Below are 759756 nucleotides of genomic sequence, written 5' to 3'. Positions count from 1 at the left end.
CGGCCATCATGACGACGCGCCAGGCTGTCGTCAGCCCGCTGGCCGACACGAGTGCTGGCCCCGTGCGGCCGGGTACGCCGGACAGGTGCAGGCGCAGCGCGGCGCCCTCGCGGCGCAGCGACGCGCCGGTGTAGCCCTGCAGGTGGGCTTGCGTGATGGCGTAGTGCGTGCGGCCCGATGGCGTGCCGCAGACGACCGGCACGTCGAACGCCGCATCGGCCGGCAGTTCGGACACGCGCCGCCGCTCGAACTGGGCCTCGTGGCCGCCGTCGACGGGCGTGACGAGGCAGGCTGGGTCCCCCGCCGGCACGAAGGCCGTGCGCTCGTTGCGCAGCCGCACCGGCCCGGCGCCTTCGAGCCGGTAGCGAAAGGCCACGCCCTCGTCATAGGCGCGGGCGTCGATGATGAAGCGCCGTCCAGTGCCGGCTTCCTGGAAGGTCAGCGTCGTGCCACGGTAGTGGTCCCGCGCCTGGGCGGCCTTGGTGGCGATGAGTGGAATCGTGCGGTCTTGCTGCACGTCCTCGCGCGAAGCCAGCGTCAGCGGGCCGAGCGCGGACTGGCCGTCCAGCTCCAGGCCCAGCGGCGAGCTCGCGATGACGGCTTCGCCGTGGCGCGTGATGCGGTAGCTGGCGCCGTCGTCAGCGATGTGCAGCGCGATCTGGCCGTCGGGGGAAGCGAGCAGCGTGTCGGCCTGCGAACAGTTGGCAGCCAGCATCAGTGCGGCAGCGGCAAGGCGAATCGGAGTGGAGGTCTTCATGCGAGGAACAGGGAGCAGCAAGCGAACGGGAAGGTGCAGTTTCGCCGCTGCAGCAAGGGCTTCGGACGTTTCAGCCCGGGTTCGGTGAAGCGGCCGGCGGGCAGAACACCCGTGCCGCTGTCGCCCCTCTCGCGAGCCGCACGCAGTTCGGCTTCAGGCCCTGCCAGTCCACGTCACCGAAGTTCGCCGTCGCGACACGGCCATCGGCATAACGGACCTGTTGCACTTGGCGGTCCGGCGTGAGCCATGCGAAGGCGGTCAGCGCCACCGGCGCCGACACGCCGTGCACCGCCTGGAAGTCGTCATGCGCCGCGCGCAGCCATGCACCGTGGGCCGCGAGGTCGCGCCGGTCCAGGTTCCACATCGTCGGGATGCCGAACAGTAACGCCCGGGCGTAGCGACGTGCCTCCTGGCCGGCCACCTTCATCAGGCCGAACTCCCAACGGTCCACCGCGACGACAGCGTCGTGATAGACCGCCTCGAACAGCGGCAGGCGGTCGCCCGGCCCGAACAGCGCACGCGCCTCCTGGGCCGTGGGCGTGAAACGCTTGAAGAACAGCGGCGGCCGCTCGGGTGGCCAGTAGCCGTTGAAGCGCGCGTCGCTGAGCAGCGGCCACACGGCCGCCATGTGGGCCAGGCCGGTGCCGTGCGAGTAATGCGCCACGTCGGCGCTCCAGGCCGTCACGTTCTCCGAGCCCAGCACGAGGCCGTACCGACGAATGCCCAGCGCCAGCCGAGCCAGCACGTTGCTGCGGTCCTGCGCCTTTGTCATGCGGCGGCCGGGTGTGAAGTCTTCATAGAACACGCCGAAGGCATCCACATCGATGAACACCTGGTTCGCGCCCTCCTCCACATGCGCTGCATAACGCTGCGCGGGCACGAAGCCGCCGGGATGCCGCGCGATGGCATCGCTGGACATCTGGCAGCCCCGGTTGGCAAAACCCGGCACGACGGCACCCCGCCGGTCCCGCAGGCAGCCCGACGGATACAGCGCGGGCCCCCAGATGGCCGCCGGCATGTCCGCCGTGTCGTCCGGCTGGCCGTTGTCGAACGCGTCGTAGGGCCCGGCCAGGTAGCCGAGCTCGCGGGCCCGCTTCAGGTAGGCCGACCGCACCAGGTGCTTCTGGGTCTTCGGGTCCTGGTCATAGCTGATGACGGCCCGGCCGATGCCCGCCGCCTTCAGCTCGTCCAGGAAGGCGAGGTCGCGGCCATCGCCCCACACGTACAGGTGCGGCGCGCCGAACAGCCGGTCGAGCCCCGGCACCTGCTTGTCGGCAAAGGACCGCAACCGCCCCTGTTGCTGCAGGTAGCGCCGGTAGAACAGCGCGGGGGCCAGCGGGTCGGGCTCGCCCGGCTCGATCATCAGCAAGACCGTGCGCGCGCCCTCGGCGAACTGGTGCGTCAGCCGGGTCTGCAGCCCGTCGGTGTCGTGCAGGCACAGCTGCGACTGGAAGCCGTCGTCCAGCGCATAGGTGACGGCGCGTGCGCCGTCGAGCAGCGTCCAGGCGGGGAAGGACAGGTCCGTCGTGCCGCCCAGGCAGTGCTCGCGGCCGAAGGCCGCCCGCCAGACGCCATCGGCCACGCCGAAGGCCATGCCCTCCCCGTCCGGCACCAGCCACGTGCCCGATGAGACCTCCGGCATCGCCGCCTGCCAGCGCGCGCCCTCGGCACCCGTGACAGCAATCGTCAGCGCCCGCCCCTGCGTGCTGACGCGGACCTGCAGGCCGTCGCGCATCGTCCAGGACCAGACGCCGGCACCCGCAGAGACCGGGCTCTCGTCCACGGCGGCCTGCCCCTTCAGCAGCGGGACCGGCGTGGCATCCCCGTCGCGCAGGTCCACACGCAGCGTGGCACTGTCGACGAGGTAGGTGAGCGGCCCGGCGTGGACCTCGATCGCAGCGGCCCGGGCCGCCGCCAAAGGCGCTAGCAGCAACAAGGCCGCGAGGCCCAGCTTGCGGGATGTCATGGGCACGACTCCGAAAAGCGGTGGAGCGCGAATGATCGGCGATGCGCCCGAGACACGCTGCACTCCACAACAGTGACGGTGACTTCAGCCGCACGGCGCCCAATGCTCCGGTCCATCGGCGCCCTCGCGCCGGCGGGAGTCGACCATGGCAAGCAGGTTCAACGTCATCGTCTGTGCGCTGAGCGCCGCCGGGCTGTCTGGCTGCGCCAACTTCAACGCCGTCAAGAAGGACTTTGTCCTGACGAACGGGGCGTCGGTCAGCATCGACGCGAAGCAGCGAGCGCTCTTCAGCGTCTACCAGCCCGCCTATGACGGCAGCTCGGCGCGCAACGTCGTTTGCGCGGAGCCCAGCCCCGACGCGCTGTCCGCACTGGCGGCCAATCTGGGCGTGGACATGACGGTGGCGGCCAAGTCGCTGGGCCTGGCCTACGGCACGCAGGAGGGCGCCGCCAGCATCGGCCTGCGCACGCAGACCATCCAGACGCTGCGTGATGCCATGTACCGCCTGTGCGAAGGCTATGCCGGCGGCGCGCTCGACGATGTGGGCTTCGTCCGGCTGCAGCGGCGCTATCAGGCCGTCATGCTGGGCCTGCTGGCCATCGAGCAGCTCACCGGCGCGACGGTGGCCAACCAGGCCACGATCGGCGGCAACGGCTCGGCACGGTTGGGCAACAGCTTCGGCCAGGTGTCGGCACTCATCACCGACACGCGGCAGAAGCAGCTGGTCGCGCAGGCCACGGCCACGCAAAAGTCGGCCGCTGTTGATGCGAAGAAGAAGGAGGTCGCCGCGGCGGAGGCTGCCTTGAAGAAGGCCACCGAAGAGGCCGCAGGCCAGGAGACGCAGGGCCTGAAGGATGCCAAGGGCGCACAAGCCGCCCGCAGCGGTGAACTGACCGCCGCGCAGGCCGAGCTTGCCAAGGCCCAGCAGGAGGCGGCGCTGGCCACCGCCGATCTCGACAGCCTCGAACAGCTCCGCAAGGAGATGGACCGCGCCAGCGCGGTGACATCGGCCAGCGCGCAACTGGTCGGCGCCACGCATGCGGCGCCTGGGCCGGACGGGACCGAAGCCAGCCGGCGCGTGGCCGAGGCGGTAGAGAGGATCGTGACGACGATCGTCGAGCACGACTATTCAAAGGAGGCGTGCACGGACTGGATGCTGTCGAGGTCCATGCGAGACACGTTCTCCACGTCCGATAACCGCAGACTGGACCAGGCTCAGATGCAATGGGAGATGTGCATGCAGGACCGCCAGCTGAGCCATGAGCTGGCGCAATACAAGCTGCGGCTCGACGCTGAGGTGCGGCTCGCGAGCACAAGGGTGGCCGCCGCGGAGCCTGCACCCGCTCGTTCGTCGGCGGGCAAGCCCCCCGGGAAGACGGCTCCATCACCCGCACCCGCACCCCAAGCCAAGGATCCGGCGAAGGCCGCGCCGGCCACGCCTGCCGATAGGCCGGTCGGGACCGCGGGGGGCGACTTGCTTCCGCCCCCACCGAAATCCGCATTCGACCCCGCCAGCGCCGCGCAGCGCGTCGACGCCATCATCAATCGAGCCAAAAGAGAACCCGCGAAAGCGCCGTCCCAGACGCAAGGCTCACAGGAGAACCGCTGACTCCTGTGCCTCTCGCGTGGTACTTCCGGTCAGGTCGGCTCGCTCGCCATCGCCTTGATGCCGCTCATGCCGTCACAGTCAGCACCGTGCTCTTGAGGTCCACACTGTTGGGTCCCGTCATGACCGTGAAGGTGCCGGGTTCGACGACGCGTTTCATGTCCATGCCGTAGAACTGCAGCTCGGCCGGCGTGATGGTGAAGGTGACCGTCCGCCTCTCGCCCGGTGCCAGCGTCACGCGGGCAAAGCCCTTCAGCTCCTTGACCGGCCGCGTGACGGACGAGATGTCGTCACGGATGTAGAGCTGCACGACTTCGTCGCCCGCGCGCTTGCCCGTGTTGGCGACGTCGACCGACACGACGACGCTGCCCGCAGGGCCGATCGTCGGCTGGGACAGACGCGGCTCCGACAGCGAGAACGTCGTGTAGCTGAGGCCGAAGCCGAACGGGTACAGCGGCGTGTTGTCGCCGCCGAGGTAGTTGCGGAACGACGTCGGCTTGGCGTTGTAGTAGACCGGCAGCTGTCCCACGTTACGCGGGATCGTGATGGGCAGCTTGCCGCCCGGGTTGGCACGGCCGAACAACAGATCGGCGGCGGCGTTGCCGGTCTCCTGGCCCAGGTACCAGCCCTCGATGATGGCGCCGGCCCGGGCCTGCAGCAGGTTGATGGACAGCGGCTTGCCGTTGAGCAGGAACACGACCGTGGGCTTGTTCAACGCGAAGATCGCTGCGGCCAGTTCGTTCTGCTGGCCGAACAGCTCCAGCGAATCGCGGTCGCCCAGGTGGGTGTCGGACCAGGCCTCGCGCGAGGTCTGCTCGTTGTCACCCAGCACCATGACGATGGTGTCGGCCACCTTCGCCGCCTCGACCGCCTCGGCGATGAGCCGCGCATTGACCGCTGGGTCGATGAAGCGCACCTCGTCTTCCGCCCACTCACGCTTTTCGGTCAGGCGCACGGCCTCGCGGTACTCCAGCGCAAAGCCTTGCGTGCGGGCCTCGCGCACCAGCGCCTCGTGGATGGAGACGACATGGCGCGGGACGTCGGAGTAGCCACCGATGGGCGTGTCCTTGGCATGCGCACCCAGCAGCAGCAGCTTGCCGACCTTCTTGCCGTCGAGCGGCAGCACGCCGTCGTTCTTCAGCAGCACTGCCGAGCGCACCGCCGCTTCACGCGCCAGCGCGACCGCGGCCGGCGTGGCGGTCAGGCGGTCTGCCAGGCTCGCGTCCACGTACGGGTTCTCGAACAGGCCGGCCAGGAACTTCAGCTCCAGGATGCGGCGGACGACCGCGTTGATGTCGGCCTCCCGGATGCGACCGGCCTTCACAAGCTCGCCCAGCTTGGCGTAGCCCGCGCTGTCGGGCGTCTCGATGTCGACTCCGGCCGTGAACGACCGGTAGGCCGACTCGGTGACATCGGGCACGAGCCGGTGGCGGGACACCATCTCGCGCATTGCGAAGTAGTCCGAGACCGTCAGGCCCTTGAAGCCCCATTCCTCGCGCAGGATGGTCTTCAGCAGCCAGGGGTTGGCATGCGAGGGCACACCGTCGATCTCGTTGTACGACGGCATGACCGCAGCAATGTGCGTCTCGCGGATGATCTTCTCGAACGGCGGGAAGAAGACCTCGCGCAGCACCCGCTCGGAGATCTGCGCCGGCGCCGTGTTGATGCCGCGCTCGGGCTGCCCGTGGCCCGTCATGTGCTTCAGCGTGGCCAGCACCTTGTCTGGCGCGAGACGACGCTCGGTGCCCGAGAAGCCGATGACCGCGGCCTTGCCCAGCACCGCCGTCAGGTGGGGGTCCTCGCCGTAGGTCTCCTCCACGCGGCCCCAGCGCGGGTCGCGGCAGACGTCCACCACGGGCGCCAGCGCCAGATTTGCACCACGCGCGCGCATCTCCCGCGCGCAGACGGCGAACACCCGCTCGATCAGCTGCGGATCGAAGGACGAAGCCAGGCCGATGGCCTGCGGAAAGCTCGTCGCATCGCGGGCGGCGTAGCCGTGCAGGCTCTCCTCGTGCATGAACATCGGGATGCCGAGCCGTGTCTGGCCGACAGCCCAGGCCTGCGCCGCATTCACGTAGGCCGCCGTCTCGACGGCGGTGCGGTTGGCCATGCTGGCATCCGCGCCCGCATTGGTATTGCCCACGCCCTTGCGGTCGCTCGGGCGGGCGAGCATGCCCATGCCATGCGGCAGCGCCTGCGTCGCCTTGACCGCGTCGAAGTCGCCACGCTCGTTCTGGACCTGGTTCTTGCCCAGCCAGATGCACATCAGCTGGGCCACCTTCTCGTCCAGCGTCATGCGCGACAGCAGGTCCTCCACCCGCTTCTCCACGGGCGCGGAAGCTTGCTTGTAGAGCGGCGCGCCGGCCGCGGCAGCTTCGGCGCCACCTGCCGTGGCCAGGCCGACGGCGCTCACGCCCTTGACGAAGTTGCGACGTGTCAGACCGTTGGAATTCATATGTCTCCTTGCTCTCATGGGCCGTTGTATTGCCTGCCGGCACCCGCCGCGCCGTACGCCTGTGGCGGGATGCCGTGTCACCGTCCGCCGCCATCACGGCCGACGCGGGGGCTGCGGTCGGATGACGGGTGGCGAGTATTGCAGGCGCGGCGGCAGCGCTCCGACATCTGCCGAGGGCCGTTCCAAACTGCCTACTGCCCGAGTCTTCCCGGAGCATCGCGTGCGCATTCCGGTCATTGCGTTCTTTCTCGCCCTCTGCGTAATCAGCCCCGGAGCCCACGCGGCGGCCGCTGCAAAGAGGCCGACCCAGGTGCGCGATCTGAAGATCACCATCCTGTCGACGATGGTGGCCGACTACGGAACTCGCGGCGAATGGGGTTTCTCGGCGCTGGTAGAGGCGGATGGGCACAAGCTCCTCGTCGACACGGGCCTGGCGCCAGGCACAGTGCTGGAGAACGCGCGGGCGTTGGGCATCGACCTGTCGGACGTGGAGGACGTCGTCCTCACCCACAACCATGACGACCACACCGGCGGACTGATCTCGCTACGCGAGGCGCTCCAGGTCCGCAACCCACGGGCGATGAGCCGCGTCCATCTCGCCTCGGCCGCCTTCCTGAGCCGCCCGGAGGATGGCGCCGACCTACCTCGTGAAGCATCGCGCGGAGATGGAACGTCTGGGCATCCAGTTTTTCGCGCATGACGAGCCGATGGAGCTGCTGCCGGGGTTGTGGTTCAGCGGCCCTGTGCCGCGCCGGTTTCCGGAGCGCAACTGGTCCGGATCAGGACAGATGGTGTTGGACGGCAACACAGTGGAAGACATCATTCCCGAGGACTCGTCCATCGCCATCGACACCGCTGAGGGCACGGTGCTGATCTCCGGCTGCGGGCATGCCGGCGTGGTCAACACCATGGCCTATGTGCGCGATCGCGTGGTGCGGGCCCGCCCGGTTGTGACGCTGGTGGGCGGCTTCCACCTGTTCGCGCTGAAGGACGCCCAGCTCGACTGGACCGGCCGACAGATGCGGGCCTTCGGCGTGAAACGGCTGTTAGGCGCCCATTGCACGGGGTTCGAAGCCGTCTATCACCTGCGCCGCCAACTGCAGCTGCCGCGCGCGGACGCGCTGGTGGCTGCCATCGGCTCCAGCGTCAGCCTGAAGGGTGGCATCACGCCGGATGCGTCGGCATTGACGCGCTGAGTCCGCGCGTCATCGGCTGTGACGCCGGCGCCCGTCGAACGGCCGGACCGATCGAGCGTCGCAGGCCATCAAATCCAATAGTCGCCGTCGGCCGCCCTTGCCCAGAGGCCTCGTCTTCTCGGCCAGACAACCACGACTAGTCGATGAGGAACTCATCATTGCCGGCGTGATACCGGCCATGGAACACCTGATGGCCAGGACCCAGCCTCTGCGCATCGGCCTGCGCATCGGCCGCATGTGCGTGGATGCTGACGAAGTCACCCGGCAGCTCCTGCCTCGTGTGCAGCACCATCCATCCTTCAACCCAGCCGGGATGCAGCGGGTCCGCGAGCGACGTTTCCATGGGCATCTCCTGAAACAGCAGCGATTCTGCTGACCCGGAGTGATCGCGACTGTCGGACGGCTCCGCAACATGCTCGGCCGGCGACTGGCGCCGCGACATCAGCCCTAGCCCCGCCCGCCGCGCTTGACGCGCTTGGTGCCGTCGCGCCTTCCCTGTACTTCCCGCAGTGATCCGATAGCGCTCGCAACCGTGCTTGCAGTCAAACCATTCGCGCCATCGTGTCCGACACGTTACGAATGTAAAGAGATGAAATGGGTAGTGCTACCTATGGACTGATCTGACGAGCTTGGTACCGTTAGTAGATGCGCTACCAATTCATGGTAAGCGCAAACATAACGAGGAGACACGGCACCATGAAGCAGCTTTGCTTCCGTTCACTCCACGGCCTGCCGTCGTTGCTACGTTCAGTGCCTGCGCCGGTTGAGGGCATACCGGCTATTCCGCGCTCAGGCTTTGCCTAGCCGGGTTCGCCCCACGCCGATTTCGCTCGCCCTCTCCACGCCTGGCCATTGCCGGATGTGAAGAACATCGGCGACAGACGCGTCCCCTCCATCGACTGCGGGACACCGGGTTCGCCGGCAACGCAGCGATGCCGCTAACGCTCCAACAGATTGCCCGGGTCAGACGGGCAGCGTGGCCATTGGCTTGCCGACTTCCGCCGTGCAAAACGAGCAGATGGGCAGACGGGCCAATGGCCCTGAGAACCTGTCCGGAACTCCCCGGAACGATTGGCGCCGATGTCCGCGCCGTCTCCCTCACTGATTGCAGTCCAACCCGTCCTTATAGAGGAAAACATGAAACGCCTGATTTACGTTGTAGCAACGCTGCTTTCGTTGTGCCTGTCATCCGTGACGGCGCGCGCCGACGTCTTGACCTTGACCCTGACGAGCCCGCTTCAGGAGATGTCACCCAACGGCGGAATTCTGGAGTTCGAAGCCACGGTCTCCGCACCGTTGAGCAATCTGGACAACGTCTATCTGAACGGTGACGCCTACACGCTGGCGGATCCGCTGACGCTGCACGACAGCGGCTTCTTTTCGGACTTCCCGCTCGCCCTAGCACCGGGGGAAAGCTTCACTGGCTTCCTCTTCAAGCTGACCGTGCCTGCTGGCATTTCGAATGGCATGTATGCCAGCAGCTTCTCGATTCTGGGCGGCGGCCTGGGCGAGACGAACACCTTGGCGACGGTCGGCTTCAACGTCAATGTGGTTCCGGAGCCGTCGAGCATGTTGCTGATGTCCACCGCCATCCTGGCCGGGCTTGTCCGCTTCAGGAAGAAGGGCGGCAGGTTGTCAGCGCAGGCGACTGCATGAGTTCTCGTCCATAACCAAGGCAACCGACGAAGCGTGCACATGCTCGCGGGTTGCCGCCCAACAAGGTGGAGACAAATGAATTACATAAGATTCTTGCTAAAGGGCTATCGAGCCCTTGCCATCGTCATGCTGTTCTCCGTATTCGGAGGCGCTTTTGCGCAGGGAACGGTGACACTGGTCACGACTGCCACTCGAACCCAGCTCAGCGACGGCAGTTACCAATCCACGGTGTATCTCACCAATAACGGCACCGCCACGGCACAGAACGTTGTCGTATCGACTGCCATGCTGGGAACTGCGGCGGGCTCACCCCTGCCGAAAGCCGTCGGCAACATTCCGCCACGCGCCGTCGTGTCGACCGCTTTCACATTCCCCGCGAGTGCGGGCCTTTCGGGCGCCGCTGTTGTTGAGCGTTACAGCGGCACCTACACCGGCGGCACATTCGGCGGATCGCTGCGAGTGGTGTTGCCCGCGACACCCGACCTGACCGCCCAGCTGAACAGCCTCATCGCACAGGGTCAGGCTCTTGCAGCCGGCAACGCGGAATTCCCGGTCCAGGTCAGCAATGCCGGGAACGGATCCGACGTGAACAAGGCGCTCCCCTGGGTCACCGCCGCCGAATTCAAGGCACTTGACGACGCGCTCAAAGCCGCGCGCAATGCCCTGGTTCAGTGGAATGCCCAGGCCATGCCGAACCTGCAAAGCGCGATGGCGGCTTTCAAGGGGCAGATCAAGTCAGACGGTTCGGACCCCTACTTCCGTCTGGACCCAGGCCCTGGTCGATTGCCCGTCATGGTCACGGCGCCCACCAATGCCTGGAGCGCTCGCACTCCGCTGGATGCACGTGTTCCCGCCGACTTCGACGGCAGCACGTTCCGGATGATTCCGTATCCGTTTGCTGACGCGCAAGGCCAGGCACAGGTGCTGCTGATCAACTACTTCTACCGCGGAACCACGACGTTCGGCGGCGTCAGCATGCAATCGCCTCTGTCCCCGTCTGTCGACGTTCCCACGGGCGCGACGATTGAGTTCGACGTCTACTACCCGAAGAGCGGGCAAGGCAAGTTGATGCGCTGGCGACTCACCAATCGCTCGACCACCATCGACAGCTACCTCCGCGGATACGACTACACCAACCTCAATCCGTCCTGGGTCGGCAGCTACAACGGTGAGACCTGGCTCAAGACCCACGTCAGCGTCAACGTGCCGCAAACGGGCGCGTCATCGACCTTCGTTCTGGAACTGCACGGGGAAAACGGCCGGCCTCCGGAAAGCACGTCGGTCATGGTGCAGAACCTGAAGATCACGCAGCCCGATCCGAAGACGACTGCACTGCCCAACGTCGTCAATACGCAGAACCAGAGTGTCGTCGCACCTCTGAAGAGCTTGTACAACAACGCCAACGGTTACTTCATGATGGGCGCACTGGGCACCGGCGCAGTCACCGGAACAAGGGCCCGGCATTACGAAATCTTCGTCGACGGCAACAACCTCAAGGCCGACGGAACGCACCCCCGCGGCCCGAACTGGCTGACCAGCGTCTTGGGTGAACCGCTGACCGGCGCGACCACGACGCCGGGCGTGGGTGAATACAGCTTCCCTGACAACGCCTACCTGGGCATCCGCGACTCGGGAACGCCCGGCCAGTACAAGATCCACGGCCACGTGATGGCCTGGTACAACCAGGCGCCGGGATGGATGACGCAAATCACGCCCGCCACGCTGGCTGCCGGCTACAACGGCACGCCCTACTTCTACGGACTGGGCAATGGCGTCTCTAGGCAGACGGCGGTGTCCAAGGAGATGGCCCGGCGCGTGCAGTTCAACCACATCACCTACGTGATGCGGCACTTCCTGACCACGTCGACGAAGTACGGTTCCAGCGCAGCGCGCGGCGTCATTCCCTTCTCGACCTGGGACATCCTCAACGAGGAGGTCCACGAGAGTCGCCACAGCGTCAACATCCCGCTGGACCCGAACAGCTGGAGAAGCAGCCTCAAGCACACCAATTGGCTGGTGGCGATGTCGGACGACCTGATTGCCGGCGATCTCAAAGACCACTACGTTTACCTGCTCTTCAAGTTCGCCCACATCGCGGCGCCGAATGCCCAGATGGCAGCGGCATTCAAGGCCAATTACGCTTCACTGCCCAACTACATGAAGCTCGATGGCCACGACGACAACGGCAGCATCGATGCCTATGTCACAAGCAATCCGACGAAACTGGTCTACAACGACTACGGCTTTACGGCGCGGAGCAAGGCGAGAACCGTCTACAACATGGTTCGCGCATTGAACAGCGCCTGGCTGTCAGACCCGCTGTACGACGGGCGGCCTCTCATCGAGATCATCGGCAACCAAGCCCATGATGCAGTGGGCAGCACCCAGGCCAGCGACACACAGTACTCCACCGCGCTGTTCGCCAAGCTGGTCGACGACCACCTGCTTTCCGGCATCGACTTCTCGGAGTTCGATCTGCAGATGCCGACCAGCGCGCCCGGTGGTGGCGCGACTGCTCCTGCGGCGCTCAACATCAGGCAATCCGACGCCCTGGGGTATCAATACGCGCTGATGTACAAGCTCTTCGCCAAGTTCGCCCCGTACATCCACCATGTCCTCAGTTGGGGCGTGGCGGGCTCGGGATGGCAGGGAAGCTATGTCCTGTTCGACGGCAACAGCAATGCCAATGCGGGCTACTACGGCGCGATGAATCCGAATCGATTCCTTCTTGGCCATTCCTACCTGGACGACTATTTCGCCGGTGAGAACGACAAGCTCAAGAGCGGCTATGGCATCGACCTCGGAGATCTTGGCGTCTATAAACGCTGACCGCGACTGATCTATCAGTGCCTTAAAGAACGCCGGCCGCCTGCAAACGCAGACGGCCGGCGTTTTTCCGTCGACTCAAACGATAGCCTTTCCCACGGCCCTCAAGAAAATTGCCCGCCGCCAGATGCGGCCAGCCTTTGGAGGCCCTGTCGCCAAAGTTGCAGGTCCGCCCAGAGCGCGACGCACACACAAAGGACGGCAAGCCCTCTATGCAGGGGCGGCCCCGGTAACCGAGCTGCCCAGAGGTGTGACAGGAACAGCATGGCTACCGCTGCTGCCGTAAGACGTCTTAACGATCAATTTCTTCCGGTGGCCTGAGAAGAAGCCAAGGTTGCGTGCCCAGCGCCAATGCCAGCCGCTGAATGTTGCCGAGCGACACGTTCCAGCGGGACCGCTCCACGGCAGATACGTATGTGCGGTCAAGCTCGCATTCCATCGCTAGGTCCTCCTGGGACCAGCCCTTCTCCACGCGCAGCAAGCGGACGTTGTACGCAAGCACCCCTCGAACATCGTCGGCGGACGGAAGTTCATCCGGTGGCTTGGGTTTCGCAGGCATACCGCCAGCGTGACGATGTGCTAGATTTGCATCTACGGAGTTTGCTTCACATATTGTTTAGAACGTCTTGCTTGTGAGGCGGCTGCGCGCGTGGAGTCAACATCGTTTGGAGCGAGCCATGAACTACTTCTTCTGGGATTCCGCCTACTGGTTCGGCAGCACCCTCTGCTGCCGCTACACAGTTGTGCAGTTCGGCCAGCTCAAGCTTCCGACGCTGATCGATGGGGTTCTCACCACCGCCGAATGGCACTGGGCTCTTGGCCTCTTCACGGATGGTCAGTTCCAGGTGTTCGGAGCCTGGCGCGAGGAAGGTCCTGAGACGTCCCAGCGCATCGCTGGCGACCTTCATGACCGCGGGTTGGAGCGGGTTCATGCGGTGGACGCGGACGAGAGCCTTGTCGCGGCCATGAAGGCCCGGCACCCCAAGCTCTGCGAGCGCACCGTGGCCGAGCTTGTCGAGTCCGGCGCCGTCAGCTATCGCATGCGCCAGGCCATTCGCTGGACCGACACGGCCGCGCAGCGCCTGCAGGAACGCGTGTCGCGTGCGGCGAGGAAGCACGGCCCGTTTGCTGATCACGCGGCGGCTGCCGACTTCCTCGCGCAGGCATTCCAGCGAGCGAACAGGGATCTGCTGGCCGACTATTGGGAGCGCGCCAAGCCGGCGCCGTATGGCCTCAGCGCGGTGCCCCGCGTGCTGGTTCGCGCGGCCTGACTGCCATGTCAGCCCGGCTTGTTAGGAACTGGCAGGAAGTCTTTGCGCGTGTGCGCGGGGCCTTGTGTCGTCGAGGGCGAACCGAGCACGAGGCGGACGACTTCGTGCAAGAAGCGTGGATGCGCATGGCCTGCTATGAGGATGAGCGCCAGCCGGTCGACCAGCCGGAGGCGTTTCTGATGCGCACGGCGCTGAACCTGTCCATCGATGCCCATCGCTTGAACGTGAGCCATGGCGAGCATGTCTTGGCAGAGCATGAAGTGCTGATCGACGCGGCGCCATCGACAGAAGCGGTTGTGCTGGCCCGGGAGCGCACGGCTCGCCTGGAGGTGTGCCTGGGCCGTCTGCCCGCCAAGACCCGGGACGTCTTCCTTGCCAGTCGCCTCGACGGCCTGCCCTACACGGAGATCGCCAAGCTCTATGGCCTCAACGTCTCCACGGTCCACGCTCACGTTGCCAAAGCCACCTTGCGCCTCACGACTTGGATGGAAGGCTGGTAGACGTGCAACCGCCTGAAGCTCCCGCCGAGGGAGCCCGCGAGCCGCTCGTCACCCAGGCCATCGCGGCGGAAGCCGCCGTCTGGCTAGCCCTCCTGCACGGTCCGCATCGATCCCGCGCGATGCAGCGTGACTGCCTTGCCTGGCAAGCCCGGTCTGCCGCGCACCGTCAGGCCTTCGAGCGCTGCACGGATACCTGGCAAGAGGTGGGAGGCGTGAGCCGGGCGCGGATTCAAGCAGCCGTCGCCGAACCGGCTCATACCGGCTCTCTCGTCGGCAGGCCTGGCCGCATGGCACTGGCACTCGCGACGCTGTGCCTCGCAGCGGTGTTTGCCGTGATGCAATGGCCGGGTGACACCTACGGCACCGGTGTGGGTGAGCAGCGATTGATCGTCCTGGCCGACGGCAGCCGCATGACGCTGAACACGTCGACCGAGGTTCGCGTGCAGCTGACGAAGGCTAAGCGTGCCGTGACAGTCAAGCAGGGTGAGGCGTTGTTCGAGGTGGCGAAAGACGCCAGCCGGCCGTTCGTCGTGGGCGTAGCCGACGCCCAGGTGGTCGCCACGGGAACGGCCTTCCTGGTTCGATCCACGCCGCCGCAGCAGGAGGCGAGTGCGGTCTTCGGGGTGACGCTGCTGGAGGGACAAGTGATCGTGCAGCGCAACGAGGGCGGCGCAGAGAGCGCACTCAGCACCCCAATCGTCATGGCGCCGGGCGACCGGCTGCGTGTGGACCGGCCGTCCAGCAAGCTGCGCCAGTCACCCGCGCAAGCACGACTGGACCGCCCCAAGCTCGACCAGGTCCTGGCCTGGCAACGTGGCGTCGCCATCTTCGACAACACTCCGCTGCCCGAGGCCATCGCTGACCTCAACCGCTACAACAAGGTGCAGATCACACTCGCCGACCCGGCGGCGATGAGCCCGCTGCGCGTCAGTGGATCTTTCCGGACGGGTGACAACAAGGCCTTCGCGCAGGCTGTCGCGACCCTGTTCGATTTGGTCGTCAAACAGCGCGATCACGGGTTTGAGCTGACGCCCGGTCCCTCGGAGACCGCACCCATACCCAAGGAAGTTGAAACGGATCGTTAGCTCCCTGGGACGGCGCGAGACACCGATGTTCGCCGGGAGAGCCCCTGGGACGTTTCGAAACCTCGAGCTTTCCACTGCATCAGACTATCCATGCTGCCAACGGATGGGCACGATAGCCGTCATGCTCAGATCCACGCATCTGTCCAGCAGGCGGCAACTGGATCTGCTGCTCGACGCGGGAGCTTACAAGCCCTCCGCGAAGGTGCTGTCCGGCCTCAGCTGTGCCGGCCGTCGCGCGGCTGTTGATTGCGCTGGGAGGGCTGCAGGCGCGCGCGATCGTCGCCGCGACCGCGTCACCCTAGACCTGCGAGGCCTGCGTACGAGTCTTGAGAGGCGCGCGTTCCAGCAGCAGGTCAACGGTGGCGCTGGTGAGGCGCGCCATCGTGCGCATGCTCGACGACGAGGACGCCGGCCGTGCTGAGTTGAGCTGCATCAAGCCGGAGGCCGGCAAGGTGACGAAGCTGACGCTGCGCGTTTCATCCGTGCACGCTGCAGCACTGGCCAGCCGTGCCCGTGCAGCCGACGTGTCCCAAGGGCGGTACGTCTGCACGCTGTTGGATGGTGCGCCCGCTCCACCCCGGCCCGCCGACCATTCGGCCGCTGTCACGGCGTTGCGGGCTTCGACTGACAAGGTTGCAGCGATGTCGGCGGACCTCAATGCGTTCCTTCGGCTGCTGAGGCTTGGGCCAAACGAGCAGATGGAGAACTATCGGGCCGGCCTGATGTCCCTGGCGGACGATAAGCGAGCGCACCTGGCGGCGGCTTCGGCGCCAATCGCCGACCTCGCACCTTCCCGGTTTCAGTGGTTCGATGGGTGCCGCGGCTATGCCGGCAGTGCAAACGCCTCGCCTCGTCGCAGCACCGCCCAGGCCATGCGCGCGTTCTTGGCTGCAATGGCCACGACCGCCCGCCAGTAGCCTCGTCGCTCGGCCGATGACACAGCCCATCGGCTGATGCTGTCTGATCCCCAGGCCTTCGACATTGACGAGATCAATGCCCGCTTGAACGCCCGCGAGTGAGCGCGTCAACAACGGCCGTCACCAGACTATTACGTTTCAACCGCATGCGACGCGTCGTCATACAGCGACAAGGCCTACCGAGACCCACCTTGGGGCCCGAGCGCAACGATGCACTTCGCTGGGAGACGGCCTCCAAATTACCTATGGACCGATGCAGCCAAGCATGAGCGTCACGCACAGCAGACACACCCAACCCTTGCCATCAGAGGCACACGCGCCCCGCTCTCCACACGCCTGAGACAAGTCTCCAACTGACTGGAGATTTCCCGCCCTCAACCCTAAGGGTTGCCCCCTAGCTTGCGGGATGGCGCCGATTCCTGACGCCGGGCCGACGGCAGCGGGTGGAACAACGCCCCAACCGGCATATGCGGCCAGATGGTTTAGCGCTGCCAGAGTCGAATCAAGCAGAAGTCTCATTAAGCGCGCTGTCTGGACCCGCTCGGAGCCGACTCAAGCGCCAAGCCTTTTCCGAGCAACATGAGGAGCGGCAGTATGAAGACGACCTTGCTAACCGTGCTCGTGCGGAGCGCTCTGGGCATTGCGATCCTCAGCGCGGCCATCTGTGGCCTGTCCCAGGAGACTGAATCCGCAACTATCGCAGAAGACGTCGTAGGCGTGTGCCATCAGCGACCTACGGAGGCTGCGGCTTGGCAAAGGCTGGTCACGGGCCAGGCCTTGGCCGTTGGAACAGAGATTCGCTGCCTTACCGGTGGAAAAGTTGTCATCGGTTTTCGCGGTACGGCCGGCGTCAAAATTCTGCCCATCAACGGCGGAGCATCGACCTATCGAGTGCCGGCCGTGCCGCAGCAATCCCCGGAAAATCAACAATGGGAGGGCGGCCGCGTAGCCGGCGGCCCCGACATACCTGTCGAAGGGCCGACGCACGGCTCAGCCGACGTCGGCCCAACTCCCCTCGCTGCACCGTTAGTGGCAGGCGCATCGGCGCCTGCTTCGCTTGAGGCCACCCTGACGGCAAAGGCGACACCAGCTGAACGGCGGCCAATCGACGCGGCCTCGCGCTACACCAGCAAAAGTCTTGCGGCAGCCGGACCCGCATCAGAGGGTCCCGTCGCCGCAGCAAGCTCGCCTTCTGCGTCAAGAGTCCAACTAGGAACGGTGTCGGTGTCCACCCGCGTAGCGGCGTTGGACAGTGCGGCCACGACGACTGCCCTTGGTCGGACCGCAACCGCGACTCAGAACGTCCGCTCGGCGACCTTGGTTCGTTCCTTCAACTCCGCCGCCTGTGCTGCATCAGCGCCTCGTTCCAGTGTCTGTATCAGCACTGTCTGCAGCAGCTCAATGGCAATAACTTGCGGTCTATCCCCGAAGCAAGACCGTAACTGAATCCATGTCCGTCTTCTCCATCCAAGGAGTGAAGAATGAAGATGCGTAGGAAGAAGCAGGGAGTACCTGGAAACGCCGACCGCAACCAAGCGGCGCAAACACCGCTGACCACGCCGTCGGCCACCACGCCGCCATCGTCTGCCAGCACGGCTCAACGAGCTACACCGCAGGCTCATGTCGGGCGTCGACCGACGCACAAGCCCTGGTCCGCAGAGCTGCGACACCTGATGCTTGGCATCGTTATCACGGTGGCAATGATCTCGCTGAAGGTGGCCTTCGAGCACACGCCGTGGGGAGAAGCCGCCGAGCAATACACCTATCGGTTGCTCTCGCGGGTCCTTCCGGAATACCGGCGCGGCGGTACCGATGTCGTGCTGATTGACATCTCGAGAATTCGCGGTGGCGAGAGCCTCGAGGACGGCAAACTGAGGCCCACCTCCAGGGTTGAGCTCCAGGACATCCTCACCACCCTGGCGCAGATGCGTCCGTACAGCATCGGTGTCGACATCGACTTCTCCCCCACCATTGACGGCTGGGTAGACGACTCGGATCCTGAGTTCTTCAAGTACTGCCTCAAGCTGAAGCAGGCCACGCCGATTGCTCTGGGCGTGTTCCGTTCCTTGCGCGAGCCGCGCGCAGCGTGGCTCGGACTGCCCGAGTTCGCCAGCCTGGCAGGCGGCATGTGGCTGCCGCCGACCGGACTCGAGCGTACGCCTGCGTGGACCCAGGCACCGGGTGTCGCTGACAAGCTGCCGTCCCTCGGCGCCAAGCTGGCCTCGGCACACGGTGAGGAGCCGCTGTCGCAGGAAGATGAGCAAGGGTTGCGCCGGCGTTTTAGAGAGCGGGTAGTGCTGACACAAATGAACAAGAAGCAGCTGCTTGTCGGCGAAGTGCTGACGAATCACTCTCTCGTGGGCCAGTTGAAGGAAGCGCCCATCCGCATCACCAAGGCAAAGGACCTGCTGGCTCACCGAGAGCGCATCGTCGGCCGCATCGTTATCGTTGGCGACCTCCGACCCACGTCTGGGTACGACAGCTTCGACATTCCGACGGAACCTTCTGGTTCGCCCGGCATGGTTGTGCATGCATCCAACGCCTACACGTTGGCCGCAGAGCCCGTCTGGGAGTTCAGCCACACCGCGCGCTTCGGCATCGACTTGACGCTGTCCGCAGCGTTGATCGGCGCTGCCATCTGGCTGAAGCGCTCGCGCTCGTCTTGGTCAACTGGCAACGCGACCAGGTCGCAATTCAGGGCGCTCTTCTGGTTGATTGCCGTCACGATTGCCGCGTGCGCGCTGGCTGTCTACAGCCTGCGTGTGTTCTGGCTAGACTTTTTCTTGGTAGCTGCGTCGCTGTTGCTTCATCCCTCGTTGGAGAAGATGCTGCATCGCCGCACGCACAACCTGATGAGCCGGACACACACGACGGCCGCCCACTCGGCTTCTTGAAGTTCACGGCGGATGCCGTGCTCCAGCGTCTGCGACGAGCACGGCATCGAGCGTCAGGCCGTAAGAGCAGCAGTTGCGAGGTCGGTTCCGGTAAGCAAATCGACGCCAATGGCTTTGTTCCAACGCATCTGCTGTCTGCGGATGAGGGGTTTGTAGAAGCCCGAATCCCCGCCGAGGCGCCAGGCGCCTCGGAGGTCTAGCGCGATGAGCTGCCCCAATGTCGACAGCTGCCGTTCCTTCTGCTGCTTCAAGGGCTCTGAGGGCTTCTTGTTGCCTCGGCCACCCACCCTCGGGTTCTCCCGCAGTCGGGCTGCGAGCTCGTTGTAACGACCGATCAGCCAGCACACCCGTTCTATGCGTACTCTGAGTTCCGTGGTTTGCGGTGCGCCCATGTCGTTGAGAACTCGGTCGGCATCCAGCAGATAGGACAGTGCATGTTCAAGCTGCGGGGCCTGCGGGTCCCACGCATCTCGCCTCGCCACGCCTTTGGCGGCAACGGTCACCCACGTTCGAACCACTGCCGCCATAAGTAGCGACCCGTGGATGGACTCCCGCCTATGGGCGCCCAGGTGGCGGACGTAGACATCCACGCGATTCGCAGCATGCTGCACCCACTTCTCGGCGCTGGAATAGAGGCTGGCTCTTCGTTCGGCCGACGCCGGCTTTCGCTTGGGCTTTGTCTCATCGGGGTCGACATCGTCGATTTCGACAACGCACCGCGCGATGGACAAACAGGTGCGGGTGTACACGCGGCTCGGTTTGCCCGACACCGATGCCCAGGCAGTCCCAAATCCACTTTTTCCGGAGACGTGGCTTCGCACGCGATCAGCTATGTAGAAATGGGCAAAGGCCTCCAGCAACTGCTCCAATCGATCCTTGCGCACGGCAGATTCCCGAGCAAGGTTGTCAGCCTTGGTGGCCAAGATGTCGGCATAACGGCAGAGCATTTCCGAGATGACCAACCGGACGCGATCACTGTGCCCCGCCACAAGGATGTCCTTCAGCACCTTGTCCAGACGACTCTCGAGTTCGCGAACAGAGTAGGGCTCACCCTTGTACGCTTCATCGGCATCCGTGAGCCCGGCGCAGAGCTTCTTGACCTTGCCAGAAACCGTTGTCAGATAGTCCGCTGGGACTCGCAGACGAATGAGCGAATGTTCAACGTGTGATGTCGCGGCGTCAGTCTCCCCCTCTAGGTCGAGGTAGTCGAACCTCAGCTTCGCGTAGGCCCCACCAAGCGAGGCCTCCCAAGCCACAACGCTGCTCCAGGCGTCGCTGACGATGTCTCGGTCGATAAGCGCGGACCGATGGGCGAACAGCGCCGACGACGCCTCCTTGAAGGGCTTGTCTACGGCATCAATGCGCCTGAGCGCCCACTCCGCCACGTCCTTGTCCCCGGCATCAACGGCCGCGACGGCGAGGTTCAGCACAACGTCCGCCACCAGCTCGCGACCGTCCGGCTCTTTGTCAGCATCCAAGTCGCCAATCCGTTTGACCAAGGGCACCGCCGTTTCACCCATCTTTTCCCAGCGCCGGATGCCTTCGTCGAGCGCCTTAAGAAAATAGTCGCTGCCTGGCTCGTGGCCTGGCCACCAGGCTTCAAGCTTGCGAACGTCATCAACCAGAAACAGGGCCAGCAATGGCATTCTCAGGTCGGAGCGACCATGGGTGCGCGTGAGCCGGAAGTCAGTCGAGCCTTCGATGCAGCGTCGATAGAGAAAAGCGTACGCATATCGGAAGCGTTTGCCTGCCGACTTGGGGATGGAAAGGTATGCCGCGTACTCCCCTTCACCGTCAGCTTTGATCTCAATGTCACCAGCCGCGCGAAGGTGATAAACCGTCTGAACAAGGCGACGAACGCCCGAGAGCTTCAGCGCATCCCGGCTGTCCGGACTCCTGAGCTGGCTCGTTGCTTGAGCCAACGACTCGATGGCAATGGCCAAGTTGACCATACGGTACAGCTGGTCCCCTAAAGCCACTCCACCCGCCCAACCTCCTTCAGGCTTCTTTGCGCCGTTCGGATTGTTCGTTGGGTTCCAGTCGCACATGATGGTTCTCAGGAACCGCGTACGTTGGGCTTCAGACTTGAACAACAGCTTCACGTTGACGTCACTGCCGTCTGGAAGGTCGGCCTTGGAGGCACTCGCCTGCCATTCGTACCGCATGCGCAAGTCGGTGACCCATGGGAGCGGCTCATCAAGGGCTCCGTGAATCTCATCGCATGTGAAGCTCCAGAAGAGCTGCAAGTTGCGCTGCTCAGCGAGATTTGCCAGGTGCCGTTTGCTAGTGAGAGACCGGAGGTCTTCTGTCGACGGCTTATGCTCGATGCGTCCGAGAAGGTCCAGCCAATAGCCAACGCCGCGGTACATAGCGCCGTAGCTAATGCCATCAGGTGACGCGGCAACGAACGCCATCATCACAAGGTGCAGCAAGGCCTGCCGCTGCGTGCCCTTCGTCGTCAGGGGCTGCGCCATCTCAAACCACGGCGCTGCGACCACATTGGCCGGTCGGTAGCGCGCGACGTCCGGCAGGTAGTGGACCTCCCCACCCCAACCCTTGATACCTGACAACGGCTCCGACGAGGTAACGAGGAACCGAGCAGTACGAACCCGCTCCAAGCCAAACTGATGGGCCCAATGCCAGTCTGGCTGACACAGCACGCGAATGAACTCATCCCAGCGTCGACCACGCATCAGGTTCTGGAGCGGCACGTGTCGGCCACTCGTCTCGTCGAGCCCATCAAGCACGATCAGCGTCGGATGAATGGTGCAGGCCCGCCTGACGGCCATCATGGTGTCGCGGAAGACGCGGTCAGACGACCCCAACACTGCGGCATCGAACTCGATCGCGTAAATCTTGGCTAGCCTCGCCAGCACCTCGGCCGGCGCCAATAAGCTTCCATCGGCGCCGCGCAAGTCGAAATAGAAGACCCAAGGCTTTTCGACTTCCTTCCCCTCCTCTGTCGGCTGTGCTGTCAAAACGTCTACTACCTTCCCGACCAACTGGCGGCGCTCCTCAAGCGCATTGCCGCAAACCACGTTCACGACTGGGGCTGAATTCGGGCCCGCCTGAACATCATCTGCGACCTTCTGGCACAGGTTCTCCGGTACTTGCCTTCCTGCCTTTCGCGAGGGAGGAGGCGTCAGCTCCGCGTCGTCCTCCTCAGTGAAAGCGGGCGAGCAAACTCCATGAATCAGCCACTCCTCGAAACGCGCCAACGCTTTGGCTGGGTTGGCTCCCAGGTACGCACGCCGCTCTGCGATGTCATCGACGGAGAGGGGGCGTCCATCACGGATAAGCAGCGCATTGAACCAATGGCGCAGGTGCTCGATGGCCCCCAAATCCCCAATAGCCTCAACGCTCCTTGGGGCCGACGTGAGGCGAAACACGTCTCCGAGCAGTCTTCCAATCGAAGAACCGCTTAGCTCCTGCTCCCCATGCACACGGCCTGCACCCGCGCCTTCCTTGGGACTGGGGTCGTAAACAACGCGACTTGCAAAGGTCGGCGCGTCCAGGTCTATGAGCTTCTCTTCCCATTTGGTTGGATATTTCGAGGCCACCGACAGAACACATAGCCATCGGGCCCATAGCCCTAGCTCCCAGTGCTCCCGCCCCTCACGCCGCCGTCTGACCAGTCTTTCACCGAGCGCTGTTCGCTTGATGCCCAGCCTGACCTCATCGGCTTTGTCGTCCCGGCGCGGCGAGTCAACGGTTTCATCAGCAGGTTGAGTCCCGTTGGCGGGCTCTGCCTTGGCGACGCCCTGCTGCTCCGCTGATTCAAAAACCTCCTCGAACTTCTTCAGTAGGGCGTCGGGGAGCGCTCCAGTGACCTCCAGGTTAGGTGGAAGGTCAGCCACCTTACTAAGCGCAGCAGCGGTAGCGTTCATGAGCGTTTGAACGCTCTCCGGCCGCAAGCGGCCGCTGACTGAGGCGGGCTTCTTGTCTGCCATTTTTTGTGATCCCTGTGACCGTGGCAATGCCGGCTCAGAGTTTCCCGACCTGTTTCGAGAAGCAATACGGGCTTTTCCCGAGTGGAGATATCCACCTTGACATCGTTGTCATGCCCAGCCAGATACATCGCATGCATATGGCCATGGTCCCATGCTGTTTCTGACCCGCAAACTGCTCGCATAGATGAAGAGTGTCAGATTTTGCCAAGGCACCAGGCGATTTCGAAAGACTGTCAATTCACTCGAATTTGACGCTGGCGGGAGGCCGAGTAAAAACAAAAGCTGTCGGGGGCCGGTTTGCAGCAATGGACTAAGCCGCTCACGCGGTAGCCACTCCGGCCACGGTGTGATGGTTCGCTGCAGGGCGGTTTCTGCGAAGTTGACGGGCGAGGCAATCCGCCTCGCTCATCGACGGAGCAGCAACCATGGACTCGACGACTCAATCAGCCTCCCCGCTGCGTCAGCGCATGCTCGACGACATGCGCATGCGCAAGCCGCCTACCTGCAGCGCTCGCCTGATACCACCTCGGCAGAAGACCTGCGCAACTTCCAACTGCACCTGGTCGACAGCGGCGTCTCCCCCATCACGCTCAACGCGACCATCACCGGGCTCAAGTTCTTCTTCGACATCACACTGTCGCGCCCCGAGCTGATGCTCAAGATGCAGCCCGTGCACGTGCCGCGCACGCTGCCGGTGGTGCTCAGCCGCGAAGAGGTCTCCCGTCTGATCGCCGCGGCCTGGAACCTCAAGCACCAGACGGCGCTGTCGCTGGCCTACGGCACCGGGCTGCGCGCCAGCGAGGTGATCTCGCTGAAGGTCGGCGACATCGACAGCCAGCGCATGACGTTGCGCGTGGAGCAAGGCAAGGGCCGCAAGGACCGCTACGCCATGCTGCCGCCCATCCTGCTGGAGCGGCTGCGCGTGTGGTGGCGCGTGGGCCACGCCCAGGGCAAGATCCTGCGCAACGGCTGGCTGTTCCCGGGCATGGATCCGATGGAGCCGCTGAGCACCCGTCGGCTCAACCGCGCCATCCACGCCGCCGCCGATGCGGCCAAGATCGACAAGCGCGTGTCCATGCACACGCTTCGGCACTCATTTGCGACTCACCTGCTGGAGCAGCGAGTCGACATCCGCGTGATCCAGGTCTTGCTCGGTCACGCCAGGCTGGAGACGACCAGCATCTATGCCCACGTCGCCACCGATTTGCTGCGCGAGGTGATCAGCCCGCTGGAGAAGTTGCTCACCTCGTGAGGCTACCGCCGTGGAGCGGCCCACCCTGGAGGTCGCCGACATCTTCCGCACGCATGGTCCTGCCTGGCGAGCGGCCCAGCGCGGCCGCCTGAGCGGGGGCCAGCTCAAGGTCATGTCGGCCATCGAGCAGTGCCGCAGCGCGGCGCTCGGTGGTCACGTCTTGCGCTGCGAAGGCTGCGGCACCGACCAGGTCAGCTACAACTCCTGCCGCAACCGGCACTGCCCGAAGTGCTAGAGCAACGCGGCGCAGCGCTGGCTCGACGCCCGGCAGTCCGACCTGCTGCCGGTCGAGTATTTCCACGTGGTCTTCACGCTGCCGGCCCCCATCGCGGACCTCGCGTATCAGAACAAGGCCGAGATCTATGGCCTGCTGTTCGACATGGCCGCCGAGGTGCTGCAGGTCATCGCGGCTGACGCCAAGCATCTGGGCGCGCGCATCGGCGCCACGCTGGTGCTGCACACCTGGGGCTCGGCGCTGACGCATCACCCGCATGTGCACGGCATCGTGCCGGGCGGCGGGCTCTCAGCTGACGGCAAGACTTGGGTGGCTTGCCGGCCGGGGTTCTTCCTGCCCGTGCGCGTGCTCTCACGGCTGTTCCGGCGGCGCTTCCTCGAAGGGCTTCAGCAACTGCATTGCGCGGGGCGGCTGCAGTTCTTCGGCGAACACGTGGCACTGCAGGACGCCAAGGCCTTCGCCGACTGGCTGGCGCCGATGCGCCGGTGTGAGTGGGTGGTCTATGCCAAGCCGCCGTTTGCCGGGCCACAGGCGGTGCTGGCTTATCTATCGCGCTACACGCACCGCGTGGCCATCTCCAACAGCCGCCTGGTCGCGGCGGATGCAAACGGCGTGACCTTCCGCTGGAAGGACTACCGCGCCAAGGGTGATGCCCACGGGAAGGTGCGCCACAAGACGATGACGCTGTCGCCGCCGGAGTTCATGCGCCGGTTCCTGCTGCATGTGCTGCCCGCGGGCTTCCACCGAATCCGGCACTACGGCCTGCTGGCCAATGGGCATCGGCGTGACTGCCTGGCATTGGCGCGCACCGCGCTGCAGGCCAAGGTCGAGGTGCCCAACGGCGAACCGGCGGTGCGAGCACCGGCCTTTGTCTGCCGGCACTGCGGGCGGCCATTGCTCATCGTCGAGATCGTCTTGCGTGAGCGGCCTGCGATCCAGGCACCCCCATGATGAGCAAAGGCACGAAGACTCGGCACCAGCAAGTACCGGCCCTTGTTCATCGCAATCCGGTGCGGGGTGAGCTTGTGTCGTCTGGTGGCTACCCGGGTGCAACGACGCGGGCGAGCCATGCACCACGGCGTGCAGGAGGCCATTGCGCCGGCTCGGACAGCGCCTTCGCGTCATTCGCGGCCATCGACATGCGCGCAACTGCGCTGCGTCGGCGCGGCCTCAACGCCGAATCGCCATAGCAACGATGCCTCGACAACCGTTGCCACATGCGCCGCGGTTTCCTCCCCCGAGGTTTATCCAACACCTGCCCTCACGTTGGCTTGGCGCGTCGACCTGTTCAGCGCGTCGCGCAGGTGTCGGACAAACCTAAACAGAAGCAGTCAGCTGTTGCTGAGGGGGAACTCACCCGCCACCAAGCGGTCGTTGGCATCGTCAACCGTGCGGCTCATGAAGGACCGCCCGCCATGCTCCACGCCCATGAACTGCTTGAACCCTTTCTTCACTGGCGTGGTAAATCGCTGGTCCGTGTGTGCTGCGACCTAACTTAAATATTATTGTGGCCCAGTAAGATTAACTCTCGATCGCCTGCAGCGCTCCCTCGACTGCATGCCGATGCGCGAACCCCAGCGGATTGGTAGGGACGTCACGGTAGAGACGGAATCGCAGGTAACGGCACGTCGAGGGAAACAGCTCGCGGCGGTTGGCATCGACGATGTGCCAATTCCCGTCCAGGCCGACTTCGGCCCAGTTGTGATAGTCCACCGCGTTCAGGACTGTGTCCCGCTCAACGACGTATCCGCCGGCCATGCGCGCCGGAATGCTGCATGCACGGGCCAGCGCCACGACTAGGTCGGCCTGCTCGGTGCAGTCGCCGCGACGCTCAGTCAGCGCATACAAGGCGCCACGGTCATCTGCGAGGTAGCCTGCATAGGACACCTCCGTCGCCACCCAGTCGAAAATCGCCTCCACGGTGGCGTGCTCGGAGAGCTGGCGCAGCCCGCGCGCCAGGGCCATGATGTCTGGATGGTCGGACTCGATGAAACGCTCCGGCGTCAGCCAGTCAGCTGGTGCGGCAACTGGCTCGCCCACATTGGCCATCTGCACCTGCGCGTCGAACGCGATGTACACGCGGCCATGCGCCGGTACTGTCGCGATCTCGACCGAAGCATAGTTGTGCCCAACGTGGTCCCTGTGCAGCGCCATCGAAGGCCGTGCAGTAACGTGAGCGAGTTGCTGCGCGGGTAACAAGGAGGCGGGTAAATAGCACCAGATCCGTTGATGCGCCAATTCGGTCTCACGCGGATTCACGAAGCCAAGAGAGAAACGCACACGCAGCCTTTGGGCTTCAACAGCGCCCCTCTCCTCTGCATGCAGGCAGATGGGCAGGCCGACCGCTGTGGCAAGCAGCGCCCGGCGCGTCAGACTGTCCTGCATCACAACCCGCATCTGGGGACTTTTGGCCCCCGCGCCAGCGCGACGAGGCCTGCACGGTGTCCACGCACGAATTCATCGACTGCAGATGCTCCGTCCCGATAAGCCAGCAACGGCAACGGCAACAGCTTCCTGGCCAGGGCATCCAGATCGGCGCCCGACCACGAGCGCGGCGCCACCAGGACAACACGTGCCGGCGCCGTGCGAACCGCCTTGAGCGCCTTGCGCACGACAACTTCCGCGCGCTGCACGTCGGCCACCTCGTCATCAAGCGGCTGCCCGGCACCCAGGACGGTCCGAACAGCCGACTGCGAGGGCGGCACCAGCAGCAGCGCGGCCGGATCCTGCGTTTCGATGAACAGTTCTCCTGCGGTTAACCAAGCCCGGCTGTCCAGGTCAGCTGGCCGGCCGGCTTCGGGGCGCGCATCCCGCCCCCACGCGGCCATGCCACCCCGCAACACATACACATTCGCATGACCGCCGGCGCGCAAGGCGCTACACAACTGCAACTGCTGCCGCTCCCCCTTGCCGGAGCCCACCAGCACCACGGTGCGGTCTTTCCAGTACGGCTTCGTGCGCAACTCAACGGGACTTAGCAGGATGGCGTCGGGCAGATGGGAGACTGCATACGCATCAGCGCCCCGGAGGTCGGCCACGACCGGGTTGCCCTTCTCCTGCAGCGCCGCCACCTGCGCGGGCGCCAGAAGGCAGCCGACGTCCGCCACCGCATCGGCCACACCTGCTGCGTTGCCGGCAGCATCGGAGCGCAGGTCGTCGATGCGGCACATGGCCGCCGCAGGCTGGAAGTCCTCCACGCCGGCCGGCGGCTTGCTTGCCGCAAACACCGTCCCCAGCGTTGTCGCCAACGCCACGAAGCTCAACCGCCACGTCCATCTCATGCTCCACATCCCGTCTTGCATCAAAACATCGAAGAAGCCGCGCGCTCTGGCTGTGAGGCCGATACCTGGGGCGGATGAACGAGCTGGCCGGGCTCCGCCGTCAACGCTGCCGGATCGCGCCCGAACAGCCATTCTGCATAGCGCGACTTGCTCGCCAGGCCAGCTTGGGCGGGCTCAAAGTGATCCTGCTTAAGCGGCCGCTGCTCGGACAGAGAATGGACAGCCACAATACGCCCGCCCGCCATCACCAGCCCCCATTGGTCATTGCCGGTCATCGGATCGGTGAAGCGCTTGCGGAGGTGCCGCCGCAGCCCACCGCCTCGCCGGTCGACCAGCAAGTCGTCCAGCGTGGCCGGGTACTCCCGTCGATCCGCGACAGGGCCGCCGCGCGAATAACTGTCCAGTGCCTGGCTGAACTGCATGCCGATGAAAAGCAGCTCCGCCTCCTTGTCGCGCCGCACCGCCTGTGACTGCACGTCAACCACGCGCGTCAACCCTACCGCCATCAGCGCGACGAGCAGCAGCAACCAAAGGTAGGTATAGCCACGGCTCCGTCGCCGTCGGAGCTCATAGCGATTCATAGGGCTTGCCGTCTGGGCCGGTGCCGGCCGCGCCGCTCTTCACATCCGCCACGCGACCGCGCTCGTCGCCGGGTGGTGGTACCAGTATCCATTGCCGGTCGGAGTCCGCGATGGGGTCCCAGGGCACCATGGATAGGTAGCGGCCCTCAACGAGCTCGTCAAGCGACTCAGGGTAGGCGCCGCGGTCGGCATAGAACTTGTCGATGCTGCTGCGGATCGCGCGCAGATTCTCCTTGAGCACTGTGTAGCGCGACTTGTCGATCGCGCCGAAGTAGCGCGGCAACGCGATGGTAAGGAGCAGCGCGGTGATTGCGAGCACTACTAACAGTTCCACCAGCGTGAAGCCGCGTCTAGCGCTGCGAAGCGGCAGCTTCACCATGACCGATATGCCACGCCGTTCAGCCCCTTTGCGTCGGAACGGGAATACACGTCGTAGACGTCGTCGCCTGCCTGCGGGGTATCGGCCGGGGAAGCGTAGCTGCGTAGCCCCCACGAGGCCGCGGCATCGGTACCGTCTTCAAGGGCCATTGGATCGCGAGGCACCCGGCGCAGGAAAAAAATCTTGCGCCTGACAGGGCTGCGCTGATCCTCCACGCCGTCGACCAGCACGGTGAGCGACGGGGGATAGCCGGAGTCGCCCAGCTTCTGCGCAATACGGCCCTGCTCGGAAGCTCGTTTGTAGTCGTCGATCGCGGTGCGAATCTCGATGAGCGCCAGGCGCAACTCATGCTCGCGCTGACGCTGATAACTGAGCTGAGCCATGGGCACCGAGACGAGCGCAAGCACACCCATGATGGCCAGCGTCACGATCAGCTCGATGAAGGTGAAGCCGCGGTTCGCGCGGCGCTGTGTTCTCATGGTTCGATCTTGACGGAGTGCTGCAGCGGCAACGCTGTGGCGAGGCTGGCCGCAGGCTCCGGCGTGGCTGACAAGAGTGTTATCGCCGCGGCTGGCGCCGGTTTCAGCGCGCGGACAACCAGCGTCAGTATCGCCCCCGTACCATTGATGCCCGCCTCGCCCTCGCGTACGCCGGCGGCGAACACGCGTCCTTGGGCCGCATCGATGCGGTGGGTGAAGGTAGACCGCCCACCGGCCTGCCGGAAGTAGTCGCCCTCCGCGACCGACACCACCTGCAAGATCTGCGGGTCGAAGCCGATGAGGACGGGCGCGCCCTTGAGGGCACTGTCCGTGCCCAATTTGAGCGCGACGCTGAACTGCTCTCCCGCCTTCACTTGCACCGGCCCGGACCAGCTGAGGGCCAGGGCCTTCGGCGCGGCCACCACGGCCGTGCGTGGCACCGGCGTCTGCATAGCAGCCGACGCGGCCGGCTCGGGCGCTGCGGACAGCCGCAGCGCCGGCGCGCCCACGCTGCCTTCGGTGCCAGAGTCGATTTCCGCGGCGAGCAGGTCGGGCCGCTGCACCGACCTCAGGATGTGGGGTGTGATGGACAGCAGGATCTCGCTGCGCTGGCCGTCCGTCTTGCCACTGCCAAACAGCCGGCCTGCAATAGGCAGGTCACCCAGCGCGGGCACCTTGCTGGCCGTCACGCGGTCTTCGTTGCTGATAAGGCCGGCCAACACCTGCGTCTCGCCGTCACGCAGTTGCAGCACGGTGTTGGCCGCGCGCTGGCCGATCTGGTAGGACAACGTGCCAGACTTACTGACGATCTCTCGCACAAGGTTGGACACCTCCAGGTTGACCTTGATCGCCACCTCCTGGTCGAGATGGATGTTGGGCTCCACCTCCAGCTTGAGGCCAACATCAACGTAGTTGACCGACTCCGAGACGAAGCCCGTGGAGGTGGACGTCGTCGTGATAACCGGCACGCGGTCGCCGATCTGGATCTTGGCCTTGTCCTTGTTGCGGACACGAATGCGCGGGTTGGCCAAGATGTTGCCGTCCTGGTCTTCCTTGCGGGCATTGGCGACCACGCTGCCTACCGTGGCGCGGATGTTGTTGGCGCGCAGATCGGAGAGCTGGCTAAGCGTCAGGGCGGCGCCATCGGCGACCAAAGGCGTCAGCGACAGCTGGCCTGGCCACTGGATGCCCAGTTCCAGCAACCGCGAGCGCTTGACCTCCAGGATCTCCACTTCCAGCATCACCTCGGCATCGCCGAGATCCTGCAGCGCCACGATGCGCTCGGCCAAGCGCACCGCCTCGGGCGTGTCGCGCATCACGATAACGTTGAGTCGCTCGTCCACCACCAGGTCGCGAGTCTTGACGATGGACTTCAACGTGTTGCCTACGGCCTTGGCATCGGCATTGGCCAGAAAGAAGCTGCGCACAGCCAGCTCCTGGTACTCCTTGAGCTTCTGCGGCGTGTTCTGGTAGATCAGGAGTGAGTTGTCGTTGAGCACCTTGAACTCCAGCTGATTGGTGACCAGCAGCAGCCGCAGCGCGTCTTCCACGGTCGTCTTTTTGGCCACAACGGTGGCGCGCAGGTCGGGCCGGACGTCACGGTCGTAGAAGAAGTTGAGTTCCGCGACCTTGGCGATCACCTCTAGGATGGACTTCAGCGGCGCGTCACGGAACTCCAGCGACACCGGCCGGCGGTACGCCTCGCCCAGCCGCGCCTCGGGTCGAGCGGCTTTGCGCTGCTCTTCGTCGATGCGGGCCTTCAGGTACTGCGCCTGGCGCTGCTGCGGGTTCTCCAGCAGCACCTGTCGAACGCGCTCCAGCGCCTCGGCTTGACCGGCGGGCGTCTTCAGCAGTGGCTCGGCATCGGCCATCCACTGCTGGTGGCGGCGATCACGCACCAGCGTGGCGACACCGCGCGTGGCGGCCTCATTGTCGGGTTCAAGCGCCAGCACCCGGGTGTAGATCTTTTCCGCGTCGCTGAAGCGGGCGTCGCGGCGAGCGGCTTCCGCCTTGTGCAGCAACTCGTTGACCGTTGAGGTGCGAAGCGTCGCCAGCGCGATGCGGTACTCGGCATTGGTGGGCTCCAGTCGGACAGCCTCGCCCATCTTGGCCAGAGCCGCCTCAGGCTTGCCCTCGGCGGCCAAGCCCCGGCCCTCGCGGAAGACCTGCTGCCCAGCGCATCCGGCCAGCGCCAGGACCACGACCAGCGCCCACTCGACCCGCCCGATCCGGCTCCACATCGTCTTCACCTTCGATTCCCTTGCTGTACCGGGCTCATGAGCCGCTTCCCAAATCGAGTGTCTGTAACTGTCCTGTGGCCAGGTGGCGGATGCTCACCACCGTGCCGTTGATTTCTTCCAGTCGGTAACCGTCCGCGAAGCGCTCGCCCTTGCGCACGACAAGGTTCTGGTCGCCATGGATCAGGAAGACCACAGGCCCCTGGTTGTCGTCGAAACGCCCCAGCGGCCGGAACGGCAGCGGCGGCGGGCCGGCCGGCACCTCGACGGTCGCGACCTGCTGGGCGGCAGCAGTCTGGGTCGGAGCCTGTACGGCCGGCGCGGATGACCACGGCGCGGGGTCGAACAGCGTCAACGCATCGGAATCGCCGGCCGTCACCGACGGGGGCACATTCGCTGGCGGGCGTGACGCGGCTCGTGGCGCGCGGGCCGGCAAGGCCACCGCCGTCGGCGACATGGCGGCAGCCGCCTCGCGGCCGCCATCGCGCCACCAGGCGGCGCCCGTAGCGGCGAGTGTGGCGCCCAGCGCCACAGCCAGGCCCGCGCGCCGACGCATACGCTTCATCAAGGGTTCCCCATAACCGACAGACGCGAGAACAGCACCCACCGAACGGTGGTTTCGACGTCGGTTGACGCGGCCGACTCGCGCTTGATCTGCAATCCTTCCAGCGCGAGTGCCGGGTCGGCCGCCAGCGCCTGCTGCACGAACACGAGCACCTGCGCTCCCTGGCCGCGCAGCGGCATCGTGACGCGGTAGCGCACCACGCCGGCAACAGTATCGGGCTGCGCCTGGTAGTCGGCTTTCGCCGCCACCAGACCGACGGCCTGTGCGGCGTCGAGGAGCGCCTGCACGCGCTGCGGGAGGTCGGCGCGCGGGGGCAGGAGCGCCTCAAAGCGCTCCGCCCGCACGTCTGCCGCCAGAGGCGGCGGCGGCGCGAGGGTGGGCGGCAGCTGTTGCAACTGCACGCGCCTGGCGTCTACCTGCTGCGCCTGCCATTGCTGCCATGCCGCGGCCATCAGCAGCCAAACGAGCACGAATGGCGCCAGCGCGCTGAACCAGCCGCGACGCTGCAGCCATCGTCGCCACTGCCGTGCGACCACCCAGCGCAAGGGCTGCACGCGGCGTCGCATGCCCGTCACTTCGACCATGCAACTTCCAGCGTGAAGCGATAGCCCGTGCCGCCGGCTACCGGCACTTGCTCGTGGTGCGTCATGTAAGCCTCGCCCAGCGGCCGGCGGCCGTCGATGAAGCTGACATAGCGCGTCATGTCGAGGGCGCTGGCGGCCTCGGCCATCAATACCATGCGGCCGCTGCCGTTGCCCCCAGCCGCCGTGAAATCGACGCCGAGCACAGCCACCTGGATGTCGCGCGCGGGCTGCAATGCCTTCAACAGGGCATGGAACGGCGCGTCCAGTTGCTGCGCGGCGGCGTCGATGGCCTGCTGCCGCAGGAGTTTCTCCTTGTCCAACGTGCGCGGCGCAGGCCGTGGCGCCGGAGGGCGGCTGCGTTGCTCGGCCTGTCGCGCAAGTTGCATGGCCTCCTGTTGCGACTGCCATGCGCTCCAAGCGAGCACCATCGCAAACGCAGCCAGCGTCGCCAGCACAGCGACCGCGGCGCCGCCGGGGCGCAGCGAGGCAGGTACGGCGTCCAGCGCATCGCCACGCTGCCGTTGCGCCTGCACGGTGACGTCCAGCAGCACGGGCGCTTCAACGCCATCTCGAACGAGAAGCAGCGGCTCCCACGAGCCGGACAGCACCGGAACCACATGGCCTGCGGGGCCAAGGTCCAGCAGTCTCGGCTTGGTGCCTGCCTCCAGCGGTGCACGCAGCATCTGCCGCGCCCACAAGCGGTCTAAGTCCGTGCGGTCCAGCGGTCGGTCATCCGGCCGCATGCGCGTGGTCACGGCCTCCAACCGGGTGGTGCCGGTCACCAGGATCACCTCATCGTCGGTGCGCAGGGCGACCGGTCTGCCGCCACGCCCGGCGCGCCACAGCGCCTGCGACAACGGCAGCACAGACGTGACACGACAGCTCATTGCCTGGGCACAGGCGTCGAGCGCAGCCAGTAAGGCCCTCGGGTAGGACACGGCAATGCGCGGCAGGCCATAGGGCGCATCGTCAATCCGCATCGCATCCCCGGCGGCGTCCTCGAAGCCGGCCTCGTCCATCAACTGCGTGGCGTATGCGAAAGCCTGCCGGGTCTGCAGCAACTCGTGAGCCCACGGGATCGCTACGGTGGCCAGCCAGGTGTCGGACACCACGGCACGCACCTCGCCCACTGCGGCACCACCCTCCCGCAAGCGCTGCGCCACTGCGGCGAGCGCCGTGCCCAGGTTGACAAGGCGAGGAAGCCCGGCCGGCGGCATCGGCTCGCCGCCTAGTTGAGCCCAGCCGCCGGAACGCACATCGCGCACACCGAAAGTCACCTGATGCGCCTGCACGACGAGCACCAAGGACGCGGCGGGCCGGCGCGGCTCAGCCCGTGACACGCTCCACCTCCTCCAACGTCGTTTCTCCACGCGCCACCAGTTGCATCGCCGCATCGCGCAGCGGGCGCATGCCGCGCTGACGCGCGAGAGCCCGCAAGGCCGTCACGGGGGCTTGCGCCGCGATCATCTCGCGCAGTTCATCGTCCAGTACCAACACCTCGGTCACCGCCTTGCGGCCCTTGAAACCTGCACCGCGGCAGTGGCTGCAACCGGTGCCTACCTTGAACGTCCAGCCCGCCACCTGTTCGCGCAGCAGGCCGGCATCGGCCAGCGCGGTGGCGTCCGGTGCGGCGCTGTCCGCGCAATACGTGCAGTTGATGCGCACAAGCCTCTGCGCCAGGATGCCGTTCAGAGCCGCCGCGAAGCTGTACGCATCCACGCCCATGTGCAGAAACCGCCCCAGCACGTCAAACACACTGTTGGCGTGTACCGTGGTGAACACCAGGTGACCCGTCAGTGCGGCCTGCACGGCGATCTGCGCGGTCTCGTCGTCACGGATCTCGCCAACCATGATCTTGTCCGGGTCGTGTCGCAGGATCGAGCGCAGACCGCGCGCGAACGTCAGGCCCTTCTTCTCGTTGACCGGGATCTGCAGCACGCGCGGCAGGCGGTACTCCACCGGATCCTCGATGGTCACGATCTTGTCGCGCCCGGTGTGAATTTCCGTGATGGCCGCGTACAGCGTGGTGGTCTTGCCCGAGCCGGTCGGCCCGGTCACCAGCAGCATGCCGTGGGGCTTGGCGGCCAGACGGCGCACCGCGCGGATCGCGTCGGCGTCCAGGCCGAGGTGATCCAGCCGCAACGCCTTGGCCTCCTCGGTCAGCGACTGGCGGTCCAGCAACCGCAGGACCGCGTCCTCTCCGAAGATGCTGGGCATGACCGAGACGCGGAAGTCGATCTCGCGCCCGTTGATCCGCACCTTGAAACGCCCGTCCTGCGGGATGCGGCGCTCGGCGATGTCCAACTCGGCCATCACCTTGATTCGCGATACTGCCTGCTCGGCCATCTCCTGGCTCTGCACCTCGGTGATCTGCACCAGCACACCGTCAATGCGGTACAGAACGCGCAGCCCGCTGGCATCGCACTCCAGGTGAATGTCGCTGGCTTGCAACTTCAAGGCGTCGTAGATGGTGGAGTTGACCAGCTTCACGACCGGGCTGGTGTCGTCGCTGATCGAGGCCAGCGTGATGACGGCGGCCACGTCGTCGTCAACCTGCACCGCCTGCGCGCCCTCGAACCCGTCCATCGCGCGCAGTGCCCGCTCCTGCTGCATCAGGCAGGCCTGGAGGTCCGACGGCAGCGCGAGCACCACCTCGGGCACCACGCCGGCCTGCCGGCAGCGGTGCAACGCCCAGTCCTCGGCGGTAGCGTCGAACGGGTCGCCGAGCACAAGCAGCTCGCGGGCGCCGCGCGCCACCAACAGCCCGCGCTGCGTGCATTCTGGAAAAGGCACCAGGTCGAACGCCGGCTGCAGCGCCTGCAACTCCGACAGGCCCAACACGGCGCATCCCAGTTGCTCGCCCAGCTGTTCCAGCAACTGCGGCAATGGCACGAGCACCGCCTCGGCGAGCGCGACGAGCATCGGCACATCGCGCTCCACTGACAGGCGGCGCGCTGCGTCGAGCTGACCTGCCGTGGCCACGGTGAACACAAACGCAGCCGTCATTGCAGGCTGCTCGCGAGGTCGAAGATGGGCATGTACATCAACACCACCACGGTACCGACGACGACCCCGATCAGCGTCATCAGCAGCGGCTCCAGCAACCGCGAGGTCCAGTCCACCCAGCGGGCGAACTCGTCGTCGGCAAAGCGCGCAGCCCGCTCTAGCATCTCCGCCATCTGGCCGGACCGCTCACCCACCTTGACCAGTGACAGCGCGACTGGGCTGGCCAGCTCGGCGGCCACAAGTGCGGATGCGAACGACTGGCCTCGCTCGACGGCCTGCCGGCAGCTGGCCAGCCGCGGCTGCTGAGCGGGGCTCAACAGCCCCGACACCATGCCCATCGCCCGCGGCAATGCGATGCCGGCTGCCAGCAGCAGCCCGACCGCCCGGTAAAAGCGCGCCAGCCGGAACTCCTCCACCTTGGGCGCAATGCCCGGCAGGCCGAGCGCCCGGTCCAAGAGCCAGGCGCGGCTGCCAGGGCGGCGCACCGCCCACACGGTGGCAACCACCAGCGCCACAAGCAATGCCAGGCCAGCCTGCCAGTGGTGGTACAGCACCTTGCCAAACGCCAGCATCACCGACGACAGCCACGGAATCTCCTTGCCGGACGCCTCGTACACCACCGAAAAGCGCGGCACGACATAGCCCAGCAGGAACAAGGTCACAAAGCCGCCGACCACCAGCAGCATCGTGGGGTAGATGAGCGCGGAGACGAGCTTCTTTCTCAACGCATCGAAATGCTGCTGGTAGGCCACGTAGCGCGACAGCGCCCGGGGCAGGTCGCCCGTGCGTTCAGACGCACGCACCGTGGCGACATAAACGGGCGGGAAATGCTCGGGCATCCCACCGAGCGCATCCGACAGGTTGCGGCCTTGCTGCAGTGCGCTCAGCACGCTATCGAGAACTTGGCGGGCCAGTGGTTGCCGTTCCTTGGCTAGCAATGTTGACAGCGCCTCCGCGAGGTTGAGTCCGGCTTCCAGCAAGGCCAGCAATTCCTGCGTGAACAGCAGCAGAGGGAAAGGCTTGCCGGAAGCAATGCCCGCCTGCACGGAGGAGTCGGGCGCGGTTTCCACCGACAAAACCTGCAGCCCCCGGGTGCGGGCGCGGCGCACGGCCTGCACGGCATCCAGCCCCGGCATGTGCAGCAGTTGCTCCAGGCCGTCCGGGCCGCGCACACGCAACCTCGTATTCGAACTAACCGAAGCGTCGCCCAGGGCGCCGCTCTTCACCTCGTCCATAGGTCACCCGTGTCCGTCAACGCGTGACTGTGACATTCCAGAGGGGACCACAGACCTGCACGAGCCTGGTCCACTGCGTCGACGAGGTGGACCGTGGCGCGCGGATGGCCACAGTACCTTCGGGATGTGCCACCTCTTTCGTTCCCACAGCGCCGAAGCGGAGTTCCCCTTGCACTGCGGTGACATTAGGACAGGTGGACGTCGCGGTCGGACTGCCCACCACGGGCACCGCCGTCGCGCTGGCGAAGGCGGCACCGGCATTGGCCAGGTCAGCGGTCAGCAGGTAGTTGGAATCGGTGTCGCTGACCGGCGTCTCCCTGAGAACCCGGATCCGGCAGAGCCGCACGTCGTCGAAGTTCGTGTTGGACGATGTGAGGTAGGTGATGTGCGGGGAAACGGAGCTTGAGCGACCGTGCCCATTGGGATCCAGCGAATTGATCACGTAGGCCGCACCAGACCACGGCGAGTCGGCGAAGCACTGACGCGGGGCATATACGGTGAACTGGTTGCTCCCGCTAGATGAACCCGCGGGGACGCTGAGCGGCGGTAAGACGAAGTCGCCCCCCTGGTCTGCCGGCAGCAGATTCCATGGTGCCTTCAAGGTGGCGCCGGTCCGTAACAAGGCCCACGTGGCGGTGCCGGACTCGTAGGTGGTAGACGATTTGACTAACTGGAAGGTGCCACTCAGCGTAGCCATTGGCACAACCACCGCCCCCGGCGCAAAGCTCTGCCCTTGCCCGGCATTGCCGTAAACGACCGCATAGACAACATAGGGGCCTGGGGGGAAGCTGGAGACATCCCATTCGTACGTGCCGCCCGATCGACCGGTAGCGGGCTTGAGACCTTCCACGATGAGAGATCCGTTGAAGGTGGCACGTGGGTCGAAGCCGGCTGGCAAAGGCAGCGACACCGGCTTGTAGTACAGGGCGACCGTCGGATCGCTACCGGGGTTCATCACTTCCCAGCGCAGTTGCACCACCCGCTTCGTCCCGTTCGCCACGGAGCGAGGCGCGACGATCCACTCGGGCGTCGTCAGCGCCACGCTCTGCCCCTGCTCCGAATCCAGCCGCACGTTGATGCGCTGCACGACGCTCCAGTCGCTTGCGACCTGCCGATCGTCCAGTACCCGGGCCCGCCACCAGTAGGTGGACAGGTCATCCAATGCCTTGGGCACTACCCAGAAGGGCACATCCGTGCTGCCGTCTATCAGCTTTTGCGCGAGGCCGGCGTCGTAGTAAACCTCGAACTGATAGCGCAGTGTTCGGCCTTCGGGCGGCTTGGCCGTGCTCACAGCGAGCGACGGCTGGCTCGACCTCACCCAGGCATCCTGCCCTGGATAGCGCACCACCGGCGCAGCCGGCGCAACCGCGTCGGCTGCCACGACGAAGGTGGACACCGCCCAGCCCGACTCTGCACGGCCGTCCTGCGCCTTCACGCGCCACCAGTAACGCTGCCCCTTCACCAGGTGAATCGCTATCCATGACAGGTTGCCGCCGCTCGCTGCCACCGCTGGCGACGCGCGGCGGTTCGGCGAGTCGAACGTTTGCGCGGTGTCGATCTCGAACAGATAGGTCGGCGCGTCACCATGCGCATCTACCGCGGGCTGTGCTGAGAGCGTGGCCGACGTGCCATCGATCACGGCGTCTGCGGGCGGCGAGACGGTGGCCGGCGTGGAAGGCGCCGTGTTGGCGGTGTTGACCGTGAAGCTGCGCAGCGCGGTGGACGTGCGCGCACCGCTGACGTCCGATGCCATGACGCGCCAGTCGTACTTCTTGCCGTCCACCAGCGGCGGTTGGACGACCCAGCTGGTCATGCCCATGGAACCGGGCTGCAGCGCCGGGGATGTCACCACCAGGATCTGGTTGGCGCCACCGTTGCACATTCCATTGCTGGTGGGGATCGTTTCGTTGTCGACGCGGTCTCGGCAGAGTTCGACGGTGTAGGTCAGCGCCTCCTGGTCGGGGTCGACTGCATGGTTCCAGCTCAAGGTGGGCGTGGTAGTTCCAACTTCCTTGCCGTGCGATGGCAACGTGGCATTGAAGGCGCCGGGTGGGTTGGTGCCGGTGTTGGCGACAAACCATGCATCTACCCAGGGGCTGAACAGCAGGCCGTCGCCACTTCGCACGCGCCACCAATACGGGGTGTTCGGGAGCAGTGTCGAAACATCCACCAGCCAGGTGCCCTGGCCATTGGTGATGGCCACCGAACTCGTCGCGAGTTGCTGCGTCATGCCACCGTCGGCGTAGAGCTCGAACTGCAGCGTGGCGGCCGTGTCGCTGGTGAGACCAGAGGAGGCTGCGCTGAGGGCGACGGTCTGCAGGTCGGCCGAAGCCATGCGCACGATCGGCTGCGTGAGCCGCGCACCCGACAGCGGCGACACGATGCGCGGCGTGCCCGGCAACTGCGTCTGGCCCGCTTGCTGCACGGTGATCTTCGCATCGCGGGTGGCTTGCAGCAGCCCATCGGTGGCGGTGTAGGTGATCGTGTAGGCGCCCTTGCTGCCGGTAGGCGGCGTCCAGTCGAACACGGCGCGACCGACGTTGGGCTGCTGTGGCATCGCGGCCTGGGCCAGCAGGCGCGCTCCGGCCGGCATCGGCGCGGCCGTCAGTTGCACGGCACGACCGTTCGGGCTGCTGGCTTCGACAAGGAACGAGACCTGCTGCCCCTCCTTGACTGTGCGGTCCGGGATGTACTGCAACACCGGCGGCAGCGGTTGGACGTCGGGCGCCTTGAAGCCGGTGGTGTAGCTGCCTGTCGAGTTGACGTCGAAGAAGTTGACCCAGTATTCCCACAGCTTGGTCGACGGGTTGCGCGTCCGGCTCAGCCAGGCGTTCTCGGGCGGCAGCACCTTGGCGTCAGAGCGCTGCACGGTGCCAATCGGCTTCTGGCCGTCGAAGGGGTCCTTGAGCTTCACGTAGACGAAGCCCGCTGTGACCGGAAAATTCAGTGTGAAGCCGTTACCCGCACCTGAGGGCGCCAGCGTCGCGAGGGCGCTCTGGTCGGTGACCTCGGTGTCCGGGCCGTCCGATTCGTAGATGCGCAGAATGTCTCCATCGCGGGCGAAAAAGTCGCGCACCGCGTCGCGGCCCGGCAGGTCGACCTTCACGTCGCGCACCAGCACATGGGCATTGGTTGCCTGGACCAGCGAGGTCAAGGCCCCGCCCAACTCGTCGGCATGACTGAAGCTCGCCGTGAACTCTGTGAACTTGCCCGACAGCGTCGTCTCCATGATCCAGCGGGCCATCTTGGCGCTGTTGCCCGGGATGTCGCCGAAGTTGGCGATCAGTGTGTTCTGCGCCGGCATGTCGTTGATGTAGCTCCCGGTCAGCTTGAAGCCGATCAGCAGGCCTTGCTTGTTCTCGACGATCTTGGGCTGGGCCGAGTCGATCTTCAGATTGCTCGCCGTGGCCAGGCCGTTGTTGCGCACGCGCACGCCGAGCGTGAACGGCACCACGGGCTCGATCTCCGGCGTCAGTGGGTCGTCGGCCTCGACCTCGGCAGGCAGGAAATAATCAAGCCTCAGCAGCGGCACCGGCTTCACCGTGATGACGCCGGGCGACACGTTCAGCTCCGTGTCCTCGCCGTTGTAGCGGTAGCGCAGCGTCGCGCCGACCAGGTACTTCTTGCCCAGCGGCGAACTGCCGGCCGCGCCGGGAGACGGGATCAGCAGCCATTCGATTCGCGCCGTCGACCGGGGAGCGACAGTACCGGTGCCATCGACGGCCGCGATGTTTTCCTTCTTCGCCAGACGGATGAAAAACTTTGCGCTGAGATCATTCGGGTCGGTCGAGATCGACACGGGCGTACCCAGTTCGTCAGCCACCTTGACGTCAACGCTGATGTTCTCCAGCAAGCTCGTGTCGGTCGAGTTGCTGATCTTCATCTCGGCCTCAAACCCCTGGCGCTCGAAAGCCAGCTCCTGCTTGATTTCGATTTTGACCTTGGCACAGATCGTTTCCTGCGCAAAGGCAGCCGGGCTCAGCACCATGGCGCCAGCCGCGGTCAACAGGGCAACTGAACGACGCCCCGCAGCGCACAGGGCGACAACCTGTGCGATTCCTGTCCGCCAAGCGGCTTTGGCCTTGGTCATCATCTTGCTCGTTCCTCCCGACCTCAGCCGGCTTTAATGCTTGTTCGTTCGTTCTCGTCGGCCGGCTCGCGCCAGCTCGCTCTCACGTCATCCCTGAAGCGCGGCCAGGAACTCGTCGCTGTCGAACCCGTCTTTCATGTGGTGCTCACCGCGCGGACCGCGTACGACGAGATACGGCGTGCCGCTCGCACGCAAAGCCTGGAACTCGCCAACGCAGCGGCTGTCCACGCTCATATTGCATTCGGTGAAGGCGAAGCCGTAGCTGGCAAGCCATGCCTTGGCCTGGGCACAATTGCCGCATTCGCTCGTCGAGTACATGACGATCTGCTCGGCCCGCACGGTGGACGCGAGTTGCCGGATGCCGGTGTCGTCGAGGTCGCTGACGCTCGTCTGCCCGATCTCGCCGCCCTTGCGCATGTCCAGGCGAGCCTGATGGCCCCACCACAGCCCCAACAAGATCGCCATGACGGTCGTGATCATCTTCCAGCGGCTTGCCCGCCCTGGACTCGTCGCGGCGGCATGAACCGTGCTGCGCTGGGGCACTGCGGCCGATGCCGCAGGCGAACCCGCTTTTGCATACGCAACGCCGCAGGACGGGCACTGCCATGCCGGGACGGTCGTGTCCGGCGGACGGACATGATTGCATTTTGGGCAGACAGTAGGCATGCAACGACAGCTAGAGGGGTTTCGACGGAGTTGTTTTTATTCAAGGGCGCCAGATCTGCATCTCAAATCCAAAAATTTCCAAGACGCCAAAAAGTGGCTAGCCGATTAGTTTAGACAAGAATTTCTGGCCAAAGAGGATGGGCATACAAGCCAAGCTGAGCGGTGGAGTTCAAAATGCCCCTGACCCGTAACCCCAACCTGCCGGGCTTCTTAATCCTCTGCATGTCGCATTGACGGAAAGGCGCACGCAACGAACTCGGGATTCAATTCATCCAATACCGCATCAATGTCGCCGATCTTCACTTCAGCGGGCACGTCGATTGAATAACAGCCGTATTGAGGAAGCTTGACAACATTGCACCCCAACTCAAGCAGCTTTTCCAATACTTGCTCCAGGTTATTTGGCTCATCGAGACGCAGCAACCACAACGTTGTTCGGCCTGAGCGAGTCTGATGCGACCAACTACTTACTGTTCCGCCGCCATCAAGGGTCGGCCTTATGACATCTCCAACTGATAGGCCTTTAACGAACAGCGGAGGCTTAAGAAGCTTGTATCCATCAACGTCAATGCGGAATGGTAGCGATTCAATACCTACTGGCGGCCAATCATCTTCAACGTCCAGCTGGAATTGTAAGTTACTGACATTCACAGTTTTCGACTTTGAATTCATTGCTTTTTCTCAACCTTTCGGAAATCGGTGGCGATTGCCATGACAGCCAGGACATAGAATTCTAGGAATGCTTGACTCGCGAGTCCCCCCTTCATGAATCGGAGGATCGTGATGGACCTGCGCTTGGTTTGGAGGAGTTGGTTCGCCTTTCTTACTCGCAATATTTTCCAAATCCCTGCCGCAGTCCTCACACTTCATCTGGCCGTCGTTCTTTTCTGCATTCTTTTTCTTAGCATCCCTCTTGTTTTTTGGTGTGTAGTCCTCTTTTCGTTTCCCCGATGGGGTTTTTTGAACCTTGCCGCAATTCGTTTTGCCATTGTGAACCAGCTCTCCACTTTCCCCGACGAAATATGTGTGACCGTTCGCTATTTCAAGATTGAATACGGGAATTTTCCGCCACTCGGTACTGATCTTCTCAATTTTCACAAATCCGGCGTCTGATGGCTCATCCCCGGGGACAGCGGTGCTGAGAGGCTTGTGCCAAAGACGAGTACCTTCTTCCAAGCTGGCAGCGTCCCTCCAGCCTTTGTCAGTCATAAGCGGATGACCGCTCGTTGTCGCCAAGGACTGACCATTGGCCAGGAATATATTGACTATTTTTTGCTCTTTAAATGAACGAAAAACGTCAACCACCTTTTGATAGCCAAGTCGCTCATCCAGAGCCGAATCTATGCCCTTATTTTTCCACTCCGAAAATGCCAAAACCTCATCGCCGACCCTTAGCTCGTTAATCGGTCTTAGCTGCGCCATGCCTGCAATAGCATTCCATTCGGACGACTGTTCCGGCTTGACATGGACCAACGTGTCGCCAGGAAAACTGTTCTGACCAGGAACAAATGGGCAAGCAACTTCCTCGACCATCTTCTTGAAAGGCTTAGCCTTCTCAACCTTCTTAAATTTGCTCGCCCACTTCATCGCCCGGCCCAGCGGGCCTAGCAGGCAAGACGCCGCACAACTCTTGGCGCTTCCTCCAACGTCGTTGCACTCGCCACCCAGGGTACTAACTGCCGCGTCCTCCAACATGCACTCTGCAACGCAGCTCGCGTAAGCGGCTGCCGCGGGAATGATCTCCCCAGTCGGGTCCGTCAGATTGGCCGGATCAGCATCGGCATATCGATACCGATTCGTACCACCATCAAGCCCCACTGGGTCGGCCGTGATATAGCGACCGGTCGCCGGGTCGTAATAGCGACGGTAGTTGTAGTGCAGGCCCGTCTCGGCATCTTCGATTTGACCCGGCAACCTCAAAACCGTCGTGACCGTCGGCTTGTCGGTGGTCGCCGCCGGCGTCGTAATCTGGGCCTGGCCGAAGACGTTGAAATGCGCCGCCCAGACAACGTTGCCCGCGCGGTCAGTGGCCTGGACCGGCGTGCCGATGTGGTCATGGTGGAAGTACGCGACGACGGGCTGACCATTGCTGTTTATCGTCTTGACGAACAGATGACCCGTCGTGAAATCGGCATCAGGCTCCGGACCGTACTGGCTTGCCAGCTGCGGCGCTGCGGAAGCGGTGACTGTCTCGCCCGCGAGGGTGATCGGTTGGCGCGCCTCGGCGATCAGGCCTTCATCGGCATAGAGGTAGTAGCTGCGCTGCGCAGGCGCAAGCGCATTGCCGCTAGCATCGCGGTACTGTTCCTTCCAGATGCGGCGGTCCAGCGGGTCGTAGCCGTAGCGGGCCACCAAAAGACCCGAGCCAGTGCGAACCTCGGCGAGGCGGTTCAGCCCGTCATACCGGTACTCGGTGGCCTTGCCGCCCGCTTCCATCCTGCGCGTCAGGTTGCCGGCATCGTCGTAGTCGTAGGTCGTCGCGTTGGCGCCAGTGCCGCGCGTCTTGAGGCGGTTGTTGGCGTCATAGCTCCACGCGCCGCTGACGCGGCTGTGCGCGATGCGGTTGCCGGCGGCGTCCAGCGTGAACACCTCCACCTCGTTGCCGAAGCTGCCGCTCGTCTGCGCTTCTTTCAGGCGGCCTTCGTCGTCATAGGTGAAGCTGCTGTCGCGGTTGCTGCTCGCCGTGCCGACCGTGTCGGTGCGCTGGCTGGTCTTCAGCTCCTGCAGCTTGCCGTAGCTATTTGCGACGTCCAGCACGGTTTGCTGGCCCGGGTTTTTGACCTTGAGCGTCTGCAGGTTGAGCAGGCCGTCGTAGCTCTTCTCCTTGGCGCCGCCGCCGGGCAATATCAGCTTGCTTGGCGCCAGCCACTTGAAGTCGGTGACGTTGATGCTGCCTTCGCCGGGGATCGCGACCGACTGGAGTTCGCCATGGACGCTGTAGTCGTAGTCGATGGCCGTGCCGTCGGGCCAGGTCAGGCGCCTCTTGAGGCCCTCCAGCGTGTACTCGTACCCATAGCGCAGGGTGTACGTGCCGCCGGCGGGGTCGGGCACGGTCACGTTTTCTGAGCGCTTGCGGTGGGCCTCGTCATAGGTGAGCACGCCGCTGCTGGTCTGCTGGCCGGCAGGACGGGTCGCATCGGTGTCGGTCCAGCCGATCAGGTTGTCTTCCGTGTCCCAGCTCAGCTGGGTCGTGCGCTGCAGTTGGCCGCCTGCGTCGTACAGCCGGCTCTCCTTGACGCGGTCAAGGGCGTCGTAGACGTGTGCAAGCTTGCGGCCGGATGCATCGGTGCGCGATTCGACGTTGCCGGCGGCGTCGTAGGTGAAGGAGGTGGTCTGGCCGAGCGGCAGGATTTCCTTGACGACGCGGTCGTTGCGGTCGTACTCGAAGCGCGTGACGTTCCCGTTCGGGTCCGTGATGGTCAGCAGGTTGCCGCGCGCGTCATAGCTGGCCTGTGTTTTGTTGCCGAGGCTGTCTTCACGCACCGTCAGTCGACCGAGTTCGTCGTATTCGAACTTGCTCGTCTTGCCGTTCGCGTCGGTCTCCGTTTTGACAAGGCCGCGTGCGTCGTAGGTGCGACCGGATACCAAACCTTCCGTACCAAGCGGGTTCGGGTTCAGCAGCGTTTCGCTGGTCGGCTGCTCCAGCGCGTCGAAGCGCACGCGCTTCGTGAAAGTCGGATAGCGGATCTCCGTGGGTTCCTGCAGCGATCCGGGCAGGCCACTGCTCGAACCGTCGGCGATCTCGTAGCCGTACTCGGTCCGGTTGCCCAGCCCGTCGACCTGACGAATGAGGCGCAGGAAGTTGTCGAACTCGGCCGTCTCGCCACGGCCATCGGCGTCCGTCTGGCTGACAGGCAGGCCCTGCCCGTTGTAGCGCGTGCGGCTCAGGCCACCCACAGCGTTGACCGCCGCAACGGGGCGGTTCATCGCGTCGTAGGCGGCCTGCAGTGAGTTGCCTCGCTTGTCGGTTGCCGAGATCAGGTTGCCGACCTTGTCGTAGCTGTACTTGCGCTCGTTGGTGCCCAAGTTGGCCGGCGGAGCATCGGCCACGCTCACCGGCAAGGCTCCCGAGCTGCTCGCCACGTTGTTGGCGTCGCCCTCGTACTCAGCCCGCACCTCATGTGCACCCGAAGCGGCGAAGCTGACAGAGAGCATGGCCACGCCGTCGATGACGGGCGCTCGACCGAGCAGGTTGGCCCCCTCAAAGAAGCTGACAAAACCGCCGGGCCGGCTGCCCGCCACACTCGCCACCAACACCGTCGGTTTGCCAGCCGCGACGTCCTTGAGCGATGTGCGCAGCGCCACGTTCGACGCGCCAGCGTTGTCGGCGGCTAGCGGGAGCGGCGTCGACTCGCTCGGCGCATGGTTGCTATCACCGCCGTACTTGGCAATCAGACTGTAGGCGCCGGCCGCCAGGGTGGTGCGAACAGCATAGTTGCCCGACGCGTCAAGGTATCCGGTGCCGACGGTCGAGGTCCCACTGACAACCTGCACCCAGCCGGTCGGGTTGGTGCCTTCAACCTTGCCGCTGAGGATCACCTCTTGCTTGCCATGGGCCACCGGCACTGAGCTGGCGAGATTCACACGGCTCCCACCCTTGTCGACGATCAGATCAACGGGGGTCGCATAGACGCTGGCGTAGGAATCGGACTTGCGATACAGCTGGGCCGTGAAGCGGAAAGTGCCGGCAGTGCCTGGCACGAACTCGCCGCTGACATTGCCCTGGGCGTCGACCTCAAACAACGTCTGCGTGCCGCTGGCGAAGGCCAGACCCGTCGTGCCGCTGCCGGAGATCATGATCGCGCCGGCCAGTGGCACTGCAGGATCGAGGCCCGTCAGGTGCGCCGTGAAGCGCGCGGGCCGACCGATGACGACACGACTCTCTGGCAGCGTCAGAGTGATGGTCGGCCGCAACTGAGGCAGCACCGTCAGCGTGATCTCCTCGTTACTCCTGGAGTCGCTGAACCATGTCGCTTCCCTGCGAATGCCACTATTCGGGTAGACAACATCCTGGACGATCCCACCGTAGCCTCGCAGCTGGTAGGTACCTGGATACTCGAACCGGCAGGCAACATTGCCCACGGTCAGCGGTACGTTGTCAGCAAAACCGAAATTGCCCAGGTAACGGCAATTGCCTGGCATCACAGTCAAGGCTTCGTAGAGCACGTTGCCTGGTATCTGTGGCTGTATGACGCGGAACTGAACCTCCTGGCCTGCATAGACCTGGGTGTAGCCCGACTGCAGTTTGACCGGGTACTGCTCCGCATAGGCTGCGCCGCCCACAAGGATGGCGGCTACGCCCAGCAGGAGCTTCACTTTCGCGCTGGCCATGTTCTTGATCTCGATGAAACACTTCATGGTGTCGGGCTCACCGCCTTGAGCAGGTTGCCAAGTGCGTCCACCGTGTACGTGGTCGTGTTGCGGCGGGGATCGACGTGCTGCACGAGCTCGCCGGCACGGTTGTAGACGTACTCCCGGATATGTCCCTCCGGATCGGTGGTCTTCTTGACCTGGCCAAGCTGGTTGTACTCGAAGGTCCAGCTCGCATCGGGCGTCTGCACCCCGTTCTTCTCGAGCCGGCCCTTGCGCGTGTAGCGCACGAGTTGCCCCAACGCGTTGGTTTCGTACTCGGTGACACGCTCTTCGGGTGTACCGACCGCCTCGGTCCTCTTCTGCAGATTGCCCCGGGCGTCGTGTTCGTAAGTCGTCTTGACCCCAGCCTCGTCCACGTATTCCGTCAGCTGCAGGTGCAGTGGCGAATACTTGCTGGTACGCGTCGCACCACCCGGCAGTTCGACCTTGACAACCTGCTCGAACTCATCCCGCGTGACACGCGTAGTGAACCCTCGCAGGTTGGTCGAGATCTCGATGCGGTTGGCAGTGTCGAAGCGAACTTCATTCTCGGTACGGCCGTTGACGATGTAGCGAACCAGTTTGCCCACGCGGTTGTGCGTGAAGTGCTCAACCCTACGCCCGGCATCGGTCTCCGGGCCAGTGACCTTGCTCGCGAACTGCTTGTTGACATCGTCGTATTCGAAGAGGTATTCAGTCTCACCACCATCCGGCGCGGTGCGCTTGGCAACCGTGTCCCCTTGGTAGGAGAACTGCTCAACACGCCCTTCCTGGTCAATCACGCGAATTAGGCGGTTGGAGGCGTCATAGTCGTAGGCCAGCGTGTTCCCACGAGCATCTGTCACTTTGTTCAGGCGGTTACGCTCGTCATAGGCATAGCGCACGCTGCGCGCCGGAAGATCCAATGCGTAGCCGGCAACTGGATAGTCCCGGACCTCGGTGACGAGATCGCCTGCGTAGTGAAGGCTGTAGACAACCCGCCCTGCCGCATCAAGCACTGCGCGCATCTTCCCAGTGGTGTCTCTCAACATCCAAACGACGTTGTCGTTGCGATCACCGTAGGAGACGATCTGTCCCTGCACGTTGTAGTCAATCCAGTCACCGGCCCTGTCAGTCCAGCGGTACCCCTTCTGGTTGTCCAGAACATTGAGCGGGTATTGGCCGCCCACCACTGCCTCATCGATCGCGGCTGTGCTAGCTGACTGAAGCATGCGAATCAAACGCTTCTCGAGCCCGGTTCGGTTGTCAAAGGCATACCGACCTGATTCACCAAGATAGAGCTCATTAGCACGGCGGATACCCTCGACGTCGACGAAGGCGGAGCCACTGGCGCCGCCGCACAGTGCAGCAAAGTCGACATTGACGCGCACCGGCGGGGGATAGTCTCCCGATGCCTCCCCCATCAACCGATTGAACGGAGCCGTGCGGGCGGCAAGCACCGGGCCGGCATCGGGAACCCCGCCAATTACGGCGGTGCCAGTCGACGGCTGCCAGTCTTCGTCGACCAGCACCCAGCAGCCACCGCCACCACCGCCCGATCCTCCGCCTGCAGACGTGCTGCCTCCTCCACTGCCGCCCTGCGTTCCGGCAGTCGTGTCAGCGGCTTTTGAGCCGGTCAGGTTCTTCCAGCTTTGTGAGAGGCTCTCCCAATGTGGATTGAAGCGCCACTCCTGGCCGTCCCAGATGCGCATCCAGCGCACAGGACCTGATGTGGTGACGACGCTCAGATCGTCTGACTTGATCGTGAGGTATCCGTTGGGCACACCGACGACCACGTCATGCGTGCCTTGCTGCGCCGCCACCGTCGCCGCGCTCAGCGCGAAGCAAGCCATCAGCGCGCTCTGAAGCAATCGATTCATACAACTCACGATTCGCACCTCGAACCCTTGGGCACATACACACACTTCTTGCCCTTCAGCTTGATCGGCGTGGAACTACCGCTTCCACCGCCGCCTCCGCCTCCGCCGCCTCCTCCACCGCCTCCGCCACCTCCACCGCCGCCGCCTCCCCCCGCACCACCGCCGCAGGAGCTGTTGCTGCCGCTGAACCAAGATGAGCCGGTGGAACCCTTGTTGGTACCGCTTGGGCACTTCGATTCATAGGCAACCGAGGTGTTATTGCTGTAGCTGTAGCAACCACCACCGGAGGCTTGGCCGCTGCTTGCCGAAGCTTCGAGCGACGAAAGTGCCACAACGCGGTATGGGATGGTGAGGCGTTGTTTGGCCTCAATCGTCGCCGGCACTTCGGTCAGGAACTCGAAGCGAAAGAACGCATCGCTCTGCGGTAGCTTTTGCCGCACGTTCTCGGCGCGAATCAAGCCGTAGTTGGTCAAGCTCAATTCGCCGTAATAGACGTCGCCCGCGTTCATCTTCGGCAGGTTGATGCTAGATGGCTGCATGATCACAACGGCAGCAGGCACATCGGTCTCGAACGTAGCGTTGAGAGTGACCTCGTAGCGATCCTGTATCGGCACCTCACGTACGCTCCATTCAACGGTGACCAGGTTGTAGTTGAGAAACACTGGCTGGTTGAGCGTGATACCGGGTTTGACTGACAGGCGCCCGCTAATCTCCTGGTGGTTATTGGCCTTGACCTTGAACTTGTAGCGACCAGCCGGGACGTTTTGGAACAGCGCTTCGCCTGCCGCGTCACTCGTCAATTCCTCGGTGACAGTAGCTACGTCCTCGTTTTGCAAGAGGACTGTCGCACCAGCCAGACCTTGAATCAGCTTGCCGTCCTTTCCCACCGTGGCGGTGTACATGTCGCTTGCCTTGAATAGCACATGCCCCTTGCCGCTCTGCGTCAGGCTGACATAGACATTGACGAATCCCGTCGGTACGTTGTCGCCAACGTAATTGAGGCGAAACTCATAGACGCCCTCAGGGGTGCCGGACGGCGGCGCAAAGCTCAGATCTATCGTGCGCAACTCTCCAACGGCCAGGCTTCCACCCGTCTGGCTGGTGATGGCGGCCCAAGCAGGCGCGGGGGTCTGGCCATCCGGCTTCGTCAACGTGAAGCGCAAGTTGGTCGCCTCCATCAACCCACGGTTCTGCAGAACGAGTGACTCAAGCTGAGTGCCGCCCTGCGACATACCACTTTCTACGAAATTCGGCGTACTAATCAGAAAGGGCTTAGCCTCGCTGAGCACATAGTTGACTGTCAGGACGCCGAAAGGCGCGCCCTGGTGCTCGTCGCTGATGACCTGCAACAGCAGCGTGCCACTCGGTTGCGCGTCTTGCGAGGCAAGGAATTGCACGGGCAAGTTCAAGGTCTGCTTCTCGGCCAAATTGACCGGGTTGGGCAGCTGGATCGTCAGTCCCGCCGGAATCTGTCCAGTGGGCTGGCTGGCCGGATCAAGCAAGAGACGCAGATTGGTCGCCGCAGTACCCGGTCCGGCCTTGGCCGTGAAAGGAATCGTGAACGGATAGTTTTTCGCAAGATCGAGGCGATAAGGGCTCGGTCCGACAGTCACTCGGTTGACCGTGAATGCTTTTTGCTCCGGCCGGTCGGTGATGTCTGGGTGTACGGCGCTGACTTTGTAGAGGCCCGCGTCGGTCAGAGTCGGCTTGAATGTGTACGTGAACTGTCCCTGTGCGTCAGTGACAACCATGAAGCTGCGCTCGAAACCCTGCTGATTCAAGATCAGCTTGAGGCGCGTGTTGGGCAGCAACTGTTCTCCTGCACGGCCCCGCGCTCGACCGGTAATGACAATGTCTTGGTCACCGAAAGAGCTGACCGGCGTCACGTTGGTGACCTCGCCCACATAGGCTGTGTCAAGGAGCGACACCTGGCGCTCCGAGCCGCGGCCCGTGATCGTGATTTCGTCTGACTGGCCGGAGTGGTAGCGCAGCTTGTCGACTTCAAGGACAACGCGTACTACGTTCGGGCTCGAGGTCGGGACGTTGAGTTTGAACAGATCCGATTGATAACTGCTACCAGCGGCGACTCGTGCGACAGTTTGGCCGTTCGTCAGCGTAACTACGTTGGCACCGAAGACCTGGCGGTATGGCTGCGTGGCCAGTAGATTTCCGTCCAGGTCAAGGATCTTGAAGCGCAACTCATTCGAATCTGCGCTACCGTTACCAGTCGCTGTAAGGAACTCGATCTCGACATCGCTGGTGTTCTCGATCGACAGCTTCAGCTTGCCTTCGCCGCCGCGCACGAATTCCTCGGTCGACATGCCAACCACTAGCGCTCCGTCAACGACCTCCATGCGCTGATCCCTGGCGATCTTGACGAGTTCTCCTTCATTGGGCGCAATCTCAAGGCCCAACTGGGCATTCACCACGCTCGGCATATCAGCATGTCCGCCGATGATGAGCGAGATGAGTCGCGTGTCTGACGCAGCCAGATCGAACGCGTCCGAGCGATGCTCCTTGAACTCGGTCGAGTTCTTGTCGACCGGCACTCGCACGACGACACGCGCATTGCTCAGTCCCTGGGTTGAAAGATTGCCGACTTGCACCTGTATTCGGTTCATGACGCCGCGCTTGAGCGGCAAGCCACTGGCAATCTGTACCGCCGTGTTCGGAAGTGTCAGGCTTCGGGGCATCTCGACGCCATTGGCATCCACCGAGGCGACCGTGTAGCGGCGCTCACCCGAGGTGAAGCCGGTATCGACAAAGCTGAGCGCCGCGATTGGTCTTGGCGTGATGCGGACTCTGCTGTCATCCGGGCCGACGTAAACCTGATAGCCCGAGAGGTTGCCGTTCGGCGCCTGCCAACTCAATGTCGGCTGTACATTGCCAATCTGCTCGATGCGCAGGTTGCGCACCGGCAGCAAGCTGGCATTGAGGTAGATCGAGCTGGACATCGCCGACTCATTGCCCGCCGCATCGACAGCCGTAACGGCATACGCGCCCTCCTGGGGGGATGGATTGGTGTCGTAGGTGGCGAGCGAGCGGATCTTGGTTTTAAGCGGCGTCAGGCCCGCAGTCGCGGTAATCGCTGTGCCACCCGCACGATAAAGGTTGTAGGAGTCGACCTGGCTTGCCAGTGGCGCCTGCCAGCTTGCATAGATGCCCTGCCCGGTCAGGCGCGCCGTCAGATTTTGCGGCGCGCCAGGCCCGCTCGAGATGGCGATCACCTCGACCGGTGAGGTCTGGGCTGACAGCGACTCCTGGCCATTGGCCTGGCGCACGGCAGCCAAAGCGTATTTGTAGGTGCCGTCCAGACTGGTCGAGTCTATGTAGCTGACACCACTCGTTCGCCCCAGAGGCTCAAGGTTCGATTGGCCAGGGGTTTGGCGATAGATCTGATAGCTAGTGGCTTCATCGACAGACTGCCAGGCCAGCAGTACTCGGCCGGCCGGCTGCGCCTTAGCCGTGAAGCCCAAGGGGCCGGCGGGCGGAGGCAGTGTGCCTTGATAGACCTGGAATCGGTTCTGGGCCGCGACGCGGCTGGAGCTGTTCGCCAGATCGTCAAGTGCCTGAAAGCTGAAGCTCAAGAACTCAGGTGCACCCTGACCGGCATCGTTCGGCAACGTGAAGCTGACACGGTAGGTCTTGGGATCGATCTGGACGACATCGCCAATGGCGGTCGGCGTGCGCAGTGCACCCGAGAGCAGGTAGCGCACCTGCGGCGCGGCAGCCAACGCCTTGTCGAAAGTCAACTGCGCCAACAGCACGTTGCCGGTCTGGTACTTGATGGGTTGCGCCGGGGTGACGGCAATCGCAGCCAGCACAGGCCCCATGGTGTCGATCTTGAGCGTGGCGTCGCCGACGATCTCCGTGCCCCGATTGCCTGCCTCGTCTCGCCCCGAGAACAGCAGAGTCGCAACGCCAGACGGGGTGTTGGCGTCGATGACGAAGCTGCCTGTGTAGATCAGCGCCTCGCTGTGAGCAAGTTGGATCACGATTGGTGCGCTGCCGTTCGGGGCGAGGGCCACATAGGGATCGCCCTGCAAAGCCTCGCTGAAGGTAACGCGCAGATCGACTCGCCCCTGACCATAGCGGCCTGTGGCGACGTCCATCTTGCCCTGAGGGGTGAATGCAACGGCGTTGATCTTGGGCGGCGTGTTGTCAGCGACCGCCTGAGCGAGGTTCGACAGGAGGCTCAGCGTGCCAAGTTGGTTGATGGAGGCGACGCGGTAGAAGTAGATGCCATCTGTCGGTGGCACATCATCGAAGCTGGATCCCGCAACCGGTGTGCCGTTGACACGAGTGGCCTGGGCAACGTCTTCGAAGGGGCCGGCAGCGCGCAGGATCACATACCCGACAGCAGCGGCATCTTGCGATGGCTGCCAAGCCAGACGCACCTTGCCCTGGGCAAAGGCGCTTGTGGTCAGCGAGCCCGGCGCACGCGGCTTAGAGGTATCGAGTGTCACGAGCAGTTCCGCGCTAACCGGGCTACGATCACGCGAGTTGCGGACGATGGCCGTGATGCGGTTGGCGCCCTCGATTAGCGTCAGGCCGATCTCGAAGCGCTGGTTCTGTACGGGCACCCAGTCGGTCGCCTCGGCGCCATTGAGCAGCAGGCGTGCCTCAGTGCCGAACTGGGTCGTGCCCACCACGGTCACGCCAGCTCGATTGGTTTTTGTGGGCAGATTCGCTTGCAAGACCGGCGCTGGAGGCGGCGGCAAATCAACGCGAACCGGCACCGTCGCCGTCGAGGAGTTGCCGGGTCGGTCGACAACCATCAGCTCCAGTACATAGTCACCGTTTGGGACTGCCTCCGGATTGAGCGACAACTGATAGTTGCCGCCGCCCAAGCTCTCGACCGCTAGCGGTTGTCCCGCAAAGCGCGCACTGACGCTGGTCACACCGCTAGCGTCGCTGGCACTGAACCGCAGAGCTTTCGTCTGCTGCAAAGTCACGGCGCCCGCTATCACTACGCCGTCAATGGTGACAGACGTCACGTTCGGGCGCGTCACGTCCGGGGTCACGACGATCGATACCGTCTTGTCTGTGAAGCCCCCGACGCCGACTGCTCGCAACGTCACATTGAAGGTGCCCGCATCCTCGTATCGGATGTTCGGCGCGGCTACGCTGCTGGTGCGTCCATCACCGAAGTTCCAAAGATAGCTCGACGCCTGTCCGGTGCTGCGATTGTCGAACGTGACGGTGAGTGGAGCCTCGCCCGAGCCAACGCTCGGCGAGAAGTCAGCGGTCGGAGCTGGTACCACAAGGACATCGAGCGCATTCGACGGCGCCGAACTGTTGCCAGCCGCGTCGGTCGCGATCACGCGTGCGTACAGACGCTGCCCCGGCACGGCCGCACCATAGGTGTAGCTGGTGCTGCCGGAGGGAAGCAACTCGTTTACAAGAGGGCTCGTGAACTCCGGGTTCCCGGCGATCTGCACGCGGATCGAGCCAACCTCACCGCCTGGGTCGACGGCTGAGTAGCGCAGATCAATCGCATTGGCGCTGATCTGGGTCAATGATGAAACCTGTGCTGTTGGCGGCGTCTGATCGATCGTCGTTGGCGAGCTGAACGCTGACCAAGCCTCCCAGGTGCCGCCGTTGTTGACGCTGCCCCGGATTCGCACCAGATAGGTCTTGCCGGCCTCGTAGCCCGCAGACCAAGTAAACGAGTCGACATTGCCGAGCGTCTGGGCTGGCACAACGATGGCACCCGTGTCAGTCTGCACCTCAATTTGGTAGGTGTTCAGGTCAGGGATCCCCGACCAGCGCCAGACAGGCGCCGTACTCGTGTAACGGCCCATCGGTTCTGGGGCTGCTGCGGTAAGGCCGGAAATGTCGATGAAGTCGTAGGCCGCGGCCTTATCCATCACGTACTGCGTACCGGCCGAGTCAGGTGTAAACGAGATCGCTTGGCCGCCAGCTATGCTATTGACAGCATTGCAGCCGACCTGCACGTTCTCGCCGTTTCCGCCTTGGATGCCGATCGTTGCTTCGGTGCCTGTGCTTCGTGTGTCGCGCAGATAGCGGTATTGCAGCGATATCTGATTGCTGCCCTCGCTCAAAACTGCCTGGAAGGTGCCCATCGGCAGGTTTGAACCGTAGAAGTACTGATTGGTCCATTGAACGATCAGCTTGCGGTTCGGCGCCTCGCCAACGGTCTGATAGTGGATCTTTCCGGTCGGATTGTTCGGCGAGTCGGTTCGTAGATCATCCCAGAACACAAAGATCGTGTTGGGGTGGGAGCCACTCGGCAGACAGCTGTTGCTGTAGTCAGTCGACGCGCCGGTGAACTTCAACAGTCCGTTTGTGGAAACGTAGAACTGCGTACGCTCGACGCCGTAGTACTTGAACGTGAAGCCGATTGGGTACGGCCCGTTCGACGCGTCATCACCAAAGAGCTGGGTGTCTATCCCAGCCGCCGCGACATGAACAAAAAGTCCGCATAGCAAAGCAATGAGGATTTTCACAATGCGCGCGACAAAGGCTGCCATACGTCGGGTTCTCGATGCTGAAACTGGACTCGCTGACTCAAGCCCGCAACACGTTGCGAGACCTGCCGCGGGGCCACGATCTTGAAGAGCGCATCGGACTCATTGGTCGGATGCAATCGATGTGAAGTACCACTGCCCGGGTACATCGTTGAGGGTTAGCGGGCGGTGACGCCAGCCAACTAACCGGGCAAAACACCGGTCAGCCAACGAAGGGGACTAGCGTCGATGCGAACGCGGTGGGAACGCGGTGCTGAGCGCTCCGCCACCCGAAAAGGCCGACACTTGCCCCTGACGCTGCCAGCGCTCAACTGGCGAACCTAACCAAGGCGCAACGCGCCGACGCTCAAGCATTTGATCGCTCCCTGACTCATGCACCGCCTAAACAAAAGACTGCACGGCGGAAATGGTTTTTTGTCGCGGCGATGTTAGCGCGGTTCAGAGTTCCAAGACCACAAACTTCGCTGTGCTTCGGCCGGTGAATCTTGCCCGCTTCACGGAGCTGCATTCTGTTGTTGTGACAAGTAGGGCTGTGCGGGTCAGGTCTGCGTGCAACCTGGTTCTGCCGCTCGCCGTATGCCATGACTAGCGCGTCGAAAAGAGAGGGTCCCGAGACGGCTGCATAACTTCCCTGATGCGCGGCGCCTGGAGATCGGCTGCAATCCGGCATGGACAGCTTCTTCCTCATGGGCGCCAGGCCGCTGGTCCAAGACTCGCCGACGATGAAGTTGCACGAGCTGCTGGACTGGGCCGAGATCGCGCACAAGCTCAAGGGTCTGTACAAGCGTGAGGCCACGCACGGCGGCGGCCCTGAGCCGTACGCGCCGTTGTCCATGTTCAAGCTGATGCTGCTGGGGCAATGGCACGGACTGTCGGACACGCAGCTGGAGCACGCGCTCAAGGTACGACTGGACTTCATGGTGTTCACCGGCTTCGAGCCCGGTGACGGCAGCTTCCCCGACGCCACCACCATCTGCCGCTTCCGCAACCGGCTCGTGACGGCCAAGCTCGACCAGGTGCTGCTGCGCCGGGTCAATGTGCAGCTCGAAGGCCAGGGCCTGAAGGTCGCCGGCAGCCGCGGCGCGATCATCGATGCCACCATCATCGAGAGTGCGGCGCGGCCGAACCAGCATGTCGAAGTCGATGACGAGGGTCAGGCCGACGTGGTGGACAGTGCCGACGAGGAGCACGCTGGGTCAAGAAGGGCAATGAGGCCTTCTTCGGTTACCGCGGCTACAGCGCCGTGGACACCGAGGACGGCTATGTCGAACACGTCGAAGTGCACCCGGCCAACCAGTCCGAGGTGAACAAGCTGCCGGGCATCGTCGACGCGCTCATCGAGCAAGGCATCCAGCCTGAGGACGTGCTGGCGGACAAGCGTTATGCCAGCGCGGCCAACCGTGAGTACCTCCAGGCCAAGGGCATCGGTGACCTGATCCAGCTCAAGGGCAGCCGGGGCCATCCGGTGCATCCGTTGCAGACCCAGATAAACCGGGCCATCGCCAAGCTGCGCTACAAGGTCGAGCAAGGCTTCGGCACGATGAAGCGGCGCTTTCACCTGAGCCGGGCGAGGTACTTCGGGGTGGCCAAGACGCAGGCGCAGATGGCCTGGGCGGCGCTCGGCGTGAACCTGCTCAAGGCGATGAGGAAGCTGCAAAGCGGGCGGCTGCAGCCGTATGCAGGGAGTAGTCCGTCCTGAGGGGCCGAAGGCCCCTGGGAGAGGGCTCGAAAGGCGTCAAACCGGCCCGAAACCGGGTCTAGATTGCACATCTTGAATTCGCCGTCACTTCCGGCCGCGGACGCTCGTCGTGAGGTCAGTCGTGCAGCGGCCTCTTCCCTGAAGTCGAAGTTTGAGCGCGGCCTGGCCGCCATTGCGCCGCAGGCATCTCAAGGACCAGAGCAGACGTTGGCGCCCGCCGCGGCCTTGGCCGCATACCGGCAGATCGCGACAATTCACCTGCGCCTGCCGCCGACCAAGGCGGGCGTATCCCGGCGAGACACGGAGCGCGCCTAGAGACAGATCGAGAAGGTGACGTCTGTCTTATGCCTAAATGTGCTCGTGTTCGACACGACCACCGGCACAACGCTATTGTTGAACTGCGGCGCGGCGAATGGCTTACCAGTTGGTCAAGTCGGCGTCTTCGCCTTCGCCACCAGGGCGGCCGTCTTTGCCGAAGGAAAACAAATCGTACTCGCCATGCTCGCCCGGACTCCGGTACTGGTACTCATGTCCCCACGGGTCCTTGGGTACAGCCTTGGACAGATAGGGCCCTGACCACTTCGACTCGTCGGCGGGCTTGGTGTTGAGAGCCGCGAGTCCTTGTTCGGTAGCTGGGTATCGGCCGACATCCAAGCGGTACTGGTCGAGCGACTTCTCTAGCGCATCGATCTGCGCGCGGGCTGCCTTAACCTCGCTCTTGCCGATTTGGCCAAAAAACTTCGGGCCCACGTACCCCGCCAACAGCCCGATGATGACCATGACCACCAATAGTTCGAGAAGTGTGAAGCCTTTGTTGAGCCGAAGCCTTAGCATGTGGTATGAGAGCATGGGCCATTATGTGCCGGCGCGAACGGCCCGATTACGCAAACGAATCTTCGATGCCCCGCGGGATCCTCTGCTTGGCGCCCTGTTGGCGGCGGAAGAGGACGTGGTGGATAGAGACGGGCCTCGAGCATTGCGCTTGCCGTCCCCTCTGACAGAACCCGCCGTGCGGATTTCCCGCAACGGGCTCCCCAGGTTGCACACGCAGGAGTTTGTGTCAAACCGTCGCATGACGGATCGCACCCGGTTTCGGGAGCTCGAGCCAGGATCGGCTGTTGAGGTGTCAGACGCCAAGCCGCCAGGCGCCGGCGTCACAATGCAGACCTGAAGCGTCAAGTCCTCGCCGAATGCGCGGCGCTAGGCGCATCGACAGCGAAGTTCCGCGGGCCATGTCGTGGCGCCGCTTGGGCTGTAGAACATCTCAATGTCGCGCCCTCAGCCGCCGCCTCGGCATTGTTGAGGCACTGGCTGCAACTGAACCTCCGCGACCGTGACGAAACCAATCGTCTCGCCAGCAGGAGTCATGAACTCAACTTCATCAGCGCCTCAATGAATTTATCCAGCCGATGAAGCCCCGCCTCCGGTCCATCATCGTCCTTCCAGCCAGCCGCCGCGGGCGATTTGCTGTAGGCGACGGGCACGCCGTCTTCGTAATAGACCTCGTGGACCGCAAACCAAGTCTCCTCGTCCGACGGGATTTCGATGACACGACAGTTCCAGTGACTGGCCGGCGTCTGATTCGGCCTAGGAGTCGGTGCCTCGGGGCAGGCGTCTGCCCGCGCGGCGATGGCCTCCTGCTAGTCCTGAAGCCGTCTGCACAGGACGCCGTGCTCTGCTCAAAGGTGAAGGCGAAGTCGAACTCGACCAAGGGCAAGTTCGAACCTATCAAGAAGGCCATTGAAGGATGCGAAGCCGATCGGATCAGTCGGCTTGCAGGAACTGTCTCTTGGCTTCGCGAGCGCGCGATAACCGGCCCGACAGGGCTGGGGGCGGTCGGCCTCGTGTCTAACCCCCCCCGCGGTCGCTTAGGGCGTCTACGACTCTATTGCGCTATCTAAAACTTAATTGGCAAGGAATAGCAACGCAACGCTTTTCTCGAAGTCTGACAGTCTTTGTTTTCCACTGACAGTCTTTGTTTATACGATCAAAGGTCACGGGTGACTCCAACAAATAAAGTCCGTCGGAGAGGGCGTCTGTAAGTGCTTGATTCTTCAGCACTGACGAGCTGGCGCAAAGTCCGTCGGAAGCTGCAGGTTCGAAGCCCCTCGGACGGTGATGACAAACAAAGTCTGTCGGGGTGCACGCACGCGCTTCAAGGCAGCGACTTAGTCCTCGGACTGGTCAGGCAGCGCCGGCGGTGTCAAGTCGATGCGCCATTTGGCAACGGCCGCCTGACGCTGCTCTTCGTCGAGGTCGCCGAGGTGCGTGAGAAGCTCTTCCTGCCGAGGCTGACCGAAGACGAGACGGTAGAGCGCCAGCCCGCGCTTGAGTCGCTGCAAATGGATCTCGTCGCGGGATATACGTGAGGCTTGAAGAACAGACGGCCGCCCATAAATCGCAGCCCCATTCAAGAACAACTGGCCCTCTGGGGCAGCCGCAACGAAGGAGGAGCCATGGCTCTCTACTTGCTCGACAAGAACATTGTTGAGGACATCAAAAAGTCCCTGAAGGGCGTTCCGACGTCAGGCGTGGCCCTAGCGAGGGCAATCGACCGTAAAGGAAACATCGCAAGTCCTCTGCTCTCGATCATGGAGGGCAGCTCCCAACGCGGGCAAACGGGGGCGGAGCTGCATGACCAACTGATGGTTGAGTCTCAGGCCGTCGGCATGTTCTATCACCACGCCCGGACGGATGCAGAGTACCTGCAAGAGATGGGCACTTCAGCGGCGGCTGCGTTCGCACCGCACATGCGAGAGAAGTCCAGCGCGCTCGTGCCTCTCGCCATGGAGCTTCAACGCCTGCTTCCACAACAGCGCAACTATCTGGATGCTCGCAGCGAGCTACCAAAGATCGATGCACTGGCCGTAGAGCACGGTGTTCCCCTGGCTCACCCGCTTGTGACCGCCGCGGTCGCATGCCTCTATGGCAATGTGGCTGCAAGAGGTGTGCTGAAGCCGGCAGTCAATCCGACCTCAGAGGGCGCCTACAACGCAGTAGCCGACTTCCGCCTCATGATGGAGACAGCCTATATCCGTAACATGTGGAACGAAAGAGGTTCAAGGCAAAGCGTCCGGCTCCACTCCGCAGACAAGCATCTCAACACACTTTCGCGGCTGCTTGAGATCAAAGTGCAGACTGCCTTTTCATCAGAGGAAGCGGCCCGTGAGATCGTGAGCTTTGAGTCGACTATGAAGAAGGAACTCCTGCCGAGCTTGCGCGAGCGCGAAAAGGAGATGCAGCGCGCGCTGGACTACCTCAGAGCGTCGCGAGACGGCGAAAAGGCTGTCCTCGCCTAGCGGAACGCCCAAGCGGCTCCTACCAGTGGTGCTCAGTGTCGATGAAGTGTTGTCGGTGCTGGCCAAGCTGCAGGACGAGTATCAATTGCTGGCGCGCCTGCTGTACGGCACGGGGTTGCGCATCACCGAGGCCTTGTGCCTGCGAGTCAAGGACATCGACTTCGCGCAACGCGCAATCCATGTGCGCCAAAGCAAAGGCGGCAAGGACCGGGTAGTGATGCTGCCGCAAACTGCAGCAAGTTCTGCTGCATCGCGCAGAAACGCCAGCATCAAAAGTTCTTTGCCGCCACGGGCGCGCGCACGCGTTCCCCTGTGGCTCGCCGCTCCAAGGCCTCTCGCAGGCGAAAGGCCTTACCGGATCGCACAAGCCGGGTTCGTTTCGCCTTTGGCAGCCCCGCACATCACCACACGACGCACCTCATCGGCACGCATGTAGCCGGTGTGCGCGACCTCTGGGTCGGTGTGCTCGTTCAGCAGCCGGCTTGCTGGCGGGCTGAACGACGTGCGCACGTCGATCACCTCGAAGCCCAAGGCCTCGATGTACTTTTTCCGCTCCTTGCGGCCGGCTTTGAAATCCAGGACAGCCTGCATCACCCCCCCCCCGTCCGAACACCAGTCCTTGAACGCTGGCGCGCGCGTGTCGCTGCTCTCACCACGGCATGCCATGTAGTACAGATGCTCGAAATAGGGCACGAGCTCCCAGCTAAGCAGATCGTCCGATTCCGAAATCGCGATGTAGCGCAGGGTCTTGTTGATGGACGTCGACGGCGTGACGGCTTTGGCGGGCTTCAGGTTCGCTGCGGCGAGCAGGGGAATCTGGTTGGCCAGGAGGTAGACCTCCAGTTCCGATCCCGGCAGCTCATTGAGCTTGCGCGCCACGCCTTCCTGACGCTCCTTGCTCAGCACGTCAAACACCATGCGGCTGCCGAGACTCTCCGCCACGATCGCAAGCGGTACGGCGTGTGAGGCCGGTGCGTCCAGCCCGCACAAGTCCTCGACCTGCATCTCTTGTAGCGCAGGAGTCTTGACGGTGGCCTTCCTGATCAACGGCGTGAACACGTCGCTTCTTCCCGTCGCGTCGTTGACTGCCGCGCAGATGGCGCCGCGCACCGACATGCGCATCAGCTCGCCGATCGGGCCCATGTACAGCGCTGCATCCGTGAGACCGTAGGTCATGACGTTGTCCCGCAGCGCCGACGTCCCCGACCGCCGTGTGGCGCTCAGGTCCTCATAGCCTGAATAGGCCGGTGGCTGTGGCTGCTCATGACCAGAGCGAATCGCGTCGTCATAACCGACCAGGGGGTAGGAATAGGCGTTGTAGAAAGCATCGTCCCAGACCAGGCGGTACAGCGTCACCCGCCCCCTGGGAAAGCTGAACGTCGTTCGATCAAGGCACCCTATCCCCTGGCTCCACATCCGAGTGACGGGGCTGTCGCTGGCGTAGTAGTCGACGCGCTGCTCCACAACCGGTTGGAGGTCCACGCCCGCGACGGGATAGTCCGGCTCATCTTCCGTCTTCTTGGACTGAGCGCATCTGGGCTGCTTGTCTCCTTCGAACCCGACCGCTTTAGCCCCGTACGATCGCTGCAATGCGCGCAGAAGGTCTGTGCCGAACTGCGGCTGGCTGCCGTTCTGCGTCCAGCCGATGCCATGGACGAGGAGGATGCGCAGGTCCACTGAACCGTCGTCGCGCCGACCGATGCGATCCAGACCTAGAAATTCACCGCTGTTGATGCGTGCCGCACTTAGCGGGACCGGTTCGCTCAACGAACGTATCCGCAGGACGTGAGGCTGGCGCTCAGCCGCCAACGTCGACATCGTGACCAAGAGTGCGGCTGAGGCTGCCAGCAGATAGCGCATTTGAACCAAGGCTCTTCCGAGCAGGCAGGCGTAGTTTGAGAGCAAGAATAGCGACCGATGCTGCCGCGCTGCCCGAGGAGCCTCCGCAAGAATGATGAGGTCGCGACAGCAAGGAGCATCGATGATTCGCAGATCAAGCCGATGTCTGGGGGGCAAATGGTCGACGTCGATACTGTCTCGAAGAGGCGACGGCTGCTTGCGCTGCTGGGCCTGTTTCTTTCTGGCTGCCTGGACAAAACGGGCATGAGGCAAACGCCGCCAGAGGACGCGACGCAAACGGGGCTCCTCAAGGACGTTCCCAGCTTTCCGACACCTGTGCCGCTGCCGTCGACCTTTGCGGCGTTGTCACTGCAGTCGGCCGGCATCACCAGGACTGCGGGTGACAAGCTGACCTTGGGCGCGATCGACGAAGCCCTGAAACCTTGCCTCAACAGGGCGCAATACGGGGAGCGTCGCTACTTCTCCTTCCCCGGCGGCTACGCGATGCTCACCCAGTTCGAGCGCATCGAGAAAGACTGCAAGCCGTCGGTGGACCGCTGGTACAAAGGCGTCGACCCCAATGATTTTGACGGCACGTTCCTGACGTATCTGAGGATCATGTTCAAGGGCAATAGTCGGCGGTCGCGCTTCATGACGTTTGTGGTCACCGACCAGGACGTCTTCACCGCAAAAGAGGCGCCGAAGTTCGCCGAGTTCGCGGCGCTCTTTAAGAACGGCGTACTTGGCGCACTGCCGAACGTCTTGGCCATGCGATCCGCGACGCCAGGCATGCGCCTGTTCGTACTCGTCTATGAATTCGAGTTGCCCGCTGACGCGAAATCAGAGGAAGAAGGGAAATTGGTACCCCACGCTGATGTACAGATCCACCTGCTTGGCGCCTCCCTCTCGCCTCCTCTCAAACTCGCCTGAGGTTCGCCCATGCCAGTCCAATACAGCCAGGCCAAGAAGCGCCTCGGCATTCTGTGGTTCAGTGTTAGCGGATGCCTGACCGTGATCTTCGCTTTCATGACGATTGGGAAGGGAGGATTTCAATCCCACTCCACTGAGGCCTGGGGGTGGTTTATCCAGAGTCTCCTGCCCTCGCTCGGGTTGATGGTGGGCGTTCTCATCGCTGACGGGCAGGCCCAGAACAATGCTCAACGCCTGCAGGTGACATCCGACGTCAGCATGCTGTACGGCATCGCCATGGGATGCTCGTGTGTCTACCTTTTGTTGGTGACCGCAGTGCTGTTCTGGGAAGCCCCTGTTGGCGAGCGTTTAGCGGCTCTTCAGCAATCCACTGTCTTCCTCGGTCCGCTACAGGGTTTACTTGCTACGTTGCTGGGTTTCTTCTTCGTGCGCTCCAAGCCGCCCGGCCCGGCGCGGCGTCAGGGAACGTCTGGTCCTTGATCGTCTCTTTGTACCGCCCCGGGTTTCGAGGAGGCTCAACACTCTCAGAGGATTGAGCCATGAGCAAGTCGAACAAGTTCTCGCCCGAGGTGCGTGAGCGCGCGGTGAGGATGGTGCAGGAGCACCGAGGGGAATATCCGTCGCTGTGGGCGGCCATCGAGTCCATCGCGCCCAAGATTGGCTGCGTGCCGCAGACGCTGAACGAATGGGTCAAGCGAGCAGAGGTCGATGCGGGCGTGCGCGAGGGCGTGACGACCAGCGAAGCCCAGCGCGTAAAGGAACTCGAGCGCGAGGTGCGTGAGCTGCGCAAGGCCAACGAGATACTGAAGCTGGCCAGCGCGTTTTTCGCCCAGGCGGAGCTCGACCGCCGCATCAAGTCCTGAAGGCCTTCGTCGACCAGCATCGCCAACAGTTCGGGGTCGAGTCGATCTGTCGCGTCATGCAGATCGCCCCGTCGGAGTACTGGCGCCATGCTGCCCGTCAGCGCAACCCGGCGTTGTGCTCGCCTCGCGCGCAGCGCGACGCAAGCCTGGTGCCTCAGGTCCAGCGCGTGTGGCAGGCCAACATGCAGGTCTACGGTGCCGACAAGGTCTGGCGTCAGCTCAACCGCGAAGGCGTGGCGGTGGCTCGTTGCACCGCCGAGCGGTTGATGCGTCAGCAAGGCCTAAACGGCCTTGCCTCGACGCACGACGACGCGCGTGCGCTGCGGATGAATCTCTTGCAGCCACGCAGACAGCAAAGCCCGGCAGGGATAGCTCAGCGCCTTGATGGTCGCCGCGATGAACTGGCCGTGCTCAAGGTAGTGCTCGACAGCGCGTTGCTTCTCCGCCTACGAAAACTTCGCCGGCCGCGTGTAGCCGGCGCGCAGCTCGTGGCGCTGTTCTTACTCGTGGGACCAAGTCTTGAGCGCGTTCTTCGTCCACGTTGCTTCCGCAGTCAGATACCAGTAATCCCTGCGGGACCGAGTCGATCAAGGACTCAGCGCCATTGCAGCGGAAGCGTCGTTAGTATGGTCGGCAGGACTGAGCAGTAAGATACTGTTACAAGCAAAGCAGGGAGAACGATGTGCGAGTTCACGAAATCGTAGATCTGGGTGGAGCTGTGCGTAACAAGCGCGGCGGCGTTGGCCCATGGCTCGTCAGTTTGCTCGCGCAGGCAACTGAACGACGCGCGCTGGGCCGCCCTCAAACACTAGCCTGCATACCGAGCTGACCACGTTGAGGCTACCGGGTTTGCGCTGTGTCTAATACGGCCACATGGCTCTACTGCTGGGCTCGTCAACAGCGCGGCGATGCAGTGCTCGGACGAAGCGACGCGGTCAGCGGCGCTGCCAAGCCAGCGCTTGGCTGCCCCTCGCGGCATATGTGCCAAATAGGTAGCCTGCCTTCTCGCTCTGGCGCGAGCAAACCGACCAACTACCCAGCATGCACATCTCCCAACTCACGCTCGTCAACTACCGAAACTTCCCCGGTGCGAAGCTGACCTTCACCAAAGGCGTCAACACCATCATCGGCGAGAACGGATCTGGCAAGACCAACCTGTTTCGCGCGCTTCGTCTGCTGCTAGACGACTCGATGAGCAGATCCGCCTTTCGACTTGATGAGAGCGACTTCCACCGCGGGCTAGGCGACTGGAGAGGCCACTGGATCGTTATCAGCATAGAGTTTTGCGAGATCAGTGCAGATGAGGCAGTCCAGGCGCTGTTCCTCCACGGCACGGGTGTGCTGCCTGCCGTAGCAAGGGCAACCTATAACCTCATCTTCCGCCCGAAGAAAGACGTTCGTTTGAGGTTGGCTGCGCTCGACGACTTCGACAACGCAGCGCTTGACGCGCTTCGCAACGATATCCAGATCACTGACTACGAGACAGTGATCACTGGGCGAAGCACCGCCGACTTCTCCGACCCGGCGGTGTATCGCGAGATTGTTGGCGACTTCGACCTCTGCGTCTTTGGCGATGAAGTTGATGACCCTCGAGTCGGTTCTCGGCTGCCCAACTTCCTATCCATCGCCAACGAAGTGTCGTTTACATACGTCCAGGCGTTGAGGGACGTGGTGGCAGAGTTTCACAACAACCGCACCAACCCATTGCTTGCTCTACTCAAGAGCAAGAGCGGTGAGATCTCGGCAGCAGCTATGGCGCCCATCGTTGCGCAGGTGCAGCAACTCAATGACTCGATCGTCGCTCTGAACGACGTTCAGGACGTTCGATCAGACATTCGCGGAACGATCAAGGCAGCTGCCGGTGAGACCTACTCGCCGCACTCGCTGTCGATTCGGTCAGATCTTCCGGAGGAGGCTGACAAGCTCTTTCAATCGCTGAAGCTTTTCGTCGGTGAGTCCGCTGATGCCTACGAAGGCGCTATCCACGAACTGAGCCTCGGCGGTGCGAACTTGATCTTCCTGACGTTGAAGTTGCTTGAATTTCAGTACCAACGGGCAAATCAGTCGATCGCGAACTTCTTGGTGGTGGAGGAGCCCGAGGCGCACATTCACACGCACATTCAGAAAACTCTTTTCGATCGCATCACGTACGAAGACACGCAGATCATCTACTCGACGCATTCGCCACAGATTTCTGAGGTGAGCAACGTCAAGAGCATCAACGTCCTAGGACGTCGAGGCACGGCTTGCGAGGCTTACCAACCGGCGACTGGTCTCGACGACGAAACGGTCGGCACCGTGCAGCGGTATCTCGACGCCGTTCGGAGCAATCTTCTCTTTGCCAAAAGCGTGGTGCTGGTCGAAGGTGACGCAGAGGAGATCCTCGTACCGCTGCTGTTCAGGAAGGTCTTTGGCCTCAGCCTCGACGAGCTCGGGATCAGCCTGGTCAATGTCCGGAGCACCGGCTTCCAAAACGTTGCGGTGCTGTTCCACGAAAGCCGAATTCGCAAGCGTTGCGCCATCATCACCGACCGCGATGCAGCGATCCTCGACACCAATCCGGTTCCAGGGGAGCCCGCAAGACTCGCGGCCTTTAAGGCCAAGTGCGCAGCTTCAGACGCGAAGGGTGCCGCGCGACAGATCGCTCTGAACACATTTGTCGCAGGAAATCCGTGGCTATCGGCGAAATACGCGGCCCACACCTTTGAGGTCGACTTCGTCGAGGCGGGAAACGAAGCCCTCGTCGAAGCTCTTGTGACCCAGGTCTATGTCGACCCGCCAACCATCGCGGATGCGCATGCCGACATTTCATCAGGGGACAAGTCTCGGTACGGCCGGCGAGTGCTGACGATGGCCGCCAACCAGGGTAAAGGTTGGTTTGCCATCATGCTTGGTGCCAAGATCGAACACGACACGATCCTGCCTGCCTACATCGCCGAGGCGATCTTCTTTGCCCGGCCGGAGCTTTCCAAAGAGCTCTTCTCAAACATCTTCAGCTACCGATTGGCCAAGGCCCAAGAAGCTGGATCGATCACGCAAGCTGCACTTGACGCGGCTCGGATCGATATGCAGCTCTACCTCGACGGAGCGGTGCCCCTGGCAGACCTGAAGACTGCGATGCTCGCTGCGTTACCGGGCGATCAGGTGCATCGTCATCTCGCAAATGTGACTTGAATGGACGGCGCACAGCGATGTTCACTTGGACCGACCGCGAACTGAACCAGGAACAGGACGAAGCGGTTCGCTTCGAAGGCAGTCAGTTCCTCGTCGCCTGTCCAGGAAGCGGCAAGACGCGTACGCTGACCTACAAGATTGCGCATGAACTATCTCGCCTCACATCTGCGCGCCAATTCGTCGTAGCTATCACCTACACCAATCGAGCGGCCGATGAAATTCATGATCGGATCGAAGCGCTGGGAGTAGACACGACCCAGCTGTGGATCGGCACGATTCACGCTTTCTGCCTCGAGTGGATCCTGAAGCCATATGGCATCTATGAGCCCGACCTGGCAGGCGGATACGGCATCCTCGATCTGCATGAACGCGAGAAGTTGCTCGAGGAGCTCTGCGAACCCTACCGGGCACAGCGTGTCACGTTCTGGGACTGCGACTATTACGTCACAAGGGGAGGCTACTTCCTTGGCTGCAGCGACGCAGGGAAGCATCGCTACATTGAAGCGGTGCTTGCTCGCTACTTCCAGATCCTGTCAGAGCGCAAACTGATCGACTTCGAGATGATCCTGAAGTACGCCGATCAGCTTATCCAATCCCAGCCATCCATCAGTCAGCTTCTATCCAACTTGTTCCCAATCGTGCTGGTGGACGAGTATCAGGACACGAAGGAGATTCAGTACGAAATCCTGGCGTCGATACTGCGCGCCGGGGCGGGTGCCACAAGGCTCTTCATGGTCGGAGATCCCAACCAAGCCATCTTTGGATCCCTTGGAGGCTATGCGATTGACCTTGGCGAGCTGACCGCAAAGTCAGGCATCCCTATCGAGCCTCGGGCACTTTCGCGGAACTATCGCTCGTCCGAACGAATAGTTGAATTTTTCGAGAACTTCAACGTTCACGGCACGACGATCATCGCTGCTGGCAAGGACCGCGATTTTCCAAGCCAGATCACATACAACCGGCGCATTGACAAGGCCGACCTCGCTGACGACATCGTGCGACTGATCCGACGGAGCGTCGAAGAGCATGGGATCCGGCCTGACGAGATCTGTGTCGTTGCGCCGCAGTGGACGCACCTGTCTGCTATGACCCGAGCGTTGATCGTTCGGATGCCGGACTCTCAGTTCAATGGTCCAGGCATCGTGCCATTTGCTCGCGATATTGAGAACTTTTGGTACAAGGCCGCACGCTTGGCTCTGACGGAGCCCTCTCCACAGCTCTATGTGCGCCGCCTCCGGTGGGCGGGCGAAGTATTGGCGGGACTGAAGGAGGCTGGCATCGATGTCTCAGCCTTGAGCCGCAAACAATTGCTGCGCGAGTTCAACTTGATCCAGGTCGATGACGCTGACGGCTTGAACTACCTACAGGCATTCTTCGATGAAGTCTTTGCGCGGCTTGCTATTCCGTACTGTGCCTTTGATGGGCTGATGAGTGCGCACGACGACTTCTTCGACGCGTCGCGGGCCCGAATCCAACGACTGCGAAATGACGGCGTTGAAGGCATCGGGGAACTGGCTTTCTTCAAGCGTGCCTTCCAGCCTCGCGCAGGCATCACTGTGTCGACCATCCATGGCGTCAAGGGCGCGGAATTCGACGTCGTGATCGGATACGCCTTGCTGGAAGGGATGGTGCCGCATTTCAACGACGCTGACGGCGAATCCAGCGCTCGCAAGTTGCTGTATGTCGTTGGCTCCAGAGCTCGCAAGCATTTGTACCTTTTCTCCGAGGGCGGCCGGGCACGCGGCACTAGGGACGTCTATCGCCCGACAAGAGCTCTGATTGCATGTGAATTCGACTACGACCCCAGCTGATCGAAAGATGGCATGAAGCGCCGAGCCTTGTTTGAGCCGCTGCCAGGTCCAGCTGGTCGAAGGTCATTGATCAAGCCAGTAACAAAAGAAACTAGACCGAGCGATCGACAGAATGTCTGCTGACAAGATCACATACTGCCTTGAGCGGCTGACTGACTACCGCGACTTTGAACGGCTCTGCTCGGCGCTTCTGGCAGGTGCCGGCTACCCGGGGATCGATCCCTTGGGAGGAACAGGTGATGGTGGCCGCGACGCGGTCATGCGAACGCCTACAGACGGACTTGGCTTTGTCTTCGCGTACACGGTCAGAGAGGATTGGCGCACCAAGCTCAAGCGGGACTGCTCTCGCTTGCGGGCGATGCAACATCAGTTTGACGTCTTGGTCTTCGTGTGTACGGTGTCCCTGTCTGCAGCAGAGAAGGACTGGGCACAGTCGATGGTTGCAGACGAGTTCGGGTGGCGTCTCGACCTCTTCGATCTCGAGCGGCTGCGCGTCCGGCTGGTTGGTCCACAGCGCCACCTTGTCAGCCGACACCCCAGCATTTTTACGCCCAGCTTCTTTCCACAAAGAGGAGGTGAAGTTGTCCTGGAGTCGCGAGATCTCCTGATCATCGACCACGTCGACGACGATCACGCCTTGGCAACCTGGCTGGCCCGCCGGCTCACCCTTGCGGGCTTCTCAACGTGGTGCCGAGGAACTGCACCGCTTGTCGGGGAGAACGCCGATGCATCGATCCGACTACTACTTGAGACACGGGCACAGCAGTACATCCCAATACTCTCACCTGCTGGACTGTCTGACGAGCTGCTGAGAGAGCGCTGCGTCGTCGCCGGGAGCACGCTAGATCTAGTTACACCTTGCAGCGCCGGACTGGTCCGCGGCACTCGACTCCCCTCTCGGCTCAGCGATCTCACTACGGCCGAGTTCGGGGAGTCCTGGATGACGGGACTGCGCGGTGTTCTGGCCCGGCTGTCCACACGAGGCATAGAGCCTTCGCTGGATGCTGCGCGCGGCAGGAGCATCGCTCTGGGAGACTACCTGCCGGTGCGAGTGACAGTAGCGACGCCGGAGCCGGTATTCGCGAATGTGTTTCCGCTTGAGCTGCCCGATGTGATGTTCATCGTAGAGGTCCGAGCGGAACCCAGCGCTGAACAGCTCATTGAGTGGCGACAACTTTGGCCTTGCGCCAAGGTCACCTCCCATAGATTCGCGTCCTTCCTTCCTCCGCCAGATCACATCAAGCTCGACGGTCGCGGGCAGCTGCTGTGGAAGGAAGTGCCGGAGAAGGATGGCCGAAGGACCCGCGACATCGCCAAGGAGCTCGCACGACGCAGTCTGGAATGCGTCTGTGTCAGCAAGGGGTTGAGGTTTTGCGCCAACCGAAAGGTCTACTACTACCCGGAGCGGGAGCGTGGCGAGTGGGTTCAGCCAATCCGTCACATAGATGGCCGCAACACGACAGTGCAGCTCACCGGCGAGCGCACCAAAGGCTGGGGTGATCGAGCATCAACGTTCGCGTATCAACTGGCGCCACTGTTCTCAGTGCAAGCCGATTACGCAGGGAACTGGACTGTCGTGGTCAGCGTGTACATCCGCGTGACGACTCTGGAAGGTGCGCTGTTCGAGGGGAAAGAAATTGGGCGCCGACGCAAGGTGGTCAGTAAAGGATGGTGGAACAACAAATGGCTACCTCGCCTTCTAGGAATCGTGCAGGGACTTGAAACCGAAGTGGGCTGTGTGCGGTTCGGAGAGGGCAGCTCAGCGGTGATCATGCAGACGGCACCTCTGATGTGGGAATGCCCCGTTGGACTCGACATCGTTGCACTCAGCGGTGGCTATGACCTTGGCGAAGAGCTTGCTGAGTACCGATCACGGGACGACGAAGGGGACGAGACGACTAGCGACGTATCCACGGTCGAGGAAGGTAACTAAGCATGAGCGACTCGTTCCACTACATCGGTGAGCCGTTACTGGAATTCGGAGACGGACAGACCGCGGAGGATCCGCATGACGGCCTGGCGCTCTTTGGACCGGCCGAGAAGCGCACCCAGATGCCTGACTACGTCGTGATTGGTTCTGAGCGGGGCCTGGCGCTCTGGAGGAGCTGGTGTGAAGCGCTGAATTCGCCAGCCTCATGCGTCGACGTTCTGAAGCATCGAGCTTGGCCACCCTACCCAGGGTATGAAGTGGCCTTCGGCGCAAGATGGCGAAGCCCGATCCGTGAACTCTCGGTCGATGCAGCCGAGTTGTCGACCGCGTCGCGGAAGGCCGACAGGCATGAGCGTGCCTACGCAGTTGCCAATCTGTACCTTGCGCCGCTCGAACGTATTGCCAAGCTCGATTCCAGACCGGCGCTTGCGGTGTGCGTTGTTCCAGACGAGGTCTACGAAAATTGCCGCCCCAAGTCATTCGTACCGATGAGCAAGCGGAGTGATGCCGACAGGCCCAAGGAGGATATCGGCATGGTCAAGGCCATGTTGAAGTCCCGCAGCATTGGGCAGGCAGGCTTGTTCGACTTCACCGACGAAGCCCAAGCACTGATGAGCGAAGTCGATGACCTTCAGGCTGCGCTCGGGCATTCACCAGACTTTCGGCGCCAACTCAAGGCCCGCATGATGGCGCACGAGTTGCCGGTTCAGATCATCAAGGAGTCGACGCTCGCCATCACGTCACAAGTTCGTATGGGCGAAAAGGGAACCAACCCATTGTCTGACAGACTTTGGAACTTCGGGACTGCGGCCTACTACAAGTGTGGAGCCAAGCCGTGGAAGACACCTTGGGCTCGAGAAGGCGTCTGCTACGTCGGTATTGCGTACAAGCTGACCGAAGACGGTCGCCAAGCATGCTGCGCAGCCCAGATGTTCCTGGACAGTGGTGACGGCTTGGTCTTCGTGGGCGAGTTCGGCCCTTGGTACTCGAGGGAGCGTGGCGAGTTCCACCTGCCGCCCGAGAAGGCGGAAGCGTTGCTGCGAGGCGTGATTGCGACCTACCAGGAGCAAGATGGGCGCCCGCTGAAGGAAGTCTTTATTCATGCCCGCTCTGGAATTGACGCGGATGAGTTCGCAGGCTTCCAAAGGGCCTGTCCAGAGGGCGTGAGCCTAGTCGCCATCCGCGTCCGCATGGATCATCGGGGGGGGATGCGGCTATACCGGTTTGATGATCACCCTGATGTCAGCAAGCGGGGCCAGCATCCGGTGCAGCGAGGCGTCTTCTGGCAGCGTAGCCGGCGCTTCGGGTTGCTGTTCACGAACGGTTTCAAGTCCAGACTTGGCACCTACGACGGTTTTGAGGTCCCGGTGCCGTTGACGATCACGATCCAGCACGGTGAGGCGGATTTGCTGCAGGTCGCTCGCGATGTGCTTGGTCTAACCAAGTTGAACTACAACGCATGCCAACTCGGCGAGGGGCAACCGATCACCGTGAAGTACTCTGAGCGGGTGGGCGAAATTTTGTTGGCGAACCCTGGCCTTCCGCCTAACAAGTGGAAGCCCAACTTCAAGTACTACGCATGACTCGGCCCATGACGCACATGACGGCTGAATATCCGATCGAGGCGCTGACAGGGTCAATCTGTTGACGCTCGCCGAAAACTGACCCTCGCCGGCATTCACACCTTTGATCTTCATGACGTGAGCCGACGCAATCATGGTGCTGGTCGAACTATTACGCTCAGACAGTCCAACTGGTGGGTCAATTTGGATCGGCGCCACGTGTCAACCGTTCCATTGCTCAATCGCAGAATCCAGCTTCCTCACGAAGTTGCAGAGTCCGGGATGACGCTCGAAGCAGGTCGCGATGACCGAGTCGGACAAGCGTGAGAATCTTAAGGCAAATTGAACCTTACTTCCTCCAACCGCGACGCGGCCCGCCGACACCTGCAGGAATCCCCGTGGCATCACTTCTGCCACGTAGCACTCCATCGTGTAGCCATCGGTGATGTGGATCGGGTCCATTCCAGTTCCAGCCAATTCAGTTGACACCCTGAGTTTCGTGCGCCCAAGGGTGTTCGACGCGATTAGTGATCCGAAATCATCGATAGCGAAGTCGTTGTCGCAGTCGATGCAGATGGCAGCGTTCCGGTTCAAGCGCAGTAACTGAATCAAGTCTTCGGGTTGCTGCTCAGTACCGTCGCCCACCTGCTCAAGAAGAGCCGCATCGTCGCCATTGAATGATGATGAACTGGGTGACGTGAGCCCTGAGAAATGAACGAGGCAGCTACCATCAAAAAACGCGTAGGAGAAGTGCACGTTCTCAATCAACGGGGACTTGTGCGGCGCCCGCTGCGAGCGCCAAGCGCGCAGAAATGCGTTGATGTAGATTCGATCAGAGGGGCCTTCCACCCAGACAACCCCGTTGGATTGGCACAAATCGCTTGCAACGCATCCGAGCTGATCGAGTATTGCGGTGATGTCTGGTTCGCGGACAATGTGGCCTCCCAACAGGTGAAAGACAGCAACATCTCTCCCCCAAGCCCTGTGATTCAAAAACGAAGGAGAGTGTGTCGCGATGATCAGCTGCAGACGCTTTCTTGAGCTCAGAACGGCCAACTCTGCGATCAGTGCGCGTTGCAAAAGGGGGTGGAGATGCCTCTCGGGCTCATCGATCACGCAAACGGAGTCGTCCTTGCAGCTTTCAACCCATGAAAGCAAATCAACAATCTGCTTCCAACCAGAGGGCAGATACTCGGGCAACACTCTACTGCTTTGAGAGAGGTCATCGCCATGGTGCTGATGCAATTCCCCGTTTGCTTCCGATAGGTCTCCCGCCTTTGCTGCAAACTTGAACCCGGCTTCTTGGTGCGGCCTCTCATTCTTCGGGAACAAATGCTGAAACCTTGGCAATATCGACAAGTAGTCTTTCAGCTCAAGTGCTGATCTCTTTGTGCGAGGCCATGATGCTCCTTCCCTGGCGAGCATTGAGAGCGGCGGTATGAAGGGCTGGAGATGCTGCTCACCAATGGGATCCATGACCGGGAGAGTCGATACCGCTGTAATGGGCCCCGGCGTGCGGACGGCGGAGGGTAGCTCAACGGCCATCTGCGTATGTTGCCAATCCCATTCCCAAGTCTGCTCCTCGTCTTGGGCTGGACCAGTCTGATGAAAGAGCGCCCAGACCGATGCACCATCGGCGAATCTCATCCGGAAACCGGACACGGTATCAGCCAGGATATTTTCTCGCCGCAGTCTGGCCAGAAGTTCTGGCTCAAAGATGCTGCGAACAGCATCCAAGACAGTTGTCTTCCCGCAGCCATTTGGCCCGGCGAAAACGTTGATGCTCTGGAGCTGTAGGTCTCGTGACCGGCTAAAGGGCGGCGGTAAGTCGTGTTGCGATACTCTTGCGAGGCCTCGCAGAGAGAGGCACTGCAACTGAGAGATGTGCTTTGGGCTCATAAGCGGAAGAACTGCTCCCTATCGACTCGTTGCGAATCCGTCGCTATCACCGAGTACCGCCAGAGGAAGCCCGAGCTGGGCTGCTATCGAGCGCCGATACTGCATCGCTGCTTGGTCGCATCGATTTGGCGGCGCTTACCAAGTACGCACGGAGATCCGGCGATAGGCGATGACGTTGGTATTGCTCAGCCGCGAGGAGAACAGTAGGGACTCCAGCCAGCCCTGACGTTTCGAGCGCCCGCTGGATAGCAGGCATAGCGAGCTTGGGGGTGGCGAAGAGAGACGGGGACGGCATCTCTGCGCCCCACCGCTGGCGAACCCACTTCTCGACGGCGGCTCCAACTGGCTTCTTGAAACGGGACTTCAATGCGACCTGTGAGAAGCGAAGGGTGGCCTCGAACAGTTCCTCCGGCGTCAGTGTCGCGTTCACCATCACGTTCCTAACCTGCGTCGCTGCAAAGTCCGGGAGCTCGGTAGCGTCGGGAATCGTGTGCGTGCCAAGCATCGCATCCAGTAGCCGTTCCGCCTCCAAGAGGCGAAGACTTTTGGGGAGCTCCGTACGCAGAGTCGCGATGCGGTCGGCGTGACCACAACACGCAGCCACTATGCAAAAGCCAAGGATGGAATGCTGCGTGCTTTCAATGATGAACGTTGAAGCCAGTTGAGCCTCCTGAGCAGCGGGAGCAACCCCGTAGACCGGATGAGCAACTGAACTCTGCGCCATCGCATCTCGATGGCTCTCCCAGTACACAAGGTGATCTATCCAAGGTCTGAATAGCGCAACGAACTCGTTGACGGATTGGGAACCGATAGCGGATTCGACAAGCCGTTCGATGACCATTAGTTCCATGTTCGGAATCTGGCGTCCACGCAGTCGGCCCCGAAGCCTTTCGAGAGCGGCAGTCGGCGGCATCCTCTGACTCTCAACGACAGCGAAGAGGTACCAAGTCACGTCGAGCGAAGCAAGCTCCTTCTCCCGAATCTGCTCGGGCGGACTCTGGTTGCTACACATGCCCGGCACCAAGGTCGCAAAGTCTTCCCCGGCCATGGAACCTGGGTCTTCACCAGTGGCCTGCAGAAACAGCCAGAGCACACCGTGACGGGCGACTCGACTGAGATAGACACTTCCCAGAGCATCCTGGCCGTCAATGCTAGGAAGTGCATCGATGACGCCCTCGTATAGCTCGATCGCCCGGTGCTGCTCGCCGCCCTTGTAGTAGGCCAGGGCCATATCTGCACGAAGCCCGATGGCGAGGCGGCGGCTCGCATCGCTGGGCAAGGTCTGAGCATCATCGTAGGCGCGTTCGAACCAAATCGCGGCACCCGCCCAGTCGCCTTGCTCAGCGGCTCCTATGCCTGTCTCTCGCAGAAGGAAGGCGCGCTCCAACGGGTCAAAGTTTCCTAGCTGCGTCGACAGGTCATGGACTACGGCCAACATGTCGGCGTGCCGTCGTTGCCTGAAATGAATTTTCGCGCGTGCCCTAGCCAAGTCGAAGTGCTGGCCGAACTCGCTTTCAGCTGCTCGCAGCGTCGCCAGCGCACGATCGGAGTCGTTGGCATACTCATCAAGCATCACACTTGACACAACGCGAAGCGCGATCGCCAGGGCTTGCTCGCCCCAGTCGTTGGCGATCGCGGACATTTGCAAGTACTCGCCAGCGGCCCGTTGCCCATTGATAGTCTCGCGCCTAACTTCAGCCAGCCAAGGTCCGTTCACGACAGTCGTCATGGCGCCGCGTGTAGCTAGCGCAAAGCTGAGGTACTCACGTCGCTCCTCCGCTGGCAAGGAGTTCAAGGCCAAGAACAAATCCAGCTGCTGGGATATGTGCTGAACATTGGATGCGTTGAAGAGAAAGAGAAGTCCTAACGTCGTTGGGCGGCTGCCCTCGTACAGCGGCGCGCCCCGTTCAGCCCGCGTTGCGATCTCCTGAAGCTCAGGGTCCTCATTGAAAAGGGTTCTCAAGCGCCGTAGAAGCTGAAGCCATCCTGGAAGTGCATCAGCCAACTTCGACGCCAGAAGTGCTTTGCTCAGGGCCATGGTCTCAAACCGGCGCGCCTGCTCAACGTCAGTTTCATTCGCAGTCTCACGAGATAGCGACTCCCACACGGTAGAAGCCCGAGCGTCACTGATCGCGACCACCAGCAGGAATTGAGCTAGCCGAAGAACGCGTGCGACGTCGGCCCGTCCAGTCGAAATCGCCCTGCCTGTGGATGCAGCGCGAAGGTTGGGCAGCCAGAGGGCCAGGGGGCGATGCTTCTGGTCCGACTCGGTAACTACCGCAAGGGCCAGCTGAAGAAGAATTTCATCAAGCTCCCCGCTTACCGCATGCAAGAACAGCTCGTCGCCGACGTCCACACGGAGCCCATCCGAGAAGAGAAACGCCGCCGCGGCTCTATGAACAGCGAGTTGCTCAGTACGGGCAAGGACATTGAAACCAGAATTCGCAGCCAGCGGCGATACGCGCAGGAGGTCTCTTCCGGCTGAGTCAATCCACGGTCCAACGAGCGTATCGAGCGCCTCGCCTGGAGACCTGATCTCAGGGCTGATACCGCCGATTGCGAGTGCTAGTTGCCGTTGGAATCGACCAAGCAGTAGGCTAGTCCTGTAGAGAAGGTTTCGCGGGGCCTCCTCAAGCGATTCAACGAGGCGTCGTCGCACCGACATCCGTTCGCTTTCAATGTCGTCAACAAGCGCGTCAGCGGACGAGAAGTTAGAGAGCTCGCTGGCTGGCCAAGCTCGGCGCCGTAGGCCCACTAGCGCTGCGCGAACTAGCTGTGGATGGCCTTGCCCACCACGAATGAACACAGCTTGTGTCCACGCCCCTGGCTCGCCGCCGTAGTTCTGCACTAGGCGGGCAACCTCGGACTCATTGAGTGCTGGCACCGTGTAGCAGGCAGCCTCGCCACAGCCAATGCTGTCGAGCACACCACCCGCCACCGGCCTGTAGCACGTCGCAAGACACACGGCATCTCGCCTGCGCAGCGCGTCGACGAGCCGACCGAACGCGGAAGCAACCCGCCGGCTGCTATCAAGCTGGTTGATGTCCTCGACGAGGATGCCGCTCAACGCTACAGAAGCAGCTTCTCCAACAGCGGCAGCGAGCCTGATCTCACACTCATCGTCTGACAGATCCCGCAGGTCGAGCATCATCCATTCGCCTGGGCGACTTCGAGCCACCAGCCTGGCCACGACGCTTTTGCCCATCCCCGTCCCTGCATTCAAGAATGCAAGCGGGAACCGCGACAGTGCCTGAAGGACATCCTGCACCACGTGCTGCCTAGGCAGCACGTCCGTTGGCATCGGGACTGCATTGACGCTCTCAAGGAGCCTGCGCGAAACAACTGGCGCGGAGCCTCCGCCTGAGCTCGAAAAGACGTTGCGAACAAGGTCTTCAAGCAAGCTCTTAGGAACTGCCGTCCGGGCTCTTTCCTCGCAGAGCCTCAAAAGCGCTGCGGCGTCCAGCCAACGAGCATGCGCTTCGCTTCTAAGCGATGCATCAAGGACCTCGCCAACGACCATGGCAGGAAGACCCTCAACGTCGCGTGGCGTGAGCCGCAGGCGATCGCTCCCGTAGACGACCAGCGCATCGGCGAGCTCCCGCTTGACTCCGTCCAGCGCTGCAAATCCGCAGTCCCAGAACACACGTTGAAGCAGATCGCGGCGAAGCGCGTCGTCGTCACGCGCTTGAATGAACGTGCGAACTTCGTCAGTGATTTCGGCCCGCAAAATTGCCGCTCGCAACGGAGCTACATCGGCGCCGCTGGCGGCCTTGCGCCAGTACTCAAGGACTGGTTGAGCAGCGGCGCGATCCTCCAGGCTCTTCTCTAGGCCGATTTCCGACGTAGACAGGAAACGCAGAGTCACTTTCGCACGCGGGTTCCTCTTCACTAGGTCGACGAAGCTTGCCAACGCTTGGCGGACATCCTCGGAGTTGATGGTTACCCGCCCCGACCCGCTTGTATCCTTGACCTGGACGCCTTCGAGTGCGTCCCTGGTGACGAGGGCGAAATCCTCAGCCACCTCGAGATACAACCGCTCCTCGGAATGCAGCCTTAGCCACGCGAGCGCGCTGACGTATAGCTGGTATGCGTAGCCCCTGAGAGAGTCAACCGCCTGTCTTCTATGATCACCAGATGGTTCAACGAGGCGAGGGCCAGAGGAGAAATGGTCGGTCATTCGCAGAGAATATCGCTGAACAGCAGACGTTTACTGTGGGTCGACGGGGACTGCCGGCCTGACTGTCTGGACGACTGCTTCACCGCCGATGGCTGGTCTGCTGATCACCGAGCGGCAGCCTACTGGTGTCCTCACCCAGGACTTCATTCGATTGGCTGGCGGCAAAGCGGAGGACACCTTACGACGACACTGGCGCGCCAAAGCGACCCGCGCTAAATCTGCCAACACCGCGCCGCAATGGACGCGCCACGCGCCGCCTCGAAGGCGGTGCCAAGCTGACCACGGTGCGCGACAACCTGTGGCACACCCCGTTGGCCACGACCTCGATGTACCTGAACACCGACAATGTCCGACGGGCCAAGCAGGTGTTTGATCGGTTTGCTGCCCCGCGTTCGTAGCCTACCTTCCTGTCGCCCACACCCACCGCACCACCCATGCCGCCAATCACCTGCGAGACCTGCCGTCAGCCCGCGTCTGCCCACGATGTCGTGAACTACGGGGCGATGGAGGGTGGCTACCGGCAGCTCTGCGGCCGATGCTTCAACGAGGCCGCCGCCAGTCGCCTCTGTCTGCAAGGGTTCGAGCACGTGGCCTTCGAACCTGTGCGCATGGTCGACGGGCGTGGCATTGAGCACGAGTTCCGGTTTCGAACCCGGCTGTTCGGGCCCGGCGTAGCGATCGACGCGTTTGAGCTGCGAGATAGCAGCCCAGCCGGGTATCAGTTTCAGGTGATCGGCGAGCCAGACGATGACCCTTTGGAGTTACTGGGCAAGTTGATTGGCAAGATGCGCCGGGCCTTGGCTCTCACACATCTGGATGACGCCGACCACGGGCCGCAGGTGAATGATCGCCTAAGGCAACGCTGATTAAGTCTCCAGGTGCGTCTGAGCCGCGTTGCGAATCAAGGACTTGCGAGCGCCATGCCCGAATTTCGGGTACTTGTTCAGCGTTGCCCTAATCCTGCGTGGCACCATCGGTAGTGATCCCGACGACGATCAGCGTGTGCCGATGGTCGTCATCGATGGTCGGGAGATATCCTGGGACGAACTCGGCCGTATGGTGTCGGCTTTCGAGGGCTGGCAGTTCAAACTGGAGTTTCGCGACCTGAGCGAAGAGATCTGACGAGGCCGAACAAGGGGTGCCACAGCGTGCCGCCCTCATAGGCCCAGTCAGCATCCCGAAGGCCCTGCCGTCGAAGCCGCCCGAACTTACTGGCCTGACGACGGGCGATCTCTTCTGAATGGAGTGCGCATGCAACTCGATCTGAGCAGCGCGGACAGCCTCTTCGCCTGGTGGCGAGTCTGGCCGGAACGGCACGACAGCTACCTGGACTACAAGCTCAGCGTGAGTCCGGAGTTCGCGCCGGCCATTCATGCGGCGCGGCGACAGATCGCGGCGAGCTCCGGGTTACTGGCGTTGCGGGAGCGCTCGGTCGAGCACGGTACAGCCAGGCAGCACGTGCCGCGCGGTAGGACGGCCAGATGCCGGCCCATGAGCTGAGGTTTCGCGAGTTTGCGATGGCCTGAGCGCGTTGCGCCGAGGGCGAGATGCCAACAGGGCAGTTGCCGTAGGTCTGATTGACGACGCGGTATTGGGCTTGACGACGTGTGCTGTCGAGCCCATTTTAAGGGGGCGTCGCATGGTCCGGCGTATGTGGCCGGACCATGGCATCTTTGCAGGGACTGGCGAGGACCGTGTTCAGACTTCAGGGTCTGCTGCCGCCATGGCGCGCGGCTTGCGCGATGCGGCCGACTTGGCAACTGCGCGCTTCTTGACTATGGCCTTGGGGAGCGGCGTTGTCTTCGGCTTGGCGCGGGTCTTTGTTGCTTTGGTCTTCGCGGGCGTAGCGCTTGCGGTGTTGCTGATCAGGAAGTCCTCCAGCGCCTTGCCGGCAGCCAGGGCCTGACGGATCCACTCGGGGCGTTTTCCCATGCCGCCCCAGGTGTTGCCGGTGCCGTCGGCGTACTTGGGCGGCTTTGCGGCTTTGGCGGGTTCGGTGCCGGCCCTTGTGCGGCCCGGCTTGGGAACACCCACTGACCCGAACAATTGCTCTGCAGTCAAGCCGTACTTGGCGATGTCTTTACGGATGCGCGTGACGACTTCTGATTGGATGTTCGCCGCTTCCTTTTGCAGGCGTTCGATCTGGGACAGGATGCTCGAGAGAGACTTGGTCATTCAATGGGCTCCGGATTCGTGATCACGTGTATTGCGCCTCGGCGCAGTCATAGGGCGAGACAATACCTCAAGGTCGACCGAATCGGTCGGTATTGCCGAGTTACGCAATCCTGCTCAGAAGGCTACCGGTCTGAACTAAGACGTAGACCGAGAAATGCGGTCGCGAGTCCGTGCCAAGTGGCGGTTTAGATGTTCTTCGTACTCCGCGGCGGATTGGAAGAGCATTTGAATCTGCTTGATGGTGGTTTGGATGTAAACGAGATCGCCGACATCAAGGACATCGCGCTCTGCCGTTATCCGGGTGTGGAGCTGCTCCATCACTGACTGTGCAGCACTGAGGGTCTCGATCACTTGCATGGGGGTCTTGGTCATGATTCACTCCGGTGATCGTCGAAAAGCTGGGAAACCAACCGACATTTCAGGAGGCGGACATGCCATCACAGCGCAAGCGCAGGTCGACCATCGCCAAGCAACGCATCACGCAACGTAGCAAGCCCTTCGACCAAGAGCTTCTTTCGTGGGACGAGATGAGGCCGGTTGGTCGGGAGTTTGGCAGTCCTGACTTCGAGCGGCTGATGGCTGAAGACGCACGCGCTGGTGTCGGAGTATTCGATCCGGCCTTGAAGTTGCTGTTTCCGAAGACCCGGCGCGCCGGCGTGCTGGCAACTGGTGACAACGACACCAAGAGTCCGCCCAGGCAGGATCGGCAGAAGAACGCGCATGGAGACTGAGCCAGTCAATTCGCCCGCAGCCCCTGCAGGAGTCTAGGGTCACTCACTCCGGCTGGCCGCGCCTACGCTCGGAGCGAGACGCCGCAGCGCGGAAGCACGAAGCCAGGGCAGCCCACGGCGCCTACCACATTGCCCAACCCGTCCTGAAGCTAGCTTGAAAACTACGGCGGGCGGAGGCCACAACCGTCGTTTGGGGCGCCCTAGTTTTCATCGGTCCATGATAGGGATGGCGCACTCGACATGCCAGCGGGCCATCGGTGCCTGCTGCCCTTGACGCCGGGTGAAAAGGTCCACGCCGCCCCCTAATCAGCCGACGCTGCTTGCATTTATGCATAATTGATGCATGCCGGTCGAGCAAGCAAGCATCACCATCGCGCGCGCCGCCGAACAGGCCAGGCGTATAGGGCTCGGTCAGTCCTCAATAGCTGAAGCGCTGGGAGCAAGCCAGTCACAAGTGAGCCGGGTTCTCTCCGGTCGCACATCAGCACGATCGAGGCTCGCCAGGGACATATGCACTTATGTACTTGGAGCCACATCCAGGGACGCGCGCGCCGCCGTTCAAGCGAACGAAGACTTGCAAGACGCGCTCGCGGAGGTCTGGGACGGAACGCCAGCTCATGCACGTGCGCTCGCCGTCGTTATCCGCAGCCTGGCCTTGCTGACGCCTTCCAGGAACGAAGAGGAACAGACGCCATGAACCTTTCCTTCCCTGAACCGCAACCGGATGAGCTTCTCGACGGTTGGCTCGGTCGATGCAGCGTTATGCATAGCTGCACAAGCATTGCCAACTTGATTGCCGGCCTGCGCATGGTGACGGGCCTTCCGGTGCCTGCGACAGTTCTGGACGTGATCGCCGCGAGCCTAGGCCTAACGCCGCAGGAGGTGTTGTTTCGCCATACGACGCTCCCAGCGCAGCGGGCTTTCTCAGCCCGGGCTGTGGGCATCGAGAAACAATCCACCGAGAAGCTGTCGTCCTCTGGCGTCACACGTCGATCTGATGTCGAAGCGCTGGCGTGCCCTCATTGCGCTCAAGAGGACGCGGCGCGCGGTGGACTAAGCTACTGGCGCCGCATGCACCATTTGCCCGGCGTGGACTGGTGCCCCGTCCATCAAGAAGCGTTGGTGAGGTTTACACCCACCGCATTCGAGAAGCGTCCATCCGACGTGCTCGCGCAGACGGCCGGCGAAAGGTGTGCAGTGCCTGCGGCTATCGACGGTTCGAGCGCGTTGGGTAGATACGCCGAGCTGATGGTCCGCTGGCTCCAGCGAAGCTCGGTGTACAGCTGCACTGCGCTCAACCGAGTCGTGTACGAAGGTTGTCGGGCAATGGGGCTGCGATGCTCTCAGGTTGGGAAGCGCCTTCTTGTCAGCGATTTGGTCAAACAACGCCTTCCCACCGAGTGGCTGGCGCTCTACTGGCCAGACGTTCTGTCCAAAGCTCCTGCGGCTTACCTTCCGCGCCTAGATGGGCCGAGCAGAGACAAGCACGTAGGGTATCCAGGAGCGACATGTGCGCTGGTGCTGGCTGCTCTATTCGAGTCCGTCGACGACATTCAGCGCCAGCTGGAAGTGGCCGACGCTCAAGTCCGGGCCGACCATGCGCGCCACACCGACACGGCGCTCTTTGCGGCCCGACAGGACTTTGTCAGGGGATCAAGCCTGGCCGCGGCATGCAACGCCCACGGAGTTGCCGTCGAACAACTTGAGCGCTGGCTGCGCGATGCGGCCAAGCTTTGGACATCGACTACAGATCCACTTCCCAAAGCGATGGCGACTCAACCAGGTGCGAGTCTCCAAGCAGCATGAGCCGCAAAACTTTCATCGTCAGCGGCCAACACTCCGGCTCCCGCAGGACCTTCCTCAATCCTGGGGCGCTGATCGCCCAATCTGACGCGCGCAGAGATGCTCCGAGCGCGAAGGATTTCGAAGCGGAGAAAGCCGCGCCGAGGCCTCGGGCGTAGCGCTCGTCGGCGCGCCGCTGGCGAAGTACCGCGCCATTTCCGGATCGTGCACCGCTGAACCGTTGCGACTGCTGCTGCAACCAGACACGGTCATTGCGATACAGCCATGCGAACGCCGCAGGCTCCGCTCGACGGGCTGCCGCACGCCCCAGCATGGCAGCGGCGGCCGCCACTTCCAGCCAGGCGCGACGCGCTTGCGCGCGAGCTGCCTCATGGCGAACCTCGTGCCAACGCACTTGCAGTCCCGGAACGCTTCTGAGGATTCTGGTCACGGTCACCTCGGCCACTCCAATCTGCCGAGCTACATCTGCCTTGGCCCGACCGTCGGAGAGCATCGCAATGGCCGACAGCCAGTGAGCCTCAACCAACTTCTTGGGCCGCCTGGCCGGCTGAAGCCCGGCCTTTGCAGACCAAGCAGCAACAGTTGTTGGGTGAACATCCAGCCGATGGGCAACTGAGGTCAGCGATTCCTTTCCGTCCAGCAATGCCAGGACCGCTGCTGCCGCCCGGTCATCCTCATCGGCAAACGAGACCGCCTGCGTCGAACTCGTCTTGCCGACGATAGGCGCGGGGTTGTCATAGGCCTCAACAAACTCATCGAGGCAGTCAAACCCCATGCAGATCCACGCCACGTATCGAAGCGGGTGGGTCAACGCTCGACCAGACAAAATGCAACCGAGCTGAGACCGCGCAACGAGCGCGTCCATCTGCAGGGCAAATGGAGGTAGATGATTCAGAGCAGCTGCGTGACGGCGAAGGTCCGGATCCAGAGCAAGCCACGAGACCCTGCCTGATGGCCACAGCACCTCCCGGCGACGCAGCCCGCTGTGAAACGCCCGTGCAATGCTCCGAGAGCTGGCAAGCCTTCCAGCTGGCAGCCCGCAGAGGCCAAGACCTACGACAGCCATGCGACGGCCGATGTCGCGGTGGCTGTCAGCCGCTTCAGCAGATGCCCATGGCCTTAGGCCAGCGCCCCCTGGAAGTGCCCATTGAAACCGTGCACGCTGGTCGAGCTTGAGTGGTGAGACCAGCAGCGGGTCGCCATGGTCTACGCAGTACCAGGATGATGGCAACTGGTGCGCGCGTCGCCAGTAGGCGACACCGAACTGGCGCCGATCTGAAGTCATGCACGCTGGGCAAGCTTTGAGCGGGTGAGCAGCGCCCAGGCCGCTCGTCAGCATGCCGAGTTGGTATTTCAGGTGGCCTACCCGCCCTTCGATCAGCTGTGCCGTAGCGAGCTCCAAGAGGTCTCGCCCACGGAACGGTGCATAAAAGGCCAGTAGCGTTCTCTCATGGACGATCTGCTCGGCCGGACCCAGACCATCCGCGCGCTGGGCAAGGGCTCCGATGGCATCAGGAAAGTCGTGCGCCACTCCTCGACGGCGGCCGCCGAACAGCTGCAAGCATGTGGCCGAAGCAAGCCCATTGACCGCCAGGTGGTGATAGCGGCTGCACCAACTGAACAAGGTTTCATCTGGCAGCCACGGAATACGCGCCCCGAGCGATGCTTGCGTTGGAATCAAGGCGGCTCCTCGGTCGATCCATCGGCGCGCCCCGGTTCCTTCGCTCCTTTGCGCTTAGGCTGCGTGATAAGCATCTCGCCAGCCAGCAGCGCTTGTGCGGTCAGGGACTGGCGGGCGGGCAGTTTGGTGACAGTCGCGGGTTTGCGTCCAGTGCTCGAAGCTTGGTCTGCTCCCTCTCGAAGTTCAACAAGGACGCGGCGCTCGTCCACCGTCAGCGCGCTCTCCATCGCATATTCAGCCGCCGGTGTCGGTCGCCTCGCGACGGATGGTGAGACAACTGCCGCAGCGCCACCGGCAGACCGAGCCAGGTCAGGGAACGGGCACGCCAGGTCTCGCCGACGGTCACGATCTCGAGAGTTCACACCGATGGACTGCAGCGTCTCGATATCGATGCGCTGGCTGCAATAGGCACCGGACTGAAATGCGCGGCGAACGTCCGCCATCGACACCCGGCGCTGAACTGCCGTTGGCCACGCCGTCCTGCACGCCTCAAGCAGCAGGAAGCCCAGCAGCCGGTACAAGCCTCCTGTCAGCTGGTGTAGTTCGTCGCTATCCCGTTCCGGTGCGATGTCAAAGAGGTCAGGCGCGACCCCGACGTACTCCGCGACGACATCTCTCCAGCACGGATCCTCACGTCGCGGCGCGTCGAGATGCAAGAGGTTCGCTAGCAGGCGGTCCTTGTCCTCCTGGGGACGCAGCAAGAGCTTGTGACCGAGGGAATAGTTGAAGCAGTAGATGACATAAGGCCCCAATTCGTTTAGCTCGACCAGTAGATTGGCGATCAGCGTGGTCGCGCTTTCGCTGCGTGTCATCGACTGCAGCTCGTCGACAGGCATCAGCAAAGCTCCCTGAGCGAAGAGCCTTTCGCGCAGATGGCGCACGAGATCGTCGGGACTGATGTTGGTCCGGTTGGCCACAAACACGGGGCTGGCCAGTTGGCGCAGGATCGGCTGGCTTGATCGCTGTGCAGTCATCGTGAGATGGACGATAGGGCTTGAAGGAACCTGCACGCTTGGCGCAAGACAGAACCCCTCCGGAGGCTTGAGAGCGCGCGCGAGCGCACGCTGCAACGACGTCTTTCCAACGCCAGCGAGGCCAGTGAGCCCCCATATCTCTTGCTCCTGAAGGGTGACCGGCGTCCGCGCGTAGACGGCTTCCTCATAGGCCCGCATGCACGGCAGGCGCTCCATCGCATTCCGCTTGGCCCGGTCGACAAGTTTCCGCAGAACGCTGAGGTGCTGAGCACCGGGTAGATAAACCTGCTTCCAAGCTTTCCTGAGTTCGTCACATGCGATCGTTGCGGACTTGCCGTGCAGGCCAACGAGTTGGGCAGGTCGCTGCGTGACTCGGGCCAGCAGGTCGGCGTCGGTTTCCAGGCCGACGAACCAGGACGCCCAAGGCGGCTCAACAGCGAGTTGGACACTCATCGCTTTCCTCCACCCGCGCGCAGGATGGGTGCAACTTGTCGCGCCTCTTCCAGCGACGCGTTGCCGCTGCGTTTGGCCCTTCCCAGCTGAGGTGCAACCGGCTCGTATTGGGTTCCCGTCTGCGCTTCGAACCGCTCCGCCACGTCTGCCTTGGCCGCCTCTCGATGGATCGCAAGGGCAGCTCGCTCCCGGCTTCGCAGTTCCGCCAGTTGCTCAAGCTCCTCGATCGAGAGGAAAAGCTCTCCATCGGCCGTCGGGATGCCGAAGGTGGCGTCGATCATGAGAAGGCCGTCCGGCGTATCCAGGAAGATGTGCCGCACGCACATCGGAAAGGCGTAGCCCTGAGCCACGCGGTCGCCTTTCGCCAAGATCTGGCTGTCATGCAACGCCTTAGACCAGTAGCGAAAGCCCAGGAAGTACACGGCGCCGTCTTCCACGGTCAGATCGATCTTCTTTAGGTAGGCGCGAATTGCCTGCTCACGCGGGATTCGGTAAGCCATCGTTCGGCCCAGCCGCGTCAGGTAGTTCCAGAAGCCGATCGGTGTTGCCAATACTCCAGCAGCCAAAGCTTCTGGCCCCAGCCGCGAGATGACGTCCGTGGTCTTGTTGGAATCGATGACCCGCCAGATTTCGCGAGTGGCAAGTTGGCACAGCGTCTGCCGGGTGATCGTGACCCGAGGCGCGCCTTCAAGCTTTACCCCTTTCGGATGCCGCGTTTCCACGTTGGCCTTGGACTGACCGGAGTGCGCAGGCGCAAGCTCCCTGATGATTGGCATGAGCGCTATCTCGACGGTATCTCCGCCGGCGGTTGCGCCCGGACCGCGGTCGGTGACGTCATGCAATGGCAAGCCGGCGGTTGGCCAGTCGTCCTCGGTGATCTTGATGCCGAAGAGGCTGCAGAACCAGACCTTGTCGACCGCCATGCAGAACTTGGCCATGCGGTAGGCCTCAGCGGTCTCCCCCTTCAACGAGAAGCCGATGCCGACGATCACGCCGGAGGCGATGCAGATGATTCGCACCACACACAGCCGGGGGAGATGGCTGCCTTCAAGGTAGCCCTGAGACACGTCCTCTACGAAGTAGGCATCGGACTGCAGCGTCTCCATGGCATACGCGACGGCGTCAGTGAACCTGCCGCGCGGTTCGGCGATTCTCGACCTGACACGTTCTCGACCGTACTTCAGAAGTTGGCGGGTTTCCAGGTCGAATGCCTGGCCGACGCGATACTGAAATTGCCCAGCCGTCGGAAATGGAAGTCCACTTGGGTGAATGAATGTCATGCGGCCGTCGACTCCGGTGACAGGCCTGCAGCCGAAGAACTTGACCAGCGTCTGTCGATAAATCGACCGCATGGAAGTACGCGGCGTCGCGAACTCCGCATAGCCCTCGCGGCATTTGCGCTGCAGTTCGTCATCGCATGAGCTGTAGCCGTGCCAGGCACCAAGCTTGGACGCTCGACCGAACTTCTTGTCATGGGTTGCGCGGTCCCATCTGCCAATGGACTCGATGTTGTAGTGCAGCGCTAGTCTTTCCCGTCCAAACGCGATGTAGGCGAAGAAGGCCAGTCGGAATCGGGACGCGTTTTGGACGGGCGAGCAAGCGCGGGCCAACTTGTTCAACGCCGCCGCCGGGTCTTCAGCCTCGAAGATCTCCCGCACCCGTTCGATCGCGGGCCAGAGGTGCGCGAGCTGTCCGTCGATCCGTTCTGTGTGGGGCCGACGCTGGTCGCGAGCATTGCGGTCATGCTCCATCAGCTCGGCCGTCGTGATGTTGCCGAGCCAGTGAGGCAATTCGCGCTGCAAAGGGCTTGAAGTGATCAATCCACTTTTTACCGCCTCCTCGAATCGGTCGCGCCGAAGGAAGGTTTGCACCGCCCTCGGCCTGCCAGGCGCCGTTCGCGGAGGTTCTTCTAAACAATCCTCGGCAGGCGCGTTGAAGGTTACGAGGACCACTCGGTTGCGACCGACATCGTTGAACATCAGGTGATACGTGATGCCCGCCAACAAGCATTCAAAGCCATGTGGGGCGTGGAGCTGTTCTGTGAGTTGCACGATCAAACCTCCCTGCTGAACAGGTGGGAGTAACGCGTCAACACCGGGTTGCGCTCCGCATTGAGCGGCCGATCTACCAGGATCAGCTCGTCGATGAGTTCCACCTTCACGCGCCGTTCCCAGAGCATGCAGAAGAAGGCATGGCGAACGTCCTGATAGTCGCAACTATGGCGATGGGTGACGCCAAGCAGAGCAGCTTGTGGCGGCTCGCCACCGATGCCGGCGCGTATCCGGTCTTCGAGCTCCCGCTGGATGCCATGCTCAAGCAAGCGCATCGGGCGTTGATGCAAGAAGAGAAGGCGGAGGTTGTGGTCAAGCTTCTGAGGCACCGTATCCGCGACAACTCGAACCGTCCGGATGCCCCCATCGAGGTAGAGCTGTTCCTCGATTGCGTGCCTGGCGCGCGCAGCGCTCGCGTCAGCTACAGCATTGCGCACGCGGCTGCGCAGGTTGACCGAACGGCCGAAATCCTCGTCAGCATGCTTGATGGTCCAGTTGACGGCGTACGGGCCGCGCTCGTCGGCGAGAAAGAGCAGCAGGTCGCCAAACATTGGCGTCGGGACCAGCTTCGTCTCCTGGACGTCGGCGTCGTGGTGCCGGATCCAGCCGTGAACCCTTAGGAGATCGAGCCGTTCGGCAACGATGACCGTGCCTGGCAGCGGTGAAAGCTCCATGCCGACAGCTCGCGGATGGCCGACCAACGGATGTTGCCGCTCAGTCACGGGCAGCATCCTCTGTTCCTGCAGCTCAAACAGCTGGGGATGAAACAGCGCCAGCCGGACTGCCGCCTGCTCGGTCGCCGAGAGCGCATGAACGTAGCGCTGCAGCTTCTGGGACCACATCTGCGCGGCTCGCGAGATGTTGGGGGCCTCTTCCCGTGTGGCCAGGATGCCAGGCTGGTAGCTCGCGCCCCATGCCGGCGGATCTTGGCGACGGTAGATCTGTTGCAGTCGGGCGAATGTCATCCGCCTCAGGGCCATAAGGTGTCCTTTCGCGCGGGCTCGCCGCGATGCTCGTGAATAGACGAGGGACACCCTTGACCCGCGCTGAAGGGGCGGGTACATTTTTTTCCACACCTGGAAATTTGAGGGTTCCCCTCGATACGTCTCAGAAGGCCGCAAGCGTTCCACCGCCTGCGGCTTTCGCGTTTTTGGGCTTCAGGGTTTCATCGACGCCTCCGTGCTGTTTGTTGCATCGACGGTTGCAGAGTGCACGCTGTCCTCGACGGCTTTGAGCCCTAGCGCCACAGCGATGCGATGGGATTCGCCGCGGCGTGCCCGCAGCCGGCCGTTCAACACCCCGTAGACCAGGTGCACGTCGAAGCCATGCTCACGGGCCCAATCAGTGACTGTCTTGCCCTGGCTGTAGAAGCGGCGCCGAACCGCGTCAAGAGCGAGCGGGTCTGGTTGCAAGGCAGTCGAGTTGATCAAGTTTGATACCAAACACTCAAATGACGCCGACGAGGGGGCTGCGCGATGCTAGGACGCTTGGTACAACCTGAACATCTGCAACGTTCGTAGGGCGAGCCTGGCCGGCCGCTGCTGCAAGTGATTGATACAGCGTTGGTTTCTCTGTCTCACGACACTTTCGCGTTGAAAAGCGGACCACTTTCGCGTCGAGACCTCGTCGATTTTTTTTCGACGATCGCCTGGTCGTGGGAAGTAGCTATCCAGGCGAACGTCAAACCATTAGCGGATCTGATCAACTGGTGCCTGGCGGACGATCCACGAGCGTCTGAGAGGTGGGAGGTCGTGCGCAGGCAGTGGTCCGAACGTTTCAGGGGCCAGCGCTCACCTAGCCTCGAGCTGGTTGCCGAAATGGAGGCCAGGGGCCCCGGCAGTTCCGCAACCTGGTCACTTGCTCTTTGGCCCGCACTGCGGGCTGACGCGCCGCTCTCGTGGGTCATAGAAGAGGTTCAGAAACGGTTGCCCGTCGCCAAGTCGCGCGCGTTCGTTCAGCTTCTACGACCTGCTGGATCAGCTCTGCCCGACTGTCCTCGGGCCTATCGCACGCCGGTGCTCAGCATGGCGCTGTCAGCCAGCTTGGACGACCTCGCTTGCCTGCTGGTAATGCTCCGAACGAGCATCGATCAAAGATGCGAACGGATGGCGCGACTGTTCGCCGAGCATGTCTTTCTTGTTCTCCTTGTCCAGGCACCGTGGCTTATGGATCACGGGCTTCTCGTACCTCTGGCGGAGTACGTCGATCGACACTTTTTCCAGAAGGTAGAACTGCCCTACGTCTGCTGGCTCAGCGAAGCTCAATACAGGGTCGCCGTCGGATCGATCGCGCAAGAACTTGAAGCGGCGCACCCAGTGGACGAGGGTGGCGTCCCACATGACGCTTGGAAGCCATGCGTCCTGCGGTCAGTGTATGCATGGGAGGTCATGAGTGCCATGGATCGCAAGAAGGCCAGGAAGGCTCGCCACTAGTCCGATCGCCCCGGCCTGCGTATTCCGATGCTGTGGTGAGTCTGCTAGTCGCTGCGGTCTATCGGGAGGCTGGCGTTTGGCACGTCACGGGAGATAGCAATCTTCCCGACACCCCGCACCAACCTTCGTCCCGCGTTTCAGCTTTTCGAGTCGAACTAGGACGCAGCTGAACTTGGCCGACAGCGCTGCGGCGGCGCGATGTTGACTCGCTGAGCCGCTGCTGCTGCGGTTCTCGTCGTGCTCATTCCTGCATCTGCCATCCGACCCTTTCCGCAATGTGGAAAGAGCCCGACGGACTTTATTTAGGCCCGACGGTGTGAACGCTGGTCAGGAACCGCGCTTATTCGCTGGTGAGGTGTCGGATTTGATCTTGAGCTGATCGACCGATGAGTTGGAGGGATTGCGCCTGCCCGGCCGCCCTGCCCCTGCAGGGCGGCCGGGCAGGCGCAGCCGATGGCGTGGGCGCAATGCCAACGCGGAGGCTGCGGATCAAGGGGGAGGTTCTGACTTCCGCGGTGCGCCCGTCGTGGTACAGGGCGGCACTCGGGATACAACAGCGCTCATGCCGAAGAAGGTGGGCGCGGCAACGGCCAATCTCGCCGGGAAGCCTGACAACCGTACCGCGCCCTACACCGTGCCGATGAAGGTGGTGCCGCCTCAGTGTGGCATCGCTGGGACGCGTCCGTCCAGCACTGCAACTTCGGTTGAAGACCGGGGTGTGTATGGATGGTCCTGGGCGGCTGTTCCTGTGCGCGCGTTGCCGTGTGCAGGTCGTGCTGTGCAGCCACTGCGATCGTGGCAACCGCTACTGTGGCCGGCAGTGCCGGTGCCTGGCGCGCGACGCAGCCCGGCGCGAGAGCGCGAGCCGATACCAACGGTCTCGGCGGGGCCGGCTTGCCCACGCCGAGCGGTCGCGGCGCTGGCGCCAACGGTGCCGTGAGCGCGGTGAAGGTGGCGATGGTGGCCTCGAGAAGAACGTGACGCACCAGGGTTGCCCGCCCGAGGTGGTTACGGCTCCACTGGCTGTATGGACACAGACCCCTACCTCGGCGCCGGTGCGTGCGGACACGGCGACCATCATCCCCAACGCCGTCCCTATCACCGTGGCGACCAACGCCACCACGCCCTGGCGGTGCCGGCGCTGCGGCAGGCCGCAGCTCGCCTGGGTGCGCCAGGACTTCCTTCGTCGTGGTCCGCGCCCAGTGCGTTCAGGGTGGCGCCATGACCGTAGCCCCTGACCTGGTCGCGCAGATTCTGCGGCTGCATGCCGTGGAGAAGTGGCGCGTGGGCACCATCGCCCGGCAACTGCATGTGCACCGCGACGTCGTGCGCCGCGTGCTCGCGGGCAACTGCGCGCCGGTGCACACCTCTGCGCTGCGTCCCAGCCGCATCGATGCTTACCGGCCCTTCCTCCTGGCCACGCTGACCAAGTTCCCCACGCTCACCGCGGCGCGCCTGCACGCCATGGTCAGCGAGCGCGGCTATGTGGGCAGCACCTCGCACTTCCGAGCCCTTGTCGCCGGGCTGCGTCCGCGTCCAGTGGCCGAGGCCTACCTGCGCCTGCGCACGCTGCCCGGTGAGCAGGCGCAGGTCGATTGGGCCCACCTCGGCCACCTGCAGATCGGTCGCGCCCGGCGCCCGCTGATGGCCTTCGTCATGGTGCTCAGCCACTCGCGCATGATCTTCCTGCGCTTCTTCCTGGACGCCCGCATGGACAGCTTCCTGCGCGGCCATGTCGAGGCCTTCATCGCCTTCAACGGCTGTCCGAGGGTCGCCCTGTACGACAACCTCAAGAGCGCGGTGCTGGAGCGCGTGGATCATGTCAGCGGCAGTTCGATCCGCTTCAACCCCCAACTGCTCGCTCTGGCGGCGCACTACCGCTTCGAACCGCGCCCGGTGGCCGTGGCGCGCGGCAATGAGAAGGGCCGCGTAGAGCGGGCGATACGCTACATCCGCGACAGCTTCTTCGCCGGCCGCTCGTTCACCGACTTGGCTGACCTCAACGCGCAGGCGCGGCTGTGGTGCCTGGGCTTGGCCGCGGACCGGCGTTGGCCCGAGGACGGCGCCTTGAGCGTGCGCCAGGCCTTCGAGGCCGAGGGCCGCAGCTTGATGACGCTGCCCGAGACGGCCTTCGCCCTGGGCGAGCGCGTGGCCGCCAATGTCGGCAAGACGCCCTACGTGCGCTTCGACACCAACGACTACTCGGTGCCGCACACCCATGTGCGGCGCACGCTGACGGTGCTGGCCGACGAGCAGTGGGTGCGCGTGCTCGACGGCGCCACCGAGCTGGCACGTCACCGGCGCTGCTGGGACAGCCACGCGCAGATCGAGGATGACGCCCATCTGCAGCGCCTGGTCGATGCCAAGCGCGCCGGCAGGGCTCACCGCGCCTGCGACCGCTTGGGTGTCGCCGCCCCGGCCAGCGCCGAGTTGCTCAAGCGCGCCGGCGCGCGCGGCGAGAACCTGGGCTCAATCACCGCCGCGCTGATGCGGCTGCTCGAGCGCTGGGGCGCCGCCGCACTGCAGGCGGCCATCACCGAGGCGTTGGCGCGCGACGCAGCCCACCCCAACGCCGTGCGATCAGAGTTGGAGCGCGCCCGCGCGGCCAACGGCGAGCCGCCGCCGGTGGCGCTGGTGCTGCCCGAGCACGTCGCCAAGCGTGACGCACCGGTGCGCACCCACGACTTGCGGTCCTATGACCGCCAGCCGGAGCGTCAGCACGAGCAGGAACCCGACCACCCCCAGGATCCACCGGAGAGCCCCGATGAATGACATCGCCACACCGGCCGCGCTGCGCGAGCAGGCCGCCTCACTTCGCCTGCATGGCCTGATCGAGCACTGGGGCGAGGTGATGGCGCAGCCCGAGCAGGCGCACTGGGTGGCGCAGATGCTGGGCTGGGAGGCCGCCGAGCGCAGCCGGCGCAGCCTGGAGCGCCGCCTGCGCGAGGCCCACATCGGGCGCTTTAAGCCGCTGGCCGACTTCGACTGGACCTGGCCCAAGCAGATCGACCGCGGTGCCGTCGAAGAACTGATGACGTTGGAGTTCGTCAAGGACGCCAGCAACGTCGTCCTGGTCGGCCCCAACGGGGTGGGCAAGTCCATGTGTGCCTGCAACATCGGCTACCAGGCGGTGCTGGCCGGGCACACCGCGCTGTTCACCACCGCCGGGCAGTTGCTGGGCGAACTCGCCGCACTGGACAGCGACTCGGGCTTGCGCCGCAAGCTGCGCCAGTACGCCGCTCCGGACGTGTTGATCATCGACGAGGTCGGCTACCTCTCGTACTCCAACCGCCACGCCGATCTGCTGTTCGAGCTGGTGAGCCGGCGCTACCAGAACAAGAGCACGGTGGTGACGACGAACCGAGCGTTCGCCGACTGGGGCGAGGTCTTCCCCAATGCGGCCTGCGTGGTGTCGTTGATCGACAGGCTCATGCACCGCGCCGAGGTGGTCCGCATCGACGGCGAGTCCTACCGGGCCAAGGAAGCGCAAGAGCGCGAGGCGCAGCGCCTGGCTGCACGCTCGGCCAAGGCCGCGCCAGCACGGTCCCGCAAGGCCGCCGCATGAGCGCGCCACAGTCACGGCCTTCGCCAGCCGCACCGGTCGTACCCACGCACTGGACGCCCGAGCAAGCACTGGCCGTCGCCGAGTGCCTGCAGGCCATGCGCCAGGCCCTATGGGCCGCCTATGGCCCCCAGATGCAGCAGGCCTGGCGCGCACAGCTCCTGCCTGACCCGGCCCCGCCAGAGTTCGATCCCGACGAGCCGTTCTGACCCTCCGAACAGCGGCCACGCCGACCGGCGCAGGCCCCCACCCCATCAGGGCCTGCACGCAGGCCCTGATGCCATTGGGCCGTGCCCGCTTCACCGCAAGTCCACGCCACCAAATCCGACACCTCGCCAGCGAATAGAAGCGGATTTACATCAGCGCTAACACCGACGGACTTTATTTGTTGGACTCACGGGTTCAGGGACCACCCTACTCCACCGTCACACTCTTGGCGAGGTTACGGGGCTTGTCGACATCCGTCCCCCGTGCGCAAGCCGTGTGATACGCCAGCAGCTGCAGCGGCACGACGTGCAGGATGGGCGACAACGCGCCGTAGTGCTCGGGCATGCGAATGACGTGCAAGCCGGGTTCGCTTTCGATGGCGGTGTCACCATCGGCAAAGACATAGAGCTGACCGCCACGGGCGCGGACTTCCTGCATGTTGCTCTTGAGCTTTTCCAGCAACGCGTCGTTGGGCGCCACGGTCACAACGGGCATTTCGGCGGTCACCAGCGCCAGTGGCCCGTGCTTCAGCTCGCCGGCCGGATAGGCCTCGGCGTGGATGTAGCTGATCTCCTTGAGCTTGAGCGCACCTTCCAGCGCGATCGGGTAATGCAGGCCGCGGCCTAGGAAGAGAGCGTTTTCCTTGCGGGCAAATTCCTCGCTCCACGCGATGACCTGCGGCTCCAACGCCAGCACGGCCTGCACGGCCACGGGCAGGTGGCGCAGATCCTTCAGGTGCTGGGCTTCGTCGGCCTCGCTGAGCTGGCCGCGCGTCTGCGCCAACGCCAGCGTCAGAAGGAACAGGCCCACGAGCTGCGTCGTGAAGGCCTTCGTGGAGGCCACGCCGATCTCGGCACCGGCGCGAGTGATGTAGGCCAGTTCGCACTCGCGCACCATGGCGCTGGTGGCGACGTTGCAGATGGTGAGCGTGTGCGGCATGCCCTGCGCGCGGGCGTGCTTGAGCGCGGCGATGGTGTCGGCCGTCTCGCCGCTCTGGCTGATGGTGACGACGAGGGTCTTCGGGTCCGGCACGCTGTCGCGGTAGCGGTACTCGCTGGCGATCTCGACGGAGGTCGGGATCCTGGCGATGCTCTCCAGCCAATACTTGGCGGTGGAGCCCGAGTAGTAACTGGTGCCGCAGGCCAGGATGAGCACCTTGTCCACATCCTTGAAGACACGGTAGGCGCCGTCTCCGAAGAGCTCCGGCGAGATGCCGGTGATGGCTTCGAGCGTGTTGGCGATGGCCGTGGGCTGCTCGAAGATTTCCTTCTGCATGTAGTGCCGGTAGGGGCCAAGCTCGGCCGCGCCGCTGTGCGCGTGCACAGTCTTGACCGGCCGCTGCACGGCGGCGTAACGGCCGGTCTGAGCGTCCAGCCGGCTGATCCAGTAGCGGCCCAGTTGCAGGTCGACGACGTCGCCCTCTTCGAGGTAGACGATCTGGTCGGTCACGCCGGCCAGCGCCATCGCGTCGGAGGCGACGAAGTTCTCGCCATGGCCCTCACCCACGCCCAGCACTAGCGGCGAGCCCTCGCGCGCGGCCACGACGCGGTGCGGCTCGTCGCGGCAGAACACGGCCACGGCGTAGGCACCCTTCAGGCGCGGCAGCGCCTGTTGCACGGCCTCGAGCAGGTCGCCGTTGTAGTAGTGGTCAACGAGGTGGGCGATGACCTCGGTGTCGGTCTGGCTGGCGAACTGGTAGCCGCGAGCCTTGAGTTCGGCGCGCAGCTCGTCGTGGTTCTCGATGATGCCGTTGTGCACGAGTGCCACCCGCCCAACGGATTGACCCACGGCCTCAGCCGACCCGGCCGGGCCGGCGGAGAAGTGCGGGTGGGCGTTGTGCACGGCCGGCGCGCCATGCGTGGCCCAGCGCGTGTGAGCGATTCCGGTGCCGGACGCTATGCCGTCCTGATCGGCCTGGGCTTGCAGCTCCGCCACGCGCGACGTGCTGCGCGCGCGCTTCAGGCCGCCCCCCTGGTGCACGGCGACACCACAGGAGTCATAGCCGCGGTACTCCAGCCGCTTCAGGCCTTCGAGCAGGATGGGAACGATGTTGCGCTGGCTGACTGCGCCGACGATGCCGCACATGGAGGTCTCCGTGTCTTGGGGTGACGCATGCTAGGCAAGCCGCAAAGGCATATGCGTGCAAATTTCATTAATAACTGAACGAATATTTCATCCATACTGCAGCGAGAAATTTTCTTTCTCCATGAAGCAAAACGCGAACGATATCGACACCATCGACTTGCGCCTGCTGGACGTCCTGCAGAGCGACGCGTCATTGAGCAACCAGGATCTGGCCGCGCGCGTGGCCGTGTCACCGGCTACCTGCCTGCGGCGCGTGAAGCGCCTCGTGGATGCCGGCATCATCGAGCGCCGCGTGGCGCTGTTGTCGCCAGACAAGCTGGGCGCCGGCCTGTCGGCGCTGCTGGAGGTGACGCTGGACCGCCAAGGCGCCGAGCACCTGGACGCCTTCGAGGCGCGCGCCGTACAGGAGGCCGCCGTACAGCAGTGCTGGCGCGTGTCTCCGGGGCCGGACTTCGTGCTCGTCGTGCAGGTGGCGGACATGCAGGCCTATCACGCACTGACGCAGCGCCTGCTGACGCAGGACGCCAACGTGCGCAACATCAAGGCCTTTTTCAGCGTGAAGCGGGCCAAGTTCGACACCCGCATCGGCCTGCCGGCTAGCCCCTAGTTCGAGGTCGCTCGCGGCGCCGCCGGGCGTCATGGGCCACCCCCAGAATCGCGGGGCCGCCCTCCCAAAGGACACCCTCCATGCCTACCCGCCCTGCCCCGCGCCGCGCCGCCCTGGCGGCCGCCCTGAGCCTGTCGCTGTTCGCCCCCGGCGCCCAGGCGCTGGACTTCGTGCTGCAGACCACCGGCGCCGCGCTCACGGCCGAGCAACTGGCCGGCTTCAACGTCGCGGCCGACTACTGGAAGAGCCGGCTGACCGACAACGTCACCGTCTACCTGAAGGTGGGCTTCGACGACCTCAGCGGCAACACGCTGGGCAACACGACGTGGGACCAGGTACAGCTCAGCTATACCGACGTGCGCGGCCGGCTGGCCACGGATCGCACATCGTCCGCCGACGCCACGGCGTTCAGTCACCTGCAGCCCGGCCCGGCGCTGGGCTTCCTGTCCACGCAAACCGACGGCAGCACGCGGCTGAACAACGACACCACAGGCGTCAACGCGAACGACAACCGCCTGCTGCAGCTCACGTCGGCCAACGCCAAGGCGCTCGGCGTGGACCGCAGCGCCTTCGACGAAGCCGGCGTGGCGGACGCGACGATCCGCTTCGCCAGCGGCTACGCGGGCCGCTTCGCCTACCAACGCACCGGTGGCGGCGTGCCGGCCGACCGCATCGACTTCATCACCGTCGCCGAGCACGAGATCGGCCACGCACTGGGCTTCAACTCCGGAGTGGACGGCATCAGCCACTGCCTGAGCGAGCCACTGCAGTGTGGGACGCAGAACGGCTTCGACAACAGCGCCTGGTACAGCCCGCTGGACCTTTACCGCTACGGCGCGCCGGGAACGCTGGACTTCACGGTGGGCGGCGCGAGCTACTTCTCGCTGGACGGCGGCGCCTCGGCCATCGAGGGTTTCTCATCCGGCACGACGGACCAAGCCAGCCACTTCCTGCGCAGCAGCGCCACGCTGATGCGGCCCATCGTGCCCTGGGGCCAGTCCTACGACGCGACCGGTGCTGACCTGCTGGCGCTGGACGCCATCGGCTGGAACCTCGCCACCGCCGTACCCGAGCCGGCTGGCGCTGCGCTGCTGCTGGGCGGGCTGGCCGTCATCGGCTGGGCGCGCCGCCGCAGCCAGCGCGTCAACGCTTGAGGATGCCCAGGCCCTTGAGGTAGTCGCCCTCGGGGAAGCAGACGGTCTGCGGATGGTCCGCCGCGGCGCACAGCCGCTCGACGATGTAGCCGTCCACGCCGGCATCGAGGCCCGCACCGGCCACGATCTTGTGGAACAAGTCGGGCGCGATGCCGCCCGAGCAGGAGAACGTGTAAAGCAGCCCGCCGTTGTTCAGCAGCATGAAGGCCAGGCGGTTGATGTCCTTGTAGGCGCGCGCAGCGCGCTCGGCGTGGGCCGCCGTGGGCGCGAACTTGGGCGGGTCGAGCACGATGGCGTCAAAGCGCCGGCTTTCGGCGAGGCAGCGTCGCAGCGTGGCGTTCACGTCGGCGTCCCAGGTCTCGTGGCGGCTGGCGTCAAAACCGTTCAGCGCCACGTGCGCGGTGGCTCGCGCGAGCGCAGGGCCGGAGGAGTCCACACTGACGACCTGCTGCGCGCCACCCGCCAGCGCGGCCACCGAGAAGCCGCCCGTGTAGCTGAAGCAGTTCAGCACGGTCTTCACGCCGTACTGCTTCACCGCATCGGCAAAGCGACGGCGGCTGTCACGCTGGTCTAGGTAATAGCCGGTCTTGTGGCCCTCGGCCACGTCCAGCGTCAGGCGCCAGTCGTGCTCGCGGATCGTCAGCGCGGTCGCGCCGTCGTCATCGGCGCTGCGGCGCAGCCAGCCAGTCTGCACGGGCAGGCCTTCCCACTCGCGGGCCTGCGCGTCGGAGCGCTCGTACAGTCGCGTCAACCCGGTCACGGCCAGCAGCGCGTCGGCGATGGCGTGCTTCCAGCGCTCGGCGCCGGCGCTCGCGAACTGCGCAACCAGCGTGTCGCCGTAACGGTCCACGACCAGCCCGGGCAGCCCGTCGGCCTCGCCGTGCACCAGCCGCCAGGCGTCGGACGCGATCGGCAGGCGCGCACGCATCGCCACCGCCTGCTCGATGCGGCGCCCGAAGAAGGCCGCGTCGATGCGCTCGGCCTCGTCGAAGCTCCAGGCCCGCAGGCGGATCTGCGACTGCGGGCTGAACGCCGCCCAGCACAGGAAGCGACCGTCGGCCGCCTCCACGCGCACCGTCTCGCCCGAATCGCCACCGCCGCGGGCGATGGAACTCTCGAACACCCAGGGATGGCGCTTCAGCAGCGAGCGCTCCTTGCCGGCGCGGATGACGACCTTCTTCATCGCTGCAGCGTACCGAATGCGTACGACAGCTGCAGATGCGTCAGCGGCGCGGACTGGTCGTGGCCGCGCACGGTGCGGAACTGCCCGACACCCGCGCGAAGCCGCAGCCGCTCGCTGACGGCCCACTGAGCCCAGGCCTCGGCCTGCGTCACCGCGCCGCCGCCCACCTTCACGCCGCCACCGCCCGCCGCGCCGACCAGCCATTCGGCGCCCACGCGCAGCTTCGCGTCCAGCAGCGGATCGCTCTGCACCCCCAGGCCAAACAGACCGAAGGAATAGGCGCCCGCGCTGCCCGCCGCCGCGCTGCCGGCCTGCGCCGTGCCGTACAGCCGCGGCGAGAACTCGCGCGACATATTGACGGCCAGGTGCGTCACCGCCTCCTGACGGCCGTTCTTGAAGCGCAGCCGCGGCAGGTGCATGACGCTCGCGCCCAGCTGCTGCACGCGCACCGTGCCGCCAGGGTCGTCGCCGATCAGCGTGGGCGCGCGGTCCAGCGGCATGCTGATCGCGGCACGCAAATAGGTGGCGCGGTAGGCGCCGCTATAGCTGTGCGTGTAGCCGGCGTCCAGGCGCAGGCTGGGGCCCCAGGGCGTGATCCAGCGCAGCGTGGGCCCCGCGCGCAGCAGCCAGCCGCTGCCGGTGTCCAGGTTGCCACCACCGCCGAGGCCGGCGCCCAGCTGGCCGCCGACGCGCACGCGCGGCGTGCCGAGCAGCGCCCAGTCCTGGCCGATCTGGCCCAGCACTTCCATGTAGCCGTCAGCGCCGCCCTTGGCCGCGCCCGACGCCTCCACGCCCCACCAACTGCCATCGGCGATGTATTGGCGCAGCTCCGCGCCGGCCTTGCCGACCTTGGCCGTGCGCGGGTTGCCGCTGCGGTCGCGGCTGGAGGCGCGTGGCTTCTCCAGGCCGCCGGTCAGCGTGATTTCGTCGAAACCCAGCCCCGTGCGGCGGCCCGACCGGCCCGGCAGGCCGGCGTCCGATGGCGAGAAGCTGGCAAAGTCCATCGCCCGCCCGACCGTGAACGCCAGGCCCACGCCGCTCTTGACGTTGCCGCTAGGGAAGCGGATCTGCGAGATGCCGATGCCGGTGTACCAGGGGCCGTTCTCCGTGCGCAGCGACAGCTCCGGCCGCAGCATCAGCCCTCCACCGAAGCGCAGCTGCTCGCTGGACACGCCGCCGCCCGCGCCGACGTAGAGGCTGGCCGCCAGGTGCGTGTTGCGGCTCAGCCGCCAGCGCCGCTGGCCCGTGAAGCCGACCGTGAAGATGCCGCCGTAGTTGCCCTTGGCCGCGCCGTAGAAGCCGGGGCCGAAGCCCCAGTCGTCGTCGAAGGCCATCATGTAGCTCATTGACGCAAAGGCCGCGCGGCCACCGTCGGGCATCTTCATCGACGTCCAGTTGGCTTCCACGGTGGCCGGGCGGATGGTGTTCAGGCGGGCCGGGTTGGCAAACGGCGCGTCGTCGGGCGTGGCCCACGCCAGCACGGGCGCGAGCGCGGCAAGCGCCGCGACGGAACGAGGCGAAGTCGGTCGGAACAGGGTCATTTCTTGGCCCGCGGATGCGCGGCGTCGTAGATGCGCGCCAGGTGCTGGTGGTCCAGCTGCGTGTAGACCTGGGTCGTCGTGATATGGGCGTGGCCCAGCAGCTCCTGCACTGCGCGCAGGTCGCCGCTGGACTGCAACAGGTGGGACGCGAAGCTGTGGCGCAGCATGTGCGGATGCACATGGGCCGGCATGCCGGCCGACACGGCACGGGTCGACAGCATTGCGCGCAGCGTGGAGCCGGCCACGCGGTGGCCGCGTGCGCCTACGAACAGCGCCGGCTCGCCCGGCGCCGCCAGTTGGCCGCGCACGACCAGCCACTCGCGCAGCGCGTCGGCCGCAGCGCGGCCCAGCGGCGTGCTGCGGCGCTTGCCGCCCTTGCCGAGCACGTGGACTTCGGCCGACTGCAGGTCCACCCAGCCGGCCGCCGTGCCGCTGGCCTGGACATCCAGCCCGATGAGCTCGGCCGCGCGCAGGCCGGCGCCATACAGCAGCTCCACCATGGCGCGGTCGCGCGCCTCCAGCCGCGAGTCGGCGATGTCGTCCGGCACATGGCTGGCCAGTTGCACCGCGTCGTCCACACCCAGCGCCTTGGGTAGCGGCTTGGGCGCCTTGGGCGCGCGCAGGCCGTCGAACGGGTTCAGCGCGATGCGACCTTGCAGCCCCAGCCATCGGTAGCAGCTGCGCCAGACCGACAGAAGCAGTGCGATGGACTTGGGCGCCAAACCCTCGCGGTGCAGCAGCGCGGCCAGGCGGCGAGCCTGGGCGAGGTTCAATGCGCGCACGTCGAGCGCGGCATCGGCCAGCAGGCCCTGCAGACGGACGAGCCCATCGGTGTAGAGCTGCAGCGTGCGCGGGCTCAGGCGTTGCTGCACGCGGGCGTGCTGCAAATACTCACCGAAGTCCGCACACAGCTCGGTCATGTGGCCAGCAGGCCGGCCAGCCCGGCGCTGGCGATCTCGCCGACGCGGGTCAGGAAGTCCGTGCCCATCTCGGCGGTGTAGCGCGTCGGGTCGGGCGAACCCAGCACCAGCAGGCCGAAGGGCTTGCCCTCGTTCGCGCTGGGTTGCACGAGCGGGATCAGCGCCAGCGACGTGGCGATGCCACCGCTCTCGGACAGGCCCAGCCAGCGCGCAGCCTCGAAGCCCGAATTGACGCCGCAATAGGGCTGGCTCAGGCTACTGGCGAAGCTCTTCACATCGGCGCTGACGGAGGACGCGTACTCCAGCGCCTCGTGCTCCGGCGCCACGCCCCACAGCCGCAGGCTGGCCTGCGGGATCAGGAACTGGTGGCGCAGCTCGGCCAGCAGCACGCCCGGTAGCTCGGCCGGCGTGGCCGCGGTGCGCATGACCGCCAATGTCCAACGGTGCAGCCGATCGGCGATGGCGACGTTGTCCTGCCCGTTGCGGATCATGTCAACGATGCGCAGCTCCAGGCCCTTGATCTTGTCGCGCAGCATCTCGGCCTGGCGCTCCTGCAGCGACACGGCGCGCGCGCCGTGCGGGTGCTGCAGTTGCACGCTCGCCAGCAGCGCTGCATGGCGCTCGAAGAAGCCGGGCGTGGCCGCCAGGTAGTTGGCGATGTCCGTCTCGGTGATGCCTTGCACCGCGTCCGCGGCCGGGTTGGAAGTCACAGCTCGATCTCTCCGTCAAAAACTTTCGTGGCCGGGCCGGTCATCAGCACCGGACCGAATCGGCCGTTGTCGCCGCCCGCCCACTCGATGCGCAGCAGGCCGCCGCGGGTCTGCACTTCCACCGCGTTGTCCAGCCAACCGGCGCGGATGCCGACGACCACCGCCGCGCACGCGCCGGTGCCGCAGGCCAGCGTCTCGCCGGCATCGCGCTCGAACACGCGCAACGCGATGCGGTCACGGGCCAGCACCTGCATGAAGCCGGCATTGACGCGGCGCGGGAAGCTCGGGTGATGCTCAATGCGCGGGCCCTGCGTCAGCACGGGCGCCGTCTCCACATCATCCACGCGCTGCACCGCATGCGGGTTGCCCATGGAAACCACGCCCACTTCTGCGCCGTCGACCGGCCACAGCTCGAAGCCGTTGACGAGCCGCGGCTGCAGGCCCTCGGGGTCGAACGGCAGCGCCGCGTGCTCGAACACCGGCGCGCCCATGTCGACTGTCACGCGGCCATCGTCCTGCAGCTTCAGGAACAGCCGGCGGTTCATCGTGTCGACGTGGATCTCGCGCTTGCCCGTCAGCTGGTGGTCGACGACGAAGCGCACGAAGCAGCGCGCGCCGTTGCCGCAGTGCTCCACCTCGTCGCCGGTGTTGTTGAAGATGCGGTAGCGGAAGTCCGCGCCGGAGTCCGCACTCGGCTCGATGACGAGGATCTGGTCGCAGCCGACGCCGAAGCGGCGGTCGCCGAGGCGCCGCATCTGCTCGGGCGTCAGGCTGAAGGGCTGTTTCGTCGCGTCGATGACGACGAAGTCGTTGCCCGCGCCTTGCATCTTGGTGAAGCGCAATCTCATGGTGTCGGATTATCGGGGGCGGCACCGATGTCGAGCCCTCGAGGCTCCTTGTAGCGGTGGTAGCCCCACAGGTACTGGCCCGGTGCACGGCGGATCAGGCTTTCCATCGCGGCGTTGATGGTTGCCGCAGCCGCGTCCGCCGACGCGTCCTTCGCGATCTCCGGCGCCGGCAGCACGTGGACGGTGAAGCCCTCGCCATGCGGCAGCCGCTCGCCCCAGATGAGCAACACCGCAGCCCCAGTCTGTTGCACGAGGCGAGCGGCCAGCGTCATCGTGTAGGCCGGCCGGCCGAAGAACGGCGCCCACACGCCGAGCCCGTCGGGTGGCACCTGGTCAGGCAGCAAGCCGATGACCTCGCCGCGGCGCAAGGCCCGGATCATCTGCCGCACGCCGGCCAGCGAGGCTGGCGCCGTCGCCAGCCCCGGGCGCTCGCGCGAACCGGCCATCACGTCGCGCAACGCCGCCTGGCGCGCCGGGCGGTATAGCACGGTGATGGGCGACTCGGGCGTCGTGAAGCGCTCGGCGATGGCCTGCGCGCAGATCTCGAAGCAGCCCAGGTGCGGCGTCAGCATGACGAGGCCGCGCTTCTCGGCCAGCGCCGCCTCGATCAGCTCGCCGCCGTCCCAGCGCAGCTTGTCGCCTAGCGATCGTCCGCGCGTGCCGACCCACAACCACGGCAGCTCGGTGGCCATGCGACCGGCGGCGGCCACGGCGGGCCGGGCCTCGGCCCACGGAATGCCGGCCCGGGCCACGTTGTCACGGAAACGCCGACGATAGACGCCCGACGCGAAAAAGACGATCCAGCCGAGAACAGCGCCCAAAGCGTGCAAAAGCGCCAACGGCCAGCCGGAGACGAAGCGAAAGAGCCAGCCCATGTTTTTCTATACTGCGTGAATCGCCGAGTTACTGAACTACTTGCGGGGCGATTCACAAATCCCGCTAAAGCGTTCGCCGCACCCCCTCCTGGAGCGACGGCAACGCCGATCAACCTAGCAACCGGAGTTTAAAAGTGGCGAACGACTTTCTCTTCACGTCCGAATCGGTTTCCGAAGGTCACCCCGACAAGGTGGCTGACCAGATCTCGGACGCCATCCTGGATGCCATCTTCGAGCAGGACCCGCGCAGCCGCGTGGCCGCCGAGACGCTGTGCAACACCGGCCTCGTCGTGCTGGCCGGCGAGATCACGACCAACGCCCACGTCGACTACATCCAGGTCGCGCGCGACACCATCAAGCGCATCGGCTACGACAACACCGAGTACGGCATCGACTACAAGGGCTGTGCGGTGCTCGTCGCCTACGACAAGCAGAGCAACGACATCGCCCAGGGCGTGGACCATGCGTCCGACGACCACCTGAACACCGGCGCCGGCGACCAGGGCCTGATGTTCGGCTACGCCTGCGACGAGACGCCCGAGCTGATGCCGGCGCCCATCTACTACGCCCACCGCCTCGTCGAGCGCCAGGCCCAGCTGCGCAAGGACGGCCGCCTGCCCTTCCTGCGGCCCGATGCAAAAAGCCAGGTCACGATGCGCTACGTGGACGGCAAGCCGCACAGCATCGACACCGTCGTGCTGTCGACGCAGCATGCGCCCGAGTACTCGCTGGGCGACCGCATGACCGACGCCTTCTACGAAGCCGTGCGCGAGGAACTCATCAAGCCCGTGCTGCCCAAGGCCTGGCTGACGGCCGACACGAAGTACCTGATCAACCCGACCGGCCGCTTCGTCATCGGCGGCCCGCAAGGCGACTGCGGCCTGACCGGCCGCAAGATCATCGTCGACACCTATGGCGGCGCCTGCCCGCACGGTGGCGGCGCCTTCAGCGGCAAGGACCCGTCCAAGGTCGACCGCAGCGCCGCCTACGCCGCGCGCTATGTCGCGAAGAACGTCGTCGCCGCGGGCCTGGCCCGCCAGTGCCAGATCCAGGTCGCCTATGCGATCGGCGTGGCCCGGCCGATGAACGTGACGGTCTACACCGAAGGCACCGGCGTCATCCCCGACGACCAGATCGCCAAGCTCGTCAACGAGCATTTCGACCTGCGGCCCAAGGGCATCATCCAGATGCTGGACCTGCTGCGTCCGATCTATTCCAAGACGGCTGCCTACGGCCACTTCGGCCGCGAAGAGCCGGAGTTCACGTGGGAGAGGACGGACAAGGCGGCGGCGCTGCGCGCTGCTGCAGGCCTGTAGGGCTGCGGCGCGCGAGCGCCGCTCGGATTCGGCAAGGCCCATGGACTCATCCGCAACACCGCCGCCAAAGGCGGTGTAATTCCACGCGCCACGTCTTGCCGCCGACGCTAGAGTCAGCTCGGCCAGAGGCACGTCCGTTGCCCCGGCCATGACTACACGGAGGCGATGATGAAGATGCAATCCCTGCGCATCGGTACCCGGCTGGCGTTGGGCTTTGGGCTGGTGCTGGCCCTGCTGGCCGCGGCCGTGGGCCTGAGCTATCAGCAGCTCGCCAACGTCGGCCCGCACATCGACCGGCTCGTCGAGCTGCAGCGCCTGCAGGACCTCGCCCAGGACTGGCGCACGGAAACCCAGCTCAACGTGACCCGCACCGATGCCGTTGCCCGAGCCGGTGGATCGGGCCCGGTCGCGGAGTTCTTCTCGCCCATCATCAAGACCGCCAGCGGCAAGATCAGCGAACTGCAGAAGACAACGTCCGCAGCGGCCGACACGACGGAAGGCAAGGCCCTCATCGGCGCGATTGCCGACAACCGCAAGGGCTATGTCGAGATCCGCGACCAGGTCTTCGCCCAGCTCAAGGCCGGCGACCGCGATGCGGCGCTGCAGACGCTGGAAGGCAAGATGCGTCCGGCGTCCGAAACCTACGTCAAATCCCTCACACAGCTGGCCGACTACCAGGGCGAGCGCGTGCGCGAGGAGACACGCCAGGTGCTGGAGGCCGCGCGGCGCACGCAGTTGGTCATGCTGGCGGTGGCCGTCATCTGCCTGAGCCTGGGCGTCGTCGCCGCGTGGCTCATCACCCGTTCCGTCGTCACGCCGCTGCGCGCCGCCATCCGCGAGGCGCAGGAGGTCGGCCGGGGCGACCTGTCCCGCGAGATTCGCTCGATCGGCGAGGACGAGACAGCCGAACTCACACGGGCGCTGGCCGGCATGCAGCAGTCGCTGCGCGAGCTCGTGGGCTCGGTGCGTCACAACGCCGACGGGGTGGCCACCGCCAGCTCGGAGATCGCCATCGGCAGCCACGACCTGTCCGTCCGCACCGAGGAACAGGCCGCCGCGATCGAGGAGACTGCCGCTTCGATGGAAGAGCTGTCCGCCACCGTCAAGCTCAATGCCGACAACGCCGGCCAGGCCGACCAGTTGGCGAATGACGCGAGCAACGTCGCGCGGCAGGGCGGCGAAGTCGTCGGCGAGGCCGTGCAACGCATGCGTGGTATCGAGGAAAGCTCGCGCCGCATCGCCGACATCATCGGCACCATCGACGCGATCGCCTTCCAAACCAACATCCTCGCGCTCAATGCCGCCGTCGAGGCCGCCCGCGCCGGCGAGCAGGGCCGCGGCTTCGCGGTCGTCGCCGGCGAGGTGCGGACACTGGCCCAGCGCTCTGCCGCCGCAGCCAAGGAAATCAAGACGCTGATCGGCGACAGCGTCGAGCGTGTGGAGCAAGGGGCCGCGCTAGTCAATCGCGCCGGCCAGACGATGGAGCAGGTCGTCACGGCTATCGACCGCGTCGCGCAGATCATTCGCGAGATCAGCTCGGCCAGCCGCGAGCAGAGCACCGGCGTCAGCCAGGTGGGGCAGGCCGTCTCGCAGATGGACCAGGCCACGCAACAGAACGCCGCGCTGGTCGAGGAAAGCGCGGCCGCTGCGGAGAGCCTGAAGCATCAGGCCGACGAGCTGGTCAAGCTCGTCACCCGGTTCAGGACCTGAGGCTGCTTCGGACTCCCGGTTTTCGGTGCCTGGCCGCTGGCGCGCAGGCGCCGGCTCAGTCGCCGGCCGCCACGCCGCGCAGCGCGTCGTCCAGCACCTCCACCCAGTGCCTCACGGGCGTGGCCGTGCCGCTCTGCAGGTGCTGGATACAGCCGATGTTGGCCGAGACGATCTGCTCGGCCTGCAGCGGCGCCAGCGCCGCCAGCTTGTTGTCGCGCAGCTGCTTGGACAGGGTCGGCTGCAGCACGGAGTAGGTGCCCGCGGAGCCGCAGCACAGGTGGCTGTCGGTCGGCGCACAGTCGATCCTGAAGCCCAGCTCGCGCAAGCTGGCCTCCACACCGCCGCGCAGCTTCTGGCCGTGCTGCAGCGTGCACGGCGGGTGGTAGGCCAGCGCGCCGGGCTTGGCCTTCAAGCGGGTCTTGAGCGCCGGCACGAGGTCGGGCAGCAGCTCGCTGAGGTCTTTCGTCAACTCGCTGACGCGGCGCGCCTTGTCGGCGTAGGCCGGGTCCTGCGCGAGCGCATGGACGTAGTCCTTGACCATGACGCCGCAGCCCGACGCGTTCATGACGATGGCCTCCACCCGCTCGCCCGGGCCGGCCACCAGCGGCCACCAGGCATCGATGTTGCGGCGCATGTAGTCCAGCGCCTTGCCGTGGTCGCCCAGGTGCTCGTGGACGGCGCCGCAGCAGCTTGCCGCCTCGGCCACCAGGCTCTGGATGCCGGCCGCATCGAGCACGCGCGCCGTGGCGCTGTTGATGTTGGGCGCCATGGCCGGCTGTACGCAGCCCAGCAGCAGTAGCACCTTGCGATTGAGCTGGCGCGTGGGCCAGTCATGCGCCGTGGCGGGCGGCGAGGCGGGCACCTTGTCCTTCAGCGACGCCGGCACGAACGGGCGGAAGGCCTGGCCCAGCTTCATTGCCGGCTTGAACAGAGGAGAGGTCATGCCCTCCTTCAGCAGCCAGCGCACGAGGCGCTCGCCGCCCGGGCGCTCGACCTTGGCATCGACGACACGACGGCCGATGTCCACGAGGTGGCCGTACTGGACGCCCGACGGGCAGGTGGACTCGCAGTTGCGGCAGGTCAGACAACGGTCCAGGTGCAGCTGCGTCTCGCGCGTCGGCTCCGCGCCTTCCAGCACCTGCTTGATCAGGTAGATGCGCCCGCGCGGCCCGTCTAGTTCATCGCCCAGCAGCTGGTAGGTCGGGCAGGTGGCCGTGCAGAAGCCGCAGTGCACGCAGCGCCGCAGGATGGCTTCCGCCTCGGCGCCTTCCGCGGTGCCGGCGAACTCGGGAGCGAGGGTGGTCTGCATCAGGCCTTCAAGGCGGTGTTCACGATGTCCTGCGCCTCTTGCAGCAGCCGCTGCAGATGCGCCTCGTCGTTGAAGCTCTCAGCGTAGACCTTGTAGATGTCTTCCGTGCCCGAGGGTCGCGCGGCGAACCAGCCGTTGGCCGTCGTCACCTTGACGCCGCCGATGGCCGCGCCATTGGCCGGCGCCTGCGTCAGGATGGCCGTGATCGGCTCACCGGCCAGCGACGTGGCCGTCACATCGGCGGGCGACAGCTTGGACAGCCGGGCCTTCTGCTCGCGCGTGGCGGCGCTGTCGATGCGGTCGGAGTGCGGCCGGCCGTACGTGGCGGTCAGCTGGTTGAAGTAGACGCTCGGGTCGCTGCCGGTGCGAGCAGTGATCTCGCCGGCCAGCAGCGCGGCGGCGATACCGTCCTTGTCGGTCGTCCACACGCGGCCATCACGACGCAGGAAGGAGGCGCCGGCGCTCTCTTCACAGCCCAGGCCCAGGGTGCCGTCCTGCAGCCCGGGGGCGAACCACTTGAAGCCCACCGGCGTGTCGAACAGCGGCACCCCAAGGCCCTTGGCGATGCGCTCGATGAGCGCCGTCGTCACCACCGTCTTGCCCATGCCGCGGCCGGATGCCCAGCCGGGGCGTTGGCGGAACAGGTAGTCCGCCACGACGCTGAGGTAGTTGTTGGGCTGCATGAGCCCGCCCGTGGGCGTGACGATGCCGTGGCGGTCATGATCGGTGTCGCAGGCAAACGCCACGTCGAACTTGTCGCCCAGCTGCGTCAGGCGCTGCATCGCATACGGCGACGACGGGTCCATGCGGATCTTGCCGTCCCAGTCCAGCGTCATGAACGGGAAGCGCCCGTCAACCACGTCGCTGACGACCGTCAGCGGCAGTTGGTAGCGCTCGGCGATTGCCGGCCAGTAGGCCACGCCCGCGCCGCCCAGCGGGTCCACGCCGAGGCGGATGCCGCTGGCGCGGATGACGTCGAAGTCGATGACGTGTTCAAGTGCGGCGACGTACTGCGCCAGGTAGTCGTGGACATGCGTCGTGGAGGCGGCCTTTGCGCGCTCGATGTCCAGGCGATGCACGCCTTGCAGCTGCCGCTCGAGATAGGCATTCGCATCCTTCTGGATGCCCGACGTGATGTCGGTGTCGGCCGGCCCACCGTTGGGCGGGTTGTACTTGAAGCCGCCATCGCGCGGCGGGTTGTGCGACGGCGTCACGACGATGCCGTCGGCCCGCGCACTGCCGGTCTTGCCGACGTTGTATTCGAGGATGGCCAGCGACACGGCCGGCGTCGGCGTGAACTGGCCGGCGGGCGCCAGCATGACGTCCACGCCGTTGGCTGCCAGCACCTCCAGCGCGCTGGTCACGGCCGGGGCCGACAGCGCATGCGTGTCGGCGCCCACGAACAGTGGGCCGGCGATGCCCTGTTGCTTGCGGTGGTCGACGATGGCCTGCGTGATCGCGAGTACATGCCACTCGTTGAAAGAGCCATCCAGCGCGGAGCCACGATGGCCCGACGTGCCGAAGGCCACGCGCTGGTCGGCGTTGGCCGGGTCGGGCCGGCGGGCGTAGTAGGCCTCGTTCAGCGCGGCGAGGTCGAGCAGCGCGTCGGCGGGCGCGGGTTTGCCGGCCAGGGGATGCAGTCGTGACGACATGGTGATGCTTCCAGGTTCAGAGGGTCGGATAGAGGCGGCCGGGGTTCAACACGCCATGCGGGTCGAACGACGCTTTCAGGCGCCGGTGGATGGTCGCCAGCGGCGGCGTCAGTGGCGTGAAGGCGCCGGGCGACTTGTCGAGCGCGCGGAACAGCGTCGCATGGCCACCGACGGACGCCGTGGCGTCGCGCACAGCGGCCGGTTCCAGCGGCGTGACCACCCAGCGCTGCGCACCGCCCCATTCGATGAGCTGCTCGCCATGCAGGTGCAGCGCCGGTGCGGTGCTCGGCAGGCTCAACCGCCACATCCGAGCCCCACCCGCCACCGCCCGCTCTGCGCCGGCAAAGAACTCATCGCTGTGGTGGCGCAGGCCCATCCAGAACGCGCCGGCCAGCTCGTTGGGGATGGCGTCGCCGCCAAGCTTCTTCAAGGCCGCCTCGACGGCGGCCTGCGCGCCAGCCAGCCGCAGCAGCAGCGCGCCGTCCCACCAGGCGCTCGCCTCGATGGGCAGCGGCTCGCCGCCCCAGCGGTTGAGCGCTTTCAGCGCGGCCGGCTGGTCGAACTCGAAGCGCAGCGTGGCCACCGCTGCGGGCAGCGGCACCACCTTCAGCGTCGCTTCGGTGATGAGGCCGAGCTGGCCCATCGAGCCGGCGAGAACGCGGCTCACGTCGAAGCCGGCGACGTTCTTCATGACGGTGCCGCCAAAGCTCAGCAGCTCGCCCTGGCCATTGATCATCACGGCGCCCAGCAGGTGGTCGCGCACCGAGCCGAGCGTCGCACGCGCCGGGCCCGACAGGCCCGCGGCCACCATGCCGCCGACGGTGCCTCGGTTGCCGAAGCGCGGCGGCTCGAAGGCGAAGCGCTGGCGGTGCTGGGCCAACAGCGCCTCGACGTCGTAGATGGGCGTGCCGGCCAGCACGCTGATGAACAGTTCGCTGGGCTCGTAGGCCGTCACACCGTTCAGCGCCAGCGTGGACAGCGGCTCGCCGGCGGGCGCCTCACCGTAGAAGTCCTTGCTGCCATGGCCGGTGATGCGCAGCGGTGCGCGCGCGTCGCGGACTCGCGCCTGAAGCTCGGCGACGTTCAAAACCGCTCCAGTTCCGGGAATGCCAGCAGCCCGCGCTTCACGTGCATGCGGCCGTACTCGGCGCAGCGGTGCAGCGTCGGGATCTGCTTGCCGGGATTCAACGTGCCGGCCGGGTCGAAGGCGGCTTTCAGCGCCAGCATCTGCTCGCGCTCCTCGGGGCTGAACTGCACGCACATCGAGTTGAGTTTCTCGACGCCCACGCCGTGTTCGCCCGTCACGGTGCCGCCCAGCGCCACGCTGCGCTCCAGGATCTCGGCGCCGAACTGCTCGCAGCGGTGCAGCTGGTCGGGGTCGTTGGCATCGAACAGGATCAGCGGGTGGAGGTTACCGTCGCCGGCATGGAAGACGTTGGCACAGCGCAGGCCGTACTTCTGCTCCATCTGCTGGATGTCCAGCAGGATGGTCGCAAGGTGCTTGCGCGGGATCGTCGAGTCCATGCACATGTAGTCTGGGCTGATGCGGCCGCTCGCCGGGAAGGCGTTTTTGCGGCCGCTCCAGAACTTCAGGCGCTGCGCCTCGTCGGCGCTGACCTGGCAGCGCGTCGCGCCGCTGGCCTGCAGCACGGCTTCCATGCGCTCGATCTCCTCGGCCACTTCCTCCGGCGTGCCGTCGCTCTCGCACAGCAGGATGGCCTCAGCGTCGAGGTCGTAGCCGGCGTGGACGAAGTCCTCGACTGCCGCCGTCATCGGCTTGTCCATCATCTCCAGGCCGGCCGGGATGATGCCGGCCGCGATGATGGCCGCGACTGCGTCGCCTGCCTTGCGCACGTCGTCGAAGCTGGCCATCACGCAGCGCGCGAGCTGCGGCTTGGGTACCAGCTTGACGGTGACCTCGGTGACGACGGCCAGCATGCCTTCGCTGCCGACAACCAGGGCCAGCAGGTCCAGGCCGGCTGAGTCCAGCGCCTCGCTGCCGAACTCGACCGGTTCGCCCTCGACGGTGAAGCCGCGCACGCGCAGCACGTTGTGCAGCGTCAGGCCGTACTTCAGGCAGTGCACGCCGCCGGAGTTCTCGGCGATATTGCCACCGATGGTGCAGGCGATCTGGCTGCTCGGGTCGGGCGCGTAGTACAGGCCGTGCGGCGCGGCGGCCTCAGAGATGGCCAGGTTGCGCACGCCGCACTGCACGCGGGCCGTGCGGGCCAGCGGGTCGATGGACAGGATCTTGTTGAACCGGGCCAACGCCAGCGTGACGCCGGACTCGTGCGGCATCGCGCCGCCCGACAGACCCGTACCGGCGCCGCGCGCGACGACCGGCACGCCGAGACGGTGGCAGGCCTTCAGCACGGCGGCCACCTGCGCCTCGGTCTCCGGCAGGGCCACCGCCAGCGGGCGCTGGCGGTAGGCGGTCAGGCCGTCGCATTCGTAGGGTGTCGTCTGCTCGGCCTGGTGGAGCAGCGCATGGGCCGGCAGTAGCGGCGCCAGCGCGGCCAGCACCGACTGCAGGCGGACGGCACGGTCGACGGCGAGGCCGGGGGCGGGGACGGAGGCGTTCATCGCGGCCGGTGGGGCGTGGGGTTCAGTGGGTATCAGGGCCGGTCAACTGTAGCCGCGCCACCGCGGCGGCCGGCTGACGTCCACGTCGCCCACATCGGGGGCTACAGCACCAGCCAGTATCCCGGCCGGCCCAGCGGCGTGGCCGGCGGCAGCAATGGGTTGCGCAGCGTGATCACCGTCCGCTGCACGAGGCGGTGGCGGGCAATCAGGTCGCCGAAGTAGCGCTGGAACAGCCGCTGGAAGCTGCCGTCGGCCACTGCTGCCTCCAGCCCACGCTCCAGGTCGGCCGCGAGCTCCGGGCGGTCGGGCCGCACGAACAGGTAGGACGCCGTGGGGTAGCGGATCAGCACGTTCGGCTCGATGACCAGCCCTTCGGCCAGCGCGCCGGCCGCCTCGTCCTCGATCTCGAAAACGGCGCGCGGGAAATAGTCGCTGCGGCCCTTGCGCAGCATGTCGAACAGCGCCTCGTAGCGGCTGGCGCCTTCCACAGGCAGCCCGTTGTGACGCAGGATTTCGTAGTCGGGCCAGTCGGCGCCCTGGCAGGCCTTGTAGCGCTTGAGCTGGTCCAGCGTGCGCAGGCCAGCCCAGCGGTCCGCATGCTCACGGCGCACCAGGCAGATGCGGTGGCCGATGAGGCCACGGTCCACCGGCACGCGCACCGGAATCATCTGCGCCTCGCGCTCGATGCTGGTCATCGTCCAGGCCAGGTCCAGGCTGCCCGTCCGGTTGCTCAGCTCGCGGATGACGCGCGCCTGGCTCATCGGCTCGCGGGCTTCGATGAACTCATAGTCCACACCGGCGTGTTCCGTGGCCAGCTTCATCAGGGCCAACAAATAGCGCCAATGCGACTCGCGACCCGGGTCGTGCATCGGATAGATGAGCGGCGCACCAGCGGCCCGCAGCGCGGGGGCAGCCACAAGCATCAGCAGCAGCGGGCGGCGTTTCATGACGCCAGCAGCCCGGGGGTGACGGGCGCCTCAGCCCTTGCGGCGGGAGGTGCTGCTGCGCGGCGCAGCGGTACGGCTCGCCTTGGCGGCCGGCTTGGGCGCGCCGGCCAAGCCCTTGGCTACGCTGCCGACGACGGCGCCCGGCACGGTGGCAGCCTTGCGCAGCGTATCGCTGGCGGCGTCGAAGGACTGCTTGACGAGGTTGCCGGCCAGCGCCCGGGCGGCATCGGTGGCGGTGTCCTTCATGGCTGTCGTCGCGAGCTGTGTGAACTGCTGGGTCAGCGCCGTCCACCACTGCGTGGGGTCAACAGCGCCGGGCGACAAGCCCAGGGCCGGGGCGGTGTCGGTGGTCGGCTTCTTGGCGGCCGGCCGGGCCGCACGAGGGGCCGCCTTGGCGGGCGCCTGCACGGCGGGCTGGGCTTCGCCCTGCGCGGCCGACGCCGCGGCCACCGCCTCCGGCGTGATGCCGGGCCAGGCCGAGGCATCCATGCCGGTGGGCAACTTGAGGCTGTCGCGCAGCTGCGTCAGCGGCACGTTCATCGTCTGCAGCGTGGAGAGCGTCATGCGCTGCACCTCCAGCGCCTGGATGGTGGCGCCCAGCATGCGGGCGTTCTGCTCCAGCCAGAACTGCACGGTGCGCAGCTCTTCGATGCGTTTGGCAAGTTCCTCCGGGTTGAGCGTGGGCGCCACCCACTGGCCGATGCCCGGCAGCGCAGCGCCTGCGTTCTTGACGAGGCCCTGCAGAAAGTCAAAACCCGGCACGAACTTGGTGAAGGCGTTGTCGCTCATGTCGTCTCCCCTTGTTGGACCGGATCCTACTCCGCAGGGGGCATCCGTTCGACGGTGAATCCCCGCTGCGCCAGCAGCCGCGGCAGCGCCTGGGGCCCTGTCATGTGCAGTGCACCCACGGCCACCAGCAGCCGCTGGCCGGCACCGTGTAACGCGTCGATGCGCTCGGACAGGCCGATGTTGCGGTCGTCGTTGACACGCCTCATCCAATCGCGCTCGGCGGGCGTGTCTGCGCAGCGGCACCAGCGCGGGTAGTCAGCCAGCGTCTTCAGGTCGGCGCGGGCCCAGGCGTCGGCGAGCTTGCGCAGCGGCGCGCGCAGCTCGCCGCGCTGCAGCTGGCGAAGCGCACCGCCGACGACCTCCGGCAGCTCCGCCGCCGTGGGCTCCAGCGCATCGAGCTGCTGTTCCACGCTCTCCAGCGACTGCACCGGCCGCCCCTCGGCCTTCGCTCGGGCCACCAGCATCAGGTCCTGGCCGAAGGCCGCGTCGAACCCGTCGCGGCGCGCTTCCAGCAGCGTCAACGTCGTGAGCTGAAGCATGGCCGGCAGCGTCGCCAGCGCGCCGGGCGGCAGGCAGGCGGCGCGCGCCTGTGCCTCGATGCCGCGGGCCAGTGCGGGCGACAGCGGCTCGGCCGCCGGCAGCGCCGACAACGCCGGCCCGACATCGGCGGGGTCCAGTTCCACGGCCAGCACCTCGGTGGCCTCCCAGGCCCGGCGCAGCGTCGGTCCGGGGTAGGCCCAGTCCGGCTTGCCGAGGTGCAGACTGCCGAAGAGATAGCTGCTGTGGCCGCCGCGCGTGATGCGCCACAGCGGCCCGCGGTCACGCGCCTGCGCGGCCCACGTGGCCGACTGCTCGGCGGTGGGCTGCGCCGGCACGGGTGGGCAGGCGGCCCGGGCGACACTGACGCACAGCGCCAGCAGGACAAAAAACAGGGCACGGATCATGGGTTGGGTTCGATACGGAGTTCGCCTGGCTTCTGCGAGAAGTGCAGCCGGCCGAGCACGTCCATGCCCAGCAGCGGCGCACCGAGCTGGGGCAACACCGTCACGGTCAGCGCGCGGGCCTGCACACCGCCTTCCAGGCTGATGTCGGCCCGCGCCGCAAAGCCCTGCGCCGCACCACCGGCCGTGAAGGTGCGCACCGGGCCCAACGGCTTCAGCCCGGCCCGCTCGGCCAGCGCCTGCGGCAGCGCGGTGGACGTGGCGCCGGTGTCGACGAGGAAGTCCACGTCGATGCCACCGACGCGGCCGGGCCAGTGGAAATGGCCGTCCTCGCCGCGCTTGAGCACGACGGTCTCGCCGGCGAGCTGGAAGCGGCTGGCCGCGCGCTCGCGTTCCCACGCCTGGATGCCAAGGAAGACAACCAGCGTGATCAGCAGCCAGATCGTCAGCAGCTTGAGGGTATGGGGCAATTCACGGCGGGACACCGGGCGACGATAACCGCCCTGCCCGGCATGCGGATTGCCGGGCAGGGCCACCACGCCAAGTGCTACCGCCCTACGATCCCGCCATGCGCCTGCTGAAGCGACTCGCCGCCGCCCTGACCCTGCTGGCCTTGCTGGCGCTGGCCGGCTGTTCCAGCCTGACGTTGGCCTACCAGCAGATGCCGTTGCTGGCTGGACTGTGGATCGACAGCTACCTCGACCTGGACAGCGGCCAGCGCGCGCAGCTCAAGCAGCAGCTACAGGCCTGGCAGACCTGGCACCGGCGCGAGGAGCTGCCGCAGTGGCAGGCGCTGCTGCGCCAGGCCCAGTCGGCGCTGGAAGCCGGCGTCACGCGTGATGAACTGCTGGCGCTGGAGCGCGGCGCCCGTGCCAGCGCCGAACGCAGCCTGCAGCACGCCGCGCCGCTTGCGGCCCCGCTGCTGGCCGGCCTGCGACCCGGCCAGTGGCTGCACCTGCAGAAGGAAATGGACGACAAAGCCGCCGAATGGCACGAGCGCAACAGCGGGCGCGGCGCGCCGCATGAGCGCGCCAAGCGCTATGCCAACAACCTGGAGCGCTGGCTGGGCGACCTGGACCGCGCGACGCTGAAGCAGGCCCGCGCCGACGCCGAGTCCTGGCACTTCGACCTGCCCATGCTGGCCCAGGGGCGAGCGACGCGCCAGGCTCGCACGACGGAGGCGCTGCGCGCATGGTCGCACGGCGACGCGGCCGCGGGCACGGCGCTGCTGATGCAGAACCTGCAGCCGCTACCCGCCGAGCAGGCCTACCGCGAGGAGATCATTGCCAGCCTGCTGAAGCTGCTCAACGGGCTGGACGCGAAACAGCGCGAACAGGTGCACCATCACTGGGACACCTGGAGCGCCGACCTGCGCACGCTGCAGGCCGGCAGCTGATGACGCTCGCCGTCAGCTGCGCAGCGCTGCCACGGGCGGCAGCCGGGCCGCACGCCGCGCGGGCGCCCAGACGGCGACCTGCCCCAGCATCGCCAGAGACACAGCGCCGGCGGGCAGGTAACCCCACGGCAGGCGGGGCAGCGCATAGCTCTGCATCAGCAGGTGGCTCAGGCCCAGCGCACCGGCCAGGCCAAGCACGACGCCCAGCGTCGTCAGCAGCAGGTTCTCCACCTGGAAGTAGCGCAGGATCTGCCCCTGCGTAGCGCCCAGCGCACGGCGCGTGCCGATCATGCGCGTGCGCTGCTGCACCCAGAAGCTCGCAAGCCCGACGATGCCCATCGCAGTCACCAGCAGAAGCGCCAGGCAGACACCGCCCATCAGCCAGGCCATCGCACGGTCCTGCGCGTAGAACGTGGCTCGCATCTCGGTGAGCGGGAGCGCCTGCGTAACGACACGGCCCTGGTCGCCGGCCTCCAGCGCAGCCGTTGCTGCCTTGATCCGGGCGTCGAGCTCGCCTGGCTCGGCGCGGATGATGTACGAACCACCGCCCCTCATGGGCAGGATCAATGCGGCTCCGCCACTGTCCTGCCTTGCCCGGTGCAGCTGGGTGTGGGTAAGCGTCTGCACGACACCGATGATGGTCGACGGCGAGTCACCGTAGAGATACAGCGTGCGACCCACGGCCGACTGGCCGGGGAAGAGCTTGTCAGCCAGCACCTTGTTGATGATGACCTGCCCGATCCGGGGGTTCGCCGTGCTCATGACCTTGAACTCCTCCTGCACCTCGGTGGCCGTAAAGTTGCGCCCCTCCAGCAGCTTCAGGCCGAAGGCGGGCAGCATGTGCTCGTCGGCCACGTATTGCGCGGCGGATATGCGCTGGTTCTTGTTGTCGGGCTCCGCAGCGACGCTGGTGTTGTTGCTGTTGTTGCCGTAGACAATCTGGTTGGCCACGGTCGCCGACTTGATGCCGGGCAGTGCACGCAGCTGCGCCAGGTCCTCGGCGACGATGCCTGCTGTTCGCTCGGGCGGCTGCGGCTTGCTGCCGCGCAGGTTCAGCACCGCGATCTCGGCCTCCACCAGGCCGCTGTCGGTGTTCAGCGCCTCGACGCGGGTCTCTATGAGGTGCAACGCATTGGTGACGATCGTGCAGGTCAGCGCCACCTCAAGCACGATGAGGCCGGCGGCGATCTTGTGGCGACGCAGCGTCGACACGATGGGTCGCAAGTCCATCAGCAGCCCACGAAGGCCCGTGGCACCGGTGCCCGAAACGGAAGATAACGTTGCAGACATCATTGAACCTTCAGCTGAGCGGCGGGAGTGACAAGCGCTGCGCGCCAGGCTGGTAGCAGGCCGGCGCACAGGCTGGCTAGCAGGGCCAACCCCAGCGTCAGCCCGAGCATCGAGAAATCCAGCTCCGCCAGGCGCGCATAGTCGTTGGGGCTGTGACGCACCAGCCAGAGCCCGCCATGCGCAAACAGCAGGCCCAGCACCGCACCGGCCACCCCCAGCAGCCCAGCCTCGACGACGAACTGCGCGAATATGTCCCCGCGCGTGGCCCCCAGCGCCCGGCGCACGCCGATCTCGCCCGCCCGGCGCAGCGTCTTGGCCAGCAGCAGCCCCACCATGTTGACGACACACACCAGCAGGAAGCCGAAGGCCAGCCAGGTCTGCAGCCGCACATCGGCCGGCAGCACCTTCTGCGCGCCAAGCCAGTCCATCACGTTGCGCAGCCGCACGTTGGTCGGCCGTTCGAAGCGGCCGGCCGCGCGCTGTGCCTCGGAATAGGCCACGAGGTAGTCACGGTAGGCGGCGGCGTCCTCGGGCTTGGCGAACTCCACCCAGTACTGGATCCACGAGCAGCTGGCGTTGAGGTCCAGCGAGCTGCCTCCGTTCGCACCCTTGGCCCAGCAGTTCATGTTTCCCCAGTGGCCCATCTTCAGCGCCATGGCCGTGGAGAAGGGCAGGTAGAAGTCCTCGGTCTCGGTGTAGCTGCCCAGGGTGAGGTCCCAGAAGTGGGGCTGCACCTTCCAGGGCTTGAGCACGCCGATGATGCGAAGCGGCTGGCCGCGCACAATGACCTCGCGGCCCACCGAGTTGGCGCCTCCGAACAGCTTGTCGTTCAACGCGGCCGAGATGACCGCCACGCGCGCCTCGCTGTCGTCGTCAGCCGCATTCCAGCCGGCACCGAATTGCCATGGCGCGTCGAACATCGCGAAGAAGTCTGCCGATGTCATGCGCACGCTTGAGAAGACCGGCTTGACCTGGCTGTCGGGCACCACAACCGCCGTATTGAAGCCACTGGACATGACCTGGCGCAGCGCCTTGCGGTCGCGCAGCAGCGCCGTGGCGTCGTAGCGAGTCAGGTCGAAGTTGGGCTCTTCACCGGGCTTCCAGCCGATCATGTCGGCCGCGTCCAGCTGCACATTGAACAGCCGCGCGCTCTTGGCCGGCAGAGGGTCGCCGGAGAGCACATGATAGACGGTCAGCGTCGTCATGCAGGTGCCGATTCCCAGCGACAGTGCCAGCACCATCAGTGCCGTGAGGCCCTTGGAGGCGCGCGCGCTGCGGGCGGCGAGCTCGAGATAGTGAAGGAACATCAGCGGGTCTCCAAAAGTGCGTTCACCGCGGCGAGTTCGGCATCGCCCAGCGACCCGGCCGCCAGGTGCAGCGCGAGCAGAGCGAGCACATGCCTGTGCCGGGCCCGGGTCAGCGTGTTCTGCGCCGCGGTGAGGGTCTGAATGGCCAGCAGCAGGTCGGTGGTGCTGCGCGTGCCTAGCGTCAGGCCCGTGCGCGTGGCCTCCAGCGCACGTTCTGCAGCCTGCACGCCGGCTTCGGCCGACTGCAGCTGCGCCGCGCCCTGCCCCACGGCGAGGTAGTCTGCGCGGACCTCGCGCAGCACGGCGCGGCGGCCGGCTTCGAGCTGCTCGCGCGCGGCTTCACGCTGGAAGGCGGCGCGGTCGGCCGCGGCGGTGGTGGCACCGCCCGCGAACAGTGGCACGGTCAGCTTCAGCGCGAGCTGCGTCGGCGTGCGGTTGGCGTCGGACAGCGGCACGCCGTCGCCGCGCTGGCGCTGCGTATCCACGCCCAGGCTCAGTGTCGGCAGGTGGCCTGCGCGAGCGCCGGCGATACGTTGCTCGCCGGCCTGCACGTCGAGCTGCAGCGCCCGCAGTGCCGGATTGGCCTGCAGCGCCCGCTGCGCCCAGGCTTCGGCATCGTCAGGCAGTGGCTGGGCACGCAGCTCGCGGCGCAGAGGCTGCAGCGTGGGCGCCGTGCCGCTGGTGAGCTGCGCCAAGGCCTCGCGTGCATCGGCCACGGCCAGCTCGGCGGCCAGCGTACCGGCACGCGCCTGCTCGCGGTAGGCGCGCGACTGGTCGGCCTCCACCTGCGCCGACAGGCCTGCGGCAAAGCGCGACTGCGCCTCGCTGACCTGGCGGTCGAACGCCTCCTCGTTGGCCCGGGCCGTGGCCAGCTGGGCCTGCGCCGACAGCAGCCCGAAGTAGGCCTCGGCCACCCGCTGCCGCGCCGCCTGCTCGGCGGCGATGAGGCGGGCGGCCTGCGCCGACGCATCGCTGCGGCTGGCGTCCCATTCGCGCAGCGCGGCCAGGTCCACCAGCGGCTGACTGATGCTGCTGGTCGTCGTACGCCAGCGGTTGCCGCCGGTCTCGCGCTGCTCGGCGTGCTGCAGCGTCCACTGCGGCAGCAGCGCGGCGCGCGCTTCGCGGCTGGCGGCTTCCTGCGCGCCGCTGAGCGCCGCGGCCTGGCGCAGCACGGGGTCGGCCGCGCGGGCCTCGGCCCAGACCTGCAGCAGATCGTCGGCATGCGCGGTCTGGGACAGCAGCGCCGCAGTGAGGAACAGGACGCGCATCGGCTCAGGCAGCCAGGTCGGCGGCGAGATCGACGACCTGGCCGTCGATGACGTGGACATTGCGCTGGGCGCGTGCGGCCAGCTGCGGGTCGTGCGTGACCATGACGATGGTGGCGCCGTCGCGATGCAGTTCTTCCAGCAGCTCCATGACGCTACGAGCCATCGCGCTGTCGAGATTGCCGGTCGGCTCGTCGGCCAGCAGCAGGCGCGGCTCGCCGGCCAGCGCCCGCGCGATGGCCACGCGCTGCTGCTGGCCGCCGGAGAGTTCCGCCGGGTAGTGCTTGCCGCGGGCGGACAGACCGACGCGCGCGAGCGCGTCGGCCGCGCGCTTGCGCCGCTCGCCGGCACCGAAGCCGCGATAGCGCAGCGGCACTTCGATGTTGTCGAGTACGTTGAGGTCCGGGATCAGGTTGAAGGCCTGGAAGATGAAGCCGATCTTCTGGTTGCGGATGCGCGAGCGCTCGCCGTCGCCCATGCGGCTGACGTCGATGCCGTCGAGCATGTAGGTGCCGGCGCTGAAGGCTTCGAGCAGGCCGGCGATCGTGAGGAAGGTGGTCTTGCCGGAGCCGGACGGACCGGTGACGGCGACGAATTCGCCTTCGTTGACCTTCAGGTTGAAGTCGCGGAGGGCGTAGGTCTCGACCATTTCGGTGCGGTAGACCTTCTGGAGGTTGTCCATGTGGAGCATGGGTGGGTCCTATTCGCTCAAGGTGGGCTTGGTGGTGATCGAGGCTGTCGCGGGGCGTTGCACGCTTCGGTGGCGCTTGTTGGACGGGACGATGCCGGGAGTCCCGCCCGGCGTGCAACCGCGCGTTAGGCGGCCCGATGTCGCGATGAGTCGTGCCGGTGACAAGGCCAACCGCAAGAGCGCAGCGGCTCGCCTCAGGACGTACACCTGGTAAGACTCGGCATGCGCAGTGAATGCACGTGGTGCTGGTGGGCGGTTCAGCGCCTCTCTCTTGTTGACTTTTCTCTGGCGCAGCACAGAAAAGTTACCCGCCCGCCAGGGCGGACTCCCGGCGACTCGGCACCGAGTCGTCAGGACAACCGAAAACGAAGCGCCTATCGCACCCATCACGCCCGACCTCAATCGGCGATCAAGACGCGCGCCGCGCCCTTGAACCCATCAGCGCCCGAGATCACGACCCGGTCGCCCGCCTGCAAACCCGAGAGCACCTCCACGCGGTCCAGCGAGCGCGCGCCGAGCTTGACGGCGACCTTCTCGGCCACTCCGTCCCGCACGACGTAGGCATGACTGCCACCACCTTCGTCCACGAAGCTGCCGCGCGCCACGCCCAGCACCTTGTCGCGCCGGTCGAGCAGCACGCGCACCGACAAGCGCTGGTTCTGCCGCAGCTGCTCGGGCTGCGCGCCCGCAAAGCGCAGCCGCGCCGCCACCTCGCCGTTCACCACTTCCGGCGAGACCGAGCTGACCGAACCTGCCCAGCGCTGGCCGTTGCCGCTGATCTCGCCTGGCATCCCCGGCTGCAGCTCACGGGCGAAGCTCTCGGCCACCTGCATCTGCACCTCCAGCGCCGAAAGATCCACCACGGACAGCAGCTTCGCGTCGCGGCCCACGTTGGTGCGGTCCGCGATGAAGAGCTGGCCCACCTGACCGTCCACCGGCGAGCGCACCTGCAGCTCGGCCACCTGGCGCTCCAGGTCGGCCACCAGCAGTTGCTGGCGGGCCAGCGCGCTCTTCTTGGCCTGCACATCCAGCGCCAGGCTGTCCGTCTTGAGGCCGCGCAGGTCGCGGGCCTGCTCCAACGCAAGCTTCGCCTTGGCGAGCGCGTCCTGCGCCCGCTCCACCTGCATGCGCGCCGTGGCGCCGGCCTCGAAGGCCTGGGTCTGACGCGCGAGGTCGTTCTGCGCGGTCTGCTGGTCGATGCGGGCGTTCTCGTAGGCGCTCTGCAGCGCGGCCGTCTGCTGACGGGCGTCGACCTCGGCGCGGGCCAGGTCGGCGCGCAATGCATCGATGTTGCTGCGCTCCTGCGCGAGGCGGTTCGTCAGCTCGGGCGAATCGACATGAGCCAGCACCTGGCCGCGCCTGACCGGGTCGCCGGCGCGCACATCCAGCGTCACGGTGCCGGCGCCTGGCGCGTACAGCGTCGGGCTCTGCGCGGCGACGACGCGGCCTTCGCCGGCGACGTCACGCGTCAGCGGGCCGACATCCACCGTCGCGATGCTCAGCCGCGCGGCGCTGACGGCCGTGCCGGCCGACAGGCCCTGCTTCAGCCACCCACCGCCCAGCAACGCCAGGGCGACCAGAACTGCGGCGCCGCCGACCACAAGCAGCGGCTTGCGGCGGGACGGGGAGGCGAGCGGACGATCCTGCTCGGAGGTGTCGCGGAAGCGGGCGTTCATGCCCTGCTTTCCGCAAGCGCCGTGCCAAGGTCACCGCCACGACGAATCAACGACTTGGCGCTGCCGGACCTGTCCGCGGACAGTGTCCGGACAGTCCGGGCGCCAATCCGGTCAGGGTCGGGTTCGCTGCGATTCGCTCAGATCGCTTCGGTCAGCACGAGGAAGCAGTACGCCAGCACGGCAACCGCCATCCACAGGCCGAACGAGGTCAGGGGAACTCGGATCATGTCGATCTCCCGGTGGCGTCCGATGGGCGCTCAGGCGCGCAGCAGCCGGTCCGCATAACGCCAAGTTTGCGGACCTTGGGGAAACACCGTCGCCAGTGCGGATTCCGTCAGGCCCAGGTGGCGCTGCAGCACCGGGGCCAGCACCTGGCGGAAGTCGGTGCGCACGGCCAGGTCGCGGCCGTCCGCGAGCGCCGCGGCGTCCAGGCCTGGCCATTCGCCCAACACCTGGCCGCCCGCGACGGGGCCGCCCAGCAGCCACATGACGTTGCCACGACCGTGATCGGTGCCGCCATTGCCGTTCTGGCGCAGCGTGCGGCCGAACTCGCTTAGCACGACGATGACGGTGTCCTTGTATGTGTCGCCCAGCCCCAGCGTCAGCGCGTCCAGTCCTTCGCCGAGGGCGGCCAGCCGGTTGGCCAACTGGCCACGCGCGGCGCCCTGGCTGACATGCGTGTCCCACCCGCCGACGGCGGTGAAGGCGAGCTGCGTGTGCGGGTCCTTGCGGATCAACGTGCCCAGGCGCCGCGCATCGGCGGCGAAGCTGCGCGCGGAGGGCGCACCGGCGTCCGCCGACGGGTCCATCGACCGGCCCTCCGGCGCGGCCATGCTGCGGGCCATCTCGCCGCGGCCCTCGGTCGTGTCGCGCAGCGTCTGGTTCAACGGCGCATCATGGGCGTAGAGCCGCGCGAGGCCGGCCTGCAGCTGCGGGTCATCGATGGCGCGGCGCTGCAGCGCGCCCGGGCCTAGGCCCAGGCTGGCGACGCTGGCTGCCCCCGAAAATATGCGCGGCGGCGTGCTGCCCTGGCTGATGGCCCTCGTCGGGCTGGGTTCGCCGGGCAAGGCCGTCAGCAGACGGTTCATCCAGCCATCGGGCGTGGACTTGCGGCCGGGGGTGCCGGATTCGACGTAGTCCTGCGCATCGAAGTGCGAGCGCGTCGGGTCCGGCGAGCCGCTGGCGTGCACGAAGGCCAGCTGGCCGCCATCCCAGTGCCGCTTGAGCGGCGCCAGCGAAGGATGCAGGCCGAATAGCGAGTCCAGCTTCAGCAGGCCATCTTCGCCCCCGGGCGGCGGCAGCGCGATCTGCGGCCGGCTGGCGGCGTACTCCCGCTCACCGTAGGGCGCGACGACCGACAGGCCGTCCACCGCGCCGCGCAGCAGCACGACGACGAGTTTTTTCTGCGCGGCGCCCTGGGCGTGCAGCAGCGACACCGGTAGGCCGCCGAGCGTGAAGGCACCAAAGTTGAGGAGTTGGCGGCGCAGCATGGTCAGGCCTGCCCAGCCGCACGACGCAGCCGTGAATGGATGAAGGCGCTCGGTCGCATGGCGTCTATCTCCTCATGAAATCGGGGGAGGCCAGCAGCAGGGCGACCTGCTGGCCGGCGGGCTCGGTGGCCAGCGTGCGGCGCGTGGGCTCGCTGACGGATGCGCCGAGCGTCGCGCCCAGCCGGTCGGCGCTGATGCCGCTGCGTTGCCCCAGCGTGCTGGCGAGCTGCACGCGCTGCGTCAGCGCCTCGGGGTTGCGCCAGGCGGTGGCGGTGGTCCTGTAGCCATCGGGCGTCGCGGCACCGTACAGCGGCTGGCCGGCCTGTGCCAGCGCCGCCAGCAGCGGCTGAGGGTTACCCAGCGGCAGGTCCAGCGCGCGCAGGCTGGACAGCAGGTACTGGTAGGGCGTCTTGAACTTGGCCTGGTAGGCGTCACGGCTCCAGAACTCGTCCGCGCGGATCAGCGTGCGCGTGAACTCGCGCAGGTCGCCGCCGGTGGCCTGGAAGTTGTCGGCCAGCCGCTGCACGAGGCCAGCCGGCGGCTCGTCGGCGACAAAGGCCTGGGCGAACTGCCCGGCCAGGTGCCGCGCCGTCGCCGGGTGGCTGGCCAGCACATCCAGCGCCTGCTCGCCTTCTGCGGCGCCCGCGGCCCGGACGACGCGACCGAGCCAGGTCTTGGTGCCGTTGTCGTGCTTGCGCGGGTCGAACGCGAACAGGCCGCCGGTACCGCCGACAAGAGCCTTACGGGAATCGAGGCCCCAGCCCGTCAGCATGCGCGCCAGCTCGGTGACGTCGCGCTGCGTGTAGCCGCCGTCCACGCCCAGCGTGTGCAGCTCCATCAGCTCGCGGGCGTAGTTCTCGTTGAGCCCCTGGGGCAGCCGGGCCTTCAGCTCGGGCCGCTCGGCCAGGAAGCGGCGCGCGCGCTGTGGCGGCTGGTAGCCGGCGACGACGCTCTGCGCGTTGTCCAAGTACAGCAGCATGGCCGGGTGCCGTGCCGTCGCGCCGAGCATGTCGCGGAAGCGACCGAACACGAAAGGCCGGATGGCACGCTGCTCGTAGTCGGCCACCAGCACACCCACCGGCCCCTTGCCGGCAAACACGTTGAAGTGGTTGAACCAGAACTCGGTCAACACCTCCTCCAGCTGCGCAGGGCTCTGCAGCGCTCGCGACAGCCGCGCGACGGCGGCCTGCTGCACCAGCGGCCTGACCTTCTCCCGCACGGCGTTCAACGCCTCGGCGCTGGGCGCCTCACCCCGCGCTTGTTCGCGCCGGGCCTCACGCGTGGCCTTCACTGCCTCGCGGTAGCGCCCCAGCAGCTCAGCCTGGCCCAACTGCAACACGTCCAGGCCGGCCAGGCGCGCCGTCAGCGCCGCGGGCTGGGGCAAGCGACGCGGCGCGAGCTGCTCGTCCAGGAAGCGCTCAAGCCAGCGTTCGGCGCCCTGGTCGGCGATAGCGGCGGCATCCGCCGGGCGCGGGCCGTAGCCCAGCCGGTTGAGGGCATGCAGGGCGCGTTCCTCGGCACCCGGTGCCGGCAGGCCGGCGGCATGGCCCCGACGACTCAGCAGCGCCGTCCCAATCAGGGCGGCGCCACTGCTCAACATGAAGCGGCGGTGCTTGTTCATCGGGGAACTCCGTCGTTTGCACGGAGCATCCCGCCAGGTGCGCAAGGCCATGTGGCCCCGACGCAAAGTTTTGTGTCAGCCGACCGTCGCGCGCGGCGCTGCGTGCAACCACTCGGACAGGCTTCGCAGCGTCGCAGCCACGTCCAGCGGCTTGCACCAGAAGGCGTCAAAGCCGGCGTCCCGCGCCAGGTCCGCCGCGACGCACTCGCTTTCGGCCGTCACGAGCACCGCGGGCACGGTGGCCGGCAGTCCGGCCTGGCGCAGCAAGGTAGGCAGCTGATCGCCCGCCACGTCGGGCAGGCGCAGGTCGCAAAGCAGCAGGTCGACCGGCTCGGCCGCGACGATGCGCTGCGCCTCGGCCCCCGTACGCGCCACGCGCAAACGCGTGCCGGGCAGCAACTCGACGATGCCTTCCATCAACAGCGCGTTGACGGCGTCGTCCTCGACGTAAAGCACCACACGCGGCGTCATCGGCTGGCGTCGCCTTGGAAGCGGTGCTGAACTGCGGGAACGACGGATTCGGCGAGCATCTAGCGCGTGAGAAGTGACGGCAGACATTATCAATTTCATTGATAACGGCGGGCACTCCCCTGCCCAAGGGGCGCGCAATGCGTGGATTTCTACGCTAAAACCGGTAGCCCACTCCGGCTTAGCCGGCGCGGCGGACGCCCAGGCTTTCCAGCCCGCGCGTCAACGCCGGCCAGCCGGCCGGCCAACCGGGGACACCGCCGGCGGCGGCGGACTCCAGCGCACGCGCCTGGGCGGCCAGGTCGGAATGGCCGATGAGCTCCAGCACGGCCTTCAGCCCATGGGCCACCCGGCGCAGCGCCGCGGCGTCGGCACGCGCCACGGCGGCATCGCCCTGCATGATGTCGTCGGCAAAGCGCTGGATGCAGCCCGCGCGGAAGCTCTCGTACATCTGGCGATCACCGCCGAAATGCAGGTGCACCGGGTCGGCCTCGTCGGCGGCGGCTGTCACCGGACAAGGGGCCGGGGCCTCGCGCAACAGCTCGGCGACCGTGCCCAGCAGTTCGCCCAGTGGAACGGGCTTGCGCAGCACGCGTGCGACGCCGCGGTCGGCCAGCGCGACCCGGCGGTCGTCGTGCACTCCGGCACTGAAGACGATCCACGGCGGCGCCCCGGCCGCCAGCGCCACGCCCTCGGCCAGCAACGACTCGGCGGAGCCGTCGGGCAACATCAGGTCGCTGATGACAAGCTGCCATGCGCCTTCGGCCAGCGCGGTGCGCGCCTCAGCCAGGCTGCCCGCCACGCGCAACTCCACTGCCGGCGCGTCCGGTTCCTCGGCGGGCAGTTCCTCCAATGCCAGCTCGACGAAGCGGGCGATGGATGCATCGTCCTCGATGAGCAGCACCCGCGCAGCCATGGCGTGCGTCAGGCGGCGTGCGCGGCGGTGCGGGGTGCCAGGCCCGCCAGCAACGGCGGCAGCTCGGTGACCAGTGCTGTCTTGTGCACGACCGGCACGCCCTCCAGCGCAAAGCGGTAGGGCTCACGCTGGGCCTCATCCAGCGCCGTGACGACGATAAGGCGGCTGCGCGCGAACTGCGGATGCGAACGCAGGCTGGTGATGAGGGCGGCGCCGTCGATGCCTGGCAGCAGGATGTCGATGAGCAGCAGGTCCGGCTCCAGCCGGCCGGCCAGCGCCAGCCCAGCGATGCCGTCGGCAGCCACGTGCAGCTCGGCATCGGGCAGCTCACGCTTCACGATGAGGCTGATGAGGTTCTGGAAATGGACCGAGTCCTCGATGAGCAGCAGCGTTTTGGCGCGCCCGCGCTCTGCGGCTGACTGCGATGCGGCTGCAGAGCCGCCGCCCCGCGCGTCGAGCCAGGCCTCCAGCGAGCTTCGCAGGATGCGCCGGTGACCGCCGGGCGTCTTCCAGGCCTGGAGTTCACCTCGGTCCACCATGAGCTGGACGGAGCGCACTGCCATACCCAGCCGCTGTGCGGCCTCAGTCGTGGAGCAGGTGTCGGGGACAGACGGGATGTGATTCACACGCGACATTTTGCCGAATTCGCAGGCTCCTGCCTATTTGATAAAAACGATTTCACTGCACAATTCAACCGCATTCCTGGAGTATCTTCATGCCGTCCACTGCCTCGCACGACAAGCCACCGACCGGCCCCCGCGCCGAACGGCAGCTGAGCCTGCCGGCTGCCGAGGAACAGCGCGAGGAAGATTCGCGCGCACACGGCGTGCGCCTGGGCCACCTCTCTGAGGCGCTGGCCCGCCACCTGGGCGTCGATGCCGACGCGGCGCAACTGCTGCGCCTGGCCGCGCCGCTACACGACGTCGGTGAATCGGACCCGACAGCCTCCTTCGAACCCGCCTGGCCGCTGACGGCGGCCGAGGAGCGCCGCCGCCGCCAGGCGCAACCCGAGCGCGGCGCCGCTTTGCTGAGCGGCTCGCGCCTGCCGCTGTTCTCGCTCGCCGCCGAGATTGCCCTGCATCTACGCGAGCGCTGGGACGGCAACGGCTACCCGCAAGGGCTGCGCGGCAAGGACATCCCGCTGTCGGCCCGCATCGTCGCAGTGGTGGATTACTTCGACGCCCTGACCCGGCGCCACCGTTACCGCCCGGCCCGGGCCGACGACCGTGCGCTGGCGATGCTGGCAGAACAGGCCGGCAGCGCCTTCGACCCGGAGATCGTCTGCACCTTCCTGACGCATGCGGCCGAGATGATCGCGCTGCGCGACCGCATCGACCTGGCGCGGCCGGGCGTGCAGCCGCCGCGCCCGGCTGGCTGAGCGCTGCGCGCGGGGTGATATCGGGAGGGCGCTATCGTGCGGGCTGGACATCCCCTGCCCCCGAGAACCTGCCCATGCCCCACCGCAGCCGCTGGCGCCCGAGCCTCATCACGGCCGCCGCCGGCGTGCTGCTGGCCCTCGTGTTGCTGGGTGCCACCGTCTACAGCCTGTGGCGCGAGCATCGCGAGTTGACGGCCGACGCCACCGACCGGGTCGTGTTGCTCGCCCGGGTGCTGGAAGACCATGCCAGCCGCAGCTTCGATGCCGCCCAGATCGCGCTGGCGGGGCTGGCCGACGCGGCCGAGCGAGGCGCGCCGCCCGACGTGCTGCAGGCGCTGCTGGACCAGACGCAGGCCAGCCTGCCCTTCCTGCGCGGCGTGGCACTGGTGAACGACGCCGGCCTGGTGCTCGCCGCCGCGGACCCCGCTGACCGCGGCGCTCGCATCGATCCCACGTCACTGGGTGCCTGGCCCGTACCGGGGCGCGACAGCATCGGCGGCTTCGTGCCCGCGCGCAGCCTTGCCGGCCTGGGTCCGGACCGTGCGGCCGTGCCGGCGGGCGTGGGCTTCATCCCCGTGCTGCGGGGCGTGCATCTGCCAGGCGCCGCGGCGGACCGTCCGGCGTTGCTCGTCGCGTTGATCAACCCGGACGCGCTGGCCAACTTCCAGCAGATGGCCCTGAACGATGCCCAGGCAGCGGCCGCGCTCGTCGCCTTGGACGGCCGGCTGCTGGCTGCCACCAGCGGCGCGGAGGCCCTGCCGGGTCAGCGGCTCGAACGGCTGCTCTCGCCCACAGCCCCGGTGGGCCGAGTGCGAGGTGGCAGCGAATACGGCGGCTGGAGCGGCCCCGGCCTGCGCGAGGATGAGCAGATCGGCGCCTACCGCGCGCTGCGCGCTCGGCCGTTGGCGATGCTGGTGGAGCTGCCGCAGGAGGAAGTGCAGCATCAATGGTTCCTCAGCGTGCGCGACCTGGGGCTGCCGGCCTTCGTCATCGCGATGGCGCTGGTGGCGCTATCGATGGTGGGCGCCGCCGCGCTGCGCGCGCGGGAGCGCGCGGCCCTCGCCCTCGACCAGGCGCAACGCCAGATCGTCGAACGCGAGCACGAGCTGAGCGCCATCTTCGGCAGCGTGCAGGACCTGCTGTTCCGCACCGACGCCCGGGGCCATGTGACCTTCATCAATGAGGGCTATGCGCAGCAATGGGGCCACGACGTGCAGCGCGTGCTGGGCCGGCCCTTGCAGGACTTGTTCGGCGGGGCGCCGAGCGTCGCCGCGCTGTTCGAGCCCTCGCACGGTGCCGTCCCCCAGCCCCGACAGGCGCATGCCGACTGGATGAGCCCCGAGGGCCGTGCCTTCAGCTTCGAGATCCATGTCGTGCCGCTGCGCCGGGGTCCCGACCAGTTGGAATGGGTGGGCAGTGCGGCCGACGTGAGCAGCCTGATGCAGGCGCAGGCCGAGCTGAGCGCGCAGCTGGGGCTGGCGCGCTCGCTGCTGGCCAGCAGCCCGCTGCCGATGTCGGTGCTAGACCGCGAGAACCGCTATGTGGACGTGAACCGCGCGTGGGAGCAGTTCACCGGCCGCAGCCGCGGCGACGTGCTGGGCCGGCGCGCCGCCAGCTATCTGCGCGCAGAAGAGGCGGCCGCCCATGACGCGCGCGACGCTGCGCTGCTGGCCAACGGCGGAGAGCTGAGCTACGAGGCGGTGTGGCACGCCGCCGATGGGCGACGGCGCGACCTGTTCATCAGCAAGGCCACCTTCCCCGACGCCCAGGGCCGGCCGGCCGGCATCGTCGTCTGCTTCATGGACATCAGCGACTTCCGCGAGGCCGAGCGCGCCACGCGCGCGGCGCGCGACGCCGCGGTGGAGTCGTCACGGGCAAAGTCCGACTTCATCGCCAACGTCAGCCACGAGCTGCGCACGCCGCTGCAGTCCATCCTCGGCTTTTCGGAACTGGGCACGCTGCGCTCCCGCCACGACCCGCGGCTGGCCGAGATGTTCGCCGACGTGCACCGCGCCGGGCAGCGCATGCTCAGCCTCGTCAACGACCTGCTGGACCTCAGCAAGATCGAGCGTGGCGCCGAGCCGCTGACGCTGCAGCGGCTGGACCTGCGACCGCTGGCCATCGAGGTGACACACGAGCTGTCGCCGCTGTTGGCCGCGCGCCGCCTGGAGCTGGAGGCCAACCTCGGCGACGGGCTGCTGCTGGTGATGGCCGACCCGCCACGGCTGCAGCAACTGGTGCGCAACCTGTTGGCCAACGCCATCCGCTTCTCGCCCGAAGGCGGGCGCATCGAACTGGTGGCCGGCCTGGACGAACGGGGCGACGTGCGCATCGAGGTGGCCGACCGCGGCCCGGGCATACCACCGGACGAACTGGAGAGCATCTTCGAGGCCTTTGTGCAGTCCAGTGCCACGAGGAGCGCGGCCGGCGGCACGGGCCTGGGCCTGGCCATCTGCCGCCGGCTGGCCCGCGCCCATGGCGGACGCATCTGGGCCGCCAACCGCGTGGGAGGCGGCGCGGTCATCACGCTGGTGCTGCCGGCAGCGCAGCTGGACGAGCTGGCCGCCTGAAGCCGCCGGCGCCGCTCAGCGCCGCGCGGCCTGGTTGGCCGCCACCGCGGCGCGGAACAGCGCCTTCAGCGCGGGTTTGTCGAGCTTGCCGCCTTCGTGGAAGTCGATGGCCCGCCGCACCTTGCCTTCCAGGCTGGCATTGAACAGTCCCTTGGGGTCGGGCAGCGCAGCGCCGCGCGGGAAGGTCATCTTGACAGCGCTCTTGTAGGCCTCGCCGGTGCAGACGATCCCGTCGAGCGACCAGACGGGGTTGCTCCACTTCCACTCCTCGACGATGTTGGGCACGGCATCGTGCAGCAGCGCACGTAGCGCAGCCAGCGTATCGCCGCGCCAGCCGCCGAGGGTGGCGATGCGCTCGTCGATGAGGGCGGAGGCGGGTGTGGTGCTCATGGCGCGGCAGCAAGGTGGAGACAGCCACGAGCCTAACGCCGGCGCCGGACGGCGGCTTCTTGAAACCTGATCGGCTCGCCGGCAGCCCCTTCAGTCGTGCAACGAGGACAGGAACTGTTTGAGCTCCGCCGTCTTCGGCGCACCAAACAGCTCGGCCGGCGGGCCGATCTCGTGCACCCGGCCCTGGTGCATGAAGATGACACGGTCTGCGACCTTGCGGGCGAAGTTCATTTCGTGCGTGACCATCATCAGAGTCATGCCCTCCTCGGCCAGCGCCTCGACGACGCGCAGCACCTCGCCCACGAGCTCCGGGTCCAACGCCGACGTGATCTCGTCGCACAGAAGCACGGCCGGCTCCATCGCGAGGGCCCGGGCGATGGCCACGCGCTGCTGCTGACCGCCCGAGAGCTGGTCGGGCATCGCGTTGAACTTCTCGGCCAGGCCCACGCGCCGCAACAGCTTGGTAGCCTGCTCGGCCGCCTCGTTGGGGCTGCGTTTCTTGACGAGGGTGGGTGCCAGCATGACGTTGCGGCCCACGCTCAGGTGCGGGAAGAGGTTGAAGCCCTGGAAGATCATGCCCACCTGCTGGCGCAGATCGCGCATGGCCATGGCGCTCTCGTACAGCAGCGGCTTGCCGTTGACGGTCAGCGAGCCCTCCTGGAACTGCTCCAGCCCATTCACGCAGCGCAGCAGCGTGCTCTTGCCGGAGCCGCTCTTGCCGATGATGGCGACCACCTCGCCGCGCATGACATCGAGGTCGATGCCCTTGAGCACCTCGTTCGTGCCGTAGGACTTGCGCAGCGCGGTGATGCGGACGATGGGGACGGCCAGGGCTTCAGCGGACATGGATGCGGCGCTCCAAACGTTGGGCGAACAGGCTGACGGGGAAGCACAGCGCGAAATACAGCAGCGCCACGCAACCGAAGACGAGGAAAGGCTTGAAGCTGGCGTTGGCGATCATGCCGCCGGCCTTGGTCAGCTCGACGAATCCGATGACCGACGCCAGCGCCGTGCCCTTGATGACCTGCACGAGGAAGCCCACTGTCGGCGCAATGGCCAGGCGCGACGCCTGCGGCAGGATGACGTGACGCAGTTGCTCGCCAAATGACAGCGCCAGACTCCGGGCCGCCTCCCACTGGCCGCGCGGCACGGCCTCGACGCAGCCGCGCCAGATCTCGACGAGATAGGCGCTGGTGTAGAGCGTCAGCGCCAGCGCCGCGGCAGTCCAGGCCGACACCTCGATCCCCAGCAGCGCGAGGCCGAAGTAGGCGAGGAAGAGCTGCATCAGCAGCGGCGTGCCCTGGAACAGCTGCACATACCAGCCGATCAGCCGCCGCGCGCCGCTGCCCAGGCCCAGCCGCAGCGTCAGCAACAGGCCGCCCACGAGGCCGCCACCGATGAAGGCGATCAGCGACAGCGCGACCGTCCAGCGCAGCGCCAGCAGCAGGTTGCGCACTATGTCCCACAGCGTGAACTCGATCATGCGGACCTCCTGCCGAACACGAAGCGCGGGCCGGCCCACATCAGCAGCTTGCGGGCGAGGATGGCCAGCAGCAAGTAGGTGGCCGTCGCGATGAAGACCGCCTCGAACGCACGGAAGTTGCGACTGTGGATGAGGTTGACCGCGTAGCTCAGTTCCTCGGTGGAGATCTGGCCGCAGACGGCCGAGCCGAGCATGACGATGATGATCTGGCTCGTCATCGCCGGCCACACGCGCTGCAGCGCCGGCGGCAGCACGACGCGGGTGAACGTCTGCATGCGGCTCAGCGCGAGACTCTGCGCCGCCTCCCACTGGCCACGCGGCGTTGCCTGGATGCCGGCGCGCAGGATCTCGGTGCCGTAGGCACCGAGGTTCAGCGTCATCGCGATGACCGAGGCCAGCTCCGGCGACAGCTTGATGCCGAGCGCCGGCAGGCCGAAGAACACGAAGAAAAGCTGCACGATGAACGGCGTGTTGCGCAGCAGCTCCACGTAGAGGCCCAGCATGCGCCGCAGCCACACCGGCCCGCAGGCACGGGACCAGGCGCCCAGCACCGCGATGGCCAGCCCGAGCGGCGTCGAGACCAACGTGAGTCCCAGCGTCCACGCCAGGCCCTTGAGCAGCAGCGGCCATTCGGCCAGCACTGCCATGAAGTCGAAGCTGATCATGGCCTCGCTCCGCGCTCAACTCACAACGGCAGTTCGCCGGAGCCGCGGCCCAGCCATTTCTTCGACAGCGCTTCCAGCTCGCCCGCCGCCTTGGCCGCCGCGATGATCTCGTTGACCTTGGCCAGCAGCGCGTCCTCGCCCTTGGCCACGCCGACATAGCAGGGGCTGTCCTTCAGCAGCAGCTTGTATTCGGTGTTGAGGCCGGGGTTGCGGTACATCAGGTTGCCAGCGACGGCCGCGCTGGTGGCCAGCAGCTGCGTCTGGCCTGCGGCGAAGGCGGCAATGGTGGCGTTGTTGTCCTCGAAGCGCTTGAACTCCAGCGTCGACGGGGCCACCTTGCTCAGCTCCTGGTCTTCCATCGCGCCGCGCGTGACGGCCACGCTCTTGCCGGCCAGGTCTGCCCAGCTCTTGATGGGCAGGCTCTTGGCGGCGAACACCGCCTGGTAGAACGGCGCGTAGGCCGCGCTGAAGTTGATGACCTTCTCGCGCTCAGGGTTCTTGCCCAGCGTGGAGATGACGAGGTCGGCCTTCTTCGTCTGCAGGTAGGGAATGCGGTTGGCGCTGGTCACCGGCACCAGCTCGACCTTGGCGCCCAGCTTGGCGGCGATCAGCTCGGCCATCGCCACGTCCAGGCCCTGCGGCTTCATGTCCGGGCCGACGAAGCCGTAGGGTGGGTAGTCGGTCGGGATCGCGATCTTGACCGTCTTGCTCTTCAGGATGCCGTCCAGCGCGGTCTGGGCCTGAGCGCCCAGAGTGAACAGGCCTGCGGCGCAGGCCAGCAGCAGGCGGCGGGATAAGGTCGTCATAGCAGGGCTCCTAGATAGGGACTGTCGGTGGGGCTGTCAGGGGGGACGATGGGTTCGGTGGCCAGCGGTGGCAGCGGCGCAAGCGCCTCTCGCAGCCGCTGCAGCGGGTCGTCGTCGGCCGGCAGGCGCAGCGCGGCCTGCACGCTGGCGAGGTGCTGGGCCATCAAGGTCTCGGCGCGGTCGCGGTCGCCGACGGCCAGCGCGGCGACGATGGCGACATGGTCCTGGCAGGACCGCGCCGCGTCGTGGGACGACTGGTAGCGCATCGCGATCAACGTCGTCCTCGCAGTGAAGTCGCGCAACGTATCGGCCAGCAGGCCGTTGCCCAGGCACTCGGCGAGGCAGACATGGAAGTCACCCAGCAGAAAGCTGCGCGTGCCGACGTCGTCACTCTGCAGCGCGGCATGCTCCTGCTGCAGGTGCTGGTTCAGGCGCTCGATGGCGGCGGGCGGCAGCTGGCCCTCGCCGCGGATCAGCCCCAGCTCGATGACGCGGCGGGCCTCGAAGGCCTCGCGAACCTCGTCGGGCGACGGCGCGATGAGGTACCAGCCGCGCCGTGCGCTGACGGTGACGATGCCGCGCGCAGCCAGCCGCGTGAGCGCTTCGCGGACGATGGTGCGGCTGCAGTCGAACAGCATCGCCAGCTGCTGCTCGCCCAGCCGCGCGCCGGGCGCGAGCTTCTGCGCGAGCACCGCTTCAACGATGCGCTGGCTGATGTCGGTGGCCGAGATGCCCATGGCAAGCTCTTCGCAGCTTCCGTGCCAGCGTTTATCTGGCTTGTATGCAAGCGCTGTGCACCAATTCGTACCGGCGCGCGAGCCATCTGCACTGCCACGGTGCCGAGCAGCCCCAACGCCAGTCGGGTCGCTGCGGATCGGCTACACCCGATGTCCCGCCCCCACTCAGGAACCGCACCATGGACCTTCAATTGAAGAACCGCCTGGCCCTCGTCTCCGGCAGCACCGCCGGCATCGGCCACGCGATCGCACAATCTCTCGCCGCCGAGGGTGCCCGCGTCATCGTCAACGGGCGCACGCAACCTGCCGTCGAGGCAGCCGTGGCCGCCATCGAGGCCGCCACGGGCAACCGGCCGCTCGGCTTTGCGGGCGACCTCAGCCAGGCCGAAGCGGCCGAGGCCCTGGTGCGGACGCACCCGGGCATCGAAATCCTCGTCAACAACCTCGGCATCTTCGAGGCCAAGCCGTTCGAGGACATCCCCGACGCCGACTGGCAGCGCTTCTTCGATGTCAATGTGCTCAGCGGCGTTCGGCTGGCGCGGCTGGTATTGCCCGCCATGAAGGCCGCCAACTGGGGCCGCGTCATCTTCATCTCCAGCGAGAGCGCCGTGCAGATCCCCGCCGAGATGGTGCACTACGGCATGACGAAGACGGCCCAGCTGGCCGTGTCCCGTGGCCTGGCCGAGTCACTGGCCGGGACCGGCATCACGGTCAACAGCGTGCTTCCCGGCCCGACGCGCTCGCGTGGCGTGAACGACTTCGTCGAGCAGGTTTCGAAGGGCAAGTCGTTCGCCGAGTTCGAGACCGAGTTCTTCGAGAAAGTCAGGCCCACGTCACTCATCAAGCGCTTCTCGACGCCCGAGGAGGTGGCTGCGCTGGTGACCTATGTCGCCAGCCCGCTGGCCTCGGCGACGACGGGAGCCGCGCTGCGCGTGGACGGCGGCACGACCAAGAGTGCGTTCTAGCGCCGGTGGCATCGGCCGTGCTTGCAGACGACAACCCTACAGTGGCTGGGTGAAATTTCATGCAACTAATAATGTTGCATGAAACAGAACAGCCAGCTGTCCGACGTGCTGCACGTGCTGCTGCACATGGCCGAGGGTGACGGCCCGGCCACCTCCGAGACCCTCGCCGCGGCGATGCAGACGAACCCCGTCGTGCTGCGACGCCTGATGACGGGGTTGCGCGAGGCCGGCCTCGTCGCGTCATCCAAAGGGCATGGCGGCGGCTGGGTGCTGTGCTGCCCACTGGACCACATCACGTTGCGCGACGTGCATGAAGCGCTCGGAGCGCCCGCCTTCGTGTCATTGGGGTTCCGGGAGGACCGCCCCCAATGCCTCGTCGCCCAGGCCGTCAACGACGCGCTGGGCGTCGCCGTGCGCGACGCCGAGGCGCTGCTGCTGCGTCGGCTGGGCGCCGTGACGTTGGCTGCGCTGTCGCAGGACTTCCATCGTCGCCTGGGCAGCCACCGCGACACCGAACGGCGCCACCTTCTCGAGGAGCACCGTCATGCAGATTGATTTCGCCGTCATCGGTGGCAGCTTTGCCGGCCTGTCCGCCGCGCTGCAACTGGCGCGGGCACGTCGCCAGGTACTGGTCGTCGATGCCGGCCAGCGCCGCAACCGCTTTGTCGATGCGGCGGGCCTGACGTCGCAGGGCTTCCTATCGCAGGACGGCGTCGCGCCGGCAGACATCGTGGCGCAAGCGCGGGCCCAGTTGCTGCGCTACCCCAGCGTGCAATGGCTGGACGGCACGGCCGATGACGCCCGCGTCAGTGCGGACGGCCGGCTCACGTTCCGCGTCGGCGATACCGCCATTGGCGCCGGCCGTCTCATCCTGGCCACCGGCGTGCGAGACATCCTGCCGCCGCTGTCCGGCCTCGCCGAGCGTTGGGGCCGCAGCGTCTTCCATTGCCCGTACTGCCATGGCTACGAGCTGGATGCCGGCGACATCGGCATCATCGCCGCCACGCCGCAGGCGCAGCACCATGCCCTCATGCTGCCCGACTGGGGGCGAACAACCCTGTTCCTCAACGGCGTCTACACGCCGAGCGACGAGGAGCGCGCCCATCTCGCGCGGCGCGGCACGCGGGTCGAGCACGTACCGGTCGTCCGCATCGACGGCGAGGCCGACGTGGTGCTTGCCGACGGCCGTGTGCTGCACATGGCCGGCCTGTTCACGCAACCCCGCACGGCCATGTCCAGCCCGGTCGCAAGCCAGCTCGGTTGTGCGATGACCGAAGGACCGATGGGGCCGTTCATCCAGGTCACGCCGATGCAGGAGACCAGCGTGCCGAACGTCTTCGCGTGTGGCGATGCGGCGCGCGCGACTGGCAACGTCGCTTTGGCCGTGGGCGATGGCGTGATGGCCGGCTTCGGTGCGCACCGCTCGACGATGCTCTGAGGCTGGCAAGGCTCGCAGTGCGCCGGCCCGCCACGGCGTCGCCACGACCGCAGTTGCTGGCGCCGTGAGCCACAAGCCGGCGCCTGGCCGCGCAAGAGCGCATCCGTCCGGCGCAAGGCCCCGGCGATGAAGGGGTTCAGCGCTGGCGACGGCGTGCGGCGGCAGCCACGAGGCCGACGCCGCTCAGCATCAGCGCCAGCGACGCCGGCTCGGGAACGGCCTGCACGCTGACCGACATCTGGTAAGGCGCGGCGGCGAGGTTCGAGCTGACGCCCAGCAACGCGTTGGCATTCGCGCCGCCGGCCACGCCGATGCCGCTCAGGTCCGACGACCAGGCCCATTCCACCGCATTGGGCTTCAAGGCCTCGATCTGCACCCAGTAGGTCGTGTGGGCCGCCAGCTGCACGGCCGCCGCCGGCTTGAAGCTGTAGGCGCTGAAACCGGCGGTCGACACGGCCGCGCTGGACAACGAGCCCACGGTCGCCAGCCAGCTGCCCGGGCTGCCGGCGTTGTCGGCCAGCAGGCTCACACGCAGGTCACCGACGACATCGGCACTGCCACTCTTCAGCAAGGCCGTCACCTGCGACAGCACGAGCTGGCCGCCGTCACCGGTCTGGAAGGAATCGGCCAGCGGGCCATAACCCAGAAGCGGGTCGGCGCCTTCGACCGAACCGAGGTTGTCGAACACGGTCGTCGCGGCGGCGGCCGGCAGGGCGATAGCGATCAGGGCGGCGAGCAGCAGAGGTTGGAAGCGGCGCATGGAGAGTCCTGGAAACATCATTGGGGTCGTGCCCGGCAGGCGCCGGGCGTTCGGCAGGCGTTACAGCAGCGGATCGCTGGTACCGGCGGCACCGGTCTCGACGTGTCCGGCGACTGCCGCGACGAAGCCCGCGTCGCCGGCCGCGCTGACGAGCAGGTCGTACCAGCGCGCGCTGGTCTGCAGCGTCCAGTCGGAGCGGAAGCTGGCGCCCGGCTGCAGCAGTTGGTGCGTGGCGGCGTTGGTGTAGCGGTCGGTCACAGTGACGTCGGTCGCCGTGGCGCCTGCGTTGGTGACGGTCAGCGACAGGCCGCCCGTCGCGCGGTCGTAGCGAGTGCGCACGACCAGCCGCGCCGCACCTGCCGCGAGGCTGCCGGCATAGCGGCGGAAGAAGCCGTTGGGCCCGTGCACGGACACGTCATAGACAGCGCCAGCCGGCGTCTGCCAGGTGTCGGCTAGCGTCTTGCCGGCTTCCACCGTGTAGCCCCAGGGGCCCGTGCTGCCGCCGGCCGTGCAGCCGTTGGCCGTGCGCACATGCAGCCAGGCGCCGGCCGTGCCGGTGTTGGCGAAGTCGAGGTTGAAGCTCGCGCCGTCGGCAGCCGGCGTCCAGTCGGCCTGCAGCTCGTAGGGCAGCGGGCGGGCCAGCCGTACGCCGGGCTCCTGCACCGGCATGACCTGGTTGGACGGCACGGGCGGCGTGTAGGTGCCGTACTTCCTGCCGCTGACGATGTCGGCCAGCGGCGGCGCGTACGCAGCCGTGCTGGGCAGGCGCGCGGCGGCGGCATTGGCCAGCGTGAAGTCCAGCGTGGAGGTCAGGTCGCCGCACACGGCGCGGCGCCACGGCGAGATGTTGGGCTCCATGACGCCGAAGCGCTTCTCGATGAAGCGGATGATGGACGTGTGGTCGAAGGTCTCGGAGCAGACCCAGCCCCCCTTGCTCCACGGCGAGATGACGAGCATCGGCACGCGAGCGCCCAGGCCGTACGGGCCGGCCGCGTAGCTGCCGGCACCGGGGTAGAGCTCATTGACGGTGCTGACCGTGGACTTGCCCTGCGCGGGCGAGCCCGGCGGCGTGGGCGGCACGATGTGGTCGAAGAAGCCGTCGTTCTCGTCGAAACAGATGATGAAGACGGTGCGCGCCCAGACGGCCGGGTTGGCGGTCAGCGCGTTCAACACGTTCTGCACATACCAGGTGCCGTAGCTCGTGGGCCAGTTGGAGTGCTCGCTGTAGGCCTCGGGCGCGGCAATCCACGACACCTGCGGCAGCGTGCCGTTCATCACGTCGGCGCGCAGCTGGTCGAACAACGTGCCGTTGTCGAACGCGCCGCCGTTGAGCAGGTTGGTGCCGGTGCGGGCCCGCTCGTACAGCGGGCTGCCGGGCTGGGCGTTGCGGTACTGGTTGAAGTACAGCAGCGAGTTGTCACCGTAGTTGCCGATGTAGGGATTGGCGCCGTCCCAGCCCCAGTTGCCGTTGCTGTCCAAGCCGTGGCCTACGTCCTGGTAGACCTTCCACGTGATGCCAGCCTGCTGCAGGCGCTCCGGGTAGGTGGTCCAGTTGTAGCCCTGCTCGGCGTTGTTGACGACCGGGCCGTAGGGCGGCGTGCCGTTGCCGGCGCTGCCACCGCTGGCGTTGAGCGCCAGCTTGCCCTGCGTGCTGCCGGTGTTGCTCACGTCGATACCGCCGGGCAGCGTGCCGTTCTGGCCGCACCAGCCGCTCCACAGGTAGTAGCGGTTGGGATCGGTCGACGCCATGATGGAGCAGTGGTAGGCGTCGCAGATCGTGAAGGCGTCGGCCAGCGCGTAATAGAACGGGATGTCGCTGCGCTGCATGTAGGCCATCGTGACCTTGCCCTTGGCGGGCACCCAGCGGTCGTTGTGGCCGTTGTTCCAGGCCTTGTGCGCGTCGGCCCACGCATGCGGCAGGCCGGTCAGGAACTGCTGACCGAGATTGGCGGCTGTCGGGTGGAAGGGCAGCAGCGTCGGCGGGCTCTGCGTCACGCCGGCCGAGCTCAGGTTGGGCTGCTCGAAGATGCTCTTGCCCGTGCCGTACTGCTTGACGGCACGCGGGTCGCTGAATCCGCGCACGCCACGCAGCGTGCCGAAGTAATGATCGAAGGACCGGTTCTCCTGCATCAGTACGACGATGTGCTGCACGTCGTTGATCGTGCCGGTGCTGCCCTGCGGCGAGATGGCCAGCGCCTGCTGGATGCTGTCGGGGAGGGCTGCCACCGCGCCCGCGCCAGCCAGGCCGCGCAGCATGGCGCGGCGGTCGATCTTCGTCATGTCCTGTGTCCTTGGTTGCGTCGTCAGCCCGGGGCGCTGCCGGTTCGGCAAATTTTGGTCAGCGTTTGTGGCGCGCGCATGGCAGCCGTGTGACGGCCCCGGGGCTGCGGCGCCGCCGCGTTACGCTTGCCACATGCCCGTGCTTCTCATCATCGACATGCAGGTCGGCATGACCTGGCCCCAGGCCGACGTGCGCAACAACCTCGACGCCGAGGCCCGCATCGCGCGCCTGCTGGACGCCTGGCGGCGCGCCGGCGAGCCGGTCGTGCACGTGCGCCACCTGTCGCGCACGCCCGGTTCGCCGTTCTGGCCGGGTCAGCCCGGCGCCGAGTTCCAACCCGCGCTGGCACCGCGCGACGACGAGCACGTCGTCGACAAGCATGTGACCGACGCCTTCACGCACAGCGGTCTGGAACGCTGGCTGCACGCCCGCGGCCTGCGCGAGCTGGTCGTCTGCGGCGTCAGCACCAACAACTCGGTGGAAGCCACCGCGCGCAGCGCCGGCAACCTCGGCTTTTGCACCCGCGTCGTGTCGGACGCCTGCTTCACGTTCGACCAGACCGACCTGCGCGGCGTCCGCCACGCGGCCGAGGAAGTTCACCAGATGGCGCTGGCCAATCTGCAGGGCGAGTACGCGTCGATCGTCGACACCGGCGCGGCTCTCGCGCTGCTGTCCTAGGGCTCGTTCCGCCATGCGACTGCTGCTCGTGGAAGACGACTCGATGATCGGCGAGAGCCTGCGCGAGGCGCTGCGCCGCCAGGGCTTCGCAGCCGACTGGGTGCGCGACGGCCAGGCCGCCGACACCGTGCTGGCCAGCGGCGAGCGCTTCGACGCCGTGCTGCTGGACCTGGGCCTGCCCAAGAAGAACGGCGTGGACGTGCTGCGGTCGCTGCGCGCGCGCGGCGACGCCACGCCCGTCATCGTGCTGACGGCGCGCGACGCGCTCAGCGACAAGGTCGCCGGGCTGGACGCCGGGGCTGACGACTACCTCGTCAAGCCCTTCGAGCTGGACGAGCTGCTGGCGCGGCTGCGCGCCGTCACGCGTCGCATGGGCGGCCGCACCGACACCGCCCTCGCCGTGGCGGACCTGCGGCTGGATCCGGCCACGCGAGAGGTCACGCGCGCGGGGCGGCCGATCCTGCTGTCGGCGCGCGAGTTCGCGCTGCTGGAGGCGCTGCTGGAGCGGCCCGGCGCCATCGTGTCGCGCGCGCAGCTGGAAGACCGCCTTTACGGCTGGGGCGAAGAGCTGGAGAGCAACGCGATCAGCGTCTACATGCACCAGCTGCGCAAGAAGCTGGGCGCCGACCTGCTGCACACGGTGCGCGGCTTGGGCTACTACGCCGGTCCTGAAAAGGGCGGCATGTGAAGCTGCTGACAACGCTGCGCGGTCGACTCTTCGCGCTGCTCGCCCTGCTCGGTGCGGTCACGGCGCTTGCCGTGGGCGGCGCCACGTATGTGAGCGTGCGCGCCGAGGCGGACCAGCTGTTCGACTACCAGCTACGCCAGACCGCGCTGTCGCTGCGCGACCAGGGCCGCGTGGCCAGTGACGAAGCCGCCGTGCTCGCCGACCCGAGCTTCGACTACGTCGTGCAGATCTGGTCGCTGCAAGGGCTGGAGCTGTACTCCAGCCGGCCGCAGGGCATGACCGAGCCGCTGCCGCCGCGCGCGGTGCTGGGCTTCTCCAACCTGCGGCTGGGCGGTCAGGACTGGCGAGTGTTCGGTGCGGCCACGCCGCTGCGCGTCGTGCAGGTGGCGCAGCCGCTAAGCGTGCGTCAGCGGCTGGCGGCGCTGGCGGCGCTGCGCAGCATCGTGCCGGTGGCCGTAGCGCTGCCGCTGGTGGCCGCGGCCGTGTGGTGGCTGCTGGGCGTGTCGCTGGCGCCGCTGGCCCGTGTCACGCGCGCCGCGCAGGCCGGCGGCGCCAACGCGATGGACCCGCTTCCCACCGCCGACCTGCCGGGCGAGGTGGCGCCGCTGGTGGATGCCTTCAACGGCTTGCTGGCGCGGCTGGCCGAGGCGTTCGAGGCGCAGCGGAGCTTTGTCGCCGACGCAGCGCATGAGCTGCGCTCACCGCTGACGGCGCTGAAGCTGCAGCTGGGCCTGCTGCGCGATTCGGCGCCGGGCCCGCAGCAGGAGGAAGGCATCGCCCGGTTGCGTGGCGGCATCGACCGCGCCGTGCACCTCGTCGAGCAGTTGCTGGCGCTGGCCCGTGCCGAGCCCGGCGCGGAAGCCACCAGGTTGCCGCTGGATCTGGCCGAGCTCGCCCGCCAGGCGCTCGCCGACGTGCAGCCGCTGGCCGAGCGCGCCGGCGTGGTGTTGACGCTCACGGCCCCCGACCCGCTGCCGGTCAGCGGCAACCCGCAGGCCCTGCGCAGCGCGCTGCGCAACCTCGTCGACAACGCCGTCAAGTACGGTGCCCGAACGGTCCAGGTGAGCGCATTGCGCGGCCGCGGCGGTGCGCCGCTGCTGCGCGTGGACGACGATGGCCCCGGCATTCCGCCAGCGCTGCGCGAACGCGTATTCGACCGCTTCCAGCGCGGAGAGGACATGACGGTGGAAGGCAGCGGCCTGGGCCTGGCCATCGTGCGCGCAGCGGCGCGCCAGCATGGCGCCAGCGTGTCGCTGGCGGACTCGCCGCTGGGCGGGCTGCGGGCCGAGCTGATGTGGGCTGACGCAGGCTGGTAGCGGCCCGCGGCTGTCTCAATGCAGTGTCGCGTCAGCGAGCCCCAGCCCCATGCCGGCCATCAGGGTGTCGATGTCGGCCAGGATGAGCATGCGCTCGTCGTCACCATGGCGGATGCTGCTGATGCCGAGGATGAAGCCCGCGTCGACGGCGGCGCTCATGGAAGGCGCGGGTTTGATGTCGGCCGCGTCCAGCGCGACGACGTCGGATACCGCGTCCACGACGATGCCGATGATGCGCGCTCCCAGGTTCAGCACGATGACGACCGTGAACTCGGTGTACTCAGCGTTGCACGAGAGCTTCAGGCGCAGGTCGACGATGGGGACGATGACGCCGCGCAGGTTGATGACACCACGGATGAACGCCGGTGCGTTGGCGATGCGCGTGGGTTCGACGTAACGGCGGATCTCCTGCACGCGCAGGATGTCGATGCCGTATTCCTCGCGGCCTAGCCGGAAGCTTAGAAATTCGCTGGGCAGCGCCATGTTGGCGCGCGTCAGGGGTATCAGGTCCTGGGCCACAGCGGGCTGGGTGAGGGATGAAGTCTGGGTGATGAGCGCAGTCATGTCGCTTCCTTGTATTGGGCGAAATAAGGGGTGAGCCGGGCGACGGTTCAGAAGGATTCCCAATGGTCCGCGCCGGCCAGTGCGAGCCCGCCGACGGGCGATACCAGCGGCGCGCTTGCACGCGCGGGCCGCGCGGCGCGGGCGGCTGAGCGCGGCGCGGCGGCGGGTGCCGGCTCCGGCGCAACGACGGCGACCGGCGCGGCAGGCGCGACAGCCCGCTGATCAGCCAGCTTGAACACGCGCACAGCCTCCGCCAGCGCGGCGGCCTGGTGCTTCAGGCTGTCGGCAGCGGCGGCGCTTTCTTCCACCAGGGCGGCGTTCTGCTGCGTAACCTGGTCGAGCTGGTTCACCGCATCACCCACCTGGCTGATGCCCTTGGACTGCTCGGCCGTCGCAATCGCGATCTCCGCGATCAGCTGGTTGACGCCCTGCACCTGCGTGACGATGTCGGTCATCGAGCTGCCGGCTTCATCCACCCGGCGCGTGCCCATCTCGACCTTCTCGACGCTGGCGCTGATCAGCGACTTGATCTCCTTGGCCGCGTCGGCAGAGCGGCCGGCGAGGCTGCGCACTTCACTGGCCACGACGGCGAAGCCGCGCCCCTGTTCGCCGGCGCGCGCCGCCTCCACCGCTGCGTTCAGCGCAAGGATGTTGGTCTGGAACGCGATGCCATCGATGACACCGATGATGTCGACGATCTTGCGCGACGCGGCGGAGATGTCCTGCATCGTGCTGACGACAGCACCGACGGCCTCGCCTCCCTTCACCGCGGCGGTCGACGCCTGCTGGGCCAGCTTGGTAGCCTGCTGTGTCGTGTCGGCGTTGTGCCGCACGGTGCCGGCCATCTCCTCCATCGACGCGGCCGTCTGCTGCAGGTTGCTGGCCTGCTCCTCCGTGCGCTGGCTCAGGTCCTGGTTGCCAGTGGCAATCTCGGCCGAGCCGGTGGCGATGTTCTCGCTGCTGTTGCGCACCTGGCCGACGATGCGGGCAAGGTTGTCGTTCATGTCGCCCAGCGCGCTGAGCAGTTCAGCCGTTTCGTCGCGCCCCTGCACCTTGACAGAAGACGTCAGGTCCCCGGCAGCCACTGCCTTGGCCACATCGACGGCCTGCCGCAGCGGCCGCGTGATGCTGCGCGAGATGACGATCGCCAGCACGACGCCTGTCAGCAGCACCACGACGATCGCCACGACGTTGCTCTGCATGACCGAGCGGTAGTTGACGGCCGCGGCTTCGCCGCTGGAGGCCGCCCCCTTGTTGTTGAGCTCGACGTCCTGCTCGATGACCTTCAACAGCTTCGTGAACGACGCAGCAGAAGCACCGGTTGCGAGCTTGCGGGCTTCGACGAAGGTGGCATCGCCGCCGTTGGAGAGTTCGATCAGACGCAGGTCATCCTTCAGGTGATCGGCCCACAACGTCTTCATCTGCTCCAGCAGCGCGGCTTCCTCGGCAGAGGACACCAGCTTCTCGTAAGCGGCCATGATCTCGGGCCAGTCTTTTTGCACCAGCTTGTCGTGGATGGCGGCCTGCGCCGCCTTGCCCTCTGGCGTGTCCGCCAGTAGGTGGTTGATCGTGGCCCGGCGCAGTCGATTGGCCCGTGCACGCAGGTCGCCGAGTGTCTTGATGCTCGGCACCCAGTTGTCAGAGAGATCGAGCACGTTGTTGTTGATGTTCGAGGTCTGGTACATGCCGAAGCCGGCAACTGCACTGAGCAACAGCAACAGGGTCCCGAAACCCAAGGCGAGTCGCGCGCCGATCCTGAGTTGGTTAAACATGATGTCGTCCTTAAAAGGATTCACAGAAGCGCTGGGCGAATCTGCAAACGTTTGATTTGATATTTTCGAATTCTTCGATAGAAGATGCGTCAAATCAAGAGCACAACATCGGGTTAACACCAGGGCGGCGGAGTAGTTCACAACGCCGACCTCCAGGACGGGCCGCCGACAGGCAGCAGTCAGGCTCGCTGAGAATCGAGCCTGCTCCCACAGCGCTGAAGGAAGGGTGAGACGACGAAGGGCTGGGGCTCAGAAGGATTCCCAGTTGTCGGAGCCCGCCAGTGCGAGTGCACCAGCCGGTTTTGCCTGAGCTGGACGAGCCGGTGCAGCCTTCGCGGTGCTGGCGGCCTTTAGCGCCCCGCCAGGCTTGCGGACGGGCAACGGCGCGAGGAGGGCCTTGCGCACCACCGGCGCGGCAGGCGCGACAGCCCGCTGATCAGCCAGCTTGAAGACGCGCACGGCCTCTGCCAGCGCGGCGGCCTGGTGCTTCAGGCTATCTGCCGCGGCGGCGCTTTCTTCCACCAGGGCGGCGTTCTGCTGCGTCACCTGGTCGAGCTGGTTCACGGCTTCGCCCACCTGGCTGATGCCCTTGGACTGCTCGGCCGTCGCGTTGGCGATCTCAGAGATGAGCTGGTTGACGCCCTGCACCTGGGTGACGATGTCGGTCATTGAGCTGCCAGCTTCATCCACCTGGCGCGTGCCCATTTCGACCTTCTCGACGCTGGCGCTGATCAGCGACTTGATCTCCTTGGCCGCATCGGCCGATCGGCCGGCCAAGCTGCGCACCTCGCTGGCCACGACGGCGAAGCCGCGGCCCTGTTCGCCGGCGCGCGCCGCCTCCACCGCTGCGTTCAGCGCAAGGATGTTGGTCTGGAACGCGATGCCGTCGATGACACCGATGATGTCGACGATCTTGCGCGGCGCGGCGGAGATGTCCTGCATCGTGCTGACGACAGCACCGACGGCCTCGCCTCCCTTCACCGCCGCGGCCGAGGCCTGCTGGGCCAGTGCGCTGGCCTGCTGCGTCGTGTCGGCGTTGTGCCGCACGGTGCCGGCCATCTCTTCCATCGACGCCGCCGTCTGCTGCAGGTTGCTCGCCTGCTCTTCGGTGCGCTGGCTCAGGTCCTGGTTGCCGGTGGCAATTTGGGCCGAGCCGGTGGCGATGTTCTCGCTGCTGTTGCGCACCTGGCCGACGATGCGGGCAAGGTTGTCGTTCATGTCGCCCAGCGCGCCGAGCAGATCGGCGGTTTCGTCCTTGCCCTGTACGTGGATGGCGGACGTGAGGTCACCGCCAGCCACGGCCTTGGCCACCCCCACGGCCTCATGCAGCGGCCGGACGATGCTGCGCGAGATGACCACCGCAAGCGCAATGCCGCTGAGCAGAGCGATGGCGATGGCCACCGCATTGACCCAGAGCACCGAGCGATAAGTAGCCGCTGCCGCGTCTCCGCTTGCGACGGCCCCCTTCACATTCAGTTCAACATCCTGCTCGATCGCCTTGAGGAGCGCGGAAAAGGATGTTGAGGCTTGATGAGTCGAGTAGCTGCGCGCCTCTGCGAAGTGCTCAACGCCACCACTAGACAGCGCGATGAGCTGCTTGTCATCTTTCAGGTGCGCCGCCCACAGCGTCTTGATCTGTTCGAGCAACGCCGCCTCCTCAGCAGAGGACACCAGCTTTTCATACTCGGCGAGCACAGCCGGAATATCTTTGTTCAGCAGTTGGTCGTGGGTGGCAAGCTGTGTCGCCTTGCCCGCATCGCTTTCCTCCAGCACATGGCGCATCGAGGCACGCCTCAACCCGTTGACCTTCGCGCGCAGATCGCCTAACGACCGAACGCTGGGCAACCAGTTGTCTGCCAAATCGATCGCATTGGCGTTGAGTCGTGACGACTGGTACATGCCGAGACCCGCGATGGTGCACAGCAGCAGCAGCAGCGCAAAACCCAAGGCGAGCCGCGCCCCGATCCTGAGGTGGTTGAACATGATGTCCGATCCCTGAAGTTGAGCGCCGCAGTGAGAAATGGCCGGCGGCAGCGCAAGCGCCGGAAGTTCTGATTACGCCTAGTTTCACCTCGCAAATTTATCAATTCAAGTGCCATGCACCGGAAGCCGCTTCCGCGGCGCATTAGTTCGCGTCTCTCCATGGCGGCCGGTGCAAGGCAGCGCCTTAACCCTCGCCTCACCTTGGCCTCATGCAGCCCTCACCGGCCGTTTCTAGAGTCCGCCTCAACGGCTGCACCGCAGCCGGCTGAGGAGAACTTCATGACCCAGACTGCCAAGTTGACGTTGACTGCGGCCGCTGCCGCCCTGCTGGGCGCAGGCGTGACGCTGAGCACCACCGCTTCGGGCTGGACGGTGCCTGGCCTGTTCAAGGACAAGCCCCTCGTCGCCGCGCCAGCCGGCGACACGGCAAGCGTCGGCGCGACCGCCACGGCGGCGACCGTGGCCACGCCGGCCTTGGCCATGCCGCCGGCCCAACTGCCCAACTACCGCGCCATCGTGCAGACGCAGGGTCCGGCGGTGGTGGGCATCACCGTCGCCGGCCTGCACAAGGTGGACGGGCCAGCCGTCATGCAAGGCCCCGGCGCGGACGACGACGACCCGTTCTTCCGCTTCTTCCGCGGCATCCCGGGCCTGCGCATGCCGCAACAGATGAACCCGGGCGCCCAGCCGTTCCGCGGCCAGGGCTCGGGCTTCATCATCAGCACCGACGGCCTGATCCTGACCAACGCCCACGTCGTGCGCGACGCCAAGCAGGTGACCGTCAAGCTCAACGACCGTCGCGAGTTCTCGGCCCAGGTGCTGGGCAGCGACCCGGCCACCGACATCGCCGTGCTGAAAGTCGACGCCAAGGGCCTGCCCACGGTGCAGCTGGGCGACCCGAAACAGGTGCAGGTGGGCGACTACGTGCTGGCCATCGGCGCGCCGTTCGGCTTCGAGCAGACGGCCACACAAGGCATCGTCAGCGCGAAGGGCCGCAGCCTGCCGGGAGACAGCGTCGTGCCCTTCATCCAGACCGACGCGGCCGTGAACCCCGGCAACTCGGGAGGCCCGCTGTTCGACGCGGCCGGCCGCGTGGTCGGCGTGAATGCACAGATCTACTCGCAGAGCGGCGGCTTCCAAGGCCTGGCGTTCTCCATCCCGGTCGACGTGGCGCTGAAGGTGAAGGAGCAGATCGTCGCCCACGGCAAGGTGGAGCACGCACGGCTGGGCGTCACGCTGCAGGACCTGTCCGCGCCCCTGGCCGCGTCCTTCGGCCTGGAAGCACCGGACGGCGCCCTCGTCTCCAGCGTTCAGCCCGGCAGCGCCGCGGCCAAGGCGGGCCTCAAGGCGGGCGACGTCATCACCGGCATCGACGGCGAGCCGGTGCGAGTGGCGGGCGACGTGTCCAGCCGCGTGGGCCTGGCACGCCCGGGCGACAAGATCAGGCTGGACCTGTGGCGCGACAAGAACCGCCACAGCGAAACCGTGGCGCTGGGCCGCGCCGACAAGGACGCCGAGCAGGCCGCCGCCGCGCCCGAGGGCGGCCAACTGGGCCTGGCGCTGCGCCCGCTGGAGAAGCAGGAGCTGCGCGGCTCCGGCCTGGACCACGGTCTGCTCATCGAACGCGTCGGCGGCCCCGCGCAACTGGCCGGCGTGCAGCCGGGCGACGTGCTGCTGGCCTTGAACGGCAAGCCGGTCAACGACATCGACCAGGTGCGCGACGTCATGAAGGACAAGCCCAAGCAGGTGGCGCTGCTCGTCGCGCGCGACGGTCAGCAGATCTTTGTGCCGGTGCGGCTGGGCTGACGCGAAGAGTGGCCGGCGCGACCTGCACGCGACGGCCGTTCCGCCTTTCCATATAGCGGGTCAGCGTCGCCCGCGGGGCGATGCGGCCCGTCGTTCACCACCTCTCACTACCGCCCTGCCGTCGCAGAGCCAGAGTCATCAAGAACACGCCGGCGACAACTGCAGCGGCGCTCGTTCCAAGCATCGCGAATGACCAGGCAGTCTTCAAGCCGATGCCCCCACCGATGCCCAACACGGCGCCGCACAGCACCAGCAGGCGGCGCCATGCCGGCAACCCGTCGAGGTCATTGAGCGCCTGCGTCAAACCGGGCGTCAAGGTCCGCGCACCAGAGGGGGCAGGCGGCAAACTCCCGCGACGCGCCGCGTCGATCTCGGCTCCGGTCGCGCAGGCCGGGAAACCACAAGCGATGCAGCGGTCAGTTCCCGCAGCACAAGAGGCCTCACAAACGAAACATCGCCAAGCGTAGGGAACGGCCATTCGTCGCCACGAACTTAATGCGCCAGCACGGTGCCTGAGCATCCAGGCTCTGGCGAGCGTTGTCGGCAGGAGCTCACATCAAGCACCGGAACGCCGCTGCCCTCCAGAGCGCGCCTCATGCCATCCCGTTGTCCACGTAATCCGCGAACCCGGGTCGAGTGGTCAGCCGCGACATCCAGGCGTCAACTGCCGGCAATGAAACGCGCTCGATCGGCGCGTTCTTCCACCGCTGCGTGGAGAGCCCCAACACCACGTCGGCCAAAGTGAAGTCGTCACCCGTCACACAGGCGCCGGTACGCTCCAGCTGCGCGTCCAGCATGGCCATGTAGCGGTTCCAGCTTCCGACGCTGGCGGCGATGCTCTCCGGCGCCGCCGGCTGGCCGCGTACCAGCGCCATGAAGGCGACGCGCCAGCTGTTGTTGAGCTCCCCAGCCTGCCAGTCCATCCACTGCTCGACACGGGCTCGCGCCTGCGGCTCGGTGGGCAGTAGCGTCGTGGCATGCAGCTTGTTTGCAAGGTAGCGACAGATGCTGTTGCTCTCCCACAGCACGAAGTCGCCGTCGATGAGCACCGGGATCAACCCGTTGGGGTTGAGCGCCAGGTAGGCTGGATCCTGCGTGGTACGGAAACCCGTGCCCCAGTCCTCGCGATCGAGCGACAGCCCGAGCTGCGCAACGGTCCACATCACCTTTCGGACGTTGATGGAGGTCAGGCGGCCGAGAAGTTTCATGGAATCAGCTCAGTGAGGAGGTCAAAGTCCCATCATCCGCCAGGGCCGATCGCCGCACGGCCCGCAGGGGTCAATCGGGCGGTCCATCGGCCGCCGTCATCCACCTGCAGCACCACCCAGCCCGGTCCCGTCACACCGCCGAGCGTCGCTTCGCTGAACAGCGTCAGCTCGCGCAGCAGCACGCTGACACGCTCGCCACGCCGCTTGGCCAGGCGCGTAAGGGCCACCCCCTCGCCTTCGTCCAGCGCCTGCAGAAGCCGCAGCACCCCGTCATCCGGCATGCGGGCTCAGCACGACGGGGATGGACTTGCTGGTGGGCGTGCGCGCGGTGACGGAGAAGCTCTCTAGCGGCACCAGCGGGTTGGTCTCGGGGTAGTAGCTGGCCAGGCAACCGCGCGGGATGTCATAGGCCACAAGCAGGAAGCGCTCGGCACGGCGCTGCTGCACCTCCGTGCCGCCCTCTGCGACGTAAAGGCTCGTGATGTCGACCCACTCGCCGGCCTGCAGGCCCAGGTCCTTCAGGTCGTCGGCATGGATGAAGACGACGCGGCGGTGCCCGTAGACGCCGCGGTAGCGATCGTCCAGGCCGTAGATCGTCGTGTTGTACTGGTCGTGCGAGCGCAGCGTCGTCAGAGTGAAGACGCGCACGTCCCGCTGCCGCTCGGCGACACGCGCGATGGCGTTGTCGGTGGGCAGCGCGTGCGTCGTGAACTGCGCCCTGCCACCCGGCGTGGCCCACACGCGTTCGCTGGCGGTGTTGCGCAGCCGGAAGCCGCCGGGCGCCCTGACCTTCTCGTTGAAGCCGGCGAAGTCCGGCAGCACGGCCTCAATCTTGTCGCGGATGGCCGCGTAGTCGCCCGCGAGCTGCGGCCACGGCGTGCGGCTGGCCGGCAACGTCGCGGCGGCCATGCGGGCTACGACCATCGGCTCGGACAGCAGGTGCTCGCTGGCCGGCGCGTTCATGCCCATCGACAGGTGCACCATGCTCATCGAGTCTTCCACCGTGACGCCCTGCGGGCCGGTGGCCTGCATGTCGATCTCGGTGCGGCCCAGCACCGGCAGCACCAGCGCCTGCCGGCCGTGCACGACGTGGCTGCGGTTGAACTTGGTCGTGATGTGCACGGTCAGCTCGCACTGGCGCAGCGCGCGCCAGGTCGCCGCCGTGTCGGGCGTCGCGGCGGCGAAGTTGCCGCCCATCGCGATGAAGACCTTGCCCTGGCCGTCCAGCATAGCCTGGATGGCGCCGACGGTGTCGACGCCATGCTCGCGCGGCGGCTCGAAACCGAAGACCTCGCCCAGACGGTCGAGGAAAGCCGGCGCGGGCCGCTCGAAGATGCCCATCGTGCGGTCGCCCTGCACGTTGCTGTGGCCGCGCACCGGGCAGGCGCCCGCCCCGGGCCGGCCAAGGTTGCCGCGCAGCAGCAAGAGGTTGACGATCATCTGGATCGTCGCAACCGAATGCCGGTGCTGCGTGATGCCCATGCCCCAGCAGGCGATGACGCGTTCGCTGGCAATGTAGAGGTCTGCCGCCTGCTCGATCTGCTCACGCGTCAGGCCTGAGGCCTCGACCAGCGGCTCCCAGGGCTGGGAGCGCAGGTCGGCGAGGAAGCTGTCGATGCCTTGCGTGTGTTCGCTGATGAAGGCGGTGTCCAGCGCATCGCGCTCGACGACGCGTTTGCACATGCCCTTGAGCAGCGCGAAGTCACCACCGACCTTCAGCTGGAAGTAGTGGCTGCTGATCGGCGAATCGCCCAGCGTCGCCATCTCCAGCGCGTTCTGCGGGTCGGCGAAGCGCTCCAGACCGCGCTCGCGCAGCGGGTTGAAGCTGACGATGCGCGCGCCGCGCTTTCGGGCCGCACGCAGCTCGCCCAGCATGCGCGGATGGTTGGTGCCGGGGTTCTGGCCGAAGACGAGGATGCAGTCGGCCTGCTCGAAGTCCTGCAGCGTGACCGTGCCCTTGCCCACGCCGATGGTGGGCCGCAGGCCCGAGCCGCTGGGCTCGTGGCACATGTTGGAGCAGTCGGGGAAGTTGTTCGTGCCGTACTCCCGGACGAACAGCTGGTACAGGAAAGCGGCCTCATTGCTGGTGCGGCCCGACGTGTAGAAGATGGCCTGGTTGGGGTCCGGCAGGGCCTGCAGCTCGCGCGCGATCAGCGCGAAGGCGTCGTCCCACGTCGTGCGGCGGTACCGGTCGCTGTCAGCGTCGTAGACCATGGGCTCGGTCAGCCGGCCGGTGGCCTCCAGCTCGAAATCCGATGCCTCGGTCCACTCACGCAACGTCTTCGCGCCGATGACCTCCGGCGTCGCCCGCCGGGCGGTGGCCTCGTTGGCCACGGCCTTGGCGCCGTTCTCGCAGAACTCGAACGTCGAGCGGTGATCGCGGTCGGGCCAGGCGCAGCCGGGGCAGTCGAAGCCGTCGGCCTGGTTGGCATGCAGTAGCGTCTTGGCGCCCTTGACGGCCACGCCCTGCTCGCTGAGGTGGTGGGCCACGCTCTTCAGCGCCGCCCAGCCCCCAGCCGGGCCGTCGTACCACTCGATCTTCTGTTCGCTCATGTCGTCGTCGAAAAAATGGCCCCGCGCCTGGGATGGCAGCGGGGCTGGTCAGCCTATCAGGGCCGGCGCTCAGTGGAAGAACTTGCCGACGTTGATGAGGGTCTTGTAGACGCCCCAGGCCAGTGGGATGCCGACGGCCGCCCATGCGAGCACGACGATCACCGGCGAGGTCGCCGCGGACGTGCCTGCGACCATGCCGGCCTCAGAGGCAGCGGCGCGCTCGCGGGCCAGCTTCTTTTCCTGCGCCAGTTCCTCGTCGCTCATGAAATGACGCGCGTCCACGGGCTTCACCATCAGGTTGGCGACGAGTCCCACGGCAAGCATCCCGACGAGGATGTACATCGTCTGGTTGTAGACCTGCTCGCGCGGCAGGCCCAGGCCCAGCTGGTAGTCGCGCATGTAGTTCACGACGACCGGGCCGAGGATGCCGGCCGTGGCCCAGGCCGTCAGCAGCCGGCCATGGATGGCACCGACCATCTGCGTGCCGAACAGGTCGGCCAGGTAGGCCGGCACCGTGGCGAAGCCGCCGCCGTACATGCTCAGGATGACGCAGATGGCGCCGACGAACAGCAGCGTGGAGCCGGCCGCGGCGCTGCTCGGGATGCTGGCGTACAGCAGGCCGCCCAGCACGAAGAAGACGACGTAGGTCATCTTGCGGCCCAGCTTGTCGGACAGGCTCGCCCAGAAGAAACGGCCGCCGATGTTGAACAGGCTCAGCAGCGCCGTGAAGCCCGCGGCCACGCCGGCGATGGTCGCCAGCTGCGCCTTGTCCAGCTCGACGAACTTTGCGGGCACGCCGATCAGCGAGCCGCCGAATACCTCCTGCAGCATCGGGCTGGCCATGCCGATGACGCCGATGCCGGCCGACACGTTCATGCACAGCACGACCCACACGAGCCAGAACTGCGGGATGCCCCAGACCTTCTTCACGTGCACGTGGCGCTGCGTGATCATCGCGTTGCCGGTCTGCGCGGCCGGCGGTGTCCAGCCCTCGGGCTTCCAGCCGGTGGGCGGCACGCGGTAGCCCAGTGCGCCGCCCATCATGAAGACGAAATAGACCAGCGCCATGACGACGAAGGTCTGCGTGACGCCGACATCCGTAGACGTGGCGAAGGACTTCATCAGCTCGGCCGCGAGCGGCGAACCGATCATCGCGCCACCGCCGAAGCCCATGATGGCCATGCCGGTGGCCATGCCGCGCCTGTCGGGGAACCACTTGATCAGCGTGGACACCGGGCTGATGTAGCCCAGCCCCAGGCCGATGCCGCCGATGACCCCGCTGCCGAGGATCATCAGCCAGAACTGGTGGCTGTGGATGCCGAGTGCCGAGATCAGCATGCCGCCGCACCAGCACAGCGCCGACACGACACCCGCCTTGCGCGGGCCGGCGCGCTCCAGCCAGCCACCCCACAGCGCGGCAGAGCAGCCGAGGAAGACGAAGAACAGCGTGTACATCCAGCCCAGCGTCGAGACCTTCCAGTCGCAACTCGTGATGAATAGCTCCTGGAAGAAGCCCACGTCCGGACCGCACTTGATGGACTCCTTGATGCCGAGCGCCTTGCTCAGCGGCAGCCAGAACACGGAGAAGCCATAGGCCATGCCGATGCACAGGTGGATGGCCAGTGCGGCCGGCGGCACGAGCCAGCGGTTGAACCCGGCGCCGGCGATGGTGTGCTCCTTGTCGAGCCAGCCGGCGCTCCGGCCCGGACCGGGCACGGCATCGATTCCCACAGAAGACATGTCGATTCCCTCAGACGATGATTACAGGCCGCGGTCGCGGCGACGAAAGACGCCCGCAGGGGTGCACGGGCGCCGGGGGAGGATAGGAGTCACTCCGTGTCATGGTCACGTTTGGTCGGCCGTGTAAACACCTAGTCTTACCGGGCGCGTGGTAACGGGTCGTTAATGCCGGCGACGGTGCGAAACGCCCCTATCCTCAACCGCCATGCGACGTGTATTGATCATTGACGACCACCCTGGCGTGGGCCAGGCGCTTGAGCTGCTGCTGTCCCTGCACGACATCGAGGCCCGCATGGCCGCCAGCCCCGCCGAGGGACTGGCGCTGCTCGACGCGCAGCCGTTCGGCCTCGTCATCCAGGACATGAACTTCACCGCCGACACGACGTCCGGCGAGGAAGGCGAGGCGCTGTTCCGCGCCATCCGCGCGAAGCGGCCGGACCTACCCGTCATCCTGCTGACCGCCTGGACGCGGCTGGACGCGGCGGTCGCGCTCGTCAAGGCCGGCGCGGCCGACTACCTCGCCAAGCCGTGGGACGACGCCAAGCTGCTGGCCACCGTCGAGAACCTGCTGGAACTGGGCGAGGCCAACCGAGAGATCGCACAGCTGCGCGAGGCGCGGGCCGCCCGGCACGCCGCGCTGGCGCGGCGCTTCGACCTGGCCGGCGTCGTGTTCGCGTCGGACGCGATGGCCAACCTGCTGGAGCTGGCCGGGCAGATCGCCGCGGCGCCGGTGCCAGTGCTCATCACCGGTCCCAACGGCGCCGGCAAGGAGCGCATTGCGGCCTTCGTACACGCCAACTCCACCACCGGAGAAGGCCCCTTCGTCGCGCTGAACTGCGGCGCGCTGCCGGCCGAACTGATCGAGGCCGAGCTGTTCGGCAGCGACACGGGCGCCTACACCGGCGCTGCCAAGGCGCGCATGGGCCGCTTCGAGGCGGCGAACGGCGGCACGCTGTTCCTTGACGAGATCGGCAACCTGCCGCTGGCCGGCCAGGTGAAGCTGCTGCGCGTTCTGGAGACCGGCCAGTTCGAGCGCCTGGGCTCCAGCAAGACCCGGCAGACGCACGTGCGCGTGCTGAGCGCGACGAACGCCGACCTGCGCGCGATGGTGAAGTCAGGCGCGTTCCGCGAGGACCTGTTCTACCGTCTCAACCTCATCGAGCTGAAGCTGCCTCCGCTCGCCGACCGCCGCGACGATGTGCTGCCGCTGGCGGAGCACTTCCTGGCCGGCCGTGCGCGGCTGGGCGACGCCGCGCGCGACGCGCTGCTGGCCCATCGTTGGCCGGGCAACGTGCGCGAGCTGAAGAACGCCGTCGAGCGCGCCGCGCTGCTGGGCCAGGGCGGCGAGATCACGCCAGCGCTGCTGGGGCTGGAGGACGCAGCGGCCGGCGGCGCCGGGGCATGGCGCAACCTCGACGAGCCGAGCCGCGACGCCGTCATCGCGGCACTGCATGCGGCCGGCGGCGTCGTCAGCCGCGCGGCGACGCAGCTGGGGCTGTCGCGCCAGGCGCTGTACCGGCGGCTGGAGCGTTACGGGATCGCACCCTGATGAAGCGGCCGGGGTCGATGTCGCTACGAGCGCGGGCGCTGCTGGCGCTGGCCGCCTCCGCCGCGGCGCCGCCACTCGTCGTGCTCGTGTTGCGCCGCCTGGGCCTGGCGAGCGAGCTCGCCTTCGCTGCGGCCGTGGTGGTCATGCTGCCGCTGCTGGCCTGGCTGGCCGCGCTGTGGCTGGCGCCGCTGCGGCGGCTGACACGTGCACTCGAAGGCGCTGTGCTCAGCTACCGTGACGGCGACTTCAGCCTCAGCCTGGCCGCCGACGGGCCGCGCGAGCTGGCGCAGCTGATGCGGCTGCACGCCGAGCTGGGCCTGAGCCTGCGGGAGCAGCGCCAGCACCTGGCCCAGCGCGAGCTGCTGCTGGACACTGTCGTGCAGAACACGCCTGTGGCACTGGTACTGACGGCACCGAGCGAGCGCATCGCGATCGCCAACCTGGCCGCGCGACAGCTGCTGGGCGAAGGGCGCAGCCTGGTGGGGCTGGACTTCGCCACCGTCATCGCAGCCCAGCCCGAGACGCTGCGCGAAGCGCTGGCGGGTGACGGCGACCGGCTGTTCACCGTCACGCTGCCCGATGGCGCCGAGGAGACGTTTCACCACAGCACCCGCACATTCCGGCTGCAGGGCCAGCCGCACCGGCTGCGGCTGCTGCGGCGCATGACGCGCGAGCTGTCACGCGCCGAGGTCGCGACGTGGAAGCGCGTCATCCGCGTGCTGAGCCACGAGCTGAACAACTCTCTGGCGCCGATCTCGTCGCTGGCCCACAGCAGCGCCGAGCTCGCGCGGCGCGGCGACACCCCGCGGCTGCTGCAGGTGCTGGCCAGCATCGGCGAACGGGCCGCGCACCTGCACGGTTTCCTGTCAGGCTACGCACGCTTCGCGAAGCTGCCGGCACCGAGGCGCGAAACGGTGGACCTAGCGGCCTTCCTGGCCCGGCTGGCCACGCTGGGCCAGTTCCGCGTCGAAGGCGCGCTGCCCGCCGAGGCGGGCTGGTTCGATGCGGCGCAGGTCGAGCAGGCGCTGCTGAACCTCATCAAGAACGCGCACGAGTCCGGCAGCGACCCGGCCGAGGTCGCGCTGCAGCTGGGCGTGCACGGCGGCGAGTTGCGCATCGAGGTGCTGGACCGCGGCCCCGGCATGAGCGAGACCGTGCTGGCTCACGCGCTGCTGCCGTTCTATTCGACCAAGAGGACGGAGCCCGGCAGCCAGGGCGGCACCGGCCTGGGACTGGCGCTGGTGCGGGAGATCGCCGAGGCGCACGACGGCCGCATCACGCTGGCCAATCGCGAGGGCGGCGGCCTGCGCGTGGCCGTCGGCCTGCCCCGGCAAGCCGCGCGGCCGGCGCACTGAAGCCGTGCGCGTCGCGGGCTGACGTTCGGCGGGTCGGCCACCGGGCGAGCGCAAGCAGCCGCAACGCATCGTCACAAAGACGACGCATCCTGGCCGTGAGCGAATCCGCAGCCGGAAGGCTTTGCCGCAGCTGGGGGATGGCCGGGGCTACGGGTCACCCCTAATATGCCGCGCATGCGCATGCCCAACCTCTCACTGCCGCCGCCCGCTGCCGCCGCTCCCTTGGACGAAGGCCAGGTGCTCGGCGTGTGGCGGCTGGAGCGGCCGCTGGCCGATGGCGAGCAGGCCCACGCGGGGCAGTGGTACAGCGCCCACCATGCGCTGGCCACCACGCAGAAGGCGGCCGTGCTGGTGCTGGACCGCAGCGATCAGGGCGCGGGCGTCATGCTCCGCTACGCCGACCAGGCGGGCGACCTGGCCCGGCTGCAACACGCTCACATCGCCGTGCCCAGTGACAGCGGCGTGACACCCGACGCCCATCCGTACCTGATCGTCGAAGGCGAACACGGCGAGCCGCTGCTGCCGCGCCTGCCGCAGCTGGGCCTGCGCGAGCGCATCGAGCTGCTGATCCAGCTCTGCGAGGCGCTGCGCTCGGCGCACCAACAGGGCTGGCTGCTGACCGAGCTGGACCCGGCCATGGTGTGGCTGGGGCCGCACGGCAGCGTTCGCCTGATGGGGCTGGGTCTGGCCCGCATCCCGGACCCCACCGACCCCTTCGACCGCGGCCTGAGCCTGGGTGCCGCGCCAGCCTTCGTCGCGCCGGAGCGGCGTGCTGGCGGGCCGCCCAGCCTGGCCAGCGAGGTCTACGGGCTCGGCGCGTTCGCCCGCATGGTGATCTGCGGCTGGGAGGACACGCCGCGCGGCCTGGCGCCTCTGCGCGCCAGCGTGACTCAGGCCTGGCCGTCGCTGGGCGAGGAGCAACGCGTCAAGCTCGATGCACTGCTTTACGCCACGATGGCCGAGTCTCCCGACCTGCGCACGCGCGGCGCCGAGGGGCTGGCCGACGAACTGCGGGACTGGCTGCGCCTGAGCCCGCCGCGCACCGCCACGACCGAGTCCGCACCGCGGCCGGCGTGGTGGAAGCGCTGGTTCTGGCCGGTGCAGAGACGCGCCTGACCTGCCGCCCGGCAACGGGGTTTCCGGGATGCGCCTGACCGGGGTGCTGGGCAACAATGCGGTCCCCACTTCCGGATCCGCCATGGCCCGCCGTACGCCGCTGCTCGCTCCCCTGGTCAACGCCCGCCGACAGGTCGCTGACGATCCGGCGGCCGTGACGCGCAACGCCGGACAGCGGCACGCGGCCTGATGGCAGCCGTCGGCATGGCGCCCGTAGCGGGCCTGATGGGCCTCGGAGAGCTGCAGCTGCGCCTGCCCGCCTCCAAGACACAGTGGTTCGCCCTCATGGCGGGGCTGGCGCTCGGCCTGCTGGGTCTGGTGCTGGCCTGGCACCACCCGTTGTCCGGCCCGCTGGCGCTGACGGCCTGGGGCGCGTGCGCGCTGGCGGCCGCCGTCTTCTGGGTGAAGACTCCAGTGTTGCTGCTGGCGCCGCTGCCGCTGATCGGCCTGGCGCCGTGGAGCGGCTGGATCACGTTCGAGGAGCAGGACCTGCTCGTCACCGCCTGCGGCTGCGGCGGCTACCTGGCCTATGCGCTGCAGCTCAACGCCCGCGACCGCGCGCCGGCGTGGCGACACGGGCTGGTGTATTCGACGGCCACCGTCGTACTGGTCGGCGCACTCGCGCTGTCGCTGCTGTGGAGCGTCAAGCGCGGCTTTGCCGACGCCGGCGGCTTCCACTTCGGCTGGTTTCACGGTTACCACGAGGCGATGAACTCGGTGCGCAACGCCAAGGCGCTGTTCCTCGTGCTGGCGCTGCTGCCGCTGTGGACGGCCGCCGCCGCCGCGCGGCCCCGGGGCTTCTCGCGCGGCCTGCTGCTGGGGCTGGTGCTCGCACTGGCCGGCGGCAGCGCGTCGGCACTGTGGGAGCGCCTGGCCTACACGGGCCTGCTGGACTTCTCCACCGACTACCGCACGACGGCGCTGTTCTGGGAAATGCATGTGGGAGGCGCCGCGCTGGACGGCTTCCTCGTCATGACGCTGCCGTTCGCGCTGCTGGCGTTGCTGCGCACGCGCTCGCCGTGGCGCTTCGCCATCGGCCTGGGCATCGCGCTGCTGGCGGCCTATGCGGTGCTGACGACGTTCTCGCGCGGCGTCTACCTGGCGCTGCCGCTGGGCCTGGTGCCCATGGTGCTGCTGGCCGATGCGCAACGCCGTCGCGCCGCGGCCTCGGGCGCCGAGAGCAGCCACATTGACAGCACGTTGGGGCCGGTGGACGAGCCGCTGCCGCGCCTGGCCAAGCTCGGCGCGCTGGCGATGGCGGGTGCCTTTGGCCTGGCCGCCATGCTGGTGTTCGGCGGGGGCGGCTACCGCGGGCTGCTGGCGCTGTTCTTCGTCATGATCATCCTGCTGACCATGCCGGCCAGCCTCTGGCGGCCTAGCCTGGGCCAACGCATCATGGCGGTGCTGATGGGCGGCGTGCTGGCGCTGCTGCTGGGCGGTGCGAGCTGGGCGCTGTCGATGGCGGTGCCCAAGGCCGCCTACGTACTCAACGCCGTCGCGCTGATGTGCTGTGCCGCGCTGCGCTGGCGCGACGAGCCCACGCAGACACGTCCCGTCTACGTGCTGCTCGTGACGACGTGCTGGTTCTGGCTGCTGGCCACGATGGTCATCGTGGCGGACTACTGGGGCGGCACGGCAGGCCGCTGGACGTCGCTGGCCGCGGGCCTGGCCCTTGGCGGCCTGTGGGCGGCCATGCTGGTGGAGCCACGCCTGTGGCCGCTGCAGGGCGCCGGCCACCGCGGCAAGGCCGGCTGGCGCAAGCGGGCGCTGCTAGTGACGGGCTTGCTGCTGGTGCTGTCGGTCGTCGCGGCACTGGGCGGCGGTGGCTACCTGCGGGACCGCCTCGCCAGCTGGAAGGAAGACGGCCAGACCCGGCTGACGCACTGGCACGAGAGCCTGCGCCTGCTACACGGCGGGCGGCAATGGCTGTTTGGCAAGGGCACGGGCCGTTTCGTCAGCAGCAACCTGTACGAAGGACCGCTCAGCTCCCGGGCGGGCGACTACCGGCTGCGCACCGACGAGGGCGAGGCCTACCTCGCGCTGACCGCCGGCCAGCACATGCTGGGCAGCGGCGAGCAGTTCCGCGTCAGCCAGCGCATCGCGGCGCCATCGCCCGGCCCGGTCACGCTGACGCTGGTCAGCCGCACGGCGAGCGATGCGCAGATCGTGCTGCAGATCTGCGAGAAGAACCTGATCTACCCGGCCGATTGCATCGGCACGGAACAGCTGCTCAAGCCGCTGCGCCAGGAGGGCAGCCCGACCGGCAGCCCGCCCGGCTGGGAGACGCGCCAGGTGCAGCTCGGCAACGCGCCGGCCATGGGTGGCGACTGGTGGGCGCCGCGCTTCGTCACGTTCTCGATGGCGCTGGACACGCAGGGCGCGCGCGTCGACATCGCGCGCGTGGCGGTGCAGGACGCGCAAGGCCATGCGTTGCTCGTCAATGGCGACTTCAACCGCGAGATGGCCCGTTGGTTCTTCTCCAGCGACCGCCACCACCTGCCCTGGCACATCAAGAACGTGGCGCTGCATGTGCTGTTCGAGCAAGGCCTGCTGGGACTGGCGCTGATGGGCAGCATCTACGTGCTGGCGCTGGCGCGACTGAGCTTCGGCCGCGGCCGCGACCACCCGCTGGCGCCGGCCATCTTCGCTGCGCTGATCGGCTTCGGCACGGTCGGCGCGTTCGACAGCCAGCTCGATGCCGCGCGCATCGGCTTCCTGTTCTTCACGCTACTGCTGCTGGGGTTGGGGTTGAGGGCATTGCCCGGGGAAGGTGTTGCCCGAGTGGCCTGACCGCCCCGCATGCACCTAACCTGCCAGACTGCCGATATCCACCTTCGACCTCGGAATAGCGCTCTACATGACAATGCGCAGCTCGAGCTCCGGGTCGATCACCCCCTTGCCCCACTCCAGCGCCTGCTGAATGGCCAGGCCACAGAGGATGTGCCAGTTCTTCGGCTCCTCGCAAAGCATTCGAACCGCGGGCAGGAGCGCGGGCCACAACGACTTTAGATAGTTGAGCGGAAGGTCGCCCGGCTCATGACCGCTGGGCAAGCGTGGCCGTCCGTAGGCATCGGTTCCAAGGGCGTTCGAGGCGCATTTGAAGATCTCCTGAACGTCAGGCAGCGACTTCGCGCCCAGATGCTGAGCCATCCTATGATCCGCGCCCCATGTCCGCAGCACCCCCGGCCGCCGGCCTCAACCCGGCCCAGCTCGAAGCCGTCCACCATCTGAGCGGCCCCTGCCTCGTCATCGCCGGCGCGGGCTCGGGCAAGACGCGCGTCATCACGACGAAGATCGCCCAGCTGCTCGCGTCGGGCTACCGATCAAGCCAGATCGCCGCCATCACGTTCACGAACAAGGCCGCGCAGGAGATGCGCGAGCGGGCCAAGCAGCTCGTCGGCAACAGGGCGGCCAAGGACCTGGCGATCTCGACCTTCCACTCACTGGGCGTGCGGCTGCTGCGCGAGGAGGGCACGCGGCTCGGGTTGAAGGAGCAGTTCTCCATCCTGGACAGCGACGACGTGCTGAACGTGCTGAAGGACGCCGGCAGCACGACGGACGCCAAGCAGGCGCAGCGCTGGCAGTGGACGATCTCGCTGTGGAAGAACCAGGGCATCGGCCCGCTTCAGGCCGCGCAGATCGCCGCGGACGAGGACGAGCGTTCGGCCGCCGCAGTGATGGTTCGTTACCAGGAACGCCTCGCCGCCTACCAGGCAGTGGACTTCGACGACCTCATCACGCTGCCGCTGAAGCTGCTGACGACCGACGCCGAAGCGCGCGACAAATGGCGGGACAAGCTGCGCTACGTACTGGTGGACGAATACCAGGACACCAACGCCGTGCAGTACGAACTGCTGAAGGCGCTGGTGGGCGAGCGCGGCATGTTCACCGCCGTGGGCGATGACGACCAGTCCATCTACGGCTGGCGCGGCGCGACGATCGAAAACCTGAAGCGGCTGCCGCAGGACTACCCGGCGCTCAAGGTCATCCCGCTGGAGCAGAACTACCGCTCGACGGGCAGCATCCTGCGCGCGGCCAACAACGTCATCGCCGGCAACCCCAAGCTGTTCGAGAAGAAGCTGTGGAGCGAATATGGCGACGGCGAGCCCATCGCGCTGCTGGAGGCCGACGGCGAGGAGCACGAGGCCGAGCGCGCTGTGGCCCGCATCCAGCAGCTGCGCGCCGATGGCAAGGGTCCGGCCTTCAAGGATTTCGCCATCCTCTACCGCGCCAACCACCAGGCCCGCGTGTTCGAGCAGGCGCTGCGCCGCGCGCAGATCCCGTACAAGGTGTCGGGCGGCCAGAGCTTCTTCGACAAGGCCGAGATCAAGGACTTGTGCGCCTGGCTGCGCCTGCTGGTGAACCAGGACGATGACCCGGCCTTCCTGCGCGCGGTGACGACCCCGAAGCGCGGCATCGGCCATACGACGCTGGGCGCCCTGGGCACCTTCTCGGCGCAGTGGAAGTGCAGCATGTTCGAGGCGCTGTTCTCCGAGAGCCTGGCCACGGCCGTCACGGCACGGGCGCTGGCGCAGCTGCACGAGTTCGGCCGCACCGTGAACGAGCTGCAGTACAAGGCCAAGCACACCGAAGGCCACACCGCCGCGCATGCGATGCTGACCGAGTGGCTGAAGGACATCGGCTACGAGGCCCACCTCATCGACAGCGAGGAGAACGAGAAGGTCGCGCAGGCGCGCTGGGGCAATGTGCTGGACTTCGTCGACTGGATCGCCAAGCGCTGCGGCGGTCAGCACAGCGAGGAAGGCGGCGTCAGCTTCACCGAGCCCAAGCAGAGCGTGCTGGACGTGGCGCAGACGATCTCCGTCATCCTGTCGCTTGCCGAGCGTGGCGAGGAGCAGGATCAAGTGACGCTGACGACGCTGCACGCGTCCAAGGGGCTGGAATGGCCGCACGTCGTGCTGGCGGGCGTCAACGAGGGCCTGCTGCCGTTCAAACGGGATGAGGAAGAGATGACGGCCGAGGCGCTGCAGGAGGAGCGGCGGCTCATGTACGTGGGTATCACGCGGGCGCGCACGACACTGGCGGTCTCCACACTGCGCCGGCGCAAGAAAGGCCGCGACACCGTCGTGGGGATTCCGAGCCGCTTCCTGGCCGAAATGAAGCTTCACGAGGCCGGCAACCGCGAGGACCCGCGTGAGAAGCTGAAACGGATTCGCGCCGAATTTGCCGCCAAGGCCGCGGCGCGAGACGACGAAAAGAGCGGCTGAATCGCCCATTCACGGGGGATCCCCCGAAGCGTGTGAAGTCTTCACAGCCTTGCCGCGCTAGGCTGGGAACAATCCGTTTCAGTTCTTCCTCTTCCTCACGGTAGGCCCCGCATCATGAAAGCCGTTCTCCTTGCTGCCCTCGCTGCCCTGAGCTCGTCCACCTTCGCCGGCGCCACTCGTGAGCCCCACGCCGCGAGTGACGGTGCCGCCGTCGTCATGGCCGACGCCGGCCGCCTGGGCGGCGGCTTCGGCGCGCTGAACAACCGCCGCTGGGAACCGGCCGAAGCGCCGGTCGACACCGACGCCACCGGCCTGCCGATGGACCTTGATGCCGGCACGCTGGCCATCGGCCTGGGTGCACTGGCCCTCGCCCTCTACCGCCCCGTCGGCCGCGCGCTGCGCCGCCAGGAACAGCAACGCCGCGCCGCGGCACTCGCCAGCACGCTGGGACAAGCCCCGCGCCGCTGATCACCCGCCGTCAGATAGCCAGCGGATCCACATCCACGGCCCACCGGAGCACGGCCTTGTGCTCCTTCTTCAGCGCGATCAGCGCCGGCATCCAGGCCCGAAGCCGGGCCTGCAACCGCGCGCGCTGCCCCGCCTCCACCAGCATCTGCATGCGCTCCACGTCGGCGACGCGCGCGACGGCATGAGGCACCGGCGGGTAGACCAGCACCTCGGCGTCCTGCACCAGCTCAGCCGCGGCCGCCAGGAAGGCCTGCGCCGCTTCCGCGGTCCGCGCCTCGGCCCGCAGCAACGCCAGATGTGAGAACGGCGGCAGGCTGGCCGAGCGGCGTTCGGCCAGTTGGTCGGTCGCGAAGCGCACGTAGTCGTGCCGCGCCAGCGCCTGGTAAAGCGCATGGTCGCGATGCCAGGTCTGCACCCACATCTCGGCCGGATGCTCGCCGGAGGCGCCCCGCCCAGCCCGCCCGCCGGCCTGCATCAGCAGCGCGAACAGCCGCTCAGGCGCGCGGAAATCGCTGCTGAACAGCGCGCCGTCCGGGTTCACCGCGGCGACGAAGCGGATGCGCTGGAAGTCGTGCCCCTTGGTGATCATCTGTGTGCCGACGAGGATGTCCACATCGCCGTCATGCACGGCCTTCAACTGGGCCTCCAGCTCACCCTTGCGACGCGTGGAGTCGGCGTCGATGCGCAGCACACGTGCGCCGGGCAGGGCCTCGGCCAGCTGCTCCTCCAGCCGCTCGGTGCCGCGGCCGATGGGCGCGATGTCGTGGTTGCCGCAGTTGGGGCAGGCGCTCGGCACGCGCTCGGTGAAGCCGCAATGGTGGCAGCGCAGCGTGCGGTCGCGCTTGTGGAAGACACGCCACGCGCTGCAGTGCGGGCAGTCGCTCTTCCACTGGCACTCGCCGCAGTGCAGCACCGGGGCGTAGCCCCGTCGGTTCAGGAACACGAGGCTTTGCTCGCCGCGGTCCAGTCGTTCTCGCAGTGCCCCCAGCAGCGGCGCGGTCAGCGCCGTCGTGACGCCGGGTGTGGCCGCCAGCGATTTCATATCGAACAGCCGCACCCGAGGCAAGTCGCCCCCGGCCGCGCGCAGCTTCATTGTCAGCCGTTCATAACGGCCCGACTCCGCGTGCTGCCAGCTCTCCAGCGACGGCGTGGCCGAGCCCAGCACGACGGGAACCTTCAGGTCATGCGCGCGCCACACGGCCAGGTCTCGCGCGGAGTAGCGGGCGCCGTCCTGCTGCTTGTACGAGGGATCATGCTCCTCGTCGACGACGATGAGGCCCAGATCCGGCAGCGAGGCGAAGACGGCCAGCCGCGTGCCCAGCACCAGGCGTGCCCGACCGAGGTGGGCCGCCAGCCAGTTCTGCAGGCGCTGTGCCGGCGTCAGCGCGCTGTGCAGCGACACGATGGCCAGCGGCTCGGGCAGCAGCGCCGCGAAGCGCTCGGTGAAGCGCGCCTCGAGCTGCGGCGTCAGGTTGATCTCGGGCACGAGCACGAGCACCTGCCGGCCGGCGGCCAGCGCTGCCTCGGCCGCGCGCAGGTAGACCTCGGTCTTGCCGCTGCCGGTCACGCCAAACAGCAGCAGCGGCTTCGGCACGGCGGAGGCCCGCTGTGCCTCGATGCGGGCAACGGCCTCGGCCTGTTCGCCGTTCAGCACCGGCCGGGCTGGCTCGGTGGGCGCCGCACTCTTGGCCGCCTTGCGCTCCAGCTTGCGCAGCCTCGCGGCGAGCTGATCCGGCGATAACTCGCGCAGCTGCGGCGGCAGCACGGCGCTGGACAGCTCGCCAACGCTGCGCTGGTAATAGCCGGCGGCGAACTCCAGCAACCGGCACCAGTCCTGCCCCAGCGGAGGCAGGGCGTCGAACACGGCGGCGACGGGTCGCAAGGCCACGTCCGGCGCGGCGGCCTCGCCAGGCCAGACGACGCCCAGCAGCTCTCGCCTGCCCAGCGGCACCCGCACCAACGAGCCGGGGGCGAGCGCCTGCTCACTCGCATAGTCAAGTGGCGCCGTCAGCCCGCTGTGCTGCGGCGCGTCGACCGCCACGCGCACAGTCTCGGGCAGCTGAGATTCAGCCACGCAGCGCTCCCGTCGTTTCTTGAAGCTGCAGCTCAGGAAACACGCCCAAGTGCATGATCGACAAGGCTTCTCGGGTTGCCCACAAAATCTGTGGATAACTTTGTGAGCAAATCGGCCCCACGCCCCACAGGGCGCTCAAGGTCCGCGCGGGCCGCCCTGAACTGGCGCGCTGCATCGTTTTGGGGCCGTCTTTCAAAATCAACAACTTAGCGGCGCCTCGGGAAAACGCCAATTTGCGCTGCACCATTCCTCAACGGCGCTGCTCGTATCCCTTTTTTTGGGGATAAGTCGCCTGAAAGGTGCAGATTTGGCAGGGCCTCAGGGCAGGCCGCGCAGCCGACGCGAGTGGCTGTGGACTTCATCCACGAGCGCCGCGACATGCTCGGGCGGTGTGAACTGGCTGATGCCGTGGCCGAGGTTGAAGACGTGGCCGCTGCCCGCCAACGGCGCACCGAAACTGTCCAGCACGGCACGGGCCTGGGCGCGCACGGCGTCGGGCGGCGCGAACAGCACGTTCGGGTCCAGGTTGCCCTGCAACGCGACGCGATCACCCACGCGCGCGCGCGCCTGGCCGAGGTTCACCGTCCAGTCCAGGCCAACGACGTCGGCCCCGGCATCGGCGATCTCGTCGAGCCACAGGCCGCCGCCCTTCGTGAACAGGATGCGCGGGATGCGCTGGCCCTCGTGCTCGGTCTTCACCGCGGCGAGCACCTGCCGCGAATAGGCGAGGCTGAACTGCTGGAAAGCGCCATCGGCCAGCACGCCGCCCCACGAATCGAACACCATGACAGCCTGCGCGCCGGCTTCGATCTGCGTGTTCAGGTAGGCCGCGACGGCGCGCGCATTGACGTCCAGGATGCGGTGCATCAGGTCCGGGCGCGAGTACATGAGGCTCTTGACGAGCCGGTAGTCGTCGGAGCCGCCGCCCTCGACCATGTAGCAGGCCAGCGTCCACGGGCTGCCGGAGAAGCCGATCAGTGGCACGCGGCCATTCAGTGCGCGGCGGATGGACGTGACGGCGTCGAAGACGTAGCGCAGTTTGTCCATGTCGGGCACTTCGAGGGCCGCCACGGCCGCTTCTTCGCGCACGACCTTGGCGAACTTCGGCCCCTCGCCTTGCTGGAAGCTCAGGCCCAGACCCATCGCGTCGGGTACTGTCAGGATGTCGCTGAACAGGATGGCGGCGTCGAGCGGGAAACGCTCCAGCGGCTGCAGCGTCACTTCGGTGGCGTAGTCCGTGTTCGTCGCGAGGCCCATGAAGCTGCCAGCCTTGTCGCGCGTCGCGCGGTACTCCGGCAGGTAGCGGCCGGCCTGGCGCATCAGCCAGATGGGCGTGTGCTCGGTGGGCTGGCGCAGACAGGCGCGCAGGAAGCTGTCGTTTTGCAGAGGGGCGAACATCGGCGGATTATCAGCGGCGCCTGGCGGCAGCCTCTGATTCAAGGCAAGGACAGGCTCTGGCGTCCCACCCAGCTCTCGCCCGGTGCCAGTTCGACCGGTCGACCGACGTTGGCCGCCTCAACGCACAGCATCTCGGACCAGCCCTCCGGCGGCATGTCAGCCAGCTTCGCGCAGCGCTCGGGGCCGGGGTTCCACACGACGGCGTCGTCGAAGCCCTGCTGCTGGATGACGACCTGCCGGCGATCCTCGGTCACGAGCAGCGGGCGCTCCTTGAGGTCGAAATAGATGCGGTCCAGGTCCAGCACGCCCTTTTCGCCGGTCAGCAGCAGGTCCATGCGCTGCAGCGCCTCGGCCTGCTTGATGCTGTCGAAGTAGCGCAGGCCGGACAGCCCCTCGACGCTGACGGCGTCCAGGTCGCCGACGCGTAGGTAGGTGTGCAGCGCCGTGGTGAACCGCAACGGCGCATCGCCTTCCTGGCCGGTGTTTTCGCAGGCCAGCTCGATGTCCAGCGTGCGGCCGCTAACGCGCACGCTGAGCTCCAGCTCGAAGGCATGCGGCCAGATTGCCCGCGTCGCTTCGCTGTCGCGCAGGCGCAGCACGGCCAGCGCGTCGTCCTTGCCCTGCTCCTGGCTCATCAGCTCCCAGGCCATCGTGCGGGCGAAGCCATGCTTGGGCAGCGGACCCCGCTCCGCGAACTGCGGGAAGCACACCGGTACGCCGCCGCGGATGGCCTTGCCGGGCGCGTACTCGCTGCGCGGCGACAGGTACAGCTGCTCGACGCCGCGGGCCGGCACCCACGACAGCACATGGCCGCCATGCAATGCCACGGTGGCCGTGGCGCCGTCGGGCGCGGTCAGTCGGATGGTGTCGTTCGGGGTCATGGCAACTACCGGGCTTGGAAACGAAAACGGCAGGCGCGCGGCCTGCCGTGATCGTCGCACCGTCGGGTGACGGGGGCGACTTACTTCTTCAGGAACTTGCGCAGCGCCGCGATCTGCGCGGCCTGAATGGCCAGTTCGCTCTGGATGGCGGCCTGGTCGATCTTGTCCTTGGCGTTGCGCAGAGACTCTTCGGCGAGCTTCTTTGCCTCGAGCGCCTTGGCCTCGTCGAGGTCCTTGCCGCGGATGGCAGTGTCGGCCAGCACGGTCACGCGGTCGGGCTGCACCTCGAGGATGCCGCCGGCGACGAAGACGAACTCTTCGCCACCATCGGCACGCTCGATGCGCACGGCACCCGGCTTGATGCGCGTGATCAGCGGCGTGTGCTTCGGCAGGATGCCGAGCTCACCGCCTTCGCCCGGCAGGGCGACGAACTTGGCCTCGCCGGAGAAGATCTGCTCTTCGGCGGAGACCACGTCGACGTGGAGGGTTGCCATGTTCAATCTTCCTTAGCTAACCAGTTGAAGAAGGTTCAGTAAACGAGCAGACGGTGGGCTGGCCAGGCATCGCACGGAGGTGGATTCACGCCCACCGAGCACGGCAACAACGCCAGCGCGCCGTCTACGAAGCTTTACTGAATCTTCTTCGCCTTTTCGAAGGCCTCGTCGATGGTGCCAACCATGTAGAAGGCCTGCTCCGGCAGCGAGTCGCACTCGCCGTTGACGATCATCTTGAAGCCGCGGATGGTTTCCTTCAGCGGCACGTACTTGCCCGGCGTGCCGGTGAACACTTCGGCGACGTGGAAGGGCTGCGACAGGAAGCGCTGGATCTTGCGGGCGCGAGCCACGGCCAGCTTGTCTTCCGGCGACAGTTCGTCCATGCCCAGGATGGCGATGATGTCGCGCAGTTCCTTGTAGCGCTGCAGCACGGCCTGGACCGAGCGGGTCGTCGAGTAATGCTCTTCGCCGACGACGTTCGGGTCGATCTGGCGCGAGGTGGAGTCGAGCGGGTCAACGGCCGGGTAGATACCCAGCGCGGCGATGTCACGCGACAGCACGACGGTGGCGTCCAAGTGGGCGAAGGTCGTGGCAGGCGACGGGTCGGTCAGGTCGTCCGCCGGCACGTAGACGGCCTGGATGGACGTGATCGAGCCGACCTTGGTCGACGTGATGCGTTCCTGCAGACGACCCATTTCCTCGGCCAGCGTCGGCTGGTAGCCCACGGCGGAAGGCATGCGACCCAGCAGCGCGGACACTTCCGTGCCAGCCAGCGTGTAGCGGTAGATGTTGTCCACGAAGAACAGCACGTCACGGCCTTCGTCGCGGAACGACTCGGCGATGGTCAGGCCGGTCAGGGCCACGCGCAGACGGTTGCCCGGGGGCTCGTTCATCTGGCCGTAGACCATGGCGACCTTGGAGTCTTCGAGCTTCTCCTGCACAACGACGCCGGAGTCCGACATCTCGTGATAGAAGTCGTTGCCCTCACGGGTGCGCTCACCCACGCCGGCGAACACGGACAGACCGCTGTGCGCCTTGGCGATGTTGTTGATGAGCTCCATCATGTTCACGGTCTTGCCGACGCCGGCGCCACCGAACAGGCCCACCTTGCCGCCCTTGGCGAACGGGCAGATCAGGTCGATCACCTTGATGCCGGTTTCCAGCAGGTCCTGCGACGGGCTCAGCTCGTCGTAGGCCGGGGCCGTGCGGTGGATGGAGGCGGTCAGCTCGGAAGAGACAGGGCCACGCTCGTCGATGGGGTTGCCCAGCACGTCCATGATGCGGCCGAGGGTCGCCTTGCCGACCGGCACCTTGATGGTGTCGCCGGTGTTGTAGACCTGGGTGCCGCGGCGCAGGCCGTCGGAGGAGCCCAGCGCAATGGTGCGGACCACGCCGTCGCCCAGCTGCTGCTGGACTTCCAGCGTCAGGGCCGAGCCTTCCATCTTCAGCGCGTCGTACACCTTGGGCATGCGGTCGCGCGGGAATTCCACGTCAACGACGGCGCCGATGCACTGAACGATCTTGCCCAGACTCTTACCGTTCTCTTGGGTGTTAGCCATTTGGTAGTTCCTTCAATTCAAATCTTGTGCGTGCCGAACTCGATCAACCCACAGCGGCTGCGCCGCTGACGATCTCGGAGAGTTCCTTCGTGATCGCGGCCTGACGGGTCTTGTTGTAGACCAGCTTCAGCTCCCCGATCAGCGTGCCGGCGTTGTCGGTCGCTGCCTTCATGGCCACCATGCGGGCGGACTGCTCGCTGGCCATGTTCTCGGCAACCGCCTGGAAGACCAGGGCCTCGGTGTAGCGCACGAGCAGTTCGTCGATGACGGTGGCGGCATCGGGCTCGTAGATGTAGTCCCACGAGTGTGCCGGCTTTGCGTCCGAGCTGGCGGTCGCCATGTCGCTGGCCTTCAGCGGCAGCAGCTGCTGCACGACCACTTCCTGCTTCATCGTGTTGATGAACTTCGTGTAGCAGAGGTAGACGGCTGAGAGCTTGCCCTCGGCGTAGGCGTCGAGCAACACCTTGACGGGGCCGATCAGCGTCTCGATGTGCGGCTGGTCGCCGAGCTGCGTGGCGTGGGCCACGACCTTGGCGCCGATGCGGTTCATGAAGCCGAAGCCCTTGCCGCCGATGGCGACGACGTCGGTCTTCTGGCCGGCAGACTCAAGCTCCTTGAGCTTGTTGGTCGCAGCGCGCAGCAGGTTGGTGTTGAGACCACCGCACAGGCCCTTGTCCGTCGTGACGACGACCATGCCGGCACCGGCCGCCTTCTCGTTCTTCACGAGGAAGGGATGGCGGTACTCGGGGTTGGCATGCGCCAGGGCGGCGGCGATGTTGCCGATCTTCTCGGCGTACGGGCGGGCCGAGCGCATCCGTTCCTGCGCCTTGCGCATCTTGGATGCGGCGACCATCTCCATCGCCTTGGTGATCTTCTTGGTGTTCTCGACCGACTTGATCTTGCCGCGGATTTCTTTGCTTGAAGCCATTCGAACTCCTAGTTCAGTGCGGGGCTTGGCGGTGAGGCTCGGCCCCGCGATTCCGTGGCTTTAGGCGAAGGACTTCTTGAAGGAAGTGATCGCGGCGTTCAACTCGGCCTCGGCGTCCTTGTCCATCGCCTTGTCGTTCTCGAGCTTGGCGAGAAGCGCGGCGTGGCTGGTCTTGAGGTACTGGTGCAGACCGTGTTCGAAGGCCAGGACCTTCTTCACTTCGATGCTGTCCATGAAGCCCTTGTTGGCGGCGTACAGCGACGCGGCCATCAGCGAGATGGACAGCGGCGAGTACTGGGCCTGCTTCAGCAGTTCAGTCACGCGGGCACCGCGGTCCAGCTGCTTGCGGGTGGCTTCGTCCAGGTCGGACGCGAACTGCGCGAACGCGGCCAGCTCGCGGTACTGGGCCAGGTCGGTACGGATACCGCCGGACAGCGACTTGATCAGCTTGGTCTGTGCAGCACCACCGACGCGCGACACCGAGATACCGGCGTTGATGGCGGGGCGGATACCGGCGTTGAACAGGTTGGTTTCCAGGAAGATCTGGCCGTCGGTGATCGAGATCACGTTGGTCGGCACGAAGGCGGACACGTCGCCGGCCTGCGTTTCGATGATCGGCAGGGCCGTCAGCGAACCGGTCTTGCCCTTGACCTCACCCTTCGTGAAGGCTTCAACGTAGTCGGCGTTCACGCGGGCGGCACGCTCCAGCAGGCGGCTGTGGAGATAGAACACGTCGCCGGGGAAGGCTTCACGGCCCGGCGGGCGGCGCAGCAACAGCGAGACCTGGCGGTAGGCCACGGCCTGCTTGGACAGGTCGTCATAGACGATCAGCGCGTCCTGGCCGCGATCGCGGAAGTATTCGCCCATCGTGCAGCCGGAGTAGGCCGACACGTACTGCATGGCCGCGGATTCCGAAGCGGAAGCCGCGACGACGATGGTGTACTCCATCGCGCCGGCTTGCTCCAGCGAGCGCACGACGTTCTTGATGGACGACGCCTTCTGGCCGATGGCGACGTACACGCAGGTCATGTTCTGACCCTTCTGGTTGATGATCGCGTCGATGGCCACGGCGGTCTTGCCGGTCTGACGGTCACCAATGATCAGCTCGCGCTGGCCGCGGCCGACGGGCACCATGGAGTCGATGGACTTCAGGCCGGTCTGCACGGGCTGGTCCACGCTCTTGCGCGCGATCACGCCCGGGGCGACCTTCTCGATGACGTCGGTCATCTTGGCGTTGATCGGACCCTTGCCGTCGATAGGCTGGCCCAGCGCGTTGACGACGCGGCCGATCAGCTCGGGGCCGACGGGCACTTCCAGGATGCGGCCCGTGCACTTGACGGTGTCGCCTTCCGAGACGTGCTCGTAGGCACCCAGAATCACGGCGCCGACGGAGTCGCGCTCGAGGTTCAGGGCCAGACCGAACGTCTGCGTGCCGTCGGCTGCAGGCGGGAACTCGAGCATTTCGCCCTGCATCACGTCCGACAGGCCGTGGACGCGGACGATGCCGTCGGAAACGGACACGACGGTGCCCTGGTTGCGGATGTCCGTGCTGCCACCAAGACCCTCGATGCGGCTCTTGATCAGTTCGGAAATTTCAGCGGGATTCAGTTGCATGCTTGGTCTCCCAGGTGGCCGTTCCGTCGCCGGATCAAGGGCGGGGTCAGACGCGGGGTGAATCGATGGAATGTCTTGCGGGTGATCAGGCAGTCAGTGCGACCTTCATGCGCTCGAGGCGGGCCTTGACGGAGGTGTCCAGCACCTCGTCGCCGACGACGACGCGAACGCCGCCGATCAGGCTGGGCTCCAGCTGCACATGGGCTTCGAGCTTGCGGCCGAAGCGCTTCTCCAGCGTGGCCTTGAGGTCGGCGAGCTGCGCGTCGCTGATCTCGAAGGCGCTGTAGATCTGCGCGTCGGACACGCCGGAGGCGGCGTTGGCCAGCACGTGGTACTGGGCCACGATCTCGGGCAGCGCGGCCAGGCGACCGTTATCGACGACGGTGCGCAGGAAGTTCAGCACGCCAGGGGCCAACGTCTGCTTGGCTGCCGCGGTCATGACCGCGACGACCTGCTCGGGCTGTGCCTTGGGGTGATCGGCGAACTGGCGCAGATCGGCGTCCTGCGCCACCTGGGCCAGCGCGTCGAGCTGCTGGCCCCAAGCCACCAGGTCCTGCGACTTGGCGACCTGGAACAGGGCTTCCGCGTAGGGGCGGGCGATGGTGGCGATCTCGGCCATTTACAGCTCCGTCTTCAGGCGAGCCAGCAGGTCGGCGTGAACACCGGCGTTGACTTCCTTCTGCAGGATCTGCTCGGCACCCTTGACGGCCAGCGCGGCGACCTGCTCGCGCAGCGCTTCGCGGGCGCGGCCCACTTGCTGCTCGGCATCGGCCTTGGCGGCGGCGAGGATCTTGGCGCCTTCGTCTTCGGCGCGCTTCTTGGCCTCGTCGACGATGGCTGCAGCACGCTTTTCAGCGTCGGAGATCAGCTTGCCGGACTCGGCCTTGGTGGCGGCGAGTTCCTTGGCGATCTGGGCCTCGGCGCCAGCCAGCTCGGCCTTGGCCTTGTCGGCGGCGGACAGGCCAGCAGCGATCTTCGCGGCACGCTCGTCGAGCGCCTTGATGATCGGCGGCCACACATACTTCATCGTGAACCCGACCAGGATCAGGAACACGATCATCTGAACGATGAGCGACGCGTTAATAAACACGGTGGTGCCTCACAAAGTTTCGAGTGCGGATGCCGCCCCCAGGAGTCCGAGGGCGGGGCGGCAGCGTCGAATTACTTGCCGGCAACAGCGGCCAGTTGGCCCAGGAAGGGGTTGGCCGTGGCGAACCACAGGGCGATACCGGTGCCGATGATGAAGGCCGCGTCGATCAGGCCCGCCAGCAGGAACATCTTGGTTTGCAGTTCGTTCATCAGCTCGGGCTGACGAGCGGCGGACTCAAGGTACTTGCTGCCCATGATGCCGATGCCGATACAGGCACCGAAGGCGCCCAGACCAATGATCAGACCAGCGGCGAGAGCAACAAAGCTAATGACTTCCACGATGACTCCTTAAGGGATTTAGAGAGGGAGAGGGTTGAAAAGGAACTGCTGAGGTTGTTGCGCCGCTATCAGTGCGCGTCGTGGGCCTGACCGATGTAGACCAGCGTCAGCATCATGAAGACGAAGGCCTGCAACGTGATGATCAGGATGTGGAAGATGGCCCACACCGAACCCGCGATGATGTGGCCGATCGCCAGGCCGATGCCGGTCGCCGACAGGCTCCAGGCACCGCCCATCAGGGCGATCAGCATGAAGATCAGCTCGCCGGCATACATGTTGCCGAACAGCCGCATGCCGTGCGAGACGGTCTTGGCGACGAACTCGATGAGCTGCATCGCGAAGTTGACCGGGTAGAGCCAGACCTTGTCGCCGAAAGGCGCGGCCACCAGCTCGTGGGCCCAGCCGCCGGCCCCCTTCATCTTCACGTTGTAGATGAGGCACGTGATCAGCACGCCGACGGACAGGCCCATCGTCATGGACAGGTCGGCGGTCGGCACGACGCGCAGCTTGGCGTGATGGTCGCCGGTGATCTGCTGCCAGATCCAGGGCAGCAGGTCGACCGGCAACAAGTCCATCGCGTTCATCAGGAAGATCCAGACGAAGACGGTCAGCGCCAGCGGAGCGACGAGCTTGCGGCTGTTGGCGTTGTGGACGATGCCCTTGGCCTGGTCGGCGACGACTTCGACAAGGATTTCGACGGCAGCTTGAAAACGGCCTGGGACGCCCGACGTGGCGGACTTGGCCGCACGCCAGAGGAAGAAGCACCCCAACACCCCGAGCAGGATGCTGAAGAACAACGAGTCCATGTTGACGACCGAGAAGTCGGCGATGCCGTTCTGCGTGCCGTTCTGCAGATGCTGCAGGTGGTGAATGATGTATTCACCCGCCGTCGGGGCTGCGGTTTCGTGGCCTTCTGCTGCCATGTTTCGATCTGCCTCGTCAGTCCTATCTGCGGCCGCGCCACGCGAGCGCGAGCCAGTTCACCTTGATGCAGACCGCGAGGGTGACCAGCAGGGCCGGCCAGCTCAAGCCTGGCACCACCTTTGGCGCCAGCACCAGCATCGCGATCGATGCACCAATCTTCAAAAATTCCCAGGTCATGAATCCGACCGCGGCGCCCGCAGCCGAACCCACACGCTTCGTCATGCCCCGAACCAGCAACAGGTTGGGCACGACCACCGCCGCGACGCCATACAGCGCCGAGACCGTGGCCACGCCGGATGCCGTCCACAGCCGAATCACGACCGCGCACAGCAGACCTGCCACCAGCTGCATCCCCAGCACACGCCAGGGCGACAGCATCGGCAACGTGGACTTGAGTGCGGCCGCCTCTTCCGGGCTCAGGGCCTTGACGGGCGGCTCCTCGTTGTCGTCGTCCCAGCCGCCGGCTGCTGAAGCAGCGGGGGGCCAGGGCTTGCGGGGGCCGTTGTCGGTCATGGCGCCAGATCCTGGATGGGCGACCCGGCCTCTCCGAACTGCCGAGAGGCCGTGCACCTGGATGACGCAGTTGCGCCATCCACAAAGCCCCTCATTATAGGTGACGAGTTACACGGCGGTAAATCTGCACGTCCTACGCAGCGACATTCAGCTGCGTGTCAGCGTGGCAGGCAAGCCCGGAACGTCAACACGCAGCTGCAGCACGGCGCCGGCCAGCGGCTCGCGTGCGAGTTCGTCGGCGGGCCGCTTGTCTCGGGCCGTCGTGACTAAGAGCGTGCGCAAGTCCGGGCCGCCGAACGTGGGCATCGTCGGACAGGAGACCGGCAACTCGATGCGCTGCACGACCTCGCCGCTCGGCGCGATGCGCACGACCGCACCACCCTCGAACATCGCCGCCCAGTAGTGGCCTTCCACGTCCATGGCTGCGCCGTCGGGCCGGCCACCGTAGGGCTCGCCGGGTGTCCTGCTGGCGAACTCGGCGAAGGTGCGAGGCGCCGACAACGCGCCAGTGGCCATGTCGAAATCCGCCACGTAGATGCGATGCGCCTTGGTGTCGGACCAGTGCACGCGGCGCCCATCCGGGCTCCAGGCCAGGCCGTTGGATGTCGTCAGGCCCTGGACTTGCGCGGCGAACGCCGCATCGTCGAAACGGTACAGCGCCGCCTCGGGCTCGCGGGCGTCGGAGATGCTGCCGATCCACAGCCGGCCAGCGGGGTCGACCTTGCCGTCATTGAAGCGCAGCCGGGTGGCGTCGTAAGGCGGCGGCGCCAGTCGCGACTGGGCCCCAGTCGTCGTGTCGAGCGCCCACAGGCCATCACGCCGCGCAACCAGCAGGCCGCCGCTCGCGCGCGCCGCGATGCAGCCAGGCTCGGCGTCCTGCGGCCACACGTCGGGCAGGTCGGCGTCGCTGCGCCAGCGCAGCACCTGCCGGCCGGGAATGTCGACCGCGTAGAGCGCTTGTTCGGTGGGATGCCACAGCGGCGATTCGCCGAGCAGGCAACGGTAAGCCCCGAGGGCTTGGATATCGTGGGAGGCCATCCCAGGACTCTAGGCGGTTATCCGAAGTAACTCTGCGCGAACGCTCCCAGCTCGGCCTTGAGGTAATGCGCGCCCGGGATGGGGTTGTAGTAGTACGGCGGCACGTCGACGAAGCCCAGGCTCTCGTACAGGCCCCGTGCCGCTTCCATGTCGTCGAGCGTGTCGAGCAGCATGCAGGAGTAGCCGGCCTCGGTGGCGCGGTCCATCAGCGCCTGCGCCAGCATGCGCCCCAGCCCGAAGCGGCGGAATGCCGGGCGGACGAACAGGCGCTTCATTTCGCAGGCGTTGGCGTAGTCCGACTCGGGCAGCGGCCGAAAGGCACCACTGCCGGCCACGGCGCCATCGACAGTCGCAATGAGCAGCAGCCCGCCCGGCGCGCAATAGGGCCCGGGCAGCTCAGCGAGCTCCTGCTCGAAGCCCTGGAAACAGAGGTCGACATTCAGGCTGGCCGCGTACTCGCGCAGGATGAGCCGGGTTTCCCGCCAGTCCTCTGCGGACTCGGGCGTGATCAGCTGGATGTCGGGGCCGGACATAGGCAGCGAAGTTTAGCGAGCGGTGGTCAGCCGGCGAATCCCAGGACCACACGCCGCGTCTTCGCCGCCTTCTTCTCGATCCTCGTCACCACCACCGCGCCGATCTGCGCCGTGTTCGACACATGCGTACCGCCGCAGGGCTGAAGGTCCACGCCGTCGATCTCCAGCACCCGCACGCGCCCGAGGCCCCTCGGCGGCTGCACGCTCATCGAGCGGACGAGGCCGGGGTTGGCATCGAGTTCGGCTTCGGTGATCCAGCGATGGCGAACCGGATGTGCCTCGGCCACGAGACGGTCCAGCCCGGCCTGAATGGCGTCCTTGTCGAACGGTTCGTCGGTGTGGAAGTCCAGCCGTGCATAGGTTTCTGTGATGGAGCAGCCGTCGACCGGATACGGCAGCAGCGCGCACAGCAGGTGCGTGGCCGTGTGGAAGCGACGGTGTGCCTCGCGGCGCGCAGCATCGACCTCGACGCGCACCGCTGCGCCCAAAGCCGGCGGATCGCCGTCGATCAGGTGCACGATGGCGCCGGGCTGCTCCTTGCTCTTGCGCGTGTCGGTCACGCGCCATCGCTGCTCGCCGGCGATGAGCCAGCCGGTATCGCCCGCCTGCCCGCCGCCGAGCGGATAGCACACGGTGCGGTCGAGCAGCACGCCGCCCTCGCCCACGCCGGTCACGGTCGCATCGCAGTGCAGCAGCATGGCGTCTTCGCGGAACAGCTCTTGCGTCATCACAGCCTCACTTGGCCGTGAATCAACGGCGTCACGTCGCCGCCAATCCACGTGCCCTCGGCGTCGCGCGCGACATGCACCCGGCCCGCGCGACCCAGTGCCGCGCCTTGCGCCGCCACGTAGCGATCCCCCGCCAGGCCGGCGCCCTGCAGCCACAGCGCGAGGCCCGCGTTGAGGCTGCCCGTGACCGGGTCCTCGGGCACGCCAATGCCCGGCACGAAGGCACGCACCTCGAACTGACATTCGCTGCCCGCCGGATACGCACCGACAACGCCCACCTTCAAACTGCCCATCGCCGCAAAGTCAGGCTTCAGCGCCAGCACGCTGGCGGCATCGGCCAGGCGCACCGCCAGCCAGCCCGGACCGTTGTCGACCCAGACCAGGTCCAGCACCGCATCCGGCGCCACGCGCAGCGACGCGGCCGCCTGCGCGAGCAGCGCCGGATCATCGATCGGGCCGCTGCGCAGCAGCGGTGGCGCGGCGAACGCCAGGCGGGCGCCATCGCGCTTCACACGCACCAAGCCGATGGCGCATTGCTGCATGACCTCGCCGGGCTTTTTCGCATCTCCACCGCTGGCCAGGAAGGCATGCGCACTGCCCAGCGTCGGATGGCCCGCGAACGGCAGCTCGCCGCCGGGCGTGAAGATGCGCACGCGGTAGTCGGCCGCCGGGTCGGTGGGCGGCAGCAGGAAGGTGGTTTCGCTGAGATGGGTCCAGCGGGCGAAGTCGGCCATGTCGGCCTCGGACAGGCCGGCCGCGTCGATCACGACAGCGAGGGGGTTGCCCTTTAGCGGCGTGGCAGTGAAGACGTCGACCTGGACGAAGCGGCGGAGTTCAGGCATCGGGAGGAGATATGGCGGACTGGCGATAGATCCCGGGCCGCACGATCTCCATGCCGCGGTCCGGCGTCGCCAGCGGCTGGAAGCCGTGGCGGGCGTAGAGGCGGTGTGCGTCTCGCGTGAACAGCATGAAGCGGCGCAGGCCGTGCAGGTCCGGATGGGCGAACAGCGATTGAAGCATCCAATCCGCCATGCCCTGTCCTCTGTGGTCTTGCAGCACGTAGACATCACAGAGATACGCGAAGGTCGCCCGGTCGGTCACCACGCGGGCGAAGCCCACCTGACCTTGCGTGTCGGCATGCAGCGCTATGCACAGCGAGTGCTCGATGGCGCGCTGCAGCGTCGCCCGCGGGATGCCCTCGCACCAGTACGCGGTGCTCAGGAATGCATGAGCCGCGGCGACGTCGATGTCGTCGAAGCTGAGGCGATAGCCCGGCCTGTGCACGTTCAGTGGCCACCGCCAAGGTAGGCGGCCTGCACGGCGGGGTCGCTGCGCAGCCTCTCGGCCGGTCCATGGACGGCGATGCGGCCGTTCTCCAGCACATAGCCGTAGTCGGCCACCTTCAGCGCGGCGGCGGCGAACTGCTCGACGAGCAGCATCGTCACGCCCCGCGCCTTCAGGCTCTCGATGATGCGGAACACCTCCTCGACGAGGATGGGCGCCAGACCCATGGACGGCTCGTCCAGCAGCACGACCTCGGGATTCAGCATGACGGCGCGGGCCATCGCAAGCATCTGCTGCTCGCCGCCGGACAGCGTGCCAGCCAGCTGCAGCCGCCGCTCCTTCAGGCGCGGGAAGAGTTCCAACGCGCGCTCCAGGTCACCCGCGATGTCGCCCTTGGGCCGCTCACCGGTGTAGCGTGGGAACGCACCCAGCCGCAGGTTGTCGGTCACCGTCATCGTCGCGAACACGCGCCGGCCTTCGGGAGAGTGGGCCAGGCCGCGGCGGGCGATGTGATAACTCTCCAGGCCGTCGATGCGGCGGTCGTTGAGCTTGATCTCCCCGCCGGTAGGCTTGATCATGCCGCTCACGGCGCGCATCGTCGTCGTCTTGCCGGCTCCGTTGGAGCCGATGAGCGTCACGACCTGCCCCTTGGGCACCTCCAGCGAGATGCCGTGCAGGACCTGGACCTTGCCGTAGCCGGCGCTGAGGTTGTTGATGGTGAGCATCTTCCTGTCCTCAGCTCGCCTGGCCGCCCAGGTAGGCCTCGATGACCTTCTCGTCGGCCCGCACCTCGGCCGGCAGACCCTCGGCGATCTTCTGGCCAAAGTCCAGCACCGAGACGCGATCGCACAGCGTCATGACGACATCCATGTGGTGCTCGATGAGGATGACGGTGACGCCGGCATCGCGGATCTTGCGGATGATCTCCAGCAGCTCCTTGATGTCCGGCGCGGTGAGCCCGGCGGCGGGCTCGTCGAGCAGCAGCAACTGGGGGTCCAACGCAAGCGCGCGGGCGATCTCCAGCAGGCGCTGCTTGCCGTACGGCAGGTTGCGGGCCTCCTCGCCGGCCAGATCGCCGAGGCCGACAAAGTCCAGCAACGCGTGCGCGCGGGCGCGCTGTTCGCGGTCCTCGCGCTTGTAGCGCGGCAAGTGCAGCGCCACGTCGAGCAGATTGCTCTTGAAGCTGTGATGCAGGCCCACCAGCACGTTCTGCAGCGCGGTCATCTCGCCGAACAATTGCACGTTCTGGAAGGTGCGGGCGATGCCCGACAGCGCGATGTCCGACGAGGTCCGGCCGTTCACCGCGCGGCCCGCGAACACCACCGAGCCAGCGGTCGGCTGATAGATGCCCGTCAGCACATTCATCATCGTGCTCTTGCCGGAACCATTCGGACCGATGAGGCCATGGATGCTGCCGCGCTGCACGACAAGGTCGACGTTGTTCAGCGCCTTCAGGCCGCCGAACTGCATCAGCACGCCGCTGGCCTTCAGCAGCTCCTGCTCGCCCTGCGAATTGGCACGGGTCAAGGCGGCCGCGGCGGCACCGGTCGTGTCGCGCTCGGTGCGCACCTTGAGGTTGAGCGCCTGGCGCACAAAACCGACGATGCCGTCCTGCAGGTAGTAGACGACGAACAGCGTGATGAGGCCGAAGATGGACAGCCGCCAGTCGGTCATCGTCTCTAGCTTGAACGACACGCCCGCCAGCGCCAGCGTGCCGATGACGGGGATGGCTGCGACCTGGCCGTTCATCTTGCCTCGCTTCATTGCGACGGCGACCGACACGGCGACGATGAAGGCCAGCACGATGGCGCCGACGCGGAAGACCTCCAGGTCGTCCAGCAACTTGGGCAGCATGACGATGATGGCTGCGCCGAGCAGCGCGCCGGTGCGCGTCTTGCGGCCGCCCATGATGATGGCCAGCAGGAACATCACCGTCAGCTCGAAGTTGTAGGTGTTGGGGCTGATGTACTGCTCGGAGTAGGCGTAGAGCGAGCCGGCCAGGCCCGCCAGCGCGGCCGAGATGACGAAGGCGTAGACCTTGTAGCGGTAGACCGAGACGCCCATGCAGTCGGACGCGACGGGGCTGCCACGCAGCGCCTCGAACGCTCGGCCCAGCTGACTGTGCAGCAGCCGGTGCACGAAAGCGAGCGACGCAATGAGGCAGACCATGACGAGCCAGTAGTACTCGGTCTCGTCGAGCTGATGGCCGAACAGCTCGGGCTTGGTCAGCGTGATGCCCATCGGGCCTTCGGTCAGGAAGGTCATCTCGTTGATGAGGATCTGGATGATGGTGCCGAAGGCCAGCGTCACCATCGCGAGGTAGGGGCCGGTCACGCGCAACGCCGGCAGCGCCAGCATGGCGCCGAACACCGCCGTCACCGCGATGGCGGCAGGCAGAGTCAAGTAGACCGGCGCGTCGATCTTGAGGATCAGCACGCCGGCCGTGTACGCGCCGATGCCGAACAGGCCCGCGTGGCCTAGCGACACCTGGCCGGTGTAGCCCACCACGATGTCCAGGCCGAACAGCACGATCGCGTAGATCATGATCGTCTCGACCAGGTGGATGTAGTACGGATTGCCCGAGGCAAGGGGGAAGCCGGCGACGGCTGCGATGGCGAGCGCGCCGAGGGCTGCTTTCTTGAGGTTCACGTGTGGGCCTTCCCTCAGACCTTCTTGATGGCCGTCTTGCCAAACAGGCCGGCCGGCTTCACGGCCAGAACGATCAGCAGCAACACGAGGCCAGGCACATCCTTGTATCCGGTGGAGATATAGAACCCCGTCGTCGTCTCGGCCACGCCGAGGATGATGCCGCCGACGATGATGCCCATACCGCTGGTGAGCCCACCGATGATGGCCACCGCGAACGCCTTGAGGCCCAGCACCGCGCCCATCGTGGCGCCGGTCAGCGTCAGCGGCGCGATCAGCACGCCGGCGAACGACGCCGTCAGCGACGACAGCGCGTAGCTGAACGTAATGACCAGGCCCGTGTTGATGCCCATCAGCTTGGCCGCGTCACGGTCGTTGAACGTCGCGACGACAGCCTTGCCGTAGATGCTCTTGCGGTTGAACACCTCGACCGCCAGCATCATGCCGACCGCGCCGAAGATGACCAGCAGCTCCATCGGCAACACGTTGGCGCCGAGGAACTCCATCGGCGCCTCGGGCAGCGGCGACGGGAACTTCAGGTCGTCGCGGCCCCACACGTTCTCGGCCACGTTCTTGAAGATGATGCCCAACGCGATGGTGGACATGATCCAGCCGAACTCGCTCTTCATCTTGATGGCGGGCCGCACGCCGATGCGCTCGACGACCGCACCCTGGAAAGCGCCGAACAGGCACACCAGCGGGATCATCAGCCAGTAGTTCACGCCCCAGCCGACGAGGCTGAGGCCCACCAGCGCACCCAGCATCAGCGACTCGCCCTGACCGAAGTTCAGTGTGTCGCTGGTGGCGAAGGTGAGCTGGTAGCCGAAGGCGATGACGGCGTAGATCATGCCCAGCGCGATGCCGCTGAACACAAGCTGGGTCAGGATCTGCATGCGACCTCCAGGCGGCCGTTATTGCCGTTTCTTCTGCTCGATGGCGCCCTTGGCGTTCACGTCCTTGACGCGCACCTCGGAGGCTTTCTTGAAGTCCTCGGGATAGGCGTAGACGACGCGCTGGCCCTTGACCTCGCCCATGACCGGGATGTTGGCCGTGATGGCCTCGTGGTCGGCCTTGGAGAAGGGCTTGTTGTAAGTCGTGACCACCCCTTCTACCGGCGTCTTCAGGTCCTCCAGCGCGGCCTTGATCTTGGGGCCTTCGGTGCCTCCGGCCTGCTTGATGGCGGCGGCCAGCAGGTAGACCGAGTCATAGCCCTGCGCGGCAGACACCGGCGAGTCGATGCGCGAGTTCTTCGGGTTGAAGGTGCGCAGGTAGTTGATGATGAAGCTCTGGCGCTTGGGCGTCGTGGGCTCCTGGATGAAGGTCTGCGGCATGCGCGCGCCCTCGCCGCCCGGGCCGGCGTTGTCGATGTAGTTGGCCATGGACAGCGTCCACGAGCCGATCATCGGCACCTTCCAGCCCAGCTTGGTCATGCCGTTGGCGATCTGCGCGAGCTCAGGGCCGATGCCGTAGGTCAGCACGGCCTCGGCGCCGGCTTCCTTCGCCTTGAGCAGCTGGGCCGTCATGTCGACGTCCTTGATGTTGAACTTCTCGATGGCGACCGGCGTGATGCCCTTGAGCTTCAGCGCGGCCTCCAGGTCGGCGCGGCCCAACTGGCCGTAGTTCGTGCTGTCGGCCAGGATGGCGACCTTCTTGAAGCCCCGCTTGGTGATGGCCTCCTCCACGATCATCGGCGCCTGGATGCTGTCGTGCGCCGAATTGCGGAAGATGTAGTTCTCCGGCGCACTCTTGAACTGCAGCGTGATGGCCGAACCCGTGGCCACGTTATTCATGACCGGGATCTTGGCGTCCTGGTAGAAACGTTGCGACGCCAGCGCCACGCCGGTGTTGATGTAGCCGACGGTGGCGACGACCTTTTCCTTGTTGATGAGCTCCTGGGCGATCTGCACGCCCCGCTCGTTCTTGGCTTCGTCGTCGCGCTCCACCAGCAGCAGCTGGCGGCCCAGCACGCCGCCGGCCTTGTTGATCTCCTCGGCCGCCAGCCGCACGCCGTCGCGCATGCTGACGCCCATGGACGAGGAGCCCCCGGTGAAGGGCCCCGACACGCCGATCTTGATCGGCTCCGCGGCTTGCGCGCTCCATGCCATGGCCGCGAGGGCCACGGCCGTCCAGATGTGCTTGGTCATTGCCTGTCTCCGTTATGCATCCACCCCGGCGGCCGTGCCAGGGGCTGGCTGCATACGATGCCAGAGCGGCAGCGACTTGGGGATATGGAAACCCGGAAACCGGCCTGGGTCCGCGCTTCAGGATGGCGTCAGGCTTCGGCGCTACGGCGTCGCTTCCGCCGCGATGGCCAGCGCAGCGTGCAGCAGCCGGCCGAGCTTCTCGACGCCTTCGCGGATCAGCGGCGGCGTGAGCGTGACGAAGGACAGCCGCAGCGTGCGGGCGTCCGGCTGGTGTGCATAGAAGGCGGCGCCCGGTACAAAGGCGATGCCGGCTTCCACCGCCTGCGGCAGCAGCGCCATCGCATCCAGCCCTTCGGGCAGCCGAAGCCAGAAGAACATGCCGCCCTGCGGCGACAGCCAGTCGCAGCCGGGCGGCAGGTGCTTGCGCAGCGCCTCGGCCATCGCATCGCGGTTGGCCTTGTAGCGGGCACGGATGGCGGGAATGTGCCCGTCCAGGAACCCGTCCTGAACGACCTCGTGCACGACGCGCTGGTTGAAGCCCGGCGTGTGCAGGTCCGCCGCCTGCTTGGCCTGCAGCAACTTGGGGAAGAGTTCCTTCGGCGCAATCAGATAGCCCAGGCGGAACCCCGGCGTCAGCACCTTGGAGAACGAACCCAGGTAGAGCGTGCCCTCCGGCCACAGGCTAGCCAGCGCGGGCGGTGGCGGCTCGTCGAACCAGAGGTCGCCATAGGGGTTGTCCTCGACGATGGGCACCCGGGCGCGCTGCGACGCGGCCACGACGTCCTCGCGGCGCTGCGCGCTCATGACCCGGCCGGTGGGGTTCTGATAGTTGGGCAGCAGGTAGCTGAAGCGGGTGCCAGGCGCGTCATGCGGCAGCGCGGCGATGGCTTCGGGACGCGGGCCTTCATGGTCACTGACCAGGCTCGTGAAAAGGGGCTCGCACGGCGCGAAGGCCTGCAGCGCACCGAGGTAGGTAGGCGTCTCGACGGCCACCGGCGCGCCGGCGTCGCACAGCACCTTGCCGACCAGGTCCAGGCCCTGCTGCGAGCCGCTGGTGATGAGCACCTGCTCCGGATGCGCCCGCACGCCCAACGCCGCCACGCGGGCCGCCACCCATTCGCGTAGCGGGCCGTAGCCTTCGCTCGGCGCGTACTGCAGCGCCTCGCGCGGCGACGCGGTCAGCACGCGGTCGCAGGCGGCCTTGAGCGCGTCGACCGGGAACGTATCCGCGCTCGGCAGGCCACCGGCCATGGACAGGATGCCTGGCTTCTCGGTGACCTTGAGGATTTCGCGAATGATGGACGGGTTCATCCGCGCGGCACGGCGGGCTTGGGTCCAGAGCGTGGTCATGGGCATCTCGGCGAGGAGGAAACGGTCAGCCTAGCATCCACTCGACGGCAGCGCGGGCCTGCAGCTCGGTGGAGTCGAAGAGCGGCAGCGCGGCCGGTGAACCCGCCGGCAGCAGCAGGCCAAGCTCGGTGCAGCCGAGGATGGCGGCCTGCGCGCCGCGGTCGGCCAGCGCGGCCACCTCGGCGCGCATCCATTCGCGCGAGTCGGGCACGAAGCGGCCACGGCACAACTCGTCAAAGATGACACGGTGCAGCTCGGCGCGCCCCGCCTCGTCGGGCACGACCAGCTCGATGCCGAAGCGCTCCCACATCCGCTCGCGGTAGAAGCCGTGCTCCATCGTGAAGCGCGTGCCCAGCAGGCCGGCGCGCCGCACGCCGGCCGCCCGCAGCGCCTCGGCGGTCGCGTCGACGATATGCAGCACGGGCAGGCCCGCGGCGCGCTCCACGTCATTGGCGACGAGGTGCATCGTGTTCGACGCGATGACGAGCGCCTCGGCACCCGCAACGCGCAGCCGGGCACCGGCCTCGCCCAGGCAGGCCGCGGCGCCGGCCCAGTCGCCCGCCTTCTGCAGCGCCTCGATGGCGGCGAAGTCCACGCTGTGCAACAGCAGCTCGGCGCTGTGCAGGCCGCCCAGCCGCGCCGCCACGCCGCGGTTTATGAGGGTATAGAGGTGCTGGGTCGACTCCCAGCCCATGCCGCCAAGAATGCCGAGCGTCTTCATGCGCCCTGCCCCAGCGGCAGGCCCATGCCGGTCCGCAGCCCGGGGGCGCGGCGCTGCGCCACCGGATGCAATAGGTGGAACGCAGCCTCGGGCCAGCCCTCGACGACGGCCGGCTGGCCGGCCTCCAGCGTCAACCCATCGCCGGCCAGCAGCCAGTGGTCGTCCGCGCTGCCGCCAACCGTAAGCCACAGCCGGCCGCAGGTCACGACAAGGCGCCGCGGCGTGCGGCCGGCGGCCAGCGTGAGCGCCTGGCCGGGACCCAGCCGGGTCGTGAATCGTTCGTCCATCGCGAGCGCCTCCATGCAGATTCAATGCGCCGGCGGATACCCCCGGCGTGCGCTCAGTCTAGGAACACGCACCGATACACCAACAGTACAGTCCACTGCATCACACGCCGAATCTGTACTGCCATGCCCACCGGTACACACCCGCCGCTGCAACGCGGCGCCAGCGAGCCCCTAGCGGGCCAACTGGCCGAGCGGTTCGCCCAGCGCATCCGCGAGCGGCTGCTGCTGCCCGGCGCCCGGCTGCCCTCGGTGCGCGACTGCGCGCGCCAGCATGGCGTGAGCCCGCACACCGTCGTTGCCGCCTACGACCAGCTGCAGGCTGCCGGCCTGCTGGAGGCGCGCCGCCAGCGCGGCTTCTTCGTGCGCGAGACGCGGCCTGCCGCCTCGCGCAGCCCCAAGCCGCTCGCCACCACACGCCAAGCGCCGGTCGACGCGACGGCCCTCATCCGCGGCATGTTCGAAGCCGACGCAGGCCGCTCGCCGGGCCTCGGCACGCTGCCCGCCGAGTGGCTGGACCCGGTGCTGCTGCAGTCCGCGCTGCGCCGGCTCAACCAGGCCGACTCGCAGTCGCTGCAGGTCAGCTACGGCGACCCCAGCGGCGACGAACGGCTGCGCGCGGCGCTGTCGCAGCGGCTGGCCGACCTGGGCATCCACGCGAGCCCGGCGCAAATCTTGACGACGAATGGCGCCACGCACGCGCTGGACCTGCTGATTCGCACCCAACTGCAGCCGGGCGACGCCGTGCTCGTCGACGACCCCGGCTGGGCCATCATCTTTGCGCGGCTGACGCAGGCCGGCATCCGGCTGCTGCCGGTGCCACGCGGCGTGCACGGCCCGGACCTGGGCGTGCTGGCCACGCTGGCCGCCGAGCACGCACCGCGCCTGTACCTGACCGTGCCGGTGCTGCACAACCCCACGGGTCACAGCCTGGACCTGGCCACCGCCCACAAGCTGCTTCGCCTGGCCGACGAGCACGACTTCTCCATCGTCGAGGACGACAGCTACGGCTTCCTCGCCGCCGAGCACGTGCCCCGGCTGGCCGCGCTGGACGGGCTGCGCCGCGTCGTCTACGTCAGCGGCTTCTCCAAGGTGCTGACGCCGGCCTGGCGCGTGGGCTACCTGGCTGCAGCACCCGAGCGGCTGGGTGCGCTGACCGACGCCAAGCTGCTGGACGGGCTGACCAGCTCGCCGGTGATGGAGCGCGCCGTGGCGCTGTGCCTGGAACAGGGGCGTTTGCGCCGACATGCCCAGCGCTTGCGGGAGCGCCTGGCGCAGGCACGCCAGCGTGTGGCCACGCTCGCGGCCAGGCAGGGCTTCCGGTGGGCAGCGCCGCCCGACGGGCTGTTCGGCTGGCTGGACGCCGGCGTCGACACCGAACGCCTCGCCCAGCCGCTGCTGGACGCCGGCTGGCTGACGGCTCCCGGCGCGCTGTTCAGCGCCACGCGATGCCCCGGATCACTGATGCGCATCAACATGGCCACGTCGCAAGACCCGGCCTTTTGGCGTCTTTTGCGCGCGTGCGCGGACGACATCTCGGGGCACTCGGCGACTCCCTAATTTCTGCGCATCTCAGCCCCCTCAATCGCGGGGAAGGCCACTGGCGAAGGGCCTCCAAGGCGAGTCAACTCCGGGCCAGCCCATATCTAGGGAGGCGCCATGAGACCCGATTCATCTTCCGCCCGCCGACTGCTCGGCGCCCTCATTGGCTCGGTGATCGCGATGTGCGCCCCACCGGCGCTCGCCGGCTTCCAGAGCGACATCACCGTCAAGCTGATTGCTCCACTCGGCGTCGTGGGCGACTCGACGCCGATCAACGTGTCCCAGTTGGTCAGCGCGGCCAATTTGGCCACGGGCATCCACACCGGCGACGGTGGGGCAGTAAGCACCTGGATGCTGGCCGGCGAGGAGGTCACCTTCGTTGGCGAGACCATCCGCGTACGCGCCTTTGCGGGAGACGTCACCCTTGCAGGCAGCATCACCGGCTACCTGGGCTTGCCCTTTGACCACGCACGCTACGAGTTTGACGGGCTCAGCATTGCCGGAAAGACCATTGTCGGCCTCAGCGTCACCACCTTCGACGGCTTCGCCGACAGCGGCGTCAGCGGCCTGGCCCCCTCCGTCTCGGCGGCCAGCCTCGTCAATCTCATCGACGCCGACACCGTCAGCCTCTACCTCGACGACATTCTCTTCAGGGACCGGGGTATCAACATCGGCAGCAGCGAGGATCACGCCGACTTCCTAATCACGCTGATCACCCAGGACAACGGCAACGGGCCAGGCCCCACAGACCCGGGCAACAGGGTGCCGGAACCCGCCTCGCTCGCGTTGTTCCTGGTGGCAGCTCTTGGCGCTGGCGCGGCGCGCCGACGTGCCTGACGGCACGATCACGCTGGCACAGTTCGAGCCCCTCGTTGGCAGCGTGTTCACGCTGCAACTCGGCGAAGCTGGCCGCCTGACCGCCCGACTCATCGAAGCCAAGCCGGGCCAATGGGCGCCTCCCGAAGGACGCGCCCCTTTCAGCCTCATGTTCGAAGCGCCCGAGCCCGCGTTGCCACAGCGCATCTATCGGCTGGAGCACGCGCAGATGGGCAGCATGGACATCTTCCTCGTGCCCATCGCGCGGACCGCGACGGGCGTGCAATACGAAGCCGTGTTCGGCTAGGAGACCTTCATGTCCGATCAATTCCTCGGCGAGCTTCGGTTGATGAGCTTCAACTACGCACCCAAGGGCTGGGCGCTTTGCAATGGCCAGATCCTGCCAATACAGCAGAACCAGGCCCTCTTCTCGCTTCTGGGCACCACCTACGGCGGCAACGGCGTGACCAATTTCAAGCTGCCCGACCTGCGCGGCCGCGCGCCCCTTCACTCCAGTACGGACCTGCCGCTCGGCTTGTCGAGCGGGCAGGAAGCCGTCACGCTGAGCACCAGCCAGATCCCCCCCCATACGCACACGCTGGTCGCTACCAGCGAACTGGCCAACGCCAACGCCCCGGGCAACGCCGTACCCGCCACCAAAGGGCGCGGCGGTGTCGACCGCTATGCGACGGCCGGTAGCGCCACCGTGATGGACCCGGGCACCATCGCCCCCAACGTGGGCGGCCAACCGCATCCCAACATGCAGCCCTTTCAGGTGCTCAGCTGGGCCATCGCACTGGTCGGCATGTTCCCCAGCCGCGACTGACCCGAGGAGATCGACATGTCGAACCCCTACCTAGGCGAGATCCGCCTCTTCGCCGGCAACTTTGCGCCCGACCGCTGGGCGCTATGCCAGGGACAGCTGGTGGCGATTGCCGAAAACGAGACGCTGTACAACCTGATCGGCACCACTTATGGCGGTGACGGCCAGAACACGTTCGCGCTGCCAGACCTGCGCGGCCGCGTGCCGGTTCACCAAGGCCAGGGGCCCGGACTGTCACCGCGAACCATCGGCCAGATTGGCGGCACCGAGAGCGTGACTCTGCAGTCCGGCCAGACGCCCGCGCACAGCCATCCCGCAATCGCCAGCACGGCGGCAGCCAACCTAGGGGCGCCCGGTGGCAACTTGCTGGCGACCACAACGGGAGCCACTTACGGCCCCGGTCCGGCCACGACGCCGATGGCCAGCGGCGCCATTACCAGCGTCTGGGGTGGTCAGCAGCCCCACGAAAACATGGCGCCGACGCTGACCGTCAACTACATCATCTCGCTGTACGGCATCTACCCGTCACCCACTTGAGGAGCGTGGCATGTCCAACCCCTTCGTCGCCGAAATCCGCGTCATGCCCTACAACTTCGCACCCAAGGGCTGGGCGCGTTGCGATGGCCAGTTGCTGCCCATCAGCCAGAACACGGCTCTCTTTTCGCTGCTCGGCACCACTTACGGCGGAAATGGCATGTCCAACTTCGCGCTTCCCAACCTGGACGGCAGCTTCGCGATGGGCCAGGGCCAGGGTCCGGGCCTCAGCGACCGGGTGCTCGGCGAGACGGCAGGCGCGCCCTCCGTAACGCTGCTGCCGCAGGAGATGCCCAGCCACAGCCACGCGCTGATGGCCGGCATCACACCCTCGGCAACCACCCCGACGGGCATGCTGATGGCGCCCGGCAGTAGCGGCAATCTGTACCACCTTCCTGGAGCGGCAGCGCCGATGGATGCTTCCGCCATCGGCGCGGTCGGCAGCAGTCAGGCGCATGAGAACCGGCAGCCCTTCCAGGCGCTGAGTTTCTGCATCGCGATGCAGGGCGTCTTCCCGCCCCGCGGCTGAACGCGGGGCGAGGCGCCATGGACTACCGACTGCGCACCGCGACGCCCGGCGACGACCCCTGGCAACTGGCCATCTACGCCAGCACTCGCACCGACGAACTGGCACTGACAGGCTGGCCACGCGCGCAGTGCGAGGCCTTCGTCACCCAGCAGCATCAGGCCCAGCAACAGCACTACCGGAGGCATTTCCCGCACGCCCTCTGCCAACTCATCCTCGTAGACGACGCGGTGGCCGGGCGGCTGTGGGTCGACGCCCGGCCCGACCGCCTGCACGTGCTGGACATCACGTTGCTGCCCGACTGGCGCGGCCAGGGTCTCGGAACACGCTGCCTGCGCGCGCTGATGGACGAGGCGGCTCCGTCGGGCCGTCACCTGGGCATCCAGGTCGAGATCCACAACCCCGCCCGGCGGCTCTACGAGCGGCTCGGCTTTCTTCCCGAGGGCGAGCCACAGGGCCTGTACCAGCCCATGCTCCGGCCGGCCCCAGCCCCGCAGCCCGAGGAGTGCCTGCCATGATGAACAAACGCAATTTCCTGAAAAGCAGCGCGAGCGTGCTGGCTGCCGCCGCCGGTGCGTCCACTGCACTGGCGGCCACGCGCCCCAGCCTGGGAGGCCTGTCCGGGCAGGCCAGTTGGCAGGCTCACCTGGGCCAAGCGTTTGCGGTGGAAGGCCATATGGTTACGCTGAAATCAGTGGACACGCAGCATGGAAACCAGCCGGGCGAGCAGTTCAGCCTCGGCTTCGAGGGCCTGCTGCCGGACGACATTCGCGACGGCCTGCACACGCTAACAGGAGACACGGGAGAACCCGTACTGCTCTACCTGGCTCGCACATCGAGCGGACTCCGGGCGGACTTCTGCCGCTATCAGTGCTGACAAAAAATTCCCGGCGCCCCGCTGCTTTTCGACGGAACCCGCACAAGCTGCCCGCAAAATAAGTCGCCTCAGGCACCGCAACCGGCTGCGGCCCCCGATGTGACATGCGCGACCCGTTGAAATTCCTTGTTGTAGATCCTCTGGCCGGTGTCCAGGCCTTTGCACGCCAACTGCTGCAGGGCCACGGCTTCGCGGCAGACAGAATCCTGTGCTGCGCCGACAGTGACACCGCGCTGGCGCAAGGCTTGGTCTTCAAGCCCCAGTTCCTCATCACCGACTGGTTCGCCAAGGCCCCGCTGACGGGGCTGCAACTGTTCCAGCGGCTGCGCGAGGTGCAGCCGGCGCTGCAGCTGTCACTGCTGAGCTTCGACGTGACGCCCGAGCGCCAACTTGAGGCCGAAGCCCACGGCGCGCATTTCCTGCTGAAGAAACCCTTCACAGCCGAGCAGCTCAAGGCGGAAGTGAGCCGCTCACTGGACGCACTGGCGAGGAGCGCGCCTGGCCTGCACAGCCAGGTACGCGATGTGGTGCGCAGCGCACGGCCAACACCGCGCGCGCAGCTGCCCGTCATGCCCCCGCTGCCGCTCATCAAGCCGGGCGACAAGGTGCACTTCAACGGCGCCGTACATGTGGCGCAGTACGTCGTTCACAGATCCGGCGAAACCGTCGTGCAGCTCAAGGGCCAGAACAGCTTCGTGCCGCTGGAGAAGCTGCAACCGGCGTGAACGCCGGCTGCCAGGCCGTCAGGCCAGCACGATCAACAGCATCAGCAGTGGGTACGGCAGCGCAACGGTCGGACGCAGCGCGCTCTTCAAGTATTGCGTCGCGAGGCCGACACCCTGAGGGCGGATGGCCAGCCAATCGCTGTGCAGTTGCATCGCTGGCAATTCCGTGCCGGCCTTCAACGCGGCCTCGACCCGCAGCAGCCGATCGCCCAGCCGGCCCTGGAAAGTCTTGAGCACGGCCTCCTGCAGCCACAGCAGCACCAGCAGCGCGAGGGCCAGCGTGTTGTCCGAAACCAGTACCGTGGCCGCAAAAGCCACCAGCTTCACGGCGAGCGCCAGCGCTTCGTACCGCTCATGCTGACTCTGCAGTGCCAGCCATTCCTGCTGCAAAGCGTTCACTTCAAGACTCCAGGGAATAGGCAGGAAACCGCGGCTGGGCGAAGCGCATCCTCACTTGGCCTCCAGCTCTTCCCAGCGTTCCATCAGCCCCAGCAGCTCGGCGTCAATCTCGCCGGCGCGCTCGGTGACCTCGGCGATGCGCTTGGCGCCCTGCGTGTACAGCTCCGTGCCGTTAAGCAGCGCGTTGAGCTGCGTCTGCTCCGCCTCCAGCGCGGCAATCAGCTTGGGGATCTCATCCAGCTCGCGCTGCTCCTTGTAGCTGAGCTTGCGTTTGGTCGCGACGACCGGAGCGGGCTCGGGCGCGGGCGGCGGCGTGGGCGCCGCCTTGGGGGCAGCTTGCGCCTGCAGCGTCGCAGCGCGCTTGGACTGCGTCAGCCAGTCTTCCACGCTGCCCTCGTACTCGCGCCAGCGCGCATCCCCCTCATAGACGATGGTCGACGTGACCACGTTGTCCAGGAAGCGCCGGTCATGGCTGACGAGGAAGACCGTGCCGTCGTACTCGGCCAGCAGCTCTTCCAGCAGCTCAAGCGTCTCGATGTCGAGGTCGTTGGTGGGCTCGTCCAGCACCAGCACGTTGGCGGGCCGTGCGAACAGCCGCGCCAGCAGTAGGCGGTTGCGCTCGCCGCCGCTGAGCGTGCGCACCGGCGAGTTGGCCCGCGCCGGCGAGAACAGGAAGTCGCCGAGATAGCTCTTGACGTGCTTCTTCTGCGTGCCGATCTCGATCCATTCGGAGCCCGGGCTGATGGTGTCGGCCAGCGTCGCGTCGAGGTTGAGCGTATCGCGCATCTGGTCGAAGTAGGCGACCGTCATGCGCGAGCCCAGGCGCACGCTGCCGCTGTCGGGCGCCAGCTCGCCGAGGATCATCTTCAGCAGCGTCGTCTTGCCGGCGCCGTTGGGGCCGATCAGGCCGACCTTGTCGCCGCGCAGAATGGTGCCAGTGAAGCCGCGCACGATGGCCCGGTCGCCGTAGCTCTTGGACACGTCCTCCAGCTCCGCGACGATCTTGCCGCTGCTGCCGCCGGTGTCGATGTCCAGCCTCACCTTGCCCTGCACGTCACGGCGCGCGGCGTGCTGCAGCCGCATCTCCTGCAGCCGCTGTACGCGGGCCACCGAGCGCGTGCGCCGCGCCTCCACGCCCTTGCGGATCCACACCTCCTCCTGCGCCAGCAGCTTGTCGAAGCGTGCATTGGCCAGCGCCTCGTTCTCCAGCTCGTAGGCCTTGGCGGCCTGGAAGGCGGCGTAATTGCCGGGGTAGCCGCGCAGCTGGCCGCGGTCCAGCTCGACGATGCGGTTCGCGACGTTGTCGAGGAACTGCCGGTCGTGGGTGATCAGCAGCAGCGAGCCCTTGAAGTCGTTCAGCAGGCCTTCCAGCCAGGCGATGGCGTCCAGGTCCAGGTGGTTGGTCGGCTCGTCCAGCAGCAACACATCGGGCTGAGCCACCAGCGCACGGCCCAGCGCCACGCGCTTCTTGAGGCCGCCGGACAAGCTGCCGACGAGGCGCGAGCCCTCGAGGCCGAGGCGGTGCAGCGTCTCGTCGACGCGCTGCTCCCAGTTCCACGCGCCGATGTGCTCGATGCGCTCCTGCACCCAGGCGAGGTCGTCGTTCTCGTCGTGGCGCTCGTAGCGCTCGCGCAGCGCCTTGGCCTCGGCCACGCCCTCGCTGACGACGTCGAAGATGGTCGCGTCGCCGCGCAGCTGGGGCTCCTGCGGCACATAGACGTTGGTGAGACCCTGCTGTTGCTGCAGCAGGCCATCGTCGAGCTTCTCAAGGCCGGCGAGGATCTTCAGCAGCGAGGACTTGCCGGTGCCGTTGCGGCCGATGAGGCCGACGCGCTCGCCGGTTTCCAGCGAGAAATTGGCGCCATCGAGCAAGGCCACGTGGCCAAAAGCGAGATGCGCGTTCGTAAGAGAGAGGACAGCCATGCAGCGATTGTCCCCTGGCGGGTCAAATCAGCCGCTCGGCGTGATGGCGCAGATGGTCGTCGACGAAGCTGGCGATGAAGTAGTAGCCATGGTCGTAGCCCTCGTGCCGGCGCAACGTCAGCGGCTGGCCGACGGCGGCGCAGGCGGCCTCGAAGGCTTCGGGGCGGAGCTGGTCGGGCAGAAACTTGTCGGCCAGGCCCTGGTCGATGAGGATGCCTTGGGGGTAGGGAGCGCTCGATTGCTGCTGCACTAGTGCACTGGCGTCATGGGCGGCCCAGACGCTGCGGTCGGCGCCAAGGTAGCCGGTGAAGGCTTTCTGGCCCCATGGGCACTGCGTAGGCGCCGCGATGGGCGCGAAGGCCGACAGCGACTGAAAGCGCCCCGGGTGGCGCAGCGCCAGCGTGAGCGCGCCGTGGCCGCCCATCGAGTGGCCGAACAGGCCGGTCTTCGTGAGGCCGGTCTGCTGCTGGACGAGCGGGATCAGCTCGTCGAGCAGGTAACTCTCCATGCGCCAGTGTTGCGCCCATGGTGCCTGCGTGGCGTCCAGGTAGAAGCCAGCGCCGACGCCAAAGTCCCACGCGTCGGATTCACCGACCACGTTGGCACCGCGCGGGCTGGTGTCGGGCGTCAGCAGCGCGAGCCCCAGTTCGGCCGCGAGGCGCTGGGCGCCGGCCTTGATGGCAAAGGTCTCTTCTGTACAGGTGAGGCCGGCGAGAAAGACGAGCAGGGCCTTCGGCTGGGGCGGCAGGTACAGGCCGAAGCGCATCGGAAGGCCGATGGTCGTGGACTCGTGTTGGAAGAAGTGTTGGGTGGCGCTGAAGGCGCGGTGTTCGGAGAGGGTCTTCATGGCTGACGTGTGTGAGGGGTGCTGTGGGTTGGAGCCTCCCCAGTGGGCGGGTCGTCTGCGAGCAACGTCTTTAGCCCGTTGCCGTGGTTGCCGGGAGTCCGCCCCGGCGGGCGGGACTCCCGGCAATGCCCGATGAGCACCCGCCCACGCAAAAACAACCAAAAACTCAGAACTCGACGACAGAGCGAATGCTCTCGCCCCGACGCATCAACTCGAAGCCCTCGTTAATCTGCTCCAGCTTCAACTTGTGCGTGATCAGCTCGTCGATATTGAGCTTGCCGTCCATGTACCAGTCGACGATCTTCGGCACGTCCGTCCGCCCGCGCGCACCGCCGAACGCCGAGCCTTCCCAATGCCGGCCGGTGACCAGCTGGAACGGCCGCGTCGAGATCTCCGCGCCTGCCGGTGCCACGCCAATGATGATCGAGCGGCCCCAGCCCTTGTGCGTGCACTCCAGCGCCTGCCGCATCAGCTGCACGTTGCCGACGCACTCGAACGAGTAGTCCGCGCCGCCGTCGGTCAGCTGCACGATGTGATCCACGACGTTGCCGACGTCCTTCGGGTTCACGAAGTCCGTCATGCCGAACTTGCGCGCCATCGCCTCGCGGGCGGGGTTGATGTCCACGCCGATGATCTTGTTGGCGCCCACCATCTTGGCGCCCTGGATCACGTTCAGGCCGATGCCGCCGAGGCCGAAGACGACGACGTTGGCGCCCGCCTCCACCTTGGCCGTGAACAGCACGGCGCCCACGCCGGTCGTCACGCCGCAGCCGATGTAGCAGACCTTGTCGAACGGCGCGTCCGGCCGGATCTTGGCCAGCGCGATGCCGGGCACGACGATGTGGTTGGAGAACGTGCTGGTGCCCATGTAGTGGAAGATGGGCTCGCCGTTCAGCGAGAAGCGCGACGTGCCATTGGGCATCAGGCCCTTGCCCTGCGTCGAGCGAATGGCCTGGCAAAGGTTGGTCTTGCGGCTCAAGCAGAACTTGCACTCGCGGCATTCCGGCGTGTAGAGCGGGATGACATGGTCGCCGGGCTTTAGCCACGGCACCTTGCTTTCCAGCACGACACCGGCGCCCTCATGCCCCAGCACGGCGGGGAACAGGCCTTCGGGGTCGGCGCCGGACAGCGTGTAGTCGTCGGTGTGGCAGATGCCGGTGGCCTTCACTTCCACCAGCACCTCGCCGTCCTTCGGCCCCTCCAGGTCCAGCGTTTCGATGGTCAGCGGGGCGCCGGCCTTCCAGGCCACGGCGGCGCGGGTTTGAATGCTCATGTCGGGTCTCCAGTCGGTTGAAGTCGGTTCAATGCGGTCACCAGTTCGCGCGCCTCAAGGCGGCACAGCCGCAGGCGCCGCAGCAACCAGGGCGTGAGGTCATGTTGCCCCAGATGTTCGGGCCAGGCACCGGCATCGGCATCGGGGATCTCCGCGGGATCGGTGCCGGTCATCGGCGCGCCCTGCAGTACGTCCACGCAGGCCTTGCGGGCCAGCGGCAGCGCAGTCTCGGCACGAGCGACGTCGAGGCGGTCGGTGCGGCGCCGCGTCAGCTGCTGCACGGCACCCATCAGCGCCATCAGCCGGTAGCCATGGCTCAGCGCGGATTCGATCTCGGCATCGGGCAGGCGCACGCTCTCCGGCTCCGCCCGCGTGCGCTGCGCCGCGGCGGCCAGCGCGGACAGTGCCGCATAGGCCTGCTGGCGCGACAGGCGCTGCGCCAGCTCTTCCTCCGCGCTGGGCAGCCAGCGCAGCATGTTGGCCGCATGCCGCGCGAGCGCGCCGCGCAACTGCCGGGCCAGCCGCGGCACGGCGGCACGCTCCCACGACGGCAGCACGAAGCTGAACAGCCAGGCCAGGCCGGCGCCGATCAGCGTGTCGGCCAGCCGCTCGGCGATGGCCGGGTTGGTGCCGGGCGCAAGCATCAGCGGCTGCAGCAGCGCCATCAGCGTAGCGGCCGTCGCGGCGACGCGGTAGCGGCGGTTCACGTAGGCATGGGCCACCCCCACTGCCGCAATGAAGCAAAGGCTCAGCAGCGGCACCGACTCCACATGCGCCAGCACCATGACGAGCAGGCAGCCCTGCACCGTGCCGATGATCCGCTCGTTGCGGCGCGACAGCGTCTGGTCCAGCGTGCCGCGCAGCACGACGGCCACGCTGAGCATCAACCAAAACGGATGCGCAGCCCACGGCAGGGCCGCGCCAAGCGCATAGGCCAGCACCAATGCCAGCGCCGAGCGCAACGCGTGCCGCATGACGCCCGACTGCAGCGTCAGGTGCGCCTGCAGCGCCGCCAGCGGCCAGCCCTCGGGCGACACGAACGGCGCCAGCCGCTCCGGCGTCCAGGGGCTGTCGGGGTTATCGACCTCAGTCGCCTGGCGGGCCACCATCGCGCAGACGTCGTCCATCATGTGACCCAGCCGGGACTCCAGCGCCGACACGAGATGCACACGGGAATCGTCGGCCGGCACGCCGACCTCGGCCAGTCGCGCGGCCAGCCGCTCCCGCCAGGCCGCGGCGGACACCTCGGGCAGCGGCGAGCCGAACTCCACCGCGTTGGCCAGGTCGTGCAACACCCGGGCCAGTTGGCGCAGCGTATCGGCCAGCGCCGAACGCCATTGCCGGCCGGGGAAGTCCACGCCGAGCAGCTCGGTGTCCAGCCGGCTGGCCAGCAGCAGGTCGCGCAGCTCGACGAGCCCCAGCACGAGATCCGTCTGCCGTCGACTGCGCGGCGAACGACGCGCGGCGAAGACCTGGTCGCGCGCGGCCTGCAGCGCATCGGCCAGCACGACGTCATCGGCGATGGACGCTCGGATGCGGGCATCCTCCCCGCCCACCGCGCCGGCGATGCGCTCGGCCCGCGAGCGGACGCGCCGCTCGGTGGCGCGCAGCGCGTTCGCGAGCGCCAGCTCGCGCAGCCGATGCCGCAGCACGACCGCACTGCCACGGCCCCAGGCGGCATAGACGAAGCCACCCGCCACCACCCACAGTGCGTGCTCCCACGGCGACGTTGCGCCGGTCGTGCGGTCCCACGCCATCGCGAACACCATGGCCAGCACCGGCGAGAACGACAGCGGGCCCGCGCGCGGCCCCCAGGCCAGCGTCATCAGCGCCAGAAAGGCGACGACGGCGATGACCGCCAGCGTCAGCAGCAGCGAGCCGTCGGTCAGCCCGACCAGCAGCGTCACCATGCCGGCCGCACCGGCGGCGGGCAGCACGCGGCGCAACACGCGGTGCGGCGGGTTGGGCAGGTCGACCATGCTGGCGCAGACGGCGCCGCTCACGGCCGCCAGCCCCGCCGTCTCGCCGAACAGCATGCCGATGGCCGCATGCGTGCCGGCCACGCCGAGGGCAACGCTCAGGCCGTTCAGGTGTGCGGCTTCCAGTCGCTGGAACTGGTGCTTGAGGAGCCCCTTCATGGCAGCAGCTGCGCCAGCACGCGGCGCTCGCTGGCCGGCAGCTCGTGCACGGAGAACCAGCCGGACTTATCCGGCCGGTAGACATACTGGGGCGGCGCGGCCGTGGCCAAACGCTGGCGCAGCGGTGCCAGCTGCGTGTCGGCTGCGTCGCCCTGTCCTTGTGCCTTCAGCGCGGCGGCACGGACGATGGCGGCCAAGTCACTCCACGGGCCCAGCGCCAGCGCCGCAGCGGCACCCCGCTCGGCCGCTGCAGCATCGCCATCGGCTAGCGCGAGCCAGGCCTGCAGCGCCAGCGTGTCGGGATCGCGCGGGTCCAACAGCAGCGCCTCCCTGACCTGCGCGCGGGCGGCGTCGGTGCGGCCGGCGCGCAGCAGGTCCAGCGCGTAGTCACGCCGCAGCGGCACGAGGCCCGTGCGCAGGCGCAGCACGGCGTCGTACTGGGCAAAGGCCTCGTCCCAGCGGCCCGCCAATGCGAGCGTCGCAGCGCGGCCCCACAGCGCTTCCGGCTGGTCGGCTTGATAGGCCAGCACCGCCTGGTAGCCCGCCAGTGCCCGCGGCACGTCGCCCAGGCGCCGGTGGTGGTCCGCCAGAGCCAGGTCCACTCGGAAGCGGTCCTCGCCCTGCAACCGGTCGGCATCGCGCAGCAGCAGCGGCAACACGGCGTCGACGACCGGGCTGCCGCCATGCCACAGCGCGTCGGCCGCCACCACCCGCAGCGGGCCGCTGTCAGGGTGCCGCGCCAGCGCCTGGGCGGCAAGCTGCCGCGCCGCCGCACCACTGCCTTCCAGCGCCAGCGCATGCAGCCGGGCGGCCAGCGCACTCTCGTCGTGCGGCGCCAGCGTCAGCGCGCGCTCGAACAGCGGCCGGGCCTCGGGCAGCTTGCCCTCCTCCAGCTTCTGGTTGCCGGCATTGACGAGCGCGATGGGCAGGCTCGCGCTCGTGTCACGCTGGGCGAACAGGCGCCGCACCAGCGCGCGCAGCGCCGGGTCGCGCGCGACGAGCCGCTCGCGGACGATCTCGCGGCCGTCGTAGCCGTCGCGCCGCGGCGACGCCTCGGCATTGGCCCCCTCGGCGAAGTACTCCCAGACCGAGCCGCCGGCATAGCGCGACAGGAAGCCCTCGTGCGTCTTCGCGTCGCGGGCCTTGGCGCGCTGGTACAGCGCCTCGATCTGCCGGGCCTGGTCGGCCGTCAGCACGCCATGCACCTGGTGGGTCAGCTCGTGCAGGACGGTGTTGTATCGGTCGAAGATGCTGCGCTCCACGTCCTCGATGCCCGTCACCGTGTAGTGCCCGCCCATGCCGCGCACGTCGTCCCACAGCCGTGAGTCGTAGTCGATGCGTGCATCCTTCAGCGCCTGCGCCTCTGGGGTCTCGGACAGACGCATCCACATCGGCTTGATGAAGTGCCGCGCCCCGCCTTCGACGAGCACCGGGATGAAGGCCTTCCACGGTGCGACGGACAGTGCGACGCGCTTCTGGTGTCGCGGTGACAGCTCCGCCCAGTTCAGCACGTAGCGCTCGATGCCCGGCACGACGGGCATGGGCAGCGCGGCAAAGCGGCGCTCGTAGGCGGCGCGGTGCACGTCGATGCGAAACCGCTGCGACTCCAGTGCCTTGGCCGCGATCGCATGCGCGCGGCCCAGCTGCGGGCAGCGCGCCAGCACGGCCAGGCTCAGGTCCAGCGCGGCATCGAAGTCGCCGCGGTCGAAAGCGTCGGAGGCGCGCCGCACGTCGGCCATCAGCGGCGCGAAGCCGTCGCCCGACCGGGCCTGCAGCTGGCTGTAGTTCTCGCGGGCGTAGCCGTTGCCGAGCAGGTAGTGCGCCATCTCGTGGTGCGGATTCAGCGAGACGGCCTGCTCGGCAGCCGCGATGGCGTCCTCCGTGCGGCCGAGGCGGATCAGCGTGTCGGCCAGCGCGACGAGGCCGTCGGCCGTGCGCGCAGCCGCCAGCCCCTGTTCCAGCTGCTGCAGCGACGCATCGAACTCGCGCAGCTGGTAGTGACGCTGGCCCAGCCCGCGCAAGGCCTGGGCGCGCTCGGCCGGCTGCGTGGCCCGTGCCAGCGCCCGCTCGAAGCAGCGCCGCGCGCGGTCGAAGTCGCGGCGGTCCATCGCCAGGCGGCCGGCCGCGAGCAGGTCGACGGCCTCGGCCCGTGCATCGGCCAGCACGCCGCGCGTGCGCCGGTCGACGGCCGCACCGTCGTCGCGGGCGAACAGCCATTGGTAGATCAGCTCGCGCTCGGCCGCGTCGGGCCGGCGGGTCTGCAGCAGCGCATCGAGTTCGGCCTGCGCGGCGGCGTAGCGCTGCTCGGTAAGCAGCGCCGTCAGGCGCGCGGTGTCGGTGGCCGCTTGGGCGGCACTCAGGGTCAGGCAAACAGCAAGGACAACGGCCAGTCGGCGCCAGGGCATTCGGGTCAGCTCCATTGGTGGACCGGCATGCTAATCGTCCTACGACAGCCGGGCGCCGCGCCGGGACCTCACACCACGCTGTCCCACCGCGCCGACAGCCGCACCGCGCCGTTGATGATGCCCACCATCGAGTACGTCTGGGGAAAGTTGCCCCACAGCTCGCCGGTGTGGGGATGCAGGTCCTCGCCGAGCAGGCCGACGTGGTTGCGGCAGGCCAGCAATGCCTCGAAGGCTTCGCGCGCCTCGTCCTTGCGGCCGATGCGGGCCAGCGCATCAACACGCCAGAACGAGCACACGTTGAACGCCACCTCGGGCCGCCCAAAGTCGTCCTCGGCCTCGTAGCGGCGCATGAACGGGCCGTCGCACAGTGACGCCTCCATGGCGTTGACGGTGCTGATGAACCGCGGGTCGTCGCGCGGCAGGAAACCCACCTCGCCCATCAGCAGCACGCTGGCGTCGAGGTCGCGGCCGCCGAAGCTCTCGGCGAAGGCCTGGCGCTCCTCGCTCCAGGCTTGCGTCGTGATGGCGGCGTGGATGGTGGCCGCGCGCTGTTGCCACAGCGCCGCCCGGTCCTGCATCTGCAGCACGGCCGCGATGTGGGCCAGCCGGTCACAGGCCGCCCAGCACATCAGCGAAGATGAGGTGTGCACGCGGGCGCGGGTACGCAGCTCCCAGATCCCGGCGTCGGGCTGGTCGTGCAGCGCCCAGGCGCGCTCACCCATGAGCTCCAGCGCCGCGAAATCGGCGGCGTTGCCGCGACGGAATAGCCGGTGATCGTGGAAGGCCTGCGCCGCACCGAGCACCACGTTGCCGTAGACATCGTGCTGGAAATGCTCCTGCGCCTGGTTGCCCACGCGCACCGGCCCCATGCCACGATAGCCCGCCGCGCGCTCGATGATGGACTCCGGCAGCGACTTCTCCAGGCCGATGCCGTAGAGCGGCTGCACGTGGTTGTCCTCGGCGCTGCGCACGACGTTGTAGAGCCAGTCGAGGTAGCCCTCCATCGTGCCGACCTCGCTCAGGCTGTTCAGCGCCCGAACGACGAAGAAGGCGTCGCGCAGCCAGCAGTAGCGGTAGTCCCAGTTGCGGCCGCTGTTCGGCGCTTCGGGCAGGCTGGTCGTCATCGCCGCGACGATGGCGCCGGTCTCCTCGAACTGGCAGAGCTTGAGCGTGATGGCCGCTCGGATGACGGCATCCTGCCACTCCAGCGGCAGAGCCAGGCGGCGCGTCCAATGGCGCCAGTAGAGGGTAGTCTGCTCTTCGAACTCGCGCGCCGTGTCCTCGATGCCGCCCGCCAACGTCTCGTCGGGCCCCAGCAGCAGGCTGACCGGTCCGGTCAGCGAGAACCAGGTGCCGTCGACAAGGTAGGTAAGCGGCACCGTGGTATTCAGGCGCAACGTCAGCTCGGGCATGACGAAACGCAAGTGGTGGCTGCCGCGCGTCAGCGCCGGCGGCGTGGCGCCCCAGTCGCCGTGCGGACGCACCGTGAAGCGCACGCGCGGGTGGCCCGCCAGCGGTCTCACGCGCCGCACCAGCTGCGCAGGGCGGAAGGTGCGATCGCGGTTGAAGAAGCGCGGCGCGAAGTCCACCAGTTCGATGCCCTGGCCGCGGTCATCCCAAAGCCGCGTGCGGACGATGGCAGTGCCCGGGTCGTAGGACTGCTCGCTGCGGGAAAGGCCCTCGATCTCCACCGTCATCGCGCCGTCCAACGGCAGGCCGCCAGCGCTGTGCATCAGCGCATCGAAGACGGGGGTGCTGTCGAAACGCGGCATGCAGCACCAGACGATGCTGCCGCGACTCTCGATGAGGGCGCTAACGGTGCAATTGCCGATCAGCGCGAGATCCATGCCTGCGGGCGGGCGGGAGTGGGTAGCCGGTGGGGTCATCGGGGTCATCTCACGGCGTCTTCGCCTACTTTCACCATGACAGCGCCCTTGTACATTCTTTTCGAACTGATCAGGCGACATGAAGTTATCCACCTTAACCCGGCACTGGCCGTTCCGTCTTCAGCTTCGCTTTCTTTTACCGCTTGTCGTGGTTCTCGTGGCGGCTGCCAACCTGGCCGTCCCACTGATGGACCAGGTGACGCTGCGGTGGTTCAGCCGCGACCTCAACAGCCGCGGCATGCTGGTGGCCAATGCGCTGTCGGACTCGGTCTCCGACGCGCTGATGGCCGGCCATACGGACAAGCTGCAGCCGCTGTTCGAGCGCGCGCTGCAGGATGAGCGGCTGTTCGCCATCGGCCTGTGCAGCCCGCGCGGTGAGCTGCTGCTGCACACGGAAGCATTTCCCACGCTGTCGTGCGACGCCGCCGCTGCGCTGGCCCGCCAAGCCGAGCCGCGGCTGAACCTGGCCGGCGGGCCGGTCCACGTTGGCGTGCACAACGTGATGGGCACGCCGCCGCCACCACCCACTCCGGAAGTCCCGGATGGCTTCGTCGGGCCGCCGGCACCGGTGCCGGCGGCCGCACCGGTCGCTGCTGCGCCACAGCAGCCGGTCCTCGCGGGCCGCCTGGTGCTGCTGCACGACATGAGCTTCATCGAGCGACGCAGTGAGGACACGCGAAACTATCTTGTCGGCCTCATTGCGGGGCTGGGCCTGGTCATTGCCGTCATCACGGTGGTCGTGGCCCAGCTGAGCTGGCGCGGCTGGGTCAACGGCGCACGGGCGCTGATGCGCGGCGAGGTCCTGTTTAGCCCGCTGCCGTCGGGCCCCTCCTCGGCGCCCGCGGGAGAGGCGCTGGCCCCGGAGCTGATACCGCTGGCCAACGAACTGCGCAACCGGATGCGCGATCTTGAGGACGAGTTCCGGCGCTCGCAGGGCCTGCACACCGAATGGAACGCCGAGCGCCTGCGCGCGCTGCTGAACACCCACATCAGCGGCGACCAGGTCATCGTCGTCTCCAACCGTGAACCCTACATCCACGAACGCACGGCCGACGGCGTCATCGTCAAGCGGCCGGCCAGCGGCCTGGTGACGGCGGTGGAGCCGGTGATGCGCGCTTGCTCCGGCACCTGGGTCGCGCACGGCAGCGGCAGCGCCGACCGCGACGTCGTCGATGCCCACGACCGCCTGCCCGTCCCGCCCGGCCAGGACGACTACTGGCTGCGGCGCATCTGGCTGACGGCCGAGGAGGAACAGGGCTACTACTACGGCTTCGCCAACGAGGGCATGTGGCCACTGTGCCACGTGGCCCACGTGCGGCCGGTGTTCCGCGAGTCGGATTGGGAAGCCTACAAGGCCGTCAACCAGCGCTTCGCAGACGCCGTGGTGGCCGAGGCCCGCAGCGAAGACCCGCTGGTGCTGGTGCAGGACTATCACTTCGCGCTGCTGCCGGCGATGGTGCGCGAGAAGCTGCCGCAGGCGACCATCCTGACGTTCTGGCACATCCCCTGGCCCAACCCGGAGTCCTTCGGCATCTGCCCTTGGCGCAAGGAAATCTTGGACGGCATGCTGGGCAGCACCATCCTCGGCTTCCACACGCGCTATCACTGCAAGAACTTCATCGAGACGGTGGACCGGTATCTGGAGGCGCGGATCGAGCACGAGCACTCGACCATCGCCTTCCGCGAGAAGGAAACGCTGGTGGAGAGCTACCCCATCTCCATCGAGTGGCCCCAGGAAGAGGCGATGCGCAACTGGCCCAGCGTGGAGGCCTGCCGCCAGCGCGTGACCGAGCGCCTGGGCCTGCCGCAGGACCTGTGCTTGGCCGTGGGCGTGGACCGCTTCGACTACACCAAGGGCATTCTCGAACGGCTCAACGCCGTGGAGCGCCTGCTGGAGAAATGGCCGCAGTGGATCGGCCGCTTCGTCTTCGTGCAGGTGGCCGCGCCCACACGCTCGGCGCTGGAGGAATACCGCAGCTTCCAGGAGCGCATCGAGCGCGTTACCGCACGCATCAACGAGCGCTTCAGCCGGCCGGGCTACCAGCCGGTGCACCTGCTGGCCGCCCACCACGAACCCGACGCCGTCAACGAACTCTTCCGCGCGGCCGACATGTGCGTGGTGACCAGCCTGCACGACGGCATGAACCTGGTCAGCAAGGAGTTCGTTGCGGCGCGTGACGACCTGCAGGGCGTGCTCATCCTCAGCCGCTTCGCCGGCGCGGCGCGCGAGCTGGCCGAGGCCTTGATCGTCAACCCTTATCACGTAGAAGAAACGGCCGATGCGCTGCACCGCGCGGCCAGCATGCCGGCCGCGGAGCAGCGCGAGCGCATGGCCAGCCTGCGCAGCACGGTGCGGGAGTCCAACGTGTTCCGCTGGGCCGGCCGTATGCTGCTGGACGCCGGGCGCTGGCGTCTGCGAGCGCGCATTGAAGCCCGTGTGCGGCGACATCAGGCGCCATGATGCGTATGCAGTCCCTGTTCACCCCCGAAGGCGAAGCCGCACTGGCCGCCGTGCTGCGGTTGCGCCCGTTGATGGCATTCGACTTCGACGGCACGCTCGCGCCCATCGTCGCCCGGCCCGACGATGCCCGCGTGTCGGTGGCCGTCACGTCGCGACTGGAGGCGCTCACCGCACGATTGCCGGTGGCCATCGTCACCGGCCGCACCATCGCCGACGTGCGCGGGCGCCTCGGCTTCGAGCCGCAATTCATCGTCGGCAACCATGGCGCCGAGGAGGCCCAGTCGCACGGCACTCAAGCGCAGCGCCTGAGCGAGCCGCTCGACCGCCTGCGCGCGCTCTTAAACGCCCGCGAGGCCGACCTCCGGGCGGCCGGCATCGGCGTGGAGGACAAGGGCCTGTCGATCGCCCTGCACTACCGCCTCTCGCGCGACCGGGGCCACGCCGAGCAGTTGCTGGCGGCACTGCTCAACCCGACGCCCGAGGGGCTGCGCCTGTTCGCCGGCAAGATGGTGGTGAACGCCGTCGCGGCGGATGCGCCCGACAAGGCAGATGCAGTGCGGGCGCTGGTGTCGCGCGTGAATGCGGCCGCGGCATTCTTCGCCGGCGACGACGTCAACGACGAGCCGGTGTTTGAGTCCGCTCCCCCGCACTGGCTGACGCTGCGCGTCGGTCGCGACGACCCGGGCAGCCGTGCACGCTTCTGCCTGGAAGGGCCGCAGCAGATGGCGCTGGTGTTGGAGCGCGTGCTGACGCAACTGGCGTAGCGCCCGCGCCAGGCGTCTCAGGCGCGCAGCATCTCCGCCGCGATCAGCCTTACCGGCGCGCTACCGTAACCGAGGAACTTTTCGTGGAAGGTCTTCAGATTGAAGCCCGGGCGCTTCTGCATTTCCTCACGCAAGGCCACGATCTCGCTGTAGCCGCTGAAGTAGCTCGTCAACTGCACCGAGGTGAGCTGCACGCGGCGCCATTTCTCGCGGGCCTCGCTGGCGGTCTGGAAGGCCTGGCGCGTCAGCAGGTCCAGTGCGTCGGCCTGCTGCATGCCGAGCACATGCACGCTGTAATCGAGGATGGTGTTCGTCACCGAGCGCAGGTGCCACTTGCCCCACATCAGCGTCATCTCCGGCGACGCGCCGTAGCCGCTCTCGATCATCATGCGCTCACCGTAGACGGCCCAGCCCTCCACCATCGCGCCGTTGCCGAACAAGGCCTTCACCTTGCTCGGCGCGCGGTTCGCGTAGACGAGCTGCGTGTAGTGGCCGGGGATGGCCTCGTGGATGTTGAGGATCTGCAGGATCCAGTGGTTGTACTCGCGCAGCGAGCTCTCGGCCTGCTCGGGCGTCGCGCCGTCCAGCGGCGTGACGTTGTAGTACGTCTTGTCCTGCGGGCGATAAGGGCCCGGCGCCTCGATGCCGGCGCCGGCCACGCCGCGTTGGTAGACCGGCGTCTCGCGCACGACCAAGGGCTTGGACGGGTCCAGCGTCAACAGATCGTGGTCGCGGATCCACGCCTCCAGCTGCGGGATCTGCGCGCGGATCTCGTCGACGAAACGCTCCCGCGCGACATGCTGTTCGCTGAGCTTGTCGATGACGCGGCCGATAAGCGCGAAGCGGTCGTCCGGCACGGGCTCGGTACCGATGACCGTGGGCCACAGCAAGCGGGCCTGCGCCTGCATGCTGGCCAGCACCTCCTCGCGGCGAGCCAGCGCCAGCTCGTAGGTCTCGCGGGCGGTGCGGGCCGACTGAATGTCGTGCGCGAACCTGGGCTCGTACAGCGCCGCACCCAGCCGCCACGGGCGCCTGGCCGTGGGCAGCAGCGCCGTTAGGTGGGCTTGGTAGCCGGCGACGGCACGGCGGGCCGCATCGAGGTCCGGCTGCACGGCGCTCGCCAGGCCGGCCTGGCGGGCACGGGCCTGCAGGTCGTCCAGCACGGCCAGCACACCGGGCGCCTGCTGCAATGCCAGCTCGGTGTGCTCACGCGTGACGCCGGCCAGGCTCTTGCGCGCCTCGGCATAGAAGACCGGCAGGCGCTTGACGCGCTGCTGCAGCGCCTTCACGCGCTCCGCGTCGGGCGCCCAGTCCGTGTTGAGGACAAGGTCGATGGCGCCGGCCGGGTTGTACTGGGCCGGGTTCCAGGCCCATTCGCGCAGTTCGTCCAGCGCCCACAGGTCGCTGCGGATCTTGGCCATCAGCATCGCGCAGTCCATGCGCTCGCTGGCCGTGAGGTTCATACCGGGCGCGCCATTGAAGCGTTGCAGCCACTGCTGCAGGAAGCGGCGCTGGCGCTGCCGCTGCGCAGCACTCGGCAGCGTCAGCTGCCCCGCGAACTCGAAGCGACCGGCCGCGACGGCCGCATCGGGGTCGAGCTTCCACAGCGCCTCCAGGAAGCCGTCGGCGAGGGTCGCGAAAGAGGGGCCGGCCATCGCCGGTCCGGCTAGCCCGGCCAACCCGCCCAGGCCCCAGGCGGCGAAGTCGCGGCGCCTCATGCCTGGGCCGCCTCCAGCGCATCGACGAACATCTTCGCGACGTCGAAACCGCTCTGGTCGGTGATCTCCTGGAAACAGGTCGGGCTGGTCACGTTGATCTCGGTAACGTTCTCGCCGATGACGTCCAGCCCCACCAGCAGCAGGCCGCGCGCGGCCAGGATGGGCCCGAGGTGCTCGGCGATCTCGCGGTCGCGAGGCGTCAGCGGCCGGGCCACGCCCTTGCCGCCGGCGGCGAGATTGCCGCGAACCTCACCGCCCTGCGGGATGCGCGCGAGGCAGTGCGGCACCGGCTTGCCGCCGATGATGAGGATGCGCTTGTCGCCGTCGGCGATGGCCGGGATGAAGCGCTGCACCATGACCGTCTGCGTGCCGCCCTGGTTCAGCGTCTCGACGATGCTGCCAAGGTTCAGGCCGTCGTCCTTCACACGGAAGATGCCCATGCCGCCCATCCCGTCCAGCGGCTTCAGGATGATGTCGCGGTGCTCGGCGTGGAAGGCGCGGATCTCGGCCGGGTCGCGCGTAACGACCGTCGGCGAGATGAACTCGGGGAACTCCATGATCGCGAGCTTCTCGGGATGCTCGCGCAACGCGCTGGCCTTGTTGAAGACGCGCGCACCTTCGCGCTCGGCCTGGCTCAACAGGTGGGTGGCATAGAAGAACTCCGAGTCGAACGGCGGGTCCTTGCGCATCAGCACGGCATCCACGTCGGCCAGCGCGACATCACCGGTGGCGGTCACGGTGTACCAGTCGTCGGCCTCACCGGTCAGCGCGATCTGCAGCGCGCCGCGCGCCGTCACGCGGCCACCCCGCTGCCAGACGAGCTGCTGCGGCTCGCAGGCCAGCAGCTCGTGGCCACGGCGGGCGGCCTCGCGCATCATCGCGAAGGTGGAATCCTTATAGGTCTTGAAGGTGCCGAGCGGGTCGGCAACGAAGAGCAGCTTCATGGTCGGGCGCCTGGGATGTTCAGCGCCGGCCAGTGTTGCACAGCGCCATCGTCAGGCCAGCACGTAGGGGCTCAGCGATGCCTGCGCCGCCTCGGCGATCTGGCGCCAGTGCTCGCGGCGCTGGCGGGCGCGAGGCCGGCGCCTGGATTGCAACTGCTCCAGCGGCGCCAGCACCGGCGGCACCGGCATCTCCAGGCCATGGCGGCCGAGTGGCTGGCCGCCGAAGCTCTCCCAGAATTCGTCGTAGGAGCGCGTGAAGCTGGACTGCAGCGCTGGCTCGAAGGCGATCTGGCAATGACCCCGCACGCCGACGATGCGCCGATGGCCGAGCGCCGTCGCCACGCCGTGCAGCGCCGCGAGGCCGAAGTAGGCCGGCGAGTTCTGCGGAAAGCTGGCGCGGAACTGCGCCAGCGCCGGCGCATCTGACGGCACCGACTGGTTGCGCGTGACGAACAGCTGAGGCCCGCTGTCCGCCCCGGCGTCGAGCCGCACGCCATGGACCCAGGCGAACGACAGTTCGTGCACCGTGCGGCTGCCCCAGCGCATCGCCAGGCTCAGCGGCCCCTCGTGGCGCGTGTCGGCATTGGCCCGCAGCCGGATGTCGCAGCCGGCCTCGTGCTGCCACAGGCGCAGCCCGTCCCCATGCAGCAGCGGCCATAGCGCCGGCGCGAGGCGCTCCTGCTCGAAGCGGAAATGGTCCAGCCCACAGGCGATGCGCTCGACCGGACAGAAACCGCGCGACAGGAAATGCCGGTGGCTGATGAAGAACAGCACGTCGGCGTCGGGCTGGGCCGCCATCAAGCGTGCGAAGGCGGGAATCGCGAACAGCTCCGCCAGCGGCTCGCGCAGGCCCAGCACGCGGCTGGCCCTCAGCAGCACGCGCAGACCGTCGCCCACGCCTTCGGCCCGGGTCTGTGCCCAGGCATGGCTGGCTACGCGCGCCAGCAGGCGCAGGCTGCCCGGAGGCGTCGCGGCGGGCTCGTCGAACAAGGGAGAAGGGGCAGGCAGCAAGACAGGCCCAGGCCGTTGGGAACAGGTCGGGTCGCCACCCATCGCGGGACAGCTTGCGGACAGCTTATCGACTGACCGTGACGCGCGTCTCCCTCTCCCCCCATCTGAAGGGCTGGCAAATCAGCAGGGCGATGCGGCGCCGCCACGCTACCGCACCAGCGCCAGGCGCCGCGCCCCAGATGGTGGCGGCACGCACCAGATTTCGCAGGCTCAGCGCCGCCTAAGGCGCGGCACGACGAATGCGGCGCCGCCCGCCAGCACGGCCCAGAAGGCCGCGCCGATACCGAAGGCGCTGACACCCGACAGGCAGACGAGGAAGGTCAGGATGGCCGCATCGCGGTGCGACTCGTCCTTCAGCGCCGCGGCCAGCGCGCCGGCGATGGTGCCCAGCAACGCCAGGCCGGCAATGGCCTTGACGAGCTCGGGCGGGAAGGCCGTCAGCAGCATCGCGACGACACCACCCGCCAGGCCCAGCGCGACGTAGAACAGCCCGGCCGCGAGCGACGCGGTGTAACGCCGGGCCGGGTCCTCATGCGCCTCGCGGCCCATGCAGATGGCCGCGGTGATGGCGGCGAGATTGAACGCATAGCCGCCGAAAGGCGCGAGCAGCGCCGTCGCCGCGCCGGTGACGGCCACGCTGGCCGACACCGGCGTCTCGTAGCCGCTGGCGCGCTGCGCCGCGACGCCGGGAAGGTTCTGCGAGGCCATCGTCACGACGAACAGCGGCAGCGCCACCCCGATGGCGGCGTGCCAGGTGAACACGGGTGTCGTCCACACCGGCTGCGCGAGCAGCTGCGACGTGTCCATCCCGGCGAAGCTGAGACGGCCCTCGCCGAGCGCGTACGCGATCCCTGCCAGCAGCACTCCCGGCACGGCGTAGCGCGGCCACCAGCGCCGGCCGAGCAGGTAGGCCAGCGTCATGACGAGCACGAGGCCCGGCGCTGTCCTGACGCTGGCTGCGGCGTCCAGACCGAAGCGCGCCAGCACGCCGGCCAGCAGCGCCGACGCGATGGCCACGGGGATGCGGTCCATCAGTTTCTCGAACCAGCCGCTGGCCCCGGCCCAGGCGATGAGGCCGCCGCAGACGATGAAGGCGCCGATGGCCTCGGGCATGTCCACGCCCGAGGTGGACGCCAGCAGCGCGGCGCCGGGCGTGGACCAGGCTGTCAGCACCGGCTGGCGCGTCCACAGGCTCAGCCCCACGCTCGTCACGCCCATGCCAAGGCCCAGCGCCCACAGCCAGGAGGCGGTCTGTGCCGGCGTGGCACCCAGCGCAACGGTGGCCTGGAAGATGATGGCCACCGAGCTGGTGTAGCCCACCAGCACGGCGACGAAACCGGCGACAAGGGTGGAAGTCGAGAAGTCCTGGAGCAGTCGGCGCATCGACTCAGGATAGCCGCCGGCGCCGGCCATGCCCCCACAGCAGCGCCGCGCCGACCGTCAGCACCGCGAGGCCCACGACGGCGCCCGCCTTCACGTAGACCACGCTGGACCACAGCACATAGGCACTGCTGGCGGCGAACAGCAGCGGCAGCCACGGGTAGAGCGGCACGCGCACAGGCCGCGGCGCCTCCGGCTCGCGCAGGCGCAGCACGATGACGGCCAGCCCGCTCAGCGTCATGAAGAACCAGTAGACCGGCGACAGATAGTCCACCATCGTCGAGAAGCCGCCGCGCGTGAGGTCGCCGAACGCCACCAGCCCCAGCGCGACACCGGCCGTCGCGACGACCGCGCCCGTGGGCGTGCCGCGCGCATGGTTCCAGCGTGCCAGATGCCATTCGGCGGCTAGGTCGCGCGCGGCGGCATAGGTCGTGCGCGGGCCGGCGATCAGCAGCGCATTCATGACCGACAGCGCCGTCAGCGTGACGACGCCCACCATCAGCAACTCCGCCCCACGGCCGAAGACGACGCGCATCAGCTCCGCGGCCGGCGCGCCGCTGGCGGCCAGCCCGCTGACGCCCAGCACTCGCAGATAGGCCCAGTTGGCCAGCAGGTACAGTGCCATGACGAGGGCCAGGCCCAGCAGCAGCGCGCGGCGGATGCCGCGCTCGGGGTCGCGCATCTCGGCGGACAGCGTGGCCGCGTCGCTCCAGCCGCCATAGGCCAGGAACACGAAGACCAGCGCCAGGCCCCAGTCCGTGCCGGGCACCGCCGGCGGCGGCGTGGCCGGCGGCTGGCCGGCCAGCACCTGCGCGCCCGCGCCGAGGCCCAGCAGCACCAGGCCCAGCAGCACGGCGGCGCTCAACCCCAGCTGCGTGCCCAGGCCCACGCGCACGCCCATCAGGTTCAGCCCGGTCAGCGCGACGATGAGCCCGCCGGCCAGCAGCGCACTGGCGTGCGGGCCCAGCCAGGGCGTCAGATTCACCACCTGCGCAAGGTAGTCGCCGAAGACGAATCCCAGCAGTGCCATCGAGCCCGTGTGGATGACGGCGAAGCGCGACCACGCGAACAGGAAGCCTAGCCGATGGCCGTAGGCGCGACGCAAAAAGTGATAGTCGCCGCCTGTGTCCGGAAAAGCCGCGGCCAGCTCGGCAAAGCACAGCCCGCCCACCAGCGACAGCACGCCGCCCAGCCCCCAGGCCAGCAGCAACTGGACCGGGTCGCCCAAGGCCTGAGCGGCCATCGGCGACGTCTTGAAGATGCCGGCGCCGATGACCATGCCCACGCACAACGCGCCGGCATGCCGCACGTCGAGGCGGCGTTCGGGCTGGGCGGGGGGTGTGGCGGTCATGAGGGCGGAGGTCGGCAAAGCGCGCGATGCTAGCCGGCGCCGCGGCGGCATGTGCATATGCGCAACATGTCTGAGCCGGCGGGCGTCGGCGCCCGTAGGCTGTGGGGTTTTGTCGTTGTTGCCACGCCGTCCCGCATGACCCAGCTCCGCCCCCTCGCCCTCGCCGTCTCGCAGACACTGCTTGCCACCGCCGCCCTCGCGCAGACCGCGCCCAGCGCGCTGGACGCCGTCATCGTCACCGGCACTCGCGCCAAGGACCGTACGCTGGCCGACACCGCCGTGCCGGTCGACGTGCTGAGCCGCGACGACGTGCTGCGCGCCGCAGGACCGGACGGCAACCTCGCCGCCGCCCTGCAGGCGCTGCTGCCGTCGTTCAACTTCCCGCGCCAGTCCAACTCGGGCGGCGGCGACCACGTGCGCGCGGCGCAGCTGCGCGGCCTGTCGCCCGACCAGGTGCTGGTGCTCGTCAACGGACGGCGCCGCAACACGTCGGCCGTCGTCAACTTGGAATCCAAGACGGGCAAGGGCACGAACCCGGTGGACTTCAACACCATCCCTCTGTCGGCCGTGGCGCGCATCGAGGTGCTGCGCGACGGCGCGGGCGCGCAGTACGGCTCTGACGCGATCGCCGGCGTCGTCAACATCATCCTGGACGAGCGTGCGAGTGGCGGCGAGCTGGTCACCGAAGCGGGCGCTTTTCATACCAAGTTCGCGCCGACCGGCCAGACGCTGACCGACGGCCAGACGCAGAGCGCCAGCGTGACGCAGGGCTGGACGCTGGCTGACCATGGCTTCGTGCGCGCGGGGCTCGAAGGCCTGCACCGCAACGCCACCAACCGCGCAGGCCTGGACGAACTGCCGCCGTGGGAGGACCAGAGCGCCGCCAACCTCGCCACGGTCGGCCAGCGCAACTACGCGCCCGGCGAACCGGCCACGAACCAGTGGCAGGCTTGGTTCAACGGCGCGACGGATGTGGAGCCGGGCACGCGCGCCTACGCCTTCGGCACCTGGCAGCAACGCCGCACGCTGGGCGCGGCCTACTACCGCTACCCGGACAGCAGCGCCAACGTGAAGTCGGTCTACCCCGACGGCTACCGCCCGCAGACGACCGGCGACAACCGCGACCTGCAGCTGGTGGCCGGGCTGAAGGGCCAATGGGGCAGCTGGGACTATGACCTGGCGCTGAACCACGGGCAGAACGACTTCAGCTACGGCGTGCGGCGCACGCTGAACGCCTCGCTCGGCGCGGCGAGCCCGCGCGAGTTCCACCTGGCTGACTTCGGCAGCCGCCTGACCGCGCTGCAGTTGGACCTGAGCCGGGAGCTGGATGTCGCCGGCCTCGCCCGGCCGTTGACGCTGGCCTGGGGGCTGGAGGTGCGCGAGGACCGCTTCGTGACAGGCGCGGGCGACGCGGCGTCCTACCAGGTCGGGCCCGTGGTGGCCCCGGCGGGCGCGCAGGCAGGCCCGGGCCTGCAGGCGGGCGATGCGACGCGGCTGAGCCGCCGAGTGGCCGGCGCCTACGTGGACCTCAGCGCCGACCTGACGCATGACTGGCAGGCCAACCTGGCGTTGCGGCACGACCACTACGGCGACTTCGGCGGCGCGACGACCGCCAAGCTCTCCACCCGTCTCGCGCTGGACCGCACACTGGCGCTGCGCGGCGCGGTGTCCAGCAACTTCCGCGCGCCGTCGCTGGCGCAGCAGGGCTTCGCGTTCACGGTGACCGACCGCGGCGACGGCGGCGTGCTGAGCCAGGTGCGCACGCTGCCGGTGGACAACGCAGTAGCCCGCTACCTGGGCGCGCAGGACCTGAAGGCCGAGACCTCGCGCAATGCGAGCGTCGGCCTGAGCTGGCAGCCTGACAAGGCCTGGTCGACGACGCTGGACGCCTATGCCATCCGCGTGAAGAACCGCATCACGCTGTCACAGCGCATCAGCCGCGACGGCCTGGCCGACGAGCTGCTCGCGAAGTTCGGCGTAAGCGGCGTCGATGGCGTGAACTTCTTCACCAACGCGCTGGACACGCGCACCCGCGGCGCCGACCTCGTCACGCAATGGCGCGGTGCCGCGCTGGGCGGCGAGCTAAGCCTGGGCTGGACGGCCTCGTTCAACCGCACGACGGTGCGCGGCGGCGACAGCGTCGGCCTGGAGGAGATCAACACGCTGACCGATGCGTCGCCACGCCAGCGCCACATCCTCAGCGCGCAATGGCAGGGCGGCGCATGGGGCCTGAGCGGCCGGCTGACCCGGCACGGCAGCACGACACGCGTGTTCGACTTCGGCGACGGCTTTGTGCCGACGCAGACGTATGCGGCCGTTTGGCAGCTGGACGTCGAAGCCCAGGTGCAGCTGACGAAGGCGCTGGCGCTGACTCTCGGCGCCATCAATGCCACCGACCGCTACCCGACGCGCTCGATCAGCGACATCAGCTACTTCGGCAACTTCCCGTATGACGTGCTGTCGTCAGTGGGCTTCAACGGTGCCTACTACTACGCCCGGGCCCGGTTCAGCTTCTGACCCTTCGCAAGAGCCAGCACGGCCGTCGGACACCCGGGCGCCGCCAGGCGGCGGCGCCCACGAGCTGGCAGCATGCACGCCCTTTCGTTTCTTGACCCCCATGACCTCGCTGATCGACAAGCTCCAGTGGCGCTATGCCACGAAGAAGATGAACCCCACCCTGCCCGTGCCGCAGGACAAGCTGGACCGCATCCTTGAAGCCATCCGCCTGACCGCCAGCTCCAGCGGTCTGCAGCCCTACGAGGTGCTGGTCGTCACCGACAAGTCGCTGCGCGAGCGCATCCGTGAACATGCGTGGAACCAGGCCCAGGTCACCGAAGGCTCGCACCTGCTGGTGTTCGCTGCGTGGGACAACTACACGGCCGAGCGCATCAACCAGATGTTCGACCTCGTCAACGAGCAGCGCGGCTTCAAGAACGAAGGCTGGGAGGCCTACCGCCAGAAACTGCTGGCCCTCTACCCGCCGCGCAGCGCTGAGGAGAACTACCAGCACGCCGCCCGCCAGGCCTACATCGGCCTCGGCACCGCGCTGATCGCCGCCGCCGAGGAGCAGGTCGACGCGACGCCGATGGAAGGCTTCGACCCGGCCCAGGTCGACGAGATCCTGGGCCTGAAGGCCCGCGGCCTGCGCTCCGTGCTGCTGCTGCCGCTGGGCTACCGCCAGGTCGACGACGACTGGCTCGTGAACCTGAAGAAGGTGCGCCGCGCCAAGGATCAGTTCGTCACAACGATCTGAGCGCCTGCACGCCATGAAGAACGGCCCCGAGGGGCCGTTTTTTCATGGGCGGGCGACATGCGCACGCCTCGCAATCAGGCAGGGGCTTCAGGGGAGGTTCAAGTCCATGCCGAGCGTCCTGGCGAGTCCGAAAGTAAAGCCCAGCAGGACGAGGAGCAGCAGTACGAAGACGGCAGCGAACTTGGCCCCCATGCGCAGTAGCGCGCGCCGGTCCGCCACCTTCTTCTCTTGGTCGTAGTGCCACTTGACGGCCAAATACATACCCGTGGCGAATACGAGGCCCTTGAAGAGAACGAAGAGTATGAGGATCCAATCCACTTGAGCATTCCCGGCTGTGGCTCGACATCGTCTATCTTGACTGCAAAGAAGCGCCAATGACATTGGACGTTTTGACTCACTGCTTGCCTGCAGACGTGGAGCGGTCATCGGGAGCGTTCAAGTTCGATGCCCCTGCCGACGGGATCAACATGCCCGAGGCCGCCACCTGGGACTGACCGGTCGTGCTGAACGGACCAGCTCGTAGGCTGGGGTGAACACCGTGAACCCCAGCGACAGCGCCGCGGGCGGCACACGAGCCTACGGAGCAGTTCTGCAAAGCGCTCTGAAAGACGAACGGCCCCGAGGGGCAGTTCTGCCTGGCGCAGCGCTCAAATCTCGACCTTGCTGCCCAGTTCGACGATGCGGTTCGTTGGCAGGTGCAGGAAGTCGGCCGCGGCCGCGGCATTGCGGTGCATGCCGGCGAAGAGCTTCTCGCGCCACAGTGCCATGCCGGAGCCGATCGTGGGGATGACGATGTCGCGGCTCAGGAAGTAGCTGGTCTCCATGTCGTCCAGCTGCACGCCGTGCTTCTTCAGCAGCTCCAGCGCCTCAGGCACGTCGGGCTCGTTCTTGAAGCCGAAGTGCAGCGCCACCTGCCAGCAGCTGTGGCCCAGCGCCTCCACCTCGCAGCGCTTCTCGAAGCCGATCCACGGCACCTCGTGATGCTTGACGGTGACGAAGATGTTCTGCTCGTGCAGCACCTTGTTGTGCTTGAGGTTGTGCAGCAGCGCATTGGGCGTGGAGCCCTTCTCGGCCGACAGGAACACGGCCGTGCCGGGCACACGCGTGGGCGGGTTGATGAAGACGGCCTCTAGGAAAGTCGTCAGCTCGATGGCGTCCTGCCGCAGCTTGTCGGACAGCAGCCTGCGACCCTGCTTCCAGGTCAGCATCAGCGTGAACATGCCGATGCCGATGAGCAGCGGGAACCAGCCGCCGGCGGCGATCTTCAGCAGGTTGGACGCGAGGAAGGTCACGTCGATCAGGAAGAACACGCCGGTGGCCGCTACGCACAGCGCCAGCGGATAGCGCCAGCCGAAGCGGATGACGAAGAAGGTCATCACGGTCGTGATCGTCATGTCGATCGTGACGGCCACGCCGTAGGCGCCAGCCAGCTTGGTGGACGAACCGAAGAACACCACCGCGACGACCACCAGTGCGAACAACGCCCAGTTGATGAAGGGCACGTAGATCTGGCCGATGTCGCGCACGCTGGTGTGCAGGATGCGCAGCCGCGGCAGGATGCCCAGCTGGATGGCCTGCTTGGTGACCGAGAAGGCGGCCGTGATGAGGGCCTGCGACGCGACGATGGCCGCCAGCGTGGCCAGCAGGAACAGCGGGATCTCGGCCCACGACGGCGCGAGCAGGAAGAACGGGTTCTGCACGCCAGAGGGGTCGTCCAGCAGCATGGCGCCCTGGCCGAAATAGTTGATGACCAGCGCCGGCATGACGACGCCGTACCAGGCGATGCGGATGGGCTGCTTGCCGAAATGCCCGAGGTCGGCGTAGAGCGCCTCGCCACCGGTGACGACCAGCACGACGGCGCCGAGCGCGACGAAGGCCACCCAGCGGTACTCCAGGCAGAAGTGGATGGCATAGACCGGGTTGACGGCGGCCAGCACGTGCGGGTTGTCGATCACGTGCGGCAGGCCCAGCAGCGCGAGGGTCACGAACCAAACCAGCATGACCGGCCCGAAGGCCTTGCCGATGCCGCCAGTGCCGAAGCGCTGCACCGAGAACAGGCCGACCATGACGACCAGCGTCAGCGGCAGGATGGCATCGTGGTACTGCGGCTCGTAGACGTCGATGCCCTCGACGGCGCCCAGCACCGTCATCGCCGGCGTGATGACCGCATCGCCGAAGAAGATGGCCGTGCCGAACAGGCCCACGAGCAGCAGGCCGCGGCGCAGCTGCGGCTTGTCGTTCACCGCGTTGGTGGCCAGCGCCAACATCGCGATGAGGCCGCCCTCGCCGTTGTTGTCGGCACGCAGGATCAGCAGCACGTACTTGATCGAGACGACGACCGTCAGCGTCCAGAACAGCAGCGAGAGCACGCCGAGGATGTTGTCCGGCGTCGTGGCGACGTGGCCGCCGTGGAAGACTTCTTTGAGCGCGTACAGCGGACTGGTGCCGATGTCGCCATAGACCACCCCGAGGGCCCCGAGGGTCAGGCCCGCCATTGCCGAAGGGCTGCGGGCCGCGTGGGAAGAACTCACGTCACGAAGGCCACCGGCTTGGGGTGGCGTTTGTTCGAAAGTGGGGATTCTGCGCTCGGTTTTGGAGTTTTGTGCAGTGCAACAAACCCGCAGCGACCTCCTTGACTCCTGACGCCGATCAAGCGTAGCGGGCGGCCCGAGGCCGCCTGCGTCAAGCCGCCTCTTCCGCCTCGGCCTGCGGGTCGGTGGCCTCCAGCTCGTAGCTCGCGGCCAGCATGGCGAGCCGGCCAATGACGCCGTACATGTAGAACCGGTTCGGCGCACTGGCCCCCGGCTTCTCGCCCGGACGCGGCAGGTGCGGCGACTCGGCGAATGCCAGCGGCACGAAGCTCGCACCCGGTGCGTTCAGGTTCTCGTCGATGCCGCGGTTGGCATGCACGCGGTAGAAGCCGCCGACGACATAGCGGTCCATCGTATAGACGACCGGCTCGGCCACCGCCTCATGCACGCGCTCGTGCGTGGGCACACCTTCCTGCACGATGACCTCCTGGCCGAGGTTCTCGGGCAGGCGTTCGGCGAGCGTCTCGATGTCCTTGCCGTCGCGCACCGTCATCACACCGCGGCCATAACTGCCCACATCGCTCTTGATGATGACGAACGGCCGCTCGTTGATGCCGTATTCCTTGTACTTGCGACGCACCTTGGTCAGCTGCGCATCGGCAGCGGTCTGCAGCGCCTCCAGGCCATGCTTGCCCTGCAGGTCCACGCCCTGGAACATCGGCGTGATCAGCCAAGGGTCCATGCCCAGCAGCTTGGCGAAGCGCTTGGCCACTTCGTCGTAGGCGCGGAAGTGCTGGCTCTTGCGCCGCACGCTCCAGCCAGCGTGCAGCGGCGGCAACAGGTATTGCTCATGCAGGCCCATCAGCTGCGGCGGTGTGCCGGCGGCGAGGTCGCAGTTCAGCAGGATGGTGCAGGGATCGAAGCCCTTGATCATCAACCGGCCTCGCTTGCGTACAACAGGTTCGATGACGAGGCTGCCACCGCCAGCCAGAGCCAGCTCTTCGGGCTCGGTCTGGGCCGGGTCCAGCGCGCCCAGTCGCACGTTCAGGCCGGCCTGCGTGAAGATGCGCACGAGGATGGCGAGGTGATCCAGGTAGAAGCTGCAGCGCTTGCCCGGCTCCGGGATCAGCAGCAGGTTGCGCGCCTCGGGGCAGATCTTCTCGATGGCTGCCATGCCGGCCTGCACGGCCTGCGGCAGCATCGGCGCCGTCAGGTGGTTGAAACCTGTCGGGAACAGGTTGGTATCCACCGGCGCCAGCTTGAAGCCGGCGTTGCGCAAGTCCACCGAGGCATAGAAGGTCGGCGTGTGCTCCATCCATTCGAGCCGGAACCAGCGCTCGGTGGCCGGCATCGACTCCAGGATGCGCGCCTCCAACTCGTTGATGGGGCCGTTAAGGGCGGTGATCAGATGGGGAACCATGGCCGAATGATCTCAGACTGGCGAGCCGGGGATGTGAGGGCGCCGCCAGGGATCACAAGCCGCTGCCGCGAGAAGAAGCTAAAAAGCCGCCCCGAGGGCGGCTTCGATCATGAGACGGGCCGGCGTGGCCGGCCCGGCCGGGATCACTTGTGATAGGCCGTCTCGCCGTGCGACGAGATGTCCAGGCCTTCGCGCTCTTCCTCTTCCGTCACGCGCAGGCCGATGGTCAGGTCGACCAGCTTGAAGGCGATGACGGAAACCACGCCCGACCAGACGATCGTCACGCCGACGGCCTTGGCCTGGGTGATGAACTGGCTGGCGATGGAGTAAGCGTCCGGGGCGATCATGGAGGCCGTGACCCAGTCGCCGACGGCGCTCGGGCCACCCAGCGACGGGCTGTTGAACACGCCAGTCAGCAACGCGCCGACGATACCGCCGACACCGTGGACGCCGAAGACGTCCAGCGAGTCGTCCGCACCCAGGATGCGCTTGAGGCCCGACACGCCCCACAGGCAGGCGAAGCCAGCGATGGCGCCGATGACGAGGCCGCCGCCGATGCCGACGTTGCCGGCAGCCGGCGTGATGGCGACGAGACCGGCCACGGCACCCGACGCAGCACCCAGCATGGAGGCCTTGCCCTTCAGCAGCGCTTCACCCACGCACCAGGCCAGCACGGCAGCGGCCGTGGCGGCGAAGGTGTTGATGAAGGCCAGTGCGGCGAAGCCGTTGGCTTCCAGCGCGGAGCCGGCGTTGAAGCCGAACCAGCCCACCCACAGCAGAGAGGCACCGACCATCGTCAGCGTCAGGCTGTGCGGCGTGAACTGCTCCTTGCCGTAGCCGATGCGCTTGCCCACCAGGAACGCACCCACGAGGCCCGCGACCGCTGCGTTGATGTGCACCACAGTGCCGCCGGCGAAGTCCAGCGCGCCCCATTGCCAGATCATGCCGGCCTTGTCGTTCATCGCGTCGACGACGTCCTTGCCGGTGTAGGCATCCGGGCCCATCCAGAACCAGACCATGTGGGCGATCGGCAGGTAGCTGAACGTGAACCAGATGGCGAGGAAGGCGAGGCAGGCGGAGAACTTGATGCGCTCGGCGAAGGCGCCAATGATCAGGCAGGCCGTGATGCCGGCGAAGGTGGCCTGGAACGCGGCGAACACGATCTCCGGAATGACGACGCCCTTCGAGAAGGTCGCGCCATTGGCGAAAGTGCCGGCGACGTTGTCCCAAATGCCCTTCATGAACAGCCGGTCCGTACCACCGATGAACTTGTTGCCCTCGGTGAACGCGAAGCTGTAGCCGTACAGCACCCACAGCACGACGATCAGCGAGAAGCCGACCATGACCTGCATCAGCACCGACAGCATGTTCTTGCTGCGCACCAGACCGCCGTAGAACAGCGCGAGGCCCGGCACGGTCATCATGATGACCAGCAGCGTAGACAGCATCATCCAGGCGGTGTCGCCCTTGTTCGGCACGGGTGCAGGGGCCGAGGCCGCATCGGCCGGAGCCGACGCCGCAGCAGCGGCGGGAGCGGCATCGGCCGCGGATGCAGCAGGGGCCGTGGCGACGGCCGCCGGCGCCGAGGCCGCCGTGTCCTGGGCCCAGGCGGCCGGCGCGAGCAGGCCGGCGGCAAGCGCGAGGCCGGCGAGGAGTTTTTTCATTTGATGGATCTCCAACGGGATAGTGGTGCGACGCTCAGAGCGCGTCATTGCCGGTTTCGCCGGTGCGGATGCGAACGACTTGATCCAGCGGCGACACGAAGATCTTCCCGTCACCGATCTTGCCGGTGCGGGCGGAGGACTCGATGGCCTCGATGACGCGATCGACGACGTCGTCGTTCACTGCCGCCTCGATCTTGACCTTGGGCAGGAAGTCCACGACGTACTCGGCGCCACGGTACAGCTCGGTGTGGCCCTTCTGTCGACCAAAGCCCTTGACCTCGGTGACCGTCAGCCCCTGCACGCCGATGGCGCTCAGGGCCTCACGCACCTCGTCGAGCTTGAAGGGCTTGATGACGGCAGTGATCAGTTTCATGTCCAGCTCCGGTAAATCTTTAGAACGTCTTCTTCAAGCCGACGACGAAGGTCGTCTTGCCCAGGAACTTGGAGCCCACCGCGCTGGTGTAGGCCTCCTTCTTGGCATCGGTGCCGATCACGGCGCCGCTAAGCACCAGGCCCGAGAAGTCCTTGGACAGCGTCAGCGAGTAATCCGTGTACGAGGCGGCGCTGAAGTGGTGAACCGTCTGGTGGCCGACGTGCGGCGCCAGGCTCATGCCGTCGCCGAGGTCGAACGTGCCCGTCACGTCGAAATAACCCGAGCCCTTGCTGTCCGCGAAGCCGAACAGGTTGGTCGTGCTGTGCGAGTACTTGGCCGTCACGGGACCGAAGGTCAGCGCGCCGTACAGCTCCAGCGTGTTGGCGCTGGGGTTGAGCTTGTTGCTGGCGTAGTAGTACTGCAGCACGCCCACGTCCAGCGTCAGGCCCGAGGCGACCTCGGTCTTGTAGCCGCCGTACAGGTCGACTTCGACGTTGGCGTCGCCACCCGCGTCCTTGATCCACTTGATCGTCGAAGCCCAGGTGCCGATGTAGAAGCCGTTCGGGGCTGCGTAGTCGATGCCGCCTTGCAGGGCAGGCTTCAGGCGCGTCTGGGAAATGCCGCGATAGCGGTACTCCGTCACACCGCCGATGTTGAACGACAACGGATCGGCAGGCGCTGGCTCGTCAGCGAAGGCCGGCAGCGTGGCCGCGGTCAGCGCGAGAGCGAGCAGCGAGGGGGACAATTTCATGACGGAGCTCCTGTGCGTAGTTAGAGGGGTATGGACAGCCGTTCTTTGCAGCTTCCGTGCCAACGGTCACACCCCCGGGGTCTGCACAAATGTGGACCAGCCGCACGCAGCACCCCTGCGGATGCACCAATTTGAAACAATCACGGCGCGGACAGCACCTTGTTTGTGCGCACGGCAGGAATAGCACCGAGCAGCAGGCGCCAAACCGGCGGCTAGACTGCGCTGCCGCCGCCCGCACTGAGCCCTTCGCACCCCACGATGAGCCTCGCCTCCGTCCAAAGCCGCGCCCTCGACGGCCTGGTCGCCGCACCGGTCACGGTGGAAGTGCACCTCGCCAATGGGCTGTCCAGCTTCACCGCCGTGCGGCTCGCGGACACCGAGGCCAAGGAAGCCTGCGAGCGCCTGCGCGCCGCGCTGGCCGACAGTGGGCTCAGGCTCCCTGCCAATGGTGCTTCACAGTCGACCTCGCACCGGCCAACCTGCCCAAGGAGGGTGGCCTTTGGCGCGGTTCAGCGCGAACTGCTGCTGCCCAAGGCCAGCGCCGCCAGGCGGCCCTCGTCGACGGGCTGGACGGTGCGACAGGCGCGTCAACTTCCCGACGTCGCCGCCGCGCTGCAGCCGGAGGGCGAGGCGCGACCCTGCGCCGCGGCACTGTCACTGGACATGCCACACGGCCTGCCGGACCTAGCCGACATCAAGGGCCAGGCGGGTGGCGCCCAGCCCGGCTGACGGAGATGCCATGACCATCGATCCTGCCCACGTCATTGCCGACGAAGCCGCGCTGCGCGGCCTGTTCGAGGCGCCTCATGCGCTTGCGGTGCAGAAGTGCCAGGACCACCTCGGTCGGCATGCACAGGATTTCATCCGGCGCTCGCCATTCGTGTGCGTCGGCACGCAGAACCATGAGGGCCGGGCGGACGTCAGCCCGCGCGGTGACCCGGCCGGTTTCGTGAAGGTGCTCGACGAGCGGACGCTCGCCATCCCGGACCGCCCGGGCAACAACCGCCTCGACAGCCTCGTCAACCTGCTGGGCAATCCAGCCATCGGCCTGCTATTCCTGATCCCGGGGTTCGACGAGACGCTGCGCGTCAATGGCCGCGCCACGCTGACGACCGAACCGGCGCTGCTGCAAAGCCTGGCCGTTCAGAGCCGCACACCCAAGCTGGCCATCATCGTCAAGGTGAGCGAGGTGTTCCTGCATTGCGCCAAGGCCTTGCGGCGCTCGCAACTTTGGCACGCGGACCACCGTCAGCCGCGCGCGGCGATGCCGTCACTCGTCAAGATGATCCTGGACGACACCACGGGTGCACCGGACGCGCAAGAGATGCAACGGCTCGACGACGCGCTCGAGGACGCCTACCGCAAGACGCTTTACTGAACGGGCGGCACGGCCGCCGCACGCAGGCGCTCGTTCAGGGGCGCGAGAAGCCGTTCTCGGTCAGCCGTACTTCGTCGCCGACCTGCACGCCCGGGTCGTTGCTGCGCTCGAAGCGGCGCAGGCGGCCGTCGCGCTCGCGCACCTGCACGACCCAGACGGTGTAGCTCTTCTGGTTCTTCTCGATCTCGTTGCCCGCGTAGCCGCCCGCGACGGCGCCGCCCACGGTCGCCAGCTTGCGGCCATTGCCGCCGCCCACCATGTTGCCCAGCAGACCGCCGACGACGGCACCGCCCACCGCGCCGACGCCGCTGGCCTTGCCGTGGCGCGTCTCGGTGTGCACGTCGGTCACGCGGCCGCAGCTCTCGCACAGCGCAGGCTGGGCCGGCGGCTCCGCCGGCGTGCGCTGCACCTCGCGCGGCGACTCGGCAGCTGCCACCCGCTCAGGCGTCGCCTGCTGCCGCAGCGGCGCGGGGCTGGGCGACGTAGTCATGCCGGGCTCTGCGGCGGCTGCCTGCTCGGCGGGCGGGGTGCTGCTGAAGCCTTGCGAACGCCCGACTGCGTAGGCCCCGCCGAGCAGAGCCAGCACGACGGCGACGCCGGCGACGATCTGGGTGGACTTGACGTTGGGGGTCGACATGGAGGGCCTCCGGGAACCGGGTAGTGAATATGGCAAGCAGCATGCCCGCCCTCCCCGCCTCGCGTTGTAGGACAGCGCCTCGCAGCGCCCGCGAGGAGGTAAGCAGATGCTGCGGGTGTTTCAGCCGAGCAGCGGTGCGAGCGCGCGCCGCGCATCGGCGTCGCTGAGGCCGACGCGCGCGGCCCAGTCGGCAAGCTGGTCGTCGCCGATGCGGCCGACGTTGAAGTAAGCAGCGTCGGGGTGCGCCAGGTAGAAGCCGCTGACACTGGCCGCCGGCGTCATGGCCATGCTGTCGGTCAGGCCCATGCCGATCTCGTCGGGCGCGAGCACGCGGAAAAGATCGGCCTTGGCGAGGTGGTCCGGGCAGGCGGGGTAACCCGGCGCGGGGCGGATGCCGCGGTACTTCTCGGCGATCAGCTCGTCGTTGCTCAGCGACTCCTCCGCCGCATAGCCCCAGAACTCGCGGCGCACGCGTTCGTGCAGCCACTCGGCGGCAGCCTCGGCGAGGCGGTCCGCCAGCGCCTTCAGCATGATGGCTGAGTAGTCGTCGTGCTCGGCGAGGAACTGCGCTTCCTTCTTGTCCACGCCCAGGCCCGCCGTCACGGCGAACAGGCCGACGTGGTCGCCCTCTTCGGCGACGAAGTCGGCCAAGCAGCGGTTCGGGCGCTTCACGCCGTCGACGACCGGCCGCTCGCTCTGCATGCGCAGGCCGTGCCATGTCATCGGCGGCTCGCTCCGGATGGCGATGTCATCGTCGTTGACACGCGCGGCCGGGTACAGGCCGAACACCGCATGCGCCTGGAGCCAGCGGCCGTCGATGATCTTCTTCAGCATCGCTTGTGCGTCGGCGAAGACCTTGCGCGCCTCGCTGCCGACGATCTCATCGTCGAGGATGGCCGGGTACGGGCCGGCCAGGTCCCAGGTCTGGAAGAACGGACCCCAGTCGATGTAGCGGGCCAGCTCGGCGAGGTCCAGGTTCTTCAGCACGCGGCGGCCGGTGAACTTCGGTGCCGGCGCGACGCGGGCTAGGTCCAGCGGCGCCGCGTTGGCGCGCGCCTGCGCCAGCGTCACCAGCGGCGTCTGCTTCTTGTTGGCGTGCAACTGGCGGGTCTTCTCGATGTCGGCCTTCAGCTCGGCGATGTAGGCGGCAGCACGCTCGTCACTCAGCAGCTCGGAGCACACGCCCACTGCCCGCGATGCGTCGGGCACGTAGACCACCGGCCCCTCGTAATGGGGCGAGATCTTGACGGCAGTGTGCACGCGGCTGGTCGTGGCGCCACCGATAAGTAGCGGCATCTGGCGCGATGCGAAGTAGTCGTCACGCTGCATCTCGGCGGCCACGTGCTGCATCTCTTCGAGGCTGGGCGTGATGAGACCCGACAGGCCGATGATGTCCGCGCCCTCCTCTTTCGCCTTACGCAGGATGTCCTGGGCCGGAACCATGACGCCCATGTTGACGACTTCGTAGTTGTTGCACTGCAGGACCACCGTGACGATGTTCTTGCCGATGTCGTGCACGTCGCCCTTCACGGTAGCGATGACGATCTTGCCCTTGGGCTTCACGTCGCCGCCGGCGGCCTCCAGCTGGCGCTTCTCTTCCTCGATGTAGGGCACCAAGTGGGCCACTGCGCTCTTCATGACGCGAGCGCTCTTGACGACTTGCGGCAGGAACATCTTGCCCTGGCCGAACAGGTCACCGACGACGTTCATGCCGGCCATCAGCGGCCCCTCGATGACGTGCAGCGGCCGGCCTCCCTTGGCGGCGATCGCCTGCCAGGCCTCTTCGGTGTCATCGACGATGAAGTCGGTGATGCCATGCACCAGCGCGTGACTCAGCCGCGCGTTGACGTCGCCAGCCCGCCAGGCCAGGCGCGCCGAGTCGTCCTTGCCAGCGCTCTTGGCACGGTCGGCGATCTCGATGAGGCGTTCGCCGGCGTCGGGCCGGCGGTTCAAAACCACGTCCTCGACGCGTTCGCGCAGCTCGGCGTCGAGGTCGTCATAGACGCCCACCATGCCCGCGTTGACGATGCCCATGTCCATGCCCGCCTGAATGGCGTGGTACAGGAATACCGTGTGGATGGCCTCGCGCACCGGCTCGTTGCCGCGGAAGCTGAAGCTCACGTTGGACACGCCGCCCGACACCTTGGCGCCGGGGAGATTCGCCTTGATCCAGCGCGTGGCGTCAATGAAGTCCACCGCGTAGTTGTCGTGCTCCTCGATGCCCGTCGCGATCGCGAAGATGTTGGGGTCGAAGATGATGTCCTCTGGCGGGAAGTCCACCTCGTCGACGAGGATGCGGTAGGCCCGCGCGCAGATCTCGGTCTTGCGCGCGAAGGTGTCGGCCTGGCCGTGTTCGTCGAAAGCCATGACGACAGCCGCAGCGCCGTAGCGCTTGACAAGCCGGGCCTGGCGCTTGAACTCGGTTTCGCCCTCCTTCAGCGAAATGGAGTTGACGATGCCCTTGCCCTGGATGCACTTCAGCCCGGCCTCGATGACGGCCCACTTGGACGAGTCGATCATGATCGGCACGCGCGCGATCTCGGGCTCGCCGGCGATCAGGTTCAGGAAGCGCACCATGGCCGCCTGGCTGTCGAGCATGGCCTCGTCCATGTTGATGTCGATGACCTGGGCGCCGTTCTCGACCTGCTGGCGCGCCACGGCCAGAGCCTCCTCGAACTGGCCGGCCAGGATCATCCGAGCGAAGGCTTTCGACCCGGTGACGTTGGTGCGCTCGCCGATGTTGACGAACAGCGTGCCGGCGCCGATGGCGACGGGCTCGAGGCCGGAGAGCTTGAGGGGAGGCGGCGAGAGGGTCATCGATGGCGGCTCGGGCTGAGGATCGATGAGCGCCGTTTGGAACGATCCGAGCCTGGGGGAATGAAGCAGGCATCAGCCCTCGCAGCGCTCCTCGGATGAGGCGGGAATTCTACGCAGCCGGCCCTTCGCCGACGCTCAAGAACGGGTTGCCGGTGCCGAAGGCGTTACAGAATCGACGATCGATGGCCTCCGACCTGATCCCCCTGCCGGCACGCACGCTGCGTGTGGGCATGACACTCCCGTATGACCTGTTCGACGCCGGCGGCCAGCTGCTGTTCGCGCGGGGGCAGGTGTTGCGCGACTCGCCGCTGGTGCGCGGCCTCGTCGAAGGCGGCGCCTGGGTGCAGTCCGACGCCACGATGGAATACCAGCGCGCGCTGGCCCACCGGCTCGATACCCTCGTTATGCAGGACGTGCCGCTGGCCGACATCGCCAAGGCAGACGGCAGCTTCCGGCTCGAACAGCAGGCACCCGCCAAGCCAGAACTCGGCCCGCGGGAAGCCTGGTCTGACCTGCTGCTGCATGTGCGCAGCCTGTTGCGCGAGGCCGAGCCGCACGACTTCGCCGGCCGGCTGGCGCAGTTGCGCGACACGGCGCTCAAGCGGCTGAATGCCCAGCCCGACGCCACGCTGATGCTGCTGATCTTCGAGAGCAGCCAGGCGTTTGAAGACTACAGCGCCCGGCATGGGCTGCTGGCGCTGTTGCTGTGCGACCTCGTCGCCCGCCAACTGAGCCTGGCACCGGAACTGCGCGAGGCGCTGCAGGGCGCCGCGCTGACGATGAACTACGGCGCCGGCGACACGCAGGACCGTCTCGCCGCACAGGCCGGACCGGCCACGCAGGCGCAGCGGCAGTCGCTGTCTCTCCACGGCGAACAGGCCGCAGGGCGGCTGGCGAGCGCGGGCATCACGAACGAAGCCTGGCTGACGGCCGTGCGTCTGCACCACGAGGCCGGCCCCGGTCCGCTGGCGCCGCGCGGGCCGGGAGAGATGCTGGCCCGGCTGCTGCAGCGCATCGACCTGTTCGGCGCCCGGCTGTCGCCCCGCCGCAGCCGCAAGGCGATGAGCGGTGCGGCAGCGGCGCGCGCCGTCTTCCTGGACGAACTGGGGCAGCCCGACGAAGCCGGCGCCGCCCTCATCAAGACCGTGGGCCTGTACCCACCGGGCAGCATCGTGCGGCTGGCCAACGGCGAAGTTGGCATCGTCTTCAAGCGCGGCTACAGCGCCAACGAGCCCCTGGTGGCGGCGCTGCTGGGCAAGAGCGGCAGCCCGCTGAGCAACCCGGTCCCGCGCGACACGCGGCTGGCGGCGCAGGCCATCACAGCCAGCCTAGCGCCGGCCGAGCTGAAGCTGCGCGTGAACCTCGACGCCTTGCTGCGGCTCTGACCACGAAGTGCGACCACGACGGCGGCCCGAGGCCGCCGTCGTCGTTTTCGCCTTGCATTCGCCCAACTGTGCACATACTATATACACACAATGCACAGTGGAATCCTGATTTCCCAGGCCGATGCGCGGCCGATGTACCTGCAGATCGTCGAGCAGGTGCGACGGCGCGTCGCCTCGGGGGATTGGCCGCCGGGGAAAGAGATGCCATCCATCCGCGCACTCGCGGCTGACCTGAGGGTCAGCGTCATTACCGTCAAGCGCGCCTATCTCGACCTCGAGACGGAAGGCGTCATCGTGACCCGCCACGGCAAGGGCTCCTTCGTGGCCGACGCGCAGGACCTCGCGCAAGCGGCCCAGCGCGCTGAGCTCGACGGCCACCTTGAAGCCGCCGCCCGCATCGCGCGCACACTTGGCATGGCGGATGACGCTCTCGTCGACCGCCTGCGCGGGGTGCTGCCCCCCAAGGAGGCAGCAGAGTGAACGCCCCCCCCGTCATCGACATGCGCGGCGTGCGCAAGGCCTTCCCGTTTTTCACGCTGGAGGCGGTGTCGCTGGCGCTGGAGCCCGGCCAGATCATGGGCCTCGTCGGCCCCAATGGCGCGGGCAAGAGCACCACCATCAAGCTGCTGATGGGGCTGCTGTCGCCCGACGCGGGCGAAATCCGCCTGCTGGGCCACGCCATGCCGGCCGACCAGGCGGCCGCCAAGGCCGGCGTGGGCTACGTCAGCGACGACATGCGGCTGTTCCAGCACGCCACGCTGCAGTGGCACATGGACTTCATTGCCGCCATCTACCCCGGCTGGGACGCCGGCTATGCGGCCACGCTGCTCAGGCGCTTCGGCCTGCGCGCCGCGCAGCCGGTGAAAAGCCTGTCCAGCGGCGAGCATGCCAAGGCGCTGCTGCTGCTGGCGCTCGCCCGCCGTCCGCGCCTGCTGGTGCTGGACGAACCGACCGCGAGCCTGGACCCGGTGGCGCGCCACGAGCTGCTGGCCGAGGTGATGGACGTGCTGCGCGACGACCGCCGGTCCATCCTTTTCTCCTCCCACAACACCGTGGACGTGGAGCGCATCTCCGACCGCATCACCTTCATCGACCGCGGGCGCGTCGTCGCCGCGAGCGACAAGGAGGACTTTCTCGACCGCTGGCGCCGCCTGCAGCTGCGCCTGGACGGGCCGCTGCCTGCGCTGCCCGAGATCGTCGCCTGCGACCGAGACGGCGCGCTCGCCACCGTCACCGTGGACGACTTTTCCGACGACCTGCTCGCCCGGCTCGGCGCTTCGGTGCAGGCCGTGCAGCGCATGAGCCTGGAGGAAATCTTCGTCGCCACCGTCATGCACAGCAGACAAGCCCGGGAGGCCAGCGGCTCATGAACCTGCTCACGCGCAAGCTCGTCGCCAAGGAGCTCCACTTGCATCGCTGGCTGATCGCCGGCACCGTCGCGGCCGGCATCGCCGGCGTGTTGATGTCCGCCGGAGGCGAGCTGGGGTTCAACGTGGGCTTCCTCGTCTGGCTGACGGCCATCATCGCGCTGGGAGTGTTGATCGCCATCTTCGGCGTCGCGGGCGAGCGCAAAGAGCGGGCCCTGCCATTCGTGCTGAGCCTGCCGCTGGACCCGGCCACTTATGTGCGCGCCAAGCTGCTGGGGCTGCTGCTGTGCTTCCTGCTCGCCTGGGCGCCGCTGTGCGCGGCCGCAGTGGCGCTGGTGGTCGCGATGCCGGGCATCGCGGACGGACTGCTGCCGTTTGCCGTGTTGCTGTGCGGCTACCTGCTGCTGAACTTCTCGCTGGTGCTGAGCGGCGCGCTGCACATCCGCTCCGAAGGCGGCATGGTCGCCGTCGTCGTGCTGACGAACATGTCCGTCTCGCTCTTCATGATGGGCATCGGACGCATCCCCGAAGTCGGCCGGTACATGGCCGGCCCCGTCCCCGTCTGGAACGCCATGTTCTGGGAGCTGCTCGGCGCCGAGCTGGTCCTGACGCTGGGCGTCCTGTCCCTGCCCCTGTTCATCGCCGCCCGAAGGCGCGACTTCCTCTAAGGAACTTCCATGAACACCCAACCCAACGGCGAGAGGCTGCATGCCCTCGACGCAGTGCGGAGCTTTGCCCTTTTGCTGGGCGTGGCCTTCCACGCGACGCTGTCCTTCATCCCCGGACTGCCGCCCGGCCTATGGGCCATGACCGACAACTCGCCCAGCGCCTTGCTCGGCGATGCGAGCTTTGTCATGCACAGCTTCCGCATGACGCTGTTCTTCTTCATCGCCGGCTTCTTCGGCCGGCTGCTGCACCAGCGCCTCGGTACGCGGGGCTTCTTGGCCAACCGCGCCCAGCGCATCGCCGTGCCGCTGGTCGTCGGCTGGCTCGTGCTGTTCCCGGCCATCGCCTTCGTGTGGGGCCTGGGGATGAACAAGGTCTTCCACGGCGCACCGCCAGCGATGCCCGAGATGCCCCAGGCGTTCGGCGCGCTGCCGCTGATGCATCTGTGGTTCCTGTACCAGTTGCTGTGGCTGTACGCCGCGGTGCTGCTGGGCCGCGGTGTCATGGCACGGCTGGACCGCGGCGAAGCCCTGCGCGGCCGCGTCGACCGCGGAGTGGCGGCCGCCCTGCGCTGGCCGGCCGCCGCGTCGATGCTGGGCCTGCCGCTGGCGCTGCTGCTGGTGTCGCTGCCGGGCTGGTTCCCGTGGATGGGGATCCCGACGCCCGATCACTCCCTCGTACCGGAGCTGCCGGCCACGCTGGCCTACGGCACGGCCTTCTCGTTCGGCTGGCTCGTTCACCGGGCGCCAGGGGCGCTGTCGGCGCTACGCGCGCGGTGGCTGCCGCACCTTGTGCTGGCCATCGCGTCGTCCGCCGTCTGCCTGTACGTGATGAAGACCCAGCCACCGGTCGGCATGGCCCAGCAGCCCCTGCTCGTCTTCGCGCTGGCCTTCGTCGCCTCGGCCTGGTCATGGAGCTTCGCGGTCACCGGCGTGGCGCTGCGCTTCCTGTCCGGCCACCGCCCGGCCGTGCGCTACGTGGCGGATGCGTCGTACTGGATCTACCTCGTGCACCTGCCCGTCGTGGCGGCGCTGCAGGTGTGGGTCGGCGACTGGCCGCTGCACTGGGCCGTCAAGTACCCGCTCGTCATGCTCGCGAGCCTGGCCCTGCTGCTGCTGAGCTATCACGCGCTGGTGCGCAGCACGCTCATCGGCCAGGTGCTCAACGGCAGGCGTCATCCGCGCCAGGCCGTGGCGCCGTCACCCGTGGCGGCGCCGACGGGCGACGTCGTCGCATCGCTGCAGGGCGTGTCCAAGCGCTACGGCAAGCTCGATGCGCTCAGCCGCGTCGACCTGGAGCTGCATCGCGGCGAACTGCTCGCGCTGCTGGGTCCGAACGGCGCGGGCAAGTCCACCGCCATCTCGCTGTGGCTGGGCCTGAACGATGCCGACACCGGCGTGGTGCGGCTGCTTGGCGGCGAACCCCAGTCGCTGGAACACCGCTTGGGGCTGGGCGTGATGATGCAGGACGTCGAGCTGCCCAAGGACCTGAAGGTGCATGAGCTCGTCGCCCTGTCGTGCAGCTACTACCCGGCGCCGCTGACCGTGAGGCAGGCGCTGGAGCAGGCCGGCATCGTGGACCTGGCTCACCGCCCCTACGGCAAGCTCTCCGGCGGCCAGAAGCGGCAGGTGCAGTTCGCGCTCGCCATCTGCGGCCGACCCCAAGTGCTGTTCCTGGACGAGCCCACCGTGGGTCTCGACGTGAAGGCCCGTGAGGCGATGTGGGCCAATATCCGCGGCCTGCTGCGCGAAGGCTGCTCGGTGCTGCTGACGACGCACTACCTTGAGGAAGCCGAGGCGCTGGCCACCCGCGTGGCGGTGCTGGCGCACGGCCGGGTGGTGGCCTCGGGCAGCGTGGACGAGATGCGGGCGCAGGTGTCGCGCCGCCACATCCGCTGCGCGACGACGTTGCCCACCGCCGAGCTGCGCCGCTGGCCTGGCGTCGTGGACGTCAGCGGCGACGCGATGCAGCTAGCCATCGTCGCCACCGATGCCGAGGGCGTCGTGCGCCGGCTGCTCGCGGCCGACCCGCTGCTGACCCGCCTGGAAGTGAAGCAGGCCGGGCTCAACGAGGCGTTCAATGAACTGACCCAGGAGGCCGCATGAGTACCACCTTCGCCCCCACCGCTGCGGCCGTCGCGCTGCTCCACCACCCCTCGCCCTACTCCGTGGAAATGCGACTGGAACTCGTGCGCCTGCTGCGCGCGCCAGCCTTCGCGCTGCCGATGTTCCTGCTGCCGTTGGGCCTGTACCTGCTGTTCGCGTTCGCCGTCGCCGGCGACATGACGGCCAAGGACCCGGACGCAGCCCGCTTCATGTTCGGCGGCTTCTCGCTGATGGCCGTGACGATGGCGGCCGTGTTCGCCACGTGCCCATCGCTGGCGCAGGAGCGCGAGCAGGGGCTGCTGACGCTCAAGCGCGCCCAGCCCGCGCCGCCCGGCGCATGGGTGTTGGCCAAGGTCACGGCGGGCGCCGCCTGCGGCACGCTGGCCTACCTGCCCCTCCTCGTGGCCACGGCGATCAGCGGGCGCACGGGCCTCAGCGCCGGGCAGCTCGCCGCAATGAGCGCCATGCTGGCCGTCGGCACGCTGCCGTTCTGCGCGCTGGGTCTGATGGTGGGCTCGCTCACCAGCGGCGCCGCTGCACCCGGCTTCGCCAACCTCATCTACCTGCCGGGCATGTACCTGTCGGGCATCTTCTTCCCGCTGCCGGCGTCGCTGCACTTCCAGGCGCCGTTCTGGCCACAGTTCCACCTGAGCCAGCTCGTGTTCGCTGCGGGCGGGGTCGAGAAGTTCCGCTTCATCCCGCCCGCGATGGCGCTGGCCGGACTACTGGGGTTCACGGTGCTGTGCTGCGGCGTGGCGATGTACCGGCTCAAGCGTCGGGGGTGATTGGGCTCGCTGCCCGCGTACCGGCTTTCAATCCGGCATCCGGCTGATCTGCACGCTGACGATCTTCCATGCGCCGCCTTGCTTCACGTAGACGTCGATGTAGCGGTAGTGCGTCTTGAACGGCTGGCCCCGGTAGCGGCCGGTCATGCGGGTGCGGCCGCTGAGCAGCGCGGTATCGCCGTAGACGCGCACGTCGAACTCCTCGACGGTGTACGGGTCCAGATGCAGGTCGGGCGACACCAGGCCGTCAACGAAGCTGGCCTTGGTCTCGACGTCGCCGCGGCCATCGATCTGGCGGAAGTCGTCGGCCATGTTGGCCTCGATGGCGGCACGGTCCTTGGCGAGGATGGCGCGGTCCCACGCATCAGCCTGGGCCTTCAGGTGCGCCACGATTTCGTCGGGCGGCGCGCCACTCACGGCGGCCGGCAGTGCCGACAGCGCGAGCAGCGCGGCGCGGCGTGTCGTCATGGCTGCAGGCTGCGCCAGATCAGTTCCGTCAGCAGCAGTCGTGCACGCTCGAAGTCGGCCTCGTCCAGCGCCGGCTTACCCATGTAGAGCGCGAACTGCGGGCCCAGGTCGGCATAGGCCTGCGTGGACGACCAGATCAGGAACATCAAGTGCGTGAAGTCGATGCGGCGCACGCGGCCTTCGTCTGCCCAGCGCTCGAAGCGCGCCACGTCGGCGTGCAGCAGCGGCATGACCTGGGCCTTCAGTACGTCCTGGTAGCGCGGCGCGCCGGCCATGATCTCGCGAGTGAAGACGGCGTTGCCGGTGGCGCGCTCGCGGCTGAAGCGCAGCTTCACCGCCACATAGCTCTGGATGGCGGCTTCTGGCTCGTCGGCCTGCGTGATGGCCGTCATGCTGGCCATCCACTCACCCATGACGCTGTCGAGTACGGCGCGGTAGAGGTCTTCCTTGCTGGGCCAGTGATACAGCAGGTTCTGGCGCGAAAGGTCCAGCGCCGCAGCGATGCTGTCCAGGCTGACACCCTCGAAGCCGTACCGGGCGAATTGCCGTTCGGCCTCAACCAGGATGGTTTCTTGCTTGCGAAGGGTGGCGGCGCGGGGGGTGCGGGCGACGGGAGCGTTAACAGTCATGCACCGATTCTGACGGCACACGCACCATGCGAGCGCTGCGGGTTTTTACGTCTAGGTCAATTTCTACTACCTAGTAATGTTTGGCTATTGTTCAGAGGGAGAAGCCCGTGGACCTTGCCGACCTGAAGCCCGGCCGTCTGGAGCCCGCCGACTACGCGCGGAACTTCGCGGACGCCCACCCACCGCTGACGCGGGCCCAGGCGCTGATCGAGGCCGAGCGCTGCTATGGCTGCTTCGCGGCCCCGTGCCAGACGGCCTGCCCGACCAGCATCGACATCCCCAGCTTCATCCAGCGCATCGCCCAGGACAACCTGCGCGGCGCTGCCGAGGCCATCCTGACAGCCAACCCGCTGGGCGGCCTGTGCGCGCGTGTCTGCCCGACCGAGGTGTTGTGCGAGCAGGCCTGCGTGCGCAACACGCACGAGGACAAGGCGGTGGCCATCGGTCAGCTGCAGCGTCATGCCGTCGACGACCATCTCGACCGGCCCGGCCGGCCGTTGTTCCGGCGCGGCATGCCGACCGGACGTCGCATCGCCGTCGTCGGCGCCGGCCCGGCCGGGCTGGCCGCGGCGCACGGGCTGGCCTGGCGCGGGCATGACGTGGTGCTGTACGACGCCGCGCCCAAGCTCGGCGGCCTCAACGAATACGGCCTGGCCACCTACAAGGTCGCCGGAGGCTTTGCGCAGCGCGAGATCGACTGGTTGCTGAGCATCGGCGGCATCACGCCGCGGCTGAACTGCCGGCTGGGGCAGGACATCACCCTGGACGGCCTGCTGACGGAGTTCGACGCCGTCTTCCTGGGTCTCGGCTTGCAAGGCGTGAATGCGCTGGGCATCGCCGAGCCCGAGCTGCCGGGGCATTCCTCATCAGTGAGAGATGCGGTGGACTTCATCGCGGAGCTGCGCCAGAGCGACCCGGCGCAGGTGACCGTGGGCCGACGCGTCGTCGTCATCGGCGGCGGCATGACGGCGGTGGACGCCGCCGTGCAGAGCAAGCTGCTGGGCGCGGACGTCGTGACGATGGCCTACCGCCGGGGGCCCGAGTCGCTGTCGGCATCGCTCCACGAGCAACACTGGGCCCAGACGCACGGCGTGAGCATCCGCTGCTGGGCCCGGCCCGTGGCCATCACCGCGGCAGGCGTGCAGATGGCGGCCACGCGGCTGCAGGATGGCCGGCTCGTCGACACGGGCGAGACCTACTTCCTTGAAGCGGACATGGTGCTGCGGGCCATCGGCCAGACCTTCGACGAGGCACCCGCGGGCGGCCTGGAACTCGTCGGCGGTCGCATCCGCACGGACGACGATGGCCGCACCAGCCGGCCGAGAGTCTGGGCCGGGGGCGACTGTCGAGCTGGCGGGCGCGACCTGACCGTGGAAGCCGTGGAGCACGGCAAGCGCGCCGCCGCCAGCATCGACCGCGAGCTGGGCCTGATGGCCATCCGCCACCCCGACACGGAGGCCGCCCATGGCTGACCTGAGCACCAATTTCCTCGGCATCCAAAGCCCCAACCCATTCTGGCTGGCCTCTGCGCCGCCCACCGACAAAGAGGTCAACGTGCGCCGCGCGTTCGAGGCCGGCTGGGGCGGCGTCGTCTGGAAGACGCTGGGCGAGGACCCACCGGTCGTCAACGTCAACGGGCCGCGCTACGGCGCGCTGTGGGGGCCGGACCGCCGCGTCATCGGCTTCAACAACATCGAACTCATCACCGACCGGCCGCTGCAGGTCAACCTCGACGAGATCGCCCGCGTGAAGCGCGACTTCCCTGACCGCGCTGTGGTCGTCTCGCTGATGGTGCCGGTCAACGAGCTGGCCTGGCGCAACATGCTGACCCGCGTGGAAGACACCGGCGCCGACGGCGTGGAGTTGAACTTCGGCTGCCCGCACGGCATGAGCGAGCGCGGCATGGGCTCGGCCGTGGGCCAGGTCCCGGAGTACATCCAGCAGGTCACCGAGTGGTGCAAGACGCACACGCGGCTGCCCGTCATCGTCAAGCTGACACCCAACATCACCGACGTGCGCTTTCCGGCCCGCGCCGCCAGGGCCGGCGGCGCCGACGGCATCAGCCTCATCAACACCATCAACTCCGTCATAGGCGTGGACCTGGACCGGATGACGATGAGCCCTGCCACCGACGGCTGGGGCTCGCACGGCGGCTACTGCGGCCCGGCGGTGAAGCCCATCGCACTGAACATGGTGGCCGAGATCGCTCGCGATCCCGACACGGCCGGCGTGCCGCTGTCGGGCATCGGCGGCATCACCACCTGGCGCGACGCGGCCGAGTTCATCGCCATGGGCTGCGGCACGGTGCAGGTGTGCACCGCGGCAATGGTCTACGGCTTCAAGATCGTGCAGGACCTGTGCTCGGGGCTGGGCAACTTCATGGACGACAAGGGCTACCGCACGCTGGACGACTTCCGCGGCCGCGCGGTGCCGACGGTGAAGAACTGGAACCAGCTCAATCTGAACCATGTCGAAAAGGCGGTGATCCACCAGGACACCTGCATCCAGTGCGGGCGCTGCCACGTGGTCTGCGAAGACACGTCGCACCAGGCCATCTGGGCAACGAAGGACGGCAAGCGGCATTTCGAGGTCAACGATGCCGAATGCGTCGGCTGCAACTTGTGCGTGTCGATCTGCCCCGTCCCTGGCACCATCACGATGCGTGCGCTGCAGCCGGGCGAAACGGATGCACGCACCGGCCGCGTTGTCGACGGCTCGTACGCGAACTGGACGACACACCCCAACAACCCCATGCGCAGCGGCTGCGCATGAAGGAGACATTCCCATGAGCCACTACGAAGTGGGCCACTGGATCGCCGGCGCGATCCACCGCGGCAGCGGCGAGCGCCGCCAGGACATCTACAACCCCGCCACCGGCCAGGTGCAAGGCCAGCTGCTGCTGGGCAGCGCCGCCGATCTGGACGCCGCGGTCACCTCTGCCACACAGGCCGTGAAGGCCTGGAGCCAGACGCCGCCGCTGGCCCGCGCCCGCGTGCTGTTCAAGTTCCTGGCTCTGCTGCAGGAGCGCCGCGAGCTGCTGGCCGAGGCCATCGTGCGTGAGCACGGCAAGACGCTGCCCGACGCGGTGGGCGAGGTCGCGCGCGGGATCGAGGTCGTCGAGTTCGCCACCGCGATGCCGCAGTTGTTGAAGGGCGAGTACACCGAGCAGATCGCCCGCGGCATGGACGCCTGGAACCTGCGCCAGCCGCTGGGCGTGGTGGCCGGCATCACGCCGTTCAACTTCCCCGCCATGGTGCCGATGTGGATGTACCCAATTGCTCTCGGCTGCGGCAACGCCTTCATCCTCAAGCCCAGCGAGCGCGACCCGAGCGCCAGCCTGCTGATGGCGCGCTGGCTGCAGGAAGCCGGACTGCCGGACGGCCTGTTCAGCGTCGTGCAGGGTGACAAGGATCTCGTCGACGCCATCCTGGCCCATCCCGGCATCGCAGCGGTCAGCTTCGTTGGCAGCACGCCGGTGGCCGAGCACATCTACCAGGTGGGCACAGCGCACGGCAAGCGTGTGCAGGCGCTGGGCGGCGCGAAGAACCACATGGTCGTCATGCCCGACGCTGACCTCGACGGCGCCGTGGACGCGCTGATGGGCGCGGCCTATGGCTCGGCCGGCGAGCGCTGCATGGCGATCTCAGTCGCCGTGGCGGTGGGCGATGTGGGTGACAAGCTGGTGGCCGCGCTGGCGCCCAAGGTCAAGGCGCTGAAGATCGGCGAAGGCCATCAAGAAGGCGCCGAGATGGGCCCGCTGATCACGCGCGCATCGCAGCAGCGCGTGGAGCGGCTGATCGGCGAAGGCATCGAAGCCGGCGCGCAGGCCGTTGTCGACGGCCGCGGCCTGCGTGTGCCGGGGCATGAGGACGGCTTCTTCGTCGGCGGCACCATCCTCGACGGCGTGTCCGCCGGGATGAGCTGTTATCAAGAAGAGATCTTCGGCCCGGTGCTGTGCATCGTCCGCGTGCCTGACCTGGCCGCCGCGCTGTCCCTCATCGAAGCCAACGAGTACGCCAACGGCGTGGCCATCTTCACGCGCGACGGCCACGTGGCGCGCGAGTTCGTGCACCACATCCAGGTCGGCATGGTGGGCGTCAACGTGCCGCTGCCGGTGCCCATGGCCTTCAACAGCTTCGGCGGCTGGAAGCGCAGCCTGTTCGGCGACCACCATGCCTACGGGCCGGAAGCGGTGCGGTTCTACACCCGGCACAAGGCCGTGATGCAAAGGTGGCCCGACTCCACGCCAAAAGGTCCGCAATTTGCTTTTCCTCAGAACACCTGACACCCACTGAGGAAGCCCCATGACCAACACCTCGCTGAGCAACCCGGACCTGATCCCCACGACAGCCGCTCAGCGAACGTGGCGGTGGTGGCACTTCGCAGCGCTGTGGGTGGGCATGGTCATGTGCATCCCGGCGTACACACTGGCGGCCAGCCTCATCGAGTCGGGCATGAGCTGGAGCCAGGCGGTGGGTACCGTGTTCCTCGGCAACCTCATCGTGCTGGTGCCCATGCTGCTGATCGGCCACGCCGGCGCCAAGTACGGCATTCCGTATGCGGTGCTCGCGCGGGCCTCGTTCGGCACGCAGGGCGCCAAGCTGCCGGCGCTGCTGCGAGCGCTCGTTGCTTGCGGCTGGTATGGCATCCAGACGTGGTTCGGCGGCCAGATGATCTACACGCTGGCCGGCGTGCTGCTGGGCCACCCGCTCGGCGGCGACCCGCTGCCGGGCCTGGGCATCAGCGCGGCGCAGTTCGGCTGCTTCCTGCTGTTCTGGGCGCTGCAGTTCTGGTTCGTCGTGCATGGCATCGACGCCATCCGCAAGCTGGAGACCTACACCGCGCCGATCAAGATCGTCATCTGCTTCGTGCTGCTGTGGTGGGCGTGGGACAAGGCCGGCGGCTTCGGCCCCATCCTGGACCAGCCCTCGGCCTTCACCGACGGCGGCAAGAAGGCCGGCCAGTTCTCGTCGGTCTTCTGGCCGTCGCTGACCGCGATGGTCGGCTTCTGGGCGACGCTGGCGCTGAACATCCCTGACTTCACGCGCTTTGCGAGGAGCCAGCGCGACCAGCTCGTCGGCCAGGCGCTCGGCCTGCCCGGCCCGATGGGGCTGCTGGCGGCGCTGGCCGTGTTCGTCACGTCCGCCACTGTCGTGATCTACGGCAAGGCACTGTGGGACCCGGTGGACCTCGCCAGCCGCATGACGGGCGCTGCCGTGCTGATCGCGCTGATCGTGCTGTTGATTGACACCGTCAGCGTCAACCTCGCTGCCAACCTCGTCGGTCCGGCCTACGACTTCTCCGCACTGGCGCCGAGCCGCATCAGCTACAAGGCGGGCGGCATGCTCACCTGCGGCATCGCCATCGTCATGATGCCGTGGAAGATCCTGGCCTCCACGCAGGGCTACATCTTCACGTGGCTCATTGGCTACTCGGCGCTGCTGGGGCCGGTGGCGGGCATCCTCATCGTCGACTACTACCTGCTGCGCAAGACCGAGCTGGCGGTGGACGAGCTCTACCGCGAGGGCGGCCGCTACAGCTACAGCAGTGGCTGGAACGCGGCCGCCCTGATCGCCTTCGCCGTGGGCGTCGCGCCCAACGTGCCGGGCTTTCTGAACGCGGCATTCCCGGCAGCCTTCCCCGACATCGCCCCGGCCTTCAAGGCCATCTACACCTACGCCTGGTTCGCCGGCCTCGCCCTGGCTGCCGTCGTCTACGGCCTGCTGATGGCCGGCAAGGCGCAAGCCCATCCCCTGCCCAGGACTGCTTTATGACCCCTCTGCTCATTCGCGGCGCTATCGTCGTAAACGCTGACGCCGAAAGCCGCACCGACGTCCTCTGCGTCGACGGCCACATCGCCGCCCTCGGCGAGCGCGCGGTGCGCGAGGCCCCGGCCGGCACGACGACGCTGGACGGCACCGGCCAGTACCTGCTGCCCGGCGGCATCGACCCGCACACGCACATGCAGCTGCCGTTCATGGGAACGGTCACGCAGGACGACTTCTTCACGGGCACCGCCGCTGCGCTGGCCGGCGGCACGACGAGCATCATCGACTTCGTCATCCCCAACCCGCAGCAGCCGCTGATGGACGCCTACCGCACCTGGCGCGGCTGGGCCGAGAAGAGCGCGGCGGACTATGCCTTCCATGTCGCCGTGACGTGGTGGGGCAAGACCGTCAGCGACGACATGGGGACCCTCGTTCGAGACGAAGGCGTGAACAGCTTCAAGCACTTCATGGCCTACAAGAACGCCATCATGTGCGACGACGAGACGCTGGTGAACAGCTTCAAGCGTGCGCTCGAACTGGGCGCCATGCCGACTGTGCACGCCGAGAACGGCGAGCTGGTCTACCTGCTGCAGGCCGAGGTCGCCAAGATGGGCATCACCGGCCCCGAGGGCCACCCGATGTCGCGTCCGCCGATGGTCGAGGGCGAAGCCGCCAACCGCGCCATTGCGATTGCCGACGTGCTGGGGGTGCCGATCTATATCGTGCACGTCAGCTGCATCGAAAGCGCCGAGGCCATCGCCCGTGCACGCGCCCGCGGCCAGCGGGTCTACGGCGAGGTGCTGGCGGGGCATCTACTCGTCGACGACAGCGTCTACCGAGACCCGGATTTCGCGAAGGCCGCAGCCTACGTCATGAGCCCGCCCTTCCGCCCGAAGATCCACCAGGAGTTCCTGTGGCGCGGCCTGCAGAGCGGCCAGCTGCACACGACGGCCACCGACCACTGCACCTTCTGCGCGAGCCAGAAGGCCGCAGGCATCGACAACTTCGCCAAGATCCCCAATGGCTGCGGCGGCGTCGAGGAGCGCATGGCCGTGCTGTGGGACGCCGGCGTCAACTCCGGGCGCCTGACGCCCAGCGAGTTCGTCGCCATCACGTCCGCCAACGCGGCCAAGCTGTTCAACATCTACCCGCGCAAGGGCGTCATCGCCGAAGGTGCGGACGCCGACCTTGTGCTGTGGGATCCGGCCGGCATCAAGACGCTGAGCGCCAAGACGCAGTTCTCGAAGAACGACTTCAACATCTTCGAGGGCCGCACAGTGCGCGGCATCCCGAGCCACACGATCGCGCAAGGCCACGTCGTGTTCGCCCGCGGTGAGCTGCGCGCCGAGCCCGGCACCGGCCGCTACCTCAAGCGCCCGCCGTTCGGCTCGCAGTTCGACGCCGCCGCCAAGCGTGCCGCTGACCTGCAGCCCACCGCTGTCGCGCGCTGAAAGGATTGATCATGGACATGCCCACCACCCAGCCCGACATCACCAAGCTCCGCATCAACGGCCAGCGCCTGTGGGACTCGCTGATGGAGCTGGCGCAGATCGGCGCCACCGACAAGGGCGGCGTCTGCCGCCTGACGCTGACCGACCTCGACAAGCAGGGCCGCGACCTCGTCACGCGCTGGGCGCGCGAGGCCGGCATGACGGTCACCATCGACCAGATCGGCAATGGCTTCATGCGCCGCGCCGGCCGCAACAACAGACTGCCGCCCATCATGACCGGCAGCCACATCGACACCCAGCCCACCGGCGGCAAGTTCGATGGCAACTACGGCGTGCTGGCCGGCATCGAAGTCGTCCGCACGCTGAACGACCACGGCATCGAGACCGAGGCGCCCATAGAAGTCGCGTTCTGGACCAACGAGGAAGGCTCGCGCTTCGTGCCCGTCATGATGGGCTCAGGCGTGTTTGCCAAGGCCTTCACGCTGGAACACGCCTATGCAGCCACCGATACCGAGGGCAAGACGGTCAAGGACGAGCTGGAACGCATCGGCTACATAGGCAGCCAGGTGCCCGGCGACCACGCGATAGGCGCCTACTTCGAGACCCACATCGAGCAGGGACCGGTGCTGGAAGACCACGACAAGACCATCGGCGTCGTCACCGGTGTTTTGGGCATCCGCTGGTACGACTGCGTCGTCACCGGCATGGAGGCCCACGCCGGCCCCACGCCGATGGCGCTGCGCAAGGACGCGCTGCAAGTCGCGACGAAGCTGATGCAGGAGGTTGTCGCCTGCGCCCATCGCCACCCACCGCATGGCCGCGGCACGGTGGGCATGGTGCAGGTGCACCCCAACAGCCGCAACGTCATCCCCGGCCGCGTGAAGTTCAGCATCGACCTGCGCAACGCGACCGATGCCCTGTGCGAGGCGATGGACTCCGACATCCGCGCCGTCGCCTCGAAGCTGAGCGCGGAGAGCGGCCTGCCCATCGAGATCACGCCCGTCAGCGCCTACCCTGCGCAACCGTTCCACGCCGACTGCATCGCCGCCGTGCAGAAAGCCGCCGACGCGCTGGGCTACCCCAACATGCCGGCCGTGTCAGGCGCCGGCCACGACGCCGTCTACATGGCCCGCCTGGCCCCGGCCGGCATGATCTTCATCCCCTGCAAGGACGGCATCAGCCACAACGAGATCGAGGACGCCAAGCCCGAGCACATCGAGGCAGGGTGCAATGTGCTGCTGCAGGCGATGCTGAGCGCAGCCGGCTGACCCGAGGCGCCCCGGGGCACCTGGACTGCGGTGCCTCACGCCACCGCGCTACGCACCGCCTCGCGCACGAGGCCATCGAGCTTGCCGGTGATCTGCGTCATCTCGCCGGAGACGACCGCAAACTCGCGGCCCGACGTGCCGGCCCGCGCGGCAACCACCTGAGCGTTGAACGACACGATGCGGGCATGCTTGGCGATCTGTTCGATATCGCCCATGACGGCGGTGAGCTGCTTCTTCGTGGATGCCGCGTGCTGGCGCGCCAGGTCTTCGTAGAGCTGGGTCAGACGGTTCAACGTGACCAGCAACGGTGTCGTGCTGTCCACCAGTTGCTCGAGCAGCGTCTCCACGTGGCGTCCGTCGTGAGCAATGGCGTCGAGCGTGCGCTCGGCCAGCTCGATGAAGGCGGTGATGCGCTCGTCGGCGCGATCGGCACCGAAGTAGGCGGGCGTCAGTTCGTCGCCGAGAGCATCAGGTGACAACTCGCCGTCGAGCAACGCGCTGTGGGCCTCACGGAACGTGGCGAGCGCGTCCCGTGACGTCACCAAGGCACCGTCACGCCCCTGCGAGGCCAGCACGGCATACAGCACGACGCGCTGCGATGTGAAGCGCCTGCGGCCCGACAGGTTGATTGCCTTGCCGAACAGTTCACCCGCCGTCTGCCGGTGGGCGGGCGCGCTTCGCCTTGGTGCATCGTGGAGGACACGCGAAAGATGCGGCATGGAGACTCCGTGAGCTTCGTCACGACTGGCGCCGGCCCGACGCGGGACGGCCCATCGTGCACCAGCATGTCTGCACGGAGCGTGCCAGCGGCTGTGAGCCGCTACTTTGCGCCGCGTGATGCGGCCCCCGCCAGCCGGTCACTGCGGCGTCGCGAGCTCCATCGTCCAGTACGTCCCGTAGGTGTTGCCCGCCCCGCCCTTCACGCAGGCTACGCCGATCTCGCGGAATGTGGAGTTCATGATGTTGGCGCAATGGCCCGGGCTGTTCATCCAGCTGGTCATCACAGTCGACGCGCTGGCCTGCCCGGCTGCGATGTTCTCGCCATAGGCCCGCCAGCTGTAGCCCGCCGCCGTGATGCGCTGGCCCGCGGTGCTGCCGTTGCTGCCCGTGTGGCTGAAGAAGTTCCCGCTCTGCATGTCGTCGCTGTGCTGCAGCGCGGCCTGCGTCAGGTTGGCCTGCCAGCGAAGCGCCGACGCCGGCGCGAAGTTGCCCTCGCTGCCACAGCTGGCACCGGCGGCTCGGTAGCGGTTGACAAGTTCTAACAACTCCGCCTGGAAGTTGGACAGCTGGCAGGTCGCGCGGGTGCCTGCGTCCACGGTGGTGGGCGAAGACGCGGGCGCCGAGGCCGCCGGCGGCGGCGCGGGCGCGGTGACAGGTGGGGTCGTAGTCACGGGCGCCGGCGCCGGGGACGGGGCCCCCCCGTCTCCGCCCCCGCCACCGCAGGCGCCGAGCAACAGCGCCAGGCCGGCGCTGCCCCATGAGAGTCGTGAAGCGTTCATCTCCCGCACTGTGCGGGACATAGGCGGCGCCGGCGTATCGGAATGTCAGCCCGAGCGCGTCGAATGCGGGGGGGCAATGTGCTGCTCCGAGCCATGCTGGCGAACGTGGCTCAAGCGGGGAACATACTGTCTGACTTGGTGGCGTCCCTGGACGCCGGCATATCAAACCCTCTAGTGCCTTCGGCTGCACAACAGCCTGGCAACCACCAGTCTGACAAAGATCAGCCCTCCAGCTGACTCAAGTCCCGCACAGCCCCCTTGTCCGCCGACGTCGCCAACAGCGCATAGGCCTTCAACGCTGCCGACACCTTGCGCGGGCGCGCCTCGGCGGGCTTCCAGCCCTTGGCGTCCTGCTCGGCGCGGCGCTTGGCCAGCTCTGCGTCGCTGACCAGCACATCAATCGTGCGGTTCGGGATGTCGATGCGAATGCGGTCACCGTTGCGCACGAGGCCGATAGCGCCGCCGGCTGCCGCCTCGGGCGAACAGTGGCCGATGGACAGGCCCGAGGTCCCACCCGAGAAGCGGCCGTCGGTCAGCAGCGCGCAGGCCTTGCCCAGGCCCTTGGACTTGATGTAGCTGGTCGGGTAGAGCATTTCCTGCATGCCTGGGCCGCCCTTTGGGCCTTCGTAGCGCACCACCACGACATCGCCGGCCTTGACCTTGTCGTCCAGGATGTTGGCAACGGCTTCGTCCTGGCTCTCGACGACGTGCGCCGGGCCTTCGAAGACCAGCAGGCTGTCGTCCACGCCCGCCGTCTTCACGACGCAGCCGTCCAGCGCGATGTTGCCGCGCAGCACGGCCAGGCCGCCTTCCTTGCTGAAGGCATGCTCGACCGAGCGGATGCAGCCTTCGGCACGGTCCAGGTCCAGGCTGGGCCAGCGGGTGTTCTGGCTGAAGGCCGTCTGCGTCGGGATGCCGGCGGGGCCGGCCATGTAGAAGGTCTTGACCGCATCACTGGGGTTGCGGGCGATGTCCCACTGGTCCAGCGCGTCCTTCATCGTCTTGGCGTGCACGGTGGGGGCATCGGTGTGCAGCTTGCCGGCGCGGTCCAGCTCGCCGAGGATGGCCATGATGCCGCCGGCGCGGTGCACATCCTCGATGTGGTACTTGTTGGTGTTGGGCGCCACCTTGCACAGCTGCGGCACATCGCGCGACAGGCGGTCGATGTCCGTCATGTCGAAGGCGATGCCGGCCTCCTGCGCTGCGGCCAGGATGTGCAGGATGGTGTTGGTGGAGCCGCCCATCGCGATGTCCAGCGTCATCGCGTTTTCGAAGGCCTTCTTGCCGATGGCGCGCGGCAGCACGCTCTCGTCATTGCCTTCGTAGTAGCGCTTGCACAGCTCGACGGCCGTGCGGCCGGCCTGCTTGAACAGCTCTTCGCGGTCCGCGTGCGTTGCCACCACCGTGCCGTTACCTGGCAGCGAGAGGCCCAGCGCCTCGGTCAGGCAGTTCATCGAGTTGGCCGTGAACATGCCCGAGCAGCTGCCGCAGGTGGGGCAAGCCGAGCGCTCGACCTCGGCGAGGTCGGCGTCGCTGACCTTGCTGTCGGCGGCCATGACCATCGCGTCGATGAGGTCCAGCTTCTTGATCTCGATCTTGGCCGTGCCGGGGACCGCCAGGCGCACCTTGCCGGCTTCCATCGGGCCACCGGAGACGAACACGACGGGGATGTTGAGCCGCATCGCGGCCATCAGCATGCCGGGGGTGATCTTGTCGCAGTTGGAGATGCACACCAGCGCATCGGCGCAGTGGGCGTTGACCATGTACTCGACAGAATCCGCAATGATGTCGCGGCTGGGCAGCGAATACAGCATACCGTCGTGGCCCATCGCGATGCCGTCGTCCACGGCGATGGTGTTGAACTCCTTGGCCACGCCGCCCACGCGCTCGATCTCGCGAGCCACCAGCTGGCCCAGGTCCTTCAGGTGCACGTGGCCGGGCACGAACTGGGTGAAGGAGTTGGCGATGGCGATGATGGGCTTGGAGAAGTCGTCGTCCTTCATGCCGGTGGCGCGCCACAGCGAACGGGCACCCGCCATGTTGCGGCCGGCGGTGGAGATCTTGGAGCGGTAGTTGGGCATGGCAGGGCCTGCAATGGGAGCGGATCGGGAAGGAGCGCGATTTTCCGGCACCGCGGCGTCGCCGTCTCGCCGTCAGGGGCTTGCGGCGGGGTTCCGAAAGCTTGGTTGCGCCATGCCGAACGCTCAAGGGGTGGGTCGCCCCGTCGATGACTGCCGGCTCAGAGCTTCTGTTCGGCCAGCAGCGCGGCGGCGGCGCCCACGGGCACGGCGTAGGTGATGCCGGTGGGCGAGCTCAGCGCGGCCTCGCGCGTGCCCTTGACCACGCCGCCCTGCAGCACGCCGATGACCTCGCCGGTCTCCAGGTCGAACACCGGGCCGCCGCTGTTGCCGGGGTAGGCGATCGCGTCCAGCTGCAGCACCTCGAAGGCGCCGTCGCGCAACTGGCGCACGGCACGCGGGTTCAGCCCGGCAGAGTCCGACGCCGGCACCGCGACCGCCGAGCGCGCCGACACGATGCCGCGGTGCGTCGTGTGCACATAGCCCAGCGAATTGCCGAGCGGGAAGCCCATCAGCGCGATGGCAGTGCCCTCGGGTGCCTCGCGAGTGGCCAGCTTCAGCGGCGTCAGCGGCGGCCCGTCGATCTCCAGCAAGGCGAGGTCGTTACGCCGGTCCTTCTGCACCAGGCGCGCGCTGCGCAGCTGCCATGCCAGTTCTGGCGTCCACACCTGCACGGCGATGCTCTGGTCCACGCGGCCGGGCGCCTCGCTCGGCACGACATGGGCGCTGGTCAGCACGTGCAGGCCGTCGGCCACCGCGAAGCCTGTCGCCCGGAAGCCGAACCGCGGGTTGTCGAGCAGGCCGTAGCTGCCAACGACGACGACAGAGCGCTTGGCCCGCGCGATGAGCGCCGGCAACGGCTCGGCGTGCGCTCCCCGGGCCAGCCCGCCTAGGGCGGCGGCGGCCAGCAGGTGGCGGCGTGTCAACGGGAGCGGCGGGGTGAGCATGGCGGTCGTCTCACAGGACTGCTGGACCGGAGAGCCTACTGCATGCGCACACGCTCTGCCCCATCAACCGCGCCAGGCCGAGGCCAGCCGACGCGCCGCCTCGGCCAGCGTGTCCTCGCGCTTGGCGAAGCAGAAGCGCACGTGCCGCCGCTCCTGCGGCCGCTGGTAGAACACCGACAGCGGAATGGCGGCAACACCGGCCTCGGTGGTCAACCAGCGGGCGAAGTCCAGCTCGGGCAGGTCGGAGACAGCGCTGTAGTCCACCGTCTGGAAATAGGTGCCCTCGCAGGGCAGCAGCGTCAGCGGTGTCTGCGCCAGCGCCGCACGGAAGGCGTCGCGCCTGGCCTGGTAGAAGCCGCTCAAGCCCTGCCACGGCGCGGGGTCGGCCAGGTAGGTCGCCAGCGCCTGCTGCGTGGGCGTGTGGACCGAGAACACCGTGTACTGGTGCAGGCGGCGGAAGGCGGCCGACAGCGCCGACGGCGCGGCGACGAAGCCGACCTTCCAGCCCGTCACGTGGAAGGTCTTGCCGAAGCTGCCGACCAGGAAGCTGCGCTCGCGCAGGCCGGCATGGCGGGCCACGCTCTCGTGCAGCTGGCCGTCGTAGACCATGTGCTCGTAGACCTCGTCGCTGATGACGAACAGGTCGTGCTGCTCCGCCAGCCGCTCCAACTCGCGCAGGTCGTCGCCCGTCGCGACGCGGCCGCTCGGGTTGTGCGGCGTGTTCAGCACCAGCGCCCGCGTGCGCGGCGTGATGGCGGCGCGCACCGCCGCCCAGTCGATGCGGTAATCCACCGTCATCGGCACGCCCACCGGCACGGCGCCTGCCAGGCGAATGGCCGGGTCGTAGCTGTCGTAGGCCGGCTCGATGATGACGACCTCGTCGCCCGCGCCGACGCAGGCGTGCAGCGCGGTGAGCAACCCTTGCGTGCCGCCGGCGGTGATCGTGATGTCGCGGTCGGCGTCGTAGGCCGAGCCGTAGAGGCCATTGAGCCTGGCTGCCACCGCCTGCCGCAGCACGGGCAGGCCGGTCATCGGCGCGTACTGGTTGTAGCCGAAAGCCATCGCGTCCGTCACGGCCTGCAGCAGCGCCGGGTCGGGCGAGAAATCCGGGAAGCCCTGGCCCAGGTTGACGGCGCCATGCTCTGCGGCCAGCGCCGACATGACGGTGAAGATCGTGGTGCCGGTGTGCGGCAGCTTAGCGGGCAGCGTAGGCATGGCCGGATTCTGCCGGCCTGCCCCCACGTCTGCCTCAATGCACCGCGTCGATCGGGTCGTAGCGCTGGCCACGCAGCAGGGCCAGCGGCGAACGCCAGTAGAGGTCGACGTTGTGCAATGGGTCGGTCAGGATCTTGACGACCCAGGCCAGCCCCCAGCTCGGGCCGCGCAGCACGGCCAGCTGCACACCGCGCAACACCAGGCCCGAGGCACCCAGCATCAGCCAGGCCAGGCCCACGTCATGCGCCCAGCCGGCCACACCCTGCGCGGGCTCGATGAGGCCGAACAGGCTGGGGCTCAGTACCAGCAGCACCGGCAACGCCAGCCACACGCCGATCAGCACCGCCTTGCGACGCATGTTGTAGCCGGCCTTGATGGCTTCCTTGTGCGCGTCGGTCGCCTGGTTGACGTGGTCGTAGCCACGCGGCTCGAAGAAGATGTGACCGCTCTGGCGCGTGACCATGCCGACACACCAGCCGACCCAGGCCGCGGCCGCCGGATCGATGAACAGCAAGCCGTAGGCGGCCAGAAAGCTCAGCGCGCTGACGAGGTGCAGCGTCTGGTTGATGCGGCACTGGTGGTAGTAACGGTGGTCGTCCCAGCGCAGGGTACGGACTTGGTTCCAGAAGGTGGTCATGGGTCAAACGCTCCTCGGTCACGCCAAACGCGTGACGAAAGCGTGACCGGCGCGAATGACGGTGCGGTGACGCGGACGGCAGCGCAGCCACGGGCCTTGATCCAGCGCAAGACCCCGGCGCGCCGGGGCCGGCGGTCATGAGGCCGTCATGCCGCCCTCAGGGCGCTTCGGGCCCGGCGCTGTACTGGTCGAACGCTGCCATCGCGTAGCCGGCATACATCAGCGACGGCCCGCCGCCCATGTAGACGCACATGCCGAGCATCTCCTCGAGCTCCGCCCGCGTGCAGCCGAGCTTGACCAGCGATTCCGCATGGAACCCCAGGCAGGGATCGCAGCGCGCCGCGACGGACAACGCCATGGCGATCAGTTCCTTGGTCTTCTTGTCGAGCACGCCCTCACGCGTGGCGCCCTGGGCCAGCGCGCCGAAGCCGCGCATGACCTCGGGCACGCCGGTTCGAAGGCGGGTCAGCTGGGCCGACACGTCGGCGGTGATGTCGCGGTAGTTCTTGCTCATGCGGAATTTCTGCTGTTTCGCGGCTTCAATGCTGCGCCCGCATAAGCAACACCGCCTTGACCCAGCACAACCTCAGGCCCGCATCGCGTCGAGGCCCGGCAGCATCATGAGGATGATTCCCGTGGACGAGGCTTCCAGGTCCACGGCCATGCTTCAGAGAAACCGCTCCAGCAGCCGCTTCGACGGCCTGTCCAGCGCCCAGCGGTCGGGCACTTCCAACTGCACGCCGTGCGTCGACGTGATCAGCAGCCGGCCGCCTTCGAGCCGGCGGATGTCCTCCTCGCTCTTCAGCACGAAGTCCACCTCGCCCTTATCGGTGTCGATGCGCCAGGTGCTGGGCGTCGCGAAGGTGTTCACCGCGATGAGCCGCTTCAGCGTCGGATGGAACTCGCGCGCCGCGAGTTCGGCCTCCAGCACGCGGCGCGGACCGTCGGGCAGGTCGGACAGGCGCTCCACCCAGGCCAGCTCATGGCCATGCACGCCGACGAGGGACACGCCCTCGTCCGGCGCCGAGATCGGGTGGGCGCGAACGGGCGTCACGCCCCCATGCGTCGCGCCGTCCAGGTCGGTCAGCACGAGCTTGCCGTGGGCGTCCACGCTCAGGTCACGGAAAGGCAGGGTCGACATATCAATCCTCCACGGCCAGCGCCGTCAGGTCCAGCTCGACCGCGGCGTTCTTGGGCAGTTGCAGCACGCCCACGGTCGTGCGCGTGTGCCCGCCGGCCTGGCCCATGACCCGCCACAGCAGGTCGGACGCGCCGTCGGCCACCTCGCTGAGCTGCGTGAAGCCGGCGTCGCAATGCACGAACACATTCATGCGCAGCACGGCCTGCAGCCGGTCCAGGCTCCCCAGCTCCAGGCGCAGCAGCGTCAGCGCACGAAGCATGCAGATGGCCGCGGCGCGCCTGGCACGGTCCAGGCCCACCTCGGCACCGACGACGCCGGACACGGCGACATGGTCTTCGATCCGCGGGATCTGGCCGCTCAGGTAGAGCGTGCGGCCGTCGCGCATCAGCGGCGTGTAGCTGCCGCCGATCTGCAGCGGCGCGTCCCGGTTGAAGCCATGCTCCGCGCAGGCGGCGGCCAGTTCGCGGTCACGTTCGGATTCGGTCATGTCGGTCCTCCGGCGTCCGGTTGTTCACACATCCGCCACGGTGGCGTGGGCATTGGGGTTGGGGGTCACGACCATCAGGCCGCCGTCGTCGGCGGCCTCGGCGTCCACGCGCCGGGCCTGTGCCTCCCACAGCCGCCAGTAGTGGCCCTGCTTCTCGATCAGCTCGTCATGCGGCCCCAGCTCAACGATCTCGCCGCGGTCCATGACGACGAGGCGGTCGGCCTTGCGCAGCGTGGACAGGCGGTGGGCGATGGCGATCGTGGTGCGGCCCTTCACGAGGTTGTCCAGCGCGCGCTGGATTTCCTTCTCGGTCTCAGTGTCCACAGCGCTGGTGGCTTCGTCGAGGATGAGGATGGCCGGGTCGATCAGCAGCGCGCGGGCGATGGAAATGCGCTGGCGCTCGCCACCCGACAGGCCCTGGCCGCGTTCGCCGACGAGGCTGTCGTAGCCGTGCGGCAGGCGCAGGATGAACTCATGCGCATGGGCGGCGCGCGCGGCGGCAACGATCTCGGCCCGCGTCGCACCGGGTTTGCCGTAGGCAATGTTCTCGGCGATGGTGCCGAAGAACAGGAACGGCTCCTGCAGCACGAGGCCGATGTGACGACGGTAGTCGCTGACCTTGACGCGGCGCAGGTCCACGCCGTCGACCCTGATGGCGCCCTCTGTCACGTCATAGAAGCGGCAGATCAGGTTCACCAGCGTGCTCTTGCCCGAGCCACTGTGGCCCACCAGGCCCACCATCTCGCCGGGGCGGATGTCGAGGTTCAGCGAGCGGATGACGGAGCGCGAGCCGTAGCGGAAGTTGACGCCCTGCATCGAGATCGCGCCAGTGACGTTGTCGAACGGCTGCGGGTTGACGGGATCGGGCACGTTGGAGACGTGGTCCAGGATGTCGAAGATGCGCTTGGCGCCCGCGGCGGCCTTCTGCGTGACGGACACGATGCGGCTCATTGAGTCCAGCCGCGCATAGAAGCGGCCGATGTAGGCCAGGAACGCCGTCAGCACACCGACCGTGATGCTCTTGTGCGCAATGAGCCAGATGCCGATTCCCCACACGACGAGCAGGCCCATCTCGGTCAGCAGCGAGACGGTGGGCGTGAACAGGCTCCAGGTCTTGTTGAGCCGGTCGTTGACGTGCAGGTTGTTGGCGTTGGCCTCCTTGAAGCGCTTCGCCTCGCGCGACTCCTGCGCGAACGCCTTGACGACGCGGATGCCGGGGATGGTGTCGGCCAGCACGTTGGTGATCTCGCCCCAGACGCGGTCGATCTTCTCGAAGCCGGTGCGCAGCCGGTCGCGCACGAGGTGGATGAGCCATGCGATGAAGGGCAGCGGCACCAGCGTCGCCAGCGCCAGGCCCGGGTGGATGCTGAACAGGATGACCGAGGTCATGCCCAGCATCAGCACATCGGTGATGAAGTCCAGCGCGTGCAGGCTCAGGAACACGCTGATGCGGTCGGTCTCGGAGCCGATGCGCGACATCAGGTCTCCGGTGCGCTTGTTGCCGAAGTACTCCAACGACAGGCCCAGCAGGTGCTCGAAGGTGGCAGTGCGCAGGTCCGCCGCGATGCGTTCGGACACGAGGGACAACAGATAGGTCTTGGCCCAGCCCAGCCCCCACGACACCAGCGCCGCGCCGAGCAGCCCGGCCAGCAGCATCGACACCAGGCCCGGGTCGATGGACTGCCCGTTCTGGAACGGAATCAGCACCCGGTCCATCAGCGGCATCGTCAGGTAGGGCGACACCAGCGTCGCGCCGGTGGCGCCCAGCATCAGCGCGAAGCCCAGCAGCAACTGGCCCTGATAGGGCCTGGCGAAGCGCCACAGCCGCAGCAGCACCCAAGTGCTGGGTGGCGCGCTGCTTTCGCCGAAATCGAAGTCCTCGCCCTCGTCCTCGTCCTCGCGCACCGATTGGCCGGCCAGGCGCTGCAATTCACGCTCGAACGCATCGACCAGCTTGACTGCGGCGGGGTTGCCCGCCAGCGTGAAGCGCCAGCGCGCCAGGCGCCGCTCGGCGTCGGACAGCTCCAGAAAAGCCAGGCCGCCATGGTCGCTGAGCTTGAGCGACTGGCCGGGTGACAAGACGTAATCGCTCCACGTGCCGCTGGCGGGCTCATAGGCCAGCAGGTGTGCATTCGTCAACGCAATGAGGCCCTGGGCGAAGTGCCCGTGGGCGTCCAGGTCAACCTCCAGCGTCGCCACGACGTTCTCGCCAGCCAGGAGCCGCCCTTGCAGCGCGGCCATTTGCGGATGAGGCGTTGAAACGGGAAGTGGCTCTTGCATGTTGTTGTTGGCGATGACGGTCCCGGCCGATTCTCCGCCATGAGTTCAGCGCACAATTCCACGCGCCTGCCGCGCCATCCCCCTACTCCATGAGCACAACAAAAGACATTCGCCAGGACATCCAGCTCTTGCGCGTGAACTACCTGCGCGGACCGAACATGTGGACCTATCGGCCCGTGCTGGAAGTCTGGCTGGACCTCGGCGAGCTGGAGGACCACCCCTCCCACCTGCTGCCCGGTTTCAACGACCGGCTCACCGCCGCACTGCCGGCGCTGATCGAGCACCACTGCGGCGTCGGCGAGCGCGGCGGCTTCATCGAGCGGTTGCGTGAGGGCACCTGGATGGGCCATGTGCTGGAGCACATCGTCATCGAGCTGCTGAACCTGGCCGGCATGCCCACCGGCTTCGGCCAGACGCGCTCCACGTCCAAGCGCGGCGTCTACCGCATGGTGTTCCGGGCGCGAGACGAGCAGGTCGCCCGCGCGGCGCTGGCCGAGGGTCATGCGCTGATCATGGCCATGATCAACGACCGGGCATTCGACGTGCCCGCCGCCGTCGCCCGTGTGCGGGACAAGCTGGACGACTGCTACCTCGGCCCGTCGACCGCGGCCATCGTCGCCGCCGCGACGGACCGCCGCATCCCGCACATCCGCCTGAACGACGGCAACCTGGTGCAGCTGGGCCATGGCCAGCGCCAGCGCCGCATCTGGACGGCCGAGACCGACATGACCAGCGCGATCGCCGAAGGCATCGCCGGCGACAAGGACCTGACCAAGACGCTGCTGAAGGCCGTCGGCGTGCCGGTGCCCGAGGGCCAGGAAGTCAAGAGCGCGGCGGCAGCCTGGGAGGCCGCGCAGGACATCGGCCTGCCGGTCGTCATCAAGCCCAGCGATGGCAACCATGGGCGTGGGGTCACGCTCGACATCTCCAACGAGGCCGACTGCGAAGCCGCCTTCAAGCTGGCCGATGCCGAGGGCTCGTCGGTGCTGGTGGAAAGCTACATCCGCGGCAACGAGCACCGCGTGCTCGTTGTCGGCGGCCAGGTCGTGGCGGCCGCGCGCGGCGAGGCGGCCTGGGTGCATGGCGATGGCAAGCAGACCATCGCCGAGCTGGTGGACAGCCAGATCAACACCGACCCGCGCCGTGGTCTGACCGAGGACTTCCCGCTCAACCGCATTGCGCTGGGCGAAGACCCGGTGGTGCTGCTGGACCTGCAGCGCCAGGGTTTCACACCCGATGCCGTGCCGCCCGCCGGCAAGAGCGTGCTGATCCAGCGCAACGGCAACGTCGCGATCGACTGCACGGCGGAGGTCCACCCCGAGGTGGCCCATGCCGTATCGCTGGCCGCCCGCACCGTGGGGCTGGACATCGCCGGCGTTGACCTGGTCACCGAGGACATTGCCAAGCCGCTGCAGGCCACCGGCGGCGCCATCGTCGAAGTCAATGCCGGCCCGGGCCTGCTGATGCACCTGAAGCCAGCCGGCGGCGCTCCGCAGCCCGTGGGTCAGGCCATCATCGACCACCTCTTCGCCGAGGACGAGTCCGGTCGCATCCCCATCGTCGGCGTGGCCGGCTCGCGCGGCGGCAACGTCATCACGCGGCTCGTGGCCTGGCTGCTGCACCTCAATGGCCGCCATGTGGGCCTGGCCTGCCAGGACGGCCTGTTCCTGGGCACCCGCCGTGTCGAGAAGAAGGACAGTGCCCGCTGGGACGCCGCGCACCGGCTGCTGATGAACCGCGGCGTCAACGCCGTCGTCGTCGAGAACAGCCCCGCGTCCATCCTGCGCGACGGCCTGGCCTACGACCGCTGCCAAGTGGGCGTCGTGACCGACCTGGACGGCATCACCCCGCTGGCCGAATTCGACGTGCAGGACGTGGACCAGCTCTACAAGGTGCTGCGCACGCAGGTGGACGTCGTGCTCAGCGACGGCGCCGCAGTGCTGCATGCCGCGCACCCACGCCTCGTCGATATGGCCGAGCTGAGCGATGGCGAAGTCGTGTTCTATGCCGAGGACGGCAGCCTGCCGGCGCTGCAACAGCACCGCGAGCGCGGCGGCCGTGCCGTCTTCCTGCGCGGCGGCGCCGCCGTGCTCGCGCAAGGCCCGGCCGAGACGCCCGGCGCCAACATCGACGCGCTGCTGCGCCGCTTCGGCGCCAGCAACACGGACGCCGCCACGCTGCTGGCCGCCGTCGCCGCCGCCTGGGCGCTGGGCGTGTCGCCCGAACTGATCGCCGCCGGCCTGGACACCTTCGTGCCCGACCTTCATTTGGCCTAACAGAACAAGACCATGGACGTTTCCCGCACCCGCGCTCTGCGCGGCCCCAACATGTGGAGCCGCCACACGGCCATCGAGGCCGTTGTGAACTGCAGCGAGGCCGAGCGCTCGCTGGAGCGCCTGCCGGGCTTCGAGCCCCGGCTGCGCCAGCTCTTCCCCACGATCGGCGAGCTGCGCTCGGACGCGTCGCTGGCCCAAGTGCTGGAGCAGGCCACGCTGGCGCTGCAGGCCCAGGCCGGCTGCCCGGTCACCTTCAGCCAGACGCACATCACGCCCGAAGCCGGCACCTACCAGCTCGTCATCGAGTACAGCGAGGAAGACGTCGGTCGCCTCGCGTTCGAACAGGCGGTCAAGCTGGTCAATGCCGCGCTGGAGGGCGGCGAGTTCGATGCGGACGCCGTGCTTGGCGCGCTGCGCGAGTTGGACGAGGACATCCGCCTCGGCCCCTCGACCGGCTCCATCGTCAACGCCGCACTCGCGCGTGGCATCCCGTACCGCCGCCTGACGCAGGGCAGCCTCGTGCAGTTCGGCTGGGGCGCCAAGCAGCGCCGCATCTGGGCCGCCGAGGTGGACGCGACCAGCGCCGTCAGCGAATCCATCGCACAGGACAAGGACCTGTGCAAGCGCCTGTTGCAGGCCGCCGGCGTGCCGGTGCCCATCGGCCGTCCGGTCGACTCGCCGGACGACGGCTGGGCCGTCGCGCTCGAGATCGGCCTGCCCGTCGTCGTGAAGCCCCAGGACGGCAACCAGGGCAAGGGCGTGACGGTGAACGTCGTCGACCGCGACCATTTCGACATCGCCTACAAGGCCGCCGACGAGGTCGGCAAGGTCATGGTGGAGAAATACCTGCCCGGTGGCGACTACCGGCTGCTGGTCATCGGCGACAAGCTCATCGCCGCGGCGCGCCGCGACCCGCCGCATGTCATCGGCGACGGCGTGCTCACCGTCAAGCAACTGGTCGACAAGGTCAATGCCGACCCGCGCCGCGGTGACGGCCATGCGACGTCGCTGACCAAGATCCGCTTCGACGACATCGCCGTCGCGCGGCTCACGCAGCAGGGACTGAGTCCCGAGTCCGTACCCGACAAGGGCCAGCGCGTCATCCTGCGCAACAACGCCAACCTGTCCACCGGCGGCACCGCCACCGACGTGACGGACGACGTGCATCCCGAGGTGGCCGCCCGCGCCATCGCGGCCGCGCAGGTCGTGGGCCTGCATGTCTGCGGCGTGGACGTGGTCGCAGAAAGCGTGCTGCGGCCGCTGGAGGAGATCAACGGCGGCATCGTCGAGGTCAACGCCGCGCCGGGCCTGCGCATGCACCTGTCGCCCAGCTTCGGCAAGGGCCGCAACGTCGGCGAGGCCATCATCGGCCACCTGTTCGGCACGGGCCCCAAGGCCGAAGACGGCCGCATCCCGGTCGTGGCCGTCACCGGCACCAACGGCAAGACGACGGTGACGCGGCTGATCGCTCACATGTTCGCCAGCTGCGGGCTGAAGGTGGGCATGACCAACACCGATGGCGTTTACGTCGATGGCCGCCAGATCGACAGCGGCGACTGCTCCGGCCCCAAGAGCGCGCGCAACGTGCTGATGCACCCGGACGTGGAAGCCGCCGTGCTGGAGACCGCCCGCGGCGGCATCCTGCGCGAGGGTCTGGGCTTTGACCGCTGCCAGGTCGCCGTCGTCACCAACATCGGCGCGGGCGACCACCTCGGCATGAACTTCCTGCACACCGCGGAAGACATCGTGCTGGTCAAGCGCGTCATCGTGCAGAACGTTGCGCCCACCGGCTACGCCGTGCTGAACGCGGCCGACCCGCTGACCGCGCAGATGGCCGCCGTCTGCCCTGGCCAGGTCATCTACTTCGCCGCCGACCGCCACCATCCGCTGATGGCGACGCACCGCGCGCAGGGCAAGCGCTGCGTTTATGTCGACGGAGACCAGCTCGTCGCCGCGCAAGGCGTCTGGCGCGAGAACATCCCGCTGCGCGACATCCCGCTGACGCGCGGCGGCGTCATCGGCTTCCAGGTGGAGAACGCGATGGCCGCCGTGGCCGCGGCCTGGGGCGTCGGGCTGGACTGGGACACCATCCGCCGTGCCGTGGGCAGCTTCGCCAACGACGCCGACAACGCGCCCGGCCGCTTCAACGTCATGGACTACCGCGGCGCCACGGTGATTGCGGACTACGGCCACAACGGCGACGCGATGAAGGCCCTCGTGGACGCCGTCGCCGCGATGCCCGCGAACAAGCGCGTTGTCGTCATCAGCGGCGCGGGCGACCGCCGCGACGAGGACCTGCGCATCCAGACCGAGATCCTCGGCGATGCGTTCGACGACGTCATCCTCTACGAAGACGCCTGCCAGCGCGGCCGTGCGGCCGGCGAGGTTGTCGCGCTGCTGCGTGCCGGCCTGCAAGGCGCCCGGCGCACGACGCACGTCGAGGAAATCGTCGGTGAGTTCATCGCCATCGACCGCGCGCTGGCCCGCCTGCAGCCCGGCGACCTGTGCCTGGTGCTCGTAGACCAGGTGGAAGAAGCGCTGGCTCACCTGGGCAAGCGCATCGCCGAGGCGTGAACCAGCGACCGGGCGCCACGGCGCCCGGTCGGCGACATCTCCCCGGCAGGCCCACGGGCATGCCGGCCGTTTCGGTGGCGGCGCACCCAATCCTTAGACTGGCCGCATGACCCTTGAATCCCGAGCCTGCAGGCGATGAGTCGCCCGCGCCACCACCGCCAGGGCGGCTTCCAGAACAACTACGGCGATTTCGAGGCCAAGTCGCTCGCCGATGTGCTGCGCTGGCGCTGGACGGCCACTCGCCAGGGTCTGCCGAAACGGCCGGTCGAACCCATCCCGACCATGGCGCCCGACCTGGCCTTCCTGCAGGCCAACCGCGGCACGGCCCAGCAGCCCGCCGTCACATGGATCGGCCACGCCACCGTGCTGGCGCAGCTCGGGGGCTTGAGTCTGCTGACCGACCCGATCTTCTCGGAGCGCGCCTCGCCGCTGTCCTTCGTCGGGCCGCGTCGCGAGCAGCCACCCGGCGTCGCGCTCGCGGCGCTGCCGCATGTGGACCTCGTGCTCGTCTCGCACAACCACTACGACCACCTGGACCTGCCTACCTGCCGCGCGCTTGCCGCGCAGGCGGGTGGCAGCCCGCTATTCGTCGTGCCGCTGGGCCTGCAGCGCTGGTTCCAGACCCGCGGCATCGCCCGCGTCGTAGAACTGGACTGGTGGCAAGGCCATCACCACGACGGCGTGGACGTGCAGCTCGTGCCGGCCCAGCACTGGTCGGCCCGCGGCATCCACGACCGCATGAAGACGCTGTGGGGCGGCTTCGCCGTGTTCGCGCCGGAATGCCACCTGTTTTTCGCCGGCGACACCGGCTACTCGCGCGACTTCGCCGACATCCGCGAACGCCTGTCCCACCGCCAGGCCGACGGCGGCTTCGACATCGCGCTCATTCCGATTGGCGCCTACGAGCCGCGCTGGTTCATGAAGGAGCAGCACGTCAACGTCGAGGAGGCGTTGAACATCCACGCCGACCTGGGCGCCAAGCGGTCGCTGGGCGTGCACTGGGGCACCTTCGAGCTGACTGACGAACCGCTGGACGAGCCGCCGCGCCAGCTGCGGCGTCAACGCGCCGAACGCGGCGGGACCGAGAACGACTTCTTCACGCTGGCCATCGGCGAGACGCGGCGCATCCCGCCGCGGCGCTGACCAGCTATCTGCCAGCCGCTGCCGACGCCGGAGGCGCCACGACCTTCGGTTGGCTCACGGTCACCTGCTGAGTGACCGGCCGGATGGACCGGTACGCCGAGCGTTCCACCGATTCGACCAGCTTGCCGATCAGCGCGGTGCCGTTCATCTGGCTGCCGACGTCCAGCGCCGTGGAGTCAGGATCGGCGTACTTGGTGTGGTCGACATGGCGCTCGCGCTTGATGAGGGCCATCGACTTGGCATCAAAGCTCAAGCGCTCGAAGACCATGTAGGGCGCCACGAAGGTCGAGGCGTGCGCCGTTTCTCCAGTGCGGGGGTTGACGGTGCGGTAGTCGCCGTCGGCCTCGCTCGTGACCATGCCGGCCGACTCGCCGTTCGCCATGCCGTCCATGTCGAAGTCCTGAGGCGCCAGCGGCTGCACATAAATGCCGATGCCACCAAGCTTGGAGCCCAGGCCCTGCGTTTCCAGGTCGCTGTATGCCGGCACGATCACTTCGATCCGGTCCCAGCCCTGCCGCTCCGGCAGGCCGCTCAGGTGCTGGACGAGTGCCGAGATCACGATGTCCTGACGCGCACTGCCGCTCGCCTTGGCGAGCTTGTCCGCCACATCGGCGGGCATTTCCCATTGCAGGAGGACATGGCGGGCATCCGGCTCGTCGTCCGTCAGGGCCTTGTCGAGCCCGCGTAGCACGGCGTAGTTCAGCGCCTGTCCGGACACCTGCAGCGTCTTGCGCCGGTAGGGCTCGATACGACCGCTCGATAACTTGAGCTGGCGCACCACGTCCACGCGGTCGCCGATGGCGGCGACCAGGGCGACGGTCTGCGGCGTCGACGGCGCATCGGGCGCCGCGACGGCCGCGAGCGGCAGAACCAGGGCGAGCAGAGCGGTCAGCCTCACGGGTGCCTCCGGATCACTTCAGCGTCTGATTGAGCACCGCAGCCAGGCGCTCGGCGGCCGTTCGGATTTGCGCTTCGGCATAGGGACGCTTGGCGTCGAGATACGCACCGCCGAGCTTGTGCTGCCATTGCCCGTCTTCGTCGCGCGGATACAGGCCTTGCGCGTCGATGCCCTTGCAGGATTCGACGGCCCAGACCGCCGGGCTGCCCAGGGCCTCCGGCGAGATCGGCGCCACGCCGCCCTGCCGCAGCTGGTTGGCGTACTTCTCGGGCGACAGGATGGCCGATTCGAGCTCGTAGTAGTCCCAGACCGAATGCAAATTGGTGGGCGTGGGTGCGCCCGGGGCAGCACGCTTGGCGCTGTAGGAAGGCGGCGCAACGGCGGTGCGCAGGCTGACCTGGTACTTGTTGCCACCCGCGTCGTCGCCGCCCTCGGCCATGTGGCGCGCACCGGCGTGCAACGGCTGGTGCACGTCACCGATGAAGTGGACGAGGAACTTCAGCGCATCGCGACGCACCTCGGGCGGCTGCGCGACGTCGGCCAGGATCTGCCGCTGCGCGTCGATGGCCGCGATCACGCAGTTGCCGTCGGGGCAGTCACGCGGCGGCTGGTAGTCGCAGCGTTCGGGGTCGAGGTCCACGTAGTGCCACTTGGCGGTCTTCCTGGCGAGGCCCGCATCGCTGCCGCGCAGCTCGTCGGCCCAGGACGCCACGCCGGCGAGCGTCGGGTTGGGCTCGCCCTGCAGCAGTTGGGCGACCTGCTGCTGCGCAGCCGGCGTGAGCAGGGGCTGCGCCAGCTCGCCGACCAGCCAGTGGCCGAGGTGGCTCCAGGCAAAGGCGGTGGGCGTGGTGGCGAGGGCAGTCGCAGCGGAGAGGGCGATCAGGGTGCGGCGGAGCCGCTGGCGAGAGAAGGTCATGTTCATGCAGTCCAAATGGAACAGCCCTGTCGCAAAGGCAGGGCTGCATGTCCAGCACAAAGGGGCCGGCAGACGCCCGCCCCCGAGCAATGGGTTTCAGCGACTGCCGAGTCCGGTCAGGTTGTCCGAGTCGAGAACGTCGTACTCCCCGGTCGGGTCCCACCAAGGATCAGCCGCCGTTGCCGTCGGCACGCTGCCCTTGCCGATGCCGGCCTTGCGATGCAGCGTGTGCCTGATGGCCGGCGTCGCCGTACCGCCCCAGCTCGCACCCGTCGTGGGACGCTTGCCCAGCACGCCGAAGCTGTCGATCACCGTGCAGCTCGTCACGCCAGACGTGTCGCGAGCGCAGGCGCGCGGTGCTACGCCCGTATCGGCCGTGGCGGACTTCAGCAGCAGCACCACGTCGTCGCCATTGAAGGCGGTCACGTCGAAGGTGAGGGTCGGGTTGTCGTTGCGACCGCTGATCGAGCCAGCGACCGACGTGAGGCCCGTCAGGGCAGCCTGGTAGTTCACGATCAGCTGCGTGGCACCGGGGGCCAGCGTGCCGCTCAGGTGCAGCGCTGCCGTCGGCGTCGCTCCCGTCGCGACGGGGGTGGTGTAGGCCGGGCCACGGCCGTTCGACCAAAGTTCCACCACGTAGGAGCTCAGATTGACGGCATGTCCGGTCGGGTTGTAGATCTCCAGCGCCTTGTTGTTGCCGGAGCCCGAGATGTATCGGTTGATGAACAACTCGGGCGTGTCGATCGTGATGCTGCCGCTCTTGACCACCGGCTTGCTGCCGGCCGGGCCGGTCAGCGTCATGCCGATGGTGTAGCTGCCGGTGGCCGCATAGGTATGCGTCAGGCTCGTCGAGTTGACGTCGGCGATATCGGTCGTGAGGTCTCCCCAGTCCACCGCCAGCACCGTGCCATTGGTGGCCGTGATGCCGGTGATGGTGACCGCCGTTCCCGTCACGCCGCTGGTGGGCAGCGTGGCGCTGAGTGCCAGCACGGCCGGGTCGACGATCGTCACGCCGCCCTTCTGCTCGGCCGAGCTGCCGTTGTTGCCAGTCAGCACCATGTCGATGGCGTAGCTGCCTGACGTGGCGTAGGTGTGAGTCAGGCTCGTCGAGCTGGTCGCCGGCGTCTCCTTCACACCGTCGCCCCAGTCAACCGACAGCGCCGTGCCGTTGGCAGCGGCGACGCCCGTGACGGTGTACGGCACACCCGCCGTGCCGGTAGCCGGCAGCGTGGCGGTTAGCGTCGGCGCCGGGCCGACGACGACGGTGCCCGTCTTTTCAACGGCCGGCCCCCAGCCGAGGACCGCCAGTTCGATCGTGCACGAGCCGGCCTTCACGCAGGTCGCGGTCGAGGCATAGGTGTGCGTCAAGCTGGTCGGAACGGCCGCAGGGGCGTCCTGCGTGCCATCACCCCAGTCCACGGTCAGGGCCGTGGTGTTGGTCGTCGTGATGCCGGAAATGGTGACCGGCACGCCGGCCGTTGCCGTCGTCGGCAGCGTTGCGGACAGCGTGGGCGGCAGGTGGGTGTCACCACCGTCTCCACCACCGCCGCACCCGGCCATCGCAGCCAGCACCATCGCTGCCGCACTGGCCATCCAGAAATTGATCTTCTTCATGAAGGGATTCCTTACCTCACCGGCGATGTCGCCGGCACATGTTGGGTCTGCCCCGGCGCATGCGGGCCGGGAGCGTGGTCTGACGGAGGGCCTCAGTTGAACGACGCGCTGAGGCTGAGCATCACGGCGCGCGGAGCCAGCAGGTTGTAGGTCGAGGCGCTGGCGTACAAGGCCTTGCCCGTGTTCGAGTCGATCAACTGGCCCGCACCCGACGGGTTGTTGGACAGGAAGTTGGTGGCGCTCGCGAAGGTCACGGCCTTCTTGTTCGTCAGGTTGGTCACGTTGAGCTTCAGCTTGACCTTGTGCGCCCACGAGGCCACGTCGCCGAAGTTCCAGCCCGTGTTGAGATTCACCGTGGCGTAGCCGGGCGCCTTTTCGGTATTTACCCAGTCCGCCCAGAACTCGCTGCGGTACTTGGCGTTGACGCTCATGAAGAACGGGCCGTTGCGGTAGTTAACGCCGAGCGCGAAGGTGTTCTTCGGGATGTCCACGAAGGACTTGCCCGCGGTGGGATAGGTGCCGTCGCCGAGCGCGAAGGTGTCGTCCATGATGGTCGACTTGGTATGCGCATACGACGCGTACAGGCTCAGGCTACGGCTCACCTTGTAGGCGCCCTCGGCGTTGATGCCGCGCTGACGCAGCTTCGGCACGGCCAGGTACACGGTCTGGTTGCTGGCGCTGTCGTAGCCGTTGACCTGCTTGTTCTTCAGGTCAGAGGCATAGATGTCGACGCTGCCCGAGAAGGCGCCGTGGTAGTAACGCCACCCCATATCCACCGTGTCGGCCGTCTCCGGCTGGTTGACGGCCAGCTTTTCCAGCGCTGCGCGCAATTGCGCCGGCGTGTAGCCGCTGAAGGCCACCTCGTCCGGGTTCTGCTCGTAGAACGCTAGCACCGCGTCGCTTTGCGTGACGACACCGTTGACGGGTGCGCGGAAGCTGCGTCCGTAGCCCAGGAAGAACTGGTTGGCCTTGTCGTACTGGAATTTCACGCCCGCCGAAGGGGTGAACTTGTTCCAGGTGTGCGAGCTGCTGCCGCCGAACTGGTTGGTGTAGGCCAGGCTCGCGGCCGCCGCATGCGCGCCGTAGTGCTGGTAGCCGTAGCCCGCACGTTCGACGCTGGTGTAGGCGCCCGCCAGCGTCACCGTCCACTGGCTGTTCGGCGTCCACTCGTTGCTGATGAAGGCGCGCTTGAGCGTGGTGGTGGTGTAGTTGAGGTAGTTGTATTGCGGCCCGCCGCCGTCGACGTAGCTGATGAGGTTGCTGCCGCCCCAGATGTCGAGCGGGTTGCCGTCGGCGTCCACCTTGGAGTAGTTCTGACTCTGCTCCTGGCGCGGGCGGTCGAACCAGACGCCGTAGGTCAGCGTGTCGGTGTCGCCGAAGTCCTGGATCAGCTTGGCGAGCACGCCGGGACGCCAGGTCTGCGAGCCGCTGTAGCTGTAAGTCATCACCTTCTTGCCGTTGGTGACGGCGCCGTCGCCGTCCAGGTCGAAGTTGACGTAGCTGAAGCGGCCGACATTGCCGGGCGTCGTGTTCTCGGTGAAGGTGTAGCCAGAACCCCCGCCGCCGGAACCGTACTGGAAATATGGGATTACGGTCAGGTGCAGGGACGGGGTCAGCGTGAACTCGCCGTCCAGGCTCAGCATGTAGTCCTTGAACGGGTTGACGTGCAGCTTGTAGTAGGCGGTATTGGTCGCTGTGTAGGCGGTGTCGTAGTTGGCGTAGTAGTCCGCCACGGACGCCGCTTGCGTGATGAACTGATAGCCGCCGGTGCGAATCAGGTGGTTGTATTGCAGCGATGCCGAGATCGAGTTGTCACTGTCGATGGTCCAGACCGACTTGCCGTCCACCTTCCAGACCTGCGCGTTCCCTTTGCCGCGCCAGACGTCCGTGCTGTTGTGGGAGTAGGACAGCCACGAACGAACCGGGCCGATGTCTCCGGTCTGCACGCGCATGAACTCACGCTGATAGTTGCGACTGCCCCCGGAGAGCGTGGTGTCGACGCTGAACTTGTGCGAGGGATCGATGGTGGACCACGCGATCGAGCCGCCCGCCGCCCCCGCCACCGCCTGGTCCACGTCCGGATAGCCGTGCAGCACGGTGATGTCGTTCATGTTCTCCGTGTCGCCGTACTCCGTCGGGTAGACGCGGTAGTTGCCGCTGTCGTTGACCGGCGCGCCGTTCACCGTGACGCCGATCTGGTCGTTGGTGAAGCCGCGGATCTGGTAGTTGGCGTCGAACAGGCCGCTCGGATCGTCGGTGATGGCGACGACGCCGGGGATGGTGTCGATCAGCTGGGCGTAGGTCGCGCTCGGAGCCGCTTCCTCGATGGCGGCACGGGTGATGGTGGAAACCGCCTTGGGCGCGACCTGCACGGACATCAGGCCGCCACCGAGCTGCTGGCGCCCCTCGACGGTGACTTTCTCGAGCGAGTTGATCGTGGCCTTGGTGGCGTTGGCATTCGTCGTGTTCGACGTAGTCGACGCATTGGCGCGCTGGGCCGTCGTGTCGCCGGGAGCTGCCTTTTTCTGCGCTGCCGCCTTGTCCTTGTCGGCGTCGTTCGCTGTTTGTGCTTGCGCTGCCGTCGCGGACACCATGGCCGTCACCGCCACGCTGAGCGTCGTGAGGGCGAACCGGCCCAATTTCTGATGAATCATCCCAATCACTCCAATTAAGCGCGCAGCGCTTCGTCGCAAAAAACCGCCCCGACCGGGCAGGCACGCCATTCGTACTACTTAGTAAATTATTTGGAGTTTTAATGACAGCTGCCACTGCGGCGAATACGGATGGCGCGCGATGTTGTGGATTTGTCGCAAGGCACCAACCGGAAACAAAACTTCACGAACAGTCGTCAGCGACACATGCTGATCAGCGATACGGGACTAGTCATACGGTGCCGTCCTGCGAAATGGCCGGTTGGCGAGCGGTGGCGGCTCCACGCCCGGTAGCTAGCGACTCGCCGGACAGCGGAAGCCGCTCATCAGCAGCCAAGGGCGCGCTGAGTCAGCACCACCCGCTTGGTAGACATGCTTCAGAAGGCGGCGTTTGAAGCCCCGATTGATAGGTCGGTTCTGCGCATTGATATCACAGGCGCAATTAACGCAAATCCGGGCGAGTCAGACGCCGCCGCACCTATATTGCTCAGCCTCGCGTGCTGACCGCATTCTTATTGTGCGGTTTGCATATTTATCGTGCGCGCGCATGACTATTGCGTGGCCTGCATATTTGCAGTACGACCCGCCCCTTATCGGGCGGCCGGTTTTTGTTGATGGGTCCACGGCGCCTGCCCTGGTCCGGGGCAGGGCATTGAACACACGGGCCATCAGCCAGACCAGGCGCGTGCCACAGCGCAGCTGACGAACCTCTGACGATCCCGCGGCCCCTGCGGGCGCGCTGACGCCCACGCGCAAGCTCGGCGAAACACGGTGTCATGGCGGCGGCCTAGTCTCGGCGGATGCGCTTTTCGAACCTTGCGGCGACATTCCGCCGCCTCCCTGACGGGTGGCCGCTCGCCCTGCTGGCCGTGTGGCTCACCGCCCTGGCCGGGTGGCGGCCCGTGGCCCTGCCCGACGAAGGCCGCTACGGCGGCGTGGCCTACGAGATGCTGTCGGGCGACGGGCTCACGCCCACGCTCTTCGGCCTGCCCTACTTCCACAAGCCGCCGCTGATGTACTGGGTTGACATGGCGGCGATGCACCTGCTGGGGCCCTCGCCGCTGGCGCTGCGGGCCGCGCCGCTGCTGGGCGCCTGGCTGCTGGGACTGGCTCTGTGGATCGAGGCGCGCGCGGCCGACGGCCCCGGCAACGCGCGGCGCGCGCTGGCTTGGTTGGCCGTGCTGCCGCTGTTCTACCTGGGCGGCCAGTACGCCAACCATGACATGCTCGTCGCCGGCTGGATCTCGCTGGCCGTCGTCGCGGCGCGGCGCGCGTTCGCCGGCGGCGGGCACCGACTGGCCTGGCTGTGCGGCGCCTGGGCGGCGATGGGGCTGGGCCTGCTGTCCAAGGGGCTGATCGGCGTCGTACTGCCCGGCCTCATCGTCCTGCCCGGCCTGCTGCGCGAGCGCCGATGGACAGACCTGCGCCTCGCGCTGCATCCGCTCGGGCTGACCGTGTTCGCCGCCGTCGCGCTGCCGTGGATGCTGGCGATGCAACAGCGCTACCCGGGCTTCTTCGACTACTTCATCGTCGAGCAGCACTTCCACCGCTACACCGAGGGCCGCTTCAACAACGCCCACCCGTTCTGGTTTTACCTGGTCGTGCTGCCGCTGGGCACGTTGCCGGCGAGCCTGCGGTTGTGGCCGGCGCTACGGCGCGGCGGCTTCGCGCTGTGGTGGATCGTCGTCATCGTCGGCTTCTTCTCGCTGCCGCGCTCCAAGCTCGTCGGCTACGTGCTGCCGGCGCTGCTGCCGCTGGCACTGATGCTGGCCGAAGCCTGGCGCGACCGGCGAGGCGAGCGCTGGGCCTGGGCCGCAGGCGCACTGCTCTGCGCAGGGCTGGTGCCGGCGCTGGCGCACTGGGGGGCGCCGGACCACGCCGACCTCGGCGCCGCGCTGCGCCAGCGCATGGCGCCGGGCGACCGGGTGCTGCTGGCAGGCGAGCCGTTCTTCGACCTGCGGCTGCAGGCGCAGCTGGCCGCACCACCGGCCGTGCTGGGCAACTGGGACCGGCCGGAGCCGCGCGACAACTGGCGGCGCGAGCTGGCCGATGCCGCCCGCTTCGACCCGTTGCGCGGCGAGCAGGTGCTGTGGACACCTGCACGACTGGCACGCGAGCGCTGCCAGCCGGGCCGCATCTGGCTGCTGGCCACCCCGCGCGACGAGCTGCCTGACGCGCGGCCCGTGTTCACCGGCCGGCGCGCGACGCTGTTCGAGCTGCCGCGGCCGGCGCAGTGCCCGCAGCCGGTCAGCCCAGGCTGACGCCGGCGGCAGCCAGATCGTCGGCGAACGCGCTGCTGGCGAGGTAGGCGTGCTCGCGGGTGCGCGCCGCGGCGATGGGGTCGCCCGCATCCGCTTCGCCCAGCGCCGGGTGGCAGAACAGCAGCGCGCCGTCCGGCACCCGGGCCAGCCAGCGCTGCACCAGCACTCGGTAGTCGGCGCGGGGGTCGAATCCGTAGACGCCCACCAGCGCCGGCGCATGCGCGATGCCGTCGGACCGCAGCGCGCCGGCCAGCGCACGGCCGCCGCAGGCTTCAATGATGCGGCGCTTGGCGGCGAACCCCGGCCCCACGACGTGGCCGGTGTTGCGCACCGGTACGCCGAGGCGCCGCGCCGCGGCCAGCACCAGCGGGCGCATGCCGGGCAGCGCGTGCACATGCTGATGGCCGTCGATGAAGGCCGGCACGCGGCCGGTCACGTCGATGAAGCGCTGCAGCTGCGCGTCGAACTCGCCGGCCACCGCGGCCGGCAAGCGGCCGGCGAAGGCCCGGGCGAGCAGCACGCCCAGCGCCGGAAAGCGCGGCCATTCGTCACGCAACGCGGCGCTCAGCGGCTCGCCCTCGGTCAGGTTGACATGTAGGCCGGCCGCGGCGCCGCAGCCCTGCAGTGAGGCGCCCGCCTCACGCCAGCGCGGCAGCGTCACGAGGCAGCTCAGCGCCGTGATGCGCCGCTGCGCCACCAGCGCGAGGATGCCGCGGTCGATCGCCGGGCCCAGGCCGTAGTCGTCCGCACAGACGGCCAGCCGCCGCGGCGCCGTCATGCCGGGTTGCCGGTGTCCTGCGCCACCAGGTAGACCGGCCGCTGCTTGACCTCGTCGAAGATGCGACCGACGTACTCGCCGATGATGCCGATGGACAGTAGCTGCACGCCGCTGAAGAACATCAGCCCGACGACCAGCGTGGGCCAGCCGGGCAGCGGATGGCCGTAGAGCAGGTGCTCGACGACGATCCACAGGCCGTAGGCCAGCGCGACGACGGCGATGGCGCCGCCCAGGGCGCTCCAAATGCGCAACGGCAGGTTGCTGAACGCCGTCACGCCGGTGAAGGCCAGCCGCAGCAGCCCGCGCGACGAGAAGTGACTGCGGCCACTGGTGCGCGGCAGCGGCTCGTAGGGCAGGAACTCGGTGCGGAAGCCCACCCACGCATACAGCCCCTTCATGAAGCGGTTGCGTTCCGGCAAGGCGTTCAGTGCCTGCACGACGCGGCGGTCCAGCAGCCGGAAGTCGCCCGCGTCGGGCGGAATCCGCGTGCGCGTCGAGGCGTTGACGACGCCGTAGAACAGCCGCGTGCCCCAGCGCTTCAGCGGCCCTTCCTCGTCGCGATGCGCGCGCACGGCGCAGGCCATGTCCGCGCCGCGCATCCAGGCCTGGTGCATCTGCGCGATGAGGTCGGGGGCATGCTGGCCGTCGGCATCCATCAGCAGCACGCAGTCGGCATCTGCCAGCGCTAGGCCGGCCGTCAACGCGGCCTCCTTGCCGAAGTTGCGCGACAGCTTCACATAGCGCAGCGGCAGGCCTGCGGCGATGGCGGCCTGCGCGACGGCGGCGGTGTCGTCACTGCTGCCGTCGTCGATGAGGAGCAGCCGCCAGTGCGGCGTCAGCGCGGGCAGCACGCCACGCAGGCGGGCGAACAGGGCCGGCAGGTTGGCCGCCTCGTTGAACGCGGGCAGTACCACGTCGAGGCTGGCATTCGGCAGGCGTCGGGACATGGCGTCATTCTGCGGACGCGATGTGACACGCCGCTTGCCCAGGACTGACCGCGCGCTGTCGGGCCAGCACGCAGGAGCGCCGCTTGCCAAGGCGCCGGCCATGAAAGCGCTTCGCAATGTGCTCGGAAAGCTGGGCCCCGGCCTCATCACCGGTGCCGCGGATGACGACCCCAGCGGCATCGCCACCTATTCGCAGGCCGGTGCTCGCTTCGGCTACGGCATGCTGTGGAGCCTCGTCTTCACGCTGCCGCTGATGACGGCGATCCAGGTCGTCAGTGCCCGCATCGGCTACGTATCCGGCCGGGGTCTGGCGGCCAACATGAAGCGAGCCTTCCCACGGCCGGTGCTGTTGGGCCTAGTGGCCCTGCTGCTGGCGGCCAATACGCTGAACATCGCGGCCGACATCGCTGCCATGGCCGCGGCCGTCAGGCTGCTGGCGGGCGGCTCGGTGCACCTGTATGCGCTGGCCTTCGGCATTGCGAGCGTGCTGATGCAGGTCTTCCTCTGCTATGACAGCTATGTGCGCTGGCTGAAGTGGCTGACGCTCGCGCTGCTGGCCTACGTGGGCGTGGTGGCCGTGCTGGGATTGGACTGGGTGGACGTGCTGCGGCGCACGCTGCATCCCCAGTTGCGCTGGGACCGCGACACGCTGCTGATGGTCGTTGCGTTGTTCGGCACGACGATCAGTCCCTACCTGTTCTTCTGGCAGGCCGGCCAGGAGGTGGAAGACCTGCGCGGCCGCACCGCCGGCAAGGCACTGTCATCGGCGCAGGTGCACGCGCATCTGCACCGCATCAAGGTCGACACGCACATCGGCATGGGGTTTTCCAACGGCATCGCCTTCTGCATCATGCTGGCGGCCGCCGCCACGCTGCACCAGGCCGGCGTGCGCGACATCGAGACGTCGGCCCAGGCGGTGCAGGCACTCAGGCCCATTGCTGGCGAACATGCGGCGCTGCTGTTCAGCCTGGGCATCATCGGCACCGGCCTGCTCGCCGTGCCGGTGCTGGCCGGCTCAGCCGGCTACGCGGTGGCGGAGGTGGCCGGCTGGCGCGACAGCCTCGACCTGAAGCTCGAGCGCGGCGAGGGCCGCGGCTTCTACGCCGTCATCGCGGTGGCGACGCTGGGCGGCGTGGCGCTGTGCTTCGCGCCGATGGACCCGGTGCGGCAACTGTTCTGGTCGGCGGTGTTCAACGGCATCACGGCCGTGCCCATCATGGCGGCGATGATGGTGCTGGCCACACGGCCCGCGGTCATGGGCCCGCACGTCATCGGCCGCAAGTTGCGGGTGCTGGGCTGGGTCGCGACGGGCGTCATGGCGCTCACGGTGTTGGCGCTGGCGATGGCCTGACGCGATGGCGGCGTCAGCACCCGCAGTGTGCCGCAGTTCACTCCGCGCATGCGCCAGCACCTGGCGGGACGAATGCAGCGTGAGACCCGCCATCGTCACCGCCACCTGCAGGTCGGGCCAGGCCTGGCCCGTCAGCGTGCCGCCGGTGGCGATCAACGCCACATTGCCCAGCGCGTCGTTGCGGCTGCACAGCCAGACGGCACGCATGTTCGCGTCGCCCCGACTGCAAGGCGGCGGGCACGGCGGCGAGGCGCATGCACTGCTGAACGAGCACATCGGCCACGCCAGTACGCGCATCGCGGCGTTGCAGGAGCTGGAGCGAGAACTGGTGGCGCTGCGATCGCGGTGTCGCGGTGATGAGCAGGCCTGCGCGATCCTGGAAGGCCTGGCCGAGCCGGGCGCCGAGCTGCCGTCAAAGAGCCACGTCGGGCACAGTCACTGAAGCAGCCAGCCCTGCTGCAGCATTGGGTCAGGCCACCCGGCAGACCTTCAGCATGTTCGTGCCGCCGGGGTAACCCATCGGCTCGCCGCAGGTGATGGCGTAGGTGTCGCCCGGCATCAGCACGCCGCGCTCGACGAGCAGCTTCTCGGCCGCAGCCAGCGCCTCGTCGCGGTCCTTGAACTCGGGCATCAGCAGCGGCTTGACGTTGCGGTACAGCGCCATGCGACGCTGGCTGACGAGCTGGCTGGTGAGACCGAAGATCGGCACGTTGATGCGGTGGCGGCTCATCCATAGCGCCGTGGAGCCCGACTCGGTCAGCGCCAGGATGGCCTTGCAGCCCAGGTGGTGGGCCGTGAACAGCGCGCCCATCGCGATGGACTGGTCGATGCGGCCGAACTGGCGGCCGGCAAAGTCGGTGTCCAGCGTGACGAACTCGGCCCGCTCGGCTTCCAGCGCGATGGCGGCCATCTGCTCGACGGTCTCGATCGGGAACTTGCCGGCGGCAGTCTCGGCGGACAGCATGACCGCGTCGGTACCGTCCAGCACTGCATTGGCCACGTCGGACACCTCGGCGCGCGTCGGCACCGGGTTGACGATCATGGACTCCATCATCTGCGTGGCCGTGATGGACACCTTGTCCAGCTCACGGGCCATCTTGATCATGCGCTTCTGCAGCGCCGGCACCGCCGCGTTGCCCACTTCCACAGCCAGGTCGCCACGGGCCACCATGATGCCGTCGCTGGCCTTCAGGATGGCTTCGAGGTGAGGAATTGCCTCGTAGCGCTCGATCTTGGCGATCATGGCCGGCTTGTGGCGCCACGGCTCACCGGCCACGTTGGCCAGCTGGCGCGCCATCTCCATGTCGGTGGCGTTCTTCGGGAAGCTGACGGCGAGGTACTCGCACTGGAAGGACATCGCGGTCTTGATGTCGTCCATGTCCTTGGCCGTCAGTGCCGGTGCCGTGAGGCCGCCGCCCTGCTTGTTGATGCCCTTGTTGTTGGACAGCTCGCCGCCCAGCTTGACGGTGGTGTGCACCTGGGCGCCGCGCACCGAGTTGACGGTGAGTACGAGCAGGCCGTCGTTGAGCAGCAGCGTGTCGCCAGGCTTCACGTCCCGCGGCAGCTCCTTGTAGTCCAGGCCCGCGATCTCCTGGTTGCCCAGCTCCGTGCGGTCGGCATCGAGGATGAAACTGGCGCCGGGAATCAGTTCGATCTTGCCACCTTCGAACTTGCCGACACGAATCTTCGGGCCCTGCAGGTCGGCCATGATGGCCACCGACTTGCCGACGCGCTCAGCCGCCGCGCGGACCATGTTGGCGCGATCGATGTGGTCCTGGGCCTTGCCATGCGAGAAGTTCAGCCGCACGACGTCGACGCCGGCGCGGATCATCTTTTCGAGCACCTCCGGCGTGTTGGAAGCAGGGCCGAGGGTGGCGACGATCTTGGTAGCGCGGGTCATGGCTTGTCTCGTGTTTCTGAGGAGGCGCGGAATTATGGGCCGCGCAACGGTCAATGAGTTTCGTCGCATTTCGGTGCAGCGGGCTTGCGCCCAGGCCCGACGGGGGCTCTACGGCCCGTCGCACCGGGCCGCGGGCCGCCACCGGGCTGCGCCGGCTTGGCGCGGGTTACGAACGGGGCACCTCATGGCGAGGCCGGCGAAGCCAGCCTGGCCGCAGCGCCGCCTGTGGGAATATGCCGGCCGACATGAACACCTCGCTGGCCGCTGCCCTCGCCGTCGTGCTGACCTGGGGCCTGAACTTTCCGCTGTCCAAGGCCTTGTTCACGCAGGTGGGCCCGGCCGGCTTCCTGGGGCTGCGCTACCTGCTGGTGCCGATGTGCGCCATGGCGCTGCTGTGCTGGCGCTTCGGCCTCCGATGGCCGCGGCTGGACCGCGCCGAGATCGGGCCGCTGGTGCGGCTGACGCTGGTGGGCCAGGGCCTGCACCTGCTGCTGGCGGCGTACGGCATGCAGGGCTCCACCGCCTTCAGCGCCAGCGTGCTGCTGGCCTGCGGCCCGGTGTTCACGCTGCTGATCCTGCGCATCAGCGGTGTCGAGCGGCTCTCACGCATCCAGGTGGCGGGTGTGGCACTGGCTGCGGCCGGCGCGCTGCTGTTCACGGCCGACAAGCTGCGCGCCGCGGACTGGCAGGCGTCGCTCGGCGACCTGACACTGCTGGCCGCCGCGGCGTTGTTCAGTTATTACACGGTGGCCAGCAAGCCGCTGATCCAGCATCACGGCGGCGTGACGGTGCTGGCCTATGGCAGCCTCGTCTGCACGGGGCCGATGCTGCTGTGGTGCGCGCCGGCGCTGGCCACGATGGACTGGGCCGCGCAACCGGCCTGGGTCTGGAGTGGCACGCTGTGGCAGGTCGCCGGCGGCGGCTTCCTCGGCTGGCTGGCCTGGGGCTGGGCCAACGAACGGCGCGGCGTGGCCCGCACCGCGCCATTGATCTACCTGATGCCGCTAGTTGCCGGGCTGGCCGCCTGGCTGTGGGGCGGCGAGCAGTTCACCGCCCCCAAGCTGCTGGGCGCCGGCGTCATCCTGGCCGGCGTCGCGCTGGCGCAGTTCAGCCCCGCGCGGCCTTCGCCTCACGCACATCGGCCACCGCCAGAGCCGTCATGTTGACGATGCGGCGCACCGTCGCCGACGGCGTCAGGATGTGCACCGGCGCGGCGGCACCGAGCAGAATGGGGCCGATGGTCACGCCCTGGCTCGCGCTGATCTTCAGCACGTTGAACAGGATGTTGGCGGCGTCCAGCGTCGGCAGCACCAGCAGGTTGGCGGCGCCGGTCAGCTTGCTGTCGGGCAGGAAGGCGTGGCGTACGCTCTCCGAGAGCGCCGCGTCGCCGTGCATCTCGCCGTCGCACTCGACCTCGGGGTGGGCCGCGGCGAACAGCTCGTGCGCGCGGCGCATCTTCAGCGCCGACGGCCGCGTGCTGGAGCCGAACATCGAGTGGCTGACGAAGGCCAGCTTGGGCGGCAGGCCGAAGCGGCGAACCTCGTCCGCCGCCATCGCGGCGATGTCGGCCAGTTCATCGGCGGTCGGGTCGTCGTTGACGAAGGTGTCGGCGATGAACAGCGTCATCGTCTCCATCATCAGCGCGTTCATCGCCGCGAACTGACGCGCACCGTCCCGCAGCCCGACGAGGTCGCGCACCTGCTCCAGGTGGCGGTCGAAGCGGCCGACCATGCCGCAGATCATCGCGTCGGCGTCACCGAGCTCGATGGCCAGCGCGCCGATGGCGGTGTTGGAGCGCCGCACGGCGGATTTGGCCATTTCCGGTGTGACGCCGTTGCGCTTCATGCGCTGGTGATAGGCCTCCCAGTACTGGCGGAAGCGCGGGTCGTCCTCGGGGTCGATGACGGCCACGTCGGCGCCCAGCTTCAGCCGCAGGCCGGCGCGCTGGATGCGCGCTTCCAGGACGGCGGGGCGGCCGATCAGCGTCGGCTTCGCGATGCCTTCGTCCAGCGCCACCTGCACCGCGCGCAGCACACGCTCGTCCTCGCCCTCGGCATAGATGACGCGCGCCGGCTCGGCCTTGGCTGCCGCGAACACCGGCCGCATGAACATGCCGGTCTGGTAGACGAAGCGCTCCAGCGACTGGCGGTAGGCGTCGAGGTCCGCCACCGGTCGCGTGGCGACGCCGTCGGCCGCCGCAGCGGCCGCGACGGCCGGCGCGATGCGCAGGATCAGCCGTGCATCGAAGGGTTTGGGGATGAGGTAGTCCGGCCCGAAGGCCAGCTCCTGGCCGGCGTAGGCGGCCGCCACTTCGTCACTCGTCTCGGCCTTCGCGAGTGCCGCGATCTCGCGCACGCAGGCCAGCTTCATGCCCTCGGTGATCTTGGTCGCACCGCAGTCCAGCGCGCCACGGAAGATGTAGGGGAAGCACAGGACGTTGTTGACCTGGTTCGGATAGTCCGAACGGCCCGTGGCGATGATGCAGTCGGGCCGCACGGCCTTGGCCAGCTCAGGGCGGATCTCTGGCTCGGGGTTGGCCAGTGCCAGGATGATGGGCTTGTCGGCCATCGTCTTGACCATGTCCGCACTCAGCACGCCGGCGGCCGAGCAGCCGAGGAAGACGTCTGCACCGGCGACCACGTCAGCCAGCGTGCGCGCGGGCGTGACCTGGCAGTAGCGCTGCTTGGATTCGTCCAGCTTGCCGGCCTTCGCGTCCTCACGCTCGCTCTGGATGACGCCGCGCGAGTCGCAGACGAAGACGTTCGCGCGCTTTACGCCCAGCCCGACCATGACGTCGAGACACGCGATCGCCGCCGCACCGGCACCGGACACGGCGACCTTCACCTTCGCGATGTCCTTGCGCACCAGCTCCAGGCCGTTCAGCAGCGCGGCCGACGAGATGATGGCCGTGCCGTGCTGGTCGTCGTGGAAGACGGGGATGTTCATCCGCTTGGACAGCTCGCGCTCGATGTAGAAGCACTCGGGCGCCTTGATGTCCTCGAGGTTGATGCCGCCCAGCGTGGGCTCCATCGCCGCGATGATGTCGACGAGCTTGTCCGGGTCGCGCTCGGCCAGCTCGATGTCGAAGACGTCGACGCCGGCGAACTTCTTGAACAGGCAGCCCTTGCCCTCCATGACCGGCTTGGCCGCCAGCGGGCCGATGTCGCCCAGGCCCAGCACGGCCGTGCCGTTGGTGATGACGCCCACCAGGTTGCCGCGCGACGTGAAGTCCGCCGCCAGCGACGGATCACGCTCGATGTCCAGGCACGGATAGGCCACGCCCGGCGAGTAGGCCAGCGACAGGTCGCGCTGGTTGCTCAGCGCCTTCGTGGGCGTGACGGAGATCTTGCCGCGCGTGGGCGCGCGGTGATAGTCCAGCGCGGCGTCGCGCAGGGCGGCTTCGGCAGGCGAAAGGGGGGCGTTGTTCTTTTCCACGGTCGCGGTCTTCCTGAGGAGGGACCGCGAGGTTACGCCGGGTTTCAGCGCCGGGCGATGCCGGATTGCTGGCTGTTCATGCAGAGAAGTATGGAGGGGCGCAGCGGCCCCTCTTCGCCACCGCTCAGCTCAGCCCGCCGCGCGCTTGCTGAGGATCTCGAAAGCCGGCAGCGTCTTGCCTTCCAGCACCTCCAGGAAGGCGCCGCCACCGGTGGAGATGTAGCCGACATCCTTCTCGATGCCGTACTTGGAGATCGCCGCGAGCGTGTCACCGCCGCCGGCGATGCTGAAGGCCACGCTCTCGGCGATGGCGCGGGCGATGGCCTCGGTGCCATGGGCGAAGGCGTCGAACTCGAACACGCCCACCGGGCCGTTCCAGACGATGGTGCCGGCGGCCTTGAGCTGCTCGGCCAGCTTGGCGGCCGTCTTGGGGCCGATGTCGAGGATCAGGTCGTCATCCTCCACCGCCGTAGCGGCCTTGACGGCGGCCGTCGCGCCAGCGGCGAACGTCTTGGCCGTCACGACATCCTCGGGGATGGGCACCTCGGCGCCGCGCGCCTTCATCGCGTCGATGACGGCCTTGGCCTGGTCCACCAGGTCCGGCTCGGCCAGCGACTTGCCGATCTTCAGGCCCGAGGCCAGCATGAAGGTGTTCGCGATGCCGCCACCGACGATGAGACCGTCCACCTTGGCCGACAGCGCTTGCAGGATCGTCAGCTTGGTCGACACCTTGGAGCCGGCGACGATGGCCACCAGAGGGCGGCGCGGGTTGGCCAGCGCCTTGGTGATGGCGTCGATCTCGGCGGCCAGCAGCGGGCCGGCGCAGGCGATCTTGGCGTATTTGGCGATGCCATACGTCGTCGCCTCGGCGCGGTGAGCCGTGCCGAAGGCGTCGTGCACGAAGATGTCGCACAGAGCGGCGAGCTTCTTCGACAGCTCGTCGTTGCACTTCTTCTCGCCCTTGTTGACGCGGCAGTTCTCCAGCAGCACCAGCTCGCCGGGAGCGACGGCCACGCCGTCCACCCAGTCGGCCTTCAGCGGCACCGGGCGGCCCAGCAGCTCGGCCATCCGAGCGGCCACGGGCGCGAGCGAATCCTCGGGCTTGAACTCACCTTCGGTCGGGCGGCCCAGGTGGGACGTCACCATGACCGCGGCGCCCGCCTCCAGCGCCATCTTGATGGCCGGCAGCGAGGCGCGGATGCGCGTGTCCTCGGTGATGTTGCCGGCGTCGTCCTGCGGCACGTTGAGGTCGGCGCGGATGAAGACGCGCTGGCCGGCCACCTTGCCGGCAGCGATCAGGTCGGAGAAGCGGATGACGTTCATGGTCGGGCGGTGAAGTTGCGTAGAAAAACTGGCGCGATTCTCGCCGGAGCTTCCGGCTGGCACGGTACCGCTTTGAAACTGCGGGGCGGCCAGCAGGCAGTGCGCTTGCCCGCGCTCGGCGCGGCCGCCGCGGGCCAGCGGGCTCACGTCACCAACCGAGGCCGAGCCGGAGCGGTAGCATCACCGCCATGCCGACGACGATGGTGCCGAGGATGCCGCGGCGCCAGAAGTAGTAGGCCGTCGCCACCAGCACCGCGGGCCAGCGCGCGTCCTGCCACGTCGTGATGACATGGCCCTGGGTCATGAAGACCTCCGGCGCGATGACGGCGACGAGCGCCGCCAGCGGCGCGACCTTCAGCAGCTCGCGCAGCCAGCCGGGCACAGGCAAGGGCCGGTCGGCGATCATGAAGAAGCCGCGCGTGACGACGGTGATGCATGCAAGGCCCACGAGGGCCAGCCAGATCAGCGGCTCACTCATGGGCCGCCTTTCGCGCATCCAGCCACCAGCCCACCGCACCGGCCGCCGCGATGGCGCACAGGATGTTGAGCTTGAGGGGCAGCGAGTAGGTGGCGATGGACACGGCGCCAGCCGTGACGGCCACCCACCACAGCGTGCGATCGGTCAGCAGCGTGAACGACACGCCCAGCAATGCGAGCACGCCGGCAAAGCCGATGCCCCACTGCGTCGGGATGCGATCGGCCAGAAGGATGCCGGTGAAGGAGCAGAACTGCCAGGTCGGCCAGTTCACGGCGACGCCGCCGAGGAAGTAGCGCCGCTGCCCCGGCGCCGGCACGGGGTCGGGCCAGCGCTTGACGAAGGTGACGAAGTTCAAGTCCGCCGCGCAGTAGGCCAGCATCAGCCGGCGCGCCCGTGGCAGGTGACCGAAGTAGTGACGCCACTGCGCGCTGAAGATGACGAAGCGCAGGTTCACGCAGAACGCCGTGGCCAGAAGCACCCAAAGCGGCGCGCCGGAGGCGATCAGCGGCAGTGCCGCCAGCTGCGCGCTGCCGGCGAACACCATCAGCGACATGCCCATGGCCAGCGGCAGGCTCAGCCCGCTCTTGACCATCGTCACCCCGGTCACCAGCCCCCACGCGGCCAGGCCCAGGGACGGCGAGGCCATGTCGCGCGCGCCTTGTCGGAAATCGGCATCGGCCGCCAGCGCACGCAGCCTCTTGAACAAACTCATACCGCCATTGTCGGCGGCGCCGAAAGACCCTCGCCCGCGGCATGCCGCAGGCAGTGCGGTCAGTTGATCCGACGCACCTTGCCGCTGCCGGCGATGGACGACGTGATCTCCGGCGAGCCGGCGTACTTCACATCGCCGCTGCCGGCAATGGACACGTTCAGGCGCTTGGCCGCGTTGACCTGGGCGTCGCCGCTGCCCGCGATGCTGACCTTGACCTCGTCGGCCACCAGCTCGGCCGCGCGCACGTCGCCGCTGCCGGCAATGGAGACCGTGGCCGAGCCGCAGCGGCCGGCCGCGACGATGTCGCCGCTGCCGCTGACCTTCATGCCCAGTCGCTCGGCGTCGAGGCCGGCGAAGTGGATGTCGCCCGAGCCGGCGATGCTGGCGTCGACGGCGCCCGTCTTCATGCTTTCCACCTTGACGGTGCCCGAGCCGGCCACGGAGACGCCTCGCAGCGCCGGCATCTCGATGGTGAAGCTCGGGTTATTGGACGCTGAGATGCTGACGCCCTTCTTCGGCTCGATCTGCAACGTGCGGCCCTTACCGCCGTCGACAACCTTGGTCTCGATGTATGGCAGCAGGTTGCGGTCGGCCTTCAGCTCGACCTTGGTGCCCTGACCCTGGCGGATCGTCACGTTGAAGCCGCCCGCCACCGAGACGGCGTCGAATGTGCCGGTGTCGCGGGCCTCGGTCGTGAGGTCGCCGTTGCCCGAGACGCGCTCTCCGCTGCTCCAGCCCCAGGTCCAGGCACTGGCGGAGCCGCACAGGCTGGCGGCGACGAGACCGAGGGCGAACAGGCGGCGGGTGCGTTGCATGGCGAGCTCCATCGAGGTTGGCGTGGAGCGCATCATCGGTGGCTTCGGCCTGACGGTGGGGCCTGGCGCGACAGCCCGCAGGATCGAGGGGCCGAAATGCAGCCCGACGCGCCTCAGTGTGCCTTGGCCTTGTCGGCCGACTTCTCCGCCGGCTTGTCGGAGGATTTGTCGGCGGACTTCTCGGCCGGCTTGACCTCGGCGTCATCCGCCGCCGGCTTGGCGCCGGGGCGCGGCACGACGGGCGCAATGCCTTCGAGCTTGTTCTCGCGCATGTACTCGTCCATCTCGCGCCAGCCGGCGTAGACCGCCGCCTTCTGCGCTTTGGGATTCAGCACGTAGCAGTCCTCGATGGCGCGCATCGCATGCCGGCAGGCGCTGCCGATGGCCTTGGCGTCGGCCTCCTTGGCGGCGGCCACCTTGACGGGGTCGTCGATGCCGAGCTGCTCGCAGGCGCTCAGTGCCATCAGCAGCGGCAGGGAAAGGAGGACAAGACGCTTCATCTGCTGAGGTATCGGCGGTTGCGGCGGCAACTTGAGGTCAGCGCCGGGCCATCGCGAGCAGTCGCGCGATGCGCTCCTCGGTCGCCGGGTGGGTGGAAAACAGGCCACGCAGGCCGCCGCCAGACAGCGGGTTCATGATCATCATCTGTGCCGTTTCGGGGTGGGCCTCAGTCGTCGCGAGCGGGATGCCCTGGGCGACACGGTGGATCTTGTCCAGCGCCGACGCCAGCGCAGCGGGGTCGCCGGAGATCTCGGCGCCGCCGCGGTCGGCCTCGAACTCGCGCGCCCGGCTAATGGCCATCTGGATCAGGCTGGCGGCCAGCGGCGCGAGGATGGCCACGGCGATGCCGGCCAGCGGGTTGGTCGGCCGGCCATGCTCGTCGCGCCCACCGAAGAACGTCGCGAAATTGGCCAGCATGGAGATCGCGCCGGCCATCGTCGCGCTGATCGTGCTCGTCAGGATGTCGCGGTTGGCAACGTGGGCCAGCTCGTGCGCCATGACGCCGCGCAGCTCGCGCTCGGACAGCAGCCGCAGGATGCCGGTGGTCGCGGCGACCGCGGCATGCTCGGGGTTGCGGCCGGTGGCGAACGCGTTGGGCGCGTCCTCGTCGATCAGGTAGACGCGCGGCATCGGCAGGCCAGCCCGCTGCGCCAGCTCGGCCACCATGCGGTGGAACTGCGGTGCGGAACCAGCGTCGACCTCGCGGGCGTTGTACATCCTCAGCACCATGTCGGCAGAGAACCAGTAGCTGAAGAAGTTCAGGCCGGCGGCCAGCAGCAACGCGATCAGCATGCCGGTGCGGCCGCCGATCATGAGGCCTACCGCCATGAACAGCGCCGTGATGGCGGCCATCAGCATGGCGGTCTTCATCAGGTTGAACATCGCACCAGCCCTCCGTTCATGGACAACGCGACACAGATGGTGCCTCACGCGCCGCATTCAAGCCGCACGACGCGGTGGCGAGGATCAGGCAGGAGGTGCCGACACGTCGAACGACTGGCCGACGCCGATGGGATGCGCGTGCATCAGCGTGGCGGCCGGCGCCCGCTTGCCACCCGGCCGCTGCAGCTCGGTCAGGCGCAAGGCGCCGCTGCCGCAGGCGACGACCGGGCCGCCCTCGTCCACCGCGATGACGTGGCCCGGCGAACCCGCGCCAATTGCTGCTTCGGCCCGCCACACCTTCAATGTCTCGCCCGCCAGCGTGGCCACGCCGCCCGGGAAGGGGTCGAAGGCGCGCAAGCGGCGCTCGATGTCGGCGGCCGGCTGGCACCAGTCGATGGCGCTTTCGGCCTTGTCGATCTTGTGGGCATAGGTGACGCCTTCGGCCGGCTGTGGCGTCTGCGGCAGGCCGCCACAGGCGGCCATTTCCAGCGCCTCGACGATGAGCCGCCCGCCGAGCGCTGCCAGCCGGTCGTGCAGCGTGGCGGTGGTGTCGTCGGCACGGATGGCCAGCCGCTCGATGACGCACATCGCGCCGGTGTCCAGGCCGGCGTCCATCTGCATGATGGTCACTCCCGTCTCGGCATCACCCGCCTCGATGGCCCGGTGGATGGGCGCCGCGCCGCGCCAGCGCGGCAGCAGCGACGCGTGGATGTTCAGGCAGCCGCGCGGCGGCAGGTCCAGCACCCACTGCGGCAGGATCAGCCCATAGGCGGCCACCACCATGACGTCGGCCTGCGCCGCCTGCAGCGCGTCGCGCGCGGCGACTGCATCGGCGGCGTACTTGCCGTCAAGCTTCAGCCCTTGCGGCTGCGCGACCGGAATGCCGGCCGCCAGCGCCCGCTGCTTCACGGCCGAGGCCTGCAGCTTCATGCCGCGACCGGCGGGCCGGTCGGGCTGGGTCAGCACGAGGGGGATGGTGAAGCCAGCCTGCAGCAACGCCTCCAGCGCGACGGCGGCGAACTCGGGCGTGCCGGCGAAAACGACTCTCATGACGCGACGCGCTTCGCAGTCAGAAGCGCTGGTTGCGCTTGCGCGCCTCGGCCTCTTCCTCGCGCGTCTTCTTGACCATCTTGGTCTTGATGCGGTCGCGCTTGAGCGGGCTGAGGTACTCGACGAAGACCTTGCCCATCAGGTGGTCCATCTCATGCTGCACGCACACCGCCAGCAGGCCGTCGGCGTCGAACTCGTAGACCTCGCCATCGCGGTTGGTGGCCCGCACCGTCACCTCGGCATGGCGCGGCACCTTGTCATAGATCTGCGGGACGGACAGGCAGCCTTCCTCGCCGTCGACCATGCGCTCGCTCGTCTTCAACAGCTCGGGGTTGATGAGCACGCGCGGCGTGTCGCGATCCTGCGAGGTGTCGATAACGATGACCCGCTCGTGCACGTCCACCTGCGTGGCGGCCAGTCCCACGCCATCGGCGGCATACATCGTCTCGAGCATGTCGTCGACGAGCTGGCGGATGCGCTCGTCCACTGCCGCCACGGGTTGGGCGACGGTATGCAGGCGTGGGTCGGGGTAGCGGAGGATGGGGAGCTGGGCCATGAAGTTGTAGGCAGGCGGCCACGGCACGGAGGTTGTAAGCACTCGCAAGCGCAGTCCAGCCGGGTTGAATACGGGCAGAATCGCGCAGATTTTCGCCGATCCGGCAATCCCCCTCGGAGACCGCGCCCGATGCCCGCTGCCCGTTTCGCCCTCACCTCGGTCCTCGCGGCCTGCCTGGCCCTTGCGGCGACCACTGTCTCAGCACAAGCCAGCCACCTGCCCGTGACGCCGGAGCAGCGCCGCGTGGCCGACCAGGTCGCCTCCGCCGGTGTGCCGTTGTCCGAACTGGCCGCCAACGCGCCCGACAGCCACACCGTCGTCGCCGGCGACACGCTGTGGGACATCTCCAAGCTGTTCCTGAAGAGCCCCTGGCGCTGGCCCGAGCTGTGGGGCATGAACCGCGACCAGGTCCGCAATCCGCACTTGATCTACCCGGGCCAGATCCTCGTCCTCGTCAAAACCGATGGCCGCGCCCGGCTGCAGTTCGGCCAGCGCGTGGGCGACGGCCCGGGCGATGTCGTCAAGCTGAAGCCGCAGATGCGCGTCTCGCCGCTGGACGCCAACCCCATCCCGGTCATCCCGCTGCATCTGATCCAGGCCTTCCTCACAGACACGGCCGTTTTCGACACCGATGCGCTGGCCACCGCGCCCCGCATCGTCGCCGCGCAGGAAGGCCATGTGCTGCTGGGCCGAAACGACCTGGCCTATGCCCGCGGCGACTTCGCCGGTGCGACGGACTTCCGCGTCTTCCGCACGTCGCGCCCGCTGCGCGATCCGACGACGAACGAGATCCTCGGCTACGAGGCCCCGTACGTCGGCACCGCCGACCTGATCCGCCCGGGCGAGGACCGCAGAACCGCCGACGGCAAGACCGAGATCGTGCCGGCCACGCTGCAGATCCGGGATGTCAAGCAGGAAGTGGGCATCGGCGACCGGCTGGCGCCGGCGCCCCAGCGCGACCTGGAGCGCTATGTGCCGCACGCGCCGGATAAGCCGCTCGCGGGTCAAATCGCGGCTTTGTACGGTGACGCACTGAATGCCGGCCAGAACCAGATCGTCGCGCTGAACCGCGGCAAGCGCGACGGCGTCGAGCGCGGCCATGTCTTCGCGCTCTGGCGCGATGGCGATGCCAAGATCGACAAGACACAGGAGCGCCCGCAGGCCATCAAGCTGCCGGACGAGCGTCATGGCATCCTGTTCGTCTTCGAGGTCTACGAGCGGGTGTCGTACGCGCTCATCATCTCCGTCAAGGAACCGGTCAAGCCGGGCGACCGCTTCACCCAGCCCTGACGCAGCGGCCCGTGCGCCGCTGAATACGAGCGGATCGCCCACGCTTGAAAGCCCCGAACTGGCCACTTAATTGCGGCTGACCAAAAGTCTCGGCCCGGCGGCCGCACGCCGCGTGCTGGCCATGGCGGGCAGGCTGGAGGCCTTCTTCGAACTGCCCGCCCCGGCACTGGAGCAAGCTCTGCCACCCAAATCCGCGCGAGGCGCTGCCCCACGCCCGAGCACCTACCCGAGCTGATCGCCAAGGCCGAAGCGTGGCTGGCCGAACCCGGGCATCGGATGCTAGCGATCGGCGACGCCAACTACCCGCATCAGCTGCCGGCAGCGGCCGAGCCACCGCGGCTGCTGTAGCTGGACGGTCGGCGCGGACTGCTCGCCACGCCCTCGCTGGCCGTCGTGGGCAAGGGGCAGGACCAGGTCTACCCCAGGCGCAACGCCGCCTGTCCGCCCGGTCGCTGTGTTCCGGCGCGCTCATTGTTAGCCAGTACTCACTGAGCACACCGGTCATGCAGGTCAACTTCCCGCGCCTCAACCGCATCATCGCCGGCAGGAGCGAAGGCTGACTCTTCGTCGACGCAGCGGTGCCGTCGGGCTCGCTGATCACGGCCGGCTCGCGGCAGAGGCCGGCGCGTGGTTTTCGCAATTCCTGGGTGCAGACGCGCGGCTGTCATGCGCCGATCCGCCATTGCACCAAGCTCGTCGAGTCGGCCGAGGACGTGCTGGAGGATCTGCCGCCGCTGGGCGCGAAGCCGATGGCCACACCGGAGGTCGAGGAACCGCCCCAGCAACATCAGGCGATGCTGGATGCAAGGGGGTTCGACCCGGTGAGCCATCATGCGCTGATGGTCCGTGGCGGCTGACCCGCCGTTGAGCTGAGCGGGGCGCTGCTGGAGCAGGAACTGGACGGCCAGTTGGCTCGACCGGCCGGGCAGCCGTTCCACCGCCGCCGGCCAGCATAGCAAGCTTGGTGACGGCAAGAGAGACCGATCCGGGGGGGTTATTTGCCTGCAGGCCGGCGAAACCCCTGGGCTATCATCCCCTCACCATGTTCGATGTCCTGGTTTATCTCTACGAGACCTACTGGCGCCCGGACGCCTGCCCGGACCACGCGCAACTGACCCGCAAGCTGACGGCCGTCGGCTTCGAGGACGACGAGATCCAGGAAGCCCTGCACTGGCTTGAGGGACTGGCTGCAGCCGGCGACGCCTACCACGGCGAGCAGAGCGCGCATGCGCTGCGCGTCTACTCGGCAGCCGAGATCGAACACCTGGGCGAAGCCTCCATCGGCTTCGTCAGCTTCCTTGAATCCGCGGGCGTGCTGCCCGGCCCGATGCGCGAGATGGTCATCGACCGCGCCATGGCCATCCCCGGCGCGCCGATGGACCTGGAAGACCTGAAGATCATCGTGCTGATGGTGTTCTGGAGCCTGGGCGAGGAGCCCGACGCGCTCATCCTCGACGAGTTGTTCGTCGCGCCGGAAGAACGGCTGATTCACTGATTCCTGCAGTTCGCAGTTCAAACGGCGCCGAGGGCGCCGTTTTCATTTCATCCAGCGACTGCCGTGGAACCGGCCTTGCCAGGCACAAACAGGGGCACGCGCCAGCGCGCAGGTGGCAGTCCTATTTCAGCAGTTGGCTCGGGTCGGCATCCAGCTTGGCCAGCGCCTTGCGCGTGGCGCGCACGGTGAGCGCCTCGTCCTGCGCCGGCAGCAGCAGCCCGGCCTGCAGGAACGCCGCCATGCGGTTCAGCGAGAACAGCACACCGCGGCCCTTGGGCGTGACGAACAGCGCCAGCTGCTTGCGCAGCCCGCGCCAGGCCAGCTGCACCTGCTCGTTGCGGCCGCGGTAGTCCAGCATGAACCAGCCGCCGACCTGCAGCTCGCGAGCCCAGGCGACCATGGCCGGCGTCGGCGCCGAGCCGCCCTCGGCGACGACTTCCATGCCGTCGGACTCGTGGCCGGACAGGTCGCGCACCAGCATTTCGTCGACGCTGCCCTCGCCTTCCAGCTCCTCGGGCAGCATGGCTTCCAGCGTCTCCAGCTGATCCATCAGCTCGTCCAGGCGCTCGCGCGGGATGGCAGCCGTCTTGGCCGTGAAGGCCGCCGCCAGCGCGTTGTTCAGCTGGCGCACATGCTCGTCCTGCTTCTCTACGGCCAGGCCGGCATGGCTCATGCCGTCGCGCAGTGTCTTCAGCAGCGGAGGCAGGCGGCGGATGACCTCGGCGCGATCCTCGCGCGAGGACTTGGCGCTGGCGCTCCAGATCAGGTCGGCGGCGGCGCGCTTCATGGCCTTGGTGACTTCGGCCTGGGCGCCAGAGCGCACGGCCGTGACGGCCAGCACATCGGCCCAGACATGGAACAGGAAGTCGCGCACGCCGTCCTGCACCGGTACCTCGGACAGCATCTTGCGCAGCTCGATGGTGTACTGGATGGCCAGCGTCTCGCGCTGCTCGACCTGCTGGGCCAGCGACACGCCGCGCTTGGAGGCCTGGTTCTCGTTCTCGAAGTAGTGGTCGAGGAACTTCTCGAACTCGGTCAGCACCGTGGCGAAGACGCGGCGACCGGTGTCCGGATAAGCCTCGACGACCTGCACGACGCGCTTGATCTCGCGCTCCAGCGCATCGCTGCTGCCCGGGCCGGTGTTCTGCGCCGTGTTGAAGCCCATCACACAGGCGCCCATGCGGTCGATGAGGCGGCGGGCCGGGTGATCGGCGGCGGCGAAGAAGTCGGGCTCGGAAACGGCCACGCGCAGCACCGGCATCTGCAGCCGCGCGAACCAGACGCGCACGGTGGCCGGAATGCGCTCTTCGGTCAGGATGCTCTGGAACAACATCGCAACGATCTCGATCGTCGCGCGCTCGGCCGGCGTGCTGGCTGCCTGCTTGAGAACCTGCTTGAAGGCCTGGTTGCGCGCGCCGATCTCTTCCAGTTGCCGGGGCGCGCTCTGGCCGCCGAGGTCGGCAAGTCCGCCTCCACTGCTGGCCGGCGCGGCGCCCGGGCGTCGCTGGAATGATTCCTGCGCATGCTTGATCGCGCCCATCAGCCGCGGCGATGCCGGCATGGCCGGGGGCGCATCGGCCAGCGCGGGCCGGGCGCCGACCGACGGGCCCGACAGCTCGCCGCCCGCACCGGCCAGGGCATTGCCCGCCACACCGCCGGTGCCCCCCGTGCCGCCCAGGCCTCCGAGCGCGGCCAGGCTGGGCCGGCCGCTGCCGGGCCGCGCCGGCGACTGGCTCTTGCTGACCGGGAAGCCGGGCACATGGCGCGCGAGCACGCGCTGCAGCTGCGCCATGACCTCGTCCGCCTGCGAACTGGCCCGGCTGCGCGGCAGCTCGCCGCTGCCGGACGGCTGCGTCAGCGGAGCCACGCCGGAGGCCACCGTCGACGAGGCGGGACTTACGGGCGTGGGGGCGGCCACGGGCACGCTGACCGCCGCCGTCGCCTCGCGCGCCGCCTGCGCCGTGCGGCGGATGAAGGGCCGCAGATCGACCTCGGGCAGCACCTTCTGCGCAATCAACCAGCGGTTGGTCTCGTGATAGGCCTCGCTGATGAGCTGCGCGAACTCCTCGTGCAGCTCGTGATGCAGCAGCTGCCACACCTCGGCACCCAGGCCGACGCGCGTCCAGGCGTCCAGTGCGATGCGGGCCACGACGTGGGCACGCAGCAGATCCAGCGGCTCCAGGTCATCGTGCGCCTCCAGCGCCTGCATGCGGGTGCGCAGATCGGTGAACTCCCAGGTGGCGCGGTCCATCATGACCAGCGCCAAGCGCGAGCTGGTGATCTCGCGCTCGATGGTCGAGTCGTCGACCAGCGTCATCTTCTGCGACGCCGCCGTAGCGGTGGAGTCCAGGTCGCGGCCGGTGTCGGCCACGCCGTGGAGGGCCGCGTGGCGCAGCGCACCGACGACGGCCATCTGCCAGTTGGGGCCGATCTTCTGCCAGGCCTGCACCGCGTCGCGGCGGGCCAGCATCACCGAGTGGGGCGCCCCCTGGGACAGCAGCTGCGTGGCACCCTGGCCGATGGCGGCGACCAGCGGCGTCATGCCGCGCACGAGCGCTTCCAGGTAGACGCGCCGTGCCTGCGTGGCCAGGGCCTGGTTGCGGGCGGCGGTCATGGGGGCGGGTGGGCTCGGCGCTTCAGGGGTGGAGGTTGCGGACCACTCTACACGACGGCCCCGGCGTTCGGGTCGCTGGGGTCGTCCCGATTCGCCGCGGCCTTCACCAGGTCCTCACGCTTGACGCCGAGCCACATCGCGATGGCTGCAGCGACGAACACGGAGGAGTAGATGCCGAACAGGATGCCGATGGTCAGCGCGACGGCGAAGTAGTGCAGCGTCGGGCCGCCGAACAGCAGCATGGAGATCACCATCAGCTGCGTGCAGCCGTGGGTGATGATGGTGCGGCTCATCGTCGACGTGATCGCGTGATCGATGACCTCGTGCGTGTTCATCTTGCGAAACTTGCGGAAGGCCTCGCGCACCCGGTCGAAGATGACGACGGACTCGTTCACCGAGTAGCCCAGCACCGCCAGGATGGCCGCCAACACCGCCAGCGAGAACTCCCACTGGAAGAAGGCGAAGAAGCCCAGGATGATCACCACGTCGTGCAGGTTAGCAATGATGCCGGCGATCGCGAACTTCCATTCGAAGCGGATGGCCAGGTAGATCATGATGCCGATCACCGTGGCGGCGAGCGCGTAGGCAGCGTCCTGCGCCAGCTCGGCGCCGACTGCCGGTCCGACGACTTCCGAGCGCGACAGCTTCAACGGCTCGGCGCCGTCCGCCGTCTTGCAGATCTGCTTGCTGATCTGCTCGCCCTGCGGCGTGATCTCTTGGTGCTCGCTGACCGTGCCAGCTTCGGCCTTGCACAGCTCGGTCAACACCTTGCCGACGACCTCGGTTTGCTTCTCGCCGGCGCGCACCGGCAGGCGGATCATCACGTCGCGCGAGGAGCCGAAGTTCTGCACTTGCACTTCGCCGTAGCCCATCTTCTCGACGACCTGGCGCGTCTTCTCGATCTCGGCGGCCTGCGGGTAGGCCACCTCGATGACGGTGCCACCGGTGAACTCGATGGAAAAGTGCAGGCCGCGCGTGACCAGGAAGAAGACGGCGGCCGCGAACGTGATGAAGGAAATGGCGTTGAAGATCAACGCATGCTTCATCAGCGGCAGGTCGCGCTTGATGCGAAAGAGTTCCATGTCGTTGTCTCGTTAAACCTTGGCAGCCACGTCGGTGGCCTCGGCGGCATCGGGTTGGGGCTTCCACACCTGTCCGATGGACACGCTCTTGAGCTTCTTCTGCCGGCCATACCAGAGGTTCACGAGGCCACGTGAAAACACGACGGACGAGAACATCGACGTCAGGATGCCGAGGCAGTGCACGACGGCGAAACCCTTGATCGGGCCCGAGCCGAACACCAGCAGCGCGACGCCGGCGATCAGCGTCGTCACGTTGGAGTCCAGGATGGTGGCCCAGGCGCGCTCGTAGCCGAGGTGGATGGCCTGCTGCGGCGACGCACCGCCGCGCAGCTCCTCGCGCACGCGCTCGTTGATCAGCACGTTGGAGTCGATGGCCATGCCCAGCACCAGCGCGATGGCGGCGATGCCCGGCAGCGACAGCGTGGCCTGCATCAGCGACAGCGCGGCAATCAGCAGCAGCAGGTTGAATCCCAGCGCCAGCGACGAGAAGACGCCGAACAGCAGGTAGTAGATGCACATGAACACCGCAACGGCGGCAAAGCCCCAGGTAACGGAGGCGATGCCCTTCTCGATGTTCTCCTTGCCCAGGCTCGGGCCGATCGTGCGCTCCTCGATGATCTCCATCGGTGCGGCCAGCGAGCCGGCGCGCAGCAACAGCGCAGTGTCGGCGGCTTCCTGCGTGTTCATCGAGCCGCTGATCTGGAACCGGTTGCCCAGCTCCGAGTTGATCTTGGGCGCCGTGACGACCTCGCCCTTGCCCTTCTCGAAGATCAGGATGGCCATGCGCTTGCCGATGTTCTCGCGCGAGGTCTCCTTCATGATCCGCGCGCCCTTGGCGTCGACGGTCAGGTGCACGGCAGGGTTGTGGTTCTCGTCGAAGCCAGGCTGGGCATCGTTGAGGTTGTCGCCGGTCAGGATGACCTGACGCTTGACGATGATGGGGCCGAAGCCGCGGTCGATGAAGCGCTCGGTGCCGAACGGCACGGGGCCGTTGCCCTTCAACGCCTCCAGCGCCTCGGCACTGTCGTCCACCATGCGAAGCTCCAGCGTGGCGGTGCGGCCGATGATGTCCTTGGCCTTGGCGGTGTCCTGCACGCCGGGCAGCTGCACGACGACGCGATCCAGCCCCTGCTGCTGGATGACCGGCTCGGCCACGCCCAGCTCGTTGACGCGGTTGTGCAGCGTCGTGATGTTCTGCTTGATGGCGGCGTCCTGAACGCTCACCTGGGCCTGCGGGCTCAGCGCGCCGGCGATACCGCCGTCGGCCTGTGGCGTCCAGGTGACGTCGGGCAGCTGGCTCTTGAGCACAGGCAGCGCTGCCGTGCGCTGCTCGGCATCGCGGAAGGCGATGAGCACCGTGTTGCCATCGCGCGTGATGCCGCTGTGGCGGATGCTCTTCTCTCGCAGCAGGCTGCGCACATCGCCGGTCAGCGCCTCGGCCTTCTTCGTCAGGGCCGCCTTCATGTCGACCTGCATCAGGAAGTGCACGCCGCCGCGCAGGTCCAGGCCCAGATACATCGGGTTGGCATGCAGCGCGGTCAGCCACTGCGGCGAGCGCGACAGCAGGTTCAACGCGACGATGTAGGTCGGCTCGTTGGGGTCGGCGTTAAGCGCCTTGTTGATGGCATCCTTGGCCTTGAGCTGCGTGTCGGTGTCACCAAAGCGGGCCTTGATGGAGCTGCCGTCGAACTGCACATAGTCCGCCTGGACGCCGGCACTCTTCAGCGCGGCCTCGATGCGTTCCTGCACCGACGTGTCAACCTTGACGGTGACCTTGGCCGACGACACCTGCACAGCCGGCGCCTCGCCGAAGAGGTTGGGCAGCGTGTAGAGGGCGCCGATCAGCAACGCGACGAGCAGGATCGCGTACTTCCAGAGCGGATAGCGGTTCATGGGAGATTCCTTGTCGGCGCCGCGGGCGGTCGGCCGGAGGTGGCGCCGGGCCGGGTTACTTCAAGCTGCCCTTAGGGAGAACCTGGGTGATGGCGCCGCGCTGCACCTGCAGCTCCACGCCATTGGCCACCTCGAGGTGCACGAAACTGTCACCCAGTTTGCTGATCTTGCCGATGACGCCGCCGGCCGTGACGACCTCGTCGCCCTTGGCCAGCGCCTCGATCATCGCCTTCGCTTCCTTCTGGCGCTTCATCTGCGGCCGGATCATGACGAAGTACAGCACGACGAACATCAGCACCAGCGGCAGCATGCCGAGGAGACCGGACTCGGGGCTGGCGGCGGCGGGAGCGGCCTGGGCGTAGGCGTTGGAGATGAACACGTTGAATTCCTTGGGAAAGTGGCAGCTTGGGCCGCCGCAAAGCAACCTTGAATTCTAGTGGGCTGCCGGCGGGCTCTCCTGATAATGCCCTCGCCCATGCCACCCAAGCCCCCGGACCTCGCCGCCCTGCGCCGCCACGCCGTGGCGCGCAGCCTGTTCGCGCCCACGACGCTAGTGAACGCGGTCGAGCGGCTGGGCGGCTTCGTGCAGGCCGACCCGCTGCGTGCGCCGGCCCGCGCCCAGGACCTGACGCTGCGCCACCGTGTCAAGGGCTACCGCGCCGGTGACCTGGAGCGCCGCTACCCCCGCCTGCCGCTGCAGGAGGACTTCTTCATCAACTACGGCTTCGTCACGCCAGGGCTGCGCGCGCTGATGCATCCGCGCTCCGCACGCCGCGTGTGGGACGACGCCCGCTGGATTCTGGCGCACACCGTGCTGGCCGAAGTCGAGCGCCTGGGCGAGGCCCACCCGGCCGACGTGGACGCCGCGCTGGGCCACGGCGCCGTGAAGAACTGGTTCGGCGGCAACAGCCGGCTCACGACCGAACTGCTGGACGGCCTGCACTACCGCGGCCACCTGAACGTCGTGCGACGCGACAGCGGCACGCGCATCTACCGCCTCGCGCCCCCCTGGGAGCCGCACCCCGACCCGCAGGCCGCGATGGACGCGATGGCCGACGCGCTGGTGCAGAAATACGCGCCGCTGCCGGCGGGCAGCTTGTCCACGCTGATCAGCATGCTGTTCTTCGCCGCTCATCAATGGGCCGACCTGCGCAAGCCGACACTGGCGCGCGCGAAGGCGCGGCTGGCGCATGCCAAGGTCGACGGCACCGACTGGTACTGGCCCGCGGCCGAAGACCCGACGCGTGGCTGGCGCGTGCCAAGCCAGGTGCGGCTGCTGGCGCCCTTCGATCCGGTCGTGTGGGACCGACGTCGCTTCGAACTGCTCTGGGGCTGGGCCTACCGCTTCGAGGCCTACACGCCGGCGGCCCAACGCGTGCGCGGGCACTACGCTCTACCGCTGCTGTGGCGCGACGAGGTCATCGGCTGGGCCAATGCCAGCGTGAAGGGCGGCGCGCTGAAGGTGGAGTGCGGCTACGTCACCGGCCGCGCGCCGCGGGATGCCGGTTTCAAGGCGGCGCTTGAGGACGAGGTCCAGCGGTTGGGTGTCTTTTTGGGGTTGGGGGACTGAGCATGTACCCGCTGATGACCGGCTTGCTGCTGAGCCTAGTGCTCCTGTCGCAGGGGCGTGCCGACGAACTGCAAGCCGAGGCGCCGTTCGAGCGCCTCCGACACGATCCTGTCCAGCTGAGCCAGTTCCTCAGCGAGTTTCCAACGGGTGGTGACCTGCATGCGTCACCCATCGGCAGCGTGTATGCGGAAAGCGCCATTCGTTGGGCCACCGAGGATGGCAAGTGCGTGGACCGCGCGACCCACTAGATCACCCTGCCTCCATGCAATGCTGTACGGCCGCCGATGAAGGAGTTCGCTGCCATCGGCGCGAACTACCGCCGGCTAGTCGACGCCTACTCGTACGCGTCACGAAGCCGACAGCGCTGCACAGACGCGATTGGTGGATGCCATCGACCGCTACCGCGCCGCCACTCTGGGCCGCGAGGCCGATATGCAGCTGGAGCTACGAAACCGCCGTGGCGCAGAGCGGGTGAGTTACCTCAAGATGCTGCAACCCTTGGGCATGGACAAGGCCCGAGCATTGGCCGCGGCCCGGCCGGGCGACTTCCGAAGCACCGTGCGCTATGAAAAGGGCGAATGGACCCGCGATCCTGACTTGCCGCGCCTGATGGCCGAAACCCGCGCAGAACTGAACCACATCGACGCGCTGAGCCGGTGCCAACGCACCCCGCATGCAGCTCATGGCTGCAGCGTCGCCCTTCGCCACCTGGCACAGGTCGATCGCAACGCCCCTGAGGAACAGGTGAACGCGCAGCTCGCTCTGGCCTTCTTGCTGGCCGATGCCGACCCACGCTATGCCGGGATCAGCTTCACTGGTCTGGAGGACGACCCGGCCACTCGCGGCAACCAGACTTGGCATGCTGCGCTGATTCGCCAGATGTGGGTGGTGCTCCCCAAAGTGCGGCTCAGCCTGGACGCGGGTGAATTGGTGCGGGGGCAGCTTCCCCACGAACAACCGCACGACCATGTCTCCCAGGCGCTCAATGCGCTGGCGGTGCATCGCATCGGGCATGGCGCGTCCATCGGACTGGAACGCCAGGCGGACAGCACGCTGAACCAGATGGCAACGCAGCGAATGCTTGTGGAGACCCACCTGACTCAAGACGCCGTGCTTCTCGGTCTTCAGGGCGCGAAGCACCCCGTCGCGCGTTATCGACAGGCAGGCGTGCCGTTGGCTTTGTCGGCAAGCGACGACAGCGTGCTGCGCATCGACCTGACCCACGAGTACCAGCGCGCGGTCGAGACCCATGCCATGGGCTACCTCGACCTCAAGGAACTCTCGCGCAATGCGCTGGCCTACAGTTTTCTGCAGGGCGACTCCCTGCTGCTCGACACGCGCAGCGGCGCCCGAGTGCCCGCATGCGGAACCGACCGTCCAGGCTCGCCGCCATCGCGCGCTTGCAGCAATTTCTTGGCCGGTAGCGAAAAGGCCCTGATAGCCAGCTCCTAGTCAGCACGGACAACCGGCTACGCTAGACGTTGACGCTGCCCATCTGCCCCTCCGGGTACCGCGTTCCGGCGATGGCATGCGCCGTCAGCAGCGCCTGGAGGCGATCGAGCCGGCCACCGTCGAGCTGGATCAACGCCGCCTGCGCGTTCTCATCCAGCCGCGCGATGCTGCGCGTACCGGGGATGGGCACGATGTCCGGCCCCTGGTGCAGCAGCCAGGCCAGCGCGATCTGGGCCGGCGTGTAGCTCCATTCATCGGCGAACCCCTTCAGCGAATCTGCCAGTGCGAGGTTGTGGTCTAGGTTGCCACCCTGGAAACGCGGGTGGATGCGGCGGCGGTCGTCGGGTGCCAGTTGCTCGGCCGAGCGGATGGCGCCGGTCAGGAAGCCGCGCCCCAGCGGGCTGTAGGGCACCAGCGCAATGCCCAGTTCGCGGCACGTCGGCAGGATCTCGGCCTCCACGTCGCGGCTCCACATCGAATACTCCGTCTGCACAGCGGCGATAGGGTGCACCGCATGCGCTCGGCGGATGGTCGCGGCCGACGCCTCGGACAGGCCCAGGTGGCGCACCTTGCCGGCCTGCACCAACGCGGCCATCGCGCCGACGGTCTCCTCGATGGGCACGGTCTTGTCGACGCGGTGCTGGTAGTAGAGGTCGATGTAATCCACGCCCAGCCGGGTCAGGCTGGCGTCGCAAGCCTGGCGCACGTAGGCCGGGCTGCCGTCGATGCGCGTGACCGCACCGTCCGGCGCCCTCACGTGGCCGAACTTGGTGGCCAGCACCACCTCGTCACGCCGCTGCCGCAGCAGGTCGGCCAGCAGGCGCTCGTTGGCGCCGCTGCCATACATGTCGGCGGTGTCGAGGAAGTCGATGCCGACATCCAGCGCATGGTGCAGCACGGCCTGCGACTGCGCGTCGTCGGCTGGGCCGTAGAACTCGGACATGCCCATGCAGCCCAGGCCCAGGGCCGAGACCTCGGGGCCCGTGGCGCCCAGGCGGCGGCGGGGGAAATGGGGGTGCGTCATCACGGCTCCTTGCAAACGTCGTCCAGGAAAGTGCAGCTTAAAGACTCTGGCACATCCTCGTCGGCACGCGCTGTACCCGGTCCCGCGTTGATACAGGACCAGCCGCCGTCGTGTGCGCTGTGCCTTGGCGCCGTGCGGCCCGGCTTCTACCGTGCGGTGACTCAACACGAAGGAGCCTCCGCATGCACCCAGCCACCCGCACCCTGCCCTGCCAGGCCCGACGCCGCAGCGAGTCTCGCTGGACTGCCTGGCTGAGGCGCTGCTGGCAGCAGTGGCTGCGAAGTGACGACGAGCGCTTTCTGGACGACGCCTGCGACCTGGCCGACCTGGAACGGCGGCTGCGACTGCTGGAGCGCGGCCGGCCCGAGCGTTTCGGCAGTTTTCCACCCGGGCCGTAAGTGCGTCGCGCTGGCCCTGCCGCACCTTGACCGGGATCAAGCCGGGGCACCGACGCCGCGCGCAGCATCGTCATCATCCCGTCACATTCAGGAGGAGAGACGATGCCCACCCTGCCCCGCGCGCGAAGCGCCGAATCCCCTCGCCAGGCGCCGCGGCGCAATAGCGCCCGCCGTACGGCGGCCGGTGACGTGCCGCCCCGGCTGGACGCCGATGGCCTGGAGCAGCACCGCGTCAGCCGCGCCACGACGCGTCAGCAGATGGTGGGCAGCGAGACGCTGGCAGACTTGCTGCGCCGCCACCAGCAGGGCGACGGCGGCCCGCAGGCGCTGGCCGACGAGCTGGCCACGCTGCTGGACGGCAGCTCGCCCGATGAGCGTCGCCACCTGCGCCGCGCGCTGCGCCATCACGAGGAAAGCGTGACGCCCGCCGCCGAGGTGGACGCCGACACCGCGCTCAATCCAAACTGGCGCCAGGGCGGCTACCCGTACAAGAACCTGCTGTCGCGCAAGGCCTACGAGCGCCAGAAGTACCGGCTGCAAGTGGAGCTGCTGAAGCTACAAGCCTGGGTGAAGGAAACCGGCGCACGCGTCGTCATCCTGTTCGAGGGGCGTGACGCCGCCGGCAAGGGCGGCACGATCAAGCGCTTCATGGAGCACCTGAACCCTCGCGGCGCACGCGTTGTCGCGCTGGAGAAACCCAGCGAGGTAGAGCGTGGCCAGTGGTACTTCCAGCGCTATGTGGAGCACCTGCCCACGCGCGGCGAGATCGTGCTGTTCGACCGTAGTTGGTACAACCGGTCCGGTGTCGAGCGGGTCATGGGCTTCTGCTCGGAGCAGGAGTACCAGGAGTTCCTGCGCCAGACGCCGGAGTTCGAGCGCCAGCTGGTGCGCTCGGGCATCCACCTGTTCAAGTTCTGGTTCTCGGTCAGCCGCGACGAGCAGCGCCGCCGCTTCAAGGAGCGCAAGCTGCATCCGCTGAAGCAGTGGAAGCTGAGCCCCATCGACATGGCCTCGCTCGACAAGTGGGACGACTACACGCGAGCCAAGGAGGCGATGTTCCTGCACTGCGACACGTCGGACGCGCCGTGGACCGTCATCAAGAGCGACTGCAAGAAGCGCGCGCGGCTCAATGCGCTGCGCTATGTGCTGCACCGGCTTCCGTACAAGGAGCGGCAACTCGATCGCATCGGTGCGGTGGACCCGCTGATCGTCGGCCGGCCGGCCCTCGTTTCGGCGCCAGGCGACGATTTGTTGGCAGCCGGCGGCGCGGGTTGACCGTCACGCGGCGGGGCGGCGCTGGCTAGAATCTCGAACTTCCGAGGAGCGTTGCAACCTCAATACCCTTGAGGCCAGGCTCGGAACCAGATCTTCTGCAACCGCGCTCACCCGCTGACCGATGGTCGGGGTGAGGCCTGAACTCCCTCGACACGCGTCAGCGGCTTCATGTACTGAAGGAGCCGACATGACCGCCAATCTCCCCGCCCACATCGTCAAGGACCTGTCGCTGGCCGACTGGGGCCGCAAGGAAATCAAGATCGCCGAGCACGAGATGCCGGCGCTGATGGCCATCCGCAAGGAATACGCGGCCACGCAACCGCTGAAGGGCGCGCGCGTCACCGGCTCGCTGCACATGACCATCCAGACGGCCGTGCTCGTCGAGACGCTGCAGGCGCTGGGCGCTGAAGTGCGCTGGGCGTCGTGCAACATCTTCTCGACGCAGGACCATGCCGCCGCCGCGCTGGCTGCCGTCGGCACACCGGTGTTCGCCTACAAGGGCGAGACGCTAGAGGACTACTGGGACTACACGCACCGCATCTTCGAATTCGGCGCCAAGGGCGAGGCCGGCGAAGGCCCCAACATGATCCTGGACGACGGCGGCGACGCGACGCTGCTGATGCACCTGGGCCAGAAGGCAGAGAAGGATCTCTCCGTGCTGGCCAACCCCGGCAGCGAGGAAGAGCGCATCCTGTTCGCGGCCATCAAGAAGAAGGTCGCCGAAGACGGCACCTGGTACACGCGCAAGAGCGCCGAGATCATCGGTGTGACGGAAGAGACCACCACCGGCGTGCACCGCCTGAAGGAAATGTCCGCCAAGGGCACGCTGCTTTTCCGTGCCATCAACGTCAACGACTCGGTCACCAAGAGCAAGTTCGACAACCTGTACGGCTGCCGTGAATCGCTGGTGGACGGCATCAAGCGCGCCACCGACGTGATGGTGGCCGGCAAGATCGCCGTCGTGGCCGGCTACGGCGACGTGGGCAAGGGCTCGGCCCAGGCACTGCGCGCGCTGTCGGCCCAGGTCTGGGTCACCGAGATCGACCCGATCTGCGCGCTGCAGGCCGCGATGGAAGGCTACCGCGTCGTGACGATGGAATACGCAGCCGACAAGGCCGACATCTTCGTGACGACCACCGGCAACAAGAACGTCATCCGCCACGAGCACATGGCTGCGATGAAGAACAACGCCATCGTCTGCAACATCGGCCACTTCGACAACGAGATCGACGTTGCGTCGCTCGAGAAGTACACCTGGGAAGAGATCAAGCCGCAGGTCGACCACGTCATCTTCCCTGACGGCAAGCGCATCATCCTGCTGGCCAAGGGCCGCCTCGTGAACCTGGGCTGCGGCACGGGCCACCCCAGCTACGTGATGAGCTCCTCTTTCGCGAACCAGACGATCGCGCAGATCGAGCTTTACGCGCACAAGGACGCCTACGACATCGGCAAGGTCTATGTGCTGCCCAAGCACCTGGACGAGAAGGTCGCGCGCCTGCAGCTGACCACGCTGAACGCGCAGCTGACCGAGCTGACCGAGGAGCAGGCGGCCTACATCGGCGTGCCCAAGGCAGGCCCCTACAAGCCCGACACGTATCGCTACTGAGACCCGTGCGCGCTGACCAGCTCCTCGTCGCACAAGGCCTGGCGCCGACGCGCTCGGCCGCGCAGCGGCTGATCCAGCACGGCGCGGCGGAGTGGGCCTCGCCCACCGGCTGGGTCGCGCTGAAGAAGGCCGGCGAGGACCTGCCGGACACGGCGCAGCTGCGCGTCACCGACGACGCAGAGCTGCGCTATGTATCGCGCGGCGGCCTGAAGCTGGAAGGCGCGCTCAGGCACACCGGCCTGGAGGTGGCCGGCCACACGGCGCTGGACCTGGGCCAGAGCACCGGCGGCTTCACCGACTGCTTGCTCGCGCACGGCGCGCGACACATCGTCGGCGTGGACGTGGGGCACGCACAGCTGCATGCGCGGCTGCGTGCCGATGCCCGCGTGACAGCGCTGGAGGGCGTTCACGTGCGCGAGCTGGACGGCCTGCGCGCCCATGCGCCCACCGGCGGCTTCACCATCATCGTCGGCGACCTGAGCTTCATCTCCATGGTGGCCAGCCTGCCCGAGCTGCTGCCTTGGCTGGAGGCGCACGGCCACCTGCTCGTTCTGATCAAGCCGCAGTTCGAGCTGGGGCCGCAGGCGCTGGGCAAGGGCGGGCTCGTGAAGGACGAGGCCGACTACCCGCGCCTGGAAGCGCGCGTGCGCCTGGCCTGCACGGCCCTGGGCCTCAAGGTGCTGGACTACTTCGACAGCCCCATCACCGGCGGTGATGGCAACCGCGAATTCTTTTTGTACGCCTCCCGATGACCACATCCGTCTCGTTCGAGTTCTTCCCGCCCAACACGCCGGTCGGTGTCGAGAAACTCAAGACCGTCGTGCAGGAGCTCGGCGCGCTCCAGCCGCAATACTTCAGCGTCACCTACGGCGCCGGCGGCTCCACGCGCGAGAAGACGCTGTCCGCAGTCATGGACATCGCGGGCGCCGGCTTCGAGGCCGCGCCGCACCTCAGCTGCGTGGGCTCCACGCGCGAGAACATCGCCGAGATCCTCGCCACCTACCGGGCGCAGAACATCCATCGCGTCGTCGCGCTGCGCGGCGACCTGCCCAGCGGCACGGCCACAGCGGGCGAGTTCCGCTATGCGTCGGAGCTCGTCGCGTTCATCCGCGATACGCAAGGCAGCGACTGGCACATCGAGGTGGCCGCCTACCCTGAGGTGCACCCGCAGCAGCGCTATGCCGCCAAGGACCTGCAGCACTTCGCCGACAAGATGAAGGCCGGTGCGGACGGCGCGATCACGCAGTTCTTCTTCAACCCCGACGCCTACTTCCAGTTTGTCGAAGAGGCGCGCAAGGCCGGCGTCACGCAACCCATCGTGCCGGGCATCATGCCCTTCCACAACTACAGCCGCATCGCGCAGTTCGCGCAGCGCGACGGCATCGAGATCCCGCGCTGGGTGCAGATGCGCATGGAGGGTTTCATGGATGACGCCGCCAGCATCCGTGCCTTCGGCCTGGACGTCATCACGCGGTTGTGCGAGCGACTGATTGCCGGCGGCGCGCCGGGCCTGCACTTCTACACGCTGAACCAGAGCGCGCTGACGCTGGAGCTCTGCCGGCGTCTCGGCTTGAGCCGCTGAACACGCCGTCACACTGTTGCCCGGACGCCGCGGCGATCTGAGGGCTTGTTGACCTAAGGCAAACGCGGGCCGCCACCGCGGGGCGGTGGCCGGAGCGTGTTGCGTTGCGTCAAACCGGATCCGGGCCCGCTGGCTTGCAATGGCTTCCATCGGGGCGCGTCCCCATCACTGGAGCCACTCATGTTCAAGAAGATCGCCACCCTTGCCGCCCTCGCAGCCGCATTCGCCGCACCTCTGCAGGCGTCCGCCGCCGAAGAAGGCCCCCTGCTCGTCCGCGTGCGTGCGCTGAACCTGCACTCGGCCAACAAGGACAGCACGGGCCTGGGTCTGTCGGTCAACAACAAGACCTTCCCCGAAGTCGACTTCAGCTACTTCCTGACGCCCAACATCGCGGCCGAGCTGATCCTGACCTATCCCCAAAAGCACACGCTGTACTCCAACGGCGCGGAGATCGGCAGCCTCAAGCACCTGCCGCCGACGCTGACGCTGCAGTACCACTTCATCCCCAACGGCACCTTCCGCCCCTACGTCGGTGCCGGCGTGAACTACACGAACTTCTCCAGCGTCAAGTTCGCCCCGGCCGTCGAGACCGCGCTGCACCCCAGCATCAAGAACAACAGTTGGGGCGGTGCGTTCCAGATCGGCGCCGACATCGAGCTGGTCAAGGGCACCTACCTGAACCTGGACGTGAAGAAGGTGACGCTGGGCACGACCGTCTACTCCAGCGGCAACACCGTCGGCAAGTTCAAGGTGAACCCGACGCTGGCCAGCGTGGGCCTCGGCTGGCGCTTCTGAGCCCGGCAGCGCTCATGTAAATGAGCGCTTTACATGAGCGGCGGGCCTGGCCCGTCCGCAGAATGCGCGGCCATGCGCCGCCTACTCCTTGCGCTGGCCACGCTGTGTGCCAGCGCCGTCTGCCCGGTGGGGGTGGCCCAGCCGCTGCCTGCCCGCCCACCCGCTGCTGCTGCAAGCTCGCCGGCCCCCGCCGCCAGTGCCGCCAACCGGCTGGATCGCGTGGAGGTCAACGGCGGCCCGACGGCCAACAGCCGTCGGCGCAACAGCACCGCCAGCAAGATCGTCATCGAGCGCGAGGACCTGGACCGCTACGGCGACACGGCCCTCGGCGACGTGCTGCGCCGCCTGCCGGGCGTGACTATCGGCGGCCGTGCCGGCCGCGGCGGTGACATCCGCATGCGCGGCCTGGGCAGCGGCTTCACGCAGATCCTTGTCGACGGCGAACGTGCGCCCGCCGGCTTCGCCGTGGAGGACCTGCCGCCCGACCAGGTCGAGCGCATCGAGATCTACCGCGCACCCACCGCCGAAACCGGCGCCCGGGCGATCGCCGGCACGATCAACATCGTCCTGCGCGAGCCACTGCAGAAGTCCAACAACGAGCTGCGCTTCACGCTGGGCCAGGACCGCGGCGAGCCGCAGGCCGACTTCAGCTGGACACGCAACCTGAAGTGGGGCGGGCCGAACGGCGACGTCGTCGTCGGCGCCTTCTCCACCAACGGCGGACTGCACCGGCGCTTCAACAACATCGACACGCACAACCGCGTGACGGACAGCGACACCGGCGCCGTCACCGACGACATCGCGCAGATCGGCACCAGCATGGGCCGCAGCGCCAACCTCAACGGCAACGCACGGCTGCGCTGGAAGCTCAGCGACACGCTGAACCTGAACCTGTCGCCGTTCTTCGCGCTGTCGCAGAACAGCGGCAGCAGCCAGAACATCGCCGAGGGTTTCAACACGGGCACGGACCCAGCCACCGGCGCGGCCGTGCAGACGCCCTATCTGCGGGACGTCCACGGCAGCTCCGATGGCCGCATGCACAACCTGCGCGTCAACATGTCAGCCAGCTACCGGCCGCAGGCCGGCGAGACCTGGGACCTCCGGCTGGGCCGGGGCAGCTTCAAGAGCACCAGCAACAGCGAGCGCCGCGAAACGCGCACCGCCAACGGCGCCACGCTGGACCGCGTGCAGGACGATCGCAACACGGCAACGGAAGACCAGACCACGCTCGGCGCCAAATGGAGCCTGAAGACGGCGCAAGAGCACCAGTGGGTCACGGGCGCAGAGGGTGAGCGCAGCGACCGCGTGCAGCTGCGCGACACGCTCGTGAACGGTGAGGTCATCCCCGGCCTCGTGAAGTTCGGCCATACGCTGGGCTCCAGCAGCCAGCGCTTCGCCGGCTACACGCAGGACGAGTGGAGCCCGAGCAAGCAATGGTCGGTCTACGCCGGCCTCCGCTACGAGCGCATCGAGACCCGGGCCGACGCCACAGGTGTGCTGCCCGAGACGCGCAACGTCTCGCAGGTCACCTCGCCTCTGTTCCACCTGCTGTGGAAGCCCGAGGCTTTCCCCAAGGACCAGGTGCGGTTGAGTTTGACGCGCAGCTACCGCTCGCCCAACCTGAACGACCTAGTCGCCCGTCCCAGCATCAACGCGACCTACCCCGAGGGCCCCAACTACCAGACCTACCCGGACCGCGCCGGCAACCCCGACCTCAAGCCCGAGCTGGCCACCGGCGTGGACCTGAGCCTGGAGCACTGGCTGCCCACCGGCGGCATCGTGTCAGGCAGTGCCTTCGTGCGTGACATCAAGAGCCTGATCCGCAGCCAGGTGCTGCTGGAGACGGTCAGCTGGGACGCCTCGCCGCGCTGGGTCAGCCGGCCGCGCAACATGGAAGGAGCGCGCACGATGGGCATCGAGTTCGAGGTTAAGGCGCGGCTGGACGAGTTGTGGGAAAACGCGCCGGCCGCATGGCAGTTGCTGCTATTGCGCTTCAACGTCGCCCTGTTCAAGAGCGCGGTCCGAGGCATTCCGGGCGGCAACAATCGGCTGGACCAGCAGCCCAAGGGCAGCCTGAACTTCGGGCTGGATCACCGCTGGAAGGCGCTGGGCCAGAACTTCGGCAGCGGCTTCAACTTCAACTTCGTGCCGGCCAGCAGCGTGCAGCAGACCGAGACGCTGCGCCGCGACGAGAGCGCACGCCGGCAGTTCGACGCCTACCTGTCCTGGGCCAGCGGCGCGGTGCGCGACGGCATCAACTGGCGGCTGTCGCTGGCCAACCTGTTCCCGCGCGATGCAAGCGCGGAGACCCAGGGTGTGGACATCGACAACCACCGGCTGACCGAGAGCTGGTCCAACAACAAGACCTTCCGCGTGATCTCGCTGCGCGCCGACCTGCGGTTTTGACGCGCGCCGAGAATGCGGCGATGAGCACGCGCCGCATTCTCTTTTTCTGCATGGGCAACATCTGCCGCAGCCCGACGGCCGAAGGTGTCATGCGCGCCAGGCTGGCTGCGGCCGGGCTCGACGTCGAGGTGGATTCCGCCGGCACGCATGGCTACCACGTCGGCGAACCGCCCGACGAGCGCAGCCAGCAGCACGCGCTAAAGCGCGGCTACGACCTCGGCGCGCTGCGCGCGCGCCGGCTGGAAGCCCGCGACTTCGAGCGCTTCGACCTCGTGCTGGGCATGGACGACGACAACCTCGCCCACGCCGCCCGCCTGTGCCCACCCGCGCAACGCCACCGGCTGCAGTTGCTGATGGACTACGCGCCGGACGCCGGCAGCCGGCATGTGCCGGACCCGTACTACGGCGGTGAAGCCGGGTTCGAGCGCGTGCTGGACCTTGTCGAGGCCGCCTGCGACGGGCTCATCGCCACGCTGCGCCGCCGCTGACCGGCGCCACTGCGCTGCCCGCCGTGAGCCGGGCCAGCTGCCGGTCATGGACACGTGACAGTGCCAGCAGCGCCGTGAGCGCGCCGATGAGAGCGAAGAACATGTCCGACTGCGTGTCCCACGGGTCGCCCTGCGTGCCCAGAAACTCGTCGGCGCCCTGCCCCAGCGCGAGCGCCGCCCCCCACTCGATGAACTCGTAGGTGACGCTGATGGCCAGGCAGATGCAGACCACCAGGAAAGCCAGCATGCGGCGTCCCCGCACATGCTGGCCGCGGATCAGGATCTCCCGGGCCACGAGCGCCGGGACGAAGCCCTGGAAGAAGTGGCCGATCTTGTCGTACGGGTTGCGGCCCAGGTGCAGCCAGTCCTGCAGTTGGAAGCCCAGCGGCACACGGGCGTAGCTGTACGCGCCGCCCAGCATGAGGACCGTGGCGTGCACGAAGATCAGCACGTAGAGCAGCGAAGTCAGCGGAAAGCGTCGGTAGGTCAGCGCCAGCAACGGCAGCGCAACCAGCGCCGGCGCGACCTCCATCAGCCAGGTGGCACGGTCAAACGGATGCCAGCCGGACAGCGCCAACAGCGCGACGGCCAGTGCGCCGAGCCCGAGCAACCATGGGTCGCGGGGTGATGACATGCGGAAAGCTCCTTGGCAATGGAAGTGACATCTGCGCGCCGCCAGCCCGCCCACGAAGGCGGCGCGGTGTGAGCCCGCTGTATACCCCGGCAGGCGGCACCGGCTGCCGGTCAAGCCCGCGCGCCGGCAGCACCGCATGCCGCGGCGCATAGGTGCCTGGCCGGGCGCGCTCGGGGCAGCCGCTTCTCCAGGCGTGGAACAGGCGGTTTCCCCGGGTAAACCGTATTTGTTCGCCGGCCGAACAAATTACGATCCTGGCCAAGAGAACAAACCGCGTTGGTGACATGAACCCGATCAAACCCCTGCTGGGCGCGCTGTTGGGCGCCCAGCTGGCGCTGGCCGCCGCCGCAGGCGCCGCCCCCCGCCTCGCCGAGCAGCCGTACAGCTGGCGTCCAGTCGAGATCGTCGGTGGCGGCTTCGTCGACGGCTTCGCGTTCCAGCCCGCCGTGCCGGGCCTGAGCTACGCCCGCACCGACATGGGCGGCGCCTACCGCCGCGACAGCGCCACTGGCCGCTGGCAGCCGCTGCTGGACTTCCTGCCGCTGCGCGATGTCAACCTGATGGGCGTCGAGAGCCTGGCCATCGACCCCAACAACCCCGACGCGCTCTACCTCGCCTGCGGCACCTACACGAACCCGGCCGTGCCCAACGGAGCGCTGCTGCGCTCCAGCGACCGCGGCAAGACCTTCCAACGCACCGACCTGCCCTTCAAGCTCGGCGCCAACGAGGGCGGCAGGGGCAATGGCGAGCGGCTGGCCGTGGACCCGAACGACGGCCGCGTGCTGTGGCTGGCCAGCCGGCTCAACGGCCTATGGCGCAGCAGCGATGCCGGCGCCAGCTTCCAGCGCGTCGACAGCTTCCCGGACGCGGCCTGGCAGCGCAACGACAACGATGGCCCGCCGCCCGGCTGGGGCGGCAGCGACGGCAAGGCGACGATCAACTTCATCTTGTTCGACCCCGCCAGCGGCACGCGCGGCCAGCCTACGCGCACGATCTACGCCGGCGTCTCGGTGGTTGGCCGGCCGAGCCTGTGGGTCAGCACGGATGCCGGCGCGAGCTGGCAACCGCTGCCCCGCGCGCCGACGCGCCATCGCCCGATGCGAGCCACACTGGCAAGCGACGGCCACCTCTACGTCGCCTACGCCAGCGAGCCCGGCCCGCACCGCATGCGCGACGGTGCCGTCTGGCGCTACGACGTGCGCGAGCAGTCCTGGGCCGACATCACGCCCGACCGCCCCAGCCCGACCGACCCCTTCGGCTATGCCACCGTCACCGTCGACCCGGCCAACCCGCAACGTCTGCTCGCCAGCACGGCCGGCCGCGGCCGCGGCGATCAGCTCTGGCGCAGCACCGATGGCGGCGCCACCTGGCGCTCGCTCTTCACCGACGCCCGGTTCGACGCCGCCGCCGCCCCCTACGTGGCCGACACCCACCTGCACTGGCTCTACGACGTCAAGATTGACCCGGCCAACCCCGACCACGCGCTCTTCACCACCGGCTACGGGGGCTGGGAAACGCTGAACCTGCGCGACGCCGACGCTGGCAAGCCCACCACCTGGCGCGTCATGAGCACCGGCATCGAGGAGACCGTGGCGCTCGCGCTGCACAGCCCGACGACCGGCGTGCCGCTGGTGACGGCCATCGGCGACTACTCCGGCTTCGTCCACGCCGACCTGGACAAGCCCGCGCCCGGCAATCCCAAGCCCCCCTTCTTCGGCAACACGCATGACGTGACCGGCGCTGAGCTGGCGCCCGAAGTCATCGTGCGCATCGGCCATGCACGCGACGGCGGCAAGAACCTGGGCTACTCGCTGGACGGCGGCGCCACCTGGCGCGAGCCGAAGTCCGTGCCGGCCGGCAAGCCCACGGGCGACGGCTTCATCGCCGTGTCGGCCGACGGTCAGACCTGGATCTGGACGCCCAAGGGCGGCACACCGCACGTGAGCCACGACCATGGCGACACGTGGACCGCCGTGCAAGGCCTGCCCGCGGGCACACGCGTCATTGCCGACCGCGTGAACCCGAAGCGTTTCCACGCGATGGCGCTGTTCGACAACCAGCTGTTCGGCAGCACCGACAGCGGCCTCAGCTTCACCGCGCGGCCGCTGGCCCTGCCCGACGGGCCTGCCACGCGCGCCGCTGCCGGCAGCAACAACCGCAGCGACCGCGGCGACGACCGTGGCGGCCAGGACCGGCTCTATGCAACGCCCGGCCGCGAAGGCGACCTGTGGCTGGCGGCCTTCCACGGCCTGTACCGGGCCGGCAACGGCAAGGCCTTCAAGCGCCTGCCGAGCGTCAGCGAGATCCACGCCTTCGGCCTAGGTCGCGCTGCGCCCGGCGCGAAGGACCCGACGCTCTACCTCGTCGGCACCGTCGCCGGCCAGTACGGCATCTTCCGCTCCACCGACAGCGCGAAGACCTGGCGTCGCATCAACGACGACGCCCACCAATGGGGCCTGATCCTGCAGGTCAGCGGCGATCCCAAAGTCTTCGGTCGCGTCTACGTGGGCACGCACGGGCGCGGCGTGCTGTACGGCGACCCGAAGTGATGTCCAGCCACCCGCGCTCGGGCATAGCCCGGCAACCGCAGCGCGACGCCGTGCTGCAACGCCCACGTCATGACTGACGTCGCGCACGACTGGCGCGCGCGCCCAGCAGCGCCAGCCCCAGGCCCAGCAGGCCGAATGTGGCGGGCTCGGGGACCGGCGCCGCGGTGATCAACAACGAGATGCCGCCCAGGTTGTCGGGCAGGTAGTAGTCGGCCGACGCGAAAGCGATGGTCGCTGCATGGTCCAGCCGCATCGTGAAGGGCGGCGTGGCGAGGAATGCCGCGCGAGCCTCGGCCTGCGTGTCCCAGGCGCAGAAGTGGTTCTTGCAGGTCGGCTCCTTCAAAGACACGCCATCCACCAGCATCCGGTACTGCCCGCCGCCCAATACCTCGGCCGCGACGAAATGGCTGCCCCAGCTGCCCGCGGCATCGGCCTGGAAGTTCCACGTGTCGTAGAGGGCCCCGGGCCGGCCCCAGGCATTGCCGAGCAGGTAGTCACCCGCCGGCAGATCCACCAGCACGGGGTTGAAAAGGCTGACGATGGTTCCCGGCGCCACCGGATAGCTGTAGATATCGGCGCCGGCGCCATCGGCACCAAAGCCTTTGATGTTGACCAAGGTGTCGGCGTGGGCGGCGCCAGCCAGTGCGAATGCGGCCACGGCGGCGGCCAGGGGACGGTGCTTCATGAGGTTTGCTCCTTGCGGCATGAGTGCCTGCCACCGCTACACGGATTGGTGGCGCCAGACCCGCCATGGCCCCCACAGGCTAGGGAGCTCCCGTCGCCGCAGCCAGACGAGGCATGTCGTTCGAGCCGCGACCGAACGCGTCAGCGCGGTGTGAGTGCCGTGACCAGCCCTGCGGCAGCGGCCAGTGAGGCGCTGGACGGCACTTGGCAAGCCAACAGGTTGCGTTGCGCCAAGCGGGCCAGCTGCAGCGCCAGCGCGGGCTCGGTGTGGCGCCGGGCCTGGGCCGCGACGAGCGCCAGCGCGCCACGCTGCGGCACGCTGAGCTGGGCGTCGTCGGCCAGCAGCCGCGCCACATCAGGCGCCGTGACCTCGATCGCGCGGAACTCGTCTCCGAGGCCCAGTGCCACCTGGGCCTGCAGCACGGCGAGATCCGGGTCCTCTGCGCCGGCCTTGCCAAGCGCCTGCTCCGCCTGGGCGAGAGCAGCCCGCGCGGCAGCGGCATCGCCCTGGGCCAGCGCCAAGCGCGCCGCGGCCCGCGCGACGTCGAACTTGCGGGCGGCCGTGCCTCCTTTGCTCCCGATCACCGCCTGGGCCTGCGCCAGGCTGTCGGCCGCAGCGCGCAACTGGCCCTGCGCCGTTTGCGCCTGCGACAGCACCGCCAGCAGCGCCAGCCGGGGCAGGTGACGCGGCTCGGGAATGCGTGCCAGCACCCCGGGCACGGTCGTGACGGTGGCGGCCACGTCGCCTTCGGCAAAGGCCCTCAGGACGCGTAGGCCGTCGATGTCGAGCGCGGTGGGCATCGCGCTCGGGTCGGCATCGCGCGCACGCGCCTGCGCTGCCTGATCAAGCGCGGCGCGGCCGCGTTCGCGGTCCCCGCCCGCGAACCACAACCGGCTCTGGCCGACAAGCACCCCCGCGATGCGGGCGCCACTGCTGTCGTGCCGGCGGTGGGTATCCAGCATGCGCTCCAGCGCTTGCGCGGCCTCGGCCCGGCGGCCCAGCTCCTGCAACGCGTCCGAGCGATGGCTCTCGATGAAGGCGGCCTCCATGTTGCCGGGCCCGTACAACGCGTTGAACAGACGCAGCGCCTCGTCCAGCTCGGGCAGCGCCTGCGCAGGCTGGCCCGCGGCCTGCAGCGCCTGGCCGAGCACCTGGTGGGCCATGGCCTGACGGTGGCCGCCCTCGCCCGACCGGTCCAGCACGCCGACTGCTTCGCGCGCCGCGGCCACCGCGCGCGGGCCATCCTTGTAACGGAAGGCCAGCGCCTCGGTGTAGCGGGCCTGGGCGTAGTCGCCATCGCGCGCGCCGCGGCGCGACAACACGGCCCGCGCATGCTCAATCCACGGCAGCGCGGGGTCAAGCGTGCCCGTGCCCACCTGCACCCAGGCCAGCTCCAGCTCGGCCAACGCCGTTTCGCGGGCGTCTGCACCGTACACCTGGCGGGCCGCCTCGACGCTGCGCCGGTGCAGCGCCAGCGACTGCTCGCTCAGGCCCATTTCCTCGTGGATCTCGCCGAGCAGGCGCAACAGGTCGGCGTGGGCCTGCGGCGCCCCGGTCTTCAGCTCGTCGATGCGCTCGGCGCCCTGCGCCAGCAGCTCCCGCACACTCATGCGCTGCATCTGGTCGGCCGACCGCTGATGCGAGCCGTTGGCCCGCAGCAGCGCTGCAAGAAAGTCGCGGACCGCGCCGGCCCGACGGGCTTCGGCCTGTGCGAGCTGGGCCTGCCACAGCGCCGCACCAGCGCCCAGCCCCAGAGCGACCAGCACCGCCGCGCTGGCGGACAAGACCAGCCGCTGACGCCCCCAGAGCTTGCGCAGCCGGTAGCCGAGGGCCGCAGGGCGGGCCAGGATGGGCTGGCTGGCGAGATGCCGCTCGATGTCCTGCGCGAGGGCCTCGGCCGACGCGTAGCGCCGGCCCGGCTCATGCTCCAGCGCCTTCATCACCATCGTGTCGATGTCGCCGCGCAGCGCACGGTCGCCGGCGACCTCGCTGGGGCGCTGGATTCGGGCCGACCGCAGCGTCTGGGCCAGACCCGTCGTGCCATCGCGACGCAGTTCGTAGGGCAGCCGGCTGGTGAGCAACTGGTACAGCAGCACGCCCAGTGAATACACATCGCTGGCAACGCCGAGCGGCTGCCCCTCGAGCTGCTCCGGGCTCGCGTATTGCGGCGTCAAAGCGTGCCCGCCTTCGCGCGTGAGCGCGGTGTCGGCGCCCAAGCCGTCGTCGGCCAGCAGCTTGGCGACGCCAAAGTCCAGCAGCTTGACGGCGCCTGCGGCGTCGACGAGGACATTGGCCGGCTTGATGTCGCGGTGGATGACCAGCTGCGCGTGGGCATGCTGGACGGCGCGCAGCACCGGCAGGAACAGCTGCAGTCGCGCTGCAGCGGTCAATTGCCGCTCGGCCGCGTAGGCCGTGATCGGGCGGCCATCGACGTACTCCAGCGCCAGCCAGGGCTGCCCGTCGGACTCGCCGGCATCCAGCACCTGGGCGATGTTCGGATGCTGCAGCGTCGACAGGATGCACCGCTCGCGCCTGAAGCGCTCCAGCACCACGCTCGACCCGATCCAGGGGTGGGGTAGCTTGAGGGCCACGTCGCGCGCATGGGCCCCATCCTCGCGCCGCGCCAGCCACACGGTGGCCATGCCGCCGCGCCCGAGTTCGCGCAACAGCCGCCAGGGGCCCAGGCGGCCGCCCACCGGGACAGGCGACGGCGGGCGGACATCGACACGCGCACCGGCTGCAAGGAAGTCTTCGGTCTCGATGCGCGCCCGGTCGGTCAGCAGCTGCTGCAGCGCCTGCTTGAGCCGGGGCGGCTGCAGCGCCAGCGCCTCCAGCCAAGCCGCGCGCTCGGCTGGCGGCAGGTCAAGCGCCGTGTCGAGGTGGCGCAGCAGCAGCGCCCAGTCGTTACGTTCGAGCTTCATGGCAGGCTAGAACGCGTTGGCGGCATCAAAACCGCCAGTTCATTGAAGCGCGGCGTACAGGAATGAGCGCGCCCGCTCCCAATCGCGTTCGACGGTCCGCAACCCGATGCCCAGCGCGGCGGCGATCTCGTCGTTGGTCAAGCCGCCGAAGTAGCGCATCTCCACCACCTGCGCCAGCCGCGGTTCGATGGCGGCCAGTTCCGACAGGGCCTCGTGCACACGCAGCAGCTCCGGCGTGTCGGGCGTGGACAGCCGCTCGCCGAGCCCTGTCGTGAGCTCGACATGCACCGCCGCACCACCGCGCTGCTCGGCCAGGCGCTCGCGCACGGCGTCCACCAGCACCGAGCGCATCGCTCGGGAGGCATACGCCAGGAAGTGCGTCTGATTGGCAAAGCTCAGGCTCGCCTGCCGGGCCAGCCGCTCGTAGGTCTCATGCACGAGGGCCGTGGTGTCCAGCAGCGCAGCGCCGTCCCGCGTCGACCGGTACAGCCGCGCATGCGCGGCGCGGCGCAATTCGGCGTACAGCTGGCCGAAAAGCTCATCCACCGCGCTGGCATCCCCACCGCCAGCTGCCGGCAGCAACTCCGGCCGCGGCATGCCCGTCATGCGCGCGCTCCTGCGCAACGCGCAGCACGGCGTAAGCCGATGGGCTTGCCGGCGCTGCGCACCGCGTCCATCAGATCACGGCCTCTGTCGCAAACGCATCCCGCGTCAGGTTCTCCGGCGCCTCGCCCGCACCGCGGCAGACCACATCGTCCTCGATGCGGATGCCGCCATAGCGCGACAGCCGCTCGACGGCGGCCCAGTCCACGTGGGCCGCATGCCTGGACGCGCGCAGCTCGCGCAGCAACATCGGGATGAAGTACAGACCCGGCTCGATGGTGACCACCATGCCGGCCTGCAGCGGGCGCGTGAGCCGCAGGTAGCGATGACCTTCGGGCTTGTCGGCGACGCCGCCGGTCTCGCTGGCCATGAAGCCGCCCACGTCATGCACCTGCAGGCCCAGCAGGTGACCGATGCCGTGCGGGAAGAACGGCTTCGTGACGCCCTCCTCCACCATGGCCTCCTCGCTCATGTGGACGATGCCGGCGGCGCGCAGCAGGCGGGCTGTGCGACGGTGGGCACTGAGGTGGATGTCGCGGTAGTCCACGCCGTCGCGCACCTCGTCGACGAGGCCCTGCTGCTCGACATCCATCGCGGCGATCAGCGCCGCGAAATCGTCGTGGCCGGGCTGGGCGGTGTTCACCCAGGTGCGTGTGATGTCGCTGGCATAACCATTCACCTGCGCACCCGCGTCGAGGAGGAAGCTGCGCGACTCGGTCGGGCGGGACGCATCCTGGTACTGGTAGTGGAGCACCGCGCAGTGCTCGTTCAGGCAGACGATGTTGGTGTAGGGCAGGTCGCGGTCCGTGTGGCCGCTGGCGACGAGGTAGGCGCGGTGGATGTCTGCCTCGCTGCCGCCTGCCAGGAATGCCTCGCGCGCGGCGCGGTGGGCCGGCGCGGCGCGACGCGACGCGGTGCGCATCTGCACCAGCTCATAGGGCGTCTTCACGCCGCGCGCCCAGTGCAGCAGGTTCAGCAGCGGCTCGGGGTTGTTGGGCACGAGGCCGGGTAGCGCGGCATCGGCCTCGCCGACGATGGCCGTGCGCGACGTGACGACGTCCGCCAGCGCCTTGGCGGCCTCCGCCGGCTCACGGATGACGACCAGCTCGACGGCATCCACCCACTCGCCGCTAGGCGCGCTGGGCGGCACATGCCAGTAATCGTCGGGCTGGTAGTAGACGACGCGCGGCTTCCTGCCGGGCCGCACGGCGATCCATGAATGCGGGTGGTTCGTCAGCGGCACCCAGTGCTTGAAATGCGGGTTGGGCTGGAACAGGTAGGGCCGGTCGTCGAGGAAGGCGTATTTCTCGATGCCGGACGCAATGACCAGCGTGTCGAAGCCGGTGCGTTCCAGCGCGGACGCCGCCTGCTGCTGCAGCGTGGCGAGGTGGTCGAGGTAGAGACTCATCGCGGCGGCCCTGCCTGTCACTTGCGCACGTAGGTCAGCTTCTTCGTGCCGCCGTCACAGCTGCCGATGACCTTGGCGTCGCCGACCTTGTCGTTCTCGACAGCGGTGATCTCGTAGTTCTTGACGCCCTTCTCGTCGAGCTTGGCCGCGATCTCGGCCTTCAGTTCGTCACAGGGCTTGGCGGCGGCGTGGGCGCCGGCGGCGCAGGCGACGAGAAGCAGTGGCAGCAGTGGCTTGATGGACATGGTCGTTCCCTGTTGTGGAGGAGGCGCAGCGATTTTGGTGCCGCGCGGCGATTGGATCATCGGCGGGCACTGCTAGGCTTGCACGAACCGCCACGGCGGCTGGTCAGGATTCACGTCCGGGAGATGCGCATGCTGTTCGACCACATCGGCTTCAACGTCAGTGACTTCCCCGCCGCCCGAGCGTTCCTGCTGCAGGCGCTGCAGCCGTTGGGCATCGCCATCACTGCCGAAGGCGATGGCTGGGCCATGCTGGGTCGGCCGGCCGAGGGCAACTTGTGGTTCGGCTCGTTCGGCCCGGTGCCTGGGCCCGTCCATGTGGCGTTCGCAGCCACCAGCCGCGAGCAGGTGCGGCAGTTCCACGCCGCCGCGCTAGCCGCCGGCGGCAAGGACAACGGCGCGCCGGGCCTGCGGCCTCATTACCACGCCAACTACTATGGCGCCTTCGTCATCGGACCGGACGGGCACAACCTGGAGGCCGTCTGCCACGCGGCAGAGGCATGACGCTCAGCCCTCGCGGTCCCAGACCACGCCCTCTTCCGTCAGCATCGCGTCCAGCGGCACGTCCAGCGCGCTGGGCTTGAGCAGCGGCAGGAATCCGTGCGCATAGCCGATGCCCACGGCCGCGGGCCGGGGATCGAGTTCGGCGAGCGTGCGGTCCATGAAACCGCCGCCATAGCCCAGCCGCAGGCCGCAGGGGCCGAAGCCCAGACACGGCACCAGCATCAGCTGAGGCTGGAACTGCTCGGTGTCCTTGGGCTTGGGGATGTGGAAGGCGTCTTCCTCCATCGGGCAGCCGGGATACCAGACGTGAAAGCGCAGCGTGCCGTGCGCCTTGTCGACGACGGGCAGGCCGATGCGCCGCTCCGGATGGTCCTCGCTCCAGCGGTACAGCGCCGGCAGCGGATCGAACTCGCCCTTGATGGGCCAGTAGGCGCCGATCGTCGTCTCCCGCCGGCGCAGCAGCCATACGCGCAGCACCTCCTGCAGCTCAGCCGCACACGCCAGGCGGTTGGGCAGGGCCAGGCGTTGTTCGATGAGCTTGTGCCGCAGCGCGGCGCGGTCGTTGGCGTCCATGGCGCCCGAGCTTACATTCGCGGCCATGGACCCGTTCACAGCGTTATGCGTCGAGCTGCTGTCGCCGCTAGGCTCCGTGCGCGTGCGGCGCATGTTCGGCGGCCAGGGCGTCTACTTGGACGACCTGTTCATGGCCATCATCGATGACGGCCAGCTGTTCCTGAAGACCGACGACACGACGCGAGAGCGCTTCGACACGGCCGGCTGCCCGCCGTTCACGTTTCCGAACAAGGCCGGCGAGCCGGTCGTCACGCACTACCGCCGCGCGCCGGAAGAGGCGCTGGAGTCGCCACCGCTGATGCTGCCCTGGGCCCGGCTCGCGCTGGAGGCCGCGCTGCGGGCGGCGAACGCCAAGGTCAAGCCTTCAGCCCCGGCGAAGAAGGCGCCCGCCAAGAAAGCTACGGCGGCGCGCCGGCGCTGACGCCGGCGGCACCAGCAGCTCGAAGTCGGCCACGGGCCAGCCTTCCACCACCGCCGTCTGGCCTGGCGCCAGCGCCATCGCCTGGCCGGCTTCGAGCCAGTGGTCCGTGGCGGGCCGCTCCGGCGTGCCGGACAGCGTCAGCCAGACGCGCCCACAGGCCACAGACAGCCGGCGCGTCTCGGCGCCGCCGGTCAGCGTCAGGGCCCGGCCGCCGGCCAGGTGCCATGTCGATAGCGCATCACTCATGACGGTACTCCTCGTTGGATGCGATGCATTCTGCTGAGCACGGGCCGCACGGTCCAATGAGGATGCGGCGCGCCATTGATACCATCAACGCATGAATCAGCCGATCCGCCAGCGCCCGCTGTCCATTGGCCCGCTGCGTGCGTTCGAGGCTGTGGCCCGATTGCTGAGCTTCCGCGCGGCGGCCGAGGAACTGAGCCTCACGCAGTCGGCCATCAGCCGGCAGATCCAGTCGCTGGAGGAGGAGATCGGCTGCACGCTGTTCCTGCGCGGCACGCGCAAGGTGGAGCTGTCAGGCGACGGCGCGATGCTGCTGCCGACCGCCGTGGCCGTGCTGTCCCGACTCGACCAGACCGTGCGCCAGATCCGCCGCGCCCGCGGCCGGCGCGTCGTCAACGTCAGCACATTCGCATCGTTCGCATCGCTGTGGCTGATCCCGCGGCTGGAGGCCTTCCAGCGCGAGCACGCCGACATCGACATCCGCGTCTCCGCCTACGACCGCAAGGTGGACCTGGAAGATGGCGAAAGCGACCTCGCGCTGCGCTACGACGACGTGCCTTCGGTGCCGCCCGAGGCCGAGCAGCTGTTCGAGGAAACGCTGTCGCCCACCGTCAGCCCCTGGTACCTGAAGAAGCCGCCCGCGCCGCTGAAGCGCCCCGCCGACCTCGCCGGCCATGCGCTGGCCGAGGAGGACGACCCCCGGCCGAGTGCCGAGTACCTGAGCTGGCGCCGCTGGCTGGTGGAACACGGCGAGCCTGACCTGCAGCCGCGCCGCTGGCTCTACATGAACTTCACCTACCAGCAGATCCAGGCGGCGCTGGCCGGCCAGGGCGTGGCGTTGGCCCGGCTGCCGTTGGTGCACGAGCAGCTGCAGCGCGGCGAGCTGGTGGAGCCCTTCGGCCAGGCCGGCCGGCTCGGCAGCCCGTTCAGCTACTGGCTGATCGCCGGCCCCAACGCGGCACGCCGGCCGGAGGTGCAGCAGTTCGCCGACTGGGTGCGGGCGCAGGCGGCCGTCACGCGCCAGGCGCTCGAGGGGGTCTGACCCGATGCGACGCGATTGGGCCGACTACTCGGTCACCGAATATGTGCTGTGCGGGCTGTTCTTCGCCAGTGCGGCGGTGTGCTTCCTCTATGCCGGCCATGCGTGGGCGCAGGACGAGCCGTTCGATGCGATGGAGCAGGCCGGCGGCGGCCTGTTGCTGCTGGCCGGCAGCGTGGACCCGGTGCGCTACGTGCTGGACCTGCTGACCTGGCTCTGGCACCGCCGTGAACCGGCCGGGCGGGACACCTGGATCACCCGCAGCGCCGCCGGCCTGGGGCTGCTGATGTGGGCGGCCGGCCTCGCCGGCAACTGGCTCGCCGGCGGGCCTTAGGCGGCGACGACCCGCGCCAGCGCCTGCGCCAGCGCCTGCTGCGAGCGCAGCACTTCGTTGACGCCCGCGTCGGCGAGCCACTGCGCCTCCTCGCCCGTGTGCGCGACGACGGCGCAGCGCAGCTGCGGGTTCAGCTGCCGCGCCAGGGCCAGCATCGCCGGCACGCCGCGCACGTCGGTGACGGCGATGACGAGCCACGCCGCCTGGGCGATGTGCGCCTGCACCAGCGTCATCGCCTCGGAGGCCTCGCCCAGCACGGCCGCGTGCCCGGCGGCGCGCAGCTTCTCGACGACATCGCGGTCGCGGTCGATGACGACCAGCGGGCGGCTGCCCAGCTCGTCGTGCAGCGCCGTGCCCAGGCTGCCATGGCCCACCAGCACGATCTGGCCGGCCAGCGCGCTCTGCGGCGTGTCGGCCGGCAGCTCGCCCAGTGGGTCGTCGCGGGCCTCCAGCCTGCGCGCCCAGGCCGAGCGGCTCAGCACCCAGCGCCGCAGCGGCTCCACGCCCGAGAACAGCAGCGGGTTCAACGCGATCGACACGATGGCGCCGGCCACGACGAGGCTGGTCGCCTCGGCCGGCACGAGGTTCAGACTCTGGCCCAGGCCCAGCAGGATGAAGCTGAACTCGCCGATCTGCGCCAGGCTCACCGCCACCGTCAGCGCGGTGGACAGCGGGTACTTCAGCAACAGCACCAGCGCACCGGCCGCCACCGTCTTGCCGACGAGGATGACGGCCACAGTCGCCAGCACGGCCAGTGGCTGCTGCACGAGGATGCGCGGGTCGAACAGCATGCCCACGGCGACGAAGAACAGCACGGCGAACGCGTCTCGCAGCGGCAGGCTCTCGTGCGCTGCGCGCTCACTGAAGGCCGACTCGCGCAGCACGAGGCCGGCGAAGAATGCGCCCAGCGCGACGCTGACGCCGAACAGCGCCGCCGCGCCTACCGCGAGGCCCACGGCCGCGGCGACGGTGGCCAGCGTGAACAGCTCGCGCGAGCCGGTGCGGTTGACCTGCCACAGCATCCACGGCAGCAGGCGTCGCCCCGCCACCAGCATGATGGCGACGAACGCGGCCACGGCCAGCAGCGTCGTGATGATGGTGAGGGCCAGGCTGCCGCCAGAGCTGCCCTCGCCCGGGCCGCCCAGCACAGGCATCAGCACCAGCGCCAGCACCATCGCCAGGTCTTCCACGACGAGCCAGCCCACGGCGATGCGGCCGTTGCCGGTGTGCAGCAGCTCGCGCGCCTCTAGCGCCCGCAACAGCACCACCGTGCTGGCCACCGACAGCGCCAGGCCAAAGACGAGCGATGCGCCCAGGCTCCAGTCCCACCAAAAATGGGCCAGACCGGCGCCCATGGCCGTGGCAGCCGCCATCTGCACGAGCGCGCCCGGCAGCGCGATGCCCTTCACCGAAACCAGGTCGTGCACCGAGAAATGCAGCCCCACGCCGAACATCAGCAGCATGACGCCGACCTCCGACAGCTGCTGCGCCAAGTGCACGTCGCCGACGAAACCGGGCGTGTACGGCCCGATCAGCACGCCCGCCAGCAGATAGCCCACCAGCGCCGGCAGCCGGGCCCACTGGGCCAGCAAGCCCAGCACCAGGGCGAGGCCGAACGCGGCGGCCAGCGTGGAGATCAGCGTCATGCCGTCGTGCATCGGGGTCCTTTCGGTCAGGGCGCGATCAGCTCGCGCTCGGTGAGGATGAGGGTCAGCGCCCGGTCATGCGGCTCGACGACGAAGACCGCCTCGGCGCCCGACCAAGCCAGGCCGATGGTCGTCACGCCCGGGTGCTCGGCCAGCCAGCGGTCGAAGAAGCCGCCACCATAGCCCAGACGGAAGCCGTCCCGCGTGAAGCCCACGCAGGGCACCAGCACGACATCGGGCACGGCCAAGGCGCCGGTCGCCGTGGGGATGTCGAATTCATCCCGGACCGCCGGCGGCGCGCCGTCCCAGCGGCGGTACTGCATGGCCACCGGCTCGCGGCGGGCGAAAGGCAGCGCGCGCAAACCGGGCAGCGAGCTGACGTCGAACTCGCCCTCCAGCGGCCAGTAGACGCCCAGCAGCTCGGGCTCCAGCTGTGCCAGCAGCGGCAGCAACGACTGCCGCACGGCCTGCTCTGCCGCGGCGAAGGCCGGCGTGGCGGCAAAGGCGCGGCGCCCGGCCAGCAGGCCGCGGCGCAGGAGGGAACGGTCGACGGAGGAAGGCGGTGTCATCGGCGCAAGGGTCACATGGGCTCAGGCCCATTGGAACCCAGCGCGCAAAAGACCCCTCAGTACGCCCCCTCAGTACGACCCCGCAGTACGGTTCCGCAATCCGCCCCCGCAGCCGGGCGGGCCGCGTCAGCGCTGGCGGCGGCGCGCCACGGCCAGGCCGCCGAGGCCGGTCAGCCACAGCAGACCGACGCCGGGCTCGGGCACGGCGGTGATCTGGAACACGAAACCGTGGTCCCGGTAGTTGAAGTCGCCGCCGCCGGACAGGTCCTCGAAGGCGACGTGCGTGCCCGCCGGCACGAGGCTGTCGCCAGCGTAGGCGGACGCCCAGGCGTGGTTGAGCGGGCCGGCGCCCGGGCCGTCATGGTTCAGCGCGGGGTCGGTGTAGTAGCGCGCCGCGCCTGAATCCACGTCGAGGAAGAAGACGATGGTGTCGCCCGCCGAGACCGTGCCAAGCTTGAAGCTCGCACCGTAGGCGCTGGTGTGGTTGTTCAGGCCGATGGGGCCGTCGACGCCATTGATGCGCGCGCCGACGAGGTTGGTGAGACCGCCAGCGAAGCCGGTGTAGTACGCCACGAGCTGGCCGCTCGACGCGGCCACGAAGCTGGGCGTGGCAGGCGCCTCGCCCGAGCCACCGGACTCTCCCCAGCTCGCCGGGACGGCCCAGGTGCCCAGGCTCAGCAGGGCGGCAGCAGTGCCGAGCGCGACACGAAGCGGCAGCGTCTTCATGACTTGTCTCCTTGTGGTGTGTCACAAGGGTAGGCGCCGGGGTAGCGCTGTCTCAAGCCCCTAGGACGTGGCAAACCCCCTGGTCATGTGGAGCGGGGATCCCCTAGGTTAAATTCGTCAGCCTGGCAGGCGTGGGCAGGAGCATGGGGTGGCGCGAATGATCAAGGCGGTGCTGGCGATGGGGATGGCCCTGGCGCTGTCGGCGCAGGCTGCACCGGCGCCCGCCGACAGCGACCTGGCCGTGCAGGCGCGCGACGCATGGGTCAAGCGCGACCGCCAGCGCCTGGCCGCGCTGGCCGAGGCCGCCCGGGCACAGAACCACCCGCTGGTCGGCTGGGTCGACTACTTTGAGCTCAATGCCCGCCTCGCCGAGGCTCGCCAGCCCGACCTCGACGCCTTCTACGCGCGCTACGCCGGCAGCTACGTGGAGGACCGCCTGCGCAACGACTGGCTGCTGGAACTGGGCCGCCGCCGCGACTGGGCCGGCTTCAGACGTGACCATGCCGGCTACCAGATGCGTGACGACCGCGAGGTGGCCTGCTACGCGCTGCTGGCCGAGCACCTGGCCGGCAACAAGGTCAAGCCTGATACCGCGCAGGCCGCATGGATGGCGCAGAAGGATGGCGACGATGGCTGCAACCTGCTGGCCAGCACATTCGTCGACGCCGGACTCTTCAAGCCGGACATGATCTGGGCCAAGGCGCGCCTGGCCACCGAGCAGGGGCGGCCGCGCGCGGCGAAGCAGGCGGTCGCGCTGCTTGCAGCCAAGCCGCTTGACCAGAAGCTTGCCGAGCTGCAGGACAACGCCGGCCGCTTCCTGACCCGCAAGGCCCGCGCGTCGCCGCGACCGGAGGCCGAGCTCACCGCGCTGGCGCTGGTGCGCGTGGCCGCCGCCGACCCCGGCCAGGCCGGCGACGTGCTGACCGAGAAATGGAGCCGCCTGCCCAAGGACGTGCAGGCCTGGGTGTGGACGCAGGTGGGCCGACAGTCGGCGCTGCGGCTGCAGGACGATGCGCTGGCTGCCTACGACCGCGCGCTGAAGCTCGCGCCCGACGTGGCGATGAGCGACGACACGCTGGCCTGGCAGGCCCGTGCCGCGCTGCGCGCCAAGGCGCCGGCCACGGCGCTGCGCGCCATCGAGCAGATGAGCGCCGCCGAACAGCGCGAGCCGGCGTGGGTCTACTGGCGCGCCCGTGCCACACGCATGCAGGGCGACGCGGCCGGCGCCCGCGCGCAGCTCGCCGCGCTGGCCACGGCCACGCCCGCGGCGCCGCTGAACTACTTCAGCCGCCTCGCCGCCGAAGACCTCGCGCTGCCGACGCCGCTGCCGCCGGCCCCCTCGCCGCTGACGGCCGACGAGCGCCGCAACGCGCGCAGCCACCCGGGGCTGCAGCGCGCGCTGACGGCCATCGGCCTGGGTCTGCGCAGCGAAGGCGTGCGCGAGTGGAACTTCTCGCTGCGAGGCATGAACGACCGCGCGCTGCTGGCCGCCGCGCAGGAAGCCTGCGACCGCGAGGTGTGGGACCGCTGCATCAACACCAGCGAGCGCACGAAGACCGAGGTCGACATCACGCAACGCTTTCCGACGCCACACCGCACCGAGCTGCTGCGCGAGGCCCAGACGGCAGCGCTGGACCCGGCCTATGTCTACGGTCTGATTCGCCAGGAGTCGCGCTTCGTGCTTGACGCGCGCTCCCACGTGGGCGCCGCCGGCCTGATGCAGGTCATGCCCGCCACGGCCAAGTGGACGGCCAAGAAGGTGGGCCTGAACTACAACGCCGAACTGATGCATGACCGCGACTTCAACCTGCGCATCGGCACGCAATACCTGAAGCTGGTGCTGGACCGCTTCGACGGCGCGCAGGCGCTGGCCGCCGCGGCCTACAACGCCGGCCCCAACCGGCCGGCCCGCTGGCGCGACGGCCCCGTGCTGGACGCCGCCATCTGGGCCGAGAACATTCCGTTCAACGAGACGCGCGACTATGTCCGCAAGGTGCTGCTGGGCGGCGCCATCTACGCGCAGGTGCTGGGCCTGCCTGCCGCATCGCTGCGCGAGCGGCTGGGCGCCAGCGTCGGCCCGGCGGGCGCCCGCGCGGCCGACATCAGCGACGTGCCGCCCGCAGCGGTTGGAGGTACTGCCCCATGAGCCTGTCCGTCCTCGTGCTTGGCGGCAGTGGCTTCGTCGGCCGCGCGCTGTGCGAGCAGCTGACGCGCCACTTCGGGGGCGCCGCCCGCATCACCGTGCCGACGCGGCGGCTGCCGCATGCCCGCGACGTGCAGTCCATCCCCGGCGTGACGGTCGTGCAGGCCGATGTCTTCCGCGACCTGCCCCGGCTCGTGCCAGGGCATGACGCGGTCGTCAACCTGATCGCCATCCTGCAGGGCAGCGCCGCGGCCTTCGAGCATGTGCACGTGGAGCTGCCGCGCCGCCTCGTCGCTGCGGGCGCGCGCCGGCTGGTGCACGTCAGCGCGCTGGGCGTGGGCGAGCAGGCGCCGTCGCGCTATCTGCGCAGCAAGGCTGCGGGCGAAGCGGTTCTGCGGCAGGCGGCCGATGCCGGCGGGCTGGCGCTGACGGTCGTGCGGCCGTCGCTCGTCTTCGGCGAGGGGGACAGCAGCGTCAACCTGTTCGCATCGCTGCAGCGGCACTTCCCGCTAATGCCGCTGGGCGGCGCGGACGCGAAGCTGCAGCCCGTCTGGGTGCAGGACCTGGCCCGCGCGCTGGTGCAGACACTGCTGCGCCGCGAGGCCATCGGCCAGACCTACGAGATCGCCGGCCCCGAGGTGCTGACGCTGGCGGACCTCGTGCGGCTCGCCGGCCGCGTTGCCGGCCACCCGCGCCCGGTGTTGCCGCTGCCGCATGCCGTGGCGACGCTACAGGCGCTGGCCATGGAATGCCTGCCCGGCGAACCGCTGCTGTCACGCGACAACCTCGCGTCGCTCAGCGTTCCGAACGTCGCCAGCGGCACGAAGGCGGGGCTGGCCGAGCTGGGCATCCGGCCGTCGTCGCTGGGGGCCGTGCTGCCGACCTATCTGGCGGACGATGCCGGCATCGCGCGACTCAACGCGTGGCGCGGCAAGCATTGATCCGTTGCGCATTGCTCATCACGCACCGGCCTCGCGGTCCGTAAGCTTGCGGCGTCCCACACGCGAGGCTCCATGAAGCTCTACATCGGCAACAAGAACTACTCCTCCTGGTCCATGCGCAGCGGCGTGCTGCTGGCGGCCTTCGGCATTCCCTTCGAAGAGGTGATGCTGCGCTTCGACTTCAGCCCCGGATCCGACTGGCACCGCATCATCCCGGGCGTGAGCCCGACGAAGCGCGTGCCGGTGCTGGTGGAGGACGACGGCTTCGCCGTCTGGGACACGCTGGCGATTGCCGAGTACGTCGCCGACCGCCATCCCGAACACGCGATCTGGCCACGCGCCCCGAAGGCCCGCGCTCGCGCGCGCAGCCTGTGTGCCGAGATGCATGCCGGCTTCACGCGGCTGCGCACCGTCTGCCCGATGAACATCGAGGCCTTCTTCCCCGACATCGGCGCGAAGCTGTGGGCCGAGGACGAGGCCCTGCGCGCCGATGTGGCGCGGCTGGCTGCGGCCTGGAGCGACGCACTGGCGGCCAGTGGCGGACCGTTCCTGTTCGGCGCCTTCGGCGCGGTGGATGCGTATTTCGCGCCGGTGGCGGTGCGCCTGAGCCGCTTCGGGCTGCCTGTGCCGGAGGCCGCCGCGGCCTACCGCGATGCGCTGCTGGCCCATCCGGCCGTAGAGGACTGGGTGGCCGAGGCGCTGCGGGAGCAGCACTTCGTGCCCGAGGACGAGCCCTATCGGACCACGCGCTGAACGCGCCTCACGGCGTGCCGCCGCACTTGGCGAGGTTGTGCCGGGCCGCGGCGATCAGCGGCCGCGCGGTATCGGCATCCGATGGTGCGAAGCTGAAGGGCTCGGCATCGCCAGGCTGCGTCAGGCTCTCGGCGTCGTCCAGCACGGCTTGCGACAGCTTCTGGCATTCGGCGGCGCGTCCGGCATGTGACGCGGCGATGGCGGCATCGTTGCGCCAGCGCCAGACGTCCGCCCAGGCCATCGTCTTCTCGCAGGCGTCGAGGCCTTGCGACCACAGCTGCAGCGCCGCGTCGAAGCGTTTGCCACGGTACGCCTGCAAGCCCTCCTGCTGACGGCGCTGCAACGCACTGCGCGTGCAAGCGGCGATGAGCGGTGCGTAGTCGCCCTCGAACCAGGCACGGGCGCCGCAGTTCTCGCGGCAGGCGTCACGCGCGGCCTCGTCGACGACGACCGTGAGCGTCCCCTGCCCCTTGGGCTGCAGCTGGAAGCGGCAGGCCTCGGCCTCGGCGCGATCTCCCTGCGAGCCGACCAGCGTGGCCTGCACGTCGCAGCTGTGGCCGTTGATGCCGACGACCTCTATGGCGACCGTGCGTTTGGCGCGGTCGAGCAGCAGGCGGCCCCACCCGGCATCGGTGCCGTACTCCACCGGCGCGGCGACGGCCAGCATCGGCACGCAGGCGCTGAGGACGAGCCAGGAACACAGGACGCGGCGCATGACACGGCAAGACAGTGGAAGAAGCAGCAAAGGTAGCATCCCGCCCATGACCGACAACCGCAAAGCGCTGGTGCTTTTTTCCGGCGGCCAGGACTCCACGACCTGCCTGGCCTGGGCGCTGGACCGCTTCGCCGCCGTGGAAACGCTGGCGTTCGACTACGGCCAGCGCCATCGCGTCGAGCTGGACTGCCGCACCACCGTGCGCGCCCGGATCGCCGCGCAGTTCCCGGCCTGGGCCGGCCGGCTGGGGGCGGACCACCTGCTGGACCTGTCGCTGCTGGGCCAGATCAGCGATACCGCGCTGACCAGCGAACGCGCCATCGAGCTGCAGGCCAACGGGCTGCCGAACACCTTCGTGCCCGGCCGCAACCTGCTGTTCCTGACCTTCGCCGCGACGCTAGCCTACCGCCGCGGCGCCAGCGTGCTCGTGGGCGGCATGTGCGAGACCGACTTCTCCGGCTATCCCGACTGCCGCGACAACACGATGAAGGCGTTGCAGGTGGCGCTCAGCCTCGGGCTGGACGCACCCATGACGCTGGAGACGCCGCTGATGTTCATCGACAAGGCGGCCACCTGGCGCTTGGCCGAACAGCTGGGCGGCGAGGCGCTGGTGAAGCTCGTCGTCGAGGACACGCACACCTGCTATCTCGGAGAGCGCGGCCAGCTGCATGCCTGGGGACACGGCTGCGGCCACTGCCCGGCGTGCGAGCTACGCGCCAAGGGCTTCGCGGCCTACCGGGCCGGCGCATGACGGCCTGGCAATGGGCCGGCGTCGCCGCGGCGGCGCTGCTGTTCTTCTGGGGCGTAGGCGCCTACAACCGGCTGATGGCGCTGCGCAACGCCATCGGCGATGCGTTCACGCAGCTGGACACGCACCTGAAGGAACGCGCCGAGCTGTGCGATCGGTTACTGGACGCGGTCGCCCCGCGCCTGCCGAGCGAACAGGCCACGTTCGACGCGCTGACAAGTGCACAGACCGAGGCTCAGGCCGCCACGCAGGCCGCCCGCGCCAAGCCGTGGGCGCCCGACCCGGTGGGCAGCCTGGCGGTGGCCAGCGCGCTGCACGCCGCAGCGCTGACGCGGCTGCTGTCGCTGCTGGATCACCAGGCCGAGCTGCGCAGCGAGACCGCCATCGACGCACTGGTCAGCGAGCTGAAGCTGGTGGAACGCCAGCGAGCCTTTACCCGCCAGGTCTTCAACCAGGCGGTGGGCCAGTACAACGAGGCGCTGAACCAGTTCCCGACGCGGGTGCTGGCGAATCTCTACGGATTCAAGGAAGCGCGGTCGCTGTGACCGGTCGAGGCGCTCAATGCACCTCGATCGCCCCCGACGCGCACATCTCCTTGAACAGCGCGTCCATCGCCGCACCACTGATCGCGTACGGGTCAAGCTTGCCGGTCTCGGAGTACTTCAGCAGCAGCGCCGGGTTGAGCCGGTGCAGGTTGACATGGCCCATCGTCCAGCCGGGGAAGGCCCGCTCGACGATCTCCTCGTAGCCCAGCAGCACCACGTCACGGTGGCGATGGTCTTCGACGATGCGCTTGTAGCGGGCGTTGACGGCATTGCGACCACCCTCCAGCACCTGCACGAAGACACCGTCGGAGAAACACAGCAGGCCGGTGATGCCCTCGGCCGGGTTGTGCTCCCGCGAGGCCTTCAGGATGGCGGTGAAGTCGGCGTCGGTCATCGCCGCGGTGGCGCGGCTGGCGTACATCAGGCGGACAAGCATGGTTCAGCCCTTGGCAATCAGTGACAGGAATTCGCGCCGCAGGTTGGCGTCCTTCAGGAACGCCCCACGCATGACGCTGTTGGTCATCTTGGACTGGCTGTCCTTCACGCCGCGCCAGTGCATGCAGAAGTGGTCGGCCTCCATGACGAGGGCGAGGCCATCGGGCTGCACACGCTCCTGCAGCTCGTTGGCGAGCATCGTGACGGCCTCTTCCTGGATCTGCGGGCGGCTCATGATCCAGTCGCACAGCCGCGCGTACTTGGACAGGCCGATGAGGTTGGAGTGCTCGTTGGGCAGCAGGCCGATCCAGACTTTGCCCATGATGGGGCACAGGTGGTGCGAGCAGGCACTGCGCACGGTGATCGGGCCGACGATCATCAGCTCGTTGAGCCGGCTGACGTTGGGGAACTCGGTGATGGACGGCGCCGCGGCGTAGCGACCGGCGAAGACCTCGCGCACGAACATCTTGGCGACGCGCTTAGCCGTCTCCTGCGTGTTGTGGTCGCTGTCGGTGTCGATGACGAGGCTCTTCAGCACCTCCTGCAGCTTGGCCTGCACCTCGGCCTGCAGGGCATCCAGCTCGCCGGGCTGGATGAAGGCCGCGATGTTGTCGTTCGCATGGTGGCGACAACCGGCCGAAATGAGGCGGTAGCGGATGCGCTCGGAGACGGGCTGGTCCGGCGGCAGGTCAGGCGGCATGTCGGGGGCGGCAGCGTTCATGGGCGCGGATTGTGTGGTGAAAGGCACTTCTACACTGGCGCAATGTCCCAAAGCCCCCAGAGTCCTCCGCTGCACCGACTGCTGTCCCAGGCCGCGGACGCGGTGCAGGGCGTGCGCGACGGCCGGTCGCTGACCGAGCTGCTCGCCAAGGTGCCCGCCGAACTGCGCCCCGGCACCCAGGCGCTGGCCTTCGCCGCGCTGCGCCGCCTGGGCAGCGCGGAGTCGGCACGCCAGCTGCTGGCCCCCAAGGCGCCGCCACCGCGCGTCGACGCGCTGCTGCTGGTGGCGTTGGCACTGCTGTGGCCCGAACCGCAGACCGACCCGATGTACGCCAGTCACACGCTGGTCGACCAGGCCGTGCACGCCGCCAAGGTCCGCGCCCCGGCGAGCGCCGCTTTCATCAACGCCGTGCTGCGCCGCTTCCTGCGCGAGCGTGACGCGCTGGTGGCGGCGGCCGAGCGCAGCCCGCTGGGCGCCTTCAACCACCCGGCTTGGTGGGTTGAGAAGCTCAAGCAGGACTGGCCGGCGCAGTGGCAGGCCATCCTCGCGGCCAGCAACCGGCCACCGCCGATGACGCTGCGCGTGAACGCCCGGCGCAGCTCGGCAGCCGACTACGTCGAGCGGCTGGCCGGGCTCGGCATCGGCGCACGCGTCCTTGGCGCCACGGTTCCGCAGGCGGTCATGCTCGACAAGCCGGCGCCGGTGACGGCCCTGCCCGGCTTCTCCGAGGGGCTGGTGTCGGTTCAGGACGCCGCCGCCCAGCTCGCCGCACCTCTGGTCGTCGGAACCGCGTTGCGCCCTGGCGCCCGTGTGCTCGACGCGTGCGCCGCCCCCGGCGGCAAGACGGCCCACCTGCTGGAGCTGCAGCCCGACCTGCGGCTCGCCGCGCTGGACGCCGACGCCGTGCGGCTGCTGAAGGTGCAGGACAACCTCAACCGCCTGCAGATGACGGCCACGCTGAAAGCCGCCGATGCCCGCCAGCCCGCCACATGGTGGGACGGCCTGCCCTTCGACGCCATCCTGCTGGACGCCCCCTGCAGTGCGTCGGGCATCGTGCGCCGCCACCCGGACGTGCGCTGGCTGCGCCGCCCCGACGACATCACCGCGCTGGCCCAGGTGCAGGCCGAGCTGCTGGACGCGCTGTGGCCGCTGCTGGCCCCGGGCGGCCGGCTCGTCTACGCCACCTGCTCGGTGTTCAAGGCCGAGGGCCAGGCCCAGCTCGACGCATTTTTGCAACGCCGGCCCGACGCCAAGTCCTGCACCGTGGCCGGGTTCACGGGACACCTGCTCCCCCTGGTCGAGAATGCGCCTCCGGTCCAGCCGCCCCCGGACGGCTTTTTCTACGCCCTGCTCCAGAAGTCCTGAGTGACCCTCGCCCGCGCCGTCATCGCCGCCTTGTTCGCCCTGCTCCTGGCCCTGATCCAGGCGCCGGCGCAGGCCCAGGGCGTCGAGCTGGCCCAGCTGACGACGCGGCGGGCCGACGACGGGCTGGAGCTGAGCTTCACGACCCGCTTCGAACTCAGCCGCTCGGCCGAGGACGCGCTTCACAAGGGCGTGCCGCTGTACTTCGTCGCCGAGGCCACGGTGCTGCGCAGCCGCTGGTACTGGCGTGACGCGCGCGCCGGCCAGGTCGAGCGCACCTGGCGGCTGGCGTGGCAGCCGCTGACGCGGCAGTACCGCGTCTCCACCGGCGGCCTGCACCAGAGCTTCCCGACGCTCGAGGAGGCGCTGACCGTGCTGCGCGGCATCAGCGGCTGGCGCATCGCCGAGCCCAAGGACATCGAGGACGGTGGCAGCTACTACCTCGAGTTCAACTACCGGCTGGACGTGACCCAGCTGCCGCGGCCCATGCAGATCGGCCTGCAGTCGGGCTTTGCATTGGGCGTCGAGCAGAAGCGCTACTTCGCGCCCGACTTCTCCCTGAAATGACCAGGATGGCGCGCTGGGGCTGGGTCATCACGCTGGTGACCCTCACCGGCGTGGCCGGCGTGCTGGCCTTCGTGCTGACCGTCGGCACCACCTCGGAACGCGGCTTGTTCGAGCGCCACTACCACTGGCTCTACTGGGTCAACGTGGCCGTGGCCGCGGTGCTGACGCTGGTCATCCTGACGGCCGCCGTGCGGCTGGTCGTGCGCGTGCGGCGCGGCCGATTCGGCAGCAAGCTGCTGTTCAAGCTCGCTGGCATCTTCGCGCTCGTCGGCGTCGTGCCGGGGCTGATGATCTACGCGGTGTCCTACCAGTTCGTGAACCGCAGCATCGAGACCTGGTTCGACGTGCGGCTGGCCAGCGCGCTGGAGGCCGGCCTCAACCTGGGCCGCGGCACGCTGGACACGATGGTGTCCGACCTTGCCACCAAGACCCGCGACGCCGCGGACCAGATGGCCGACAGCGCAACGCCGCAGCTGCTGGCGCTGGAACGCGTGCGCGACAAGCTCGGCGTGCGCACCGTCGCCCTGGTCGGCGGCAACGGCCAGATCCTGCTCGAAAGCGGCGGCGACACCCACCAGCTCACACCCGACCGGCCGAGCGCCGCGCTGCTGCGCCAGGCCCGCGGCCGCGCGCCGGCCAGCCAGCTCGAAGGCCTGGAGGATGAAGCCGCGGCGCTGGAGGGCGGCGCGCAGATCCGCGCGCTGGCACTGCTGCCCAACACCGAGCTGCGACTGGGCCTGGGCGAGCGCTACCTGATGGTCATCCAGCGCATTCCGGCGCCGGTCGTCGCCAACGCGCTGGCCGTGCAGGCCGCCAACAACGAGTACCAGCAGCGCGCGCTGGAGCGCGTTGGTCTGCGCCGCATGTACCTGGGCACGCTGACGCTGGTGCTCATCCTGGCCGTGTTCGCCGCGCTGCTGCTGGCCGTCACGCTCGGCAACCAGCTCGCGCGGCCGCTGCTGATGCTCGCCGACGGCGTGCGCCAGGTGGCGCAGGGCGACCTGTCCGTGCGGCCGGTGCTGGCGTCGCGAGACGAACTGGGCGGCCTGACGCGCTCCTTCGCCGACATGACCGGCCAGCTGGCCGACGCTCGCGCCCAGGTCTCGCGCACCGTGGCCGAGCTGGACGCCGCCCGCACCCACCTGCAGACCATCCTCGACAACCTGACCGCCGGCGTGCTCGTCTTCGACCCCGAAGGCCGCATCGAGACCGTCAACCCCGGTGCAACGCGCATCCTGCGGCTGCCGCTGTCGGCCTACGTCGGTCGACCTCTGTCGGATGTGCCTGGCCTGGCCGAGTTCGCCGCGGCGCTGACACAGCGCTTCGAACAGCACCTGGGGCCCGACCCCGCCGAGCGTGACATGGACCGCGAGCTGTGGCAGGAGTCATTCGAGCTGCAGCTGGACCCCAAGCAGGGGCCGCTCGCGCTGCTGGTGCGCGGCGCGCCGCTGCCCTACGCGGCCCGCCTCGTCGTCTTCGACGACATCTCCGAGGTCGTCTCGGCGCAGCGCTCGGCGGCGTGGAGCGAGGTCGCACGCCGCCTCGCGCACGAGATCAAGAACCCGCTGACGCCCATCCAGCTGTCGGCCGAACGGCTGCAGCACAAGCTGGAATCCAAGCTGGAAGGCGCCGACCAGGCCATGCTCACGCGCTCCGTCGCCACCATCGTCAACCAGGTGCAGGCGATGAAGCAACTGGTCAACGAGTTCCGCGACTACGCCCGGCTGCCCTCCGCGACGCTGAAGGCGCTGGACCTCAACGCGCTGGTGCAGGAGGTATTGAGCCTCTACGCCGAGGCGCAGGAGAAAGGCCGCCTAGTGCCGCGGCTGTTCCCCAACCTGCCACCCATCAAGGGCGACGCCAGCCAGCTGCGCCAGGTCATCCACAACCTTGTGCAGAACGCACTCGACGCGGTGCAGGAGCGCCCCGACGGCCGCGTGACGGTGCGCTCGTCGCTGTCGCTGACGGAGACCGGCGCGCCGCGCTCTGTGAGGCTGCACATCGTCGACAACGGTCCCGGCTTCGCCGAGAAAGTGCTCAAGCGCGCCTTCGAGCCCTACGTGACGACGAAGACCAAAGGCACCGGCCTGGGCCTGGCCGTCGTCAAGAAAATTGCAGACGAACACGGTGCCCGCATCTCGCTGCGCAACATCCATCCCCCGTCCGATGCGGGTTCTCCCCCTGAAGATGGCTCGGAGCCCCCCGTGATCGGCGCGCAAGTTTCGCTATCATTTTCCAATCTGGCGCCTGCCACCGAGCCCGGTGCCGCAAGCGCCAAGACCTAAGGATTCATGGCCACCATTCTTGTTGTCGACGACGAACTGGGCATCCGCGCCCTGTTGTCAGAAATCCTCAGCGACGAGGGGCACACCATCGAGCTTGCCGAGAACGCCGCCCAGGCGCGGGCGGCACGCGAGCGCATGCGCCCCGACCTCGTGCTGCTGGACATCTGGATGCCGGATGTCGACGGCGTCACGCTGCTCAAGGAGTGGGGCGGCGCCGGCCTGCTGACCATGCCCGTCATCATGATGAGCGGTCACGGCACCATCGACACAGCGGTGGAGGCCACCAAGTTCGGCGCCATCGCCTTCCTCGAAAAGCCCATCACACTGCAGAAGTTGCTGCGCGCCGTCGAGCAGGCACTGGTCAAGACCGCACCGCCGCGTCCCGCGCCACCGGCCGTCGGCATGCCCAGCTACACCGCCCGCCCGGACCCCATCGGCCTCGGCATGGCGCCCCCGCCGATCGCCCAGGGCATCGGTCTGTCGGGCCACCTGCAGGGCGCCGGCAGTGGCGCGGGCGCCGGCAACCATGCTCTGGCGTCGGAGCAGAGCTTCGAGCTCGACCGCCCGCTGCGCGAGGCTCGCGACGCGTTCGAAAAGAGCTACTTCGAGTTCCACCTCGCCAAGGAAAACGGCTCCATGACCCGCGTGGCCGAGAAGACCGGCCTGGAACGCACCCACCTATACCGCAAGCTCAAGCAGCTGGGCGTCGATCTCAGCCGCAACAAGCGCGGCGCCGGCGGTTGACGCGCCATTGCTGTGCTATAGTCGCGGACTTCGCTGAGCGGCCAACGGCTTGCTCGGTGCACAGAACAAGGCCAAGTAGCTCAGTTGGTAGAGCAGCGGATTGAAAATCCGCGTGTCGGTGGTTCGATTCCGCCCTTGGCCACCAAAAGCGCAGGCCCCTGATTTCCATCGAAATCAGGGGTTTTTGCTTTCTGGGTCTCCTCGGCGTTGCCGCCGGTGTCCGCTGGTCCGCCCATGGGCCTTGGGCAGTTTCGAATCCCCGTGGGTTGATTGATCTGTCAAGGACCCGCCTGTGGCCACTGAACGCACTCCCCTGCACGATGAACTGCTGGCGCTCGTCGCCAGGAGCCTTTGCACCCGCACACTGACCCTCTTCGCGCACGAGTCCCAGCTGGATGGCGAAAGCCTGAAGGACGCCGTGGAACGGTATGAAGTCGACTACGCCTGGCGTGTGCTGGGCTCGGAGCGCCTGCGCAACGAGACCGTCGCGCTACTGGACGCCAAGCTCGGGCAGTCAGCGACCGATGCCCAGAAGGCTTGTGTGGCCGACGTGCTGAGGGCCGCCGCTGCGATCCAGTCTTCCGACCTGCTGATGAGCTTCGACAACGACCTGCCCGAGCAGGTAGTGGCTCTGTTGTGCGCTCGGCAGGGGCGTCGCGCGACAGAGGAAGCTGAAGCGGTGAGCTGAAACTCCGCGTGTCCGCCCGGCGTTAACTATTTTGAGCTGCGTGTTGCCTCGCGGAGGAATGTTACCGGGCGAGTTGTTGTCGGCGCGCCTGGTGTATTTCATTTTTTTGCTCAGTCGAAGGCTGTGGGCATGTGGACGAAGGTGGTGGCGGTGGGCAACGCTGCCGCATCGCGGCGCGTTGTCCACGGTCACCACCGGTGCGCCGTGAGGCGCATCGTCCATATGTCCATAGCCCGCCGGGCGCGCAGCGGCCAAGTCAGGCTCCATCTCGACCGTATCGACGACGTTCAAGATCCGTCGCGTGCCGGCGCTCGACCTTGATTCGCTGAACGAGTCCATCCGTCAGGTGAAGGCGTTCTCGATGGCGCGACGCGCGTCGGATGAACTCAGTCCTGAACTGATGTCGACGCCTGTCAGCGTCTGATCGCACCATGCCTTGAACACTGGGGACGCTTGCCGTCCCCTTTTCGTTTGTTGAGGGCAATCATGCTGCCGCCTGTCTAGGCTGATCAAAGAAGCAGCAGGAGCCCCCCAGGCGTCCGACGACGCCATCGCCCAGCAGTCGAAGCTCCAGGGAGGAGTCATGCTCAGTGGGATTGGGAGTCCGGGCCGCGCAGGCCAGGCGTCGCGAGGCGCAGTCGAATCCGCAGGGGGCATCTGAGTGGACGCCAAGCACTACAAGTCGCTCTCCGACATCTTCGGGGCGGTTCAATCGGCGTGCGCGTGGGCAAGTGCATCAACCAGTACACGGTCGCCAAGCACTTCGAGTTCGCCATCACGGACACGCGTCTGGCCTGGAGCCGCAGGGACGACGGCATCGCCGCAGAGGCCGCACTGGACGGGCTGCAAATCCGGCCCAGCAGATGGACAGCGCCCGCTGCGTGCGCAGCTACAAGTCGCTCGCGCAGGTGGAGCGCAACTTCCGCTCGATCAAGACGATGGACCTGAAGGTGCGCCTTGGGTTGTCAGCTGGCCTACGCAAGCGAGTCGAGAAACTGCCTAGCACGTCGCGCTCTTTGTGCCGCAGGAAGTTGATGTAGCGCCTCAAGCAGGCTGGCGACCTCGTCGTCCTCGCAGTAGAGATAGGGGAGCGAAACGCCCAGAGCCTCAGCTATCAACCTTGCGGTGGCAACCGCAGGCTCGTGAACCCCCAGCTCATAGCGGCTGATCCTTGCGCGGCTACTGGACTCATCAATTCCGATGAGAACGCCAACCTTCTCCTGTGACCAGCCCAGCGCCTCGCGCCGAGCGCGCATCCGCCGCCCGACAACAGTTGTCGCTGAACTTTCCCTCGCACTCATGTCACGAGTCTCGTAACAGGCGCATAACGAGTCGTCACGAAATACGTGACATCCACTCTTTGGCGGTCATTGCGCGCCGCGGCCTAAGGAGAGCGATATATGCCGTACTTCTTCTGGACAACCGGCGATTGGTTCAGCGCCGTGCTTTGCTGCCGTTACCTCTTCGTCCGACTCGACAAGCTCCGCATGCCCATGCTGAGAGTCGGGGCGGTCAGGTACGAAGAATGGCACTGGGCGCTCGGCTTCTTCACCGACGGCCAGTTCCAGGTGCTGGGCGCCTGGCCTGACGAAGGCGAGGGGACTGCCCAGCGCATCGCGAAAGACCTCCATGACCGAGGCGTGGAACGCGTCCACGCCGTCGCCGCAGAGGACAGCCTGCTGCAGGCGCTGGAAGCCCTGCTGCCCAAGGTCTGCAGTAACACCACGGCTCAGCTGCTGGAGCCCGACGTCCTGGACTCTCGGATGCACGGGCCCGTTCGCTGGACCGAAGTCGCCTGGCCGCATCTGCAAGGCCGCGTGTCGCGAGCGGCCAAGCGCGAGGGTCCGTTCGCCGACCGCGGCGCAGCTGCCGACTTCCTCTCCAAGGCCTTCCAGCGCGTCAGTCACGATCTGCTCGACGATCGGTATGTCGGTTGGAACAAGCGCTCGGCGCGGTTCGGCCAGGATGCGTTCACTGCCTACAGGGGCCGCGCGGCCTGAGCGCCATGTCCGTCCGACTGCTGAAGAACTGGCCGGACATCCTGGCCAAGGTCAGAGGCGCGCTGCGCCGCCGGGGCCGCACCGAACAGGAGGTCGAAGACCTGGTGCAGGAGGCCTGGCTGCGCCTGGTCCGCTATGACGACGAAAAGCAACCCGTCGACCACCCTGAAGCCTTCCTGATGCAGGTGGCGCTGAACCTGTCCGTCAACCAGTACCGCGAGAGCGTGTGCCGCGGCGAGCACGTGGTGGTGGAAGAGGACGTGCTGATCGACACCGCCCCATCAGCCGAGTCGGTGCTGCTCGCCAAGGAGCGGGTGGCTCGCCTGAGCGTCGGCATCAGCCGCCTGCCCGACAGGACACGCGAGATCTTCTTGGCGCACCGCGTTGATGGGCTGTCGCAGGTGGAGATTGCAAAGCTGTACGGCCTCAACACGACCTCCGTGCACCACCACATTGCCAAGGCCACCCTGCGGCTGACGAGCTGGATGGACGGCTGGTAGCCGTGCCACCGTCACCTGCGCCTGCGCCCGCGCCGGGCGCGCGCGATGAGCCACCGCGTGTGACCCAGGCCATCGCCGCTGAAGCCGCAGTGTGGCTCGCCCGCCGGCACGGACCGGGGAGATCACGGGCGATGGAGTTGGAGTGCCTGGCCTGGCAGGACAAGTCGGCGGCGCATCGACTGGCGTTCGAGCGTTGCGCGGACACATGGCAAGACGTCGCGGGCATCACGTTGTCCGGCTACGCCAGCGCGGCCAACGCGAAGCGCAGGCGGCGTGGGGCAAGACGCTCGACAGGCTGGCGATGGAAGGCGCCAGCCGTCGCCGGATGCGTTGCGATGGCATGGATGCTCGCCCAGACCAACGATGACATCTACACGAGCCGGATCGGAGAACAGCGCATCGTGCCCCTGCCCGATAGCAGTCGCATGTCGCCGAATACCTCGACCCGCGTGCGGGTCGACTTCACGGCCAAGCGAAGAACTGTCAAGGTGGAAGACGGTGAGGTGCTGTTCGAGGTCGCCAAGGACGCCAAGAGGCCATTCGTCGTGCAGGTGGCTGGCACCGAGGTCGTCGCAACGAGCACGGAGTTCCTGGTTGGCTATGACGAAGCAGCAAAGGCTGACGAGGCGCTCGCCGTGACCTTGGTCGAAGGTCAGGTGATCGTCCGGGGTGAGGCGGGCCGGGCGACGCCGTCGCTGGCCGAGCCGGTGGTGATGCAACCCGGGCAGCGGGTGCTGGTCGGTCGATCAGCCCGGGCGCAGATGGCGGTGCAACTGGATCGGCGCCTCATCGACGAGGCGCTCGCGTGGCGAAGCGGGAATGTGGTCTTCAACGGCGTGACGTTGCCGGACGCTGCGGCACAGATGAACCGCTACAGCTCCGTGCCCATCCTTGTTGAAGGGGAAGAACTCAGCCGCATGAGGGTCAGCGGTTCGTTCCGGGCTGGAGACAGTGCAGGCTTCGCCAGAGCGTCGGCTGAAGTCTTCGGCCCCGCGGTACACACGCAAGGTAATCAGCTGGTCCTCGCGTCCAAATAGCTCTGAGCGCGGGCAGACCGGGACTCAGGGCTGACGGGCGGGGGCTGGCCGCTGCTGCCGGTTCGGGACTGGAAGACCTACCGCCGCGGTCGGTGGACTTCGACCAGGCGCTGATGATCTACAGCCTTGGGCCTTTGACATCGATGGACGTGGACCGCGAAGCATTCCGCGCAACGGCCAAGCGCGTCCGGAGACTGGTGGAACTGGCGTCGTCTATGTCGCGTCGCCTGAGCTGCCCCCTGACCCCGTTGCTGGCGACGCAGACTTGTTCCTGCCACGGAGTTGGCGCGGCGTGGAGCGGTCGATTTTGTTCTCGGCCCGACGTGCAAGACCGTCTCAGGAAGTCCCAATGAGCACATCGACGCCCTGCGTTCAGCATGCCCTTGTCGGGCAAGGCCGCGTGCACATACAACCGCCCAACAGGCGCCTCTGGCGCAATCGCCTGGGAGTTGGCAGAGCGGCAAAGCTCGCGTCTTGTGACCATAGCCGACGCCGTCGCCGGCGATGCCCCGCAGAAGCCGGCAAGGCGCGCCCGAGCGATCACCTCGTCAATCGTGTCGCAACGCCCGGCCCGGGGCAGCGCGGCTGGCGTGCAGGGACTGGCCCAGCACGGTCGCGCCGGCGATGGCGGCCGCCAGCAGGCTCGCGCCGAGGAAGTACAGCGGCGACAGCGCGATACGGTCCTCAAAGCCGGCCAGCCATGTCTGCATCGCCAAGAACGCCAGCGGCCAGGCCAGCAGGTTGGCGATCAGCACCGGCCGCAGGAACTGCGCCACCAGCAGTCGCGCGATGTCGGCGGCCGACGCACCCAGCGTCTTGCGGATGCCGATCTCCTTCACGCGCCGCTGGGTGTTGAACGACGTCAGCCCCCAGAGCCCGACGCAACCGATGCCGATCGCCAGCGCCGCCCCCATGCCAAACAGGCGGGTCGCACGGTCGTCGGCCTCGTAGAAGCGCGCCAGTTGGCCGTCGGCCGTCGAAGCCACGAAGGGCACCTGCGGCACCAAGCGCAGCCAGGCCTGTCGCGCCGCGGCCAGCGTGGCCTGCGCGTCTCCGCTGAAGCGCAGCGCGGCGATGGGCTTGGGCGGCCCGTCGCGGTAGTACTGGTAGGCCGTCGTGTCGTCGGGCGTGCGCGGCGAGAAGAAGCGCAGCGGGTCGATGACGCCGATGATGGTGCGGGGCATCGATCCGCCGACGGTTTTGCCGATGGCCTCCTGCGGCGATGCGAAGCCCAGCTTGCGGGCGGCCTCGGCGGTGATGACGAGGTTGCGGCCGAGCTTCCACTTCTGCCAGTCGCTGCCGTCATCGGCCGCGTGCGCATCGTCGAACCAGCGGCCGGCCAGCAGCCGAGGCGCATAGGTCTCGAAGAAGCCCGGGCCCACGAGGAACACCCGGACCGTCACGCCGGGCGGCGGATGACCCGGCATATCAATGGCATCGATCGTGGCATCGCCGTCGACGCCCGCACCAACGTTCGCGCTGCCGACCGCGCGGACACCTGGCAGCTCGCGGAATGCGGCGAGCACGGCGCGGGCCTGCGGAGGGCTGATACCAATCTCGGCCAGCGAAGGCACGACCAGAAGGCCATCGCGCCGAAAGCCAAGGTCGGTCTCGCGCAGGTGCCGGGTCTGCGCGATGAGGACGGCCGTGCCGATGACGAAGGCCGTCGCAAGCGCGAACTGCAGCACCACCAGCGCCTCGCGCACTCGGGCGCCGGCCCGGCCACCGCCGGGCGCCCGGGCAGATGCGAGCACCGCGGCGGCCGGGAAGCGTGACAGCAGCAGTGCCGGATAGCTGCCCGCTGCGAGACCGATGGGCAGCGTCATCGCCAGCAGCGCCGGCACGACCCACACATAGGGCAACGTCAGCGACAGGCCGCCTGCGGCGTTGACCCACGGCAGGCTCAGCTCCGTGAGGATCAGGCCGCCCAGCGCGGCTACAGCGACGATCAGCACGGCCTCGCCGATGAACTGCCGCACGAGCGCCCCCCGGTCCGCGCCCAGCACCTTGCGCATCGCCACCTCGCGCGCCCGCCCACCAGCCTGCGCCGTTGCGAGGTTGATGTAGTTGACGAGTGCGATCAGCAGCGCCATAAGCCCAACGATGCCCAGTGCTGCCACGGTCATCTTGCGACTGGCGCGCTCCGAGCCCTGCGGCTGCAGATGGAGGTCGGCGATAGGCATTAGCGGCAGCGACAGGAACTTCGATGGCTGCGGCCCCATGTTGGTCGCCCGCTTGTCGATCATGGCCGGCAGCGCCTGTTCGAGCGCCAGGCGCGCGGCATCCGTGCCGAAGCGCAGGTAGGTCGCGACCGAGGCCGTGCCCCAGATGTTCCATTGCCACTGCCCCGGCGGCGGCCCCTTGGGCAGCGGGACCAGGATGGCCAACCGCAGCTCGCTGTTGGCCGGCAGGTCCTCGAAGACGCCGGCGATCCGGTAGTTGGCCGGCCAGTCGACCGAGACGCTCAGCGTCTGGCCGACGGGGTCGGTGCTGCCAAAGTACTTGCGCGCCGCCGAGCGACTGATGAGCGCAGCGGACGGATCTTGCAGCGCGTCGGCGCGGCCCTGCAGCATCGTCAGCGCGAACACGTCGAAGAACGACGCATCGACCTGGGCAACGTCTTCTTTGACCGCTTCCGAGCCACGCTGGACGGCGCCACCGTCACGGCCGCCGCGGATGCGGGTGCCGACGAGGCCGGGATGGTCCTCGCGCAGTTGGTCCAGCAGCCCGCCCATCGTCAGCGGATAGGCGCCGCTGAACGGGCTGCCCGGCAGGTCGATGCGGGTCTGCATGAGGTAGACCTGCTCGTGCCCAGGCAGCCAGCGTTCGTAGCTCGTCTCGAACCGGACGTAGAGCGACAGGACCAGGAACACCGCGATGCCCACGGCCAGTCCGCCGATGTTGAGCGCCGCATGCAGGCGGTGGCGGGTCAGCGAGCGGTAAAGCGACAGCAGCGCGAAGCGGTTCATCGTCGCGTCCTCAGATCGCGCGCTGGGCCGAGGCCACGATGCGACCGTCGAGCATGTCGATGCGGCGCCGCGCTAGGTCGGCATGGCTGGGCGAGTGCGTGACCATGATGAGGGTGGCGCCCTCCTCGTTCAGCCCGGCGAGGATGTCCATCACCTGCTCGCCGTTGGCGGTGTCGAGGTTGCCGGTGGGTTCGTCGGCGAGGATGAGCCTCGGGGCGCCCACAATGGCCCGTGCGATGGCGGCGCGCTGCTGCTGGCCGCCCGACAGCTGGTGCGGGAAGTGGCGCGCCCGATGCCCGATGCCCACCTTGTCGATGGCTGCCGCCACCCGCGCCCGCCGGTCGCCGACGTCGGCGCGGTAGGCCAGGCCCAGCGCGACGTTCTCCTCGATCGTCAGCTCGTCGATCAGGTTGAAGCTCTGGAAGATGAAGCCCAGCGTTGACGCGCGGAAGCGGGCCAGCGCCTTCTCGTCGAGCGCCGCGAGGTCCTGGTCGCCGAACAGGTAGCGGCCCGCGCTGGGCCGGTCGATGGTGCCCAGCATGTTCAGCAGCGTCGACTTGCCGCAACCGGACGGCCCCATGATGGCGACGAACTCGCCGGCGTCGACGTGCAGGTCGATGTCACGTAGCGCGGTTGTCTCGACCTCGTCGGACACATAGCGGCGCTGGACTTTCTCGAGACGGATCATGGCGGGGCCTTAGCGGATGTTGAGGAGGTCGCCCTTCACGGACGCGGTACTGGAGGTGACGATGCGGTCGCCGGGCGCCAGCCCGGCCAGGATCTCGACCTGTTCGGGTGTGTGGCGGCCCGTCCTCACCGGGCGGCGGCGAGCGTGCTGGCCATCGGCATCGAGCACAAAGGCGGAGGCGCCAGCGCCGGCATCCAACCAGCCGCCCACCGGCGCGACGAGGGCGGGCGCTGTGCTGCCCAGCGTGATGCGCACATCGAGCGCCTGGCCGCGGTTGAGGCCTGCGGGCGGCGTGCCTTCAAGGGCCAGTTCGACTCGAAATCGCCCGTCCTTCACGGCGGGCAGCACCTTGGCTACGCGCAGCCGCAGCCCGTCTGCACTGGCCGGCTGGCCCACCGCGATGCGGCCGAGGAAGTACTCGTCGACATCAGCCGTCAGCTTCCACTCCCCCTCGCTGTCGACCTGGCCGGCCGGGTCGCCGGGCCGCAGCGCCTGGCCGGGCTGGATCGTGAAGTTCAGCAGGCGCCCGTCGCTGGGCGCGCGGATCGTCAGCGCGTCCAGCCCCGCGCGCACCGCTGACAGGTTGCGCTCAAGTCGGCCGAGCGTGTCGTCCAGCCGCGCACCCTGCGTCTGCGTGATGCGCGCCTCGGCGTCGCGCCCGGCCTGCAGCTGGTCGAGCCGCTGCTGCTGGTAGGCCGCCTCCTCGGCATAGCTTTTCACGCCGGCATCGGACACGAAGCCGGCCTCGTGCAGCTGCTGGCGCACGGCCAGTTCGCGCCGGGCCTTCAGCAATTCGTAGTGGGCCTGCGCCAGCTGGCCGGCGCGGTCCAAGCGGTAGCGCGCAATGCCGAGGTTCTCGCCAGCCACGCTGCCCAGCTGGCTGGCGATCTGCGCCTCGCGCGTCAGCACGTCAAGCCGCAGCGCCGGGTTGGCCAGCGTCGCCAGCGGCTGGCCGCGCGTGACGATGGCGCCGTCCTGCACTAGCAGCGTCTCGACATGCCCGCCGGAGAGCACACCCACCAGCGTCGTCAACCGGGGCACGACCGTGGCCCTCAGCGGCAAATAGTCGGCGAAGGGGGCTCGTGTGACCACCGCCGTGTCCAGGCTCGCGGCGGCGACGTCGGTGGACCCGCTGGCGGGCAGCACATGGGCCACCCAGGCCGCTGCCGCCGCCAGCATCACGGCCCCCGCAGCCACTCGGCCACGCCACCAGGGGCGGGCCGTGCGGTCGACACGGCGGTCCATGCCGGTGTCGCCCACCGTGCCGGCCGCGCCGTTGGCGTGTCCTATCGCTTCGGTCATCATGGCGACAGTGTGGCGGCGCCCCGGGCGGAGGAAGAAATACGTGATGCAGCAAGGACTTGGCGACGATCAGGCGGAGGCGCGGTGTCCGCCGGCGGACGAGGTGTCCGGAAGTGGACGGCCCCGGCGGCTGTCAATCCTCCTGGTGGATGACCACGCGGGCGTCGCCGATGCGCTCGACATCGCACTGCGCATCGCCGGCCACCGGCTGGAAGCCGTGCGTGGGCCCGAGGAGGCGTACTCCCGTCTTGCCACGACGCGGTTCGACGCCGTCTTGCTCGATATGAACTTCACCGCCGGCGAGTCGGACGGCGCGGAAGGCATGGCCTGCCTGGCGCGCCTCGTCACCGACGATCCCAGCGCCTGCATCGTCGTCGTCACGGCGCACAGCGCGATTCGCGTCGCCGTCGCGGCCATGCAGGCCGGCGCGCGCGACTTCGTCATGAAACCGTGGCGCAACGCCGAGCTGGTGGCAAAGATCGAGGCAGCCGTGACCCGCACCGCACGCTCGGCCATCGCGGCACCACCCGCAGCGGCCGAACCACCTGCCCGCCTGCTGGGCGAGAGCGCGCCGATGCAGCGCCTGCGCGACCTCATCCACCGGCTCGGGCCCCGCGGCGCCAGCGTGGCCATCACAGGTCCCGCCGGCAGTGGCCGCACGCTGACGGCGCACGCGCTGCACGCGGCATCGGCGGACGCCGCGGCGCCGCTGCGGCGCATCGACCTGCGTGACGAGGCCGCCTGGCCGCGGCTGGGCGATGCGGCGGGCCCGCTGCTGCTTCGCCATCCCGACCGGCTCGACGAGGTGGCGCAGGCCCGGCTGCTCGACCAGTTGCCGGCCCATGTGCGCTGCCTCAGCATCGCCGACAGCCTCGTGCCGCTGACCCCGGCCCTGCAGCGCCGGCTCGGCACCGTAGAGATCGCAGTACCACCGCTGGCGGCTCGGGGCGGCGATGCGGTGCTGCTGGCCCGCCATTTCGCAAGGCTGGCGACGGCGCGGTTCGGCCTTGCGCCGGTGCGGCTGACCGACGCGGCAGAAGCAGCGGTACAGGCCGGCACCTGGGCAGACGAGGTGCGCGGGCTGGCGCTGGCGGTCGAGCGCGCTGTGCTGCTGGCGGAGGGCGGTGAGATCACCGCTGCGTTGCTGGCGCCGCAGATCCCAGCGCCTGTCGTCGCGGTGTCGGAAGGTCGGTTCGACTTGGTCGACGCCGAACGCGCCGTCATCGCGGCGGCGCTGCGCGAGCACCGCCACAACGTCACCCAAGCCGCCGCCGCACTGGGTCTGAGCCGCGGTGCGCTGTACCGCCGCATGGCGCGTCATGGCTTCTGAGCGCCGCTGGCGCCCGATCTTTGCCGCGCTGGCCCTGGTCGGCTGCGGCGCCACGGCGGCCGCTGCCCTCCACCGGGGCTACTGGGGCCTTTTGACGGGCGCCTTGTTGGCCGCCGCCTGGCTTGTCACCTCGCAGGCCTGGCGAGCGTCGCACCGGCCCGGCGTGCCTGAGTGCGAGGCGCCGCAGCACGACGCTCTCGCCACGCGCCTGCTGCTGGACGCGGCACCCACGCCGATGCTATCCCTCCGCGGTGGCCAGGCCCGCGCGCTGAACCGCGCGGCGCGGCAGCTGTTCGCCACCGACGACCGCGTCCTGCCGCTGCCCCCGGAGCTCGCAGACCCGCAGGCTCGCCACCTGAGCCACGAGTCGCGGCGCTGGCGCATCGACCGCGTCGCGCATAGCGACGGCGTCGTGGCAGCCCTCGTCGACATCGACCACGAGGAGCGGGCCGCGGAAGCGCGCGCGAGTGCCGAGCTGGTACAGGTGCTCGGCCACGAGCTGCTCAACGGCCTGGCCCCCATCGCGTCGCTGGCGGAAAGCGCGCTGGCGGCGACCGCTCAGCCCCGGCCCGACGCCGCGATGCTCCGCGACATCCTGGCCACGCTGGCCCGCCGCGCGGACGGCCTGCAGCGCTTCGCCGAGGCTTACCGCGCGCTGGCGCGACTGCCGGACCCGGTGCTGATGCCCGTGGCGATCGGCCCGATGCTGGACGACCTGGGCCGGCTGTTCACCGCCCGCTGGCCGGGCATCGCGCTGGCCATCGAGGCCGAGGGCGACCCGCAGCTGCCGCTGGACCGTGACCAGGTCTGCCAGGCCTTGTGGGCGCTGCTGCAGAACGCAGCCGAGGCCGCCTCCGGCCATGCCCAGCCCCGCGTGACGCTGGCGGCCCGACTCGTCAACGGCGGCCTCGCGATGGACGTCGGCGACAACGGCCCGCCCATCCCGCCCGATGCGGCCACGCGCATCTTCCGCCCCTTCCACACGACCAAGCCCGACGGCACCGGCATCGGGCTCAGCCTCGCGCGCCAGGTTGCGCGTGCGCACGGGGGCTCGCTGGTGCTGAGGACCGAGGGGGTCAAGTCTTTTCGCCTGCAGCTCCCGGCCGCCGGCATCGGCGAGGCTGGCCGCAGGTCGGACGCTGCAGCCTGAGGCTGCAACGCGGCGGCAGCCGAGGCCAGTCAGCCGCGCAACGCCCGCTTCGCCGACAAGGCCATGAAGACGGCGAACACGATGACGACGATGAGGCCGCTCGTCAGCGACGAATGTTCGGCGATGAGGCCTATCAGCGGCGGCCCGGCCATCATGCCCAGGTAGCCCACGCCTGACACGGCCGCGATGCCGTGGGCCGGCGAAATGCCGGGCACCTGCGATGCGGCACTGAACAGCATGGGCACGACGTTGGACAGGCCCAGGCCTACCAGCGCAAAGCCGACCAGCCCGACGGCTGCCGACGGCACGGCCAGCACGAGGGCCATGCCCGTCGCGGCCAGCACGCCGCTGGCGCGCAGCAGCCGGCGTGGCGCCATGCGAGCGCGCACCCAGTCGCCGCCGAAGCGGCCGGCGGCCATCGCCGCACTGAAAGCCGCGTAGCCGAGGGCGGCCATGCTGGCGTCGCTGGCGCGCTCCTGCTTCATGAACAGGACGCTCCAGTCGTAGATGGCGCCCTCGGCGATCAGACCCATGGCGGCCAGCACGCCCAGCAGCAGCAGCGGGCCGCGCGGCAGGCTCAAGGGGTGCTTCTCCTCGGCATCGTGCTGGTCGGGCACCGGCAGCATCAAGCGGCTGGCGACGAGGATGATGACGGCGCTGGACGCCGTGGCCAGCAGCAGATGCGCCTGCGGCGTCAGGCCCAACATCGGCACGGCGCTGCCAAGGCTGGCACCGGCCATGCCGCCCAGGCTGAACATGCCGTGGAAACCGCTCATCAGCGGCTTGCCCGAGCGGCGTTCGATCTCGCTGGCCTCGGCGCTGAGCGATACGTCGAACAGGCTGCCGAAGGCGCCGAACATCAACATCACGACAAGCAGCGAGACGTAATGGGGCGAGGCCTCCAGGCAGGCGATCGCCGCACAATTGACGCAGCCCATGACGGTGGCGACCGCACGTGGCCCCCAGCGGCCCACGATGCGGCCGGCATAAGCCAGGGCCGTCAGCGCACCGACACCGCTGGCCAGCATGGCCAGCGCCAGCGCCTGCTCGCCCAGGCCGTAGTGCGCCTTGACGATGGGCACGTGCACGCCCCAGGTCGCGAAGATGAGGCCCATGACGAAGAACTGGGCGCGCAGCGCGTGGGAGGCACTGGCAAGGGACGGCGTGCTACCCGCGCGGCGCACCGCGTCGGCAGTTGCTGCGGGCTCGGTCACTTGGCGGCGGTCACGCGGGTGAAGAAGTCGTAGACGCCCTGGTCGCCCATGCCGCGCGCATCGGCCAGTTCACCGCCTTCGGTCGCGTACAGCAGCTTGCCTTGCGGCGACAGCACAGCCACGGCGGGGATGCCCTTCTTCAGCGGCACGCGGTAGGTCTCGGCGATGTCGACATTGCGGTCGAAGCGGCCCACGTCCACCTTGACAACCTTGAAATGCTTGGCGATCAGCGGCGCGCTGGGGCCGGTCTTGAACGTGGCGTCCAGCATGCGGCAGTCGCCGCACCAGTTCGCGCCGAACACGACGAGCACCGGCAGCCTGGCCTTCTCGGCCTCGGCCAGCGTCGCGCGGATGGCGGCCTTGGCATCGGCCCCTTCGTCGTAGATGGCGGGCGGGCCGGCATGGACGAGACCGGCTGCGGCGAGCAGGAGGGCGGGCAGGAAACGCATGGAAGTACCTTCGAGAACTGGGGGCGCGGCGGGCCGCGAAAGCGCAGGCCCGCCACCTTAACAGCCCCCGTCGTCAGCCGCTCAGGCCCCACCGCCCAGCGCGCGGTAGACGGACACGAGGTTCTGCGCGCGCAGGCTCTGCACCTGCACCAGCGCCTGCTGGGCCGCGAACAGCGAGCGCTGCGCGTCCAGCACGTCCAGCGAGCTGGCGATGCCCGCGCGGTAGCGCTCTTCGGCCAGCGCCAAGCGGCGCGCCTCGGCGTCCACCTGGGCGGACTGCGCGCTGCGCTGCTCGGCCAACAGCGTGCGGCTGGCCAGCGCGTCCGCCACGTCGCGGAAGGCGCCCTGGATGGCGCGCTCGTACTGGGCCGTCGCGATGTCGCGCTGCGCACGTGCCTGCGCGAGGTTGGCGCGGTTGCGGCCAGCGTCGAAAAGCGGCTGCACCAGCGACGGCGCAAAGCTCCACGCCGTGTTCTTGAACAGGCCGGAGAGCTGGTTGCTGGCGGTGCCAAAGCTGCCGGTCAGCGTGATGCGCGGGAAGAACGCGGCACGCGCGGCGTCGATGTTGGCATCGGCCGCGGCGAGCTGGGCTTCTGCCTGGCGCAGGTCGGGCCGGCGCGTCAGCACATCGCTGGGCACGCCGGCGGGCAGCTCGGCCAGCGGCTCGAAGTCGACCAGCTGGCCGGTCAGCGCCGGCAGGTCGGTCGGCAGCGCGGAGCCGACCAACAGCACCAGCGCGTTCTCGTCGAGCGCACGCTGGCGCTGCGTCTGCGCCAGCGCGACGCGCGCCGCCTGCAGCGCCGACTCGGCCGCTCGCAGGTCCAGCTCGCTGGCGATGCCGCCGTCGAAGCGCTGGCGCGTCAGCGACAGCGACTGCTCTCGGCTGGCCAGCGTGTCGCGCGTGATCTTCAGCAACGCCTCGTCGGCCTGCAGCGCGATGTCGGCCGTGGCGACCGAGGCGACGAGCGACACCCGCACCGCCTGCTGGTTGGCATCCGCGGCCAGCAGCTGGGCCTGCGCGGCGGCGTCCAGGCTGCGCAGGCGGCCGAACAGGTCCAGCTCGTAGGCCGAGACCTGCAGGCCCGCCTGGTAGTTGCTCGTGATGCCGCCGCTGGCGTTGGGCGTGCGCGAGCCGCTGACGCCGACGTTGACGGTGGGCCAGAGGTCGGCGTCACGCGCCGCGGCAACGGCACGGGCGTTCTCGATGCTGGCCACGGCGACGCGCAGGTCGCGGTTGTTGGCCAGCGCCAGAGGAATGAGGCGCTGCAGCCGCGCGCTCTGGAAGGCCTGGGCCCATGGCAATGCGGCAGCAGGCGTGGCGCCGGTGCCGCCCTGGGCCGGGAAGCTCGTCGCCGGCAGCGCGGCCTCGGCGGCTTGCGCTGCCGTGGGCCTCTTTGGCTCGGGGCCCGCGCAGGCCGCCAGCAGCGCCAGCGTGATCAGTGACAGCGCCGCCTTCATGCCTGGCTCCCCGATTCCTCTTCCGCCTCGTGCGCGTCGCGCCGCCGCTGGCGTTCGCTGCCAGGGAAGAACTTGCGCACGACGACGAAGAACACTGGCACGAAGAACACCGCGAGCATCGTGGCCGAGATCATGCCGCCCATGACGCCCGTGCCGATGGCGCGCTGGCTGGCCGAGCCCGCGCCGCTGGCAAGCACCAGCGGCAGCACGCCAAGGATGAACGCCAGCGACGTCATGACGATGGGACGGAAGCGCAGGTGCGCCGCCTCACGCACCGCATCGAGCACGCTGCGACCCTGGGCCTGCAGCTCCTTGGCGAACTCGATGATGAGCACCGCGTTCTTCGCCGACAGGCCGATGATGGTGATCATGCCGACCTTGAAGTAGACGTCGTTCTCCAGCCCGCGGAAGGTCGCTCCCAGCACGACGCCCAGCACGCCCAGCGGCACGACGAGCAGCACCGCCAGCGGAATGCTCCAGCTTTCGTACAGCGCCGCCAGGCACAGGAATACGGCCAGCAGCGAGAAGCCGAACAAGATGAAGGCGGTAGAGCCGGAAAGCTTCTCCTCCCGCGACTGGCCGGTCCACTCGTAGCCGAAGCCATCGGGCAGTTGGGCCGCGATCTTCTCCATCTCGGCCATGGCCGTGCCGGTGGACACGCCCTTGGCCGGCTCGCCAGCGATGCGCAGCGTCGGGTAGCCGTTGTAGCGCACGGTCTGCAGCGGACCGGTGATCCACTTGCTCGTGGCGAACGCCGACAGCGGCACCGGCTGGCCGGCGCCGTTGAGCACGTTCAGCCGCAGCAGGTCCTCCGGCTGCATGCGCGCCGGCGCGTCGGCCTGCACGATGACGCGCTGCAAGCGCCCGGCGTTGGGGAAGTCGTTCACGTAGCTGGAGCCCAGCGACGTGCCAAGCACCGCGTTGATGGAACCGACGTTGACGCCCAACGCCATCGCGCGCTCACGGTCGATGTCGAGCTGCAGCTGCGCAGCGTCCTCCAGGCCGTCGGGCCGCACAGCCGTCAACAGCGGATTCTTCGCGGCTGCGGCCAGCAACTGGTTGCGCGCGGCGAGCAGCTCGGCCCGCGTGTGGCCACTGCGGTCCTGCAGCCGGAAGGCGAAGCCGTTGGCGCGGCCCAGGTCGCGAATGGGCGGCGGGCTGGTCGGGAAGATGACGGCGTCGCGAATCTTGCCAAGCGCCGGGAACGCGCGTGCGACCAGCGCCTGCGCGGAATGCTCGGCGCCGTGGCGCTCATCCCAGGGCTTGAGCGTGACGAAGGCCAGGCCCGCATTCTGGCCCGAGCCCGAGAAGCTGAAGCCGACAATGCCCACCATGCTGTCGACCTCGGGCTGCTTGAGCATGAAAGCCTCCGTCTGCTTCATGACCTCCAGCGTGCGCGCCTGCGTGGCGCCGGGCGGCAGCTGCACGTTGACGAGAATGTTGCCCTGGTCCTCGTTGGGCACGAAGGCGGTGGGCAGCTTCTGGAACACCAGCACCGCAGCGGCGATGACGGCCGCGTAGACGATGGCCATGCGCGCGCCCCGGTGGATGAGACGCGCCACCCAGCCTTCGTAGCCCTTGGCCGTGCGGGCAAAGCCGCGGTTGAACCAGCCGAAGAAGCCGCGCTTCTCGATGTGGTGGCCGGCCTCGACCGGCTTCAGCAGCGTGGCGCAAAGCGCGGGCGTCAGCGACAGCGCGAGGAAGGCCGAGAACGCGATGGCCGACACCATCACCGCCGAGAACTGGCGGTAGATGTTGCCGATGGAACCGCTGAAGAAGGCCAGCGGCACGAACACGGAGATCAGCACCACCGTCACGCCGATGATGGCGCCGGAAATCTGACCCATGGCCTTGCGCGTAGCCTTCAGCGGCGACAGGCCCTCCTCGCTCATGACCCGCTCGACGTTCTCGACGACGACGATGGCGTCGTCAACGACGATGCCGATGACCAGCACCATGCCGAACATCGTCAGCACGTTGATCGAGAAGCCCAGGGCCAGCAGCGTCGCGAAGCTGCCCAGCAACGCGATGGGCACCACCAGCGTCGGGATCAGCGTGTAGCGGATGTTCTGCAGGAACAGGAACATCACGAGGAAAACCAGCGCGACGGCCTCCACCAGCGTCTCGACGACCTGCGAGATGGAGATGTCGATGAACAGCGAGCTGTCGTAGGGGATATTGGCCTGCACACCCGTCGGGAAGTAGGGCTGCAGTTCCTTCAGCCGCTGCTTGATGAGCTTGGCCGTCTGCAGCGCGTTGGCCGACGGCGCCAGCTGCACGCCGATACCGACCGACGGCTTGCCGTTGAGCCGCGTGGAGCGACCGGAATAGCTGTCCGCGCCAAGCTCGATGCGCGCCACGTCGCGCAGCCGCACGGTGGATCCATCGCCGTTGGCGCGCAGCACGATGGCACCAAACTGCTCGACGCTGGTGAGTTGTCCGCGCACGACGACAGTGGCCGCGATCGTCTGGCCGGGCACGTTGGGCAGGTCGCCGAGGGAGCCGGAGCTGACCTGTGCGTTCTGCGCCTGAATGGCGGCGTTCACGTCGGCCGGCGCCAGCTTGTAGCCGACGAGCTTGGCCGGGTCCAGCCAGACGCGCATCGCGCGCTCCGTGCCGAACAGCAGGGCCTGGCCCACGCCCGGCACGCGCTGGATCTCGGGCAGCACCGTGCGCGACGTGTAGTCGCCCAGCGCATAGGGATCGAACGCCGAATTGCTGCTCGACAGCATGATGAAGAGCAGGAAGTTCGGGTTGGCCTTGTCGACCTTCACGCCTTGCTGGATGACGGCCTGCGGCAGCCGCGGCTGTGCGCGGGCGTAGCGGTTCTGCACGTCCACCTGGGCCAGGTCGGGGTTGGTGGACGGGTCGTAGCTCAGCGTGATGGAGCCGGTGCCGTCAGCCTGGGCGACGGCCTCCATGTAGATGAGGCCGGGCGAGCCGTTCATCTCGCGCTCGATGACGCTGATGACCGAGTCCTCCAGCGTCTGCGCGGAGGCGCCCGGGTAGGTGACCGACAGCACGATGGACGGCGGCGCCACGGGCGGGTACTGCGCGATCGGCAGCTGCGTGACCGCCACGCCGCCGAGCACCGTGATGAACAGGGCGATGACCCAAGCGAAGATGGGTCGGTTGATGAAGAACTGCGCCATGTCGGTTCAGCCCCTCAGCGCGACGCGGCAGAAGCGGGCGCCGACGCGGCCGGTGTCGAGGCGCCGGGCGACCAGGGCACCGCGCGGGCCTTGCCACCGGCCTTGGTCTTCTGCAGGCCGTCGACGACGACCTTGTCGCCGGCCTTCAGGCCATCGACCACCAGCGCCTTGCCGTTTTGCGCAGGGCCCAGCTTGACCGGTCGGGCGCTGACGCTGCCGTCGTCGGTCACCACGAGCACGCTGTCGCCCGTTGCGCCGTGCGCCACCGACTGCTGCGGCAGTGACACGGCACCGTCGACCTCGGCCTGCGCCAGTCGCACGCGCACATACAAGCCCGGCAACAGTTGGCCCTGCGGGTTCGGCAGCTCGGCGCGCAGCGTGATCTGGCCGGTGCTGGCGTCCACGCTGAGGTCCGAGAACAGCAGCTTGCCCGGCTGCGGGTAGACGCTGCCGTCCTCCAGCAGCACCTGCACCTTGGCGGCCTCCGGGCCGGCGGCGCGCTGCAGCCGGCCTTCGGCCAGCGCCTGGCGCAGCCGCATAACCTCGGCGGCAGACTGCGTGAAGTTCACGTAGAGCTTGTCGACCTGCTGCACGACGGCCAGCGGTGTGGCCTCGCCCTGCCCCACCAGCGCGCCTTCGGTGACGAGCGCGCGGCCAATGCGGCCGGCGATGGGCGACGTCACGCTGGCATAGCCGAGGTTGATCTGCGCCGTCTGCACGGCGGCCTTGCCCGCGGCCACGTCGGCCTTGGCCTGCAGCGCGGCGGCTTGCGCGTTCAGCGCCTCCTGCTGGCTGACGGCCTGGCTCTTGGCCAGTGGCGCATAGCGGTCGGCCAGCGCCTGGGCCTGCACGAGGTTGGCCTCGGCACGGGCCAGCTGGGCTTGGGCAGTGGCCAGCGTCGCGCGGTAGGGCGCAGCGTCGATCTCGAACAGCGGCTGGCCGGCCTTCACGTCGCTGCCCTCGGTGAACAGGCGGCGTTGCAGGATGCCAGCAGCGCGGGCGCGCACCTGCGCCACGCGGAAGGCCTCCAGCCGGCCCGGCAGCTCGGTGGCGAGGTCGGCACGGCCGGGACTGACGGTGATGACACCCACTTCGGGCGGCGGCGGTGCAGGGGGTGCCGTCTTGCCGTCACCGCCACCGCACGCACTCAACAACGCCGTAAGCGCGGACGCGCCCATGGCGATCCGCGCCATCCCATTCCATGCCGCCATGCTGCTGGCCCTTTCGACGAATCCACGGCCGGCCGCTGACGCCGGCAAAGCCGCAGACTTTAGCGACTAGGCGTGACGATCGTCGGTGAACGAACGCAAAGCCCCCAGGCGCGCGGCCTTCACGGCGGCGCCGATGGCTGGCCCCTGCGCCCCGCGAGCGATGGCTTCGGCGCTGACGGCGGCCAGGTCCACGGCCAGCGTGGCGCGCAGGTTGGCCAGCAGCCGCTCGCGCTGCGGGTAGGCGCGCTGCTCAAAACCCAGCCGTCCGTGGGCGTCGCATTCGCAGGCCCACAGCAGCTCGGCAAAGCGTTCGGGCCGGCGCCAGGCGTCGCAGCGCTCCAGCAGCCGTAGCCGCGCCTCGGCGCCAAAGCCTTCGCTCTGGTGCACGTTCGTGTGCTCGCGGGCGACGAGCCCGGCGAGCTCGCGGCAGTCCGTCGGCACCTTCCAGCGCGCGCTGACCTGCGCCGCCAGTTTTTCGCTGCGCGCTTCGTGGGCGATGTGGCGAGGCAGCTCTTCCTTGCGCGTCGTGCCCTTGCCGAGGTCGTGGCACAGGCAGGCATAGCGCACGGTCAGCGGCGCGCTCGTCGCGGCACATTGGTCCAGCACCATCAGCAGGTGCACGCCGGTGTCGATCTCCGGGTGGTGGGCCTCGGGCTGCGGCACGCCGAACAGCGCGTCGACCTCGGGCAGCAGTTTGTGCAGCGCATGGGCATCGCGCAGCACCTCAAACATGCGTGACGGCTTCTTCTCCATGAGGCCGCGCGACAGTTCCTGCCAGACGCGCTCGGGCACCAGTGCATCTACCTCACCGGCGTCGACCATTGCGCGCATCAGCGCGACGGTTTCCGGCGCGACGGTGAAGTGGGAGAAGCGCGCGGCGAAGCGGGCCAGGCGCAGGATGCGCACCGGGTCTTCGGCAAACGCGGGGGACACGTGACGCAGCACGCAGTCACGGAGGTCGCGCTGCCCCTGGTAGGGGTCGATAACCGCCCCTTGCGCGTCCTCGGCCATTGCGTTGATGGTGAGGTCTCGGCGGGCCAGGTCCTGCTCCAGCGTGACGTCGGGCGCCGCATGGAAGGCGAAGCCGTGGTAGCCGGCGGCCGTCTTGCGCTCGGTGCGGGCCAGGGCAACTTCTTCGCGCGTGTCGGGGTGCAGGAAGACGGGGAAGTCCTTGCCAACGGGAAGGTAACCGGCGGCGAGCAGGTCCTGCGGTGACGCACCGACGACGACCCAGTCCCGGTCCTGGACCGGGAGACCGAGGAGGCGGTCGCGGACGGCGCCGCCGACAAGGTAGGTCTGGAACGCGGACATGATTTGAATTTTGCGGACTTTGGGGGTTGCTGCTTCGGCGACATGAGCCTCATCGCAGCATTGCGGGGAGTCCCGCCCGGCGCCGGTGCGGACTGCCGGCAGCCACCGCAACGAGTCGCCCCTGCCCGCCCAAGACCACTCGACGACGAAAGCTGAGAGCCGAGAGCCGGAAACGGCTTCAGCCCCTCACCTCCCCCTGCCCCAACACCACCCACTTCATAGAAGTGAGCCCCTCCAACCCCACCGGCCCCCGCGCATGGAACTTGTCCGTGGAGATGCCGATCTCGGCCCCCAGCCCGTACTCGAACCCATCCGCGAACCGCGTGCTCGCATTGACCATCACGCTCGCCGAGTCCACTTCGCGCAGAAACCTCATCGCATGAACATGGTGTGTCGTCAGGATCGCATCCGTGTGATGCGAACCATAGCGGTTGATGTGTGCGATCGCCTCGTCCAACGAATCCACCACCTTGATGCTGATGACCGGCGCGAGGTACTCGGTGGACCAGTCCTCCTCCGTCGCCGGCACCGCCGCAGGCAGCAGCGCGCAAGTGCGGCCGCAACCGCGCATCTCCACGCCCTTGGCGACGAAGACCTCGGCGATCAGCGGCAGGAAGGCCTTGGCCTGCGCCGCATGCACCAGCAGCGACTCGGTCGCGTTGCAGGGGCTGTACTTCCGCGTCTTCGCGTTGTCCACCACCTTCACGGCGAGCGACAGGTCCACGAACTCGTCTACATAGCTGTGGCAGTTGCCGTCCAGGTGCTTGATGACGGGTACGCGGGCCTCGGCCGAGATGCGCTCGATCAGGCCCTTGCCACCGCGCGGAATGATCACGTCCACCCACTGTGGCGCGCTGATGAGCAGGCCCACCGCCGCCCGGTCCGTCGTGTTGATGAGCTGCACGGCCGCGCGCGGCAGGCCGGCTTCTTCGAGCGACGCGGACACCAGCTCGGCCAGCGCCAGGTTGGAGTGGATCGCCTCCGAACCGCCGCGCAAGATGCAGGCGTTGCCGCTCTTGATGGCCAGCGACGCGGCCTCGATTGTCACGTTCGGGCGGCTCTCGTAGATCATGCCGAACACGCCCAGCGGCACGCGCATCTGGCCGACGCTGATGCCGCTCGGGCGGCGCTTCACGCCGGTGATCTCACCGATCGGGTCGGGCATCGCGGCGATCTGCTCGCAGCCTTCGGCCACCGTCGCCAGCGTCTTCGCATCGAGCTTGAGGCGGTCGCGCAGCGGGCCGCTCAGCTCGGCGGCGCCGGCGAGGTCACGGGCATTGGCCTCAGCCAATGCAGGGCCGGCCTCGCGCAGACGGCGGGCCAGTGCCAGCAGCGCGGTGTTCTTGGCGGCCGTCGAGGCGGCGGCCATCTGCGTGGCGGCAGCGCGGGCGGCGCGGCCGAGGTCGTCCATGTAGGCGGTCAAGCTCATTAACCGATTGTCCCAAAGGCCGGCGCCGCGGCGCTTCGCAAGGCGCCGAGCGTCACTCCACGTCAAGCGTGTACGTCACCGCCTGCGACAGCTCCGGCAGGATGCCGCCGAAGTTCAGCGTGTAGCGGCCTTTCTTCAGCGGGCCCAGGGCAACGTAGAAGCCGTTGCCGGCGGCCAGCGTGTCATCCTCATCGCTGGGGTGGAAGCAGCGCCGCGTCGCCTGTCGGTGGGCCTCCAGGCCCGTGAAGCGCTTGCCGTTGACCTCCAGCACCAGCGCGTCGGGCTTGGGCGTCAGCCGGGCGGCGCGCTGCTTCAGCGACACGCAGCTCTCGTCCTCGTCGTCAGGCTCGAAGGTGACGTAGTTGACGAGCGGGAAGAACAGCGTCTTGCCTGCCGGCACATGGCAGGTGCGGACGGTGCGCGCCGTTCCATACGTGCCGGCCAGGAACCACACGGGCCCGTCCTGGCCACTGGCGCAGTAGCGGCCGTCCGGGTCGGCCACGGGGCTGTCCTCGTCGTCGAAGGACAGCGCCCAGCGCCACCAGCGCTTGGACCATTCCTCCTGTGACACTCCCGCCACGGGCTTGTTGGGCGGGATCAGCGGCGCGGTCTGCGCCGCGGCGGGTCGTGCGATGGTGAGTACCAGGGCAGCGACGACAAAGAGCTTGAAGGGCATGGAATCTCCGGGGGGCGGCCCTGTCAGCCGCCGAACATCATGCGGCGGGCCAGCGCCGTCTTCAGCGGCGTGGCGAACTCCAGGCCGGCCAGCGCCAGGCCACGCAGGCCGGGCAAGCCCGGCAGGCGCCAGGCGAAGCTGCGGGCGAGGAAGTCGGTCGCGGCGATCATCGGCCACCGATCGGGCGCGCGCTGGCGATCGACACGCGCCAGTGCAGCGTCCAAGTCCTGGCCTTGCTCGGCTGCATCGCGCAGCGCGTCCACCAACGCTTGGGCATCGCGCAGGCCCAGGTTCAGGCCCTGGCCGGCCACCGGATGCAGCGTCTGCGCCGCGTTGCCGATGCGCAGCGTGCGGCCCTGCAGCAGCCGCGTCTCGGCGTTCAGCCCGAGCGCAAAGCACTTCAGCGCCGAGATGCCGGTGAGGCGCCCGGCCACGTCTGGCAGCTGCTGCTGGATGACAACCAGGCGCTGCGCATCGGTCAGCGACGCGATGTCGTCCTCGGCCTGGGGCCGGCACCACACCAGCGCGGCGCGCGGGCCTTGCGCGTCGTCGGGCAGCGGCAGCAACGCCAGCGGCCCGTTGCGCGTGAAACGCTCGATGGCCAGGCCCTGCAGCCCCGGCGGCGCCAGGCGCACGCTGCCGACCCAGGCGTTCTGGTGGTAATCACGGCTCAAACGCTTGCGGTCCTGCTCAGCGAAGACGCCGCCCTCGGCCACCACGGCCAGGTCGAAGCGCTCGGCCAGATGGGCGTCGCCGCTGTCCAGCTCCACGCTACCCGGCTCCGTGCGGATGGCGTTCACCGCCGTACCGAAGCGCGTGAACAGCCGCTCGGGCTCACTCGCGGCCACATCCAGCCAGCGCTGCTGCAGCGGCGCCACCAGCGCGCCGTAGGGCAGCACGGCGCCCAGCTGCGGCACGCCGAGGTCCACAGCGCGTAGGTGCACGGCGCCGGCCACCGGCGACGGCGGTGCCTGGCTGACGTGCACCGTGCGGATGGGCTGAGCCACCGCGGGCTGCCAGGCGGACAGCCGTTCCAGCAGCCGCACGCTGCCCAGGTTGAGCGCCAGCGTACGGGCGTCGCCGCTGACGTCACGGTCCAGCGGGCGGGTGTCGAACAGGTGGATTCGCGCCTGCGGCAGCCGCGCGGCGGCCAGCAGGGCGAGCGCGAGGCCGGCAGGGCCCGCGCCGATGACGGCGAGGTTCATGCCCTCAACGATACCCGCCCGCTCCACAGGGGCGACGCGACGGGCTTAAGCTGCGCCGCCTTACCGCCCCACACCGCCACCGCCATGCAATACCGCCGCCTCGGCCGCGCCGGCCTCCAGGTCTCCGAACTGTCCCTGGGCTCCTGGATCACGTACCACAACCAGGTCGACACGAAGGCCGCCACCGAGATGCTGGCCGCCGCGTTCGATGCCGGCGTCAACTTCTTCGACAACGCCGAGGTCTATGCGAATGGCCAAAGCGAGGTCGTCATGGGCCAGGCGCTGAAGGCGCTGGGCTGGAACCGGCTGGACTACATCGTCTCCAGCAAGTTCTTCTGGGGCCTGCAGCGCGATGGCGTAACGACCGTCAACCGCAAGGACACGCTGAACCGCAAGTACCTGATGCAGGCGGTGGACGGGTCACTGAAGCGCCTGCAGCTGGAGCACCTGGACCTGATCTACTGCCACCGGCCCGACCCGCACACGCCCATCGAGGAGACGGTCTGGGCCATCAGCGACATCATCCGCCAGGGCAAGGCACTGTACTGGGGCACCAGCGAGTGGACCGCGGCCGACATCCGCGCGGCGTGGGACATCGCAGAGCGCCACCACCTGCACAAGCCGGTCGTCGAGCAGCCGCAGTACCACCTGTTCCACCGCCAGCGCGTCGAGCAGGAGTATGCGCGGCTCTACGACGACATCGGCCTTGGCCTGACCACGTGGAGCCCGCTGGCCTCCGGCCTGCTGACGGGCAAGTACCGTCAGGGCATCCCCGCCGGCAGCCGTGCAGCGCTGGACAGCATGAGCTGGCTGCGCGAGCAAGTGCAGGACAAGGCCCGCAACGACGCCGTGGGCCAGCTGGCCGGCATTGCCGCCGAATTGGGCTGCAACACCGCGCAGCTCGCCATCGCCTGGATCAACCGCAACCCGCGCGTGTCGACCGTCATCCTCGGGGCCAGCCGACTGGAGCAGTTGCAGGACAACCTGGGTGCACTGGCCGTCACGCCCCGGCTGACGCCCGACGTCGTCGAGCGCATCGACGCGATCACGAAACCGCTGGCGCGCTGAGCCGCCGCATCAACACGGGTCGGGCCCCGTCACCGGCACCCAGATTCGGAAGGTCGTGCCCTCGCCCGGGGCGGACTCGACCTCGATGCGTCCGCCGTGCTTCTGGACGATGGAGAACGACAGCGACAGCCCCAAGCCCGTGCCCTGCCCCACGGGCTTGGTCGTGAAGAAGGGTTCGAAGATGCGGCGCTGCACCTCCGCGCTCATGCCGCAGCCGTTGTCGGCCACCTCCACCCACACCCAGTCGCCATCGTCCTGCGTCCGCATTCCGGTGGTCAGCGTGATGACGCCACGCCGCTCGGCCGGCATGGCATGGACCGCGTTGACGATCAGGTTCATGAACACCTGGTTGAGCTGGCCTGCCAGACAGCGCACCGGAAGCAGCGTGCCGTAGCAGCGTTGCACGTCGGCGCGGTACTTGACCTCGTTCATGACGACGTTCAGCGTGGACTCCAGGCCCGCATTGAGATCCGCGTCCTGCCAGTCGGCATGGTCCACGCGAGAGAAGTCCTTCAGGTCCTGCACGATCTTGCGGACGCGCGACAGCCCATCCTCGCTTTCGGCCAGCAGCGCCGGCAGGTCCTCGGCGATGAACTCCAGGTCCGCTGCCTGCTTCAGCGCCGCTAGCTCGGCATCCAGCGGCGGCCGCTCGCGCGCGGTGTAGGCCTGTGTCAGCGCCAGCAGCTGCTCCACATAGCGGCGCAGCGTGCCGAGGTTGGAATTGACGAAGCCGATCGGGTTGTTGATCTCGTGCGCGACGCCCGCGGCGAGCTGGCCGATGGAGGCCATCTTCTCCGACTGCAGCAGCTGGTTCTGCGCCTCTTCCAGCCGCGCGTTGGTCTCCTTGATGTTGCGGTAGTTGTTGACCAGCTCCTCCTGCGCGCGCATGACCTCGCTCTGATCCTGCAGCAGCCACCACATGCCGGGCGGCCCGTCGCCGGTGTCGGACACATAGGCGATCAGCTGCACCCAGATGCGCCGGCCGGTCCACGTACGCAGCCAGGTCTCGTGGACCAGCGACGTGCCCGAGCGCATCGCGTTGACAGCCATGCGGCCGAGGTCCACGAAGTCGGCTTCGTCCTGGAAGAACTGCCGCGGCGGCAGCGAAGACGGCGGCACGTCGAGCGGCAGCTCCAGGATCTCGGCGAACTTCTTGTTGCTGCGCACGACCTGCAGCTCGCGCGTGGCGACGATCCCCACCGGCGCGTTTTCCAGGAAGGCCTCCAGCTCGTGGTGCGTCAACAGCAGCTCGGCGGTGCGCTGCGCGACGATGGATTCCAGCTCGGCCTGGTGGCGCCGCAGCTGCTCTTCGGCGCGCCGCCGCTGGCTGATGTCCTGCAGCGTCTCGATGGCGCCCATGACCTGGCCGTCCATGCCGCGCAGCGGCGCCGCCGTCACATAGAGCCAGCGGCCGTCCTTGCCCAGCGCCGGGAAGAAGGCCTCGAACGCGTAGCTGTCGGGCAGCAGCGGCGAGCGCTGTAGCGCGGCACCGTAGTGCAGCGGCCCGGCGTCTTCCACGCAGCCTTCCACGATGAGTTCGGCCAACATCGGCCGGGCTTCGGCGTGGAAAGCCCGCCAGGGCTGGTCGCGACCCACCATCTGCTGCGCCGTGAGGCCGGTCAGCTGTGCGCAGGCCGCGTTCCAGTGCGTAACGCGATGATTGCGGTCGAGCACATAGCTGGCCACGGGCCCGTTCTCGACGATCTGCTGCATGACTCGGCCGACTTCCATCAAGCTGTTCTGCACGTGGCGGATGTCGCTCAGGTCCTGGCAGGTCAGCAGCACCAGCGGCGGCAGGTCATCGCCCACGTCCATGCGCCGCGCGGTGATCTCCAGCGAGCGCCGCGTGCCGCTGGCGCTGAGCGCATCGATCTCCAGCGCGGGCAGGGCCTCGGCGCTGGCCAGGCAACGCCGGCCGTAGTCGCGCAGCAGCGGCTGCTGCGACGGCTCCGCCCAGGCCTCAGGGGCCAACAGCATCAGCGCGTCGGCCGGCTGGCCGAGCAGGCGCAGCATCGCGTCGTTGGCGAAGACGATACGGTCACCGTCATGGGCCAGCAGCGCCGCACTGACCGCCTCCAACGCCGGTCGCAGCGCGGACGGCAGCGGCGGCAGCAGCGGCGGCTCGACGCGGGCGTTCATGGCTAGTGGCCTTCGGCGCCCAAGGGCTCCAGCACGTAGGCACCGTCCTCGCTCCACTGCACGCGGGTCAGTCCGGGCTCCAGGCGCTCCAGGCGGCGGCACTCAGCCTCCTGTGGTGTCAGCTCTCCCAGCACCAGCCGCTGGCGTTCGGCCATCAGCGCCGTGTCCAGGCTCCGGCGGTGCTCCTCCAGCTGCTCGTGGACCGCAGCCAGCAGCTCGGGCTCGTTCCACGGTTTCGACAGGAACTGCGCGATGCGGGCTGAGTTGATGGCGTCCGCGAGCGCGTCGAAATCAGCGTAGGCCGACAGCATCATCCGGCGGCAGTCGGGCTGCCGTTCGCGCAAGCGTGCGAGGAACTGCGCGCCGTTCATCGTCGGCATGCGGAAGTCGCTGATCGCGAGATCGTAGGCGTGCTCGTCGGCATGCGCCAGCGCGACGACGGGGTCCGTGAACGCATCGATGTGCAACGCGGACCACAAGCCGTCGGCCGTGCCCCGACGCAACGCACGGCGCAGGGCGGACAGGACGTGGGGTTCGTCGTCGACGAGGAGCAGGCGGGGCGTGTTCATGGCAGGGCTGGTCTTTCTTGGCTCTTGGTCTCAGATGGCGGGGGCCAGGTCGGTGCGGATGAAGAAGCGGATGTCAAGGCGCTCGCGCTGCACGAGGTCGCACAGAGTCTTGATGACGACGGCGTCGAACCGGTAGCCCTTGGACAGCAGCAGCGTGCCGCGCGGACTGGTGAGGTCGCGGCCCATCACCATGCCGGGCTTCAGCGACTCGACGTCCAGCTCCACCATCGGCGGCTCGGCAGCGACGTCGTCGGCCATCACCTGCCGGAACGCGTCGATCAGCACCGGCGAGTAATGCGCGCCCACGGTGGCCTCGATGGCCGCCTGGGCCTCGGCCGGTGCGTAGCGCTTCTCGCCCAGGCGGCCGGCGATGAGGCTCTCGTAAGTGGCCGCCAGGCCGATGAGCTGGGCCTGCAGCGGCACGTCGTTGCCGGTCAGCCCGTCGGGGTAGCCGCGGCCATCCAGGCGCTCCTGGTGCTGACGCACGAGGCGGGCGACGTTGCGCAGGTCGTTCAGCGGCATCAGCGCCGCCTCAGCCAGCAACGGGTGGCGGCAGTAGCGCTGGCGCTCGTCGTCACGCATCGCCGAGAACGGCGTGCGCAGCATGCGGTCGGGCAGACCGATCTTGCCGATCTCGCACAGCAGGCCGGCCGCGTAGCAGTCGCGCTGCTGGATGTCGCTCATGCCCAGCTTCAGGGCCAGCCGCTGGGCCAACTGGCCGACCTTCTCGGAATAGCCCGGCAGGCTGCCTTCGCGCAGCTCCAGCAGGCCGGCGAACACCTTGATGGACAGCAGGAAGTTGGTCTGCAGCTGCTCGTAGGCCTTGCCCAGCATCAGGTTGACCTGCGACAGCTCGGCAGTGCGCGAGGCCACGCGCTTCTCGAGTTCGCCATTGGCGCGTTCGAGCTGGTGGTTGACGTCGTCGAGACGGTCGTTGACGGTCTGCAGTTCGGCATTGGCCGTCTGCAGCTGCATGTTCTGCTCGGCCACGCGCTGGTGCAGCGCCTCGTTCTCGCGCTCCAGTCGGCGCCGCTCCAGGCCCTCACGCACGGCCAGCAGCAGCTCCTGGTCGTCCCAGGGCTTGGGGATGTAGCGCTGGATTTCGCCGAGGTTGATCGCCGCAATCGTGGAGCCGATGTCGGCATAGCCGGTCAGCAGCAGGCGGGCGATCTCGGGATGGCGCTCGCGCACCGCCGCCAACAACTGCGCACCGTCCATGCCGGGCATGCGCATGTCCGACAGCACCAGGTCCACGTCCTCCTGCGCCAGGATCTCCAGCGCTGCGCTTCCGCTCTCGGCCATCAGCACACGGTGGCCCAGCGGGCGGAACAGCCGCCGCAGCGCGCTAAGGATGGACGGCTCGTCGTCCACGAACAGCAGCGTGCCGGTCGCGGGCAGAGATGCGGGCTGTGCGGGGTTGAGAACGGACGAGGCAGTCATGGCAGACCTCCATCGGACCCAACACATGTCTAACAACCGGGTCCTTGATTAGCAGTCTGCCTTAATTTGATACAAATGATATGTTTGAATTCGTCAAATTCACCCAAAGCGTTGACTTCGTCACGCAACGACTTGCAGCCGCCGCGCCGACATCGCGGGAGTTTTGCCATTCCCGCCGACGGGGCCGGTAGCGGCACCGCCCTGGCCCGAGAATGCCGGGATGCGGCTGCCCCTGAGAACGTCCATCACCGCCCTGCTGCTAGCGTGGAGCCTGGCCACGTCCGCCGTCGTGCCGCGCTTCGAGCTCATCGGCGAACCGGGCGCCGTGCGGGATAACGTCGTTTCTGCACTGGCACTGGATGACCGCGGCATGCTGTGGGCCGGCTCGCCGGAGGGTGTGCTGCGCTTCGACGGGTATGCCTTCCGCCGCTACCCGCTGGCCGCGCCCGACGGCACGCTGCTGCCCGAACAGTTCGTGCGCTCGCTGCTGCCCGACCCCCGCGGCTGGATCTGGGTAGCGGCCGGCAACGCCGGCCTCGTGCGCATGGACGTGGCGTCCGGCCGCTGGGACCGCTGGGCCCGTGACGGCCACTCGGCCGACGACACGGCGCCTTCTGCCAACACGGTGCGCACGCTCGCACTGGAGAAGGACGGCACGTTGTGGATCGGCGGCAGCGTCGGGCTGGACCGCTTCGACGTGGCCACGCAGCGCTTCACCCACCATCGCGGCAAGGAGGACGGCCTGCCGGACCCGCGCGTGCAAACGCTGCTGGTCGACCGCCAGGGCGTGCTGTGGATCGGCACCTGGCGCGGCCTCGCGCGCAAGGCGCCCGACGGCCCGATCGAGACGCTGGACGTGGGCCTGTCGGACCAGCTCGTCACGCTGCTAGCCGAAACACTGGACGGCCGCGTCATCGCCGGCACGGCGCAAGGCCAGTTGCGCGCGCTGTCACCCGCCGGGCAGGCGCTGCCGTTCAATGCCGGCAGCCGCGGCGGCGACGCCAGCGGCGTCTGGCCCGTCATGGCCATGGCCCAGCCGGACGGCGACGAACTGTGGTTCGGCGATGCCTCGGGCCTGTCGCGGCGCCGCGCCAGCGACGGCGCACTCATCGAACGTCTGCCCGCCAGCGGCGGCGGCGCCACCGCACCGCGCAGCGACGTGCGCGCTCTGGTCCGCGACCCGTCCGGCACCGTCTGGGCCGGCAGCTACGGCGGCGGGCTGATGCGCCATGTGCCGTCGCTGCCGGGCCTGTCCATGGTGCGCGAGGCGCTGGGCCCGGCAGCACTGGACGTGCGCAGCGTGCTGCAGCTGAAGAACGGCGAAGTGTGGCTCGGCACGCTGGCCGGCGGCATCGAGCGCCGGGATGGCCAGCTGCAGCCCATCGCGCTCATCGCCCCCTCGGAGCCAGGCAAGGGCGGCCTGCCGTCCGGTCGGGTCAACGCGCTGAGCCAGACGACCGACGGCTCAGTCTGGGTCGCCATCGACACGCAGCTGCTGCGCCTGGACACGCAGGGCCGCTTCAAGGAGTCCCTGCGCATCGGCAACGCGGTGCCAAGGCGCCTGCATGCCACCGACGACGGCGCGCTGTGGATGGCCACACTGGACGGCCTGCAACGCTGGCGTCCGGGCCAGACGCAGACGCGCCCGGTCGTCACCGCCGGCCTCGTCGGCGGCACCGGCGAGGTCAACGCCTTCGCGAGCCTGCCCGACGGCAGCCTGTGGGCCGGCGGCGCCGCCGGGCTGCTGCGCATCGCCCGGCCCGGCGCGGATGAGCCCGTGGCCGAGTGGGTGGAGTCCACCGGCCTCACCGGCCAGACGGTGCTCGGCATGGCTGTAGACCCGCGCGGCCAGCTGTGGGTGGACACCGGCACCGGGCTGCACCGCCTCGTCCAGAGCCAGGGCGCCAAGGCGAAGTTCGAGCCGGTCCCCGCGTCGGAAGCGGGCGGCGCGTTCGGCGCCAACCTGCTGTTCGACAAGCACGGGCGCATCTGGTCGCAACGCAACATGTTCGACCCGACGAGCGGCGAGCACCGCGAGCTCAGCGCCGCCGACGGCGCCGACCTCGGCACCGGCTGGTTCCGCGCCTACGCGCAGCTCAACGACGGCCGCATGCTGTTCGGCGGCGCGCGCGGCCTGCTGATCATCGATCCCGATCGCTTCTCGCCGTGGGGCTACAAGCCGCCGCTGATCGCCTCTGAATTGCGCGTGGACGGTGAGGAACGCCCGCTTCCCACGGGCGACAGCCCGCTGCTACTGGCGCCGGGCGAGCGTGCGTTCAGTCTGGCCTTCGCGTCGCTGGACTACAGCCAGCCCAGCCGCAACCGCTACCGTTACCGGCTCGAAGGCCTGGACCACGGCTGGATCGAGGTCGGCGCGCTGAGCCGCACGGCCACCTACACCAACCTCGCGCCCGGCCACTACAGGCTGCACGTGCAGGGCAGCAACCGCGATGGCGCCTGGGGCGCCAACGAGCTGGTCATCGACGTGGACGTGCGCGCGGCCTGGTGGCAGACGCGCTGGGTGCAGGCTCTGGCCGTGCTCGCGGCGCTGGGGCTGGTGGCCGGCATCGTGCGCATGCGCACGCGGCTGCTGCTGCGCCGCCAGCATGCACTGGAGGTGCGTGTGCGCGAGCGCACGGAGGCTCTGGAGGCCGCCACGGCGGCGCTGACGGCCAAGTCCGCCGAGCTGGAAGAAGCCAGCCTCACAGACCCGCTGACCGGCCTACGCAACCGCCGCTTCCTGGACCGCCAGATGCCCGCCGACGTGGCGCTGGCCGTGCGCCACTACGAGCCGCTCACGCACCACCCGAGCCTAGCCGGCAGCGAGCAGGATCTGCTGTTCTTCCTGATCGACATCGACCACTTCAAGCGCATCAACGACGCGCACGGCCACATGGCCGGCGACGCCGTGCTGACGCAGATGCGCGGCAGGCTGGAACAGGTCTTCCGCGCCAGCGACTACCTCGTGCGCTGGGGCGGCGAGGAGTTCCTCATCGTCGCCCGCGGCACGCCGCGCGGCAGCGCCGCCGAGCTGGCCGAGCGCGCCCGCCATGCCGTCTCGGCCCAGCCGTTCGAGCTGGACGGCGGCTACCGGCTGTCGCTGAGCTGCTCGGTGGGCTTCTGCGCCTTCCCGCTGTGCACGCAGCTGCCGGCCGCCATCGACTGGCACGTCGCCATCGATTTGGCCGACGCAGCGCTGTATGAGGCCAAGGATCTCGGTCGCAATGCCTGGGTGGGCCTGCTAGGCGCCGAGGCCGCCGGCGAGCGCCAGCTGCGCGAGGACGCGCGGCTGCGGCTGGACGAGTGGGTCGAGACAGGCCGGCTGTTGCTGACGACGTCGACCGCCGCACGCCTCACGACACCGTTGTAGCCGCCCAGCCGAACGGCGCCGGCAGCGCCGCTAGGATGCGTTCGCGCAGCGACGCGTAGGCGGCGTCCACCGGCTGGCCCGGCTGCGGCGCGAGCGGGTCCCGGTGGCTGCCGAAGGCCTCGTCCAGCTCGGCCCAGTCGTCGGCGGTCAGCACCTCCGCCGCCCGCGGCAGCACCTCGGTCTCCTCGCGCCGCATGTGGCGCAGGTAGCGGGCGGAGTACACCTGCAGCTGCTGCTCGAACTTGTCGCGCCGGCAGTCGCCCATCTGCTCCCAGGCCAGCAGGCTGTGCTGCAGCTCGCGCACGGCGCGCTCGCCCTGCGCGTGGTCGGCCTCCAGGTCGTCCAGCGTGTCGCGCAGCTGCGGCACGCGGGCGCGCAGTTTCGGGAACAGCAGCTCGCTTTCCTTTTTGTGATGCAGCCGTTCTGGAAATTCGTCGACATAGAAGAGCATCGCCCGCAGTGCCTCGAAGCCCGGCGACGTCCCATGCAGGCGCTGCGCCTGTACCAACAACGGAACCGTCCGCAGCATCGAGGCCAGCGCTTCGTGCTCTGCGCGGATGACGCGCAGCGACAAAGGCGTGGGGCTCGGCAGCATCCGCCAAGCGTCGCGCAGCAACGACGGACGCGCCTTGCGCTGGATCAAGTCCGTCATGACCTGCTCCGTAGAATCCCGTGCTTTGCCCCACCCCCAGAAGGAAGCCCTGGCCATGACCGCAACGACCGCCTCCCCCACCCTCATGGCCAATGCCATCCGCGCGCTGGCCATGGACGCCGTGCAGGCCGCCAATTCCGGCCACCCGGGCGCCCCGATGGGCATGGCGGACATAGGCGTGGCGCTGTGGGCGCGTCACCTGAAGCACAACCCGGCCAACCCGCTGTGGGCCGACCGCGACCGCTTCGTGCTCAGCAACGGCCATGGCTCGATGCTGATCTACGCGCTGCTGCACCTGACGGGCTATGACCTGCCCATCGAGGAACTGCGCAACTTCCGCCAGATGCACAGCAAGACGCCGGGCCACCCCGAGGTGGGCATCACCGCCGGCATCGAGACGACGACCGGCCCGCTGGGCCAGGGCGTCACGAATGCGGTGGGCTTGGCGCTGGCCGAGAAGCTGTTGGCGCGCGACTTCAACCGCGACGGCCACGAGATCGTCAACCACCACACCTATGTTTTCCTGGGCGACGGCTGCCTGATGGAAGGCATCAGCCACGAGGCTGCCGCGCTGGCCGGCGCGTGGAAGCTGAACAAGCTGATCGCCGTCTACGACGACAACGGGATCTCCATCGACGGCCAGGTGGCACCCTGGTTCGCGGACGACACCGCCAAGCGCTTCGAGGCCTACGGCTGGAACGTCGTGGGCCCTGTGGACGGCCATGACATTGACGCCGTCGACAAGGCCATCGCCAAGGCCCGCAAGAGCACCGACAAGCCCACGCTCGTCATCGCCAAGACGCACATCGGCAAGGGCAGCCCCAACCGCGCCAACACCAGCAAGGCGCACGGCGAGCCGCTGGGCGCCGAAGAGATCAAGCTGACGCGCGCGGCCCTCGGCTGGGAACACGAGCCCTTCAGCGTGCCAGCCGAGGTGTACGCCGCGTGGGACGCCAAGGCCGCTGGCGAGAAGGCCGAGGCCGAGTGGGACGCCCGCTTCGACGCCTATGCCCAAGCCCATCCCGAGCTCGCCGCCGAGTTCCAGCGCCGCATGGCCGGCGTGCTGCCCGAGAACTTCCCGCAGATCGCCGTGGACGCCGTCGTCAAGGCCCACGCCGAGGCGCAGACCGTCGCCAGCCGCAAGGCCAGCCAGTTGGCTCTCGAAGCCTTCACGCTGGCCTTGCCCGAGATGCTCGGCGGCAGCGCCGACCTGACCGGCTCCAACTTGACCAACACGTCCAGCACGCCCAACCTGCGCTTCGACGACAAGGGTCAGCCCAACGCCGGCCGCCACATCAACTACGGCGTGCGCGAGTTCGGCATGGCGGCCATCATGAACGGCATCGCGCTGCATGGCGGCTTCATCCCCTACGGCGGCACCTTCCTGACGTTCAGCGACTACAGCCGCAACGCCATCCGCATGGCCGCGTTGATGAAGGCCCGCGTCATCCACGTGATGACGCACGACTCCATCGGCCTCGGCGAAGACGGCCCGACGCACCAGTCCATCGAGCATGTCGCCAGCCTGCGCCTGATCCCCGGTCTGGACGTCTGGCGCCCGGGCGACACGACGGAGACGGTCGTGGCCTGGACGATGGCACTGGGCAACGCACAGCGGCCGAGCCTGCTCGCACTGTCCCGCCAGAACCTGACCTACTCGCCCAAGACCAACGTCGACGAGATCGCCAAGGGTGCCTACGTGCTGGCCGAGCCCGCCAAGGGCAAGGCCAAGGCCGTCATCATCGCGACCGGCTCCGAGGTGCAGCTGGCGATGGCCGCCAAGGCGCTGCTGGCGGAGGAAGGCATCAAAGTGCGCGTCGTTTCCATGCCCTGCACCAACGTCTTCGACCGCCAGGACAAGGACTACAAGAAGCACGTGCTGCCCAAGGGCCTGCCGCGCGTGGCAGTGGAGATGGGCGTCAGCGACTTCTGGTGGAAGTACGGCGTTGACGCCGTCGTCGGCATCGACACCTTCGGTGAATCAGCCCCGGCCGGCGTGCTGTTCAAGCACTTCGGCTTCACGCCGGAAAACGTCGCGGCGACTGTCAAGGCCGTGCTGAAGAAGAAGTAAGTCGAAGCTGCGCTACAAACGAGCCCTGTCATCACGAACAGGGAGTTCGACATGCGCAGCACGCTCATTGCGGCGGTGCTGGGTCTGTGCGCCCTCGGCGCGCTCGCTCAGTCCGCCATGGACGATCGAAGCGGCGAGACCACGCTGGCCTGCCTGCAAAGGCCCGCGGCCCCCAAGTACCCCGAGAACGCACTGGAGCGCCGCACCAGCGGTTTCTATCGGATGCAGCTTCGCTTTACCGAAGCGAAACGCGCGCCGGAAGTGCAGGTGCTTTTCGCCGCCGGCTCCGCGGAACTGCAGGACGAGGCGGAGCAGTACGCCAAGCAGTTCCGCCTGCCCTGCCTGCAGCCCGGCAGCACCGTTGCCTTGCTGCAGGAAATCAACTTCCGAGCGATCAGCGACGGCGGCATCGACGCCCCGACGCCGGTGAACCTGCCGCAGCCGCCCAGCTCCCGCTTCTTGCAATGCCTGCGCACGCCGCCCGACGCCCCGCGACTCAACGATGCCGTGCAGCTGCAGGCCTTCAAGCGCGAGTTGAAGAACGGCAACCTCGTCGCTGAGCTCACCTTCACGGCGCCGGACCAGCCGCCGCAGGCCAAGGTCGTGTACGACACGCTCAACCGGCGACATCGCGACGACATCCTGAGATACGTCGAAGAGTACCGCGTGCCCTGCATGGAGGCCGGCCAGCGCTTCGCGATGCAGCAGACCTTTCAGGTCAACTTCGACAACAACCGCAACTTCGTTTTCAAGGACACGGGTCTCGTGAACTTCCTCGGCCAGGTCAAGGATCTGGAGGCTCGCCCCGTGAATTTCCAACTGGACACGATGGGCTGCCCATTCCGTCTGCACTTCCGTCTCGGACGCCCTGCCATTGAGAACACGGTGACCGAAAGCGGCGAACGCAATCCGAACCGGCGCGCTTTCATCGCCTGGCTGGAACAGCTGGAACTTGCACTCACGCGCGAACAGTTCGAGAACCTGCTGGGCGCCGAGATGTTCATCGACGTGCCCTGCGGCATCATCAAGCTGGGCTGAGCGTCTCGCGTCGGTCCGGTGGGCCTTCTTTGACCTGCTGCAACGTCGCACACCCCGCGCCGCGGCATGCTGTCCGCCCATGCCGCACAGGCTGAAATCGCCCTGAAACCCCCTGTGCCACGGATCGCCGAGAATCGGCGATCCGTGCGGTTTTTTCCATCCCTCCAGGAGACTCTCCAATGACCATCAAGATCGGCATCAACGGCTTCGGCCGCATCGGGCGCATGGTGTTCCGTGCCGCTGTCGCGAACTTCAAGGACGTCGAAGTCGTCGCGATCAACGACCTGCTCGAGCCGGATTACCTCGCCTACATGCTCAAGTACGACAGCGTGCACGGCAAGTTCGAGGGCGACGTGGCCGTCGACGGCAACACACTGGTGGTCAACGGCAAGAAGATCCGCCTGACCGCCATCAAGGACCCGTCCGAGCTGAAGTGGGCCGAGGCTGGCGCCGACATCGTCATCGAGTCCACTGGCATCTTCCTGGACAAGGCCGGCGGCGAGAAGCACCTGGCCGCGGGCGCCAAGAAGGTCATCTTCTCGGCCCCGTCCAAGGACGACACGCCGATGTTCGTCTACGGCGTGAACCACACCAAGTACGCCGGCGAAGCCATCATCTCCAACGCCTCGTGCACGACCAATTGCCTGGCCCCGCTGGCCAAGGTGCTGAACGACAAGTGGGGCATCAAGCGCGGCCTGATGACCACCGTGCACGCTGCCACCGCGACGCAGAAGACCGTGGACGGCCCGAGCAACAAGGACTGGCGCGGCGGCCGCGGCATCCTGGAGAACATCATCCCCAGCAGCACCGGCGCCGCCAAGGCCGTCGGCAAGGTCATCCCCGAGCTGAACAAGAAGCTCACCGGTATGAGCTTCCGCGTGCCGACGTCCGACGTGTCGGTCGTGGACCTGACCGTCGAGCTGCTGAAGGACGCAACCTATGACGAGATCTGCGCCGAGATGAAGGCGCAGAGCGAAGGCGCGCTGAAGGGCGTGCTGGGCTACACGACGGAGAAGGTCGTGGCGACCGACTTCCGCGGCGACCCGCGCACCTCCATCTTCGACGCCGACGCCGGCATCGCGCTGGACGGCACCTTCGTCAAGCTGGTGTCCTGGTACGACAACGAGTGGGGCTACTCGAACAAGGTGCTCGAAATGGCCCGCGTGGTCGCAGGCTGATCCGGCTTCACCGCATCATTAGGAAAGGGCGCCTCGGCGCCCTTTCTGCTTGTTGGGGCGGGCACCCCTGCACGCCGCCCCGCCGTCTCAGAACAGCAGCTGCAGCGCCACCCCGAGGCCGACCGACACCAGCAGCAGCACGATGCTCACGCGGCCGGCAGCGGCCGGCACAGCGCCAGGCGCGCGGCCCGTCACCATGGCCTGCAGCAGCGGGCGCCTGAGCCACAGTCCGTAGACGGCAATGGCCAGCACATGCAGGCCGAGCCACGCGTACAACGCCTTGGCCGCGAACTTGTGCCAGCCGGTCAGCCTGAGGCTGGTGTCTTCATCGACCCAGCCGGACCACGGCCCGGTGAAGCTGATCTCGTCGTTGCCGAACAGCCCGGTGCCCACCTGGAGCAGCAGCAGCACCAGCACGGCCAGCACCGACAGCGCGCCGAGCGGGTTGTGGCCATGGCCCTGCCAGCGCCCCTGCAGATAGGCCCACACGCGCGACGGCGTGGGCAGGAACTGACGGAAGCGCGCATACCGCGTGCCCCACAGACCCCACGTCAACCGGAACACCAGCAGCCCCGCGATAGCCTGCCCAGCGCGGCCGTGCCAGGCCATCCACGGCCCGCCGGCCAGACCGGTGGCGATGGCTGCGCTGACGAGCACCACCAGCGCCCAGTGGAAGACCCGCAGCGGCAGGTCCCACACCAGCACGCGCGGCAGCGCGGCCACGGCGGAGGGCTTCACCCGATGCGGCGCTCGAGGCGCTGCCACCGCGGCCGCGTCGAGCGGCCCGGTGTCCAGCGTCGCCTCAAGGCTGGCCGGCTGCTGCGACATTCGCGCCTCCTTGTGCCGCGGCACGCGGCTGCGGCGGCTGGATGTGCGCCACGGCCTTGCCGCCTTCGTTCTCGTAGTCCTCGCTGCCGGTGGCGCCGACAACCTTGTAGCCCTTCTCGGCCAACAGGTCGCCGGCGCGGCCGGCACGTTGCGCGTGGTTGGACACGGTCAGGATGACGCGGTCCCTGGGCAGATAGCCAAGCTGCTTCTCCAGCTGGTTGTTCTGGATGTTGAGGAACACGGGGAAGCTGCCGTACTTGATGAGTTCGTCCGGACGGCGCAGATCCAGCACCAGCAGCTTGTCGGGCTGGGCCAGCAGCGCGTCGACCTCGGCGGCATTCAGGCGCCTGGTCTTGTACTTCCATTCGGCGGCCGCCGCCGAGGCGGCCGCGGCGGGTGGCGTCTGTGCATGGGCCAGCGTGGCGAGGCTGAGCAAAGCAGCGATGGCGACGGTATGGAGGGACTTCATGGCGTGGGGGCTTGAGGAATGAGTGATCGACGCCCGCAACTGCGCAGCTTCCGTGCCAGCTGCGGTGCGGCCAGAAACGCGTCGCCGCCCACCAAACTGCGCCTCGAGCAGCAGCACCTGCTGCGCTGCTGTTGATGGCGCAACAGTGGCGCGGCCGAGCCGGGCGCTCGGAGCTGCCGCCGGCCGCGCCAGGCGGCGGGACAACCCCGCAAGACCTCGCCACAGCCCCCTTGCCAACGAGAAACGCAGCAGCTTAGACGCCGGGCGCATTGGGCACGCTCCCTGCAAACAAGGCACCGGCACATCTACTGCGCTCACGCCAACCATGACCACAAAACATCTCTTCCGCCGGCGTCCGCTGGCGGCGCTCATCGCCACCCTCGCCGCGGGCAGCGCCTTGGCCCAAGAAGCCGCTGTGCCGGCTGCCGCAGCCGACGAGACCCAGGCCCTCGGCGCCGTCACCGTACGCAGCCGCAACCGCATCGAGAAGCTGCAGGACGTGCCGCTGTCGATCTCGGTCGTGCAGGGCGCCGAGCTGGACCGCCTGGGTGCCGTCGGCATCGACGACATCACCAAACGTGCTGCCAACGTCAGCTGGAACCTGGGCAACCAGCGCACGAGCAGCATCTCCATTCGCGGCATCGGCAAGATCGGCCAGACCGAGGCGCAGGACCCGAGCGTGGGCATCATCGTGGACGGCGTCTCCTACGCTTACAACGCCCTCACGTCGAGCTTCGACTTCGTCGATATCGACACCGTCGAGGTCACGCGCGGCCCGCAGGGCACGCTGCTGGGCAAGAACGCCAGCGTCGGCAACATCATCTTCACGACCAAGCGGCCCAGCTTCACACCCACGGCGGACTTCACGCTGGGCTTCCGCCAGCGCGATGGCGTCTTCGCCACTGCGGCCATCGGTGGCCCCATCGTCGATGGACTCGTGGCCTGGCGCGGAACCTTCTCGGCCAATCGCGGCGCCGGCGACATCAAGAACCCCTACAACCGCGACATCAGCTACACGAACACCGACCGCGTGTCGGGCCGCGTGCAGTTCCTCGTCACGCCATCGGCGGACTTCAAGGCGCGCTTCGCCTTCGACCTCCAGCCCCGCGCGGGCGAGACCACCAACGGTCGCAGCTTCCCCGTCGTCAACCCGCCGACGACCTACTCCAACGGCGCGCCCATCACGACGCTCACGAACGAGCAACGACTGGCGCGCCGCTGGTTCACGGACAACACTGGCTACACGTTGTCCGACTACCAGAACACGCTGACCACCGACTCCGTGCGCGGGCTCGTCACCGGAAGCTCCGGCGCCACGGCCGACCTGAGCTGGCAGGTGGCCGGCCACACGCTGACCTCCATCACCGCCTACAAGCGCTACCACTTCAACGCGGTGAACGACGACGCCACGCCCTTCGACGTCTACCGCAATGCCGGCGGCTTCTGGAACGACTACTGGCAGGCCTCGCAGGAGCTGCGTCTGACGTCGGCCACGGGCGGCTTCGTGGACTACCAGGCGGGCCTCTACTTCATCAAGGTCGACAACCAGGTCGACTACCGCCGCTGGTGGGGCAACGACGCCGGCGCCTGGTTCGCCACCACCGCGCAATACAACCGGCTGGATGCCAATGGCGCGGGCCGCGACCTGCTGCGCAACAGCCTGGCCAACGTGAAGGCCTCGTTCAACAGCCCGACCGGCGTGCAGGACATCCGCAACCAGAGCGCCGCCATCTTTGCGCAGGCCAACTGGCACCTGAGCGATACGCTGACGCTGACGACTGGCCTGCGCCTGACGAACGAGGACCGCCGCAACGCCGGCACCAGCCGCATCAGCAGCGACGGCAGCGCACCGGAGCTGAACCCGTCCATCGTCAACGGCGTGCTGCTGGGCGGCTTCGACAGCTACCTCAACACCGGCTCGGCCAAATGGGTGAAGAACGGCATCGTCGTGGCCGCCGGCACGCCGGGCGCGGTGCAGGCGGCTGCCGGCACGTCCGCCGCCCCCACCGTGACGTTGACGACCGACACCACCGACGCGACCCGTTCCGCCAGCGCGCTGGCTGCGGCCGACAAGGCGGCCGCCAAGTACTTCGGCGCCGCCAACTGGGCCGCGCTGACCGTGGCCCAGCAGCGCCAGCTGGCCGACGCCCAGGCCATCCGCAAGACCGCGGTGGGTGTGCTGTTCCCCAACGCCGAGGCCGAGCCGTTCAAGAAGACGCAGCCGGCCTGGGTGCTGAGCCCGAGCTACAAGTTCAACACGGACCTCACCGGCTACGCATCGCTGCAGCATGGCGAGAAGGCCGGCATTGCGCAGTTCGTCAACGGCGTCTCCGCGCTGGTGAAGCCGGAGAAGACCGACAGCGTCGAGATCGGCTTCAAGTCCGCACTGTTCAAGAAGACGCTGATCTTCAACGCCGATGTCTTCCTGACCCGCATCAAGAACTACCAGCAGAGCGTGCGCGTGCTGGACGCCTACACGACACAGCTCAACAACGACGGCACGTCCTACTACACCAGCGCCACGGGCAGCGTGCCGAAGGTCGAGGTCAAAGGGCTCGAGATCGACGGCGTCTACGGCGGCATCCAGAACCTGACGGTGCGCTTCTCGGCGGCGTACAACGACGCGAAGTACAAGTCCTTCCCGAACGCGGCCCAGCGCACGGAAGACAACTACCCCGGCGCCACGCCTTACACCGACCTCAGCGGCAAGCCGTTGGCCGGCTCGGCCAAATACACCGGCAATGTGGGCGTGGACTACCGCCAGCCGGTGTGGGGCGACAAGGAAATCAACTACACGGCCAACGCCGCGTTCTCCTCGTCGTTCTATTCGGACGTGGGCCTGTCGGCCTACTCCATCGTGCCCAAGAGCACGACGGTCGATGCGGGCATCGGCTTCGGCACGCGCAACAAGAACTTCAACGTGACGCTGCTGGTGAAGAACCTGTTCAACGACGACACGGTGCGCTCCATCTCCAGCACGAGCTATTCGCCGGCACTGCCGCGCAGCGTGGGCATTCAGTTCATGGCCAAGCTCTGACGCCATGTGCAGGGCAGCGCTGTTGAGCGCGCAACAGCAACTCAACAGCGCTGCTGTCCCAGGTGCAAAACAGCTCGCTGCAGACGGCCTTTCCACCGCTCATCCACTGGCGCAGTTTTTGCGCTGACCGCTTCAGTACCGCATTCGCCATTCCCCCGGGAGACCACCGTGCCCCAGTTGTCCAAGTTCCGCATCGCCCCGCTTGCCATCGCCGCGGCGCTGGCGACGCTCACATCCCTCAGTCCCGCGGAGGACTACGCGCCGCCCGGCGGCTTCGTCAAAGGCTCCGAGCGGCCGTGGTCGTACACGCCGCTGAACACCCACGTCGCCGTGCCAGCCGTCAAGGCCAAGGCCTGGGTGCGCCAGCCGCTGGATGCCTTCGTGCTGGCCAAGCTGGAGGAGAAGGGCGTCGCGCCGTCGCCCGAGGCCGACCGCCACACCTTCATCCGCCGCGCCACACTCGACGCCTGGGGCCTGCTGCCGACGCCTGAGGAAGTGGCCGCCTTCGTCAACGACAAGTCGCCCAAGGCCCACGAGAAGCTCGTCGACCGGCTGCTCGCCTCGCCCCGCTACGGCGAACGCCAGGCACGCCGCTGGCTGGACCTGAGCCGCTATGCCGACAGCGACGGCTACAACACCGACGGCACGCGACCCAACATCTGGCGCTACCGCGACTACGTCGTTAACGCGTTCAACGCCGACAAGCCCTTCGACCGCTTCGTCAAGGAGCAGATCGCCGGCGACGAACTGTGGCCCGACAAGCCCGAGGCGCTGATCGCCACCGGCTTCCTGCGCAACCTGCCCGACGAGATCAACGCCCGCGACCTGAATCTGAAGAAGCAGGAGGTCGCTAACGACCTGACCGACACGGTCGGTGCGGTGTTCCTCGGCACCACGCTCGGCTGCGCGCAGTGCCACGACCACAAGACCGAGAAGATCACGCAGCAGGAGTACTACCAGTTCCAGGCGTTCTTCTCCAACACGAGCTGGAAGGACGACGTCTCCCCGCTGACCGGCAAGGCCAAGGCCGACTACGACGCGCAGCTGGCCAAGTGGGAGGAGGCGACGCAGGACATCCGCGCGCAGCGCGACGCGCTGCTCAAGCCCGTGATCGAGAAGCTGGAGAGTGACCGGCTGTCCGGTTTCGTGCCGGCCACGCGCGAGTCCATCACCAAGCCGGCGTCCGAGCGAAACGCCTACGACCGCTGGATCTACCACCGCAACCTGTGGACGCTTTCCGGCCGCACGCGCAACGCCGAGAACCAGCTCAAGACGAAGGACAAGGAGGCCTACGCCAAGTACGAGGCGCTGACCGCGCAGCTCAGGAAGTTCGATGGCCTCAAGCCCAAGGACCCGGGCTACGTGAGCACCATCGTCGAACTGGGGCCTGACGCGCCGCCCACCAAGGTGCTGTTCAAGGGTATCTACGACCGCCCGCTGCAGGAGGTGCAACCCGGCCTGCCCGCGCTGCTGACCGACAACACGACGCTAGACATCAAGCCCACCGCCGCGTCGTCCGGCCGCCGCACGGCGCTGGCCAACTGGCTGGTGAGCCCCGACAACGGCCTGACGGCGCGCGTGTTCGTCAACCGGCAGTGGCAGCAGTTCTTCGGCCGCGGCATCGTCGAAACGGTGGCCGACTTCGGCAAGACCGGTACCAAACCCACGCACCCCGAGTTGCTCGACAAGCTGGCCGCCGACTTCGTGCAGAACGGTTGGAGCGTGAAGACGCTGCACAAGCAGATCCTGCTGTCGAGCACCTACCGCCAGGCCAGCGTGGTACGCGAGGTCAAGCCCGACCCGGACAACAAGCTGCTGTGGGCCTTCCCGCGCCAGCGCCTGGAGGCCGAGCAGCTGCGCGACTCGCTGCTGGCCGCGGCCGGCGTGCTGGAGGAGAAGCGCGGCGGCCCGTCGGTGTTCCCGCCCATCCCGCCCAACTTCGACATCGGCGGCCAGCGCAACCGCTGGCAGGTGTCTGAAGACCCGCGCGACCACAACCGCCGCAGCCTGTACGTGTTCGTGCTGCGCAACTCGCCCTACCCGCTGCTGGAGACCTTCGACTGGGCCAACCCGCAGTCGCCACACTTCAAGCGCGACGTGACGACGACGGCACCGCAGGCCCTTGCGCTGGTCAACAGCGACCTGGTGCTGGGCTGGAGCCAGGCGCTGGCCGGCCGCGTGATACAGGAGGCCGGCCCGAACGAGACCGCGCAGATCGACCGCGTCTACGAGATCCTGTTCTCGCGCAAGCCCACCGCCAAGGAGAAGGACAAACTCCTCGCCTTCCTGAACGCGCAGGAGGCGCTGCAGGCCGAGCAACTCGCCGCGGTCAAGAAGCCACACCTGCCCGAAGGCTGGGGCGTGGACCCGAAGTTGGCCCGGCAGATCGACGGCTTCTACAAAGCCGCCTACCAGCGTGAGCCGGACCGCTACGAGCGCACCGCCTTCCTGGCCTACCTCGACCAGCAGGCCGCCAAGCGCCGCAAATCCGACGGCGGCGGCGATGGTGAGGATGACGGCGGCAGTGCCGCGCCGGCCGCCACCACGCCTACCACCAGCGTGGGCAAGAGCCCGGTCAAGGGCCAGAGCAAGGCTCGAGCCGCCGCCTTCGTCGACCTGGTCCACACGCTGGTCAACACCAACGAATTCACCTACCGCTTCTGAGGGACGCCATGAGCCATCACCATCATTCCCGTCGCCACTTCCTCGGCACCGCCGCCGGCGCTGCCACCGCGGGCGCCTTCGGCCTCGGTGGTCTGGGCGGCCTGAACGCCGCCTTCGCTGCTGAGCTGTTCGACCCCACCACGCCGCGCCAGCCCCACCACGCGCCCAAGGCCAAGGCGGTGATCTGGCTGCACATGGCCGGCGCGCCCAGCACGCTGGACCTGTTCGACCACAAGCCGGACCTCATCAAGCTCGCCGGCACGCCGTTGCCCGACAGCTTCGGCAAGGACCTGAAGACCGCTACCGACGGCGGCGTGGGCAACCTCTACGCCAGCAAGCGCACGTGGAAGCAATACGGCGAGACGGGCGCGTGGGTGTCGGACCTGCTGCCGAATATCGCCAAGCAGGTGGACGACATCGCCTTCCTGAAGGGCAGCAAGACCGAAGGCAGCACGCACGTCATCGCGTCGCTGAAGCTGCACACCGCCGGCCTCGTGCCGGGCAGGCCGGCGCTGGGCTCCTGGGTGCAGTACGGCCTGGGTTCCGCCAACCCCGACCTGCCGGCCTTCGTCGTGCTGCCCACCGGCGTGGGCGCGGCCGGCGGCGGCCGCGGTGCGGTGATCTGGAGCAGCGGCTTCCTGCCCGCGGCGCTGCAGGGCACGCCGTTCCGCAAGGGCGACTCACCCATCCTGCACCTGGCGCGGCCGGACGGCATCACCGAGAAGGAGCAACGCGCCCAGCTCGACCTGCTGCGCAGCCTGAACGGCGACCTCTCCGATCGCTACCCCGGCGACACCGAACTCGTCGCCCGCGCCAAGAGCTACGACCTGGCCTACCGCATGCAGGTCTCCGCCCCCGAAGCCGTGGACCTCACCAAGGAAACCGCTGCAACGCGCGCGGCCTACGGCATCGGCACGAAGGAAACCGACGAGTACGGCACCGCGCTGCTGCGCGCCCGCCGGCTGGTGGAGCGCGGCGTGCGCTTCATCCACGTCATCTCCGGCGCACCGGACAACAGCGTGGACAGCTGGGACGCGCACAACAACCTGGAGAAGAACCACGCGGTCATGTGCAAGCAAGTCGACCAGCCGGTCGGCGCGCTGCTGGCCGACCTGAAGGCGCGCGGCCTGCTGGACACGACGCTGGTCGTCTGGGCCTCGGAGTTCGGCCGCACGCCGTACGGGCAGTCGGGCAACGGGCGCGACCACAACCCCTGGGGCTACACGCAGTGGATCGCGGGCGGTGGCGTGAAGCCGGGCACGTATGGTTCGACCGATGCCATCGGGTTGCGCGCCGAGAGCGGGGTGGTGGACACCTACGACCTGCAGGCCACCCTGCTGTGGCAGCTGGGGCTGAACCACAAGAAGCTGGTGTTCGCGCATCAGGGGCGGGCGGAGAAGGCGACCACCGTGTTTGGCGATGTCATCAAGGAAATCCTGGCCTGATGGTCTGAATGGGCGCCTTTCGGGGCGGCGCTCTTCATCGCGGCATTGCAGGGAGTCCCGCCCGGCGGCGCGGTCGGACTCCCGGCAACCACCCCAACGGGTCAAAACCGCCCGTCGACAAACGACCCAACAGCCCGCGCAAAAGCAGCACCCAATGTCCAAGAACCTCCTAGCCGCCCTGCTCCTCCCGCTGCTCGTCACAACCACCGTCATCGCCGCCGAAGGTCTGACAGCTGACGACATGCGTGACGCCGAGGACACGCTGCACAACCTCGACTCGCGCATCAGCCTGCAGGACCGGAAGGCGCTCGACGACGCGAAGGAACTGGCCCGCTACTTCCAACAGGTCGAAGGTCACTTCAGCGCCAAGGCCGACGCGACCCGCGGCGTGGAGTTCTCGCGCAAGTCGCAGGCCCACGCGAAAGCGATCGTCGACGCCGTCGAGGCCGGCAACTACGACGCCGCGATGGACGCCCTCGGCGACCTGACGCGCAGCTGCAAGACCTGCCATGAGGTCTACAAGAAGCCCAAATGAAACGCCTCCTGCTGCTGGCCTTGCTGGCCCTCTCCGTTACGACGCTGACCCGGGCCGCCACGCGGCTGGAACTCGGCCTATGGATGCGCGCCATCGACGCCAAGACCGTCAGCGTGCAGAAGCACCTGGCCGCCGGCCGCCAGGACGACGCCATCGCCGACGCGCAGGCGCTGCAGAAGCTCTACGCCGACATGGCCATCTATTTCGAGCGCGACTATCCCGCGGCCGATGCCGTGGGCTTCTCGCGCGACGGCGAGAAGTGGGCGGCCGCCATCCCCGGCCACGTCGCCAACGGCGACCTCACAGCCGCCACCCAGGCCGCACGCGCCATCTCACTCGCCTGCAACGACTGCCACGACCCCTACAAGCCCTTGCCATGAAGCCAATCGCCCTCTCAGTCGCGCTCGCCCTCTCAGGCGGTGCGCATGCCGCCCTCAAGCCAGGTGACGCCGCGCCCGACTTCAAGGCCAGCGCGGCCTTCGCCGGGAAGACCATCGACGTGCAGCTCAAGGACGCGCTCGCCAAGGGCCCCGTCGTCGTCTACTTCTACCCGGCCGCGTTCACCGGCGGCTGCAACCTGCAGGCGCACGAGTTCGCCGAGAACGTGGCGCGCTTCACCGCCGCCGGCGCGACCGTCATCGGCGTGTCGGGCGACGGCATTGAGCGACTACGCGAGTTCTCCACCGACCCGGAGACCTGCGCTGGCCGGCTGACCGTCGCGTCCGATGCGGCCGGCCAGATCGCACGCGGCTTTGACATCGCCACCACGGCCACGCCACCCGGCCGCAAGACGACCCGGGGCCAGGAGATCACGCACGCGCGTGCTGAGCGCACGACCTTCGTCATCGGCCGGGACGGCCGCATCGTCGCGACCGTCGGCGGCGTCTCGCCGGTCGAGAACGTGAACGCCGTGCTGGCCGCCGTGCAGCAGCTCGCACCCGAGCCGACCCGCGCCAGGGGCGTGCCCGGCGTCGTCGCGGACGGCACGCCCATCGTCGTGCTGGGCGACGGCTTCAAGGGCACCGAAGGCCCGGTCGGCCTGCCCGACGGCAGCCTGCTCTTCACCGAGACGCAGGACGCCCGCATCACGCGCATCGCCAGCGACGGCCACCTGTCCACGCACCTGCTCAACACCAACGGCGCCAACGGCCTGGGCTTCTCGCCCACCGGCGAACTGGTGGCGGTGCAGGTGAACGACACGCGCGTCGGCACGCTGGGCGATGCCGCGAAGACGCTCGCCAGCGACTGGGGCGGCAAGCCCTTCGGCCGGCCCAATGACCTGGTCGTCGCGCGCGACGGCACGATCTACTTCACCGACTCCGGCCGCAACGCCAACCAGGCCGCCCCCGTCGGTACCGCCGAGCCCGCGCCGCCGGCCGTCTACCGCCTCAAGGCCGGCCGGCTCGACCGTATCGCCACCGACATCACCCGCCCCAACGGCATCCAGCTGAGCCCCGACGAGAAGACGCTGTACGTCGCTGACACAGCCGGCGACTCCGTGCTGGCCTACGCGCTGCAGGCAGACGGCAGCCTCGGCCCGCGCCGCAACTTCGTCAGGCTCGCCGGCTACCGCCAGGCGCAGAACGGCAGCTGGAGCAGCGGCGCCGACGGCCTGGCCATCGACGCGCAGGGTCGGCTCTACGTTGCCACGAATGTCGGAGTCGAGGTGTTTGATGCCGCAGGCCAGGCGCTCGGCGTCATCTCGCTGCCCAAGCAGCCGCAGAACCTGGCTTTCGCCGGCGTCGACAAGAAGCAGCTCTTCATCGTCGGCCGCGGCGCGGCCTGGCGCATCGACACGCTGGCGCAGGGCTACACCGGCCGCGCGAAATGATCACCCCTCCCCCACCAACGAGAGCCTCCATGAAGACCATCCTCTCCGTTCCTGCTGCCATGCTGCTGACGCTGTCGGCCGCGGCACCCGCCCAGGCCCAGCAGGCCCCCAAGCCCGAGCAGTTGATCAAGTGGCGCCAGTCGGCTTACCAAGTCATCGCCTGGAACACCGGCCGAGTCAAGGCCAACGTCGACGGCAGCTACAACAAGGAAGACGCTCAGCGCGCCGCCAACACGATCGCCGCGGTCGCCAACGGCGGTCTGCCGGGCCTCTTCGCTACGGGCACCGAGAGCGGAAAGGGCTGGCACGACACGACGGCCAAACCCAGCGTCTTCAGCGACGCCGCCGGCTTCGGCACCGCCAACGCCAACTTCGCCAAGGAAGCCAACGAACTGGCCCGCGTGGCGCAGGGCGGGGACGTCGCCGCCGTGAAGGCCCAGCTCGCCGCGCTGCAGAAGACCTGCAAGGCCTGCCACGACGACTTCAGGAACAGCAACTGACCCTCTACCGGCTTCGCCGTGCCACAGCCAGAGGCCTGCCTTCCCCCTCCCAGGGGCGCCGCTGGTTGCCCGGCAAAGCACCATGCGCTTCCGTGAAGGCTCATATCGCGCAGCGACGTGATGCCGCAGCCAAAGCCTGCTCCACGGCGGCCGCTGGATGAATCGCTTCGCGCCGAGTGCGCGAAGCTCAGGATCACCCCATGAAAAATTCGCTCGTCTCTGCAGCACTGCTGCTCGCCTTCGGCGCTCAAGCCCAGACCGCGCCCACCGGCGCCGCCAGCGCGCCGCCGCCACCGCCGTTCACGTTCTTCGTCACGAGCGTGGGCGGCGGCAACGGCGCCAACTACGGCGGCCTGGCCGGTGCCGACGCGCACTGCCAGAAGCTGGCCGACGCGGCCGGCACGCCGTACAAGACCTGGCGCGCCTACCTCAGCACGCAGGGTGCAGGCGGCGTCAACGCGCGCGACCGCATCGGCAGGGGGCCGTGGACCAACGTGCGCGGCCAGGTCATTGCGCGCGACGTGGCGCACCTGCACGGCGATACGCTGGAGCTGGCCCAGCTCGGCAGCAACCTGACGCGCAACACCGCGCTGACCGAGAAGGGCGAACGGCCCAAGGCGGCCGGCGACACGCCCAACGAGCACGACATCCTTACCGGCTCCGCGCCGGACGGTCGCGCCTTTCCGGACGGCGCGGACAAGACGTGCAGCAACTACACGTCAGGCGCCGAGGACGGCGCCGTGCAGCTGGGCCACTTCGACCGCACCGGCGGCGGCAATGCGTCGTGGAACTCGGCGCACCCGAGCCGCGGCTGCAGCCAGCCCAAGCTGGTCAGCACGGGTGGGGCGGGGTTGCTGTACTGCTTCGTTGCGAACTGAAGCCCGCACGGGGTGCCCGCAGGCTCAGGCCGCCCCGGGCGCATGGCAGGCATTCATGCGTTCGTGCAGCGCCATTGCCATCGGCGTTACGCCGCAACGTACCTGATGCGCCAGCGGCGGCTGCAGGCGCCGAAGCCGCTGCGCCGGCTGAGCCGACCTCGCCAACGTTAACCGCGCATTCCGCCGCGAATCTGGCTGTTCACGGGGCCGGCTACGGCACAGCCAGCGGCAACATCGCCAGGGAAGCCGACGACGTCGGAACAGCTCGGGCGGCTACTTGCCTTTAGCCTGAGACGCTGCTCCGCTGGCCGTTGACTGTGGAGCGACTCCAGGGGTCTGGTCGGCGGGCTTGTCCTTGCTGACCGCAGTCTGGCCATTGCTGCCGAAGTAGAAGCCGAGCACCAACGTCACGACGGGCACCAATGACTTCGCGAACGTATCGAAAACCGACTGGCCAGGGTGTCCGCCGGCAGCAGGCGGCGGCACCAGCACGTAGAACGCCGCAGCCATCGCCATCAGCACGGCGACGGTGAAAAGCACGCCGAACGCTAGGTAGAGGCGGTAGCACTCCAGCCCGGCAATCGATGTGACCGTGCGGCAGTCGATATCTTTGGCGTAGAAACCAAACCCGATCCCTGCTCCGACCAAGATCAGCAGGAAAAGGAAAAAGGGCACGATTGCTTTCATGTCCGGCTCCCTTCAAAAGAAGCGAGTCGGCACGGTAAAGCCACGGCGTCAGCGCCGAATCCACAACATCGTGGAATCGACAGTGCCGTACGGTCAGGGCGTCTGGGCAGACTCCAGCCGTAACGCGGCCTCCACCGCCGCTAGCTCCGCCTCCGTCAGCGCCGCCCCGTTCGCCGCCCCCAGCGCATCGTCGATCTGCGCCAGCCGGCTCGCGCCGACCAGCACCGACGTCATGCCGGCGTGGCGCAGCACCCAGGTCAGCGCCAGCTGCGGCAGCGTCTGGCCACGAGCGTCGGCAATTGCCTTCAACGCGCGGACCACGGCGAGCTTGCCCTCCGTGAGGTCAGTCGGCTTCAGGAACCCGCCCTTGGCCGCCCGTGAATCGGCAGGGATGGCAGAGCTGAGATAGCGCTCGGTCAGGATGCCCTGTGCCAGCGGCGAGAACGCGATGCAGCCGATGCCCTCCTCGGCCAGAGTGTCGAGCAGGCCACCTTCAACCCAGCGGTCCAGCATGCTGTAGCGCGGCTGGTGGATGACGCAGGGCGTGCCTAGGCGCTTGAGGATGGCGCTGGCCTTGCGGGTCTGCTCGACGGAGTAGTTCGACAGGCCCACGTACAGCGCGCGGCCGCTGCGTACGGCGAAGTCCAGCGCACTCATCGTCTCCTCCAGCGGCGTGTCGGGGTCGGGCCGGTGGGAGTAGAAGATGTCGACATAGGGCAGGCCCAGGCGCTTGAGGCTGGCGTCCAAGCTCGCGATCAGGTACTTGCGCGAACCCCACTCGCCATAGGGCCCGGGCTGCATGCGGTAACCGGCCTTCGTGGAGATGATCAGTTCGTCGCGGTGCGCGTGCAGGTCCTCGCGCAGCACGCGGCCCATCGTCACCTCGGCCGAGCCAGGCGGCGGACCGTAGTTGTTGGCCAGGTCGAAGTGCGTGATGCCACGATCGAACGCGCCGAGGAGCATGTCGCGCGCGGTGTCGAAGCGGTCGACGTCGCCGAAGTTGTGCCACAGGCCCAGCGACAGCGTGGGCAGCAGCAGACCGCTGCGGCCGCTGCGGCGATAGGGCTGGCGCTCGTAGCGCTGCGGATCGGGGATGTAGGTCATCTGGAAGACTGGGGCAGCCATAGGGCGCCGGCATCGTACGCGAGGGCCGCCGGCCTGCCGCGGGATGCCGTTAGAAGCGGATCGTGACCGATGGCGCGCTGCGCCGCGACTCGCCGTGGAAGACCGCCTCGATGTTGTTGCCGTCCGGATCCAGCACGAACGCCGCGTAGTAGCCCGGGTGGTAGGGGCGCTCGCCGGGCGCGCCGTTGTCGCGGCCGCCGGCGGCCAGCGCCGCCGCATGGAACGCGTCCACCGCGGCACGGTTTGGCGCCTGGAAGGCCAGGTGCACGCGGCCGGTCAGCTGTCCTTGGGCGGCATGGCTCTCCGCCGTGGAGACGAACAGCTCGTCGGCCCAGAAATAGTCGGCGTCGCTGCCACCGAGAGGCACGCCTAGCACCTGCAGTGCCGTCTCGTAGAAACGCCGGCTGGCGGCCAGGTCTCGCACGACGAGATGCAGGTGGTCGATGAGCCGGCCTCGTTGCAGTTGCTGCGCTTCCATACGGGCTCCGCGGAACGGGTGGATGGGTTCTCGATGTTAGGCCGGCGCCGCCCGCCCAGGCCGCTAGACTCCGGCATGCCGATGACCCGGTGAGTTAGTAGATGCAACAAGACCAAGAGCCCGTCAAGGTCGCCGTTCTGGGCGGCTCGGCTGGCAGCATGGACGCTTTCGCCGCCGTGCTCTCCGGCCTGTCGGAACGGCCAGGATTTGCCGTGCTCGTCATCTGCCACCTGGACCCCACGCAGGAAAGCCAGCTCGACGGTATCCTGAAGCGGCACACTGCCATGCCGGTGGAGCGGCTGGCCCACATCCGCAAGATCGAGCACGACCGCGTCTACGTGCTGCCGGAAGACGCCACCCTGACAGCGCTGGACGGCCACTTCCGCATCACCAAGCGCGCCCCCGGGCCGCACATGCCGATCGACATCTGCCTGGCGTCGATGGCGCAGGATCCGGACGTCCAGGCCGCCGCCGTCATCCTGTCGGGCATCGGCAGCGATGGCGCTTCCGGCATCGTCGATCTGAAGGCGGGTGGCGCGCTGGTGCTGGTGCAGGCGCCGGCCACGGCCAGCCACGACGGCATGCCGGTGGCGGCGATCAACACCGGCCTGGTGGATGCGGTGCTGGCACCCAAGGACATCGCCACGCGGCTGCTGGAGGGATTCGGCAATGCGGCTGCCGACACGGACGCCGACCACGTCGACGACCTCACCGCGGCACTGGCCCTCGTGCAGGAGCGCACCGGCACGAATCTCGGCTACGTCAAGGACGTGAATCTGCGCCGCCGCTTCTTGCGCCGCGTGATGCTGAAGAAGGACCGCGACGTGCCGGCCTACCTGCAGCAGTTGCGCGCCGACCCGCGCGAGGCCGAGGCGCTGCGCGACGACATCCTCATCGGCGTGACGGCGTTCTTCCGCGACCCCGAATTCGTCGATGTGCTGCGGCTGACCGTCATTCCCAAGCTCATCGAGCTCAGGCGCGACCCCATCCGCGTCTGGGTGCCTGCCTGCTCCACTGGCGAGGAAGCCTACACGATCGCCATCCTGCTGCGCGAAGCGCTGGATGCCGGCGGGCTGGACACCAAGGTGCAGATCTTCGGCACCGACATCAACGAGGTCAGCATCGAGACGGCGCGCACCGCCCTGTACCCAGCCGCAGCGGTGGAGAACGTGCCGCCGGCCTACGTAGCCAAGGGCTTCGTGCAGACTGCCGGCCACTACGCCATCCGCAAGGACATCCGCACGATGTGCGTGTTCGCGCGGCACAACCTGATGACGCACGCGCCCTTCCTGGGCATGGACCTCATCAGCTGCCGCAACATGCTGATCTACCTGCGCAAGGAAGCGCAGGAGCATGTGATGGGCGTGCTGCACTACGCCGTGCGACAGGATGGCCATGTGCTACTGGGCCGCGCTGAGGCGGCGTCAGCAGCCCAGGGCTTCGAGCACGCCGGCGCACCCCACCTCTACCGCAAGATGGCCGACGGCAAGCGCTCGCGGCGCCACTGGCCGGCCGAGGCCATGCTTCCCTGGGCCGGCCCGCGCGACGACAGCGGCGGCCGCGCCAAGGTACAGACCGACCACGTCGACGCCGCCGTGACCCACTGCGCGCTGGACCGCTACGCGCCGCCGGGCTTCGCCGTGAACGATGCCGGCGACGTGGTGCAGTTCCGCGGCGACGTGTCGGGCTTCATCGCGCCGGTAACGGGCGAGGCCACGCTGTCGCTCGCGCGGCTGCTGCGCCCCGAGCTCAACGTGCCGGTGCGCACCGCATTGCTGGAGGCCAAGCAGTCGGGCGGGCCGGTGCGGCGCGAGCGCGTCGTCGTTGACGAGCGGGTCTACGCGCTGGAGGCCCTGCCCTTCACGGTGGGCACGGAGTCACGGCATTTCCTCGTCACGCTGGCGGAGCAGCGCGATGGCGCGCTGACGCTGGAGTCCGCCCTCACCGGTCAGGGCAACCGCGAAAGCGAGCTGGAGCGCACGGTGGTGACGCTGTCGGCCGAGCTGGACTCGGCCCAGGCGCAGCTGCGCACGATGGTGATGGAGTTCGAGTCGGCCAACGAGGAGCTGCGCACGTCCAACGAGGAGATGCTCAGCGCCAACGAAGAGATGCAGAGCGCCAACGAGGAGCTGCAGAGCGCGAAGCAGGAACTGGAGTCGACCAACCAGGAGCTGCACTCGCTGAACGAGGAGATGAAGGTCCGCAATGACCAGTTGGCCGTCGCGAACGACGACCTCGGCAACCTCGTCGAGGGCCTGCCGCTGGCCGTGCTGCTGCTGGACCGCCAGCTGCGGCTGCGCCACTTCACACCGCAGGCGGCCGAGCTATTCGACCTGCAGCCAGGCAGCGTCGGCCAGGCGATGCCGACGCTGAACTCGCGCTTCGCCATCGCTGACATCGAGCGCATGGTGGACGTGGCGGTCAAGGATCTGGCGGCCACCAAGACCGAGTACCGCGACGCCAGCGGCCATTGGTGGCTCGTCAACGTGCGCGCCTACCGCACGTCGGACGATCGCATCGACGGCGCCGTCATCGTGTTCGAGGACATCGACGACCTGAAGTCGGCCGTCTCGCGGGCCGACACCGCGCGGGCCGAGGCCGAGCAGGCCAACACCGCCAAGGACGAGTTCCTGGCGCTGGTGTCGCACGAGCTGCGAGCGCCGCTGAACGTCATCTCCGGCTGGGCATCCGTACTGGAGCGCACGCAGGCCGACGCGACCGACAGCGTCGAGCGCAAGGCCATCGCCACGATCCTGCGCCAGTGCCGATCGCAGGCCCAGCTCATCGACGACCTGCTCGACGCCTCGCGCATCACGTCAGGCCGCTTCGCGATCGACAAGCATCCGGTGGACCTCGGCGAGGCCGTGCTCGCGGTCCTGGAAAGCATGCTGCCGGCCGCCAAGGCGCGCGAGCTGACGCTGACAGGCAGCGGCCTGCGGCTGGGCCACCGGGTCAGCGGCGACGCGCGCCGGCTCCAGCAGATCGTCAGCAACATCGTCAGCAACGCGATCAAGTTCACGCCGCCCGGCGGCCGCATCGAGGTGGCGCTGACGCGCCTGGGCGGGCTGCTGGAGCTGTCGGTGGCAGACACCGGCATCGGCGTGGCCGACGAACATCTGCCGCACATCTTCGAGCGCTTCATGCAGGCCAACATGGGCCGCACGCGCGAGCACGGCGGCTTGGGGCTGGGGCTGGCCATCGTCAAGCACCTGGTGCAGGCTCACGGCGGCACCGTAACGGCGCTGAGCGAGGGGCTGGGCAAGGGCCTGCGCGTGCTGATGCGCTTCCCGGCGCTGGACGAACCCGCCGTGCTGGCCCGCCCGCAGCCGGTGGCCGGGCCGGTGGGCGGCGCGCTGCGGCTGGAGGTGCTCGTCGTCGACGACGACGCAGAGTCACGCGAGGCGCTGGGTGAGTTGCTCGGGCTCGTGGGCTCGCGCGTCGTGACGGCCGCCTCGGTCAGCGAGGCGCTGGCGGTGCTAGACCGGCACAGCTTCGACGCCATCGTCAGCGACCTGGCGATGCCCGGCCAGGACGGCTTCGAGCTGATGCGCAGCGTTCGCAGCCGCGAGATGCGCGATGGCCGGCCGCGTAGCTATGCGATCGCGCTGTCGGGCCTGTCGTCGCTGCAGGACCGCGACATGGCGCTGGCCGCCGGCTTCGACGAGCATGCCTCCAAGCCGGTGGACGCCGAGGCTCTGATCGGCTGGCTGGGCGTGGCGCGCGACCGCGTGCGCCAGCCCTGAACGCCCCGCAGCCGCAGCCGCGCCCAACGGCTGTTGTTACTGCCGCTGCACGCCCCAGCGTCGCACGGTGAGCCGCTCGATCGTGTCGAACACGAAGCGCTCGACCAGCCAGCCGATCAGAACGACGGTGGCCAGGCCGGCGAAGACCTTGTCCGTCATCAGCTCGTTGCGGCTTTGGAAGATGTACCAGCCCAGGCCACCACGGCCCGACGAGGCGCCGAAGAACAGCTCCGCGGCGATCAGCGTGCGCCAGGCGAACGCCCAACCTATGCGCAGCCCCGATAGGATGGCCGGCAGCGCCGAGGGCACGAGGATGTGCAGCACGTAGCGCAGGCCGGTGAGGCCGTAGTTGCGCCCGGCCATGCGCAGCGTCTCCGGCACGCCTTGAAAGCCCGACAACGTCGCCAGCGCCACCGGCCACAGCACCGCGTGAACGAGCACGAACACGAGGCTACCCGGGCCGAGGCCGAACCACAGCAGCGCCAGCGGCAGAAGAGCGATGGCCGGCAGCGGGTTGAACAGAGCGGTCAGGGCGCTCAGCACGTCGCGCCCGGTACGCGTCGCCACGGCCGCGGCGGACAGGCCCAGCGCCAGCGCGATGCCCAGGCCATAGCCCTGCAGCAGCAGGCCCAGCGAGATGCCGGTGCGCGTCAGCAGCTCACCGTTGCACAGGTCGTCCCACCAGGCCGCGGCGGCCTGCAGGAAGCCGGGCAGCAGCAAGTCGTTGCCGGCCCAGCGGGCAGCGGCCTCCCAAAGCAAGGCGATGGCGACAAGCACCAGCGCCTGGCGCAGGCCGTCGCGTTGCCACAGACGCTGCGCCAGGCCGACAGGAACTTCGGCTGCCTGCGCAGGCAGCGGCGGCAGCTCGAAGAGGACTTCGGGGCGGGAGGCGGGCAAAGTGTTCATCGTGCGGGCTCGAACAACAGGCGGTGGATGCGTTGCTGCTGCGTCTGGAAGGCCTCGCTGCCTGCGTTGTGCAGGCCGAACGTGGCCGCGTCCAGCTCGGCACGCACGCGGCCTGGGTGCGGCGACAGCAGAAGGATGCGGTTGCCGACGAGCAGTGCCTCGTCGATGGCGTGGGTGACGAAGATCAGCGTGAAGCGAAGTTCCTGCCACAGCCGCAGCAACTCCTCCTGCAGGCTGCGCCGCGTCAGCGCATCCAGCGCCGCGAAGGGCTCGTCCATCAGCAGCACGCGCGGGCGCATTGCGAGCGCTCGCGCGATGGCCACGCGCTGTTTCATGCCGCCGCTGAGCTGGTGCGGGTAGGCATCGGCAAAGCGCGCAAGGCCGACGGTGGCGAGCGCCTCGCCGGCACGCTGCAAGGCCTCGTCGCGCGCGCACTGGCGGGATGCGAGCAGGCCAAAGGCGACGTTGTCCAATACCGTTTTCCAGGGCGGGAGCTGGTCGAACTCCTGGAAGACGACGACGCGGTCAGGCCCAGGGCCGTGCACGGCTTGGCCGTCAAGCAGGATGTCGCCCGCACTGGCCGGCACGAAGCCGGCAATGGCCTTGAGCAGCGAGCTCTTGCCGCAGCCCGAGGCGCCCAGAAGCACGAAGCGGTCGGCCTGCTGCACCTGGAAACTCACCTCGTGGGTGGCCCGGATGCGCTGGCGGTCCGCGCGGTATTCCAGCGTGAGACCCCGGACTTGCAGCAGCGGCGACGCGGTGGCCGCCACGGCGGCGTGTTCAAGCATGCCCGTGGCCACCATGTTCAGCTCCCGTTGGCGATGTGGGCGTCATCGAAGAAATAGTCCTTCACGGACGCCGGCCGGTTCTTGATGGCCCCCACCCGATGCATGAACTCCGCGAGCGGATAGGTGTTCTCCGGCGTGACCTTGAAGTCCACCTCGGGGTTGCGGATGACCTTCAGCAGCAGCGCCCGGTCCACCTTGCTCTTGTTCGTGCGCAGGTAGATGTCCGCCGCCTTCTCCGGGTCGGCCTTCACGAGCCGTGCGGCCTCCGACAGTGCGTCGATGAAAGCCTTATAGGTCTTGGGGTTGTCCTTGCGGAACTTCTCCGTGGCGTACAGCACGGTGGCCGAGGCCGGACCGCCAAGCACGTCATAGCTCTTCAGCACGATGTGCGCCGCCGGGTTGCCGGCCAGCACCTGCTCCTGGAAGGGCGGGTTGCCGAAGTGGGCGCTGATTTCGGTGCCGCCCTTGATGAGCGCCGCAGTGGCCTCGGGATGGGGCAAGGCGACCTGCAGCCTGTCCAGGCGGTTGAACTGCGCATCGCCCCACAGCTTGGCGGAGGCCAGCTGCAGGATGCGCGACTGAACCGAAACGCCGACCGCCGGCGTCGCGATGCGGTCCTTGTCGCCGAAGTCAGCGATTCCCTTGACGGCAGGGTTCGTGCTGACGAGGTAGTACGGGAAGTTGCCGAGCGACGCCACGCCGCGTACGTTCTGCTTGCCATGCGTGCGGTCCCAGATCGTCAGCAATGGGCCGACGCCAGCGCCGGCGATGTCGATACCGCCCGACAGCAGCGCCTCGTTGACGGCCGCGCCGCCGGACAGCTCGACGAACTCGACCTGCAGCTCCGGCAGGCCCTGCGCCTTGCCATGCTTCTGGATCAACTGCTGGTCCTTGGCCACGTCCAGCAGCAGGTAGACGATGCCGAACTGCTCGGCGATGCGGATGCGCCCTTCGGCCTGCGCCAGCAGTGGCAGCGCGACGAGGTAGGTGAACGCCAGGCGGCGCAGGATCGTGCGAACGGTCAACTCATTCTCCAGATGTGGTGTCTTGCTCAGCGGTGCCGCCCGAGGGGCTCGCGAAGCGAACAGAAGCGCTCAATAAGGCGCGTCGCCTTCGATGGTGGTGCGGTGCAGCCGGCGGCGCAGCTCGGGCGGGCAGCCGGTGGCCAGGTGGGTGACGGAACGGTTGTCCCAGAACACCATGTCGCCCGGCTGCCAGTGGTGTCGGTACTGCAGTTCAGGCCGCGTCGTGTGGTCGAACAGCTCGGCCAGCAGCGCACGGCTCTCGTCGTCGGGCAGGCCGACGATGCGGGTCGTGAAGTGCTCGCTGACGAACAGCGCGAGCCGACCAGTCTCCGGGTGCGTGCGCACGACCGGGTGCACGACGGGCTTGACCTCGGCCACCTGGGCCTCGCTGAGTTTGGGCCGCCACGGGCTGCGCGCGCGCAGCTCCTCGTACTTGGCGAGGTAGGAATGCTCGGCCTTCAGGCCGCGCACGCGCTGCTTGAGCGCCGACGGCAGCGCCACCCAGGCGGCATGCTGGTCGGCGAACAGGGTGTCGCCGCCCTCGCTGGGCAGTTCCTGCGCCAGCAGCATGGAGCCGAGGCTGGGCGTCTCCTTGTACGACAGGTCCGAATGCCAGAAGTGCCCCGCGTCGCCCAAGCCGACGGGCTCGCCGTTCTCTACGATATTGGACACCACCAGCACCTCCGGATGTCCGGGCAGCTGGAACTGGTGCAGCACGTGGATCTGCAGCGGGCCGAAGCGGCGGCTGAACGCGACCTGCTGGCCGGGCGTGATGCGCTGGTCGCGGAACACCAGCACATGGTGGTCCAGGTGCGCGCGATGGATCCGGCGGAAGTCGTCGTCGGCCAGCGGCCGGCTCAGGTCCAGGCCCCGCACCTCGGCGGCGAACGTGCCCGGCAGCGGGCGGATCTCGATGCTTGACGTGGGAGACGGCGGACGAATTGCCGCGTCTGCCAGGACGGTGTCTCTCATGACGGTCCTCTAACGGAGAACCTGGAAGGCTAGGCCCGTGCGGAGCGCCCGCCAACGAAGCAAAACGACGGCCCTTATGCGGTGGCCGCATGGCGCGCCGCCGGATTCAGCGGGCGAGCAGCCGACGCCTGCGCGGCACCCTACGGCGCAGAAGCAGGGAGGAACGTGGGTGGCTCAGCGCTGGTGCGACCAGGCGCTCAGCAGCGCACGGGCGACGGCGTCCAGGGCCCAGCCCAGCGCGCCGATGACTAGGATCAGCGCCATCAGGTCCGGGTAGGCGAGGCGGTCGCGCGCATCGAGGATCAGGTAGCCCAGCCCAGCCGACACGCCCAGCATCTCTGCCGGCACCAGCACGATCCACAGCACGCCCACCGCCAGCCGCACGCCGGCGAGCACGTGGGCCATGCTGCCCGGCAGCACCACCTGCAGCAGCAGCTCACTGCGCGTGGCGCTGAGGCTGCGCGCGAGCTGCAGCCACTGTGGGTCCAGCGCGGCCACACCGGCGGCCGTGTTCAGCACGATGGGCCAGACGGCTGCGAATGCGAGCAGGAAGTAGACCGGCGCATCGCCCACGCCCAGTGCCATGACGGCCAGCGGCATCCACGACAGCGGCGAGATCATGCGCAGGAACTGGAACAGCGGTGTCGTAGCTTGCGCGAACCGCGGCGACAGTCCCACCAGCAGCCCCAGCGGCAGCCCGACGACGAGTGCCGCGCCCAGGCCGATGCCGATGCGACGCAGGCTGGTGCCAAGGTGCATCCACAGGTCGGCGCTCGGGAGCAGCAGCCACAGTGACTGCAGCGCCGGCAGCGGCCCGAAGCCGGCGGCGATCGGGTTGTCGGCTGCCATGTGCGAAACGGCGGCCTGCCAGGCCAGCAAAGCCAGCGCCGCACCGGCCAGCGGCCAGGCCGCACGACTCCAGCGGATCACGGTGCCAACACTTCCTGGCGCTGCAGGCTGGCCGGCAGGCCGAAGCGCGCCGGTCCGCCCACGGCGTCGATGGCCTGGCGCACAAAGCGCGTGTCCACCAGGTCACGCGCGACGAAGGCCGGGTCCAGCGACTCAAGGAAGCGGTGGTCTCCCTCCACCTGCGTCTGCCGCAGCAGCTTGACAAGCTGCTCGGTGTAACTCGGGAACGGATAGGGCTGGAAGTCGATGCGGCGCTGCGTCCAGCCGCGGTGCTGCACGACGCCGCTGGCCTCGTAGCTGGCGTAGTCGGTGGTGGCAAGCACCTTGGACAGCGCCTGCACGCTGTGCGGCGTGTAGCGCCGCTCGCCTGTGCTGGACAGCAGCTTGGATCCTTCGAGGAGGTTGTCCCGCGTCCACAGCTGCGCCTTCACGAGCGCGTTCGTCACCCGCTGCGTCCACTCGGGGCGTTGCACGAGGTCGCGTTCAGCGAGGAAGGTCACGCAGCAGGCGTGGTCCTTCCACACGTCACCCGAGAAGCGCAGCACGCGGCCCACGCCGGCGATCTCCGCCGCGGCGTTGAACGGCTCGGCGACGATGAAGCCCGCGATGCCGCGCGAGGCCAGCGCCGATACCATCTCGGCCGGCGGCAGCACGACGAGGTTCACCTCATTGGCCTTCAGCGCTGCCTCGCGCGGGCGCGTGACCGGCACCAGGCCCTCCTTGCGCAGCAGCGCCTGCAGCAGGATGTTGTGGATGGAATACCAGAACGGAACGGCCACCGTCTTGCCGCCGAGGTCGGCCACCTTCTGGATCTGCGGCGCCACCGTCAGCGCCGAGCCGTTGACGTGGTTCCACGCGACGATCTTGGCCGGGAACCTAGAGCCATAACGCACCCACAGCGCGGCAGGCGACAACAGGTGGATGACGTTGATCTGCCCGGCCACGAAGGCCTCGACGATCTGAGCCCAACTGCGGAACAGCCGCGGCGCTTCGGCCTTCAGACCCTCGGCCTCGAACAGCCCGCGGCCGTGGGCGACGAGCAGCGGTGTGGCGTCGGTGATGGGCAGGTAGCCGATGCGCACCGGCTGATCATCGCCCTTGAAGGCCTGCGCGGCGGCGTCACCCGCGCGCAGCAGCGGAGACGCCGCCGCCGCGGACAGGGCGGTCAGCCGCAGCCAGTCGCGGCGCGTGAAGCCGCAGTCGCAGCCCACGCCGGCGCACAGGTGCTGATAGGGAAGACGGGACGCATCGTTCATGGATAGGCGGCCCATGGGGCCGGTTCGGGAAGTGGATCGCTGGCAACGTCGCGGCCGCTGCTGGCGCGCAGCGCCTGCAACACGGGCTCGCGTGCAGCGGGTCGGTCGGGGCCCCAGGCCTGCAGCAGCCGGGCCGGCTCGCCGGGCGCGGCGCGACCCAGCAACAGGAGGCGGTCGGCCAGCGCCAGCGCCTCGTCGACATCGTGCGTGACGAGCAGCGTGGCGGTGTTGGAGGCGTGCACGAGACGGCGTAGCAGCGCCTGCATCTCCTCGCGCGTAATGGCGTCGAGCGCAGAGAACGGCTCGTCGGCCAGCAGCAGCAGCGGCTCGCGGGCCAGCGCCCGGGCCAGCGCGGCGCGCTGCGCCATGCCGCCGGACAGCTGCGCCGGGAAGCGCCGCGCCGCGTCGGCCAAGCCCACGTCGGCTAGCGCGTGCGCGACACGCGCCTGCCGCTCGGCTCGCGCCAGCCGCGGCTGGTGCCGGAAGCCCAGGCCGAAGCCGACGTTGCCCGCGCAGCTCAGCCACGGCAGCAGCCCGGGCCGCTGGAACAGCAGGCCGGCACGCGGATGCGGCTTCGTCAGCGGCTCGCCTTGGAAGCGGATCTCGCCCGCCCAGGGCCGCTCCAGCCCGGCCAGCACGCGCAGCAGGCTGGACTTGCCACAGCCGCTGGCGCCCAGCAGCGCGACGATCTCGCCAGCTTGCAGCTGCAGGTCCAGGCTGTCGACGAGCGGCTGCGGTTGGCCGGCATGGCCCAGCTGCAGGCCCTGCACGGCAAGCACGGGGGCCGTCATGCCGCGAGCTTGGCCAGTTCGCCCTGCAGCTGGCTGAGACTGGGCGTGACGATGGGAATGAAGGCCGCCTCGCGCCACCGGCGCGCAAATCCCAGCGGCTGGTCGCGGTGATAAGCGCGGCCACCGCTGGCGAGCAGCTCCAGCTGCAGCGCCTGCTGCACATCCTGCGCGAGCGCAATGCGCAGCCGGAACAGCGCGGGCGCATCGGCCAGGAAGCGGCCTTCGGCCAGGCCCTGCAGCAGCTCGGCGCGATGCGCGGCGAGTGCGGCCTCGGCGTCGGTCAGCGGCGTGCCCAGCACGGCCCGCGCCGGGCCAAGGTGCTCACGCGCCGCCCCCAGCGCGGCCTCGGCCAGGCCGATAGACAGCCCGCATTGCAGGCCCAGGAAGGCCGGCCGCGCGCGCGGCAGGAACTCGCGCGCCACCGGGTGGATGACGTCGGCGTCATCGATCGGCACATCGGCCAGCGTCAGCGCGGCCGTCTGACTGCCACGCAGCGCGATCAGGTCCAGGTCGGCGCTGCGGGCGACGCCGGCACGGTCCGCCGGCACGGCCACGACGAACGGCGGCGCACCGTCGTCGCGCGCCACCGCCAGCGCGACACAGAAGCGCGTGCCGAGGTTGCTGGCCCAGGGCACGCGACCCTGCAGTGTCCACGGGCCGGCGCCGAATGCGCGCACACCCAGCTGCTCCAGGCCGCTGAGAAACTTCATCGCGTTGGACAGGCCGGTCGCGCCGGCCTCCTCGCCGCCGAGCAGCCCTGGCAGCGCTCGCTCGCGCAGCGCGGCATTGGGGCTTTGCAGCAAGTACTCGATGAAGGCGCGCTGGCCCCAGCACACGAAAGCCGCCGTCAGCGAATGGCGCGCCACCTGCGCGATCGCATCCACTGCGTCGCCCAGGCTGCCGCCGGTGCCGCCCTGCGCCGCCGGCACGCCCACGCGCAGCAAGCCGCTGCGGCCCAGCCGGCCCAGCAGCGCCTGGCCCGCCGCAACGTCGCCTTCGTCGAGTGCCAGCGCGTGGCCGTCCAGCCAGTCCAGCGTATCGTTCATTTCAGTTGACCCGCGGCATAGGGCTGAAGCTCGGGATTGATCTCGTTGCCGGCCAGCACGTTGGCGTAGTTGCACAGCGTGGCCAGGCTCACGCCCAGCACGACCTCCAGCACCTGCTGCGGCCCGAAGCCGGCGCCGAGGAAGGCCTGCAGCGCCGCATCAGGCACGGCGCCACGGTTCTCGATGACGGCTTTCGTGAAGGCCTGCAGCGCGTCCAGCCGCGCGTGGCCCGTGGGCTGCACGGCCTGCAGCCGCTGTACGGTGTCCACAGGCAGCTGGGCCTTCTTCAGCGCCAGCGCGCTGTGGCCGGCTACGCAGAAGTCACAGCCGTTGAGCTGCGCCGCCGTGATCTGCACGACCTCGCGCGCAGCCACGTCCAGCGACGAGCGGCTGTTGATCTCGGAGACCGTCAGGTAGGTCTCCAGCGCCACCGGCGCGTTGGCCAGCGTGCCGATCAGGTGCGGCAGGAAGCCGTTGTTGGCGATGACCTTGGCGACCAGCGGCTGTGCAGCGGTCGGCGCGGTGTTGGCATCGAGGCGGGGGAGGCGGGAGCGGGTGGCAGTCATGGCAGCAATGTTCGCCGGGGCACGCGAGAGCCGCCAGTGTCGCGCGTCTCAAGTTTCTGCCTGCCCGTCTCAGTGCAGCTGCTCAGTGTGTGGCGCCATGCTGGCGCCGGAAATGCCCCGGCTGCGCGCCGTTGACGCGCTGGAAAGCGCGCGCGAAGGCCGATTCGCTCTGGTAGCCCACCTGTTCGGCGGTGCGCGCGATGCTGACACCCTCGCGCAGGCGCTGTGCTGCGAGCTGCATGCGCAGCGCCAGCAGGAACTGCGCCGGCGGCTGGCCGACGGCCTGCGTGAAGAGGCGGAAGAAGCTGGCCCTCGACAAATGCAGCTCGCCGGCCATGCGCTCGGCGGTCCAGTCGGCCGCGGGGTCGGCCAACAGCGCCTGCAGCAGCGGCGCCAGTGCGGGCTCGCCAGCCAGCGCCATCAGGCCGTGGGCGCCACGGCCTGCAGCGCGCGGCTGCAAAGCCTGGTGCAGCGGCTCGCGCAGCGCCAGCATCAGCAGCAGGTCCGACAGCCGCTGCAGCACCGGGCCGGGGCTGTCGGGGTCCGGCATCCGGCGGGCCTCGGCGAGCAGCAGCGGCAACAGCGCGCGCTGGGCGCCGTCTCCGTCATGCAGCCACAGCACGGCAGGCAGTGACGCCGCCAGCACCGCGGCCTGCGGGCCGTCGAACTGCACGAAGCCGCAGACCAGCGCGCAGTCGGTGTTGTCCTCGCCGCGGGCCGCCGCGCAGCTCGCCGCCTGCATCGGTTGCAGCGGGCCGGCGCCGACGGCAGCGGGCTCGGCATGCGGGCTCAGGTGATGACGCTCGTCGCGCAGCAGGCACACGCCCTCGCCGGCCTGCAGCCGCCGCGATTCGTGGCCGGGCCGGTGCAGCCAGCAGGCGCCCTGCATGACCCAATGGAAGCTGGCCAGCTGGTGGCCGGCTGTGGACGCGCGCCAGTGGCCGCAGTAGCGGCCGGCGTGGAAGATGCGGCTGCGCCACTGCAGCAGTGCGAGCAACCGGTCCGTCAGGGCATCGGTGGCGGCGGAAGGCGGGAGCGTCGACGGCATGTGAGTAAGAGAAGGCCCAGCAGCGTATGAGACGCTGCCTGGCTGGCGCGGCGATCAAGCGCGCGCGAGGCGGCGCACGACGGCGATGAAGTGGTCGATCTCGTCGCAGGTGTTGTAGAACGCGAACGACGGACGCACCGTGGCCTCCAGCCCGAAGCGGCGCAGGATGGGCTGAGCGCAGTGGTGGCCGGACCGCACCGCGATGCCCTCCTCCGCCAGCGCGGCGCCCACGGCCGAGGTCTCGTGGCCGGCGAGCACGAAGCTCAGCACGCTGGCCTTGTCGGCCGCCGTGCCCACCAGCCGCACGCCCGGAATGGGGCGCAGCGCCTCAGTGGCATAGGCCAGCAGGTCGTGCTCGTACCTGGCGATATGGTGCAGCCCGATGTGGTTCACATAGTCCAGCGCCGCGCCGAGGCCCGCCGCGTCGGCGATGTTGCCGGTGCCGGCCTCGAACTTCATCGGCGCCGGCTGGAACACGGTGCGCTCGAACGTTACGTCGGCAATCATGTTGCCGCCGCCCTGCCACGGCGGTATGGCATCCAGCACGTCCTTGCGGCCGACGACGGCGCCGATGCCGGTGGGCCCGAAGATCTTGTGGCCGCTGAAGATGAAGAAGTCGCAGCCGATGGCCTGCACGTCCACCGCGAGGTGGGACACCGACTGCGCGCCGTCCACCAGTGTCGTCACGCCGTGTCGCTGCGCGATGTCCACCAGCTCCCGCACCGGAACCACCGTGCCAAGCGCGTTGCTGACCTGCGTGACCGCGAGCAGCCTGGTCTTCGGACCAATGAGCTTCATCGCCTCGCTGAGGATGACCTGACCCGTGTCGTCCACCGGGATCACGCGCAGGTGCGCACCCTTGCGGGCGGCGAGCTGCTGCCACGGCACGATGTTGGCGTGGTGTTCCAGGTGGGAGACGACGATCTCGTCACCGGCGCCGACGTGCTGCTCGCCCCAGGTGTTGGCGACGAGGTTGATGGCCTCGGTGGCGCCGCGCACGAAGATGACCTCGTCCGCCGAGCGCGCGTTGACGAACTGCGCCACCGTCTTGCGGGCCGCCTCGTAGGCGTCCGTCGCGCGCGCCGCCAGCGTGTGGGCGGCGCGGTGGATGTTGCTGTTCTCGTGCTCGTAGAAATAGGTCAGCCGGTCGATGACGGCGCGGGGCTTCTGCGTCGTCGCAGCGTTGTCGAACCACACGAGCTGACGGCCGTTGACCCGCTCCGACAGGATGGGGAAGTCGCGCCGGATGGCATGCACGTCGAAGGGCTGGCGCCGGCCTTGCAGCGCCTGCTTGTTCGGCACCTCGCCGGCGTGGTGGCCGTGTGGGCCCGGGTGGCGCTGCAGGTCCAGCACGTAGAGCGACGGCTGCTGCGGCGCAGTGCCGGCGGCCGGCTCAAGGAAGTAGTAGCCCTCGGGCGCGGCGGCTTGGCGCGCCGGCGGCGTGATGGCCTGCGGCACACCCAGCAACTGGCTGCCGGCGCGGCCGTCGATCCCGGGCACGCTGGTCAGCAGCACGTCCGGCACGCCGTTGCCGGCGAGCGCGTGCGGCGCGCGGGCGGGCGACGGACGGACCAGTGCAGCGGCCTGGTCGGGGCCGGAGGGCACGAGATTGAGGCCGGGCGCCGCGGCGCCGAAGCCGGCGAACTGTGTCGTCGTGGGCTGGGGCAGTGGGCCGCTGGGCAAGCCTGGAGGCAGCGGGTTGGCCGGCACGTTGAGGCCGCCCGCCGATGCCGTGGGCTGTAGCGACGGCGCGCTGCCGGTACTGAGGCTGCCGAACAGCTCGTTGGCCAGCCGGGCCAGCGAGGCCACGTCGAACGGGCTCTCGACCACGTCAGCGGTAGGTGTCAGGGTACTCATGGTACTTGCCCACTTCCACGTCTTCGAGCACGGCCAGCGCGTCGTCGCTGTGCACCGCTAGCGAGCAGTACAGGCTGATCAGATAACTCGCGATCGCGTTGCGGTTGATGCCCATGAAGCGCACCGACAGCCCCGGGCCCTGTTCGCCGGGCAGGCCCGGCTGGTAGAGGCCGACGACGCCCTGGCGCTTGTCGCCCACGCGCAGCAGAAGGATGCTGGTCTTGCCGTCGTTGACGGGCACCTTGTCGCTGGGGATCAACGGGATGCCGCGCCAGGTCAGGAACTGGCTGCCGAACAGGCTGATCGTCGGCGGCGGCACGCCGCGGCGGGTGCACTCGCGGCCGAAGGCGGCGATGCCGAGAGGATGGGTCAGGAAGAACGCCGGCTCTTTCCAGACCTTGCTGAGCAAGTCGTCGAGGTCGTCCGGCGTCGGCGCGCCGGTCAGCGTCGAGAGGCGCTGCTCGTCAGCGACGTTGGCGAGGAGCCCGTAGTCGGGGTTGTTGATGAGCTCGGACTCCTGACGCTCCTTGATCGTCTCGATGACGAGGCGCAGCTGCTCCTTGATCTGGTCATGCGGGCTCGAGTAGAGGTCCGACACGCGGGTGTGCACGTCGAGCACGGTCGCGACCGCGTTCAGGAAGTACTCGCGAGGCGTGGCGTCGTAGTCGGCGAAGGTGACGGGCAGCTCGGCCTCGTCGCGCTTGGCGCAAGCGACCTTGACGGCCTCGGGATCGGCCACCTTGTTGAGGCGGTAGATGCCAGCCTCGACCGGAATCCACTGCAGCAGATGGGTCAGCCAGCGCGGCGTGATGGTGGAGAGCTGCGGGACGGTCTTGGTCGCGTTGGCAAGCTGCCGCGCGGCGGCATCGCCGAGAGCGAGCTGTTGGGTATCAGCCATGGGGAAAAGGCTCCGGGTGGGTGGGAAAGGAGGAAGACGACTCAGGCGGCCAGCGGCTGGAAGGCCGACGGCGGATCGCCCGGTGGGTGGGCCTGCGAATCGGCCTGCGAGATGCGGCTGCCGGGCGGCACGCTGCGCGTGAGCCACACGTTGCCGCCGATGACCGAGCCGCGGCCCAGCGTGATGCGGCCCAGCACCGTCGCGCCGGCGTAGAGGACGACGTCGTCCTCGACGAGGGGGTGGCGCGGCTGGCCCTTGATGGCGTTGCCGTCGCCATCGGTCGGGAAGCTCTTGGCGCCCAACGTGACGTTCTGGTACAGCCGCACGCCGCGGCCAAGGACGGCCGTCTCGCCGATGACGACGCCGGTGCCGTGGTCGATGAAACAGCCGGGGCCGATGGTGGCGCCGGGGTGGATGTCGATGCCGGTCTGCGCATGGGCGAGTTCAGCGATGACGCGCGCAATCAGCGGCACGCCGAGCCGGTAGAGCTCATGTGCGAGGCGATGGCTGATGAGGGCATGCAGGCCCGGATAGCACAGCAGCACCTCGTCGACGCTGCGCGCGGCGGGGTCACCCTGGTAGGCCGCCAGCACGTCGCTGTCCAGCAACTCACGCACAGCAGGCAACCTGTGCGCGAACGCGCTGACGAGATGGGCGGCGCCGCTGTCAGCGGGCGGCTCGCCGCCGCGCAGCCGGGCTTCGTGGCCAAGCTCCAGCAGCACCTGCTGGCGCAGGCGCGTCAGCGCGGTGCCGATCGTGTGGCCGACGTAGTGGTCCTCGGCCTCGGGCTGCAGGTCGGGCGGGCCCAGGCGCATCGGGAACAGCGCACCGGCCAGCTGTTCCACGACATCTGCGAGCAGCTCGCGCGAAGGCAGCTCGCGGCCGCCGGTGCCCCAGCGGCGGTGGGCATCGCGCCAGCGCCGCCGTGCGGCACGCAGGCCATTGACGATGTCGCCGAGGTCGTCAGGGGCACTCATGGCGATGCTCGTCCTAGGAGGTCTGGCGGCATGCCGCGCTTGTCGATGGCGGGCCGAGCGCCGGGGCGCGGGCGATGCCAGGGATCCATGCACCGCACGTTGCCGTCCCCTCCGTGGACCGACTGGATTCGCGCTCGTGCAGCGCCGCGAAGCTGGGCGAGACGGGTTTTCATTTCAGTCCTGCACCCAGGGCAGGCCGTGGAAGCGCCAGCCGTTGAAGTGGCCGCGCTGCTGGTGGTCGTCGCTGTCACCCTCGAAGCCTTCCAGCACGTTGAACACGGCAGCCAGCCCGGCCTTGGTGGCAGCCTCGGCGGCCAGCGCCGAGCGCTTGCCGCTACGGCACAGCAGCAGCACCGGCAGCTCGTTGCCGGACTTGGGGCCTACCTTGGCATCAAGCTCCTTGGCAAACCGCGGATTGCGGTTCAGCGAAGTGCCGGTGGCCCAGGCCACGTGCAGACTGCCGGGCACATGGCCCACGAAGTGCCGCTCCTCGGCGCTGCGCACGTCCACGAGGACGGCCTGCCCGGCCTGGACCAGCGCCCAGGCGTCACGCGGCGCGACGGCGCCGGCATACGTCAGCCCCACGGCACGGCCGGCCTCACGGGCGCGGGCCAGCACTTCAGCTTCTTCGACAACGGTGGTGCTCATGTCAGCTCTCATGCGAAAACCGAGCAAGGCTAGGACCGCCCTGTTGTGCGGCAAACGAAGCAAAACAGGGACGGTTATGCGCAATGCGACTAAGGCCGCGTGGAGCGCATGAACGCCACCTCGGTCGGCGGCCGCCACCACGGTATCGCGCCGCGCCGCGCATGCAGAAAGCCCCCCGGCGGTTGCCGGGGGTTCAATCCACCTTGCGGGTGGAGGAGACGATGCAAAAACGCGACGTGAGCCGCGACGCCACGATAGCTGCGCGCCGACATCTCGCCATTGGAGAAAAGCACCTCAGCTCATGCGCTTCGCGCTGCGGGGCGCGGCGCACAAGCTCATGCGGAAAGCGTCGTTGGCAGCGGCCTATTCACTTTCTAGCATGCAAGGCCTCGGAGCACCTCCGGGCTTCGATTTCTCACAAGGACCCGCATTTCATGCAGCGCCATCGCCGCCGTCTGACCCAATCCCTGGCCGCCCTTGGCCTGAGCCTGCTGGCCCTTCAGGCCGCCCATGCCGACCAGCTCGACGACATCAAGAAGAAGGGCGAACTCGTCGTCGGCGTGCTCGGCACCGACGAGCCCAACAGCTTCATCGACGCAAAGACCCGGGAGATCATCGGCTACGAGGTCGACCTCGCCCGCGCCATCGCTGCCAAGCTGGGCGTGACGCTGCAGATCAAGCAGCTGGCTGTGGCCGCGCGCATCCCCGAACTGCAGCAGGGCCACGTAGACCTGCTGGCAGCATCGCTGACGCACAACAAGGAGCGCGAGGCCGTCATCGACTTCTCGCTGACCACCTTCATCACCGGCCAGAAGGTGCTGGTCAAGGCCGACAGCGGCATCCAGAACCTGACCGCACTGGCCGGCAAGAAGGTCGTCACGATCAAGGGCGGTACGCAGGAGCCCAACATCCGCAAGGCGGTGCCGGGCGTCGACGTCGTCACGTTCGACACCGGACCGCAGGCCTTCCAGGCCCTGCAGCAGGGCAAGGGCGTCGCATTTGTCAACGACGAGGTCTCGCTACTGGACCAGCATGCCAAGCTCGGTGCCGGCAAGGACAAGTACCGCATCCTTGACCAGAACATCAGCGTCGAGCCGCTGGCACTCGGCATCCGCAAGGGCGAGAAACGCCTGAAAACCGAAGTCGATGGTGCGCTCGCCGGCCTGGAGAAGAGCGGCGAGGCCGACAAGCTGTTCCTGAAGTGGTACGGCCCCGAGACGCGGCTGAAGTTCCCGAAGCGCACGTTCAAGATCGAGAGCGACAAGGTCGAGAGCTGAGGACGGACCGGGAACGGGCCGTGCGGCCCGTTAAACACCGACCGAAGGCCCGGGTCCTGCAGAGCCCGGGATTGATCCTCTGACCTGATCCGATCGCAGCCGCCGGCCTCACGAGGGACGGCGGCTGTCTTGCTTGTGGAGTGCTGTTCCGATGCCTGACCTGTCCTTCGCGCCACTGCTGCACGGCGACTACCTGGCCTGGCTGCTGGCCGGATTGCGGCTGTCACTGCTGCTGACGGGCCTCACACTGCTGACGGCGCTGCCGCTGGCCGTCGTCGTCGCGCTGATGCGCATCTCGCCGCTTCGTCTCCCGCGTCTCGCAGGCGAGGCCTGCGTGGAAGCCGTGCGCTGCGTGCCGCTGCTGGTTCACATGTTGTTCTGGTACTTCGGCGTGCCGGAGCTGCTGCCCGAGGGCATCAAGGCGACGGTGTACGCGGGCGACATCGAGGTCGTCAGCGCCTGGGCCGCGCTCACGCTCTACACGGCCGCCTACATGTCGGAGGACATCCGATCCGGCGTGCGCGCCGTGCCGCCGGCGCAGCTGAGTGCCGCACTGGCTCTGGGCTTCAGCCGCCTGGCCGCCATGCGGCTCGTGGTGCTGCCGCAGGCGCTGCGCATCACGCTGCCGCCGCTGCTGTCGCAGACGCTCAACCTTTGGAAGAACACCAGCATCGCCACCGTCATCGGCACGGCCGAGCTGATGACGGAGGCGCAGCGCGTGGAGTCGGCCACATTCCGTGGCTTCGAGACGTTCGCGCTGGTGACGGTGGCCTATCTGTCGGTGTCGCTGCTGCTGACGGGCCTCGCGCAGTGGGCACAGGCCAAGCTGTCGCCGAGCGGGGCCCGCCGATGAGGGAGTTGGTCGACACCTACTGGCTTTACTTTCTCATCGGCCAGTACCCGCAGGGGCCGCTGGGCGGGCTCGCGCTGACGGTGCTGCTGGCCAGCCTGGGCCTGGTGCTCGCGCTGCCGCTGGGCGTGCTGCTCGGCGTGGCCCGCTTCAGCCCCCGGGCCTGGCTGCGTCGACCGGTGACGGCCTGGGTCTGGGTCATCCGCGGCACGCCGCTGCTGATGGTGGTGTTCTGGGCCTACTTCTTCCTGCCCGTCGTGACAGGGCACAAGACCGACCAGTTCAACACCATGCTGATCGCGCTGGTCCTGTTCGATGCGGCCTATCTCGCCGAGATCGTGCATGCCGGCCTGCAGGCGTTGCCACGCGGCCAGCTCGGCGCGGCGCTGTCGCTGGGCATGAGCCGCGGCCAGGCGCTGCGCCTGGTACTGCTGCCGCAGGCTACGCGCCACATGTTGCCCTCCCTCGTGAACCAGTTCGTCGCCACCCTCAAGGAGACGTCGCTGGGCACCATCATCGGCCTGTCCGAGCTGAGCTTCATCGCCAACCAGATCAATGCGCAGGTGCTGGTGAAGCCGGTGGAGGTGTACCTGACCCTGGCCGCCAGCTACTTCGTCATGTGCCATGGCCTGACGCGGCTGGGCCGGGCCGCCGAGCGGCGGCTAGGCCGGCGATGATTGACCCGGTCGCACCAGGGCCGGCCTTCGCGGCGGCGACGTGCGCGATTCCGCTAGCCTGACGCACCGTGGCTGCAACAGCCACTGATGAAGCTCCCTCGTTTTGCTTCGTTGGCGGCAACAGCCGCGCTGCCTAGAGTGGCGGGCATGCCCCTCGCCTCCATGCTGCCGTCCGCCGCGCCACCATCGCTGATCCTTCAGCGCGTGGGTCAGTCGCGCGGCGGCCGTCAGCTGTTCGAGGGCGTGGACGTGGCCCTGCACCCCGGCCAGCTGCTGTGGGTGCAAGGCGCCAACGGCAGCGGCAAGACCAGCCTGTTGCGCGTCATCTGCGGCCTGACCACGCCACGCGTCGGCCGCGTGCATGTCGGGCAGGCATTGCTCTACATCGGGCACCGGCCCGGGCTGAAGGACGTGCTGAGCGTCATCGAACAGCTGCGCAGCAGCGCCGCACTTGCCGGGCGCCCCTGCACCGAGGGCGACGCGCTGGCGGCGCTGGCGCCCGTGGGGCTCGACGACGCCGCGGGCCTGCGGCTTGCGCAGCTGTCCGAAGGCCAGCGCCGCCGCGTCGCACTCGCGCAACTATGGCTGCCGCGAGTGCCGCCGCTGTGGGTACTGGACGAACCGCTCGCCGCGCTGGACATGGCCATGGCCGATCGGCTGGCGCAGCGGCTGGACCGGCACGCGGACGAAGGCGGCAGCGCCGTCTTCACCAGCCACCAAGCGCTGCCACTGCGGCGAGCGGTGCGCACACTGTCGCTGGGGACGCTCTGATGAGCGCCGCACTGGACGCCGCCGCGGCGCTCACCCGGCGGGAGTGGCGCAACACCTGGCGCCAGCCGGCCGAGTGGCTGACGCCCCTGGGCTTCGTCGTAGCCGTTGCCGTGATGTTCCCGCTGGGCCTGGGCCCTCAGCCCGAGCGACTGCGCGAACTGGCACCCGGGCTGCTATGGATCGCCGCGCTGCTGGCTAGCCTGCTTGCGCTGCCGCGCCTGTTCGCTGCGGACCTGGCCGACGGCAGCCTGGAGCAGTGGTGGCTGGCGCCGCTGCCCCGGCCGGCCGCCGTCGCGCTGAAGCTCGCCGTGCACTGGGCGCTGGGTAGCCTGCCGCTCGTGCTGGTGGCGCCGCTGCTGGCGCTGGCCTTCGGCCTCGACGACCCCGTTCCGCTGGCGCTCAGCCTGCTGCTCGGCACGCCAGCACTGGCGCTGCTGGGAGGCCTGGGCGCGGCGCTGGTGCTACATGCACGCGCCGGCGCCGGCCTGCTGGCGCTGCTGCTGCTGCCGCTGCAGGTGCCGGTGCTGATCTTCGGCACGGCGGCCGCGCAGGGCGGCAGCAACGCAGATGCTGCGCTGCTGCTGCTCGGCGCCTGGCTCGCTGTGCTGCTGGCCCTTGCGCCGTGGGCCACCTCCGCCGCCCTCTCGCTGATGCTCGACTGATGACCGCTCCGCACCCGCTTTGGCGTTACGCCAGCCCTGCTCACTTCCTGCCGCTCGCAGGCCGGCTGCTACCGCTGCTGTGGGCCGCCGCGGCGCTGGGCATCGGCGCCGGGCTGGCGCTGGGCCTGTTCGTCGCGCCCACCGATGCGCAGCAGGGCGAGGCCTACCGCATCCTCTACGTGCATGTGCCGGCGGCGTGGATCGCGATGGTCTGCTATGGCGCGATGGCCTTCTGGGCGTTGTGGGGCTTGGCGTGGAAAACTCGGCTGTCGTTCGTGCTGATGCGCTCGCTCGCGCCCACCGGCGCGCTGTTTGCAGTGCTGACGCTCGTCACCGGCTCGCTGTGGGGCCGGCCGACCTGGGGCACCTGGTGGGTGTGGGACGCGCGGCTCACGTCGGCGCTGCTGCTTGCCCTGCTGTACATCGGCTTCATTGCGCTGACCTCGGCCATCGACACGCCCGACGACCCGCAGCGCGGCGACCATGCTGGCGCGCTGCTCGCCCTGGTCGGCGCGCTGAACCTGCCGGTGCTGTATTTCTCGGTGAGCTGGTGGAACACGCTGCACCAGGGCGCCTCCATCACGCCGGCCGGCAGCCGCATCGCGCCGGAGATGCTGGCCGGACTGCTGCTGGCCACGCTGGGTTTCTGGGCCTATGCGGCGGCGGCGGTGCTGACGCGCTCGCGCCAGCAGCTGCAGGCGCGCGCCGCCTCCGAGGCGCGCTGGCCCCAGGCGCTGGGGAGCCCGGCATGACCGACCCGTACGTGTGGGCCGCGATCGCCGCCGTGGCCATGGGCGTGGCGTGGGAGCTGTGGACGCTGCGCGCGCGGAGCCGCCGATGAAGCCGCGCCACGTGCGCCTGCTGGGGCTGCTTGCGATGCTGGCGCTGCTCGCGCTCGCGGGCGGCCTGGTGTTGAAGGCCTTCCGCCAGAACCTCGTCTTCTTCGTCACGCCCAGCGAGATCGCCCGCGGCGAGGCGCCGGCAGGGTCGCGCTTCCGGCTCGGCGGCCTGGTGGCACCGGGCTCGCTGCAGCGTGACGGCGACCGCGTGCGTTTCAACGTCACTGACGGCGCGCGGGATGTGGCCGTGAGCTACCGAGGCACGCTGCCCGACCTGTTCCGTGAGGGTCGCGGCGTCGTCGCGCAGGGCCGGCTGTCGGGCTTGGCCTTCGTCGCCGACGAGGTGCTCGCCAAGCACGACGAGAACTACATGCCACCAGACGCCGCGGCCGCACTGAAGAAGGCGGGCGCGCGATGACGCCCGAGATCGGCCAGTTCGCGCTGCTGCTTGCACTCGCCGCTGCGCTGGCGCAGGCCGTGCTGCCGCTGTGGGGCGCGCAGGCCCGCCGCGAGCGCTGGCTGGCACTGGCGCAACCGCTGGCGGGCGTGGGCTTCGGGCTCGTCACCGTGGCCTTCGCCACGCTGGTGGCGAGCTTCGTGCGGATGGACACCTCCGTCGCCTACGTGGCCAGCAACGCCAGCCGAGCACTGCCGCTGGGCTACCGCATCACCGCCAGCTGGGGTGGGCACGAGGGCTCCCTGCTGCTGTGGGTGTGGATGCTGTCGGCCTGGGGCGCGCTGGTGGCCGCGCGCGGCGGCGGGCTACCCGTCGTGTTCGCGGCGCGCGTACAGGGCGTGCTGGGCCTCGTGGCCGCAGGCTTCCTGGGCTTCATCGCGTTCACGTCCAACCCGTTCGACCGCCTGCTGCCAGCGCCGCCGGATGGCCGCGACCTGAACCCGCTGCTGCAGGACCCCGGCATGGCTGCCCACCCGCCGCTGCTGTACCTGGGCTACGTCGGCTTCGCGGTGGGCTTCGCTTTTGCCGTGGCCGCGCTGCTGGAGGACAACCTGGACGCGCGCTGGACGCGCTGGGCCCGGCCGTGGGTGCTAGCCGCATGGTCGGCGCTGACGGCGGGCATCCTGCTCGGCAGCTTCTGGGCCTATTACGAACTTGGCTGGGGCGGCTTCTGGTTCTGGGACGCAGTCGAGAACGCGGCCTTCATGCCGTGGCTGCTGGGCACCGCGCTGATCCACTCGCTAGCCGTGGCCGAGAAGCGGCCGGGCTTTCTGCGCTGGAGCCTGCTGCTGGCGCTGCTGTGCTTCTCGCTGTCACTGCTGGGCACGTTCCTTGTGCGCTCGGGCGTCGTCACATCGGTACACGCGTTCGCGAGCGACCCGGCGCGCGGCCTCTTCATCCTCGCGCTGCTCGGGCTGTCGGTCGGCGGGTCGCTGGCGCTGTTCGCCTGGCGCGGCCACCGTGCGCCGTCGGCCGAGGGTTATGCGCTCGGCTCGCGCGAGTCGCTGCTGCTGCTGAACAACCTGCTGCTGGCCACGGCCACCGGCACCGTGCTGCTGGGCACGCTGTATCCGCTGGCGGCGGAAGTCGTCAGCGGCACGCGGCTGTCGGTGGGTGCGCCGTATTTCGACACCGTCTTCCCGCCGATCACGCTCCCGCTGGCGGCGCTGCTGGCCGTGGGGCCGCTGGCGCGCTGGCGCGTCGCCGGGCTGCAGCGGCTGCGCCCGCTGTGGCCGCTGGCCGCCGGTGCGCTGGGCGCGGCGGCGGTGCTGGCGCTGTCGCTGCAGGGCACGCTGTGGCTTGCTGCCGGCGTGGCCACGGGGCTGTGGGCGCTGGGCGGCACGCTGGCGCTGGCCTGGCGCCAGCGCGCGGCCTGGCGCGACAGCCTGCCGCTGTGGCTGGCGCATGCCGGCATCGGCGTATTCGTGCTGGGCGTGACGCTGGTGCGCAGCCTGGAGCAGGCGCACGACGTGAGCCTCGCACCGGGCGAGCAGGTGGCCGTGGCCGGCCATGTGCTGCGCTTCGACCGGCTGGAGGCAGTGCAAGGCGCCAACTACCGCGCGGCGCGCGCGCGGCTGAGCTGGCAGCGCAACGGCGAGGCGCTCGCACTGGCGCCCGAGAAGCGCATCTACGCACAGCGCGAGATGGCGATGACCGAAGCCGCCATCTCGCGCAGCCTGTGGTGCGACGTGTACGTGAGCCTGGGCGAGGCCGGCAGCGACGGCCGCTGGTCGCTGCGGCTGCAGGTCAAGCCGTTCATGACCTGGGTGTGGATCGGCGCGCTGGCGATGGCCGCGGGCGGCCTGTGGGGCGCGCTGGCCCGGCGCCGCCGCCAGCCCGTACCTGAAGCAGACACCGAGGTCGCAACCCGCCCCGCCCCCGCCACATCCCTCGCCCCCACGCTGTCCGCGCCATGAAGCTCCGCCTCCCCGCCCTATTCCCGCTGCTCGGCAGTGCCGCGCTCGTCGCGCTGCTGGCCCGCGGCGTGCTGCAGCACGACGCGCAGGCCGAAGCGCCGTCCCCGCTGATCGGCAGACCCGCGCCGGCGCCGATGCTCGACACGCTGGACGGCGCCGCCCGGCCGCTGCAGGGCGAGGTGTGGGTGCTCAACGTGTTCGCGTCGTGGTGCGGCCCGTGTGGCGCCGAGATGCCGGTGCTGGGCCAGCTCGCGCAGCAGGGCGGCGTGCGCATCGTGGGGCTGGACTACCGCGACACGCCCGAGCTGGGCCAGGCCTTCCTGAAGCGCCATGGCAACCCCTACGCCTTCACCTGGCGCGACCCCGAAGGCCGCGGCAGCCTAGCCTGGGGTATCACCGGTGTGCCCGAGACCTTCGTCATCGATCGCCAGGGCATTGTGCGGCTGCGCCACACGGGCCCAGTCACGGCCGACGACCTGAAGCAGCGCCTGCTGCCGCTGATCGAGAAGCTACAGCATGCGTGACGCCCTGCTGCTGCTCGCCGCGCTGCTGGCCGCGCTGCTGACGGTCGCCGCGCGGGGCGACGACGTGCTGGACCAGCGCGTCGAACGCCTGGCGCAGGAGCTGCGCTGCGTCGTCTGCCAGAGCCAGAGCGTGGCCGAGAGCAGTGCGCCTCTCGCGCTGGACATGAAGCGGCTGCTGCGCGAAGGCCTGGCAGCCGGCCGCAGCGAAGACGACCTGAAGCAGGAGCTGGTGCAGCGCTACGGCGAGCAGGTGCTCTACCGCCCGCCGGTTCACGCCGTCACGCTGCCGCTGTGGCTAGGCCCGCTGGCACTGCTGGCGCTGGGCGGCCTGCTGTACTGGCGGCAGTCGCGCGGGAGCCGGCCATGACGGGCTTCGTGCTCGCCGCCGTGGTGCTGACACTGGCGGCGCTGCTGCCGCTGGCGCCCGCGCTTGTCGCAGCCGGCCCGGCGCCGCGCGCCTGGCGCACTGCGGCCGTGCTGGCGCTGGCACTGCCGCTGGCCGCGGCCGGGCTGTACGCGCAGCTGGGCCACCCCGGCGCCATCGACGTGCCGGCCGCGCCGCCGCCGGACCCGATCCGGCAGATGGTGCAGCGCCTGGCCGACCGGCTGCAGCGCACGCCCGATGATGCCGAGGGCTGGGCGTTGCTGGCCCGCGCCTGCGAGCAGCTCGGCCGCCCGCAGGACGCGCTGCCCGCCTACGTGCAGCTGGAGCGTCTGCGTCCCGACGACCCGCAGCCGCTGAGCCAACACGCCGTGACGCTGGCGATGGTCAAGGGACAAACGCTGGACGGTGAGCCCGAGGCGCTGCTGAAGCGCGCGCTGCAGCTCGACCCGCGCCACGTGCCCACGCTGGCGCTGCTGGGCAGCGCCGCGTTCGAGCGCGGCGACACCGCGGCGGCGGTCGGCTACTGGCGGCGCGTGCTGGCCGAGGTGCCGCCGGACGGCGACGTGGCGGCGTCGGTGCGCGACAGCATCGCCAAGGTCCAGGCGCGCTGACGGGCGCCGCGTCAGCCGGCGCGCGGTGGCCGCATGCCGGCCATGTCCGGCATCGCCTGGCGCATAACGTCGGCAAACACGCGCAGCCGCGCCGGGTAGAGCCGCGCATAGGGATAGAGCAGGTACACCGGCAGCGGCGACGCCTCCCAGCCGGGCACGAGCTGGCACAGTCGGCCGCTGGCGAGGTCGTCGGCCACCAGCCAGGCCGACAGCAGCGCGGCGCCCACGCCGGCCCGCACGGCGCTGCGCGCGGCGTAGAGGCTGTCGGTGCGCAGCCGCGGCGTCAGTCGCACATGCTCGCGGCGTGTCGTTCCGGGCTGGTGCAGGTCTAGCTCGTCGCGGTAGAAGCGCGGCAGCGTCACCCAGGGCAGCGCCGCGAGGTCAGCCGGCGTGCGCGGCGGCTCGCCAGCACCCCACAACCCGGGCGGGGCCACCAGCACGCGCGGCACCTCGGCCAGCCGCACGGCCACGAGCGACGGGTCCTGCACATCGCCGACGCGGATCGCGCAATCGATGCCCTCGGCGATGAAGTTGGCCTCGCGGTCCTCCAGCAGCCAATCGACGCTGACCTCGGGATGCGCGGCCAGGAAGCGCGCCAGCGGCGCGACCAGCACCTCCTGCCCGAAGGCATGCGGCGCCAGCACGCGCAGGTGGCCGCGCGGCTGCTGCTGCGCGCCACGCAGGTCGGCCTCGACGGCGGCCCAGCTTTCCAGCAGCGCCTTGGCGTGGGCGTAGCAGCGCTCGCCGTCCTCGGTCAGCCGCATCGCATGTGTGGAGCGTTGCAGCAGCCGCAGGCCCAGCCGTTTCTCCAGCCATTGCAGCCGGCGGCTGACTGTCGGCTGCGTGCTGCCCAGCTGCGCGGCGGCGGCCGACAGGCTGCCGGCCTCAACGATGCGGACGAAGGTCTGCATCAGCTCCAGGCGGTCCAGCCCGGTGGATGTCGGCTCTTTCATGCGTACGATGTATAGCCCATGTTCATTCCAGCCGTCTACACCGTTTGGTTATGCGCCGCAAGAATCCCGGCATTCCCTCTTGCCGGAGTTTCCGCATGAACTCGCTTCCCCTGGCCCATGGCGCTTCCTCTGCCGCTCGACACGCCGCCCTGCCCCGCTCGCTCGTGCTGCTGCTGGCCACCGGCGCCGGTCTGGCCGTGGCGTCCATCTACTACAGCCAGCCGATGCTGGGCGTACTGTCCGGCGCGCTGGGCGCCAGCGCCCGCGACACCGGCTTCGTGCCCACGCTGACGCAGCTGGGCTATGCGCTGGGCATCCTGCTGCTGGCGCCGTTGGGCGACCGCTTCGACCGCCGCACGCTGATCCTGATGAAGGCCGTGCTGCTGGCGGCGGCCCTGCTGGCCAGCGGCCTGGCGCCGGGGCTGCCGGCGCTGCTGGCGGCCAGCCTGGTCGTGGGCCTCACGGCCACGCTGGCGCAGGACATCGTGCCAGCCGCTGCCACGCTGGCGCCTGAGGCCAGCCGCGGCAAGACGGTGGGCACGGTGATGACCGGGCTGCTGCTGGGCATCCTGCTGTCCCGCGTGGCCAGCGGCTTCATCGCGGAGCGCTGGGGCTGGCGCGTGGTGTACGAGCTGGCCGCGGGCAGCATCGTGCTGTTCGGCTTGGCCGCCTGGCGCGGCCTGCCGCGGCTGCCCGCGGCCAGCCGCATGCGCTACGCCCACCTGATGGGGTCGCTCGCGCAGCTGTGGCGCCAGCATGCCGAGCTTCGGCGCGCTGCGCTCGCGCAGGGCCTGCTGTCGCTGGGCTTCAGCGCGTTCTGGTCGACACTTGCGGTGATGCTGCACGGCCAGTACCAGATGGGCAGCGAGGCGGCCGGTGCCTTCGGCCTGGCCGGCGCCGCCGGTGCGCTCGCCGCGCCGCTGGCCGGCCGCCTGGCCGACCGGCGCGGCCCGGAGCTGGTGACGCGGCTGGGCGCGGGGCTCGCGATGGCGTCGTTCGCCGTCATGGGCCTGGGCGTGCTGCTGCCGGGCCAGGCGCAGATCGGCCTCATCGTCGCGGCGACGGTGGGCTTCGACTTCGGCATCCAGGCCACGCTGGTGGCGCACCAGACCGTCGTCTACAGCCTGGACCCCGCCGCGCGCAGCCGGCTGAATGCGCTGCTGTTCACCGGCATGTTCATCGGCATGTCGGCCGGTGCGGCACTGGGCAGCCTGGCGCTGGCGCGCTGGGGCTGGATGGGCGTTGTGGCGCTGGCCACTGCCGCCGCCGGCGCCTCGCTGGCCGTGCGGCTGAGCCGCCGGCACGGCGCCCGCTGAGGTTGCCGCGCCCCCAGCCCTCGCCCGGAGACTCCGCATGCCCGCCCTCGTCCAAGCCACGCCGCAGGCCCGGGCCCGCCGCCACTGGCGGGCCGCTGCAGCGGCACTGGCGCTGTTTGCCGCATCGCTAGCGGCCACGGCAGCCCCGGTGCGGCTGCACTTCGTCACCAAGCAGTTCCCGCCCTATGCCTTTGTCGGCGCCGATGGCGAGGCGGCCGGCCCGATGGCGGACCTGCTGCGCAGCGTCTGCGCCAGGGCGGGCTGGGCCTGCAGCGTCAGCGTGCTGCCGTGGCGCCGGGCCTACCAGGTGATCGAGGCCGGCGGCGCCGACGGCATCTTTCCGTTCGTCGACACGCCCGCACGGCATGCCCAGTACGCGATGAGCCCGGAGGTCGTCCGCGGTCGCTACGTGCTGCTGGCGCGCGCCTGCGCCCCCGGCTGCGACGCACCGGCCTGGCCGCCCACCGGCACGATCGCGGCCTTCGGTCCGTCTGAGGCGAGCCGCACGCTGACGGCGCTGCTGCAGACGCTGCCCGGCGCACAGCCCCATCTCGAACCGGACGCGGAGGTCGTCGTGCGCAAGCTGCTGGCCGGGCGCTACGGCGACGACGGCCTTGCGCTGGTCAACGAGGCGATGGCGAACTGGCAGCTGTCGAGCCGCGGCGGCCCGGGCGCCCAGGCGCTGAGGCCGGTCCGCGTCGTGCGCGAGTTCAGCTATGGCTATGCGCTGACGCGCAAGCGCGGCCACGAGGTGCTGGCGCAGCGCCTGGCCGACGAGCTGCAGGCGATGTGCCGCAGCGGCGAGACGGCGCGGCTTTTCAAGCCGTACGAGCTGGTGGCGGCCGACTGCCCGCCCGTCGAGGCCGGGCTCAAGCGCGCACCGCGCCATCATTTGTAAGCCCCGGCGACGGGTTGCGCATATCGACCCACGCTTTGCTTCCATGGCCGCCGGTGAAGCCGGCCTGGCCGGCTGCTAGGCTGTCGCGCCTCGCCGCCGCCCTGCCATGGACACGCCCGCCCCCCTCGCACGCCCCGCTGCCGTCGGCTTCGGTGAGGCGTTGCGCTTCTGGCTGAAGCTCGGCTTCATCAGCTTCGGCGGCCCGGCCGGGCAGATCGCCATCATGCACACCGAGCTCGTCGAACGCCGCCGCTGGATCAGCGAGCAGCGCTTCCTGCACGCGCTGAACTACTGCATGGTGCTGCCCGGCCCCGAGGCACAGCAACTGGCCGCCTACATCGGCTGGCTGATGCACCGAGGCTGGGGCGCCCTGGCGGCCGGCTGCCTGTTCGTGCTGCCGTCACTGTTCATCCTCATCGCGCTGTCCTGGGTCTACCTAGCCTTCGGCCAGCTCGCCGTCGTGGCGGGCGTGTTTTACGGCCTAAAACCGGCGGTGACGGCCATCGTCGTGCACGCGGCACATCGCATCGGCAAGCGCGCACTTAAGAACGCGTGGCAGTGGGGCATCGCCGCGGCGGCCTTCGTCGCGCTGTTCGCCTTCGGCGTGCCGTTCCCGCTCATCGTCATCGCGGCCGGCCTCGTCGGCCACGTCGGCGGGCGCATGGCGCCGCAGCATTTCGCGCCCGGCGGCGCGCATGGCGCGGCAGGCCAGGGCTACGGCCCTGCGCTGATCGACGACGACACGCCGCCGCCGCCGCACGCCCGTTTCACGCGCGGGCGGCTGGCGCGCGTGCTGGCCACGGGCATCGGACTATGGGCCGCCGGCATGGGCGGGCTGGTGCTGGCCTTCGGCTGGCACGGCGCGCTGGCGCAGATGGGCTGGTTCTTCACGAAGGCAGCGCTGCTGACCTTCGGCGGCGCCTATGCGGTGCTGCCCTATGTCTACCAGGGCGCCGTGGAGCAGCAGCACTGGCTGACCGGCGCGCAGATGATCGACGGCCTCGCTCTGGGAGAGACGACACCGGGACCGCTGATCATGGTCGTCGCCTTTGTCGGCTTCGTCGGCGGCTGGACGGCGCAGTTGTTCGGGCCGGATTCGTTGTTCGTCGCCGGCGCCACGGCGGCGGCTGTCGTCACGTTCTTCACCTTCCTGCCGTCATTCGTCTTCATCCTGGCCGGCGGGCCGGTCATCGAGAGCACGCATGGCAAGCTGCAGTTCACGGCGCCGCTGACGGCCATCACGGCGGCCGTGGTGGGCGTCATCCTGAACCTGGCGCTGTTTTTCGCCGGACATGTGTTGTGGCCGCACGGCTGGGCTGGCCGGTTCGATGCCGTGTCCGCCATGTTGGCCGTAGCGGCGAGCGTGGCGCTGTTCCGCTTCAGACTGGGCGTGCTGCCGCTGCTGGCGGGATGCGCGGCGCTCGGCGTGGCGCTGTCGTCGCTGGACCTGGGCGCGTGAACGGCGTGGCACGGCGCGACCTGCTGCTCGGCTTGCTGGCAGCGCCGCTGCCGTCGCTGGCCAGCGGGCAGGCGCTGGCCCGCCGCCTTGCCGCGTGTTACGCCGGCCAGCCGCCACTGGGCTATGTGACCGCGCTGATCTGGTCGGCCCGGCGGCGGCTGTCAGGCGGCGCGCTACCGCCTGACAGCCGGCAGGCGCTGCAGGGCCTGACCCCTGACATGCCGCCGACCGACTGGCCCGCCCGCGCCGGCTGGGCCGCGTTCGCCGAAGCCGCGCGCCACGACGGCGACGCGGTCGCGCGAGAACGCGCGCTGCTGGCGCTGCGCACGGCGCTCGTCGACACGGCCGACGGCCCGCGCGTGGCCGGCCTGCGACCGTGGACGGACGACCTGTTCATGCCCGCTCTGCTGTTCGACCGCGCGCTGCCGCTGTTGCCGCGCGATGAGCAACCACGCGCCGCCGAAGCGCTGGGCGCGTCCTTGGCGCAGCTGGCTGCACGACTGCAACGGCCCGGCGGACTCTTCGGTCATGCCGATGACGCGCCCGTCGCCTGGGGCCGCGGCAATGGCTTCGCCGCGCTGGGCCTGGCGGTAGCGCTGGCCGGCCCTCTGTCGGCCGTGTCACGCTGGGCCGCGCCGCTCCGAGAGCGGCTGCACCGGCTGCTGGAGGCGCTTCTGCCGCTGCAATGCGGCGACGGTCTGTGGCGCCAGGTGCTGGACGTGCCCGACATCCCCGGCGAACTCACCGTCACCGCGATGGCCCTGGCCACGCTCTCGACAGTGCGCGCGCAGGGCTGGCTGCCGGCCGCCCGCGTGGATGACGCGCTGGCCCGCGGCTGGGCCGCCGTGCTCGACCGCATCGATGCCGATGGCGGCTTCCGCGACGTGTGCGCCAGCACGCCGGCCGGCCCGACGCTGGCCTTCTACCGCGAACGCCCCATCGTCCAAGGCCGGGACGACCGCGCCGCGGCCATGGTGCTGCACGCGGCCCTTGCCGCCAGCGGGCCCTGACGCCCGCTGCGGCGCCGTGGCTCAGCCGCGAGACATGCGCCGCCGGGCCGCGCCGACGGCGGCCAGCGCCCGGCCGGCCAGCAGCAGCGAAGCAGCGAGCCGGGCTCGGGAAGCGCGCCGCTGGTGGGCACCTTGCCTCCGATGGTGATCACCGGGTCGAGGATGCCCTGACCCAGAAGAGAGGCGCCAGAATTCCAGATGTTGCCCGGCTGGTCGAATGGCGGTGGAGAAGTCGTAGTCGAACGTCACCGAGCTATTGGAAGCGAGCTACTGGCTGTACAGCATCCCGCCGTCGCTATCGAAAAAGTTGTGCACAAACGGATTGCCCATCGCATAGGAGTAGGGAACGCGTCCGCCGGTTGCTATAAAGGTGCCGACAGGCAATAGCGCTATGCCCGCGCGCATTCAATGGCATGCCATGGCCGGCGCGAACACCCTGGGGGCAGGGCAGAAAGTGTCAAGCGGGCCGACATCGGCCTCACAGTGCCTGCATGACAGGCCGGCGGCTGCCAGCACTAGTACCAGTACGCCGGATAGGCACGCCGGCACGCGCGGTGATACGGCACCGCCACGGCCACCATGACGAGCGCGCCGCACAGCGTCGGGAACAACACGAAGCTCCACTTGGGCGCCACGAGGAACACGATGACCGGGTTGGAGCCGGCCGGCGGGTGCATCGTGCGCGTGACCATCATCAGCGCGCAAGCCACGCCCGCGGCCAGTGCGAGCACCCACCACGCCGGGCCGGCCAGCGCCAGCGCCGCCAGCCCCACCGCCGTGCAGATGACGTGGCCCCCGACGACGCTGCGGGGCTGGGCGAAGTGGATGTCCGGGAAGGTGAACATGATGACCGCCGTCGAGCCGAAGCTGCCCAGCACAAGCAACACGCCCAGGTTGAACGAGCAGTAGGCCAGCACGCCGATGATGAGGGCCACGCCGACGCAGCCCAGCGCGCCGCGGCGCAGCGTGAAGCGCGGCGCGGCATCGCCCGGGCGCGGCAGCAGGCGCGGCGCCGCTGACGGCATGGGGAGCTCGACTGCCGGCGTCGCCAGGGCGGCGGGTACGGTATCGCTCATCGAAGGCCTGGAGAGGGGCAAAAGGAGAGCACCCGCGACGACTCTGCGGCCGACGCCCTCCAGCAGCCGTCAGGCCGCTGTCCCTGCGGCGCTGCTGCGCACCGCGCCGAGCTCGCCGGACTCGCGCGCCTTGCGGCCGTAGACGGCCTCGAACAGCGGCGTGGCCATCATCGTCGTGACGACCGCCATCAGCACGAGCATCGAGAACAGCGCCGGGCCGATGATGCCCTTCTGCAGGCCGATGTTGATGATGATGAGCTCCATCAGCCCGCGCGAGTTCATCAGCGCGCCGATGCCTAGCGCGGTCCGGTTGTCCTCGCCAGCCAGCCGGGCGGCTACATAGCAGGCGCCGAACTTGGCCAGCACCGAGGCTGCCAGCACGCCCAGCGCGATCAGCAGCAGCTCCATCGAATTGATCATGTCCAGCCGCGTGTTCAGGCCCGAGTAGGTGAAGAACATCGGCAGCAGCAGGATGACTGTGATGGGCTCCAGCTTCTTCTTCAGCTCGGCGGCGAACAAGCCGCGTGGCATGACGGCTCCGAGGATGAAGCCGCCGAAGATCGCGTGGATGCCGACGGCGTCCATGACGAAGGCCGACATGCAGAAGCAGATCAGCGTGATGGCCAGCACCGTGTGGCTCATGTGGCCGTCTCGCTCGACGATGCGGCCCAGCGGCGCCAGCAGCCGGCGGCCGAACAGCATGATGAACGCCGCCCACAGCACGCCGCCGCCAATAGCCAGCACCGCGACGCCCGGCCCGGCGCCGAACGCCGCCAGCACCAGCGCCAGCACGCACCAGGACACCGCGTCGTCAAACGCGCCGGCCGTCAGCGCCAGCGTGCCCAGCGACGTGTGCTGCAGGCCCTGCTCGTTGATGATGCGGGCCAACATCGGGAAGGCCGTCAGCGCGATGCACGCGCCCATGAACAGCGTCGCATTGGCCGTGGAGATGCCCTCGGCGAACAACCCCGGCACCGTCAGCAGCAGCGGCGTGATCAGGAAGGCGATGAAGAACGGCGCCGCGATGCCCGACACCGACACGCCGATGGCGCTGCGCGCCTTGGTCGCGAAGTGGTCCAGCCGCAGCGTCGTGCCGACGAGGAACATGTACAGGCCCACGCCCAACTGCGCGCCGGTGTAGAGCACGCTGCGCATTTCCTTCGGGAAAAGCGTGGCCTGCGCGTCCGGGAAGAACAGCCCCAGCAGCGACGGCCCGAGCACGACGCCCGCGATCATCTCGCCCACCACCTGTGGCTGCGCGAGGAACTTGCGCCCCAGCCAGCCCACCACGCGGCAGGCCAGCATGATGATGCCCAGCTGCAGGAAGAAGTGGATGCTGAAGTCGCCGGGCGCGTAGGTCTTGGCGACGGCGGGCGCGGCCGGGCCGTGCTTGGCCAGCACGTCGCCCAGTATGGCAATAAGGTCGAAGTCCATGGATGGGGCCTGTGGTGTTCTTGGCTTTCGCCGCTGCCGGGCCGACGGCGCGTGCAGCGACAACGTTGTCTCCGGCGGAATCGGCCTGGACCGAAACGCCGGAATGCACTGTGCCAGTCGGGCTTGCGCTGTCCATCGGGTCTCACAACATCGTGCCTACGTACCTACATCATGCTTGCAGAGGCGCAGGCACGTCGCTACATTGCCCGCCACGATGAAGCTCCTCACCAGCCGCGAGTTCAACCGCGATGTCAGCTTGGCCAAGCGCGCCGCGCAGGGGGAGCCGGTGCTGATCACCGACCGCGGCCAGCCGACGCATGTGCTGATGAGCATCGCCGAATACCGCCGCCTGACGGGCGAAGGCGAGAGCATCGTCGACGTGCTGGCCATGCCCGACGCACCGCCGCTGGACGCCGCCGACGCCACGGCCGACGGCGCCTGGGACCACCGGGAGCCGCTGCGGTGAGCGCGATGTTCCTGCTCGACACCGGCATCGTGCTGGAGCTGCGCAAGGCCAAGGCCGGGCAGTCCGACCCAGGTCTGGCCGCCTGGGCCGCCGGCCTGCCGCGGCAGAAGCTGTTCATCTCGGCATTGAACCTGCTGGAGATCGAAAACGCCGCCGCGCGCCTGGGCCGCAAGGACCGCGCCGCCGGCCTGGCCGTGCGCGAGTGGATCGACACCGCCGTCATGCCGGCCTTCGAGGGCCGCATCCTGCCGGTCGACGCCGCCGTCGTGCGCCGCCGCGCGCAGCTGCCCTATGCCAACACGCGCGACGGCCTGCTGGCCGCCACCGCGCTGGAGCACGGCCTGACCTTCGTCACACACCGCGTCTCCGCCTTCCGCGCCGGCCGCGTGAAGCTGCTCAACCCGTCGGGCTACGTGGCGCCTGCCACCGACGACGACGAAGACTGGAGCCAAGGCACGCAGGCCGGGCAGCAGTGGCTCAAGAACCTCTACGTCCGCGCATGAATCACAAACGTCGCATCCTCATCGTCGGCGGCGGCACCGCCGGCTGGCTGACGGCCGCCTACCTCGCCAAGGCGCTCCGGCTGGCCGAACGCAGCCACCTGGAGGTCACGGTGCTGGAGTCGCCCGACATCGGCATCGTGGGCGTGGGCGAAGGCACGTTTCCCACGATCCGCAGCACGCTGCAGTTCCTCGGCATCGACGAGGCGCGCTTCATCCGCGAGACGGCGGCCACGTTCAAGCAGGGCATCCGCTTCGTCGACTGGGCCGAGGCGCCCGCTGCAGGGCAGCACCGGCAGTTCTTCCACCCGTTCGAGGCGCCCTACTACGACGAGGACATCAACCTCGTGCCCTACTGGCTGCTGCAGGACGAGACCACGCGCGTGCCCTTCGCGCAGGCGATGACGCTGCAGCACCGTGTCGCCGAGGCGCAGCGCGCCCCCAAGCGCGCCGGTGGCCCCGCCTACGCCGCGCCGCTCAACTACGCCTACCACTTCGACGCCATCAAGCTCGCCCGGCTGCTGGCCGAGCGAGCGCGGGAGCTGGGCGTGCAGCACCTGGAAGGCACGGTCACGCAGGTCGCGCTCGACACCCGAGGCGCCATCGCCCACCTCGACACCGACCGCCATGGCCGCCTGGAGGCCGAGCTGTACGTGGACTGCACGGGCTTTCGTGCCCAGCTCCTCGGCGCACTGGGCAGCCCGTTCAAGTCAGCCCGCGGCCAGCTGTTCGCCGACCGGGCGCTCGCCTGCAAGCTGCCCGAGCCGCCGGGCCAGGACGCCAGCGCACCGATGGAAAGCTGCACCATCGCGACCGCCCACGAGGCCGGCTGGTTCTGGGACATCGGCCTGAACGGCGCGCGCGGCATCGGCTGCGTCTACGCCAGCGACTACCTGAGCGACGACCGCGCCGAGGCGCTGCTGCGCGCGCACTGCGGCCCGGGGCATAACGACTTGGCCGTACGCAGCATCCCGTTCACGCCCGGCTACCGCGAGCAGCAATGGGTGAAGAACTGCGTGGCAGTGGGCCTGTCCGCCGGCTTCCTAGAGCCGCTGGAATCCACCGGCCTCGTGCTCATCGAGGCGGCCGTCGGCATGATCGCCGAGATGCTGCCGCACAGCGGCCCGATGGAGGCGCCGGCCCGCCGCTTCAACGAGCTGATGGCCACGCGCTTCGACAACATCATCGGCTTCCTGAAGCTGCACTACGCGCTGAGCCGCCGCCCCGAGCCCTTCTGGCGCGACAACGCCAACCCCGCCACGTTGCCCGCCCGACTGTCCGACCTGCTGGAGCAATGGCGGCTGCGCCCGCCCGGCCGCTTCGACTTCGTGCTGGACACCGAGACCTTCGCGTTCTTCAACTACCAGTACATCCTCTACGGAATGGGCTACCGCACCGACCTCAGTGCAGCGCGCGAGGACTTCCCGCAGATGGCGGAGGCACAGAAGCTGTTCGCCAAGATCCAGCGGTTTGCGGACAAAGCCGTGGCGGATCTGCCGAGCCATCGGGGGTTGGTGCAGCAGATCAATGCGGGGCGGTGAGGCGCCAGATGCCAACTGCTCGTCACTTCGCCGACCTGTCGTCAGCCCATATGCGACCCGGGAATCGAGCAAGCCCGCCTGAAGCAACGCTGGTTGTCACCGAAGATGGCCACGACCTGCTTCAGGGGCAGCCCCTTGAGCTGGCAGGGCTGGCCGTTGCGTTGAGCGCCCTGAGGGCTGCGCAACCCGATGTAGACCTGCATGTGATGGGCAGCGAACGAGTGACGTACGCGCAGCTTGCCCCCGCGAAACGCCTTGTCCACCTCCACGGACTCGCAAGGATCGGCGTGATCGCTGGCGGAATTTCAGACACCGGCGAAGCGCCGTAGCGGCGGCAATCTCGGCTCACTGTTCATTCGCTTCTCGATCTGTTTCAGCGCGAGCCCTCGCTACCGCAGCTCAAACCGCCCCTTCACAAACCGCCACACCATCCCCGACGCGTCGGGCCCCTTGGCATCACCGAAGCGCTCGCGCGCCGCGCCGCCGCTCCACGCGTGACCCAGGCCGACCACTTCCACCCAGGTCGCCACCATCTCACCCGCGCGTTTGAACTGCGTGACCGTCATCGGGTAACGTCGGCCGCGGCGCTGCTGGACGGCCGACTGCGCCTGGGCGCCTGCCGCGTCGGCCCACAGTTGGGCGGCGGCCTCGGCGTTGCGGGCGGACACGACGCCATCGCCGTCGCCGTGGATGACGAGCAGCGGTGGCCATGGCGCGGCTTGGTCGTCCGCCGGCACTGGAACGCGCCGGCCGCGCATCGCGCCGAGCGCTGACGCCGTCGAGCTGGCCGCACCGGGCGGGACGCCGGAGTGCATGACGACGGCCTTGAAGCGCTCGGGGTGGGTCGTCGCAAGCAACGCCGCCATGCTGGCGCCGGCCGACAGGCCCGCCACAGCCGTGCGCTCGCGATCCGCCGCGTAGAGGATGGCCACCTGATCGATCGCGCTCAGGATCCAGGCCGCCTCGGCCTGCGCGCGGCCGGCGCGGGTGTCGAACCAGTTCCAACAGCCTTGCGCATTGGCCAGGCGCGGCTGCTCGGGGTAGAGCACGAGGAAGCGTTCGCGGGCAGCCAGCCGGTTCATGCGCGTGCTGGTGGCAAAGCCTTTCGCGTCCTGGTGGCATCCGTGAAGCATGACGAGCAGCGGCAGCTTCTCACCGAAGCGCGCACCGGCTGGCCGGAACATCCAGTAGGCACGCGGACCGGCCGGCGTCATCACCGAGCCCATCAGCCAGCTGCCATCGCCCGCCGGCGGGCGGCGCGCCTCACGCAGCGGCGCTGCCGCGCGCCGCAGCAAAATGGCCTGCCGGTTCAGCAGCGCGGCCCAGGAGGGCGGCTTCATGCGCCGGCGTCGTCGGCCTTGTCGAGCGTCTCGGGCTCCGGGTGCTCGCGCAGCAGCGCATTGAGCGTGTCGATCTGCACGACCCAGTCGCCATCGTCCTGGTGCCACTGCTCGCGAATGAAGGCACGCTGGCTGTCGTTCCAGAAAGGCGCCTCGGACAGGTTCAAGGTCTGAGGCAGCGGTCGGTGACGGCGCACGAACTGGCGGATCTCGTCGGGCGAGTCCGGCAGCCCCAGTTGCGCGAACAGGTCGGGCAGGTCATGGTGGGTGGTGGTGTCCATCAGCGCTCCTTTCGCGGCCCACGGTGGGGCAGGCAGACGCTGCAGACATTACGGCGCCCGAACGAGAGCCGTTGTCGGAGAGCGCCTCATCCGGGCGTCGCCCGGCGAACCGCGATGGACCGCGATGAGCAGCTTCGAGCGCGGCAGGCAACGCATGAGCAGCCACGGTTTTGTTCGTGGCCCAACGCACAAGGCCGGCCTACAGTGCCCCGGCTCATGCCCTCACGACCACGCCTCGCAACCCTCACCGCCGCCATGCTGCTCGCCGCGACAACCGGCGCCCCGACGGCACAGCCTGCCGCCACGGCCTTCCCGCCTGCGGCCGCGAGCTGCATCGGCTGCCACGTCGGCACAGTCACGGCAGCGCCGCGGCTGGAAGGCCTGCCGGCTGACTATCTCGTCAAGCAGCTGCGCGACCTGCGCGACGGCGACCGGCCGGTCGACGCCGCCCTCGGCGCCGCCCACACGCTGGACCGCCCCGTGGCGCAGCGCCTCGCGCAATGGCTCGCGGCGCAGCCGGCCGCGGGTTGGCCCGCGGCCGCCAGCCCGCTGGGCCAGCGGCTGTACGACCAGGGCGACCAGAGCCGGGGGCGCCCGGCCTGCCAGGTGTGTCACGGCAGCGCGGCGGGCGCCGCGCACGGGCTCAGCGCCCCGCCGCTGCAGGGCCAGCCGGCGGCCTACCTCGCACGCCAGCTGCATGCCTGGCGCGAAAAGCGCCGCACCAACAGCCCCGACGGGCTGATGAACGACGCGGCGCAAGGCCTGACGGACGCCGAGATCGACGCGCTGGCCCGGCACCTCGGTCGGCCGTGAAGGCCGTGGCGGGCGTCAGTTGCCCGGCCGGTCGGCCTGCACCTTGCCACTGATCTTGTAGGTCCGCACGTCATCGGTGATGGGCAGCATGCCGGCGTTCCACGCCTGCCAGTCGGCCCGCAGCTGCGCGAGGCGCCCCGGCTCTCGCTCCGCCAGGTTGGCGCGTTCGCGGGAGTCCTGGGCGAGGTTGAACAGGAACTCGTTGCCTGCCGTCTGGAAGTACTTCCAGTCGCCGTCACGCACGGCGCGCTGCGCGTTGGCCTTGTAGCGCCAGAACAGCTTGCGCGTGACGGCTGGCGCCTGGCCGAGGATCTGCGGCAGCAGGTTGGCGCCGTCGCTGGGGTAGGCCGGGTCCGGCGCGCCGCCGGCCGCGGCCAGCAGCGTGGGCAACCAGTCCATGCTGATGAGCACCTGATCGCTCACCTGGCCCGGCTTCACGCGTGCCGGCCAGCGCAGCAGCGTTGGCACGCGGATGCCGCCCTCCAGCAGCTCGGACTTCTGGCCGCTGAAAGGCCAGGTGTTGCTGAAGCGCTCGCCGCCGTTGTCGCTGGTGAAGACGACCAGGGTGTTCTGCGCCAGCCCCTGCGCCTCCAGCGTGGCCAGCACGCGGCCCACGGCGGCGTCCAGCGCGGCGACGATCTCGCCATAGGTTTTCAGGCTGCCGCCGTCGGTGTGGTTGAGGCTCCTCAGCCGGCGCGACACGGCTCCGTCGCCCGGACCTTCCCAGGGCCAGTGCGGCGCGGTGAAGTGCAGGCTCAGCAAAAAGGGCTGGGCAGCCGTCTGCCGACGCAGGAAGGCCTGGCCATGCTCGGCGATGAGGTCGGTGTAGTAGCCGGCCTTGTCCACACGCACCTCGCCTTCGAACAGGTCCGACGGCAACTGCTCGGCGACGCCGGCCTTGTGGGTGAAGTAGTCCACAGCGCCGCCGGTGTTGCCGAAGAACTCGTCATACCCACTCTTCAGCGGGCCGAACTTCGGCAGTGCGCCGAGGTGCCACTTGCCGAACAGCGCGGTGCGGTAGCCGCGGGCCTTCAGCAGCGATGGCAGCGTGGGGTGCTCGGGCGGCAGGCCGAGCTGGTCGCCGGCGCCGGCGATGGGCTCTTCCAGCCCGCCGCGCAGCCGGTATTGGTATCGCCCGGTGATGAGGCCGAACCGCGTGGCCGAGCACACTGCCGAGTTGGCATAGCCCTGCGTGAAGCGGATGCCTTGGGCGGCCAGCCCGTCCAGGTGGGGCGTGGCGAAGTCCCGCGCACCGTAGACGCCGAGGTCGGCCCAGCCCATGTCGTCGGCCAGGATGAAGAGGATGTTGGGCGGCGCGTCGGCCGCGCGGACAGCGGCCGGCAGCAGGGCAAGGGCACCCAGGCCCTGAAGCAGGCCGCGTCGGGAAGGAGAACTCATGGGATCGTTCTGTCGTGTTGGATTCGGGCGGTGCGCAGGGTCGAGACCCGGCGGGCCCACCTGTGGGGTCGCACCGCGTTCAGCGGGTCAGGACCGGACGAGTGACCGGCCTGCGCTCAAGAGAAGATCACCGGCAACGAGACCTGCACTTCGTCGGCGCCGCCGGCCGTGCACTTCATGCGTTTGACGGCCGCCTGCACGTACTTGTGATACTCCTTCGGGCCGGACGTCGGCGTGACCTCTACGACCTGGTTGCCGCGGATCTTGATCAGCGTCTGCACGGTGCCCTTGATGCCCACGCGCTCGATGGCTTCCTCCAGCGCCGAGGCCAGCACGGCCTCGTAGCCGGGGCAAGCCAGGCTGATCTCTCGCCTGACGATGGCCGGCGGTGGTGGCGGAGCCGGCACCGGGGCGGGCGCTGCCGCCACGACCACCGGCGGCTCCTTCGGCGGCGTGGCCTGCACGACCTGTATGGGCGGAGGCGGCGCGACGACAGGCACGACCTCGGGCGGCGGCACGTAGGCCGGCGGCGGAGCCACCTTCTGTACCGGCTCGATCTTGACGACCTTGGGCGGAGGCGGCGGCGGGGGCGGCGGCGGCAGGACTTCCGGCAGCAGCGCCATCTCGATGGGCTTCTTCAGCGCCTCGACGGCCTTGCCCGCCAGGCCCGTGCTCAGGCCCCAACCCAGCACGAGGTGCAGGCCCACGACGACGGCGATGCCGGTGCCGCGGTTGGTGTTGGCGGGCGGCTGCAGCTGCGAGCGCAGTGGGCCGGCCGTGGCCAGCGCCGGCGGTGCTTCCAGCCGGCGTGGCGCGGGGCGGGCGTCGTCCAGCGTAACGCCGCCGGGCAAGAGAACTGCACTCATGGAATCTCTCCTACTTCGAGTCGTCCAGGAACTGCTCGCTGCCCGTGACGCCGAGCTTGCCGAGGCCGGCCTGGTGCGCGGCCGTCATGACGGCGGCGAAGCGGTCGTACTTGGCGCCAGGCTGCGGCCGCACATGCACTTCCGGCTGAACGGCCTGCTGCCCGGCGGCGGTCATGCGCTGGCGAAGCGCGGCGTCGTCAGGCACGGCCTCGCCGTTCCACAGCACCACGTCGCCAGGCGCAATGTCGATGCGTACGACCTCGGGCGGCACCGGCGGCGGTGCGCTGGGCGGCGCGATCGGCAGGTTGAGCTTGACGCTGTGCAGCTGGACCGGGATGGTGATGATGAGCATCACCAGCAGCACCAGCATCACGTCGATCAGCGGGGTGGTGTTGATGTCGGGCACGGGCAGCGCCGAAGTGATCTGGCGACGCGCGCGGGCGGCCTTTTTCAGCGGCGACATGCTCACAGCGACCTCGCTGGCGGTTCGGTAATGAAACCCACCTTGGCGATCCCCGCGCGCTGGGCGGCCAGCAGCACACGACCCACCGGCGCGTAGTCGCTGCCCGCATCACCGCGCACGTGCACCTCGGGCTGGGGTTGCTGCAGCGCGATGCCCTTGAGCCGCTCGAACAGCGCGTCCTTGTTTGCGATTGGTGCGTCGAACCAGTACAGCTTGCCTTCGCGCGAGACGGTGATCACCACGTCCTTCGGCTCGCTCTCCCGCACCTCGTTGCGCTGCTTGGGCAGTTCCACGGGTACCGAGAAGTTCACGACCGGGATCGTGATCAGGAAGATGATCAGCAGCACCAACATGACGTCGACAAGGGGCGTCGTGTTGATGGCCGAGACGGCCTCGTCCGGCCCTTGGGCGATCTGGATGGCCATGGCGGCAGCCTCAGGCCAGTGCGGGCGTCAGGCCGGGGGCGGCCGGTTGCGGGGCGGCTTTGTCCGCCACGGCCGCATCACCATGGCCTGAGCCCAGCAGCACCGAGTGCAGCTCGCCGGAGAAGTCGCGTACGTCGTCCAACACGATGGCATTGCGGCGCAGCAGCGCGTTGTAGCCCAGCACGGCCGGCACGGCGACGGCCAGGCCGATGGCGGTCATGATCAGCGCCTCGCCCACCGGCCCGGCCACCTTGTCGATGGAGGCCTGGCCGGCGATGCCGATGTTGGTGAGCGCGTGATAGATGCCCCACACCGTGCCCAGCAGCCCCACGAAAGGCGACGTGGAGCCGACGGTGGCCAGCAGGCTCAGCCCGGTGGAGAGCTGGCGCTGCACGCGCTCGGTGGCGCGGTGCAGCGACAGGTCCACCCAGTCGGCGAAGTCCACCTTGGCGCGCAGGCCCTGATGGCGCTCGGTAGCCTCTAGGCTCGCCTCGGCGATGTAGCGGTAGGGGCTGTTCTTGGCGAGCTTATCGGCGCCAGCCTTGACGGTGCCGGCGCTCCAGAAATCCTTCTGCGCGGCACGCGACTGGGCGCCAAGCCGCGCCTGCTGCAGCAGCTTGGTGATGATGACGTACCAGCTGCCCGCACTCATCGCCACCAGCGTGAACAGCACGCCCTTGGTGATGGCATCGCTCTGCGTCCACAGCGACGCGAGACCGTAGGGATTGTCGGTGGGCTGGGCCTGCGCGGCCGCCGTGACCAGCAGCAGGGCTGCCGGCGCGAGGGCGCGGCGCATGAAGGTGGAGGCGGTGAGTTTCATGGCGTGAGGAATGGAGGGAGAGCGTCGGTCAACGCAGTGTCCGCAGCGGTCGCGCGGCCGGGAACGAAACTTTTCGCGTTAGCTCATGCAGCCGCATGCAGCCGTGGCGGCACCGGTTGCTCGTCGATCAGCGGGGCCGGCAAGGTGCGCGCCGGTGGCAGCAGTCCCAGGCGCTTCAGGTGAGTGCGCAGCACGTTGCGGGTGATGCCCAGCAGCGCCGCGGTGTGCACCTGGTTGTGGTGGCAGTGCCGGTAGGCGGCGCGGATCAACGCAGACTCGACGCGGGCATGCAGCGCCTGCGGCGCCTCGTCGAACAGCCGCTCGAAGACGCGCTCCAGCATCTCCTCGTCGCCGCCGTCCGCGTGCGCCGCCACAGGCACGGGCTGGGCGGACGACGGGCGGGCGATGGCGTGCAGCTGCAGGTCCTCGCGCGTGATGCAGGCGTCGCGGCAGATGATCAGCGCGTAGTGGATGACGTTCTCCAGCTCGCGGATGTTGCCGGGCCAGGCGTACGCCAGCAGCGCATCGCGTGCCTCGGGGCTGATGCGCACGTCGCTCAGGCCCAGGCGCCGGCTGTAGACGCCGATGAAATGCTCGGCAAGCGCGAGGATGTCGCCGGGCCGCTGGGCTAGGTTGCTGAGCTGCAGCGTCGCCACGCTCAGTCGGTAGTACAGGTCTGCACGGAAGTGGCCCGCCGCGACGGCCTGCTCCAGCCGCACGTTGGTGGCGGCCACCAGCCGCACGCGCACGTCGATGGGCTTGCGCGAGCCGATGCGCACCACCTGGCGTTCCTGCAGCACGCGCAGCAGCTTGACCTGCACGGACAGCGGCAGGTCGCCGATCTCGTCGAGGAACAGCGTGCCCTCGGCCGCGGCCTCAAACCAGCCGGCGCGGGCGCTCGTCGCGCCGGTGTAGGCGCCGGCCTCGTGCCCGAAGAGCTCCGCCTCCACGAGCTGCTCGGTGAACGCGCCGCAGTTGACAGCCAGGAAGGGACCGCGCCGGCCGCTGCAATGGTGGATGTGGCGGGCGATCAGCTCCTTGCCGGTGCCCGTCTCGCCGATGATGAGCACGGTGGCATCGCTCGCTGCCACGCGCTCCGCCTGCGCCAACAAAGCACGCGAGGCCGGGTCGTCGAACACCAGCGCCTTGGCCCGGATCGACAAGACCTGATGCTGGGAATCGGGGAAGGTGAGCAGGCGGGTCATTGCCCGGGACTCTAGGCAGCGCCGCCCGCAGCGTGAACGCCGCTTTGCGCAGATGCTTATTCGCGTGCTGCCACGCAACACGCCGGAGTGCCCGCTCCGCCGCAGGTGCTCAGCCGGTATGCGACTGCATGTCCGCCTGCGTGACGACGCTGCCCGGCGGCACGCTACGCGTGAGCCACACGTTGCCGCCGATGACCGAGCCGCGGCCCAGCGTGATGCGCCCCAGCACGGTGGCGCCGGCGTAGATGACGACCTCGTCCTCCACGACCGGGTGGCGCGGCTGGCCCTTCAGCGGATGGCCGTCGCCGTCGGTGGGGAAACTCTTGGCGCCCAGCGTGACGTTCTGGTAGATGCGCACGCACTCGCCCAGCACGGCCGTCTCGCCAATGACAACGCCGGTGCCGTGGTCGATGAAGCAGCCCGCGCCGATGGTGGCGCCGGGGTGGATGTCGATGCCGGTGTCGGCATGCGCCAGCTCGGCCACGACGCGGGCGATGAGCGGCAGGCCCAGACGGTAGAGCTCGTGGGCGAGGCGGTGGCTGATCAGCGCGCGCACGCCGGGGTAGCACAGCAGCACCTCGTCGACGCTGCGCGCGGCCGGGTCGCCCTGGTAGGCGGCCAGCACGTCGCTGTCGAGCAGCTCGCGCACGCGCGGCAGCATGTGCAGGAAGCGGCTGGCCAGCGCTTCGGCGACGCCGGGCGCGGGTTCGGCATCGCCGCGCTGACGCGCGTCGTGGCGCAGCTCGTGCGCGATCTGCTCGCGCAGCGTGACCATCGCCGCGCCGAGCGTGTGGCCGACGTAGAAATCCTCGTCCTCGGGCCTCAGTGTCGGCGGGCCCAGCCGCATGGGGAATAGCGCGCCGGACAGGCTCTGCACCATCGCGGCGAGCAGCTCGCGCGACGGCAGGTCGCGGCCGTCGCCGCCGCGGCGGTGCGTCTCGCGCCAGCGCGCGCGCACGGCGCGTAGCGCATCGACGACGTTGGGCAGTTCATCGCCCGGTGCGGGTGCGGGCGTGGGGGCAGGAGCGGGAGGCTGGGACATGGCGGCGGGTGCTTAGGGGCCAGGCGGCGCGATGACCGCAATATGCACGAGTTCGCAACTTCAGCCTGTGCACCGCTGGCGAGTGGCGATATCCGCGGCCAGCGGACCGGACTGCAGCTTCATCAGGCAGCCCACGCACAGCGCCGAAAACACCGCGCCGGCGAGCAGCGTGAAGCGGTAGTCATGCCCCGACAGGTCCAGCACCGGGCCTTGAAGGCTGCTTAGGAAGATGGCGCCGAAGACGACCATGAGGTCCTTCGTCGAGTTGAACTGGACGAAGCTGGCGCGCGGGAACAACGCCATCGGCATCGATGAGGCCGCGGTGAACCAGGCGCCCGAGATGACCACATGTGCGAAGTAGAAGACCTGGAAGCTGGCGGCGTCGTGCACGCCGGCAAAGCCGGCCGCGGCGACGACGCAGTAGGCAGCCATCAGCACCGTGGACACGCGCAGCGCGCCGAAGCGGTCGGCTAACCAGCCGATGGCAAAGGCCGAGCCGATGGAGACGGCATAGCCGGCGGCCGTCAGCGTGCCGAGCGTGGCCTTGTCCAACCCGCTGGCGTGCGCATAGTGCAGGTAGAAGGTGTTGAAGGGACTGAAGGTGACGCTGGCGAGCACAAAGGCGGCGACGGCCCAGCCGTAAGGCCGGTAGCGGAAGCAGCCCAGCACATGCTCGAAGGGCAGCCGCAGGCCGCGCGGCGCCGGCTCGAGGGGCGCCGCTGCGGGCAACGGCGATTCGCGCACCGTGAGCGCCATCGCGAGGAGGGGCAGGCAGAAGCACAGACCAACGCCGATGAGCACCTCGCGCAGGTGGTGGTCGGTCAGCGAGAAGATCCAGTGCTGGTAGGTGATGCCCGCGAGCAGCCCGACAATGCGGAACGCGGCGAAGACGCGCCCCAGCCACTGCGACGGCACGAGATCGTTGACCAGCCCGTTGAAGAGCGACAGGGCGCTGACGGCCGCGCACTCGAACGCAACCCAGCACAGGCAAAACAGCCACAGCGTGCCGTGATGCACGCCGGGCGACGCTGGACCGAGCGCGGCGTGAAGCGCGCGGGCGGCGTCCGGCGACGCGGCCAGCCCCAGCATGGCCAGACCGCCGACCGGCGCGGCCACCAGCAGGAACGGCTTGCGGCGGCCCAACCGGCTGCGGCAACGGTCGGAGTGGTAGCCGAGCAGCGGCACGAGCAGCATGCTGAAGGCCGCGGGCACGGTGGACAGCAGCAGCGAGATCGTGGTGTCGGACGCCGCGTGCCGGCGCAGCAGCTCCAGCGCGCTGGGCAGCGCCGCGCGTTCGCGCATGGACACGCCCAGGTCGCCCACCAGCAGGCACAGCAGCAGCACGCCCATGCCGGTCAGGCCGAGCGGCACGCGCCAGGAGGCGCTAGCAGCCCGCGTGTGATCCATGCTCAGCGGCGCGCTGGCGCGGGGCCGGTCGATTCGCGGACGATGAGTTCGAGCGGCAGCGCGATGCGCCGCGGTTCGACGCCGCGTCCCTCGATGAGGGCGACGAGCTCGCCTACCGCGCTGGCGCTGAGCTTGGCCAGCGGCTGGCGCAGCGTGGTCAGCGGCGGGTGGATGTGGCTGGAGGTCGCGATGTCGTCGAAGCCGATGACGGAGATGTCGGCGGGCACGCGCAGGCCGCGGCTGTGGATGGCGTCGATGGCGCCAAAGGCCATCTCGTCGTTGGCGGCAAAGATGGCGGTGGGCGGGTCGAGCAGGTCCAGCAGCTGCTGCGTCGCGGCATGGCCGCCGGTCTGCACGAAGCGGCCTGGCACGATGAGCGCCGGGTCGACGGCGATGCCGGCCGCGTTCAGCGCGTCGACATAGGCCGCCTGCCGCTCGCCGCTCTGGCCGGTGTAGGGCGAGCCGGCGATGAAGGCGATGCGCCGGTGCCCCAGCGACAGCAGATGCTCCACGGCCAGCCGCGCGCCGTTGCGGTTCTCCACGACGACGACGGGCAAGGCCATCGGCCGGGCGTCGAAGTTGACGAAGACACAGGGCAGTTGGCGGCGCTCCAGCTCGGCGAGGTAGCCGTCCTCCACGTTGGGCATGGGCAGGATGAGGCCGGCGCACAGGTTGGCGAGCATGTCGCGCGTGCCGGCGCGGTCGACGCCATCGAAGCGCTCGGCGCTGAACAGCAGGATGTCGTAGCCGCGCGCACGCGCCTCGTGGCTGATCTCCTTCGTGATCTCGTGCAGCACGAGGGACCCGAAGTTGTTGACGAAGATGCCGATGAGCCGGCTCTTCTCGCCGCGCATGCGGCGGGCCACCATGTCGGGCGCGTAGTTCAGCTTGGCGGCGGCCTCCATGATGCGGGCCCTGGCCTCTTCCGACACATAGCCCTCGCCGCGGATGGCGCGCGACGCGGTGATGGGCGCGACGCCCGCCAACTTGGCGACTTCGCTGAGCCGGCTGGGTTTGCGCATGGGTTTCGTGAGGCGGTCGGCTGGATTGTGGCAACGATACCACAATTGCCAACCAATCCGCCGCACCCGCCGGCGTCAAATAGGGTTTGTGCGGAGCCGATTGAAATGCACTTTTCCTTTCGCATCGATATGATAACGTGACCATATTCAAGGCGGCCGCGCTCTGCAAAGTGGCACCCGCCGTCCTTCAGCGCAGCCCGCGCAGCCCGACGATGACGACTCTGAAGAAGCACGTGACTTCCCTGCTGTGTGCGCTGGGGCTGGCCCTGGCGGGGTGCGCGGAAGCGCCACGCCGGCCGGAGCCCGCGCCGCAACGTGCCGATGTGCTGGCGACGATCGAGCGGGTGAACGACTACTGGCAGCGCCGCACACCGCCCGAGGAAACCGCGTTCTGGAACGTGGCCGCCTATCACACGGGCAACATCGAGGCCTATCGCGTGACGGGCTTGGAACGCTACCGCCGCTATTCCGAGGCCTGGGCCGAGCACAACCACTGGATGGGCGCGCGGTCAGCCGACAGGACCAGCTGGAAGTACGTTTACGGCGAGACCGACGACCACGTGCTGTTCGGCGACTGGCAGGTGTGCTTCCAGGTCTACGCCGACCTCTATCAACTCGACCCGGACCCGCGCAAGATCGCGCGGGCCCGCGAGGTGATGGAATATCAGATGAGCACACCCCAGAAGGATTACTGGTGGTGGGTGGACGGTTTATATATGGCAATGCCGGTCATGACCCGGCTCTACAAAATCACCGGTGACCGGCAGTATCTGGACAAGCTCCACGAGTATTTCTCTTACGCCGACGCCATCATGTACGACCCGGTGGAAAACCTCTATTACCGGGACGCCCGCTACGTCTACCCGCAGCACAAGAGCGTCAACGGCAAGAAGGATTTCTGGGCGCGCGGCGACGGCTGGGCGTTCGCCGCACTGGCCCGAGTGCTGTCCGACCTACCGCCGGACGACCCGCACCGCGGCGTCTACTTGGCCCGCTTCCAGGCCATGGCCGCGGCGCTGCTGCCGCTGCAGCAGGCCGATGGCTACTGGACGCGCAGCCTGATCGACGCCGCCCATGCGCCAGGCCCCGAGACCAGCGGCACAGCCTTCTTCACCTACGGCCTGCTGTGGGGCGTGAACCAGGGCCTGCTGCCGCGCGAGCGCTACCTGCCGGCCGCCCAGCGGGGCTGGCATTACCTGACGACCATCGCGCTGCAGCCGGACGGCAAGCTGGGCTATGTGCAACCCATCGGCGACCGGGCCATCCCCGGTCAGGTGGTGGACCAGAACTCCACATCCCATTTCGGCGTCGGCGCCTTCCTGCTGGCCGGTGCCGAAATGGCTCGCCTGCTCGACAAGTAACCGCGAGGCATCTATGGAACGCCGCCATTTCATGAGCGCCGCCGCGCTCGCGCCCACGCTGTCCACGCTGGCGGGGAGTACCGCCGCAGCCACGGCCGCGCCGGGCCGGCCCGGCCAGGAGCGCGCCCACCAGCTGAGGCTGCTGAAGCAAATGGCCGAGCCGGTGCTCGGGCTGATGTCGCGCGGCGAGCTGAAGCAGAAGTTCGCACTGGAGCTGAGTCCGACCTGGGACGGCCGCGATAGGGGCGTGGCCTACCTGGAGTGCTTCGGCCGGCTGATCTCGGGCATCGCCCCGTGGCTTGCGTTGCCGGACGATGACACGAACGAAGGCCGGCTGCGGCAGCGGCTGCGGCAGGAGGCGCTGCAGAGCTATGTCCACGCGGTGGACCCTCGCAGCCCCGACTACCTGACCTGGAAGGGCCACGGCCAGGCGCTGGTGGACTCGGCCTACTTCACGAACGCGCTGATGCGCGCACCCGCCGCGCTGTGGGAGCCACTGGACGCGACGACGAAGGCGCGCATCGTGGCCGAGATCAAGGGGCTGCGGCGCATCGAGGTGCCTTACATCAACTGGCTGCTGTTCGCCGCGATGAACGAGGCCTGGCTGCTGTCCATCGGCGAGGAGCACGACCCGATGCGCATGAATGGCGCCATCCGCAAGATCAACGAGTGGTACGTCGGTGACGGCTGGATCAGGGACGGGCAGGACTTCCACTTCGACTACTACGGCTCCTACGTCATGCACCCGATGCTGCTGGAGATCCTGGAGGTGCTGGCCGCGCGCAAGGCGCCTTTCTGGAACGCCAAGCCGGAGGAACTGCTCGCCCAGGCCCGCAGGCGCGCGCAGCGCTACGCCGAGCACCTGGAGCGCCTGATCGGCCCCGAGGGCAGCTACCCGCCCGTGGGCCGCTCGCTGACCTACCGCACGGCCGTCTTCCAGCCGTTGGCGCTGCTGGCCTGGCGCAAGCAGCTGCCGGCCTCGCTGCCTGAGGGCCAGGTGCGTGCCGCGCTGCACGCGGTGCACACCGCCATCTGGGACGGCCCGAGCAACTTCACGAAGGGCGGCTTCCTGACCATCGGCTTCCGCGGGCCTCAGCCCGCGCTGGGCGACTGGTACTCCAACAACGGCAGCATGTACATCGCCGCCGCCGGGCTGCTGGCGCTGGGCCTGCCCGCCAGCGACAGCTACTGGACCGCGCCGGCGCAGGACTGGACGCAGAAGAAAGCCTTCGGCGGCGCACCCTTCCCGAAGGACTACCCGGTGGCGTACTGATGAAGCACATCCTTTCTGCCCTGGTCCTGGCGCTGGCGGCGTTGCAGGCCGGCGCCGCCGAGCGCCTGGTCGTCACCGTCACGCACGAGCTGGACGCGGCGCGGCCAGCCGAAACCATCACCGTGCCCTGGGCCGAGGTGAACCGGGTGTTGCCCGGCGCGTTGCTGCAGAAGATCGCCGTGCGCGACGCGGCCGGCCACCTGCTGCCCTACCAGGTCACCAACGTCGCACCGCAAGCGAAGGACCCGAAGGGCGAAGGCATCGCCTACGGCGAGCTGATCTTCCAGCACGACTTCGCCGCCGGCGAGCGGCAGGCGCGCTTCACTGTGGAGAAGACGACCTCGGTCTCGCCGCCTTTCCCTACGCAGGCCTTCGCGCGCTATGTGCCCGAGCGGCTGGACGACTTCGCATGGGAGAACGACCGGATCGCCCACCGCACCTACGGCGCCGCGCTCGCCGCGCCGGCGCCGCCCGGCAGCGGCAAGGAAGTGCTGGAGACCAGCGGCATGGACATCTGGTTCAAGCGCCCGTCCTACCTCGTCGTGGACCGTTGGTACAACAAGGGGCACGACCACTATCACAAGGACGAAGGGGAAGGCCTGGACATGTACGCCGTGGGCCGCACGCGTGGCGCAGGCGGCACGGGAATCTGGACCGGCAACCGCCTGGCCGTCAGCCGCAACTACGAGAGCTGGCGCGTCATCACGAACGGCCCGATCCGCGCAGTGTTCGAGCTGACCTACGCGCCATGGGACGCCGATGGCGTGCAGGTTAGCGAGGTCAAGCGCTTCACCGTTGACGCGGGGCACTGGTTCGACCGCGTGGAGAGCACCTTCACGACCGCCACGCCGCAGACGCTGACCGTGGCGCTGGGCCTCAACAAGAAGCCGGCCTACCCGGCGCAGGACCCGACAGTCACACCCTACCGCGCGCCAGACACGTTGATGCAGTGGGTGCATCAGCGCAGCGCGGGCGACTTCGGCACCGCCATCATCCTGCCGGGCGCCGACGGCTACGCCGAGGATGTGGACAACGAACTGATCCTGGCGAAGGCGCGCAGCGGCCAACCGTTGCGCTACTACCTCGGGGCGGGCGTCAGCTGGTTCGCCGAGTTCCCGGACGCGAAGGCCTGGCAGGCCCACGTGGCCGCCTACCGGCAGCGGCTGGCCTCACCCGTCAGCATCCGGGTGGGCGCGGAATAGCAATGGCGCAGTTTTCGCAGCGTGGATAAATGCGCGAGTTGAATCACGAAATTTCATATCTCGCCGCTTTTTATGGATACCCACTCCACAACGGCCAGCGTTAGCCTGCAGGGCGCTGCACATACCGACCCTTGAGCCTAGGGGACGACTGTTGCGCCATCTGGGTAAACCCGCAATCCAGCCCATTAGGACAACGTTACCATGAGCCGTCAGCATCACCGCCGTGACCGCGCTCCACCGAACCGATGGGCCGACGTGGCGGTCGCGATACGCCAATAGAGCATCGCGCTTTCCAGTGAAGCGTCGGTCGGCTTGCGCCACCGGCCAGAACCTATCCCGCACGGCCTCTTCTGTCGCCGTATGGTCACGTTAACATAATCAGAAACGTTTCCCTGGATATTGTTTGCCTCGCACGGGGCATGCATCCGGAAGAAATGATGACAACTACATGCCGGCGCGCACGTCGACGCTCGGCAATCGGCCCACCAGGCCACTGGAGTAGAGACAATGAAACAGCAACTGATCCTCTCGGCACTGTCTGTCGCACTGGCTGCCGCCTATGGTCAGGCGGCAGCGCAGGCCGCCCAGGCGCCAGAAGATGCCGCCAAGCCCGGCAGCGAGAAGCTCGAATCGGTGATCGTCACCGGCTTCCGCGCCAGCCTGGAGAAATCCATGGTGCTGAAGCAGCAGGCCATCGGCGTGCGCGACTCCATCGTGGCCGAGGACATCGGCAAGTTCCCCGAGTCCAACGTGGCCGAGTCGCTGCAGCGCGTGCCCGGCGTCATCCTGAACCGCGACGAAAGCTCCGGTGAAGGCCAGCGCATCTCCATCCGCGGCCTGCCGCCCGAATACACCGTCACCACGCTGAACGGGGCGCTCGTCAACGCCACGTCCACCGGCAACATCGGCTCCGCAGCGCGCGGCTTCAATTACGACGTCTTCGCGTCCGAACTCTTCGGTCGCGTGGACTTCTACAAGTCGCCGCTGGCCGAACTGAACGAAGGCGGCATGGGCGGCGTGGTGGACTTGCTGACGCCGCGCCCCTTCGACAACCCCAAGCGCACGGTGCGCTACGGCGTCACCGCGTCGTACAACACGACGTCCCGCAAGACCGACCCGACGGGCTTCGTCATGGCGTCCAACACCTGGGGCGACTGGGGTGCGTTGCTGGGCCTGTCGCACGCGGAAAGCGTCAACAACCGGTCCGGCTTCGAGGCCACCGGCGGCTACAACAGTTCCGCGCGCGCCAGCCAGAGCCCCGTGAAGGGCAACTTCGCCTTCGCGCTCGACTACGACAGCCCGCGCGCCAACCTCGGCAGCTACACCCGCGATCAGGTGGACAACGCGCTGCTGCCGCGCATCTACCGCTTCTACGGGTCGGCCAACGACCGCACGCGCGACGGCCTTGTCGGCTCGATCCAATACAAGACGCCGACGCTGAACTTCAGCCTCGACACGTTGTACTCGCGGCTGAAGAACTCGCGCGACGAGATCTATTTCGGCCTGCTGATTCGAAACAGCCGCACGACCGACCGCACCAAGCCCGCCGGGCAGAGCGGCAATAACGGCTTCATCCCGCTGGACGTCAAGATCGACCCGGCGTCCAACCTGCTGACCGGCACCTTCGGCAACACGTCCTACAGCAGCGGCGTGACGTACAGCGACGACGAGACGAAGTTCGGCTACGTCGCCGCCAACGGACGCTGGTCGGTCAGCGACAAGCTCGTACTCAGCGGCCAGCTGAGTACCAACAACAGCAAGGCGCTGAGCTACCAGGACACGCTGTCGGGCCAGATCTTCGGTGTCGACTCCACCATCGACTACGGCGGCGACCACGTCTACCCATCGTTGTCGTCGCCGGTCAGCTACACCGACCCGAACAACTTCCAGGGCTTCGGCATCGGCACCGGCTGGACGCGCGAGACCGACAAGAGCAACCAGGGCCGCGTCGTGGCCGACTGGGACTACGCGCTCGGTGGCGACTGGACCGGCCACCTGAAGGCGGGCCTCGCCTACGCCGAGACGTCCAAGGAGATCAACAAGCGCAACGGCACGTCTGCCGCCACCGCCAGGCTCAACACGCTCGGCACCGCGGGACTGCGTTCCGGCATGGCGACGACGCTACCGATCGGCAACCTCGACATGGGCGCCGGCTGGCCCCACGCGTGGGGCACGTTCACACGCGACTACACCTATTCGACCTTCGACCCGCTGACCTTCAACTCGGCGTCGACGTTCACACCAGCGCAGAGCTTCAAGGCACAGGAGAACGTATCGACGGCTTTCGTGCAGTCCGACTTCCGCGGCGAGGTGCTGGGCCGGGAGCTGCGCCTGAACGCCGGCCTGCGCTTTGCGCGTACCGAGACCCGCATCGACAACTACAAGCAGCAGGGCACCACGCTGACCTACGCGCCCAACCAGGAGAAGGGTTCGTACAGCAACGTGCTGCCCGCGCTCAGCTCGGCGCTGGACCTGACCGACACGCTGACCTGGCGCGCCTCATGGGGCAAGACGCTGAGCCGGCAGTCGCTGTCCATCATCGCAGCGCAGACGGTCATCCCGAACCCATTCGACAACACCGCCACCGCCGGCAATCCGGGCCTGCGTCCGCAGAAGTCCAAGAACCTCGACACCAGCCTGGAGTGGTACTTCGCCAAGGGCAGCATGCTGTCGGCCGCGTTGTTCAGGAAGGAACTTACCGACGCGACGACCAGCAACAGCGTGCAGACCACCTTCGGCGCGCTGGGCCTGCCCGACACAGCCCTCGGCGCGATCTTCCAGGACGCCAACGGCAAGGTGGACCCCAACCTGCCGATGACGCTGAAGACCTACACGAACGCCGGCAAGCAGACGCTGAAGGGCTTCGAGCTGGCCTACCAACAGGCTTTCACCTTCCTGCCGGACCCGTTCAAGGGCCTGGGCGCTCTGGCCAGCTACACGCATATCAACCCGTTCAACAGCCAGGTGTGGACGACCAACGCCGGCCAGGTCATCGACGTGAACTCGGTGCCCAAGTACGCCTACAGTGCGACGCTCTACTACGAGAACGGCCCGTTCGCATTCCGCACCTCGTACAACTACAAAGGCCGCTCGCTGCACGGCGACAACCCGAAGAACAATGGCGACGACCTGATCCGCTGGCGCGCCGGCCGCGGCTACCTGGACGCCAACGTCAGCTACAAGATCAACGACGCGCTGGAAGTGCGCCTCGAAGCCTTGAACCTGTCCAACACGCTGGCCTACGACTACTTCGAGGACGCCACCGGCAAGTACGGCCTCGGCGACAAGACGCGCATGGACTACGCGAAGTACGACGGCCGCACCTTCAAGATCGGCCTGCGCGGCAAGTTCTGATGCCGCAATGCCCGGCCCTTTCCCTCGGGGGCTACGCATCATGAGGACAGCGCTCGCCCTGCTCCTCGCGGCACTGGCCACCGGTTGCGCCGTCGCACCGCCGGGCGACGGCGTGCGCATCGTCGACGTGGGCGAGGGCTGGGCGCGCAACTCGGTCAATGCTGTCGTGTTCCGCAAGAACGCGCTGGCCACGCACGGCAACCAGCAGTACATCGCCTACTACGACGCGCAGGCGCGCGTCGTGCTGGGCCGCCGCGCACTGGGCTCGGACAGCTGGACGCTGCAGACCACGCCCTACCGCGGCAACGCGCTGGACGCCCACAACAGCATCAGCCTGATGGTCGATGGCGCGGGCTATCTGCACCTGGCCTGGGACCATCACAACAGCGCGCTGCGCTATGCGCGCAGCCGGCAGCCCGGCTCGCTCGACCTGACGTCCGAGCTGCCGATGACCGGCCGCGACGAGGCTTCCGTCTCCTACCCCGAGTTCCACCGCCAGCCCGACGGCGGCCTGCTGTTCTTGTACCGGGATGGCGGCTCCGGCCGCGGCAACCTCGTCATCAACCGCTACGACACCGCCGCGCAGGCCTGGACGCGACTGCACGACAACCTCGTCAGCGGCGAGGGCCGCCGCAATGCCTACTGGCAGGCCGTGCTGGACCCCCGCGGCACGCTGCACCTGTCCTGGGTGTGGCGCGAATCTCCCGATGTCGCCAGCAACCACGACTTGGCCTATGCCCGCTCGCGCGACGGCGGCATGACGTGGGAGACCTCGGACGGCCGGCCGTACGCGCTGCCCATTACCGCCGGCAGCGCGGAATACGCCGCCCGCATCCCGCAGGGCAGCGAGCTGATCAACCAGACCTCGATGGCCGCCGACCGCGACGGGCAGCCCTACATCGCCAGCTACTGGCGGCGTGCGGGCGACACGGTGCCGCAGTACCGGGTGGTCTACCGCGGCGGCGGGGCCTGGCGCACGCTGTCGCTGGACTTCCGCCGCACACCGTTCTCGCTGAGCGGCATGGGCACCAAGGCCATCCCGATCTCACGCCCGCAGCTCATGGTCGGCCTGAAAGGCGACAACCCCGGCGCCTTGCTGGTGTTCCGCGACGCGGAGCGCGGCAGCAAGGTGTCCGTCGCGCACATCACCGACTTCGACGCCGGGCGATGGACCGTCAGCGACCTGACGACCGACGCCGTCGGCGCATGGGAACCCAGCTTCGACACGGAGCTGTGGCGTCGGCAAGGGGTGCTGAACCTGTTCCTCCAGGCCGTCCAGCAAGTGGATGGCGAAGGTGCCTCCGCGGCGCCCCCCAGCCGCGTGCGCGTCCTGCAGTGGAGCCCATCGCCCGGCTGAATGTTTCATGCCCCAAGAAAACCCGAGGGTTTGCGCCCCCGGTGGATCAATTCGCCGCGCCGTTTTGCAGCTATATGAAATTGGAATGCAGCAACGGTCAAACAGCATAAGACCGTGAATACGGCGCCTGCTAGCCTTTCAATCGTTACCAGTGCGGTCCGCCGAATCCTCCGGCAGCGCCACGTAACCCAACGGCAGCAATAAGCTCGCGCGGCGGTCGCGCCCGCGCACGGCATAAACATAATCATCCTCCAAGGAGACAAAATGCGGTCTGCACATTTCTCGAAAACCATTGTGGCGGGTTTGATCAGCCAGTTATGGCTGGCGGCTCCAACCCTGGCACAGGACGCCGCCGCCCCCAAGCAGGATCTGGAGCGCGTCGTCGTCACCGGCATCCGCGCCTCTCTGGAATCGTCGGTCGCGACGAAGCGGCTGCAGGAGGGCGTCGTGGATGCCGTGTCGGCCGAGGATGCCGGCAAATTCCCCGACACGAATATCGCCGAATCCCTGCAGCGCGTCACCGGTGTACAGATCCAGCGCAATAACGGCGAGGGCCGGTATATCTCGGTCCGCGGCCTGGGGCCGGAATTCAACAACGTTCTGGTAAATGGACGGACGATGACCAGCGATACCGGTGGACGTGAATTCTCGTTCGACCTGCTGTCGCCCGATCTCATTTCCAAGGCACTGGTGTACAAAACCGCGCAGGCCTACCTGCCAGAAGGGGGTATCGGCTCGACAGTGGATATCCAGACGGCGCGCCCGCTGTCCGGCCCCAAGGGCCATACCGCCGTCGTGAATCTGTCCGGCTCCTACGATTCCAATTCCAAGAAGAAGACGCCCAACGCCAGCGCGATGTATTCGTTCGCCAACGATGACCGCAGCTTCGGCGTCAGCGGCTCGCTGTCGTACACCGACCGCGCGTCCAAGCAGACCAAGGCGGTCAACGACGCCTGGAACTACCGCGACGTGTCGATCATCAACGGCGACCTGAACTCCAAGAACCTGACGATGGCCGACGTGACGGTCAAGAAGCTCTACATCCCGCAGAGCTTCGGCTTCCAGGAGGAGAACGAGCGCCGCAAACGCCTGGTGGCCGCCGGGGCGGTGCAGTTCAACCCGACCGCCACGCTGAAGCTGTCGGCCGATGCGCTGTACTCGCGGCTGGACCAGAAGAACGATGTCATCGCAGTCAGCGACTGGAACAACCCGACGCAGCTCGGCGTGAAGTACAACGCCGATGGTCAGATCACGAGCTTCCTGCGGCCGGGCTCCACCTTCTTTGCCAACAACCCCGAGATCGCCGGCCCCGGCAAGCTGCTGGGCGAGGCGAACTCCAACGACATGATCGTCAAGGCCGGCGACCGGCTGTCGACGACCAAGGCGTTCGGCACCAACGCGAAGTGGGCCGTCGCGCCGGAATGGACGCTGGAGGGCGACCTGTCCACGTCGCGCACGACGTCAGGCACGCCCGACATGTGGATCGTCGCCGGCATGGTGCCCAAGAATGGCGACGCGCTGACCTTCGACGGCACGCCCACCATCCACTTCGGCGACAGCCTGTCCGACCCCACGGCCGTGCGCGCCCACGCCGTGTCCTATGGCCGCATCGAGAACGGCGACGACATCAAGGAAGCACGTGCGAGCGCGAACTGGGAGCACGAGATCGGCGCGTTCAAGGGCCTGCAGTTCGGCGCAGCCGCGTCGCGCCGCAAGGTCGACCGCACGCAGTGGAACAGCGACTCCTGGAACGCGTTCAGCGGCTATCACGTGTCGCTGCCGTCGTCGCTGTTCACGGTCAGCAAGCTGGACAATATCCTGGGCACCGAAGGCGCGATGCCGTCGACGTTCCTGCGCTTCGACCCGTATGCCTACATGGCCTACTTGAACCAGCCGTCGCTGATCGCCCAGTCCAACGACCCGGCGCTGTACGGCGACAAGACGAAGTACCCCAACGGCCCGATGGCTATCGACTACACGAAGCCTTCGATGTGGGCCGTCAAGGAGAAGGTGACGAGCCTGTTCGTCGACAGCAAATGGGAGGGCGACGGCTGGTCCGGCAACGCCGGCCTGCGCTATGTGCACGTGAACTCCACGTCGATCGGCATCAGCCGCGTGCTGTTGTCCGCGGTCAAGAGCCCCAACGACACGACCTACATCCTGAACTACGGCCCCGAGAGCGTGCTGTCGGTGGACAACAGCTACAACAACCTGCTGCCGTCCGCCAACCTCAAGCTTGATCTGACCCGCGAGCTCGTACTGCGGCTGGCGGCCTCCAAGACGCTGACGCGCCCGACGCTGAACCAGATGGGCGTCAGCAACTGGTACGGCGGCCGCTACGGCGACGTGCAGACCGGCGGCGGCAACCCCTACCTGAAGCCGATGCGCTCGACCAACCTGGACGTGTCGCTGGAGTGGTACCTGTCCAAGACCAACTACGTCAGCGCCGCGGTCTTCCACAAGAAGGTGACCGACTTCCTGGAAAGCCGGCTCGTCGACGTGCAGCTGCAGCAGTACACCGAGATCGCGCACGACACGCGCATCCGCAATGGCCAGAGCGGCAAGATCAAGGGTCTGGAGCTGGCCGGGCAATACGCCTTCGACTCGGTCAGCAGCCTGCTGCAGGGCTTCGGCGTGGCGGCCAACTTCACCTACGTGGACGCCAACGCCACGCGGGAAGGCGGCGCGCCGAGCTGCGGCTACCCGGGCCTGTCCAAGCAGTCCTACAACGGCTCGGTGTTCTACGAGAACAGCCGCTTCCAGGCCCGCCTGAGCTACAACTGGCGCAACCACTTCTCGGTGGATTGCGGCGGTGGCAGCACGCTGCCGCGCACGCGGGCCGCCTACGGCCAGGCCGACGCCAGCGTCCGCTACAACGTCACGCCGACGGTGTCCCTGTATGCCGACGCGATCAACCTGAACAACGAGCGCATGCACGAGTACGCCAACAACGAGTCGCAGTTCCTGACGCTGGAAGACGTCGGCCGCCGCTTCAACGTGGGCGTGCGCGTGGCGTTCTGACAGTTCCTTTCCTGCATCTCCGGGCCGCGTCCGTCGCGCCCCTTTCGCCCTGCCTCCACGAGGCGGGGTCTTTTTCTTTCAAGGCCAGCTGAGGATCTCACATGACCGCGCTCCTTCCTCGTCGCCGCCTTCTCGGGGCGGCCGCCTCCAGCGCCGCCCTCGCGCTGAACGCGCCCGCGGCCAGCGCCGCCGGCACGGCGACACCGCGCTTCGCCATCGGCGAGCGCGACTTCCTGCTCGACGGCCAGCCGCTGCAGATCCGCTGCGGCGAGATGCATTTCGCCCGCGTGCCGCGCGAGTACTGGCGACACCGCCTGCAAGCCGTCAAGGCGATGGGCATGAACACCGTCTGCGCCTACCTGTTCTGGAATTTCCATGAATGGCGCGAGGGCCAGTACCACTGGGACGGCCAGCGCGACGCGGCGGAGTTCTGCCGGCTGGCCCAGGCAGAGGGGTTGTGGGTCATCCTGCGGCCCGGCCCTTACGCCTGCGCCGAATGGGAGATGGGCGGCCTGCCGTGGTGGCTGCTGAAGCACCCGGGCGACACCTTTCTGCGCAGCCGCGACGACGCCTTCGTGCAGCCCGCGCGGCGCTGGATGAAGGAAGTGGGCCGCGTGCTGGCGCCGCTGCAGGTCAGCCAGGGCGGGCCCATCCTGATGGTGCAGGTGGAGAACGAGTACGGCTTCCTCAGCGACGACCGCGAGTACATGCGCGTCATGCGTCAGGCCGTGCTGGACGGCGGCTTCGACGTGCCGCTGTTCCAGTGCAACCCGACGCAGGCAGTCGGCAAGACACACATCCCCGAGCTGTTCACCGTCGCGAACTTCGGCAGCGACCCGGCCGGCGGCTTCAAGGCGCTGGCCGCGCTGCAGCAGGGGCCGCGCATGTGCGGCGAGTACTACTCAGGCTGGTTCGACACCTGGGGCGCGCCGCACCGCCGCGGCGACAACGCCCGCGCCATCCAGGACATCGATGCGATGCTGGATGCGAACGGCTCCTTCAGCCTCTACATGGCCCACGGTGGCACCACCTTCGGCCTGTGGGGCGGCTGCGACCGCCCCTTCCGCCCAGACACGACCAGCTACGACTACGACGCCCCTATCGGCGAGGCCGGCTGGCTGGGCGACAAGTTCCGCACCTACCGCGAATGTCTGGCCCGGCACCTGAAGTCCGGCGAGGTGCTGCCCGAGCCGCCGGCCCGTCTGCCAGTAATGACGGTCCCGGCCTTCACGCTGGCCGAGACGGCGCCGGTGCTGGCCAACCTGCCCGGGCCGGGCCTCACGGCCGAGTCGCCGCGACCCATCGAGCAGTACGACATCAGCCGCGGCCTGGTGGCCTACCGCACGACGCTGCCCGCCGGCCCCGCGGCACGGCTGGAGGCTGCCAACGCGCGCGACCTGGCCTGGGTGTTCGTCGATGGCCGGCTGGTGGGCACGATGGACACGCGGCACCGCCGCTTCGCGGTCGACCTGCCGGCGCGCCGTCGCGAGGCGACGGTCGAGATCCTGCTCTACACGATCGCCCGCGTGAACTTCGGCATGGAGGTGCACGACCGCAAGGGTCTGCAAGGCCCGGTGCTGCTGCGCACGCGCCAAGGCGCGACACGCGAGCTCACCGGCTGGACGCTGCGCGCAATCGACTTCGGCGCCGACGGCGAGCTGCCGCCGCTGAACTGGCGGCCCGGCAAGGCGACAGGCCCGGCGTTCTGGCGCGGTGGCTTCGACGTGACGACGCCGGCCGACACCTTCCTGGACATGTCCACCTGGGGCCAGGGCATAGTCTGGATCAACGGCCGCTGCCTGGGCCGCTACTGGAGCATCGGCCCCACGCAGACCATGTATCTGCCGGGCCCGTGGTTGCGCGCCGGACGCAACGAGGTCGTCGTGCTGGACCTGACCGGCCCGCGCACGCCGCGGCTGCAAGGCCTGGCGACGCCGGTGCTGGACGAACTGCACCCCGAGCGCGACCTGCCGCGCCCGCCCAGCCGCACCCGGCCGCGGCTGACGGGCCTGACGCCGGTGCACGCCGGCCGGTTCGCCGCCGGCCCGGCCACGCAGGACGTGCGCTTCGAGACCGTGGCCCACGGCCGCCAGCTGTGCATCGAGGTCGTCGACACCTTTGACGGCCAGCCCCATGCCGCCATCGCCGAGCTGGCGCTGCTGGACCAGCAGGGCCAGCCAATGAACCAGAGCGCCTGGACCATCGCCTACGCCAGCAGCGAGGAAGCCCGCAAGGAAGACGGCGGCGCCCTCAACGCGATCAACGGCCAGGCGACCGACTACTGGCACACCGCCTACAGCGGCCCCACGCGACCGGCCGGCCCGCCGCGGCTCATCATCGACCTCGGCGCCGCGGTCGACATCGCCGGCCTGCGCTACACGCCACGCCCCGGCCCGGACGGCGTGACCGGCCGCATCCGCAGCTACCGCATCTACGTGGGCGACACGCTCGTGACGACGCAACCTTAACCGGGGCTTCCGGCGACACAGGCTCACCCGTCGGAGGTGTTTACTAAAGTTGAGTAAAGAACGCCCGTAAACGCGCCGCCAGCCTTGACCCTGCTGGCGGCGCCCCCTATAAACCGCCCGGCTGAAAGCGCTATCCGCGCTGAATGCATCGGTCGGATCGGGGCTTCTGTGTTGTTTAGTAAAGCTGTGACCCACAGCCTGTTGACGTCGGTTTTGCTGCGCGGCCAGCCGGGCGCGTCAGCCAGCCGCGGGCGGGCGCAGCAATGAGCGTGGTGACCATCCGCGACATCGCTGAGGCCACCGGCCTGTCGTCGGGCACGATCTCGCGCGCGCTGAAAAACCAGGCTGGCATGACCGAGGCCACGCGCAACAAGGTGCGTGACGCCGCACTGCGGCTGGGCTACGACTTCTCGCAGCTGCGCAAGACCCGCATCCGCCGCATCGCCTTCCTGCTGCACAGCCAGCACAACACGCTGGCCTCCACCCCCTTCTACTCGCCGGTGCTGCATGGCGCCGAGCAGGCCTGCCGCCGCGAGGCCATCTCGCTGTCCTTCAACATCGTCGACCCCGCGGAGTCGGTGACCGAACAGATCCGCCGGCACCAGGCCGACGCGCTGTTCTGCGCCGGCTTCTTCGAGCCCGAGGTGCTGTCGGTGCTGAAGCAGACCGGCAAACCGCTGGTGCTGGTGGACATCCAGCGGCGCGGCTTCACGTCCGTCAACCCGGACAACGCGCTGGGCGGCTATCTGGCCACACGCCACCTGCTGCGCAGCGGCAGGCGGCGCATCGCGCTGCTGTCGGGGTCGCCGGCGCACTTCAGCATCCAGCAGCGCGAGCGGGGCTTCCGCCGCGCGCTGTTCGAGGCGCAGGTCCACGCGGACCCTGAGCTGGAAGTCATCGTGCCCAACCTCGGCGAAGGCGACGAGGCCGTCACTGCGGCCATGAGCCGCCTGCTGGCGCTGCCCAAGCCACCCGATGCTGTCGTCGCCTACAACGACAGCACCGCCCTCGTCGCCATGAAGCACTGCCTGACCGCCGGCCTGCGCGTGCCGCAGGACATCGCCTTCGTCGGCTTCGACGACATCATCGGCGCGGCCACTGCTGCGCCGCCCCTCAGCACAGTGCGCGTCGACAAGGAGGCGCTGGGCGCCGCCGGCGTCGACCTGCTGCTGCGCCACAAACCCGAAGACACGCCCGTCGAGATCACGCTGCCGGTCGAACTGATCGTTCGCGAAAGCAGCTGCGCCGAATAGCTCACCCTTACCTCAAGCAACACACCATGTCCGAATTTCCCGACTTCCGTTCCCGGGCGGTGCTGCTCGCGCACGCGCAGCACACGATGAACTTCTACCACCCGCGCTGCCTCGCGCCGAGCGGCGGGATGTACCACTACTTCAAGGACGACGGCACCGTTTACGACGCGGCCCACCGCCACCTCGTCAGCAGCACGCGCTTCGTCTTCACCTACGCGATGGCCTACCGCCACTTCGGCGACCCGGCCTACCTGGAAGGCCTGCGGCACGCGGTGCACTTCCTGCGCGAGGCACACCGCGACCGCGCCCATGGCGGCTACAACTGGCTGCTGAGCTGCCACGCCGGCGAATGCGGTGTCGTCGATGGCACGAAACACGCCTACGGCCACGCCTTCGTGCTGCTGGCCTACGCGCACGCCGTGCGCGCCGGCCTGGAAGACGCCCGCGGCTGGCTCGACGAGGCCTACCAGCTGCTGGAAGCCCGCTTCTGGGACGCCGAGGCCGGCCTTTACGCCGACGAGGCCAGCGAGGACTGGAGCACTCTGTCCAGCTACCGCGGCCAGAACGCCAACATGCATGCCTGCGAAGCCATGCTGGCCGCCTTCGACGCCACCGGTGAGCAGCGCTACCTGCAGCGTGCCTACACGCTGGCCTTCAACATCACGCAACGCCAGGCCGAGCGCTGCGGCGGCCTGGTCTGGGAGCACTACGACGCCCAGTGGCAGCCCGACTGGCGCTACAACATCGACGACCCGGCCCACCTGTTCCGCCCCTGGGGCTACCAGCCCGGCCACTTCACCGAATGGGCCAAGCTCCTGCTGCAACTGGAGGCGCGTGGCGCGTCGCTGGGCCAGGACCTGAGCTGGGCGCTGCCAACGGCCGAGCGGCTGTTCACCGTGGCGGTCGAGAAGGGTTGGGACGCCAAGCACGGCGGTCTGCACTACTCGCTGGCGCCGGAGCTGAGCGTCTGCGACGCCGACAAATACTTCTGGGTGCAGGCCGAGAGCGCCGCCGCCGCCGCGTTGCTGGCCACCCGCACCGGCAACGCCGCCTACTGGGGCTGGTACGACCGGCTGTGGCAGTACAGCTGGACGCACTTCGTCGACCACCAGCATGGCGCCTGGTACCGCATCCTCGACGGCGAGAACCGCAAGCTCAGCGACGAGAAGAGCCCCGCCGGCAAGGTCGACTACCACACGATGGGTGCCTGCTACGACATCGCCGCCGCGCTCGACGCCGCACGCCATGGCTGACGCGCCGCTGATGCTGTGCGCCGGCGAGGCGCTGACCGACATGATCAACCTCGGCGACGAGCGCTGGGTCAGCCGCGAGGGCGGCGCCGGCTGGAATGTCGCCCGCGCGCTCGCCGCGCTGGGCGAGCCCACGGCGTTTGCCGGCGCCATCAGCCGCGACCGCTTCGGCGACGCGCTGTGGGCCGCCAGCGTCGCCGCCGGGCTAGACGTGCGCGGGCTGCAGCGCGTGGCCCGTTCGCCGCTGCTGGCCATCGTCGAGCACGGCGAGCCGCCGCGCTACTTCTTCATCGGCGACGACAGCGCCGACCTGCACTTCGATGCCGACGCGCTGCCCGCCGACTGGCCCGCGACGCTGCGCTGGGCGCACTTCGGCGGCATCAGCCTCGCGCGCGAGCCGCTGGCCGGCCGGCTGCTGGCACTGGCCGAGCGGCTGAAGGCCCAGGGCGTGTCCATCAGCTACGACCCGAACTACCGCATCCTGATGGACGAGCGCTACACGCCCACGCTGCGGCGCATGGCGGCGCTGGCTGACCTCATCAAGGTCTCTGACGACGACCTGCGCGGCCTCTTCCCCGGGCTGGCCGTCGAAGACGCGCTGCAGAAACTGCGTGCGATGGCGCCACAAGCGCTGTGCCTGCTGACCCGCGGCGGCGACGGCGCCAGCGTGTTCCACGGCGACACGCGCTGCGACGCCCGCGCGCCGCAGGTGACCGTGGTGGACACCGTCGGTGCCGGCGACGCCACCGTTGCCGGCCTGCTTCACAGCCTCACCCGCCACGCCGACCGCCCACTGCAGGCCCACCTGCACGCCGCGCTGGCGGCCGGCTCGGCGGCCTGCCTACAGTCCGGCGCCACGCCGCCGCGGCGCGAGGCGATGGACCAGCTTTTCGACACGCTGCAGGCGGCTGCGCGATGACCCCTTAGCCTTGCGCTCGGTCGGCGGCGCCCGCCAGGCGATCATCGGACCGCCGCCGCACACGCCAGGCCGCCCCAGCGCCAACAATGACACCTGCCCAGGAGACAACAACATGGCCATCACCCCCCAACGCGCGGCGCCCGCCGCGCAGTCCCAGGACGCCGGCACGCCGGCGAGCCGCAACCACACCAGCGCGCTCGTCATCGTCACGCTGCTGTTCTTCATGTGGGGCCTCATCACTTCGCTGAACGATGTGCTCATTCCCCACCTCAAGGCCATCTACACGCTGAGCTACGTGCAGGCCATGCTGGTGCAGTTCTGCTTCTTCGGCGCCTACTTCATCGTCTCGCTGCCGGCGGGCGCGCTGATCCGCCGCCTGGGCTACCAGAAGGGCGCCGTCGCCGGCCTGCTGATCGCCGCCGCCGGCTGCGCACTGTTCTACCCCGCGTCGACAAGCGGCTACGGCCTGTTCCTGTTCGCGTTCTTCGTGTTGGCCTCGGGCATCACCGTGCTGCAGGTCGCGGCCAACCCCTATGTCACGGTGCTGGGCCCGCCGCGCACGGCGTCCAGCCGCCTCACGCTGACGCAGGCCTTCAACTCGCTGGGCACCACCATCGGCCCGGCCGCGGGCGGGCTGCTGATCCTGTCCACCGCCGGCGCGGCCGTCGCCAATGCCGCCACCGTGCAAGGCCCCTACCTGGCGCTGGCCGCCACGCTGGTCGTGCTGGCTGTGCTGTTCCTCGCCGCCAAGCTGCCGCAGATCACGGAAGGCGAGGACGAAGCGCTGCCCGGCGAAGGCCACGGCTCGGCCTGGGCACACCGCCACCTGGTGCTGGGCGCCATCGGCATCTTCCTGTACGTGGGCGCCGAGGTCAGCATCGGTAGCTTCCTGATCAATTTCCTCGGCGAGCCGAGCATCGCCGGCCTGTCGCATGCCGACGGCGCGCAGTACGTCAGCCTCTACTGGGCCGGCGCGATGGTGGGCCGCTTCATCGGCTTCGTCGTCATGCGCTTCGTGAGCCCGGGCAAGACGCTGGCCTTCAACTCGGTCGCGGCCATCGCCCTCGTGCTCGCCGCCACCTTCGGCCACGGCCACGCCGCGATGTGGGCCATCCTGGCCGTGGGCCTGTGCAACTCCATCATGTTCCCGACGATCTTCAGCATGGCGCTGCACAACCTGGGCCGGCACACCGGCCAGGGCTCCGGCATCCTGTGCATGGCCATCGTCGGCGGCGCCATCGTGCCCTTCGCACAGGGCGCACTGGCCGATGGCCTGGGCGTGCAGCTGTCCTTCCTGCTGCCGGCGGCCTGCTATGCCTTCATCTTGTACTTCGGAGCGAAGTACGCGGGGATGTACGTGAAGCAGTAAAGGGTGACGCGGTGCGGCGGCGAGATGCCGGCCGCACCGGCGTCAACAACGGGCTGCGACGGCGTGCCGCTCCGCAAGCCCCGCCACTTCAAAGGGCCGCAGGCGGCCGGTCGCCAGGCGCTGCCCCGAACTGGCGGTTGGGCTCGCTGCCCATGACGAACACCAGCCGTCCGCCCTGCACGAGGCTGGCGTGGTCGATCCAGCTGCGCTTGTAGGGTTGGCCGCGCCACGTCACCGACTGCACGTAGCGCTGCGCCGGGCCGTTGCCTTGGGCTTCGATCTCCAGCCGCGCGCCGCCCGGCAGCGTCAGCACTGCGCTTGACACCAGCGGGCTGCCGAAGACATAGCGCGCGCTGACCGGGTCCACCGGATACAGGCCCAGCGCGCTGAGCAGAAGCCAGGCCGACATCTGGCCGCAGTCCTCGTTGCCGGAGAGGCCATCGGGCTGGTCGCTGTAGAGCGTGTCCATGATCTCGCGCACGCGGGCATGGGTCTTCCACGGCTGGCCGGCGTAGGCGTAGAGGTAGGCGATGTGGTGGCTGGGCTCGTTGCCGTGGGCGTACTGGCCGATGAGGCCTGCGATGTCCGGTGGCGCGCCGGGCAGTTGCTCGGAGCTGGTGGTGAATAGCGCGTCGAGCTTGTCGATGAAGCCCGCCTCGCCACCGAACAGCTGCATGTAGCCGGCCACGTCATGCTGGTTCAGGAAGGTGGCCTGCCAGGCGTTGGACTCGGTGAAGTCATGCCATCGCGCGGAGTGCCCGAGCGCCCGCGGCTCGAAGGGCTCGGCCCAGCGGCCATTGGCCAGGCGAGGCCGCACGAAGCGCTGCGCCGGGTCGAACACGTTCCGGTAGTTCAGCGAGCGCTGCTGCAGCAGCACCGCGTCGTCGTTCGCGCCCACGCCGCGCGCGAGGCGGGCCAGCGCCCAGTCGTCGTAGGCGTATTCCAGCGTCTTGCTGGTGGCCTCTTCTTCCTGGTCGGACGGGATGTAGCCCAGCCGCCGGTACTGCGGCAGACCGCGGTAGGCGTCGTCCATCGCGCGCTGGCGCCACAGCGGCCAGGCGCGCTTGAAGTCGATGCCGGTGAAGCCCTTGGCCAGGGCCTCGGCGACGACGACGGCCGAGTGGTAGCCGATCATGCAGCCCGTCTCGCGGCCTTGCAGCGGCCACACGGGCACGCCCTGTTCGCTCTGCTCGGCCATGCGGATGAGGCTGTTGACGAGATCAGGCACGCGGCCGGGCGCGGCCAGCGTCAGCAGCGGGTGCAGGCTGCGGTAGGTGTCCCACAGCGAGAACTGCGTGTAGTTGCGCTCGCCATGCGGCAGCTGGTGCACCTGCAGGTCCATGCCGCGGTAGCGGCCGTCCACGTCGCTGAACAGCGTGGGCGCCAGCAGGCTGTGATACAGGGCCGTGTAGAGCATGCGCTGATGCCGGGCATCGAAGGTTTGCAGCTGCAGCACGGACAGCTCGCGCTCCCACGCGACGCTGGCGTCGGCGCGCACGGCGTCGAAGTCCCAGCCGGGCAGCTCCTCGCGCAGGTTGCGCAGCGCGCCCTCGGCGCTGACGGCCGAGATGCCGCACTTCACCAGCAGCGGCTCGCCCGCCTCCGTGCGCCAATGCAACGCGGCCAGCAGCTGGGTGCCGCGGGACTCGCGCGCCGTGCTGGCGTCGGCGCCGGCGCCGTTGAACACCTCGAAGCGCTCGAAGGGCCGCGAGAACTGCATTGCGAAATAGATGTGGCGCCCGTCGGCCCACTGCTTGACGCTGCGACCACCCAGCAGCGTGTCGTTGCCCACCACCTGCAGCTCGGCCCACGGCACGCGCGTGGGCACGCCGGGCTTGTCCTGCATGCCGTGGCGCAAGTCCACCATCAGGTGGCTGCGCGCGCTGGCCGGGAAGGTGTAGCGGTGCAGGCCCACGCGCTCGGTGGCGGTGAGCTCGACGGTGACGCCGCGGTCGCGCAGTGCGACGCGGTAGTAGCCGGGCTCGGCCGCCTGGTCGGCGTGCGTGAACGGCGCGCGCCAGCCCAGCTCGGGATTGGAGGGCGGGCCGGGCTGGCGCTTCACGTCGCCCACACCCGGCATCACCAGCACGTCCAGCAGGTCGCCGATGCCGGTGCCGCTGAGGTGGGTGTGTGAGAAGCCCATGATCGAGCGGTCGCTGTCGTGATAGCCGGAGCAGGAGTCCCAGACGGCGTTGTACGTGTCGGGGCCCAGTTGCACCATGCCGAAAGGCCGCGTGGCGGCCGGCGTGGTGTGGCCATGACCGCCGGTGCCGATGAAGAGGTCGACATGGCGAGTCAGCTTGTCGGCGGGCAGCGCGGTCGCGCCGGCCTCGCGCGGGCCCGGCGTGGCGCAGCCGGCCAGCGGCAGGCTGGCCGCGGCGGCGGCCGTCTTGAGCAGGTGGCGGCGGGTAGGGGTGTCCATGGGGTCAGTTCGCTTGCAGCAGCGCGGGCTTGCGCCGCGCCAGGTCGAGGATGAGTTCGCCGAACAGGCCGTTGGCCCAGGCGAACCAGGCGCGGGTGTAGTGCGTGGCGTCGTCCTGGTCGAAGGCCTCGTGCATGAAGCCGGTGCCGGCATGGCTGGCCTGCAGCCAGCGCAGGCACTGGCGGATCTCGGCGTCGCCGGCGGGCGTGGCCGGTGCGGTGAGCGCCTTCACCGTGATGGACATCGGCCAGATCATGCGCAGGCCCTCATGCGGCCCGCCCGTGCCCTCGGCCACGCGGCCGCGGAAGAAGTACGGGTTGTCCGGACTCCAAGCGCGGGCCCGGGTGCGACGGTACAGCGGCTCGTCCACCGCGCACACGCCCAGGTAGGGCAGGCTCAGCAGGCTGGGCGCGTTGGCGTCGTCCATGAAGAGCTGGTTGCCGAAGCCGTCCACCTCGTAGGCCCAGACCTCACCCTGCGGCGTGCGCAGCCGGGCATGGCGGCGCAGGGCAGTGGCGACCTCGTCGGCCAGCGCCTTGGCGTCGGTGGCCAGCGCGGTGTCGTGCAGCACGGCGTTGGCGATCTCGGCCAGCTGGCGCAGCGACACGACGGCGAACAGGTTGGCCGGCACGAGGAAGGGGTAGACGCAGGCGTCGTCCGACGGGCGGAACATCGAGTGGATCAGCCCCACCGGCCGGGTCGGCGCGCCGTAGCCGCTGAGCACCAGCGTCTCGGTCGCGGCTTCGGCCTTGCGCTGGAACTGGTAGGGCCCCGGCCCCGTCTTGCGCTGCTGTTCGCGCATCGTGCGCACGACTGCGCGCATGGCCTCGGCCCACTGCTCGTCGAATGGCGTCACGTCACCGCTGGCGCGCCAGTAGCCGTGGGCCAGGCGGAGGGGCCAGCACAGCGAGTCCAGTTCCCACTTGCGCTCGGACACGCCGGGCCGCATGTCGGTCAGGTCGCCGATAGCCCACTTGAGCTGCGTGCGGGCCGTGGGATCCTGCAGGAAGGCGTTGGCGTAGGGGTCGATAAGTATGCAGCGCGCATGCCGGTGGATGACGCCCTGGAACAGCCGGCGCAGCTCGGCGTCCTCGCGCACGAACGGCAGGTAGGGCCAGACCTGGGCCGACGAGTCGCGCAGCCACATCGCGTCGATGTCGCCGGTGATGACGAAGGCGTCAGGCTTGCCGTCCACGGTGCCAAGGCTGACCGTCGTGTCCAGCGTGTTGGGCAGGCAGTTAGCGAACAGCCAGGCCAGCTCGGGGTCGCCGATGCGGCGCTGCACGTCGGCGATGGCGGCGTCCACCGTACGGCTGACGAAATGGCGCTGGCCCGGCGGCGGGCGGCGGCTCTCGAAGGTCGCTGCCGAAGCGCGCGGGGCGCCCAAGCCAGCCAGGCCAGTGAGGCCGGCAGCGGCGCCGAACTGCAACAGCGTGCGTCGCGAAGGGGTGGCATGCATGGGGAGTCCTTTCATCGTGGCAGCAGCTGGCGGCCTTCGATCTCGAAGCCGGTGCGCACCACCTCGGCATGGCCCGGCTGGCCGCCACCGATGGCCAGCTGATAACGCCCTGGCTGCACGGCACGCAGGCCGGCGGCATCGACACGGCTCAGCGCGCGCGCGTCGAGCTGGAACTGCACCGTGCGGCGCTCGCCGGCCTTCAGCGGCACACGCTGGAAGCCCACCAGCGCATGCCGGGGCGACAGTGGACCGGGCATGGCCGGCTCCAGGTAGACCTGCACGACCTCGTCGCCATCGCGCCGACCGGTGTTGGCCACTTCGACGCTGACGGTCAGCGGCTGGCCCGCCACGAGGCGCTCGGCGGACACGGCAGGCGTGCTGTAGGCGAAGCGCGTATAGCTCAGGCCATGGCCGAAGGGCCACAGCGGCGTGCCCTGGAAGTAGCGGTAGGTGCGGCCCTGCATGCCGTAGTCGGCGAAGGGCGGCAGGTCGTCGGCCGAGCGGTAGAACGTGACCGGCAGGCGGCCGGCCGGATTGCTGCGGCCCATCAGCGTCTCGGCGATGGCCTGGCCGCCTACCTCGCCGGGGTACCAGGCGGCCAACACCGCATCGGCATGCTCGGCGGCCCAGCGCAGCGCGACGGCGCTGCCGGACTGCAGCACAACGACGAGAGGCTTGCCGGTGGCCTTGACGGCCTGCAACAGGCGTTCTTGCGTCGCGGGCAGGTCCAGCGAGCTGCGGTCGCCGCCGTCGAAGCCGGGCACCTCCACCTGCAGTTGCTCGCCCTCCAGGTTGGGCGACAGGCCGACGAAGGCGATCACGGCGTCGGACTGCCGCGCCGCAGCGACGGCCTCGCGCAACTGCGCGTCGGCCGGGGCCAGCCATTGCAGCGCCAGGCCCTGGTCCTCACCGGTGTGCAGCCACTCGACGCGCAGCGTCTTAGGGCGGCGATCCTTGAAGCTCACGGTGACGGCGGGCTGATCGGTCTCGCCGTCCAGCAGCAACCGGCCGTCGACATAGAGGCGCACGCGGTCATGACCGGCGCAGTCGAAGCAGCGCTCCACGCGCAGGCCGAGCTGGTAGTCGCCCGCCGCGGGCGGCACGAGCTGGCCCTGCCAGCGCACCGAGTAGCCGCGGGCCGGCAGGCCGGACGCGGGCGGGGCGCGGTTGAAGTCGACGTTCAGCGTCGCGTCTACGCGTGTGGCGACCGGCTTGCCTTCGAGCGCCGCGTTGTCGAACACCTCGCGGCGCAGACCGGCGGCGCGGCCATCGGGCGTGCGCAGCGCAGCCTGCGGCACGGCCACCGGCACGCCATCGGCCAGCGTGGCGCCCTGCGCCGCCCTCACCTGCGCGCGGCCCAGCGCCGCCTGCAGGCCGGCCAGCGGCGTGATGGGGTCACGCGCCACGCCGTGGTAATTGGCATGCAGGTTTTCCAGCAGCTCGGCCGTGGGGCCGACGACGGCCACGCGGCGGCGCGGCGACAGCGGCAGAACGCCGTTGTTCTTCAGCAGCACGATGGACTCGCGCGCGGCGCGCAGCGCCAGCGCGCGGTTCGCGGCCGGGTCAACTGCCGGCGCGGCGGGCACGGCCGGCGCCGGGCTGAACAAGCCCAGCCGCAGCCGCGCCTCGAACAGCCGCTGCAGCGCGCGGTCCACGTCGGCCTCGCTGACGCGGCCGCGCTGCACCGCCTGGGCCAGCGCGGCGAAGCTCTTGCCGCAGTTCAGGTCCGTACCGGCCAGCAGCGAGCGGGCCGAGGCCTCGGCATCGTCGGGCGTGGTCTTGTGGAACAGCGTCATGTCCTCGATGGCGTCGCAGTCGGTGACGACGAAGCCGCGGAAGCCCCAGTCGGTGCGCAGCCGCTCCTGCAGCAGGTCGCCGTTGGCGCAGGCGGGCGTGCCGCCCAGCGCGTTGTAGGCGCACATGACGGAGCCGGCCTGCGCCTCGGTCACGGTCGCGCGGAAGGCCGGCAGGTAGCTGTCCTCCAGGTCGTGCGGCGAAGGGTTGACGTTGAACTGGTGACGGTCCCGCTCCGGCCCGCTGTGCACGGCGAAGTGCTTGGGCGTCGCGATGACGAGCGGATGCTGTGGGTCCGGCCCTTGCAGGCCGCGCACGAAGGCCACGCCTAGGCGGGCGGTCAGCACCGGGTCCTCGCCGTAGGTCTCCTGGCCGCGGCCCCAGCGCGGGTCGCGAAACAGGTTGATGTTGGGCGACCAGATCGTCAGCCCGCCGTAGCGGGCCGAATCGCGCGACACGCCAGGCGCCGGCGGCGCCGACTTGGCCCGGGCCTCGGCCGCGATGACGCCGCCCACCGCTTGCAGCAGCGGCGCGTCCCAGCTGGCGGCCAGGCCGATGGCCTGCGGGAACACGGTGGCCTCGCCGTTGCGGGCCAGGCCGTGCAGGCCCTCGCTCCACCAGCCGTAGGCCGGCAGGCCCAGGCGCTCGATGGCGGGGGCACCGTCCTGCAACTGAGCGACCTTCTCAGGCAGCGTGAGCCGCCGGACGAGATCGGCGGCGCGCTCGGTCACCGGGCGGCGGGCGTCCAGATAGACCGTGGCGGCCTCGTCGGCAAGCGACGGCAGGGGCGCGGCGATCAGCAACGCCGACGCCAGACGCCACATGGCGTTCAGACGCCGACCAAGCAGGGAAGTCATGACTGCACCTCGATAAACCGTGAACGACGTGGTGGGGCGACCCAACCACAACAAGACCCAAAAGGCTGCGAACGGCGGCCATTGGTCTTCAATTGGTATGAAGCTGGTCCGGGGCGGGTTCTATACTCGCGCGCACTTGCGACATTGCCCACGTACAGGGAGTTATGCCAGCTACCAAGCGCCACGCCGCACGCACCGCACTCCCGACGCCGACGGCTGCCCAACCCGGCGGTACGGGCAGGCCCGCCAAAGGCGCGGATGCCGCATCGCCGACCGCAGCCGACCGCGTCAGCCGCCTCGCTCCCGACCCGACGGCGGACAAGCCGCTGTACCTGCAGTTGGTGGACAACCTCAGCGCGGCCATCGCCGCCGGCCAGTGGGGCCCCGGCGAGACGCTGCCGCCGGAGCGCGTGCTGTGCGAGCAGCTGTCGGTGTCTCGAGTCACGCTGCGCATGGCCGTCGACGCGATGGTCGAGCAGGGGCTCGTCACGCGACGCCAGGGCGCGGGCACCTTCGTGCGACCGTCCATCGAGCATGCGCTGTCCAGCCTGACGAGCTTCAGCGAGGTGCTTCGGCAGCAGGGCCACCAGCCGGGCACGCAGTGGATCGAGCAGCTGCTGCGGCGCGCGCATGGCGAGGAGATCCTGCGGCTGGGCCTCTCGCCGGACAGCATGGTGGCGTCGCTGACGCGGCTGCGCAGCTCGGACGGCAAGGTCATGGCCTACGAGCGTGCCGTCGTGCCGGCGCGCCTCGTGCCCGACCCGAAGAAGATTGGCGACTCGCTGTACGCCTACCTCGACGCGCGCGGCTCGCCAGTCGTGCGCGCGCTGCAGCACTTCAAGGCCGTCAGCCTGAATGCGCGGCTGGCGCAGTACCTGCAGATGCGCGAGGGCGAGGCGGTGCTGCGCGTCGTCCGCGTGGGCTACGCGCGAGATGGCAACGCCATCGAGCTGACCGACACGTTCTGCCACAACGACTACTACGACTTCGTCGCCGAGCTGCGGCGCTGACACGTCAACGCAGGTCGCGCGGGTCCAGCTCGACATGGCGGATCTGTGTGCGTTTGTGGGTGTAGCAGATGTGCACGCGGCCGCTGCGCGCCTGGATGGCCGCGGGATAGGAGAACTCCTGGCCGGGCTCGTCTTCCAGCGTTAGCACCGTGCCCCAGCGCCTGCCGCCGTCGGCTGAGACGGCCACGTCCAGCCGGTCGCGGCCATTCCACCAGTCGCGGCCGCGCTCGCGCGGGTTGAACACCATCAGCAACCGGCCATCGGCCAGGCCCAGCGCCTCGATGCCGGCGTTGGGGTTGGGCAGCGACGTCAGCTGCGGCGGCGACCAGCTGATGCCACCGTCGCGCGAGCGCGTAACGGCGATGCGGTTGGACATGCTGCGCGCGAAGGCCAGCACGCTGCCGTCCGGCCGCAGCACGGCGCTCGGCTGGATCATGCCGAGGCCGCGCGGGTCGGCCACCGAAGCACCCACCTGCCAGTGGCGTCCGAGGTCCGGCGTGCGCTCGAAGTGGATGCGCCAGTGGCCCTGGTCATCCTCGGTGCTGGACGGGCACAGCAGCGTGCCGTCGGGCAGCAGCAGCGGCTTGCTGCGGATGGGGCCCAGCGCACCGTCCGGCAGGCGCTGCGGCGCAGACCAGCTGCGGCCGCCGTCGTCCGACGTGATCAGCTCGCCCCACCATTGCTGCGGGCTGGGGCCGACCTTGTAGAACAGCAGCAGTGGCCCACCCTGGGCCGCGCCGGCCTGGAACAGCACCGGGTTCCACGTGGGCAGCGTGCTGCCGTCGGGCTGGCGTCCATCGGCCACCGGCTGCGGCGCCGTCCAGCCACCGACCTCGCGACGCGCACACCAGATGCGCACGTCGGGCGCGCGTTCGGCAGTGCCGCCGAACCAGGCGGCCAGCAGGCTGCCGTCGGGCAGCTCGGCGAGCGTGGACGCATGGACCTGCGGCGTCGTTTGCTGCGAGTCGATGAATTCGCGGCGCACGGTGGACTCCGCGGCCAGCACCTGCGGGCCGACGACGCCCGCCAGCAAGCCGCCCAGCAGCTGACGTCGCGAGGTGCCGGGGCGGCGGCCGGTCACAGCGCGCTCCGCAGCGCGGCGATGCGGGCCGCGTCGATGCCGGCGTCGAAGCGCCCGCCGATGCGGGCGGCGCTGCCGACGTGGTACTGCCGCGCGCCGATGACGGCATGCAGCGTCGGCAGGTTGGCTACCGTGACGCCCGAGCCCACCAGCGGCTCGACGCCCTCGCCGCGCCGCGAGCACGCCACCATCCGGCGCAGCAGCGCCGCGCCGTCGTCGGCGGTGGGAGCGGCGCCGGAGGTCAGCAACTGCGCGACGGGGCCGCGGTAGGCACCCAGCACGTCGAAGGCCTGCCACGGGTCGCGGCAGGCGTCGAAGGCCCGGTGGAAGGTGACTGGCAGGCCGTCGGCCCAGTGCAGCACCTGCTCCAGGCGCTCGGTGTGGATGTCGCCCTCGTCCGTCAGCGCGCCGAAGACGATGCCAGCAGCGCCGGCATCGCGCGCCACGGCGATGGCTTCGCGCACCTGCGCCATGTCGGCTTCATCGTAGACGAAGGAGCGCGCATGCGGCCGCGCCATCACCATGACCGGGATGCTGCAGGCGCGCACGACGGCCTGCACGATCTCGGCGGCCGGCGTGAGGCCGCCCTGGGCCATGTCGGACACAAGCTCCAGCCGGTCCGCGCCAGCGGCTGCGGCCGCGGCGGCGTCCTGCGCATCGAGCACGATGACTTCAAGAAGGACGGCGCTGCAGTCGTTCATGGCTGGCGGGCGAAGAGCTTGAACTCGCGGATCGCCGGCGTGCCGACGCTGGACACGACGCACAGCCGCACGCGGCGCGTGGTGACGGGCTCGAACTTGTCGATCTTCATGTGGCCGATGGCCTGGGCGCTGGACAGCGTCTGCCAGCGGCGGCCGTCCCAGGCCTGGATGACGTAGCGGCGCACCAGTTGGCCATCTTCGAGCCGCTCCATTGTCAGCGCGCGGTCAATCGAGACCGGCTTGCCGAGATCGACCTCCAGCACGCCGCGGTTGGCCGGCGTTACGACCCAGGACGTGTCGGGGTCGTTGTCCAGCGCGGCGGCCGACAACGCATCGGTCCTGGCATGGCGCGCAGCCACGTTGGCTGCGTCGCCATAGCGGCGCTGCAGCGCCTCGCCGAACTCGGTCAGCCGCTTCACGTCGGCATCGGGCAGCAGGCCGCGACGGTCGGGCGCGATGCCCAGGACCAGCTGGCCGCCCCGGCCCACGCTGTCTTCGTAGTTCTGCATCAGCTCGTCGACGGTCTTCAGCGACGTGTCGAACTCGGGCCGGGAGTTCCAGAACCAGAAGTCCTTGTGCAGCGGCGTGTCCACCTCGACCGGCCGCCAGCGCAACTTGCCGTGGCGATCGATGACGTTCCAGTTCTCGCCCTCGATGACGCCGATCTCGTTGCCCACCCAGCGGATGTCGCCGTACTCGAACAGCGCCGTGTCGGCGAATACCATCGCGTTGGGCTGATAGGTGCGCAGCTCGGCGACATAGCGCTCGAAGTCATAGACATGGCCAGCACTGCCGGCGCCGTCCAGCCACCATTCGACGAGCGGGCCGTAGCCCGAGGCCAGCTCCACGAGCTGGCCGGCATAGAAGGTGTCGTAGGCCTTCGCGTCGGCGTAGCGCGGCTCGTGGCGGTCCCACGGCGACAGGTAGACGCCCAGGCCCAGGCCCTGCTGCTTTGCCGCGGCAGCCGTCATGCGAACGAGGTCGCCCTTGCCGCCCAGCCAGGGGCTGGCCTTCACGGAGTAGTCGCTCTGCTGCGTGGGCCACAGCGCGAAACCGTCGTGGTGCTTGGCCACGAGGATCATGTAGTTGGCGCCGGCCGACTTGACCGCCCGCGCCCACTGCACAGGGTCCACCTGGCCGGGGTTGAACACCGCGGGGTCGGCCTTGCCGTCACCCCATTCCCGGTCGAGGAAGGTGTTGGTGCCGAAATGCACGATGACACCGAAAGCGCGGTCCTGCCAGGCCACCTGCTGCGGCGACGGCTTGATGTCCGAGAAGTTCTGGGCGACTGCAGGCAGCGCGGCGGCCAGGCAGGCCAGCGCCTGGACGAGGTGGCGGACCTTCGACAGCATGGGCGTTCCAACATGAGTGGCGCGCGTCGCGCACCACGGAAACAGGACCGGCTCCGCAGGGAGCCGGCGCTTGCAAATCAGAATCGAGACAGGCCAGCGAGCCGAAACCCGCCGGCCTGAGGCATGCAGGCGCGGCGCCTGCATGCCTCTTCGGCTTACATCTTGAAGTTCAGGCCCAGCGTGAACAGGCGGCCGTTCTTGTAGAAGCCGACCGGAGCGTTCGGCGTACCGTCGTATTGCAGGTAGGTCGAGTCCAGCAGGTTCGACGCATTGAAGCTCAAGCCGATGTTCTGGTTGATCTGATACGACGCCGACAGGTCCAGCGACTTGTAGCCACCGGCGAAGTTCTTGCCCTCAGCACGGCCCACCTGGGTGAAGTAGGACGTGCGGTAGTTGTAGACCAGACGCAGGCTGTACGGGCCCGACTCGTAGTACGGCGCGAAGGTGAACACATTGCGCGACAGGTAGGGCATGTTGAGCCCGTTGCTCGCGTCAGACGTGCTGTACGTGTAGTTCGTCTCCACACCCAGGCCGTAGGCGATGTCCTGTTGGTAGATGAGCGACAGGCCCTTCACCTTGGCATCCGCGGCGTTCACCGGCGAGCTGATGGAGTACGTCTCGACCTTCTTCGTCAGCGGATTGAAGATCTGCTGGTCGTTGGCGATGTTGATGACGTAGCTGCCGACCTTGCGGTAGAACGCTTCGAAGCCCAGCATGCTGCGCGGCTGGAAGTACCACTCGCCGGCCAGGTCGAAGTTCGTCGACTCGTAGGGCTTCAGGTCCGGATTGCCGCCACCACCATTCAGCTTCACGTCGTCACGGCTGACGGAACCGGCCAGATCGCTGTAGCGAGAGCGGGCCAGCACCTTGGCCACGGATGCACGCAGCACCTTGTTGCTGTCCAGGTCGTAGACGAGGTTGAAGCTGGGCAGGAACTTGCGATACGTGTGCTCGGCCGTCGTCAGGACGCCGTTGCCCTGCGAGTTGGTCAGATAGTAGTTGGACGTATCGGTGGTGTTGACGTAACGCACACCGAAGTTGCCGCGGAACTTCTCGTACTCGTAGTTGAACTGCGTGAAGAGGTTCTTGGTCGTTTCCTTGACCAGGAACGAAGAGCCCGCGTCGAAGTTGAATTGCTGAGCGCCAGGCAGGCCGTTCAGGTAGCTCTTGACTGCGTCCGGCGAAGCCGTCGGCCAGCTCGAGATACCGGCATCGACATCCATGCCGCTGAACAGCTTGGAGTCGACCAGAACCGGCGAGAAGTCGGTCAGTGACACGGGAGCCGTCGGGAACAGGCTGTTGCTCATGCGCGTCTTGCCGTTCTCGTGATGCACGAACTTCGCGCCCACCAGAACTTCCTTGATCGGGCCCCAGCTCACGTCCTTGCTGAAGTCGACTTGGCCATAACGCTCGTTGTCGTTCGTGCGGTCGTAGGCGATGCCGCCGGCCTGGTCACCCTTCTTGTCACCGCTCGGGCCATCAAGGCGCCAGTTGCTTGCAGCAGGGTTGTCAAACACGAGCCCAGCCGACTGGGGACCGTACTTGAACGAATAGCCACCGCTCTTGAGCAGGTACTTCATCAGGTACTCGGGCGTGGTGCCCCCGGTCGCCTTCGTGTAGCCGACCTGCGACTTCAGTTTCCACTCGTCGCCGGTGTACTCGTGCGTCAGGTTCAGGCTCTTCGTGGAAAGGTCGCTCGTGCGGTAGTTCGTGTCCAGCTGACCGTAGACGTCGGTGTTTTCCGTAGACGGCTTGTTCGGCACGAACGTGCCGGAGTTGACCAAACCACCCGACACGTTGGCCTGCGTCATGTTGCCGAACTGCACCGGCGTGACGTAGCGAGACTGGCTGAAGTTGTCGTACTTGCCCTTGACGTAGACGCCGGTCAGGTTCAGCTCGTTGTTCTTGTCCACCTTCCATTGCAGCGCGCCCTGGGCGCCATCGCGGGTGCGTTGCTGGTCGAAGAGGCTGCTGTCCAGGCACACCGGAACGCGTGAGGTCGCCGGATCGCCACCGCCGGTGATGGCGGTCGTGTTCTTGATGCCCGCGCCGCTGGTGTAGCCGCAGAAGAACTGCACGCTGGCCTGCTTGAGGCGCTGCTTGTCATGCGTCAGTGCGATCAACGCGCCGAAATCGCTGCTCTGGTTCTTCCAGCTGTACAGGACCGATGCGCGGGGATCGCCTTGCTCGGAGCGATCGTTGTAGAGGTAGCCGACCGACCCGCGCAGCGTGTTCGCCGGCAGGTCCAGCGGCTTGCGCGTGTGGATGATCACCGTGCCACCGATGCTGCCCTCATCAATGCGGGCTTCGGGCGCCTTGTAGACCTCCATCAGGCCGATGATTTCCGGCGCAAGCAGTGTGTAGTTGAAGGTACGGCCACCCTGGGTGTCGCCAGGCGATCCGCCCCAGTCGCCGCTAGCGATCGTCTGGCCGTTGACGAGCACGCGGTTGAGCTGCGGGTCGGTACCGTTGATCGAGACCTTCTCGCCTTCGCCGTAGAGGCGGTCGACCGAGATGCCCGGCAGGTGGGCCAGCGACTCGGCCGCATTGCGGTCGGGGAACTTGCCGATGTCTTCGGCGCTGATGGCGTCAACGATGGAATCGGCGTTGCGCTTGACGTTCATGGCACGTTGAACGCTGGCGCGATAACCGGTCACCAGGATGGTGTCCAGGGCCTCGACCTTGGAGCCGGCGGCTGCGGAGGCAGCGGGCGCCGCAGGAGCAGCTTCCTGCGCCATCGCGGCGGGCCCATAGATCGCCGCAAGGGACGACACCAGGGTGGTTTGCATGAGAAGACGGCGCGGTTTCATCATCGAAAGCCTCTCAGGAGAATGAGGTGAGTGAATGGAGACAGTGCAGAGACCGTTCGGCAGCGGGCTCGTCTGCATGCGCGGCCAAGGCCCCGGCGCGCATCAGATTGGTATTACTAGATGCCGATTGGTATTAAATACGTATTACAAAAACGATGTCAATTTTTTTTGCGGGGCTTCGGCTGCTGTTGGCCTTCGGCGACAGGCCGCGGACAGCAACACGAGGGCGTGAGTCAGCCGCCGCGCGGCGCGGCCTTTTCTGTCGCCCTACGACGCCGTCAATGCAACGTGGCCCCCGCCAGCGAGCGCAGGTTCAGTCGCTCGCGCAGCACCTGCAGCGAGGCGCTAGAACGCAACGGGATGACGACCTCCTCACCCGGACTGATGTCGAGCGAGTTGTCCTGGAGTTCGACGTCGATGTCCCCGAAGTCGATCCACGTCGCACGGGCCAGGAACCTCGATTTGATCGACAGTTTGAAGGCATTGGCACCGCCTGACGGGTCGGCCGAGATGTCGGTCAGAAAGCCCGGATCGGCCAGCTGCAGCGAGCGTGCTGGTGCGAAGTAGACACGCTGCCTCGCAACACTTTTGCCGGCGACGAGCAGCTCGAATTCGGCCACCGTACGACGTGGATCGGCGCCTTGCAGCAGCATCTCGTCCGAGCGCTCCCAGACCGTCGTGACACCCAGCGGCTTAACGGCCACGGCCGCGCGCTCGGCGCGCAGCACGCGCCCGTCGAAATCCATCACGCGCAGCTGCACTTCACCGTTCAATTTATCGACTTTGTCAGATACCACCGAAAAATTGGTATTACTTTCACGGCGCAGCGCGGCGACGGTCAGGTCAGCATAGAAACGACGGGCGTGGAACTGCAGCGCCTTCCAGCGACCGAAGTAGTCCACGCTGGACCACGACGCCCCCGGCCACACGTCGTTGAGCTGCCAGTACAGCGACCCCATGGACCGCGGGCGCTGGCTGCGCAGGTGCAGTGCGGCCAGCTCGATGCCCTCGGCCTGCATGACCTGGCTGAGGTAGACGAAGGACGCGAAGTCCTTAGGCTCGCCGTAGTTCTTGCGGATGTAGAACAGCACGCGGTCGTTGCCGACATCCGGGCCGACGGCGACACCGAACTTCTGGTGTGCGCGGATGACCGGCGAGTCCAGCCGCAGATCCTCGGGCTTGGCGTACGCGGCGATGGTGCGCATTTCCGGGTAGGACTGCAGGCCGTACTCGGACATGAAGCGCGGCGTCGTGTTCAGGAAGGTCTCGGCCGGCGCGGAGCCGCCCCACACGCGCCAGAAGTGCACATCGCCATCGTCCATCTGGCTGGACGGGCCCTCCAGGTCCACGCCGGGCGACGTGGCCCAGTACGGCACGTCGGGCGCGTAGCGCTGCACGACGCCGCGCAGCACGTCGCCGAACAGCTTGAGGTTGGCGCTCCACAGCCGCTCACGCTCGTCGGGCGACAGACGGTTCTTGAACGCCAGCGTGCCATCCCAGCTCTCCCAGTCGGCCTGCACCTCGTTGTTGCCGCACCAAAGCACGATGCTCGGGTGGTGGCGCAGCCGGCGCACCTGCTCGACGGCCTCCTGGCGCACGTTCTCCTGGAACACGGTGTCGGCCGGCAGGATGGCGCCGCCGAACATGAAGTCCTGCCAGATGAGGATACCCAGCGCATCGGCCTCTTCGTAGAACGCATCGCTCTCGTAGTAGGCGCCGCCCCACAGGCGCAGCATGTTCATGTTGGCGCGGCGGGCCGTCTCCAGCATGGCGCGCTGGCGGGCGCGCGTGACGCGGCTCGGAAAGCTGTCCAGCGGGATCATGTTCGCGCCTTTGGCGAACACCGGGATGCCGTTGATGACGAAAGCGAAGCTGCGGCCCCAGGCGTCCTTCTCGCGGCGCAGCTCCACGGTGCGCAGGCCGGTGCGGCGCTCGGCGCGGGCCAGCTCCTCGCTCTCCTGCGTCAGCGTGGCGCGCACCGTGTACATCGGCTGGGCGCCGTAACCGGCGGGGTACCAGCGCCTGGGCCGCTCAATGCGGATGGGCAGGCTGAACTGGTTGCGGCCCGGCTCCAGCACGACGTCCTGCATCAGCGTGAACGGCTGGCCCTGCGGCGGGGCGACGTCCACCTGCAGCTTCGCGGGGCCGGTGCGCGTCGCATCGACCTCCAGCTCGGCGGCGAGCACGGCGACGTTGGCGTCCACACGCAGCTGGCGCACATGGAAGTCCTCCACGCGCGCGGTGTTCCAGCTCTCGATGCGCACCGGCTTCCAGATGCCCAGCGTGACAAAGCGCGGGCCCCAGTCCCAGCCGTAGTGGTACTGCGCCTTGCGCACATAGGTCGCGGAGTTCACGCCCTTGGGCTCGTCGCCGAACTGCGAGTCGTAGGCGCCGGGCAGCGCGTAGGGCTGCTTCTGCAGCCAGGGCTGCATGCGCTTGATGGGCGACTGCAGGCGCACGACCAGCGTGTTGTTGCCCGCCTTCAGCAGTTCCTTCGCCGGCAGGCGCCAGCGTCGGAACATGTTGTCGGTCGATGCCAGCGGCTGGCCGTTCAGCGTGACCTGCGCAAACGTGTCCAGCCCGTCGAACACCAGCTCCACATGCTTGCGCTGCAGCGTGCCGCCGTCGAGCCGAAAGTCCAGTCGGTACTCCCAGTCCGACAGCCCGATCCACTGCAGCCGGCCTTCGTTGTCGGCGGCGAAGGGGTCAGGGATGAGCTTGGCGTCCATCAGGTCGGTCTGCACCGAGCCAGGCACGGTCGCCGGACGCCAGTCCACCACGTCGGGATGGGCCTTCGCGGCGGACTCGTCGGCCAGGCGGAACTGCCAGCCGGCGTCCAGCGCCTGCGTGTGCACCTGCGCCTGGGCCCACGGCGCGGAGCAGGCCAGCAGGGCCACCATCGCGCCGGACCGGCAGGCCTGGACGCAGCGGACAAGGAAGGGAGTGAAGGACATGGCGCTCTCGGGGCTAGCGGGTGCTGGGCACGGTCAGCAGGAGCCGTGCGGTGTCGATGGCATACAGCGGGCCACTGATGGGCGCGGTGAAGCGCAGGCACAGGTCATGGGTGCCCGCCACGGGCGGCAGTGCTGCGGTCAGCGTCAGCGTCTCCAGCGCGGTGCCGGGCGGCAGCGGCAGCCGGGCCAGCAGCGGGCCGGCGCAGTCGTCCTGCCGCACTTCCAGCTCGCCTTCGGGCGTGCTGGCGGGATGCTGGATGACCTTGACCGCGTCGTGCGCGAGGCCGTAGTTGCGCGCCAGGCGGCCGGCATCCACGCTGACGGCGCGCACGCCGTCCAGCCGGGCCTGCGGGTAGATCCAGCAGGCGTCCATGAGGTTCACGTTGAACACCGGCGCCCAGTCCGTTGCGTCCGGACGCAGCGGCACGCGCAGGCCCATCTCGCCGTTGGGGCAGGCGCGCAGCTCGTTGCTGCTGCGGGCCAGCAGCGCGGGCACGTCGAAGCGGCGCTCGCGCACGGCGGCGAGCGCCTGGCCGGCAGCATCGAAGGCTGTGGCGCGCAGCCGGGCCGGCAGCGCCACAACGACGGGCTCGCCCGGCCGGGCGACGAGGCTCGGCGCCATCGGCGTAGGTTCGCTGCCATCCAGCGTATAGCGAATCTCGCCATGGCCGACCTGGTTGGACAGGCGCACCGGCGCCTGGCCGGCGGCCAGCATCGCGGCCTCTCCGCCGTCGACGTCGAACTGCACGGCAAAGGCGCTGTCGGCGGCGTTCACGCCCTGGCGCAGATAGCGGGCCCGCTGCAGCGCCAGGCGCGGCAGGAAGCCGGACCAGTCACGCGCCGAGGCCGGCGACCACGCCACCTCGGCCAGCGCAGCGATGCGCGGGAAGATCGCATGCTCGCGTTGTCGACGCGATGGCATGTACTCGGTCCACAGCGCCGCCTCCAGGCCCAGCACGTGGCGCGCGCGCTCGGCGTCCAGGCCTGCCGGCATCGGGTCGAAGGTATAGACCTTCTCGATGGGCAGCTGCGCCAGGCGCCCCTCGGGCTCGTCGCCGCGCGCGCTCTGCAGGTTGTCCAAGTAGAGCGAGCCGGCGGGTGCCAGCACCACGTCGTGGCCCTGGTTGGCTGCGGCGACGGCGCCCTCGGTGCCGCGCCAGGACATCACCGACGCACCGGCAGGCAGGCCACCTTCGAGGATCTCGTCCCAGCCGATCAGGCGCCGGCCGTGCTTTTCCAGGTAGCGACCGATGCGGCCGATGAACCAGCTCTGCAGCGCCTCCTCGCTCGTCACGCCCAGTGCGCGCATGCGCGCCTGAACCGTGGGCGAGGCCTTCCATTGGTCCTTGATGGCCTCGTCGCCGCCAACGTGGACAAAGGTCGACGGAAACACCGCCATGACCTCGTCCATGACGTTCTCGACGAAGCGCAACGTTGCCTCGTCGGCGTTGTAGAGGTAGGGGTTGACGCCCCAGTCCACCGACACGGCGGGCCGCGGGTTGCGACCCGGGCCGTCGCCGATGTCGACGCCCACTTTCGGGTAGGCGGCCACGACAGCCTGCGCATGGCCCGGCATGTCCAGCTCGGGCACCAGCGTGATGTGACGTGCCGCGGCGTAGGCCACCAGCTCGCGTAGCTGGGCCTGCGTGTAGAAACCGCCGTAACGGGCCGGCTCGCCGCCGGGCGGCGTGCGCCACGCGCCGATGCGGGTCAGCTCCGGGTAGCGCTTGATTTCCAGGCGCCAGCCCTGGTCGTCGCTCAGGTGCAGGTGCAGCACGTTGAGCTTGTGCAGCGCCATCTGGTCGATGAGCGCCTTGACCTCGTCCACCGGCGCGAAGTGCCGCACGACGTCCAGCATCAGGCCGCGCCAGCCGAAACGCGGGCGGTCGGCGATGTGCAGGCCCGGCAGCGTGACGGCGCCCTGGCCGCCGTCCGCGGTCAGCAGCTGCCACAAGCTCACGCCGGCATAGAACAGACCGGCATCGCTGCCGGCCTGCAGCGTGACGCCACCGGGCGCCACGTCGAGTTGATAGGCCCCGTCCGTCGTGCGACTGGCGGCATCGCGCCGCAGCACGATGTCGCCGCGCGTACCGCTGCGCACAAGCAGCCGCAGGCCGCGGTCGCGCAGCGCCATCGTCGCCAGCGTGTCGGCCACGCGACGCGCGGCGCGGTCACCGGCGGGCACCGCGATGACGGCGCCCGGCGCCAGCCGCAGGCCGGCGTCGCTGCGCACGACCTCGGCGGGCATCGGCACGAAGGGCAACGGAGGCACCAGCGCCGACGGGGGCGCCCCGGCTAGCGCCGCCGTGCCGAAGACCAGCGCGGCGGCCGCGAGCACGGCACGCAGCCGCGAGGCGGTGGACGAAAGGGGCTTGTGCATGGTGCCGGGCTCTCAGCGCCGCGACAGCGGCAGTTCGTCCCACACGGCCGGGTCTTCGGCGCCGATCACCCAGGCGCTGAAGCCGTCGATGCCCGATTCCTTGACCAGCGCGTAGCGCTCGCGGAAGCCGCGCGCATCGGGCATGAACACCCATTCGCGCATCTGGTCGCGCTCGAACCAGTAGTACGACGTGCGGTCGTCCTCGTCCCAGCGGATCTTCACGTTGTACATCTGGGCCAGCGGGATGGATTCGTCGGCATCGATGTAGTCGCCGACGATGTTCGGCGCTTCCTTGCCGTCCTCGCGCACCGGGTTGCCGGTGGACCAGCGGTAGCCGTACAGCGCAATGCCCAGCGACAGCTTGTTCTTGGGCACGACCTTCAGCGCGTAGTCCAGGTGCTCCTTCATCCAGCGGTAGCCGTCCACCGGGCCGGGAGCGGTCCAGCGGGTGTGCTGGTCATAGGTCATCAGCGAGACCAGGTCGGTCACCTTGCCCAGCGCTTCCAGGTCATAGGCGCCGCGCCAGAACTCCCACATCCACTTGGAGAACGGGCCGCGGCCCGAGGTGCCCGGCGCGTTCGGCACGACGGCCACGCTGAGCTTCAGGCCCACCTTGTGCAGCGCATCGGCCGTGCCCTTGGCCATCTTCGTGAAGGCGTCGCGGTCAGTCCAGGCGATGTTCTCGAAGTCGTACTGGTAGCCGACGTAGCCGTTCTCCTTGGCCGCACGCAGCAGCGACGCATTCATGCGCGCCTGCGCCTGCTCGTCGTGCATGAGCTTGTGGAAGCCCTCGCGGTTGGTCGTCATCGACAAGATGGGCATGACCGGCACGCCCTTGTTCTTGGCGAGCTGCAGCACGAAGGGGTTGGGCGCACCGTTGACGAGGCCGGCCGCATCGACGCCGTACCACGTGGGTACCAGCAGGTCGACCTTGTCGGCATGGGCGACGAAAGCGTTCACCGACTTCTGCGTCTCCATCATGTAGAAGAGCGCGCGAGGGGCGGCGAAGGCCTGCTGCGCAAAGCCCGCGAGGAGCGTCAGCAGCACCAGCGCGGTCCGCCGCAGCGGCCGCAGGAAGGAGTAAGGGGACATGGGAGCGTGTCGGGGTTGGAGATTCAGGGGAAAAAGATGCGCGGCGCTCAACGCGCCTCGATCTTGAAGACGTAGGCGTGGCGGCCGACCGGGTCCTTGGGTAGCCGCAGGTGCAGGCCGGCGGCGTCCTGCGTGAAGGGGATGGCGCTGCCGTCGGCCAGCAGCGTGACGCGCTGGACCGGCGCCGACAGCGCGCTGGGCGCGAGCGACCGGATCAGCACCTCACTGCGGCCGTCGGCCTGCGCCTGCGGCCAGCCCAGGCCGATCGCGTAGAGCACCGCCCCCTTCGTCGTGAAGCGGAAATCCTCCGGCGTGTAGGGCTTGGCGTTGCGGTCCTGGAAGGTGCCGCCGACGACCTCGGTCGGGCCCTCGCCGAAGCGCGTCCACGGGCGACTGCCATAGATGGCCTCGCCGTTGACCTTCAGCCAAGCACCCATCTCCAGCAGGATGTCGCGCGCCTCGTCGGGGATGCTGCCGTCACCGCGCGGGCCGATGTTCAGCAGCAGGTTGCCATTCTTGGACACCACATCGATAAGCTGGTGCAGCAGCTGCGTGGCGGGCTTGTAGGTGTCGCCGTCGATGTAGCCCCAGGACGCGTTGCTGATCGACGTGTCGGTCTGCCAGGTCTGCGGCTGGATGCCGATCATCTGGCCGCGCTCGACGTCGTAGGTGCCAGCGCCCTGCGGGAAGGCGTTGAGCTTGAAGTCGATGACGGTCGGCTCGCCGCGCTTGGCGCCCTGGTTGTAGTAGTAGGCAGCAAAGCGCGGCATCGTGTTGACGCGCATGCTGGCGTGGCCGATCCACCAGTCGAAATACATCAGGTCCGGGTGGTAGGCGTCCACCAGCTCGGCGGTGCGGGCCAGCCAGTCGTCCAGCCAGGCCTGCGACACGGGCGTCCAGTCGTGCGGCAGGTCGCCGTCGTCCTTGCCGTGCAACACGCGCAGCTGGGCGGGGCCGTACAGCGCGGCATAGCGCGGGTCGTTCACGTCGGATGCGATGTGGCGGCCACCGTCGAAGAACCAGTTGTGCTCGGCACGGTGCGACGAGGTGCCGAAGCGCATGCCCTCGGCACGGATGGCCGTGGCCAGCTCGCCCAGCACGTCGCGCTTCGGGCCCATCGTGGCGGCCGTCCAGTCACTCAGCTTCGAGCGGTACATCGCGAAGCCGTCATGGTGCTCGGCCACCGGCACTACGTACTTGGCGCCCGCCTGCGCGAACAGCTTGGCCCAGCCCTGCGGGTCGAAGCGCTCGGCCTTGAAGCGGGCGATCAGGTCCTTGTAGCCGAACGTCGACTGCTTGCCGAAGGTGGCGATGTGGTGCTCGTAGGGCTTGCTGCCTTGCTGGTACATGTCCCGCGAGTACCACTCGTTGCCGAAGGCCGGTAGTGAGAACACGCCCCAGTGCACGAAGATGCCGAACTTGGCGTCGGCATACCAGGCGGGCGTCTTGTAGGCCTGCAGCGAGGTCCAGTCGGCACTGAAGGGGCCCGTTGCGATGCCGCTGTCCACGCGCTGCAACACGCGGGTGCGTTCGCCGTCAAACTTGGCGACCGACTGGCGCCAGATGCGGTCGATGTCAGCGGGCGACAGCGTGGCGGCCGTCGGCGCGGTCGGGTCGGCGGGCGGCTGGGCCTGCGCCCAGGCGGGCGACGCCAGCGCGGCGCCGATGGCGCTCAGGGCCATGAAGCGGCGGAGAGTCGATGCGGGCATGGGGTGAAGGTCTCGCGAAAGGCGTTCAGGGAGGTTCAGTGCGGCGCACTCGCGGCGGGCGGCTGGGCCGGCGCGTCGGCGGGATAGGGCGCCGCGCCCAGGCGCAGGGCGGCTTGGTCCAGCTGCGTCTCCAGCGCCTGCGCGCCATCGGGCGCAAACACGCGCAGGCGCAGGCGTGCGGCCACCAGGTCCTTCTGCACGGGCCAGCGGCCCTGCAGCGTGAACGGCGAAGACAGGTCAGGCAGCTCCTGCGTGCCCTGGCCCAGCAGCCGGCCGTCGCGGTCCAGCATGCGCCATTCGGCGCGGTAACCCAGCAGCGGGTAGGACGGCAGCTGCGTCGGCGCATTGGCCTGTAGGCGCGCCTCGAAACCGGCCAGGCCGTCGCCAGCCCAGGTCCAGGCCAACTGCGCGCCCAGCGGCGCGTTGCGCTGCTGGTAGGCCATGTACGAGGGCTTGCGCTGGCGGTTCTCGTCCACGACGCCATGGTCCACATGGCCGGCGGTCTCACCGACGGCTAGGTTGCGGTGGGACTTGTAGTCCTGGTAGATCCAGAAGATCGCGCCGGCCACGAAGTCGCGCCGCGCGAAGGCGTCCAGCTGCTGGCGCAGGTTGGCGATGCGCTGACGGTCCGCCTCGGCCGCATCGGGCGCAAAGGGGCCGACATAGCCGTACTCCGAGATGACCAGCGCCTTGTCGGGGTAGGTCTTCTGCATGAAGTCCAGCCACGGCTCGACCTGCTCGGCGCCACCGCTCCAGCTGCCGAAGTAGGCATTGGCCATGATGAAGTCGGCCTCATGCAGCGCGGCGCTGTCGGGCCACGGCGCGATGCTGACGTCGGAATCCGCGAAGGTGAAGAAGCGCTGCGGGTCCAGCTCGCGCACCAGCGCCTTCATGCGCCGCACATAGGCCAGGCCGCCAGGCAGCCGCGCATCGCTCTCGTTGCAGACGCTCCACGCGAAGATGCTGGCGTGGTTGCCGTCGCTGGCGATCATCTCTGCCAGCATCTGCTGCGCCAGGGTCAGCACGCGCGGGTCCTTCATCTGCGCTTCGCTGAACTGCCACATCGGGATCTCGGGCACCAGCAGGATGCCGTGGCGGTCGGCGTAGTCCAGCACCGCAGGATGTTGCGGGTAATGCACCGGCCGCGTCAGCGTGGTGTGCAGCGCGCGCAGGTCGTTCCAGTCGTGCAGGACGGTGCCGCGAGTCTCGGCCAGGCCTTCCCACGGCGAGTCCTCGTGACGGGTCAGGCCGGTCAGGCGCACGGGGCTGTCGTTGACCCACAGCTTGCGGTCGCGCAGCTCGATGCGGCGCAGGCCCAGCGTGTCGCTGCGCAGGTCCAGCACTCTGCCGTCGCCGTCCTGCAGCTCGCTGACGACGCGGTAGAGCTGACCGTCGCCGATGTTCCACAGCCGCGGTTCGGCCAGCGCCAGGCGCAGCTCGGCCGTGGCCTTGCCCTGGGCCGGCAGGGCCAGCGCCTCGTGGGCGCTGGCCGCCGGGCTGCCGTCCGGCGCATAAGCCGTGACGACGAGCTTGAAACGACGTGATCGGGTGCTGGCGTTCTCCAGGGCAACCCGGGCGCTGACCTGGGCCGGCTCAATGCCGACGCGGCGGCCGGCCAGCGGCCCGGTCAACGTGGCGCGCAGCGTCTGGCGGCGGATGACGGCGCCATCACCGACGCTCAGCCAGACGTCGCGCACGAGGCCGCCGTAATGCCACCAGTCGTACCAGACGCTGCCGCTGCCGGCCAGCCTCATCGCATGGCCGGGAATGCTGTGCGCGCTGGGCCGGTTGTCGATGGCGACAGCCAGCAGGTTGGGGCCGTTGCGGCGCAGCTGGCGACTGATGTCGAAGGCATGCGCCGTATGGCCGCCCTCGTGCTGGCCGATCTCCACGCCGTTGAGCCACACGCGGCTGCGGTAGAACGCAGCGCCGAAGTTCAGCTCCACGTGCGCGTCATCGCCCAGCGACGCAGGCAGGTCCAGGCGGCGGAAGTACCAGCCCGTGCCCTCGAAGTCAGCATCGGCGCCGACGTTCCACGTGTGCGGCACGCTGACGCTGCGCGTGTCGCGCGGCTGGCTGCGCGGCCAGCCGGCGGCCACACCCTCGTCGGCCGGGTCAGTGCGGAACTGCCAGCCGTCGTTCAGGTCGATGCGCGTGGCGGCCGACGCGGGCAGGCTGCACAGCGACAGCAGCAGACCAACGGCGGCGATGAAAGAGAAGGCTCGCATGACCAGGCTCAGCGGCGGCGCGGCGGCGCGGTGGAGCCGCGCACGACCAGCTCGGGCGTGAAGATTTCGGCGATGGGCTCGGCGGCTTTGCCGGACTGCGTCTGGCGCACGCGCTCGATGAGGCGCAGCGCCGCGCGCCGGCCGATCTCGACGGTGTCCTGCCGCGCGGTCGTCAGCGGCGGCCAGCTGAGCTGGGCGAAGGGGCTGTCCTCGAAACCGGCGATGGCCAGGTCGCCCGGCACGTCGAAGCCGACCGAGCGGGCCGCCGCCAGCACGCCGGCGGCGATCTCGTCGTTGCTGCCGAACACGGCCGTCGGTGGCGCGGTGAGCGCCAGCAGCTTGCGCGCGCGGCGGAAGCCCGAGTTGAAGTTGAACTCGCCTTCCAGCACGAGCCCGGCATCCACGTCGACGCCGTAGTCGCGCATCGCGTCCATATAGCCTGCGTAGCGCTGCACGCTGGACTGGTAATAGCTGTCGCCCCACAGGAAGGCAATGCGGCTGTGGCCCAGCTGGATCAGGTGCTCGGTGATGGCGTGCGCCGCACGGCGGTCGTCCACGCGCACGCTGTCCTGCACGTCGCGCGGGTCCTCGCCGGCCGACACGATGCGGATGACGACGACGCCATGCGCCGCCAGCGCCTCGATGAGGTCGCGCTGCTCGGACATCGGCGGAGCCAGCACGAGGCCGGCCAGGCGAGAGCGCTGCACCAGCGCCAGCAGCTCCTGCACCGAGCCGTGCGCCGGCGTGCTGCACGGATGGATCTGCAGGCCGTAGCCCTGCTCGCGGCAGGCCGACAGGACGCCGTTCTGCAGGCTCACGAGGTATTGCGCGTTGGGGTTGCTGTAGACCAGGCCGATCGCGAACGAGTGCGCGCTGCGCAGGCTGCGCGCGAGCGGGTCGGACTGGTAGTTCAGCGCGGCGATCGCCTGGCGCACACGCTCGCGCATCTCCGGTCGCACGGCGGGGTCGTCGTTGATGACGCGAGACACCGTCTTCAGCGACACGCCGGCCGTCTCGGCCACGTGCCGGATGGACACACGCGGCGGCGGGGTGACGCGGGTCACGCCGGCGCCCTCCTCGGCATCCGGCGCCGCGGCTGCGGGCGGGAGCTTGCGCCTGTCGGTCACTCGGCCTTCCCCTTGCCCAGGCCGACTCGGTGGCCGACCAGGCCGTAGAACAGGATGTAGAGGTAGCAGGGCACCATCAGCGCGGCGAACACCAGCTGGAAGTGGTGGTGCTCCTTCAGCACGGCGAAGGCCTGCGGAATGATCGCGCCACCGGCGATGCCCATGATGAGCAGCGCCGAACCACGCTCGGTCGCGGGGCCCAGGGCGCGGATGGCCAGCGGGAAGATGGCGGGCCACATCATTGCGTTGGCGAAACCCAGCGCCGCCACGAAGCCGACCGACACGTAGCCATGCGTCGCATAGGCGCACAGCGAGAAGACGATGCCCAGCGACGCGGAGATGGCCAGGTAGCGCTGCTGCGAGATGAACTTCGGGATCAGCACGAGGCCGGCCACGTAGCCCAGCAGCATGGCCACCAGCGTGAAGGACGTGAAGAACTTGGTCTGGTCGGCCGGCAGGTTGAAGCCGGCGCCATAGGTGCCGATAGCGTCGCCCGCCATGACTTCGGCGCCGACGTAGACGAACAGGCACACGACGCCCAGCCACAGGTGCGGGAACGAGGTCAGGCTGCGTTCGGTGGCACCCTCACTGCGGTTGACGTCGGAGGCGCGGATGTCCGGCAGCGGCGAGCGCAGGATGCCCACGGCCAGCACCGCCAGCACGCCGGCCATGACCATGTAGGGCGCGTGCACCTTGTGCGCGAAGCCGTCCAGCAGTGCTTCGCGCGTGGCGGCGTCGGCCGTCTGCAGGCTCTGCGCGAGGCCACCCACGTCGGACAGCACCACGGCGCCCAGCAGTAGCGGCGCCAGGATGCCGGCCACCTTGTTGCAGATGCCCATCCACGCGATGCGCTGCGCGGCGCTCTCGATCGGGCCGACGATGCTGATGTAAGGATTGGCCGCCGTCTGCAGCAGCGACAGGCCAGCGCCGATGACGAAAAGGCCTGTCAGCGCGCCGGGGTAGACGCGCATCGATACGAACTGGCCGAACACCACCGCGCCGGCGGCGATGACGAGCAGGCCCAGCGCCATGCCGCGCTTCATGCCGATGCGCTTGAACACGGCAGCCGACGGCAGCGCCAGGAAGAAGTACGACAGGTAGAACGCCATCGGCACGAGGAAGGCGTTCACGTCATCGAGGTTGAACGCCAGCTTCACGAACCCGATCAACGGCCCGTTGATCCACGTGAAGAAACCCATGATGAAGAACAGCAGGCCAATGATGGCCACCGGCCCCAGGGGCGCACGGGTCGCGGAAGACGTTTGGGATCCAGCAGCGGGCATTCAATGACTCCGAGAGGAGCAGCGGCGGCGTGGGCCGGGTGGGGTCTGCACGCACCTTCTGCTCATGAACAGACTCGTTTATCAATCTTCATGACACTGTTGTCAATCGGGTCAGTGCAGGGCCAATTTCGAGCCAATCGACCGCTTTTCCCCATGAGAAAAAGCAAACTCAGCGATTTGCGAGCGTGCCGCCGACCCAACATTCAAGGGAAAACCCCAGTCATACAACGACTGCGACAACGGAGGCTGGCCGATGTTGACAACATTGTCATTGGCCACTGAAACTCCGCGGCCATGCTGTCCTCGCCCCCCTCACCTGCACGCCGCCCGGAAGAGCCGGGCTCCTACTTCCTGGCCGCCGATGTCGGCGGCACGCACGCCCGGGTGGGCCTGGCGCGCAATGTTCGGGACCAGGGTGGCGCCTGTCCGGTCGAGCTGCTGCACCGCGAGGACTACGTCTGCGCCGACTGGCCCGGACTCGGCGACATCCTGGTGGACTTTGTCGCCCGGTTGGCCGCCACGCCGTGGCGAGACAACGCCCCCACGGCCTGCGTGCTAGCGTGCCCCGGCTATGTGCAGGGCGACCAGGTCGTCAACCGCAACCTGCCGTGGCCGGTGGTCTCCATCTCGCAGATGCAGGCCCAGCTGGGCATGGCCGACCTGACGGTCATGAACGACTTCGAGGCCCTGGCGCATGCCGTGCCCTATGTGCAGCCGGCCGAGATGCGCCCTCTGATGACGGCCCAGAGCGCCACCGGCGGGCTGGCAGCCGGGCCTATCGTCGTCATGGGCCCCGGCACGGGCCTCGGCTGCGCGGCCATCCTGCCCGGGAGCCCGGCGCCGCAGGTGCTGCCGACCGAGGCAGCCCACGTGGCGCTGGCGGCCAGCACGCCGCGCGAGCTGGACATCCTGCGCGTGCTGGCTGGCGACGACCTGCACGTACCCGTCGAATCGGCGCTGTCAGGCCCCGGCCTGTTGCGCCTCTACCGCGCGATCTCCACGCTGCGCGGCGAGACGCCCACGCTGCAGACGCCGGCCGACGTGACGGCCAGCGCGCTGGAACGGCGCTCCGACGCCGCGCTGGAGGCGCTGAACACCTTTTGCGCGCTGCTCGGCAGCTTCGCAGCGGACCTGGCGGCGCTGTACGGCGCACAGGGCGGCATCCTGCTGGCGGGCGGCATCCTGCCGAAGATCGAAGCCTTCCTGCAGCAGAGCGAGTTCCGCAAGCGCTTCCTGCACAAGGGCGTGCTGAGCCCCTTCCTTGAACGGGTGCCCGTCCACATCATCAGCCACGGCGACCTCGGCGTGCTGGGCGCCGCCTGCTGGTTGGAAGGCCGCGCGGCGCGCGCCTAAGCGCGGGCTGCGATGACGGGCCGCAGCGCGGCCAGCGCCGCCGCCCCCATCGCGATCGCCCAGGCCACCAGCGCCCAGCCGGCCACCTGCTGGTCGCTGACGAGGTAGTTCACGCACAGCTGTTGCTCGGCGTCCAGGTAGAGCAGGCCGGCCGTGGCCGTCATCCACGCAGCATTGGCCAGGAAGAACGCCGCGACGACCGGCGTGAACCGCGGCCGCGCCAGCCGCAGCATGCCACCGGCCGCGAGCCACGAGCCGTACTTCAGCAGCGCCACGCCGGGCTGCAGCAGCGCCAGGTCCAGCGCCGCGGGCACCATCCACAGCGCGAGGACCGCGGACGCCGTCGTCGCGGCAAGCAGGCCGCCGGCATCCAGCCACTGAAGCAGCCGGCCCGGCCAAGGCAGGACACCGGCCAGCCATGCGCCGGCAGCCAGCAGCATCGGCAGCTCCGCCGCCATGTGCAGGCTCATGCGGCTCTCCAGGCCGTCACGCACGCCGGGCCAGGCCAGCAGCAGCGACAACAACAGGCCGGGCCACCAGCGCTTCATGGCCTCCCCGCGTCCAACCGCGCGGCCAGCGCCACCGCGGACGGCCAGTCAGCAGTATCAAAAATCCCGGCGACGTGGCCTTGCCGGTCGACGACATGCAACGCACCGTTGTGCACGAAGCCGCCCAGCCCGTCGGGCACGGCGATGACTCCCAGCGCGCGGCGCACCCGCAGGCCGTCGTCCACACTGCGCGGCGCAGCGACCGTCCAGAGCGGCGCCTGTGCACGGTGGCGCGCGGCGTAGCCCGCCAGTGCCGGCGGCGTGTCCCGTGCGGGGTCGATGGAGACCGACATCAGCCGCACGCCCGGCGCCTCGCGCCGGATCAGTTGCTGCGCCTGGAAGAACTCGGCGCCGAGCGACTGGCACACAGACTCGCAGTTCGTGTAGATGAAGTCCACGATGCGCACCGGCCCGCCGGCGGGCCACTGCAGCGGCCGGCCCATCGCATCGATGACGGCCATCGCCGGCCATCGCAGCTGGCCGCTGGCGGCCTGCTGGCGGCGCAGCGCCTCGAATGTCCAGTGCTCGAAGCCGTCAGTGAGCCGCTCCACCGTCGCCACGAACAGCGTGAGCACCGCCGCGCAGGCGAGCACCGTTCCGACCAGGCGCTGCGGCCCCGGACGCGTCGTCGCCATGGCGGGGCCGCGCACGATCAATCGTGCGGCGGCAACTCCTTGTCACCGCCAAATGGCGCCGTGCGCTGCGCAGTCGCGGCCCGCGCCTCGGCCACCGTTTCCGGCGTGACGGGTGCAGCCGTGTTGCCCCACTGCGAGCGCACATGCGTCAGCACTGCGGCGATCTGCTCGTCGCTGAGTTGGCCGCCAAAGGCTGGCATCGCCCCGTTGTAGGTGTTGCCCCTAACGGTCAGTGGGCCCGAGATGCCGTGCAGCAGGATGGCGGCCGTGGTGCTATCCCGGCCCTGCACCCATTCGCTGCCGGCCAGCGGCGGGAACACGCCCGGCAGGCCTTGTCCCGTGGCTTGGTGGCAGGCGGCGCACAGCGACGAGAACAGCGCTGCGCCGTCAACCTTGGCGCCGCCCTTTGGCTTGACGCCGGCCAGCTCGCCCGCTTGCCGGCCGTCGCCCCAATCCGCAGGCGTCTCGATGTCAGCGGTGGTGATGTAGGCAATGCCGAACAGCAGCGCCAGCACGATGCCCGCCCGCACGAAGTTGGGCACGGGGTTCGAGCCTTCCAGCGGGTCGGGGTTCTCGCGCTGCTGCTGCGGCGTGATCTGCGGATCAGGTGTCATGTCGGGCTCCTGGGATCAGCGCTTGTCGGTCAAGGGCTCGGGCAGGTTCACCACCGGGTAGGTGTGGTTCAACGCCTGCAGATAGGCCACCAGGTCCAGCGCGTCGCGGCTGGCCGCCACGAGCTTGCCGGGTGGCGCATAGCCCGGCGGCAGCTGCACCTGCACGTCGCCGCGATCCAGCTTGTCCTTGGTTTCGAACAGGAAGCGGTAGCTGGGCATCACGCTGCCCTCCACGTAGGCGCGCGGCTGGTACAGGTGACCGAGGTGCCATTGTTCACTGGGCTGGCGCGCGCCGACGTTGAACAGGTCGGGGCCTGTGCGCATCGTGCCGAGCAGGTGCGGCGTGTCGTAGGCGTAATCGGCCGCGACGCTGGCGCGACCCCAGCCGCGGGCGGTGTCGGGCCCCAGGCTCTTGGCGCGTGGCTGCTGCGAATGGCAGTAGACGCAGCCGTTGGCGATGTAGACCTCACGCCCGCGCAGCTGCGCTTCGGTGTAGGGCTTCAGCGCCTCGGGCGCCTTCACGTCGCGCACGGTCATGTAGGGCACGACGACGAGTGCGCTCGTCGCCAGGCTCAGCATCACCATGCCACCGCCGATCAATCGGGTTTCTTCATCCATAACGATCTCCTCAGCGCGTGGCCAGCAGCGTGGGGCGGGTGCGGCCTTCCGAGCGGCCGGCCAGCAGCAGCACGAAGTGCAGCACGAACACGACATGCCCCAGCCCCATCAGCGCGCCGCCCACAGAGCGGGCCTTCAGGTAGGGCGCCATCAACGTCACGGACTCGATGAACGGCCGCGTCTCGTCCAGCATCGCCAGGCCCTGCAGCCAGCCGCCGATCGTCAGCGACACGAAGTACACGGCGATGCCCACCGTGGCCAGCCAGAAGTGCGCGGCGATCAGCGCCTGCGACGGCCACTCGCGCCCGGTGATGCGCGGCGTGATGAAGTAGATGGCGCCGAAGAACACCATCGTCACGAAGCCGTAGAGCCCCAGATGCGCATGCGCCACCGTGAAGTGCGTGAAGTGCGTGACCGCGTTGACGCTGCGCAGCGCCTCGACGCTGCCCTGTACGGAGCTGGCCGTGTACATCAGGCCGCCCAGGCCGATGAAGCGCAGCGTGGGCGACGTGATGATCGTGCCCAGGTGGCCCTTCAGCGTCTGGTACTGGTTGACGGTGAATGCGGCGACCGGCACGACCATCATGACGCTCTGCACGATGGATAGCGTGATGAGCCAGCCCGGCACCGGCCCGCCGATCAGGTGGTGGCCTCCGACCTGGCCGTAGAAGAAGGCAAGTCCCCAGAAGCCCAGCAGAGACAGGTTGTAGCTCTGCACCGGCCGGCCGACGATCTTGGGCAGGAAGTAGTAGACCGAGGCCAGCGCCAGCGGCGTGTAGAACAGGCCCAGCACGTTATGCCCGAACCACCAGTTCATGGCCGCCTGCTGCACGCCGTGGTGCAGGCCCGGCATGTTCCCGATGAGGAACAGCACCGGGAACCAGAACAGCGCGCAGCCCATGTACCAGACCGACACGTAGAGATGGTCCACGCGGCGCTGCAGCAGCGTCAGCGCCAGCGGCAGGCCCACCAGCGCACCGCCGATGACGAACAGGATGTCGATCTGCCACGGGATCTCCAGCCACTCCAGCCCGTCGCTGAAGCCCGCCGCGATGGCACCCAGTCCGGCGATCAGCGCCGCATTCCACAGCGCCGCGCCAAGGAAGGCGTAGCGCGCGCCGACGAGCTCGGTCTTCAACAGCCGCGGGATGATGAACAGCGCGATGCCCAGCCCCGCCATCGGCGCCCAGCCGTAGGCCACGGCATTGAGGTGGATCGTGCGGATGCGGCCGAAGGTCAGCCAGGGCTGTCCCGTCAGCCAGTCGGGCTCGTGCAGCTTGATGGAGGCAGTCAGCCCCGCGGCGGACGCGACCAGCAACCACGCGAACGCGCAACAGAAGAAGAAGAACACCAGCGGCGCCGTCGACGCGTCAGCCCGGGCGCGCAGCAACAGCTCTTCGTTGTCGGCGGTGGGAACAACCCCGGAGGCGGGGTCTTCGGCGCGACCGATCTCACCCGGCGCGAAGATGACCTCGGCGCCGCTGGCGCTGCGCTCGAACAGGCCGCGCCGCTGCGTCCAGATGAAGACTGTTAGCGCTGTCACCGACAGCACAAAGGCCGATAGCAAGATGCCCACCGTACTCATGGGAATGCTCCTAAGGAATTCAGTTAGGGCGCCACGCCGTCAGCGCAGCGCACACGATCGGCGGCCGGAGCCCAAGGGCGTCGGAATACAGGGGGCCAGCCAGCATGGCGGCCATGGCCAGCTCAGGCACGGCTGGACCTCGTCAGCGCGAAGGAGTCGACGTCCGCCAGCGTCGACAGCTCCAGCGCGATGTCGCTCATCGACGCCGAGCGTCCGGCGCGGTCCGCGAAGATCTGGCCTTCCATCTCGAAGCGCTGCTCCCGGAAGCACAGCGTCATCGTCTCGGTCGGCATGCGCAGCCCGTGTGTGGCCAGAAATGCGAGGACGGCTTCCGTCCTGGGCCGGTGGCCTTCGCGGAACTTCAGCGTGCAGGTGAAGGCCGCGCTTGCCGGCAGCCGGCTCTCCACGCGCGGCAGCACCTCGACGGCGATGACGAACAGCGCCGTCAGGCCCAGCGCCGGCAGGTACAGCCCCACGCCGACGAGGATGCCCAGTGCGGCGACGCCCCACAGCGACGCCGCTGTCGTCAGCCCGCGCACGTTCAGCCCGTTCTGCACGATGAGCCCGGCGCCGAGGAACCCGATGCCGGTCAGGATGGCGCCGATGACGCGCGTGGGGTCGCCGCCGCTCGTATCGGCCCGTTGGCCGCCGTACCACAGCGCCGGATAGCCGGCCAGCAGCGTCACGGCCGCCGACGTGGCACTCACCAGGCAATACACCTGGCTGCCCGCGGCGCGGCCGCTGTAGAAGCGCTCGTAGCCGACCACCCAGCCCAGCAGCATGGCGAGGCCCATGTTGCCGATGATGTCGAGGCTGGTCGCCAGCCAGGCGGCGTGCAGCGTCATGGGGAGGCCCCGGTCCAGCCGCCGCCCAGTGCGCGGAACAGCCCGACCTGCGTCTGCAGCAGCGCCGACTGCAGGCTCAGCACCCCCTGCTCCGCGGCGAGCAGGTTGCGCTCCGCCACCAGCTCATCCTGGCGGGACGCATAGCCTTCACGGAAGCGCCGCGTCGCGATGCGCAACGCGTCGGCCACGGCCTGGCGCTGCGCGAGCGCGTCGCGCAGTTGCGCCTGCTGCTGCTCTTGGCCGTTGAGCTGCGTCTCCACCTCGGCCCAGGCGCCCAGCACGGTGCGCTCGTAACCCGCCAGGGCTTGGTCGCGGCGTGCCGCGCTGGCGTCGGCCAGCGCCTGCAGCCGGCCGCCGTTGAAGATGGGCGCCAGCACGCTGCCGCCCAGGCTCCAGATCGTGAACGGATCACCATGCAGCACGCTCGCGCCGACATGGCCCAGGCTGGCGTTCAGCCGCAGGGCCGGCAGCCACTGCGCGCGGGCCGCGGCCAGCTGCGCGTCGCTGGCCACCACTTGCAGCTCGGCGGCCCGCAGGTCGGGCCGGCGGCGCAGCAGCTCGGACGGCAGGCCCGCGTCTGGCACAGCGCAAGGCTGCAGCGCGGCCAGGCCGCCGCCGCGCTCCACCGGGCCGGACGCGCGGCCCAGCAGCAGGTTGAGCTGCGCCTCCTGGCGCTCCAGCGCACGGGCCAGCTGCGGCAGCGCCTGGGCGCCGGCGTGGCGGTCGGCCTCGGCCTGGGCCAGCTCCAGCGCACTGGCATAGCCGGCATCGCGCCGCTGGCGCACGAGGGTGAGCGAACGCTCGCGCGAGGCCAGCGTGTGCTTCGCCAGGTCCAGCTGCGCGTCCAGCTCCAGCAGGCCGATATAGGTCTGAGCCACCGTCGCCGCGACGCTCAGCGCCACGGCGTCGCGCGCCGCGCGGCTGGCCTCCTCGCCGTTGTCGGCGGCACGGGCCAACGCGTCGATGCGGCCCCACAGGTCCACCTCGTAGGCAGCCTGGAACAGCTCCTGGTGGCCCGTCGACAGGTAGGGCTTCAACGTGACGTCGCTGACACTGCGCGAGCGCGTGGCGCCCGCCCCGGCGTCGAGGGTGGGCCAGAAGGCCGCATGCTGGGCGGCGGCCATCGCGCGGGCCTCGGCGACGCGGGCGGCGGCCTGGCGCAGGTCCTGGTTGTGGGCCAGCGCCTCGCCGATGAGCCGCGTCAGCGTGGCATCGCCAAAGCCCTGCCACCAGTCGGTGCGCAGCGCTTCGCTGCCGGCGGCATTGCGCCACTGCGCGGGCGTGGCCGGCGGCGGCACGGACGCCACGGGTGGCTGCGCACAGGCGGCCAGCACCAGCGCGGCCGGCAGCGCCAGCAGGCGCCATGTCACGGGGGAAAGGCTGTGCGGCTTCATGGGTGGGGCGAGCCGGTATCGACCTCGGCGACGACGGACATGCCGGGCCGCAGGCGCGCGGCCAGCGGGTCGCTGGCGTCCACGGCGATGCGCACCGGCAGGCGCTGCGGCACCTTCGTGAAGTTGCCGGTGGCGTTGTCGGCGCGGATGACGCTGAACTCCGACCCCATGGCAGGCGCCAGCCGCTCCACGTGCCCCTTCAGCCACGCGTGGCCCAGGCCGTCCACCTGGAAGCGCGCGGCCTGGCCCGGTGCCATGTGCGAGGTCTGCGCCTCCTTGAAGTTGGCCACTACCCACACCTGCGCCGGCACCAACGCCAGCAGCTGGGTGCCCGGCGTGACGTACTGACCCAGCTTCACGCCGATCTCGCCGGCCTGGCCGGCGCGTGGCGCGCGGATGCGGGTGTTCTCCAGGTCGATCTCCGCCAGGTGCACGGCAGCCTGCGCACCTTCGATGGCCGCCTCGATGGCCTGGCGGTTCACGTCCACCGCGCGCAGCTCTTGTTGCGCGGCCGAGATGGATGCGCGCGCCTGCTGGGCCTGCGCATCGGCCTGACGCTGGGCGGCCTCGGCCTGGCGCAGTGCGCTCTCGACCTGCTCATGCTCGCGCTGCGACACGGACCCATCACCCACCAGCGACTGCGAGCGGCGGTAGTCGGCCCGCGTGCGCGCCAGCTGCGCGACGGCGTTGAACTGCTGCGCCTGTGCGGCCGCCAGCTGCGCCTCGGCATTGGCGACGCCGGCCTGGCGCACCTGGCGCGTCTGCACGACGTTGGCCAGGTTCGCGCGCTGCGCGGCGAGCGTGGCCTGGGCTTGGGCCATGCGCTGGCGGTAGTTGCGGTCGTCCAGGCGGACGAGCACCTGGCCGGCGTCCACCGCGGCGAAGTCCTGCACGAGGACCTCGGCCACGTAGCCGTCCACCTTGGGGGCGAGGATGGTCACGCTTCCGCGCACGTAAGCGTTCTCCGTGGATTCGATGTCGCTCAGATACGGCGGCAGCCGCCAGGCATAGAGCACCAGCCCGATGCCGGTGACCGCGGCCACGATGACCAGCGCGTTGGTGAGGGAGAGGAACTTGGACATGACGGCGGGACTTCTGGAGGAATCAGGAGGAGGCGGCGGCCGGCGCCACTGCGGCCGGCGCCGCGGCACGGCGGCCACGCCAGGCCAGCACCGCCAGCCACAGCGCCATGGCCGCGGCGAGCACTGCCGTGCTCAGGAACACGTCGTTGTAGGCCAGCACAAAGGACTCGCGAGTGACCTGCTGCTGCAACAGTGACAGGCCTTGCAGGGCCCGGGCGGCCGGGTCGCCCACGACGCGGGCGACCGAGCCGCCGAGCTGCGCGATGCGCAGTGCCACTTGCGGGTCGCCGATGGGCAGGTGCTGCGCCAGCGCGGCGTAGTGCCAGGTCTGGCGCTCTGCCACGGCGGTGGCGACCCAGGCCGACCCCAGCAGGCTACCCAGCACCTGCGCCCCGCTGAAGGCGGCCAGGAAGGTCACGAGGTGGCGCGAGCCCTCCTGCAGCACCGGGCCGAAGCCCATCAGCAGCGACGCGGAGAAGAACAGTCCGAGTCCGACGGCCAGCAGCGTCTGGCTGGCATAGAACTGCTCGGGCCGGCTTACGGCGGTGGCGTCGCTGTCCATCAGCGCCGCCGCCAGCACCATCAGGCCGGCCAGCACGGCCAGCGGCGACGCGCCCCGCTTGGCGGCGATGACGATGGCCAGTAGGAAGCCGGCCAGCAGCCCGACGCTGACGAAGCCGAACAGGCCGCGCATCTGCTCGTTGGACTGGCCCAGCACCGTCATCAGCCCGACGACACCGACCGTCTGCTCGGACAGCACGACGCGGAACAGCAGCACCGCGATGATGAAGCGGACCATGTACGGGCTGGCCAGCCAGCGCAGGTCCACCAGCGGATTGACGCGGTTGAGGTCCACCAGCGCGTACAGGCTCATGAAGACGATGGACGCTGCCAGGCACTGGCCCAGCCAGGGGGCATCGGTCCACCAGGCGAGGCGCCCTTGCGAGATCACCACGCACAGCAGGCCGAGGCCCACCGCATACAGCGGAAACGCGAGCAGGTCGCCCCGGTTGAAGGCCGGCTGACGCGGCTGCGGCGTCAACGGCACGGCGTGGATGGCCGCCAGGCTCAGCAGCGCCAGGGCGACGTCCAGCACGAAGAGGCCGTGCCAGCGCCCGAGCTCCAGCAGCTCGGGCGAGATGACGCGGCTCAGCGGCCCCGGCACCTGCAGGCAGGCGAAGCCCAGCAGCAGCGCCACCGGCGCGAGCCGCTGCGGCAGCGCCTCCATCAGGTAGTAGATGGCCAGCGTGCTCAGCGGCGCGGCAGCCAGCCCCAGCGCGGCGCGCACGGCCAGCGCCGAACCCAGCGAGTCGGCGGCCAGATGCAGCGCACAGACAACCAGGAAGAGCCACAGGCTCGCCATCGCGAACACACGCAGACCGAAGTGCAGCCGCACCTTCGTGACCAGCAGTGTGGCCCACAGTGCCGACGCGAAATAGGCCGTCGACAGCCAGCTCGCCTCGGCCGCCGTGGCGCCCAGCGAGCCCTGGATGCCGCTGAGATTGTTGCTGACGAGATAGAGCCCGAAGCCCTGCGTCAGGCCCAGCAGCACGCCCGCCGCGGCGCGGGCCAGCGGCAGGTGGGGTCGGGCGGAACTGGAGGACTCGTTCATAACACTTGAAATGCACGGCGCAAGCACAGAGGGGAGATGTGTCGCCTCACCAAAAACTAGGGGGCAACCTGCCGTCGCCATTCACCGGATGCCCGTTCGCGGCATCACATGCTGCGTGTAACCTACTTGCTGAGTTTGTCCTTGCCCTGCCCGCCAAGGCCAGGGCAGAGTCGGACACCTTGCGCATCGTTTCGGACAAAATTGATAGCGCTCCCATGTTGGTGCGCAAACGGCACTGTCGATCGGCACCCAAGCGGTGCATCCGAGGCCGGACAACCCAACCACGATCCACACCCATGCCGCTTGAACATCGCCCTCGCACCGCTAACCCGGAGCCAGTTCTTGCCAGGACGTCGCACGGCCCGATGAGCCTGCACGAGAAGCTCTACGCACCGCTGAAGATCCTGGCCATCGTGCAGGTGCTTGCCGAGCACGGCATCACGCCGGAGGCAGCGCTGGAAGGCACCCACCTCAACGCCGAGCAGATCCGCGACCCGGACGTGCGGACGTCACTGCAACAGCTGTTGACGGTGGGGCGCAACGCCGTCCGGCTCGTTCCAGTCACGGAGCTCGGCCTGCACGCGGGCCGGCGCATGCACTTCACCAGTTATGGCCTGCTGGGCTATGCGCTGCTGAGCGCGGTCACGCTGCGCCAGGCCTTTCTGCTGCGGATTCGATACGACCCGCTGGCCACGCCGGTGATGTCGGTCTCCTTTTTTGAGCGGGACGGCATGGCGATCTGGCGTTTCCCGACCCACGCCGAACTGGCGGGCCTGGGCCTCAACGCCGCGGAGTACCGCTTCTTCCTTGACCTGCAGTTCGCGATCCACGTCGCCCTCACCAAGGACGGCATGGGCCCTTGGTGCGTGCCCACGCGGGCGCTGTATTCGCTGCCCGCGCCACCGCACGCCGCGCAGGTGGTGCAGACGCTGGAATGCCCCGTGAGCTTCGACCGTCAGCACAACGAGCTGCACTACCCGAGGGAATGGCTGGACCGCGCGCCCTACAGGGCCAACCCAATCACCGCGGCGCAGATGTCCGAAACCTGCGAGCGGCTGCTGACCAGCATCGGCTGGCAGGCCGGGCTGACGCGCCGCGTCTACGACGAGATCACGCGCACGCCGGGCCAGTTCCCCAGCGCCGAATCGGTCGCCTCGGCGCTGTGCATGACGTCGCGGACACTGGGCCGCAAGCTCAGTGCCGAGGGCACGTCCTACAGCGCGCTGGTAGCCAGCGTGCGGCATGCGCTGGCGTCCGACTATTTGCGCTCGACGGCGTTATCTGTCGAAGACATCGCTGCGGCGCTGGGCTTCAGCGATGCGCGCAGCTTCCGGCACGCCTTCAAGCGCTGGAGCGGCAAGACGCCTGCGGAGTACCGCGCCTAGTCGGGTCATCTCGCGACCGGCGCCGGCACCCGCCAGGCGCGCTTCAGCGGGCGAACAGCAGCCGATCGCGGCAGTGAAGGTCCTGCGCATCAAAGAACTTGTGCGCCCAGCGATCATCGGTCGTCAGGAACCAGCCCGCCGCCGCGGCGGCCTGCTGCTTGCTGGCGGTCGCGGGCATCGCTGCGGCCGCGGCGGCCTTGGGCGCTTGCGCGGTGCTGTCCAGGAAGCTGAAGTGATCCACCAGCGCCAAAGCCTCGATCGCGAAGACGGTGGCCACGTCTCCATCCTTCACGGTGATGAGGTTGTCGCCATTGACCTTCTCCCCGCCAGCAGCGAGGTTGGACGAGCCGAAGAACACCGTGGGGTCGGCCCCATTGAAACCGCAGACGATGAACTTGTGGTGGATCTGATGGCCGAAGCCGCCGATGTTGGGCACCTGGCTGAACGGCGGCGGCAACTGCGTGCGAATGGGCTTGCCGGTGACGAGCACGCCGCCGGTCGTGCCCACGCCGTACAGCTCGATGCCGGGCGGATTGTCGGAAATGCCAAAACTGAAGATGCTGCGGCTCTTGTGCACGTCGGCGAGCGCCTCGTAGACGGGATTGGTGGCGCCAGCGTCCATCTCCATGACGGCAAACAGAATGCTGCCCGTGCCGTCATCGACCTGCTCCTCCGCCTGGATGCGATCGACGATGTGCTGCAGCAGCTCGTCGGCGACCTTCGGCTCGTGAGGCGAGAAGGTGATGGTCGCCGCCGGGAGCTCGTCGCTCCCGGCATAGCTGAAGACCTTGGACGCCAGCTCCGTGTGCGCAAAGCCGTTGGACACATCGCTCTTCCAGACGGCGTCAAAGACCTCGGCATAGGCCGCGGCCACGTCGGCATCCTCGAAGACGGCAACGTGGTTTGAATTGACGTACAGGCCCGTCACGGAAAAGTTCGTGGAGCCGGTCAACACGGCCTCTGCGTGGCTGCCCTGCTTGACGATCAGCACCTTGTCGTGGGCGAAGCGGCCGAAATGGCCGCGCTTGAGCATCGTGTCGTCGCCCACCGCCTCATTGAACAGCTGCGCGAACTTGTCCTCAGGCTTGGATCCTTGCCGGTCATGGTGCAGGGAGGCGTCGTCCAGGATGATGCGCACCCGCTTCTGCCGGCCCAGGTCGCGCAGTGCGCCGATGACGCCTGGCTCGTTCAGGTCGTAGGCGAAGACATCGAGCTTCAACCGCCGGTCCTGCAGCACGCGCTCGATGACTTCGATGATGCGACTGCGCGCCGTGAAGCCCAGCCAGCGGTACTGCTGCTCGTACGTGTACGGCTCGCCGCGCGCATTGGTGCCGGACACCTGCGTCGTGTCGAACAGCAGGTCTGCATCCTTGGGTTTGATGCTGGCCTTCAGGCCGAAGTGCCGCACGAAGGCCTGGGATTGCGTGAACCCCCGCGTGAAGCCGAGCTTGAACCGCCCCTTCTCGAACGGCGCCACCGGCACCTGTACCGCCACCGTCAGCTTTGGGTCCAACGGCGCCAGCGAGCCGGCGGTATCGAAATAACGCGGCGTGACGCCGTATTCGTAGGTGCCGTGGCTGGGCTCGAGGCCTTGGTGAACGCTGCCGGGCACATGAAGCCAGCGGAATTTATGGAAGGGTGCGTTCAGGCTGGAGAAGGCCGGTTCGGACGGGTCCTGCGCATGCTGGCCCGGATGCTCGAAGCGCAGGTTGTTATGCAGGAAATAGGGCTGGCCACCCGGTGGCTTCACGCGGATCGTGAAGCCGGCCAGATGCGCCTGCGCCGACTCCTTCAACAGGTCGAACGCCAGCAGCGTCTTGGCATCACCCCGGTGCGCGACGACAGCCAGTGTTCCGTTCTCCTTCTTCACCTTGCTCATGTGTTGTCTCCCTATGTTGTTTGCCGAGCTAGTCGCCACCGGGCCGCAGCGCCGGTCGACCTGTGGCAGCGTCCGTCAGGGCGGACAGGTCGAGGCCGGAGTCAGCCCCTCGACGCTCGTGGCGAAGTCGGCCTTGCCGCCGGCTGGCGTGATGATCCAGATCGAATCGAAGTCATGCTTGTGCCAAGGCGGCGGACTGGACACGCCCAGCGCTTTGGCCAGCGGCGGGATCTGGCTGTGTTCCCAGACCATCACCACCAATCCCGAGCGCTTCAACACGTCACGGGCAGCCGACTTCACATCGTCCTCTGCGAATTGCGAGTTCACCGTGATGCCATGCTTGACGGCATAGGGCGTCACCGTCTGGAACATGCGGGCGTGGGCGGTCTCCTTGCCCAGCTTGAGCGAGGGCACATAGGCCAGTAGCGGGATGGGTGGCGGTGGCGGCGGAAACTGAGCGTCCAGCACGCCGGGCAGCGCCAGCGCGCGGTTCAGCCCCTCACAGGACAGGTTGTCGCCATCCGGCGGTTTCTCGCCGTGGCGCACGATGACCACCTTCAGTGGCGCCGGGTCGGCAGCGGGATCGGCCCGGACCGGCAGCGACACTGCCAGGCCGATCGACCACGTGAACAAGACCATCAGTGTCGCGGTGCGGGAGATTTCCATGGTGATTCTCCTTGTCTGGCCTACTGCACGCCCAGCAGCGTGATGGTCGACCCCTTGCAGGTGGAGGTCACATCCCGGCCACACGCCATGGGCTGCAGCTCCTTGTTCAGGCAGACACGCACCTCCGACAACTCCTTGCCGGCGCACAGCAGGGCCAGATTTCGACGACCGAGAGCCGGATTGGCGTCCAACAGCGACTGCGTGACATTGGCCAGCGCCATCGTGCGGCGGTTGCTGCCCGGCTGCAGCAAGGCGGGCACGGTTACCGACTTGCGCGCGCTATCCGCCGCCTGAAAGTAGGCCTGCGGCTCCAGGCCCGTGCAGGTGCCGTGCTTCTGCCACTCATGCACGACGAGCTTCTCGCTCGGAAAGATGCTCTTGCCCAGCGTCAGGCTCGCTTCGTCAAGTCCAGCGGTACTGCAGCTGGCCGGATACCCGCCCTGCGCATACTGCGGCCACAGGCCATGCAGGACGAAGCCGGGCCGGTTCACGCCACACTCCGCCTCGTCCTTCGGATGCGTCTTGCAGTACTCCGGCGCCCAGGACAGGCTGAGCACGTAATAGTCGAACTGCCCGGCCTGGTGTGGTGCCGGCGGATGGGAGTGCTTCTTGGCGTCCACCGAAGTGGCGAGCAAGAACAGCATGGCGGCGAAAAGAGATCGCAGCGGAAGGCGTTTCATCGAGCTCCCCTTGGCCGCACGGGACGCGGCTCCCAGGGCAGTTATACGGAGCTTCGATGTCGGCCGGTATGGGGCGGAAGGCGAGCTCTCCACAAGCTTGCGGAGATGTTGGCCGCAGATCGGTGGCGGTTCTCACTCATGCCGAAACTGATCGCCCGGCGGGTCGCTGGCTAGCCACGACTACCTCACGGCACCTTGAACTGCTGTCCTCCCTGAACATCGAACTTTCTTGAATTCGTTTCACTCAAGATTGGACTTTCCGGACTACCGCCTTCGACGGCCGCAGTCGGACGCTGGTTCAGCGGTCATCAAACCAGTCGCGGGCGCCGCAGCCTCGATTTGCCAAACTAGGCTTAGCTCCCCGGCGCGGCATGCGAAGGCGTTACCGGAGCTACTGTGAAGTCGTTGTCGCCTTGGGTGGCCTAAGGTAGGTCACTCGGGGACCACGGTGCGATAGCTGTGCTCGGGAGGAAAACCCGGAACGTACGTCCATGAGTGCATCTTCACACCCAGCCTTTGGTCGTCGCTCACAACAGTCAGAGTGCAGCCACCTCGGTCTACTGCTTTGAGACAGTGCTACTCGGCCTGTTGGAGATGCGCGGCTTCGACCTGATACAGGCACGCGTTCATCGCAAATGGGCCAAGCTGCCGGGGCAAACGGTAGACGGGATGGTGCTGCAAGCATTCCCCCAAGGGGGCACCGAGCAGCAAGCACTGGCTGTGCTGCATGAGGCGTTGAGCACACTGAAGGCGTCGCTACCGCCTATCCAGTTCGTTTGAATCTCGGATTCGGCTAAGCGCCGGGGCACGCTGCACCACTATCATCCCCAAACTCTAGGGGGAGTAATGCTGCACACGAATGCAGGCGCAGACGCGCGCGTCGCGGTGCTGGTGGACTGCGACAACATCAAGCCAGAGGCCTTGGACTTTGCGCTCCGCACGGTTGCGCAGTTCGGCCGCGTCGTGCTCCGCCGTGGCTACGGCAACCATGCCACGCTAGCTAACAAGTGGCAGGAAGCTCTCGTTCGCCTAGCCTTCACCCCCTGCCTGCAGTACCAGTACGCCGCCGGCAAGAACACCTCGGATATCGCCCTGGCGCTGGACGCCATGGAAGCCCTGTTCGACCAGCGCGCCGACACCTTCTGCCTGGTCACCAGCGACTCCGACTTCGCTTACCTGTGCCGCAAGCTGCGCGAGCGCGGCGCCACAGTGCACATTGTCGGCGAGCCCAAGACGCCGGATGCGCTGCGCAACGCCAGCGACCAGTTCTTCGAGTGGACGCCGCCAGAGCAGGTCGCCACTGCTGAAGCTGCTGCAACCGTGACGACGGCGCCGCCCGTCGCCAAGGCCAAGCTTCGTCCGAAGACGGTGGTGACCGCTGTGCAGTTGCTGGCCGCGGACACGCCAGACGGGCGCGTTCATGTCGGGGGTTTGGGTTCGTATCTTCGCCGCACGGACCCCGCGTTCAGCCCACAGACCTATGGCCATTCCGGTTTAGTCAGCATGCTTAAAACCTACGATCTGCTAAGCCTGTGCCAAGAGGTCGGCGGGCACTGGACCGTGGCGCTGGCTGCCCCAAAAGACACCGCCTCCGCTGCACCTGACGCAGCCTGACTCGCTTCCCATGCTCGACGACATCAAGAAAACTCTCTGGGCCGCGGCCGACAAGCTGCGCGCCAATATGGACGCCGCCGAATACAAGCACCTGGTGCTCGGCCTGATCTTCCTGAAGTACGTGTCCGACACCTTCGCCGCGCGCCGCGCCGAGGTGATCGCCCGGCTGCGCAACCCGGATGACGAGTACTACTACGGCGACGCCAGCGGCGCCGACGTCGCCGCCGAGGCCGACGACCGCGACTACTACACCGCCGTCAACGTCTTCTGGGTGCCCGAGGGCGCGCGCTGGGAGCATCTGCGCGGCCAGGCCAAGCAACCCACCATCGGCCGCAGCATCGACGACGCCCTGACTCTCATCGAAGGCGAGAACCCCAAGCTCAAGGGCATTCTGGACAAACGCTACGGCCGCGCCCAGTTGCCCGACGGCAAGCTCGGCGAACTGGTGGACCTGATCTCCACCATTGGCTTCGGCAGCAACGCCGGCCAAGCCCGCGACGTGCTGGGCCAGGTCTACGAGTACTTCCTCGGCCAGTTCGCCAGCGCCGAGGGCAAGAAGGGCGGCCAGTTCTACACGCCGGCTTCCATCGTCAAGACGCTCGTCGCCGTGCTGGCTCCGCACCACGGCAAGGTGTACGACCCCTGCTGCGGCTCGGGCGGCATGTTCGTGCAGAGCGAGAAGTTCATCGAGGCCCACGGCGGGAAGCTGGGCGACGTGTCCATCTACGGCCAGGAGAGCAACCCCACCACCTGGCGCCTGGCGGCCATGAATCTGGCCATTCGCGGCATCGACTTCAACCTGGGCCGCGAGCCGCAGGACAGCTTCACCCGCAACCAGCACCCCGACCTGCGGGCTGACTACATCCTCGCCAACCCTCCCTTCAACATCAGCGACTGGTGGCACGGCAGCTTGGAGGGCGATGCGCGCTGGGTGTATGGCGACCCGCCGCAGGGAAATGCCAACTACGCCTGGCTGCAGCACATGCTGCACCACCTGAAGGACACAGGCCGCGCCGGCATCGTGCTGGCCAACGGCTCGATGAGCTCAAGCCAGAACAACGAGGGCGTCATCCGCGCCGCGATGGTGGAGGCCGACGTGGTGGAGGTGATGGTGGCCCTGCCCGGCCAGCTCTTCTTCAACACCCAGATCCCGGCCTGCCTGTGGTTCCTGGCCAAGCGCAAGCCGGCCGCGCGCAAGGGCCAGGTCTTGTTCATCGACGCCCGCAAGCTGGGCCGCATGATCAGCCGCGTGCAGCGCGAGCTGGGCGATGAGGACATCGCCCGCATCGCCGCCACCGTGGCGGCGTGGCGCGGTGAAGCGGCGGCGGGCGAGGCGCTGGGCGAGTACGCCGATGTGCCCGGCTTCTGCCGCAGCGTGCCGCTGGCCGAGATCGCCCAGCACGGCCATGTGCTGACGCCGGGGCGCTATGTGGGCGCAGAAGAGGTGGAGGACGACGACGAAGCCTTTGCCGACAAGATGACGCGGCTGACCGAGCAGTTGGGCGAGCAGATGGCCAAGGGGGCTGAGCTGGATGCGCTGATCAGGGCGAAGCTGGGGGGATTGGGGTATGAGTTCTGACGTACCGATCTTCACGATCGGTCAACTCGCTCAAGTCAAGGGCGGCAAGCGCATGCCCGCTGGCACGGCACTGACGTCGCAGAAGACAAGTCACCCCTACCTACGGATCGTCGACTTCAAGGACGGATCCATCGACTCGACGAGTCTGCAATACGTCCCCGATGAGGTCTTTCCGCAGATTGCCAGGTACGTAATCTCTACAAGTGATCTCTACATCTCAATCGTCGGCACGATTGGGATGGTTGGCTCGGTACCCGCAGCACTCGACGGTGCGAATTTGACGGAGAACGCCGCCAAGATCTGCGAGATTGATGCCAGCAGAGTCGATGCCCGCTACCTCAGCTACTACCTTCGCTCAGCGGCTGGTCAAAGCGCCATCCGTTCGCTGACCGTCGGATCGACACAGCCAAAGCTCGCACTTTTTCGGATCGAACAGATCGAAGTTCCGTGCCCTGCCATTGGCGTTCAGCGAGCTGTCGCTGACCTGCTTGGTGCTCTCGACGACCGCATCACCCTCCTCCGCGAAACCAACGCGACGCTGGAAGCCATCGCCCAGGCGCTGTTCAAGTCCTGGTTCGTGGACTTCGACCCCGTGCGCGCCAAGCGCGACGGCCGCGCCCCCGTAGGCATGGACGAAGCCACCGCTGCCCTCTTCCCCGACAGCTTCGAGAACTCGGAGTTGGGGGAGGTACCGAAGGGGTGGCGCCTTTTGCCTGTGGCCGATGCTTACGACGTGAACCCGTCACGTCGGCTGAGCAAGGGTGTGCCGGCGCCATACCTGGACATGGCGAATGTCCCCACGCAAGGGTTCAGCGCTGCCGAGGTGTCGATTCGCGAGTTCGGATCCGGCACAAAGTTCGTCGCTGGCGATACGCTTCTGGCGCGAATCACGCCATGCCTGGAGAACGGCAAATCGGCGTTCGTTGATTTTCTGGATGAACATCAAGTCGGCTGGGGCTCGACCGAATTTGTTGTGCTGCGTCCCAAGCGACCTTTGCCCTCGTTCCATGCCTACTTGCTGTGTCGCCATCAGCCCTTCCGTGAGCATGCGATTCAAATCATGTCCGGCACGAGCGGCCGTCAGAGAATTCAGAACGATGTCCTAGGCCGCTACATGGTGGCAGTCCCATCGGAGTCAGTGGCGACCGCTTTTGGAGAACTGGTGACGGCAATCCATCGCAAGGCAAGTGCAAACAACGCGCAAACCCGCAGCCTCGCCAGCCTCCGCGACACCCTCCTCCCTCGCCTGATCTCCGGCCAGCTGCGCCTGCCCGAGGCGCAGGCCATCGTCGCCGAAGCCGCCTGACGCCTATGAAGCTCGACTCGCTCGAAGACATCCATCTGCTGCGCGAGTCGCAGGAGCTGGAGTGCAAGCTCGCCCTGGGGCAGGACGGCAAGGGAGAACTGCCCAAGGACTTCTGGCCGACCTATTCGGCCATGGCCAATGCACATGGCGGCATCGTGCTGCTGGGCCTGCGCGAGAAGGACGGCGTGTTTTCGCTGGCTGGCCTGCCCCATGCGGCTAAGCTGCGCACTGAGCTTTTCAACAATCTCAACAACCGCGCCAAGGTCAGCACCAACCTGCTGGGGGATGCAGACGTGACCGAGCACGTGATCGACGGCAAGGTGCTGCTGGCGGTACGCATTCCGGCCGCATCGCGTAAGCAGAAGCCGGTGTTCCTGCATAGCCAGCCCTTCGGCAATACCTATCGCCGGCTCAACGACGGCGACCGCCATTGCGACGAAGAGACGGTCAAGCGCATGCTGGCCGAGCAGGTGGAGGACGAGCGTGACGCGCGCATCCTGCCGAACTACGGCATGGAGGATCTCGACCCGGAGAGCTTGCGCATTTATCGCCAGATGCTGCGCGACGAGAAGCCTGGGCACCCCTTCCTGGAGCAGGACGACTTCGAGTTCGTGCAGAGCTTGCGGGGCTGGCGCCGCGACCGGCAGACCGGCGAGGCCGGGCTGACCATTGCGGGCTTGCTGATGTTCGGCAGGTGGCCGTCAATCCAGGACGCCATGCCAAACTATTTCTTGGACTACCAGGAGCGCCCCGAGGCCAAGGCAGAGCTGCGCTGGGTGGACCGTCTGGTGCCGGACGGCAGCTGGACCGGCAATCTGTTCGAGTTCTACCGGCGCGTGTATCGCAAGCTCACGGCAGACCTGAAGGTGCCGTTTGCGCTGAAGGACGGCCAGCGTCAGGACGACACGCCGGTTCACCAGGCCCTGCGCGAGGCGCTGGTGAACACTCTGGTGCATGCGGACTACACAGGGCGGGTGTCGGTGCTGGTGGTGAAGCGGCCGGACATGTTCGGCTTTCGCAACCCGGGTGGGCTGCGTCTACCGCTGGAGCAGGTGATTAGAGGCGGCGAGAGCGACTGCCGCAATCGCATCCTGCACCAGATGTTCCTGCTGATCGGCTTGGGGGAGCGGGGCGGCTCAGGCATGCCGCGCATCTATGGCGGCTGGAAGAGCCAGCATTGGAGGCCTCCGGCGTTGAGCGAGAAGGATCTGCCGGAGCAGACGCAACTGGCGCTGCACATGGCCGACCTGCTGCCGACGCCGGCCCTTGCGGCGTTGCGCCAGCGTTTCGGCACCGCGTTCGATGAGCTGGACCATACCGGACGGCTGATCATGGTTACGGCCGCCCTGGAGCGCGTGGTGAGCCACACCCGCCTGCTGGAGCTTTGCGACGCCCATTCGCACGACCTCAGCGTGCTGCTGGCCCGCCTGGTACGGCAGGGGTTGCTGGTCTCGGATGGGCGCTCCCGGGGAACGATCTACCATCTGCCGGGCGAGGCGTTGCCGACGCCCGATCAGGTTTTCGTCGGGCCCCAACTGCTGGCCGCAACTCCCGGAGCCAATACTCGGAGCGGCGAACCGGATTTGGCGGGGGGCTCCGAATATTCGGAGGTGAGCTCCGAGTATTCGGACCTGCCGCAGCAGATGCGGGATTCGCTGGGCCGCCTGGCATCGCCTCTGCTGGACTCGCCGGTTGTGGACGATCTGGCCATGCTGGACGCCGGTTTCCTGGCCCAACTGGAAGGCCTGGCGGCTGAGGCGCGCCAGAAGGAGAAGCTGCCGCGACACAAGATGGAGCTGGTCATTCATGCGCTGTGCCAGGACCAGTTCATCACGCTTTCAGCGCTCGCCAAGCTCCTGAATCGCAATGCGGACGGCCTGCGGCAGCAGTACTTGAGCCCGATGGTCAAGTCAGGGCAGATGAAGCTGGCCTTCCCGACCAAGCCGACCCACGCCCAGCAGGCCTACCGCTGTGCTTGAACGTCGTAGCAGGCCTGCCTTTGTCGATACGGAGGGTTGCGTCAGCCTGCGCCAGCTCACCATGCCTCCATCTGTTGGCCCCAGAGCTTTGCCCGAACCACGAGACCGAGGGCGCGAGAAGGAGGATCAATGACCGAAGATCAGCTTGAATCCGAAGCGTTGGGCTGGCTGGTTGAACTGGGCTACACCCAACGCAGTGGCGCTGACATCGCGCCTGACAGCTCGGCACCTGAGCGAGGCGACTACCGGCAGGCGCTGTTGCGCGGGCGGCTTGGCGCCGCCATCAAGAAGCTGAACCCCAACGTCCCCGCTGGCGCCCGAGAAGATGCCCTGGCGCAGGTGCTGGACCTCGGGATCCCCGCTCTGCTTTCAGCCAACCGTGCCTTTCACAAGCTGCTGGTCAACGGCGTGCCGGTGCAGTACCAGAAGGACGGCGAGACGCGCGGCGACTTCGTCCGCTTGATTGACTGGGGCGATGTGGCCGCCAACGAATGGTGGGCGGTCAACCAGTTCACGATCAAGGGCGCGCACCACACGCGCCGGCCGGACATCGTGCTCTTCGTCAACGGCCTGCCGCTGGTGTTGATCGAGCTGAAGAACCCGGCCGACACGCATGCCGACATCTGGAAGGCCTTTCACCAGATCCAGACCTACAAGGCGCAGATTCCCGACGCGTTCCAGTACAACGAGGTGCTGGTCATCTCGGACGGCAGCGAAGCGCGCATGGGGTCGCTGTCGGCCGACGAGGAGCGTTTCCAGCAATGGCGCACGATCAACGGCACCGACCTGGACCCGCTGGGTGAGTTCAACGAGCTGGAGACGCTGATCCGCGGCGCGTTGGCTCCGGCCATGCTGCTGGACTACTTGCGCTACTTCGTGCTGTTTGAGGATGACGGCCGGCTGATCAAGAAGGTGGCCGGCTATCACCAGTTCCACGCGGTGCGTGCGGCCATCGAGCAAGTGGTGGCGGCGTCGCGCCCGGACAGCAGCGCGGCACAGCGTGGCAAGGGCGGCGTGGTGTGGCACACCCAGGGCAGCGGCAAGAGCATCACCATGACCTGCTTTGCGGCGCGGGTGATGCAGGAGCCGGCGATGGAGAACCCGACCATCGTCGTGATCACGGACCGCAACGATTTGGACGGGCAGTTGTTCGGCGTGTTCAGCCTGGCGCAGGACCTGCTGCGCGAGCAGCCGGTGCAGGCCACCACGCGGCAGGAACTGCGCACGCTGCTGAGCAATCGGCCGTCGGGCGGCATCGTCTTCGCGACGATCCAGAAGTTCATGCCCGGCGAGGATGAGGATCTGTTCCCCATGCTCTCGGACCGGCGCAACATCGTCGTCATTGCTGACGAGGCCCACCGCACGCAGTACGGCTTCGAGGCCAGGCTGAAAGAGGTCAAGATGCGCGTTGATCGGGCATCGTCGGCGTTGACCACCGATGGCAAGGCGCCTGCCTACATGGCGGGGGATTTTGAGTCCCCTGAGTACAAGACCAAGTACCAGGTCGGCTACGCCCAGCATCTGCGCGATGCTCTGCCGCACGCCACCTTCGTCGCGTTCACGGGCACGCCGGTGTCAGCGGCGGACCGCGACACGCGCGCGGTGTTCGGCGACTACATCCATGTCTACGACATGCAGCAGGCCAAGGAAGATGGCGCCACCGTCGCAATCTACTACGAGAGCCGCCTGGCCAAGCTGCGCCTGAAGGACGAGGAGCTGCCCACCATCGACGACGAAGTGGACGAGCTGGCCGAGGACGAAGAGGAAAGCACTCAGGCCAAACTGAAGAGCCGTTGGGCGGCGCTGGAGAAGGTGGTCGGCGCGGGGCCTCGCGTGGCCAGCGTGGCAGCCGACCTGGTGACGCACTTCGAGGCCCGCGACGCCGCGCAGCGCGGCAAGGCCATGGTCGTCGCGATGAGCCGCGACATCTGCGTCCATCTCTACGACGAGATCATCAAGCTCCGGCCCGGCTGGCATGACGCCGACCCCGAAAGGGGCGCGGTCAAGATCGTGATGACCGGCTCGGCCAGCGACAAGGCTCTGCTGCGGCCTCACATCTACAGCGGCCAGGTCAAGAAGCGGCTGGAGAAGCGCTTCAAGGACCCGAGCGACCCGCTCAAGCTCGTGATCGTGCGCGACATGTGGCTCACGGGCTTCGATGCGCCGTGCGTACACACCATGTACGTGGACAAGCCGATGAAGGGCCACAACCTCATGCAGGCCATCGCCCGCGTGAACCGCGTGTTCAAGGACAAGCAGGGCGGACTGGTAGTGGACTACATCGGCATCGGCAACGAGCTAAAGGCGGCCATGCGTGAGTACACGGCCAGCCAAGGTCGCGGCCGACCGACTGTTGATGCGCACGAGGCCTACGCCGTGCTGGCCGAGAAGCTGGATGTTCTGCGAGCCATGCTGCACGGCTACGACTGGAGCGGCTTCCTAACCGGTGGCCACAAGCCCTTGGCCGGCGCGGCCAACCATGTGCTGGGACTGAAGACCGAGGGCAACCGCGACGGCAAGAAGCGCTTCGCCGACGCCGCCCTGGCCATGAGCAAGGCCTTCACGCTGTGCTGCACGCTGGACGAGGCCAAGGCCGTGCGCGAAGAAGTAGCCTTCCTGCAGGCGGTCAAGGTGATCCTGACCAAGCGCGACATCTCGCAGCAGAAGAAGACCGACGAGCAGCGCGAGCAATCCATCCGCCAGATCATCAGCCAAGCTGTGGTGTCCGACGCCGTCGTGGACATCTTCGACGCGGTCGGCCTGGACAAGCCCAACATCGGCCTCCTCGATGACGAGTTCCTGGCCCAGGTGAAGAACCTGCCCGAGCGCAATCTGGCGGTGGAACTGTTGGAGCGGTTGCTGGAGGGCGAGATCAAGTCCAAGTTCGCCAGCAATGTCGTGCAGCAGAAGAAGTTCTCCGAGCTGCTCGGCAACGTCATCACCCGCTACCAGAACCGCTCGATCGAGACGGCGCAGGTCATGGAAGAGCTGGTCGAGATGGCTAAGAAGTTCCGCGAGGCAGCATCACGCGGCGAGTCCCTGGGGCTGACCGACGATGAAGTGCGGTTCTACGACGCGCTGGCCAACAACGAGTCGGCGGTCAGGGAGCTGACCGACGAGACGCTCAAGAAGATCGCCCACGAACTGACCGAGAACCTGCGCAAGAACCTGAGCGTGGACTGGTCCGAGCGCGAGAGCGTGCGCGCTAGCCTGCGCCTGATGGTCAAGCGCATCCTGCGCAAATACAAGTACCCGCCGGATATGCAGGACGCGGCGGTTGAACTGGTGTTGCAGCAGGCGCAGGCGCTAGGCGAGAGCTGGTCATGAAGGCCCGGCCGTTACTCCCGGGTTGCCCATTGCCCACCCGGTGCGCAATCCGCAGCTCCTGTCAGCGCTTCTTGTTCGACTGAGAAACGACAGACCCTGCAAGCGTCTTGGTTGTCGTCGACGAACGCGGATTGTCCAAAGCGCTGGACGCCTTGCTTTCAGTCTTTGCTCCAGTTTGAGCAGCCGAGCCAGCTTGGCGCAAAGCGGATCCGGCGAGCGAGCGCTGAACGGCACTTGCCGCCCCGCTCTGAAGCGTTTTACCCGCCAGTGACGCCACTCCGGGAGACGTCGATTTAGTGTTGGTGCCCATAGAAGCTCCTTTTGCTATCCAAAAGCAAAATGCTGTATTTGCATCCAGTTTGACACTATAGACAGTGCATTTCGCAACGTCAACACGCTATATCTGTGGTCGGCATGCGCCACCTTGCCGGTGGGTCGATTTCAAGACTCAGCGCAAACAATTCCAAACTCAGCGCAAACCGACAGAGACCCGGCAAACCGTTCATGCCGCAAATTCAACAGCCTGTCGCACCCGCCTTGGGCCGCCCTGCTTCCCCAGATATGGTGTGCTACATCACCAACACACCCCGGAGCGCCCATGACTCCCACCTGGACAGACCAGGCGCCGATTTACCAGCAACTTGCGGACCGCCTGGCCGTGCAGTTGCTGGATGGTAGCCCGCCGGAGGGCGAAGCCCTGCCGTCGGTGCGGCAACTGGCCAGCACCTACGTCATCAACCCGCTGACCGTCACGCGTGCGCTGCAGGCGCTGGCTGACCACGGGCTCATCGAGAGCCGCCGCGGGATGGGCATGTATGTCAAGGCGGGCGCACGGGAGCGACTGCTGCGGCAGGAGCGCGCGCAATTCCTGCAGAAGGACTGGCCCGCGCTGCGTGCCAAGCTCAAGCGGCTGGGACTGACGGCCAAGGATCTGAACTGGGAGTCCACATGAACCTCATCGATGCGAAGAACATAACGCTGCGCTACGGCAGGAAGACAGCGCTGAATGACGTGTCCATCACCGTGCCGCAAGGCCGCGTGGTGGGCCTGCTGGGGCACAACGGCGCGGGCAAGACCACGCTGATGAAGGCGCTGGTGGGGCTACTGCCGGTGCAGGGCGATCTGTCGGTGCTCGGCCTGCGGCCGACGCAGGACCGCCAGAAGCTGCTGGAGCAGCTGAGCTACATCCCCGACGTGGCCGTGCTACCCCGCTGGGCGCGCGTGACCGAGCTGATCACGCTGATGAGCCGGCTGCAGCCGCGGTTTTCGGCCGAGCGCGCACGGGCGCTGCTCAAGCGCACGAGCGTGAGCGAGAGCGACAAGATCAAGAGCCTGTCCAAGGGCATGGTGGCACAGACGCACCTGGCGTTGATCGCGGCCATCGACGCGAAGCTGATGATCCTGGACGAGCCGACGCTGGGGCTGGACGTGATCTCACGCAAGAGCTTCTACGAGATGCTGATCGACGAATGGTGCGACGGCGAGCGCAGCGTGCTGATCTCGACGCACCAGGTGGAAGAGGTGGAGGCGCTGCTGTCGGACGTCATCATGCTGGATGAGGGGCGCGTGGCGCTGGCCATCAGCCTGGAGGACATCGACCGCCGGTTCGTTGCGCTGAACCACGACCCGGCTGCCGCTGACGCTATGGCCGCCGCCCATCCGCTGCTGCGCTATCGCGAGCAGGGGCGTACGACGTCGCTGTTCGATGGGGCACCGCCCGAGCACCTGGCGAGCCTTGGCCAGCGCGTGCGCCCCAGCCTCGTGGACCTTTTCATGGCGCTGACCCGGAATCCGGCGCTGAACGGCAAGCAAGCCTAAACGACAAGGAGACGCCATGAACACCCACATCCCCACCCTGCTGCTGCGCGAATGGATGCAGCACAAGCGCGGCTGGCTCATCGCGGCGCTGGCACCGCCGCTGATCTTCCTGGCCATCTTGCCATTCGGCGGTGTGCAGGGGCTACCGAACGCCCCGGCGGAACTGGTCGCAATGGCCGCTGCGGCGGCGACCGTCGCGGTGGTCTACGTCATCTGCCTGCTGGTGGCCCTGTTCCAGTTGCCGGGGTTGGCCCGGCGCGACGCGCAGGACCGCTCCATCGAGTTCTGGCTGTCCTTGCCGGGCCGCCCGAGCGAGAGCGTGGCGGCGACCGTGCTGGCCCATGCCTGGCTGGCGCCGCTGGGCGGTGCCGTCATCGGGGCGCTGTTCGCGCTGCCGGTAGCTGCCGGCGTGCTGACAAGCGCGCAAGGGCTGGGCGCGGCGACAGCGGTGCAGTGGAGCGAGGTCGTCCGCGCCGGGGCGCCGTTAATGCTGCGCCTGATTGCCGGTACGCTGCCGCTGACGCTGTGGCTGGCGCCGCTGATCCTCGTGCTGATGGCCGCGTCGGCGTGGCTCAAGCGCCTGGGCGTGCCGGTGGTGCTGGTGGGCGCGGGCGTGGCGGTGGCGGTCCTGCATGGCGCCTACGGCATTGACTGGCCGCTGGAGGCTCTGCAGGACGTGAACACGCGCATCAACCATGCGCTGTTCCACAACCCGGCCGAACTGATCGAGGCGCTGCGAGCCGGCGGACCGGTCGGTAGCCTGATGCTGCAGGACTTCGGCTTGGCGCTGGCGGATCTGGCCTCGCTGCAGTTCCTGGCCTGGGCGGCGGTCGCCGCGGCGGGTTTCGCGCTGGTGGTCATGAAGCGGGCACGCGCCGGCTGATCCACGGACAGCGCCAACGACAAGAGGCCCCGCGGGGCCTCTTGTCGTTGCGTGCGATGCGACGCTCAGGCGGGTGCCAGGCCGGCGGCCGGCGGCGTCAGGCGCGCCGCCATTTCCTTGCGGAATCGGTTGAGCTCCTGCACGGTCGCGAAGCTGCGGTCCATCAGCAGGCTCATGTTGTGCAGGATGCGCTCGACAACGCGGGTTTCCCAGACGGCGTCGAACTGGATCTGCTGGCTCAGCCAGTGCTCCAGCCACTCCGGATTGGGCAGGCGGCTTTGGATGGTGTCGCGCGGGAACAGCTTCTCGTTCACGTGCAGGTTGGTGGGATGCAGCGCCTGGGCCGTGCGGCGGGCGCTGGCCATCAGCACACCGACCTTGGCGAAGGCCGCACGGGCCTCGTCGCCGAACTTGGCGAGCGCGCGCTTCATGTAGCGCAGGTAGGCGCCGCCATGGCGGGCCTCGTCCTTGGCCAGCGTCTCGTAGATGGCCTTGATGACGGGTTCGGTGTGCCACTCGCTGGCACGGCGGTACCAGTGGTTCAACCGGATCTCACCGCAGAAATGCAGCATCAGCGTCTCGAGCGCCGGCGCGGGGTCGAAGTCGAAACGGATCTCGTGCAGTTCGGCCTCGGTCGGCACGAGGTCGGGGCGGAAGCGCCGCAGGTATTCCATCAGCACGAGGCTATGTTTCTGTTCCTCGAAGAACCATACGCTCATGAAGGCCGAGAAGTCGCTGTCCTCGCGGTTGTCGCGCAGGAACATCTCGGTGGCCGGCAGCGCTGCCCACTCGGTGATGGCGTTCATCTTGATCGTCTGGGCCTGTTCGTCCGACAGCAGGCTGGCGTCGAACTTGTCCCAGGGAATGTCGCTGTCCATGTTCCAGCGCACGGCTTCGAGTTGCTTGAACAGTTCAGGGTAAAGCATGGTCGGTCCTCGTTAGAGGCGCGATTCTAAAAGTTGATGTCATGTGCTGGTGCACTACCTGGGCTCCGCATTACGCACACCGTGACTGTTTGCAACTTCATAGTGCGTAACAGGTTCGCCCGCAGGGTGCCGCAAGGCGGATCAACAATCGTCACCCAAAGCAGGTACAGCCCTGCGTAACGGTGCCCCCGCCTGCGCCACGGCGCGATACACATGGTGAAAACCCGAGCTGTGGGCGCCTTCACGCCCCCAGAGCCCGCCTTCCGGTCGCTGAACCTCGCCCGTCGGCGCAGCATCCCCCGCAAGCCGTTCTCCTCCTCCCTCCTCCCTCCCTCGTTGGCTTCGGGGCGTTCATCGACCGCTTTTACAGCCTGGCCCGTGTCATCGCGACACGGGCCTCTCTATTCGCGCGCGGTCGGATTACTTCAACCAGCCCTTGCGGCGGAAGTAAATGAAGGGTGCCGCCACGGACACCAGCATCAGGCCCAACGCGAACGGGTAGCCCCAGGCCTGGTCCAGCTCGGGCATGTTCTTGAAGTTCATGCCGTAGATGGAGGCGATCAGCGTCGGCGGCAACAGCGCGACGCTGGCCACCGAGAAGATCTTGATGATCTTGTTCTGATTGATGTTGATGAAGCCGACGGTGGCGTCCATCAGGAAGTTGATCTTGTCGAACAGGAAGGCCGTATGCGAGTCGAGCGAGTCGATGTCGCGCAGGATCTGCCGCGACTCCTCGAACTGCTCGGCGTTCAGCATGCGGCTGCGCATCATGAAGCTGACCGCGCGGCGCGTGTCCATGACGTTGCGGCGGATGCGGCCGTTCAAGTCTTCCTCGCGGGCGATCGCCGACAGCACCTCGCCGGCCTCGGCGTCGGTCACATCACTCTTCAGCACGCGGGCGCTGACTGCTTCGAGCTTGTCGTAGATACCCTCCAGCACGTCGGCCGAGTACTCGGCATCGGCGTCGTAGAGCTTGAGCAGCACGTCCTTGGCGTCCTCAATCAACGCCGGGATGCGGCGCGCCCGCAGGCGCAGCAGGCGGAACACCGGCAAATCCTCGTCGTGCACGGAGAACAGCACGTTGTTGAACAGGATAAAGGCCACCCGCACGTTGCGCGCCGGCCGGCCGTCGGGCGTGTCGTCACCCTCGATCAGGAAGTCGGAACGGATGTGCAGCTCGCCGTTGTCCTCTTCGTAGAAGCGCGCGGACTCCTCGAGGTCGTCATCGACGATGTCCTCGGGGATCGTCAGGCCGAAGCGGTCACGGATCCAGCCCTTCTCCTCGGCACTGGGGTTCTCCAGGTCGACCCAGATCGGCCGCGACTGCGCCAGGTCCTCGGCGCTCTCGATTTCTTCCTGGAACAACCCGCCCTTCAGGCGTCCGTTGTCCAGCTTGAACACATTCAGCATGCATCGTCTCCAGCAGCGCTGGCGAAGGGAACGACGCTGGCGTCGTCCGGGGTGAGGGGATTGAGTGCAACCGTCTCACTCCGGGCGGGCGCGGCTGTGCGGGCCGCGGCGGGAGTGGACGGTCACCGAGGGTGATCGCTGTCCAAGAAGCTCTCCGAGCAGGGAATAGCCGAAGATTATTGCACCGGCGCAAGGCGTGAAAGAAGGCGCAAAAACGAGACCTGAGCCAAGACAAAAGCTCACCGTCATCCCCTTGTCATGCCGCGGCTTCGCGCGCAAACTGGACTCGTCGATTCCGTCACTCCCACCCAACTCCGCTACCCGAAAGACCCCTCCTCCTCCCCCTGCTTCCCTCGTTTTCCGGTTCTGTTTTTTCCGTCCATTTCCTCTGAAAGGAGGCTCTATGAATCTGACGATCAGTGGCCATCACCTCGAAGTCACGCCGGCCTTGCGTGAGTACGTGCTCACCAAGCTGGATCGTGTGACCCGCCACTTCGACCAGGTCGTTGACATCAACGTCCTGCTGACCGTGGAAAAGCAAAAGGAAAAGGAACGCCGACAACGCGCCGAAGTGACCTTGCACGTGAAGGGCCGCGACATCTTCGTGGAACAGTCCCATGAAGACCTCTACGCGGCCATCGACCAGCTGATGGACAAGCTCGATCGCCAGGTCTGCCGCCACAAGGACAAGGTCCAGGACCATCACCACGCCTCGGCCAAGCGCCTGGAGGTTCCCGCCCGCTGAACGGGTGGCTCATCTGAGGCGGCCCCGCGGGGCCGCTTTGTCTTTTTGCGATGCGCAACGCGACCAAAACGGCTGTTGCTGCAGTGCCGCAAAAACCCGCATTCGGGGGACCTCACAGCGGTTTTGCACGCCTGCAGGATCGCGCGATCCCCCCAAAGCGGCCGCGAGTTTCATAATCCGCCCTCTGATTGACCCAACCGCCCGGCAGCGGCCGCGCTCACCAAGCGCCCCCAACGCTGAGCCCTCATCCATGAACCGTCTCGCCGCCATCCTGCCCGCCGACAACGTGTTGGTGTCCGTGGATGCGTCCAGCAAGAAACGCGCCTTCGAACACGCAGGCCTGCTGTTCGAGAACCACCACCAGATGGCGCGGGCGCTGGTCACTGACAACCTGTTCGCCCGCGAGCGCCTCGGCTCGACAGGACTGGGCCACGGTGTCGCCATTCCGCATGGCCGCGTCAAGGGCTTGAAGAACCCGCTGGCCGCCGTGCTGCGACTGCAGCAGCCGATCGCGTTCGACGCGCCGGACGACGAACCGGTCAGCCTGCTGATCTTTCTGCTCGTCCCTGAGGCCGCCACGCAGCGTCACCTCGAAATCCTATCCGAGATAGCCGAGATGCTGTCGGACCGAGAACTTCGCGAGCAGCTCAAGACGGAGGGCGAGGCTGCGACGCTCTACAAGCTCATCGCGGCCTGGGAGCCGCTGAAGTCCGTCGCCTGACGCCCCAGATCGGCGCTTCGCGTAAACCCCCGACTTGAAACCGACATCCATCAGTGCCGAGCGGCTCTTCGAAGAGCACCGTGAAGCCCTCCGTTGGGAGTGGATCGCCGGCCACGGCCATCCGGAACGTCGCTTCGACGAAGCCGCCGTGCGCGATGCGCAAAGTGCGGCCGACCTTGTCGGCTACCTGAACTACATCCACCCCTACCGCGTCCAGATCGTCGGCCGACGCGAGGTCGCCTACCTGAACCAGGAAGGCATCGACGTCCAGGACCGCCGCATATCCCGCATCGTCACGCTGGAGCCGCCGGTCATCATCGTGGCCGACGACTCGACGCCGCCACCGCGCCTCATCGCCATGTGCGACCGGGCGGAGATCCCGCTATTCCGCACGGTGGAGTCCGCCGGCCACGTCATCGACCTGGTGCGCGGCTACCTGTCCCAGCTGTTCGCCAACCGCACGACGCGCCATGGCGTGTTCATGGACATCCTGGGCCTCGGGGTGCTGCTGACCGGCGAATCGGGCCTGGGCAAGAGCGAACTCGGCCTGGAACTCATCTCGCGCGGCCACGGTCTTGTTGCGGATGACGCGGTGGACTTCTTCCGCATCGCGCAGACCGCCATCGAGGGCCGCTGCCCCGAACTGCTGCTGAACCTGCTGGAAGTGCGCGGTATCGGCCTGCTGGACATCAAGGCCATCTTTGGCGAGACGGCCGTACGCCGCAAGATGCGCCTAAAGCTGATCGTCCACCTGGTGCGCAAGGAGACGATGGAGCGCGACTTCGAGCGCCTGCCTTACGAGCCGCTGCATGAAGACGTGCTGGGCATGCAAGTGCGCAAGGTCGTCATCGCGGTGGACGCGGGCCGCAACCTCGCCGTGCTGGTGGAAGCCGCCGTGCGCAACACCATCCTCCAGCTACGCGGCATCGACACCTACAAGGAGTTTGTCGAGCGCCACCAGCGGGCCATCGACAGCGGCTCCATCGATTGAACTCCTTCAGCGACATCGCGCGGCTGCTCGTCCTCAACACGGACAGCTACAAGACCAGCCACTGGCTGCAATACCCGCCCGGCACCCGCCACGTCTTCAGCTACATCGAAGCCCGTGGCGGCGCGCTGTCGCACACGGTCTTCTTCGGCCTTCAGGCGCTGCTGAAGGAGTACTTCACCAGGCCGGTGACCCTCGACGACCTGGCGCTGGCCGGCGAGGTCTGCGCCGCCCACGGCGTGCCGTTCAACCGCGACGGCTGGCTGCACATCGTGCAGGCTCACGGCGGCCGGCTGCCGCTGCGCATCCGGGCGGTACCGGAAGGCACGGTCGCGCCGGTCAACCATGCGCTCGTCACCGTCGAGAACACCGACCCGGCCTCCGGGTGGCTGACGAGTTATGTCGAGACCGCGCTTCTGCGCGTCTGGTACCCGACGACCGTGGCCTCGCAGGGCCTGGCGACCCGCCGCCTTATCGGCGACGCGCTGGCCCGCACCGGTGACCCGGCCGGCCTGCCTTTCAAGCTGCACGACTTCGGCGCCCGTGGTGTGTCGTCGATGGAGTCGGCCATGCTGGGCGGCATGGCGCATCTCGTGAACTTCCAGGGAACCGACACGATGACCGCGTTGCTCGGCGCGCGGCTCTATTACGGCGAGCCGATGGCGGGCTTCTCCATCCCAGCGGCCGAACACAGCACCATCACCGCCTGGGGCCGTGATGGCGAGCTGGCCGCCTACCGCAACATGCTGCGCCAGTTCGGCAAGCCCGGCGCGCTGCTGGCGGTGGTGTCGGACTCGTACGACCTGGACGCCGCCGTCAGCCGGCTGTGGGGCGGCGCGCTGCGAGACGAGGTCATCGCGAGCGGCGCGACCGTCGTCATCCGTCCCGACAGCGGCGACCCGACCAACATCGTGCTGCGCACTGTGCAGGCGCTGGATGCCAGCTTCGGTAGCGACGTGAACGTCAAGGGCTGCAAGGTGCTGCGGCATGTGCGCGTCATCCAGGGCGACGGCATCACGCACGCCAGCATCGGCAGCATCCTGGCCGCGCTGGAGTCGGCCGGCTACTCGGCCGACAACGTGGCCTTCGGCCAGGGCGGCGCGCTGCTGCAGCAGGTCAACCGCGACACGATGGGCTTCGCCATGAAGGCCTCGGCCGTGCAGGTGGACGGCCGCTGGCGCGACGTTTTCAAGGCCCCCGTCACCGATCCCGCCAAGCGCAGCAAGGCCGGGCGGCTGACGCTGATGCGGCGCGGCGACGTGTTCGCGACGGTGCGGCTGGACGCTCCAGGCTACCTGGAAGCACGCAGCCAGGGCGCGACCGAGGTGATGCGGACCGTCTTCGAGGACGGAAGACTGCTGGTGGACGACAGCTTCGCCGCCATCCGCGCCCGCGTGACGGGCGGCTGAGCCGGCCTCTCAGCCCTTGTTGGGGCAGTCGACCTTGATGCAGGTGGCGTACAACGCCAGCGAGTGCTCCTGCAGCTGGAAGCCACGCTCCCGCGTGATCGCGTGCTGGCGCTCCTCGATGCCGGCGTCGTAGAACTCCTCGACCTTGCCGCAATTCAGGCAGACGAGGTGGTCGTGGTGATGGCCCTCGTTGAGTTCGTAGACGGCCTTGCCGGTCTCGAAATGGTTGCGGCTCAGCAGGCCGGCCTGCTCGAACTGCTGCAACACGCGGTAGACGGTCGCCAGCCCGATGTCGGCGCCTTCGCCGAGCAAAGCCTTGTAAACATCTTCGGCGGTCATGTGGCGCTGGGCCGCACGCTGGAAGATCTCCAGGATCTTGATGCGCGGCAGCGTGGCCTTGAGGCCGCTGTTCTTGATGTCGCTGGACTGGTTCTTGACGGGAGTGCTGGGCATGGCGAGGACGGTGGCCTGGAAGGGCCCCGCTAGAATCTTCAGATCATAGCCAGCCGGTCTTACCGCTGGTTTCTCCAGCCCCATTCGTCAGCCGCCCAGCCGCCTCATGCGTCCCTTGCTTGCCTCATTTCCGCTGCTTGCGCTGCTAGGCGGTTGCTCCTACCTCCCCACCTGGGATTCGCTGCCCTCCGTCACCGGCGACAAGGTGCTGGGCCTGGTCACGCCCTACCGCGTGGAGGTCGTGCAGGGCAACGTGCTGACCAAGGAAATGGTGGCCCGCGTCAAGCCCGGCATGCCCAAGGCCCAGGTGCGAGACCTGCTGGGCTCGCCGCTGCTGACCGACGTCTTCCACGAGGCGCGCTGGGATTACGTCTTCACGATCCGCCGCCAGGGCGCGCCGGCCCAGCAGCGACTGGTCGTCGCCCGCTTCGACGGCGAGCGTCTGCAGTCGCTGGAGGTGCCGGACGACCTGCCGACCGAGAACGACTTCGTCGCCTCCGTCAACACCTTCAAGCCGGGCAGCAAGAAGCCCAAGCTGGAACTGAGTGAGGCCGAGCGCGCCGCGCTGCCGCCGCCCAAGAAGAGCGACGAGGCAGCACCCACCGCGGCCGCCGAAGGCCCCGCGCCAGGCCGCACCTACCCGCCGCTGGACGCCAAGCTTGGGGCCGGCTCGTGATGAAGGTTGCGGTGATGGGCGCCAGCGGGCGCATGGGCAAGATGCTCATCGAGGCCGTCCGGACCTCTGACGACTGCGCACTGCACGTCGCGCTGGACAAGGGCGATGACGTGCGCGCAGGGCTCGCCGGAGCCGACGTGATGATCGACTTCACCCGCCCGGAGGCGACGCTGAGCCACCTGGCCATCTGCGCGGAGCTGGGCGTCAAGGCCGTCGTCGGAACCACCGGTTTCGACGAGGCGCAGAAGGCCGAGATCGCCAGGCATGCCGAGCGCACCGCCATCGTCTTCGCACCGAACATGAGCGTGGGTGTCAACGTCGTGCTCAAGCTGCTCGACCTGGCGGCCCGCGCGATGAACGAAGGCTTCGACATTGAGATCGTCGAGGCCCACCACCGCATGAAGGTCGATGCCCCCTCCGGCACCGCGCTGCAGATGGGCCAGGTCGTCGCCGACGCGCTGGGACGCGACCTGAAGGCTTGCGCCGTCTACGGCCGCGAGGGCGTCACCGGCCAGCGCGACCCGTCGACCATCGGCTTCGCCACCGTGCGCGGCGGCGACATCATCGGCGACCACACCGTCATGTTCGCCGGCATTGGCGAGCGCATCGAGATCAGCCACAAGGCCAGCAATCGCAGCATCTATGCCCAGGGCAGCCTGCGCGCGGCGCGCTTCCTGGCGGGCCGGTCGACCGGCCTGTTCGGCATGAACGACGTGCTGGGTTTTGCCAAATGACGGAGCGCCTGCCCGCCCGGGGCCGGACAAGGGGCTGAAGTGGGTGGCTTTGCGGACTTCTGGGCGCAGAGCGACCTCGTCGGCCGGGCGGTGGCGCTACTGCTGCTGGCCATGTCCGTCAGCGGCTGGGCGCTGATCCTCTGGAAGACCTGGCTGCTGCGCCGTGCCCGCCGCGGGCTGGTGCGCGCCGTGCCCGCCTTCTGGTCCGCAGCAGGCCTGGATGAGGGGCGCAGCGCACTGCAGAGCTTCGACACTGAGCAACTGCTGCTGCCGCTGCTTGATGCCGCCAGGGCCGAGACGCGTGCCGCGACGCTGGATGCCGCCGGCAAGCGCGAATCCCGCCTGACACGCCGGCTGCGCGACGCGTTGCACGCGGTGCTCGCCAGGCTGCAGTTCGGCCAGGTGCTGCTCGCCTCGGTCGGCGCGACGGCGCCCTTCGTGGGCCTGTTCGGCACCGTCTGGGGCATCTACCACGCGCTCGTCAGCATCTCGGCGGCCGGCAACATCACGATCGAGAAGATCTCCGGCCCGGTCGGCGAGGCGCTGATCATGACGGCCGCGGGCCTCGCAGTGGCCATCCCAGCCGTGCTGGCCTACAACGTATTCGGCAAGCTGGTCGCCGCCTGCGAGGCGGACTTGGAAGGCTTCGCGCACGACCTGCGCGAACTCCTGGACAACGAATGAGCGCCGAGCGCCGGGCCGCTCCCAAACCGGCGCGCGCCCCCGCGGGGGACAGCCTGGCGTACCCGCCGGGCGAGAAGCGAACATGAGTTTCGGTCGGCTCGAACGCCCAGATGCCGCTCGTCCGATGAGCGACATCAACATGACGCCACTGATCGACGTCATGCTGGTGCTGCTGGTCATCTTCATGATCACCGCACCGCTGATGACCGCGTCGCTGCGCCTGGATCTGCCCAAGAGCGATGCCGCCACGCCCAGCGACGCGCCGACGTCGATCGCCGTCGCCATCACGCCCGACGGCAAGCTGCACCTCGGCAACGAGGAGCTGGACCCCAAGGCCTTCCAGCAGCGCATCGCCGAACTGGGCCGCGCCAATGCGCAGATGGAGGTTCAGCTGCGCGCCGACCGCGCCGTGCCCTACGGCCAGGTGGCGGAGCTGATCGGCTGGGTGCAGGCTGGCGGTCTGAACCGCATTGCCTTCGTCGCGCAGGCCGCTGCCTCGGCGCCCTGAGCGAAAGGTCGCGCCGAAGGCGGCACCTAGAATTCGGGGCATGAACGCCCCCATCGAAGCGCCCAGCTACAAGCCCAACGAGATCGAAGCCGCCGCCCGTGCCTACTGGGCGGAGCGCGACGCCTACCGCGTCACGGAAGACGCCTCCAAGCCGCACTTCTACGCCTGCTCCATGCTGCCCTACCCCTCGGGCAAGCTGCACATGGGGCATGTGCGCAACTACACGATCAACGACATGCTGGCCCGCCAGCTGCGCATGAAGGGCTACAACGTCCTCATGCCCATGGGCTGGGACGCCTTCGGCCTGCCGGCAGAGAACGCCGCGATGAAGGGCAAGGTGCCGCCCGCGCAGTGGACGTACTCCAACATCGCCTACATGAAGGGCCAGATGCAGGCCATGGGCCTGGCCATCGACTGGAGCCGCGAAGTCGCGACCTGCCAGCCCAGCTACTACAAGTGGAACCAGTGGCTGTTCCTGAAGATGCTGGAGGCCGGCATCGCCGAACGCCGCACGCAGGTCGTCAACTGGGACCCGATCGACCAGACCGTGCTGGCAAACGAGCAGGTCATCGACGGCCGCGGCTGGCGCTCGGGCGCGCTGGTCGAGAAGCGCGAGATCCCCGGCTACTACCTGAAGATCACGCAGTACGCCGAAGAGCTGCTGTCGGCCGTCGCCAATCCTGAAGACCCGAACTACCTCAGCGGCTGGCCCGAGCGCGTGCGGCTGATGCAGGAGAACTGGATTGGCAAGAGCCAGGGCGTGCGCTTCGCGTTCCCGCACAGCATCGAAGGCGGCGGCGGGCGGCTGTGGGTGTTCACGACCCGTGCCGACACCATCATGGGCGTGACCTTCTGCGCCGTAGCGCCGGAGCATCCGCTCGCCACCATCGCGGCCAAGGACAAGCCGGAAGTGGCGGCGTTCATCGACGAATGCAAGGCCGGCGGCACGACCGAGGCCGAGTTGGCCACGCAGGACAAGAAGGGCGTGCCCACGGGCCTGTTCGTCACGCACCCGCTGACCGGCGCGCAGGTGCCGGTGTGGGTCGGCAACTATGTGCTGATGAGCTATGGCGACGGCGCCGTCATGGGCGTGCCGGCGCATGACGAGCGCGACTTCGCGTTTGCGAAGAAGTACGGCATCGAGATCAAGCAGGTCGTCGGCGTGGAAGGCGAGACTTTCTCGACCGACACCTGGGCCGAGTGGTATGGCGACAAGTCGCGTGGTGTGTGCGTCAACTCTGGCGTGCTGGACGGCCTGGGCCATGTGGACGCCGTCAACAAGGTCGCCGAACTGCTGGCCGCCCAGGGCCTGGGCGAGAAGAAGACCACCTGGCGCCTGCGGGACTGGGGCGTCAGCCGCCAGCGCTACTGGGGCACGCCCATCCCCATCATCCACTGCGATGACTGCGGCGTCGTGCCGGTGCCCGAGAAGGACCTGCCCGTTGTGCTGCCCGAGGACCTGATCCCCGACGGCAGCGGCAACCCGCTGAACAAGCACGCCGCCTTCCTGAACGTGGGCTGCCCGAAGTGCGGCAAGCCGGCCAAGCGCGAGACGGACACGATGGACACCTTCGTGGATTCGTCCTGGTACTTCATGCGCTACTGCGACCCGACCAACAACGACGCGATGGTCGGCGCCGGCACCAAGTACTGGATGCCGATGAACCAGTACATCGGCGGCATCGAGCACGCCATCCTGCACTTGCTCTACGCGCGTTTCTGGACCAAGGTCATGCGCGACCTGAAGCTGGTTGAGGTGTCCGAGCCGTTCGAGAAGCTGCTGACGCAGGGCATGGTGCTCAAGGGTGCGTTCTTCCACAAGCCCGAGGGCGGCGGCAAGGATTACTACTGGGATCACGAGATCGACGTCATCCACGACGACAAGGGCGGCATCGCCGGCGCCACGTTGAAGAAGGACGGCACGCGTCTCGAGTACGAGATGACGACCATGTCCAAGTCGAAGAACAACGGCGTGGACCCGCAGGCGCTCATCGACCAGTACGGCGCCGACACGGCTCGCCTGTTCGTCATGTTTGCGTCGCCGCCTGAGCAGACGCTGGAGTGGAACGACGCGGCCGTCGAGGGTGCGCACCGCTTCCTGAGGCGCGTGTGGAACTTCGGCGTGCGCAATGCCGATGCGATCAAGACCGGTGGCAATGACTTCGCCGCGCTGAACGGCGATGGCAAGGCACTGCGCCGCGAAGTGCACAACGTGCTGAAGCAGGTCAGCTACGACTACGAGCGCATGCAGTACAACACCGTCGTCTCCGGCGCGATGAAGCTGCTGAACGCGCTGGAAGGCTTCAAGGCTGAGGGGCAGGCGGCCGCCGTGCGCGACGGCTTCTCGGTGCTGCTGCGCGTGCTCTACCCCGCTACGCCCCACATCGCCCACCAGCTGTGGCAGGACTTGGGGCTGGCCGCCGAGCTGGGCGACCTGCTCGACGCGCCCTGGCCCACGGTCGACGAAGCCGCGCTGGTGCAGGACGAAATCGAGCTGATGCTGCAGGTCAACGGCAAGCTGCGAGGCTCGGTCAAGGTGCCGGCCGGTGCCGACAAGGCCGCCATCGAGGCGGCCGCACTGGCCAACCCCGAGTTCGCGAAGTTCAGCGAAGGCAAGGCGCCGAAGAAGGTCGTCATCGTGCCCGGCCGCCTCGTCAACGTGGTGGTGTGACCGCGATGCAGCGCCGCCATCTGCTGCTGCTCGGCACTGCCGCCCTCGCCGGCTGCGGCTTTGAGCTGCGCCGCGAGCCCGAGCTGTCGTTCAAGACGCTGGCGCTGACAGGATTCGAGCCGGACTCGCCGCTCGCCGCCGGCCTGAAGCGCCAAATCAAGCGCACGTCGGTGCAGTTGATCGACGACGCCAACCGAGCGCAGGTCGTGCTGGAGGTGCTCAACGAGCACCGGGACCGCAGCGTCGTGGCATCCACCAGCGTGGGCCAGGTGCGTGAATGGCAGTTGCGGCTGAGCTTCGACTACCTGATCCGTACAGCCTCCGGCGAGTTGCTGGTGCCCAAGGTCGAGCTGCGCCTGGCGCGCGACATGAACTACACCGAAACCGCCGCGCTGGCCAAGGAGCAGGAGGCCATCAACCTCTACAACGCGATGCACTCGGACGCCATCGCGCAGGTCATGCGCCGGCTAGCCGCTGTCAGGTTGCAGGGCTGATGCAGCTGCGTGCCGAGGGCCTGCCGGCCCATCTCGCCAAGGGCCTGGCCCGCCTCTACACGGTCCACGGCGACGAGCCGCTGCTCGCGCAGGAGGCCGCCGACGCCATCCGCGCCGCGGCGCGCACCCAGGGCTTCGGCGAGCGGCAGATCTTCACCGTCAGCGGCGCCCACTTCGACTGGGCGCCGGTGCTGGCAGCCGCGCAGGCGATGAGCCTGTTCTCCGAGCGCCAGTTCATCGAGATCCGCATCCCGAGCGGCAAGCCCGGCAAGGACGGCTCCGAGGCCTTGCAGCGCTATGCCGAACAGGCGCCGGACGACGTGCTGACCCTCGTCACGCTGCCACGGCTGGACAAGACTCAGCTGTCCAGCGCCTGGTTCACCGCGCTGGACGGCAACGGCGTGTCCATCCGTGTCGAGCCCGTCGAGCGCCGCCTGCTGCCGGCATGGCTGGCGCAGCGGCTGAAGGCGCAAGGCCAGTCCGTACCCGAGGGCGAAGACGGCCAGAAGGCGCTGGCCTTTTTTGCCGACCGAGTGGAGGGCAACCTGCTCGCCGCACACCAGGAGCTGCAGAAGCTCGCACTGCTTCACCCCCGTGGCGAGCTGACGCTGGCGGACATCGAGGCCGCCGTGCTGGACGTGGCGCGCTTCGACGTCTTCAAGCTGAGCGAGGCGGTGCTGTCCGGTCACGTGCCGCGCATCCTGCGCATGCTGGACGGTCTGGAGGCCGAGGGCGAGGCCGCCGTACTGGTGCACTGGAACCTGGCCGAGGACGCGCGGGCGCTAGCCCGCGTGCGCGCCGCGCTGGACGCCGGTCGGCCGCTGCCGATGGCCATGCGCGAGGCACGCGTGTGGGGCGCCAAGGAGCGGCTCATCGAGCGCATCGCGCCGCGGCTGGACAGTGCGCAGGCCGGCACGCTGGTGCAGGCCGCGCAGGTGTGCGACGGGCTCGTGAAGGGTCTGCGCCACCCAGACTGGCCCAGCGACCCATGGGCCGCGCTGCGCCGCCTGGCGCTGATGCTGGCCGAAGCGGCCAGTGGCAAAACCGGGTCAGTTCTGACGGTGGCCTGAGGCCGATTGGGCTATCGTCGCGGCGGAGCCAGTGCCGCCATGACCTTCCCTTCCCTTTTCATTGCGCTGACCGCAGCGTTGGGGCCCATTGCGGCCTTCGCGGTGCCCGTCACCGTGGAGCTGCGCGGCCCGAACGGCCAGCTGCTGGCCGACGCGGCCGTGGCGGTGGAGGTCAAGGGCCGACCAGCCCGCACAACGACCGCGAAGGCCGAGATGGGCCAGCGCGACCGCCAGTTCGCGCCGCAGCTGCTCATCGTGCAGACGGGGACGGCGGTCAGCTTCCCGAACTTCGACACCGTGCGGCATCACGTCTACTCGATCTCGCCGATCAAGGTCATCGATATCAAGCTCTATGCCGGCACGCCGGCCGAGCCCATCGTCTTCGACAAGCCCGGCGTCGCCACGCTGGGCTGCAACATCCATGACCGCATGAGCGCCCATGTCGTCGTCGTCGACACCCCCGTCTTCGCCCGCACGGACGCCAGCGGCCGGGCGACGTTCGACCTGCCGCCCGGCGAGCAGCTCGCCAAGGCGTGGCATGCCGGCCAGAAGCAGTCCACGCTGCAGAGTCTGCGCCTGGACGTACCCACGGCCGGCGGCAGCGTCGTGCTGACGCTCGCGGACTAGCCGCAATATGCGCTGGCCGGCCTGGCTGAACCCGCACCGGCTGCAGGGCCGCATCGTGGGCCTGTTCCTGGCGCTGCTAGTGGGTGTGCAGCTCGTCAGCTTCACGGCCATCCACACCGGCATCACGCACAACGCCGAGGCGTCGCTGGCCAGCGAGCTGCAGACCGGCGAGCGCGTGCTGCACCGGCTGCTGGAGCAGCGCGCCGGCAAGCTGCGCAATGCCGCCGAACTGCTGGCCCAGGACTACGGCTTCCGCACGACGATCGGGCTGTCGCTCGCCGAGGCGGGCACAGTCGACACGATCAAGGACGCGCTGGCCAATCAAGGCGAGCGCATCGGGGCTTCGGTCGTGGCCTATTTCGACAGGCAGCAGCACCTCGTGGCCGCGACGCGTGACGGCGCCGACGCGTTTGGCGCGGCGCTACAGCGGCTCGTGGACAGCCAGGAAGGCGCCGCGCTGGTCGTGCAGGACCGCCATGTCTACCAGGTCGTCGCCGTGCAGGTGCGCACACCGGCACCGGTGGGCTGGGTGCTGATGGGCTTCGAGCTGGGCCGCGAGGTGCTGGACGACCTGAAGGCACTGTCGGAACTGGATGGCGTCGTGCTGCTGCAGCCGCACGGTCAGCCGTGGCTGGGCTTGGTGGGCACGGTCGATGCCGGCCTCGCCGCCGCGTTGCCGCACCGCGTCGGCCCGCAGGGGCCATCCGACGGCGTGGTGGCGCTGGACGGCGAGCGGCTGCGCACGCGCTTCGTGCCGCTGCTGGCCAGCGAACCGCGGCTGGGCGTGTTGCTGATGCGTTCACTGGACGTGGCGCTCGCCCCGTACCACGAGCTGCAGCTGGCGCTGCTGGGCCTGACTGTGCTGGGCGTGGCGGTGTTCGCCCTCGTCAGCGTGCTGATCGCGCGCGGCATCGGCGGGCCGATCACGGCGCTGTCAGGCGCGGCCCGGCGGCTGGAGGCCGGCGACTACGACACGCCGGTGACAGCCACATCGCGGCTGGACGAAGTGCACAAGCTGGCGATGGCGCTGGAGAGCATGCGCGAAGGCATCCGCCGCCGGGACGCCCTCGTCAACAAACTGGCCTACGTCGACCCGCTGACGCTGCTGCCCAACCGCGCCCGCTTCGCCGAGGTGTTGCAGGCCCACTTGACGCACGGTGCCGCGCCGGGCGCCGTGCTGATGCTGGACCTGGACCGCTTCAAGCACGTCAACGATGTGCTGGGCCAGGACGTGGGCGACCGGTTGCTGCAGGCCGTCGCCGAGCGGCTGCGGGCGCTATGCGAGCCGGTGCAGGCGGTGCTGGCGCGGCTGTCGGGCGACGAGTTCGCCATCCTGCTGGCACATACCGACGGCCGGCTGGCCAGCGAGGCGGCTCTGGCCATCCTGAAGGATTTCGAGGAACCGCTGCAGCTGGACAACGAGACCATCGATATCGGCGCAGGCATCGGCATCGCCCTCTTCCCCGAGCATGGCCAGGACGTCAACGTGCTGCTGGGCCGCGCGGAGCTGGCCATGTACGCGGCCAAGGCGCGCCAGTGCGGCAGCCTCATCTACCACCCGCAACTGGACGCGGGCAGCCAGGAGTCGCTGTCGCTGCTGTCCGAGCTGCGCCGCGCCGTCGAGAACGACGAGCTGCGCCTGTACCTGCAACCCAAGATCGACCTGCACCGCGGGCGTGTCGTCGGCGCCGAGGCGCTGGTGCGCTGGGAGCACCCGGTGCGCGGGCTGGTGCCGCCGATGCAGTTCATCCCGTTCGCCGAGCAGACCGGGTTCATCCGTCTGCTGAGCGCCTGGATGCTTTCGGGCGCGGCGCGCTTCTCGCAGCAGGCGCGCGAGGCGGGGTTGGACCTGAGGCTGTCGGTGAACCTGTCCACGCGCGACCTGATGGACCAGGAGCTGCCCGCCAAGATCGAGGCGCTGCTTTCACCGCTGCAGGTGCCGGCCGAATCGCTGTGCCTGGAAATCACCGAGAGCACCATCATGGACGACCCGGAGCGGGCGCTGTCCACGCTGGAGCATCTGCACGCGATGGGCCTGAAGCTGTCCATCGACGACTTCGGCACCGGCTATTCGTCGCTGGCCTATCTGAAGCGGCTGCCGGTGGACGAGTTGAAGATCGACCGCAGCTTCATCATGGCCATGGAGCGCGACCTGGACGACGCGCGCATCGTGCGCTCCACCATCGAGCTGGCTCACAACCTGGGCCTGACCGTCGTGGCCGAAGGCCTGGAGACGCTGAAGGCCTGGGCGGTGCTCGCGCGGCTCGGCTGCGACGAGGGCCAGGGCTACTTCGTCAGCAAGCCGATGCCGCAGGAGCAGTTCATCGCCTGGGCCCGGGCCTGGCAGCCGCCGGAGCCCTCGACCATCACCGCCGAGAGCGTCATGGCCAAGCTCGGGTGACTGCGGTGCCCGCAGTTCAGCGTCCGGCGTCCAGCGCATTGCACAGCGCCATCAACCCCACCGTCACGGTCTGCGCACGGACCGCCTGACGGTCGCCGCTGAACTGCTCGCGCCACACCTGCGCCGGCCCGTCCTCGTGGACCAGGGCCAGCCACACCGTGCCCACCGGCTTCTCCGCGCTGCCGCCGCCGGGGCCCGCGATGCCGGTGACCGACAGCGCCCAATCGACCGGCGCTCGCGCCAGCAGACCGCGCGCCATGTGCTCCGCCACCTCGGCGCTGACCGCACCGTGCAGCGCGATGAGGTCCTCGCGCACGCCCAGCAGCTCGGTCTTGGCCTGGTTGCTGTAGGTCACGACGCCGCGCTCGAACCAGTCGCTCGAGCCGGCGACGCTGGTGCACGCCGCGGCGATGAGCCCGCCGGTGCAGCTCTCGGCGGTGCCCAGGCGCTCGCGACGCTGCATCAGCGCGACGGCGATGCGTTGGATCAAGTCGGCGTCGTCTTGGCTGTTGGGCATGGCATCACCCGAAGAAGTGGCGGTAGAGCGCGATGGCGACGAGCGTACAGCCGGCGGCCACGAAATCGTCGATGAGGATGCCCAGGCCCTGACGCCAGCCGATGGGCGCACCGCGCTCGGCCTTAAACAGCCGGTCCGCCCAGCCCACGGGCCCGGGCTTAGCGGCGTCGAAGAAGCGGAACAGGCCGAAGGCGACGAGCTGGCCGACGAAACCGCTCGGCGCGATGAGCCACAGGATGAGCCAGAAGGCCAGCACCTCGTCCCATACGACGGCGCCCGGATCGGGCGTGTTCAGGTGCTGCGCGCAACGCGTGCAAGCCCACCAGCCGACGAGCGTACCAACGCCAATCAGCAGTGCCCAGCCCGCATCTGTCAGCCAGGGCAGCAGTACCCAGCCCACGAGCCAGGCCCACAACGTGCCGACGGTGCCGGGAGCCTTCGGGCTCAGGCCGCTGCCAAAGCCCAGCGCGATCCACCGCGCCGGATGGCGCCACATGAAGGCCGGCGTCGGCCGAATGGGCGCCGCGCTCATGACGCGAAATGGTCGAAGGACCGCAGGCCGTGGTCCACCGCCGCCCCGTGCGCATCGACGACGCGCAGGCCCGGCTCGGCCTCGATGCAACCGATGCGCGTCAACGGCACGCCGACGTCGGGCAGCCGCGCCTGCGGCGGCGCGGTGAACACCAGCTCGTAGTCGTCGCCGCCGGCCAGTACGCAGACGCGCTGCAGCCCGGCGGCCTGTGCGGCCAGCACGGCGCTGCGCGGCAGAGCATCCACGTCGATGCGCGCCCCGACGCCGGACGCGGCGAGGATGTGGCCCAGGTCGCCCAGCAGCCCGTCGGAAACGTCGATGACCGCTGTCGCGATGCCGCGCAGTGCCTGGCCCAGCGCGACGCGCGGCGTGGGACATTCCATCGCGGCGCGCACCTGCGTGAAGCCGTCACCCGCCAGCGCCACCGCGCCGCGGAACACCTCCAGCGCGAGCCGCGCGTCGCCGAGCCGGCCCGACACCCAGATGTCATCGCCCACGCGCGCCCCGCTGCGCAGCAGAGCCTGGCCCGCCAGCGCCTCGCCGAAGACGGTGATGCATAGATTCAGTGGCCCTTGCGTCGTGTCGCCGCCGACGAGCGGGCAAGCGTGCGCGTCAGCCAGCGCGAACAGGCCGCGTGACAAGCCTGCCAGCCACGCGTCGTCCACGCGCGGCAAGGCCAGCGCGAGCGTGAAGCCGCGCGGCGTCGCGCCACAGGCGGCCAGATCGCTGAGGTTGACGGCCAACGCCTTGTGGCCCAGCCGCGCCGGATCGACGGTAGACAGGAAATGGCGGCCCTCCACCAGCATGTCGCTGGACACGAGCCAGCGCGCGCCGGGCGTGGGCGCGAGGACAGCGCAGTCGTCCCCGACACCCACCTCCACGCCGACACCGGCAGGGCGCTGGAAGTAGCGCCGGATCAGATCGAATTCACCCATGGGCGCGATTCTCTCCGTGTGGATAGCCGCAGCCTGCGGTCGAGCTTGCGGTGGCATGATTCGGACCCCGCCGGTACTTCGCTGTAACTCGTCATGCCCAGCCCAGAAGAAAAACGCGCCCAGCTCCGCCAAGCGGCCCTCGAATACCACGAGTTCCCGACGCCCGGCAAGGTCGCCATCGCCGCCACCAAGCAGCTCGTCAACCAGCACGACCTGGCGCTGGCCTACTCGCCCGGCGTGGCGGCGGCCTGCGAAGAGATCGTGGCCGACCCGGCCAATGCGTTCCGCTACACGTCGCGCGGCAACCTCGTCGCCGTCGTGTCCAACGGCACGGCCGTGCTAGGCCTGGGCAACATCGGCCCGCTGGCGTCCAAGCCCGTCATGGAAGGCAAGGGCGTGCTGTTCAAGAAGTTCGCCGGCATCGACGTCTTCGACCTCGAAGTGGCCGAGAACGACCTCGACAAGCTGGTCGACTGCATCGCGGCGCTGGAGCCGACCTTCGGCGGCATCAACCTCGAGGACATCAAGGCGCCGGACTGCTTCTACGTCGAGCGCAAGCTGCGCGAGCGCATGAAGATCCCCGTCTTCCACGACGATCAGCACGGCACGGCCATCGTCGTCGGCGCGGCCTTCCTGAACGGGCTGAAGGTCGTCGGCAAGAGCGTGAAGGAGGTCAAGCTCGTCACGTCGGGCGCAGGCGCTGCCGCGCTCGCCTGCCTCGGCCTGCTCGTCAAGCTGGGCCTGCCGCGCGAGAACATCTTCGTGACCGACCTGGCCGGCGTCGTCTACGAGGGCCGCACCGAGTTGATGGACCCCGACAAGGCCGAGTACGCGCAGAAGACCGAGGCGCGTTCCCTGCGCGAGGTCATCAAGGGCGCCGACGTATTCCTGGGCCTGTCGGCCGGTGGCGTGCTGAAGGCGGACATGGTCGCGACGATGGCCGAGCGACCGCTTATTTTCGCGCTGGCCAACCCGACGCCGGAGATCCTGCCGGAGGAAGTGCAGAGTGTTCGCAGCGACGCCATCATGGCCACGGGCCGCACGGACTACCCCAATCAGGTCAACAACGTCCTGTGCTTCCCCTACATCTTCCGCGGCGCGCTGGATTCGGGCGCAACGACGATCAACGTCGAGATGGAGATCGCCGCCGTCCACGCCATCGCCGACCTGGCGCAGGCCGAGCTGAGCGAGGTGGTCGCCGCGGCCTACGTCGGCGCAACGCTAAGCTTCGGCCCCGAGTACCTCATTCCCAAGCCCTTCGACCCGCGGCTGATGATGCGCATCGCCCCGGCCGTCGCCCAGGCCGCGATGGACTCGGGCGTCGCCACCCGGCCGATCACGGACTGGGACGCCTACCGCGAGAAGCTGCAGAGCTTCGTCTACGCGTCGGGCAACACGATGAAGCCCATCTTCACAGCGGCCAAGCGCGCACCCAACAAGCGCGTCGCCTACGCCGAGGGTGAGGAAGAGCGCGTGCTGCGCGCGGCCCAGGTCGTCGTCGACGAGGGCCTGGCGCGACCAACGCTGGTGGGTCGGCCCGCCGTCATTGCCGAGCGCGCGGAACGCTTCGGCCTGCGACTGCAGCAGGGCCGTGACTACGACGTCGTCAACGTCGAGCACGACGACCGCTACCGCGACTACTGGCAGACCTATCTGCGCATGACGGAGCGCAAGGGCGTCACACAGCAGCTCGCCAAGATCGAGATGCGCCGCCGCTTGACGCTGATCAGCGCGATGCTGCTGCACAAGGGAGAGGTCGACGGGCTGTTGTGCGGCACCTGGGGCACGACCGCCACGCACCTGCAGTACATCGACCAGGTCATCGGCAAGCGTGCCGGCGTGAAGACGTACGCCTGCATGAACGGACTGATCCTGCCCGGACGCCAGGTCATGCTGGTCGACACCCACGTCAATTACGACCCGACCGCCGAGCAGCTGGCCGAGATCACCATCATGGCCGCACAGGAAATGTGCCGCTTCGGCCTGAGCCCGAAGGCGGCGCTGCTGTCGCACAGCAACTTCGGCACCAGCGACAAGCCGTCGGCCGTGAAGATGCGCGACACCCTGGCGCTATTGAACCAACTGGCGCCGTGGCTGGAGGTGGACGGCGAGATGCACGGCGACACCGCGCTGGACGCGGGCTACCGCAAGCAGCTGATGCCGCACAGCCCGCTGAGCGGCGAGGCCAACCTGCTGGTGCTGCCCAACATCGACGCGGCCAACATCTCGTACAACCTGCTGAAGACAGCGGCCGGCGGCGGCATTGCCATCGGCCCGGTGCTGCTGGGCGCTGCCAAGCCGGTGCACATCCTGACGCCTTCGGCGACCGTGCGCCGCATCGTCAACATGACGGCGCTGACCGTCGCCGACGCCAACGCCGCCCGCGGCTGAGCGAAAACTGTCTGGAGGCAACCCGCGTCCGGTCTCCCCCAATTGACAGAAGTTTTCAGGGTCTCGCAGCCGCCCCTCGGGAGCTTGAAACCATTGCGCGACAAGTACTTATGTTTTTGTAAGTGCTTGCTCACCAAGCTCAATCCCGGACGACTTGGCGGGTGGCCGGCTTGAGCTTTTGGGGGGCCTTCGGTACCATTACGGTTTTCCGTTCAGGGTAAACCCGTGTTTTTGCTCTCGTGGCTGGCGCGTTCCGGCGCCTCGGCGGTCACCACCGCCTTGCTGCTTTCCGGCCTCGCCGGAAGCGTGCAAGCCAAGGAAGCTGTCGGCGACAGGTCCTCCTCCGCAACGCCCGCTCTGGCCGAAATCTCGCTGAGCGAGCTGCCCGTCCAGGCTCAGGAAACTCACCGCCTCGTGTTCGCCGGCGGGCCGTTTCCGTATGCCAAGGATGGCGTGGTGTTTGGTAACCGAGAACGCCTGCTGCCCCGCAAGGTGCGCGGCTTCTATCGCGAATACACGGTCAAAACCCCTGGCGCGCGCGACCGAGGCGCCCGTCGCCTCATCTGCGGCGGCACGCCGCCGACCGCGCCCGAGGTTTGTTATTACACCGCCGATCACTATGCCAGCTTCAAGCGCATCCGCGCCGAAGCGACCCGGTGAAAGGCGAGGTAGCTGTTTTGTGACTTGAAAGGAGGAACGCGACCATGCTTTTGCAGACCGTCCGTCCCAATATCGTGCAGGCCATACGGGCCTACCGGGTCGAGGACTTGATGCAGGCCGCCCAAGAAGCGGGCCAGCATTTCCTGTACGCCAACCTGTCCGAGGCGCAATCCAAGCAGGATGTGCTCGAAGGCATCGCGCAGGCGTTCCTGTTCCCGGCACATTTCGGCAAGAACCTGGACGCGCTGCATGACTGCATGACCGACCTCGTCCACAAGGCCGGCAGCCAGCCGGGCTTCGTCGTCGTGTTGGAGCAGTTGCCCGACAACGTGCGCTTCGACCGCGAGGCCCGCGAGCAGTTGCTCGACGTCTTCCGCGACACGGCCGACTACTGGGCCGACCGGAAGGTGCCATTCCGGTGTTTCTATTCTTTTCAGTAGCCCGCTCCCAAGAAAACGGGTCATGGGAGCGGGCTGCTGAGGTGGCCCCGGTGATTGAAAAGCCGACCAAGAGCGCGAAGTCGACGATTGGCAACCCCAACTTCGGCATGAACATGCCGATGATGTGCAGTGCCTTTGATACGTCCATGTGGCTGAACGCCGCTTGATAAGTCCTCGCACCGGCTGACGCCGGCCCCCGAGGGGGCGCTGCTAGCGGCCCGGCGAAGCGGGTTCCGCTGCAGCGGCTGGAGGCATCGAAGCCCGCCTTTCAGGCGGGCTTCTTCATTTCCAGGGCGAGGGCGACGAATTCGGTGACCGGCACTTCCTCGGCGCGACGCTGCAGGTCGAAGTGGCCTTCGTAGCCACGTTCAGCGAGCCAACGGCCAAGACTGTGGCGCAGCAGCTTGCGGCGCTGGGAGAACGCACTGGCGACGAGTTCACCCAGCAGCTTGGCGTCCAGCGCCGGTGGTTCGCGCAGAGGCTGCATGCGGACGATGGCCGAGTCCACGCGCGGCGGCGGGTCGAAGGCCTCGGGCGGCACGTCCAGCACGGACTCGATGTCATAGCGCCACTGCAGCATCACCGACAGCCGACCGTAGTCCTTGCCGCCCGGCCCGGCGGCCATGCGGTCGACGACTTCCTTCTGCAGCATGAAGTGCTGGTCCACCACCACGTCCACGGCTTCCAGCAGGTGGAACAGGATGGGCGTGGAGATGTTGTAAGGCAGGTTGCCGACAACACGCAGCTTTGCGGCCTTGGCCTGGCTGAGCTCGCGGAAGTTCACCTTCAGCACATCGCTCTCGATGACCTCGACGTCGTCGCGCTTGCGCAGCCGGGCGGCCAGGTCGCGGTCCAGCTCGATGACGGTCAGCGGCTTGTGGCGCTCCAGCAGCGGCAGCGTCATGGCGCCCAGGCCCGGGCCGATCTCGACGACGGTGTCGCCCGGCTGCGGGTCGATCAGGTCGACGATGGCCTCGATGAGCGCCGTATCGGTCAGGAAATGCTGACCGAAGCGCTTGCGCGGAATGTGCGACTTCACGGCGCGGCAACCGAGCCGGAGCGCGTGCAGCGGCTCACTCCAGCCACTCGCGGACTTCGACGAAGGCCTTGGCGCGCAGCTCCTTGACCCAGTCCTGGTAGGCCTCGTCGTACTTCTGCTCGCGCAGCGCCGCGCGGGCCTGCTCGCGCAGCTGCTTGGGCTCGATTTCGACCGTGCGGCGCTCCAGCACCTGGATCAGGTGGATGCCGAAGCGCGACACGACCGGCTGCGAGACGCTGCCGATGGCCAGCGCGTTCATCGCTTCCTCGAACTCCGGCACAAAGGCACCGGCGCCCATCCAGCCGAGGTCGCCGCCGTTCTCGGCGCTGCCGTCCTCGGAATTAGCCTTGGCCAGATCCTCGAACTTGGCCTGGCCGCTCTCGATCTGGCGCTTCATTTCGGCCAGTCGGCGTCCCGCCACCTCGGCCGTCAGCTGGGCCGAGGGCCGCAGCAGGATGTGGCGCGCGTGGGTCTGCTGTGTCTGCGACAGCGATGCAGCGCCCTGGCGCTCGACAACCTTGAGGATGTGGAAGCCGGCACCGCTGCGCAGCAACTGCGGCGCGACCTGGCCACTCTTCAGGCCTTGCACGGCGGCGACGAAGATATCGGGCAGCCGATCGGCCGGGCGCATGCCGATCTCGCCGCCCCGGGCCTTGTTGCTGTCTTCCGAGACCTCGCGCGCGACCTTGGCGAAATCCTCGCCGCCCTGCACGCGCGCCAGCGCGGCCTCGGCCGCTGCACGCTTCTCGGCGACGACGGCTTCCGGCGCGCCGTCGGGCACGGCGATCAGCACCTGGGCCAGGTTGACCTGCCCGCCTTGCTCCAGCGCCGCGCGCTTCTTGTCGAGCCAGGCATCGATCTCGGCATCGGTCACCTTGATGCGGCCCTGCACTTCGCGCTCGCGCACGCGCTCGGTCGCCATCTGGTCGCGCAGGTTCTCTCGGAAGCTTTTGAAATCGGTGCCGTCCTGCTTGAGCCGCTCGCGCAGCTGGGTCATCGTCAGCTTGTTCTGCGCCGCCACGTTCGCGACCACCCGGTCCAGTTCGGCCTCGTCGATGCGCGGACCGTTCTCGCGCGCATAGGTCACGAGGACACGGTCCTCGATGAGGGCGTCGAGCGCCTGCTTGCGCAGGCCCGCCGTCTCCGGCATGACCTCGCCCTTCTGGCGGGCCTCGGCACGCAGCCGTTCGGTGCGCTGAATCACCTCGCTGGCAGCGACGACGTCCTGGTTGACGACGGCGGCAATGTAGTCCCCCGGCTGCAGCGTGGCCGTCTGGGCCGAGGCAGACAGGGCTGCCAGGGCCAGCGTCACGGCAAGAAGGGAGGGAGCAAGGCGATGGATCATGGTAGGAAGTCTGAACTCGGCGAGCGGTCGGAGCTCAGCCTGCGGTAACCCGGCACATTGTCCTTCAAGACCTTCAGCGCATTCGACCCGAGCTGGGACAGGCCCACCAGCTCCAGCTGCAGCATCATGCGGGTGTTGGTCTCGGCACGGCCCGTGGACAGCCGCTCCAGGCCGAAGCGCAGCACCCAGCAGCCGGCGTCGTACTCGAAGCCGGCGACCGAGTCAGTCAGGCGCCTGTCGCGCATCGAATACTGCACGCGGCCGGCGCTGTACCACGCGCCGCCGCAGCTCTTGCTGTCGGCACCGCGCTGCTGGATGGGCTGGCCGTACAGCGGCCACTGCCAGGCCAGCTCCACCTGCTCACTCTGGCCCCGCGCCAGCCGGTAGGCAACGCTGACGGTCTTGAACGGCCCCGGCGAGTAGCGTGCACGGACGACCGAGCGCACCGAGCGGTTGGTCTCGGGGTTGAACTCCAGCGTGCTGTCGGCCCACCATTTCTCGTCGAGGTGCGCGGCCGCGGACAGCAGCAGATCGGAGAAGCGCTGCGTGACCGGCTGGCCGTCGGGCGTGACGAACTGGTCGCGGAACAGGAAGCGCTGCACGGCGCCCAGCCGCAGGATCTCCTCGCCCTGCGCCGCACTGACCCAGCGGCTCGTCGCGCCGACGCTGATGGCATGCAGGTCCGACACGCGGTCCACACCTGAAAACTCGTTGTCGGTATAGATCGAGTCGAAGTTGAGATCCTTCTTCTCCGAGTCGAAGTTGGGCAGGTTGACCTGGTCCCGGAACGGTGTGTTCACGTAGAGCACGCGCGGCTCGAGGCTCTGACGCATGTCGCGGCCGAACAGCCGCGTGTCGCGCTCGAAGACCCAGCCGTGGTCGATGGAGAACGTCGGGATCACGCGGTGCATGCGCGTGCGGCCGTCGCTGCCGGCGCGGTCCAGGTCGTAGGCCGCGGCGTTGAACGACAGACGCGGGATGAACCACCACGCCTCGCCGCCCAGCGGCGCGGCCACGTGGCCCAGCGCATGCACGCGCTGGCCGCCCGGCGCCTGGCCGGCCAGCGCCGAGCCGGGCAAGTCGAAGCGGTTGTATTCCAGCTCCAGGCTGCCCTCCAGCCGCGCCTTGCGGCCCCAGGGACGGAAGCTATCCAGCACCGCCTCGTCGGCTGCCGTCGTCACGCGCACGCCGAGCTGCGGGCTGCGCTGGTAAGGTGAATTGAACTGGGCCAGCGCGTCCGTGCCCTGAAGCGTCTGCCAGCGCTGCAGCCGCGCGTAGGTGTCGATGACGCCCCAGGACAGCTCCTTTTGCCGCTTCAGCGTCAGGTCGGTGGCCATCAGCCGCGGCGTCTGGCTCTCGACTCTGCGCGACAAGTCTTTCCAGTAGTCGTCGTCGGAGACGCGCTCGCTCTTGAGCCGGTAGCGCCAGTCGCCGAAGTGGCCGTCGTTGTTCAGCTTGACGCTCCAGCGCGACTGGCCGAACACGCGGTCGCCGGGCAGCAGGTCGACGTTGACGCGGCCGGCGTGGCCGGGCTCCAGGTAGCGGAACTCGCTGTCCAGCCCCACGCCGCGCTTGCTCATGACGAAGGGCGTGAAGGTGGCATCACGTTGCGGCGCGATGTTCCAGTAGTAGGGCACACCCAGCTCGAGGCCGCTGCGGTTGTCCAGGAAGATGTTGGGCGGCAGCCAGCCGGACTTGCGCGCCGAGCTCAACGGGAAGCTCAGCGACGGCGCCGCCAGCAGCGGCACACCGAGGAAGCGCAACACCGCGCCCTCCGCCTGGCCCTCGTTGGCGGCCAGGTCCATGCGCAGCTGCTTGGCGGTGATCTGCCAGGCCGGCTCCTCGTTTTCGACGGCGGGGCAGCTGCTGTAGCTGGCGTCGGTGGCGCTCAGGTGCTCGCTATCCTGGAACTTCACGACCTGCGCCTTGCCCGCGCCGCCGGTGGCCTTCAGAAAGAAGTTCGGGGTCAGGAACTCGCCCTCGAAGCGGCTCACATACATCTGCAGCAGCGGGCCGGTGAAGACGTTGCCGTTCTGGCTGATGCGCACATGGCCCTCTGCGCGGGCGAAGTCATCGGCGACGCGGTAGTGCAGCCGGTCGGCGTTCAGCAGCAGTTCGCCGTAGCGCAGTTCCACGTCGCCCTGCGCCTCGGCCTGCTGGTCCGCCTGGGCGTCGAGCTTGGCGGCACTGATGGCTAGCGCCGGCTTGGCGCCGGACTTGGGCGCGGTGCTGAGCGTGCGGCTGCCCCGCAGCGGCACCCCCTCCTCGGCCTGTTGCGCCCAAGCCTGCCCCCAGGCGCAGAGGGCCAGGGCGATCAGGGTGGGCAGCGGGGCGGGATGGGGTGGGCGGGACAGGCGCGGCACGGGCGGCAGGGGGGGCGCGAGACAGGGAAGATTGCCGGGGCCGGCTTCTTAAAATCGATTATCCACGAGGCCTCTTTGCCCATGACCAGCTCCAGCGACGAAGACCACCGCCTGCGCGCCGCCTGTGCCGCGCTGCGCGAGCACCCGCCCCAATGCCTGCCGCCCGATGCCGGGGCGCTGGCCGCCGGCCTGCGCCGCATCGCCGACACCGGCCTTGATGGGGTGCTGCAACGCCTCGTCGCCGACGCCCCCCAGGGCAGCGTGACCGACGCCATCGCGGCGCTGCTGCGCCCGCCCGGGCAGTCCTGGGACGAGGCGCAGGAGATCGACTGGGCCGTGCGCCACTGGGAGGCCAGCCGCGCCGCCGACCAGTTGGACGACGAACTGGCCGCGGACTTCGGCGAGTACTGGCGCCGCCTGGAGTGGAGCGCGCTGCGCCAGCACCTCGTGCAGCTGGGCCAGGGCCACCCAGAAGAGCGCCGGCTGCTGGCCTACATCGTCAAGACGGCCAGCCGCTACGTGGCGCTCGGCCCGCTGAAGCGCGCGATGGAGGCGCGCTTCCCGGCGTTCTTCGAGCTGGGCTTCAGCCTGAGGTAGCCGCTCAGGGGTGGGCGGCCATCACCTGCGCGACGGCAGCCGTCAGCCGCTTGCCATAGGGCACGTGCAGGAACTCGTTGGGACCGTGGGCGTTGCTCTTGGGGCCCAGCACGCCGCAGACCATCATCTGCGCCTGGGGGAAGCCCTTCTGCAGCATGCCCATCAGCGGGATGGTGCCCCCCTGACCGATGTAGCCGACCGGCGCGCCGAAATGCGTCTGGCTGGCGGACTCCAGCGCCTGGCTCAACCAGGGCGCGAGGTCGGGCGTATTCCAGCCGGTGGCACCAAGCGCGCCGGCACGGCCGTCCGGCGTGAACGTGACCTTGGCGTTGTAAGGCGCGTTGTCTTCCAGCAGCGCCTTCAGCTGCAGCGCAGCGGCGTTGCCGTCCACAAGCGGCGGCAGACGCAGGGAGAGCTTGAACGCGGTGTAGGGCCGCAGCACGTTGCCGGCGTTCTTCAGCTCCGGGAAGCCCTCGGCGCCGACGACCGACAGCGTGGGCCGCCATGTGCGGTTCAGCAGCACCTCGACCGGCTCGGTCGTCACCGGCAGCACCGGGCCACCGTCCGCGCCGCAGGCCCAGGGCATGCGCTTGTAGACCTCGTCCTTCAGGATGGCCGCGGTTGCACGCGCCTGCTCCAGCCGCGCACCGGGGATCTCGCAGTGGAAGCTCTCGGGCAGTAGCCGGCCGGTGGCGCTGTCCTCCAGCCGGTCCAGCACGTGGCGCAGGATGCGGAAGCTTGACGGCACGCCGCCCGACGCGTCGCCGCTGTGGATGCCCTCGGTCAGCACCTCCACCTTCAGCACGCCCGAGACCATGCCGCGCAGCGACGTGGTCAGCCACAGCTGGTCGTAGTTGCCGGCGCCGGAATCCAGGCAGACGACCAGCGACACATTGCCCAGCCGCGGCGTCAGCAGGTCGATGTAGGCCGGCAGGTCGAAGCTGCCGCTTTCCTCGCAGGTCTCGATCAGACCCACGCAGCGCGGGCGCGGAATGCCCTGCTTGTCCAGCGCCATGATGGCCGTCAGCGACGCATAGATCGCATAGCCATCGTCCGCGCCGCCGCGGCCGTAAAGCAGGCCGTTCTCGTACTTGGGCGTCCAGGGGCCGAGGTCGTTGCGCCAGCCGCTGAATTCGGGCTGCTTGTCCAGGTGACCGTACAGCAGGATGGTGTCGTCGCTGCCGGCCTTGGTGGCCGGCACCTCGAAGAAGATGACCGGCGTCCGGCCGGGAATGCGCACGACTTCAAGCTTGAGCCCCGCGACCTTCTTGCTCTCCACCCAGGCAGCGGCCTGCGTCAGCACCTTCTCGATGTGGCCATGCGCCGCCCAGTCGGCGTCGAACATCGGGCTCTTGGCCGGGATGGCGATGTAGTCGGTCAGCGCGGGGACGATCTCGTCGTCCCACAGCGCGCTGGCAAAGCGGCCCAGCTCGGCAGCCTCGTCGGCTTGTAGCGGCAGGTGGGGGTCTCGTGCGTTCATGGAGTGCTCCTTGGCGGCGCTTGTGGCGCCGAGCCAGCCAGTTTAGGCCGCCGCCGCGACCTGCTTCACGGGCTTACGTAGAACTACGGGCCGCGCCGGCGGCAGGGACCGCTTAGGCTGCGCGGCCATGGGAAAACTGTTACTGATCGTTCTCCTTGCGCTGCTGACGGGCTGCGCCGCCGGCCCCAAGTTCACGGTCGACGACGGCCGGGCCGTCAACGAGGAGCTGCTGGCCGGCATGCGGGCCTATGGCGCCGGCGAGCGGCTCATCCGCCCCGCCATCGCGCGCAGCGCCGCGCTGCAGGACAAGGACTGCGACAAGCAGTGGGAGCTGCCCTTCGCCGTCGCCACCAGCGCCGGCTGGAGCGCCGACGACCGCGTCGCCTGGGCGCGCGCGCTGCAGGTGGACGAGCGGCTGACCGTCATCGCGACGACGGCCGATTCGCCGCTGCCGATGGGCACGCGCATCAACCACGTCGCCGGTCGCAGCAGCGACGACGGCGAGCAATTGCTGGAATGGCTGGCCGACGCCCGCGATGCCGGCCGGCCCTTCACCGTGGGCACGGCCGCAGGCAAGCCAATGCAGGTGAAGCCCTTCGAGGTCTGCCGCGGCTACACGCGCTTTGCGCCACCCAACACGCCGCGGCTGCAGGACTACCACTGGCTGCTGAGCCTGCATCCGCTGGAGGTCATCCAGGCCGAGCCCACGCCGGACGAGGCGCTGTGGCTCGTGCTGTGGACACAGGGGCTGTCGGAAGAAGGCGGCGCTCGCATGAAGGCCTACCACTACACGGTCAAGATCGCCGGCACGCTCTACAACCTCGCGACGCTGGCCTCGGGCGTGAAGGCGGCGGCGCTGGCCGCCGATGCGGCCATCAGCGCCGCCAAGAGCGCTGCGGCCAACGTCGCCAGCGACATCCTCAAGCAGCAGCTCATCGACCAGGGCCGCGCACTCGCCGCGCAAAAAATCCGCGAGGGCCTGGCCGACGCGGCACAGTCGCTCACCCGGCAGCAGGTCGTCAACGTCATGCAGGCGGCGGCGGCCAACCGCGGCTCGCTGTCGGGCATCTCGCGCATCGCCGCCACCACCTTTGAGTACGCCGACGCGTGGGCCTTCTCGCGCATGACCGCGCTCGGCGCGCCGCCGCTGGCCGGCTTCACTCTGCATCAGAAGCTCGTCGAACGCAGCCTGGCGCAGAACGCAATGCTGTTCGACGCCGACCGCCTGGCCGCGCTGAACAAGGTGGCCGCCGCGCGCGGCCTCGACGCGGAGGTTACCGCCATCCTGGGTGGCTTCCGGGCGGAGTCGCTGCTGGCCGAGATCGGCGCGATGCCGCTGGCCTCGGCGCAGGCCAGCTTCTCATTCGACAGCGCCGACGACCCGGGCGCCAGCCGCTTCTCGCGCGGCCTCGTCGACGCGATGCTGGAACTGCCGGCCGAGTCCGGCCCGCGCAAGCGATGACGCGCGCCAAGAGCCTTCTGGGCGGCCTGCTGCTGGCCACGCTGCCCGCGTGGTCGCAGACGCCGGAGGCCCCCGCCCCCGTCGCCTCCGCTCCGCCGCTGTCGGCGTCCGAGGGCGTGCTGCCACCGCCGCCACCGAGCTGCGCCCAGCTGACCAGCCGGGCGCTGACCTCCGACCTGAAGGCCGCCACGGCTCAGTCGCAGAACCAGCCGCTCGAGGCCCAGGTCAGGCTCTATGCCGAGGCTATCGCGCAATGGGGTGCGGCCATCGCCGCCTGCGACGGCCGCGCGCGCGAACGTGCGCAGCGCAACCTGGCCGACAGCCAGAAGGCCCACGACACGCTGGCCGAGAAGTTGGAGGCCGGCAGCCAGTGCGAAAGCGCGCACCGCGACGCCGCAGCGCTGCAGGACCTGGCGCGTGGCGCCTTCAGCGACCGCCGCTTCGCCGAGGCGGCGAGCCTCTACCGCAAGGCCGAGGGCATGTGGGACCTGGCCGTGGAGCAGTGCACAGGCAGCCAGCAGCAGACGGCCCAGCGCCGGCTGGAGCAGTCCATCATCGATGGCCACAACGCCGAGTTCTGCGCCCCCCCCTTCGAGCGCGCCCGGGAGTTTTCTACCAGGCTGCGCAACGGCGGCGCCGCGCTGCCGCTGGCCGAACGCCAGACGCAGAGCCAGATCGGCGAGACGCTGTGGCGCGACACCGCCGCGCAGTGCAAGGGCAGCGCACAGGAGCTGGCGCTGAACAACGCGCAGGCGCTGGCCCGCGAGCGCGGCACACCATGGGTCGCGACACCGCTGCCGGGCGCGCCGGTGGCGGCCAGGCCGGGCGCAGCGCCCAATGTGCCTGCTCAGGGTCTGGCCGTGGCGGCGCCCAAATCCGCCACCGCCGCGCCAACACCTGGGAAGCCGGCAGCCCCGGCGGCCGCACCCGCCGTCGCAGCCCCGCCGCCCGCCGCCACCGCCCTGCCCCGCGCTGCAGCCTCGCCGCCCGCAGCCGAACCCAAGCTCTTCGACCGCGTGGCCGGCGACACCCGCTACATCGGCCAGTTCGTCCGCGAGGACGACGACACCGTCAGCGGCACCGGCCGCGTGGAGTGGAAGAACGGCGACGTCTATGAAGGCCCGCTGACGCGCAGTCGCCGGCAGGGAGTGGGCGAGATCCGCTGGGCCACGGGCCAGCGCTACAAGGGAGACTGGACCGACGACCGCGTGACCGGCCGCGGACAGATGACGTTCGCCAACGGCAACCAGTACGAAGGCACGCTGGTGGACGGCCAGCCCGAAGGCGACGGCCGGCTCGTCTACGCGTCGGGCGATGTCTACACCGGCCAGATCCGCCAGGGCCTTCCGCATGGCAAGGGCAGCTATGTGTGGATGAGCGGGCAGCGCTACGACGGCGAGTGGGTCAACGACAAGCCGCAGGGGCAGGGCCGCATGCGCTTTGCCAACGGCAATCAATACGAAGGCCAGCTGGCCGCCGGCCTGCCCCAGGGCAAGGGCCGCATGGTGTTCCCGAGCGGCGACGTCTACGAAGGCGAGTTCGACAACGGCAAGGCCCACGGCCAGGGCAAGTACGCGTGGAAGAGTGGCGAACGCTATGAAGGCGCGTGGGCCAGCGGCCTCAAGCACGGTCACGGCACTTTCCACTGGCCCACCGGCGACCGCTGGGAAGGCGTGTTCAAAGACGACGAGCGCACCGACGACGGCTTCATGGTCCGCAAGGGCAGCTGAACGCTTTTCGGGTCCCGGAACGCCGTGGCCACGTGACGCCGTGCAACCCGGCAGACAGCCACGACCGTCGACGCGGCACGGCGCTGAGTTACGCTGTCGGCAACCTCAGGAGCCCCGCCAATGAAGACCCTGCTCACAGCCGCCGCTCTCGCCGTCGCCCTTGCCGCTCCGGCGGCCGAGGCCCGCGTGGCGCAGCACCACAAATCCCACCACGCCAGCTCGGGCGCGATGGTCAAGACCGGTGCCAAGAAGGGCGCCAAGGCCAAGCACAAGAAGCACGCCAAGAAGAAGGCCGCCAAGAACGCCTGACCCGCCTACGGGCGCAACGGCAGCCGCAAGGTGATGCGGCTGCCACGGCCGGGCGACGCCTCGATGTCCAGCCCGGCACCCAGCGCCCGCGCGCGCTGCCGCATGCTGGCCAGCCCTTGGCCGCGTGCCGGCTGCGACACGTCGAACCCACAGCCGTCATCGGCCACGCAGACCTCCAGCACCGCCCCCGCCTGACGGGCCGACAGGCTCAACGTGCGCGCCCCCGCATGCTTGATGACGTTGGTCATCGCCTCCTGGATCAGCCGCAACACCTGCAGCGCCTGCGCCGGCTCCAGCCACGGCAGCGGCGGCATGTCGGCCATCGCCCACTCCAGCCGCAGCCCGGCCATCTCCAGCCGGTGGCCCACGCGCGTGCGCAGCGTGGCCAGCAGCGTTGCGAGGTCGTGCTCCAGCGGTTCCAGCGAGTCGATCGTCAGCCGCAGGTCCTCGATGGCGCTGCGCAGCAGCTCGGCCATCACCGAGCCATCGACGCCGCTCTCCGCCAGCCGCAGCAGCGCGATCAGGTGGGAGCCGACGCCATCGTGCATGTCGCGCATCAGCCGCTGGCGCTCGCGCAGCAGCGCCTGCTCGCGCTCGACGGCGCGCAGCTGCTCGTGCCGCGCCGCCAGCTCGGCCTCGCGCTCGGCCAGGCGCGCTGCCAGCACGAGGCTGGCCGACTCGGCCTGCTCGACCGCCCCGGTGAAGCGGCGCAACGCGGCATACAGGAAGCTGCAGATCATCAGCAGCGCGCCGTACGGCATCAGGTAGATGGACTCCGGCCCGATCAGCACGCCCACCAGCAGCAGATCGTGCGCGGCCAGCGCCAGGCCCAGCCATAGCGCCGCGACGATGACGCGCAGCTCGCGCCGCCCGCCGCGCACGGCCAACACCGTCAACGCCGCAGTGACCGTCACCGCCACGACGAGATTGATACCTTGCTGCACCAGCAGCGGCAGCGGCAGCAGCTGAGGCAACGTCAGCACCGAGCCGCCCACGACGAAGCACGCCAACGCCCGCTCCAGCCGCGGCAGCCGGCGCGCGTCGAAGCGGAACGCAAACAGGTAGGTGGCGAGCATCACCCACGACACCGACGCCCCCGTCATCCACCAGAACCAGAGGAATGCCGTCTCGTTGCCCGGCAGGTTGATGAACAGATGCAGGTTGCGCAGCGCCCAGCAGGCGGCGGCCAGCGCGAAGTAGAGGTAGGCGCGCTCCGCACGGCGGCCCAGCCAGACGACGAAGGACAGCAGCCCCATGCCCAGCATGGCCAGCGTGATGGCGGCTGGCACTGTCTGCTGCAACGCGCTCCGCACGCCATAGCGGTTGCGCAGTTCGTCCTCGGGCCCCACCCACAGCGTGGAAAGCGCATAGAAGCCGCCGACGCGGCTGGGCTGGCCCACCGCCAGCGTCAGCACCTCGCCGGGCACGCGCCGCCCGGGCGGCAGGCGCATCAGCAACGGCCGGTTCCACTGCTCAGCGCCGCTGGCCTGGTTGTCGAAGACCTGCTGCCAGCCCGACGGCCCCAGCAGCCACAGCTGCACCGGCCAGCCGATCGCACGCGGCGCGTAGACCACCAGCGGCGCATCGGCGGCCAGCCCGGCGGGCACGGTCCAGCGCAGCCGGTACCAGTGCATGGCGCGCGGCGCCTGTCCGTCAGCGCCGTCGTCCACCGGACGGCGGAGCTGGTCCGGCAACGAGATGGACTGCCAGGGGCCATCCTGCGGCGCACGCGCGTGGCCGGCCTGATCGACCGGCTGCACCTGGTGGTCGGCCTGTGTGAAGTGGGTCGAGAACGCGTCGTCGGCCGAGGCGGCCGAGGCGGCGCAGAGCAGCAGCATGACGAGCCATCGCCACGCTGGGCGCCACGCCCCGGCAGGCCCCCCATGCACCCGATGCAGACTAGTCACGCAGCAGGCCCATGCGCCGGGCCTCGTAGACCGCCTCGGTGCGCGAATGCACTTGCAGCTTGCGGTAGATGCGCTTGACGAAGGTCGTGACGGTGTGGCGCGACACTTGCAACAGCGGCGCGATCTCCTCGTAGCTGTAGCCCTTGGCGCACAGCTCTAGCACCTCGCGCTCGCGCGGCGACAGCGTCGTGTCGCTGTCGGTCGTCGTGCTTGCGGCGTTGCGCTGGGCCTGCGCCCAGGCGGCCGAGCGCCGCAGCATCTGACGCGCGATGACGGCGCTGATCGGGCTGCCGCCGGCCTTCAGCACGCGCAGCTGCTCGACGATCTCGGCCGGCGTCGCATCCTTCAGCAGATAGCCGGTGGCGCCGGCCTCGATCGCGGCCAGCACATGGGACTCGTCACCGAAGACGGTCACGACCATCGCCTCGCAGTCGGGCAGCGCACGCGCCGCCTCGGCGATCAGCGTCGTGCCATCGCCGTCGGGCAGGCCCAGATCGACGAGCAGCACGTCCGGCCGCGTATTGCGCAACAGGTGCAGCCCGCCGGCCAGCGTCCCGGCCTGGCCGACGACCTGCATGTCCGGCGCGGCGTCAACCGCCGCCGCGAAGGGCTGCAGCACGGAGGGGTCGTCATCGACGATCAGCACGCGCAGCTTCATGTCACACAGTGTAGGGAGCACTCACCCCCACGAGGCTGCGCCCGTGCCGTGATTGCGGGACGGTGCTAGACGTGCAGCGGCAGCCGCAGCGTCACGCACGTGCCGGCGCCGGGCGTGCTGTCCCACTGCAGGGTGGCACCCAGCGCCCGGGCGCGCTGCCGCATGCTGGGCAGACCGTGGCCCACGCGCGGCGCCGCGGTGTCGAAGCCACAGCCGTCGTCGCGGATGCCCACCTCCAGCGCGTCGCCCACATGCGCGGCCGAAAGGCTCAGCGTGCGCGCCCGCGCATGCTTGATGACGTTGGTCATCGCTTCCTGGATAAGGCGCAGCAGCTGCAGCGCCTGCGCCGGCTCCAGCCACGGCAGCGGTGGCATGTCGGCCATCGCCCAGTCGAGCTTCAGACCGGCCACTTCCAGCCGGTGGCCCAGACGTGTACGCAGCGTGGCCAGCAGCGTCGCGAGATCATGCTCCAGAGGTTCCAGCGAGTCGATCGTCAACCGCAGGTCGTCGATCGCGCCGCGCAGCAGTTCGGCCAGCGTCGGCCCGTCCGCGCCGCTCTCGGCCAGCCGCAGCAGCATGATGAGGTGGGAGCCGACGCCATCGTGGATATCGCGCATCAGCCGCTGACGTTCCATCAGCAGCGCGCGTTCGCGCTCGGCCTCGTGCACGCGCTGCTGCTGCACGCGCAGGGCCTCGGCCAGTGTGTCGGCCGCGAGCCGGTTGACCTGCGTCTCCTGCAGCGCGCGCTGCAGCCGGTAGCCGTGCGCGGCCACGCAGGCGAACAGCACGCCGCAGCCCAGTGCCTGCAGCCCGTGGCCCGGATGCAGTGCGACGGCCAGCGTCGACAACGTCGCGCCCGGCAGCGTCATCGCCAGCAGCAGCCGCGGCGTGCCGGGCGCCTGGGCGCCAGCGAACATGATGGCGGCGTTGAAGCCGCAGGCCAGCAGCAGCGGCAGGTCCGGCGCCGGGCCTTGCGACACCATCAGCGGCGCCAGGCCCCACACGGCGCTGCTGAACACGATGCAGGCCTGCAGCACCGGCAGCCAACGTGGCAGGCGCTCGGCGAGGCCGGGCCGGCCGGTCAGGCGCCAGCCGATCCACAGCTGGGCCAGACAGCACGCACCGGCTGCCCCTGCCCACGCGAGCCGCCAGCTCAACGGCGCGAAGTCGCGCCACGCGACAACCATGCCGGCGATGATGACGGCCAGCCCGAGCATCGCGCCTCGCAGTTGCGCGAGGAACAGCCGCAGCGAGTCGAGCGTCACCTGCTCACGCAACCGAGCCGGGTCGGGCACGGCGAAGGTCTCGGCGGCTGCGATCGGCGTCATGCCGGCCAGTGTAGGAAGCGCGTTCTCGTGCGATGCCGCGGCCGTGCCGCCTTCGCGGGACAGGCCGTGCGCCGCGGCCCGCCTACTCGCGCTCGAACTTGAACACGGCGACGCTGGCCATCAGGTTGGGCCGTGCGCGCACGACGCGGCCGTCCTGCAGGCCGAAGCTGTCGAGGATCTTGAGCCGGTTCTTGCGCGCCAGCACGCCGAAGTCGGCGAACGTGCCGACACGGATGTTGGGCGTGTCGTACCACTCGTAGGGCAGCGCCCGCGTGACGGGCATGCGGCCCATCAGCACCTGCAGCCGGTTGGGCCAGTGTGCGAAATTCGGGAAGCTGACGATGCCGATCTTGCCGACGCGCGCCGTCTCCTTGAGCATCTGCTCGGAGTTGCGCAGGTTCTGCAGCGTCTCCAGCTGCAGCACGACGTCGAAGCTCTGGTCCTCGAATATGGACAAGCCCTCTTCCAAGTTGCGCTGAATGACGTTGACGCCGCGCTTTACGCAGGCCAGCAGGTTGGCGTCGTCGAGCTCCACGCCGTAGCCGCTGCAGCCCTTGTGCTGGATGAGGTGGGCCAGCAGCTCGCCAGTGCCGCAGCCAAGGTCCAGCACGCGCGAACCGGGTGGCACGAGGGCCGCAATTGCAGGGTCGAAGCTCATACCGCCACTCCCTTCAACTGCAGGCCCGGCCTGGCAAGGCCGGCGGCGATGCGCTCGAAGTACGCACCCAGCACGCCGTGGTAGCGCGGGTCGTCGAGCAGGAAGGCGTCGTGGCCGTGCGGCGCGTCGATCTCGGCATAGCTCACTTCCAGCCGGTTGTCGAGCAGCGCCTTGACGATCTCGCGCGAACGCGCCGGCGAGAAGCGCCAGTCGGTCGTGAAGCTCGCCACGAGGAACTTCGCCCGCGCGGTGGCAAAGGCGCTCGCCAGGTCGCCGCCGTGCTCAGAGGCGGGGTCGAAGTAGTCCAGCGCGCGCGTGATGAGCAGGTAGGTGTTGGCGTCGAAGTAGTCGCTGAACTTGTCGCCCTGGTAGCGCAGGTAGCTCTCGATCTGGAACTCGATCTCCTGCGTCGTGTAGCCGAGCGCGCCGGTCTTGAGCTCGCGGCCGAACTTCTCGGCCATCACGTCGTCGCTGAGGTAGGTGATGTGGCCGATCATGCGCGCCACGCGCAGGCCGCGCTTGGGCACCACGCCGTGCGCGTAGAAGTGGCCGCCGTGGAAGTCGGGGTCGGTCACGATGGCGCGGCGTGCGACCTCGTTGAAGGCGATGTTCTGCGCCGACAGATTCGGCGCCGTCGCGATCGCGATGCAGTGGTCCAGCCGTTCGGGATAGCGCAGCGCCCAATCCAGCGCCTGCATGCCGCCCAGGCTGCCGCCAAGCACGGCCGCGAGCTTGCGGATGCCCAGCCGCTCGACGACGCGAGCCTGGCTGTCCACCCAGTCCTGCACCGTCACGACGGGAAAGTCCGCTCCCCAGGCCCGGCCGGTGGCCGGGTTGGCATGCATCGGCCCGGTGGAGCCGAAGCACGAACCCAGGTTGTTGATGCCGATGACGAAGAACCTGTCCGTGTCCAGCGGCTTGCCCGGGCCGATGAGGTTGTCCCACCAGCCCTCGCTCTTCGCCTGGCCCGCATAGGTGCCCGCCACGTGGTGGCTCGCGTTGAGCGCATGGCAAACCAGCACCGCGTTGCTGCGCTCGGCGTTGAGCTGGCCGTAGGTCTCCACCATCAGGTCGTACGGGCCCAAGCTCGCGCCGCTGCGCAAGCGGAGCGGCTCGTCGAAATGAAAGCTCTGGGGCGTCACATCGCCCACGCTGCGGCCCGTCATGGCCTCACTCCAGATAAAGCAAAACCGGCGGGACGCCGGTTGTCGAGCGTCCTGTTTAGCGGGATTTCTAGAGCGCCCGCAATCCGGAACAAATCGGCGCTTCGAACGCGATTCTAGGGGGCCTTGTTGTTATTGGTCGGTCGACCAATAATCGCCCCCATGCCCCGCCCCAGCCAGGATCAGGACCAGGCCTTGCTCGCCGCCGGCGCCGAGCTCTACCCCCAGCTCGGCTGCGCCGGCCTGTCGGTGCGCCGCGTGGCCGAGGCGGCCGGTGTGAACCCGGCGATGGTGCACTACCACTTCGGCAGCAAGGACGCCTTCCTGCGCGCGCTGCTGCAGCAGCACTATGAGGCCATGTTCAGCGCGCTGCAGCTCAACAGCCAGGGCGATGGCGACGTGATGGAGCGGCTGACCAGCGCGTTGATGGGCCTGGCCCGCTTCGTGCGCGAGCACCGGCCGCTGCTGACGCGCGTGTGGGCCGATGCCCAGGCCGGCGAGGCGGTGGCGCAGGACTTCCTGCGGGCCAACGCGCCACGCCATCTGGGCGTGCTGATGGCGCTTCTACAAGAGGCCGAGGCGCAGGGACGGCTGCCGCGGCAGCCGATGCTGACGCGCTTCTCGTTCCTGATGGGCGCCGTGGTGGCGCCCTTGCTGCTGGTCGGCGCCATGCAGTCCATCGACGCCGTGCCCGCGCCACTGCGCGCGATGGTGGACGGTGGCGTGCTATCGGACGAAGCGCTGCTGCGCCGCATCGAATGGGCGCTGCTCGGCCTGGCCAGCGGTGCGTGACGGGAGAACCAATGAGAACACCCCTGCTCCTGGCGCTAGCGCTTCTGGCTCTGCTGGCCGCCTGCGGCGAGAAGCCGTCCACCGGCTGGACGGGCTACGCCGAGGCTGAACTGGTCTACATCGCCCCGCCCGTGGCCGGGCGGCTCACGACGTTGGCCGTGCGCTCGGGCGAAGCCGTCACGGCGGGCCAGGCGCTGTTCGAGCTGGACGCCACGCCCGAGCTGGCTGCGGACGCGGAGGCCCGCGCCCGCGCTCAGAGTGCCCAGGCCCAGGCGGAGAACACGGACAAGGGCCGCCGCACGCCGGAGCTTGCCGTCACGCGTGCGCAGCTGGAGCAGGCGCGCGCCGCAGAGCGCCTGGCCGGCCTGGACCTCAAGCGCCAGCAGGAGCTGCTGTCCCAGGGCTTTGTAGCCCCCGCGCGCGTGGATGACGCCGCCACCGCACTGGCCCAGGCGCGCGCCCGCGTCGCCGAGCTGGACGCCGCCATGCAGGTGGGGCGCCTCCCCGCCCGCGAGGACGAACGCGCCGCCGCCCGGGCGCTGGCCGAGGCCGCCCAGAGCAGCCGCGCACAGGCCGCATGGCGCGTGGAGCAGAAGCGCCAGGCCGCCCCGATGACCGCCCGCGTGGAAGACGTATTCCTGCGCCCCGGCGAGTGGGTGGCCGCCGGCCAGCCGGTGCTGGCGTTGTTGCCGCCGGCCCACCGCAAGGCCCGCTTCTATGTGCCGCAGTCGGCGGTAGGCGGCTTGAAGCTGGACGCCCCGGTCACCCTGCACTGCGATGGCTGCGGCGTGGCCATTGCGGCTCGCATCAGCTTCATCGCCAGCGGCCCGGAGTACACGCCGCCGGTCATCTACTCCAATCAGCAGCGCGACAAGCTGGTGTTCCTCGTCGAGGCGCGGCCGGTGAAGGCAGAAGACGCCGAACGCCTGCATCCCGGCCAGCCGCTCGACGTGACTCCATGACCGAGCTCGCCATAGACGTGCAGGGGCTGACCAAGTCGTACGGCCAACGCAAGGTCGTCGACAACGTCGAAATGCAGGTCGCCGCCGGCCGCATCGTCGGTTTCCTCGGCCCCAACGGCAGCGGCAAGACGACGTCGCTGCGCATGCTGTGCGGGCTGCTGACACCCGACGGCGGCGAGGGCAAGGTGCTCGGCCTGGACTTCCGCCGCCAGGCGTCCGAGGTCAAGCGCCAAGTGGGCTACATGACGCAGAAGTTCGGCCTCTACGAAGACCTCTCTATCCGCGAGAACCTGGACTTCGTCGCGCGGCTGTTCTCGATGCCCGACCGCCGCCAGGCCGTGGATGCCGCGCTGGAACGGCTGGGCCTGAAGACGCGAGAGAAGCAGCTGGCCGGCTCGCTCTCCGGCGGCTGGAAGCAGCGCCTAGCGCTGGCCGCCTGCCTGCTGCACAAGCCTCGCCTGCTGCTGCTGGACGAACCCACCGCCGGCGTCGACCCCAAGGCCCGCCGCGAGTTCTGGGACCAGATCCACGACCTCGCCCAGGAGGGCATCACCGTGCTCGTCTCCACGCACTACATGGACGAAGCCGAGCGCTGCGACGAACTGGTCTACATCGCCTACGGCCGCGTGCTGGCGCGTGGCACGGCGGCGTCCATCGTCGCGGAGGCGGGTGCGCGTGACCTCGAGGACGCGTTCGTCAAGCTCGTCGGGCAGGCGACGGACAACTTCGCGGAAGCCGGCTGATGCAGCCCCTGGCACGCACATTCGCCATCGCGCTCAAGGAAGTGCAGCAGATGCTGCGCGACCGGCTCACCTTCGCGATGGCGGTGGCCGTGCCCATCATCCAGCTGATCCTGTTCGGCTACGCGATCAACACCGACCCCAAGGGCCTGCCCACCGCCATCGTCAGCCAGGACACCAGCCCGATGGCGCGCAGCCTCGTGGCCGCGCTGCAGACCAGCGGCTACTTCCGCGTGGTGCGCACGGGAGTGTCGGAACGCGAAGGCGACAAGCTGCTGGAGCGCGGTGACATCCAATTCCTCGTCGTCGTGCCGGACGACTTCGGCGCGCGCGTCGTGCGCGGCGAGAAGCCGGCGGTGCTGATCGCGGCCGACGCCACCGACCCGTCCGCCGGCAGCAATGCGATGGCCGCCGTCGGCCAGATCAACCAGACCGCGCTGGCCCGCGACCTTCGCGGTGCGCTGGCCTCGCGCGCGGCGGCACCGCCGCCGTTCGAGGTGCGCATCCAGCGCCGCTACAACCCCGAGGGGCTGAGCCGCTACAACATCGTGCCGGGCCTCGTGGGCACCATCCTGACGATGACGATGGTGATGCTGACTTCGCTGGCCATGACGCGCGAGCGCGAGCGCGGCACGATGGAGAACCTGCTGGCCACGCCGGTGCGGCCCATCGAGGTGATGGTTGGCAAGATCCTGCCGTACGTCGTGCTGGGCTACGTGCAGCTCGGCGTCATCCTCGGCGCTGCGTTCGCGCTTTTCAGCGTGCCGATGGTCGGCAGCGTCGCGCTGCTGCTGGCGATGATCGGCGTCTTCATGCTGGCCAACCTGGGCGTGGGTTTCACGTTCTCGACGCTCGCACGCAACCAGCTGCAGGCGCTGCAGCTGACGTTTTTCTTCTTCCTGCCGAGCATGCTGCTGTCCGGCTTCATGTTCCCGTTCCGCGGCATGCCGGTCTGGGCGCAGCGCCTGGGCGAGGTGCTGCCGCTGACGCATTTCCTGCGCATCGTGCGCGGCGTCATGCTCAAGGGCTCCGGCGCGGCCGAGCTGCTGCCCGAGCTGTGGCCCATGCTGGCCTTCCTCGCCGTGGCCGGCGGCGTGGCGCTGCTGCGCTACCGCCAGACGGTGGATTAGGGCCTGCCGACGCGACGGCGCAGGTAGGGCTGCACGAACAGGTACAGCCCGGATACCAGCTGCAGGAACAGCGGCGGCAGCGGCGCATAGGTGATCCATGCAGCGGGCTCACCTGGCTGCACTGCTCGGACTGCAAAGTTCAGCAGCACGGCGGCCGTGAACACAAGCGACAGCCAACGGTGGCCCTGGCGCATCCAGTGTGCGGTGCGGGGGCGGGACGAAGGGGCGTGCACGGCACCGGACGTGGTCGTGTTCATGGGCATCTCCTGGAGAAGGCGCCCATTGGATGCAGGCCATGACGGCTGCGCTTCTTGAAAACTGACCGGTTGCGCCTGTCAGGCCCAATGGCGCCGGAACACCGCCGCCACTTCAGGATGCTGCTCCACGCGCAGCAACTGGGCGTGGAACGCGGGTCGGTCTGCCTGAAGCATCGCCCGCGTGCCCGACCATTTCGACACGACGGTGGCCAGCAGCTCCAGGCTTCCGGGAGCGCCCGCGTCGAAACCCACGCAGAACTCGTCGGCGAACACGCGCCAGTGGTGGTGAAGAGTCTGCCGCGTGCCGGCGCGGATGCGCTCCGTCATCGCGTCGTCACAGGGCTCGCAGAAGCGCTCCGGGTAGTCGATGACAGTGATGGCCGAATAGCAGTTGGCAGGGATGTAGACCAGCCCGCGCAGCGCCCGTGCGCGCGCCTGGGCGTCGCCCGGCAGCAGCAGCCCGGGCGGCAGCGTGAGCCCCAGGTGGATGAGGATGGCCGCGCTCTCGGTCAGCACCGTGCCGTCGGCCAGCACCAGCGTCGGGATCTGGCCCAGCGGGTTCACGCGCCGCAATTCGTCCAGCCCGGGCCCGGGGTTCCACGACGCCGCGTCCACCGGCGTGTAGGCCAGGCCGGCGCGCGCGAGCGCGGCTTCTATGGCGGCCGAACCGGACCGCAAGGTGCCGTACAGGGTCAGCATGTGCATGCCTCCATGTTGGTCGTCACTCGACGCGGCAAGACGGATGCCCGATACCGCGCAGCGCAATCTCCCATCCTGTGCCGTCAGCAGCCCATCTGCCTTTGGCTGGCGCTCTGGCGCTTGAGCGTCAGCGTCGGCAGCCCGGCGCCGCTGGTGGGCGTGAGCTCGATGCTATCGTTGCCGACGAAGCGTCCGTTGTAGTTGGTTGCGATCGGCGCCTTGACGCTGCTGGCGGGGTCCAGCTTCAGCTGGAAGCTGCAGGCCGACCAGCTGCCCGTGTAGTGCACCTGCGGGAGCGCATCGATGTTCATGTTGACGGCATCGAAGCTGCCGGTCGTAGTGGTCGGGGTGTCCGGGCTGAAGAACACCTGCACCGTCGTCGCGCCGCCCGGCCCGGCCGTGCCGGAGAAGCCGAACTCGAACAACGGAATGATCAGCACCTCTGTGCCCCCGCCGCAGGAGGCGACCAAGGCGGTGGCGAGCAGGGCGGCGGCCGGGCGAAGCGTGGGCATGGTCAGGGCTCCTTGTCGAGCAGTTGCAGGAACTGGCGGATGTCCGCCTCCAGGCGCTGAAGGTCGGGCGCGAGCGCGGCCATGTCGGCGCGCACGACCGGTGTGGTCGCCTGGTTGGTGTAGATCTCGCGCATCTGCGCATCCAGCCGCCAGAAGTGCTGGTGCACCACCCACAAACCCTCGCGCAGCGTGCGCCAGGCCGGCAGTACCGGCGCTGGCCAGTGGCGGGCCAGCGCGCCGTCGTGCGACTCGCGCACCCGCAGGAAGCGCCGCAGCGCCACGTTATAGCGGCCGACGAAGTCGTCCATCGTGGCCCGCGCGACGGTGGGCTGCTGCAACAGCATCCAGGCGTTGTTGAGCGCCAGCAGATACTGGTTCAGCGTTTCAGCCAGGTCCACGCGCGTGGCCTCGCGGTCGCCTGGAGGCAGGTTCTGGGCGGATGCCAGCTGCCAGACCGCGCCAGCCGTGGCCTGCACGCGGCGCTGCACGTCGGCGATGTCGTGCACCGTCGTCGTCAGGTCTTCGGCAGACTTCATCAGACCGATGACGCCCCGGCCGCTAAGCACCGGCCCGCCGGAGCTGCCACCGCGCACGCCGGCGAAGTCGATGCGCAAGTCGGGCCCCGCCTCCGCGCCGGCGCGCACCAGGCCGCGCGCCGGCACCAGAGCGCATTCGTCGTTGCTGCCCAACAGCCAGGCCGGCTCGCCCACCGGTGCCAGTTGCGCGGCCAGCGCACGCGTCTCGGGCTCGAAGCCGGCGGGTCGCGGCGCAGTCAACAGCGCCAGGTCCGCGTCGCCGGCAACCCAGGCCGACCATGGCTCGGCCATCAGGTCGGCACCGCCGCTGCACAGCCGCAGCAGAATGCGCGTGCTGGGACGCTCGGGTTCGCCGCTGCCGCGCATGCCCAGGCGCACGACGACGTGGCGGGCGGTCACGATCCACAGCCGCTGCGCATCCGCCCCGACGACGAGCCCGAAGCCGTGCTCGTCAACATCCTCCGCTGCGATCCACACGAGGTTGCGCCGCAGCCGCTCGGCCAGCTCCTCGCCGGTGAGGAAGGTCGTGTCCGCACGCACCGGCGCCACGGCCAGCACCAATGCCAGCACAAGGGCCTGCCCGAGCAGGCGGCTCAGGCCGCGTCGCCGAACTGCTTGCGCAACCATGTGCCAATGCCCCACAGCAGGCCCGCCGCGCTCCAAAGCAGGCCCAGCCGGTGGTTGTGAGCGGCGTACTCCAGCCAGCTGGGCACCAGCGACTGTTCGAAGCCACCGGTTTGCACGCCGATCTGCCGGGCCGAGCCGCTGAGTTTCAGGCCCACCGTGCTGCCCAACGTCAGGTCACACTGCTCAACCTGCAGCCCCTCCAGCATCAGGCCGCTGCCAGCCGCAAGCGCTAGCTCGCGCTCGGTGGCCGGCAGGCGCAGCGTGCCGCGCAGCAGTGCCGACACCAGCCTCACCTGCCCGTCCGGCGCCGCCTCGCGCTCGATGAAGCGCAGCGCTGCCGGCTGCAACCCGCGCCAGTGGTAGGTGCCGTCGCCGGAGCGTGGCAGCCACAGCGACGTGGCCGCCTTGCTCCCGCCCAGCTTGAGCCATTCGGCCACCGGGTAGTCGCCCGGCTGCGCCGGTTCGCCACCGAAACCGCTACTCGTCGCACCGCCCACCTCAAGCGCCACTGCATGCGCCGCGCCTTCCAGGCCCAGCCGCACGGCCGGCATGCCGGCTTCGACATGCAGCACGGTGCCGGCGCCGAAACTGACGCGGGACAGCTGCAGGCGCTCTGCCCGTAGGGCCAGCGGGCTGGCACCGTCGGCCCGGGCGCGCTGCATCAGCTTCGCGTCGCCCGACTCGACGCTGGTGAAGCCCTCGGCCCGCAGCTCGCCACCTGCCAGCGGCAGCCCGTCCAGCACGCCGGGCTGCGCCAGCACCAGCTGGGCGGCACCCGCCTCCAGCTCCAGCGAGAACGGCACCTGCCGCACCGGCACCCAGGCCGCCAGCGACACCAGCGCGCCCACCGCCAGCAAGCCGACGCCCTGGCGCTGCAGGCGCTGTCGGCCCACGCGGCCGGCGTCGCGCGCGGCCAACTGCTCGTCGAGGAGCTTGAGACGGGCCTGGTGGGCCTGCAGCTCGGGCAGTGGTGCGTCGTCCAGCAAACCCTGATGCAGTTGGCCGGACAGCGCATCGCGGCGTGCGCGCAGCGCATCCGGTTCAAGGCGCGCCATCGTCCAGGCCCAGCACCGCGAACTGCAGCAGCGGCAGCGGCCGCCCCTGGGCGTCGAGCGCGCGCACATCGACACGCAGCCCCTGTCCGTCGGCCGGCAGGGGGATGGGCAGCGCAATGCGCTCCCACGCGAACAGCGGCGCGCCGGCCAGCGGCCGCCACCCGTCTCCGGGCAGTTCGGCGCCGACACGGTAGCCACGCCATGTCAGCGACGACACGGCCACCGACGGCCGCAGCACCGCATATACCGTCGCACTGCCCGGGGAGGCGGCGGGCTTCATGGATACCGGCACGAAGCGCGGCGGATCGCTGGCGCCGGCCCGCGCGAGGAAGCCCAGGTCGCGGGGCGCCAGACCTGTGGCCTGCAGCATCGAGGCACCATTCCAAGCCAGCGCGGCATCGCGGGACAGCCGGGCATCCACGCGGTACAGAGGGTTGGAGCGCAGCGGCTGGATGAGCAGCTGCGTGTCGAGCCGGCGGCTGGCGCGCAAGTTCAATGCTGGAGAGGCGCCCCAGCTGCCGGGCGCGGCATCGGTCAGCGACAGCAGTTCGATGAACGGCGCAGCGACGTTGCGGACGTAGAAGCCCTCGCAGCGCGTCTCGCCGGCTACCGGCCCGTAGGCTGGCTGCTGAGTCGTGCTCGCCAGCAGAGGCGCGCAGTCAAAGCGTGGCGCCTGAGCCGCGACGAGGCTGGATAGGGTTCCCAGGCCTGACGCCACCAGTGCGCTCATCCAGCACCCGCCGAGGCGGGCTGAAGCAGCGGGCCACAGCGCTTGCGGCATCTAACGTCCTCCTCGCGGAGAGTCTAGCCACGGGCAGCAGCCAGCGGCCTCGTCGGATTAGGGACGGACGGTGGGCCAGGGACGCGGCGACGGTCGCAACTGCTCCCACGCCGCGCCCAGCGCCAGCACGCCGGCATCGTCGAAGCGGCGGCCGATGACCTGCAGGCCGATCGGCAGGCCAGCCGACGTGAAGCCCGCGTTGACGGCCAACGCCGGCTGCTCGCTCATGTTGTACGGCAGCGTGAAGGCGATGTGCTCGAACGGCCGAGCCGGATCGTGCAGCGGGCTGGCGAGATGCGCCGGGTAGGCCGCCATCGGCGACACGGGCGACAACACGAAATCGAATGGCTCGCAGGCCGCGTTGGCCGCCTCGCGCAACGCCTGCATCTGGCTATAGCCGTGGAAGACGGTCGCGCCGTCGTAGCCGGCCGCCGGTGCCACCCAGTCGAGGATGTAGGGCAGTACCCTCGCGCGGCGATCGGCCGGCAATGCGGCAATGTCCAACCACGAGCGCATGCGCCAGAAGCGGTCGATGCCATCGGCCATCTCGCGTGTCGTGAACGGGGCCAGCGGCTCGACGATGGCCCCGGCCTGCTCGAAGATACGCGCGGCGGCGGCCACCGCGGCGTCGACTTCTGACTGCACCGGCTCGCCCCAGCCGGCGTCCATCAACAGCCCCAGCCGCAAGCCGCGCAGCGCCAGCGGCCGGGGCAGCACCTCGCCGGGCGGCAGCTGCGTCGGGTCGCGGGCATCGGGCTGGGCCAGCACGGCCAGCATCAGCGCGGCGTCTTCCACCGTGCGCGTCAGCGGCCCGGCAACGCGGCCGGCGTAGCCCGGCTTGATCGGCACGCGGCCGTGGCTGGGCTTGACGCCCACCAGCCCGCACCAGCCCGCCGGCAGGCGGATGGAGCCGCCGATGTCGGTGCCCAGGTGCAGCGGTCCGTAGCCGGCAGTAGCCGCCGCAGCGGCACCGGCACTCGATCCGCCGGGCGTCAGTGCCGGGTCCCAAGGGTTGCGGGCCGGCTCGGCGTACAGGCTCGACAGGCCCGAACTCAGCATGCCGTAGTCCGGCATCGTCGTGCGTGCCCACGCGATGGCGCCGGCGTCGCGCAAGCGCGCCGCGGGCGGCGCCTCGAAGTCGAAGCGCGCGCCGTCCGGCGTCGCGGCCGTGCCGGCTCGGGATGCGGCCCCAGGCACAGCGATGTTCTCTTTCAGCGTGACTGGCACGCCATCCAGCGCCCGCGCGGCGCCGGTACGCCAGCGGGCTTCGCTGTCCCGGGCAGCCGCGAGCGCGCCTTCAGCGTCGATCGCGCACAGCGCATGCAGCTCGCCTTCGCGACACGCGGCGTGATCCAGCACGTCGCGCATGACCTCCACCGGCGACAGCGCGCCGGTACGGTACAGCGCCAGCAGCTCCGCAGCGTCGAGGCCCGCGATCACTTCTTCAGCTTCTCCGCAGCCTTCAGCATCGCGTCGATGTGGCCGTCCGGGTCCATGCTCGCATGCACGGCGGCGACCTTGCCGTCCGGCGCAATGAGATAAGACACGCGGTCGGCCATCGTGCCGGGCACCATCTTCAACGACACGTCGTAGTCCTTGATGACCTTGCCCTTGGCGTCCGCCGCCACGGCGAACTTGTTGCGGCAGGCCTCGACGCTGAACTTCTTCAACGTGTCGATGTCGTCGTTGGACATACCGATGACCGTCGTGTTGAACGACTTGAACTTGTCGGTCGCCTCGGCGAACTGGTGAGCCTCGACCGTGCAGCCGCTCGTGAAGGCCTTGGGGTAGAAGTACAGCACCACCGGGCCCTTCTTCAGCGCGTCCGCCAGGCGGAACTTGAACGGCTGGCCGCCGACGGCGGCGTCTGCCGTGAAGTCAGGCGCGGGGGCGCCGACGGCCAGCGACGCGTGGGCCGAGCTAACGGCGCCAAGCCACGCAACCAGCACGGCCAGGGATGCCCCGAAAGTACGCAACGACATGACGACTCCTTTGATGTGAAGATTCACGCCGCGGCGCACGGTCGGAGGCGTCACGGCGACTGGCTAGTATCGCGGCCGCATCAAAACACATCAGGTGAGGACTCATGAAGACCCCATGCCGCCACGCCCCGGCACTGCTGCTGCCCGCCATCGTGCTTTCCGCCTGTGGCGGGGTGGCGCCTGACTTCAGTCCCGTCGCCGATGCCATGGCCCAGGGGCTGACGTGCGCCATCACCAACTGCACGGAGTCCTCCACGCTCAACGTCGACGAGATCAGCCCGCAATTCACCGTCACGCAGACGGACGACGAGGCGCAGGTCGTCGTGGAGGGGTCGCTCGGCAAGTCGGCCAACCTGTTGACGACGGTGCAGCCCGCCGCCAACGAGAGCCTGACCGCCAGCGTGGACGGCGGCGCCGAGGTCGCCATGGCGGACGTGTCCGGCAACCGCATGCGCTACAAGGCCACGCTGCGCGCGACGAGTGCGCAGCCGGTCGTGCGCATCGTGTTCACGCGGGCCGGTGTGCGCCACGTCAGCGAGGCGACGATGCCGGCACGCTTCACGGTGCTGCAGCCGACAGGCATGGCGGTGTTGACGCGCACCTCGCCCGACTTGCCGGTGCGACTGACCCTGTCGACCATGCGAGACACCTCGCCCGCCGCCACCGGCAGCTGCAGCCGCACCGACAACAGCAGTTTCGCGGTCGATGGCGCGGCACTGTTCTACGCCAGCGAAGACAGCATCGCCGGCGGCTACCGGCTGGTTGCCTCGGGCGTGGACGACGCCCTGAACGCCGAGAGCCGGCGCGCCAACAAGGACGTGGCCACGACGCCGCTGGTGTCACGCTGCCAGCTGACGGTGGCCTGGCGACACTCAGGCGCCTCGGGCACCGTGGCGCCGACGATGAACCAGCACGGCTTCCTGCGCCCGACGCGGGTGGCCACGCATGCGCTGACCTACGACGGTCAGCGCTGAAGCAGGCCGTCGGCCAGCCAGCGCTGCAGCAGGCCCACGGCAGCCGCCGCCGCGGCGTCGGCATCGCCCAGCACGGCCGCGGCGCGTTCGCACAACTGCGCGAACGTCTCGCCCGCCGCGACCGCATCCAGCAGCGTCGCCTCCAGCGGCTCCAGCGAACGCCAGCGCGTCTCCAGCCCCTGGCGCCAGGCCAGCAGCACGTGAGCATGCGGCCGTGGCTCCGGCAGCTCGGGCTGGTCGGCGCCCGTGTCGGGGTCCCACTCGCGCAACACCCGCCATGCCGGCTCGACGGCATGGGCCAGCGCCACGCGCTGCACGCTCGGGTGCAGACGCAGCTGGAGGCCCGCCCAGTCGTCGGGGCTCAGCGCCGCAAGGTTCTCGGGGGCCAACAGCGGCGCGTCGGCAGCGTCGAACGCACCGCGCAGCGCCCAGTCCATGCGGGCGATATCGATGAGGCTTTCATGCGGCACGAGGTCGTCGCCGGCATCGGCCATGAAGTCGGCCAGCGCATGGCCGAACCAGCGGATGGATGGATGCCGACTTGGGTGGGTCGCGATGTACGCGTGCGCCAGCGCATCGAAGGCCTCGTCGCCCAGCGCGCGGGCCAGCACGGTGTGGTTGTCGACCAGCGCATCGGCCAGCCTGGCGCGGTAGGCATGGCGGTAGACCTGCAACCCGAGCGCGAAGTCGCCGGCCAGCAGGCCGTCGGCCTCGGCGCCGTCGCGGATGGCCGCGGCAAGCTGACGCTGTTGCGCCGTCACGCTCATGCCACGGCCTCCGCAGCGAGCCGCCGGGCCACCTCGAGCTCGGCCAGCAGGCCGTCCAGCGGCGGGATGTGGTCGTCGCGCTCGATCATCGTCGGCACGGTCCCCAGGCGCCGTACCGCATGCCGGTAAAGCGCCCAGACCTCGTCGCGCACCGGGTGGTCGTGCGTGTCGATGACGATGTCGCCGCGGTCCTCGTGGCCGGCGAGGTGGATCTGCCGAACGCGTCCGGCGGGCACGGCATCAAGGTAGGCGATGGGGTCGAACCCGTGGTTGCGGCTCGACACGTAGACATTGTTGACGTCCAGCAGCAGCTCCGCACCGGTGGCCTTCAGCAGCTGGGTGATGAAGTCCCACTCGGTCATCTCGTCGGCCGCGAAGCGCACATAGCTGGACACGTTCTCCAGCACCAGCGGGCGGCCGAGCGCGTCCTGCACCTCCGCGATGCGGCTGCCGACGTGGTCGAGCGCGGCACGCGTCAGCGGCACGGGCAGCAGGTCGTGCAGCTGGCTGTGCGCGTCAGCGCTCCAGCAGAGGTGGTCGGACACCCAGCCCGGCTGCAACCGGTCGGCCAGGCCCCTGAGCTCGCGCAGGTAGGCCAGGTCCAGCGGCTGCGGCCCCGCGACCGACAGCGACACGCCATGCATGACGAGCGGGTAGTCCGCCCGGATGCGCTCCAGGTGCGCCAGCGGTGGCCCGCCCGGCACGAGGTAGTTCTCGGAAATGATCTCCAGCCAGTCGGGCCGCCGTTGAGCATCCACACCCGCCTCGAAGGCGGCGTAATGCTCCACGCGCAGACCGAGGCCGAAGCCTTGGATCGATGTCATGGGTGTTTCGGCAGTGATGGCGCGACGCCTGCAGCGTCGCGCCTCCTCCAGCAGCCCTCGCGGATCCGGCTTTGCCGGTCAGCTGAGGGCGCCCCTGTAAGGGGGCTGGTGGTCTTACTTCTCCACCTTGCCGCCCGCCTTCGTGCACTCCTCGGCGCTCTTCTTGCTGACCCAGCCCTGGCCCTTGCAGCCGTTCTGGCCCTTGCAGCCGCTGGTGGCCGTCTTGCATTCGGAAGTGCCCTTGCAGCTGTTGACGCCGGAGCACTTGACCATGCCGTCGGCCGCGGCGGCGGTCGTCGGGATGGCGGTGGTGGCAAACAGGGCGGCGGCCGCAGCGGCGATGCCGAGGCCCGACTTGAAGGAAGCGTTCATGTGACTCTCCAGAAAAGGTAGTGAGTGGTTGAGATCGGGTTCACCACAGGTCGAGCCTGGAAGGCCCCGGCATCGACTTGCCAGCGTCCGTCGGGCGTCGTGCCCCGCTCCTTACAGCCGGCCGACGGATTCTGATGACCCGGCGGGCCGGCGGCAATGCGTGGCGTTGGTCATGCCCGGTAGAGTCCAGCGGACCAACGCCCATTTCCCATGCTGAACACCGAAACCCCGAGCACGCGGCATCCCGACCTCGACACCTACGACACGCCGGCGCTTCTGGATGCCTTCATCGACGACCAGGCCGCTGCCATCGCCGCCGTAAAGGCGGCGGCGCCGCAACTCGCCGACGCCGTGGACGCCGCGCTGCCGCGCATCCGCGCGGGCGGCCGGCTGCTGTACGCCGGCGCCGGCACGTCCGGGCGCCTCGGCGTACTGGACAGCGTGGAGCTCTACCCGACGTTCTCCTGGCCGCGCGAGCGGGCGATGGCCGTCATCGCCGGCGGTGCGGGCGCGATGTTCGTCGCCGTCGAGGGCGCCGAGGACGACCGCGCCCAGGGCGGCGCCGACCTCGCCGCGCTGAAGCCCGGCCCCAACGACGTCGCGCTGCTGCTGGCCGCCTCGGGCGGCACCCCCTATGTGCTGGGCGCCATGGAAGCGGCGCGCGCGGCCGGCGCGCTGACCATCGGAATCGCGAACAACCCCGGCGCGCCTGTGGCCAGCCAGGCCGACATCGGCATCGTGCTGGACACAGGCCCCGAAGTGATCTCGGGCAGCACGCGGCTGAAAGCCGGCACAGCACAGAAGATCGCGCTGAACACCTTCTCGTCGTCGCTGATGGTGAAGCTGCACAAGGTCTACGGCAACCTGATGGTGGACCTGAAGGCCACCAACGCCAAGCTCGTGAAGCGGGCGCTGGCGCTGACCGTGCGCGCCTCCGGCGCCAGCGAGGCCGACGCGCAAGCCGCGCTCGCGCAGTGCGACCACCATGTGAAGACCGCCCTCGTCATGCTCAAGCGCGGCATGCCGGCCGGCGAGGCGCGTGCGCTGCTGGACGCGGCCGATGGCAGCGTGAGCCGCGCGCTGTCGGCATGACGAACACCATGGCAGGGCCTATCCCCCCGGCGGGCCAGGGGCAGACATCCCCGTGGGCCTGGGTGCCCTCGCTGTATTTCGCGCAGGGCCTGCCGTACGTGACGGTGATGTCGCTGTCGGTCGTGCTCTACAAGAACCTGGGCATCTCCAACACCGACATCGCGCTCTACACCAGCTGGCTCTACCTGCCCTGGGTCATCAAGCCGCTGTGGTCGCCACTGGCCGAGCTGTTCGGCACGAAGCGAGGCTGGGTGACAGTGCTGCAGTTCTTCGTAGGCGCGGCTCTCGCCGGCGTGGCGCTGACGCTGCCCACGGACCGCGCCTTCCAGCTGTCGCTGGCCGTGCTGTGGCTGATGGCCTTCGCCTCGGCGTCGCACGACATCGCGGCCGACGGCTTCTACATGCTGGCGCTGCCCCAGCACAGCCAGGCCGCCTTCGTGGGCGTGCGCTCGACGTTCTACCGCCTGGCCAACATCACGGGCCAGGGCGCCCTTGTCTACCTGGCCGGCGAATGGGCCGAGCGCAGCGGCTCGGTCATCACCGCGTGGAGCGGCGTGTTCTGGGGGCTGGCGGCGCTGTTCGGCGTGCTGGGGCTGTGGCATGCCGTCGCGCTGCCGCGGCCGGCAAGCGACGCGGCCGGGCCCGGACGGGCCGCCGCACGCGGTCTGGTGGCGGACTTCTTCGCCGTGTTCGTAAGCTTCTTCCGCAAGCCGGGCATCGCGGTCATCCTCGGCTTCCTGCTGCTATACCGATTTCCGGAGGCGCAACTGCTGAAGCTGGCGTCGCCCTTCTTGCTGGATCCGGCGGACAAGGGCGGCCTGGGCCTGACAACGCAGTCGGTCGGCATCGCCTACGGCACGGTGGGCCTCATCGCGCTGACGCTGGGCGGGCTGGTGGGCGGCTGGGTGATCTCGCGAGTGGGCCTGAAGCGCGCGCTGTGGCCGCTGGTCATCGCCATGCACCTGCCCAACGTCGCCTTCCTGGCGCTGGCGCTGACGCACCCGACCAGTCTGTGGGTCATCAGCGGCGCGCTCGCGGTGGAGCAGTTCGGCTACGGCCTCGGCTTCACGGCTTACCTGATGTTCATGATCCTGGTGGCCGAAGGCCAGCACAAGACGGCGCATTACGCGATCTGCACCGGCTTCATGGCGCTGGGCATGATGATTCCGGGCATGTGGAGCGGCTGGCTGCAGGACCACCTGGGCTACGTGCCCTTCTTCGGCTGGGTGCTGCTCGCCACGCTGCCCAGCGTGGCGATGGCGGCGCTCATCAAAATCCCCGACGGTTTCGGCCGGAAGACGGAGAACGCCGAGACATGAAGCGCCGCGACCTCCTCAGCCTGGCCACCGCGCCGCTGCTGGCGGCCTGCGGCAGCACGCCGCCCGTACCGATGCCGGCCACTCCGCACGACGCCGCGCCGCCACCGCCCGACGCGTCGGCTTCCGCGGCCTCCACGCCTGCCGCGCTCACGCCGCCCGCGTTGCCGCCCCGCGAATGGCGCGCCGCCTGGGTTGCCACCGTCGCCAACATCGACTGGCCCAGCCGCAAGGGCCTGTCTACCGACGCGCAGCAGGCTGAGATCCGCGCGCTGTGCGACACCGCGCAGCGCATTGGCCTGAACGCACTGATCCTGCAAGTGCGGCCGGCGGCGGACGCGTTGTACGAGTCCGCGCTGGAGCCCTGGAGCGAGGTGCTGACCGGCACGCAGGGCCGCCACCCGGGCTACGACCCGCTGGCCGTTTGGCTGGCCGAGGCGCGGCTGCGCGGACTGGAGCTGCACGCGTGGATCAACCCCTGCCGTGCACGCCACAGCACCGCCAAGTCCGCGCCCGCCGCCACACACCTGAGCCGCACGCATGCCGACTGGGTGCGGCGCTATGGCGACCAGCTGTGGATCGACCCCGGCGAGCCGCTGGCGGCCGAGCACACGCTGACCATCGTGCGCGACCTGCTGACGCGCTACGCGGTGGATGGCATCCACATCGACGACTACTTCTACCCCTACCCGATCCAGGACGCGGCGAAGAACGACATCGAGTTCCCCGACGACTCGACGTGGCAAAAGTACCTCGCCGCGGGCGGCGCGTTGCCCCGTGCCGACTGGCGCCGCGACAACATCAACCGCCTCGTGCAACGCCTCTACGCCGCCGTGCACGAAGTGCGCCCCGGCACGCGCGTGGGCATCAGCCCCTTCGGCCTGCCGCGGCCCGAGCTGCGGCCGCCGGGCATCACCGGGTTCAGCCAGTACGACAAGCTCTACGCCGACGTGGAGCTGTGGCTGAAGGAAGGCTGGCTGGACTATCTCGCGCCGCAGCTCTACTGGCCCCGCGCGCAGGCCGCCCAGGCCTTCGACGTGCTGCTGCAGGCCTGGATGGCGCTGAACCCGCTGGACCGGCCCATCCACCCGGGCCTGTTCACCAGCCGCATCGACGCGACGCCGCAGAGCTGGCAGCCCGACGAGATCCTGGGCCAGATCGACAGCATCCGGCGCCTGGCGCCGGGCAGCGGCCATATCCACTTCAGCCTGGCCGCGCTGGCGCAGAACCGCCGCGGCATTGCCGATGCCTTGCGGATGGGCCCCTACACAGCGCCAGGCCCGTGACTGGCGTGCAGCTTGCCACGGCCGACGCCAACTGGCCCGCGCAGTTCGAAGCGGCTGCCGCACCGCTGCGCACCGTGTTCGGCAGCCATGCCGGCACGCTCGAACACATCGGCAGCACGGCCGTGCCGGGGCTGTGTGCCAAGCCGGTGCTGGACGTGCTGCTCGGCGTGGCGCAGCTGTCGGACGTCGCCCCCCACCACGCCGCGCTCGCCGCGCTGGGCTACCGCTACCGGCCCGAGCATGAGCGCGAGCTCCCGGAGCGGCGCTACTTCACCCGCGACGCCGACACCACGCGCCTGCGGGTGCACCTGCATGTCGTCGTCAACGACAGCACCTTCTGGCGCGAACACCTGGCGTTTCGCGACGCGCTGCGCGCCGACCACCTGCTGGCCGCGCGCTACGCCGAGCTCAAGCGCCAGCTCGCCGCGGAGCATGCCGACGACAAGGCGGCCTATACCGAGGCCAAGGGGCCGTTCATCCGCGCGGTGCTGGCGTCGCTGAACCAGCCCCCGTACCCAAGGTAAAGCCGAGTCGGCACTGGCGTAACCCTGGATGAGGAACAGCGGGTTTCAAACCTAGCATGCCGGCACGCTTGCCACCGCGCCACTCAAGGCGCCGGGTGCTGCGACCCCGGGGGCGCTCGGAATGAAAGACATGACAACGCTGTCCACCCCGGCCGCGCCGCGTCTCGCTCCAACGCTTTCGGGTCTATAAAAATTTCGTCCGGTTTCACGAATGAGCACCAGCCCCACTCGCATCCGCAACCCCTGGTCCTGGGTTCCGTCGTCCTACCTCGCCGAAGGTATCCCGTTTGCGTTGGTGATCTGGGTCGCCGGCACCATGCTGAAGGACCTGGGCCACTCCGACGGCGAGATCACGATGGCGACCGCCAGCGTCGGCATCGCCTGGTCACTCAAGCCGTTCTGGGCCGCCTTCCTCGACATGTTCAAGACGAAGAAGTTCTTCGTGCTGTGGATGGAAGTCATCATGGCGGTGCTGCTGTGCGGCATCGCGGTGGCGCTGCCGCTGCCCAACTACTTCCAGATCACGATCGCCGTGCTGTGGGTGATGGCCTTCGCCTCGGCCACCCAGGACATCTGCGTCGACGGCATCTACATCACGTCGCTCGACGAGAAGGGCCAGGCCAAGTACATCGGCGTGCAGGGTGTGTTCTGGAACGTGGGCCGCCTGTTCGGCACCGCCGCAGTCGTGTGGCTGGCGGGCTCGCTGAAGGAAGACCACCACCTCGGCGCCACGGAAGCCTGGCAGTGGGCGATGGGCTTCTCGGCGGCCACGCTCGCGCTGCTGGCGGTGTATCACCGCTTCATGCTGCCGACGGGCAGCGTCAGCGAGCGGCCGGAGAGTGTGGGCCTGGCCTTCCGCAACTTCTGGGAAGCCATCGTCGACTTCTTCAAGAAGGACGCCATCTGGGGCATGCTGCTGTTCGTCTTCCTGTTCCGCAGCTCCGAGGGTCTGTTGCTCATCGAAGGCCCGTTGTTCCTGCAAGCCTCGCCCGACCTCGGCGGCGTGGGCCTGTCGCTGAAGGACAAGGGCCTCATCGACGGCACCATCGCCACGGCGGTGAGCCTGTCGGCGGGCCTGCTGGGCGGCGTGTTCCTATCCAAGTTCGGCCTGAACCGCCGCACCATCGTGTTCATGGCGCTGTGCCTGAACATTCCCCACGTGTGCTTCGTCGTGCTGTCGCAGCTGGCCGGCCCGGGCCACACGCTGTCGTTCTGGACGGTAGCGGCGCTGGTGACGGTGGAGAAGTTCGGCTACAGCTTCGGCTTCGTCGCCAACATGCTGTACATGATGCAGCAGATCTCGCCGGGGCGGTTCCACATGACGCACTACGCGTTCGCCAACTCGATCATGAACCTGACCCTGGTGCCGACGCAGTACATCTCCGGCCCGCTGGCCGACCATGTCGGCTACAAGACCTACTTCATCATCGTCATGGTCGCAGCCATCCCGTCGGTGCTGGGCGCGGTGTTCGCGCCTTTCCCGCGCAAGGTGGACGGCGCCGCCGCGGTGGGAACCGGGCGGCACTGAGGCGCCGGGTCACACCGGCTCAGGGCACCAGCACCCGCGTCACGCCGGCCGCACGCAGGGCTGCCAGCACGTCTGCATCGGCGCCACCGTCGGTCACCAGCACGTCCACCTCGGCCGCCGGGCAGATCTGGATGCGGCTGGCCTGGCCAAGCTTGCTCGCATCGGCCAGCACGACGCGCTGGCGCGCGCGCGACAGCATCGCGCGCGCCACGGTCGCCTCGTTCCACAAGTAATCCATCGCGCCATTGACGGCGTCGAACCCGACCGGCGACACCAGCGCCCAATCCACCTGCAGCCGGCCGATCTCGGCCACAGTCTGCTCGCCGTAGGTTGCCGGCACATCGGAGTCCAGCCGTCCGCCCAGCAGCCGCACCTCGTGCGCGGTGTTGCGGGCCAGCGCCGTCGCAGCCTCCAGCGAGTTCGTGATGACGATGGCCCCCTCGCGCCGCGCTAGTTCCTCGGCCAGCGCCAGCGTCGTCGAACCGGCGTCGAGGAAGCAGGCCTGGCCCGGCTGCACCAGCGCCGCCGCCAGCCGGGCGATCTCGCGCTTCTGCGGCTGATGCAGGCCGGTGCGTTCCAGGTAGGCCGGCTCGGGCGGCACCGCCGGCGCGGGCGTGGCCGGAGGCACAGCGCCTCCATGCACGCGCGCCAGGTGGCCCGAGCGCTCCAGCTCAATGAGGTCGCGTCGCACGGTCTCGCGTGACACGCCCAGCGCTTCGGCGAAATGCTCGGTCGTCAGGCGGTGGTGCGTCTGGAGCAGGTCCAGGATGCGGCGGTGTCGTTCGGCAACCCACATGTGCAGTCGGAATCAGGGCAAGAAGGCCGCCCGAGTGGGCCAGTCTCGCGTGGCGATTGTGTGAATTCGAGCGTAGATGTGGAAATTCGTGGAACTCAGGCTGCAGACAGTGATTTGTCGTCGAACTGTCGTGGATTTTTGTGACATTGCGGCGCATCACGCCACCGACCTCGGGACAACCCGGAGCGGCTGGCGCTTCCTCAGCCCTCACGCGCACCGCGCCCCACTTCATGCGATCTGCAGTTCACGCACTGACTCCCCTGGCCGCCCTGCTGGGTCTGGCCTTCTCCGTTGCCGCCCAGGCCCAGGCCACCGACACGCCGACCGAGTTGGAACGCGTCACCGTCACGCAAGGGCGCGGCCAGATCCGCTCCGTGCAGGGCCTGACGCAGGCCGACTTCGAGGCCGCTGCGGCCGCCGGCCTGAGCCCGCTGGCCACCGTGTCGCGCCTGCCCGGCGTCAACTTCCAGTCGGCCGATCCGTTGGGCAACTACGAGTGGTCCACCCGCTTCACGGTGCGCGCCTTCTCGCAGAACCAGCTCGGCTTCACGCTGGACGGCGTGCCGCTCGGCGACATGAGCTACGGCAACCTCAACGGTCTGCACATCAGCCGCGCCATCAGCAGCGAGAACGTCGCCCGCGCCGACCTGTCGCAGGGCACCGGCGCGCTGGACACGCCGTCGTCCAGCAACCTCGGCGGCACGCTGCAGTTCTTCTCCACGGACCCGGCCAAAGCCTTCGGCCTGCGCGCCTCGCAGACGCTCGGCAGCGACAAGAACCGCCGCACCTTCGTGCGGCTCGACAGCGGCACTTCCGACCTCGGCGCCGTCTACGTCAGCTTCACCCATCAGGACGCCGACAAGTGGAAGGGCCAGGGCGAGCAGCGCCAGGAGCAGTTCAACCTGAAGTACGTGAAGAACTTCGGCGAGAACCGCCTGTCCGCCTTCGTCAACACGTCGCACCGCCGCGAGGTGGATTACCAGGACATGTCGATGGAGATGATCGGGCGCCTGGGCTACGACTGGGACAACTACTACCCGGACTTCAACGCTGCGCTGCAGTCGGCCAAGGGCGTCTGGACCCACGGCGAGACCAGCGCTGACGACGCCTACTACGCCGGCTCCGGCCTGCGCAAGGACACGCTGGCCGGCGTGACGCTGGATGCGAAGCTGGCCGACAAGCTCAGCCTGAAGACCACTGTCTACCACCACAAGAACGATGGCCGCGGCCTGTGGTTCACGCCGTACACCGCGTCGCCCGACGGCACGCCGATCGCGCTGCGCACGACCGAGTACGGCATCAAGCGCGACGGCTTGAACGCCACCCTGGACTACGAGATCGGCATGCACCAGCTGCGCGTGTCGTACTGGCACGAGAAGAACGACTTCGACCAGGCCCGCCGCTTCTATGCCGTCAGCGCCAACGCGATTCCCGACGTCTACAGCTTCCCGAGCAACCCGTTCCAGACCGCCTGGCAGTACACCTTCCACACGAAGACCGACCAGTTCTCGCTGTCCGACACCATCGCGCTGACCCAGCAGCTGACGCTCGGCGCCGGCTTCAAGTCGCTGCAGGCCAAGATCGATGCGGACCGTCAGGTCGGCAGCGGCCCGGTCGGCAGCATCACGGCCAAGAAGAGCTTCCTGCCGCAGGTCGGCCTGAACTACCAGCTCACCCGCAGTGACGAGCTGTTCACCAGCGTCTCCAAGAACATGCGCGCCTATCAGGGCGCCGCCACCGGCACGACGCCGTTCGCGACGACGCAGGTCGGCTTCGACGCCATCAAGGGCTCGCTGCGCCCCGAGACGTCCACCAACTTCGAGGCTGGCTGGCGCACGTCCGCCAAGCTGTACGAGGCCGCCATCACCGCCTACTTCGTCGATTTCAAGGACCGCCTGCTCGGCGTCACACAGGGCTCGGGCATCCAGGGCAACCCCACCGTGCTGAGCAACGTCGGCGGCGTTCGCACGAAGGGCCTGGAGGCGGCGCTGTCACTGCGCCTGATGCCCGGCGTGAGCTGGTACAACAGCCTGAGCCTGAGCAACTCGACCTACCGCGACAACGTCACCAACACGGACGACAAGGGTAAGACCACGACCATCGCCATCGCCGGCAAGCACGTGGTGGATGCACCGGACACGATGCTGAAGTCCATCCTCAGCTACGACGACGGCCAGTGGTTCGGCAACCTCGGCGCCGACTACATGGCCAAGCGCTACTACAGCTACCTCAACGACGCGTCGGTGAACGGCCGCACGCTGTTGAACGTCAGCGGCGGGCTGCGCACCAAGTCGCTGGGCTTCCTGTCCGAGGGCAGCGTGCAGCTGGGCGTCACCAACCTGGCCAACAAGAAGTACATCTCGACGGTTGGCAGCAACGGCTTCGGCAACAGCGGCGACAGCCAGACGCTGCTGGCCGGTGCGCCGCGCCAGTTCTTCGTGACGCTGACGGGCAAGCTCTGATGGCCACGCCGTCGCTCGACCGCCGCCAGCTGATGCTGGCGGCCGGGCTGGCGGCGGCGGGCGTGGGCGCGCAGGCGGGCACGAACGCCGGTTCACGCCCGCTGGCGCTCGGCGCGCCCGCCAGCCCGCAGCAGCTGCGCATCGCCTTCGGGTCCTGCGCCAAGCAGTCCAAGCCGCAGCCCGTCTGGGCTGCGGTGCGGGCTGCGCGGCCGGAGCTCTTCCTCTTCCTCGGCGACAACCTTTACGCCGACGCGCAGGACGCCGACACGCTGCACCAGCGCTACGCCGAGTTCCGGCGCGTCGAGGCGCTGCAGTCCTTTCGCCGCGACACGCCCCACCTCTCGATCTGGGACGACCACGACTTTGGCGACGACGACGTGGGCGGCGATTACCCGCTGAAGGCGCTGTCGCAGCAGCTCTTCTGCGACGAATGGGGCGAGCCCGCCGGCTCCCCGCGCCGCACGCGCCCCGGCATCTACGAGGCCTACTGTATCGAGCGCGCCGGCCGCACGGTGCAGATTCTGATGCTGGACCTGCGCTTCAACCGCACGCCCCTCGTGGCCGACCCCGCGCCAAAAGAGGGTTATGTCGCGATGGTCACCCAGGCCAAGCTGAGCGGTGCGCCGATGAAGGGCTGGTACCAGCCCAACCTCGACCCCGCCGCCACACTGCTGGGCGAGCCGCAATGGGCCTGGCTGGCCGAGCGTCTGGCCGAGCCGGCCGACGTCCGCCTGCTCGTCTCCAGCGTGCAGCTCGCCGCCGAAGGCACGGGCTGGGAGGGCTGGGCCAACTTCCCGCTGGAGCGCCAGCGCCTCGTAGACCTGATCCGCGAGAAGCGGGCCGAAGGCATCGTCGTCATCAGCGGCGACATGCACTACGCCGACCTGTCGCGCTGGGACACGCCCGCCTGCTACCCGCTGTGGGACCTCACCTCCAGCGGCCTCACCGAGGTGTGGGACATCCCGACGCCCAACAGCCGCCGCGTGTCAGCCGTGTACGCCGGTGTCAACTTCGGCCTCGTCGACATGGACTTCAGCACGCCGGCGCCGACGCTGCAGCTCAGCATCCGCGATGTGAAGGGCAAGACCCGCCTGCAGCAGCGCCTGAGCATGGACCAACTCCGCTTCAACAGCAAGGTATGAGCACACTCACCCGCCGAGACCTCCTCGCCGGCCTCGCCGCCGGCGGCCTCGCTCCTTTGGCGCTGGCCCAGCCCGCCGACCTCCTGGCCGCCGCCCGCGCCGAGGGCCGCATCGCCAGCGTCGGCATGCCCGACGACTGGGCCAACTGGCGCGCCACCTGGGCCGACCTGCAGCGCCTCTACGGCCTGGCCCACACCGACACGGACATGAGCAGCGCCGAGGAAATCGCCAAGATCGAAGCCGAGCGCAGCAACGCCAGCGTGGACATCGGCGACGTCGGCTTCGAGTTCGGCCCCATCGCCAAGGCCCGCGGCATCACGCGGGCCTACAAGCCCACGACCTGGGCCCAGGTGCCCGACTGGGCCAGGGACGCCGACGGCCACTGGGCCCTGGCCTACACCGGCACCATCGCCTTCGCCGCCAACAAGCGGCTGCTCAAGGACGTACCGCGCAGCTGGAAGGCGCTGTTCGCCGCCGCCCCGCGCGTAATGATCGGCGCGGTAGGCCGCGCCGCCCAGGCCAATGCCGCCGTGCTTGCCGCAGCACACGCGCTGGGCGGTGACGAAACGAAGCTGCAGCCCGCACTGCAGGCCTTCGCCCAACTCGTCAAGGCGCGCAAGCTGCTGTCCACCGACCCGACGCCCGCACTGATGGAGCGTGGCGAGGCGGAGGTCTTCCTGCTGTGGGACTTCAATGCGCTGAGCTACCGCGACAAGCTGCCCAACGCGGCGGACTACGAGGTGCTCATCCCCAGCGACGGCTCCATCACCAGCGGCTACACGACGCTGCTGAACAAGTTCTCCAAGCGGCCGAACGCCGGCAACCTCGCGCGCGAGTTCATCTTCAGCGACGCCGGCCAGCTCAACCTCGCGCGAGGCAACGCCCGGCCCATCCGCGTGGACCACCTCGCGCTGCCGGACGACGTGAAGAAGAAACTGTTGCCCGCGGCCCAGTACGCCGCCACCCGCGCGTTGAAGCCGCAGCTCTGGACCGAGGAAGTCAAGAAACTGCCGCGCGCCTGGCAGCGTGAGGTGCTCGGCGCATGAACAAGCTCGTCCTGCTGCTCGTCGACGGCCTGCGTGCCGACACCGCGCGCGACTACCTCGGCTACGTGCAGGCGCTGAATGAGGTCGGCCGCGCGCACTGGAGCACGCTCCGCTGCGAGCTGCCCAGCCTGTCGCGCCCGCTCTACGCCACCGTGCTGAACGGCCGCACGCCGCTGGACCACGGCATCCTCGGCAACGGCCAGGCCGGCCAACGCTGCGGCAGCACGGTGTTCGATGACCTCGCCGCCGGCGGCCGCCGCTCGGCCATCGCGGCCTACCACTGGGTCTTCGAGCTGCTCGCCGGCAAGATTTTCGACCCGCTGCATCACCGCGAAGCCGCCCTGCCCCAGCTGAACGTGGAAGGCGCCCGCTGGTACTGGGAGGACAACTACCCCGACTCCCACCTACTGGCCGACGCCGAAGCTCTGCGCCACGCCCACGAGCCCGACTTCCTGCTCGTCCACCCGATGGGGCTGGATCTGGCAGGTCACCGCCACGGTGGCGAATCGGCCGGCTACAGCATGGCTGCCCGCAAACTCGACATGGTGCTGGCCCAAGTGCTGCCGTGCTGGCATGCCGCAGGCTACGACCTGCTGCTGACCAGCGACCACGGCATGCATGCCGACCACTGGCACGGCGGCCCGCTGCCCGTGGAACGCGACGTGCCGCTGGTGTGGCTGCCGCACGCCGGCCCGGCCACCGCGCCGGCCAGCTGGCCAGAGGCGCAGACGGACATCCGCCCCTTCATCGCCCGCCGGCTCGGATGCAGCTGACCCCCACCCGCGCCTGGCTCACGGCGGCGCCGATGCTGGCGCTGATGGCCACTGCGCTGCTGCTGCCGCTGGCCTGGCGCAGCGCCGACTTGCTGCGCGCCTGCCTCGGCCCCGACGCCTGCGTGCTTCGCGAGCTGTGGGCCGACGGCTATCACCTCGGCGCCATCGCCCGCACGCTGGCGCTGTCGGCCGCGTCGACGGTACTGGGCCTGGTACTGGGCCTGGGCGCGGCGCTGCACCTTGTGGCCCACCCGCGCTGGGACAAGCCGGTGGCCGTGCTGGCCAGCCTGGGCGCGAACTTCGCCGGAGTGCCGCTGGCTCTGGCGTTGACGCTGCTGCTCGGCAGCCAGGGGGTGCTGACGACGCTGGCCCGCAGCGCCGGCCTGCTGCAGGGCTGGGACCTCGCTAGCGACGCCGGCCTGCTGCTGGCCTTCACCACCTTCCAGGTGCCGCTGGCGCTGGTGCTGCTGGCCGCGCCCGTCAAGTTGCTGGACCCGACGCTGGCCGAGGCCGCCGCCACGCTTGGCGCGTCGCCGGCGCGCTTCTGGCACCGCGTCGGCCTGCCGCTGCTGGCGCCCAGCCTCGTCGAGACGGCCAGCCTGCTGTTCGCCAACGCGGCCGCCGCCTATGCCACGCCGTTCGCGCTGGCCGGCACGGCCAGCCCGGTACTGGCGGTGCGCATCGCGGCGGCCGTCAGCGGCGACATTTTTTCGCAGCCCGAGCTGGCCACTGCGCTGTCGCTCGTCATGGCGGTGCTGCTGCTCGCCGTCATCGTCGGCGGCCGGTGGTGGTCCGCGCGGTTGAGGCGCTTGGCATGACGGCCGCCCACCGCCCCTGGCGCCTGCCGGCCATCGCTTTCTGGGCCACCGCGCTGCTGGTGCTGCTGCCACCGATGGCGGTGATGGCCTATGCCTTCAGTGAGCGCTGGGACCAAGGCCTGCTGCCGCAGGGCGCCACGCTGCAATGGCTGGCCGGCCTGGCCGCGGACGCGCAGGTACGCAGCGCCGCGTGGAACACCGTCTGGATCTCGGGTGCCGCCGCCGCGCTGGCCGTACTGCTCGGCGGAGCGGCCAGCCTCGTCGGCCACCTGGCCGCGCCGCGCCTAAAGGCGCTGCTGGACGCGCTGGCCCTGCTGCCCTACGCCATCCCGCCGGTCGTCGTCGCCATCGGCGCGCTCGACCTTTTCGTCGGCCGCTGGGGCGACGTGCTGGACCTGCGCGCCGTCTACGTCGGCCTGCTGGCCGCGCTGCTGTTTCCGCTGGTGCATCAGACCCTGTCCGCCGCGCTGCAGCAGCTCGATGCTCGGCCGCTGGTGGAGGCCAGCCGCACGCTCGGCGCATCCGACGCGCTGCTGCTGCGCCGCGTGCTGCTGCCTCTTTTGCTGCCTGCCATCGCCGCAGCCGGCCTGCTGGCGTGGATGACGGCGGCCATGGAATTCGCCATCGCCAACCTGCTGCTGGGCGGCACGCTGGAATTGCTGCAACCCCTCATCAACGGCCTGCGCGGCGCCAACGGCCATCTGGCCGCGGCGCTCGTTGTCGTCAGCTTCGCCCTCGTCACCGGCCTGGGCGTCCTCGTGCACCTGCTCACCTCATGGCGAACCCCAGCGCGCTCCTAGTCCGCCAGGCCCACGTGGTCCTGGGCGGCCGCTCCATCCTTCAAGGCATCGACCTCGACCTGCAACGCGGCCAGGTGCTGGCACTGCTGGGCGGCTCGGGCTGCGGCAAGACGACGCTGCTGCGCGCCATCGCCGGCCTGCAGCCACTCGGCGGCGGCCGCATCGAGCTAGACGGACGCGACGTGACACAGCAGCCCGCCAAGCTGCGCGGCATCGGCGTCGTGTTCCAGCACTACGCGCTCTTTCCCAACCTGAGCGTGCGCGACAACGTCGGCTTCGGCCTGCAGGCGCGCGGAGAGACACCGGCCGCGCAGCAGGCCCGCATCGACGAACTGCTCGCGCTGGTGGGCCTGGCCGAGCACGCTGCCACGCGGCCGGGCCAGCTCTCCGGCGGCCAGCGCCAGCGCGTAGCACTGGCCCGGGCGCTGGCGCCACGACCCGGCCTGCTGCTGCTGGATGAGCCCTTCTCGGCGCTGGACGAATCCTTCCGTGTGCCGCTGCGGCGCTCCTTCCGCCAGCTGCAGCGCGAGTTGGGCCAGAGCAGCGTGCTCGTCACCCATGACCGCGATGAGGCCTTCGAGCTGGCGGACCAAGTGGCCGTCATGTTCGAGGGCCGCATCGAGCAGTGCAGCGCGCCGGCCGCGCTGTGGCAGCGCCCACAGACGCTGCGCGTGGCCGACTTCCTCGGCGCCTTCAACCGGCTGGACGCCCGCACCGCACCCGAGCCCTGGCGGCGCGACACCGGCTGCTGGCTCGCGCCGCTGGCCGCGCTGCAGCCGGACGGCCCCGTCGCGCCGCCCGAGGCCTGGCGCCTGGCGGCCGAGGTCGTCGCCGTGCACCCGGGGCTGCTGGGCTGGACGGTCGCGCTGCAGGCGCCCGGCGGCCAGGCGCTCACGCTGGGCCTGCCGCCCGGCGATACGCCACCAGAGCCGGGCGCCACGCTGGCGCTCGCGCTGCCCGCCACCGCGTTGCAGTGGCTGGCGCGCTGACGCGGCCGCTCAGCCCAGCAGCAACGCCACCGACAGCGCCGGTCCGCAGAGGTAGGTGCCGAACGCACCCACCGCGCGCAGCGGATGCGGCCTGGCCAGCGTCGGCGACAGCAGCATGCCGGCCACGAACGCATAGCGCGACACCGTCGCAGCCAGCATCGTCCAGCCCACCCACGCAGCCTGGCTGTGCTGGCCCGCCAACCAGATCAACAAGCCCAGGAACGCGGCGTACTCGGCGGTGTTGCCGTGCGCACGGACGGCCTTGGTCAGCGCATGCGCCGGGTCGCTGGGACCTGCATGCAGCGTCCAAAAGCGCGCACGCGTCACGCTGACGAAGAAGCCGCTCAGGAACAGCAGCAGGCCGAGGGCAGCGACGCAGGGCAGGGCAAGGGCAGCAGGTTGCATGGGCAAGACCGCCTCAGGCGGCAGACGGGGGTTGAACAAAGCGGGACAGCGCCTGCAGCACCGCGGCCCAGCCGCCGCTGTACGACGCCCCGGAGCCCGTCGGCAGGCGTTCATGCAGCAGCGCGAGCCGCGTGCCGCGGGGATGCGGATGCAGCTCGACGGTGAGCAGGCTCGCGTCACCGTTGTCGTGCGGCGTGCCGCGGGCGTGCCAGGTCATTACGAGGCGGTGCGGCGGTTCGACCGCGACGTACTCGCCGCTCACAACCTGCGGCTCGCCGCCCGGGCCGGCCGTCATGCGGATCTCGTAGCGGCCGCCGGCGCGCACATCCAGCTCGGCATGCGTGGCATGCGCCGGGCCGGGGCACCACCACTGCAGCAGCGCGGCCGGATCGGTCCAGGCGGCGAAGACGACCTGCGGCGGCGCGTCCAGCACGTATTCGCGGCTCAGGCTCACATCGGCGATCACGTCGCAGCCCCTTTGGCCTTGCCGCGCAGATAGCGGGAGAGCGAGGCCATGTTGCTGTCCCAGAACGCGCGGTAACCGTCGATCCACGCGCCGGCCTCGGCCAGCGGCCCGGCCTGCAACCGGCAGGTCACGCGTCGTCCCACGCGCTCGCGCTGGATGAGTCCGGCGGCCTCCAGCAGCCGCAGGTGCTTGCCCACGGCCACGAGCGACATGCCGAACGGCTCGGCCAGCTCACCCACCGTCGCCTCGCCTTGCGACAGCCGCGCCAGCACCGCGCGCCGCGTCGGGTCGGCCAGCGCGAAGAAGGTGTAGTCGAGGCCGTGCGTGTATTGTTTAACCATACGGTTAATTATTAACGGCCGTCGACGCCTGTCAAGAACGCGCCTTCACTGTGAGCGGCGCCAGGTGGAAAGCGGCCGGGTTGGGGGCGTCATCGATCCATCACCCGCATCGCCAAGCGCGGCCCCCGCAGCGTTCCATCATCCAGAGGCGCATCACCCCGCGTCCACAGGCTGCCCCCAAGTCCTTGGGGTGGGCTCCCCGGAGGCGGCGCCGCCCAATGGGCCCCGACCACTTCCGGAGACAGCCATGCGCCGCGCCCTCGTTGCTCTTGCCCTTGCCCTCGCCATCACCGGCCTCGCCCACGCGGCGACCGTGAACGTCTTCATCACGCCGGCAAGCTGGCAGGCCGCGCTCAGCGGCCCGGCGCAGACACAGGATTTCAGCGGCTATGCCCTGGGCACCGATCTCACCGGCACGGCCGTGCTGCCGGGCGTCACGCTCAGCAGCAACATCGGCCCGGTGGAGGTGTTCGGCGCCGACAAAGCGGCGGCCGCCTTCGGCGCGGCGCGGGCGACGGGCACGGGCTACTTCGAGGCCAGCTATGCGCTGCCCTTCCTCGCGGCAGCGCTGGACATCAACGCCTTCGAGGCCGACCCCGGCAGCCCCTCCACGGCGCAGGACACCGGGCTGCTGAGCTTCCTGTTCAGCGACGGCAGCACACGCAACCTGTTCATCGCCGGCGGCGACGGCTCGCCGATCTTCGTCGGCATCGTGTCCGACACGGCCATCACCGCCTTCCGCTGGAACGAGGCCCACGAGGCCAACGGCGGCAACGAAGAGACGACGCTGGACAACCTGCGCGTGGCCATGCGCGCGCCCGGCACACCGTTGCCGCTGCCGGGCACGCTGCCGCTGGCGGCGCTGGCGCTGGTCACGCTGTCGCTGACGCGCCGCCACCGCGGTTGAGCCCACGGCCGGCGCGCGCCGGCCGCAGGCACGCCGCTCAGAAGAATCCGAGCGCGTTCGGCGAGTAGCTGACGAGCAGGTTCTTCGTCTGCTGGTAGTGGTCAAGCATGGCCTTGTGCGTCTCGCGGCCGATGCCGCTTTCCTTGTAGCCGCCGAAGGCCGCATGCGCCGGGTAGGCGTGGTAGCAGTTCGTCCACACGCGGCCGGCCTGGATGGCGCGGCCCAGCCGGTAGGCGCGGCTGCCGTCGCGCGTCCACACGCCGGCGCCCAGGCCGTAGGGCGTGTCGTTGGCGATCTGCAGTGCCTCGGCTTCGTCCTTGAAGGTCGTCACCGCCAGCACCGGGCCGAAGATCTCCTCGCGGAAGATGCGCATCTGGTTGTGGCCCTGGAACAGCGTCGGCTGGATGTAGTAGCCGCCCGCGAGCTCCCCGCCCAGCTGCGCGCGGCTACCGCCGATCAGCAACTTGGCGCCCTCTTCTTTGCCCAGTGCCAGGTAGGTCTCGATCTTGTCCATCTGCATGGCCGAGGCCTGGGCGCCCATCATCGTGTCGGTGTCCAGCGGGTTGCCCTGCTTGATGGCCGCCACGCGCTTGACGGCGCGGTCCATGAACCTGTCGAAGATGCTTTCCTGGATCAGCGCGCGGCTGGGGCAGGTGCACACCTCGCCCTGGTTGAACGCGAACAGCACCAGCCCCTCGATGGCCTTGTCGAGGAAGGCGTCGTCCTCAGCCATCACGTCGCTGAAGAACAGGTTGGGGCTCTTGCCGCCCAGCTCCAGCGTGGCCGGGATCAGGTTGGCCGCGGCCGCCTGGCCGATGATCTTGCCGGTCGCCGTGCTGCCGGTGAAAGCGATCTTGGCGATGCGCTTGCTGGTGGCCAGCGGCATGCCGGCCTCCTTGCCGTAGCCGTTGACGATGTTCAGCACGCCCGCCGGCAGCAGGTCGGCGATCAGTTCGGCCAGCACGAGGATGCTCACCGGCGTGCTCTCCGCGGGCTTCAGCACCACGCAGTTGCCCGCGCCCAGCGCTGGCGCCAGCTTCCACGCCGCCATCAGCAGCGGGAAGTTCCACGGGATGATCTGGCCCACGACGCCCAGCGGCTCGTGGAAGTGGTACGCGATGGTGTTGCCGTCGATCTCGCTGAGCGCGCCTTCCTGCGCCCGCACGCAGCCGGCGAAGTAGCGGAAGTGATCCACGCACAGCGGGATGTCGGCATTCAGCGTCTCGCGAATCGGCTTGCCGTTGTCCACCGTCTCGGCATAGGCCAGCAGCTCCAGGTTCTGCTCGATGCGGTCGGCGATCTTCAGCAGCACATTGGCCCGCTCGGCCGGCGGCACCGCGGCCCACTTGGACGCGGCGGCGTGGGCGGCGTCCAGCGCCAGCTCGATGTCCTTGGCGCCCGAGCGCGCGGCCTGCGTGTAGACCTTGCCGTTGATCGGCGAGATCACATCGAAATACTGCCCCTCGACCGGCGGCTGGAACCGGCCGCCGATGAAGTTGTCGTAGCGGGGCTTGTAGGCGAGGGTGGCGCCGGCGGCGCCGGGGGCGGCGTAAACGGTCATGGGGCTTGTCTCCAGGAAGGATGGGCGCCCGGCGTCCTGAACGGCGCTGGGTCACACCCGAAAGCGCAAACCGCATGCCAAGCCCGCTTGCGACGGTCCTCACCCACGGCGTGCCCAAACGCCGGCCGCATTGCGTGCCGACTGTCACGAAACGGAACAGCTGTTCCGTGACAGTGCGCCATTCCGGCACACCCGCTTGACGGCCGGATTCGTCAGGCTACCGTCCGCCTTCGGGCGCAGGCTATGCGCCTCATAGAGCCGCACACGGCCACCGCAGGAGACCGCCATGCCCCACCCCCCCGAGGCCCCCACCCCGCCCGAGCGCATCCGCCAGGCGCGCCGCCAGTGGCTGGACACCGGCACCGTTGCCACCGGCCTGATCGCCGGCCCGCTGCAGGCCAGTTGGGCCCGCTGCCGCGAGTTCGGCCTGCAGCCCCAGGGCCGCCCGCAAGGCGCGCCGCACGCGAGCAGCGCCCAGCTCGCCCGCGCGCTGGCGCACCGCCACGCGCTGGTGGCTCACGCCAAGCCGGTGATGGCCTTCTTGAACGAGCAGGTGCAGGGCAGCGACAGCCTCGTGCTGCTGGCCGACGCCCATGGCCTGCTGCTGCACGCCAGCGGCGACGACGCCCCGTTTGCCGACCGCGCCGCCCGCGTGGCGCTGCGCCCGGGCGCCGTGTGGAGCGAGCAATGGCGCGGCACCAACGCCATCGGCACCGCGCTGGCCGAAGGCGCGCCCATGGTCGTGCATGCCGGCGAGCATTACCTGGAGCGCAACGGCTTCCTCACCTGCGCCGCCGCGCCCATTGCCGACGCCACCGGCCAGCTGCTGGGCGTGCTCGACATCTCCGGCGACCGCCGCGGCTACCACCGCCACACGCTGGCGCTGGTGCGCAGCGGTGCCCGCATGATCGAGCACCAGCTGTTCACCAGCCGGCATGGCAGCGGCCTGCATGTGCGCCTGCATGCGCAGATCGAAGGCCTGGGCACCGTCACCGAAGGGCTGCTGGCCCTGAGCGAAGACGGCTGGGTGACCGGCGCCAACACCGCCGCTCTGGAGCTGCTGGGCCTGACGCGCGGCGACATCGGCGCCGCCACCGTGGAACGCGCGCTGGGCCTGGACCTGCGCAGCCTGCTGGCCCACGGCCCCGCGCCGCGCGCCCTGCCCCGCGGCGGCAGCGCGCCGCTGTGGCTGCGCCTGGAGCCCGGCCAGACGTTGCGGCGCAGCAGCGCCACGGTCGTCTCACGCGCGCAACCACCCGCCGCCACGGGCACCGCGGCGTTCAGCACCACCGTCAGCGCCCCCGCCGCTGACCTGCCCAGCCGCCCGCACGACGCGCTGGCCGCGCTGGACACCGGCGACGCCGCGTTCCGCGCCGTGCTGGAGCGCGCCCGCAAGGTGCTGGACAAACCCGCCGTGCCCGTGCTGCTGCAAGGCGAAACAGGCACCGGCAAGGATTTGCTGGCCCGCGCCATGCACGACAGCAGCCAGCGCCACGACAAGCCCTTCGTGGCCGTCAACTGCGCCGCCCTGCCCGAGACGCTGATCGAAGCCGAACTCTTTGGCTACCGCCCCGGCGCCTTCACCGGTGCCAGCCGCCACGGCGCCCCCGGCCGCCTGCGCGAAGCCCACGGCGGCACGCTGTTCCTCGACGAGATCGGCGACATGCCGCTGGCCCTGCAGGCCCGGCTGCTGCGCGTGCTGCAGGAGCGGCAGGTGTCGCCGCTGGGCGGCGGCGCGGCGGTAGCGGTGGACTTCCGGCTGATCTGCGCCAGCCACCGCAAGCTGAAGGACGAGGTGGCAGCGGGGCGGCTTCGGGAGGATTTGTACTACCGCCTCGAAGGCCTCCTGCTGACGCTGCCGCCGCTGCGCGAGCGCACCGACCTGCCCGCCCTCGTGGCCAGGCTGCTCCAGGCCGAGGCCCCGGACCGGGCCCTGCACGTGGACGACGCGCTGATCACCGCGTTCTGCCGCCAGCCGTGGCCCGGCAACCTTCGCCAGCTCGCCCAGGCCCTGCGCACGGCCGTCGCGCTGCTGGACGGCGGCGCCACACAGATCACCGAGGCCGAGCTGCCCGATGACTTGCGCGCCGCGCTGCACACGGCGGTCGATGCCCCCGGGGCGCCGGCCACCGACAGCGCCGCCGAGGATCTGCGCCAGCTGACGAACGCCCGCATCCGCGCCACGCTCGCCGCCGCACAGGGCAACGTGTCCGCAGCGGCTCGGCGCCTGGGCATCAGCCGCAACACCCTGTACCGCCGGCTTGGCATCGGCTGAGCCGCCGGCGCCCCACCCAGCGCTCTCAACCAGCGCCCCTGGCTAAACTGAATCGCTGCGCCAGCACTCCCGGACCGACTGCAGATGACCATCCCCGTGCTGCTCGTCGATGACAGTGAGTTCGATCGCACGTACACCGGCATCATGCTCGGCCGCACGGGCCTGCCCTGGGCGGTGCAGGAATGCGAGTCGGGGCCGGAGGCGCTGGACGCCATCGCGCAGGCGCCGGGCCGCGTGGCCCTCATCCTGCTGGACGTCAACATGCCGGGGATGAACGGCTTCGAATTCCTCGCGGCGTTCGAACGCCTGCCCGCCGACGTCCGGGGCGCGACCGAGATCGTCATGCTCAGCAGCTCGCCGCTGGACAGCGAGCGGCGGCAGGCCCTGGCGCATCCGGTGGTGAAGGATTACCTCGTCAAGCCGCTGACCCTCGCCCAGGCCCAGCGCCTGGGTCAACGGTAAAGGCTCGCGCCGGCATGACCGCTGCGCGCCGCCATCTCCTGCTGGCCGCGCTGGCGCTGGTCATGCTCCGGCACGCGCAGGCAGCGACGCCAGAGACCGTGCGCTTCGCGCCCGAGCGCGACTACGGCCCCTTCGTGTTCGCCGACGATCAAGGCCACGTGAAAGGCCTGTCGGTGGACCTGCTGGCCCGCCTCGCACCCGCGGCCGGCTTGCAGCTGCAGACCCTGCCCGCCGCGCCACTGGCCGAGCAACTGGCCCTGCTGCGCGCCGGCGGCGCCGACCTGGTGTCGTCCCTGAGGCCCACGCCCGAGCGGGCCGAGTACCTGGCATTCACACGCCCCTACGTCAACGTGCCGGCCATCCTGGTGGTGCGCCGCACGGCCATCCCGCACGCCCAGGGCGCCGACGGCCAGGCGGCGCTGCAGCAACTGGCCGGCAAGCCTGTGGCGGTCGGCGCGGGCTACGCGGTGGAAGGGTTCGCGCGCGAGCGCTTTCCGCGGGTGGTCTGGGCGCCCGTGCCCGACGACGTGCAGGCGCTGCAGGGCGTGCAGGACGGGCGCTTCGACGCCGCCGTGGTGGACGCCGCCAGCGCCGCCTTCATCACCCAACGCAGCCGCATGGACACGCTGGGCTCGGCCGGCCCCATCGGCTTCGACTACGCGCTCAGCCTGGCTGTCCCCAAGGCACGGGCCGACCTGGTGCAGCGGCTGGACGCCGCCATCGTCGCGCTGCCCCTGCAGGAGCGCAGCGAGATCCAGCAGCGCTGGATGGGGCCGCTGAGCGGCAGCGCGCTGATGCAGCCGGCCTGGCACCGGCTGGCGGGCTGGGCCGCCGCCTGGCTGGGCGCGGCCGCACTGCTGCTGGGCCTGCTGTGGCGCCGCCGCCAGCGCCGCGCCGCGCGCGACAACGACCCGTCCACGCTGACATGACGGTCATCGACCGGCCGCCGCCCCCACCGCCGGGCAGGCACTCCCCCGAGGCCTGGCTGGCCCGCCAGCCGCTCATACCCTTGGCCGTGGGCCTGGCGCTGGCCTACACGGTAGCGGCCATGCTGTCACTGCAACTGTCCCGGCAGCCCGGCAGCGTGGCGTCGATCTGGTATGCGAATGCACTGGCCGTGGCCGCGCTGGCGCACCGGCACTGCAGGGACTGGCCGGCACTGCTGGGCGCCGTGACGCTGGCCATCATCGGCGCCAACGCGCTGTGGGGAGACCCGCTGCTGCCGGCCATGACCTTCATCCCGGCCAACCTGGCTGAAGTCAGCCTCGCCGCTGCGGCGCTGCGCCACGCGGGGCTGCAGCGCAGCGGCGTCGTCTCGGCCGCCACGCTGGGCAAGGCCTTGCTGCTAGCCGCGGTGGCCGCCCCGCTGGCCGGCGCCACCGTGGCCACGCTGTCCGTGGGGCCGCTCATCGGCCAGGGCCTCACCGGGCTGTGGCTGCCCTGGCTGGAGGGCGCCGCCATCGGTGCGCTGTCCACGCTGCCGCTCGCGCTGCTGCTGGCCGGCGAAGGGCCGGCGCCGCTGCGGCAGCTCGCGGGCCAGGTGCTGGCCTGGGCGCTGCTGTGCGCCGCCATCGGCGCCGCGCTGCTGGCCGCCGGCTTCCTGCCCTATCCCATGGTGTACGCCACGCTGCCGCTGCTGACGGCCGCCGTGATGCTGCCGCTGGCGGGCACCTATGTGCTGACGCTGGCCGTGTCCATCACGCTGGCCGCCGCGCTGGGCAGCGGCCTGCTGCCCACGCCACCGCTCAGCGCGGCGTGGCAGCAGGTGTTCATCTACATCGCCATCGCCGCCGCGCTGCTGCCGGGGCAGCTGCTGGCCGCCACGCTGCGGGAACTGCGCCGCAGCCAGCGGCACCTGGCGCAGCGCACCGACGCGTTGAAGCGCGCCAACGAGGGGCTGGAGCAGTTCGTGCACTTCTCGGCCCATGACCTGCGCGAGCCGCTCAACACCATTGCCGGGTTCGGCAGCCTGCTGCGCGATGAAGCCCCGGCGCTGGACGCCACGGCCCGCCAGCACCTGGACCTGATGCTGCGCGGCACCGAGCGCATGCGCACCCTGCTGGACGACATGCTGGCCTATGCCCGGCTGCAGCAGCACGAGGCCCCGACGATGGCGCGCGTCGACCTCGACCAGGCCCTGCAGGCCGCGCGCGACGGCCTGGCGCAGCAGATTGCCAACAGCGGCGCGCGCATCACCACCGCACCGCTGGGCCACGTGACCGGCCACTCCGCCATGCTGCAGGTGATGCTGCAGAACCTGCTGAGCAACGCGCTCAAGTTCGTCGAGGCCGGCAAGGCCCCCGAAGTGGAGTTCAGCGCCTTCGACGACGGCCCGGACCGCGTGCTGCAGGTGCGCGACCACGGCATCGGCATCAGCGCCGAAGGCGCCGCCCGCCTGTTCAAACCCTTCCAGCGCCTGCACACCCGGCGCCGCTACGAAGGCTCCGGCCTGGGCCTGGCCCTGGTGCGCCGCATCGTCGACGTGCACGGCGGCAGCATCAGCGTGGCCCCGGCGGAGGGCGGAGGGAGCTGCTTCACGGTGAGGTTGCCGAGGGGACCGGGGCTGGAGGCTACGGCGTGAGTGGGCGGATCGCGCGCAAACGCCTTGGCGACGGCCCTGGCGCCTTCATCGGCGCCAGACGCCAGGGCGAACCGGCCGCTTTGAGACTTGACCCCGCATCTGCGCACCGGCAGCTCGCTTGCCGGACTTGTAGATCTGAGAGCTGACCGGGAACCCATATCCGAAAGCCATCGCCTCAGCAGTGTTGTCCCTCTTTCGACGTCGGCGCGGAACACGACGGCGGCTGAATCGCGGGGGCTGGATTGATCGTCATGGACACGAGCCGCCCAATGGTTCGATCTTTGCTAACGCTTCCTGCATCGCAGCCAACCGCAGGAGCACCCCACCATGGCAAAGATCCCCCCCGGCGTCGGCCCCCGCTTACCGCAGGTCGTCGTGCTCTTCGGCGCCACCGGCGACCTGGCCAAACGCAAGCTGCTGCCGGGGCTGTTCCACCTGTGCACGGCGGGCTTTCTGCCCGACTACCGGATCATCGGCGTGTCGCTGGACGACATGGACACGGCCGCGTTTGGCGTGCTGACGCGGCAGGCGCTGTCGCAGTTCTTCAACCGCCCGGTGACGGATGCCGACTGGGCCACATTTGCCGCGCGGCTGGACTACGTGCCGCTGGCGGCCGGCCCCGCCGCGCTGGCCGAGGCCGTGGCGCGGGCTGAAGGCGCCATCGGCAGCGAGAGCGAGCGGCTGCACTACCTGAGCGTGCCGCCCAACGCGGCGCTGTCGGCCGTGAAGGTGCTGGGCGAAGCCGGCCTGGTGGCCAATGCGCGCATCGTCATGGAGAAGCCCTTCGGCACGGACCTGGCCAGCGCCGTGAAGCTCAACCGCGCGGTGCACGCCGTGTTTGCTGAAGAGCAGATCTTTCGCATCGACCACTTCCTGGGCAAGGAGCCGGCGCAGAACATCCTGGCCTTCCGCTTTGCGAACGGGCTGTTCGAGCCGATCTGGAACCGCAACTTCATCGACCACGTGCAGATCGACGTGCCCGAAACGCTGGGCCTGGGGCAGCGCAGCGGCTTCTACGAGCAGACGGGCGCCTACCGCGACATGGTGGTGACGCACTTGTTCCAGATCCTCGGCTTCATGGCGATGGAGCCGCCTACCTCGCTGGAGCCCCAGCCCATCAGCGAGGAGAAGAACAAGGTCTTCCGCAGCATGCTGCCCATCCAGCCGGGCGACGTGGTGCGCGGCCAGTACAGCGGCTACCGCGACGAGCCGGGCGTGGACGCGCAGAGCGAGACCGAGACCTTCATCGCGCTCAAGTGCTACATCGACAACTGGCGGTGGGCCGGCGTGCCTTTCTTCCTGCGCACCGGCAAGCGCATGGCCGAGGGCCAGCGCATCATCTCCATCGCGTTCCGCGAGCCGCCCAAGAGCATGTTCCCGCCCGGCAGCGGCGTGGGCGCACAGGGGCCCGACCACCTGACCTTCGACCTGGCCGACGCCAGCAAGATGAGCCTGAGCTTCTACGGCAAGCGGCCCGGCCCGGGCATGCGGCTGGACAAGCTGAGCCTGCAGTTCGCGATGCACGACACCGGCCTCATCGGCGACGTGCTGGAGGCGTATGAGCGCCTGATCCTCGACGCGATGAAGGGCGACCACACGCTGTTCTGCACGGCCGAGGGCATCGAGCGGCTGTGGGCGGTGTCGACGCCGCTGCTGGAGTCGCCGCCGCCGGTGCGGCTGTACGAGCCCGGCAGCTGGGGCCCGAAGTCGGTCCACCAGCTGATCGCCCCGCATGCGTGGCGGCTGCCGTTCGAGCGGGCATGGCGCAACCCGAACAAGTCGGGGGCCTGAGCGGGGCCGGGTCGCCCCAGGTCGGCTGGCCTCAGGACAGCAGCGCCTTCAGCGCCGCAGCGGCGGCCGTCTCCAGCGGCTGGAACTGAAGCCCCAGCCGGAAACCGCCGTCCTTGCTCGCCAACGTGCAGTTGGCCACCGTGGCGGTGGCCTCGAAGACGACGCCACCCGACGAGGTGACGGGCAGCGTGATGCGCACGGCCACCTTCGCCCCGACGACGAGGTTGTAGTCACTGACGACACCGGCGCCGCCCTTGCCGATGTCGAGCGTGCGCGCGTCGACCACATGACCTGACGGCAGCTTGAGCTGCGCGGCGGTGCGCAGCGTCTTGCGTTCAGTGGTCCGGCGTTCCTTGCCCGGTAGTGCTGGCTGGTCCATGTTCGCGCGGCCTCCCGAAGAATGGCTGCTCGCTCGGTGGGCCGCCGGATGGCGGCAGACGGCCACTAACGCGACGACGAATGGGCAGCGCCGACATTCTGGCCGCGGGCCTCACCACGAACAAGCCTTGTGGCAGCAACCGGCGTCACGGGCCGGAGGTGATTATCGAAACCGCACCCAGTCCACCTCGACGGCGGCGCCACGCGCCTGTGTAACCACGAGGTCCCGCACGCCGCGCGGCATGTCGCTGACCGGAGCAACGAAGGTTTGCCAACCACCGGGCTTGTCGATTTCGACCCGCCCCAGCAAGGGCCCGTCGGGTCGGTCGAGATGCAGTTCGAGCGTGCTTGCGGCACCCAGCTTGGCGCGCACCTGGATGGATTTTTGCCCCCCTTGGCCAAAGTCGACGTCGTTGAACTTCACCCACGATTTCTCAGCGCTGAAGGTCGTCTTCCATCCCGCCTGCGGATGGGCGTCGTCCAGAAAGGAAACCGCCACCCCGTCCGTGCTTTTCGCGCTGAAGCGGTCGATCTGGATCTCGCCGTCGGCGCGCACAAGCCCGACACCGCGCAGCGTCGGGATCACCTTCTGGATCGTGCCGTCGGGGTTGAAGAACAGTTTGTCGGCGCGGATGGACCGGTTCTTGTCGAAATGGGGCGACAAATCCCGGTCGTGATAGAACAAGTAAGACTGCCCTTGCCAATCCAGAATTGAATGGTGCACCGTCCAGCAACCGCTCTCCGATTCATCAAGAATCACGCCGGCATGCTTGAACGGCCCCAGAGGTGACGTGCTCATCGCATATTCCAGCCGCTCGATCTTGTGGGCGACGTGCGGGTAGGTCAGGTAGTAGATGCCGTTGCGCTCGAACGCGAACGGCCCCTCCACCAGCCCTTGGGTGGGCAGGTTGTCGATCACCCTCGGCTCGCCGTCGATTTCCGTCATGTTGGGCTTGAGCCTGGCGACGTAGATCCTGCCGGCGGAGTAGTACAGGTAGGCGGTGCCGTCCTTGTCGATCAGCACATTGGGGTCGATGCCCCGCACACCCGGGATGTAGGTGGACAGCGGCTTGAAGGGCCCCTCCGGCTTGTCGGCCACGGCGACGCCGATCCTGAATTCCGGGCGCTTGTTGTCGCCCCCGGCGTTGGCGTCCTTTTTGGCAATGGCCGGGAAGTAGAAATAGTATTTGCCGTCCTTGTAGACGCAATCCGGCGCCCACATCGCATAGGCCGTCGGGTCTACCCAATCGACACCGCTCTGCGAGACGATCACGCCGTGATCCTTCCAGTCCGTGAGGTTGTCGGACGAGAACACGTGGTAATCCGGCATGACGAACCAGTCGGGCTTGCCTTGGTAGTCCGGCGGCGCCTTGATGTCGTGCGACGGGTAGACATAGACCTTGCCGTTGAATACCCGCGCGGTCGGGTCGGCGGTGAACTGATCCATGATCAGCGGATTGGTCGCCCACGCGGGGGTGGTTTGCAGAACCGCGGCAAACCCAAGGGCAAGCAGTTGGCGAAGCGAACAGGGCATGGTCTTCCAGTGATTTCGTGGTCGTCGGTGGCAACCGGAGCCGCGCGGGCCGCCGGTCACTCCGCTCATTGCGGATGCTGCATCGTGTTGAACATGAACCGCTTGATCAGCGGCAGGCACTCGGGGCAGCGCTTGGGGTCCGCCGGGTCGATGTGGTCACCGCCCTCGACGACCTGCAGCACGCTCTTGATGCCGCGCGACTGGGCGCGCTGGTGCAGCGTGGCGGAGCCATGCAGGCCGGTCGGGCTGGAGCCCAGCGGCACCACGTCGTCCTTGTCGCCGTGGATGCTGAGCAGCACGGGCTCGCCGGCATCGAACATGTCGATGTCGGTCACCGCCCCGGACAGGTTGATGACGCCGCGCAGCGTGAACTTCACCTGCTCGTAGCCGCTGTTGCCGTCCAGGCCGCCGTTGGCCTTCAGCGCGGCACTGCCGGCGTCGGGCAGCTTGTTGCGGGCGTCCAGGTAGGCCGTGTAGAGCGACGTGAAGGCGCCGGCGGAGTGGCCGCCGATGAAGATGTTGTCCACGTCGACCTTGAAGCGGTTGGGGCCGGCGGCGTCCTGCACGAACCAGCGGATGACGGCCTTCTGGTCGGACATGGCCTTGAAGAGGGCGTCGTAGAACCGGGCCGGCGAGTTGAGGTCTTTGGAGAGCCGATAGCGGTGGATCGCCACCACGTAGCCGGCGCGGGCCAGTTCCTCGCCGAAGTCGTCCATCCAGAAGTCCTCGGTGCGCACGAAGCCGCCACCGGGCGTCAGCACGAGCAGCGGGCGCCTGGCCGCCGTATCGCCCTTGGGCTCGAAGACGCGCATCGTCAGCTTCTCGACCTTGCCGTCCAGGTTGTTGACGTTCTCGGCATACACGAGGTTGCCGTGGCGCACGTGCTCGGCAAACACGGTGTTGAGGTAGCGGCGCGGGGCGGCGCGGTCGTCCTCGGCGTGGCTGGCGGGGCTGGCGGGGCTGCCGAGCAGGCCCGCGCAGAGCGCGGCGACTTGCAGGGCGAAGGCGGCGAGGCGGTGTGGCATCGTGCGGTCCCGAGGGGCTTGGGGGGGCGCCGACGATAGCGCGGCGCGGCGAGGTCGACCATGGGGATGACGGCATTCGGGTCGCCCATGGGACCGGACACCTCATGACGCTCAACGGCCGTTCATTGCCGCCCGCGGCTCTTCATCAATCCGCAGCTTGGTCGACGCGCGTGCGGGTGTTACGTTGCGCCTGGGCCAACACCGGCCCGCTCGCCGCTTGTCTCGAGCCCGACGACAGTCCAGGGAACGCCATGCCCACGTCACGCGACCTCACCCCGCCGCCGCACGAGCGCCTGATTGCCGTCGACGTGCTCCGCGGCTTTGCGCTGTTCGGCATCCTGTACGCGCACATGATCGTCTGGTACACGGCGGGCCCGCTGCCGCAGGAGCTGTTCCAGAAGTTCCAGACCGTCCCGGCCGGGCTGGCCTTCGGGGCGAACGTGCTGCTGTTCATGGGCAAGTTCTTCTCGGTCTTCTCGTTCCTGTTCGGCCTGAGCTTCACGATCCAGATCAACAGCCTGGCCCGGCGCGGCGACAACGTGGCGCTGCGCTTCGGCTGGCGGCTGGCCGTGCTGGGGCTGATCGCGTTCGTTCACCACCTGCTGTGGCGGGGCGACATCCTGTCCATCTACGTGCCGCTGGGCTTCCTGCTGATCCTGGCGCGTGGGAGCTGATAACAAAGTTTCGAAATGAAGGTCAATGTACCGAAGTGCCCCCATGAGCTTTGACGAACACGATGTCGAGACCGCTGCATAACTTCCCTGATGCGCGGCGCCGGTAGACCGGCTGCAATCAGGACATGGACAGCTTCTTCCTCATGGGTGCCAAGCCGCTGGTCCAAGACTCGCCGACGATGAAGTTGCACGAGTTGCTGGACTGGGCCGAGATCGCGCACAAGCTCAAGGGTCTGTACAAGCGTGAGGCCACGCACGGCGGCGGCCCTGAGCCGTACGCGCCGTTGTCCATGTTCAAGCTGATGCTGCTGGGTCAATGGCACGGGCTTTCGGACAAGCAGCTGGAGCACGCGCTCAAGGTGCGACTGGACTTCATGGTGTTCACGGGCTTCTAGCCCGGTGACGGTAGCTTCCCCGACGCCACCACCATCTGCCGCTTCCGCAACCGGCTCGTCGCGGCCAAGCTCGACCAGGTGCTGCTGCGCCGGGTCAACGTCCAGCTCGAAGGCCAGGGCCTGAAGGTCGCCGGCAGCCGCGGCGCGATCATCGATGCCACCATCATCGAGAGTGGGCGCGGCCGAACCAGCATGTCAAAGTCGATGACGAGGGTCAGGCCGACGTGGTGGACAGCGCCGACGAGGAGGCACGCTAGGTCAAGAAGGGCAACGAGGCCTTCTTCGGCTATCGCGGCTACAGCGCCGTGGACACCGAGGACGGTTATGTCGAACACGTCGAAGTGCACCCGGCCAACCAGTCCGAGGTGAACAAGCTGCCGGGCATCGTCGACGCGCTCATCGAGCAAGGCATCCAGCCTGAGGACGTGCTGGCGGACAAGCGTTATGCCAGCGCGGCCAACCGTGAGTACCTCCAGGCCAAGGGCATCGGTGAACTGATCCAGCTCAAGGGCAGCCGGGGCCATCCGGTGCATCCGTTGCAGACCCAGATGAACCGGGCCATCGCCACGCTGTGCTACAAGGTTGAACAAGGCTTCGGCACGATGAAGCGACGCTTCCACCTGAGCCGGGCGCGGTACTTCGGGGCGGCCAAGACGCAGAAGCAGATGGCCTGGGCGGCGCTCGTGTGAACCTGCTCAAGGCGATGAGGAAGCTGCAAAGCGGGCGGCTGCAGCCGTATGCAGGGAGTAGTCCGTCCTGAGGGGCCAAAGGCCCCCGGGAGAGGGCTCGAAAGGCCTCAAACCCCCGATGGCCAGTCCAAATTCCCCCACCTGTGGCCACCCTAAATTCCCCCAGGCAAGGACGGCGGATTATGAGGTTTCAAGGTTGATGGCCAGGCGGCTGGCGGCCTCCTTGAGCCTGTAGCTCTTGCCCTCGAACTCAAGCATCGAACAGCGGTGCATGAGCCGGTCGAGGATGGTGGTGGCCATGGTGGCGTCCTTGAGGTACTTGCCCCAGTCGGTCACGACTCGGTTGGAGGTGATGGCGATGGAGCGGCGCAGCTTGTAGCGGCGATGCACGACGGCCTGGAGCAGCTCGGCCGCGGCCTCGGGGATGCGACGGGCCAGGAACAGGTCGTCCAGGACCAGCAGATCTGGCTCGCTCCAGGACTTGACCAACTCAGCCTGCTCCTGGGTGGTGGCCAGGGCGTACTGGGCCAGCGCGGTGTCGGCCTCGACGTAGCGCACATGCAGCCCCTGCAGGGTGGCCTGGTAGGCCAAGGCCTTGACGGTGTGGCTCTTGCCGGTGCCGGGTTTGCCGACGATCAGTGCGTTGGCGCCCTCGGCGACGAACTTGAGCGTGAGCAGCTCGAAGCAGGCCGCGCGCGGCAGCTTGGGGTTGAACTGCCAGTCGAAGTCCACCAGGGTCGGCCGCTCGTCCAGGCCGGAGCGCTTGTAGCAGCGCTCGGTCTGGCTGGTGCGGCGCCGGTCCAACTCGTCCTGCAGCAGCGCCGCGAGGGTCTCGACGAAGGGCTGCTGGGCGGCCTGGGCCTGCATGATCCGGGTGTTCAGGGTGTCGGCGAAGCCGGACAGGCGCAACTGGCGCAGGGCGCGATCAATCTCGATCAGGGTCATGGCTGCTCACCTCCCAGGTCGGCGTGCGCTCCGGCTTGTGCGGCAGCTTGAGCAAACAGCGAGCCGTACTCCTGGGAGTCACGGATCAACGCGTGCTCCTGGGCCAGATCGGCGCGGCCGGGATCGTGCCCATGCTCGGCACCGGCGGTGGCATCAATGGCGGCCAAGGCATCGGCCACCAGGCGTTCGGTCAGCGCCTTGACGTGCTTGTAGCTGTGGATGCCTTGCTCGATCGCCGGGACTACGGTCGAGCAGCGAAGGGAGTGGGTTGAGGCGTACTGGCAGCGCGCTGATCCGGACCACTCTGACGGGCCCGGCGCGGAGAGTTTCCGGAACTTTGTGGGGCGGGTCGACGCTTGTCTGGAGCGCCTTTCGACAGGGCAGTCGTCAGTCGTCAAACTGACGCTGATATTCGGGCATGGGCAGTTCATTAACGCCATGCGGTGGCGACTTGCCTGCTCTCGGGATCCAAGTGATATGCACGGGTTTAGAACGTTTGATTCACGATACCGCTTGGGCAACTGCGATGTCGTCAAGTTAGGAGAACTGTGAAGCGCTGCCATGACCATGTCATGTGGTGGCAGGCTCGTGTTTACCTTCTTGCCGAGCCAAAGTAGCCGCCAATCAAGACCAAGACAACGGGCAGCATCAATGCATCAACGTAGGACTGATTCGGGTAAAGCAAGTAGATCCAATTCCCGGCGATTAGGAACGATTGAGCCATGAATGCGAGGCCAATAAGCGATGCATATCTAGCGGGCGAAACTTTGTAAAGCTGATCCCAGGCAGTAGCAATGAGGTTTCCAATAGGCTGACTAATAAGCCACAGAGGAGCGTAAAAGGCGGATGCAAGCAAAAGGCTTAGCTCCAGCAGCCGATCACCTCTGAACGACCAGCCGCTCAGGAGCGAGAGCCGGGTCGCCGCCAACTCAACGTCATGACCCGGCGTTGCCTTCCACATAAGCGGCATATAGAAGGCCGCAAACAAAGCGAAAAAAGTAAAAGCATGAATCCAGAGAATACGCGCGGCTCGATTCAGCCGTGCACGGTTATGCACCCGGATTTGCTCTTTATATGCATCGTCAAGCTCACTCTGTTCGGACAGGGGCGCCAACAGTGTTGGATCATCGGGGATTTCCGCTGGCCATCGCAGCACACGTTTGGCCGTGGGGGTAAGCAGATTGCCGACAATTCCTAAAAGCACTGAAATAATGTAGTCCATTGGCCCTCTCTGGACGGATAACATTTAGAGCGAGAAGCCTCGGAGCGGCGCAGTTTCACGGCGAGTTAAGCCAGTTCGGCCGGTTGGCGGCACACATCGGCAATAAAATTTTTTCGTGAATAGAAAATTCAATTAATTCCGCCGGCAGACTTGCACCCCCAGACCTCGCGGACATCCACGCATCACTACGCGAGGTCCCCCAGTCGTATACGAGCGGCGACTGCCGCCCCGTGCAGCGCAATCTGATCAAACTCCTCACAGGTCAAGCGGCGTAACGTCGTCGGGAACGAAGATGCGAACTTTGCCGATTCGCACTTCACGCCCGCCGTCACCGGCGTGTTAATAGCCAGGTATGCGCCGGCAAAGGGTCGCTCCTGCAGGTAATGCACGAACGTGCGGACGCGCAGAGATCGTGCTTGGTCAGACATGATGTCCGCGACACGTTTCAGGCGGAAGGCATTTAGCGGCCCCATGTCGAAGCCTTGCGTCAATGGCGCCCCCGCGTCCGCACAGATTACGTAGTGGCCTTCGTGCTTTGGACGCTGACGGCCGGCGTCAAAGAAGGGCTCTATCCCCAAGTTGTCATACACGCCACCGTCGTAAAGATGAAGCTTGCGAAACGGCGGTGCCAAAGGCTCGGCCGACTTGACGGGCGCGTCCCATTCACGCTTTCGCCACTCAAAACCGCCGGTGTCCATTGCAAGGGGACCAAATCCACCCGGAAAGGCCGCAGAGACTGCTAATGCGCTGGCCAGCGGAAAGCGTGTTGCCGAGGCATACCCAAGTGTGTATTCGCCAATGTCCCGGAACTTGAATCGAAACCTCTTCCCGCTTTCCGCCGTAGTTCCGTTGATGGACCATTCGGGCACATCGGGAAGATCGCCGAGAGCGGCGGTCACCTGCCATTCCCGCTGAAGCGCGAGCGCAAGCAGGTTCGCCCGAGAAAGAAGGAAGCGCCAGTTTTTGGGGTTGAGAAGTTGGCGCACGGCACCCCATTGGAGGCTACGCGAGCACAATGCACCGCGCATCCCCGGCAGCGAATGAGTGAGAAATATCTCCGAAGACGGCCAACGCATTCCGTTCTGTTGGAGCAGCAATCCGATCACTAGGCTCCCCCCAGAAACCGTCGATATCTTCTCCACGGACTCCAGCACACCTCGCTCAGCCAAATGCTTCAAAACGCCGAGGTGAAAAGCCATTGCGCGAATGCCACCGCCCGACAGTGCCAATGCGATCGATTTCTTCGTAGCCGTCATGCCCGCACCATTCCCTGCAGCACTCGGATGTCACCTTCCCCCACGATCAGCTGGAGTGCGGGTAGCCCATCACCATGCATTCCCAAGCTGATCTCCGCCAGTTGAACGAGATCATCGCGGCTAGGCGCCGCTGAGTGCCCGCGTGGGTGGCTGTGCCATTCGCCGACATATCCAACAATGCCAGCAGTCCGCGACGAAGCGTCCTCAACGGCCACCGCAAGGCCAGCAACTCCCCGCTCAAAGAAGCCAGGGCTAGTTTGACTGTCAGATGGCGCCGGCAGCGCATCAACGAGGACGATCGCCCCAACGTTGAAATCGTGATAGCCCAGCAACACCCCGCCGGTCTCATTTGGAAGGCTGGCAAGTCTGAGCGCCTTCAGATGACGAGCCAGCCCTTCATCGTAGAAGACGGTTAGTTCACCAAAATACAAAACGCGCTCAGCGGTCGGGATGACCTCATGGACAGAGACGCCTCCGGTCTCGGGATCGCGTGCCCACACTCGAATGCAGGCCTCCGCTTGGCGGCTGCACAGCATGATTTGCTCGGCCAGCGTGCTCGCGTGAGCCGCAATACGCGAATACGGCATCGCAACTGAGATGTCGCGACAGCTCGCGCCGCTCCAGTACGTCCCGAGGTTGCCTTCCAAATGCTTAACGCCCCACTCTTCACGAAGGATGGCGCGGTAGTACTGAGCTTCCAGGGATCGCAGTCGCATGCCACGATCTAGGTCCTCGATCATCAAGACCGAGCCGTTGCCATTGGGCGTCACGAAGGCCGTCGCGTGCCGCGGCAGTCCTTCCTGGAAGCTAGCATGACGCGGATACTCCAACGCAGCGGAAGCGTCTACGATCAACTCCGCATTTACGAGGGCGTTCTGCATTGCCGCGGCGCTGAGGTCACATGCGTCCCCGTTGATTGGCGTCACTACCGCTGCTCCCTCGGTGGCAGCGCTACTCAGCTCGGCCAGTGCGTCGCACTTGAGTTCCCCGACTTGCCCTGCGAAGGCAACGTGCCTGACCAAGTTATGTGGTTTCACGTGGTCTTTGTCAATGACCCACCATCGGCCCCATCCAGCGCGTGTCCACAGGTTCAGTATGGCGCTGCCAAGTGAGCCCGCTCCGACCAGTGCACCACGCGGCCCTTCGTCGTTGAGGCTGGACTGGGCGCGGGCGGCAAGTCCGTCAGGGAACTGCAAAACGCTCATCGGAACGACGGGCTCATTCTTCCAGTCCGTGGCTGGATCGCGCGCAAGGAATGAGCCCTGCACTTCAGCGAAGTAGCGTCGCTCATGCTCGTAGAGTGCTCCGGCCTTCACCCCCAACTGGTGTAGATCCCCTTCAATCAAGAATGCGCGGCGCGCCACTCGTTGCACCTCGCCGCCAGCCTCGCGGACCATGGGAATGTGCAAAACGATGACCACGAACGAATTCTCTTGACCCATAGGTACGCCGCCGCTACCAACACCTGAACTGAGCGCGGCGACCAGTTGCGGCAGCAGGTCCACCCCCCGTTGGGCCAGCAGATTGGCCAGATCACCCAGGGTAGACGGATCACGCTCGATGAATCCCTGGACTACAGGAGGCAGCGTCAGTTCAATATGCGAAGCCAAGCCCGTTGGCACGCCACCACCGGTGTTGATGGCTTTCAGGAAGAAGGTGCAGCCTCCGTCCGGCCTGGCCGGGCTACGGCTAATGGTCATCCGCACACCGCCAGCGCTTTGAAGCGCATCGATATTCCACGGCAGCACGAGCTCGAACTTGGAAGCAAAGAACAAGTGCTCGACTGGCTGATCTGCGGGGTGTAGCTCGCCCTTGGCGCTCTGCTCCAGCCACCACTGAACGCGTCGCAGGAACCGTTGTGGCGTCCATGTCCGCATCACGGTTGGTGTCGGTCCGAAGTAGAGGCAAAGGCTAGCGGCCCCATCGCGCGCACCGTGGTTCTGGTGCATCAGGACCGGGAACGACCTGCGAAGGGCAAGGACTTCGACGAGCGCGGCTTGATCCTGACCCACCAACAAGGCCAAGCGTTCGCGGTACTGGATTCCTGCTTGATTCTTAGAAGGAACTCCATCGCACTCGACGTCGACCACTAGAGCCTCAATACGCGCCCCGTCCCGCGTAGTACGTGACATCAACTGCACCACACTGAAGTCGGCCGCATCTCGCGCCGCCGCGAACAGCCCCTGTGCACGCTGCAGGGTCAGGTCGTCGGGGTTCGCCAGGACGCCGAAGCCAGCCAGCTCGTAGAACTCGTCTTCCATTAGCCCGCTCGCGACGGACGGCTGGTCACGATGGCCGGGGCACCGACAAGGGCCGGCTTTGCCCAGGACACCCCACCGGCAGTCACGTCAAACACCAGAGGTTCAGGCCTCGCGGCGTTCGGTTCCTCCATGGTCACGAGGAACTTTCGGCCACGTACTGCCTTCAAATGCCTCTCGTAGGCCTTCCGTGCCTGGATGTGAGGCGGCTGGACCTGGGTGTAGGACTCCTTGACGTCAACGACCGGCTTGCTGCAGCTGACGACGTACGAGTCGGCCTTGCCCGCCAGGAGCAGTTCCTTGACCAGGGGCTTCGGCTCGGTCTCCTTTTCTCCCTTCTCGTCACTGAGCGACAGGTAGCTGCAGTGATGAGGGATGTTGATCAGGTCCCAGGCCAGGCGATCGTCGTTCTTGTGGAACTTGGTGATGCGGACAATGTCCTCCAAGTCCTCCCAGTGCGCATCGCCGATCTCGAGGTAATCGAACGTGCTCGTGCCAGCCAGAAGGCGCACGTTGAACACCAGGGCCGCGGTATTCCGAATGAGGTCCTCCCCTTCGCAATGCTTCACGAACGGGGAGTGGCAGAAGAACTCCGCTCCGTCGGCAGCCAGGCTGAACCCGGGCACCAAGGTACCTGCGTCGATGAACAGGTGGTCGCGAGCGGTCGCAGCTTCGCCTCGCTCCTTCAACTTCGGAACGAGCCAGTCGACCAAGGCCTGAGGCTTCGAGAAGACCAGGATGCCCTGCCCTTCAAGCAGGCGATGGCGAGCCTCCTGTCGAAGGATGACAAACTCTTCGCTCTGCCGGTCGTTTGCAGCACTCTCCAAGACCATGGCAGCCGGAACCCAAAGCTGATTGATCTTGATGCGATCCGCGCCCTGGTATTTGGCTGCGTGATGGAGCTCGAAGAACGTGGTGCTGCCTTGGATGTGGTCGGCATCTGCGTGGGTGAACGCCACCACGTCGAAGTAGTCCCGCCCAGCAGCGCCCAACTCGTCCTTCAACCGCTTTTTCAGGTCGATCTCCGGCGTGTCTGCGCTCTCGGCGTTCTTGCGATGGCAGAAGTCGAGCAGGACCCGACGGCCGTGGTGGAGCACGATCTGAGACGTGTCCCCATTTCCAACGGGATAAAAAATGATCTGATGCTGCTCAGGCATGAGTGGTCCGTCCTCTTAAGTTTGGTTGGCTGACTTCCGTTCCGTACCTATGCGGCTCAGTCTGGAATTGTTTTGATCCGGCCCTTGCTCCTTCCAACAGGGCGACGCAGTCAGCCGGGACAGGTTGGATTCTGTTAACCACGCGGGGGTCGGTACAGGAGACCTACCGGAACGTCTGGCCGGGTTGCCTCACAATGCGTCTAAAAAACCAAACAGGGAGGAACGTGACCGCGACATGCAGCTTGGAACGCCTGCTTTTGGCCCTTCCTGCCAACGCTGAGGAGGGAAGCACGCGCGTGCACGTTGAAGAGACCGACCTGATACGGGTGCTAGAGCAAGATGCGCCATCGGACGCGGCTCTCGCGATCGTGGGCTTGATCCGCAGACTCTTCCAGGCGACCTGCCTGCTGGATGACGGCGAACTTGAAAAAGGTCGGTGGGCCTTCGTTTCATTCCCGGCGGAGTTGATGGCTCGCTCGTTGCTGTCGACTCTCTCAACGCCGGGCCAGACCCTGTTTCCGCTCCACTATTGGGAGCAAGACGCTGGCAAGCCTGAGGACGAGATCGAATCTCAGCGCAGGCTGCTTCATTTTCTGGAGGACGGCCGGCAGCGCTTTCATCCATCGCGCCAGGCCTCCCCAATTCGCTTCGTCTACGTAGCCTGGGGCGTGATTCGCCTTGGCGACAGATATCTACTCGTGCAGCGGGAAGACAGGGATCGCTCCAAGGGCGGGGTTCCTCACTGGGTACTCACTGGTGGACGACTGGCGCTGAAGGACTTGCCACGCGAGACACGACAAAAGGCGCTCGCGGGCTGGAGCGGTGGGCTTGATGGGCAGCTACTGGGGGCGCTGGAACTGACCCTTGCTCGCGAGTTGGAAGAGGAAGTTGGACTCCTACCAGAGCACTACGCGGCGCATCGATTTCAAGTCCTGGACAGCTATCGACAAGTCGAAGGCGCGCGCAACAGCCACGCTCTTACCCAGTACTTCTTCGCCCTCTACTCCATACTGCTGGAGCCTGGCGGTGAACTGGCTCTAATGCAAACGGAGCAGGCTGCACCCGAAAAAATGGCATGGTTCACAGCGGACGAGCTGCTGAACGACAACAGGCCGGATGGAAAGCGGGCCTATGTGAACGCCTTGAAGGCCGGGGGCTACGAAGCCGCGCGAGTGCTGCTTGCCGGCGTCCCCGATTCGGGCTCGCCGTCGTTGCGACTGCCGACAGCTGCTGAAACTTGTGCGGTAGACCTTCCTGGTTCGTATGGTTCCGCATTTCTGGTCGGCAAGACAGGCAAGGAACAGCCCCTTAGATGCGACCTCTTGCAAGAGGAATGGGAGCTGTTGATGCTGTTGGCATGGCACGCGAAGGACCTACCGTGTCAGCCGAGCCCCGAACATGTCTCATTGCTTCATCGCGGCTGGATCGTGTTGAAGAGTCGACTGGCCCAGGGCGTCGCCGATCAACTCGTTCGCAAGCTGCAAGGCAAGGCTCCGCTTCCAACACCTCGGCTGTTGAATGGCCAGTTTGTACGGCTAGACATTGACCCTCGTCTATTGTTCCTGGCTCGCACGTTCTTTCGAGTTGAGGTACCCGAGGGTGAAGCAGACAGCCGCCTCGCGATCCACCTTGAGGCCATAGACACCACTTTCGGACACCTTGGCAAGGCTACGTCAGTGCATGAGCTTTCACGCAGCCTAGTGCGAGCACTGCTATCGATCGAGCAGGGCGACGGACCTGGTCAACTCAGCGACCCGGACCGGCAGTTCCGTGATGCGTTTAAGTCCAGCCAAGCCATCGGGCTGCGCAAGCTCGTCTACGTGGACAAAAAGGAGTATCGAATGGGCCTGCGTCGGACGCTAGCCTGATCCGGCCGAACACCTGTACGACAACCACCCCCGTCCGGGATCATCTGGCCCGCACGATCAAGTTTCACCAAGCACGCTTCCTTTGTGATGCAAGTTGACGAAAACCTGTACCTCCATCAGCCCATCTCAGGGTTGCCCGAATCGCTGCTTCGCCGCGAGGGGCGGGAGACAGCAATCCTCGCCCTGATGCGGCGGCACACGGGCCTCAACCGGGACCGGCGACGTGACATGCAAAAGTCCGCCTATCGGCCGGGGCCGCTTGCCGATCTGGCGCGTTCCGACGTCGAGGTGCCGCCACGCTACACGAATGCTGAAGAACAGTTCCGCAGCTTCTGGAGCGTCGTCCCCAAGTTGCGCAGCGGACTCGGCCCCTGGATGCGCAGCCCGGCGTACGCCACTGCGCTGGCCGTGCCGCTGCTCAAAGACTATGCGCCCGACTGGTTGAATCTGAAGTTGGACGAGGTTGCGTTGGCGCTAGCTTGTCCAGAGTGGCAGCGCATCCGCGATCGCCTCCAGTCGCACGCTGCGTTTGATACGAACGCCGACTCACTAGGCATCTTCATGCTCTGGCCACGAGTCGTTGAGGACCTGGATCGTTGGGCCGAGCTGGAGGCCGAGCGTCGTACCAAGGCTGGGAGAGCTGCGTATGCGCTTTCGTTGATAGGCTGGAGCCGCTGGTTTGTCGACGAGGCCCTCAAACGCTGCGCGCAGCTTTCGCCAGAGCTTGGAGCACTAGTGCAGTCTGCAGATGCGGTGGGATGTCACGAACAGCAGGGTGTTGCGCTAGCAGCGATTGCTCAGTGTGACGAAGTGGAGATACGTACTTGGGAGGCAACCGACGCCGCCATGGGCGAGTCCGATTGGGCCGACTTGCTGGCCCGATTGGATGTGGTGGCAGCGGAACTGAGGCAAAACCCCACTCAGCAAGCAGTTTCCGACCTCGCAGCTCTAGCCGAGGAGTTCGGCGAGTTTGGGGCATCTCTTCCACAGCGTGAGAGACCCGCAGCCGAACGCTTTGAGGCGCTGCGCCGCGACTTGATGATCTATCTGCGCGCCTTAGGGGCGCGCGCGGGGTTCGATTGGCTAAATGAAGAGTTGATCGCGCAAATCGACGCCCGCTGGCAGTTGGCGCTGGCAGTGCAACACGAGCCGGATGCGATCGACGAGCTGGCCGCCGATGCGCAAGGTGCGATTGCTCGGACTGAGCAGGCGGCAGATTTGTACGAGCGGGCAACCGCAGAAGTGGCGGACAGGCGGATCGCGGTGCAGGCTGCCGAACAGGCAGGCCAAGAATCCAAGGGCTTCGGCGCCCAAGCAGCAGCTCGGCGCCGGCAGACCGTGGCGCAGCAAGGACTATCTGATGCCATCTCGTATCAACAATCGCGATATGACCAACTGATCGATGGTGCTTCGCCTTTCTCGGAACCGTTTGATTACTCCGCCGACTACGCCGCCAGGCTGAACGAGTCGAACCAGTCGACGGAGTCGTTAGATGACCGGATACCTGCCGCCCACGAAGACGGTGACGAAGCTGTAGTTTTTCCGCATGACCCGCCCCAGCCGTCCGCACCAAACCAGGAATTGCCCGAAGTAGTGCCCCAACTCGTAGAGGCGGAAGGTTCTGCTGAGCAAGCTGCAGCTGTTTTCGCGCAGGCTGAACCGCACGCTGAGGCATTGACACCTCCGCCCGACGAGCAAACTGCTACTACGCCCTCAGCCGTCGAAGACACCACTTCGCAGCGCATCGCAGCCTATCCCTACTCCGAGGTCGCCGGTGATCGGTGCCGCCCCATCTGGGCATCAATGGTCGCAGGCCAACCAGCGCTGGCATATCAGGCGGCACGCTGGATCGAACTGGGCTACGCAGGCACGAAAGTGCCGCCACCGGATCTTCTGGCAGCAACGGCTCTAGCCGAAGAACTGATGCTGCCTGACGGGCAGGTACAAGCTGCACTGGGCGCTCGTTTCGAACAGTTCGTCCCTGAGGACTACGCGGCGGACACACCGCCATCCTGGCATGCGGCGGTCAATTTGCTACTGGCAGCGGCAACTTTGCGACCAATGGTGCTGGCCCCCAGCACGAGTGCAGCCACCGTGTCCGCTTATCTGCATCAAGACGGCCACTACCCAGCCCTCTATGCGCTTGTCCAGCGTTTGCGTGAGCTGAGTTCGAAGCTTGTTGGATTTCGAGTGGATCCGACGGTGCTACGCCAAGCGCGCGGTGAAGCGGCTATCCGAGCGGATCTGCAGGCCCTGCAGCACACGGCTGACGACTGGCTTCGTGTGCAAGCTCAGGCCTACACGATCAAGTTCTCGGCGGCCACCGCGGTGTGGAAGCGCTGGATTCGGCCAGGCGGTGAAATCGAGGCATTGGTGGCCCCGGTTGTTCACAACCGGATTGCGGATGCCCAGCGCGTGCGAGAGCGACTGGCCGTGCTATCGGATTCGGATCAGGTCGCCCGGCTTATTCACATTACCGACCGCAAATTGAACGAGCGCCGTCGTGGTGAGGACATCCACGCGGGAGCTTTGGAGCACCTTCTACGTCTCGTAGATGAAGCCCTCAAGCTGCCTCGCCAGTGGTTGGCGCAGGTAGAGCTGCTAGGCCGCCACGGGGATCAACTGCGAGATCGACTGGAAGCCGTTCATGCCGCTCTTCGCGACAAGCAATCAGCCGTGGAGCAGGAGCTGCTACGCACTCCTGAGCACGATCCTTGGGGTTTGGTGGCTGGCGGTCAGCAGCAGGCGCTACGTGCAGTGCGTGGCCTACTGGATCTGTTCGACAGCGCGTCACCGCTGGCAGATTCCGAACCTACGCCAAGTGAGATCCTTGGACGGCCGCTACTTTGTCTTGCGGACCTTCCGATCTCTGAGGACTGGAAGGTAGACGTGCAGGCTGCGGACGGCCTGGCAATGATCGATCTCCAGACGCGAGAGCCGGTCCCAGCTGAACAAATCTTGCAGATTCGTTTGGCCCGTGGCGACCTTCTGGGCGTGGAGATGATGGTCGAGGCAGAGCTCGTGCGACCAGATTCCGTACAACTGCGTGCTGAGCGAGAACGCTGGAAGCAAACTGTGCGCGGCAACATTGCCGACTGCCGTCGGTCCGTTGAGGTGGGGCTCGCATACGGATACCTGCCGGAAGCGGACCGTAGCCAGTTTGAGAGTCAATTGGCGCGCTGGGAAGCTCAGCTGGACGACATGCGTCGCTTTGATTTCGTTATGGCGCAGATTAGAGAGATCCGCGATCGAGTGACGGATGCGCGTGCGGCCCAAGCTCAGGATGTTCGTTCGGCCCTGCACAGCATTGCGCACACTGAATCAATGCGTGCCTCGGTAGGTGAGGTGGAGCAAGCCCTCAACGAGGGCGATATAGCGACGGCGCGCGAACTCGTGCACTGGATTCAGCAAGGAAAGCCTGCTCCGACCGATCTTGACGAAGAAGTGCTCGAAGGCTTTGACCACTTTTTCCCAGGTTCCATGCAGGCCATCGAAGCCTGGCTTGATGACCATCGTCGCGACACCGTCGAGCAAGCCATCAAGCAAGGTCAAGCGATTCCCGGCATGGACGCAGAGCGGGTTGACAGCGCACAGCGCGCGCAGGCAGCAAAGATGTATTCGTCCTGGTCGGACATGAAGACTCGCCAGATTGGCGACAGAGACAGATTGGAGTTGTTGCTCACGGGTATCGGTTTCACCGTGAGGAACTTGCAGCAGGCGGAGCGTGTATCGGGCCGCGAGGTTTGGACTCTGGATGCGGCGCCTATTGAGGATCGACATGTCTGCCCGCTGCCGATGTATGGATCGTCTGCGGGTGGACGGTATCGCGTCATCTGCGTGTGGGGCCGCCCGACCGAAGACGAGCTGTTGCAGTGGGTGGGCGATCTGGCCGTAAACCGACCGGCGCTGCTTCTGTATTTCGGACGCATGAGTGAGCGAAAGTGGCGTGACCTTGGCCGGATGACCAAGACAAAGCGTCGTTCATTGATGTTGCTGGACGAGACTCTTTTGGTATACCTATTCACCGCCACTGGCTCGCGGCTACGCGCTTGGTTTGATGTGGCGATGCCGTTTTCCTATTCGCTGCCGTACGACGCATCGGCAGGTCTCGTGCCGGCTGAGATGTTCTATGGTCGTGGTCTCGAGCTGGAGGCGGTTCGGGGCCTGAACGGCCGTTGCTTTATCTATGGCGGACGTCAGCTAGGCAAAACGGCTCTGCTCAAACGTGCGGAGCAGTCGTTTCATTCGCCTACGCGCGGGCACTACGCACGATGGATCGATCTACGGGCCGAGGGCATAGGCGTGAGTTTGGCAGCGGGGGAGATCTGGGTCACGCTGCACGACAAGCTAAAGGAACTGCAGGTGTTGGACGCCAAGTCGTCGGCACCGATACCGGGCAAGAAGCATGCCGCGGATTTGGTGGTGAGGGCCATCCGAGATTTCCTCTCTGCGAACGCTGACAGGCGCGTGCTTCTTCTGCTAGACGAGGCAGACCGGTTTTTTGAACAGGATGGCAGAAACGACTTCGAGGAGACGCGCAAGCTTAAGCAGCTGATGGACGATACGCAGCGGCGATTCAAGGTCGTTTTTGCCGGCCTGCACAACGTCCTGCGCATGACCGAGCGCCCGAACCACCCGCTGGCCCACTTCGGCGAGCCGATTGAGATCGGACCTCTGCACGCGGAGGACGAGGTCAAGGAGGCCGCGGACCTTATTCGCAAACCCATGGCCGCAGCTGGCTTTGTATTCGAGTCCAAGAGTTTGGTGATCCGGATACTGGCGCAGACCAACTACTACCCTAGCCTCATCCAGCTCTACTGCTCACAGCTCCTACGGAACATGCTCAACCAGGTCGCTGGACGTCAGCGACTTCAAGGTCCGCGCTATGCCGTGACTGACAGTGACATCGAGCAGGTCTACTCGAGCGATGCTTTGCGTGATGAGATCCGGGCAAAGTTCCGCCTGACTCTGCAACTGGATCCGCGCTATGAGGTTTTGGCCTACGCGATGGCGTTGGACCTATTGCGAGATCGCTATTCCCAGAGCGATGGCATGCACTGGCAGACCATTCACCAGGCAGGGGCGCTTCATTGGTGGCCACAAGGATTCCGCGACACGGGCGAACTGGACTTCCAGGTTTTACTCGACGAAATGGTGGGACTCGGCGTACTGCGATCTCCCTCCGTCGGGCGATATGTGCTGCGGAATCCCAACGTACTTCTCCTGCTGGGCACGGAGGAAGAGATTGTCACCGTCCTAAATAGAGAGCGGGAGCCTGCTGTTGAGTTCGAGTCGGCCACCTTTCGGCCGCCATTGCGACAAGCTCCTACGAAACCGGCCCGCAATGTGTTCACCTATCAACAGCTGAGCCGACTATTGCTGCGAGAGAACCACGTCACTGTGGTTGCGGGGACTCAGGCGGCCGGAATTGCGGACGTGGTCCCTAGTCTGACCGACTACTTGGGAAGTGACACTGCACCGGTTGCGCTAATGGCCTGCTCAGATCGCCAGTCCTTTGGCAACGCACTTCAGTCGGCATTGTCAGAGCGTCCGAAGGATCAGGTTTCGGTATTTGTGATCCCTGAGACCACGCCCTGGACCGAGTTGTGGTTACAGGAGGCCACGTCGCGGCTGAAGACTCTGCGTTCGGAGAACAAGTTCGCATCGCTCGTGTTTGTCGCTGAGCCGGCGACTCTCTGGCGGCTGCTGTGCGATGGGCAGGGCGCAGAGGGCGGCGGCTCCCCTTGGATGTCGTTGCTGCAGTGGAACGACGGTTTCTTACGCCATTGGCTCGAAGAGAGGCAACTGCAGCTTGAGTCTGAGGAGCGCCGAGGGCTCGTCGACGCTACTGGGCTTTGGCCCGCGCTGATTACAGAGCTGGCCGGCGACTGCACAGACTTGCGCACGCTCAGGGAGCGTCTTGAGACGGGCGGTCGCTGGCTGGCGTCCAGCGAAGCCGAGCGAACAGAGTTCCAGGAAAAGTTTGGATGGGACGTCAAAGAACCGACTGCAGTGATCGATGTGCTTGCACAGTTGACGGAACCCGTGGAAGCCAGCGAACTAGCCGCGGTGGCGGAGATATCGCCGGATAAGGTTCATGCTAGTTTGCGTTGGGGAGAGCTCCTTGGGCTGACTCGCCGGGAGGGTGCTGGCTTCTGGACGGTGGATCGGGTTGCGGCGCGAATTCTGCTGGGTGCCGACCGCTGATGGATTGGTGGGCTCTTCCAGGGCCGGCGGCCTTCTTCGAAGGGGTCAGCGAGGCACTCCGTGTTGGCGATAACGTCGTAGTTGGAGCTCCGACGACGGCGGTGAATTCGATAGCGTCGATTCTGAAAGAACATCTGCCAGATGGCTTACAACCGACCCTCTCGCTCACACCAAGCGGGCAGCTGCCGATAGACGACATCTTTGCCGAACTGGAGATCGCATATGACAAGCCGCCCAGTCGGACTGCAGCGTCGTTGATAGCGGCGCTCCATGGCCACCGCATCGTGTTGGTGAGGAGTGTCGAGATGCCGAGTTGGCCAGCTTGGGCTCGCTTTCTGGACGACTATTCGAATGCTTGCAGATCGGTTGGAGTTTTTGATAGGACGCAATTTCTGGTCCTCGCCTCTGGCGTTTCGCGCAATCGCCTACCAAGTCGCGCGCCCGCTCTGCGTTCACTCATCTGGGACGGCCACATAGGCGAGGCGGATGTCTTCAGCTACGTGACTCAATCGCTTCGCTTAGCCTCCGGACGCCTCGACGCAAAGGGGAAATTGCTTGCACGCATCGTGATGCGGCTGGCGCTGTGGGATTTCGAACTCGCTGATCGTCTACTGAAGCTCGAGTGGCACGAGTTGTTCGACCCGGTTCGGGCGATTCTTGCAGTAGATGCCGGGGAGGAAACTGGGCGCCCCAGCGAGGCGTGCTGGGAAGCAGGCGGAATCGCCGACTTTGACGGGACCCGTTTTGAGCACGCCCTAGTCCTTCTGAAAAGCGGAAAGGCAGAGGCGGAGCTATCGCTGCGGCTGTGGGCGGCGCAGGCTGCCGAGCTGCTACCAGCCTTGGAGCTGAAACGGCGCCAGTTGGCGCAACGGATGAAAAGCACGCGCTTGTTGCCAGCCAACCTCGGCGACCTCGACGACCTGGAGTTCGGCGAACTCCTCACCCTCGCCAGGCAACACAGGCTGCCTGCCGAAATCGTGCGGCTAGCGGACAAGTACAGGCGTCTGCGGAACAGGTTGGCACATCTGGAACCGCTGACGCCGGACCAAGCGCTCGAGCTGTTGTAAGCGGCCACTTTTGGCCGAGCTGAGCCAGCGTTTGACTTGCATGACGCACTTGTCAAGTACGCCTGCTACGGGATTGCGCCTCAGCGCAAGTCAAAGGAGGCTATGGAGGAAGAGGACGAGTAGGCGTGGTCACTGCCCTCCCGTCGGCCGTTTGGTCTACTAGAACACCTCTAATCCTAGTGTCTGCTACCGCTGCCTTGTGACTGACGCCGATCGACAGAGGTGCAAGGCAGTGACCACCTGCGAGTGCCAATCGGCTGAACGGGCGCGGGCCGGAGGGGCCAGCGGCTACGCAAGACCAACCCTGAATATCCCTGCCCCGACAAGACGCTTCGAAACATTGCCATCCGCGTTAAGTGCTCGCATCGGCGTCGATCATCCGGACTTCGAAAATATGCCTGGCGCTGGGCGTCACGGTCGATCATCCCGTCACAGGAGGCTGACTTCGAAAGTTTGTTGTCAGCGTCCTGCGCGCCACCTGAGCAACCGTGCCCTGCTGGTGCTGGGCACGCTGCTGGTGCTGAACTTGCCGACCAAGGTGTTCGAGCTGGTGGCGCTGCTGCGCACGGGCACCGTGGACTTCATCGCCTTCGACTATCCGAAGGCCGCTGCGGCGTACTTCGACTTTATCGCGCACCGCAGCGGCGTCGACATGCTGTGGGACAACCTGCGGGCCTTCCCGGACAAGATCGACTACCAGCTCACCAGCGGCCGGCTGTGGATCACGTTCGGCTTCTTCCTGCTGGGCATGCGGGTCGGTCGCCTGGGCTGGTTCGACCGGGGCGAGGCGGCGCTGCCGTTCTTCAGGGCCACCTTCAGGCGCTCGTGGCAGGTGATGCTGGCCAGCCTGGCGCTGGGCCTGGTGGTGGGCGGCACGGCGCTGGCGTTGTCCGCCAAGCCGGAGGACAAGGGCTGGGCGTACTGGGCGGCCGAGTTCGCCATCGACGGCTACAACGCCGCCGCCGCGGCGTTCTACATCAGCGGAGTGGCGCTGCTGATGGCCAGGCCACGCTGGGCCCGGCGGCTGGCGCCGCTGGGCGACATCGGCAAGATGGCGCTGACGTCGTACCTGACGCAGACGCTGGCCGGCCTGCTGCTCTTCTACCCCGTCGGCCTGGCGCTCTTCACGCAGACCTCTCCGGCGGTGAACGTGCTGATCTGCGTGGTCCTCTTTGCCGGGCAGATGGCATTCAGCCGCTGGTGGCTGGCCCGCTTCAACTACGGGCCGGTCGAGTGGCTGTGGCGGTCGGCGACGTTCTTCCGTTGGCAACCACTGGTGAAGGGCGCCGGCGCGGCGCTGAGCCTGCAGCACTAGCAGCGCCCTTGCGTGGCGCCACCGTGACCTGCGACGCCGTCATGGGCACAACCTGCGCGCGCCGACGAGTGCCAGTGCGCCGAACGCGAACAGCACATAGGTGGCGGGCTCGGGCACGACGGAAACCTGGATACCGACCGATGCCCGGAGCATGTCCTTGTGTTCGACCATGCACGAGAGCGCGGCGCAGTGGTAGTCGGTCGAAGGCGTCAGGTAAGACCCCGAGAAAATACGCAGCAGCACTTGCGCCTTGTAGTTTGTGTCCGCCGGCAAGACATAGTTCGTTCCCGCCGGGGAATACAGGTCGGCGAAATCAAAGGTGAGGGTGTTGGTTTGCGTTGTCTGAAGGCCGCTGTACTGCGTGGCAAAGGGAAACAGCCATTTGCCTTCGTCGTCGTTCAGCAACCCTATCGAGACGGAGATGGCCGAATAGGAAAATCGGAGCTGCAAGTCGGGGTCGGCCAGTGCGCTGAACGTGACCGAAAATTTTCCCTGCGTCGGCAGTGCGCTTTTGAATCGAACGCGCGTCCAGAAATATTCGCCCTCCGGGGCGGTGCCCTCCCAATGAAAGGAAACATCGCGCCCGTTCATTTTGACGACCTCGCTGTCCACATCACTGGCCGCGGTGTTGAAATCGGTCACGTCGGTGGTGTAGTTCGTCGCGAAGCTGCGGGCTGAGGCCAGCAATGCCAAAACGGCGAACAGGTATCGAACACGGGTGAATCGCATAGCACGCTCCTGATAATCAAAGGGGCAACAAGATGGGTTTCGGGCGCCGATTCGAGGCGCAGCACGGTTCGGTAGAGTGCGGACGACCCGCCCGCCAATCACCAGGCGCACCGCGGCGCCTCAACAGCAAGACGTCGTCAGCGTGCCGCTTGCGACACGCCACTGCTCAGACCGCTCCACGGGCGGGAGATCACGTCGTCATCCCCTTCGCCAGCCCGACGCTCGAGCACGCCGCACATGAAGACCCTCGTCTACCAATCCTTCCGCACCGAGCGTGTACCGTCGTGGGTGAGCGCCTGCATGGCCACGGTCAAGGCGTGGGCGGCGGCGCAAGGTTTCGATTACCGCTTCTACGACGACGGCTTCCTGGCCCGGGCGCCGGACTGGTTTCGCCAGCGCTGCGGCGAGCAGTTGTGCCCGGTAACGGATCTGGCCCGGCTCGTCGTGGCGAAGGAACTGCGCGCCGAGGGCTGGCAGCGCACGATCTGGATGGACGCGGACATGCTCGTCTTCGACCCGGCCGCGCTGCAGATCACCGCGCAGAGCGGCTTCGCGCTGTGCCACGAGCTGTGGCTGTACACCGATGCCACCGGCGCGCGCCGCGCGAGTCACCGCGTGAACAACAGCATCGCGGTGTTCTGCGCGGACAGCCTGCACCTGGATTTCTTCATCGACGCCTGCGTGCGCATCGGCCGGCAGCGCGAGGTCATCGGCAAGCTGGACGTCGGCACGGACTTCCTGTCCGCGCTGCGGCAGATCCTGCCGTTCCCGCTGCTGGGCAACGTGGGCATGCTGAGCCCGACGCACATCACCGAGATCGCGGCGGGCAAGCCGGCGCGGGTGGCCGACTACATGCGCGCGCTGCCCGGCCCGCTGGCGTGCGCCAACCTGTGCGGATCGCTGCAGGGGCAGCGGATTCAGGGCGTGGCGGCGGACGAAGCCGCCTTCGAGCAGGCCGTGGCGCGGCTGTTGGCCAGCCGCGGTGGTGTGATCAACGGGCTGCGGCCCTGACCGGCAGGCCAGGCGCGGCGCGGGCCGAGGCCCGATTCCATGTCCGTTCCTGGCCAGCGCGACCGGCACGGCATTGCTGGAATGGCACCTCGACAACCCACCGAGGCACCCATGACAGCCACCAACGACACCGCGCCCCCGAAGCTCATCGTCCGCGGCATCCCGACCGAGCACGCGCAGGCCTTGCGGCGTGGCGGGCCGGATGCGCATGGCCAGCCGCCCATCGCAGCCGTGGCCCGTGGCGCAGGCAACCCATGCCGGCATTGCCTGCAGTTGATTGCCGACGGCGACACCAAGCTCGTGCTGGCCTACCGCCCCTTCGGCGTGCCCCAGCCCTATGCGGAGACCGGGCCCGTCTTCCTGCACCAGACCGCCTGCGCGCGCTACGACGCCGACGCGCTGCCCGCCTGGTTCGCGCACCTGACGCCGGCGCTGGTGCGCGGCTACGACGCGAACGACTGGATCGTCTACGAGACCGGCCGCGTCGTGGCGGGTACCGAGCTGGCCGAGGCCTGCCACGCCATCCTGGCGCGCGACGACGTGGCCTATGTGCACATCCGCTCGCGGTTCAACTGTTTCCAGTGCCGGGTGGAGCGGGGCTGAATGCGCCTGCGGCGCTGGGCCACACTGCGGCCCTCGCCCCAACCGACTGGAATACCGCCATGCCCAAGGCCTACTGGATCGCCCGCGTCGACGTCACCGACCCCACCCTCTACCAGCGCTATGTGGACGGCAATGCCGCCGTGTTCGCGAAGTACGGCGGGCGCTTCGTCGTGCGAGGCGGCCCGTTCGACAGCCTCGAAGGCACCAGCCGCAGCCGCAACGTGGTGCTGGAGTTCGAGAGCCGCGAGGCCGCGCTGCGCTGCTACCACTCGCCCGAGTACGCGCCGCAGATCGCCATCCGCCAGGCCTCGGCGGTGACGGACCTGATCCTCATCGAAGGCTACGACGGCCCGCAGCCCGGCTCGCAGTGACACCCGGTGCCCGCGCTTGCGCGGGTGGCTGTCGAGATCTGGCGATGGTCAGGTAAACGCTCGGGGGCGCCCCCCCCCCCGCGACGGCCCGGGGCCGGCGCGCCGGGCTCGGCTGGACGACGGGTCACAGGAACCCGGAGGATGCCCCGCCGACGCGGCCCCCCCCGGAAGCGCGGGGGTGTTCACCATCCTGGGGCGTCAGGCGCCTCCCTAGAATTTTTTACATCCCGGGCCCGCTTCGATGCGGGCTTTCTTTTTCTGTCCAACCAGCGCCCGCCGGGAGCGCCAGGGAGATTGCAATGAACCAGAAGATTCTCTCGGCCATGGCCGCGGCGCTGCTGAGCGCCGGCGCGGCACAGGCCGCCATCGTCAACCTCACCTACACGGGCGAAAGCCGGTGGGAAACCGGCGTGGCGGTCACGGGCTCCGGCCAGTTCGTCACCAAGACGGGCGTGGATACGGGCGACATCGGCCGGGACGACCTCGCCAGCTTCAACTTCACGTTTTCGTACAGCTTCAAAGGCAAGGTCGACACCTTCAGCTTCGGCCTCGCTGACCTGACCTGCGCGCCGACGCCGTTCGGCACCTGCGGCTTCTCGGCGACGCTGACCGACACCGGCGTGGACGCGTTGGCGCTGCAGACGGACTACGCGGACGCGGTGAACACGCCGTGGGGCCAGAACCTGCACGTGCGCTCGCTGGACGAGGTCTACACCACCGCCATCGACTTGCCGGCGATGAGCGCGGGCGTCATGTCGGCCCAACTGGTACAGGGCCCCACGCCAACGCTGCCAGAGCCCGCCTCGCTGGCGCTGGCGAGCCTGGCGCTGGGTGCCGTGGCCTTCGCGTCGCGCCGCCGCGCCCGCTGATCCTCGGGAGGGCGCTGGGCGCCCTGCTGCGGGTTTTCACGGGGAAGACATGAGCGGCAGCCACGATGCCGCCTTTTTTGACGCTGCAGTACCCAGTCATGTCTTCCCGCTCCAAGCACCCGCACGCCGAATCCTCCCCCCTCTCCTCCACCGGCCCGATGGCGCCGGGCGCCACGCGCCGCGGCCTGCTGTGCGGCGGCATGGCAGCGCTGCTGCCCACGGGCTTGCTGGCCGCCTGCGGCGGCGGTGACGACGGCACGCCGGCCCCGGCGCCGGCGCCCGCCAACCCGGCCATGGCCTCGCGCTTCGCGATCGCCGTGCTGCCGGACACGCAGTTCTATTCCCGCTATGCCACGCAGGCGGAGAACAGCCAGTTCAGCCGCAACTTCGGCAGCGAACCGTTCATGGCCCAGACCTTCTGGGCCGCAGACAACGCCAAGGCACTGAACATCCCGTTCCTGATCCACCTGGGTGACGTGGTGGACCAGGTCGGCAAGCCCGACCAGTGGAAGGTGGCCGACCAGGCCATGCGCGTGCTGGAGACCGGCAAGCTGCCGTACTCGGTGCTGGCCGGCAACCATGACGTGCTCAACGACCAGGACTATGTCGACGCCGGCTCGCAGGCCAGCGGCACCGACGCCCAGCGCACGCTGGCCAACGAGCCCTACCTGCAGTGGTTCCCCACGTCACGCGCGCAGCGCCAGGCGACGTTCGGCGGGCGCGACCCGAGCGGCTTTCACGAATGGCACGTGTTCACCGCCGAGGGGCAGAAGTTCATGGTGCTGTCGCTGTCGTGGCGCATCTCGGACGCCGGCATCGCATGGGCGCGCAACGTCATCGCCACGAACCCGACGCTGCCAGTCATCCTCGTGAACCACCAGCTGCTCAACATCGACAAGGACGCCAAGAGCCCGCTGGAGACACCCTACGGCCTGATGCTGTGGGAGAAGCTGATCCGCGACAACGACCAGATCTTCATGACGCTAAACGGCCACCACCACGGGGCCGCCCACCTGACCAAGACCAACAACTTCGGCAATGCAGTCGAGCAGATGGTGGTGGACTACCAGATGGCCTATGAGGGCGGCAACGGCCTGATGCGGCTGTACGAGTTCGACCTGAGCAACGGCAGCATCGACGTGCTGTCGTTCTCGCCCTGGGTCGTGAACAAGCCGCGCGCGACGCTAACGCAGTTCGACCAGGCGGTGCTGACATCGGCCAACGAGCGCTTCAGCATCAAGATCGACTTCGCCAAGCGCTTCGCCCGCTTCAACACGGACTTCAAGGCCGGCGCGACGCGCCGCACGTCCATCGTCGAGGAGGCCCGCACCGCGCTGCTGGCCGGCTACACGGAGCCGCAGGTCGCCACACCGCGCGAGCCCGCCGGCCCGGACGACTACCCCAAGGTGGCCAGCACCGTGGCGCACTGGCGCTTCGTCGGCGGCACGGCGGGCCAGGCCATCCCGTCGGGCCAGGTCATCGCCGACGAGGCGGGCCAGAACCCGCTGCGCCGTGCGGCGCTGAACAGCGAGCCGGGCGTGACGAGTGCGCAGTTGGGTGACCTGCTGTGGAGCACCGACCGCCACCGCCTCTCGGCCGCGCCGGGCTCGGCCCAGTTCGCCAACACCGACAAGAACGCAGGCCGCATCAGCTACTTCCTGACCGACGCGACGGCGCCGATCAACGGCATGGACTTCGCCGCCACCGGCTACACAGTGGAGGCCTTCGTGAAGATCGACAAGGGCTGGACCAAGTCGGTCCACGCCTGGATGAACATCATGACCCGCGACGGCAAGCGCGGCACCGTGCCCGGCTTCACGCCGCCGGACAACGACGCCGAATCCACGCCGCTGCTGTTCGCGGTGTCCAGCCTGCGCGAGATCCAATGGGAGGTGGTGCCTGCGCATGCCGGCGACCGTGCGGCGCAGGCGAGCTGGTCCGGCGAGATCATGGCGGACACTTGGATCCACATCGCCGTGGTGGCCGATCCGGTCGCCAAGCAGAGCACGATGTACATCGAAGGCGCCCCGGTGCTGCGCAACTCGGGCGACGGCTCGGGCATGGCGCCGGTCAGCGCGGCGATGCCATGGATCGTCGGCGCCGGCGCCTGGGACGGCGAGCGCACGGACGGCTGGATCGGCAACATCGGCGAGATCCGCATCGCCGCCACACCGCTGCCACCTGCACAGTGGTTGACCGCGCGCAAGGCCTGACGACCAAGCGGGGCGGCGGACCCTGGCATGCTTCACCCTGACGCATGCCAACCCCGACCGCCATGACTCCGCCCACCCCCGACCGCCCACAGACGCTGGGCGAGGAAATCGCCAACGCCGTGAGCCACGGCCTTGGCGCGCTGCTGGCCATCGCGGCGCTGCCCATCCTCGTCATGCGCGCGGCGGGCCAGGGCAGCACGGCGGACGTCGTGGCCGCGGCCGTCTTCGCCGCCACGGGCATCCTGCTGTACGGCATCTCGGCGCTATACCACGCGCTGCCGGCGCACTGGGCTAACGGCCGCTTGAAGGCCTGGCTGATGCGGCTGGACCACGCGGCCATCTACGTCTTCATCGCCGGCAGCTACACGCCGTTCACGCTGGGCGTGCTGCACACCGGCCCCGGCACGACGCTGCTGGTAGCCGTGTGGGCGGCAGCCGCGTTCGGCGTGGCCATCAAGCTGCTGAACCGGCTGCGCCACCCCATCGTCTCGACGCTGCTGTACCTGGCCATGGGCTGGGTCGTCGTGTTCGCCATCGGCCCGCTGGTGGAGCACATGCCGGCCGCGGGCCTGGCGCTGCTGGTGGCCGGCGGGCTGAGCTACACGCTGGGTGCGGCCGTCTTCTTGCTCGACAACCGGCTGCGCTATGCGCACTTCGTTTGGCATTTGTTCGTGCTGGGCGGTAGCGTCTGCCACTTCTTCGCCGCGCTGTTCTACGCCTACGCCTGATGCCGATGAAAGCCCTGCTGCTCGCCTGCGTCGCGCTGCTGTCCACGCTGGTTGCCGCCGAACCCGCACCCCTGCCCACCGTGGAGCGCGTGGACCTGGCGCGCTATGCCGGCGCCTGGTACGAGATCGCACTGCTGCCCAACCGCTTCCAGAAGCAGTGCGTGGCCGACACGCAGGCGCGCTACCGGCTCGACGGCGAGCGCGTGGAAGTGCTCAACCGCTGCCGCACGGCCGATGGCCGCGTGGACGACATCAAGGGCTACGCCAAGGTCGTACCCGGCAGCGGCAACGCCAAGCTGAAGGTGACGTTCTTCTGGCCGTTCTCTGGCGACTACTGGGTGCTGGCGCTGGACGGCGACTACCGCCATGTGCTCGTCGGTGCGCCCAGCCGCAAGTACGCCTGGGTGCTGTCGCGCACGCCGCAGCTCGACGAGGCCACGCTGCAGGCGCTGCTGGACCGTGCCGCCGCGCAGGGCTTCGACAAGGCCGCGTTCCGGCGCACGCCGCAGACGCAGCCGCTGGAGTAACCGCCCGCCGATGAGCCCGCGCCCCGCCGACGGCGCCCCGGTGATCTGCCCGCTGTGCGAGCGGCCCATCCCGCCCGCGCAGCGCGACGCCCACCACCTCGTGCCCAAGAGCCGTGGCGGGCGGCACACGGAGTTCCTGCACCGCGTCTGCCACCGACAGATCCATGCGCTGCTGACCGAGACCGAGCTGGCGCGCCAGTACGCGACCGTGGACGCGCTGCTGGCGCACCCGCAGATCCGCGCCTTCGTCGACTGGGTGCGCACGAAGCCGGACGACTTCTTCGTCGCCACGCGCAAGAGCACGCGGCTGCGGCGGCGCTGAGGCCGGCCCGCGCCGGCCGCGCAGGCTCAGAACGACGTCCAATCGTCGTCGTGCGCGACCTTGGCCGGTGCTGCCGGTGCTGCTTGTGACTTGGGGGCCGGCGCGACCACCGGCACGGCGGCGGGCCGTCGTGGCGAGGAAGGCCGCGGCGCCGCCCGGGTGACCGGTGCCGTGGAACGGACGGGCGCCGGGACGCTTGGCCGAGGCACCGCCGCACGCGCCTGGCCGGCGAGCTTGAACACCGCTACCACCTCCACCAGCTGCTTGGCCTGCGCCTTCAGACTCTCGGCCGCGGCGGCACTCTGCTCCACGAGCGCGGCGTTCTGCTGTGTCACCTGGTCCATCTGGCTGATGGCATCACCCACCTGGGAGATGCCGGAGCTCTGCTCGACGGAGGCAGACGTGATCTCGCCCACGATGTCGCTGACGCGCTGGATGGCCTCGACGATCTCGCCCATCGTCTTGCCAGCTTCGTCGACGAGCCCGGCGCCCTGTTCCACCTGATCCACGCTGTGGCCGATGAGGGACTTGATCTCCTTGGCGGCCTCGGCGCTGCGCTGCGCCAGCGTGCGCACCTCACCGGCCACGACGGCGAAGCCCCGGCCCTGCTCGCCAGCTCGCGCCGCCTCCACAGCCGCGTTCAGCGCGAGGATGTTGGTCTGGAACGCGATGCCGTCGATGACGCCGATGATGTCGCCGATCTTGCGGCTACTGGCGCTGATGCCCTGCATCGTCTCGACGACGCGGCCCACAACCTCGCCACCGCGGGCCGCGATGCTGGAAGCGCCCACCGCGAGCTGGCTGGCCTGCTTGGCACTGTCGGCGTTGTTGCGCACGGTGGCATTGAGCTCCTCCATCGTCGCGGCGGTCTGCTCCAGCGCACTGGCCTGCTCCTCGGTGCGCTGGCTCAGGTCGTGGTTGCCCTGGGCGATCTCAGCGCTGGCCGTCGCCACGCTCTCGGCGTTGGAGCGCACGCGCGCGACCACGTCGGACAGCGCCTGCTGCGCCCGGTCCAGCGACTTCAGCACGCGCGCGGCCTCGTCGTCGCCGTCGGCGTGGATGACGTGGGTGAAATCACCCTCGGCCACGCGGTCGGCCGAGTCGACGGCGCGGGCCAGCGGGCCGGCGATGGAGCGCACGAGCCAGAAGCCCGCGACGCCGGCGATGAGCAGGCCCGCGAGCGCACCGGCCAGCATCGCGTTGCGGGCGCTGACATAGGCCTTGGCCGCGTTGTCGCTCTCGGCCATGCCGCCGTCGTGGTTGAGCTTGATCAGCTCGTCCAGCAGCTCCGAGCCGCGGTCGAAGACGGGGGCGCCCTCCTTGTCGAGCAGCGTGCGGGCGCGCTCGGCATCGTTGCCGCGGGAGGCCGCGAGGACCTGCCGGTGGATGTCGAGATAGCGCTTCCACTCGGCCGCGAAGCGCTCGTAGAGCTGGCGCTCGCGGTCGCTGCTGATCAGCGCGACATAGGCGTCGCGCGTCTTGTCAAAGTCCGCCGCCACCGTCGAGAGCTGTTTCTCGAACCGCGCCTTGTCGGCTTCGGCCGGGCTCAGCACGTGGCTCAGCTCGGCCACGCGGAAATCCGACGTGGCAGTGTTCATCGTGTTGATGAGCTCCACGCTGGGCAGCCAGTTGACGGTGATCTCCTGCGTCGAGGCGCGCATCGTGCCCATCTGCCACAGCGCCAGGCCGACCAGGCCCAGGATGACCGCCGCCAGCAGCGACAACGTCGCGATGAGCCGGGTCGTGATGTTGAGGCTCTTGAACATGTCGGTCCCATCCCTGGGCGCGCGCCGGCCGCTCGCACATCGCCCGGGCGCGCTGAGGCGGGCCGGTGTGCCGTGAATTTCGACCGCATTGTCGGCATCCAAGGCGACGCCGTGACGGCGGGAAAGCCCCGAGCCGACCCTGCGCCGACCGGGGCACTTGACACGCGTGTTAGCCTGTCGGGCATAGATTCGCGCAAGACCGTTTCCTCAAGGTCTTATCTGCAGCCCCGCTGGCCACCCCCTGGCCCTTCTTGCGAGCGGCTCGCTTCAGCAACTCCCGGTGAGTGTTCTTGAGTGTTTCTGTCTCCGCACGGCATGTCGCTGGCGGAGTGTTTCCATCATTTCCATTCTTCAAAGGAACACCCATGAGCATCGAAACCGGCACCGTGAAGTGGTTTGACGACGGCAAGGGCTTCGGCTTCATCACGCCGGACCAGGGCGGCAAGGACCTCTTCGCCCACCACAGCGAAATCAAGAACAGCGGCGGCTTCCGCTCGCTGGCCGAAGGCGCCAAGGTGGAATTCGAAACCAAGCAGGGCCCCAAGGGTCTGCAGGCCTCGAACATCCGCTCGCTTTGACGGCGGGCGCCGCCCGTCCTTCACGGTCGGGTGGCCCGGTCGGCCGGCCCCGGCGGTCTTGTACTGCCGCTGGCCGCCACCACAACAAGAACTACATGCATCAGATCAAGAACAACAACACGAACTTCGAAGTGGGGCGCTACCGCATCTCGCCCATGACCCAGGCCCGCGACGACGGTGGGTTCGACGCTATGGTGTCGATCCGCTCCGGCCGGGGCATGGCCAGCGTGGACCGCGTCATGCACTTCACGCCCAGCTTCGACAGCCGCCGGGCGGCCCTGCGCTACGCAAGGGCTGAAGGCCTGGCCTGGGCGCACGGGCAATAGCCCGCGCCAACCCCTCGCCGCGGCCCGCGAAGGCCGCCGGCACGGCGCCTCGCGCCATTTCATTCACCTCTCAACATGGAGCCCCATTCATGGCCAAGGAAGAACTCATCGAAATGCAAGGTGTCGTTCATGAGGTGCTGCCCGACTCGCGCTTCCGGGTGACGCTGAGCAACGGCCACCAGGTCATTGCCTACACCGGCGGCAAGATGCGCAAGCACCACATCCGCATCCTCGCTGGCGACAACGTGTCGCTGGAGATGTCGCCCTACGACATGAGCAAGGGCCGCATCACCTTCCGTCACCTCGAGCGCCGCCCGGGACCGCCGGCCGGCGGCGGCAGCCACCAGCGCCGCTGACGCGCGGGGCAGCGGCCTGGGGAGCCGGCGGCAGCCCGTGATGGCAACATCGCGCACCGCCGCTTACAGCATCCAGCGCCCATGCCCGTTTCTCCCCTGCCCTGGTTGCGCCGCCATGCGTGGCGCCTCTCGCCGCTGGGGCTGCTGGACGCCTGGGCAGACAGGCGCTTCGACGCCCGCCACGGCACCGAGACGAGCACCGACGCGCAGTTGCGGGACTTGTCCATCGACAGCCCCAACCGCCGCCAGGCCCACCGCTACACGCCTACACCCCCGAGCGCGCTGCGCCGGGTGCTGGAGCGCCTGCCCATCGACCGGACGGGCTACAGCTTCGTCGACATCGGCTCTGGCAAGGGCCGCACGCTGCTCGTGGCGGCCGGCCTGGGCTTCCAGCGCGCCGTCGGCGTCGAGTTCGCCCGGGAACTGCATCGCGTGGCCGAAGCCAACATCGCGCAGTTCCTGAACCGTGCCGGCGGCCCGGCGCCGGGCTGCGCCATCGAGTCGGTGCTGGCCGACGCCACGCAATACCCGCTGCCTGCCGGCGACCTCGTGCTGTACTTCTTCCGGCCCTTCCACGGCGGCGTGCTGCGCGACGTGCTTGCGAACGCGTTGCGCCATGCCCGCCACCGGCGCGGGCGGGTGTGGGTGGTCTTCCTGTACTTGGAGGACCAGCGCGCCGTGTTCGACGAGCTGGGTGGCTTCTCGCATCGCTTCAGCTGGCGACGCTTCGACGTGTTCGAGGCGCTGGCCGCCTGAACCCGGGACCCCATCCACGGGGGGCCTGCCGCTTGAGCCGGCCCACCCCATCGCTTACCCTCGCGACCCCACTTTCCGCGGCGGGCATCCCGCCTCCGCAACGGCGCATAGGCACTGCATGGCTTGGAAGAAGTTGGGCCTGACGCTGCTGGCGCTGGCCGCGCTGGGCGGCGCTCTCGCCTTCTTTGCACCGACCAAGGTGCTGAACTTCCTGGCGTCCAGCCACACCCACACACGATATGTCGGCGCGTCCTACGGCGCCGGCCCGCGCCAGGATCTGGACGTCTACCGCCCCTCTCGCACGGCCCCGCGCGGCGGCTGGCCCGTCGTCGTGTTCTTCTACGGCGGCTCCTGGCGCACCGGTGATCGTGGCGACTTTGCCTTCGTCGGCGAGGCGCTGGCCTCGCGCGGCATGCTGACGCTGGTCGTGGACTACCGGCTCTACCCTGAAGTGGGCTACCCGGGGTTCCTCCAGGATGGCGCGACCGCCGTGGCCTGGGCGCTGAAGAACGCTGAGCGACTGGGCGGCGACCCGCGGCGCGTCTTCGTCATGGGCCACAGTGCCGGCGCCTACAACGCCGCCATGCTGGCGCTGGACCCGCGCTGGCTGAAGGCCGCAGGCCGCTCGCCGCGCGAGCTGGCCGGCTTCATCGGCCTGGCGGGGCCCTACGACTTCCTGCCCATCGAGAATCCGGACGTGAAGCCGGTGTTCAACCACCCGGACTACCCGCCGGGCACGCAGCCCATCGACTACGGCGGCCGTGGCGCGCCGCGGACCTTTCTGGGCGCAGCGCGCCAGGACAAGCTCGTGGACCCGCAGCGCAACACGCAGGCGCTGGCGGCCAAGCTGCAGGCCGCGGGCGTGCCGGTCACCGTGAAGCTGTACGACCGCGTCAGCCACATGACGCTGATCGGCACGCTGGGCACGCCGCTGCGCTGGCTGGCGCCGGTCCTGGACGATGTGACGGTCTTCGTCAACGGCGGCTGACGGCCACCGCGTCGCGCACCGCCTGCAGCGCCTGGGCGTCCGCCCAGCCGTCAGCGGCATCGCCGATGACGATCTCGACCATCGCGCCGCCGTCAAGCACCGTTGAAGCCACGGCCCGCGCGCCGAGCCAGAAGCCCTGATCCCGCGCCACCGCCAGCAGCCCCTCACGTAACGCGGCAGGCCCGGCCGGTAGGTGCAGCTGGAAGGCGTTGACCTGCGGCGGCTCGGGAGCGACGCGCCAGCCCGGCTCGCCGACCAGCAAGGCGGCGAGCTGCCGGGCGCGCTCCCGGTAATCCGCCATGCGCGGCAGCTGCCGGCGCAGGCCGTCGCGGGCCGCCAGCACGACCGGGTACTGCGTGTAGACGTTGCCGGCCAGCCGCGTCTGCCACGGTGCCGTGGCGGCGATGAAGGACTCGCTGCCCGCCAGCACGCAGCCGGCCAGGCCGCCCAGCCCCTTGTAGAACGACACATAGACCGAATCGGCCAGCGCGGCGATATCAGCCAGCGGCCGGCCGTAATGCGCCGCGGCCTCCCACAGCCTCGCGCCGTCGACATGCAGCGGCACGCCCGCCTCGCGGCACCAGCGGCTGATGCCAGCCAGCTCCTCCCAGGCCGGCAGCCGGTAGCCGCCGCGGCGCAGCGGCAGTTCCACGACGACTACGGCCGGCCGCTCGGGCAGCGCCGCCAGCGCCTCGACGCCGAACGGCCGGTCCGGCTCGCCGATGCGCAGGCCACGCAGGCCCATCAGCGCCTCGAACGCCTCGGCCTCGTCGATCGCGATGTGGCTCTGCGGGTGCAGTGCCACCGGGCCATCGCCCGCGCCGCCGTGCACGCGCAAGGCGGCCAGCTGCGCCGCGACGCCCTTGTGGAAGAAGCGCGCCGCGGGCTTGCCCAGCAACGCGGCCACGTCGGCCTCCAGGGCCTGCAGCGCCTCGCCCTCGCCGTAGACATCCAGCGCTAGCGCGGCCTCGGGCAGCTCGGCCAGCGCCATCAGCGATTCGCGCATGCTGCGCTGCGGCCGGTGGCCGTTGAGCCAGCGGGTGCAGCGGTTGCGCAGCGCGATGTCGGCGTGGGCGGGTCGGGTGGCGGGCATGGCTCAGTGCTCGTCGCACAGGTGGATTTCGGTGGTGACATGCACGATCTCCTCGTGCACCGCCAGCCACTCCCGCACCTGGCGCGGCGTCAACTGCGCATCGTGCGTGACGAGGCTCAACGCACACGAGTAGCTGGCCCGGCCGACACGCCAGACGTGCAGGTCGGCGATCAGCGTCTGGCTGGCCGCGCCGCGCTCGGCAATCACCTCCCGCACCTCGTCGACGACCGGATGGTCCATCTCGCGGTCCAGCAGCACCTTGCTCGTTTCGGCAATCAGCCCCTTGGCCCAGACGGCAACGATGACCGCGCCGACGATGCCCATGACCGGGTCCAGCCATGCCCAGCCCAGCCACCAACCGCCGGCCAGCGCCGCGATAGCGGCCACCGATGTCGCGGCATCGGCCAGCACATGCACGTAGGCGGACTTCAGGTTCAGGTCGTGGTGGTGATCGTGGTGGTGTTCGTGGGAAGCATGGGCATGGTCGTCGTGACCCTGGTGGCCGTGCCCGTGGCCATGTTCGTGCCCGTGGTGGTGCGCGTTGCCCAGGATCAGCGCGCAACCAAGGTTCACGAGCAGGCCCAGCACGGCGATGGCCATCGCCTCCGGGTAGTGGATGGGCTCGGGCCGGAACAACCGCTCGATGGAGCCATACAGCATCAGCGCGACGACCACCAGCAGGAACACCGCACTCGCGAAGCCGCCGAGGATCTCGATCTTCCACGTGCCGAAGGCGTAGCGCGGGTCGCCCGCATGGCGGCGCGCGGTGGCGTATGCGAAGGCCGAGAGTCCGATGGCCACCGCGTGGCTGCTCATATGGAAACCATCGGCCAGCAGCGCCATCGAGTTGAAGAACCAGCCGGCTGCAATCTCGACGAGCATCGTCGCAGCGGTGATCCACATGACGAGCCGCGTGCCGCGCTCGGCGGCTTCGTTGCCGGTGTCGAAGACGTGGTCGTGCCGCCAGGCGGCGAGGTCGTGGGCATCCATGCGGGCATTCTGCGCCGCCCGGGTGACACCACCGCGCTGAGCGCTGCGAACGTCAGCGGCGCGGGCGGCGGCGCACGCTCACGGCCCCCAGCGTGACGGCACCTGCCAGCCACAACACGCCGCTGCCCGGCTCCGGCACCGGGGCCGGCGGCACGGACGCCAGCCCCGCCGCCGTGTAGCCCGCCACCGACACGTAGCCGTGGCCGGTGGCATCGACCTCGACATGGAAGAATGACATCAGCGATTCCTGCAACGCCGCGCTGTCGCGGGTGACCTGATCGACCCGCACATTGTTGAAATATTCGATGCCGTATCGGCACCGCCCGCCGCGGCCGACGCCTCACCGGGCAGCGTGAATGCGACCGATGCTGGGCCGCTGAGCTGTAGTGAGCTCCAGTCGATGCTGGCGCTGGCCGCGGCGACCTGGGCCTGCGCCGGCAGCGTGGCCGCCAGCCCCAGCAACAACAACGATGGGAGGGCGCGACGCGGCACTCGACGCGCCGGGATAGAGAAACGCTTCATAACGAAGTCTTTCGATCAGAGGGAATCAAAGTGGTTGCCTGATCCATGGCTGAAGCATGGGTGAAGGATCGCAGTCGTCCGAATGGGTTTCGAGCGAAGCGCCCATGGCCGTTGACACGCGCCGGCGCCGCTCGGCATCGCTCAAGCCTCGCGCCGCGATCGATCGCACCGGCCGATCGCCCCCAACCGCTCGGTTCGCAGCTTCTTCGGCCCTGTCCAGCGCTTCCATCGGCCATTTGGCCGATCTCCCCGCGAATGCGGGAGGGCGCCACGGCGCCCCTGCCCCGACGGACGCCTGCGGGCAGGTCACTAAAATCTCGCCCTTTTTCTCCGCGCGCCCGACCGGGCATTCCATCCCCCCAATGTCCGCCGTCCCGCATCCGCCGCCGGCCCCCGCGCCCGAGCCGCTTTCGCGCCTGCTGCTGCAGTGGGGCGTGGCCCCGGTGCGCGCCGCGCCGGTGGCCGAGCGGCTGGGTACCGGCCTCGGCTGGGCAGACGCCATCGGCCTTTCGCAGGTGCTGGCCGCACCGCCGGCCGCCGGCGCCCATGCCGCGGCCCGCCTCGAGGTGCGCGACTGGGCCGCCGCCGCGCTGGACCGCGTGCAGTCCGACCTGCTGAACGCTTTCGACGACGCATTGCTGGCCCGCGACGCTGCCGAGACCGCGCTCGACGGCGTGCCGCTGGCCGACCTGCTGGCGCCGTTCCGCCTGCACCACACGCAGCAGCAGCGCCACTCGGCGGCGCGCATCGCCAGTCTGCGCGAACGGCTGCGGCCGCGGCTGGCCGAGGTGTCGGGCGCGTTGGCGCGGCTTGCGCAGCTGGACGCGCTGCTCGAGCGCGCCATGTTGGCCACCGAGCGCGAGCGCCTGACCGGCCTCGCCACGCTGCTGGCGCGCCGTGCCGAAAGCCACCATGCCGCTGACCCGCGACGCTGGCGCGCCCGCCTGTGGGCCGATCTGCAGCGCCTGCTGCGCGCCGAGCTGGACCTGCGCCTTCAACCCGTGCTGGGCCTCATCGAGGCGCTGGACGCCTCCGAGCCCCCGCACCCCGACGCTGACCGATGAACCGCATCCTGAACGCCCTTTACCCCCTCGCCCTCGCGGCCGGCCTCGCGGGCATTGCCGGCGCGGCCTTCGCTGCCTCGCGCCACCATCCCGTCGCGCTGGCGATGACGCTGCTGATCGCGGCGTTCTTCGCGCTCGGCGCGATGGAGCTGCGCATGTTCCGCCGTGCTGGGCGCGCGCTGGACGACGCGCTCGCCGCCGAGCCGGGCGACGGCTGGGTCGGCGCGCTGCCCGAAGCGCTGCGCCCGGCCGTGCAGCAGCGGCTGGACGGCGGACGCGTCGCGCTGCCGGGCCTGTCGCTCGCGCCGGCGCTGGCCGGCCTGCTGGTGTTGCTGGGCATGCTGGGCACCTTCATCGGCCTCGTCATCACGCTGAGCAGCACGGCCAGTGCGCTCGGCCAAACCGCCGACCTCGCCGCGTTGCGCACCGCGCTGGGCGCGCCGGTGCAGGGCCTGGGCCTGGCCTTCAGTGCCAGCGTGGCGGGCGTGACCGGCTCGGCCATGCTGGGTCTGATGGTGGCGCTGGCGCGGCGCGAGCGCGCCGCCGTATCGGCACGGCTGGATGCCGCACTCACCGGCCGCCTGAAACCGCTGACGGCCGCGCACCGCCGGGCCGTCGAGCAGCAGGCCGCCGACGCCGCCGCGGCAGAGGTCGCCCGGCAGCGCCAGCTCGAGCTGGTGGCCCAGTTGCAGCAGTTCGCGCAGGCGATGGCCGAGCAGCTCGCCACCCAGCACCGCGAGCTGGAAGCCGCCCGCCGCGCCGGGCAAGACCGCTTCCACGACGATGCCCGCGAGGCCTACACGGCGCTAGCGGCCAGCGTGGACGCGACGCTGCGCACGAGCCTGGCCGAGAGTGCCCGCCTGGCCGGCGCGGCCATCCAGCCCGCCGCCGAAGCGGCGATGGCCGGCATCGCTCGCGAGGCTGCAGCGCTGCACGAGCGCGTGGGCACGCAGGTCGCCACGCAACTGGATGCGCTGGCCAACCGCTTCGAGGCGGGCGCTGCGCGCATCGCTGAGCAGGGCGAGACCGCCGCCCGCACCCAGGCCGAGGCGCTCGCCGCCCAGCGCGAGGCGGCTCTCCAGCAGCTCGCCGACACCAGCGCCGCCACGCAGCAGGCGGTGCAACGGTTGGCCGAGTGCGGTGATGCGCAGGCCCAGGCGCTGCTCGCCGCGCTGGCCAGCAGCGCCGAGCACCATGCCGCGCAGACGCAGGGACTGATCGACCGCTTCACCGACAGCCAGGCCCGCCAGCAGGCCGCGCAGGCCGAGCACGACGCCCGGCGCGCCGCCGAGCTGCAGGCCGAGCGCGAGGCGCTGGCCGCCGAACGCACGGCCAACGAGCGGCTGCTGGCCGCGCAGCGCGACGCCGCGCAGCAACTGCTGGCCGACAGCGGCGCGCGTGCGCAGCAGGCGCTGGCCGAGCTGGCCGGCGGCTTCACTGCACAGACCGAAGGCCTGCTCGGCCGCATCGCCGAGACGCAGACCCGCCATGCCGAACTGCAGGCCGAGCTGCACACGCAGCGTCGCGCCGAGCTGCAGGACGAGCACAAGGCGCTGGTGCAGCAGCGCGATGCCAACGAGCGTCTGCTGACCGCCCAGCGCGAGGCCGCGCAGCAACTGCTGGCCACCAGCGGCCAGCGTGCGCAGGAGGCGCTGGCCGAGCTGACCGCCCGCTTCGCTGCTCAGACGCAGGACGCCATCGCCGCAATCGCCGCGGCGCACGACCGGCTGCAGTCCGCTCATGCGCAACACGACGCCGAGCGGCTGGCAGCCTGGCGCGCAGAACTGCTGGCGGCGGGCGCCGCGCAACTGGCCCAGCAGCAGCAGCTGACCGACGGGCTGCTGCAGACGACGCAGGCGCTCGTCGCCCAGACAGAGGCGCAAGCCCGCACGACGCTGACCGAAGCCGGCGCGCTGCTGAAAGCGGCCGGCGAGGCGCCGCGCGCCGCCGTCGAAGTGGTGGCCGCACTGCGCGAACAGCTGGCGCAAAGCCAGGCCCAGGACCGCGCCGCGCTGGCCGAGCGCGCCGAGTTGATGCAGACCGTCTCCACGCTGCTGGCCTCGCTGCAGCAGGCGGCCGGCGAGCAGCGCACGGCGCTGGATGCGCTGCTCAGCGGCGCGGGTTCGCAGGTGCAGGCGCTGCTCGACGGCACCGCACGGCAGGTTGCAGGGCTGCTGGAGGGCACGACGGCGCAGGTCCACTCGCTGGGCTCAACGGCCGCCACGCAGGTGGACACGCTGGTGGCCCGCTCGGCGGCGCAGCTGGGCGCGCTGGGCGAGCGCATCGCGACGCAGGCCGACGCCACCGGCCAAACGCTGGCCGAGGCGGCCACGCAGCTCGCCGCCAGCGCCGCCGAAATGGGCAGCCTTGGCGAGGGTTTCGGCGCGGCGGTGGAGCAGTTCCAGGTCGCCAACGGCCAGCTGGTGCAGCACCTGGCGGCGCTGGAAGAACGCCTGGCCGCGACGCTGACGCGCAGCGACGAGCAGCTGGGCTACTACGTCGCGCAGGCGCGCGAGGTCATCGACCTGTGTCTGGGCTCGCAGAAGCAGGTGCTGGACGCGCTGCAGGGCGCCGCCGCCCATGGATGAGCCGCTGGACAGCGAAGCAGAAGGCGTCGGCGCGCCCGCGTGGGCGGCGTTCGGCGACCTGATGGCCGGAGTGCTGGGTGCCTTCGTGCTGGTGCTGGCCGCGGCCCTCGTCGGACAGCTGGACCTGGCGACGAAGCTGAAGGCCGAGGTCGAGCAGCGCCAGGCCGAGCAGGCCCGCCGCGAGGCGCTGGAGCGCGCGCTGGCCGGGCCGCTGGCGGACGGACGCATCACGCTGATCGAGGGCCGCATCGGCATCAGCGGCGCCGTTCTGTTCGCCATCGGGTCGGACCAGTTGCACGCCGACGGCCGCGCGCTGATCAAGAGCCTGGCCGTGCCGCTGCGCACCTACCTCGCGCAGCGCGACGAGATCCTGATGGTCAGCGGCTTCACCGACGACCGCGGCCTGACCACGGCGAAGTTCGCCGACAACTGGGAGCTGTCGGCCCACCGCGCGCTGACCGTCGCGCGCGCGCTGATGGCTGAGGGCCTGCCGCCGGATGCGGTGTTTGCCGCCGCCTTCGGTCCGCAGCAGCCGGTGGCCTCCAACGACGACGCGGCCGGCCGCGCGCTGAACCGACGCGTGGAGATCGCCCCCACCCCGCGGCCGCGGCGCGCTGCCGCCTCGGCCCCGTGACAATGGACGCGCTGGACGACCCGCTGGCCTGGGCCACCGCGCAGGCCGGCGCCGACCCGGTGCGCCAGCGCGTGCTGCAGGCGCTGGCCCGACGCGCCATGGCCCAACCGCCCGGCGCCTTGCGCGAGCGGCTGTTGGCCCGGCTGCAGCAGCGCTCCGCGGCGCCGCTGACCGAGCTGACACCGCGCCAGTTGCCGGACGCACCCCGCCCGCTGGGCCTGCTGCTCGCAGAGCTGCAGGCCGGCAATGGCGCCGAGCTGCGCAACGTCCAGGCCCACCACCGCACCTGGAGCGCGCTACGGCTGACGCGCCGCCTGGCGGAGGTCAGCGCGCCGGTGCCCGAACACCTCGGACCGCTGAACAACCAGGTGCTGGTCAGCCGCGCGCTGCAACAGCTCCAGACGCTGGCGCCCGCCTACCTGCAGCGCCTGCTGACGCAGCTCGACACGCTGGCCGCGCTGGCGCCGCTGGAACCGGCGCCCGTCGCCGATAGGCCCGCGCGAAAAACCGCCAGCGGGCGCCGCCGCTGAGCGGCAGCCGCCGCTCATGGGTGGTTCCGAACCACCAAACAGCCTCGGGCGACCACTTATTGGAACGCCGTTCCAAAACAATGAACATGCGTTTCGTTCAGCGCGCACGCCTCCCACCGAGGCCTCGACCGTCCCTGCCGACGGTGTCGGGCGGCCGTCACGGCCCTCGCTGATTCCTGTCGAAGCCCTGCTGGCCTCGATCCCGCGCTGACACCGCGCCGCCTCCCCTGCGCGGCCCCATCCACAGCATCGACAGGAGACGAATCCATGACATTCCAACATCGCACCCTGCGCCGGTTCTGGCGCGCCCTCCTCGGCTTGACCCTCGTCGCCACCGCCGGCAGCGCCAGCGCCGCGCCCGGCGTGCGCACGGTGCCGGCCTGCACCAAGGTCAACGTCAGTGCCACCATCGACGTGCCGGCCGGCACGACCTGGGACGGCCTGGCGAAGTACGGCAAATGGGTCTGCCTCGTGGGCACGGCGTCCAACATGAAAGGCACGCAGAGCGAGAGCCAGGTCCCGATGTTCAAGCTGAACAACGGCTCGACGGTGAAGAACGTCGTCATCGGCGACGGGTCGCTGGGCAGCGGCACCAACCTCGCAGCTGGTGGCGCCGACGGGGTGCACTGCTACGGACAGTGCAACATCACCAACGTCTACTGGGCCGACGTCGGCGAGGACGGTGCCACGGTGAAGAAGCTCAGCGGCGTGACGAGCAAGCTGACCATCAGCGGCGGCGCGGCCTTTAAGGCCGCCGACAAGCTGTTCCAGCACAACGGCGACGGTACGCTGGTCATACAGGACTTCTATGCCGACAACATCGGCAAGCTCTACCGCTCCTGCGGCAACTGCTCGACTCAGTACGCTCGCAAGGTGACGATCAGCGGCGTGCGCCTGGGCACCGTCAACGTGGCGGGCGTGGGGGTCAACAGCAGCTACGACAGCAAGTCGGGCATCGCCGGCAAGTACGACGTCGCGACGATCACCGACCTCGTCTACGGCGGCTCCAAGCCCAAGTGCGAGGCCTACGTCGGCACGGGCAGCGGCAACGAGCCGGTGAAGGACACCAACTCCGGCAACATCGCGCGCGCCTGCGTGTTCAAGTGATGACCACCCGCCCGCTGACGGCCCTGCTGGCGGCGGCGGGCGGAGCGGCGGCGCTGGCGCTGACCTGGCCCGGTGCCGAGCCACCGCCCACCGCCGTGAACATGCCCCCGAGGCCGGCGACCGCGCCGCAGCGGATGCCCGGCCCATCGCTGCTGGCGGCTGGCGCCCCCGCCGAGACGCCGCTGCCGGAGCCGCCGCCAGACGTCGGCGCGCTGTCGCGCCAGTTGCAAGGCCCCGAGGCCGAGGCGGCGCTGCCACGCCTGGAAGCGCTGGCCCGCAGCGCGCCTACCCTGGCCCTGCCCGCCTACGAGCGTCTGCTGGCCCGCTGGGCGCTGGAGCGCCGCTTCCCGCTGGCGCTGCAGGCACTTGCCCGGGCGCCGCTGGCCGGCGACGACCGCGACCGGCTGAAACAGCAGTTGCTCTCACGTTGGGCCGAGGTCGCCCCGGAACAGGCGGCCCGCTGGGCGCTCGCCACGCCCGGCCAAGCCGACCTGCTGGCGCCGCTGCAGGACCGCTGGCTGCAGCAGGACGCCCGCTCGGCCACGGTGTTCGCCAGCATGCTGCTGCCCGGCGAGCAGCGGCAGGCGCTGCTGGACGAGAGTCTGTCGCGCTGGACGGCCCAGGACGGCCCGGCAGCCCGCGACTGGTTGCGCTCGCAGGGGCTGCGGCCAGAGCTGGACGACACGTTGGCCCGCCACGGCGCCAGCGACGAACTCGCGCGCCATGCGCCGTACGAGGCACTGGACCTTGTGGCCCGCATCGCCGACCCGGCCAGGCGTTGGCAGGCCTGGCAGGCGCTGGCCCAGACGCTGAGCGACATCGCCCCCGAACAGGTCGCCCCGCTGCTAGCCCAGGCGCCCGGCCTGACGCCGGTCGACCGCGAGCGTCTGATCCAGGCGCTCCACTGACGGCCTCACGCAGGCCTGGCCATGGCCTGCGCTCATACCTGCCTTGCGGATCGACATGGCTGCCACGGCCTGAGACGGCCGCAGCGCCGGGAGGGCGCTGCAACAATCCGAGCCTGGCCCACCCCGCCCCCGCATGAAGTCCACCACCCTTATTACCGCCACCCTGGCCGCCCTGCTGCTCGGCGCCTGCGCCAACGTGGCGCCGCCGCCTGCCACGCCAAAGCCCGGCACGCCGTCTCCTGCGGCGACAGCGCCCGTGGCAGCGCCAGCCGGCGTCGTGGTGCGCCCGCCACGCATCGACCGCAGCTACACCTCCGTGGCGCAGGACAGCCGGGCGCTCTACATCGTGCTGCACTACACCGCCATCGACTGGGAGAAGTCGCTGAAGGTGCTGGCGACGGGCGGCCAGGTGTCGGCCCACTACCTCGTGCGCGACAACCCGGTGGCCAGCTACGCCCTCGTCGACGAGAACCGCCGCGCCTGGCATGCCGGCGCCAGCTTCTGGGCCGGCAACACCAACCTCAACTCGGCGTCCATCGGCATCGAGATCGTCAACCCCGGCTTCACCGACACGGCCGCTGGCCGCGTCTACACGCCCTTTCCGCAGGCGCAGATCGACGAGGTCATCGCGCTTGTGCGAGACATCCAGCAGCGGCATGGCGTCAAGCCCGAACGCATCATCGGCCACGCCGACATCGCCCCCGGTCGCAAGCAGGACCCCGGCCCGCTGTTCCCGTGGAAGCAGCTGGCCGACGCCGGCCTCATCCCCTGGCCCGACGGCCCCAGCGTGGCCGTGAAGACGCTGGAGCACGAGGTGGCGCCGCGTGACGTGGCCTGGATCCAGGAACGGCTGGCCCGCATTGGCTACAACGTGTCGCGCTCCGGGCAGATGGATGCGATGACGAAGGACGTGGTCTCGACCTTCCAGATGAAGTACCGGCCGCGCGACATCTCCGGGACCTTGGACGCCGAGACGGCCGCTCTGATCGAGGTGGCGGCCACGCCCAGTGCGATGCGCGTGGCAGGCGCCGCCGGCGGCGAGACGCGCCCGTACACGTCGCGCTGGTGATGCTGGGCTTTCTGCTCAAGCGGCTGGCGACGCTGGTGCCGACGCTGATCGGCATCAGCCTCGTCGCGTTCGGGCTCATCCGCCTCGTGCCAGGCGACCCCATCGAGATCATGGCCGGCGAGCGGCAGTTGGACGCCCAGACCCATGCAGCGCTGGTCAAGCAGCTTGGCCTGGACCAGCCGCTGCCCCTGCAGTACGCCGACTACGTCGGCAAGCTGCTGCGGGGCGACCTCGGCAACAGCCTCGTCAGCCGCGAGCCGGTGAGCCAGGAGTTCGCCGCGCTGTTCCCGGCCACCGTGGAGCTGGCCGCCGCGGCGCTGCTGTTCGCCGTCACGCTGGGCCTGCTGCTGGGCGTCAGCGCGGCGCTCAAGCGCGGCTCGCTGCTGGACCAGGGCGTCATGGGCCTGGCCACCGTCGGCTATTCGATGCCAGTGTTCTGGTGGGGGCTGATCCTCATCATGTTCTTCTCGGTGCAGCTCGGCTGGACACCGGTCAGCGGCCGCGTCGGCATCGAATTCGACATCGAGCGCGTGACCGGATTCATGCTCATCGACACGGCCTTCAGCGACGAGGAAGGCGCGTTCACGTCGGCGCTGAGCCACCTGCTGCTGCCGGCGCTGGTGCTGGGCACCAGCACGCTCGCTGTCGTCGCGCGTATGACGCGATCCAGCATGCTGGAGGTGCTGCGCGAGGACTATGTGCGCACGGCGCGAGCCAAGGGCTTGTCGCCGGCGCGGGTCGTTGTCGTCCACGCGCTGCGCAATGCGCTGATCCCGGTGCTGACGGTCGTGGGCTTGCAGACCGGCAGCCTGCTCGCGGGCGCCGTACTGACCGAGACGATCTTCTCCTGGCCGGGCATCGGCAAGTGGCTCATCGACTCGATCGCGCGGCGCGACTACCCGGTCGTGCAGGCTGGCATCCTGATCTCTGCGATGACGTTCATCGGCGTGAACCTGGTAGTGGATGTGTTGTACGGCGTCGTGAATCCTCGGATTCGGGGCGGGCACTGAGCATGCAGTTGAACCGACTTCGACACTGGCTCGCAGGCTTGCTCGACAGCTTGCCTGCAGCGTACAGGGAACGGAGCTGCCAGGGCTCCGCCTGGAAGCATGCCTTCCCGGCTGCGTCGAACGCTCAGATCCGCGATTTCCTGGGCTTGTTCGTGCGCGCGTTCGCGTTCTCGGACCGACATCGCCTTCTATTCAGCCCTGGCGATCGGGTGCTCGACGTCTATGGGCATCTGTATCCGAAGCGTTGGATGCCTGACGCGCTCGAACTCGAAACCCTGGCCCGGGACCTCAAGCTCACGCACGGTCTTGAACTGCAAGCACGCTGGCACAGCGACATGACGCTCGGTGAGCTGTTTGCATGGACTCGAGAGTCTGGCAAGGCCATTGCATGACCACAGCCATCGCCGAAACCACGCCTCCCGGCCCGCTGCGCGATTTCTGGCAGGGCTTCGCCGCCAACCGCGGCGCGCTGGCGGCGCTGATCGTCTTCGCTCTGATCGCGACGACCTGCCTGTTCGCGCCATTGCTGGCGCCCTACGCCCCTATCGAGCAGTACCGCGACTTCATGCTGACGCCGCCGATCTGGGCAGAAGGCGGCAGCGCGCGCTTCCTGCTCGGCACCGACGAGCTGGGCCGCGACATGCTGAGCCGGCTGTTGCATGGGGGTCGCGTGTCACTGGGCATCGGCCTGGCGGCGGTGGCGATGTCGCTGCTGCCGGGGGTGCTGCTGGGGCTGCTGGCGGCGTTCTTCGGGCGCTGGCTTTCGCCCGCCATCATGCGCGTGATGGACATCGTGCTGGCGCTGCCGGCGTTGCTGCTGGCGATCTGCGTGATCACGGTGCTGGGGCCTGGGCTCGTGAACACGGTGATCGCGATTGCCGTCGGCGCGCTGCCAGGCTATGTGCGGCTCACGCGTGCCGCGGCGCTGGCCGAGATCGACCGCGACTACGTGACGGCCAGCCGCGTCGCTGGCGCGAGCGTGTGGCGGCTGATGTTCATCACCGTGCTGCCCAACTGCATGGCGCCGCTGATCGTCAATGCGACGCTGTCGTTCTCGTCGGCCATTTTGGAGACGGCGGGCCTGGGCTTCCTGGGGCTGGGCGTGCAGGCACCGACGGCGGAGTGGGGAACGATGCTGTCGTCAGCCAGGGACTACATCGCGAGGGCGTCCTGGGTGGTGACGCTGCCAGGGCTGTCGATTCTGGTGACGGTGCTGGCGATCAACCTGATGGGCGACGGGCTGCGGGATGCGTTGGACCCGCGGTTGAAGAGGGTGGCTTGATGCTTTCTCGCCGCTCCGCGTTGATGGCAAGGCCAATGCTGGGAATTCGCGTGAACCACCTGACGGAGCCACGCGAATGAGCCTGCTGACCATCCGCAACCTGCAAGTGCACTTCGGCACGTTCCCTGCTGTCGACGGCCTCGACCTCAGCCTGGAACCCGGCGAATTCCTCGGTATCGTCGGCGAATCCGGCTCCGGCAAGTCCGTCGCCATGTTGGCCCTGATGGGCCTCATCGACCCACCCGGCCGCGCCCACGCCGACGCGCTCGAGTTCCAGGGCCAGGACCTCCTGCGCCTGACCGCCCGCGAGCGACGCCACCTCATCGGCCGCGACATCGCAATGGTCTTCCAGGACGCGCTGACCAGCCTCAACCCCAGCTACACCGTCGGCGCGCAGATCGCCGAGGCACTGAAGGCCCACCTGGGCCTCACCGGAAAGGCGGCACGCCAACGCGTTGTCGAGCTGCTGGAGCAGGTCGAGATCCCTGACGCAGCCAACCGCGCGAACGCCTACCCGCACCAGCTGTCCGGCGGCATGAACCAGCGCGTGATGATCGCCATGGCCATCGCCTGCGGGCCGAAGCTGCTGATCGCCGACGAGCCAACGACCGCGCTGGACGTGACCATCCAGGCCCAGGTCATGGCGCTGCTGCTGAAGCTGCAGCGCGATCACGGCATGGGCCTCGTCATGATCACGCACGACCTCGCCGTCGTCGCCGAGATGGCGGACGCGGGCCCGCCGAACGGAGCGCGCGTGGCCGTCATGTACGCCGGCCAGGTTGTCGAGACGAGCGCCGCGCCCGCGCTGTTCGACGCGCCTCGCCACCCCTACACAAACGCGCTGTTGGCCGCCATTCCCGAGCACAACCGCGGCGCGCGGCGGCTGTCCGCGCTGCCGGGGCTGGTGCCTGGCGCGCTGAACCGGCCGAGCGGCTGCCTGCTGGCGCCGCGCTGCCCGCGCGCGCAGCCGCGCTGCGCGGCGGAACGCCCGGCGCTGGCCGACGGCGTGCGCTGCTTCTATCCTGTGCTGGAGGCGCCTGCCCATGGCTGAACTGCTGCTGGAGGCGCTGGACCTGACCCGGCACTACGAGGTGCGGCGCGGCCTGTTCCAGCCCAAGGGTGTCGTGAAGGCGCTGAACGGCGTGAGCTTCACGCTGGCGCCACGTAGGACGCTGGCCGTCGTCGGTGAATCGGGCTGCGGCAAAAGCACGCTGGCGCGCCAGCTGACGTTGATCGAAGCGCCCTCACGCGGCGCGCTGAAGATCCGCGGCGTGGACGCCGCCACGGCCGACGCCGCGACGCTGAAAGGCCTGCGGCGCGACGTGCAGATGGTGTTCCAGAACCCGTTCGCGTCGCTGAACCCGCGCAAGACGATCGCGACGACGCTGGCCGAGCCGCTGGTCATCAATACGCCGCTCTCGGCCGCCGAGCGGCGCGAGCGCGTCGAGGGGCTGGCGGCCAAGGTGGGGCTGCGGCCGGAGCACCTGCGCCGTTATCCGCACATGTTCTCGGGCGGTCAGCGCCAGCGCATCGCCATCGCACGGGCCATGGTGCTGAACCCCGGCATCGTCGTCGCGGATGAGCCCGTCAGCGCGCTGGACGTGTCCATTCAGGCTCAGATCCTGAATCTGTTCATGGACCTGCAGGACGAGTTCGGCACGGGCTATGTGTTCATCTCGCACAACCTGTCGGTTGTCGAGCATGTGGCCGACGACGTCATGGTCATGTACCTCGGCGCCGCGGTGGAGGTGGGCGACAAGCGCACGCTGTTCGCGTCGCCCCGCCACCCGTATACGCAAGCGCTGATGAGTGCCACGCCAGCGCTGCGTAAGGTCGAGCGACGCCAGCGCATCGTCATCCACGGCGAGCTGCCCAGCCCGCTGAATCCGCCCACGGGCTGCGCCTTCCACAAGCGCTGCCCGCTGGCCATGCCGCGGTGCTCGGAAGAGGCGCCGCAGCTGCGCGACGTGGACGGTCGGCGCGTGGCCTGTCACGCGGCCTGAGGTCAGCGGTTACGGCGCTTGTCGACCTCGTTGCCAACGAGGCCGCCAGCCGCAGCGCCGACGGCGGCGCCGGTCGTCGTGCCGGTCACCGCGCCGCCAACGACGGCGCCTGCCGTCGCACCGACGACCGTGCTGCGCTCACGCGATGACATGCCGGCACAGGCTGTCAGCGCCAGCGTCGCAGCAGCCACGACGGACACGAGGGTGATGCGCCAGTACACGGCGCCGGTATGCAGATCGGAATCGGGCTGGACGGAAGCGGTGTTCATGGTCAGGTCCTCGGGGTTGCCTTCACATGGCTTCACTGTCGTCGCAACCCGTACCGCGCGGGGCCGGTGATGTCGCCGCCGGCGTGTCGGACGGCGTCGCTGCGCTGCGCCAGTAAGCAAGAAGCCACCCGCAGGTGGCTTCGAGGGGGTCAGACGCGAGGCGTCACTGCGGCGCGGAGGCCGCGTCGGCCGTGCACTTCTTGATGTGCGACTTGGCCGCGGCGCCGTGCAGCTTCTTGTCCTTGGCGGACTGCTCGCAGGCTGCGGCGGGGCTCGGCGCAGCGGCGGACTTGGCCGACAGGCATTCCTTCATGAAGGCCTTGCGCTCGTCGCCGGTCTTGCCGCTGGACTTGGCCTCGGCATTGCACGACTTCATCTTGTCCTGTTGCGGGGTGGCATGGGCCGCCACGGTGAGCGCGGCGCTGGCCAGCAAGATGGCGAATCGTTTCATCGGGGTCTCCTTGCAGGTGTCGGGAGTGGGAACGCGAGGATTCCAGCACGGGCCGGCGGGGCTGCCAAGAGGTCGGCCGCCCGCCGTCAGCCCAGTCACAGGATGCGTCGCGGATGCGCCAGCGCCTCGTGGGCGGCGTGCAGGCGGCGCACCAGCACGCGGATGAAGCCGCGGTCGAAGCGGTGCCGGCATTCGGAGCTCAGCTGCTCCATGGACTCGGGCGTAAAGCAGATCGTCGTGCACTCGCGCGTAACCTTGATGTCGGTACTGTGGCGGCGCAGGTCGGGGTTGGGCGCCAGGTAGGCCATCTCGCCCACCGATGTGCCCTGGCCCAGCGTGGCGACGAGCCGGCCGTCCCGGAACACTTCCACCTCACCCTGCGCAATGATGTGAAAGCTGTTCCCCTCCTGACCGCGGCGGAACAGCGCATAGCCTTCGGGATAGCGCTTCCAGCGTGCGCGGCGCACGACCTCCCACAGCTGCACATCGCCGAATTCGGCAAAGAACTCCAGCGAGCGCAGCATGTTGAAGCGCTCGGAATCCCGCACCTCGCCCAGCCGGTTCAACGGCACCTGCTGGCTGGCGACCAGCGACGACAGCGCGCGGGCGAACTCCTCCCAGTCGGCGAAGCGCTCATGCGGCTGCTTGGCCAACGCTCGCTGCACGACGGCGTCCAGCGCCGCCGTGACGCCCTCGCGCTGGCCCACCAGCGACAGCGGCGCCTGGTGATAGATCTGGTGCATCAGCGCCATCTGGTGCGGCGCCTCGAAGGGCGCCCGCCCGCTGATGAGGTGGTACAGCACGGCGCCCAGCGCGTAGATGTCGGCGCGGCAGTCCACGTCGGCGCCCTCGATCTGCTCCGGCGGCATGTAGGCGAGCGAGCCGACACGGTGGATCTGCGTCGCATCGGCGTTCAGGTTCAGCGCGGAGCCGAAGTCGCTGACCTTGACGTCCACGACCTGGCCGGAGGCATCCAGCACGGCCAGCAGGTTGGCGGGCTTCACGTCGCGGTGGATCAGGCCCTGGTGGTAAACGTAGCCCAGCGCCATCGCGCACTTGAACGCGAGTTCGACGATCTGCTCCAACGGAAGCAGGCGGTCGCTGCGGCAGAAATGCTTGAGCGTGACGCCCGGTACGTACTCCATGACCAGATAAGGCGCTGCGGCCTCGGCCACGGCGTCGAGGATGGCGACGACGTTGGGGTGGTTCAGCTGCCCGGCCAGCGCCGCCTCGGCGCTGAAGAAGCGGTTGCTGAAGTCGCTGGCCGGCTCGTCCTGCGGCGGCGCCCAGCTACGCATGCGCTTGATCGCGACCTCCTGACCCTGGAAGGGGTCGCGCGCCAGGAACACGTCGCTGGTCGCACCCTCGCCCAGTCGCCGCAGCACCTGGTAGCGGCCGATGTGGAGGGGCAGGTCTTCAGCAAGAGCGCTCACGCGGGGCATGATACGAGCCGCTCCCCGGAGGCCTTGTCCCATGTTCTCGCACATCTTCATCGGCACACGTGACTTCGGACGCGCCCTCGCCTTCTACAGGCCGCTGCTCGCCGGCCTCGGCATTGCCGAGCGGTTCTGCGAGCCGGAGCGGCCATGGGCCGGCTGGCAAAGCACGCCCGGCCCGCGCCCCCTGCTGCTGCTGGGCGCGCCGTTCGAGGGCGAGCATGCGCCCGGCAACGGCCAGATGGTCGCGCTGCTGGCCGCCAGCCGGGCACAGGTGAACGACGCCCACGCGACGGCGCTGGCCCACGGCGGCCGCTGCGAAGGCCCGCCGGGACTGCGCCCGCACTATCACCAGGACTACTACGGCGCCTACTTCCGCGACCCGGACGGCAACAAGCTCTGTGTCGCCTGCCACGAGCCGCCGGCCGGCTGAGTCCACCGGGACGCCGACCCCAGGCGTTGAAGGGGGGCTCCTAGAATCCCGTCCATGATCCAAGCCAAGCAGGCGCTGCTCGCCGCACTCGCCGACTCTCTGCAAGAAATCGCCCCCGGCACGACCGCCGTCGCGGCTTTCGAATCCCCCAAGCAGGCCGCCCACGGCGACTTCGCCTGCACGGCCGCGATGCAGCTGGCCAAGCCGCTGAAGGCCAACCCGCGCGAACTGGCCACCCGGCTCATCGCGTCGCTGCAGGCCCAGCCGGCGTTCGAGCAGTGGGTGCAGTCGCTCGAAATCGCCGGCCCCGGCTTCATCAACATCCGCCTGAAACCCGCCGCCAAGCAGGCGGTCGTCGCCGAGGTGCTTGCCGCCGCCGGCAAGTTCGGTCACCGCCCGGCCACCGGCAAGCACGTAATGATCGAGTTCGTGTCGGCCAATCCGACCGGCCCGCTGCACGTGGGCCACGCCCGCCAGGCAGCGCTGGGCGACGCGCTGTGCTCCGTGTTCCAGAGCCAGGGCCACCAGGTCACCCGCGAGTTTTATTACAACGACGCCGGCGTGCAGATCGCCACGCTGGCCAACTCCACACAGCTGCGGCTCAAGGGCTTCAAGCCCGGTGATGCCGAGTGGCCCGAGGCCGCCTACAACGGCGACTACATCCAGGACATCGCCAACGCCTTCCTGCGCAAGGAAACGGTGAAGGCCGACGACCGGGAGTTCACCGCCTCGGGCGACGTGGACGACCTCGACAGCATCCGCCAGTTCGCCGTGGCCTACCTGCGCCACGAGCAGGACCTGGACCTGCAGGCCTTCGGCCTGAAGTTCGACAGCTACTTCCTGGAGACCAGCGTCTACGCCGGCGGCCAGCTGGAAAAGACGGTCGAGCGTCTGGTGGCCAGCGGCAAGACGTACGAGGAAGGCGGCGCCCTCTGGCTGCGCACGACCGACTACGGCGACGACAAGGACCGCGTCATGCGCAAGAAGGAAGGGGGCTACACCTACTTCGTGCCCGACGTGGCCTATCACATCAACAAGTTCCAGCGCGGCTACACGCAGTGCATCAACATCCAGGGCACGGACCACCATGGCACCATCGCCCGCGTGCGCGCCGGCCTGCAGGCGGTGAACCTGGGCATCCCGCAGGGCTTCCCGGACTACGTGCTGCACAAGATGGTCACCGTCATGAAGGACGGCGCCGAGGTCAAGATCTCCAAGCGCGCCGGCAGCTATGTGACGCTGCGCGACCTGATCGACTGGACCAGTCGCGATGCCGTGCGCTTCTTCCTGATCAGCCGCAAGGCCGACACCGAGTTCGTCTTCGATGTCGACCTCGCGCTGAAACAGAACGACGAGAACCCAGTGTTCTACGTGCAGTACGCCCATGCGCGCATCTGCTCCGTCATCCGCAAGTGGGGCGGTGACCTGCAAAGCGCGGCAGACCTGGGTCTGCTGACCGCACCGACGGAAGAGGCGCTGATGCTCAAGCTCGCCGCCTACCCTGACATGCTGACCGGCGCCGCCGCCGGCATCGCACCACACGACATTGCCTTCTATGCCCGCGACCTGGCCGGCGCCTATCACGCCTACTACGCCGCCGAACGCGTGCTGGGCCAGGCGCCGGAGCTGACACGCGCGCGCGTGGCGCTGCTGCAAGCAACCCGCCAGGTGCTGGCCAATGCGCTCGGCATGCTGGGCGTCAGCGCGCCCGAACAGATGAGCCGCGACATCCCTGAAACCTCGGAGACCGAATGACCTCCTCCAAACCCGCCAGCCACAAACAGCAAAAGGGCGGCTTCGTCCTGGGCCTCATCGTCGGCCTGCTGGTGGGCCTAGCCATTGCGCTGGGCGTGGCGCTGTACATCACCAAGGTGCCGATCCCGTTCGTCAACAAGGTGCCGCAACGCACTGCCGAGCAGGATGCCGCAGAGGCCGAGCGCAACAAGAACTGGGACCCGAACGCGCCGCTGGCCGGCAAGGCCGCGCGCAGCGCCAGCGGCGTCGTCAACACGCCACCGCTGACCGCACCGCCCCCGGCGACGACGAGCGCCAGCGCCGCCGTGGCCGCCGCCAGCGCCGCGGCCACGCAGCCGCAGCCGGCCGCCCAGGTGCCTGTCACGCCGCCCAAGGCGGCCGCATCCAAGGCCGATACCGCTGCGGCCACACCGGCGCCTGCCGCGACACCGGGAGCCGAGCCCTACGTCTATTTCGTGCAGGCCGGCGCCTTCACGCGCCCGGAAGAGGCCGAAACCCAGAAGGCCAAGCTGGCCATCCAGGGCTTCACGGCGAAGGTGATGGAGCGCGAGCAGAATGGCCGCACCGTCTACCGCGTGCGCCTGGGTCCCATGGACACGCGCGATGCCGCCGAAGACCTGCAACGCAAGATCGAGGGCGCCGGCTTCGAAGCCAACCTCGTCCGTGCACAACGCTGACCCGCCTGAAGGATGCCTCCCGCCATGAAGCGCCGCGATTTCTCCGCCCTGCTCGCCACCGCCCCCGTCCTGACCGCGACCGGCCCGGCCCTCGCCCAGGGCGGCCCCGTCGAGGGCCGCCAGTACACCGTGCTGTCGCAGCCGCTGCCGACGCCCCCCGGCAAGATCGAGGTCGTCGAGTTCTTCTGGTACGGCTGCCCGCACTGCTACGCGTTCGAGCCGCTGATCGAGGACTGGGCCAAGAAGCTGCCGGCCGACGTCAGCTACCGCAAGGCCCACGTGGCCTTCCGCGCCAACGTCAAGATCCACCAGCGCATGTTCTACGCGCTGGAGGCACTGGGCAAGGAAGCCCAGGTGCGCCCGGCCATCTTCGCGGCCATGCACCAGCAGGGCCTGCCGCTGGACGACGTCAAGGCCCAGGCCAAGTTTCTCGGCACGCTGGGCGTCGACGCCGCCAAGTACCAGGACGCCTACAACTCGTTCGGCGTGCAGACCAAGTGCACGCAGGCCGAGAAGCTGTCCGAGGCCTTCCGCATCGACGGCGTGCCCAGCGTGGGCATCGGTGGCCGCTTCCTGACCTCGCCCGGGATGGCCACCGTCGGCCAACGCGTGCCGGAGAGCGAGTCCGGCGCCAAGGCGCTGCAGGTCATGGACTTCCTGATCCAGCGGGCCCGCAGCAAGGCCTGAAGGCGGGCGACGCCGGCCTGACCTACGCCGTTTCAACAGCGTCAATTACCCGATCAAGTTGTCACGGCAAGCGGCCTGATACGCTGGGGGCCGGCCTAGAATGGCCTGCAACTTCCGTGCCGCCATGCCCCGCCCCCTCATCCCGCTTGCACTTGCGCTTGCTCTGACCGCCGCCCACGCGGAGAAAGCCGACCGGCTCAAGCCGTTCGTCTTTTCATCCGACAAGCCCGGCAGCATCGACAACGCCAACCAGCGCCTGGGCCTGGAGGGCAACGTCATCATTACCCGCGGCAGCCTGCAGCTGAAGGCGGAGAAGGTGGACGTCAAGGAGACGCCGGACGGCTATGTGCAGGCCTTTGCCAGCGGCGTGGCCGGCCAGCCGGTGAGCTTCCGTCAGAACCGCGACACGCCCGGCGAGGCCGTCGAGGGCCAAGCCGACCAGCTGGAGTACGACACCCGCACCGAGACCGTCCGCTTCATCGGCAACGCCAACGTGCGCCGCACGCGCGGCTCGCTGGTGGCCGAAGAGGTGACGGGCGCCGTCATCGTCTATGACAGCCGCTCCGAGGTGTTCACGCTGGAAGGCGGCAACGCGTCGCCCAACCCCAACGGCCGCACGCGCATCGTCATGATGCCGCGCGCCCAGGCCGGCGACGCCCCGGCGTCCGCTGTCCAGCCGGGGTTGCCGCTGCAGCCGTCGACGACGATCACGACGCCCCGCAAGCCCTCATGACGAGCGCCACCCCTGCCTGCGGCAGCCGTCTCGAGGCCGAGGGCCTGGCCAAGACCTATGGCGTCCGCAAGGTCGTCAAGGATGTGCACGTGCGCGTGGACTGCGGCGAGGTCGTCGGCCTGCTGGGCCCCAACGGCGCCGGCAAGACGACCAGCTTCTACATGATCGTGGGCCTCGTGCGGTCCGACGCCGGCGTCATCCGCATCGACGGCGCTGAGGTGCAGCGCCTGCCAATCCACCAGCGCGCGAGGCTGGGGCTGAGCTACCTGCCGCAGGAGGCGTCGATCTTCCGCAAGCTCACCGTAGCGCAGAACATCCGCGCCGTGCTGGAGTTGCAGCAGGACGACCGCGGCAAGCCGCTGCCCAACGCCCGCATCGACGAACTGCTGAACGGCCTGCTGCACGACCTGTCCATCGAAGGCCTGCGCGACAGCCCGGCGCCGGCGCTGTCCGGCGGCGAGCGGCGGCGCGTCGAGATCGCCCGTGCGCTGGCCACGCAGCCGCGCTTCATCCTGCTGGACGAGCCCTTCGCCGGCGTCGACCCGATCGCCGTGCTGGAGATCCAGCGCATCATCGGCTTCCTGAAGAGCCGCGGCATCGGCGTGCTGATCACAGACCACAACGTCCGCGAGACGCTGGGCATCTGCGACCGCGCCTACATCATCAGCGAGGGTGCCGTGCTCGCCGAGGGCACGCCGGACGAGATCGTTGCGAACGCGGACGTGCGCAAGGTCTACCTCGGCGAACACTTCCGGATGTAGGGGCAGGGACGGACATGAAACAAACCCTCCAAGTCCGCCTCAGTCAGCACCTCGCGCTGACGCCACAACTTCAGCAATCCATCCGGCTGCTCCAGCTCTCCACGCTGGAGCTGCACCAGGAAGTCGAGCAGATGCTGGCCAGCAATCCGCTGCTGGAGACGGAGGAGGAGTTCACCGTCAGCACGCCGGAACTGGCCGCCAATGCGCCCGCCGAGTCATCTGGAGACAGCGGTGTCGACACCGACGGCGGCAGCAGCAGCGAGGCGCCCGAGCTCAGCGGCGACGACTTCGGCGGCACCGAGCGCGAGGATTGGGAGAACGGCACCGAGCGGGACGACTTCGACGGCATCCGCGAGCTGCCCAGCAACAGTCCTGCCAGCGGCGACGACGACGGCGAGCGCGAGAGTCAGGAGTCGGCCGAAACGACGCTGGCCGAACACCTCGCCCAGCAGCTGGCCGGCATGAGCCTGTCCCCGGAAGACCGGGCGGCCATGCACGTGCTCATCGAGTCGCTCAACGAGGACGGCTACCTGGAGGACTCGCTGGAGGAGCTGGCTGCCGCGCTGGCGGGCGACGACGCCGACGAGGAGGCGCGCGAGGATCTGGCGGACCGCCTGCGCATCGCGCTGCGATTGCTGCAGAGCCTTGACCCGGCCGGCATCGGCGCGCGCAACCTGTCCGAATGCCTGACGCTGCAGCTGCGTGCTGGCATCGCCTGCCCCGCCCAGGCCACCGCCATCCACATCTGCAACGGCCACCTGGAACTGCTGGCCCGCCGCGACGTGCGCCGGCTGATGGCCGAGACCGGCGCAGACGAGGTGCTGCTGCGCGAGGCGCAGCTGATGATCACGCAGCTGGAGCCCAAGCCCGGCCGCCGGTTCACCGGCGCCGCCGCGGCCGCCATCGTGCCGGACGTCATCGTGCGCAAGAGCGGGCGCGAGTTCCGCGTCATGCTCAACCCCGAGGTGGCGCCCAAGCTGCGCATCAACGAGCTGTATGCCAACGCGCTGCGCGCGACGCGCGGCGGCATCAGCAATTCGCCGCTGGGCGGCCAGCTGCAAGAGGCGCGCTGGTTCATCAAGAACATCCAGCAGCGCTTCGACACCATCCTGCGCGTCAGCCAGGCCATCGTGGAGCGCCAGCGCGGCTTCTTCACGCATGGCGAGCTGGCAATGAAGCCGCTGGTGCTGCGCGAGATCGCCGACGAACTGGGGCTACACGAGTCAACCATCTCCCGCGTGACAACCGCCAAGTACATGGCCACGCCTTGGGGCACCTTCGAGCTGAAGTACTTCTTCGGCTCCGGCCTGTCGACGGAAGCAGGCGGCGAGGCCTCCAGCACGGCGGTGCGCGCGCTGATCAAGCAGTTCGTCGCCGCCGAGGATACGAAGAAACCGTTGTCCGACAGCGCGCTCGCGGCCATGCTGGAGGAGCAAGGCATCCAGTGCGCGCGGCGCACGGTGGCCAAGTACCGCGAGGCGATGAAGATCGCGCCCGCCAACCTGCGCAAGGCGCTGTAGGAGTTTCCATGTCGAGATGGCGTCCCCTGGCTTTTGCACTGACGGCGCTGGCCGCCGTCTCCGCCGCTCACGCGCAGCCGGCCGTGGCAGACCTGCAGGTCTGCCGGCAGCTCGCCGACGCGACGAAGCGCCTGGCCTGCTACGACGCGCTGCCGCTACCGGCCACGCCGCCCATCGGCCCGGTCGCCGCGCAGGCCGCCGCGCCCATTGCCGCCGTGGCGGTACCGCCGGCCGCACCGGCCGACCCCGTCGCCAAGTTCGGCCAGGAATCCGTCAAGCCCACGGCCGCCGCGCCCGAGCTGAAGCAGATCGACAGCCGCATCGTCGGCAAGTTCCAGGGCTGGGGGCCGAACACGCGCATCGAGCTGGAGAACGGCCAGGTCTGGCGCGTGGTCGATGGCAGCAGCGCCTACTACGACCTGCAGGACCCCAAGGTCATCGTGCACCGCGGCATGCTGGGCGCGTTCTACCTGGAGATCGAGGGCGTGGGCTTCCAGGTCAAGGTGGCGCGGGTGCGCTAGTCTTTCTGCGGCCCGGTCTCCGGCGCCAAGGGCGCGAAGACGAACTTCATGCCGCGCGCGTAGCTTTCCGGCTTCGTGCCGCTGTGGCGCTCGCCGTCGATGATGCGACTCTCGAACACGAGGCCCGGATGATTCAGCTCAGGCAGCAACGCCATGTAGCGCTGGATACCGGCGAGGTAGGCGGGCCATTCCAGCTCGGCACCGGTCACGTACAGACGCGCCGGGATCGGCTTGCCTGTCGCGGCATAGGCCCTGGCCTGCCGGATGATCCAGTCGTCGGCGACGTTCACGGCCGGGCTGGCGGCGATGTAGCCCTGGAACAGCGCCGGTTTCGTGTACATCGCGTACAGCGTGAACAGGCCGCCCAGTGAGCTGCCAGCCAGCACGCGGTGGGCTGGGTCGGCGCGGTAGTCGCGCTCGACGAGCGGGATGATCTCGTGCTCCAGCGTCGCGAGGAACTTGTCGGCATGGCCCGTGTCGCCGGGTTGCGGCAGCTTCATCGGCGGCAGGTCCCAGCGGCGCAACATGTCGTAGTCGGGGTTGTCGCCAGCGTAGCCCAGGCCCACGATGATGAACTCGGGCACGACGCGGTCCGCGACCTTGCTGTTATAGGCGTTGATGAAGGTCGTGAAGTCCCAGTAGCCGTCGGTGACATAGAGCACCGGGTAGCGCCGCTGCGGCTCCCTCGCAAAGGACGCCGGCAGGTGCACGTGCAACTGGTAGTGCCGGCCCTCGGGCGTCGGGGGCAGCACGCGCAGCTGCGTGCGTGGCACGACGTGCGGCGGATAGACGGGCGCGGGGGCGGCCAGCGCCGGCAGCGCGCCCAACGCGAGAGCCAGCGACAGGGCGAGTCGCTTCATGGCGGGGTCAGTCCTTCGACGGACCGGTCTCCGGTGCCAGTGGCTCGAAGACGTAGCGCATGCCGCGCGTGTAGCTCTCGGCCTTGGTGCCGGCGTGGCGTTCGCCGTCGATGATGCGGTTCTGGAAGACAAGCTGCGGATGCTTGAGTTCGGGCAGCAGCGCCTGGTATCGCTTGATGCCGGCGAGGAAGCCCGGCCATTCGTACTCGGCGCCAGTGACGTAGAGGCGCGCCTTGATCGGCTTGCCGGCCTCGGCAAATGCCTTGGCCTGCGTGATCAGCCAGTCGTTGCCGGCAACGACAGCGGGGCTCGCGGCGATGTAGCCCTCGAACAGCCCCGGTCGGGCGTACATCGCGTACAGCGTGAACAGCCCGCCGAGCGAACTGCCGGCCAGCGCGCGGTGCGCCGGGTCGGCGCGGTACTCACGCTCGACGAACGGAATGATGTCCCGCTCCAGCACGGCGAGGAACTTGTCGGCGTGGCCGGAGTCGCCGTCGCCCGGGCTCAGCGGCACAGGCGACAGGTCCCATGTGCGCAGCCTGCCGTAGTCCAGCCCGGTGCCGGCATAGCCCAGGCCCACCGTGATGAACTCCGGCACGACCTTGTCGTAGGCGAGGTTGTTGTACGAGGCGACGACGGTCGCGAAATCCCAGTAGCCGTCGGTGACGAACAGCACCGGGTAGCGCCGCTTGGGCTCGCTGCCGAACGATGCCGGCAGGTGCACGTGCAGTTGGTAGCTGCGGCCGTCGGCACTCTTGGGCAGCACGCGCAACTGCGTGCTGGGCGTCGTGTGGAGCGGGAAGGCCGGCGGCGTGTCGGCACTCACGGGCGGGATCGAGCACAGGAATGCCAGGGTCAGGGCGATTCGCTTCATGGCGGCCTCGGGCAGTGGATACCGCTGTCCAGTTTAGAGGCGGCGACAATCCACGTCGTGAGCCTGCCAATCAAGTTGTCCCTTTTCGTGTCCTGCCCCGGTGGCGTCGAACCGCTGCTGGAGGAGGAGCTCAAACGCTTCCTGCCGCCCGGCGTGCGCAGCAAGGTGCAGGCGCTGCGCGGCGGTTGCGGCCTGCTCGGCACGGCCGAGGACGCCATGCGCATCAACCTCGAAAGCCGGCTGGCGCAGCGCGTGCTGGTCGAGATCATCGAAGGCCCTTACCGCCACGAGGAAGACCTCTATGCGCTGGCCCGCCGCGTCGACTGGCGCGACTGGCTGACGCCCCAGCACACCTTGCGCGTCGACACGACGGCGCAGCGCTCGCCGCTGAAGAGCCTGAACTTTGCCGCGCTGCGCATCAAGGACGCCATCTGCGACCAGCTCCGCGAGCGCACCGGCGAGCGGCCCAGCGTCGATACGCAGCGGCCCGACCTGCCCGTCGTGCTGCACGTCGGGCCCGAACGCGCGGCGCTGTATGTCGACACCTCCGGCGAACCGCTGTTCAAGCGCGGCTGGCGCATCGACAAGGGTGATGCGCCGCTGAAGGAAACGCTGGCCGCGGCGATGCTCGCTGCCGCCGGCTGGCGCGGTACTGCCGAGCAAGGCGGCGCGCTGCACGACCCGTGCTGCGGCTCCGGCACCATCCCGATCGAAGCCGCGCTGATCGCCTGCGATGCCGCGCCTGGCCTGCAGCGCCGCTTCGCCTTCGAGCGGCAGTTGCCCTTCTCCACCGGCGCCATGAAGCAGGCGTGGGGCGAGATGACGCAGGCCGCCCGCGCCCGCATCCACCCGCCGGCCGTGCCCATCTACGCCAGCGACGTGGCCTTCCGCATGGTCGACTTCGCGCGCCGCAATGCCGAACGCGCCGGCGTGGCGGCCTATATCCAATTCAACGGCGGTGATGCGCTGGAGCGTCCTGCACCGCAGCTGCCGGACGGCATGCCCGGCAGCATCGTCATGAATCCGCCCTATGGTGAGCGCATCGAGGTGCGTGGCAAGGCGGCCATGACGCGGGACGCCGGCGGCAGCGAGGCCCGTGACGGCGGCGATGACTTCTTCCCGCGCCTGGCCGCGCACTGGAAGCGGCAGTACACCGAGAACGCCGCCGGCTGGACCGCCTGGATGCTGAGTCCCGACATGAAGCTGCCCGGCAAGATGCGCCTGAAGGAATCCCGCCGCGTGCCGATGTGGAACGGCCCGATTGAATGCCGGCTGTTCCGCTTCGACCTCGTCAAGGGCTCGGCGCGCAAGCCCGCCGACGAGCCCGCCGCGAGCTAGGCCCCCAGCGCCAGCCAGGCCAGCACGGCCAGCGGCGCCGTGTCGGCGCGCAGGATGCGCGGCCCGAGCGTGACGGCCGCAAAGCCACGGGCGCGCGCGGCGTCTTCCTCGGCGTCGCTGAGCCCGCCCTCCGGCCCGCTGAGAAACGACGCCCGGGCTGCAGCGATGGGCGCAAGCGGCGCAACGGCACGCGGACTCAGCACACCGCGCCATTCATCGGCAGCCGGCGCCGGCAGCGCGGCCAGCCAGGCGGACAGCGGCAGCACAGGTTCCACCCGCAGCGGCACCGTCCGCCCGCTCTGTTCGGCCGCGGCGATGGCGACGCCCTGCCAGTGCGCACGCTTCTTGTCGGCCCGCTCGCCGGCCAGCCGCAGCACCGAGCGCTCGGCCACCAGCGGCTGCAGCACGGCGGCGCCCAGCTCGGTCGCCTTCTCGACGATGAAATCCATGCGGTCATTGGCCGGCATGACGACGGCCAGCGTCACCGCACGGTCGAGTTCACGCCGCGGCTGCGTCGCCGCGACGAGGTTCACGCGCACCTCGCTGCGCCCCATCGCCGTGACGACGGCCTGCCATTCCAGCCCGCTGCCGTCGAACAGCGTCAGCGCATCCCCCGGCTGCAGCCGCAGCACCTGCACATGGCGCGCGGCGCCAGGCGACAGCGACACCTCGCCAGGCGAGGTGAGCGGGATGTCGACGAAGAATCGAGGCAAGGCTCAGGGCTTTCCGCGGGCCGGCCCGTCTGGCGGTGTGTCTGGCGGCGTGCAAGTGGGGCACGCCCCGCTTGCATCGCCGTCCCCTAAGGGACCTAGGCCGGATACGTTGGCCCCGGTGGGCTCGACGTGCCTGCCGAAGGGCTGCGGCACAGTCTGCAAGACCGGTCAGGCCTGCCCACGTTCAGCGGTGCACGACTGGATGAGGCGCTGACTATTTCGCGGCAATCTGCGCGTCCAGCTCCTTGCAGGACGGCGAGCACACGGGCTGAGACTTGCCCAGCAGCTTCTTGGACTTCAGCATCGCACGCGGGCGATGCTTGCCGCAGAGGAAGCAGGACATGGTTGCGGCTCCGAACGAAGAGGTGGCCGCGAACGGCGAACCCGGGGCTTTGGAGCGGTAGCGCAGACCGTCTGCTTCGATGGTCGTCTTGGTGGATTCTTTGGCCACGCTGGTCCTGTCGAAGAGAGTTGTGAGAGGGAGGCGCCAGGCAAAGGCGCAGGCACCGTATTTTCCACGATGCGCGCCGTGCCCGCCTTAGGACTTTCAACACCCCTCAAAACGAGCCGGTCTCTTGCCGGCCCAGGCCGCCTGGCCCTCGGCCAGATCGGCCGAGTCGCGCGCCCGCACGATGTCCTCGGCAAGCCGGTCGGTGTCCAATCGGCCCGCGGCGATGGCGTTGAGGTGCTGCTTCATCGGCAGCAGCGCCAGCGGCGCCATGGCCAGCAACTCCGCCGTCAGCGCGGCGACGGCGGAGTCCAGCGCCTCGACGTCGGGCAGCAACTGGTCCAGGTAGCCGCAGCGCAGCAGCGCGTCGGCATCCAGCGTGCGGCCCGCCAGCAGCACCTGCCTGGCGATGGTCAGGCCCAGCCGGTTGACGAAGCGGCGCAGGCCGCCGCCGTAGAAATGCAGCCCGATGCGCGCGGCCGGCACGAACATGTCCACCGCCGGTGCGCCCAGGCGGAAATCGCAGGCCAGCGCCAGGTCGGCCGCGCCGCCATACGCACCGCCGTGCAACCGGGCGATGGTGATGGGCCGCGCGACCTCCAGCGCATCGGCCAGCTCGCCGAAGCGCGCTCCGGCGTCGATGCGGCCCAGCGCACCGAGGTCGAAGCCGCTGCAGAAATGCCGGCCCTCGCCGGCCAGCACCAGCACACGCACGGCGGCGTTCGCGTTGACGTCAGCAATGAAGTCCTGCAGCGTGCCCAGGTCCTCGACCGCGAGCCGGTTGGCCTGGCGCGGACGGCGCAGCGTGATACGGGCCACGCCGGCGTCGATCTGCAGCAGCGGCGGCTGGCCGTTCACGCGCGCCGCCTCGCGACGCGGTCGCGCAGCGCGTAGCCGTCGTTGAGGCGCGCGAAGCTCTTGCCGCGCTCGGCCTCGGCCAGCTCGCGCAGCGCCAGCGCCTGGGCCGGACGCAGGCGCGCGTCCTGGTGCAACACGATGTCCGCGATCAGCGCCCAGTCCACATCCAGTTCCGCCGGCCACAGCAGTGCCCGTGGCGGCAGCTGGGGCAGCAGTTGGTGCAGCGCGCCGCAGGCGGTCTCTGCGCCCATGAGCGTGGCCAGCTCCGGCCAGCGGCCCAGCAGCGGCGAGTCCAGCCGCTGCGGCGGCCACAGCGCGCACAGCCACTGCGGTGCATGGTTCTCGACGATGGGGCCGTTGGCGGTCTGCAGCACCTCGGCGCTCGCACCGCGCACGCGCCGCACAAGGGCCGTCCAGGCCTGCGGCTGCCAGCTCGTCAGCAGCTGGGCCGACCGCGGCACAGGCGCCGCCGGCAGGTTCAGGCGCGGCGGCTCACCGACTGGCGGCAGCGGGGCCACCGCCGGCAGCTCGACGTCCTCGATGTCGTCCAGCGTGTAGCCGCGCGCCTTCAGCCGCTCCTTCTTGGCATCGTCCAGCGTCGCGCGGCCGGCGTCCAGCAGTCGACCCAGCTCCAGGTCGAGCGGCGCGGGCGCAGGAGGCCGCCAGCCGTCGAGGGCGCGTGCCGGGTCGAAGTCGTCTTGCGTGGCCATGGCTAGTCGCCATCGATTGTGACGACGTAAGCTCGACCCTCAAGTCGCCGCAAAACACGTCATGCCACTCCTTGATCGCCGCCATTTCCTGGGCCTAGCCCTGGCCGCCGCCCTGTCCGCCTGCACGACGCCGCCGCCCGCGCCGCCCCCGGGGCCCAAGCTGCTGGTGCTCGTCGTCATCGACGGGTTGCCGATGCGGCAGGTCACCGGCGCGCGCAGCCAGCTGGTGCCGGACGGCTTCGCCCGATTCCTGGACCACGGGCGCTGGTTCTCCCAGGCGCATTACGGCCACGGCCACACCGTGACGGCGGCCGGGCATTCGGTCATGCTGACGGGCGCCTACCCTCAGCGCACTGGCATCATCAGCAACGAATGGCGCGACCCGGCCACCGGCGGGCCGGTCTACAACACCGGCGATGCGGCCTACACCTACCTGGACAACCCGACGGCGCCGCTGTCCGGCACCAGCCCACGCAACCTGAAGGCCGAGACGCTGGGCGACGTGCTGCGCGGGCGTTCGCCGAGCTCCAAGGTCATCGGCATCTCGGGCAAGGACCGCGGCGCCATCCTGCCCGCCGGCCACCTCGGTACGGCGTATATGTACATGGGCGAAACGGGGCAGTTCTCGTCCAGCACCTACTACATGTCGGCGCTGCCGGCCTGGGTGAAGGACTTCAATGCCGCGCGACCGGCCGACGCGTTCTTCCAGAAGGCTTGGGCGCCGCTGCTGGCCGAGTCGGCCTACGCGCGCGACGTGCCCGACGGTCAGCCGTGGCAAATCGCCAGCGGCAACGGCAACCGGCTGCCTGCCGTCATCGGCGCCCAGATGGACGCACCCGGCCCACGCTTCTACGGCAACCTGCTGGCCTCGCCGTTCGGCGACGAGCTGACGCTGGCCTTCGCCCGCGCCGCGGTCACGAACGAGCAGCTGGGCCAGCGCGGGGTGCAGGACATCCTGTCGGTCAGCCTGTCCAGCCACGACTACGTGAACCACGCCTTCGGCCCCGAGTCGCGGCTGTCGCACGACCATCTGCTGCACCTGGACCGCCACCTGCAGGCATTCTTCCAGTTCCTCGACCAGACCGTGGGCGCCGGCAATTACGTGCTGGCGCTGACGGCCGACCACGGCTTCACCGACACACCCGAGTGGGCGCTGACACAGGGGCGCGACGCCGGCCGCTTCAACAACGGACCATCGCTCGCCGCCGTCAATGCGGCGCTTAGCGCCCGGTTCGGCGTCGATAAGCTGGCGCGGAACTTCTCCGCGTCCGGCCTGCTGCTCGACGAGCCGCTCGCGGCCGAGCGCGGCCTGACCTTCACCGACGTTCAGGCCGTCGCGCGCGACGAACTGCTGAAGCTGCCGGGCGTGGACGCGGTCTTCACGCGCGAGCAACTGCTGGGCAGCGACACGACCACGTCCTATCTGGAGGCCATGCGCAAGTCCTACGACCCGACGCGTGCCGCGCAACTGCAGATCGTGCTGCGGCCCAACTGGATCTTCAGCTCCCGGCCGGGCGGCAGCACGCACGGCAGCCCGCATGTCTACGACACCCACGTGCCGCTGCTGTTCTGGGGGCCTGCCTACGTCGGTGCGGGCGAGGTGCCCACGCGTGTCGAGATTGCCGACCTGGCGCCGACGCTGGCCGCCATCGCTGGCCTGCCGGCCCCGGCGCAAGCGCAGGGCCGCGACCTCAGGCTCTCAGCAGCAGCTCGGTAGCCGACTCGCCCCACTGCGCCTCCGTAAGGCTCAGGCCACCCAGCCGTTCGCACAGCGCGATGGCCTGGGCCGGCCCGGTCGAGGGCAGCAGCAGCATCAGGCGGCCATCGGCCAGCCGCGCGCAACCGTCCTCGCCACGGATCTGCGCCAGCAACGTCTGGCCGTCGGCACCCGGCGCCGTCGTCGCGACGCACAGCGGCCAGGCGCTCGCGTCGCTCAGCAGGGACTGCAGCAACTCCAGTCCGGCCTGGGTCGACAACACCTGCCCGGTCGCCGGGCGCGGCCGCGGCAGCGCGCTGATGTCGACGCCGGTGCACGCACAACCGCCGTCCGCGGTCGGCTGCTCCACCCACCACAACCGCCGACCGTCCCGCCAGGACTGTTCATAGCCCGACCGTGGCGCGCGCTGCCGCCGCCCGGGCAATGCCACGGGGCCGACGCCCGCGGCGCCAGCGGCCTCGACGATCTCGGCACGCGTCGGCAGCTCGTCGGCCCCGAGGGCCCAGGCCGAGCGATACGCCGCATTGGCCAGCCGCAGCCGTCCATCGGCGCCGAACAGGGCCAGCAGCAACGGGCCGTCGGGGCCGTCGACCAGCGCCTGCCACCAGAGATCGCGTGGGTTCACCCACGCGATTGGAACTCAGCGGCGGTGGATTTCGCCGGAACCGCTGACGCTTTGGCGCAACTGCGGCCGGCCGGCATAGCTGAGGTCGCCCGAGCCCGTCAGCCGCGCGTCCAGTTCCTCGACGACACCAAGCGACACGTCCCCCGAACCGCTCAGCTCCACGCGGGCCGAACGCCCGGTCAACGAACCGGCATCGACGTCGCCCGACCCGCTGACTTTCCAGGTCTGCTGGTCGGCCCGGCCGGCCAGACGGACGTCCCCGGAGCCGCTGATGCTCACGTTCAGCTCCTTCAGCTCGACGAGGCCGAGCTGCACGTCGCCGGAGCCGACAACGTTCAGCGCCAGGCTGTCGGCCCTGAAGCGGTCCATGGCCAGATCACCCGAACCGTGGAGCGCCACCGCCTGCAGGCCCCGGGCGTCGAGGCGCACCGTGGGCGTGAACCGGGTCGTAAAGCCCGCATCGCGCTTCAGGCGCACGACGAGCGTGTCGCCCTCCACCACCGTCTCGACCAGCGGTTCGACGTTGTCGTCCGCGACGATGGTGGCCTGGTCGGTGCCCGCCTGCGCCAGCTTGACGTCGAACGGGCCGTCCAGGCGCAGCTTCGTGAACGCGGCGAGCGTGCGAACCTTCTCCACCTTGGCACCCGAGCCCCTGACACGGTTCTTGCCGCTGCCGTACTCGACGGGCACGCTGAGATGGGCCGACCAGCCGTCGGCTTCCTTGCGGATGCGCAGGCGCCAGTCGTCGTCGCCGGCCTGGGCGGCTCCCGCAGCCAGCGCGGTGGTGAAGATCATCAGGGCGAGTCGGGACATAGTGTTCTCCTGGGCGTCTTGGGCCGCAGTGTCGACAGGCCCGTGGAGCCCCGCCAGCACGCTGCGACAGGCTGACGCATCCCCGCCATGAGCCGCAGCATGGACGGACCAGCCGCAAAACACCCGCCGAACGCGCCCGGCCACGGCTGCATTGAAGGCGTGTGACACCCTCGCGGCAAACAACCTCTGCCCAGCCACCGAAGTCCACCCGATCAGGGGGGCGCGAGCCAACCCCCTGTGCCGGCATTGTGTGGAACACTTCCGCACCAAGTGGCGAAGCGTCCGATAGCATCGCCAACCTTGCCGGAACAAGCAAAAACGGATCCACGAGGCCTACTGTCATGAACGAACACCAACCCCGCGACCCGCAGCAGACGCCCGAAGCGCAGCCTGCGGCTGTGGCCGCGCCTGGTGTTTCCAGGACGCGCCGCAGCCTTCTGCGTGCTGGCGCCATCGGTGCGCCCGCACTGGTGGCGCTCAAGCCCGCGTCCGTGATGGCTTGCTCCTGCAAGCTGCCTTCCGGCTTCACCGTCTCCGGCAATCTGAGCCGCGGCCCGAAGAATTGTGCCGACCCTGGTCTGAAGGCATCGGCCTGGCGCACCACGAACTGCCAGAACTCGACGTCGCCCTTCCGGTACTTCTACGGCAAGACGGTGTTCTCGATCACCCGCGACACACTGGTCAGCTCGCTCGGCCTGAACCTTGGCCCTTACAGCAACGACACCACGGTCAGCAGCTGGCTCGCCAAGGCTGACACCAGCGACCAGGGCCTGCTGATGGCCTGCTACCTGCAGGCTGTCGCCGTTGGCAACGACACCACCTGGCCGACCAAGCAGCGCTTTGTCGACATGTGGAACCTGGGCGTTCTCGGCGGTGGCTACACGCCGCCGGCTCAGACCAAGCCCTGGGGACGGGATCAGGTCATCGGCTACCTGAAGTTCCTGACCCAACAGGTCCCCGTCTGACACCCATGCCCCTGGGCGGCAACGCTCAGCGCTGGCGTGCCGCGCCGGCCGCCGGCCGGTTGTTGTCTCGCGAGTTCGAGGATGGGCACGTCTGCTTCGACCCCGACACTGGCGAGACGTTGCTGCTGTCCCACCTCGCCAGCTTCCTGCTGGAAATCTGGTCCCGGCATCCTGGTCATGAGCTGACCCGGGCTGACCTGCTGGACCATGTGCTGGCAGCCGACGACGGCGAGGCCGATGCATCACTGGCCGATGAGCTGCTCGGGCACACATTGGACGAGTTGCAGCAGGCCGGCCTGGTGGCACGGGCCGGCGACAGCGCCGCCGTCCTGACGTGAGGCGCGTCAAGGATCTCGGACCGGCCGGCTTCCGCGCCGCGCTGCGGCAGGGCCTGCGCCTCGTGACCGGCCCGTTCAACTGCGCGCTGCGCACGGACGTGGATGAGATCGCCACGGAGCTGGCCACGCTGTACGGCGAACATGAACTCGCGCCCGACGGCGACATGATCGACTTCCACGTCGAAGTCGCCGCCACGCCGGGGCTGCGGCGCTGGCTGCGGCCGCAGGTGCAATTCCTGGCCGATGACGTCAAGCCCTTCACGCCGCTGCCGCGCGCGCAGGCGCTGCCGATGCTGGAGTGGGGGCTCAACTGGTGCGTCACAGCCTACAGCCACCACCTGCTGGTGCTGCACGCGGCCTGCGTCGCCCGCGACGGACGGGCCGTCATCCTGCCGGCGCCGCCGGGCTCCGGCAAAAGCACGCTGTGTGCCGCCCTCGTCAACCGTGGCTGGCGGCTGCTCAGCGACGAGCTGACGCTGGTGGACTTCGATGCGGCGCGCGTCTGGGGTCTGGCCCGGCCGGTCAACCTGAAGAACGCGTCCATCGACGTGATCCGCGGCTTCGCGCCGGACGCCTTCCTGACCCGCCCGGTCCATGACACCAGCAAGGGCACGGTCGCGCTGATGGCACCGCCGGTGGCCAGCGTCCAGGCCGGCGGCCAGCCGGCGCAACCGTGCTCGATGGTGCTGCCGAAGTACGAGGCGGGTGCAGCGGCGACACTCACGCCCATGCCCCGCGGCCAAGCCTTCCTGCAGATCGCCGACAACGCGATGAACTATGCCATCCTCGGCCGCCAGGGCTTCGAGACCGTGGGCGAGCTGACCGCGCGCTGCGGCCACTTCAGCTTCCGCTACGGCAACCTGGACGAGGCCATGCAAGTCTTCGACGACCTGGCCCGATCGCCGGCATGAGCCCTGCGCTGCTGACCCGCGTGCTGCGGGACGCGGGTGCGGCCCGCGGCCTGGATCTGCTGCAGTGGGACGTGCTCGTGCGCCAGGCGCGTCACGCCAACCTGCTGGGGCGCCTGCACCTTCAGCTGGACGCCACCGGAGTGGAAGTGCCGGAACGGCCCGCGCGCCACCTGCAGTCCGCCGCGATGATGGCCGCACGCCAGCACCTGTCGGTGCATTACGAGGTTAGGGCATTGCAGCAGGTGCTGGCGCCGCTGGGTGTGCCGCTGGTGCTGCTCAAGGGCGCGGCCTACGTGATGGCCGGGCTGCCGGCGGCCCGGGGCCGCGTCTTCTCCGACGTGGACATCCTGCTGCCACGGGCGGTGCTCGACGAGGCCGAATCGCTGCTCGCCGTGCAGGGCTGGAGCGGCGACAAGCTCGACGCCTACGACCAGCGCTACTACCGCCGCTGGATGCATGAATTGCCGCCGCTGATGCACCTGTTCCGCGGCACGGCACTCGATGTGCATCACACCATCCTTCCACCCACCAGCCGCAGCCATGTCGATGCCGCCGCGCTGCTGCGCGACGCCGTCGAGGTGCCCGGCCACCGCGGCGTCTGGGTGCTGGCACCGGTGGACATGGTGCTGCACAGCGCCGCCCATCTGTTCCATGAGGGCGAACCGGACAACCTGCTGCGCGACTTGAGCGACCTGGACCTGCTGATGCGGCACTGGGGTGCGGAGGCCGACTTCTGGCGCCGCCTGCTGGCGCGCGCCGAACAGCACGGCCTGCAGCGCCCGCTGCGGCTGGCGCTGCGCTACTGCCATCAGGAACTGCAGACGCCGGTCCCGACCGACGTGCTCGCCGGCAGTGGCGCCGGCAGACCCGAGCCGGTGCTCGACTTCATGTACGCCCGCGCGCTGCGTCCCATGCATGCGAGCGCGTCGGACGCCTGGACCGCCTGGTGCTGCCGCACGCTCTACATCCGCTCGCATTGGCTGCGCATGCCGCTGCCGCTGCTGGTCTACCATCTGCTGCACAAGGCGCTGCGGCCGCCGCAGAGCCAGGCCCTTGACGACAACCGCTGATGAACCGCCCCAAGCCGTTCTCGATGATCCGCGAGTTCCACCTCGCCGACTGGTTCACGCTCGGCAATGCCTGCGCCGGCATGGGCGCGCTGTTCGCCGTTATGAGCTTCTTGCAAAGCGGCGACGCGCGGCATCTGCAATACGCATGCGCACTGATCCCGCTGGCGCTGGTCTTCGACGTACTGGACGGCCGCATCGCACGCTGGCGGCAGAAGAGCTCAGCGCTCGGCCGCGAGCTCGATTCGCTGGCCGACATCATCTCCTTCGGCGTCGCACCGGCGGCCATCGCCTACGGCTGCGGCATGCAGGGGCTGTACGACCGCATCGTGCTGGTGTTCTTCGTCGCGTGCGGCGTGAGCCGGCTGGCGCGCTTCAACGTGACGGCGGAGAAGCTCAGCGCCGGGTCGGACAAGGTGGCGTATTTCGAGGGCACGCCCATCCCGACATCGATGGTGCTCGTGGCGCTGCTGTGGGTGGCCGCAGCGCAAGGCGCGCTGGGTGAGCAGCTCTGGGGCGGGGTGTGGTGGCTCGGCGGCTTCCGGCTGCACCCGCTGGTGCTGCTGTTTGCGGTGTTCGGCTCGCTGATGGTGAGCCGGATCAGGATTCCAAAGATCTAGGCCGTCCGGCGCGACAGCCAGCCGAGCGGCGAGTCCTGCACGCCGCGCACGGACTGCGACTCAAGCACGTCGCTGGGCGGCTGCTGGCGATATTCGCTGAAGCCGCCGCCATCGAGGCAGGCGTCCAGGCCGAAGGCCGTGCCGAGATCGGCAGGATCGGGTTCGCTGCGCGCGGCAGCGTCACGGCGGAGAAAGCGCAGCGCTGCTGGAAACCGCATGGCAAACCTCTCTGGCTGGGTGCGCCGACAACCGCATCGACGCGAAGTGCAACCAGTGTGAAGGATCCGTATGACAAAGAAACCCCGCAACTGTCAGTAAATATTGCCTCTGATGGCAATTCCACACGTTCAGATGGGGGCCTGACCAATAGGCATCGCATCTTGTGGCAAGCATGCATCACCCCCCGCGTTGCGTGATTGCAAATCTCCGGATCGCTTTCGTCGGTCTGTTGAACCACGCGGCCCGGATGCGCTTAAGCTGCGCGCCTTCCTCGAAATTCGGGCTTTCCCGCATGACCTCAGCAGTTCTGAAATGGATCGCCAACGGCATGATCGTTCTGGTCGTGGCCGTGACGCTCTGGATCGCCCAGGCCGTCCAGCCGGGCGACGCGGGCTCGATGATCGTGGCCCAGGCCGTCGCGGCGCCGGCTGCCGGCGCTTCCGCCCCCGAAGGTCACTGACCCAGCGCCAGCCGCGCGCCCCGGGCCAGCGACTGGCCGATCCGGTCGAGCAACGCACTACCCCCCTGTAGCTGCCACTGGTGCCAATAGAGCGTCACGTCGACGCTGACATCCGGCCGGATCGGCACCAGCGTGCCGGCGGCGATGAAGGGCCGCACCTGAATCTCTGGTGCAACGCCCACCCCCCAGCCCCTGACGGCAGCCGTCACATAGGCCTCGCTGGACGGCACGAAGCGCTCTCGCAGCCGCGGCGCTCGTACGCCGAAAGCCTGCGCCACCCACTGTGACTGGTTGTCGTCCTTGCGGTTGAACACCAGGAAGGGCGTGTCGGCGAAGTTGCCGGCGTGCAGGCTGTCCGGCAACTGGGTGGCCAGGAAACCCGGGCTGGCCACCGCCACGTAGCGCATGACGCCCAGCGGTTCGACGCGGCACCCCTGCAGCGCCTCCGACACCGTGGACACGCAACCCAGCACCGCGCCCTGGCGCAGGCTGTCGTGCGTGAAATCCTGGTCGTCGACCACCAGCTCCAGCCCGTAGCCCTCGCGGAGCCCTTGCTGGACCCAGCCGTCCAGCGCGGGCAGAACCCAGGTCGCGAGGCTGTCGGCGTTGACCGCAATGGCCAGCCGGGACTGCGGCGACACGCGTCCACCGAGCTCCCGCGCCACGTCCACCCGCAGCGCCTGCATCTGGCGGGCAAAGCGCAGGAGCACCTTGCCCGCCTCCGTTAGCCGCAGCGGCCGTGAGCGCACGACGAGTGGTTGGCCGACCTGGGCTTCCAGCGTGCGCAGACGCTGCGACACCGCGCTCTGAGTGATGGCCAGCCGCTGGGCCGCCCGCTCGAAGCCCTGGGCGTCGGCCAGCGCTGCCAGGCAGTCGAGTGCCGCCGTGTCGAAGTCTTTCATAAGCTCTTCTAATGTAGAGCGATTTTTATTAATCCCTCTTCTGAAAGCCATCACGCCTTCGGACAATCACCGACGGTCCGCCGCCGCGCCCGGCTTCGGTTTACAAACTGCGCTTCAACCGCTCTGAATACTCCATGAAGATCGTCGTCCTCGGCGCCGGCATCATCGGCATCGCCACCGCCTGGTACCTGCTGGACGAGGGCCACGAGGTGGTCGTCGTCGACCGCCAGCCCGGCGCCGCGCTGGAAACCAGCTTTGCCAACGGCGCGCAGATTTCGGTCAGCTTCTGCGAGCCCTGGGCCAACGCCGCCGCGCCGTTCAAGGTGGCGAAGTGGCTGCTGCGCGACGACTCGCCGCTGCTGTTCCGCCCCCGACTCGACCCGAATCAATGGCGCTGGGGCCTGGCCTTCCTGGCGCAGTGCACGGATGCCGCGTTCGAGCGCAACGTCGAGGAACTGGTGCAGCTGGGGCGCTATTCGCATGCGTCGCTGAAGGAGCTGGTCGATCGCACCGGCATCGAGTACTACCGGCTGGAGCGCGGCATCCTGCATTTCTTCTCCAGCGCGGCCGACTACGAGTCCGGCGCCGCGGGCGCCGAGATCATGCGCCGCCACGGCGTGGACCGCCGCGTGCTGAGCCGCGAGGAAGTACTGAAGGTCGAGCCGGCGCTGGCCGCGTTCGGTAACCGCATCGCCGGCGGCACCTTCACGCCCAGCGACGAGAGCGGCGACGCGCAGGTCTTCACGCACAAGCTCGCGGCGCTGTGCGCGGCGCGCGGCGCTCAATTCCTGTACGAGCACGACATCCTCGGCCTGCAGCGCGCGGGCGACGGCATCGAGACGGTGCAGGTGGCCGACATGCGCACGGGCACCCGTCAGGCGCTGAAGGCCGATGCCTTCGTCGCCGCGATGGGCTCCTACACGCCGGCCCTGGTGCGGCCACTCGGCGAACACCTGAACATCTACCCGGCCAAGGGCTACTCCGCCACGTTGCGGCTGAAGAAGCCGGAGGCCGCCAGCGTCGTCAGCCTGCTGGACGACAGCCGCAAGATCGCCATCTCGCGGCTGGGCGACCACATCCGCATCGCCGGCACGGCGGAGCTGTCGGGCTTCGACCTCGGCCTGGACTCGCCGACGGCTCGCGTGCGCTGCGCGGCGCTGGTCAAGCGCTATGAAGAGCTGTTCCCGGGCGTGGCCGACACGAGCGAGCCCAACTTCTGGTGCGGCCTGCGGCCCAGCACGCCGACCAACATCCCCTACATCGGCCGCAGCGCGAGGGCCCGCAACCTGTGGATCAACGCCGGCCACGGCACGCTGGGCTGGACGCATGGCGCCGGCTCCGGCCGGGCGATGGCCGAGCTCATCGCCGGGCGCCACCCCGACATGACGTTCGGCTTCTACAACGCCTGATCAGAGCGACTTCAGCAGCGCGTCCACGTCCTTCTGCTGCGGGAACTTGGGCCCCAGCTTGGCCAGGCTCTCCAGTTCCATGCGCGCGCCGGCCTTGTCGCCCGACTGGATCAGAATTTGCGCCAGGTTGAGGCGGTAGGACGGCTGGTCGGGCTGGTCGGCAATGAGCTGGCGCTGCAGGCTGACGGCCTTGTCGAAGGCCTTCTCATTGGCCAGCACGGTCGCATAGGTGTCGCGCAATGCGCCGTTGTCGGGCTTGAGCTGCAGGCCGCGCTCGGCCAGCTCCCTCGCGCCCGGCTTGCCGGCCTTGCTGCGCAGCCAGGCCACGTTGTTGATGAGCGGGATGGCGTCCGGGCTGCGCTTGAGCAACGCCTCGTAGCGGGCCAGCGCCCCCTCCAAATCACCACGCACGAGCAGCACGTCGGCCGCTGCCGCCGTGAAGCCCTGGTCCTGCGGGTGGGCGGCCGTCCACTGGCTTTCGAAGGCCAGCGCCTCGTCGCGCTTCTTCGCGGACACCAGCACTGCGAATAGCCGCGGCGCGGCGTCGCCCGGCTCGGGCTGCGCCACGGCCTTACGCAGCAGCGCGATGGCGGCGTCGGTGCGCTGGCGGCCGAGCTCGATGTCGGCTTCGGTGGCGTAGGCATAGCCTTCCTTCGGAAATTTCTTCTGACGCTCGTGCAACGCGATGAGCGCCTCCTCCGTGCGGCCCTGGCGGATCGCAAGCTGGATGAGCAGGCGCTGCGCCAGCGTGGACGACGGCTCGGCCTCCAGCGCGCGCTTGACCTCGCGCTCCGCGCCGGCGTAGTCCTTCTCCGCGTAGCGCAGTTGCGCCAGGCCCAGCCAGCCATGCGCGCGCGACGGCGCGAGCGCCGTCAGCCGCGAGTAGGTCTTGGTGGCCTGGGCCTTGTCACCGCTGGCCAGCTGGGTGCGCGCCAGACGCTCCAGCAGGTCGGGGTTCAGCGGTAGCGCGGCCGAGGCCTCCTGCGCCGCCTGCGCCGCCGCGGGCATGTTGCCCAGGCGCAGCTGATGGTCGATGAGCGCGACGCGCAGGTTGGCCTCGTTGGGCTCCTCGCGCACGGCAGTCGTCAGCACTTCGGTCACGCGCTCCATTGGCGCCCGCGTCTGCAGCAGCAGCTCGGCCAGCGCAAGGCGCGCCTGCGGCGAGTGGGGCTGACTGGCAATGAAGTCCTCCAGCCGCTTGATCGCGGCGGCGCTGCGGTTGGCCTGCATATCGATGGCCACGAGCCCGATGAGCGCCGGCAGGTAACCGGCGTCGGCCTTCAGGGCGCTCTCGAACGACGCCTGCGCGGCGGCCGTGTCCTTGCGGGCCAGCTGGATGCGGCCACGCAGCGAGGCCGGCACCGGGCTGTCCTTCATCTTCGGCACCAGCTTGTCGATGGCGGCCAGCGCCGCCGGGAGGTCCTGGCGGCTCATCAGCGCGTTGACGATCATCAGGTCGTAGTTGCTGCCACTGTCCTTGGCGGCCAGCTCGCGCAGCTGGGCCAGCGCCGCATCGGCCTTCGCGCGGCCGGCACCGCCCGGCGTGATGCTGTCGCGCACGATGGCCGACAACGCCAGCGCCGCCTGCGTCTTCGCGTCGTCTGGGCGCAGCTTGGCCGCGGCGCCGAAGGCGCGGTCCGCCGCCTCGAAGTTGCCTTGCAACAGCTGCGCCTTGCCCGCCAGCAGCAAGGTGTCCCCGTCGGCCCTGCCACTTTCGAGCACGGGCCGCAGCGTCTCCAGCGCCGGGCCGGGGGCTCGGCGCTGCAGCTGAAGACTGGCGTACTGGCGGCGCAGCCCGCCGTCCTCGGGGGCGAGCTTGATGGCCTGGTTGAGCAGGTTCTCGGCATCGGCCGGCTCGCCCAGCTGCTGGTGCGCGGCGGCGGCCAGGCGCAGCAGCGGCAGGTAGTTCGGCAGCACCTTCAGCAACGGCAGCGCCAGCTCCTTGGCCTTGGCCGCGTCGTTCTTGGCCAGCGCAAGCTGGGCCTGCAGGAAACGCCCCTGCGGCTTCTTGGCCAGCGCCGGCGGCATCGCGTCGATCAGCTTGGCCGCCGCATCGAAGTCCTTGCGGCCGAAGGCAAGCCGCACCAGCAGCGAACGCGCCTCGAAGCTGTTGGGCTCCATCGCCAGCACGTCCGTCAGCAGCGGTTGGGCCTCCTGCACCTTGCCGCGCGACAGCAGCACCTCGGCCTTCAGCAGCAGCGCCTTGTCGGCCTTGGCATTGCGGAACAGCAGCTCGTCCAGCGCCGCCAGCGCCTCGTCGGGCAGGCCGGCGGCCAGCTTCGCACGGGCCGCAACCACGACGGCCGACTCGGTCTCGGGTGCCAGCTGCAGCGCGCGCACCGCGGCGGCCTTGGCCTCGGTCACGTTGCCCTGCGCGAGATGAGCCAGCGCCAGCTGTTGCAGCAGCGACGACATGGCCTTGGGATCGGCCAGGCTCTCGCCGGCGAACTCGCTGATGAGCTTGCGCGACTGGCCCGACTGCAGCATCGCCTGCGCCAGCACGGGCACCAGCTCGTCGCGCGGTGCACCCAGCTCCCAGGCGCGACGCAGCTCAATCTCGGCGCCGGACAGGTCGCCCGACTCCAGCAGCGCCTTACCGAGCAGCAGCCGGCCGGCGGCGTTGTCGGCGTTCTCCTGCAGCAGATTCTTCAGCTCGATGACGGCGCCTGCAGCGTCCTTCTGCTCGAGGCGCTTCTGGGCCGCGGCCAGCAATTCCTCCGGGGAACGCTGGCTGCAGGCCGTCAGGGCGGCAACGAGAACGAGGGCGAGGGCGCGGCGCGAGGTCATGAGGTCTCCTTGTCGGCGCGGATTGTGTTCCTAGAATGCGCGCCCTTTCTCAGGACCGGCCCCAGGGCCCGGCACATCGCCATGGACGCCTCGCCCCGCTTCTGCGCCATCGACTTCGGCACCTCGAACTCCGCCGTGGCGGTGCCCGACGCCGCCCAGGGCATGCGGCTCATCGAGCTGGAGCCCGGCCAGCGCACGATGCCCACGGCCGTCTTCTACTTCGCCGAGGGGCCGCACGATGCCGACGGCCCGCCGCGCGCCTTCGGCCGCGCCGCCGTGGCGGCCTATGTGGACGGCCACGACGGCCGGCTGATGCGCTCGATGAAGAGCATCCTCGGCTCGTCGCTGATCGAGCAGACCACCGATGTGGGCGGCGGCCGCGGCGCCAAGTACTCGGACATCGTCGCAGGCTACCTGAAGCGGCTGCGCCGGCTGGCCGGCGAACCCGAGCGCGTCGTGTTGGGCCGGCCGGTGTTCTTCGTCGACGGCGAGCCCGAGCGCGATGCTGCGGCGCAGGCGCAGCTGGCCGCCTGCGCGCGGGCCGTGGGCTTCACCGACGTGCAGTTCCAGTACGAGCCCATCGCCGCCGCGTTCGACTTCGAGCAGCAGGCCATCCGTGACGGCAAGGGAGAGCAGACCGTGCTGGTCGCCGACATCGGCGGCGGCACCAGCGACTTCTCCGTCGTGCGCGTGGGCCCCGAGCGCGTGCAGCGGCTGGCCCGGCGCGACGACATCCTGGCCAGCCACGGCATCCACATCGCCGGCACGGACTTCGACCGCCACATCGAGCTGGCCGGCCTGATGCCGCAATTCGGCTACCGCGCGACCGGTCCGAGCGGTCGCGAAGTCCCCAGCGGCATTTACTTCGACCTCGCCACCTGGCACCTCATCAACACCTGCTACGCGCCGCTGCGCGTGGCCGAGTGGCGCGGCATGAAGAGCTGGTTCGCCGACGTGCGCCAGCATGCCCGGCTGATGACGGTGCTGGAAGAGCGCCTGGGCCACGAACTGGCCGCGCGCGCCGAGGGCGCCAAGATCGCCGTCTCCGGCGGCGCGGATACGACGGTGGACCTCGGCCTGGTCGAGCCCGGCCTCGTGCTGCCGCTCAGCGAGAGGACCGCCGTCGACGCGCTGCGCGCCGACCTGGACCGCATCATCGCGACGGCACACGAGACCGTCGCGCTGGCGGGCCTCAAGCCCGCGCAGGTCGACGCGCTCTACTTCACCGGCGGCTCGACGGGGCTGCGGCTGCTGGTGGACGGGATGGCGGCCGGCTTCCCGCAGGCCGCGCGCGTCACCGGCGACCGGTTTGCCTCGGTCGCGACCGGCCTGGGCCTGCACGCCCGCCGGCTGTTTGGCTAGCCGCGGACGGCTTCAGCGGCCGCGACACGTCGGCCAGCATCAGCACCGCGCTGACCAGCCCCTCGACGGCCTCCTCCAGGTCGGCCGGTGGCTCCAGCGACTCGATCTCCTCGAGCAGCGTGTCGGCGTCCTCCAGGTCGTCCGGGTCGAGGTGCAGGTAGAGGGCGGCCAATGGCTCCAGCAGCGGCTCCTCAGGCAGCCGCATCAATGCCGGGTGCGCGTCCAGCGCATGGGCGAAGCCGGCCACCCAGGGCAGCACCGTCTCGCTCGGGTCGTCGCCGTCCTCCAGCTCGAACACCCACGGGTCGAACCACTGCCGGCCCGCAATGGCCACGTTGAGCTCCTTGTGCCGCCGACGCAGCAGCGCCAGCAGTTCGTCGTCGACGCGCGCGGGCGTGGGGCGCCCTTCGCTGTCCAGCAGCGGCGGCAGCCAGGCGGACAGCGGCACCGGCTCGGGCTGCAGCAGCACGCCGCACAGATAGCCGTCCAGCATGCTGACGTCCAGCGGCTCCAGCGGCGCGGGCAGCGCGTCCAGCAGGGCCTGCAGGCGCTCCAGGTCGGCTTCGGAAAAGGCGGGATCGGCGCGGTGAGGGGCGGTCGGCATGGCCGGATTATCCGAGCGTGAGGTCCCGCACGCCGCGCGCTGCCGCGATCGGCCCGCGGGTTCTTATCATGGGTTCATGCCCGCTGACAGCGTTGCCGTCATCACCGACGCCTATTACCCGTACCACCGCGCCGTCATCTCCGGCGTGCTGGACGTGCTCGCCGCCCGCGGCATGGCGGCCACGCTGTACATCGGCAAGGAGCTGGACACGACGGACTGGGGCCTGGGGCAGGCCAGCGGGCTCTACGACCGGATCGACCCGGCGATGCACGCCGGCACCCTGGTGCTCGCGTCCACGCTGGGCAAGTACGTGTCCGACGCCCGGCTGATGGAGCGACTCGCCCACCTGTCCGCCCGGCCGCTGGTGATGATGGCGCGCGACGTGCCGAGCTGCCAGCGCGTGCTGGTGGACGACCGCAGCGGCATGCGTGCGCTGATGGAGCACCTGATCGTGGGCTGCGGCCGGCGACGCTTCGTGCTGATGAGCGGCCTGAAGGGCCACCCGGATTCCGACGCCCGCGAGAGCGCCGTGCGCGAGGCGCTGGCCGAGCACGGCGTCGAGTTGCCGGAGGAGCGCGTGGCCTATGGCGGCTTCTGGTCGGCCGATGCGCGCGAGGGCATGCAGCGCATCCTGCAGCGCACGCGCGACATCGACGCCGTCGTCTGCCTGAACGATCCGATGGCTTTCGCCGTCATCGAGGTGCTGCAGCAGGCGGGCCTGCGCGTGCCCGAGGACGTGGCCGTGACGGGCTTCGACGACACCGTGGATGCGCAGTTCAACATCCCGCCGCTGACGACCGTGCGCCAGCCGCTGGCGCAGCTCGGCCGCCGTGCCGCCGAAGCCTTGCTGGACCGCATCGCCGGCCTCCCGCCCGCCGCCGAGCGCCTCGTGCTGGACACCGAGCTGCGGGTGCGACGCTCCTGCGGCTCGCCGGTGTCGATCTGGCTGCGCAGCCTGATGGAAGAGGACGCGGGAGATGCCGCCCCGGCCTGGATCGAGGCCCGGCTGCGAGAGGCTGCGCATCACCCCGCGGCCGCTGCGGCCCTGCAGCACGACTGGGAAACCCTGCTGCTGGACGGCCTTGGCCGGCGTGACGACCAGCATGCGCTGCGCCGCCACGTCGAACGCGCGGCCCAGCGCGTGGCCGCGACGCTGGACGCCCCGGGGCGAGCCCGGCTCCACGAGATGCTGGCGTCGCTGTACCCCGTCTTCTCGGCCGTCGAGCACTTCGCCTACCGGATGACGCACTTCCACCAGCTGCGCCACGACCGCTTCGCCAGCGAGAACATGGCGCTGCTTGGCAGCCGCCAGGACCTGCACTCGGTGCTGGACGGCTGCGCCTGGTACATCCGCAACCTGGGCCTGTCACGCTACTTCTTGGCGACGTTCGAGCCGGCCGCCGAAGGGGCGCCTCGCCTCGCGCGCCTGCGGCTGGCTTCATCGCCCGGCGCCACGGTGGACGACGGCGCACCCTACCCGGCGTCGCAGCTGCTGCCCGACACGCTGGCGCACGAGCTGGCCCGCGGCCACCTGTTCGTCTATCCGCTGTGCTGCGCCGACGCGGCCTACGGCCTCATCCTCTTCGACGCGCCGCCCGGTTGGGACCTGGACCACGAGGGCTTCGCGGGCGCGCTCAGCGCGGCGCTGCACCAGCAGCACCAGCGCGCGGCCCTGGAAGCCCACGCCCAGGAACTGGAGGCGAAGGTGCGCCAGCGCACCGAGCAGCTGCAGCGGGAGGTCGACGTGCGCCGTCGCGCCGAGCAGGCACTGGACGCCGCCAACCAGGAGCTGCGGCGCCTGGCCTTCATGGACGGGCTCACCGGCGTCGCCAATCGCGCCGCCTTCCAGCAAGCCATGACCGTCGAGCTGGCACAGCACCGCCGCAACGGCCTGCCACTCGGGCTCATCCTGTGCGACGTGGACTTCTTCAAGCGCTACAACGACCACTATGGCCACCTCCAGGGCGACGACTGCCTTCGCCGCGTCGCGCAGGCGCTGCAGCAGGCCGCCCGCAGGCCGCGCGACGTGGCGGCCCGCTATGGTGGTGAGGAGTTCGTGTTGCTGCTGCCGGAGACGGACGAAGCCGGTGTGCAGACGGTGGCACGAACGATCCGCGAGGCCATGGACCGCCTGGCCATCCCGCACACGACCTCCGACGCCGCCTCGCACGTGACGCTGAGCCTGGGCACGGTCAGCCTGCGCCCCGGACCCGACACCCTCGCCAGCGATCTGGTCCAGGCCGCCGATGACGCGCTCTACCGCGCCAAGGCCGGCGGACGCAACCAGGCCGTCATGGCCCCCAGCCCGCCCGCGTCGGCGGGATGAAGTAGCCACGGTGAATAGTGCCGACCACTGCGGCGTGCCGGCGCCTACAGTGGTGACTCCCAACGACGCCCTCCTCGTGAGGGTTTGCAGACCCGGCAGCGAGCTGACCGGGTCTCTTTTTTTTTGTTGCGCTCACGTCGGCCGTGAACGCTGCCGCATCCGCTGGACTGACATAACGCACCAGGCCAGCGGTTCCACCCCATACTGAAACGATGCCCGTTGCCGACCTCGCGCTACGCTTCGACCCCGGCGTCGTCGTGCTCTCCTACCTCACCGCTGTGTTCGCGTCGTTCGTGGCGCTGGACCTCGCCCAGCGCGTGAGGACGCCGGACGCCGCGAGCGCCCGGGTCTGGTGGGCCGCCGGCTCGCTGTCCATGGGCAGCGGCATCTGGGCGATGCATTTCGTCGGCATGCTGGCGCTGCGGCTGCCGTTCGCCGTCGGCTACGACGCCACGATCACCGCGCTGAGCTGGCTGGCCGCCGTGGCCGTTTCGGCCATCGCACTGCGCGTGGCGGCCGAGGACCAACTGACCGCCAGCCGGCTGACGCTCGGGGCCGCCAGCATGGGTGCCGGCATCTGCGCGATGCACTACATCGGCATGGCGGCGCTGGTGCTGTCGCCCGGCATCCACTGGCGCTGGGGCCTGGTCGCGGCGTCCGCCGGCGTGGCCACCGGCGCGGCAGCGGCGGCGCTGTGGATCTTCTTCTGGCTGCGCCGCCTGAGCGCCGCCCAGGCGCGCTGGGGCCAGGGGGCCGCAGCCCTGGTGATGGGCGCCGCCGTGACCGGCATGCACTACACCGGCATGGCCGCGGCCGGCATCGCCGACGGCAGCGTCTGCCTGAGCGCCAATGCGCTGCGCGGCGACAACCTCACCAGCCTCGTCGGCAGCGCCGCGCTGGCCCTGCTGCTGCTGACGCTCGGCACCTCGCGCCTGGACGCCACGCTGCGCCGCCGCGCACTGCGGCTGCAGCAGTCGCTGCAGGCGGCCACGACCGAACTGGCCGAGCAGGCGCTGCGCGATCCGCTGACCGGCCTGGCCAACCGCCAGCTGCTGGACGACCGCATCAGCCACGCCCTCGCCCGCGGTCGCCGCGACGGCGCCGGACTGACGGTGCTGATGTTGAACCTGGACGGATTCAAGCCCGTCAACGAGGCCTTTGGCCATGCCGCCGGCGACGCCGTGCTCTGCGAGGTGGCCCGGCGACTGCAGGCCCAGGCGCGCGGCCACGACACGCTCGCCCGACTGGGCGCCGACGAGTTCGTGCTGCTGCTGGAAGGCGACACGCCCGAAGCCACGCTGGCCCAGGTGGCGCAGCGGCTGCTGGACTGCCTGGGCCAGCCGATGTCCATCAGCGTGGGCGAAGGCAGCCAGCCGCTGCGGCTGTCGGCCTCCATCGGCATCGCGCTGAGCCAGCGCGAGCAGTTGCCGGGCCGCGCACTGATCGCCCAGGCGGATTCAGCCGCCCAGGCCGTCAAGCGCGGCGGCGGCAACGGGTTTGCCTTCTTCGAAGCTCACATGCAAGACGGCGTGCGCGACCAGCTGGAGCTGGCCCGCGACCTGCGCGCCGCGCTGGAAGACGGCGGCGCCGGCCAGCTGAGCCTGCACTACCAGCCCAAGGTGGCCGGCGACACGCAGCGCGTACTCGGCGTGGAGGCGCTGCTGCGCTGGCAGCACCCCAAGCGCGGCGCCATTGGCCCCGCCACGTTCATCCCGGTGGCGGAGCGCTTCGGCATCATCATCGCGCTGGGCGACTGGGTCATCGACGAGGCCTGCCGCCAGGTGGCCGAGTGGCGCGACCAGGGCCTGCGGCTGCGCGTCGCCATCAACCTCTCGGTGCAGCAGCTGCGCCAGCCCGAGGCCTTGCTGCAGCGGCTCCAGCACGCGCTGCAGCGCAACGGCATGGACGCCTCGCAGCTGAGCCTGGAGATCACCGAGTCGGTCGCGATGGAAGATGCTGGCGCCACCGAGCGCACGCTGCAGCGCCTCGGTGCGCTGGGCGTGAGCCTGTCCATCGACGACTTCGGCACCGGCTATTCCAGCCTGTCCTACCTGCGCCGTCTGCCGGTGTCGCAGCTGAAGATCGACCGTAGCTTCATCCAGGACCTGGAGACAAGCGCCGACGCACGCGCCATCGTCAAGGCCGTCATCGAACTGGCCCATGCGCTGGGCCTGGAAGTGGTGGCCGAGGGTGTGGAGACGACGGGCCAGGCCGCCGAGCTGCGCGCCAAGCGCTGCGACAAGCTGCAGGGCTATTTGTTCGCGCGACCGATGCCGGCGGCGGAGCTGGTGCATTGGGCGCGGCGCTCGCAGGCGCCCCGTGGCTGCGAGACCGCGCCGGCCGAGGCGTGAACGCCTCTGCCGCACCGACTCCTAGACCGCCATCCGCTCGGGCGCGATGTAGTGCCGCCGGAAGGCCTCGAAGTCCATCGAGTCGGCGGCCTCGATGCGCGCCTGCTCGGCCAGCGACTCCGCGGCCAGCCGCTCGAAGCGTTGCTGCAGCCCCTCCGGGAACGGCAGCGCCAGCAGCGCGGCCCGTGTCGCATCGCTCTGGTGGCGGATGAAGCGGACGTGGCTGTGGCCGAAGTCCTGGGCCATGACGGCCAGCACGCGGGCCGACGGGCACAGCTCGGGGTGGTCCAGCCGCTCGGCCACGCGGCGCAGCGCCTCGGTGTAGGCCGTGCCGCCATGGGCCGCATCCAGCGCCTTCGCCTGCGCCGCACAGCCGGCCAGGATCTCCCGCGCCCACTCGGCCAATGACCGGTCGCCGCGCTGCCAGTGCTCAAGCACCAGCCCCGGCTCGCGGCCGCGTGCGGCGACGCGGTGCTGGTTGCGGGCATTGGCGGCGATCTCGTCCGGCGTGTCCTCGGGGCTGGGGCTTTGCAGGCAGTGCAGCAGGAATGCGTCCAGCACGCGGATGGCGTCGGCACCGATGCCCACCGGCTCGAACGGGTCCAGGTCCATCAGCCGCACCTCGATGTACTCGACGCCCCGCTCGCGCAGCGCGTGCAGCGGGCGCTCGCCCGAGCGGATCACACGCTTGGCGCGGATGGTGCTGTAGAACTCGTTCTCGATCTGCAGCAGGCTGGTGGACAGCTGCTGGTAGTCGCCGCCGGGCGTCTGCACGCCGATGGCCTCGTAGGCCGGGTACGGGCGAGAGAGCGCCTCCTGCAGCGACGCGGCGTAGCTTTCCAGGCAGTTGTAGCTGACGGCAATGCTGGCCTGCGCGTCGCTCTGGTAGCCGAGGCGCCCCATGCGCAGCGACGTGGCATGCGGCAGGTACAGCGTGTGGTCGGCCAGGCGCTGCAATCCGTGGTCACGGTCGTGCACGAAACTGTCGCACAGCGCCGGGCTGGCGCCGAACAGGTACAGCAGCAGCCAGCCGTCGCGGCGGAAGTTGCGGATGGCGCCGAAATAGCCCTCCGTCGACACGCCCGGCAGCGACCAGTTGTAGTGGATGCCCGAGATCGTCTGCATGCGCCGGCCATAGCGCTGGCCCAGGCCCACCCGGTACACGCTCTTGGCGCGAGCAACATTGCTACTGCCGTAGCGGGCGATGGGAATGGTCTCGTCGGCTGGCAGCTCGCAAGGCATGGAGCTGACCCACAGCCGCTCGTCGGCCAGCGCCCGGTAGACGGCCTGGTGGATCTCGGTCAGCTCGCCCAGCACGTCATCGACACCGGCATGCACGCCGGTGATCAGCTCCAGCTGCGATTCGCTGTAGTCGGTCGTGATGTGCGGGTGCGTCAGCGCCGAGCCCAGGGCCAGCGGATGGGGGGTCAGCGCCAGTCCGCCGCCGGACAGGGCGCGCAGGCTTTCCTTCTCGATGCCACGGCGGATGCCGAGCAGGGTCTCTTGATCATTCATGGCGTCTAGGCGCGCGGGTTGGGCCGAGACGGTAGCAGAAGCGGATTAAAGCTGCCCCGGGGCGTCGTGGTCGGCCTGGCTCGGGCGCAGGGCATGGGCACCGGCCTGGACGCCCTCATGGTGGCTGAGGTAGAGCGACACATCCTGCCGCTCCAGCCAGCCGACGGCGCGCAGCCGGTCCAGCACGGGCCCTTTGACTTCCGAGAACTCCAGCCGAATCCCCTCGGCGGCCAGCGCGGCGCGCAGCTCCTGCAGCGCCACCAGGCCGGACATGTCGATGTGGTTGACCGGCCCCATCAGCAGCAGCACGCGCTGCGGTTCGCCCAGCAGCACTCGGTGTTCGCGCACGCGCTCCAGCACGGCGTCCACCAGGCCGCGCGCGTTCGTGAACACCAGGCTCTCGTCGATGCGCAGGCCGACGACGTCGGGCTGACATTCCACGGCGTAGCGCTCGACATTGCGGTAATGCTGCGTGCCCGGGACGCGGCCGACGCGCGCCACGTGCGGCTGCGCCGTGCGCCGGATCAGCAGCGCGACGGAGCCGACGACGCCCATCGCCAGCGCCGCGCCGACGCTCCACAGCAGCACCGCCGCCGTGACGGCCACCATCAACAGGCCTTCGGCGCGTGCATAGCGCCAGGCCTCGACGTAGTGGCGGGCTGTGAAACCGCCCAGCACGGCGACGACGATGGTGGCCGCCAGCACCGGCTTGGGCAGGTGGGCCAGCGGCCCGGCCAGCAGCAGCAGCGCCAGCGCCATGAAGGCCGCCACGAAGACCAGCGCCCAACGCGACCGCGCGCCCGCCTCGTGCAGCAGGATGCTGCGCGAGAAGCTGCCGGCCACCGGCATGCCGCCGCTGACGCCGGCCACCATGTTGGCCGCGGCCAGGCCGCGCAGCTCGGCGGCGGGCAGCAGCTTCTCGCCCCGCCGCTGCGCCAGTGATTCCGACACCGCCAGGCTCGTGACGAAGGTCATCAGCCCGATCAGCGCGGCCGAGGGCAGCAGCTGCCGCCACAGTGCTGCGTCCCATAACGGCCAGGCCAGCGGCAGCGACAGTGCCGGCAGCGCGCCCACCTGCGCCACGCCGCCGGCCAACGGCGTGAACGCGGACACCGCCATCGCCGCGACCAGAAGTGCCAGCGGTGCCAGCCGCGCGAGCTGCCGGCCGCCGCGCCGTGAGGCCATCAGCAGCATGATGGCCACGCCGCCCCAGGCTGCGCTCACCGGCTGCCAGCCGCCGTGCAGCGCCGACTGGGCCAGCGTCGGCAACGTCGAGCCGCTCGCCGTGCTGCCCAGCAGCACCGGCAGCTGGCCCGCCGCGATCATCAGCGTCGCCCCACTCTCGAAGCCGCGCAGCGCCGGCACCGACAGCAGGCTGGACAACGCATCCAGCCGCAGCAGCGCCGCCAGCCCCAGCAGCGCGCCCACCTCGGCGGCCAGCACCAGCGCCCCGGCCTCGGGCGTCACGCCCGGCGGCAGCCCCGCCAGCGCCTGCGTGATCATCAGCGCCAGCACCGCCGCCGGGCCCAGGCCCAGCACCGGGCTGGAGCCGAACACGGCGTAGGCCAGCAGCGGCAGCAGGCTGGCGTACAGGCCGGCCTGCGGCGGCAGGCCGGCGAGCATCGCGTACGCCAGGCTCTGCGGCACCAGCAGTACGGCGACGACCGCGCCGGCCATCAGGTCGGACCGCCAGGTCGACGTCATGTCACCGCGTCGCGGCGGCGCCATGCCTAGCGGTCCACCTTGAGGCCCGACAACTGGACGACGCGCGCCCATTTCGTCGTCTCGGCCTCGATGAGGGCGGCCAGTTCCGACGCGCCGCCGCCCTGCACGAGCAGTCCGCGGGCCGTCATGCGCTCGCGCAGCATGGGATGGGCCAGCGCCGCCAGCGTGTCGCGGCGCAGCCGGGCCAGCGGGTCGGCGGCCAGGTGCGCGGGCGCGAACAGGCCCAGCCAGGCGCTGGCCTCGTAGCCCTTCAGAGCGGGACCGCCCGCCTCCTCGACCGTGGGCAGGTCAGGCAGGCTGGGACTGCGCCGCGCGCTGGTGACGGCCAGCGGCATGAGCTTGCCCGCGCGGATCAGCGGCAGCGCCGACGGCAGCGCATCGAACATCAGGTCCATGTTGCCGGCGACGACGTCCTCCTGTGCCGACACCGTGCTTCGGTACGGGAAGTGCAGCATGTAGGTCTGCGTCGCCCGCTTGAACAGCTCGCCGGCGAGATGGCTGGTGGTGCCGTTCCCACCGGAGGCGATGTTGAGCCGGCCCGGCTGGCTCGTGGCGGCGCTGACCAGATCGGCCAGCCGGCGGATGCCCTGGGCCTGCGCCAGCGCCGGGTTGACGACGACGACCAGCGGCACCGTCGCCAGCAGGCCCACCGGCGCGAAGTCCTTCACCGGGTCGTAGGGCAGGCGGCGCGACAGCAGCGGGTTCAGCACATGCGTGCCGACACCGCCCATCAGCAACGTGTGACCATCGGTGGCGCCGGCGACCTCGGCGCTGCCGATGTTGCCTCCCGCGCCGGGCTTGAGGTCCACGGCCACCAACTGCCCCAGGCTGCGCTGCAGCTCCGGCGCGAGCAGCCGCGCGGCGATTTCGGCCGGGCCGCCGCCCGGGTAGGGCACGACGATGCGCATCGTCCGGTTGGGCCAGGCGGGCGCGCCGGGCTGGGCCATCGCCGGGGCGCTGGCCAGCCAGCACAGCAGGCTGCGGCGGTCGAGCGGCTTCACGCGGCGGGCCCCTGCAGCACGTTGAGCTTCACCTGGCCGTTCAGGCAGGCAGCGTCGAGGTCCTGCAGCATGGCGGTCAGTGCGTCGGCATCCGGCGCCTGGACGGCGGCGATGCCGATGGCTCGGTTGCGGCCTTCGGCCTTTGCCTTGTAGAGCGCCATGTCGGCCCAGTTGACGGCCTGCTCCCAATGCAGGCGCAGCGCTGCACCTCCGGGGCTGGCCGAGTCGCCCAACGGGAAGCTGGCAAAACCGATGGACGCCGTGACGCGCAGCGTGCCAGCGTCCGTCGTGATGAGGGAGCCAGCGATGCCGCCGAGCACGCGCACGGCCATCTGCGCCAGGTCGTCGCCGGGCAGCTCGGGCGCATAGACGAGAAACTCCTCGCCCCCCCAGCGCACGACGAGGTCGCTGGCGCGCACCGCCGCACGGATGCGCCGACCGACCTCGACGATGACGGCATCGCCGGCGGCGTGACCGTACCGGTCGTTGACAGTCTTGAACTGGTCTATGTCGATCATTAGCAATGCGCCGCGGAAGCCGTCCGCGCCAACCGTGCGGGCGCGCTGGTCCATGACGGCCAGGAAGTGTCGCCGGTTGGAGAGGTCGGTCAGCGGGTCGCGTTCGCTCTGCGCGCGCAGCAGCCGCTGGTTGGCCGACAGCAGCGCCTGCGCCCGGCGCATGCGCAGCAGCACGACGCCGATCAGCGCCAGCGACAGCAGCAGCAGCGCGCCGACGGCTAGGCCCACGCGCTGTGCCAGCCGGCGGTTCTCCAGCTGGCGGTCCTTGATCTGGCCGTCGCGGGCCAGCAGGTCGAGGTCACGCTGGCGGGCGGCCGTGTCGTACTTGCGGCGCAGTTCCTCCAGCGCACTGGCGCGGTTGCGTTCGTTGATGCGCGCCGTCAGCTCGCGCTCGTCGCGGAAGGCAGCTAGCGCCTCCTTGTACTGCCCCGCGTCGGCCCAGGCATCACCCAGCTCGCGCAGTTCGCGGGCGCGCGACACCAGCTCCGCCGGATCCTGCGAGATGTCGGCGACACGGGCCAGCTCCTGGCGGGCGGCGTCGAACTGATGCAGCTTGATATGGGCCACGGCGAGGTTGTGGTGCAGGCCGCGCTCGTAGACGCGGTCACCGAACCGCTGCAGCACCGGCAATGCCAGGCGACCCGCGGCTTGCGCCTCGGCCAGCCGGCCCTGATGCATGTAGGCATCCACGAGATTGGAGCGCAGCAGCGCCGCGAGGTGGGGCGCGCCCGCCTGCTCAGCCTGCGCGATGCCCGCCTCCAGCGCGGCGCGCGCCCCGGCGACGTTCTGCGCGCGGCGCTCGAACGCCGCTTCGAAGTTGCGCACTCGTGCACCAGCGACCGGGTCACCCTGGGCCTCGGCCAGTGCGGCGCGGATCTCGGCACGCCCAGCGTCCGTCTGGTCCTGCGCCTGCAGCAACAGGGCGAGCTGGACGCGGCTCAACGCCGTCAGGTGGCGGTCACCCGCGGCCTGGGCCTGCGCCAGGCCGCGGCGCGCGCTGGCCTCGGCATCGACGTAGGCACCCTGGCCCGCCTGCTCGCGCTGCAGCAGCCGCAGGCCCTCCCAGGCGGCGCGGTAGTCGCAGTCGGGCCAGGCTACCGCGGCGGCGCGGCAGCGCGCCTCCAGCCCGGCCACCGCCCGTTCGGCCAGTGTGCCGGCCGGCCTGCCCGCCTGCTCCTGCAGCAAGGCGCGCAGCAGCCAGCTGCGGTCGACGCCCTCAGGCTGCCCGGCCAGCTCGACGGCCACCGCATCGGCCGCGTCCGCCTTGCCGGCGGCCAGCAGCAGCCGGCCGCGCACGAGGCGCCAGGCCGCCAGACGAGCCGGGGTGGCGTCCTGCGGCCAGCGGCGCTGCAGTTCGGCCTGGGCGGCGGCGGGGTCCTCGAACGCATCGCGCACGAGGGCGGCCAGCTCGGCGTGCTCCGCATGCTCGCCCTCGGCGGCCATGGCGAAACCCGGCGCCAGGCCGGCCACGATCAGCACGCCTGCCGGCAGCCAGGCCTTCATGGCGAGGTGGTCCGGCCACCGCCGGTGGTGGAAGGGCCGCTGAGCGCCGTCAACGCGACCAGGCCTTCGCTGCAGGCGGCTTCCAGCCGCACCGTCAGCGCGGCAGCGGCCTCGGCGTCGGCCGCGTGGATGCGCTCCACGCCATAGGCCTTGTTGCGGCCGTGGGCCTTGGCCAGGTACATGACGGTGTCGACCAGGTCGATGGCGCGCTCCCACGACAGCCGCAGGCCGTGCGGTGGCACCGGCAGGCTGACGAAGCCGATCGACGCGGTGACGGCGATGCGGCGGCCGTCGCGCTCCACCGGCCGGCCGCCGATGAGGTCTAGCAGGCGCTGGGCCAGCTGCGGCGCCGACATGCCGTCCCGCGCGCGGGCGACGATGAGGAATTCCTCGCCGCCCCAGCGCACGATGAGGTCGTCGTCGCGCACGGCCTCGCGCAGCCGCCGCGCGATGTCGGCCAGCACGGCGTCGCCGGCCGCGTGGCCGAAGCCGTCGTTGATGCGCTTGAAATGGTCGACGTCGATGAGGAAGAAGCTGGCCGCCAGACCGTCCGACCCGCTGAACTGGCGGATGGCCGACTGGAAGTGGCGGCGGTTGGCCAGGCCGGTCAGCGGGTCGGTCTCGCTCTGGCGCTGCAGCGAGGCGTTGCTGTGCACCAGCGCGGCGTTGGTGCGCCGCACGCGGCGGAAGGCCTGGTACAGCAGGCCCAGCGACACCAGCACGCAGCCACCCAGCGCCGACCACAGCATCAGCGCGAGGTTGCGCTGCTGCACCTGCTCGGCCTTGAGCGCGTTGTCGCGGTTGAGCAGCTCGATGTCGCGGGCGCGCTGCTCGGCGTCCTGGCGCTCCTGGGCCTCCAGCAGCAACTGGCGGGTCTGGTCGCGCAACACGGTGTCGGCCAGGCGGCGGTGCTCCCGCCAGGCGCCGACGGCGCCGGCCAGGTCGCCCGCGCGCTCCAGGTAGCCGGCCAGCTCCTTCCACTCGTCCGACGCATAGGCGATGGCCCCCTGCTGCTCGTCCATCACGATGGAAGCGCGGGCCTCGGCACTGCCTTCGGCCAGGCGGCCGAGCGCGATCTTGGCCAGACCGATGTTGGAACGCGCGACGATCTCGGCGTTGACGTTGCGCGTGGCCTGCGCGAGCGGCAGCGCCTGCTCGGCCAGCTCCAGCGCGCGCGCCGGATGTCCCTGGCGCAGGTGGTGATCGGCGAAGTTGGCCAGCCCCAGCGCCCGCACCGAATCGGCGCCGGCCTGGGCTGCCTGGTCCAGCGCATCGGCATAGGCCTGCAGGGTGATGCCGGCGTCGCTGTCGTCGGCGTGCACGATGCCGCGCATCGTGTGCACCTGGTTCAGCGTCATCGGGTCCGGGTCCTTCAGCGCCTCGGTCAGCGCCTGGGCGACGATCTGCCGCGCGCGCGCCGGCGTGTCGGCACGCAGCGTCGTGAAGGCCAGTCCTGAATAGGACAGCGCGACGCGCCAGGGCTGGCCGATCTGCTGGGCCAGGCGCAGCGCGTTGTGGCCTTCGGTCAGCGCGGCGTCAAGCTCTCCGGCATCGCCGCTGGTCGTGGCCAGCAACAGGTGGTAGCGCCAGCGGTGGATGCGGCCAGCCGCGGCCAGCTGCTCAGCGTCGACGGCCGCCAGGTGCTTGCGGGCCTCGCGCAGATTGCCGCGCCCCCGCTGGTACTCGCCCGTCACATAGGCGGCGGCCACGGCGGCTTCGGCGCGCTGCGCGCCGGCTGGCCAGTTGCGCAGCTGCCGCGCGAGCTCCTCGCTGAGCGGCCTGTCGCCGGCCTGCGCCGCCAGCAGACCGCGCAATGCGAGCACGTCGAGCCGGTCGGCACTGTCGCGCGGCAGTGCCTCGGCGCGGCGCCGCAGCGTCAGTTCGTACTCGGCCGGCTTGGCGCGAGCGGCGCGTTCGATGCGATCGAGTTCCGTGGCCAGGCCCGGATCGGCCTGCGTGGCAGCGGCGGGCGCTCGCGCGGCCGCGGGGTCGTCGCCCGCGGGGGCGCAGGCGGCAAGCAGCAACCCCGCCAGCCCTGCGCAGGACATCGATCGGAGTGCCTGGAGTCGGTGCATCTCGGGCGGATGGGCGGGAGTTCGTGATCCCGGACGGCTCATTTCATCGCGTTTCGGGCCGCTGGCCGCGAGCCGCGGGTGCCGGAGCGTCCAGATTGCACGCTGCGCCTCTCAGGCCGGCGCCCCAACGTAGCCGCGCGGCACCGCACCGAGCAGCCGGCGCGTGTAGTCCTGCCGCGGCGCGGCGATGAGCTCGGCGGTGGGCGCCTGCTCGACGACCTCACCGTTCTGCATGACCAGCACCTCGTCGGAGATGAACTTGACGACAGCCAGGTCATGGCTGATGAAGATGTAGCTCAGGCCGAACTCGTCCTGCAGATCCTTCAGCAGGTTCAGCACCTGGGCCTGCACCGACACGTCCAGCGCCGAGACAGCCTCGTCCAGCACCAGCACCTCGGGCTGCAGCGTCAGGCAGCGCGCGATGGCGATGCGCTGGCGCTGGCCGCCGGAGAACTCGTGCGGGTACTTGTGCATGGCCGCTGTGTCCAGGCCCACCTTGCGCAGCAGCTCCACGGCGCGCGCTTCCCGCTCGGCCGTGTTCGCGCCGATGCCGTGGATTTCCATCGGCTCGCGCAACGTCTGGCCGATCGTGAAGCGGGGGTTCAGCGACGCGTAGGGGTTCTGGAACACGACCTGGATGCGGCGGCGCATCGGTAGCCAGTCGGCCCGGCTCATCGCGAGCAGGTCCTGGCCGTCGAACAGCACGCGGCCGGACATCGTGCCGCCCGTGGCCTCGTGCAGCCGCAGCAGCGCCAGGCCCATCGTCGTCTTGCCGGAGCCGGATTCGCCGACGACGCCCAGCGTGTAACCCTTGCGAAGCTGGAAGCTCACGCCCTTGACGGCCGGGAACTCGCGCCGGCCGAACAGGCCGCTCTTGAGCCAGAAGCTCTTCTTGAGGTCCGACACCTCCAGCACCACCGGCGCGTTCGGGTCCTTGGGCGCGGAAGCGGTGCCCGCCGCGGCCTGGGTGGCCGTCTTGCCCGCGATGTGGTCGTCGATGACCATCAGCCGCGCCGGGCTCCCGGTCAGCGACGGCCGGCAGGCCAGCAGCGCGCGGGTGTAGGCGTCCTGCGGGTCGCTGAAGATCTGCGCGACCGGCGCCCGCTCGCGCACCTCGCCGTGCCGCATGACGACGACCTGGTCGGCGATTTCGCCGACGACGCCCAGGTCGTGCGAGATGAACAGCAGGCTCATCTGGTGCGAGGCCTTCAGCCTTGCCAGCAGCTCCATGACCTGGCGCTGGATCGTCACGTCCAGCGCCGTCGTGGGCTCGTCGGCGATGAGCAGCTTGGGCGAACAGGCCAGCGCCAGCGCGATCATGACGCGCTGCTGCTGGCCGCCCGACATCTCGTGCGGATAGGCCGACAGGCGCCGCTTCGGCTCGGGGATGCCCACCTCGGCCAGCAGCTCCTCGGCCCGCACGAGGGCCTGGCGGCGCGTCATGCCGAGATGCTTGATCAACGGCTCGCAGAGCTGCTCGGCCACCGTGAAGACGGGGTTCAGCGAGCTCATCGGGTCCTGGAAGACGCAGGCAATGTCCTTGCCGCGCAGCGCGCGCAGCTCGGCGGGTGCGGCCTGCAGCAGATCCCGGCCCTGGAAGCGGATGGCCCCCGTGCGCTCGGCATTGCTGGGCAGCAGATTGAGGATGGACATGGCCGTCACGCTCTTGCCCGAGCCCGACTCGCCGACAAGGGCGACCGTGCTGTTTTCGGGCACGTCGAAGCTCACGCCCTTGACGGCGAGATGGCGCTGCATCTCGCCGGCCTGCCGGCCCATGCGGAAGGCGACGCGAAGGTCCTGGATGCTGAGGAGCGTCGTCATTCCAGGCCCCTCAGCTTGGGATCGAGCGCATCTCTGAGCGCATCGGTGAACAGCGCGAACGCGGTGACGAAGACGGCCATGAAGGCCGTGACGGCGGCCAGCTGCCACCAATAGCCGAGGATGAGCTCGTTCTGCGCCTCGCTGAGCATCGTGCCCCAGCTGACCTGGTCCACGCCGACGCCCAGGCCCAGGTAGCTCAGGATGACCTCGCTCTTGATGAAGCTGACGACGTGCAGCGACAGCTGGACGAGCGCCACGTGGGACACGTTGGGCAGGATGTGCCGGAAGATGCGCGCCCCCTGCGACGCGCCGATGGCCTCGGCGGAGCGAACGTACTCGCGCACGCGGTGCTTGATGAACTCGGCGCGGATCAGCCGGTAGATGCCGGTCCAGCCGGTGAAGGCGAGAATGAGCGCCACCATCAACACCTGGCGGCTGGAGCGGCCGATGGCGGCGTCCAGCGCGCCGAGGTCCATGTGCTGCGCGACGGCGGCGAAGGCGAACAGCAGCACGATGTAGGGGATGGCGGTGAAGACGTTGTAGACCCACTCCAGCAGGTCGCCCACCTTGCCGCCAAAGAAGCCCGACAGCGCGCCGAGCACGGTCCCGATCAGCGTCGTGACGACGGCGCCGAGCAGGCCGACGACGATGGACACCTCGGCGCCCTTGATGACCTTGGCCAGCACGTCGCGGCCCAGCCGGTCGCCGCCAAGCGGCAGCGTCTGGGCCTTGGGCGCCTCCTCGGTCTTGAAGGCCTTGGCGCGCTCGGCCCATTCGGCATAGCGGGGCGCGAGGGGGTCGATGTCAGACAGGTCGACGTTGGGTCCGTGGGGCACGGCGATGGGGCCGGTGTCTTCCTGCGGCTGCGGGCCGACGAAGGTGGGCGGCGCGTTGGGCACACCGATCTCGCGCTGCCAGCCGCTGGCGATCAGGTCGGTGGCGGCGAGCAGCACCAGCGCGAGGAAGGCGATGACGACAGCCATGGCGACGAGGCCGACGCGGTCGGTCCTGAGGCGGCGCCAGGCGGCGTACCAGACGCCGTGGCTTTGCGTCGGCGAGGCGGCCGGCACTGCCGGCGCATTGGGGGTGATCGCGGCGCTCATGGCTGCTTCGGAAAATATGTCGTTGTGGACCGGCCCTTGCCGGGAATTGCCGCCAGGCCAGAGCAACGGAGAACCAGCCCGCCCATCACTTCAGCACCACCCGCGGGTCGACCAGCTTGTACAGGACATCCACGACCAGGTTGACCACCATCGTCAACGCCGCCAGATAGATCGCGAACGCCTGGATAACCGGGTAGTCCCCCCGGTTCACCGCCAGCAGCAGCTCGCGCCCGAGGCCGGGGATCGAGAAGAACACCTCGATCAGGAAGGACCCCACCAACACCCCCGGCAACAGCACCGCCACATTGGTCAGGATGGGAATCAGCGCATTCCGGAGCACATGCTTCAGCAACACCGTCCGCTCGCTCAGGCCCTTGGCCCGCGCGGTGCGCACGTAGTCGTGACCCAGCTCGTCCAGGAAGAAGCTGCGGTACAGCCGGATCTGCGGCGCCAGCGACACCGCCACGGCGATCATCACCGGCAGCGGCGCATAGGTCGTCAGGTTGGTCCAGTGGCTGGCCGTCCAGCCCTGCACCGGGAACCAGCCGAGCCGGAAGGCGAAGACGTACTGCGCCAGGATCACGTAGACCAGCAGCGAGATCGACACCGCGACCGTCGTGCACACCATGACCGCGCGGTCGGTCAGGCTGCCGCGCACCGTCGCCACGCCCAGCGCGAACGGGATGGCCAGCAGCACCTCCAGCACCAGGATGGGCAGCGTAATCGTCAGCGTGGCCGGCAGCCGCGTGGCGAACAGGTTGGCCACCGGCTCCTGCGTCGCCCAGCTCTTGCCCCAGTCGAAGGTGACGATCTGCTTCAGGAAGATCAGCAGCTGCTCCCAGACCGGCTTGTCGAGGCCCAACTGCTCGCGGATCGAGGCGATCTGCTCGGGGCTGGCGTTCATGCCGCCGAGGATGACGGCCGGGTCGCTGCCGAAGTACTTGAACAGGAAGAACACCAGCAGCACGACGCCCAGCAGGGTCGGGATCATCTGCCACAGGCGACGGACGAGGTAGGCCGCCATCGGGGCTCCTATAAACCACGAACCCCGCGTCGGCGCGGGGTCACACAGGGGAAACGGGCCGAAGTCTATGCGAGCAACGCGTTCGCTCGCAGGCCAGGTTTACTAGACTGCGCCACTTCCGCTCCAGCCCAGCGCGCCGCGATGAAGCTCCTGTCCCTGTTGTCCACCCTGCTCCTGGCCTGCACCCTGAATGCCGCGCATGCGGCCGACAAGGAGCTGCGCTACGCCTTCAAGGTGGCGGAGACGGGCTTCGACCCCGCGCAGGTCAGCGACCTGTACTCGCGCATTGTCGTAGCAGGCATCTTCGACGCGCCGCTGGAGTACGACTTCGGCGCCCGCCCCTTCAAGCTGCGCCCGGCCACGCTCGAGGCGCTGCCCGAGGTCAGCGCCGACTTCAAGACGATCACGCTGCGCGTCAAGCCCGGCATCTTCTTCAATGACGACCCGGCATTCAAGGGCAGGAAGCGCGAGCTGACCGCGGCCGACTACGTCTACAGCATCAAGCGCCACTACGACCCGCGCTGGAAGAGCAACAACCTCTACCTGCTGGAGAACGCGAAGATCCTGGGCCTGTCCGAGCTGCGCCAGGCCACGTTGAAAGCCAAGACGCCGTTCGACTACGACCGCGAGGTGGAAGGCCTGCGGGCGCTGGACCGCTACACCTTGCAGATCAAGCTCGGCGTGGCCGACCCGCGCTTCATCCATCAGCTGGCCGACGCCGGCTACCTCGGTGCCGTGGCGCGCGAGGTCGTCGAGTTCTATGGCGATGCCGTCATGGAACACCCGGTCGGCACCAATGCCTGGCGCCTGGCCGAGTGGCGGCGCAGCTCGCGCATCGTGCTGGAGAAGAACCCGAACTTCCGCGACGTGCGCTACGCCGAGGTGGCGCCGCCTGAAGCCAGCGACACGCTCAAGGCCGAGGTCGCCGCGCTGCAGGGCCGCAAGCTGCCGCTGGTCGACCGCGTCGTCATCGACATCATCGAGGAGGCCCAGCCGCGCTGGCTGTCCTTCCTGCGCGGCGAGGCGGACCTCATCGAGGAGGTGCCCGCCGACTTCACCGGCCTCGCCATGCCCAACGGCAAGCTCGCGCCCAACCTCGCCAAGCGCGGCATCACGATGACGCGCTACGCGCGATCGGACGTGGCGCTCAGCTACTTCAACATGGAGGACCCGGTCGTCGGCGGCTACACGCCGGAGAAGGTAGCGCTGCGCCGCGCCATCAACCTCGCCGTGGACCTGGACAAGGAGATCCGCCTCGTGCGCCGCGGCCAGGCCGTGGCCAGCCAGGGGCCGATCCCGACCGTCAACTACGGCTATGTCCCGGGCTTCAAGAGCGAGATGAGCGAGTTCGACCCGGCCAAGGCGCGCGCGCTGCTGGACCTCTTCGGCTATGTGGACCGCGACGGCGACGGCTGGCGCGACCTGCCCGACGGACAGCCGCTTCAGATCGAGTACGCCACGACGCCCGACGCGCAGAACCGTCAGCTCGCCGAGCAGTGGCAGAAGAACATGGACGCCATCGGCATCCGCATCCGCTTCAAGATTGCGAAGTGGCCCGAACAGCTGAAGGCGGCCAACGCCGGCAAGCTGCAGATGTGGGGCGTCGGCTGGCTCAGCACGACGCCCGACGGCGACACCTTCCTGGCGCTGGGCTCCGGCAAGGCCAAGGGCCAGGCCAACAAGTCGCGCTTCGACCTGCCCGCCTTCGAGGCGCTGTACGAGAAGCAGAAGGCGCTGCCCGACGGCCCTGAGCGCCTGGCGCTGATGACGGAGGCCCAGCGCCTGCTGGTGGCGTATGCGCCGTACAAATTCCACGTGCACCGCATCTGGACCGACATGGCCCAGCCCTGGGTGCGCGGCTACAGCCGTAACCTGTTCGTGCGCGACTTCTGGAAGTACATCGACATCGACACCACAGCGCTCGCCCAGACCCAACGATGAAACTGCTCCTCGCCGCGCTCGCGGCCTGCGTGGCGCTCGCCACCGCGCCGCCGGCCCCGGCCGCCACACCCGTGAAGACGCTGCGCTACGCCTTCCGCGTGGCCGAGACCGGCTTCGATCCCACCGGCATCTCCGACATCTACTCGCGCACGCTCACGGCCCACATCTTCGAGTCGCCGTACACCTTCGACCCGCTGGCCCGCCCGGCCCGGGTCGTACCACTGGTGGCGGTGGGCGAGCCTGAGATCAGCGCCGATTTCAGGACCTTCCGGATCAAGCTGCGTCCCGGCATCTACTTCGCCGACGACCCGGCTTTCAAGGGCCGCAAGCGCGAACTGACGGCCGACGACTTCGTCTACAGCATCAAGCGCTTCGCCGACCCTGCCACCAACGCGCAGGCCTGGGTGGTGTACGAGGAAGCCGGCATCGTGGGCCTCACCGAGCTGCGCGAGCAGGTGATCAAGAGCAGGAAGCCCTTCCCCTACGACGCCGAGATCGAGGGCCTGAAGGCGCTGGACCGCTACACGCTGCAAGTGCGCACGCACGACCCGCGGCCGCGGCTCATTGAATCGATCTTCGCGGGCAACGACCTCTACGGCGCGGTGGCGCACGAGGTGGTCGAGTTCTATGGCGATCGCCTCATGGAGCACCCGGTGGGCACCGGTCCCTTTGTGCTGAAGGCCTGGCGGCGCAGCTCCCAGATGGTGTTCGAGCGCAACCCGACCTACCGCGAGCGCCACTACGAGGCACAGCCCGCGCCCGGCGATGCCCAGGCCCAGGCGATCTATGCGAAGTTCAAGGGCCGGCGCCTGCCGATGGTGGACCGGGTCGTCGTCGACGTCATCACGGAGGACCAGCCGCGCTGGCTGTCCTTCCTGAACAACGAGCACGACTTCATCGAGCGTGTGCCCGAGGCCTTCATCACGCAGGCCACGCCGGGCGGCAAGCTCGCACCCAACCTTGCCAGGCGCGGCATGCAAGCCGTCTTCACGGTCGCGCCGGACATGACGCTGACCTGCTTCAACCTCGACGACCCGGTCATCGGCGGCGTCACGCCCGACAAGGTCGCGCTGCGTCGCGCGCTGTCGCTGGCCTACGACGTGAGCAAGGAGATTCGCCTCGCGCGGCGCGGCCAGGCCGTCCCGGCACAGTCGCCGATCGTGCCCGCGACCAGTGGCTACGACCCCGCGTTCAAGAGCGAGATGAGCGACTACGACCCGGCCCGCGCCCGCGCGCTGCTGGACCTGTACGGCTACGTCGACCGCGACGGCGACGGCTGGCGCGACCTGCCCGATGGCCGCCCGCTCGTGCTGACGCGCAACACGCAGCCCGACTCGCTGAGCCGCTCCCTGGACGAGTTGTGGGAGCAGGCGCTGCGGGCCATCGGCATCAGGCTGCAGATCAAGATCCAGCAATGGCCCGAGAACCTGAAGGCGGCGCAGGCGGGCAACTTCCAGATGTGGCCCGTGGGCTCCACCGCGGCGTCGCCCGACGGGCAGGAGGCGCTGCAGCGCTACTACGGCCCGGCCTCCGGCACGCAGAACCTCCCCCGCTTCAGGAACGCCCGCCTCGACGCGCTGTACGAACGCATGCAGGCCCTGCCGGACGGCCCGGAGCGCGACGCGCTGTTCCAGGAGGCCAAGCGCATCACCGTGGCCTTCATGCCCTACAAGGTGCATGTCCACCGCATCCTCACCGACCTGGAGCAGCCGTGGATGAGCGGCTACTACCGGCCGCTGTTCTGGCTGGACTTCTGGCAGTTCGTCGATGTGGACCCGGCCAGGCAGCCCGTCCGCTGATTTCCGCGGGCGCATCCTGCCGAATCGACGGCCTGTCGCAACGCACTGGCCGGCACGCGCCCTGCCCCGATAGGCTTCGCCCCATCAACACCGCAAGGAGCACGACATGAACGACGCCGACGAACTCGCCAAGCTGGCCGACCTGCACGCACGCGGCGTGCTGAGCGACGAGGAGTTCGCCAAGGCCAAGGCCCGCCTGCTGGGCGGCCAAGCCACACCGGGCTACGGCTCGCAGCAGGCCAGCCCCAACCTCGGCGCGGTCAACGGCCTGCGCCGCGCCCGCGTGGACCGCTGGATCGGCGGCGTCTGCGGCGGCATCGCCCGCGCCACGGGGCTGGACTCCTGGATCTGGCGCCTGATCTTCGTGCTGCTGTTCCTCGCCTTCGGCGGCGGCGTACTGGTGTACATCCTGCTCTGGATCTTCGTCCCGGAAGAGTGAGCATTCCTGGCGCAGCGCGGCGGAAAACCGGGAGCTGCGTCTACGAAGATCGCGGGCGGGCTGGCTAACATCGTTGCGCCCCGCCCGACACCCGCCCCGCATGCCCGCCGCCCCCTCCCCGCGCTCCCGACGCCGCGCCGCCAAGCCCGACGCCGCCGCGCACCACGAGCTGCGGGCGCCGAGCGCCTGGCTGCTGATGCTCGAAGGCCGCGCGCCGTGGGAGTACGCCGCGCTGCTCGCCGCGCTGCCATGGATGAAGAAGCTGCCCCAGGGCGACGGCCATCCGGTATTCGTCTTCCCCGGCCTCGGCGCCAACGACGTCACGACGGCGCCGCTGCGCACGCTGCTCGATTCGCTCGGCTACGCGACGCAAGCCTGGGGCCAGGGCTTCAACTTCGGCCCGCGTGCCGGCGTGCTGGAGCGCATCAAGCACGACCTGCAGGCGCTGCACCGCCGCCACCACCGCAAGGTCAGCCTCATCGGCTGGAGCCTGGGCGGCCTCTACGCCCGCGAGCTGGCCAAGGAATGCCCCGAGCTGACACGTTGCGTCGTCACGCTGGGCACCCCGTTCACCGGCCACCCACGCGCGACGAACGCCTGGCGCTTCTTCGAGCTGCTCAGCGGCAAGGCGGCGCACGACCCGGCGCTGCTGGAGCAGATTCGCCAGCCGCCACCGGTGCCCACGACGTCCATCTACTCCAGGAGCGATGGCGTCGTGGCCTGGCGCTGCAGCGTCAACGAGCCGTCGCCGCTGGCGGAGAACATCGAGGTGCCGGCCAGCCACATCGGCCTGGGCGTGAACCCGATCGCCCTCTACGCGCTGGCTGACCGCCTGGCCCAGCCGGAAGGGCAGTGGGCGCATTTCGAGCCCAAGGGCGCGCGTCGCTGGTTCTACAAGACCACGCCAAGCGCGTAACGATGCCGACTTGGGCACGCCGGATGGCCGGCCGGCCCTGCGGAATGGTGCAGCATTCGCGGCCTGCTTCCGCGAGTTGTCGATCCCTTATGCCTTGGACCTTTGCCCACCCGGCAGCCGTTCTGCCGCTGCGGCCCCTGTGCCCGCGCTGGCTGTCCTGGCCTGGCCTCATCCTCGGGGCGATGGCGCCCGACCTGAGCCACTACATCGGCATGCACGGCCCGCTGCGCGCGTACCTGCACACGCCCGAAGGCGTCTTGACCGTCTGCCTGCCCGTTTGCCTGCTGCTGCTGGCGCTGCTGCTGCGCTTCTCGAAGCCCCTGACCGTGCTGCTGCGCGACCCACACCGCACACTTGTGCGTCAGGCGCTGCAGCCACCGCCGCAGGCCGCCGGACGGGCCTGGGCCGTCACCGTACTGTCCATCCTGATCGGTGCCGCGACGCACCTGGCCTGGGACGCGTTCACACACACAGGACCACTCACCGATGAGCTGCTGCCCTGGCTGGACGACCCGCTGATCACCGCGCCGGGCCACCGGCCGCTGCTGGTCGCCCAGGTGCTCCAGCACCTCAGCACGGTGCTCGGCGCGGCCGTCCTGCTGCTCGCCTACCGCAACGCGCGGCACCGGCTGGACCCGACGCCGCCACCACCGCTGGACCGGCAGCGCAGACGCCTCCTGTGGGCCTGCTTCGGCGTGGCGGTGGTCGTCGGCGCGCTGTCGTCCTGGGCCCTCACGCCCGCCGCGATGCCGGCCTACCGCTCTCACCTGCTCGTGCGCAGCGTCACCTGGAGCACCAGTTGTGGCGCGACGCTGTACGTCATCGCCAGCCTGCTGTGGTGGCGGCAGCGCGGCGATGCGTGAACCGGCCCACTCCAGCCGGGTCGCGCATCTCGCGGTAAGGTAGCGCCCTCAACCCGGACCTGACCATGCAACACCACACCCTCGCCGCCGACGACAAAGACAAGGCCGCCAAGAAGGACGCCCCCGAGAAGCAGGAAGACCAGCTGCTCTTCAAGGGCCGCTACGTGATGATCTTCGGCGAGATCGACGACAAGCTCGCCCACGCCACGTGCCGCCGCCTGCTGGCCCTGAGCCAGGAATCCGACGCGCCGATCACACTGCTGCTGTCCAGCCCGGGCGGCCATGTGGAAAGCGGCGACGCCATCCACGACATGATCCGCTTCGTGCGCGCGCCGGTCACCATCGTCGGCACCGGCTGGGTGGCCAGCGCCGGCACGCACATTTATCTCGCCGTGCCGAAGGAGCGCCGCGTCGCGCTGCCCAACACGCGCTTCATGATCCACCAGCCCGCCGGCGGCGCCGGCGGCCAGGCCAGCGACATCGCCATCCAGGCCAAGGAAATCATCCGCGCCCGCGAGCGCATCGCCGGCGTCATCGCCCGCGAGACCGGTCAGCCGCTGGACCGCGTGCGCGTGGACATCGAGCGCGACTTCTGGATGAGTACCGACGAGGCCATCGCCTACGGCCTGGCGTCGCGCGTCGTCGAACGGCAGTCCGACCTGGCCTGAGCGGTTGGGCGGGGCGCGCTGGCGCCCCTTCCGCGCACGACGCCGGCGTCAGCGCTGGACGTCGGCCAGTGACGCGATGGACTGATAGGCCTGCAGGGCGGCGTCAAGGCCTGGACCGCCTTCCAGCAAGGCCTTCTTCAGCGCGCGCTGCGCGTCCTCGGTCAGCTGCTCCTGGTCGGACACCGTGCCGTCCTGGTTGACGTCGGCACTCGCCTGAGCCGCGCCGGTAGCGACCTTGGCGGCGTCCTGCGTAGCCGCCGCCCGGGCGCCCGAGGCGGACACCGTCACAACGGCCGAGGCCGGCTCGCTGCCGGCCCGACGCGCCGGCGCGGGCGCCACAGCCACTTCAGGCGTGGCGGCGTTCGGCGAGGTCGTGATGGGCGTCAGCATGGCGGATCGGAGGTGCTCGTTCCTGCTTGTCGGCCGGATCGCGCCGGACTTGAGCGCTTTTCGCGCGCCGCCTCAGCGGGAACGGGCCTCGGCGCGGATTTCCACCGCCGTGCGCTGCTTGTCCTCACCCTCGACGGTCAGCGTCAGCGGCACGGACTCGCCCACCCGGATGGGCGCCTTCAGCCCCATCAGCATGACGTGATAGCTGCCTGGCTTCAACGCCACGGACTGGCCGGCCGGCAGCGGCAACGCGTCCACGGCGCGCATCCTCATGACACCGCCGTCCATCTTCATCTCGTGAATCTCGACGATGTCGGCCAGCGGCGAGCTGGCCGCCACGACCTTGACCGTCCTGGCGGCCGTCAGCTGCATGAAGGCGCCCGTGGCCTTCTGCGGCGCAACGGTGGCGCGCACCCAGGGATCGTCGACCTTGACGATAGTGCCCTGGGCCGGCGCGGCGGACCAAGCGAACAGGGCCGCCAACAGGACGGCAGCAGGAAGCAGGCGGGGCATGGCAGCGATGGAAGTTCGATCGGTCTTGAACTCTAACCACTGTCCGCCCGCCTTGCCGCCGCCAGGCGCCTCTCTGCCGGCCCAGGCCAGCCGCTACTCCACCGCCTTCAGCATGTCCTCGACGACCTTCTTCGCGTCGCCGAAGACCATCATTGTCTTGTCCATGTAGAACAACTCGTTGTCCAGGCCCGCGTAGCCCGCGGCCATCGAGCGCTTGTTGACGATGACCGTCTTGGCCTTGTGCGCCTCCAGGATGGGCATGCCGTAGATCGGGCTGCCCTTCACGTGCGCGGCGGGGTTCACGACGTCGTTGGCGCCGAGGATGATCGCCACGTCGGCCTGCCCGAACTCGGCGTTGATGTCCTCCATCTCGAAGACCTGGTCGTACGGCACCTCGGCCTCGGCCAGCAGCACGTTCATGTGGCCGGGCATGCGGCCGGCGACGGGATGGATGGCGTACTTGACCGTGACGCCCTTCTCGGTGAGCTTGTGCGCCAGCTCCTTGACCGCGTGCTGGGCCCGCGCCACCGCGAGGCCGTAGCCCGGCACGATGATGACTGTCTCGGCATTGCCCAGCACGAAGGCCGCGTCGTCGGCGCTGCCGCTCTTCACCGTGCGCTGCACCGCGGCACCGGCCGACGCGGTGCCCGCATCTCCACCGAACCCGCCCAGGATGACGTTGAAGAACGAGCGGTTCATCGCCTTGCACATGATGTAGCTCAGGATTGCGCCCGAGCTGCCGACGAGGCTGCCCGCGATGATGAGCATCGGGTTGTTCAGCGAGAAGCCGATGCCCGCCGCCGCCCAGCCCGAGTAGCTGTTGAGCATGCTCACCACCACCGGCATGTCGGCGCCGCCGATGGGGATGATCAGCGTGACGCCCAGCACCAGGCCCAGCGCAACGACGATGCCGAACGCCAGCGCCGACTCCGTGGCGAAGAACATCGCGCAGAACGCCAGCGCCGCCACGCCCAGCAGCAGGTTCAGCAGATGCTGGCCGCCGAAGACCACCGGCGCGCCCTGGAACAACCGGAACTTGGAGCCGCCCGACAACTTGCCCCAGGCGATGACCGAACCGGTGAACGTGACGGCACCGATGAAGGCGCCAAGCGCCAGCTCCAGCCTGTTGCCAGGCGGGATGGGTGCGAGCGTGCGCGGCGCCACGCCGTCGTCCGACGGAATCCCGGCCAGCGCCGCATCCAGCGCCGGCGTGATGCCGAACGCCGCCGGCTCGGCCACAGCCGCGACGGCAATCGCCACCGCCGCCAGGCCGATCATGCTGTGAAAGAAGGCCACCAGCTCCGGCATCTTGGTCATCTCGACCGTCTTCGCCTTCCAGGCGCCGAAGCCGCCACCGACGACGAGCCCCAGCAGCACCCACAGGAGCCCGGCGCCGGAGCCGGCCAGCTTGACGATGAGCGCCGCCGTCGTCAGCACCGCGATGGCCATGCCGGCCATGCCGAAGACGTTGCCGCGGATGGAGGTCGTCGGGTGCGACAGCCCCTTGAGCGACTGGATGAAGCAGACGCTCGCGATGAGGTACAGCAGCGTGACGACGTTCATGCTCATCACGCGCCCTCCTTCCCGGCGGCCGACTTGCGCTCCTTCTTTTTGAACATCTCCAGCATCCGCCGCGTGACGAGGAAGCCGCCGAAGATGTTCACCGCCGCCAGCGCCACTGCCAGCACGCCCATGCCCTTGGCCAGCGGCGTCTCGGTCAGCGCGGCGGCCAGCATCGCGCCGACGATGACGATGGCCGAGATCGCATTCGTTACCGCCATGAGCGGCGTATGCAGCGCGGGCGTCACCGTCCAGACGACGTGGTAGCCCACGTAGATTGCCAGCACAAAAATGATGAGATTGATGATGGTGTGATCAACCAGTTCCATGGTCATGCCCTCGTGACTTGGCCGTCTTGCGTGACGCGGCAGGCCGCGACGATGTCGTCATCCAGCGGCACGTGAAAGGCGCCCTCCTTCGTGAGGACGAGCTTGAGGAAATCCAGCACGTTGCGCGCGTACAAGGCCGACGCATCGGCCGCGACGAGCGCCGGCAGGTTGGTCTCGCCCACGAGCGTCACGCCGTGCTTGATGACAGTCTGTCCGGGCTCGGTCAGCGGGCAGTTGCCCCCGGCGGGCGCGGCGATGTCGACGATGACCGAGCCCGGCTTCATGCTTTTCACCATGTCCTCGGTGACCAGCACCGGTGCCGCGCGGCCCGGAATCAGCGCCGTCGTGATGACGACATCCGCCTGCGCGACACGCTTGGCCACCTCGACCTGCTGCCGCGCCAGCCAGCTCGGCGGCATGGGCTTGGCGTAGCCGCCGACGCCCTCGGCCGCCTCTTTCTCCTCGGCGGTCTCGTAGGGCACGTCGATGAACTTGGCGCCCAAAGACTCGACCTGCTCCTTGACCGACGGCCGCACGTCGCTAGCCTCGATGACCGCGCCCAGCCGCTTGGCCGTCGCGATGGCCTGCAGCCCCGCCACGCCCACGCCCAGCACGACGACGCGCGCGGCCTTCACGGTGCCGGCGGCCGTCATCAGCATCGGGAAGAAGCGCTGGTAGCGGTCCGCCGCGATCATGACGGCCTTGTAGCCAGCGATGTTGGCCTGGCTGGAGAGCACGTCCATGCTCTGCGCGCGGGTCGTGCGCGGCGCGGCTTCGAGCGCGAAGCTTGTGAGCCCCGCGGCGGCCAGCGCGGCCAGGCCGTCGCGGTCGAACGGGTTCAGCATGCCGACGAGAGCTGTGCCGGGTTTCATCAGCGGCAGCTCGTCCGCGGCAGGCGCACGCACCTTCAGTACCAGCTCGGCGCCCAGCGCGGCGGTCGGGTCGACGATCTCGCAGCCCGCGGCCTCGTAGGCTTCGTCCGTGACGCTGGCCGCCAGGCCGGCACCGCGCTCCACGCGCAAGACGTGACCCTGCGCCTTGAGTTTTTTTGCCGTCTCGGGCGTGACGGCCACACGGGTCTCTCCGGCCGCGCGTTCGCGCGGGATGCCGATCTGCATGCGATCTCCTCCGGGACGGGGTGCGTGGCAGCTTACACAATGGCTGCCACCGCCAGTGCGATTTCACAAGGAGTTTTCATGAGCGCCACCGCCCGGTTCCGCCCCAGCGTAACGGTCGCCGCGGTCGTCGAACGCGACGGCCGCTACCTGCTCGTCGAGGAGGAAACGCCCGAAGGCCTGATGCTGAACAACCCCGCCGGCCACCTGGAGCAGGGCGAGACGCCGCTCGAAGCCGTCGTTCGCGAGACGCTGGAGGAAACGGCCCGTGCCTTCACGCCGGAGTCCTTCCTCGGCGTCTACCTCGCGCGCTTCCAGCGCCCCGCACGGGCCGAGGACGTGACCTATGTGCGGCTGGCATTCAGTGGCAGCGTCGGCGAGGCCATCGCCGGCCGGGCACTGGACCGGGGCATCCAGCGCACGCTGTGGATGACCGAAGCCGAACTCGCCGCCTGCGAGGACCGCCACCGCAGCCCGCTGGTGCTGCAGTGCGTGCGCGACCATGCCGCCGGCCGGCGGTTGCCGGTTGACACGGTATTCAGCCATGCGTCGCTGCAGCAGCCTGCGGTGAAGGCATGACGGTGCCCGACTTCATCGAGGTCTACGACGGCGCGCTCAGCGCCGACGCCTGCCGCGCCCTTGTCGAGCGCTTTCAGGCCAGCACGCGCGTGCAGCGCGGCGAAACGGGCAGCGGCGTGGACGTGGCTATGAAGGACAGCTGGGACATCGCGATCAGCCGCCACCCCGAGTGGACGGACGCCTGCGCACAGCTGAACGACGCCGTCATCCAGGGCTTCAAGCATTACTTGCGCCGCTACGCGCACCTGGCGCTGGCGCCGCTGAAGCTGCAGATGCAGCGGCCCGACGGCACGATGGCGCTGCTGGACGCCGACGCCGTCGCCACGCTGGACGACGCGCACCTGATGGGCCTGATCGCCAAGGTGTTTCGCCCCGGCGCAATCAACCTGCAGCGCTACCTGGCCGACCAGGGCGGCTACCCGTACTGGCATTGCGAGCAGTACCCCAAGCTGGACCAGGGCGAGGCCCTGCACCGCGCCGTGCTGTGGACCATCTACCTGAACGACGACTTCGCCAATGGCGAGACGGAGTTCCTGTACCAGGCCCGCAAGATCGCGCCGCGCACCGGCAGCCTGCTCATCGCGCCGGGCGGCTTCACGCACACGCACCGCGGCAACCAGCCGCGCGGCGGCGACAAGTACATCGCGACGAGCTGGGTGCTGTACCAGCGCGCCGAAAGCCTGTTCGCCACCGGCTGAAGGGGGCTTTGGGACAATCACGCCCATGAGTTCCCCCAAGAAACACCGCGTCGTCGTGGGCCTGTCCGGCGGCGTCGATTCGGCCGTCACGGCACACCTGCTCAAGCAGCAAGGCCACGAGGTCGTCGGCATCTTCATGAAGAACTGGGAAGACGATGACGACGACGAGTACTGCTCGTCGCGTCAGGACTTCCTGGACGCCGCCTCGGTGGCCGACGTGCTGGGCATCGAGATCGAGCATGTCAACTTCGCGGCTGAGTACAAGGACCGCGTCTTCGAGAGCTTCCTGCACGAATACCAGGCCGGCCGCACGCCCAACCCCGACGTGCTGTGCAACGCCGAGATCAAGTTCAAGGCCTTCCTGGACCACGCGATGCGCCTGGGCGCAGAGAAGATCGCGACCGGCCATTACGCGCGAGTGCGAGAGGTCGACCGCGGGGCCGCCGCCGGGCCGTCCCAAGGCGACCCGGACGCGGGGGCGCCTGTCTTCCAGCTGCTCAAGGGCCTGGACCCGCTGAAGGACCAGAGCTACTTCCTGCACCGCCTGTCACAGGCGCAGCTGAGCAAGGCCATGTTCCCCGTGGGCCACCTGCCCAAGACCGAGGTGCGCCGCATCGCCGCCGACATTGGGCTGCCCAACGCGAAGAAGAAGGACTCGACCGGCATCTGCTTCATCGGGGAGCGGCCGTTCCGCGAGTTCCTGAACAAATACCTGTCGCACCAGCCCGGCCCCATCCGCGACGAGCGCGGCCGCAAGCTTGGCGAGCACGTGGGCCTGAGCTTCTACACGCTGGGCCAGCGCCAGGGCCTGGGCATCGGTGGCGTGAAGGACAAGGGAGCCCAGGGATCAGCGAGGACGCCTGACCAGGCGCCGAAGGGCGGCGGCCATCACGAGCCCTGGTTCGTGGCTGCCAAGGACCTGGAACGCAACACGCTGATCGTCGTGCAGGGCCACGACCACCCGCTGCTGCAGAGCGCCGCGCTGGTGGCCGACGACCTGAGCTGGATCGCCGGGCCGGCGCCGGCCCCCGGCGAGGCCGCGGCCAAGACGCGCTACCGCCAGGCGGATGCGCCCTGCCAGCTGGGGTTCGATGCCGAACGGCGGCTGACGCTGCGCTTCAGCACACCGCAGTGGGCCGTGACGCCCGGGCAGAGCGCCGTGGTCTACGACGGCGAGGTGTGCCTGGGCGGCGGCGTCATCTCGGCGGCCGTCGCCGCATGACCTCGCTCGACCGCCTGCTCGCGCGGCTGGCCGAGCCGGGGGTCGTGCTGCGGCTGGCGGCGCTGGCCTTTTGCGCGATGGAGCTGGTCAGCGCCGGCGCGGCGTTGCTGGGCGTGCGCACCGAGCCCTACGACGGACTGGCTTCGTGGGCCTGGCGCCAGTCGGGCGGCGACGTCAATGACCGCGGCCTCGTCGCGCTGTGCGTGGCACTGCTGCTGGCCTTCGTCGCACTGATCTTCCTGCTGGCGCGCCAGGGCGGGCAGACGCTGACCGTGAACCGGCGCCTGGCCGGCCTTCTGCTGGTGGACCTGCTGGCTGTCAGCGTGACGCCGGGCCTGCCCTTCCTTGTGACCGCGCTGGCGGCCGTGCTGTTGCCGGCGCGGCTGGCACTGGGATTCGCGGCCGCACAGGTGCTGCTGAACACCGCCCTCTACGCCGCGCCGTCGGCGACCGCCTGGCTCGACCAGTTCGGCCTGCTCACGTCAATGCTGGCATTGCACGGCCTGGCGTTCGGCTTGGGCCGCATGGCCGCGGCCGAGGCCGAGAAGCGCCGCTGGCTGCAGGCCGTGCTGGCGGAGCAGCTGTCGGGCGAGCAGCTGCTGGCCGAGCAGATGCGCTACAGCGAGCGCATGCAGATCGCCCGCGAGCTGCACGACCTGATGGGCCACCACCTGACCGCGTTGAACCTGCAGCTGCAGCTGGGTGGTGCGCTGCTGGCCCGCTCGGATGCCGGTGGCGCCGGCCAGGCGCTGGACCGCGCGCAAGACGTCGCCGCCCAACTGCTGGCCGACGTGCGCGAGGCGGTGTCCCAGCAGCGCAGTTCGCAGCGCATTGACCTGTCGGCAGCGCTGCAGGCGCTGGCCGAGGGCATCGCCAGCTCGCGCATCGAACTGGCGATGGACGATGCGGCACGCGACCTGGGGCCGCGCGCCGCCCACGCGCTGCTGCGCTGCGTGCAGGAGGGTGTGACCAACAGCGTGCGCCACGCCAGTGCGCGGCGCGTGCAGGTGCAGTTGCGCGGCGACGGGGATGAAGTCGCCGTCAGCATCGACGATGATGGGCGGGGTGCGCCGGGCTGGCATGTCGGCAGGGCGGGCAATGGGCTGTCGGGCATGACCGAACGCATGGCCGAACTGGGCGGGCAGATGCGTGTGACTCGCACCAGCCCGGGGTTTCGAATTGAGCTGAGATGTCCACGATGGGTGTGATCAAGATCCTGCTGGTGGAGGACCAGCAACTGGTGCGCGAGGGGCTCAAGGGGCTGCTCGCGCTGCACGACGAACTGCAGGTCGTCGGCGAGGCGAACGACGGCGCTGAGGCGCTGGAATGGCTGGCGAGCGCCGCGCCGGACGCGATGCCCGACATCATCCTGTCCGACATGCGCATGCCGCGGCTGGACGGCATCGGCCTGATCCGCGCGCTGGCCGCCCGCGCGCTGCGACTGCCGGTCGTGCTGCTGACCACCTTCGACGACACGGCCGCCTTCGACGAAGCCGTGCGCGCCGGCGCGCGCGGCTTCCTGCTCAAGGCCATCCGGCCCGAGACGCTGGCCCAGGCGCTGCGCGACGTGCATGCAGGCGGCACCGCTCTGCGTCCGTCGCTGACGACGCGCATGGAGGCCAAGGGCGGCGAGCGCGCCTTCACGGCCGCCGACCAGCCCGACCCGCTGAGCCCCAAGGAACTGCAGGTGCTGCGCCTGGTGGCCAGCGGGCGCAGCAACACCGAGATCGCCAGCCTGCTGGGCAACAGCGAGGGCGTCATCAAGAACCACTGCTCGGCCATCTTCTCGAAGATGGGCGTGCGGGATCGTACGCAGGCGGTGCTGCGCGCCATCGACCTCGGCTGGATATGAGTCGGGCGGCAACGCCTCCCGACGCGCGGCAGTTGCCAAGCGATGGCATCCGGCCCAGGATAGCCGCATGAAGCTGCGTCGCCCCCTGCTCCCCCTCGCGCTCGCCAGCGCCGCCCTCGCCAGCTGCGCGCAAACGCCCATGGCGCCAAAAGCGGCGGAAGCGGCGGAAGCGGAGTCGGTCCGGCTGGGTCGTGAGCTGCGCACCCTCATCGGCGATGCCTCGTGCAACAGCGACGCGCAATGCCGCGTGGTGCCGGTGGGCGCCAAGGCCTGCGGTGGACCGGCGGGTTACTGGGCCTGGTCCACCCAGGGCACGGACGGCGAGGCGTTGAAGGCGCTGGCCGCACGCCAGGCCGCGGCGCACCGGCGCGAGGTGGAGGCCAGCCAACTGCGCTCCAACTGCGCGGTCGTCACCGCACCGGTGGCCGCCTGCGTGGCAGGCCGTTGCCAGGTGGCGCCGCCCGCCGATACCCGACGCGGCGCGCCGTAGCACGCCGCGCCAATCGGCATAGGGGCTCCATCTTAGGAGGCGCCCCTGCCACACCACCGGGCATGCGGGTCCGCACCCGGCGGTTCGAGCGCTTGAGGTCATGAGAGTCTGGGCAGGCCCAGTCGGTCGAACCAGGCGATGGTGAGCACGCGGTTGAGGGCTTTGCCGCTGTTGCGCCACCAGCAGCGGCCGTTCGCCGCCACCTGTCGTGCAAACTGCGGCGCAGTCCCCAGACCGAGTAGTTCCCGGTAGATGGTGGTGCCGCGTTTCCACTGTTTTAGTTGGATGGCTCGCAGCCGGTGGCGCAGCCACTCGTCCAGCTCGCGCCTGCCCGGCGCGCCCTTGTTGGCCTTGACCCGCCTCCACGCCGCTTCTAGGTTCTCTCTCGTCAGCGCAGCCTCCAGCAGGGCACCCGTCCCCACCGTCGACCTTGCCGCCCCTGTGCCCTGGAGTTCCTGGGACGGGCTGCAGGCTTCGTCGCTGACTGGATCACGCCCGGCTTCACCGTGCGCTACACCTGCCCGCCCGGATCGCTCCAGCATCTGACGCATGTCTTTGACATTCCCAGGTCCTGGGTCACTTGCTCTCGTTCGGTCCTTCGCCTCTCGCTGGTGGCCTCGGCGGCCCCGCTACCCGGCTACTAAGAACTCGGCTTGACTTCCCGCTCCGACATGGCCGTCGCCCTTTCAGGCACAAGGCGGGATCTCCTCAGGTAAGACCGCACTCCTTCGCTGCACAGCCGCCGGATTTACACCGCTTCGCGTTGATCACGAGAGCTTTGCGGCTTCTTGCCCGCTCGCCCTGCTCGCCAGTGCCTTCTATCCGGTTCTTGTTCATCGGCTCGCAGCTTCGCTCCACGCTTCCTTCCAACATCCGGTCACCCTCATGCAGTTGCGCTTCGCTTCGTTCGCTGTGATCAACTTACGGCGGGACTTGCACCCGCGAGAAGTGCGCTCATGCTGAGCGCACAAGAAAAGGGCCGCAGCCAGACGGCATGCGGCCCTGACGAGGCCCCGGCAAACGGGGCCGTGCACAGTGGCGGCCTACTGCTTCAAGGTCGCGTCGACCCGCTTGCCGGGCATGTTGCTCGGCACGTTCTGCACCGGCACGCTGCCGTCCGTGGAGACGCGCAGCACGGTGGTCGCCTGCACAACGCCCGAGGCGTCGAGCCACTGCGCGCCGCCGACGGTGCGCTTGCCCGCCGGCACCCCCGACCAAACCAGGCCGACGGTGGCGGAGCCCCCCGCATAGACCTGAGATGGCAGCGCGGTGAGCAGACCTGCGGGGTCGTTGGGCGACACGATCCAGCTCGACAGCCGGTGCTTCATCGGCGCGGTGCCGCCATAGGCCAGCACGCAGACGCGGTAGCTGCCGGCTGCAGGAGAGACGATCTGCACGGCCTCGTCCGAGCCATCGTTGCCGGAGTAGCTCGACGTCGAGGTGGCCATGTTGACAACGATCATGTCGTGGTCGTCATCAGCGCTGCCCACGTCGGCCTGGCGCAAGGCCCAGCGCGCGACGATGACACCGGCCGGCAGCGCAAAGTCGTACTTGGCGATGGAGGCGTAGTTCGTCGTGCTGCGGCAGCGCGTGGCCAGCGTCGAGGAACTCGTGGCCAACGGCGACAGGCTGGTCTCCACGCCCATCGTCACGTCCTTCAGCCCACCCTTGATCGCGCCCATGCGACCCGAGAACCCGGTACGCACGGTGAACAGCTTGCTGCCGAAAGTCTTGGTGTCGGTGAACTCCACCGGCGCCGAGATGGCCTTGCCGGCGCGCGCCTGGATCGGCGAACGAACGGCGTGCACACCATCGTTCCAGACGAGCTGGCCGAACTGCCAGACGCCTTCGGCGGCGCCCGCTGGCGTCAGCGACACGGTGAAGGTCTTCGTCTCACCAGGCGCCAGCGTCAGCGACGTGGGCGACACGCTGGTGGTGAAGCCCGGCGGCGACTTGACGGCGGCGCTGTAGGTCGCCGAGGAGGCGCCGACATTGGTGACACTGCGCTGCACCACGACCGAGCCGGTGACCGAGCCCACGGTGATCGACGGCAGGTTTAGGTTGTAGGTCTCGTCGAGCGTGCCGATGGTCGTGCAGTCGCTGGCCGGCTGCACGGCCGCCTTGTTGACCTTGCACTGGTACTTGACCCAGTCATTCTTGCCGGCGTTGTAGACCAGGCCCGGGTCGGCCGCCTTCTGCGGGTCGACGTGGCCGGCACCCTGGGCCCAGGGCAGCAAGCCGTTCTGCGGCGAAGGCAGCCCGTCGTCCAGCGTCGAGTAGGTCGTCGTCATCAACGCCGACTTGATGGCACCGGGGCCCCAGGTCGGGTTGGCCTGCTTCAGCAGCAGCGCCAGGCCAGCCACATGCGGGCTGGACATGGAGGTGCCGTTGTAGCTGTCCCAGGCCGGCGGCGGCACCAGCGTGCCGGCGGCGATCTGCGCCTTCTGCGTCTCGTCCTGCGCCGGCGTCACCTGGGCAATGATGTCCACGCCCGGCGCGGTCAGGTCGGGCTTGAGTACGTTGCCGTCACCGGCGTTCGGGCCGCGCGAGGAGAAGTCGGCCATGATCGGCGCCGGCTTGCTGCCCAGCACCGCCGGGTTGATGACGCCCTTGGGGCTGCCGGTGCTGGCCACGTAATTCTTGATGGCGGCGCCATCGGTATTGCTGACCTGCACGGTCGGCACCGACTGGAAGTCGCTGTCGAGCGTCTGGCCGGCCGACGCGTTCACGAGGATCATGCCCTTGCCGCCGGCATTGCGGACGGCATCGCCCTTGTCGACGCGGGCATTGGTGCCGCGCGTGCAGACCACCAGCTTGCCGGCCACCTTGGCCGGGTCCAGCAGCACCTGCCCGGCAGGCGGTGACGCGCTGAAGCACAGGCTGGCATTGCCGCCACCGATACCGGCGTTCTCGGCCAGGATCATGTCGGTGCTGGGCAGGCCGTTCTTGGTGGTGGAGCCGCCGGTGTAGGTGACGCCACCCACCGTAGCGCTACCGGAGAAGGCGCGGTCGTGCGTGGACGCGGCGACGGTCGTCAGCCAGGGGCTGATGTGGGCGACCGCCTGGCCAGGACCGTCGTTGCCGGCCGACGCGGCGACGAAGACACCCGCCAGCGAGGCGCGGTAGAAGGCCTGCTCGACGGGGTCGTTGACGGAGGTCTGCGAGCCGCTGATGGAGTAGTTGATGACGTTGACACCATCAGCGACCGCGGCGTCGATGGCGGCCACCGAGTCGGACGTGTAGCAGCTGTTCTTGCTGCCGGTGCCGTCGGTGGCATCCGGCTTCACGTAGGTCCAGCAGACCTTGTAGGCCGCGATGCGCGCGCGGGGCGCCATGCCGGACGCGATGCCGACGACGGTGCCGTTGATGACGACCGGCACATTGCTGTTGCCGGCAGCAGTGGACGCGGTGTGGTCCCCGTGGCCGCCATGACCCGTGGCGCCGGACAACGAGTCACGGCCGGAGTCGGCGAAGTCGGTCCAGTGCAACGTTTCCTTGCTGGCCTTGAAGCCCGTGTTGTAGTACTTGATGCCGACGAGCTTGTTGTTGCAATGCTTGGCCGGGTTGATGCCGGCGCTCGCCACGCAGGCACCGCTGAAAGTGGCCGGCACGGGGCCATAGGCCAGCGCGTCGCCGGGGTTGTTGCTGGGCGTGCCGTCCGGCTTGACCCGGTCGAAGAAGGCCGGGTTCTCGGGCCAGATGCCGCCGTCGATGACGCCGATGACGAGGTTTTCACCCTTCAGCGCCGCGCCGCCCGCGGTGCGCGACCACAGGCCACCCGGCTCGCTGAGCTTGAGGAAGCGGGAGGTGGAAATGGTGTCGAGCTTGCGGGGCTGGTCCAGCCACAGGCCGGCGACCAATGAGTTGCTGGCCAGCGCGCGAGCTTCGTCGTCGGTGAGGCTCGCGGCGAAACCGTTGAACACCACCTTGTAGGTGGCCAGAACCGGCGCGCTGCCCACGACCGCCAGCACCTTGCTTTGTTGCTGACCGAGGTAGTTGATGTAGGACTGCACGGCAGGTGCGCCGTACTTGAACGTCTGGCCGGCCGCGGGCTGCGTGGCGGTGAGGCCGGCTACGGTCCCGGTGTAGGAGGCAGCGGGCTCGTCCTTGAGTTGGACGATGTAGGTCTTGCGGTCCTGGGCGAAGGCGCCGGTGGCGAGGCCAGAAGCAAGGATCAGGGTGGCCAGGGCCGCGGGCGTGAGTTTCATCTTCATGGTGTGACCTTTCGATGAGGCGGCGGTTCAGACGGCACGACGGCGACGCGCACCGACGAGGGCGAGACCAGCCAAGCCGACCAATGCCAGGCTGGCCGGCTCGGGCACATGCTCGATGACGATGTCGTCCAGCGCGAACTGCGCCTCGTTCGTCGAGAACGCACTGCAGTTGCTGCCACTGACGGTGCCCGTGCACGCATAGGCATAGGCGTAGACGTAGTCGAACTCGTAGTCTCCGAACGCCCCGGTATCAATGGTGGCGAAATTCAGATGGCCATCGGCGTCCAGACCCGTCAAGGCGTAGTAGGCCGTGAGGCTCGCGCCGTCTCGAACGCCCTGGAGCGCGAGGAACCCGGGGAGGCTGCTAACCGGGTCACCGTTGCCGATGAAGCTGGCGCTGAGGCTTCGCACCGAGAACGTGAAGCCGTCGGCATGACCGAACGCGAGCACCGCGTCGTCGAGCAGGGCCACATAGGAGCTCGAGTTGTTGGACGGGCACAGCAAGTCGGCGCACGCGCCACTGAGGATGCTGCCGACGAGGCGACCGGGCAGGGCGAGCGGCGAGTTGGAGAACGCGTCGACCCAGAGCGTGCGACCGGACATGCCCGGTTGGTAGAACTCATCCCCGGAGCCCAGTACTCCGGTCTCGGCAGGGAAGGTGAGGTACGGCGAGCCGTCGATCGGCGTCTCGAAATCGATGGTCGAACGCAGCACCCCCGCATATGTCGTTGCCGACAGGGTGAGCGCCGAAACCGCCAGCGCCAGCGAGGTCAGGACCTTCTTCATTCACATACCCTCTTTCTTTGCCAGTTGATCGTGGAGTGCCGGAGCGCGGCGCCTGGTGAGCGGCGCGCAGCCCGCCAAGGCGTGGAAAGAGGCGGGCTCCCTGCGCAGACAAGGCCTGCAGGGCGATTGATTCTGTGGGACCGGTTTGCGTGACCGAATACACAGTTCCCCTCCATCCATCTGCGGGGGGTGTGGCAAGGCGCCATCGCGAGGCGGCACGTCGGCCGAAGCGGATGTGCTAGGCGCCGATCGAGCGCTGGCGAAGAAGTGGCGGACGGAACAGGCCGCCGTGCACTGTCGGCTTCGTGCAACAGGCGTCGCATGCCGATGTGGCGTTGGTGTTTTTGCCCAACGGCTGCCGAATCGGGCCTCTGGCGCCTCGGTGAAAGCGCTGTCCTCCCATGACGACGACACCCGAAATGGAGGAAAGGCCCGCAACGGCGCCACGGCGAGCAGCGCCCGGAATGCACCAAGTTGGCTCACCAATGCCCTGCACAAAGACGAAAACCAGGGCTAACCCCAGTTCTATGCACCGCGGCGGGGCAATACATTCTCTTCACTCGACGCGGTTCCGGGTCCTTCCCAGGGCCGCCGGGCGGGTTGTGAGGAGACAAGACAAGTCGGTTGCTTCGTAACCCGAAGACAATCCCGCCGGCCACCAAGGCACCCCTTGGTGGCCGTTTTATTTGTGCCTTTCGTTTTGCGCCTTGGGGTCCGGTCTCGTGGCGGAACACGGGCAAGCCCGGCCGAACCCCATGCTCGAACTTGCCACAGTCGCCCTCGCCTCGCTGCTCGCCGGCTTCATCGACGCCGTCGCCGGCGGTGGCGGCCTGGTGTTGACCCCTGCGCTCTTCAGTACGTACCCAGCGGCGATGCCCGCGACGCTGATGGGCTCCAACAAGAGCGCGGCCATCTGGGGCACGGGCTGGGCCACGCTGCAATACGTGCGGCGCGTCTCGCTGCCGTGGCGCAACCTGCTGCCGGCCGCCGTGCTCGCGGCGCTGGGCAGCTTCACGGGCGCCTGGGTGCTCACCCACGTCAGCCCCGAAGGCCTTCGCAAGGCGCTGCCGGCGGTACTGCTGGCCGTCTTCCTGTACACGCTGGCCAAGAAGGACCTCGGCCGCGAGCACGCGCCCCGGTTCAGCGGGCGTGCCGAGGCGATGGTGGCCGGCGGCATCGCGCTGGCGGTGGGCTTCTACGACGGCTTCTTCGGCCCGGGCACGGGCAGCTTCTTCGTCTTCCTGTTCGTGCGGGTGCTGGGCTACGACTTCCTGCACGCGTCGGCCACGGCCAAGCTGATGAACCTGTTGACGAATGCCGCCGCCATCGCGCTGTTCGCCGCCAAGGGCCATGTGTGGTGGCACCTGGCCGGCGTCATGGCCGTCACGAACGTCGCCGGCAGCCTGCTCGGCACGCGGCTCGCGCTCAAACATGGCGCCGGGTTCGTGCGGGGTGTCTTTGTTCTCGTCGTAGGCGCTCTCATCCTCAAAACAGCCTTCGACGCCTTCATCCGCTGATCTACGATCCGGGCTTCCCCTGCGTTCCCGAGATCACCATGCCCGTCGACCCTCAACTGCGCAATCTGGACATCGAGATCCCGACCCAGCCGGAGGTCCTCGTGAAGCTGTCGCTGCTGATGGCGGAGGAGGACATCGACCTGCAGGCCATGTCATCGCTGGTGGAGGACGACATGGCGCTCGCCGCCGCGGTCATGAAGGCCGTGAACTCATCGCTGTACGGCCTGCGTGGCCGCGTGCAGACGGTGCAGCAGGCGCTGACCTACCTGGGCATGCGCGAGGTCGCCGCCATCACCTTCGAGATGGGCCTGCGCGCCGCCTTCCCCGCCGCCGCCGAGCTGGAGGCCGTCTGGGCGCGCGCGTCGCAGCGCGGCCTGCTGATGGGCCGCATGGGCCAGATGCTGGGTGTGGATCCCTGGGCCTCGCATTCGGCCGGTCTGTTCGAGGAATGCGGCAAGGCGGTGCTGTACCGACACGCACCGGCGCACTACCCCGCCATGCTGCGCGCCGCCACCCGCGACGCCGAGCTGGTGGAGCTGGAGAAGACGGCCTTCGGCGTCAGCCACGACGCGCTGGGCGCCGCGCTGTGCGAGAGCTGGGGACTGAACCCCGCGGCGGTGGCCAGTGTGCGCCATCACGTCGAGATCCAGTCCACACTGACGATGCCGGAGACACTGGCGCGCCGCAGCGTCGCGGCGATCTCCACAGTCGCCTGGGCGCTGATGAACCACGCCGACCAGGTTGACGACATCGCGGCGCAGATCGCGCCCCAGGCGCAGCTCGACGAGACGCTGGTGCTGCGCGCCGCTCGGCGTGTCAACGAGCAGCTGCAGGCCGCGCAGGAGCACGGCCGCTAGGCCTGCGGCTACTACGCCGCCAGGCTCAGCCGGTCGCGACCGGCGTGCTTGGCGATGTAGAGCGCCTCGTCGGCCGCCTGCATCAGCGCCTGCGCGCTGAGGTAGGGATGGGCCGGACTGAGCGCCGCCAGGCCGATGCTCAGCGTCAGGTCACCCCGGCCGTCCGGCAGGTGCAGCGCACGCAGGTCTTCGCGCACCAGCTCCAGCACGCCCTGCGCCTCGGCCATGCCGCAGCCGGGCAGCAGCGCGACGAACTCCTCGCCGCCCAGGCGGGCGACGATGTCGGTGTCACGCTTGAAGCGCTCGTTCAGCAGGGCCGCCACGCGCTGCAGCGTCGCATCGCCGACGGCCGTGCCGTGGCGCTCGTTGAACTGCTTGAACTCGTCCAGGTCCAGCACGGCCAGGGCCAGCAGGCCGCGCTGTCGCTGCGCGCGCTTGAACTCACGGCGCAGCGATTCGTCGAAAGCCCGCTGGTTGGTCAGCCCGGTCAGCGCATCGATGCGCGCCAGACTGGCCAGCTCGCGCTGGTTGGCCTCCAGTGCCGCATGCGCCCGCTCGAGCAGGTCGCGCTGTTCGGCCAGCTGGCGGCGCAATTCGCGCGCCTCGTGGTCGTGCTGCCACAGCGAGCCCTGCGCCCGGTGCATCGCATGGCCGATGCGATCCAGCTCGGCCCCGAGGCGAGGCTCCGGCATGTCGGCGGCCTGCGGCGCGGGCGCCGACTCCATCGCTTCGCAGCCGCTGGCCAGTTGGCGCAGCGGGCGCAGCAGCAGCGCCTCGACCAGCAGCATCAGCGCCACGCTCAGCGCGGCCACCAGCTCGACGGCATGCGTCAGCCCGGGCAGCAGCGGCTCGAACCCGCCATCGCGCCATTCGAACCAGCCCACCATGGCACCCACGACGACGGGCATGGCCAGCCCCAGCCGCAGGCGCAGCGAGGCGGACCGGCGCGAAGCGTCCTGCAGTGGGGCGGAGGAATCGAGGCTCATCAGAGATGACGGCAAGGCCACAAATTGTCACGGCCGGTGACACTTGCGTGCTGCCCCCGAAGGTCGGGGTTTTCATCACACTGTGCGGGAATCGTTGGCATCCGGGCGGGGCAAGTCGCCCTGGAGTTCGCACCATGAACTGCAGCCCCCCCCCGGCCGGACGCCGTGACGCTGAACGCCGCCTACGCGTTCAGCAAGGCCTGCGGCCGCCGTGGCGAGATGTTCACGAGGCCGCTGCGGTTGCTGCGCTGATGTCAGCCGCAGCGGCCACCGTGCGGTTGCGCCCGGCGCGCTTGGCTTCGTAGAGCGCCTGGTCGGCCGAGTTCAGCAGCTCGGCGAAACTCGCCGCGCCCGGCTGCAGCATCGCCAGGCCCGCGGACAGCGTCGCATTGAGCGTGCCGCCGTCCGGCGTGATGAACGGCGCGTCTTGCACCATCAGCCGGATGCGCTCGGCCACCTCGCGGGCGCCGGCGAGGTCGGTGCGCGGCAGCAGCACGACGAATTCCTCGCCACCGTAGCGCGCGGCCAGGTCGCCGGTGCGCAGCGAACGCTGGATGAGGCCGCCGACCTGGCGCAGCACCTCGTCACCGGTCGGGTGGCCGTGACCGTCGTTGATGGCCTTGAAGTGATCGATGTCCAGAAACAGACAGGCCAGCGGGTAGCGGTGGCGCACCGCCTGGCTGAACTCGATGAGGCTGCGGTGGTCGAAGTAGCGGCGGTTGTGCACGCCGGTGAGGCCGTCGGTCATGCCGGCGCGGCGCAGGCGCTCGCGGTTGAGCATGCTCTCGATGGCGATCGCCGCGATGGCCGAGAGCCGGTCCAGGAACTTCGTGCCCGACGTGGCGTCGTAGCGCTCCGGGTCGCGCGAGCCGAAGTGCAGGCTGCCAATCAGCAGGCCCTGGCGAATCAGCGGCAGCAGCGCCGCCGAGCGCATCGGTGTGTCGTCGCCGAAGGCCTGCGCCACGACGGCCTCGCCATGGCCGGGGCCCACGAGGCGCGTGGCGCGCACGGCGCCGAACATGTCCCGCAGCGGCCCATGCGTGTCCAGCAGCCGGGGCGCGCGCGCCATCGGCAGGGCCGGCAGCGCGCGGCTCAGCTCGCCGTCCGGATCCAGCAGCCAGAGCTCCGCGGCGTCAAGCTGGAAATCGTGCCGGCAGTCCACCAGCAGCAGGTTGACCAGCTCCTCCATCGACTCCACCGCCATCAGCCGCCGCTCCAGCGCGTCGAAGCGGTCCAGCTTGCGCTCGTTGGCCTTGGCGGCTTCCAGCAGCGATTGCAGCTGGCGGCGCAACTCCTGGACCTGGGCTTCGGGGGTGGACGTCATGAGGCCACGATTGTGGCGGTGTCGCGCGCGAAGCGCCGTGACGCGCCGGTGACCGGGTCCACGAAGGCGATCTCGCGGGCGACGAGCTGCAGCGGCGCGTCGAAGCGCGGCGGGTTCTCGTGCGGCTGCAGCACCGGGTAGACACGGTCGCCGACGATGGGCAGGCCCAGCGCGTTCATCTGCGCGCGCAGCTGGTGGCGGGCGCCGGTCAGCGGCCGCAGCTCGTAGCGCGCGAGTCCGCCGGCCCAACGCTCGACGAGGTCGACGCGCGTCTCGGCGTTGGGCTCGCCGTCCACCACCTGCATCTGCAGAAACTGCTCGGTGTCGGGCTCCATGAGCCGGTGTCGCACGACGCGCGGCCAGGGCCCGTCGCCGGCCGGCGCGATGGCGTCATAGACCTTGTCGACGGCCCGCTCGCGGAACAGCCGGTGGTAGGCGTCACGGTCCTGCGGGCGCACGCTGAAGACGACGAGGCCCGCAGTCTCGCGGTCCAGGCGGTGGATGGGGATGAGGTCGGCCAGGCCCGTCTTGTGGCGCAGCCGCGCCATCAGCGTCTGCCGTGCGTACAGGCCCACCGGTGAGACGGGCAGGAAGTGCGGCTTGTCGGCGACGAGCAGGTGTTCGTCCTGGAAGACGATGCGCTCCTCGAACGGCACGACCGGCTCGTCGTCGAGATGCCGCCAATAGTAGACGCGGCGGTTGCCGCGATAGGCCGCATCGACGGGTCGGCCGTCGTCGTCCACCACGTCGCCACGGGCCAGCCGCTCGGGCCAGTCGGCAACGCGCGGCAGCCGCTCGACGAGGAAGGCCGCCATCGTCGCCCACAGCCCCGGCGGGCAGAACACCGCGCTGGCGCCGACGCCGTCACGCAGCGGCAGCGTCGGCTTGCGAGGACGGCTCAATCGCCTTCGACCCACTCCATACGTGCGCCCAGCTCGCCGATGTGCTCGACAAAGTTCGGGTGCGCACGGCGGATGGGCGTGGCGTTCTTGATCACGCTCTTGCCGGGGATGCTGGCCGCCACCATCAGCAGCGCGATGGCCACGCGGATGATGTAGGGGCTCTCGACCTCGGCCGGGCTCAGCGGCTTGCCGCCGAAGGTGATCATGCGGTGCGGGTCGCTCAGGAAGGCATGGCCACCGAACTTGGCGAGCTCGCTGGTCCAGCCCATCGCGCCGTCGTAGACCTTGTTCCAGAACATCACGCTGCCCTCGGCCTTGATGCCGAGCGCGACGAAGATGGGCAGCAGGTCCACCGGCACATAGGGCCAGGGCGCGGCTTCCACCTTCTGCAGGATGTTGCGCGTGAACGGCTCCTTAACCTTCAGCGGGCCATCGACGACGCAGCGGCTCCAGCCATCCTCGTGCACGATCTGCACGCCGAACTTCGCGAACGTGCGGTCCAGCAGCGGGAACATCTCCGGCGCACCGTTCTTGACCTGCACGTTGCCGCCGGTGATGGCGCCCAGCGCGAGGAAGGTGACGATCTCGTGGAAGTCTTCAGTAAACGTGTAGTCGGCGCCGCCGAGGTCCTTCACGCCGGTGATCTTCAGCTTGGAGGTGCCATGGCCTTCGATCTTCGCGCCCAGCATGGACATGAAGTTGCAGAACTCCTGCACATGCGGCTCGCTGGCGGCATTGGTCAGCGTGGACACGCCGTCGGCCAGCGCCGCGCACAGCACGAAGTTCTCGGTCGTCGTGACGGAAGCGTAGTCCGTCCAGTGCGCATTGGCTTTCAGCGGACGGTTCACGCGCAGCACCAGGCCGTCGGGCAGGCGCTCGACCTCGGCGCCGAAACGCTCGAAGACTTCCACGTGCGGGTCGATCTCGCGCGCACCCAGCGTACAGCCCTTGACGTCGTCCTCGATGCGCGCCGCGCCGAAGCGGGCCATCAGGCCGGGCACCAGCATGATGGACGAGCGCATTTCCTCGGGCAGGCGGTCCACCGAGGGGTCGAAGTGCGTGTCCTGGTGGTGGACGTCGAGGATGCCGGTCTTGAAGTCCAGCTCGACCTTGGAGCCGAGCTTGCGGAAGACCTCGACGATCTTCTTCACGTCGGTGATCTCGGGCACGCCGCGCAGGCGCACGGGCTGCCGGGTCAGCAGCGTCGCGCAGAGGATGGGCAGGACGGCGTTCTTGTTGGCCGAGGGAACGATGCGGCCCGAGAGGGGCGTGCCGCCGTGGACGATCAGGTGGGACATCGATGGTGGAAGGCAGTGCGCGCAAGCGGCGCGCGTTGGGATTGTCTGCGTTTGTGCTGCGGCGCGGCGGCCAGCGCGCGGAAGCTTTGTTCCGCGCTACGGGCATCAATCTTCCGCGGTCGGGTCCAGCCGTCGGGCGCGGTTCAGACGCCAGGCGTCGGCCGGGTCTGTGAACACGGCTTCGGCCGTCGTGCCGGTCTCGCGGCCTGCCGCGTCGATGGCGATGCGCTTGTCGAAGACATAGCACTCGCCCTGCCAGTCGCGCGCCGCGTCGGGGAAGGCTTCGAAGAAGCTCAGGATGCCGCCGTCCAGCTGCGCCACCTGCAGGCCTTGCTGCTGCATCCAGGCCGCAGTCTTCTCGCAGCGGATGCCGCCGGTGCAGTACATCGCGACCGTCTTGCCCCGCCAGGCGTCGCGGTGCGCATCGACATAGGCCGGGAAGTCGCGGAAGCGCGCCACACCCGGATCCACGGCGCCGCGGAAGCGGCCCAGCTGGAACTCGAACGTGTTGCGGTTGTCGAGGACGACGGTGTCCGGGTCGTCGAGCAGCTCGCGCCAGCGCTGCGGGCTGACGTGGGTGTCGGTGGCGTCGCCCTTCACGCCCGGCACACCGAAGGCGACGATCTCGCGCTTGACGCTGACCTTGAGCCGGCTGAACGGTCGGCGCTCGCAGGCGTTGTGCTTGAAGCGCAGGCCGGCCAGCCCGGGCCGGGCCTGGAGCTCGGCCTCCATCGCCCGCACGGCGTCGGCCTCGCCGGCGATGGCCGCGCTCAGGCCCTCCTCGGCCACCAGCACGACGCCACCGAGTGCCAGCGCCGCACCGCGTTCACGCATCCACTCGGCGAAGCCGGTGGGGTCGGGCACGGGGGTGAAGCGGTAGAAGGAGCTGTGGACGAAAGGCATCGGCGCGAATTGTCGCCGCGGCGCCGGCCGGCGGCCGGCGGCCTCAGCCTGAGGACAGCACGAAGACGTTGCCCTCGGAGTCCTTGAACTTGGCGAACGTGCCCCAGGGCTGGGCCGTTGGCGGCTCGACGAACTCGACGCCGCGCTGCTGCAGCTGCCGGTAGGTGGCCTCGACGTCGTCGCAGGCGATGGAGCCGTTGAAGAAGGTGCCGATGCGGTCCTCGTGGCCCTCGGGCGTGAACAGCACGACGCGCGTGGCCGAATGCGCGATGCGCAGCTCGATCCAGCGCTTGCCGGGCCCCATCGGCTGGTCGGTCGCAACGGCGAAGCCGAGCTGGTCGCGGTAGAAGGCCAGCGCGCGAGCCGGGTCTGCAACCGGGATGCCGACGAACTTGACGTGAGTGATCATGGAAAGCTCCGGACGTGAACGAGGGCGTGCCGCGATTGTGGAAGCGCCGGACAGGCGCCCCGTTCGATCGTTGCTATAGCATTCATCGGCATGCGAACGCCACCCGCGCCCCGGCCGCACCAGCTCGACGCCTATGTCGTCGACACGCTGATGGCCGACCTCTGCGGCCATGACCGCCGCCCGTCAGCCTTTCTCGTCTACCTATGCCTGGCCTGCGAGGCGCAGCGCCGGCGCCAGGACGCGGTGCCGCTGAGCCTGCAGGAGATCGCCACGCGCACGGGCCTGGCCAAGTCCACCGTGCAGGCCGCCGTGCGGCACCTCAAGCGCCGCGGGCTGCTGGACGCGGATGTCGAAGCCACGACGACCGCACCGCTACGCCGTGTCGTGGCGCCCTGGCGGTCCGGCTAGCGACCGACGGCGGCACTCCTAGAATCCGCGACCCTTGCAGGGACCCTGCCATGTCCGATCGCCTCAAAGTCCTCCCCCAATACCTGCTGCCCAAGCGCGCCATGACGCGCCTGGCCGGGCGCATCGCCAGCAAGCCGCGCGGTGGCATGACGACGGCGACGATCCGGCGTTTCGTCGCGCGCTATGGCGTCAACATGGACGAGGCGGCCGAGCCCAGCATCACCGCCTACGCGACGTTCAACGACTTCTTCACGCGGGCGCTGAAGCCCGGCGCGCGGCCGATCGCGCAGGCGCCGCTGGTGTGCCCGGTGGACGGCGCGATCAGCCAGGTCGGCCGCATCGAGGGCGACCAGGTCTTCCAGGCCAAGGGCCAGCATTTCACGACGACGGCGCTGGTCGGCGGCGACGCACAGCTGGCCGCGAAGTTCCGCGACGGGCTGTTCGCCAACCTCTACCTGAGCCCCAAGGACTACCACCGCATCCACATGCCGGCCGACGGCCGGCTGCTGCGCATGGTGCACGTGCCGGGCGCGCTGTTCTCGGTGAACCCGACGACGGCCCGCGGGGTGCCGGGCCTGTTCGCACGCAACGAGCGCGTGGTCTGCGTGTTCGAGAACGACACGCTGGGCACATGGGTGCTGGTGCTGGTGGGCGCGACCATCGTCGGCAGCATGGCCACCGTCTGGCACGGCAGCATCAGCCGCCGCGGCCCCGTGCGCGAGTGGGATTACGTGCCCGGCCAGGTCGCGCTGAAGCAGGGCGACGAGATGGGCCGCTTCCTGCTGGGCTCGACGGTGGTCATGCTCTTCGAAAAGTCGCCTCTGCAGTTCAACCCGGCCTGGCAGCCCGGCGGCAAGATCCGCATGGGCGAGGCGATGGCGCGCTGACGCCTGTGCCCCCGCGCCGCAGGCGGGCCCAAATGCGGCACAGTTGTCCCCCGCCGCGCCGCTGGCGCGGTCAGCACCCCGAGACCGTCTCAACCGCCACAGGATGACGATGAAGCCCTCCGCCCTGCTCCTTCCCTCCCTGACTGCCACTTTGATCGCCTTCGCCGCCGGCGCGGGCGCCGCCGAGGCCGATGCCATCGTGCAGGCCTGGCCGGCGCGCCAGCCGCAACGCGACCCGGCCGTCGAAGCGCGCGTGGAGGCCACGCTGAAGACACTGACGCTGCGCCAGAAGATCGGCCAGATGGTGCAGCCCGAGATCCGCGCCATCACGCCCGACGAAGTGCGCGAGTACGCCATCGGCACGGTGCTCAATGGCGGCGGCGGCTGGCCCGGCCAGGACCGTGCGGCGACGCCGGCGCAGTGGCGCGCGCTGTCCGACCAATATCAGGCCGCGGCCCAGCAGGCCACTCCCGGCGTGCCGCTGCTGTGGGGTACGGACGCCGTCCACGGCCACAACAACGTGCGCGGCGCGACGCTGTTCCCGCACAACATCGCGCTGGGCGCCACACGCGACGCCGACCTCGTGCGCGACATCGGCCGCGCCACGGCCCGCGCGGTGCGCGCCACTGGCGTGCAATGGGCGTTCGCGCCGACGCTGGCCGTCGTGCAGGACGTGCGCTGGGGCCGCACCTACGAGAGCTTCGGCGTGGACCCGGCCCTCGTGAAGCGGCTGGGCCAGGCCGCCGTCGAGGGGCTGCAGGACGGCCTGAAGGACGGCCGCGGCGTGCTGGCCACGGCCAAGCACTTCGTCGGCGATGGCGGCACGCGCCGCGGCATCGACCAGGGCGTGACGAACACAACGCCCGAGGAGCTGGCCCAGGTGCATGGCGCCGGTTACCTCGGCGCGCTGGACGCCGGCGTGCTGACGGCCATGGCTTCGTTCAGCAGCTGGACCGACACCGCCGCTTTCGTGCAGCACGGCAAGATGCATGGCAACAAGACGCTGCTGACCGACGTGCTGAAGCAGCGCCTGGCCTTCGACGGCCTGATCGTCAGCGACTGGGACGGCATCGCGCAGGTGCCGGGCTGCACGGCCGAGAGCTGCCCGGAGGCGATCAATGCCGGCATCGACGTCATCATGGTGCCGTACCAGTGGAAGACCTTCCACGCCAATCTGCAGCGCGACGTCGAGCAGGGCCGCGTGCCGCTGGCCCGCATCGACGATGCGGTGCGACGCATCCTGCGCGTGAAGTTCAGCATGCGGGTCCCCACCGACGTGCCGGCCACGATGGAGGCGCTGCAGGCGCCGGAGCTGGCGCGCCGCGCCGTGCGCGAATCCCTCGTGTTGCTGAAGCACAAGCCGGGCCTGCTGCCGCTGAAGGCCGGCGCCCGCGTGCTCGTCGTCGGTACCGCGGCCGACAGCCTGCCCCACCAGGCCGGTGGCTGGAGCATCACCTGGCAGGGCCGCGACACGACCAACGCCGACTATCCGCAGGCCACGTCGCTGCTCGCGGCGCTGCGCCAGCGCCTGGGTGCGGCCCAGGTAACCTTCGATGCCGACGGCAGCCACAGCGACCCGCAGAAGTTCGACGCCGTCATCGCCGTGCTGGCCGAGACGCCATACGCCGAGGGCGAGGGCGATGTGCGGCTGACCGAGAACCTGCGCTTCAGCCGCCGTCAGCCACAGGACGCTGCCGTACTGCAGCGCGTGGCCGGGCGCGGTGCGCCGGTCGTCACGCTGCTGTACTCGGGCCGCCCGCTGTACGTCAACGACCTGGCCAACCTCAGCGACGCCTTCGTCGCCGCCTGGCAGCCCGGCAGCGAGGGCGCGGGCCTGACGGACGTGCTGGTCGCCCCGGCGACCGGCCAGTGGCCCGGCTTTACCGGCCGCCTGCCCTTCCCGTGGCCCGCGGGCCCCTGCCAGTTCAGTGCGCACGAGACCAAGCCCTGGTGGCCGGTGGGCGGCGGCCTGAGCGGCAAAGAAACGCGCAGCGACACCAAACGGCTGCCCGAGCCGGCCGACCCGGCGATCTGCCCGCTCTGAACCGGCTGGGCACCGTGGCGTCAGCGCACAAGCGCCGCTGACGCCACAATCCGGGCTGTTTTTCTTGCGACAGCGCCCCATGTCCCACCGCGTCCTGACCGGCATCACCACGACCGGCACCCTGCACCTCGGCAACTACGTCGGCGCCATCCGCCCGGCCATCGCAGCCAGCCGCACGCCCGGCGTGGAGAGCTTCTACTTCATGGCCGACTTCCACGCACTGATCAAGTGCGACGAGCCGGACCGCATCGCCCGCTCCAGCCGCGCCATCGCCGCCACCTGGCTGGCCGCCGGGCTGGACCCGGAGCGCGTCACGTTCTACCGCCAGAGCGACATCCCCGAGATCCCGGAGCTGACCTGGCTGCTGACCTGCGTGACGGCCAAGGGCCAGATGAACCGGGCGCATGCCTACAAGGCCGCCGTGGACGCCGCCACGGCTGCCGGCGAGGAGCCCGACGCGCACGTGACGATGGGCCTGTTCAGCTACCCGGTGCTGATGGCCGCCGACATCCTGATGTTCAACGCCCACCGCGTGCCGGTCGGCAAGGACCAGGTGCAGCACATCGAGATGGCGCGCGACATCGCCCAGCGCTTCAACCACCTCTTCGGCCAGGGCCGGGAGCTGTTCACGCTGCCCGAGGCCGTCGTGGACGCCGAGATGGAGCTGCTGCCGGGCCTCGACGGCCGCAAGATGAGCAAGAGCTACGACAACGTCATCCCGCTGTTCGAGGGCGGGCCGAAGGCCTTGCAGGAGGCCGTGGCGCGCATCGTCACGGACAGCAAGCTGCCCGGCGAGCCGAAGGACCCGGAAGGCCAGGCGCTCGTGACGATCTACGACGCCTTCGCCACGCCCGAGCAGCGCGCCGCCTTCCGTGCCGCACTGCGTGGCGGCCTGTCCTGGGGCGAGGCCAAGCAGCAGCTGGTGGCCCTCATCGAGGGTCAGATCGGCCCGATGCGGGCGCGCTATGACGCGCTGATGGCCGACCCGGCGCAGTTGGAGGCCATCCTGCAGCGTGGCGCGGAGAAGGCCCGCGCCATCGCCGTACCGTTCCTGAAGGAGCTGCGCGCGGCCGTCGGCCTGCGTCCCTACACGGCCAGCGCCGCGACGGCCGTGGCCAAGGCCGAGAAGGCGGCGCTGCCGGTCTTCAAGCAGTACCGCGAGGCGGACGGCCAGTTCTACTTCAAGCTGCTGTCGGCAGGCGGCGAGCTGCTGCTGCAGAGCCGCGGCTTCGAGCAGGGCCGCGACGCCGGCCAGTGGGTCGCGCGGCTCAAGCGCGAAGGCTGGGTCGCGGATGCACCGGTGCAGCGCGAAGCCAGCGACGAGGTCATCTCGGCGGCACTGGCTGCCTTCCAGGCCGAGTGAGCGCATGACCACGCCGGGCATCACCGAGCTCCTCGTCGGCACGGCCCGCGGCGACGCGGCGGCGCTGCAGCAGCTCTACGCGGCGCTGTACCCGGAGATCAAGCGCGTGGCCCGCGTTCGGCTGGCGCAGAGCGGCCCCGGCGGTCGCGTGGCCGGCCTGGACACGACGGCGCTCGTGCACGAGGGCTTCCTGCGCATGGCTGACCAGCAAGGGCTGCAGGGCGACACGCGCGGCCAGTTCTTCGCCTACGTGGGCCGCGTGCTGCGCTCGGTCGTCATCGACCACCTGCGCACCGAGGGCCGCGACAAGCGCGGCGGCGATGCCGTGCTCGTCACGCTGTCGGCCGCCGATGACGTGGCCGACGTGCAGAGCGAGGCCGTGGACCTGATCGGCCTGGACCAGGCGCTGGAGCGCATGCGCACGCTGGACCAGACGCTGTACGAGCTCATCGAGATGATCGGCTTTGCCGGCCTGACCATCGCCGAGGTCGCCACGCTGCGCGGCCTGTCCACGCGCAGCATCAACCGCGAGCTGCTGAAGGCCCGCGCGCTGCTGCAGGAGCTGCTGGGCGACTCGCCCAACACCGTGTACTGATGAAGCCCGCGCAGTGGCAACGGCTGTCGGCGCTGTTCGACGAGTTCGTCGAGCTGCCCGAGGCCGAGCGCCAGCGCCGGCTGGCCGAACTGCAGCCGCCCGAGCTGGCGGCGCAGCTGGCGCGCATGCTGCAGTCGCTGTCGGACGACGACGTGCTGGACGCCCCGCCCGGCTCCAGCATCTTCAGCTTCAGCCGGCGGCTGTCCGGCGCGCTGGCGGAGCCGGTCTCCAGCGCCGCGCACGCGGGCGACCGCCTCGGCGCCTGGCGCCTGGCCGAGCTGCTGGGCGAAGGTGGCATGGGGCAGGTCTGGCGTGCCGAGCGCGCCGACGGCCTCTATCAGGGCCAGGCCGCCATCAAGCTGCTGCGCGACGACGTGGCCGGCTCCGGCCTGGCCGCCCGCTTCGCCCGCGAGCGTGCGCTGCTGGGCCGGCTGGCCCACCCTGGCATCGCGCGGCTGCTGGACGCCGGCGAGCAGGACGGCCGTGCCTTCCTCGTGCTGGAGTACGTGGCCGGGCAGACGCTGTCGGTCCATGTGCGCGGCCGGCCGCTGGCCGAGCGGGTGAAGCTGCTCGTTAGCGTGGCCAGCGCGGTGGAGTACGCGCATGCGCAGCTCATCGTCCACCGTGACCTGAAGCCCAGCAACGTCATGGTGGACGGGCAGGGCCAGGCCAAGCTGCTGGACTTCGGCATTGCCGGGCTGCTGGACGACTCGGGCCAGCAGGCCGACAACGCGCTGACGCAGATCACGGGCCGGCGTCTGACACCCGCGTACGCGGCGCCCGAGCAGATCACCGGCGGCGCCATTGGCGTGGCGGCAGACATCTACTCGCTGGGCGTCATGCTGCACGAGCTGGCCACCGGCCGGTTGCCGTTCGGCAAGCGGGGCCAGAGCCGCGCGGCGCTGGAACATGCCGTGCTGCACAGCCGCCCGCAGCGGCTGCGCGAGACGCTGGAGCAGCCCGACGACACGTCCACCCGGCTGGAAATCGGCCCCGGCCGGCCACCCGATGCGCAGCGCGCCGCGGGCGACCTGGAGGCCGTCGTCGCCAAGGCACTGCGGCGCGAACCGGCCGAGCGCTACGCCAGCGTCGGCGCGCTGATCGACGACCTGCAGCGCTGGCTAACGCAGCGGCCGGTCAGCGTGCGGCGCGAGGACTGGCGCCACCGGCTGCACCTGTGGGCACGACGCAATGCGGGCGTGGCCATCGGCGGCACGCTGGTGTTCGCCGCGCTCAGCACCGGCCTGGCCATCAGCCTGTGGCAACGGCGCGAGGCGCAGGCCGCGGCGCAGCAGAGCGAGGCGGTCACGGCCTTCCTGACCGAGCTGCTGGCCAGCGCCAACCCAGACCGGCATGGCGGCCACATCCCGAACGTGCTGGAGCTGCTGGAACGCAGCCGCGCCGAACTGCCCAGGCGCTTCGCCGCCGACCCGGTGACGCATGCCCGCGTGCTGGACGTGATGGCCCACACGTACGCGGACATGAACCGCCACGACATCGCGATCCCGCTGGCCGACGAGCTCATCTCGCTGACCGAGACACTGTGGGGCGACGACGCGCCCGCCACCGTGCGCGCCCGCCAGCTGCGCATGCGGCTGGACACCTTCGTCGGCTCGCCTCTGGGCGTCATAGCACGCGGCGAACCGCTGCTGGCCACGGCACAGCGCCAGGGCCGGGACGTCGGCGACCAGTTGGAGCTGATGTACCAGCTCATCGTCGCCTACGCGCAGGCCGGCCGCCTGGACGAGGCCGAGGCCATGCGTGCGCGGGCCTGGCCGCTCGTGCTGCAGCAATTCCCGGCCGACCACTTCGACGCGCGTTTCTTCAACACCTACGTCTTCCAGCTGCGACTGGCGCAGGGCCGCGTGCTCGACGCGGAGCAGGCGGCGATGGCGATGCGCCCGGCCCTCGACAACGTGCCGCCGAACCGCGCCCGCTTTGCACTTCAGATCCGTCGCCAGATCTGGAACGCCCAGGCACGCCTGGGTCGGCCGGAGGCGAGCGTCGCCGCCGCATTGCAGATCGCCCGTGATTGCGATGCGCTGCTAGGCCCCGGCAATCTCAGCACGCTACGTGTGCGCACCGACCTCGCGCGGCACCTTGGCGAGCTGGGCCAATGGGCGGAGGCGCTGCCGGTGCACGACGCGCTGCTGGCGAGCGTGCGGACGGCCGACCACCCGACGCTGCGCCTGCCGCTGGAGGCCGCCGCGCTGCTGGCCCGCGTCAACGCCGGCCAGACCGAAGGCGCAGCCGCCGAAGTGCAGCGCCTGACCGAGGCGCTGCGGCCCTCGCCCGTGCTGAGCGGGCCCAACTGGGTGATGGCAACGGGCCAGGTCGTGCGGGCCGCGCTGGCACTGCAGCGCCCCGATCTCGCCGGCATGGCGCTCGTCACGCTGCAGGACGCCGAGGCGCAGCCCTGGCTGCAGCGGCATGCCGCGCTGCAGAGCCTCATTTCGCAATGGCAGGGCGAGCTCGACCGTCAGCGTCATGCGCTGCCGGCCAGCATCGCCGCACTGCAACGTCGCGTCGCCTACCTGGACGGCCTGCCCCAGCCCGAGCCGCTGCGACACTGGGCCGCCCAGCTCGACCTGGCGCTGAGCCTGCGGCTGGCCGGCCAGCCGGTCAGCGCCGCGCTGGCCCGTGCGGACGCCTTGCGCCCGGCCTGGCTGCCAACATCGCCGCTGGACCGGCTGCGCCGCGAACTGGATGCCCCGGCGCCGCCGGGGCGCTGGGACGGCCAGTTCTAGAGAGGCGTCTCTAGCCACTCTGGGCACAGCGTCACGCCACTGTGCGTTTTCCCGCTTCGGCGGACCTGCGCCGCGCGCTACCGTCGTCGACCCACAAGAACACCGGAGACTTGTCATGGCCACCATCGCTGCCGACCAGCTCGCGCTGCAACGCCTCTACCACTGGGAACGCACGGCCGGCACCGCCGTGACGATGGTCCAGCCGATGGGCGGCGGTGCCGTGAAGGACTTCACCTGGGCCGACGTGGCCGGCCAGGTGCGTCGCATGGCGGCCTTCCTGAAGGCGAAAGGCGAAGCCGAGGGCTGGCCGGTGGACGCCAAGGTGGCCATCCTGTCCAAGAACTGCGCCTGGTGGCTGATGACCGACCTGGCGATTTGGATGGCCGGCTACGTCAGCGTGCCGCTGTACCCGACGCTTGCGGCCGAGACCATCGGGCAGATCCTTGCGCACAGCGACGCGCGCTTCGTCTTCATCGGCAAGCTGGATGGCTGGGAGGGCATGAAGCGCGGCGTGCCGGCCGAACTGCCGGGCGCGAGCTATGCGCTGTCGCCCGACGACGTGCGCGCCCGCTACGAGAGCTGGGACGCCATCTGCCAGCGCACGGCGCCGCTGGCCGGCGAGCCGGTGCGCGGCGCGCATGAGCTGTGCACGCTGATCTACACCTCAGGTACGACGGGCAACCCCAAGGGCGTCATGCACAGCTTCGGTGGTTTCGCCTGGGCCATCGCCGAGGGGTTGGCGCGCTTCCCGATGACGTCGGCCGACCGCATGCTGTCGTACCTGCCGCTGGCCCACGTGGCCGAGCGCGTGCTGGTGGAGCACGCCTGGCTGAAGGAAGGCCTGCGGCTGTGGTTCGCCGACTCGCTGGACACCTTCACCGCCGACCTGCAGCGCGCGCGGCCCACCGTGTTCTTCAGCGTGCCGCGGCTGTGGGTCAAGTTCCAGCAGGGCGTGCAGGCCCGGATGCCGGCCGAGAAGCTCAACCTGCTGCTGCGGCTGCCGATCATCGGTGGCCTCGTGCGGCGCAAGATCCTGAAGGCGCTGGGGCTGGACCAGTGCCGCATCGCCGTCGGCGGCGCCGCGCCGATGCCCGTCGCGCTGCTGGACTGGTACGGCACGCTGGGCCTGCACATCAACGAGGGCTACGGCATGACCGAGAACCTCGCGCTGTCGCACATGACGCTGCCGGGCAGGAACCAGCGCGGCACCGTGGGCCCGGCCTACGACGGCGTGCAGACGCGCATCGACCCGGCCACCGGCGAGCTGCAGATGCGCAGCCCCGCGCTGATGCTGGGCTACTACAAGGAGCCGCAGCTGACCGCTGACGCCCTGACCGAGGACGGCTGGCTGAAGACCGGCGACAAGGTCACGCAGGACGCCGAAGGCTGCGTGCGCATCACCGGCCGCGTGAAGGACTTGTTCAAGACTAGCAAGGGCAAATACGTGGCGCCCGCCCCCATCGAGGACAAGCTGGGCATGAACGCCCATATCGAGGCCTGTTGCGTGGCCGGCGCCAACATGGGCCAGCCGCTGGGCATCGCGATGCTGTCGCCGCTGGGGCTGCAGCGCGTGGCGAGTGATTCGGCCGGGCTGGTGGCCGAGCTGGGCCGCCACCTGGACGACGTCAACGCCCGGCTCGACCCGCACGAGCAGCTGGACACGCTGGTGCTCATCAAGACGCCGTGGAGCGTGGACAACGGCTTCATCACGCCGACCTTCAAGGTCAAGCGCAACCGCATCGAGGAGGCGTACGGCGGCCGGTTCGAGGCGTGGGAACGGCAGCGGGCGAAAGTGCAGTTCGGCGACTGACGCCGGCCGGTCCAGCGCGCCCTCCGCAGCTTTGCGGATGGTGGCGCGCTCCGGTTGCCACCACCATGGTGCCCATCGAAACCGGCACGCGAGGAGGCCACATGGGCGTCAAGCTGGGCGAACTGATGGCGGCCGCGCAGCGGTACGTGGACTACAAGGCCCACCAGCGGGTGGACCCGCAGGCGGCAGCGATCGAGCGGATGCACCTCGGCCTCAGGAACGCCCGCGACTTCACGTCAAAGAGCGACCGCCTGAACGTGCTGGCGAACGCCGTGCTGCAGCAGCCGCAGGCCGCAGCACTCGTGGCGGGCGTGCCGCCGCCGCTGCTGGACCCGGCCGTCGCCATCCCCGAGGCGCTGTTCGCCGACAACGACCTGCGGCCGGTGCGCTACTTGCAGATCGCGCTGCTGGCGGCGCGCGCCGTGGGCAAGCTGACGGTGCGCGGCATGGTCGACGAGGAGGGCGATGCGACCGGCTTCCTCGTGGCGCCAGGGCTGCTGATGACCAACCACCACGTGCTGCCGGACGCTACCTACGCCTCGGTGTCGTTCGTCGCCTTCGACCAGGAGGACGACGTGGACGGGCGGCCCAAGACGCCCAAGCTATTCGACCTGCTGCCGCGGCAGCTCTACGTGTCCGACAAGGAGCTGGACTACTGCTTGGTCGCCGTGTCGCCGAAGACGTCGCAGGACGAGCCGCTGAGCCAGTTCGGCTACCTGCGCCTGTTCGAGGAAACCGGCAAGGTGGACCCGAACCGCCGGCAGGCGGCCAACATCATCCAGCACCCGCTCGGGCAGGGAAAGAAGGTGGCCCTGCGGGACAACTATTTCGAGGAGCCACCGAAGGATGCGCTGGACGCGCTCGGCGCGCAGAACTCGCTGTTCTACGGCACGGACACGCTCAAGGGCTCGTCGGGCTCGCCGGTGTGCACCGACGAGTGGTACGTGGTGGCGCTGCACCGCGGCGGCGTCCCCAAGGTCGCAACGAAGAAGGGGCAGCGCGTGGTGCTGCGGCGCGACGGCACGCCCGCCCGCGAGGGCGACGCCAAGCGCTCCATCCAGTACGAGACGAACGAGGGCACGCGCGTCAGCCGCATCTACGCGTCGCTGAAGGCCAAGGTGGCTATGGGCGGCACGGACGCCGGCCCGGCGGCCCAGGCGCTGGAACGCATGCTGGCCGTCGCGCAGGACCCGTCGGTGGGACCGGTCGAGCGCGCCACGCATCCGCTGGTCGTGCCGCCCACGGAGGCGGAAGGCGAGGCGGGTGTCGAGGAGAAGCTGGTCCGCAAGCCGCTGGACTTCGTCCAGGGGCCGGGCTACCAGCCGGGGTTCCTCGGCGCCGGGTTCCAGGTCGCGCTGCCGAGCCTGTCGAGCGAGGTCCGTAAGGAGGTGGCGCCTCTGAAGGACGGCAGCGGCCACGTGCTGAACTACCTGCACTACTCGCTCGTCGTGAACGCCGAGCGGCGTACTGCGTTCTTCGCGGCTTGCAATGTCGACGGCCGCCAGCTGTGGAAGGTGGTGCACCCGGGCACGTCGGTGGGCAAGCGGCCCACGGCCTGGGGCACCGACCCGCGCATGGACGAGAAATTCCAGCCCGACGACAGCATCTTCAGCACGGCCGTTCAACGCGGCCACCTGTTCAAGCGCGAGGACGCGTCCTGGGGGGCCGACGACGAGCTGCGCCAGCGCTCGGACCTGCAGTCCTTCATGATCGCCAATGCAACGCCGATGTTTGCCGACTTCAACAACAACGAGTGGGGCAACCTGGAGGACATCGTGTCGCGGCACGTCATGTCGGGCCGGAGGGTCAGCTACTTCGCCGGCCCGATCTTCAGCGTCGACGACCCGTACTTCAACGAGCTCAAGGCGGGCGTGCCGGCAAGCCTGAAGCGCCAGGGCATGCGGGTGCCGACGCGGTTCTGGAAGATCGTGGCCTGGGTGGAGGCCGGCAGGCTGCAGGCCGCCGGCTTCGTGCTGGACCAGTCGGACGAGATCCGCGAGCACGGGCCCATCACCGAGGAGATCGACTTCGGCAGCTACCGGCCCAGGCCCATCAAGGAAATCCAGAGCCGCACGGGACTGAAGTTCCCCAAGCTGGTCGCAGCCGACACCTTCGCTCAGGCCGCCGTGCCGCGCCAGTAGTCCGCCCGCCCGTAGTGCGCCCGCAGGTGCTCCACCCACAGCCGCGTGCGCAGCGGCAGGTGGCGTGAGCGCGGAAACACCGCGTAGATGCCGTTGGGCGGCGCGGCGAATTCGTCCAGCACGGTGGCGAGCCGGCCGGCGGCCACGTCGGCCTCCACCTCCCAAGTGCTGCGCCACGCCAGGCCGAGGCCTTCGACGCACCAGTCATGCAGCACCTGGCCGTCGCTGCAGTCCAGCCGGCCCGCAGGGCGCACATGCTGCACGGCGCCGTCCACCTGGAAGGCCCAGCCGCGCGTCTGACTGGCCTCGGAGCTGAGCGTCAGGCAGGCGTGGCGGGCCAGTTCGTCGGGATGCCTCGGCGCGCCGGCGCGCTTGAGGTAGCTGGGTGCCGCCACGCAGAGCCGCCGGTTGTCGGCCAGCCGCGTGCTGACGAGGCTGGAGTCCGGCAGGTCACCGACGCGCACTGCGCAGTCGAAACCCTCGTGAACGATGTCGACGACCCGGTCGCTGAGGTTCAGCGACAGGCTCAGGCCCGCGTGCTCCGCCAGAAAGGCCGGCACCAGCGGCGCGACATGGCGGCGGCCGAAGCCGGCAGGCGCCGTCACGCGCAGGTGGCCGGTGGCCTTCAGTCCGCCGGCGCTGACCGCGGCTTCGGCATCGGCCAGCGAGGCGATGAGGCGCTGGCAGTCCTCCAGGAAGGCCTGGCCCTCGGGCGTCAGCGTGAGGCGCCGCGTCGTGCGCAGCATGAGCTTGACGCCCAGCCGCGCCTCCAGCGCATCCAGCCGCCGGCCCATGACGGCAGGTGCGACGCCTTCCACCTGCGCCGCGGCCGTCAGGCTGCCCTTGGCGGCCACCAACACGAAGGACTCGATCTGTTTGAGCTTGTCCATGTCGGCATTGTGCTGTCGCAGCCATCCAAAGTGCGGGTCGTCCCGGCCGATTCGTGCGCTGCAGTCACAGATGATTGATGTGCACTGCAGCAAATCGAGGGCTCGCACAGCGGCAAGATGTGCGGCAATCTTTCATCGTTCTCCACGGAGGCTCCCGATGTCCACGCGCACCACCATCCACCGTCTGCAGGCCGACGCCGCCCTCGCCCGTTTCATCGACACCGAGGTGCTGCCCGGCACCGGCGTCGACCGCGAGGCGTTCTGGGCCGGCTTCAGCGCCATCGCCCATGAGCTGGCACCGAAGAACCGCGCGCTGCTGGCCGAGCGCGACCGTCTGCAGGCCGAGCTGGACGCCTGGCACGAAGCGCACCCCGGTCCCATCGCCGACATGACGGCGTACCAAGCCTTCCTGAAGCGCATCGGCTACCTTGTCGAGCCGCCGGCGCAGGTGCAGACGACGACCGCCAACGTCGACGCCGAGCTGGCCCGGCAGGCCGGCCCGCAGCTGGTGGTGCCCATACTGAACGCACGCTATGCGCTGAACGCAGCGAATGCGCGCTGGGGTTCGCTGTACGACGCGCTGTACGGCACCGACGCCATCCCCGAGACCGACGGCGCCACGCGCGCCGGCGCCTACAACCCGGTGCGCGGTGCCAAGGTCATCGCCTACGCCCGCCAGGTGCTGGACCAGGCGGCGCCGCTGGCCACGGGCTCGCACACCGATTCGACCGACTACCGCGTGGAGGGTGGCCAGCTCATCGTGACGCTCGCCTCCGGCGCGACGACGGGCCTGAAAGAAGCCGCCGCCTTCGCCGGCTACCAGGGCGACGCCGCCGCGCCGAGCAGCGTGCTGCTGGTCCACCACGGCCTGCACCTGGACATCCGCATCGACCGCAGCACGCCCATCGGCAAGAGCGACGCCGCCGGCGTGGCCGACGTCGTGCTGGAAGCGGCACTGTCGACCATCCTCGACCTGGAAGACTCCGTCGCGGCCGTGGATGCCGAGGACAAGCTGCTGGCCTACCGGAACTGGCTGGGCATCCAGCTGGGCACGCTGACCGAGGAGGTGAGCAAGGGCGGCAAGACCTTCACCCGCCGCCTGAACGCGGACCGCGTCTACACGGCGCCTGGCGGAAAGGATGCCGGCTCGGTGACGCTGCACGGCCGCTCGCTGATGTTCGTGCGGAACGTGGGCCACCTGATGACCAACCCGGCCATCCTGCTCGAAGACGGCAGCGAGATCCCCGAGGGCATCATGGACGCGGTCGTCACGACGACCATCGCGATGCACGACCTGAAACGCCGCGGCAACTCGCGGACAGGCTCGGTCTACATCGTGAAACCCAAGATGCACGGCCCGGCCGAGGTAGCCTTCGCCGCCGAGCTGTTCACGCGCGTCGAGCAGCTGCTAGGCCTGCCGGATAGCACGGTCAAGCTGGGCATCATGGACGAGGAGCGCCGCACCTCGGTAAACCTGAAGGCCTGCATCGCCGCCGCGGCCAGCCGCGTGGCCTTCATCAACACCGGCTTCCTGGACCGCACCGGCGACGAGATGCATACCGCCATGCGCGCCGGCCCGATGCTGCGCAAGGGCGACATGAAGACGTCCAGTTGGATCCAGGCCTACGAGCGCAGCAACGTGCTGACCGGCCTGGCCTGCGGTTTGAGAGGTCGCGCGCAGATCGGCAAGGGCATGTGGGCCATGCCAGACCTGATGGCCGCGATGCTGGAGCAGAAGATCGGCCATCCGAAGGCTGGCGCAAACACGGCCTGGGTGCCCTCGCCCACGGCCGCTACGCTGCACGCGCTGCACTACCACCAGGTCAGCGTCGCCGCCGTGCAGCAGGAACTGGAACAGGTCGACCTCGCCGCCGAGCAGGAAGGCCTGCTCCACGCACTGCTGACCATCCCGGTCGTGGCCGACGTGAACTGGACCGCCGAGCAGCGCCAGCAGGAGCTGGACAACAACGTCCAGGGCATCCTGGGCTACGTCGTCCGCTGGATCGACCAGGGCGTCGGCTGCTCCAAGGTCCCAGACATCAACGGCATCGGCCTGATGGAAGACCGCGCGACGCTGCGCATCAGCAGCCAGCACATCGCCAACTGGCTGCGGCATGGCGTCGTGACACCGGAGCAGGTGCGCGAGACCTTCACGCGCATGGCGAAGGTCGTCGATGGCCAGAACGCCGCAGACCCGGCGTACCGGACGCTGGCCGGCCATCCCGAAGGGGCCGCCATGCGCGCCGCGCTGGACCTGGTCTTCCAGGGCGAGGCCCAGCCGAGCGGCTATACGGAACCGCTGCTGCATGCCTGGCGCTTGCGGGTTAAGGGCAGCAGCAAGCCTTAAGGACGTTGGGCGGATGAGACACGATGTGACTCCGCCCCCACACCACTTCTAAAGTGCGTTGCAAGAAGGCAACATTGAAGCACCAATACAGTGCAAAAAGCGACTTATGGTGGTGCATTTCACGGAAATGACGTGGCAAATGTGCAAAAAATGGCGCTGTAGAGGCTCCCCCCTCTGATTCGAGCTGCAACTTTCTTCACACTCCGCGGGCCTCCCGGCATGACCAGCCGGGAAGACGAGTGCCTCCACCCATCAGGTGATGGCTTTGTTCACTGCCAGGAGTTATCAATGCTCAAACGCCATGCCGTCAGCGCCGCCGCTGCGCTGACCTGCATCACCGCCGCCATGCAGCCGGCTTTTGCCCAACAGCAGCTCGAGCGGGTGGAAATCACCGGTTCCAGCATCAAGCGGATCGCCAGCGAAGGTTCGGTGCCCATCCAGACCTTCAGCGCAGAACAGATCAAGTCCACCGGTGCGACGAACGTCGCCGAGCTGCTGCAGCGCATTCCGGCGATGCAGGGCTTCTCGATCGCCGACACGGCCATCGGCTCCAACTCGGGTGGTACCGCCTTCGCGTCGCTGCACGACATCGGCCAGGCCTACACGCTGGTGCTGCTGAACGGCCGTCGGCTCGCACCCACCGGTGACGGCGGCCGCGTCAACCTCAGCTCGATCCCGATGAGCGCCATCGACCGCATCGAAGTGCTGACCGACGGCGCTTCGGCGCTGTACGGCTCCGACGCCATCGCCGGCGTCATCAACTTCGTGCTCAAGCGCAACAAGCAGGGTGGCGAGATCACCGCCAGCTACTCCAACCCGCTGGAGGGCGGCGGCAAGTCGGCGTATGCCAGCATCACCTACGGCTTCGGCGACCTGGAGCGCGACCGCTTCAATGTCGTGGCGACCTATCGGCACGACGACCAGCAGCGGCTGAAGTCCGGCGACCGTGATTTCGCCAAGACTGCCTATGTGCCCGTCTCCTACCAGGGCAAGGACTATGTCTACGACCGCACCAGCACGTCCGCCGACCCGGCCAACGCGCAGGTGACGTTCAAGAAGATCGGCACCGACACGAAGCCCCTCAGCGCCTACTCGTTCAACCCGTACCTGATGTCCAACGGGAGCTGTGCACCGAACAACTTCTACAACCTGGCCAACACCATCCCGCTGGCCGACGTCAAAACCAACAAGGCCGGCACCGCCCAGTGCGCGTTCGACTTCGTCTCGACGATCGACATCTACCCCGAATACAAGCGGGATGCCGCCTTTGTGTCGAGCCAGTTCAAGGTCAACGATTCGGTCAAGCTGTTCTCGGACCTGGCCTACACCCGCTATGACCTGACGGCCCGTATCGCCCCGAACCCGGTGCCGATCGACATTCCGGTGGGCTCGGCGCTCTACAACAAGTACGTCTCGCCCTATCTGACGGCCGAACAGCAGGCGCGCGTGGACACCGTCACGGCCGCGTTCCGCGCCACCGACTTCGGCACGCGCAATTCGGAAACCATCACGCAGGCCAAGCACGTGGTCGTCGGCGCTGAAGCGGACATCGGCAGCTGGAACATCAACGGCGCGCTGACCTGGTCGCAGAACGCGCTGGACGAGCAGTACGTCGGCGGCTACTTCAAGAAGACCGAGTTCACGAACATCGTCAGCGCGCTGGCGATCGACCCGTTCGTGCCCTCCGGCAACCAGACCGCCGCTGCGCAGCAACTCATCAGCGACTCGATCTACCACGGCAGCATCCGCACCGCATCGACGACGCTCAAGGGTGGCGACGTGCGCGCGTCCGGTGAGCTCTTCGATCTGCCGGCTGGTCCGGTGAACCTGGGCGTGGGCCTGGACGTCCGCAACTACCACTACAAGCAGACGCCGTCCAACGATGCGGTCAACGGGGTGATCTACAACTTCGCCGCCAACCCGAAGTACGACCTCGAGCGCGACAACTACGGCGTGTTCGCCGAGCTGCTGGTGCCGGTGGCCAAGAACGTGGAGCTCAATGCCTCGCTGCGTCGCGACAGCATCAGCAAGATCAAGGATGCCGTGAACGGGCGCGACTTTGGCACGACCGCCAAGGCCACGACCTACAAGCTCTCCGGCAAGTACACGATCTCCAGCCAGATCATGGTGCGTGGCTCGTATGGCACCGGCTTCAAGGCACCCGACATGCTGGACATCGCCCAGCCGCTGGTGTCCAACGGCGTGACGGCCTCCCAGTACGACTGCCCCTTCCCTGGCGACGGCAGCGGCTCGCCGCCGTGCAAGCCCGGCAAGGCGCAGTACTCGCAGCTGAGTGGTGGCAACGAGAACCTGAAGCCCGAGAAGTCCAAGCAGGCCACGCTCGGCTTCCGGGTGGAGCCGACCGCCAACTTCAGCGCCCAGTTCGACTACTGGCAGGTCAAGCTGCGCGACGCGGTCAGCGGCGTGTCGGCCAACCAGGCCTTCGGTGACCCGCAGAAATATGCCAACCTGTTCTCCCTGTACCGTCAGCCCGCGGAGAAGAACGACTTCTATGCGTTCATGGCGCTGTCCACCAACATCGGTCAGCAGATCACCAAGGGCATCGACTGGGAGTTCGAAGGCCGGGTCAACATCCCCGATGTGGGCCGCCTGACCACGTCCGTCAACGGCACCTACATGATCAAGTCGTCCTACACCCGCCCAGGTACCAGCGATGACTTCACGGACAGCATGGGCCACTACGGCGAGAACGCGGCAGTCACCTTCCGCAACATCTTCGGCACGCAGTTCAAGCTGCAGAGCGGCAACTTCACGAACTCGCTGTTCATCAAGTACCGCAGCAAGTACAAGGACCGCAACCAGACCGTCCGCGACCTGTCGACCGGCAAGAACACGACCATTGCGCTGGACGTGCCGGAATACATCACGCTGGACTACCAGGGCACCTACCGCTGGAGCAAGGCGCTGGAACTGCGACTGGGTATCAACAACCTGCTGAACTCTGCGCCGCCGCTGACGCTGCGCGACTCGTCGGGCCACCAGGTCGCCTACGACCCGCGTTACGCCAGCCCGATGATGCGTACGGTCTACGTGACGGGCTCCTACAGCTTCTGATCGTCGGCATGCGGCCTGCGTCATCGCGGGCTGACCGAAAGGCCCGCCTCGGCGGGCCTTTTTCGTGAGCGAGGCCAACCACGGATGCGAGTAAAGCCGTGCGCTTGATGCCCAGCCCGCGAATACCTGACCCGTGACGAAGGTCACGCGTGGCCGGCAGACAACAGTCCCACTACAAGCGTGAGTCGTGGGGGGCGGGAAATCCCCCTATCTGGAAGGGTTTTGCGGGGATGTTAAGACATATCTCGAATCAATAAGTATTAACCCGAGTTTGTAACTAATTCCAGCGATTGAGACTTGGCATCTCTCTGCCGTGGCACCGCGGCGGCGAGGCGCGCTCGGACCCATCAAGTCAGGGCAGTGATCGATCTCTATGGAGTCCTTAATGTTCAAACTCAACAAGATGAGCGCGGCGACGCTGGCTTACCTGGCCGTTGTCGCCGTCCCAGCCCTGGCCCAGCAACAACTCGAGCGGGTCGAGGTCACCGGCAGCCGCATCCTGTCCCCGAACGCGGAGTCGCCCGCGCCGATCCAGGTGCTGACTGCGGCGGACATCCAGGCCTCGGGTGCTACCAACCTGCAGGACTTGCTGCAGAAAAACCCAACATTCGGCACGCCGACGATCAGTCGCACGAACTCCAATTTCTCGACTTCGAGCGCCGGCGTCTCCACCATCAATCTGCGCAACCTGGGCGTGGATCGAACGCTCGTCCTGGTGAACGGCCGCCGTTATGTCTCCGGCGTACCCGGCTCAATGGCCGTCGACCTGAACACCATTCCCACCGACTTCATTGAACGCGTGGAGGTGATGACTGGAGGCGCATCGTCGACCTACGGCTCCGACGCCGTGGCGGGCGTGGTGAACATCATCCTGAAGCGCAACTTCGAAGGCGTGAACCTTGACGCTTCGTGGGGTCAGAGCTGGAAGAGCGACGACACGCTGAAGAAGTTCTCCGCCACGTTCGGCACGAACGCCGCGGGCGGCAAGGGCAACGTCATGGCGCACTTTGCCGTGAGCAAGCAGGGCGCCGTGTACTCGCGCGATCGCGATGCGTCGGCGGTGGACCAGTTCTCGGTCGGTGCGGGCGTCACCGGCGAAGCCTCGGATATCTTTGCCATTCAGAGGCCGTTCTACTCCAGCTTCGCACCTCAGGGCCGATTTTTCTTCACGAACGCTGCAGGCACCGCGACCAACCGCACCTTCGACGCCAACGGCAACCTGATCCCGTTCTCCACGAACGGCCCCGCCGGTGACGGCGTCGGCGCGACCGGCTACAACCGCTCGTCCGTTCGCACGATCGCCATCCCGACCACCCGCGTGCTGATGGCGACCAAGGGCGATTACCAGCTCAACGAATCGCACAGCGTCTTCTTCGAAGGCACGTACGCCAACACGAAGACCTTCACGCACCTCGAGCCCTTCCCGCTGGATTCCGATGTGCAGGTCACACCGGGCAATGGGCTCGTTCACATTCCGGCAGAGACCTTGGTCAATGGTGTCAAGATTGCTAACCCGCTGATTCCTGCGGCATTGTTGGCGCTGATGACCGACCGTACGAACAAAGACGGGACGGGTGGCGATGGCTTGAGGGACTACAACTTCACCCGGCGGATGTCCGATGTGGCCGACCGCACCTCGTCGGCCAATCGGGACACCTTCCGTGTCGTCGGCGGCGTCAAGGGTGATCTGGCTAAGTCCTGGTCGTACGAGACGTATGTCGGGTATGGCTTTACCCGCGAAGGCCAGACAAGCACAGGCCAAGTCAACGTCAACAATCTCTACAACGCGCTGCAGGTCATCCCCGATGCTTTCGGCGTGCCGATGTGCGTGGATGCCAATGCGCGAAAGCAGGGCTGCGTGCCCGCGAACATCTTCGGGGCCAACACGCTGAGCGCCGCGGCCTCGAAGTACATCAGTGCACCCGGTTCGTTGAACACCAGCGTCACGCAGAAGATGGCCGGCGCCTCGGTGTCGGGTGAAGCGTTCAACCTGCCGGCAGGGCCGATTGGCATTGCGGCCGGCTACGAGTGGCGCCAAGAAGGCTCTTCGACCGAATTCGATGCACTGACGCAATCGGGCTTGAACGGCGGCAATGCGCTGGCCAACACGGCCGGCCGCTATACGGTTCGCGAACTGTTCGTTGAGACCAAGATCCCGCTGCTCGTGAACCTGCCACTGGTGAAGAGTCTGGACGGCACCGTGGCCTACCGTCATGGCGACTACTCCAGCGTCGGGGGAACGAACAGCTGGAACCTCGGCCTGGACTGGGCTGTGAACTCCACGTTCCGTACGCGCGCCACGCTGGCGCAATCCACTCGCGCGCCAAACGTGGCCGACCTCTATCAAGGCGCCTCGCAGACATTCCCAACGGGTCTCCAGGACCCGTGCCAGAACGTGCTGTCCACAGACACCTCGGCGCTTGGTATCGCTTGCAAGAGCTACCCGGGCGTCGTCGCCAACATGGCGGCCAACAACGGCAAGTTCACGCTCGGTCAGGCGGACGTCCAAGGCGTGAGCGGCTTCGACAGCGGCAACCCCAACCTCAAGGCCGAGAAGGGTCGCTCGCTTACCGTCGGCTTCGTCATCACGCCCAAGAGCATCGCGCTGCTGAAGAACTTCAGTTTCACGGCCGACTACTACGACATCAAGATCGCCAGCGCCATCAACCTGCCGGGCCGCCAATACACGCTGGACCAGTGCTTCAAGCAGAACAACCCCCTGTTCTGCTCGTTCATCACGCGCCGGACCGGGGTGCAGGGCGCCTACAGCGCCGGCTCGCTGGAGTACATCAATCAAGGTCCGGTCAACAGCGGTGGCCAGAAGGCCAAGGGTATTGACCTGACGGCGGCGTACGCCGAGCGCGTCGGTCCCGGCACGCTGTCCAGCCGACTGAGCTATACCTACCTGCTTGACGCGTGGAACCAGCCGACGGACGACGACGCAAGCCGCGACACCTCGCTCAACGAAGTTGGCAATTCCCGCAATCGCTGGATGCTCAACCTCGGCTACAGCTCGGGTCCCTGGTCGATTGACACGACGACGACCTTTATCGGCACGTCGTACCTCGATGACCAGTTCATGAACCAGCTCTGCAACACGGACGACGCCGGCAAGTGTCAACCCGCCCGTAAGGAGCAAGGCAAGGTCTCGTCCAAGACCTACTTCGATCTGCAAGGCAGCTACAAGTGGGGCAAGGCGCAGTTCTACGTCGGCGTGAACAACCTGTTCAACACCAAGGCGCCTCCGATCATCTCCGGCCTGCCGGCCAACGTCACCGGCGCCGAGACCGACGCCGGCACCTACGACGCCATCGGCCGTCGCTACTACGTCGGCGCGCGCTACAGCTTCTAAGCTTGACGCTCCCGCGCCTTGAAGGCCCGCTCCGGCGGGCCTTTTTCATGGGCGCGGTGACAATGCGCGCCGCTTCCCATTCACGCCATGACCGCACCCGCTTCGCCCCACGACGTCCTCATCATCGGTGCCGGCCCCGCCGGCAGCGCCTGCGCGCGCATCCTGGCGCAGGCCGGCCTGGACGTTCTGCTCGTCGACCAGCACCCGCCCGGCCGGGACAAGATCTGCGGGGACGGCCTCATCCCCGATGCGCACAAGGCGCTGGCGCGGCTGGGCCTGCTGGACGAGGTCATGCGCCGTGCGCAACCGGTGTCGCACGTGGGCTGCATCGGACCGCGCGGCGGGCGTATCGACGTGCCGGGAACACTGGCCGTGCTCCCGCGCAAGGAGCTCGATGCGCTGCTGCTGCAGGCAGCGCGGGATGGCGGCGCGCGCTTCGAGCAGGCGCGCTTCGAGGCGCCGCTGGAGGAGGACGGCCGCGTCGTCGGCGCGCGGCTCAAGCGCGGCGACGACGTCGCCGATGTGCGGGCCCGCTGGGTGGTGCTGGCCACCGGCGCAGTTCCCAAGGCACTGACGGCCGCCGGCATGTGCGAGCGCCACACGCCCAGCGGCGTGGCGCTGCGCGGCTACGTCAAGGCGCCCAAGTTGGTCGGCAAGATCACGGCGCTGGAAGTCGTCTGGGACAAGGCCGTGCGACCGGGCTACGGCTGGATCTTTCCGGCGCCCGACGGTCACTTCAACATCGGCGTCGGCGTGACCGACTCGCACAGGGACCTCGGCGGCGGCAAGGGCCGCAAGAAGGACGTCAACCTGCGCGCCATCTTCGATGCCTTCGTCGCCAAGTACGAGCCGGCGGCCGAGCTGATGCGCGTCGGCGAGTTGGTGGGCGACCTGAAGGGCGCGCCGCTGCGCTGTACGCTGACCGGCGCGAGGTGGACGCGGCCGGGCCTGCTCGTGACCGGCGAGGCCGCCGGCAGCACCTATTCATTCACCGGCGAAGGCATCGGCAAGGCGATGGAGACCGGCATGCTCGCAGCGGATGCGCTGCTCGCGCATCGCGAGGACGACGCGGCTGCGCGCGCCCGTTATGAGGCGTCGCTGCTGGCGCTCAAGCCGAAGTTCGACCTCTACGAGCGGGCCAACCGCGTCAACGCCCATCCGTGGCTGGCCGACCTGCTGATCTGGCGCGCCAAGAAGAGCCCCCGGCTTCTGAAGCGCATGAGCGGAGTGCTCAACGAGACAAGCAACCCGGGCAATCTCGTCAGCCTCAAGGGCTTGTCCCGATTGTTTCTGGAATGAAAATCGGTTCGGCGAAATGACCTGAAACGCGCCATCGGCGCCACAGCGCCGGCAACTGTTCGTAAAGCGCCCCATTCCGACGCACCCAGACTCGCACACTGACTGCCCCTGCCACGACGGATCGACTCAACGCGGCCCGCGTCGTGACAGGCCAGCAGTAGATTCAGTTTGGAGAGCGTTACATGTTCAAGCGCAATGCGATCAGCCTCGCCGTGATGGCCGGGCTGGCGTCGGCGGTGATCCCGTCTTTCGCACAGCAACAACTCGAGCGCATCGAGATCACCGGTTCGGCTATCAAGCGGCTCGATGCCGAGACGGCAGTGCCGGTCACCGTCGTCAAGATGGAAGACATGAAGAAGTCCGGCATCACGTCGGTCGAGCAGATCATGTCGAACCTGTCGGCCGTACAGGCGTCCAACAACACGGCGCAGTCCATCGGCTCCTCGTCCGGCGGCGCGTCCTTCGCCGACCTGCGCGGCATCGGCTTCGACAAGACGCTGGTGCTGCTCAACGGCCAGCGCATCGCCAACAACGCGGTCGACGGCTCGGCGCCCGACCTCAACATGATCCCGTTCGCGGCCATCGACCGCGTGGAAGTGCTGCGCGACAGCGCATCGTCGCTGTACGGCACGGACGCCATCGGCGGCGTCATCAACTTCATCACGAAGAACAACTACACCGGCGCGACGGCCACGGTGGGCGTCGATTCGCCTGAGCACGCCGGCGGCAAGAGCCGCAGCGCCAACGTCGGCTTCGGCTGGGGCGACCTCGCCTCGCAGGGCTTCAACGTCTTCGGCGTGGCCAGCTACCGCAAGCAGGACTCGATCAGCGGCACGCAGCGCAACTTCAACCAGCGCGTGGTGGGCGGCTTGTCCTACAGCACCGACCCGGCCAACTACACGCAGGACTTCGCCACCTACTACAACCCGACGCTGCCCGCCTGCTCGGGCACGCAGGTCGTCAACGTGAACGGCGAGTGCCGCATCGTCACGCCGGCGTTCGTGGACTTCAGTCCCAAGACGGAAACCGCCTCCGGCATGATCAAGGGCACGCTGGCGGTGAACGAGAACCTGACGCTCGGCGCCGAGTTCTTCATCGCGCGTAACCGCGTGACGACGATGATCGCCCCGGTGCCCTATGGTGGCTACTTGCTGAACCCGGGCACGGCTTACTTCCCCAACAACCCCAACCTAAACCCGACGTTCAACCCGGCGGACAGCGACCCCACCGACAAGACGGTCGGCAATCCTGCGTTCGCGCCGACCGCCGCTTTCCCGAACCCGGTCAACGTGCAACCCGGCTTCGCCTATGTGATGTGGCGCGACTTCCCGAACGGCCTGCGCGGCCAGATGAACCGCAACGACCAGAACCGCCTGCTGCTGACGGCCGATGGCTCGGCCGCCGGCTGGGACTACGCGGTCGCGCTGGGTCACAACCGCAACAACGTCGGCCAGTTCCTCACCAGCGGCTACGGTGACGGCGACATGATCGGCGAGGGCCTGCTCGAAGGCGTCATCAACCCCTTCGGCGCGCAGAGCGACGCCGGCAACAAGCTGCTGGCGGACGCCGCCATCGTCGGCCGCCTGCAGCACGCCACGGGCACCATCACCGACCTCAACGCGCACGCCAGCCGTGAGGTGGGCGACTGGTTCGGCGCCGGCCGCCAGACGCAGCTCGCACTGGGCGTGGAGTACCGCCACGAGAAGTTCATCTCCGCGGCCGACAAGGACCTCGCCGCCAAGGTCGTCGTGTCGACCGGCGTGGACCCGAACTCGCTGGCCGAAGGCTCGCGCAACGTTAGCGCCTTCTACGCCGAGCTGGCCATGCCGGTGCTGAAGGGCCTGGACGTGACGGCCTCTCTGCGCTACGACAAATACAGCGACTTCGGCAGCAGCACCAATCCGAAGGTCAGCTTCCGCTACCAGCCCGTTAAGGAATGGCTGTTCCGCGGCTCGGCGTCCACCGGCTTCCGCGCGCCGACGCTGTACGAGCTGTACGGCACGCCGGCCTACACCAACACCGCGGGCGACTACGCCAACCCGGTGCTGTGCCCCGACGGCAAGACCGGCTCGCAGTGCAGCGCGCAGTTCCAGGTGCTCAACAGCGGCAACGCCGCGCTGATGCCAGAGAAGTCGCGCAGCGCGTCGCTGGGCGTGGCCTTCCAGCCCACGGCCGCGCTGTCGATGAGCGCCGACCTGTGGTGGATCAACCTGCGGCAGACCATTGGTTCCATCCCGCAGTTCGCGTTGTTCACGCACTATGCGGACTACCCGGCGCTGCAGCAGTACTTCCACTTCGCGTCGAACAACACGCTGTCGGTCGTCTCCAACTGCCCCGGCTCGGGCTGCGGCTATGTCGACCAGACGCTGCTGAACCTCGGCAAGACGCGCACCAGCGGCGTGGACCTGAACGCCGAGTACCGTGTGCGCTCGGCCTACGGTGCCTTCAACCTGGCGCTGAACAGCACCTACGTCGGCAAGTACGAATTCCAGGACTTCAAGGACGGCTACTGGGTCAACGCCGCAGGCACCTACGGCGAGTCCGGCCCGGTGTTCCGCTGGCAGCACAACCTGACCGGCACCTGGAGCAACGCCAACTGGGGCGCTGGCGTGTCTGTGCACCACAAGTCTGGCTACTACGACTTCGACCCCACCGACAACCTGCGCGTGGCCTCCTACACGACGACCGACGTGTACGGCAGCTGGTCACCGGTGAAGGCGATGTCGCTGGTGCTGGGCGTGCGCAACCTGTTCGACCGCGATCCGCCGTACACCAACCAGTCCGACCTGTTCCAGGCCGGCGGCTGGGACTCGCGCTACGCGGACGCCACGGGCCGCACCTACTACCTGCGGGCGACCTACAACTACTGATCGCCACGCCTGCACAGGCGCTGCAAAGCGGGAGGGGCGACCCTCCCGCATTTTTGTGCGCGTCACACCCGCTCGACGATCAGCGCGATGCCCTGGCCCACGCCGATGCACATCGTGCACAGCGCGTAGCGACCGCCCGTCGCTTCGAGCTGATGGAGGGCCGTCGTCACGAGCCGCGCGCCGCTGGCGCCGAGCGGATGGCCCAGCGCGATAGCGCCGCCATTCGGGTTCACGCGGGCGTCGTCGTCCGGCAGGCCCAGGTCACGCAGCACGGCCAGGCCCTGCGCGGCGAAAGCCTCGTTCAGCTCGATGACGTCCATCTGCGCCAGCGTCAGCCCCGTCAGCGCCAGCACCTTGCGCATGGCCGGCGCCGGACCCATTCCCATCAACCGCGGCGCCACGCCGGCCGTCGACATGCCCACCACGCGGGCCCGCGGCGTCAAGCCGTGACGCGCGGCGGCCGACTCGCTCGCCAGCAGCAGCGCGCAGGCGCCGTCGTTGACGCCGCTGGCATTGCCAGCCGTCACCGTGCCGTCGGGGGTCACGACGCCCTTGAGCCTGGCCAGCGATTCGAGGCTGGTTTCGCGCGGATGCTCGTCCAGCGCCACACGCAGCAGCTCGCCCTTCTTCTGGAGCACGTCCACCGGCACGATCTCGCGCGCAAAGAAGCCGCGCCGCTGCGCTGCGAGCGCCTTGGCCTGCGAGGCGAGCGCGAAGCGGTCCTGCGCGCCGCGCCCGATGCCGAACTCGCGGGCGACGTTCTCCGCTGTCTCGGGCATCGAATCGACGCCATGGCCGGCCTGCATGCGCGGGTTCACGAAGCGCCAGCCGATCGTCGTGTCGTAGACGGCATTTGCGCGGCTGAACGCGATGTCGGCCTTGGGCATAACGAAGGGGGCGCGGCTCATGCTTTCCACGCCGCCGGCGATCAGCAGCCCTGCCTCGCCCGCACGGATCGCCCGCGCAGACGTGCCGACGGCATCGAGGCCCGAACCGCACAGTCGGTTGACCGTCACGCCCGGCACGTCGACGGGCAAGCCGGCAAGCAGCGCGGCCATGCGCGCGACGTTGCGGTTGTCCTCGCCGGCCTGGTTCGCGCAGCCGTAGATCACGTCGTCAACGGCCGCCCAGTCGACGCCGGCATGGCGGGCCATCAATGCCTGCAGCGGCAGCGCCGCGAGGTCATCGGTGCGAATGGACGACAGCGCACCGCCATAGCGGCCGAAGGGCGTGCGCACGGCGTCGCAGATGAAGGCGTCGGTCATGTCAGCGTGTGTCGCAGGTAGGGGCTGACGCGGTAGCGCTCGCCGCGGTAATAGGCATCGAGCCGGTCCAGCAGCTGCACGACCGGGCCAGCACCCCAGAACGCCAGCCACTCGAACGGACCGGCCGGGTAGTTGACGCCAAGCTTCATTGCCAGGTCGGCGCCCTCTTCGCTGCAGACGCCTTGCTGCACGGCATCGTGCGCCTCGTTGATCAGCATCGCGATGGTCCTCGCGACGATCAGCCCCGGCCGGTCCACCATCTCGCGCGGCACCAGACCCAGCCGCCGCAGCCACTGCGCCGCCTCGCCATCGCCCGCGTAGGCGATGTCGCCGACGGGCGCCAGCGGCAGGTCGAACACCGCGACGCGTGGGCCGAAGTCCGACTCGAACTCCCGCGCGCAGCGGCCATCCGTCTGCCGCAGCTCCCAGCCGCGCCCGCTCAGGCCCACCCAGTCGCTGTCCAGCTCGCGCACGGCCTCGGGGATGTTGGCAGCAAAGCGCTCGGCCAGCGCCCCCCGGCCATGCACGACCACCTGCGCGGTCCGCGGCGGCACGACGTGGCCCGTGGGCAGCGTCGGCGCGCCGTCGGGGTAGCGGTAGAAGCCACGCCCGCTCTTGCGCCCCAAATAGCCCGCATCCACCAGCTCCTGCTGAACGAGGGACGGCGTGAAGCGCCGGTCGTAGAAATTGGCCTCGAAGACCGACTTCGTCACCGCGAGGTTGGTGTCATGGCCGATCAGGTCCATCAGCTCGCAAGGCCCCATGCGGAAGCCCGCCGCCCGCAGGCAGGCGTCGATGACCTCCGGCATGGCCGCATGGTCCTGCAGCAGCGCCAGCGCCTCGGCATAGAACGGCCGCGCGATGCGGTTGACGATGAAGCCTGGCGTCGAGCGCGCATGCACGGCCGTCTTGCCCCAGCGGCTGGCGAGGTCGGTCACGGCGTGCGCCACGTCGGGCGACGTGGCCAGGCCCCACACCACCTCCACGAGCTTCATGACCGGCACCGGGTTGAAGAAGTGCAGTCCTACCAGCCGCTCGGGATGGCGCAGGCCGCGCGCCAGCGCAGTCACCGAAATGGACGAGGTGTTCGTGGCGATGACGGCCTCGGGCGGCAACAGCGCTTCCAGCTCGGCGAACAGCGCACGCTTGGCGTCGGCATCCTCGACGATGGCCTCGATGACGAGGTCGGCCGGCTGCAACGCCGCCACAGGTCTGATGCGCGACAGCGTCGCCGCGGCAACCTCGGTCGTCAGCTTGCCCTTGGCGGCCAGGCCGTGAAGCGACTGCGCCAGTTGCGCATGGGCCGCTTGCGCCGCGCCGGCACGGGCGTCGAACAGCAGCACGTCATGGCCGGCTTGGGCGGCGACCTGGGCAATGCCAGCACCCATCAGGCCGGCACCGACGACGAGGAGGCGGGCGGGATCGAGCGTCATTCGGGAGGCCTCCAGTCGGGTGGGCGTTTGGTGAGGAAGGCCGCGAAGCCTTCGCGCGCCTCGGGCGTGGCGCGCACGCGGGCAATCGTCTGCGCCGTCAGTTCGCGCTCGTCGGCCGTCACGGGGCCGGGCGCGAGCCGCGCGTAGAGCTGCTTGATCTCGGCCTGCGCCTGCGGGCCGCCGGCCAGCAGTTCGGCGAGGACCGCGTCCACCGCGGCATCCAGCCCCTCGGCAGGCACGACGCGCTGCACGAGGCCCAGGCGCAGCGCCTCGTCGGCGCCGATGCGCGCCGCCGTCAGCGCCAGGCGTCGGGCCTCGCGCAGGCCGATGGCGTTGATCAGATGCGGCCCGATGACCGCCGGCAGGATGCCCATGCGCGCCTCGCTGGCCGCGAACGTCGCGGCGTCGCTGGCAACGGCCATGTCGCAGGCGGCCACCAGCCCGGCGCCACCGCCCAGCGCCGCACCCTGCACGCGCGCCACAGTAGGCTTGGGGCAGTCGGCAATGCGCGACAGCATTGCGGCAAAGCGGCGCGCGTCGGCGAGGTTGTCCTCGGCCGACGCTGCCGCGGCGCGCTGCATCCACTGCAGGTCCGCTCCGGCGCTGAAATGCCGGCCCGCGCCCGACAGCATGATGACGCGAACGTCGGCGTTATCGGACAGCCGCGTGAAGGCGTCGTCCAGCTCGGCGATCAGCGTCTCGTCGAAGGCGTTGAACACGGCCGGCCGGTTCATCGTCAACACGGCCACGCCATCGTCGCGGCGCTGCAGTTGAAGAGCGGTCCAGGAGGGCATGGCCGCCATTCTGCATTTTCCCGACCGATCGGTCGATAAACAACCATTCATGTCGCCCGACCGGCCATTCGCCGCGCCACGGCGAAGGTGGTGCGCCCTGGCTTCTAGACTCCGCGCCATGTCGTCGCTGATCGCTCGCCTGCAATGCCGCAACTGGTTCTACCCGGGACCGCTGCGCGTCTTCACGCCGGACGAGATGGCCCGCGCCGGCATGCAGCCGTGGCCGGTGGCGGTGGACAGCTACGTGGCCGTGAACTTGCTGATCCTGGCGCCGCTGATGCTGTGGTCGCCGCCCGGCGAACTGGCCTGGCAGGTGGGCCTTGCCTGGTGGGCGCTGTGGTGTGCGCTGGCCGTCGGCGCGCTGGCCATCGCGCGGTCGCTGTGGCGCCGGCCCACGCGGCGCCGGCTCAACCTGTACTGCTATGGCGTGGCGACGGCGCTGATGCTGGCCGGCATCTGGCTCATCAAAAACGGCTACCGCGAATGGGTGCTGCGCGAGAACGTGACCGCGATCGCTGTGCTGACGGGCGCGCTGAGCGCCTGGTGGATGCTGACCGTCTTCCGCGTGCAGCAGATCGAAGGCCGGCTGCGCGAGCTGGCCGAGCAGGACGCCGCGCTGAAGCTGTCCACGCGCCTGGCCGCCGCGCAGATCCAGCCGCACTTCCTGTTCAACACGCTGGCCTCGCTGCAGCATTGGGTGGACACCGGCGACGCCCGCGCCGCGCCGCTGCTGCGCGACTTCACGGCCTATTTGCGCGCGACGCTGCCGATGTTCGAGCGCGAGCTGCAGCCGCTGGCCGACGAGATCGAAATGGTCCGGCGCTACCTCGCCGTCATGCAGGCGCGGCTCGGTGCGCGGCTGACCTTCGCCATCGACGTGCCACGCGACGTCCAGGCCCCGCTGCCACCGGGCGTCGTGCTGACGCTGGTTGAGAACGCCATCGCCCACGGCATCGAGCCGCAGCTGCGCGGCGGCCGCATCGACGTGGCCGCCCGGCACGAAGGTGCGCACTTGGTGGTCAGCGTGCGCGACGACGGCCCCGGCCTCGCGCCCGGCTGGACGCAGGGCGTGGGCCTGTCCAACACCTGCCGCCGCCTGATGCAGGCCAGCCCCGGCGCCACGCTGGACCTCGCCGATGCCCACCCCGGTTGCCTCGCCACACTCACGCTGCCATGCCCGACCTGACCGCCCTGATCGCCGATGACGAAGAAGCCCCGCGCGAACAGCTGCGCGCCGCGCTGGCCCGGCTGTGGCCCGAGCTGCGCCTCGTGGCCGCCAGCAGCAACGGCGCCGAGGCGTGGGACGACTGCCTGGCGCACGAGCCGGCCATCGCCTTCCTCGACATCCGCATGCCGGGCATGACCGGCCTGGAGGTGGCCCGCCGACTGTCGGCGCTGGCCGCGCCGCCGCTCATCGTTTTCGTCACCGCGTACGACGACCATGCGCTGGCCGCCTTCGACGCCGGAGCGGTGGACTACGTGCTCAAGCCGGTGGACGACGAGCGGCTGGTGCAGACCCTCGCCCGGCTGCGCCAGCGCATCGCGCAGCCCGACACGCAGGCGCTTCAACGGCTGCTGGCGGGCCTGGCCACGCCGAAGCCGGCGCCGCGCCCCATCCAGGCCAGCGTCGGCCGCGAGGTGCACCTGATCCCGCCCGAGGAGATCGTCTACTTCGAGGCCGACCAGCGCTACACCCGCGTCGTCCACCAGGGCGGGGATGCGCTCATCCGCACGCCGCTGCGCGAGCTGCTGACCCAGCTGGACCCGGATCAGTTCTGGCAGATCCACCGCAGCGTGCTCGTCAACAGTCGCTGCATCACACGCGCCATCCGCGTCGACGAGGGCACGATGGTCGTCACGCTGCGCGGGCGCGACGAACGGCTGCCGGTGTCGCGGCAGTTCCAGGGGCTGTTCAAAGGTCAGTGACGCCGACACGAAGCTGGGGCAAAGTCCGGGCCGCACGAGGAACCCATGACAACGACCATGCCACCACTGCCCAGCCCCCGCTTCGACCACTTCTACCGTTACGACGAGCTCAGCAACCTGCTGTTCGCCTACGCCGAGGCCCGCCCCAACCTCGTGTCGGTGCGCTCTATCGGCAAGAGCTACGAGGGTCGCGACATCTGGGTCGTCGTCGTGACGAACCTGGCCAGCGGCATGGACATCGACAAGCCGGCCGTGTGGATTGACGGCAACATCCACGCCGCCGAGCTGACGGCCTCCACGACCTGCCTGTACTACCTGCACCAGCTGATGACGCTGCATGGCGGCAGCACGCCGGAAGCGGCGCAGGTCAACCGCCTGCTGGACTCGCGCACGTTGTACATCGTGCCGCGGCTGAACCCCGACGGCGCGGAGCTGGCGCTGGCCGAGCGGCCCCGCCACATCCGCAGCTCGACGCGGCCCTACCCCTACACCGAGGAACCGGTGGACGGCCTGACGATGGAGGACGTGGACGGTGACGGCCGCATCCTGACGATGCGCGTGCCCGACCCGCACGGCAGCTACAAGAAGCACGCCGGCGACCCGCGGCTCATGGTGCCGCGCGATCCCGGCGAGTTCGGCGGCGAGTACTACCGCCTCATTCCCGAAGGCTTCATCAAGAACCACGATGGCCTGACCGTCAAGCTCAACGCCGACCGCGAGGGGCTCGACCTGAACCGCAACTTCCCGGCAGAGTGGCGGGCGGAGTTCCAGCAGCTCGGCGCCGGCCCCTACCCGACCAGCGAGCCGGAGGTGCGCGCGATGGTGGACTTCATCACCAGCCATCCGAACATCGGCGCCGCGATCAGCTTCCACACCTATAGCGGCGTCATCCTGCGGCCCTGCGGCAGCCGGCCGGACAAGGAGATGGCGCCCGAGGACCTGTGGCTGTTCCAGCAGTTCTCGGCCCTCGGCGAGAAGCACACCGGCTACCCGGCCATCAGCATCTACGAGGACTTCCGCTACACGCCCAAGGACATCATCAGCGGCACGCAGGACTGGGTCTACGAGCACCTCGGCGCGCTGTTCTGGGTCGTCGAGCTGTGGTCGCCCAAGCGCGAGGCCGGCGTGGACGACAGCGGCAACTGGATCGACTGGTACCGCGAGCACCCGGTGGCGGACGATCTCAAGCTGTTGAAGTGGAGCGACGAGCACTGCGATGGCCAGGCGTATGTCGACTGGACACCATTCCAGCATCCGCAGCTGGGCGCGGTCGAGATCGGCGGTTGGGACAAGATGAACTTCTGGCGCAACCCGCCGCCGCAGCTGCGCGAGCGCGAGGCCGCGCGCTTCCCGGCATGGGTGACGCAGGTCGCCATGAGCCTGCCTCAGCTGGAGCTCATCCGCACCGAGGTGCGCGCCCTCGGTCCCGACATGTGGCGCGTGCGGCTGGCCGTGGCCAACAGCGGCTACCTGCCAGCCTACGTGACGCAGCGCGCGCTGGAGCGCAAGACGGTGCGCGGCGTCATGTTCGAGATTCACATGCCCAGCGGCGACCCGACGATCAGCCTCGTCAGCGGCAAGGAGCGGATGGAAGGCCCGCAGCTGGAAGGCCACCGACCGCAGCAGAGCCAGCTCGCCTTCCTGCCCAGCAAGCAGCCCACCGGCGACCGCGCCGTGGCCGAGTGGGTCGTGCGCGCGCCGGTGGGCACGCGCTTGGCGCTGTCGGCCAGCGCCGAGCGCGCCGGCGTCGTGCGCACGGAGGTCGTGCTGGACTGACGCACGCCACCCCACAGCAACAGTTCTTCACCGGCCGCCAGAAGGCGGAAATCCCGGTGGTGCCGGGTTGGGTTCTAATCGCGAGTCCGCGTTCTTGGGATTCGGCCCGGCGGTTTGGTTTTTTCGGAGAGTTCTCGATGCGATTCACCCCCTGGGCCACCCGACTGGCCTTGACGCTGAGCTTGTCGGCCACGGCCCTGCTGACCGCCTGCGGCGGCAGCGGCAGCAGCAGCAGCGCGCAGGTGCGCCTGATCAACGCCACGCGCTCCTACCCCCAGCTGGATCTGACGGCCAACGACAAGACGGTCGGCTCCAAGGTCGGCTACGCCGCGGCGAGCGATTACTCGAGCGTGGACACCAACGCGCCCACGATCCGCGTGCAGACCAGCGACACGGGCACCAGCATCTCGGCGCTGTCGCCCAACCTCACCGGCGGCAATAACTACACCATCATCACGTTCGGCTTCGCCGGTGCGATCAGCTCGCGCCTGCTGGAAGAGAACGTCGATGCCGCGGACGCCAACAAGGCCAAGCTGCTGATCTACAACCTCGCGCCCGATGCCGGCGCGCTGGACGCCTACCTGACGACGGCCGCCGACTGCTCGCTGGCCACCGAAACCCCGCTGACGTCCAACCTCAGCGGTGGCACCAACAGCGGCTACATCGTCGTCAATTCCGGCACGTTCCGTATCTGCGTGACGGGTTACGGCCGGCGCACTGACCTGCGGCTGAACATCCCGGCCGTCACGCTGGACTCGACCAGCGTGAACACGCTGATCCTGACCGCCTCCGACGGCGGCGTGCTGGTCAACGGCGTCACCTTCGTGCAGAAGGGCGCCGTCAAGAACTTCCCGAACTCGCAGGCCCGCGTGCGTACCGTCGCGGCGCTGGCCAATGGCGGCACGGTGACCTCGTCGATCAACAACCAGTCGATGTTCTCCGGCGCCATCAGCCCGCTGATCAGCGACTACGTGACGACGTCGTCGGGTGCCAGCACGCTGACCGTCCAGGTCAATGGCGTCGACAAGACCTTCCCCGCGCCTACGCTGACCGCCGGCCACGACTACACGATGCTGGTCTGGGGCGACCCGGCCTCGCCCAAGCTGGCGCCGCTGGATGACGACAACCGCCTGCCCACCGGCGCCGCCGGCACGGCGGACGTGAAGATCCGCGTCGTCAACGCGCTGTCCACGTCGGGTGTCGGCCTGAACGTCGGCTTCGGCGCCATCGCGTCCAACGTCGCAGCGGGCACGGCGGCCCCGTCCAACACGACCGGTTCGTCGGCCAGCACGCAGGTGGACATGACCATCCCGACCCAGGCGCTGTCCATCTACACGAACTCCACACTGGCCCTGCCGACCGGCAGCGTCTGGACGTTCTTCGCGGTGCCCAACACCGCGACCACCGCGACGACCAACTCGCCGGTGCCGGGCATGACCGCCCTGCCCAAGCGCGAACGCCCGTAAGCCACGGCGCCTCGCACCTGGAAGCCCCCGCGCCCAACGGCCGGGGGCTTTTGCTTTGTGCGGCCGACAATGCCGCCATGCCCGTGCCGACCCGCGTCCACCTGCAGCGGCTGCGCCAGCTCTGGCGCAGCGCCGGCTGGCCCTGCCAGGATCTCGTGGAGATCGAACTGCTGGCCGCCGGCTGGGTGGAGCGGCTGGCCGAGCCGGGCGGCCGCGAGCGCCTGCGCGTGACGGACGCCGGCGTCGCGCTGATCGCCGACTCGCTGACCCGCAACCGTGCCGCCCGCGACGCCCACGAGACGCTCGTCGAGCGCGTGGCCACCGAGATGCAGCGCGCCGGCCGCATCGCATGGCGCGGCCTCACACTGCGCGCTGGCCTGCCGGGCGACGACGGCGGCACGCAATGGGTGCAGGCGATGCCGGACGTCTATTCGCTGCGGCACAGCACGGTCGAGGACTACCTGGAACCCGCCATCCACGAGATCAAGGTCAGCCGCGCCGACCTGCTGGGCGAGCTGCGCCGGCCGGCCAAGTCGGCCGCCTACCGCGCACTGTGCGGCCAGTGCTGGTTCGTCATCCGTGCCGGCATCGCCGAGCCGCAGGAGATCCCGCTGGAGTACGGCGTGCTGCTCGGCCACGCCAGCCACCTGGAGCTGGCGCGGCCGGCTCCGCGGCGAGCATGCAAGCCGGACTTCGCCACCTGGATGGCGCTGGCCCGAGCCACGCCCCTGGTGCCGCTGGACGACGACCCACAATCACCCCTTTGACCCGCTGGCGCGCCGCGCGCCCCAGCGGCCGGAGGACCTCATGAACGGCCATCAGCAACCCGCCCGCTGCCCGCGCTGCGGCAACGGCTTCGAGTGCGGCGCCAGCGCCGGCCACTGCGCCTGCTTCGGCCTGCAGCTGACGCCGGCGCTGCGCGCCGAACTGGCCACACGCTATGCCGGCCACTGCCTGTGCCTGCGCTGCCTTCACGAGCTGGGCGCCAGGCCAGCGCGGCCGCCGGTGGCCGATGCCGACAAGGCATGATGCCGGCCTCATGTCCGCCCTCGACCGTCTCGCGCCGCCGCTGTTCATCTTCATCTGGGCCACCGGCTACATCGTGGCCAAGCTGGCCGCGCCGTACGCCGACCCGCTGACCTTCCTGTGCTGGCGCTATGCCGGCGTCGTCGCACTGATGCTCGGCCTCGCGCTGGCGGCGCGCGCGCGCTGGCCGTCACCTCGGCAGATGGCCCATCTGGCCGTGGCCGGTCTGGGCATCCAGGCCCTCTACCTGGGCGGCGTCTGGGTGTCCATCCGCCAGGGCCTGCCGGCCGGCACGGCGGCGCTCATCGTCAACCTGCAACCGGTACTGGTGGCGGCGATGGCGCCGCTGATCGGCGAGCGGGTGTCACGGCGGCAATGGGCCGGCGTGGCGCTGGGCCTGGCCGGCGTGGTGCTCGTCATCTGGCACAAGCTGACGCTGGGCGCCAGCTTCGGCCCACCGCTGGGCCTGTGCGCGATGGCGCTGCTGGCCATCACCGGCGGCACGCTGTACCAGAAGCGCTTCGTTCCGCAGTTCGACCTGCGCACCGGCCAGGTTGTGCAGTTCGCCGCGGCGCTCGCGGCCACGCTGCCGCTGGCGGCACTGCTGGAGCCGATGCGCATCGAATGGAACCCGTCGGTCGCCATCGCCATGGCCTGGAGCGTGCTGGTGCTGACCGCCGGCGGCATCAGCCTGATGTTCTACATGCTGCGCCATGGCCGCGTCACGGCCGTGTCCAGCACGATGTACCTGGTGCCCTCCGTCACCGCGCTGATGGCCTGGTTGCTGTTTGGCGAGACGCTGGGCACACAGGCGATCGCCGGCATGGCGGTGACGCTGCTGGGCGTCTACCTCGTCGTCGGCAAGACCGCGCCGCGATGACCCACCCGCATCACCGCTTCTGGCCGGCCGGTGTGCCGCACACCATCGAGCCGCCGGCCACGCCGCTGTCCGCCAATCTCGAGGCCAGCGCAGGCCGCTTCGCGAAGCGGCCCGCGCTCGTCTTCCTGGGCCACACGCTGACCTATGCCGAGCTGCAGGCGCAGGTGGCCCGCCTGGCCGCCTGGCTGTCGCAACGCGGCATGCGCCGCGGCGACCGCGTGCTAGTGGGCCTGCAGAACTGCCCGCAGCTCGTCGTCGCTCAGTACGCCATCTTCAGAGCGGGCGCCGTCGTCGTGCCGGTCAACCCGATGCTGCGGGCCGCCGAGCTGCGCCATGTCGCGCAGGACAGCGGAGCGGCGCTGGCCATCACCAGCAGCGACCTCGCCGCCGGCTGGCTGGCGGCCGGCGTGCCGGCCGAGAACCTGCTTGTCACGCGCCCGGCCGACGCCCTGCCGCACGCGCCGCCGAGCGACCCGGACCTGCCCGCCGCATGGGCCGACTGGCTGCGTGACGACAGCCCACTGCCCGCCGGCGCCACCCGATGGTCCACGGCGCTGTGCTGCACCGGCGGCGCCCCCGCCGCGTCGACAGGCGTCGACGACCTGGCGCTGCTGGCCTACACCAGCGGCACCACCGGCCACCCCAAGGGCTGCATGCATCGCCACCGCAGCCTGCAGCACAACGTGCACGCCGGCGTCGCGTGGGGCCAGCTGCGGCCCGACGACGTGGTGCTCGCCGCCATCCCGATGTTCCACATCAGCGGCATGGTCAGCGTCATGCACACCGCGTTGCAGGCCGGCGCCGCCCTCGTGCTTATGCCGCGCTGGCAGCGCGAGGTCGCCGCGGGCCTGATCGCGCGACACCGCGTCACGCGCTGGACCAACGTGCCGACGATGGTCATCGACCTGCTCGCCAGCCCCGATGCGGACCGCTTCGACCTCGGCTGCCTGCGCTACATCGGCGGCGGCGGCGCGGCCATGCCGCGCGCCGTGGCCGAGCGCCTGCAGGCCCGCTGGGGCCTGCGCTACCTGGAGGGCTACGGCATGACCGAGACGGCCGCACCGAGCCACGCCAACCCGCCGCACGCGTCCAAGCCGCAATGCCTGGGCATCCCATACGTCGGCTGCGACGCGCGCGTCATCGACGCGGACACGCGACAGCCGCTGCCCGCCGGCCAGCCGGGCGAGATCGTCGTCCACGGCCCCATGGTGTTCGACGGCTACTGGCGCCAGCCCGAAGCCACGGCGGAGGCCTTCATCGACCTGGACGGCCAGCGCTTCCTGCGCACCGGCGACATCGGCTGGGTCGACGCCGACGGCTACTTCTTCATGACCGACCGCCTCAAACGCATGATCAATGCCAGCGGCTACAAGGTCTGGCCGGCCGAGGTGGAGACGCTGATGCACGCCCACCCCGGCATCGCCGAAGCCTGCGTCGTGGCCGCAGCCGACGTCTACCGCGGCGAGACGGTGAAGGCCGTCGTCGTCAGGCGCGCGGGCCACGAGACGCTCACGGCTGCCGAGCTGCGCGACTGGTGCCGCGGCCAGATGGCGGCCTACAAGGTGCCGGCTCTCATCGAGTTCGCCGACCGGCTGCCCAAGAGCGGCGCGGGCAAGGTGCTGTGGCGGGAGTTGCAGCACGTCTAGCCGCGGGGACGGCGCAACGCCCGATTCGAGGGGTGAGGCGCGGTGTTCTTCACGCGGACCACTCCGCAGTTTTCACCGCCCGGGCGAAAGGCCGCTGACCACAATGGGCCAGCAGCATAGGGAGACGCAGATGGCGGTAGCGACAGCATTCAAGCCGAGGTTCTGGCTCCAGGCCGTGGACGGGACCTGGTACCCGGCGCCATGGTGGGCCAACAACTTCCCGCTGTTCGACGCATTCGCCGACCCGTCGAGCGCCCATGCCGAGCAGGACGCCCGCGCCTTCGAGCTGCGGCAGATCGTCGCCCGCGGCGGCCTCGTGCGCACGACCGAGCCCGACGCCGACCATCCCGTGACCGAGCCGGTGCGCGCGGTATACGCCCGCGCGGGCATCGCCCATCTGCTGCCGCGTTGAGCAGGCCGCGGCAAAAGGCGCCGTCGAGCGGCATGCGCGCGGTGCGCAAGCGCCCCCCTCTAAGATGACTGGCACCGCCACATCGTCGAGCCGCCCATGGACCTGACCGCGCATGCTCCCGCCACCGCCGCCGCCTGCGCGGCCCAGGAGGCGGCCCTCGTCCTGGACCGCCTGACCGCGCCCGACGCACTGTCCATCGGCCTGGCCATCATCGCGCTGGCCGAGCAGGCCGTACCCGGCCGGCCCATCGCGCTGCAGCTGGAGACCGACGAGCACCCGCTGTTCGTCTATTTCATGGACGGCACGAACGCGGGCAATGCCGACTGGATCGCGATGAAAAAGAACGTCGTGCGCAGCTTCGGCCGCAGCTCCTTCCGCGTACGGCTGGAGCACCTGGAACGCGATGTGGATTTCAATACCGAGACCGGGCTGGACCCCCAGCGATTTCGCGCCGAAGGCGGCGCCGTGCCGCTGGTGGTGCGCGGCCAGGGCCGCGTGGGCACGTTGATCGTGTCGGGCCTGCACGGCTGGGAAGACCATGCGCTGGCGGTGCTCGGGCTGCAGCAGTGGCTGCAAGTCCGCGCGGCCTGAGCCATGCCCCGCCGCGCGGCTGCCCTCCGAGTGGACATCAAGACATCACCTGCGCACGTCGCCCGATGCGCCCGCGCCTGAAAGGCTGAGACGCCATGACCATCGCCATCGACCATCTGCTGATCCCCGCCCGTGACCGCCGCGCCGCTGCGCAACGGCTGGCCGCCATCCTCGGCGTGCCCTGGTCGGCCCAGGCGGCGCTGGGGCCGTTCAGCGCGGTCTACGTGTCCGACACGCTGACGATCGACTTCGACGAGGTCGCGCCCGACGCGCCGGTGCCACTGCAGCACTACGCGTTCCGCATGGACGACGCCGCGTTCGATGCGCTGATGGCGCGACTGCAGGCGCTGGGCATCGCCTGGCGCAGCTCGCCCATCGGGCCGGACGACCACCGCATCAACACGTCGATGGGCGGCCGCATCGTCTACTGGCGCGAGCCCGACGGCCACGCGTGGGAAGCGTTGACGGTGAGCTACGCCCGCCAACCGTAGGCACGGGCGGTCAGTCCTCGTCCGCCTCGGGGAGGTGGATGAGACCTGTGTGGTAGTCGTACTCGAACACCTCGCCATAACGCGCCCATTCGATGGCCACGCGCAACACGCGCTCGGCGTCGCCCGCCTCCATGCTGTCCTGCAGCAGCTTCAAGAAGGGCTCTTCCTTCAGCTCGCCGTCGACCTCCTGCTCCAGGCTGTGGCGGATGAACGCCGCCAGTGGCACATGCTCCAGCAGCTGCTGGCCGAAAACTTGGCGGCGGAAATCGTGGCTGCCGTCCACGTACTTGTGGCCCAGCGGCGTCATCAAGAGGTCGCCACCGCTGAGCTGGGCGAGGCCCAGCCGGTTCAGCGCATCGGCCAACGGCAGCACTTCCTCGTCGGTTAGCTCGCTTTCCTCGACCAGCTGCGGCAGGTCGGCACGGCCCTTGAACTGCTCGTCGGCCAGCAGCTCCAGCAGGCTTTCCATGCGGCCCACGTCGGCCTCGGGCAGGCGGTCGGACAGATGGGGCTTGGCCGGCTCCTCGGCCATGCCGGCGGCGGGCGTGGCGCTGGTCATCAGCCGGTAGACCTCGTCGATGAGCAGCCGCACTTCGGGGCTGTCGGCGCGGCGCGGGCGTGGCAGCGTGATCGGCAGCTCGGCCCGCACGCGGCCCGGATTGCTCGCGAAGATCAGCACGCGGTCGGCCATCATGACGGCCTCCTCGATGTTGTGCGAGACGACCAGCATCGCCTGCGTCGGCATCTGGCCGCCGTCCCACAGCTCCAGGATCTCGTTGCGCAGCCGCTCGCCGGTCAGCACGTCCAGCGCCGAGAACGCCTCGTCCATCAGCAGCACGGCCGGCTGCATGACCAGCGCGCGCGCCAGGCCCACGCGCTGGCGCATGCCGCCCGACAACTCGCGCGGCAGCGCGCCCTCGAAGCCCGACAGGCCGATCAGCTCGATAGCCGCCGCCGCCCGCGCGGCGCGCTCGGCCTCGCCGACGCCGGCGGCCTCCAGGCCCAGCTCGACGTTCTGCTGCACAGTCAGCCACGGGAACAGCGCGAAGCTCTGGAACACCATCGAGATGCCCTGCGCCGGACCGAACAGCGGCTGGCCGCGGTAGTGCACGTCGCCCGCGTCGGCCGGGATCAGCCCCGCCATGATGCGCAGCAGCGTGCTCTTGCCCGAGCCCGACTGGCCCAGCAACGCGACGATCTCGCCCTGCGCGAGCGTGAAGTCCACGTCCTCCAGCACGCTGCGCAGGCTGCCATCGGCGGACTTGAAGCCCTTGGCGACACCCTTCAAATCGATCAAGGCAGTCACGCGGCCTCCTTCAGAAATGCATGCGGTCTTCGGCGATGCGGTACAGCCGCCGCCACAACCAGTGGTTCAGCGCCATGACGAACACGCACATGACTCCGATGCCCAGCGCGATGCGCGGGAAGTCGCCCGCCGTCGTCATCTGCTGGATGTAACTACCCAGGCCCGCGGCCTGCAGCTGCGTGTCGCCCCAGGTCACGTATTCGGCCACGATGCTGGCGTTCCACGAGCCGCCGCTGGCCGTGATGGCGCCAGTCACGAAGCTCGGGAAGATGGCCGGCAGCAGGTAGCGCTTCCAGGCCAGCCAGCCCTTCAGGCCCAGGTTCTGGGCGGCCAGGCGCAGCTCGCTCGGGATGGTGGACGCGCCGGCCACGACGTTGAACAGCAGATACCACTGCGTGCCCAGGATGATGAGCGGCGACAGCCAGATGTCGGGGTTGAGCCGGAACTTGACGATGGCCAGCACCGCCACCGGGAACACGAGGTTGGACGGGAAGGCCGCCAGGAACTGCGCCACGGCCTGCACGCGGCCGGCGATGCGCGGGTTCAGGCCGATCCACACGCCGATGGGCACCCAGATCAGCGAAGCCACGGCGATCAGCACCAGCACACGGGCCAGCGTGTAGAGGCCCAGCTGGAAGACATGCGCCGCCTCGCCCCAGCCGACCTCGGTGTGGATGAAGCGCACCAGCCGCCAGATGGCGAACAGCACCAGCGCGGCGATCAGCGCGTCCCACACGCGGCCCCACAGCGGGTTGGGCGGCTGAGGCTTGGCCCGGATGGAGCGTCCGTCGTAGCGCTTCCTGAAGGTGGCGAAACTGGCCGTGATCCAGCGGCCCGGCCATTCGCCGAGCTTGCTGAGCAGCTCGGTGCGGCGCAGCCAGGTCAGCAGCCAGGACTGCGGCGCATACTCGCTGCCCCCCTCCTCGAAGCGGAAGCGGTCCGCCCAGGCCAGCAGCGGGCGGAAGAACAGCTGGTCGTACAGCACGATGCCGATCAGCATGCCGAGGATGGCCCAGCCGATGGCGGCCATGTCGCGCGCCTGGATGGCCACGGCGATGTAGGAGCCCACGCCCGGCAGCTTGATGTCCTGACCGGCCACGGAGATGGCCTCGGACGCCACGACGAAGAACCAGCCACCGGACATGCTCATCATCATGTTCCACAGCAGCCCGGGCATCGCGAACGGCAGCTCCAGCCGCCAGAAGCGCTGCCAGCCCGACAGCTGGAAGATGCGCGCAGCCTCCTGCAGCTCGGTCGGCACCGTGCGCAGCGACTGGTAGAGGCTGAAGGCCATGTTCCAGGCCTGGCTCGTGAAGATGGCGAACAGCGCCGCCAGCTCCACGCCGAACAGGTTGCCCGGGAACAGCGCGATGAACGGCGCCACCGCGATCGCCTGGAAGCCCAGGATGGGGATGGACTGCAGGATGTCCAGCAGCGGTACCAGCACCTTCTCGGCCGCGCGCACCTTGGCCGCCAGCACCGCGAACACGCAGGCGAACACGACCGACGCCGCCAGCGCGATGAACATGCGCAGCGTCGTGCGCAGCAGGTAGTAGGGCAGGTGCGCCGGATCGAGGCTCAGCGGCAGAGGCTCGCCGAGGTGGAAGGGCTTGGCCATCTGCCCGGCCGCCACGGCCAGCAAGATGAGCACCGCCAGCACGAGCGGCAGCAGCGCCCAGTCCCAGCGGTTGAAGCTGGCCTCGACGGCGGGGCGGGGAAAGAAGCGACGGTCAGCCATGGGCCCGGCAGCTTAAAGGGCCGGCACGTCCGGGCCATGACGGGCCTGTCGGCTGCCTTGCGCGCAGCCGCCGCCCGGCCACGCCGGGCCGCCGCCGCCGTGGTGGGTCAGCGTGTCAGCGTGAACTCGGCGTGCAGCGTAGCCGTCGAGTCGCCGCCCACCCACACGTCGAAGCCGCTGGGCTCCACACCGAAGGCGCGCGTGACCGGGCTCCAGAACTTCAGCTCGTCACGACCCAGCGTAAAGCTGACCTGCTGCTGCGCGCCTGGCGCAAGGCTCACACGCTGAAAGCCCTTGAGCTCGCGCTGTGGCCGCGCCGCGCTGCCGGCACGCTGGTGAACGTAGAGCTGCACGACCTCGTCGCCCGCCACCGCGCCGGTGTTGCGCACGGTGACGGTCACGCGCACCGGGTCGCCGGCCTTGGCCGTCGTGCGGTCGAGCTTCAGGTCCGCGTAGGCGAAGCTCGTGTAGCTCAGGCCATGGCCGAACGGATACAGCGGCGTGGACGTCGCGCTGGTGGCGTAGCGCGACGTGAAGTGAGGGCCGGTGTCATTGTCGTGCGTGAGGTTGTGGTTGTAGAAGGCCGGCACATGGCCGGTGCTGCGCGGCCACGTCACCGGGAGCTTGCCACCCGGGTTGACGGCGCCGCTGAGCACGTCAGCGACCGCATGACCACCCTCGGTGCCCGGAAACCAGGCCTGCACGATGGCCGGCACGCGCGTAGCGGCCCAGCTGATGTCCAGCGGCCGACCGCTCAGCAGCACCAGCACGACCGGCTTGCCGGTGGCGACGACCGCCTCCAGCAGCGCCTGCTGGTTGCCCTGCAGAGCCAGCGACGCGGTGGACGCGGCCTCGCCGCTCATGTTGGCCCGCTCGCCCAGCACCAGCACGACGGTGTCCGCCTGCTGGGCCACCGACACGGCACGCGCCTGCTCGGCCTGCATCTCGGCGTCGGTCATGCGCTTGGGTGCGGGCTTGCCTTCAGCTGCGTCCCACGGCAGTGGGTACAGGCGCTGCATGTCGCCACCGGCGGCGTGGGTCACCTCCGCCTGCGGCCAGCGCGCGCGGATGCCTTCGAGCACCGACACCGCCTTGGCACTGCCTTCCACGGTCCACGAGCCCTTGATGTCCTCGGCGGCATCGGCCAGCGGCCCGATGACGGCGATGCGCTTGACGCCCGCGGCCAGCGGCAGTGCCTTGGCTTCGTTGCGCAGCAGCACGATGGAGCGCTGCGCGGCCTCGCGCGTGGCGGCGCGGGCGGCGCGGTCGTTCCACACCGCGTCGCGCTGCGCAGCGTCGCCGCCATAGGGCTGCTCGAACAGGCCCATGCGGAACTTCACGCCCAGCACCTCGCGCACCGCGTCGTCCACGACGCGCATCGGCACCTTGCCCTGCTTCACGAGGGCCGGCAGCGCCTTCATGTAGGTGTTGCTGGCCATGTCCATGTTGACGCCGGCCGTCAGCCCACGCGCGGCGGCGTCGGACGTGTCGGCCGCATAGCCATGCTTGATGAGGGACTCGACGGCGAACGCGTCGCTGATGACGAATCCCTTGAAGCCCATCTGCTGGCGCAGCACGTCGCGCAACAGCCAGCGGTTGCCCGAGGCCGGCACGTCGTTCAGCGTCATGTAGGCCGACATGACCGTGCCCGCGCCGGCCGACACCGCCGCCTGGAACGGCGGGAAGTAGAGGTTCTGCATCAGCACCTCGGGCACATAGGACGAGTCGTAGTCCCGCCCGCCGTCGGCCGCGCCGTAGCCGGCGAAGTGCTTGACGCTGGTCAGCACGCGGTCCGCCCCGCCGGGCTGCACGCCCTGGAAGCCGCGCACCTGCGCGCGGGCCATCGCCGCACCCAGCACCGGGTCTTCGCCCGCGCCTTCGACGATGCGGCCCCAGCGGGCGTCGCGCGCGATGTCCACCATCGGCGCGAAGGTCCAGTTGATGCCCGCCACGCGGGACTCGCGCGCGGCGATGGCCTGTGCCTTCTCCACGAGCGCCGGGTCCCAGCTCGCGGCCATCGCCAGCGGCACGGGGAAGACGTTCTTGTAGCCGTGGATCACGTCGAAGCCGAACAGCAGCGGGATGCCCAGCCGGCTTTCCTTGACGGCGACGCGCTGCATGCGCGCGATGTCGTCGCTGTTGACCGTCCACAGCACCGAGCCGGCCTTGCCGGCGCGGATCAACTCGTCGGTGGTTTCCTTGTTGGGGCCGGGGATGCCGTTGCCGAGCTGCGTCAGCTGGCCGACCTTCTCCTCCAGCGTCATCTTCGCGAGCAGCGCATCGACCTTGCGGGCGACCTCGTCGCGGGCCTGGGCGGCAACCGGCGCGGCGCTGCCGGCCAGCGTGGCACCGATCAGCGCGGCGCTGGCGGCCAGCACGGTGCGGCGGCGAGGGAAGGGAACGAACGAATCGGCCATGGAGTCTCCAATGTGGTGGGGTGGTCTGATGCCGCCGGCGACTCTAGCGAAAGCGCACACCACTTCAACCTGGAAACTGCCCTGGGCCCGGCCCGGGCTCAGCCCGTCGGCGTGCCGGGCGGGGCACGCCGCATTGACCCGATCACTCGAAGAGATGACCCAGGTCGTGATGGCCCATCTGGTCGGCCTTGGTCCGCAGGTAGCGCTCATTCTCGGGGCCGGGCCGGGTCAGCGACGCCTCGCGCTGCACGACCTCGATGCCGAACTCGGCTAGCGCCGCCATCTTCAACGGGTTGTTCGTCAGCAGCCGGATGCGGTGCACGCCCAGCGCGCGCAGCATGCAGGCCGCAGCGTCGTAGCGGCGTGCGTCGATGGGCAGGCCCAACGCGGCATTGGCCTCGATGGTGTCCTTGCCAGCGTCCTGCTCGGCATAGGCGCGCAGCTTCTGTACGAGGCCGATGCCCCGGCCCTCGTGGCCGCGCATGTAGACGATGGCGCCGCGGCCCAGCGCCGCGATGCTCTTCATCGCGCCCTCCAGCTGCGGCCGGCAGTCGCAGCGCAGCGAGCCGAACACCTCGCCGGTCATGCACTCGGAGTGCACGCGCACCAGCGGCGGCTCGTCGCCGGTGAGCTCGCCCAGGCTCAGCACGACATGCTCCTGGCCGCTGTCGCTTTCGCGGAAGCCGTGGATGACGAACTCGCCGTGCGGGGTCGGCAGCCGGGTGGAAACGATGTGTTCGATCTTCATGGTCTGGGCGCCATTGTCGCCCCGCACGGGGAAACCCGTACTCAGCCGGGTTAGGCTGCAGCCTTCCACCCTGTGCAGGAGTAGCAGCATGGCTCGAGACATCCACTTCCAGCGCCCCGACGGCACCAGCGTTCCTGGCTATCTGGCCGAGGCGTCACACCCGGTCGGCGCCGTCGTCGTCATCCAGGAATGGTGGGGCCTGAACGACCAGATCCGCGGCGTGGCCCAGCGCTTCGCCCGCGCTGGCTTCACGGCGCTGGTGCCCGACCTCTACCGCGGCAAGCACACCGTCGAGGCCGAAGAGGCCCACCACCTGATGACGGGCCTGAACTTCGCCGATGCCGCGACGCAGGACGTGCGCGGCGCCGTGCAGTACCTGAAGAGCCTGAATCTCGGCAGCGGCAAGGTCGGTGTCACCGGCTACTGCATGGGCGGCGCGCTGACCGTGCTGTCGTCCGTGCACGTGCCCGAGGCCGACGCCGGCGTCGTCTGGTACGGCATGCCGCCGCTGGAGTACGTGGACGCGTCGCGCATCAAGATGCCGCTGCAGGCCCACTGGGCCACGCAGGACGCCTTCTTCGCCATCGCCAACGTCGACGCGCTGGAAGCGAAGTTTGCCGAGGCCGGTGTGCGCTACGAGGCGCACCGCTACCTGGCCCATCACGCCTTCGCCAACGAGACCGCCCAGGGCCCGGGCCGCATCCCGAACACGCAGTACGACGCGGCTTGGGCCGAGCAGGCCTGGGACCGTACGATGCGGTTCTTCGGGCAGCAGCTGGGCTGACGTGGCCACCGCGCTGCGGCGCCTGCTGCCCGAGCTGCGCGGCTGCAGGCACTGCGAGCCGGCGCTGCCGCTAGGCGCCAAGCCCATCTTCCAGCTCGACCGGCGCGCACGCATCCTCATCGCCAGCCAGGCGCCGGGCCGCATCGCCCATGAACGCGGCCGGCCGTTCGACGACGCCAGCGGCGACCGCCTGCGCGCCTGGCTCGGCATCACACGCGAGCAGTTCTACGACCCCACATGCTTTGCCATCCTGCCGATGGGCCTGTGCTTTTCCGGCGCGGGCCCGTCAGGCGACCTGCCGCCACGGCCGGAATGCGCGCCGCTGTGGCGCCGGCGCGTGCTGGACGCGCTGCCCTACTTGCACCTGATGCTGGCCATCGGCGCCCATGCACTGGGCTGGCACCTGCAGCGCCGTGCGTCCGTCGACGAACTGGTGGCCGGCTGGCGCGACGGACTGGCCAAGGGTGTACTGCCGCTGCCGCATCCGAGCCCCCGCAACCAGCGCTGGCTGCGGGATCGGCCATGGTTCGCGGCGGAAGTGCTGCCGGCGCTGCGAGAGGCCGTGCAGGCCGTGCTGGTGCGCTGAGGCGCTGCAACCCTCGCGTGCCGCCGTGAACCAGCGTCCGGCCCGGCGGCAACCCTCCGCCGACGGCGACACGTGCCAGGCCGAAGACGGGAAAGTGGAAATTCAACGAACTCACATTGCCGGCCATTTGCGGTCGCTGACGACAGGCAGCCACGAGACGGCTCACGTCGCTTGACCGTCCCGCGAGCCAGGCTCCATCCCTCCCCTTGCTCTTGTGTACACATTGATCCACAATACCCAGCACGCAAGATGCTCATGGAGTTCAACATGGAAAGCGCAAGGGTCGGCATTCGTGAGTTTCGCGCGGGGCTTGCCGAGTTCATCGCGTCAGACAAACCTGTTGCGGTTACCCGGCATGGCCAAACGGTGGGCTACTTCATCCCGACACACGGCCAGTCCGAAGCCGATGTCGTCGCGCTGAAGAAGGCAGCAGCCGAGCTGGATCGCATCTTGGCTGCCAGGGCGATCGACGTCGGCGAGGTTGCATCGGAGTTCAAGGCTGCGCGTAAGGCAGGCTCAAAGCAGCAGAGCAAGACTGTCGTTCGTTCGAAGCTTGCGTGATCAGGCGATGAGGCAGCGCGCTATCGTCCTCGATGCAAACATCTTGATCCGCGCTGTTCTGGGGCAGCGTGTGCGCGAGCTGATCGTGGGGTCTCTGGCTGACGTGAGCTTTTTTGCTCCGGACACCGCCTTCGACGAAGCGCGCAAGTACCTCCCCGGATTGTTGGAGAAGCGAGGTGTCGACGGCGCGGCTGCCCTCGCCACTCTCGATGCACTTGAGTCCGTGGTACGCCCGCTGGACTCAGAGATGTACCGGTCATTTGAGCAGCGCGCCCTCGCACGCATAGGGGAACGCGATGCCGACGACTGGCCAGCTCTGGCCTGTGCATTGATGTTGGATTGCCCCGTTTGGACCGAAGACGCCGACTTCTTCGGCACGGGTGTGGCCACCTGGACGACCAGCCGGGTCAAGTTGTACTTGTCACCTGACGAGTCTCCCTCGCCCGAAGAGTCTGCAGGGTGAGATCGATGGGCCGATACGTAGGCTGGGGCCTAGGGTTGCTGGCCAGGACGGCGCATCGGAACCCATGTCAGGCACCCTGAGGCCGCCGGCGCCGGGCGGAGTCGTTGTGCTTTGGGAGCGGTGATGCCGCAAGAGGTACTCCCAAGATCGAACGTCGAGACCGACCGACTGCAAGCGGGCGCCGAATTCCGCAGTTTCTAGGTCCGCTCAGGGTCGGATCCGGAATTTCGCAACGCCGCATGGCGGTTGTTCATGTCGCCGCCGTTCGAACCTGCGGCGCGAATGTTGGCTTCCTTGAATGAACCGGCCATTGCGCTGGCAAACGCGCTGGCGTCCGAATGACCGCTGCGACGCCGACGCCGCGAGTCCGCCGGCCGCCGCCGACCGACCAGGTTCGCCACATAACAGACGCCGCTTTCTTGACGCGCCCAGCTCGCCGGACCATGTGATTCCGCCTGTCCCCCCCGGGCATCAAAACGGCAGCGCCGTGGTCGCCTTGACTTCCTCCATCACCGCATACGTCCGCGTCTCCCGCACGCCCGGCAGCGTCCAGATCACGCTGCCGATGAATTCACGGTAGGCGCCCATGTCGCGCACGCGTGTCTTGAGCAGGTAGTCGAAGCCGCCGGCCACGAGGTGGCATTCGAGGATCTCGGGGCGGGCCTGCACGGCGGCCTTGAACGTGTCCATGACGTCCTGCACCGTGCGGTCCAGGTGCACCTCGATGAAGACCAGCATCGCCGCCCCCAGCTTGGCCGGGTTCAGCCGCGCCTCGTAACCGAGGATGTAGCCATCGCGCGTCAGCCGCTTAACGCGCTCCAACACGGCCGTGGGCGACAGGTGCACTGCCTCGGCCAGCTTGAGGTTGGAAATGCGCCCGTCGGCCTGGAGCACGCGCAAGATGCGGGCGTCGATCTTGTCGAGGGTGGCCTCGCTGCTCATCTGGATTTCCTTCGGCACAAAGTGCAATCGTTGGAATTTAATCCAGCACCACTCTTCATACATTGCTGATCTCACCAGGAGAAAGCCATGTCCGCGTTCATCACCCCGCCCGAGCAACCGCGCCTGCCGGACCCGTACCGCGACGAAAGCAGCGCCGTGCAGGCCCTGGCGGCACGCATGGGCAGTGCGCTGGACTGGACGCAGGTCGTCGCGATGGCCACGCCGTGGGTCGAGCAGGTGCGACGCCACCCCGCGCCGTTCTGGGCGATGGAATCGCTGCTGCGCGAGTACCCCATCACCAGCGCCGAGGGCCTGGCGCTGATGCGGCTGGCAGAGGCGCTGCTGCGCGTGCCGGACGCCCCCACAGCCATCGCGCTGACGGCCGACCAACTCGGCCGCGCCGACTTCGACGGCGCCAGCCAGGGCAGCCCGCACAAGATGCTGGCGGCGCTGTCGGCGTCGGCCATCTCGATGTCCAAGCGCTTCTTGCCCGGTGCCGAGGACGAGGGTGGCCTGTTCAAGCGCCTCGGCGCGCAGACCGTCGTCGCGGCCACGGTGCGCGCCATCCAGCTGCTGGGCCGCCAGTTCGTGCTGGGCCGCAACATCGGCGAGGCGATGTCCGAAGCCGATGAGGCGCGAAACGCGCTGAAGAACCTTCGATTCAGCTACGACATGCTCGGCGAAGGCGCCCGGACAGAAGACGACGCGCGCCGCTACCACCGGGCCTACGTCAACGCCATCAAGGCCATCAGCGCCGGCCGCCGCGCCGAGTCGCCGGAAGGCTCGGACGGCATCTCGATCAAGCTCAGCGCGCTGTTCAGCCGCTACGAGGTGCTGCAGCGCGAGCGCGTGTTCGCCGAGCTGCTGCCACGCGTGTGGACACTCATCGAGCTGGCCGCCGAGGCCAACATCAACCTCACCATCGACGCCGAGGAGGTGGACCGCCTGGAGCTGTCGCTTGACGTGCTGGACGCGCTGGCGGCGCGCATCGCCATCGTCTGCCCCGAGTGGCGCGGCTTCGGCCTGGCCGTGCAGGCCTACCAGACGCGCGCGTTGGCGGTCGTCGACGAAGTGGCGGCCATCGCTCGCAGGCACGGCCTGCGCTTCATGGTGCGGCTCGTGAAGGGCGCATATTGGGACGGCGAGATCAAGCGCGCGCAGGAGCTGGGGCTGCCGCACTACCCCGTGTTCACGCACAAGCAGCACACCGACGTGAGCTACCTGGCCTGCGCCCGCGCTCTGATCCAGCATGCCGACGTCATCTACCCGCAGTTCGCCAGCCACAACGCCGGCACCATCGCCGCCATCGTGCAGATGGCCCGCGCGGCCGGCGCGGCCTTCGAGATGCAACGGCTGCATGGCATGGGCGAAGGGGTGTACCGCGAGGTGCTGAAGGACGGCAGCATCCCCTGCCGCGTCTACGCGCCGGTAGGCGAGCACCGCGATCTGCTGGCCTACCTCGTGCGCCGGTTGCTGGAGAACGGCGCCAACTCGTCCTTCGTGCACCAGCTGGCCGACCCGGCCGTGCAGGTGCCCGAACTGCTGGGCTCGCCACTGGCGGACGTGCGTTCGACGCCGTCGCTGCCGCTGCCACCGGCGCTGTACATGGACGACAACGGCCGAGGCCGGCGCAACTCCACCGGCGCCGACCTGGCCGTGCCCGCACAGCGCGCGCCGCTGCAGAGCGCACTCGACAGTACCGTCATCGCTGCCGTGCCCGAAGCGACCAGCGCCGATGTCGAGGCTGCGATGCAGCGCCTGCACGCCGGCTTCCCCGCGTGGAACGCCCGCCTCGTGACCGAGCGCGCCGCGTCGCTGCGCCGCGCGGCGGACGCGCTCGACGCGCGCCTGCCCGAGTTCTGCGCGCTGCTGGTGAAGGAAGCCTTCAAGACCCAGGCCGACTGCATCGCCGAAGTACGCGAGGCCGTGGATTTCCTGCGCTACTACGCGGACCAGGCCGAGGCCGACGCGACGGCGATGCAGGGGCGCGGCGTATTCGTCTGCATCAGCCCGTGGAACTTCCCGCTGGCCATCTTCGCTGGCCAGGTGGTCGCCGCGCTCGTGGCCGGCAACACGGTGGCCGCCAAGCCCGCCGAGCAGACGCCATACGTCGCGCTGAAGATGGTCGAGCTGCTGCACGACGCCGGCGTGCCAGCCGACGCGCTGGCGCTGCTGCACGGGCCGGGCGAGACCGTCGGCGCCGGCCTCGTGGCGCAAGTGCACACCGCGGGTGTGTGCTTCACCGGCTCCACCGCCGTCGCGCAGACCATCAACAAGGCGCTCGCTCGCAAGCCGAACTCGCCCATCCCGCTGATCGCCGAAACGGGCGGCCTCAACGCGATGGTCGTGGACTCGACGGCACTGCCCGAGCAGGTCATCGACGCCGTCGTGCAGAGCGCCTTCCGCTCGGCTGGCCAGCGCTGCTCGGCGCTGCGCCTGCTGTGCGTGCAGGACAGCATCGCCGACGGCGTCATCGAGATGCTCAAGGGCGCGCTGCAGCAGCTGCGCGTGGGCGAGCCGGCGCGCTTAGCGACCGACGTGGGTCCGGTCATCGACGACGAGGCACACGCCAACATCGCCCGCCATATCGAGCGGCTGAAGCGCGAGGCCACGCTGATTGCCGAAGCGCCGGTGGCCGAGCCGCTGCCACGGCAGATCCGCCCCATCGCCTTCGAGCTGCCCAGCGTGCAACGCCTGCGCGAGGAGATCTTCGGCCCGGTGCTGCATGTCGTGCGCTTCACGGCGCCAGTCGACGAGGTCATCCGCGACATCAATGCGCTGGGCTACGGCCTGACGCTGGGCATCCAGACGCGCATCGACAGCCGCGCCCAGCGTCTGGCGGACGAGGCGCGCATCGGCAACGTCTACGTCAACCGCAACATCATCGGCGCAGTCGTCGGCGTGCAGCCCTTCGGCGGCGAAGGCCTGTCCGGCACCGGCCCCAAGGCCGGCGGGCCAGACTACCTGCGCCGCTTCTGCGCCGAGCCAGTGCTCGACGCGCCGGCCCCGGCGCTCACGCTAGATGCACAGGCCGCCCCGCTGGCCGTGGCCGCCGATACCACCTGGCGCGACATGCCGCTGCTCGACCGCATCGCCCTGCTGCGGCGCGCGGCCGACACGCTGGACGCGCCGACGGCCCACGCGCTGCGCGGTCTGTTCACCGCGGCACAGACGCAGTTCGCCGAACTGGCCCTGCCCGGCCCCACCGGCGAGAGCAACACGCTGCGCCGCCACGCGCGCGGCTTGTTTGCGGTGCTGGGCCGCGGAAACGCCGGCCTGGCCGCAGCCGTCAGTGCGCTGCTGGCCGGCAACAGCGCGATCTGGCTGGGCGGCGACGAACGCGCCCGCCAGGCGCTGCTGCGCGCCGGCCTGCCCGCTCAGGCGCTGACGCTGCTGGCCGACTCCGCCTTGCCCGGCCTGCTGGCCGCGCCGCAGCTGGCCGGCGTCGCGCTCGCCTCGTCAGACGCCGCCGCGGCCCACGCGCTGGCTCAGGCGCTGGCCGCACGGCCCGGTGCCATCCTGCCTCTCGTCACCGCCGCGGGCCATGGGCGCCAGCTCTACCGCTTTGCGGCGGAGCAGACGTTGACGGTGAATACGGCCGCAGCGGGAGGGAACGCGGCGCTGCTGGCCGGCGTCCACTGAGCTCAGTAGAAGCCCTCGCGGCGGCGGTAGCGTTCGGCACGCGCGGCGTCGTAGCCCCCTGCATCGAAGCCCTCCCCCTGGATGGCCCGGTGCACCTCGCCGCCCGTGGGCAACACCGCCGGGTCCACGAAACGCGCCGGGTCCCAGAAGTTCGAGCGCAGGAAGGCCTTGCTGCACTGCGTGTAGGCCTCCTCGATGTCCACCAGCAGGCCCAGCCGCGGCGTCTTGCCCTCCACCACGCTGGGAGCGAGCAGGGCCGCGTCGGTCGTCAGCACGGCGCGCCCATTGACGCGGAAGGTTTCCGTCGCGCCCGGCACGATGAAGAGCAGGCCCACCCGCGGATTGGCCAGCACGTTGCGCATCGAATCGGCCAGCCGATTGCCCGGGCGATCGGGCAGCAGGAGCGTGCGATCGTCGAGGATGCGCACGAAGCCGGTCGGGTCGCCGCGAGGGCTCACGTCGCAGCGGCCCTCGGCATCGCTGGTCGCCAGGCACACCAGCGGCGACAGCTCGATGAACCGCCGCGTCGCGGCATTCAGCCGGTCGGTGATCTTGGCGCAGGTCAGCGGCGCGGGCTCGCCGATGAGTTCGCGCAGCTGCGCTTCGGTGTGAATGAGGTCGGCGGTCAGCCGGTGGGCGGCAGGCGCGGGCATCGCAGGTCTCGCAAGGTGTGATGGCCGGATTGTGGGCGCAAGACGGCGCGGCACGCGGCCACGCCGCGCACTCCCAGCCAAGCCATCGCCGCCGTGGCGACCAGCATCGCTGCCATGTGAACCGCCACGGCAGACAGCGCGAGGGCCAGCGACCCCGTCGCCGTGATCTCCCGCGCCGGTGAGCCGCTCAGGCACAGTGGCACGAAGGCCGGCACCAGCATCAGCCCGCTGCCCTGCACCGTCGCGGTGGTAAATGACACGGCCATGGCGCCCAGGAGCCCGGCGCGGCGGCGCCGGCGCCACGCAAGCAGCGCGGTAGCCGCCACCACAACCACGGCGAGTGTCCACAAGCGGTCCATCGCAAGGCCCAATGCCACGGCGACCGCAACGGCAGCGACCGACATCACGTGGCCCGCCGCCACGAGCGCCAGCACGCGCAGCGCGTCGCGGCCATCGCGCGAGCGCCAGCCGCAGGCCGCCGCCAGCGCCCAGCCCGAACACGGGTTGAGCCCGTGCAGCGCGCCGGCACCGGCCACGGCCAGCCAGGGCCAGAGACTCACGGCGCCGTTCATGGCCGTCAGGCCTTGTCCGCGCCGCAGCAACTGGCGGGCGCGGGCGGCATGTCCTCGTAGCGGTCGTGGTGCCGCACCCATTCCATGGTGTACGACAGCCCATCTTCGTCGCGGCCCTTGGGCGTCAGGTCCACGAGGCTGTAGGTGCCCATCATCACTTCCACGCCGCGGCCGAACGTCGAGTACGTGTGGAAGACGGCGCCAGCGTCGTCCTTGTAGAAAACGCTGATACCGGGCGCCTCCGTCTGCGGGAAGGCCGTCATGTGGAAGTTGTAGTAGACCTCGCCGTCCTGGCGGTCCTCGGGCTCGAAGCTGACGTGGAAGTC

General features: G+C 68.4%; 647 protein-coding genes, 1 tRNA gene, 8 pseudogenes, 3 riboswitches and 1 other annotated feature (1 of these 660 cut by a window edge). Of the genes and pseudogenes, 315 read left to right on the top strand and 341 right to left on the bottom strand.

Annotated elements, in window-relative coordinates; translation table 11 throughout:
- Together LXT13_RS07520 and LXT13_RS07515 are read right to left on the bottom strand one after the other, a co-directional pair.
- On the bottom strand, nt 1–757 hold a 757-nt coding region (locus LXT13_RS07520; protein ID WP_233371200.1), incomplete at its 3' end, for a glycoside hydrolase family 97 N-terminal domain-containing protein.
- 70 nt (nt 758–827) lie between these two features.
- Nucleotides 828–2723 (bottom strand): glycoside hydrolase, encoded by a 1896-nt coding sequence (locus LXT13_RS07515; RefSeq protein ID WP_233371199.1) that lies wholly within the window; start codon nt 2721–2723, stop codon nt 828–830.
- Nucleotides 2724–2868: 145 nt separating this feature from the next.
- Here LXT13_RS07515 and LXT13_RS07510 point away from each other — a divergent pair, with 145 nt between their 5' ends.
- Nucleotides 2869–4332 (top strand): hypothetical protein, encoded by a 1464-nt coding sequence (locus LXT13_RS07510; RefSeq protein ID WP_233371198.1) that lies wholly within the window; start codon nt 2869–2871, stop codon nt 4330–4332.
- A 64-nt stretch (nt 4333–4396) separates the two neighbouring features.
- Here the strand turns inward: LXT13_RS07510 and LXT13_RS07505 are convergent, their stop codons facing one another.
- The gene (locus LXT13_RS07505) at nt 4397–6784 is read right to left on the bottom strand and encodes a glycoside hydrolase family 3 N-terminal domain-containing protein (protein ID WP_233371197.1); all 2388 of its coding nucleotides are present in this window, start codon (nt 6782–6784) and stop codon (nt 4397–4399) included.
- Between the two features lie 220 nt (nt 6785–7004).
- Here LXT13_RS07505 and LXT13_RS07500 point away from each other — a divergent pair, with 220 nt between their 5' ends.
- Together LXT13_RS07500 and LXT13_RS07495 are read left to right on the top strand one after the other, a co-directional pair.
- Complete coding sequence (locus tag LXT13_RS07500; protein WP_233371196.1) at nt 7005–7484, top strand: MBL fold metallo-hydrolase; 480 nt, start codon at nt 7005–7007, stop codon at nt 7482–7484.
- Nucleotides 7450–7980, top strand: coding sequence for an MBL fold metallo-hydrolase (locus tag LXT13_RS07495; RefSeq protein ID WP_233371195.1), 531 nt, complete (start codon nt 7450–7452; stop codon nt 7978–7980). The genes LXT13_RS07500 and LXT13_RS07495 overlap by 35 nt, the downstream gene beginning before the upstream one ends.
- Before the next feature lie 136 nt (nt 7981–8116).
- Here LXT13_RS07495 and LXT13_RS07490 read toward each other — a convergent pair whose 3' ends face one another.
- Nucleotides 8117–8323 (bottom strand): hypothetical protein, encoded by a 207-nt coding sequence (locus LXT13_RS07490; protein ID WP_233371194.1) that lies wholly within the window; start codon nt 8321–8323, stop codon nt 8117–8119.
- Between the two features lie 794 nt (nt 8324–9117).
- On the opposite strand from LXT13_RS07490, the gene LXT13_RS07485 reads away from it, so the two are divergent.
- On the top strand, nt 9118–9636 hold the full coding sequence (locus LXT13_RS07485; RefSeq protein ID WP_233371193.1) for a PEP-CTERM sorting domain-containing protein: 519 nt from the start codon (nt 9118–9120) through the stop codon (nt 9634–9636).
- 126 nt (nt 9637–9762) lie between these two features.
- Nucleotides 9763–12465 (top strand): endo-1,4-beta-xylanase, encoded by a 2703-nt coding sequence (locus LXT13_RS07480; RefSeq protein WP_233371192.1) that lies wholly within the window; start codon nt 9763–9765, stop codon nt 12463–12465.
- 289 nt (nt 12466–12754) lie between these two features.
- Here the strand turns inward: LXT13_RS07480 and LXT13_RS07475 are convergent, their stop codons facing one another.
- Entirely contained in the window at nt 12755–13021 is a 267-nt protein-coding gene (locus LXT13_RS07475; protein WP_233371191.1) for a helix-turn-helix domain-containing protein, read from the bottom strand.
- A gap of 118 nt (nt 13022–13139) precedes the next feature.
- Here LXT13_RS07475 and LXT13_RS07470 point away from each other — a divergent pair, with 118 nt between their 5' ends.
- From LXT13_RS07470 to LXT13_RS07460, 3 genes are read left to right on the top strand one after another with little or no spacing between them, the layout of a single operon-like run.
- Nucleotides 13140–13733 (top strand): hypothetical protein, encoded by a 594-nt coding sequence (locus LXT13_RS07470; protein ID WP_233371190.1) that lies wholly within the window; start codon nt 13140–13142, stop codon nt 13731–13733.
- A gap of 5 nt (nt 13734–13738) precedes the next feature.
- The gene (locus LXT13_RS07465; RefSeq protein ID WP_233371189.1) at nt 13739–14233 is read left to right on the top strand and encodes an RNA polymerase sigma factor; all 495 of its coding nucleotides are present in this window, start codon (nt 13739–13741) and stop codon (nt 14231–14233) included.
- 2 nt (nt 14234–14235) lie between these two features.
- Nucleotides 14236–15318, top strand: coding sequence for a FecR family protein (locus tag LXT13_RS07460; RefSeq protein WP_233371188.1), 1083 nt, complete (start codon nt 14236–14238; stop codon nt 15316–15318).
- 298 nt (nt 15319–15616) lie between these two features.
- On the opposite strand, the gene LXT13_RS07455 is transcribed toward LXT13_RS07460, so the two are convergent.
- Complete coding sequence (locus tag LXT13_RS07455; RefSeq protein ID WP_233371187.1) at nt 15617–15868, bottom strand: hypothetical protein; 252 nt, start codon at nt 15866–15868, stop codon at nt 15617–15619.
- 273 nt (nt 15869–16141) lie between these two features.
- Nucleotides 16142–16279: pseudogene (locus tag LXT13_RS07450) on the bottom strand (IS110 family transposase); the annotation flags it as partial.
- A gap of 1437 nt (nt 16280–17716) precedes the next feature.
- On the opposite strand from LXT13_RS07450, the gene LXT13_RS07445 reads away from it, so the two are divergent.
- The gene (locus LXT13_RS07445) at nt 17717–19129 is read left to right on the top strand and encodes a CHASE2 domain-containing protein (RefSeq protein ID WP_233371186.1); all 1413 of its coding nucleotides are present in this window, start codon (nt 17717–17719) and stop codon (nt 19127–19129) included.
- Nucleotides 19130–19182: 53 nt separating this feature from the next.
- Here the strand turns inward: LXT13_RS07445 and LXT13_RS07440 are convergent, their stop codons facing one another.
- Entirely contained in the window at nt 19183–23079 is a 3897-nt protein-coding gene (locus LXT13_RS07440; RefSeq protein WP_233371185.1) for a hypothetical protein, read from the bottom strand.
- Between the two features lie 425 nt (nt 23080–23504).
- Here LXT13_RS07440 and LXT13_RS07435 point away from each other — a divergent pair.
- Nucleotides 23505–24331: pseudogene (locus LXT13_RS07435) on the top strand (tyrosine-type recombinase/integrase).
- A 10-nt stretch (nt 24332–24341) separates the two neighbouring features.
- Nucleotides 24342–25517, top strand: a pseudogene (locus tag LXT13_RS07430) (IS91 family transposase).
- A gap of 380 nt (nt 25518–25897) precedes the next feature.
- Here LXT13_RS07430 and LXT13_RS28430 read toward each other — a convergent pair.
- From LXT13_RS28430 to LXT13_RS07345, 18 genes are all read right to left on the bottom strand, one after another.
- Nucleotides 25898–26020, bottom strand: coding sequence for a hypothetical protein (locus LXT13_RS28430; RefSeq protein WP_255719296.1), 123 nt, complete (start codon nt 26018–26020; stop codon nt 25898–25900).
- A gap of 67 nt (nt 26021–26087) precedes the next feature.
- Complete coding sequence (locus tag LXT13_RS07425) at nt 26088–26951, bottom strand: transglutaminase-like domain-containing protein (RefSeq protein WP_233371184.1); 864 nt, start codon at nt 26949–26951, stop codon at nt 26088–26090.
- Nucleotides 26951–27820 carry a rhodanese-like domain-containing protein gene (locus LXT13_RS07420; protein ID WP_233371220.1) on the bottom strand — a complete coding sequence of 290 codons (870 nt, stop codon included), beginning with the start codon at nt 27818–27820 and terminating at the stop codon, nt 26951–26953. Before LXT13_RS07420 ends, LXT13_RS07425 begins: the two co-directional genes overlap by 1 nt.
- A 47-nt stretch (nt 27821–27867) precedes the next feature.
- Nucleotides 27868–28374, bottom strand: coding sequence for a type II secretion system protein (locus LXT13_RS07415; RefSeq protein ID WP_233371183.1), 507 nt, complete (start codon nt 28372–28374; stop codon nt 27868–27870).
- Nucleotides 28375–28414: 40 nt separating this feature from the next.
- On the bottom strand, nt 28415–28807 hold the full coding sequence (locus tag LXT13_RS07410; protein ID WP_233371182.1) for a type II secretion system protein: 393 nt from the start codon (nt 28805–28807) through the stop codon (nt 28415–28417).
- Nucleotides 28801–29286, bottom strand: coding sequence for a type II secretion system protein (locus LXT13_RS07405; RefSeq protein WP_233371181.1), 486 nt, complete (start codon nt 29284–29286; stop codon nt 28801–28803). Before LXT13_RS07405 ends, LXT13_RS07410 begins: the two co-directional genes overlap by 7 nt.
- Nucleotides 29283–31526: a secretin N-terminal domain-containing protein gene (locus LXT13_RS07400; RefSeq protein ID WP_233371180.1), complete on the bottom strand. Its 2244-nt coding sequence runs from the start codon at nt 31524–31526 to the stop codon at nt 29283–29285. Before LXT13_RS07400 ends, LXT13_RS07405 begins: the two co-directional genes overlap by 4 nt.
- A 34-nt stretch (nt 31527–31560) precedes the next feature.
- Nucleotides 31561–31878 (bottom strand): hypothetical protein, encoded by a 318-nt coding sequence (locus tag LXT13_RS07395; protein ID WP_233371179.1) that lies wholly within the window; start codon nt 31876–31878, stop codon nt 31561–31563.
- A gap of 209 nt (nt 31879–32087) precedes the next feature.
- A complete protein-coding gene (locus LXT13_RS07390; protein WP_233371178.1) occupies nt 32088–32672 on the bottom strand; it encodes a hypothetical protein in 585 nt (194 codons plus the stop codon).
- Nucleotides 32660–34012, bottom strand: coding sequence for a hypothetical protein (locus LXT13_RS07385; RefSeq protein ID WP_233371177.1), 1353 nt, complete (start codon nt 34010–34012; stop codon nt 32660–32662). The genes LXT13_RS07390 and LXT13_RS07385 overlap by 13 nt, the downstream gene beginning before the upstream one ends.
- Complete coding sequence (locus LXT13_RS07380) at nt 33999–35678, bottom strand: GspE/PulE family protein (protein WP_233371176.1); 1680 nt, start codon at nt 35676–35678, stop codon at nt 33999–34001. The genes LXT13_RS07385 and LXT13_RS07380 overlap by 14 nt, the downstream gene beginning before the upstream one ends.
- Nucleotides 35675–36913 (bottom strand): type II secretion system F family protein, encoded by a 1239-nt coding sequence (locus LXT13_RS07375; RefSeq protein WP_233371175.1) that lies wholly within the window; start codon nt 36911–36913, stop codon nt 35675–35677. The genes LXT13_RS07380 and LXT13_RS07375 overlap by 4 nt, the downstream gene beginning before the upstream one ends.
- A gap of 16 nt (nt 36914–36929) precedes the next feature.
- Nucleotides 36930–40919, bottom strand: a complete 3990-nt coding sequence (locus tag LXT13_RS07370) for a putative Ig domain-containing protein (protein WP_233371174.1) — start codon at nt 40917–40919, stop codon at nt 36930–36932.
- A gap of 171 nt (nt 40920–41090) precedes the next feature.
- Complete coding sequence (locus LXT13_RS07365) at nt 41091–41483, bottom strand: glutaredoxin family protein (RefSeq protein WP_233371173.1); 393 nt, start codon at nt 41481–41483, stop codon at nt 41091–41093.
- 396 nt (nt 41484–41879) lie between these two features.
- On the bottom strand, nt 41880–42341 hold the full coding sequence (locus LXT13_RS07360) for a DUF4265 domain-containing protein (RefSeq protein ID WP_233371172.1): 462 nt from the start codon (nt 42339–42341) through the stop codon (nt 41880–41882).
- Nucleotides 42342–42350: 9 nt separating this feature from the next.
- Nucleotides 42351–47027, bottom strand: a complete 4677-nt coding sequence (locus tag LXT13_RS07355; protein WP_233371171.1) for an Ig-like domain repeat protein — start codon at nt 47025–47027, stop codon at nt 42351–42353.
- Nucleotides 47024–48880 (bottom strand): RHS repeat domain-containing protein, encoded by a 1857-nt coding sequence (locus tag LXT13_RS07350; RefSeq protein ID WP_233371170.1) that lies wholly within the window; start codon nt 48878–48880, stop codon nt 47024–47026. The genes LXT13_RS07355 and LXT13_RS07350 overlap by 4 nt, the downstream gene beginning before the upstream one ends.
- Nucleotides 48881–48885: 5 nt before the next feature.
- Nucleotides 48886–55374 (bottom strand): PKD domain-containing protein, encoded by a 6489-nt coding sequence (locus LXT13_RS07345; protein ID WP_233371169.1) that lies wholly within the window; start codon nt 55372–55374, stop codon nt 48886–48888.
- A gap of 665 nt (nt 55375–56039) precedes the next feature.
- Between LXT13_RS07345 and LXT13_RS28945 the strand changes: the two are divergent.
- A pseudogene (locus tag LXT13_RS28945) lies at nt 56040–57070 on the top strand (IS5 family transposase).
- 417 nt (nt 57071–57487) lie between these two features.
- Here LXT13_RS28945 and gspG read toward each other — a convergent pair.
- Together gspG and LXT13_RS07325 are read right to left on the bottom strand one after the other, a co-directional pair.
- On the bottom strand, nt 57488–57919 hold the full coding sequence (gspG, locus tag LXT13_RS07330) for a type II secretion system major pseudopilin GspG (protein WP_233371166.1): 432 nt from the start codon (nt 57917–57919) through the stop codon (nt 57488–57490).
- Nucleotides 57920–59238: 1319 nt separating this feature from the next.
- Nucleotides 59239–59412, bottom strand: coding sequence for a hypothetical protein (locus tag LXT13_RS07325; RefSeq protein ID WP_233371165.1), 174 nt, complete (start codon nt 59410–59412; stop codon nt 59239–59241).
- A 114-nt stretch (nt 59413–59526) separates the two neighbouring features.
- Between LXT13_RS07325 and LXT13_RS07320 the strand changes: the two genes are divergently transcribed.
- Together LXT13_RS07320 and LXT13_RS07315 are read left to right on the top strand one after the other, a co-directional pair.
- The gene (locus LXT13_RS07320) at nt 59527–60369 is read left to right on the top strand and encodes a hypothetical protein (protein ID WP_233371164.1); all 843 of its coding nucleotides are present in this window, start codon (nt 59527–59529) and stop codon (nt 60367–60369) included.
- Between the two features lie 25 nt (nt 60370–60394).
- Nucleotides 60395–60805, top strand: coding sequence for a tyrosine-type recombinase/integrase (locus LXT13_RS07315; protein WP_233371163.1), 411 nt, complete (start codon nt 60395–60397; stop codon nt 60803–60805).
- On the opposite strand, the gene LXT13_RS07310 is transcribed toward LXT13_RS07315, so the two are convergent.
- On the bottom strand, nt 60721–62229 hold the full coding sequence (locus LXT13_RS07310) for a hypothetical protein (RefSeq protein WP_233371162.1): 1509 nt from the start codon (nt 62227–62229) through the stop codon (nt 60721–60723). The genes LXT13_RS07315 and LXT13_RS07310 overlap by 85 nt on opposite strands.
- A gap of 57 nt (nt 62230–62286) precedes the next feature.
- On the opposite strand from LXT13_RS07310, the gene LXT13_RS07305 reads away from it, so the two are divergent.
- The 7 genes and pseudogenes from LXT13_RS07305 (at nt 62287) to LXT13_RS07275 (ending at nt 72499) form a co-directional block, all read left to right on the top strand.
- Nucleotides 62287–63138, top strand: coding sequence for a hypothetical protein (locus tag LXT13_RS07305; RefSeq protein ID WP_233371161.1), 852 nt, complete (start codon nt 62287–62289; stop codon nt 63136–63138).
- Nucleotides 63139–63147: 9 nt separating this feature from the next.
- Entirely contained in the window at nt 63148–63618 is a 471-nt protein-coding gene (locus LXT13_RS07300) for a hypothetical protein (RefSeq protein ID WP_233371160.1), read from the top strand.
- A gap of 59 nt (nt 63619–63677) precedes the next feature.
- Nucleotides 63678–64294: pseudogene (locus tag LXT13_RS07295) on the top strand (IS3 family transposase); the annotation flags it as partial.
- Nucleotides 63956–64072, top strand: a sequence feature (AL1L pseudoknot). Its footprint overlaps the pseudogene before it by 117 nt.
- A gap of 748 nt (nt 64295–65042) precedes the next feature.
- Complete coding sequence (locus tag LXT13_RS07290) at nt 65043–67175, top strand: ATP-dependent nuclease (protein WP_233371159.1); 2133 nt, start codon at nt 65043–65045, stop codon at nt 67173–67175.
- Nucleotides 67176–67192: 17 nt separating this feature from the next.
- Nucleotides 67193–68986, top strand: coding sequence for a UvrD-helicase domain-containing protein (locus LXT13_RS07285; protein WP_233371158.1), 1794 nt, complete (start codon nt 67193–67195; stop codon nt 68984–68986).
- Nucleotides 68987–69098: 112 nt separating this feature from the next.
- Nucleotides 69099–70919 (top strand): PDDEXK family nuclease, encoded by a 1821-nt coding sequence (locus tag LXT13_RS07280; RefSeq protein WP_233371157.1) that lies wholly within the window; start codon nt 69099–69101, stop codon nt 70917–70919.
- A gap of 2 nt (nt 70920–70921) precedes the next feature.
- Nucleotides 70922–72499, top strand: a complete 1578-nt coding sequence (locus LXT13_RS07275; RefSeq protein WP_233371156.1) for an argonaute/piwi family protein — start codon at nt 70922–70924, stop codon at nt 72497–72499.
- Between the two features lie 201 nt (nt 72500–72700).
- Here the strand turns inward: LXT13_RS07275 and LXT13_RS07270 are convergent, their stop codons facing one another.
- A complete protein-coding gene (locus LXT13_RS07270) occupies nt 72701–74215 on the bottom strand; it encodes an ATP-dependent nuclease (RefSeq protein ID WP_233371155.1) in 1515 nt (504 codons plus the stop codon).
- Between the two features lie 208 nt (nt 74216–74423).
- Nucleotides 74424–78554, bottom strand: coding sequence for a dsDNA nuclease domain-containing protein (locus LXT13_RS07265; RefSeq protein WP_233371154.1), 4131 nt, complete (start codon nt 78552–78554; stop codon nt 74424–74426).
- A 434-nt stretch (nt 78555–78988) separates the two neighbouring features.
- Here LXT13_RS07265 and LXT13_RS07260 point away from each other — a divergent pair, with 434 nt between their 5' ends.
- The 3 genes from LXT13_RS07260 (at nt 78989) to LXT13_RS07250 (ending at nt 80054) form a co-directional block, all read left to right on the top strand.
- A complete protein-coding gene (locus LXT13_RS07260) occupies nt 78989–79420 on the top strand; it encodes a DUF7686 domain-containing protein (protein WP_233371153.1) in 432 nt (143 codons plus the stop codon).
- 73 nt (nt 79421–79493) lie between these two features.
- The gene (locus LXT13_RS07255; RefSeq protein ID WP_233371152.1) at nt 79494–79676 is read left to right on the top strand and encodes a DUF7713 domain-containing protein; all 183 of its coding nucleotides are present in this window, start codon (nt 79494–79496) and stop codon (nt 79674–79676) included.
- A gap of 129 nt (nt 79677–79805) precedes the next feature.
- Nucleotides 79806–80054, top strand: coding sequence for a hypothetical protein (locus LXT13_RS07250; protein ID WP_233371151.1), 249 nt, complete (start codon nt 79806–79808; stop codon nt 80052–80054).
- A gap of 198 nt (nt 80055–80252) precedes the next feature.
- Here the strand turns inward: LXT13_RS07250 and LXT13_RS07245 are convergent, their stop codons facing one another.
- Nucleotides 80253–80729, bottom strand: a complete 477-nt coding sequence (locus tag LXT13_RS07245; RefSeq protein ID WP_349254824.1) for an H-NS histone family protein — start codon at nt 80727–80729, stop codon at nt 80253–80255.
- Between the two features lie 189 nt (nt 80730–80918).
- On the opposite strand from LXT13_RS07245, the gene LXT13_RS28425 reads away from it, so the two are divergent.
- The 3 genes from LXT13_RS28425 (at nt 80919) to LXT13_RS07235 (ending at nt 83266) form a co-directional block, all read left to right on the top strand.
- Nucleotides 80919–81053: a hypothetical protein gene (locus LXT13_RS28425; RefSeq protein ID WP_255719294.1), complete on the top strand. Its 135-nt coding sequence runs from the start codon at nt 80919–80921 to the stop codon at nt 81051–81053.
- Nucleotides 81054–81112: 59 nt separating this feature from the next.
- Nucleotides 81113–81460, top strand: a complete 348-nt coding sequence (locus LXT13_RS07240; protein ID WP_233371150.1) for a hypothetical protein — start codon at nt 81113–81115, stop codon at nt 81458–81460.
- Between the two features lie 693 nt (nt 81461–82153).
- A complete protein-coding gene (locus LXT13_RS07235; protein ID WP_233371149.1) occupies nt 82154–83266 on the top strand; it encodes a TniQ family protein in 1113 nt (370 codons plus the stop codon).
- On the opposite strand, the gene LXT13_RS07230 is transcribed toward LXT13_RS07235, so the two are convergent.
- The 6 genes from LXT13_RS07230 to LXT13_RS07205 form a co-directional block, all read right to left on the bottom strand.
- Complete coding sequence (locus tag LXT13_RS07230) at nt 83205–84944, bottom strand: TnsD family Tn7-like transposition protein (protein ID WP_233371148.1); 1740 nt, start codon at nt 84942–84944, stop codon at nt 83205–83207. The genes LXT13_RS07235 and LXT13_RS07230 overlap by 62 nt on opposite strands.
- Entirely contained in the window at nt 84941–86371 is a 1431-nt protein-coding gene (locus tag LXT13_RS07225; RefSeq protein ID WP_233371147.1) for an ATP-binding protein, read from the bottom strand. The genes LXT13_RS07230 and LXT13_RS07225 overlap by 4 nt, the downstream gene beginning before the upstream one ends.
- The gene (locus LXT13_RS07220) at nt 86368–88422 is read right to left on the bottom strand and encodes a hypothetical protein (protein ID WP_233371146.1); all 2055 of its coding nucleotides are present in this window, start codon (nt 88420–88422) and stop codon (nt 86368–86370) included. The genes LXT13_RS07225 and LXT13_RS07220 overlap by 4 nt, the downstream gene beginning before the upstream one ends.
- 2 nt (nt 88423–88424) lie before the next feature.
- On the bottom strand, nt 88425–89387 hold the full coding sequence (locus LXT13_RS07215) for a PDDEXK family nuclease (protein WP_233371145.1): 963 nt from the start codon (nt 89385–89387) through the stop codon (nt 88425–88427).
- A 192-nt stretch (nt 89388–89579) separates the two neighbouring features.
- Nucleotides 89580–89852 carry a DNA-binding protein gene (locus LXT13_RS07210; RefSeq protein ID WP_233371144.1) on the bottom strand — a complete coding sequence of 91 codons (273 nt, stop codon included), beginning with the start codon at nt 89850–89852 and terminating at the stop codon, nt 89580–89582.
- Nucleotides 89853–90455: 603 nt separating this feature from the next.
- Nucleotides 90456–90761, bottom strand: a complete 306-nt coding sequence (locus tag LXT13_RS07205; RefSeq protein WP_233371143.1) for a hypothetical protein — start codon at nt 90759–90761, stop codon at nt 90456–90458.
- Between the two features lie 1314 nt (nt 90762–92075).
- On the opposite strand from LXT13_RS07205, the gene istA reads away from it, so the two are divergent.
- The 3 genes from istA to LXT13_RS07190 are packed head-to-tail and all read left to right on the top strand — an operon-like array spanning nt 92076 to nt 94625.
- Nucleotides 92076–93626 carry an IS21 family transposase gene (gene istA, locus LXT13_RS07200; RefSeq protein ID WP_233371142.1) on the top strand — a complete coding sequence of 517 codons (1551 nt, stop codon included), beginning with the start codon at nt 92076–92078 and terminating at the stop codon, nt 93624–93626.
- Nucleotides 93619–94419, top strand: a complete 801-nt coding sequence (gene istB / locus LXT13_RS07195) for an IS21-like element helper ATPase IstB (RefSeq protein ID WP_233371141.1) — start codon at nt 93619–93621, stop codon at nt 94417–94419. The genes istA and istB (LXT13_RS07195) overlap by 8 nt, the downstream gene beginning before the upstream one ends.
- On the top strand, nt 94416–94625 hold the full coding sequence (locus tag LXT13_RS07190; protein WP_233371140.1) for a hypothetical protein: 210 nt from the start codon (nt 94416–94418) through the stop codon (nt 94623–94625). The genes istB (LXT13_RS07195) and LXT13_RS07190 overlap by 4 nt, the downstream gene beginning before the upstream one ends.
- Before the next feature lie 205 nt (nt 94626–94830).
- On the opposite strand, the gene glmS is transcribed toward LXT13_RS07190, so the two are convergent.
- A complete protein-coding gene (gene glmS / locus LXT13_RS07185; RefSeq protein WP_233371139.1) occupies nt 94831–96708 on the bottom strand; it encodes a glutamine--fructose-6-phosphate transaminase (isomerizing) in 1878 nt (625 codons plus the stop codon).
- A 121-nt stretch (nt 96709–96829) separates the two neighbouring features.
- Between glmS and LXT13_RS07180 the strand changes: the two genes are divergently transcribed.
- Both LXT13_RS07180 and LXT13_RS07175 read left to right on the top strand, forming a co-directional pair.
- Nucleotides 96830–97315 (top strand): Lrp/AsnC family transcriptional regulator, encoded by a 486-nt coding sequence (locus LXT13_RS07180; RefSeq protein ID WP_233371138.1) that lies wholly within the window; start codon nt 96830–96832, stop codon nt 97313–97315.
- Nucleotides 97316–97395: 80 nt separating this feature from the next.
- Nucleotides 97396–98469 carry an NF038122 family metalloprotease gene (locus tag LXT13_RS07175; RefSeq protein ID WP_233371137.1) on the top strand — a complete coding sequence of 358 codons (1074 nt, stop codon included), beginning with the start codon at nt 97396–97398 and terminating at the stop codon, nt 98467–98469.
- Here the strand turns inward: LXT13_RS07175 and LXT13_RS07170 are convergent.
- The 6 genes from LXT13_RS07170 to LXT13_RS07145 are packed head-to-tail and all read right to left on the bottom strand — an operon-like array spanning nt 98459 to nt 104546.
- A complete protein-coding gene (locus LXT13_RS07170; RefSeq protein ID WP_233371136.1) occupies nt 98459–99652 on the bottom strand; it encodes a class I SAM-dependent rRNA methyltransferase in 1194 nt (397 codons plus the stop codon). The genes LXT13_RS07175 and LXT13_RS07170 overlap by 11 nt on opposite strands.
- A complete protein-coding gene (locus LXT13_RS07165) occupies nt 99649–101193 on the bottom strand; it encodes a hypothetical protein (protein ID WP_233371135.1) in 1545 nt (514 codons plus the stop codon). Before LXT13_RS07165 ends, LXT13_RS07170 begins: the two co-directional genes overlap by 4 nt.
- Nucleotides 101190–102113 (bottom strand): tyrosine recombinase XerC, encoded by a 924-nt coding sequence (locus LXT13_RS07160; protein ID WP_233371134.1) that lies wholly within the window; start codon nt 102111–102113, stop codon nt 101190–101192. The genes LXT13_RS07165 and LXT13_RS07160 overlap by 4 nt, the downstream gene beginning before the upstream one ends.
- Nucleotides 102110–102823: a DUF484 family protein gene (locus tag LXT13_RS07155; RefSeq protein ID WP_233371133.1), complete on the bottom strand. Its 714-nt coding sequence runs from the start codon at nt 102821–102823 to the stop codon at nt 102110–102112. The genes LXT13_RS07160 and LXT13_RS07155 overlap by 4 nt, the downstream gene beginning before the upstream one ends.
- Nucleotides 102820–103671, bottom strand: a complete 852-nt coding sequence (dapF, locus tag LXT13_RS07150) for a diaminopimelate epimerase (RefSeq protein ID WP_233371132.1) — start codon at nt 103669–103671, stop codon at nt 102820–102822. Before dapF ends, LXT13_RS07155 begins: the two co-directional genes overlap by 4 nt.
- Complete coding sequence (locus tag LXT13_RS07145) at nt 103668–104546, bottom strand: lysophospholipid acyltransferase family protein (protein WP_233371131.1); 879 nt, start codon at nt 104544–104546, stop codon at nt 103668–103670. Before LXT13_RS07145 ends, dapF begins: the two co-directional genes overlap by 4 nt.
- Before the next feature lie 134 nt (nt 104547–104680).
- On the opposite strand from LXT13_RS07145, the gene metK reads away from it, so the two are divergent.
- A complete protein-coding gene (gene metK, locus LXT13_RS07140) occupies nt 104681–105862 on the top strand; it encodes a methionine adenosyltransferase (protein ID WP_233371130.1) in 1182 nt (393 codons plus the stop codon).
- 168 nt (nt 105863–106030) lie between these two features.
- Nucleotides 106031–107572: a methyl-accepting chemotaxis protein gene (locus LXT13_RS28640; protein ID WP_304622803.1), complete on the top strand. Its 1542-nt coding sequence runs from the start codon at nt 106031–106033 to the stop codon at nt 107570–107572.
- A gap of 55 nt (nt 107573–107627) precedes the next feature.
- On the opposite strand, the gene glcF is transcribed toward LXT13_RS28640, so the two are convergent.
- The 8 genes from glcF to LXT13_RS07090 form a co-directional block, all read right to left on the bottom strand.
- Nucleotides 107628–108881, bottom strand: coding sequence for a glycolate oxidase subunit GlcF (glcF, locus tag LXT13_RS07125; RefSeq protein WP_233371129.1), 1254 nt, complete (start codon nt 108879–108881; stop codon nt 107628–107630).
- A complete protein-coding gene (gene pgm, locus LXT13_RS07120; RefSeq protein ID WP_233371128.1) occupies nt 108881–110533 on the bottom strand; it encodes a phosphoglucomutase (alpha-D-glucose-1,6-bisphosphate-dependent) in 1653 nt (550 codons plus the stop codon). The genes glcF and pgm overlap by 1 nt, the downstream gene beginning before the upstream one ends.
- Before the next feature lie 16 nt (nt 110534–110549).
- Entirely contained in the window at nt 110550–111620 is a 1071-nt protein-coding gene (glcE, locus tag LXT13_RS07115) for a glycolate oxidase subunit GlcE (RefSeq protein WP_233371127.1), read from the bottom strand.
- Entirely contained in the window at nt 111617–113116 is a 1500-nt protein-coding gene (locus tag LXT13_RS07110; protein WP_233371126.1) for an FAD-linked oxidase C-terminal domain-containing protein, read from the bottom strand. Before LXT13_RS07110 ends, glcE begins: the two co-directional genes overlap by 4 nt.
- 101 nt (nt 113117–113217) lie before the next feature.
- Nucleotides 113218–114063: a substrate-binding periplasmic protein gene (locus tag LXT13_RS07105; RefSeq protein WP_233371125.1), complete on the bottom strand. Its 846-nt coding sequence runs from the start codon at nt 114061–114063 to the stop codon at nt 113218–113220.
- Between the two features lie 30 nt (nt 114064–114093).
- A complete protein-coding gene (locus LXT13_RS07100; RefSeq protein ID WP_233371124.1) occupies nt 114094–114852 on the bottom strand; it encodes a PhaM family polyhydroxyalkanoate granule multifunctional regulatory protein in 759 nt (252 codons plus the stop codon).
- 26 nt (nt 114853–114878) lie between these two features.
- The gene (locus LXT13_RS07095) at nt 114879–115796 is read right to left on the bottom strand and encodes a TraB/GumN family protein (RefSeq protein ID WP_233371123.1); all 918 of its coding nucleotides are present in this window, start codon (nt 115794–115796) and stop codon (nt 114879–114881) included.
- Nucleotides 115793–116263 carry a retropepsin-like aspartic protease family protein gene (locus tag LXT13_RS07090; protein WP_233371122.1) on the bottom strand — a complete coding sequence of 157 codons (471 nt, stop codon included), beginning with the start codon at nt 116261–116263 and terminating at the stop codon, nt 115793–115795. The genes LXT13_RS07095 and LXT13_RS07090 overlap by 4 nt, the downstream gene beginning before the upstream one ends.
- A gap of 98 nt (nt 116264–116361) precedes the next feature.
- Here LXT13_RS07090 and LXT13_RS07085 point away from each other — a divergent pair, with 98 nt between their 5' ends.
- Nucleotides 116362–117189: a DUF6279 family lipoprotein gene (locus LXT13_RS07085; protein WP_233371121.1), complete on the top strand. Its 828-nt coding sequence runs from the start codon at nt 116362–116364 to the stop codon at nt 117187–117189.
- A gap of 12 nt (nt 117190–117201) precedes the next feature.
- On the opposite strand, the gene LXT13_RS07080 is transcribed toward LXT13_RS07085, so the two are convergent.
- From LXT13_RS07080 to LXT13_RS07035, 10 genes are all read right to left on the bottom strand, one after another.
- The gene (locus LXT13_RS07080; protein WP_233371120.1) at nt 117202–118419 is read right to left on the bottom strand and encodes an ABC transporter permease; all 1218 of its coding nucleotides are present in this window, start codon (nt 118417–118419) and stop codon (nt 117202–117204) included.
- Nucleotides 118420–118478: 59 nt separating this feature from the next.
- Nucleotides 118479–119786, bottom strand: a complete 1308-nt coding sequence (locus LXT13_RS07075; protein WP_233371119.1) for an ABC transporter permease — start codon at nt 119784–119786, stop codon at nt 118479–118481.
- Complete coding sequence (locus tag LXT13_RS07070) at nt 119786–121054, bottom strand: TolC family outer membrane protein (RefSeq protein ID WP_233371118.1); 1269 nt, start codon at nt 121052–121054, stop codon at nt 119786–119788. The genes LXT13_RS07075 and LXT13_RS07070 overlap by 1 nt, the downstream gene beginning before the upstream one ends.
- A 4-nt stretch (nt 121055–121058) precedes the next feature.
- Nucleotides 121059–121742 carry an ABC transporter ATP-binding protein gene (locus LXT13_RS07065; protein WP_233371117.1) on the bottom strand — a complete coding sequence of 228 codons (684 nt, stop codon included), beginning with the start codon at nt 121740–121742 and terminating at the stop codon, nt 121059–121061.
- Between the two features lie 398 nt (nt 121743–122140).
- Nucleotides 122141–123418 (bottom strand): efflux RND transporter periplasmic adaptor subunit, encoded by a 1278-nt coding sequence (locus tag LXT13_RS07060; protein WP_233371116.1) that lies wholly within the window; start codon nt 123416–123418, stop codon nt 122141–122143.
- A gap of 257 nt (nt 123419–123675) precedes the next feature.
- Nucleotides 123676–124908: a DUF1501 domain-containing protein gene (locus tag LXT13_RS07055; protein ID WP_233371115.1), complete on the bottom strand. Its 1233-nt coding sequence runs from the start codon at nt 124906–124908 to the stop codon at nt 123676–123678.
- A gap of 64 nt (nt 124909–124972) precedes the next feature.
- Nucleotides 124973–126529: a DUF1800 domain-containing protein gene (locus LXT13_RS07050; protein WP_233371114.1), complete on the bottom strand. Its 1557-nt coding sequence runs from the start codon at nt 126527–126529 to the stop codon at nt 124973–124975.
- Nucleotides 126530–126604: 75 nt separating this feature from the next.
- On the bottom strand, nt 126605–127000 hold the full coding sequence (locus LXT13_RS07045; RefSeq protein WP_233371113.1) for a response regulator: 396 nt from the start codon (nt 126998–127000) through the stop codon (nt 126605–126607).
- Nucleotides 127001–127178: 178 nt separating this feature from the next.
- The gene (locus LXT13_RS07040) at nt 127179–127913 is read right to left on the bottom strand and encodes an Hpt domain-containing protein (protein ID WP_233371112.1); all 735 of its coding nucleotides are present in this window, start codon (nt 127911–127913) and stop codon (nt 127179–127181) included.
- A gap of 8 nt (nt 127914–127921) precedes the next feature.
- A complete protein-coding gene (locus LXT13_RS07035; protein WP_233371111.1) occupies nt 127922–128548 on the bottom strand; it encodes a helix-turn-helix domain-containing protein in 627 nt (208 codons plus the stop codon).
- A gap of 80 nt (nt 128549–128628) precedes the next feature.
- Between LXT13_RS07035 and LXT13_RS07030 the strand changes: the two genes are divergently transcribed.
- Entirely contained in the window at nt 128629–129291 is a 663-nt protein-coding gene (locus LXT13_RS07030) for an HD-GYP domain-containing protein (RefSeq protein WP_233371110.1), read from the top strand.
- Nucleotides 129292–129365: 74 nt separating this feature from the next.
- Nucleotides 129366–131861, top strand: coding sequence for a sensor histidine kinase (locus tag LXT13_RS07025; RefSeq protein WP_233371109.1), 2496 nt, complete (start codon nt 129366–129368; stop codon nt 131859–131861).
- 15 nt (nt 131862–131876) lie between these two features.
- Here LXT13_RS07025 and LXT13_RS07020 read toward each other — a convergent pair whose 3' ends face one another.
- From LXT13_RS07020 to LXT13_RS06995, 6 genes are all read right to left on the bottom strand, one after another.
- Entirely contained in the window at nt 131877–132251 is a 375-nt protein-coding gene (locus LXT13_RS07020) for a DUF1801 domain-containing protein (RefSeq protein ID WP_233371108.1), read from the bottom strand.
- A gap of 90 nt (nt 132252–132341) precedes the next feature.
- Nucleotides 132342–133097, bottom strand: a complete 756-nt coding sequence (locus tag LXT13_RS07015; protein ID WP_233371107.1) for an amino acid ABC transporter ATP-binding protein — start codon at nt 133095–133097, stop codon at nt 132342–132344.
- On the bottom strand, nt 133087–133734 hold the full coding sequence (locus LXT13_RS07010) for an amino acid ABC transporter permease (protein WP_233371106.1): 648 nt from the start codon (nt 133732–133734) through the stop codon (nt 133087–133089). Before LXT13_RS07010 ends, LXT13_RS07015 begins: the two co-directional genes overlap by 11 nt.
- The gene (locus LXT13_RS07005) at nt 133731–134399 is read right to left on the bottom strand and encodes an amino acid ABC transporter permease (RefSeq protein WP_233371105.1); all 669 of its coding nucleotides are present in this window, start codon (nt 134397–134399) and stop codon (nt 133731–133733) included. Before LXT13_RS07005 ends, LXT13_RS07010 begins: the two co-directional genes overlap by 4 nt.
- A 20-nt stretch (nt 134400–134419) precedes the next feature.
- Nucleotides 134420–135205: a transporter substrate-binding domain-containing protein gene (locus tag LXT13_RS07000; protein WP_233371104.1), complete on the bottom strand. Its 786-nt coding sequence runs from the start codon at nt 135203–135205 to the stop codon at nt 134420–134422.
- The gene (locus LXT13_RS06995; protein WP_233371103.1) at nt 135202–135942 is read right to left on the bottom strand and encodes a GntR family transcriptional regulator; all 741 of its coding nucleotides are present in this window, start codon (nt 135940–135942) and stop codon (nt 135202–135204) included. The genes LXT13_RS07000 and LXT13_RS06995 overlap by 4 nt, the downstream gene beginning before the upstream one ends.
- A 179-nt stretch (nt 135943–136121) precedes the next feature.
- Here LXT13_RS06995 and LXT13_RS06990 point away from each other — a divergent pair, with 179 nt between their 5' ends.
- The 3 genes from LXT13_RS06990 (at nt 136122) to LXT13_RS06980 (ending at nt 138345) form a co-directional block, all read left to right on the top strand.
- Nucleotides 136122–136907 (top strand): SDR family NAD(P)-dependent oxidoreductase, encoded by a 786-nt coding sequence (locus LXT13_RS06990; protein ID WP_233371102.1) that lies wholly within the window; start codon nt 136122–136124, stop codon nt 136905–136907.
- Between the two features lie 78 nt (nt 136908–136985).
- A complete protein-coding gene (locus LXT13_RS06985; RefSeq protein WP_233371100.1) occupies nt 136986–137462 on the top strand; it encodes an Rrf2 family transcriptional regulator in 477 nt (158 codons plus the stop codon).
- Nucleotides 137452–138345, top strand: coding sequence for an NAD(P)/FAD-dependent oxidoreductase (locus LXT13_RS06980; RefSeq protein WP_233371099.1), 894 nt, complete (start codon nt 137452–137454; stop codon nt 138343–138345). Before LXT13_RS06985 ends, LXT13_RS06980 begins: the two co-directional genes overlap by 11 nt.
- Before the next feature lie 136 nt (nt 138346–138481).
- Here the strand turns inward: LXT13_RS06980 and LXT13_RS06975 are convergent, their stop codons facing one another.
- Both LXT13_RS06975 and LXT13_RS06970 read right to left on the bottom strand, forming a co-directional pair.
- Entirely contained in the window at nt 138482–139105 is a 624-nt protein-coding gene (locus tag LXT13_RS06975; protein WP_233371097.1) for a choice-of-anchor R domain-containing protein, read from the bottom strand.
- 60 nt (nt 139106–139165) lie between these two features.
- Nucleotides 139166–141385 carry a phosphocholine-specific phospholipase C gene (locus LXT13_RS06970; RefSeq protein ID WP_233371095.1) on the bottom strand — a complete coding sequence of 740 codons (2220 nt, stop codon included), beginning with the start codon at nt 141383–141385 and terminating at the stop codon, nt 139166–139168.
- Between the two features lie 133 nt (nt 141386–141518).
- Here LXT13_RS06970 and LXT13_RS06965 point away from each other — a divergent pair, with 133 nt between their 5' ends.
- The 3 genes from LXT13_RS06965 to LXT13_RS06955 are packed head-to-tail and all read left to right on the top strand — an operon-like array spanning nt 141519 to nt 144068.
- A complete protein-coding gene (locus tag LXT13_RS06965; protein ID WP_233371093.1) occupies nt 141519–142064 on the top strand; it encodes a cysteine hydrolase family protein in 546 nt (181 codons plus the stop codon).
- A 13-nt stretch (nt 142065–142077) separates the two neighbouring features.
- Nucleotides 142078–142752: a response regulator gene (locus LXT13_RS06960; RefSeq protein WP_233371091.1), complete on the top strand. Its 675-nt coding sequence runs from the start codon at nt 142078–142080 to the stop codon at nt 142750–142752.
- Nucleotides 142749–144068: a sensor histidine kinase gene (locus LXT13_RS06955; protein ID WP_233371089.1), complete on the top strand. Its 1320-nt coding sequence runs from the start codon at nt 142749–142751 to the stop codon at nt 144066–144068. Before LXT13_RS06960 ends, LXT13_RS06955 begins: the two co-directional genes overlap by 4 nt.
- Before the next feature lie 15 nt (nt 144069–144083).
- Here LXT13_RS06955 and LXT13_RS06950 read toward each other — a convergent pair whose 3' ends face one another.
- The 3 genes from LXT13_RS06950 to LXT13_RS06935 all read right to left on the bottom strand — a co-directional run bounded on the left by LXT13_RS06950 (nt 144084) and on the right by LXT13_RS06935 (nt 148387).
- The gene (locus tag LXT13_RS06950; RefSeq protein WP_233371219.1) at nt 144084–144551 is read right to left on the bottom strand and encodes a chemotaxis protein CheW; all 468 of its coding nucleotides are present in this window, start codon (nt 144549–144551) and stop codon (nt 144084–144086) included.
- 128 nt (nt 144552–144679) lie between these two features.
- Nucleotides 144680–146404, bottom strand: coding sequence for a methyl-accepting chemotaxis protein (locus LXT13_RS28635; RefSeq protein ID WP_304622802.1), 1725 nt, complete (start codon nt 146402–146404; stop codon nt 144680–144682).
- Nucleotides 146405–146653: 249 nt separating this feature from the next.
- Nucleotides 146654–148387 (bottom strand): methyl-accepting chemotaxis protein, encoded by a 1734-nt coding sequence (locus LXT13_RS06935; protein ID WP_233371088.1) that lies wholly within the window; start codon nt 148385–148387, stop codon nt 146654–146656.
- Between the two features lie 279 nt (nt 148388–148666).
- Between LXT13_RS06935 and LXT13_RS06930 the strand changes: the two genes are divergently transcribed.
- Nucleotides 148667–150193 carry a Do family serine endopeptidase gene (locus LXT13_RS06930; protein ID WP_233371086.1) on the top strand — a complete coding sequence of 509 codons (1527 nt, stop codon included), beginning with the start codon at nt 148667–148669 and terminating at the stop codon, nt 150191–150193.
- Between the two features lie 593 nt (nt 150194–150786).
- Here LXT13_RS06930 and LXT13_RS06925 read toward each other — a convergent pair.
- The 4 genes from LXT13_RS06925 to LXT13_RS06910 all read right to left on the bottom strand — a co-directional run bounded on the left by LXT13_RS06925 (nt 150787) and on the right by LXT13_RS06910 (nt 155694).
- On the bottom strand, nt 150787–151401 hold the full coding sequence (locus LXT13_RS06925) for a glutathione S-transferase family protein (protein WP_233371084.1): 615 nt from the start codon (nt 151399–151401) through the stop codon (nt 150787–150789).
- A gap of 32 nt (nt 151402–151433) precedes the next feature.
- Entirely contained in the window at nt 151434–151682 is a 249-nt protein-coding gene (locus tag LXT13_RS06920) for a hypothetical protein (protein WP_233371082.1), read from the bottom strand.
- Complete coding sequence (locus LXT13_RS06915) at nt 151672–153954, bottom strand: FdhF/YdeP family oxidoreductase (RefSeq protein ID WP_233371080.1); 2283 nt, start codon at nt 153952–153954, stop codon at nt 151672–151674. The genes LXT13_RS06920 and LXT13_RS06915 overlap by 11 nt, the downstream gene beginning before the upstream one ends.
- 69 nt (nt 153955–154023) lie before the next feature.
- A complete protein-coding gene (locus LXT13_RS06910) occupies nt 154024–155694 on the bottom strand; it encodes an OFA family MFS transporter (protein WP_233371078.1) in 1671 nt (556 codons plus the stop codon).
- Nucleotides 155695–155899: 205 nt separating this feature from the next.
- Here LXT13_RS06910 and LXT13_RS06905 point away from each other — a divergent pair, with 205 nt between their 5' ends.
- The 4 genes from LXT13_RS06905 to LXT13_RS06890 all read left to right on the top strand — a co-directional run bounded on the left by LXT13_RS06905 (nt 155900) and on the right by LXT13_RS06890 (nt 162504).
- Nucleotides 155900–157243, top strand: coding sequence for a sigma-54-dependent transcriptional regulator (locus tag LXT13_RS06905; RefSeq protein ID WP_233371076.1), 1344 nt, complete (start codon nt 155900–155902; stop codon nt 157241–157243).
- On the top strand, nt 157243–158598 hold the full coding sequence (locus LXT13_RS06900) for a sensor histidine kinase (RefSeq protein WP_233371075.1): 1356 nt from the start codon (nt 157243–157245) through the stop codon (nt 158596–158598). The genes LXT13_RS06905 and LXT13_RS06900 overlap by 1 nt, the downstream gene beginning before the upstream one ends.
- Nucleotides 158599–158772: 174 nt before the next feature.
- Nucleotides 158773–159714, top strand: coding sequence for a serine/threonine-protein kinase (locus LXT13_RS06895; protein ID WP_233371073.1), 942 nt, complete (start codon nt 158773–158775; stop codon nt 159712–159714).
- Between the two features lie 189 nt (nt 159715–159903).
- The gene (locus LXT13_RS06890; RefSeq protein ID WP_233371071.1) at nt 159904–162504 is read left to right on the top strand and encodes a hypothetical protein; all 2601 of its coding nucleotides are present in this window, start codon (nt 159904–159906) and stop codon (nt 162502–162504) included.
- A gap of 63 nt (nt 162505–162567) precedes the next feature.
- On the opposite strand, the gene LXT13_RS06885 is transcribed toward LXT13_RS06890, so the two are convergent.
- A complete protein-coding gene (locus LXT13_RS06885) occupies nt 162568–162864 on the bottom strand; it encodes a hypothetical protein (protein ID WP_233371068.1) in 297 nt (98 codons plus the stop codon).
- Nucleotides 162865–162881: 17 nt separating this feature from the next.
- Between LXT13_RS06885 and LXT13_RS06880 the strand changes: the two genes are divergently transcribed.
- Nucleotides 162882–164942: an ATP-dependent helicase gene (locus tag LXT13_RS06880; RefSeq protein WP_233371067.1), complete on the top strand. Its 2061-nt coding sequence runs from the start codon at nt 162882–162884 to the stop codon at nt 164940–164942.
- Nucleotides 164943–165056: 114 nt separating this feature from the next.
- Nucleotides 165057–165410 (top strand): hypothetical protein, encoded by a 354-nt coding sequence (locus LXT13_RS06875; RefSeq protein ID WP_233371065.1) that lies wholly within the window; start codon nt 165057–165059, stop codon nt 165408–165410.
- 10 nt (nt 165411–165420) lie between these two features.
- Here the strand turns inward: LXT13_RS06875 and LXT13_RS06870 are convergent, their stop codons facing one another.
- The 24 genes from LXT13_RS06870 to LXT13_RS06755 form a co-directional block, all read right to left on the bottom strand.
- The gene (locus LXT13_RS06870; protein WP_233371063.1) at nt 165421–167484 is read right to left on the bottom strand and encodes a primosomal protein N'; all 2064 of its coding nucleotides are present in this window, start codon (nt 167482–167484) and stop codon (nt 165421–165423) included.
- A gap of 318 nt (nt 167485–167802) precedes the next feature.
- On the bottom strand, nt 167803–168882 hold the full coding sequence (gene hemE, locus LXT13_RS06865; protein ID WP_233371061.1) for a uroporphyrinogen decarboxylase: 1080 nt from the start codon (nt 168880–168882) through the stop codon (nt 167803–167805).
- A gap of 38 nt (nt 168883–168920) precedes the next feature.
- Nucleotides 168921–169763 carry a D-hexose-6-phosphate mutarotase gene (locus LXT13_RS06860; protein WP_233371059.1) on the bottom strand — a complete coding sequence of 281 codons (843 nt, stop codon included), beginning with the start codon at nt 169761–169763 and terminating at the stop codon, nt 168921–168923.
- 80 nt (nt 169764–169843) lie between these two features.
- Nucleotides 169844–170257, bottom strand: coding sequence for a F0F1 ATP synthase subunit epsilon (locus LXT13_RS06855; RefSeq protein ID WP_233371058.1), 414 nt, complete (start codon nt 170255–170257; stop codon nt 169844–169846).
- A gap of 134 nt (nt 170258–170391) precedes the next feature.
- The gene (gene atpD, locus LXT13_RS06850) at nt 170392–171816 is read right to left on the bottom strand and encodes a F0F1 ATP synthase subunit beta (RefSeq protein WP_233371056.1); all 1425 of its coding nucleotides are present in this window, start codon (nt 171814–171816) and stop codon (nt 170392–170394) included.
- A gap of 43 nt (nt 171817–171859) precedes the next feature.
- Nucleotides 171860–172744, bottom strand: coding sequence for a F0F1 ATP synthase subunit gamma (gene atpG / locus LXT13_RS06845; protein ID WP_233371054.1), 885 nt, complete (start codon nt 172742–172744; stop codon nt 171860–171862).
- Nucleotides 172745–172804: 60 nt separating this feature from the next.
- Nucleotides 172805–174358, bottom strand: a complete 1554-nt coding sequence (gene atpA / locus LXT13_RS06840) for a F0F1 ATP synthase subunit alpha (RefSeq protein ID WP_233371052.1) — start codon at nt 174356–174358, stop codon at nt 172805–172807.
- An 85-nt stretch (nt 174359–174443) separates the two neighbouring features.
- Nucleotides 174444–174977, bottom strand: a complete 534-nt coding sequence (locus LXT13_RS06835; protein WP_233371050.1) for a F0F1 ATP synthase subunit delta — start codon at nt 174975–174977, stop codon at nt 174444–174446.
- Nucleotides 174978–175448, bottom strand: a complete 471-nt coding sequence (locus LXT13_RS06830; protein WP_233371049.1) for a F0F1 ATP synthase subunit B — start codon at nt 175446–175448, stop codon at nt 174978–174980.
- Nucleotides 175449–175519: 71 nt separating this feature from the next.
- Nucleotides 175520–175786 carry a F0F1 ATP synthase subunit C gene (atpE, locus tag LXT13_RS06825; RefSeq protein WP_419964652.1) on the bottom strand — a complete coding sequence of 89 codons (267 nt, stop codon included), beginning with the start codon at nt 175784–175786 and terminating at the stop codon, nt 175520–175522.
- Nucleotides 175787–175854: 68 nt separating this feature from the next.
- Nucleotides 175855–176709 (bottom strand): F0F1 ATP synthase subunit A, encoded by an 855-nt coding sequence (gene atpB, locus LXT13_RS06820; protein WP_233371048.1) that lies wholly within the window; start codon nt 176707–176709, stop codon nt 175855–175857.
- 22 nt (nt 176710–176731) lie between these two features.
- A complete protein-coding gene (locus LXT13_RS06815) occupies nt 176732–177223 on the bottom strand; it encodes an ATP synthase subunit I (protein WP_233371046.1) in 492 nt (163 codons plus the stop codon).
- Between the two features lie 147 nt (nt 177224–177370).
- Complete coding sequence (locus tag LXT13_RS06810; protein WP_233371044.1) at nt 177371–178261, bottom strand: SMP-30/gluconolactonase/LRE family protein; 891 nt, start codon at nt 178259–178261, stop codon at nt 177371–177373.
- Between the two features lie 17 nt (nt 178262–178278).
- Nucleotides 178279–178794, bottom strand: a complete 516-nt coding sequence (locus LXT13_RS06805) for a GNAT family N-acetyltransferase (RefSeq protein ID WP_233371042.1) — start codon at nt 178792–178794, stop codon at nt 178279–178281.
- 26 nt (nt 178795–178820) lie between these two features.
- Complete coding sequence (locus tag LXT13_RS06800; RefSeq protein WP_233371040.1) at nt 178821–179525, bottom strand: alanyl-tRNA editing protein; 705 nt, start codon at nt 179523–179525, stop codon at nt 178821–178823.
- Nucleotides 179522–180364: a PhzF family phenazine biosynthesis protein gene (locus LXT13_RS06795; protein ID WP_233371039.1), complete on the bottom strand. Its 843-nt coding sequence runs from the start codon at nt 180362–180364 to the stop codon at nt 179522–179524. Before LXT13_RS06795 ends, LXT13_RS06800 begins: the two co-directional genes overlap by 4 nt.
- The gene (locus LXT13_RS06790) at nt 180357–180806 is read right to left on the bottom strand and encodes a GNAT family N-acetyltransferase (protein ID WP_233371037.1); all 450 of its coding nucleotides are present in this window, start codon (nt 180804–180806) and stop codon (nt 180357–180359) included. The genes LXT13_RS06795 and LXT13_RS06790 overlap by 8 nt, the downstream gene beginning before the upstream one ends.
- A gap of 2 nt (nt 180807–180808) precedes the next feature.
- Entirely contained in the window at nt 180809–181531 is a 723-nt protein-coding gene (locus tag LXT13_RS06785; RefSeq protein WP_233371035.1) for an ABC transporter ATP-binding protein, read from the bottom strand.
- Between the two features lie 10 nt (nt 181532–181541).
- On the bottom strand, nt 181542–183455 hold the full coding sequence (locus tag LXT13_RS06780) for a branched-chain amino acid ABC transporter ATP-binding protein/permease (RefSeq protein ID WP_233371033.1): 1914 nt from the start codon (nt 183453–183455) through the stop codon (nt 181542–181544).
- A 14-nt stretch (nt 183456–183469) separates the two neighbouring features.
- Nucleotides 183470–184345: a branched-chain amino acid ABC transporter permease gene (locus tag LXT13_RS06775; RefSeq protein WP_233371031.1), complete on the bottom strand. Its 876-nt coding sequence runs from the start codon at nt 184343–184345 to the stop codon at nt 183470–183472.
- Between the two features lie 18 nt (nt 184346–184363).
- On the bottom strand, nt 184364–185596 hold the full coding sequence (locus LXT13_RS06770) for an ABC transporter substrate-binding protein (protein ID WP_233371029.1): 1233 nt from the start codon (nt 185594–185596) through the stop codon (nt 184364–184366).
- 141 nt (nt 185597–185737) lie between these two features.
- Complete coding sequence (locus tag LXT13_RS06765) at nt 185738–186946, bottom strand: aminotransferase-like domain-containing protein (RefSeq protein ID WP_233371027.1); 1209 nt, start codon at nt 186944–186946, stop codon at nt 185738–185740.
- Between the two features lie 25 nt (nt 186947–186971).
- Nucleotides 186972–187667 carry an aspartate/glutamate racemase family protein gene (locus LXT13_RS06760; RefSeq protein ID WP_233371026.1) on the bottom strand — a complete coding sequence of 232 codons (696 nt, stop codon included), beginning with the start codon at nt 187665–187667 and terminating at the stop codon, nt 186972–186974.
- Nucleotides 187664–187954 carry a DUF2917 domain-containing protein gene (locus LXT13_RS06755; RefSeq protein WP_233371024.1) on the bottom strand — a complete coding sequence of 97 codons (291 nt, stop codon included), beginning with the start codon at nt 187952–187954 and terminating at the stop codon, nt 187664–187666. The genes LXT13_RS06760 and LXT13_RS06755 overlap by 4 nt, the downstream gene beginning before the upstream one ends.
- A gap of 123 nt (nt 187955–188077) precedes the next feature.
- Here LXT13_RS06755 and LXT13_RS06750 point away from each other — a divergent pair, with 123 nt between their 5' ends.
- The 9 genes from LXT13_RS06750 to LXT13_RS06710 all read left to right on the top strand — a co-directional run bounded on the left by LXT13_RS06750 (nt 188078) and on the right by LXT13_RS06710 (nt 193794).
- Nucleotides 188078–189511, top strand: a complete 1434-nt coding sequence (locus tag LXT13_RS06750; protein ID WP_233371022.1) for an aminotransferase-like domain-containing protein — start codon at nt 188078–188080, stop codon at nt 189509–189511.
- Between the two features lie 162 nt (nt 189512–189673).
- Entirely contained in the window at nt 189674–190330 is a 657-nt protein-coding gene (locus LXT13_RS06745) for a PEP-CTERM sorting domain-containing protein (RefSeq protein ID WP_233371217.1), read from the top strand.
- A complete protein-coding gene (locus LXT13_RS06740) occupies nt 190323–190616 on the top strand; it encodes a DUF6916 family protein (RefSeq protein WP_233371021.1) in 294 nt (97 codons plus the stop codon). The genes LXT13_RS06745 and LXT13_RS06740 overlap by 8 nt, the downstream gene beginning before the upstream one ends.
- 9 nt (nt 190617–190625) lie before the next feature.
- On the top strand, nt 190626–191135 hold the full coding sequence (locus LXT13_RS06735) for a phage tail protein (protein ID WP_233371019.1): 510 nt from the start codon (nt 190626–190628) through the stop codon (nt 191133–191135).
- Nucleotides 191136–191150: 15 nt separating this feature from the next.
- Nucleotides 191151–191669, top strand: a complete 519-nt coding sequence (locus LXT13_RS06730) for a phage tail protein (RefSeq protein WP_233371017.1) — start codon at nt 191151–191153, stop codon at nt 191667–191669.
- A 10-nt stretch (nt 191670–191679) separates the two neighbouring features.
- A complete protein-coding gene (locus LXT13_RS06725) occupies nt 191680–192195 on the top strand; it encodes a phage tail protein (RefSeq protein WP_233371015.1) in 516 nt (171 codons plus the stop codon).
- Between the two features lie 17 nt (nt 192196–192212).
- The gene (locus tag LXT13_RS06720; protein WP_233371013.1) at nt 192213–192710 is read left to right on the top strand and encodes a GNAT family N-acetyltransferase; all 498 of its coding nucleotides are present in this window, start codon (nt 192213–192215) and stop codon (nt 192708–192710) included.
- On the top strand, nt 192707–193069 hold the full coding sequence (locus LXT13_RS06715) for a DUF6916 family protein (protein WP_233371011.1): 363 nt from the start codon (nt 192707–192709) through the stop codon (nt 193067–193069). Before LXT13_RS06720 ends, LXT13_RS06715 begins: the two co-directional genes overlap by 4 nt.
- 104 nt (nt 193070–193173) lie before the next feature.
- Nucleotides 193174–193794, top strand: a complete 621-nt coding sequence (locus LXT13_RS06710) for a DNA-binding transcriptional response regulator (protein ID WP_233371010.1) — start codon at nt 193174–193176, stop codon at nt 193792–193794.
- A gap of 18 nt (nt 193795–193812) precedes the next feature.
- Here the strand turns inward: LXT13_RS06710 and LXT13_RS06705 are convergent, their stop codons facing one another.
- The 7 genes from LXT13_RS06705 to LXT13_RS06675 form a co-directional block, all read right to left on the bottom strand.
- The gene (locus tag LXT13_RS06705) at nt 193813–194193 is read right to left on the bottom strand and encodes a hypothetical protein (protein ID WP_233371008.1); all 381 of its coding nucleotides are present in this window, start codon (nt 194191–194193) and stop codon (nt 193813–193815) included.
- A gap of 51 nt (nt 194194–194244) precedes the next feature.
- Nucleotides 194245–196116, bottom strand: a complete 1872-nt coding sequence (locus LXT13_RS06700; RefSeq protein ID WP_233371006.1) for an ATP-binding cassette domain-containing protein — start codon at nt 196114–196116, stop codon at nt 194245–194247.
- Between the two features lie 22 nt (nt 196117–196138).
- Entirely contained in the window at nt 196139–196963 is an 825-nt protein-coding gene (gene fghA / locus LXT13_RS06695; RefSeq protein WP_233371004.1) for an S-formylglutathione hydrolase, read from the bottom strand.
- Nucleotides 196964–197129: 166 nt separating this feature from the next.
- Nucleotides 197130–198230: an S-(hydroxymethyl)glutathione dehydrogenase/class III alcohol dehydrogenase gene (locus LXT13_RS06690; protein WP_233371216.1), complete on the bottom strand. Its 1101-nt coding sequence runs from the start codon at nt 198228–198230 to the stop codon at nt 197130–197132.
- A 2-nt stretch (nt 198231–198232) separates the two neighbouring features.
- A complete protein-coding gene (locus tag LXT13_RS06685) occupies nt 198233–200374 on the bottom strand; it encodes an FUSC family protein (RefSeq protein WP_233371003.1) in 2142 nt (713 codons plus the stop codon).
- The gene (locus tag LXT13_RS06680; RefSeq protein WP_233371001.1) at nt 200371–202779 is read right to left on the bottom strand and encodes a tetratricopeptide repeat protein; all 2409 of its coding nucleotides are present in this window, start codon (nt 202777–202779) and stop codon (nt 200371–200373) included. Before LXT13_RS06680 ends, LXT13_RS06685 begins: the two co-directional genes overlap by 4 nt.
- A gap of 68 nt (nt 202780–202847) precedes the next feature.
- Nucleotides 202848–204674, bottom strand: coding sequence for a glycoside hydrolase family 15 protein (locus LXT13_RS06675; protein WP_233371000.1), 1827 nt, complete (start codon nt 204672–204674; stop codon nt 202848–202850).
- Between the two features lie 178 nt (nt 204675–204852).
- Here LXT13_RS06675 and LXT13_RS06670 point away from each other — a divergent pair, with 178 nt between their 5' ends.
- Together LXT13_RS06670 and otsB are read left to right on the top strand one after the other, a co-directional pair.
- The gene (locus LXT13_RS06670) at nt 204853–207126 is read left to right on the top strand and encodes an alpha,alpha-trehalose-phosphate synthase (UDP-forming) (protein WP_419964655.1); all 2274 of its coding nucleotides are present in this window, start codon (nt 204853–204855) and stop codon (nt 207124–207126) included.
- The gene (otsB, locus tag LXT13_RS06665) at nt 207126–207890 is read left to right on the top strand and encodes a trehalose-phosphatase (protein WP_233370996.1); all 765 of its coding nucleotides are present in this window, start codon (nt 207126–207128) and stop codon (nt 207888–207890) included. The genes LXT13_RS06670 and otsB overlap by 1 nt, the downstream gene beginning before the upstream one ends.
- Before the next feature lie 17 nt (nt 207891–207907).
- On the opposite strand, the gene LXT13_RS06660 is transcribed toward otsB, so the two are convergent.
- The 5 genes from LXT13_RS06660 to LXT13_RS06640 all read right to left on the bottom strand — a co-directional run bounded on the left by LXT13_RS06660 (nt 207908) and on the right by LXT13_RS06640 (nt 214294).
- The gene (locus tag LXT13_RS06660; protein WP_233370994.1) at nt 207908–209608 is read right to left on the bottom strand and encodes a DUF885 domain-containing protein; all 1701 of its coding nucleotides are present in this window, start codon (nt 209606–209608) and stop codon (nt 207908–207910) included.
- A complete protein-coding gene (gene gshB / locus LXT13_RS06655) occupies nt 209605–210552 on the bottom strand; it encodes a glutathione synthase (protein ID WP_233370992.1) in 948 nt (315 codons plus the stop codon). The genes LXT13_RS06660 and gshB overlap by 4 nt, the downstream gene beginning before the upstream one ends.
- 51 nt (nt 210553–210603) lie before the next feature.
- Nucleotides 210604–211542, bottom strand: a complete 939-nt coding sequence (locus LXT13_RS06650; protein ID WP_233370991.1) for a DUF535 family protein — start codon at nt 211540–211542, stop codon at nt 210604–210606.
- 231 nt (nt 211543–211773) lie between these two features.
- On the bottom strand, nt 211774–212946 hold the full coding sequence (locus LXT13_RS06645) for a benzoate/H(+) symporter BenE family transporter (protein WP_233370989.1): 1173 nt from the start codon (nt 212944–212946) through the stop codon (nt 211774–211776).
- Between the two features lie 4 nt (nt 212947–212950).
- Nucleotides 212951–214294 (bottom strand): APC family permease, encoded by a 1344-nt coding sequence (locus LXT13_RS06640; RefSeq protein ID WP_233370986.1) that lies wholly within the window; start codon nt 214292–214294, stop codon nt 212951–212953.
- 135 nt (nt 214295–214429) lie between these two features.
- Here LXT13_RS06640 and LXT13_RS06635 point away from each other — a divergent pair, with 135 nt between their 5' ends.
- Together LXT13_RS06635 and LXT13_RS06630 are read left to right on the top strand one after the other, a co-directional pair.
- The gene (locus tag LXT13_RS06635; RefSeq protein ID WP_233370985.1) at nt 214430–216811 is read left to right on the top strand and encodes a TonB-dependent receptor plug domain-containing protein; all 2382 of its coding nucleotides are present in this window, start codon (nt 214430–214432) and stop codon (nt 216809–216811) included.
- A 100-nt stretch (nt 216812–216911) separates the two neighbouring features.
- Nucleotides 216912–217547 (top strand): NAD(P)H-dependent oxidoreductase, encoded by a 636-nt coding sequence (locus LXT13_RS06630; RefSeq protein ID WP_233370984.1) that lies wholly within the window; start codon nt 216912–216914, stop codon nt 217545–217547.
- 87 nt (nt 217548–217634) lie between these two features.
- Here the strand turns inward: LXT13_RS06630 and LXT13_RS06625 are convergent, their stop codons facing one another.
- From LXT13_RS06625 to LXT13_RS06600, 6 genes are all read right to left on the bottom strand, one after another.
- Nucleotides 217635–217865 (bottom strand): hypothetical protein, encoded by a 231-nt coding sequence (locus LXT13_RS06625; RefSeq protein ID WP_233371222.1) that lies wholly within the window; start codon nt 217863–217865, stop codon nt 217635–217637.
- 329 nt (nt 217866–218194) lie between these two features.
- Nucleotides 218195–220042, bottom strand: a complete 1848-nt coding sequence (locus LXT13_RS06620; RefSeq protein WP_233370982.1) for a potassium transporter Kup — start codon at nt 220040–220042, stop codon at nt 218195–218197.
- A 187-nt stretch (nt 220043–220229) separates the two neighbouring features.
- Entirely contained in the window at nt 220230–221498 is a 1269-nt protein-coding gene (gene gshA / locus LXT13_RS06615; RefSeq protein WP_233370981.1) for a glutamate--cysteine ligase, read from the bottom strand.
- 143 nt (nt 221499–221641) lie between these two features.
- Nucleotides 221642–223162: an ammonium transporter gene (locus LXT13_RS06610; RefSeq protein ID WP_233370979.1), complete on the bottom strand. Its 1521-nt coding sequence runs from the start codon at nt 223160–223162 to the stop codon at nt 221642–221644.
- Between the two features lie 34 nt (nt 223163–223196).
- Nucleotides 223197–223535, bottom strand: a complete 339-nt coding sequence (glnK, locus tag LXT13_RS06605; protein ID WP_233370978.1) for a P-II family nitrogen regulator — start codon at nt 223533–223535, stop codon at nt 223197–223199.
- A gap of 19 nt (nt 223536–223554) precedes the next feature.
- Complete coding sequence (locus LXT13_RS06600; protein ID WP_233370976.1) at nt 223555–224286, bottom strand: TorF family putative porin; 732 nt, start codon at nt 224284–224286, stop codon at nt 223555–223557.
- Nucleotides 224287–224544: 258 nt separating this feature from the next.
- Between LXT13_RS06600 and LXT13_RS28940 the strand changes: the two genes are divergently transcribed.
- A complete protein-coding gene (locus LXT13_RS28940; protein ID WP_419964651.1) occupies nt 224545–225015 on the top strand; it encodes a hypothetical protein in 471 nt (156 codons plus the stop codon).
- Between the two features lie 10 nt (nt 225016–225025).
- Nucleotides 225026–225664: a pyridoxamine 5'-phosphate oxidase family protein gene (locus LXT13_RS06590; RefSeq protein WP_233370975.1), complete on the top strand. Its 639-nt coding sequence runs from the start codon at nt 225026–225028 to the stop codon at nt 225662–225664.
- Between the two features lie 34 nt (nt 225665–225698).
- Here the strand turns inward: LXT13_RS06590 and LXT13_RS28630 are convergent, their stop codons facing one another.
- Together LXT13_RS28630 and metH are read right to left on the bottom strand one after the other, a co-directional pair.
- Nucleotides 225699–226301, bottom strand: coding sequence for a glycine zipper 2TM domain-containing protein (locus tag LXT13_RS28630; protein ID WP_304622801.1), 603 nt, complete (start codon nt 226299–226301; stop codon nt 225699–225701).
- Between the two features lie 120 nt (nt 226302–226421).
- Nucleotides 226422–229118, bottom strand: a complete 2697-nt coding sequence (gene metH, locus LXT13_RS06580) for a methionine synthase (RefSeq protein ID WP_233370973.1) — start codon at nt 229116–229118, stop codon at nt 226422–226424.
- 20 nt (nt 229119–229138) lie between these two features.
- A riboswitch (S-adenosyl-L-homocysteine riboswitch) is annotated at nt 229139–229217 on the bottom strand.
- Between the two features lie 83 nt (nt 229218–229300).
- Between metH and LXT13_RS06575 the strand changes: the two genes are divergently transcribed.
- The 6 genes from LXT13_RS06575 to LXT13_RS06550 all read left to right on the top strand — a co-directional run bounded on the left by LXT13_RS06575 (nt 229301) and on the right by LXT13_RS06550 (nt 235426).
- On the top strand, nt 229301–230503 hold the full coding sequence (locus LXT13_RS06575; RefSeq protein ID WP_233370971.1) for an HD-GYP domain-containing protein: 1203 nt from the start codon (nt 229301–229303) through the stop codon (nt 230501–230503).
- Nucleotides 230504–230635: 132 nt separating this feature from the next.
- The gene (locus LXT13_RS06570) at nt 230636–230983 is read left to right on the top strand and encodes a GntR family transcriptional regulator (protein ID WP_233370970.1); all 348 of its coding nucleotides are present in this window, start codon (nt 230636–230638) and stop codon (nt 230981–230983) included.
- Nucleotides 230980–231873 carry an ABC transporter ATP-binding protein gene (locus LXT13_RS06565; RefSeq protein WP_233370968.1) on the top strand — a complete coding sequence of 298 codons (894 nt, stop codon included), beginning with the start codon at nt 230980–230982 and terminating at the stop codon, nt 231871–231873. The genes LXT13_RS06570 and LXT13_RS06565 overlap by 4 nt, the downstream gene beginning before the upstream one ends.
- The gene (locus tag LXT13_RS06560) at nt 231870–232538 is read left to right on the top strand and encodes an ABC transporter permease (protein WP_233370967.1); all 669 of its coding nucleotides are present in this window, start codon (nt 231870–231872) and stop codon (nt 232536–232538) included. The genes LXT13_RS06565 and LXT13_RS06560 overlap by 4 nt, the downstream gene beginning before the upstream one ends.
- A 9-nt stretch (nt 232539–232547) precedes the next feature.
- Nucleotides 232548–234641, top strand: coding sequence for an acyltransferase family protein (locus LXT13_RS06555; RefSeq protein ID WP_233370965.1), 2094 nt, complete (start codon nt 232548–232550; stop codon nt 234639–234641).
- Nucleotides 234638–235426, top strand: a complete 789-nt coding sequence (locus LXT13_RS06550; RefSeq protein ID WP_233370964.1) for an ABC transporter permease — start codon at nt 234638–234640, stop codon at nt 235424–235426. The genes LXT13_RS06555 and LXT13_RS06550 overlap by 4 nt, the downstream gene beginning before the upstream one ends.
- A gap of 27 nt (nt 235427–235453) precedes the next feature.
- Here the strand turns inward: LXT13_RS06550 and LXT13_RS06545 are convergent, their stop codons facing one another.
- Both LXT13_RS06545 and LXT13_RS06540 read right to left on the bottom strand, forming a co-directional pair.
- A complete protein-coding gene (locus tag LXT13_RS06545) occupies nt 235454–235894 on the bottom strand; it encodes a nuclear transport factor 2 family protein (protein ID WP_233370962.1) in 441 nt (146 codons plus the stop codon).
- Nucleotides 235891–236523: a TetR/AcrR family transcriptional regulator gene (locus LXT13_RS06540; protein ID WP_233370960.1), complete on the bottom strand. Its 633-nt coding sequence runs from the start codon at nt 236521–236523 to the stop codon at nt 235891–235893. The genes LXT13_RS06545 and LXT13_RS06540 overlap by 4 nt, the downstream gene beginning before the upstream one ends.
- A gap of 107 nt (nt 236524–236630) precedes the next feature.
- Here LXT13_RS06540 and LXT13_RS06535 point away from each other — a divergent pair, with 107 nt between their 5' ends.
- From LXT13_RS06535 to LXT13_RS06510, 6 genes are read left to right on the top strand one after another with little or no spacing between them, the layout of a single operon-like run.
- The gene (locus LXT13_RS06535; RefSeq protein ID WP_233370959.1) at nt 236631–237995 is read left to right on the top strand and encodes an NAD(P)-dependent oxidoreductase; all 1365 of its coding nucleotides are present in this window, start codon (nt 236631–236633) and stop codon (nt 237993–237995) included.
- Nucleotides 237988–239295 carry an NAD-dependent dihydropyrimidine dehydrogenase subunit PreA gene (preA, locus tag LXT13_RS06530; protein ID WP_233370957.1) on the top strand — a complete coding sequence of 436 codons (1308 nt, stop codon included), beginning with the start codon at nt 237988–237990 and terminating at the stop codon, nt 239293–239295. The genes LXT13_RS06535 and preA overlap by 8 nt, the downstream gene beginning before the upstream one ends.
- 13 nt (nt 239296–239308) lie before the next feature.
- On the top strand, nt 239309–240808 hold the full coding sequence (locus LXT13_RS06525; RefSeq protein ID WP_233370956.1) for a CoA-acylating methylmalonate-semialdehyde dehydrogenase: 1500 nt from the start codon (nt 239309–239311) through the stop codon (nt 240806–240808).
- Nucleotides 240809–240827: 19 nt separating this feature from the next.
- Nucleotides 240828–242297: an NCS1 family nucleobase:cation symporter-1 gene (locus LXT13_RS06520; RefSeq protein WP_233370954.1), complete on the top strand. Its 1470-nt coding sequence runs from the start codon at nt 240828–240830 to the stop codon at nt 242295–242297.
- Nucleotides 242294–243742 carry a dihydropyrimidinase gene (hydA, locus tag LXT13_RS06515; RefSeq protein ID WP_233370952.1) on the top strand — a complete coding sequence of 483 codons (1449 nt, stop codon included), beginning with the start codon at nt 242294–242296 and terminating at the stop codon, nt 243740–243742. The genes LXT13_RS06520 and hydA overlap by 4 nt, the downstream gene beginning before the upstream one ends.
- Nucleotides 243743–243753: 11 nt before the next feature.
- Nucleotides 243754–245010, top strand: coding sequence for a Zn-dependent hydrolase (locus LXT13_RS06510; protein ID WP_233370951.1), 1257 nt, complete (start codon nt 243754–243756; stop codon nt 245008–245010).
- A 35-nt stretch (nt 245011–245045) separates the two neighbouring features.
- Here the strand turns inward: LXT13_RS06510 and LXT13_RS06505 are convergent, their stop codons facing one another.
- The 10 genes from LXT13_RS06505 to LXT13_RS06460 all read right to left on the bottom strand — a co-directional run bounded on the left by LXT13_RS06505 (nt 245046) and on the right by LXT13_RS06460 (nt 255255).
- The gene (locus tag LXT13_RS06505) at nt 245046–245729 is read right to left on the bottom strand and encodes a methyl-accepting chemotaxis protein (protein ID WP_233370949.1); all 684 of its coding nucleotides are present in this window, start codon (nt 245727–245729) and stop codon (nt 245046–245048) included.
- 138 nt (nt 245730–245867) lie between these two features.
- Nucleotides 245868–246326: a CAP domain-containing protein gene (locus LXT13_RS06500; RefSeq protein WP_233370948.1), complete on the bottom strand. Its 459-nt coding sequence runs from the start codon at nt 246324–246326 to the stop codon at nt 245868–245870.
- 404 nt (nt 246327–246730) lie between these two features.
- Nucleotides 246731–248590 carry a dihydroxy-acid dehydratase gene (gene ilvD / locus LXT13_RS06495; RefSeq protein WP_233370946.1) on the bottom strand — a complete coding sequence of 620 codons (1860 nt, stop codon included), beginning with the start codon at nt 248588–248590 and terminating at the stop codon, nt 246731–246733.
- Between the two features lie 158 nt (nt 248591–248748).
- The gene (locus tag LXT13_RS06490; protein WP_233370944.1) at nt 248749–249534 is read right to left on the bottom strand and encodes a S1C family serine protease; all 786 of its coding nucleotides are present in this window, start codon (nt 249532–249534) and stop codon (nt 248749–248751) included.
- A 63-nt stretch (nt 249535–249597) separates the two neighbouring features.
- On the bottom strand, nt 249598–250776 hold the full coding sequence (locus LXT13_RS06485) for a methionine aminotransferase (protein WP_419964650.1): 1179 nt from the start codon (nt 250774–250776) through the stop codon (nt 249598–249600).
- Nucleotides 250777–250783: 7 nt separating this feature from the next.
- Nucleotides 250784–251386: a hypothetical protein gene (locus LXT13_RS06480; RefSeq protein WP_233370940.1), complete on the bottom strand. Its 603-nt coding sequence runs from the start codon at nt 251384–251386 to the stop codon at nt 250784–250786.
- A gap of 157 nt (nt 251387–251543) precedes the next feature.
- The gene (locus tag LXT13_RS06475; RefSeq protein WP_233370939.1) at nt 251544–251900 is read right to left on the bottom strand and encodes a carboxymuconolactone decarboxylase family protein; all 357 of its coding nucleotides are present in this window, start codon (nt 251898–251900) and stop codon (nt 251544–251546) included.
- Between the two features lie 153 nt (nt 251901–252053).
- Nucleotides 252054–252527, bottom strand: a complete 474-nt coding sequence (locus LXT13_RS06470) for a cyanophycin metabolism-associated DUF1854 family protein (protein WP_233370938.1) — start codon at nt 252525–252527, stop codon at nt 252054–252056.
- A 1-nt stretch (nt 252528) separates the two neighbouring features.
- Nucleotides 252529–253014 (bottom strand): RidA family protein, encoded by a 486-nt coding sequence (locus tag LXT13_RS06465; protein ID WP_233370936.1) that lies wholly within the window; start codon nt 253012–253014, stop codon nt 252529–252531.
- A 24-nt stretch (nt 253015–253038) separates the two neighbouring features.
- Nucleotides 253039–255255 carry a cyanophycin metabolism-associated ABC transporter gene (locus LXT13_RS06460; RefSeq protein ID WP_233370934.1) on the bottom strand — a complete coding sequence of 739 codons (2217 nt, stop codon included), beginning with the start codon at nt 255253–255255 and terminating at the stop codon, nt 253039–253041.
- A gap of 128 nt (nt 255256–255383) precedes the next feature.
- Between LXT13_RS06460 and LXT13_RS06455 the strand changes: the two genes are divergently transcribed.
- From LXT13_RS06455 to LXT13_RS06445, 3 genes are all read left to right on the top strand, one after another.
- Nucleotides 255384–257570, top strand: coding sequence for a cyanophycin synthetase (locus tag LXT13_RS06455; RefSeq protein WP_233370933.1), 2187 nt, complete (start codon nt 255384–255386; stop codon nt 257568–257570).
- A 12-nt stretch (nt 257571–257582) separates the two neighbouring features.
- Entirely contained in the window at nt 257583–260144 is a 2562-nt protein-coding gene (gene cphA, locus LXT13_RS06450) for a cyanophycin synthetase (RefSeq protein ID WP_233370931.1), read from the top strand.
- Nucleotides 260145–260279: 135 nt separating this feature from the next.
- On the top strand, nt 260280–261287 hold the full coding sequence (locus LXT13_RS06445) for an MBL fold metallo-hydrolase (protein WP_233370929.1): 1008 nt from the start codon (nt 260280–260282) through the stop codon (nt 261285–261287).
- Between the two features lie 4 nt (nt 261288–261291).
- On the opposite strand, the gene LXT13_RS06440 is transcribed toward LXT13_RS06445, so the two are convergent.
- From LXT13_RS06440 to LXT13_RS06425, 4 genes are all read right to left on the bottom strand, one after another.
- A complete protein-coding gene (locus tag LXT13_RS06440) occupies nt 261292–262185 on the bottom strand; it encodes a hypothetical protein (RefSeq protein ID WP_233370927.1) in 894 nt (297 codons plus the stop codon).
- Nucleotides 262186–262198: 13 nt separating this feature from the next.
- Entirely contained in the window at nt 262199–263101 is a 903-nt protein-coding gene (locus tag LXT13_RS06435) for a S1/P1 nuclease (RefSeq protein WP_233370926.1), read from the bottom strand.
- Between the two features lie 96 nt (nt 263102–263197).
- Nucleotides 263198–264715, bottom strand: a complete 1518-nt coding sequence (locus LXT13_RS06430; protein WP_233370924.1) for a lamin tail domain-containing protein — start codon at nt 264713–264715, stop codon at nt 263198–263200.
- Nucleotides 264716–264807: 92 nt separating this feature from the next.
- Nucleotides 264808–267369, bottom strand: coding sequence for a TonB-dependent receptor (locus LXT13_RS06425; protein ID WP_233370922.1), 2562 nt, complete (start codon nt 267367–267369; stop codon nt 264808–264810).
- Between the two features lie 866 nt (nt 267370–268235).
- On the opposite strand from LXT13_RS06425, the gene LXT13_RS06420 reads away from it, so the two are divergent.
- Entirely contained in the window at nt 268236–269627 is a 1392-nt protein-coding gene (locus tag LXT13_RS06420; protein ID WP_233370920.1) for an ArnT family glycosyltransferase, read from the top strand.
- Here LXT13_RS06420 and LXT13_RS06415 read toward each other — a convergent pair.
- Both LXT13_RS06415 and LXT13_RS06410 read right to left on the bottom strand, forming a co-directional pair.
- On the bottom strand, nt 269614–270405 hold the full coding sequence (locus tag LXT13_RS06415; protein WP_233370918.1) for a ChbG/HpnK family deacetylase: 792 nt from the start codon (nt 270403–270405) through the stop codon (nt 269614–269616). The genes LXT13_RS06420 and LXT13_RS06415 overlap by 14 nt on opposite strands.
- Nucleotides 270402–271352, bottom strand: a complete 951-nt coding sequence (locus LXT13_RS06410) for a glycosyltransferase family 2 protein (protein WP_233370917.1) — start codon at nt 271350–271352, stop codon at nt 270402–270404. Before LXT13_RS06410 ends, LXT13_RS06415 begins: the two co-directional genes overlap by 4 nt.
- A gap of 100 nt (nt 271353–271452) precedes the next feature.
- On the opposite strand from LXT13_RS06410, the gene LXT13_RS06405 reads away from it, so the two are divergent.
- Both LXT13_RS06405 and LXT13_RS28775 read left to right on the top strand, forming a co-directional pair.
- Entirely contained in the window at nt 271453–272703 is a 1251-nt protein-coding gene (locus LXT13_RS06405; protein WP_233370915.1) for an NRAMP family divalent metal transporter, read from the top strand.
- 79 nt (nt 272704–272782) lie between these two features.
- Nucleotides 272783–273145 carry a MerR family transcriptional regulator gene (locus LXT13_RS28775; protein ID WP_349254823.1) on the top strand — a complete coding sequence of 121 codons (363 nt, stop codon included), beginning with the start codon at nt 272783–272785 and terminating at the stop codon, nt 273143–273145.
- A 27-nt stretch (nt 273146–273172) separates the two neighbouring features.
- Here the strand turns inward: LXT13_RS28775 and pyk are convergent, their stop codons facing one another.
- Entirely contained in the window at nt 273173–274603 is a 1431-nt protein-coding gene (gene pyk, locus LXT13_RS06390) for a pyruvate kinase (RefSeq protein ID WP_233370913.1), read from the bottom strand.
- A gap of 245 nt (nt 274604–274848) precedes the next feature.
- Here pyk and LXT13_RS06385 point away from each other — a divergent pair, with 245 nt between their 5' ends.
- A complete protein-coding gene (locus tag LXT13_RS06385; RefSeq protein ID WP_233370911.1) occupies nt 274849–275769 on the top strand; it encodes a DMT family transporter in 921 nt (306 codons plus the stop codon).
- Here the strand turns inward: LXT13_RS06385 and LXT13_RS06380 are convergent.
- From LXT13_RS06380 to def, 9 genes are all read right to left on the bottom strand, one after another.
- On the bottom strand, nt 275711–278038 hold the full coding sequence (locus LXT13_RS06380; protein WP_233370909.1) for an NADP-dependent malic enzyme: 2328 nt from the start codon (nt 278036–278038) through the stop codon (nt 275711–275713). The genes LXT13_RS06385 and LXT13_RS06380 overlap by 59 nt on opposite strands.
- Nucleotides 278039–278167: 129 nt before the next feature.
- Nucleotides 278168–279361, bottom strand: coding sequence for a phosphoglycerate kinase (locus tag LXT13_RS06375; RefSeq protein ID WP_233370907.1), 1194 nt, complete (start codon nt 279359–279361; stop codon nt 278168–278170).
- Nucleotides 279362–279509: 148 nt separating this feature from the next.
- Entirely contained in the window at nt 279510–279839 is a 330-nt protein-coding gene (locus LXT13_RS06370; protein WP_233370906.1) for an AzlD domain-containing protein, read from the bottom strand.
- Entirely contained in the window at nt 279832–280551 is a 720-nt protein-coding gene (locus LXT13_RS06365) for an AzlC family ABC transporter permease (protein ID WP_233370904.1), read from the bottom strand. The genes LXT13_RS06370 and LXT13_RS06365 overlap by 8 nt, the downstream gene beginning before the upstream one ends.
- A gap of 59 nt (nt 280552–280610) precedes the next feature.
- Nucleotides 280611–281366: a head GIN domain-containing protein gene (locus tag LXT13_RS06360; RefSeq protein ID WP_233370903.1), complete on the bottom strand. Its 756-nt coding sequence runs from the start codon at nt 281364–281366 to the stop codon at nt 280611–280613.
- Between the two features lie 113 nt (nt 281367–281479).
- Nucleotides 281480–281866 carry a hypothetical protein gene (locus LXT13_RS06355; RefSeq protein ID WP_233370902.1) on the bottom strand — a complete coding sequence of 129 codons (387 nt, stop codon included), beginning with the start codon at nt 281864–281866 and terminating at the stop codon, nt 281480–281482.
- Nucleotides 281867–281903: 37 nt separating this feature from the next.
- Entirely contained in the window at nt 281904–282749 is an 846-nt protein-coding gene (gene htpX / locus LXT13_RS06350) for a zinc metalloprotease HtpX (protein WP_233370900.1), read from the bottom strand.
- An 84-nt stretch (nt 282750–282833) separates the two neighbouring features.
- A complete protein-coding gene (gene fmt / locus LXT13_RS06345; RefSeq protein WP_233370898.1) occupies nt 282834–283799 on the bottom strand; it encodes a methionyl-tRNA formyltransferase in 966 nt (321 codons plus the stop codon).
- 19 nt (nt 283800–283818) lie between these two features.
- A complete protein-coding gene (gene def, locus LXT13_RS06340) occupies nt 283819–284355 on the bottom strand; it encodes a peptide deformylase (RefSeq protein WP_233370897.1) in 537 nt (178 codons plus the stop codon).
- A 129-nt stretch (nt 284356–284484) separates the two neighbouring features.
- Here def and LXT13_RS06335 point away from each other — a divergent pair, with 129 nt between their 5' ends.
- From LXT13_RS06335 to LXT13_RS06325, 3 genes are all read left to right on the top strand, one after another.
- The gene (locus LXT13_RS06335; protein ID WP_233370895.1) at nt 284485–285645 is read left to right on the top strand and encodes a LysM peptidoglycan-binding domain-containing protein; all 1161 of its coding nucleotides are present in this window, start codon (nt 284485–284487) and stop codon (nt 285643–285645) included.
- A 647-nt stretch (nt 285646–286292) separates the two neighbouring features.
- Entirely contained in the window at nt 286293–286502 is a 210-nt protein-coding gene (locus LXT13_RS06330; protein ID WP_233370894.1) for a hypothetical protein, read from the top strand.
- 185 nt (nt 286503–286687) lie between these two features.
- On the top strand, nt 286688–287140 hold the full coding sequence (locus LXT13_RS06325; protein WP_233370892.1) for a Smg family protein: 453 nt from the start codon (nt 286688–286690) through the stop codon (nt 287138–287140).
- A 121-nt stretch (nt 287141–287261) separates the two neighbouring features.
- Here LXT13_RS06325 and LXT13_RS06320 read toward each other — a convergent pair whose 3' ends face one another.
- Genes LXT13_RS06320 through yajC form a run of 4 tightly spaced genes read right to left on the bottom strand, consistent with a single transcriptional unit; the run spans nt 287262 to nt 293108 of the window.
- Complete coding sequence (locus LXT13_RS06320) at nt 287262–289754, bottom strand: DUF1631 family protein (protein WP_233370891.1); 2493 nt, start codon at nt 289752–289754, stop codon at nt 287262–287264.
- A 47-nt stretch (nt 289755–289801) separates the two neighbouring features.
- Nucleotides 289802–290836 carry a protein translocase subunit SecF gene (gene secF, locus LXT13_RS06315; RefSeq protein ID WP_233370890.1) on the bottom strand — a complete coding sequence of 345 codons (1035 nt, stop codon included), beginning with the start codon at nt 290834–290836 and terminating at the stop codon, nt 289802–289804.
- Between the two features lie 12 nt (nt 290837–290848).
- A complete protein-coding gene (secD, locus tag LXT13_RS06310; RefSeq protein ID WP_233370889.1) occupies nt 290849–292729 on the bottom strand; it encodes a protein translocase subunit SecD in 1881 nt (626 codons plus the stop codon).
- A 55-nt stretch (nt 292730–292784) separates the two neighbouring features.
- Nucleotides 292785–293108 carry a preprotein translocase subunit YajC gene (yajC, locus tag LXT13_RS06305; protein WP_233370887.1) on the bottom strand — a complete coding sequence of 108 codons (324 nt, stop codon included), beginning with the start codon at nt 293106–293108 and terminating at the stop codon, nt 292785–292787.
- 96 nt (nt 293109–293204) lie between these two features.
- Here yajC and LXT13_RS06300 point away from each other — a divergent pair, with 96 nt between their 5' ends.
- From LXT13_RS06300 to LXT13_RS28770, 3 genes are all read left to right on the top strand, one after another.
- The gene (locus tag LXT13_RS06300) at nt 293205–294299 is read left to right on the top strand and encodes a DNA glycosylase AlkZ-like family protein (RefSeq protein ID WP_233370885.1); all 1095 of its coding nucleotides are present in this window, start codon (nt 293205–293207) and stop codon (nt 294297–294299) included.
- A 2-nt stretch (nt 294300–294301) separates the two neighbouring features.
- Nucleotides 294302–294547: a hypothetical protein gene (locus tag LXT13_RS06295; RefSeq protein ID WP_233370884.1), complete on the top strand. Its 246-nt coding sequence runs from the start codon at nt 294302–294304 to the stop codon at nt 294545–294547.
- 133 nt (nt 294548–294680) lie between these two features.
- Complete coding sequence (locus tag LXT13_RS28770; protein WP_233370882.1) at nt 294681–295751, top strand: hypothetical protein; 1071 nt, start codon at nt 294681–294683, stop codon at nt 295749–295751.
- 22 nt (nt 295752–295773) lie between these two features.
- On the opposite strand, the gene LXT13_RS06285 is transcribed toward LXT13_RS28770, so the two are convergent.
- Nucleotides 295774–296775, bottom strand: coding sequence for an aldo/keto reductase (locus LXT13_RS06285; RefSeq protein WP_233370880.1), 1002 nt, complete (start codon nt 296773–296775; stop codon nt 295774–295776).
- 182 nt (nt 296776–296957) lie between these two features.
- Here LXT13_RS06285 and LXT13_RS06280 point away from each other — a divergent pair, with 182 nt between their 5' ends.
- The 8 genes from LXT13_RS06280 (at nt 296958) to LXT13_RS06245 (ending at nt 305325) form a co-directional block, all read left to right on the top strand.
- Nucleotides 296958–297173, top strand: coding sequence for a hypothetical protein (locus LXT13_RS06280; RefSeq protein WP_233370879.1), 216 nt, complete (start codon nt 296958–296960; stop codon nt 297171–297173).
- 102 nt (nt 297174–297275) lie between these two features.
- The gene (gene ppk2, locus LXT13_RS06275) at nt 297276–298448 is read left to right on the top strand and encodes a polyphosphate kinase 2 (RefSeq protein WP_233370877.1); all 1173 of its coding nucleotides are present in this window, start codon (nt 297276–297278) and stop codon (nt 298446–298448) included.
- Nucleotides 298449–298485: 37 nt separating this feature from the next.
- Nucleotides 298486–298564: riboswitch (S-adenosyl-L-homocysteine riboswitch) on the top strand.
- Between the two features lie 71 nt (nt 298565–298635).
- The gene (gene ahcY / locus LXT13_RS06270) at nt 298636–300054 is read left to right on the top strand and encodes an adenosylhomocysteinase (RefSeq protein ID WP_233370876.1); all 1419 of its coding nucleotides are present in this window, start codon (nt 298636–298638) and stop codon (nt 300052–300054) included.
- Nucleotides 300055–300059: 5 nt separating this feature from the next.
- Nucleotides 300060–300806 (top strand): TlyA family RNA methyltransferase, encoded by a 747-nt coding sequence (locus tag LXT13_RS06265; RefSeq protein WP_233370874.1) that lies wholly within the window; start codon nt 300060–300062, stop codon nt 300804–300806.
- Nucleotides 300803–301636: a methylenetetrahydrofolate reductase [NAD(P)H] gene (metF, locus tag LXT13_RS06260; protein ID WP_233370872.1), complete on the top strand. Its 834-nt coding sequence runs from the start codon at nt 300803–300805 to the stop codon at nt 301634–301636. Before LXT13_RS06265 ends, metF begins: the two co-directional genes overlap by 4 nt.
- A gap of 180 nt (nt 301637–301816) precedes the next feature.
- Nucleotides 301817–302431: an OmpW/AlkL family protein gene (locus tag LXT13_RS06255; protein ID WP_233370871.1), complete on the top strand. Its 615-nt coding sequence runs from the start codon at nt 301817–301819 to the stop codon at nt 302429–302431.
- Between the two features lie 72 nt (nt 302432–302503).
- Complete coding sequence (locus tag LXT13_RS06250; RefSeq protein ID WP_233370869.1) at nt 302504–304837, top strand: TonB-dependent receptor plug domain-containing protein; 2334 nt, start codon at nt 302504–302506, stop codon at nt 304835–304837.
- A 20-nt stretch (nt 304838–304857) separates the two neighbouring features.
- Entirely contained in the window at nt 304858–305325 is a 468-nt protein-coding gene (locus LXT13_RS06245; protein ID WP_233370867.1) for a low molecular weight protein-tyrosine-phosphatase, read from the top strand.
- Here the strand turns inward: LXT13_RS06245 and LXT13_RS06240 are convergent.
- On the bottom strand, nt 305300–305959 hold the full coding sequence (locus LXT13_RS06240) for a DUF2238 domain-containing protein (RefSeq protein WP_233370865.1): 660 nt from the start codon (nt 305957–305959) through the stop codon (nt 305300–305302). The genes LXT13_RS06245 and LXT13_RS06240 overlap by 26 nt on opposite strands.
- A gap of 284 nt (nt 305960–306243) precedes the next feature.
- On the opposite strand from LXT13_RS06240, the gene LXT13_RS06235 reads away from it, so the two are divergent.
- A complete protein-coding gene (locus LXT13_RS06235) occupies nt 306244–308508 on the top strand; it encodes a beta propeller repeat protein (protein ID WP_233370864.1) in 2265 nt (754 codons plus the stop codon).
- Nucleotides 308509–308575: 67 nt separating this feature from the next.
- Here LXT13_RS06235 and LXT13_RS06230 read toward each other — a convergent pair whose 3' ends face one another.
- The 5 genes from LXT13_RS06230 to LXT13_RS06210 all read right to left on the bottom strand — a co-directional run bounded on the left by LXT13_RS06230 (nt 308576) and on the right by LXT13_RS06210 (nt 314370).
- Nucleotides 308576–309193: a PEP-CTERM sorting domain-containing protein gene (locus tag LXT13_RS06230; protein ID WP_233370862.1), complete on the bottom strand. Its 618-nt coding sequence runs from the start codon at nt 309191–309193 to the stop codon at nt 308576–308578.
- Nucleotides 309194–309333: 140 nt separating this feature from the next.
- Nucleotides 309334–312114, bottom strand: coding sequence for a serine/threonine-protein kinase (locus LXT13_RS06225; protein WP_233370861.1), 2781 nt, complete (start codon nt 312112–312114; stop codon nt 309334–309336).
- 39 nt (nt 312115–312153) lie between these two features.
- Nucleotides 312154–312720: an ECF-type sigma factor gene (locus tag LXT13_RS06220; RefSeq protein ID WP_233370859.1), complete on the bottom strand. Its 567-nt coding sequence runs from the start codon at nt 312718–312720 to the stop codon at nt 312154–312156.
- Between the two features lie 70 nt (nt 312721–312790).
- On the bottom strand, nt 312791–314125 hold the full coding sequence (pepQ, locus tag LXT13_RS06215) for a Xaa-Pro dipeptidase (protein ID WP_233370857.1): 1335 nt from the start codon (nt 314123–314125) through the stop codon (nt 312791–312793).
- A gap of 17 nt (nt 314126–314142) precedes the next feature.
- On the bottom strand, nt 314143–314370 hold the full coding sequence (locus LXT13_RS06210) for a DUF1161 domain-containing protein (protein ID WP_233370856.1): 228 nt from the start codon (nt 314368–314370) through the stop codon (nt 314143–314145).
- 129 nt (nt 314371–314499) lie between these two features.
- On the opposite strand from LXT13_RS06210, the gene LXT13_RS06205 reads away from it, so the two are divergent.
- Complete coding sequence (locus tag LXT13_RS06205; protein ID WP_419964649.1) at nt 314500–314871, top strand: VOC family protein; 372 nt, start codon at nt 314500–314502, stop codon at nt 314869–314871.
- Nucleotides 314872–314874: 3 nt separating this feature from the next.
- Here the strand turns inward: LXT13_RS06205 and LXT13_RS06200 are convergent, their stop codons facing one another.
- Entirely contained in the window at nt 314875–315471 is a 597-nt protein-coding gene (locus LXT13_RS06200) for a 5-formyltetrahydrofolate cyclo-ligase (RefSeq protein WP_233370854.1), read from the bottom strand.
- Between LXT13_RS06200 and LXT13_RS06195 the strand changes: the two genes are divergently transcribed.
- The gene (locus LXT13_RS06195; RefSeq protein WP_233370851.1) at nt 315470–315865 is read left to right on the top strand and encodes a TfoX/Sxy family protein; all 396 of its coding nucleotides are present in this window, start codon (nt 315470–315472) and stop codon (nt 315863–315865) included. The genes LXT13_RS06200 and LXT13_RS06195 overlap by 2 nt on opposite strands.
- Here the strand turns inward: LXT13_RS06195 and LXT13_RS06190 are convergent.
- Entirely contained in the window at nt 315809–316111 is a 303-nt protein-coding gene (locus LXT13_RS06190; RefSeq protein ID WP_233370850.1) for a DUF2917 domain-containing protein, read from the bottom strand. The two genes, LXT13_RS06195 and LXT13_RS06190, sit on opposite strands and share 57 nt — an antisense overlap.
- 91 nt (nt 316112–316202) lie before the next feature.
- Here LXT13_RS06190 and LXT13_RS06185 point away from each other — a divergent pair, with 91 nt between their 5' ends.
- Together LXT13_RS06185 and LXT13_RS06180 are read left to right on the top strand one after the other, a co-directional pair.
- The gene (locus tag LXT13_RS06185) at nt 316203–317150 is read left to right on the top strand and encodes a LysR substrate-binding domain-containing protein (RefSeq protein ID WP_233370848.1); all 948 of its coding nucleotides are present in this window, start codon (nt 316203–316205) and stop codon (nt 317148–317150) included.
- Nucleotides 317151–317154: 4 nt separating this feature from the next.
- Nucleotides 317155–317481 (top strand): hypothetical protein, encoded by a 327-nt coding sequence (locus LXT13_RS06180; protein WP_233370846.1) that lies wholly within the window; start codon nt 317155–317157, stop codon nt 317479–317481.
- On the opposite strand, the gene LXT13_RS06175 is transcribed toward LXT13_RS06180, so the two are convergent.
- The 3 genes from LXT13_RS06175 to LXT13_RS06165 form a co-directional block, all read right to left on the bottom strand.
- Nucleotides 317478–319139 (bottom strand): cation:proton antiporter domain-containing protein, encoded by a 1662-nt coding sequence (locus LXT13_RS06175; RefSeq protein WP_233370845.1) that lies wholly within the window; start codon nt 319137–319139, stop codon nt 317478–317480. The genes LXT13_RS06180 and LXT13_RS06175 overlap by 4 nt on opposite strands.
- A gap of 14 nt (nt 319140–319153) precedes the next feature.
- Nucleotides 319154–319696: a 5-formyltetrahydrofolate cyclo-ligase gene (locus tag LXT13_RS06170; RefSeq protein WP_233370844.1), complete on the bottom strand. Its 543-nt coding sequence runs from the start codon at nt 319694–319696 to the stop codon at nt 319154–319156.
- A 126-nt stretch (nt 319697–319822) separates the two neighbouring features.
- Nucleotides 319823–320422, bottom strand: coding sequence for a PEP-CTERM sorting domain-containing protein (locus LXT13_RS06165; protein WP_233370843.1), 600 nt, complete (start codon nt 320420–320422; stop codon nt 319823–319825).
- Nucleotides 320423–320579: 157 nt separating this feature from the next.
- On the opposite strand from LXT13_RS06165, the gene LXT13_RS06160 reads away from it, so the two are divergent.
- The 3 genes from LXT13_RS06160 to LXT13_RS06150 all read left to right on the top strand — a co-directional run bounded on the left by LXT13_RS06160 (nt 320580) and on the right by LXT13_RS06150 (nt 324259).
- On the top strand, nt 320580–322568 hold the full coding sequence (locus LXT13_RS06160; protein ID WP_233371213.1) for a lytic transglycosylase domain-containing protein: 1989 nt from the start codon (nt 320580–320582) through the stop codon (nt 322566–322568).
- On the top strand, nt 322565–323506 hold the full coding sequence (locus tag LXT13_RS06155) for a complex I NDUFA9 subunit family protein (protein WP_233370841.1): 942 nt from the start codon (nt 322565–322567) through the stop codon (nt 323504–323506). Before LXT13_RS06160 ends, LXT13_RS06155 begins: the two co-directional genes overlap by 4 nt.
- A 72-nt stretch (nt 323507–323578) precedes the next feature.
- Nucleotides 323579–324259, top strand: a complete 681-nt coding sequence (locus tag LXT13_RS06150) for a glutathione S-transferase N-terminal domain-containing protein (protein WP_233370839.1) — start codon at nt 323579–323581, stop codon at nt 324257–324259.
- A gap of 7 nt (nt 324260–324266) precedes the next feature.
- Here LXT13_RS06150 and LXT13_RS06145 read toward each other — a convergent pair whose 3' ends face one another.
- Complete coding sequence (locus LXT13_RS06145) at nt 324267–324974, bottom strand: hypothetical protein (RefSeq protein WP_233370837.1); 708 nt, start codon at nt 324972–324974, stop codon at nt 324267–324269.
- A gap of 46 nt (nt 324975–325020) precedes the next feature.
- Between LXT13_RS06145 and queC the strand changes: the two genes are divergently transcribed.
- Nucleotides 325021–325725 carry a 7-cyano-7-deazaguanine synthase QueC gene (gene queC / locus LXT13_RS06140; protein ID WP_233370836.1) on the top strand — a complete coding sequence of 235 codons (705 nt, stop codon included), beginning with the start codon at nt 325021–325023 and terminating at the stop codon, nt 325723–325725.
- A complete protein-coding gene (locus tag LXT13_RS06135; RefSeq protein WP_233370835.1) occupies nt 325722–326267 on the top strand; it encodes a LemA family protein in 546 nt (181 codons plus the stop codon). The genes queC and LXT13_RS06135 overlap by 4 nt, the downstream gene beginning before the upstream one ends.
- Nucleotides 326268–326280: 13 nt before the next feature.
- Here the strand turns inward: LXT13_RS06135 and LXT13_RS06130 are convergent, their stop codons facing one another.
- Both LXT13_RS06130 and folE read right to left on the bottom strand, forming a co-directional pair.
- Complete coding sequence (locus LXT13_RS06130) at nt 326281–326703, bottom strand: BLUF domain-containing protein (protein WP_233370834.1); 423 nt, start codon at nt 326701–326703, stop codon at nt 326281–326283.
- 3 nt (nt 326704–326706) lie between these two features.
- Nucleotides 326707–327423: a GTP cyclohydrolase I gene (gene folE / locus LXT13_RS06125; RefSeq protein WP_233370832.1), complete on the bottom strand. Its 717-nt coding sequence runs from the start codon at nt 327421–327423 to the stop codon at nt 326707–326709.
- A gap of 42 nt (nt 327424–327465) precedes the next feature.
- Here folE and rsmB point away from each other — a divergent pair, with 42 nt between their 5' ends.
- The 7 genes from rsmB to LXT13_RS28415 all read left to right on the top strand — a co-directional run bounded on the left by rsmB (nt 327466) and on the right by LXT13_RS28415 (nt 333493).
- The gene (gene rsmB / locus LXT13_RS06120; RefSeq protein ID WP_233370831.1) at nt 327466–328788 is read left to right on the top strand and encodes a 16S rRNA (cytosine(967)-C(5))-methyltransferase RsmB; all 1323 of its coding nucleotides are present in this window, start codon (nt 327466–327468) and stop codon (nt 328786–328788) included.
- Nucleotides 328789–329352: a DUF4390 domain-containing protein gene (locus LXT13_RS06115; protein ID WP_233370829.1), complete on the top strand. Its 564-nt coding sequence runs from the start codon at nt 328789–328791 to the stop codon at nt 329350–329352. It abuts the gene before it with no gap.
- The gene (locus LXT13_RS06110; RefSeq protein ID WP_233370828.1) at nt 329349–331637 is read left to right on the top strand and encodes a sensor histidine kinase; all 2289 of its coding nucleotides are present in this window, start codon (nt 329349–329351) and stop codon (nt 331635–331637) included. Before LXT13_RS06115 ends, LXT13_RS06110 begins: the two co-directional genes overlap by 4 nt.
- A gap of 6 nt (nt 331638–331643) precedes the next feature.
- On the top strand, nt 331644–332381 hold the full coding sequence (locus LXT13_RS06105) for a response regulator (RefSeq protein ID WP_233370826.1): 738 nt from the start codon (nt 331644–331646) through the stop codon (nt 332379–332381).
- Nucleotides 332382–332450: 69 nt separating this feature from the next.
- Nucleotides 332451–332526: transfer RNA gene (locus tag LXT13_RS06100), tRNA-Phe, on the top strand.
- A 147-nt stretch (nt 332527–332673) separates the two neighbouring features.
- Entirely contained in the window at nt 332674–333069 is a 396-nt protein-coding gene (locus LXT13_RS06095; protein ID WP_233370825.1) for a hypothetical protein, read from the top strand.
- 301 nt (nt 333070–333370) lie between these two features.
- Nucleotides 333371–333493 (top strand): hypothetical protein, encoded by a 123-nt coding sequence (locus LXT13_RS28415; protein WP_255719290.1) that lies wholly within the window; start codon nt 333371–333373, stop codon nt 333491–333493.
- Nucleotides 333494–334043: 550 nt separating this feature from the next.
- Here LXT13_RS28415 and LXT13_RS28935 read toward each other — a convergent pair.
- Complete coding sequence (locus LXT13_RS28935; protein ID WP_419964654.1) at nt 334044–334325, bottom strand: helix-turn-helix domain-containing protein; 282 nt, start codon at nt 334323–334325, stop codon at nt 334044–334046.
- Between the two features lie 144 nt (nt 334326–334469).
- Here LXT13_RS28935 and LXT13_RS06090 point away from each other — a divergent pair, with 144 nt between their 5' ends.
- Genes LXT13_RS06090 through LXT13_RS06080 form a run of 3 tightly spaced genes read left to right on the top strand, consistent with a single transcriptional unit; the run spans nt 334470 to nt 336606 of the window.
- Entirely contained in the window at nt 334470–335069 is a 600-nt protein-coding gene (locus LXT13_RS06090; protein ID WP_233370824.1) for a transposase, read from the top strand.
- Nucleotides 335070–335074: 5 nt separating this feature from the next.
- A complete protein-coding gene (locus tag LXT13_RS06085) occupies nt 335075–335569 on the top strand; it encodes an RNA polymerase sigma factor (protein ID WP_233370822.1) in 495 nt (164 codons plus the stop codon).
- 59 nt (nt 335570–335628) lie between these two features.
- Nucleotides 335629–336606 (top strand): FecR family protein, encoded by a 978-nt coding sequence (locus LXT13_RS06080; protein ID WP_233370820.1) that lies wholly within the window; start codon nt 335629–335631, stop codon nt 336604–336606.
- A 548-nt stretch (nt 336607–337154) separates the two neighbouring features.
- Here LXT13_RS06080 and LXT13_RS06075 read toward each other — a convergent pair.
- From LXT13_RS06075 to LXT13_RS06065, 3 genes are read right to left on the bottom strand one after another with little or no spacing between them, the layout of a single operon-like run.
- A complete protein-coding gene (locus LXT13_RS06075) occupies nt 337155–339575 on the bottom strand; it encodes an ABC transporter permease (protein ID WP_233370818.1) in 2421 nt (806 codons plus the stop codon).
- A 10-nt stretch (nt 339576–339585) separates the two neighbouring features.
- Nucleotides 339586–340263, bottom strand: coding sequence for an ABC transporter ATP-binding protein (locus tag LXT13_RS06070; protein ID WP_233370816.1), 678 nt, complete (start codon nt 340261–340263; stop codon nt 339586–339588).
- A 9-nt stretch (nt 340264–340272) separates the two neighbouring features.
- Nucleotides 340273–341568: an efflux RND transporter periplasmic adaptor subunit gene (locus LXT13_RS06065; protein ID WP_233370815.1), complete on the bottom strand. Its 1296-nt coding sequence runs from the start codon at nt 341566–341568 to the stop codon at nt 340273–340275.
- A 142-nt stretch (nt 341569–341710) separates the two neighbouring features.
- Between LXT13_RS06065 and LXT13_RS06060 the strand changes: the two genes are divergently transcribed.
- On the top strand, nt 341711–342895 hold the full coding sequence (locus LXT13_RS06060) for a sigma-54-dependent transcriptional regulator (RefSeq protein WP_233370813.1): 1185 nt from the start codon (nt 341711–341713) through the stop codon (nt 342893–342895).
- Nucleotides 342885–344045, top strand: coding sequence for a sensor histidine kinase (locus tag LXT13_RS06055; protein WP_233370802.1), 1161 nt, complete (start codon nt 342885–342887; stop codon nt 344043–344045). Before LXT13_RS06060 ends, LXT13_RS06055 begins: the two co-directional genes overlap by 11 nt.
- 29 nt (nt 344046–344074) lie before the next feature.
- Here the strand turns inward: LXT13_RS06055 and LXT13_RS06050 are convergent, their stop codons facing one another.
- The 9 genes from LXT13_RS06050 to LXT13_RS06010 form a co-directional block, all read right to left on the bottom strand.
- A complete protein-coding gene (locus tag LXT13_RS06050; RefSeq protein WP_233370801.1) occupies nt 344075–345259 on the bottom strand; it encodes an MFS transporter in 1185 nt (394 codons plus the stop codon).
- Complete coding sequence (locus LXT13_RS06045) at nt 345256–345708, bottom strand: thioredoxin family protein (protein ID WP_233370800.1); 453 nt, start codon at nt 345706–345708, stop codon at nt 345256–345258. The genes LXT13_RS06050 and LXT13_RS06045 overlap by 4 nt, the downstream gene beginning before the upstream one ends.
- An 81-nt stretch (nt 345709–345789) precedes the next feature.
- Complete coding sequence (locus LXT13_RS06040; RefSeq protein WP_233370798.1) at nt 345790–347166, bottom strand: efflux transporter outer membrane subunit; 1377 nt, start codon at nt 347164–347166, stop codon at nt 345790–345792.
- Entirely contained in the window at nt 347163–350318 is a 3156-nt protein-coding gene (locus LXT13_RS06035) for an efflux RND transporter permease subunit (protein WP_233370796.1), read from the bottom strand. Before LXT13_RS06035 ends, LXT13_RS06040 begins: the two co-directional genes overlap by 4 nt.
- Before the next feature lie 14 nt (nt 350319–350332).
- The gene (locus tag LXT13_RS06030) at nt 350333–351511 is read right to left on the bottom strand and encodes an efflux RND transporter periplasmic adaptor subunit (RefSeq protein ID WP_233370794.1); all 1179 of its coding nucleotides are present in this window, start codon (nt 351509–351511) and stop codon (nt 350333–350335) included.
- Between the two features lie 84 nt (nt 351512–351595).
- On the bottom strand, nt 351596–352840 hold the full coding sequence (locus tag LXT13_RS06025) for a multifunctional CCA addition/repair protein (RefSeq protein ID WP_233370793.1): 1245 nt from the start codon (nt 352838–352840) through the stop codon (nt 351596–351598).
- A 178-nt stretch (nt 352841–353018) separates the two neighbouring features.
- Nucleotides 353019–354269 (bottom strand): glutamate-5-semialdehyde dehydrogenase, encoded by a 1251-nt coding sequence (locus tag LXT13_RS06020; RefSeq protein ID WP_233370791.1) that lies wholly within the window; start codon nt 354267–354269, stop codon nt 353019–353021.
- Between the two features lie 52 nt (nt 354270–354321).
- Nucleotides 354322–354945 carry a hypothetical protein gene (locus LXT13_RS06015; RefSeq protein WP_233370790.1) on the bottom strand — a complete coding sequence of 208 codons (624 nt, stop codon included), beginning with the start codon at nt 354943–354945 and terminating at the stop codon, nt 354322–354324.
- 23 nt (nt 354946–354968) lie between these two features.
- Nucleotides 354969–356150, bottom strand: a complete 1182-nt coding sequence (locus LXT13_RS06010) for an FAD-dependent monooxygenase (protein ID WP_233370788.1) — start codon at nt 356148–356150, stop codon at nt 354969–354971.
- Between the two features lie 84 nt (nt 356151–356234).
- Between LXT13_RS06010 and LXT13_RS06005 the strand changes: the two genes are divergently transcribed.
- Nucleotides 356235–357218, top strand: coding sequence for a potassium channel beta subunit family protein (locus LXT13_RS06005; RefSeq protein ID WP_233370787.1), 984 nt, complete (start codon nt 356235–356237; stop codon nt 357216–357218).
- 9 nt (nt 357219–357227) lie between these two features.
- Here LXT13_RS06005 and LXT13_RS05995 read toward each other — a convergent pair whose 3' ends face one another.
- The 3 genes from LXT13_RS05995 to LXT13_RS05985 are packed head-to-tail and all read right to left on the bottom strand — an operon-like array spanning nt 357228 to nt 361366.
- Nucleotides 357228–359357, bottom strand: a complete 2130-nt coding sequence (locus LXT13_RS05995; RefSeq protein WP_304622800.1) for an ATP-binding protein — start codon at nt 359355–359357, stop codon at nt 357228–357230.
- A 2-nt stretch (nt 359358–359359) separates the two neighbouring features.
- Entirely contained in the window at nt 359360–359926 is a 567-nt protein-coding gene (locus tag LXT13_RS05990) for a response regulator (protein ID WP_233370786.1), read from the bottom strand.
- A gap of 30 nt (nt 359927–359956) precedes the next feature.
- A complete protein-coding gene (locus LXT13_RS05985; protein WP_233370784.1) occupies nt 359957–361366 on the bottom strand; it encodes an HD domain-containing phosphohydrolase in 1410 nt (469 codons plus the stop codon).
- A 220-nt stretch (nt 361367–361586) separates the two neighbouring features.
- On the opposite strand from LXT13_RS05985, the gene LXT13_RS05980 reads away from it, so the two are divergent.
- The gene (locus LXT13_RS05980; protein WP_233370783.1) at nt 361587–364736 is read left to right on the top strand and encodes a ligand-binding sensor domain-containing diguanylate cyclase; all 3150 of its coding nucleotides are present in this window, start codon (nt 361587–361589) and stop codon (nt 364734–364736) included.
- On the opposite strand, the gene LXT13_RS05975 is transcribed toward LXT13_RS05980, so the two are convergent.
- Nucleotides 364720–365388, bottom strand: a complete 669-nt coding sequence (locus LXT13_RS05975; protein ID WP_233370782.1) for a hemerythrin domain-containing protein — start codon at nt 365386–365388, stop codon at nt 364720–364722. The two genes, LXT13_RS05980 and LXT13_RS05975, sit on opposite strands and share 17 nt — an antisense overlap.
- Before the next feature lie 55 nt (nt 365389–365443).
- On the opposite strand from LXT13_RS05975, the gene tkt reads away from it, so the two are divergent.
- The 3 genes from tkt to gap all read left to right on the top strand — a co-directional run bounded on the left by tkt (nt 365444) and on the right by gap (nt 369675).
- The gene (gene tkt / locus LXT13_RS05970; protein WP_233370781.1) at nt 365444–367459 is read left to right on the top strand and encodes a transketolase; all 2016 of its coding nucleotides are present in this window, start codon (nt 365444–365446) and stop codon (nt 367457–367459) included.
- Between the two features lie 51 nt (nt 367460–367510).
- Complete coding sequence (locus LXT13_RS05965) at nt 367511–368497, top strand: hypothetical protein (protein ID WP_233370779.1); 987 nt, start codon at nt 367511–367513, stop codon at nt 368495–368497.
- Between the two features lie 179 nt (nt 368498–368676).
- Complete coding sequence (gene gap, locus LXT13_RS05960; protein ID WP_233370777.1) at nt 368677–369675, top strand: type I glyceraldehyde-3-phosphate dehydrogenase; 999 nt, start codon at nt 368677–368679, stop codon at nt 369673–369675.
- Nucleotides 369676–369762: 87 nt separating this feature from the next.
- Here the strand turns inward: gap and LXT13_RS05955 are convergent, their stop codons facing one another.
- Both LXT13_RS05955 and LXT13_RS05950 read right to left on the bottom strand, forming a co-directional pair.
- Nucleotides 369763–370503: a cytochrome b/b6 domain-containing protein gene (locus LXT13_RS05955; RefSeq protein ID WP_233370775.1), complete on the bottom strand. Its 741-nt coding sequence runs from the start codon at nt 370501–370503 to the stop codon at nt 369763–369765.
- Nucleotides 370478–370972 carry a rhodanese-like domain-containing protein gene (locus LXT13_RS05950; protein ID WP_233370774.1) on the bottom strand — a complete coding sequence of 165 codons (495 nt, stop codon included), beginning with the start codon at nt 370970–370972 and terminating at the stop codon, nt 370478–370480. Before LXT13_RS05950 ends, LXT13_RS05955 begins: the two co-directional genes overlap by 26 nt.
- Before the next feature lie 325 nt (nt 370973–371297).
- Between LXT13_RS05950 and LXT13_RS05945 the strand changes: the two genes are divergently transcribed.
- The 8 genes from LXT13_RS05945 to LXT13_RS05910 all read left to right on the top strand — a co-directional run bounded on the left by LXT13_RS05945 (nt 371298) and on the right by LXT13_RS05910 (nt 381862).
- Nucleotides 371298–374009: a TonB-dependent receptor gene (locus LXT13_RS05945; protein ID WP_233370773.1), complete on the top strand. Its 2712-nt coding sequence runs from the start codon at nt 371298–371300 to the stop codon at nt 374007–374009.
- A gap of 168 nt (nt 374010–374177) precedes the next feature.
- Nucleotides 374178–376673, top strand: coding sequence for a DUF1553 domain-containing protein (locus LXT13_RS05940; RefSeq protein WP_233370770.1), 2496 nt, complete (start codon nt 374178–374180; stop codon nt 376671–376673).
- Between the two features lie 8 nt (nt 376674–376681).
- A complete protein-coding gene (locus tag LXT13_RS05935) occupies nt 376682–378118 on the top strand; it encodes a DUF1501 domain-containing protein (RefSeq protein WP_233370768.1) in 1437 nt (478 codons plus the stop codon).
- Between the two features lie 154 nt (nt 378119–378272).
- Nucleotides 378273–378653 (top strand): cytochrome c, encoded by a 381-nt coding sequence (locus tag LXT13_RS05930; RefSeq protein ID WP_233370767.1) that lies wholly within the window; start codon nt 378273–378275, stop codon nt 378651–378653.
- Complete coding sequence (locus LXT13_RS05925) at nt 378650–379033, top strand: hypothetical protein (RefSeq protein WP_233370765.1); 384 nt, start codon at nt 378650–378652, stop codon at nt 379031–379033. The genes LXT13_RS05930 and LXT13_RS05925 overlap by 4 nt, the downstream gene beginning before the upstream one ends.
- On the top strand, nt 379030–380484 hold the full coding sequence (locus LXT13_RS05920; protein ID WP_233370762.1) for an SMP-30/gluconolactonase/LRE family protein: 1455 nt from the start codon (nt 379030–379032) through the stop codon (nt 380482–380484). The genes LXT13_RS05925 and LXT13_RS05920 overlap by 4 nt, the downstream gene beginning before the upstream one ends.
- Nucleotides 380485–380513: 29 nt before the next feature.
- Nucleotides 380514–380984: a c-type cytochrome gene (locus tag LXT13_RS05915; protein WP_233370761.1), complete on the top strand. Its 471-nt coding sequence runs from the start codon at nt 380514–380516 to the stop codon at nt 380982–380984.
- Nucleotides 380985–381184: 200 nt separating this feature from the next.
- Nucleotides 381185–381862: a lectin gene (locus tag LXT13_RS05910; protein ID WP_233370759.1), complete on the top strand. Its 678-nt coding sequence runs from the start codon at nt 381185–381187 to the stop codon at nt 381860–381862.
- Nucleotides 381863–382135: 273 nt separating this feature from the next.
- Here LXT13_RS05910 and LXT13_RS05905 read toward each other — a convergent pair whose 3' ends face one another.
- The 3 genes from LXT13_RS05905 to LXT13_RS05895 all read right to left on the bottom strand — a co-directional run bounded on the left by LXT13_RS05905 (nt 382136) and on the right by LXT13_RS05895 (nt 384152).
- Complete coding sequence (locus tag LXT13_RS05905) at nt 382136–382549, bottom strand: hypothetical protein (protein WP_233370757.1); 414 nt, start codon at nt 382547–382549, stop codon at nt 382136–382138.
- A 93-nt stretch (nt 382550–382642) separates the two neighbouring features.
- Nucleotides 382643–383653, bottom strand: a complete 1011-nt coding sequence (locus tag LXT13_RS05900) for an aldo/keto reductase (protein ID WP_233371212.1) — start codon at nt 383651–383653, stop codon at nt 382643–382645.
- A gap of 70 nt (nt 383654–383723) precedes the next feature.
- The gene (locus LXT13_RS05895) at nt 383724–384152 is read right to left on the bottom strand and encodes a VOC family protein (RefSeq protein ID WP_233370756.1); all 429 of its coding nucleotides are present in this window, start codon (nt 384150–384152) and stop codon (nt 383724–383726) included.
- Nucleotides 384153–384253: 101 nt separating this feature from the next.
- Between LXT13_RS05895 and LXT13_RS05890 the strand changes: the two genes are divergently transcribed.
- Complete coding sequence (locus LXT13_RS05890) at nt 384254–387895, top strand: CheR family methyltransferase (protein WP_233370754.1); 3642 nt, start codon at nt 384254–384256, stop codon at nt 387893–387895.
- 36 nt (nt 387896–387931) lie between these two features.
- Here LXT13_RS05890 and LXT13_RS05885 read toward each other — a convergent pair whose 3' ends face one another.
- The 14 genes from LXT13_RS05885 to LXT13_RS05820 all read right to left on the bottom strand — a co-directional run bounded on the left by LXT13_RS05885 (nt 387932) and on the right by LXT13_RS05820 (nt 401582).
- Complete coding sequence (locus LXT13_RS05885) at nt 387932–388801, bottom strand: ABC transporter permease (RefSeq protein WP_233370753.1); 870 nt, start codon at nt 388799–388801, stop codon at nt 387932–387934.
- Entirely contained in the window at nt 388798–389589 is a 792-nt protein-coding gene (locus tag LXT13_RS05880) for an ABC transporter ATP-binding protein (protein ID WP_233370752.1), read from the bottom strand. The genes LXT13_RS05885 and LXT13_RS05880 overlap by 4 nt, the downstream gene beginning before the upstream one ends.
- A 17-nt stretch (nt 389590–389606) precedes the next feature.
- Complete coding sequence (locus LXT13_RS05875; RefSeq protein WP_419964648.1) at nt 389607–390614, bottom strand: ABC transporter substrate-binding protein; 1008 nt, start codon at nt 390612–390614, stop codon at nt 389607–389609.
- A 69-nt stretch (nt 390615–390683) separates the two neighbouring features.
- Nucleotides 390684–391586, bottom strand: a complete 903-nt coding sequence (locus LXT13_RS05870; protein WP_233370749.1) for a TauD/TfdA dioxygenase family protein — start codon at nt 391584–391586, stop codon at nt 390684–390686.
- Between the two features lie 174 nt (nt 391587–391760).
- A complete protein-coding gene (locus LXT13_RS05865) occupies nt 391761–392516 on the bottom strand; it encodes an ABC transporter permease (RefSeq protein ID WP_419964647.1) in 756 nt (251 codons plus the stop codon).
- On the bottom strand, nt 392513–393751 hold the full coding sequence (locus tag LXT13_RS05860) for an ABC transporter substrate-binding protein (RefSeq protein ID WP_419964653.1): 1239 nt from the start codon (nt 393749–393751) through the stop codon (nt 392513–392515). Before LXT13_RS05860 ends, LXT13_RS05865 begins: the two co-directional genes overlap by 4 nt.
- Nucleotides 393748–394542 carry an ABC transporter ATP-binding protein gene (locus LXT13_RS05855; RefSeq protein WP_233370746.1) on the bottom strand — a complete coding sequence of 265 codons (795 nt, stop codon included), beginning with the start codon at nt 394540–394542 and terminating at the stop codon, nt 393748–393750. Before LXT13_RS05855 ends, LXT13_RS05860 begins: the two co-directional genes overlap by 4 nt.
- Nucleotides 394539–395588, bottom strand: coding sequence for an acyl-CoA dehydrogenase family protein (locus LXT13_RS05850; protein ID WP_233370745.1), 1050 nt, complete (start codon nt 395586–395588; stop codon nt 394539–394541). Before LXT13_RS05850 ends, LXT13_RS05855 begins: the two co-directional genes overlap by 4 nt.
- Nucleotides 395585–396154 (bottom strand): carboxymuconolactone decarboxylase family protein, encoded by a 570-nt coding sequence (locus tag LXT13_RS05845; protein WP_233370743.1) that lies wholly within the window; start codon nt 396152–396154, stop codon nt 395585–395587. Before LXT13_RS05845 ends, LXT13_RS05850 begins: the two co-directional genes overlap by 4 nt.
- Before the next feature lie 82 nt (nt 396155–396236).
- Entirely contained in the window at nt 396237–397202 is a 966-nt protein-coding gene (locus LXT13_RS05840; RefSeq protein WP_233370741.1) for an AraC family transcriptional regulator, read from the bottom strand.
- 54 nt (nt 397203–397256) lie between these two features.
- Nucleotides 397257–399059, bottom strand: coding sequence for a family 2A encapsulin nanocompartment cargo protein cysteine desulfurase (locus tag LXT13_RS05835; protein WP_233370740.1), 1803 nt, complete (start codon nt 399057–399059; stop codon nt 397257–397259).
- The gene (locus tag LXT13_RS05830) at nt 399034–399957 is read right to left on the bottom strand and encodes a family 2A encapsulin nanocompartment shell protein (RefSeq protein WP_233370738.1); all 924 of its coding nucleotides are present in this window, start codon (nt 399955–399957) and stop codon (nt 399034–399036) included. The genes LXT13_RS05835 and LXT13_RS05830 overlap by 26 nt, the downstream gene beginning before the upstream one ends.
- A 41-nt stretch (nt 399958–399998) precedes the next feature.
- Nucleotides 399999–400934: a serine O-acetyltransferase EpsC gene (gene epsC, locus LXT13_RS05825; protein ID WP_233370736.1), complete on the bottom strand. Its 936-nt coding sequence runs from the start codon at nt 400932–400934 to the stop codon at nt 399999–400001.
- A 174-nt stretch (nt 400935–401108) separates the two neighbouring features.
- Nucleotides 401109–401582, bottom strand: a complete 474-nt coding sequence (locus LXT13_RS05820; protein WP_233370735.1) for a rhodanese-like domain-containing protein — start codon at nt 401580–401582, stop codon at nt 401109–401111.
- Nucleotides 401583–402016: 434 nt separating this feature from the next.
- Between LXT13_RS05820 and LXT13_RS05815 the strand changes: the two genes are divergently transcribed.
- From LXT13_RS05815 to LXT13_RS05765, 11 genes are all read left to right on the top strand, one after another.
- Complete coding sequence (locus LXT13_RS05815; protein WP_233370734.1) at nt 402017–402859, top strand: ABC transporter substrate-binding protein; 843 nt, start codon at nt 402017–402019, stop codon at nt 402857–402859.
- A 151-nt stretch (nt 402860–403010) separates the two neighbouring features.
- Nucleotides 403011–403712, top strand: coding sequence for an amino acid ABC transporter permease (locus LXT13_RS05810; RefSeq protein WP_233370732.1), 702 nt, complete (start codon nt 403011–403013; stop codon nt 403710–403712).
- Nucleotides 403709–404386 carry an amino acid ABC transporter permease gene (locus LXT13_RS05805; protein ID WP_233370731.1) on the top strand — a complete coding sequence of 226 codons (678 nt, stop codon included), beginning with the start codon at nt 403709–403711 and terminating at the stop codon, nt 404384–404386. Before LXT13_RS05810 ends, LXT13_RS05805 begins: the two co-directional genes overlap by 4 nt.
- Before the next feature lie 147 nt (nt 404387–404533).
- Nucleotides 404534–405157, top strand: coding sequence for a heme ABC exporter ATP-binding protein CcmA (gene ccmA, locus LXT13_RS05800; protein ID WP_233370730.1), 624 nt, complete (start codon nt 404534–404536; stop codon nt 405155–405157).
- Nucleotides 405157–405819: a heme exporter protein CcmB gene (gene ccmB / locus LXT13_RS05795; RefSeq protein WP_233370728.1), complete on the top strand. Its 663-nt coding sequence runs from the start codon at nt 405157–405159 to the stop codon at nt 405817–405819. The genes ccmA (LXT13_RS05800) and ccmB overlap by 1 nt, the downstream gene beginning before the upstream one ends.
- Nucleotides 405819–406571 carry a heme ABC transporter permease CcmC gene (gene ccmC, locus LXT13_RS05790; RefSeq protein WP_233370727.1) on the top strand — a complete coding sequence of 251 codons (753 nt, stop codon included), beginning with the start codon at nt 405819–405821 and terminating at the stop codon, nt 406569–406571. The genes ccmB and ccmC overlap by 1 nt, the downstream gene beginning before the upstream one ends.
- An 85-nt stretch (nt 406572–406656) precedes the next feature.
- The gene (ccmE, locus tag LXT13_RS05785; RefSeq protein ID WP_233370725.1) at nt 406657–407076 is read left to right on the top strand and encodes a cytochrome c maturation protein CcmE; all 420 of its coding nucleotides are present in this window, start codon (nt 406657–406659) and stop codon (nt 407074–407076) included.
- Nucleotides 407073–409031 carry a heme lyase CcmF/NrfE family subunit gene (locus tag LXT13_RS05780; protein ID WP_233370723.1) on the top strand — a complete coding sequence of 653 codons (1959 nt, stop codon included), beginning with the start codon at nt 407073–407075 and terminating at the stop codon, nt 409029–409031. The genes ccmE and LXT13_RS05780 overlap by 4 nt, the downstream gene beginning before the upstream one ends.
- A complete protein-coding gene (locus LXT13_RS05775; protein WP_233370721.1) occupies nt 409028–409555 on the top strand; it encodes a DsbE family thiol:disulfide interchange protein in 528 nt (175 codons plus the stop codon). The genes LXT13_RS05780 and LXT13_RS05775 overlap by 4 nt, the downstream gene beginning before the upstream one ends.
- A complete protein-coding gene (locus LXT13_RS05770) occupies nt 409548–409922 on the top strand; it encodes a cytochrome c-type biogenesis protein (protein ID WP_233370719.1) in 375 nt (124 codons plus the stop codon). Before LXT13_RS05775 ends, LXT13_RS05770 begins: the two co-directional genes overlap by 8 nt.
- The gene (locus LXT13_RS05765) at nt 409919–410551 is read left to right on the top strand and encodes a tetratricopeptide repeat protein (protein ID WP_233370717.1); all 633 of its coding nucleotides are present in this window, start codon (nt 409919–409921) and stop codon (nt 410549–410551) included. The genes LXT13_RS05770 and LXT13_RS05765 overlap by 4 nt, the downstream gene beginning before the upstream one ends.
- Nucleotides 410552–410562: 11 nt before the next feature.
- Here LXT13_RS05765 and LXT13_RS05760 read toward each other — a convergent pair whose 3' ends face one another.
- Nucleotides 410563–411504 (bottom strand): LysR family transcriptional regulator, encoded by a 942-nt coding sequence (locus LXT13_RS05760; protein WP_233370716.1) that lies wholly within the window; start codon nt 411502–411504, stop codon nt 410563–410565.
- A gap of 95 nt (nt 411505–411599) precedes the next feature.
- Between LXT13_RS05760 and LXT13_RS05755 the strand changes: the two genes are divergently transcribed.
- The 4 genes from LXT13_RS05755 to LXT13_RS28765 all read left to right on the top strand — a co-directional run bounded on the left by LXT13_RS05755 (nt 411600) and on the right by LXT13_RS28765 (nt 416187).
- On the top strand, nt 411600–412820 hold the full coding sequence (locus tag LXT13_RS05755) for an MFS transporter (protein WP_233370714.1): 1221 nt from the start codon (nt 411600–411602) through the stop codon (nt 412818–412820).
- Nucleotides 412821–412857: 37 nt separating this feature from the next.
- On the top strand, nt 412858–413718 hold the full coding sequence (locus LXT13_RS05750; protein ID WP_233370712.1) for a substrate-binding periplasmic protein: 861 nt from the start codon (nt 412858–412860) through the stop codon (nt 413716–413718).
- Nucleotides 413719–413824: 106 nt separating this feature from the next.
- On the top strand, nt 413825–415177 hold the full coding sequence (gene chrA, locus LXT13_RS05745; protein WP_233370710.1) for a chromate efflux transporter: 1353 nt from the start codon (nt 413825–413827) through the stop codon (nt 415175–415177).
- Nucleotides 415174–416187: a glycoside hydrolase family 88 protein gene (locus LXT13_RS28765; protein WP_233370708.1), complete on the top strand. Its 1014-nt coding sequence runs from the start codon at nt 415174–415176 to the stop codon at nt 416185–416187. Before chrA ends, LXT13_RS28765 begins: the two co-directional genes overlap by 4 nt.
- A 515-nt stretch (nt 416188–416702) precedes the next feature.
- On the opposite strand, the gene LXT13_RS05735 is transcribed toward LXT13_RS28765, so the two are convergent.
- The gene (locus LXT13_RS05735) at nt 416703–417263 is read right to left on the bottom strand and encodes an HPP family protein (protein WP_233370707.1); all 561 of its coding nucleotides are present in this window, start codon (nt 417261–417263) and stop codon (nt 416703–416705) included.
- 69 nt (nt 417264–417332) lie between these two features.
- Nucleotides 417333–418697 carry a cation:proton antiporter gene (locus LXT13_RS05730; protein WP_233370705.1) on the bottom strand — a complete coding sequence of 455 codons (1365 nt, stop codon included), beginning with the start codon at nt 418695–418697 and terminating at the stop codon, nt 417333–417335.
- 214 nt (nt 418698–418911) lie between these two features.
- On the opposite strand from LXT13_RS05730, the gene LXT13_RS05725 reads away from it, so the two are divergent.
- Genes LXT13_RS05725 through LXT13_RS05715 form a run of 3 tightly spaced genes read left to right on the top strand, consistent with a single transcriptional unit; the run spans nt 418912 to nt 421204 of the window.
- On the top strand, nt 418912–419163 hold the full coding sequence (locus tag LXT13_RS05725; RefSeq protein ID WP_233370703.1) for a type II toxin-antitoxin system Phd/YefM family antitoxin: 252 nt from the start codon (nt 418912–418914) through the stop codon (nt 419161–419163).
- 5 nt (nt 419164–419168) lie between these two features.
- Nucleotides 419169–419666, top strand: coding sequence for a PIN domain-containing protein (locus LXT13_RS05720; RefSeq protein WP_233371209.1), 498 nt, complete (start codon nt 419169–419171; stop codon nt 419664–419666).
- Entirely contained in the window at nt 419663–421204 is a 1542-nt protein-coding gene (locus tag LXT13_RS05715; RefSeq protein ID WP_233370701.1) for a tryptophan halogenase family protein, read from the top strand. The genes LXT13_RS05720 and LXT13_RS05715 overlap by 4 nt, the downstream gene beginning before the upstream one ends.
- Before the next feature lie 389 nt (nt 421205–421593).
- Here LXT13_RS05715 and LXT13_RS05710 read toward each other — a convergent pair whose 3' ends face one another.
- Entirely contained in the window at nt 421594–422544 is a 951-nt protein-coding gene (locus LXT13_RS05710) for an extracellular catalytic domain type 1 short-chain-length polyhydroxyalkanoate depolymerase (RefSeq protein ID WP_233370699.1), read from the bottom strand.
- Nucleotides 422541–422825 carry a DUF2789 family protein gene (locus tag LXT13_RS05705; protein WP_233370698.1) on the bottom strand — a complete coding sequence of 95 codons (285 nt, stop codon included), beginning with the start codon at nt 422823–422825 and terminating at the stop codon, nt 422541–422543. The genes LXT13_RS05710 and LXT13_RS05705 overlap by 4 nt, the downstream gene beginning before the upstream one ends.
- Before the next feature lie 216 nt (nt 422826–423041).
- On the opposite strand from LXT13_RS05705, the gene LXT13_RS05700 reads away from it, so the two are divergent.
- Nucleotides 423042–423638: a c-type cytochrome gene (locus LXT13_RS05700; RefSeq protein ID WP_233370696.1), complete on the top strand. Its 597-nt coding sequence runs from the start codon at nt 423042–423044 to the stop codon at nt 423636–423638.
- A 15-nt stretch (nt 423639–423653) separates the two neighbouring features.
- On the opposite strand, the gene LXT13_RS05695 is transcribed toward LXT13_RS05700, so the two are convergent.
- The 9 genes from LXT13_RS05695 to LXT13_RS05655 all read right to left on the bottom strand — a co-directional run bounded on the left by LXT13_RS05695 (nt 423654) and on the right by LXT13_RS05655 (nt 432286).
- Nucleotides 423654–425036 carry a sulfatase family protein gene (locus LXT13_RS05695; protein WP_255719282.1) on the bottom strand — a complete coding sequence of 461 codons (1383 nt, stop codon included), beginning with the start codon at nt 425034–425036 and terminating at the stop codon, nt 423654–423656.
- Nucleotides 425037–425152: 116 nt separating this feature from the next.
- Nucleotides 425153–425902, bottom strand: coding sequence for an energy transducer TonB (locus tag LXT13_RS05690; RefSeq protein WP_233370694.1), 750 nt, complete (start codon nt 425900–425902; stop codon nt 425153–425155).
- 10 nt (nt 425903–425912) lie between these two features.
- Entirely contained in the window at nt 425913–426365 is a 453-nt protein-coding gene (locus tag LXT13_RS05685) for an ExbD/TolR family protein (protein ID WP_233370692.1), read from the bottom strand.
- Nucleotides 426366–426367: 2 nt separating this feature from the next.
- On the bottom strand, nt 426368–426790 hold the full coding sequence (locus LXT13_RS05680) for an ExbD/TolR family protein (RefSeq protein WP_233370691.1): 423 nt from the start codon (nt 426788–426790) through the stop codon (nt 426368–426370).
- Between the two features lie 10 nt (nt 426791–426800).
- Nucleotides 426801–427610 carry a MotA/TolQ/ExbB proton channel family protein gene (locus LXT13_RS05675; RefSeq protein ID WP_233370689.1) on the bottom strand — a complete coding sequence of 270 codons (810 nt, stop codon included), beginning with the start codon at nt 427608–427610 and terminating at the stop codon, nt 426801–426803.
- An 83-nt stretch (nt 427611–427693) separates the two neighbouring features.
- Entirely contained in the window at nt 427694–428815 is a 1122-nt protein-coding gene (locus LXT13_RS05670; RefSeq protein WP_233370688.1) for a sigma-54 interaction domain-containing protein, read from the bottom strand.
- 109 nt (nt 428816–428924) lie between these two features.
- Nucleotides 428925–429857: a serine O-acetyltransferase EpsC gene (epsC, locus tag LXT13_RS05665; RefSeq protein WP_233370686.1), complete on the bottom strand. Its 933-nt coding sequence runs from the start codon at nt 429855–429857 to the stop codon at nt 428925–428927.
- A 60-nt stretch (nt 429858–429917) separates the two neighbouring features.
- Entirely contained in the window at nt 429918–431264 is a 1347-nt protein-coding gene (locus LXT13_RS05660; protein WP_233370685.1) for an MFS transporter, read from the bottom strand.
- 2 nt (nt 431265–431266) lie between these two features.
- Entirely contained in the window at nt 431267–432286 is a 1020-nt protein-coding gene (locus LXT13_RS05655; protein WP_233370684.1) for a LacI family DNA-binding transcriptional regulator, read from the bottom strand.
- A 212-nt stretch (nt 432287–432498) separates the two neighbouring features.
- Between LXT13_RS05655 and LXT13_RS05650 the strand changes: the two genes are divergently transcribed.
- The 11 genes from LXT13_RS05650 (at nt 432499) to LXT13_RS05600 (ending at nt 451113) form a co-directional block, all read left to right on the top strand.
- Nucleotides 432499–433647, top strand: a complete 1149-nt coding sequence (locus LXT13_RS05650) for a glycoside hydrolase family 88/105 protein (protein WP_233370682.1) — start codon at nt 432499–432501, stop codon at nt 433645–433647.
- A 13-nt stretch (nt 433648–433660) separates the two neighbouring features.
- The gene (locus tag LXT13_RS05645; RefSeq protein ID WP_233370681.1) at nt 433661–434920 is read left to right on the top strand and encodes a DUF2264 domain-containing protein; all 1260 of its coding nucleotides are present in this window, start codon (nt 433661–433663) and stop codon (nt 434918–434920) included.
- Nucleotides 434920–436122, top strand: coding sequence for a DUF4861 family protein (locus tag LXT13_RS05640; protein ID WP_233370679.1), 1203 nt, complete (start codon nt 434920–434922; stop codon nt 436120–436122). Before LXT13_RS05645 ends, LXT13_RS05640 begins: the two co-directional genes overlap by 1 nt.
- A 507-nt stretch (nt 436123–436629) precedes the next feature.
- Entirely contained in the window at nt 436630–439476 is a 2847-nt protein-coding gene (locus tag LXT13_RS05635) for a TonB-dependent receptor (protein WP_233370677.1), read from the top strand.
- A 40-nt stretch (nt 439477–439516) separates the two neighbouring features.
- On the top strand, nt 439517–440833 hold the full coding sequence (locus LXT13_RS05630) for a BNR repeat-containing protein (RefSeq protein WP_233370675.1): 1317 nt from the start codon (nt 439517–439519) through the stop codon (nt 440831–440833).
- Between the two features lie 264 nt (nt 440834–441097).
- Entirely contained in the window at nt 441098–443854 is a 2757-nt protein-coding gene (locus LXT13_RS05625) for a TonB-dependent receptor (protein WP_233370674.1), read from the top strand.
- Between the two features lie 101 nt (nt 443855–443955).
- Nucleotides 443956–446322: a beta-galactosidase gene (locus LXT13_RS05620; RefSeq protein WP_233370672.1), complete on the top strand. Its 2367-nt coding sequence runs from the start codon at nt 443956–443958 to the stop codon at nt 446320–446322.
- Between the two features lie 263 nt (nt 446323–446585).
- The gene (locus tag LXT13_RS05615; RefSeq protein ID WP_233370671.1) at nt 446586–447575 is read left to right on the top strand and encodes a LacI family DNA-binding transcriptional regulator; all 990 of its coding nucleotides are present in this window, start codon (nt 446586–446588) and stop codon (nt 447573–447575) included.
- Between the two features lie 26 nt (nt 447576–447601).
- The gene (locus LXT13_RS05610) at nt 447602–448828 is read left to right on the top strand and encodes an AGE family epimerase/isomerase (RefSeq protein WP_233370670.1); all 1227 of its coding nucleotides are present in this window, start codon (nt 447602–447604) and stop codon (nt 448826–448828) included.
- Complete coding sequence (locus tag LXT13_RS05605) at nt 448821–449744, top strand: carbohydrate kinase family protein (protein ID WP_233370668.1); 924 nt, start codon at nt 448821–448823, stop codon at nt 449742–449744. Before LXT13_RS05610 ends, LXT13_RS05605 begins: the two co-directional genes overlap by 8 nt.
- A gap of 112 nt (nt 449745–449856) precedes the next feature.
- Complete coding sequence (locus tag LXT13_RS05600) at nt 449857–451113, top strand: sugar MFS transporter (RefSeq protein WP_233370667.1); 1257 nt, start codon at nt 449857–449859, stop codon at nt 451111–451113.
- An 88-nt stretch (nt 451114–451201) separates the two neighbouring features.
- Here the strand turns inward: LXT13_RS05600 and LXT13_RS05595 are convergent, their stop codons facing one another.
- Genes LXT13_RS05595 through LXT13_RS05585 form a run of 3 tightly spaced genes read right to left on the bottom strand, consistent with a single transcriptional unit; the run spans nt 451202 to nt 457645 of the window.
- On the bottom strand, nt 451202–453535 hold the full coding sequence (locus LXT13_RS05595) for a GH92 family glycosyl hydrolase (protein WP_233370666.1): 2334 nt from the start codon (nt 453533–453535) through the stop codon (nt 451202–451204).
- Between the two features lie 4 nt (nt 453536–453539).
- The gene (locus LXT13_RS05590; protein WP_233370664.1) at nt 453540–454994 is read right to left on the bottom strand and encodes a glycoside hydrolase family 125 protein; all 1455 of its coding nucleotides are present in this window, start codon (nt 454992–454994) and stop codon (nt 453540–453542) included.
- 11 nt (nt 454995–455005) lie between these two features.
- Entirely contained in the window at nt 455006–457645 is a 2640-nt protein-coding gene (locus LXT13_RS05585; RefSeq protein WP_233370662.1) for a glycoside hydrolase family 3 C-terminal domain-containing protein, read from the bottom strand.
- Between the two features lie 164 nt (nt 457646–457809).
- Here LXT13_RS05585 and LXT13_RS05580 point away from each other — a divergent pair, with 164 nt between their 5' ends.
- Nucleotides 457810–458655, top strand: coding sequence for a GntR family transcriptional regulator (locus LXT13_RS05580; protein ID WP_233370660.1), 846 nt, complete (start codon nt 457810–457812; stop codon nt 458653–458655).
- A gap of 4 nt (nt 458656–458659) precedes the next feature.
- Here LXT13_RS05580 and LXT13_RS05575 read toward each other — a convergent pair whose 3' ends face one another.
- The 11 genes from LXT13_RS05575 to LXT13_RS05525 all read right to left on the bottom strand — a co-directional run bounded on the left by LXT13_RS05575 (nt 458660) and on the right by LXT13_RS05525 (nt 477372).
- Nucleotides 458660–459736: a sialidase family protein gene (locus LXT13_RS05575; RefSeq protein ID WP_233370659.1), complete on the bottom strand. Its 1077-nt coding sequence runs from the start codon at nt 459734–459736 to the stop codon at nt 458660–458662.
- Nucleotides 459733–460437: a copper homeostasis protein CutC gene (locus tag LXT13_RS05570; protein WP_233370658.1), complete on the bottom strand. Its 705-nt coding sequence runs from the start codon at nt 460435–460437 to the stop codon at nt 459733–459735. The genes LXT13_RS05575 and LXT13_RS05570 overlap by 4 nt, the downstream gene beginning before the upstream one ends.
- On the bottom strand, nt 460434–461789 hold the full coding sequence (locus LXT13_RS05565; RefSeq protein WP_233370657.1) for an alpha-L-fucosidase: 1356 nt from the start codon (nt 461787–461789) through the stop codon (nt 460434–460436). The genes LXT13_RS05570 and LXT13_RS05565 overlap by 4 nt, the downstream gene beginning before the upstream one ends.
- A 155-nt stretch (nt 461790–461944) precedes the next feature.
- Nucleotides 461945–464578 (bottom strand): TonB-dependent receptor, encoded by a 2634-nt coding sequence (locus LXT13_RS05560; RefSeq protein WP_233370656.1) that lies wholly within the window; start codon nt 464576–464578, stop codon nt 461945–461947.
- A gap of 299 nt (nt 464579–464877) precedes the next feature.
- Entirely contained in the window at nt 464878–467553 is a 2676-nt protein-coding gene (locus LXT13_RS05555; protein WP_233370654.1) for a beta-mannosidase, read from the bottom strand.
- 13 nt (nt 467554–467566) lie between these two features.
- A complete protein-coding gene (locus LXT13_RS05550) occupies nt 467567–469933 on the bottom strand; it encodes a beta-N-acetylhexosaminidase (protein WP_233370652.1) in 2367 nt (788 codons plus the stop codon).
- 12 nt (nt 469934–469945) lie between these two features.
- Nucleotides 469946–471025, bottom strand: coding sequence for a glycosyl hydrolase family 18 protein (locus tag LXT13_RS05545; protein ID WP_233370651.1), 1080 nt, complete (start codon nt 471023–471025; stop codon nt 469946–469948).
- 47 nt (nt 471026–471072) lie between these two features.
- Nucleotides 471073–472734: an alpha-L-fucosidase gene (locus LXT13_RS05540; RefSeq protein ID WP_233370650.1), complete on the bottom strand. Its 1662-nt coding sequence runs from the start codon at nt 472732–472734 to the stop codon at nt 471073–471075.
- Between the two features lie 35 nt (nt 472735–472769).
- Nucleotides 472770–474962 (bottom strand): glycoside hydrolase family 2 protein, encoded by a 2193-nt coding sequence (locus tag LXT13_RS05535; RefSeq protein WP_233370648.1) that lies wholly within the window; start codon nt 474960–474962, stop codon nt 472770–472772.
- A gap of 8 nt (nt 474963–474970) precedes the next feature.
- Entirely contained in the window at nt 474971–476089 is a 1119-nt protein-coding gene (locus tag LXT13_RS05530; protein WP_233370646.1) for a LacI family DNA-binding transcriptional regulator, read from the bottom strand.
- A complete protein-coding gene (locus tag LXT13_RS05525; protein WP_233370644.1) occupies nt 476086–477372 on the bottom strand; it encodes a sugar MFS transporter in 1287 nt (428 codons plus the stop codon). The genes LXT13_RS05530 and LXT13_RS05525 overlap by 4 nt, the downstream gene beginning before the upstream one ends.
- Before the next feature lie 294 nt (nt 477373–477666).
- Between LXT13_RS05525 and LXT13_RS05520 the strand changes: the two genes are divergently transcribed.
- Complete coding sequence (locus tag LXT13_RS05520) at nt 477667–478725, top strand: glucokinase (protein WP_233370643.1); 1059 nt, start codon at nt 477667–477669, stop codon at nt 478723–478725.
- Here LXT13_RS05520 and LXT13_RS05515 read toward each other — a convergent pair.
- From LXT13_RS05515 to LXT13_RS05475, 9 genes are all read right to left on the bottom strand, one after another.
- Entirely contained in the window at nt 478722–479273 is a 552-nt protein-coding gene (locus LXT13_RS05515) for a hypothetical protein (protein ID WP_233370641.1), read from the bottom strand. The two genes, LXT13_RS05520 and LXT13_RS05515, sit on opposite strands and share 4 nt — an antisense overlap.
- Nucleotides 479270–479908 carry an SCO family protein gene (locus tag LXT13_RS05510; RefSeq protein ID WP_233370639.1) on the bottom strand — a complete coding sequence of 213 codons (639 nt, stop codon included), beginning with the start codon at nt 479906–479908 and terminating at the stop codon, nt 479270–479272. The genes LXT13_RS05515 and LXT13_RS05510 overlap by 4 nt, the downstream gene beginning before the upstream one ends.
- Nucleotides 479909–479925: 17 nt before the next feature.
- Nucleotides 479926–480522: a c-type cytochrome gene (locus LXT13_RS05505; RefSeq protein ID WP_233370638.1), complete on the bottom strand. Its 597-nt coding sequence runs from the start codon at nt 480520–480522 to the stop codon at nt 479926–479928.
- Between the two features lie 15 nt (nt 480523–480537).
- Nucleotides 480538–481140, bottom strand: a complete 603-nt coding sequence (locus LXT13_RS05500) for a cbb3-type cytochrome c oxidase subunit II (RefSeq protein ID WP_233370636.1) — start codon at nt 481138–481140, stop codon at nt 480538–480540.
- 10 nt (nt 481141–481150) lie between these two features.
- Nucleotides 481151–482725: a cbb3-type cytochrome c oxidase subunit I gene (locus LXT13_RS05495; RefSeq protein WP_233370635.1), complete on the bottom strand. Its 1575-nt coding sequence runs from the start codon at nt 482723–482725 to the stop codon at nt 481151–481153.
- 122 nt (nt 482726–482847) lie between these two features.
- Nucleotides 482848–483570, bottom strand: coding sequence for an MgtC/SapB family protein (locus LXT13_RS05490; protein WP_233370633.1), 723 nt, complete (start codon nt 483568–483570; stop codon nt 482848–482850).
- Entirely contained in the window at nt 483567–484964 is a 1398-nt protein-coding gene (locus LXT13_RS05485; protein WP_233370631.1) for an efflux transporter outer membrane subunit, read from the bottom strand. The genes LXT13_RS05490 and LXT13_RS05485 overlap by 4 nt, the downstream gene beginning before the upstream one ends.
- Nucleotides 484961–486046, bottom strand: a complete 1086-nt coding sequence (locus tag LXT13_RS05480; RefSeq protein WP_233370630.1) for an HlyD family secretion protein — start codon at nt 486044–486046, stop codon at nt 484961–484963. The genes LXT13_RS05485 and LXT13_RS05480 overlap by 4 nt, the downstream gene beginning before the upstream one ends.
- 22 nt (nt 486047–486068) lie before the next feature.
- Nucleotides 486069–487658, bottom strand: coding sequence for an MFS transporter (locus tag LXT13_RS05475; RefSeq protein ID WP_233370629.1), 1590 nt, complete (start codon nt 487656–487658; stop codon nt 486069–486071).
- 365 nt (nt 487659–488023) lie between these two features.
- Between LXT13_RS05475 and LXT13_RS05470 the strand changes: the two genes are divergently transcribed.
- Nucleotides 488024–489043 carry an AraC family transcriptional regulator gene (locus LXT13_RS05470; protein WP_233370627.1) on the top strand — a complete coding sequence of 340 codons (1020 nt, stop codon included), beginning with the start codon at nt 488024–488026 and terminating at the stop codon, nt 489041–489043.
- A 43-nt stretch (nt 489044–489086) separates the two neighbouring features.
- On the opposite strand, the gene LXT13_RS05465 is transcribed toward LXT13_RS05470, so the two are convergent.
- From LXT13_RS05465 to LXT13_RS05455, 3 genes are all read right to left on the bottom strand, one after another.
- A complete protein-coding gene (locus LXT13_RS05465; protein WP_233370625.1) occupies nt 489087–490922 on the bottom strand; it encodes a phospholipase D-like domain-containing protein in 1836 nt (611 codons plus the stop codon).
- A gap of 75 nt (nt 490923–490997) precedes the next feature.
- Nucleotides 490998–491588, bottom strand: a complete 591-nt coding sequence (locus LXT13_RS05460; protein ID WP_233370624.1) for a hypothetical protein — start codon at nt 491586–491588, stop codon at nt 490998–491000.
- A 20-nt stretch (nt 491589–491608) separates the two neighbouring features.
- Complete coding sequence (locus LXT13_RS05455) at nt 491609–492232, bottom strand: ribonuclease T2 family protein (RefSeq protein ID WP_233370623.1); 624 nt, start codon at nt 492230–492232, stop codon at nt 491609–491611.
- A 531-nt stretch (nt 492233–492763) separates the two neighbouring features.
- Here LXT13_RS05455 and LXT13_RS05450 point away from each other — a divergent pair.
- The 6 genes from LXT13_RS05450 (at nt 492764) to LXT13_RS05425 (ending at nt 502073) form a co-directional block, all read left to right on the top strand.
- Nucleotides 492764–493048 (top strand): hypothetical protein, encoded by a 285-nt coding sequence (locus LXT13_RS05450; protein WP_233370621.1) that lies wholly within the window; start codon nt 492764–492766, stop codon nt 493046–493048.
- Between the two features lie 66 nt (nt 493049–493114).
- Entirely contained in the window at nt 493115–493882 is a 768-nt protein-coding gene (locus LXT13_RS05445; RefSeq protein WP_233370620.1) for an NYN domain-containing protein, read from the top strand.
- Nucleotides 493883–493892: 10 nt separating this feature from the next.
- Nucleotides 493893–495461: a class I SAM-dependent DNA methyltransferase gene (locus LXT13_RS05440; RefSeq protein ID WP_233370618.1), complete on the top strand. Its 1569-nt coding sequence runs from the start codon at nt 493893–493895 to the stop codon at nt 495459–495461.
- On the top strand, nt 495451–496767 hold the full coding sequence (locus LXT13_RS05435; RefSeq protein WP_233370616.1) for a restriction endonuclease subunit S: 1317 nt from the start codon (nt 495451–495453) through the stop codon (nt 496765–496767). The genes LXT13_RS05440 and LXT13_RS05435 overlap by 11 nt, the downstream gene beginning before the upstream one ends.
- A 5-nt stretch (nt 496768–496772) precedes the next feature.
- Nucleotides 496773–498746: an RNA-binding domain-containing protein gene (locus LXT13_RS05430; protein WP_233370615.1), complete on the top strand. Its 1974-nt coding sequence runs from the start codon at nt 496773–496775 to the stop codon at nt 498744–498746.
- 129 nt (nt 498747–498875) lie between these two features.
- The gene (locus tag LXT13_RS05425) at nt 498876–502073 is read left to right on the top strand and encodes a type I restriction endonuclease subunit R (RefSeq protein WP_233370614.1); all 3198 of its coding nucleotides are present in this window, start codon (nt 498876–498878) and stop codon (nt 502071–502073) included.
- Between the two features lie 61 nt (nt 502074–502134).
- Here LXT13_RS05425 and LXT13_RS05420 read toward each other — a convergent pair whose 3' ends face one another.
- Nucleotides 502135–502383 (bottom strand): hypothetical protein, encoded by a 249-nt coding sequence (locus LXT13_RS05420; protein ID WP_233370612.1) that lies wholly within the window; start codon nt 502381–502383, stop codon nt 502135–502137.
- A 288-nt stretch (nt 502384–502671) separates the two neighbouring features.
- Between LXT13_RS05420 and LXT13_RS05415 the strand changes: the two genes are divergently transcribed.
- The 3 genes from LXT13_RS05415 to LXT13_RS05405 are packed head-to-tail and all read left to right on the top strand — an operon-like array spanning nt 502672 to nt 504774.
- Nucleotides 502672–503025 carry a GntR family transcriptional regulator gene (locus tag LXT13_RS05415; RefSeq protein ID WP_233370610.1) on the top strand — a complete coding sequence of 118 codons (354 nt, stop codon included), beginning with the start codon at nt 502672–502674 and terminating at the stop codon, nt 503023–503025.
- The gene (locus tag LXT13_RS05410; protein WP_233370608.1) at nt 503022–503891 is read left to right on the top strand and encodes an ABC transporter ATP-binding protein; all 870 of its coding nucleotides are present in this window, start codon (nt 503022–503024) and stop codon (nt 503889–503891) included. Before LXT13_RS05415 ends, LXT13_RS05410 begins: the two co-directional genes overlap by 4 nt.
- 16 nt (nt 503892–503907) lie before the next feature.
- A complete protein-coding gene (locus tag LXT13_RS05405) occupies nt 503908–504774 on the top strand; it encodes a hypothetical protein (protein ID WP_233370607.1) in 867 nt (288 codons plus the stop codon).
- A 65-nt stretch (nt 504775–504839) separates the two neighbouring features.
- Here the strand turns inward: LXT13_RS05405 and LXT13_RS05400 are convergent, their stop codons facing one another.
- Nucleotides 504840–505700, bottom strand: a complete 861-nt coding sequence (locus LXT13_RS05400) for a ferritin family protein (RefSeq protein WP_233370606.1) — start codon at nt 505698–505700, stop codon at nt 504840–504842.
- Between the two features lie 420 nt (nt 505701–506120).
- The gene (corA, locus tag LXT13_RS05395; RefSeq protein ID WP_233370605.1) at nt 506121–507110 is read right to left on the bottom strand and encodes a magnesium/cobalt transporter CorA; all 990 of its coding nucleotides are present in this window, start codon (nt 507108–507110) and stop codon (nt 506121–506123) included.
- Between the two features lie 403 nt (nt 507111–507513).
- Here corA and hpf point away from each other — a divergent pair, with 403 nt between their 5' ends.
- The 4 genes from hpf (at nt 507514) to LXT13_RS05375 (ending at nt 510973) form a co-directional block, all read left to right on the top strand.
- On the top strand, nt 507514–507855 hold the full coding sequence (hpf, locus tag LXT13_RS05390) for a ribosome hibernation-promoting factor, HPF/YfiA family (RefSeq protein WP_056200061.1): 342 nt from the start codon (nt 507514–507516) through the stop codon (nt 507853–507855).
- 250 nt (nt 507856–508105) lie between these two features.
- Entirely contained in the window at nt 508106–508576 is a 471-nt protein-coding gene (gene ptsN, locus LXT13_RS05385; protein WP_233370603.1) for a PTS IIA-like nitrogen regulatory protein PtsN, read from the top strand.
- A 34-nt stretch (nt 508577–508610) separates the two neighbouring features.
- Nucleotides 508611–509567, top strand: a complete 957-nt coding sequence (hprK, locus tag LXT13_RS05380) for an HPr(Ser) kinase/phosphatase (RefSeq protein WP_233370602.1) — start codon at nt 508611–508613, stop codon at nt 509565–509567.
- Entirely contained in the window at nt 509564–510973 is a 1410-nt protein-coding gene (locus tag LXT13_RS05375; protein WP_233370600.1) for a nicotinate phosphoribosyltransferase, read from the top strand. Before hprK ends, LXT13_RS05375 begins: the two co-directional genes overlap by 4 nt.
- Before the next feature lie 9 nt (nt 510974–510982).
- On the opposite strand, the gene fur is transcribed toward LXT13_RS05375, so the two are convergent.
- Nucleotides 510983–511426, bottom strand: coding sequence for a ferric iron uptake transcriptional regulator (gene fur / locus LXT13_RS05370; RefSeq protein ID WP_233370598.1), 444 nt, complete (start codon nt 511424–511426; stop codon nt 510983–510985).
- Between the two features lie 106 nt (nt 511427–511532).
- Between fur and LXT13_RS05365 the strand changes: the two genes are divergently transcribed.
- From LXT13_RS05365 to LXT13_RS05325, 9 genes are all read left to right on the top strand, one after another.
- Complete coding sequence (locus LXT13_RS05365; RefSeq protein WP_233370597.1) at nt 511533–512102, top strand: outer membrane protein assembly factor BamE; 570 nt, start codon at nt 511533–511535, stop codon at nt 512100–512102.
- Nucleotides 512102–512836, top strand: a complete 735-nt coding sequence (dapB, locus tag LXT13_RS05360; protein WP_233370595.1) for a 4-hydroxy-tetrahydrodipicolinate reductase — start codon at nt 512102–512104, stop codon at nt 512834–512836. The genes LXT13_RS05365 and dapB overlap by 1 nt, the downstream gene beginning before the upstream one ends.
- Before the next feature lie 39 nt (nt 512837–512875).
- Nucleotides 512876–513520 carry a MotA/TolQ/ExbB proton channel family protein gene (locus tag LXT13_RS05355; protein ID WP_419964646.1) on the top strand — a complete coding sequence of 215 codons (645 nt, stop codon included), beginning with the start codon at nt 512876–512878 and terminating at the stop codon, nt 513518–513520.
- 124 nt (nt 513521–513644) lie between these two features.
- A complete protein-coding gene (locus tag LXT13_RS05350) occupies nt 513645–514028 on the top strand; it encodes an ExbD/TolR family protein (protein ID WP_349254822.1) in 384 nt (127 codons plus the stop codon).
- Between the two features lie 40 nt (nt 514029–514068).
- Nucleotides 514069–516699 carry a leucine--tRNA ligase gene (gene leuS, locus LXT13_RS05345; protein ID WP_233370592.1) on the top strand — a complete coding sequence of 877 codons (2631 nt, stop codon included), beginning with the start codon at nt 514069–514071 and terminating at the stop codon, nt 516697–516699.
- 5 nt (nt 516700–516704) lie between these two features.
- The gene (locus LXT13_RS05340) at nt 516705–517193 is read left to right on the top strand and encodes an LPS-assembly lipoprotein LptE (RefSeq protein ID WP_233370590.1); all 489 of its coding nucleotides are present in this window, start codon (nt 516705–516707) and stop codon (nt 517191–517193) included.
- A complete protein-coding gene (holA, locus tag LXT13_RS05335; protein ID WP_233370588.1) occupies nt 517193–518263 on the top strand; it encodes a DNA polymerase III subunit delta in 1071 nt (356 codons plus the stop codon). The genes LXT13_RS05340 and holA overlap by 1 nt, the downstream gene beginning before the upstream one ends.
- A 39-nt stretch (nt 518264–518302) precedes the next feature.
- The gene (locus tag LXT13_RS05330) at nt 518303–518890 is read left to right on the top strand and encodes a methylamine utilization protein (protein ID WP_233370586.1); all 588 of its coding nucleotides are present in this window, start codon (nt 518303–518305) and stop codon (nt 518888–518890) included.
- A 7-nt stretch (nt 518891–518897) separates the two neighbouring features.
- Nucleotides 518898–521291, top strand: coding sequence for a putative bifunctional diguanylate cyclase/phosphodiesterase (locus LXT13_RS05325; RefSeq protein ID WP_233370585.1), 2394 nt, complete (start codon nt 518898–518900; stop codon nt 521289–521291).
- A gap of 16 nt (nt 521292–521307) precedes the next feature.
- Here LXT13_RS05325 and LXT13_RS05320 read toward each other — a convergent pair whose 3' ends face one another.
- The 3 genes from LXT13_RS05320 to thiL are packed head-to-tail and all read right to left on the bottom strand — an operon-like array spanning nt 521308 to nt 523275.
- Nucleotides 521308–521808: a CinA family protein gene (locus LXT13_RS05320; protein ID WP_233370583.1), complete on the bottom strand. Its 501-nt coding sequence runs from the start codon at nt 521806–521808 to the stop codon at nt 521308–521310.
- Nucleotides 521809–521812: 4 nt separating this feature from the next.
- Nucleotides 521813–522340: a phosphatidylglycerophosphatase A family protein gene (locus LXT13_RS05315; RefSeq protein WP_233370582.1), complete on the bottom strand. Its 528-nt coding sequence runs from the start codon at nt 522338–522340 to the stop codon at nt 521813–521815.
- Nucleotides 522337–523275, bottom strand: a complete 939-nt coding sequence (gene thiL, locus LXT13_RS05310) for a thiamine-phosphate kinase (RefSeq protein ID WP_233370581.1) — start codon at nt 523273–523275, stop codon at nt 522337–522339. Before thiL ends, LXT13_RS05315 begins: the two co-directional genes overlap by 4 nt.
- Before the next feature lie 93 nt (nt 523276–523368).
- Here thiL and LXT13_RS05305 point away from each other — a divergent pair, with 93 nt between their 5' ends.
- From LXT13_RS05305 to LXT13_RS05290, 4 genes are all read left to right on the top strand, one after another.
- A complete protein-coding gene (locus LXT13_RS05305; protein ID WP_233370579.1) occupies nt 523369–525666 on the top strand; it encodes an NADP-dependent malic enzyme in 2298 nt (765 codons plus the stop codon).
- Nucleotides 525667–525891: 225 nt separating this feature from the next.
- Nucleotides 525892–526326 carry a guanyl-specific ribonuclease gene (locus tag LXT13_RS05300; protein WP_419964645.1) on the top strand — a complete coding sequence of 145 codons (435 nt, stop codon included), beginning with the start codon at nt 525892–525894 and terminating at the stop codon, nt 526324–526326.
- A 44-nt stretch (nt 526327–526370) separates the two neighbouring features.
- The gene (locus LXT13_RS05295) at nt 526371–526766 is read left to right on the top strand and encodes a barstar family protein (RefSeq protein ID WP_233370577.1); all 396 of its coding nucleotides are present in this window, start codon (nt 526371–526373) and stop codon (nt 526764–526766) included.
- On the top strand, nt 526745–526933 hold the full coding sequence (locus tag LXT13_RS05290) for a hypothetical protein (RefSeq protein ID WP_233371221.1): 189 nt from the start codon (nt 526745–526747) through the stop codon (nt 526931–526933). The genes LXT13_RS05295 and LXT13_RS05290 overlap by 22 nt, the downstream gene beginning before the upstream one ends.
- Nucleotides 526934–527034: 101 nt before the next feature.
- On the opposite strand, the gene rsmA is transcribed toward LXT13_RS05290, so the two are convergent.
- The 3 genes from rsmA to lptD are packed head-to-tail and all read right to left on the bottom strand — an operon-like array spanning nt 527035 to nt 531513.
- Nucleotides 527035–527805 (bottom strand): 16S rRNA (adenine(1518)-N(6)/adenine(1519)-N(6))-dimethyltransferase RsmA, encoded by a 771-nt coding sequence (rsmA, locus tag LXT13_RS05285; protein ID WP_233370576.1) that lies wholly within the window; start codon nt 527803–527805, stop codon nt 527035–527037.
- A 34-nt stretch (nt 527806–527839) separates the two neighbouring features.
- On the bottom strand, nt 527840–529150 hold the full coding sequence (locus tag LXT13_RS05280) for a peptidylprolyl isomerase (RefSeq protein WP_233370574.1): 1311 nt from the start codon (nt 529148–529150) through the stop codon (nt 527840–527842).
- Entirely contained in the window at nt 529147–531513 is a 2367-nt protein-coding gene (gene lptD, locus LXT13_RS05275; RefSeq protein ID WP_233370573.1) for an LPS assembly protein LptD, read from the bottom strand. The genes LXT13_RS05280 and lptD overlap by 4 nt, the downstream gene beginning before the upstream one ends.
- Before the next feature lie 81 nt (nt 531514–531594).
- Here lptD and LXT13_RS05270 point away from each other — a divergent pair, with 81 nt between their 5' ends.
- Nucleotides 531595–532110 carry a hypothetical protein gene (locus LXT13_RS05270; RefSeq protein ID WP_233370572.1) on the top strand — a complete coding sequence of 172 codons (516 nt, stop codon included), beginning with the start codon at nt 531595–531597 and terminating at the stop codon, nt 532108–532110.
- 4 nt (nt 532111–532114) lie between these two features.
- Here the strand turns inward: LXT13_RS05270 and LXT13_RS05265 are convergent, their stop codons facing one another.
- Nucleotides 532115–533590: a M20 family metallopeptidase gene (locus tag LXT13_RS05265; protein WP_233370571.1), complete on the bottom strand. Its 1476-nt coding sequence runs from the start codon at nt 533588–533590 to the stop codon at nt 532115–532117.
- 127 nt (nt 533591–533717) lie between these two features.
- Between LXT13_RS05265 and LXT13_RS05260 the strand changes: the two genes are divergently transcribed.
- The 3 genes from LXT13_RS05260 (at nt 533718) to LXT13_RS05250 (ending at nt 537091) form a co-directional block, all read left to right on the top strand.
- The gene (locus LXT13_RS05260) at nt 533718–535052 is read left to right on the top strand and encodes a hypothetical protein (protein WP_233370569.1); all 1335 of its coding nucleotides are present in this window, start codon (nt 533718–533720) and stop codon (nt 535050–535052) included.
- Nucleotides 535049–536782: an MORN repeat-containing protein gene (locus LXT13_RS05255; RefSeq protein WP_233370568.1), complete on the top strand. Its 1734-nt coding sequence runs from the start codon at nt 535049–535051 to the stop codon at nt 536780–536782. The genes LXT13_RS05260 and LXT13_RS05255 overlap by 4 nt, the downstream gene beginning before the upstream one ends.
- Nucleotides 536783–536902: 120 nt before the next feature.
- Nucleotides 536903–537091: a hypothetical protein gene (locus LXT13_RS05250; protein WP_233370567.1), complete on the top strand. Its 189-nt coding sequence runs from the start codon at nt 536903–536905 to the stop codon at nt 537089–537091.
- Between the two features lie 5 nt (nt 537092–537096).
- Here the strand turns inward: LXT13_RS05250 and LXT13_RS05245 are convergent, their stop codons facing one another.
- The 5 genes from LXT13_RS05245 to metX all read right to left on the bottom strand — a co-directional run bounded on the left by LXT13_RS05245 (nt 537097) and on the right by metX (nt 542808).
- The gene (locus LXT13_RS05245; protein WP_233370566.1) at nt 537097–538929 is read right to left on the bottom strand and encodes a sensor histidine kinase; all 1833 of its coding nucleotides are present in this window, start codon (nt 538927–538929) and stop codon (nt 537097–537099) included.
- A gap of 61 nt (nt 538930–538990) precedes the next feature.
- A complete protein-coding gene (locus tag LXT13_RS05240) occupies nt 538991–539656 on the bottom strand; it encodes a response regulator (protein ID WP_233370565.1) in 666 nt (221 codons plus the stop codon).
- Nucleotides 539657–539721: 65 nt separating this feature from the next.
- Complete coding sequence (locus LXT13_RS05235; RefSeq protein WP_233370564.1) at nt 539722–540984, bottom strand: sensor histidine kinase; 1263 nt, start codon at nt 540982–540984, stop codon at nt 539722–539724.
- Nucleotides 540985–541066: 82 nt separating this feature from the next.
- The gene (gene metW / locus LXT13_RS05230) at nt 541067–541642 is read right to left on the bottom strand and encodes a methionine biosynthesis protein MetW (protein ID WP_233370563.1); all 576 of its coding nucleotides are present in this window, start codon (nt 541640–541642) and stop codon (nt 541067–541069) included.
- Nucleotides 541639–542808 (bottom strand): homoserine O-succinyltransferase MetX, encoded by a 1170-nt coding sequence (metX, locus tag LXT13_RS05225; RefSeq protein WP_233370562.1) that lies wholly within the window; start codon nt 542806–542808, stop codon nt 541639–541641. Before metX ends, metW begins: the two co-directional genes overlap by 4 nt.
- A gap of 34 nt (nt 542809–542842) precedes the next feature.
- Nucleotides 542843–542918: riboswitch (SAM riboswitch) on the bottom strand.
- A 49-nt stretch (nt 542919–542967) separates the two neighbouring features.
- Between metX and LXT13_RS05220 the strand changes: the two genes are divergently transcribed.
- The 4 genes and pseudogenes from LXT13_RS05220 to LXT13_RS05205 all read left to right on the top strand — a co-directional run bounded on the left by LXT13_RS05220 (nt 542968) and on the right by LXT13_RS05205 (nt 546429).
- Nucleotides 542968–543597, top strand: a complete 630-nt coding sequence (locus LXT13_RS05220) for a TetR/AcrR family transcriptional regulator (RefSeq protein WP_233370561.1) — start codon at nt 542968–542970, stop codon at nt 543595–543597.
- Between the two features lie 11 nt (nt 543598–543608).
- Nucleotides 543609–544559 (top strand): HlyD family secretion protein, encoded by a 951-nt coding sequence (locus LXT13_RS05215; RefSeq protein WP_233370560.1) that lies wholly within the window; start codon nt 543609–543611, stop codon nt 544557–544559.
- A pseudogene (ccmA, locus tag LXT13_RS05210) lies at nt 544556–545221 on the top strand (heme ABC exporter ATP-binding protein CcmA); the annotation flags it as partial. The gene LXT13_RS05215 and the pseudogene ccmA (LXT13_RS05210), both read left to right, overlap by 4 nt.
- 80 nt (nt 545222–545301) lie before the next feature.
- Nucleotides 545302–546429, top strand: a complete 1128-nt coding sequence (locus LXT13_RS05205) for an ABC transporter permease (RefSeq protein ID WP_233370559.1) — start codon at nt 545302–545304, stop codon at nt 546427–546429.
- Here LXT13_RS05205 and LXT13_RS05200 read toward each other — a convergent pair.
- The 8 genes from LXT13_RS05200 to LXT13_RS05165 form a co-directional block, all read right to left on the bottom strand.
- On the bottom strand, nt 546426–546686 hold the full coding sequence (locus LXT13_RS05200; protein ID WP_233370558.1) for a hypothetical protein: 261 nt from the start codon (nt 546684–546686) through the stop codon (nt 546426–546428). The genes LXT13_RS05205 and LXT13_RS05200 overlap by 4 nt on opposite strands.
- 78 nt (nt 546687–546764) lie before the next feature.
- A complete protein-coding gene (locus LXT13_RS05195; protein ID WP_233370557.1) occupies nt 546765–547385 on the bottom strand; it encodes a glutathione S-transferase N-terminal domain-containing protein in 621 nt (206 codons plus the stop codon).
- Nucleotides 547386–547468: 83 nt separating this feature from the next.
- Nucleotides 547469–547897: a hypothetical protein gene (locus LXT13_RS05190; RefSeq protein ID WP_233370556.1), complete on the bottom strand. Its 429-nt coding sequence runs from the start codon at nt 547895–547897 to the stop codon at nt 547469–547471.
- A gap of 2 nt (nt 547898–547899) precedes the next feature.
- The gene (locus LXT13_RS05185; protein WP_233370555.1) at nt 547900–549060 is read right to left on the bottom strand and encodes a trypsin-like peptidase domain-containing protein; all 1161 of its coding nucleotides are present in this window, start codon (nt 549058–549060) and stop codon (nt 547900–547902) included.
- Nucleotides 549027–550115 carry a hypothetical protein gene (locus LXT13_RS05180; RefSeq protein WP_233370554.1) on the bottom strand — a complete coding sequence of 363 codons (1089 nt, stop codon included), beginning with the start codon at nt 550113–550115 and terminating at the stop codon, nt 549027–549029. Before LXT13_RS05180 ends, LXT13_RS05185 begins: the two co-directional genes overlap by 34 nt.
- Nucleotides 550102–550896 (bottom strand): hypothetical protein, encoded by a 795-nt coding sequence (locus tag LXT13_RS05175; RefSeq protein ID WP_233370553.1) that lies wholly within the window; start codon nt 550894–550896, stop codon nt 550102–550104. The genes LXT13_RS05180 and LXT13_RS05175 overlap by 14 nt, the downstream gene beginning before the upstream one ends.
- Before the next feature lie 57 nt (nt 550897–550953).
- Nucleotides 550954–552333 carry an amidase gene (locus LXT13_RS05170; protein ID WP_233371205.1) on the bottom strand — a complete coding sequence of 460 codons (1380 nt, stop codon included), beginning with the start codon at nt 552331–552333 and terminating at the stop codon, nt 550954–550956.
- Nucleotides 552333–552878, bottom strand: coding sequence for a peroxiredoxin (locus tag LXT13_RS05165; RefSeq protein ID WP_233370552.1), 546 nt, complete (start codon nt 552876–552878; stop codon nt 552333–552335). Before LXT13_RS05165 ends, LXT13_RS05170 begins: the two co-directional genes overlap by 1 nt.
- Nucleotides 552879–552982: 104 nt before the next feature.
- Here LXT13_RS05165 and LXT13_RS05160 point away from each other — a divergent pair, with 104 nt between their 5' ends.
- The gene (locus LXT13_RS05160) at nt 552983–553852 is read left to right on the top strand and encodes a hypothetical protein (RefSeq protein WP_233370551.1); all 870 of its coding nucleotides are present in this window, start codon (nt 552983–552985) and stop codon (nt 553850–553852) included.
- On the opposite strand, the gene LXT13_RS05155 is transcribed toward LXT13_RS05160, so the two are convergent.
- The 3 genes from LXT13_RS05155 to bufA2 form a co-directional block, all read right to left on the bottom strand.
- A complete protein-coding gene (locus LXT13_RS05155) occupies nt 553843–554619 on the bottom strand; it encodes an HvfC/BufC N-terminal domain-containing protein (protein WP_233370550.1) in 777 nt (258 codons plus the stop codon). The two genes, LXT13_RS05160 and LXT13_RS05155, sit on opposite strands and share 10 nt — an antisense overlap.
- Complete coding sequence (bufB, locus tag LXT13_RS05150) at nt 554616–555443, bottom strand: MNIO family bufferin maturase (protein ID WP_233370549.1); 828 nt, start codon at nt 555441–555443, stop codon at nt 554616–554618. The genes LXT13_RS05155 and bufB overlap by 4 nt, the downstream gene beginning before the upstream one ends.
- A gap of 114 nt (nt 555444–555557) precedes the next feature.
- On the bottom strand, nt 555558–555815 hold the full coding sequence (bufA2, locus tag LXT13_RS05145) for a BufA2 family periplasmic bufferin-type metallophore (RefSeq protein WP_233370548.1): 258 nt from the start codon (nt 555813–555815) through the stop codon (nt 555558–555560).
- 210 nt (nt 555816–556025) lie between these two features.
- Between bufA2 and LXT13_RS05140 the strand changes: the two genes are divergently transcribed.
- The 5 genes from LXT13_RS05140 (at nt 556026) to LXT13_RS05120 (ending at nt 561561) form a co-directional block, all read left to right on the top strand.
- Nucleotides 556026–556907, top strand: a complete 882-nt coding sequence (locus LXT13_RS05140; RefSeq protein ID WP_233370547.1) for an N-acetylmuramic acid 6-phosphate etherase — start codon at nt 556026–556028, stop codon at nt 556905–556907.
- Nucleotides 556904–558226, top strand: a complete 1323-nt coding sequence (locus tag LXT13_RS05135) for an MFS transporter (RefSeq protein ID WP_233370546.1) — start codon at nt 556904–556906, stop codon at nt 558224–558226. The genes LXT13_RS05140 and LXT13_RS05135 overlap by 4 nt, the downstream gene beginning before the upstream one ends.
- The gene (locus tag LXT13_RS05130) at nt 558223–559509 is read left to right on the top strand and encodes a glycoside hydrolase family 10-like protein (protein WP_233370545.1); all 1287 of its coding nucleotides are present in this window, start codon (nt 558223–558225) and stop codon (nt 559507–559509) included. The genes LXT13_RS05135 and LXT13_RS05130 overlap by 4 nt, the downstream gene beginning before the upstream one ends.
- Nucleotides 559510–559514: 5 nt before the next feature.
- Complete coding sequence (locus tag LXT13_RS05125; RefSeq protein ID WP_233370544.1) at nt 559515–560033, top strand: GrpB family protein; 519 nt, start codon at nt 559515–559517, stop codon at nt 560031–560033.
- A gap of 211 nt (nt 560034–560244) precedes the next feature.
- On the top strand, nt 560245–561561 hold the full coding sequence (locus LXT13_RS05120; RefSeq protein WP_233370543.1) for an MFS transporter: 1317 nt from the start codon (nt 560245–560247) through the stop codon (nt 561559–561561).
- Nucleotides 561562–561580: 19 nt separating this feature from the next.
- Here the strand turns inward: LXT13_RS05120 and LXT13_RS05115 are convergent, their stop codons facing one another.
- Nucleotides 561581–562357 (bottom strand): DeoR/GlpR family DNA-binding transcription regulator, encoded by a 777-nt coding sequence (locus LXT13_RS05115; protein ID WP_233370542.1) that lies wholly within the window; start codon nt 562355–562357, stop codon nt 561581–561583.
- Nucleotides 562358–562587: 230 nt separating this feature from the next.
- Here LXT13_RS05115 and LXT13_RS05110 point away from each other — a divergent pair, with 230 nt between their 5' ends.
- The 7 genes from LXT13_RS05110 to LXT13_RS05080 are packed head-to-tail and all read left to right on the top strand — an operon-like array spanning nt 562588 to nt 570387.
- Nucleotides 562588–564819, top strand: a complete 2232-nt coding sequence (locus LXT13_RS05110; protein WP_233370541.1) for a TonB-dependent receptor domain-containing protein — start codon at nt 562588–562590, stop codon at nt 564817–564819.
- On the top strand, nt 564819–565961 hold the full coding sequence (locus LXT13_RS05105; protein ID WP_233370540.1) for an alkaline phosphatase D family protein: 1143 nt from the start codon (nt 564819–564821) through the stop codon (nt 565959–565961). Before LXT13_RS05110 ends, LXT13_RS05105 begins: the two co-directional genes overlap by 1 nt.
- Nucleotides 565958–567007: an ABC transporter substrate-binding protein gene (locus LXT13_RS05100; RefSeq protein WP_233370539.1), complete on the top strand. Its 1050-nt coding sequence runs from the start codon at nt 565958–565960 to the stop codon at nt 567005–567007. The genes LXT13_RS05105 and LXT13_RS05100 overlap by 4 nt, the downstream gene beginning before the upstream one ends.
- On the top strand, nt 567004–567780 hold the full coding sequence (locus tag LXT13_RS05095) for an alkaline phosphatase family protein (RefSeq protein WP_233370538.1): 777 nt from the start codon (nt 567004–567006) through the stop codon (nt 567778–567780). Before LXT13_RS05100 ends, LXT13_RS05095 begins: the two co-directional genes overlap by 4 nt.
- Nucleotides 567771–568598, top strand: coding sequence for an ABC transporter permease subunit (locus tag LXT13_RS05090; RefSeq protein WP_233370537.1), 828 nt, complete (start codon nt 567771–567773; stop codon nt 568596–568598). Before LXT13_RS05095 ends, LXT13_RS05090 begins: the two co-directional genes overlap by 10 nt.
- A complete protein-coding gene (locus tag LXT13_RS05085) occupies nt 568595–569398 on the top strand; it encodes an ABC transporter permease (protein ID WP_233370536.1) in 804 nt (267 codons plus the stop codon). The genes LXT13_RS05090 and LXT13_RS05085 overlap by 4 nt, the downstream gene beginning before the upstream one ends.
- Complete coding sequence (locus LXT13_RS05080; RefSeq protein WP_233370535.1) at nt 569374–570387, top strand: ABC transporter ATP-binding protein; 1014 nt, start codon at nt 569374–569376, stop codon at nt 570385–570387. Before LXT13_RS05085 ends, LXT13_RS05080 begins: the two co-directional genes overlap by 25 nt.
- A gap of 9 nt (nt 570388–570396) precedes the next feature.
- Here the strand turns inward: LXT13_RS05080 and LXT13_RS05075 are convergent, their stop codons facing one another.
- From LXT13_RS05075 to LXT13_RS05065, 3 genes are read right to left on the bottom strand one after another with little or no spacing between them, the layout of a single operon-like run.
- Complete coding sequence (locus LXT13_RS05075; protein WP_233370534.1) at nt 570397–570792, bottom strand: MAPEG family protein; 396 nt, start codon at nt 570790–570792, stop codon at nt 570397–570399.
- Between the two features lie 13 nt (nt 570793–570805).
- Complete coding sequence (locus LXT13_RS05070; protein ID WP_233370533.1) at nt 570806–571258, bottom strand: SRPBCC family protein; 453 nt, start codon at nt 571256–571258, stop codon at nt 570806–570808.
- Nucleotides 571255–571599 carry an ArsR/SmtB family transcription factor gene (locus tag LXT13_RS05065; protein ID WP_233370532.1) on the bottom strand — a complete coding sequence of 115 codons (345 nt, stop codon included), beginning with the start codon at nt 571597–571599 and terminating at the stop codon, nt 571255–571257. Before LXT13_RS05065 ends, LXT13_RS05070 begins: the two co-directional genes overlap by 4 nt.
- Nucleotides 571600–571846: 247 nt before the next feature.
- Here LXT13_RS05065 and LXT13_RS05060 point away from each other — a divergent pair, with 247 nt between their 5' ends.
- Nucleotides 571847–572506, top strand: a complete 660-nt coding sequence (locus tag LXT13_RS05060; protein WP_233370531.1) for a hypothetical protein — start codon at nt 571847–571849, stop codon at nt 572504–572506.
- Nucleotides 572507–572543: 37 nt separating this feature from the next.
- Here the strand turns inward: LXT13_RS05060 and exaC are convergent, their stop codons facing one another.
- Nucleotides 572544–574067, bottom strand: a complete 1524-nt coding sequence (exaC, locus tag LXT13_RS05055) for an acetaldehyde dehydrogenase ExaC (RefSeq protein WP_233370530.1) — start codon at nt 574065–574067, stop codon at nt 572544–572546.
- 286 nt (nt 574068–574353) lie between these two features.
- Between exaC and LXT13_RS05050 the strand changes: the two genes are divergently transcribed.
- The 5 genes from LXT13_RS05050 to zwf all read left to right on the top strand — a co-directional run bounded on the left by LXT13_RS05050 (nt 574354) and on the right by zwf (nt 581176).
- The gene (locus LXT13_RS05050) at nt 574354–576342 is read left to right on the top strand and encodes a sigma-54-dependent Fis family transcriptional regulator (protein ID WP_233370529.1); all 1989 of its coding nucleotides are present in this window, start codon (nt 574354–574356) and stop codon (nt 576340–576342) included.
- Nucleotides 576343–576426: 84 nt separating this feature from the next.
- Nucleotides 576427–576804, top strand: a complete 378-nt coding sequence (locus LXT13_RS05045) for a response regulator (protein ID WP_233370528.1) — start codon at nt 576427–576429, stop codon at nt 576802–576804.
- Nucleotides 576805–576818: 14 nt separating this feature from the next.
- On the top strand, nt 576819–577733 hold the full coding sequence (locus LXT13_RS05040; RefSeq protein ID WP_233370527.1) for a transporter substrate-binding domain-containing protein: 915 nt from the start codon (nt 576819–576821) through the stop codon (nt 577731–577733).
- Nucleotides 577730–579385, top strand: coding sequence for a sensor histidine kinase (locus LXT13_RS05035; protein WP_233370526.1), 1656 nt, complete (start codon nt 577730–577732; stop codon nt 579383–579385). The genes LXT13_RS05040 and LXT13_RS05035 overlap by 4 nt, the downstream gene beginning before the upstream one ends.
- Nucleotides 579386–579712: 327 nt before the next feature.
- The gene (gene zwf / locus LXT13_RS05030; RefSeq protein WP_233370525.1) at nt 579713–581176 is read left to right on the top strand and encodes a glucose-6-phosphate dehydrogenase; all 1464 of its coding nucleotides are present in this window, start codon (nt 579713–579715) and stop codon (nt 581174–581176) included.
- Nucleotides 581177–581207: 31 nt separating this feature from the next.
- Here the strand turns inward: zwf and LXT13_RS05025 are convergent, their stop codons facing one another.
- From LXT13_RS05025 to LXT13_RS05015, 3 genes are all read right to left on the bottom strand, one after another.
- Nucleotides 581208–581555: a PilZ domain-containing protein gene (locus tag LXT13_RS05025; RefSeq protein WP_233370524.1), complete on the bottom strand. Its 348-nt coding sequence runs from the start codon at nt 581553–581555 to the stop codon at nt 581208–581210.
- 162 nt (nt 581556–581717) lie between these two features.
- Nucleotides 581718–583088, bottom strand: coding sequence for a family 43 glycosylhydrolase (locus LXT13_RS05020; RefSeq protein WP_233370523.1), 1371 nt, complete (start codon nt 583086–583088; stop codon nt 581718–581720).
- A 65-nt stretch (nt 583089–583153) separates the two neighbouring features.
- Nucleotides 583154–584113: an alpha/beta hydrolase gene (locus LXT13_RS05015; protein ID WP_233370522.1), complete on the bottom strand. Its 960-nt coding sequence runs from the start codon at nt 584111–584113 to the stop codon at nt 583154–583156.
- A gap of 251 nt (nt 584114–584364) precedes the next feature.
- Between LXT13_RS05015 and LXT13_RS05010 the strand changes: the two genes are divergently transcribed.
- Both LXT13_RS05010 and LXT13_RS28930 read left to right on the top strand, forming a co-directional pair.
- A complete protein-coding gene (locus LXT13_RS05010; protein ID WP_233370521.1) occupies nt 584365–584787 on the top strand; it encodes a DUF418 domain-containing protein in 423 nt (140 codons plus the stop codon).
- Between the two features lie 125 nt (nt 584788–584912).
- Nucleotides 584913–585942, top strand: a pseudogene (locus LXT13_RS28930) (IS5 family transposase).
- A 109-nt stretch (nt 585943–586051) separates the two neighbouring features.
- Here LXT13_RS28930 and istB (LXT13_RS04995) read toward each other — a convergent pair.
- Both istB (LXT13_RS04995) and LXT13_RS28925 read right to left on the bottom strand, forming a co-directional pair.
- Entirely contained in the window at nt 586052–586816 is a 765-nt protein-coding gene (istB, locus tag LXT13_RS04995; RefSeq protein ID WP_233370518.1) for an IS21-like element helper ATPase IstB, read from the bottom strand.
- The gene (locus LXT13_RS28925; protein ID WP_419964644.1) at nt 586813–586995 is read right to left on the bottom strand and encodes a hypothetical protein; all 183 of its coding nucleotides are present in this window, start codon (nt 586993–586995) and stop codon (nt 586813–586815) included. The genes istB (LXT13_RS04995) and LXT13_RS28925 overlap by 4 nt, the downstream gene beginning before the upstream one ends.
- A gap of 40 nt (nt 586996–587035) precedes the next feature.
- Here LXT13_RS28925 and LXT13_RS28920 point away from each other — a divergent pair, with 40 nt between their 5' ends.
- Entirely contained in the window at nt 587036–587368 is a 333-nt protein-coding gene (locus LXT13_RS28920) for a histidine phosphatase family protein (protein ID WP_419964643.1), read from the top strand.
- Nucleotides 587369–587408: 40 nt separating this feature from the next.
- On the opposite strand, the gene LXT13_RS04985 is transcribed toward LXT13_RS28920, so the two are convergent.
- The 4 genes from LXT13_RS04985 to LXT13_RS04970 form a co-directional block, all read right to left on the bottom strand.
- On the bottom strand, nt 587409–588038 hold the full coding sequence (locus LXT13_RS04985; protein WP_233370516.1) for a hypothetical protein: 630 nt from the start codon (nt 588036–588038) through the stop codon (nt 587409–587411).
- Between the two features lie 185 nt (nt 588039–588223).
- A complete protein-coding gene (locus LXT13_RS04980) occupies nt 588224–589294 on the bottom strand; it encodes a patatin-like phospholipase family protein (protein WP_233370515.1) in 1071 nt (356 codons plus the stop codon).
- Entirely contained in the window at nt 589291–591555 is a 2265-nt protein-coding gene (locus LXT13_RS04975; RefSeq protein WP_233370514.1) for a ThiF family adenylyltransferase, read from the bottom strand. The genes LXT13_RS04980 and LXT13_RS04975 overlap by 4 nt, the downstream gene beginning before the upstream one ends.
- Nucleotides 591555–592709 (bottom strand): ComEC/Rec2 family competence protein, encoded by a 1155-nt coding sequence (locus LXT13_RS04970; RefSeq protein ID WP_233370513.1) that lies wholly within the window; start codon nt 592707–592709, stop codon nt 591555–591557. The genes LXT13_RS04975 and LXT13_RS04970 overlap by 1 nt, the downstream gene beginning before the upstream one ends.
- Before the next feature lie 242 nt (nt 592710–592951).
- On the opposite strand from LXT13_RS04970, the gene LXT13_RS04965 reads away from it, so the two are divergent.
- From LXT13_RS04965 to LXT13_RS04950, 4 genes are all read left to right on the top strand, one after another.
- Nucleotides 592952–594577 (top strand): NUDIX hydrolase, encoded by a 1626-nt coding sequence (locus LXT13_RS04965; RefSeq protein WP_233370512.1) that lies wholly within the window; start codon nt 592952–592954, stop codon nt 594575–594577.
- 87 nt (nt 594578–594664) lie between these two features.
- Nucleotides 594665–600784: an AAA family ATPase gene (locus LXT13_RS04960; RefSeq protein WP_233370511.1), complete on the top strand. Its 6120-nt coding sequence runs from the start codon at nt 594665–594667 to the stop codon at nt 600782–600784.
- Nucleotides 600784–601851: a hypothetical protein gene (locus LXT13_RS04955; protein WP_233370510.1), complete on the top strand. Its 1068-nt coding sequence runs from the start codon at nt 600784–600786 to the stop codon at nt 601849–601851. Before LXT13_RS04960 ends, LXT13_RS04955 begins: the two co-directional genes overlap by 1 nt.
- Nucleotides 601852–602350: 499 nt before the next feature.
- Entirely contained in the window at nt 602351–603166 is an 816-nt protein-coding gene (locus LXT13_RS04950) for a DUF418 domain-containing protein (RefSeq protein ID WP_233370509.1), read from the top strand.
- A gap of 39 nt (nt 603167–603205) precedes the next feature.
- Here the strand turns inward: LXT13_RS04950 and LXT13_RS04945 are convergent, their stop codons facing one another.
- A complete protein-coding gene (locus LXT13_RS04945; RefSeq protein WP_233370508.1) occupies nt 603206–603895 on the bottom strand; it encodes a PEP-CTERM sorting domain-containing protein in 690 nt (229 codons plus the stop codon).
- Between the two features lie 237 nt (nt 603896–604132).
- On the opposite strand from LXT13_RS04945, the gene LXT13_RS04940 reads away from it, so the two are divergent.
- From LXT13_RS04940 to LXT13_RS04905, 8 genes are all read left to right on the top strand, one after another.
- On the top strand, nt 604133–604906 hold the full coding sequence (locus tag LXT13_RS04940) for a glycosyltransferase family 32 protein (protein WP_233370507.1): 774 nt from the start codon (nt 604133–604135) through the stop codon (nt 604904–604906).
- A gap of 111 nt (nt 604907–605017) precedes the next feature.
- Nucleotides 605018–605509, top strand: coding sequence for a DUF1203 domain-containing protein (locus LXT13_RS04935; protein ID WP_233370506.1), 492 nt, complete (start codon nt 605018–605020; stop codon nt 605507–605509).
- A 59-nt stretch (nt 605510–605568) separates the two neighbouring features.
- A complete protein-coding gene (locus LXT13_RS04930; RefSeq protein WP_233370505.1) occupies nt 605569–605880 on the top strand; it encodes a DUF1330 domain-containing protein in 312 nt (103 codons plus the stop codon).
- 299 nt (nt 605881–606179) lie between these two features.
- On the top strand, nt 606180–606749 hold the full coding sequence (locus LXT13_RS04925; protein WP_233370504.1) for a PEP-CTERM sorting domain-containing protein: 570 nt from the start codon (nt 606180–606182) through the stop codon (nt 606747–606749).
- 98 nt (nt 606750–606847) lie between these two features.
- Complete coding sequence (locus LXT13_RS04920) at nt 606848–608962, top strand: LamG-like jellyroll fold domain-containing protein (RefSeq protein WP_304622799.1); 2115 nt, start codon at nt 606848–606850, stop codon at nt 608960–608962.
- A gap of 62 nt (nt 608963–609024) precedes the next feature.
- A complete protein-coding gene (trhA, locus tag LXT13_RS04915) occupies nt 609025–609690 on the top strand; it encodes a PAQR family membrane homeostasis protein TrhA (protein WP_233370503.1) in 666 nt (221 codons plus the stop codon).
- 5 nt (nt 609691–609695) lie between these two features.
- On the top strand, nt 609696–610217 hold the full coding sequence (locus LXT13_RS04910; protein WP_233370502.1) for a lipocalin family protein: 522 nt from the start codon (nt 609696–609698) through the stop codon (nt 610215–610217).
- A gap of 10 nt (nt 610218–610227) precedes the next feature.
- Nucleotides 610228–610539 (top strand): HNH endonuclease, encoded by a 312-nt coding sequence (locus LXT13_RS04905; protein ID WP_233370501.1) that lies wholly within the window; start codon nt 610228–610230, stop codon nt 610537–610539.
- A gap of 26 nt (nt 610540–610565) precedes the next feature.
- On the opposite strand, the gene LXT13_RS04900 is transcribed toward LXT13_RS04905, so the two are convergent.
- Nucleotides 610566–612305, bottom strand: a complete 1740-nt coding sequence (locus LXT13_RS04900) for a methyl-accepting chemotaxis protein (RefSeq protein WP_233370500.1) — start codon at nt 612303–612305, stop codon at nt 610566–610568.
- Nucleotides 612306–612676: 371 nt separating this feature from the next.
- Between LXT13_RS04900 and LXT13_RS04895 the strand changes: the two genes are divergently transcribed.
- The 5 genes from LXT13_RS04895 (at nt 612677) to LXT13_RS04875 (ending at nt 615309) form a co-directional block, all read left to right on the top strand.
- The gene (locus tag LXT13_RS04895) at nt 612677–612883 is read left to right on the top strand and encodes a cold-shock protein (RefSeq protein WP_233371203.1); all 207 of its coding nucleotides are present in this window, start codon (nt 612677–612679) and stop codon (nt 612881–612883) included.
- A 95-nt stretch (nt 612884–612978) separates the two neighbouring features.
- Complete coding sequence (locus LXT13_RS04890; RefSeq protein ID WP_233370499.1) at nt 612979–613209, top strand: hypothetical protein; 231 nt, start codon at nt 612979–612981, stop codon at nt 613207–613209.
- Nucleotides 613210–613298: 89 nt separating this feature from the next.
- The gene (infA, locus tag LXT13_RS04885; protein WP_233370498.1) at nt 613299–613565 is read left to right on the top strand and encodes a translation initiation factor IF-1; all 267 of its coding nucleotides are present in this window, start codon (nt 613299–613301) and stop codon (nt 613563–613565) included.
- 81 nt (nt 613566–613646) lie between these two features.
- Nucleotides 613647–614321: a class I SAM-dependent methyltransferase gene (locus tag LXT13_RS04880; protein WP_233370497.1), complete on the top strand. Its 675-nt coding sequence runs from the start codon at nt 613647–613649 to the stop codon at nt 614319–614321.
- 118 nt (nt 614322–614439) lie between these two features.
- Entirely contained in the window at nt 614440–615309 is an 870-nt protein-coding gene (locus tag LXT13_RS04875; protein WP_233370496.1) for an alpha/beta hydrolase, read from the top strand.
- Here LXT13_RS04875 and LXT13_RS04870 read toward each other — a convergent pair.
- Genes LXT13_RS04870 through LXT13_RS04860 form a run of 3 tightly spaced genes read right to left on the bottom strand, consistent with a single transcriptional unit; the run spans nt 615296 to nt 617630 of the window.
- On the bottom strand, nt 615296–616402 hold the full coding sequence (locus tag LXT13_RS04870; protein WP_233370495.1) for a threonine aldolase family protein: 1107 nt from the start codon (nt 616400–616402) through the stop codon (nt 615296–615298). The genes LXT13_RS04875 and LXT13_RS04870 overlap by 14 nt on opposite strands.
- A 3-nt stretch (nt 616403–616405) precedes the next feature.
- Complete coding sequence (dmeF, locus tag LXT13_RS04865) at nt 616406–617392, bottom strand: CDF family Co(II)/Ni(II) efflux transporter DmeF (RefSeq protein ID WP_233370494.1); 987 nt, start codon at nt 617390–617392, stop codon at nt 616406–616408.
- A 52-nt stretch (nt 617393–617444) separates the two neighbouring features.
- On the bottom strand, nt 617445–617630 hold the full coding sequence (locus LXT13_RS04860; RefSeq protein WP_233370493.1) for a PEP-CTERM sorting domain-containing protein: 186 nt from the start codon (nt 617628–617630) through the stop codon (nt 617445–617447).
- Nucleotides 617631–618276: 646 nt separating this feature from the next.
- Between LXT13_RS04860 and LXT13_RS04855 the strand changes: the two genes are divergently transcribed.
- The 12 genes from LXT13_RS04855 (at nt 618277) to LXT13_RS04800 (ending at nt 630109) form a co-directional block, all read left to right on the top strand.
- Nucleotides 618277–618978, top strand: coding sequence for a DUF3348 family protein (locus tag LXT13_RS04855; protein ID WP_233370492.1), 702 nt, complete (start codon nt 618277–618279; stop codon nt 618976–618978).
- Nucleotides 618975–621566: a coiled-coil domain-containing protein gene (locus tag LXT13_RS04850; RefSeq protein ID WP_233370491.1), complete on the top strand. Its 2592-nt coding sequence runs from the start codon at nt 618975–618977 to the stop codon at nt 621564–621566. Before LXT13_RS04855 ends, LXT13_RS04850 begins: the two co-directional genes overlap by 4 nt.
- Nucleotides 621559–622200 (top strand): OmpA family protein, encoded by a 642-nt coding sequence (locus tag LXT13_RS04845; protein WP_233370490.1) that lies wholly within the window; start codon nt 621559–621561, stop codon nt 622198–622200. The genes LXT13_RS04850 and LXT13_RS04845 overlap by 8 nt, the downstream gene beginning before the upstream one ends.
- A gap of 2 nt (nt 622201–622202) precedes the next feature.
- Nucleotides 622203–622730 carry a DUF2894 domain-containing protein gene (locus LXT13_RS04840; RefSeq protein WP_233371202.1) on the top strand — a complete coding sequence of 176 codons (528 nt, stop codon included), beginning with the start codon at nt 622203–622205 and terminating at the stop codon, nt 622728–622730.
- A gap of 267 nt (nt 622731–622997) precedes the next feature.
- Nucleotides 622998–623837, top strand: a complete 840-nt coding sequence (locus tag LXT13_RS04835) for a pectate lyase (protein ID WP_233370489.1) — start codon at nt 622998–623000, stop codon at nt 623835–623837.
- The gene (locus tag LXT13_RS04830; RefSeq protein WP_233370488.1) at nt 623837–624745 is read left to right on the top strand and encodes a hypothetical protein; all 909 of its coding nucleotides are present in this window, start codon (nt 623837–623839) and stop codon (nt 624743–624745) included. The genes LXT13_RS04835 and LXT13_RS04830 overlap by 1 nt, the downstream gene beginning before the upstream one ends.
- A 133-nt stretch (nt 624746–624878) precedes the next feature.
- Nucleotides 624879–625814, top strand: coding sequence for an N-acetylmuramoyl-L-alanine amidase (locus LXT13_RS04825; protein WP_233370487.1), 936 nt, complete (start codon nt 624879–624881; stop codon nt 625812–625814).
- Complete coding sequence (locus tag LXT13_RS04820; protein ID WP_233370486.1) at nt 625814–626824, top strand: ABC transporter permease subunit; 1011 nt, start codon at nt 625814–625816, stop codon at nt 626822–626824. Before LXT13_RS04825 ends, LXT13_RS04820 begins: the two co-directional genes overlap by 1 nt.
- Nucleotides 626825–626826: 2 nt before the next feature.
- Entirely contained in the window at nt 626827–627216 is a 390-nt protein-coding gene (locus tag LXT13_RS04815; protein ID WP_233370485.1) for a hypothetical protein, read from the top strand.
- Nucleotides 627213–628106 (top strand): ABC transporter permease subunit, encoded by an 894-nt coding sequence (locus LXT13_RS04810; protein WP_233370484.1) that lies wholly within the window; start codon nt 627213–627215, stop codon nt 628104–628106. The genes LXT13_RS04815 and LXT13_RS04810 overlap by 4 nt, the downstream gene beginning before the upstream one ends.
- Nucleotides 628107–628182: 76 nt before the next feature.
- Nucleotides 628183–629157, top strand: coding sequence for an ABC transporter ATP-binding protein (locus LXT13_RS04805; protein ID WP_233370483.1), 975 nt, complete (start codon nt 628183–628185; stop codon nt 629155–629157).
- Nucleotides 629150–630109 carry a dipeptide ABC transporter ATP-binding protein gene (locus LXT13_RS04800; RefSeq protein ID WP_233370482.1) on the top strand — a complete coding sequence of 320 codons (960 nt, stop codon included), beginning with the start codon at nt 629150–629152 and terminating at the stop codon, nt 630107–630109. Before LXT13_RS04805 ends, LXT13_RS04800 begins: the two co-directional genes overlap by 8 nt.
- Nucleotides 630110–630111: 2 nt before the next feature.
- On the opposite strand, the gene LXT13_RS04795 is transcribed toward LXT13_RS04800, so the two are convergent.
- From LXT13_RS04795 to LXT13_RS04785, 3 genes are all read right to left on the bottom strand, one after another.
- On the bottom strand, nt 630112–630378 hold the full coding sequence (locus LXT13_RS04795) for a YMGG-like glycine zipper-containing protein (RefSeq protein WP_233370481.1): 267 nt from the start codon (nt 630376–630378) through the stop codon (nt 630112–630114).
- 163 nt (nt 630379–630541) lie between these two features.
- On the bottom strand, nt 630542–630829 hold the full coding sequence (locus LXT13_RS04790) for a PsiF family protein (RefSeq protein WP_233370480.1): 288 nt from the start codon (nt 630827–630829) through the stop codon (nt 630542–630544).
- 95 nt (nt 630830–630924) lie between these two features.
- Nucleotides 630925–632271: a serine/threonine-protein kinase gene (locus tag LXT13_RS04785; RefSeq protein ID WP_233370479.1), complete on the bottom strand. Its 1347-nt coding sequence runs from the start codon at nt 632269–632271 to the stop codon at nt 630925–630927.
- A 31-nt stretch (nt 632272–632302) separates the two neighbouring features.
- Between LXT13_RS04785 and LXT13_RS04780 the strand changes: the two genes are divergently transcribed.
- From LXT13_RS04780 to LXT13_RS04745, 8 genes are all read left to right on the top strand, one after another.
- Nucleotides 632303–632698, top strand: coding sequence for a VOC family protein (locus LXT13_RS04780; RefSeq protein WP_233370478.1), 396 nt, complete (start codon nt 632303–632305; stop codon nt 632696–632698).
- 54 nt (nt 632699–632752) lie between these two features.
- Nucleotides 632753–634453, top strand: coding sequence for an arginine--tRNA ligase (argS, locus tag LXT13_RS04775; RefSeq protein WP_233370477.1), 1701 nt, complete (start codon nt 632753–632755; stop codon nt 634451–634453).
- The gene (locus LXT13_RS04770) at nt 634450–635130 is read left to right on the top strand and encodes an SPOR domain-containing protein (RefSeq protein WP_233370476.1); all 681 of its coding nucleotides are present in this window, start codon (nt 634450–634452) and stop codon (nt 635128–635130) included. Before argS ends, LXT13_RS04770 begins: the two co-directional genes overlap by 4 nt.
- Nucleotides 635131–635154: 24 nt before the next feature.
- Complete coding sequence (locus LXT13_RS04765) at nt 635155–635817, top strand: thiol:disulfide interchange protein DsbA/DsbL (RefSeq protein WP_233370475.1); 663 nt, start codon at nt 635155–635157, stop codon at nt 635815–635817.
- Nucleotides 635818–635941: 124 nt separating this feature from the next.
- Complete coding sequence (gene lptA, locus LXT13_RS04760) at nt 635942–636550, top strand: lipopolysaccharide transport periplasmic protein LptA (protein ID WP_233370474.1); 609 nt, start codon at nt 635942–635944, stop codon at nt 636548–636550.
- Nucleotides 636547–637311, top strand: coding sequence for an LPS export ABC transporter ATP-binding protein (lptB, locus tag LXT13_RS04755; protein WP_233370473.1), 765 nt, complete (start codon nt 636547–636549; stop codon nt 637309–637311). The genes lptA and lptB overlap by 4 nt, the downstream gene beginning before the upstream one ends.
- Nucleotides 637312–637325: 14 nt before the next feature.
- Nucleotides 637326–638831: an RNA polymerase factor sigma-54 gene (locus LXT13_RS04750; RefSeq protein ID WP_233370472.1), complete on the top strand. Its 1506-nt coding sequence runs from the start codon at nt 637326–637328 to the stop codon at nt 638829–638831.
- Between the two features lie 8 nt (nt 638832–638839).
- Nucleotides 638840–639352, top strand: a complete 513-nt coding sequence (locus tag LXT13_RS04745; RefSeq protein WP_233370471.1) for a hypothetical protein — start codon at nt 638840–638842, stop codon at nt 639350–639352.
- Here LXT13_RS04745 and LXT13_RS04740 read toward each other — a convergent pair.
- The gene (locus LXT13_RS04740; protein ID WP_233370470.1) at nt 639349–640212 is read right to left on the bottom strand and encodes an alpha/beta hydrolase; all 864 of its coding nucleotides are present in this window, start codon (nt 640210–640212) and stop codon (nt 639349–639351) included. The genes LXT13_RS04745 and LXT13_RS04740 overlap by 4 nt on opposite strands.
- A 7-nt stretch (nt 640213–640219) precedes the next feature.
- The gene (locus LXT13_RS04735; protein WP_233370469.1) at nt 640220–641086 is read right to left on the bottom strand and encodes an alpha/beta hydrolase; all 867 of its coding nucleotides are present in this window, start codon (nt 641084–641086) and stop codon (nt 640220–640222) included.
- Between the two features lie 57 nt (nt 641087–641143).
- Between LXT13_RS04735 and LXT13_RS04730 the strand changes: the two genes are divergently transcribed.
- Nucleotides 641144–642424: a THUMP domain-containing class I SAM-dependent RNA methyltransferase gene (locus LXT13_RS04730; RefSeq protein ID WP_233370468.1), complete on the top strand. Its 1281-nt coding sequence runs from the start codon at nt 641144–641146 to the stop codon at nt 642422–642424.
- Here LXT13_RS04730 and LXT13_RS04725 read toward each other — a convergent pair.
- The 4 genes from LXT13_RS04725 to LXT13_RS04710 all read right to left on the bottom strand — a co-directional run bounded on the left by LXT13_RS04725 (nt 642421) and on the right by LXT13_RS04710 (nt 645153).
- Nucleotides 642421–643137: a 16S rRNA (uracil(1498)-N(3))-methyltransferase gene (locus LXT13_RS04725; protein ID WP_233370467.1), complete on the bottom strand. Its 717-nt coding sequence runs from the start codon at nt 643135–643137 to the stop codon at nt 642421–642423. The genes LXT13_RS04730 and LXT13_RS04725 overlap by 4 nt on opposite strands.
- Before the next feature lie 214 nt (nt 643138–643351).
- Entirely contained in the window at nt 643352–643588 is a 237-nt protein-coding gene (locus tag LXT13_RS04720) for a hypothetical protein (RefSeq protein WP_233370466.1), read from the bottom strand.
- 96 nt (nt 643589–643684) lie between these two features.
- Nucleotides 643685–644443 carry an enoyl-CoA hydratase/isomerase family protein gene (locus LXT13_RS04715; RefSeq protein WP_233370465.1) on the bottom strand — a complete coding sequence of 253 codons (759 nt, stop codon included), beginning with the start codon at nt 644441–644443 and terminating at the stop codon, nt 643685–643687.
- On the bottom strand, nt 644440–645153 hold the full coding sequence (locus LXT13_RS04710; RefSeq protein WP_233370464.1) for a hypothetical protein: 714 nt from the start codon (nt 645151–645153) through the stop codon (nt 644440–644442). Before LXT13_RS04710 ends, LXT13_RS04715 begins: the two co-directional genes overlap by 4 nt.
- Before the next feature lie 61 nt (nt 645154–645214).
- Here LXT13_RS04710 and LXT13_RS04705 point away from each other — a divergent pair, with 61 nt between their 5' ends.
- Nucleotides 645215–646870: an alkaline phosphatase family protein gene (locus LXT13_RS04705; protein ID WP_233370463.1), complete on the top strand. Its 1656-nt coding sequence runs from the start codon at nt 645215–645217 to the stop codon at nt 646868–646870.
- Here LXT13_RS04705 and LXT13_RS04700 read toward each other — a convergent pair.
- Together LXT13_RS04700 and LXT13_RS04695 are read right to left on the bottom strand one after the other, a co-directional pair.
- Nucleotides 646845–647495: a hypothetical protein gene (locus tag LXT13_RS04700; RefSeq protein ID WP_233370462.1), complete on the bottom strand. Its 651-nt coding sequence runs from the start codon at nt 647493–647495 to the stop codon at nt 646845–646847. The genes LXT13_RS04705 and LXT13_RS04700 overlap by 26 nt on opposite strands.
- Before the next feature lie 15 nt (nt 647496–647510).
- A complete protein-coding gene (locus LXT13_RS04695; protein ID WP_233370461.1) occupies nt 647511–648308 on the bottom strand; it encodes a head GIN domain-containing protein in 798 nt (265 codons plus the stop codon).
- A 341-nt stretch (nt 648309–648649) separates the two neighbouring features.
- Here LXT13_RS04695 and LXT13_RS04690 point away from each other — a divergent pair, with 341 nt between their 5' ends.
- From LXT13_RS04690 to pssA, 5 genes are read left to right on the top strand one after another with little or no spacing between them, the layout of a single operon-like run.
- On the top strand, nt 648650–649273 hold the full coding sequence (locus tag LXT13_RS04690) for a hypothetical protein (protein ID WP_233370460.1): 624 nt from the start codon (nt 648650–648652) through the stop codon (nt 649271–649273).
- A gap of 5 nt (nt 649274–649278) precedes the next feature.
- On the top strand, nt 649279–649611 hold the full coding sequence (locus tag LXT13_RS04685; protein WP_233370459.1) for a hypothetical protein: 333 nt from the start codon (nt 649279–649281) through the stop codon (nt 649609–649611).
- Complete coding sequence (locus LXT13_RS04680) at nt 649608–650522, top strand: HprK-related kinase A (RefSeq protein ID WP_233370458.1); 915 nt, start codon at nt 649608–649610, stop codon at nt 650520–650522. The genes LXT13_RS04685 and LXT13_RS04680 overlap by 4 nt, the downstream gene beginning before the upstream one ends.
- On the top strand, nt 650519–651592 hold the full coding sequence (locus tag LXT13_RS04675) for a nucleotidyltransferase domain-containing protein (RefSeq protein WP_233370457.1): 1074 nt from the start codon (nt 650519–650521) through the stop codon (nt 651590–651592). The genes LXT13_RS04680 and LXT13_RS04675 overlap by 4 nt, the downstream gene beginning before the upstream one ends.
- Nucleotides 651592–652209, top strand: coding sequence for a CDP-diacylglycerol--serine O-phosphatidyltransferase (gene pssA / locus LXT13_RS04670; protein WP_233370456.1), 618 nt, complete (start codon nt 651592–651594; stop codon nt 652207–652209). The genes LXT13_RS04675 and pssA overlap by 1 nt, the downstream gene beginning before the upstream one ends.
- Here the strand turns inward: pssA and LXT13_RS04665 are convergent.
- A complete protein-coding gene (locus tag LXT13_RS04665; protein WP_233370455.1) occupies nt 652206–652427 on the bottom strand; it encodes a hypothetical protein in 222 nt (73 codons plus the stop codon). The genes pssA and LXT13_RS04665 overlap by 4 nt on opposite strands.
- Nucleotides 652428–652621: 194 nt before the next feature.
- Between LXT13_RS04665 and LXT13_RS04660 the strand changes: the two genes are divergently transcribed.
- Nucleotides 652622–652888, top strand: a complete 267-nt coding sequence (locus LXT13_RS04660) for a hypothetical protein (RefSeq protein WP_233370454.1) — start codon at nt 652622–652624, stop codon at nt 652886–652888.
- Here the strand turns inward: LXT13_RS04660 and LXT13_RS04655 are convergent.
- Nucleotides 652882–653790 carry a LysR family transcriptional regulator ArgP gene (locus LXT13_RS04655; protein WP_233370453.1) on the bottom strand — a complete coding sequence of 303 codons (909 nt, stop codon included), beginning with the start codon at nt 653788–653790 and terminating at the stop codon, nt 652882–652884. The genes LXT13_RS04660 and LXT13_RS04655 overlap by 7 nt on opposite strands.
- A gap of 134 nt (nt 653791–653924) precedes the next feature.
- Here LXT13_RS04655 and LXT13_RS04650 point away from each other — a divergent pair, with 134 nt between their 5' ends.
- Nucleotides 653925–655199, top strand: coding sequence for a D-amino acid dehydrogenase (locus LXT13_RS04650; protein WP_233370452.1), 1275 nt, complete (start codon nt 653925–653927; stop codon nt 655197–655199).
- Here the strand turns inward: LXT13_RS04650 and prsT are convergent, their stop codons facing one another.
- On the bottom strand, nt 655200–657986 hold the full coding sequence (gene prsT / locus LXT13_RS04645) for an XrtA/PEP-CTERM system TPR-repeat protein PrsT (protein WP_233370451.1): 2787 nt from the start codon (nt 657984–657986) through the stop codon (nt 655200–655202).
- A gap of 81 nt (nt 657987–658067) precedes the next feature.
- Between prsT and LXT13_RS04640 the strand changes: the two genes are divergently transcribed.
- Nucleotides 658068–659348 carry an Hsp70 family protein gene (locus LXT13_RS04640; RefSeq protein WP_233370450.1) on the top strand — a complete coding sequence of 427 codons (1281 nt, stop codon included), beginning with the start codon at nt 658068–658070 and terminating at the stop codon, nt 659346–659348.
- Here the strand turns inward: LXT13_RS04640 and LXT13_RS04635 are convergent.
- Entirely contained in the window at nt 659281–659952 is a 672-nt protein-coding gene (locus LXT13_RS04635) for a YecA/YgfB family protein (RefSeq protein ID WP_233370449.1), read from the bottom strand. The genes LXT13_RS04640 and LXT13_RS04635 overlap by 68 nt on opposite strands.
- A 76-nt stretch (nt 659953–660028) precedes the next feature.
- On the opposite strand from LXT13_RS04635, the gene LXT13_RS04630 reads away from it, so the two are divergent.
- Complete coding sequence (locus tag LXT13_RS04630; RefSeq protein WP_233370448.1) at nt 660029–662278, top strand: diguanylate cyclase domain-containing protein; 2250 nt, start codon at nt 660029–660031, stop codon at nt 662276–662278.
- Nucleotides 662279–662490: 212 nt separating this feature from the next.
- Entirely contained in the window at nt 662491–664629 is a 2139-nt protein-coding gene (locus tag LXT13_RS04625; protein WP_233370447.1) for a putative bifunctional diguanylate cyclase/phosphodiesterase, read from the top strand.
- Between the two features lie 21 nt (nt 664630–664650).
- Here the strand turns inward: LXT13_RS04625 and gshA (LXT13_RS04620) are convergent, their stop codons facing one another.
- The 8 genes from gshA (LXT13_RS04620) to LXT13_RS04585 form a co-directional block, all read right to left on the bottom strand.
- Nucleotides 664651–666144, bottom strand: a complete 1494-nt coding sequence (gene gshA, locus LXT13_RS04620; protein ID WP_233370446.1) for a glutamate--cysteine ligase — start codon at nt 666142–666144, stop codon at nt 664651–664653.
- A 45-nt stretch (nt 666145–666189) separates the two neighbouring features.
- Nucleotides 666190–667848 carry a SulP family inorganic anion transporter gene (locus LXT13_RS04615; RefSeq protein ID WP_233370445.1) on the bottom strand — a complete coding sequence of 553 codons (1659 nt, stop codon included), beginning with the start codon at nt 667846–667848 and terminating at the stop codon, nt 666190–666192.
- A gap of 26 nt (nt 667849–667874) precedes the next feature.
- Nucleotides 667875–668870 carry a Bug family tripartite tricarboxylate transporter substrate binding protein gene (locus LXT13_RS04610; RefSeq protein WP_233370444.1) on the bottom strand — a complete coding sequence of 332 codons (996 nt, stop codon included), beginning with the start codon at nt 668868–668870 and terminating at the stop codon, nt 667875–667877.
- The gene (locus LXT13_RS04605) at nt 668867–670891 is read right to left on the bottom strand and encodes a GGDEF domain-containing protein (protein ID WP_233370443.1); all 2025 of its coding nucleotides are present in this window, start codon (nt 670889–670891) and stop codon (nt 668867–668869) included. Before LXT13_RS04605 ends, LXT13_RS04610 begins: the two co-directional genes overlap by 4 nt.
- Nucleotides 670888–672966 (bottom strand): GGDEF domain-containing protein, encoded by a 2079-nt coding sequence (locus tag LXT13_RS04600; protein ID WP_233370442.1) that lies wholly within the window; start codon nt 672964–672966, stop codon nt 670888–670890. The genes LXT13_RS04605 and LXT13_RS04600 overlap by 4 nt, the downstream gene beginning before the upstream one ends.
- 111 nt (nt 672967–673077) lie before the next feature.
- Nucleotides 673078–674787: an ABC transporter ATP-binding protein gene (locus tag LXT13_RS04595; protein ID WP_233370441.1), complete on the bottom strand. Its 1710-nt coding sequence runs from the start codon at nt 674785–674787 to the stop codon at nt 673078–673080.
- Nucleotides 674784–675890 carry an ABC transporter permease gene (locus LXT13_RS04590; protein ID WP_233370440.1) on the bottom strand — a complete coding sequence of 369 codons (1107 nt, stop codon included), beginning with the start codon at nt 675888–675890 and terminating at the stop codon, nt 674784–674786. The genes LXT13_RS04595 and LXT13_RS04590 overlap by 4 nt, the downstream gene beginning before the upstream one ends.
- Nucleotides 675891–675975: 85 nt before the next feature.
- A complete protein-coding gene (locus LXT13_RS04585; RefSeq protein WP_233370439.1) occupies nt 675976–676914 on the bottom strand; it encodes an ABC transporter permease in 939 nt (312 codons plus the stop codon).
- Between the two features lie 141 nt (nt 676915–677055).
- Here LXT13_RS04585 and LXT13_RS04580 point away from each other — a divergent pair, with 141 nt between their 5' ends.
- From LXT13_RS04580 to LXT13_RS04555, 6 genes are all read left to right on the top strand, one after another.
- Complete coding sequence (locus tag LXT13_RS04580) at nt 677056–678855, top strand: ABC transporter substrate-binding protein (RefSeq protein ID WP_233370438.1); 1800 nt, start codon at nt 677056–677058, stop codon at nt 678853–678855.
- Nucleotides 678852–680654: an ABC transporter substrate-binding protein gene (locus tag LXT13_RS04575; RefSeq protein WP_233370437.1), complete on the top strand. Its 1803-nt coding sequence runs from the start codon at nt 678852–678854 to the stop codon at nt 680652–680654. The genes LXT13_RS04580 and LXT13_RS04575 overlap by 4 nt, the downstream gene beginning before the upstream one ends.
- A 106-nt stretch (nt 680655–680760) precedes the next feature.
- A complete protein-coding gene (locus LXT13_RS04570; protein ID WP_233370436.1) occupies nt 680761–681093 on the top strand; it encodes a PspC domain-containing protein in 333 nt (110 codons plus the stop codon).
- 100 nt (nt 681094–681193) lie between these two features.
- Nucleotides 681194–682009 carry an esterase/lipase family protein gene (locus tag LXT13_RS04565; RefSeq protein ID WP_233370435.1) on the top strand — a complete coding sequence of 272 codons (816 nt, stop codon included), beginning with the start codon at nt 681194–681196 and terminating at the stop codon, nt 682007–682009.
- A gap of 89 nt (nt 682010–682098) precedes the next feature.
- Nucleotides 682099–682872, top strand: a complete 774-nt coding sequence (locus LXT13_RS04560; protein ID WP_233370434.1) for a DUF4184 family protein — start codon at nt 682099–682101, stop codon at nt 682870–682872.
- A gap of 65 nt (nt 682873–682937) precedes the next feature.
- Nucleotides 682938–683540, top strand: a complete 603-nt coding sequence (locus LXT13_RS04555) for an ATP-dependent Clp protease proteolytic subunit (RefSeq protein ID WP_233370433.1) — start codon at nt 682938–682940, stop codon at nt 683538–683540.
- Nucleotides 683541–683588: 48 nt separating this feature from the next.
- Here LXT13_RS04555 and LXT13_RS04550 read toward each other — a convergent pair whose 3' ends face one another.
- The 5 genes from LXT13_RS04550 to LXT13_RS04530 form a co-directional block, all read right to left on the bottom strand.
- On the bottom strand, nt 683589–683930 hold the full coding sequence (locus LXT13_RS04550) for a hypothetical protein (RefSeq protein WP_233370432.1): 342 nt from the start codon (nt 683928–683930) through the stop codon (nt 683589–683591).
- A 72-nt stretch (nt 683931–684002) separates the two neighbouring features.
- The gene (locus tag LXT13_RS04545; RefSeq protein ID WP_233370431.1) at nt 684003–684443 is read right to left on the bottom strand and encodes a copper chaperone PCu(A)C; all 441 of its coding nucleotides are present in this window, start codon (nt 684441–684443) and stop codon (nt 684003–684005) included.
- Between the two features lie 93 nt (nt 684444–684536).
- A complete protein-coding gene (locus LXT13_RS04540; RefSeq protein ID WP_233370430.1) occupies nt 684537–686012 on the bottom strand; it encodes an NAD(P)(+) transhydrogenase (Re/Si-specific) subunit beta in 1476 nt (491 codons plus the stop codon).
- On the bottom strand, nt 686012–686332 hold the full coding sequence (locus tag LXT13_RS04535; protein WP_233370429.1) for an NAD(P) transhydrogenase subunit alpha part 2: 321 nt from the start codon (nt 686330–686332) through the stop codon (nt 686012–686014). Before LXT13_RS04535 ends, LXT13_RS04540 begins: the two co-directional genes overlap by 1 nt.
- Nucleotides 686333–686334: 2 nt before the next feature.
- Complete coding sequence (locus LXT13_RS04530) at nt 686335–687450, bottom strand: Re/Si-specific NAD(P)(+) transhydrogenase subunit alpha (RefSeq protein WP_233370428.1); 1116 nt, start codon at nt 687448–687450, stop codon at nt 686335–686337.
- 78 nt (nt 687451–687528) lie between these two features.
- On the opposite strand from LXT13_RS04530, the gene LXT13_RS04525 reads away from it, so the two are divergent.
- The 6 genes from LXT13_RS04525 to LXT13_RS04500 all read left to right on the top strand — a co-directional run bounded on the left by LXT13_RS04525 (nt 687529) and on the right by LXT13_RS04500 (nt 692288).
- Nucleotides 687529–688026 carry an NUDIX hydrolase gene (locus LXT13_RS04525; RefSeq protein WP_233370427.1) on the top strand — a complete coding sequence of 166 codons (498 nt, stop codon included), beginning with the start codon at nt 687529–687531 and terminating at the stop codon, nt 688024–688026.
- The gene (locus LXT13_RS04520; RefSeq protein WP_233370426.1) at nt 688023–688724 is read left to right on the top strand and encodes a 2OG-Fe(II) oxygenase; all 702 of its coding nucleotides are present in this window, start codon (nt 688023–688025) and stop codon (nt 688722–688724) included. Before LXT13_RS04525 ends, LXT13_RS04520 begins: the two co-directional genes overlap by 4 nt.
- 25 nt (nt 688725–688749) lie before the next feature.
- Nucleotides 688750–689946, top strand: a complete 1197-nt coding sequence (gene mnmA / locus LXT13_RS04515; protein WP_233370425.1) for a tRNA 2-thiouridine(34) synthase MnmA — start codon at nt 688750–688752, stop codon at nt 689944–689946.
- A complete protein-coding gene (locus LXT13_RS04510) occupies nt 689943–691154 on the top strand; it encodes a sensor histidine kinase (RefSeq protein ID WP_233370424.1) in 1212 nt (403 codons plus the stop codon). The genes mnmA and LXT13_RS04510 overlap by 4 nt, the downstream gene beginning before the upstream one ends.
- Entirely contained in the window at nt 691145–691798 is a 654-nt protein-coding gene (locus tag LXT13_RS04505) for a response regulator (protein WP_233370423.1), read from the top strand. Before LXT13_RS04510 ends, LXT13_RS04505 begins: the two co-directional genes overlap by 10 nt.
- A 67-nt stretch (nt 691799–691865) precedes the next feature.
- A complete protein-coding gene (locus tag LXT13_RS04500; protein WP_233370422.1) occupies nt 691866–692288 on the top strand; it encodes a hypothetical protein in 423 nt (140 codons plus the stop codon).
- Between the two features lie 98 nt (nt 692289–692386).
- Here LXT13_RS04500 and LXT13_RS04495 read toward each other — a convergent pair.
- The 3 genes and pseudogenes from LXT13_RS04495 to LXT13_RS04485 all read right to left on the bottom strand — a co-directional run.
- Nucleotides 692387–692611 (bottom strand): annotated as a pseudogene (locus LXT13_RS04495) (group II intron reverse transcriptase/maturase); the annotation flags it as partial.
- A 720-nt stretch (nt 692612–693331) separates the two neighbouring features.
- Complete coding sequence (locus LXT13_RS04490) at nt 693332–696502, bottom strand: S8 family serine peptidase (RefSeq protein ID WP_233370421.1); 3171 nt, start codon at nt 696500–696502, stop codon at nt 693332–693334.
- Between the two features lie 27 nt (nt 696503–696529).
- Nucleotides 696530–697288: an NF038120 family PEP-CTERM protein gene (locus LXT13_RS04485; protein WP_233370420.1), complete on the bottom strand. Its 759-nt coding sequence runs from the start codon at nt 697286–697288 to the stop codon at nt 696530–696532.
- 755 nt (nt 697289–698043) lie between these two features.
- Here LXT13_RS04485 and LXT13_RS04480 point away from each other — a divergent pair.
- On the top strand, nt 698044–698805 hold the full coding sequence (locus tag LXT13_RS04480) for a TSUP family transporter (protein WP_233370419.1): 762 nt from the start codon (nt 698044–698046) through the stop codon (nt 698803–698805).
- Nucleotides 698806–698843: 38 nt separating this feature from the next.
- Entirely contained in the window at nt 698844–699662 is an 819-nt protein-coding gene (locus tag LXT13_RS04475; protein ID WP_233370418.1) for an HDOD domain-containing protein, read from the top strand.
- Nucleotides 699663–699673: 11 nt separating this feature from the next.
- Here LXT13_RS04475 and LXT13_RS04470 read toward each other — a convergent pair whose 3' ends face one another.
- The 6 genes from LXT13_RS04470 to LXT13_RS04445 form a co-directional block, all read right to left on the bottom strand.
- The gene (locus LXT13_RS04470; RefSeq protein ID WP_233370417.1) at nt 699674–700648 is read right to left on the bottom strand and encodes a GGDEF domain-containing protein; all 975 of its coding nucleotides are present in this window, start codon (nt 700646–700648) and stop codon (nt 699674–699676) included.
- Nucleotides 700649–700871: 223 nt separating this feature from the next.
- Nucleotides 700872–701972: a GGDEF domain-containing protein gene (locus LXT13_RS04465; protein WP_233370416.1), complete on the bottom strand. Its 1101-nt coding sequence runs from the start codon at nt 701970–701972 to the stop codon at nt 700872–700874.
- A complete protein-coding gene (locus tag LXT13_RS04460) occupies nt 701969–702874 on the bottom strand; it encodes a pseudouridine synthase (protein WP_233370415.1) in 906 nt (301 codons plus the stop codon). The genes LXT13_RS04465 and LXT13_RS04460 overlap by 4 nt, the downstream gene beginning before the upstream one ends.
- Entirely contained in the window at nt 702871–704172 is a 1302-nt protein-coding gene (locus LXT13_RS04455; RefSeq protein WP_233370414.1) for a UDP-N-acetylglucosamine 1-carboxyvinyltransferase, read from the bottom strand. Before LXT13_RS04455 ends, LXT13_RS04460 begins: the two co-directional genes overlap by 4 nt.
- A gap of 105 nt (nt 704173–704277) precedes the next feature.
- Entirely contained in the window at nt 704278–705075 is a 798-nt protein-coding gene (gene trhO / locus LXT13_RS04450; protein ID WP_233370413.1) for an oxygen-dependent tRNA uridine(34) hydroxylase TrhO, read from the bottom strand.
- Nucleotides 705076–705118: 43 nt separating this feature from the next.
- A complete protein-coding gene (locus tag LXT13_RS04445) occupies nt 705119–705484 on the bottom strand; it encodes a VOC family protein (RefSeq protein ID WP_233370412.1) in 366 nt (121 codons plus the stop codon).
- Between the two features lie 90 nt (nt 705485–705574).
- On the opposite strand from LXT13_RS04445, the gene LXT13_RS04440 reads away from it, so the two are divergent.
- From LXT13_RS04440 to LXT13_RS04405, 8 genes are all read left to right on the top strand, one after another.
- The gene (locus LXT13_RS04440; RefSeq protein WP_233370411.1) at nt 705575–705892 is read left to right on the top strand and encodes a helix-turn-helix domain-containing protein; all 318 of its coding nucleotides are present in this window, start codon (nt 705575–705577) and stop codon (nt 705890–705892) included.
- 50 nt (nt 705893–705942) lie between these two features.
- On the top strand, nt 705943–706779 hold the full coding sequence (gene asd, locus LXT13_RS04435; RefSeq protein ID WP_233370410.1) for an archaetidylserine decarboxylase: 837 nt from the start codon (nt 705943–705945) through the stop codon (nt 706777–706779).
- Between the two features lie 109 nt (nt 706780–706888).
- Complete coding sequence (locus LXT13_RS04430; protein ID WP_233370409.1) at nt 706889–708823, top strand: glycoside hydrolase family 3 protein; 1935 nt, start codon at nt 706889–706891, stop codon at nt 708821–708823.
- 79 nt (nt 708824–708902) lie between these two features.
- Nucleotides 708903–710186: a tryptophan--tRNA ligase gene (locus LXT13_RS04425; protein ID WP_233370408.1), complete on the top strand. Its 1284-nt coding sequence runs from the start codon at nt 708903–708905 to the stop codon at nt 710184–710186.
- A gap of 4 nt (nt 710187–710190) precedes the next feature.
- On the top strand, nt 710191–710781 hold the full coding sequence (locus tag LXT13_RS04420; RefSeq protein WP_233370407.1) for an ECF-type sigma factor: 591 nt from the start codon (nt 710191–710193) through the stop codon (nt 710779–710781).
- Nucleotides 710781–713528: a serine/threonine-protein kinase gene (locus LXT13_RS04415; protein WP_233370406.1), complete on the top strand. Its 2748-nt coding sequence runs from the start codon at nt 710781–710783 to the stop codon at nt 713526–713528. The genes LXT13_RS04420 and LXT13_RS04415 overlap by 1 nt, the downstream gene beginning before the upstream one ends.
- 115 nt (nt 713529–713643) lie before the next feature.
- Nucleotides 713644–715338, top strand: coding sequence for an AMP-binding protein (locus tag LXT13_RS04410; protein WP_233370405.1), 1695 nt, complete (start codon nt 713644–713646; stop codon nt 715336–715338).
- 65 nt (nt 715339–715403) lie between these two features.
- The gene (locus tag LXT13_RS04405) at nt 715404–717479 is read left to right on the top strand and encodes a DNA/RNA non-specific endonuclease (RefSeq protein WP_233370404.1); all 2076 of its coding nucleotides are present in this window, start codon (nt 715404–715406) and stop codon (nt 717477–717479) included.
- Here LXT13_RS04405 and LXT13_RS04400 read toward each other — a convergent pair.
- Nucleotides 717455–718369, bottom strand: coding sequence for a LysR family transcriptional regulator (locus LXT13_RS04400; RefSeq protein WP_233370403.1), 915 nt, complete (start codon nt 718367–718369; stop codon nt 717455–717457). The two genes, LXT13_RS04405 and LXT13_RS04400, sit on opposite strands and share 25 nt — an antisense overlap.
- A gap of 157 nt (nt 718370–718526) precedes the next feature.
- Here LXT13_RS04400 and LXT13_RS04395 point away from each other — a divergent pair, with 157 nt between their 5' ends.
- From LXT13_RS04395 to LXT13_RS04375, 5 genes are all read left to right on the top strand, one after another.
- A complete protein-coding gene (locus LXT13_RS04395) occupies nt 718527–720716 on the top strand; it encodes a malate synthase G (RefSeq protein ID WP_233370402.1) in 2190 nt (729 codons plus the stop codon).
- A gap of 288 nt (nt 720717–721004) precedes the next feature.
- Nucleotides 721005–723791 carry a TonB-dependent receptor domain-containing protein gene (locus tag LXT13_RS04390; RefSeq protein ID WP_233370401.1) on the top strand — a complete coding sequence of 929 codons (2787 nt, stop codon included), beginning with the start codon at nt 721005–721007 and terminating at the stop codon, nt 723789–723791.
- A 385-nt stretch (nt 723792–724176) separates the two neighbouring features.
- A complete protein-coding gene (locus tag LXT13_RS04385; protein WP_233370400.1) occupies nt 724177–727143 on the top strand; it encodes a TonB-dependent receptor domain-containing protein in 2967 nt (988 codons plus the stop codon).
- A gap of 87 nt (nt 727144–727230) precedes the next feature.
- Entirely contained in the window at nt 727231–728442 is a 1212-nt protein-coding gene (locus LXT13_RS04380) for an NAD(P)/FAD-dependent oxidoreductase (RefSeq protein WP_233370399.1), read from the top strand.
- Between the two features lie 182 nt (nt 728443–728624).
- Complete coding sequence (locus LXT13_RS04375; protein WP_233370398.1) at nt 728625–731312, top strand: TonB-dependent receptor; 2688 nt, start codon at nt 728625–728627, stop codon at nt 731310–731312.
- Between the two features lie 62 nt (nt 731313–731374).
- On the opposite strand, the gene pcaF is transcribed toward LXT13_RS04375, so the two are convergent.
- The 3 genes from pcaF to LXT13_RS04360 are packed head-to-tail and all read right to left on the bottom strand — an operon-like array spanning nt 731375 to nt 734804.
- A complete protein-coding gene (gene pcaF, locus LXT13_RS04370; protein ID WP_233370397.1) occupies nt 731375–732577 on the bottom strand; it encodes a 3-oxoadipyl-CoA thiolase in 1203 nt (400 codons plus the stop codon).
- Nucleotides 732574–734010, bottom strand: coding sequence for a 3-hydroxyacyl-CoA dehydrogenase (locus tag LXT13_RS04365; protein ID WP_233370396.1), 1437 nt, complete (start codon nt 734008–734010; stop codon nt 732574–732576). The genes pcaF and LXT13_RS04365 overlap by 4 nt, the downstream gene beginning before the upstream one ends.
- Entirely contained in the window at nt 734007–734804 is a 798-nt protein-coding gene (locus LXT13_RS04360) for an enoyl-CoA hydratase-related protein (protein WP_233370395.1), read from the bottom strand. Before LXT13_RS04360 ends, LXT13_RS04365 begins: the two co-directional genes overlap by 4 nt.
- 118 nt (nt 734805–734922) lie before the next feature.
- On the opposite strand from LXT13_RS04360, the gene LXT13_RS04355 reads away from it, so the two are divergent.
- The 11 genes from LXT13_RS04355 to LXT13_RS04305 all read left to right on the top strand — a co-directional run bounded on the left by LXT13_RS04355 (nt 734923) and on the right by LXT13_RS04305 (nt 745018).
- Entirely contained in the window at nt 734923–735990 is a 1068-nt protein-coding gene (locus tag LXT13_RS04355; protein ID WP_233370394.1) for a sensor histidine kinase, read from the top strand.
- A complete protein-coding gene (locus tag LXT13_RS04350) occupies nt 735978–736730 on the top strand; it encodes a LytR/AlgR family response regulator transcription factor (protein WP_233370393.1) in 753 nt (250 codons plus the stop codon). Before LXT13_RS04355 ends, LXT13_RS04350 begins: the two co-directional genes overlap by 13 nt.
- A 45-nt stretch (nt 736731–736775) precedes the next feature.
- Nucleotides 736776–738506: a M14 family metallopeptidase gene (locus tag LXT13_RS04345; protein ID WP_233370392.1), complete on the top strand. Its 1731-nt coding sequence runs from the start codon at nt 736776–736778 to the stop codon at nt 738504–738506.
- Between the two features lie 137 nt (nt 738507–738643).
- A complete protein-coding gene (locus tag LXT13_RS04340; RefSeq protein WP_233370391.1) occupies nt 738644–739972 on the top strand; it encodes a DUF4397 domain-containing protein in 1329 nt (442 codons plus the stop codon).
- Between the two features lie 77 nt (nt 739973–740049).
- On the top strand, nt 740050–740739 hold the full coding sequence (locus tag LXT13_RS04335) for a hypothetical protein (RefSeq protein ID WP_233370390.1): 690 nt from the start codon (nt 740050–740052) through the stop codon (nt 740737–740739).
- A 40-nt stretch (nt 740740–740779) separates the two neighbouring features.
- Nucleotides 740780–741001: a cysteine-rich CWC family protein gene (locus LXT13_RS04330; RefSeq protein WP_233370389.1), complete on the top strand. Its 222-nt coding sequence runs from the start codon at nt 740780–740782 to the stop codon at nt 740999–741001.
- A 10-nt stretch (nt 741002–741011) separates the two neighbouring features.
- Nucleotides 741012–741878 (top strand): DMT family transporter, encoded by an 867-nt coding sequence (locus LXT13_RS04325; protein ID WP_233370388.1) that lies wholly within the window; start codon nt 741012–741014, stop codon nt 741876–741878.
- Entirely contained in the window at nt 741875–743524 is a 1650-nt protein-coding gene (locus LXT13_RS04320; protein WP_233370387.1) for a long-chain-fatty-acid--CoA ligase, read from the top strand. The genes LXT13_RS04325 and LXT13_RS04320 overlap by 4 nt, the downstream gene beginning before the upstream one ends.
- A gap of 130 nt (nt 743525–743654) precedes the next feature.
- Nucleotides 743655–743936 carry a hypothetical protein gene (locus LXT13_RS04315; RefSeq protein ID WP_233370386.1) on the top strand — a complete coding sequence of 94 codons (282 nt, stop codon included), beginning with the start codon at nt 743655–743657 and terminating at the stop codon, nt 743934–743936.
- Between the two features lie 96 nt (nt 743937–744032).
- The gene (locus LXT13_RS04310) at nt 744033–744527 is read left to right on the top strand and encodes a heme-binding protein (RefSeq protein ID WP_233370385.1); all 495 of its coding nucleotides are present in this window, start codon (nt 744033–744035) and stop codon (nt 744525–744527) included.
- A gap of 95 nt (nt 744528–744622) precedes the next feature.
- Nucleotides 744623–745018: a VOC family protein gene (locus LXT13_RS04305; protein WP_233370384.1), complete on the top strand. Its 396-nt coding sequence runs from the start codon at nt 744623–744625 to the stop codon at nt 745016–745018.
- Nucleotides 745019–745028: 10 nt separating this feature from the next.
- Here LXT13_RS04305 and LXT13_RS04300 read toward each other — a convergent pair whose 3' ends face one another.
- The 4 genes from LXT13_RS04300 to ribA all read right to left on the bottom strand — a co-directional run bounded on the left by LXT13_RS04300 (nt 745029) and on the right by ribA (nt 751227).
- The gene (locus tag LXT13_RS04300; protein ID WP_233370383.1) at nt 745029–746324 is read right to left on the bottom strand and encodes an ABC transporter ATP-binding protein; all 1296 of its coding nucleotides are present in this window, start codon (nt 746322–746324) and stop codon (nt 745029–745031) included.
- Nucleotides 746325–746334: 10 nt separating this feature from the next.
- Nucleotides 746335–748062 (bottom strand): ABC transporter permease, encoded by a 1728-nt coding sequence (locus LXT13_RS04295; protein ID WP_233370382.1) that lies wholly within the window; start codon nt 748060–748062, stop codon nt 746335–746337.
- Between the two features lie 107 nt (nt 748063–748169).
- Nucleotides 748170–750479, bottom strand: a complete 2310-nt coding sequence (bglX, locus tag LXT13_RS04290; protein WP_233370381.1) for a beta-glucosidase BglX — start codon at nt 750477–750479, stop codon at nt 748170–748172.
- 142 nt (nt 750480–750621) lie between these two features.
- Nucleotides 750622–751227: a GTP cyclohydrolase II gene (ribA, locus tag LXT13_RS04285; RefSeq protein ID WP_233370380.1), complete on the bottom strand. Its 606-nt coding sequence runs from the start codon at nt 751225–751227 to the stop codon at nt 750622–750624.
- 88 nt (nt 751228–751315) lie between these two features.
- Between ribA and LXT13_RS04280 the strand changes: the two genes are divergently transcribed.
- The 4 genes from LXT13_RS04280 (at nt 751316) to LXT13_RS04265 (ending at nt 753621) form a co-directional block, all read left to right on the top strand.
- Nucleotides 751316–752011 (top strand): dienelactone hydrolase family protein, encoded by a 696-nt coding sequence (locus LXT13_RS04280; RefSeq protein WP_233370379.1) that lies wholly within the window; start codon nt 751316–751318, stop codon nt 752009–752011.
- A gap of 1 nt (nt 752012) precedes the next feature.
- Nucleotides 752013–752597 (top strand): uracil-DNA glycosylase family protein, encoded by a 585-nt coding sequence (locus LXT13_RS04275; protein WP_233370378.1) that lies wholly within the window; start codon nt 752013–752015, stop codon nt 752595–752597.
- A gap of 255 nt (nt 752598–752852) precedes the next feature.
- On the top strand, nt 752853–753158 hold the full coding sequence (locus tag LXT13_RS04270) for a type II toxin-antitoxin system Phd/YefM family antitoxin (protein ID WP_233370377.1): 306 nt from the start codon (nt 752853–752855) through the stop codon (nt 753156–753158).
- A 7-nt stretch (nt 753159–753165) separates the two neighbouring features.
- Nucleotides 753166–753621: a PIN domain-containing protein gene (locus LXT13_RS04265; RefSeq protein WP_233370376.1), complete on the top strand. Its 456-nt coding sequence runs from the start codon at nt 753166–753168 to the stop codon at nt 753619–753621.
- A 471-nt stretch (nt 753622–754092) separates the two neighbouring features.
- Here LXT13_RS04265 and LXT13_RS04260 read toward each other — a convergent pair whose 3' ends face one another.
- Entirely contained in the window at nt 754093–754563 is a 471-nt protein-coding gene (locus LXT13_RS04260) for an Lrp/AsnC ligand binding domain-containing protein (RefSeq protein WP_233370375.1), read from the bottom strand.
- Between the two features lie 87 nt (nt 754564–754650).
- Between LXT13_RS04260 and LXT13_RS04255 the strand changes: the two genes are divergently transcribed.
- Nucleotides 754651–758205 (top strand): L-glutamate gamma-semialdehyde dehydrogenase, encoded by a 3555-nt coding sequence (locus LXT13_RS04255; RefSeq protein ID WP_419964642.1) that lies wholly within the window; start codon nt 754651–754653, stop codon nt 758203–758205.
- A gap of 2 nt (nt 758206–758207) precedes the next feature.
- Here the strand turns inward: LXT13_RS04255 and LXT13_RS04250 are convergent, their stop codons facing one another.
- The 3 genes in view from LXT13_RS04250 to LXT13_RS04240 are tightly spaced (at most 17 nt apart) and all read right to left on the bottom strand, a layout consistent with a single transcriptional unit that may run on beyond the window.
- Nucleotides 758208–758858, bottom strand: a complete 651-nt coding sequence (locus tag LXT13_RS04250) for an MSMEG_1061 family FMN-dependent PPOX-type flavoprotein (RefSeq protein WP_233370374.1) — start codon at nt 758856–758858, stop codon at nt 758208–758210.
- On the bottom strand, nt 758831–759418 hold the full coding sequence (locus LXT13_RS04245) for a hypothetical protein (RefSeq protein WP_233370373.1): 588 nt from the start codon (nt 759416–759418) through the stop codon (nt 758831–758833). The genes LXT13_RS04250 and LXT13_RS04245 overlap by 28 nt, the downstream gene beginning before the upstream one ends.
- Before the next feature lie 17 nt (nt 759419–759435).
- On the bottom strand, nt 759436–759756 hold the 3' portion of the coding sequence (locus LXT13_RS04240; protein ID WP_233370372.1) for a DUF899 domain-containing protein. Its footprint extends 435 nt past the window's final position; 321 of the gene's 756 nt are visible here — the last part of the coding sequence; its start codon lies off the right edge, out of view — the gene reads right to left on this strand; the stop codon is at nt 759436–759438.

Origin of the sequence: Pelomonas cellulosilytica (assembly GCF_021353265.1) — a bacterium.
Taxonomy (GTDB): Bacteria; Pseudomonadota; Gammaproteobacteria; order Burkholderiales; family Burkholderiaceae_C; genus Pelomonas; species Pelomonas cellulosilytica.
Note: the sequence above shows the minus strand (reverse complement) of the source record. Positions and strands in the feature narration are given on the sequence as shown.

Bases quoted from the DNA above. Each gene is read 5' to 3' on its own strand.
- LXT13_RS05235 (WP_233370564.1), bottom strand. From the start codon at position 540,984: ATGACGCCGATCGCAGCCGCCGAGACCTTCGCCGTGCCCGACCCGGCT.
- LXT13_RS04545 (WP_233370431.1), bottom strand. From the start codon at position 684,443: ATGCCCCGCCTGCTTCCTGCTGCCGTCCTGTTGGCGGCCCTGTTCGCT.
- LXT13_RS05115 (WP_233370542.1), bottom strand. From the start codon at position 562,357: ATGTGGGTTGCCGAACGACACCGCCGCATCCTGGACCTGCTCCAGACG.
- LXT13_RS06730 (WP_233371017.1), top strand. From the start codon at position 191,151: ATGTCGAACCCCTACCTAGGCGAGATCCGCCTCTTCGCCGGCAACTTT.
- LXT13_RS05705 (WP_233370698.1), bottom strand. From the start codon at position 422,825: ATGGACACCACCACCCACCATGACCTGCCCGACCTGTTCGCGCAACTG.
- LXT13_RS04270 (WP_233370377.1), top strand. From the start codon at position 752,853: ATGGAGTTCAACATGGAAAGCGCAAGGGTCGGCATTCGTGAGTTTCGC.
- LXT13_RS04440 (WP_233370411.1), top strand. From the start codon at position 705,575: ATGCGAACGCCACCCGCGCCCCGGCCGCACCAGCTCGACGCCTATGTC.
- LXT13_RS05910 (WP_233370759.1), top strand. From the start codon at position 381,185: ATGAAAAATTCGCTCGTCTCTGCAGCACTGCTGCTCGCCTTCGGCGCT.
- LXT13_RS07515 (WP_233371199.1), bottom strand. From the start codon at position 2,723: ATGACATCCCGCAAGCTGGGCCTCGCGGCCTTGTTGCTGCTAGCGCCT.
- LXT13_RS06030 (WP_233370794.1), bottom strand. From the start codon at position 351,511: ATGGCGCGGATCGCCATGGGCGCGTCCGCGCTTACGGCGTTGTTGAGT.
- LXT13_RS05400 (WP_233370606.1), bottom strand. From the start codon at position 505,700: ATGCTTTACCCTGAACTGTTCAAGCAACTCGAAGCCGTGCGCTGGAAC.
- LXT13_RS07470 (WP_233371190.1), top strand. From the start codon at position 13,140: ATGAACTACTTCTTCTGGGATTCCGCCTACTGGTTCGGCAGCACCCTC.
- LXT13_RS05330 (WP_233370586.1), top strand. From the start codon at position 518,303: ATGACCTTCCCTTCCCTTTTCATTGCGCTGACCGCAGCGTTGGGGCCC.
- LXT13_RS04555 (WP_233370433.1), top strand. From the start codon at position 682,938: ATGCAACACCACACCCTCGCCGCCGACGACAAAGACAAGGCCGCCAAG.
- LXT13_RS05430 (WP_233370615.1), top strand. From the start codon at position 496,773: ATGAAGCTCGACTCGCTCGAAGACATCCATCTGCTGCGCGAGTCGCAG.
- LXT13_RS06185 (WP_233370848.1), top strand. From the start codon at position 316,203: ATGAATCAGCCGATCCGCCAGCGCCCGCTGTCCATTGGCCCGCTGCGT.
- LXT13_RS05985 (WP_233370784.1), bottom strand. From the start codon at position 361,366: ATGACTGCCTCGTCCGTTCTCAACCCCGCACAGCCCGCATCTCTGCCC.
- LXT13_RS05515 (WP_233370641.1), bottom strand. From the start codon at position 479,273: ATGAAGCGCTGGTGGCCCGGCCTGTTGTTGTCGCTGCTGCTGGCCTGG.
- LXT13_RS05525 (WP_233370644.1), bottom strand. From the start codon at position 477,372: ATGCCCGCTGCTGGATCCCAAACGTCTTCCGCGACCCGTGCGCCCCTG.
- atpD (WP_233371056.1), bottom strand. From the start codon at position 171,816: ATGGCTAACACCCAAGAGAACGGTAAGAGTCTGGGCAAGATCGTTCAG.
- preA (WP_233370957.1), top strand. From the start codon at position 237,988: ATGGCTGACCTGAGCACCAATTTCCTCGGCATCCAAAGCCCCAACCCA.
- LXT13_RS04985 (WP_233370516.1), bottom strand. From the start codon at position 588,038: ATGGACTACATTATTTCAGTGCTTTTAGGAATTGTCGGCAATCTGCTT.
- LXT13_RS05630 (WP_233370675.1), top strand. From the start codon at position 439,517: ATGAGGACAGCGCTCGCCCTGCTCCTCGCGGCACTGGCCACCGGTTGC.
- LXT13_RS04765 (WP_233370475.1), top strand. From the start codon at position 635,155: ATGAAGCGCCGCGATTTCTCCGCCCTGCTCGCCACCGCCCCCGTCCTG.
- LXT13_RS07005 (WP_233371105.1), bottom strand. From the start codon at position 134,399: ATGATCAGCTTCGACTTCATGGCAGTGCTGGCCGAATGGCCGCTGCTG.
- LXT13_RS05585 (WP_233370662.1), bottom strand. From the start codon at position 457,645: ATGACTTCCCTGCTTGGTCGGCGTCTGAACGCCATGTGGCGTCTGGCG.
- LXT13_RS07365 (WP_233371173.1), bottom strand. From the start codon at position 41,483: ATGATCACGACCGTCATGGCGATCTTGTTGGGGCTGTGGTGGGGCCAT.
- LXT13_RS04820 (WP_233370486.1), top strand. From the start codon at position 625,814: ATGCTGGGCTTTCTGCTCAAGCGGCTGGCGACGCTGGTGCCGACGCTG.
- LXT13_RS28940 (WP_419964651.1), top strand. From the start codon at position 224,545: ATGAGCCTCGCCTCCGTCCAAAGCCGCGCCCTCGACGGCCTGGTCGCC.
- LXT13_RS07040 (WP_233371112.1), bottom strand. From the start codon at position 127,913: ATGGCTGCGCGGGTGCTGCTCATCGAGGACGATGCATCCATCGCCCGC.
- LXT13_RS05700 (WP_233370696.1), top strand. From the start codon at position 423,042: ATGCCCTCACGACCACGCCTCGCAACCCTCACCGCCGCCATGCTGCTC.
- LXT13_RS05675 (WP_233370689.1), bottom strand. From the start codon at position 427,610: ATGAAACTCACCGCCTCCACCTTCATGCGCCGCGCCCTCGCGCCGGCA.
- LXT13_RS04975 (WP_233370514.1), bottom strand. From the start codon at position 591,555: ATGGAAGACGAGTTCTACGAGCTGGCTGGCTTCGGCGTCCTGGCGAAC.
- LXT13_RS05445 (WP_233370620.1), top strand. From the start codon at position 493,115: ATGCTGCACACGAATGCAGGCGCAGACGCGCGCGTCGCGGTGCTGGTG.
- LXT13_RS06465 (WP_233370936.1), bottom strand. From the start codon at position 253,014: ATGACCGAATCCGAACGTGACCGCGAACTGGCCGCCGCCTGCGCGGAG.
- LXT13_RS05520 (WP_233370643.1), top strand. From the start codon at position 477,667: ATGCTGTCCTCGCCCCCCTCACCTGCACGCCGCCCGGAAGAGCCGGGC.
- LXT13_RS04630 (WP_233370448.1), top strand. From the start codon at position 660,029: ATGCCCGCTGACAGCGTTGCCGTCATCACCGACGCCTATTACCCGTAC.
- LXT13_RS04880 (WP_233370497.1), top strand. From the start codon at position 613,647: ATGCCCGTTTCTCCCCTGCCCTGGTTGCGCCGCCATGCGTGGCGCCTC.
- LXT13_RS05850 (WP_233370745.1), bottom strand. From the start codon at position 395,588: ATGAACGATACGCTGGACTGGCTGGACGGCCACGCGCTGGCACTCGAC.
- pssA (WP_233370456.1), top strand. From the start codon at position 651,592: ATGAACCGCCCCAAGCCGTTCTCGATGATCCGCGAGTTCCACCTCGCC.
- ribA (WP_233370380.1), bottom strand. From the start codon at position 751,227: ATGAAGATCGAACACATCGTTTCCACCCGGCTGCCGACCCCGCACGGC.
- LXT13_RS06905 (WP_233371076.1), top strand. From the start codon at position 155,900: ATGCGACGTGTATTGATCATTGACGACCACCCTGGCGTGGGCCAGGCG.
- LXT13_RS07225 (WP_233371147.1), bottom strand. From the start codon at position 86,371: ATGAGTGTCCAACTCGCTGTTGAGCCGCCTTGGGCGTCCTGGTTCGTC.
- dmeF (WP_233370494.1), bottom strand. From the start codon at position 617,392: ATGGATGCCCACGACCTCGCCGCCTGGCGGCACGACCACGTCTTCGAC.
- LXT13_RS07170 (WP_233371136.1), bottom strand. From the start codon at position 99,652: ATGAAGAAGGTCGTCATCCGCGCCGGCAAGGAGCGCTCGCTGCTGAAG.
- LXT13_RS05095 (WP_233370538.1), top strand. From the start codon at position 567,004: ATGAACAAGCTCGTCCTGCTGCTCGTCGACGGCCTGCGTGCCGACACC.
- LXT13_RS05830 (WP_233370738.1), bottom strand. From the start codon at position 399,957: ATGGCTGATACCCAACAGCTCGCTCTCGGCGATGCCGCCGCGCGGCAG.
- LXT13_RS07275 (WP_233371156.1), top strand. From the start codon at position 70,922: ATGAGCGACTCGTTCCACTACATCGGTGAGCCGTTACTGGAATTCGGA.
- LXT13_RS06015 (WP_233370790.1), bottom strand. From the start codon at position 354,945: ATGCCCTTCAAGCTCTTTGTCGTCGCTGCCCTGGTACTCACCATCGCA.
- LXT13_RS05975 (WP_233370782.1), bottom strand. From the start codon at position 365,388: ATGACGGACTTGATCCAGCGCAAGGCGCGTCCGTCGTTGCTGCGCGAC.
- holA (WP_233370588.1), top strand. From the start codon at position 517,193: ATGCAGCTGCGTGCCGAGGGCCTGCCGGCCCATCTCGCCAAGGGCCTG.
- LXT13_RS05455 (WP_233370623.1), bottom strand. From the start codon at position 492,232: ATGCTGTTCTTGCTCGCCACTTCGGTGGACGCCAAGAAGCACTCCCAT.
- LXT13_RS05635 (WP_233370677.1), top strand. From the start codon at position 436,630: ATGAAACAGCAACTGATCCTCTCGGCACTGTCTGTCGCACTGGCTGCC.
- metW (WP_233370563.1), bottom strand. From the start codon at position 541,642: ATGAGCTTCGACCCTGCAATTGCGGCCCTCGTGCCACCCGGTTCGCGC.
- LXT13_RS05085 (WP_233370536.1), top strand. From the start codon at position 568,595: ATGACGGCCGCCCACCGCCCCTGGCGCCTGCCGGCCATCGCTTTCTGG.
- LXT13_RS06755 (WP_233371024.1), bottom strand. From the start codon at position 187,954: ATGGACGAACGATTCACGACCCGGCTGGGTCCCGGCCAGGCGCTCACG.
- LXT13_RS04390 (WP_233370401.1), top strand. From the start codon at position 721,005: ATGCTCAAACGCCATGCCGTCAGCGCCGCCGCTGCGCTGACCTGCATC.
- LXT13_RS06165 (WP_233370843.1), bottom strand. From the start codon at position 320,422: ATGAAGACGCTGCCGCTTCGTGTCGCGCTCGGCACTGCTGCCGCCCTG.
- LXT13_RS04605 (WP_233370443.1), bottom strand. From the start codon at position 670,891: ATGAAGGCCTGGCTGCCGGCAGGCGTGCTGATCGTGGCCGGCCTGGCG.
- LXT13_RS07000 (WP_233371104.1), bottom strand. From the start codon at position 135,205: ATGACGACCTTATCCCGCCGCCTGCTGCTGGCCTGCGCCGCAGGCCTG.
- LXT13_RS06065 (WP_233370815.1), bottom strand. From the start codon at position 341,568: ATGATGACCGAAGCGATAGGACACGCCAACGGCGCGGCCGGCACGGTG.
- LXT13_RS05565 (WP_233370657.1), bottom strand. From the start codon at position 461,789: ATGCTGTCGAAGGTCCGCCACCTCGTCCAGGCGCTGGCCTGCCTGGCC.
- LXT13_RS05020 (WP_233370523.1), bottom strand. From the start codon at position 583,088: ATGCCCTGTTCGCTTCGCCAACTGCTTGCCCTTGGGTTTGCCGCGGTT.
- LXT13_RS06070 (WP_233370816.1), bottom strand. From the start codon at position 340,263: ATGATCCGTCTCGAGAAAGTCCAGCGCCGCTATGTGTCCGACGAGGTC.
- LXT13_RS06510 (WP_233370951.1), top strand. From the start codon at position 243,754: ATGGACATGCCCACCACCCAGCCCGACATCACCAAGCTCCGCATCAAC.
- LXT13_RS07485 (WP_233371193.1), top strand. From the start codon at position 9,118: ATGAAACGCCTGATTTACGTTGTAGCAACGCTGCTTTCGTTGTGCCTG.
- LXT13_RS04695 (WP_233370461.1), bottom strand. From the start codon at position 648,308: ATGTCCCGACTCGCCCTGATGATCTTCACCACCGCGCTGGCTGCGGGA.
- LXT13_RS06660 (WP_233370994.1), bottom strand. From the start codon at position 209,608: ATGAGGCGCCGCGACTTCGCCGCCTGGGGCCTGGGCGGGTTGGCCGGG.
- LXT13_RS04250 (WP_233370374.1), bottom strand. From the start codon at position 758,858: ATGCCCGCGCCTGCCGCCCACCGGCTGACCGCCGACCTCATTCACACC.
- LXT13_RS05810 (WP_233370732.1), top strand. From the start codon at position 403,011: ATGCCTGACCTGTCCTTCGCGCCACTGCTGCACGGCGACTACCTGGCC.
- fghA (WP_233371004.1), bottom strand. From the start codon at position 196,963: ATGAAGACCCTCTCCGAACACCGCGCCTTCAGCGCCACCCAACACTTC.
- LXT13_RS04650 (WP_233370452.1), top strand. From the start codon at position 653,925: ATGAAGATCGTCGTCCTCGGCGCCGGCATCATCGGCATCGCCACCGCC.
- LXT13_RS04600 (WP_233370442.1), bottom strand. From the start codon at position 672,966: ATGCACCGACTCCAGGCACTCCGATCGATGTCCTGCGCAGGGCTGGCG.
- LXT13_RS04590 (WP_233370440.1), bottom strand. From the start codon at position 675,890: ATGAGCGCCGCGATCACCCCCAATGCGCCGGCAGTGCCGGCCGCCTCG.
- LXT13_RS06130 (WP_233370834.1), bottom strand. From the start codon at position 326,703: ATGCTTGTCCGCCTGATGTACGCCAGCCGCGCCACCGCGGCGATGACC.
- LXT13_RS05065 (WP_233370532.1), bottom strand. From the start codon at position 571,599: ATGGTTAAACAATACACGCACGGCCTCGACTACACCTTCTTCGCGCTG.
- LXT13_RS06010 (WP_233370788.1), bottom strand. From the start codon at position 356,150: ATGAACCTCGCCGTCATCGGCGCGGGCCCTGCCGGCCTCGCGCTCGCC.
- LXT13_RS04540 (WP_233370430.1), bottom strand. From the start codon at position 686,012: ATGAGCATGAACGTCGTCACGCTGCTGTACCTCATCGCGAGCGTCTGC.
- LXT13_RS28640 (WP_304622803.1), top strand. From the start codon at position 106,031: ATGAAGATGCAATCCCTGCGCATCGGTACCCGGCTGGCGTTGGGCTTT.
- LXT13_RS05880 (WP_233370752.1), bottom strand. From the start codon at position 389,589: ATGCTTGAACACGCCGCCGTGGCGGCCACCGCGTCGCCGCTGCTGCAA.
- LXT13_RS05465 (WP_233370625.1), bottom strand. From the start codon at position 490,922: ATGAGCAAGGTGAAGAAGGAGAACGGAACACTGGCTGTCGTCGCGCAC.
- LXT13_RS05220 (WP_233370561.1), top strand. From the start codon at position 542,968: ATGCCCCGCCCCAGCCAGGATCAGGACCAGGCCTTGCTCGCCGCCGGC.
- LXT13_RS06745 (WP_233371217.1), top strand. From the start codon at position 189,674: ATGTGCGCCCCACCGGCGCTCGCCGGCTTCCAGAGCGACATCACCGTC.
- LXT13_RS04780 (WP_233370478.1), top strand. From the start codon at position 632,303: ATGTTCTCGCACATCTTCATCGGCACACGTGACTTCGGACGCGCCCTC.
- LXT13_RS07380 (WP_233371176.1), bottom strand. From the start codon at position 35,678: ATGACGGCTGCGTTTGTGTTCACCGTGGCCACGGCAGGTCAGCTCGAC.
- ccmB (WP_233370728.1), top strand. From the start codon at position 405,157: ATGAGCGCCGCACTGGACGCCGCCGCGGCGCTCACCCGGCGGGAGTGG.
- LXT13_RS04525 (WP_233370427.1), top strand. From the start codon at position 687,529: ATGAGCGCCACCGCCCGGTTCCGCCCCAGCGTAACGGTCGCCGCGGTC.
- LXT13_RS06920 (WP_233371082.1), bottom strand. From the start codon at position 151,682: ATGCCGGATGACGGGGTGCTGCGGCTTCTGCAGGCGCTGGACGAAGGC.
- LXT13_RS06915 (WP_233371080.1), bottom strand. From the start codon at position 153,954: ATGAGCGAACAGAAGATCGAGTGGTACGACGGCCCGGCTGGGGGCTGG.
- LXT13_RS07475 (WP_233371191.1), bottom strand. From the start codon at position 13,021: ATGCCTGCGAAACCCAAGCCACCGGATGAACTTCCGTCCGCCGACGAT.
- LXT13_RS04945 (WP_233370508.1), bottom strand. From the start codon at position 603,895: ATGCGATTCACCCGTGTTCGATACCTGTTCGCCGTTTTGGCATTGCTG.
- LXT13_RS05060 (WP_233370531.1), top strand. From the start codon at position 571,847: ATGCGCCGCGCCCTCGTTGCTCTTGCCCTTGCCCTCGCCATCACCGGC.
- LXT13_RS06785 (WP_233371035.1), bottom strand. From the start codon at position 181,531: ATGCTCACCATCAACAACCTCAGCGCCGGCTACGGCAAGGTCCAGGTC.
- LXT13_RS04265 (WP_233370376.1), top strand. From the start codon at position 753,166: ATGAGGCAGCGCGCTATCGTCCTCGATGCAAACATCTTGATCCGCGCT.
- LXT13_RS05815 (WP_233370734.1), top strand. From the start codon at position 402,017: ATGCAGCGCCATCGCCGCCGTCTGACCCAATCCCTGGCCGCCCTTGGC.
- LXT13_RS06220 (WP_233370859.1), bottom strand. From the start codon at position 312,720: ATGACGGGCATGCCGCGGCCGGAGTTGCTGCCGGCAGCTGGCGGTGGG.
- LXT13_RS05080 (WP_233370535.1), top strand. From the start codon at position 569,374: ATGGCGAACCCCAGCGCGCTCCTAGTCCGCCAGGCCCACGTGGTCCTG.
- LXT13_RS04955 (WP_233370510.1), top strand. From the start codon at position 600,784: ATGGATTGGTGGGCTCTTCCAGGGCCGGCGGCCTTCTTCGAAGGGGTC.
- LXT13_RS04455 (WP_233370414.1), bottom strand. From the start codon at position 704,172: ATGTCCCACCTGATCGTCCACGGCGGCACGCCCCTCTCGGGCCGCATC.
- LXT13_RS05050 (WP_233370529.1), top strand. From the start codon at position 574,354: ATGCCCCACCCCCCCGAGGCCCCCACCCCGCCCGAGCGCATCCGCCAG.
- secD (WP_233370889.1), bottom strand. From the start codon at position 292,729: ATGAACCGCTATCCGCTCTGGAAGTACGCGATCCTGCTCGTCGCGTTG.
- LXT13_RS06985 (WP_233371100.1), top strand. From the start codon at position 136,986: ATGAAACAGAACAGCCAGCTGTCCGACGTGCTGCACGTGCTGCTGCAC.
- LXT13_RS06385 (WP_233370911.1), top strand. From the start codon at position 274,849: ATGAACACCTCGCTGGCCGCTGCCCTCGCCGTCGTGCTGACCTGGGGC.
- LXT13_RS06520 (WP_233370954.1), top strand. From the start codon at position 240,828: ATGACCAACACCTCGCTGAGCAACCCGGACCTGATCCCCACGACAGCC.
- LXT13_RS06640 (WP_233370986.1), bottom strand. From the start codon at position 214,294: ATGACCGCCACACCCCCCGCCCAGCCCGAACGCCGCCTCGACGTGCGG.
- LXT13_RS05190 (WP_233370556.1), bottom strand. From the start codon at position 547,897: ATGCCCACGCTTCGCCCGGCCGCCGCCCTGCTCGCCACCGCCTTGGTC.
- LXT13_RS07320 (WP_233371164.1), top strand. From the start codon at position 59,527: ATGGCTCTCTACTTGCTCGACAAGAACATTGTTGAGGACATCAAAAAG.
- LXT13_RS07085 (WP_233371121.1), top strand. From the start codon at position 116,362: ATGCGCCTGCTGAAGCGACTCGCCGCCGCCCTGACCCTGCTGGCCTTG.
- LXT13_RS05905 (WP_233370757.1), bottom strand. From the start codon at position 382,549: ATGAAAGCAATCGTGCCCTTTTTCCTTTTCCTGCTGATCTTGGTCGGA.
- LXT13_RS07165 (WP_233371135.1), bottom strand. From the start codon at position 101,193: ATGACCCTGTTCCGACCGACTTCGCCTCGTTCCGTCGCGGCGCTTGCC.
- LXT13_RS06035 (WP_233370796.1), bottom strand. From the start codon at position 350,318: ATGGCGCAGTTCTTCATCAACCGACCCATCTTCGCTTGGGTCATCGCC.
- dapB (WP_233370595.1), top strand. From the start codon at position 512,102: ATGAAGGTTGCGGTGATGGGCGCCAGCGGGCGCATGGGCAAGATGCTC.
- LXT13_RS07280 (WP_233371157.1), top strand. From the start codon at position 69,099: ATGTCTGCTGACAAGATCACATACTGCCTTGAGCGGCTGACTGACTAC.
- LXT13_RS05895 (WP_233370756.1), bottom strand. From the start codon at position 384,152: ATGGAAGCGCAGCAACTGCAACGAGGCCGGCTCATCGACCACCTGCAT.
- LXT13_RS04415 (WP_233370406.1), top strand. From the start codon at position 710,781: ATGAAGCCCGCGCAGTGGCAACGGCTGTCGGCGCTGTTCGACGAGTTC.
- LXT13_RS04665 (WP_233370455.1), bottom strand. From the start codon at position 652,427: ATGCGGTTTCCAGCAGCGCTGCGCTTTCTCCGCCGTGACGCTGCCGCG.
- LXT13_RS06320 (WP_233370891.1), bottom strand. From the start codon at position 289,754: ATGACCGCCGCCCGCAACCAGGCCCTGGCCACGCAGGCACGGCGCGTC.
- exaC (WP_233370530.1), bottom strand. From the start codon at position 574,067: ATGACCGTTTACGCCGCCCCCGGCGCCGCCGGCGCCACCCTCGCCTAC.
- LXT13_RS06360 (WP_233370903.1), bottom strand. From the start codon at position 281,366: ATGCAACGCACCCGCCGCCTGTTCGCCCTCGGTCTCGTCGCCGCCAGC.
- LXT13_RS04500 (WP_233370422.1), top strand. From the start codon at position 691,866: ATGAAGCTGCGTCGCCCCCTGCTCCCCCTCGCGCTCGCCAGCGCCGCC.
- LXT13_RS07375 (WP_233371175.1), bottom strand. From the start codon at position 36,913: ATGGACGAGGTGAAGAGCGGCGCCCTGGGCGACGCTTCGGTTAGTTCG.
- LXT13_RS06760 (WP_233371026.1), bottom strand. From the start codon at position 187,667: ATGAAGACGCTCGGCATTCTTGGCGGCATGGGCTGGGAGTCGACCCAG.
- LXT13_RS06460 (WP_233370934.1), bottom strand. From the start codon at position 255,255: ATGGCCGCGCTGCAAGGGCGGCTCCTGGCTGGCGAGAACGTCGTGGCG.
- LXT13_RS05270 (WP_233370572.1), top strand. From the start codon at position 531,595: ATGACCAGCTCCAGCGACGAAGACCACCGCCTGCGCGCCGCCTGTGCC.
- hemE (WP_233371061.1), bottom strand. From the start codon at position 168,882: ATGTTCGCCCCTCTGCAAAACGACAGCTTCCTGCGCGCCTGTCTGCGC.
- LXT13_RS05090 (WP_233370537.1), top strand. From the start codon at position 567,771: ATGCAGCTGACCCCCACCCGCGCCTGGCTCACGGCGGCGCCGATGCTG.
- LXT13_RS04335 (WP_233370390.1), top strand. From the start codon at position 740,050: ATGCCCGTGCCGACCCGCGTCCACCTGCAGCGGCTGCGCCAGCTCTGG.
- LXT13_RS28425 (WP_255719294.1), top strand. From the start codon at position 80,919: ATGTTCTTCGTACTCCGCGGCGGATTGGAAGAGCATTTGAATCTGCTT.
- epsC (WP_233370686.1), bottom strand. From the start codon at position 429,857: ATGTCCCAGCCTCCCGCTCCTGCCCCCACGCCCGCACCCGCACCGGGC.
- LXT13_RS06590 (WP_233370975.1), top strand. From the start codon at position 225,026: ATGACCATCGATCCTGCCCACGTCATTGCCGACGAAGCCGCGCTGCGC.
- LXT13_RS05135 (WP_233370546.1), top strand. From the start codon at position 556,904: ATGACGAACACCATGGCAGGGCCTATCCCCCCGGCGGGCCAGGGGCAG.
- LXT13_RS06855 (WP_233371058.1), bottom strand. From the start codon at position 170,257: ATGGCAACCCTCCACGTCGACGTGGTCTCCGCCGAAGAGCAGATCTTC.
- LXT13_RS05480 (WP_233370630.1), bottom strand. From the start codon at position 486,046: ATGTCCAAGTTCCTCTCCCTCACCAACGCGCTGGTCATCGTGGCCGCG.
- LXT13_RS04705 (WP_233370463.1), top strand. From the start codon at position 645,215: ATGCCACTCCTTGATCGCCGCCATTTCCTGGGCCTAGCCCTGGCCGCC.
- LXT13_RS04520 (WP_233370426.1), top strand. From the start codon at position 688,023: ATGACGGTGCCCGACTTCATCGAGGTCTACGACGGCGCGCTCAGCGCC.
- LXT13_RS06805 (WP_233371042.1), bottom strand. From the start codon at position 178,794: ATGTCCGGCCCCGACATCCAGCTGATCACGCCCGAGTCCGCAGAGGAC.
- LXT13_RS05915 (WP_233370761.1), top strand. From the start codon at position 380,514: ATGAAGACCATCCTCTCCGTTCCTGCTGCCATGCTGCTGACGCTGTCG.
- LXT13_RS04850 (WP_233370491.1), top strand. From the start codon at position 618,975: ATGAACCGCATCCTGAACGCCCTTTACCCCCTCGCCCTCGCGGCCGGC.
- LXT13_RS05105 (WP_233370540.1), top strand. From the start codon at position 564,819: ATGGCCACGCCGTCGCTCGACCGCCGCCAGCTGATGCTGGCGGCCGGG.
- LXT13_RS06155 (WP_233370841.1), top strand. From the start codon at position 322,565: ATGAGCCTGTCCGTCCTCGTGCTTGGCGGCAGTGGCTTCGTCGGCCGC.
- LXT13_RS04840 (WP_233371202.1), top strand. From the start codon at position 622,203: ATGGACGCGCTGGACGACCCGCTGGCCTGGGCCACCGCGCAGGCCGGC.
- LXT13_RS04940 (WP_233370507.1), top strand. From the start codon at position 604,133: ATGAAGACCCTCGTCTACCAATCCTTCCGCACCGAGCGTGTACCGTCG.
- atpB (WP_233371048.1), bottom strand. From the start codon at position 176,709: ATGGCAGCAGAAGGCCACGAAACCGCAGCCCCGACGGCGGGTGAATAC.
- LXT13_RS06240 (WP_233370865.1), bottom strand. From the start codon at position 305,959: ATGTCATCACCCCGCGACCCATGGTTGCTCGGGCTCGGCGCACTGGCC.
- LXT13_RS06925 (WP_233371084.1), bottom strand. From the start codon at position 151,401: ATGAAACTTCTCGGCCGCCTGACCTCCATCAACGTCCGAAAGGTGATG.
- lptB (WP_233370473.1), top strand. From the start codon at position 636,547: ATGACGAGCGCCACCCCTGCCTGCGGCAGCCGTCTCGAGGCCGAGGGC.
- LXT13_RS04835 (WP_233370489.1), top strand. From the start codon at position 622,998: ATGACATTCCAACATCGCACCCTGCGCCGGTTCTGGCGCGCCCTCCTC.
- LXT13_RS05945 (WP_233370773.1), top strand. From the start codon at position 371,298: ATGACCACAAAACATCTCTTCCGCCGGCGTCCGCTGGCGGCGCTCATC.
- LXT13_RS06195 (WP_233370851.1), top strand. From the start codon at position 315,470: ATGGACCCGTTCACAGCGTTATGCGTCGAGCTGCTGTCGCCGCTAGGC.
- LXT13_RS05485 (WP_233370631.1), bottom strand. From the start codon at position 484,964: ATGAAGCCGCACAGCCTTTCCCCCGTGACATGGCGCCTGCTGGCGCTG.
- LXT13_RS04565 (WP_233370435.1), top strand. From the start codon at position 681,194: ATGCCCGCCGCCCCCTCCCCGCGCTCCCGACGCCGCGCCGCCAAGCCC.
- LXT13_RS04960 (WP_233370511.1), top strand. From the start codon at position 594,665: ATGCAAGTTGACGAAAACCTGTACCTCCATCAGCCCATCTCAGGGTTG.
- queC (WP_233370836.1), top strand. From the start codon at position 325,021: ATGACCGACAACCGCAAAGCGCTGGTGCTTTTTTCCGGCGGCCAGGAC.
- LXT13_RS04930 (WP_233370505.1), top strand. From the start codon at position 605,569: ATGCCCAAGGCCTACTGGATCGCCCGCGTCGACGTCACCGACCCCACC.
- LXT13_RS07145 (WP_233371131.1), bottom strand. From the start codon at position 104,546: ATGGGCTGGCTCTTTCGCTTCGTCTCCGGCTGGCCGTTGGCGCTTTTG.
- LXT13_RS07075 (WP_233371119.1), bottom strand. From the start codon at position 119,786: ATGTTCCTTCACTATCTCGAGCTCGCCGCCCGCAGCGCGCGCGCCTCC.
- LXT13_RS04875 (WP_233370496.1), top strand. From the start codon at position 614,440: ATGGCTTGGAAGAAGTTGGGCCTGACGCTGCTGGCGCTGGCCGCGCTG.
- LXT13_RS05035 (WP_233370526.1), top strand. From the start codon at position 577,730: ATGACGGTCATCGACCGGCCGCCGCCCCCACCGCCGGGCAGGCACTCC.
- LXT13_RS06445 (WP_233370929.1), top strand. From the start codon at position 260,280: ATGAGTCGCCCGCGCCACCACCGCCAGGGCGGCTTCCAGAACAACTAC.
- leuS (WP_233370592.1), top strand. From the start codon at position 514,069: ATGAACGCCCCCATCGAAGCGCCCAGCTACAAGCCCAACGAGATCGAA.
- LXT13_RS04750 (WP_233370472.1), top strand. From the start codon at position 637,326: ATGAAACAAACCCTCCAAGTCCGCCTCAGTCAGCACCTCGCGCTGACG.
- LXT13_RS06765 (WP_233371027.1), bottom strand. From the start codon at position 186,946: ATGACCACGCTCTGGACCCAAGCCCGCCGTGCCGCGCGGATGAACCCG.
- ilvD (WP_233370946.1), bottom strand. From the start codon at position 248,590: ATGCCCAACTACCGCTCCAAGATCTCCACCGCCGGCCGCAACATGGCG.
- glnK (WP_233370978.1), bottom strand. From the start codon at position 223,535: ATGAAACTGATCACTGCCGTCATCAAGCCCTTCAAGCTCGACGAGGTG.
- LXT13_RS04395 (WP_233370402.1), top strand. From the start codon at position 718,527: ATGTCCACGCGCACCACCATCCACCGTCTGCAGGCCGACGCCGCCCTC.
- LXT13_RS05305 (WP_233370579.1), top strand. From the start codon at position 523,369: ATGCCCAGCCCAGAAGAAAAACGCGCCCAGCTCCGCCAAGCGGCCCTC.
- LXT13_RS06550 (WP_233370964.1), top strand. From the start codon at position 234,638: ATGAGTACCACCTTCGCCCCCACCGCTGCGGCCGTCGCGCTGCTCCAC.
- LXT13_RS04845 (WP_233370490.1), top strand. From the start codon at position 621,559: ATGGATGAGCCGCTGGACAGCGAAGCAGAAGGCGTCGGCGCGCCCGCG.
- metX (WP_233370562.1), bottom strand. From the start codon at position 542,808: ATGACGGGCCGCAGCGTGGGCGATGTGACGCCCCAGAGCTTTCATTTC.
- LXT13_RS05775 (WP_233370721.1), top strand. From the start codon at position 409,028: ATGAAGCTCCGCCTCCCCGCCCTATTCCCGCTGCTCGGCAGTGCCGCG.
- ccmC (WP_233370727.1), top strand. From the start codon at position 405,819: ATGACCGCTCCGCACCCGCTTTGGCGTTACGCCAGCCCTGCTCACTTC.
- LXT13_RS06670 (WP_419964655.1), top strand. From the start codon at position 204,853: ATGGACCAGGTGACGCTGCGGTGGTTCAGCCGCGACCTCAACAGCCGC.
- corA (WP_233370605.1), bottom strand. From the start codon at position 507,110: ATGCTGAATGTGTTCAAGCTGGACAACGGACGCCTGAAGGGCGGGTTG.
- LXT13_RS07030 (WP_233371110.1), top strand. From the start codon at position 128,629: ATGCCGTCCACTGCCTCGCACGACAAGCCACCGACCGGCCCCCGCGCC.
- metH (WP_233370973.1), bottom strand. From the start codon at position 229,118: ATGACCCTCTCGCCGCCTCCCCTCAAGCTCTCCGGCCTCGAGCCCGTC.
- LXT13_RS05660 (WP_233370685.1), bottom strand. From the start codon at position 431,264: ATGGATCACACGCGGGCTGCTAGCGCCTCCTGGCGCGTGCCGCTCGGC.
- LXT13_RS06980 (WP_233371099.1), top strand. From the start codon at position 137,452: ATGCAGATTGATTTCGCCGTCATCGGTGGCAGCTTTGCCGGCCTGTCC.
- LXT13_RS06645 (WP_233370989.1), bottom strand. From the start codon at position 212,946: ATGCGCCGACTGCTCCAGGACTTCTCGACTTCCACCCTTGTCGCCGGT.
- LXT13_RS06890 (WP_233371071.1), top strand. From the start codon at position 159,904: ATGGCAGCCGTCGGCATGGCGCCCGTAGCGGGCCTGATGGGCCTCGGA.
- LXT13_RS07285 (WP_233371158.1), top strand. From the start codon at position 67,193: ATGTTCACTTGGACCGACCGCGAACTGAACCAGGAACAGGACGAAGCG.
- LXT13_RS05885 (WP_233370753.1), bottom strand. From the start codon at position 388,801: ATGAACACTTTGCCCGCCTCCCGCCCCGAAGTCCTCTTCGAGCTGCCG.
- LXT13_RS04280 (WP_233370379.1), top strand. From the start codon at position 751,316: ATGGCTCGAGACATCCACTTCCAGCGCCCCGACGGCACCAGCGTTCCT.
- trhO (WP_233370413.1), bottom strand. From the start codon at position 705,075: ATGCCTTTCGTCCACAGCTCCTTCTACCGCTTCACCCCCGTGCCCGAC.
- LXT13_RS06040 (WP_233370798.1), bottom strand. From the start codon at position 347,166: ATGAAGGCGGCGCTGTCACTGATCACGCTGGCGCTGCTGGCGGCCTGC.
- LXT13_RS04795 (WP_233370481.1), bottom strand. From the start codon at position 630,378: ATGAACACCGCTTCCGTCCAGCCCGATTCCGATCTGCATACCGGCGCC.
- LXT13_RS06090 (WP_233370824.1), top strand. From the start codon at position 334,470: ATGCCGTACTTCTTCTGGACAACCGGCGATTGGTTCAGCGCCGTGCTT.
- LXT13_RS06480 (WP_233370940.1), bottom strand. From the start codon at position 251,386: ATGACCACCTTCTGGAACCAAGTCCGTACCCTGCGCTGGGACGACCAC.
- LXT13_RS07020 (WP_233371108.1), bottom strand. From the start codon at position 132,251: ATGAGCACCACACCCGCCTCCGCCCTCATCGACGAGCGCATCGCCACC.
- LXT13_RS28920 (WP_419964643.1), top strand. From the start codon at position 587,036: ATGCCTTGCTCGATCGCCGGGACTACGGTCGAGCAGCGAAGGGAGTGG.
- LXT13_RS05350 (WP_349254822.1), top strand. From the start codon at position 513,645: ATGAGCGACATCAACATGACGCCACTGATCGACGTCATGCTGGTGCTG.
- LXT13_RS05560 (WP_233370656.1), bottom strand. From the start codon at position 464,578: ATGCAAACCACCCTGGTGTCGTCCCTTGCGGCGATCTATGGGCCCGCC.
- LXT13_RS04550 (WP_233370432.1), bottom strand. From the start codon at position 683,930: ATGCTGACGCCCATCACGACCTCGCCGAACGCCGCCACGCCTGAAGTG.
- LXT13_RS04790 (WP_233370480.1), bottom strand. From the start codon at position 630,829: ATGAAACGATTCGCCATCTTGCTGGCCAGCGCCGCGCTCACCGTGGCG.
- LXT13_RS06675 (WP_233371000.1), bottom strand. From the start codon at position 204,674: ATGACCCCGATGACCCCACCGGCTACCCACTCCCGCCCGCCCGCAGGC.
- LXT13_RS05260 (WP_233370569.1), top strand. From the start codon at position 533,718: ATGGGAAAACTGTTACTGATCGTTCTCCTTGCGCTGCTGACGGGCTGC.
- LXT13_RS06295 (WP_233370884.1), top strand. From the start codon at position 294,302: ATGTACCCGCTGATGACCGGCTTGCTGCTGAGCCTAGTGCTCCTGTCG.
- htpX (WP_233370900.1), bottom strand. From the start codon at position 282,749: ATGTTCAACCTGATGAAGACCGCCATGCTGATGGCCGCCATCACGGCG.
- LXT13_RS04320 (WP_233370387.1), top strand. From the start codon at position 741,875: ATGACCCACCCGCATCACCGCTTCTGGCCGGCCGGTGTGCCGCACACC.
- LXT13_RS05365 (WP_233370597.1), top strand. From the start codon at position 511,533: ATGCGTCCCTTGCTTGCCTCATTTCCGCTGCTTGCGCTGCTAGGCGGT.
- LXT13_RS06505 (WP_233370949.1), bottom strand. From the start codon at position 245,729: ATGCCGCATCTTTCGCGTGTCCTCCACGATGCACCAAGGCGAAGCGCG.
- LXT13_RS05240 (WP_233370565.1), bottom strand. From the start codon at position 539,656: ATGAAGCTGCGCGTGCTGATCGTCGATGACGACCCCTCCGTGCTGCAG.
- LXT13_RS06795 (WP_233371039.1), bottom strand. From the start codon at position 180,364: ATGCCTGAACTCCGCCGCTTCGTCCAGGTCGACGTCTTCACTGCCACG.
- LXT13_RS06435 (WP_233370926.1), bottom strand. From the start codon at position 263,101: ATGACCTTCTCTCGCCAGCGGCTCCGCCGCACCCTGATCGCCCTCTCC.
- LXT13_RS05110 (WP_233370541.1), top strand. From the start codon at position 562,588: ATGCGATCTGCAGTTCACGCACTGACTCCCCTGGCCGCCCTGCTGGGT.
- LXT13_RS07235 (WP_233371149.1), top strand. From the start codon at position 82,154: ATGAACCTTTCCTTCCCTGAACCGCAACCGGATGAGCTTCTCGACGGT.
- LXT13_RS05655 (WP_233370684.1), bottom strand. From the start codon at position 432,286: ATGCGCAAACCCAGCCGGCTCAGCGAAGTCGCCAAGTTGGCGGGCGTC.
- LXT13_RS07070 (WP_233371118.1), bottom strand. From the start codon at position 121,054: ATGCGCGTCCTGTTCCTCACTGCGGCGCTGCTGTCCCAGACCGCGCAT.
- LXT13_RS05920 (WP_233370762.1), top strand. From the start codon at position 379,030: ATGAAGCCAATCGCCCTCTCAGTCGCGCTCGCCCTCTCAGGCGGTGCG.
- LXT13_RS06885 (WP_233371068.1), bottom strand. From the start codon at position 162,864: ATGGCTCAGCATCTGGGCGCGAAGTCGCTGCCTGACGTTCAGGAGATC.
- LXT13_RS07205 (WP_233371143.1), bottom strand. From the start codon at position 90,761: ATGTGGGACGCCACCCTCGTCCACTGGGTGCGCCGCTTCAAGTTCTTG.
- LXT13_RS04420 (WP_233370407.1), top strand. From the start codon at position 710,191: ATGACCACGCCGGGCATCACCGAGCTCCTCGTCGGCACGGCCCGCGGC.
- LXT13_RS05460 (WP_233370624.1), bottom strand. From the start codon at position 491,588: ATGGAAATCTCCCGCACCGCGACACTGATGGTCTTGTTCACGTGGTCG.
- LXT13_RS07495 (WP_233371195.1), top strand. From the start codon at position 7,450: ATGGAACGTCTGGGCATCCAGTTTTTCGCGCATGACGAGCCGATGGAG.
- LXT13_RS06045 (WP_233370800.1), bottom strand. From the start codon at position 345,708: ATGCGTTTCCTGCCCGCCCTCCTGCTCGCCGCAGCCGGTCTCGTCCAT.
- LXT13_RS06680 (WP_233371001.1), bottom strand. From the start codon at position 202,779: ATGCCCTGGCGCCGACTGGCCGTTGTCCTTGCTGTTTGCCTGACCCTG.
- LXT13_RS06750 (WP_233371022.1), top strand. From the start codon at position 188,078: ATGCCCACCGGTACACACCCGCCGCTGCAACGCGGCGCCAGCGAGCCC.
- LXT13_RS07410 (WP_233371182.1), bottom strand. From the start codon at position 28,807: ATGGTGAAGCTGCCGCTTCGCAGCGCTAGACGCGGCTTCACGCTGGTG.
- LXT13_RS04595 (WP_233370441.1), bottom strand. From the start codon at position 674,787: ATGACGACGCTCCTCAGCATCCAGGACCTTCGCGTCGCCTTCCGCATG.
- LXT13_RS04690 (WP_233370460.1), top strand. From the start codon at position 648,650: ATGAACGAACACCAACCCCGCGACCCGCAGCAGACGCCCGAAGCGCAG.
- LXT13_RS04980 (WP_233370515.1), bottom strand. From the start codon at position 589,294: ATGACGGCTACGAAGAAATCGATCGCATTGGCACTGTCGGGCGGTGGC.
- LXT13_RS07025 (WP_233371109.1), top strand. From the start codon at position 129,366: ATGCCCCACCGCAGCCGCTGGCGCCCGAGCCTCATCACGGCCGCCGCC.
- LXT13_RS05595 (WP_233370666.1), bottom strand. From the start codon at position 453,535: ATGGACACCCCTACCCGCCGCCACCTGCTCAAGACGGCCGCCGCCGCG.
- LXT13_RS07055 (WP_233371115.1), bottom strand. From the start codon at position 124,908: ATGCTGCGCCGCCAACTCCTCAACTTTGGTGCCTTCACGCTCGGCGGC.
- pyk (WP_233370913.1), bottom strand. From the start codon at position 274,603: ATGACCCGCGCTACCAAGATCGTCGCCACCCTCGGCCCTGCTTCCAAC.
- LXT13_RS06715 (WP_233371011.1), top strand. From the start codon at position 192,707: ATGATGAACAAACGCAATTTCCTGAAAAGCAGCGCGAGCGTGCTGGCT.
- LXT13_RS06405 (WP_233370915.1), top strand. From the start codon at position 271,453: ATGAAAGCGCTTCGCAATGTGCTCGGAAAGCTGGGCCCCGGCCTCATC.
- LXT13_RS06085 (WP_233370822.1), top strand. From the start codon at position 335,075: ATGTCCGTCCGACTGCTGAAGAACTGGCCGGACATCCTGGCCAAGGTC.
- metF (WP_233370872.1), top strand. From the start codon at position 300,803: ATGACCACATCCGTCTCGTTCGAGTTCTTCCCGCCCAACACGCCGGTC.
- istA (WP_233371142.1), top strand. From the start codon at position 92,076: ATGACCGTAGCCCCTGACCTGGTCGCGCAGATTCTGCGGCTGCATGCC.
- LXT13_RS05590 (WP_233370664.1), bottom strand. From the start codon at position 454,994: ATGCATGCCACCCCTTCGCGACGCACGCTGTTGCAGTTCGGCGCCGCT.
- LXT13_RS07245 (WP_349254824.1), bottom strand. From the start codon at position 80,729: ATGACCAAGTCTCTCTCGAGCATCCTGTCCCAGATCGAACGCCTGCAA.
- LXT13_RS06900 (WP_233371075.1), top strand. From the start codon at position 157,243: ATGAAGCGGCCGGGGTCGATGTCGCTACGAGCGCGGGCGCTGCTGGCG.
- LXT13_RS05545 (WP_233370651.1), bottom strand. From the start codon at position 471,025: ATGTCCCCTTACTCCTTCCTGCGGCCGCTGCGGCGGACCGCGCTGGTG.
- LXT13_RS07440 (WP_233371185.1), bottom strand. From the start codon at position 23,079: ATGGCAGACAAGAAGCCCGCCTCAGTCAGCGGCCGCTTGCGGCCGGAG.
- LXT13_RS07010 (WP_233371106.1), bottom strand. From the start codon at position 133,734: ATGATCGAGTTCACGCTGTGGGACATAGTGCGCAACCTGCTGCTGGCG.
- LXT13_RS05315 (WP_233370582.1), bottom strand. From the start codon at position 522,340: ATGAGCGCGGCGCCCATTCGGCCGACGCCGGCCTTCATGTGGCGCCAT.
- LXT13_RS07490 (WP_233371194.1), bottom strand. From the start codon at position 8,323: ATGGAAACGTCGCTCGCGGACCCGCTGCATCCCGGCTGGGTTGAAGGA.
- LXT13_RS04830 (WP_233370488.1), top strand. From the start codon at position 623,837: ATGACCACCCGCCCGCTGACGGCCCTGCTGGCGGCGGCGGGCGGAGCG.
- LXT13_RS04560 (WP_233370434.1), top strand. From the start codon at position 682,099: ATGCCTTGGACCTTTGCCCACCCGGCAGCCGTTCTGCCGCTGCGGCCC.
- LXT13_RS07505 (WP_233371197.1), bottom strand. From the start codon at position 6,784: ATGAATTCCAACGGTCTGACACGTCGCAACTTCGTCAAGGGCGTGAGC.
- LXT13_RS05930 (WP_233370767.1), top strand. From the start codon at position 378,273: ATGTCCAAGAACCTCCTAGCCGCCCTGCTCCTCCCGCTGCTCGTCACA.
- LXT13_RS04305 (WP_233370384.1), top strand. From the start codon at position 744,623: ATGACCATCGCCATCGACCATCTGCTGATCCCCGCCCGTGACCGCCGC.
- LXT13_RS05340 (WP_233370590.1), top strand. From the start codon at position 516,705: ATGCAGCGCCGCCATCTGCTGCTGCTCGGCACTGCCGCCCTCGCCGGC.
- LXT13_RS06365 (WP_233370904.1), bottom strand. From the start codon at position 280,551: ATGAGTTTGTTCAAGAGGCTGCGTGCGCTGGCGGCCGATGCCGATTTC.
- LXT13_RS05980 (WP_233370783.1), top strand. From the start codon at position 361,587: ATGCGGCTGCCCCTGAGAACGTCCATCACCGCCCTGCTGCTAGCGTGG.
- LXT13_RS06685 (WP_233371003.1), bottom strand. From the start codon at position 200,374: ATGAAGGGGCTCCTCAAGCACCAGTTCCAGCGACTGGAAGCCGCACAC.
- istB (WP_233371141.1), top strand. From the start codon at position 93,619: ATGAATGACATCGCCACACCGGCCGCGCTGCGCGAGCAGGCCGCCTCA.
- tkt (WP_233370781.1), top strand. From the start codon at position 365,444: ATGACCGCAACGACCGCCTCCCCCACCCTCATGGCCAATGCCATCCGC.
- LXT13_RS04530 (WP_233370428.1), bottom strand. From the start codon at position 687,450: ATGCAGATCGGCATCCCGCGCGAACGCGCGGCCGGAGAGACCCGTGTG.
- bufB (WP_233370549.1), bottom strand. From the start codon at position 555,443: ATGACATCGATCCAAGGCTTCGGCCTCGGTCTGCGCGTGGAGCATTAC.
- LXT13_RS06555 (WP_233370965.1), top strand. From the start codon at position 232,548: ATGAACACCCAACCCAACGGCGAGAGGCTGCATGCCCTCGACGCAGTG.
- glcF (WP_233371129.1), bottom strand. From the start codon at position 108,881: ATGCAGACCACCCTCGCTCCCGAGTTCGCCGGCACCGCGGAAGGCGCC.
- LXT13_RS05765 (WP_233370717.1), top strand. From the start codon at position 409,919: ATGACGGGCTTCGTGCTCGCCGCCGTGGTGCTGACACTGGCGGCGCTG.
- LXT13_RS06775 (WP_233371031.1), bottom strand. From the start codon at position 184,345: ATGCAGATCCTGACCCAGCTTGTGTTCAGCGGCATCGCGCTGGGCATG.
- LXT13_RS04260 (WP_233370375.1), bottom strand. From the start codon at position 754,563: ATGAGCAGCGAGGCCACCCTCGACAAGATCGACGCCCGCATCTTGCGC.
- LXT13_RS04800 (WP_233370482.1), top strand. From the start codon at position 629,150: ATGGCTGAACTGCTGCTGGAGGCGCTGGACCTGACCCGGCACTACGAG.
- asd (WP_233370410.1), top strand. From the start codon at position 705,943: ATGTCCGATCGCCTCAAAGTCCTCCCCCAATACCTGCTGCCCAAGCGC.
- LXT13_RS06970 (WP_233371095.1), bottom strand. From the start codon at position 141,385: ATGACGAAGATCGACCGCCGCGCCATGCTGCGCGGCCTGGCTGGCGCG.
- LXT13_RS06560 (WP_233370967.1), top strand. From the start codon at position 231,870: ATGAACCTGCTCACGCGCAAGCTCGTCGCCAAGGAGCTCCACTTGCAT.
- LXT13_RS05045 (WP_233370528.1), top strand. From the start codon at position 576,427: ATGACCATCCCCGTGCTGCTCGTCGATGACAGTGAGTTCGATCGCACG.
- LXT13_RS07190 (WP_233371140.1), top strand. From the start codon at position 94,416: ATGAGCGCGCCACAGTCACGGCCTTCGCCAGCCGCACCGGTCGTACCC.
- LXT13_RS04585 (WP_233370439.1), bottom strand. From the start codon at position 676,914: ATGGCGGCCTACCTCGTCCGTCGCCTGTGGCAGATGATCCCGACCCTG.
- LXT13_RS06235 (WP_233370864.1), top strand. From the start codon at position 306,244: ATGAACCCGATCAAACCCCTGCTGGGCGCGCTGTTGGGCGCCCAGCTG.
- LXT13_RS05185 (WP_233370555.1), bottom strand. From the start codon at position 549,060: ATGGTTGCGCAAGCAGTTCGGCGACGCGGCCTGAGCCGCCTGCTCGGG.
- LXT13_RS05015 (WP_233370522.1), bottom strand. From the start codon at position 584,113: ATGCCACACCGCCTCGCCGCCTTCGCCCTGCAAGTCGCCGCGCTCTGC.
- LXT13_RS04905 (WP_233370501.1), top strand. From the start codon at position 610,228: ATGAGCCCGCGCCCCGCCGACGGCGCCCCGGTGATCTGCCCGCTGTGC.
- LXT13_RS06135 (WP_233370835.1), top strand. From the start codon at position 325,722: ATGACGGCCTGGCAATGGGCCGGCGTCGCCGCGGCGGCGCTGCTGTTC.
- LXT13_RS07015 (WP_233371107.1), bottom strand. From the start codon at position 133,097: ATGTCCGCTGAAGCCCTGGCCGTCCCCATCGTCCGCATCACCGCGCTG.
- LXT13_RS07425 (WP_233371184.1), bottom strand. From the start codon at position 26,951: ATGCAGGACAGTCTGACGCGCCGGGCGCTGCTTGCCACAGCGGTCGGC.
- LXT13_RS05955 (WP_233370775.1), bottom strand. From the start codon at position 370,503: ATGTCGCAGCAGCCGGCCAGCCTTGAGGCGACGCTGGACACCGGGCCG.
- LXT13_RS06110 (WP_233370828.1), top strand. From the start codon at position 329,349: ATGACCAGGATGGCGCGCTGGGGCTGGGTCATCACGCTGGTGACCCTC.
- LXT13_RS05845 (WP_233370743.1), bottom strand. From the start codon at position 396,154: ATGACTGCCACCCGCTCCCGCCTCCCCCGCCTCGATGCCAACACCGCG.
- LXT13_RS06005 (WP_233370787.1), top strand. From the start codon at position 356,235: ATGCAATACCGCCGCCTCGGCCGCGCCGGCCTCCAGGTCTCCGAACTG.
- LXT13_RS07350 (WP_233371170.1), bottom strand. From the start codon at position 48,880: ATGAATCGATTGCTTCAGAGCGCGCTGATGGCTTGCTTCGCGCTGAGC.
- LXT13_RS06810 (WP_233371044.1), bottom strand. From the start codon at position 178,261: ATGGCCTCCCACGATATCCAAGCCCTCGGGGCTTACCGTTGCCTGCTC.
- LXT13_RS04860 (WP_233370493.1), bottom strand. From the start codon at position 617,630: ATGTCATTCTTCCATGTCGAGGTCGATGCCACCGGCCACGGCTACGTG.
- LXT13_RS05600 (WP_233370667.1), top strand. From the start codon at position 449,857: ATGGCCATCACCCCCCAACGCGCGGCGCCCGCCGCGCAGTCCCAGGAC.
- LXT13_RS04735 (WP_233370469.1), bottom strand. From the start codon at position 641,086: ATGAAGCGAATCGCCCTGACCCTGGCATTCCTGTGCTCGATCCCGCCC.
- LXT13_RS06525 (WP_233370956.1), top strand. From the start codon at position 239,309: ATGAGCCACTACGAAGTGGGCCACTGGATCGCCGGCGCGATCCACCGC.
- LXT13_RS04355 (WP_233370394.1), top strand. From the start codon at position 734,923: ATGTCGTCGCTGATCGCTCGCCTGCAATGCCGCAACTGGTTCTACCCG.
- LXT13_RS05645 (WP_233370681.1), top strand. From the start codon at position 433,661: ATGGAACGCCGCCATTTCATGAGCGCCGCCGCGCTCGCGCCCACGCTG.
- ccmE (WP_233370725.1), top strand. From the start codon at position 406,657: ATGAAGCCGCGCCACGTGCGCCTGCTGGGGCTGCTTGCGATGCTGGCG.
- chrA (WP_233370710.1), top strand. From the start codon at position 413,825: ATGGACACGCCCGCCCCCCTCGCACGCCCCGCTGCCGTCGGCTTCGGT.
- LXT13_RS05710 (WP_233370699.1), bottom strand. From the start codon at position 422,544: ATGAAGCCGCCCTCCTGGGCCGCGCTGCTGAACCGGCAGGCCATTTTG.
- LXT13_RS05325 (WP_233370585.1), top strand. From the start codon at position 518,898: ATGCGCTGGCCGGCCTGGCTGAACCCGCACCGGCTGCAGGGCCGCATC.
- LXT13_RS05295 (WP_233370577.1), top strand. From the start codon at position 526,371: ATGCTTTTGCAGACCGTCCGTCCCAATATCGTGCAGGCCATACGGGCC.
- LXT13_RS04490 (WP_233370421.1), bottom strand. From the start codon at position 696,502: ATGAAGATGAAACTCACGCCCGCGGCCCTGGCCACCCTGATCCTTGCT.
- LXT13_RS07080 (WP_233371120.1), bottom strand. From the start codon at position 118,419: ATGGACTTGCGACCCATCGTGTCGACGCTGCGTCGCCACAAGATCGCC.
- mnmA (WP_233370425.1), top strand. From the start codon at position 688,750: ATGAGTTCCCCCAAGAAACACCGCGTCGTCGTGGGCCTGTCCGGCGGC.
- LXT13_RS04325 (WP_233370388.1), top strand. From the start codon at position 741,012: ATGTCCGCCCTCGACCGTCTCGCGCCGCCGCTGTTCATCTTCATCTGG.
- LXT13_RS06075 (WP_233370818.1), bottom strand. From the start codon at position 339,575: ATGAACCGCTTCGCGCTGCTGTCGCTTTACCGCTCGCTGACCCGCCAC.
- LXT13_RS07050 (WP_233371114.1), bottom strand. From the start codon at position 126,529: ATGAACAAGCACCGCCGCTTCATGTTGAGCAGTGGCGCCGCCCTGATT.
- LXT13_RS05870 (WP_233370749.1), bottom strand. From the start codon at position 391,586: ATGAGAGACACCGTCCTGGCAGACGCGGCAATTCGTCCGCCGTCTCCC.
- LXT13_RS06410 (WP_233370917.1), bottom strand. From the start codon at position 271,352: ATGTCCCGACGCCTGCCGAATGCCAGCCTCGACGTGGTACTGCCCGCG.
- LXT13_RS04710 (WP_233370464.1), bottom strand. From the start codon at position 645,153: ATGGCCACGCAAGACGACTTCGACCCGGCACGCGCCCTCGACGGCTGG.
- secF (WP_233370890.1), bottom strand. From the start codon at position 290,836: ATGGAACTCTTTCGCATCAAGCGCGACCTGCCGCTGATGAAGCATGCG.
- LXT13_RS06575 (WP_233370971.1), top strand. From the start codon at position 229,301: ATGGCCTCCGACCTGATCCCCCTGCCGGCACGCACGCTGCGTGTGGGC.
- LXT13_RS07110 (WP_233371126.1), bottom strand. From the start codon at position 113,116: ATGAACGCCTCCGTCCCCGCCCCCGGCCTCGCCGTCGACCGTGCCGTC.
- LXT13_RS07100 (WP_233371124.1), bottom strand. From the start codon at position 114,852: ATGAGCGACAACGCCTTCACCAAGTTCGTGCCGGGTTTTGACTTTCTG.
- lptA (WP_233370474.1), top strand. From the start codon at position 635,942: ATGCCCCGCCCCCTCATCCCGCTTGCACTTGCGCTTGCTCTGACCGCC.
- LXT13_RS07400 (WP_233371180.1), bottom strand. From the start codon at position 31,526: ATGTGGAGCCGGATCGGGCGGGTCGAGTGGGCGCTGGTCGTGGTCCTG.
- LXT13_RS05155 (WP_233370550.1), bottom strand. From the start codon at position 554,619: ATGAGCGTGACGGCGCAACAGCGTCAGCTTGCCGCGGCCATCCGCGAC.
- LXT13_RS06620 (WP_233370982.1), bottom strand. From the start codon at position 220,042: ATGGCGGGCCTGACCCTCGGGGCCCTCGGGGTGGTCTATGGCGACATC.
- prsT (WP_233370451.1), bottom strand. From the start codon at position 657,986: ATGACCTCGCGCCGCGCCCTCGCCCTCGTTCTCGTTGCCGCCCTGACG.
- LXT13_RS06415 (WP_233370918.1), bottom strand. From the start codon at position 270,405: ATGACGGCGCCGCGGCGGCTGGCCGTCTGTGCGGACGACTACGGCCTG.
- infA (WP_233370498.1), top strand. From the start codon at position 613,299: ATGGCCAAGGAAGAACTCATCGAAATGCAAGGTGTCGTTCATGAGGTG.
- LXT13_RS05475 (WP_233370629.1), bottom strand. From the start codon at position 487,658: ATGAACGAGTCCTCCAGTTCCGCCCGACCCCACCTGCCGCTGGCCCGC.
- glmS (WP_233371139.1), bottom strand. From the start codon at position 96,708: ATGTGCGGCATCGTCGGCGCAGTCAGCCAGCGCAACATCGTTCCCATC.
- LXT13_RS04745 (WP_233370471.1), top strand. From the start codon at position 638,840: ATGTCGAGATGGCGTCCCCTGGCTTTTGCACTGACGGCGCTGGCCGCC.
- LXT13_RS06935 (WP_233371088.1), bottom strand. From the start codon at position 148,387: ATGTTCAACCACCTCAGGATCGGGGCGCGGCTCGCCTTGGGTTTTGCG.
- LXT13_RS04815 (WP_233370485.1), top strand. From the start codon at position 626,827: ATGCAGTTGAACCGACTTCGACACTGGCTCGCAGGCTTGCTCGACAGC.
- LXT13_RS04810 (WP_233370484.1), top strand. From the start codon at position 627,213: ATGACCACAGCCATCGCCGAAACCACGCCTCCCGGCCCGCTGCGCGAT.
- LXT13_RS04465 (WP_233370416.1), bottom strand. From the start codon at position 701,972: ATGACGTCCACCCCCGAAGCCCAGGTCCAGGAGTTGCGCCGCCAGCTG.
- LXT13_RS06375 (WP_233370907.1), bottom strand. From the start codon at position 279,361: ATGAACGTCATCCGCTTCTCCGACCTGATCGCTGCCGGCAAGGTGGCC.
- LXT13_RS06630 (WP_233370984.1), top strand. From the start codon at position 216,912: ATGACCTCGCTGATCGACAAGCTCCAGTGGCGCTATGCCACGAAGAAG.
- fmt (WP_233370898.1), bottom strand. From the start codon at position 283,799: ATGAGAGTCGTTTTCGCCGGCACGCCCGAGTTCGCCGCCGTCGCGCTG.
- LXT13_RS04375 (WP_233370398.1), top strand. From the start codon at position 728,625: ATGTTCAAGCGCAATGCGATCAGCCTCGCCGTGATGGCCGGGCTGGCG.
- LXT13_RS06180 (WP_233370846.1), top strand. From the start codon at position 317,155: ATGCGACGCGATTGGGCCGACTACTCGGTCACCGAATATGTGCTGTGC.
- LXT13_RS07175 (WP_233371137.1), top strand. From the start codon at position 97,396: ATGCCTACCCGCCCTGCCCCGCGCCGCGCCGCCCTGGCGGCCGCCCTG.
- LXT13_RS05420 (WP_233370612.1), bottom strand. From the start codon at position 502,383: ATGGGCACCAACACTAAATCGACGTCTCCCGGAGTGGCGTCACTGGCG.
- LXT13_RS04825 (WP_233370487.1), top strand. From the start codon at position 624,879: ATGAAGTCCACCACCCTTATTACCGCCACCCTGGCCGCCCTGCTGCTC.
- ccmA (WP_233370730.1), top strand. From the start codon at position 404,534: ATGCCCCTCGCCTCCATGCTGCCGTCCGCCGCGCCACCATCGCTGATC.
- LXT13_RS05690 (WP_233370694.1), bottom strand. From the start codon at position 425,902: ATGAGTGCAGTTCTCTTGCCCGGCGGCGTTACGCTGGACGACGCCCGC.
- LXT13_RS07405 (WP_233371181.1), bottom strand. From the start codon at position 29,286: ATGAGAACACAGCGCCGCGCGAACCGCGGCTTCACCTTCATCGAGCTG.
- LXT13_RS05720 (WP_233371209.1), top strand. From the start codon at position 419,169: ATGTTCCTGCTCGACACCGGCATCGTGCTGGAGCTGCGCAAGGCCAAG.
- LXT13_RS07105 (WP_233371125.1), bottom strand. From the start codon at position 114,063: ATGAAACGCCGCCCGCTGCTGCTGATGCTTGTGGCTGCCCCCGCGCTG.
- gap (WP_233370777.1), top strand. From the start codon at position 368,677: ATGACCATCAAGATCGGCATCAACGGCTTCGGCCGCATCGGGCGCATG.
- LXT13_RS07355 (WP_233371171.1), bottom strand. From the start codon at position 47,027: ATGAAGTGTTTCATCGAGATCAAGAACATGGCCAGCGCGAAAGTGAAG.
- LXT13_RS04400 (WP_233370403.1), bottom strand. From the start codon at position 718,369: ATGGACAAGCTCAAACAGATCGAGTCCTTCGTGTTGGTGGCCGCCAAG.
- LXT13_RS06205 (WP_419964649.1), top strand. From the start codon at position 314,500: ATGCTGTTCGACCACATCGGCTTCAACGTCAGTGACTTCCCCGCCGCC.
- LXT13_RS06965 (WP_233371093.1), top strand. From the start codon at position 141,519: ATGCCCGTGCTTCTCATCATCGACATGCAGGTCGGCATGACCTGGCCC.
- LXT13_RS05255 (WP_233370568.1), top strand. From the start codon at position 535,049: ATGACGCGCGCCAAGAGCCTTCTGGGCGGCCTGCTGCTGGCCACGCTG.
- LXT13_RS06600 (WP_233370976.1), bottom strand. From the start codon at position 224,286: ATGAAATTGTCCCCCTCGCTGCTCGCTCTCGCGCTGACCGCGGCCACG.
- LXT13_RS06960 (WP_233371091.1), top strand. From the start codon at position 142,078: ATGCGACTGCTGCTCGTGGAAGACGACTCGATGATCGGCGAGAGCCTG.
- LXT13_RS06545 (WP_233370962.1), bottom strand. From the start codon at position 235,894: ATGACGACACGCCGCGCCGCGCTGCTCGCGCTGTCGGCACTGCCGGCC.
- LXT13_RS07510 (WP_233371198.1), top strand. From the start codon at position 2,869: ATGGCAAGCAGGTTCAACGTCATCGTCTGTGCGCTGAGCGCCGCCGGG.
- LXT13_RS04970 (WP_233370513.1), bottom strand. From the start codon at position 592,709: ATGCCTGAGCAGCATCAGATCATTTTTTATCCCGTTGGAAATGGGGAC.
- LXT13_RS06975 (WP_233371097.1), bottom strand. From the start codon at position 139,105: ATGCGCCGCTTCCAACCTCTGCTGCTCGCCGCCCTGATCGCTATCGCC.
- LXT13_RS05570 (WP_233370658.1), bottom strand. From the start codon at position 460,437: ATGAACGACTGCAGCGCCGTCCTTCTTGAAGTCATCGTGCTCGATGCG.
- LXT13_RS05550 (WP_233370652.1), bottom strand. From the start codon at position 469,933: ATGCACAAGCCCCTTTCGTCCACCGCCTCGCGGCTGCGTGCCGTGCTC.
- LXT13_RS06540 (WP_233370960.1), bottom strand. From the start codon at position 236,523: ATGACTGTTAACGCTCCCGTCGCCCGCACCCCCCGCGCCGCCACCCTT.
- LXT13_RS05195 (WP_233370557.1), bottom strand. From the start codon at position 547,385: ATGCTGACCCTGTACGGCACCTTGCGGTCCGGTTCGGCCGCCATAGAA.
- LXT13_RS04430 (WP_233370409.1), top strand. From the start codon at position 706,889: ATGAAGCCCTCCGCCCTGCTCCTTCCCTCCCTGACTGCCACTTTGATC.
- LXT13_RS06250 (WP_233370869.1), top strand. From the start codon at position 302,504: ATGCGCCGCCTACTCCTTGCGCTGGCCACGCTGTGTGCCAGCGCCGTC.
- LXT13_RS05735 (WP_233370707.1), bottom strand. From the start codon at position 417,263: ATGAGCGATACCGTACCCGCCGCCCTGGCGACGCCGGCAGTCGAGCTC.
- LXT13_RS05780 (WP_233370723.1), top strand. From the start codon at position 407,073: ATGACGCCCGAGATCGGCCAGTTCGCGCTGCTGCTTGCACTCGCCGCT.
- dapF (WP_233371132.1), bottom strand. From the start codon at position 103,671: ATGAGATTGCGCTTCACCAAGATGCAAGGCGCGGGCAACGACTTCGTC.
- LXT13_RS05755 (WP_233370714.1), top strand. From the start codon at position 411,600: ATGAACTCGCTTCCCCTGGCCCATGGCGCTTCCTCTGCCGCTCGACAC.
- LXT13_RS05415 (WP_233370610.1), top strand. From the start codon at position 502,672: ATGACTCCCACCTGGACAGACCAGGCGCCGATTTACCAGCAACTTGCG.
- LXT13_RS05165 (WP_233370552.1), bottom strand. From the start codon at position 552,878: ATGTCGTTGCGTACTTTCGGGGCATCCCTGGCCGTGCTGGTTGCGTGG.
- LXT13_RS05860 (WP_419964653.1), bottom strand. From the start codon at position 393,751: ATGAACGATGCGTCCCGTCTTCCCTATCAGCACCTGTGCGCCGGCGTG.
- LXT13_RS05890 (WP_233370754.1), top strand. From the start codon at position 384,254: ATGCAACAAGACCAAGAGCCCGTCAAGGTCGCCGTTCTGGGCGGCTCG.
- LXT13_RS05990 (WP_233370786.1), bottom strand. From the start codon at position 359,926: ATGAACACGCCCCGCCTGCTCCTCGTCGACGACGAACCCCACGTCCTG.
- LXT13_RS06300 (WP_233370885.1), top strand. From the start codon at position 293,205: ATGCCACCCAAGCCCCCGGACCTCGCCGCCCTGCGCCGCCACGCCGTG.
- LXT13_RS04685 (WP_233370459.1), top strand. From the start codon at position 649,279: ATGCCCCTGGGCGGCAACGCTCAGCGCTGGCGTGCCGCGCCGGCCGCC.
- LXT13_RS05835 (WP_233370740.1), bottom strand. From the start codon at position 399,059: ATGAGTACCCTGACACCTACCGCTGACGTGGTCGAGAGCCCGTTCGAC.
- LXT13_RS06735 (WP_233371019.1), top strand. From the start codon at position 190,626: ATGTCCGATCAATTCCTCGGCGAGCTTCGGTTGATGAGCTTCAACTAC.
- istB (WP_233370518.1), bottom strand. From the start codon at position 586,816: ATGACCCTGATCGAGATTGATCGCGCCCTGCGCCAGTTGCGCCTGTCC.
- LXT13_RS06470 (WP_233370938.1), bottom strand. From the start codon at position 252,527: ATGTCGACCCTGCCTTTCCGTGACCTGAGCGTGGACGCCCACGGCAAG.
- LXT13_RS04345 (WP_233370392.1), top strand. From the start codon at position 736,776: ATGACAACGACCATGCCACCACTGCCCAGCCCCCGCTTCGACCACTTC.
- LXT13_RS05495 (WP_233370635.1), bottom strand. From the start codon at position 482,725: ATGAGTACGGTGGGCATCTTGCTATCGGCCTTTGTGCTGTCGGTGACA.
- LXT13_RS07215 (WP_233371145.1), bottom strand. From the start codon at position 89,387: ATGACATTCGCCCGACTGCAACAGATCTACCGTCGCCAAGATCCGCCG.
- LXT13_RS04360 (WP_233370395.1), bottom strand. From the start codon at position 734,804: ATGCCCTCCTGGACCGCTCTTCAACTGCAGCGCCGCGACGATGGCGTG.
- LXT13_RS05040 (WP_233370527.1), top strand. From the start codon at position 576,819: ATGACCGCTGCGCGCCGCCATCTCCTGCTGGCCGCGCTGGCGCTGGTC.
- gshA (WP_233370981.1), bottom strand. From the start codon at position 221,498: ATGGTTCCCCATCTGATCACCGCCCTTAACGGCCCCATCAACGAGTTG.
- LXT13_RS05555 (WP_233370654.1), bottom strand. From the start codon at position 467,553: ATGTCCTTCACTCCCTTCCTTGTCCGCTGCGTCCAGGCCTGCCGGTCC.
- LXT13_RS05535 (WP_233370648.1), bottom strand. From the start codon at position 474,962: ATGCGAGCCTTCTCTTTCATCGCCGCCGTTGGTCTGCTGCTGTCGCTG.
- LXT13_RS04770 (WP_233370476.1), top strand. From the start codon at position 634,450: ATGACCTCCTCCAAACCCGCCAGCCACAAACAGCAAAAGGGCGGCTTC.
- rsmB (WP_233370831.1), top strand. From the start codon at position 327,466: ATGTCCCAAAGCCCCCAGAGTCCTCCGCTGCACCGACTGCTGTCCCAG.
- LXT13_RS05650 (WP_233370682.1), top strand. From the start codon at position 432,499: ATGACGACTCTGAAGAAGCACGTGACTTCCCTGCTGTGTGCGCTGGGG.
- LXT13_RS04535 (WP_233370429.1), bottom strand. From the start codon at position 686,332: ATGGAACTGGTTGATCACACCATCATCAATCTCATCATTTTTGTGCTG.
- LXT13_RS06950 (WP_233371219.1), bottom strand. From the start codon at position 144,551: ATGGCGCTGCCCAGCGAATTTCTAAGCTTCCGGCTAGGCCGCGAGGAA.
- LXT13_RS04425 (WP_233370408.1), top strand. From the start codon at position 708,903: ATGTCCCACCGCGTCCTGACCGGCATCACCACGACCGGCACCCTGCAC.
- LXT13_RS07390 (WP_233371178.1), bottom strand. From the start codon at position 32,672: ATGGTCGAAGTGACGGGCATGCGACGCCGCGTGCAGCCCTTGCGCTGG.
- LXT13_RS07265 (WP_233371154.1), bottom strand. From the start codon at position 78,554: ATGACCGACCATTTCTCCTCTGGCCCTCGCCTCGTTGAACCATCTGGT.
- LXT13_RS05425 (WP_233370614.1), top strand. From the start codon at position 498,876: ATGACCGAAGATCAGCTTGAATCCGAAGCGTTGGGCTGGCTGGTTGAA.
- LXT13_RS06895 (WP_233371073.1), top strand. From the start codon at position 158,773: ATGCGCATGCCCAACCTCTCACTGCCGCCGCCCGCTGCCGCCGCTCCC.
- LXT13_RS06055 (WP_233370802.1), top strand. From the start codon at position 342,885: ATGGCTTCTGAGCGCCGCTGGCGCCCGATCTTTGCCGCGCTGGCCCTG.
- LXT13_RS07310 (WP_233371162.1), bottom strand. From the start codon at position 62,229: ATGCGCTATCTGCTGGCAGCCTCAGCCGCACTCTTGGTCACGATGTCG.
- LXT13_RS06105 (WP_233370826.1), top strand. From the start codon at position 331,644: ATGGCCACCATTCTTGTTGTCGACGACGAACTGGGCATCCGCGCCCTG.
- LXT13_RS06430 (WP_233370924.1), bottom strand. From the start codon at position 264,715: ATGAAGAAGATCAATTTCTGGATGGCCAGTGCGGCAGCGATGGTGCTG.
- LXT13_RS05100 (WP_233370539.1), top strand. From the start codon at position 565,958: ATGAGCACACTCACCCGCCGAGACCTCCTCGCCGGCCTCGCCGCCGGC.
- LXT13_RS07465 (WP_233371189.1), top strand. From the start codon at position 13,739: ATGTCAGCCCGGCTTGTTAGGAACTGGCAGGAAGTCTTTGCGCGTGTG.
- LXT13_RS04340 (WP_233370391.1), top strand. From the start codon at position 738,644: ATGCGATTCACCCCCTGGGCCACCCGACTGGCCTTGACGCTGAGCTTG.
- fur (WP_233370598.1), bottom strand. From the start codon at position 511,426: ATGCCCAGCACTCCCGTCAAGAACCAGTCCAGCGACATCAAGAACAGC.
- LXT13_RS28630 (WP_304622801.1), bottom strand. From the start codon at position 226,301: ATGTCGACCCCCAACGTCAAGTCCACCCAGATCGTCGCCGGCGTCGCC.
- LXT13_RS04510 (WP_233370424.1), top strand. From the start codon at position 689,943: ATGACCTCGCTCGACCGCCTGCTCGCGCGGCTGGCCGAGCCGGGGGTC.
- cphA (WP_233370931.1), top strand. From the start codon at position 257,583: ATGGACGTTTCCCGCACCCGCGCTCTGCGCGGCCCCAACATGTGGAGC.
- LXT13_RS07180 (WP_233371138.1), top strand. From the start codon at position 96,830: ATGAAGCAAAACGCGAACGATATCGACACCATCGACTTGCGCCTGCTG.
- LXT13_RS05770 (WP_233370719.1), top strand. From the start codon at position 409,548: ATGCGTGACGCCCTGCTGCTGCTCGCCGCGCTGCTGGCCGCGCTGCTG.
- LXT13_RS05440 (WP_233370618.1), top strand. From the start codon at position 493,893: ATGCTCGACGACATCAAGAAAACTCTCTGGGCCGCGGCCGACAAGCTG.
- LXT13_RS07065 (WP_233371117.1), bottom strand. From the start codon at position 121,742: ATGCTCCACATGGACAACCTCCAGAAGGTCTACCGCACCGAAATGGTC.
- LXT13_RS07260 (WP_233371153.1), top strand. From the start codon at position 78,989: ATGCCGCCAATCACCTGCGAGACCTGCCGTCAGCCCGCGTCTGCCCAC.
- LXT13_RS04575 (WP_233370437.1), top strand. From the start codon at position 678,852: ATGAAACTGCTCCTCGCCGCGCTCGCGGCCTGCGTGGCGCTCGCCACC.
- LXT13_RS06145 (WP_233370837.1), bottom strand. From the start codon at position 324,974: ATGCGCCGCGTCCTGTGTTCCTGGCTCGTCCTCAGCGCCTGCGTGCCG.
- def (WP_233370897.1), bottom strand. From the start codon at position 284,355: ATGGCCCAGCTCCCCATCCTCCGCTACCCCGACCCACGCCTGCATACC.
- LXT13_RS04580 (WP_233370438.1), top strand. From the start codon at position 677,056: ATGAAGCTCCTGTCCCTGTTGTCCACCCTGCTCCTGGCCTGCACCCTG.
- LXT13_RS06245 (WP_233370867.1), top strand. From the start codon at position 304,858: ATGAGCACGCGCCGCATTCTCTTTTTCTGCATGGGCAACATCTGCCGC.
- LXT13_RS06880 (WP_233371067.1), top strand. From the start codon at position 162,882: ATGTCCGCAGCACCCCCGGCCGCCGGCCTCAACCCGGCCCAGCTCGAA.
- LXT13_RS06475 (WP_233370939.1), bottom strand. From the start codon at position 251,900: ATGAGCAAGAACTACCGCGACATCACCGCCGACGTGTCGGCCCAGCTG.
- folE (WP_233370832.1), bottom strand. From the start codon at position 327,423: ATGAACGCTGCCGCCCCCGACATGCCGCCTGACCTGCCGCCGGACCAG.
- LXT13_RS05160 (WP_233370551.1), top strand. From the start codon at position 552,983: ATGAAGACCCCATGCCGCCACGCCCCGGCACTGCTGCTGCCCGCCATC.
- LXT13_RS06835 (WP_233371050.1), bottom strand. From the start codon at position 174,977: ATGGCCGAGATCGCCACCATCGCCCGCCCCTACGCGGAAGCCCTGTTC.
- LXT13_RS04315 (WP_233370386.1), top strand. From the start codon at position 743,655: ATGGCGGTAGCGACAGCATTCAAGCCGAGGTTCTGGCTCCAGGCCGTG.
- LXT13_RS05470 (WP_233370627.1), top strand. From the start codon at position 488,024: ATGAGCCTGCACGAGAAGCTCTACGCACCGCTGAAGATCCTGGCCATC.
- pepQ (WP_233370857.1), bottom strand. From the start codon at position 314,125: ATGAGTCTCTACCTCGACCACCTCGCCACGCTGCAGCAGCAGGCGGCG.
- LXT13_RS07250 (WP_233371151.1), top strand. From the start codon at position 79,806: ATGCAACTCGATCTGAGCAGCGCGGACAGCCTCTTCGCCTGGTGGCGA.
- LXT13_RS04350 (WP_233370393.1), top strand. From the start codon at position 735,978: ATGCCCGACCTGACCGCCCTGATCGCCGATGACGAAGAAGCCCCGCGC.
- LXT13_RS04785 (WP_233370479.1), bottom strand. From the start codon at position 632,271: ATGCCCCGCGTGAGCGCTCTTGCTGAAGACCTGCCCCTCCACATCGGC.
- LXT13_RS06230 (WP_233370862.1), bottom strand. From the start codon at position 309,193: ATGAAGCACCGTCCCCTGGCCGCCGCCGTGGCCGCATTCGCACTGGCT.
- LXT13_RS06020 (WP_233370791.1), bottom strand. From the start codon at position 354,269: ATGAGCTTGACCGCCTACATGGACGACCTCGGCCGCGCCGCCCGCGCT.
- LXT13_RS06770 (WP_233371029.1), bottom strand. From the start codon at position 185,596: ATGACCAAGCACATCTGGACGGCCGTGGCCCTCGCGGCCATGGCATGG.
- LXT13_RS04640 (WP_233370450.1), top strand. From the start codon at position 658,068: ATGGACGCCTCGCCCCGCTTCTGCGCCATCGACTTCGGCACCTCGAAC.
- otsB (WP_233370996.1), top strand. From the start codon at position 207,126: ATGCGTATGCAGTCCCTGTTCACCCCCGAAGGCGAAGCCGCACTGGCC.
- LXT13_RS06610 (WP_233370979.1), bottom strand. From the start codon at position 223,162: ATGAAAAAACTCCTCGCCGGCCTCGCGCTTGCCGCCGGCCTGCTCGCG.
- LXT13_RS05750 (WP_233370712.1), top strand. From the start codon at position 412,858: ATGCCCGCCCTCGTCCAAGCCACGCCGCAGGCCCGGGCCCGCCGCCAC.
- LXT13_RS04675 (WP_233370457.1), top strand. From the start codon at position 650,519: ATGAGCCCTGCGCTGCTGACCCGCGTGCTGCGGGACGCGGGTGCGGCC.
- LXT13_RS05180 (WP_233370554.1), bottom strand. From the start codon at position 550,115: ATGGCGCGCCTTGAACCGGATGCGCTGCGCGCACGCCGCGATGCGCTG.
- ptsN (WP_233370603.1), top strand. From the start codon at position 508,106: ATGAACCGTCTCGCCGCCATCCTGCCCGCCGACAACGTGTTGGTGTCC.
- pgm (WP_233371128.1), bottom strand. From the start codon at position 110,533: ATGTCGTCACGACTGCATCCCCTGGCCGGCAAACCCGCGCCCGCCGAC.
- LXT13_RS05620 (WP_233370672.1), top strand. From the start codon at position 443,956: ATGACCGCGCTCCTTCCTCGTCGCCGCCTTCTCGGGGCGGCCGCCTCC.
- LXT13_RS05605 (WP_233370668.1), top strand. From the start codon at position 448,821: ATGGCTGACGCGCCGCTGATGCTGTGCGCCGGCGAGGCGCTGACCGAC.
- LXT13_RS06160 (WP_233371213.1), top strand. From the start codon at position 320,580: ATGATCAAGGCGGTGCTGGCGATGGGGATGGCCCTGGCGCTGTCGGCG.
- LXT13_RS06190 (WP_233370850.1), bottom strand. From the start codon at position 316,111: ATGAGTGATGCGCTATCGACATGGCACCTGGCCGGCGGCCGGGCCCTG.
- LXT13_RS04475 (WP_233370418.1), top strand. From the start codon at position 698,844: ATGCCCGTCGACCCTCAACTGCGCAATCTGGACATCGAGATCCCGACC.
- gshB (WP_233370992.1), bottom strand. From the start codon at position 210,552: ATGAAGCTGCTCTTCGTTGCCGACCCGCTCGGCACCTTCAAGACCTAT.
- bglX (WP_233370381.1), bottom strand. From the start codon at position 750,479: ATGGCCGATTCGTTCGTTCCCTTCCCTCGCCGCCGCACCGTGCTGGCC.
- LXT13_RS06355 (WP_233370902.1), bottom strand. From the start codon at position 281,866: ATGAAGCGTCTTGTCCTCCTTTCCCTGCCGCTGCTGATGGCACTGAGC.
- LXT13_RS07360 (WP_233371172.1), bottom strand. From the start codon at position 42,341: ATGAATTCAAAGTCGAAAACTGTGAATGTCAGTAACTTACAATTCCAG.
- LXT13_RS06175 (WP_233370845.1), bottom strand. From the start codon at position 319,139: ATGCACGACGGCATGACGCTGATCTCCACGCTGGCCGCCGCGTTCGGC.
- LXT13_RS05730 (WP_233370705.1), bottom strand. From the start codon at position 418,697: ATGGACTTCGACCTTATTGCCATACTGGGCGACGTGCTGGCCAAGCAC.
- LXT13_RS04485 (WP_233370420.1), bottom strand. From the start codon at position 697,288: ATGAAGAAGGTCCTGACCTCGCTGGCGCTGGCGGTTTCGGCGCTCACC.
- LXT13_RS05625 (WP_233370674.1), top strand. From the start codon at position 441,098: ATGCGGTCTGCACATTTCTCGAAAACCATTGTGGCGGGTTTGATCAGC.
- LXT13_RS06995 (WP_233371103.1), bottom strand. From the start codon at position 135,942: ATGGGCATCTCGGCCACCGACATCAGCCAGCGCATCGTTGAAGCGGTG.
- LXT13_RS05680 (WP_233370691.1), bottom strand. From the start codon at position 426,790: ATGGCCATCCAGATCGCCCAAGGGCCGGACGAGGCCGTCTCGGCCATC.
- LXT13_RS06710 (WP_233371010.1), top strand. From the start codon at position 193,174: ATGCGCGACCCGTTGAAATTCCTTGTTGTAGATCCTCTGGCCGGTGTC.
- LXT13_RS04365 (WP_233370396.1), bottom strand. From the start codon at position 734,010: ATGACGCTCGATCCCGCCCGCCTCCTCGTCGTCGGTGCCGGCCTGATG.
- LXT13_RS04570 (WP_233370436.1), top strand. From the start codon at position 680,761: ATGAACGACGCCGACGAACTCGCCAAGCTGGCCGACCTGCACGCACGC.
- LXT13_RS05935 (WP_233370768.1), top strand. From the start codon at position 376,682: ATGAGCCATCACCATCATTCCCGTCGCCACTTCCTCGGCACCGCCGCC.
- LXT13_RS05540 (WP_233370650.1), bottom strand. From the start codon at position 472,734: ATGCCCGCATCGACTCTCCGCCGCTTCATGGCCCTGAGCGCCATCGGC.
- ppk2 (WP_233370877.1), top strand. From the start codon at position 297,276: ATGCCCACCCTGCCCCGCGCGCGAAGCGCCGAATCCCCTCGCCAGGCG.
- LXT13_RS05760 (WP_233370716.1), bottom strand. From the start codon at position 411,504: ATGAAAGAGCCGACATCCACCGGGCTGGACCGCCTGGAGCTGATGCAG.
- LXT13_RS05175 (WP_233370553.1), bottom strand. From the start codon at position 550,896: ATGCCGCAAGCGCTGTGGCCCGCTGCTTCAGCCCGCCTCGGCGGGTGC.
- LXT13_RS04310 (WP_233370385.1), top strand. From the start codon at position 744,033: ATGGACCTGACCGCGCATGCTCCCGCCACCGCCGCCGCCTGCGCGGCC.
- LXT13_RS28635 (WP_304622802.1), bottom strand. From the start codon at position 146,404: ATGTTTAACCAACTCAGGATCGGCGCGCGACTCGCCTTGGGTTTCGGG.
- LXT13_RS05025 (WP_233370524.1), bottom strand. From the start codon at position 581,555: ATGGACCAGCCAGCACTACCGGGCAAGGAACGCCGGACCACTGAACGC.
- LXT13_RS04855 (WP_233370492.1), top strand. From the start codon at position 618,277: ATGTCCGCCGTCCCGCATCCGCCGCCGGCCCCCGCGCCCGAGCCGCTT.
- LXT13_RS07160 (WP_233371134.1), bottom strand. From the start codon at position 102,113: ATGACCGAGCTGTGTGCGGACTTCGGTGAGTATTTGCAGCACGCCCGC.
- thiL (WP_233370581.1), bottom strand. From the start codon at position 523,275: ATGGGTGAATTCGATCTGATCCGGCGCTACTTCCAGCGCCCTGCCGGT.
- LXT13_RS06720 (WP_233371013.1), top strand. From the start codon at position 192,213: ATGGACTACCGACTGCGCACCGCGACGCCCGGCGACGACCCCTGGCAA.
- LXT13_RS05140 (WP_233370547.1), top strand. From the start codon at position 556,026: ATGCTGAACACCGAAACCCCGAGCACGCGGCATCCCGACCTCGACACC.
- LXT13_RS05925 (WP_233370765.1), top strand. From the start codon at position 378,650: ATGAAACGCCTCCTGCTGCTGGCCTTGCTGGCCCTCTCCGTTACGACG.
- LXT13_RS05405 (WP_233370607.1), top strand. From the start codon at position 503,908: ATGAACACCCACATCCCCACCCTGCTGCTGCGCGAATGGATGCAGCAC.
- LXT13_RS07300 (WP_233371160.1), top strand. From the start codon at position 63,148: ATGCCAGTCCAATACAGCCAGGCCAAGAAGCGCCTCGGCATTCTGTGG.
- LXT13_RS04295 (WP_233370382.1), bottom strand. From the start codon at position 748,062: ATGGCTGACCGTCGCTTCTTTCCCCGCCCCGCCGTCGAGGCCAGCTTC.
- LXT13_RS04410 (WP_233370405.1), top strand. From the start codon at position 713,644: ATGGCCACCATCGCTGCCGACCAGCTCGCGCTGCAACGCCTCTACCAC.
- LXT13_RS06930 (WP_233371086.1), top strand. From the start codon at position 148,667: ATGACCCAGACTGCCAAGTTGACGTTGACTGCGGCCGCTGCCGCCCTG.
- LXT13_RS07345 (WP_233371169.1), bottom strand. From the start codon at position 55,374: ATGGCAGCCTTTGTCGCGCGCATTGTGAAAATCCTCATTGCTTTGCTA.
- LXT13_RS07445 (WP_233371186.1), top strand. From the start codon at position 17,717: ATGAAGATGCGTAGGAAGAAGCAGGGAGTACCTGGAAACGCCGACCGC.
- LXT13_RS04405 (WP_233370404.1), top strand. From the start codon at position 715,404: ATGGTGCCCATCGAAACCGGCACGCGAGGAGGCCACATGGGCGTCAAG.
- LXT13_RS04805 (WP_233370483.1), top strand. From the start codon at position 628,183: ATGAGCCTGCTGACCATCCGCAACCTGCAAGTGCACTTCGGCACGTTC.
- LXT13_RS05725 (WP_233370703.1), top strand. From the start codon at position 418,912: ATGAAGCTCCTCACCAGCCGCGAGTTCAACCGCGATGTCAGCTTGGCC.
- LXT13_RS05820 (WP_233370735.1), bottom strand. From the start codon at position 401,582: ATGAGCACCACCGTTGTCGAAGAAGCTGAAGTGCTGGCCCGCGCCCGT.
- LXT13_RS05510 (WP_233370639.1), bottom strand. From the start codon at position 479,908: ATGGCGACGACGCGTCCGGGGCCGCAGCGCCTGGTCGGAACGGTGCTC.
- LXT13_RS05500 (WP_233370636.1), bottom strand. From the start codon at position 481,140: ATGGATGAAGAAACCCGATTGATCGGCGGTGGCATGGTGATGCTGAGC.
- LXT13_RS05215 (WP_233370560.1), top strand. From the start codon at position 543,609: ATGAGAACACCCCTGCTCCTGGCGCTAGCGCTTCTGGCTCTGCTGGCC.
- gspG (WP_233371166.1), bottom strand. From the start codon at position 57,919: ATGCTCTCATACCACATGCTAAGGCTTCGGCTCAACAAAGGCTTCACA.
- LXT13_RS05640 (WP_233370679.1), top strand. From the start codon at position 434,920: ATGAAGCACATCCTTTCTGCCCTGGTCCTGGCGCTGGCGGCGTTGCAG.
- LXT13_RS04470 (WP_233370417.1), bottom strand. From the start codon at position 700,648: ATGAGCCTCGATTCCTCCGCCCCACTGCAGGACGCTTCGCGCCGGTCC.
- LXT13_RS05265 (WP_233370571.1), bottom strand. From the start codon at position 533,590: ATGAACGCACGAGACCCCCACCTGCCGCTACAAGCCGACGAGGCTGCC.
- LXT13_RS06700 (WP_233371006.1), bottom strand. From the start codon at position 196,116: ATGGCTGTCCTCTCTCTTACGAACGCGCATCTCGCTTTTGGCCACGTG.
- LXT13_RS06425 (WP_233370922.1), bottom strand. From the start codon at position 267,369: ATGATTCATCAGAAATTGGGCCGGTTCGCCCTCACGACGCTCAGCGTG.
- LXT13_RS07060 (WP_233371116.1), bottom strand. From the start codon at position 123,418: ATGAACGCCCGCTTCCGCGACACCTCCGAGCAGGATCGTCCGCTCGCC.
- LXT13_RS04655 (WP_233370453.1), bottom strand. From the start codon at position 653,790: ATGAAAGACTTCGACACGGCGGCACTCGACTGCCTGGCAGCGCTGGCC.
- LXT13_RS05950 (WP_233370774.1), bottom strand. From the start codon at position 370,972: ATGAAGTCCCTCCATACCGTCGCCATCGCTGCTTTGCTCAGCCTCGCC.
- LXT13_RS06280 (WP_233370879.1), top strand. From the start codon at position 296,958: ATGCACCCAGCCACCCGCACCCTGCCCTGCCAGGCCCGACGCCGCAGC.
- LXT13_RS04330 (WP_233370389.1), top strand. From the start codon at position 740,780: ATGAACGGCCATCAGCAACCCGCCCGCTGCCCGCGCTGCGGCAACGGC.
- LXT13_RS05855 (WP_233370746.1), bottom strand. From the start codon at position 394,542: ATGACGGCCCCCGTGCTTGCCGTGCAGGGCCTGCAGCTGGGCCATGCC.
- LXT13_RS04890 (WP_233370499.1), top strand. From the start codon at position 612,979: ATGCATCAGATCAAGAACAACAACACGAACTTCGAAGTGGGGCGCTAC.
- LXT13_RS06860 (WP_233371059.1), bottom strand. From the start codon at position 169,763: ATGACCCCGAACGACACCATCCGACTGACCGCGCCCGACGGCGCCACG.
- atpA (WP_233371052.1), bottom strand. From the start codon at position 174,358: ATGCAACTGAATCCCGCTGAAATTTCCGAACTGATCAAGAGCCGCATC.
- LXT13_RS04925 (WP_233370504.1), top strand. From the start codon at position 606,180: ATGAACCAGAAGATTCTCTCGGCCATGGCCGCGGCGCTGCTGAGCGCC.
- LXT13_RS04255 (WP_419964642.1), top strand. From the start codon at position 754,651: ATGTCCGCGTTCATCACCCCGCCCGAGCAACCGCGCCTGCCGGACCCG.
- LXT13_RS04920 (WP_304622799.1), top strand. From the start codon at position 606,848: ATGTCTTCCCGCTCCAAGCACCCGCACGCCGAATCCTCCCCCCTCTCC.
- atpG (WP_233371054.1), bottom strand. From the start codon at position 172,744: ATGGCTTCAAGCAAAGAAATCCGCGGCAAGATCAAGTCGGTCGAGAAC.
- LXT13_RS28935 (WP_419964654.1), bottom strand. From the start codon at position 334,325: ATGCGCGCTCGGCGCGAGGCGCTGGGCTGGTCACAGGAGAAGGTTGGC.
- LXT13_RS06570 (WP_233370970.1), top strand. From the start codon at position 230,636: ATGTACCTGCAGATCGTCGAGCAGGTGCGACGGCGCGTCGCCTCGGGG.
- LXT13_RS06875 (WP_233371065.1), top strand. From the start codon at position 165,057: ATGAAAGCCGTTCTCCTTGCTGCCCTCGCTGCCCTGAGCTCGTCCACC.
- LXT13_RS04380 (WP_233370399.1), top strand. From the start codon at position 727,231: ATGACCGCACCCGCTTCGCCCCACGACGTCCTCATCATCGGTGCCGGC.
- LXT13_RS04480 (WP_233370419.1), top strand. From the start codon at position 698,044: ATGCTCGAACTTGCCACAGTCGCCCTCGCCTCGCTGCTCGCCGGCTTC.
- LXT13_RS06285 (WP_233370880.1), bottom strand. From the start codon at position 296,775: ATGACGCACCCCCATTTCCCCCGCCGCCGCCTGGGCGCCACGGGCCCC.
- LXT13_RS05200 (WP_233370558.1), bottom strand. From the start codon at position 546,686: ATGAACACGACCACGTCCGGTGCCGTGCACGCCCCTTCGTCCCGCCCC.
- LXT13_RS06635 (WP_233370985.1), top strand. From the start codon at position 214,430: ATGACCCAGCTCCGCCCCCTCGCCCTCGCCGTCTCGCAGACACTGCTT.
- LXT13_RS06170 (WP_233370844.1), bottom strand. From the start codon at position 319,696: ATGACACCGCCTTCCTCCGTCGACCGTTCCCTCCTGCGCCGCGGCCTG.
- LXT13_RS07480 (WP_233371192.1), top strand. From the start codon at position 9,763: ATGCTGTTCTCCGTATTCGGAGGCGCTTTTGCGCAGGGAACGGTGACA.
- LXT13_RS04740 (WP_233370470.1), bottom strand. From the start codon at position 640,212: ATGAAGCGACTCGCCCTGTCGCTGGCTCTCGCGTTGGGCGCGCTGCCG.
- LXT13_RS05685 (WP_233370692.1), bottom strand. From the start codon at position 426,365: ATGTCGCCGCTGAAAAAGGCCGCCCGCGCGCGTCGCCAGATCACTTCG.
- LXT13_RS05580 (WP_233370660.1), top strand. From the start codon at position 457,810: ATGCCAGCTACCAAGCGCCACGCCGCACGCACCGCACTCCCGACGCCG.
- LXT13_RS07035 (WP_233371111.1), bottom strand. From the start codon at position 128,548: ATGTCGCGTGTGAATCACATCCCGTCTGTCCCCGACACCTGCTCCACG.
- LXT13_RS05320 (WP_233370583.1), bottom strand. From the start codon at position 521,808: ATGCCCAACAGCCAAGACGACGCCGACTTGATCCAACGCATCGCCGTC.
- LXT13_RS06725 (WP_233371015.1), top strand. From the start codon at position 191,680: ATGTCCAACCCCTTCGTCGCCGAAATCCGCGTCATGCCCTACAACTTC.
- LXT13_RS06910 (WP_233371078.1), bottom strand. From the start codon at position 155,694: ATGTCTTCTGTGGGAATCGATGCCGTGCCCGGTCCGGGCCGGAGCGCC.
- LXT13_RS06200 (WP_233370854.1), bottom strand. From the start codon at position 315,471: ATGGCCGCGAATGTAAGCTCGGGCGCCATGGACGCCAACGACCGCGCC.
- LXT13_RS04615 (WP_233370445.1), bottom strand. From the start codon at position 667,848: ATGACGTCGACCTGGCGGTCCGACCTGATGGCCGGCGCGGTCGTCGCC.
- LXT13_RS06150 (WP_233370839.1), top strand. From the start codon at position 323,579: ATGAAGCTCTACATCGGCAACAAGAACTACTCCTCCTGGTCCATGCGC.
- zwf (WP_233370525.1), top strand. From the start codon at position 579,713: ATGGCAAAGATCCCCCCCGGCGTCGGCCCCCGCTTACCGCAGGTCGTC.
- LXT13_RS06490 (WP_233370944.1), bottom strand. From the start codon at position 249,534: ATGCTCACCCCGCCGCTCCCGTTGACACGCCGCCACCTGCTGGCCGCC.
- bufA2 (WP_233370548.1), bottom strand. From the start codon at position 555,815: ATGAACGCTTCCTTCAAGTCGGGCCTCGGCATCGCCGCTGCGGCCGCC.
- LXT13_RS05130 (WP_233370545.1), top strand. From the start codon at position 558,223: ATGAAGCGCCGCGACCTCCTCAGCCTGGCCACCGCGCCGCTGCTGGCG.
- LXT13_RS06325 (WP_233370892.1), top strand. From the start codon at position 286,688: ATGTTCGATGTCCTGGTTTATCTCTACGAGACCTACTGGCGCCCGGAC.
- hydA (WP_233370952.1), top strand. From the start codon at position 242,294: ATGACCCCTCTGCTCATTCGCGGCGCTATCGTCGTAAACGCTGACGCC.
- LXT13_RS05670 (WP_233370688.1), bottom strand. From the start codon at position 428,815: ATGACCCGCCTGCTCACCTTCCCCGATTCCCAGCATCAGGTCTTGTCG.
- LXT13_RS06815 (WP_233371046.1), bottom strand. From the start codon at position 177,223: ATGACCGACAACGGCCCCCGCAAGCCCTGGCCCCCCGCTGCTTCAGCA.
- LXT13_RS05490 (WP_233370633.1), bottom strand. From the start codon at position 483,570: ATGACGCTGCACGCCGCCTGGCTGGCGACCAGCCTCGACATCATCGGC.
- trhA (WP_233370503.1), top strand. From the start codon at position 609,025: ATGACTCCGCCCACCCCCGACCGCCCACAGACGCTGGGCGAGGAAATC.
- LXT13_RS05505 (WP_233370638.1), bottom strand. From the start codon at position 480,522: ATGACACCTGATCCGCAGATCACGCCGCAGCAGCAGCGCGAGAACCCC.
- LXT13_RS05250 (WP_233370567.1), top strand. From the start codon at position 536,903: ATGAAGACCCTGCTCACAGCCGCCGCTCTCGCCGTCGCCCTTGCCGCT.
- LXT13_RS05410 (WP_233370608.1), top strand. From the start codon at position 503,022: ATGAACCTCATCGATGCGAAGAACATAACGCTGCGCTACGGCAGGAAG.
- LXT13_RS06225 (WP_233370861.1), bottom strand. From the start codon at position 312,114: ATGAAGCTCGAACGTAACGACTGGGCGCTGCTGCTGCGCCACCTCGAC.
- LXT13_RS05010 (WP_233370521.1), top strand. From the start codon at position 584,365: ATGCCCACGTCACGCGACCTCACCCCGCCGCCGCACGAGCGCCTGATT.
- LXT13_RS06990 (WP_233371102.1), top strand. From the start codon at position 136,122: ATGGACCTTCAATTGAAGAACCGCCTGGCCCTCGTCTCCGGCAGCACC.
- LXT13_RS05075 (WP_233370534.1), bottom strand. From the start codon at position 570,792: ATGCAACCTGCTGCCCTTGCCCTGCCCTGCGTCGCTGCCCTCGGCCTG.
- LXT13_RS04635 (WP_233370449.1), bottom strand. From the start codon at position 659,952: ATGCCGACCGCCCCTCACCGCGCCGATCCCGCCTTTTCCGAAGCCGAC.
- LXT13_RS04625 (WP_233370447.1), top strand. From the start codon at position 662,491: ATGCCCGTTGCCGACCTCGCGCTACGCTTCGACCCCGGCGTCGTCGTG.
- LXT13_RS05695 (WP_255719282.1), bottom strand. From the start codon at position 425,036: ATGAGTTCTCCTTCCCGACGCGGCCTGCTTCAGGGCCTGGGTGCCCTT.
- LXT13_RS05615 (WP_233370671.1), top strand. From the start codon at position 446,586: ATGAGCGTGGTGACCATCCGCGACATCGCTGAGGCCACCGGCCTGTCG.
- LXT13_RS06370 (WP_233370906.1), bottom strand. From the start codon at position 279,839: ATGAGTGAGCCGCTGATCTGGCTGGCCCTCGTGGGCCTTGCATGCATC.
- hpf (WP_056200061.1), top strand. From the start codon at position 507,514: ATGAATCTGACGATCAGTGGCCATCACCTCGAAGTCACGCCGGCCTTG.
- LXT13_RS04935 (WP_233370506.1), top strand. From the start codon at position 605,018: ATGACAGCCACCAACGACACCGCGCCCCCGAAGCTCATCGTCCGCGGC.
- argS (WP_233370477.1), top strand. From the start codon at position 632,753: ATGATCCAAGCCAAGCAGGCGCTGCTCGCCGCACTCGCCGACTCTCTG.
- LXT13_RS07045 (WP_233371113.1), bottom strand. From the start codon at position 127,000: ATGACGCCGCGTGTGGTGCTTTACGTCGAGGACGACGCCGTCAACGCG.
- LXT13_RS07305 (WP_233371161.1), top strand. From the start codon at position 62,287: ATGCTGCCGCGCTGCCCGAGGAGCCTCCGCAAGAATGATGAGGTCGCG.
- LXT13_RS05995 (WP_304622800.1), bottom strand. From the start codon at position 359,357: ATGAACGCCCGCGTCGAGCCGCCGCTGCTGCCGCCGCTGCCGTCCGCG.
- LXT13_RS04900 (WP_233370500.1), bottom strand. From the start codon at position 612,305: ATGTTCAAGAGCCTCAACATCACGACCCGGCTCATCGCGACGTTGTCG.
- LXT13_RS06025 (WP_233370793.1), bottom strand. From the start codon at position 352,840: ATGTCCGCGTTCCAGACCTACCTTGTCGGCGGCGCCGTCCGCGACCGC.
- LXT13_RS05245 (WP_233370566.1), bottom strand. From the start codon at position 538,929: ATGCTGCTGCTCTGCGCCGCCTCGGCCGCCTCGGCCGACGACGCGTTC.
- gshA (WP_233370446.1), bottom strand. From the start codon at position 666,144: ATGAATGATCAAGAGACCCTGCTCGGCATCCGCCGTGGCATCGAGAAG.
- LXT13_RS06335 (WP_233370895.1), top strand. From the start codon at position 284,485: ATGCCCGCTGCCCGTTTCGCCCTCACCTCGGTCCTCGCGGCCTGCCTG.
- LXT13_RS05965 (WP_233370779.1), top strand. From the start codon at position 367,511: ATGCGCAGCACGCTCATTGCGGCGGTGCTGGGTCTGTGCGCCCTCGGC.
- LXT13_RS04505 (WP_233370423.1), top strand. From the start codon at position 691,145: ATGGGTGTGATCAAGATCCTGCTGGTGGAGGACCAGCAACTGGTGCGC.
- LXT13_RS05280 (WP_233370574.1), bottom strand. From the start codon at position 529,150: ATGATCCATCGCCTTGCTCCCTCCCTTCTTGCCGTGACGCTGGCCCTG.
- LXT13_RS04445 (WP_233370412.1), bottom strand. From the start codon at position 705,484: ATGATCACTCACGTCAAGTTCGTCGGCATCCCGGTTGCAGACCCGGCT.
- LXT13_RS05205 (WP_233370559.1), top strand. From the start codon at position 545,302: ATGCAGCCCCTGGCACGCACATTCGCCATCGCGCTCAAGGAAGTGCAG.
- LXT13_RS04385 (WP_233370400.1), top strand. From the start codon at position 724,177: ATGTTCAAACTCAACAAGATGAGCGCGGCGACGCTGGCTTACCTGGCC.
- LXT13_RS06210 (WP_233370856.1), bottom strand. From the start codon at position 314,370: ATGTCCATCAAGCCACTGCTGCCACTGCTTCTCGTCGCCTGCGCCGCC.
- LXT13_RS04910 (WP_233370502.1), top strand. From the start codon at position 609,696: ATGAAAGCCCTGCTGCTCGCCTGCGTCGCGCTGCTGTCCACGCTGGTT.
- LXT13_RS05120 (WP_233370543.1), top strand. From the start codon at position 560,245: ATGAGCACCAGCCCCACTCGCATCCGCAACCCCTGGTCCTGGGTTCCG.
- LXT13_RS04870 (WP_233370495.1), bottom strand. From the start codon at position 616,402: ATGCCCGCCACCCGACCCGCCCACGCCGACATCGCGCTGCGCAACCGC.
- LXT13_RS05840 (WP_233370741.1), bottom strand. From the start codon at position 397,202: ATGCCGTCGACGCTCCCGCCTTCCGCCGCCACCGATGCCCTGACGGAC.
- epsC (WP_233370736.1), bottom strand. From the start codon at position 400,934: ATGAGTGCCCCTGACGACCTCGGCGACATCGTCAATGGCCTGCGTGCC.
- LXT13_RS05435 (WP_233370616.1), top strand. From the start codon at position 495,451: ATGAGTTCTGACGTACCGATCTTCACGATCGGTCAACTCGCTCAAGTC.
- LXT13_RS06455 (WP_233370933.1), top strand. From the start codon at position 255,384: ATGAGCACAACAAAAGACATTCGCCAGGACATCCAGCTCTTGCGCGTG.
- LXT13_RS05610 (WP_233370670.1), top strand. From the start codon at position 447,602: ATGTCCGAATTTCCCGACTTCCGTTCCCGGGCGGTGCTGCTCGCGCAC.
- LXT13_RS05805 (WP_233370731.1), top strand. From the start codon at position 403,709: ATGAGGGAGTTGGTCGACACCTACTGGCTTTACTTTCTCATCGGCCAG.
- LXT13_RS05900 (WP_233371212.1), bottom strand. From the start codon at position 383,653: ATGACCTACATCCCCGATCCGCAGCGCTACGAGCGCCAGCCCTATCGC.
- LXT13_RS07290 (WP_233371159.1), top strand. From the start codon at position 65,043: ATGCACATCTCCCAACTCACGCTCGTCAACTACCGAAACTTCCCCGGT.
- pcaF (WP_233370397.1), bottom strand. From the start codon at position 732,577: ATGACCGACGCCTTCATCTGCGACGCCGTGCGCACGCCCTTCGGCCGC.
- LXT13_RS06255 (WP_233370871.1), top strand. From the start codon at position 301,817: ATGTTCAAGAAGATCGCCACCCTTGCCGCCCTCGCAGCCGCATTCGCC.
- ahcY (WP_233370876.1), top strand. From the start codon at position 298,636: ATGACCGCCAATCTCCCCGCCCACATCGTCAAGGACCTGTCGCTGGCC.
- LXT13_RS07095 (WP_233371123.1), bottom strand. From the start codon at position 115,796: ATGATCCGTGCCCTGTTTTTTGTCCTGCTGGCGCTGTGCGTCAGTGTC.
- LXT13_RS05715 (WP_233370701.1), top strand. From the start codon at position 419,663: ATGAATCACAAACGTCGCATCCTCATCGTCGGCGGCGGCACCGCCGGC.